At 39.7% G+C, this 922,746-nt stretch carries 755 protein-coding genes, 8 tRNA genes, 2 other RNA genes, 36 pseudogenes, 1 CRISPR repeat array, 1 riboswitch and 1 other annotated feature (2 of these 804 cut by a window edge); of the genes and pseudogenes, 348 read left to right on the top strand and 453 right to left on the bottom strand.

Annotation, left to right across the window (positions count from 1 at the left end; genetic code table 11):
* The 7 genes from PING_RS11000 to PING_RS10970 all read left to right on the top strand — a co-directional run.
* On the top strand, positions 1–1,403 hold the 3' portion of the coding sequence (locus PING_RS11000) for an aldehyde dehydrogenase family protein (RefSeq protein WP_011770433.1). 58 nt of this gene lie to the left of the window's left edge; the window shows 1,403 of its 1,461 coding nt (coding positions 59–1,461); the start codon falls outside the window, past its left edge; it ends in the stop codon at positions 1,401–1,403.
* A gap of 56 nt (positions 1,404–1,459) precedes the next feature.
* Positions 1,460–2,449 (top strand): membrane dipeptidase, encoded by a 990-nt coding sequence (locus PING_RS10995; protein WP_011770432.1) that lies wholly within the window; start codon positions 1,460–1,462, stop codon positions 2,447–2,449.
* Between the two features lie 117 nt (positions 2,450–2,566).
* Positions 2,567–4,168, top strand: coding sequence for a BCCT family transporter (locus tag PING_RS10990; RefSeq protein ID WP_011770431.1), 1,602 nt, complete (start codon positions 2,567–2,569; stop codon positions 4,166–4,168).
* Between the two features lie 106 nt (positions 4,169–4,274).
* The gene (locus PING_RS10985) at positions 4,275–6,005 is read left to right on the top strand and encodes a hypothetical protein (protein WP_011770430.1); all 1,731 of its coding nucleotides are present in this window, start codon (positions 4,275–4,277) and stop codon (positions 6,003–6,005) included.
* Positions 6,002–6,733, top strand: coding sequence for a DUF3726 domain-containing protein (locus PING_RS10980; protein ID WP_011770429.1), 732 nt, complete (start codon positions 6,002–6,004; stop codon positions 6,731–6,733). Before PING_RS10985 ends, PING_RS10980 begins: the two co-directional genes overlap by 4 nt.
* 780 nt (positions 6,734–7,513) lie before the next feature.
* The gene (gene fdhD / locus PING_RS10975) at positions 7,514–8,473 is read left to right on the top strand and encodes a formate dehydrogenase accessory sulfurtransferase FdhD (protein WP_011770428.1); all 960 of its coding nucleotides are present in this window, start codon (positions 7,514–7,516) and stop codon (positions 8,471–8,473) included.
* Between the two features lie 9 nt (positions 8,474–8,482).
* Positions 8,483–10,798 carry an FdhF/YdeP family oxidoreductase gene (locus PING_RS10970; protein WP_011770427.1) on the top strand — a complete coding sequence of 772 codons (2,316 nt, stop codon included), beginning with the start codon at positions 8,483–8,485 and terminating at the stop codon, positions 10,796–10,798.
* Between the two features lie 259 nt (positions 10,799–11,057).
* Here PING_RS10970 and PING_RS20605 read toward each other — a convergent pair whose 3' ends face one another.
* From PING_RS20605 to acnA, 3 genes are all read right to left on the bottom strand, one after another.
* A complete protein-coding gene (locus PING_RS20605; RefSeq protein WP_157035354.1) occupies positions 11,058–11,213 on the bottom strand; it encodes a hypothetical protein in 156 nt (51 codons plus the stop codon).
* Between the two features lie 54 nt (positions 11,214–11,267).
* A complete protein-coding gene (locus PING_RS10965) occupies positions 11,268–11,981 on the bottom strand; it encodes a hypothetical protein (RefSeq protein ID WP_011770426.1) in 714 nt (237 codons plus the stop codon).
* Positions 11,982–12,700: 719 nt separating this feature from the next.
* Entirely contained in the window at positions 12,701–15,376 is a 2,676-nt protein-coding gene (gene acnA / locus PING_RS10955) for an aconitate hydratase AcnA (protein WP_011770425.1), read from the bottom strand.
* Between the two features lie 642 nt (positions 15,377–16,018).
* Between acnA and PING_RS10950 the strand changes: the two genes are divergently transcribed.
* The gene (locus PING_RS10950; RefSeq protein WP_011770424.1) at positions 16,019–16,558 is read left to right on the top strand and encodes an isochorismatase family protein; all 540 of its coding nucleotides are present in this window, start codon (positions 16,019–16,021) and stop codon (positions 16,556–16,558) included.
* A 348-nt stretch (positions 16,559–16,906) separates the two neighbouring features.
* Here the strand turns inward: PING_RS10950 and PING_RS10945 are convergent, their stop codons facing one another.
* Positions 16,907–17,587: a GntR family transcriptional regulator gene (locus PING_RS10945; RefSeq protein ID WP_011770423.1), complete on the bottom strand. Its 681-nt coding sequence runs from the start codon at positions 17,585–17,587 to the stop codon at positions 16,907–16,909.
* Positions 17,588–17,766: 179 nt separating this feature from the next.
* On the opposite strand from PING_RS10945, the gene PING_RS10940 reads away from it, so the two are divergent.
* A complete protein-coding gene (locus PING_RS10940) occupies positions 17,767–18,813 on the top strand; it encodes a trans-3-hydroxy-L-proline dehydratase (protein ID WP_011770422.1) in 1,047 nt (348 codons plus the stop codon).
* 78 nt (positions 18,814–18,891) lie between these two features.
* Positions 18,892–19,911, top strand: a complete 1,020-nt coding sequence (locus PING_RS10935; RefSeq protein ID WP_011770421.1) for an Ldh family oxidoreductase — start codon at positions 18,892–18,894, stop codon at positions 19,909–19,911.
* A 244-nt stretch (positions 19,912–20,155) separates the two neighbouring features.
* Here PING_RS10935 and PING_RS21620 read toward each other — a convergent pair whose 3' ends face one another.
* Positions 20,156–20,287, bottom strand: coding sequence for a hypothetical protein (locus PING_RS21620; protein WP_269571476.1), 132 nt, complete (start codon positions 20,285–20,287; stop codon positions 20,156–20,158).
* A 735-nt stretch (positions 20,288–21,022) separates the two neighbouring features.
* Here PING_RS21620 and PING_RS10930 point away from each other — a divergent pair.
* From PING_RS10930 to PING_RS10915, 4 genes are all read left to right on the top strand, one after another.
* The gene (locus PING_RS10930) at positions 21,023–22,672 is read left to right on the top strand and encodes a hypothetical protein (protein ID WP_011770420.1); all 1,650 of its coding nucleotides are present in this window, start codon (positions 21,023–21,025) and stop codon (positions 22,670–22,672) included.
* A 507-nt stretch (positions 22,673–23,179) separates the two neighbouring features.
* Positions 23,180–23,548 carry a hypothetical protein gene (locus PING_RS10925; protein WP_157035353.1) on the top strand — a complete coding sequence of 123 codons (369 nt, stop codon included), beginning with the start codon at positions 23,180–23,182 and terminating at the stop codon, positions 23,546–23,548.
* A 333-nt stretch (positions 23,549–23,881) separates the two neighbouring features.
* Entirely contained in the window at positions 23,882–24,229 is a 348-nt protein-coding gene (locus PING_RS10920; RefSeq protein ID WP_011770418.1) for a hypothetical protein, read from the top strand.
* Positions 24,230–24,750: 521 nt separating this feature from the next.
* A complete protein-coding gene (locus PING_RS10915) occupies positions 24,751–25,680 on the top strand; it encodes a glucosaminidase domain-containing protein (RefSeq protein WP_011770417.1) in 930 nt (309 codons plus the stop codon).
* A 171-nt stretch (positions 25,681–25,851) separates the two neighbouring features.
* On the opposite strand, the gene PING_RS10910 is transcribed toward PING_RS10915, so the two are convergent.
* The 3 genes from PING_RS10910 to PING_RS10900 all read right to left on the bottom strand — a co-directional run bounded on the left by PING_RS10910 (position 25,852) and on the right by PING_RS10900 (position 27,701).
* The gene (locus PING_RS10910) at positions 25,852–26,361 is read right to left on the bottom strand and encodes a CIA30 family protein (RefSeq protein ID WP_011770416.1); all 510 of its coding nucleotides are present in this window, start codon (positions 26,359–26,361) and stop codon (positions 25,852–25,854) included.
* A 171-nt stretch (positions 26,362–26,532) separates the two neighbouring features.
* A complete protein-coding gene (locus PING_RS10905; RefSeq protein WP_011770415.1) occupies positions 26,533–27,291 on the bottom strand; it encodes an SDR family NAD(P)-dependent oxidoreductase in 759 nt (252 codons plus the stop codon).
* Positions 27,291–27,701, bottom strand: a complete 411-nt coding sequence (locus PING_RS10900; protein ID WP_011770414.1) for a thiol-disulfide oxidoreductase DCC family protein — start codon at positions 27,699–27,701, stop codon at positions 27,291–27,293. The genes PING_RS10905 and PING_RS10900 overlap by 1 nt, the downstream gene beginning before the upstream one ends.
* A gap of 587 nt (positions 27,702–28,288) precedes the next feature.
* Between PING_RS10900 and PING_RS10895 the strand changes: the two genes are divergently transcribed.
* Complete coding sequence (locus PING_RS10895; RefSeq protein ID WP_011770413.1) at positions 28,289–31,075, top strand: glycoside hydrolase family 3 protein; 2,787 nt, start codon at positions 28,289–28,291, stop codon at positions 31,073–31,075.
* A gap of 286 nt (positions 31,076–31,361) precedes the next feature.
* Here the strand turns inward: PING_RS10895 and PING_RS10890 are convergent, their stop codons facing one another.
* Together PING_RS10890 and PING_RS10880 are read right to left on the bottom strand one after the other, a co-directional pair.
* Complete coding sequence (locus PING_RS10890; protein WP_011770412.1) at positions 31,362–32,171, bottom strand: SDR family NAD(P)-dependent oxidoreductase; 810 nt, start codon at positions 32,169–32,171, stop codon at positions 31,362–31,364.
* Positions 32,172–32,509: 338 nt separating this feature from the next.
* Positions 32,510–32,932: pseudogene (locus tag PING_RS10880) on the bottom strand (zinc-binding dehydrogenase); the annotation flags it as partial.
* A 263-nt stretch (positions 32,933–33,195) separates the two neighbouring features.
* On the opposite strand from PING_RS10880, the gene PING_RS10875 reads away from it, so the two are divergent.
* The 5 genes from PING_RS10875 to PING_RS10860 all read left to right on the top strand — a co-directional run bounded on the left by PING_RS10875 (position 33,196) and on the right by PING_RS10860 (position 38,425).
* Positions 33,196–36,111, top strand: a complete 2,916-nt coding sequence (locus PING_RS10875) for a UvrD-helicase domain-containing protein (protein WP_011770411.1) — start codon at positions 33,196–33,198, stop codon at positions 36,109–36,111.
* A gap of 83 nt (positions 36,112–36,194) precedes the next feature.
* Positions 36,195–37,424, top strand: coding sequence for an EAL domain-containing protein (locus PING_RS10870; RefSeq protein ID WP_011770410.1), 1,230 nt, complete (start codon positions 36,195–36,197; stop codon positions 37,422–37,424).
* A 43-nt stretch (positions 37,425–37,467) separates the two neighbouring features.
* A complete protein-coding gene (locus tag PING_RS21615; RefSeq protein ID WP_269571474.1) occupies positions 37,468–37,590 on the top strand; it encodes a hypothetical protein in 123 nt (40 codons plus the stop codon).
* A 245-nt stretch (positions 37,591–37,835) separates the two neighbouring features.
* Positions 37,836–38,045 carry a DUF3185 family protein gene (locus PING_RS10865; protein WP_041766405.1) on the top strand — a complete coding sequence of 70 codons (210 nt, stop codon included), beginning with the start codon at positions 37,836–37,838 and terminating at the stop codon, positions 38,043–38,045.
* 173 nt (positions 38,046–38,218) lie between these two features.
* Positions 38,219–38,425: a hypothetical protein gene (locus PING_RS10860; RefSeq protein WP_041766402.1), complete on the top strand. Its 207-nt coding sequence runs from the start codon at positions 38,219–38,221 to the stop codon at positions 38,423–38,425.
* Between the two features lie 283 nt (positions 38,426–38,708).
* On the opposite strand, the gene PING_RS10855 is transcribed toward PING_RS10860, so the two are convergent.
* The gene (locus PING_RS10855) at positions 38,709–38,960 is read right to left on the bottom strand and encodes a hypothetical protein (RefSeq protein ID WP_011770408.1); all 252 of its coding nucleotides are present in this window, start codon (positions 38,958–38,960) and stop codon (positions 38,709–38,711) included.
* Between the two features lie 407 nt (positions 38,961–39,367).
* Positions 39,368–40,243, bottom strand: a complete 876-nt coding sequence (locus PING_RS10850) for an SMP-30/gluconolactonase/LRE family protein (protein ID WP_011770407.1) — start codon at positions 40,241–40,243, stop codon at positions 39,368–39,370.
* A gap of 549 nt (positions 40,244–40,792) precedes the next feature.
* Between PING_RS10850 and PING_RS10840 the strand changes: the two genes are divergently transcribed.
* Positions 40,793–41,482 carry an aspartate/glutamate racemase family protein gene (locus tag PING_RS10840; RefSeq protein ID WP_011770406.1) on the top strand — a complete coding sequence of 230 codons (690 nt, stop codon included), beginning with the start codon at positions 40,793–40,795 and terminating at the stop codon, positions 41,480–41,482.
* A 254-nt stretch (positions 41,483–41,736) separates the two neighbouring features.
* Here the strand turns inward: PING_RS10840 and PING_RS10835 are convergent, their stop codons facing one another.
* From PING_RS10835 to ugpB, 5 genes are all read right to left on the bottom strand, one after another.
* Positions 41,737–42,543 (bottom strand): HAD-IIB family hydrolase, encoded by an 807-nt coding sequence (locus tag PING_RS10835; protein WP_011770405.1) that lies wholly within the window; start codon positions 42,541–42,543, stop codon positions 41,737–41,739.
* On the bottom strand, positions 42,536–43,657 hold the full coding sequence (locus PING_RS10830; protein ID WP_011770404.1) for a sn-glycerol-3-phosphate import ATP-binding protein UgpC: 1,122 nt from the start codon (positions 43,655–43,657) through the stop codon (positions 42,536–42,538). Before PING_RS10830 ends, PING_RS10835 begins: the two co-directional genes overlap by 8 nt.
* Positions 43,658–44,506, bottom strand: coding sequence for a sn-glycerol-3-phosphate ABC transporter permease UgpE (gene ugpE, locus PING_RS10825; RefSeq protein ID WP_011770403.1), 849 nt, complete (start codon positions 44,504–44,506; stop codon positions 43,658–43,660).
* A complete protein-coding gene (gene ugpA, locus PING_RS10820; protein WP_011770402.1) occupies positions 44,506–45,387 on the bottom strand; it encodes a sn-glycerol-3-phosphate ABC transporter permease UgpA in 882 nt (293 codons plus the stop codon). The genes ugpE and ugpA overlap by 1 nt, the downstream gene beginning before the upstream one ends.
* A 102-nt stretch (positions 45,388–45,489) precedes the next feature.
* Positions 45,490–46,797, bottom strand: coding sequence for a sn-glycerol-3-phosphate ABC transporter substrate-binding protein UgpB (gene ugpB / locus PING_RS10815; protein ID WP_011770401.1), 1,308 nt, complete (start codon positions 46,795–46,797; stop codon positions 45,490–45,492).
* Positions 46,798–47,075: 278 nt separating this feature from the next.
* Between ugpB and PING_RS10810 the strand changes: the two genes are divergently transcribed.
* The 3 genes from PING_RS10810 (at position 47,076) to PING_RS10795 (ending at position 51,369) form a co-directional block, all read left to right on the top strand.
* Complete coding sequence (locus tag PING_RS10810) at positions 47,076–47,828, top strand: glycerophosphoryl diester phosphodiesterase (protein WP_011770400.1); 753 nt, start codon at positions 47,076–47,078, stop codon at positions 47,826–47,828.
* 42 nt (positions 47,829–47,870) lie between these two features.
* Entirely contained in the window at positions 47,871–48,638 is a 768-nt protein-coding gene (locus tag PING_RS10805; protein WP_011770399.1) for a DeoR/GlpR family DNA-binding transcription regulator, read from the top strand.
* A gap of 2,173 nt (positions 48,639–50,811) precedes the next feature.
* Positions 50,812–51,369, top strand: coding sequence for a GNAT family N-acetyltransferase (locus tag PING_RS10795; protein ID WP_157035352.1), 558 nt, complete (start codon positions 50,812–50,814; stop codon positions 51,367–51,369).
* 257 nt (positions 51,370–51,626) lie between these two features.
* Here PING_RS10795 and PING_RS10790 read toward each other — a convergent pair whose 3' ends face one another.
* Positions 51,627–54,338, bottom strand: a complete 2,712-nt coding sequence (locus tag PING_RS10790) for a diguanylate cyclase domain-containing protein (protein WP_011770397.1) — start codon at positions 54,336–54,338, stop codon at positions 51,627–51,629.
* A 1,108-nt stretch (positions 54,339–55,446) separates the two neighbouring features.
* Here PING_RS10790 and PING_RS10785 point away from each other — a divergent pair.
* The gene (locus PING_RS10785) at positions 55,447–56,331 is read left to right on the top strand and encodes an alpha/beta fold hydrolase (RefSeq protein ID WP_011770396.1); all 885 of its coding nucleotides are present in this window, start codon (positions 55,447–55,449) and stop codon (positions 56,329–56,331) included.
* 492 nt (positions 56,332–56,823) lie between these two features.
* Here the strand turns inward: PING_RS10785 and PING_RS10780 are convergent, their stop codons facing one another.
* The 3 genes from PING_RS10780 to PING_RS10770 form a co-directional block, all read right to left on the bottom strand.
* Positions 56,824–59,379, bottom strand: coding sequence for an excinuclease ABC subunit UvrA (locus PING_RS10780; RefSeq protein WP_011770395.1), 2,556 nt, complete (start codon positions 59,377–59,379; stop codon positions 56,824–56,826).
* A gap of 668 nt (positions 59,380–60,047) precedes the next feature.
* Entirely contained in the window at positions 60,048–61,175 is a 1,128-nt protein-coding gene (gene alr / locus PING_RS10775; RefSeq protein ID WP_011770394.1) for an alanine racemase, read from the bottom strand.
* Between the two features lie 143 nt (positions 61,176–61,318).
* On the bottom strand, positions 61,319–62,914 hold the full coding sequence (locus PING_RS10770) for an alanine/glycine:cation symporter family protein (RefSeq protein ID WP_157035351.1): 1,596 nt from the start codon (positions 62,912–62,914) through the stop codon (positions 61,319–61,321).
* A 726-nt stretch (positions 62,915–63,640) separates the two neighbouring features.
* Between PING_RS10770 and PING_RS10765 the strand changes: the two genes are divergently transcribed.
* Positions 63,641–64,897: a D-amino acid dehydrogenase gene (locus PING_RS10765; RefSeq protein WP_011770392.1), complete on the top strand. Its 1,257-nt coding sequence runs from the start codon at positions 63,641–63,643 to the stop codon at positions 64,895–64,897.
* Between the two features lie 83 nt (positions 64,898–64,980).
* Here PING_RS10765 and PING_RS10760 read toward each other — a convergent pair whose 3' ends face one another.
* The 12 genes and pseudogenes from PING_RS10760 to PING_RS21975 form a co-directional block, all read right to left on the bottom strand.
* Positions 64,981–65,523 carry an NADPH-dependent FMN reductase gene (locus tag PING_RS10760; protein ID WP_011770391.1) on the bottom strand — a complete coding sequence of 181 codons (543 nt, stop codon included), beginning with the start codon at positions 65,521–65,523 and terminating at the stop codon, positions 64,981–64,983.
* 750 nt (positions 65,524–66,273) lie between these two features.
* Entirely contained in the window at positions 66,274–66,615 is a 342-nt protein-coding gene (locus tag PING_RS19525) for a BON domain-containing protein (RefSeq protein ID WP_011770389.1), read from the bottom strand.
* Positions 66,616–66,966: 351 nt separating this feature from the next.
* Positions 66,967–67,452: a MarR family winged helix-turn-helix transcriptional regulator gene (locus PING_RS10750; protein ID WP_011770388.1), complete on the bottom strand. Its 486-nt coding sequence runs from the start codon at positions 67,450–67,452 to the stop codon at positions 66,967–66,969.
* A 175-nt stretch (positions 67,453–67,627) separates the two neighbouring features.
* Positions 67,628–68,845, bottom strand: a complete 1,218-nt coding sequence (locus tag PING_RS10745; RefSeq protein ID WP_011770387.1) for a BCCT family transporter — start codon at positions 68,843–68,845, stop codon at positions 67,628–67,630.
* Between the two features lie 290 nt (positions 68,846–69,135).
* Positions 69,136–70,314, bottom strand: coding sequence for a choline ABC transporter ATP-binding protein (gene choV / locus PING_RS10740; protein ID WP_011770386.1), 1,179 nt, complete (start codon positions 70,312–70,314; stop codon positions 69,136–69,138).
* A gap of 18 nt (positions 70,315–70,332) precedes the next feature.
* The gene (choW, locus tag PING_RS10735; protein ID WP_041767170.1) at positions 70,333–71,160 is read right to left on the bottom strand and encodes a choline ABC transporter permease subunit; all 828 of its coding nucleotides are present in this window, start codon (positions 71,158–71,160) and stop codon (positions 70,333–70,335) included.
* Positions 71,161–71,538: 378 nt separating this feature from the next.
* Positions 71,539–72,471, bottom strand: coding sequence for a choline ABC transporter substrate-binding protein (locus tag PING_RS10730; protein WP_011770384.1), 933 nt, complete (start codon positions 72,469–72,471; stop codon positions 71,539–71,541).
* A gap of 156 nt (positions 72,472–72,627) precedes the next feature.
* Positions 72,628–74,316, bottom strand: a complete 1,689-nt coding sequence (gene betA / locus PING_RS10725) for a choline dehydrogenase (RefSeq protein ID WP_011770383.1) — start codon at positions 74,314–74,316, stop codon at positions 72,628–72,630.
* A 9-nt stretch (positions 74,317–74,325) separates the two neighbouring features.
* Positions 74,326–75,792, bottom strand: a complete 1,467-nt coding sequence (betB, locus tag PING_RS10720) for a betaine-aldehyde dehydrogenase (RefSeq protein WP_011770382.1) — start codon at positions 75,790–75,792, stop codon at positions 74,326–74,328.
* On the bottom strand, positions 75,780–76,388 hold the full coding sequence (gene betI, locus PING_RS10715) for a transcriptional regulator BetI (RefSeq protein WP_011770381.1): 609 nt from the start codon (positions 76,386–76,388) through the stop codon (positions 75,780–75,782). The genes betB and betI overlap by 13 nt, the downstream gene beginning before the upstream one ends.
* 505 nt (positions 76,389–76,893) lie before the next feature.
* Positions 76,894–78,687, bottom strand: a complete 1,794-nt coding sequence (locus PING_RS10710; RefSeq protein ID WP_011770380.1) for an ABC transporter transmembrane domain-containing protein — start codon at positions 78,685–78,687, stop codon at positions 76,894–76,896.
* A 134-nt stretch (positions 78,688–78,821) separates the two neighbouring features.
* Positions 78,822–79,010 (bottom strand): annotated as a pseudogene (locus tag PING_RS21975) (ubiquinone anaerobic biosynthesis protein UbiU); the annotation flags it as partial.
* Between the two features lie 56 nt (positions 79,011–79,066).
* Between PING_RS21975 and ubiT the strand changes: the two are divergent.
* The 4 genes from ubiT to PING_RS10690 all read left to right on the top strand — a co-directional run bounded on the left by ubiT (position 79,067) and on the right by PING_RS10690 (position 81,213).
* Entirely contained in the window at positions 79,067–79,510 is a 444-nt protein-coding gene (ubiT, locus tag PING_RS10705) for a ubiquinone anaerobic biosynthesis accessory factor UbiT (RefSeq protein ID WP_083761752.1), read from the top strand.
* An 89-nt stretch (positions 79,511–79,599) separates the two neighbouring features.
* Positions 79,600–80,064 (top strand): hypothetical protein, encoded by a 465-nt coding sequence (locus tag PING_RS10700; protein ID WP_011770378.1) that lies wholly within the window; start codon positions 79,600–79,602, stop codon positions 80,062–80,064.
* 365 nt (positions 80,065–80,429) lie between these two features.
* Complete coding sequence (locus PING_RS19520) at positions 80,430–80,900, top strand: NUDIX hydrolase (protein ID WP_011770377.1); 471 nt, start codon at positions 80,430–80,432, stop codon at positions 80,898–80,900.
* Between the two features lie 85 nt (positions 80,901–80,985).
* The gene (locus PING_RS10690; protein WP_041766393.1) at positions 80,986–81,213 is read left to right on the top strand and encodes a glutaredoxin family protein; all 228 of its coding nucleotides are present in this window, start codon (positions 80,986–80,988) and stop codon (positions 81,211–81,213) included.
* 136 nt (positions 81,214–81,349) lie between these two features.
* Here PING_RS10690 and PING_RS10685 read toward each other — a convergent pair whose 3' ends face one another.
* Together PING_RS10685 and PING_RS10680 are read right to left on the bottom strand one after the other, a co-directional pair.
* Positions 81,350–82,075 (bottom strand): YebC/PmpR family DNA-binding transcriptional regulator, encoded by a 726-nt coding sequence (locus tag PING_RS10685; RefSeq protein ID WP_011770375.1) that lies wholly within the window; start codon positions 82,073–82,075, stop codon positions 81,350–81,352.
* A 263-nt stretch (positions 82,076–82,338) separates the two neighbouring features.
* The gene (locus PING_RS10680) at positions 82,339–83,940 is read right to left on the bottom strand and encodes a protein adenylyltransferase SelO (RefSeq protein ID WP_011770374.1); all 1,602 of its coding nucleotides are present in this window, start codon (positions 83,938–83,940) and stop codon (positions 82,339–82,341) included.
* Between the two features lie 618 nt (positions 83,941–84,558).
* Between PING_RS10680 and PING_RS10675 the strand changes: the two genes are divergently transcribed.
* A complete protein-coding gene (locus PING_RS10675) occupies positions 84,559–85,083 on the top strand; it encodes a M48 metallopeptidase family protein (protein ID WP_011770373.1) in 525 nt (174 codons plus the stop codon).
* A gap of 279 nt (positions 85,084–85,362) precedes the next feature.
* On the opposite strand, the pseudogene PING_RS19995 reads toward PING_RS10675, so the two are convergent.
* The 4 genes and pseudogenes from PING_RS19995 to PING_RS19985 form a co-directional block, all read right to left on the bottom strand.
* Positions 85,363–85,830, bottom strand: a pseudogene (locus tag PING_RS19995) (transposase); the annotation flags it as partial.
* Positions 85,831–86,178: 348 nt separating this feature from the next.
* On the bottom strand, positions 86,179–86,340 hold the full coding sequence (locus tag PING_RS21855) for a DUF4277 domain-containing protein (protein ID WP_083761751.1): 162 nt from the start codon (positions 86,338–86,340) through the stop codon (positions 86,179–86,181).
* 351 nt (positions 86,341–86,691) lie between these two features.
* Entirely contained in the window at positions 86,692–86,838 is a 147-nt protein-coding gene (locus tag PING_RS10670; RefSeq protein WP_157035350.1) for an entericidin A/B family lipoprotein, read from the bottom strand.
* A gap of 45 nt (positions 86,839–86,883) precedes the next feature.
* Positions 86,884–87,039 (bottom strand): annotated as a pseudogene (locus PING_RS19985) (DUF1328 domain-containing protein); the annotation flags it as partial.
* A 591-nt stretch (positions 87,040–87,630) separates the two neighbouring features.
* Here PING_RS19985 and PING_RS10665 point away from each other — a divergent pair.
* Positions 87,631–88,275, top strand: a complete 645-nt coding sequence (locus tag PING_RS10665; protein ID WP_011770372.1) for a pyrimidine 5'-nucleotidase — start codon at positions 87,631–87,633, stop codon at positions 88,273–88,275.
* Positions 88,276–88,719: 444 nt separating this feature from the next.
* On the opposite strand, the gene PING_RS10660 is transcribed toward PING_RS10665, so the two are convergent.
* On the bottom strand, positions 88,720–89,745 hold the full coding sequence (locus PING_RS10660) for a LacI family DNA-binding transcriptional regulator (RefSeq protein ID WP_011770371.1): 1,026 nt from the start codon (positions 89,743–89,745) through the stop codon (positions 88,720–88,722).
* 285 nt (positions 89,746–90,030) lie between these two features.
* On the opposite strand from PING_RS10660, the gene PING_RS10655 reads away from it, so the two are divergent.
* From PING_RS10655 to PING_RS19975, 6 genes and pseudogenes are all read left to right on the top strand, one after another.
* Complete coding sequence (locus PING_RS10655) at positions 90,031–90,474, top strand: PTS sugar transporter subunit IIA (protein WP_011770370.1); 444 nt, start codon at positions 90,031–90,033, stop codon at positions 90,472–90,474.
* 67 nt (positions 90,475–90,541) lie between these two features.
* Positions 90,542–90,829 (top strand): PTS sugar transporter subunit IIB, encoded by a 288-nt coding sequence (locus PING_RS10650; protein WP_011770369.1) that lies wholly within the window; start codon positions 90,542–90,544, stop codon positions 90,827–90,829.
* 9 nt (positions 90,830–90,838) lie between these two features.
* Positions 90,839–92,095, top strand: a complete 1,257-nt coding sequence (locus tag PING_RS10645) for a PTS ascorbate transporter subunit IIC (RefSeq protein ID WP_011770368.1) — start codon at positions 90,839–90,841, stop codon at positions 92,093–92,095.
* A gap of 150 nt (positions 92,096–92,245) precedes the next feature.
* Positions 92,246–93,205: a transaldolase gene (gene tal / locus PING_RS10640; RefSeq protein WP_011770367.1), complete on the top strand. Its 960-nt coding sequence runs from the start codon at positions 92,246–92,248 to the stop codon at positions 93,203–93,205.
* 53 nt (positions 93,206–93,258) lie between these two features.
* A pseudogene (locus tag PING_RS19980) lies at positions 93,259–94,524 on the top strand (transketolase); the annotation flags it as partial.
* A 626-nt stretch (positions 94,525–95,150) separates the two neighbouring features.
* Positions 95,151–97,262, top strand: a complete 2,112-nt coding sequence (locus PING_RS19975; RefSeq protein ID WP_011770366.1) for a sensor domain-containing protein — start codon at positions 95,151–95,153, stop codon at positions 97,260–97,262.
* A gap of 588 nt (positions 97,263–97,850) precedes the next feature.
* Here the strand turns inward: PING_RS19975 and PING_RS10615 are convergent.
* From PING_RS10615 to purE, 3 genes are read right to left on the bottom strand one after another with little or no spacing between them, the layout of a single operon-like run.
* The gene (locus PING_RS10615) at positions 97,851–99,566 is read right to left on the bottom strand and encodes a SulP family inorganic anion transporter (RefSeq protein WP_011770365.1); all 1,716 of its coding nucleotides are present in this window, start codon (positions 99,564–99,566) and stop codon (positions 97,851–97,853) included.
* A 31-nt stretch (positions 99,567–99,597) separates the two neighbouring features.
* Positions 99,598–100,728 carry a 5-(carboxyamino)imidazole ribonucleotide synthase gene (locus PING_RS10610; RefSeq protein WP_011770364.1) on the bottom strand — a complete coding sequence of 377 codons (1,131 nt, stop codon included), beginning with the start codon at positions 100,726–100,728 and terminating at the stop codon, positions 99,598–99,600.
* The gene (gene purE, locus PING_RS10605; protein WP_011770363.1) at positions 100,728–101,207 is read right to left on the bottom strand and encodes a 5-(carboxyamino)imidazole ribonucleotide mutase; all 480 of its coding nucleotides are present in this window, start codon (positions 101,205–101,207) and stop codon (positions 100,728–100,730) included. Before purE ends, PING_RS10610 begins: the two co-directional genes overlap by 1 nt.
* A 273-nt stretch (positions 101,208–101,480) precedes the next feature.
* Between purE and PING_RS10600 the strand changes: the two genes are divergently transcribed.
* The 16 genes and pseudogenes from PING_RS10600 (at position 101,481) to PING_RS10525 (ending at position 117,756) form a co-directional block, all read left to right on the top strand.
* Positions 101,481–102,425 carry a LysR family transcriptional regulator gene (locus tag PING_RS10600; protein ID WP_011770362.1) on the top strand — a complete coding sequence of 315 codons (945 nt, stop codon included), beginning with the start codon at positions 101,481–101,483 and terminating at the stop codon, positions 102,423–102,425.
* An 830-nt stretch (positions 102,426–103,255) separates the two neighbouring features.
* Positions 103,256–103,495 (top strand): DUF2141 domain-containing protein, encoded by a 240-nt coding sequence (locus PING_RS20985; RefSeq protein WP_232279356.1) that lies wholly within the window; start codon positions 103,256–103,258, stop codon positions 103,493–103,495.
* A gap of 565 nt (positions 103,496–104,060) precedes the next feature.
* Positions 104,061–104,531, top strand: coding sequence for a Dps family protein (locus PING_RS10585; protein ID WP_011770361.1), 471 nt, complete (start codon positions 104,061–104,063; stop codon positions 104,529–104,531).
* 457 nt (positions 104,532–104,988) lie between these two features.
* Positions 104,989–105,216: a hypothetical protein gene (locus tag PING_RS10580; RefSeq protein WP_041766382.1), complete on the top strand. Its 228-nt coding sequence runs from the start codon at positions 104,989–104,991 to the stop codon at positions 105,214–105,216.
* A gap of 827 nt (positions 105,217–106,043) precedes the next feature.
* A pseudogene (locus PING_RS10575) lies at positions 106,044–106,727 on the top strand (ISAs1 family transposase); the annotation flags it as partial.
* 85 nt (positions 106,728–106,812) lie between these two features.
* A complete protein-coding gene (locus tag PING_RS10570) occupies positions 106,813–108,060 on the top strand; it encodes a flippase (protein ID WP_011770358.1) in 1,248 nt (415 codons plus the stop codon).
* Positions 108,061–108,078: 18 nt separating this feature from the next.
* Complete coding sequence (gene glf, locus PING_RS10565; protein ID WP_011770357.1) at positions 108,079–109,179, top strand: UDP-galactopyranose mutase; 1,101 nt, start codon at positions 108,079–108,081, stop codon at positions 109,177–109,179.
* A 1-nt stretch (position 109,180) separates the two neighbouring features.
* Entirely contained in the window at positions 109,181–109,351 is a 171-nt protein-coding gene (locus tag PING_RS20600; RefSeq protein ID WP_157035349.1) for a hypothetical protein, read from the top strand.
* 110 nt (positions 109,352–109,461) lie between these two features.
* On the top strand, positions 109,462–110,151 hold the full coding sequence (locus PING_RS10560) for a hypothetical protein (RefSeq protein ID WP_049752971.1): 690 nt from the start codon (positions 109,462–109,464) through the stop codon (positions 110,149–110,151).
* Between the two features lie 267 nt (positions 110,152–110,418).
* Positions 110,419–110,726, top strand: a pseudogene (tnpA, locus tag PING_RS19970) (IS200/IS605 family transposase); the annotation flags it as partial.
* Positions 110,727–110,903: 177 nt separating this feature from the next.
* Positions 110,904–112,014 (top strand): annotated as a pseudogene (locus PING_RS10555) (ISAs1 family transposase).
* A gap of 994 nt (positions 112,015–113,008) precedes the next feature.
* Positions 113,009–114,058 carry a TRAP transporter substrate-binding protein gene (locus PING_RS10545; protein ID WP_011770356.1) on the top strand — a complete coding sequence of 350 codons (1,050 nt, stop codon included), beginning with the start codon at positions 113,009–113,011 and terminating at the stop codon, positions 114,056–114,058.
* Positions 114,059–114,128: 70 nt separating this feature from the next.
* Positions 114,129–114,668, top strand: coding sequence for a TRAP transporter small permease (locus PING_RS10540; protein ID WP_011770355.1), 540 nt, complete (start codon positions 114,129–114,131; stop codon positions 114,666–114,668).
* The gene (locus PING_RS10535) at positions 114,665–116,002 is read left to right on the top strand and encodes a TRAP transporter large permease (RefSeq protein ID WP_011770354.1); all 1,338 of its coding nucleotides are present in this window, start codon (positions 114,665–114,667) and stop codon (positions 116,000–116,002) included. Before PING_RS10540 ends, PING_RS10535 begins: the two co-directional genes overlap by 4 nt.
* Positions 116,003–116,024: 22 nt before the next feature.
* Complete coding sequence (locus PING_RS10530) at positions 116,025–116,915, top strand: DMT family transporter (RefSeq protein WP_011770353.1); 891 nt, start codon at positions 116,025–116,027, stop codon at positions 116,913–116,915.
* Between the two features lie 49 nt (positions 116,916–116,964).
* Positions 116,965–117,756, top strand: coding sequence for a maleate cis-trans isomerase family protein (locus tag PING_RS10525; RefSeq protein WP_011770352.1), 792 nt, complete (start codon positions 116,965–116,967; stop codon positions 117,754–117,756).
* A gap of 581 nt (positions 117,757–118,337) precedes the next feature.
* Here the strand turns inward: PING_RS10525 and PING_RS10520 are convergent.
* From PING_RS10520 to PING_RS10510, 3 genes are all read right to left on the bottom strand, one after another.
* Positions 118,338–119,510: a diaminopropionate ammonia-lyase gene (locus PING_RS10520; RefSeq protein WP_011770351.1), complete on the bottom strand. Its 1,173-nt coding sequence runs from the start codon at positions 119,508–119,510 to the stop codon at positions 118,338–118,340.
* A gap of 101 nt (positions 119,511–119,611) precedes the next feature.
* On the bottom strand, positions 119,612–119,992 hold the full coding sequence (locus PING_RS10515) for a RidA family protein (protein WP_011770350.1): 381 nt from the start codon (positions 119,990–119,992) through the stop codon (positions 119,612–119,614).
* A 9-nt stretch (positions 119,993–120,001) separates the two neighbouring features.
* Positions 120,002–120,673: a helix-turn-helix transcriptional regulator gene (locus PING_RS10510; protein ID WP_011770349.1), complete on the bottom strand. Its 672-nt coding sequence runs from the start codon at positions 120,671–120,673 to the stop codon at positions 120,002–120,004.
* A gap of 381 nt (positions 120,674–121,054) precedes the next feature.
* Here PING_RS10510 and PING_RS10505 point away from each other — a divergent pair, with 381 nt between their 5' ends.
* On the top strand, positions 121,055–122,203 hold the full coding sequence (locus PING_RS10505; protein WP_011770348.1) for a M20 aminoacylase family protein: 1,149 nt from the start codon (positions 121,055–121,057) through the stop codon (positions 122,201–122,203).
* Positions 122,204–122,766: 563 nt separating this feature from the next.
* Positions 122,767–123,933 carry a M24 family metallopeptidase gene (locus PING_RS10500; protein ID WP_011770347.1) on the top strand — a complete coding sequence of 389 codons (1,167 nt, stop codon included), beginning with the start codon at positions 122,767–122,769 and terminating at the stop codon, positions 123,931–123,933.
* Positions 123,934–124,308: 375 nt separating this feature from the next.
* Here the strand turns inward: PING_RS10500 and PING_RS10495 are convergent, their stop codons facing one another.
* Positions 124,309–125,481, bottom strand: a complete 1,173-nt coding sequence (locus tag PING_RS10495; RefSeq protein ID WP_011770346.1) for a GGDEF/EAL domain-containing response regulator — start codon at positions 125,479–125,481, stop codon at positions 124,309–124,311.
* A complete protein-coding gene (locus tag PING_RS19505) occupies positions 125,482–128,499 on the bottom strand; it encodes a PAS domain S-box protein (protein ID WP_011770345.1) in 3,018 nt (1,005 codons plus the stop codon).
* An 847-nt stretch (positions 128,500–129,346) separates the two neighbouring features.
* On the opposite strand from PING_RS19505, the pseudogene PING_RS20980 reads away from it, so the two are divergent.
* The 3 genes and pseudogenes from PING_RS20980 (at position 129,347) to PING_RS10475 (ending at position 134,033) form a co-directional block, all read left to right on the top strand.
* A pseudogene (locus PING_RS20980) lies at positions 129,347–130,324 on the top strand (transposase).
* Between the two features lie 267 nt (positions 130,325–130,591).
* On the top strand, positions 130,592–131,074 hold the full coding sequence (locus PING_RS10480; protein WP_232279355.1) for a M24 family metallopeptidase: 483 nt from the start codon (positions 130,592–130,594) through the stop codon (positions 131,072–131,074).
* A gap of 529 nt (positions 131,075–131,603) precedes the next feature.
* Positions 131,604–134,033, top strand: a complete 2,430-nt coding sequence (locus PING_RS10475) for a heavy metal translocating P-type ATPase (protein WP_011770344.1) — start codon at positions 131,604–131,606, stop codon at positions 134,031–134,033.
* Between the two features lie 535 nt (positions 134,034–134,568).
* Here the strand turns inward: PING_RS10475 and PING_RS10470 are convergent.
* From PING_RS10470 to PING_RS10445, 6 genes are all read right to left on the bottom strand, one after another.
* Entirely contained in the window at positions 134,569–137,676 is a 3,108-nt protein-coding gene (locus PING_RS10470; protein WP_011770343.1) for a beta-galactosidase, read from the bottom strand.
* A gap of 145 nt (positions 137,677–137,821) precedes the next feature.
* Positions 137,822–138,895 (bottom strand): galactose-1-epimerase, encoded by a 1,074-nt coding sequence (galM, locus tag PING_RS10465; RefSeq protein WP_011770342.1) that lies wholly within the window; start codon positions 138,893–138,895, stop codon positions 137,822–137,824.
* Positions 138,896–138,950: 55 nt separating this feature from the next.
* Positions 138,951–140,111, bottom strand: a complete 1,161-nt coding sequence (gene galK / locus PING_RS10460) for a galactokinase (protein WP_041767157.1) — start codon at positions 140,109–140,111, stop codon at positions 138,951–138,953.
* A 56-nt stretch (positions 140,112–140,167) separates the two neighbouring features.
* A complete protein-coding gene (locus PING_RS10455; protein WP_011770340.1) occupies positions 140,168–141,220 on the bottom strand; it encodes a UDP-glucose--hexose-1-phosphate uridylyltransferase in 1,053 nt (350 codons plus the stop codon).
* Positions 141,221–141,305: 85 nt separating this feature from the next.
* Positions 141,306–142,325 (bottom strand): UDP-glucose 4-epimerase GalE, encoded by a 1,020-nt coding sequence (gene galE / locus PING_RS10450; RefSeq protein WP_011770339.1) that lies wholly within the window; start codon positions 142,323–142,325, stop codon positions 141,306–141,308.
* A 236-nt stretch (positions 142,326–142,561) separates the two neighbouring features.
* The gene (locus tag PING_RS10445; protein ID WP_011770338.1) at positions 142,562–144,664 is read right to left on the bottom strand and encodes an alpha-galactosidase; all 2,103 of its coding nucleotides are present in this window, start codon (positions 144,662–144,664) and stop codon (positions 142,562–142,564) included.
* 671 nt (positions 144,665–145,335) lie between these two features.
* On the opposite strand from PING_RS10445, the gene PING_RS10440 reads away from it, so the two are divergent.
* On the top strand, positions 145,336–146,406 hold the full coding sequence (locus PING_RS10440; protein WP_011770337.1) for a LacI family DNA-binding transcriptional regulator: 1,071 nt from the start codon (positions 145,336–145,338) through the stop codon (positions 146,404–146,406).
* Between the two features lie 441 nt (positions 146,407–146,847).
* On the opposite strand, the gene PING_RS10435 is transcribed toward PING_RS10440, so the two are convergent.
* Both PING_RS10435 and PING_RS10430 read right to left on the bottom strand, forming a co-directional pair.
* Positions 146,848–147,354, bottom strand: coding sequence for a glucose PTS transporter subunit EIIB (locus tag PING_RS10435; RefSeq protein WP_011770336.1), 507 nt, complete (start codon positions 147,352–147,354; stop codon positions 146,848–146,850).
* A 281-nt stretch (positions 147,355–147,635) separates the two neighbouring features.
* Positions 147,636–148,721, bottom strand: a complete 1,086-nt coding sequence (locus tag PING_RS10430) for an ABC transporter ATP-binding protein (protein ID WP_011770335.1) — start codon at positions 148,719–148,721, stop codon at positions 147,636–147,638.
* Between the two features lie 397 nt (positions 148,722–149,118).
* Between PING_RS10430 and PING_RS10425 the strand changes: the two genes are divergently transcribed.
* The 3 genes from PING_RS10425 (at position 149,119) to PING_RS10415 (ending at position 152,412) form a co-directional block, all read left to right on the top strand.
* On the top strand, positions 149,119–150,027 hold the full coding sequence (locus PING_RS10425) for a carbohydrate ABC transporter permease (protein WP_232279354.1): 909 nt from the start codon (positions 149,119–149,121) through the stop codon (positions 150,025–150,027).
* Complete coding sequence (locus PING_RS10420; protein WP_011770333.1) at positions 150,027–150,878, top strand: carbohydrate ABC transporter permease; 852 nt, start codon at positions 150,027–150,029, stop codon at positions 150,876–150,878. The genes PING_RS10425 and PING_RS10420 overlap by 1 nt, the downstream gene beginning before the upstream one ends.
* 307 nt (positions 150,879–151,185) lie before the next feature.
* Complete coding sequence (locus PING_RS10415) at positions 151,186–152,412, top strand: ABC transporter substrate-binding protein (RefSeq protein ID WP_011770332.1); 1,227 nt, start codon at positions 151,186–151,188, stop codon at positions 152,410–152,412.
* Between the two features lie 28 nt (positions 152,413–152,440).
* On the opposite strand, the gene PING_RS10410 is transcribed toward PING_RS10415, so the two are convergent.
* Positions 152,441–152,644 (bottom strand): hypothetical protein, encoded by a 204-nt coding sequence (locus PING_RS10410; protein ID WP_011770331.1) that lies wholly within the window; start codon positions 152,642–152,644, stop codon positions 152,441–152,443.
* A gap of 370 nt (positions 152,645–153,014) precedes the next feature.
* Between PING_RS10410 and PING_RS10405 the strand changes: the two genes are divergently transcribed.
* Together PING_RS10405 and PING_RS10400 are read left to right on the top strand one after the other, a co-directional pair.
* Positions 153,015–155,189 carry a putative bifunctional diguanylate cyclase/phosphodiesterase gene (locus PING_RS10405; RefSeq protein WP_011770330.1) on the top strand — a complete coding sequence of 725 codons (2,175 nt, stop codon included), beginning with the start codon at positions 153,015–153,017 and terminating at the stop codon, positions 155,187–155,189.
* A gap of 575 nt (positions 155,190–155,764) precedes the next feature.
* Positions 155,765–156,877 (top strand): TerD family protein, encoded by a 1,113-nt coding sequence (locus PING_RS10400; protein ID WP_011770329.1) that lies wholly within the window; start codon positions 155,765–155,767, stop codon positions 156,875–156,877.
* A gap of 407 nt (positions 156,878–157,284) precedes the next feature.
* On the opposite strand, the gene PING_RS10395 is transcribed toward PING_RS10400, so the two are convergent.
* Positions 157,285–158,736 (bottom strand): glyceraldehyde-3-phosphate dehydrogenase, encoded by a 1,452-nt coding sequence (locus PING_RS10395; protein ID WP_011770328.1) that lies wholly within the window; start codon positions 158,734–158,736, stop codon positions 157,285–157,287.
* Positions 158,737–159,194: 458 nt separating this feature from the next.
* Between PING_RS10395 and PING_RS19500 the strand changes: the two genes are divergently transcribed.
* The 3 genes from PING_RS19500 to PING_RS10380 all read left to right on the top strand — a co-directional run bounded on the left by PING_RS19500 (position 159,195) and on the right by PING_RS10380 (position 161,030).
* A complete protein-coding gene (locus tag PING_RS19500) occupies positions 159,195–159,587 on the top strand; it encodes a hypothetical protein (RefSeq protein WP_011770327.1) in 393 nt (130 codons plus the stop codon).
* Between the two features lie 687 nt (positions 159,588–160,274).
* On the top strand, positions 160,275–160,550 hold the full coding sequence (locus tag PING_RS10385) for a hypothetical protein (RefSeq protein ID WP_157035348.1): 276 nt from the start codon (positions 160,275–160,277) through the stop codon (positions 160,548–160,550).
* Between the two features lie 150 nt (positions 160,551–160,700).
* Positions 160,701–161,030 (top strand): hypothetical protein, encoded by a 330-nt coding sequence (locus PING_RS10380; RefSeq protein WP_157035347.1) that lies wholly within the window; start codon positions 160,701–160,703, stop codon positions 161,028–161,030.
* Between the two features lie 90 nt (positions 161,031–161,120).
* On the opposite strand, the gene PING_RS10375 is transcribed toward PING_RS10380, so the two are convergent.
* The 6 genes from PING_RS10375 to mnmC form a co-directional block, all read right to left on the bottom strand.
* A complete protein-coding gene (locus PING_RS10375; RefSeq protein WP_011770326.1) occupies positions 161,121–161,435 on the bottom strand; it encodes a hypothetical protein in 315 nt (104 codons plus the stop codon).
* A gap of 515 nt (positions 161,436–161,950) precedes the next feature.
* A complete protein-coding gene (oleD, locus tag PING_RS10370; protein WP_011770325.1) occupies positions 161,951–163,024 on the bottom strand; it encodes a 2-alkyl-3-oxoalkanoate reductase in 1,074 nt (357 codons plus the stop codon).
* Positions 163,025–163,035: 11 nt separating this feature from the next.
* Positions 163,036–164,700: an olefin beta-lactone synthetase gene (gene oleC / locus PING_RS10365; RefSeq protein WP_011770324.1), complete on the bottom strand. Its 1,665-nt coding sequence runs from the start codon at positions 164,698–164,700 to the stop codon at positions 163,036–163,038.
* 3 nt (positions 164,701–164,703) lie between these two features.
* Entirely contained in the window at positions 164,704–165,585 is an 882-nt protein-coding gene (locus PING_RS10360; protein WP_011770323.1) for an alpha/beta fold hydrolase, read from the bottom strand.
* A 1-nt stretch (position 165,586) separates the two neighbouring features.
* Positions 165,587–166,636, bottom strand: a complete 1,050-nt coding sequence (locus PING_RS10355; protein ID WP_011770322.1) for a 3-oxoacyl-ACP synthase III — start codon at positions 166,634–166,636, stop codon at positions 165,587–165,589.
* A gap of 186 nt (positions 166,637–166,822) precedes the next feature.
* A complete protein-coding gene (gene mnmC, locus PING_RS10350; RefSeq protein ID WP_011770321.1) occupies positions 166,823–168,895 on the bottom strand; it encodes a bifunctional tRNA (5-methylaminomethyl-2-thiouridine)(34)-methyltransferase MnmD/FAD-dependent 5-carboxymethylaminomethyl-2-thiouridine(34) oxidoreductase MnmC in 2,073 nt (690 codons plus the stop codon).
* A 114-nt stretch (positions 168,896–169,009) separates the two neighbouring features.
* Between mnmC and fabB the strand changes: the two genes are divergently transcribed.
* From fabB to PING_RS10300, 11 genes and pseudogenes are all read left to right on the top strand, one after another.
* Positions 169,010–170,224, top strand: a complete 1,215-nt coding sequence (gene fabB / locus PING_RS10345) for a beta-ketoacyl-ACP synthase I (protein ID WP_011770320.1) — start codon at positions 169,010–169,012, stop codon at positions 170,222–170,224.
* Positions 170,225–170,338: 114 nt separating this feature from the next.
* Entirely contained in the window at positions 170,339–171,490 is a 1,152-nt protein-coding gene (locus tag PING_RS10340; protein WP_011770319.1) for a 4-phosphoerythronate dehydrogenase, read from the top strand.
* Positions 171,480–172,562: an aspartate-semialdehyde dehydrogenase gene (locus PING_RS10335; RefSeq protein WP_011770318.1), complete on the top strand. Its 1,083-nt coding sequence runs from the start codon at positions 171,480–171,482 to the stop codon at positions 172,560–172,562. The genes PING_RS10340 and PING_RS10335 overlap by 11 nt, the downstream gene beginning before the upstream one ends.
* A 140-nt stretch (positions 172,563–172,702) precedes the next feature.
* The gene (locus PING_RS10330) at positions 172,703–173,713 is read left to right on the top strand and encodes a FimV/HubP family polar landmark protein (RefSeq protein WP_011770317.1); all 1,011 of its coding nucleotides are present in this window, start codon (positions 172,703–172,705) and stop codon (positions 173,711–173,713) included.
* Positions 173,714–173,810: 97 nt separating this feature from the next.
* Positions 173,811–174,203 (top strand): annotated as a pseudogene (locus PING_RS21420) (ISAs1 family transposase); the annotation flags it as partial.
* Positions 174,204–174,364: 161 nt separating this feature from the next.
* Positions 174,365–174,517, top strand: a pseudogene (locus tag PING_RS20595) (ISAs1 family transposase); the annotation flags it as partial.
* A 225-nt stretch (positions 174,518–174,742) separates the two neighbouring features.
* Positions 174,743–175,012, top strand: coding sequence for a hypothetical protein (locus tag PING_RS10320; RefSeq protein WP_041766369.1), 270 nt, complete (start codon positions 174,743–174,745; stop codon positions 175,010–175,012).
* A 154-nt stretch (positions 175,013–175,166) separates the two neighbouring features.
* The gene (locus PING_RS10315) at positions 175,167–176,138 is read left to right on the top strand and encodes a FimV/HubP family polar landmark protein (RefSeq protein WP_011770316.1); all 972 of its coding nucleotides are present in this window, start codon (positions 175,167–175,169) and stop codon (positions 176,136–176,138) included.
* 405 nt (positions 176,139–176,543) lie between these two features.
* The gene (gene nagZ, locus PING_RS10310) at positions 176,544–177,557 is read left to right on the top strand and encodes a beta-N-acetylhexosaminidase (protein WP_011770315.1); all 1,014 of its coding nucleotides are present in this window, start codon (positions 176,544–176,546) and stop codon (positions 177,555–177,557) included.
* A gap of 83 nt (positions 177,558–177,640) precedes the next feature.
* A complete protein-coding gene (gene ycfP / locus PING_RS10305) occupies positions 177,641–178,180 on the top strand; it encodes an alpha/beta hydrolase YcfP (RefSeq protein ID WP_011770314.1) in 540 nt (179 codons plus the stop codon).
* A gap of 296 nt (positions 178,181–178,476) precedes the next feature.
* Positions 178,477–179,763 (top strand): NAD(P)/FAD-dependent oxidoreductase, encoded by a 1,287-nt coding sequence (locus tag PING_RS10300; RefSeq protein ID WP_011770313.1) that lies wholly within the window; start codon positions 178,477–178,479, stop codon positions 179,761–179,763.
* 73 nt (positions 179,764–179,836) lie between these two features.
* Here the strand turns inward: PING_RS10300 and PING_RS10295 are convergent, their stop codons facing one another.
* The 5 genes from PING_RS10295 to PING_RS10275 form a co-directional block, all read right to left on the bottom strand.
* Positions 179,837–180,298: a DUF2919 domain-containing protein gene (locus PING_RS10295; RefSeq protein ID WP_011770312.1), complete on the bottom strand. Its 462-nt coding sequence runs from the start codon at positions 180,296–180,298 to the stop codon at positions 179,837–179,839.
* A 151-nt stretch (positions 180,299–180,449) separates the two neighbouring features.
* Positions 180,450–182,303, bottom strand: coding sequence for a signal peptide peptidase SppA (gene sppA, locus PING_RS10290; RefSeq protein ID WP_011770311.1), 1,854 nt, complete (start codon positions 182,301–182,303; stop codon positions 180,450–180,452).
* Between the two features lie 95 nt (positions 182,304–182,398).
* Positions 182,399–182,938, bottom strand: a complete 540-nt coding sequence (gene fabA, locus PING_RS10285) for a bifunctional 3-hydroxydecanoyl-ACP dehydratase/trans-2-decenoyl-ACP isomerase (RefSeq protein ID WP_011770310.1) — start codon at positions 182,936–182,938, stop codon at positions 182,399–182,401.
* Between the two features lie 157 nt (positions 182,939–183,095).
* Positions 183,096–184,784, bottom strand: a complete 1,689-nt coding sequence (locus PING_RS10280; protein ID WP_011770309.1) for an AAA family ATPase — start codon at positions 184,782–184,784, stop codon at positions 183,096–183,098.
* 87 nt (positions 184,785–184,871) lie between these two features.
* Positions 184,872–185,261, bottom strand: a complete 390-nt coding sequence (locus tag PING_RS10275) for a TraR/DksA C4-type zinc finger protein (RefSeq protein ID WP_011770308.1) — start codon at positions 185,259–185,261, stop codon at positions 184,872–184,874.
* Positions 185,262–185,549: 288 nt separating this feature from the next.
* Here PING_RS10275 and cysB point away from each other — a divergent pair, with 288 nt between their 5' ends.
* Positions 185,550–186,521: an HTH-type transcriptional regulator CysB gene (gene cysB / locus PING_RS10270; RefSeq protein WP_011770307.1), complete on the top strand. Its 972-nt coding sequence runs from the start codon at positions 185,550–185,552 to the stop codon at positions 186,519–186,521.
* A 59-nt stretch (positions 186,522–186,580) separates the two neighbouring features.
* Here cysB and pabB read toward each other — a convergent pair whose 3' ends face one another.
* Positions 186,581–188,005: an aminodeoxychorismate synthase component I gene (gene pabB, locus PING_RS10265; protein WP_011770306.1), complete on the bottom strand. Its 1,425-nt coding sequence runs from the start codon at positions 188,003–188,005 to the stop codon at positions 186,581–186,583.
* Positions 188,006–188,128: 123 nt separating this feature from the next.
* Between pabB and PING_RS10260 the strand changes: the two genes are divergently transcribed.
* The 5 genes from PING_RS10260 to lpxM all read left to right on the top strand — a co-directional run bounded on the left by PING_RS10260 (position 188,129) and on the right by lpxM (position 193,731).
* On the top strand, positions 188,129–189,667 hold the full coding sequence (locus tag PING_RS10260) for a fumarate hydratase (RefSeq protein WP_011770305.1): 1,539 nt from the start codon (positions 188,129–188,131) through the stop codon (positions 189,665–189,667).
* Between the two features lie 84 nt (positions 189,668–189,751).
* Positions 189,752–190,942: an amino acid aminotransferase gene (locus tag PING_RS10255; protein WP_011770304.1), complete on the top strand. Its 1,191-nt coding sequence runs from the start codon at positions 189,752–189,754 to the stop codon at positions 190,940–190,942.
* An 81-nt stretch (positions 190,943–191,023) separates the two neighbouring features.
* Positions 191,024–192,376, top strand: a complete 1,353-nt coding sequence (gene pssA, locus PING_RS10250) for a CDP-diacylglycerol--serine O-phosphatidyltransferase (RefSeq protein WP_011770303.1) — start codon at positions 191,024–191,026, stop codon at positions 192,374–192,376.
* A 241-nt stretch (positions 192,377–192,617) separates the two neighbouring features.
* Positions 192,618–192,715, top strand: an RNA gene (gene ffs, locus PING_RS19670) — signal recognition particle sRNA small type.
* A 50-nt stretch (positions 192,716–192,765) separates the two neighbouring features.
* On the top strand, positions 192,766–193,731 hold the full coding sequence (lpxM, locus tag PING_RS10245) for a lauroyl-Kdo(2)-lipid IV(A) myristoyltransferase (RefSeq protein WP_011770302.1): 966 nt from the start codon (positions 192,766–192,768) through the stop codon (positions 193,729–193,731).
* 82 nt (positions 193,732–193,813) lie between these two features.
* Here lpxM and PING_RS10240 read toward each other — a convergent pair whose 3' ends face one another.
* Positions 193,814–194,551, bottom strand: a complete 738-nt coding sequence (locus PING_RS10240) for a YciK family oxidoreductase (RefSeq protein WP_011770301.1) — start codon at positions 194,549–194,551, stop codon at positions 193,814–193,816.
* 128 nt (positions 194,552–194,679) lie between these two features.
* Here PING_RS10240 and sohB point away from each other — a divergent pair, with 128 nt between their 5' ends.
* The 11 genes from sohB to PING_RS10185 all read left to right on the top strand — a co-directional run bounded on the left by sohB (position 194,680) and on the right by PING_RS10185 (position 208,494).
* Positions 194,680–195,729 carry a protease SohB gene (gene sohB / locus PING_RS10235; protein ID WP_011770300.1) on the top strand — a complete coding sequence of 350 codons (1,050 nt, stop codon included), beginning with the start codon at positions 194,680–194,682 and terminating at the stop codon, positions 195,727–195,729.
* Between the two features lie 190 nt (positions 195,730–195,919).
* Positions 195,920–198,571: a type I DNA topoisomerase gene (gene topA / locus PING_RS10230; RefSeq protein ID WP_011770299.1), complete on the top strand. Its 2,652-nt coding sequence runs from the start codon at positions 195,920–195,922 to the stop codon at positions 198,569–198,571.
* Between the two features lie 315 nt (positions 198,572–198,886).
* A complete protein-coding gene (locus PING_RS10225; protein ID WP_011770298.1) occupies positions 198,887–199,381 on the top strand; it encodes a hypothetical protein in 495 nt (164 codons plus the stop codon).
* Between the two features lie 147 nt (positions 199,382–199,528).
* Entirely contained in the window at positions 199,529–200,314 is a 786-nt protein-coding gene (gene truA / locus PING_RS10220) for a tRNA pseudouridine(38-40) synthase TruA (RefSeq protein ID WP_011770297.1), read from the top strand.
* A gap of 13 nt (positions 200,315–200,327) precedes the next feature.
* Positions 200,328–201,614, top strand: coding sequence for a bifunctional tetrahydrofolate synthase/dihydrofolate synthase (gene folC / locus PING_RS10215; protein ID WP_011770296.1), 1,287 nt, complete (start codon positions 200,328–200,330; stop codon positions 201,612–201,614).
* A gap of 3 nt (positions 201,615–201,617) precedes the next feature.
* Positions 201,618–202,235, top strand: coding sequence for an SPOR domain-containing protein (locus tag PING_RS10210; protein WP_011770295.1), 618 nt, complete (start codon positions 201,618–201,620; stop codon positions 202,233–202,235).
* A 71-nt stretch (positions 202,236–202,306) separates the two neighbouring features.
* The gene (locus PING_RS10205; RefSeq protein WP_011770294.1) at positions 202,307–202,807 is read left to right on the top strand and encodes a CvpA family protein; all 501 of its coding nucleotides are present in this window, start codon (positions 202,307–202,309) and stop codon (positions 202,805–202,807) included.
* Between the two features lie 122 nt (positions 202,808–202,929).
* The gene (gene purF, locus PING_RS10200) at positions 202,930–204,444 is read left to right on the top strand and encodes an amidophosphoribosyltransferase (protein ID WP_011770293.1); all 1,515 of its coding nucleotides are present in this window, start codon (positions 202,930–202,932) and stop codon (positions 204,442–204,444) included.
* Between the two features lie 308 nt (positions 204,445–204,752).
* Positions 204,753–206,474, top strand: a complete 1,722-nt coding sequence (locus PING_RS20975; RefSeq protein ID WP_011770292.1) for a hypothetical protein — start codon at positions 204,753–204,755, stop codon at positions 206,472–206,474.
* Positions 206,475–206,849: 375 nt separating this feature from the next.
* Positions 206,850–208,220: a hypothetical protein gene (locus tag PING_RS19495; protein ID WP_011770291.1), complete on the top strand. Its 1,371-nt coding sequence runs from the start codon at positions 206,850–206,852 to the stop codon at positions 208,218–208,220.
* Positions 208,221–208,272: 52 nt separating this feature from the next.
* Positions 208,273–208,494, top strand: coding sequence for a hypothetical protein (locus PING_RS10185; protein ID WP_041766361.1), 222 nt, complete (start codon positions 208,273–208,275; stop codon positions 208,492–208,494).
* 125 nt (positions 208,495–208,619) lie between these two features.
* Here the strand turns inward: PING_RS10185 and PING_RS10180 are convergent, their stop codons facing one another.
* Positions 208,620–208,802, bottom strand: coding sequence for a hypothetical protein (locus tag PING_RS10180; RefSeq protein ID WP_157035346.1), 183 nt, complete (start codon positions 208,800–208,802; stop codon positions 208,620–208,622).
* Between the two features lie 25 nt (positions 208,803–208,827).
* Here PING_RS10180 and PING_RS10175 point away from each other — a divergent pair, with 25 nt between their 5' ends.
* Both PING_RS10175 and PING_RS10170 read left to right on the top strand, forming a co-directional pair.
* Positions 208,828–209,637, top strand: coding sequence for a hypothetical protein (locus tag PING_RS10175; RefSeq protein ID WP_011770290.1), 810 nt, complete (start codon positions 208,828–208,830; stop codon positions 209,635–209,637).
* A gap of 581 nt (positions 209,638–210,218) precedes the next feature.
* Positions 210,219–211,526, top strand: a complete 1,308-nt coding sequence (locus PING_RS10170; protein WP_011770289.1) for a hypothetical protein — start codon at positions 210,219–210,221, stop codon at positions 211,524–211,526.
* A gap of 65 nt (positions 211,527–211,591) precedes the next feature.
* On the opposite strand, the gene PING_RS10165 is transcribed toward PING_RS10170, so the two are convergent.
* The 4 genes from PING_RS10165 to PING_RS10150 form a co-directional block, all read right to left on the bottom strand.
* Positions 211,592–212,695, bottom strand: a complete 1,104-nt coding sequence (locus PING_RS10165; protein WP_011770288.1) for an ABC transporter ATP-binding protein — start codon at positions 212,693–212,695, stop codon at positions 211,592–211,594.
* 11 nt (positions 212,696–212,706) lie between these two features.
* The gene (locus tag PING_RS10160) at positions 212,707–213,552 is read right to left on the bottom strand and encodes a carbohydrate ABC transporter permease (protein ID WP_011770287.1); all 846 of its coding nucleotides are present in this window, start codon (positions 213,550–213,552) and stop codon (positions 212,707–212,709) included.
* Positions 213,542–214,441 carry a carbohydrate ABC transporter permease gene (locus tag PING_RS10155; RefSeq protein WP_011770286.1) on the bottom strand — a complete coding sequence of 300 codons (900 nt, stop codon included), beginning with the start codon at positions 214,439–214,441 and terminating at the stop codon, positions 213,542–213,544. The genes PING_RS10160 and PING_RS10155 overlap by 11 nt, the downstream gene beginning before the upstream one ends.
* A gap of 89 nt (positions 214,442–214,530) precedes the next feature.
* Positions 214,531–215,784, bottom strand: coding sequence for an ABC transporter substrate-binding protein (locus PING_RS10150; RefSeq protein WP_011770285.1), 1,254 nt, complete (start codon positions 215,782–215,784; stop codon positions 214,531–214,533).
* 736 nt (positions 215,785–216,520) lie between these two features.
* Between PING_RS10150 and PING_RS10145 the strand changes: the two genes are divergently transcribed.
* The 3 genes from PING_RS10145 to PING_RS10135 all read left to right on the top strand — a co-directional run bounded on the left by PING_RS10145 (position 216,521) and on the right by PING_RS10135 (position 219,860).
* Positions 216,521–217,603, top strand: a complete 1,083-nt coding sequence (locus PING_RS10145; RefSeq protein ID WP_011770284.1) for an alcohol dehydrogenase family protein — start codon at positions 216,521–216,523, stop codon at positions 217,601–217,603.
* A gap of 376 nt (positions 217,604–217,979) precedes the next feature.
* Entirely contained in the window at positions 217,980–219,281 is a 1,302-nt protein-coding gene (locus tag PING_RS10140) for an alpha-amylase family glycosyl hydrolase (RefSeq protein ID WP_011770283.1), read from the top strand.
* 369 nt (positions 219,282–219,650) lie between these two features.
* On the top strand, positions 219,651–219,860 hold the full coding sequence (locus PING_RS10135; RefSeq protein ID WP_011770282.1) for a cold-shock protein: 210 nt from the start codon (positions 219,651–219,653) through the stop codon (positions 219,858–219,860).
* A 285-nt stretch (positions 219,861–220,145) separates the two neighbouring features.
* Here PING_RS10135 and PING_RS10130 read toward each other — a convergent pair whose 3' ends face one another.
* Positions 220,146–221,042, bottom strand: a complete 897-nt coding sequence (locus PING_RS10130; protein ID WP_011770281.1) for a cation diffusion facilitator family transporter — start codon at positions 221,040–221,042, stop codon at positions 220,146–220,148.
* Between the two features lie 378 nt (positions 221,043–221,420).
* Positions 221,421–222,347: an aromatic amino acid DMT transporter YddG gene (yddG, locus tag PING_RS10125; RefSeq protein ID WP_011770280.1), complete on the bottom strand. Its 927-nt coding sequence runs from the start codon at positions 222,345–222,347 to the stop codon at positions 221,421–221,423.
* A 544-nt stretch (positions 222,348–222,891) separates the two neighbouring features.
* Between yddG and PING_RS10120 the strand changes: the two genes are divergently transcribed.
* Positions 222,892–224,202: a YjiH family protein gene (locus tag PING_RS10120; protein WP_198134681.1), complete on the top strand. Its 1,311-nt coding sequence runs from the start codon at positions 222,892–222,894 to the stop codon at positions 224,200–224,202.
* 160 nt (positions 224,203–224,362) lie between these two features.
* On the opposite strand, the gene PING_RS10115 is transcribed toward PING_RS10120, so the two are convergent.
* Both PING_RS10115 and PING_RS10110 read right to left on the bottom strand, forming a co-directional pair.
* Complete coding sequence (locus tag PING_RS10115) at positions 224,363–224,794, bottom strand: DUF3429 domain-containing protein (RefSeq protein WP_011770278.1); 432 nt, start codon at positions 224,792–224,794, stop codon at positions 224,363–224,365.
* A 1-nt stretch (position 224,795) separates the two neighbouring features.
* Positions 224,796–225,443, bottom strand: a complete 648-nt coding sequence (locus PING_RS10110) for a flavin reductase family protein (protein WP_011770277.1) — start codon at positions 225,441–225,443, stop codon at positions 224,796–224,798.
* Between the two features lie 721 nt (positions 225,444–226,164).
* Between PING_RS10110 and PING_RS10105 the strand changes: the two genes are divergently transcribed.
* Both PING_RS10105 and PING_RS10100 read left to right on the top strand, forming a co-directional pair.
* The gene (locus PING_RS10105) at positions 226,165–226,455 is read left to right on the top strand and encodes a hypothetical protein (protein ID WP_011770276.1); all 291 of its coding nucleotides are present in this window, start codon (positions 226,165–226,167) and stop codon (positions 226,453–226,455) included.
* Between the two features lie 122 nt (positions 226,456–226,577).
* Positions 226,578–226,910, top strand: coding sequence for a hypothetical protein (locus PING_RS10100; protein WP_011770275.1), 333 nt, complete (start codon positions 226,578–226,580; stop codon positions 226,908–226,910).
* A gap of 427 nt (positions 226,911–227,337) precedes the next feature.
* On the opposite strand, the gene PING_RS10095 is transcribed toward PING_RS10100, so the two are convergent.
* The 3 genes and pseudogenes from PING_RS10095 to PING_RS10090 all read right to left on the bottom strand — a co-directional run bounded on the left by PING_RS10095 (position 227,338) and on the right by PING_RS10090 (position 228,465).
* Entirely contained in the window at positions 227,338–227,553 is a 216-nt protein-coding gene (locus PING_RS10095) for a cation transporter (RefSeq protein WP_232279353.1), read from the bottom strand.
* A 56-nt stretch (positions 227,554–227,609) separates the two neighbouring features.
* Positions 227,610–227,909: pseudogene (locus PING_RS19960) on the bottom strand (mercuric transporter MerT family protein); the annotation flags it as partial.
* Positions 227,910–228,057: 148 nt separating this feature from the next.
* A complete protein-coding gene (locus PING_RS10090; protein ID WP_011770273.1) occupies positions 228,058–228,465 on the bottom strand; it encodes a MerR family transcriptional regulator in 408 nt (135 codons plus the stop codon).
* Positions 228,466–229,359: 894 nt separating this feature from the next.
* On the opposite strand from PING_RS10090, the gene PING_RS10085 reads away from it, so the two are divergent.
* From PING_RS10085 to PING_RS10020, 16 genes and pseudogenes are all read left to right on the top strand, one after another.
* On the top strand, positions 229,360–229,656 hold the full coding sequence (locus PING_RS10085; RefSeq protein ID WP_011770272.1) for a Dabb family protein: 297 nt from the start codon (positions 229,360–229,362) through the stop codon (positions 229,654–229,656).
* A 140-nt stretch (positions 229,657–229,796) separates the two neighbouring features.
* Positions 229,797–230,558, top strand: coding sequence for an ion transporter (locus PING_RS10080; RefSeq protein ID WP_232279352.1), 762 nt, complete (start codon positions 229,797–229,799; stop codon positions 230,556–230,558).
* Between the two features lie 152 nt (positions 230,559–230,710).
* On the top strand, positions 230,711–231,757 hold the full coding sequence (locus PING_RS10075; protein WP_011770270.1) for an NAD(P)H-dependent flavin oxidoreductase: 1,047 nt from the start codon (positions 230,711–230,713) through the stop codon (positions 231,755–231,757).
* Positions 231,758–231,924: 167 nt separating this feature from the next.
* Positions 231,925–232,485, top strand: coding sequence for a hypothetical protein (locus PING_RS10070; protein ID WP_041766351.1), 561 nt, complete (start codon positions 231,925–231,927; stop codon positions 232,483–232,485).
* 408 nt (positions 232,486–232,893) lie between these two features.
* Positions 232,894–233,487, top strand: coding sequence for an SLATT domain-containing protein (locus PING_RS10065; protein ID WP_011770268.1), 594 nt, complete (start codon positions 232,894–232,896; stop codon positions 233,485–233,487).
* A 213-nt stretch (positions 233,488–233,700) separates the two neighbouring features.
* On the top strand, positions 233,701–233,916 hold the full coding sequence (locus tag PING_RS21415) for a SpoIIAA family protein (protein ID WP_232279351.1): 216 nt from the start codon (positions 233,701–233,703) through the stop codon (positions 233,914–233,916).
* A 183-nt stretch (positions 233,917–234,099) separates the two neighbouring features.
* On the top strand, positions 234,100–234,315 hold the full coding sequence (locus tag PING_RS21410) for a GDCCVxC domain-containing (seleno)protein (RefSeq protein WP_011770267.1): 216 nt from the start codon (positions 234,100–234,102) through the stop codon (positions 234,313–234,315).
* A gap of 115 nt (positions 234,316–234,430) precedes the next feature.
* Positions 234,431–234,637, top strand: a complete 207-nt coding sequence (locus PING_RS10055; RefSeq protein WP_011770266.1) for a hypothetical protein — start codon at positions 234,431–234,433, stop codon at positions 234,635–234,637.
* A 117-nt stretch (positions 234,638–234,754) separates the two neighbouring features.
* A complete protein-coding gene (locus tag PING_RS10050) occupies positions 234,755–235,063 on the top strand; it encodes a putative signal transducing protein (RefSeq protein ID WP_041766347.1) in 309 nt (102 codons plus the stop codon).
* A 107-nt stretch (positions 235,064–235,170) separates the two neighbouring features.
* Positions 235,171–235,596: a GNAT family N-acetyltransferase gene (locus tag PING_RS10045; RefSeq protein ID WP_011770264.1), complete on the top strand. Its 426-nt coding sequence runs from the start codon at positions 235,171–235,173 to the stop codon at positions 235,594–235,596.
* A 315-nt stretch (positions 235,597–235,911) separates the two neighbouring features.
* Positions 235,912–236,448, top strand: a complete 537-nt coding sequence (locus tag PING_RS10040) for a GNAT family N-acetyltransferase (protein ID WP_011770263.1) — start codon at positions 235,912–235,914, stop codon at positions 236,446–236,448.
* A 775-nt stretch (positions 236,449–237,223) separates the two neighbouring features.
* A complete protein-coding gene (locus PING_RS10035; RefSeq protein ID WP_011770262.1) occupies positions 237,224–238,186 on the top strand; it encodes a hypothetical protein in 963 nt (320 codons plus the stop codon).
* Positions 238,187–238,229: 43 nt separating this feature from the next.
* The gene (locus tag PING_RS10030; RefSeq protein ID WP_011770261.1) at positions 238,230–238,556 is read left to right on the top strand and encodes a hypothetical protein; all 327 of its coding nucleotides are present in this window, start codon (positions 238,230–238,232) and stop codon (positions 238,554–238,556) included.
* 415 nt (positions 238,557–238,971) lie between these two features.
* A pseudogene (locus tag PING_RS19490) lies at positions 238,972–239,295 on the top strand (YceI family protein); the annotation flags it as partial.
* A gap of 366 nt (positions 239,296–239,661) precedes the next feature.
* Positions 239,662–239,768: pseudogene (locus PING_RS21405) on the top strand (GNAT family N-acetyltransferase); the annotation flags it as partial.
* A gap of 113 nt (positions 239,769–239,881) precedes the next feature.
* Complete coding sequence (locus PING_RS10020; protein ID WP_011770260.1) at positions 239,882–240,499, top strand: RraA family protein; 618 nt, start codon at positions 239,882–239,884, stop codon at positions 240,497–240,499.
* A 73-nt stretch (positions 240,500–240,572) separates the two neighbouring features.
* Here the strand turns inward: PING_RS10020 and PING_RS10015 are convergent, their stop codons facing one another.
* From PING_RS10015 to bioA, 3 genes are all read right to left on the bottom strand, one after another.
* Entirely contained in the window at positions 240,573–240,755 is a 183-nt protein-coding gene (locus PING_RS10015; protein WP_011770259.1) for a DUF6435 family protein, read from the bottom strand.
* A 367-nt stretch (positions 240,756–241,122) separates the two neighbouring features.
* A complete protein-coding gene (gene asnS / locus PING_RS10010) occupies positions 241,123–242,523 on the bottom strand; it encodes an asparagine--tRNA ligase (protein WP_011770258.1) in 1,401 nt (466 codons plus the stop codon).
* 232 nt (positions 242,524–242,755) lie between these two features.
* Positions 242,756–244,039 (bottom strand): adenosylmethionine--8-amino-7-oxononanoate transaminase, encoded by a 1,284-nt coding sequence (gene bioA / locus PING_RS10005; RefSeq protein WP_011770257.1) that lies wholly within the window; start codon positions 244,037–244,039, stop codon positions 242,756–242,758.
* Positions 244,040–244,308: 269 nt separating this feature from the next.
* Here bioA and bioB point away from each other — a divergent pair, with 269 nt between their 5' ends.
* The 7 genes from bioB (at position 244,309) to PING_RS09970 (ending at position 251,110) form a co-directional block, all read left to right on the top strand.
* On the top strand, positions 244,309–245,364 hold the full coding sequence (bioB, locus tag PING_RS10000) for a biotin synthase BioB (protein WP_011770256.1): 1,056 nt from the start codon (positions 244,309–244,311) through the stop codon (positions 245,362–245,364).
* Between the two features lie 3 nt (positions 245,365–245,367).
* The gene (gene bioF / locus PING_RS09995) at positions 245,368–246,546 is read left to right on the top strand and encodes an 8-amino-7-oxononanoate synthase (RefSeq protein WP_011770255.1); all 1,179 of its coding nucleotides are present in this window, start codon (positions 245,368–245,370) and stop codon (positions 246,544–246,546) included.
* Between the two features lie 71 nt (positions 246,547–246,617).
* The gene (gene bioC, locus PING_RS09990; RefSeq protein ID WP_041766343.1) at positions 246,618–247,436 is read left to right on the top strand and encodes a malonyl-ACP O-methyltransferase BioC; all 819 of its coding nucleotides are present in this window, start codon (positions 246,618–246,620) and stop codon (positions 247,434–247,436) included.
* Positions 247,437–247,741: 305 nt separating this feature from the next.
* Positions 247,742–248,449 (top strand): dethiobiotin synthase, encoded by a 708-nt coding sequence (bioD, locus tag PING_RS09985; RefSeq protein ID WP_011770253.1) that lies wholly within the window; start codon positions 247,742–247,744, stop codon positions 248,447–248,449.
* Between the two features lie 390 nt (positions 248,450–248,839).
* Entirely contained in the window at positions 248,840–249,598 is a 759-nt protein-coding gene (locus tag PING_RS09980; protein WP_011770252.1) for an amino acid ABC transporter substrate-binding protein, read from the top strand.
* 73 nt (positions 249,599–249,671) lie between these two features.
* Positions 249,672–250,343 carry an amino acid ABC transporter permease gene (locus PING_RS09975; RefSeq protein ID WP_011770251.1) on the top strand — a complete coding sequence of 224 codons (672 nt, stop codon included), beginning with the start codon at positions 249,672–249,674 and terminating at the stop codon, positions 250,341–250,343.
* On the top strand, positions 250,343–251,110 hold the full coding sequence (locus tag PING_RS09970; protein WP_011770250.1) for an amino acid ABC transporter ATP-binding protein: 768 nt from the start codon (positions 250,343–250,345) through the stop codon (positions 251,108–251,110). Before PING_RS09975 ends, PING_RS09970 begins: the two co-directional genes overlap by 1 nt.
* A gap of 107 nt (positions 251,111–251,217) precedes the next feature.
* Here the strand turns inward: PING_RS09970 and PING_RS09965 are convergent, their stop codons facing one another.
* On the bottom strand, positions 251,218–251,499 hold the full coding sequence (locus PING_RS09965; RefSeq protein ID WP_011770249.1) for a peptidylprolyl isomerase: 282 nt from the start codon (positions 251,497–251,499) through the stop codon (positions 251,218–251,220).
* Positions 251,500–251,661: 162 nt separating this feature from the next.
* Here PING_RS09965 and htpX point away from each other — a divergent pair, with 162 nt between their 5' ends.
* From htpX to PING_RS09950, 3 genes are all read left to right on the top strand, one after another.
* Entirely contained in the window at positions 251,662–252,528 is an 867-nt protein-coding gene (gene htpX / locus PING_RS09960; RefSeq protein ID WP_011770248.1) for a protease HtpX, read from the top strand.
* 243 nt (positions 252,529–252,771) lie between these two features.
* Positions 252,772–254,499: an autotransporter assembly complex protein TamA gene (locus tag PING_RS09955; protein ID WP_011770247.1), complete on the top strand. Its 1,728-nt coding sequence runs from the start codon at positions 252,772–252,774 to the stop codon at positions 254,497–254,499.
* Positions 254,496–258,482 carry a translocation/assembly module TamB domain-containing protein gene (locus PING_RS09950; RefSeq protein ID WP_011770246.1) on the top strand — a complete coding sequence of 1,329 codons (3,987 nt, stop codon included), beginning with the start codon at positions 254,496–254,498 and terminating at the stop codon, positions 258,480–258,482. The genes PING_RS09955 and PING_RS09950 overlap by 4 nt, the downstream gene beginning before the upstream one ends.
* Positions 258,483–260,713: 2,231 nt before the next feature.
* Here the strand turns inward: PING_RS09950 and PING_RS09945 are convergent.
* The 7 genes and pseudogenes from PING_RS09945 to PING_RS09930 form a co-directional block, all read right to left on the bottom strand.
* Positions 260,714–261,166 (bottom strand): annotated as a pseudogene (locus PING_RS09945) (DUF2867 domain-containing protein); the annotation flags it as partial.
* A 729-nt stretch (positions 261,167–261,895) separates the two neighbouring features.
* Complete coding sequence (locus PING_RS21850; RefSeq protein ID WP_083761746.1) at positions 261,896–261,985, bottom strand: DUF4113 domain-containing protein; 90 nt, start codon at positions 261,983–261,985, stop codon at positions 261,896–261,898.
* A 1,451-nt stretch (positions 261,986–263,436) separates the two neighbouring features.
* Complete coding sequence (locus PING_RS09940) at positions 263,437–263,724, bottom strand: hypothetical protein (RefSeq protein WP_011770245.1); 288 nt, start codon at positions 263,722–263,724, stop codon at positions 263,437–263,439.
* 67 nt (positions 263,725–263,791) lie between these two features.
* The gene (locus PING_RS09935; RefSeq protein ID WP_011770244.1) at positions 263,792–264,688 is read right to left on the bottom strand and encodes a metallophosphoesterase; all 897 of its coding nucleotides are present in this window, start codon (positions 264,686–264,688) and stop codon (positions 263,792–263,794) included.
* 344 nt (positions 264,689–265,032) lie between these two features.
* Complete coding sequence (locus PING_RS20970; protein ID WP_198134680.1) at positions 265,033–265,197, bottom strand: hypothetical protein; 165 nt, start codon at positions 265,195–265,197, stop codon at positions 265,033–265,035.
* Positions 265,198–265,234: 37 nt separating this feature from the next.
* Positions 265,235–265,360: a hypothetical protein gene (locus PING_RS21610; RefSeq protein WP_269571468.1), complete on the bottom strand. Its 126-nt coding sequence runs from the start codon at positions 265,358–265,360 to the stop codon at positions 265,235–265,237.
* A 107-nt stretch (positions 265,361–265,467) separates the two neighbouring features.
* Complete coding sequence (locus PING_RS09930; RefSeq protein ID WP_011770243.1) at positions 265,468–267,060, bottom strand: DUF4145 domain-containing protein; 1,593 nt, start codon at positions 267,058–267,060, stop codon at positions 265,468–265,470.
* 427 nt (positions 267,061–267,487) lie between these two features.
* Between PING_RS09930 and PING_RS20965 the strand changes: the two genes are divergently transcribed.
* From PING_RS20965 to PING_RS09915, 3 genes are all read left to right on the top strand, one after another.
* Positions 267,488–267,760 carry a hypothetical protein gene (locus PING_RS20965; protein WP_041766339.1) on the top strand — a complete coding sequence of 91 codons (273 nt, stop codon included), beginning with the start codon at positions 267,488–267,490 and terminating at the stop codon, positions 267,758–267,760.
* Positions 267,750–268,595 carry a putative beta-lysine N-acetyltransferase gene (ablB, locus tag PING_RS09920; RefSeq protein ID WP_041766337.1) on the top strand — a complete coding sequence of 282 codons (846 nt, stop codon included), beginning with the start codon at positions 267,750–267,752 and terminating at the stop codon, positions 268,593–268,595. The genes PING_RS20965 and ablB overlap by 11 nt, the downstream gene beginning before the upstream one ends.
* Positions 268,596–268,905: 310 nt before the next feature.
* Positions 268,906–269,742, top strand: coding sequence for an ADP-ribosylglycohydrolase family protein (locus tag PING_RS09915; protein ID WP_011770241.1), 837 nt, complete (start codon positions 268,906–268,908; stop codon positions 269,740–269,742).
* Positions 269,743–270,059: 317 nt separating this feature from the next.
* Here PING_RS09915 and PING_RS09910 read toward each other — a convergent pair whose 3' ends face one another.
* The 3 genes from PING_RS09910 to PING_RS09900 form a co-directional block, all read right to left on the bottom strand.
* A complete protein-coding gene (locus tag PING_RS09910) occupies positions 270,060–270,707 on the bottom strand; it encodes a YceH family protein (RefSeq protein WP_011770240.1) in 648 nt (215 codons plus the stop codon).
* 448 nt (positions 270,708–271,155) lie between these two features.
* Positions 271,156–271,389: an SHOCT domain-containing protein gene (locus PING_RS09905; protein WP_011770239.1), complete on the bottom strand. Its 234-nt coding sequence runs from the start codon at positions 271,387–271,389 to the stop codon at positions 271,156–271,158.
* 91 nt (positions 271,390–271,480) lie between these two features.
* Positions 271,481–271,948, bottom strand: coding sequence for a CYTH domain-containing protein (locus tag PING_RS09900; protein WP_011770238.1), 468 nt, complete (start codon positions 271,946–271,948; stop codon positions 271,481–271,483).
* A gap of 1,754 nt (positions 271,949–273,702) precedes the next feature.
* On the opposite strand from PING_RS09900, the gene PING_RS19485 reads away from it, so the two are divergent.
* The 3 genes from PING_RS19485 to PING_RS09885 all read left to right on the top strand — a co-directional run bounded on the left by PING_RS19485 (position 273,703) and on the right by PING_RS09885 (position 281,759).
* Complete coding sequence (locus PING_RS19485) at positions 273,703–275,946, top strand: nucleoside hydrolase (RefSeq protein ID WP_011770237.1); 2,244 nt, start codon at positions 273,703–273,705, stop codon at positions 275,944–275,946.
* Positions 275,947–276,413: 467 nt separating this feature from the next.
* A complete protein-coding gene (locus PING_RS09890) occupies positions 276,414–279,302 on the top strand; it encodes an HD domain-containing phosphohydrolase (RefSeq protein WP_011770236.1) in 2,889 nt (962 codons plus the stop codon).
* 1,449 nt (positions 279,303–280,751) lie between these two features.
* Positions 280,752–281,759, top strand: a complete 1,008-nt coding sequence (locus PING_RS09885; RefSeq protein WP_041766334.1) for a site-specific integrase — start codon at positions 280,752–280,754, stop codon at positions 281,757–281,759.
* Between the two features lie 1,149 nt (positions 281,760–282,908).
* On the opposite strand, the gene PING_RS19480 is transcribed toward PING_RS09885, so the two are convergent.
* The 5 genes and pseudogenes from PING_RS19480 to hsdR all read right to left on the bottom strand — a co-directional run bounded on the left by PING_RS19480 (position 282,909) and on the right by hsdR (position 292,355).
* Positions 282,909–284,582: a DEAD/DEAH box helicase gene (locus PING_RS19480; protein WP_049752966.1), complete on the bottom strand. Its 1,674-nt coding sequence runs from the start codon at positions 284,580–284,582 to the stop codon at positions 282,909–282,911.
* Between the two features lie 69 nt (positions 284,583–284,651).
* Positions 284,652–286,148, bottom strand: coding sequence for a hypothetical protein (locus tag PING_RS19475; RefSeq protein WP_011770233.1), 1,497 nt, complete (start codon positions 286,146–286,148; stop codon positions 284,652–284,654).
* 1 nt (position 286,149) lies between these two features.
* Positions 286,150–287,985: a restriction endonuclease subunit S gene (locus tag PING_RS09875; protein WP_011770232.1), complete on the bottom strand. Its 1,836-nt coding sequence runs from the start codon at positions 287,983–287,985 to the stop codon at positions 286,150–286,152.
* Between the two features lie 2 nt (positions 287,986–287,987).
* Positions 287,988–289,472: pseudogene (locus PING_RS09870) on the bottom strand (N-6 DNA methylase).
* Positions 289,473–289,931: 459 nt separating this feature from the next.
* The gene (hsdR, locus tag PING_RS09865) at positions 289,932–292,355 is read right to left on the bottom strand and encodes an EcoAI/FtnUII family type I restriction enzme subunit R (protein WP_198134797.1); all 2,424 of its coding nucleotides are present in this window, start codon (positions 292,353–292,355) and stop codon (positions 289,932–289,934) included.
* Between the two features lie 242 nt (positions 292,356–292,597).
* Here hsdR and PING_RS09860 point away from each other — a divergent pair, with 242 nt between their 5' ends.
* Positions 292,598–293,296 carry a DUF6933 domain-containing protein gene (locus PING_RS09860; protein ID WP_011770230.1) on the top strand — a complete coding sequence of 233 codons (699 nt, stop codon included), beginning with the start codon at positions 292,598–292,600 and terminating at the stop codon, positions 293,294–293,296.
* A 268-nt stretch (positions 293,297–293,564) separates the two neighbouring features.
* Here the strand turns inward: PING_RS09860 and PING_RS20960 are convergent, their stop codons facing one another.
* Positions 293,565–293,726 (bottom strand): hypothetical protein, encoded by a 162-nt coding sequence (locus PING_RS20960; protein WP_198134679.1) that lies wholly within the window; start codon positions 293,724–293,726, stop codon positions 293,565–293,567.
* Positions 293,727–294,496: 770 nt separating this feature from the next.
* On the opposite strand from PING_RS20960, the gene PING_RS09855 reads away from it, so the two are divergent.
* From PING_RS09855 to PING_RS09845, 3 genes are all read left to right on the top strand, one after another.
* Positions 294,497–295,633, top strand: coding sequence for a lipase family protein (locus PING_RS09855; RefSeq protein ID WP_011770228.1), 1,137 nt, complete (start codon positions 294,497–294,499; stop codon positions 295,631–295,633).
* A gap of 343 nt (positions 295,634–295,976) precedes the next feature.
* Positions 295,977–296,867: a uridine diphosphate-N-acetylglucosamine-binding protein YvcK gene (gene yvcK, locus PING_RS09850; protein WP_011770227.1), complete on the top strand. Its 891-nt coding sequence runs from the start codon at positions 295,977–295,979 to the stop codon at positions 296,865–296,867.
* A gap of 600 nt (positions 296,868–297,467) precedes the next feature.
* Positions 297,468–298,322, top strand: a complete 855-nt coding sequence (locus PING_RS09845) for a mechanosensitive ion channel family protein (RefSeq protein WP_011770226.1) — start codon at positions 297,468–297,470, stop codon at positions 298,320–298,322.
* A gap of 557 nt (positions 298,323–298,879) precedes the next feature.
* On the opposite strand, the gene gabT is transcribed toward PING_RS09845, so the two are convergent.
* Positions 298,880–300,187: a 4-aminobutyrate--2-oxoglutarate transaminase gene (gene gabT, locus PING_RS09840; RefSeq protein WP_011770225.1), complete on the bottom strand. Its 1,308-nt coding sequence runs from the start codon at positions 300,185–300,187 to the stop codon at positions 298,880–298,882.
* Positions 300,188–300,295: 108 nt separating this feature from the next.
* Positions 300,296–301,753, bottom strand: a complete 1,458-nt coding sequence (locus tag PING_RS09835; protein WP_011770224.1) for an NAD-dependent succinate-semialdehyde dehydrogenase — start codon at positions 301,751–301,753, stop codon at positions 300,296–300,298.
* A gap of 169 nt (positions 301,754–301,922) precedes the next feature.
* Between PING_RS09835 and PING_RS09830 the strand changes: the two genes are divergently transcribed.
* Positions 301,923–302,849, top strand: coding sequence for a LysR family transcriptional regulator (locus PING_RS09830; RefSeq protein WP_011770223.1), 927 nt, complete (start codon positions 301,923–301,925; stop codon positions 302,847–302,849).
* 120 nt (positions 302,850–302,969) lie between these two features.
* Complete coding sequence (locus PING_RS09825) at positions 302,970–303,215, top strand: TIGR02450 family Trp-rich protein (RefSeq protein ID WP_011770222.1); 246 nt, start codon at positions 302,970–302,972, stop codon at positions 303,213–303,215.
* 144 nt (positions 303,216–303,359) lie between these two features.
* Here PING_RS09825 and PING_RS09820 read toward each other — a convergent pair whose 3' ends face one another.
* The 3 genes from PING_RS09820 to PING_RS09810 form a co-directional block, all read right to left on the bottom strand.
* The gene (locus tag PING_RS09820) at positions 303,360–303,974 is read right to left on the bottom strand and encodes a 3'-5' exonuclease (protein WP_011770221.1); all 615 of its coding nucleotides are present in this window, start codon (positions 303,972–303,974) and stop codon (positions 303,360–303,362) included.
* Positions 303,975–304,035: 61 nt separating this feature from the next.
* The gene (locus PING_RS09815) at positions 304,036–304,527 is read right to left on the bottom strand and encodes an NUDIX hydrolase (protein WP_011770220.1); all 492 of its coding nucleotides are present in this window, start codon (positions 304,525–304,527) and stop codon (positions 304,036–304,038) included.
* A 256-nt stretch (positions 304,528–304,783) separates the two neighbouring features.
* Positions 304,784–306,892 (bottom strand): LssY C-terminal domain-containing protein, encoded by a 2,109-nt coding sequence (locus tag PING_RS09810; protein WP_011770219.1) that lies wholly within the window; start codon positions 306,890–306,892, stop codon positions 304,784–304,786.
* Between the two features lie 426 nt (positions 306,893–307,318).
* On the opposite strand from PING_RS09810, the gene PING_RS09805 reads away from it, so the two are divergent.
* The gene (locus PING_RS09805) at positions 307,319–308,059 is read left to right on the top strand and encodes a choice-of-anchor H family protein (RefSeq protein ID WP_049752964.1); all 741 of its coding nucleotides are present in this window, start codon (positions 307,319–307,321) and stop codon (positions 308,057–308,059) included.
* A gap of 734 nt (positions 308,060–308,793) precedes the next feature.
* Here the strand turns inward: PING_RS09805 and PING_RS09800 are convergent.
* The 7 genes from PING_RS09800 to PING_RS09770 all read right to left on the bottom strand — a co-directional run bounded on the left by PING_RS09800 (position 308,794) and on the right by PING_RS09770 (position 315,025).
* Positions 308,794–309,003 (bottom strand): cold-shock protein, encoded by a 210-nt coding sequence (locus PING_RS09800; protein ID WP_011770217.1) that lies wholly within the window; start codon positions 309,001–309,003, stop codon positions 308,794–308,796.
* Between the two features lie 263 nt (positions 309,004–309,266).
* The gene (locus PING_RS09795) at positions 309,267–310,700 is read right to left on the bottom strand and encodes a sensor domain-containing diguanylate cyclase (RefSeq protein ID WP_011770216.1); all 1,434 of its coding nucleotides are present in this window, start codon (positions 310,698–310,700) and stop codon (positions 309,267–309,269) included.
* Positions 310,701–310,979: 279 nt separating this feature from the next.
* Positions 310,980–311,462, bottom strand: a complete 483-nt coding sequence (locus PING_RS09790; protein ID WP_011770215.1) for an NfeD family protein — start codon at positions 311,460–311,462, stop codon at positions 310,980–310,982.
* A 2-nt stretch (positions 311,463–311,464) separates the two neighbouring features.
* Entirely contained in the window at positions 311,465–312,400 is a 936-nt protein-coding gene (locus tag PING_RS09785; protein ID WP_011770214.1) for an SPFH domain-containing protein, read from the bottom strand.
* 119 nt (positions 312,401–312,519) lie between these two features.
* Positions 312,520–312,957, bottom strand: a complete 438-nt coding sequence (locus PING_RS09780) for a VF530 family DNA-binding protein (protein WP_011770213.1) — start codon at positions 312,955–312,957, stop codon at positions 312,520–312,522.
* Between the two features lie 406 nt (positions 312,958–313,363).
* Positions 313,364–314,032: a DUF3047 domain-containing protein gene (locus PING_RS09775; protein WP_011770212.1), complete on the bottom strand. Its 669-nt coding sequence runs from the start codon at positions 314,030–314,032 to the stop codon at positions 313,364–313,366.
* A gap of 267 nt (positions 314,033–314,299) precedes the next feature.
* The gene (locus tag PING_RS09770) at positions 314,300–315,025 is read right to left on the bottom strand and encodes a DNA replication terminus site-binding protein (protein ID WP_011770211.1); all 726 of its coding nucleotides are present in this window, start codon (positions 315,023–315,025) and stop codon (positions 314,300–314,302) included.
* 556 nt (positions 315,026–315,581) lie between these two features.
* Between PING_RS09770 and PING_RS09765 the strand changes: the two genes are divergently transcribed.
* The 10 genes from PING_RS09765 (at position 315,582) to PING_RS09720 (ending at position 329,040) form a co-directional block, all read left to right on the top strand.
* A complete protein-coding gene (locus PING_RS09765; protein WP_011770210.1) occupies positions 315,582–316,388 on the top strand; it encodes a Cof-type HAD-IIB family hydrolase in 807 nt (268 codons plus the stop codon).
* A 511-nt stretch (positions 316,389–316,899) separates the two neighbouring features.
* Complete coding sequence (locus PING_RS09760) at positions 316,900–317,880, top strand: tripartite tricarboxylate transporter substrate binding protein (RefSeq protein ID WP_011770209.1); 981 nt, start codon at positions 316,900–316,902, stop codon at positions 317,878–317,880.
* A gap of 151 nt (positions 317,881–318,031) precedes the next feature.
* Positions 318,032–318,511 (top strand): tripartite tricarboxylate transporter TctB family protein, encoded by a 480-nt coding sequence (locus PING_RS09755; RefSeq protein WP_011770208.1) that lies wholly within the window; start codon positions 318,032–318,034, stop codon positions 318,509–318,511.
* Between the two features lie 10 nt (positions 318,512–318,521).
* Complete coding sequence (locus PING_RS09750; protein WP_011770207.1) at positions 318,522–320,051, top strand: tripartite tricarboxylate transporter permease; 1,530 nt, start codon at positions 318,522–318,524, stop codon at positions 320,049–320,051.
* A 203-nt stretch (positions 320,052–320,254) separates the two neighbouring features.
* The gene (locus tag PING_RS09745; RefSeq protein ID WP_011770206.1) at positions 320,255–320,968 is read left to right on the top strand and encodes a GntR family transcriptional regulator; all 714 of its coding nucleotides are present in this window, start codon (positions 320,255–320,257) and stop codon (positions 320,966–320,968) included.
* Positions 320,969–321,227: 259 nt separating this feature from the next.
* Positions 321,228–322,106, top strand: coding sequence for a methylisocitrate lyase (prpB, locus tag PING_RS09740; RefSeq protein WP_011770205.1), 879 nt, complete (start codon positions 321,228–321,230; stop codon positions 322,104–322,106).
* Positions 322,107–322,164: 58 nt separating this feature from the next.
* Entirely contained in the window at positions 322,165–323,295 is a 1,131-nt protein-coding gene (gene prpC, locus PING_RS09735) for a bifunctional 2-methylcitrate synthase/citrate synthase (protein ID WP_011770204.1), read from the top strand.
* Positions 323,296–323,316: 21 nt separating this feature from the next.
* Complete coding sequence (gene acnD / locus PING_RS09730; RefSeq protein WP_011770203.1) at positions 323,317–325,923, top strand: Fe/S-dependent 2-methylisocitrate dehydratase AcnD; 2,607 nt, start codon at positions 323,317–323,319, stop codon at positions 325,921–325,923.
* A gap of 2 nt (positions 325,924–325,925) precedes the next feature.
* A complete protein-coding gene (gene prpF / locus PING_RS09725; RefSeq protein ID WP_011770202.1) occupies positions 325,926–327,119 on the top strand; it encodes a 2-methylaconitate cis-trans isomerase PrpF in 1,194 nt (397 codons plus the stop codon).
* Positions 327,120–327,153: 34 nt separating this feature from the next.
* Entirely contained in the window at positions 327,154–329,040 is a 1,887-nt protein-coding gene (locus tag PING_RS09720; protein ID WP_011770201.1) for a propionyl-CoA synthetase, read from the top strand.
* Positions 329,041–329,092: 52 nt separating this feature from the next.
* Here the strand turns inward: PING_RS09720 and PING_RS09715 are convergent, their stop codons facing one another.
* From PING_RS09715 to PING_RS21390, 4 genes are read right to left on the bottom strand one after another with little or no spacing between them, the layout of a single operon-like run.
* A complete protein-coding gene (locus PING_RS09715) occupies positions 329,093–329,785 on the bottom strand; it encodes a response regulator (protein WP_011770200.1) in 693 nt (230 codons plus the stop codon).
* Positions 329,775–330,215: a sensor histidine kinase gene (locus tag PING_RS21400; protein WP_232279422.1), complete on the bottom strand. Its 441-nt coding sequence runs from the start codon at positions 330,213–330,215 to the stop codon at positions 329,775–329,777. Before PING_RS21400 ends, PING_RS09715 begins: the two co-directional genes overlap by 11 nt.
* Positions 330,212–330,880 (bottom strand): sensor histidine kinase, encoded by a 669-nt coding sequence (locus PING_RS21395; RefSeq protein ID WP_232279421.1) that lies wholly within the window; start codon positions 330,878–330,880, stop codon positions 330,212–330,214. Before PING_RS21395 ends, PING_RS21400 begins: the two co-directional genes overlap by 4 nt.
* Before the next feature lie 5 nt (positions 330,881–330,885).
* Positions 330,886–331,425: a sensor histidine kinase gene (locus tag PING_RS21390; RefSeq protein ID WP_232279420.1), complete on the bottom strand. Its 540-nt coding sequence runs from the start codon at positions 331,423–331,425 to the stop codon at positions 330,886–330,888.
* A gap of 280 nt (positions 331,426–331,705) precedes the next feature.
* Between PING_RS21390 and PING_RS09705 the strand changes: the two genes are divergently transcribed.
* Together PING_RS09705 and PING_RS19940 are read left to right on the top strand one after the other, a co-directional pair.
* The gene (locus tag PING_RS09705) at positions 331,706–332,809 is read left to right on the top strand and encodes a phosphoribosylaminoimidazolesuccinocarboxamide synthase (protein WP_011770199.1); all 1,104 of its coding nucleotides are present in this window, start codon (positions 331,706–331,708) and stop codon (positions 332,807–332,809) included.
* Positions 332,810–332,996: 187 nt separating this feature from the next.
* On the top strand, positions 332,997–333,173 hold the full coding sequence (locus PING_RS19940) for a DUF2897 family protein (RefSeq protein WP_083761745.1): 177 nt from the start codon (positions 332,997–332,999) through the stop codon (positions 333,171–333,173).
* A gap of 40 nt (positions 333,174–333,213) precedes the next feature.
* Here PING_RS19940 and bamC read toward each other — a convergent pair whose 3' ends face one another.
* Both bamC and dapA read right to left on the bottom strand, forming a co-directional pair.
* Positions 333,214–334,338, bottom strand: coding sequence for an outer membrane protein assembly factor BamC (gene bamC / locus PING_RS09700; RefSeq protein ID WP_011770198.1), 1,125 nt, complete (start codon positions 334,336–334,338; stop codon positions 333,214–333,216).
* A complete protein-coding gene (gene dapA / locus PING_RS09695; RefSeq protein ID WP_011770197.1) occupies positions 334,335–335,216 on the bottom strand; it encodes a 4-hydroxy-tetrahydrodipicolinate synthase in 882 nt (293 codons plus the stop codon). Before dapA ends, bamC begins: the two co-directional genes overlap by 4 nt.
* A gap of 175 nt (positions 335,217–335,391) precedes the next feature.
* Between dapA and PING_RS09690 the strand changes: the two genes are divergently transcribed.
* Positions 335,392–336,243, top strand: coding sequence for a tetratricopeptide repeat protein (locus PING_RS09690; RefSeq protein ID WP_011770196.1), 852 nt, complete (start codon positions 335,392–335,394; stop codon positions 336,241–336,243).
* Positions 336,244–336,363: 120 nt separating this feature from the next.
* On the opposite strand, the gene PING_RS09685 is transcribed toward PING_RS09690, so the two are convergent.
* From PING_RS09685 to PING_RS09620, 14 genes are all read right to left on the bottom strand, one after another.
* Positions 336,364–336,555 carry a CPXCG motif-containing cysteine-rich protein gene (locus tag PING_RS09685; protein ID WP_011770195.1) on the bottom strand — a complete coding sequence of 64 codons (192 nt, stop codon included), beginning with the start codon at positions 336,553–336,555 and terminating at the stop codon, positions 336,364–336,366.
* A gap of 319 nt (positions 336,556–336,874) precedes the next feature.
* A complete protein-coding gene (locus PING_RS09680; RefSeq protein ID WP_011770194.1) occupies positions 336,875–339,304 on the bottom strand; it encodes a DNA polymerase II in 2,430 nt (809 codons plus the stop codon).
* A gap of 179 nt (positions 339,305–339,483) precedes the next feature.
* Positions 339,484–339,963: an FKBP-type peptidyl-prolyl cis-trans isomerase gene (locus tag PING_RS09675; RefSeq protein ID WP_011770193.1), complete on the bottom strand. Its 480-nt coding sequence runs from the start codon at positions 339,961–339,963 to the stop codon at positions 339,484–339,486.
* 46 nt (positions 339,964–340,009) lie between these two features.
* Positions 340,010–340,558, bottom strand: a complete 549-nt coding sequence (locus PING_RS09670) for a hypothetical protein (RefSeq protein WP_011770192.1) — start codon at positions 340,556–340,558, stop codon at positions 340,010–340,012.
* 23 nt (positions 340,559–340,581) lie between these two features.
* Positions 340,582–341,448, bottom strand: a complete 867-nt coding sequence (locus PING_RS09665; protein WP_011770191.1) for a DUF7281 domain-containing protein — start codon at positions 341,446–341,448, stop codon at positions 340,582–340,584.
* Positions 341,449–341,485: 37 nt separating this feature from the next.
* A complete protein-coding gene (tdh, locus tag PING_RS09660; protein ID WP_011770190.1) occupies positions 341,486–342,520 on the bottom strand; it encodes an L-threonine 3-dehydrogenase in 1,035 nt (344 codons plus the stop codon).
* Positions 342,521–342,532: 12 nt separating this feature from the next.
* Positions 342,533–343,726, bottom strand: a complete 1,194-nt coding sequence (locus PING_RS09655) for a glycine C-acetyltransferase (RefSeq protein WP_011770189.1) — start codon at positions 343,724–343,726, stop codon at positions 342,533–342,535.
* Between the two features lie 257 nt (positions 343,727–343,983).
* Positions 343,984–344,490 carry a DUF3087 domain-containing protein gene (locus PING_RS09650; protein WP_011770188.1) on the bottom strand — a complete coding sequence of 169 codons (507 nt, stop codon included), beginning with the start codon at positions 344,488–344,490 and terminating at the stop codon, positions 343,984–343,986.
* Between the two features lie 147 nt (positions 344,491–344,637).
* Positions 344,638–345,468, bottom strand: coding sequence for a hypothetical protein (locus PING_RS09645; RefSeq protein WP_011770187.1), 831 nt, complete (start codon positions 345,466–345,468; stop codon positions 344,638–344,640).
* 146 nt (positions 345,469–345,614) lie between these two features.
* Complete coding sequence (locus PING_RS09640; protein WP_157035344.1) at positions 345,615–346,106, bottom strand: L,D-transpeptidase family protein; 492 nt, start codon at positions 346,104–346,106, stop codon at positions 345,615–345,617.
* 200 nt (positions 346,107–346,306) lie between these two features.
* Entirely contained in the window at positions 346,307–347,548 is a 1,242-nt protein-coding gene (locus PING_RS09635) for a hypothetical protein (RefSeq protein WP_011770185.1), read from the bottom strand.
* Positions 347,548–348,171, bottom strand: coding sequence for a hypothetical protein (locus tag PING_RS09630; RefSeq protein WP_011770184.1), 624 nt, complete (start codon positions 348,169–348,171; stop codon positions 347,548–347,550). Before PING_RS09630 ends, PING_RS09635 begins: the two co-directional genes overlap by 1 nt.
* On the bottom strand, positions 348,171–351,974 hold the full coding sequence (locus PING_RS09625) for an ATP-binding protein (RefSeq protein ID WP_011770183.1): 3,804 nt from the start codon (positions 351,972–351,974) through the stop codon (positions 348,171–348,173). Before PING_RS09625 ends, PING_RS09630 begins: the two co-directional genes overlap by 1 nt.
* A 264-nt stretch (positions 351,975–352,238) precedes the next feature.
* Complete coding sequence (locus tag PING_RS09620; protein WP_011770182.1) at positions 352,239–352,790, bottom strand: DUF1415 domain-containing protein; 552 nt, start codon at positions 352,788–352,790, stop codon at positions 352,239–352,241.
* Between the two features lie 272 nt (positions 352,791–353,062).
* Here PING_RS09620 and PING_RS09615 point away from each other — a divergent pair, with 272 nt between their 5' ends.
* The 3 genes from PING_RS09615 (at position 353,063) to PING_RS09605 (ending at position 355,978) form a co-directional block, all read left to right on the top strand.
* On the top strand, positions 353,063–353,938 hold the full coding sequence (locus PING_RS09615) for a patatin-like phospholipase family protein (protein WP_011770181.1): 876 nt from the start codon (positions 353,063–353,065) through the stop codon (positions 353,936–353,938).
* 312 nt (positions 353,939–354,250) lie between these two features.
* Positions 354,251–355,273, top strand: a complete 1,023-nt coding sequence (arsB, locus tag PING_RS09610) for an ACR3 family arsenite efflux transporter (RefSeq protein WP_011770180.1) — start codon at positions 354,251–354,253, stop codon at positions 355,271–355,273.
* A 330-nt stretch (positions 355,274–355,603) separates the two neighbouring features.
* Positions 355,604–355,978, top strand: coding sequence for a hypothetical protein (locus PING_RS09605; RefSeq protein ID WP_011770179.1), 375 nt, complete (start codon positions 355,604–355,606; stop codon positions 355,976–355,978).
* 386 nt (positions 355,979–356,364) lie between these two features.
* Here PING_RS09605 and PING_RS09600 read toward each other — a convergent pair whose 3' ends face one another.
* A complete protein-coding gene (locus tag PING_RS09600) occupies positions 356,365–358,161 on the bottom strand; it encodes a putative bifunctional diguanylate cyclase/phosphodiesterase (RefSeq protein ID WP_011770178.1) in 1,797 nt (598 codons plus the stop codon).
* Between the two features lie 1,269 nt (positions 358,162–359,430).
* On the opposite strand from PING_RS09600, the gene PING_RS09590 reads away from it, so the two are divergent.
* Both PING_RS09590 and PING_RS09585 read left to right on the top strand, forming a co-directional pair.
* Positions 359,431–361,953: a chemotaxis protein CheB gene (locus tag PING_RS09590; RefSeq protein ID WP_011770177.1), complete on the top strand. Its 2,523-nt coding sequence runs from the start codon at positions 359,431–359,433 to the stop codon at positions 361,951–361,953.
* Positions 361,950–364,241 carry a sensor domain-containing protein gene (locus PING_RS09585; RefSeq protein WP_011770176.1) on the top strand — a complete coding sequence of 764 codons (2,292 nt, stop codon included), beginning with the start codon at positions 361,950–361,952 and terminating at the stop codon, positions 364,239–364,241. Before PING_RS09590 ends, PING_RS09585 begins: the two co-directional genes overlap by 4 nt.
* A 136-nt stretch (positions 364,242–364,377) precedes the next feature.
* Here the strand turns inward: PING_RS09585 and PING_RS09580 are convergent, their stop codons facing one another.
* The 3 genes from PING_RS09580 to PING_RS09570 all read right to left on the bottom strand — a co-directional run bounded on the left by PING_RS09580 (position 364,378) and on the right by PING_RS09570 (position 366,695).
* Positions 364,378–364,734, bottom strand: coding sequence for a hypothetical protein (locus PING_RS09580; protein ID WP_011770175.1), 357 nt, complete (start codon positions 364,732–364,734; stop codon positions 364,378–364,380).
* Positions 364,735–364,791: 57 nt separating this feature from the next.
* Positions 364,792–365,901, bottom strand: a complete 1,110-nt coding sequence (locus tag PING_RS09575; protein WP_011770174.1) for an NAD(P)/FAD-dependent oxidoreductase — start codon at positions 365,899–365,901, stop codon at positions 364,792–364,794.
* A gap of 239 nt (positions 365,902–366,140) precedes the next feature.
* Positions 366,141–366,695, bottom strand: coding sequence for a hypothetical protein (locus tag PING_RS09570; RefSeq protein WP_011770173.1), 555 nt, complete (start codon positions 366,693–366,695; stop codon positions 366,141–366,143).
* Between the two features lie 1,002 nt (positions 366,696–367,697).
* Between PING_RS09570 and PING_RS09565 the strand changes: the two genes are divergently transcribed.
* The 3 genes from PING_RS09565 (at position 367,698) to PING_RS09555 (ending at position 372,141) form a co-directional block, all read left to right on the top strand.
* On the top strand, positions 367,698–369,662 hold the full coding sequence (locus PING_RS09565) for a GGDEF domain-containing protein (RefSeq protein WP_011770172.1): 1,965 nt from the start codon (positions 367,698–367,700) through the stop codon (positions 369,660–369,662).
* A 712-nt stretch (positions 369,663–370,374) separates the two neighbouring features.
* Positions 370,375–371,367 (top strand): XdhC family protein, encoded by a 993-nt coding sequence (locus PING_RS09560; protein ID WP_011770171.1) that lies wholly within the window; start codon positions 370,375–370,377, stop codon positions 371,365–371,367.
* 75 nt (positions 371,368–371,442) lie between these two features.
* Complete coding sequence (locus PING_RS09555) at positions 371,443–372,141, top strand: nucleotidyltransferase family protein (RefSeq protein ID WP_198134767.1); 699 nt, start codon at positions 371,443–371,445, stop codon at positions 372,139–372,141.
* A gap of 283 nt (positions 372,142–372,424) precedes the next feature.
* Here the strand turns inward: PING_RS09555 and PING_RS09550 are convergent, their stop codons facing one another.
* From PING_RS09550 to PING_RS09530, 5 genes are all read right to left on the bottom strand, one after another.
* A complete protein-coding gene (locus tag PING_RS09550) occupies positions 372,425–374,728 on the bottom strand; it encodes a xanthine dehydrogenase family protein molybdopterin-binding subunit (protein WP_011770169.1) in 2,304 nt (767 codons plus the stop codon).
* Positions 374,725–375,192 carry a (2Fe-2S)-binding protein gene (locus tag PING_RS09545; RefSeq protein WP_011770168.1) on the bottom strand — a complete coding sequence of 156 codons (468 nt, stop codon included), beginning with the start codon at positions 375,190–375,192 and terminating at the stop codon, positions 374,725–374,727. The genes PING_RS09550 and PING_RS09545 overlap by 4 nt, the downstream gene beginning before the upstream one ends.
* 19 nt (positions 375,193–375,211) lie before the next feature.
* The gene (locus PING_RS09540; RefSeq protein WP_011770167.1) at positions 375,212–376,510 is read right to left on the bottom strand and encodes a cytochrome c; all 1,299 of its coding nucleotides are present in this window, start codon (positions 376,508–376,510) and stop codon (positions 375,212–375,214) included.
* 433 nt (positions 376,511–376,943) lie between these two features.
* Positions 376,944–377,180 carry a thioredoxin family protein gene (locus tag PING_RS09535; protein WP_011770166.1) on the bottom strand — a complete coding sequence of 79 codons (237 nt, stop codon included), beginning with the start codon at positions 377,178–377,180 and terminating at the stop codon, positions 376,944–376,946.
* A gap of 11 nt (positions 377,181–377,191) precedes the next feature.
* A complete protein-coding gene (locus PING_RS09530) occupies positions 377,192–378,184 on the bottom strand; it encodes a permease (RefSeq protein ID WP_011770165.1) in 993 nt (330 codons plus the stop codon).
* 536 nt (positions 378,185–378,720) lie between these two features.
* Between PING_RS09530 and PING_RS09525 the strand changes: the two genes are divergently transcribed.
* Positions 378,721–379,641 carry a manganese-dependent inorganic pyrophosphatase gene (locus tag PING_RS09525; RefSeq protein WP_011770164.1) on the top strand — a complete coding sequence of 307 codons (921 nt, stop codon included), beginning with the start codon at positions 378,721–378,723 and terminating at the stop codon, positions 379,639–379,641.
* Positions 379,642–379,779: 138 nt separating this feature from the next.
* Here the strand turns inward: PING_RS09525 and PING_RS09520 are convergent, their stop codons facing one another.
* From PING_RS09520 to PING_RS09500, 4 genes are all read right to left on the bottom strand, one after another.
* Complete coding sequence (locus tag PING_RS09520) at positions 379,780–380,109, bottom strand: DMT family transporter (RefSeq protein ID WP_011770163.1); 330 nt, start codon at positions 380,107–380,109, stop codon at positions 379,780–379,782.
* A gap of 521 nt (positions 380,110–380,630) precedes the next feature.
* Complete coding sequence (locus PING_RS09510) at positions 380,631–381,539, bottom strand: sulfotransferase domain-containing protein (RefSeq protein ID WP_011770162.1); 909 nt, start codon at positions 381,537–381,539, stop codon at positions 380,631–380,633.
* 522 nt (positions 381,540–382,061) lie between these two features.
* On the bottom strand, positions 382,062–382,583 hold the full coding sequence (locus PING_RS09505; protein WP_049752963.1) for a hypothetical protein: 522 nt from the start codon (positions 382,581–382,583) through the stop codon (positions 382,062–382,064).
* A 17-nt stretch (positions 382,584–382,600) separates the two neighbouring features.
* Complete coding sequence (locus tag PING_RS09500) at positions 382,601–383,083, bottom strand: hypothetical protein (RefSeq protein WP_011770160.1); 483 nt, start codon at positions 383,081–383,083, stop codon at positions 382,601–382,603.
* Between the two features lie 506 nt (positions 383,084–383,589).
* On the opposite strand from PING_RS09500, the gene PING_RS20590 reads away from it, so the two are divergent.
* The 4 genes from PING_RS20590 to PING_RS09485 all read left to right on the top strand — a co-directional run bounded on the left by PING_RS20590 (position 383,590) and on the right by PING_RS09485 (position 386,794).
* Entirely contained in the window at positions 383,590–383,745 is a 156-nt protein-coding gene (locus PING_RS20590) for a hypothetical protein (RefSeq protein ID WP_157035343.1), read from the top strand.
* A gap of 168 nt (positions 383,746–383,913) precedes the next feature.
* Entirely contained in the window at positions 383,914–384,717 is an 804-nt protein-coding gene (locus PING_RS09495; RefSeq protein WP_011770159.1) for an alpha/beta fold hydrolase, read from the top strand.
* Positions 384,718–384,721: 4 nt separating this feature from the next.
* Positions 384,722–385,618, top strand: coding sequence for a sensor domain-containing diguanylate cyclase (locus PING_RS09490; RefSeq protein WP_011770158.1), 897 nt, complete (start codon positions 384,722–384,724; stop codon positions 385,616–385,618).
* 507 nt (positions 385,619–386,125) lie between these two features.
* Complete coding sequence (locus tag PING_RS09485; protein WP_198134766.1) at positions 386,126–386,794, top strand: hypothetical protein; 669 nt, start codon at positions 386,126–386,128, stop codon at positions 386,792–386,794.
* 212 nt (positions 386,795–387,006) lie between these two features.
* Here PING_RS09485 and PING_RS09480 read toward each other — a convergent pair whose 3' ends face one another.
* The 3 genes from PING_RS09480 to PING_RS09470 form a co-directional block, all read right to left on the bottom strand.
* Positions 387,007–388,335, bottom strand: a complete 1,329-nt coding sequence (locus tag PING_RS09480; RefSeq protein WP_011770156.1) for a YihY/virulence factor BrkB family protein — start codon at positions 388,333–388,335, stop codon at positions 387,007–387,009.
* Positions 388,336–389,542: 1,207 nt separating this feature from the next.
* Entirely contained in the window at positions 389,543–389,890 is a 348-nt protein-coding gene (locus PING_RS09475) for a pYEATS domain-containing protein (RefSeq protein WP_011770155.1), read from the bottom strand.
* A complete protein-coding gene (locus tag PING_RS09470; protein ID WP_011770154.1) occupies positions 389,890–390,498 on the bottom strand; it encodes a hypothetical protein in 609 nt (202 codons plus the stop codon). Before PING_RS09470 ends, PING_RS09475 begins: the two co-directional genes overlap by 1 nt.
* 934 nt (positions 390,499–391,432) lie before the next feature.
* Between PING_RS09470 and PING_RS09465 the strand changes: the two genes are divergently transcribed.
* Positions 391,433–392,374: a metallophosphoesterase gene (locus PING_RS09465; RefSeq protein WP_011770153.1), complete on the top strand. Its 942-nt coding sequence runs from the start codon at positions 391,433–391,435 to the stop codon at positions 392,372–392,374.
* 92 nt (positions 392,375–392,466) lie between these two features.
* Here PING_RS09465 and PING_RS09460 read toward each other — a convergent pair whose 3' ends face one another.
* Together PING_RS09460 and PING_RS09455 are read right to left on the bottom strand one after the other, a co-directional pair.
* Positions 392,467–393,438 (bottom strand): IS30 family transposase, encoded by a 972-nt coding sequence (locus PING_RS09460; protein WP_041766316.1) that lies wholly within the window; start codon positions 393,436–393,438, stop codon positions 392,467–392,469.
* Positions 393,439–393,701: 263 nt separating this feature from the next.
* A complete protein-coding gene (locus PING_RS09455; RefSeq protein ID WP_011770151.1) occupies positions 393,702–394,502 on the bottom strand; it encodes a potassium channel family protein in 801 nt (266 codons plus the stop codon).
* A gap of 456 nt (positions 394,503–394,958) precedes the next feature.
* On the opposite strand from PING_RS09455, the gene PING_RS09450 reads away from it, so the two are divergent.
* Positions 394,959–395,621, top strand: a complete 663-nt coding sequence (locus PING_RS09450; RefSeq protein ID WP_011770150.1) for a DUF2913 family protein — start codon at positions 394,959–394,961, stop codon at positions 395,619–395,621.
* A gap of 21 nt (positions 395,622–395,642) precedes the next feature.
* On the opposite strand, the gene PING_RS09445 is transcribed toward PING_RS09450, so the two are convergent.
* From PING_RS09445 to PING_RS09435, 3 genes are all read right to left on the bottom strand, one after another.
* Positions 395,643–396,185: an NUDIX hydrolase gene (locus PING_RS09445; protein WP_041766314.1), complete on the bottom strand. Its 543-nt coding sequence runs from the start codon at positions 396,183–396,185 to the stop codon at positions 395,643–395,645.
* Between the two features lie 99 nt (positions 396,186–396,284).
* Entirely contained in the window at positions 396,285–396,992 is a 708-nt protein-coding gene (locus tag PING_RS09440; protein WP_011770148.1) for a tRNA (adenine(22)-N(1))-methyltransferase, read from the bottom strand.
* An 8-nt stretch (positions 396,993–397,000) separates the two neighbouring features.
* Complete coding sequence (locus tag PING_RS09435; protein ID WP_011770147.1) at positions 397,001–399,187, bottom strand: Tex family protein; 2,187 nt, start codon at positions 399,185–399,187, stop codon at positions 397,001–397,003.
* A 95-nt stretch (positions 399,188–399,282) separates the two neighbouring features.
* On the opposite strand from PING_RS09435, the gene PING_RS09430 reads away from it, so the two are divergent.
* Entirely contained in the window at positions 399,283–400,257 is a 975-nt protein-coding gene (locus tag PING_RS09430; protein WP_011770146.1) for a Gfo/Idh/MocA family protein, read from the top strand.
* Between the two features lie 322 nt (positions 400,258–400,579).
* Here the strand turns inward: PING_RS09430 and PING_RS09425 are convergent, their stop codons facing one another.
* The gene (locus PING_RS09425) at positions 400,580–401,155 is read right to left on the bottom strand and encodes a nucleoside deaminase (RefSeq protein ID WP_011770145.1); all 576 of its coding nucleotides are present in this window, start codon (positions 401,153–401,155) and stop codon (positions 400,580–400,582) included.
* Positions 401,156–401,442: 287 nt separating this feature from the next.
* Here PING_RS09425 and PING_RS09420 point away from each other — a divergent pair, with 287 nt between their 5' ends.
* Together PING_RS09420 and PING_RS09415 are read left to right on the top strand one after the other, a co-directional pair.
* Entirely contained in the window at positions 401,443–402,744 is a 1,302-nt protein-coding gene (locus PING_RS09420; protein ID WP_011770144.1) for a DEAD/DEAH box helicase, read from the top strand.
* 329 nt (positions 402,745–403,073) lie between these two features.
* Positions 403,074–403,493, top strand: coding sequence for an Hsp20/alpha crystallin family protein (locus tag PING_RS09415; RefSeq protein WP_011770143.1), 420 nt, complete (start codon positions 403,074–403,076; stop codon positions 403,491–403,493).
* Between the two features lie 206 nt (positions 403,494–403,699).
* On the opposite strand, the gene PING_RS09410 is transcribed toward PING_RS09415, so the two are convergent.
* The 5 genes from PING_RS09410 to PING_RS09395 form a co-directional block, all read right to left on the bottom strand.
* On the bottom strand, positions 403,700–404,437 hold the full coding sequence (locus PING_RS09410; protein WP_011770142.1) for a dienelactone hydrolase family protein: 738 nt from the start codon (positions 404,435–404,437) through the stop codon (positions 403,700–403,702).
* A gap of 3 nt (positions 404,438–404,440) precedes the next feature.
* Positions 404,441–404,524, bottom strand: a complete 84-nt coding sequence (locus tag PING_RS21845) for a hypothetical protein (RefSeq protein WP_408635123.1) — start codon at positions 404,522–404,524, stop codon at positions 404,441–404,443.
* 73 nt (positions 404,525–404,597) lie between these two features.
* Positions 404,598–405,488 (bottom strand): DMT family transporter, encoded by an 891-nt coding sequence (locus PING_RS09405; RefSeq protein ID WP_011770141.1) that lies wholly within the window; start codon positions 405,486–405,488, stop codon positions 404,598–404,600.
* A 621-nt stretch (positions 405,489–406,109) separates the two neighbouring features.
* Positions 406,110–406,838, bottom strand: coding sequence for a sulfite exporter TauE/SafE family protein (locus tag PING_RS09400; RefSeq protein ID WP_011770140.1), 729 nt, complete (start codon positions 406,836–406,838; stop codon positions 406,110–406,112).
* A 60-nt stretch (positions 406,839–406,898) separates the two neighbouring features.
* Entirely contained in the window at positions 406,899–409,040 is a 2,142-nt protein-coding gene (locus PING_RS09395) for an MFS transporter (RefSeq protein WP_011770139.1), read from the bottom strand.
* A 478-nt stretch (positions 409,041–409,518) separates the two neighbouring features.
* On the opposite strand from PING_RS09395, the gene PING_RS09390 reads away from it, so the two are divergent.
* Positions 409,519–410,133, top strand: coding sequence for a YccT family protein (locus PING_RS09390; protein WP_011770138.1), 615 nt, complete (start codon positions 409,519–409,521; stop codon positions 410,131–410,133).
* Between the two features lie 83 nt (positions 410,134–410,216).
* On the opposite strand, the gene PING_RS09385 is transcribed toward PING_RS09390, so the two are convergent.
* Positions 410,217–411,008: a M48 family metallopeptidase gene (locus tag PING_RS09385; RefSeq protein ID WP_011770137.1), complete on the bottom strand. Its 792-nt coding sequence runs from the start codon at positions 411,006–411,008 to the stop codon at positions 410,217–410,219.
* 786 nt (positions 411,009–411,794) lie between these two features.
* Here PING_RS09385 and PING_RS09380 point away from each other — a divergent pair.
* Positions 411,795–412,238 carry a DUF1499 domain-containing protein gene (locus PING_RS09380; RefSeq protein ID WP_011770136.1) on the top strand — a complete coding sequence of 148 codons (444 nt, stop codon included), beginning with the start codon at positions 411,795–411,797 and terminating at the stop codon, positions 412,236–412,238.
* A gap of 325 nt (positions 412,239–412,563) precedes the next feature.
* Here PING_RS09380 and PING_RS09375 read toward each other — a convergent pair whose 3' ends face one another.
* The 5 genes from PING_RS09375 to PING_RS09355 all read right to left on the bottom strand — a co-directional run bounded on the left by PING_RS09375 (position 412,564) and on the right by PING_RS09355 (position 418,085).
* Positions 412,564–413,751, bottom strand: coding sequence for a Bcr/CflA family multidrug efflux MFS transporter (locus tag PING_RS09375; protein ID WP_011770135.1), 1,188 nt, complete (start codon positions 413,749–413,751; stop codon positions 412,564–412,566).
* 534 nt (positions 413,752–414,285) lie between these two features.
* Positions 414,286–414,504: a hypothetical protein gene (locus PING_RS09370; RefSeq protein ID WP_011770134.1), complete on the bottom strand. Its 219-nt coding sequence runs from the start codon at positions 414,502–414,504 to the stop codon at positions 414,286–414,288.
* A 66-nt stretch (positions 414,505–414,570) separates the two neighbouring features.
* Entirely contained in the window at positions 414,571–415,830 is a 1,260-nt protein-coding gene (locus PING_RS09365) for a glycosyltransferase (RefSeq protein WP_011770133.1), read from the bottom strand.
* An 864-nt stretch (positions 415,831–416,694) separates the two neighbouring features.
* On the bottom strand, positions 416,695–417,387 hold the full coding sequence (locus tag PING_RS09360) for a cupin domain-containing protein (protein WP_011770132.1): 693 nt from the start codon (positions 417,385–417,387) through the stop codon (positions 416,695–416,697).
* An 80-nt stretch (positions 417,388–417,467) separates the two neighbouring features.
* Positions 417,468–418,085 carry a glutathione S-transferase gene (locus PING_RS09355; protein ID WP_011770131.1) on the bottom strand — a complete coding sequence of 206 codons (618 nt, stop codon included), beginning with the start codon at positions 418,083–418,085 and terminating at the stop codon, positions 417,468–417,470.
* A gap of 231 nt (positions 418,086–418,316) precedes the next feature.
* Here PING_RS09355 and PING_RS09350 point away from each other — a divergent pair, with 231 nt between their 5' ends.
* The 8 genes from PING_RS09350 (at position 418,317) to PING_RS09325 (ending at position 425,116) form a co-directional block, all read left to right on the top strand.
* Entirely contained in the window at positions 418,317–419,432 is a 1,116-nt protein-coding gene (locus PING_RS09350; RefSeq protein WP_011770130.1) for a flavin monoamine oxidase family protein, read from the top strand.
* A 198-nt stretch (positions 419,433–419,630) separates the two neighbouring features.
* Positions 419,631–420,161, top strand: coding sequence for a TetR/AcrR family transcriptional regulator (locus PING_RS09345; protein ID WP_011770129.1), 531 nt, complete (start codon positions 419,631–419,633; stop codon positions 420,159–420,161).
* A gap of 74 nt (positions 420,162–420,235) precedes the next feature.
* Positions 420,236–420,397 (top strand): pirin-like C-terminal cupin domain-containing protein, encoded by a 162-nt coding sequence (locus tag PING_RS20955; RefSeq protein WP_198134765.1) that lies wholly within the window; start codon positions 420,236–420,238, stop codon positions 420,395–420,397.
* A gap of 791 nt (positions 420,398–421,188) precedes the next feature.
* Positions 421,189–421,440 (top strand): TIGR03643 family protein, encoded by a 252-nt coding sequence (locus tag PING_RS09340; protein ID WP_011770128.1) that lies wholly within the window; start codon positions 421,189–421,191, stop codon positions 421,438–421,440.
* Between the two features lie 179 nt (positions 421,441–421,619).
* Positions 421,620–423,050 (top strand): cytochrome ubiquinol oxidase subunit I, encoded by a 1,431-nt coding sequence (locus PING_RS09335; protein WP_041766313.1) that lies wholly within the window; start codon positions 421,620–421,622, stop codon positions 423,048–423,050.
* Positions 423,040–424,044 carry a cytochrome d ubiquinol oxidase subunit II gene (cydB, locus tag PING_RS09330; protein ID WP_011770126.1) on the top strand — a complete coding sequence of 335 codons (1,005 nt, stop codon included), beginning with the start codon at positions 423,040–423,042 and terminating at the stop codon, positions 424,042–424,044. The genes PING_RS09335 and cydB overlap by 11 nt, the downstream gene beginning before the upstream one ends.
* Complete coding sequence (locus PING_RS21840) at positions 424,044–424,151, top strand: DUF2474 family protein (protein WP_083761744.1); 108 nt, start codon at positions 424,044–424,046, stop codon at positions 424,149–424,151. Before cydB ends, PING_RS21840 begins: the two co-directional genes overlap by 1 nt.
* Before the next feature lie 299 nt (positions 424,152–424,450).
* Positions 424,451–425,116, top strand: coding sequence for an SOUL family heme-binding protein (locus PING_RS09325; RefSeq protein WP_232279419.1), 666 nt, complete (start codon positions 424,451–424,453; stop codon positions 425,114–425,116).
* A 318-nt stretch (positions 425,117–425,434) separates the two neighbouring features.
* On the opposite strand, the gene PING_RS09320 is transcribed toward PING_RS09325, so the two are convergent.
* The gene (locus PING_RS09320) at positions 425,435–425,893 is read right to left on the bottom strand and encodes a hypothetical protein (RefSeq protein ID WP_157035341.1); all 459 of its coding nucleotides are present in this window, start codon (positions 425,891–425,893) and stop codon (positions 425,435–425,437) included.
* A 1,294-nt stretch (positions 425,894–427,187) separates the two neighbouring features.
* Here PING_RS09320 and PING_RS09315 point away from each other — a divergent pair.
* A complete protein-coding gene (locus tag PING_RS09315) occupies positions 427,188–427,652 on the top strand; it encodes a hypothetical protein (protein ID WP_011770123.1) in 465 nt (154 codons plus the stop codon).
* A gap of 168 nt (positions 427,653–427,820) precedes the next feature.
* Here the strand turns inward: PING_RS09315 and PING_RS19470 are convergent, their stop codons facing one another.
* The 3 genes from PING_RS19470 to PING_RS09300 all read right to left on the bottom strand — a co-directional run bounded on the left by PING_RS19470 (position 427,821) and on the right by PING_RS09300 (position 433,157).
* Positions 427,821–429,500, bottom strand: a complete 1,680-nt coding sequence (locus PING_RS19470; RefSeq protein ID WP_011770122.1) for an ice-binding family protein — start codon at positions 429,498–429,500, stop codon at positions 427,821–427,823.
* 1,662 nt (positions 429,501–431,162) lie between these two features.
* The gene (locus PING_RS09305; protein WP_011770121.1) at positions 431,163–432,056 is read right to left on the bottom strand and encodes an alpha/beta hydrolase; all 894 of its coding nucleotides are present in this window, start codon (positions 432,054–432,056) and stop codon (positions 431,163–431,165) included.
* A 705-nt stretch (positions 432,057–432,761) separates the two neighbouring features.
* A complete protein-coding gene (locus PING_RS09300) occupies positions 432,762–433,157 on the bottom strand; it encodes a PAS domain-containing protein (protein ID WP_011770120.1) in 396 nt (131 codons plus the stop codon).
* A gap of 872 nt (positions 433,158–434,029) precedes the next feature.
* Between PING_RS09300 and PING_RS09295 the strand changes: the two genes are divergently transcribed.
* Complete coding sequence (locus PING_RS09295) at positions 434,030–435,289, top strand: M18 family aminopeptidase (protein WP_011770119.1); 1,260 nt, start codon at positions 434,030–434,032, stop codon at positions 435,287–435,289.
* 354 nt (positions 435,290–435,643) lie between these two features.
* Here the strand turns inward: PING_RS09295 and PING_RS09290 are convergent, their stop codons facing one another.
* Positions 435,644–436,681 (bottom strand): hypothetical protein, encoded by a 1,038-nt coding sequence (locus tag PING_RS09290; RefSeq protein WP_011770118.1) that lies wholly within the window; start codon positions 436,679–436,681, stop codon positions 435,644–435,646.
* Between the two features lie 975 nt (positions 436,682–437,656).
* Complete coding sequence (locus PING_RS09280) at positions 437,657–437,851, bottom strand: hypothetical protein (protein WP_041766309.1); 195 nt, start codon at positions 437,849–437,851, stop codon at positions 437,657–437,659.
* 926 nt (positions 437,852–438,777) lie between these two features.
* Between PING_RS09280 and PING_RS09275 the strand changes: the two genes are divergently transcribed.
* The gene (locus PING_RS09275) at positions 438,778–439,254 is read left to right on the top strand and encodes an LEA type 2 family protein (RefSeq protein WP_041766307.1); all 477 of its coding nucleotides are present in this window, start codon (positions 438,778–438,780) and stop codon (positions 439,252–439,254) included.
* 22 nt (positions 439,255–439,276) lie between these two features.
* Here PING_RS09275 and PING_RS09270 read toward each other — a convergent pair whose 3' ends face one another.
* The 3 genes from PING_RS09270 to epd all read right to left on the bottom strand — a co-directional run bounded on the left by PING_RS09270 (position 439,277) and on the right by epd (position 442,644).
* Positions 439,277–439,597, bottom strand: a complete 321-nt coding sequence (locus tag PING_RS09270) for a septal ring lytic transglycosylase RlpA family protein (protein ID WP_232279442.1) — start codon at positions 439,595–439,597, stop codon at positions 439,277–439,279.
* 359 nt (positions 439,598–439,956) lie between these two features.
* Complete coding sequence (locus PING_RS09265) at positions 439,957–441,393, bottom strand: DUF2867 domain-containing protein (protein ID WP_011770115.1); 1,437 nt, start codon at positions 441,391–441,393, stop codon at positions 439,957–439,959.
* 135 nt (positions 441,394–441,528) lie between these two features.
* Positions 441,529–442,644: an erythrose-4-phosphate dehydrogenase gene (epd, locus tag PING_RS09260; protein ID WP_011770114.1), complete on the bottom strand. Its 1,116-nt coding sequence runs from the start codon at positions 442,642–442,644 to the stop codon at positions 441,529–441,531.
* 410 nt (positions 442,645–443,054) lie between these two features.
* On the opposite strand from epd, the gene PING_RS09255 reads away from it, so the two are divergent.
* The 3 genes from PING_RS09255 to PING_RS09245 all read left to right on the top strand — a co-directional run bounded on the left by PING_RS09255 (position 443,055) and on the right by PING_RS09245 (position 446,146).
* On the top strand, positions 443,055–443,909 hold the full coding sequence (locus PING_RS09255; protein WP_011770113.1) for a putative selenate ABC transporter substrate-binding protein: 855 nt from the start codon (positions 443,055–443,057) through the stop codon (positions 443,907–443,909).
* Complete coding sequence (locus PING_RS09250) at positions 443,909–444,586, top strand: ATP-binding cassette domain-containing protein (protein WP_011770112.1); 678 nt, start codon at positions 443,909–443,911, stop codon at positions 444,584–444,586. The genes PING_RS09255 and PING_RS09250 overlap by 1 nt, the downstream gene beginning before the upstream one ends.
* Positions 444,587–444,655: 69 nt before the next feature.
* Entirely contained in the window at positions 444,656–446,146 is a 1,491-nt protein-coding gene (locus tag PING_RS09245; RefSeq protein ID WP_011770111.1) for a PhnE/PtxC family ABC transporter permease, read from the top strand.
* A gap of 271 nt (positions 446,147–446,417) precedes the next feature.
* On the opposite strand, the gene PING_RS09240 is transcribed toward PING_RS09245, so the two are convergent.
* From PING_RS09240 to PING_RS09220, 4 genes are all read right to left on the bottom strand, one after another.
* Positions 446,418–446,702 carry a hypothetical protein gene (locus PING_RS09240; protein ID WP_011770110.1) on the bottom strand — a complete coding sequence of 95 codons (285 nt, stop codon included), beginning with the start codon at positions 446,700–446,702 and terminating at the stop codon, positions 446,418–446,420.
* A gap of 631 nt (positions 446,703–447,333) precedes the next feature.
* Positions 447,334–447,558 carry a hypothetical protein gene (locus PING_RS09230; protein ID WP_041766303.1) on the bottom strand — a complete coding sequence of 75 codons (225 nt, stop codon included), beginning with the start codon at positions 447,556–447,558 and terminating at the stop codon, positions 447,334–447,336.
* A 231-nt stretch (positions 447,559–447,789) separates the two neighbouring features.
* The gene (locus PING_RS09225) at positions 447,790–448,239 is read right to left on the bottom strand and encodes an SMI1/KNR4 family protein (RefSeq protein WP_011770108.1); all 450 of its coding nucleotides are present in this window, start codon (positions 448,237–448,239) and stop codon (positions 447,790–447,792) included.
* Between the two features lie 215 nt (positions 448,240–448,454).
* On the bottom strand, positions 448,455–449,333 hold the full coding sequence (locus tag PING_RS09220; RefSeq protein WP_041766301.1) for a hypothetical protein: 879 nt from the start codon (positions 449,331–449,333) through the stop codon (positions 448,455–448,457).
* A gap of 634 nt (positions 449,334–449,967) precedes the next feature.
* On the opposite strand from PING_RS09220, the gene hpf reads away from it, so the two are divergent.
* Positions 449,968–450,336: a ribosome hibernation-promoting factor, HPF/YfiA family gene (gene hpf / locus PING_RS09215; RefSeq protein ID WP_011770106.1), complete on the top strand. Its 369-nt coding sequence runs from the start codon at positions 449,968–449,970 to the stop codon at positions 450,334–450,336.
* 755 nt (positions 450,337–451,091) lie between these two features.
* Here hpf and PING_RS09210 read toward each other — a convergent pair.
* Together PING_RS09210 and PING_RS09205 are read right to left on the bottom strand one after the other, a co-directional pair.
* The gene (locus tag PING_RS09210) at positions 451,092–451,361 is read right to left on the bottom strand and encodes a YrhK family protein (protein WP_011770105.1); all 270 of its coding nucleotides are present in this window, start codon (positions 451,359–451,361) and stop codon (positions 451,092–451,094) included.
* A 511-nt stretch (positions 451,362–451,872) separates the two neighbouring features.
* Entirely contained in the window at positions 451,873–452,256 is a 384-nt protein-coding gene (locus PING_RS09205; protein ID WP_011770104.1) for a hypothetical protein, read from the bottom strand.
* Between the two features lie 376 nt (positions 452,257–452,632).
* Here PING_RS09205 and thpR point away from each other — a divergent pair, with 376 nt between their 5' ends.
* The 8 genes from thpR (at position 452,633) to PING_RS09170 (ending at position 459,918) form a co-directional block, all read left to right on the top strand.
* Entirely contained in the window at positions 452,633–453,157 is a 525-nt protein-coding gene (gene thpR, locus PING_RS09200; RefSeq protein ID WP_011770103.1) for an RNA 2',3'-cyclic phosphodiesterase, read from the top strand.
* 72 nt (positions 453,158–453,229) lie between these two features.
* The gene (locus PING_RS09195; protein WP_011770102.1) at positions 453,230–453,541 is read left to right on the top strand and encodes a hypothetical protein; all 312 of its coding nucleotides are present in this window, start codon (positions 453,230–453,232) and stop codon (positions 453,539–453,541) included.
* Positions 453,542–453,785: 244 nt separating this feature from the next.
* Entirely contained in the window at positions 453,786–453,917 is a 132-nt protein-coding gene (locus PING_RS21605) for a hypothetical protein (protein ID WP_269571626.1), read from the top strand.
* Positions 453,918–454,083: 166 nt separating this feature from the next.
* Positions 454,084–454,746: a TetR/AcrR family transcriptional regulator gene (locus tag PING_RS09190; RefSeq protein ID WP_011770101.1), complete on the top strand. Its 663-nt coding sequence runs from the start codon at positions 454,084–454,086 to the stop codon at positions 454,744–454,746.
* Complete coding sequence (locus PING_RS09185) at positions 454,733–456,064, top strand: efflux RND transporter periplasmic adaptor subunit (RefSeq protein WP_011770100.1); 1,332 nt, start codon at positions 454,733–454,735, stop codon at positions 456,062–456,064. The genes PING_RS09190 and PING_RS09185 overlap by 14 nt, the downstream gene beginning before the upstream one ends.
* Positions 456,061–459,186 (top strand): efflux RND transporter permease subunit, encoded by a 3,126-nt coding sequence (locus PING_RS09180; protein WP_011770099.1) that lies wholly within the window; start codon positions 456,061–456,063, stop codon positions 459,184–459,186. Before PING_RS09185 ends, PING_RS09180 begins: the two co-directional genes overlap by 4 nt.
* A complete protein-coding gene (locus tag PING_RS09175; RefSeq protein WP_157035340.1) occupies positions 459,179–459,523 on the top strand; it encodes an efflux RND transporter permease subunit in 345 nt (114 codons plus the stop codon). Before PING_RS09180 ends, PING_RS09175 begins: the two co-directional genes overlap by 8 nt.
* Before the next feature lie 140 nt (positions 459,524–459,663).
* Complete coding sequence (locus tag PING_RS09170; protein WP_011770098.1) at positions 459,664–459,918, top strand: YdcH family protein; 255 nt, start codon at positions 459,664–459,666, stop codon at positions 459,916–459,918.
* A 209-nt stretch (positions 459,919–460,127) separates the two neighbouring features.
* On the opposite strand, the gene PING_RS09165 is transcribed toward PING_RS09170, so the two are convergent.
* From PING_RS09165 to PING_RS09125, 10 genes are all read right to left on the bottom strand, one after another.
* Positions 460,128–460,751, bottom strand: coding sequence for a DsbA family protein (locus tag PING_RS09165; RefSeq protein WP_011770097.1), 624 nt, complete (start codon positions 460,749–460,751; stop codon positions 460,128–460,130).
* A 481-nt stretch (positions 460,752–461,232) separates the two neighbouring features.
* The gene (locus tag PING_RS09160) at positions 461,233–461,490 is read right to left on the bottom strand and encodes a hypothetical protein (RefSeq protein WP_041766295.1); all 258 of its coding nucleotides are present in this window, start codon (positions 461,488–461,490) and stop codon (positions 461,233–461,235) included.
* 128 nt (positions 461,491–461,618) lie between these two features.
* Complete coding sequence (locus PING_RS09155; protein ID WP_011770095.1) at positions 461,619–461,939, bottom strand: hypothetical protein; 321 nt, start codon at positions 461,937–461,939, stop codon at positions 461,619–461,621.
* Positions 461,940–461,963: 24 nt separating this feature from the next.
* Positions 461,964–462,971 (bottom strand): gas vesicle protein GvpN, encoded by a 1,008-nt coding sequence (gene gvpN / locus PING_RS09150; protein WP_011770094.1) that lies wholly within the window; start codon positions 462,969–462,971, stop codon positions 461,964–461,966.
* Between the two features lie 69 nt (positions 462,972–463,040).
* Complete coding sequence (locus PING_RS09145) at positions 463,041–464,393, bottom strand: hypothetical protein (RefSeq protein WP_011770093.1); 1,353 nt, start codon at positions 464,391–464,393, stop codon at positions 463,041–463,043.
* Positions 464,394–464,540: 147 nt separating this feature from the next.
* Positions 464,541–464,759, bottom strand: a complete 219-nt coding sequence (gene gvpA / locus PING_RS09140; protein WP_011770092.1) for a gas vesicle structural protein GvpA — start codon at positions 464,757–464,759, stop codon at positions 464,541–464,543.
* 407 nt (positions 464,760–465,166) lie between these two features.
* Complete coding sequence (locus PING_RS09135) at positions 465,167–465,559, bottom strand: response regulator (RefSeq protein ID WP_011770091.1); 393 nt, start codon at positions 465,557–465,559, stop codon at positions 465,167–465,169.
* The gene (locus PING_RS09130; protein ID WP_011770090.1) at positions 465,556–467,076 is read right to left on the bottom strand and encodes an ATP-binding protein; all 1,521 of its coding nucleotides are present in this window, start codon (positions 467,074–467,076) and stop codon (positions 465,556–465,558) included. The genes PING_RS09135 and PING_RS09130 overlap by 4 nt, the downstream gene beginning before the upstream one ends.
* A complete protein-coding gene (locus PING_RS20580) occupies positions 467,069–467,245 on the bottom strand; it encodes a hypothetical protein (protein WP_157035339.1) in 177 nt (58 codons plus the stop codon). The genes PING_RS09130 and PING_RS20580 overlap by 8 nt, the downstream gene beginning before the upstream one ends.
* 17 nt (positions 467,246–467,262) lie before the next feature.
* Entirely contained in the window at positions 467,263–468,669 is a 1,407-nt protein-coding gene (locus PING_RS09125) for a sigma-54-dependent transcriptional regulator (protein ID WP_011770089.1), read from the bottom strand.
* 2,142 nt (positions 468,670–470,811) lie between these two features.
* Here PING_RS09125 and PING_RS09115 point away from each other — a divergent pair.
* Positions 470,812–472,527: an NAD-dependent malic enzyme gene (locus tag PING_RS09115; protein ID WP_011770088.1), complete on the top strand. Its 1,716-nt coding sequence runs from the start codon at positions 470,812–470,814 to the stop codon at positions 472,525–472,527.
* Positions 472,528–472,683: 156 nt separating this feature from the next.
* Here the strand turns inward: PING_RS09115 and PING_RS09110 are convergent, their stop codons facing one another.
* Positions 472,684–473,178 (bottom strand): VF530 family protein, encoded by a 495-nt coding sequence (locus tag PING_RS09110; protein ID WP_011770087.1) that lies wholly within the window; start codon positions 473,176–473,178, stop codon positions 472,684–472,686.
* 288 nt (positions 473,179–473,466) lie between these two features.
* On the opposite strand from PING_RS09110, the gene PING_RS09105 reads away from it, so the two are divergent.
* Positions 473,467–474,120, top strand: coding sequence for a glutathione S-transferase (locus tag PING_RS09105; protein ID WP_011770086.1), 654 nt, complete (start codon positions 473,467–473,469; stop codon positions 474,118–474,120).
* 102 nt (positions 474,121–474,222) lie between these two features.
* Here the strand turns inward: PING_RS09105 and PING_RS09100 are convergent, their stop codons facing one another.
* The 3 genes from PING_RS09100 to PING_RS09090 all read right to left on the bottom strand — a co-directional run bounded on the left by PING_RS09100 (position 474,223) and on the right by PING_RS09090 (position 478,572).
* Positions 474,223–475,260, bottom strand: a complete 1,038-nt coding sequence (locus PING_RS09100) for a M14 family metallopeptidase (RefSeq protein ID WP_011770085.1) — start codon at positions 475,258–475,260, stop codon at positions 474,223–474,225.
* Positions 475,257–476,654: a glutamate-cysteine ligase family protein gene (locus PING_RS09095; RefSeq protein WP_198134764.1), complete on the bottom strand. Its 1,398-nt coding sequence runs from the start codon at positions 476,652–476,654 to the stop codon at positions 475,257–475,259. The genes PING_RS09100 and PING_RS09095 overlap by 4 nt, the downstream gene beginning before the upstream one ends.
* A 547-nt stretch (positions 476,655–477,201) precedes the next feature.
* Complete coding sequence (locus PING_RS09090) at positions 477,202–478,572, bottom strand: class II fumarate hydratase (protein ID WP_011770082.1); 1,371 nt, start codon at positions 478,570–478,572, stop codon at positions 477,202–477,204.
* Between the two features lie 449 nt (positions 478,573–479,021).
* On the opposite strand from PING_RS09090, the gene PING_RS09085 reads away from it, so the two are divergent.
* Entirely contained in the window at positions 479,022–479,804 is a 783-nt protein-coding gene (locus PING_RS09085; RefSeq protein ID WP_011770081.1) for a DUF2189 domain-containing protein, read from the top strand.
* 749 nt (positions 479,805–480,553) lie between these two features.
* Here the strand turns inward: PING_RS09085 and PING_RS09080 are convergent.
* The 3 genes from PING_RS09080 to PING_RS09070 all read right to left on the bottom strand — a co-directional run bounded on the left by PING_RS09080 (position 480,554) and on the right by PING_RS09070 (position 483,614).
* Complete coding sequence (locus PING_RS09080; RefSeq protein WP_198134763.1) at positions 480,554–481,459, bottom strand: ChaN family lipoprotein; 906 nt, start codon at positions 481,457–481,459, stop codon at positions 480,554–480,556.
* A 279-nt stretch (positions 481,460–481,738) separates the two neighbouring features.
* The gene (locus PING_RS09075) at positions 481,739–482,266 is read right to left on the bottom strand and encodes a DUF4136 domain-containing protein (protein ID WP_011770079.1); all 528 of its coding nucleotides are present in this window, start codon (positions 482,264–482,266) and stop codon (positions 481,739–481,741) included.
* Positions 482,267–482,537: 271 nt separating this feature from the next.
* Positions 482,538–483,614 (bottom strand): mechanosensitive ion channel family protein, encoded by a 1,077-nt coding sequence (locus PING_RS09070; protein WP_011770078.1) that lies wholly within the window; start codon positions 483,612–483,614, stop codon positions 482,538–482,540.
* A 508-nt stretch (positions 483,615–484,122) separates the two neighbouring features.
* Between PING_RS09070 and PING_RS09065 the strand changes: the two genes are divergently transcribed.
* Positions 484,123–486,666 (top strand): amino acid permease, encoded by a 2,544-nt coding sequence (locus PING_RS09065; protein ID WP_011770077.1) that lies wholly within the window; start codon positions 484,123–484,125, stop codon positions 486,664–486,666.
* A 276-nt stretch (positions 486,667–486,942) separates the two neighbouring features.
* On the opposite strand, the gene corA is transcribed toward PING_RS09065, so the two are convergent.
* From corA to PING_RS09035, 6 genes are all read right to left on the bottom strand, one after another.
* On the bottom strand, positions 486,943–488,010 hold the full coding sequence (gene corA, locus PING_RS09060) for a magnesium/cobalt transporter CorA (protein WP_011770076.1): 1,068 nt from the start codon (positions 488,008–488,010) through the stop codon (positions 486,943–486,945).
* Between the two features lie 141 nt (positions 488,011–488,151).
* Positions 488,152–488,748 carry a sugar O-acetyltransferase gene (locus PING_RS09055; RefSeq protein ID WP_011770075.1) on the bottom strand — a complete coding sequence of 199 codons (597 nt, stop codon included), beginning with the start codon at positions 488,746–488,748 and terminating at the stop codon, positions 488,152–488,154.
* 242 nt (positions 488,749–488,990) lie between these two features.
* On the bottom strand, positions 488,991–490,211 hold the full coding sequence (pncB, locus tag PING_RS09050) for a nicotinate phosphoribosyltransferase (RefSeq protein WP_011770074.1): 1,221 nt from the start codon (positions 490,209–490,211) through the stop codon (positions 488,991–488,993).
* Positions 490,208–490,855: an isochorismatase family protein gene (locus PING_RS09045; RefSeq protein WP_011770073.1), complete on the bottom strand. Its 648-nt coding sequence runs from the start codon at positions 490,853–490,855 to the stop codon at positions 490,208–490,210. Before PING_RS09045 ends, pncB begins: the two co-directional genes overlap by 4 nt.
* 505 nt (positions 490,856–491,360) lie before the next feature.
* Positions 491,361–491,711 (bottom strand): hypothetical protein, encoded by a 351-nt coding sequence (locus tag PING_RS09040; protein ID WP_011770072.1) that lies wholly within the window; start codon positions 491,709–491,711, stop codon positions 491,361–491,363.
* 209 nt (positions 491,712–491,920) lie between these two features.
* Positions 491,921–492,214, bottom strand: coding sequence for a hypothetical protein (locus PING_RS09035; protein WP_011770071.1), 294 nt, complete (start codon positions 492,212–492,214; stop codon positions 491,921–491,923).
* A gap of 214 nt (positions 492,215–492,428) precedes the next feature.
* Here PING_RS09035 and PING_RS09030 point away from each other — a divergent pair, with 214 nt between their 5' ends.
* The gene (locus PING_RS09030) at positions 492,429–493,775 is read left to right on the top strand and encodes a class II 3-deoxy-7-phosphoheptulonate synthase (protein ID WP_011770070.1); all 1,347 of its coding nucleotides are present in this window, start codon (positions 492,429–492,431) and stop codon (positions 493,773–493,775) included.
* Positions 493,776–494,511: 736 nt separating this feature from the next.
* On the opposite strand, the gene PING_RS09025 is transcribed toward PING_RS09030, so the two are convergent.
* From PING_RS09025 to PING_RS21375, 3 genes are all read right to left on the bottom strand, one after another.
* On the bottom strand, positions 494,512–494,994 hold the full coding sequence (locus PING_RS09025; protein ID WP_041766285.1) for a GNAT family N-acetyltransferase: 483 nt from the start codon (positions 494,992–494,994) through the stop codon (positions 494,512–494,514).
* 146 nt (positions 494,995–495,140) lie between these two features.
* On the bottom strand, positions 495,141–495,368 hold the full coding sequence (locus PING_RS21380; protein WP_232279418.1) for an ACT domain-containing protein: 228 nt from the start codon (positions 495,366–495,368) through the stop codon (positions 495,141–495,143).
* Positions 495,369–495,385: 17 nt separating this feature from the next.
* Positions 495,386–495,538, bottom strand: a complete 153-nt coding sequence (locus tag PING_RS21375; RefSeq protein ID WP_232279417.1) for an ACT domain-containing protein — start codon at positions 495,536–495,538, stop codon at positions 495,386–495,388.
* A gap of 685 nt (positions 495,539–496,223) precedes the next feature.
* Here PING_RS21375 and PING_RS09015 point away from each other — a divergent pair.
* Entirely contained in the window at positions 496,224–498,248 is a 2,025-nt protein-coding gene (locus PING_RS09015; RefSeq protein ID WP_011770069.1) for a putative bifunctional diguanylate cyclase/phosphodiesterase, read from the top strand.
* A gap of 115 nt (positions 498,249–498,363) precedes the next feature.
* On the opposite strand, the gene PING_RS09010 is transcribed toward PING_RS09015, so the two are convergent.
* The 8 genes from PING_RS09010 to PING_RS08975 form a co-directional block, all read right to left on the bottom strand.
* Positions 498,364–499,242 (bottom strand): DMT family transporter, encoded by an 879-nt coding sequence (locus PING_RS09010; protein ID WP_011770068.1) that lies wholly within the window; start codon positions 499,240–499,242, stop codon positions 498,364–498,366.
* Between the two features lie 274 nt (positions 499,243–499,516).
* Positions 499,517–499,729, bottom strand: coding sequence for a DUF3565 domain-containing protein (locus PING_RS09005; protein WP_011770067.1), 213 nt, complete (start codon positions 499,727–499,729; stop codon positions 499,517–499,519).
* Between the two features lie 104 nt (positions 499,730–499,833).
* Entirely contained in the window at positions 499,834–500,178 is a 345-nt protein-coding gene (locus tag PING_RS09000; protein WP_011770066.1) for a hypothetical protein, read from the bottom strand.
* Between the two features lie 118 nt (positions 500,179–500,296).
* A complete protein-coding gene (locus PING_RS08995) occupies positions 500,297–500,536 on the bottom strand; it encodes a CDGSH iron-sulfur domain-containing protein (RefSeq protein ID WP_011770065.1) in 240 nt (79 codons plus the stop codon).
* A 285-nt stretch (positions 500,537–500,821) separates the two neighbouring features.
* Positions 500,822–502,087 carry an NRAMP family divalent metal transporter gene (locus PING_RS08990; RefSeq protein ID WP_011770064.1) on the bottom strand — a complete coding sequence of 422 codons (1,266 nt, stop codon included), beginning with the start codon at positions 502,085–502,087 and terminating at the stop codon, positions 500,822–500,824.
* A 314-nt stretch (positions 502,088–502,401) separates the two neighbouring features.
* Positions 502,402–504,189, bottom strand: coding sequence for an LGFP repeat-containing protein (locus tag PING_RS19465; protein ID WP_011770063.1), 1,788 nt, complete (start codon positions 504,187–504,189; stop codon positions 502,402–502,404).
* A gap of 718 nt (positions 504,190–504,907) precedes the next feature.
* Positions 504,908–505,795, bottom strand: coding sequence for an NmrA family NAD(P)-binding protein (locus tag PING_RS08980; protein ID WP_041766281.1), 888 nt, complete (start codon positions 505,793–505,795; stop codon positions 504,908–504,910).
* Positions 505,796–507,119: 1,324 nt separating this feature from the next.
* Complete coding sequence (locus PING_RS08975) at positions 507,120–507,470, bottom strand: putative quinol monooxygenase (RefSeq protein WP_011770060.1); 351 nt, start codon at positions 507,468–507,470, stop codon at positions 507,120–507,122.
* A gap of 1,122 nt (positions 507,471–508,592) precedes the next feature.
* Between PING_RS08975 and PING_RS08970 the strand changes: the two genes are divergently transcribed.
* Positions 508,593–508,961, top strand: a complete 369-nt coding sequence (locus PING_RS08970; protein WP_011770059.1) for a diacylglycerol kinase — start codon at positions 508,593–508,595, stop codon at positions 508,959–508,961.
* A 489-nt stretch (positions 508,962–509,450) separates the two neighbouring features.
* Complete coding sequence (locus PING_RS08965) at positions 509,451–509,984, top strand: phosphatase PAP2 family protein (protein ID WP_011770058.1); 534 nt, start codon at positions 509,451–509,453, stop codon at positions 509,982–509,984.
* 272 nt (positions 509,985–510,256) lie between these two features.
* Here the strand turns inward: PING_RS08965 and PING_RS08960 are convergent, their stop codons facing one another.
* From PING_RS08960 to PING_RS08945, 5 genes are all read right to left on the bottom strand, one after another.
* A complete protein-coding gene (locus PING_RS08960) occupies positions 510,257–510,571 on the bottom strand; it encodes a DUF4144 domain-containing protein (RefSeq protein WP_011770057.1) in 315 nt (104 codons plus the stop codon).
* Between the two features lie 153 nt (positions 510,572–510,724).
* Complete coding sequence (locus PING_RS08955; RefSeq protein WP_011770056.1) at positions 510,725–511,303, bottom strand: cupin domain-containing protein; 579 nt, start codon at positions 511,301–511,303, stop codon at positions 510,725–510,727.
* A gap of 22 nt (positions 511,304–511,325) precedes the next feature.
* Complete coding sequence (locus tag PING_RS21685) at positions 511,326–511,631, bottom strand: GNAT family N-acetyltransferase (RefSeq protein ID WP_332248884.1); 306 nt, start codon at positions 511,629–511,631, stop codon at positions 511,326–511,328.
* Positions 511,632–511,735: 104 nt separating this feature from the next.
* Complete coding sequence (locus PING_RS21680; RefSeq protein ID WP_332248878.1) at positions 511,736–511,915, bottom strand: GNAT family N-acetyltransferase; 180 nt, start codon at positions 511,913–511,915, stop codon at positions 511,736–511,738.
* A gap of 311 nt (positions 511,916–512,226) precedes the next feature.
* Positions 512,227–512,856, bottom strand: coding sequence for a class I SAM-dependent methyltransferase (locus PING_RS08945; protein WP_041766278.1), 630 nt, complete (start codon positions 512,854–512,856; stop codon positions 512,227–512,229).
* Positions 512,857–513,008: 152 nt separating this feature from the next.
* On the opposite strand from PING_RS08945, the gene PING_RS21370 reads away from it, so the two are divergent.
* The 3 genes from PING_RS21370 (at position 513,009) to PING_RS08935 (ending at position 514,864) form a co-directional block, all read left to right on the top strand.
* A complete protein-coding gene (locus tag PING_RS21370; RefSeq protein WP_011770054.1) occupies positions 513,009–513,227 on the top strand; it encodes a DUF2798 domain-containing protein in 219 nt (72 codons plus the stop codon).
* A gap of 240 nt (positions 513,228–513,467) precedes the next feature.
* Positions 513,468–514,265 carry a sulfite exporter TauE/SafE family protein gene (locus PING_RS08940; protein WP_011770053.1) on the top strand — a complete coding sequence of 266 codons (798 nt, stop codon included), beginning with the start codon at positions 513,468–513,470 and terminating at the stop codon, positions 514,263–514,265.
* 173 nt (positions 514,266–514,438) lie between these two features.
* Entirely contained in the window at positions 514,439–514,864 is a 426-nt protein-coding gene (locus PING_RS08935) for a VOC family protein (protein ID WP_011770052.1), read from the top strand.
* Positions 514,865–515,429: 565 nt separating this feature from the next.
* Here the strand turns inward: PING_RS08935 and PING_RS08925 are convergent.
* Both PING_RS08925 and PING_RS08920 read right to left on the bottom strand, forming a co-directional pair.
* Complete coding sequence (locus tag PING_RS08925) at positions 515,430–516,455, bottom strand: SGNH/GDSL hydrolase family protein (protein ID WP_011770051.1); 1,026 nt, start codon at positions 516,453–516,455, stop codon at positions 515,430–515,432.
* Between the two features lie 483 nt (positions 516,456–516,938).
* Entirely contained in the window at positions 516,939–517,151 is a 213-nt protein-coding gene (locus tag PING_RS08920; protein ID WP_041766272.1) for a hypothetical protein, read from the bottom strand.
* Positions 517,152–517,241: 90 nt separating this feature from the next.
* On the opposite strand from PING_RS08920, the gene PING_RS08915 reads away from it, so the two are divergent.
* Positions 517,242–518,141, top strand: coding sequence for an ROK family protein (locus PING_RS08915; RefSeq protein ID WP_011770050.1), 900 nt, complete (start codon positions 517,242–517,244; stop codon positions 518,139–518,141).
* 292 nt (positions 518,142–518,433) lie between these two features.
* Here the strand turns inward: PING_RS08915 and PING_RS08910 are convergent, their stop codons facing one another.
* From PING_RS08910 to PING_RS08895, 4 genes are all read right to left on the bottom strand, one after another.
* Entirely contained in the window at positions 518,434–519,066 is a 633-nt protein-coding gene (locus PING_RS08910) for an alpha-ketoglutarate-dependent dioxygenase AlkB family protein (RefSeq protein ID WP_011770049.1), read from the bottom strand.
* Between the two features lie 447 nt (positions 519,067–519,513).
* The gene (locus tag PING_RS08905; protein WP_198134761.1) at positions 519,514–520,239 is read right to left on the bottom strand and encodes a hypothetical protein; all 726 of its coding nucleotides are present in this window, start codon (positions 520,237–520,239) and stop codon (positions 519,514–519,516) included.
* A gap of 186 nt (positions 520,240–520,425) precedes the next feature.
* Positions 520,426–521,376 (bottom strand): sensor domain-containing diguanylate cyclase, encoded by a 951-nt coding sequence (locus PING_RS08900; RefSeq protein ID WP_011770047.1) that lies wholly within the window; start codon positions 521,374–521,376, stop codon positions 520,426–520,428.
* Between the two features lie 422 nt (positions 521,377–521,798).
* Positions 521,799–522,236: a DUF3010 family protein gene (locus PING_RS08895; protein WP_011770046.1), complete on the bottom strand. Its 438-nt coding sequence runs from the start codon at positions 522,234–522,236 to the stop codon at positions 521,799–521,801.
* 136 nt (positions 522,237–522,372) lie between these two features.
* On the opposite strand from PING_RS08895, the pseudogene PING_RS21835 reads away from it, so the two are divergent.
* Positions 522,373–522,524 (top strand): annotated as a pseudogene (locus PING_RS21835) (IS4 family transposase); the annotation flags it as partial.
* Between the two features lie 170 nt (positions 522,525–522,694).
* On the opposite strand, the gene PING_RS08885 reads toward PING_RS21835, so the two are convergent.
* The 4 genes from PING_RS08885 to PING_RS20565 all read right to left on the bottom strand — a co-directional run bounded on the left by PING_RS08885 (position 522,695) and on the right by PING_RS20565 (position 524,780).
* On the bottom strand, positions 522,695–523,405 hold the full coding sequence (locus tag PING_RS08885) for a hypothetical protein (RefSeq protein ID WP_011770045.1): 711 nt from the start codon (positions 523,403–523,405) through the stop codon (positions 522,695–522,697).
* Between the two features lie 289 nt (positions 523,406–523,694).
* The gene (locus tag PING_RS19460) at positions 523,695–524,153 is read right to left on the bottom strand and encodes a hypothetical protein (protein ID WP_049752962.1); all 459 of its coding nucleotides are present in this window, start codon (positions 524,151–524,153) and stop codon (positions 523,695–523,697) included.
* 87 nt (positions 524,154–524,240) lie between these two features.
* The gene (locus tag PING_RS20570) at positions 524,241–524,540 is read right to left on the bottom strand and encodes a hypothetical protein (protein ID WP_049752961.1); all 300 of its coding nucleotides are present in this window, start codon (positions 524,538–524,540) and stop codon (positions 524,241–524,243) included.
* Between the two features lie 18 nt (positions 524,541–524,558).
* Positions 524,559–524,780: a hypothetical protein gene (locus tag PING_RS20565; RefSeq protein WP_049752960.1), complete on the bottom strand. Its 222-nt coding sequence runs from the start codon at positions 524,778–524,780 to the stop codon at positions 524,559–524,561.
* A gap of 204 nt (positions 524,781–524,984) precedes the next feature.
* On the opposite strand from PING_RS20565, the gene PING_RS08875 reads away from it, so the two are divergent.
* Positions 524,985–525,695 (top strand): lipoate--protein ligase family protein, encoded by a 711-nt coding sequence (locus PING_RS08875; protein WP_011770044.1) that lies wholly within the window; start codon positions 524,985–524,987, stop codon positions 525,693–525,695.
* Between the two features lie 636 nt (positions 525,696–526,331).
* Here the strand turns inward: PING_RS08875 and PING_RS21365 are convergent.
* The 4 genes and pseudogenes from PING_RS21365 to PING_RS08855 form a co-directional block, all read right to left on the bottom strand.
* A pseudogene (locus tag PING_RS21365) lies at positions 526,332–527,386 on the bottom strand (transposase).
* Between the two features lie 1,050 nt (positions 527,387–528,436).
* Positions 528,437–529,120, bottom strand: a complete 684-nt coding sequence (locus PING_RS08865; protein ID WP_011770043.1) for a LutC/YkgG family protein — start codon at positions 529,118–529,120, stop codon at positions 528,437–528,439.
* 3 nt (positions 529,121–529,123) lie between these two features.
* The gene (locus PING_RS08860; RefSeq protein WP_011770042.1) at positions 529,124–530,563 is read right to left on the bottom strand and encodes a lactate utilization protein B; all 1,440 of its coding nucleotides are present in this window, start codon (positions 530,561–530,563) and stop codon (positions 529,124–529,126) included.
* The gene (locus tag PING_RS08855; RefSeq protein WP_011770041.1) at positions 530,553–531,377 is read right to left on the bottom strand and encodes a (Fe-S)-binding protein; all 825 of its coding nucleotides are present in this window, start codon (positions 531,375–531,377) and stop codon (positions 530,553–530,555) included. Before PING_RS08855 ends, PING_RS08860 begins: the two co-directional genes overlap by 11 nt.
* Before the next feature lie 179 nt (positions 531,378–531,556).
* On the opposite strand from PING_RS08855, the gene PING_RS08850 reads away from it, so the two are divergent.
* Together PING_RS08850 and PING_RS21830 are read left to right on the top strand one after the other, a co-directional pair.
* On the top strand, positions 531,557–532,459 hold the full coding sequence (locus PING_RS08850) for a LysR family transcriptional regulator (RefSeq protein ID WP_011770040.1): 903 nt from the start codon (positions 531,557–531,559) through the stop codon (positions 532,457–532,459).
* Positions 532,460–533,521: 1,062 nt separating this feature from the next.
* A complete protein-coding gene (locus PING_RS21830) occupies positions 533,522–533,767 on the top strand; it encodes a hypothetical protein (protein WP_041766266.1) in 246 nt (81 codons plus the stop codon).
* A gap of 152 nt (positions 533,768–533,919) precedes the next feature.
* Here PING_RS21830 and PING_RS08840 read toward each other — a convergent pair whose 3' ends face one another.
* The 5 genes from PING_RS08840 to PING_RS08820 form a co-directional block, all read right to left on the bottom strand.
* On the bottom strand, positions 533,920–535,515 hold the full coding sequence (locus PING_RS08840; protein WP_011770039.1) for a PfaD family polyunsaturated fatty acid/polyketide biosynthesis protein: 1,596 nt from the start codon (positions 535,513–535,515) through the stop codon (positions 533,920–533,922).
* 99 nt (positions 535,516–535,614) lie between these two features.
* The gene (locus PING_RS08835; RefSeq protein WP_011770038.1) at positions 535,615–541,530 is read right to left on the bottom strand and encodes a hotdog fold thioesterase; all 5,916 of its coding nucleotides are present in this window, start codon (positions 541,528–541,530) and stop codon (positions 535,615–535,617) included.
* 91 nt (positions 541,531–541,621) lie between these two features.
* Complete coding sequence (locus PING_RS08830) at positions 541,622–544,186, bottom strand: PfaB family protein (protein ID WP_011770037.1); 2,565 nt, start codon at positions 544,184–544,186, stop codon at positions 541,622–541,624.
* A complete protein-coding gene (locus PING_RS08825) occupies positions 544,179–552,164 on the bottom strand; it encodes a type I polyketide synthase (protein WP_011770036.1) in 7,986 nt (2,661 codons plus the stop codon). Before PING_RS08825 ends, PING_RS08830 begins: the two co-directional genes overlap by 8 nt.
* An 82-nt stretch (positions 552,165–552,246) precedes the next feature.
* Complete coding sequence (locus PING_RS08820; protein WP_011770035.1) at positions 552,247–553,074, bottom strand: helix-turn-helix domain-containing protein; 828 nt, start codon at positions 553,072–553,074, stop codon at positions 552,247–552,249.
* Between the two features lie 268 nt (positions 553,075–553,342).
* Between PING_RS08820 and PING_RS08815 the strand changes: the two genes are divergently transcribed.
* A complete protein-coding gene (locus tag PING_RS08815) occupies positions 553,343–554,290 on the top strand; it encodes a YeiH family protein (RefSeq protein ID WP_011770034.1) in 948 nt (315 codons plus the stop codon).
* A gap of 38 nt (positions 554,291–554,328) precedes the next feature.
* On the opposite strand, the gene PING_RS20555 is transcribed toward PING_RS08815, so the two are convergent.
* A complete protein-coding gene (locus tag PING_RS20555; RefSeq protein ID WP_157035335.1) occupies positions 554,329–554,481 on the bottom strand; it encodes a hypothetical protein in 153 nt (50 codons plus the stop codon).
* Positions 554,482–554,887: 406 nt separating this feature from the next.
* On the opposite strand from PING_RS20555, the gene PING_RS08810 reads away from it, so the two are divergent.
* Genes PING_RS08810 through PING_RS08795 form a run of 4 tightly spaced genes read left to right on the top strand, consistent with a single transcriptional unit; the run spans position 554,888 to position 558,278 of the window.
* The gene (locus tag PING_RS08810; RefSeq protein WP_011770033.1) at positions 554,888–556,039 is read left to right on the top strand and encodes an ABC transporter permease; all 1,152 of its coding nucleotides are present in this window, start codon (positions 554,888–554,890) and stop codon (positions 556,037–556,039) included.
* Complete coding sequence (locus tag PING_RS08805) at positions 556,036–556,800, top strand: ABC transporter ATP-binding protein (protein ID WP_011770032.1); 765 nt, start codon at positions 556,036–556,038, stop codon at positions 556,798–556,800. Before PING_RS08810 ends, PING_RS08805 begins: the two co-directional genes overlap by 4 nt.
* Positions 556,790–557,686, top strand: a complete 897-nt coding sequence (locus PING_RS08800) for an MlaD family protein (RefSeq protein ID WP_011770031.1) — start codon at positions 556,790–556,792, stop codon at positions 557,684–557,686. Before PING_RS08805 ends, PING_RS08800 begins: the two co-directional genes overlap by 11 nt.
* Positions 557,676–558,278 (top strand): ABC-type transport auxiliary lipoprotein family protein, encoded by a 603-nt coding sequence (locus PING_RS08795; protein ID WP_011770030.1) that lies wholly within the window; start codon positions 557,676–557,678, stop codon positions 558,276–558,278. The genes PING_RS08800 and PING_RS08795 overlap by 11 nt, the downstream gene beginning before the upstream one ends.
* Before the next feature lie 384 nt (positions 558,279–558,662).
* Here the strand turns inward: PING_RS08795 and PING_RS08790 are convergent, their stop codons facing one another.
* The 4 genes from PING_RS08790 to PING_RS08775 all read right to left on the bottom strand — a co-directional run bounded on the left by PING_RS08790 (position 558,663) and on the right by PING_RS08775 (position 562,014).
* Positions 558,663–559,436, bottom strand: coding sequence for a ferredoxin--NADP reductase (locus tag PING_RS08790; RefSeq protein ID WP_011770029.1), 774 nt, complete (start codon positions 559,434–559,436; stop codon positions 558,663–558,665).
* Between the two features lie 801 nt (positions 559,437–560,237).
* Positions 560,238–560,459, bottom strand: coding sequence for a hypothetical protein (locus tag PING_RS08785; protein WP_041766263.1), 222 nt, complete (start codon positions 560,457–560,459; stop codon positions 560,238–560,240).
* Between the two features lie 251 nt (positions 560,460–560,710).
* Positions 560,711–560,956 carry a PA3496 family putative envelope integrity protein gene (locus PING_RS08780; protein ID WP_011770028.1) on the bottom strand — a complete coding sequence of 82 codons (246 nt, stop codon included), beginning with the start codon at positions 560,954–560,956 and terminating at the stop codon, positions 560,711–560,713.
* Between the two features lie 608 nt (positions 560,957–561,564).
* The gene (locus PING_RS08775; RefSeq protein WP_011770027.1) at positions 561,565–562,014 is read right to left on the bottom strand and encodes a DUF3010 family protein; all 450 of its coding nucleotides are present in this window, start codon (positions 562,012–562,014) and stop codon (positions 561,565–561,567) included.
* A gap of 525 nt (positions 562,015–562,539) precedes the next feature.
* Here PING_RS08775 and PING_RS08770 point away from each other — a divergent pair.
* The 4 genes from PING_RS08770 (at position 562,540) to PING_RS08755 (ending at position 565,107) form a co-directional block, all read left to right on the top strand.
* A complete protein-coding gene (locus tag PING_RS08770; RefSeq protein ID WP_011770026.1) occupies positions 562,540–562,893 on the top strand; it encodes a hypothetical protein in 354 nt (117 codons plus the stop codon).
* Positions 562,894–562,996: 103 nt separating this feature from the next.
* Positions 562,997–564,103, top strand: coding sequence for a C1 family peptidase (locus PING_RS08765; protein ID WP_011770025.1), 1,107 nt, complete (start codon positions 562,997–562,999; stop codon positions 564,101–564,103).
* Between the two features lie 113 nt (positions 564,104–564,216).
* The gene (locus PING_RS08760; protein ID WP_011770024.1) at positions 564,217–564,570 is read left to right on the top strand and encodes a hypothetical protein; all 354 of its coding nucleotides are present in this window, start codon (positions 564,217–564,219) and stop codon (positions 564,568–564,570) included.
* A 207-nt stretch (positions 564,571–564,777) separates the two neighbouring features.
* On the top strand, positions 564,778–565,107 hold the full coding sequence (locus tag PING_RS08755; protein WP_049752959.1) for a protease inhibitor I42 family protein: 330 nt from the start codon (positions 564,778–564,780) through the stop codon (positions 565,105–565,107).
* Positions 565,108–565,356: 249 nt separating this feature from the next.
* On the opposite strand, the gene leuD is transcribed toward PING_RS08755, so the two are convergent.
* Positions 565,357–565,971 carry a 3-isopropylmalate dehydratase small subunit gene (gene leuD / locus PING_RS08750; RefSeq protein WP_011770023.1) on the bottom strand — a complete coding sequence of 205 codons (615 nt, stop codon included), beginning with the start codon at positions 565,969–565,971 and terminating at the stop codon, positions 565,357–565,359.
* An 11-nt stretch (positions 565,972–565,982) separates the two neighbouring features.
* Positions 565,983–567,380 carry a 3-isopropylmalate dehydratase large subunit gene (gene leuC / locus PING_RS08745; RefSeq protein ID WP_011770022.1) on the bottom strand — a complete coding sequence of 466 codons (1,398 nt, stop codon included), beginning with the start codon at positions 567,378–567,380 and terminating at the stop codon, positions 565,983–565,985.
* A 444-nt stretch (positions 567,381–567,824) separates the two neighbouring features.
* Between leuC and rnd the strand changes: the two genes are divergently transcribed.
* Together rnd and PING_RS08735 are read left to right on the top strand one after the other, a co-directional pair.
* The gene (gene rnd / locus PING_RS08740; RefSeq protein WP_011770021.1) at positions 567,825–568,934 is read left to right on the top strand and encodes a ribonuclease D; all 1,110 of its coding nucleotides are present in this window, start codon (positions 567,825–567,827) and stop codon (positions 568,932–568,934) included.
* A 127-nt stretch (positions 568,935–569,061) separates the two neighbouring features.
* The gene (locus PING_RS08735) at positions 569,062–570,417 is read left to right on the top strand and encodes an AmpG family muropeptide MFS transporter (RefSeq protein ID WP_011770020.1); all 1,356 of its coding nucleotides are present in this window, start codon (positions 569,062–569,064) and stop codon (positions 570,415–570,417) included.
* A 476-nt stretch (positions 570,418–570,893) separates the two neighbouring features.
* On the opposite strand, the gene serS is transcribed toward PING_RS08735, so the two are convergent.
* The 6 genes from serS to fadR all read right to left on the bottom strand — a co-directional run bounded on the left by serS (position 570,894) and on the right by fadR (position 577,924).
* Entirely contained in the window at positions 570,894–572,180 is a 1,287-nt protein-coding gene (serS, locus tag PING_RS08730) for a serine--tRNA ligase (protein ID WP_011770019.1), read from the bottom strand.
* Between the two features lie 8 nt (positions 572,181–572,188).
* Complete coding sequence (crcB, locus tag PING_RS08725; protein ID WP_011770018.1) at positions 572,189–572,575, bottom strand: fluoride efflux transporter CrcB; 387 nt, start codon at positions 572,573–572,575, stop codon at positions 572,189–572,191.
* 73 nt (positions 572,576–572,648) lie between these two features.
* Positions 572,649–573,977 (bottom strand): replication-associated recombination protein A, encoded by a 1,329-nt coding sequence (locus tag PING_RS08720; protein ID WP_011770017.1) that lies wholly within the window; start codon positions 573,975–573,977, stop codon positions 572,649–572,651.
* Positions 573,977–574,594: an outer membrane lipoprotein chaperone LolA gene (gene lolA / locus PING_RS08715; protein ID WP_011770016.1), complete on the bottom strand. Its 618-nt coding sequence runs from the start codon at positions 574,592–574,594 to the stop codon at positions 573,977–573,979. Before lolA ends, PING_RS08720 begins: the two co-directional genes overlap by 1 nt.
* 3 nt (positions 574,595–574,597) lie before the next feature.
* Entirely contained in the window at positions 574,598–577,165 is a 2,568-nt protein-coding gene (locus PING_RS08710) for a DNA translocase FtsK (RefSeq protein ID WP_011770015.1), read from the bottom strand.
* A 48-nt stretch (positions 577,166–577,213) separates the two neighbouring features.
* The gene (gene fadR, locus PING_RS08705; protein ID WP_011770014.1) at positions 577,214–577,924 is read right to left on the bottom strand and encodes a fatty acid metabolism transcriptional regulator FadR; all 711 of its coding nucleotides are present in this window, start codon (positions 577,922–577,924) and stop codon (positions 577,214–577,216) included.
* A gap of 326 nt (positions 577,925–578,250) precedes the next feature.
* On the opposite strand from fadR, the gene dsbB reads away from it, so the two are divergent.
* Complete coding sequence (dsbB, locus tag PING_RS08700) at positions 578,251–578,808, top strand: disulfide bond formation protein DsbB (RefSeq protein WP_011770013.1); 558 nt, start codon at positions 578,251–578,253, stop codon at positions 578,806–578,808.
* Between the two features lie 151 nt (positions 578,809–578,959).
* Here dsbB and PING_RS21825 read toward each other — a convergent pair whose 3' ends face one another.
* The gene (locus tag PING_RS21825; protein WP_011770012.1) at positions 578,960–579,190 is read right to left on the bottom strand and encodes a cysteine-rich CWC family protein; all 231 of its coding nucleotides are present in this window, start codon (positions 579,188–579,190) and stop codon (positions 578,960–578,962) included.
* Between the two features lie 280 nt (positions 579,191–579,470).
* Between PING_RS21825 and PING_RS19905 the strand changes: the two genes are divergently transcribed.
* From PING_RS19905 to PING_RS08660, 8 genes are all read left to right on the top strand, one after another.
* A complete protein-coding gene (locus PING_RS19905) occupies positions 579,471–579,641 on the top strand; it encodes a DUF2986 domain-containing protein (RefSeq protein ID WP_083761741.1) in 171 nt (56 codons plus the stop codon).
* Between the two features lie 125 nt (positions 579,642–579,766).
* Positions 579,767–579,888, top strand: a sequence feature (His leader region).
* Positions 579,889–579,910: 22 nt separating this feature from the next.
* Positions 579,911–580,807 carry an ATP phosphoribosyltransferase gene (hisG, locus tag PING_RS08690; RefSeq protein WP_011770010.1) on the top strand — a complete coding sequence of 299 codons (897 nt, stop codon included), beginning with the start codon at positions 579,911–579,913 and terminating at the stop codon, positions 580,805–580,807.
* Between the two features lie 2 nt (positions 580,808–580,809).
* Positions 580,810–582,117: a histidinol dehydrogenase gene (gene hisD / locus PING_RS08685; RefSeq protein WP_011770009.1), complete on the top strand. Its 1,308-nt coding sequence runs from the start codon at positions 580,810–580,812 to the stop codon at positions 582,115–582,117.
* A gap of 127 nt (positions 582,118–582,244) precedes the next feature.
* Positions 582,245–583,315, top strand: coding sequence for a histidinol-phosphate transaminase (gene hisC, locus PING_RS08680; RefSeq protein WP_011770008.1), 1,071 nt, complete (start codon positions 582,245–582,247; stop codon positions 583,313–583,315).
* 10 nt (positions 583,316–583,325) lie between these two features.
* A complete protein-coding gene (hisB, locus tag PING_RS08675) occupies positions 583,326–584,396 on the top strand; it encodes a bifunctional histidinol-phosphatase/imidazoleglycerol-phosphate dehydratase HisB (RefSeq protein WP_011770007.1) in 1,071 nt (356 codons plus the stop codon).
* The gene (gene hisH, locus PING_RS08670) at positions 584,393–584,995 is read left to right on the top strand and encodes an imidazole glycerol phosphate synthase subunit HisH (RefSeq protein ID WP_011770006.1); all 603 of its coding nucleotides are present in this window, start codon (positions 584,393–584,395) and stop codon (positions 584,993–584,995) included. The genes hisB and hisH overlap by 4 nt, the downstream gene beginning before the upstream one ends.
* 1 nt (position 584,996) lies before the next feature.
* Entirely contained in the window at positions 584,997–585,734 is a 738-nt protein-coding gene (gene hisA, locus PING_RS08665; RefSeq protein WP_011770005.1) for a 1-(5-phosphoribosyl)-5-[(5-phosphoribosylamino)methylideneamino]imidazole-4-carboxamide isomerase, read from the top strand.
* Positions 585,735–585,971: 237 nt separating this feature from the next.
* Positions 585,972–586,613, top strand: a complete 642-nt coding sequence (locus PING_RS08660; protein WP_041766258.1) for a hypothetical protein — start codon at positions 585,972–585,974, stop codon at positions 586,611–586,613.
* A gap of 203 nt (positions 586,614–586,816) precedes the next feature.
* Here the strand turns inward: PING_RS08660 and PING_RS08655 are convergent, their stop codons facing one another.
* Entirely contained in the window at positions 586,817–587,506 is a 690-nt protein-coding gene (locus PING_RS08655) for a DUF6629 family protein (RefSeq protein ID WP_011770003.1), read from the bottom strand.
* A gap of 742 nt (positions 587,507–588,248) precedes the next feature.
* Here PING_RS08655 and PING_RS08650 point away from each other — a divergent pair.
* Positions 588,249–588,617: a hypothetical protein gene (locus tag PING_RS08650; protein ID WP_011770002.1), complete on the top strand. Its 369-nt coding sequence runs from the start codon at positions 588,249–588,251 to the stop codon at positions 588,615–588,617.
* A gap of 276 nt (positions 588,618–588,893) precedes the next feature.
* Here PING_RS08650 and PING_RS08645 read toward each other — a convergent pair whose 3' ends face one another.
* On the bottom strand, positions 588,894–589,337 hold the full coding sequence (locus tag PING_RS08645) for a DUF411 domain-containing protein (RefSeq protein WP_041766254.1): 444 nt from the start codon (positions 589,335–589,337) through the stop codon (positions 588,894–588,896).
* 977 nt (positions 589,338–590,314) lie between these two features.
* Between PING_RS08645 and hisF the strand changes: the two genes are divergently transcribed.
* From hisF to PING_RS08630, 3 genes are all read left to right on the top strand, one after another.
* Positions 590,315–591,088, top strand: coding sequence for an imidazole glycerol phosphate synthase subunit HisF (hisF, locus tag PING_RS08640; protein WP_011770000.1), 774 nt, complete (start codon positions 590,315–590,317; stop codon positions 591,086–591,088).
* Entirely contained in the window at positions 591,085–591,714 is a 630-nt protein-coding gene (gene hisIE / locus PING_RS08635) for a bifunctional phosphoribosyl-AMP cyclohydrolase/phosphoribosyl-ATP diphosphatase HisIE (protein WP_011769999.1), read from the top strand. The genes hisF and hisIE overlap by 4 nt, the downstream gene beginning before the upstream one ends.
* 419 nt (positions 591,715–592,133) lie before the next feature.
* A complete protein-coding gene (locus PING_RS08630; RefSeq protein WP_011769998.1) occupies positions 592,134–593,285 on the top strand; it encodes an iron-containing alcohol dehydrogenase in 1,152 nt (383 codons plus the stop codon).
* 57 nt (positions 593,286–593,342) lie between these two features.
* Here PING_RS08630 and PING_RS08625 read toward each other — a convergent pair whose 3' ends face one another.
* From PING_RS08625 to PING_RS08615, 3 genes are all read right to left on the bottom strand, one after another.
* Positions 593,343–593,636: a hypothetical protein gene (locus PING_RS08625; RefSeq protein WP_011769997.1), complete on the bottom strand. Its 294-nt coding sequence runs from the start codon at positions 593,634–593,636 to the stop codon at positions 593,343–593,345.
* A gap of 359 nt (positions 593,637–593,995) precedes the next feature.
* Positions 593,996–594,766 (bottom strand): slipin family protein, encoded by a 771-nt coding sequence (locus tag PING_RS08620; protein WP_011769996.1) that lies wholly within the window; start codon positions 594,764–594,766, stop codon positions 593,996–593,998.
* Positions 594,767–594,807: 41 nt separating this feature from the next.
* A complete protein-coding gene (locus PING_RS08615) occupies positions 594,808–596,175 on the bottom strand; it encodes an NfeD family protein (RefSeq protein ID WP_011769995.1) in 1,368 nt (455 codons plus the stop codon).
* Positions 596,176–596,288: 113 nt separating this feature from the next.
* Here PING_RS08615 and PING_RS19900 point away from each other — a divergent pair.
* The 3 genes and pseudogenes from PING_RS19900 (at position 596,289) to PING_RS08595 (ending at position 598,574) form a co-directional block, all read left to right on the top strand.
* Positions 596,289–597,431: pseudogene (locus PING_RS19900) on the top strand (IS3 family transposase).
* Positions 597,394–597,615, top strand: coding sequence for a hypothetical protein (locus tag PING_RS08600; protein ID WP_041766251.1), 222 nt, complete (start codon positions 597,394–597,396; stop codon positions 597,613–597,615). Before PING_RS19900 ends, PING_RS08600 begins: the two are co-directional and overlap by 38 nt.
* A gap of 50 nt (positions 597,616–597,665) precedes the next feature.
* Positions 597,666–598,574 (top strand): IS3 family transposase, encoded by a 909-nt coding sequence (locus PING_RS08595; protein WP_011769993.1) that lies wholly within the window; start codon positions 597,666–597,668, stop codon positions 598,572–598,574.
* Between the two features lie 164 nt (positions 598,575–598,738).
* On the opposite strand, the gene PING_RS08590 is transcribed toward PING_RS08595, so the two are convergent.
* The 19 genes and pseudogenes from PING_RS08590 to PING_RS08510 form a co-directional block, all read right to left on the bottom strand.
* Positions 598,739–599,851 carry a hypothetical protein gene (locus tag PING_RS08590; RefSeq protein WP_011769992.1) on the bottom strand — a complete coding sequence of 371 codons (1,113 nt, stop codon included), beginning with the start codon at positions 599,849–599,851 and terminating at the stop codon, positions 598,739–598,741.
* 9 nt (positions 599,852–599,860) lie between these two features.
* A complete protein-coding gene (locus tag PING_RS08585; protein WP_011769991.1) occupies positions 599,861–601,333 on the bottom strand; it encodes an MBOAT family O-acyltransferase in 1,473 nt (490 codons plus the stop codon).
* 3 nt (positions 601,334–601,336) lie between these two features.
* Positions 601,337–601,720 carry a VOC family protein gene (locus PING_RS08580; RefSeq protein ID WP_011769990.1) on the bottom strand — a complete coding sequence of 128 codons (384 nt, stop codon included), beginning with the start codon at positions 601,718–601,720 and terminating at the stop codon, positions 601,337–601,339.
* Positions 601,717–601,953: an acyl carrier protein gene (locus tag PING_RS08575; protein ID WP_011769989.1), complete on the bottom strand. Its 237-nt coding sequence runs from the start codon at positions 601,951–601,953 to the stop codon at positions 601,717–601,719. Before PING_RS08575 ends, PING_RS08580 begins: the two co-directional genes overlap by 4 nt.
* Before the next feature lie 12 nt (positions 601,954–601,965).
* Positions 601,966–604,659 (bottom strand): HAD-IIIC family phosphatase, encoded by a 2,694-nt coding sequence (locus PING_RS20935; protein WP_011769988.1) that lies wholly within the window; start codon positions 604,657–604,659, stop codon positions 601,966–601,968.
* A 256-nt stretch (positions 604,660–604,915) separates the two neighbouring features.
* Positions 604,916–605,267: pseudogene (gene tnpA / locus PING_RS19895) on the bottom strand (IS200/IS605 family transposase); the annotation flags it as partial.
* 394 nt (positions 605,268–605,661) lie between these two features.
* Entirely contained in the window at positions 605,662–605,889 is a 228-nt protein-coding gene (locus tag PING_RS19445) for a hypothetical protein (protein ID WP_011769987.1), read from the bottom strand.
* Positions 605,890–606,044: 155 nt separating this feature from the next.
* Positions 606,045–606,353, bottom strand: coding sequence for a hypothetical protein (locus tag PING_RS08560; RefSeq protein ID WP_011769986.1), 309 nt, complete (start codon positions 606,351–606,353; stop codon positions 606,045–606,047).
* Positions 606,354–606,514: 161 nt separating this feature from the next.
* Positions 606,515–606,595 (bottom strand): annotated as a pseudogene (locus PING_RS20545) (IS200/IS605 family transposase); the annotation flags it as partial.
* A gap of 196 nt (positions 606,596–606,791) precedes the next feature.
* Positions 606,792–608,075, bottom strand: coding sequence for a uracil-xanthine permease family protein (locus tag PING_RS08555; protein ID WP_011769985.1), 1,284 nt, complete (start codon positions 608,073–608,075; stop codon positions 606,792–606,794).
* Between the two features lie 251 nt (positions 608,076–608,326).
* A complete protein-coding gene (upp, locus tag PING_RS08550; RefSeq protein WP_011769984.1) occupies positions 608,327–608,953 on the bottom strand; it encodes a uracil phosphoribosyltransferase in 627 nt (208 codons plus the stop codon).
* A gap of 229 nt (positions 608,954–609,182) precedes the next feature.
* Entirely contained in the window at positions 609,183–610,400 is a 1,218-nt protein-coding gene (locus PING_RS08545) for an ammonium transporter (protein ID WP_011769983.1), read from the bottom strand.
* 461 nt (positions 610,401–610,861) lie between these two features.
* Positions 610,862–610,937, bottom strand: a tRNA-Val gene (locus PING_RS08540).
* Between the two features lie 162 nt (positions 610,938–611,099).
* A tRNA-Val gene (locus PING_RS08535) sits at positions 611,100–611,175 on the bottom strand.
* A gap of 162 nt (positions 611,176–611,337) precedes the next feature.
* Positions 611,338–611,413: transfer RNA gene (locus PING_RS08530), tRNA-Val, on the bottom strand.
* Between the two features lie 160 nt (positions 611,414–611,573).
* Positions 611,574–611,649: transfer RNA gene (locus PING_RS08525), tRNA-Val, on the bottom strand.
* Positions 611,650–611,811: 162 nt separating this feature from the next.
* A tRNA-Val gene (locus tag PING_RS08520) sits at positions 611,812–611,887 on the bottom strand.
* 105 nt (positions 611,888–611,992) lie between these two features.
* Positions 611,993–612,068 (bottom strand) — tRNA-Val (locus PING_RS08515).
* 105 nt (positions 612,069–612,173) lie between these two features.
* A tRNA-Val gene (locus PING_RS08510) sits at positions 612,174–612,249 on the bottom strand.
* 295 nt (positions 612,250–612,544) lie between these two features.
* On the opposite strand from PING_RS08510, the gene gltX reads away from it, so the two are divergent.
* Together gltX and PING_RS08500 are read left to right on the top strand one after the other, a co-directional pair.
* On the top strand, positions 612,545–613,957 hold the full coding sequence (gene gltX / locus PING_RS08505) for a glutamate--tRNA ligase (protein ID WP_011769982.1): 1,413 nt from the start codon (positions 612,545–612,547) through the stop codon (positions 613,955–613,957).
* A gap of 119 nt (positions 613,958–614,076) precedes the next feature.
* Positions 614,077–614,152, top strand: a tRNA-Ala gene (locus PING_RS08500).
* A 183-nt stretch (positions 614,153–614,335) separates the two neighbouring features.
* Here PING_RS08500 and PING_RS21675 read toward each other — a convergent pair.
* The 3 genes and pseudogenes from PING_RS21675 to apbC all read right to left on the bottom strand — a co-directional run bounded on the left by PING_RS21675 (position 614,336) and on the right by apbC (position 616,775).
* Positions 614,336–614,584 carry a hypothetical protein gene (locus PING_RS21675; RefSeq protein ID WP_198134758.1) on the bottom strand — a complete coding sequence of 83 codons (249 nt, stop codon included), beginning with the start codon at positions 614,582–614,584 and terminating at the stop codon, positions 614,336–614,338.
* Positions 614,585–614,611: 27 nt separating this feature from the next.
* Positions 614,612–615,345: pseudogene (locus tag PING_RS21360) on the bottom strand (oxidoreductase).
* A gap of 344 nt (positions 615,346–615,689) precedes the next feature.
* Complete coding sequence (gene apbC, locus PING_RS08490; protein ID WP_011769981.1) at positions 615,690–616,775, bottom strand: iron-sulfur cluster carrier protein ApbC; 1,086 nt, start codon at positions 616,773–616,775, stop codon at positions 615,690–615,692.
* A gap of 187 nt (positions 616,776–616,962) precedes the next feature.
* Between apbC and metG the strand changes: the two genes are divergently transcribed.
* Entirely contained in the window at positions 616,963–619,023 is a 2,061-nt protein-coding gene (gene metG, locus PING_RS08485) for a methionine--tRNA ligase (RefSeq protein ID WP_011769980.1), read from the top strand.
* 277 nt (positions 619,024–619,300) lie between these two features.
* Here metG and PING_RS08480 read toward each other — a convergent pair whose 3' ends face one another.
* Together PING_RS08480 and PING_RS08475 are read right to left on the bottom strand one after the other, a co-directional pair.
* A complete protein-coding gene (locus PING_RS08480; protein WP_011769979.1) occupies positions 619,301–619,885 on the bottom strand; it encodes a DUF502 domain-containing protein in 585 nt (194 codons plus the stop codon).
* Between the two features lie 187 nt (positions 619,886–620,072).
* Entirely contained in the window at positions 620,073–621,299 is a 1,227-nt protein-coding gene (locus PING_RS08475) for a serine hydrolase domain-containing protein (protein WP_408635122.1), read from the bottom strand.
* 424 nt (positions 621,300–621,723) lie between these two features.
* Here PING_RS08475 and PING_RS08470 point away from each other — a divergent pair, with 424 nt between their 5' ends.
* Complete coding sequence (locus PING_RS08470; RefSeq protein ID WP_011769977.1) at positions 621,724–622,491, top strand: TIGR01458 family HAD-type hydrolase; 768 nt, start codon at positions 621,724–621,726, stop codon at positions 622,489–622,491.
* Positions 622,492–622,520: 29 nt separating this feature from the next.
* On the opposite strand, the gene ppiC is transcribed toward PING_RS08470, so the two are convergent.
* Together ppiC and PING_RS08460 are read right to left on the bottom strand one after the other, a co-directional pair.
* Positions 622,521–622,799 (bottom strand): peptidylprolyl isomerase PpiC, encoded by a 279-nt coding sequence (gene ppiC / locus PING_RS08465; protein ID WP_011769976.1) that lies wholly within the window; start codon positions 622,797–622,799, stop codon positions 622,521–622,523.
* 279 nt (positions 622,800–623,078) lie between these two features.
* Positions 623,079–623,375: a hypothetical protein gene (locus tag PING_RS08460; protein ID WP_011769975.1), complete on the bottom strand. Its 297-nt coding sequence runs from the start codon at positions 623,373–623,375 to the stop codon at positions 623,079–623,081.
* 301 nt (positions 623,376–623,676) lie between these two features.
* On the opposite strand from PING_RS08460, the gene pspB reads away from it, so the two are divergent.
* The 4 genes from pspB to PING_RS08440 all read left to right on the top strand — a co-directional run bounded on the left by pspB (position 623,677) and on the right by PING_RS08440 (position 627,148).
* Positions 623,677–623,898, top strand: coding sequence for an envelope stress response membrane protein PspB (pspB, locus tag PING_RS08455; RefSeq protein WP_011769974.1), 222 nt, complete (start codon positions 623,677–623,679; stop codon positions 623,896–623,898).
* Positions 623,895–624,305, top strand: a complete 411-nt coding sequence (gene pspC / locus PING_RS08450) for an envelope stress response membrane protein PspC (RefSeq protein ID WP_011769973.1) — start codon at positions 623,895–623,897, stop codon at positions 624,303–624,305. Before pspB ends, pspC begins: the two co-directional genes overlap by 4 nt.
* A gap of 562 nt (positions 624,306–624,867) precedes the next feature.
* Complete coding sequence (locus PING_RS08445; protein ID WP_011769972.1) at positions 624,868–626,409, top strand: L,D-transpeptidase family protein; 1,542 nt, start codon at positions 624,868–624,870, stop codon at positions 626,407–626,409.
* A gap of 187 nt (positions 626,410–626,596) precedes the next feature.
* Positions 626,597–627,148: a YcbK family protein gene (locus PING_RS08440; protein WP_011769971.1), complete on the top strand. Its 552-nt coding sequence runs from the start codon at positions 626,597–626,599 to the stop codon at positions 627,146–627,148.
* A 362-nt stretch (positions 627,149–627,510) separates the two neighbouring features.
* Here the strand turns inward: PING_RS08440 and rlmM are convergent, their stop codons facing one another.
* The 8 genes from rlmM to hemA form a co-directional block, all read right to left on the bottom strand.
* Positions 627,511–628,608: a 23S rRNA (cytidine(2498)-2'-O)-methyltransferase RlmM gene (gene rlmM, locus PING_RS08435; protein WP_011769970.1), complete on the bottom strand. Its 1,098-nt coding sequence runs from the start codon at positions 628,606–628,608 to the stop codon at positions 627,511–627,513.
* Between the two features lie 269 nt (positions 628,609–628,877).
* Positions 628,878–629,291: a DUF423 domain-containing protein gene (locus PING_RS08430; RefSeq protein ID WP_011769969.1), complete on the bottom strand. Its 414-nt coding sequence runs from the start codon at positions 629,289–629,291 to the stop codon at positions 628,878–628,880.
* Positions 629,291–630,136 (bottom strand): 3-deoxy-8-phosphooctulonate synthase, encoded by an 846-nt coding sequence (kdsA, locus tag PING_RS08425; protein ID WP_011769968.1) that lies wholly within the window; start codon positions 630,134–630,136, stop codon positions 629,291–629,293. The genes PING_RS08430 and kdsA overlap by 1 nt, the downstream gene beginning before the upstream one ends.
* Positions 630,137–630,151: 15 nt before the next feature.
* On the bottom strand, positions 630,152–630,997 hold the full coding sequence (locus tag PING_RS08420) for a SirB1 family protein (protein WP_011769967.1): 846 nt from the start codon (positions 630,995–630,997) through the stop codon (positions 630,152–630,154).
* Positions 630,998–631,000: 3 nt separating this feature from the next.
* The gene (locus PING_RS08415) at positions 631,001–631,387 is read right to left on the bottom strand and encodes a SirB2 family protein (protein ID WP_011769966.1); all 387 of its coding nucleotides are present in this window, start codon (positions 631,385–631,387) and stop codon (positions 631,001–631,003) included.
* A 27-nt stretch (positions 631,388–631,414) separates the two neighbouring features.
* Positions 631,415–632,254, bottom strand: coding sequence for a peptide chain release factor N(5)-glutamine methyltransferase (gene prmC, locus PING_RS08410; RefSeq protein WP_011769965.1), 840 nt, complete (start codon positions 632,252–632,254; stop codon positions 631,415–631,417).
* Positions 632,255–633,346 (bottom strand): peptide chain release factor 1, encoded by a 1,092-nt coding sequence (gene prfA, locus PING_RS08405; RefSeq protein ID WP_011769964.1) that lies wholly within the window; start codon positions 633,344–633,346, stop codon positions 632,255–632,257.
* Between the two features lie 48 nt (positions 633,347–633,394).
* Entirely contained in the window at positions 633,395–634,654 is a 1,260-nt protein-coding gene (gene hemA, locus PING_RS08400; protein WP_011769963.1) for a glutamyl-tRNA reductase, read from the bottom strand.
* A gap of 254 nt (positions 634,655–634,908) precedes the next feature.
* Here hemA and PING_RS08395 point away from each other — a divergent pair, with 254 nt between their 5' ends.
* Positions 634,909–635,355 carry an outer membrane protein assembly factor BamE gene (locus tag PING_RS08395; RefSeq protein WP_011769962.1) on the top strand — a complete coding sequence of 149 codons (447 nt, stop codon included), beginning with the start codon at positions 634,909–634,911 and terminating at the stop codon, positions 635,353–635,355.
* An 83-nt stretch (positions 635,356–635,438) separates the two neighbouring features.
* Here the strand turns inward: PING_RS08395 and PING_RS08390 are convergent, their stop codons facing one another.
* Positions 635,439–635,729: an RnfH family protein gene (locus PING_RS08390; RefSeq protein WP_011769961.1), complete on the bottom strand. Its 291-nt coding sequence runs from the start codon at positions 635,727–635,729 to the stop codon at positions 635,439–635,441.
* Positions 635,730–635,737: 8 nt separating this feature from the next.
* Entirely contained in the window at positions 635,738–636,175 is a 438-nt protein-coding gene (locus PING_RS08385) for an SRPBCC family protein (RefSeq protein ID WP_011769960.1), read from the bottom strand.
* A 162-nt stretch (positions 636,176–636,337) separates the two neighbouring features.
* Between PING_RS08385 and smpB the strand changes: the two genes are divergently transcribed.
* From smpB to PING_RS08370, 4 genes are all read left to right on the top strand, one after another.
* The gene (smpB, locus tag PING_RS08380) at positions 636,338–636,823 is read left to right on the top strand and encodes an SsrA-binding protein SmpB (protein WP_011769959.1); all 486 of its coding nucleotides are present in this window, start codon (positions 636,338–636,340) and stop codon (positions 636,821–636,823) included.
* Between the two features lie 119 nt (positions 636,824–636,942).
* Positions 636,943–637,296, top strand: a transfer-messenger RNA (tmRNA) gene (gene ssrA / locus PING_RS19890).
* A gap of 187 nt (positions 637,297–637,483) precedes the next feature.
* Positions 637,484–638,734 carry an integrase domain-containing protein gene (locus PING_RS08375; protein WP_011769958.1) on the top strand — a complete coding sequence of 417 codons (1,251 nt, stop codon included), beginning with the start codon at positions 637,484–637,486 and terminating at the stop codon, positions 638,732–638,734.
* 88 nt (positions 638,735–638,822) lie between these two features.
* Positions 638,823–639,746, top strand: coding sequence for a hypothetical protein (locus PING_RS08370; protein WP_011769957.1), 924 nt, complete (start codon positions 638,823–638,825; stop codon positions 639,744–639,746).
* 38 nt (positions 639,747–639,784) lie between these two features.
* Here the strand turns inward: PING_RS08370 and PING_RS19885 are convergent.
* Positions 639,785–640,756 (bottom strand): annotated as a pseudogene (locus PING_RS19885) (IS256 family transposase).
* A 285-nt stretch (positions 640,757–641,041) separates the two neighbouring features.
* Between PING_RS19885 and PING_RS08355 the strand changes: the two are divergent.
* The 5 genes from PING_RS08355 (at position 641,042) to PING_RS08335 (ending at position 643,939) form a co-directional block, all read left to right on the top strand.
* A complete protein-coding gene (locus PING_RS08355; RefSeq protein ID WP_011769956.1) occupies positions 641,042–641,281 on the top strand; it encodes a helix-turn-helix transcriptional regulator in 240 nt (79 codons plus the stop codon).
* Positions 641,281–641,454 (top strand): helix-turn-helix transcriptional regulator, encoded by a 174-nt coding sequence (locus PING_RS08350; RefSeq protein WP_011769955.1) that lies wholly within the window; start codon positions 641,281–641,283, stop codon positions 641,452–641,454. The genes PING_RS08355 and PING_RS08350 overlap by 1 nt, the downstream gene beginning before the upstream one ends.
* A 315-nt stretch (positions 641,455–641,769) precedes the next feature.
* Positions 641,770–642,225 carry a YagK/YfjJ domain-containing protein gene (locus PING_RS08345; RefSeq protein ID WP_011769954.1) on the top strand — a complete coding sequence of 152 codons (456 nt, stop codon included), beginning with the start codon at positions 641,770–641,772 and terminating at the stop codon, positions 642,223–642,225.
* Between the two features lie 142 nt (positions 642,226–642,367).
* Positions 642,368–643,219: a hypothetical protein gene (locus tag PING_RS08340; protein WP_011769953.1), complete on the top strand. Its 852-nt coding sequence runs from the start codon at positions 642,368–642,370 to the stop codon at positions 643,217–643,219.
* A 150-nt stretch (positions 643,220–643,369) separates the two neighbouring features.
* Positions 643,370–643,939, top strand: coding sequence for a recombinase family protein (locus PING_RS08335; RefSeq protein ID WP_011769952.1), 570 nt, complete (start codon positions 643,370–643,372; stop codon positions 643,937–643,939).
* Between the two features lie 15 nt (positions 643,940–643,954).
* Positions 643,955–646,730: a CRISPR direct-repeat array (repeat unit 29 nt; unit sequence CGGTTCATCCCCGTGGGCACGGGGAACAC).
* Between the two features lie 77 nt (positions 646,731–646,807).
* Here the strand turns inward: PING_RS08335 and cas2e are convergent.
* From cas2e to cas3, 8 genes are read right to left on the bottom strand one after another with little or no spacing between them, the layout of a single operon-like run.
* Positions 646,808–647,104, bottom strand: coding sequence for a type I-E CRISPR-associated endoribonuclease Cas2e (gene cas2e, locus PING_RS08330; protein WP_011769951.1), 297 nt, complete (start codon positions 647,102–647,104; stop codon positions 646,808–646,810).
* Positions 647,105–647,116: 12 nt separating this feature from the next.
* Positions 647,117–648,034 carry a type I-E CRISPR-associated endonuclease Cas1e gene (cas1e, locus tag PING_RS08325; RefSeq protein WP_011769950.1) on the bottom strand — a complete coding sequence of 306 codons (918 nt, stop codon included), beginning with the start codon at positions 648,032–648,034 and terminating at the stop codon, positions 647,117–647,119.
* A gap of 54 nt (positions 648,035–648,088) precedes the next feature.
* Positions 648,089–649,555 (bottom strand): type I-E CRISPR-associated protein Cse1/CasA, encoded by a 1,467-nt coding sequence (gene casA / locus PING_RS08320; RefSeq protein ID WP_011769949.1) that lies wholly within the window; start codon positions 649,553–649,555, stop codon positions 648,089–648,091.
* Positions 649,542–650,195 (bottom strand): type I-E CRISPR-associated protein Cas5/CasD, encoded by a 654-nt coding sequence (gene cas5e, locus PING_RS08315; protein ID WP_011769948.1) that lies wholly within the window; start codon positions 650,193–650,195, stop codon positions 649,542–649,544. The genes casA and cas5e overlap by 14 nt, the downstream gene beginning before the upstream one ends.
* Before the next feature lie 20 nt (positions 650,196–650,215).
* Positions 650,216–651,229, bottom strand: coding sequence for a type I-E CRISPR-associated protein Cas7/Cse4/CasC (gene cas7e, locus PING_RS08310; protein WP_011769947.1), 1,014 nt, complete (start codon positions 651,227–651,229; stop codon positions 650,216–650,218).
* A gap of 32 nt (positions 651,230–651,261) precedes the next feature.
* On the bottom strand, positions 651,262–651,693 hold the full coding sequence (locus PING_RS08305) for a hypothetical protein (protein ID WP_011769946.1): 432 nt from the start codon (positions 651,691–651,693) through the stop codon (positions 651,262–651,264).
* Positions 651,694–651,702: 9 nt separating this feature from the next.
* A complete protein-coding gene (cas6e, locus tag PING_RS08300; RefSeq protein WP_011769945.1) occupies positions 651,703–652,245 on the bottom strand; it encodes a type I-E CRISPR-associated protein Cas6/Cse3/CasE in 543 nt (180 codons plus the stop codon).
* A gap of 2 nt (positions 652,246–652,247) precedes the next feature.
* Positions 652,248–654,719, bottom strand: coding sequence for a CRISPR-associated helicase/endonuclease Cas3 (gene cas3, locus PING_RS08295; RefSeq protein WP_011769944.1), 2,472 nt, complete (start codon positions 654,717–654,719; stop codon positions 652,248–652,250).
* Positions 654,720–655,170: 451 nt separating this feature from the next.
* On the opposite strand from cas3, the gene PING_RS08290 reads away from it, so the two are divergent.
* Positions 655,171–655,932, top strand: a complete 762-nt coding sequence (locus PING_RS08290) for a hypothetical protein (protein ID WP_011769943.1) — start codon at positions 655,171–655,173, stop codon at positions 655,930–655,932.
* 1,234 nt (positions 655,933–657,166) lie between these two features.
* On the opposite strand, the gene PING_RS08285 is transcribed toward PING_RS08290, so the two are convergent.
* The 3 genes and pseudogenes from PING_RS08285 to PING_RS21815 form a co-directional block, all read right to left on the bottom strand.
* Complete coding sequence (locus PING_RS08285) at positions 657,167–657,784, bottom strand: hypothetical protein (protein ID WP_011769942.1); 618 nt, start codon at positions 657,782–657,784, stop codon at positions 657,167–657,169.
* A gap of 227 nt (positions 657,785–658,011) precedes the next feature.
* Positions 658,012–658,343 (bottom strand): annotated as a pseudogene (locus PING_RS21820) (transposase); the annotation flags it as partial.
* A 21-nt stretch (positions 658,344–658,364) separates the two neighbouring features.
* Positions 658,365–658,628, bottom strand: coding sequence for a hypothetical protein (locus PING_RS21815; RefSeq protein WP_049752956.1), 264 nt, complete (start codon positions 658,626–658,628; stop codon positions 658,365–658,367).
* 1,135 nt (positions 658,629–659,763) lie between these two features.
* Between PING_RS21815 and PING_RS08270 the strand changes: the two genes are divergently transcribed.
* Positions 659,764–660,018, top strand: coding sequence for a hypothetical protein (locus PING_RS08270; RefSeq protein WP_041766236.1), 255 nt, complete (start codon positions 659,764–659,766; stop codon positions 660,016–660,018).
* Between the two features lie 6 nt (positions 660,019–660,024).
* The gene (locus PING_RS20540) at positions 660,025–660,369 is read left to right on the top strand and encodes a hypothetical protein (RefSeq protein WP_157035329.1); all 345 of its coding nucleotides are present in this window, start codon (positions 660,025–660,027) and stop codon (positions 660,367–660,369) included.
* A gap of 734 nt (positions 660,370–661,103) precedes the next feature.
* Here the strand turns inward: PING_RS20540 and PING_RS08260 are convergent.
* The 5 genes from PING_RS08260 to PING_RS08240 all read right to left on the bottom strand — a co-directional run bounded on the left by PING_RS08260 (position 661,104) and on the right by PING_RS08240 (position 667,596).
* Positions 661,104–661,589: a hypothetical protein gene (locus tag PING_RS08260; RefSeq protein WP_041766233.1), complete on the bottom strand. Its 486-nt coding sequence runs from the start codon at positions 661,587–661,589 to the stop codon at positions 661,104–661,106.
* Between the two features lie 191 nt (positions 661,590–661,780).
* On the bottom strand, positions 661,781–662,914 hold the full coding sequence (locus tag PING_RS08255) for a lipocalin-like domain-containing protein (RefSeq protein WP_041766230.1): 1,134 nt from the start codon (positions 662,912–662,914) through the stop codon (positions 661,781–661,783).
* Positions 662,905–665,346, bottom strand: coding sequence for an FtsX-like permease family protein (locus PING_RS08250; RefSeq protein ID WP_011769938.1), 2,442 nt, complete (start codon positions 665,344–665,346; stop codon positions 662,905–662,907). The genes PING_RS08255 and PING_RS08250 overlap by 10 nt, the downstream gene beginning before the upstream one ends.
* Complete coding sequence (locus tag PING_RS08245; protein ID WP_011769937.1) at positions 665,346–666,020, bottom strand: ABC transporter ATP-binding protein; 675 nt, start codon at positions 666,018–666,020, stop codon at positions 665,346–665,348. The genes PING_RS08250 and PING_RS08245 overlap by 1 nt, the downstream gene beginning before the upstream one ends.
* 100 nt (positions 666,021–666,120) lie before the next feature.
* Positions 666,121–667,596 carry an FAD-dependent oxidoreductase gene (locus PING_RS08240; RefSeq protein WP_011769936.1) on the bottom strand — a complete coding sequence of 492 codons (1,476 nt, stop codon included), beginning with the start codon at positions 667,594–667,596 and terminating at the stop codon, positions 666,121–666,123.
* 725 nt (positions 667,597–668,321) lie between these two features.
* Between PING_RS08240 and PING_RS08235 the strand changes: the two genes are divergently transcribed.
* Positions 668,322–668,615, top strand: a complete 294-nt coding sequence (locus PING_RS08235) for a hypothetical protein (protein ID WP_011769935.1) — start codon at positions 668,322–668,324, stop codon at positions 668,613–668,615.
* A gap of 234 nt (positions 668,616–668,849) precedes the next feature.
* Here the strand turns inward: PING_RS08235 and zapE are convergent, their stop codons facing one another.
* Entirely contained in the window at positions 668,850–670,040 is a 1,191-nt protein-coding gene (zapE, locus tag PING_RS08230) for a cell division protein ZapE (RefSeq protein ID WP_011769934.1), read from the bottom strand.
* Positions 670,041–670,838: 798 nt separating this feature from the next.
* Here zapE and PING_RS08225 point away from each other — a divergent pair.
* Complete coding sequence (locus PING_RS08225) at positions 670,839–672,035, top strand: MFS transporter (protein ID WP_011769933.1); 1,197 nt, start codon at positions 670,839–670,841, stop codon at positions 672,033–672,035.
* A gap of 116 nt (positions 672,036–672,151) precedes the next feature.
* On the opposite strand, the gene PING_RS08220 is transcribed toward PING_RS08225, so the two are convergent.
* Positions 672,152–672,568: a GFA family protein gene (locus PING_RS08220; protein ID WP_011769932.1), complete on the bottom strand. Its 417-nt coding sequence runs from the start codon at positions 672,566–672,568 to the stop codon at positions 672,152–672,154.
* A 227-nt stretch (positions 672,569–672,795) separates the two neighbouring features.
* Entirely contained in the window at positions 672,796–674,241 is a 1,446-nt protein-coding gene (locus PING_RS08215) for a bifunctional 2-methylcitrate dehydratase/aconitate hydratase (protein WP_011769931.1), read from the bottom strand.
* A 583-nt stretch (positions 674,242–674,824) separates the two neighbouring features.
* Here PING_RS08215 and PING_RS21810 point away from each other — a divergent pair.
* Positions 674,825–674,896: pseudogene (locus tag PING_RS21810) on the top strand (DUF1993 domain-containing protein); the annotation flags it as partial.
* Positions 674,897–674,980: 84 nt separating this feature from the next.
* Positions 674,981–675,670: a VIT1/CCC1 transporter family protein gene (locus tag PING_RS08210; RefSeq protein ID WP_011769930.1), complete on the top strand. Its 690-nt coding sequence runs from the start codon at positions 674,981–674,983 to the stop codon at positions 675,668–675,670.
* A 948-nt stretch (positions 675,671–676,618) separates the two neighbouring features.
* Here PING_RS08210 and PING_RS19430 read toward each other — a convergent pair.
* A complete protein-coding gene (locus PING_RS19430) occupies positions 676,619–676,957 on the bottom strand; it encodes a DUF6444 domain-containing protein (RefSeq protein ID WP_049752955.1) in 339 nt (112 codons plus the stop codon).
* 68 nt (positions 676,958–677,025) lie between these two features.
* Between PING_RS19430 and PING_RS08200 the strand changes: the two genes are divergently transcribed.
* Entirely contained in the window at positions 677,026–678,480 is a 1,455-nt protein-coding gene (locus tag PING_RS08200) for a protein adenylyltransferase SelO (protein WP_011769929.1), read from the top strand.
* A 446-nt stretch (positions 678,481–678,926) separates the two neighbouring features.
* Here PING_RS08200 and PING_RS19870 read toward each other — a convergent pair whose 3' ends face one another.
* Both PING_RS19870 and PING_RS19425 read right to left on the bottom strand, forming a co-directional pair.
* The gene (locus PING_RS19870; RefSeq protein WP_083761740.1) at positions 678,927–679,106 is read right to left on the bottom strand and encodes an Lrp/AsnC ligand binding domain-containing protein; all 180 of its coding nucleotides are present in this window, start codon (positions 679,104–679,106) and stop codon (positions 678,927–678,929) included.
* 42 nt (positions 679,107–679,148) lie between these two features.
* Entirely contained in the window at positions 679,149–679,346 is a 198-nt protein-coding gene (locus PING_RS19425) for an Lrp/AsnC family transcriptional regulator (RefSeq protein WP_049752954.1), read from the bottom strand.
* 233 nt (positions 679,347–679,579) lie between these two features.
* On the opposite strand from PING_RS19425, the gene PING_RS08190 reads away from it, so the two are divergent.
* From PING_RS08190 to PING_RS08180, 3 genes are all read left to right on the top strand, one after another.
* Entirely contained in the window at positions 679,580–680,362 is a 783-nt protein-coding gene (locus tag PING_RS08190) for a carbon-nitrogen hydrolase family protein (RefSeq protein WP_011769928.1), read from the top strand.
* A gap of 685 nt (positions 680,363–681,047) precedes the next feature.
* Positions 681,048–681,467: a UPF0158 family protein gene (locus PING_RS08185; protein WP_011769927.1), complete on the top strand. Its 420-nt coding sequence runs from the start codon at positions 681,048–681,050 to the stop codon at positions 681,465–681,467.
* Positions 681,468–681,603: 136 nt separating this feature from the next.
* Positions 681,604–681,861, top strand: coding sequence for a hypothetical protein (locus tag PING_RS08180; protein ID WP_041766225.1), 258 nt, complete (start codon positions 681,604–681,606; stop codon positions 681,859–681,861).
* 581 nt (positions 681,862–682,442) lie between these two features.
* Here the strand turns inward: PING_RS08180 and PING_RS08175 are convergent.
* From PING_RS08175 to PING_RS21800, 4 genes and pseudogenes are all read right to left on the bottom strand, one after another.
* Positions 682,443–684,275: a putative bifunctional diguanylate cyclase/phosphodiesterase gene (locus tag PING_RS08175; RefSeq protein WP_011769926.1), complete on the bottom strand. Its 1,833-nt coding sequence runs from the start codon at positions 684,273–684,275 to the stop codon at positions 682,443–682,445.
* A 628-nt stretch (positions 684,276–684,903) separates the two neighbouring features.
* The gene (locus tag PING_RS21805) at positions 684,904–685,125 is read right to left on the bottom strand and encodes an SEC-C metal-binding domain-containing protein (protein ID WP_157035438.1); all 222 of its coding nucleotides are present in this window, start codon (positions 685,123–685,125) and stop codon (positions 684,904–684,906) included.
* Between the two features lie 252 nt (positions 685,126–685,377).
* Positions 685,378–685,656: an SEL1-like repeat protein gene (locus PING_RS08165; protein WP_332248883.1), complete on the bottom strand. Its 279-nt coding sequence runs from the start codon at positions 685,654–685,656 to the stop codon at positions 685,378–685,380.
* Positions 685,657–685,930: 274 nt separating this feature from the next.
* Positions 685,931–686,281, bottom strand: a pseudogene (locus PING_RS21800) (transposase domain-containing protein); the annotation flags it as partial.
* A gap of 847 nt (positions 686,282–687,128) precedes the next feature.
* Between PING_RS21800 and PING_RS08150 the strand changes: the two are divergent.
* Both PING_RS08150 and PING_RS08145 read left to right on the top strand, forming a co-directional pair.
* The gene (locus PING_RS08150) at positions 687,129–687,890 is read left to right on the top strand and encodes a PEP-CTERM sorting domain-containing protein (protein WP_011769923.1); all 762 of its coding nucleotides are present in this window, start codon (positions 687,129–687,131) and stop codon (positions 687,888–687,890) included.
* Between the two features lie 504 nt (positions 687,891–688,394).
* Positions 688,395–688,760 carry a DUF4113 domain-containing protein gene (locus PING_RS08145; RefSeq protein ID WP_041766213.1) on the top strand — a complete coding sequence of 122 codons (366 nt, stop codon included), beginning with the start codon at positions 688,395–688,397 and terminating at the stop codon, positions 688,758–688,760.
* A 152-nt stretch (positions 688,761–688,912) separates the two neighbouring features.
* Here the strand turns inward: PING_RS08145 and PING_RS08140 are convergent, their stop codons facing one another.
* A complete protein-coding gene (locus PING_RS08140; protein ID WP_011769922.1) occupies positions 688,913–689,203 on the bottom strand; it encodes a DUF6482 family protein in 291 nt (96 codons plus the stop codon).
* 140 nt (positions 689,204–689,343) lie between these two features.
* Between PING_RS08140 and PING_RS08135 the strand changes: the two genes are divergently transcribed.
* Together PING_RS08135 and PING_RS08130 are read left to right on the top strand one after the other, a co-directional pair.
* Entirely contained in the window at positions 689,344–689,565 is a 222-nt protein-coding gene (locus tag PING_RS08135; protein ID WP_041766209.1) for a hypothetical protein, read from the top strand.
* Positions 689,566–689,644: 79 nt separating this feature from the next.
* Positions 689,645–689,845: a hypothetical protein gene (locus PING_RS08130; protein WP_041766206.1), complete on the top strand. Its 201-nt coding sequence runs from the start codon at positions 689,645–689,647 to the stop codon at positions 689,843–689,845.
* A gap of 3 nt (positions 689,846–689,848) precedes the next feature.
* Here the strand turns inward: PING_RS08130 and PING_RS08125 are convergent, their stop codons facing one another.
* Together PING_RS08125 and PING_RS08120 are read right to left on the bottom strand one after the other, a co-directional pair.
* Positions 689,849–690,538, bottom strand: a complete 690-nt coding sequence (locus PING_RS08125) for a hypothetical protein (RefSeq protein WP_041766203.1) — start codon at positions 690,536–690,538, stop codon at positions 689,849–689,851.
* An 86-nt stretch (positions 690,539–690,624) separates the two neighbouring features.
* A complete protein-coding gene (locus tag PING_RS08120) occupies positions 690,625–690,897 on the bottom strand; it encodes a hypothetical protein (RefSeq protein WP_011769920.1) in 273 nt (90 codons plus the stop codon).
* A gap of 1,190 nt (positions 690,898–692,087) precedes the next feature.
* Between PING_RS08120 and PING_RS08115 the strand changes: the two genes are divergently transcribed.
* Positions 692,088–692,720 (top strand): MarC family protein, encoded by a 633-nt coding sequence (locus PING_RS08115; RefSeq protein WP_011769919.1) that lies wholly within the window; start codon positions 692,088–692,090, stop codon positions 692,718–692,720.
* 557 nt (positions 692,721–693,277) lie between these two features.
* Here the strand turns inward: PING_RS08115 and PING_RS08110 are convergent.
* The 8 genes and pseudogenes from PING_RS08110 to PING_RS08080 form a co-directional block, all read right to left on the bottom strand.
* Positions 693,278–694,036, bottom strand: coding sequence for an IS5 family transposase (locus tag PING_RS08110; protein WP_011769918.1), 759 nt, complete (start codon positions 694,034–694,036; stop codon positions 693,278–693,280).
* A gap of 268 nt (positions 694,037–694,304) precedes the next feature.
* Positions 694,305–695,855: a cryptochrome/photolyase family protein gene (locus PING_RS08105; RefSeq protein ID WP_011769917.1), complete on the bottom strand. Its 1,551-nt coding sequence runs from the start codon at positions 695,853–695,855 to the stop codon at positions 694,305–694,307.
* A gap of 89 nt (positions 695,856–695,944) precedes the next feature.
* Positions 695,945–696,127 (bottom strand): DUF2256 domain-containing protein, encoded by a 183-nt coding sequence (locus tag PING_RS19860; protein ID WP_011769916.1) that lies wholly within the window; start codon positions 696,125–696,127, stop codon positions 695,945–695,947.
* A 6-nt stretch (positions 696,128–696,133) separates the two neighbouring features.
* Complete coding sequence (locus tag PING_RS08100) at positions 696,134–697,687, bottom strand: cryptochrome/deoxyribodipyrimidine photo-lyase family protein (protein ID WP_011769915.1); 1,554 nt, start codon at positions 697,685–697,687, stop codon at positions 696,134–696,136.
* 6 nt (positions 697,688–697,693) lie between these two features.
* The gene (locus tag PING_RS08095) at positions 697,694–699,040 is read right to left on the bottom strand and encodes a DASH family cryptochrome (RefSeq protein ID WP_011769914.1); all 1,347 of its coding nucleotides are present in this window, start codon (positions 699,038–699,040) and stop codon (positions 697,694–697,696) included.
* A 234-nt stretch (positions 699,041–699,274) separates the two neighbouring features.
* Positions 699,275–700,610 (bottom strand): annotated as a pseudogene (locus PING_RS08090) (IS4 family transposase).
* Between the two features lie 141 nt (positions 700,611–700,751).
* Complete coding sequence (locus PING_RS08085) at positions 700,752–701,225, bottom strand: bactofilin family protein (protein WP_011769913.1); 474 nt, start codon at positions 701,223–701,225, stop codon at positions 700,752–700,754.
* The gene (locus PING_RS08080; RefSeq protein ID WP_011769912.1) at positions 701,129–702,139 is read right to left on the bottom strand and encodes a M23 family metallopeptidase; all 1,011 of its coding nucleotides are present in this window, start codon (positions 702,137–702,139) and stop codon (positions 701,129–701,131) included. Before PING_RS08080 ends, PING_RS08085 begins: the two co-directional genes overlap by 97 nt.
* 1,131 nt (positions 702,140–703,270) lie before the next feature.
* On the opposite strand from PING_RS08080, the gene putA reads away from it, so the two are divergent.
* Both putA and PING_RS21665 read left to right on the top strand, forming a co-directional pair.
* Complete coding sequence (putA, locus tag PING_RS08075; RefSeq protein WP_011769911.1) at positions 703,271–707,101, top strand: bifunctional proline dehydrogenase/L-glutamate gamma-semialdehyde dehydrogenase PutA; 3,831 nt, start codon at positions 703,271–703,273, stop codon at positions 707,099–707,101.
* Between the two features lie 543 nt (positions 707,102–707,644).
* Positions 707,645–707,824 carry a transposase gene (locus PING_RS21665; protein WP_198134753.1) on the top strand — a complete coding sequence of 60 codons (180 nt, stop codon included), beginning with the start codon at positions 707,645–707,647 and terminating at the stop codon, positions 707,822–707,824.
* Here PING_RS21665 and PING_RS20530 read toward each other — a convergent pair.
* Positions 707,755–708,126, bottom strand: coding sequence for a hypothetical protein (locus PING_RS20530; RefSeq protein ID WP_157035327.1), 372 nt, complete (start codon positions 708,124–708,126; stop codon positions 707,755–707,757). The two genes, PING_RS21665 and PING_RS20530, sit on opposite strands and share 70 nt — an antisense overlap.
* 610 nt (positions 708,127–708,736) lie before the next feature.
* Here PING_RS20530 and PING_RS08060 point away from each other — a divergent pair.
* Together PING_RS08060 and PING_RS08055 are read left to right on the top strand one after the other, a co-directional pair.
* Positions 708,737–708,937, top strand: coding sequence for a hypothetical protein (locus tag PING_RS08060; RefSeq protein ID WP_049752953.1), 201 nt, complete (start codon positions 708,737–708,739; stop codon positions 708,935–708,937).
* A gap of 314 nt (positions 708,938–709,251) precedes the next feature.
* A complete protein-coding gene (locus PING_RS08055; protein WP_011769909.1) occupies positions 709,252–709,626 on the top strand; it encodes a SpoIIAA family protein in 375 nt (124 codons plus the stop codon).
* A 172-nt stretch (positions 709,627–709,798) separates the two neighbouring features.
* Here PING_RS08055 and PING_RS08050 read toward each other — a convergent pair.
* A pseudogene (locus tag PING_RS08050) lies at positions 709,799–710,472 on the bottom strand (transposase).
* A gap of 543 nt (positions 710,473–711,015) precedes the next feature.
* On the opposite strand from PING_RS08050, the gene PING_RS21335 reads away from it, so the two are divergent.
* From PING_RS21335 to PING_RS08040, 4 genes are all read left to right on the top strand, one after another.
* The gene (locus PING_RS21335) at positions 711,016–711,180 is read left to right on the top strand and encodes a hypothetical protein (protein ID WP_011769906.1); all 165 of its coding nucleotides are present in this window, start codon (positions 711,016–711,018) and stop codon (positions 711,178–711,180) included.
* 206 nt (positions 711,181–711,386) lie between these two features.
* Complete coding sequence (locus tag PING_RS21330) at positions 711,387–711,497, top strand: hypothetical protein (RefSeq protein WP_232279415.1); 111 nt, start codon at positions 711,387–711,389, stop codon at positions 711,495–711,497.
* A 381-nt stretch (positions 711,498–711,878) separates the two neighbouring features.
* Positions 711,879–712,274: a hypothetical protein gene (locus PING_RS08045; RefSeq protein WP_011769905.1), complete on the top strand. Its 396-nt coding sequence runs from the start codon at positions 711,879–711,881 to the stop codon at positions 712,272–712,274.
* A 646-nt stretch (positions 712,275–712,920) separates the two neighbouring features.
* Positions 712,921–713,472, top strand: coding sequence for a nucleoside deaminase (locus tag PING_RS08040; protein WP_011769904.1), 552 nt, complete (start codon positions 712,921–712,923; stop codon positions 713,470–713,472).
* A 430-nt stretch (positions 713,473–713,902) separates the two neighbouring features.
* On the opposite strand, the gene PING_RS08035 is transcribed toward PING_RS08040, so the two are convergent.
* Together PING_RS08035 and PING_RS08030 are read right to left on the bottom strand one after the other, a co-directional pair.
* Complete coding sequence (locus PING_RS08035) at positions 713,903–714,325, bottom strand: Hsp20/alpha crystallin family protein (RefSeq protein ID WP_011769903.1); 423 nt, start codon at positions 714,323–714,325, stop codon at positions 713,903–713,905.
* Positions 714,326–714,851: 526 nt separating this feature from the next.
* Positions 714,852–716,177 carry a DEAD/DEAH box helicase gene (locus PING_RS08030; RefSeq protein ID WP_011769902.1) on the bottom strand — a complete coding sequence of 442 codons (1,326 nt, stop codon included), beginning with the start codon at positions 716,175–716,177 and terminating at the stop codon, positions 714,852–714,854.
* Positions 716,178–716,549: 372 nt separating this feature from the next.
* Between PING_RS08030 and PING_RS08025 the strand changes: the two genes are divergently transcribed.
* Complete coding sequence (locus tag PING_RS08025) at positions 716,550–717,461, top strand: pseudouridine synthase (protein ID WP_011769901.1); 912 nt, start codon at positions 716,550–716,552, stop codon at positions 717,459–717,461.
* A 206-nt stretch (positions 717,462–717,667) separates the two neighbouring features.
* Here PING_RS08025 and PING_RS08020 read toward each other — a convergent pair whose 3' ends face one another.
* Together PING_RS08020 and PING_RS08015 are read right to left on the bottom strand one after the other, a co-directional pair.
* Positions 717,668–718,045 (bottom strand): DUF2237 family protein, encoded by a 378-nt coding sequence (locus PING_RS08020; protein WP_011769900.1) that lies wholly within the window; start codon positions 718,043–718,045, stop codon positions 717,668–717,670.
* 116 nt (positions 718,046–718,161) lie between these two features.
* Entirely contained in the window at positions 718,162–718,743 is a 582-nt protein-coding gene (locus tag PING_RS08015; RefSeq protein WP_011769899.1) for a beta-class carbonic anhydrase, read from the bottom strand.
* Positions 718,744–719,009: 266 nt separating this feature from the next.
* Here PING_RS08015 and PING_RS20525 point away from each other — a divergent pair.
* Positions 719,010–719,188, top strand: a pseudogene (locus tag PING_RS20525) (transposase); the annotation flags it as partial.
* Positions 719,189–719,890: 702 nt separating this feature from the next.
* Here PING_RS20525 and PING_RS08010 read toward each other — a convergent pair.
* Positions 719,891–720,268 carry a DUF2237 family protein gene (locus PING_RS08010; protein ID WP_011769898.1) on the bottom strand — a complete coding sequence of 126 codons (378 nt, stop codon included), beginning with the start codon at positions 720,266–720,268 and terminating at the stop codon, positions 719,891–719,893.
* Between the two features lie 546 nt (positions 720,269–720,814).
* On the opposite strand from PING_RS08010, the gene PING_RS20520 reads away from it, so the two are divergent.
* From PING_RS20520 to PING_RS07995, 4 genes are all read left to right on the top strand, one after another.
* Complete coding sequence (locus tag PING_RS20520; RefSeq protein ID WP_157035326.1) at positions 720,815–720,952, top strand: hypothetical protein; 138 nt, start codon at positions 720,815–720,817, stop codon at positions 720,950–720,952.
* A 1,301-nt stretch (positions 720,953–722,253) separates the two neighbouring features.
* Positions 722,254–722,778: a TIGR00645 family protein gene (locus tag PING_RS08005; RefSeq protein WP_011769896.1), complete on the top strand. Its 525-nt coding sequence runs from the start codon at positions 722,254–722,256 to the stop codon at positions 722,776–722,778.
* Positions 722,779–723,146: 368 nt separating this feature from the next.
* The gene (locus tag PING_RS08000) at positions 723,147–723,359 is read left to right on the top strand and encodes a DUF2970 domain-containing protein (RefSeq protein ID WP_011769895.1); all 213 of its coding nucleotides are present in this window, start codon (positions 723,147–723,149) and stop codon (positions 723,357–723,359) included.
* Between the two features lie 297 nt (positions 723,360–723,656).
* Positions 723,657–724,892: an MFS transporter gene (locus PING_RS07995; protein ID WP_011769894.1), complete on the top strand. Its 1,236-nt coding sequence runs from the start codon at positions 723,657–723,659 to the stop codon at positions 724,890–724,892.
* Positions 724,893–725,131: 239 nt separating this feature from the next.
* Here PING_RS07995 and PING_RS07990 read toward each other — a convergent pair whose 3' ends face one another.
* The 3 genes from PING_RS07990 to PING_RS07980 all read right to left on the bottom strand — a co-directional run bounded on the left by PING_RS07990 (position 725,132) and on the right by PING_RS07980 (position 729,191).
* Positions 725,132–725,824, bottom strand: a complete 693-nt coding sequence (locus PING_RS07990; protein WP_011769893.1) for a hypothetical protein — start codon at positions 725,822–725,824, stop codon at positions 725,132–725,134.
* A gap of 470 nt (positions 725,825–726,294) precedes the next feature.
* A complete protein-coding gene (locus PING_RS07985; RefSeq protein WP_011769892.1) occupies positions 726,295–727,773 on the bottom strand; it encodes a fibronectin type III domain-containing protein in 1,479 nt (492 codons plus the stop codon).
* Between the two features lie 74 nt (positions 727,774–727,847).
* A riboswitch (cyclic di-GMP riboswitch) is annotated at positions 727,848–727,938 on the bottom strand.
* An 821-nt stretch (positions 727,939–728,759) separates the two neighbouring features.
* Positions 728,760–729,191 carry a methyltransferase family protein gene (locus tag PING_RS07980; protein WP_269571624.1) on the bottom strand — a complete coding sequence of 144 codons (432 nt, stop codon included), beginning with the start codon at positions 729,189–729,191 and terminating at the stop codon, positions 728,760–728,762.
* Between the two features lie 576 nt (positions 729,192–729,767).
* Here PING_RS07980 and PING_RS20515 point away from each other — a divergent pair.
* From PING_RS20515 to PING_RS07895, 17 genes and pseudogenes are all read left to right on the top strand, one after another.
* Positions 729,768–730,006: pseudogene (locus PING_RS20515) on the top strand (IS1595 family transposase); the annotation flags it as partial.
* Positions 730,007–730,307: 301 nt separating this feature from the next.
* Positions 730,308–731,231 carry an endonuclease/exonuclease/phosphatase family protein gene (locus PING_RS07970; RefSeq protein ID WP_011769890.1) on the top strand — a complete coding sequence of 308 codons (924 nt, stop codon included), beginning with the start codon at positions 730,308–730,310 and terminating at the stop codon, positions 731,229–731,231.
* 1,089 nt (positions 731,232–732,320) lie between these two features.
* Positions 732,321–733,148: a transporter substrate-binding domain-containing protein gene (locus PING_RS07965; RefSeq protein WP_011769889.1), complete on the top strand. Its 828-nt coding sequence runs from the start codon at positions 732,321–732,323 to the stop codon at positions 733,146–733,148.
* A gap of 418 nt (positions 733,149–733,566) precedes the next feature.
* Positions 733,567–734,238 (top strand): amino acid ABC transporter permease, encoded by a 672-nt coding sequence (locus PING_RS07960; RefSeq protein ID WP_011769888.1) that lies wholly within the window; start codon positions 733,567–733,569, stop codon positions 734,236–734,238.
* The gene (locus PING_RS07955; protein ID WP_011769887.1) at positions 734,238–734,888 is read left to right on the top strand and encodes an amino acid ABC transporter permease; all 651 of its coding nucleotides are present in this window, start codon (positions 734,238–734,240) and stop codon (positions 734,886–734,888) included. The genes PING_RS07960 and PING_RS07955 overlap by 1 nt, the downstream gene beginning before the upstream one ends.
* Positions 734,885–735,607: an amino acid ABC transporter ATP-binding protein gene (locus PING_RS07950; protein ID WP_011769886.1), complete on the top strand. Its 723-nt coding sequence runs from the start codon at positions 734,885–734,887 to the stop codon at positions 735,605–735,607. Before PING_RS07955 ends, PING_RS07950 begins: the two co-directional genes overlap by 4 nt.
* 853 nt (positions 735,608–736,460) lie before the next feature.
* On the top strand, positions 736,461–736,703 hold the full coding sequence (locus PING_RS07945; RefSeq protein ID WP_011769885.1) for a hypothetical protein: 243 nt from the start codon (positions 736,461–736,463) through the stop codon (positions 736,701–736,703).
* A gap of 48 nt (positions 736,704–736,751) precedes the next feature.
* Positions 736,752–737,784 (top strand): IS630 family transposase gene (locus tag PING_RS19840; protein WP_232279414.1). Its coding sequence is split into 2 segments (ribosomal slippage): positions 736,752–737,215 and positions 737,214–737,784, totalling 1,035 coding nucleotides; the frame shifts between segments, so codons are not numbered across the junction.
* A 117-nt stretch (positions 737,785–737,901) separates the two neighbouring features.
* Positions 737,902–738,258, top strand: a complete 357-nt coding sequence (locus PING_RS07930) for a vWA domain-containing protein (RefSeq protein ID WP_157035325.1) — start codon at positions 737,902–737,904, stop codon at positions 738,256–738,258.
* 104 nt (positions 738,259–738,362) lie between these two features.
* Positions 738,363–739,013, top strand: a pseudogene (locus PING_RS21325) (transposase); the annotation flags it as partial.
* A 128-nt stretch (positions 739,014–739,141) separates the two neighbouring features.
* The gene (sufB, locus tag PING_RS07925) at positions 739,142–740,593 is read left to right on the top strand and encodes a Fe-S cluster assembly protein SufB (protein ID WP_011769881.1); all 1,452 of its coding nucleotides are present in this window, start codon (positions 739,142–739,144) and stop codon (positions 740,591–740,593) included.
* Between the two features lie 27 nt (positions 740,594–740,620).
* Positions 740,621–741,415: a Fe-S cluster assembly ATPase SufC gene (gene sufC / locus PING_RS07920; RefSeq protein ID WP_011769880.1), complete on the top strand. Its 795-nt coding sequence runs from the start codon at positions 740,621–740,623 to the stop codon at positions 741,413–741,415.
* A gap of 51 nt (positions 741,416–741,466) precedes the next feature.
* Entirely contained in the window at positions 741,467–742,894 is a 1,428-nt protein-coding gene (gene sufD, locus PING_RS07915; RefSeq protein ID WP_011769879.1) for a Fe-S cluster assembly protein SufD, read from the top strand.
* Positions 742,885–744,162, top strand: coding sequence for a cysteine desulfurase (locus tag PING_RS07910; RefSeq protein WP_011769878.1), 1,278 nt, complete (start codon positions 742,885–742,887; stop codon positions 744,160–744,162). The genes sufD and PING_RS07910 overlap by 10 nt, the downstream gene beginning before the upstream one ends.
* A gap of 5 nt (positions 744,163–744,167) precedes the next feature.
* Positions 744,168–744,629 carry a Fe-S cluster assembly sulfur transfer protein SufU gene (gene sufU, locus PING_RS07905; RefSeq protein WP_011769877.1) on the top strand — a complete coding sequence of 154 codons (462 nt, stop codon included), beginning with the start codon at positions 744,168–744,170 and terminating at the stop codon, positions 744,627–744,629.
* 5 nt (positions 744,630–744,634) lie between these two features.
* Positions 744,635–745,174 (top strand): putative Fe-S cluster assembly protein SufT, encoded by a 540-nt coding sequence (sufT, locus tag PING_RS07900; protein WP_011769876.1) that lies wholly within the window; start codon positions 744,635–744,637, stop codon positions 745,172–745,174.
* A 19-nt stretch (positions 745,175–745,193) separates the two neighbouring features.
* Positions 745,194–745,511: a Rieske (2Fe-2S) protein gene (locus PING_RS07895; protein WP_011769875.1), complete on the top strand. Its 318-nt coding sequence runs from the start codon at positions 745,194–745,196 to the stop codon at positions 745,509–745,511.
* A 132-nt stretch (positions 745,512–745,643) separates the two neighbouring features.
* Here PING_RS07895 and PING_RS21320 read toward each other — a convergent pair.
* A pseudogene (locus PING_RS21320) lies at positions 745,644–746,143 on the bottom strand (DDE-type integrase/transposase/recombinase); the annotation flags it as partial.
* Between the two features lie 471 nt (positions 746,144–746,614).
* Between PING_RS21320 and PING_RS20905 the strand changes: the two are divergent.
* Both PING_RS20905 and PING_RS07880 read left to right on the top strand, forming a co-directional pair.
* Positions 746,615–747,661, top strand: a complete 1,047-nt coding sequence (locus PING_RS20905) for a vWA domain-containing protein (protein WP_011769874.1) — start codon at positions 746,615–746,617, stop codon at positions 747,659–747,661.
* Positions 747,662–747,842: 181 nt separating this feature from the next.
* Positions 747,843–749,705: a tetratricopeptide repeat protein gene (locus tag PING_RS07880; RefSeq protein WP_011769873.1), complete on the top strand. Its 1,863-nt coding sequence runs from the start codon at positions 747,843–747,845 to the stop codon at positions 749,703–749,705.
* Positions 749,706–750,020: 315 nt separating this feature from the next.
* On the opposite strand, the gene amrS is transcribed toward PING_RS07880, so the two are convergent.
* From amrS to PING_RS07860, 4 genes are all read right to left on the bottom strand, one after another.
* On the bottom strand, positions 750,021–751,118 hold the full coding sequence (gene amrS / locus PING_RS07875; RefSeq protein WP_011769872.1) for an AmmeMemoRadiSam system radical SAM enzyme: 1,098 nt from the start codon (positions 751,116–751,118) through the stop codon (positions 750,021–750,023).
* A gap of 121 nt (positions 751,119–751,239) precedes the next feature.
* The gene (locus PING_RS07870; protein ID WP_011769871.1) at positions 751,240–751,512 is read right to left on the bottom strand and encodes a hypothetical protein; all 273 of its coding nucleotides are present in this window, start codon (positions 751,510–751,512) and stop codon (positions 751,240–751,242) included.
* Positions 751,513–751,846: 334 nt separating this feature from the next.
* The gene (locus PING_RS07865; RefSeq protein ID WP_011769870.1) at positions 751,847–752,428 is read right to left on the bottom strand and encodes a tetratricopeptide repeat protein; all 582 of its coding nucleotides are present in this window, start codon (positions 752,426–752,428) and stop codon (positions 751,847–751,849) included.
* Between the two features lie 292 nt (positions 752,429–752,720).
* Positions 752,721–753,839 (bottom strand): fatty acid desaturase, encoded by a 1,119-nt coding sequence (locus tag PING_RS07860; protein ID WP_011769869.1) that lies wholly within the window; start codon positions 753,837–753,839, stop codon positions 752,721–752,723.
* 217 nt (positions 753,840–754,056) lie between these two features.
* Between PING_RS07860 and fabR the strand changes: the two genes are divergently transcribed.
* On the top strand, positions 754,057–754,665 hold the full coding sequence (gene fabR / locus PING_RS07855) for an HTH-type transcriptional repressor FabR (protein WP_011769868.1): 609 nt from the start codon (positions 754,057–754,059) through the stop codon (positions 754,663–754,665).
* A gap of 78 nt (positions 754,666–754,743) precedes the next feature.
* Here the strand turns inward: fabR and PING_RS07850 are convergent, their stop codons facing one another.
* The 7 genes from PING_RS07850 to PING_RS07825 form a co-directional block, all read right to left on the bottom strand.
* Complete coding sequence (locus tag PING_RS07850) at positions 754,744–755,787, bottom strand: MJ1255/VC2487 family glycosyltransferase (protein WP_011769867.1); 1,044 nt, start codon at positions 755,785–755,787, stop codon at positions 754,744–754,746.
* Entirely contained in the window at positions 755,784–756,296 is a 513-nt protein-coding gene (locus tag PING_RS07845) for a phosphatase PAP2 family protein (RefSeq protein WP_198134751.1), read from the bottom strand. The genes PING_RS07850 and PING_RS07845 overlap by 4 nt, the downstream gene beginning before the upstream one ends.
* 253 nt (positions 756,297–756,549) lie before the next feature.
* Positions 756,550–757,254 (bottom strand): DUF3581 domain-containing protein, encoded by a 705-nt coding sequence (locus PING_RS07840; RefSeq protein ID WP_011769865.1) that lies wholly within the window; start codon positions 757,252–757,254, stop codon positions 756,550–756,552.
* Positions 757,255–757,371: 117 nt separating this feature from the next.
* The gene (gene udk / locus PING_RS07835) at positions 757,372–758,010 is read right to left on the bottom strand and encodes a uridine kinase (RefSeq protein WP_011769864.1); all 639 of its coding nucleotides are present in this window, start codon (positions 758,008–758,010) and stop codon (positions 757,372–757,374) included.
* 265 nt (positions 758,011–758,275) lie between these two features.
* Complete coding sequence (locus PING_RS07830) at positions 758,276–758,728, bottom strand: GAF domain-containing protein (protein WP_011769863.1); 453 nt, start codon at positions 758,726–758,728, stop codon at positions 758,276–758,278.
* A gap of 338 nt (positions 758,729–759,066) precedes the next feature.
* A complete protein-coding gene (locus tag PING_RS20900; protein WP_011769862.1) occupies positions 759,067–759,243 on the bottom strand; it encodes a hypothetical protein in 177 nt (58 codons plus the stop codon).
* A 294-nt stretch (positions 759,244–759,537) separates the two neighbouring features.
* On the bottom strand, positions 759,538–760,074 hold the full coding sequence (locus tag PING_RS07825; protein WP_011769861.1) for a hypothetical protein: 537 nt from the start codon (positions 760,072–760,074) through the stop codon (positions 759,538–759,540).
* 241 nt (positions 760,075–760,315) lie between these two features.
* Between PING_RS07825 and PING_RS07820 the strand changes: the two genes are divergently transcribed.
* Positions 760,316–761,287: an IS30 family transposase gene (locus tag PING_RS07820; RefSeq protein ID WP_041766180.1), complete on the top strand. Its 972-nt coding sequence runs from the start codon at positions 760,316–760,318 to the stop codon at positions 761,285–761,287.
* Positions 761,288–761,552: 265 nt separating this feature from the next.
* Here the strand turns inward: PING_RS07820 and PING_RS21795 are convergent.
* The 4 genes and pseudogenes from PING_RS21795 to PING_RS07805 form a co-directional block, all read right to left on the bottom strand.
* Positions 761,553–761,699, bottom strand: a pseudogene (locus tag PING_RS21795) (malate:quinone oxidoreductase); the annotation flags it as partial.
* 190 nt (positions 761,700–761,889) lie between these two features.
* Positions 761,890–762,318 (bottom strand): annotated as a pseudogene (locus PING_RS21315) (malate:quinone oxidoreductase); the annotation flags it as partial.
* 253 nt (positions 762,319–762,571) lie between these two features.
* A complete protein-coding gene (locus tag PING_RS07810) occupies positions 762,572–762,973 on the bottom strand; it encodes an acyl-CoA thioesterase (RefSeq protein ID WP_011769859.1) in 402 nt (133 codons plus the stop codon).
* Positions 762,970–763,563 carry an elongation factor P hydroxylase gene (locus PING_RS07805; RefSeq protein WP_011769858.1) on the bottom strand — a complete coding sequence of 198 codons (594 nt, stop codon included), beginning with the start codon at positions 763,561–763,563 and terminating at the stop codon, positions 762,970–762,972. The genes PING_RS07810 and PING_RS07805 overlap by 4 nt, the downstream gene beginning before the upstream one ends.
* 94 nt (positions 763,564–763,657) lie before the next feature.
* Here PING_RS07805 and pdxH point away from each other — a divergent pair, with 94 nt between their 5' ends.
* Positions 763,658–764,311: a pyridoxamine 5'-phosphate oxidase gene (pdxH, locus tag PING_RS07800; RefSeq protein WP_011769857.1), complete on the top strand. Its 654-nt coding sequence runs from the start codon at positions 763,658–763,660 to the stop codon at positions 764,309–764,311.
* A gap of 63 nt (positions 764,312–764,374) precedes the next feature.
* Here pdxH and PING_RS07795 read toward each other — a convergent pair whose 3' ends face one another.
* The 5 genes and pseudogenes from PING_RS07795 to PING_RS07775 all read right to left on the bottom strand — a co-directional run bounded on the left by PING_RS07795 (position 764,375) and on the right by PING_RS07775 (position 770,109).
* The gene (locus PING_RS07795) at positions 764,375–765,106 is read right to left on the bottom strand and encodes a carbonic anhydrase (RefSeq protein WP_011769856.1); all 732 of its coding nucleotides are present in this window, start codon (positions 765,104–765,106) and stop codon (positions 764,375–764,377) included.
* A gap of 117 nt (positions 765,107–765,223) precedes the next feature.
* Positions 765,224–766,597, bottom strand: a pseudogene (locus PING_RS07790) (cobyric acid synthase).
* Positions 766,598–766,722: 125 nt separating this feature from the next.
* Positions 766,723–767,772, bottom strand: coding sequence for a 3-deoxy-7-phosphoheptulonate synthase AroG (gene aroG / locus PING_RS07785; RefSeq protein ID WP_011769855.1), 1,050 nt, complete (start codon positions 767,770–767,772; stop codon positions 766,723–766,725).
* Positions 767,773–767,842: 70 nt separating this feature from the next.
* Positions 767,843–769,090 (bottom strand): molybdopterin molybdotransferase MoeA, encoded by a 1,248-nt coding sequence (moeA, locus tag PING_RS07780; RefSeq protein ID WP_011769854.1) that lies wholly within the window; start codon positions 769,088–769,090, stop codon positions 767,843–767,845.
* A 77-nt stretch (positions 769,091–769,167) separates the two neighbouring features.
* Complete coding sequence (locus tag PING_RS07775; protein WP_011769853.1) at positions 769,168–770,109, bottom strand: LysR family transcriptional regulator; 942 nt, start codon at positions 770,107–770,109, stop codon at positions 769,168–769,170.
* A 184-nt stretch (positions 770,110–770,293) separates the two neighbouring features.
* On the opposite strand from PING_RS07775, the gene PING_RS07770 reads away from it, so the two are divergent.
* Positions 770,294–771,508 (top strand): pyridoxal phosphate-dependent aminotransferase, encoded by a 1,215-nt coding sequence (locus tag PING_RS07770; RefSeq protein WP_011769852.1) that lies wholly within the window; start codon positions 770,294–770,296, stop codon positions 771,506–771,508.
* A gap of 216 nt (positions 771,509–771,724) precedes the next feature.
* Here PING_RS07770 and PING_RS07765 read toward each other — a convergent pair whose 3' ends face one another.
* Together PING_RS07765 and folD are read right to left on the bottom strand one after the other, a co-directional pair.
* Positions 771,725–772,660, bottom strand: coding sequence for a porin (locus PING_RS07765; RefSeq protein WP_011769851.1), 936 nt, complete (start codon positions 772,658–772,660; stop codon positions 771,725–771,727).
* A 613-nt stretch (positions 772,661–773,273) separates the two neighbouring features.
* A complete protein-coding gene (gene folD, locus PING_RS07760; RefSeq protein WP_011769850.1) occupies positions 773,274–774,131 on the bottom strand; it encodes a bifunctional methylenetetrahydrofolate dehydrogenase/methenyltetrahydrofolate cyclohydrolase FolD in 858 nt (285 codons plus the stop codon).
* 243 nt (positions 774,132–774,374) lie between these two features.
* Between folD and PING_RS07755 the strand changes: the two genes are divergently transcribed.
* From PING_RS07755 to efpL, 3 genes are all read left to right on the top strand, one after another.
* Positions 774,375–776,576, top strand: a complete 2,202-nt coding sequence (locus PING_RS07755) for an FUSC family membrane protein (RefSeq protein ID WP_011769849.1) — start codon at positions 774,375–774,377, stop codon at positions 776,574–776,576.
* Positions 776,577–776,674: 98 nt separating this feature from the next.
* Entirely contained in the window at positions 776,675–777,004 is a 330-nt protein-coding gene (locus PING_RS07750; protein WP_041766175.1) for a TusE/DsrC/DsvC family sulfur relay protein, read from the top strand.
* Between the two features lie 75 nt (positions 777,005–777,079).
* Positions 777,080–777,652 (top strand): elongation factor P-like protein EfpL, encoded by a 573-nt coding sequence (gene efpL, locus PING_RS07745; protein WP_011769847.1) that lies wholly within the window; start codon positions 777,080–777,082, stop codon positions 777,650–777,652.
* A 156-nt stretch (positions 777,653–777,808) separates the two neighbouring features.
* Here the strand turns inward: efpL and PING_RS07740 are convergent, their stop codons facing one another.
* From PING_RS07740 to add, 15 genes are all read right to left on the bottom strand, one after another.
* Complete coding sequence (locus PING_RS07740) at positions 777,809–779,704, bottom strand: SurA N-terminal domain-containing protein (protein ID WP_011769846.1); 1,896 nt, start codon at positions 779,702–779,704, stop codon at positions 777,809–777,811.
* Between the two features lie 235 nt (positions 779,705–779,939).
* On the bottom strand, positions 779,940–780,215 hold the full coding sequence (locus PING_RS07735) for an HU family DNA-binding protein (protein WP_011769845.1): 276 nt from the start codon (positions 780,213–780,215) through the stop codon (positions 779,940–779,942).
* A gap of 157 nt (positions 780,216–780,372) precedes the next feature.
* Positions 780,373–782,730, bottom strand: a complete 2,358-nt coding sequence (gene lon / locus PING_RS07730) for an endopeptidase La (RefSeq protein ID WP_011769844.1) — start codon at positions 782,728–782,730, stop codon at positions 780,373–780,375.
* 155 nt (positions 782,731–782,885) lie between these two features.
* Positions 782,886–784,163 carry an ATP-dependent protease ATP-binding subunit ClpX gene (gene clpX / locus PING_RS07725; protein ID WP_011769843.1) on the bottom strand — a complete coding sequence of 426 codons (1,278 nt, stop codon included), beginning with the start codon at positions 784,161–784,163 and terminating at the stop codon, positions 782,886–782,888.
* Between the two features lie 14 nt (positions 784,164–784,177).
* A complete protein-coding gene (gene clpP / locus PING_RS07720; protein WP_011769842.1) occupies positions 784,178–784,801 on the bottom strand; it encodes an ATP-dependent Clp endopeptidase proteolytic subunit ClpP in 624 nt (207 codons plus the stop codon).
* A gap of 168 nt (positions 784,802–784,969) precedes the next feature.
* Entirely contained in the window at positions 784,970–786,277 is a 1,308-nt protein-coding gene (gene tig, locus PING_RS07715; RefSeq protein WP_011769841.1) for a trigger factor, read from the bottom strand.
* Positions 786,278–786,770: 493 nt separating this feature from the next.
* Positions 786,771–787,373, bottom strand: coding sequence for a MarC family protein (locus tag PING_RS07710; RefSeq protein ID WP_011769840.1), 603 nt, complete (start codon positions 787,371–787,373; stop codon positions 786,771–786,773).
* Positions 787,374–787,525: 152 nt separating this feature from the next.
* Positions 787,526–788,464 carry a DMT family transporter gene (locus tag PING_RS07705; protein WP_011769839.1) on the bottom strand — a complete coding sequence of 313 codons (939 nt, stop codon included), beginning with the start codon at positions 788,462–788,464 and terminating at the stop codon, positions 787,526–787,528.
* A 44-nt stretch (positions 788,465–788,508) separates the two neighbouring features.
* A complete protein-coding gene (gene ybaK / locus PING_RS07700) occupies positions 788,509–788,976 on the bottom strand; it encodes a Cys-tRNA(Pro) deacylase (protein WP_011769838.1) in 468 nt (155 codons plus the stop codon).
* Positions 788,977–789,169: 193 nt separating this feature from the next.
* The gene (gene recD, locus PING_RS07695) at positions 789,170–791,266 is read right to left on the bottom strand and encodes an exodeoxyribonuclease V subunit alpha (protein WP_011769837.1); all 2,097 of its coding nucleotides are present in this window, start codon (positions 791,264–791,266) and stop codon (positions 789,170–789,172) included.
* A complete protein-coding gene (gene recB / locus PING_RS07690) occupies positions 791,260–794,940 on the bottom strand; it encodes an exodeoxyribonuclease V subunit beta (protein ID WP_011769836.1) in 3,681 nt (1,226 codons plus the stop codon). The genes recD and recB overlap by 7 nt, the downstream gene beginning before the upstream one ends.
* 85 nt (positions 794,941–795,025) lie before the next feature.
* A complete protein-coding gene (recC, locus tag PING_RS07685) occupies positions 795,026–798,475 on the bottom strand; it encodes an exodeoxyribonuclease V subunit gamma (protein ID WP_011769835.1) in 3,450 nt (1,149 codons plus the stop codon).
* 116 nt (positions 798,476–798,591) lie between these two features.
* Positions 798,592–799,281 carry a hypothetical protein gene (locus PING_RS07680; RefSeq protein WP_011769834.1) on the bottom strand — a complete coding sequence of 230 codons (690 nt, stop codon included), beginning with the start codon at positions 799,279–799,281 and terminating at the stop codon, positions 798,592–798,594.
* Between the two features lie 54 nt (positions 799,282–799,335).
* Positions 799,336–799,494 carry a DUF3012 domain-containing protein gene (locus PING_RS19830; protein ID WP_011769833.1) on the bottom strand — a complete coding sequence of 53 codons (159 nt, stop codon included), beginning with the start codon at positions 799,492–799,494 and terminating at the stop codon, positions 799,336–799,338.
* 270 nt (positions 799,495–799,764) lie between these two features.
* Complete coding sequence (gene add, locus PING_RS07675) at positions 799,765–800,766, bottom strand: adenosine deaminase (protein WP_011769832.1); 1,002 nt, start codon at positions 800,764–800,766, stop codon at positions 799,765–799,767.
* Between the two features lie 565 nt (positions 800,767–801,331).
* Here add and PING_RS07670 point away from each other — a divergent pair.
* Positions 801,332–803,011: a phosphoethanolamine transferase gene (locus tag PING_RS07670; protein ID WP_232279412.1), complete on the top strand. Its 1,680-nt coding sequence runs from the start codon at positions 801,332–801,334 to the stop codon at positions 803,009–803,011.
* A gap of 293 nt (positions 803,012–803,304) precedes the next feature.
* A complete protein-coding gene (locus PING_RS21970) occupies positions 803,305–806,622 on the top strand; it encodes a mechanosensitive ion channel domain-containing protein (RefSeq protein ID WP_011769830.1) in 3,318 nt (1,105 codons plus the stop codon).
* A gap of 72 nt (positions 806,623–806,694) precedes the next feature.
* Here PING_RS21970 and PING_RS07660 read toward each other — a convergent pair whose 3' ends face one another.
* The 5 genes from PING_RS07660 to PING_RS07640 all read right to left on the bottom strand — a co-directional run bounded on the left by PING_RS07660 (position 806,695) and on the right by PING_RS07640 (position 814,093).
* Positions 806,695–807,528: a CvfB family protein gene (locus PING_RS07660; RefSeq protein ID WP_011769829.1), complete on the bottom strand. Its 834-nt coding sequence runs from the start codon at positions 807,526–807,528 to the stop codon at positions 806,695–806,697.
* 96 nt (positions 807,529–807,624) lie between these two features.
* Positions 807,625–808,053, bottom strand: coding sequence for a hotdog fold thioesterase (locus tag PING_RS07655; RefSeq protein WP_011769828.1), 429 nt, complete (start codon positions 808,051–808,053; stop codon positions 807,625–807,627).
* Positions 808,054–808,099: 46 nt separating this feature from the next.
* Positions 808,100–811,144 carry a D-2-hydroxyglutarate dehydrogenase YdiJ gene (gene ydiJ, locus PING_RS07650; RefSeq protein ID WP_011769827.1) on the bottom strand — a complete coding sequence of 1,015 codons (3,045 nt, stop codon included), beginning with the start codon at positions 811,142–811,144 and terminating at the stop codon, positions 808,100–808,102.
* Between the two features lie 332 nt (positions 811,145–811,476).
* On the bottom strand, positions 811,477–813,399 hold the full coding sequence (locus PING_RS07645) for a bifunctional diguanylate cyclase/phosphodiesterase (protein ID WP_011769826.1): 1,923 nt from the start codon (positions 813,397–813,399) through the stop codon (positions 811,477–811,479).
* Positions 813,400–813,406: 7 nt separating this feature from the next.
* On the bottom strand, positions 813,407–814,093 hold the full coding sequence (locus PING_RS07640) for a transglutaminase-like cysteine peptidase (protein WP_011769825.1): 687 nt from the start codon (positions 814,091–814,093) through the stop codon (positions 813,407–813,409).
* A gap of 959 nt (positions 814,094–815,052) precedes the next feature.
* Between PING_RS07640 and msrA the strand changes: the two genes are divergently transcribed.
* Complete coding sequence (gene msrA / locus PING_RS07635) at positions 815,053–815,601, top strand: peptide-methionine (S)-S-oxide reductase MsrA (protein ID WP_011769824.1); 549 nt, start codon at positions 815,053–815,055, stop codon at positions 815,599–815,601.
* A gap of 24 nt (positions 815,602–815,625) precedes the next feature.
* Here msrA and PING_RS07630 read toward each other — a convergent pair whose 3' ends face one another.
* The 9 genes from PING_RS07630 to glyA form a co-directional block, all read right to left on the bottom strand.
* On the bottom strand, positions 815,626–816,570 hold the full coding sequence (locus PING_RS07630) for a DMT family transporter (protein WP_011769823.1): 945 nt from the start codon (positions 816,568–816,570) through the stop codon (positions 815,626–815,628).
* 13 nt (positions 816,571–816,583) lie between these two features.
* The gene (locus tag PING_RS07625) at positions 816,584–817,306 is read right to left on the bottom strand and encodes a DUF445 family protein (protein WP_011769822.1); all 723 of its coding nucleotides are present in this window, start codon (positions 817,304–817,306) and stop codon (positions 816,584–816,586) included.
* A gap of 153 nt (positions 817,307–817,459) precedes the next feature.
* Entirely contained in the window at positions 817,460–817,891 is a 432-nt protein-coding gene (nusB, locus tag PING_RS07620) for a transcription antitermination factor NusB (RefSeq protein ID WP_041767041.1), read from the bottom strand.
* A gap of 5 nt (positions 817,892–817,896) precedes the next feature.
* A complete protein-coding gene (ribH, locus tag PING_RS07615; RefSeq protein ID WP_011769820.1) occupies positions 817,897–818,364 on the bottom strand; it encodes a 6,7-dimethyl-8-ribityllumazine synthase in 468 nt (155 codons plus the stop codon).
* Positions 818,365–818,444: 80 nt separating this feature from the next.
* Positions 818,445–819,551, bottom strand: a complete 1,107-nt coding sequence (gene ribBA / locus PING_RS07610; protein WP_011769819.1) for a bifunctional 3,4-dihydroxy-2-butanone-4-phosphate synthase/GTP cyclohydrolase II — start codon at positions 819,549–819,551, stop codon at positions 818,445–818,447.
* Positions 819,552–819,740: 189 nt separating this feature from the next.
* Entirely contained in the window at positions 819,741–820,403 is a 663-nt protein-coding gene (locus PING_RS07605) for a riboflavin synthase (RefSeq protein ID WP_011769818.1), read from the bottom strand.
* Position 820,404: 1 nt separating this feature from the next.
* Positions 820,405–821,568: a bifunctional diaminohydroxyphosphoribosylaminopyrimidine deaminase/5-amino-6-(5-phosphoribosylamino)uracil reductase RibD gene (gene ribD, locus PING_RS07600; RefSeq protein ID WP_011769817.1), complete on the bottom strand. Its 1,164-nt coding sequence runs from the start codon at positions 821,566–821,568 to the stop codon at positions 820,405–820,407.
* A gap of 74 nt (positions 821,569–821,642) precedes the next feature.
* Positions 821,643–822,098 carry a transcriptional regulator NrdR gene (gene nrdR, locus PING_RS07595; RefSeq protein WP_011769816.1) on the bottom strand — a complete coding sequence of 152 codons (456 nt, stop codon included), beginning with the start codon at positions 822,096–822,098 and terminating at the stop codon, positions 821,643–821,645.
* Positions 822,099–822,305: 207 nt separating this feature from the next.
* Positions 822,306–823,571 carry a serine hydroxymethyltransferase gene (gene glyA, locus PING_RS07590; RefSeq protein ID WP_011769815.1) on the bottom strand — a complete coding sequence of 422 codons (1,266 nt, stop codon included), beginning with the start codon at positions 823,569–823,571 and terminating at the stop codon, positions 822,306–822,308.
* 113 nt (positions 823,572–823,684) lie between these two features.
* Here glyA and PING_RS20895 point away from each other — a divergent pair, with 113 nt between their 5' ends.
* From PING_RS20895 to PING_RS07580, 3 genes are all read left to right on the top strand, one after another.
* Positions 823,685–823,873 carry a hypothetical protein gene (locus PING_RS20895; protein WP_198134749.1) on the top strand — a complete coding sequence of 63 codons (189 nt, stop codon included), beginning with the start codon at positions 823,685–823,687 and terminating at the stop codon, positions 823,871–823,873.
* Positions 823,821–825,485 carry an energy-dependent translational throttle protein EttA gene (gene ettA / locus PING_RS07585; protein WP_011769814.1) on the top strand — a complete coding sequence of 555 codons (1,665 nt, stop codon included), beginning with the start codon at positions 823,821–823,823 and terminating at the stop codon, positions 825,483–825,485. The genes PING_RS20895 and ettA overlap by 53 nt, the downstream gene beginning before the upstream one ends.
* A gap of 85 nt (positions 825,486–825,570) precedes the next feature.
* Positions 825,571–825,888, top strand: a complete 318-nt coding sequence (locus PING_RS07580) for a hypothetical protein (RefSeq protein ID WP_041766170.1) — start codon at positions 825,571–825,573, stop codon at positions 825,886–825,888.
* 45 nt (positions 825,889–825,933) lie between these two features.
* On the opposite strand, the gene PING_RS07575 is transcribed toward PING_RS07580, so the two are convergent.
* Together PING_RS07575 and PING_RS07570 are read right to left on the bottom strand one after the other, a co-directional pair.
* Entirely contained in the window at positions 825,934–826,821 is an 888-nt protein-coding gene (locus PING_RS07575; RefSeq protein ID WP_041766167.1) for a hypothetical protein, read from the bottom strand.
* Positions 826,822–827,404: 583 nt separating this feature from the next.
* Positions 827,405–828,271, bottom strand: coding sequence for a hypothetical protein (locus PING_RS07570; RefSeq protein WP_011769812.1), 867 nt, complete (start codon positions 828,269–828,271; stop codon positions 827,405–827,407).
* Positions 828,272–828,881: 610 nt separating this feature from the next.
* Here PING_RS07570 and PING_RS07565 point away from each other — a divergent pair.
* Positions 828,882–830,951: a YjbH domain-containing protein gene (locus PING_RS07565; RefSeq protein WP_011769811.1), complete on the top strand. Its 2,070-nt coding sequence runs from the start codon at positions 828,882–828,884 to the stop codon at positions 830,949–830,951.
* 849 nt (positions 830,952–831,800) lie between these two features.
* On the opposite strand, the gene PING_RS07560 is transcribed toward PING_RS07565, so the two are convergent.
* The 4 genes from PING_RS07560 to PING_RS07545 all read right to left on the bottom strand — a co-directional run bounded on the left by PING_RS07560 (position 831,801) and on the right by PING_RS07545 (position 836,203).
* Positions 831,801–832,571: a TSUP family transporter gene (locus PING_RS07560; protein ID WP_041766164.1), complete on the bottom strand. Its 771-nt coding sequence runs from the start codon at positions 832,569–832,571 to the stop codon at positions 831,801–831,803.
* 78 nt (positions 832,572–832,649) lie between these two features.
* Positions 832,650–832,844: a YwbE family protein gene (locus tag PING_RS07555; protein WP_011769809.1), complete on the bottom strand. Its 195-nt coding sequence runs from the start codon at positions 832,842–832,844 to the stop codon at positions 832,650–832,652.
* Between the two features lie 173 nt (positions 832,845–833,017).
* Complete coding sequence (locus PING_RS07550; RefSeq protein WP_011769808.1) at positions 833,018–833,314, bottom strand: hypothetical protein; 297 nt, start codon at positions 833,312–833,314, stop codon at positions 833,018–833,020.
* Positions 833,315–833,680: 366 nt separating this feature from the next.
* Positions 833,681–836,203: an Ig domain-containing protein gene (locus PING_RS07545; protein WP_011769807.1), complete on the bottom strand. Its 2,523-nt coding sequence runs from the start codon at positions 836,201–836,203 to the stop codon at positions 833,681–833,683.
* Positions 836,204–837,214: 1,011 nt separating this feature from the next.
* Between PING_RS07545 and nosR the strand changes: the two genes are divergently transcribed.
* The 6 genes from nosR to PING_RS07510 all read left to right on the top strand — a co-directional run bounded on the left by nosR (position 837,215) and on the right by PING_RS07510 (position 845,863).
* Positions 837,215–839,341 carry a transcriptional regulator NosR gene (gene nosR, locus PING_RS07540; RefSeq protein ID WP_011769806.1) on the top strand — a complete coding sequence of 709 codons (2,127 nt, stop codon included), beginning with the start codon at positions 837,215–837,217 and terminating at the stop codon, positions 839,339–839,341.
* Between the two features lie 104 nt (positions 839,342–839,445).
* Positions 839,446–841,338 carry a TAT-dependent nitrous-oxide reductase gene (nosZ, locus tag PING_RS07535; protein WP_011769805.1) on the top strand — a complete coding sequence of 631 codons (1,893 nt, stop codon included), beginning with the start codon at positions 839,446–839,448 and terminating at the stop codon, positions 841,336–841,338.
* 75 nt (positions 841,339–841,413) lie between these two features.
* Positions 841,414–842,739 carry a nitrous oxide reductase family maturation protein NosD gene (locus tag PING_RS07530; protein ID WP_011769804.1) on the top strand — a complete coding sequence of 442 codons (1,326 nt, stop codon included), beginning with the start codon at positions 841,414–841,416 and terminating at the stop codon, positions 842,737–842,739.
* 33 nt (positions 842,740–842,772) lie between these two features.
* Positions 842,773–843,684, top strand: coding sequence for an ABC transporter ATP-binding protein (locus PING_RS07525; protein WP_011769803.1), 912 nt, complete (start codon positions 842,773–842,775; stop codon positions 843,682–843,684).
* On the top strand, positions 843,681–844,499 hold the full coding sequence (locus PING_RS07520) for an ABC transporter permease (RefSeq protein WP_011769802.1): 819 nt from the start codon (positions 843,681–843,683) through the stop codon (positions 844,497–844,499). Before PING_RS07525 ends, PING_RS07520 begins: the two co-directional genes overlap by 4 nt.
* An 866-nt stretch (positions 844,500–845,365) precedes the next feature.
* Entirely contained in the window at positions 845,366–845,863 is a 498-nt protein-coding gene (locus tag PING_RS07510) for a nitrous oxide reductase accessory protein NosL (protein ID WP_011769801.1), read from the top strand.
* 57 nt (positions 845,864–845,920) lie between these two features.
* Here PING_RS07510 and PING_RS07505 read toward each other — a convergent pair whose 3' ends face one another.
* Positions 845,921–846,823 (bottom strand): LysR family transcriptional regulator, encoded by a 903-nt coding sequence (locus PING_RS07505; RefSeq protein ID WP_041766158.1) that lies wholly within the window; start codon positions 846,821–846,823, stop codon positions 845,921–845,923.
* A 191-nt stretch (positions 846,824–847,014) separates the two neighbouring features.
* Between PING_RS07505 and PING_RS07500 the strand changes: the two genes are divergently transcribed.
* From PING_RS07500 to PING_RS07480, 5 genes are all read left to right on the top strand, one after another.
* Positions 847,015–848,721, top strand: coding sequence for an L-lactate permease (locus PING_RS07500; protein ID WP_011769799.1), 1,707 nt, complete (start codon positions 847,015–847,017; stop codon positions 848,719–848,721).
* A 164-nt stretch (positions 848,722–848,885) separates the two neighbouring features.
* Complete coding sequence (locus PING_RS07495) at positions 848,886–849,638, top strand: (Fe-S)-binding protein (RefSeq protein WP_011769798.1); 753 nt, start codon at positions 848,886–848,888, stop codon at positions 849,636–849,638.
* 119 nt (positions 849,639–849,757) lie between these two features.
* A complete protein-coding gene (locus PING_RS07490; RefSeq protein ID WP_011769797.1) occupies positions 849,758–851,218 on the top strand; it encodes a LutB/LldF family L-lactate oxidation iron-sulfur protein in 1,461 nt (486 codons plus the stop codon).
* Positions 851,215–851,865 carry a LutC/YkgG family protein gene (locus tag PING_RS07485; protein ID WP_011769796.1) on the top strand — a complete coding sequence of 217 codons (651 nt, stop codon included), beginning with the start codon at positions 851,215–851,217 and terminating at the stop codon, positions 851,863–851,865. Before PING_RS07490 ends, PING_RS07485 begins: the two co-directional genes overlap by 4 nt.
* Positions 851,866–851,968: 103 nt before the next feature.
* Positions 851,969–854,800 (top strand): FAD-binding and (Fe-S)-binding domain-containing protein, encoded by a 2,832-nt coding sequence (locus PING_RS07480; protein WP_011769795.1) that lies wholly within the window; start codon positions 851,969–851,971, stop codon positions 854,798–854,800.
* A gap of 254 nt (positions 854,801–855,054) precedes the next feature.
* Here the strand turns inward: PING_RS07480 and PING_RS07475 are convergent, their stop codons facing one another.
* From PING_RS07475 to PING_RS07455, 5 genes are all read right to left on the bottom strand, one after another.
* Positions 855,055–856,581 (bottom strand): bifunctional GNAT family N-acetyltransferase/carbon-nitrogen hydrolase family protein, encoded by a 1,527-nt coding sequence (locus PING_RS07475; protein ID WP_011769794.1) that lies wholly within the window; start codon positions 856,579–856,581, stop codon positions 855,055–855,057.
* Positions 856,582–856,771: 190 nt separating this feature from the next.
* Positions 856,772–857,950: a type III PLP-dependent enzyme gene (locus PING_RS07470; RefSeq protein WP_011769793.1), complete on the bottom strand. Its 1,179-nt coding sequence runs from the start codon at positions 857,948–857,950 to the stop codon at positions 856,772–856,774.
* A gap of 1,360 nt (positions 857,951–859,310) precedes the next feature.
* Positions 859,311–859,547, bottom strand: a complete 237-nt coding sequence (locus tag PING_RS07465) for a DUF3389 domain-containing protein (protein WP_011769792.1) — start codon at positions 859,545–859,547, stop codon at positions 859,311–859,313.
* Positions 859,548–859,817: 270 nt separating this feature from the next.
* Entirely contained in the window at positions 859,818–860,297 is a 480-nt protein-coding gene (locus PING_RS07460; protein ID WP_011769791.1) for a methylated-DNA--[protein]-cysteine S-methyltransferase, read from the bottom strand.
* Positions 860,298–860,479: 182 nt separating this feature from the next.
* On the bottom strand, positions 860,480–860,677 hold the full coding sequence (locus PING_RS07455; protein WP_011769790.1) for a DUF4250 domain-containing protein: 198 nt from the start codon (positions 860,675–860,677) through the stop codon (positions 860,480–860,482).
* Positions 860,678–860,960: 283 nt separating this feature from the next.
* Here PING_RS07455 and PING_RS07450 point away from each other — a divergent pair, with 283 nt between their 5' ends.
* A complete protein-coding gene (locus PING_RS07450; RefSeq protein WP_049752951.1) occupies positions 860,961–862,355 on the top strand; it encodes an anti-phage deoxyguanosine triphosphatase in 1,395 nt (464 codons plus the stop codon).
* Between the two features lie 47 nt (positions 862,356–862,402).
* Here the strand turns inward: PING_RS07450 and PING_RS07445 are convergent, their stop codons facing one another.
* The 6 genes from PING_RS07445 to cobB form a co-directional block, all read right to left on the bottom strand.
* On the bottom strand, positions 862,403–863,875 hold the full coding sequence (locus PING_RS07445) for an FAD-dependent oxidoreductase (protein ID WP_011769788.1): 1,473 nt from the start codon (positions 863,873–863,875) through the stop codon (positions 862,403–862,405).
* A gap of 48 nt (positions 863,876–863,923) precedes the next feature.
* Complete coding sequence (locus PING_RS07440) at positions 863,924–864,601, bottom strand: phosphoglycolate phosphatase (protein ID WP_011769787.1); 678 nt, start codon at positions 864,599–864,601, stop codon at positions 863,924–863,926.
* A gap of 209 nt (positions 864,602–864,810) precedes the next feature.
* Positions 864,811–865,674 (bottom strand): phosphotransferase, encoded by an 864-nt coding sequence (locus PING_RS07435; protein ID WP_011769786.1) that lies wholly within the window; start codon positions 865,672–865,674, stop codon positions 864,811–864,813.
* A gap of 4 nt (positions 865,675–865,678) precedes the next feature.
* Positions 865,679–866,344: a DUF2987 domain-containing protein gene (locus PING_RS07430; protein ID WP_011769785.1), complete on the bottom strand. Its 666-nt coding sequence runs from the start codon at positions 866,342–866,344 to the stop codon at positions 865,679–865,681.
* Positions 866,345–866,386: 42 nt separating this feature from the next.
* On the bottom strand, positions 866,387–867,163 hold the full coding sequence (locus tag PING_RS07425) for a DUF2189 domain-containing protein (protein ID WP_011769784.1): 777 nt from the start codon (positions 867,161–867,163) through the stop codon (positions 866,387–866,389).
* 357 nt (positions 867,164–867,520) lie between these two features.
* Positions 867,521–868,276, bottom strand: a complete 756-nt coding sequence (gene cobB, locus PING_RS07420; RefSeq protein ID WP_011769783.1) for a Sir2 family NAD+-dependent deacetylase — start codon at positions 868,274–868,276, stop codon at positions 867,521–867,523.
* 99 nt (positions 868,277–868,375) lie between these two features.
* On the opposite strand from cobB, the gene PING_RS20480 reads away from it, so the two are divergent.
* Positions 868,376–868,516, top strand: coding sequence for a hypothetical protein (locus PING_RS20480; protein ID WP_157035320.1), 141 nt, complete (start codon positions 868,376–868,378; stop codon positions 868,514–868,516).
* A gap of 251 nt (positions 868,517–868,767) precedes the next feature.
* Here the strand turns inward: PING_RS20480 and PING_RS07415 are convergent, their stop codons facing one another.
* The 13 genes from PING_RS07415 to PING_RS07360 all read right to left on the bottom strand — a co-directional run bounded on the left by PING_RS07415 (position 868,768) and on the right by PING_RS07360 (position 882,756).
* Positions 868,768–869,070, bottom strand: coding sequence for an integration host factor subunit alpha (locus tag PING_RS07415; protein ID WP_011769782.1), 303 nt, complete (start codon positions 869,068–869,070; stop codon positions 868,768–868,770).
* Between the two features lie 3 nt (positions 869,071–869,073).
* On the bottom strand, positions 869,074–871,461 hold the full coding sequence (gene pheT, locus PING_RS07410; RefSeq protein ID WP_011769781.1) for a phenylalanine--tRNA ligase subunit beta: 2,388 nt from the start codon (positions 871,459–871,461) through the stop codon (positions 869,074–869,076).
* A gap of 11 nt (positions 871,462–871,472) precedes the next feature.
* Complete coding sequence (pheS, locus tag PING_RS07405; protein WP_041766149.1) at positions 871,473–872,453, bottom strand: phenylalanine--tRNA ligase subunit alpha; 981 nt, start codon at positions 872,451–872,453, stop codon at positions 871,473–871,475.
* 238 nt (positions 872,454–872,691) lie between these two features.
* Positions 872,692–873,306, bottom strand: coding sequence for a fumarylacetoacetate hydrolase family protein (locus PING_RS07400; protein WP_011769779.1), 615 nt, complete (start codon positions 873,304–873,306; stop codon positions 872,692–872,694).
* Between the two features lie 114 nt (positions 873,307–873,420).
* On the bottom strand, positions 873,421–873,753 hold the full coding sequence (locus tag PING_RS21310; RefSeq protein ID WP_232279411.1) for a hypothetical protein: 333 nt from the start codon (positions 873,751–873,753) through the stop codon (positions 873,421–873,423).
* 78 nt (positions 873,754–873,831) lie between these two features.
* Entirely contained in the window at positions 873,832–873,984 is a 153-nt protein-coding gene (locus PING_RS21305) for a hypothetical protein (protein WP_232279410.1), read from the bottom strand.
* A 360-nt stretch (positions 873,985–874,344) separates the two neighbouring features.
* Entirely contained in the window at positions 874,345–874,926 is a 582-nt protein-coding gene (cas6f, locus tag PING_RS07390) for a type I-F CRISPR-associated endoribonuclease Cas6/Csy4 (protein ID WP_011769778.1), read from the bottom strand.
* A 24-nt stretch (positions 874,927–874,950) separates the two neighbouring features.
* The gene (gene csy3 / locus PING_RS07385; protein WP_011769777.1) at positions 874,951–875,976 is read right to left on the bottom strand and encodes a type I-F CRISPR-associated protein Csy3; all 1,026 of its coding nucleotides are present in this window, start codon (positions 875,974–875,976) and stop codon (positions 874,951–874,953) included.
* Between the two features lie 29 nt (positions 875,977–876,005).
* Positions 876,006–876,962, bottom strand: coding sequence for a type I-F CRISPR-associated protein Csy2 (gene csy2, locus PING_RS07380; protein WP_011769776.1), 957 nt, complete (start codon positions 876,960–876,962; stop codon positions 876,006–876,008).
* Complete coding sequence (gene csy1 / locus PING_RS07375) at positions 876,959–878,215, bottom strand: type I-F CRISPR-associated protein Csy1 (protein ID WP_011769775.1); 1,257 nt, start codon at positions 878,213–878,215, stop codon at positions 876,959–876,961. Before csy1 ends, csy2 begins: the two co-directional genes overlap by 4 nt.
* Before the next feature lie 1,481 nt (positions 878,216–879,696).
* Complete coding sequence (locus tag PING_RS07370) at positions 879,697–880,017, bottom strand: hypothetical protein (RefSeq protein WP_011769774.1); 321 nt, start codon at positions 880,015–880,017, stop codon at positions 879,697–879,699.
* Positions 880,018–880,365: 348 nt separating this feature from the next.
* Positions 880,366–881,898: a transposase gene (locus tag PING_RS07365; RefSeq protein ID WP_011769773.1), complete on the bottom strand. Its 1,533-nt coding sequence runs from the start codon at positions 881,896–881,898 to the stop codon at positions 880,366–880,368.
* Positions 881,899–882,120: 222 nt separating this feature from the next.
* Positions 882,121–882,756 carry a hypothetical protein gene (locus tag PING_RS07360; protein WP_041766146.1) on the bottom strand — a complete coding sequence of 212 codons (636 nt, stop codon included), beginning with the start codon at positions 882,754–882,756 and terminating at the stop codon, positions 882,121–882,123.
* A gap of 250 nt (positions 882,757–883,006) precedes the next feature.
* Here PING_RS07360 and PING_RS07355 point away from each other — a divergent pair, with 250 nt between their 5' ends.
* From PING_RS07355 to PING_RS07345, 3 genes are all read left to right on the top strand, one after another.
* Positions 883,007–883,981 (top strand): integron integrase, encoded by a 975-nt coding sequence (locus tag PING_RS07355; protein ID WP_011769771.1) that lies wholly within the window; start codon positions 883,007–883,009, stop codon positions 883,979–883,981.
* 526 nt (positions 883,982–884,507) lie between these two features.
* Positions 884,508–885,872: a YjiH family protein gene (locus PING_RS07350; RefSeq protein WP_041766143.1), complete on the top strand. Its 1,365-nt coding sequence runs from the start codon at positions 884,508–884,510 to the stop codon at positions 885,870–885,872.
* A 42-nt stretch (positions 885,873–885,914) separates the two neighbouring features.
* Complete coding sequence (locus PING_RS07345) at positions 885,915–886,511, top strand: MarC family protein (protein ID WP_011769769.1); 597 nt, start codon at positions 885,915–885,917, stop codon at positions 886,509–886,511.
* 76 nt (positions 886,512–886,587) lie between these two features.
* Here PING_RS07345 and PING_RS07340 read toward each other — a convergent pair whose 3' ends face one another.
* The 3 genes from PING_RS07340 to PING_RS07330 all read right to left on the bottom strand — a co-directional run bounded on the left by PING_RS07340 (position 886,588) and on the right by PING_RS07330 (position 888,161).
* Positions 886,588–886,785 (bottom strand): DinB/UmuC family translesion DNA polymerase, encoded by a 198-nt coding sequence (locus PING_RS07340; protein ID WP_041766140.1) that lies wholly within the window; start codon positions 886,783–886,785, stop codon positions 886,588–886,590.
* Positions 886,786–886,857: 72 nt separating this feature from the next.
* A complete protein-coding gene (locus tag PING_RS07335) occupies positions 886,858–887,751 on the bottom strand; it encodes a copper resistance D family protein (RefSeq protein ID WP_083761734.1) in 894 nt (297 codons plus the stop codon).
* An 11-nt stretch (positions 887,752–887,762) separates the two neighbouring features.
* Positions 887,763–888,161 carry a copper resistance CopC family protein gene (locus tag PING_RS07330; RefSeq protein ID WP_011769767.1) on the bottom strand — a complete coding sequence of 133 codons (399 nt, stop codon included), beginning with the start codon at positions 888,159–888,161 and terminating at the stop codon, positions 887,763–887,765.
* Between the two features lie 766 nt (positions 888,162–888,927).
* Between PING_RS07330 and PING_RS07325 the strand changes: the two genes are divergently transcribed.
* Positions 888,928–889,329, top strand: a complete 402-nt coding sequence (locus tag PING_RS07325) for a c-type cytochrome (protein WP_011769766.1) — start codon at positions 888,928–888,930, stop codon at positions 889,327–889,329.
* A gap of 1,180 nt (positions 889,330–890,509) precedes the next feature.
* Here the strand turns inward: PING_RS07325 and PING_RS07315 are convergent.
* The 12 genes and pseudogenes from PING_RS07315 to PING_RS07265 all read right to left on the bottom strand — a co-directional run bounded on the left by PING_RS07315 (position 890,510) and on the right by PING_RS07265 (position 900,774).
* The gene (locus PING_RS07315; RefSeq protein WP_011769765.1) at positions 890,510–890,971 is read right to left on the bottom strand and encodes a heavy metal-responsive transcriptional regulator; all 462 of its coding nucleotides are present in this window, start codon (positions 890,969–890,971) and stop codon (positions 890,510–890,512) included.
* Positions 890,972–890,983: 12 nt separating this feature from the next.
* Positions 890,984–891,352: a hypothetical protein gene (locus PING_RS07310; RefSeq protein WP_011769764.1), complete on the bottom strand. Its 369-nt coding sequence runs from the start codon at positions 891,350–891,352 to the stop codon at positions 890,984–890,986.
* A gap of 51 nt (positions 891,353–891,403) precedes the next feature.
* Positions 891,404–891,610, bottom strand: coding sequence for a DUF2933 domain-containing protein (locus PING_RS07305; RefSeq protein ID WP_232279434.1), 207 nt, complete (start codon positions 891,608–891,610; stop codon positions 891,404–891,406).
* A 78-nt stretch (positions 891,611–891,688) separates the two neighbouring features.
* Entirely contained in the window at positions 891,689–892,057 is a 369-nt protein-coding gene (locus tag PING_RS07300) for a cupredoxin domain-containing protein (RefSeq protein ID WP_011769762.1), read from the bottom strand.
* 9 nt (positions 892,058–892,066) lie between these two features.
* Positions 892,067–894,601 (bottom strand): heavy metal translocating P-type ATPase, encoded by a 2,535-nt coding sequence (locus tag PING_RS07295; protein ID WP_011769761.1) that lies wholly within the window; start codon positions 894,599–894,601, stop codon positions 892,067–892,069.
* Positions 894,602–894,783: 182 nt separating this feature from the next.
* A complete protein-coding gene (locus PING_RS07290) occupies positions 894,784–895,053 on the bottom strand; it encodes a DUF3081 domain-containing protein (RefSeq protein ID WP_011769760.1) in 270 nt (89 codons plus the stop codon).
* A gap of 341 nt (positions 895,054–895,394) precedes the next feature.
* Positions 895,395–895,520: pseudogene (locus tag PING_RS21965) on the bottom strand (IS982 family transposase); the annotation flags it as partial.
* Positions 895,521–895,564: 44 nt separating this feature from the next.
* Positions 895,565–896,293 carry a DsbA family protein gene (locus tag PING_RS07285; protein ID WP_011769759.1) on the bottom strand — a complete coding sequence of 243 codons (729 nt, stop codon included), beginning with the start codon at positions 896,291–896,293 and terminating at the stop codon, positions 895,565–895,567.
* 98 nt (positions 896,294–896,391) lie between these two features.
* On the bottom strand, positions 896,392–896,919 hold the full coding sequence (locus PING_RS07280) for a protein disulfide oxidoreductase (RefSeq protein WP_011769758.1): 528 nt from the start codon (positions 896,917–896,919) through the stop codon (positions 896,392–896,394).
* Positions 896,919–899,018: a protein-disulfide reductase DsbD family protein gene (locus tag PING_RS07275; RefSeq protein ID WP_041766134.1), complete on the bottom strand. Its 2,100-nt coding sequence runs from the start codon at positions 899,016–899,018 to the stop codon at positions 896,919–896,921. The genes PING_RS07280 and PING_RS07275 overlap by 1 nt, the downstream gene beginning before the upstream one ends.
* A gap of 953 nt (positions 899,019–899,971) precedes the next feature.
* Positions 899,972–900,529: a Spy/CpxP family protein refolding chaperone gene (locus PING_RS19415; RefSeq protein ID WP_011769756.1), complete on the bottom strand. Its 558-nt coding sequence runs from the start codon at positions 900,527–900,529 to the stop codon at positions 899,972–899,974.
* Positions 900,530–900,576: 47 nt separating this feature from the next.
* A complete protein-coding gene (locus PING_RS07265) occupies positions 900,577–900,774 on the bottom strand; it encodes an SHOCT domain-containing protein (protein ID WP_041766131.1) in 198 nt (65 codons plus the stop codon).
* Between the two features lie 195 nt (positions 900,775–900,969).
* Here PING_RS07265 and PING_RS07260 point away from each other — a divergent pair, with 195 nt between their 5' ends.
* The 3 genes from PING_RS07260 to PING_RS07250 are packed head-to-tail and all read left to right on the top strand — an operon-like array spanning position 900,970 to position 903,063.
* Complete coding sequence (locus tag PING_RS07260; protein WP_011769755.1) at positions 900,970–901,680, top strand: response regulator; 711 nt, start codon at positions 900,970–900,972, stop codon at positions 901,678–901,680.
* The gene (locus PING_RS07255) at positions 901,673–901,987 is read left to right on the top strand and encodes a hypothetical protein (protein WP_011769754.1); all 315 of its coding nucleotides are present in this window, start codon (positions 901,673–901,675) and stop codon (positions 901,985–901,987) included. The genes PING_RS07260 and PING_RS07255 overlap by 8 nt, the downstream gene beginning before the upstream one ends.
* Positions 901,984–903,063 carry a sensor histidine kinase gene (locus PING_RS07250; RefSeq protein ID WP_011769753.1) on the top strand — a complete coding sequence of 360 codons (1,080 nt, stop codon included), beginning with the start codon at positions 901,984–901,986 and terminating at the stop codon, positions 903,061–903,063. The genes PING_RS07255 and PING_RS07250 overlap by 4 nt, the downstream gene beginning before the upstream one ends.
* Before the next feature lie 517 nt (positions 903,064–903,580).
* Here the strand turns inward: PING_RS07250 and PING_RS07245 are convergent.
* The 11 genes from PING_RS07245 to PING_RS19815 all read right to left on the bottom strand — a co-directional run bounded on the left by PING_RS07245 (position 903,581) and on the right by PING_RS19815 (position 917,278).
* Positions 903,581–904,309 carry a hypothetical protein gene (locus PING_RS07245; protein ID WP_011769752.1) on the bottom strand — a complete coding sequence of 243 codons (729 nt, stop codon included), beginning with the start codon at positions 904,307–904,309 and terminating at the stop codon, positions 903,581–903,583.
* A gap of 89 nt (positions 904,310–904,398) precedes the next feature.
* Positions 904,399–907,527 (bottom strand): efflux RND transporter permease subunit, encoded by a 3,129-nt coding sequence (locus PING_RS07240; RefSeq protein ID WP_011769751.1) that lies wholly within the window; start codon positions 907,525–907,527, stop codon positions 904,399–904,401.
* The gene (locus PING_RS07235; protein WP_011769750.1) at positions 907,524–908,990 is read right to left on the bottom strand and encodes an efflux RND transporter periplasmic adaptor subunit; all 1,467 of its coding nucleotides are present in this window, start codon (positions 908,988–908,990) and stop codon (positions 907,524–907,526) included. Before PING_RS07235 ends, PING_RS07240 begins: the two co-directional genes overlap by 4 nt.
* Before the next feature lie 12 nt (positions 908,991–909,002).
* Positions 909,003–910,316 carry a TolC family protein gene (locus tag PING_RS07230; protein WP_011769749.1) on the bottom strand — a complete coding sequence of 438 codons (1,314 nt, stop codon included), beginning with the start codon at positions 910,314–910,316 and terminating at the stop codon, positions 909,003–909,005.
* Between the two features lie 184 nt (positions 910,317–910,500).
* A complete protein-coding gene (locus PING_RS07225; protein ID WP_198134748.1) occupies positions 910,501–910,701 on the bottom strand; it encodes a hypothetical protein in 201 nt (66 codons plus the stop codon).
* 427 nt (positions 910,702–911,128) lie between these two features.
* Positions 911,129–911,701: a DUF2179 domain-containing protein gene (locus PING_RS07220; protein WP_041766124.1), complete on the bottom strand. Its 573-nt coding sequence runs from the start codon at positions 911,699–911,701 to the stop codon at positions 911,129–911,131.
* A gap of 15 nt (positions 911,702–911,716) precedes the next feature.
* The gene (locus PING_RS07215) at positions 911,717–912,679 is read right to left on the bottom strand and encodes a calcium/sodium antiporter (protein WP_011769747.1); all 963 of its coding nucleotides are present in this window, start codon (positions 912,677–912,679) and stop codon (positions 911,717–911,719) included.
* Positions 912,680–912,799: 120 nt separating this feature from the next.
* Complete coding sequence (locus tag PING_RS07210) at positions 912,800–913,216, bottom strand: phosphate-starvation-inducible PsiE family protein (RefSeq protein WP_011769746.1); 417 nt, start codon at positions 913,214–913,216, stop codon at positions 912,800–912,802.
* A 939-nt stretch (positions 913,217–914,155) separates the two neighbouring features.
* Entirely contained in the window at positions 914,156–914,359 is a 204-nt protein-coding gene (locus tag PING_RS21300) for a site-specific integrase (protein ID WP_232279409.1), read from the bottom strand.
* A gap of 1,066 nt (positions 914,360–915,425) precedes the next feature.
* Positions 915,426–916,046 (bottom strand): class I SAM-dependent methyltransferase, encoded by a 621-nt coding sequence (locus PING_RS07200; RefSeq protein ID WP_011769745.1) that lies wholly within the window; start codon positions 916,044–916,046, stop codon positions 915,426–915,428.
* Between the two features lie 199 nt (positions 916,047–916,245).
* Positions 916,246–917,278 (bottom strand): IS630 family transposase gene (locus tag PING_RS19815; protein ID WP_232279378.1). Its coding sequence is split into 2 segments (ribosomal slippage): positions 916,246–916,816 and positions 916,815–917,278, totalling 1,035 coding nucleotides; the frame shifts between segments, so codons are not numbered across the junction.
* A gap of 428 nt (positions 917,279–917,706) precedes the next feature.
* Between PING_RS19815 and PING_RS07185 the strand changes: the two genes are divergently transcribed.
* The 5 genes in view from PING_RS07185 to PING_RS07165 are tightly spaced (each overlapping or abutting the next) and all read left to right on the top strand, a layout consistent with a single transcriptional unit that may run on beyond the window.
* Positions 917,707–920,502 carry a monovalent cation/H+ antiporter subunit A gene (locus tag PING_RS07185; RefSeq protein WP_011769744.1) on the top strand — a complete coding sequence of 932 codons (2,796 nt, stop codon included), beginning with the start codon at positions 917,707–917,709 and terminating at the stop codon, positions 920,500–920,502.
* Positions 920,502–920,855, top strand: a complete 354-nt coding sequence (locus tag PING_RS07180; RefSeq protein WP_011769743.1) for a Na+/H+ antiporter subunit C — start codon at positions 920,502–920,504, stop codon at positions 920,853–920,855. The genes PING_RS07185 and PING_RS07180 overlap by 1 nt, the downstream gene beginning before the upstream one ends.
* Entirely contained in the window at positions 920,855–922,366 is a 1,512-nt protein-coding gene (locus PING_RS07175; protein WP_011769742.1) for a monovalent cation/H+ antiporter subunit D, read from the top strand. The genes PING_RS07180 and PING_RS07175 overlap by 1 nt, the downstream gene beginning before the upstream one ends.
* Positions 922,366–922,608 (top strand): Na+/H+ antiporter subunit E, encoded by a 243-nt coding sequence (locus tag PING_RS07170; protein WP_011769741.1) that lies wholly within the window; start codon positions 922,366–922,368, stop codon positions 922,606–922,608. Before PING_RS07175 ends, PING_RS07170 begins: the two co-directional genes overlap by 1 nt.
* A protein-coding gene (locus PING_RS07165; protein WP_011769740.1) for a Na+/H+ antiporter subunit E crosses the window boundary here: on the top strand, positions 922,608–922,746 show its 5' end (the start). 362 nt of this gene lie beyond the right edge of the window; only the first 139 of its 501 coding nucleotides appear in the window; its start codon is at positions 922,608–922,610; the stop codon falls past the right edge of the window. The genes PING_RS07170 and PING_RS07165 overlap by 1 nt, the downstream gene beginning before the upstream one ends.

Below are 922,746 nucleotides of genomic sequence, written 5' to 3'. Positions count from 1 at the left end.
AATCAGGCATTAGCACGGTAGCGAACATTAACCCCTCAGATATTGCAGAAAGCCTGGGAGATTTTGCACAGGCAAGTGAGACGCAGGTTCAGCAGGCTATTTCAGCGGCTAAATACGCGCAACCGGAGTGGGAAAAAACACCCCTTGAGCGTAAGCAAACGGTATTACAAGCGATAGGTGATGAGCTGATTGCGCGCTGTGATGAATTAGGCAGGCTGCTTTCGCGTGAAGAAGGTAAACCTTTTGCAGAAGGTCGTGGCGAGATTTATCGTGCCGGTCAATTCTTCCAATATTTTGCAGCAGAAGTGCTTCGTCAAATTGGCGATACAGCAGCTTCAGTGCGACCAGGCGTTTCAGTGGAAGTGACCCGTGAAGCGGTGGGGGTTATTGCGATTATTTCACCCTGGAACTTCCCGACTGCCACGGCGGCTTGGAAAATTGCACCCGCGCTTGCCTTTGGTAACAGCGTGATCTGGAAACCTGCCAACCTGACACCAGCCAGTGCGGTTGCGCTAACTGAAATTATTCACCGCCAGGGTATTCCCGCCGGGACCTTTAACCTGCTTTTAGGCAGTGGCTCTGTGGTGGGTGATACGCTGATTAACTCTAAAGAGATCAATGGTGTGAGCTTTACCGGCTCCGTCGATACAGGCCGTAAAGTGGCTACTGCGACTGCGCCAAACTTCGTGCGTTGCCAGCTTGAGATGGGCAGTAAAAACGCATTGGTTATTGCCGACGATGCGGATATTGAAACGGCAGTTGAAGCGGCGATTGCAGGTTCATTTTCAAGCTCTGGTCAGAAATGTACGGCTTCATCTCGTTTAGTGGTGATGGATGGTATTCACGATGCTTTCGTAGACGCGCTGATCACTCGCATGGGTTCTCTTAGCGTCGGTCACGCGCTAAAAGAAGGAGTTTTCATGGGACCTGTGGTTGATAGCAAGCAACTGGAATCGAACTTTTATTGGATTAATAAAGCGCGTCAAAGCGGTGCAGAGCTGGCCTTTGGGGGGGAACGTTTGAATCTGGAACATGAGGGTTACTACATGTCGCCAACGCTGTTCCTGAATACCCAAAATAGCTGGGAAGTTAACCAGGAAGAAGTGTTTGCTCCGCTGACTAGCGTTATTCGAGTGGCCAATTTGGAAGAAGCCATTGCGACGACGAACGATACTCGTTTTGGTCTGACCAGCGGTATTATTACGCAAAGTCTGCGTAGTAGCGCAATGTTCAAGCAACAAGCTCAAAGCGGCTGCGTAATGGTCAACTTGGGAACGGCGGGCACCGATTATCATGTGCCATTTGGTGGCCGTAAAGAATCAAGCTTTGGCCCGCGTGAGCAAGGGCAATACGCAAAAGAGTTCTACACCATAGTGAAAACAGCTTATCAACGTCCTTATTAAACGTTTTCTGTAACTAGGTTTTTCAGTAACACGATAAATTGTATTAAGGGGTGGTTATGTACCAGAAACAGATTGTGATTGATGGGCTGCAGTACTGCAATTGGGACCGGGAGTATTTTAAAACGCTTCAAGCCAGCGGTATTACAGCGGTCCATGCGACCATGGTTTATCACGAAAATGCGCGTGAAACACTGACTCGCTTTGCACAGTGGAATCTAAGGTTCGAGCAAAATTCAGATTTAATTATGCCTGTTCTGTCTATGGCGGATGTAGAAAAAGCGAAGTCTTTAGGTAAAGTGGGGATTTACTTTGGTGCTCAAAACTGTTCTCCAATAGACGATGAAATCGGTTTGATTGAAGTGATGCGTAAACAAGGCCTGCTGATCATGCAGCTTACTTACAACAACCAAAGTCTGCTGGGGACAGGCTGCTATGAGCAGCACGATACGGGTATTACGCGTTTTGGCAGGCAAGCTATCACCGAGATGAACCGCGTGGGCATGATTATTGATATGTCGCACAGTGCTGAACGTTCAACACTTGAGGCGATTGATTTATCTACGCGGCCAATCTGTATCAGCCACGCGAATCCAATCTTTGCCCACGATGCACTGCGTAATAAATCGAATGATGTGATTAAAGCGCTGAGTGCGCGTGGTGGCTTAATTGGTTTTAGCTTATATCCATTCCACTTACCAAATGGCAGTCAATGCAGCTTAGAAAATTTCTGTCAAATGGTGGCCACAACTGCAGATATGGTCGGCGTTGAGCACTTGGGTATTGGCAGTGATTTGTGTCTAAATCAACCGCAGGAAGTGCTGGAGTGGATGCGTAATGGGCGCTGGTCAAAGACGATGGATTACGGAGAAGGTTCAGCAAGCAATTCACGCTGGCCGAACGCGCTTCCCTGGTTCTGTGGAAGCGCGGGCATGGAGAATATCTACAACGGATTAATGCGTCACGGATTCAGTGAATCTGAGACTGGGCAAATATTGGGCGGGAACTGGTTTAACTTCCTAAAACAGGGATTAGAGCCTATTTCGTAACGTTGCAGTCCAAACACGGAACAGTCTGCCCAATATGAAAGTAATAGACAGCTGTTAAATATAACTCTTGTAGTCATCATCTATATGGCAGCTGCAAAGAACCACTGGAGTCAGAATATGTCTGATTTAATCAATAGAGTGAAAGCTTCTAGCTTTGAAGCTTCGGAAATCAATACTGCACAATCTGCAAGTATAAATAACAGCAAAAGTATTGCCGACAAACTTGGGTTGGATAACCCTGCTTTTTGGTACAGCGGCGGATTTATCAGCCTGTTCGTTCTGCTCGCACTATACGATGCTGAGCTGCTGTCGAGCCTGGTGAATACTGGCTTCTCATGGTCAGTTAAAGTCTTTGGCCCATATTGGCAATTACTGCTGCTGCTGACTTTTATTATCGGTATTGCGCTGGCAGCCGGACGAACAGGCAAGGTTATTCTTGGCGGCATAGCCAAGCCTGAAATGGATGGGTTCCGTTGGATGGCGATTATCTTTTGTACATTACTTGCAGGGGGTGGTGTATTTTGGGCGGCAGCGGAACCCATCGCGCATTTTGTGAGTCCTCCTCCGCTTTATGGTCCTCAGCTGGATGCTCAGCAAGGTGCGGTGAATGCGTTGTCACAATCCTTTATGCACTGGGGGTTTTTGGCTTGGGCAATCGTTGGCAGCTTAACGTCGATTGTGGTGATGCACTTACATTACGACAAAGGTCTGCCGCTAAAGCCGCGTATTTTACTTTACCCGGTGTTAGGCGAGCGGGTGCTTAAAGGTCACACTGGCGCGTTGATTGATGCATGTTGTATCGTTGCGGTGGCGGCGGGTACGATAGGTCCGATCGGCTTTTTAGGCTTGCAAGTTAGCTACGCATTAAATGCTCTTTTTGATATCCCGGATGGTTTTACCACTCAGTTAATCATTATTCTGTTTGCCATTGTACTATACACTTTATCAGCACTTAGTGGTTTGAACCGCGGCATGCAAATGTTAAGTCGGTATAACGTTATTTTAGCGATGATACTGATGGTTTACATTCTGATTTTTGGGCCAACGAATTTTATCTTTAATGGTTACATTCAAGGCGTAGGCAGCATGTTGGATAACTTTATTCCAATGGCGACTTACCGCGGAGATGAAGGTTGGTTGAGCTGGTGGACAGTCTTCTTCTGGGGTTGGTTCCTGGGCTACGGTCCAATGATGGCTATCTTTATTGCCCGTATCTCCCGTGGCCGCAGCATTCGCCAATTGGTTACGACCATTAGTTTGATAGCACCACTTGTGACCTGCTTCTGGTTTACCATAGTTGGAGGCTCTGGTTTGGCATTTGAAATTGCGAATCCGGGCAGTGTGAGTAGCGCATTTGAAGGTTTCAACTTACCTGGGGCACTGCTGGCGGTGACTCAGCAGCTACCACTACCTATGCTTGTTTCAATCTTATTCCTGATCCTGACCACTATCTTCATCGTGACAACAGGTGACTCGATGACTTACACCATCAGTGTGGTTATTAGTGGTGAAACTGAACCAAATGCAATGATTCGAATCTTTTGGGGAGTTATGATGGGGGTAACTGCTTTGATACTGATTTCCCTTGGTTCTGGTGGTATCTCTGCGCTGCAATCATTCATTGTTATCACAGCTGTACCCGTTTCTATTATCTTACTGCCATCACTCTGGAACGCGCCGCAAATCGCGATCCAGATGGCGAAAGATCAAGGGCTATAAAACGCATTGGTGTCAATACATCAGTCGAAGTAATGCTCAGGGGGCGAGTTCGCTCGCCCTAACTGGAAGATCAAATACTTTAATAACTAAAATGGTGGTGAGGAATATGGATGCAGATCGTGCTACCCGCACTGAAGCAACACTGAGAAAGGCAGATGTTGTCATGGCGCCGGAAAGGCTGGGAGCTATGCACCAGACTAGAATCAGCTTTGTCCGAACGTTAATTCGTAAAATGGCACAACAGCAATGGAAAGTCAGCAAGCAGGAATGGCAACTTTGTCCGCAGGGTTTTGGCCATGTAATTTACAAATTGGCGACACCTCATCATGTTTATCACCTGGTTGTCTTTTGTAATGAAATAGCCGACTATGAGCGCAATGATCGTGTTATTGCTGAAAAATGGGATGTCACCTTTGCCCTTGTGTATGGCTATGTTGATGAGAGTTTACTTGAAAAACTCAGATCTAATGTCCCGTTACAGGAAGCGGGCCGTAATCCAAATAATGTCTTAGTATTGGCGAGAGCAAACAAAAGTGTGCGCGTGTTTGAACATATTGTCAGTCACCTTGCGAAAGGTGTTCAACCAAACCCGAAAGATCTTGCTGAGGTGTGCTATATTCTTCGTACAACAGCGGTTTACGGTAATGGAAAATTTGGTATAGCAGATTTCAAATTGCTAGAAAAAAATCCAGATTTCGAGCAGTCGTTCAGCGCTCAAATGTGTGCAGTATACCTGTTAAGATCATTCAGCCTGGATTGGGTAAACTATCTGGCAACACAGCGAGGCGGTGAACAGGCAACGAAACTGCATCGTGAGCTGCAACGCTATTTAGGGGTAGGAAATGCGACGGGTCTGGGCATGGCACCCTATCTTATCAATCACCCGTGCACTGTTGACCAGTGGATGACTACCCGGGAAACTGCGTTGGCGGCGGTACTCGCGTGTGCGACGGAGGCAGGTAAATTTGCGCCGTTACAAGCTTTGCTGCAAAAAGCCATTCGTCACCTTGAACAGATCATGACCATTAACGAAACGCAACAAAAACTCAATGCAATTGCGGTCGGTGAGCTAAAACATATGCACGAAAATTTAGCAACTTTGGTGGCGCAAAGTCAGTCTTGGGGGGATCTGTTAGCAGACTCACAACATTTGAGTTTGGAAACCCAGGAAATCCTACTGGCCTGCTTGATGGAACTTTATCCTGAATTGGTGGATGTTTATCAAGAACAGATGAATTGTGATGAAACGCTCTCTCTGCCGAGTGGTAAAAAAATTCAGAATCTATTGCTGACTCTGGAAAAAAACTATCGTTGGGCGATCAATACCGATTTCAGTCTGGCTGAAAACCAGTACTGGTTCTGGTATCGCTCTCAAGACAAAGAAGAACCAAGACTTGGTGTACGTGGAGAAGAGCCGGGTGATGATCGAGAATCACTTTTAGATATAGGTCGTCAAGCGAATCGCTTATATCATGCGCTACTTGAACAAGCGCCAGAACTATCCTTGGTTGAATTCCTTGTTCAATATCCGCAATATCGCACCATAGCGCGACGGGTATGGACTATGGGTCACAAAGCGATGGGCGATATTCAAATGAACGTGTTGCATAAAGCGTCGCTTCCAATGCATTTACTACGCTGTAAATTATCCATGTTTGGAGCGACAACCTTTGACCCGCGCTCAGATCGCTGGGTGCGGGTGACATTCTTCCAGGGTGCACCTTTGTTGGATGAAATTCACAGTCAAACTGCTCAGGACGATTGGTTGTTTCCATTATTACCTAACCTGAACGAATTGTTGAATAATGATCAGCCGCTCGGGAGCAAAGGGTTATGATTGTTTCTCACAATGAGTTAGTGGCCGCTGTAAACAAAGCATTCCTTGGTATGCGCCGTGCCTGTGGTGAAGCTGATATCATCGCAAATATGGTTGCAGATTTACAAATAGTGGGCTTGCACGGTGTCCGTCACTTCAACAACGCCAGCGCCTTTATGGGCTTAGAACGTGATTGTCCCGCCGACATTAAAGTCACTGGCGAAAATACTATTGAAGTTGATTTGCATAACTGCAGCTTGGCATGCTACTTGCCTGTTGTTATGGATTACGCCATTGAAAAGATGGTCGGTTTCAAGTCACTCAAGATCGAAATCAATAACTGCCACAACCGTTGGCTGGCTTTTAGTGAGTTAGTGAAATTGGCCGCTAAGGGCATCGCCTGTACGGCAAAATGGGATAATGGCAGCACCCCTAACCGTACTTTGTATGTGCTTAACGGTGGCCGTATCACACCTGAATTGTTTTTTTCTGATGAGATTAATACCTTCGAACAACGATTGCATGACATGACCATCGAGCTTTCTGTTGGTGATTTCGACGTGGCTCGTCTGTCTGAAGGTTACAGTATACATGTTGATCCTAATAAGCTCGCGCAAGCTCAGAATAGTGCATGGAAAAATGGTATTTTTATCGAAGATGGCGAGTGGAGTACTTTGAAAAAAAACGCTACGGCGATTCTTGTCGAAAGTAGCGAACAATCGGTAAAAGGCGCCGGTGGGCTTACCTAAATCATAAAATTAAGGGTGTTGGCGGCGATCTTGTACGGCTAATGTTTCTCATCTTTATTTATCCTCAGGGAATGAGGCGTTAAAATCATTTCCTGAGAGGATAGATACTCGGAATAATGTCTCTAATAAATATAAAAAAGTGAAAATGTGTCAGAAAAAAGATGCAATAAAAAATACAAAGAGAACGCTTTATCCTAAATGCAATCAATCATCATTACTTCGTAGGATCAGCACTTTTGTCTTGTACGGTTATAAAATAGGGTTTGCTTTATTGAGCCAATATTATTTTCTTAGATGTCAAAAAAAAAAACCGTTACGATACGCCTGAGGTCTGCTGGCCTTTGGATCATACATTTTGTTCAATCTAAATAAGATTAAGCGTTTATCAAATGAAATTATTTACTGTTTCATTTATTACCATTCAAAGAGTAGTGTACAACAGTATTGTGAAAAATTTATCAAATTATTGAATGTGAAGATGAAGTATTAAAAATACTCAGCTAAAACGTATTTTCATTTTAAAAGTAACAGCCTAATGCTGATTCAATGAGTTGTAGATAACAACGCCTGATGTCATAGAGAGTCGTATGTTGAATCTTGTGTTAAATGATTGTATTTGATTATCTTGTCACTGATCTGTTGTTTTTTGTGTCTATATTACATTTTGGTTCTTTTAAATTTTTTTTGAATACAGTCTTTTTGAATGTAAAAAATGTCGGGAAAAGGCTGCGGAGATCATATCCGTTTTTGAAGTCAACCCGTTGGGAGTGAAGTAAGTTTATGGCTGAGCAGAAAGTAAATCAGGAAGATGATTGGTTAGGTCATAAAGATTCAGCTTTTAAGGTTAATTTTGATCAAAATAGTCAGCAACTATATCAATCAAGCTTAAATACTCCGAGTGTCGTGACATGTTCACGTCAGAAGATAAATGGCACACAAGTAAGCCTTTCTATTGATTCCGTGATTGTCGAAGAACCCCTACAGATTAGCTTGATTTATAGCGACAGATTGGGCCATGAACAAGAGCGTATTTACTTAGTGACAATGCGCACACCGGGTGACGACCTTAATCTGGTGACTGGGTTATTGTTGGCCGAAGGTATTATAAAAAAAGCCCGCGACATTACAGGTATCAATGATCAACTAGATACCGATGAAATCTTCCGCAATAAAATAAATGTGCACTTATCAGCGAATGTGGTTGTTGACTGGGCATTAATCAATAGAGATACAACCTCATTCTCCAGTTGCGGAGTGTGTGGTAAATCATCAATACAGTCTTTAGAGCTACGTGATATTCCCGCTTTAGACACGGCGGAACACTGGTTGTCGGGTCATATTATTCCTTATTTCGGCGATCAATTGCGTCAATCTCAAGCGATGTTTATGCAAACGGGCGGGGTGCATGGCTGCGGCTTATTCGATGCTAAAGGCGCTTTATTATTGAGCTGCGAAGATGTCGGGCGTCATAACGCTTTAGATAAATTGATCGGTAAATTAGCAAGAAGCGCAACGCTTGATCAGCAAAAAAAAATTGTATTCCTAAGCGGTCGTATCAGTTTTGAGTTGGTTCAGAAAGTGCTTGTTGCTGGCATTTCTGTACTGGTCGCTGTCGGGGCACCATCAAATCTCGCTATCAATATAGCAAAACGTTTCAATTTAACACTTATCGGCTTTAGTCGTAATGGCGGATTTAATATCTACCATGGTGCTTTCCGTTTAAATCTGACCACCGAATAGAGAATTAAAATGACAGTTAAAAAATATAAAGGATCGGCTGGTGGCTGGGGTGCTTTATTAAGTACCAGCAAACATCTGGTGAAAAGTGAAAATATTGCACATAACATTCTAAACTTACTAAAAACAAACCAGGACAAAGGGTTTGATTGCCCCGGTTGTGCATGGGGCGAATCGACAGAAAAAAGTCGCTTTAGGTTTTGTGAGAATGGTGCAAAAGCCGTTAATTGGGAAGCTACAAGCCGCCGTGTTACGCCTGAATTTTTTCAACAGCACCCCGTAAGTTGGTTAACCCAGCAAAGTGATTATTTTTTAGAGTCTCAGGGCAGGTTGAGTCATCCTGTTCAGTACAATTGTGAAACTGACTGCTATCAAGCGGTTAGTTGGCAGCACGCTTTTACGCTGATAGCCAAGCACTTAAATGCACTTGAGTCCCCTAATCAGGCAGAATTTTATACCTCGGGTCGAGCGAGCAATGAAGCGGCATTTTTATATCAACTTTTTGTGCGAAAATTTGGCTCTAATAATTTTCCTGATTGCTCCAATATGTGCCATGAAGCAACCGGGATAGCCTTAAAACAATCCGTTGGGGTCGGTAAAGGCACGGTCACAATGGCAGACTTTGAAGATGCCGATGCTATTTTTGTTTTTGGTCAAAATCCGGGAACAAACCATCCTCGTATGTTAGATACGCTGCGCCAGGCATCACGTCGAGGGGCCGCTATTGTCACTTTTAATACCTTAAAAGAGCGAGGCTTAGAACGTTTTACTAATCCTCAATCTGTGACAGAAATGCTCACCAATGGCTCGACACAAATTAGTCAGTGCTATTTCAGGCCTAAACTCGGCGGCGATATGGCCGTTGTACGCGGCATGGTTAAAGCCCTTTTTGTGATTGAAAAAGCACAGTTGGCTGCCGGGTGCTCGCCTATATTTGATCATGACTTTATTGAAGAACACACTCAAGGGATTGAGCAATACTTAAAAGCGGTTGAAGCGACACCGTGGAATGAGATAACCGAACAGGCTGGCTTATCACAATCTGAAATAGAAGAAGCCGCCGGTATTTATCGTCAATCCAAGCGGGTGATTATTACCTGGGCGATGGGTATTACTCAGCATAAACATTCGGTGAAAACCATTCAAGAAATCACCAACCTGCAGTTATTGTTTGGACAGTTAGGGCGGCCAGGTGCGGGGTTGTGTCCGGTGCGCGGGCACAGTAATGTGCAGGGTGATCGTACTATGGGCATTGACGAAAAACCGAGTGCTGCATTTATCGACAACCTGTCGCATGCCTTTGATTTTCAGGCTCCTTCAAAACCTGGCCATAATGCGGTTGCGGCTATCAAAGCGATGCTTGCGGGTGAAAGTAAAGTGTTTATTGCTTTAGGTGGAAATTTTGCGGCCGCAACGCCGGATACATCCTTAACCCAACAAGCACTTTCTAACTGCAGCTTGACGGTGAATATCGCGACAAAATTAAACCGTACGCATCTTGTTCTGGGGAAAGATTCACTCATTCTACCTTGCCTAGGACGTACTGATATTGATATTCAGGTATCAGGCCCGCAAAGCATCACCGTTGAAGACTCTTTTAGTATGGTGCATGCCTCTGCCGGGGTGGTCGAGAGTGATACCTACGAGATGCGCTCGGAGCCGGCTATTATTGCGGGTATCGCTGCAGCTACTTTGGGCAAACAGCCCATTGATTGGCCTTGGGTCATTGAAGATTACGCCAGAATCCGCGATTTAATTGCAAAAAGTATTCCTGGATTTACCGATATGAATACCAAGATAAAACAACCAGGTGGTTTTTATCTTGGTAATAAGGCAGCTGAACGGCAATGGCAAACGCCCTCTAAAAAAGCACAATTTATGGAGCATGATTTGCCGCTGCATTTACTGCCCGCAAACCTGCGGGAATTAAGTAAGGATCCGGTGTTCGTCTTACAAACTATGCGTTCACACGATCAGTACAATACCAGCATTTATGGTTTTGATGATCGTTACCGCGGTATTTTTGGTGAACGTAAAGTCCTTTTTGTTAATGTGAATGACATCACTGCATTGGGGCTTAAAAACAGTCAATTAGTTGATATTGAATCCCTTTGGCCCGATGCTGTTGAACGTAAGGTTTTTGGCTTTAAGCTGGTGGCTTATGATATTCCAGAGGGCAATATTGCTGCTTATTTTCCTGAAACCAATCCCCTGATGTCCATTGATGGAACGGGAGATCTGAGTGATACGCCAATTTCGAAAGCGATTCCGGTTGTTTTAACCGCGACGCTATTGAAGAGTGACAAAATTGACGTTGTTATGACTTAACTTAACTTATTGTTTTAGCATCAAAAAGGGCTGATCACTAAGCCATTCTTATTAGCAAACTTTAGGTTAAGGTCAGTTTAATTGACTTTAATCGGCCCGGGAAGAAGCCCCTATAAAGCTATCTGCGTGAGAAAAATAAACACTCACATTCCAGCTTTCCAGCTCTCTCGCATCCCAGCAAGCACAAAGCCTGAAGGCTCAGTTCCAAAAATAAACAAAAGAATGTCAGTGCCGAAAACATTAAATTGTTTAACTGGTGTTATGAGCCGGCAGAATCCGCCGCTTGTTTGGCTTTACGCGTTAAAATTCCAGGGATCATTTTTTCAGAAAATCCAGCCAGTAAACACCACACAATCAATAAAGACAAACCCTGCGCAGGTTGCACTAACGTACCAATGGCGTAAGAAGATTCCACTGCTTGAGAGACTGCATAATAATTTTTAGATAACAGATTGATGCTCTGTTTATATTATAAAAGCTCTTCGGGAGTATGAATAAATGCAGGAAAAAATGCGCCGCTTAATAAGTCGGACTGCACCAGATAAAACATGATTAAACCTGCCCCGGCGCCTACCATCGCACGAGTAAGAATATAACCTAATTGACTGATGGCATGCATCTGGTCAACCCTTGCAGCCTGCATGCGAGACCGAATCGACGTGAGCTGGCTAAAAGCAGCCCCTAAAATACCCGCCGTTGCTGCGGTAAAAGTATAATAAAAACGTAAATTTTCAAATTCCAGAGAAAACAAAACACGTGAAATAGAGGGGCTGAAAAATAAAATAAAGGCACACAAAGAAGTCGCCACAATATTTCGACGCATACGGTTCTCATTAAAACGGACAACTCGCTTAGATTCTATAACCCACTGCAGATCGAAAACTAAACGGCTCATTAATGAACGCACCACGGGTAGCTCCGTTTCTTGTATTTGTTCTTTGTAAAACGCTGCTATCTGGGCTGGAAAATTATCGATTTCTGCCAATCGGCGCTGCCATTCAGTGACCAGTTTAACGTCATCATAGTAATCGACCAATGCCAGCTCCACTCGATTTGCCGTCGCCCATGATAACTCAGCATCAAGCTCACTCTCCAGCCTAGTTAACTGTTCTGACGATGTGGCGCCACTGTCCATTAAGCGACGAATAGAGGCACGTAAGTTTTGATAGGATTGATTGAGCAAATATTCTCACGCTGAATTAACTGATTGACCGTAAGTATGGTGTTCACTTGTATCTCTCCCATTGGCAGAGCTGAAAACTATAAGACTCAAAAATAAGCGATTCTATGGGGTCATTTTATGGTTTTTCAGTTCTATTGGTATTATCAGTGGTAGGGCACAATCATTCCGTATTGTAATCCGTGATGAAAGCGCGATTAAAATTAATAACACTAATCTTAATCTTAATTTTGGAAAAACCCCATTGTGACCATTCATTTACAAAGATAAAGGAGGGTGAAACTATACGGGCGATCAACGCGATCAACGCGATCAATTGATTGAGTAGAGCAAAACACTTAACTAATTCTGATCACTTAATTAATGCGTTTGGTATTATGTTATCGGTAGGGTGCATTCTATGCACCGCAACATTCGTAATTGGTGCACGGCCTATTAGCTGATCAAATAAGCAGTGAGTGTCTGAGAATGTTATTAATACAAAAGCATTAAATTTATAATCAATTGTTTTAAAGACAAAATTGATATTCATAAAGCAGTGGTGATGATTATTGAATAATAAATATGATCACTTAATTAACGCGTTTGCTATAACAAAAAAATGGTGATCATTATGATCACCATTTTGAACTAATCAGTAAGAAAAAATGAAAGGATTCAAAAGTTTGGCATCGATCCTGCCGCTCGTTTGATCGAAAAGCATTTTTTATCTGACAACACTATTATCCTTTAGAAACTATGCGGTTAAGCACATAAGTGAGTACACCGCCCGCGCGGTAATAATCAACCTCAATTGCTGTATCGAGACGAGACAACAATTGAATTTTACGCTGTTTACCGGATGGATAATGAATAACCGCATCAAGTGTTTGATTGGCGTTCATTTCACCTTCTAACCCCATAATATCGAAGGATTCATCACCAGTTAACTGCAATGATTTACGATCCTCACCGGCCATAAACTGCAACGGTAATACGCCCATTCCAGCCAGATTAGCACGATGAATTCGCTCAAAACTTTCGGCAATAACAGCTTTGGCACCAAGCAGTAAAGTTCCTTTAGCAGCCCAGTCTCGACTCGATCCCATACCATATTCTTTACCAGCAATAACCACACTGGATCTTTTTTCCTGCTGGTAACGCATGGCGGCATCAAAGATGAACATGGCTTGCGACTGACCCTGTAAATGGGTGTAGCCACCTTCCTTGTCCGGCGTCATCTCATTACGGATACGAATATTACCAAAGGTACCCCGCATCATGATTTCATGATTGCCGCGTCGTGAGCCGTAAGAGTTAAAATCTTTTTCATCAATCCCATGATTGCGTAAAAATTGAGCGGCGGGGCTGTCTTTGGGAATGGCACCTGCGGGTGAAATATGATCCGTTGTAACCGAATCTCCAAGCATAACCAGAATAGGCGCATCAACAATATTACTAAAATTATCGCGATATTGTGGTTCGAAAAAAGGCGGTTTTTGAATATAGGTGGACTCGTCGGAAAACTGATAATTGGCTTCTTCTCCGGACTGAATTGCCTGCCATTCTTTATCGCCGTCAAATACTGCACTATAGCGCTTTTCGAACATCTGATGACTGACACTTTTTAGCAACTCGGTGATTTCCGCGTTACTCGGCCAGATATCTTTTAAATAAACCTTTTCACCGTCACTGCCTGTGCCGATTGGATCCTGACTGAGATCTATTCGAGTAGTGCCGGCCAGTGAGTAGGCCACCACTAAAGGGGGGGATGCTAACCAGGAAGCCTTAACCTGTGGATGAATTCGTCCTGCAAAATTACGGTTGCCTGACAAAACAGCACTCACAATAAGATCGTTTTCTTCAATACATTCCTGAACAGGCTTTGGTAAAGGGCCTGAATTGCCAATGCAGGTAGTACAGCCATAACCCACCAGATTAAAGCCGAGTGTATTTAAGGATTGTTGTAATCCTGTTTCCACCAGATAATCGGTCACTACCCGTGAGCCGGGGGCAAGTGAGGTTTTAACCCAGGGTTGTTTAACCAATCCTTTTGCCAGCGCTTTTTTAGCCAGCAGTCCGGCTGCCAGCATAACCGCAGGATTAGAGGTATTAGTGCAGGAGGTAATAGCAGCGATCACCAGTGAACCATGATGGAGTGATTGATCACTGTCATTGATAGGAAAATCCGTGGTCTTTTGCTGACCCTTTCCATTGAGATCAATAAAGTCATCGGTCGCCGTTTTTAACTGGCGCATAGGGACTCTGTCCTGCGGCCGGTCTGGTCCTGCAAGGTTAGGTTCAATATCGCTCATATCAAGCAATAAAGTATCGGAAAAATCAGCCTTTGGGGTCGTCTCATCACGCCACAACCCTTGTAGTTTAGAATAAGATTCAACCAAATCAATAGTTTGCTTGTCACGACCCGTCAATTGTAAATAATTCAGGGTTTGCTGATCGACCGGGAAAAATCCGCAGGTAGCACCATATTCCGGTGCCATATTGGCTATAGTCGCGCGATCGGCCAGGGGTAAATGAGCAAGACCGGCACCATAAAATTCCACAAATTTTCCGACCACACCATGCTTCCTCAGCATTTGAACAACCTGCAGCACCAGATCCGTCGCGGTGATCCCCTCAGCCAATCTGCCTGTCAGTTCAAATCCGACCACATCCGGGATCTGCATTGAAATGGGTTGTCCAAGCATCACAGCCTCAGCTTCAATCCCGCCTACGCCCCAACCTAAAACGCCCAGCGCATTAATCATAGTGGTATGGCTGTCGGTACCAACCAGCGTATCAGGATAGACCAGAGACTCATTCTCAGTGGTTTCACTCCAGACAACTTTAGCCAGATATTCAAGATTAACCTGGTGACAAATACCAGTACCCGGAGGGACTACGCTGAAATTTTCAAAGGCCTGTTTCCCCCATTTTAAAAACTCATAACGTTCTTTATTGCGCGCCATTTCGATAGCCACGTTTTCATCAAAAGCGGATTTGCTTGAAAACTTGTCGACGTTAACCGAATGGTCGATCACCAGATCAACTTTAGCCAATGGATTTATTTTTTGCGGGTCAAGTCCCTGTTTAACTAATGCATTACGCATCGCGGCAAGATCAACAACGGCCGGTACGCCGGTAAAGTCCTGCATTAAAACGCGCGCAGGCTGATAGTTAATTTCGGTCGTGCTGCCTCGTCCTTGACTGCTGGCGAGCGCTTCAATTTCTTTTCTGCTGCCGCCATTATCCTGTTGATGGCGTAATAAATTTTCCAGCAACACTTTGATTGAGACGGGCAAGCGTGTTATCGAATCGTTACCCGCTAATTCGCCTTTATTTATCGCATAATAGCTATAAACTTGACCATTTACCGTGAAAGTATTTTTAGCATCAATATTAATTTTATTTCCAGACATAAACTATCTCCTTGATAAACTCACTATCTTTAATTTAACCAACATAACATAACCTAACATAATCAACATAAACTATCTTCTTAACAAACTCACTATCTATTACCTAACTAGTAAAAAAATTAAAAAGGTAATCACCATTTCAGGTCAAAAATGATTAGGATTACAAAATTTCGCTGCTGTTTCAATAGCAGGTTTATGTATTTAGATGACTTGCACTCTGATTATTTGTCTGCTGAAATAAGTCAGGCCTGAAATACGCGTGGTGGATAATAGTTAAGTATTGAATCCCGGGCGAGATAAGTGAATATGAGCAGCATAAAGTTATCTCAAAGTATTTGCCTGTTTGATTCAATTCATTTTTTCTTAAATCAGTGGGATTTTTCTCAATGCTGCATTAAAATGCAGTGTTAATAGACAAAGAATGGGCTTTTACTGCGCTTGACCTGTTCCTTTTTTAAATACAACTTGTTGATAAAAATATAAAAATATAAAAATATAAAAATATAAAAATATAAAAATATAAAAATATAAAAATATAAAAATATATTCTAACCCTGTTTAAAAGTCGTCTTTCCTTCGGAAATACGTCGTTTAGCAATCTAATAAGCTACTCTAAAATAGTGAGCTTTAAGGCGGAATTGTATGTTAAAAAAAGAAAATACCGGTCTTATTATAATCGATATACAAGGGAAACTGGCTGGTTTAGTCCACGATAGTGACGCTTTGATTTCAAATTGTAAAAAACTCATCAAAGGCGCTCAAGCGCTTGATTTACCGATAATATGGCTTGAACAAAACCCTGACAAACTGGGCTCAACCGTTGAGGAACTTAGTTCCCTGCTTAAGATGCAACAGCCAATCGCCAAGTTTACCTTTGATGCCTGTGCAGAGCCCCAATTTATGGATGCTGTCCGCAGCGCGAATGTAGATACATGGCTTGTTTGTGGCATTGAGGCACATATTTGTGTTTACCAAACCGCATTAAATCTAAAGCGTACAGGTGTTGAAGTGCAATTGGTTTGTGACTGTATTTCTTCACGTACGCTTGCCAATAAAAATCTGGCAGTCAGTAAACTGCTTAACCATGGCATTGATCTAACGGGATTGGAAATGTGCCTGTATGAACTGCTTAAGGATTGTCGAGCGACAGAGTTTAAAGAGATACTGAGTTTAATTAAGTAGTCAAAAAAGTTTTTTAGGATAGGTGTGTTTTTATATTTTAGTCCTGTCATCTCCCATTTAATAACAGGAAAAACCATACATATAACTGCGCATAAGGCTAAATTACGAGTACTTGAACTCACTTACTTATTTACCGCTAAATGATTTAAAAAACCTTCTATTTTGAACAACGAAGCCACCCAAGGTTGTTGTTGATTTGCTAAAGTTGATAGCGCATCGGTTATTGGTAAGCTTCGGCTGTTCCATCTTTTTTATGTGTAATGTTTAACCATTAGCCCCCTTTGGCTCCATAGCCCCCATTAACTTTGCATATTGGAATGAGAGAATACAAAGCAAATGCGACCGCTTTTATTTTTCATTTAAAAATTTTAGCAGAGAGCGTTTGGCATGTTGTATGTGTTCGAGGGTGATAGATTTAGCTGCTAGCGCATTTTTATCACGACAAAATTCAAGTAATTTTTGGTGTTCATTGATTGCTCGGTTCATACCATCAGATAGAACAAGTTGCGCCCTTAAGTATCTCTCCGTTCGGTCTAGAATTGAATGAATGATAGACATATGAAAATCTAAGTTGGCTGCATCGTAAAGTGTGCAGTGAAATAGACGATTATACTTAGTCCATTCTTCAGGCGTCTTTGATGCTGCAAATTTTTCGCAAAATGATTCTGCTTTTTTTAAGGTGGCAGAGTCTATCTTAGGGACAGCCTTATAGATAATTTCGCCTTCTATAATAGCTCTGAGATCAAACATCTCTTCAACTTCTTTATAAGAAATAGCTGTCACTATGGCTCCTTTATAGCGAATTGTCTCTACAAAACCTTCTTGTTCTAAACGTGCAATCGTCTCTCTAATGGGTATGCGACTAGTATTAAACTTCTTAGCGAGCTCTTCTTGGCGAAGAGGAGTTCCGTCGGGTAATTTCCCTTCAATAATTGCTTGTCTTAATGTTTCGAACACAATACTTGAGGCAGACCCTGCAAGAGAAACATCGACACCTTCAAAACCAAGCACAGGCTTTTTCTTTTCCATGGATATATACCTAGACTAGACACGTTAAAATCCTTCCGATTCTAACTGAAAGCTCAATATTTTACATGAAAATATCTATAAAAATTACATTGTATATTGGATCCAATATTGTTAAGTTACGTTAATTATTTAAATTTAAAGTATAAATATAAACGTATGTTTATTTTTGGGGAGTTATTATGAGGTCGAGTAAGTTAGTTCATGTAGTCTCATGCCACGCAGAAGGTGAAGTGGGTGACGTCATTGTTGGTGGTGTAAATCCGCCGCCAGGTGATACTCTGTGGGAGCAAAGAGAGTGGATACATAAAGACAATGAGTTACGAAACTTTGTTCTGAATGAGCCTAGGGGCGGAGTATTTCGTCACGTTAATTTACTTCTCCCCTCCAAGCACCCTGACGCTAGCTATGCGTGGATTATAATGGAACCAGAAGATACTCCCCCTATGTCAGGTTCAAATAGTATTTGTGTCTCAACTGTACTGCTTGATACAGGACTTGTTCCTATGGTGGAGCCTATTACCGAAATGACCTTAGAAGCGCCAGGCGGATTAGTTAAGGTACGCGCTGAATGTGATAATGGAAAAGCAAGGCGTATTTTTGTTGAAAACGTTCCGTCTTTTGCCTGTGCATTAGACCAAGCGTTATTTGTTGAAGGTATCGGTAAATTGACGGTAGATATAGCTTATGGTGGAGACAGCTTTGTCGTTGTTGATCCTAAAGAATTAGGAATAGAACTTACCGCTAGCAATGCTGGAAAAATTGCAAAAATTGGTACTAAAATTACAGACGCCGCCAATGCATCATTAAAATTTTATCATCCAGAAAAAGACTGGAAGCATTTTTCATTCTGTTTGTTTGCAGGAGAACTAGAAAAAACCGAAACAGGGTTTCAGGCTTTATCTGCGGTGGTTATTAAACCAGGTAAAGTTGACCGTTGTCCGACAGGTACATCGGTTAGTGCTCGCATGGCTATTCTTCATGCTAGAGGGGTAATGAAGGTGGGAGATACACTCTTAGCTGTTTCAGTCATTGGCTCTACCTTTAATGGGAAGATACTGCGCACTTGCCAGGTGGGTGATTTGGAGGCTATTGTTCCCGAAATATCAGGAAGGGGATGGATTACCGGCACGCATCAGCACATGTTAGATCCCGATGACCCATGGCCACAAGGTTACCGACTCAGTGATACTTGGCCAATGAACGAACAAGATAAAGGTAATAACTAACATGAAAAATCTTAATTTGTTCAACCCGTTTTTTGATACGTATAGTATCTTTTTACATTCAGCAATCGAGTTTACCTCATGAGCCATTTGACTATTAACCTCACCCTTGAAGAAATATACGACCTAGCGAAAACAGCGTTGTTGAGTCAGGGCGCCAATGAGGAAAATGCAGCTGCGATCGCAAATACGGTCACTATTGCCGAGAGAGACGGAGCAATTTCTCACGGGCTTTTTCGAATTCCTGGCTATATTGTTGGGCTTCAAAGCAAAAAGGTTGTTGGCACAGCAACGCCTGAAATTGAAGAAGTCACACCTATTATATTTCGATGTGACGCTAAAAATGGTTATGCACCACTTACACACGAACATTGCTTACCACCATTGATTGATGCCGCTAAAAAATTCGGACTTGCTGCGGTCGCAATTCAGAATTCACATCATTTTGCAGCACTTTGGCCTGAAGTTGAAAAAATGAGTGAAGCGGGCTTAATTGGCCTTACTACTGTTTCTTATCTTCCATGGGTTGCACCAGCTGGTGGCAAAACGCCGATTTTTGGAACCAACCCGATGGCCTTTTCGTGGCCTCGTGCCGGTAAAAATCCGGTTGTGATCGATATGGCAACGTCGTCAATGGCTATGGGTGAAGTCATGATAGCCGCCCGAGATGGCTATGAAGTGCCACTGGGCACAGGATTATCTGAATCAGGTGAATTAACAACTGATGCCGCCGAAATTGTGAAAGGCGTTCTATTACCTTTTGGTGGACACAAAGGGTCTGCATTAGCATTAATGGTGGAATTACTCTCTGGTCCGCTAGTAGGGGAAACCTTTTCCTATGAAACTCAGGAACGTGACAAGGCAGAAGAAGGACCGGCAAGAGGAGGTCAATTTATTCTAGCCATTTCACCAGATATTCTATCAGGAAAAAATACCAGCGAACAAACGGATCGTTTTTTTGAAAAGTATGATGCAATAGAAGGTGCACGGACCCCCGGTGCCAGACGGCATAAAAATAGAGAAAATAGCGGTCCACGGTCAGTTAACGCAGATCTGGTAAAGACTATTGAGCAGCTTCGAACGGATGGTTTAATAACCTAATATTTGTTTAATAAAAGTGTTTAGACTTGGTTTTTTTGCTGGTTTCTGCGTTGAATTTACTTGCAGGTAATAAATAATGGCCAGACCAAGTAAAGAAATGAGTGGCTTGGTTTTTTATTAGCTTGGTTGTTCTTGCTTGTGACTTATAGCTGCACTCGAATATTTTGTATAGCAGGTGGGGGGGGGGGACTGATTATAAGCAATTACCAGAAATCCGCCCCTGATTGCTAAATATGGTCGAAACTTATGGGTAATCTGGAATATGTTTATTGTCAATAAGCTGTACTCGAACATCTTGTGTAGCAGGATAAACCGAGGGACCAAACTGATTATAAACAGCAACGTCAGCAGCATCACGACCATAACCAATTGCCACATATCCGCCCTTGATTTCTGACTGCGTGGCATCGAAAGTATATCATTTACCCGCAACATAGGCTTCAAATCAAGCGTGAAGATCCATCGGCTTTAAGCCGTACAGATACCCGACCACCAAGAAAGGAATTACTGGACACCCATCTAATTGACCAAATATTAATCCACTTCTATATTTTCGTAGTTATTCTTGATCACAAAGAAAAGATTGGCTATCCAACCTTTACGTCCTTTGCTTCTCACAAAAAGCTGTTTTTTATTTGTATTTATAGAGATCTCTATAAATATAAATGCGTCATTTTCTCAACATAAAATATCAATTTATAACCATTATTTTAACTATCTAACTGTTTTGTAAGTTATTTATTATATAATTCTTATCAATAAATAAAATTTTAAATGTGTATTAGTGAGAATGCAGACTAATATATTGTTATGTCTCAGAGATACTCAGCAGCACCATTTAACAACAAGAGGTTTTAGGGAATGTCCGAAGATTATCAAATCATAGCAGGAAGTCGCGAGTCTGAGAGTCATGAACGGGCCAATTTCTTTGATGTTAGACTACGTTTTTTTCAAAACGAACTGGATCATGGTCCTAGTACTTTCTTTACTTGGCGTGCTTGCTGCGGCGCTGTGAACAGCATTAAAGGAATGCATAACAATCGCATCAAAGGAGACGTTCGTACCTCACGCGCTTTATTCAGGCGTTAGACATAAATAGAGGAGAAAGCATATGAATATCAATATATCCAGTACTGAGCCAACCAAAGTAATTATGCTTCGAAAGGCGTTACGTTTGTTCAGTTTATCGAGTATTGTCTTAGCAAGCAGTTTCTTGTTCCCGGCAGAAGCATTAGCCCAATGTGAGCCAGGTCCACATGAAGTCGCTTTTTTTCAGCACGCTAACTTCGAAGGAAAGTGTAAAGTTCTAGGTCTGAAAGATTACAAAAATTCATCGGATCTAGGTATAAAGAATGATTCAATTTCCTCGGTAAAAGTGGGGGCTGAGGTTCAAGCATTTGTTTGCAAAGACTCCTTTTACAGAGGTGAATGTGAGGTTCTTAATAAAAATCACAAAACCCTACGCAATAATGTAGTCAAAGGTGACACCATTTCTTCAGCAAAAATTCAGCTCCGAAATGGCTCCGCATCCTGTACACCAGGTCGGAATCAAGTTGCTTTTTATCAACACACAAATTATAAAGGGGCATGTCAGGTTCGAGGACTTGGTCGTTATGAAAACTCCCTTAAGATAGGGCTTAAAAATGACACAATATCCTCAGTTAAGCTAGGGACTAATTCCCAAGCCGTTTTGTGTAGAGACTCGAATTTCCAAGGACACTGTATCGTCCTTAAAGAAAACAGGCCTACCCTCAAATCATGGCATGTTGGCAATGATGAAACATCTTCAGCTAAAGTACAAGAACTCGGAACTCAGGAATGTCAGCCTAAGGCAGACCAAGTCGCTCTTTTTATGCACAGTAATTTTGTTGCACCTTGTGTAGTAAAGAATATGGGTCTATATGGAAACTCGAGTAAAATTGGTTTGAAAAATGATTCGATTTCTTCTGTCATAATTGGTCGAGATTCACAAGTATTGTTATGTGAACATTCTAATTTTAAAAATTGTGTGGAGTTAAAGGGCAGTGACAGTAATCTAGGAGATAACCGTATTGGGCATGATCAGGTCTCATCGTTAAAGGTACAGCCAAGAGGTTTCAAGGATTGCATTCCTGACTCTAATGAGGCGTCATTCTTTGAGGACAGTGGTTACGTAGGTACATGCAAAGTGAAGAGCATCGGAGATTATAATAATGCCGCTAGTATTGGCCTGGCGAACAATTCAATCTCTTCGATTAGGGTTGGTTCGTCCATTCAAGTATGTGCCTGTGGGGGTGATGATTTCACTCAAATATGTGAGGCATTTACAATGGACGATCCGAGTCTTGATAACAACTTCCCTATCTATACGACCGGTAATGATTTAATTTCTTCTATAAAGGTTCAAATGCGAGGATCTGAATGCAAAGTGAAATCAATACCGCCTGATCCACAAGATGTTTTTAAGCAGATATCCGTTTTTAATTGCCATACTGATATGCGAAGTGTTCATTTATGGACGCGAAACATTACCATAGGTGCTCCTTTTGTTGAGAGAGGCGTGTTGTCACCCCAATATTCAAATGGCAGCTGCCCTAGTGGCGCTTCACCGCGTGTGATTTCTCTTATCGATGGATATTTATTTGAATTCGTAGTAGTAGACACTGGCCAGCTGACTTGTGAAGGACGAAATGATCCATCGCTAGGCAATTGTATAAGGATGCCAAGTCGATTTATTCTTGGGGATGATGATGGCCTGAGTTTGAATATAAAAGTACATTAATAAGCAAGAAAATATGATGAATAAAAAAACTAAGCCAGCCAAGGTTGTTGTCTAGTGTTTAAGCATTGATCTAGGCTTTAGTTATTTTTATTTACTAAGGAGGGAAAGGCCGGACACCCAAAGGTTAGCAATATAACCCATTAATTTTAAACTTCTATAAAAAAGCCTCAAGTAGTTAAACAACTTGAGGCTTCAATGTAAACGAAAAAGTTTATATATGTCCTGCCTTTTTCGTTCGGGAGGGGACGTCGTGATTGGTGGGAAGAATTACGAACTTTGGGATAGTGATAAGGTTATTATAGGACCGCTCTATCCTATATGACGCTTGACATAACCTCGCTAATTCAGCCGATGCAAAAACGGCGCGGCTGATTGGCCCGTTATTTTTCTGCGACGCAAGGACAATATTTGGGCATTTAATAAGTTAATTTTAATACCCTCTACTTTTAGGTGCTTTATTATCTTAATATGGGTCATTTTACTCTTACTTTCAGGAGTTACATTGCATTGATTAAATCCATATTTTCAGCTGTAGGCATCTTTGCAATCTTAGCGTTAGTGATTGGAATGGTTGCAGATATTAGGAGCGCTGACAGTACAAAAGGTGGATACGAGTATCCCTTTGCAGGATGGAGCGGAAAAACTATCGACTTTTCAGCTATGTACCAAACAAAAGATGGGCTGTATAAAAGTGGCTACGTTATTGATCAATTCTTTAACTGTCATACTGGAATGATTAGTTGGGAAATATTAGGTGTCATAAAAGGCGATTTTAGAAAGTTTTCTGAAAGAGCTATTGTAGTTCACAAACCACAGGATGAATGCAGAGCGCGAGGGTATAACACCGATTCTTGGGCTATAAGTGATTTACTATAATGCCTATTTAGATATATCTTGATGATTTACAAATAGATATAAAACATAACAAGCCGCGCCAGGTGGATTCTGGCGCTAGCCGCCTCCACCGGTTCGCTGAGCGTTGAGGCTGTAGAATTCCCCCCAAAATCGGGTCAAATAAAGCAGCATAAAATTTTGGGAATCCATAATTTTTAAACCCCGTATTTTAGCTGTGTTTTTGGCAAATAATTATTCTGGCAACAGTGCTCAGGTCAAATAATGCAACGGGCTAAGGCGTTAAAAAGAAACAGCCAGTCTTTTATTCTATGCTACTCTTAGAGCCTGTTTTTATAGGAAGAAAAGGTCTAATTAATGAAGAAGACAATCAAAGCAGTACTCTTATCCGCTTTTATCTTTCCCGGTGTGGGTCATCTGTTATTCAAGCGCTATATTTCTGCGGCGATATTAGCGGCAACTGCCTTAACAGCAACATATCTGTTGATTGCTAAAGTACTCGAAAGTGCAATGCTGATCGTTGATAAAATTCAACGGGGTGAAGTCGCCGCAGATATCACGAAAATCAGTGAATTAGCATCACAACAGCCCTCAACCGATGGTTGGCTGGGAACTGATTTTATATCTGTGATACTGCTGATTACTTGGTTAGTGGCTATTGTTGATTGTTATAGAGTCGGCTGTTCACTAAAGAAAAAAGATTAATGTTAAAAAAGGCGAGAGCATTTACTGCACGTAATCACTCACCAGCTAAATTAACTACCTGCCCTTAAATAGATTTTTAATAAGTCATGTTTCATCTGACTTTAACCTCGCTAGCGTTCTTCTGTAATAAAGGGATAGGTAACACCCACAAATAAGCTACTTATCACAAGAAGACAACTTCAAGACGTTTTTTCAATACCGGTATAGATAGCCCGCACCGATAAATGAGACTGTTTTTTACTTTGCAGTGGGTTAATTAATGGTTGCTCTATTTGAAATTGAGTCATATAAACCCTAAAAAGAGAAATAGGCAACTAATTGATGATTAAAATATTATAGGGTTTTTATAAAAAAGAATGTGAAAAAGTCGGCAAAGTAAAAAGTTCATCTCTATCGTGAAAATCTGTTAAAATACTCCCTCTTTATTATAACGAAAGACACCTTAGCACCTTAAATTAACAGCAAAGCTGCTTAAGCGCATTAATATATTTACCGCTATTTTACTCTGAGGAACTCTCCCCATGAAAAAATTCTTTTCTGCCCGCTATATTGCTTTAGCACTGATCAGCTGTTTATTGATAGCTGCCTGTTCTTATGTACTGAACAGCAATACTAGTGAAAGTGAAAAACTGATGGCAAACCCCGTTGAAGTCACTATCACGTCGCTCGATGATTTGAATACTTTATTTGATAAATATCAGTACAACGATGAAAACTGGGATAAAGGCAACCGTGAAGTACCGCGTATTACTTTTGAGGGGGTTGGGAAGCACTGGGCTGAGGGATCCAAAAAACTGCCCGTAGAGACCAAAAAAATGATATTTTTTCGTCTGATGACACCACTGGCATTAGTTTCTAATGAAAATATCTTACGTGAACGGGAAATTGTTAAAAGCAGTCCGCTAGAGGCAAGCAAACTTAAAAAAATAGCCATTAAATACCGCATTATTGAAGATAAGACAGCCGAGTTAGATCAAAAAATGCGCACAGCATTATTGGCCCGCGTTGATATTTTACCCCCGTCGTTAGCACTGGCGCAAGCGGCTGAAGAGAGTGGTTGGGCGACCTCTCGTTTTGCGCAGGAAGGGAATGCTTTCTTTGGTCAGTGGGATTTTACCGGTAACGGGATGAAACCTCGGGCCCACCGAGAAGAGCTGGGTGACTATGGCGTTGCGCGCTTTGATAGTCCACTTGCTTCAGTTGAAGCTTATATGCTCAACATTAACAGTAATAGTGCATATCAAAAATTACGTATTTTACGCAGTGAACTGCGTGCTAATGATAAAGCGGTCACGGGCATTAAATTAGCGGGTACCTTGGATAAATATTCCGAGCGAGGACAAGAATATATTCATGGACTGCGTGCCATGATCCGTTATAACAACCTTGAGCAAGTCGATCAGGCGTATTTATCTGATAATAAATTAATCCATTTAATTACAGAAAAATAATGGTTCGTTCTTTATAATATCTACAAAAAATAAGTTTATAAAACCGATCAAAGAAGCGTGTTCGCACAGGCTTCTTTTATTCTTAATCCGCTGCATATTTTCACGCAAGGCGGTGACGGACTTTAAGCTTCTTTCGTTTAAGTGCCTGAGTGAGCCTTAATTTTGGCGCATTTATAAAAAACCAATCTGACTAATATCTAACTGAAAAGCGGGTAACTGTTTGTCTGCAATTAGAATACTAATTTGTTTAACGTCTGCCAAATTTAACTGTGGCGCATCGTCAACGGTTGCCCCGCGGTAGGTAGGAATAAAGTCGCTTTTCTTAAAAATCAAACTGTTCCAGTTATTCGCCGTGGCATAAAAATCAACCTTGTAGGCAATCGCACCCGGCCCTGTATTGGTTCTTAAACGTAACTGGTAATGGCGATTATCTCCTTTGAAAGTAATAGATACCTTGTCTTTCGCTATTATCGGTTTATTGAGAACGTATCGGGCTGAAGCAAAACCCCCGTTGTTTTCGAATGAAAGCTGGCCGCTAAAGGAGACAATATTGTTTTCAATTGCTATTTTGCTTGTTGAAATTCCCCCCATCACTGAATCATTGACTACCTGCCAGCTGTTAATAAATTTTTTGCTGTTAAAGTCAATATCTTCAGCCAGGCCATTGTTTATATTTGTCATTATGATCACCAAAATTAGTACATATTTCATATTTAAAGCGTTTATTCCAAGTCAGTCCGGCAAGTATATTGTTAGGTATACAGCTGCGCAATAGATGCGTTTATTTCAGTGATGCGTATATAAAGCGCAGATGCTTGCCTGGTACACCTTTATTTTCGAATTCAGCTGTTCTTACCACTCTATTTTTTTTCCTTGCCAGTCAATAAAAGCCGCTTTATTGTCAGAAACGTAATTTTCTAGGGCAAGTGGTTTAATTAAAGATAAAAGCTGAGTTGCTACAAATTCAGGCTTAAATAATTTTTCCGGCGCTACATTGGACTGGAAAGGCCGGGATAATTTAGTGTCAGTGGTACCGGGATGAAAGACTATCAACCTGACATTTTTGGCACGTCTGGCATATTCAATGGCAGCCGTTTTGACCAACATATTAAGTGCCGCTTTTGATGCCCTATAACTGTACCAGCCACCAACACGATTATCGCTAATACTGCCTACCCGCGCACTGAATACCGTAACAACGCATGGCAACGGGTGACGTAACAAGGTAATTAACTGTTGCAGCCACAGACCAGGAACCACGGCATTCACATGCATAACTTGTTGAAATATATCGGCAGAAAATTGTTCTATCTTTTTCTCCGGTAAAAATGAGTGGTTATGTAACATGCCATTGCAGATAAAAACCTTTACGCAGGGAAGTGAGGTCGCTTTTATTTTCTCAATAATTGCGTTTATCTGCGCCGAGTTATATTCACATTCAATCAGGTTCAATTTTTTTTGATTAAGCATGCGATCACTAAAATCCGCCGGAAAACTGCGGCTGACAGCATAAACCTGCAGTTCATCATCTAACAGAAGATTATCAATCAGCGCTTGTGCGATGGCACTGCTTGCGCCGATAACTAGAGCGCAACGTTTAACATCGGTCATTATTTTTTCTCCTGGGTGTTATCTGCGGTTTTTATACTGCACTGGCCATTTTCACAGCTTTTATTCCCCATTAATAATTTTGAAATACGTATTCGGTGTTTGGCAAATAACAGGTATGCCCAATCGGCAACGGGTTTGATAATAGGAAAGCGCAGCGCGGCAATCCAGGGTTTTTTACCCACCAGTCGCCATGCATGACAGGTCACATCGAGTCCAAATAGGGGGGTGCCATTCAACTTCCCATGCAGTATGTTAGTTGCCTTGATCTTGTCGATATCAGGAAATTTTTGTTCAAAATCGCTTTGGTGAATGTCCTCCAGTTGGATATTGTTGTGCTGGTCATAGCGGCGTAATTCTTTCATTTCCATAGAGCACAGCGGGCAGTTTCCATCGTAAAAAATCGTTAGCATTATAAACCTCAGAGACTTAAATTATTCTTATATTCAATATACGTATCAATGCTGTTGTTAGATCTTTTTGTTTCTTTATCTCGCGATTAATTTGATATTTTGACAGATATTGGGCTATTTTAGCCTTAACAGTGAAAAAGGTAGGACATTCAAAAAAAAATTTTAAACCGTGCAAGGTACTGGTCAAATTTACCCCGCCTTATGGCCACCATTTGTAACACTTTTACGTAGATTTAAAAGAGCACTTTCTAAAATAATCAAAATGTAATTTATTTTTGACAGTATAGTATCAAAATGAGGCAATAATTAACCACAAAAGAGCTCTATAACCGCTAAAATATTTTCTAAATACTCGCGTCACTATTCAAAATGCAAAGATAAACAGGCTATATAAACAGACTTAATGGCAGCAAAAGAAATAATTAAGTGATTTTTTTGTAAAAATCAAAAAACTTCAAATTGTGATTTAAATGGGCATTCTTACCTTTTAATTCAGATCATAATTTAATTTTTGCTGCTATTACCCCTCTAACAAAATAGTTTATTAATTTTTATAGATTAACCCTTTTAACGAATTGGACTTACCTATGCAAACAGAAACAATCAGGATTGCTCAGAAAAATCTTGTCCCGGTCAGCCGACAGGCTGCTGGCGAAGGTATCGTACTGCTGGAAAACAAAAATGCAACGCTGCCTTTGAACAAAGGGGAGACGATTTCGCTGTTTGGTCGCTGCCAAATAGATACTTATCGCAGTGGTACAGGCTCAGGTGGCGCAGTGAATGTGCCCTATGCGGTGAACGCATTACAAGGACTGCGCGCTAATCCTAGTATTAACATTAATGAAGTGCTGGTGACTATCTATGAAGACTGGATTGCGCAGCATCCCTTTGACGATGGGGGTGGCGGCTGGGCTGCGGAGCCTTGGTTTCAACAAGAGATGCCGCTTGCTGATGAGATAATTAAACAGGCAGCTGCTAATTCAGATAAAGCGCTATTTTTTATTGGCCGCACCGCAGGTGAAGACCAGGATAATGCCGATGCAGCAGGCAGTTATCGACTGACCGATGCTGAAATTTTAATGCTCGAAAAGGTTAATACCTATTTCGATAAGGTTATTATTGTCCTGAATGTTACCAATATCATGGATATGTCTTGGCTGGAGTCGATCAAAAACAAGCAATCGATTCAAGCCGTGCTTTATAGTTGGGCGGCTGGAATGGAAGGTGGCCACGCGTTAGCTGATGTTCTTTGCGGTGATATCTCACCCAGCGGCCGTCTGAGTGACACTATCGCTTATCAACTTGCTGATTATCCATCATCGGCTAATTTTGGTCACAAAGATTACAACCTTTACGTTGAAGATATTTATGTCGGATACCGTTATTTTGAAACCTTTAACCCGCAAGCCGTCCAGTACGCCTTTGGAGCGGGTCTTTCATATACGCAGTTTAGCCGCGAACTGGTTTCACATTCGGTAGAGGGCGTCGGGATTAACCAGGTTCTGCAGTTTGATATAAAAGTAGAAAACATTGGAGAGAAATACAGTAGTAAAGAGGTTATCCAAATTTATGTTGAGGCACCGCAGGGGCGTCTTGGCAAACCCGCACGGGTATTAGCAGGCTTTGTCAAATCCACAACACTGAAGCCCGGTGAAGATGAAATCCTGCGCGTCTGCATCGCACTTAAAACCCTTGCTTCCTATGATGACAGTGGAGTAACAGGACATAGTAACTGCTATGTTGTCGAACCGGGCACTTATCAGTTTTATGTCGGCGCTAGTGTTCGTCACGCACAGCTTATCAGTGCAACATTGCAACTGGAGCAGTTGTTAGTCACAGAAAAACTTACTGAAGCACTGGCACCGGTTAAAGATTTTGAGCGACTAAAACCTGGCGAGCTAGAGGGAAATGGTCTTTATCGGGCAACTTACGAGTCTGTCCCGCAGCGCAGCATTCCGCTCGCTGATAGAATTCAAGCAAACATGCCGAGATCTTTTGCTGTCACAGGGGATCAAGGGATCCGTCTGACTGACGTAAAAGCAGGGCGCGCTTCCCTGACAGATTTTGTGGCGCAAATGAGTCATGAACAACTTGCGACTATTGTTAGAGGGGAAGGCATGTGCAGCCCTAAGGTTACTCCCGGCACTGCAGCAGCTTTTGGCGGTCTTTCTGACAGCCTGTTTAATTTGGGTATTCCAGTTGCGGCAGCAGCGGACGGTCCATCGGGAATACGTATGGACAGTGGTCATAAAGCCACGCAAGTGCCTATTGGTACATTACTTGCCTGTACCTGGAACAGTGATCTGAATGAGCAGTTATTCTACCTTATGGGGCAAGAGCTTTATGCCAATCAGATTGATACATTATTAGGCCCGGGTATCAATATTCACCGCCATCCGCTTAATGGCAGAAACTTTGAGTACTTCTCTGAAGATCCTCTGATGACAGGAATCATGGCTGCAGCACAAACCCGCGGGCTTAAAAAGGCGGGCGTATCCGGCACTATCAAGCACTTTGCAAGCAACGATCAAGAGACCGCGCGTGTTGATGTAGATAGCGTAATGTCACAGCGTGCGCTACGTGAAATCCACCTTAAACCCTTTGAAATGGCAGTTAAAGAGGGCGAGGCTTCAACCCTTATGACCGCTTACAACACTATTAATGGGCATTGGACCGCCTCTAACTACGATCTTAATACGACGATTTTACGGGGTGAATGGGGCTTTACTGGGATTGTGATGACCGACTGGTGGGCTAAAATGAACGATCCAATTAAAGCGGGCAAAGAAGATAAAACCCACACCTCTTTTATGATCCGTGCGCAAAATGATCTTTACATGGTGGTCGAAAATGATGGCGCCGAAGGTAATAGTATGGGAGATGATACGCTTGAAGCATTAGAGAATGGCACCTTGACCGTCGGCGAACTGCAACGCAGTGCCATGAATATCTGCCGCTTTATTATGGAAGCCCCTGTTATGGGACGACCACTTAAGGCTTATGAGCCAATCAAGACGTTTGCAGCAAAGAGCTATATCTCTAAGGATCTTTCAGCTGTTAATGCGCTTGCCATCGAAGATAGGATCAAACTTAATTGTAAAACCAATACCAGTGTGACAATCGCAGTAACTGAGCCGGGTATCTATCAATGTAGCAGTCTTATTCGTTATGATCGTAATTCACAGGCTCAATCTTCATACAGCCTGCGCCTTAATGGACTCTTTAGTATGTCTTTTTCAGTTAACGGTACCGATGGCAAGTTGATTACCACTGAAGGGCTGAAGGTGAAACTGGAGAACGGGCATTACACACTTGATCTGGACTTCGTAAAATCCGGTCTGGAGCTTGAGGGGCTTATTTTTACGAAAGTCTAAAAAAACACCGCGCACTCAAATCTGGTAGGGTGCATTCCATGCACCGCTGATAATGTTTGGTGCGCGGAGCACACCCTACGGGTAATGTAATGGTAGGGTGCATTCTATGCACCACAAGCTATGATTGTTGCGCAGAGTCCTAGAGTTAATAAAGGACGGTGTCTTCCTCGGGAATTGGTGGAAGCACACCCTACGGATTATGTTACCGGTAGGATGTATTTCATGCACCGCTGATAATGCTTGGTGCGCGCCTACGGGTAATTATCGTTCGCTTAATAAATACCCTTTAATGTTTAATGCCGGATAAAATACTTTCTATGGTCGTAACCAACTCAGCTGATTTTTGTAAATTCAATCCGTCAGGGTGTGGAGAACAAAATCGGCCGGCGTCATTATCGAAATACTGACCAGAAGAACCGGCGAATTCCTTATCCAGTGCCAGCCGCGTTAAGATTTTAGCGCCTATTTTTAAGTCACCACCTGCCACACCAAACCCTTCTTGTACCATTTTACTGCCGAGCATTGAGCCCGGGTTTACTGTAATAATAACGGGCCCCTTATCTTTAAGTGTTTGAGCCATTATTCGGCTCCACATGGTAATGGCAAGTTTGCTTTGCGCATAAGCTTCCATATCGGAAAGCGGCACTTTACCCAGCAATGCTTGCATATTCACGGGTGCCTGGGCTGCTGAAGAAAGGTTAATTACTCGCGCGGAAGTGGCAAGCAATGGCAGCAGCTCCTGCAATAAAAGATAAGGCGCAATGGTATTAACAGTAAAGCGCAGATCAAGTCCGTCCCTGGTTATGGGGTTATCTACTTTAAAAACACCGGCGTTGTTAATCAGCACATCAAGGTTATCGTATTGTGCTTTTATCTTATTCGCTAAGGTCTTTACATCGGACATTTGTGACAAGTCTGCCAGATAACTTTTAACTGTTCCGGCATTAGGCAGTTCAGTCAGCATTTTTACCACTTTATTTAACTTTTCAGGGTTACGTCCATGTACCAATAGACTATGACCATTTGAAGCTAACATCTTTGCTGTTGCCAAACCTATACCGTCGGTTGCACCAGTAATTAAAATTGTTTTTTTCATGGAAAATTCCTTATTATATTGAACGTTTGCTTCCGGCACATTCAACGAGCGATTTTTTATTAATACCAAAAGAATTAATTAAGTGATCAATGATTGCGAAGGAAAAGTCAGCGCTAATAAGGCGTGAGTTGCAGGAGATAGTTGTTCTCACTTCAAAACTAACAACGTAATTAGGGATGATTTTAACCAGCAAGGGTGATCACCTTTTTAGTTCCTTTGGTATAATACTCCGCTTGTTATGATATTTATAACAGGCGGACATCTTATGGTCTGTACATGGGTCTAGTGATGACTCTCCGGGAAAGAATTATTTACCGGAGAGTCTCGTTTAAACGCTTTTAAATTTCAACGATTACTTTGCCCATTCCTGCGCCACTCGCTAAACGCGCATGTGCCTGACCCACTTCTGCCAATGAAAAACGATTTTCATCTAATATCGGGCGTAAAGCACCTACTTCAACGATCGTAGCTAACCGGCTTAGAATGCGAGCGTGCTCTTCACGTTTGTGGTTGTACAGCATTGGAATTAGCATAAACACAACATGCAGTGACAAACCTTTAAAGTGCGCGGGCGAAAGATCTAATTCGAGGAGTGCAACCGTTGATACAACCTGACCATTGAGCGCAGCAGCAGCGAAAGAATTAGTTATATTAAGGCCGCCAACAGTATCAAATACAATGTCAAAGCCGTGACCTGCAGTATATTTTTCCAGATAGTCAGCAAGGGTTTCTGTTTTATAATTGATTGCTGTTGCGCAAAGCGAGATACCCCTTATGGGGAGCAGCAATAGAATTGCTGCGCCGTTCACAATTCAGCGCGATTGACTGCCATTATCCTTGAACCGATTTCAGCCAATTGAATCGGCTCAGCTGTCAATAACTAATGGACAAGTTAAATATAATCTTATCCAGGTAACCTCACTTTTTAAGGTTACCTGCCTTAAGTAATTAATATCATGGATTTACTGTCAGTACTGTTAGAATAACCAGTGTATTCTTCTTTGTATTTAGGTTTTCTATCATAATGAAATCAATATCTTCAACGGTTTTTGGCCATTTATTCGGTCATCCCGCAGCAATCTCTATCGGCCCAAAAGGGGTCATACTATCAGTAAAAAAAACACCCACAAAAATCAGCTGGCAAGCCTTAATTTCACCACCAACATTCACCTTTGGGTGGTTGGGTCAAACAGTCAGTTTTCGCCTTGCAGGGCAAACCTACGTGCTCAATCATCTTGCTTATAACTGTAAAAAAAAGCATAAAACGGACTGTGAACAGTGGTGGGCCGAGGCGAATAAAAATAGATTATTCGGGTTATTAACTAAAATAAAAAAAGTCAAAAACCGTCGTTATCTGCGCCAATCGACGTTTAACAATATGCAGCTTGCGATTGCTAAAGAATATAACAGATGGTTTCCCTGGGCCGCCTCAAGCCAAGGGGCAGCACATCTTGCAAAAATAGTTACGGTGTTAGCGCAATATCAGCATTGGCAGGAACAAGATATCACCCTTTGCCGGGAAGCCTATATCACCAGACAGTTAAAAAACTACCAGCGTTTTTTTGACCGAGTTGAAGAAAACCCTTTAACACTAAGGCAGCGTAGAGCCTGTATTATTGATGACGATAATAATTTGTTATTAGCGGGTGCGGGTACCGGTAAAACCAGTGTAATGATTGGTCGGGCAGGTTATCTGCTTAACAGTCAACAGGCTAAGCACCATGACATTTTATTATTAGCTTATGGTCGAAAAGCCGCTGATGAAATGGATCAAAGAATAAAAGAAAAGCTGCAAACTGATAATATCAGCGCGACAACCTTCCATCGCCTTGGGCTTGATATCATTGCGCAGGTTGAAGGTGGGAAGCCCAATTTATCGGTGTTTGCAGAGGATGAGAAAGTGAAGGCTAAATGGGTACAAGCTTGTTTTGAGACGTTGATCCAAAAGCAAGATAAATACCGCGATCTGGTGATGGCATATTTTAGTGAATATTATTATGTCGAAAAAAGCTATTTTGAATTTACCAGTCTGGGTGAATATTACCAGTATCTAACCGATAACGATATTCGCAGTTTAAAGGGCGATAAGGTAAAAAGTTTTGGGGAGCTGCATATTGCAAATTGGTTATGTAACCATGGCATTGAGTACCAATATGAAGCCAGTTATGCCTTTGATGTAAAAACGGTCGCGTCCAGACAATATCAGCCTGATTTTTTTCTACCAGCATTAAATACTTATATTGAATATTATGGAATAGATGAAAATGGCGATACAGCGCCTTATATTGATAAACAGGAATACCATGCATCTATCGCATGGAAACGTAAAACACATCAGAAAAATAACAGTAAATGCATTGAGTTAACCTATGCGCAGCATAAACAAGGGCGGCTATTGAGTTCGCTTGAGAAAAGCCTGAAAAATGAAAATATTGTCTACAAATGGTTCCCCGATGGGGTGCTATTAGCAGGTTTAAAAGAGACTGGACGCATGACCTTACTGGCGGAAATTTTTGCTAAATTAATCGGGCTTTATAAAGCCGCTTACTTGGATGAATGGTCTGAGAAACGGGTGATCAGGAACTCTACCGATGCAAAAAAAACAGAAAAAGCATTTGAATTACTTAAACCTATTTTAAGCGCTTATCAGGCAAGGTTATTAAATCGTAATGAAATTGATTTTGAAGATATGATTATCAAAGCACTTGCCTATGTCGAGACAGGAAAATTTATTTCTCCCTGGCGTTATATTATGGTCGATGAATTTCAGGATATTTCAGAGCCTAGAGCCCGTTTAGTGAAGGCTTTACGCGGCAGTAATAAAAGCACTTCTATTTTTGCTGTTGGTGATGATTGGCAGGCTATCTACCGATTTAGTGGTGCCGATATAACACTGACCACCGGCTTTGAGGATTATTTTGGTCCGACCACGCAGACGGAATTAGATCAGACCTTTCGTTTTAACAACCGGATAGCACAGGTGGCAACTGATTTTGTCAGTAAAAACCCGGCACAAATAAATAAAATGATTAAGTCGTTTAAGCATCAGGATGAACCTGCTGTTTCAATTTTACGGAAAAGTGCTGGTGGTTTGAAGGCTCAAGATGAAAAAATAATTGATGAAATAGTGAATGGCGCAGTTGATGAGGTGTTAACGGCTATTACTGGTCAGATTGACAAACCCGCAACCGTCTATTTACTCGCGCGTTTTTGGTTTCAATTACCAGACAAAGCAAGTGTTTGCCATTTAAACAATCAATACCCGCAGCTCAATATACAAACGCACTCATTTCATGGGGTTAAAGGTAAAGAAGCTGATTATGTGGTTATCATGGGGTTAAAATCTGGCAAGCATAGTTTCCCTTCCAATAAGGCAATCCCTCCCATTTTAGATGCGTTACTGGCAAAAGAAGAAAAATTTGAACATGCAGAAGAACGGCGATTATTTTATGTCGTTTTAACACGGGCAAAACAAAGGGTTTATATTATTGCTGATATGAGTGATACGAGTTGTTTCGTTAAAGAGCTTATTAACGATCATGACGTTGAACTTGATGAATTTGGGATAACCGTTAATCAGACTTTTGTTGATCAAATTCATTGTTTAGTGTGTGAAACGGGTACCTTAAAGACTCGCTCAAATCGTTTTGGTACCTTTGTTTCCTGTTCATACTTTCCGCGCTGTGATTATAAAGAAAGAGCCTGCGAAAGTTGTCAGAGTGTGATGTCTACAACCCGTCATAAAGGGTTTAAAATCTGTTTAAATCAACGCTGTAATAATATTTACCCGCTATGCGAAAAATGTGGAGCGGAAATGGTGCTGCGAAAAAGTGCGCGGGGTGAATTTTGGGGATGTCGAAATTACAGCGGTAATGAGCAGACAAGTTGCCGAAACGCGATTGCTAAAGGAAAAATTCAATGGCCGGAAATGCAGGGTTAATGTCCCATTTTTATTAACTGTCATATTTATTTAACATTAATGTAATAAGCTTTGTAAAAAAATTGTTAAGGATGACCAAAAATATGGCGTTATACGAACATCTGGAAGAGATCATTGTGAGCGAGCAGTTAACTTCCTTATTCCAGCCAATATATGCCACAAATAGCAGTGAAGTTTATGGTTACGAAGCTTTAATCAGAGGGCCTTACGACAGTCCTCTACATAATCCGGAAGCGCTATTTGATGCTGCAATTGAATATAATTTACTGTCGGAATTAGAGCTTATTTGCCGCAAAAAATCCATTGCCCGTTTTGTTGAATTAGGGTTAAAAGGGTTGTTATTTATTAATGTTAACCCGATGGTATTTTTACAATCTGATCATCCGCAGGGTAAAACACTTTCTTATTTAACAGAGCATAAATTAAAGCCAGAGCAGGTTGTTATAGAGCTGAGTGAAAAATATCCGATTGATGACCCTGACATTTTACAAAAAGCCTTAATATATTATCGTGATCTTGGTTTTAAAATTGCGGTTGATGATTTGGGCTCAGGTTATGCGGGCTTGAAACTGTGGTCTGAGGTGAAACCTGATTTTGTTAAAATAGATCGTTATTTTATTGACCAGTGTGATAAAGATCCTATAAAAAGTGAGTTTATCAAAAGTATTTTCAATTTAGGGCAAAGAATTAATGCCAAAGTCATTGCAGAAGGGATTGAAACAGAAGAAGAATTTTGGCTATTAGATGAACTAGGTATTAGTATTTATCAGGGTTTTTTATTTGCCAGGCCAATGTTGTCTCCATCGGCTACTGTCTCCGCTGTGATCCAAAATCGTGATCGTTTGGCGAATCTTGCGCTTAATAATGAATCTTTGCTTAGCCCGTTATTACAAATAATAATCCCAGTCAATTTTGATCAAACAACAAAAACAGTGCTGGATTATCTTCACCAACACCCCGAGCTGGATTCTATTCCTGTGGTTAAAGAAGATAAGCCTGTGGGTATGATTTTACGTGAACATATTTTAGCTTTATTTTCTACGCCTTACGGTAAAACCCTGCATGAAAATAAACCTATCCATGAAAACATGATCGATTCTCCCGTTATTGTTGAAGCAAAGACGCCACTTGATGAAGTGGCTCAATGGGTCACGTGCGGAGATGATGAAAAATTATTATGGCATTTTATCATTGCAGATAAGGGACGTTATCTTGGAATCGGCTCAGTGCGTGATCTGTTACGCCAGTTAATTCAACCGAACACTCGCTCGGCCAACTCAGTAACGCGCTTGCCAACTATTTTCGCTGCTTAATGGTTATACGCTTAAAGGTTGAATCTGCCCTAGTGACAGAAGTATGGTTATAAAATGGGTGGCATGGTTGTTGGCGGAGGAAGTGATATTGCAGCGCGATTTTCAGGTGAAAAATGAGGTCGATTTAAAAGAAAAATCCCATGAGTGGATACTGCTACTTAATTAGTCTCAGGTTCCTCGTTATCGCTATCGCTATCGTTATTATTATTGATATTTATGCTAATCTTTATTTAGTTTTTTTACAGTAACTATTATGTATGATTAACCTTTTAATTGGGAAATCAAACTTTCTAACCTGTTTATTTAAAATAAATTTATGGAAAGCGTTTGTTCTGAAAACAGATAAATTTTACAGTCTCGTCAGCGGTAAGACTAAAAAATATTTCATCTCTTTAAGCACTGGAGTTCAACATGGGTTCAAAAACTACAATGAAAATTATCAGCATTGTCCTAATCGTTTTAGGCATTGGCCTTGCGGTATGGGGGTATCAATTATCGGGTTCTGTCGAATCAGAAATAACACAAGCTATTACAGGTTCAGATACCGATAGGGTAATGACTTACTATATAGCAGGGGCGGTCAATTTTGTTGTCGGCATATACCTTTTCAGTAAAAATTAAACAGGAAGTCTCACTCAGCTCACCCGCCTGCTAATTTTTTAGCGATTAGATTGCTGACAATATAATAAATTAACGGCCGCCTTTTCTATAAATAGAGAAATTATACGGCCTTGTTAATTTTAGGTCTGTACACAAAAACTAATTCTAAATAATATCACTGTTCAGGAGTCAATATGTCAGATACGCAAAGTAATGAAAAACAAGAAGTCACCATAGTTGATATAAAAATGCCATTTATGTCTATGGTCATTTTTCTGGTCAAATTAGCCATTGCCTCAATTCCTGCCTTTATTATCTTATCGGTTATTTTTATGATTTTTGGTGTTTTATTTGGGGGCGTTTTCCACGGTATGGGGATGGGAGTAATGGGCCGCTATTAGGGTTAATACCGCTGTTTAATAAAGACTCTCTCTATATGTATGTTCCGCCGCCCACATGCCGTCAGCGAAAGCAATACCTTGTTGTAGTAAGTGACGTTGGTCAAAAGTTTTTAGGTTAAGTTGTTATGGGGCCTTTGCTAGTTAGCTTTATAAAACCCAATAAGCCCTAGCGTTTTGGGCTATTTATCTGTTGAAATAATGCAAAATTAAAGACTGGAAGGATTCTAAATAAAAAAGGTTAAGACAATATCTTAACCTTTTTTCAAATTCAATATTCTGAATATTAATGAGCTTTACGTTTCGTGCCATTACGTACTAAATCTTGGCCTGTTTGGAACACTTCTTCTGTGATCCAATGTGATAATAATAATTGGTGCTGGTCATCTAATACTGCGACAAAACGACGACCATCTTTATTGTTTGTCGCCATTGCCACACCAGCTACATTTGTTAAACCCAAACCATCATTTTCAACTGAAATTAAAAAGGTTTCTAACTCTGTTAGGTTTGTGATGGTATTTGCTTCGTTGCTCATAACTTTACATTCTCTTGCTGAACTAAATCTATGATCATGGAATGTTACGGTGTTTATCTTTCTAAGGCAACTTTCCACTTCATTGGCCATTAGGTCATGTAATATAGAGTCATACTAAATTTGGTTATTCGGTATAGGAAAACCTTGCCAACAAGAAAAAGAATTTTGGTATAAAAAAGCCATACTTAAGCGCTGCTTTTTTATTCATAGTCATTTTCATTCACACTTGGAGGGGTATATTTCCCTGTATGAGTGAGACTTTTTTTAAAAAGTTTTTCAAATAGCGTTTCTAAATAAACGATTTCTGGGGTTTGTTATGATCTTCAGAGTGATATCACAGAATGTCCATTCCTCCCTTTTTGTATTCACTTACCCTTCAATAGCTACACAGCAAGCAACTTTTTGCATTACTTTTCCTCTTTAAAATTAGGCTTAATCATCCCCGCAACTGCTGTGCGGATAGAAAATAAAGCACCCGATAAAGGACGTTCAGCGAGTTCTATTTCCTCCATATTTTCACGTGTAGTCGTGATATAAAGTGTTTTCATATCGTCACTACCAAAACAAACCATTGTTGGGCAGCGAACAGGAAGTTCATGCTCTTCTAATACTTCTCCCGTCGGGCTAATGCGTGCAATACGGTGGCCGTCAAACATTGCCGTCCAATAACAACCTTCAACATCAACAGCGGCTCCATCGGGGCAGCCTTTCCCTATGGGGAATGTCTTGAATATTTCACGTAGACCTAATTCACCATTTTCGGTCATTGGTGTTCGATAGATAACATGATTAGGCGTATCAGAGGTGTACATCCACTGTTTATCAGGACTAAATGCCAAACCATTTGCACATAAAATATCGTTTTGAATAACCTTTGGTCTTAGGTCTGAATCGATGCGTAACAGTAGTGCTCCATTAAATGTTTTCGGTTCCCAATACGTACCCGCATAAAAGCGCCCATCCTGATCAACACCACCATCATTAAAGCGGGCTAAAAGTGGGTTGTTGGGGTTTTCACAAACGCGAGACTCAACTTCACCCTGCTCATTTGTCAAGAAAATGCCGGTGCGCATTGCTAAGATAAAGCCTCCTTTTTCTCTTAGTGCAAAGCAACCCACTTCTTCGTTAAAGGAAATCACAGTGTGTTTTTCTGATTCAGGAAAAAAACGATGTACTTGTTGTTCGATAATATCTGTCCACAGTAGCGAATGGGTGGTTGCATCCCATGTTGGGCACTCTGGTAGATGACCAATATAATTAAATAGAACTTTAGGTTTATTCATAATCTGAAACCTTAATTTTTATTGTGATTGATGCACTTTGGCCGGTTGCCACAAGTGTCATCGATTTTGATTTATTCACACAAGATAGATCGTTTATCGCGTTGCTTATGTTACTTATATTGGTACCGGGTTCAACCGCGACAAAATTTTTATCTTTATGCACAACAAAAAAAATACGTTTTAGTATCAATAGACTGTATCTCTGTATTCACCATAATACGCAGTATACAGACACCTAAAAGGCCACCTGCTGGTGGTCGTTTTTGTATTTACTTGTGGGTTAGTAGTCATCTGTCATATTCGATTTGGGTGTAATTGCGGCCAAGCTCATTATATCACTTATTTTGGTGGTGTCAGTTGCAATGGAGGCTAAAGCGAGTTAGTTTTCTGAGACGCTTGAGGGTAGAAAAATGGGTGCATGGTTATTTTGGCATGGTTATTTTGCATAGTTATTTTGTGGGCATGGTTATATTGTGGTTTTTTATTCCGACGGGCTGAAAATGAGAAATTCTACAGCCTTGTGATTTTACAAATGCATTTAGAGGTAATATGAAAACAGTTGGTCTTTTAGGTGGTATGAGCTGGGAAAGTACTATTGGCTACTACCGTGCAATTAATGAAGGTATTAAAAACTCACTCGGTGGGCTGCACTCAGCGAAAATCGTTATATATAGCGTCGATTTCGATCCAATTGAAAAGTTACAGCACGAGGGGGATTGGGACGGGACAGCGGAAATACTTATTGAAGCAGCTAAGAATGTGCAATCTGCTGGAGCTGACTTTTTACTTATATGCACAAATACTATGCATAAAGTAGCGCCACAGATAGAAAAAGCTATTGATATTCCATTACTTCATATTGCAGATGCAACCGCCGAGGTTCTGGTCAAAAATGGAATTAAAACCGTGGGGTTACTGGGAACCGCTTTTACAATGGAACAAGATTTTTATAAGAGTAGGTTAAGCGAAAATTATGGTTTAACGGTTTTGGTTCCTAATGAAATAGACAGAGCAATTATTCATAATGTTATTTATAAAGAGCTTTGTTTAGGGAAAATGTTGCCTGCTTCTAAAGTCGAATATTTGCGAATTATTGAATCTTTAGCTAATCAGGGCGCTGAGGCTGTCATTCTTGGTTGTACTGAAATTGGAATGCTCGTTGAGCAAGCTGATACTAAAGTCACACTTTTAGATACAGCAGCTATTCATGCTCAAAAAGCAGTTGAATATGCAATATAATAAATGAAATTACTGGACACATAATGGTTATTGCGGTTTTGCTAAGAACGATAAGCATTAAAACAGCACAAAATACAGCAGGCTATTGTCGATTAATATGTTGTCGGTTAAGTCTTGTTATTAAGCGGTTTCCAGAATTTCATATTCCTTCATTTTAAGCACTTAAAAGTCCGCAAAATTATTTGACACCCGTAATATTTCCCTGATCGGTTTGGTCTTATTTTATTAACCAATTTGCATAATAAAGATCAAGGCTAGCGACTCTCTTTTGCCTGTAAAATAAAATCAGCCAGCTCGGCAAAGCCGTAGCCCCCATTTTTATTGGTAATATAAGCAGGCTTAGTTTCAAACTGAGGTAACAGCCGTTCAATATTTTTCACTCCAAAGGTCAACGGCAGCCATGCAAACATGGCTTCATCATTTAATGAATCACCGATATAGGCTATCTCATTGAAATTCATCTGGACATTGTGAGCAAATAAATATTGCTCGGCGGATAAGCGCTTATTGTGATTGCCTATCCAGACATTAAGATGAATTGAGCTTAACGTCGCATTGACGGATTGCCCGTCGACGGTCAAATTACGAACTTTTATCAGCAGTTCATCACAGATTTTCTGATCAACAGGGGGGCGATCCTGGCTTAAGTTAATGGCGACATCACAGTAGCGAAAAGACTGATCGCATGCAAAATCGATATCGGGATAGTCCTCAAGCAATAGTCGAAGATGCTTGATAAGCGCCATTTGCTGAGACTTCATGGTATCGATTGGAATGCTTTCTCTGGTGATAAAACCAGTCGCGTTTTTCTGCATCCAAAAAGCCCCATTTTCACCAATCACGCCATGAACAGGCCAGAGTCTTGCTATTTGATCGCACCAGCCGGCAGACGCCCCGGTTATTGCCACAACATTTATGCCAACAGCAGTGAGTTTCTCCAGTGCAATGAGGGTTTCGGGTGGCAGCTTTCCCTGCCAGGTTAGGGTATCGTCAACGTCAGTTAATAACCATTTAATCGCGCTTGCTTGAGTGACCGACATGTCGGCTAAGGGTTTAGGCATACAGAAGCTCTTTTTGATCGTTCATTTTGAGATCAATCTCAATGTGTTTTGATGTATCTGCATCAAATAAATGCAGATGTTTTTGGTCAATATCAAGTCCAAGAATATCTCCAATTTCAATTTTACTGTGTCCTTCAGCACGCACAACCAGATTCTGATCCGTTTCATCCATTTCTTTACAGTCAAGTGTTTTACAATAAAGCAGGAGATCTGCGCCTAACGACTCGATCAGCTCAACTTCGACTTCAAACCAGGGGCTTTTTTCAACAATGTTTATATGCTCCGGGCGAAGCCCTAATTTTATATCACCCGGTTTTAAAGATTGGGTATCGATGGGTGATAATGAAGAACCCAGTGTAAGACCTTTATTGGTCACCTTTGCATCGAGAATATTCATTGCTGGTGAGCCGATGAAGGTCGCCACAAACACCGAAGCCGGATTGTCGTAAATCTCCAGTGGTGTGCCTACTTGTTCGACAGTGCCTTGATTAAGCACCACCAGTTTGTCGGCAAGTGTCATGGCTTCGACTTGATCGTGTGTGACGTACACCGAAGTGGTTGCGAGTCTGCGTTGCAGTTTCTTAATTTGGAGTCTCATTTGAACCCTTAACTTAGCATCCAGATTAGAAAGCGGCTCATCAAACAGGAAGATTTTTGGCTTACGCACAATCGCCCGGCCCATAGCAACACGTTGCCTTTGCCCCCCGGAGAGTTCCTTTGGTTTTCGTTCAAGCAGATGATCGATTTCTAACATCTCGGCGGTGTCGTTGACAATGCGCTGAATGTCCGCTTTTGGGGTTTTACGGTTACGCAGTCCATAGGCCATATTGTCATAAACAGACATATGAGGATAAAGCGCGTAGTTTTGAAATACCATCGCAATATCACGTTCGCTTGGCTCTAAGTTATTAACCAGACAATCGTCTATTTTAAGCTTGCCTGAGGTTATTTCTTCAAGCCCTGCAATCATACGCAGTAAGGTCGATTTCCCGCAGCCACTTGGGCCAACAAGGACAACCATTTCACCATCTTCGATATTCAAGCTGAGTTTATGAACGGCTTGATAACCATTTGGATAAGATTTTGTAATATTTGAAAGTGTTAACGTTGACATTTATTTCTCCGAATCTACAAGGCCTTTAACAAAGGCTTTCTGCATAGCAATAACCACAATAACAGGTGGCAGCATGGCTATAATGGTGGTTGCCATAATTTTATTCCATTCAATCAGACCATCAACCACACCGAGCATCTGTTTAATGCCCATCACTATGGTGTAGTACTGAACATCTGTGGTGATCAGTAGTGGCCATAAATACTGATTCCAGCCATAAATAAAGGTGATCACAAACAGTGCTGCGATATTAGTCCGGGAAAGTGGCAATAATATATCAATAAAAAACCGGATTGGACCTGCACCATCAATGCGCGCGGCTTCGAACAATTCTTTAGGCACGGTTAAAAAGAACTGCCTGAATAAAAAGGTAGCGGTTGCACTGGCAATCAGCGGAATGGTCAACCCTGAGAATGAATTGAGCATATTCAAGTTGGTAATAACCTCAAAGGTTGGAATAATGCGGACTTCAACGGGCAGCATCAGGGTGAAGAAAATAATCCAAAAGGCTAACATACGGCCCGGAAAGCGGAAAAAGACGACAGCGTAAGCCGACATTATAGAAATCGTCAGCTTGCCCACAGTAATACACAGCGCCATTACCATGGAATTAAACAGCATATGCGTAATAGGCAGTTGCGAATTGTTAAACGTACTTTTGTTGCTGAGCAGATCGGAAAACACGCTAAAACCGAGATCTCCAAACCAAAGTGGTGTACCCGTTGCAAAGGCGGTGTTTTCGTGTGTGGTAGCAACCAATGCTACCCACACGGGGAAAGCAATTGAAAGAATGCCAAGGATTAAAATAATATGGCAAAAAAGCGTAAAGAGGGGTCTTCGTTCTACCATTAGTAGGCTACCTTTTTTTCTATGTATTTAAATTGGAATACGGTTAAGAGCGCCACCATTATCATTAAAATGACCGATTGAGCTGCTGAGGAGCCCAGATTCAGCCCAATAAACCCATCGTTATAAACTTTGTATACTAGCGTCGAGGTACTTCTGCCGGGTCCTCCTTGGGTCATTGCGTGAATAATCCCAAAGGTATCGAAAAACGCATAGACGAAATTAATCACTAATAAGAAAAAGCTGGTGGGTGAGATCAATGGAAAGCTGATGGTGATAAAGCGTTTTACCGGGCCACTGCCATCAATGGCCGCCGCTTCATGCAGCGATTTGGGGACAGATTGTAATGCGGCAAGGAAAAATAAAAAGTTATAACTAATTTGTTTCCAGGTTGATGTAATAATCACCATCCACATAGCGTGTGCATCGTTGAGTGTCGGATTCCAGTTAATCCCGAACCATTGTAATAGTTCTGCAATAACGCCGATGGTGGGATCAAATAAAAACAGCCAGAGCGATCCTGCCACAAGGGGGGCAACGGCATAGGGCCAAATAAGAAAGGTACGGTAAAACAAGGAGCCACGCACGATATGTTCGGCAAAGGCCGATAATATCAAGGCACTGATCATGGCAAGAAAGGCGACACTGATACTAAATTGCAGCGTGGTGAATAAAGAATCAAGATAATTACTGTCGTTGTACAAGTGGATAAAATTTTCCAGGCCAACAAATTCACTGCTCAACCCAAAGGGGTCCTCTAGTTGAAATGACTGGAAAATGGCTTGACCAGCAGGCCACAGAAAAAATACCGCAGTAATCAATAGCTGCGGGGTGATAAGAGCAATGGGCAACCATTTATTTTTAAATACAGCTTGCGATGACATAGATGTTCCACAGTTTTATAGTCATGTTGATAGTGATACTTATAGTCAGGAAGTAAAATATCACCACTTTTTAACAAAAGTGGCGATATAATATTAAGACATCTACTGTTGAGTACGTTCGAAGCGTCTCAACTGCTCATTACCAAGACGCACAGCATTATTCAGTGCGACTTGAGCCGATTGATCGCCAGACCAGACTGATTCTAACTCTTCGTTGATAATGTCACGTGTTTGCAGAAAGTTGCCAAAACGAATTCCCTTGGAATTAACGGTAGGCTTGGTTGACGTCATTTGAATAACGGCTGTCTCAGTACCAGGATGCGTTTTATAGAATCCCTGCTTTTTCGTTAGCGCGTGCGCCTGTTTAGTAATAGGTAAATATCCGGTAAACTGATGCCAATCTGCTTGCACCTTCGGACTTGACAGGTAAGTAAAGAATTCAGCCACTCCTTTATATTGCTCGTCTGAATGTCCACGTAACACCCATAATGAAGCGCCGCCAATAATAGTGTTTTGTGGTGTTGAAATAAGCGTGTCATCAAAAGGAAGCTCGGCAACACCCACGTCAATATCTTTCATATTTTCTTGAATACCGGCAAGCCCTGCAGATGAGCCCATGGTCATTGCACATTCCTGCGTGTAAAACAACGGCATACCTTTTGATTGACGGCCACCGTATTTAAAGATTCCAGATTTTGACCACTCAGCCATTTGTGCTATATGATCAACAAAAGGTGCGCTATTGAATTTAAACTTAGTGTCTAAACCATCAAATCCATTGCTGTTATCCGCAAGCGCAATATTGTTGCGGGCACCAAAGTTTTCGATTTGTGTCCAGGACTGCCATGTGGTGCTAAAACCGCATTGGGCACCGGAGGCTAATAACTTAACAGAGACATCTTCCATCTCTTGCCATGTTTTGGGTGCTGATTTTATACCTGCTTTTTTAAACATTGCTTTGTTGTAATACAGAACAGGGGTCGAACTATTAAACGGCATGGACAACATTTTTCCGTCATTGGTGGTGTAATAGCCGGTCACTGCGGATAAATAATTATTGGGATTAAAAGACTCATTAGTCTCTTTCATCAATTCATGAATGGGATAAATAGCCTGCTCTGCCCCCATCATAGTCGCGGTACCTACTTCAAAGACTTGCACAATAGCGGGTTGCTGCTGCGCTCGAAATGCGGCGATAGCACTGGTCATTGTCTCAGCGTAGCTGCCTTTATAAACGGGTTTGATTTCATATTCGGATTGACTTTTATTAAAATCAGCCGCAATTTCATTTACTTTTTGGCCTAAATTTCCACCCATTGCATGCCACCATTCAACCTCTGTTTTAGCATGAACTTGCGCACTCAATAACGTTGCCGCTACCGCCAACCCAGTGAGGTTTTTAATAGACATATCATTTCCTTTCTCATATTAAGTTATTATTTAAAGGAGCAGTGATTTTATTTGTCCACCCTCCACTGATTTAATGTTCATTTGAAGAATAAAGAAAGTTGATTACACTTCAATGACACTTTAATGACGCTTTAGTGAACTTAATTGAAAGTATTTTATGTTCGAAGTTATATTTGCAATGATGTTCACAGTTATGTTGTCAATATTTTCAGGTGCAATAAAACGGTCATAAAGTTTTGCTAGGCTTTATTTTTAATTAATTAATTATTGGAATAATAATGAAAATAACAGCGCATAGAGGAGGTTCTAGTCTGGCGCCAGAAAATACTCTGGCAGCTTTTAATAAGGCAGCTGAACTGGGTTGTGAGTGGATTGAAATTGACGTCCAGCTGAGTATAGATGAGGTTCCTGTTGTTATTCATGATCAAACAGTTGAACGCTGTACCGATGGCAGTGGTGCTGTGTCATCCATGACTTTAGACAGCCTGAAATCACTGGATGCCGGGTTATGGTTTGGAGAAGAATTTCGAGATGAACGTATTCCGACTCTGGAAGAAACGTTATTATTGGCAAGAAATACCAACCTCAACGTGAATATTGAGATAAAACTCTATCGGCAAGATGATCTTGTTCTGCTTTGTGAAAAAATCAAAAAAGTTATTATTGATTTGGACGTGGAAGCATCTCAAATATTATTTTCGAGCTTTAATATAGAGGCATTAAAATACATGCAATACCATCAACCTCAAATTCGCCGGGGTCTACTGGTAGAAACAATTCCTGCTAATGTACTTTTATTATTAGCTGAAATTGAAGCTTACAGCCTGCACTGCAATTACGTTTTTTTGAAGGAACAACAAGCAAAATTGATAAAAAAAAGCGGTTACCAACTTTACTGCTACACCCCTAATTCACCTCAGCAGGTTAGTCAGCATTGGGATTGGGGGGTCGACATGATGATCACCGATGTACCACAAGCCTATATCAATATTTTGACCTACGATAAATTTAAATTAATAAACTCTAATTAATAAACTCTAATTAATAAACAAGGCAGGAACCTCACACTAGCCATGCAGAAACTCAGTCTTCGTCAACAGACAATAATAGATATGATTGGTCATCAAGAGTATTGCTCTATTGATGAACTCGCTCAACATTTTAATGTCACCACACAAACTATCCGCCGAGATATCAATCAACTCTGTGCGATAGGACTCGCATGTCGCCATCACGGTGGTGTTGGTTTACCTGTCACTTTAGCCAACCGCAGTTATGTTTCCCGAAAAGTGACTAATCAAGCAGAAAAGCAGCATATTGCAGCATCTGTTGTTGCCGCGATCCCTAATGGTTGTACCTTATTTCTGGGGATAGGCACTACGATCGCGGGCATCGCAGAAAAGCTGGTCAATCATAGCGAGCTTAGGGTCGTCACCAATAACTTTGAAGCTGCTCATCTGTTATCACAATTTGATAATATCGAAACCTGGATCCCGGGAGGGCGTATTCGAAGTAATGATCGCGATGTTGTTGGAGACAGCATCGGAGCGTTTTATGGTCAGTTTATTGCCGATATTGGTATTATCAGTTGTGGATCAATCAATCCTATCGAAAAACCCGTCGCGTTAAACAGTTTGGCAGTACAATCCGAGGGTGAGATGCAGGAATATGCTTTTGAATATGAACTGCGCGAAGCCATTGTCAGCCAAGCCATTATTTCGGGTTCCAGGCAAAAGTGGCTGGTGGCAAACAGTGCAAAACGGCAACAAAAAGCCAATGCCAAAGTTGCCCCTCTAAGTCATTTTGATCGTGTATTTGGTGGTGTTACAGATAAAAATTGATAGGGCCTGTGCGCCAAAATAGTTGGCATACAGCGACTTGTTTTTTTGTATACCCCTTGAGATTGCCATAGTAAAATAAATAATTAAGATTCTAATTTAAAGGGGGATTTAAGTTTTTTTATTAAGCTAGAAGAGTGCGCTCCGCGCACCTGTTTTCCCTGCTTGCGGTGCATAGAATGCACCCTACAAATGAGATAATACCCATTCCATTAATATCGATTCAATCCTTTGAAAAGGGTGTTTACACTCTTTTTAGATCACTGATAAAAATATTCCACGCTCGGCTGTCTTTATTAATAGCAAAATAAATAATTAAATGATCACATTGTAAAAAGGTATAAATCCTTCAAGTGTTGATTTAAATGGATATTCCCACTTTTTAATTAAGATCGTAATTTAATTTATTTGTGTATAAGCACAATATTCCCGCAAAAAAGTTGTACGAAAGCATCAGCTTTGAAGTTCGAGCTTATCCAGAAGAGCGAGCAGAAATTAAAGGTTGCATATTCATGGTTAAGCAAATATAAAGCGTTATATTCGGACTCGATACAGTTATTATTTCTGTTAAAAGAAAAAGAATGCACTAACTTACTCGCTAATGAGCAAAACGTTAGGCATTTATGGGTAACCTTACAAAAATGAAAAATTCAACTTCTAGCGCAGATCAGGAATTCAAAAGACAGTTCGAATCAGGTGAGATTCCAGGATCAGATCTTAATCACTAAGCACACTTACGACTGGCTTATGTTTATCTAGTTGATAACGACACCGATTCATCCATGCAACTAATAAGAATGTCATTAAAACGATTTATTGAACATAATGGCATTGACCCAACGAAGTATCATGAAACGATAACAACAGCATGGGTTTTGGTCGTTAACCATTTTATGAATAAATCGGAAGGATCAAAATCAGCCGATGAACTAATGGGTCAGAATCCTGAAATGTTGGAAAGAAAACAATGATGACCCATTATTCCGCCGAAGTGCTCTTTTCGAATGAAGCGCGAAACAGATTTGTACAGCCGAACCTTGAGCCCATCCTCAGGCATAACGATTAACTGCCTTTAACACCAGACCCACCATCAAGGGTATGGACAAGGCGAAGGTGCTGCTTAAACAGGTCTGAGACTTACCTGAAAAAGATTGGTTGTCTTTTCTTTCTTTTATTTAACAGCAACAGTACTTTGGTTTTAACCCTTATTTTTTGGTTGTTATGCTCTAGTTCACTGCCGCACAGGCAGCTTAGAAGTTCTTTTGAATTTAATGCAAATGTTTGTGTAGGTTCACTGCGACACAGGCAGCTTAGAAAATTCGAATTGATCACAGTTTGAAACATTAAAATATTCACGGTTGCGCAGGCAGCTTAGAAAAATAAAAAACTGTTCTACACTTTGCTGGTGAAGTTCACTGCCGCACAGGCTGCTTAGGAAAAAAGCGAACAATCGTTTATAAAGCCATTATTGGGGTTTACTGCCGCACAGGCAGCTTAGGAAAAAAGCGAACAATCCCTTATAAAGCCCTATTGGGGTTCATACCACACTGGCTCTTCAGTCTTTTAATTTCTTCAGCCTTTTAAGGGCAACTTACTCTGAGTTAATACCTCTCGCTTCTCGCGTTGACTAGATTCTGATATTTGAAAAAAATGACTGTTCTATAAATTACTGTTTTTTGGTGGCGAGATCATTAAAATATTCTCTGATTTAAAGGACGCTGTTTCACGTGCAATCGGTGATCATATTAACCTGCATAGTAACTTTTTATTCACGAATCAAGTACGCTTCTCAAGCACAATCCTATTGTAATATAGTAATAACGATATAATATATCTTTGTATTAAAATTTCTTCCTCGCGAGCTTCAAAGACAGTCAACAGAACAAACACTATGACTGATTTTCAATGTTGTAAGATGATAAGTTTAGCCAAATTTACACTATATTCGGCATATGGATTTTTACATTATCCAGCCCATAAATTGAAATTTGCTGCATTTTCACCATTCGGGTTTAGCTTTTTTCGCCAATAGATTTTTGCATTTCAAGGTGTTTCACGCGTAGATTTGTTTCAAAGCCATTAAATTATTATCTTCTATGTTGTGCCTCATAAATACACTATTGAGGTTAGAGGTGGCCGTTTTATTTTAAAGTTTAGCCTTTCTTGGTACTGTAAAGTGATTAAGTTACAATCACCCAATCATAAATTTAAGCGTTATGCTCTTCGAGGGAACATGGAAATTCGCAGAATAAAGTATTCAGATTTAAGTGGCTTTGTGAACCTATGGCAGGGTGTTTTTAAGGAGGGTAAATATTTAAGCACCCCACCTCCACCTGCAGGGGGCATAGGCGCAGTTTTACAAAAAGTTGAAGTGCATAAAATCCCACAGTTTGTTGCTATTGTTGAAAATGAATTAGTCGCTAGTGCTGAAGCATTTCCTGGCGATATGTGTGGGCTTAAAGGAGACAATACTTCACAAATTGGTGTAGTTGGCGCGCATGTAAGGCAGAGTATGCGTGGCCAAGGTATTGGGCGCTCCCTGTTAAAAATACTTATCGCTGATAGTAAGAGATATGGTTATTCAAAGTTAATACTTGAGGTTTACGAATCTAATAAGCCAGCTAAAAAATTCTATGAGTCATTTGGTTTTATTGATAACGGCTTTGGCCGCGATGTCATTTTTCCCTCGGGTCTAAAAGTACGCAGTGAAAGAATGTATTTGTTGTTAGGATAAGCCTCGTCAATGAGAACGTTAGATGTTTGAGTTCTTATGGAAAACGGGTGTTTAATAAACCTGGTGTTTAATAAAATGCGGTGACGCAATGTTGGCAGGCGATCAGCAACACTGAATTAGACGGCTTTTCCTTTCAGCTTATGCAAACGCGGGCATTAAACAGAATTGATTTAGTTAAGCATAGATAAGGAGCACCATGCCAGTGTGCGATAGCGATCAAGCCTATATAACGAGAAAGCTAATTTTAAATATAATCATTATCTATGTTTATTACAATGCAGGTAAAAGGTCGCCTCAGAGGCGCTCATTACTTTTTTATGAACAACAACCTTTGCTTTTCCGGAATCGGGCCGATTGAAGGTTGAAAATTCTTTCTGTTCGGCATTGTCCAGAGTATCACTAAGGATATTAATACCTAAGCTGCTCGCAAAAACATTAGCGGATTTTAATTGTGCGTTATTCGCTAAGGATCCTGAAGCATTTTTAATCTGCGGGTCTGATATTTTTAAGTTTGCAACGCCCAGCCGATCAATTAAATCGATAACATCCTCGGCCATGCCAAAATTGGTCACGGTCAGTGTAAATCCCATCTTATTAGCATTATCCAGATTCGACAGAATATCTGCTGAGGCGTCGCAAAGAATCGCCTTATCAACCAGAAATTCAAGCTGCCCGGTTGAACAGCCCGTTTCTTTTAAAATAGTTTGTAGCTCCGCAATAAAGCTAATTTGTGATAATTGTATTTTGAATAGATCAATAGCAATCCGGCCAAATTTAAACTGAGCATTTTCCCAGGAAACCGCTTTTAAGCAGGCTTTACGGATCATTTTCCAACCAATGGGGACTAACAAATGGCTGCCTTCAGCCACACTCAAAAAGTGCTCTGGCAGTAATATTCCACGCTTGGGGTGATGCCAACGCAGTAAACCTTGCAGCGCAACGATTTGCCGTTTACTAAGATCGTATTGCGGCTGGTAATACAAATCTAACTGATCTGACAATAATGCCTGTTTTAGCTCTTTTTCTAATTCAAACTCTTTATTCAAACCAAGCGTCAAGCCAGGGGTATAAAAATTGTATACTGTACTTTTGCTGTTTTTACTATGTCGCTTCGCTTTTTCAGCATTCAAAAAGAGGGGAGCAACCTCAATCCCATCATCTGGAGAAAGACTGATACCGATACTTGCGGTAATATTTTTGTGAACGTTTTCGATGATAAATGCGCTGCTAAACTGATCTGTTACTTGACGCGCAACCGTAGCTGCATCGTGTTCACTGGCTAATTCGTCAATGATAATAATAAATTGATCCTTAACAAAACGGCCCAGGGTATATTTTCCATAAAGACAGTTTTTTAGACGCCTAGCAACCTCCTTTAAAATCTGATTACCGCCATTATGCCCATACTTATTATTAATCGCCTTAAAATCATCAATATCAACTAATATAACCGCCACCGCGCTGTGCTGATAATTCGCACGTGTTAATCTATCTTCCAATCGGCTAAACAGGGATATTCGATTATGTAATCCTGTTAACGGATCCTGTTTTGATAAGAAGCTAATTTTTTTATCTGTTACTTGAAAGTGCGTTAAATCGGTATAAGAATAGACTCGCTCAACCCTGTTTTCCTGCGTGTGCTGGACCTCATAGGCCTCTAACCAGGCGTGACAAACATCACCAATCTTGGTGCGGTAGGTGATATCTCCCTGCCAGGAACCGTCTGCTTCTAAAAGCTGTTCAATATTTTTATAATATGCACCATCATGGGTCTCAGAAGCTAATATATTGATCTCTTGCGCCAATAATTGCTCTTTACTATAACCAAAAACAATACAAGCGTGGTCATTGGCTGAAATTATCCTGCCATCCTCGTCGGTTACGATCAGACTCTCTTTACTGTTTTCAAAGACAGCATCCGCAATCTCAAAGCGCTTCTGTGTCTTTCGCTGCTCGGTCATATTCCGGCCAACAGAAATTAACCCTTGTACATCTCCCTGTTTATCCTGCACGGGTATTTTTTTCATATTGAGCAAATGACGTTCGCCATCATCATCAGTGGAAATGACTTCCTGTACATTAACTTTATTATTTTTTATAACTTTTTGGTCGTGCTTTATAGACGCTATCGCTTGTTCCAATGGGAAAAAATCATACACTGTTTTACCCAAAACCTCCTTTTCCAAAGAACCCACAAATTTCTCAAACGGACTATTACCGCCTAATATGCGACTTTTTAAGTCTTTATAAGAGATCATATCTGGAGAAATATCTACCGTCGCGCGCAGTATCCTTCGCTGTTTTTCTAATAAATATTTTGACTTATTGAGCTCTGTAATATCAAAAATAAGTCCACTTTGCATTTTTCCGTTAGCGGTGAACTCGTTATAAAAGAGAAGATCATGCTTTTCACCCACTTTATTAGTCCCTCTATATTCATGCAAGCCAACTTGATGATCAGTAAACATTTGTGGATCTATCTTTTCGATTTCATCCTTTAAAGGAGAGTCAGATAGCTCAGCAAATGTTTTCCCGATAATTTGTGCGGGAGAGAGACCTAACAGCTTGGAAAAATGGTGATTACAGGCTAAATATTGTGCTTGTTTATTTTTAAAATAGATGGGAATACTAAGAGATTCTAAGAGGGCTTTAACCTCATCAGTAAAAATATTTTCAACGTCAACGGATAACTTGGTTTCTTTGGGCTCGTCATCTGCATTCAGGTAGGTTGTCTTTAACAAGGGAAAATCTGCTTTAATTTTATCTTTTATATCTGTATTAAGGGGGCGTTCTGATATGAAGTGGCTAAAATTATTTTCCGATAAAGTCAGGCAGAGTTGCACGCCACTCACTAAATGAAAAACGTGATAGTTATCTGTTTTTTCATCCGTAAAAAATGAGTTAAACAATGTATCAATAAGGGCAATATTGTCTCCAAGATACAATAGATTTTTAATGGGATCAGACAAAAATAACCTCCTTATATAAAAATGCTACGTGAGTAACGTCTGCTTATAGTCATGGATGGTTCGGAAACTCAGGCTCGAGTGTGTTGATTGATAGCCGATGCGTTAATAAATTGCGCTATTGAAGCCTTTTGCATAGCCACAATAGGCTTTTATGTTTTGGTCATACTATCCTGCGAGTCTATTGTCAGGGGTATTATAATTACCTGCCATCCATAATGCGCTTTGAATGATGAATTATCAAATTCGTCAGCTAATCACTAATAGTTATAACCGCCAGTTTGACTGCCTGCTGGATTACCCGTATTGTCGAAAATACCAGCAGTATTAGTCATCCCCCAATAGTACTCTACCTGACAGGATGTACTTGATCTATATACTCAATACTAAATTGAGACACAGTAACTATATTCTGAGCCATTATGTAGAGTATATTTATTTTGGGAGGTACATACTTTATGTTTCCATATACAAAATCACTGTTAACCGTTGCGATCTTAGCTGCTTGCTGAATTTTCCAATACCTGAAATTATTGGGTAAGCTTAGTGGCGACAGGCTAAACTTATGCTCAGGTATTTCGGTGTAGTTATCTATAAAATACCTTGCCAATAACGATATAAAGTATAAATTAAATTATTTCAAATGAATCATTATATCAATTGCACTTATTAAGTGCTCTATTTAGGGACATGTTCCAGACAGCAACACTTCAGATGTCCGCAGATCGCTTTGCCGCTGATTTTCTGGTTGCACTATGTAGTCAATAAAGAATGGAGGGTACTTTTTAATAATTAACGTATCGTCCCTTTTGCAGCTAAAAAGACGGTTTTATAAAATTTGCTTTAAGAAGCTGGTGGTTTATTTAATGTTAAAATTTTTTGTGAAAAATCTTACCGTTGAAAAGATATAATAAGCATTTGCACATTTGCACATTTGTACATTTGTGCAAATTCACAAATCTCTTCAAAATTGTTTATTCTTTGACTCTTATTGTTTTAAGATTAAAACCAGTATTAAAAGAGATGCTCAATTGCGGCATAAAAAGGGTAAAAGTACCCGCAGTGTCAATCCAAAATTCTAAAGATCAATGCAGTTTTTTAAGGATAAAAAATGATATTTGAAGATCAATTTACTAAGACAACAGTGAAGACAACGGGCGCGCAAATCAATGTGCTACAGGGGGGATCGGGTGCGCCATTATTGCTTTTACATGGTTACCCGCAAACTCATGTTATGTGGCACGAGATTGCGCCATCTCTTATGCAACATTTTCATTTAATTTGTCCGGATCTTAGAGGATATGGTGATAGTTCAAAGCCCTTTGGCAGTGCAGATCACGCCACTTATTCTAAGCGTGAGATGGCTAAAGATATGATCGAGGTGATGGAAAGCCTAGGATATAGTGAGTTTTTTGTCGCGGGTCATGACCGTGGTGCTCGCGTTGTCCACCGTATGGCATTAGACTATCCTGAAAAAATCAAGAAAGCCTGTGTGATGGATATTGTTCCCACGCATCACATGTTTAAAACGACTGATCAGCAATTTGCGACGGGTTACTACCACTGGTATTTTCTTATTCAACCGGACAATCTCCCTGAACGTATGATTGGCGCTGATCCGGCTTACTATTTGGGTGAAAGTCTAAAAAGATGGAGTGCTTCGGGCGCCGTATTTAAAAAAGAAGCCGTTGATGAATATATACGCTGTTTTAGCAGCGCAGAAACAATTCATGCTTCCTGCGAAGATTACCGTGCTGCTGCAAGCATTGACCTAAAGCATGATCAACAAGACATGAGTCAAAAAATGCTCTCTCCTTTGCTAGTTCTGTGGGGAGCCGAGGGATTTATTGAGCGTAATTATAATGTGCTGGATGTATGGCGAGAACATGCTGTAGATGTACAAGGGAAAAGCTTGCAGTGTGGACACTTCTTGGCAGAAGAGGCACCCTTGGCAGTTTGTGAAGAACTGCTTCGATTTTTTGACTATCCAAAATAAGCGCCTTAGTATATTTTTACTGTTCAAATAGAATATATACCGGGCGTTATACGGGGTGGTGACGAAGAGCGTGTCGACCTTGCGGTGATGGCCTAAAATGGCGACACCTCTTCTACCTGAGCAACTAATATATTCATAATCTTTAAATGCAAAATTGGCTAAACCATGGTCTCTTAGACATGGCAACACCTGTTTAATTGAATTTAGCTTTGGCGAAGAAAGTGGAAGATGCATCATTGATAAATTATCACATTTAATGGCGGTCTTTTGAACGCCAACTAGCACTATCCATGACAACAATCGCATAGCCCGTAGGGTGCGCTCCGCGCACCGATTGCCTGCTTGCGGCACCCTGCCAATTTCATTAATTAACTTTCGATGTCGATTCAATCCATTGAACAGAGCCTCTCCACACACTGATAAAAATATTTCGCGCTCGGTTCACAAACGCTGCAGGCATGGTAAATATCCTGAATTTACCATGGCGTAAAATCAGGTTGATACGCATCGAGCCAGATAGGGTGCGGTTCGGCTCGCGGGGTGGACGGCCACAGTGTGGGGAGTACCGGCAGCCACAATGTGGCCTCCTTTATCACCACCCGCTGGACCAATATCGATCACCCAATCAGCGGCAGAAACCACGTCCATATCGTGTTCAACCACGATCACTGTATTGCCCGCATCGACAAGCCGGTTGAGCTGGGTGAGGAGCAGCAGCACATCGGCGGGGTGCAGCCCGGTGGTGGGCTCATCCAGCACGTATAGGGTGTGCCCGCGGCGCGCCCGTTGCAGCTCGGTCGCAAGCTTGATGCGCTGTGCCTCGCCCCCGGAAAGCTCGGTGGCGGGCTGACCGAGTCGCAGATAACCAAGGCCCACCTCGCTAAGGGTTTCAAGACTGCGCAGTGCCGAGGGCACATCGGCGAGGAATACCACTGCCGCATCCACTGTGAGTTCAAGCACTTCGGCTATATTCTTATTGCGGTATGTCACTTCGAGCGTCTCAGGATTGTATCGCGAGCCACCGCAATCGGGGCAGGGCGAGTAACTGCCCGGCAGAAAGAGAAGGCCAACCGCAACGAATCCCTCGCCAAGGCAGGTCTCGCAGCGACCACCCGGTACATTGAACGAGAACCGGCTAGGGCTGAATTTTCGACTTCGCGCCTCGGGAATCGCGGCGAACGTTGTCCGCACCGCATCGAACAGGCCAGTATAGGTGGCGAGATTGGAGCGTGGAGTACGACCAATTGGCTTCTGATCAACGCGCACCAGACGGTTGATAGGCTCTGCCCCGGTAATCGCCTTGACCGTGGTGATTTCGACGGGTTTAGGCTCGGACTGATCGTCCTTCTCTCCGGTCGCCGAGCCAGTAGATGCGGTTCCTGCAATGGGATCTTCGTCAGGGTGAAGGTGCAGGCCAACGGCCTCGGCGAGTACCTGGCTTACCAGGGTAGATTTACCTGAGCCTGAAACGCCGGTGACCGCCGTCAGCACGCCGAGCGGAAATTCAGCGTCGATACCGCGCAGGTTATGACGGGTAATGCCCGTCAGGCCGAGCCAGCCAATGGGATCCCGCAGTGCGCGTGTGGCCGGAATTGGGCGCTCATTTGCGAAGAGAAACTCCCTTGTGATGGAGGCGGGTACATCTGCAAGTCCGGCCGTTGGTCCACTGTAGAGTACTTTCCCACCGTGCTCCCCCGCGAGAGGGCCAACGTCGATCACCCAGTCTGCACGGCGTACAACGTCCATATTGTGCTCCACGACAAAAACGGAATTGCCGCTGGACTTCAGCTCTTCGAGTACAGCGAGGAGCGGCTCGGCATCGGCCGGGTGCAGTCCCGCGGAAGGCTCATCGAGTACATAGATCACACCAAACAGCCCGGCGCGCAACTGGGTTGCGATGCGCAGACGCTGCATTTCACCGGGTGAGAGTGTGGGCGTCGCGCGGCCCAGGCTCAGGTATCCAAGGCCAAGATCGAGCAGTACATCAAGACGGCGAGTAAGGTCGCTGGTGATTGTGTCACTTGCAGTGTTGGCGACTCCCAGATAGTCGAACGCGTGGCGCAGCTCGGTGAGCGGCAGGGCGTTCAGATCGGCGATGGTGTGGCCATTGAAAGTAACCGCAAGTGCTTCGCTGCGCAGCCCGCTTCCCGCGCAGATAAGACACGGGCCCGATTTAACATACTTGAGCACACGCTTACGCACCGAGGCACTCTTTGAGTCAGCGAGTGTGTGCATTACATAACTCTTAGCGCTCCAGAACTTTCCTTTGTAGGGCCTAGGTCGTTCCCGCACCGGCATGATCTCGACCACAGGTTGTTCCTCGGTGAACAGGATCCAGTCGCGGTCAGTGCGGGAAAGCTGGTTCCAGGCGGTGTCCACGTCATAGCCGAGCACGCTGAGGATGTCGCGCAGGTTCTTGCCCTGCCACGCCCCGGGCCAGGCCGTAATAGCACCTTCACTGATGCTCAGCGAAGGGTCGAGCACCAGCGATGCCTCGGTGACAGTATGCGCTGTTCCAAGTCCCTGGCATGTTGGGCAGGCACCCATGGCGGTGTTTGGTGAAAAGGAGTCCGACTCCAGGCGGGGTGCACCATCAGGATATAGACCGGTGCGGGAATAAAGCATCCGCAGGGAGTTTGAGAGAGTGGTGACGGTTCCCACGCTTGAGCGAGAGCTGGGTGTTCCCCTGCGCTGCTGCAGCGCGACGGCAGGCGGAAGGCCGGTGATTTCATCTACTCGGGGCGTGTGGCCCTGCTGGATCAAGCGCCGGGCGTACGGCGCGACGGACTCGAAAAAGCGTCGCTGGGCCTCAGCAAAAATTGTGCCGAAGGCGAGGGAGGATTTGCCTGAGCCGGACACCCCGGTGAAGGCGACTATCGCGTCCCGGGGCAGATCCACGTCGACGTTCTGCAGATTGTTCTCCCGGGCACCGCGCACACGCACAAAACTGTTGAGCGTTGTGTGCGAAACGGATGCTGAATCGGGGATGTGGCGAAGGAAAGTGTCAACTGGCAAACGAAGAATGCCGATATTACTTCTTTTTTTCATTATTAAAGACCCCTTGTAACTGTACTGGAACAATATGGCGCTAGCGGAATTTGCCATTTATAACATGTGATTATAACTTGTTAGGCTGCATTTAAAAATGACCTGTTTTTATCGTGTGGATATATTGCCATAAGTGTCAATTTTTAATTTTTCATACCTTGATCACTCTTTTAAATTTTGCTTAGAAATAAAAGGTGTGATGTAGAATGATAAAACATAGTCAATAGTCATACGCTGTCGGTTTAGAGGTTTAGAGGTTTAGAGGTTTAGAGGTTTAGAGGTTTAGAGGTTTAGAGGTTTAGAGGTTCAGAAAGGTTTTTAAACGACCTTGAATATTTTACTGATGTCGTTAAACAGGTGGTCAAATTTGTTGTAAGGCTTTGGGGAAATTTTAGACTTAGCCCGTAGAGTGAGCTCCGCGCCCCGATTGCCGCTGCTTGTGGTGCATAGAATGCACACTACCAATAACAGAATAATACCAAAACAATAATTAAATGATCACATTGTCAAAAGGCATAAATCCTTCAACTGTTGATTTAAATGGATACTCCAACCTTTTAATTAAGATCACAATTTAACTTCTTTTGGTATTATCTTACGTCTGAAAATTTAGCCTAATTATATGTATATTATTACACTACGATGAGATAAGAGATAACTCATGCAGGTCATTGAGCGACTATTCTTGGCACTCGACTGGAGATCGCAGTGACTATCTCATAATTTACTGTGTGCTGTTTTTTTGCGAGATCATCGGCTGTTATGGTTTCACTGCCCTGAGTTCCGATAATAACAACCTCGTCCCCTATTGAGACTTTACCCCGAAGTTGCGTCACATCAATCATGCACTGATCCATACAGATATTCCCAATCTGCCTGCATCGCTCGTTACCAATTAAAACTTCAATTCTGTTGCTCAGCGACCTGCTCAAACCATCACCATATCCAATGGGAATAGTGGCGATAAGAGAGGGTTTATCGGTGTAGTGCAGGTGGCCATAACTGATTCCGGTATCTTGAACGACTTCCTTGAGCAGCGTTATCCGGCTTACAAGAGACATTATCGGCTTAAGATCGTTTAACTCCGGGACAACCATAGAGACAGATGGCTTTAGACCATAGATTGATATACCTGGACGAATTGCATCAAGGTGTGCTTCTTCTAACGCAAACAGGGCTGCACTGTTGGCAATATGATAGAGAGGAATATTATACGCTTTGGTTTCTTTCTTTAGCGCAGTGAAAGTATTGATCTGTGTTTTTGAAAAAGATAAATTGTTTTCATCAGCGCGGGGGAAATGGCTGCAGACTCCTCCAATAATAATTTCAGGTTGGGCTTTACACTCATCAAGAAACATCAGTAGCTGGTCGGGTCTGACACCCATGCGGCCCATTCCGGTATCTACTTTGACGTGTATGGTTATTTGTTTATCTCTTCTTCTTGCTGCTTGGGCAAGCGCTTGTAATTGCACCTGGCTAGAAACTATCGGTTGAAAATCATAGTCAAGGAGATAGTCGCTGTTTTCAGCAAGCGTGGGTGACAGGATGATAAATGTAGCGTTAACCCCTTTTTCGACAAGCTCTGCAGCCTCACTTAGATGCGCGGTGCATAAGGTGGTGTAGCCAAGACTGATCAGATGTTTTGCAATAATCTCTGCATCATGACCGTAGGCATTAGCCTTAATAGCGGGGAAAAGTGGCCGCTTACCGGCCTTTTTTTGCAGCACCTTCATATTATGAGTCAGGTGGTCGAGATGTATAATTGCTCTGGTTAAATGCGTGTTTTTATAATTCACAGTGCTGGTCGCTCCCATTTAGATCATAATAAAAAAATTTTGGCTACCCTATCTTTTTTCTATAGGGTAAAAAAAATGCGAGCCCGATGACCCGCATTAAATATAACAAATTAATCGACGATTAAATTTACCTGGTTGTTTGGCTAAATTTTGTCCTCAGCAGGCAGGGCTATATCAGCGTCGTCTTCTTCCTCAACAAATTTCTTTATTTTTCCTGAGTGTAGGCGCGACATATAAGAGTTTAATTCTCTTTTTACTACCGGCATTAAGAAATACAAGCCGATAATATTGACGATCGCCATAGCAAACATAGCGGCATCAGAAAAATCAATCACAGCGCCTAAGCTTGCTGCAGCACCCACTATAATTAAGCAACAATATAAAATTTTATAACTCATTTCTGTCGCTTTGCTCTCACCAAATAAATAGGTCCACGCTTTTAGCCCGTAGTATGACCAGCTAAGCATGGTCGAAAATGCAAATAAGACAACAGCTACTGCCAGCACGTAAGGGAACCAGCTAGCCGTTTGACCAAAAGCAACCGATGTTAAGGCAACGCCAGAAGCGCCAGAAGCGGTCAGAATCTGCCCATTTTCACCTAATAAATAAAGGCCGGTATTAGCATCAACAAGTAATTGACCGGAAATAATAATAACCAATGCCGTCATAGTACAGATAACCACGGTATCGATAAAAGGTTCAAGCAATGAAACAAGGCCTTCAGTAATTGGCTCATTAGTTTTTACCGCAGAGTGAGCGATAGGCGCCGAGCCGACGCCCGCTTCGTTAGAAAAAGCAGCACGTTTGAAACCTTGAATTAAGGCTCCAACAATCCCGCCTGCCAAACCTACTTCAGTAAAAGCACCCTCAAAAATTTGAGTAAATGCCCAGCCAATTTGATCCGCATTTGCGCCTAAAATAATCAGCGCCGTCGTAACATAAAGAATGGCCATAAAAGGAACCACTTTCTCACTGACGTTGGCGATAGATTTTATGCCGCCAACAATAACTGCAAAAATAAGAACGGCAAAGATAACACCTGTGATCCAGCCTGGATATGCACCGGTAATATTACTTATCTGAGCATGAGCCTGGTTTGCCTGAAACATATTACCCGCCCCAAATGAACTCAGTACACAAAATATAGCAAAAATACTGGCCATTATTTTGCCTCCAGGAATCCCTCTTTCAGCAAAACCTTTAGAGATGTAATGCATTGGGCCACCAGAAATACTGCCATCAGCATTTACTTTACGATATTTTACACCTAGCGTACATTCAGTAAATTTAGATGCCATACCTAACAGTCCCGCAAGCACCATCCAGAATGTTGCCCCCGGTCCACCAATACTCAGTGCGACAGCGACGCCTGCAATATTACCAAGGCCAACGGTACCCGAAAGCGCGGTTGTTAACGCCTGAAAGTGGGTCACTTCACCTGGATTTTTGGGATCGGAATAGTCTCCCTTAATTAAATCAATCGCATGTCTGATGGCACGAAATTGAATAAATCTAAAATATAAGGTAAAAACAACGGCTGCAATGACCAGCCAAGTGACTATCCAGGGAAAACTGGTGCCTGGTATAGGTGCAAAAATAAGGCTTACAAACCAGCCTGTTGCATTTGCAAAAGTATCATTAATGGCTGTACCAATGCTGCCAGCAGCGAATACAGCTTGGCTTTGGAGCAGGGTTGTTATAAATATAACGAGTGAAAATATTGACTTTTTGATCTTCATTGTACTTTCCTTAGCAAATGACTGGGGTAGATAAACACAAAGAAGAAATAAAATGCTGCTTGGCATTTCTTCCTAGGGTATTTTGATGATTTTTAATGTCTTGAGATACACCGATAAGCATAATAATTTCCTTTTAATTTATTGTTAGCTATTAACCGCTATGTTGTTAATAGTTTGTTGCTTATTTGTTATTGGTAAGTGTTTGTTAGGGGAATTATAAGTGATTTTAAATGGTTTTTTTGACTCTAATTTCTTGTTTATAATCATTCTATTGAATTATAATGCTGAAAATAAAGTATAAAGCAGTTGATAATACTATTTATTTTAGTTTGTGTGGTTGATATAACTTTGGGGGTTGATATAAACATATAACTGTGGTATTTGATGGGGGTCGTATGACAGGAACGGCTGAATTGTACTATTCCCAAAATCGGATCGTTGATAGGTCGGCATATAATAAAGGCGTTCTTTAATAGAATCTTGTCTATCACTAAGCAGCGCGAGTGCTTGGGGGGAAATATTGAGCTTGCCTGGTGTTCTATTTGAGTTTTCTTTCCCGGCGCATTTCAATCTATCAGCTATCGTGAAATGAAAGTTATATTAAAAACTTTGAAATAGCATTATGGCAGTTTTAAATGCTTCATCACCCTAAAAAATAAGCGGATAAAACTATATGTTGTGTGAGATTATAGCTCGTATGACTTTGATTTGACTGGAGAGATTGCGATGCAAGTTTGTGTATTAGGTGCGGGTGTTATTGGTCTTACTTCTGCTTACTATTTGGCGAAAAAAGGCTTTCAGGTGACGGTGATTGATCGTCAGCCCGGTGTTGCTTTGGAAACCAGTTTTGCTAATGCAGGACAAATTTCACCTGGTTATTCTGCGCCTTGGGCGGCGCCAGGTATCCCTTTTAAAGCGGTTAAGTGGCTAATGCAAAAGCATAGTCCGCTTAGACTGAGTCCTGAGCCTGAAATGAAAAAGCTTTTATGGATGGCGAAGATGTTGGGGCAGTGTAATGGTGATGATTACAATCTAAATAAATCCAGAATGATGGCCCTTGCCGAATACAGCCGCGATCAATTTATTGCCTTAAGAAAAGAGATCGGTATTTCATATCAAGATGGTCAGTCTGGTACTTTGCAGTTATTTCGCAAAGATGAGCAGGTGGAAGCATCAGAAAAAGACATTAAAGTACTCAAGGCGTTGGGTGTACCTCATCAGGTATTAAGCCCGGAACAAATCGCGCAAGTAGAACCTGGGCTTGCCCCTGTGATTGATAAGTTCAAAGGGGGGTTGCGCCTGACTGGAGATGAAACAGGAGATTGTTATTTATTTTGTCAGTCCCTTAAAGAGAAATGCGAAAATTTGGGTGTGACTTTTCAATTTAACTCGGATATTAAATCCTTGAGTGTTCAAGCGAATAAGATTAAAGGCGTTGAAACTCAGTTTGGTGTACAAGCCTTTGATAAGGTACTGGTGTGTCTGGGGAGTTATTCAAAAGAGCTGCTTAAGGCCTGTGATATTGATATTCCGGTTTATCCCGTGAAAGGTTATTCATTGACTATCCCTATTTCTAATGAAAAATATGCGCCGCTGTCAACGGTAATGGATGAAACCTATAAGGTCGCTGTAACACGCTTAGGTGACCGTATTCGTGCTGCAGGTACAGCCGAGTTGTCCGGTTATAACTTGGATTTACCTAAGTCTCGAACTGATACCATTAGTCACGTAGTGGGTGACTTATTTGCTCAGGGATGTGATTTGTCTTTGGCGGATTATTGGACGGGGTTACGACCTATGACACCCGATGGTACCCCTGTTGTTGGTGCCAGTGGGATTGATGGTTTATATCTTAATACCGGTCATGGCACCCTGGGCTGGACAATGAGTTGTGGTTCCGGTGCTGTTATTGCAGATATCATCGCGGGCAGCAAAACCGAAATTGATTCCGAGGCATTGTCAGCTAAGCGTTACAAGGCATAAGAGCAGACAAGCGTAACGTTTGATTAAATGACCGGCAGTTTGAATCGCTGAAATTTATTACTATTATTGTTACTATGACTCGCCTATTTGAATGTAGATTCAAATAGGCGAACCAGATCGGTTAGTTCTTGATCTGTGTTCAAATCAAACTTCCCATCGCTGAACTTTTCGTAATAACTGCCCAGGCTATAAGTCCCTTTGACATCACCGCCCCACCAAGGCATTAATTCTGCCATTGTTTTTATATTAGTCGCGCCGCCTGTTGCACCTGGTGACGTACTTAGCAGCAGCACGGGTTTTTTTGTCTCACCAAAAAATGACTGACCGGGTTTTGCCAGACGAGATAACCAATCTATGGTGTTTTTTAAGAATGCCGGCATGGAACCATTGTGTTCAGGAGATGCAATAATCAGAGCGTCATGCCCAAACATTATTTTTTTCAGTCTTTTGGCTTCTTCGGGTATCCCTTGCGTTTCGATGTCGATGCTATAAATAGGTAACGGAAAATCCTTTAGATCAATCACAGTAACGTCATTATGTTTAACTTTACTGGCCGTGATATTAATCAAATTCTGATTAATTGATTGGCTATTATTGCTGCCTGAAAATGCGAGTATCTTTTTCATTCGCGTGTCCTTAATTATTTACGGGTGAGGTATTGGTAACTCAATACAAATATAACAACTTCAATGGAGCGAATAAACCCTATGTTAGTGATAAAATAGTTTACTAAAGGTAAACAGTGCAAGCATTAAGGAACAAAAAAATAAGTTACCAGCTATTAGAGTCTTTAGGTAGATTATTGAGTTAGCTCGCTTTAAATACGCAGCGGAAGACATAGGATTATCTAAAGTGGCTATCAGCAAAACATTAACGAACTTGAAGACTATCTAAAAAAGTCCCTTAATCAATCGGACGACCAGAAAAATGCACATTACAGAAAATGGGCAACTTTATTACCATCATGTGTGCACTGTTTTAAATGAATTAGCACAGGCTGATTTATACCGATCACAAAGAACAGTCTCAAAAATAACGTGCTTTTATTGACTTTCTTATCGACTATTTTTCTAAATAAGTGTACCGCTGCAAACAGGGTTAGTCACTTTGTAAAAAAGACTAAGTCATTTTTCTATTTTGTATTGGCAGTAATAGCGTCGCGTAAACCGAGAAAAATATACCATCACTTTAGCAGGCCCGAGTACGACTGTGGTTTTTTGTATAATAAAAGTCGACGCAAGGAGGGTAAATATCGTCAGATATCCCATATGAATTAACAGGTCTGAGCTCAGCCTACCCCATTCCAGCGGCTGATTGAACAGCAGTAGTAGCAATTTTATTAATTAAGAGATCTGTTTTTCCTACGCCTAAATAGATTATGATGTTTTAATAATAAGATGGTTGTGAGTCGTGTGCACACCTTTGATGCTCATCACTAATTTATTCACATGATCAATCCGGTTTTGGCTGTCTACTTCACCCGTCAGTAAAACATCGCCTTTATGTGTTTGCACTTTAATCTCAAGGTACTTGAGCGCTTGATCAGCAAACAGTGCTGCTTTAATTCTAATGTTCACATCACTATCATTCACTTCACTGATGATTTTAGTCGGCAGTAATATTTTAGCTGCGATGTCTTCTTGATTATTACATCCAGTAAGGACTATGGCACTAATAAGAGTCGCACTTAGCACTAACAATTTATGGCTATTTTTCATCTTAAAATTATTCCTTTAAATTAATATTATCACTGATGTCTGATAAGGATCATAATAGAGTGAACTTACAAATCACTTAATTTTTGAAATAATGGCCGATGAAATTTATAATAGTAAGCAAATTTGTCCACACAGATCAGTGCATCTTTATAAGTGTCGTTTTTATAATGGCCGTGCATAAAATATTGGTTATTTAAATTATAAAGAAGGATTGGCAGTCCAGTTTTTGGATTAAATAATTCGCCTAAATAGGCGTTAAGACAAATATCCATTGGCGGAGAGTTGGGGCGTAGAGGTCAGATAATGATTAAAACGGGAGTCTTACCCGCAGCATAAAACGGGTTGAATTGATTACAAAGACTCATCGGCCCGCATTTTTCCTACCAATAATACCGGGGCAGCATCGAGTTCGGCAGCATCCATCATCGATGCAATACGCTCTACAGCCGAGAGTAATTGGCTTTGCTCCCAATCTTCAAGATGTTGATAGCGCTTAATAAAATGCTCTTGCAGTGGTGCTTTTGGCAGATCGTTTAATAATTTTTGGCCCACTTCACTTAGCGATAAATGCACTTTACGTTTATCTGTTTCACTGCGTGTTCTAATGATTAAATGCCGGCTTTGAAGTCTGTCAAGAATGGTGGTGACAGTCGCTGCGCTGACCGTGATTTCTTGAGCAATCTGTTTTGCAAGCGGCTGGTCAAGTTGCGCTATTTTGCGCATTACCATTAATTGCGGTACGGTTAATCCAGACTCTTTATGCAGCTTCCGGGAATGTATGCTGATAGATCTAATTACTCTGCGTAATGAAATTAATAGCTGTTCGTATTTTTCCATAGTTTCCTCATTATTTTATGCGCACCATAACAGAAATTTCCATAAGACTCATGCGTAAAATAAAAAAAGCAGAATGTGCTTATAACGAAAGGGCACTATTCTGCTTTTTTACCAAAGGGGGCTTATAAACTACAGTGTTGTTATACTGGAAGCACCGATTTTGTTAACTTTATAATCAATTTGCAAGTTCAATCTTAGTAAAGTCGATTTTGTTTTCGATCGGTGAACGATCAATATCGGCAACCGTACGAGAGTGATTCTTCAGGATATAAGCGAAGCACCCTAAAATTAATGCGATTGCCAATGCGCCAACCCACTGGATTTGCAAAAAGTCTAATTTGAACAACAGTGTCAAGCTGCTTATTAGCGTTATGTTACCGATAATATAACGCGCTTTACCAAAACGCTGTACGGTCAGATTTAAGTTGTCGGTATAGAGCCGAACCAGTGAATCAAGTGAGTTGATCACAAATGTCACTCCCACTATCACCATTGCAAGATTATATAAGCCAGCGGTTGGAATAGCATTAGCGCTGTAGTAATAAAGGACGGTAAACCAGATTGCAATTGGGATAGACGGGAATACCATCATGGCAAGTAATACCTGATAGGTTCTCATTCCACTGACAAAACGTGCGGTAAATTGACCAATCATAATACTCCAGGCAAACCACCAAAATAAGTAAAATTCATGATAATCATTAATCGGCAATACAAAGTTGTGCAGATTGGCGAAGTAGTCGCCTAATAAAGCGAAGGTAGTAAAAAACTCACCAACACTTGATCTCTCAGATAAAAAGGCACCTGCCCACATTAATGCGATTAAGCCTAAAAATAACCAGGTACTGACCAAACTTAAAATTCTGACGTAACGAATATTGGTACTTGAATAGACAGCTGCGGCAATCACCAGAAATACAATTAAGTAAAAACTGCCGACAATGCCTTCACCATTACCTAAATCAGGTAAATACCAGGGCAGATTAATCAATAACAAGTACGCCGTAAAGGCACATGTACCAATAATGACAACGTTATTAATACATTTAATTAACGGAATTTCGAAAAATTTAACTCTCGGTTCAATAATGCAAAAGTAGAAACAGGTTAAGAAATAGAATGCCCAAATAAGGAAAGCCCAAAAACCAAACTCAATGGCTAAGGGATTACTGAAACCATATTCAGGGCTGCTGACCAAATCCGCATAGCCTGCAAATTCGGTTAGCGGAAACATGATTAATCCGACATCTAAACCCGAGGTAAAGAGAATAGCGATAAAGGTAAACTTACGAACAGGGGTAACACCGATACACTTCATATTACCCCAACGGTAAATAACAAAGGCAATGGCGGCAAAGGTAAATAATATGCCTATTGATAACCAAGTAGTCATTATTTGACCACCGAGTGGAACTTGTTAACAAACATAGTTAACTCCTTTTTTATATTTTATTTGCGTCCTCAAGCCTTAAGTATCGTACTAACGATAGTTAAACCCTGAAAAATTAAACGCGGTTAAGTAGGCCATTTTTATTAGGCTGGCCATGTACCCTTAATGTGTAATCTGAGGATCTTGTGAGCTGACGATCTTGTCATTAACGTTATTAGACTGAATATTCAAAGCTAATAAAAAGGCCGCAAAATGCGGCCCTTGGTTGCTTTAGCTGTGATAATCAATTCAGCCTATTTATCACCAATAAGCTTGCCAAGCATGGCATGGTAAATCTCCCGATCGCCAACATGACCCACTAACTTACCATCCTGCTCGACTAATACGCCGTGTCCAGATTGATATCGAAGCGCCATCACGGTATGCATTCGCGTTTCTAGCGGTACGACTAAAGCACGCTTTTTATTAACGTCGTCCGTATCACCATCGCGCCATACTTCCAAAGGTACTTTCGTATCGCCGTAACGAATCGCGCTGTTATTAATGCTATCACCTTGATACAACCAGCAATCGTCACGTTCACTCAGGCAGATTTCACCTTGTTTTTCCCTGAAGTCATCAAACCTACGCATTAGCGCCTGCGCGTTAACCACATCAATAGGATTAGTATGAGCGACAAAGGCCTCTACATAATCGTCCGCAGGATTCATTACAATATTTTCCGGTGTATCGTGCTGCACAATGGCACCGTCTTTCATAATCGCAATATGATTACCAAGCTTTAGGGCTTCGTCTAAATCATGACTGACAAACAACACAGTTTTATTTAATTGCTTCTGTAAGCGTAATAATTCATCCTGCAGATCACTTCTAATAAGCGGGTCTAATGCGGAAAAGGGTTCATCCATTAAAATAATATCGGTTTCCATGGCAAAGGCGCGTGCTAAACCAACCCGTTGCTGCATACCACCTGAAAGCTCACTGGGTTTTTTATCCGCCCACTCGCCAAGACCTACCAGCGTTAATTGCTCAATGGCTTTGGTGCGAACAGTGCTTTTATCCAAGCCCTTTTGCTCTAAACCAAAAGCGACATTTTCAGCCACGGTTAACCATGGCATCAGTGCAAATTTTTGGAATACCATAGAAATGCGGTTCATTCGAACATGACGTCGCTGATCTTCACTGAGTTCGTGAAAATTCTGAATACCTTGATCGGTTTCCAAAAAAACATCGCCGCGTGTTACCGGGTTTAAGCCATTCGCGGTACGCAATAAGCTTGATTTACCTGAACCCGACAGACCCATCAATACACATATTTCGCCTTTACCCACTTTTAAACTGGCATTTCGTACGGCGGCGGTTAAGCCTGTCTTCTCTTGAATTTCCTGTAGACTTTCGCCATTGTCCATTAGCGGTAATGCGCGCTCGGGTTGCTTGCCAAAAACAACATCAACATTTTTAAATTCAATCATTTTATTAAGTCCTGTCGTTTATTTACTTTTAAATATGCGATCAAGCATGATGGCAACTAATACTATGGCGAGTCCAGCTTCAAAACCCGTCGCAATATTGACCGTATTAAGTGCTCGTACCACGGGTTTACCCAAACCGTCGGCGCCGACTAAGGCTGAGATCACGACCATAGATAAACTCAGCATAATGCACTGGGTAATGCCCGCGCGAATACTTGACATAGCCGCTGGAATTTCAACTTTTAAAAGCAAGCTGCGCTTAGTACAGCCAAAGGCACGGCCGGCTTCTAACAACTCCAGTGGTACTTGGGAAATACCTAAGTGGGTCAACCTGATAGGCGCTGCTATGGCGAACACTATGGTCGAAATAAGACCCGGCACCACGCCCAAGCCAAATAAGGTTAACGCCGGAATAAGATACACAAAAGGGGGGATCGTCTGCATTAAGTCCAGCAGGGGCCGTATAAAACGGTACAACCTAGGACGATGTGCTGCGGCAATCCCAATGGGGACACCCAGTAAAACGCAGAATCCGGTGGCGTAAATAATTAAAGAAAAGGTCTCAATGGTTTCTTCCCAATAGCCGAGATTCCAAATCAGTAATAATGACAAAATAAAAAATGCTGTGACGGCTTTATTGCGCTGTTGCCAAAAAATCAAACCCGCAACAATAATAATAAATAGCCAAGGTGGCATCATTGATAAAAAATCCACCAAACTTTCAATCATGACATCCAGTACCATGGAAATCGCATCAAAAAAAGAACCGCAGTAGGTAATTAGCCCATCCATCATAGTTGCGGCCCACTGACCGATAGGTAATTTATACTCTGTTATAAAACTCATATTTTTAACGCCGTTTAATGAAAATAAATTCAGGTTGACGGGTGCCAACCTGATATATACCCATGTTACTTCAAGATGCTTTGTCAGGTGCAAGGTCTTCGATCAGAGCAAGGGGCAACATGACCTTTCGAGCGATTAACTGCGTTAATCCTCTAGCAGTAGATGCAAGCATTCACATCTTAAATGGTTACTCCCTTTCCGATTGGTGCAACGCAGCGCTGGTTTTCGAGCTTGCGCCCCGTAGGGCAAGGAAAATTGCACCAATCTGCTTTGTTATAAAATCTCTATGTAGAATAACTATACTTCAATTTTATGCCTAGCATCTCGGCACAATTTTCCTTGCTGACTTTGCATCTTAACGTATCATGGGTATAGAACTTAAAGCTTTAAATATGCTTTGACGGCCGGTAAAGCAGGCTTACCATCGATAGTTTTAACACCTGTCAACCATGCATTCAAAACAGACGGATTATTTTTAAGCCAAGCTGTTGCAGCGTCTTCCGGCTTTTTGCCCTCATTTAAAATAGCAGCCATTACTTCGTTTTCAGCTGCCAGAGTAAAGGTAAGATTGGTTAACAATGTGCCCACATTAGGACATGCTTGTGTGTAACCTTTACGAACATTGGTGTAGACACTTGCTCCACCAAAGTCAGGACCAAAAAAATCATCGCCGCCGGCTAAATAAGCAAGATCAAAATTTGCATTCATTGGGTGTGGTGCCCAACCTAAAAAGACTACCCAGTTATTTCGACGTGTTGCACGTTTAACTTGCGACAACATACCCGCTTCGCTGGACTCGACTAATTCAAAGTCCTTTAGACCAAAGGCATCTTTAGCGATCATGTCCTGGATTAAACGGTTACCATCATTACCAGGTTCAATGCCATAGATTTCGCTGTCAAATTTATCAGCAAACTTAGCAAGATCAGCAAAGTTTTGAACCCCAGCATCATAAACATACTGTGGTACCGCTAAGGTGTATTTCGCACCTGATAAGTTTTTGTGAATTGTTTCAACGGTGCCTGCATCAGTATAAGATTGAATATCACCTTTCATTGTTGGCATCCAATTGCCAAGAAATACATCAATGTCGCCATTTTCTATTGACTTATAAGTCACGGGTACAGACAACAACTGCGTATCCGTTTTATAACCCATCCCTTGTAATAGGGTAGAAGTGATAGCGGTCGTTGAGGTGATGTCTGTCCAACCCACATCAGAAAAACGAACTGTCTCGCATTGTTGATCCGCAGCATTTGCTGTTAACGCGACGGTAGCCGCCAGCATGGTGAGTATTTTTTTGAGTTTCATAATCGTTCCTATTTTAGTTTGCGATATAAAGACCATTGAAAATATCGGCTAAAGAAATGCTTCTCTTTCGACGGCCGGACTTAAATACGGTGCTCTATCTAGATCGATCGATAAAAACACCTTATTAATATTAATTTATTAATTTTTTAAACCTAATTAAGCGTTAACCTTTCGTTTAGGGTCCTGTAATCGTTGGCTGTTCTGCCAGTCATCGGCTACCTTGACGTTAGCTACGTTTGGCGCAAGCAGTTTTTTACCTAAAATAATATCGGCTGCACGTTCTGCCACCATAATGGTCGGTGAATTCAGATTGCCGTTAGGAATTGTTGGGAAAATCGAGGAATCGACAACGCGAAGCGCTTCGATACCATGGACTTTCGTATCAGAGTTCACTACCGACATGGCATCTTCACCCATTTTGCATGAGCAGGAGGGGTGATAGGCACTTTCAACTGAACTGCGAACAAACTGATCAATTTCTTGATCGCTCTGGATTGCAAGTCCTGGCTGAATTTCTTCGCCGCGGTATTCATCTAAGCCGGGCTGATTAATGATTTCGCGGGTTAAGCGAACACAAGCGCGAAAGGCTTCAATATCATCCTGGTGTGATAAATAGTTAAATTGAATTTGTGGCGCAATATGGGCGTCCTTTGATACAATTTTCACCGCACCGCGGCTTTTCGGTTTGTTATGACCGACATGAACCTGGAAACCATGACCTGCAAAGGCTTCTTTGCCATCATAGCGCATGGCCGCCGGTAGAAAGTGATACTGGAGATCCGGCCATTCCAAACTATTCTTAGAGCGAATAAAGCCACATGACTCAAAGTGATTGGTCGCGCCTAAACCCGATTTGTTTAATATCCAGCGTACACCTATCAATAATTTGTTTAACGGACCCAGTTGACCGTTAAGTGATATCGGTTTTAAGCATTTAAACTGAAAGTAAAACTCCAGATGATCCTGCAAGTTTTTACCCACACCTGGTAGCTCATGATGTTGCTCGATGCCAGCTTGTGCCAAAGTATCGGCTTCACCAATACCCGACAGTTGCAGAATATGCGGAGAACCGATTGAGCCTGCACAGAGCAGCACTTCTTTATTACAACGCGTATCCGTTAATTGACCTTTAACCTCATAACGCACACCAACCGCTTTTTTACCTTCAAGCAATACTTTGTGTACCAGAGCATGAGTCACAACCGTCAGGTTATTGCGCTTCATAGCCGGTCTTAAATAGGCATTCGCCGTAGACCAACGGACCCCATTTTTAACAGTCATGTGCATTGGGCCAAAACCTTCCTGCTGCTCAGCATTGTAATCTTTCGTTGCTAAATAACCGGCATCAACACCCGCATCCACAAAGGCCTGGTATAACGGGTTTTTCATGTTATTGCCATTATTCACAGCAAGCGGGCCAGTGTCTCCACGGTAATCATTACCGCCAAATGACCAGGTCTCGGCTTTTTTAAAGTAGGGTAGACAATGCGCATAATCCCAATCTTTAGCGCCAGACGCCTGCCATTCGTCAAAATCACGCGCATGGCCGCGCACATAGACCATGCCGTTAATAGAGGACGAACCCCCTAATACTTTACCGCGCGGACAATGCATGCGGCGATTATCCAAAAACGGTTCTGCTTGTGTTTCGAACTGCCAGGCATATTTTTTACTGTTCATAGGTATAGATAATGCGGTCGGCATTTGAATAAAGATACTCTTATCGCTGCCACCGGTTTCTAATAGAAGAATTTGATTTTCTGGATCTTCTGACAAGCGATTTGCAAGGACACAACCGGCACTTCCGGCACCTACAATAATATAGTCATATTCTGTTTTAGTCATATATATTCCTTAAAACGGGCTGTCAAGTGGCTGCATACCGATATAGACCGCTTTGATCTGAGTATAGGATTTAAGTGTTTCGCTGCCATTTTCGCGGCCGACACCTGACATTTTATAGCCACCCACCGGCATTTCAGCGGGTGATGCGCCAAAACTATTAATCCAGCAAATGCCGGCATCAATCTGATGTATCACTCGGTGAGCCCGGGTAATATCCTGAGTAAACAGGCCTGCTGCTAATCCTAAGCGGGTATCATTTGCGCGGCGAACAACTTCGTCTTCATCGCTGAAGGTCAGGACAGACATAACCGGGCCAAATATTTCTTCTTTAGTCAAGGTCATTTCGTCGGTGCAGTCAGTGAAAATAGTCGGTGCAACAAAGTAACCATCCGGTGCATTTTCAGGGTGTAATTTTTTACCGCCAGTAAGCAGGGTGGCGCCTTCAGCTTTACCTATCGTTATATAGTCGAGTACTTTTTGCTGGTGGTCCTTGGAAATAAGAGGACCAAAGTTGGTCTCAGGATCCATCGGATCGCCGCAGATAATATTTTGCTCTGTACGCTCAACCAGACGCTTAATAAAACGCGGGTAAATCTCTTCCTGAACAAATACGCGGGTGCCGTTTGTACAGACTTCGCCCTGCGTATAGAAATTGCCCAACATGGCAGCAGAGACTGCATTTTCCAGATCGGCATCATTAAAAATAATCAGCGGTGATTTACCGCCTAATTCCATGGTGACAGCTTTTAGTGAACCAGCCGCCGCTGCCATTACTTTTTTGCCTGTACCGACTTCACCGGTAAATGATACTTTGGCTATATCTTCATGGCCGGTTAACCAAGCACCAACACGGCCATCGCCTTGAACCACGTTAAACACACCATCTGGGACACCCGCCAAGGTGAATATTTCGGCTAAACGCATTGCACCGCGTGGTGTTTCTTCCGATGGTTTAAAAATCATTACATTACCGCAAGCTAAGGCTGGTGCGGCTTTCCAACAGGCAATCTGCAGAGGATAGTTCCATGCGCCGATGCCGGCACAAATGCCGAGAGGTTCACGGCGAGTGTAATAAAAATCATCACCGACCTGCTGCTGATTACCTTCAATACTTGGGGCAAGGCCTGCAAAAAATTCAATGGTATCGGTGCCTGTAACGACATCAACAACCGATGCTTCCTGCCATGGTTTGCCGGTATCAAGTACTTCACCCACGGCAAGTTCGTCATTGTGTTCACGCAATAATGCCACAGCCTTAAGCAGAATACGGCTGCGCTCGATCGGGGTCATTTTTGACCATGTGGCAAAACCAGATTTGGCGCTCTCGATTGCGGCCTGCTGAACGGCTTGATCGGCTGTTTCAACTAAATAGCTAACCTGACCCGTCGCAGGGTTAATTACTTCAAATGTTTCACCTGTGTCATTGGGGATATATTGACCGTGGATATAATTTTGATAAACGACTAATGATGACATTGATTTTCTCCGTATTGCGCGATAAGAGCCTTAATAAAGGCTTTAGATAAAATTTGGGCTTGTTTAAAATCTTCTTCAGGTGTTGAACTCAGCGCACTGCGCAGCCAGAAACCGTCAATCATTGCTGCGCTCTGTTTGGCGGCATTAATTGCGGCAGTCGCGGGTAAAAGCTGTTTAAAAGAAAAAAGCAGATTGCTGTATAAACGTTGGTTATTGATATGTTGAAGTCTTGCCAGTCCCGGATCATGTATTGCCTGGGCCCAGAAACTTAACCATGTTTTAGCCACTGCTTTGGAGCGTTGTAACTCGGTAAAATTGGCTTCAACAATCATCGAAAGTCTGATCGCAGGAGATAGTTTTTGGTTCGATGTTCTGACCAGTAATGCCTGCTTTAATTCATCGAGAAGATATTTAAGGGTTGCTTCTATTAAACCCTGTTTGCCGCCAAAGTAATGGCTGATAATCCCCGATGACATTCCCGCCAAACCACTGATGGTATTAATAGTAGTGTGCTGTAGCCCATGACGTTCGACTGATACCAGCGTGGCATCAATAAGTTGCTGTCGGCGGAGCTGTTTCATCACTGGTCTTGACATAAATAATTTCTCTGTGTCGTTGAAATTTTTATTGATTGAACATTCAATTAACAACTATCCTAATGATTCGTGCTCTAACTATCAAGTGTTAATTAAATGTTATTAAACTTGAGTAGTCGTTAATTTAATGTGATGTACTGCAAAAAAAGAGCAACACAATGCCTAAATGCCTTGATTCATGGGCTTTGAGCTGTGTTTGCACAAATAGAAATCACTGAAGTGTTACAAAAGAAATGATTTCGGCTGTAACCATTTTGAAGGGAGTAATAATAAAATAAATGGGTGGCAGGCTGTTTTTTAAGCAAATAACCTGATTGTATTGGTTAAAAAGAAGAATGTGATTAACATTGTTTACTACGGAATATAACCGCAGCAGATCTTAATAAGGGCGCTCAGGTGATTTAATAGGGGAACATATATAGTTCCAATCAAAAAGAATAAAGCGCGTTTTTTACCCACAGAGTAAACGTAAATATGACGCTCTTTTTTACCGGTTTTAATGTCTCTAAGGAGGTATAGATGCTTGTTGTGCTGGACTGCGAAACTGCAATTCTGCCAGATGTGCATATAAGGCATCTTTGCGCATAAGCTCTGCATGACTACCAATCGCTCTAATCTTGCCGTTATCAATAACAACAATGCGTTTTGCCTTAAGCACCGTTGCCAAACGATGAGCAATAATAATAGTGGTGCGATTGTGCATTAACTTTTGTAAACTTTGCTGCACCAGTCGTTCACTTTCAGCATCTAGGGAACTGGTCGCTTCATCTAACAGCAGTATGGGGGGATCTTTAAGAATGGCACGGGCGATGGCAATGCGCTGTTTCTGACCGCCGGACAAACGCACCCCCTTTTCGCCTAAAAAGGTATGGTAACCTTCAGGTAATTCCGAAATAAAGAGATCGGCAGAGGCAGATATCGCCGCGGCCCGAACCTCTTCATCGCTGGCAGCTGGACGACCATAACGAATATTTTCCAGTGCACTGGTTGCAAATACCACGTTTTCTTGAGGTACCACTGCCATGATCGAACGCACATCCATTGGATCTGCCGCGCTTATATTAACCCCGTTGATAGAAATAAATCCTGATTGTGGATCATAAAAACGTAATAGAAGCTGGAAAAGGGTACTTTTCCCAGCACCAGAAGGGCCAACAAAGGCGATGGTCTCACCGCTTGTTATATTTAAGTTAATATTTTCTAACGCATAGCTATCGGGACGTGAAGGATAATGGAAATTGACTTTATTAAAGCTTATTCTGCCTTCTCCCTGTGCCGGAATAGGCATTGGATTTTCGGGCATAACAATGTTTGGTTGGGCATTAAGTAATTCGACTAACCTTTCCATCGCACCGGCGGCACGCTGCACTTCCCCCCACATTTCGCTAAGCATTGCCCCTGAACTTGCAAGCAGTACAGTAAATAAAACGAACTGCGCCAATTCGCCGGGTAACATATTGCCTGCAAGTACTTCCTGCGTACCCATCCAAAGTACTAGAGTGATGGCACCCAGCAGTAGAAACATACTGCTAAAAGACATCACAAAGCGGAGCTTAATACGTTCAATGGCCGCTATAAACGCAGCTTCTACGGCTTTTCTAAAACGCTGATTCTGCACTTTTTCCAGCGTATAAGCCTGCACTGTTTCAATAGCATTGAGCATTTCATTGGCCATACCGCTGGACTCTGCAACTTTGTCCTGAGCGGTACGTGATAGGGCACGTAACCTGCGTGCAAGCCAAATAATGGGCCCAATAACAGCGGGAATAAGTATGACAATGATCAGTGTTAAAGAGGGGCTGCTATACATAATGCCGGCCAGAGAAATAAATAACATAACAGTGGAGCGCAGCGCAATTGAAATACCGACGCCAGATATGGCTTGCACCAGTGTGGTATCCGTTGTGAGCCTGGAAAGCACTTCGCCTGTTTGTGTTACTTCAAAAAAGCTCGGATCTTGTTTAAGTACCTGCGCATATATTTTTTCGCGTATATCGGCAACTATTCGCTCGCCTAACCAAGTGATCAGATATAAACGCGTGGCTGACAATAGGCTGATCAGTAGAATAACTCCCAGAACAAGCTTAAAATAAAAATTTATTTTGTCAGCATTACCGCTGGTTATGCCGCTGTCGATAAGGTAACGGGCAGCGATCGGCAGGCTGCCAGTGACTGCTGACGCCAGTAATAATACGATAATGGCCACAATAAAAGTATTTTTATAGGGCCGAATAAAGGGCACAAGGGCTTTTAAGGGTTTAAGTGAAGCGCCGTTAGCGCGCAGCTTACTGGATTGCATCTTGTCCTGATCTTTAAATATGAAGGATAGTTATCACTCTAATTTACCACTGATCTGACTTTATTGCGGCTTATAAACTATTTTTAATGGGTTTAATCTCTAAAAGTCTTAGGGGGGACACAATATCACCCATCGTTAAACCAGCGTTTTTCGCAGCCTGGATGCGCGAACGTATTGAGTGCTAAGTGTAGTTTTTTATTATGATCACTTACATATCGTGCGCCCTTGTCCATTTTTTTGTCATTGAAATTTAAGCCTGCAAAATGGCGCGCATTGGTATCATCTTTTAAACCACTATAAACGGCATCAGCACCACCATCAATTGCTGTTCTTAATGCGCCAAAAGGGTTAGCTTATCCAAGTGCACTTGTCCTTTTTTATGCAAAAAAAATTGTTATTGGAGTTATTAGATAGGTTACTTTCTGAGGATAATGAATTGGATTCTTTACACCATAAATGGTTGAAAATTGAAGTGACAGATCTTAAGTTCAGTTGTTATTTAAGCTTCGCTGAGCAGAAATTTGTGATTAAACAGCAATGCAAAAAAAGAGATGTCATATTTTCAGGAGCGTTAAATCAATTTATATTGATTGCCGGAAGAAAGGAAGATCCAGATACACTCTTTTTTCAAAGGCGTTTAGTGATTGAAGGAGATACTGAATTAGATTTGGAGATTAAAAACCTGCTCGACAACATCTATTTTGAAAATTTATCACCTTTTATTGAAAAATCTTTGAATCATTTTGCTACTTTTGTGCAGCGCGGTTTAATACCTCTTGGGGGAAAAGGGGTGACCGCGTCATTTTTTGCGTCTGATCAGTAATAAATTTTCACGATCATTGCAAAAGCACTTGCTGATCCCGTTATCTTTAGGTAGCTTCGTCGTAATAATTAAGTCATAAAGAGAAATATATGTTAATAGTAGAATATTTGAGCAAAAGTTATCATCGATTCTTACCCGATTTAGCTGAGCATGCCAACCTAAAGTCTCGTTTTCTGATCACTCTAAATGGGCCCAATAGCAGTGAACTAAGTGCGATTATTCGTGATATCACTCGTTTTACAAAAAAATCGGTACAAGTATCTACAGCGATTTCAGATAAAGAAACGAATGAAGGCGTTGGTGAAATATTCCAAAACGCTAAAATTAGTCGCGATATTTTGCTATTTTCTGGCGCTGATTCATTACTTGAGAAACGTGCAGGTATTCGAGGATCCCATGATCGAGATGAAAATTTTGATCTTAATGATTTACAGAAAAATATTGCCAATCACAATGGTATTGTGATTCTTGCGACAGAGCAGAAACAAATATTGACTTCATCAATGTCTTCAAAAGTGAATGTGCTGATTCGTTTCCCTGTAGCAGATAAATAATTTGTCTTTTTTAAAATAAAGTGTGATTTTAAACGCGGAGTACCCTGTGCGCGTCTAAAGTCGTACTTGAAAAATAATAGAACGCATTGTTATCGCTTCGTCAACAGAGCTTATCTCCCTGTCAAACATGATTCATTATTCTGCAATTGTAACTATGCTTTGGCGATGACTATTATGGCGCGTGCGCAGCAAACAAGTATTGAGCGCGCCCTGTGTTTTTTGAGTAACATAGCGCTTACTTTTTAGAACCTTTATAACCTTATCCTGTATACTAAACCCATTTATTTTCTATTTATTCTAATACGCCTAAATAGATCCCTAATAAGTGAAATGGGTATAATCAGGCACATCTAATAGGAGTAAAAATGAGACGTCCATTTTCTGTAAATGTGTTTTTATATAAAATAGTGGCAGGAAAAATTGAGTATTTAATGCTCAAGCGCACACCTAGAACTGACTTAAAGATACCCGGTTTTTGGCAATGCGTCAGTGGAGCCCTTGAACAAGATGAAAATTTTGCAATGGCCGCCCAACGCGAGGTATTTGAAGAGACCGGACTGCTAATAGAAACGGTTATAGCGACCGGATTTAAACTAGTTTACCCTATTAAAGAGGAATGGCGCACTCACTATGGACCTGATCCTATTGATGTCGTCGAACATGTTTTTTTCAGTAAAGTAGAAGCGGATCCTGTTTTGTCCGAGGAGCATTCACATTTTGAATGGCTTGCCTATCCACAAGCTTATCAACGTCTAACCTTCGGTGATTATCAACGCGCGATTGCGTCAGTCAATAATATGTTGAAGGCTGAAAGGTATGAAGGCTTGAAGGTTTGAAAGCATGAGGGCTTGAAGGCGTTATAAGAGTGAGAGCAAATACACCAATTTTAAGCACAAATATTTATCTTCAGGAGTGACGTTTATGAAACGTGTTGTATTGTATTCTATGAGCCATTGTCCGCATTGTGACGCAGCTAAAAAGTATCTGTCACAGCAAAATATTCAGTTTCGTTTAGTCAATGTTAAAACAGCAGCAGGGCAAAAAGAATTTAGTAAAAGCGGTTATCGCGGAGTGCCAATTCTAAAAGTAGGCGACCAGTTTATAAATGGTTTTTCAATTAAAGAATTTAATAAACTTTATCAGTTGTAAATTGGAACAATTTGTATGCAAAACCACCTTAAAGTTGAATATTCAAATGGTTTTGCATGCCACCAAGTTTGTTAAACAAGTGTCATTGAAATTGTAATTAATCAGGCAACATTATTTAGATAATTTTAATTCGGCGTTATTCATCAGGTAATACTGCGTTATGGTAAACCTCTTGCACATCATCACAGTCTTCTAACATAGCCATAAATTTTTCAAATTTATCAACATGCTCAGGTGCAATATCATGGTCTATTTGCGGTACAAAAGTGATTTCTTCTATATCCAGCTCAAGATTTGGGTAAATCTCATTTAATGCTGTTTTTGCTTTATAGAATTCAGTGTGGGGACAAAAAACAGTGATCTTACCGTCTTCACCTTCAACATCGATCACGTCCACATCAGCCATCATCAGCTCTTCTAAAACCGCTTCATCATCTTCGCCTTTAAATACAAAAACAGCTTGATGTTCAAACATATGCGCAACTGTACCGGGTGAACCAATGTTACCACCGGTTTTCATAAAACAGTTGCGTACATCAGTCCAAGTACGTTTATTGTTATCGGTTAAACAATCCACAATTACAGAACATCCACCGGGACCATAACCTTCATAGCTGGCGCGTTCATAATCTTCACCACCGCCGCCTTTCGCTTTTTCAATCGCACGTTCGATGACGTGTGTGGGTACTTGGTCTTTTTTGGCACCATCGATTAAATGACGTAATGAGAGGTTTCCATCCGGATCAAACCCACCATTTTTAGCCGCAACGTAAATCTCTTTACCGTACTTAGAATAAACTTTAGTTTTAGCGCCCGCTGTTTTGGCCATAGACAATTTGCGGTTTTGATATGCTCTTCCCATCTGATTAGACTCTTTATATTGGATTGTTAAAAATAATAGTTAGAATTTTACCTCTTAAGGAGACCATTATGAAAGTCCCACATCAAAAAAGTTTACTTTACACAAATATTTATGGATTTTTACTGATTTAAAATCAAAAAATCAGTAAAAAAGAGCAAAATTTTCCTTTCTAATCATATTTAAAGCGCTGTTGCCCGATAGCAATCGGCCTTCATTTTATCTAGTGGAATAAAGTGAAGGCAAAAAAGGATATAAAATCGCTATTATGAACTGCAGGATAACATCGAACAACCGGCTTTATCCCGTGCCCAATCCGGACGCTTCTGAGCATAACTGTTATGCTCAGGTTGATCATCATAGGGGTTTTGTAATATTTTCTGCAGTGTAGCTATTTCGCTGAAATCACCCTTTTCAGCCAATTCGATAGCGTGCTGCGCAAGGTAATTACGAATAACATATTTAGGATTGACTTTATTCATGGCTGTTGCACGCAGTTCTTGACTTAAACCATCAAGGTTAACTCGCTCAAGATAAGACGCTAACCACTTCGTCAAGTCTTTAATATACTGATCGTTAAGATCGAGCAGACTGTAATAGCATGGGCCTAATTTTGCCATCCATTGGGTTGCTGTTTGCGTATCTAAATCATTGGGAATATTTGCAAGTAAACGGTAAAAGAGGGTCATATCTGTTTCCACTGCACCCAATAATTTTTCTAAGGATTTAAACAGCGCTAAATCAGTTTCACCCCGATAGTGTTTAAAGCCTAATTTTTCCGCCATCATATCGCACCATTTACGCTGATAATCTGTGCCATATTCATTTAATATTTTTTGTAATGGCTCAGCTTCTCCTATTAATGGAAAAATAGCATTGGCTAACTGAAATAAGTTCCACTGACTAATTTCTCCCTGTCCGCCAAAACGATAGCGTTTTTGCCCTTCATCTGTGGTGTTCGGTGTCCAATTAAGATCAAAATCGTCAATCCAGCCATAGGGACCATAATCGATGGTTTCACCCATAATGGACATATTGTCGGTATTCATTACCCCATGTACAAAACCAACCCGCATCCAATTAACTACTGTATCACAGGTACGCTCGCAGATTTCTTTAAACCACGCAAGGTAGACTTGCTGATCAAATACCCCGGAAGCGGGCGCTAAATGAGGATAATCAGACTTAATACAATGCTGTACAAGCTGTATTAAAAGTTGTTCATCGCCCCGGGAGGCGGGCAGTTGAAAACTACCAAAACGTAAAAAAGAAGAAGATACGCGGCACACTATTGCGGTAGGCTCTAATGCTGCATTACCGTCATACATCATATCCCGGACAACTTGATCGCCCGTTAAGCATAAACTCAAAGCGCGTGTCGTTGAAATACCTAAATGAAACATCGCCTCGGAGCACAAAAACTCACGAATAGAGGAGCGCAGTACGGCCATACCGTCAGCCCGGCGAGAGTAGGGGGTTGGACCGGCGCCCTTTAGCTGCAGTGTTTGGTGACCTAAATTTGTCGTGACTAATTCGCCCAGGTTGATTGCCCGTCCATCCCCTAATTGCCCGGCCCATTGACCAAACTGATGACCACCATAACAAAGCGCATAGGGCTGCATCCCATCGAGCAATAGATTGCCCGTCATGGCTTGAGGAAATTCAGGGCTGTTTAAGGCTTCAGTGGTAAAACCTAATTGTTCTGCCAATAAATTGCTAACCGCAACTAATTTTGGCGCTGTTGCTTTTACCGGGGAGACCAATGAATAGGCTGCATTTTCTACGCTGCGGCAATAATTGTCGGTTTCGCTATCAGCAGGTAGATTATTTCGAAGGCGGTTATCAAATTTAAGATGGTTAAACGGCATGGGTTTTTCCTTGCTGAAAATTAGAGAATTTTATACCATACTAATTCAGTCAGGTATATTGAGCAACCAATAGTTAGGCAATACCCGACTGTGTCAATTTTGCTGCGGCAAACAAATGCTGAGGTTATTACTTTATTCGCAAATGCAGCAATGACTTCTGATACGCATGCATACAGGATGGCTGAGATAAAACAGTCATATCCTTAATCTTGTCCAACCCCATTAAACAGACCCAACCTACAGCTGCCCTTGGGTTTCTTAAATAAATCAAACAAACCCAACCTACGGTGTATTTAAAATTCAACTCAACCAAAGTGAAGTGATAACCGGTGACTTTCGATTATCCTCACAACTAAAGGGTTTATTTAGTTCGCTGTAATGGCAATAATAATCAAAAGCCAATTTTATTATTAAAAACGAGCGTAATTTCTGATCCTTCGAATGCTCTGCAGAGTCCGGCTTTATAAGGAGATAACTTTGTATGTTTTTCTAATTAAAAGTAGATTGATGATCAACACTTATATTATGTGAAGCCAATCTTATATTTTCTTACTACCGGATTATAAATAACTAAGGTACAATTTTAGTCATTTAACTTATCTTATACAGTATTGTCCTATGCCATCCTCAAAAAACCAGTCAATTTCACTTAAGTATTTATCTTCATATTCATCAGTAGTACAAGATCAAATCAGGTTAATGATTGAACAAGATACCTTAGGACGTTTTTTGCTCAAAAAATATCCTCAAAAACATAATATTAACAACGATAAAATGCTTCGTGAATATGTAATGGATTTGAAAAATAATAATTTACGAAAATCTTCACCCTTAAGTAAAATTATTTACGATAAGAAAATCCATGTTATTAACAATGCGCTTGGTTTACATACGTTTATTTCAAGAGTGCAGGGGGGGAAATTAAAAAGTAAAAATGAAATACGAATTAGTGAAATTTTCAAAACCGCCCCGGAAGCATTTTTAGAAATGATCGTTGTTCATGAGTTAGCTCACCTTCGAATAAAGGCACACGACAAAGCTTTTTATCAATTGTGCCAGCATATGCTGCCCGAGTATCATCAGTTAGAATTTGAAATGCGTTTATACCTCACTCAATTAGACCTTAAAGGAAAAATTTACTAACTATTGTGACCTGCTGACCTTATCTCTGTACATTAATTAGATGAGTAAAAGCGCTAGATGTGCCTGTGAATTTTTTTGTGAAACAGAAGAAAATGCAACATTGATATGCTTTATTGATAAACTGATTCAATTATTAGAACAATCCGAGATTTTGATACCCGGAAATTAAAAATAGGTGAAGCTATCAGAAAAGGGCGCTATTAACAGATGAAATAGGCCTTCACTACTAACCTAATCTTCAGGTTGCTTCACGCCCGGAGGATTAGTTCAAGCTTTTCCTCAGTCTAATAATAGTGAACCACGATCTTTTAATGCCCTTAAATAATGTACTTCATTATATGGCTTGTGATCCTGCCAACACCTATAAGCTATTCTGATCCATTTAAATACAAGGGCGCAAACAGCCGCTTGATGTGAACTACCCAATTCTCTTTTGTTAAGATAAAAAATCTTAGCCCAATACGAACTATAAATTGAATGAGAAGCCCATTTGATAAATGTTTGCCTTACAAACTTAGGGCATTGCCAACGCCAATGTACCCATGATTTTTTACCACTACGCTTTGTGACTGGTGAGATTCCTGCATATTGTTGTAACTGTTGAGCTCTTTATTCACCGAACGCCCTTAACAACCGGGCAGACAGGCAAGCTCCTGTACCTGGTAGAGCAGTAAATAATTCGGCATCAGGTAGTATTTTCATTAACCCAGCGGTTATATAATCGAACAGTTTTATGTTTTTCATTGCACATATAATTCGCTCTAGTAAAGCGATAAAAATCGTATATTTTGGGGTGATATTTGTAAAAAATGAGTGCATTTCTACATGTCAGTATTAACTATATTTGTAGACAACTCATATTATATTGGGGGTGTTTGCGACTTAGCATCCTAGCTCGGTTTGGGCAAAGCGAGTTAGAATTTTTGTACTATTTATCTATTGATATTATCCCATTTACGCTCGCTTTCCCCCATAGCCTAGCGTGAGAGGACATCTTGCTTTCGCCCCATTAGAGATATAAATTATTTTAATTTGGAAAGGCAAAAGGCAAGACACGACGCCACTCACGCATATACATTATTCAATCGGTAAACCCTAACCTATTATAATCATCGCGACAAAAAGATGACCAAAGCTAACTTGGCGGTATTCAGATGTGCCGATAGCCTTGTCCATAATATTGGTGTGATCGATCTCTTTGCAGAATCCATCTACTAATCCGTGGTGTTCAAGTGACTTAGTAAACGGGTAGATCATGATTTATCTCTATCAAAAGAGAGTAATAGATCAAAAAGAGAGATCAGGGTCAATAGTTTTTTTTATTTTTCTCAATAACATAAAAAATTTTGAAATACGGGTCACGATTGAAAGATGAATTTTAATAGTTATTCAAGTGTGGAATGACGGGTACTGGGTTGAGCCACCGGATGCGGAAACCTCACGTCCGGTGGTGTGGGAGGGGTAACGGGCGCAATCCTGTTACCTCAACGCGATGCATGGGATATCCTGTTCTTTTTGTGGTTGACGTGGCTCGTTTTGTCGCAGACTTAGACAAGGCTGCTTCCCGTGCCGATGGTCAAGAGGTGTTAAACTCTATGGGGAAAGAGCTTAATAGGATTTGTTTTCTTCAGCTGAATCTTCAATCGCATCCCCGAGGGATTCGACATCCTGACCTAAACCGGACATGGTGCTGCACCCGGAGATAAAGGTGGTGCTGATCAATAACAAAAAAGTAAGGCAAATAATTTTAAACATAATATTTTTCCTCTTTTAAATGGTATTAGCTTGATGATAGAAAACCTATACACGTGGGCCTCTGCGACCGATGATCATAAAAACCACAGCCAAAATCAGCCCTGCTACAAACAGAATCCATGCGATACTTACTGCGGTACCAGCAATTCCTGTAAAGCCTAGGACACCAGCTATGAGTGCGATAATAAGGAACGTAACTGCCTACCTTATCATAATAAACCTCCTTTATTATGTGACTAAAATAAATGAGAAACACTATACTGATCTGTGTCCTACACTACGTTCATTATAGTATATGCACCATACTAGCGCCTTTCGACTTAAAAAATATTAATTAATGCTCTAACCGATATTCCACACCTGTTTTAAAAATAAAAATGCCCCTGAGACAGCTAAAAAATTAATTAAAGCTGTGTTTAAACTGACAATAGATTACGCGCTAATTATTGCTGATAAAAAACAACTCGCTGAAACAGTTGATAAGTTATCAAAAGAAGCAATAGTCGCATTGATTAAAGCAATGCACTAGCAGATGACTAACGCATTGACGAATATGATTGGGCTAACTCCAAACTGTCGTGGCTGAGCGAAATCGGCCACCATTTCGTAAATTTTTAGCTCATATTGGGGCGTTTGCGAGTTAGTTTTCTAAAGCGGAAAGGCACAAAGCGAGATAGAAAATATTATTAGTAGGCCCTAAACGAATGACAATAAAGACTATTTCACTACATTGAGCTTTTGAAAGAAATAGTGATATTATCCCCATTTACTGATAAACAAAGAGGCAATACTTTGACCCCATTATTAGAGCGTGATGTCCATCTATTTGATCTTGATAATACTTTATATCATCCTGAAAATGCCATTTTAGAGCAAATAGCTCCTAGAATGCGTAGCTTTATTAGTAATGAGCTAGCTATCTCCATTGAAGAATCTAATGTGCTGTGTAACAGCTATTATCAACGTTATGGTGGTACGATAAGAGGGATTCAATTACATTATCCAAGTGTCGATCTTAATAAGTTTTCTGAGTTCTCTCATCAGGTTAATTTAGATAAGGTTGAAAAAGCAACAAAGCTTAAAGACGCATTACATGCATTTAAAAAATCACGTTATGTGTTTACCAACTCGCCACTGCCTTATGCGACAAGAGTCTTAAAACATATTGATTTATATGACTGTTTTGATGGTATTTTTAGTGTCGAGCTGACCGGTTACAAAATGAAGCCTGATCCACATGCATTTAATACCATTTGCCAACACTTTGGTTTTGAAGCCTCTGATGCTGCTTTTTACGATGACCAGATATCAAATATTTCCACCGCAAAAGCCTTAGGAATGCGTACTATTTTAGTTAACAGAAGTGATATTGATAAACACGATGCCTGTTATAAAACGGAAGACCTACCTAGTTTTGTAGAATCATTAATAAAGTGATTTTCCATAGTGCCACATATTATCATTGCTGCGGCTGAGTCATTTTGGTCATGTTTTAGTCAGTTTCTGGCATACTTTGAAAGCGTCAGTGACTCAACCTTCTAAATCGGAATGGGGCATAGCGCCTTAGATTTTTGTTCTTTAATATCAATTTGAACAAGACAATACAAAATGAAAGACCTAGCCCGAATGGCATGTAAGCACTTCATTTTTCTAAATCCATTGGTCAATCACTCATTGTGATAAACAGAAGCCCCTTATTTTTGATGAAATGGTTGAGTTTTACAATCATTTTTTAACTCAGGCTGCAATTTAACAGTGACAAGGAGTGAATCTTTTAAAAGGTGCTTTACTAAAAGAGAGTCTAGTGCGTAGAAAGGTATTTTATTGGGCTGTTAAGTACCAAAAAGCAATATAATACATTGCTTTTTGGTCTTTTAAAGGTCAACTGCTTGCTCGTTCACAAAGCTTAAAACCGATATTAATTTGTTTAGCATCACTCTGCTCTTTATCCAATAATCTTTCCAGTAATAGATTGGCTGCTTCTTTACCCATGTTCACGTAGTCAAGCTCGATACTGGTCAGTGTCGGTACACATTGCTGACTGAGTATTGAACCATCTAGACATGTTATAGCAATATCTTGCGGAATTTTAAGAACACGTCGTTGGCATTCAAACAACACGCCTGTTGCAATCTCTTCATTAGTGCAGATAACAGCATCTAGCGTACTCTCCCGCAATAATAATTTAGCGAGCCCTTCACTGCCTAATTTTATATCAGTAAGATCATTGGCTATTAAAAAATGATCTGGAGATAAGTAATTTTCCAGCATAGCTGACTGCCAACCACCTAGTTGCTTACGTAAAATATTTTGTCCGTTTTGGAAACCGACAAAAGCAATATTCTGATAACCTTTTTTAATTAAATAATTCGTCATCTCTTTGCTTGCCTGATAATGATCAATACCAATATTTAAATCAAAGGAAAGATCATTTATTTCAGCCACTTCAAGCATAGTAAGCTGAGCGTTTTTAATCATTTTTGTCGATTGGGCAGATCGCTCGCTACCGAAAAGCACGATGGCAGAGGGGTTGCTTGCTAATAAAGGAGAAAGTAACTGCTCTTCTTGTGAAATTGAATAATTGCTGTAACCCAATATTAGTTGGTGACCTGCCTGATTGAGTATATTTTGAAATGGGGGGATAAATTGAGAACACATTTTATCAACTAAAGAGGGAAGGATCACCGCAATCGAGTTACTTTTCCCAGAGGCTAATGCACCTGCGGCACGATTAGGTATATAACCTAATTCATCAATAACTTGCTGTATTTTATCCCTTAGTTTATCGGAAACCTGATCGGGCATTCTTAATACCCTAGATACCGTCATCGTTCCTACGCCTGCTGCTTTTGCTACATCTGCTAATGTTACACGTCCTGTCCCGCGACGTTTACGAGTCACTTCCATAAAATGTCCTGAATATTATTTTTAATAGTGTGGCGTTATAAGCTGCCATTTTAAATTTTATGATTTCTCTGTTGCAGACCATCTGAGGGTAGCATTATAACCTTTTTTATTCTCTTCTAAATGGGAAGTTTGTATGCCGTTAATAAAAAATGATACGTAAATCACACATTTGATAGCGCTATCAGATAGCGCTATCAAATGTGATTTTAGTCACAAAACGAATCTATAATAGGTTTAAAGTTACGCCATTAATCAACCACAGCTTAACAACAGGAGCATAAAAACATGCTTAAAAAACTGCTTACAGAAGACGTTATAAGTATTTATGAAAGCGCTGAAAACTGGCAGCAGGCTATTAAGTTTGCATGTCAACCGCTGCTTGATAACGGCGCGATAGAGCCAAGTTATGTAGATGCGATTTTTAAGTGCCATCAGGAAATCGGTCCTTATTATGTTATTGGTCCTGGCATTGCGATGCCTCATGCAAGACCGGAAGACGGTGTTAATAGACTGTCTTTAGGTTTAACGGTTATTAAAAATGGCGTTAACTTTAATAATGAAGAGAACGATCCGGTAAAGCTGTTAGTGACGCTCGCGGCGACAGACAGTGACAGTCACGTTATAGCCATTCAGCAGTTGATGGAATTATTTATGAACGAAGAGCATATCGAAGCAATCTGCAATGCATCAAATGTTGCTGAAATTCGCAGTATTATAGAGCAGTATTAATCAGTTTCTTGTCAATAATGACAGATTAGTTAACAACACTAAGTTAAAAACAATAGAGGTATAAATTATGAACATTTTAGTTGTATGTGGGAATGGTCTTGGTACAAGTTTAATGATGGAAATAACCATTAAATCGATTCTTAAAGAGTTAGAAGTAAAAGCAGATGTTGACCATGTCGATTTGGGATCGGCCAAAGGAACAGTTTGTGATATTTTTGTCGGTACTAAAGATATTACTGAACAGCTGGTTGCACAAAATGTTGGTGGCAAGATTGTCACCCTTGATAATATGGTTGATAAATTAGCAATGAAAGAACGACTATCCGCTGCACTGCAAGAACTTGGCGCATTATAGGAGAAGGTTATGGAATTTTTAAATTTTTTAATGGATGATGTTTTGTCCAACCCGGCAATACTGGTTGGTTTGATAGCGTTAATTGGTTTAGTTGCGCAGCGGAAATCAATAACAGATTGTATTAAGGGTACCGTAAAAACCATATTGGGTTTTGTTATTTTAGGTGCTGGTGCAGGCTTAGTTGTCAATTCATTAGGTGATTTTGCGGTTATCTTCCAGTATGCATTCGATATTACTGGTGTCGTGCCCAATAATGAAGCGATCGTATCAATAGCCCAGGAAGCATTCGGTAAAGAGATGGCCATGATCATGTTATTTGCTATGATCGTTAACATTTTAATTGCCCGTTTTACGCCATGGAAATTCATCTTTTTAACCGGGCATCACACCCTGTTTATGTCGATGATGGTCGCTGCCATTCTATCTACTAGTGGCATGTCAGGTGTTCCTTTGGTCGCTTCAGGTTCGATTCTTGTTGGTTCGTTAATGGTATTTTTTCCTGCAATTGGACATAAATACATGAAACAGGTAACCGGCTCTAATGATGTGGCAATTGGTCACTTTTCAACATTATCTTATGTGTTGGCTGGTTTTATCGGCAGTAAATTTGGTAATAAAGCGCATTCGACTGAAGATATGGATGTTCCTAAGGGCTTGTTATTCTTACGTGATACACCAGTGGCAATCTCATTCACCATGTTTATTATCTTTATCATTACCTGTCTTTTTGCCGGCGGTGATTATGTTCGCGAAGTCAGCGGTGGTGACCACTGGTTTATGTTTTCATTAATGCAGTCAATCAGTTTTGCTGCGGGTGTATACGTCATCTTACAAGGTGTGCGAATGGTTATTTCTGAGATTGTACCTGCTTTTAAAGGTATTTCAGACAAACTTGTACCGAATGCTATTCCTGCTCTTGATTGCCCAGTCGTATTTCCTTACGCACCCAATGCTGTTTTAGTCGGTTTCTTATCAAGCTTTACAGCTGGTTTAGTCGGCATGGTCCTGCTTTATCTGATGGGACTGACGATGATCATTCCTGGGGTCGTACCGCACTTTTTTGTTGGTGCAGCAGCGGGTGTCTTCGGCAATGCAACTGGAGGACGACGCGGTGCTATATTAGGTGCATTTGCATCAGGTTTGTTAATTACTTTCTTACCGGTATTCTTATTGCCTGTGTTAGGTAATTTAGGGTTTGAAAACACCACCTTTAGTGATGCAGACTTTGGTGTTGTCGGTATTTTGCTTGGGCTTATAGTCAATTAATTATGCTTTTCTAAGCATAGGGAGCAGGTCTTGTCTTTTTCATAAAAAACAAGATCTGTCTCATTGTTTATCGCACATTTAAAATCAACAATATGAATAAAGACAAAGTATTAATATTCTTATTTAACAAATTGTTAAAAGGTTAATATCATGGTTTCTAAATTAGATGAATTACGTAAATTAACGACCGTTGTCGCTGACACCGGGGATATCGAAGCAATTCAAAAATATACACCTCAAGATGCTACCACTAACCCTTCACTTATCTTAAAGGCTGCTCAAATTATTGAATATGCACCTTTAATTGACAGTGCAATTCAGTATGCAAAAGCACAAAGTGGCGATCCCAAGCAGCAGGTGCAAGATGCCTGTGACATGTTAGCGGTTAATATTGGCAAAGAAATTTTAAATATTGTACCGGGACGTATTTCAACTGAAGTTGATGCCCGTTTATCTTATAACACCGAAGCAAGCCTTATTAAGGCGCGTCAGTTGATAAAAATGTATAATGAGGCTGGAATCAGTAACGATCGCATTCTCATTAAACTGGCATCAACCTGGCAGGGTATTAGAGCTGCTGAGATACTCGAAAAAGAGGGTATAAATTGTAATTTGACTCTTTTATTTTCTTTTGCTCAGGCACGTGCCTGTGCTGAAGCGGGGGTGTTTTTAATTTCTCCGTTTGTCGGCCGAATTATGGATTGGCATAAAGCAAACGAAGGGCGTGACTTTACCCCAGAGACGGATCCGGGTGTGCTGTCTGTTTCAAAAATATATAACTTCTACAAAGCAAACGATTATAAAACAGTTGTTATGGGTGCAAGCTTCAGAAATATTGGTGAGATCTTAGCGCTTGCCGGCTGTGACCGACTAACAATCAGCCCTGAATTATTACAGCAATTAGCAGATTCTGAGGGTGAGGTGGTTAGAAAATTATCGCCAGCGGCAACTTCAGTCACCCCGTTGACTTTTCAGGCACCATTAACCCATGCTGAGTTCCTATGGGAGCATAATCAGGATCCTATGGCGGTTGATAAACTAGCCGAAGGTATCCGTAATTTTGCAATTGATCAGGATAAGCTGGAAAAAATGATTGCAGATCGTCTTTAATTTTTCCATCTAGGTTAATAAATAGCCCTTTCTCTATTTACCGTGGAACTTCTATGAAAAATAAACGATTCGCTCATACGATTCGTGGACTCAGTATAGATACCGTACAAAAAGCCAATTCAGGTCACCCCGGAGCGCCAATGGGGATGGCTGATATAGCCAAAGTCCTTTGGCGTGATTTCTTAAAACATAACCCAACTAACCCGCAATAGGCGATCGTGACCGTTTTATTCTCTCTAACGGCCACGGATCAATGCTGATTTACTCGCTGCTGCATTTAACCGGTTACGATCTTTCAATTAACGATCTTAAATCGTTCCGTCAACTGCATTCTAAAACACCTGGACATCTGGAATATGGTTACGCACCGGGTATCGAAACAACAACAGGCCCGTTAGGTCAAGGTCTGACTAATGCGGTGGGTATGGCGATTGCTGAAAAATCATTAGTAGCACAATTTAACCGTCCGGCACACGATATCGTGGATCATTTTACTTATACTTTCTTAGGTGATGGTTGTTTAATGGAAGCGATCTCACATCAAGTTTCCTCATTAGTGGGCACCTTAGGACTCGGAAAACTGATTGTATTCTGGGATGACAACGGAATTTCAATCGATGGTAACGTTGATGGTTGATTTACGGATGATACACCGGCACGCTTTAAAGCATACGGCTGGCATGTAATTTCCGTTGATGGTCATAACAGCGCCGAGATTAAAGCGGCGATTATCGAAGCTCAAGCTGAAACGGCTAAACCAACCATGATTTGTTGTAAAACCATTATCGGTTTTGGTGCGCCGACCAAACAGGGTATACAGGGCTGTCACGGTGCGCCAATTGGTGGCGACGAAATCATCGCAACCCGTAAAGCATTAGTTTGGAACTATGGCGACTTTGAAATTCCTGAGGATATCTATGCCGGTTGGGATAATAAAGAGCAGGGGCAAGCCCTTGAACAATCATAGGATGAACCGTTTGCCAAATATGCAAGCGCGTACCCTGAATTAGCCGCTGAATATAAGCGTCGTATCAATGGCGACATGCCAAGCGACTGGGAAGTTAAATCAACACAGTATATCGAGGATATTACAAGCGAATCAGGCGAATATTGCAACCCATAAAGCATCACAAAACTGTATCGAAGCATTTGGCACAAGCTTTTTAATTTTTATGGAATATGCACGTAACGGTTTACGTATGTCGGCATTAATGAAACAGCGAGCGATTCAAGTATTCACCCATGACTCAATCGGTCTGGGCGAAGATGGGCCCACTCAGCACCCACTGAACAGTTATTTAAAATGTTTTTTTTCACCTTAGAAAACGGGGTTGAGTCCGCTTTAGCTTTATAATCTGAGTCTTTACCTTCCGTTTTTATTACGTTATATTACAGCAAAATTAGATTCAAATAATAAGTGCATAACTTGAATAGGTAGAAAAAGCGGTCAGCTGACTATGTGCTAATCGCTTTTTCTCCGGCAAGAGATGAAACAGTGAAAATAGATAAACAACTGACCTATGATCAACGATGCCAGTTTTTGCACTAAATAAAACAGGTCAGAGTCAAAATAAAATAGCAAAGCAACTTAATGTAAGCCAATCGACGATCAGTTAAAAGCTCTGGCGTAATACAGGCCAACGCAGTTCTCGTATTAAATAAGCTCATAAATTAGCAGAAAAACGTCGATTAGAAGCTTCTAAAGCAATTAAAATGATGATGTGTCTCATTGAATTAATCGACTCTAAAATTAAGGGGAAATGGGGTCCCGAGCAGATTTTAGGTTGGATCCATGAAAATACTCTCTTTAATATTAGCCATGAAACTATTTACCAAATAGAAAGCACAATAGACATTTATTGTGAACAGCTCAAACTTAACTGTCGTTGGCAGTTCAAGTTAGAAACATTATTTTATATTTATTCACAATATATTTGAGGTTTACATGGATAATGCGCTCCAATTAGAGCTGAATGCCGAAAGAGAAAAAAACAAGTTATTGTTAAATATTGTGAACAGTATTCCAGAGCCCATTATGGCCAAAAATTGGGAGGGCAACTTTATTTTCGCAAATAAAGGTATCGCTGAACTTTATAGCACCTCTCCAGAGGAGATGATTGGAAAAGAAGACTCCTTTTTTACAGGCAATAAAGAACAAGGTCAGTTTTTTAAAGAAAACGCCCAGTCTATTATGCGACGCTTTGAGACTGAAATGGTCTACGAAGATTCTACTAATGCAAGGACAGCGGAGATTCGCCATTACCACTCCTTAAAAATCCCTTTTAAAAACAACAATGATGAACTAAATATTGTCATGTTTGCAAAAGATATTACTGAAATCACCGCGCTTAAAAATACAGCAGAAGCCAATGCCAAGCGTTTGGGACATGTATTAGAGGTCTCCGGTGAGGGGATGTGGGATTGGAATATACAAACCAATGAGGTGTTTCAGAATCAAAAATGGGCAGACATCACCGGCGTTAAACATTCAAAGAGATCGTTTTCAGAGTTTCAGGATTGTCTTGTTGAAGAAGATAAAAAATATGTCCTTACCTCTCTTCAGGCGCTAATCGAAAAAAAAATTCCTTATGATATTGAGTACAGATTTAGGCGCCCTGACGGTAAAGTGATATGGATTTGGGATAGAGGGCAGGTTCTTGAGTATGATGATCAGGGCAAGCCGAAGTTATTGGTTGGGATCATGCAGGATATTACAGAGAAAAAATTCAACCAGTCTGAAATCGAGTTAATGGCCTTTTATGATACTTTAACCATGCTTCCCAACCGTGCACTATTGAATGATAGGTTAAACCTTGCGATTGAGCATAGCAAACGTTTTGAAAAATATGGTGCAGTGCTGTTTCTCGATTTAGATAACTTTAAAATCTTAAATGACTCTTATGGACACCAAGCGGGTGATGATTTATTAGTGATCGTAGCACAACGTATTCAATCGGTTATACGTAAGGATGATACTGTTGCTCGATTTGGCGGCGATGAATTTGTGATTGTGCTTAATGAACTGGATTCTGAGCCGGTCAAAGCGGCCATTAAGGCGCAACGTCTTGCTCAGAGCATTTGTCATTCAATCAAGCAAAAAATTAATATAAAAATAAGCAATATGGCTGCCGATATTGATTACTTCATTACCGCAAGTGTTGGTATTACTATTTTCTATGGCCAGAGCAAAGTGCCCTCTGAACTACTTCAGCTTGCGGATCTGGCATTGTATCAGGCTAAGAAAAATGGCCGTGATGATTCTGCTATGTTTGACCCTGTGATGCAGGAAAAATTAGATTACAGCACTTGCTTAGATAAAGAGTTACGTCAGTCTTTGAAACAAAAAGATTTTGTGCTGTATTACCAACCCCAATACGATGCGAAGCAAAACCTAGTGTCTGCCGAGGCTTTAATTCGCTGGAATCATCCAGAATTAGGGCTGGTCAACCCGGGTGATTTTATCAAAGTGGCCGAAGAGTCCAACTTGATATTACCGATTGGTGATTGGGTATTAAGCGAAGCATGTCAGCAATTAAAAAAATGGCAATCTGATCCACAATACCAGCACTTGTCCTTATCCGTTAATATCAGCGCTAAACAGATTTGGCAGAAAGATTTTGTGGCGGGTATAAAAAGGATTGTTTCTGATTCTGATATTAACGTGTCTAAATTAAAATTAGAAATTACAGAATCTATTTTATTAAGAGACATAAATGGAACGGCAGAAAAACTTAATGATCTGGTCGCGTTTGGATTAACCTTTTCTTTAGATGATTTTGGAACAGGATATTCATCGTTGGGCTATTTAAAAAACTTACCCATTGATGAACTTAAAATTGACCAATCCTTTATTCGTGACCTATTTGATAATAAAATGGATTTAATTATGGTCAAATCGATCATCGATTTGGGTAAAAACTTTGGTATTAATGTTGTTGCTGAAGGGGTCGAGACTGAGGCTCATTTTGAAATTCTTAAGGAGTTTGGTTGCAAAATTTATCAAGGGTATTATTTCAGCCGTCCTGTTCCTGTTTCAGAGTTTGTCACTCTGATTTGAAATTTAAGTACTTTTTCCTTTATTGAATTTCAGTTTGAAAATGAACCAAGTTATCAAATAAATATTAATGTAAACAACAATCATCTGCAGCATAGCTAACTATATATCCTTAACCTTTTAGAATGAGTGTAGGAAAAATAAAAGCGACTTACCAAAAACATCAATTTGAACAGGGTATTTTATCTTAAATTGCAATTAAAAAGGGAAGCGTAATACCTATTACCTGATCATTAGATTGCTCATCAACCAATAAAACCGTACTTTTAGTCATTCTCCATCTGCCACAGGTAGAACAAAAATCTTGACACTTACAGTTAAGCGAAACCAAGTGTTCATGGTGAATTTTTTGTTATTGACTAATTCGTTTTATGACCTTGAATAAATCTCACTGAATGTTTTTTATTAAAGATAGCGATTAAAATTGTTAACAGCTATGTATGAAACAGATAATCGCTTTTGTTGGCATTACAAAGCATGAGGAGTGACGTAGTAATTTCAAATAAGCCATTATGATTTGAGCGTTAATGTTTATTACTACGTGTTGCCTATTCATTTTGAGTAAAAAAAGAAAATCACTTTATCTACTTTTTAACTTCTGGTCGTTTGATATTTTTCCGTTGCAACGTGGTTAAGTGCGGCTTGTAACGCTTGCTCTCTATGTGTGTAATTATTAGCGTTTGCTATCAAATCCAAGATATGGAATTTTTTTAATTGTTCACGTGTTCCCCTATTTGGGCATAACAATAACACCTCACAATTAGAATCCTGTGCATCCTTTACCGCATTTTCCAGAGCAAGGCCCACGGTGACATCGATCATCGGCACATCGCTTAAATCTAATATCATCACTTGATAATCAGAAATACTGGCATGCTGGCGCGATATCGCTTTTGATACGCTAAATATCATTGGACCCGACAAGTAGAAAAATAACACTTTTCCACCGGCTTTATCTAATAGTACGCGCTCATGGTCCGTGAGAGGTACATCGTTTTCATCGGCATCACTGATCGCTTTAACTTTACGCGCTTGCTCTCTACTGAGTTTCTCTATGATGATAATATTAGAAATAAATACGCCAAGACCCACAGCAACAATCAGATCAACAAAAACAGTGAGTAACATAACGCCATACATTATAGCCATGCCTTGAATACTGACTTTGTGTGCGCGTTGGATAAAGCTCCAATCTAAAATATTTAAACCGACGTAAATGGCGATACCGGCTAATACTGCCATTGGAATTGGCTCGGTAAGCCCGCCTGCAACCAGTACTACCAACGCAAGTACCAAGGCGCGCACCATGCCTGAAACAGGTGAACGAGCACCCACATGAATGTTGGTTACTGTGCCCATTGTCGCGCCCGCGCCCGGTAATGCACCAAACAAACCTGAAATCATATTTGCAATCCCTTGACCACGCAGTTCTTTGTCAGAGTCATGCTCTTTACGTGTTAATGAATCACCAATAACGGCGGTTAGCAGAGTATCAATACAACCTAATGTCCCTAGTACCAATGCATCTAACACCATATTAGTAAACATATCTGCATTAAAGTGAGGCAGTACTAAAGAGGGTAACCCCGCGGGAATTTCACCTATGCGACGGATACTCTCGCTATCAAAGAAAAATACTGATAAAAGAGTAACAGCGACTAATGCAACCAGCTGAGCGGGTACATATTTTCTATATTTTTTAGGAAAGTAAAATAGTACTGCCAGAGTGAGTAAGCCTAAAAACAGCTCACTGAAATCCATGTTTACAAGTGTGTCAGGTATTGCCGATAGTGTGCCTATAACACCGCCTGCAGGGGCTGAATGCCCTAAGAGCGGGGATAATTGTAAGATAATTAAAATAACACCAATACCAGACATAAAACCTGAAATCACGCTATAGGGCATTAAAGTAACGTACTTTCCGAGTTTAAGTGTCCCTAGAATCACTTGAAAGGCACCAGCCATCATCACCACAGTAAATGACATCGCCATCCCTGTTTCGGGATATTTAGCCATCATGCTGGTTAATACTGCTGTCATGATCACCGTCATTGGGCCGGTTGGCTCAGAAATTAAGGTGGTTGAGCCTCCAAAAAGGGCGGCAAAAAAACCAACCATAATTGCGCCCCAAAGGCCCGCCTCTGCACCCGCGCCCGAGGCAACACCAAAGGCAAGTGCCAAGGGTAAAGAGATAATAGCAGTGGTGACACCACCAAAAATATCGCCCTTTAGATTGATATTTTCAAAACGATTTCCAAGCACGACATTATTCTCCAAATAAAAAACTGCATAAATAGGCTGCAGCATTCGTTATTATTTTTTAATCGTTAGACATCAGTTAATGATGAACAGTCAGTGATAGATTAGCATCAGCTAGTTGGATCATCTGTTGTTTAACCAATTGTTGATTTTCAGCAATAAAATTAATGTGCCCTAATTTCCTTTTTGCTTTAGGCGCTTTGTTATACCAATATAGTTTGCTGTTTTGGGTTAATGCATCAAAGGGGGGCTGCTTGGTGCCGATAAGGTTGAACATGCCAGTCACCGCTATCTGTTCTGTACTGCCTAGATTAAGTCCAGCTAAGGCCCTAATGTGATTTTCAAACTGGCAAGTAATACTGCCTAATTGAGTCCAGTGCCCACTGTTGTGAACGCGAGGAGCCAGTTCGTTAACCATCAGGCTATCGCCAACCACAAAAAACTCGATGGCCAGTATGCCGACATACTCTAATTGGTTGAGCAGGCTTTCCATATAATGTTGTGCCTGCAGCTTTACAGAGTCAGGAATATTAAGAGCGGGCGCGATTGAGTGTGTTAACATTCCCTGCTGATGATGATTCTCGGTGAGAGAGTAGTGCTTGATTTGGCCACTTTGGCTGCGCACTGAGATAAGTGATATCTCTTTATCAAATTCGATAAACTTTTCAATGATATAATCTTCAATTTGTAACTTATCAAACTGCACTGCATCAGAAGGGGTTTTAATCAGCCATTGGTTTTTGCCGTCGTAGCCTTCGGTGCATGATTTGGCCATAACGGGATAACCTAAAGTCTGAACCGCTTGCTTAGCACCGTTATTATAAAAATAAGGAGAAGTTGGAATAGCTAAGTCAGTTAATAACTGTTTTTCTTCACCTCGGTGTTGGCAAGCTTTTATCGCTGCAACACACGGATAAATAGGACAAAAATCAGCTAATGCTTGTAATAAAGCAAGGTCAACTTGCTCTTTTTCAACGCTAATACAATCAGGTTGACCTAGAGCTTGGTAAAGTTGTGCGATGGCTTTAGTGTCATAGCTGTTTGTGCTTTTTATTTTGTCAGGCGAATATTCTATGATGCCTAAGCCTTGTACACAGTCTCTGTTTTGGCTTTTATCATCGTGAATAAAGCTAAATTGAATGCCCAGAGGCAGCCCCGCGAGGGCCATCATACGAGAGAGCTGGCCACAACCGACAATGGCGATTCGCATTATTCCACCTCCCAAGCAATGCTCTCAGTTTGCTGCTGGCGCCATGCTTTTACTTTGCTTTGCAATTTTGAATCGTGGATTGCCAGAAACTGAGCCGCTAATAAGCCTGCATTAAATGCGCCCGCTTCGCCAATTGCTTGCGTCGCCACAGCAACACCTTTTGGCATCTGAACAATAGATAACAAACTATCCATGCCTTTGAGTGCTTTGCTTTGCACAGGAACGCCAATCACTGGAACACAAGTGAGTGCTGCTGTCATTCCAGGTAGGTGAGCTGCTCCACCTGCACCTGCGATGATCACGCTATAGTTATTTTCAGCTGACTTGGTGAACTCATATAATCGTTGTGGTGTTCGATGAGCAGATATCACCATCGCTTCAAAAGGGATACCAAACTCCTTAAGCAGGGTGGTTGCTTGGCGCAAGACAGGCCAGTCTGATTGAGAACCCATGATGATCGCGACTTTATGTTTATTCATTGTTATTACCCTATTATCCATTGTGTTATTACGCTGTGGTTTGGAATGTAAATCAGTACGTTAAAGGAGAAGTCGATCCCTAACGCTGACTTCTCGATATAAGTCAAAATGGTTGGTCAATCTTTAGATAAGGCGAGTATGACGAGAACCTTAGATAGATGAAAATAGATATTATCTAATTGCAATATAGATTATTATCTATTGTAGAGTGCATGGCCGATCCCAAGTGGTTGGAAAACACCAACGGGTTAGACAAACAACAGAGGAAGTATTATGCAATCACGTCTTCATGCCCATGTTGGCACAATGAGGCAGCTCGAAATTTTATTGGCGGTGCATGATAAAGGCAGTATTAATGAAGCTGCAAAAGCGCTTTTTTTAACTCAACCCACTGTTTCAATTCAGATGCGCAAACTCAGCGATGCGATTGGTGAGCCTTTGTATCAATTCATAAACCGTAAGTTGATTTTTACTGATGTTGGTTTAGAGCTAGTGAAAACTGCTGTAGAGGTGCTTGATAGTTTTGCTCGTTTAGATATGGCATTAGGATATATACGTAAGTTTAAATCTGGTACCTTGCGCTTGGCCGTGGTGACAACCTCCAAGTATTTTATTCCTCACCTTTTAGGGCCTTTTTGTGAGCAATTTCCCGATATAGATATCCAGTTAAATATTGGCAATAGGGAGAAAACGATTGAACGGATGAAACAAGGCGTGGATGATTTTTATGTATTTAGTCATCCGCCTCAGGATATTGATGCGCAAAGCCTAGAGTTGTTAGATAACCCTTTAGTGGCGATTGCCCATCAAGACCATCCTTTAGGTAAACAGGCGTCAATTAGTTTGGCAGATCTGTGTGAGGTGCCCTTTTTAATGCGGGAGAAAGGCTCAGGTACCCGTTACGCTATTGAGGCTTTGTTTAAACAGCATAAGTTACAACCGAATATAAAAATGACCATTGAAAGTAACGAGGCGATTAAACATGCCGTTATGTCTAAATTAGGGATCTCTATTATTTCTGCTCACACACTTACCTATGGTGGGCAAAGCGGATTAGTGCGCTTACCTGTAAAAGAGTTGCCAATAGATTCTCATTGGTTTTTTATGTGGTCAACATCTAAACGACCCACTTTAATCGCTTCTGCCTTTTTAAAACATATTGAATCGAACGGCAGGGAATTGCTGCAAGATGAACTTGATAAAAGTGGTCTGGGTTAATATTTACTCCTATAAAATAGCTGTATTAATGTGCGGAGGCATCTATCCTCTAACTCGTTCGGTTATAACAGCTGGCGCACTTTCGTGCTTTTTCCCCGATATGCTTATTGTCGCTATGAGTAAAAAACCTAGCCCATATCCCGCGAGTAAACCTCACCAGATTCCATGGTTTTTTTGTGTAAAATAGCAAAAATAGAGCTGAGATCTCCCCCAATAAGGCTAAAGAAAGAAAGCAGGGGGCATATCGAAAACCGGACAACACTAGCCAAAAAAAAACCAGTGAAAAACGCTTAAATCTATAACAAAAGACTGTAAAATATCGTATTAAAAGTTGATAGTTAACGGTCAGTGATTGATTTTTTAATATTACCAATCATGCTGTTAACTTAAATTGCGGTTAATAGAAAACATTCCACAACATAAAAAATGATGTAGATTTTTATAAATGCTTTAAATAAATACTTTAAATAAACACTTTTTTTTTGCACACTAGTGTGTGCAAAGTAGCGTTTAATAATAGGGTGAAATAGCCCGGTTTTCACTGCGTTCCAGTCAGGATCTGCAGGTTGAAAATGAGATAAAATTGATGAATGAGTCAACCAATCGAAAATCAGCAGCTTCCTCCACAATCAGGTGCTTATAGGTACGGATCCCAATGGCAGTTCGATGCATCGTATGGTTTGTGATGATGATCTTTGCGAGTTTACCCTCCCTCGCATTTGCCCAACCATTATACTCTGGAATTCACGTAAAGATTCTAAAAATAAGAAACAGCACTGGCGCTATAGTCTCCGTACTGTTCGAATCTGGGAGGGTTTCCCCAAAAACTTTTGCTCTTTGCAACTAATATTACCATCATCAAAATTGATGAGTCGCAGGCTATTTGCCACTTTACAGACATCCTGCCGGGTAAGTATGCAATGGCCGTCATTCATGATGAGAATACGAATGGCAAGCTGGATACCAACTTGATAGGTGTTCCCAAGGAAGGCTTTGGTTTTTCAAACAATGCCAAAGCATTACTGAGTGCTCCTTCATTTTCTGCCCCCAGCTTCGAATATAGTGGGTAGAATATAAAAATGAAGATGAGCCTAAGTTATTAAGCGCCCAGTGCATGAAAATTTCTACTTTAGCGCCTCAATTAATCACTATTATCAAGTGTTTCTTAGCCTAATAAGGACGCTCCAGCCGACAAAGAAACACACTAGTGATCTATTTGGCGATTCACTGCTTTACGCCAAACTATCACAACAACTTGGATGGGTTATTTTTTGATTATTGTGATGTTTATTTTACAGATTATTATGGTTTGATACCGACAGGATTAAATGAAAAATTAATACCCGATTACGACAATATGGGTCGAAATCAATAGATACAATAACATTGATCGGAATTAACCGATTTCAAAAAAGTATCGTAATCAGAGGCTTAAAATGTAATAGTAAAGGCGAATGATAAACCAAAAAATGAAATAAATTACACAACGCGAGTAAACTAATAGTGAACACATAGAGCCTATGGCAGCTTAGGAGGTCTGTACCTCAAAGTTCAATCTGCTGTATAATACGTCACTGTGAGTTATAAACTGTTATGATCTAAAGCGTTAAATTCTCATTCATAGAAGGAAATAAAATGACTGATATCAATATAGGAATAAATACTGAAGATAGAAATAAAATTGCTGAAGGACTAAAATGCCTTTTGGCCGATTCTTATACTTTGTATTTACAGACACACAACTTTCATTGGAATGTAAGCGGTCCACAATTCAGAGAGTTACACTTAATGTTTGAAGAGCAATACCTTGAATTAGCGGTTGCCGTAGATGATATAGCAGAGCGTATTCGTACGTTAGATGTCGCAGCGCCAGGTACATATAAAGAGTTTTCCAGACTCACTTCTATCGAAGAAGTTGATGGTGTTCCAAGTTCAGAAGTAATGCTTGATTTATTGACTAAGGGGCATGAGCAAGTTGTTAACACCTCTAGAAAAGTATTAAAGCTGGCACAATCAGGAGATGATGAGTCAACAATAGCATTAGTCTCAGACCGTATGCGAGTTCATGAAAAAACATCGTGGATGTTACGTGCTACTAGAAAATAACTGAACCCGAACATTAAGCATAAGGGCAGATCGTAAGAGCAACGAAACTACGATCTTATCCTTATTTGTTATGGTCTTAATATTAGCATTTTCCGCTAATATTAAGACCACCATTTTTTAAAATATTAGCCCGGGACTTATGTCTGGGGAATAGCTGGACACTCATCTAATTGACTCAATATTAATCTGCTTCTCTGTTTTTTCAGGCACTGTTTTGAATGATAAGGAGCTCATTATGAAGCAATTTCGTGCAACACAGATTTCCCTGATGAGGGTGTAAAAAGGGCTGTGATACGCCTTACTTTATGAATAACATCCCTGTTATTCACTTCTTCGACGCCAACTGAAGCTGTTCAAATTTATCCCCTAAAAATTTGTCATTGTATTTCTTGTTGTGTAGGTCGTGCTTTTTTATGCGGCAAGGATAAATGCAGCCGGCAAAGCTTTCAGACAATGGATGGTTAAACGCCTTTCGCCTTTCGCCTTTCGCCTTTCGCTTTTAACTTTTACTTTAACCTTTATTTTTAATATTGATTTTAATATTGATACCTGCGTTTATGCCATTATGTCTAATCACTACCATCTGATTTTTCATGTTAATAAATTAGAAAACAGAGAGTTAACCGATGAAGAAGTTTCTCTGCGTTGTAGCCGCCTTTATCCAATGCCAACATTAGTAAGCTAATGGCAAGCAGGGGGAGGATGATTCAAAGGGCAGTTATTAATAGTAAAAATAATCATCAATAGATGACGAAAAAAAATTATGGATATCTTCTGGTTGATTGCCTTGGCATTCACTTTGCGGGCCAGCTAAAACTGTTCCAATAATTTCCCTGAAAATGAGTGGGAGGGGCGCTTTAAATCGCAGACACTATTAGATGAACATACGCTACTTACCTGGATGGCTTACGTTGATTTAAACCCAGTACGTGCCAAAATGCCCTTCAGCATACAGCGCTCAGAATACACCTTCGCCCATAAACGCATTCACGGCACCGCAAAGTCAACACATGACCAAGGCACCCGAAAATGGCCCTATTAAACTTTTGTATGGTTTTTTGGGCGATGAGGCTCAGTAGACACCATAAGGCATTCCTTTGTCACTGATTGATTATCTGGAACTACTGGATTGGACGAGCAGAGTACGACGGAATAATAAGCGGGGTGCGGTATTAGCTGATGCAAAGGCGCTGACCATATATACCCATGATACTTCAAGATGCAAAGTCAGCAAGAAAAATTGTGCTGAGATGCCAGGCATAAAATTGAAGTCTCATTATTCTACATAGAGATTTTATAACAACGCAGATTGGCGCAATTTTCCTTGCCCTACGGGGCAGGGCAAGATTACGAATGTAAACTTTTATTTTGATTATTAATTGCTCTTTATTTTTACCTTTTATTTTTTTAATGTTAGCTGTATCTATATATCTGAATTTACAAAAGGATCACGTTGTAGATCAGTTTTGGTTATGATCATATACTTCTTTTTATCTTAAATAGAAACTAGATATGTCCCAAATAACCTTGATAAACCAGCTCTCAATCATCCGTGATACCCGACAACCGAGGAAAGTGCATCACAATTTAGTTGATGTTTTATTTTTGGCAATTACAGCCGTCATATCGGGCTGTGAGGGTTGGGAAGAAATACAAGATTTCGGCAACGATAAGTTAGATTGGCTGAGAAAGTATTTACCATTTTCAGGCGGAATACCTACGGACGACACAATTTCTCGTATTTTTCAGTTGATTGACCCAAAAGAATTTCAAAAGTGCTTTGCTACTTGGATGAAAAGTTGCTGTGAAATGAGTCATGGAGATGTCATTGTTATTGATGGAAAAACATTAAGAGGTTCATTTAATAAGAAAGATAAATCAGATACTATTCATATGGTTAGTGCTTTTGCAGCCGCTAATTCGGTTGTGTTAGGGCAAGTTAAGACAAATGCTAAGTCTAATGAAATTACAGCGATTCCTAAGTTATTAGATTTATTGGATGTACGTGGATGCCTCGTAACTATTGATGCAATGGGATGCCAAACTAAAATAGCTAAAAAAATCGTAGATAAAGGTGGTGATTATCTTTTTCCTGTTAAAGGTAACCAAGAACGATTACAAACAGCATTAGACGGTATATTTTCAATTGGCCGATTAGAGTTACCAGAAACAGAAGTCTATACGACTAAAAAAAAGGCAGGGTAAGGTGCTTCATGATTTCGCCCTGGCCCTTCCCACTGCTACAAGCTGCTCTCATTTCATTCAAAAGTTGTAAAATTAGATGTTAGATAGAACAATCATTAAAAATATTTCTTCCCTTTTTAGTATCCGTGTTGCGGCGTATATTGTCCCATTAATCACGCTACCTTATCTAGTTCGAGTACTAGAGCCAATAGGATATGGGACACTAGGCTTTAGTTTAGCGATTATTCAGTATTTTGTTATTGCAGTTAACTTTGGATTTGACTTGTCAGCGACACAAAAAATAGCACAAAGTCCAGATAATAAATTTAAAATAAGCACCATTTTTTGGAATGTTATAGCAGCAAGATTTCTTATGTCAGTTACAGGTTTATTTATACTATTTATACTTTCAAATATCGCTACTAGTATAGAGATAATATTACCTATACTGTTGTGTGCGTATTTGTCTGTGTTTGGGGCTGCTTTATTTCCACAGTGGTTGTTTCAAGGAAAAGAACAGTTAGGTACTATTTCAATAATCAGGATTGTACTCCAAGTAATAAGTGTTCCATTTTTATTTATCTTTGTAAAGCAAACAGATGATATTTGGGTTGCTGCATTAATCAGCTCAGTTCCATCGTTAATTATCGTAGTTTTTTCTTCATATTTGATTTTCAAAAGAAAATGGATTGTTTGGCAAACGCCTTCAATTAATCGCATTAGAGGAGAGTTGGCAGATGGTTGGCATTTGTTTTTGTCTACGGCAGCGATGAGTCTCTATACAACGAGCACAACAGTAATTTTAGGCATTATTGCAGGGCCTATAAGTGTAGCAGTTTATGTTTCTGCAAATAAATTGCTACAGGCAGCACAGGGCATATATTCACCAATATCTGTGTCTTTCTATCCTCGAATTAATAGTTTAATTAGTAAAAGTAAAGATGAAGCGTTAGCTATGATAAGATACTTAATGAAAATCCAAATCATATTAACTTGCTGCATTAGTGTTAGCTTATTTTTTTTTGCTCCTTTAGTCGTCGAATTGTTATTTGGTCAGGAATTCGAAAGAAGTGCTGTAGTACTAAGAATTATGAGTGTGTTACCTATTATAATAGGTCTTAGTAATATTTTTGGTATTCAAGTTCTTCTAACGCATGGGTATAAAAAAGAATTCTCAAAAATATTAATCTCTTCCGGTTTTTTTAGTTTGGTTACATTGGTACCTTTATGTTATTTATTGGATTCAGAGGGGGCTGCAATATCTGTTATCATCACTGAATCAATAGTCATGTTATTGATGTTACGCACTATAAATAAAAAAGAAATCCCCCTCTTTAAACCTTAATTTAGAATGTTTTGATAAATGAAATACGATTTTTTAATTGTAGGCTCAGGCCTTTTTGGTTCTGTGTGTGCACATGAATTAACAAAGCGGGGTAAAAAAGTACTCGTTTTAGAAAAGCGAAATCATATCGGTGGTAATATTTATACTGAAAACAATGATGGCATCCAAGTTCATAAGTATGGTGCGCACATATTTCATACAAACGATAAAGAAATTTGGGATTACGTAAATAGTTTTGTTGAATTTAATCGCTTTACAAACTCCCCATTGGCAAACTATAAAGGTGATTTATTTAATCTACCTTTTAATATGAATACGTTTTATCAACTATGGGGAACAAAAACTCCCGAAGAAGCAAAAGCTAAAATATCCGAACAACGTAAAGAAATGGATGGTAAAGAACCATCTAATTTAGAAGAACAAGCCATCTCTCTAGTTGGTAGGGATATTTACGAAAAACTGATAAAAGGTTATACAGAAAAGCAATGGGGTAGAGATTGCAAAGACTTGCCTGCTTTCATTATTCGACGATTGCCTGTCCGTTTTACCTATGACAATAATTATTTCTCTGATAATTATCAAGGTGTACCAGTAGGTGGTTATACGAAGTTAATTGAAAAAATGCTTGAAGAAGTCGAGGTTCGTTTAAATGTCGATTTCCTTAAAGATAAAGAATGTTATCAAGCTTTAGCTGATAATATAATTTATACGGGCCCAATTGATGAGTATTTCGCAAACAAGTTAGGGAAATTGGAGTATCGGTCTTTAAAGTTTAAAACTAAAACATTACAACAAGACAATTTCCAAGGCAATGCTGTTATAAATTATACCGAGCGTGACATTCCTTTCACACGTATTATAGAACATAAACATTTTGATCCAGTTGATACCAAACATACAGTAGTAACTGAAGAATATCCTTGTGAGTGGAAAGAAGGTGATGAACCTTATTACCCTATAAATGATGAAAGAAACATGGCACTGTTTAAAAAATATAGAGAGTTGTGTAAGGCTGAAAATATTATATTTGGTGGGCGCTTAGCGGAGTATAAATATTATGATATGCATCAAGTTATAAAGTCGGCTCTTAATCTTGTTAATAAAATTAAGGAAAATTGAGATGAAAAAAAAAGTATTTGTAATATGCCCTGGCAATATTGTGACTGGTGGGCCTGAGTTATTACATCAATTTGTTCAAGCATTAAATGTTTCAGGTGCTGATGCAAAAATAATATATTATCCATTTAAAAAAAAATTAGCACACCAAAACCATATGAAATTTATAATGTAAATATTGCAAGAATCGAAGATGCTCAAACTTTAGATGCGCATGTTGTTTTTCCTGAAGTTGCAACGGAAAAAATAAAATTATTTCCGAAAGCTAATGTTCATATATGGTGGTTGTCTGTCGATAATTATTTTCCCGCAAATCCAACAGGAAATGTTGGTAAACTAAAAAAAATAATCAAAAAAATTATAGGCCGGACAGTTACTGTGCAACCAGTAGAAAAACTGAGCAAATATAATCACTTGGTGCAAAGTTTTTATGCAATGGATTTTCTACTCAAATATGAAATCACTTCGTATTTACTTACTGATTACCTGAGTGATGAACACTTAAGCCAGATTGTAGATACCTCGAAAAAAGAAAATATAGTAGCTTATAATCCTAAAAAAGGCTTTGAGTTTACTGTGAAATTAATTGCATCTTTTAAAGATATAAAGTTTGTAGCAATTGAAAATATGACTTCTCTGCAGGTCTCTGAGTTACTGCAAATCAGTAAGATATATATTGATTTTGGTAATCATCCAGGCAAGGATAGGATCCCTAGAGAAGCAGCAATGGCTAAATGTGTATTAATTACAGGAAAAAAAGGGAGCGCCAATAATAATCACGATGTTGTCATTGATGAAACCTATAAAGTAGATGAAAATAATGCTCAAAGTGTTAATAAAACAGGCGTTTTGATCAATTCTATCCTAGGCGATTTTGATAAGCATAACTTGAACTTTGAAAGTTATAGAAGACAAATTTTACAGGAAAAAGATAACTTTCAAAAACAAGTACAATTATTCGTTAATAGAATTTAGGACATGTTGTAGGCTAGGGATAAATAATGAAGAGACTAAAATGAAGTCTTATTATCAATGTAAGTTTAATAACCCAGTTATATGTAATTTATGATTTTTACCAACTAGGGAAAGTACCATGGCTAAATCACGTAACGCCTATACAATGAACAGTTTATTAGTCTCCTGAAAAGGTTAAAACCATCGGCTTTAGCTATAATATCTTAATAGGTATTTGGTTAGGAGATGGGAATAAATTATTGATATGGTAGCCATACGGTTTTTAAGATTCAGTATCATTTTTTTTTGTTACTAAATATAGGTATCAAGTTTTAAAAAGTGATGTTGGGTTGAAGGTCAGAGAATTGATCAGGCAAACATGTAATTCTTTTGAAATTGAGATTTTAAAAGGAGTTGTTAGCAAAGATCACGTTCATCTTTTAGTTTCAGCTCCCCCTAATATGGCAACAAGTGAAATAATGAGAAGGGTGAAGTGGAGAGCCTCATGTAAACTATTTGAATGTTTCCCCGACTTAAAAAAGCGATACTGGGGGCGTCATTTTTGGTCTAGAAGATATTTTTGTGTCACACCTGGGGACAGGGCAAGATTACGAATGTAGACTTTTATTTTGACTATTAATTGCTCTTTATTTTTACCTTTTATTTTTTTAATGTTAGCTGTATCTATATATCTGAATTTACAAAAGGATCACGTTGTAGATCAGTTTTGGTTGTGATCATATACTTCTTTTTATCTTAAATAGAAACCAGATATGTCCCAAATAACCTTGATAAACCAGCTCTCAATCATCCGTGATACCCGACAACCGAGGAAAGTGCATCACAATTTAGTTGATGTTTTATTTTTGGCAATTACAGCCGTCATATCGGGCTGTGAGGGTTGGGAAGAAATACAAGATTTCGGCAACGATAAGTTAGATTGGCTGAGAAAGTATTTACCATTTTCAGGCGGAATACCTACGGACGACACAATTTCTCGTGTTTTTCAGTTGATTGACCCAAAAGAATTTCAAAAGTGCTTTGCTACTTGGATGAAAAGTTGCTGTGAAATGAGTCATGGAGATGTCATTGCTATTGATGGAAAAAGATTAAAAGAAAGATAAATCAGATACTATTCATATGGTTAGCGCTTTTGCAGCCGCTAATTCGGTTGTGTTAGGGCAAGTTAAGACAAATGCTAAGTCTAATGAAATTACAGCGATTCCCAAGTTATTAGATTTATTGGATGTACGTGGATGCCTCGTAACTATTGATGCAATGGGATGCCAAACTAAAATAGCTAAAAAAATCGTAGATAAAGGTGGTGATTATCTTTTGCCTGTTAAAGGTAACCAAGAACGATTACAAACAGCATTAGACGGTATATTTTCAATTGGCCGATTAGAGTTACCAGAAACAGAAGTCTATACGACTAAAGAAAAAGGCCATGGTCGAGAAGATAGCAGGATGTGTATGGTTGCAGATGCTAACGAAATTGGTGACTTAGTTTTTGAATGGCCAGGCTTAAAAACGCTTGGATATGTTGTCTCGTTTAGAACTGAGAAAGATATGCAAACAACTGTAGCCGTTAAGTTTTATATCAGTTCAGCAAAACTAGATGCGAAGTCCCTATTAGAGGCATCAAGAGCCCATTGGACTGTGGAAAATAACTTGCATTGGCAACTTGATATTTCTATGAATGAAGACTCATGTCGTATTCGCCAGCAGAATTCAACAGAAAATCTAGCAACTGTGCGACATACAAGCTTGAACTTATTAAAGAATGAAAAGTCTTTCGATGGTGGTATCAAGAGAAAGCATAAACAAGCAAATCGTAGTGATAGTTACCGAGAACGAGTTGTTTCAGGACTTTCGTTGTTATAAATGAAGGGTAATTTCAATCTATTTAGATTGATTATGTGAACTAAGTCGTTCGTAATTTCACCCTGCCCTACGGGGCGCAAGCTCGAAAACCAGCGCTGCGTTGCAGCAATCGAAAAGGGAATAACTATTTAAGATGTAAATGCTTGCATTTGCATCTACCGCTAGAGGATTAACGCAGTTAATCGCTGGAAAGGTCGTGTTGCGTCTTGCTCTGATCGAAGAGCTTGCGCCTGACAAAGCATCTGGAAGTAACATGGGTATACATACTATCGAATCTGTATTGTTTCTTAAATGAAACTGTTGCTTTTTCCCGTCAATTACAATTATGTCACCATGGGTCATTTCGCAACAACTTTTCATTCATTTTTCATCCATTTGGCAAAGCTTTTCGGAAACTCTTTAGGCTCAAATATTTGAAAAACGCTGAGCAGATTGAATACCCACTTCGAATGGTAAATACTGTCTGAACCAATCTAATTTATCATTACCAAAATCTTCTATCTCTTCCCTGCCAGACATAACTGCACCAATTAGTTAATAAAATAATATCGAGTAAATTTATGTTTTTCCATCGTTCAACACTATGGTCTACGATGGAATCGAAGTGTTTCAAAAAAGTTGTGCTCATTAAGCCCTCTAATTACCTGACTTTTAGTATCCGGTAATCTGTTCGCTACTTAGAAAAAAGTTCTATTTATAATGAAATTTTTGTGATCAAGTTCACTTATCTCTCTTATTTCCTTTTTTGATGCTTGTCAGAGGCTAATTTTTGATTTACGGTCTGGTAACGTTTTGTTAACTATTTATAAGATAATTGCCATTTTTGGTCAGTATTGTTGACTTAAGTCAGCTTTTCTGTGATATTTTATTAACTATTGATTAACAAATTGCCGTTTTGGGTCAATATTATTGACTTTAGGTGCCGTAACTAGCTAAGTATCTTTTATATCCATACATGGCAAGTCATCTTTTATCTTCATACATAGGAATTAACATGAAAAAAACACTTGTTTCATTAATATTAGGACTTACATTATCATCAGCAGCTTATGCTGAAACATGGAAGTTTGCATCTGAAGAAGCAAAAAATGATGTGCAAGATATATATGCACAAAAATTTGCTGAAGTGATCAAAAAAGAATCTGAGGGAGATATTAAGGTTCGTATTTATTATTATGGTCAACTTGGAACTGAAAACGATATAGTTGAATTAGCATCTAACGGAACGATTCAATTTGTTTCGGTTGGAGCAGGTCACATAGGCTCTTATATACCAGAAATACAAGCGCTGAGCTTGCCTTATCTCTTAAACGCTGATGAAGAAGCGGTACATGAAGTATTAACAAACAGCAAGTCAATTTACAATGGTTTATCACCTAAGTTTGAAGCGGTCAATCTCAAGCTACTCTCTATGATGTCTGAAGGCGATATGGTGTGGGGAGCAAATAAACCTATTCATACTCCTGCTGATTTTGAGAATGTTAAAATTAGAACCTTTACATCCGCTATTCCAACGGAAACATATAAAGTTTTTGGTGCAACACCGACTCCTTTATCATGGGGTGAAGTATATGGTGCACTACAGCTTGGAACCGTTGATGGCATGGTTAACCCTATCTACTTTATCTATAATGCTAAGTGGCACGAAGTTCAGGACTACCTGATTTTCCCGGGCCAGCAGCCTTACATCAGTACCGTTTCTGCAAGCAGCAAGTGGTTTAATAATTTAAGTTCTGAGAAACAAACCATGGTAAACAAGGCGATCACCGCTGCGGATAAAGCTGCGTTTGACTATCAAGTGCGTATTAACAGTGAAAACATGGTTAAAATTCGCGAAGAAAGTCCAGACTTAAAAGTAATTGTGCTTAATGAAGAAGAGCGAGGAGAGTTTATTGAATTGAGTAAATCACTTCATGATACTTATTTTGATCTTGTTGCCAATACCTATCCTGAAAGTGAACAAACCGCAGCACGTCAAAATGCACAAGATATTGTTAATAACTTAGGAAGAGAAATAAAAGCAGCAGCTAAAAACCTCGAGTAAATTATTATTGTTGCCAAACTATAGCCCAATCACCGGGCTATTTTTACTTGCATTTTAACAAGGCTGTATTATGAAAAACCCTCTGTTTATTATAAATCGCGTTACTGAAAAATTAGAAGCCTTTATTATAGGTGCGGGTATCATTTTGATGATGCTAAACTCTGTGATTAACGCAATGGGGCGTTATCTTTTTAATTACAGCCTTTATTTTTCTGAAGAATTAAATCAATTTTTAATTGTTATCGTTACTTTTGTTGGTTTTGCATATGCTGTTCGAATGGGACGTAATATTCGAATGACGGCAGTTTACGATATGTTATCCTTTAAAAAACAAAAAATATTGACCACCTTTATTGCTTTTTCTACCGCCACATTAATGTTTTATCTAAGCTATGAAGCTTATTTATATGTCTTAGATATCCGTGATATCAATCGCCTCAGTTCCGCATTGCAAATACCTGTTTATCTTATTTATTCGATCATTCCTTTTGGTTTTTTTATCGCGGGATTACAGTATGCAAGTAGTTTTATTATGAATCTGTTACACCCAGAAATATATTTATCTTTTAGTGTTATTGAAACGAAAGATAACCAGGATATGCAATTATGATTGACTTTATCGGTGATATTTTTTCTGCAGAACTTGATCCCTATGTGATTACTTTTGCACTCGTTATTACTATGGTTGTATTGCTTTTTATGAGCTTTCCGATGATTGTGCCGCTCGCTGTTGCTTGTTTGATTGGTTTACTGCATTTTTCAGATGTTGATCCACAAGTTATTATTCAACAAATGGTGACCGGCATTTCGCCTACTGCATTGATTTCTGTCCCTATGTTTATTTTAGCTGCTGATATTATGACGCGAGGCAAAACAGCAAACTATTTACTTGAACTTATCGAGGCATTTGTTGGACATAAACGTGGTGGTTTACCGATCACAGCCTGTTTAAGTTGTACTTTATTTGGGTCTGTCTCAGGTTCTACGCAAGCAACCGTTGTCGCAGTTGGTCAGATAATGAGGCCAAAGCTCCTTAAAGTGGGTTATAAAGACAGTTTTGTTATGTCCTTAATTATTAACGCGAGTGATATCGCTTATTTAATTCCACCGAGTATCGCGCTTATTTTATTTGGCACCTTGGCAAATACGAGCGTGGGAGAGTTGTTTGTTGCTGGGATTGCACCAGGTCTTGTACTGGCTTTGTTATTTTGTATTTATAGCTATGTTTACAGTATTCGACATAAGGATTCTATTGCGTTAGTTGATAAAAAAACCTGGCCTGAACGCCTTAAAGCAATTAAAAATGCCTTATTACCCTTAGGTTTTCCAGCATTGATCATTGGTGGTATTTATTCGGGTATTGTTACTCCAACTGAAGCGGCTTCTTTTGCCGTACTGTATGCCATTATTGTCGAAGCCATTATTTATAGAGAGATCACTTTTTCAGATATTACTAAGGCAGCGTTAAATACGGGTTTAATCACGGCAGTTGTCTTTATTTTAGTGGGCATTGGACAAGCATTTTCTTGGTATATTTCTTTTGAAATGATTCCGCAAGCATTACTTGAACCGCTTGAACTCGGTAGCTCTTCGCCTGAATTTATTATGTTTGTTATTGCGTTATCATTCTTTATTGGTTGTATGTTTGTTGACTCAATTGTAGTACTGCTGATTTTGACGCCGATATTTATGCCTATCATTACAGCTGCTGGACTTGATCCTGTGCTTGTGGGGGTTTTAGTTGCATTACAAATGGCGATTGGATCGGCGACTCCTCCTTTTGGCTGTGATATTTTCACTGCGATAGCGATATTTGATAGACCTTATATGGAAATCATTAGAGGGACTCCTCCCTTTATTGCTATCTTGTTATTGATGTCTGCCTTACTTATTTTCTTCCCTGAAATAGCATTGCTGCCACGAGACTTTCTGTTTGATAAATGATCGTTAAAGCTGGACATTTCCAATGACTAAAAATACTCAAGGTTTTGCCCTTGCTATCTTTGGGGTGCTGTTACTAGCACCTGATGTTGTCCTGATGCGCTGGATATCTCTTGTACATGCGGATGTTATTTTTTGGCGTGGTATTGGCTTTATTATTGGTTTTTCAGGTTTAGTACTTTATCGATACAAAAGCGATTTTTTTGTCGCGATAAAAAAAGCAGGTTGGACAGGTGTTGCAAGTGGTGTGTTATTTGCATTGGGAACTTATTGCTATTCCGCATCGATTCAAACTATTGGTGCGGCATCAACGATGGTTATTATAAGTAGTTCCCCGGTGTTTGCGGCACTTATTAATTGGCTTTTTTTAAATCAAAGAATGCATGTGTTTTCAATTATAGCTATTTTCTTTGTTTTAACCGGGATTGTTTTTATTGCTTTTGGTGATATTAATCAGCTTAGTATGAGTACCTTGTTGCCATTAACGACGGCAGTATTTATGGCAATTAACTTTAACCTGGCAGAATCAAAAGCAGATACAGATATCAGTCCAGGCCTTATTTGGGGAGGGATATTGTTAACGGTGATTGCATTGTTTAATGGCGTACCAGAGGTGCAAGGTCAGGGTGTCGATATCCTGTTCGTGCTTATTAACGCGATATTTATTATGCCGATTGGTTTTACATTGTTACAAATAGCACCGCGTTTTATTAATGCCACACAAACAAGCGTCTGTTTATTGCTAGAGCCTTTGGTTGGTCCTGTTATTGTATTTCTGATGTTAGGTGAAAAACCAGGAGGCAATACTTTTGTTGGTTGCGCTATTATTTTTATTGCTGTGGTTTATTATATTTATAATGAAAGTAATCAAAATAAAAAAACTTACAAAAACCGCGGCGGCACCCAATGCGGATAAACTAAATATCCTAATGAATAGCGTGTAAAGAGTCAATTAAGGTGATGGTATGAATCAGAAAACCCAATTAACAGAACGAGAGAAATTTACTGCTTTGGAGGTGAATGCGAGTTATGTATCAGCCCCAAGAATGTCACGCAAGCATATTGGTTTAGTGCAACTAAGTACAGATCATACCTTAGAAATGGATTGGGCGAAATTGATTGGCGAACAAGCAGCCGTGTTTAGTTCAAGGGTTTATTATAGTGGTGATATGCGACCGGCTGCGCTAGATACAATTGCAACCGGTATATCAAAGACAGCTCAGTTAATTGCAACTGATTTACCTATGGATGTTATGGCATTCGGCTGCACATCTGCAACGATGGTGATCGGTGAAAATAGAGTAGGGCAGTTGTTACGTGAAGGTCGTGGTGATATTCCAACAACGAATCCTTGGACTGCCGCACAAGCCGCATTTAAAAAACTGGGCGCAAAAAAAATTGCAATATTTTCACCTTATCCGTCAGATGTTAATTTCTTTCTTTATCAGCAATTAATGAAAGCAGGCTTTGAGATTGTTGCATTAACCTCTCTAGGTATAAAAAAAGATACAGAGATCACCACTATTTCAAAACAATCTATGATTGATGCGCTTGATAAAATGCTTATCAATAGTGATGCGGACTTAGTGTTTATGTCTTGCACTAATTTGCGTGTACTGGATCATATTGAGCTTTTCGAATCTATGTATAAACGTCCATTTGTAAGCAGTAATTCAGCTATGTTTTGGCATGCTATGGCACTAACGGGGACAAATGCTCATTGCCCTGGTTTTGGGCGTCTACTTAACGCTAATTAGCCACGCTAGGGATAAAGTTTCAATTTAATTGGACTAAAATATGCGTTTCACAATCATAGTGATCCATTGATTATTTTTATCTGTTTTCAAACATAGGTTAATAATATAAAAATTAAAAAGGTGAGCATTCTTGGTGTTCGCATTATCACTAACTGCGTTGTGAGTATTATTAATAACATCCTGCTTTTCATCACTTAATGGTCAGCTAAAGCGGTTCAATATTGTTCCATAGGATTTTGCGAAGTGAGAACAACAATCGAATGTAACTCGCGTTTCAAACTTCATTTATTGATGAATTATATTGGTAAAGAATCCGGTAATGATCAACTTAAATGAAAGCGATTTCAGATTAAGTTTATATTCGACTTGAAGACGGGGGTTAATAAATATCAGGAAGTTGAAATGTAGACCTTAATAGTGAATAAATCCTTCCCGCAAAGAAGGTTGTAATGTTGTAGTTGAAATGCCTATAACAGTGTCATTTTTTTGGTGATTTTATTACTACCCAAAGATAAAAAATAATGGAAATACACTCTGACTAACTTATAAAAAGCACTGTATATTCCCACTATTCAATTCACTTATAGTGGATATTGGCCATTCCAAACAATGTTTTGATAGCTTGCTGGGTTAATATCCCCTTCAGTACTAAAGATAAGTACGACAGACTCTTCATTTAGCCCTAACTCTTTTGCTTGTGCCTTACCCGTTTCTGATTGTGCTAATGCGTAAAGTAAACCTAATGTGATCGCACCTGATTCACCACTGATAATAGCTTGATCACCTGGAAGTGGGTTTGCTAAAACCCGCATACCTGTGGCAGTCACATTATCACCGACGGAGACAAAATATTTGCTACAATTTTTAAGAATTGGCCACGTAACAGGATTGGGCTCTCCACAAGCAAGACCGGTCATGATACTGTTTAACTCTCCGCTAACGGCCTTTACCTCGCCATCAGCGCTTGTTCCAGAAAGATAAATACAGGCTACATTTTCAGGTTCAACAATCACAGAAGTGATATTATCAGCACCTAATGCATCCGCATAATACCCTAAGACACCGCCTGCCATTGCACCAACACCGGCTTGTAAAAGAAGATGCGTTGGTTTTATACCATCAAGCTGAGTGAGCGCTTCAGCAGCCATTGTCATGTAGCCTTGTGATATCCATGTCGGAATCTGTTCGTATCCATCCCAAGCAGTATCTTGTACTAATTCCCAATTATTTTCTTGTGCTGTTTGGTTTGCAAGTCGTACCGTATCATCATAATTAACATCGGTAACAATGCATTCTGCACCTAAACCACGAATCCGTTCAACACTCGTTTGTGCTGCGCCTTTAGGCATGTAAACTACCGCTTTCTGGCCCATTTCTCGAGCCGCCCAAGCAACGCCTGTTCCGTGATTACCCGCCGTTGCAGTAGTAAATACCATTGGTGAATCGAACTTGGATGCAACTGTTTTAAGGTCAATATCTGAAAGAGACATATTTAGTTTTTCAGCCAGTAATTGACCTAATGCGTAAGAGCCACCAAGCACTTTAAAAGCATTGAGCCCAAAACGATGTGATTCATCTTTAGCTAAAATATTTTTAAGTCCAAGAGACTTAGCAAGTACAGGTAACGAGATTAACGGCGTCGGTGTATAACCTTCAATTTTCTGGTGAAACGATTGAGCTTGAGCAGCTATATCTTGGGTAAATAATTTGGAAGATTGAGCATTAAAAAATGAGTTTGCACTTACATTGATCATAAGGTTACCTAAGTAAAAAAGTAAAAATAAAATAGATAATTAAAGAGGTTATCAATATAACCTCTTTTTATGCTGACATAATTCAGTATGAAATTTATTAATTATGCTTTATAGGCAATAGCTTCAACTTCAATTAATGCATCTTTTGGTAAACGAGCAGCTTCTACACATAAGCGAGCTGGCGCATTTTTAGCAAAAAATTCAGCATAAACTTCATTAAATGCAGCAAAGTCATTCATATCCGCAATAAAACAGGTTGTTTTAAGAACGGTATCAGCTGATGCACCAGCAGCTTCAAGCACAATAACAAGATTTTTAAGTACTTGATAAGATTGCTCTTTGATGCCACCTTCTACCAATACCATTGTATCTGCATTCAAGCCTAACTGACCTGATGTAAATACAAGATCACCAAATGTATTTGCTTGAGAGTAAGGGCCAATTGCTGCAGGTGCTTTTGCTGTGTTGATGATAGTTTTCATAATATGCTCCTAGGATTTAAATTCACGAATGTATTTATAAATTGCATGTTTTGATATCTTGAGCTCAAGAGCAACAAGTTGTGTTGCTTCTTTTAATTCAAAAATACCGTTTTCGAATAATCTACGTGTTATTTCTTTGTTTCGTTGTTTAAGCATTATCTTATTGTCGTTGTCGACATCAATAATGGTTTTTTTAAGCGATTCGTTAATAACATCAGTCGCGTTAGAGCTAAATAACTCTTGTACAGGGAGGCTATCAACACTTGGCAAAAATGCTTTTAATACTTCATTAAAAGGTGCCGATAGGTTTATATTCATACAGAATAAACCTATTGGCTGTCCTTTTAAGCCAGTGATCACAAAGGTAGCTGATTTGAGCTCATCGCCATTTGCATTTTTGGCAAAATACCCTTCTTGGACTTGGTTTTTATTTTTTTCATATTGCGCAAGCATTTTAAGGCCCAAGTCTGTAATTGGGCTACCTACTTTACGGCCTGTAATACTGCCGTTTGATATCTTGACAACAGAACGTTCTAATTCGTCTAGAGAATGAATAACAATTTCGCAATGTTCTCCAATTAAAGAAACGATAGTATCAGCCAGAGGGAAATAACTTTCTAGCTTCATTTTATCTTCTGGACTCAGTTTTTTTTGGGTTATGTTCAAGCCTATATCATCCATTTCAATCTTTTTTCAGTTAACAATATGTTACTGTGCAGCCATCTTACTTTTATAATTATTTTCTGTAAAGTAATTATTTGTAAGAGGGTCTTTCCCTATTAGTTATCTATTATGGTGAGGTTAATTTAAAGCCAAAGTGCTTTTGTTGATATGTAAATTTGAGGTTATTCTCTGTGAGCCTATGTGTTGTAAGTGATCTGCTATGGATGGTGTTTGAACGTTAGAGGATAATACATAATGAAAATTCTTTTGCCCAATCAGGTCATTTATTCTTGTCATGTACTGTCTGTTATATTAATCTTAAGTTAACATAACTTAACTATCTTGTTTTTGAACACAAGATCGTTTTTTATTTTCAAAATCGATAGCGTGGTATTTCATATGTTAAAAGAACAAATTACACAATGGCGTCACCAAATACATCAGCAGCCAGAATTTGGCTTTGAAGAGCATGAAACTTCAGCCTTTGTAGCACAAAAACTAGAAGAATTTGGCATAGAGGTACACCGTAATATTGGGCAAACAGGTGTGGTTGGTATTTTAAAATGTGGTAGTAGTAATAAAACCATCGGATTACGTGCAGATATGGATGCCCTAAAAATCTGTGAAAAAAATGATTTTAAGCATGTATCAAAAAATGAAGGTCTTATGCATGCCTGTGGGCATGATGGACATACAAGCATGTTGCTTGGTGCAGCGAAAGTGCTTTCGGAAAGCAAAAATTTTAATGGGACTATTTATTTTATTTTCCAACCTTGCGAAGAACATGGGCTAGGCGCAAAAGCGATGATCGCAGATGGTTTATTTACACGTTGGAATATCGATGCTGTTTATGCGATGCATAATTTACCGGGTATTGAAGCGGGCTCATTTGCAACTACATCGGGTTCAATTATGGCAAGTGAAAGTGCTTTTGAAATTGAAGTTATTGCAACAGGCGGTCATGCTGCTATGCCACATATGGGGACAGATCCGATTGTGGTTGCCTCACAAATTGTGTGCGCATTACAAACAATTACTTCGCGTAATCTTGATTCAATCAAAGAACCTGCCGTTATTTCGGTTACTGAGTTTACAACAAACGGCACAGTAAATGTGATCCCTTCTCGTGTGACGATTAAAGGTGATACGCGTAGTTTTACTGATCAAGTGCTGCAAAAAATTGAAAAAGCAATTGAACGTGTGACTGCTGGTTGTTGCATGGCTGCAGGTGTTGATTATAAATATAATTTTAATAACTCATTTTTATCCACAATAAACACCGAAGCTGAAACATTGAATGCAGTTACGGCTGCGCAAGCTGTGGTTGGCGAAGATAAAGTAAATGGTAGTTGTCGTCCGTTTACTATAAGTGAAGATTTTTCTTTTATGCAACGTGAAGTACCCAGTTGCTATATTTTGGTTGGTAATGGTATTGGTGAAATCGGAGGTTGTGCATTACATAATGCTTTGTACGATTTTAATGATGAAGTGTTATTAACTGGTGTGGATTTCTGGAAAGTATTGGTTGAGCAACAATTAAAAATATAGGTGTTTTATTGTGTTGTCTCTCTCAAGTGATCATTACTTGTCACTCTTTTTAGTGAGGGAGTTAAAGCTGGAACTTGCTGATCCCAAATCTAGAGGTCGATATTTAAAATATCGTGTTTCAGGTTTGTAATTAGGGCGTTTATTTAGAACATTAGCTTTTCAGAAAAAATGACCAATTTTAGGGGTTGATGCATTTAATGGTGGGAATTATCGGTTGCTTGCCGTAGTTAAATGAGTGTCATGTACATGCCGTTTTGAAAGAGTGGCTTAAAATAGACTTTAGTTCGCCTGTAGTTAACTTATATTGACTATTTTTGATCTTACGTGCAAATCATTTTAACGCTGTTGCTTTATTCATTGTGGTTGATGATGACGACATCTTTCTCGCCTAATCAGTATGTTTATAGGGGTGTGAGCACTGTATTGTTAATAATCGATAAATGAAAATATGCCAAGTTATCAATTAAATCAGATGCATACAATCTATCTTAAAAGATATTTAGCATAATAGTTAATATTAAGTAATTTTGTTGCTTTGAAAATATCTAAGGGGAAGTTTAGTCATGTCTAGTTATCTTGATCGCGGTTTTACATTAGCGGAATTTGAAAATAGAACAGCACGCGCACAGCGAGTGATGCATGAAATGAAATTGGATGCGATGCTCTTTACAACGGAGCCTAACGTTCGTTATTTTACAGGGTTCCAGACTCAATTTTGGCAAAGTCCAACGCGCCCTTGGTTTGTGGTCATTCCAGCAGAGGGTAAACCCATTGCAGTTATTCCAGAGATTGGTGCAAGTGGTATGGCGGGGACTTGGGTTGATAACATTATTACGTGGGCATCACCTTGTCCTGAAGATGACGGCATTAGCTTATTAGTAAATGTCTTAAATGGCTTAGTGAGCAAGTATGGCCGTGTTGGTGTGACAATGGGCATTGAGTCTCATTTACGTATGCCCATTAATAATTTTCTAGCATTAAGGAACCGAGTTAAAAAAGAATTTGTAGATACTTCTTTGGCGACTCATGAACTCCGTCAGATTAAATCACAAGCTGAAATTGAAAAAACACGTGAAATATGTCGCATTACCAATGTTGGCTTTGATAACTTACCTAATTATGCACAAGTGGGAATGTCTGAGAGAGAAATTTGCAAGCAATTTCGTATTGATATGTTGCAAGAAGGCGCTGATGAATGCCCATATATCATTAGTGGTTCTGGCGCTGATGGTTATAACAGTATCATTATGGGTCCTACTGATCGTGTCATTGAAAAAGGGGATGTGCTGATTATTGATACCGGTGCTGTTCGTGATGGTTATTTTTCTGACTTTGATCGAAATTGGGCATTTGGTTATGCGAGTGAAGAAACTAAATCGGCATATCGAGCGACATATGAAGCAACAACCAAAGGCTTTGAAGCGGCTAAACCAGGAAACACGACATCTGATATTTATAATGCAATGTGGAGTGTATTAGAAGCGAATGGTGCATTAGGTAATGATGTTGGTCGCCTTGGTCACGGGTTAGGAATGGAATTAACTGAACGCCCATCAAATACCGCAACAGATAACAGTGTATTAAAACCAGGTATGGTAATGACGCTTGAACCTGGAATGGTTTACGCTTCAGGTAAATCAATGGTACATGAAGAGAATATTGTGATCACAGAAGATGGGGCTGAGTGGCTAAGTAGACGTGCTGAAGCTGAACTTATCATTATAAAGTGATTTGAACTTGATTTCCAAGCGTACTGGTTGAAATGTATGTCGCTTTGTAACCTCATAGAAGAATAAAATTAAACAAAGCCTCAATTATATTTAAATAATTGAGGCTTTGTTGTTGAGGGGAGGCTCAATATACATAACCACTATATTAAAGTTATTTCTACAATATTTTTAAGTCGGTTTGTGCCCTAATCGTCTTAGTATTGTGGAGCCGAATCTTGATCCCATTCCCAGGCATAAGAATTAACTGACTTTAACGCCACAGCCTACCATCAACCTATCAGTGTGAGGGCAGGACGAAGGTGTTGCTTAAAAAGACCTGAAATTTACCTGAAAAAGATTGGCTTTCGAGCCTTTTATTGCTGTTCTTTGGTGCGCTCAGTCAGCTGACCAACTTTTAATCCACGACTCGATTTCCTCAGGGGGCATAGGTCTGCCGATCCAATATCCTTGGCCTTCGTCACAGCCGAGTTGTTTTAATATATTCCACTCGGCCTCGGTTTCAATTCCCTCAGCAACGGCTTTCATCCCAAACTCATGTGCAAGCATGATAGATATTTTACTGATCGTATAGGATTCCTTGTCTGTCTTTATGTTTCGAATAAAAGCCCGATCAATTTTCAGTTCAGTAAAAGGGGCGCGAATGAGTTGTTGCAGGGACGAGTATCCGGTTCCGAAGTCATCGATAGAGATCCCGAAGCCTTTCATGCGTAAACGTGCCAATATATCCATGTATAGAGCAAGGTTAGTTGTCAGAGCTGTCTCTGTTACCTCAATCACCAGTTTTGAAATATCAGCACCCAGCGCTTTAACGCAAGCTTCAATTTTACTCGGCAGGTCCAGATCATCAAGGATTTTGGGAGACATATTGATTGACATTCGCATATTGCGGCCTTGGGTTCTCCATATTCCTTGCTGGCGAATAGCTGTCTTAGTAGTAAACATCGTAATAGCTGCAATTAAGCCATTTTCTTCTGCCATTGGAATAAAATAGTCTGGAGGAATCATTCCTTTGGTCGGATGTTTCCAGCGAACGAGCGCCTCAACACCAACTACCTCTCTGTCACTTATTGTGACCTGGGGTTGGTAGACAAGAAATAATGCCTTCTCTTTTATGGCCTGAGCAAGCTCTTCCACGGAAGCTAAGTCGTTATTAACAGCAAATATGGGAGAATATTTAATATATTTATTTAAAACATCCTCTAATTCCTTTGCCCTAAACGGCTTTTGAAGCGTGCCTAATACGCTGATGCCTTGTTCGGAAGCTAACTCCTTTGCTGAATGAAGCACACTGCTGTTTCTTCCACTCATAAAAATAACAGATGCGTGGCTATTGTTATCTGCTAAGTACCTGAGCAGTTCAATACCATCGGTTCCGGGCATAAATAAATCAAGAACAACAATGTCAATGTTGTTGCAATACAGGCTACTGAACTCCACAGGATTATCGGTTAATAAAACCTCGAAATCCAAGTCTTCAGCGACATCCTTAACAAATTTTGCAAAGTCAATTTCGTCATCAACCACTAAGAGTTTTTTAATAACCATCATTTAATTACTTCCGTCCAAGGTCGCTCGGATTCGTTTAGCGAGCTGGTCACGCCGATAAGGTTTAGTTATAATATTCTTTTCCCATTGTGCATATTTGTCAAAGGATTCCACCTGTCCTGTAAATCCAGAGGTTAATAACACTTTCAGATTCGGATATCTGTTTGCAACGGCTACGGCCAATTCAAAACCTCCGATCGCCCCCTGCATGACAACATCTGAAAAAACCAGATCAATCGTTCTGTCTTCTTCTATTATTTTTAACGCTTCTTCGGCGCTATATGCACAAATAGTGGTGTATCCAAGTTCCCTAAGCATTTCCTGTGCGACAGCAGCCAACTCTTTTTCGTCATCCACGATAAGGATGGTCTCAGTGCCTGTCTGAATCATGCTAATCTCTTCAGGTAAAGGCAGTTTGGCGGCGGAAGTACTGAAGGAGCGGGGAAAATAAATCTTAAAGGTGGTGCCTATGCTGACCTTTGATGAGACATAGATTTGACCTTTGGATCGTTGAACAAAGCCATAAACCATCGTTAGACCAAGCCCCGTCCCTTTATTTTTTTCTTTAGTGGAGAAGAAGGGGTCAAAAATATATTCAGATACTTCCTTAGACATGCCGGTCCCGGTATCACTGACCGCAACTTCTACATATTCCCCTGGTGTTAGATTGGCTTTTTGTTGGGAAACATTGTTATCTACTACTATATTTCTCGTCTCAAAGATTAATTCCCCTCCGTTTGGCATCGCATCCCTGGCATTAATCGAAAGATTTACTATCGCATCTTCAAGATCACCGGGATCAAGTTTGACCATCCACAAATCATCACTGAATATTGTTTTAAGAGAAATTTTTGACGTTAACGATTTAGCAATCATTTTTTGAATATTGGCTAACACTGAATTCACATTCACGATACTGCTGGAGAGGGCGGAGTGCCGGGCGAAATTAAGTAGTCGCCGGGTTAAATCAGCCCCACGTAGAGCCGCATTTTGAGTTGTTTCAAGCTGTTCTAGAAGCTTTGACCCGGCTTCTAGTTTGCGACTCATTAGATCCAGATTACCGATAATAATTCCCAACAAATTGTTGAAATCATGTGCTAAGCCGCCGGATAGTTCACCTATTGCATCCATCTTCTGCATTCGGCGCATTTTTCTCTCGGTAGCTTTACGCTCCGTGATGTCACGTAGCGCAGCCGTGAACATCCTTTCTTCACCAAACCTAGTATCGCTGATAAGTATTTCCATTGGAAATATCTCACCCGTTGCAAGGAGTCCTTCCAGTTCTATTCTTCGATTCAATACTTTTCCTTGACCACTTAATAAGTACCGTTTCATACCGTTTCTATGGGCTTCACGGTATTTTTCAGGCATCAGCTCACACAGGTTCATGCCGATTAAATCATCAATATTATGTTTCCAAATATCTGCGGTTGCTTGGTTGGCCATAATAATATAGCCATCCTTGTTTGCCGTAATAATCGCTTCACCGACAGTATTAAGCACGCTTTCGAGCATTAATTTCGAATACTCTGTTTCTCTCTCATTTTTCTTACGTTCAGTGATATCTTCTGTCACGCCGATGTAATTTGTGGTGACTCCCTGTTGATCAACGAGTGGAGCCATTTTAATCAGTTCAATATATTCTTTGCCATCTTTTCGTTGATTGATCAGTTCTCCAATCCAGCTTTTTCCTGACCTTAGTTGCTTCCACATATCAAGATAATTATCAGAAGAACACCCATGATCTTGGAGTATTCTGGCATTTTTCCCTATTGTTTCTAAACGAGAAAACCCCGACACTTCTGTAAACTTTGGATTAACGTATTCTATAATACCCTCAAGGTCAGTTATCATTACGGACGACGGGCTCTGTTCGACGGCGATCGAGAGTTTATGCAATTCTTTCTCAGCAAACTGTCTGGCTTTAATCTCAGTCAATAGCTTTCTCCGGCTCAATTCAGATAATGTCAGCGCAAAAAAGAAACCAAAAATAGTGATAGAACAAAAAATGATAAATATTTTTCGTGCCGTATTTAGCGGGCCCAAAGCCTCATCGGTATCTTGCGTTGTGGCTATTCCTAAGTTCAATTTTTCAACCCAGGCCCAAGCGCCCACCACTTCGATGCCGCGGTAATCAATATAGGGGAGAAGCGCGCTCGAACTCTGACCTTTGAGCGCTGATTGCACCATTCGAGTCAAGCTACTTTTTTCACCCTGATCGCCTATTGATGAAGTTTCCAGGGAAAATTCGGGTAAAGTGACGTTTAAAATGCTGCTCTGGTTTTTATCAAGAAGCCCCAAATTGCGCAGTTGATCGTCGAAGCGACTGCTGCTAATCAGAACTCCTTGACGATTAAAGGCATAGGTTTCTCCCGTTTCTCCGAGCCGACCGCGTTGAAAAAGCGGGATGAAGTTCGATGCGGGGTCTATCCGTAAAGTGAGCAGCGCTATGATCTTATTGTTTTTGTCTCTTACCGGGGTGCCCATAAACATCGTGGGGTAGTTAGACATCGTTTTGCCTTCTTGATTCTCCAATAGAACATCGGAAACTTGAGGCAGGGTAACAACCGTTTCGCCGCTCTTCAGTTTGTTCAAAAAATTAGGCTGCTTGGAAAGTAAGTTAACTAGCCCAATGTTCTCATCACGGGTTGATGCAAGGTTGATATCATCAAGAGAGATAAGGAAAAAACCACTCAGTTTATGCGATGCCAAAGTCGGCTGAATAATTTTTCGAATCTGGCTTTGAAGGGCTGAGATTTTTAAAGACTCGGGTGTGCGTTTAATGGCTAGAAGTTGCTCGGTTAGCGAGATAACCTCATCCGCAACAGCGAGAGTGTTTACGGTATGTTGGTTTTCATTTACCCAAGATTGCACCCCCTGTTGAGTAAGGCTTAATGTGGTATTGAATGTTTCGAAGAGAGCAAAGCGTAGCTGTTTTTCGATATTAGAATAGGACTGCCACCCCAATAAAAGAAACAAACACGTGCCCACAGTAATAATGAGATAATAGTATCTTTGCATTAACATTCCTTACTCGCGGGCGTCATGGCAGTAAAAGAACACTATGAGCTGATTTTCAATGCTGCTAAGATTATAAGTTTAGTCGAATTTACACCGTATTATGGCTTTCGAGGTTCTTAAGTTCGTAAATTGAAATTTTCTGCCTTTCCGCCATTTAGGTTTAGCTTTTAGCACTATCGACTTTTTTTAGGTTTTTAACGCGTAGATTTGTTGCAAAGCCGGTGGCTAATTTAGTGTCGGATTATTACTTAAAAATACACTATTTGGTTTAGAAGTGGTAGTTATTTTAGCGTTTAGCCTTTGTTCGTACTGTAAAGTTATTAAGTTACAATCACCTAATACCAAATCCATTCATTTTCTGTTCATTTCTGCAGGTTAAAAGACATGCTAGCTAGACATAAAACTACGTTTTAGTCTTTGTGCTTGATTTGATTCATAACATCTTGTTATTCCCCACTACGTGGCCAGCTAAAGCTGTTCAAAATAGTTCCCTACAATTTTGTCTAATTAGAAATTTAAGGCTTATGGTCTTCGGAGAAACATAGAAATTCGCAGAATAAAGTATTCAGATTTGTGGGGCTTTGTGAACCTATGGGATGGCGTTTTTAAGGAGGGTAAATATTTAAGAAGCCCGCCTCCGCCTGCTCGGGGAATAGGCCCAGTTTTACAAAAAGTTGAAGATTATAAAATTCTGTAGTTTGTTGCTATTGTTGAACTTGAATTAGTCGTTAGTGCTGGAGCATTTCCTGGTGATATGTGCGCCGAGTTTAACTCAGCCACCCATAATTATTGGCGAATATTTGTGCACTGGTCTGGCCATCATTTATTTACTTGCAGGTAATAAATGATGGCTAGACCAAGAAAAACAATAGTGAGCTTAGATGACACGCCTTACTATCATTGTTGCTCACGTGTTGTTCGTAAAGCATTCTTATGTGGCATTGATAGTACGACAGGTGAAAACTATGAACATCGTCGAGATTGGGTTGACTCTCGTATTCTTGAGCTTGCCACTATCTTTGTGATTGATATCTGTGCCTATGCTGCCATGAGTAATCACCTGCATGTTGTCCTTAAAGTGGATCCTGATAAAGCTAAAAGCTGGTCAGATAAAGCAGTGCTTGTTCAATGGCACAAAGGCTTTAAAGGCACGTTGCTGACGCAGAAATTTGTTAAAGGTAAAGACCTTAATGAGTTTGAGCTTGAAACTGTTAATGACTGCATTACCGAATATCGTCGACGTTTAATCGATATTAGCTGGTTTATGCGCTCACTCAGTGAGCCGATTGCAAGACAGGCCAACAAAGAAGATAGCTGTACTGGCAGATTCTGGGAAGGACGCTTTAAATCTCAGGCATTACTCGATGAAACAGCCGTATTAGCTTGTATGGCGTATGTTGATTTGAACCCCATTCGCGCCAAAATGGTGACAACCCCTGAAACCTCAGATCACACCAGCATTCAGCGAAGAATTCATTCCGCCATAAAAGGCGAGCAACCAGCAGAATTACTGCCGTTTGTAGGTGATGAACGCCTTAATATGCCTGAAGGGCTGATGTTCAGCGTGAAGGATTACATTGTGCTTGTAGAAGATACCAGTCAAATCATATGATAAGAGAAGCGCGGTGCCATTAGTTCACACAGTCAAGATATCCTGAATAGACTTAACATTCCTGCAGATAACTGGCTTAAAATCACCACCGAATTTGGTCATTTATTTAAAGGGCCGGTAGGTGCCTTACCAGCATTAACTGAATACTGTGAACATTTAGACCGAAAGCGACGCCACGGCGCAGCAAACTGCCAACGCTGGTTGTGTGCTTAAAGCTTAATTTTAAACTACCTGTAAATCATCCTTGGCTTGATTAAGATCAAGCTTCTGCTATTACAGCCATATTCCTCATATTTAACAATCTACAGCCCAATTTATTGAAAAACGTTCAATTGATGCGTTTTAATAGTTATAAAATTCTATCGAAATGAATGCTGAAAGAGGCTATTGATTAATTAGAGAAATGGGGGGCATGATTCTTTTTAGGTTGCATGATTCTTCTTTAGTGGTTCTGGCGCGGATGGTTATAACAGTATCATTATGGGTCCTACTGATCGTGTCATTGAAAAAGGGGATGTGCTGATTATTGATACCGGTGCTGTTCGTGATGGTTATTTTTCTGACTTTGATCGAAATTGGGCATTTGGTTATGCGAGTGAAGAAACTAAATCGGCATATCGAGCGACATATAAAGCAACAACCAAAGGCTTTGAAGCGGCTAAACCAGGAAACACGACATCTGATATTTATAATGCAATGTGGAGTGTATTAGAAGCGAATGGTGCATTAGATAATGATGTTGGTCGCCTTGGTCACGGGTTAGGAATGGAATTAACTGAACGCCCATCAAATACCGCAACAGATAACAGTGTATTAAAACCAGGTATGGTAATGACGCTTGAACCTGGAATGGTTTACGCTCCAGGTAAATCAATGGTACATGAAGAGAATATTGTGATCACAGAAGATGGGGCTGAGTGGCTAAGTAGACGTGCTGAAGCTGAACTTATCATTATAAAGTGATTTGAACTTGATTTCCAAGCGTACTGGTTGAAATGTATGTCGCTTTGTACCCTCATAGAAGAATAAAATTAAACAAAGCCTCAATTATATTTAAATAATTGAGGCTTTGTTGTTGAGGGGAGGCTCAATATACATAACCACTACATTAGAGTTATTTCTACAATATTTTTAAGTCGGTTTGTGCCTTAATCATCTTATATTTTTATTCTCTATGGTCTCCATTTGCTCAGTTGAACTTAGTTTGTATGCCTTTTTTATGGTGTGATATTTATTTTTAGTTGAGTAGAATACGATAGTTAAAATAATGATTTAAAAGAATATAAGGTATGTGTGTCCAGTTTTTCCTTTCTCTTTCACTAAAAGCCGTATATACGACCACATCTTGATATTTATGAAAAGTCATATTGTAAAATAAGTAGAGTCCATATACGGTTTTATAGTTTTTTAAGGCGAATAGTTGTACCATTTAACGACAAAGAGCACATAAATAGCCAATTTTTGATTAGGTTTCTAGAAGGAAGATGGAGATATGAGTGCAAAACTAAATAAAGAACAAGACCAGCTTAACGATCCAGTCTGTGACATGTCGGTATCACATGACTCCAAACACACTTACGATTATGCCGATAAACAGTATTTATTCTGCAGTGAACACTGCCTGAAGAAATTCAAGGAGCAGCCTGAACAGTATCTGGATAAGGAAACGTCCCCACCAAGTAAAACAGAGGGTGAGTCAAAGACCTACACCTGCCCCATGCATCCTGAAATTCAACAGCACGATCCCGGAACCTGCCCAAAATGCGGGATGGCGCTGGAGACGATAGGCGTGTCGGCAACGGCGACGGCAACCACCTATACCTGTCCCATGCATCCTGACGTTACTCAGGATAGCCCCGGTAATTGCCCCAAGTGCGGAATGGCTCTGGAGGGGGAGACATCCGGCGGTGAACAAAAAAATGAAGAGCTTATCGATATGAGCCGGCGTTTTTGGGGTTGTACCGCGCTCGCTCTGCCGGTCTTTTTTCTGGCCATGACTGCCGATATGCTGCCTGGCTGGTTACCAAACTGGCTGTCGCTGCAGATGGTGCAATGGATTGAATGTGCGCTGGCGACACCTGTTGTTGTCTGGGGCGGTTGGCCATTTTTTGTGCGCGGCTGGCAATCTGTCCGGACCTGGAACCTGAATATGTTTACCCTGATCGCGCTGGGTGTCTCGGTCTCCTGGAGCTACAGCATGGTGGCTCTGTTGTTACCCGGGCTCTTTCCAACCATCATGCAGATGTCTGACGGGCTGGTGCCTGTTTATTTTGAAGCTGCGGCCATGATCACAACCCTAGTTCTGCTTGGGCAGGTGCTTGAATTGCGCGCCCGCTCTCGAACCAATGCGGCCATTGAGATGCTGCTCAGTCTTGCTCCTAATACAGCCCGTATCGTACGGGAGGATGGAACGGAAGAGGATATCCCGCTGGATCAGGTACAGTCCGGTGCTACCTTGCGTGTTCGTCCCGGTGATAAAGTACCGGTAGATGGTACGGTTATCGAAGGAGATAGCAACATTGATGAATCCATGGTCACCGGCGAATCGCTCCCGGTGACAAAATCAGCCGGTGAGAAGCTGATCGGCGCGACGGTTAATGGAACTGGCAGTTTATTAATGCGGGCAGAAAAAGTTGGTTCCGATACTCTGTTGGCACAAATTGTCGATATGGTAGCCAAAGCACAGCGTACGCGAGCGCCCATTCAAAAGTTGGCCGATCTCGTGGCGGGATATTTTGTCCCTGCTATTGTGGGTTGTGCTGTGCTTACTTTTGCCGTGTGGTTCGGATGGGGGCCGGAACCGCGTCTGGCACATGCCGTAGTCAATGCGGTTGCGGTATTGATCATCGCCTGTCCCTGCGCATTGGGACTTGCTACACCCATTTCGATTATGGTCGGGACGGGGCGCGGTGCCACGGCCGGTGTTTTGATCAAGAATGCCGAAGCGCTGGAGATCATGGAAAAGGTCGATACTCTGGTGGTGGACAAGACCGGTACGCTGACCGAGGGTAAGCCAAAGCTGGTTGCAGTGCAGGCGGAAGAGGGATTTGACGAGGATCAACTGGTACGTCTGGTCGCCAGCCTCGAACGGGCTAGCGAACACCCTTTGGCGGAAGCCATTGTGCGTGGTGCTGAAGAAAAGGGTATCAAGCTGGTTAAGGCCGATAATTTTAAGTCGCTGACCGGAAAAGGGGTCACCGGTGAGGTTGATGGAGAATCTGTCGCAGCGGGCAATGTTGCACTGATGGAAAGTCTGGGAATCAACGTGGAAAATTTATCTCAACAAGCAGACCAGCAACGCGCCGAAGGACAGACGGTTATGCTGATTGCCATCAATGGCAAGGCAGCGGGGTTAATCGGCGTCGCTGATCCGATCAAGGAGTCAACTGCCGAAGCCATTCGTGATTTGCATGGCGAAGGTATCAAAATAGTGATGATTACCGGTGACAATCAGATCACTGCCAAGGCGGTTGCAGGCAAGCTGGAAATCGATCAGGTACATGCCGAAGTACTGCCTGAAGAGAAAGCTACACTTATCAAAAAACTTCAGGCAGAAGGCCATATTGTTGCCATGGCGGGTGACGGCATCAACGATGCGCCGGCACTGGCTCAGGCTCATGTCGGTATTGCCATGGGCACTGGCACCGATGTGGCCATAGAAAGCGCCAGCATCACTTTAGTCAAAGGCGATTTACGGGGCATTGTCAGGGCCAGACGATTAAGCCGGGCCACTATGCGTAATATCAGGCAGAATTTATTTTTCGCTTTCTTTTACAACTCGGCGGGTGTGCCGATTGCCGCGGGAGTACTGTTTCCCTTCTTTGGCATATTGCTGTCACCAATGATCGCTGCCGCAGCCATGAGCTTCAGCTCCGTTTCAGTGATCAGTAATTCACTGAGACTAAAGAGGGTGAAATTATAAAACGTAAAAAATTAATGTCTGGCTAACTAATAAGAATAGGTCGTGTGAGCAGGTTGTTTAAACACCTAACGATCCGTTAGGTGTTATCTGCATTGCCATAACACGGTCATGTTATTTCCAAAAAGCTACCAATCAATGGCCTTTTGTTATTTACCTTTGGGTGAGTAATAAAAGGCCATACTTAATTCAGAAATGCTCGCTTATTTTTAGTTTTTAAGTCGTTGGGGGCGAAAGTGAGATAGCTTCTTACGCTCGTTTGGGAGAAATAAGTGGGTGTAAATTTATTGGGGTGAAAACAACAAATAATTCATTGCATTTTACAGTCACTTAAACTGTTAGCCACATTGCCAATTGACAAATTTAAAGACGTGGCGTCAAACTGTGATTGTTGAATCAGATGAAAATATGCTACGAAGGCTGACTAGTGTTGAGAAAATAAAAAAGTAAATCTCAATGAGTTCAGAGGTAATAACTGACGACTTATCAAAGACAATACATTGCTGTATTGTCTTTTTTTGAAAATAATGGCTAGCCGCTAATTAAATGCCAGAATCATCTGGTAATGATAGTGCTCCTTATTTAAAAGAAACTCGTCATGCACACTTGGACTCCAGGAATCATCGCCGCCCACGCCCATATGAAAAGCATCTAAACGGACATAAAGCTGGTGGTCGTTAATGAGGTCATTAACGTGTTTGGCCTGCGCAATATTCATTTGACTATAGCGACTTACCGCTAAATGAAAATCACCTGATACGGTTAAATCGCCAACTATTGCATCCTTTACATCACAACGTAAACCGTTTTCAGACGGGAAAATATAAGGCGTATGCATTTCTTCAATAGAGCAGCAATGGCGAGCAATGTGTGCAGATAAAATCCTATCGGGATAATTTTCATGGGGGCCACGACCAAACCAATTAACTGGCTTTTCACTATCAGGCAGAATCAATTCCAGCCCAATTCGTGGTAACGGTGATAGTGATTTAGCAAGATTAACATTAACATCAATCTGTACTTCTCCCTGGTTATTTATGGTGTATTGCCAGTGACTGGAAATTAATAGCTTATTCTCAACGTAGTGACCAAACTCCACCTTAACAAGCACACTCCGGGCCAAGGTAACCGCCTCTATCGCGATACAGTGAGGCACCAGATTCGCTATTCCTGCCGTGTCCCATTGTGTCACCCACGCATTTGGATCAATACAGTCAGCCTCACTGGTACCAATATCATTATCCAGAGGCGCACGGAAAAAGTTATCCTTGGGTCCCTGTAAAATTTTATTTTCACCGCGCACTAACCATTGACTGATCACACCTTGCTGTTTGTCTATTTCAAGCTCAAATTCTGCGCCGGAACCTGTACCTGCCACGGTTATCTTGTTTTTGTCTTCGCTCAGTCTCGGCGCACCTGACTCAATCAAGGGCACATTCGTCAATTGTGCAATCGATGCTAATGCAACTTGCTCAGTGGCAACAACAAAACCTTTCGTAGCCCAGGGTTTATCCTTATTTAATACAATTTCAATATTAAGGAAATAGTCACAGCCTATTTTTTGTTCGGGGTAGCTTTCAAGTAAGGTTAAAATCTTTGAACTTTGAGCTGTGACATGTAATTCCATCTCACCCGAGGCGATAACATAACCCGCTTCGGTGACCGACCAGCAAAGTGTTTCATCCATACTTTCGATAAATAAATTTTCACTGTCGATTTTAACCTTGAGCTGATCACCATCAACCAGGCTAAATTGATAAAATTGCTGCGCTTTTTTGGCTTCATAAACGGTCGGGTGTAGACTTCTGTCAGGGAAAACAAGGCCATTAATACAAAATTGTCGATCGTTGATTTGATCGCCAAAATCCCCTCCGTATGCCCAGTAATTATCCCCATTGTCATCGATTTTAGTTAAACCCTGATCAACCCAGTCCCAAATAAATCCGCCCTGCAGACGGGGATATTCACGAAAGGCCTGCCAATATTTATCAAAACTGCCTAAGCTGTTGCCCATGGCATGTGCATATTCACAGAGGATCAAAGGGCGCTGTTCATTGGGCATCGACAGCCATTTTTTAATCGCCATTTTAGGCACCACATCGGGGGCATTAGGCAGGGTGATGTCTTTATTGACGCGGGCATACATAGGCACGATAATATCCGTGGCAGCCGTGTCTGCACCGCCACCTTCATACTGCACAGGGCGGGTTGGATCTCTGCGTTTAGTCCACTGATACATGGCATGATGATGATGACCAAGACCGGATTCATTACCTAATGACCATATAATAATAGAAGGGTGGTTCTTATCACGCTCAACCATTCGTGTCATGCGGCGCATATACGCATTTAACCAGCTAAGATCATTGGACAAACGTGACATTGGAAATTGTCCATGGGTTTCAAGGTTGGCCTCATCAACAACATACAAACCATATTGATCGCACAATTCATACCATAGCGGGTGATTAGGATAGTGCGCAGTGCGCACCGCATTGAAATTGTTTTGTTTAAGCAGCTTAATATCTACAAGCATATCTTCATAAGAAATCGCATGACCTTTTTCCGGATGATGCTCGTGACGGTTAACGCCGCGAATTAATAATGCTTCACCATTAAGTTTAAGCTGGCCATTACTCATTTCAACAACACGAAAACCGACTTGATAAGCTTCACTGTCGACAACTTGGCCCTCATTATCGACCAGGGAAATAACCACACGATATAAATAAGGCGATTCTGAACTCCATTTATGCGGTGATGGTACTGCAATTTTATGTTCGGCTCGATCGTTTGCCGGGCCTTTCTCGTCAATCATGCGCTCCCCAAAGGGTGCGCCGACAAGCTTAGTAACGGGCTGTAATTGCGCATCAAATAGCTGTACCTGAGCAGTGTATTGGCTACTTTGTTCACTCAGTTGAGTCACTACATTGATACTGCCATGATTAAAGCAGGCATCTAACTCTGTGCTAACGGTAATATCGCGAATAGAGATAAGCGGTTTACTGAGCAGGCAAACATCGCGAAAAATACCACTCAACCACCACATATCCTGATCTTCAAGGTAGGAGCCGTCGGACCAACGCAATACCATCACGGTTAACTGATTGTCTCCCGCCTGCAGATGGCAGCTTAAATCAAATTCTGCGGGTAAACGACTGTCTTGAGAATAACCGACCCAAATACCATTACACCAAAGGTGAAAAGCCGAGTTGACTCCATCAAAAATGACCGTGTTTTTACGTTCTTTCCAGGCAGTTGGCAAAGTGAAATTTAAGCGGTATACGCCGGTCGGATTATCAGCAGGGACAAAAGGTGGATTATCTGCAAAGGGATATTTCACATTGGTATAAATAGGCTTATCGTAACCCTGCAGCTGCCAGTTACTTGGTACAGTGATATCAGACCAGGCGCTATCATCAAAATCAATGTTAATACAATGATTGGGGACTGCTTCCGGTTTAGCAAATAACTGAAAGCGCCATTGGCCGTTTAATAATTGTTGAAATTCTGAAGCTTGATTATCAAGTGCGGCCTGTTTTGAGTGGAAAGCATGTAAAGGGGCATGTGCTTGAACAACATGTTGGTGCGTTACCTCTTGGTTTTCCCAGTCACGGGCCTTAATTATTTCTGAAAACTCTCTCATTTTGTTCTTCCTAAAAAGAAAACACCAACCTTTTTACCTTCAGTGCTTTATATACTATTAAGATATCCGTTGAGACATAAGCCTGAAATGGCTTAACCGCACGGCATTAATTCAATATGTTCTTTATACCTCAACGAGATACTCGTTAATCGGCAACAGTAAAGCGATAAGATGTTTGATGGGCGTATACCTCACCAGGCAATAATATTGAGCTGGGCTGATCCCATTCAGGGTGATTGGGTGCGTCGGGTAAAAATTGCGTTTCCAGCGCCAATGCTGACCGGTTTTTATAGGTCCCCCCAGAACGGTTCGGGGTCCCGCCTAAATAATTTCCCGTATAAAGCTGCAGAGCAGGTTGCGTGGTTTTTATTTCAAGGGTCACTTTTTTATCCGGTGAAACACATTTAGCCGCCACTTTGCTGCCATCCTGATGCGCCTTGTTGATTAAAAATGAATGATCATAACCGCCGACTATCTTCTGATCCTGGCAACTTAAGAAGTCCTGACTGATTTCTTTCAGCGCGCTAAAATCAAAACGACTGCCCGCAACAGGTTTTATATGCCCGATAGGAATGCCCGTATTATTCACCGGCAGATAGTGTTCGGCGGCAATAAACAACTGATGCTGTAAACAGCATTGCCCGGACTCGCCCATCAAATTAAAATAAGCATGATTGGTCAGGCTCACGGGACACGCTTTATCCGTCACTGCCCAATAATCAATGGACAGTTCATTGTCATCGCTTAAGTGGTAGGTGACTTTAACGTCTAAATTGCCTGGGAAACCCTGGTCGCCATCTTTGGATAAGAGTGTAAAAGTAACGCACTGATTATTGAGCTGCTGTGCGTGCCAGCGGCACTTATCAAAACCTGTCACGCCACCGTGCAGGGTATTATTCCCTTGATTTTTATCAACTTGATAATGTTGCCCGGCAATCTTAAATTGTCCGCCGCTAAGTCGGTTTGCAAAGCGGCCAATCGTTGCGCCAAGATAAGCTTTCTGACGTAAATGATCATTCATAGTCGTGACGCCAAGAATGACGTCGCGCATTTGATCGCCAACAGGAATTTCACAGCTTAACCAAGTCGCACCAATATCCATCAGTGTGATACACATACCCAGCCTGTTTTTTAAAACAAAAATTTTAGCGGGTTGACCATCAAAAGCGGGATCAATACTCATGCTTTTCTGTAACTGTTCTGCTCGACTTAGGGTCATATTGTTTCTCTGTCATATTACTTTTTTTGTTAAATTACTTTTCACTCTTCATTTGTCATTTTTCTAAGACAATGCCCGCGCCCACACTTGCATTGCAAACATAAATAGACGCGTCTAATCCTGTCGCTGCAGAGTACTGACTAACCACGGCCGCTTTCACACCATCAACCAGTTCACTTGGGATCAAGGCCACAATGCAGCCACCAAACCCGCCCCCGGTCATACGGACACCACCTTGATCCCCAATTTCTGTTTTCACAATATCAACCAGTTTATCGATTTCGGCGACTGTAATGGCGAAATCATCGCGCATAGAGGCATGGGATTCCGCCATTAACTTGCCCATTAGGCTAATATTATTTTCACTTAAAGCTTGTGCTGCCTGTAATGTACGTGCATTTTCGGTGATAACATGACGCGCACGTTTTGCGACAACTTCATCTAATTCTGCAATACGCGCATTAAACTGCTCAATACTCAGATCGCGTAACGCCTTCACGCCGAATACGCGTGCAGCTTCTTCACATTGAAGTCGTCGTGTATTGTATTCACTGTCCACTAGACCGCGTCTTTTATTGGAGTTAATAATCACTATCGATAAATTTTCCGGCATAGAAACCGCTTTTGTCTGCAGTGAACGACAATCAATTAACAGCGCGTGATTTTTTTTGCCCTGCGCGGAAATAAGCTGATCCATAATGCCGCAATTACAGCCTACAAATTCATTTTCTGCCTGCTGACCGTTTAATGCGACTTCTGCCTGACTAATATCAAGGTCATAGAGTGTTTTAAATGTTTGCCCAATCACCACTTCTAATGAAGCCGATGAGCTTAAGCCCGCACCCTGAGGGACATTGCCGCTGACCACAATATCCGCACCTTGAAATTTAAATCCTCTGGAGAGCAAAAATTTAACCACGCCCCGCACATAATTAGCCCACATTTTATCTTTATTAAATTCAATCGGTTGTGTTATATCAAAGCTATCGATCGCATTGCCGTAATCAACAGAAATAACGCGCACTATATTGTCTTCACGCTTAGCGGCAGCCACCATAGTTTGATAGTTAATGGCGCAGGGTAAAACAAATCCGTCATTATAATCCGTGTGCTCACCGATTAAATTAACCCGGCCCGGTGCTTGAATAATGTCCGTTGCTAAGTAATTAAACTGCTTAATAAAAGCATTTTTTACATTTTCAATTAAACTAATCATCATTTTCTCTCAATTATAAAGGCTTCAAAAACACGTTTTTTGTTATTATTTTTGTACTAACTTTCCAGGTAATGAATATCACTTACATCACGTAATTTTTGAGCCGCCTGTTCAGCGGTTAAATCACGCTGACTTTCGGCCAACATTTCATAACCGACCATAAATTTACGGACGCTTGCTGAACGCAATAACGGTGGGTAAAACAGGGCGTGCAGCTGCCAATGGTCGATATTTGTGCCAGCTTCAAAAAACGGCGCATAGTGCCAGCCCATTGAATAGGGGAATGAGCATTGGAATAAATTATCGTAACGGCTGGTCAGCTTTTTAATGGCCAGTGCTAAATCATCGCGCTGTGGATTGGTTAATTCACTCATGCGGCGAATAGGTGTTTTTGGTAACAACATAGTTTCAAAGGGCCATGCCGCCCAGTAAGGAACAACCGCCAGCCAATGCTCGGTTTCAACCACGGTGCGTTCACCATCCTGTAACTCGGCTTGCACATAATCCATTAACAGGTTTGATCCATGTTCTTCAGAGTAAGCTTTTAATAAGGTTTCTTTACGTTCAATTTCATTGGGTAAAAAGCTATTTGCCCATATTTGTCCGTGCGGATGTGGCTGTGAGCAACCCATGGCCGCGCCTTTATTTTCAAACGCTTGTACCCATAAATAATCTTTACCCAATTCTTCAATCTGCTCGTTCCAGGTATCGATAACCTTGCGGATTTTATTCACCGGCAGCTCAGGGAGTGTTTTACTGTGATCTGGTGAAAAACAGATAACGCGACTTAACCCGCGTACGCCTTGCGTTTTAAACAATGGATTTGCAGAAACAGGTGCATTCGGGCTGTCAGGCATTAACGCCGCGAAGTCATTGTTAAAAACATAAGTGCCAACGTAATCCGGATTTTTATCACCGGAAATGCGTTCATTGGTGGGACATAAAAAACAGTCTTTATCGTAACTTGCTAATGTTGCAGTTGCAGGTGCTTCATCTTGACCACTCCAGGGGCGTTTTGCGCGGTGCGGAGAGACTAATATCCATTGCCCCGTCAGTGGATTATAACGACGGTGCGGGTGGTCTATTGGGTTGAAAGCGATGGTTGTCATAGTGTCCTCTTCTGTATGCTGCACCACTCGCTAATATTGCGGGTGGGGAATATTTATAGCAGGTAAAAATAATGGCCAGTAAGGGTTAAGCTTTTGAGTAACCCTGTGGATTCTTCGATTGCCAGTGCCAGGTATCTTTGGTCATCTCCATGATTGTGCGGTTTGCCTTCCAGCCCAGCTCTTTTTGTGCTTTTTGGGGATCAGCACAGCACTGCGCAATATCACCGGCGCGTCGCGGGAAAATATTATAAGCGACAGGTTTACCGCAGGCCTTAGAAAAGGCATCGATCATTTCTAGAACACTGCTGCCTTTGCCTGTGCCTAAATTGTAAATATGTAAGCCTGCTTTTTTGCCCACGGCTTTAAGTGCTGCAATATGTCCGTCTGCCAGATCCATGACGTGGATATAATCGCGTACACCCGTACCATCTGCTGTTGGGTAATCATCACCAAAGACGGCTAAGGATTTACGACGTCCAACGGCAACTTGTGCAATAAAGGGCATTAAGTTATTTGGAATCCCTTCTGGATCTTCACCCATAGTGCCCGATGGGTGGGCGCCGACAGGATTAAAATAACGCAATAAGGTAATGCTCCAATCGGGCTCTGCGGCAAACAAGTCAGACAGGCACTGTTCAACAATATATTTACTGCGGCCGTAGGGATTTGTGGTCGCACCCGTTGGTGAGCTTTCAGTGATCGGCACGACCGCCGGATCGCCATAAACGGTTGCTGATGAGCTAAAGACTAAACTTTTCACACAGGCTTTACGCATCGCACCAGCCAGCACCAGCGATCCATTCACATTGTTATCATAGTACTCGAGTGGTTTCTGTACCGATTCACCGACGGATTTGAGCCCGGCAAAGTGAATAACCGAGTCAACATCGTGTTCGCTGAAAATACGATCTAATAGATGCTGATCACGAACATCACCTGGGTAAAAAAGAGGGCGAATCTGCGTTAACGCTTCAATACGATCTAATACAGTCAATTTACTGTTGCTTAAATTATCGACAATAATAGGCTCGATACCGGCTTCAATCATTTGTATGCAGGTCAAGCTCCCTATGTAACCCATTCCCCCTGTCACTAATACTTTCATACTACATTCTCCCAAATGTGGGTGGTTATAAATACGGCAGGAAAACCGCTGTTATTGCGTTTACTGACCATAAGGGTGGTGACTATTCCTTGCATATTAATGGGACTAATTGTTGCAGGTTACCCCGTTAGCGAGTCAAAATGCAGCAACAAATTAGGCATATAAGCTACGAACACAATAGTCAAAATAGACCAATAAAAAATGGCTACCCCATCAGGCAGCCGGCAATAAATGCTTTATCGTTTTTTCAAGTGCAGCATAAGCGCTGATTCCGGATCAAGAATAGGCAAGCTCAGCCCGATTTCTTTCAGGCTTTCACCGCTTAAAGTAAGGGTTTTATCTAACCATTTAGGGCGTTGCTTCATTAATTGGAAGCTGTTTTCAGGGGTCTCAACTAAGTTAACTTGATATTGAGCCGTTGTGTCGATGCAGCTAATGCGCAGTGGTGACGGCAGTGCATAATCGGGCATGGTTAATTGACAGACGGTGATTAGCATTTCATCGTTATTATGGACGCCATAAATATTTTGACTATTATCTGCAGTATCGACACGGAAACTGCGACCGCTATGTAATAAGTGACGGTATTGTTTATGCAGTGCAATATATTTAGCAAAGGCTTGTCTTTCCTCTACCGGCACTTTAACAGGATCCAATTCCACTCCCATGTGCCCGCTTAATGCTGTCATACCGCGCATATTGATATGATGAACACGGCGTGTTGTATGACTTTCTTCCGGGCCGATATGGGTGCCCATCACTTCCGGTGGGAAGAAGTAGCTCATGCCGCGTTGGATAGTTTGACGCTCTAACGCATCATTACAATCCGATGGCCAGAAACGATGAGTACGTTTGAGAATTTCAAAGTCAATGCGTCCGCCACCCGATGAACAGGATTCAATTTCAACTTCCGTGTGGACCGCTAATAATTTATCAAGCAACGCGTATAAGGCGTTAGTCTGCCCACTGACCGCCGGTTTACCCTGATGTCCAGGTTGTACTAACTCACGGTTCATATCCCATTTTAGGTAAGAGATATTGTAACGTGTTAAGAGATCGTTTAAGCGTTCAAACAGGTAGTTGAAACATGCTGTATTTTGTAAATCCAGCACATATTGCCAGCGACCAGAAGGTTGATGGTAACCCTGTAACGCTAAAACCCAATCCGGATGAGCGCGGTACAGCATTGATTCCTCGCTGACCATTTCCGGCTCAACCCACAAACCAAACTCCATATCCAGATCGTTGACGTGTTTAATAACGGGCTCTAAACCATTTGGATATTTTTCCTTATCAAGGTACCAATCACCGAGTGCCGCACGTTCCCCATGTCGCCCAATAAACCAGCCATCATCAATAATAAAGCGTTCAACACCCATTACAGCGGCTTCATTCGCCATCTTCATAATGTATTGTGGATCATGCTCGAAATAGATACCTTCCCAGGTATTCAGGTGCACCGGACGGGGTTTATCCTCTGGGAATTTAATAATATTATCACGCACAAAACGGTGGAAGTGCTCAGAAATACCGTTAAGACCCGCTGCACTGTAAGTTGCGTATAACCAGGGGGTGCTATAACTTTCTAATGCCCCTAAAACAACTTCTCCAGAGAGTAATAATTCACCCGCCTGCACAAAACGGCGACCGTCACTTCTTACATCCGCACGCAGTTGATGGTTACCACTCCAACCTAAATGAAAGCCCCAAACTTGACCATTTTGTTCATTAAAATGATCGCTGCCGACAAATAGACCAGGAAAATTTTCGTGAGAAGTTCGACCACGACGGTTTTCCTGCATAAAACCACCGTGCGCGAAACGTTGACGATGGGTTTGGAATTCACGACTCCAACGACCGTGGAAAGACATCAGTTCATTAGCATGGTTTGGCAGGGGCAGGGTAGAAGAAAGCTTGGTTAAAGAATATTTAGTCTCACCGGTGTTAATAACTTTAATACGTTTTTGGATAACATCACTTTCAAAATCCAGTTTTATTTCAATCTCTAACTGCAGTTTGGCAACCTTATCCTGCAGTTTAAAGACGACAGACTGCGCTGCCAAATCCTGATCAAATACTTCAAAAACAGGGGCCCAATCAAAACTTTCACGATGACCTTCCAGACCGGGTGCATTAAAATGACCACTGCCTAACTCAGGACATAAAGAAAGCGGCACATCAACATCAAGGCGCGCTTGGGGAATAGGCCGCTCGGTAGCGAGCAGAATATCGGGATCAATCTGATTTATTTTTGGCCCCCAATGAAGAATTTCAGGGGTAGTTTCAACCTTGATGATCAAGCTGCAGTTTTTGCTGGTAAGATGAATGATATTTTTCATTTGATCCTCTAGGTTTTTTGTTTGCGAAAACATATTTGGTGATATTGGCACGTACTGCCTTTTTTAAACAATTAATGCGCCAAAAAATGTGTTATAGATCAAGTATAATTTTATTTTTTGTGCGCTACGTCATTTTTTTTGTTTTCGGAAACATATTTTCCAGAATATCTGCCTTTAAAGTGTATAGTCAAGTGGACGTAAAAAGGGTTTTAGGCTGGTGGATTTTACATCTGGCAACTCAATGATACTTATCAATTAACCAGAAAAGGTATCATCAAATAAGCCGTTCTTTACCCATGATATTCAGAACACTAATAGCAAAAAAATGCGAGCACTTAACTTAGTTAAAAGTCATTGGGCTGCCTATTTATTTAGATTGCCAACCTCATTGATTTTTCTCCGTTACCATTTTTGGAGATACAAAATGAGTGCTGATTGCAGATCGAGAACAGACCCTGTTGATCCGATCTCGGTCAGGTCGTTATCGCTTGAGTCTTTATACAATTCCTTCATCTTTTTTTGCATAATAAAAAGAGAAAAATAAAGATTATCGATTGTTTATTGGTGTATAAGGAACGCTATAATTGCAAGCAATACAGTGTTAAGTGCTCGTCTCGAGCAGGGATCAATATTATAATTTTTCATGATTTTAAGAGGGTTGGAGGCAGATAATGAATGTGACATTTAAGGACGTAGCTGAGCTGGCTAACGTATCAACGCAAACTGTTTCGCGTGTTACCAACGGTTCGCTGAACGTTGCCCCTGAAACCAGAGAGAAAGTTAATGCGGCTATTAAACAATTGGGATATATCCCTAATAAAGGTGCGCAAATATTAGGGCGGGCAAAGTCAAAAATGATTGGTCTCGTGACCCTGGATATTTTGTTACATGGCGCATCATTGCTTGCCAATGGTGTGCGTAAGCAGGCAAAAAATCTGGGTTACGGTACTTCCTTATCCGTTATTGCTGATCCTGCTATTGATAAAATAACGACAGCAGTCGATGATCTCAAAGCGCAACGTGTGGAATTTATTATTATGAATATTCCACTGAGCAGTGATAATGCTGAAATGTTGGTTGTGCAGTATTCGAGTATTCATTTTGTGTTTATTGATGTGCCACCAGACAGCCAGGTCAACTCGGTATCAGGCGCTAGCTATAATGGTGCAAAAATAGCGGCTGAATTGATGCTATCGTTGTGCCGAAAACGCCTATTATTCATTAACGGTCCTCAGGGCTCCAGTGCATCGCGACTTCGCCTGCAGGGCTGGTTAGATGTTTTAAAAGAGGATGCGGACAGCAAAATTATTAATCAGTTTGAAGGAGACTGGCGAGCTAGCAGCGGTTATCGGTGCATGCGTCAAGCGCTCAGCGACGGTCACGATTTCGACGGTGTGCTGGTGGCCAATGACCAAATGGCGCTGGGTGTACTAAGGGCATTAAGTGAATTTAATTTAAGCGTACCCCAGCAAGTATCCGTTATTGGTTTCGATGATACTGTCGATAGCGCTTATTTCACGCCACCATTGACCACTATTAAGCAGGACTTTTTAACCATTGGCGAACGCGCTGTTTTACTTGCCTTTAGCGTGGCGGATAAAGCAAAAAAATCCTACCGGCATGAGTCTATTGTGACCGAGTTGATTGAGCGAAAAAGTACGCAAGCTTATCGACCCCCGCAGGCTAATGAGCAAAAAATTAAGGTGCTGCTTAAGCAAATTGAAAAGTTACTTATTGAATAACCTGTATGAGTCAAACAAAAAATAAAGCGGATTGAGTCGCCATTAGGCTACTCATCTGCAAGCCCTTTTACTTTTATAACATCGGCGTCGCTATTGAAATAACCCATTAAAAGTAGTTGGGCTGTTTAGATTAACAGCGCTTTCTTACATTTTCAGCAGTATTACTTTAGGTTTATCCGGTTTTAATTGAGCAGCTTTGCTTAACAATATGCGAAGCACATATTGGTATAAACAATCCAATAAAGAAGTTGATCATCGATAGCTTTATACGATGGTGTAATGATACGAATCAAAGAATTTTTAACAGAGTAATGTAATGCAGTTAAAATATTGCAGGGCAATCAATAAATGAAGGATTGAAGTGGGTATAAAATGAGAGGCTAACAGCATAGCTGCTATTCTCTCATTTTTTTGCAAGGGTTTCTCAGCTTAACTTAATAATTATTGCCTGATCCAATCTTTCATTGCTTCTTTAAGATCATTCGATTCTCTGCCAAAAATTACTTGAATTTTTTTATCTGCACTCTGAACAACCACACCATTAGCACCCAGTTCTTTTAACTTCACTTGATCTACATCTTTTATTTTTTTAACCAACACTCTGAGACGCGTTAGGCATGCATCCAGTGCCAGGATATTTTCTTTACCCCCAAATGCGCCCACTAAATCACCGCCAATCCCCATTTTTGGATTAGCATCCATCCAATTTTGCATCTCTTGTCTATAATCGTCGGACTTAGTGCCTAATAATACTTGAATAATATTGCCAATGATCACAACCCCCAGCGCGCCTAGTTCTTTCAGATGAGCTTGATCTACCTTTTTTGTTTCTTTAACGGAAATTCTTAGACGCGTTAGACAGGCATCGAGTTGTTCGATATTTTGCTCACCACCAAGCGCAGTGATAAGCTCTGCGGCCATTTTTGAGTCTGAAAGGTTATTTCGCATATGTTATCTCTTCTGTCGTTTAATAAAATGTAGATATTCGGCTCTGCTTTATATTGAATCTTGTTTAGCGATTGTCAAAGGTGACATTCTTTCAATTATCACCTTTTATTAAACAACACTTTATATTAAAAAATAGGGCAGTAACTGCTAAAGCAGTATTGTTATAACCATTAGATTAAGACAATTTTACAACAAAAAAGTGAACCTTCTGAAAATTCGCTCAAACATAAAAACCCGTCTTAACATTGCTAAAATAAAGCAGTTAATTCTTTCTGATAAGCTTAGCTCGTGATACAGATACCTTTCCCGTCAAACAGATGAATATTGTCGCTCGTACAGCTAAGTTGCAGCGTTTGGAATTTTTTAACTTCTTGATCGCCAGGAAGGTGCACGGTAAAGACATCAACGCCTGAAGATTGGCCATACATATAGGTGCTGTTACCCAAACGCTCAACGACTTCACTGTTGAATGTTAGCTTAATTTCGGCTTCCCCATGAATAAGCAGATGCTCAGGTCGAATACCAAAGGTCAGGGGATCACCAATATTTATACCTGTTTTCGGTGTAGGAATAATTAATTTCTGATTATCCGGGGTGGTCAAGGTGATGCTATCATCAGATGTGGCTGTGACCGTTGTTGGAATAAAGTTCATCTTCGGAGAACCGATAAACCCTGCAACAAATTCGTTTACTGGTTTATGATAAAGCTGTAATGGCGAGCCTACTTGTTCGATGCGACCTTCACGCAGTACCACAATTTTGTCTGCCAGTGTCATTGCTTCCACTTGATCATGGGTCACGTAAACCATGGTGTTTTTCAGCTCTTGGTGAAGTTTGGCTATCTGCAAACGCATTTCCACACGAAGTTCAGCATCCAGGTTAGACAGTGGTTCATCAAACAGGAATACCTTAGGATCTCGAACAATAGCACGGCCAATGGCGACACGTTGACGCTGTCCCCCGGAAAGCTCTTTTGGTTTACGTTTAAGGTGTGCATCAAGCTGTAATGTCTTTGCCGCAAGGTTGACTTGTTTAGAAATTGTTTCTTTAGTGTGGCCGTTCATTTTTAAGCCGAAGCCCATATTTTCTTCAACCGTCATATGCGGGTAAAGGGCATAGGATTGGAATACCATGGCGACACCACGCTCAGCGGGATCAATATCGTTGACCAGTTTGCCGCCAATATAAATTTCACCTTCTGTAATATCTTCAAGGCCGGCGATCAGTCGCAGTAAGGTTGATTTACCGCAACCAGAGGGTCCAACAAAGACCACAAATTCACCATGACTTATTTCTAAATCAATACCATGGATAGTTTGCACATCGTCAAAACGTTTAATGACCTTCTTAAGTGTAATGTCTTCCATTACAAGCTCCTTTTTATGGATAATTTATATACTGGTATCTAATGTGGTTCTCAAGATATGCTTTTTGTTAAAATTTGTTAGTCAATAATATTCATTTGTTGATCTATATCATGTTTATGGAATGTTTAGGAGTCATTTTGTGACATTGTTTGCGAAATCATACCTAGCCAGTATTAATGCCATATCCAATTGCTTTATATTGATTGCACTGCCTTTACAGCCATGTTTTCAGAAACATCATGTACTGGTGTAAAGGTTTGATTAGGTTTTACTATCTTTAATCCATCGTGTTTGTTGTGAGCTTTCATAAAAATTGAACTTGATTTCTATGTAAATATTGATCACAAAGATGATGATAATTGTGCAAGTCTCGAAACTCGGAAAGGTGGAGTGTTCAGTGAAAACAACGTACCCAAAAAGCCGATTGCCTTCGGTTAGAAAAAAAAGGCGAATTAGTGCGAAATTATCTCCATGGCTGTTTTTAGCCCCGGCAATGATAATTTTTTCTGTTTATGTGTTATATCCCATCTTATCCAGTATCTCGTTAAGCTTTTACAACTGGGATGGTATGGGAGAAAAAACCTGGGTCGGTTTTGGCAACTATGTTGAACTATTTGATTCGGACGCTTTTTATACCTCTTTGAAAAATAACTTATTATGGTTAATTTTCTATATGCTTGCGCCGCCCCTTGGTCTGCTAATTGCACTTTTCCTAAATCAACAAGTTAAGGGCATTCGGATTGTAAAATCCCTGTTTTTCTTTCCTTTTGTTATCTCCCAAGTGGTGGTCGGTTTAGTGTTTGCATGGTTTTATGACCCTAGTTTTGGCCTGTTTAATATTGCCATAGGCGCATTGGGTTTTGAGCCAGTAGCCATTCTGGCGAACGAGGATTATGTCACTTTCGGGATCATTGCTGCGGGTCTTTGGCCGCAGATAGCGTACTGCATGATTCTTTATATGACCGGGCTTAATAATCTTGATGCAGAACAATTAGAAGCCGCACGTTTAGATGGCGCTAAAAGATTAAAAATGCTCTGGTATGTAGTGCTGCCCCAACTAAGACCCGCAACCTTTATTGCGATTGTGGTGACTATTATTGGTGCTTTACGTTCATTTGACCTTGTGGCAACGATGACTGCGGGCGGCCCATGGGGTAGTTCGTCAGTGCTTGCCTATCAAATGTATGAAGAATCTATCTTTAACTATCGCATGGGTTACGGTGCTGCGGTATCCGTCGTGCTGTTCTTAATCATGGATGTTTATATCGCATATTTCTTATGGCGTATGCTAAGGAGAGAAAAATAATGTTTCCCAAACCAATAAAAAAATCAGGCCGCTTTGCCAATATAAGCTACCGCGTTGCCCTGCCTATTTCGATTGTACTGTGGTTACTGCCGTTAATTGCCGTAATGATAACGTCTATTCGTTCGATAGAAGATATTAATAAAGGTAATTACTGGGGTTGGCCGGAGTCGTTTAACTTTATTGAAAACTATACCGAGGTATTTGTATCCACTTCGATGGGACAGTATCTGCTTAACAGTTTGCTTATTACCTTACCTGCGGTTGCCGGTGCCGTTGCACTGTCGACATTAGCCGGTTTTGCACTGGCGAAGTATAACTTTAAAGGCAATGTTTGGATCTTTGCCGCCTTTATCGGAGGTAACTTTGTACCTTTTCAGATTCTGATGATTCCAGTGCGTGATTTGACCATCGACTTAGGGCTTTACGATACGCATTGGGCACTTATTTTTTTCCATATCGCGTTCCAAGCCGGTTTCTGTACGCTGTTTATGCGCAACTTTATTGTTGGTATTCCAGATGCATTGATTGAAGCTGCGCGGGTTGAAGGGGTCAGTGAATGGAAAATATTCTGGCACATTGTATTACCCCTGGTGCGTCCCGCATTAGCGGCACTTGCCGTACTGGTATTTACCTTTATTTGGAATGATTTCTTCTGGGCCTTAGTCTTAGTGCAGAGTGATGAAGTCCGTCCGGTTACCGCCGGGTTAAGTTCACTGCAGGGACAGTGGTTATCATCATGGCAGTTTATGTCTGCCGGTGCTGTTGTTGCCGCGGTTCCGCCCGTGCTCCTGTTCTTTACCATGCAACGCCATTTTATAACCGGTTTAACCTTAGGTGCGACAAAAGGATAACCATGTAACGCCATTTTATAACAGATTTAACCTTAGGTGCGACAAAAGGATAACCATGTAACGCCATTTTATAACAGATTTAACCTTAGGTGCGACAAAAGGATAACCATGTAACGCCATTTTATAACAGATTTAACCTTAGGTGCGACAAAAGGATAACTATGCATGCCAGTTTGTTTTCTCGGCTGGCAAAATAGTGACGCACATACCGCAAGGTATGAATATTCATAACATGTTGAGAATAAGCTAACCCGCTTATTTTCATCAAACAACAACGAGCATTTTGCTCGCCAACAAGGACCTCAATATGAAATATGTAAAACATATTGCTGCATCGGCAATACTTACCGCAACCCTCGCTACATCGGCTTATGCAAGTACGCTTGTGATTAACTCTGATGCCTCTGACCCTGCTCCAAAAGAAGCATGGGGTGAGATCATCAGCCGTTTCGAAGTTGAAAATCCGGACATAACGGTTAAGTATAATCTCTATGACCATGAATCCTATAAAACAACTATCCGTAACTGGTTGGTCACTTCACCACCCGATGTGGTTTTCTGGTATGCGGGTAATCGAATGAAAACCTTCGTTGATCGTGGCCTTTTTGAAGATGTCAGTGATATCTGGGAAAAGAATGACCTTCAGGCTGATTTTACCTCTGCCGCTGCTGCGATGACCGTTGACGGTAAACAATATGGTGTGCCATATACTTATTATCAATGGGGTATGTACTACCGTAAAGATATCTTCCAAAAGTATGATATTGCGGAGCCTAAAACATGGGACGAGTTTAAATCAGCTGCGGCAACACTGAAGAAAAATGAAATCGCACCCTTCACTATCGGCACTAAATTCCTATGGACGGCCGCGGGTTGGTTCGATTACCTTAACTTGCGTACAAATGGTCTAGATTTCCACATTAAATTAATGGAAGGTAAAATTGCTTATACCGATCCGCGGGTTAAAAAAACCTTTGAAAATTGGAAAGAGATAGTAGAGCCGGGTTATTACCTGGAAAACCACGCCGCTTATTCTTGGCAGGAAGCACAACCATTTTTGTATAACGGTCAAGCCGCTATGTACTTGATTGGTAACTTTATTACTCCAAGCTTCCCGGAAGAGCTTGACGGTAAAATGGGCTTCTTCCAGTTCCCATCTATTGATCCAGCGATTCCAATGGCGGAAGATGCACCCATGGATACAATACATATTCCTTCTAAAGCGACCAATAAAGTTGATGCACGTAAGTTCCTTGAGTTTGTTGCACGTGCAGAAAATCAGGAACTTATCAACAAAAAAATGTTGCAGATTCCAACCAACAATAAAGCGGCTGTTAAAGATAATGAGTTCTTAAACACCGGCGTGAAAATGTTGAATGAAGCAGCGGGCACCGCACAATTCTATGATCGTGATACTGATCCTGCGATGGCTAAAGCTGGTATGAAAGGATTCCAAGAGTTTATGGTTCACCCTGATCGCCTTGATAAGATACTTGAACAACTAGAAAAAGTGCGTCAGAGAGTGTTTAAATAATCTGTTAGCGCGTTAATTGGTAGTGAGCTTAACGCAGTTTAAGTTCATTACTTCCTTTTACATTCTTTCCTACAGCTCCCATCTCATCGCTCTCATCGCTCTCATCTTTCGCTTGCAGCTCATCGCTCATGAGAGTCACCCGAATAGCAAAGGTATCTAATTCACCAGATAAAAATATTTTTCTATTGTGTAACAGCACAAATACACGATCATATTTGGCGATAATATACATTTTTGATTAATATGGAATCTCAATAAAAAGATTGACTGTTTAGCCTTTCGGTTTGAATAAAGACACCTCCAACACCATAATAAAAAAGAGCAACCATCGATCTGCTCCGCACCACAGCGAAAGGCTCATATTTTGAATTGTGTGCTGACAGTTTAATAATAAACGAGAAATGTATGACGTCGCTCCCTCGTTGAGATAAAAAAAGTAATGTAAGGTAAAACATATTTTAGGTTTAAGTAAAAATTTTCTGTACTCTACCTGTAACCCAGTTTTTGAGCTAAATCAGCCATTTTTTTGTCTGCCCTTAGAGATCAAGCCCTATTCAATATTAACAAAGAACATGAATATTAATTCATATTAGGAAAAGCACTTGAGTAATAAAACGCCACAGATTAATAATCAACAAGATGATAATAACGCACGGTTAGAGCTTGTTATTAATGCTACCGGTGTGGGTATATGGGATTGGCAGGTTCAAACCGGGGAGTTAACATTCAATAAACGCTGGGCAGAAATTATTGGTTATACCTTTGATGAATTACAACCTATTCAATTTGACTCTTGGGCTAGTAACCTTCACCCCGATGATTTAGTAAAAGCTAAAAGTCTACTAGCACAACATTTTAACGGTGAAATCGATTTTTATGAGCTTGAAGCTCGAATGAAGCATAAATCGGGGCACTATGTGTGGGTGCTGGCTTCGGGGAAATTAGTCGAAAGGGATGAGCAAGGTAAGCCAAAGCGCATGATCGGTACGCACTTAGATATTAATGAACGAAAAAATAACGAAGAGTTGATGATTGTAACCAGTCAGTTGCTGAATGAATCACAGCAAATAGGGCGCTTGGGAGGATGGAAATTAGATTTAAAAACAGGTGATTTGTTTTGGACCGATGAAACTTACCGAATACATGAAACGTCTCCAGAGGAGTTTAATCCTACGGTCGATGCTGGTATCGGTTATTTTTTGCCTGACTCGCAAAAGATTATTTCTAAGGCTTTGGATGAGGCAATCAATAATGGAATAGGTTATGACCTTGAGTTACAAACCTATACCACTAAAGGTAGAAAAATAGATGTAAGAACGACATGTATTGTTACTCAGGAAGACGGAGTAGCTGTTCGCCTAACGGGGATTTTTCAAGATATCAGTGAGCAGAAAGCCAATCAGAGAAAATTAGAAAAAAGTAATCTTGATTTAGCGAATGCGAACTCGGCACTAAAACTATCAGCACATTATGACCCGTTAACAGGATTACCTAACCGGATTTTATTAGCCGACAGAATTCAACAGGCCGTGGCAAAAAGCTTGCGTAATGACAAATATGTGGCAGTCGCGTTTATTGATTTAGATGGATTTAAAGCAGTTAATGACAGTCATGGTCACACTATTGGTGACGAATTATTGAAAAAAGTTGCGAAACGATTAAAGCATGTGTTGCGAGAGGGGGATACCTTATCGCGTTTTGGTGGCGATGAATTTGTGGCGGTCATTGATAATCTCTCTGACCCTCGCGAAAGTGATTTAATCGTGTTGCGTATGCTTGAGTCGGTTTCTTCTACGCTGGTGGTTGAAAAAAAATTATTAAAAATTTCTGCCAGTATTGGGGTTACATTCTATCCGCTAGACAGTGCTGGCCCCGAGCAGTTGTTAAGGCATGCGGATCAGGCTATGTATATGGCTAAGCAGCAAGGAAAAAATCGCAGTTATGTTTTTGATATAGAACAAGACGTGGCCATAAAACACCATAATGAAGCGTTAAAAAGAATAGCTCAAGCGTTAAAAAATAATGAGTTTGCACTTTATTATCAACCTAAAACCGACCTCAGAAGCAATCGAGTTGTTGGGGTCGAAGCCCTCATTCGTTGGAATCATCCTGACAGAGGAGTACTTGCTCCAGCTATGTTTTTACCTGCGGTTGAGCATGATATATTAGATATCGAAATAGGAAAATGGGTCATCAAAACGGCTTTGCAACAATCTCAAAACTGGCTATCTTCGGGGACTGATATTCCAATCAGTGTGAATATCAGTCCCCTGCATTTACAGCATGCAGAATTTGTTAGTGAATTGAAGAGGATGCTTGATCAGTATCCTAATATCAACGCTGGCAGTCTTGAATTTGAAATTTTAGAAAGCAGCGCACTGAAAGATATTGAGTTAGTTTCAAAAGTGATGAAAGAGTGTAACCAGCTTGGGGTGCGTTTTTCAATTGATGATTTTGGTACAGGTTATTCTTCATTAACCTATTTAAAGCGTTTGCCCGCCGAAACTTTAAAAATAGATCAATCATTCGTGAGAGACATGTTAATAGATACGGACGATAAAGCAATTATCCAAGGAATCATTGAATTAGCGAAAGTATTTAATCTTAAAGTGATTGCTGAAGGGGTCGAAACACCTCAGCATGGAGAGTTATTACTCTCTTTGGGCTGTTACTTTGTACAGGGGTATGGCATTGCGAAACCGATGCATGAAAACGATGTCTTAACTTGGTTAGTTAAGTGGGAAAAAACTCCCTGCTTAGTTGATGGACGTGTTTAACTAAATATGTCGGCAATCGTTCCTGCTGTCATTGATGATCTAAGCTTCAAGGGTAGCTATGCAAGTGGCCTAAGGGGCAGGTCTGAATAGCACTGCATTAAGCCTAACACTATGAATAATAGTTTTTTTAAAGTAACGTTACATTCTGCTACAATTCACTCATTAAAAGCCCCCAAAAACACAGGCGTTATTTCTTAATGCAGTGCCATTCAGTCTTAACCCTAGCGTGTATGAAATTGAGATCTTAAAAGCAGTCGTTAGCAAAGATCATATGCATCTTTTAGTTTTAACTTTTCCGATTTAAAAAATATGATAGGGGGCTAGAGGATATTTTTGCGTCACAAATTACAATTATTGAGGGTTTACACTTATTAACTGATGTTACAGAGTCAGTCCCAAAATAGAATGGGGCTTACAGCACAGCCTAAAAATAGTAACTTATTGCTCTATAACAATGTGGTGCGTAATATCAGTTATTAACAGTAGTAGGCCTGTTTAACTGATGTTAAGAAAGTGTTCTAGGTTTCCTCTTGCTTTTTAAAAATTTAATATTAACTTTTAGGGTAAAAATAAGAATGAAAATGTTAATAATTGGTGCGAATAGTGCCTTATCTACACTTCAATTTACTTTAAACCACAACTTACCCAGGAAAACAGATGTGTCTGTTTTTTGCTTAAATGCAAATGGGAAAGTAAATGGTGATGAAGGAATGGTTTTTTACGGTGCACCTAATTCAGTATGTGGTTCGGTCAAAATAAGCGATAGCTCAATTGAATTTGATCTCAATACTGTCCCAAGTAACATTAAAAATTTTGCGATAACGGCAACATTAGATCAGGGAGTTTTTGGAGAGCAGGATGACATTAAATTAAAAGGAACTGATTTTGAATGTTTATTAGAAACACAAGATCGTTCCGAAAAAGCGCTCATTCTTTTAGATATTTACAAACATAATAATGCATGGAAAGTACGTTTTGTGGGACAGGGATTTAATGGTGGACTGCAGCCTTTAGCTGAATTATATGGCGTTGATGTTGCTAATGATACTGGTACTGATGGTACTGATGTTGCTGATCAAACTCCGCGTCCTAAGCCAATTGCTCCACCTATCAATCTTAGTAAAATAAGCCTCACTAAATCAGCACCCAAAGTTGATTTACCCAAACGCGCTGGTGATTTAGGTTTAATCAAAGTAAATTTAAATTGGAATAAAAAAGCGGGTGGTTTCTTCGCTTCTAAAACTGACTTATATTTTGGGGCATTTATTGAATTAAATAATGGTGACCGTAAAATTATACAAGTTTTAGGGAATAGCTTTGAATTTTCCCCTTATATAAAATTGTTAGCTAATGATCGGACAGGGGCAAGCCAAAATGGTGCATGGTTACATATTGATGGAGATAAACTCCAAGATGTAAAACAGATTGTTATTTTTACTTTTATTTATAAAGGCGTTGCTAATTGGGATAAAATAGGTGCACAAGTTACTTTGCATGTTCCTGGCATGCCGCCTATTGAAACTAAATTGACAGAGCAGAATAAAAATAAAAATTTTTGTGCTGTTGCGGCAATTTCTGTCAATAATGGTTTTGTTAATGTAGAACAATTAAATCGATTATTTTCGGGGCACGAAGAATGTGACGCAGCCTTCGGATGGGGATTTAACTGGAAATTTGGCACTGAATAACCTTATCAATTGATGATCATTTTACCGAATGGCTTTATTTATATCTAAAATTTTTTGAAATAATTAAGAGGGGCATAAGAACAAAACTCAAATAATATAGAGCTACCATCACTTTTATTGAACGGACAATAGAAGCGATAGTAATGTGCCTCACGTGATATGTCTAAGTTCATTTTACGAACCCAATCAGCTAAATTGCTCGGGTCATGTCATGAGGGGCTGTGTAAAAAAGATCTGACCCCATCCCTGATGGGTGACCCCAGCACCCAGAAGTTGCTTATTACCATCTTTATCTTCGATAGTAACCACATATTTTACACAACAAAATATGTGGTTATGCTATATTTCCTACGTTAGAACAACATTTTTTATGTCGCAATAATAATTAAAGTCTTTCTGCTTAAGCTCTATTTCACAATAGGATACGTTGGGTAAAACACCCCACACATCTGCTGTGCAATCCGAATGACCTGATGACTATAACCAAACTCATTATCATACCAAACATATAAATTAACACGTTTATCACTGGTAATCGTTGCTTGCGCATCGACAATACCTGCATGTGAGTTACCAACGAAATCGGTTGATACAACCTCTGAAGAGTTAACCCAATCGATTTGCTTTTGAACTGAAGAGTACAAAGACATTTTACGAAGGAAAGCATTAACACCATCAGTCGTAATATCACTTTTTAGGTTCAAAGATAAGATAGCCATAGATACATTTGGTGTAGGAACACGAATAGAGTTACCCGTTAGTAAACCTTCCATTTCAGGAAATGCTTTAGCAACGGCAGAAGCAGCACCTGTTTCTGTAATGACCATATTCAATGCAGCGGCACGACCACGTCGATCACCTTCGTGATAGTTATCAATTAAGTTTTGATCGTTAGTATAAGAGTGGATCGTTTCTACGTGACCATTAATAATACCGTATTCGTTATCGATCATTTTCAATATTGGCGTAATAGCATTAGTCGTACAAGAAGCTGCTGATAATATAGTATCCGTATCTTCAATCACGTTATTATTAATACCGTAAACAATGTTCTTAATATCCCCCTTACCTGGAGCTGTCAATAATACACGAGAAACCCCTTTTGCTTGCAAATGACGTTCTAGACCAGCTTGATCACGCCAGATACCGGTATTATCAATAACTAATGCGTTTTCAATGCCAAATGCTTCATAATCAGCATTTTCGGGGGCGTCTGAATAGATAACCTGAATGTAATTACCGTTAGCAATAATCGCATTCTTTTCTTTGTCTATAGATATAGTTCCTCGGAAAGAGCCGTGGATAGAATCCCGACGCAATAGACTTGCACGCTTCTCAAGATCATTTCCTTTACCTTTACGAACCACAATTGCACGTAAACGTAAACCATTACCACCGCCTGATCTTTCAATAATAAGGCGTGCTAACAAACGACCAATACGACCAAAACCATAAAGCACTACATCACGATTTTCTTTCGTCGCAGGGCTATTTTGACCAAGCGCATCATTAAGCTCTTTATTCAAGAAAGCCTCAAGATCACTACCATTCACTTCGTTACGGAATTTAACCGCAAGCTTACCCACATCAACATGAGCGCGATCTAAATCCATCGACATCATTGCATTAATGATTGGAAACGTCTCTAGTACAGAAAGCTCCTTGTCTTCCATATGACGAACAAAGCGATGGGCTTTCAATAGGTCAATAACAGAACGATTTATAATTGGGCGACCGTATATAGAGGTAACAATGTTCTTTTTACGGTACAAAGCGCCAATCATTGGAATCATAGTTTCTACTGTCGATTCACGATCTGACCAATCTTGCATACAGGTATTAGAAATAACTTGGTTCATGCGTCTACCTTTCATTTTTAACAATATTTTATGACAAAGAGCTATATAACTACCCATTATATCAAAATTAGGTATAAATTATGCCTGTTTGGTTCGCTTTGACAAAGTAAAACCTTAAATGCACTAGTAAAAGTGAGACAGCGGAAAGGTTAAAGTGCCATTAGTGTCAAGTTTTTCATTTTGCAGTGTCAAATGCTCGCAATAGGGTTATTATCTAATCTTATCAATCAAGTGGTTACACAACGAAAGACTTGACCCCATCGCCTGTGCTCAGGTAGCCAATAAGGGAGCTTTGCTTGGAGATGTGTACTATTGCAATTGTGGACACCTATGGTTGCTACTCAAATAAATTGAGTCAGGTTGATAAGATCACAACTATGCTATATTGAGACAGGCTGCTGGCAAATATGGGCAGTCTGTTGGATTGAAACCTATCTTTTTTAAAAGGAAAATATGTTATGAACTTACTTAGAATTGCATCTCCAATTATTTTCTCCATGTTGCTACTCGCCATCCCTGGCGCATCTGCGGCGGACGACAACGAAAGTAGCGCGACGCGCACTATGGCAGAATTTATGATCAATCTGCAGCATTATGCAAGCGAAGCTGACAAAGTTAAGTTGGAAAAAGTGGCTGTCGAGGCCACTACTACTGCTGATGAGAAAATTATTGCACAGGCACTGTTGAATTTTAAACACAAGGCTGCCGACACGGACAAACCCAAGCTGAAAGCGATTACAGAAGATGTAACTGCACCTGCTGCAGTTAAAGACTTAGCTAGCATTTTGCTGAGTCTAAATCATCACGCTACCGACGCAGATGCCGCAAAGTTGAAACAAATCACAAAGTAGTTCACGCCGGCAATAACTAGCTGGTAATAGATGGACAGCTATCTAATTGACTAAATATTAATCTGCTTCTATATTTTTTCAGACACTATTTTGAATGATTAGGAGCTCATTATGACGCGATTTCGTGCAACACAAGTTTCTCTGGTTGATACCCTTACTAAGTGAATAACATCCCTGTTATTCACTTCTTCGAAGTCAGCTGAAGCTGTTATAAGAATCACGAGGGCGAAGTCTTTCGTCTTGCAGAGTCAAATACTCGCAATAGGGTTATCATCTAATCTTATCAATTAAGTGGTTACACAACGAAAGACTTGACCGCATCTCTGGTAGCCGCATTGGTTATTCGTAAGCTTTCGCTTGTTAGCGCTTTGTGTAACTTGCATTGTTGGTCTTCCGCCCTTGACGGCGTGTAGACGATGAGAAATAGAAACGCAGTTTCGCAGTTCGAGGGAGTCATGCTCTTTCAACAGCAAAAGAAAACAGGTCACGCAGAGCTTAGCCCGCTCATGACATTATGCTGTCGCATAACTCGCCCAAAAGAATGCCGTATACAGGGACGGCAAAGCCTGTCCCGCTCATAATCCTGAACTGTCGTTCAATTCGCCTAGACGTTTTTTATTCTTGTCTGCTCAATAACTTCTTAACGCACCGGCTCGGACAGCACATCCATGTGCAGAGCCGAGCCTAATGAAATCTTCCATGATTTCCTTTGCTAAAGTCATCGAGCAAACAAGAAAAACGTACGGAAATTACCTAGCCGCATTGGTTTGGTTTATTTATCAAAAGATGTGGATGTCCCATCTTTTTTATTTCGCCCGTAAAGCGAATAAAGAAGATAATTGCGCCGGTAGATTTTATTCGCTGCCATCCATGGCGCTCACCCTGCGGGCCAGCCAAAGCTATTCCAATATTTTCCCTAAATATTTTGGTGGGAGGGGCGCTTTAAATCGCAGGCGCTATTAGATGAAAATGCGTTGCTTACCTGCATGGCTTACGTTGATTTGAACCCAATACGCGCCAAAATGGCCAATAGCATAGAGCGCTCAGAATACACCTCTGTCCATGAGCGAATCCATGGTAAAGCCAGTCAACAGATCACCGCGGCACCCGAAAATGTCTCTATCAAGCCTTTATGGTTTTGTAGGCGATGAGGCTCAGCAGTCATCCGAAGGGATCCCTTTTTCGCTGATTGATTATCTGGAATTACTGGATTGGACAAGCAGAGTATTACGGAATGATAAGCGGGGTGTGATACTAGGGTCTCAACCACAATTACTTCATGTATTAGGGATTGATGATGAAACCTGGTGTGAATTAGCGAATAATTTTGGAAAAAATTATCATGAGGCAGTAGGATCGTTAGAAGAATTAGCTTCTTACGCTGAACATACAGGTAAATTTTGGATTGCCAAGAAGAATATCTTGCATCGATATTTACATTAACCCCTTGATTTAAAATATTTTAATCTCGCCTTATGGATCTCCGCTCGTTGAGGTACTTAAACACGCGTTAAATTCAGCCCCTTTAACTACTTAACCCGATCTCAGGTTAGTTAATGCTGTTGAGTATGACGAGTAATGTTTCATATCAGAGTTATAAGCATCAGCTGCAGGACGACAATACATACCTGAGTCATCAGCAAACTTCCAAGTATTAATATCCACTTTTTCTAATTGAGCTGCTAACTTTAACCAACTTCCAATCGTTTCAGTTGAAACATATTGAGTTCCCTCTTCACCTTCATATCGAACCTGGTTTTCAAGGTATTCACAATATGTTGCTAGCTCAAAGAGGTGGGCATCTAACTCCCTAAAACTGACACAAGTTGGACACTTTAATTTAGTCACGGGGACTCCTTGAATGCTAACAGCTTATAAGCATCACTATGCAGGAAAAGCCACGATACCTATCTCATGATAAATAATCACAACAACATCTATTTAACCTCAATAAATCAATGTGTTAAGTGAAAATTTAGGAAATTTTCACTTTGGGATAGGTGTTAATGTGCCACCTATCTCATTTTAAAAGAAGATCATAACCTATTGATTTATAATTTAAATTTACTAACTCTCAAATATAACCTGCAGGGTGATGCCTATCACTGGAAAAATCTTTAAAATGGCACACTACAAATCAACGGAGTCATCCATTAATAAGTTCCGGTCATGCCGGTATGTAAGTTTCTCTGGGGTTTTTTAACTAGGTATTAGGAATGTTTTATATCATGAGCCGACAGCCGACAGCCGACAGCCGACAGCTCGCCACTCGTAGCCCGCAGCTCGCCTTCTCGCAGCCCGCAGCCGAAAGCCCACAGCTGATCGCCGACAGCCGACAGCCGACAGCCGATCGCCGATAGTCTTCAGCTCTCCGCCAGTGACTCTTTCAGTTTTTCCATGCCCTGATCGATACTCACAATAGGTTGATAACCAATATCATTTTTAGCGGCGCTGATATTGAAATAATGGCTAGTTGACAGCTGACGTGCGACAAAACGAGTGATAGGGGGCTCTTTTTTAATGTTCAAATACAAATAAACCCACTCCAGTGTGGCACCAATAACATAAGCAAGCGGCGCCGGAATACGTGCGTCGATTGGTTTTAAACCTTGGCAAGCAAGAATTTTATTAAGCATTTCTGCCATCAATATTGGTTGATCGTTACTGACAAAATATGCTTTTCCTGCACAGTTTGGGTTTGCTTTACTTAGGTTAACAGCCGCTAAAAGATGCGCGTAAACCGCGTTATCAATATAGGTAGTATCGACCAGCTTGTCTGTTTTACCCACCAGTTTAAGCCGTCCCGATTTGGCCCGTTGTAATACGCGAGGCACAAGGTGCGGATCGCCCGGTCCCCAAATAAGGTGGGGGCGAAGAGCAACCGTTTTAAGCGCTGCTGAATTTGAGCCTAGGATTTCGGCTTCTGCAATCGCTTTAGATAAAGCATAAAAGTTTAAAAAATTATCAGCGTAGGGCTGAGATTCGTCGATTTCGTTTTCATCTTTCCCCGCAAAGGTCACACTGGGTGTGCTGGTATAAACCAAGCGCTTTATATTAAGGTCTTGGCAGACACCGATAATATTTTCTGTCCCTTTAATATTGGCACTAAAATAAGACTCCATAGTGCCCCAGACTCCGGCTTTCGAGGCGACATGAAAGACCAAATCAGTGCCTTTCATGGCATCAAAAAGAGATTTTTTGTCAGATATGTCACCTTTAACCATGGTCACGCCCATTTGCTCAAGCTCGGGGTAATCTCCACGTGCAAAGCCAATAACATTAATATCAGCAGAGCGTAAAAAACGGCACAATGCTTTACCTAAAAAACCACCTGCACCAGTCACAAATACCTTTTTAACCTGTATCGATAAACGCCTTAAAACCAGCTGTTGTTGGTCATTCAAGTGGCTGAATGTTGGAATTTTATTGACTGGCATAAGGCTTCTGCTTAATCTATTAGTTGTTTTTCTGCCCAAATGGCTAATTTTTCACGGTATATTTTTGCGTTATGGCGAATATCCATGGGGAATTTTTTATGAATTAAAAACAGTGTAATACCTACTGTTTGATTATGCTTATCGGCTATTTTATGCAACTCTGCAAATAACGTTTCAGCTGTTTGTGCAGATTTATTATACAGCTCAATACATAATAAAGGGGTTGTTTTTCCATCTATTTTGACAGCAACCAATGCACTGCGTTTAATGGCTGGATGAGTATTAAAAATACGTTCACAGGGAATGGAATAATAACTTTTTTTAATTTTAAGATGATTGGCATCAACACGATGTGCTTTTCGGCCACACATCCATAATTGCCCATCGGAATCGAGATAACCTAAATCACCCATACGGTGGTGTGGTCTTTTAATATCTTCTATTTTAGCGGCAAGTGTAGCATTTTTTCGTTGATAATAGCACTGGCTTACTTGTGGGCCCTGAACCACAATCTCACCGATTTCATAGGCCGGCAATCTAAGATCATCTTGCCAGGTTGTGATGGTTTTTTCGGTGATGTTAATAATAGAAACAGTCATACCATCAACGGGATAACCAACACAAATCCCGCCGCCTGCATCGGTGATGTCTGTTGTTTTGAGTAAGGCTACGCTGCCAATTTTACTGACTGGTAAGGCTTCGGTTGCACCGTAAGAAGTGAGAATTTCTACCCCTGGGTTAAGTAACGTAGTGAACCGTTCAATGGAAGACAAGGTTGCGGGTGCACCCGCTGAGATAACGCGCTGCAGACTTTGCAGTTTCATCGCGCGTGACTTACCCGCACGGCCTAATAACTCTATTAATGCCGGATTGGCAAAAAGGTTGGTACAGTGATATTTGTTAATGGCAGCAAAAATATAATCGGGATTGGCGGTTATCGGTTTACTGGCATCCATTGCTGGAATAATTGATGCCATACCCAGTGCCGGACCAAAAAGTGAAAACAAAGGAAAGGTCGCTAAGTCCCGTTCTCCATGGGTTATCCCATAATCATTTCTTAAGACGGTGATTTGCGCTTCAAACATTCGGTGGGTATAAACAACCCCTTTAGGTGAGCCCGTACTGCCGCTGGTAAATAAAATGGCCGCCATTTGATCCGGTGTAAGTTTAACCATGGGGTAGGGGGTTTGTGCGCTGCAATGATCAATTATTTGAGTTAGGCTAGTACCTCCCCAAAAACTGGCCCCCCCTACGGTAATATTGTATTTAATGGCGTCTTTGCCCCAGCCGAATAGTCGCCGGGCAATATGTGCTTTGGGAATACCAATAAAAGCGTCCGGATGTACTTCTGCGATACACTGTTTGAGGTTTTTAATGCCCATTCCAGGATCTATTAATATCGGTACTATTCCCGCTTTGAACAGTGCAAAGGTTAATGCAAAAAAGTCTACACTGGGTTTGACCATTAAGACCGCTTTATCGCCACTTTTTAAGCCAAATTGATTCAGTGCATGGGCTATTCGATCACTGCGTTTATTCAGGGTGGAAAAATCTATCTCCTGATAAGTCAGCTTATTAAATCGTTTTTTTTGAACCGCAACTGCTAGGGAGTCAGGGAAAGCCGTTGCCGCATCGATTAAATGACGGCAAAAGTTGCAGTATTGATGATCGGACATAAGTTAAGGGTTTTCTGCCATAAATGTTTCAATAAGCGGGATCACCTGTTCACTGGCATCTTCCAGAATATAATGACCACAATCGTCAAACTCATGAACCACAGCATGGGGCATTTTTTCTTTCCAGGTATTCAGGAAATGTTTATCGAACACAAAATCTTTCATTCCCCAGCAGATGATGGTGGGTATTTTCTGAAAGTGAATCAAGCTGTCGCTGATATCCGAGACTAACTGGTAATTTTTATGATGCGGTAAAAGCGGGATATCTTGTACGAATCTGAGCGTGGAAATGCGGTTTTTCCATGAATTAAAGGGTGCGACATAAGCTTGTCGAACCGCTTTTTCCATGGGTTTGCGTTTTACGCCCACATAGGATGCTATCGCTGAAAAGGCATTTAATCCGCGTATTAAAACGGTTCCAATGTAGGTATTTCGACCAATCAATAATGGAACAGGAAACGATTTAGTGCTGGGCAGATGAAAAGCCGCGGTATTTAAAATAACTAAACGTTTAATACGTTCTGGATGTCGCGCCGCGTAACCCATGCCTATCATGCCGCCCCAATCATGGACAACCAAGGTAATATTTTCATTGATGTTAAGCGAATCCAATAATGCCTCTAAATCATCGATGCGATTTTTGAGTGTGTATTGATAATCTTTATCCGCGGGTTTATCGGATAATCCGCAACCAATATGATCAGGTACAACACATTGGTAATTGCGGCTTAATGATTTGACTAAGTTGCGGTAATAAAAAGACCAACTCGGGTTACCGTGTACCATCACAACCGGCTCACCTGAACCTTCATTTAGGTAATGGTACTGCTGACCATTACGATCTAAATAATTGCGTTTAAAAGGAAATAAAGTATCTAGATTCATATTACCACTCAAGTCCTAACATCATGCAGTTCAGTCCGCTGCCTATGCCCAAAAAGCTCACTTTATCGCCTTTAACCAGAAATCCCTGATCATGCGCTATCGCGGCGGTGACTGGTAGCGACACCGTACCCATGTTGCCCAATTTTTGGAAAGTGGGAAACTCTTTGTGAGGGGGTATGTTCAATGCGGCTAACACCTTTTTCTGATTTGCTGAGCCGACCTGATGGCAAATGACTTTATCAACTTGTTCGACCGACCAGTCGCGTTGCTGCAAAAAGTGTTGCCAGGTCTGCAAAGCCAGTGCGACTCCTTCTTTAAGAAGCGGAACGGCACTCGTACGCATATATTCACGGTGCAGGTTTAAACCCACTGGATGTGAACCCCATTTACATAAGTCATGGTGCTCAGAGGCAGAAAGATGGCTCGCACCTAGTAATTTATGCTGGCGAGTATTTTTAAGCGGCAGTGAACCATCGGTTAATAAAACCGCCACGGCACCAGAGCCACCCGTTAAGGTTGCTAAAGATTGCGAGTAATTTTGAATGGTTTTATTTTCAAGCATATTTGCAATCGTAATATCAACAATGTGCCGGGCTGATTCACAGGAGACAACTAATCCTGCTTTGATTTGCCCAAGCTCAATACGATTGGCAATATCTAATATGCCGGATAAAACCCCTAAACAAGCATTACTGATATCATAGATTGCTGTACTGTTATTCACACCGAGTGCGGCAGCAATACGGCAAGCCGTGGCGGGTTCGTGTTGATCCCGACAGACGCCTGTATAAACAACCGCCCCCAGATCATTAATATCGATGGCGGTTTCGGCAATTGCTTTGCGTGCAGCCGCTATCGCACCATCGGATAAAATATGATCAGTTGGCCACCAGCGCCGTTCTTGAATACCGGTTAAGGCAGACAGTTGTCCCATCGGGATACGCAGCTTTTGATACAAGGGCGCAAGGCGTGATTCTAATTCAACGCTTGAAATGACCTGGGGGGCCAATTCGTAAGATAAACTATTGATAAAAACGTTAGAGTATTTCATTAAACTGCTTTATTTTTCATAAATTTCAACATAAAAAGAGCAACATTGACCAATCTAGCCATAGTGTCAAATCGAGCGCGTAGATTACCGTAAATTGTGAAAACTTACAAAGTTCTATAAAAAGCGATCAGCACTTTTTAAGTTTTTTGCGGTGAGAACAATCAAAACGCACAAAATACAGGCAAACTAGTAATGTAACGGCTTTCCTTTCTTAAGGTAGTTTATCCATTGCCTGTTAATCTGCATCGCATTTAAGATTTCCTTTGCAAAGGGCAATGGTTCTTTATTTATCTGACTGGCTAACATTTCAGCTAACAGAGGTGCCGAGCAAAAACCTCTCGAGCCTAATCCGGTCAACAGGTATAAATTAGGATGAAAAGGGGCATTGACCGGGTTAACTTCTTTTGCGGCATTTTTATAATGAATTTTAGTTGCCTGATAATCGGGTATGGCCCCCACGTAGGGGAAATGGTCCCTTGTTGTACAGCGAATACCGACATGTGCATTTGGGTGGTTTATGTCTATCTGCTCTGTCCAGGTCTTTCCGGGGATACATTTTTCTAATTTATCTTTATTATCGACTTGTTCTTGCTGAGAAAATGCCTGGTTAAGATCATGACGTTTGAAGGTTGCCCCCATACAATGTTGTTGATTATTCGCCGGGGTTAAATATCCTTCATGACAAAGTGTTATCTGTAATGGATTAATTTTATGGTTGGTCGGAATATGAGTGACTTGACCACGGGCAGCAGACAGTGGCACCGCTTCGCACTGTTTAAAATTAAGGGTGTTATTGGCGGTTGCAAGCACTAGCAGTGAATGTTGAATACTGTGCTTGGCAAAATGTAAATCCCAACTGTTTATCGGTTGTGCCGGATTGAGTGCCGGATTGTCAGAGGGGCTTTGCTCAAAGGTTAATAATTCTTGATTTAAGTGTACGCTCAGGTCGCCTTCATTTTTTGCTTGCCGGACGATAGCTTCAACAAGTTGCTTGGGACTTAACCATCCCCCTAAAGGGTAATGTAATGATTTTTGTGCAATGGAGATCCCGGCAATATTATCGGTTTCAATTTCTGTTAATTGTTCAACCAGTTCTTGGGGTAAGCCCGCTTGTAAAATTTTGTCCAGTTTTTTGGATGCGCTGGGATCGTAGTAGAGTTGCAGTACGCCTGAAAAGCTATAATCAACCGGCTGAGTTTGATTTATTTGTTTAATATAATTTCTGCTGTATAAAAATGCATTGGCAAAAAATTGACTTAAAGCATCGTGTTGTTCATTGAGAAGAGGGTACAAAGCCGCCTGCTGATTACCCGATGCGCCAAAGGCCAGGCTGGACTCTTTGCAGTATAAGGTGACTTTATAACCGCGCCTGATGAGGGCTAATGATAAACAAGCACTTGCAATACCCCCACCTATAATGGCAACATCGGTTTTTTTTTGTGCAGTATTTTCTGATTTTGCAGGGCGGTAATATTGCCCATGTTGTTTAAGTTTGTTCGCAGCCAGAGCTTCAGTACTTATATGACCGATTAACATCTCTCTTTTTTTGTCATATCCTTTCTGTTTTCCCATTTCAAAACCCGCTTTAATTAATCCTTTGCGTACAAAACTGGCCGCCGTAAAGGTCGCGATGGTGGCATCTTTTTTACAAGATTGACTGATTAATTGAAACAGATCATCATTCCACATTTCCGGATTTTTACTGGGCGCAAAACCGTCCAGATACCAGCAGTCAAAAAGTCCGCAATCATAAACGTGTAAAGAAGGCAGCGTATCTGCTATATCACCAAACCATAAATCGAGGGTGATATTAAACTCATTTAATACTAAACGATGGCAGCCCTTTAGTGCAATGGGGTACTGCGCTAATAGAGGGGTAATAAAGGCAGTTAATTGCGGCCATTGCTGTAATGCAATAATTAAATCCGGCTTAGTTAAGGGATATTTTTCAAAACTGCTAAAATGTAATTTTTTTAGGGGATTATTCGGATTTAATTTTATAAATTCAGCAAATTTCTGGCAGGTAAGCAAAAAATTCAAACCGGTACCAAAGCCCGTTTCGGCTATTGAAAAGTGCTGCGCAGAATAATCTAGCCAACGTTTTCCTAACTTATTTCCGTCAAAAAACACATAATTTGCTTCATCAATTCCTTGCTCTGTGTTGAAATAAATGTCGTCGAATAGACTCGAAAAAGGCTCTAACTGATCAGACCAGTGTATTTGAGCATGCTTAATTAACTTGTATTTAGCGTCAGACAATATATATTTCCCACTTAATGCGATAATTTAGTTTAATTTATTAGAGTTTAATTGATCTATTACACTCCTTAGATCCATCATATAATTAGTCCCTCTAGCAATAAAGGCTTAAAAATGAAAAGAGCAGTAATTACAGGTATTGGTATTGTTTCTAGTATTGGTAACAACAAAGAAGAAGTTTTAGCGTCACTTAAAAGCGGCAAATCAGGCATCAGCTTCTCGGAGCAATTTGCTGAGATGAAAATGCGCAGTCAGGTTTGGGGCGATCTAAAAATTGAGCCTAAAGATCATATTGACCGTAAAATCATGCGTTTTATGGGTGATGCTGCTGCTTATGCTTATCTTTCTATGGAACAAGCTATTGCCGATGCGCAGTTAACCGATGACCTGGTGTCTAATGAACGTACTGGTTTAGTGGCTGGATCCGGCGGTGGTTCTTCTAAAAATCAGGTTGAAGCCTGCAAACTGATGGTTGAAAAAGGCGTACGTCGTGTCGGTCCTTATATGGTCCCTCGTACGATGGCGAGCACAACATCTGCCTGTCTCGCAACCCCGTTCAAAATTAAAGGTATTAACTATTCAATGAGCAGCGCTTGTGCAACCAGCTCTCACTGTATTGGTAATGCACTGGAACAAATTCAATTAGGTAAACAGGATATTGTGTTTGCTGGTGGTGGTGAAGAATTAGACTGGACTATGGCATGCGAATTTGATGCGATGGGTGCACTATCAAGCAAATTTAATGACACACCTTCTAGCGCATCGCGAACTTATGATGCAAAGCGCGATGGTTTTGTTATTTCTGGCGGTGGCGGTATGGTTGTGGTTGAAGAGCTTGAGCATGCTTTAGCGCGTGGCGCAAAAATTTATGCGGAGATTGTGGGCTACGGCGCAACATCTGATGGCTATGATATGGTTGCACCCTCGGGTGAAGGTGCTGTGCGCTGTATGCGTCAAGCACTTGCAACCGTTGATGGTGAGGTTGATTACTTAAATACACACGGTACTTCGACCCCCGTTGGTGATACTAAAGAATTAGAAGCTATTAATATTGTATTTCCTGATAAAGCGCCAAAAATCAGTGCAACTAAATCTCAAACAGGTCATTCACTTGGCGCCGCGGGTGTTCATGAAACAATCTATAGTTTGCTAATGATGGAAAATGATTTTATTTCACCTTCTATTAATATTGATGAGATAGATGAAAAAGCGGTGAATCTACCGATCGTGGCCAATAAGGCTGTTGATGCAAAACTAAACATTGTAATGTCCAATAGTTTTGGTTTTGGTGGCACTAACGCAACATTAGTTTTCAAACGTTTCTCTTAGTTAGTAGTTTAAGACTGATAAAAATAATAGTTTAATACTGATAAAAAACAAAAAAAGGAGCTTTTAGCTCCTTTTTTTGTCGCAATTTATTCTGCTATCTTATTAGGAAAAAAAATGAATATATATATTGATGAAAATATCCCCTACGCGCGGGATTTTTTTACTGGACATGGCAATCTGCATTTTTTTTCGGGTCGCAATGCCAGCGCAGAACAACTTATTGATGCTGATGTTTTACTGGTTCGTTCGATTACAGAGGTTAATGAAAAATTACTCAGCTTAAATAAAAAACTTAAGTTTGTTGGCACTGCAACCATTGGCACAGATCATATCGATCAGACTTACCTCAAAAACAGAGGTATTGTTTTTAGCAGTGCGCCAGGCTGTAACAAAGTGTCTGTTGCGGAATATATTTTAAGCAGTTTACTGGTGCTGGCAGACCAGCAACAATTTATTTTAAGCGATAAAAGTATTGCTATAGTGGGTGCTGGCAATACGGGGACTGCAGTGTACCAACGCTTAAATGCATTGGGAATGAACTGTAAGCTTTACGATCCACCTCTGCTGTTGGCGGGTGATAAACGGCAATTTTGTACCTTTGAGGAGGTACTTGAAGCCGATATCATTAGTTTGCATGTCCCTAAGGTAGTGCAGGGGCCATTTCCAACCGTGCATATGTTTGATAGTAAGGTCTTAAGTCAACTTACCAACGGACAAATATTATTAAATGCAGCACGTGGTGATCTTATTGATAATCAAGCTTTATTAGAACTTGCCGAGCAGGGTTTAACGCCGACTTTAGTGCTTGATGTCTGGGAAAATGAGCCGCATATTAATCAACAATTATTACCCTATGTGGCAATCGCAACACCGCATATTGCAGGATACAGCCTGGATGGGCGTGTACGTGGTACTGAGATGTTATACCAGGCACTGTGCGATTTTTTGCAGCTAAAGGGAAAATATACCACGGCGGATTTTGTTCACCGTGCCGCTATCAATAGCGTCTCTATTTCCAAAAAAATCGATCAACCACTGATCAAATCATTAATGCACCTGATATTTGATGTGCGCCGGGATGATGCCCTGTTCAGAGAAATGATTGAAGATGTTGATGGTTTTGATACTATGCGCAAAACATACCAGGAACGCCGGGAACTATCGACTTTAACCGTTGAGTCAAGCGTTGAACAAAATACATTATTACAGTTGTTAGGTTTTTCTACCAACGTACAAAATGAGATAAAGGAAACACATGAAATCTGAATATAATATCGCACTGGTGGGTGAACTAAACGGCAGTATCGAAACAACCTTGGAAGTCTTAGCTCAACGTGGCTTTCCCGTTGCAAAAGTATTTCCTTTGGTCAATGCTAGCGATATATTCAAAACCAGCAGTAGCTCGCCATCCGATGAAGATTTTGAAGAAAATGAAAACGAATTTGAATCTAATATTAATTCAGTGAGGTTTGCAGGAAAATCAGTTGATGTGCTTGATATTGAAACCTTTGATTGGCAACAGGTTGATATTGCATTTTTCTTGACTGATATTGAAACAACCAAAAAATGGGCAACGATTGCAAGTGAACATTGTGTTGTTATTGATAACAGTGGCACCTTTTTAGAAGATGAAAATGTTCCTTTGCTGCAGGTTGATGTTAATGAAGAAAATTTAGCCCGTTACACTGAGAAAAATATAATATCGATCCCAAGCAGCGAATCTGCACAGCTAAGCCTTGCAGTTAAACAGATTCACCAAGAGGTTGGTTTAGTCCGTATTAATGTGTGCAGTTACCATTCCGTTTCTGTTGCAGGTAAAATCGGTGTGACAACACTTGCGGGTGAAACTGCGCGTTTATTAAATGCGAAAACCGTTGAAAGTTCTACTTTTCCACAACAAACGGCTTTTAATGTCTTCCCTCAGGTGGGCGAATTAAATGCGGAAGGTGTCAGCTTTGAAGAGTTACGACTAGTTAATGAGGTACGTTCATTATTAAATGATCCTGCGATTATTGTCTCATCAACTCAAGTTATTGTGCCCATGTTTTACGGTTGTGCCCAAGCCGTCCATTTACAGACGCATTACCCCGTGGCTTTAGACGAAGTCGCCCAATCTATGCACCATACTGATGGGCTAACCTTATCTGATTCTGTGAGTGACTATCCGAATATGATCGATAATGTGGTGGGCAATGCCGATGTGAAAATAGGCCGTTTACGTAAAGATGTGTGTGACGCCGCGGGTATCAATCTTTGGGTGTGTGCAGATAATGTCTATTTTGGTGTGGCGACTAATGCCATCAAAGTTGCTGAAAAGCTAATCGAAACATACATTTAAACTGTTATTGTTGTTATTTAAGTGGGCTAGATCTCAATTCTAGCCTTACTCTGCTTTTTTTTTTCACAACAGTTGGTTCTGCTAGTTTATTATTGATCTCTATACATAAACCGTTATTTTGCTTTTATCAAGGAATAAAAATGAAGCGCTTGTTATTGATTTTTACCTGTTGCTCCCCCCTAGTATTATTGCCTGATATCAGTTTTGCACTTGGTTCAACCATTAGCACAGCACAAGAAAGACCGATTTATAAAAAATACGGCCCAATTCATTATTATGAGTCCCTCTGGTCAGTATCAAAAAATTTACGCCCAAATAGTTCCGTCAGTATTCAACAGACACTTCTGGCCATTTACAAATTGAATCCCAATGCTTTTGTTGCATCCGATATAAATAATTTCATTGAAAACTCGATAATTAATGTGCCAACTTACACCTTTATAAAAAAACAAAGTCATCAAGATGCAATTAACTTAATTAACAATTCTTCAAATAAGAGTAAAACAGCAACGAAATCAGTCGTCATTGCCAAAAGCAAAAAGGTTCTTATTATAAAATCACCCTCCCTTTCTGAACAGGCGGCAGTAACGATTGTCGATCCGGGAGATCAATCATTAACGGCTTCGTTAATTGATAAAAAACATTTGCCTGATCCAAACTCATCAGTCAGTCCAGCAACCGAGTATGGAAATGATCAGCAAAATAATTTAAAAGCAGATAATGTTGAAAATATACTTGTAGAACAATCTAAAAGTCAATTATTAATAAAAACACAGACGCTAGAAGATGAATTGAAAATTGTTAACGAGCAATTAGTTAATGCGACAAAAACCAATGAGGAATTTAAATTAAGACTGCAGCAGCTAATTAATCAAATAGATCTTATGAAGCGTGAAATTGAGGGTGAAAGTGCAGCTCAACTTACTCTTTTAAAACTGTCTAAACAGTCCAGTTCAGCCCAACAACCTGTTATTAATAAAGCTGACGTAAACGAGAAAAAAGGCTTTTTAAGCAATTCATGGCTTGTTGCGGGCGCTGCATTATTATTAATTATCTTTGTTTTTTTACTGATATTTTATAAGGGTAAGATCAGGAAGGCGTACTTTAATCTTTACTTTTTGATGTTATTTTATTGCACCCCAGATAAATGAGACTTCAATCTATTGATCTTCAATGAGTTAAGGATAGCGTTGTAGAACAGGTTTTTTTGTTATCATAACCCTTCTTTTTATATTGAGCAGAAGTCCTCTGTCCCAAACAACGTTAATAAATCAACTATCTGTCATTCGTGATTTTGCCAACCCGGCAAAGTATAGGATGAGTTAATTGATGACTTTTTTAGCTATTACAGCGGTTATTTATGGCTGTGAAGGTTAGGAATAAATTGACGATTTCGGTAATGATAAATTAGATTGGTTAATACAATATTTACCATTCCTCACCTGATAAGAATTTTTCAAATCCTTGATTTTTACATTATTGAGCCTAAAGAGTTTCATAAAAGATTTGCCAAGTGGATGAAAAGTTGTTGTGAAATGACTCATGTCGACATAATTGCAATTGACGGAAAAACGCTTAAAGGTTCATTTAAGGAAAAATAAATCCGATAGTATTTATATGGTCAGCGCTTTTTTCATCAGCTAATACCAATCCGCATAAGTAAATGGTCTAAAATTGCGCAGGAAAAAGTAATGATAGCAAGACGTTTGATTGAGCAATAGCTGGCTATTGGGATTGAAAACAACGACGCTAGCGTTAATTTTAAAAAGTAAGATAGGTCAGCTATTTATGCGGATTGGTATAATTCGGTGGTATTAGATCAAGTAAAGACGAGTGAGAAATCCAACGAGATAACGGCTACCCCAGAACTATTAGACTTGTTAGGTATTAGTGGGTGTCTTATAACCATTGATGCAATCGGATACGAGACTAAAATAGCTAAAAAAATTGTTGATTAATAAAGATGGATGTTATCTTTTAGCAGTTAAAGATAAGCCAAATACTAGAGGATAATAATTTGATTACTCAGGACGAGCGCACAGATAGGCTAAATATTAATCTATCTTAGTTGTTCGACTTCTGTGGTTATTGACACTTGATTAAAAAACAGTGGAGGTAACTGGCTAGATTCTCTTTATAGCGAGTTTGATTTTTACTTTGAATTATATGCATGTCCTGATATGTTAAGCTCAGCCCTCCATTTACAGACCTATTACCCCGTTGATTTAGACGAATTTTCCAATTCTATACACTATAATAAAGGCCTAACCTTATCTGATTCTGTGTGTGATTATTCGAATATGATCGATAATGTGGTGGGTAATGCTGATGTAAAAATCGAGCATTTACGTAAAGATGTGTATGATGCCGCGGGTATAAACCTTTGGATGTGTGCGATAATATCTATATTGGTATGGCAGATAATGCTATTAAATTTTATTAAAAGCTAATATAAACATACAGTTAAACTGTTGTTGTTGCTATTTAAGTGGGTTAGATTTCAATTTTAATCTTACTCTGTCTTTTTTTACAACAGTTGGTTTTGCTAGTTTATTATTGATTTTTACATACAAACTGTTATTTTGCTTTTATCAAGGAATAAAAATGAAGCGCTTGTTATTAATTTTCACCTGTTGCTCCCCCTTAGTATTATTTCCTGCTATCAGTTTTGCACTTGATTCAACCATTAGTACAGCGCAAGAAATGCCGTCTTATAAAAAATATGGCCCAATTCGTTATAATGAGTCTCTCTGGTCAGTCTCAACAAAATTACGGCCAAATAGTTCCGTCAGTATTCAACAGACACTCCTGGCCATTTACAAATTAAATCCCGATGCTTTTGTTGCCGCAGATATAAATAATTTTATTGAAGACGCGATGATTAATGTGCCAACTTACACCTTTATAAAAAAACAAAGTCATCAAGACGCAATTAACTTAATTAACAACTTTTCAGGTAAGAGTAAAACAGCAACGAAATCAGTCGCTATTGCCAAAAGCAAAAAGGTTATTATCATAAAGTCACCCTCTCTTTCTAAACAGGCAACAGTAACAATTGTCGATACGGGTGATCAATCATTAACGGCTTCGTTAATCGATAAAAAACATTTGCCTGATCCAAACTCATCGGTCAGTCCAGCAAGCGAGTATGGAAATGATCAGCAAAATAATTTAAAAACAGATAATATTAAAAATACACTTTTAGAACAACCTAAAGATCAATTATTTGAAAAAATAAAAGCGCTAGAAGATGAATTGACAATTGTTAATGAGCAATTAGCTGATGCGACAAAAACCAATGAGGAATTTAAAACAAGACTGCAACAGTTAATTGATAAAATAGATATTCTAAAACCTAAAATTGAGGATGAAAGCGCAGCTCAACTCACTCTTTTAAAACTGCTTAATCAGTCTAAACCTGAGCCCAATTCAGCTCAACAGTCTGTGATTAATAGAACGGGTGTAAACGATCAAAAAGGGTCATGGATAAAAATAGTCTTAAGCAATTTGCTGCTTATTACCGGTGGCGTATTATTACTAATAGCCCTAATTTTTTCATTGGTACTTCGTCGCTGAACGAAACGCTTATCGCATGAAAAACCAAACCAGATGAGTAAACCTGACGCATTTTTTGTTACTTCAGAGGTGGACGTGAGTGATTACACAAATAGATAAGTAAATCTTGCGCTACAAAATGTGAGCAATATAAATCTGAATCACTGCCCGCTCAGAGTTGGTCCGTTTTTATTGGAAGATAGATGATAAGATAATTGCCAATAAAATATTAATGGCTTAAAGAGAAAACCGTTATGTGGAATAGCGTCGGGAAATTGATAAATGACTCGCTCTACTTTAATAAAGTCTAAATCCTTTGACTATTACGCCGCTATTGCTACTTCTTTCCCATTATAGCTGCATCAAATAAGCTGCAATGCGCGGTTTTAATCTGCTCGTTGCGCATAAAATTTAAGAGACCCCTTTATGAGACCAGTTATCCTTGATGTTGAAGGTTATGAATTAGATTCGGAAGAGAAAGAAATTTTGGCGCACCCGTTAGTCGCCGGTATCATACTGTTTACGCGTAATTATTATGATATCGAACAACTAAAAGCCTTAGTAAAAGATATTCGCCGGTACGCTGGTAATGAACTTCTGATTGCCGTTGACCATGAGGGAGGGCGGGTGCAGCGATTTAGAGATGATTTTACCCGGTTACCTTCAGCGGGTTCATTAATTGAAAAAAATGACATGAAAACGGCTTGTGAGTTAGCCTTTAGCAGCGCATGGGTAATGGCCAGTGAATTAATCGCCTGTGATATTGACTTCAGTTTTGCGCCTGTTTTAGATTTAAATGGTATTTCGAATGTTATCCAAAACAGAGCATTCTCATCCTCTATAACAGAAACAGTAACGCTTGCTGAGGCGTATATTAATGGAATGAAATCTGCGGGTATGGTCTCAACGGGTAAACATTTCCCCGGCCATGGCAGTGTTGAAGCTGATTCTCATACGGCTTTACCAGTTGACTCGCGCAGTGAACTTGAAATATTTACTAAAGATATTAAGCCTTTTGAAAACCTGATTAAAAAAGGGGCATTGGATGCAGTAATGCCATCACATGTTGTTTATTCTCAATGTGACCTGCAACCTGCGGGTTTTTCATCCTATTGGCTGGATGATGTTTTGAGAACACGATTAGGGTTCAAAGGGGTCGTTATTAGTGATGATTTATCGATGCACGGAGCCAGTTTTGTAGGTAACCATTTAAGTCGTGCAGAAAGTGCAATACAAGCGGGATGTGATTTAATATTAGCGTGTAATGATAGAAGTGGCGCGGTTTCTATTCTTGATAATCTTAAGGTAAAACCGACTGCTCAATACCATGCTGTTAATCAACTACGCAGTACTAAAAATAAATTTATATTACCCCTCAATAAAAATCCGATTTGGATAAAAAACAAGCAAATGCTAATGCAGCTCAGCGAGCAGTTCTAATTAGTGAAGTGCAATGCTTGCACTCTAGGTTAATTTCAATAAACTTATTGAATAATTAAAATAAGAAATCTGGGGGTAATAACATGATTATTTACATACACGGTTTTGATGCAACGAGCCCGGGAAACCATGAAAAAGTGATGCAATTAAAGTTTATTGATGATGATGTACGTTTTGTTCATTACAGCACTATCTATCCTAAACATGATATGAGCCATATTTTAAAAGAAGTGCACAAACATATTCAAAGCAGTGAGGATAAATCACCTTTAATTTGTGGTGTTGGACTTGGCGGGTTTTGGTGTGAACGAATTGGTTTTCTGTGTGGCATTAAACAAGTTATTTTCAATCCAAATCTGCATCCCGAAGATAACATGGTTGGCAAAATAGAGTGGCCTGAAGAATATTTAGATATTGATACTAAATGTGTCAGTGACTTTCGTGTTAAAAACAAAAATAATTGTTTATGTATTCTCTCCCGAGCAGATGAAGTTATTGATTCAAAAGAAAGTGATTATGAGCTTACCAAATATTATCCAATTATATTTGATGAAAAGCAAAGCCATAAATTCCAAGATATATCGCATCATTTGCAAACGATTAAGAAATTTAAAGAGCAATAAAGTCTTACAAAATGGTAATGTTAATTGCCATTTTTTCTTTTCATGTTTTTTAGTATCCTTTCTATTTACTTTATTGTTAATCTAGTGATAATTACCTTCAAGATTTGCTCTGGATCACTAAAATCTAGCATCTTCATTTTATTACATTAATACACTCCTATTGATAACCATTATCAGTCTTTTTGTTCTGGCTGACGGGGCTAATTTAAAACCCCTTTTCATGAAGATCATGGCTATTGAGTAGTGTTTTAATGTAATAAAATTTAATAATTATTTACAAAAACTTGGAGTGAATTATGGACAAAATCGTGATCGTTGGAGGAGGGGCCGGAGGCCTTGAATTAGCGACGGAACTGGGTGATAAGCTTGGACGAAAGAAAAAGGCGCATATTACGCTTGTTGATAAAAACAGCACACATTTGTGGAAACCTTTATTACATGAAGTTGCAGCCGGATCCCTTGATGATGGAATTGATGCCTTAAGTTATCGTGCGCATGCAAAAAATCATCATTTTAGTTTTCAACTTGGGGCATTGTCGAATATTGAAAGAGAAAATAAAAAAATACAGATAGCTGAATTATTAGATAATGACGGTATAAAGATTTTACCTGAATGTACCGTTAGTTATGACATTTTAGTGATCGCCCTTGGCAGTGTGAGTAATGATTTTAATACTAAAGGTGTGCGTGAGCATTGCATCTTTCTGGATAGCCCGCAACAGGCAAAAAAATTCCATCACCGTATGTTGAATAAATATTTACAACTTGGCGTCCACCAAACTAAGAAAGTAAGTGTCGCTATTGTGGGGGCTGGGGCAACGGGCGTTGAATTGTCGGCTGAGCTTTATAATGCGTTAGAACAAGTGACCAGATATGGTTTTGAAGATATTAAAACCACGGATCTCAACGTTAGTCTTGTTGAAGCGGGTGATAAAATTTTACCTGCACTGCCCGAGAGAATATCCAGTTCAGCACATCAGGAGCTTTTAAAACTGGGGGTTTCTGTTCGTACCAATACCTTAGTTACCGAGGCGACTGCAGCAGGGTTGATGACTAAAGAAGGTGAATTAATAGAAGCTGATTTAATTGTTTGGGCCGCAGGTATCAAAGCGCCTGATTTTATGAAGGAGATAGCAGGTTTAGAAACAAACAGGGTAAACCAACTGATTGTTAAACCAACATTGCAGACTACTTTAGATGATAGTATTTATGCAATAGGCGACTGTGCCAGCTGCGCTTTGCCTAATGGCGGTTTTGTACCTCCTCGTGCTCAATCAGCCCATCAGATGGCATCTTTAGTGGCTAAAAATATCAGAGCGACACTTGATAATAAAGCATTATCTCCCTATAAATATACGGATTATGGCTCATTAGTTTCATTAAGTAATTACAGTGCTGTGGGCAGTTTAATGGGTAATTTAACCAAAGGTTCGATGAAGGTTGAAGGGACTGTGGCTCGTTTAGTGTATATTTCACTGTATCGTATGCACCAAGTTGCGCTTCACGGATATGTTCGTACGGGATTAATTACCTTAGTCGAAAGCATTAATAAAATATTACGTCCTCGTTTAAAATTACACTAAAAATATAATACAAAACGGAGGATTACATTTCCCGTTTAAACGACTTGGATCAGCCTATTCAAGTCGTTTGGGGTTAACTGTTGCGCTTAAAACAGTCTTTAAGGTGTTTACTGCGCAGACAGTATAAAAGTATCCAAATTGCAAAAACAAGTTGTACAGAGGCGACAAAAGAATATTGAAAATGTTTATCTGACAAATAATATAACTGCAGTGCTAAGTCACTCACTATTGCGGCTAATAATAGTGGATAACTGCTCTGCCATAATATTGATAACCATCGATGTTTGTCATGATCCCTGCCGCACAAAAAAAATAATAACAGGCCGATGCAACCCGATCCTAACCCTAAATAAAAATGAATTTTGTTTGGATAAAACAAGCGCAACAACGGATTATCAGCATCGCGTAAAATAACGGAAATAATAAAGACTGCCCAAGTTCGCGCCAAAAAGAGTAATACCAGATAGAAAAATACTGGCGGTTTTAAATTGCCAGAATGGCTGTAACAGTTCAGAGGGTAAAGTCTAATTTTCACTTAACAGGGCTCATATTGCCTTACTGCGTTAAACATGACCGGAACGGTGTTAATCAGCAGTATTGATTAAAAACGAAGAGAAGCCCGAAAAATTCAGACGCCTCTTAATGTTATATCTATTAATGCTATGTCTATTAATGATGGGGCTAATTTATTTAGCTGCAACACACATAGGGCAGTAAGCGTAACGTCCCTGTGGATCATTAAACCGCGTTAATATTGCCGTTTGAGATTCTATTGCATTCAGTGTCTGGTATAAAGCCGCATTGATATGCAGACTCTGGGGTATAATTTCAACTGCACCAAGCAATAATTCATTAATCAGATGTTGTTTGGTTGACAGTACAGGTTGAATAATCTTAACACCGTAATCCTGTAGACTCGCCAACCTGCTGGCTGTATTGATAGCATCCTGTAAATTTCCTAATTCGTCTATCAAACCAAGTGATTTTGCATCTACACCGGTCCATACGCGACCCTGTGCTATTTTATCTACCTCTGCTACCGTCATGTTGCGACCCTGTGCAACAACCTCTAAAAATTGTTGATATCCGTTTTCTATCCCTAATTGAATAATTTCAGCAAGTTCAGGGTTGAGAGCACGTGTAGGGCTAAAACTAGAAAGTTCAGTCGTTCCAATACCATCATTGAATATTCCAAAATTATTTAATGCCTTATCGGCGCTGGCATACATGCCAAATATGCCTATTGAGCCTGTTAACGTAGTCGGGGTGGCGATAATATAATCGGCAGCTGATGCAATCCAGTAACCGCCAGATGCTGCCACACTCGCCATTGAGACAACGACTTTTTTATCTGCTTTTTTTAAGGCTAAAATGTGCTGACGAATTTTTTCCGATGCAAAGGCACTGCCCCCGGGGCTATCAATACGAATAACAACAGCTTTAATTTGATTATCATTGAGTGCGGTTTCTAATAATTGACTAAAACTGTCACCCCCAATCACGTTGGAAGGTTGTGTTCCAGATAAAATTTCACCACTTGCATGAACAACAGCAATTTGATCTTTTGCGCCGCTGACGGCATAAATATCTGCCAGTGTCGGTAAATAATCCGCATAACTGACTAAATTAAGTTTATGACCGGATGTTTGCGTCTGATTTTTTAACTTGTCGATCACGTCATTACGATTTTTAAGATCATCGACTAACCCGACTTGTAATGCATAAACTGCGCTATTGCCAGAAGCCTTGATAAGGGAAGATTTTAATTGCTTTAAAGTCGGAGATATTGATTGTACCGATATCTTGCTGTTATCTTTACGCTGGAAAAGAATGGTATCAATATAGTTTTTCCACAGTTGATCTAACCAATTTTTATTGGCTAATTTGCTGGCTTCTGACATTTTATTTGTTGTAAAAGGTTCAACAAAGGATTTGTAAGTACCTACCTTAAATATATGTGGTGTAATAAGTAATTTATCTAATGCCTCTTTAAAATAAAGACGATAAACAGAGTAACCCGGCAGTAAAACCATACCCTGCGGATTAAGGTAAATTTTATCTGCGTAACTTGCTAACAGATACTGTGTCTGAGAGTAATTATCGGCCACGGCAGTAACGGATTTTCCCGTTGATTTGAAGTCATTTAATGCTTTACCGATATCCGCAATATGATTAATAGCTGCACCGTCTAATCCGTCAAGCTCTAATAAAATAGCACTTATTTTGGGATCCTGTTGTGCGCGATGGATGGTATTTAAAATCTTATCAATTTGATATTCGTTGTTTTGATTTTCATTGGATGAAATCATTTTTTTGGATATTTCACCTGCAAAATCAGCGGGTGCTGCCTGCTCTACTATATTACCTGTGAAATTTAAATGCAGGGTTGAGTTCTCAGCCACTAACAGAGCGGGCCGATCGAGGTTAATAACAAAAATAATGGCTGCTAGGATGGCAAAAAAAAGAACATTGATAATAAATAAGCGCATGATGTTGATGGTTTTTGCAATGCTCTTAAAAAAAGAATAGATTAATTTCATTTTCAACCTGTAAATTTTAGGAGGGGAAGATAAAAATAAAGCACTGATATTGGCATATACAGTGCTTTAGTAGATTTTAGTAGGTTTTAGTGAAATTAGAAACTGGTTGTATCAACAAATAGACCCACTTTCAGATCTTCTGCCGTATAAATAACTTTCCCATCCACTTCAACAACACCATCAGCAATACCCATAACAAGTTTACGCATAATTAAACGTTTGAGGGTGATACGGTAGGTCACTTTTTTGGAGGTGGGCAAAATTTGCCCAGTAAATTTTACATTACCTACACCGAGTGCACGACCTTTTCCGGGGCCGCCACTCCAACCAAGGAAGAAGCCGACTAATTGCCACATGGCATCAAGGCCTAAACAACCGGGCATAACAGGGTCACCCGGGAAATGGCATTCAAAAAACCATAATGCTTCATCTATATCTAATTCTGCAATCAATTCACCTTTACCGAATTCGCCGCCGTTCTCGGTAATGGAGATGATCCGATCTAGCATCAGCATTTTATCTACAGGCAGTTGGCAATTTCCTTTTCCAAATAACTCACCTTGACCACATTTGATTAATTCTTCTTTTGTATAAGAGTTTTTACCCAACTCTTTTTGGGATAGGATTTTAGTCATAATTCACTTATCTGTCATCATTGCAAGTGGTGAGGTATTTCACCATAAAAATAGAAATACCCTGGAAAATTTTGAGCACACTTTATATGACAGATAAATAACAATCAACTTTATTCATAAATAGTTGTTATCAATCATAAAGCATACGCAAAATTAATTAACGAAATTTTGAAAAAACACGGCTTAATAAACTATGCTCAGACTCTTCATGTACTTCTTTTTGTAATAATTCAACACGTTTGTTTATCAATGAAACAATCTCAATAAATGAGGCGTTTAATGCAAAGGGGAAGGCTTCCCGGCAGTGATTAATCCCAAATATATTGATTTTATTGTCCCTCACTAATTGCATACTTTGTGCATCTAAGGTTAAGTTAATGTAATTAGCTGCGGGTATTAAGATGGTAATCGGATCATTTAATAAGCCGATCGAAAATAAACGTGTAACCGATTGTATTTTTTGATTAATCCCGCCTATCGCTAAGACGTTCCCATGTTGATCTAATGCCCCGGTCACAAATAAATTTTGGTGTGCGGGGGTCTGTGCGTAACATGATGTTACTGCTAATAAAATGGCCAATGCAGCACTGTCGCCATCACTTTCTTGATAGGATTGTTCAAAAACAACATTGCAAGAAAGTGGGAAATTATGGACATGAGTGAAAAGATGATTTAAATAACCTTGTACTATTAAAGTACTTTTAGCATGTATATTACCCGCCATTTCAACTTTTCTTTCAACATCAATAATCTCACCATCACCTATCATATCACTTGCGGATATTCTAAATATTTCACCAAATTCAGTTGGGTAACCCATTAACTCAACAACAGACAAACCATTTATTTGCCCCGTTTCTTTGCCTTTTAACTGTATTTTCAACTGCTTTTCAAGCAGAGCCTGGTCACTAAAATTTTGTGCTAATGATTGAGCCTGAGATTGTAAGTCAATGACTTTTTGTAACTCAGCGGCCTCAAGCAGATCGGCATTAGGGCTGAACAACTGCGCATAGCGAAGCATTTTTTCAATGGCTTCAGGCGAAAAAAGCAGTCTTTTTTGGTGTTCGCACAAACTTGCAAGGTGATGGAACAATAAAGACATTGCATCTGCAGATAACGGGATTAAGTTATTTTTTGCTATCAGCTGCAGACAGAAATTTTGCAGACAGTTGATATTTTCATCCGTTGCATCTATTTGCGCCGACAATTCTGTAAACAATGAACCGACTTGATTATATTCTGGATCAATTTGAGATAATTCATCAAGTTGGTAACGATTGGCCACCAGTATTATTTTAGTGTCTATCCTATCCAAAGGTTGTTCCGGGGGTTTTTCCTTAAATTTTTCACCGTTTACTGCTGATCTTGCCGGCAGGGTGCGTGTGATTAAAAATGATTTTATTAAAAACCATAAGGGTGGATTAATTAAAAGAGGACTGATATCTAAAACTAAACAGCCGTGATTGTAATTGAAAATTTCACCCTGCTCAAAATCAATCGTTTTTTCTGTATTCTGAGTGAGCCGTCCGAATAACGTTTCCTGATTGTAATTAAGGAGCGCCAGAAGTGGATAATTGGGAGGACTACATTCAAAGATAACACTGGTAGCCGCTTGCCAATAGATTGAGTTAAATACCAGTAAAGGCTGTGGTAATTTTTCAAAATGAGCAATGATTTGAGACACAACCGGATACATAGACAACCAATTATCTTTATTGTTATTTTTATTTGATAATCGGACGCTGAAATCGGGTGAACATTGTTCCGCAGCAAGAGGCTTTAATGGATTAGCATAACCGTTGTCCGGCTGCGCTTCAGGGGGTGTATTTGAATTATGAATAGGCAAATTAGCAACTCTAAATCTGCCTATTATAAGTAGCGAATGTCAATGTTGCAATGAGTAAGTTAAATACTCATTGCCTGTTTCATCAGTTTATAATTTGAACTGATTATATTTTTGCTTTTGATATTTTTTTTCACAAATATCACAACGTTTAGTGGTCACATTTTCTTGCAGTTTATCTATCGAAATTTCGGCTTCACAATCGGAACAAAACCCATATAAACCTAATTCAATATCATTTAACGAAGCATCAATACTTTTAATCTCGTTTGTCTTATGCGCGAGAGAAGAGACATCAAGTTTTGACGTTAATTCAACTAATTGATCATTTGATAATTTTTGTAATTGTTTAGCAGCCAGTTTATGCCCGGCATGACTTGAACTTAGCAGAATGTCTGAAACATCATTACGTAATTTTTCAAGGGACGATAGAAGCTGTGCTTGGAAATTTTTTAATTGTTCATCATTAATATGTGTCATCTATTATGTCCTGTTTACTAGTCATGTGCGTCATACTAGAGGCAAGTTGCGGGCAAATTTATGATTTGTGTCAATTTAGTTACTGAATTTAAAATGAGATAATAGACATTTGATATAGATCACTGTTCACCTCAACAACCACAATTGTGCTCTGTGTTTTAAATCTGTTAATTCCCGCAACACGGCACATAACTAATTATATATATTTGATTTAACTCTGTTAGAATCAAATGGAATATCAAATGGAATATCAAATTAAAAAATCTTTCTATAACTAATGGCTTTTACATGAAATTACAACAATTACGTTATATCGTCGAAGTTTTAAATAATAATCTAAATGTATCTGCAACGGCTGAGAATTTGTACACGTCGCAGCCGGGGATAAGTAAGCAAGTTCGCATGTTGGAAGATGAATTGGGGATTCAAGTTTTTGAACGAAGCGGAAAACATTTAACTAAGGTAACCCCTGCAGGGAAAGAGGTTATTCGTTATGCTTCTGAGATACTGGGTAAAGTTGAAAGTATCAAAGCCATTGCTTGCCAATATACTCAGCCTGATCAGGGAACGTTAAATATTGCCACAACCCATACTCAGGCGCGTTATGCTTTACCGGATGTTATTCAAGGGTTTATAAAACGCTATCCAAAAGTGTCGCTGCATATGCATCAGGGGACCCCGACGCAAATAAGCGAGTCAGTCGCCAAAGGGAAAACCGATTTTGCAATTGCAACTGAAGCACTGCATCTCTATCAAGATTTGATTATGTTACCTTGTTACCATTGGAATCGTTCGGTGATTGTGCCTAAAGAGCATCCTCTGGCGAATATTAAAGAGATTAGCATTGCAGATATTGCCAAGTACCCGATTGTGACTTATGTTTTTGGTTTTACCGGACGTTCGGAGTTAGATGAAGCATTTAACTCTGCGGGATTTAAACCTAATGTTGTCTTTACTGCAACCGATGCTGATGTGATAAAAACCTATGTGCGTTTAGGATTGGGTGTTGGGGTTGTTGCCAGTATGGCCATTAATGAAGATGATGACGATTTTTGCGTGATTGATGCGCGTCATATTTTCAAATCAAGCACCACCAGTATTGGTTTCAGAAAGGGCTCTTTTTTACGTGATTATATGTATGATTTTATGGTTCGATTTGCACCCCATTTGAATCGTCCACTGGTAGAAAAAGCGATTCAGTTAAAATATAACGCTGAAGTCAGTCAATTATTTAAAGATATTGAACTGCCTGTGCGCTGATTAAAGCTCGAAGCTCGAAGCTCGAAGCTCGAAGCCCGAAAGCCCGAAGGCTCGAAGCTTTATTTGTTCAAAATTTCCAGACAGGGTAAAATTTTACTTACCTTGTCAAAACACTCCTGATATTCAGCATCAACATTGGAATCAGCGACTAAACCGCCTCCTGCCCAACAATAAATAGCCCCCTGATAACAGAGCAAGGTTCTAATGGCAATATTGGTATCTGTTCGCCCATTGCCATTAACATAACCAATGCTGCCACAATAAACTTGTCTGTTATGTGGTTCTAATTCGGCTATTATTTCCATCGCACGTATTTTAGGCGCACCGGTAATTGAGCCACCGGGAAAGCATGCGCGTAATAAATCTTCACTGCTATAAAGTCTGTCCAATTGACCTGTTACTGTGCTAACTAAATGGTGCACGGCTGGAAAACTTTCGATGTCAAACAGCGTCGGCACAGAGACACTGCCAGCAGTACACACTCGGCCAATATCGTTGCGCAGAAGATCCACTATCATTAAGTTTTCTGAGCGATCTTTTTCAGAGTCTAATAAGGTTTGTTTACTTATTTGATCCCTTAAAAAATCATTAAAACGGGGGGTTGTACCTTTGATGGGTTTAGTTTCTACAATATTATTATGCAATTTTATAAAGCGTTCAGGGGACAGTGAGATAATTGCTTGTTCGGGTAAACGCATAAAGGCAGCAAAAGGCGGGCGGTTCTCTGCCAGCAAAGCTTGGTAAGCCTGATATTCGTCACCCTGGTAACTTGCTTTAAATCGTTGCGTTAGATTAACCTGATAGCAATCGCCCGCGAGTATATATTCCTGTATTTTCGCAAATTTATGTGCATATTGTGATTTGCTCATATTTGCCTGCCAGGATGAGGATAATTTAAAATTTTCGTTGTTTGCTTTTAAATTTTGCGCTTTTAACCAATCAAATCTTTGTTGCCATAATGACTGCAGGCTTGCGCTGCACTGTTTGATTTTATGGACAACTAAATAATTTTGTTCATTTTTATTATCAATAAGCAAGGCCCAGTCATAAAAACCCACCGCCATTTCAGGCAACTCAAGCGTGACCGGTTTATCAGCATTTTTGATATTCTCAAAATAATTCCCCAGTCCATAGGAATAATAACCTAATACGCCGCCGGTAAAGGGAACCTCAGTCTCTATGGTATTATCATTGCTACTATCATGAAATAATTTTTGGCGCAGGTTTTGTTGCAAGGCAAGTGGATCAGAAGAATCACTGATAGTTTTGTTGCCCTGTGTTATGGTGCTGATCCCTTGATATGTCACCATATTAGCAACGGGCTGTGCACTAATAATCGACCACCTGCTATCAACATGATCCGTCCCGGCTGATTCAAGTAAAACTGCCCAATCTAAGCCTGCTATCTGCGCTTTTATATTGGTAAGTTCAGCAATGGTTAATAAGATAGGCTGTATTAATATAGTGGAATTAGCATTAGTCATATTTTTTAGAATTCAGTCAACAGTTTTGTAACAAATGTTTTGGTGGATATGTATTTACAGATTAACATTCTCTGTACTATATATCAGCCCTTTATACCCTCATTTATATTAACGGAGTTTTACATGACTATTATTAAGCAACAGGATTTTGTCAACAGCGTTGCGAATGCATTACAGTTTATCTCATACTATCACCCGATTGATTTTATTAAAGCAATGCATAAGGCTTATCTGGCGGAGCAAAATCCCGCAGCAAAAGATGCGATTGCTCAAATTCTAATTAATTCTCGTATGTCGGCCGAAGGCAAACGTCCTATTTGCCAAGATACGGGCATTGTCACTGTTTTTGTTAAAATCGGTATGAAGGTTCAATTTGAAGGTGAACTGACAGTACAAGAGTTAGTCGATGCCGGCGTCCGCAAGGCTTATCTGGATCCGAGTAATCCTCTGCGTGCTTCAATTGTTGCAGACCCCGCTGGCGCACGCAAAAATACACAGGATAATACTCCCTCAGTGGTTCATGTTGAAATGGTAACGGGGAATAAAGTTGAAGTCATGATCGCGGCCAAAGGCGGTGGCTCAGAAAATAAATCAAAAATGGTGATGTTAAATCCGTCGGATTCAATTGCTGACTGGGTAGAAAAAACCGTGCCAAGCATGGGGGCAGGTTGGTGTCCTCCGGGTATGTTGGGTATCGGCATAGGGGGAACGACAGAAAAAGCGGCGGTAATGGCTAAAGAGTCATTAATGGAAGCGGTGGATATCTTTGATTTACAAGAAAAAGCTAAAAACAATCCTGAGCAGTTAAATGCAGATGAAAAACTCCGTTTAGAAATTATGCAGCGTGTTAATGCACTCGGTATTGGTGCACAGGGTTTAGGTGGTTTAACCACTGTACTTGATATTAAAATTAAAAGTTGTCCAACACATGCGGCATCGTTGCCTGTGGTTATGATCCCAAATTGCGCCGCAACAAGACATGCGCATTTTGAACTTGATGGTAGCGGGGAAGCTGAATTAGTCGCGCCTAAATTAAGTGAGTGGCCGGAAATTACCCGGGAAGGAGGTGAAAATGTTCATCGTGTGAATGTTAATAATCTCACTAAAGCCGATATGGCTTCCTGGAAAAGTGGCGATTCTCTTCTTCTGTCAGGAAAAATATTAACCGGCCGGGATGCGGCTCACAAACGTATTCACTCTCTAATAACTTCAGGAAAGGGATTACCAGAAGGAGTTGATTTTAATGGGCGATTTATTTATTACGTTGGCCCGGTTGATGCAGTTCGAGACGAAGTAGTTGGCCCTGCGGGACCAACGACAGCCACAAGGATGGATAAATATACAGACTTTATGCTCGAAGAAACCGGGTTACTCGGTATGATCGGAAAATCTGAACGTGGGCAACAAACCGTTGATTCAATCGCCAAACATAAGTCTGTCTATTTAATGGCCGTTGGCGGGGCTGCTTATTTAGTTTCTAAGGCGATAAAAAAATCCCGAGTGGTCGCTTTTGCTGATTTAGGCATGGAAGCAATTTATGAATTTGATGTTGAAGATATGCCTGTTACCGTGGCGGTTGATAGTGAAGGTAATAATGTACATGAGCAGGGCCCTGCCATCTGGAAAGTTAAAATAGAAGAGATTGCTGATAAATTAGCGTAATCATTACGTTTTTTATTGCTTGAAAAGGCAGTAATGGTATAACTCAGTACAGGAATATAACGTCAGTATAGGTAAGGAAGAATTATGTTTGAACAAGTGAGTATGGCGCCAGCAGATCCCATTTTAGGATTAACTGATGCATTTAAAAAAGATCCACGCACTGAAAAAATCAATTTGGGTGTTGGAATCTATAAAAATGAAAGTGGGCAAACCCCCATTTTAGCGACTGTTAAAGAAGCCGAAAAACGCCTGTTAGCGACAGAAACAACAAAAAGTTATTTGAGCATTGAAGGTATTGCCGCTTACGGCGAAGCTGTTCAAAAATTGTTGTTTGGCCAGGATTCTGAGGTCATACTATCAAATCGGGCACGTACTGCACAGGCGCCAGGTGGCACCGGTGCACTGCGTACCGCAGCTGATTTTGCTGTCAAAAAACTGGGCATAAAAAGAATATGGGTAAGTAACCCAACCTGGGCAAATCATGGTAATGTTTTTAAAACCGCAGGGCTTCAAGTGGTCAACTATGACTATTACAACGCGGAACAAAATGATTTAGATTTTGCTGCTATGTTGGAATCATTACAAGCGGTTGAACCTGGTGATTTAGTGCTTTTCCATGGCTGCTGCCATAATCCGACCGGTATCGATCCAACCTTGGAGCAATGGGAAATTTTAGCCAAATTGATTGCTGATTTAGGGGCTGTTCCATTTTTCGACTTCGCCTATCAGGGATTTGCAACAGGTGTGGAAGAAGATGCTCAGGGACTGCGTATCTTTGCTAAATACAATAAAGAATTATTAGTTGCTAACTCATTTTCTAAAAACTTTGGTTTGTATAATGAACGTGTGGGTGGCATCACTTTAGTGGCTGAAGATAGCGAGATTGCAGATTCTGCATTTAGTCAAATTAAATCAGGTATACGTTCAAATTACTCCAATCCTCCAGCTCATGGTGCTGCTATTGTGACTACTATTCTGAGCGATCCTGATCTTTATCAACAATGGGATAAAGAAGTTGCAGATATGCGCGATCGTATAAAAGAGATGCGTGAATTATTTGTAAACACATTGAAAGAAAAGGGTGTCACCAAAGATTACAGCTTTATTAGCCGTCAAAATGGTATGTTTTCTTTCTCCGGTTTGTCTGCTGAACAGGTCAATCGCTTAAAAGAAGAGTTTGCTATCTACATTGTAGGTTCAGGTCGTATTTCGGTCGCCGGTATGACCAAAGATAATATGCAACCTTTATGTGATGCACTGGTTAAAGTAATCTAACCTAAATTGGTCAATACTAAGAGAAGGTTGCTCAGGCAGCCTTCTCTTGTTTTTTTCCAACATATCCGGGTTTAAAAAATCATGAGTAGTCGAGTTATACAAAGTTTGTTGTTTCTTAATAATCTAAAAAAAATTCCACTTGCGGTAGAGGACATTGATTGTCTTTTTACTACTAAATCATTTAAAAGCGAATTGTTAAAACAGATAAGTGCCGCTAAAAAACGTATTTATCTCGCTGCGCTTTATCTTGAAGATGATCAGGCCGGCGAAGAAGTTTTATCCGCTTTATATCAAGCTAAAAAAAACAATCCGTCATTAGATATCGTTGTGTGTGTCGATTTTCATCGTGCACAACGTGGTTTAATTGGTGTCGATAAATCAGCGTCGACCAATGCAACTTGGTACCAGCAGGTGGCTAAAATAGAAGGGCTTGGTGTCAAAATTATTGGCATCCCCGTTAAACGTAAAGAACTGTTCGGTGTGCAGCATTTAAAAGGTTTTATTTTTGACGATCAAGTACTTTACAGCGGCGCAAGTTTAAATAATATTTATTTGCATCAACAGGATAAATACCGTCTGGATCGTTATTGGTTAATAAAAAACCAAGAATTAGCCGACTCTCTAGTGCGGTTTTTACAAGATCAATTTTTAAATACCAATGCGGTGGCATCACTAAACACAGAGAGCATAGCGGATTTCCAGTCTCTTAAATTAGCGCATAAAACATTAATTCACGACTTGAGAACAGCCAGTTATCAGTATCAGGGGCAAGTGTCGCAGGATCAATTGACTGTTACCCCGTTATTTGGGTTGGGTGCCCGCAAAAATCAGCTGAATAAAACGATTCGTCAAATATTTCAAAGCACTGAACAGGAGCTTATTTTATTTACACCCTATTTTAACTTGCCAAGCGCTATCGTGCGAGACATTAATGCGTTATTAACGCGTGGCGTGCAGCTGACTATTATAGTCGGAGATAAAACCGCGAATGACTTTTATATCCCCGCGGATAAACCTTTTAAAACTATCGGCACATTACCTTATCTTTATGAAAGTAATATTAAAAAATTTGCTACAAAAAATCAGCCGTCAATTGATAAAGGGTTATTAAAAATTCATCTCTGGAAAGATAAATCTAACAGTTTTCATCTTAAAGGGCTCTATTCTGATAATCGTTTTGCTATGTTAACCGGGCATAATCTAAATCCGCGAGCATGGCGTTTAGATCTGGAAAATGCGCTTTTAATTGATGATCCCAAACAGGAGATTAAGGGGCTGCTGGATAAAGAACTTTCCGGAATATTAGCAAATACGCGAAAAATCAAACACTTTAATGAAATTGAAGATATTGCTAATTATCCCGAAAATGTTAAAAAAATTCTTATTCGCATGCGCAGGTTTAAAGCGGATAGACTGGTCAAAGGTCTGCTTTAGTCACCTTGGCATATAACAAATATTAAGTTGCTGCTGGCAAGCGTATTGCGTATTGCTTAAGCTTGTTAAGCTCAACTTAACGAATAATAGTAGCGCAAGCGGATTAAATTGCGTTGAACGGGCAATTATTAAGCAGTTGAATTTAAATTGTCAAATAGCGGTTGTAATATCTGCTTCATTAAGTATAATTCCCTCCATCAAGTCGTTACGTAAACACTTGATAACAGTGACAATGGTAGGCTTCTTGGTTCCTCGCATTGAGAACTTGTTAACCTGGTCAGAGCCGGAAGGCAGCAGCCATAGCAAGCGATTCAAGTGCCGAGGGTTAGCTGGGAAGTCTACCACCAACATCCCCCTAAAATAATACCTTGTTTCCCGAAGGTCTAATAATGACTCAATACCAATCTAGATTTGACACCTCCTTGAAAAAACAGCACTTTCTTCCAAAATATTGGGGAACATGGCTTTTGCTGGGTTTATTATTTCTATTCAGTTATTTACCCATAAAATGGCGAGATTGTTTTGCCACATTTATTGCTAATAAATTATATGACACTAAATTTCTAAATAAACGCAAAAAAATTGCATTTATCAATTTGGGATTATGTTTTCCGGAATATAACGAAGCTGACAAAGATGCGCTGATGCGTGAAAACTTCCGCGCGGTTACACAAATCTTATTATCACTCGGTGAACTTGCTTTTCGCAGTCAGGCATTTTTAATTAAACGCATCAATTTTATTGGTGAGCATTATATTAAAGAAGCTGAAGCACAGGATAAAGCCATTATTTTCTTGGCACCGCATTGTTACGGTTTAGATTTTGCAGGGGCAGCCGCTATTTCCGCAAGAGGTTACCCGCTATCAAGTATGTTTAAAGATTATAATAATCCGATCTTTGACTGGTTTGTAACGGGTTATCGAACTCGTTTTACCAAGCTTGCCGGAAAGGGAACCTTGTATCATCGTTCTGAAGGTTTAAAGCCTGCGATTAAAAGTTTACGCGATAAAGCCCATTTTTATTATTTACCCGATGAAGATCATGGGCGCGAAAACAGTATTTTTACTGATTTTTATGCTACTAAAAAAGCCACCCTGCCAGTGATTGGGCGATTGGCTAAATTAGGGCGTGCTGTGGTCATTCCTGTTTATACTTCATACAATGCAAACACCTCAAAAATTGATGTCATTTGCCATGCCCCGCTGCAAAATTTCCCCCAGGGTGATGAACTGCAACAGACCGAGTTAATGAATCGTGCCATTGAAAAAGTGATCGATGAAAACAGAGCGCAGTACATGTGGACACTTAAGCTATTAAAAACCCGTCCTGAGGAAGGAGTCGATATCTACAAATAAGTTTTTGGGGGGCGGTTCAAAATACCCCCTTTTTTGTTTTTGTACTTATCTAAACCGTTAATTCTCAGACAGTAATATAGCTTTACTGTGCATTGATTCGCTGCCCGGTAACGCCTTTACTCGCATCACTTAATAAATACAAATAGCTAGGCATAATATCTGTCGCCGTTTTTAAGAGAGAGCTATCTTCTGCAGGGTAGGCACTGGCGCGCATTTCTGTGCGTGTGGCACCCGGATTAATGGCGTTAAAACGTAATGAACTATGCTCATATTCATCGGCTAAAACCTGCATCATGCCTTCGCTTGCAAACTTAGAAATACTATAAGCTCCCCAGTATGCTCGGCCTGCATGACCAACACTTGATGTGGTGAAAATCACCGATGCCTGCGGGGCCAGACTAAGTACTGGAATTAACGCTTTGGTTAATAAAAATTGAGCCGTTACATTAGTTTGTATTATCTCGTCCCAGGTCGATTTCTCAATTTGAGCGAAAGGGCCCAGTACACCCAACTGACTTGCGTTATGTACCAGTGCATCCAGTTTCCCATATTCACGTTTTATGGTATCCGCTAAGTCAGCATAATGCTCCTCGGTAGCGCCATTTAAATCAACGGGCAAAATAGCCGCTTGTTGTTTACCCTGTAATTCTATTTGATCATAAACCGCTTCTAATTTTTTTACTGTCTTGCCTAATAGTATGACTTTTGCACCGAGGGTTGCACAGTGTAAAGCGAGCGTCTTACCAATACCTGCGCCAGCCCCTGTAATTAGAATGGTTTTTCCGTTTAAAGAGTCAGGTTGTGCTTTAAATTCATTCATATTGTCTCGTATATTGTTAAATAAGCGACAATCTTAACTTTATTTTAATAAAAGACTCAATCTCTTTTGTGCCTGGCCGTGCTTTTTGTCATTATATGGCAAATAAAATCAACAATAGGAATAAAATTTTGGAATATGTTATCGAATATGGTTTGTTTTTCGCAAAAATAGTGACTTTCGCTATTGCTATTATTGCAGTTGTTGCTGCTGTTATTGCCCTGGTAAGTAAACAAAAAAACAAGAAAGGGGAATTACAACTGATTGACTTGTCAGAGCACCTGAAAGAAACAAAGAAAACAATTGAAGAAAAATTACTCACCCATCACCAGTTAAAAGCGCGTCATAAAGAAGAGAAAAAAAATCAAAAAGAGACAGACAAAGCCGCAAAAAAAGCAGCAAAATCAGGTCTGGATGAAAAAGGATTAGCACAACTTTATGTAATCGATTTTAAAGGCAGTATTGATGCTAAAGAAGTGACCTCTCTGCGCGAGGAAATCACTGCTATTTTAGGGGTGGCAACAGAGCAGGATGAAGTCTTTGTCCGTTTAGAAAGTGGTGGTGGTATGGTGCATGGTTACGGTCTTGCTGCTTCGCAACTGCAACGTTTAAGAGATCATAAGATTCCATTAACAATATCGGTTGATAAAGTCGCTGCCAGTGGTGGTTATATGATGGCCTGTGTTGCGAATAAAATCATCGCTGCCCCTTTTGCAATTTTAGGGTCAATTGGTGTTATTGCCCAGATCCCAAACTTTAATAAAGTATTAAAAAAGCACGACATAGAATTTGAGCAATTAACGGCAGGTGAATACAAACGCACATTAACCATGTTCGGGGAAAATGATCAGGCAGGGCGTGATAAGTTTAAGCAGGAATTAGAGGAAACACATGATCTATTTAAACAATTTGTTAGCCAACAGCGCAGTCAAATTGATATTGATAAAGTGGCAACTGGTGAACATTGGTATGGGCTGCAGGCGATAGAACGCAATTTAGTTGATCAGATATCTACCAGTGATGACTATTTGTTAACTCAGCTGGACAGCCGTCACATCATTCAAATTAAGTACACTCAGCGTAAGAAATTTGCGGATAAACTTGGACACGCTGCTGTTATTGCTTTAGAAAATAGTCTGTTAAAAATATTTCAAACGCAGTCTAATAAATTATTTAAGTAATAGTGTTTTTTTTAAACGAATGTAAAAGCGAACTCGAATAAAAGTAACTTATTTGTCCAAAATAGTGCATTTTTTAAAATATAGGTTGCTATTCGATTAAAGTTTGGCTTATATAAAAAGGGAATTCATTAGAAGAATGTAAATTTAAGTTTCTTTTCCGCGATTATGACTATTTAGGTATGTAAGTATTATGAGCAAATTTCTTGTTATTGTGGAGTCTCCGGCAAAAGCAAAAACGATCAATAAATATCTGGGCAAAGACTTTATTGTAAAATCAAGCGTAGGTCATATTCGGGATCTTCCAACCAGCGGTAGTGCGAAGAAAAAGATAGAGGCTAAAGGAACTAAGTCTTTGGCAGGTATGACTCCCGCTAAAAAAGAAAAAGAAAAAGCAAAACGCACACAAAGTGCCTTGGTCGCTAGAATGGGTGTTGATCCTAATGATCACTGGAAAGCAAATTATGAGATTTTACCGGGCAAAGAAAAAGTAGTTGCAGAATTACAAAAATTGGCTGTTGATGCCCCCATTATCTATCTCGCAACGGATTTGGATAGAGAGGGAGAAGCGATTGCCTGGCATTTAAGAGAAGTGCTGGGTGGTGAACACCAGAAATATAAACGTGTTGTTTTTAATGAAATTACTGAAACTGCTATTCAGGAGGCTTTTGAGCATCCTACCGAATTAAATATTGATGGTGTTAATGCTCAGCAAACCCGCCGTTTTTTAGATCGGGTGGTGGGTTTTATGGTTTCTCCGTTACTTTGGAAAAAGGTTGCCCGGGGATTATCCGCTGGCAGGGTTCAATCTGTTGCAGTGCGTTTGGTCGTTGAACGTGAACGTTTAATTAAAGTGTTTAACCCCGTTGAGTTCTGGGATTTACATGCAGATGTGCAGGATAAGACCAAATCTGATTTGCGTTTAGAAGTCTTTAAAGAAAACGGTAAATTTTTTAAGCCTGTGACTGAAACTGAAACACTTAAAGCGGTCGATCATCTTAAATCAGCCGAATATAAAGTACTGTCACGTGAAGATAAACCAACAACCAGTAAGCCAAGTGCTCCTTTTATAACTTCGACCCTGCAACAGGCTGCGAGCACCCGTTTAAGCTTTGGTGTTAAAAAGACCATGATGCTGGCGCAACGTCTTTATGAAGCCGGTTATATCACCTATATGCGTACCGATTCGACTAACCTGAGTAAAGAGGCAGTGGGGAGTGCGCGAGACTTCATCAGTGATGAATTTGGCAAAAATTATTTACCGGCAGAACCGGTCGTTTATAGCAGCAAATCGGGCGCGCAAGAAGCCCATGAAGCAATACGTCCGTCCGATGTCGGCCAATTAGCGGCCTTACTGGTTGGCGTCGACCGTGATGCGCAACGTTTGTATGAACTTATTTGGCGTCAGTTTCTAGCCTGTCAAATGCTCCCTGCTTTGTACGATGCAACCACGCTTGTGGTACAGGCGGGTGATTATCAGCTGCGTGCCAAGGGGCGTACACTGCGCTTTGCAGGTTGGACAAAGGTGCAGCCTGTGGCTAAAACTCAGGTGGATGAAGTACAGTTCCCAGAGCTCGCCATTGGTGAGGTACTGGAATTAGTCGAGTTGGATCCTAAGCAGCACTTTACTAAACCCCCTGCACGTTTTACAGAAGCGGCTTTAGTTAAAGAGCTGGAGAAACAAGGTATTGGCCGTCCATCGACCTATGCCAGTATTATTTCAACCATTCAGGATCGTGGTTATGTCAAAGTCGATAAGCGGCGTTTTTATGCGGTTAAAATGGGGGAGATTGTAAGCGATCGTCTTAGTGAAAATTTTGTTGAGTTAATGAGTTATGATTTTACCGCGCAAATGGAACGTAATCTTGATGCCATTGCAGAAGGGAAAGCTAATTGGACTGAACAATTAGATGATTTCTATCAGGATCTCACCACACTGTTAGAGAAAGCCGAACGAGATCCTGAAGAAGGCGGTATGCGCCTTAATGAACCGGTTATCATTAAGGAGATACATTGTCCTACTTGTGATCGTGAAATGGGCATCAGAACAGCTTCAACGGGGGTCTTTTTAGGCTGTTCTGGATATGCTCTGCCGCCTAAAGAACGCTGTAAAACAACCATCAATTTAGTGGATGGTGAAGAGGTTGTTGATCTTCTATCAAGCGAAGATTTAGAGACCGCTGCGTTAATGGCTAAACAACGTTGCCCTAAATGCGATATGGCCATGGACAGTTATCTGGTTGATGAGAAAAGAAAACTGCATGTTTGTGGTAATAACCCGCTGTGCGATGGTCATCTTGTTGAATATGGTGAATTCAAAATCAAAGGTTATGACGGTCCCGTTGTTGAATGTGACAAGTGTGGCAGTGATATGCAGTTAAAAGATGGCCGTTTTGGAAAATATATGGGCTGCACTAATGAAGAGTGTAAAAATACCCGTAAAATTTTACGCAGTGGCGAAGTTGCGCCGCCTAAAGAAGATCCTGTTGATCTGCCGGAATTAGAGTGTGAGCAAAGTGATGCGCATTTCATTCTCAGAGATGGTGCCTCGGGTATTTTCTTAGCGGCAAATACGTTTCCTCGTTCTCGAGAAACGCGTGCGCCTAAGGTCGCTGAACTGGCGCGTTTTAAAGATCGTATTTCGCCAAAATTTTATTATTTGGCCGAAGCACCGCAAAAAGACCCAGAGGGTAATTTAGCGGTTGTTCGTTACAGTCGGAAAAACAAAGAACAGTATGTGATGACTGAGATTGACAAGAAAGCGACTGGCTGGACCGCAAAGTACATTGATGGTAAATGGGTTGAAGAACAGACTAAAAAACGGGCTGTTAAAGCGAAGAAATAAAGGCATTTTTCGTTGGTAGCGATTAGCTAACATAGTGAATGATATTTACATTGACACTCAGGCGCTTTATCTTGTATTGAGAGCAGTTCTTGGTAAAGCTCCTAGCTTACAAACTATAAATTATTTTATAGATAGTTATAGTTTGTGAGCAAACCTCAAAAAACATATTTTCACCCTCCTTTTTTTTGATTTTACTCAAATTAAATGATCTACGCCGTTTCATTAGCTGAAATATGATTTATCTTGTAATAAAATTTGAATTGTAAAAAATTCAACGCTGTTATCCATACTGAGCTATTTTAAGGAGTAGTATTTATGCCGCAGTACTCATTGTTAAGCGAGTTAGAACGGAAAGTCATCTTGTTTAATTATGAAAAAAGAGGCCAGAAAAACAGCTTATTGTCCTTTGCCAGATTAAGTGATGATGATCGTTCTTTTATCTCCACGGAAGGGGATTATATTCTGTGGGAACTGAGTAAAAGAAAATTTGAAGCGGATGAAGTTATTTCGCATTCATGGATTATTATGTCAAAGCAAAACTTGCCATTGATTTTAAAATTCAACGCAGATCACCATCTGCGGGTAGGCAGTTTATTCGATGATAAAACAGTTGATGGTATTTGGGGTTTAGACGGTGGGATCCTAAGCATTTTTTTTAGATATGAACAGCGCAATTATTATATTGATATCATCGCTAATAATAAGCGTTCCATACATTCTGCTCTGCAAATTACCGATGAGCACAGTGTTGATCTTTTAAAAGTCATTCCACTGCGCAATGAAAAATATGGAATATCATTAATTGAGTGATTTTTTATACTCTGTTCTGCGCCATTAGTCAAATCACCGAAAACGCGTGCAGGAAGCTGCATTTAAGCCTTGTTAAATACAATTCATTTTTAAAAGCACAAACACATAGTATATACTATGCCATTTGAATTTTAGGATGGATGATTAATGCGAATTGCACTGGGAATTGAATATGATGGTGCTGCCTATTATGGTTGGCAGCGCCAAAAAGAGGTGATCTCGGTACAACAGGAACTAGAACAATCGCTGTCGAAAATAGCGAATCATACGGTCAGAGTTCATTGTGCAGGACGAACAGATTCAGGTGTGCACAGCACCGGTCAGGTGGTTCACTTTGAAACCGAAGCCATTCGTAAAGATGTTGCTTGGACACTGGGTGTCAATGCTAATCTGCCCAAGGATATTGCAGTACGCTGGGTTAAACAGGTAGATTCATCATTTCATGCCCGTTTTAGTGCAACTGCACGCCATTATCGTTATATTATTTATAATGGTGCCTTTCGTCCGGGCATTTTAGGGACCGGGTTGAGTCATTATCATATGGATTTAGATGTGCAAAAAATGCATTTGGCTGGACAGATGCTCCTTGGCGAGCAAGATTTCACCTCTTTCCGTGCGTTACATTGTCAGGCGAGCAGCCCGGTGAAATGCATTGAATATTTAAACATTAGCCAGCGCAGCCAATTCATCATTATTGATATTAAAGCCAATGCTTTTTTACACCATATGGTCAGAAATATTGCCGGTAGCTTAATTGAGATAGGATGTGGTAAGCAACCGGTCGACTGGCTAAAAACGTTACTAGCTTATAAAGACAGATCTAAAGCCGCGGCGACAGCAAAACCCGGCGGGTTATATTTAGTTGAAGTTGACTATCCCTCGCAGTATGATTTACCCCGCCCCCCCTGCGGTCCGCTATTTTTAGAACTATAAATCAGAGCAAAATATGCATAATGTTATTCCTCAAAAACTTCCTCAAACACTGCCACAATGGTTGGCCTATATTGAAATATTACACCCAAGCGCTATCGATTTAGGGCTGTCGCGTATTGCCAAGGTCGCTTCGGCTCTGCAAGTGATCAATTTTGATGCGCAAGTGATCACTGTTGCGGGGACAAATGGCAAGGGCACAACTTGTGCTTTTCTAGAAGAAATTTTGCTGCAAGCGGGTTTTAAAGTGGGGGTTTACAGTTCACCGCATATCCAAAGATACACCGAGCGCTTACGTATCAATAAACAGGAATTATCCGATCAAGCGCATTGTGACGCTTTTTCGGCAATAGAAAAAATACGGAAAGAGACTTCATTAAGTTATTTTGAGTATGCCACATTGGGTTGTTTATCTTTATTAAAACAAGCCCACTGTGATTATATCTTACTGGAAGTTGGGTTGGGAGGGCGTTTAGATGCCACCAATGTTGTTGAATCCGATGCCAGCGTGATAACCACAATAGATATAGACCATATTGATTGGCTAGGCAGCGATCGTGAAAAAATCGGTTTTGAAAAAGCAGGTGTTTTTCGTGCGAATAAGCCGGTCATTTGCGGTGAATTTGATCCACCATTATCTTTACAAGCTCATGCGCAAAATCTTAATTGCCAAATCAAATACGCAGGTAAAGATTTTTCCTATCAAGTAACCGGGAAGCAATGGAATTGGTCAGGAAAACAAACGCTCAAGGATATTCGTTTACCGTTATTACCCGTTCAAAATGCGTCAACTGCACTGGCGGTTATTGAAGCGCTGCAAGTCAAAGTAAATCCTGCTGTGCTTAAAAATGCCATTGAAAATGCAAGTTTAGCCGGTCGTTTGCAAAAAATCAGCACAACATCTGTTTGTGATGTGTATTTAGATGTTGCTCATAACCCGCAATCTGCAGGCTATCTTGCGAGTCAGTTACGCCTAATAAAGGCGGAAAAACCGGAAAAATGTAAAGTACATGCCATTGTCGGTATGTTAGCCGATAAAGATATTACCGGTACTTTTGATCAAATAAACACAGAAATTGATTTTTGTAATCTTGTCTCTTTAGATTGTTATCGAGGTCTTAGCGCTGACTCACTGTTAGAAAACCATCAAAAATCAAAAAATGCGCTAACGACCCCTATTTGTTTCGAAAATGTTAATCTGGCTTATGAAACAGTACGTAATAAAGTCGATTCATCTGATATAATTATTATCTTTGGTTCATTCCATACTGTTTCTGATTTTTTAAATTTTTCACAAGGATAACCTGTGGCTTCTCAGTTTAAAAATCGTTTAGTAGGGGTAACTATTTTAGTTGCCTCTGTTGTTATTTTTTTGCCAACCATTATTGATGGTGAAAAAATATCTTATCAAGATGAATTCACAGCAACCCCGATCCAACCGGAGACTAAAAAACACACCTTCACGGGCAGTGAGCCTGATATTATTCAAACGGAATCAAATTTAACAACCAACAGAAATCAGCTCGCGATCGATCCTATCGAAGGGAAAAATAAAAAACAGGAAACGCAGCTCGCTAAAAATGATGATTGGGAAATTGAAGAAGTCACAAAACCCGTTACTCTTTCTGACAAGCCGCTAGAAAGTGTAGAAAAAACAGAGAAAAAACAGTTTCCTGAATCTGCATGGATAATTCAGTTAGGTGCCTTTGAAAATGCAGAAAATATAAATACCTTATTAAAGCAGTTACAACTAGCAGGATTTCAAGTTCATACTGTCCCTCAAGAGGTCATTGATGGGGTATTAACCCGCGTATTCGTCGGACCTGACGTTTCACAGAAACGTCTAAAAGAGCAATTACCTCGTTTAAAAAAAGTAACCCAATTACAAGGTAAAATATTACCCTTCAAAGCAATAAATCCTTAGATTATTTACAGTAATTGCCGCGCTTCTCTGGTAAACTGCCGCCGTTTTCAATTTTATTTTAAAGGATCGCAATGAGTTGGTTTGATATCGCCATTCTTAGCATTATAGCTGTTTCATCTTTTATCAGTTTATTACGGGGTTTTACTAAAGAAGCACTCTCCTTAGTGACTTGGTTCTGCGCTTTTTTCATTGCCAGTAATTTTTACCTTGAAGTGGCCGTCTATTTAACAGAATTAGAAGACCCATTAATTCGCAACGCTGTTGCGATCGCTATTTTATTTATTGCGGTGTTATTACTGGGTGCCTTAATTAACTACATTATTAACCGCTTGGTTGCTGTTACCGGGTTGTCCGGCACAGACAGACTACTTGGTATTGTTTTTGGTGCTATTCGTGGTGTTTTAATTATCAGTGCACTCCTGTTTTTTATTGATTCATTTACTAATTTAAACCAGAGCGACTGGTGGAAAGAATCAACGTTGGCACCTGAGTTTGGAATAATTATCGAGTGGTTCTTTCAACATATTGAAAATGCCTCTAGTTTTTTGAATAATATTAAGGAAATCAATTAAATGCAGACTCTGCGTTTAATTTACACCCATTTAAAATTTACAATCACTATCATTTATATAAAATAACCTGTTACTTGGTATGACTGATATAACTTATTTTTCTAATAATTAAGGCATTATTTATGTGTGGAATCGTTGGTATAGTTGGAGCAACTCCCGTTAATCAAAGTATCTATGATGCATTGACCGTACTACAACACCGTGGGCAGGATGCTGCCGGCATCGTTACTATTTCAAATGATAATTATAAACAGCGTAAAGCCAATGGTATGGTGAAAGATGTTTTTGATTCTAAGCATATGCAGCGTTTAAAAGGTAATATTGGTATAGGTCATGTACGCTATCCGACTGCGGGCAGTTCCAGTGCCGCAGAAGCTCAACCGTTTTATGTCAACTCCCCCTGGGGAATTTCCCTCGCACATAACGGGAATTTAACCAACGCCCAAAATTTACGAGATTCATTAGTTAAGTCCCGCCGTCATATCAATACAACGTCTGATTCTGAAGTGCTGTTAAATGTTTTTGCTGCCGAGCTTGATAAAGTTGAAAGTGATAAATTATCACCAGAAGATGTGTTTACAGCTGTCGGAGAGCTTCATAAAAGCGTTAAAGGTGCGTACGCTGTTGTATCATTGATCATCGGCCACGGCATGGTCGCATTTCGCGACCCTTATGGTATCCGCCCATTAGTATTAGGCTCTCGTAAGACAGAAGAAGGGAATTTAGAATATATTGTGGCTTCAGAAAGTGTGGGTCTTGATACTATTGGTTTTGAAGTTATCCGTGATGTTGAACCTGGTGAAGCAGTTTATATCACCGAAGATCGGCAGTTATTTACCCAACAATGTGCTGAAAACCCGCGCTTAACACCTTGTATTTTTGAATATGTTTATTTAGCGCGTCCCGATTCCACCTTAAGCGGTATTTCTGTTTATGAAGCGCGTTTAGAAATGGGCCGTAAATTAGGCGCAAAAATAAAACGAGAATGGGCTGATGTAAAGATTGATGTTGTGATACCTATCCCAGAAACATCGAATGATATTGCGCAGGAAATATCTTTGGAAATGGGATTGCCTTATCGTCAGGGTTTTGTAAAAAATCGTTATATTGGCAGAACATTTATTATGCCGGGGCAAACACAGCGCCGCAATGCCGTGCGCCGTAAATTAAATCCAATTACATCTGAGTTTAAAGATAAAGCGGTTTTATTAGTGGATGACTCGATAGTACGTGGTACTACCTCGGAACAGATTGTCGAAATGGTGCGGGATGCCGGTGCTAAAAAAGTGTATTTTGCTTCAGCCGCGCCACAGGTTTGCCATCCAAATGTCTACGGCATTGATATGCCAACAGCCAGTGAATTGATTGCTTATAACCGCACGGTAGAGCAGATTAGCGATTGTATCGGGACTGACGCGCTTATTTACCAGGACTTAGAAGATCTCAAGGATGCGCTTCGTAAACAAAACCCTAATACAGATGATTTCGAGTGTTCAGTCTTTGATGGACTCTATGTGACAGGTGACATAGACAAAAACTACTTCGATTATGTTGAAAGTTTACGCAATGAAGATGCGAAGATAATTCAAGAGCAGAAAGAAGAGATAGCAAGTTTAGAGATGTATAACGAATCTTAAATTTATTTTTATTCTGTTAAAAAACCACAAATTTGTTTGTGGTTTTTTTGCCCAGAAACCCGAACAGCAAAAAGTCAGTCAATTTTCCCCTCTCAATTTTATCAAAATTTATTATTTTTAATTATCTGTTTATTAATGGCTCATCTTCTATTTTTGATGTTACCGGGTAAATTAAAAAGAAATATAGCAGATTCAAGAAAGCTGTTTATTTCTAGTTGATTCTCACTTTAGTTACTGATTAAATTATTAAGCTCTCATTTATATTAGTGCTTTTAACTTTTAACTATTAACCATTACAGGAATTCATCATGCTTAAAAAATCTCTTCTGGTAGTCGCGCTTGCTTCTATTCTAACCGGTTGTGGAGGCTCATCTGATAGTACTGATACAGGATCAACTACTTATACCGTTATTGATGGTTATTTAAGTGCCGCCGAAGTTTATGTTCTTTCACCCGATGGCAGCACAAAAACGCTCATTGGTGAGACGGATATTAATGGTAAAATACAGATCCCTACTGAATATGAAGGTTATACTGTGATAGCGAAGATTATTGCAGGTAAAACGATTGACAATGATAGCCCTGGAATACCTGTTACAAAAAGTTATGAAATGCGCGGCACAGCAGATTCTACCGTAGTGACCCCTTTTACAACGCTTGCTAATATTAACGTGATGACATTAACAGATCTTGCTCTTGAGCTCGAACTCGAGGAAGCTGACGTAGGTGGAGATTATGTCAAGTCACCGGACGGTAAAGCACATTTAGTGGCGCGTACTCTGGCCGCGCGATTAGATGATGATAGCAGCAATGATCATGATGATGCTGATCATTTAAAAACCTTAGCAGGCAATTCGGTTACTTATATCAGGGATAACCACGAACAGCATGGTGATGATCTGGACACAGTTGAACTGTATTATGATACTGAAGATAATCTTTCATCTGGAGTTCGTGTCGATAGTCATAGCGAATCCAATGATGACAGTAGTCATAGCGAATCTACTGATACTACTGAGTCAACAGATACAGGGTCAACAGACACAAGCTCAACTTATACTGGGTCAACAGATACTGAGTCAACAGATACAGGGTCAACTGACACAAGCTCAACTTATACAGGGTCAACTGACACAAGCTCAACTTATACAGGGTCAACTGACACAAGCTCAACTTATACAGGGTCAACAGATACAAAGTCAACTTATACTGGTTCAACAGATACTGAGTCAACTGACACAGGGTCAGCAGATACAGAGTCAACTTATACTGGGTCAGCAGATACTGAGTCAACTGAGACAGAGTCAACTGATACTGGGTCAGCAGATACAGGGTCAACTTATACTGGGTCAACTGAGACAGGATCAACCACTTATACCGTTATTGATGGTTATTTAAGTGCCGCGGAAGTTTATGTTCTTTCACCCGATGGCAGCACAGAAACGCTCATTGGTGAGACGAATACTAGTGGTCAAATACAGATTCCTGTTGAATATAACGGTTATACTGTGATAGCGAAGATCATTGCAGGTAAGACGATTGATAATGATAGCCCTGGAACCTTTGTTACAAAAAGTTATGAAATGCGCGGCACAGCAGATTCTACCGTAGTGACCCCTTTTACAACTATTGCTAATATTAATGTGATGACATTAACAGATCTTGCTCTTTATCTGGATCTCGACGAAGCTGACGTAGGCGGGGATTATGTCAATTCACTGGACGGTAAAGCACATTTAGTGGCGCGTACTCTGGCCGCGCGATTAGATGATGATAGCAGCAATGATCATGATGATGCTGATCATTTAAAAACCTTAGCAGGTAATTCGGTTACTTATATCAGTGAAAACCACCATCAAGATGATCTGGACACAGTTGAACTGCATTATGATACTGAAGATAAGCTTTCCTCTGGAGTTCGCGTCTCTCACCATAGCGAATCCAATAATGACAGTAGTCATAATGAATCGAATGATGATAGTAGCCACAGCGAATCCAATGATGATACTAACCATAGTGAATATGATTGATTAGCAGAGGAGAGATAGCAAGTTTAGAGATGCATAACGAATCTTAAATTTTTATCCTGTAAAAAAAACCACAAATTTATTTGTGGTTTTTTTTTACCTGGTAAACTCGATCAGCAAAAAAAAAAGTCAATTTTCCCTCTTATAATTTCCTTAAGAATTATCCTCAGATTAACACCTTATATTTTAATTTCGTTTCTTAACTGTTTATTTTATGTGCTTTATTTATTTTTTATCTTCGACTTAACCCAGTAAATGAAAAAAGAATAAAGAATATTCGCGTAAAGTTTTGATTTTTGGTTGATTTATTGATTTAATTGTTGAGCTTTTTTTTATTTATAGTCGCATTTTCAATCATTAATCTTAAAGGGAATTACCATGCTTAAAAAATCACTTCTTGCCGTTGCACTTGCTTCGATTCTAACCGGTTGTGGTACTGATACAGGAACAACTGGTATAGGAACATCCGATGGTACAAATGGAACAGCAACTACTTATACCGTTATTGATGGTTATTTAAGCTATGCTGAAGTTTCTATTCTTTTATCCGATGGCATCACAGAAAAGTTTATTGGTGATACGGGTGTCAATGGTAAAATATCGATCCCGGCTCAAGATCAAGATTATACGGTGATAGCGAAGATCATTGCAGGCAAAACGATTGACGCTGATAACCCTGGAATACCTGTTGCAAAAAGTTATGAAATGCGCGGCACAGTAGATTCTAACGTTGTGACTCCTTTTACAACCCTTGCTAATACTAATGTGATGACATTAACAGCGCTTGCCGCTGAGCTGCAACTCGACGAAGCGGACGTAAGCGGTGATTATATGAACACACCGGACGGTAGAGCACGTTTTGTGGCGCGCGGCCTGGCCAAAAAATTCGATGATGATAGCAGCAATGATCATGATGATGCTGATGGCTTAAAAACCTATGCAAACGATTCAGTTTCTTATATTGACACTAATTTTACTGATAATGATGATCTTGACGAAGTTGAACTGGATGATAATAGCAATGATGGTAACTGGAGCCATCACGATCGTATTGCCGGCGTTGTCGATTTTATTCAAACTCCCAGCTATCTTGCTAGCTTTAATCAAGCACAGTTTAACGACGAAGGTATTTTAAGGGCATCATTTTCCCTTACTGATAACACAGTGACATTAGATCAATACGTTTCTGGGTTAGTGCCACAGAATTCACGAACGGCTGATTATAGAATAGACGAAAATAAAATTATCATTAACCAAGGCCAAGGTAGTGATGAGGATGAATTTATCTATATGGCTAATAAGTTCGCGTTAGCTGTGACCTCTGAGTATGATCTTTTGGTTTGGTCTAAGTCAGATCCAAAAGTTCAGCAAACAACAGCGTTTACTGCAACTGAATTAGACGGTCAAACCTGGCATTATGTTGCCGATGACTCTACCTCAAAAAAACCGAAAATTATGAATGCAGCGTTGACCTTCTCTGCTATTACAGGAAAAGTCACTATCAACACGCATAAAAATACTGATCCAGTGGTAGATGCACCATACTCTGTGGACTCGAATGGTAAATATTCTATTGATCTACCAGCTTCAATTACCGATGGGAACGGAATGACGCTTACGTTTAGCAAAATGGTAGGTAACGAGGACATGATTATTATTATGGATAATTTGGGTAAACCCGCCTTACTGACTGCCGATAAAAAATTCGCTGATAGTATTGTTCATAAATGGACTGATGTTGCTGAATAATACACTTTGTTGTAACTAACATAAGGCCGCCCTATGGAGTATATAACCTAGGGTGGCTTTTTTTATTTTAGTAAATATGCTGCTGAATATATTGCCCGGTCAGTTTTATAACTTTTTTGCCTTTGATGGTATCTATTTTACCGATGATATTGTTACCGGTGATATTGATCTGCATTACTTTTATTATGTTAAAATTTTGCGAAATGAAGATGCTAAGACAATTCAACCGCAGAAAGAAGAGATTGTAAGTTTAGGGGTGCATAACAAATCTTAAATTTTTTTGCACTGTAAAGCTTGTAAACCATATTAGCAAAAAATAGTCAACTTTTATCCAAAAATTTCATTAAGATTTATCCTCTGATTGTCACTGGTTAACACTTCCTCTTTTACTTCTCTTTCTTAACTATTTCTTTTATTTACTTTATTTTTAAAATGGCTCCTGTTTTTTATCTTGGTTTTTTTGCTTTTATTTTGACTTGGCTGGATAAGTAAAACAGCTTCATAAGATGCCTTGATTTTTGATTCTTCTGCATATATATTAGCATTTACTAATTCTGTGTTTTTACTAATATTAGTCTTCAACTCATTAACCATTCGAGAAAATATCATGATTAAAAAATCTCTTCTTGCCGTTGCACTCGCCACCATTCTAACCGGTTGTGGAGGCTCATCTGATAGTACTGATCCAGGATCAACCATTTATACCGTTATTGATGGTTATTTAAGTGCCGCGGAAGTTTATGTTCTCTCACTCGATGGCAGCACAAAAACGCTAATCGGTGAGACTAATACTAATGGTCAAATACAGATTCCTACTGAATATGAGGGTTATACTGTGATAGCGAAGATCATTGCAGGCAAAACGATTGACAGTGATAGCCCTGGAACCTTTGTTACAAAAAGTTATGAAATGCGCGGCACAACAGATTCTACCGTAGTGACCCCTTTTACAACGCTTGCTAATATTAATGTGATGACATTAACAGATCTTGCTCTTGAGCTCGAACTCGAGAAAGATGACGTAAGCGGGGATTATGTTAATTCACCGGACGGTAAAGCACATTTAGTGGCGCGTACCCTGGCCGCGCGATTAGATGATGATAGCAGTAATGATCATGATGATGCTGACCATTTAAAAACCTTAGCAGGTAATTCGGTTACTTATATCAGGGATAACCATGAACAACATGGTGATGATTTAGATACAGTTGAACTGCATTATGATACAGACGATAATCTTTCCTCTGGAGTTCGTGTCTCTCACCATAGCGAATCTAATGATAACAGTAGCCATAATGAATTGAATGATGACAGTAGCTATAACGAATCTAATGACAACAGTAGCCATAGCGAATTGAATAATGATAGTAGTCATAGCGAATCGAATGATGATAGTAACCATATCGAATATGATTAATTACAATTAACATTAGCGCAGAATTCATAATGATAAAATCATCATTATGAATCATTTTTTAAATGGGTCTTTTGGCAGTAGGTAAAATTATGGCGTACAGGATTCTCAATTTATGAACGGATAGACGGCTAAGATTATAGATTCAACGTAATTGAATCGCCATATGGTCAATGCCGTTCGATTAAGCAATATCTCAGCGGATACTTTGAGGGCATATAAAGCACTGAACGTGGAAACGATCGGTGACTTTTTTGTTTGCCCGGTAAAGTCGCTCAGCAAAAATAATCAATCTTTATCCAAAAATTTAAGTAATACTTATCATCAGATTGTCTTTGGTTAACACTCCCTCTTTTACCTCTCTTTCTTAACTATTTCTTTTATTTACTCTATTTTTTAAAATACTTATATTTTATTTATTACTCTTTTTTGTTTTATTTTTGACTTAACCGGATAAATAAAAAAGCAATAAAGCAGCTCCATAAAACATCTTGATTTTTGGTTTGTTTTTATTTACATTTAAAATTAAATTTTTTTTCATTCACATTTGCGTTTTTAATGATTAATGACTATAGGAAATTACCATGCTTAAAAAATCTCTTCTTGCTGTTGCACTTGCTTCCATTCTAACCGGTTGTGGAGGTTCATCTGATGGTACAGATTCAGGGTCAACTGACACAGGATCAACCACTTATACCGTTATTGATGGTTATTTAAGTGCTGCTGAAGTTTATGTTCTTTCACCCGATGGTGGCACTGAAATACTTATTGGTGAGACCGATGCCAATGGCAAAATACAAATAGAAGCTAAATATAAAGGTTATACTGTGATAGCGAAGATTATTGCAGGTAAAACGACTGACAGTGATAGCGCAGGATTTGTTGCAAAAAGTTATGAAATGCGCAGTACAGTGGATTCTACCGTGGTGACTCCTTTTACAACCCTTGCTAATATTAGTGTGATGACATTAACAGCGCTTGCCGCTGAGCTGCAACTCGACGAAGCAGACGTAAGCGGTGATTATGTCAAGTCAACGGACGGTAAAGCACATCTAGTGGCACGTGGCCTGGCCAAAAAATTAGATGATGACAATGATGATGATGATGCGCCTGGTTTAAGAGCCTATGCAGGCGAATCGGTTTCTTATATTGATACTAATTTCACTGAGAATGATGATCTGAAAGAAGTTGAACTGAATGATGATAACTCGAGCCATCACGCTCGTATTGCCAACATTGTCGATTTTATCGAAGATGGTAAAACATTCTATGGCACCAGTTTTAGTCAATATTATTCTTCGATAGAAGGTATTATGGAAATATCACTTGTTGACGGTAAAGGAACATCAACATATAACGATACAAATAAAACCGATGATACTTTTAACTACACTATTGACAATAATAAAGTAATGATTGACGGTGTTAGTGATGAGTATATCTATGTTTCTAAAGAATTAGTACTGTCGGTGACAGCTGACAATGATCTTTTTGTTTACTCTAAGGCAGATTTAAACAGCACAACTGGCTTTACTGCAGATGAGATACAAGGTAAAACTTGGTACGTCATGAATGATACTAACACTGCAGGGACACAAGCAATTGAGATCTTCACTGCAAGCCTTACTCTCCATGCAACAAATCAGACATTAACAGCTGCTTATGATGAAGAGGTGCAAAATGGTACTTATACATTAATAAACGGTACCCTTGCACTTACAATAGAAAATGATGCAGGGCCATCTGATTACCTGGAGTTTAGAAAAGGTGCTGGTAATGAAGACATGATTATTGCTATGGAAGTGAATTCTGCAACGACGCCTATCATATTTTCTACTGAAAAAAATTTCGTATCGACTCTCGCTGGTAAATGGGCAATGTTATCTAAATAATCGTTTAATTAAAATAACATAAGGCCGCCCTATGGAGTATATAACCTAGAGCGGCCTTTTTTATTTTAGTAAATACGCATCTGCGTATCGGGATCAAAAAATACCACTTTTGACATATCCAGCATCAACGGCATCAATTTATCTAACCTACATTCGGCAGTTGGGTGAATACGGCAAATTGTTCTTACTCCATTGATGCGCGCTGTAATCTGCGTATCTGGCCCAGTCGGTTCAATAATTTCAACGGCGCAATCAAGCATAGCGCTATCAAGTTTATCTTCTCCCTGCTGAGTGATTTGTTCCGGGCGAATACCAAGAACCACTTTTTTGCCTGCATAACTCTCCAGCCCCGGGATAGTTTGTTTAATGATCATTTGATGCTGCGCGCCAGCACTTTCCAATCCTACCTGCATAACACCGTTCACTTTTTCAATCTGGCAAGGAATAAAGTTCATTGAAGGGCTGCCCATAAAACCGGCAACAAACTGATTGCGTGGATTGTCATAGATTTCCTGTGGTGATCCCATTTGTTGTATTTCACCGTCTTTCATTACCGCGATCACATCACCTAAGGTCATGGCTTCAATCTGATCATGAGTCACATATACTATGGTTGTTCCAACACGTTGATGCAACTCTTTGATTTCACTGCGCATCTCAACACGTAACTTAGCATCAAGATTTGATAAGGGTTCATCAAACAAGAAGATCGAAGGGTCACGGGCTAAGGCTCGTCCCATGGCAACACGCTGGCGTTGTCCACCCGATAGCTGCTTTGGTTTGCGATCAAGCAAAGGTTCGATTTGCAGTAATTTCGACACTTTATCAACAATGACTTGTTGCTCAGATTTTTCTGTTTTGCGTATTTCCAAACCAAAGGAAATATTCTGGCGAACCGTCATATTCGGATAGAGCGCATAGGATTGAAATACCATCGCAATATCACGATCTTTTGGATCTAAATGCGTGACATCCCGATCACCAATGAAAATGTTACCCTTAGTTACTTCTTCTAAACCTGCAATCATATTTAACAGGGTCGATTTACCACAGCCCGAAGGCCCAACTAAAATTAAAAACTGACCGGGTTCTATTTCTATATCTATGCCCTTTAGTACATTCACTTTGCCATAGGTTTTTTCAACATTTTGTATTTTTAAAGCGTGCATAATAGTGTTCCTTATCCTTTAACAGCACCCGCTGTGAGACCTTTAACGAAATACTTACCGGCTACTACATAGACCAGCAGGGTGGGCAGTGCAGCAATAATTGCCGCGGCCATATCAACGTTATATTCTTTAATACCTGTACTGGTATTGACCAAATTATTCAGTGCAACCGTAATCGGCTGCGAATCACCCGAAGAGTAAACCACGCCAAACAAGAAGTCGTTCCAGATTTGAGTGAATTGCCAGATTACCGATACGACGATAATAGGTATTGATACCGGTATAATAATCCGCCAGAAAATCAGCCAAAAACCTGCACCATCAATACGTGCCGCATTCACCAATTCATTGGGAATACTAATATAATAATTACGGAAAAACAGGGTAGTAAATGCCAGACCATAAATGACGTGAACCATAATTAACCCGGAAGTAGTCCCCGACAACCCAAGGAAGCCCAGAGTCCGCGCCATGGGTAACAGGATCACTTGAAACGGAATCATAGTGCCGATTAACAACATACCAAAAAATAGATCGCTGCCTTTGAACTTCCATTTAGTCAGTACATAACCATTTAACGCGCCTAATACGGTAGAAATTGCAACCGCCGGTACGACGATCAGCACAGAGTTCCAGAAGTAACCTTTTAAACCTTCACAGCTTACGCCGGTGCAGGCAGTTCCCCAGGCTTTACCCCAAGCATCAAAATTTAATGACTGCGGTAAAGATAGTAGGGTGCCTGAACGAATTTCATCTAAATCCTTGAGCGAAGTGATGAGCATAACAACCAGTGGCATTAAATATATAAGTGCGACAAAGCTCAGTATGCTATAAATCAATACTCTATTAATGCTCATCTTTCTTCTCCCTTAGTTCCGAATACAGGTAAGGCACAATAATGGCTGCGACTGCCATTAACATCATCATCGAAGCTGCCGACCCAAGCCCGATTTGTCCGCGAGTAAAGGAATAAGTATACATAAAGGTAGCCGGTACGTCGGTTGCAAAACCCGGGCCGCCCCCTGTTAAGGCAACAATCAAATCAAAGCTTTTGATAGCAATGTGAGTCAGTACAATCAATGCACTAAAAAATACCGGGCGCAGTCCTGGAATGATTATTTTACGGTAAATGAGCGGCATTGAAGCACCATCAACTTTAGCGGCTTTGATAATATTATCATCGATTCCGCGTAAACCTGCGAGGCAGAGTGCCATCACAAAACCAGAGGATTGCCAGACTCCCGCGATAACAACGGTATAAATCGCCATTTCGGTATTGACCAGCCAGTCAAAGGTGAAGGATTCAAAGCCCATTTCGCGTACCAAACGTTGAACACCCAGTTCAGGATTCAAAATCCATTTCCAAGCAGTACCGGTGACAATAAAGGAAAGTGCCATCGGGTATAAATAGATAGTGCGAATAGCACCTTCAGCACGAATTTTCTGATCCAAAAAAATGGCCAGAAATAATCCAAGCAGTAAACAGATAACAATGAACAAACCACCAAACAGCATGAGGTTTTCAGCGGCTACCCACCAGCGATCATTGGCGAATAGTTTTTCGTATTGTATCGTGCCGGCCCAATCATAGGTTGGCAACAGACGTGATGAGCTAAAGGATAACCACGCATTTAAAAACATAAAACCGTAGATAAAAATAACTGCAACGACAAAAGTAGGCGCCACTACTAGTTTTGGTAAAAAGTTCCCAAGGGATTGACGCGGGGCGCTGGATTTTTTCTTCACTAGATTAATCTCCTGTACAGCAAAAAACAATAATCGGATCTCAGCTGAAATACGCTGAGATCCAACAGGTCTAAAGGATCAGACCTTATTTAGTATTTAGCTGCTGCGACTGCTTTTACTAGTTTTTCTGCTGCTTCTTCTGCGCTAATTGAATCTGAGTTGTAGAACTCAGTAACAGTGTCGTAGATAGCACCTTGGGTTGAAGAGAAGGTTGACATACCGTGCGCCATACTTGGCACTAACGTATTTGCTTTAGCTGTTTTGACAAAATCTTTTGCCGACAGTTTTGCACAATCATCAAACTTATCCATGGACATATTCAAACGCGCAGGAATTGATCCTTTATTAAGGTTAAAGACTTCCTGAAAAGGAACGCTTAGGATAGTGCTGGCCAGATCATTTTGACCTTTACGCTGTTCTTTGTCTTCCAGATTAAACATCACAAAACTGTCGATGTTAAAGGTGAAATCGCCAGATGTACCCGGTGCAGCAGTACAGATATAGTCTTTACCCGGTACTTTACCGGCGGCAGTAAATTCACCTTTTGCCCAGTCTCCCATAAACTGCATACCGGCTTCACCATTGATAACCATGGCTGTGGCCAGATTCCAGTCACGTCCTGGCGATCCTGCATCGGTATAGTTCTTGATTTTATGGAACGTCTTCAGTGCATCAATCATGGTTGGGCTGTTTAAAGCTTCAGGGTCTAATTCAACAAATGCCTGCTTATAAAACTCAGCACCCGCAACACCTAGCACAACAGATTCAAACATGGTTGCATCTTGCCAAGGTTGTCCACCATGGGCAACAGCCGTCATGCCCGCGGCTTTAATTTTATCAGCAGCAACAAAGAATTCCTTCCAGGTTGTTGGTACGTTTGCACCGGCTTTTTTAAAGACTTCAGGGTTTACCCACATCCAGTTTACACGGTGTACGTTAACGGGAACGGCTACATATTTACCGTCATACTTCATAACATCTGCCACAACACCGGGTAGCAAGTCATCCCAGCCTTCGGCCTGAGCGACAGCGCTAAGGTTAGCTAATACGCCTTCGTCACCCCATTCCTGAATACTTGGCCCTTTGATTTGTGCGGCTGCTGGTGGGTTACCTGAAACGACACGTGTTTTTAGTACTGTCATGGCACTTTCACCACCACCACCTGCCACTGCGAAGTCTTTCCAGTCATGTCCTTTTGCTTCTAACATTTTTTTCAGTTCGGCAACAGATTTAGCTTCACCCCCTGAAGTCCAATAGTGCAGTACTTCGATTTCAGCTGCTTGAGCACCGGCTGTTAGGCCCAATGCTAATGAAATACTTAAAAATAGTTTTGAAATTTTCATGTGATATTCCCTTGACTAAAATTATCTGACAGCCGAACTGCTGATCAGATTGGAACTTACCAAAGAGCCGTTATTTAACAATAAAAGCGAGGTCAGTTATAAAACCAAATCATAAACCAACTATGCCCAAATAGTTAAGGAGATAAATCACATAAACAGATCAATCTTGTAACATTTTGTAACGCGTTTGTAACAGCTTTGTAACGTAATATAAATATATACTGGAAAGTCTTTAGTTAATTTGATCTGTTTTCTCATTATGATGACGGTCAGTGAATGATCGTTTTTAAATTGAATTTTTTTCTAATAGATCAGGTATATGTATTTGATAGTTATAATGGAAACAGGTAAATTAATATTGTAACTATTTGATTTTTAATGTAACCAAAGGGGGGGGGAACTAAAAATACCTATAACATGTTCCTTACTGTTAAGTGAAATCAATCACTCTGTCATAATGTCAGCTTAAAGTTGGTCAATCGATTTGGTTATAAATGTGCAGACATACTGATATTATATTGGATACATTTGCGCGTTGCTTTTCTATAGTGAAAGGGGAAAATGATGCTGTAGTTATGATGGCGTATCTATACAGTGGCCTCTAAAAATGCAGATAGATGAGCTTTGTGTGAAATAAAATAAAATAATCGCAGAAAGCATATTGTCATCCGCTATTTTCAATAAAATATCTGTTATAACTAACTGAAACTCTGTAATTATAGAAGGAACCCGAATAATGTCCCCTAGTTCAATGAAAGCTTCAATGACAGCCATAGTCACCACAGGCAGTGGCGGTTATGACCAATTGGTCTGCAAACAAGTTCCAATTCCAGATCTCTGCAATGGAGAAGTGCTGGTTAAAGTGTTGGCCGCCGGCGTTAACAATACTGAGATTAATACCAGACTGGGATGGTATTCTTCTTCAGTGCACGGCTCTACCAACGACACCTCGAACTCAGAGAAAGATCAGCCAAAGGCCGACGGCGGCTGGAATAAGCAAACGGCTTTTCCATTTATTCAAGGCACAGATTGCTGTGGGGTGGTGGTGAATGTGGCAGACGATGTCGATACTGGTCTTATGGACAAACGGGTACTTATCCGGCCCTGTATTCGCGAACACGGTTTTGGCTCTTTGGATAATATCTGGATGGGATCTGATTTTGATGGTGCTTTTGCTGAATATGTGAAAATTCGAGCAACTGAAGTGTTCCCAGTGGTCTGTAACTGGAGCGATGCAGAACTTGGTACTATTCCTTGTGCCTATGGTACATCCGAGAATATGCTCAACAGGGCCAATTTGAGAGCCGGTGAAACGGTTTTGGTAGCGGGTGCATCAGGTGGAGTAGGCTCTGCTACTGTACAGCTTGCAAAGCGCAGGGGAGCCAAGGTTATCGCCATTGCGGGAGAGGAAAAGCATGACAAAGTAGCTCCGCTTGGCGCAGATATTCTGTTAGGCAGAAGCGCTAATCTGCTTGTGGAATTAGGGGAGCAATCTGTCGATGTTGTGGTTGATAATGTGGGCGGAAGTGGTTTTCCGACCATGCTCAAACTATTAAAACGAGGTGGGCGGTTTGTCTCATCCGGCGCGATTGCAGGGCCTATTGTTGAACTTGATATGCGCGATATGTACCTGAAAGACATCACGCTAATAGGTACAACCGCTTGGGAGAAAACTGTTTTCCCTGATCTTGTGCGCTACATAGAGCAGGGCGAAATTCACCCCGTGTTAGCGAAGACCTTTCCGTTATCTTCGATTGCCGAAGCTCAAAAAGAGTTTCTTGAGAAAAAGCACGTCGGTAAATTTGTACTGATACCCTAAGCAGGAAAATCGGTGGGGAAATGATTTAGCCTGCTAATCAGTGGTATTGAGACCCAGAGGTGGGTCATTTTTATGCTTTTTATGAGTACTATGGTTGAAGTATTTGCTGAGCCCGCTTAATGTCGAATAGCCTTGTCAGATTAAGCTGGTAAGGCATTGTTTCGTAATGTATTGTTGACCAGTGCCGTTTCCAATTAAATTCTTCTTAAACTGTTATTGTCAATAACAAATTTTAACCCCTGTTTATGTCCGCGAGCGAATAATATAACGCAATAACCATATTTAAAAAGTGGTCTATTGTTGTTAATAGTGGTTGGTTAAATAAAATGTAACATTTGGTTTGCACTTTCGCGTATTAGCTTACTAAGGAAGCATCATGACAAAAGGTATACGTGCTTATAACTTATATCCAAAACTTGTTGGATCGATGAATATGTGGATCACACATTTTGATCGTATCCAAGCCATGAATTTTGACTGGATCTATATTAATCCAATCAATTATCCCGGCTTTTCCGGATCAGATTACTCGATAAAAAATTATTATCATTATCATCCGCTTTACGTCACAGGAGAGATGGATTTCGAGAACCCAGAAGCGCATGTCGAGAAGGGCAACAAGCTTCTGAAAAATGTATGCAAAGAAGCCGAGCAACGTGGAATGAAGATCATGATGGATCTGGTGATCAATCATACCGCTTTTGATTCGCCTCTTAGCGAAGAACATCCGGACTGGTACGAGCGTGATATTGACGGTCAACTGAAACACCCCGGTGCGCAGGATGGTGAGAATTGGGTCGAGTGGAAAGATCTGGCCCAGATTAACAACGCCCATTCCAGCGACCGCGATAATCTCTGGAACTACTGGCTAGAAATGATGCTGTTTTATTTGGATCTGGGGATTCGAGGATTCCGTTGCGACGCGGCCTATCATGTCCCGAGCGAATTGTGGCACTTCCTCATTCCACGCATTAAAGAAAAATATCCTAACGCAATATTTTTGGCAGAAACCCTGGGTTGTTCATCACAACAGTCCGTTGATATTGCTGAGGCAGGTTTCGATTTTATTACCAACAGCTTTAAATGGTGGGATTTAAAAGAGCAGTGGTTTCTGGAGCAGAACTGGGAATACAGTCGTCATGCCTCGTCGGTCTCCTTTCCAGAAAATCATGACACGATCCGCAGCGCCGATCAATTCGGCGGCAATCAGTACCAGGCACTTTTGCGCTACGAATTGGGGGCTTACATCTGTTCCAGTATTTCCACTACTATCGGCTTCGAATATGGATTTCAGCGGCAAATTGATGTTGTCCAAGCCAATCCCTCCTGGTGGGAACCTATTTGCTACGATATTTCCGATGACATTGCAAAAATCAACAAAATCAAGGCGAGTTACGATGTTCTTCAGGAAGATAATGGAATCGAAATGCTCCAGTTGAACGATCGACACGTCATCGGTTTTACTAAAGAAAGCCGTAACGGGCAGGAAAAAATTATGATGCTGGCGAATCCCGATGGTCATAGTAGTTATAGGGTTCGAGAGTCGAATGTCTACGGCATCATGGGATCTGATAAGGTGAAAGATATTTCCCGCAGCCGCCGAATGAAAGACGTCCCGGCATTTCTGGAATACAACCTTCTCCCAGGAGAAGTAAAGTTACTATATGTAAAACTATAAATTGACGTGTTGGCGTATTGTGATTAATTAACAGTAAAAAAATAATTAAGTGAGCACATTGTAAAACAGACTTAAGTCCTTTGCCTGTTGATTTAAACGAGCATTCTCTTTTTATAATTTAGAGAATGTTTTTTTTGTGTAATTTGCAGGTGGTTATTTGATTATTTGGTTGTTTTTTAAACAACTATTGACTTTCACTTTATATTCGATAAAGTGTCTATCAGCAAAAAATAAAGCTTTTTTTTACATTCTCCGTTCCGTTGTTTTATTGATAATACCTCGCTCTGTAGTTTTTAAGTTCCAGTCTATTTTTACGCTATTCAAGCCTTTTAAAGGCACCCTACATTAAAATTACAGGATATTGTTATTATGTCTAATAAAGAACAAGGAACCGTTAAATGGTTCAACGAAGCGAAAGGTTTTGGTTTTATCGAGCAAGCATCTGGTCCAGATGTATTTGTTCACTTTAGTGCTATTGCAAGCGAAGGTTTTAAAACGTTAGCTGAAGGCCAAAAAGTAGAATTCACTGTAAGCCAAGGTCCAAAGGGCCCGCAAGCAGACAGTATCGTAGGACTTTAATTTTCGGTGATATTTAGCTCTCATAGAGAGCTGATTTAAGATTAAAAAAATGGCAAACCTTTGCGGGTTTGCCATTTTTTTTGCTTATTTTAAAGCACGAAGCCCACAGCTTGAAGGCTCGAAAGCCTGCAGCTCAAAGCTCAAAGCTCGAAGCCCGAAGGCTCGAAGGCTCGAAGGCTCGAAGGCTCGCAGCTCGAAAGCTCGAAGCTCAAAGCTCGAAGCTCGAAGCTCGAAAGTTCGAAGCCCGAAAGTTCGAAGCCCGGCCTGTCTTTTTATCTTCTGCTCCTAAGAATAAATCAATTCTTTATTATCATTTTTTTCATATTCAGGTTGTATCGTCATATGGGTGATATGATATTTCTTTTTGATAGCATCAGAAATTTCATCGCAAATTTTTGTTACCTCTTTTAATGCTAAATTTTCATTGAAATCAATATGCGCCTCTAAATGTATATCGTGATCGTCTAATTTCCAAATATGAAGATGGTGAATATTATCAATGGGTTCATACTTTTCTATGTCTATTTTTAGCTCATCTATATTGATGTCGTCTGGAACACTTTGCATTAATATTGAGATGGACTCTACAATCAAAGCATAAGATGCTTTTATAAGATAACCTGCAATTAAAACCGTGATAATTGAATCTATCCAAAACAAGTTAAAATAGTACATCAATAGCCCGCCAACAACCACTGCAACCGATGTCATCACATCGGTAAGTAGGTGAACATAAGCAGCTTTCATATTCATGTTGTGCTTGGCATCATCTTTTATGAGAAGTACGCTGATGGCATTTAAAACGATACTTAAAAATCCTAACGCAATAACGAGTATAGAATCTATGGTCTCTGGATTTAAGAATTTATGGATAGCTTCTATGATAAGAAAAAGTGCGATACCAAAAAGTGCCGATGCGTTAAAAAGTGCCGCTATGATCTCAGCCCTTTTATAGCCAAACGTCTTTTGATTGTTTTTTGGTTTTGATGAAATTTTATTTGCCCAATAGGCAATTAATAAAGCGACCACATCACTCAGGTTATGCATCGCATCACTTAACAGTGCAAGCGAACCTGAGAGTATTCCGCCAACTATTTGCGAGAGAGTGATAATGATATTTAACACAATAGTGATAAAAAGATTTTTACCGCTTACTGGGTGATGGTGATGGTGTTCTGACATAGGATAGACCTTTATTTTTTTTCTTATATTATCATTAAATCGTATTAAAAAATTCACCAATACTGATAAGACCTCAACTTATTACCCCAATAAATAGGGCAATAAGCCTACCGGTAAGATTATTTTTAATTCTATAGCGTCAGTTTAATTAAGGGCTGTTATCGTCATTATAAAAAATAAAGCCGGGACAAACTACATTTTCTATCTTCTTTAGCTTTTAAATTATCATTACCTAAGACAATTCCTACCGTTTAATCAATGTGTTCCATTTGCTGAACGGGTTTCTAATCGTTATCAAAAATGAGTCTGACACCGGGCTATTCTGAATGAGAAGCTTGTTAATTTGACAACGTTCAACATATGGCAACATATGGCAACTTATTCAACCTTGATAGGTCGGGTAACATCTACTGCAGGAGAAGGTTTTTCTCGGGTAAACCACCAACAAAGTAAGGAGGCAATAGTCACCATTACCACGCCTTGCCAAAACGTTGCAGTGAGTTCAATATTCAAAATCAATGCGGAGAAGAAAGTAGATAATAAAGGCGTGAAATATGACAGGGTTGCCAGCAGCATCATATTGCCGCCAATAATACCTATGTTCCATAATGCATATCCGCTGCCCATCGCAACGCCCGTTATCAATAAATCAACTGCCGCACCTGATGTAAAAGCGATGGCAGGTTCATTACTCATAAAATAGGTGATCCACAAAGCTATCGCGGTGGCGATAAAGAACCAGGTAATAGCATTTCTTCCGTTCGCCAGTCGCTTAGTGATATTGCAGTAAAATGCCCAAATAAAAGCCCCACCGAGCGCCATTGAGTAACTTAAAGGGTTGGTTGCTATATTACCGGCCAATTGACTAATCGAAAGCCCGCCATCACCACTCACCGTCCAAGCTACACCAAAAAACGACAGGGCTATCGCCGGATAAAGTCTTTTATCAACCGGCTTCTTACTGGTAAACACCGCGAGTAATACCACTAAAGATGGCCACAAATAATTAATGACGCCCATTTCGACTGCTTGAATGCGGTTATTAGCCATTCCCAAGGCAAGCGATAAGCAAATTTCATAGCTGACAAACAGTGTTCCACCGATCAGAAGGTATTTTAACGAGAAGACTTTAAAGCGGGGCGCACCAAGAAATACCAAAAGAAACACAGCACTCACAGAATAAATCATTGCAGCACCACCAATAGGACCTAATTGTTCCGCCACATTGCGCACCAACCCAACCGTTGTACTCCATATTAGAATAGCCAAGCAGCCTGCAATGGTGCATTTATGTATGTTATTCAAGATAATTCCTTTTGTGTTTGTCTATCAGATTTGCACGATAATGAAGGCTAACAAATACGGCTTATTATATGAAGCAAAAATAAGTGAATGTATTATGAATAACAATGATAGTAGATAAAATATCCTTGGTTTTTCTGCAATAAAAGGACGAAGATCAATTTGTCTTACTCGACTTTTTCGCCGTATCACAGGCTTTAGATTTGGGGAGAATCCAATTTGCAGATAATAAAAATTTTGAATATCCGCTTTTCCCATCGCACAAACCCTCGCAAATATTGAGTGATAACTTGATTTTTTTATTAATATAAAATTTACTATTGTGTATATACAATTATTTTATTTCTCTCTAGATTTGTTGACTAAAGTCTTAGGTATAGAGAGGGAATAGATAAATACAGCAGTGAAAAATTAACATCAGTCACAAATCATTCATTATAACTTGTCGATCGCACTTAAATGTATACACATTTTATTGTAATTGTATAACATATTGTTAACCATGCACCCTGCATTGTTAACAAAAATTTTACATTATATGGAGAATATGATGAACCAATTGATAAAATCGAATCTATCACAATTTTTTATTTGGAGTAGGTTATTTGGCTTAAGTGGTATTGGTATATTTATCTTTTTTATTCCAATTACGGTTGCTGGTAAGCAAAGTATTCCTTTAGACCAAATTGTAGGATGGCTGAAAGCAACGCTTGGAACAGGAACTGCCTGGTATGCAATGATAATGATTCTCGCGGGTGCAATTTATCCAATTATTAGCAATGAATGGCGTAGCAGTCTTACTAACAAAATTTTTCTTTTATTAAAATGGCTCGGGGTTGTCGCAGCTGCTCTGGCTATAACAAAATCTGGCCCCACTTTTCTGCAAACCCCAGATATGCTACCTTTTTTATTCAATAAACTGGTTATCTCTGTCGGTTTAATTGTACCCATTGGTTCGGTATTTCTAGCATTTTTAATAAGCTACGGTTTGTTAGAAAGCATTGGTATTCTTTTACAAAAGATTATGCAACCAATTTGGCGCACACCCGGTCGTTCTGCAATTGATGCTGTTGCTTCTTTTGTTGGCAGTTATTCAATCGGTTTGCTTATTACCAACCGAGTATATCTTTCTGGTCATTACTCTGCACGAGAAGCGGCAATAATAGCAACAGGTTTTTCAACTGTTTCAGCAACCTTTATGATTATTGTTGCAAAAACATTAAACTTGATGGAATTTTGGAATCTATATTTTTGGATAACACTATTAATTACATTTATTATCACAGCCATTACTGTACGTATTCCTCCGTTATCAACAATGAATAACGATGCAAAATTTAGAGAGCCTAATTGCAATTCAGGCAATAGACTGTCCAAAGCAATTGAAAGTGGCATGGAAGTAGCCGAAAAAGCACAACCCCTTGGCAAAAGTATATTAGTTAACTTTAAAGATGGTTTACTGATGACAATCAGCATTTTACCTTCAATTATGTCAGTCGGTCTAATCGGTTTATTATTGGCTAAATACACGCCGCTGTTTAATTGGATTGGTTACTTTTTTTATCCAATTCCATGGGCATTTGGTATAGATAATGCGATGGAACTCTCTAAAGCTAGCGCATCGGGGTTGGCTGAAATGTTCTTACCTGCATTATTAATGAAAGATGCGGATATTATTGCACGCTTTTCGGCAGGGGTTGTTGCGATATCGTCAATCCTCTTTTTCTCTGCGTCAATTCCATGTATTCTTTCGACTAAAATCCCATTAAATGTGCCTAAGTTAGTTATTATTTGGTTTATTCGTACCGCTCTAAGTTTAGTGTTAGCCATTCCAACAGCATTATTCCTTTTTAACTAATATTATAAAGCTCATGCTCACTTCGATTGTGGGCTTTATATCTTCCTCAGGTGATGACAACTAACAACAGTTATTTTTTGCGAAAAACACACCTTCAAACAGACTCGATAGACACTGCTGTTTGAAGGTGTAACTCATTTATATTGACTTTTTTTCTTTGTTAAAACCATAACATAAGCGCCGCTGCATGCAAAAAAATGACTAACACAGTTAGTCTTAATCTCATGAGAAAATAAGACGTTGTATAGGCTTTCTCTTTGTTATTGCACAGAACATATTCAACGAAAAATAAACTAAAATAGCCAATAGGTAAAAACATCAAGGCATAAAATATTGGCATAAACAGACAGACAAAAGCATATAGACACAAAAAATTACTGATAATTTGCGTTGCGATATGTGGGGTTAGTGTGTCTTTCCGCCATAAAGCCCCCGCTAGAAAACTCAGTATAATCGCACTGTAAAAAAGAAAAGCTTGTTGCGGATTAAACAATAAATTATTTGCAGAGCTGTTAATAGATATTTCTAATAACCACAGGCAAGCCACAAAGGGAATAAGTCCTAGGTAGCCCAGCCATTGCCATATTCTCATTTTAGCTTTTACCCCTGGCGTCAGCACTAACATTTTCTGAGCCATTTAATGAAATCTCAGTTGAGGACTTGTCAGGTTTTGCATAACTTAAACGAGCCAGTCGTACGCTTATATGATAACTGTCTAACCCGGAGACAGTCACAGTTTCTAAGGCTTCTATATCGATATAACCATCGTCTTTTAGAGCACTCTCATCGCAAATGACATGGGTGATTTCCCCAATAATAAACTGGGTGTTATTACTCGAGACTGGCAGGATTTCTTTTAACTTAACCGCATACTTCAAGCGACTTTCTTTAACAAAGGGGGCATTAATATCGCTAATATAACTTTCTGATAAGTCTAAGCGGGTAAATTCGCTTTCCTCTTTTGGATAGCAAGCAGAGCTTTGGTGAGCTGCCTGATAAAATTGAGCTGATACTTGATTTATAGTGTAATGCTCTGTGCTGATAATGTTATCAAGAGTATGTCTTGATCCGTTATCCGGCCGCATAACAAAAGCAACCAATGCAGGTGACGCGCCTAAGTGTACAACTGAGCTAAATATCGCAAGATTAGTTTGTCCGTTGGAATCCTGCGTGCCAATAAGGTTAACGCTCTTAAAACCGGACAAGCTGTTTATAAACTGGGCGCGGTAACGGTTATCCATTTGGGATAAATCGTCACTATTATAATGTTTGTAATTGATGGTGTACTTCCTAAATATTGATTATTTGTATAATAACGATACGAAAGTGTCAGCTTAAAAGATCTCAATCAATAATAATTTGACCTTTATTCGTTTATTAATTTTTTTACTATGCCGTGACGGGTTGTACGAGATAGGCTTCCAGCTTTTGTCCTTTCCGGCGATCTCACGCTCTGAGAGGTGATGTTAATAGCGCATCGTTTATGTATAAGCCTTCAGAGAATCATGCTTTTCAACAGCAAAAAAATAAGGTAAAGAGAATTTTTTTCGTAACACTATGCTGGCGCATAACTCACAATGCCGTATACAGAGACAGGCAGATCCTGTCCCGCTTATAAGCCTGAACTGCCGTTCAATTCGCTCCATGTTTCCACTTGCTAAAGAGATTGATTTAGCAAGTGGTAACATGGAAATTTTCGTAGCCGTATTAGTCCTGTGTTTTAGAAACGAAAAGCTTTGGTTGTTTAATTTTTTGGTTAATTAGTTTTTTTTAATTAACATGGGTGTTTTGTTAAATTAGTATTGTTAAATTTTAAAATATCAATTTAAAAGCATGATTTGGATCTATCTAACTGTTTTGTAAGTCTGTTATCATATAATTATTATCAAGAAATAAGATTTTAAATATATATTCGTGATAATGCAGGCTAATACACTGTTATAATTCACGATGGGGCCCAGAGTGACACTAAAAAATAAAATATCGTCCAGTTTTGTAGTATTGGTATTGGCTTTTTCTATTCCCGCTTTCGCTGATATGTTTGCACCAAGCCCACTTTGTTCAAAACCATCAAAGCCTTTCCAATTTAATTCTCAATGGGAGATTGATAGCTTTAATGACGACGTGCAACGTTATAAGCATTGTATTAATAATTTTGTTGATAAACAAAATGAAGCAGTGGAAACACATCAACAGGCTGCTAACGATGCTATTAATAAGTGGAATAGGTTTGTAAATTACGAGCTTAATTAAATTAAGTTATAACAAGCAATTGTACTGGACGCTTTAGTCTTAGCACAAGAGAGCAGGGCGTTGGTATTTTTAGCAGTAGTAAGTAGATCAATCACAAAGATCATTAAACAAAGGAGATGATAATGAAGAAAGTTGTAACAGCCGCAGTATTGACAGGGATACTAACTCTAACAGGTTGTGCTTCATATAGCCCTTGGGATGTAATGCCATACCAAGAGGCAAACGCATGGAAAGGTATTGGTGTGCAAGCTTATGATGCAAGCACTCTACGTAGTAATGGTTTTACTCCAACGGATACCAAAGAATGGATTCAAGCAGGGATCAAATCGCCTCAAACAATTGTTGAGTGGAATAAAGCAGGATTCAGCCCAAGAACTGCATCAAAATGGATCGCTAAAAATTTCACTTTAGAGAATGCGATTTCATTTAAAAAACAAGGACTAACAGTAGAATAAATAAAAATATAACAAATAAGGATAGGTATCGCACAGCTGACACCTTATCTGGTTGTTGAACAAGCTCGTGCCTACTTATTTATAGTAAATTGTGGGATCTGTATTGGTCGGTATTTCGCCTTGTAGCTTTTTTAAAGGCGATTGAGGCTCTTATTTAACTATTCAGTTTCTGTTTTTAACTTTTTTATTTTATTAAATAATCACTGTATGTCACTGGGCTCAAGTCTTTCATTTTGCATTCTCTTGTTTTTTTACTCGCCGCTACGATACGATTGACTGATGAACAAAATTTTTAACATGGGTATCTTGTTAAATTTCTACTACAAGCAAAAGCTGTTGAAGCACTCACTATGATCGCGATCTGTTGTTTTTTAGAAACCGTTCAAGGGAAGTGCAGTATTTTTTATGCCATAACCATAACCCTTGCTTAATTTTTCACAGTAGACGGGTAGCCTGCATTTTTAGTTGCCGCTGTTAATGCTGTCGCTGTTGTTTTTTGATCGAAAGAAACATTGACTGTTGTTACGCCATCAACACCCTTCAGCGCTTTTTCAACGGTAAACGGGCAAATAGGGCAAGTCATTGCCGGCACATGAAGCGATACCGTCTTCTCTGCTGCTAAGGTGATATTTGTGATGTTCAACAGGCTTAATATTATAAATATTTTTTCATTTTTAAATCCTAAATGTAAATTTTTAACTATAAGACAAGCGGGAGCCAGTAAATACTGGTAATAGAAATAGCCGCTATCAGTGCAGCGAACCAAAATATAATCTGTTGGCGAAATCGATTTGCAGTAACAGCACAAGCAGTCCCTTTTTTACAATGATTAATAGGGCGGTAAATACGGTAGCCAGCGAGAGAAAAACCAATAATAACGGTAACAATAAAGAGAGGTCGATAAGGCTCAAGCAGTGTTAAGTTACTTACCCAAGCGCCACCGAGGCCAAGGGATAATAAGAAAAAGGGGCCTGCACAACACAGACCAGAGCCAATTGCGGCTAAAAATCCAGACTATAATGGCATGAAAGCATTGGTTTTTTGTTCTGCTGGTACCTGGTTCATTGCTTAACTCTCTGCTTGTATAATAGATTAACTATACATGCCGTACCCAAGTAGGGAGTCAATAGGGTTCGTGAAATAAAGGTTATTTTTTATTTAAAGAAGAAGCGTTATTGAAAGAGTCCACAATGGGGCAGTGAGTTTTATTCTGAGTTATTTCACATTGTGTGACTAAATGTTGAAGTGACTTTTCAAGATGTTGCAGATCAGTTATTTTTTGTCGCGTTAAGGTCAGCTTTTCCATCGCTAAATGTTGTACTTTATTGCAGTTATTAGATTCAATATCAAGCAAGCTTTGTATTTCACTTAAGGTAAAGCCAACCTCCTGAGCACGTTTAATAAATCGAATGCGGCTGAGCGCTTGGTCATCGTATTGCCGATAACCCGTTAATGGTTTTATCGGCTGTATCAATAAACCTCTGCGTTCATAAAAGCGAATAGTTTCAATATTGACACCCGCTAGCTGCGCTAACCTCCCAATTGTAAAGGACATACTTTCTCACTAAATTTATTGAATATATTATCGCTAGGGTATGTTATACCAAACCCATTAATTTTCTATTCATTTATACAGGTAAGAAACGTTTATGTGTCTCGCTGTTGGTCGAAAGAGAGCGTGGGGATTTTTAGGGCAGATCAAATTAATTTTAAAGTGCAGCACACTTTTTCGGTAAGCGTGTACCTTTTAGGGCTTATGAGTGCCTAAGGTAGGGATGATTTATTCAACCTTGACGGGCCGGAAACGTCTATTGTAAAGGTCACTGGGAGAGGTCTTTTATTTTTTATTATCTTGTTTTTTACTTGCCGCTACAATACGACTTACTGATGAATAATGTATTTTAAAATAGCCGCCAATCTCTTTCATCGTGTAACTACCTGATTGATAAGATTTGATGATAGTCTCATTGCGAGTCTTTGACTGTGCAAAATGAAAGATCTGACCTTCATGATGTTTTCTTTTTCAACAGAAAAATAAAATAGGTCACGCAGAAATTAGCCCGCTCATAAGACTGAACTGGCATTCAATTCGCTCCCTGATTTCCTTTGCTAAAGTAATTTCTCAGGCAAGAAAAACGGTCGAAAATTTTTGTAGCCGCATTGGTTTGGTGTTTTAGAAACGAAAATATTTGGTTGTCTTATCTTTTTTCCCATTTTTAATTCGCTACGTATTGATTTAAGAAAAGGGGAATGTGACATATTTACGCTACTTACAATACAACTGTTTTTATATACAGTCTTAATTGATATAAGGAGTTTTTTCACTTTTATTGCACACTTGATGCACAAGTTTCATATTCTTAATGCATTTTAAATGTGTATTAGTGAGAATGCAGACTAATACACTGTTAACTACCATTCGATTCCAACGTTCATAGGTAAATAAAAAATGATCAGACATATTCTTTTAATTAAGTTTAAAGCTACTGCAAAAATAAATGAAATTAATGAGCTCAAAGCGAGTTTCGAGTCAATGCCCTTAAAAGTAGAAGGTGTGCATTCAGTTGAATGGGGACTAAATGATAGTCCCGAGGGGAAGAACAAGGACTACACTCACGTAGTCTTGATGAACTTTGTTGATGATGCCGGCAGAGATAACTATCTACCGCATCCTGATCACGGTGAATTGAAAAAACTACTTATACCGATACTTGAGGATCTGGTTGTGTTTGATTATACGGTGTAAGTAGATAATTAGCAGGGAACAAGTTGCCTCATGCGGACTCGATACAGTTATCGCGATTTTTGCTAAAAACTAAAAGTAGTAAAACAGCGTCAGTCTACGCGTCAGTGTTTGAGGCATTATTTTTTTTAAGGAAGTCAGCGTTGATTAATAAAGAAAATATAAGAAAAATGGTAGATAGTACTGAGCATTTTTCGGGTAAGGTTTTTACATTCACTGTTCAGTCGTTAATTGTTGTTTCACTTATTACCTTTTCAATAGATACGTTGCCGGATCTCTCGTTAGAGATTAAAAACATTCTCAATATTATCGAGATAGTGACAGTGGGTCTCTTTACGCTTGAATACCTATTGCGGCTTATAATATCGACAAGAAAATTGAAATTTATAGTTAGTTTCTATGGATTAGTGGATTTGTTTGCAATCCTGCCTTTTTACATTGCTTCTGGTTTTGATCTTCGTGCAATCAGGATATTTAGGCTTCTTCGTCTTGTGCGGATACTCAAGTTATTTAAATATAATCAGGCAATAAGTAGATTCCATCACGCCTTAGTGATAGCGAAAGAAGAATTGATTTTATTCGGTTTTGTCGCGGTAATAATGCTTTATTTGTCAGCTGTTGGTATTTATTATTGTGAGAACGCTGCACAACCAGAACAATTTAAATCGGTGTTTCATAGCCTTTGGTGGTCAGTAACAACGCTAACGACCGTAGGATATGGAGACATGTATCCTGTCACTGCAGGTGGCAAGCTATTTACGTTTTTTATTCTAACGATAGGTTTAGGTGTGGTTGCAATTCCCACCGGTTTAGTTGCATCTGCTTTGTCAAAAGCACGTGAAAGTGAAATGAAAGAGACTTTGACAGCAAAAGATAACAAAGCAATCAAATCGGATTCGCAATAATTAGGTTAGTGTTATTAATATCTATGATCCTGATGGTAATAGGGTAGGTATTCGTGATGAGGTTAGTTTTGAACGTCAAATTACTGCCTTACAAGCCGTTAAATATCGTCATATGACGGTTGCCGGTAAGCAAACTCTTAAGGGAATGATTGATGCGTAGAGAAAACATTAAAGGTTTATTTGAAACTGATTTTCCACTTATTCAGTCACCAATGGCAGGCGTTCAAGATAGTAGATTAACTATTGCTGTCTGTCAGGCTGGTGGGTTAGGTTCATTGCCCTGTGGAATGCTGAGTATTGATAAAGTTGTTAGCGAAATCAAGCTAATTAAAGCGGCAACGGATAAACCCTATAACCTTAATTTCTTCTGCCATAAGATGCCTGACTATGATCAAAAAAAGCAATCAAAATGGCAAGCTCAATTAAAGCCGTATTTTACAGAATTGGGTGTTGAGTGTGGAAGCCTGCCTAATAGTGCAACGCGAATACCTTTTAATCATGATGTAGCAGATGCCATTGAGTCATTTCACCCTGAATTTATTAGTTTTCATTTTGGTCTTCCCGATAAGGAATTGCTTGCTCGTGTAAAAAGCTGGGGAACTAAAGTCGTTTCTTCTGCTACAACGATTGAAGAAGCATTGTGGTTAGAGTCTAAAGGCGTTGATGGAATAATTGCTCAAGGTTTCGAAGCTGGTGGGCATCGGGGAATGTTCTTGTCCGATGATGTTTCTACTCAGGTAGGCATGTCAGCTTTAGTCCTTCAAATTGTCAATAAAGTAAGCGTACCCGTCATCGCAGCGGGTGGTATAGCCGATAGTAAAGGTGTGCAAGCCGCTTTATTGCTTGGCGCTGGCGCGGTGCAAATCGGTACAACTTATTTGTTGTGTACAGAAGCAACAACATCTCAATTACACCGTTCAGCACTAAAGCATTCCAAATCTCAGCATACGGCTATTACGAATGTTTTTTCAGGTAAACCAGCTCGCGGTATTGTTAACCGGGCGATCAAAGAATTGGGTTATATAAATGTTTTAGCGCCAGATTTTCCTTACGCTTCCATTGAAATGACACAATTACGAGGTTATTTTGAAAAGCTAGGGGCTGATGATTTTTCACCGCTATGGAGCGGACAAAACACTTCTGGCTGTAAAGAGATTTCTGCAAAGAAGTTAACCTTACGGCTTGCTGCTAGGTGCTAACAAACTTAGCCTGTTATTAAGGCGTTGAGGCTGTAGAATAACTCGTTTTTTATAAATTTATGAAAATTTATACTTTTTTAACTTATTGTTTTAAAAGTAAATTAAATTTTGAGAAAGTGTTTTTTTTCTGAAAATGGAGAAATTCTACAGCCTCGTTGGGCAATGAAATGAAAATAAACACCTTTATTCTATTCTTATCTCTCGTTCTTACATTAAGTGGTTGCGTACCTAATGCTGTTACATACTACAGGCCCGCAGCTGAGGGAGGCTACGTTCATGCCAAAGGGTTTGTGCCAACAGTATCCTTACTCGACATCGTTATCGGGAGTCCCCATCAGAGTGTCCATATAAGAGCCTGGGCAAATGATGGAGAACATAAAAATATCGTTTATATCGGTTTTTCAGGATGCGCATGGAATAATATAAATTTTACGTCGACAGATTTTAAAGTGATTGATCTTGATAACAATATCGCGATAAATGTGTTGTCTGTTTTTGCCAATAAACATGACAGCTTTAAAAAGTTAAACACAATTCCCTATGCCGCACCACATAAGACGTTACCAGGAATGACAAGGTTTTCAATCGACATTCAATTACCGAATCCAATGCCTAAGAAGTTTGAGTTATTGAGTCCATTACTTATCATTGATGGTGAAAAAATAACGCTGCCAACAATTAGGTTTGAGCAACAGGTCTGGGTTGGCATAAGCCCACTTAATTGTTGAAAAGGCTTAATAAGTTGCTACCCTCACACTTGGTACAGTGGTTGCGGTTTTTGCTAAAAACAAACAGTACCAACTTACCGGCTGGTGGGCAGGCTTTAAAGGGAAGACAGTAAAACCTTTTTAAAGTCCTTTAACCGGTCGCATAACGGTTGTCATCATTGTTGCAAACAGAAAAAGTTGCAAACAGAAAAATGCAAAAATAATAACAATACCAATAGGCTGCTGAATAACTCATTTTGTAGTTTTAAAGTTTTTTAAAATATTGCAAAGGCATTGCCTCATGTCCTAAACGCGCTTAGAATTTGTTATAGGAACTCGTTTACTTCTGAAAATTAGCTGTAATAGTCATTCTACAATCCCGTTAGCGCGATCTGCTAATACAGACAGTAAATCGAAAAAGGTGAAAATATGAGACCAGAAGATCCAGTCAGATTGCAGACATTCCGAGAAGCGACACAAGGATTACTGTGGGATGATCAACATGCTGCAGAGTCTCTTTCTCAACTTTTTTGCGCCGTCGATGATTTAGCCGCAGCTGAAGTTACATACTACTATCGCCGACGTACGACAAGAGCCTGGATATCAGGTATATCAAGATTTGCGGCTTGGGTATCCGGTACTATTGGATTACTGCTTCCCTTGCTTGCCACAACTGCAAACCCAGAGTTTAAATCTTTAGCTCAGTATGGTTATGTATTCATTGCGATCGCGGCAAGTTGCTTAACCGCCAATTCTTTATTTGGCGGCACTGAAGGTCATATTAGATTTGTTACGACTCAATTAGAATTAGAGAAGTTAATTACGGATGCCAGGATTTCATGGTGCCATTACCTGGAATCGAGGGGCGGTGATAGTGAAGACCTCGATGCCGGATTTTTATTAATACAAGATTATACGAGTGAATTATATACAACGACCCTCTCGGAGACTGGGCGCTGGGGTGAGACGATGATCAAGGAACTAACTAGATTTCAAAAAAGCATTGAATCGAGAAAAAAATAATTAAAGCCAAGGAACTCAAAAGATTTGAATAATTTAATTATCGCGCTAATAAGGCAGTAAAATCTGACGTATTACGGTAAGTTATCATTTAGTCGAAAACTTCCCATAAAAGAGGAAGGAAAGATGATCAGAAAATGACCAGAAAGTGAAGGCGCTAGGATTGGGAGCAAAGTCTCTGGAAAAATAGATGTTGAACAAGAGAATCAATGGATAGTGGTATTTAATAAGCTGATTGAAGAATATGACAAGATTAATATTTTAGTTGTTTTGGATGGAAAAATAAATTTTGGGGTTGATGTAGCCTATCAAGACTTGAAGTGGATATTCAAACACCTTAAAAATATTAATAAACGCGCTATTGTTTCTGAATTTCTGAAAGTAACGTGTTGGGATGGCTGGTGGCGGCAGACAGTCCCTTTGGAAAATTAGTCGGTGTAAGTGAAAAGCATTTTGAATTAAGTTGCTTACAAGATGCATGGGAATGGGTCAAAGAATAATTCACTTATGTTGTTGTTGTTCCATATATAATAAGTGGGGCTTTGTAGCCATGTAAGATGCACTAGAAACTTTTCCAAACCATATTACAAAACCATAAAATGAGGAAATCTAGCGATGGAAATAATTTTAGACTCTATTATTACATGCCCCAAGTGCGGGCATCAAGAAACTGAAAAAATGCCCACTAACGCTTGTCAGTGGTTTTATGAATGCAAAAGTTGTGGCGTGCTACTTAAACCTAAGAAAGGTGATTGTTGTGTTTTTTGTTCTTATGGCACTGTTCCATGCCCACCCATTCAGCAAAATTCGAGCGCTTGTTGTTCGTCGTAAACACACTATAAGTCTAATCACTAATGCATAACGGCTGTCGGTTGCTAAAATCAAAAGTAACCTACATGCCAGTGTTTGAAGTAATCTCGCATTCAATAAAAGTAGGACTTTTTAAATGGCTAGTTCATCAATAATTATTTGGAGTATTTTGTTTAGCAGCGTTGGGATGGGATTTTTAATGTATGGTAAAAAGCAAAGAGCAATTGTTCCCCTATGCGCAGGATTAGCGCTTATTGTTTTTCCCTATTTTATGACCAGTGTTGCAATGTTAGTTATTGTGGGTATTATTTTAATCGTGATACCGTATTTTATAAGGTTATAGTTTATTCGTTTGTATCAGTATTTATAGGGATAAGCACATAACAATCAGTTCCAGTGGATTCCCAACTGTTGCAACACACACCTGACGTCGCTTATGGCCACGATTAAGTATTCAATTATGAAGATGGTTTATACCAATGAAAGTCACTTTCTTGCGAACAATGTAAAAAATCTTATTGAGGCGCAAGAAATAAATACATTTCTTAAAAATGAATTTGCACAGGGTGCGATGGGGGAAATATCTCCCCTCGATTCCTGGCCTGAAGTTTGGGTTTATAACAATTCAGATTTTGATCGTGCGCTGGAAATCGCAACATCATCGCAGAGCAGTAGTGAAAAAAATGATTGGATTTGTAAAAATTGTTCTGAGAAAAATGATCCTTCTTTTGAGATATGCTGGAACTGTCAGCGTGAAAATGCACAATAAGTTGTTCAAGCGGGAAAAAATACCCTTGGTTTTTTTGCTCCGCTCAATATTTTAGCCCACTATATTATTGCTTCTTAATAAGGGCGTTATTTTTTCAGGGAGTTACAGTGGAATTTACATGGTCTAGCAATTTTAATGAAATAGATTGGAATGAATTATCCGAACTTTTTCGTATCGCGCCTCTTGGTCAAAAGTCAGCAAAACATTTAGAACTTGTATTTAATAGCAGCTTGTTCAAGTTTATTGTTATGGATTCTGGAAAACTCATTGGTGCTGGTAGAGCGTTAGCGGATGGTGCAGATTGCGCTTACATTTGTGATATTGTTATCCATCCTGAATATCAAGGTAGGGGCTTGGGTAAGCAACTTGTGAATAAACTTATCGATGCATCCAGCGGGCATAGCAAGATAATCATGTATGCGAAACCGGGTAAAGAGGGGTTTTATCTGGGGTTGGGTTTTAAGTTTATGACGACGGCAATGGCCATTTTTCAAAATCAACCGCTTGCTGTTAAATCTGGCGTGCTCAAATAAAAACGACTGCACTCGAACGCGATATAGCTGCGACGGTCTTTACTGAAGACAAAAATAATATCAACTTATTTGCTGGTGGATAAACCCTTAGTGCTATTGATGCAGGCAGTACTGAAATGTGTTGTTTAAAATGAAAAGAATAAAGAGTGACAAGCTTGGACATACTATGCGAATATCTCCTCTCTTATTGTGTACAAGGATGTTCTGTGTCATCTGCTCAAAAATATCTTTTATTATACCTCGGCTTAATTAGCTTAATTAGCTTAATTAGCTTAATTAGCTTAACTGGCTTACAAAAATTCAAAGAGGTTGTTGATGCTTAGATTTGAGCACTGCAATGTTAAAACCTGTGCCCATGAGTTACTTGCCTTAGGTAATGACAACATGAAGATGTGGTACATGTTTGACTGGTTAACTAAACATGATGAACTGCGCTATGGTATTCAGGCCGAAATCATTAAACTTTATGCCGATGATCAGTTGGTTGGTTATGGTCTCCTTGAAAATTACGAAGCCTCTCCTGATAAAATTGTTCATCATCAAAGTATTACATATCAGGATTTAGGGGTTATTCATTTCGTTACTGTCCATAAACATCGTAATAAAGGTTATGCCACCTTGCTGGCAAATGCTTTGTATAAAGATATTATTGAACCAATGTTGGCGCGTCATCGCGATGTGCATGCTTATGTGGTTGCCACTGGCCGCGCAGTCCCGTTGATGGAGCGTACTGACATCCCATCTATTAATCTGCTTAAGCAATTTTATTCGGAAGTCTCTTTTCAAGTGAAAGTGGTGGATTACCTAAGGACACAACAAGAAAGTCTGAAAAGGCTAGATTTGGTGATCTAATTTTTAAACTTCTGAAATAAAAAACTAAGCTCGTAGGTTGTGCTCCGCGCACTTATTTTCACTGCTTGCAGTGTATAGAATTCACCTTAACGATAACTAAAGCATAGGCTATAGCAACGGGCTGTGTTTCCCCATAGACCTTCATTTCAGCAGATATTTTCGTACAAACCATTTATATTTTCTTCGTTTTTTATTGTTGCCTTTCCCTAGGCGGTAGCATAGTTAATATTTACGTCAGGTATTAAAAAATCATTTGGCTTATCGATTTATTTTCTTTTAACAGAGTCAGTATTACCTGTGTTAAATAAATGGGTTGAACAATATATCGCCTAAAAAACGTTAAATATTTTGAGTGAATGGTAAAAAATAATCAATATAAAAAGATCAGCAAGCAGGTGTCAAATTATTAACAGATACTGAAGATAAAATAATACAATTTTTCTATATTCCATCTACTGTTAAAGGATACAGAGAACCTTTTACGCATGTCATATGATGCAAGTAGGAAAAGGTTGTCTACACCACACCCGGTCAGAATGAGTTTCTGAAAAACGCGGTGAGGGTGTTTCGTTTGTGGTGTTACGCCAGAGTGAAATGTAATGAAACTTATTTTAAAAAAAAGAGCAACACTGATTTATCCTGCCAAAGTAAATTCATCTCTGTCGACTTTGTGCAGCAAATAATTCCCTACACCTCGTTGTCTGTATATAACCTTGTTAGATTCAATAAACGCAGAGAGTCAATCTGTTGTATTTAAACACAAAGGAGAAATTACATGAGAATAGTTCCAATGGTATCTTTCGCAGTCCTTATTTTGTCAGGTTGTACATCGACACCAACGGGTAATATTGATGCTTTTGGCATTGCTGCTGCTGATGTAACCAGTAAAATCGACACAGTAATAAGTGATTATAATAAAGCCAATGTTAATGACAAACTGGTTGCGATGGCTCAATCAAATAAGAAATATGTCACATCAGATATGGATCCGATTAAACAAATTATTATTCGGGATTCGGACAAAAAAAACTTCGCACTATACAAAGCTAATAATGCACTTGGAGGCTATGCCGCTTCTTTATCCGATTTAGCTAATGCGGGTTCGCGTGAAGAATTGGCATTGGCTGGCGTGAAATTGTCAACATCGCTTAAGGGAATGAATGAGCAATATAAGTCATTCAAAGAAACCGAAAGCGATTTAATAAGCGATGAAAATAGTGGAAAGATAAGCCGGGTTATTACAGAAATTTCTCGTTATTACGTTGAGTACAAAAGGGGGGAAGCACTTAAGGAAATTATAATAGCAGCAGATTCTAGTGTGCAAATAATAGGAAATATAATAAATGATCAGTTACTGATGGGCGTAATAGAAGGGCGTTTATATACAATGAAGGGAAATGAGTTGGCTGGATATTTTTCTGATTATAATACACAGACCGACGAGCTTTCATTTGCGAAAAAGAAAAAAATGCTGGATGAAATTTATGAGAAATATATCGCGATGGAATCGACAACGGCGACGGTAGTTCAAGCACAACAAGCAATATTATCTGTCATGGAAGCGCATAGTGTATTGACGGAGGAATTGAAAAAAAATCGTTTTAGCAGCCAAAATATAGCTAAATCTATTAAAAATATAAAAACTGTTCATAGGAGTTTGGACGATCTGGAAGAACTTATGAAGAGCTGTGAAACAAAGATAATATCAGATGATGAGAAAGGTATTATCTGTCAATAATCCAGCTGAAAACTCAAAAAAATAAATTATTAGGAGAACAATTATGTCTGAGTTGTCTGAATTAAACAAAGCAATTAATGCTCTAAACGATCTTTGGCCTTTGCTTGAAGGTGATGAGCAGAGAGATGTGCGTAGAGAACGGGATAAGCTAAATATTCAAGCATCAGAATTAGCCTATAAAACGCTACTGGAAAATACGCCTGAGCTAACGGCTGCCATTGATCAATTGAATCTAGTGACAAAAAATGCAATTGATGCAAAAGAGTCCATTGATGATGTTAGCAAAAGAATTAACCAGGTAGCGAAGACGATCAAAAAGGCCAGTTCCGCAGCAGTTAAAGTGGCCAAGCTATTGTTGCGTTGTAAATAGTTGCGTTGTAAATAATAACAGTCTGGACAGTTTGATAATGCAATAGCATCTTATCATTCTTCTATACCTGAGATTACCTGACATTCTTAACACAATGTGTAACTGATTTTTTTCATGTTTTTAGCATTTAAAAAATAAAATGACATTTAAAATTAAGTCGTGATATAAATTAGTCTTTGCGGCGCAGATCGGCCAAAAATGAGAAATTATATCATTTCTTAGGGCGATGGCATTTGTTGGGTTTATTTTGCAGGTTAAATAAAATTTAATTGGAGACTGATTTATGAAAGGTGTTTCGATAATAGCATTACTATTGGTATGTTTATTACCGAGTGCATTTGCACAATGGGAACTACAGGAAACCGAATAAAATCTTAACTTTGTTTCGGTTAAGAAATCAACAGTTGGTGAGGTTCACAGCTTCAGTAAAATTAATGGTTCAATTAATGATGCTGGCGAAGTGATGGTAAATATTGATCTTAGCAGTGTTGAAACAAATGTAGATATCCGTAATGAAAGAATGAAAGCAATACTATTTGAAACATCTGATTTTATGGAAGCAAAAATTAGAGGCTCTGTTAATGTAGATAAACTTTCAGAATTAAATGTGGGTGATACTTATATTGAATCCATTAAATTTAATCTTTCTCTTCACGGGGTTTCTCGTGAGATAACAAGCGATGTTCAAGTTACTTGGCGAAAGGTTGCTGGTTACTTCTCTAAAACCTTTTATTCTTAGTGCTAATGACTATGGACTCGCAGAGGGAATAGAGATGCTGCGTACAGTGGCGAATTTACCATCAATAAGCACGGTAGTACCGGTTACCTATAACTTTATCTTTAAGCAGTAAAAGATTTAACCGATCTTAATGATATTTTAAAGGACTAAAACGGTTAGCTCCCTCAATTTTCCGGGGAGTTATAAAATCAACGACTATCACCTAGTTTCACTCTCAAGCTATGTTGAATCCGCAATAGAAAATATGCAATGTAACTTTGCAATGTAACATCAATCACAGTTAGTCCCATAAATATAACAGGGTAAGCCAATCGGATGATACTGTTGTTGGTATTTTGCCGTTTATTTTTTCAATTGCTCAACTCTAATTACTCAACATGGCTTGCTAAGAACGGGCTTTGCCTTGAAGATTTATACGTGTATTAAGAGTGAAGGAGGCAGGAAAAGCACTCTTAAAACATCTGGCAAAAAATTAGCTTTCTAAGCAGTGCGGTCATTTTGAGAGCTTGATTAGAATGTGCTCGCTGTTAATTTCTATCAATCAAAACCGCAAAAATCAGGTAATCAATCTAATTAAGGGATCAAAATGGAACAGGACTTTTCAACACTAGCAACAACGGACTACGGAAATGTATTAGGTCGGGATCAATTTATTGATATATCGATACATCCTCTTTTTCAGGATATGAAACCGATATCAGGACCGGCTTATACGGTTCAATTGTCCTCTGGCGATCACCTAATGCTTCACAGTGCAATATATGAAGCGCCTGAAGGCTCAATCGTGGTTGTTGACGGTGTAGACAGTAAAAATGCTGTTGCTGGTGGTAATGTCTGTGCGATCGCTAAAAAGCGCGGTATTAAAGGCTTTGTTATTGACGGTGTAATTCGTGATTTAGGTGAAATAACCGCAATGGGCTTCCCTGTTTATGCGAAAGGTGTATTTCCTGTTCCAGGCAAGAAGCAGCAGTATTTCGAATTAGATAAACCTATTACTTGTGGCGGGGTAAAAGTTTGCCCCGGAGATATAATAGTGGCAGATATCGAAGGTATCGTTGTTATTCCAAAATATAAAGCGCTGGCAACATACCAGGCAGCGAAAGCAAAAGTGAAGTTAGAAAGTCGTATGACGCTGGGTGACTGGGAAGCTAGCCACAGGTTGAAAGTACAACAAGCAATCGAAGCGGCTAAAAAAGCCGAATAAACGTCCTAGAAAAGTTGTAGAATAACCGGTTATTTTTATAAATTTATAAAAATAAAGAAATTCTACAACCTGATTATGCTTGTGTGCTTTGTGCTTCTATTTGCAAAATCTGTTTGTCTATTTTCTCAGCCTCGGCACTTAGCTCAGAATACTTTTTTATGTCACCCTTTCTTTGTGCCTGCATAGCTTCTTCTAACTTTATAGAGAGAAGTTTATTTAATTTTTTTTTGGGGTCGGATTTAAATATTGAAAACATGAATTACTCCGTTTAGTTTTTTATCTTCTCATATATATACGGTTCAATTGTCATCTTGGTTTACTGTTTTTAGAAAAAAATAATAAGTCATTTAAAATAACTATAAACAGTGAGCTATCTAGCTAACTTTTCATTTTAGCCTCTCAAAAAATCTATTTATAAAGTGTTTTATGCATTCACTCTGGAAATCCGATCAATTGATTTCTTCATATTGGGGCTGTACTTTTAAATAGGCAATATCGCCTGTCGATAGTGGGCTGATCTCGCATTTCTAAAAACAGTTAGCTTATTATTATATTAAATAAATTAAGCAAAAAAAAGCCAGCAATTAATGCTGGCTTTTTTTATTATAAATAAAGAGCTAAGTTTAGAAATCTGCACTGCCCGGTGCACGCGGGAAGGCGATCACATCACGAATATTTTGCACCCCGGTCACATAGGACACTAAGCGTTCAAAACCCAGACCAAAACCTGCATGTGGCACAGTGCCGTATTTACGCAGATCTCGATACCAGCTATAATCTTCTTTGTTGATGCCCATTTCGTCAAAACGTTTATCCAGCGCGACTAAGTCTTCTTCACGCTGACTGCCACCAATGATTTCACCAATCCCGGGTGCTAAGACATCCATTGCAGCAACAGTTTTACCATCTGCATTTAATTTCATGTAGAAGGCTTTAATGTCTTTCGGATAGTTTTGTAAAATAACCGGTGCACCAACATGTACTTCAGCAAGGTAACGTTCATGCTCAGATTGTAAATCGACACCCCATGCAACGGGGAATTCAAATTCTTTACCGCAGTTTTGCAGTATTTCAATCGCATCGGTGTAATCCATGCGCACGAATTCTGAACTGACTATTTTTTCTAAACGCGTAATAGCTTCTTTATCGACACGTTGTGCAAAGAAAGCCATGTCATCGGCACGTTCAGTTAATACGGCATTAAAGACATATTTAAGCATATCTTCAGCGAGTTGTGCTGCATCGGCTAAATCTGCAAAGGCAATTTCAGGTTCAACCATCCAAAACTCCGCCAGATGGCGTGTTGTATGGGAATTTTCTGCCCGGAAAGTTGGACCAAAAGTGTATACCTTGCTTAAGGCGCAGGCATAGGTTTCTGCATTTAGCTGACCCGATACCGTTAAGAACGTTTCTTTACCAAAAAAGTCTTTTTTATAATCAATCGCACCCGTGTCATTTCTCGGCAAATTTTCTAAATCCAGCGTGCTGACGCGGAACATTTCGCCAGCGCCTTCAGCATCACTACCGGTAATGATGGGGGTACTTATCCAGTTAAAACCTTTTTCATAAAAGAAGTTGTGCATCGCATGTGACAGGCAGTTACGAACCCGTGTTACCGCACCAAACATATTAGTACGTGCGCGCAGATGTGCATGCTCGCGCATATATTCAATGCTATGACGTTTTGCCGACATTGGATAGGTATCTGGATCTTGAACAAAACCTAATACCTCAACCTGCGTTGCCTGAATTTCAAATTGTTGACCTTTCCCCGGGCTTTCAACTAACTCGCCCGTGACTTGCACAGAACAACCTGCGGTCAAATTGAGCACTTCATCGCTGTAATTTTCTAATGCGGCAGGAACAACAGCCTGAATAGGGTCAAAACATGAACCATCATAAATAGCTAAAAAAGAAATACCGGCTTTTGAATCGCGACGAGTACGAATCCAGCCTTGAACTGTTACTTCTGTACCGATCGGGAATTTACTGTTGAATATTTCAACAATCGCTGTTTTTGACATCAGAATTAGTGCTCCATAATCACCATTGGCAGTGATTTAACGTTAAAAATAATAGGAGCATATATTACCTAGGCTAGGCTTAGATACAAGCCTATCCTTAAATAATACAGCAGTTTTTATGATACTTTTAACGAATGATAAAAACAGAATTTATTAATAATCAGTTAATTACTCCTCATTTTTACTGATCACCTGCTTAATCTTCTGCTTTAAAAATACGGGAAGTCGTTTTTTACAGCTCAACTGCTTCTTCATTAATAATGCTGTAAATGGCGTGGCACAATAGTTGTAACTGCTCTGGGGTAATAATATAGGGGGGCATAATATAAATAAGCTTGCCAAAGGGCCGTATCCACACTCCAAGCTCTACAAATTTTTTCTGCACTATGGCGACATCGACTGCTTTTTTAAGTTCTACAACCCCGATTGCACCCAGCACACGAACAGACTTCACCTGCTCAAGTTCGATGCAGGGAGCCAGATAATGCTTTAAGCTTGTCTCAATGTTTAATACGGTTGTTTGCCAGTCGAAGGCTAAGAGTTTCTCAATATTTGCATTGGCCACGGCACAGGCAAGCGGATTGCCCATAAAGGTCGGCCCGTGCATAAATACTCCGGCTTTACCGCGGCTGATGGTTTCGGCTATTTCGGAAGTGGCTAAAGTCGCCGCTAAACTCATATAACCGCCGGTAATGGCTTTACCGACACAGATAATATCGGGACTGATATCGGCATGTTCACAGGCAAAGAGTTTACCGGTACGGCCAAAACCCGTTGCAATTTCATCGGCAATCAATAACAGCTCATATTTATCACACAGCGCCCGAACGCCTTTTAAATACTCACTGTGGTAAAAATACATCCCACCCGCGCCCTGCACTATAGGTTCGAGAATAATAGCCGCAATATTGGCTTGATTATTTTCAACCAGCAGGGTGATTTCATCAAGTGCAGTAGCATCCCAAGGCTGGTCAAAGGCAATCCCTGGTTGAGGGGCAAATAACTGTTTGGCTAAAAAGTCATGATAAAGCTCATGCATAGAGCCTTCGGGGTCAGTCACACTCATTGCGCCAAAAGTATCACCATGATAACCATTGCGCACAGTTAAAAATTGGCTTTTAGGTTTTTCTAATGCGTGCCAATATTGCAAGGCCATTTTCAAAGCCACTTCGACACTGACGCTGCCCGAATCCGATAAAAAAACTTTCTCCAATCCTGCGGGGGTAATTGCCACTAATTTTTTAGCTAGATCAATAGCAGGTTGATGGGTTAAGCCGCCAAACATAACGTGCGACATTTTATCAATTTGCTGTTTTGCGGCAGTGTTTAATTCCGGCACATTATAACCAAATAAACAGGCCCACCAGGATGACATACCATCAATTAATTGCTTGCCATTATCCAGGGTCAATAAGCATTTATCTGCCGAAACAACCGCGTAACAGGGCAGTGGATTAATCATTGAGGTATAGGGATGCCATAAATGTTTATTATCATATTGCAGGTCAAGGCTCATAACGGTCACTTATTAGTCAGATGTAAAGATATAATCTCGTAAAAGTTGACAGTGTATCTTTCCACATTAAACTAACCAAACAATTTAAGGGCAATTAAAGATAATAGAGGGAACTAGATGATAAATACCACGATAATTCGCTCAAATAGAACGGTTTCAGAAATTGATCAACTGTTTTTATTGCCGTTTATAGACAACTGCTTTCTCAAGCTCAAATGACGCATAGAATTTAACTAACTAATTATTTTAACGGTAATAGAGGGAACTAAATGATAAATAACACAGAAATTCGCCAAAACTGGACGGTTGCAGAAGTTGATCAACTGTTTGAAATGCCGTTTATGGATCTGGTTTTTCAAGCGCAAACGACGCACCGGGCAAACTTCCCTTTAAACGAAGTGCAGGTGAGTACTCTATTGTCGATTAAAACCGGGGCTTGTCCTGAAGACTGTAAATATTGCCCGCAAAGTGCACGTTATAATACCGGGCTTGCAAAAGAACAGTTAATTGAAGTTGCCAAAGTAGTTAAGGCCGCTAAAGAGGCAAAAGCAACGGGCTCAACCCGTTTTTGTATGGGCGCTGCATGGAAGAACCCTAAACAAAGAGATATGCCTTACTTGCTGGACATGATCAAAGAGGTGAGAGCATTAGGCCTTGAGTCATGTATGACGCTAGGGATGTTAGATAATAATCAAGCTGAACAGCTTTCGAATGCGGGTTTAGATTATTACAATCATAACTTAGATACCTCACCTGAATATTATGACAAAATCATCACTACCCGGACTTATCAGGATCGCCTTGATACGCTGGAGAATGTGCGTAATTCCGGTATGAAAGTCTGCAGCGGTGGCATTGTTGGTTTAGGGGAAGCTGGCTCAGACCGCTCCGGTTTATTGGTACAACTTGCCAATCTGCCTCAGCAACCTGAAAGTGTGCCCATTAATAAATTAGTGAAGGTCAAAGGCACACCACTTGAAAATGCCGATGACCTTGATGATTTTACTTTTATTAAAACCATTGCTATCGCACGACTCTTAATGCCCAAGTCTCACGTGCGCTTATCTGCCGGCCGTGACGATATGAATGAACAAACCCAAGCGTTATGCTTTATGGCTGGTGCCAATTCAATTTTTTACGGTTGCAAATTATTAACCACTGCAAATCCCGATGAAAATTCAGATACGCGTTTATTTGAAAAATTGGGAATAAACAAAGAAGCGATTAATTTCTCTCCCTCTGAAGCTGAAAAAAAGGTGGATGCCGCGATCGTACGTTTTAATGAAAAAGATGAGCTGTTTTTTGACGCTACCAGTAAAGCATAAACCATGGCATTTGATTTTATTACTGAGCAACTAGCTGAGCGCCATCGACAGGGGTTGTATCGCTGCTCAACCAGTATGTCGGGTGCACAGGGCCGTTTGCTTCATGTTGCCGATAAAACCTACTTAAATTTTTCAAGCAATGATTATTTAGGGATGGCGGCGGATCCAAAGCTTATCAAAGCCTGGCAGAAGGGGGCTGAGCTTTACGGTATAGGAAGTGGCGGCTCTTATCTGGTGACCGGGTTTAACCAGACACATCAGGCACTGTGTGATCAGCTGAAATTATGGTTAGGAGTTGAATCCGTCGCCCTGTTTAGCTCCGGTTATTCGGCTAATCAGGCGATTATCAAACTGCTTCTGAAAAAACCGGATCTGTTATTTCAGGATAAGCTTAATCACGCCTCCTTAATGGAAGCTGCGCTTTTATCTGATTGTACAATGCGACGTTTTAAGCACAATAATGTGGATCATCTGGAAAGTTTGTTAAGTATTAGCAATAAGAGCAGTACGCTTGATGGCAATAAGTTAATTATCAGTGAAGGCGTCTTTAGCATGGACGGTGATACCGCCCCGGTTAATACTTTACATGCAACGGCTAAAAAATATGATGCCTGGTTAATGATTGATGATGCCCACGGTTTAGGGGTAGTAGGTGAAAATGGTAAAGGCAGCGTGGAGGCTTGTGGTATTGCTAATAAGAATCTACAAATATATATGGCAACGTTCGGTAAAGCGTTAGGCGTTGGCGGCGCTTTTGTTGCGGGCAGTAAAGAGTTGATAAATTATATTAACAATTTTTCTAAACCCTATATTTACAGCACCGGCCTGCCTCCTGCGATGGCTTATACCATTACTCAAGCTGCAAAAATGGCAGAAACACAGGATTGGCGGCGTGATAAATTGCAGGTGTTAATAACCACCTTTAGAAAGACAGCAACAAACTTGGGTATCAGCCTGACAGACTCGCAGACGGCTATTCAGCCTATTATTATTGGAGACAGTGTTAAAACGCTGCAGATAGCGGATAAATTAAAAACCCTTGGATTTTGGACGACGGCTATTCGTCCTCCTACTGTGGCTGTCGGTACCGCCCGGTTAAGAATTACATTAACAGTAAATCACGAAGAGAATGATGTTGTGCAGTTAGTTAATGCAATATACCGGGTGCTTAATGACAAATAGTATGAAGTTCAATATAAATAAAATACTGGTAGTTAACTCCTTAACAGTGAATGGAATATATAGAGCGCTTCATGACAAATAGTGTGAAATTTACAATAGATAAAATCGCAGTCGCTAACTCTTTTTCTAAAGCGGCATCACATTATGATCAATTTGCACAGTTACAACGTGATATTGGTAATAAGCTTTTTACTTCATTATCTTCATTAGAAACCTGTTCATTAGAAAACAGGGAGCCGGGCACTTGTTTGGATCTTGGCTGTGGAACCGGCTACTTTAGTGAAAAGTTAATTAATGAACAGAAGATTAAATCAATTATTTGCTTTGATCTATCGAGCGGTATGCTTAACTTTTTACAACATAATCGTGATTTGTCTCTGTGCTGTATACAGGGGGATATGGACTTTATACCTTTTTCTGATAATCAATTCTCCACTATATTTTCAAACTTGGCTGTTCAGTGGAGTAGTGATCTTAGTCAGATGCTGATCCAATTAAAACGTATCTTAGTTTCAGGTGGGGAATTAAATTTTTCAACTCTATTAGCAGGATCATTAAAAGAGTTAAGTGATGCCTGGTTAACGCTTGATCACTATCCGCATACTAATACCTTTTTAACCCTGGCAAATATTCAAGATATGTTAGAAAAAGTGGGTTTCACTAAAGTGACCATTAAAACCGAAACTATTACTCTTTATTATAAAAATGTGCTCGATCTGATGCGTGATCTAAAGGGGATAGGGGCTAATCAGGTACATGGACATCACCTGCATAAATCACAAGGGCGCTCTTTAATCAATAAACTTGAATTGGGTTATGCCAAAGATAAGACCAGATCTGGTTTATTACCTCTTTCTTATCAAGTTTGTTATATAAAAGCGGTTAAATAATATGAACGTTAGCGTTGTTAACATAATTACTACATTGTTGCATATCAAGTTTGTTATATAAAAGTGGTTAAATAATATAAAGGTTAGCGTTGTTAACATAATTACTACATTGTTGCGTATCAAGTTTGTTATATAAAAGCGGTTAAATAATATGAACGTTAGCGTTGTTAACATAATTACTACATTGTTGCGTATCAAGTTTATTGTATAAAGGCGATCTAAATAATATAAACGCTAATTGTAAAACCGCATAAACTTTATATCTTCTTTCCAGCAAGTTAATTACTCAAAAGTGATCAAATAATATGCAACCTTTTTTAACACCTGATATTTATTTTGTAACCGGAACAGATACTGATGTGGGTAAAACAGTTTGTTGTCAAGCTTTGTTACAAGCTGCTAATAAACAAAAACTTCGTACCTTAGCCTACAAGCCTATCGCGGCAGGATGTGAGCAAACTCCATACGGATTACGTAATCATGATGCGCAGCTTCTGCAAAAGACCTGTAATCTGGAAGTTGCTTATAAATGGGTTAATCCAATTGCGTTTACACCGGCTATCGCGCCACATATCGCTGCACAATTAGAAAATAAACCCATTGAACAGTCTTATATTTCTCAAGGTTTGGAAAGATTAAAGTCCTTGGAGAGTGATTTAATTATTGTTGAAGGGGCTGGTGGATGGCGTTTACCATTAAGTGCGGATGAAACGCTATCAGATTGGGTAGCAACACAAAAATTATCAGTTATATTGGTAGTGGGTATGAAATTGGGGTGTTTAAATCATGCGATTTTAACCTATGAAAGTATTCTTAATGATGGATTAAAGGTAGTGGGGTGGATAGCCAATCAAGTCGAAAAGAACATGCCTTTTTATACCTTAAATATAGAAATGTTAAAACATAAGATTAACGCGCCTATGATCGCAGAAATTCCTTATTTACACAATATAAACGAACAGGATCTCTCTTCTTATGTTTATTTTAATTTCGCAACTAATGAGATGATTTGAGTCGCACTTTCTTTTGTATTGACAAAAACCAGGGCGGTTTCGCTCGATTTTATTGAAATAAAAACAAACACTTTTTATAAACTACAAAATATTATTTATGGCTGGTGGATAAATGCCATAAATAATATTTTAAGTTTTTAACAAACAGACCCAATCTACGGCCTGATTAATCACCCGTCAAACAGACCCAACCTACTATTTATGTAAAATTCGTATATCACATTGAACAGTAAATAAACGATGAAAAATTGTTTTTTATATAAAGTGGGTAAGAGTTAACCAGTCATTCAACAAAAACATAACATATGAACATTCGTTATGCATTCCTCAGATAGATATCAGTTATAATCAGGCTTAATAAGTAGTTATGTTTAACAAGAAGGAATTATCATGAAACACCCTATTAAATTAATTATTGCAGCAGCAGTTGCAGTATCCAGTCTTATTACCGTTCCCGCATTTGCGAAAGAAACAGTCAAAGTAGGCATGTCAGGTAATTATGTCCCTTTCACTTTTTCAGAAAAAGACGTATTACAAGGTTTTGAAGTTGATCTCTGGAATGAAATTGCATTACGTGCTGATTATGACGTGAAGTTTGTTTTATCAAGTTTTTCAGGCTTGTTCGGAATGCTTGAAGCTGGCCATATTGATACTATTTCTAACCAAATAACGATTACGCCTGCACGTTTAGAGCAGTATGCCTTTACAACTCCGTATGTAGTTGATGGCGTTCAAATTGTTACTAAAAAGGGTCGTGAAGATATAAATTCAGTTGCTGATCTTAAAGGTAAAAAAGTAGCAGTGAATTTAGGCAGTAATTTTGAAGAGACATTACGCGCTCTGGATCCTAAACAAGAAATCGATATTATTACTTATGATACAGGTTTCGTACAGGATGTTGTTATAGGGCGGACTGATGCTTTTATTATGGATCGTGTTGGCTCTGCGGCTTTAATCAAAAAATCGGGTTTACCTTTAAAGCTTGCAGGACAACCCTTTGAAAAGATAGAAAACGCAATGCCATTTCTAAACAAACCTGAACAGTTAGCTATCAGAGATAAAGTGAACGCGGCATTATTAAGTATGAAAAATGACGGCACATTAGCGAAAATTTCTGTTAAATGGTTAGGTTCAGACGTAACCCAATAAACCTCATCATTACCTCAGGTACTGAGAGTATCAGTACCTGCATATTTTTTAATCTCCACACGAGCCATTTTCTATGCAAATGTCATTAGATGTTCAATATATTCTTGAACTATTACCTATCTTACTTAAATACCTTAGCGTCACCATGGAAATGGCCCTGTTGGGTTTTTGCTTTGCAATCATACTCGCTGTTATTTTAGCGGTAGTGCGCGTATTTAAGATACCCTTATTGCACAACCTGGCGAGTGTCTTTATCTCGTTTTTTCGTGGTACGCCTCTGTTAGTACAACTTTTTTTATTGTATTACGGTTTACCCCAAGTGATGCCTATATTTGCAGGCGTAGATGCCTTTAGCGCAGCTATCATTGGTTTAACATTACATTTTTCAGCCTATATGGCTGAAAGTATTCGTGCCGCCATTATGGGTGTAGATAAAAGTCAGATGGAAGCTTGTTTAAGTATTGGTATGACAAGATTACAAGCAATGCGCAGAATAATATTACCGCAAGCCGCTCGGGTCGCAACGCCTTCTTTAATGAATTATTTCATTGATATGATCAAAAGTACTTCCTTGGCATTTACGCTGGGAGTGGCGGAAATAATGGCTAAAGCGCAAATGGAAGCCTCATCAAGCTTTAAATACTTTGAAAGTTATTTAGCCGTTGCGCTTATTTACTGGGCTGTTATTGAATTATTTTCGCGTCTGCAGCATTATCTTGAAATTCGTATGAGTAGAGCTTACTAATGATTAGAGTACAAAATCTAAGCAAAAAATTTGCTGATAACATAGTATTAAATGGGATTGATTTCGAAGTTGAACATGGCGAAATCGTGGTCATTATCGGTCCATCTGGTACTGGGAAATCAACATTATTACGCTGTTTAAATTATCTGGAAATCCCTACATCAGGGATGATTGAGATAGCGGGAGTAAAAGTCGACAGTGCAACCGCGACAGCAACACAAATCACCAATCTGCGAAAAAAGAGTAGCTTTGTATTTCAAAACTACTCTTTATTTTCCAATAAAACCGCACTACAAAATGTTGCAGAAAGTTTGATCACCGTTTGGAAAGAGCCAAAATCAGCTGCTTTAAAACATGCTGAAACTATTTTACGACAAGTGGGGCTTAGCGAAAAAATCAACCAATATCCATCGCAATTATCAGGTGGTCAGCAACAACGAGTTGGCATTGCGCGTGCAATGGCTGCAAAAGGGGAAGTTATTCTGTTTGATGAACCAACCTCGTCGCTGGATCCTGAATGGGTTGATGAAGTGTTAGCGGTAATGAAGCAATTAGCAGTGCAAAAACAGACCATGATCATTGTTACCCATGAGATGCAGTTTGCGCGAGAGGTTGCTAATAGAGTTATCTTTATGGAAGGCGGTAATATCGTCGAGCAGGGCACGCCAAAACAGATATTTGAAAACCCGCAACATCAACGCACCAAAGAATTTGTTGGCCGTTCTGCAAAACAAAATCTATCTGCACTTGATTCCGCAATGCTTTAACTTTTTGATAAAGAAGCACCTACAAAAAAGCCTTTTATAAGTACATAAAAGGCTTTTTTATAATGAGCAGATCTTATTATTTGTTAACTAACAAATAATAAGAAATACTAGTCTTGACGACTTGTAACTTCTAATAAGTGGTAACCGAACTGAGTTTTAACGGGACCCTGAACAGAACCTACGTCTGCACTAAATACCACCGCATCAAATTCTGGCACCATCATACCTGGTCCAAATTCTCCTAACGCGCCGCCTTGAGCACCCGATGGACATGAAGAGTGTTTTTTAGCAAGATCAGCGAAATCAGTACCCGCTTCAATTTGTTGTTTAATATCGAGACAGCTTTCTTCAGAACTTACTAATATATGACGAGCACTTGCTAGAGCCATTTTATTTTCCTTTTGAGTTATGTAATCAACAACGATAAATTATTTTGACTCATCAAGCAAACCGTTATTAGTTTGATTTTAATATTTATTTTTAATCACCTATTGAAAAACCAAATTATAGCCATATTATGTCTTTATTGATTTATCCATCTTGAGGTTTTTATGAAACGTATCGCTTTATTTTTACTAACAAACTTAGCTGTTATGCTGGTCTTAGGTATTGTACTGAGTTTGGTTTTTAGGTTTACGGGATTAGATTCACGCAGTCTCGGAGGTCTACTCCTATTGGCCGCTGTTTTCGGTTTTGGAGGATCATTTATCTCTTTAGCTATGTCAAAGTGGATAGCAAAACGCAGTACTGGTGCAGTGGTCATTACACAACCCAATAATGAAACTGAAAACTGGCTTGTTAATACCGTTGCAGCGCAAGCTAAAAAGGCTGGAATTCGCTGTCCTGAAGTGGCCATTTATGATGCGCCGGATATGAATGCTTTTGCCACCGGTATGAATAAAAACAAAGCCTTAGTTGCCGTTAGCTCTGGTTTATTGCAATCTATGACACGCGATGAAGCAGAAGCTGTTTTAGCCCATGAAGTGAGTCATATTGCCAGCGGTGATATGGTAACAATGACGCTACTTCAAGGCGTGGTAAATACCTTTGTTATCTTTATTGCCCGTGTTTTAGGGAATATTATTGACAGTGCGCTAAACAATAATAATTCTGAATCTGAGGGGCGTGGGTTTTCTTATTATATTATTGTGTTTATTTTAGAAATGATCTTTGGCGTACTGGCAAGTACGATCGTAATGTACTACTCCCGCCAACGAGAATTTAGTGCAGATTCTGGTGCCGCTAGATTAGTAGGGAAAAACAAAATGATCGCTGCATTACAGCGTTTACAAAAAAGTTCTGAGCCTCATTTGGAGGGTAATATGATGGCATTTGGTATTTCAGGAAAATCCAGCGGCGGATTATTTATGTCTCACCCGCCCTTAGAAAGTCGCATTAAAGCACTACAAGAAGCATAATGACTTATTAGTGCTATTAAATATAAAAACACCGTTATTTTTTATAACAGCGGTGTTTTTAACTGTCCTTATTGTATTTTTCTGCCACAATCTTAAATGCATTAATCAGTACGCAAGTAGGGTGCCTATTGGGCAAAAAGACTAATATTGCAAACCTATTAAGACTGTAGAGTATGCACTTTTTTCTGTCTTTTTTATCAAAAATACCCTTCGGTATGCATTGGAAGAAATATTATTAATTGTATGAAAATTTCTAAAACTTTATTTTTCCTGTTAGCGCTGCTTGTGCATAGTAGTCTCTATGCAGATGTTATATTTTCAATAAAAGGAATCGATAATAAGGATGTAAAAGAAAACATCGTTGTTTTTTTGAAAGGATTGTCACAACCTCAGAATGCTAATAGCCAAAGTTATTTACAACAAGTACAAAGTTCAACCCGGCAAGCAGTGACTGCTTTAGGCTATTATCAAATGAAGCTGGACATTAATGTTACAGGCGAAGCAGGAAAACAGACCGTCACACTGCTCGTTAACCTTGGAATGGCCACCCGTATTACTGCGTTAAATTTAAAACTGCTCGGTGAGGGAAGCTCAGATCCCGACTTCTTAAAAATAGTTAAAAATTTTCCGCTTAAAAAAAATGATATTCTCCACCATGGCAAATATGAGCAAGGGAAAAACCAACTTAAAAATATGGCTCAACAACATGGTTATTTTGATGCGAAATTTTCCCAGGCATCCGTTGATGTTATTTCCAAAAATAACAGTGCCACTGTTAACATTCGGTTTGATACCGGTATTCGCTACCAGTTTGGTGAATTGTTTTTTTCTCCAGAAGATTTACCCGCCAAAAAACTTATCTCTTCATTACAAAACTTTAAAGCTGGCGATCCCTACGATTCTCAAACCTTAATGAAATTTAATACGGAAACAAATAGAACGGGTTATTTTAAAAACATCTCCATTGTACCCGAAATTAAAAAAAAGCAGGGACGCGAGATTCCACTTTTAGTGCTTGCCAAAATGCGCCCTAAAGACTCCTTTAATGCAGGTATTGGGGTTAGTACAGATGAAGGTATTCGGGGTAAGTTCCGCTGGACAAGACCCTGGGTAAATCAATATGGCCATAGCATAGTGGGTAATGTTGTCGCCTCCGTACCTCGGCAAGAAGCCTCCTTAGCCTATAACATTCCTATTAGTGATCCTCTTTACCATTATTACTCGATTAAAACAGGCTATAAATTTGTTGATGACAATGATACCAATACCCAACAATATTTATTTAGTGTCGGTCGCTATAAACGTTTAGAAAATAATTGGTTACGCAATGTATTTGTTAAATATCATAATGAGACCGGAGAGCAGGGGCAGGACGATTTTTCTGCTGAATTAATTATGCCGGGAGTCAGTTTTAGCCGCATCAGATTACGTGGTGGTCTTCATCCAACTTGGGGAGATACCCAGCAATACGAAATCGCTGTGGCCCATAAAAGTTTATTTTCAAGTTCTAATTTATTTAAAATTTATGGAAAAGCAAAATTTTTGCGTAGCTATAATAAGCAGCAATTTTTCAGCACCACGGAAGTGGGCGCGCTTTATACTGATTCTATCTATAACGTGCCAGCTTCCATGCGGTTTTTTGCCGGGGGTGATCAAAGTATTCGCGGTTACAGTTACGAGAGTATCTCCCCAGAAGATAATGATGGATATTTAATCGGAGGAAAATATCTCGCCGTGCAAAGTTTAGAATATCGTTTCCCAGTGGCCAATAATTGGAAGGTGGCGACCTTTATTGATGCCGGAACTGCTACCTCTACCTTCAGTGAGCCGATTTCCGTTGGTGCTGGTCTTGGTATTATTTGGTCATCTCCGATCGGCCCAGTTAGATTTTATGCGGCAGCGCCCGTGAACAATGCCGATACAACGCTTAATAAATGGATGCTGCACTTTATGATTGGACCTGAATTATGAGTATGAAGTTAAAAATAGAGCTGATATGTAGAAAAACTTTTTTAACTTTATTGTTATTAATTATATTTACTGTCGCCAGTGTAACGTCAATTTTATTGACACATTCTGGTACTAATCTTGCTATTAAACTGGCAACCAAATTTGAACCGCGTCTTGCAGTCACAATTGATTCAGGTAGTTTTTTTTTGAATCCCCATTATTCTAATATCAGTTGGAAATCTGATTCTTTTTCAATTTCTTTTTCTAAATTAGAATACGCATTTGATTGGTCATGTGCTTTTACAAAAATTTGTGTCGAAAAGCTACATACCGATGATATGGTTATTGTTTTAGATTTAGACAAAGTGACGCCGCCGACAGAAGCTGAAATTAAAGCACTGGCGGATAATCCTTTTACCTCGCTGCAATTGCCAATCTCAATAGATATTCAATCTCTTATTTTAAACAATAGCTCTTTTATACTGCCTGACAGATTATCTGTTGCCAGCAAACGTTGGGAAATCCAGGCACAAGGTTTTAAAGATAATATTACCGTTTTCAATTCAATCACAGAGGGGCTGGTGATTGATTTACCCAGCAGTAAAGATGAAATAATACCCGATAAAACAGTGGCAGCAACAGAAACAAGCAATTCAATCGCATTAAACTCATTGCCGGCATTGGTAAGTGAACAAAATTTACCAGAGATATCATCCTTTTTTAATTTAGATATTAAAAACATCCAAATTTCAGACTTTAAATTAACCCAAGGTGACAAGCAACCTATCGTTTCGATAAACTCGGTGCAGTCAGTATTAAGATTTTTTTACAATAAATTAGAAGTAGATCAATTCAGCCTTGATATGCCGAATGCGGATCTGGAATTAATTGGAGAAGTAAATTTTACCGGTAAATATCCATTAGCGGTTCAATTAACTGGCAGCATTAAAGATCTTAAATACCTACAGCCGAACTCTCTCCTCAACGGGCAGCATTTTATCTTAAAAAGCAGTGGCGACTTTTCTAATTTAAAAACAGATTTACAGCTTACCGATAAAATAACAGCCCAAATGAAATTAGATGTAAATTTATTAGCCGATAATTTACCTTACAGTATAAGCCTTGATTGGCAAAAATCAGGTTGGCCTTTTGATGGGAAATCTTCGTATTTTTCACCAAAAGGGCAGTTCAGCAGCCAGGGAAAATTAAATGATTATCAACTCAGATTACAAGCTGATTATGAATTAGAAAATATGCCCGGAGGAAAAGTCGATTTAAAGGCGGCAGGGGATTTACAAAATTTAAATGTAAATAATTTGAAAATAAATACTCTTAACGGATTATTAAAATTAACCGGTGCTCTCGACTGGTCAAAAAAAATCACCTGGCAGGGGCAATTAGATATTGAAGATATTGATTTAAAACAATTCAAAACAGAATACACAGGCCAATTTAACGGAAAATTAAAACAATATGTTGCTATTGAGTTAAACGAAAATAAAGCGCCAGGCTGGTTAGTCTCTATTCCAGAAATGGCTATTACAGGTCAATTTTTAAACCGTCCCTTTGCTATTAATGGTGCTATTAATGGCAACGATAAAGAAGGATTAATGTTAAAAAATGTTGACCTGCATAATGCTGACAACCAAATTATTATCAATGGAAAACTAGCACAAAAAAATGATTTAACTGTCGCCATTAATATTAAAGATCTAAGCCATGCGTTACTTAACAGCAGCGGTGTTATCAAGGGGAGAGTTAACATTCAGGGCCCGATGGACGCCATTAAAATCAGCTCTGATTTACAAGCGGATGCGCTCCACTATGAAACATCCTCCCTCAACTCATTAAAGCTTAATGGGCAACTTCTGCTCTCAAAACAACAGCCCAAAGCCACACTCGTTGTACAGGCCAAAAAAATAGATGTTGCCGACCAGCTTATTGAGAGTATTGATATTAACGTCAAAAATACTGGCCACAGTGCGCAAGGTGAAAATCATCAGATTGACCTTGAGGTAGTCAGTGACATTCTCTCCAGTGATATGCGGATACAATTAAAACAGAGTGGCGATAAATGGTTAACAGCAGTAAGTGCGGCTGTTTTAAATTTTCACAAACAAAAATTGACACTTGATACTCCCTTTGATGTCGTTATTGAAAAACAAGATGTGCAACTGACGGCACATTGCTGGACGGCTTCGAGCAACAGCATCAAAAATAATGGTAAGTTATGCCTGAAAAAATTAAATATAGGTAAAAATAATAATATTATATTACAGATAGACTCCTATCTTCTGGCTGGCCTTGATGAAATATTACCTGAAAAAATAAGCTTTGATGGTGCAGTTTCGGCGAATGCCGATATAAGTTGGCAAGGAAATGATAAGCCAGCCGGTGATATAAAAATCTATTCTACCGATATGAAAATAAAACTGCACCTTGCAACCGATGATAAAAATATTGTTGAGTATCCGGTTGATACCTTTGTTATAAATGTCCTTTCCGACCAGAAAAAAATAGATTTCTCAGCCAATCTATCATCAAAAAATTTACTCGATGCGCAGCTAAAAGGTCAATTAAAAAATAATACCAATAACCCGAATATAGAAGCGAGTGTCGACTTTAATGTGTTAAATTTTACGCCTTTCAGCGTACTTATACCCGAGATTGAAAAATTATCTGGCATGTTAAACGCAAATTTAAGCGTAAACGGTGCCATTAAAAATCCGCTTGTTAATGGTGAAATTCATGTAAAAGATACCTCAATCAAAGCGGTAGGGGCTCCAATCCAATTACATGATTTAAACACTCTAATTAAAATCAATAACCAATCTGCCACCTTAGAAGGTTATTTTGATACTAATGGCCGAGATCCCGCAAGCAAAGACAACAACAAGATATTCAAATTTATCAATAAAACAGTCAGTCTTGTTGATACATCGCTTAAGTTTGTAACCTCGCCACTGCATAAAAATAAAACCATAACAAAGGAGGATATAGAAAAGGGCAAGTCATACATTAGCGGTGAGTTTGACTGGCAAGATAAGTTTAAGGGTAAAGTTAATTTATATGGAAATCAGATGGTTATAAATGATTATTCTAAAATATATCTACTGGTGAGTCCAAATTTGGAATTGACATTTGATCAAAATATTAATTTAACCGGGGATGTTGTTGTTGATCAAGGAAAAATAACCGTAAAAGAGTTACCAGCAGGAGCTGTTTCAACCTCAAAAGATATTGTGGTTGTTGATATCAAACAGAAACCTAATGCAACTGACTTGCCGATAATGATGAATTTAACCCTAGATCTTGGAGAAAAACTAAAAATTGAAGCTTTTGGTTTGGATACATTAGTAACCGGTGCTTTATTAATGAGGAAACGATTAAATAAAGATTTCACCGTACATGGTGACTTAAAGCTTGTGGATGGTAGTTATCGCGCATTAGGTCAACAATTAGTATTACAAAATAGCAGAATAATATTCCAGGGAATTCCTGAATCTCCCTATATTTCAATTGAAGCTATTCGTGATCCAAATAAAATAGAAGATGATGTTATAGCGGGTGTGCGAGTAAGCGGTACACCGGATAAACTTGAACTTGTTATCTTCTCTGACCCCAGTATGTCTCAGCAGGATGCTTTAGCCTATATAACACGAGGAAAATCAATAACAAACAGTCTTAACAGCCAGGAAGATAATCAATTTACTAATATGCTTATTAATTTTGGGGCAGGGCAAACGTCTGAAGTAATGGGGGATTTCGGTAATAAAGTTGGTATAAGTGATTTATCCCTTACTTCAAGTGGTGAAGGTGATGGACAGACTGTGGGGGTGAGTGGCTATATTGCCCCAAATTTGGAGCTCAGTTATGGAGTTGGCGTATTTGATAGTTTTACAATATTTTCAATTCGTTACGAATTATTTGAACGCTTTTTTATTGAAGCATCAAATGGCTTAAATCAAGCTGTTGATGTTTTTTATAAATGGGATAACGAATAATTTGCAGTTATTGAGAAAAAATATTTGCATCTGCAATAGTGATGTTGATCGTAGTAAACACCGTTATTTTTATCACTAAAATCAGCCAATAATAAAAGGGGGCTTGTTACTTACAAGATTTTATTAGAAAGAGTAAAACAGCTTATTTTCACGTAACCAGCAAAAAAACTGGTTATAAATGCAGTTTAAATACAAAAAACCACCTGTAAGATACTGATATATTGAACTTAAGTAAAATTTAAATTAATTAGCTAGCTCCATTACTTGTAAATGCAGATATAGACAGATACTGGTTAAATTAAGTTTTTGATAATACTAATAAATATGAACTGAAAATTAATGGATTTGGTATTAGATAGCGAGTTGAAATTTAAATAACCTTAGTCAGTTAGGTTATGAACGGCCAAGTAATAACAACTGAAGTCAGTTAACTGTGCCATTTAAAGCTATATCATTTAAAATTACATGACAAAAATAAGATTAACTGACAATAGCTCAGATAATAAGAACCTTTAAAAATAAATTTAGATTAAAATGCTGGTTTACCGATTAAAATATACGGCAGTAACAGCTACAAAAAGAGTTGATTTTAGGTGGCAGTATATAACTATATGCTGATGAATCGATAAAATAATGAAGGGATAAGTTAGCCGTATTAAATGATGACTAACACAACAAGTTTAGATTTAACCGAGAGACAGAGCCTATTGAATAATAATATTTATAAAATCACATAGGTTGTGATCTATAGAGTTATCGAATTACTTTATCTTATTCAGAAGGTGACTTTAAATGAGAGGCTAATAATAAGCATGTAGATATAAGGGTTAATGAATATCTCATATTAAAAGGTTCTACAGCAGACTTATACCTATCCGCCACAATAACTATTAATGCGCATAATGTATATTATGTTAAATAGAATGGTATATTAAAGTATACTTGAATAACCATATCATCATGGAGATTCCGCGTAGAAATCAGAATAAGGGCCTTATTCTGATTTATTTAACATAATCCTATTTAACATAAAATGTATAATGTACTGTTATTAATATGCGCTGGTTAGAGCCGTTAACTTACTGATTAATTTGATAAAGTTATTAATTATTAGCAGTTTAAGTCTGTTTGTTATTTTATGTTTATACCTTCATATGCCATGAAAAAACAATAAAACCCTTGATATGGTTAGGCTATAGAGTGTTTTATTGAAATATATGGGCTCTCAGGTGAAATCTGAAGAAAAGTTAATGATAAAACCCAAGATAAGTTTGTAGTCATTAGCTATCAGCCTGCAGTTAAAAACAAGATCATCTGATGTCCTATTTTAATTCACGACTTTAATGATTAACGTGCTTAGCGAATGAATAATCGAAATGAGTCTGAAGGAAAAATCTTATTTACACGCACCAGAAAATGCCTGATACATTTACTAATTTTGTTTAATCAATCTTTTCTTATCGTACGGGTTCAAATTTGCATCCTGTAACGTAGTTACTATTGAAGTCATACGGAAACAATACAACAACATTATGCCGTTGTATTTCCATAATATATTACGAACATTTTACAAAGAGAAAATAATAAAAGTATTTGTAAGTGCCCTATTTACATGTGTTCTGTTTCACTCTAATGAAGATAAAGTAACAATGCGATTTTTTAATGTCAGGCTTTTGCAGGTACAACTGAGTTAGTTGAAAAACTATTCCAAGTTTTCCATAATGGTATCCGTCCAAGTCCGGCTTGATATTTATACTATACGACAAAGATAATCAATTATATTCAATAGAATTGGACTGGTGCCTTTACTGATAATAGAGTGAGAAAAAATAGGTTATATGGCTTTGATAAATTTAAGTGAATTTTTTCCTGATATTTTTTGATATAACTAATACCGGCTTAACTCCATCTAAATTATGTAATAATTGACTCAAATCTAATTCTGTTTCATAGGTTTCATTAATGCACGAAATGTTTGGGTAGTTTAACCACCCTGCTGCTTTTTTTCGTTTAACTTGCCAGATTTTTCCATATGTAAAAAAACATTTTAAATCAATAAATTGTTGAGAATGTTTATTGCGATTTCGGTAACATTCGGCCAGAAAAAATCACCAACAACGAGTTCAAGTGCCTCGCTCCCCAATTTAAATATTTACTATTAAGAGCAGAGATAAACGCCCGGGCTTGATTAATTTGTGGTTCGCGTTGTTCACACGACCTATCCTTATTAGTTAGGAATCAGAGCCCTCCGCTCGTTTAATAGACGACGGCACAATTAATTTATGTATTGGCTCCACGAACAACATATATAATTTACCAAGAAAATCATGAACATGCACTACGGTCTAAATTGAAACTAAATGAGCTTTGTCTGTCTGAGTATACACGGAAACTTTTACATCTAAATGTTTATCCGAGTCGCCTAATATGATTTCACTATCACTTAAAAAAAGTAAAGTGAATATTCCAACTCCATCACCAACTTGACATTCATTAATTAATTTATTAGCGTCTAGGTCACCTAAGTGACCAATATTTTTCAACCCAAGCATTGATACTATTTTGTTTTGACTTGCCATTAAAAAATTAACCCAAAAGGGTATTTGGCTTGCGTGATCTAACCAAATTTGAAGGGCCACTCTACTTTCTTTGCTCGAACAGAAAGAATATGAATCTGAATAGTAAGAGCCCTTAAGGGTTTTAAATACTTAACTATTAATTGGGACGCTTACTTTTTTAACATGAAATACAATACTCAAATACTCCGTTGATGCCTAACAGTGTATTAGTCTGCATTCTCACTAATACACTGTTAACATTTCATTTGTAGATAATGATTATATAATAACCAACTTATAAAACAGTTAGATAGACCCAACGCATGATTGTAAATTGAGGCATTTACATTGATAGAGATCTCTATAAATGCAAACCATAAAAAATTAACTTTTTATTTTCAACAAGTTAATGCATTAAGAATGTGAAAATTATGTATAAAATATTCATATAATGTGCAGTAAAAGTGGCAAAACTCCTAATGTGGATTATATCTGTGTATAAAAAAAGCTATATTGCAAGGAGTGTAAACATGTCAAACTCCCCTTTTATTGCTTTAATATGGCCCGAATTAAGAAAACGGAACTTATAATATCCACACTGAAAAACCTATTTATACGTTTTCATGACCTTAAACATCCTAAAGAGATGGTCAATTATCGCATGAAAACGGCATAATCGGCTTCTACACCCAAGTGGGAAAAAATGGATAGCTATCTCTTGTACACCGCGTGATAGAGGGTATTTGAGGGCACTCAAAGGGAGAGTGAATTTATCAAATAATCATGGTTGGTTTTGATCGTTGAGTCAGAGGTTATTTTCCTGTAGCTCAATATCCAAAATTTTTTAGAAGTACTCTAACAAGAAATATGCGGGATATGGTGCCAGTTTGTTGTATATTGCGGGGTTAATAATTCACTGCGCATTGACCATTGACCATTGTTCATCTATGCCTTGTGCTACAAAAGGCACCATAAGTGCTAAAATGCTGGTTTATTTTATCGAGTACATTCATTAAAGGTTCATTTCCCTGTGGAGGATTGAATAAATCCCATTGCTGATTTTCTTCACTGCTTAAATTTAATAAGCCTGTGCCTATATGTCTATTTTCTGAAAGTAAAAGGCGCTCTGTTATATTCAATATATAACAAATAAATTCTCCACATTGATATTTTGATTTTTGATGGCCACATGCGCGTCAAAATTAAGATGTCACCACTTAGTATACGTATTCCTTCCATTGAATGGCCACCAGCTTTATCAATGAATGTGGCGCTAATCGTTCATTTAAGCTCAAAGGTAATTGTAAATATTTAGATATCAATAAGCACAAGTTAAATTGAGATTATTGATGTGGGGTTCAATCTATTTAGATAAAATTCAATTTATTAAACATTCTAACTATTCTATTATCTATAAAGACTGATGTTAAAAATTAAAAGAAATAACTAAATAATATTCAAATTGGCTATTCGTCAGGGTCCTATTTCGCGAAGGCCTTCGTTATCTATTGCAGGACTTTAAATTCTATAGAGGTAGCATTCCATTCTACAAAATTATTAAGATTGCTATCAGCCACCAGCTTTTTTCTCTTAAATAAAAAAATTAAAAGTTATCTATCTATTCAATAATTGCAGCCAATAACTCTCCTTATAGAATCAACAAAGAAATTTTTTAAAGTGGTAGCGTTACGTCTATTTTATTGACAGTATTTTTTATTTCATAAAGTTTTTTATTTTTAAGCCGTCACAATATCTAGTTCAAGTGTCTTTTTAACCGCAGAGATAAGATTAGGCTTAAGATCAGCACAAAATAATATCGCTTTAAAAATTTAACTTTTAACTTTTAACTCGATTTGTATTTTACATTAGCTTTTTTTTTAAGTTCCTATCGCTTAAGTAACTATTCCTAATTTCTAATTGTGTTATTAGCCTAATAAGAAATCTTAAAATGCTTAGAGTTATATTCCATAAGCTCTTCGCCCTTCTTTCCAAATCAAAAAGCTGTTCCTATATACCTTACGCAATATTTTTAGATTTTAATTTTTAGCTTTTTATTAATTGGAATAATCTTAAATATTAAGGTTAAACAGGTTTGAAAAATGTTCTTAATACAGTGGAGCATAGCCAGCAGGTTTATAAGAATTTTTTAGAACTGAATTGTTTTTTAGTGTAATAGCCCATAGAGGTAATTCAGCCAGTTTGAATTTAACAGTCTTTACTAATGGCGACTTTTAATAACAATTAAATTATTTTGCAGAAGCAGAATTTAAACGATAATTTAAATTCACTTATTAAGTTTATTTTTTATTAACATGCTTGAGAAAAAAGTGCTTTATTCATATCAAAAATTAATTCGTTAAAGCGCCGTTATCATATAGCGCTAATCAATTAATGCGCTATTCATCTGTTTCAAAATTAAAATTTACAAAGGTAAAGCCTGATTCATTGCGCTTTAATGTGATGCTTGAGTTTTCTTTTAATAGCCGGGATTGGCTGATCTCTCTTTTAAGTTTATCATCATCTAATGTAGAAACATCTTCACTGGCAAATATAATGCTTTCAGCTTTAATGCCATCCCAGTGCCAGATTTGATATAGCACATCATAGTCGCCCAGTTTAGCTTGGTGCTGATATAAAATTTTTGTCTCACTGTCTGTAGGGACTTGCTCAAATTTACTCAGCATATTCTTACTCCATTTTAATCTCTATCATCGTTTTATTATTGCGCCTCTTATCGTTAAATAACTGTGATTAAATAGCATTCGCATAACTGGCTTTATTAATATAATGAAAATTGCACTCATCCCCAAAATTTATTGCACTTTCAGCAGACAGACACACTTCATAGGCCACTAATGGGTTATCTCCTTTTGCAGCATTGTAATCAACACAAACAACCGACTGTGATTTTTTTGCAGGATACCCGTTTAAGGTATAGTGACCGATTAAAACAGGCTTAGCATTTTTTTGAAGATGATAGTCATGCCACCACTCAATGCGTTGTTGAGTCCGCTTTTTACCTGTTTTATCGACAAAAAACTGCCCCACCGGCATGGTCTGCTCAGGCCCTTTTAGTAGGGTTTCGCACAATGCATAAAGCTCATGCTGTTTATCAAACGCATTATGCCAGTGCGCCTCTTTTAAAGAGTTATCTTTATTTAAGTAAGGCTGAATGGCATTAATCGCATCATTATCCCAACAAGCATGAATGGCGCGCACCGTTGTAAAATCAAGAAATAACGGTAATTGCTTAAACCAGTTAATCCATTGCTGATGCTCAAGGCTATCCTCGCCCACCGCCGTCAAGAAAGCTTGGTGTTGCAGGTAATTGTTTTTTGTATGCGGCCGTAAAAAGGAGCCGTCCGCCTTTTTAAGCGCCCAACCGACAGCATTAAACTCGTGATTACCCAATATGCAATGTGCCTGTTTTTGATCCGTCAGTGTTTTAACCTGATTTAACAGCGCAATATGATTCCCGCTAAACCCTGGTGCGTTATCAATTAAGTCGCCAATAAAAACCAGTTGATGATTCGTAGCCGGTTGATGTGGCTCAAAATTGATACATTCCAGTAACTGCGCTAACTTTTCCTGTTGCCCGTGAATATCGCCAATAAAGTATAAGCGCTCAATTTGTGTGTTTGTTGTCATTTAATACTCCGAAAAATTTCATGGCCGCGTAGAACAAGGGAATAAGGATAATGGGGAAAAAACACAACACAACTTGAACCTAATAGCACTGTTGACTGTCGAGTCCTGTGGGACGAGCATTGATGCGTTTATTCGGGTTTATTATTTTAATTTTTCTGAAATACCTAAGTTAATAAGTCTTTCGCTCTCTATAGCTAACTGTAATAGACCAGCGCTACTTGAGTGTACTTTTTCAAGTTAAAGCACCTCAACAACCCCACTATAAAATTCATCTTTATAACCATTAATATCGTTAAGAAGACCAGTAAATTCATTCTTCCAACGCTAGCAGTAATCCCTGTCCTTTAGACCGGGGAGGATGTCTGTCCACCAGCAATAGAGGCATGTATGGCAAGATTATTATTTTGCGTTAAGTCGAATACTTTACAGGTGATAAAGTCGGCCATAAAAGTTTGATCCACAATGCTTTTGGCATCATTAACGGGCTCATCTTGGTCATCTTCAATCAACTAAATATGCGACTTATCAAACTTGATAGGCGGCATGTCATATTCTGGTTGTAATAATGTACATTTCCTCAGGAAATGTTTTACCTTCAGTATGAAAAGCATATAGCATTTCGGTGACCATCTGCGGGCTTGCACCAGTAATCGCCAGCAGTATCTTCTTCATATCAACTTTCCAACAAAGGTAATATTTCACTGTACCCAAAGAGTGCCTGTGATACTAGCTTTAATAGCTTATTTTTTGATTTATATTTCATATAGTTAGGTGATTTATTAGCGTTTCGCTCTGCGCGCGTTTTTTTTCGCTTGTTGTAATTTCTTCCTATCGACTGATTTTTTGCCATTATTTTGGCATATAACACTGTTATCCTGCATTAATGCTTTTCCTTTCGGGGATTTCATAAATTGCTGGGCATCAACACAGCCACTTTTTGCTGATTCCCTGATCAGTACTTTTAGTGAATGAGAACATTTCACTTGGTGATCTGCTCGCAGTTTTTGCCAAATTAACATTGCAAGGTCAAACTGCATTTGCGCTTTGCTTGTCCCACTAGTGCAAGATAGCGCTCTGTTTGAAATCTCTAATGCAAGATCTGAATGCTCAGGTTTATTTTTTAACAGGTTAAATAGTTTATCTTCATAATGAAGGAAAGCAGGAAGTTGCTCATGACTATCAACCATGAGATTTAAACCTTGCTCTGGATTGGAATTTTTACCCCAATAACCATAATAATCACAATAACCTTGAAAGTATTTTAGACCCTCCGACTGATGTGATTGCGCATTAATGAGTGCTGTTTTAACCTGTTTTTGAAGGAGTTGATTTTCTTTGTCTTTTTCCCAAACATCTAATTTATGTGCGAAGTCTAAGATAAAAGACTGTTTTACGTAGGCATTAATGCCTGCATCAACCCACTTTAAATACTGTTTTTGGTCTTTTTCGTAATAATAGGTTTGTAGCGCTTTAATGGCATCGTGGTTAGCTTTTTCAGCGGCTTGATGTATGAAGTTAACACCACGTTTATGTTGAGAATTTTGTAACAGGTATGCCGCATATTGAGAGGGGACTTCACCTGAATCATCATTTTTTAAAGCTTCTTTAAAACAACTTTCAACGGTTATATTTTCTGGTAATGGCAGGAATTTATTTTTATAAACTTCGGCATAAAGTAACCAGGTTTCCTGGTGATCCTGCTTATGCGCACGAGCCAACCAGTAAGCTAAATCATGTTGCAGTAATTGCATTTTTGCTTTATTTTCTTTGCCTGATATTTGATTATGTTCAGTTGCTTGCTGCATTTTTATTGCATAATGTTTAGCAAGTGAATATGTCGCTTCTTTATTACCTAAGAGTGATCCATAAATATCTTCTTGCAGTGCTAACTTAGTGGGTTCTTGCCACACATTAAGCTCAGAATCGTTTTGCATATTTAATTTATAAGCAAGGTATTGGGTTATCTCTAATAAGCTTTTCATTAAGTTATCTAACTTGTATTTACTTAATGCGTATTCACAACTCCATGAACCATCATAACGTTTTAAAATATGAGCACTTTTATTCCCTTCAATACGCAACTTATTCAGTGTATCAAGAATATAACCCGGCACTTTATGACTATATGAAATTTGCTTTATTTTGCTATTTAAGTCTCCAGTGATGGGAGGATATAAATTTAGTTTTGCTCCTACTTCATGGCACCACAGTTCAACAAACATGCGCGCTTTTAGTAAACAGCAGGAGTGATCCGTTGAATAGTGTTTTTCTACCTCTTGGCTTAAACGATAAAGTTCCGGAAAGCTGTGCTCTATAAATAAATAGTTATTCGTCAGTTGTGTGCTATTCGGTAAATATGCTAATTGGCCCATGGTTATTATCCTCAAATTGTGTGATCCCTTGAGTTTAATAATAGACAAGCCACAAACTTTATGTGGTTGATAAGCTTGTGAAGTGTTAGGTTAATCAGAAGATAAAGTAAATGTATAACGATTATCAGCATCACTTCCGTTATTTATTACGAAATATGATGTTTGAGTTATTCACTGGACAGTAAATAAAATAAAACTGATTAAGTATCAGACCTAATATATGGATAGTTACAAATTAGAATAACCAACTCAGTTCAGGTTTGATCGCAATAAAAAAACATTCCGTTCAAATCAAGGTGTTTTTTGGTAAAGGGCTTTTATTCTTCTTATACTTTCAGATAAATCGTTTATTTGCTGGTTTTGCGGTCTTTTTCCAACAATCTCATTCATTAGAGGTGACTCGTCGCCTTTCTTTTTATTGAATTTAGTGGTCAATGCCAAAACCAACTTTATCTTGATGCGGCAAGTCCCACGAGATCAGGAATTTTATTCCGATCTTTTTCCCGTCGAAGAAGCGCATTGCAGAAAAGCGTCTTGTTGCGATCGCAACAGTGAAACCTGTGTACTGCATCTTTCTACGGATAATAAGACTGAATACAAACCGATAGGTATCGATAAGCTTCTATCGGATTATGATCAAACAAAGACACTTGTCCCTGAGGGACCAAACGAGTCAGGAAGCGAAATTAATGGATTCTAAAGATATTATTGAGAAATTTGAAGGAAGTATGATTCAGCATGGCAGCTATAATGATCGCATCTATTTAATCAAATTAGCCCCTGAAGCCCCCTCAACCACGCCATGCAATCTAGTTGATTTGGCCATAAAAAATAATTATTCAAAAATATTTGCCAAAGTTCCCGAATGCCATTCTGCATTGTTTTTAGCGAGAGGTTTTAAGGAAGAAGCCCGTATACCTGGGTTCTATGACGGAAAAATAGCGGCTGTATTTCTAGGATTCTACCTCAACGTCGAACGTGCCGCAGAGCCTGACCTTGTGAAAATGAATAAAATTCTCAAAACTGCGCTTGAAAAACAAGTGGCCAAATCCAAATGCCATTTGAGCGGTGATACTACCCTACGCATTTGTAATAAAGCAGATGCAATCACTATTGCTGATCTTTATAATACTGTATTTCAATCCTACCCTTTTCCGATAGATGATCCTGCCTATATAATTAATACCATGAAAAGTAATATTGATTATTTTGGGATAGAAACCAGTGGTCGACTGGTGGCTGTATCATCGGCAGAAATGGACAAACAATCGTGCAACGCTGAAATGACCGACTTTGCCACACTCCCGGAATACAGAGGTAAGGGATTTGCTCAATGCCTTCTTCTTCAAATGGAAAACGCCATGAAGAACAAGGGAATCAAAACGGCCTATACAATAGCTCGTGCTATGTCTGCGGGAATGAATATTACATTTAGTAAGGCAGGTTACCAATTTGGCGGAAGGCTAAAAAACAACACCAATATTTCCGGAAATATTGAGAGCATGAATGTGTGGTATAAAAATTTAACCGAATAATAACCTATTGCACAGCTGTTTGTTTATTATAAGAGGCACTTATCAAGTATTTTAAGATACTGATTTTGTGTTCATATTTAAAAAATTAGGAATTTATTTATGCTGCGGTCAGCAAAAAATGGCTTTAGTTGAATTTAGAAAACGGCAATATATATGCGATGGCAACAGCTCAATTAAATTTTTGGTGGTTAACCGCCGCATACTGGAATAAGAAAAACAGCGATTCTTTATTATCTTAAATATGTAATAAGTGGAATTGGCGTAAGTAATAACGAAAAGCACATATCCCTATACAAGAAAGGACAAGTAAATGTTATTAGTGATTGCCATGGCCGATGCTTACGGCGCAGGATTTGAGTTTACAGAGAATGAATATATTAAAGAAAACCACTGCCTTACCAAGTATCATCAGATCTGCTTAGATAAAAAATCCACTGGTTGTTATACCGATGATACTCAGATGTCGATAGCGATTGCTGAATTAATGGTTAATGAGTCAGGCCCATGGAACGCAAATCTGGTTGCGGAATATTTTTTAAAAGCATTTAAGCGCGATCCCCGCCAATCTTATTCTGAAGAATTCTATAACTTTTTACTGAATACCGAAACATCAAATGAGTTTATTGAAAATATTTATGCCGACAGTATTAGAAATGGCTCAGCGATGCGTTCGGTCCCCTTAGGTTTGATTAAAGATAAAACCGAGATGCTTGAGAAAGCAAGAATTCAGGCTTCAGTGACTCATGACTCTTATGAAGGCATTGTAGCCTCACAAGCCGTTGCTTTGGCAGTCTATTATTTTGTTAATCAATTAGGCAAAAAAGAGGGGCTGTTTGATTATGTTTGCCAACAAACAAACGAGATCTTTCAGCGTGATAAAACGAGCCGAACAGAATGTAATGCCATTGAAACTATTGATGCTGTTTTAACCGTGCTGTCTCAGTCTGACTCTCTTACCGAGGTGCTTGATAAATCAGTTAATCTTGGCGGAGATACCGATAGCGTGGCATGTATTGCTTGCGGCATTGCCTTTTTCTCTGATGAATATGTCAAAAATTTACCTGACTTTCTTGAGCGAGATATTGAAAATGGACCTTATGGCAAAGATTATCTGATCAAACTAAGTGAAAATCTTTCTTCCCTATAGTTAAATTATATAGTTAAGTTATATAGTTAAGTTATATAACTACTTTCTATTCATCACTTAATTAATAGAATTGCTATGGTGCGCACCGCAATTGGCGCACCTTACGGGCTGTTCTATAGTCAATGTATTGCACAAGTCAGGCATCAGGTAGAAGTAGAAAAAGTTAAAACACTCTGCCAAAGGGAGTGGGAAAATCTAGTTAGTTAATTAATGCGTGTGGTATAACAGATAACTTTTCCTCTTGGCGCTTTCACTTTTTACATTGCTGGTTAAACTTGTACTGATGCCACAATAGTTCGAATCACCAGCTACTAATTTTATAGTCTCTGCTCAATAAGATATCTTAATTCAGACACTTCATTCTTCAGTGCAGATAAGTCTTTTTCTAATTGTTCAATGCGATCATCTCCCTGCACAACTTCTGATACAGGCGCCACTGTAAGGGGAACTTCAGCAAGATCAACTTCACCACTAAATTGATGCATATAACGGCTATCGCGCTTTCCAGCTTCACGGGGTAATTTAACGACCAGTGAATCCTGGACTAATTTATCAAGGACATTCTCAACCTCTTTTACATCAATAAACTGGCATAGTCTATGGGATCTTGTTCTTAGCTCTCCGGGCGTTTGCGCCCCCCTTAATAGCATGCAGCAGATAATGCCTTTTTCTTGCCCAGTAAATTGAAAATTGCCAAATTCGGTGTTACAAAAACGGTGCCGGTACTTTGTTACACGGCCATGAAAACCACTTTCATCGTTTATTAAACGTTTTTCTATTAAAGCGTCCACAGCATCTAACACTTCCGCTTCCGAGAGTAACATTACCGGATCGCGGTTGCTTTTCTGGTTACATGCATTGGTTAAACTATTTAAAGTAAGGGGGTATAAGTCAGGGGTTGTTAGCTCTTTCTCCATTAGGCAGCCGATAACACGGGCTTCAATATTTGAAAATTCGATATTCATACTGGTTTCCTTTTTATTATTTTATTCAAACCGCTTAAAGGCCAATAACCCCACTACCCCTTAAAAAACTCGCTTAGATACAACAGAGGCAATGCTCAGTAATAGTCATTGTTATAACACAAAATTTTCAAACGAGTTAGTGACTAATTATTTAACTATCACTGCCCTGCTTCTATGTTTAAAAAATGTTGGTTGTTGGTTGATGAGTTAGTTTTTTATTTTTTAAACACTTCTTTAAGGCCGCCACTGGTTAACGCGGCAATATCCATCAGGGTCAGAAAAGGACTCACCCCTTTTTATGTGGTAGCCATATATCGCGGCCCCCATAGCGGATCGAACTTTTTTAAAATTTCGCATAGAGTGCTTTGTGGGCATCTATTTTTCTTTACCACAATTAATCATAAATTTAATGCTTTTGGTCTTATTAACTGACAGCAAAGCTTAGCGGTTATTTTTCAAGATCTTTTTTCTTTTGCTCGAATTCCTCTTTATCTATTTTACCGCTAGCGTATCTTTTTTTGATTATCTCTATTGGGCTTTCTTCTTTTTCCATACTTTCGGATGATTGAGACGTATTATATAGTTTCGCTAGTACAAAGATGACAATAATAAGAAGAATCCAAAAAGCAATCATGCCTATGCCACCTCCCCAGCCCATCATATCTTGATATCCATACATCATTTTATTTCTCCTCGTTTTCTTTACCGTCTAACAACGTCGGATCAGTTGCTGAAGTGTTTCAGCTAGGCTTCAGCAACCTGCTTGTTAAATTCTATTTCCAATGCTTGAAGGGGTTATCTAATAGACTTGAATTATAGTACTTTGGATCGCCACTCACTTCAGTGGTTATCCAGTGCGGTAATTCAAATGTTTCCTGCTCACTTTCAAGCTCTATTTCGGCTACCACTAAGCCGTCGTTATCTCCGTGAAAAATATCAACTTCCCAAGTGTGACCAGAATAAACTATCAAATATCTTGTCTTTTCTACTACCGGTCCATTACATAACTCAGATATTATTTCCTGAGCATCATTGACTGGTATTTCATATTCAAACTCAGTACGAGTGACCCCTTTGTTTTTACCTTTCAGCGTAAGATAAGCTCTATCTCCAGCTAATCTAGTGCGTACAACAGTTTTATCTATTGTTGTGATATACCCTTGTCTGATTAAAGTTCCGCTATCAAGCGAACCTAATTTAGTTAGATCAAGTAAAAATTTTCTCTCTATTTCTTTAGCCATGGGTCTCTCTTCCTATTAGTAAATATAACACTGCAATCAAAATTATGCGTCCGCATTTAATCACCTTGCTGGGGGGATTTACAACTTTTTTGCAGCTATATCTTCTGCATATATTTTATCAAACAGAGCCATCACAGGAAAAATTATATTTTGATAAGTCCCTGTTGTTAATTTTTATATTGTGAAATATGAGCCCTTACACTTACCCACTCTCTTTGGGCGTTCTGAGATCAATTTTTTGAATAAATGCTTTCCCTTTATACTGATTATCAATATTCGAAAAGAATTGAAATATTGTTCAATTTTATTGAGTAAATAATTTATCCTATTGTAGATTTATACAAAATAAAATTCATCTGATTCAATAATAATTCAAAAAAAGTTTTTTATCTGCTCTCTGATATAAGCAGCAGGGCACTAAGAATATGTTATCTTCTGCTGCCACTGACATACTCATAATTAATTTTAATAGTTGGCCTTATCTGTCATCAATTGCTATCTGTATGCTAACGATGCTGTAAGTTTTTATTTTTTTATTTTAATTCAATAGGTTAAACTTTTATTAATAACTGACTGATTAAATTCATGTGTAAATTATATGAAAAATACTTTAATTTTTCCTTCTATTTTCTGTGCCCATTAATATAAGGAGAGACTTTGTGATAATTTATTTTAGGATTTTCAATCACTTTTTTGGCAGTTTTGTTGCCAATCTCAATCCTGACACCCTTCTGTATTTTTTATAAATACTGTGAAAAAATTATTTAAACTAAAATAATTGTTAATTTCCACAGAAAAATTGTTCTCAATTTTTGATTTGTTTACAGCTTATTAGGCATATCAGCAGTGATTATTTACGGTATCTTCAAGCTCTATAGCATCAATACATAAGGTAAAAGCCCTCTGTAGAAAGCCAAAAAAGTGCTTTTTAAGGAATATTTTGAGCTGAACATTAAAATAAATGTAAAAAAATAACAGGGAAAAAGCTATTTTAATTATTCTAAGCGCTTAATAAATATCGATGAAATTCTATTTTAAAATTTTTATAACCTTATTCTTTCAGTTTATAATCTTAGGTAGTATTTATACCAAACGCATCAAATAAGTGATCAGCCTTGCTGGTTAAAATTATTCCTAACTGCGTTGTGAGTTTGGAAGTGAGAATAACTATCTCCTGCAACTCATGCCTTGTTAGTATTAATTTTTCCTACGCAATGCAAGATCACATCTTTAATACATTTGGTATTAGCCTACTGCTGTTTTATGTTTTATTGAACAGATATGTAAATCAGTAAAACTGATAAATATTGCCCTGTAAAATGCCTGTTTCATATCTATTTGTCGATCAATAAAAGCGCATTTATTAAACTTGCTCGTCAACTTCAATCCAAAAGCCTATATGTAACACTGGGAAATTTTTATAAAGGCAACCTTGTGGTTATTAGATTCACTACTGCAGCTACTTAAGTCTATGGAGAGTATGACTTTATCCATACTAAAAAAGAAGCTCAATAAATTTAATAACGACCTCCGCTTGATTATTGAAAGCCTTGATACTAGTCTTTTATGGCTTGCGTTAAATACTAGTATTAAGGCTTTCAATAAATAGTTAGCACCTTTATAAATTTTTTCTGCATTTATTATTTGGATCAATAGCACCCCAAAAAACGTTATTTTTGACATATATAAATTCCACTTCAACTATTTTTAACATCGCTGATATTGCTCAGTTAAATCATAAAAGGGAGCGTAAAATGAGAAAAATAGGACAAATAAAAAACTTAATTATTGATACTGATATGGGGTGGGATGATGTACTAGCTATCTTGCTGTTAATCAAAAATCCTAATTATAATATTTTGGGCATTACGGTTACCGGTTGTGGCGAAACTCACTTAGAGCAAGGCGTCGAATTAGCATTACAACTTGTTACTTTAGGCAATCAGCCTGATATCTGTGTTTGTGCCGGAGCTGATAAAACAGGGCAATATAACCACCAATTCCCAGAATCTTTTAGGGATATGATGGATGATGCTTGTGGTTTAAGAGATAAACTACCTGCGGCAGAGAGCACAAAGGATCAACGTAATGCATGGGAATTTATCAACGATTGCTTAAACGAGCAAGAAAACCAAATCACTATTTTATCATTAGGTGGTTTAACGAATATTCAAAAATTAATAGAAATGCAACCTTTCCCTGCGCTTGAAAATATAGAACGTATTGTTGTTATGGGAGGTGCTATTGACGTTGATGGCAACGTGGCCGCGCTAAATAATTCAAATAAATATTGGGATCAGGGAACAGAATACGCTTCAAATACTTATGCTGAATGGAATATTTTTTTAGATCCGAAAGCTGCTCAAGTTACTTTTAATTCCGGCATTCCTATTAAATTAGTCCCTTTAGATGCATGTGATTACGCTATTTTAGATAAAACATACTACCAATTGGTCACCGCAAAAGATGCTGTTGCAAACTTTGTCAGAGCGCTTTTATACCAAAAAACCGAGGGCTCAGCCCAAGAGAATATTCCTTTGCCTGTCTTCGATCCTTTAGCGGCAATAGAAATGACCAATGATTTAGTAAAATCAAAATATGAAAAAATGCGTATAGGTGTTAAAACAACTGAAACAAAAAAAGATAATACCTGTGGGCAAACCTATATTACAACTAATAAATCTGTACCCGAAATTGAAGTTGTCACCAAAATATCAGCAAATGAATTTAAACAAAGATTTCAAGAATCTGTCAACTCGCCTCTGTGTCCGCGATTAAATGAAAACATAAGTAAAAATATCGCTATTTTGATATACGATCAGATCGAAATTCAAGATTTCGCTGGTGCTTTTGAAATTTTTTCAGCAGCTCGTAATGATGATAATTCATCGGTGTTTAATGTTTTTACTGTGGCAGCAGATAAGGCACCGATAACCTGTAATTCAGGTGTTACACCCACAGGCGGAAAAAGTAGTTCCTTTAAAATAACAGCAGATCACACTTTAGATTGTCACCCGAAAATTGATACCTTATATATTATTGGCGGCCCAGGCATTGACGCTTTACTTGATAAAGAAGCGCAACAACCCTTCCTGACAGAATGGATTTCTATAGTATCTGAGGAAGCTGATTATGTTGCAGGGACTTGTTCCGGCGCATTACTCCTAGTGCTTTCTAAACAATTAAAAAATATGAATGTGACAACTCATCATACCCGTTTTGAGCAAATGGACGCGTTAAGTGAAAAGTACAGTTTAGGCCTTAACGTTTTAGATACACGTAATGGCGAGCAGTACATTCATAACCCCAGATCCAAATTTATGACTTCAGGTGGGGTCACATGTGGTCTTGCACTTTCTCTTCATATTGTTGAGTTATACCAAGGTTTAGCAAGAAAAGAGTCGCTAGCAAAAGATGTTCTGGAATATACCATTCCCAGAGGTGTTGCACATCCTGAATCTTATAGCGCATCACATATGGATCCTGCTCATTTTGTGCTTGGTTTTTCACATCTGAATATTATTGTTTCAGACTTAGCGATGATGGATGATGCAACTCGATTTTATAAAAGAACCTTAGGTTTTAGAGAGGCGTGGAGTGTTTGGTTGTCACCGGAATCTTGTGAGCACTTTGCGAGAGATGCGGGTTTTGCCGATGGCAAAGGAAAAGTAATGGTTCGTTTTCTGATCCATCCTAATGCTCAATTTCATTTAGAGTTAATGTATTATGAATACCCTAAAGGAAACCAGAAAATAAGCTTCCATAAAACAAATGATGTAGGTGGCATTAGGCATGTGGCATTAGAAGTAAATAATATTCTGGAAGTGTATGACTGGTTAAAAAATCAGGAAGGAGTCAAAATGTTATCGGACACACCTCCTGAAAAATTAACACCTGATCCTCAAACATTTTTCTATTGGATTGATCCCTATGGAGTGCAATGGGAAATGGAAGAAGGGAGACCCATGGCCAGAGTTATTAATGGCACTGTCGGCTAATTTACTGTGCAGCTGTAAATAACTAAAAGAATAATATTTATATTAAAAAAGGGTAATAACATTATCTGTTATTACCCTTTTTCTTACCTTATTTTCACTTATTCTTTTTTAAGAAAAATGTATCAATCCCTTGATATTTTTGCACTATATAATTTTTATTAAAATATATTCTATTTTTAAACATTTGATAACTTATTTCTGTGGTATAGACTCTATTTTTATCTTATTTATAAGAGAAATTGATAGATTATTGCCTGTTTTAATCCTTTATAAGCTTTTTTTAATTCATTGCTTTTTTAACAAACTTCCTGTCCCCTTGATATAATTGCGTCTTTTATGATAGATTTGTGATGTATTTATGACAAGATTAAAATATTTTTCTCCTCATATTGAAGTAGAATATGGCTAGGGTTTATTTCACTATTTACCCGCCAATTTATTTATGAACTTTAGAGAGAACTATATAAATGCCCACAGAAAAAATAAAAAATCTTTTTTCTTTTCACTTCTATATAACCACACTTTTTTCTGTATTAATTCTACTTTGTGGTTTATTAATCGGCTGGTATAGCTATACACAATTAACTGAATCAATATTAAATTCAGGAAAAAGAATTTTTACACAGACGAGTATTCAGGTTGAAAATAAAATATATCATGAATCTGAACATGTCATAACCATTCTTAATATTCTGGCATCTACTCCATTAGCTAAAGGCATTGATACAAAAGAAATAGGATCAATTCTGCCCATGTTAAAAGCAAGTTTAGATGCCACTAATCATATAAATACTCTTTTTATTGCTTATCCGAAGAATGATTTTTTCCTCTTCACTAAAACCATAGCGGGACAATCCTTCCATCACTTTAATGTACCTGCGAAAAGCCGTTATATTATGACGGTCGGTGATAGCGGTAAAGTGAGTCATTATTTTTATAATCAGGCACTGCAGCTAATATCCAAAAAAAATGATCCTAATTATGAGTTAAATACAATTTCCCGCCCTTGGTATAAAAAAGCTAAAAAATCATCGCAGATGATTATTACTAAGCCCTATATATTTTATGAACGCCAAGAGTTGGGAACGACTATGGCAAAGTTTGATATTCAGAATAATGTTGTTATCGGTGCTGACTATATATTGACTGATTTATCTCAATTATTAAATTCCTTCGATTCATACCCCAATTCACAACGTATAATTATTGATCAGCAAGGGAAAGTCATCGCCTATCAAGATCCCCTCGAACTACTCTCTAAGCAGGGAAAATTTGACCGTTTAAAATCAATTTCAGAAATGCAGCACTCCGTTCTGCAATATATGTTTAGCCAGTATAAAAATAAGAAAGGTAATATAGAATTTAGCTATGCCGGCCAACAATGGTTAGGAAAAATATCAAGACTACAGAAAAATAATACACTAACCTTAGTGCAACTGGTTCCTGTTGATGAATTACTCGTTGATGCATATCGGTTACGCAGTGACCTGGCCTTAATTACCCTGCTCATTATTTTATTAACATTGCCCGTTGTCTGGTTATTCTCAAAAAAATTAACCTCAGCAATCAGTAAGCTAACGGTAGAGCTGCAGCACATCAAAGAATTTAATTTTACCAGACCGTTTAAAACCGGCTCTGTTATTAAAGAAATAAATGAATTGATGGTCGTGACTAGTACCATGAAGGAAACGATTAACCACTTTCAGGATTTATCTTCATCGCTGGTAGGAAAACAAAGCTTTCAGGAACTACTACAAAAAATAATCATGGAAACAAATAAATTAAGTCATTCGGTTGGCTCTATGATTTTTTTAACGGATAAATCTAATCAGCTAAATATTGCTATTACTGAGTTTAAGTCACTTAATGAGTTACAAAATAAAAATCTGAATGAAAAATTAAAAAAATATTCTCTTAATGAAGCTGATACTCTAAAACTCATTGCCGAGCAGAAGATAAAAGCAACCACACTTGCTTTACCAAAAAAACTTGAACTGCTTATTAAAGAAAACATTCCAGAAAAAGAAGCCATAACTTGGCAACTACTGCCATTATTAAACCGAGCTGGTAAATTACTGGGCGTCTTAGCTGTCATCAATAATACTAATAAATTAAATTTACAACGAACACAAAATTTTATTCAAACCATTGCGTGCTTTTCCGCATTAGCACTAGAAGGACAAATATTACTCTCCGAGCAAAAAAACTTACTAGAAAGTTTTATTCAGCTTATTGCCAACGCGATTGATAGAAAGTCTCCCTATACCGGAAGTCATTGTGCGCGCGTACCCGAATTAACTAACATGTTATGCCAAGCTGCTTGTGAGGAACAGGATGATTTTAAAGAGTTCAACCTGAATCAGGATCAATGGGAAGAATTATATATAGCCTCCTGGTTACATGATTGCGGTAAAATTATTACACCTGAATATGTTATCGATAAAGCCACTAAATTAGAAACTATTTATGATCGCATCCATGAACTAAGGATGCGTTTCGAGCTAATCAAAGAACATGCTCATAGTGATTATTGGAAGGGAGTGGCTGAAGGAGGAGATAAGAATATTTTGGCGGGACAACGAGATCAGTTGCTCACTACACTGGATCAAGAGTTTTCCTTTGTTGCTGAGTGTAATATTGGTGGAGAATATATGTCTGATGAAAAAATTATACTGTTAAATAAAATAGCAAAACGCACCTGGTCGCGTACCTTAGATAATCAGTTAGGTATCAGCCTGCAAGAGAAAAAACAGCACAGCGAACCAAAACAGATATTACCTGTACAAGAACCCTTATTAGCCAATAAAAAAGAACATCTCATTAAGCGGGAACAGGCTGAATTAACTGATCCAGGTAATAATTGGGGGTTTAATATGAAAACACCTGAATATCGTTTCAATAAAGGAGAATTGTATAACCTTGCGATTAAACGCGGTACATTAACAGCTGAAGACCGATTTATTATTAATGGTCATTCGGCACATTCTATTGTGATGTTATCTAAATTGCCCTTTCCTGATCACCTGAAAAATGTGCCTCTTATTGCAGGCGGACATCATGAAAGAATGGATGGATCAGGTTATCCCCGTGCTATAGCTGCAGGAGAATTACCAATAACTGCGCGTATGCTGGTTGTAGCAGACATATTTGAAGCGCTCACTGCATCGGATCGCCCCTATAAAAAGAGAAAAACACTCAGCCAATCAATAAAAATAATGGATTTTATGGTTAAAGATAATCATATTGATCCTACAATATTTAAACTATTTTTAAGCTCAGGCGTCTATTTAAAGTATGCTAAAAAATATCTTCTTGCGGATCAGATTGACGAATTAGATATTTCAGTTTATCTCTAACTCTCGACATCAGCTATCAGTTGTCAGTTGTCAGCTGTCAGCTATCAGCTATCAGATGTTAGTTAGATGTTAGATATAATTTAATATAAATTTATCGCTTTAATTATTAGTTTTTTAGAAAAAAATAATAGTAAATTAGTTTACCGATATAAATATTTACGATAGAACCATAAAAATATTTTAAAGTACCCTGCTTTTAGCTTTTAGCTTTTAGCTTTTTATTTTTAAGCTTGGTTGTTTTTAAAAATATATTTTATATATTTTAATTATTAAATATATTGGTATTTAGTGCCTATAGTAGTATTCGAGTACTTCAATAATTTTAATTAAATTTATATCTGGTACTTTTTATTATTTCGCATAAAAGTCTGTGGTGACAACTTTTCAATCTCAACAGAGAAGTACCCACTAAGCAGAACATATTGGTTAGACAGAAGTGATTTTTCTGTTATTAATTTTCTGATTAGCTTCTGTTGGCTAACGACAACTTTCTTCTTTTGTAACCCTGTGGACTGCTGCTAGGTATTTCATACTGTAGACTTCTAATATTGTCAAAAAAGCAATATCTGCTCGAATAATAAGCTATATCCGTTTTAAAAACAGTATAAACAGTCATTCAAATTGCTTTTTAAATGTCTATCCAATTGATTATGTTGATTTTTTACCAATTTTTAATGATTTCACTGCTCTCTGTCGTGCATAGAATAATATTATCAAGGATAATACCCGCTTAAAGCAACAGAAAGAGCATATAGTGCGATTATTTTTTATCTTTATTTAAGTGTCCCTTCCACTTTACTCATTGAGTGTTAATAATCAACACAGTATTTCAGCCATAACATATTAATAACTTAAATTTCAGTATTGACCGCGATCCCAGTTCAGTATTATGAACGGGTTAAGCGTTGAATATCTAAATATGTGTTTCGGGAACTGAGCCTTCAGGCTTGGTGCCTGCTAATAGCTTAGGAATTATATGCTGTAAAAATAACAAAATATGGGATTTAATAAGGTAAAAGCTCTTTAAAGGCAATATATCGCTCATTCATATTGTTATTTTCACGCCTATCTTTTTGATTCTATTCGTTTTTTATCAATTTTAAACATTTTCATTCTCTCTGTGCTGCATGGAAATAATCCTATAAGGTAACCTATCCATTTAAAGAAACACACAGCGCTATAATTCCCCTTATTTATGAATATATTCTCTATTTTCAAGCCCTCCTCTTGCCTATAACAGTCATATTGGCCGATCACAATCAGCACTGAATCTTTACTTATTCATAATTATTGTGTGTTTTTTATACAATAAACAGTAAAAATACACCTTTAAATTGTCAGTCTATTAAAATACAGGTTTTAAAAGACTGACAACTTGATTTTTAAGGGGTTTTTACGTATAAATACGGGTAATGGCAATTTTATGGACACAATCAAAAGGCAGTAAGGATGACTGAATTAATGGACTCCTCAACGGGACTTATAGACAGCCAAACAGAAGATATTTTTTTCGATAAAAGAAAGATGCTCAGTGATGCTAATCACTCTACTTTTTATATCGGACCGGCAGAGTCTTATATGAGAACACTTTCCGATCTCAGTCAATCAACCGTACGCTCCTACTTACGCAATATAGCACGAATTTTTGATAAAAATATTGAAGATTTTCCCTGGCATCAGCTTGATCAGGATGTTGTTATTTATATTTTGGATAACCTGACCAAAACAGGATTAGCGCCCGGCACAGTGGGATCATACTTATCCGCTATAAAAGGGGTTTGTCTGTCGGCACTTAATAAAAAGACCATGTCTCCCGAAAGACATCATCTGATCAATATAATTAAAAAGCCCAAAGGCTCGCGGATCAAAAAAGAAGGAACGCTTCTTTCAGCTGAAAATATAAAGGACCTTATTAAGAGCTGTGATCAGGACTTAAATAAAACCAAAGGAGTAAGGGATAAAGCCATTATTATTATTCTTCGAGGATGCGGATTAAGAAGAACTGAGCTTATTAATATCAGAATAAACAGAATAAATTTTACAGAGAAAAAGCTTACGGTTGTCGGTAAAAGCAATAAAGAAAGAGAAATTTGGTTTAGTGACAGAGTGAAAGAGGCAATATCAGATTGGCTTGGGTTGATAAATAAAGCATCACTTCAAATAAGTGATGATAATTTTTTATTCCTAAGAGCCCATAAATCGGGAAAAATTATAAACCAAAGAATTTGCTCACAAACTATTTTTGATATTTTTCAGGCAAAACAAAAATTGATGATGGTTAAAAAATTCGGCCCCCATGATTTTAGACGGACCTATATTACCGAGCTGATTAATGATGGCAATGCGATTGAAGATATTCAGGGTCTGGTAGGACATTCAAGTCCGGAAACAACGCGGGTTTATGACCTTAACAAAAAAAGAAATCTCAAGAAAATTGGTCAGGATATTGTTTTTTAGGTATTGTTTTATAGGTATTATTTTTTAGGTATTATTTTTAGGTATTGTTTTTAGAGATAGCTTTTAGAGATAGCTTTGTAAATAATCTTATATTTCGTCATTCCAGCAGTATTTTAGCTGGAATCCCAGAAAGTTAAAAATAGCTTTTTTCTAATAAGCCTTATCTGGATATTCACTTAAAACACCTCGAAGATGATAATCTTAAGCGGTCATGTTCTTATCCCGAATTCATACTACGGAAATCGGTGCGCGGAGCGCACCCTACGAACTAAAAGGTGATCATTCTCACTGGTTAAAATTATTCCTAACTGAGCTGAGCCTAAGGGAAACATTATATTTCGTCATTCCAGCAGTGTTTTAGCTGGAATCCCAGATAGTTAAAAATAGTTTTTTCTAATAAGGCTTATCGAGATCTTCGATTAAAACACCTCGAAGATGACAATCTTAAGCTGTCATATTCTTATCTCGAATTCATGCAGCAGCAATCGGTGCGCGGAGCGCACCCTACGAACTAAAAAGTGATCATTCTCACTGGTTAAAATCATTCCTAACTGAGCTGAGCCTAAGGAAAAAATTATATTTCGTCATTCCAGCAGTGTTTTAGCTGGAATCCCGGAAAGTTAAAAATAGTTTTTTAGAATAAGCCTTATCTGGATCTTCGATTAAAACACCTCGAAGATGACAATCTTAAGCTGTCATATTCTTATCCCGAATTGATACAGTGGCAATCGGTGCGCGGCCTACGAACTGATTTTATAAATTTAACCCATAAACCCATTTTCACGTCTATTTATGGGTTAAATTGACTAATTATTAAGCATTTTAAGCTATTTTCATTCATTCGTTTTTTAATTAAAAGACCTGCAGCCCTTGCTATCAGTAGGTTAAAGAGTAATTTTATTAAAATAATAAGACTCTCACGTAAAATCTGTAGGAAAGTTAAGGCGATTGCCCCAATAAAAAAACAAAAGATAATAATTATTAAATAAGCGGCTTAATATTAGCTTTTTATTTTTATATTCTTAAATTTCTGATGACTTAATATAAAAACAGATCAGAATAATTTTTTAAAAATAAAAACTCATTCACTTATTATTTAAACAGGATAATAATAATTTATCATCTTATTTTTATGGAAAGTCACTTTTATTAATCAATGATACTTTCATTTAACAGGCCAAAGGCATCTTCAAAATGAGGTAAAGCCGACCATCTTTTATAACAACCAATCAGATAAACCCGTTTTTTAGCTCTGGTTACTGCAACATTTAATAAGTTAGGTTTGCCCGCTGCCCAGTTAGCGGCACCAGCACTGTCGGAAGCACCTAAAATAAAAATAACTAATTCCTCCTCTTTACCTTGAAAGGTATGAACAGTACCCACTCGTCCTTCTAACCACGCATTAAAATCTGCTTGTTGAATATTCTTATGATTGAAATTTTTATTAAGGTAGCTGTTAACCTCAAATTTAACATTACTAAAAGGCGAAATAATATAACAATCGGGTAATTTTTTATAACGTTCAACAAATTTATACAACATAGATAATACATGCTCAGCCTGCTTCGGCACATAATGTTTGCTTTTTTCATTTCCTTTTACATCGAACCAACCACTTGGTCCCCAGACGAAGGGTTCCTGTTCTGTTATATCATTTAAGCCATGCATCATTTTATTGTTATAGGCGATTTGATTCGAAATAGAAAACATCGGATCACTGCAGCGCCGATGAACACGCAGCGGGCTACCCAACCATTTCCCTATTGCTATTTTTTTCGTTCCAAAAGGATTCGCTCTATCCGCTAATTCTTGTACGGATACCACTGACGGTGACCAAGTCTGCCAATCACCTTTTAATAAACGTCGTCCTAAATATTCAACAATATCAGGGGGAGTTGTAAATACGGGTTCGATTTGCAGTGGATCGCCTACCACCACGGCATGTTTAGCTCTTAATAATGCACCGATAGCTTGAGGTGGTGTTGCCTGACCTGACTCATCAATAAATAACCAGCCAATATCACCTTGGCCAAGTTTAGAAAATTGATTGGCAACGGATGCAAAAGCAGATGACACAACAGGACATACCATAAACAGGCATTGCCACATTATTTTTGCATCCGCCGGCAGTGCTATTTTATTTTGTAAAAGACCGGGTAATTTATTAATAGTTTGAGAAAAACCACTTTTGTAACTGGCGACCAACCAGGCTTGATGAAGTTCAAATGCACAGGCAGATAACTGCGAACGTAATAAATTTAACTGAGTACTGTGCCCAAAGGCTTTACGCTGAATTTCTGAACTGTCTAAATTAATATCAGCTTGGGCGAACACAACATCATAATGAACTTTACATATCACCGCACACGCTTTTATTTCCTGGGTTAATTTAGCCGAAAAAATATCATAGTCACTTTTTAACTGCACAAACAGGTTTTTTTGTTTATCAACCCTCGGTTTATATGTCTTGATAATGTCACGCATTTTGCATGCTTTTAAAATACGATAATGCCACCAGGGCAAGCATTCATGCTGCAATTTTGATAAAGTTGATAAACATTTTTTGTATAAAAATTCCTGTTTTGCAAGTGCAATATGCATATCCGCAAGCTTGCGCTTTTTTGACTCAAGTTCTTCTAATAGCTGCAGATCAGATAATGCGCCAACAACGGCTTTTTCTGCTTTAATAAAAGCAGACTGTGCAATAGAGAACTGTTTGTCTACATCACTATTATCAGCAAGTGCTTTAATCGCATCGACTAGGGTTAAATATTGGCTGGAAATATCATCACATTGCATTTTTGACGTTTTTTCAAAAAACAATTTATTGCTAAAACGATTACGATTACTTGCATTACCAAGGGCTGCCGCAACCAGTCCCCAACAATCATCTTACTTAGATAACGCTAATAAATGCTTAGGTTTTTCTTTATCAAGTACTTGTGCCGCTATTTTTTGCGCAACCGGTTTTAAATAACCTAATTCAAGAAAGTCATCACCCAAGGCTTTTACTTGCGGTAACTCTTTAGTGATATTTTCAACCGCGGTATTATTGCTCGACACGACCAGCATTTCATAGCCGCTTAACTCAGGGATCAGCGCCTTAACCTCAACTATCTCACCTGCCACGTTAATTTTTTTAGTGGCAGAAAATGCAGATTTAGCGAGTTTTAACCCCGCAAGCACTTTAGCCCTTTTAACCATATTGTCGGCAATAATGTCACGCAGCATGGTTGTTTTTCCCGTGCCGGGTGGGCCGTTAACTGAATATAATCCTCCCGCTCCAATGTGTTTTTCAATCGTATTAATTGAAAACTGCTGCATCAGACTCATGGTATGCGCTTTATTATCCGGCCATCGTCCTAATGGGGTGTTTTTAATTGCTAACTTTTGTTTTACAAGCGACTCCCCCTCTTTGGTCAAAAGATCTGCATTATAGCGGGGGTTTACTGTTAAAAATTTGCTTAAAGGCGAGGTTAAATCAAGCTTATCTTTTTTTATTAAACAGATTGCTCTGGTAATATCGTCAATAAAAAAACTATTTAATATAGGGATATCATTGTCACCTGCCGTTACTTCCGTTTCTGCACTTTTATCTGCTTTGATGTGAGTGTTTTTTACAAATTCAGAAAAGCCTTTAAATTGGGCGACAGTATGATCCGTTAAGGGTAATTTTTTGGCAGGATAAGGCCCTTTAGACTCAGTTTTTAATTGCACAATTAATGCAAAGCGTGTTTTTTGTGGTTCAAAACCCGCCCAGCTTGAAAGTAACTTTAATATTTCAAACAGTTCAAAATTTGTAAATGCAGTGTTTGTTTGTGCTTCTTTTTTCAGATGACGGGCGGATGCATCTATTTTATGTAATTCTTCCGTAAAGGTCTTTACCTCATCATCAAAATCATCTTTATTTAATTGATCAATTTGACCCTTTAATAATTTACCCAAGGCCCAGGGGGCTGTCGACATTTCTAAACTATCAAGCTGTAACTCCGCATTACAATTAAGCTTTATTTTGGCGCAACAAGTGACACCCTGATCATCCCGGCGTTGATTCCAATCTTCATTATTATCGCTATCGGCAAGATAATGACCAGCGCTTTTTTTAAAATAAAGATTGGCCTGCTCGGCAAATTCACTGCGATTAAACAATCCCAAATAAAGTGTATAAGAATAGGCCTTATCGGGATGGTACTTATCACCCGCTAAGTGGATTTTATCCCGGTTAAACCAGGGTAGGCAGGAAGGATTATTTTGTAATTCTTTGGTAGTAAACTGTAATGCACCATCATCCCCTTCGGGCAGCAATTTTTTTAAATCAAGTGTATTAAAAAACTCGGTTTGCTGCCAAAAAGATAAAACCGTTAAGGCATGTTGTTTATCAAAGCTCATCTTAATTTACCGCCTGTTCAATAAGTGCATCGGCTAGATGAAGTTGGCTTTGTTGGGATTCGTTTAAGCGGGTTTTTAGTTGATCACAAAGTGTCATTAGTTCTTCTACTTTATTTACAATGCGATATTGCTCAGATAGCGATGGTATGGAAATGAGCATACTTTTCATAATGGTACCGTTTACATTAGCTTGCCCACATTGTTGCTTCACATGCGGATCAATTTGAGTTTTTTTGAACAAGGGAGTTTGCATTGATAATGTAAGGTATTGAGGAGCTACTTTTTCAAAGTCACATCTAATACGAATCAGATATGATGCAAATGTAAAAATATCATCATCACCTTCAAACATACCCGTTTTACCTACAAGTTCAGCACTATTAGTTCGGTTATAAAGAATATCCCCATATTTCAAATACAAATTAGGTAGGTCTTTTATAGTTGACGGGACAACTTTTTGGCCTCCGTGATAAACCTTACCTGATTGTATATCTCCCATTTTTAAAACAGGAACTCCATCATTACCCTCAAAAGCTTTTTCTGAAGTTCCATATTCTGTAAATAATGAAGCATCATAAATCCGACACCACTCCCACCCACTTGGTACAGAAAAAGGTTTCTCTTCATCCGTAATAGGCGGTAATGCTTTTTGTTTTTTTATTTTCTTATCTTTAATCAGTGTTTCTTTTTCGGCGGCGATACGTTCCAGTAATTTTGAAGCGGGTTCATCATTTTCATTCTGTGCAACCAGTTTACCCATCACGGCCAGCTGCAGGATAGTTTGCTTTAACTGATCGATACTGTGCTCTGTTGTAAAAAGGATATCGAAAAACTCACTGACCCGCGCCCAGTTTTTATTTAACTCGTCGGAATTTTTGCTGTCGGTTAAAGTAGTTAATAATACTTCCACTAAGGTTTTATGGGCATCAATACTGGATTCAGTTTTCTGTTCAAACAGATCGCATAACAACATTAGTTCATCTACTTTAGCAACGATGCGGTGTTGTTCTTCTAATGGTGGGACAGGAAATTCAAATTGCTCTAATACTTTTTTACTAAGCCCTTCTATTGCCATGCCTACTTGACGTCCCCAAGCTAATTCTTGAACTAAAGGTGACATGATTGCTAAGTGTAAGTACTGACAAATACTTGGATGTATTAACCTTATTACTGTCACATGCTGACTAACATTTGCAGTTACTAAAGCTTTGGGAAAAATTGTTGAACGACCAAGTGATGCACCTGTGATATTTAATAAGACATCATTTGGAAATACACGCGTATTTTCCATTTTATGATGCGTTTCATCCGAGATATATGCAGTATCATCAAGTTTTAAACCATCATTCCAAACATTTTGAGAACGTAAAAATATAACTCCTTTATCAACATATGCATTTTTTCCACCTCTAGGTGTGCTACCGGAACCCAATCTAGAAGTTAAATTACCTAATCTTTCAAACGCCCACCCACCCGGTAAATTAAATGGCATTTCTTTATCAGTAATAGCTGGTAAGGTTTTTTGATTTTTTATTTTATTATCAGCAACTAGTTGCGCTTTTTCTGTTGCAATTCGTTCAAGTAAAACCGAAGCTGGTTCATCATTAGCATCCTGTGCTACTAACTTACCGCGCACCGCCAATTCTAAAATCAGTTCACGCAGTTTTTTAATACCGTACAATTCTATTTTTTTATTTGAGCCTCGCCCTGTTGCCGATTTTTTCTTAACGGCTGATGTCCAGGTCTCTATATTATCTGTAATTAAAGATTCAATACTGCTGCTTTTAATCTTCTCGTCTTTAAGTGAATTCTTTTGCTGACTGGTTTTTTGTTGCATAGCTATTTCACTCCCGAGCTTAGTGCCGACCCGAGAATATTTTTTAGCTGATTGCGCAAGTTACCGATTTCTTTTTGCTGAGTTTCGTAGTTGGCCAGCAGCTCCTTCGGATCATGATTAATCACTTCACCCTGATAAGGGTTTTTAATATCGAGATTAAAGTTACGCTTAATAACCTCATCAATAGAGACTTTCCACGCCTGATTATTTTCAACACGCGCAGCAAAACCATCCTTTTCATTACCCCACCAATCAAGCTCAGTTTGAAATTCTTCAAACTTCATGGGCTTGGTTTTATTATAGTTTTTCACCCCTTTTGGATAAGGGTGCTCATAGAACCAGATATCTTTAGTGGGCGTGCCTTTGGTAAAAAACAGAATATTGGTTTTAATACCGGTATAAGGATTAAATACCCCGTTGGGTAAACGGATAATAGTATGCAGATTACAGTCTTCCGTGAGCATTTTTTTGATTTTGGTTTTAACCCCTTCACCAAATAAAGTGCCATCGGGTAATACCACGGCGGCGCGACCGCCCTCTTGTCCGTTCTTAGGGGATGCCAGTACCTCAATAATCAGCTGTAAAAAAAGATCCGCAGTTTCACGGGTTTGTAATTCACTGGGGAAATTTTTCTCAATGCCGTCTTCTTCGGTGCCGCCAAAGGGAGGGTTAGTAACAATAACGTCAAATTCCTGATCCCAACTGGACAGCGGTTTGCTTAAGGTATTACCGTGTTTTACCTGCACGGGCACTTCAATACCGTGGAGCATCATATTGGTGGTGCATAATAAATGCGGCAGCTGTTTTTTCTCAACCCCATGAATCTGCTGCTGCAGCGTTTGATGATCCACTGAGTTTTTAACGTAGTTACCTTTAACATGGTCAAAGGAGCAGGCCAGAAAACCACCCGTGCCACAAGCCGGATCAAGAATAGCTTCACCAAGTTTAGGGTCAGTGACTTTAACAATAAATTTGGTTAATGCACGCGGGGTATAAAATTCGCCAGCATTACCTGCGCTTTGCAGATCGCGTAATATCTGCTCATAAATATCACCAAACACATGGCGTTCATTGGAATCGGTAAAATCAATTTCATTAAGTTTGTTAATCACCTGACGCAGTAATGTGCCGTTTTTCATATAGTTAAAAGCATCACTAAAAGCTTCTCTGACCACATAACCGCGCGGATTAAGATCGATAGGTGCCGTGCTGTTTTTTTAACTTTGGAAAAGATCATCATTGACAAAATTTAACAGCTCTTCACCTGTGATGCCCTGATTATCCTGCGCCCAGCTTCGCCACAGATATTGCTTGGGGATCGGGGTTTTATAGTTTTCTAATTCCAGTTCTAACTCTTCTTCCTGAGCATCAAATACTTTTAAAAAAAGTAACCAGGACATCTGCCCTAAACGCTGCGCATCGCCATCGACGCCGGCATCTTTACGCATGATGTCTTGAATTGATTTAATAACTGAACTGACTGACATAAAAACCCACCAAAAGAGAATGTAACTAATTGAAAAACGGTCTGTATTATAACTGAGTCACGGGTAAATTAATTTATGTTATTGATATAATTAAATGATTGTTTATCTTTTTGATAGGTAATAATACTAAGTTACAGAAAGCAGCTTGATTGGCTTACCAAGAAGGTATCAAAATTTCCCGTCATCCCCGAGGTTTTTTTCGGGGATCTAGCATAGTAGGATGCGCTCTGCGCATCGATTTCTTTCCTACGGTGCATGGAATGCACCCTACCGATATACAAAATGTGCACTAGTAGGGTGCGCTCTGCGCACAGATTTTCTGTTGTATCTTCTATACGAAATGAGCACTGGTAAAGGGCACGCAGAGCTTAGCCCGTTCATGACACTGAACTGCCGTTCAATTCACTTCCCGATAGGACAACTCGGGAATGACGGGGAAATAAAAACCATACTGAGCAATTATGCAGAACGGTATAATATTTCTTCTAATTCCGTAATGGCCTGTTCATATTGCGGTTTACCACCAAAACCTTTTTTGATAATTTCGCTGAGGCTGCCAATCTGAGTAAAGGGCTGTACTTTTAAAACCTGCATACTCTCAATTTCCTGCACACCAACGTCTGCATATTTGGTGAGAAGATTATTCAATACTGTCTGTGCTGTCTCAGAATATTGAGTAAAATAGTTATGTTTTTTAACTTTGTTTGCCCGCTCTTTGCGCGTTAAGGCTGGCTGGTCATAAACCACGTGGCAGATCATATCAAAGGGATCAAGGTCGAGACCCACTTCCTGAATTAAGGCTTCCCAAATAATCCCTGCCTGTTCAAGTTCATCGATTACGGTTTTTTTACGATCCGCTTCATTCCAGCGTTTAACAAATTCATCTAATGAGCTGAATTGCGAGGACATGGTTTTGCGGGTGTAATCTTTAAAGGATTCGGTGACTAATTTGCCATCGCTGTCGTAATACTGCACACGTTCAGCCATTTTTTTAACCGTGACACCTGATACATGGAATTTAATAAAACGTTTCTCTTTATCATCATTACCTATTTCACCACTTTCTATTTCACCCCAGTCACTATTATCATCGTTGTTAGGATCGGTGTTTCCCACATCATAATCTGAAGGCAGATTTTCTGAAACAGTATTTTCATTTTCATCGTGTTGCTCTTCCAGCTCCCCTTCACCCGTATTTATATCTTCGGGTGTGCGCTGCAATACCTGCACCGGCTCACCATCAAAGTTTTCATCGGCAAAGAGTTCGGTGGCTTTTTTAAAATCTAAAATGGTAAACCACAGTTTGTTATAACGATCATCAATGCGGGTGCCGCGCCCGATAATTTGTTTAAATTTGGTCATGGATTGAATGTTCTGATCAAGCACTATTAATTTGCAGGTTTTGGCATCAACGCCGGTGCTCATCAGCTCGGAAGTCGTGGCAATGACCGGATAAGCTTTTTTAGGATTAATAAAGTTATCCAGCTGGGCTTTACCGATTTCATCATCGCCGGTAATTTTCATTACATATTTTTCGTTTTTAGCGACCTGCTCGGGGTTTAAATTAACCAAGGCACGGCGCATACGCTCGGCATGATTAATGTCGTTGCAGAAGATAATGGTTTTCGCCATAGGATCGGTACGTTTCAGGTAAGCGGTAATGGTTTCTGCAACCAGCTGAGTGCGTTCATCTATGACTAAAGTACGATCAAAGTCTTTCTGGTTATAAATGCGATCTTCAATCAGCTCATGGTTTTTATCTACTTGCCCTTTGGTTGGCCGCCAGCCCTGCAGATCGACATTAATATCTACCCGTACTACTTTATAGGACGCGAGAAAACCATCTTCTATCCCCTCTTTTAATGAGTAGGTGTAAACGGGCTCGCCGAAGTAGTCGATATTGGAAACTGCCTCGGTTTCTTTAGGCGTCGCGGTTAACCCGACCTGCATCGCACCGCTGAAATATTCTAAAATTTCCCGCCAGGCACTGTCATCGGCTGCGCTGCCGCGGTGGCATTCGTCAATAATAATCAAATCAAAGAAATCGGGATCAACCTGCTTAAAGGCTTTTTGATCTTCTTCCGGTCCGGTTAATGCCTGATATAACGCCAGATGAATTTCATAGGCGGGATCAACGGTACGTTTAGTGACTTTGGTTAGGGCCTGACCGAAAGGTTGAAAATCATTGTTTTTGGTTTGATCGACCAGTATATTTCTGTCAGCTAAAAAGAGAATGCGTTTTTTCTGCCGCGATTTCCATAAACGCCAGATAATCTGAAAGGCGGTATAGGTTTTGCCGGTGCCCGTTGCCATTACTAATAACATGCGCTTTTGGCCGCGAGAAGCTGCTTCTATGGTTTTATTAATTGCCTGCAACTGGTAATAACGCGGTGTTTTGCCGTCACCGTCATCATGATAGTCCTGAGTAATTAAGGGCAATTGCGTTTCCGTAAAACCGCGGTAAAGACAATATTTTTCCCATAACTGTGCCGGTGTCGGAAAGGCTTCTAAACTAATTTCAGTTTCAAGCTGGGCAGGATTGGTTTTGTCATGAAAAATAAAACCGTCACCGTTAGAGGCAAAAATAAAGGGCACTTCCAGCAGGCAGGCATAATCCAGCCCCTGCTGCATGCCTTTGCCTATTTCATGTTTATTGGCTTTGGCTTCAATTACGGCAAGGGGCATATTGGGTTTATGATAAAGCACAATATCAGCAGATTTTACGGTTTTGCGCATGCCGATTTGACCGCGCACAATGACTTTGCCATCGCGCAGTTTTACCTCTTGACGAATTTGGCGCATATCGTCCCAGCCCGCCTTTTTAATGCTGGGCAGAATAAATTTGCTGATGATATCTGTTTCAGAGAGTTTTGCTTTTTTTATTGTATTATTGTGTATAAAATAAAACCACTCATCGCTTATGTTTCAGTGGCTTGCATTATGGCATAAAGCTTAATGTGTTGTATGAACTGCGCCGGAAATTTTGATCTTTCAATTAGTATTTTGATAAATTAAAGATTTTTAACGGAAGATATTGAAGCGTTATAGAGGTCGGTTTTTCGGAAAATATTATTCATCAATTTGTGAGATACTGTACTTAGAATTAAAATTATTGGAAAAATATAATGTTAGTGTTTAATTTAAGTAAAGCGGCAGCCGAGTTTTTTACCGTAACCCGTAAAGGGGAAAAAATATCCTGCATAGAGCCCGCCCCCCATAAAACGATTGCTGAATCTATTAAAACCCCATTTTTTCCGAAAGATATTGAAGCACAAAAAAATAATGACTTTCAATGGCAATGGGTAGTGCATTGTGTTTCGGTTAAGCGTCAAAAATATCTGCTAGTAATGGATTATCATAGCCGTTATTGCCTGACCTTTCCTGCGGGTAAAAAAGGGGATCAATATGAATTTTTTAATCTTGTCGAGAAGCATTTAAAATCAACCTTTCGCTATATAGCGCATGAAAAAATGATCAACACTGTTGAGGTAGATAGCTGTGTTGATGTTTATAATAGTTTAGTTAATACCTGTGCTTTTTATCAACGCGGCGATAGAAGCGTGCAGGCACATATTAATGAAGTGGTTTGGCATCTGGAAAGGCTTTGCTTTGAAGATGGAATGATTAAAGAAAATATTGATTGTTTACGATTTAACCTGTTCACCGGGCAAATCCCCCGTAGGATAAAAGGCAATAAAGATTATCTATTTCCAAACCAAGAATATTTATCCTATTGGTTAAAGGCATTCTCTGCGGAAAATCGAGTGCCGTTTATTAACAATGATAATATTATTGATTTTTCTCAATATGTGAAAAAATGTTAATCAGATAAAAGCACTGCCGTTTTGCACCATAGCAGTATGGATAATCTATTGATCGTTTCTCGCCTTTGTAAAAGGCTGACCCACTAAAGGTTTAAAATATAATATTTTAATCAAAATTAATGCCTAGGGATTTGATCGACATCGACATTGTCCCCCCGTATAACGCCGCCAGCTTTAGCTTAATTTTTTAAATGTTTACTTTTCAAAAGTAATGAAAAACTATAAAGCCTGACTTTGTTATATGCGGTGACTTACTTGCTGCAGCTTTTTAGTGACTGCTCTCAATCACAATATTTTCATTGTCAGTGAGTGGGATGTTATCCTCTTCAGGGCCCTTAGCCAGTTTATTGAGTCGTTTTTCTTCTTTTTTCTTCTTTTTTGCAATTTCTTTCTGTTTTTTTTCGAACGAGTAATTAGGTTTTTTTGCCATTGGACTTCTCATTTATTGATTCGAGTGTAACTGCTATTTTATTCAAAATATAACAGTTTAGGGGTATTAATAGGCACTAAAAAAGCGGTCTATCGTCTTTTTATTCATCATACAAACATCTTTTTTATCTCATTCAATCAATAATTTAAGTGATAAAGATAAAAAATATGATCAGTGACAGACATCACCTTAACATTTTCAAATCATGTGTAATCTTTTAATTTATCAGATAAATTTCAGTTGCCTAAAAATAACCCGAAAAGTGTTATTTATCTGCGGCGGAAATAAGTGAAAAATATAATGCAGTTAATAAAAGCAGATTATGGCTTATGGATAATGAGAATATTTATCCTCATTCACCCTTAGGCTTTTAAAACATACAAAGACCGACTGCTGGTGGGTATTGCATTAGATCCGGCTTGCTCAACTTAAATATCGACAAACAAAGGTGGGCAATGCTCAATCGAAGTATTTTCAGCGACCCTGACAGTGATCGTCAAGATCGGTGACAGTCCACAAAAAATAGCATTAAACCTTTATATATCGGTCACTTGTCAATAAAGATAAGCAAGCAATCTTGAATAAAAACCATATACATCTAGACTCAAAATAGACTGGTTTTGATATAAAATTCAGTTAATCAATAAATGACTTTTTAGCATCTCCCCGCATTGTAACATTCGGGTATTGGTCATTTCTTTATTAGTTATTATAAGCTTTCTTTCAGGCTGATAGATAGAAAACCTCACAAAATTACCAGGGAGATAAGCATGCCACACAAATTTACTATGGATCACAGCCTGCTCGAGCCACCGATTAAGCGTGCTGCCTACAGTGACCGTACTGCCTGGTTGATGGCCGTCATGTCTTCTCTTGCTTATATACGCTTCGAGCAACCGACACCGCTTGATGAACTGGCGAAGGTGTTGTCGAGAGAAACGAACGAGCGCAATATTCTGACTAAACTTAATGCGTTGCTCGCCGCAGAAAACCGCGACCAGCTCAAAAAAGAGTTGAAATCTGATCTTCAAGATATTGGTTTTGAATTGGTCGATACCTATAATATATCAATACCCTTGGTTGTGGACACTCAGGCATATTTGGCCAAAATAACGCTTCAAGACCGCGATCCGATGTTGGTTCTTGCCTTTAGGGGCACCGAAGTGACAAACGCGGCCGATATTAGATCCGATGTCTCTGCCAATCCCATGAATATTGGCCCCAAAGAGGAAGGTCATCAAGTACATTCAGGCTTCTACAATGCCTTTAAGGCCGCGCAGTCTGTTATCGAGCTCAGTCTTAATAAACCCGAACTGAAAAATATGCCTTTATATATTACCGGACACAGTTTGGGCGGAGCGCTTGCGGTAGTTGCAACCTACTGTATATCAAATGATTCAGTTGGAGCCTGTTATACTTTTGGTGGGCCTCGTGTTGGTAATATGCTGTTTGGACAGAGTATCAGGACGCCGGTCTATCGGGTCATTAACGCCGCTGATCTGGTGCCAAGATTACCGCCCTCTTATTTAATAGAGGGCATAACGCTTCTCCTTAGATGGTTACCGATAATCCCTTATAACAACCAAGTTGCAGATTACCTTGAGCGGTTCCGGCATTATCGGCATTATGGCGATCTGCGTTATCTCACCGATGCCACACGAAGTACACCAGAGGGAGAAGGGATGCTGGCTGCATATCCCGGCTTGCAGGTGATTGCCAATCCATGTCAGCTAAGTAGATGGATTTGGCTCTGCAGCAGGCTTATTGCAACCTATGGACGTGCAGGAATTAATGATCATAGCATTGACATTTATGTAGAAAAACTGGCTTACTGGGGAATACAGCGAAATCTAGGTAAGCCTAAATTGGTCAGCGCACAAGCAGAAACTAAGGGAAGTACGCAATAAGGATTTAAAAAATAGCAGGAGAGTGAATGCGTGAAGTAAATGAAACGGACGAAAATTTCGGCATACTTTATATTATTATTGATGATCTGTGGTGGTTTAAAGTAAGCCCCATAGCCATTACCTTATAGCAAAAGAAATTTACCTGAAAGCATGGGGAAAGGTGACGACTGCCTGAAAAATAATTTCATCTTATATTCAATAAGTTACTACAATGCATATTTTAAAATAAACTTCTGTCATAATCACTAAAAACGACGGCTATAGCTCATACTTAATTATAATTATTATGCGCGGCTCACATTTTACGATAGTTTACCGGACTGATTCTTAAGAAAAAATCGCTATGGATGAATATAAAGATAAAAAAATAGTCGCACTTGGTGGTGGCCACGGTTTAGGACGAATATTAGCGGCTTTAAAGGGAATTGATGCTAATGCTACCGGCATTGTCACGACAACAGATAACGGCGGTTCTACGGGAAGAATTCGTCACTGTCAGGGAGGAATCGCCTGGGGTGATACGCGTAATTGCATAAATCAGCTGATCACTGAGCCAACGGCAGAATCAATCATGTTCGAATATAGATTTAAGGGTGAAGGCGAGCTGAATGGCCACAATCTCGGCAATTTAATGCTCACTGCTTTAGATAATTTATCGGTCAGGCCAATGGAAGCAATTCAACTGATCCGCACTATGTTAAAAGTACAAGTTAATATTGTACCGATGTCTGAACACCCTTCGGATTTGAAAGGATTAACGGTTGATGGGAATTGGATACACGGCGAAACCAGTGTTGATCAGATGGATCAGCCGTTGGTGCGGCTGGAACTCGATCCGGAGGTTCCCGCAACCCATGAAGCTATTTCGGCTATTGCTGAAGCCGACTGTATTGTACTTGGACCGGGTAGCTTTCTGACCAGTATTATGCCGCCGTTATTATTGCCCGAAATTGGTCGTGCAATACTCAATAACCAGAATGCAAAAGTGATTTTTGTTGAAAATCTTTCGCCTGAAGGTGGCTCTGCCGGAAGAATGAAAATAAAACAGAAGCTTGAGTGGTGTGAAAGAGCATGCCAGGGACGAAAAATTGATGTCGTCATTGTTGACAGTTCCTACCTTGATATTGAACCGGAATGGCTTTTCTTTAAAGCCGATTTGGCCTCGCCAAATAGAGATTGGCGCCACGATAGAGAAAAACTCAAGAAGGCTATTTGCGCGCAGTTTAAAAATTAAGGTTTGAGTTGCTTTCTCTAAGCCAGATAATGCGACAAATATTTTGTCGCATTATAGCTATTCTACCCATTAGATGATCTATTAGGCAGTGGAAAAAGGGATGAAAGCAAGGCATTGATTGCAGTAACGAGTTATTCTAATGATACAAAATAATAGGGGGCTGTTTTGAAAAGCTTTAGCTGGCCACGCAGTGGTGAATAACAGGATGTTATAAATCAAATCAATAGATTTGGTATTATCTCACCTTCCCTCATTTGTTCAGGCTTTAAAATACGATTAACTTTGCAGCATAATAAATTTTATCTATCACGCTGCTTTAGCACTTATGAGCGCAATTTTTATTTTTTGTTACTACTCAGACACTGGGCAGGCACCATCAACATCAACAGATTACCCTTAGGTTATTTTTACAAAGGTGTTTTTGTCTTACAATAAAATGTATTATGGCAATTTTTACAATTATTTCGAATACGGCCGTAAAAGAACATAATACAAGTGTTATTTTATTTGTCTTAAATGAACTATCCTAAAAGCTAAAATTAATTAATGCAAAAATAAACGTCACTTATACATTTCGACAACTTAAAGGTATTACTAATAATGATTGAGACATTCTCATTTGTTAATTTAACTGCAACGAGCATTTTCCATACGCTAATGACGAATAAAATTGTATTAACCATCAGTTTAATTTTATTTGTTATGCTGAGTAAATTTTTTCTTGTAAAGTTAATCAATAAAAAAGAAAAACAAAATAAACGCTTAAAAATAAATATGCTGGGCAATGCAGTCACGGTATTTATTTTTATTGGTGTTTTTAATATTTGGGCTGTTGAATTTCAAAAATTTGCCATTTCTATTGCTGCATTTACCGTCGCTATTGTGATTGCAACAAGAGAGTTTATTCAGTGTTTTATTGGATTTGTGTACATTACTTCCAGCCGCCCCTTTCGCATTGGTGACTGGATACAAGTTGGTGAGGACTATGGCGAGGTGCATTCAACTGACTGGGCTAAACTAACCTTATTAGAAGTCGATATTGATGCCTATGAATATACCGGTAAAACACTTTATTTACCCAACAGTAAGTTAATCACCTCTTCAATTAAAAATTTAAATTTTTTAAAGCGCTATGCGATGCATCATTTCACTATTACTCGCGATTCAACAGTAAACCCATTTGTTTTTTTAGATCAATTATATGTAAAAGCTTATGAGTATTGTGCTGATTTTAACGATGTGGCCATACGTTATAATCAGATAATTGAAAGCCGTTTAGATGTAAATATTGCAGGACCTGATCCTAAAATACAAGTAGCGACGTCAGAGATCGGAGACACTCAAGTCTTATTTACTATTTTTTGCCCGACAGACCGTGCAATGGCGATAGAGCAAAGCATCACGGCTGATTTTATGTCGTTTTGGTTTAAACAGAAACGATTAATGGCAACATAATACTCACCTTAAATTAAAAAAGGGTAAACCTGCAAAGGTTTACCCTTTTTTTTTAATATTAAATGAGCTTTACATGGGCGCTTAAATATTTAGTCACTCGACTTTATCCTGAGTAGTTTACCCACCCTACTGCTGTTTTATGTTTTACGTGGCAGATATCTCAATAGCTCAACAGACAAAATTTATCTTTAATTACATCTGGATTACTGTTGTTTATTTCGATGTTACAGCTTGACTTAACACAGCAGGGCATTGGAAATTTTATTAATAACCTGTTCACAGCCTAGAATGTTATGACGTTCTTTTTAGTATTCAGGGTTATCTATGTCTGGTCTTGGTTATCTTCCCGGAACAGTACTTTTTGAGGAAAATCTATAGCGGTGCTCCAACCTTGGGGATAATAACTTCGGTGGACGAAGCGCCATCATGTACGTACAACGGGTTGTACACACATGATGGCGCTTTTGATAAGTATCATTGAAATGCTCATGCACAAAACCCGATCCACGCGCAAACTATCCATGTGCGAACAGGGTTTTGTGAAGAAGATAGGCTAATTAACCTACTTTTCGCTTCTCTTCAGACTCAGCTGTTAGGCTTTCAAATAACGCGGTAAAGTTATTTAAACCTTCTTCAACCACGGCATCAGATATAGTCAGTGGAGGAAGAAAACGGACTACATTGCCGTAAAATCCACAGGCTAAAAGTACTAACCCGTGTTGAGCAGCATTAGCAATAATAGCTTGGGTTAATTCGGTATTGGGTTGCTCCGGATCACCATTTTTGACAAACTCAATTGCAATCATTGAGCCTTGGTTTCTCACATCTAAAACAAGATCGGGGCGCTGCGTTTTTAGCAGGTTCAGACGTTGATTAAAGCGTTCACCAATTTGCACTGAACGTTGTACAAGGTTTTCTTCTTCCATCACCTCCAGTACCGCTAATGCCGCCGCACATGCAACCGGCGAGCCGCCATAAGTTCCGCCAAGACCACCCGGTAAAGGTGCATCCATGATCTCACTTTTACCCACAACCGCAGAAAGAGGAAAACCACCGGCAATCCCTTTTGCCATGGTCATTAAGTCAGCTTCAACACCCGCATGTTCAAAGGCAAACATTTTACCCGTACGACCAAAACCAGTCTGAATTTCATCGGCAATTAAGACAATGCCATGTTGGTCACAAATTTTACGTAATGCCTGTAAAAATTCAGTCGGCGCCGCGTAAAATCCGCCCTCGCCTTGTACCGGCTCAACAATAATAGCAGCAACATCGCTTGGGCAAATATCCACTTTGAATAAGTTTTGTAATGCTTTTAATGAATCTTTTACTGAGACATCATGGTGCTCCATTGGGAAAGGGGCATGGAAGATATCTGCTGGGAATGGACCGAACAGGTTTTTGTACGGGGTAACTTTACCCGTTAGTGCCATGGTCAAATTAGTACGGCCATGGAAACCGCCATTAAATGCAATGACGCCACGACGACCCGTATGGGCACGGGCAATCTTCACACAGTTTTCAACCGCTTCCGCACCTGTAGTTACAAAAATGGCTTTTTTAGGGGAATTACCTGGTGCCAGCTTGGTTAATTTTTCAGCCAGCTCGACAGCTACTTCATAGGGATTAACCATCACACAGGTATGGCTGAATTTATCCACTTGCTGTTTAACGGCAGCGATAACTTTAGGGTGGCTGTGGCCAGTGTTACAGACCGCAATACCGGCACCAAAATCAATATAGCGGTTGCCTTCAACATCCCAAATTTCAGCATTTTTTGCATGGTCGACATAAATCGGATAAGTATTACCCTGACCGCGTGCGATAACTTTTGTTTTTCTATTTTGTAATGTTTCATTTGACATGATTTTATTCCTAATATTTTATTTATTGCTTAATCGGCGATAATGGACAAAGGATTACTTAGTTAGGTAACTTAGTTAGGTAACTTAGTTAAGTTGCTTATTTAAGCGCTACTTATTTAAGCCGCCCATACATAAATACTTAATTTCTAAGTAATCATCTAATCCATATTTAGAGCCTTCACGGCCACTGCCTGATTCTTTTACGCCACCAAAGGGAGCTGCTGCATTCGAGATAATACCTTCATTAATGCCAACCATGCCATATTCAAGGCCTTCTGCAACGCGCCAAACGCGACCGATATCACGGGAGTAAAAATAAGCGGCTAGGCCATATTCAGTATCATTTGCCATGGCAATCACTTGATCTTCATCGTCAAAGGCAATAATTGGCGAGACAGGGCCAAAGATTTCGTTGCGTGCAACCGGCATGTCATTACTTACATTGGTCAAAATAGTTGCTTGATAGAAGTTGTCACCGGCACTATCTCGCTGTCCGCCTAAGAGAACCTTTGCGCCCTGTGCAACAGAGTCAGCTACCAGCTTATTCACACCATCAACGGCGGTAGTTGAGATCATTGGACCTATATTGACGCCGTCGGTTAAACCATTGCCTAATGATAATTTAGCCACTGCAGCGCTAAATTTTTCAGTGAATAAATCAAGTACCTTATTTTGTACAAAAATGCGGTTGGTGCACACACAGGTTTGTCCTGCATTACGATATTTAGAGGCTATTGCGCCTTCTACAGCAGCATCGATATCTGCATCATCGAAGACAATAAAGGGAGCATTACCGCCCAATTCCATTGATACTTTTTTTACGGTAGTCGCACATTGGCCAATTAATAGTTTACCGATTTTTGTTGATCCGGTGAACGTAAATTTAGCAATATCAGGGTGCTGAGTTAGTACTTTGCCCATGCCCGATGCATCTTCACCGACGACCACGTTAAAGACACCCGCTGGAATACCCGCTCTTTCAGCAAGTTCTGCCATTGCAAGTGCAGACAGCGGTGTTTGTGTTGCGGGGCGAACAACGAAGGTACAACCTGCCGCTAACGCCGCTGCTGCTTTTCGTGCAATCATTGCATTTGGAAAGTTCCAAGGAGTGATTGAGGCGACGACACCAACGGGTTGTTTAACCACGATGACACGCTTGTCACCCGATGGTCCGGGAATAACATCACCGTAAACGCGTTTTCCTTCTTCGGCAAACCAATCAACAAAAGCCGCACCATAGGCGATTTCCCCTTTTGCTTCGACAAAAGGTTTACCCTGCTCAAGCGTTAGAATGCGCGCTAAATCATCCTGGTGTTGGATCATTAAATTGAACCAGTTACGCATTAACGATGCGCGTTCATTAGCAGATTTTGCTGACCAAGATTTTAAAGCAGTTTTTGCCGCTTTTACAGCAAGCTCAGTTTCAACAATCCCTGCATTACATACTTTAACAAGGACTTCATCCGTAGCAGGATTGGTAACATTAAAATAAGATTCACTGCTATGCCAGCTGCCATCAATATATGAAAAGGTTTTGATTAATTGACTATCTTGTATCTCGTGCATCGTTATCTCCAAATTGATTTTCATATGCTAAACACTATTAACATGCCTGAATCTGCAACTTCAGCAAGATGCAGGTTTTTTAACTTGATTTATATTTGTCTATTGAATAACAATATCAACTGATGTTAAATACAAAACATTCAACAATAAGTTTGAGGAAAGTAAAACATTGAATAAAACATCGATAATTCCTAAGCCGCTCGCTGAATATGATTTACGCTTGTTACGTATTTTTGTTTCAGTTGTAGATCATGGGGGGTTTTCGGCTGCGGAATCAGCCCTTGGTATTACCCGCTCGACGATCAGTATTCATATGTCAAATTTAGAAGAGCGCATGAAGCTCAAACTATGTTTACGGGGGCGAGGTGGATTTTCGCTCACGGAAGACGGGCAAACAATCTACCGCGCAGTGATAAATTTATTTGAATCGCTGAATGATTTCTCACTCTTGGTGGGCACTTTAAGCAAAGAGCTAAATGGTGAGTTGGTCATTTTGTGCGACGACCAGTTAAACCGTTCCAGACAAAATAAACTCGCTGAAGTCGTGCAACTTATTCATAAAAACTCTCCAAACCTGCACCTTGTTTTAGACGGTGAGCCAATCTCTAATATTGAAAAATCATTGTTAAAAGATAAAGCACATATCGGTTTGTTCCCTGATTACCAGCATATAGAAGGGCTGCATTACCAGCACCTGATGAGTGAAGCTGTGTATCTTTGCTGCGCTAAAAAACATCCTTTTTTTAATAAAGTCGATACGTTAATCAGTCCAGCGGAACTCGCCAGTGTGCCCGCTATTCATCCCGGTATTGATATCGATTCATTAGGTATTGAGCAGCTTAAAAAATTAAATTTGGCGGCCAAGTCTTACCAATTTGATACTCGAAAAGCGATGATTTTATCGGGTTGTTATATCGGATTTATGCCTCAAAGTTATATTCAGCATGAGCTAAATCACGGAGAAATAAGAATTATTCAACCCAGCCAATTGACCTATCCATTTAATTTATCACTGGTTGCAAAAAAATCGCCCAGAGAGGCGAATAAAGTGAAATTATTAACCGATATATTTAATCGTGTTTTTGATCCCCAATAGTTACGTTTTTAACTAAGACTCTGATTACCTGTTAGCCTTATTGGTGATCTTTTTACATAATATGACCGTATCGTCTGTACAGACAGTAAATTAAAAATAACAAAAAAGGGATTTGACATTATGGTTAGCAGACAAAGAATAAATGAAAATATCAATCCTGTTAGTCCCAAATCATTACTCAATAGTAAATGGACAAAAATAACCGTATTGAATAAAGAAAAACATTTTCTTGTCAGTGAAGTTGAATTTAATGAGGATAAAAAAATAATACGCTGTGTTATGCAGGCTGTTATTAACCATGCTGAATATGAAATTAATTGGCGCTCGCTGAAGGAGGGTAAAGAGTGGTTAATTGGCTGGAAATAATGCCTTTTTTACGCTAGATAAATTAAAATTATACCAGAAGAATTAATAAAATGATTAATTCTTCTAATTAGCAAGGATAATCACCTTTATAGTTCATTATTTATAGTTCAATTATAATCAGTTGGATTTGTCATGCTCGATAAATTATTTCCAATTTAAAATAGTCCGATGCGCGAATGCAGCAGGGGTTTTACATAACTTTTGCATTAATGCGAAGGGAATCGTTTTCATTTTATAATGCTGCTGAATTTTATTAATCATGGCCAACCAAACATTAGCGGTCATTTCTGAGTCGAATAAAGCCCGGTGATAGACCCCTTCTGTTTGAATATTTAAATAATCAACTAACGTGCCCAGTTTATGGTTAGGTGCATCTCGAAGAACTCTTCTTGCTAAAAGCATTGAACAACTAATTTGTCCGGAGTAACCCCTTGATATTCTGTGTAATTCAGCATCTAAAAAACGTTTATCAAAGGAGGCATTATGGGCAACAAGATTATCAGAGCCGATAAAATCACAAAAGCGCCCCATCACCTCTGCACAAGGCTTAGCTTCTGCCAGCATTTTATTACTGATACCGGTAAAGTTTTCAATAAAAGAACTGATTCTTATGCCCGGGTGCATTAATGCCTGAAACCGCTCAACTAACAGACCATTTTTGATCCGCACTGCTCCTATTTCAATTGGTCGATCACCCATTTTTGGCGATAAACCTGTTGTTTCAAAATCAAATATAACAATATTTTTAGCATCAGACATTTTACTGTTTCATTTTTTTACTTCAAAGAATAAAAATTATTTTATGGTTTTTGCGGGAAAATTATTCACGTAATTTTAAAACTGCTTTTTTGGTAGATTCAAAAGCAAAACGTGTAATATCTATGTCCGCCAATTTTACCCATTCAACAGCGGCAACGTCATCTTGTGCTTGAACCCTTGGTTTTTCATCTAATTCAACCACAAAGAAAGCATCACAAGTTTTATATTCAATATTCTTATACAAATAAGTATTACTGTTGGAAAATATATATTTTGCGGCTGTGACAGTCATGTTCAATTCTTCATATAACTCGCGCACCACAGCGCCTTCAAGTGATTCATCCGGATCAACAAAACCACCGGGAAGATCCCACATGCCTATTCCCGGGTTTCGGGCTCTTGTTGCAACAAGCAGTTCATCTTGACAACAGATTGCGACCATTACAGCCGCCGCCGTGTTCTGATAAAAGGTAAACTGGCATTGATTACAAACAAATTTCTTAGATGAAATAGTTTCAAGTGACTTTATACCGCATACAGGGCAATAAAACATACTTTCTCCAGAAGAAAAAAATTGATTAATATGAGGCTTATATTAGCATTCTGACCGCTATCCAGATAGTGTCTAATTTAATCATTCCTGCCCGTACGAATATAATCTGAATAGGTAAAAAAACTTATTAGTGACTGATAGGTCGGCTGGTGGTCATCCTACGGACCGTTATCTCCTGCAATAGCATTGCTAAATCCTGCTGATATTTCCACCTAAAAAAGTATTGCAATTATTGCTAACCACACTGTTAAAATTTTTATTGAAAGTCGATGATATAAGCCTTGCCGTCGGTAAAAAATTGATCGCCCATAAAATTTTTCCCTATTAGTGGCGCTACAAGTTGTATTTTCAGCTGATTCTTTATTATGTCTTTCCTGTTAAGGTCCAGATATAAGCGCTCTCGTGCAGTGTCTAAATCCGGCGAAATTTTAGGAATAAGACCCCATCTAAGGCCATCAAGGGTATTGCTCATGCCAACGTAAATATGATTTCCGGTTTTCAATAATGAGTTTGTACGCCATATCTTTATATGCTGTGAATGACCGAAGGATTGTTCACTGGCCATTTTAGAGAGACTAAAATCCTGTGTTTTAGCATGCCAAAAAGAAGGTGAAAGGGGTGCGGATAGATAGGTGGTTTTCGATATCAAGGCATTAACTACTTTGCCAAATGAGCGGATATTGGCCTTATCGGTTAAAATCCATCCCCCCTGCTGCAGTGCCTTAAGCAGCTGATCATCACTTTCGGCAAGGAAAATAAAGTTTATAGGCTCCTGTTTTTCACCGATCAGTGTCTCAGTGTATTTCAGCTGTTCATTGACGAAGATGTCTGTACTTTTTGATACAATAGCGGTGTTATTTAGTGGCATCTCTCCCAGTGGAGGGTGATAGCTTACTGCAAATCCGAGATAGAATAAGATGGCGGTTAAAATAAGCCCGAATGAAATCGTGCGGACGAGCTTATTGGGAGGAACTGAGGCCTGCTTTCTGTTTTTATGTTTAAACCATTCGGAAAAAGAGATGGCAATAATCAGCCACATTGCGCCAACCAGATAACCGCTCCAGACATCACTTATATAATGAACCCCAAGGTATATCCGGCTAAAGCCAATCGCTATAATCAAGATTATTGTGGTAAAGAATATATTTACCTTTTTATTCCAACTTTGGGTAAAACGGATCAGAAGATAGCCCAAAAACCCGTAGAATGCGACGGCTATCGTTGCATGTCCACTGGGGAAAGAAAAAGAATTTTCCACATAAACCGCCATTTCCGGTCGAGGTCGATGGAAAGCCAGTTTCCCCAAAAAAGTAAATGTCTCACTGCCGATAACGGCGATAAAAAGAGGAAAAATATAATCTTTTTTCCGCCATAACCAAAGCAGTACAACCAAGACAGTAATAAAGACCAGGATTATCTGACTTTTACCCAGCAAGGTTATCCAGCTAAAAACCGCCGTTAGTGTCTCATCGCGAAACACAAAGAAAAGATTTGCAATACGAATGTCTGCGGCAACAATAGGATCAGATGTTATGAGGTCTTCCACAATCCCACCAAGCAGCGCAATAACATACAAAAATACCAGGGTTAATAGGGATAGCATTAACCCAGAAAATGCGGTTCTATCCAGCCTAGCTTGAATAAAAACGAGGCTGCGCGGATGTTTCTGTCGCCATAAAATCACCTGCTCATTGTTTGACAGGGCTTCTTTGAACGATTGCAAAAGGGAGTTGATAATTAGCCAAAATTTTTTGCCTTTCTTAATTATAAAGTATTTAAAAAGGTAGAGGCTGCCCGCAAAGATCAGCATAAAAGCAAAAAACAGTCCCGCCCGAGAGAGCCACAATTCAGCGAGATTAAGGGATTGTGCAAAAAGGTAACCAGCCAAAACCCATTGGCATCCCCAGCCTATTCCACCAAGAACATTCCAAAACATAAATGTTCTTTTGTTCATTCTTATAGTCCCCGCAATAAAAGGAACAAGCTCTTTGGCACCTGGAATAAAGCGGCTCAAAAAAACACTTTTTGCACCTTGTGCGTTCATAAAATGTTGTGCTTTTATAATATGGTTTTCCTTGAGCAGCCAGAAACCCTCTTTCAGCCATTTTGTGCCATATTTTTTGCCAAGATAATAATTGAGATTGTCGCCAATAATGGCGCCAAAAACAGAAAACCAGATTAGATCACCCAAATCAAGATAACCACGGGCAGAAAGCGCACCAAGGAAAAGAATAATTAATGATCCGGGGAAAAGCAGGCCAACAGCGAGGGTGGTCTCAAGCAGAGCAGCAAAGAAAGCAATCCAATATCCTGTAACTTTGAAGTGCTCAATGGATGGCAGTATATTATTAATTAGGTCATTCATTATGTTTAATCTCGTCGTTCAAGATCTGTAAGATATTTGAAGTTATTAAATAGATCAGCTTCAAGCTCAAACTAAAAATAGTCCACTTATTTTCAATAAGTTAATCATATTCCTCTTTCTTCCCCTCTTTTTCATCAAAGCAATTAGTGTCCATTAATAAACTGAACCCTTCTTCAGGACCATTTTGGATGTGCTTAAAACCAGATGACTTTTTCACTGTTCAGTTTAGGTTCATATTCAATAGGGTTTAATAGTCATTAATAACCCTATCAATACGAGTAAGCTATGACTAGTCAATCGATCAACAGAATAAAGTGCAAAGCAATCAACAGAATAAAGTGCAAAGCAATCATCAGCATTAAAGACCAGTCGTTAAACGTTAACGCTCTTTTTATTGCTTTAGTGATTATTATAGGGGCTTTTTTAATGAGTCCGGTCAATGCAGATCAGCTAAAAACAACCCAATCAACGGTTTCTTATGGGGTATTATCAGCGGCAATAAACAATCAAATGCGCTTAAATATAATTAACACCAATTATAGCTCTGTCTTTTCAGACCAGCTAATAGGCAAAGCAACGGGAAAAAGCCGGGATGAGCAAATAATATTTCAAGATAGCTTATTATTATACCGATCTTATGCGCCAGAATTTACTATCTACAATGCCTCTACCAGACTGCATGATGATCTTGATTCTGATGGTTACTATCAAACATTTAGTCTCGTTTTTGACGCAGATATCTACAGTTATGACGGTTATGATAGCAGCATGGTGTATGCCCGATTATATTTAAGTGAAAATGGTGGCCCTTGGGTCAATTACTACACTACGGATGATTTTATTATTCACAGTGACAGTGATCAAGATGAATACGAGATCATTACTAGCTTTGCGTCCGGATATAACACGAACAGCTACGATCTATTAATTGATTTATACCAAGTGGGTTATGATGGCATCGTTGCGACCTACAGCTCGAATGATAATCAAGCGCTTTACGATTTTCCATTAGAAAGCGGCGATTATGATCTAGTTTATGACGATAGTGTTTATGTTTACCAAGGCGGCAGTTTCTCCTCATTGTTGTTAATTATTTTATTTTTATTGTTTGCGGGCCGACTCTTAAGTCATCGTTTTAACATGCTAAATTCACCTTATAAAAAATAAAGAAAGTGTGTAGATATAAAAATAAAATAGACCAAATTAATGTTATCAATCTGGGTTTTATCTTTAAAAGACAACTTTTAAAGAGGATAAGCATCGCGTTATTCTGACCAATATATTGCCGGAATAATGCTTTTTAAATTATTTTATGGGGGAGAATATTGAATACTTGCTTAATTCCCACGCCCTTTTGAACCTAAACGTTTGTCAATAACTTGCGCCTTTTCTTCCAGAGCGAAACTCATTTCGAGCATTGAACACCTGAAATAATACAAAGGAGTTCAATGCAAGGGTCTGCGCTTGTTGTTCTGACCCCGTTTGCAGCGTGAAATATAAAACTGCCAGCGTGGCGGTTCAGACAGAATACTCGAACGAACGGCATCTAATGCAAGAGAGACTGCTGGTGGCCGTCCATTATAATAACTATTCAGAGGGATCAAGTAAGCCAAGCAGTGGCGCTAACTGCGCAATTAAAAGAAAATATTCCTTTTTAATATTATGTGTACATAACGTTTTAATAAATATAATTGAGAGCAAAATAAATAAAACAAAATTTATGATCATCAATGACACAAAGACTTATTAATAAAAGGGAAAGAGAGTGGATTGTTGGTTCAAATACAGCAGGATCTTGTCGCCACTTTAAAATGGACAAAAAAAATGGCAAACCCGTAAAGGTTTACCATTTCTTTAATATTAAATTAGCTCTATATGAGAGCTAAAATATCTTAGCTAAATTAAAGCGCTACGATATTTTCTGCTTGCGGGCCTTTTTGACCTTGCGTTACAGTGAATTCTACTTTTTGGCCTTCAGCTAAAGTTTTGAAACCTTCGCTTGCAATAGCACTAAAGTGAGCGAATACATCTGGACCAGATGCTTGCTCAATAAAACCAAAACCTTTAGATTCGTTGAACCACTTAACGGTTCCTTGTACTGTATTAGACATAATAATATCCTGTAATTTGAATGTAAAATTGCCTTCAAGAGGCTTGAATAGCGTAAAACAGACTGGCACTTAAAAACTACAGAGCGTGTATTATGAATAAAACAACGAAATGGAGAATGTAAACAAAGGCTTTCTTTTTTTGCTGATGCCTAATATATAGAAGATAAATAAAAAATCAAGTGTTTATTTTAAAATAAACACCTGATTGATGATTGTAGCCCCTCGTTTGAAGTGAACCAAACCAGGAATAAAAGACTTTTTCATTAAAGGCAAAAAACTTGGTTTTTCCCATTCTCTTTGGCTTTATAAAGGGCTTGATCTGCCCTCTCTAATAGTGAGTCCAGGGTATCTTGAGTGGTGATAGTTGTAAGACCAAAACTGGCCGTTACTTTCATATTTTTTAATTGAGATAAAAAGCTATCTTTTTCAATATGTGCTCTGATTTTTTCAGTAATAAACTTTGCGTCTTCTAACTCAGTATCAATAAAAGCGACAATAAACTCTTCTCCGCCCCATCGTCCTATGATATCCGTCTGACGGATATCATCTTTTAAAATATCGGCAACATATTGAAGTACTTTGTCTCCGGTTTGATGTCCAAAGGTATCATTCACACTTTTAAAATCATCCAAATCAAAGAAGGTCAGAGATAAATGACTGGCCCGCCGTTTGCAAAGTAATAAAGAATGCTCCAGCTCTTCATTAAATGCGCGGCGGTTTTTTAAATTGGTTAAGGCATCATATTTAGCAAGATGTTCCATCTCTTTATAATATTTATTGACGGTTTTTAAAATTAAAAAAGCTATCAGGATCGTCCCAAGTAGTGAGCATAACAAGTTAAAATAGAATGTTTTTTGTACATTCAATAAAAATTCTGAACGTTTTGCCTCCACAACTAAATAGAGGTCCAGCTCAGGAATATACTTGGTACTCATTAAATACTCTTCACTTTCCTTGGTATATTCAAGCAGTTTAGATTCTTTACTAATAATAGAATCTCTCAGGACGTTTAGTTCAGAAATATTTTTAATATCCCTTAGAGGGTTAACACCTTTTTCGTAAAGGATAACTTTACCCGCCTGATTTAAAAAATAAACATTAAAATTATATTTTTGCCGAAAATTATTGAGCATCTCGTTTACATCAGAAAATTTTAAACCAATACCTGTCGCGCCTATTAGATGAGACTGTTGATCATAAATTTTATGATTGATAAATATAATCATCTCATTATCAATATTGTCATTGAAATCGAAGTTAATTTCATTCTTGTCAGGCTTTTCCATAAAGCTAAAATACCAAGCATTATTTGGATTATCTTCAACAACCTGCTCTAACAAACCCTCGGCAGTATAATAATTTTTAGTTTTTCCGGAGACAAGAAAGGTGACCAGCAACTTGTTTTTATTTTTAATCATTTCAAGATATTTTGAAATTTTATCAACATCACCTTCATTATTAATTAACCAGTCTTGCAGGAAAGTGTCATTGGCCATCATGGACGAGATAATATGAGGTCCGATAATTTTTTTTTGAATTTCCATCGAGATGTTATCAACGGTTAATGGTAAAGAACGTTCCCTGAGCTGCACTTCTGTTGAATTGAGAGAAACCCAATAATTCACGGTGGAGAGAATGACTGAAAGTGTCACTAATAAAAAAGTGACTGTGATAACAATGTGATATTTAGATTTCATGAATTGACCTGTTTAATAACCCACTATTATATAATGACAAAATTTCTTTGCTTTATTGATTGTAGCCCAGCAATTAACCGTTTGACTGTAAATAAAAATAAGGAATTTAAGGTTTTTTATAGTTGAGTGATTTCATTAAGCGCTTAATTCTCTGCAACTATTGGGGCCTCCAGACAATGAGAGGAGGTTTATATGTATTCGGCTTAGAAAAAAAATATCAACGGACTGTACTATTAGACTCAGTCCGTTAATGTTTTTATTACCAAGTACTCTTTAAGATCATAAAACTTTCTTGTGAGTACTTAGTGAGTCAACTCCTTCAACAGTCAATAAACCGACTTCTATTTCTATTATTTTGACGTTGGTTCCAGCAGAGAGTGGCTCTTTTGCTTTAACCTGCCAATTGATGCCGGAATAACGATGAGTAATCGTTTTTCCGATCCGCAGATCTTCAGTTAATACAAATTGATGTCCAATCATGTCATTATTGACATGTTTTGAACCAACTTTATTTTGCATTTTTTTCAGTGGCTTCCAACTGATTAATGCCGCGACAGTGGATATGATAGCCGTTACCAATAATGAATTAAGAAAGGTTGCTGGAATAATCCCTAGCGCTATTAGAGCACCAGTCGCAATGGCGCCGACCCCAATAAAAAAGAAAACAAAAGTCGAAAAACCCAAGACCAGAACTTCAATCGCTAATAAAATAAGCCCCGATACGATAAAAACTTGTGCTAAATGCGCTAAAAAATATTCCATAATTAGCCTTTATTTAACGTATTAATGATGGTCATCGCCTGTGCGACAATAGAGGCAGCATCATTACCACTATCGGGTAGCAATACCACTGATGATTCTTTAGCAATAGCAGCCTTAGCTTCAATTGCTTTAGTCGCTAAATCGAGTTGAATCGCTTTTTGTCCCTGCTCAGTATTGGCGGCTTCACCTACCTTGATTAAGGCTTCTGCCTGCGCTTCTGCCACTGCAATAATTGCATTGGCCTCACCTTGTGCACGCAGTATCTGCTCTTCTTTTTGGGCTTCTGCCTGTAGCACCACCGATTGTTTCTGACCTTCTGCCACGTTAATCGCAGACTGTCTATCACCTTCAGACTCTAATATTTGCGCTCGCTTTACACGCTCGGCTTTCATTTGCGCTTCCATCGCTTCCATAATGCTTTGTGGCGGCACAATGTCTTTGATTTCGTAGCGTAAAACTTGAATACCCCAGGGGCCAGCGGCTTCATTGATTGCTGCAACAATATTAGTATTAAGCACATCACGTTCTTCGAATGTTTTATCCAGCTCCATTTTCCCCAATTCTGAACGCATGGTTGTTTGTGCTAATTGAGTGACCGCGAATAAATAATCATCAACTCCGTAACTCGCCTTATAGGGATCCAAGACTCTAAAATAAAGAACGCCATCAACACTTAAGGAAATATTGTCTTTAGTAATAGCACTTTGACTTGGCACGTCGATCGCCTGCTCTTTAAGCGAACGGTCTGATCCGATGCGATCAATGAAAGGGAGGATAAAATTTAAACCGGCTTCCCGGGTCGATTGGTATTTACCAAAACGTTCGATTAGGTAAGCCCTGTTTTGCGGTACAAAAATGATTGTTGATTTTAGAATAACCAATACTAAGATTAAGATTAAAACTTCAATTCTCAGTATATATTCAAATAAGATGTCCATATAATATCCTTTAATAAAAAAATGATCTCGAGTTAAGAATAACCTGTTGTTCTCTAACCGCAAAATCCTTTATTGAATAGTGCTATTTTATTGATTTATTGTTTTATTTTTCACAAAATTCACTTTATTCCCCAAGGATTACTCGGATCATAGGCAGGTTCTGAAGTGTGTTGCTTTATTGTGCTACTAACAGTTTTGTAGATTCTTAATTTTGATGCTTTATCTAGCTGTACTATAGACTCTTCGGTAATGTCTGCAGGTTTGTCGGTTTTTTGATCGCTTGGGATTTGGCGATCACGGGGTGGAATAGCTAATTGTTTGTTATCTGGATATGGAAAGTTTTTATACTGATAGAGATAAAAGTTCTCCACTTTTTCTCTTGCCCACTGATTATTACGCAAAAATTTTGCTGTCGATTTCATCCCCGTATGATATTGAAAACGATCAATACACATGCCTTCACTTAATAATTCCCAACCATAATGATCAGAAATTTCTGTTAATAGCAATTCCAATTTAAGGCCATATAGGGGATTGTTAGGTTTTTTCTCGGTCATTTATATTCCTCAGTATGACGCAAAATGGGTTATCTGACTGATAACTTAATAGTCTATTATGTCGTTAATTTAACTAATAATCTAATTGAAACTGATTAAATAAGACCGCTTGTTAATTAGCTTCTAGTGACAATATTATTTATTGCCGTTATTAGAGGTATTGTAATAAATAGATAAGATAGTGAAAGTCGTAATATAAGTTCTCTATATTAGTCTTTAATATTCAGTGTTATCAATATCAGTTATTAATGATTATAAAAAAAATATTGCATAACAGTATCTTGACAGTTTTTTATTCCCTGTGAGAGTAAAATGTGCGTGAAAACAGTTTCGAAATGAACCGCCACTGCTTATAATTTTTTAATTTTTAGCTTAGTTTAAAAGGAGCAAATATAGCCAAAATAATTTACGGATTTGGTGAAAAATAAATATCTCCATAATAAGTCGTTGCCTGCTGACCTGCATTGTCACTATCAGTCATCAGTGCAATACCATCTATATAACGTACCTCTTTACCAACGAATTTTTTTAAATCTTCACGGACATTACGACTGTAGTGTAACCATTTACCTAAATTCTTTGTGCCTGATTCAACCGCAAACATGGTTGCATTAGCAGTAAAAGGATTCGGCCATGCTTCGCCTTGTGTAAACGAAGATGACCAAACATAATTTAAGGCGCGGGTTTTCCAAAAGAATAATCCGCCATCAATAATCAGATAAATACGGGCCACAAAATCATCGCCCTGTTTTTTACTTTCATCCAAATTAGAATATAATTTTTCGGTTCTCCAGGACCAATGCAGGTACGGTGTTTTTTGAAGATCAATGCGTTTTTCCATAAACAAACCTGAGGCAGTACTATTACTTATTGCTTTAAGTACCCTTTTTTTACTATCTTTACGGTCATTAACAATTTTATAGTCGGTTTTACCCGAAAATTCTTTAACTTCCCAGTTATCCAGTTTCCCTTTTGAAAAGTTTCCTATATAAAGATCCTGATTATCGGCTGCTATAGCAATGCAGCTGACAGTTAAAAATATCACTGTTAATGTTGTTAAAAAAATTTTATACATAGATTTCACTTTTTAATATGACTTAACATTTTTACCAAACAAAATTTTATTTGTTTATTGTTTGTATTATATTATTTTCGCTATCTTTTACGTCTATTGTTATTTTTTAATTGTAGATTGGGTCTGTTTGTAATTTAAAGTTAAATGGCTGTTAGTTGAGTGCCAAGCGCTGTAGGTTGGGTCTGTTTGTTATTTTGACCTTTATTATGTATCAGATGGTGCCAGTAAAGCAATTAATATGCTTCTGGAACCATCTGATATAACTTATCATTTATAACTGTACCTTATTGCCTGCTTCTTGCCATTTTTGTTTAAGGCTAATAATTCGCTGTTTTTAGCTAAAAAGATAGGTAATGAATTATGTTTTTTGCGCACGATAGCTTTATCTTGATCACTTTTATTGCGTAGCGTTGCTTTTGCCTTTGGAAAAAAAACAGTGCTTTGTTTATTATGCTTTTCCAGACCAAAATAAATAGAGTCGACGGGTTCAGTAATATGTACTAAATGCCGGTATAATTCATTAGTCACAAAATGCGAAAACCCGCAGACACTATGTACAAAATAAAAACGTTTATCCGCCTGTTTTCTGACATCATTGTCTTTTATAGAAGTAATTATTTTTTTACATCTGTCCTTAGCACTGTTGATGCGAGTGATATGTAAATCCAGCACCTCAACAGGTAAAGCGGTTTGAATAAACCCGGCTAATTTTTTAGTATCTTGCTCCGAGCCCTTTTGCAGTTCAAAACTTTTAATAAATTGTAAGGTTTCTTGAATTGCGCTTTGCGCAAAAAAACTGTCTACAATAAATTCTATCTGATCATCCGCACGGTCAATCAGAGAAAATACCACAGATTGTCGCTGTTTATCGTTATCCTGCAGCAGAATAACTGCCGAGAAGTCGGCCAATGCCTGACGAACTTCCGCCACTGTCTTGAGTAAATTTTCTTTTAACTGATCACTATTTTTAGTGAAGTAATATTCATTGTCCATAATCTACCCTTTTCTATAAATGGTAACTGTATATTCATAGTAGGTTGGGTCTGTTTGATTGTCTACGAAATTCTGAATATATCTTTGGTTATAATGAATAATATTATTTTCTCGTTGAGAAAATCGAATAAAAAAATCACTGACAAAAGTGTATAACGACCATTTAGTGGAAAAAAACACACAAACCACCAGCAAAGATAAAAAACCTCCATTAGACCTTAACCATTTGCAGATCTGTCTATGATTCCTGCGTTTGCGACCAGTACCGAGAATGTTAATGGTAAAATTGATGAAATGCATGCTCAGCAGCTTAGCCTTAACTATGTTAGCCAAGCTAACGTACCTCTCTTATTCATAAAAAGGTACCGGAAAATCAAGTTATTGTAGTGCGGCCCCTCTTAGCTGGCCACGCAAGGAAAATAATTTAATGATTTAAAAAATAGAGTCTTTAATAATTGATATTCCTACTTTATAGCCGATTTATTGTATAATCCTTTTTATTGCAGAAGCGACTGCAACGTTAATTTTCTATTTTAGATAGTTTGGAACCTTATTAATGTATAAACTTGTTGTATTAGATATGGATGGCACCCTATTAAATAGCCAAAAAGAGATTACAGAGAGAGTAAGAAAAGCCATTAATGCAGCAAAGGACATCGGAATTAAAGTTGTACTGGCTTCAGGCAGACCTATTGATGGAATGTCACCTGCATTAGAAGCCCTTAGTTTAACCACTGTTGATGATTATGTACTGACCTGTAACGCATCATTAACACTGAATGCTGGATCTAGAGAAGTTATTCGCAGTGAATTTTTAACAGGTCAGGATGCGCGCGACTTATATCATTTATCTGTTAAATTAGGTGTTAATACGCATGCTTACTCTGCTAAACAGGGATTAATCACTCCTAAAACCAGCAAATATACTGAGCATGAAGCCGACATCAATCAAATTAAAATTAATATCTGCGATTTTACAACACTCGAACCTGATCATGAAATGCTGAAAATCATGATGATTGACGAAGCGGATCTGCTCACGGCGGCCATTAACCGCTTACCGGATAGTCTTCAGGAAAAATACAGCATGGCACAAAGCGCCCCCTTTTTTTATGAATTTATGAGCAAAAAAAGCGGCAAAGCAAATGGTGTCATAGCCCTTGCGGCTTACCTTGGTTTTACCCAAGAAGAGGTTATTTGTGTGGGTGATGCGGGTAATGATTTGGAAATGATTCAATACGCCGGTTTGGGTATTGCCATGGCGAATGCAACCGATGATGTAAAAGCCGTGGCTGATTACATCACCTTGAGTAACGATCAAGACGGTGTTGCACATGTTTTTGAAAAGTTCATATTAGCCTAGTAGGCAATTGAAGCTGTTCCCGTTTTACAATAAATATAGATTCAAACAGGTTAATATTTTCTCAGAAAATCTTAACCTGTTATGTTATGCACAACAGATTTCTTTTAATTTAAGCGCTCTCTTTATTAATTTAACCTCGATTCATTCTTCCTTATAACAAAAAGTTCCTTACGACAAAAACTATCCTCTGCGCCTTGTTACTCTACTGATTGTTATCCGCTAATGATTATTCGGCTAATTGCATATAAATAAGCGCTTAAGCACCCATGAACATTATGAACAAAATAGATTTAAAATATTAAATTTCCATTATTTGCTATTACTAGTCACTCCCCTTCGTAAAGACTAATATCCTTGCAACCTGAATCCTTTTGAGAAGTTAATCTGATTTAAGTTGTTGATTTTTATATAACCCGGCCATGCACTGATGCTGAATTTTGTATCTTAAAATCCCTAGGTTATAAACCCTTACAGTCATTACACTCTAAGTAAAAAATAAGGAATATTTATTATGCTCAATAATATTAAAAAATGTCTTTCCTATTCAATCATAGCTGCAAGTATTGCCACGCTATCAACTGCGGCATTGGCCGCTGACTTAGCTGAAATACACTTTATTATCCCCGGGGGGGCCGGTGGAGGTTGGGACATGACAGCGCGTGGCACCGGTGATGTCTTAATGAAAGAAGACTTAGTTGATCAGGTCTCCTACCAGAACCTTTCTGGCGGCGGAGGCGGCAAGGCGATTGCACATTTAATTGAAACAGCAGAACGTCAGGAGGATACTTTAATGGTTAACTCTACGCCAATTGTTATCCGTTCTCTTACGGGCATTTTCCCCAATTCTTTTCGTGATTTAACCCCTGTGGCGTCAACAATTGCTGATTATGGCGCGATTGTTGTGGCTGCGGATTCAAAATATACCGACTGGCAACAAGTTGTTGCCGATTTTAAAAAGGATCCTAAAAGCGTAAAAATTGGCGGAGGATCTGCACGCGGCAGTATGGATCATCTCGTCGCGGCAGCCGTATTCAAAGGGGAAGGTTTTAACCCTCGTGAAGTACGTTACATTGCCTATGATGCCGGTGGTAAAGCAATGGCAGGGCTACTTTCTGGCGAAACACCTCTTTTGTCAACGGGCCTCGGTGAAGTATTAGAAATGTCAAAAAGCGGTCTGGTTCGTATTCTTGCGATCACTGCACCTGGACGTCTGGCGGCTGCGCCAAATGTCCCCACTTTGACTGAAATGGGTAATAATACTGTTTTTGCTAACTGGCGCGGTTTCTTTGCAGCCCCGGGTGCAAGTAAAGAAAAACTGGCTGAATGGGATAAAACCTTCACCGCCATGTATAAAACTGACCAATGGGCTACCGTTCGTGACCGTAATGGTTGGATTGATAACTATAAAAATGATCAAGACTTCTACGCATTTTTAGAAGAGCAGGAATTACAGATGGGCGACCTGATGCGCGAACTCGGATTCTTAAAATAATCTGCTAAGCGTTTATCCCGCAGGGTATTGGCTGATGCCATTAAAAATACCTTGCTGGATAACTTCAATTAAACGCATTTTTTATCAATAACCGTCAACTAATAATTGCCTTCGATGGTTATTTCTCATTTTACAGACTCTGGAGTATTCCATGAAGTTAAATTCTGCTTCTCTATTATGTCGTGATCGCGTAGGTGGATTAATCTTTTTGATTTTTTGCCTAACTTACGGTTACCAGACAACCCTCATTCCCTCTTATCCTGGTGATGAATATGCCCCCTTTACTGCCCGCACATTGCCATGGATGTTAACAAGTGCTGGTGTTTTATTATCACTGTTATTAATTGTGACGGCACAGCCCAATGAAAAAAGCGGCGCAACGCTTGATTTTGATTGGCGGTTATTAATTACTTTTATCCTGTTAATGACGGCATACGGTTTTGGTTTAACCTGGGTAGGTTTTATCTTAGCAACCAGTTTATTTTTATTAGCCGGTTTTTGGGTTTTAGGCGAGCGCAGAAAATCAGTTTTATTGGGTGCTTCATTCCCCTTCGTTACTGCTTTTTGGCTGTTGTTAACCAAGGGTCTGGACATTTACCTTGAACCGGGTTACCTGTTCTTAAGTCTTTAGGAGAAATTTTATGATCGATGGAATTTTAGCTGGCTTATATACAGTTATGTTACCAACCAACCTAATGATGGTCGTTATCGGCTGTTTTGTCGGCACTTTTATCGGCATGTTACCTGGCCTGGGTCCTATTTCAGCGATTGCCCTTATGATCCCTATTACCTATGGTTTAGAGCCTTCATCGGGCATGATTTTAATGGCAGGTGTTTATTATGGTGCTGTCTTTGGCGGTTCAACCTCTTCAATATTAATTAACGCACCGGGGTGCTCTTCAACCGTAGTCACCGCCTTTGATGGTTACCCTATGGCCCAAAAAGGTCAGGCCGGTAAGGCCTTAGCACTCGCGGCATACGCTTCATTTACCGGAGGCACCTTATCAGCCATTATGCTCTTAATCGCAGCACCCGCGTTAGCCAAGGTTTCCTTGAGTTTTCAGTCAACGGATTATTTTGCCTTAATGCTGGTCGGATTATCAGCGGTTGCCGCTTTTGCCGGTAAGGGACAAGTACTTAAAGCCTGGATGATGACTATTTTAGGGTTAATACTGGCCACAGTAGGTATTGACAAAGGGATAGGCGTACCGCGTTTTACCTTTGGCTTGACTGACTTATTGGATGGCTTTAGTTTTTTATTACTGGCGATGGCGACCTTTGCACTGGGTGAAACCCTGATGGGTATTTTAAAACCGGAGGATAAATCAACAGAAGAGCAAAGCTCAATTAAAGACCTTGGCAGTATGAAAGTGACCAAAGAAGAATTTAAAGAATTAGCACCTGTTTCAATTCGCTCTTCTATTCTTGGTTTTTTTGTTGGCGTACTTCCCGGTGCCGGCGCGACTATTGCTGCATTTTTAAGTTACGGCTTGGAACGAAATATTGCGCCCAAAGATAAACGTGAAGAGTTTGGTAAAGGCAGTATGCGTGGTTTAGTCGCGCCGGAATCTCCCAATAATGCAGCATCAAGCGGTTCATTTGTGCCACTTTTAACCCTGGGTATTCCAGGATCGGGGACTACTGCGATTATGTTAGGCGCACTGATCTCATACGGTGTACAACCAGGCCCAAGACTTTACATCGACAACCCTGAAATTTTCTGGTCGGTTATCATTTCCATGTATGTCGGTAATATTGTTTTAATGGTGTTAAATTTACCTTTGATTCCATATATATCCAAATTGCTTGCCGTGCCAAGAACCGTATTGTTACCGATGATTATCTTCTTTTCGATAACGGGTGTCTATCTGGTTTCCTTTAATACCATGGACGTCTTTATTATGATTGCGGTTGCGATTGTTGCCATATTTCTGCGCCTGGCAAATTTCCCGCTGGCGCCTTTATTATTAGGCTTTATTTTAGGGGGCTTAATGGAAGAAAATCTGCGCCGATCCCTGATGTTAAGTGACGGTCAATTAAGCTTTTTATGGGAACGTCCAATCACCCTGGCTTTCACCGCGACGGCAGTATTAGTGATTGTCACTCCGCTTCTGTTAATGGCCTTTAACAGATATCGTAATCGCCCAATGAAAATGCAGGAGAATAACTAAACAGAAGGTTATCTTCATATTTTATAACCGCGTTAAGTTAGCTAACCCAGTAACATAAAATAATGACTATAAAAAAACAGCGCAGATGCGCTGTTTTTTTATCTGTAAAATTTGTGATCTTGGTGGGAAATTTAAGATTGAAACAATCAAAAAATCCTGATTGTCGACAATGATGTTGATTTAAGGCTAAAAAAAAGGGATTATTGACTTCTACCTCACAAATTGTAGACAACGCGATGAATCAGAGCATAGAAATAAAAGAACAAACAAAATCAGAAAACTTAACTGAACAGCTGATTGAAGCTATCGTAAGTGGTGAATATAGCCCTGGAAGCAAAATATCAGAAACGGAACTTGCCCGTTTTTTTAATGTCAGTCGCGGTCCGCTTCGTGAAGCAATGATGCGTATTGAGGCGCTTAATTTAGTTGAACGAATTCCCCATGTAGGTACCCGGGTTGCCACCTTAAGCCAGGAAAAATTAATTGAAATTTATGCGGTAAGAGAAGCGCTGGAAGGAATGGCTGCCAACCTTGCCTGCAAACATATTACCGAGCAGGAAATTGCAGGTTTAGAAATGTTATTAGAGCAGCATCAAGAGCATATTGAACAGGTGGACGGGGCTTCCTATTTTCATCAACACGGTGATTTTGATTTTCATTACCAAATTATTAAAGCCAGCCGCAATAGCAAACTGATCACTTTATTATGTAATGAGTTATATCACCTGCTGCGCATGTACCGTTACCAGTCACCCAGTACGCAGTCACGCCCGACACTCGCCCTTAACGAACATTTTCATATACTCACCGCAATCAAAGAACGCGATGCTGAACTTGCCGAAATGTTAATGCGCCGGCATATCAAACGCAGCCGGGAATTAATCGAAAACCAACTGATAGAAGAAGGAAAAAACTAATGACGCCAGGTAAAAAATTCAGACAAGCACTTATCAATAATAAACCGCTGCTGAAATGTTAATGCGCTGGCATGTCAAACGCAGCCCGGAATTAATCGAAAACCAACTGATAGAAGAAGGAAAAAACTAATGACGCCAGGTAAAAAATTCAGACAAGCACTTATCAATAATAAACCGCTGTTGAAATGTTAATGCGCTGGCATGTCAAACGCAGTCCGGAATTAATCGAAAACCAACTGATAGAAGAAGGAAAAAACTAATGACGCCAGGTAAAAAATTCAGACAAGCACTTATCAATAATAAACCGCTGCAGATAGTTGGCACCATCAATCCTTACTGCGCCATGATGGCAGAGCAACTTGGTCATCAGGCCATTTATCTGTCTGGTGGAGGTGTCGCCAATGCTTCTTATGGTTTACCTGATTTGGGCATGACCTCATTAAACGATGTTATTGCTGATGTGCAGCGTATTACATCCGCATCTGCTTTACCTTTACTGGTTGATATCGATACCGGATGGGGAGGCGCTTTTAATATTGCTAAAACTGTTCGCGATATGGAAAAAGCCGGCGCGGCAGCTGTACATATTGAAGATCAAGTGTCCCAAAAACGTTGCGGTCACCGCCCTAATAAAGAGATTGTTTCCACACAGGAAATGGCAGATCGCATCAAGGCTGCAGTGGATGCACGTATCGACAGCGACTTTTTTATTATGGCACGCACCGACTCCTTCGCCCAGGAAGGCTTAGAATCTGCCATTGCACGCGCACAAGCCTATGTTGCAGCCGGCGCTGATGGTATTTTTGCTGAAGCCATCAAAACGGAAGCGCACTACCGTGCATTTTCGAGAGCCTTGAATGTGCCTATTCTTGCCAATATCACAGAATTTGGTGAAACCGAATTATGGAATAAAAAACAACTCGGCGAATGGGGCTGCGCAATGGTGCTCTATCCTCTTTCCGCTTTCAGAGCCATGAATAAAGCCGCTGAATCAGTTTATAAAACCATACTTGTCGATGGTGATCAAAAAGCAGTGGTCGATACGATGCAGACACGAATGGAGCTATACAAATACCTCGGCTACCACGATTACGAGCAAAAACTTGACGAATTATTTGCCGATCAAAAAAACAAGTAACGTTGAGTCATCTTGACAATAAATTCAATTAAAAATTTAATAAATATAAGGAAAGTATATGAGCAATAAAAAAGCGGGCGGTGCAGGTCTTCGTGGACAAAGCGCAGGTGAAACAACATTATGTACTGTTGGGCAATCCGGTAGTGGCTTAACCTATTGTGGTTACGATATTGCAGATCTTGCAGAGAATGTTACTTTTGAAGAAGTTGCTTATTTGTTATTTAATGGCGAATTACCGACGCAGCAACAGCTTGATAGTTATAAAACAGAGCTCAATACGCTGCGTGATTTACCGCAAGCTTTAAAGGAAGTGTTAAAGCTTATTCCTGCCAATTCACACCCGATGGATGTGATGAGAACAGGTTGTTCTTTTTTAGGCAATCTTGAACCTGAGGCTGATTTTTCCGAGCAAAAGCGGGCTTCAAACAGATTGCTGGCAGCATTTCCTGCGATCATGTGCTACTGGTACAGATATTCTCACGATGGTGTTGAAATCGATTGTCAGACCGATCAGCCGACACTTGGCGGACACTTTCTGAAATTATTAAAGGGTGAAACAGCCTCGTTACAACATCAGCGCGTAATGGATGTATCATTAATTTTATATGCAGAGCATGAGTTTAATGCCTCTACCTTTACGGCGCGTGTTTGTGCATCAACGTTATCAGATATGTTCTCCTGTACCACAGGTGCCATTGGTACCCTGCGTGGTCCATTACATGGCGGTGCAAATGAAGCAGCCATGGATATGATTGAAAAATTCACTTCACCGGAAGATGCTAAAGAGAAAATGGGATTAATGCTGGAACGCAAAGAAAAAATCATGGGCTTTGGTCATGCTATCTACAAAACCTCTGATCCGCGTAACATTATTATTAAAAAATGGTCAGAAAAACTGGCAAAAGAAAATGGTGACACTTCTTTATATGATATCTCGGTTGCCTGTGAAGAATTTATGTGGGATACCAAAAAATTATTTTGTAATGCCGATTTCTTCCATGCTTCAACCTATAACTACATGGGTATTCCAACTAAACTGTTTACGCCAATTTTTGTCTGTTCACGCTTAACCGGTTGGGCTGCACATGTGATGGAACAACGTGCCAATAACCGTATTATTCGCCCAAGTGCAGATTATACCGGTAGCGCACCGCGTAAGGTCATCGCCATCGCTGAACGTGAAGCATAATCAGTAAAGCAGGAATAAATTATGAATGATAATTACCGTAAACCCTTACCGGGTACAAGCTTAGACTATTTTGATACGCGTGAAGCCGTTAACAATATCAAAAAAGGTGCCTATGAAAAATTACCTTATACTTCACGCGTGTTCGCTGAAAATTTAGTACGCCGCTGTGCACCTGATAAATTAGTCGATTCACTGAATCAACTAATTGAGCGTAAACAGGATTTAGATTTTCCCTGGTATCCTGCCCGTGTTGTTTGTCATGATATTTTGGGGCAAACCGCGTTAGTTGATTTAGCCGGATTACGCGATGCAATCGCACTAAAAGGTGGCGATCCCGCTAAAGTTAATCCCGTTGTACCAACCCAACTGATTGTGGATCACTCTCTGGCCGTTGAACATGCGGGCTTTGAAAAAGACGCCTTTGAATTAAATCGAGAGATTGAAGACAGACGTAATGATGATCGCTTTCATTTTATTAATTGGACTAAAACTGCCTTTGAAAATGTGGAAGTGATCCCGCCCGGTAACGGCATTATGCATCAAATCAATCTGGAAAAAATGTCTCCGGTTATTCAGAGTCGCGAGGGTGTCGCCTTTCCTGATACCTTAGTGGGGACAGACAGCCATACCCCGCATGTTGATGCGTTAGGCGTACTAGCCTTGGGTGTCGGCGGATTAGAAGCTGAAAGTGTGATGTTAGGCCGCGCATCCTATATGCGTATGCCGGACATTGTTGGGGTGCATCTTTTTGGCAAACGCCAGGAAGGTATTACCGCAACCGATATTGTATTGGCCATTACCGAATTTTTACGTAATCAAAAAGTGGTCTCCTGTTACCTGGAATTCTATGGTGAAGGCGCGGCCAATTTAACCCTGGGCGATCGTGCTACTATCTCCAATATGACCCCGGAATTTGGTGCCTCGGCGGGCATGTTTTATATCGATAAAAATACCATTGAGTACTTAAAATTAACCGGCCGTGATGAAAAACAAGTTGAATTAGTTGAAAACTATGCCAAACAAACCGGTCTGTGGGCAGATGATTTAGTTAATGCTGAATATGAACGGGTGATCGATTTTGATCTGTCTGCTGTAGGCCGTAATATTGCCGGGCCATCAAACCCGCACCGACGCGTTTCAACCGCCGATCTTGCCGCAAAAGGCATCTCCGGCGTAGTCGAAAACGAAGCCGGCAAAATGCCAGACGGCGCCTGTATTATTGCCGCTATCACCAGCTGCACTAATACCTCTAACCCGCGTAATGTGATTGCAGCAGCATTAGTTGCAAGAAATGCCAACAAACTGGGTTTAACCCGTAAACCTTGGGTTAAAACATCACTGGCCCCAGGCTCAAAAACCGTTCAGCTTTACCTTGAAGAAGCTAATTTATTAACTGAACTGGAAGAGCTTGGTTTTGGCATTGTCGGCTTTGCCTGTACAACTTGTAACGGCATGAGTGGTGCATTGGATCCAAAAATTCAGGAAGAAGTCATTGAGCGCGATCTTTATACTACGGCGGTGCTCTCGGGTAACCGTAACTTTGACGGTCGTATTCACCCTTACGCTAAACAAGCTTTTATTGCATCACCTCCGTTAGTTGTGGCTTATGCCATTGCCGGTACCATTCGCTTTGATATTGAAAATGATGCGCTGGGCATTGATCCTGATGGCAACAAGATCACCCTTAAAGATATTTGGCCAAGCGATGCTGAAATTGATGAGATAATTACCCAGTGTGTAAAACCTGCTCAATTTAAAGCCGTTTATGAGCCAATGTTTGACATTAAAGTTGATTACGACGAAGAACTTGAAAAAATCAGTCCCGTTTATGACTGGCGCCCGGAAAGTACTTATATCCGCCGTCCTCCCTATTGGTCAGGTGCATTAGCCGGCGAACGGACACTAAAAAATATGCGTCCCTTGGCAGTACTTGGTGACAATATTACAACGGATCATTTATCCCCGTCGAATGCCATTATGTTAGACAGTGCAGCTGGGGCATACCTTGATAAAATGGGCTTACCGGAAGTTGACTTTAATTCCTATGCAACCCATCGGGGCGATCACTTAACGGCACAACGAGCTACCTTTGCCAACCCTAAGCTGTTTAATGAAATGGTCAAAAAAGATGGCGAGATTCAGCAAGGCTCACTTGCCCGCGTTGAGCCCGAAGGCAATGTAATGCGCATGTGGGAAGCGATTGAAATTTATATGGCACGTAAACAGCCGTTGATCATTGTCGCAGGTGCAGATTACGGTCAGGGATCATCACGTGACTGGGCAGCAAAAGGCGTCCGACTCGCCGGCGTTGAAGTCATTGTTGCTGAAGGTTTTGAACGTATCCACCGTACTAACCTTGTGGGGATGGGGGTTCTGCCAGTTGAATTTATTAATGCTGAAAATCGCCATACTTATGCCATTGACGGCACTGAAACCTTTGATGTAATTGGCAAGCCGACACCCGGTGCCCTGTTAACCTTAATCATCAATCGCCCCAGTGGTGAAACGATTAATGTTGAGGTCAAATGCCGATTAGATACCGAAGAAGAGGTATCAATTTACGAAGCGGGCGGTATTCTGCAGCGCTTTGCGCAAGATTTTATCGAGTCATCAAAGGAAGAGGTTTAAACATGACGGATAAAACAGCTGACTATCTGCCGCAACTCAGGATCCCCGCTACTTATATGCGCGGGGGAACCAGTAAAGGCGTTTTTTTTAATTGTCAGGATTTACCCCAGGCGGCGCAAGTTGCCGGGCAAGCACGTGATGCTTTACTGCTGCGTGTTATCGGCAGTCCAGATCCCTACGGTAAACAAACCGATGGGATGGGCGGCGCGACCTCCAGTACCAGTAAAACGGTTATTCTTTCCAGCAGTGAAAAAAATGATCACGATGTGAATTATCTCTTTGGTCAGGTTGCCATTGATAAAGCCTTTATAGACTGGAGTGGTAATTGTGGCAATTTATCAGCAGCTGTTGGCGCATTTGCTATCAACGCAGGTTTAGTCGATAGCAGCCGCATTCCTGCTAACGGGATTGCCGTGGTACGTATCTGGCAGGAAAATATCAGTAAAACCATTATCGCCCATATTCCTATTTGTGATGGCGAGGTACAGGAAATGGGTGACTTTGAGCTTGATGGTGTCACTTTCCCTGCCGCTGAAATTAAAGTCGAATTTATCGACCCTTCTGATGCTGAAAATAGAATGTTTCCCACGGGCAATATTGTTGATCAGTTGGACGTTCCAGGTATTGGTAATTTTAAAGTAACAATGATTAATGCAGGTATTGCCACTGTTTTTTTGAATGCAAAGGAACTGGGTTATCAGGGTACTGAGCTGCAGGAAGCGATTAATTCGAATCCTAAGGCGCTTGAGATGTTTGAAACCATACGTGCTTTTGCGGCCCTAAAAATGGGACTCATTGAGCATATTGATCAAGCAGTCACGCGGCAGCATACGCCTAAAATTGCTTTTGTTAGCAAGGCGCAGGATTATATTGCCTCTAGCGGTAAATCTATTAATAAAGAGCGAATAGATTTGCATGTGCGCGCTTTGTCTATGGGGAAACTTCACCATGCAATGATGGGTACGGCGGCAGTCGCTATCGGTACAGCCGCGGCGATACCAGGCACCTTAGTCAATTTGGCAGCAGGGGGTGGCGAGCGCCAGTCGGTTACCTTCGGTCATCCTTCGGGTGTCTTAAAGGTCGGTGCACAAGCCAGCCTGCAAGATGGCCAATGGTCGGTCGATAAAGCTGTTATGAGCCGCAGCGCACGTATCTTAATGGAAGGCTGGGTACGTATTCCGGCAACCACTCTATAGACTAATTTTACAGGCATTAATAAAAGGAAATATGATGATTTCTGCATATCAAAATGAATTTAATCGCGCTAAGAATGATCCTCTGACTTTTTGGCAGGAACAGGCCAAAGCCATAGAGTGGTTTAAATTTCCGGAAAAAATATTAAGCAAAGACGAAAACGGTATTGATAGCTGGTTTGCTGATGGGCAGATGAATACCGCCTATCTGGCACTCGATTATCATGTTCTAAACGGCCGGGGTGATCAAACTGCACTGATCTATGACTCACCTGTCAGTGGAAAAAAACAGCAGTATACCTACAAAGAATTAACCGATCATGTTGCTCGTACGGCCGGCATGCTCGCGGATCTTGGCGTGGTAAAGGGCGATAGAGTCATTATTTATATGCCGATGATAGCAGAATCGGTAATGGCAATGCTCGCATGCGCACGTTTAGGGGCGGTTCACTCCGTCGTATTCGGCGGGTTTGCACCGAATGAACTGGTGATCAGAATCGAAGATGCTGAACCTAAAGTGATTATGACCGCATCCTGCGGGATTGAAGTCAAAAAAATAATTCCGTATATGCCGTTGATCAATAAAGCGATGGCCGATAGCCGCTTTAAGCCTAAAAATGTGGTGGTTCTGCAGCGTGACGAATACCCGGCTGAACTTACCGAAAACAGAGATATTGACTGGGCCGAGCAGGTTGCAATATCTGCCCCTCATGATTGTGTTCCCGTCAGTGGCCGTGATCCCCTGTATATACTTTATACCTCGGGTACAACGGGAAAACCTAAGGGTGTTGTCCGTGAAAACGGCGGTCATGCAGTGGCCTTGAAATACAGCATGTCGACCATTTACGATGCAAAACCAGGTGATGTTTATTGGGCAGCATCGGACGTCGGCTGGGTGGTGGGTCATTCATACATCGTTTATGCCCCGTTAATTCATGGCTGCACCACTATTCTCTATGAAGGTAAACCGGTAAGAACTCCTGATCCGGGCGCTTTTTGGCGGGTTTGTGAAGAATACAAAGTTAATATTTTGTTTTCAGCTCCCACCGCATTTCGGGCAATTAAAAAAGAAGATCCGGAAGGCGAGTTAATTAAACAGTATAAAATGCCCGACTTACGCACTATTTTTATGGCTGGAGAACGTTTAGATCCCCCGACTCTGGAATGGGTACAGTCCAAGACTCACCTTCCAGTGATCGATCACTGGTGGCAGACTGAAACGGGCTGGGCAATTTCAGGCAATCCTCTGGGGCTAGAGACTTTCCCATTGAAACCAGGATCGTCAACTAAACCGGTCCCGGGTTTTCAGGTAGATATTTTAGATGAGGCCGGCGAGCCTTTACCGCCTAACACTCAGGGTTACATAGTTATTAAATGCCCTTTGCCGCCAGGTTGTTTAACGACGGTTTGGCGCCATCATGAGCGTTTTCAATCTGGATATTTAACCCAGTTTCCGGGTTATTATGTCTCTGGAGATGGCGGTTATATCGATGACGACGGTTATCTGTTTGTGATGGGCCGTATTGATGATGTGATTAATGTCGCCGGACACCGGTTATCCACGGGCGAAATGGAAGAAGTGCTGGGCGGCCATCCCGATGTCGCCGAGTGTGCCGTTATCGGTGCACATGATGAGTTAAAAGGACAAATGCCAATCGGCTTTGTGGTATTAAAAGATGGTCATTATTCCGTGGACGGTAATGTTGAAAAGGAGCTGATACAAAAAATACGTGACGACATTGGCGCGGTTGCCAGCCTTAAACGGGTTCTTGTGGTAAATCGTCTGCCTAAAACACGATCAGGTAAGGTCCTGCGCAGAACTATTAAGCAAGTTGCCGACGGTGAGCAATATACTATGCCTTCGACCATTGATGATCCGAGCAGCATCACTGAAATAGAAAGCGCTCTTCAACCTCAGAAGTAGCTACTACACCCCATTAAGCGTTACTTTATTTCGTTGCGCTTAATGGGTATTCTCAGCCACGTGTTTTTTTATAAGTCCTTTCCGGTCTGCCGACCGTACCGTAGTGTAAATCCGCCTGTAATTCACCGGCGCTAATAAGGTGCTCCAGATACCTTCTTGCCGTAGTGCGGCTTGCTCCAATAAGCTCTCCCGATTTATCTGCTGTTATCTGTGCATGTTGATCAAACAACACCCGCACTTTATCCAGCGTCATTTTATCGATACCTTTAGGCAGATGCCCTCCCTGAGTGGTGCCGGTGAAGGCATTAAAAATCATTGAATCAACCATACTCTGATCTAAATCATCTATGCTGCCAAGCTTGTTTTTTTGTTTTAAATATTTATGCAGCGCTTCCTGCAGACGCGAAAAGACCACGGGTTTAAGCAGGTAATCAACCACCCCACCGCGCATCGCCTGCTGCAATGTTTCAACTTCTCTGTCCGCTGTAATTAAAATCACATCGCAGGCATGCTCCTGCTGGCGAAGATACCTTAAAATATCGAGTCCATTTCCATCGGGGAGATAGAGATCCAGTAAGACCAAGTCCGGGGCTAAAACATCTAATAATGTTTCCGCCTCATTTTTACTCGTTGCAATGCCGATCGCATCAAACCCCTCTATTTTCATCAAATTACGACGATGAATTTCGGCTATACCCAAATCATCTTCAATGATTAACACTTTCACATTTTGATCATTTAACATTTATCCGTCCTTTTGTCAGTATTTTGGGTATATAAGCGGTCATCCGTGTGCCTTTTTTGTCTTGGTCTTCCATAATCAATTGACCTTTATATTGAGTAATAAGTTGATTTACTAAATAAAGACCCACTCCACGATGCTGACCCGGTTTACTCGATACACCTCTTTGCAGCAGCGCTCGATGCTTAAACTGTTCCGGTAAACCACAACCATTATCTTCAACTTCGATAATAATTTCCTCCCCGAAATCGGTGATACTGATAGACACTTTTTTATCTTCTGTATGTAACGACCGATCAGAAAGACAGGCATCAAAGGCATTATCGATAAAATTGCCTAAAATGGTGACCAGGTCTTCAGGACGCATAGGTTCGTTGAGTTGCTGCAGTCGCGAGCCGTCGTCGATATCGAGCACTAACCCTAATTCCCTCACTCTTTCGCTCTTTCGCTTTTACCCAATAACACACCGGCAATAATCGGCTCAAGAATCGCTTCACGCAAAAATTGAATAAGATATTGGTAACGTTCGCTTTCCTGCCCGATTAAGCACAATACTTCCGTTGTTTTACCGAGTTGAATCAAGCCGCTAATGGTATTCAGTTTATTTCTATGTTCATGGGTTTGTGAGCGTAATAAATCTGCATATTCGCGAATTTGTGAGAGTTGTTTGGTCAGTTCAGTAATTTCATTCTTAAGCCGGAAGCTCGATACCGCGCCAACGACCTCCCCCTCAACAATAATCAACTGCCGATTGGCAATAATCGCTTGTCCATTAAGAATTGCATCAACATCGTTTTCGGCATGATGAGTTAGCAACACATCCGCTAAATCACAATCAGGTAACACTGTTTTTAGATGTCCATGCAGTACCTGTTCGGTTTTAATATTTAATATCTGACAAGCACTCTGGTTAATAGAGGTGATGTGACTGTTTTTATCGATACTGATAATACCTTCTTTGATGGTACTTAAGGTTACCTGCAGTTCCATATAAAGCCGTCCAAATTCCTCCGGTTCAAATCCCAAAATCGCATGCTGAAAACGCCGCGCGGTAAAATTAGAAATAACCGCATTAGCCAGCACGACCAGCAATGCCATGGTTATCAAAAAAACAGGAAAGGGTAAGCTTTATCATCAATGGTACTGACCAAATAGCCCACCGAGACAACCCCGATAATATTCCCTGCGGGATCATAGACAGGGGTTTTCCCGCGGACCGAATTACCTAAAGAACCTTTTGCATAAGAAACATAGGAGAGTCCTTCTATCAACGCATCATCATTATCGCCTCCCTGCATCTTCTGACCAATTCTTTCAGCAACCGGATGAGAATAGCGAATACCATTTATATCGCCAACAACAATAAATGCCGCATTGATTGAGTTACGCATTGTCTCAATATCATGCCGGATTAAATCAACATCTTGATTCTGCAGCGCATCAAGCACCATCGGAGTAGTTGCTAAAAATTTTGCGATGCCTAACGCGGTATTACCACTATCCTGTGCCTCAGAATCTTTTAAATACATAAAACCGGCAACAGATAAAATTAAAAGTTGAATTAAGCCGGAAAGAGTCATAATAACCAATAAGCGGTGTCTGAAACTGAGCTTATTACATTTATAAAGCTTATTATTTGGCATGGTTATTTGGCATAGTTATTTATCATTCTTATTTAATATAGTTATTTAGTATGGTTATTTTCATTTTATTGAAGGATTAAAAACCTTGAACACTAACAGTAAATGATAATCATTACCCAAGCAGCGCTTCAAAAAATGAAATTAAAGAAAAATTTATTTGTATTATTAACTGCTATTTTTGAAATGCACCGGTAAATCTATTCTGCTATTATGATCCATCTAATCTATTCCGAGACAAGGCACTCTTGTTTCATCTAAATTTTCATATAGGAAGTTGTTTATGAGTCTTGCCGACAAAGTATTAGCTGTTAATAATGATCTACCCATTCGCTCCACACAACCTGTGCACAGTGGTAAAGTACGCTCAGTCTATTGGTTAACAGAATCCGATAGCCGCCGTCTAATCGCAGAAAAAGGTTATAATGTTGCAGCCGATGCGCCACTGGCTATTATGGTTATTAGTGATCGTATCTCTGCTTTTGATTGCATTTGGCACGCAGAAGGTGGCATGAATGGCGTACCGGGAAAAGGGGCTGCCCTTAATGCTATTTCTAACCATTGGTTCAAACTGTTTAAGGATCAGGGACTCGCTGATAGTCATATCTTAGATATCCCCCATCCGTTAGTTTGGATAGTACAAAAAGCCCGACCGGTAATGATTGAAGCGATTTGCCGTCAATATATCACCGGTTCAATGTGGCGCGCTTACGAAAAGGGGGAACGTGAATTCTGTGGTATTGAAATAGCAGATGGGTTGAAAAAAGATCAAAAATTACCCGAATTACTGACCACACCTTCAACTAAAGGAATTCTTGAGGGGATTCCCGGCGTAGCAGCCGTGGATGATGTCAATATTACCCGTCAAAATATAGAAGATAACTTTGCTGCTTTTAACTTTACCACAACACAAGACATTGCTCTTTATGAGAAATTATTAAAAGAAGGCTTTAACGTTATAAGTCATGAATTAGCTAAAATCGGTCAGATTTTTGTGGATACTAAATTTGAATTTGGTTACGTGAAGGATAAAGCGGGCAATGAGAAACTCATCTATATGGATGAAGTGGGTACACCTGATTCATCGCGGATTTGGGATGCGGCAGAATACCAAAAAGGGAATATTGTAGAAAACTCTAAAGAAGATTTCCGACAGTTATTATTAAATCACTTCCCTGATCCGGATATTCTGTTAAACAAAGACCGGATGGCGGAGAGAAGTGATCTTGCTAAAAATAATGCCCTTCCAGCGGCAGTATTAATGAAAATATCTGCAACCTATATTAGCATTGCTGAAAAAATCATTGGTCATAAAATAACACTTTCGGATAATCCAAAAGCTGAAATCATTGAAATTCTTGACAGGCAGTATGGTTTAATTGACTAGAAATATTCTAAAATAATAATAGCAGGGATTTTTCCTGCTATTTATACTTACTGAGACCTGTTTGGAAAGTGGAACATAGGCCCACCTTGGATATTGAACGGTTAAAACTGCACTTGAAAATATAAAAAAAGATCCATTAAGCTATAATTTATCAACAAGCAACGGATTTTCTCTTAAGGAAATTATTATGAAGGGCTGGGCAGTCGCTTTAATCATCATCTTTATTTTAGGCATAATAATTTCCAACTTATTGCTCTTAAAACAAACGGCAAATATGAAAGTGCCTGGCTCTATATTACGCGCAATAAAAGAAAAAAAAGAGAAAGCATTACAGAAAGAAAAAGAAAAACCAAAAGCTAAATAATCTAATGGTTTTTCCTGTTTATTTTATTACCGGGAGGTAACTATAACGCTTTACTTTGGTTTTCATTTAACAATAAAACATCACGTATTTTCGAGGTAATACTAAAATAAATTTCTGTTACTTTTTCATCTGCTAAGGGTTTTTTATCCGCATCTAACCAGGTTATCGACGTACTGCCACTGTTCAATTCACCCAACTGAATAAAGTATTCAGCATTATCAAGCTCGAATGAATTAAGGTTATTTTCCGGCCAGTATTTAGCATTAGGCGCTTTAAATTTAACCAGGTAATAACCCAGATTCTTATCTGCATCAACCTGTTCAAATCTTAACAATGCCAACAAATCAGGTAATTTAGTCCAACTAACAATAAAGTCAGCATCAACAATCCAAACCATTTGATTGTTATCATCATAACCGAGTTTTATGGGGAGTGGTTGCGAGTTAGCGACTTGTAGCTCACTGCTTTCTTTTAATTGATAAGCATATTTTAACAAATCATTCACTAGACGCAGTTCAATACTTTTTTTACTTCTCGCCGTTAAATTGACTTTTAGATCCACATTGTCATTTTTTTCAGAATAACTTAAGACTTCAACAGTCAAAGCCGCATTCTGTCCACCCTGTGGCTGATTCAAGGTAAACCGGTAACTGGATTCCCTTACTACTTTAGTCCTAAATAAAAAACTACCATAAGCCTGTTGGTGGCGAAACATGCCTGTTTCTATTTGTGTAAGGTTACTGTCTTTTGCAGCAACTTCAATATTATTTGCGGCTATATATGACTCAAGAAGTGTCCAAACCTTGTCTTTCATATTTTCAGTGTGGTTGAATGCATTAAATAATACCGTTGTTTTATCGCTATTATTTGCCTCAAGCACTACCCCATCAATCACTGGGATTAACTGAGTTGGCGGACGAATATCAACATTTGACGATAAAAAACCAATGCGTTTTTGCTGCTCAGTTAACGCTGGAATATCATAAATGTCTCTTGCTTCATTCTGAGTAAAATGGGCCGTCTGGTAGTGTTCACCCCTAGGAGTTTGAACATAATCAAAATCACCATTTGCTTGTGTTCTGGCATCAAAACGCGCACAAGCACTTAACGATAAAGCAACAATAACGGCTGTTGTTACCCGGCCTGATTTATAGAATTTGCTCATGAAATTAGTTTAGCTTCAATTAAGGCGTTACGGACAATCGGCTGATATTTTTTATCTAACATCATTAATGGCAAACGACAGTCAGCAGAAGGTAATAATCCCATTTCTGCACAGGCCCATTTTACCGGAATTGGATTAGATTCGATAAATAAATATTTATGCACGGGCGCTAACTGATTATCTATTTTTTTAGCTAAATCAGCCTGGCCGCTTAATGCATATTCACACATTTTAGCCATTTCAACCGGCGCGATATTAGTGGTAACAGAAATAACACCATGTCCGCCCTGAAGAAGAAAATCACATCCGGTCGCATCATCACCACTGTATAAAGCAAAATCATCAGCAACTAAGGCTTTAATATCCGCAAGACGATTTAAATCACCCGTGGCTTCTTTGATGCCAATAATATTTTTTATTTTAGAAAGACGCGCAACGGTTTCCGGCAACATATCAACAGATGTTCGACCAGGGACATTGTACAATATTTGCGGTAAATCACAGGACTCCGCAATAGCTTTAAAGTGTTGAAACAGGCCCTCTTGGGTAGGTTTGTTGTAATAGGGAGTGACGTTAAGGCCCGCTATAATGCCGCTATCGGCAAAACGTTTACTTAACAAAACAGCTTCTGAGGTTGAATTTGCACCATTTCCCGCAATAATGGGAATGCGTCCATCTGCAAACTCCAGCGCTTTTATCACCACTTTTGCGTGGGTATCAACATCTAATGTTGCTGATTCCCCAGAAGTACCAACAGCGACGATAGCAGCGGTGCCAGATTTTATATGAAATTCTACAAGTTGTTTTAAGGTAAGGAAATCAATTTCACCGGTTTTATCCATGGGTGTCACGAGTGCGACTATACTGCCTGTTAACATCTTAAAGCTCCTCTTTATTAGTTCATCAATGTTACTTTTGCATGCACTTAAAAACAAGCAATAAAGCGGATAGATTCAACTTCTTAAAGCAAAAATAAGAGATTGGTGCTTGCGTTCCTCTTTTTAAACGATAATCTAGCCTGAAAATAAATAGCAGCTAACTTTTGAGGATAAAATGCATACTAATAATCATGATATTACCGTCTCTACTTTCCCATCAATTATTATCGAAGGTTCAAAAGTAAACCCCGTGTTAGTGGTTTTCTGGTCCCCGCAAAGCGAACCTTGTAATACTTTATTACCTTTACTGGATAAATTACATGCCGAAGATGAACAGGCATTTACACTAGCGCGCATAAATTGCGATCAAGAACAGCAGATAGTCAACCACTTTGGCGTGCAAAGTGTCCCCAGTGTCTTTATGTTCATCGATGGGCAAGGGGTAGATGGCTTTGCCGGAGAGCAAAGTGAAGAATTTATACGTACTTTTATAAATAAGCATACTCCCGACCAAAGTCAGGTTTTACTGCAGGCGGGGCAAACATTATTCGCACAAGGGAAATTAGTAGAAGCAAAAGAAAAGATCATTGAAGCCACTAGAATGGCGCCTGATAATAATGATATCAAATTAGCATTAGCGCAGATTTACCTTGCAATGGACCAACATGAAGATGCCAGACCTATTTTGAAGATTATTCCTATGGCCCATCAAAACATGATCTACCATAGTTTAATATCGCAATTAGAATTAGCGCAGCAATCAGCACAAACGCCTGAAATAACTGCGTTAGAAAAACAACTTGAAACTGCACAGGATAAAATGGCCATTGAATATCAACTGGCCATTCAATACAACCATGCTAACCGTAATGGAGAAGCATTAGCTTTATTATACAAACTATTAGTGAACAACTTAGACTACGATAACGGGTCGCCCAAAAAAGCCATGATAGACATTCTCGCCACCATAGATGATGCTGCTTTAGTCAGTGAATACCGTCGTAAATTGTATAGTTTGCTGCATTAAAGAAAATACGCTTGTATTGCCATACGACTAACAAGACGCAACATGCTTTTTATTTACGCATGTTGCAAGGCCACTCTCACCGTTAAGTGACTCCCAGCAAGCGTCCCACCAGCAAATTTTTTATTCATTTTCATGTGAAACATTAAGCAATACTTGCCCTTCATAATCTATGCTGACATCCACACCAATTGGGCAACAGCAGACTTCGCAGTCTTCTATATAATTTTGTTGTTCGACCGAACAGTCGATCACAAGTTCTATTATTTCACCACAATAGGGGCAGTGCACTTTCTGGGAATCAAGTTCATTCATAGTATTTTTCGCTTAGTATTTTAAATATATCGCGTTTCTTATAATACAAACCATGTTGTAAGAGAAACCATGTTGTAAGAGAAACCATGTTGTAAGAGAAACTATGTTAAAAGACAAAGCATGTTGAATGCAACCAATTTTATTGTTGAGTAAGGATCTACAAATAACACACAACATAAGGACTAAAAAAGCGCATTATTCGAACAATACCCTCTTCTTATGTTAAAAATGCGTTAATGTCGCTGAAATGCGGCATCATTTTATTAACTGTCCTTTTATAGCATTAAAATAAATTATAGAATTACAATAAATTATAGAATTAAAACAAACGCATTTGATCTGAGATCATGTCATCAAAGTTTTTGCTAAGCAAAGGTAGAATAGCTTCCGCTATCGGTTTAAGCTGCTTATCTATATAGTGCTGATAATCAATGCAGGATTGCCGATAATCTGCAGGCTCGGGTCCATTGACAGTGATCAGATAAGCAATCCGGCCTGAACGCTGGTATTGCAGTGGACGGCCTAAATTTGCATTAATCTGATCGGCCAAACGTGCAGCCCGTACCTGCGGAGGCACATTTTTAAGATACGCATTCAAAGGACGCCCCAGGCGCTTGTGATAAATTAACTGCTGATCAAGCTCTCCCTTATTTAACAACTCAACCGTATCAATTACCAAGCTATCTATCGGCTCATTGGCAAACACTTTAGCATACAACTTTTTCTGAAAATCCTGAGCAAGTTCGGTCCAATCCGAACGCACCGTTTCTAACCCTTTAAATAGCATTAACTCACCGTCATTGGTCACTTTTAGTCCAGCATAACGTTTTTTAGAGCCGGTCTCAGATCCCCGTAATGTCGGCATAAAAAATTTCCTGAAACAGGTTTCAAATTCAATTTCCAGAAAACAATCTAATTGGAATTCCAAGTTCAGTTTATTCGACCAATATTGGTTAATGCGTTTTTCAAGCACTTTTCCCCGCGCTTGTGCATCAATGGCATTAGTGCAGTGCTTTAACCAAACAAAGGTTGAATCAGTATCCCCGTAAACCACCTGCTCGCCCTGTTGTTCAATAAAATCGCGCGTTTCCAGCATAATTTGATGGCCGCGCAGGGTAATTGAACTGGCTAGACGGGTATCGTGAAAACGGCAACCCGCGGATCCTAGTACCCCATACATACTGTTCATAATGATTTTAATCGCATGTTGAAAGGGTTGATTATTTTCTTTTTTAGCTGACTCCCTTGCCGCGGTGAGCTTGTCCAGAATATCCGGTAAATGGTGTTTATTACGGCTAAATCTTGCCCCTCTAAAGCCAGGAATAGCATTTTTTTCATTTTCTTTAAGCCCTTCAATCATGCCCATCGGATCAATTTTAAAGCTGCGAATAATAGAGGGGTATAATGATTTAAAATCCAGCACTAATACCCAATCATAAAGACCCGGTATTGAATCCATAACAAAGCCACCGGGTGAATGTTGTGCTTCAATATCACCAATATTAGGTGCGATATAACCACTACGATGTAATAACGGCAGGTAAAGATTAGTAAAGGCCGCAACCGATGCGCCCCTGCGATCCAGTGCTAAACCGGTTAATCGGGCACGTTGTATTGCATATTCCGTTAATTGTGCCTTGGCAAATATGCGTTCCACCAGCAAACAGTCCTGCAGATTATAACGCGCCAGTGAGACAGGCTCCTGCTCAAATTGACGTTTTATCTCCAAGCCCTTGTTATGATTGTAGTTATGCGGATTAGTAAGCAGTTTTCCTGCAGATAACATCGCTTGACTGACAAATTCCAGACTAAAACTTTCAAACATCCAGCCCGCATTTTTAAGTTGATCAATACCCTCTAAGACCACTCTGCCATTTAAAATAACCGTGCCTTGATCTGGAGCTTGACGGTGTGGTAACCAGCGTAATGCTGAGCCGTCTCGCCCAAGTCTTAAGGGCATATTGTGTGCATCAGCCCGTTTGACTAATAGGCGCAGATCAAAGTTTGTAACTGCCCAGCCAATAACCGCATCCGGGTCATGCCATTGAAACCAAGCTTCTAATGCGCACAATAAGGCTTGTTCATTTGCAACCCATTGAATATTAATATCATCACAGGGTTCATGTTCCCCAATCATCAGTACCGTTGCGCAGCAATCGCTGTCCAACAATGCGCTTCCCTTATCAGAGTCAGTATTGCCGTAGCTAAGCCCAACCGAATAAAGTTCCCCCAAGGGGCTGCATTCAATATCCAATGAGACCTGTTTAAGCTTGGATGTTACTGTGGCAGGTGAAATTTTTGCGGCCCGGCAGTGCCAGTAATGCCCTTGCCAATGGCATTCCCCCTGCACAGAGACAGTGCCATAGATAAAACGCTCCATCAGATAACGGTCACAGACCTTAATATCGGCTTCAAAAATCGGAATGGACGCAGTGGTTAAAATATCCTGAAGTTGTCTGAACATTTTGTTATTAAGGCAATAAATAGCGCTAACCGATAATCCGTTAAAAGAGGTCAAAGAGAGAGGACGAATTTCATTAGGGGTCAAATGCACCGCTGACCATAGTGCCTGCGCCTTAACAAGCTGTTGCTGGTGAATAAGAAACACATAACGTTGTGCAGGTAAGAACACCCGGCAGGGCCCCTCTTTCGTCGCAAGCCACAGCTCCAACTCCACGCCTTGCGGCGTTTCATGTTGCCGGCGGGTGAGAATTAACCCTGCAATTTGATGCCGCTGTGATCCTGACATAAAATTAACTGACCTCAAAATAGAAAATTAATGAAAGTATCACTAATAAATAACTGCAATTGCTGCTGATCAATTACTGCTGACCTCAATTATTGCTGATTAATGGAATCTGAAAAAGAAGAGATAAAAAATATAAGGGTAAAGGCGCACTCTGCGCCTTTTTAAAAATCAATTAATGATTAGTGGCCGCATCCGCCTTTATTATGCACATGGCCATGCGTTATTTCTTCCTCTGTGGCCTCACGCAGCGCAACGACTTCAATCGCAAAGGTTAAAGTTTTACCCGCAAGAGGATGATTTAAATCACAATCGGCATTAAAACGCCCCACTTTTACTATGGTCACCTGCTCACGCCCCTGATTTGATTCAACAACCGCTGTCATACCCGGCTTCCAGACTTTTGCCCCCTGCAGATGTTTAATGGGGATGCGTTGTAAAGCGCCTTCTCTACGTTGACCATAACTTTGCTCAGGTGTTAATGTCACCTCTAATTTGTCGCCGACTGTTTTACCGACCAGGGCATTTTCCAGTGTTTCAAATAACCCCTTAAAACCATGTAAATAAATTAATGGCTCACCGCCATAACTGTTTTCAAGTTCTTTATCTGTATCTCTTAATGTGTAATGGAATTCAACGACTGAATTTTTGTTAATTAACATATATAAATCTCATTTATAAAAATAATTTAGGGTATGGCCAATAGTCTTAATGCTCATGATCATGGCAATGAGTATGAGCATCGTCATGACAATGCTCACCCTCTTCTTCTAACGGTGAAAAAGCATCTAAAATATCACCGCTTGGTGAGTAATCATCCTCATATCCTGCAATATAGCGTATATGTTCCCAGGTCAGCATATAAGCAAAATACAAACGCAGTTTTCTTTTTTGTTTGATATTGGTTGTGGTAAAGATTTGACTGCCTTTATAACCTTGGAGGTTTTCAATAATATTGATAAATCTAAGCCAATGATCACTTTTTTGTGACGTGCATTGAGATTCAATAGCCCCTTCAATTAAGCGGTTAAAGGCTAATAAAGCATTCCAAAATTTATTATCGGTTTCACTGTTTTTTAATTTTTTTGCCGATAAGATTAAAAAACGTAACGAGTGCTTATGTTGACCTTCTATCTTTAGATAACGTGTCAATTCCTGCTCTAAAAAAACAGCACTTTTTGCGAAAAAAACTGGTTCGTTTAAGTTAACATTGGCGCTGCAAAGTTCTTTTACAAAACCGTCAAAGGCTTGGTTCATTTTATTTTCCTTTTTATCATTTTTCATAACTTATAAAGCCCAAGCGGAATTTGATGGGCGAGCATATGTTCTTGTTTAAGGGTTTTACGATTATTCAGCATGAGATCAAAAGCCGTTTGGCATTTAGCGGGTAGCTTTTTAATGTTTTTCAGATATTGAATCGCGGCATTCTGTTTATACCACTCTTTTTCAACATCCTTAGCCCTTGAAAATTCAATCACCGCACTGTTATTAGGCGTTAACCAATATTGTGCATCACAGGTCAGGGCAATTTGAATGCCTGCCGGATCTAAATCACTGAAGCAGATTAATTCGTGCTGATCATTATTAAAACCTTTAAAGAACGCATAGGCCGTCCCTGTGTGTTGTTTTTCCTGAATGTCACCACGGTAAATCCATAACGGGTTATCCAGTTGTTCCGGCAGATTCAGTGCCGGCAGATTAGCCATTATTTCTAAATTTTCAACAAACACAATTTGCTTATGCTGTATTGATTTAATCTCCTGCGCTTTTACGTATAAGCCTAATGATGTGAAGGGCATCGCGGGATAAACTTTCCCGTTAAATTGAAAACTCTCCAGACTGTTAATAAGCACAAAATCCCGCCCAACGGCATAACTGTTGTCTTTTTCATTACGCTTGGTTTGTGCATTATCCTGCCGGGATTTTGCTTGATACTCCTGCGACAGCACATCCAGTGCTAAGAGTTTTTTTATATCCTGAATAAGAGTGAGCCGTTGATCATAGCTAAAATACAAATAAGCACGGTCAATGTCACCAAATCCGTATTCAAGGTGCAAAGTACGTGCAAAAGGGGTTAATTTAACCGCTCCCCCCTGATCGTGTTTCTTTAGCAGGCGTTGACAATAATCAAAAAGTTGTTTATTCATCACTTTCCATATTGTAAACGGCTCTCGTCAGCTACCACTAAATAGACCAGTCCAGTATGACTTTTCCCGATTTACCCGAACGCATCATATCAAAGCCCTCCTGGAATTTATCCACGGGGAAAGTATGAGTTATAATGGGATCCAAATCTAAACCGGATTGTATTAAACTGGCCATTTTATACCAGGTTTCAAACATCTCCCGGCCATAAATTCCTTTAATAACCAGCCCTTTAAAAATAACCATATTCCAATCAATGGACATATCAGAAGGTGGAATACCTAACAGTGCAATCTTACCGCCGTGGCTCATATTTTTAAGCATACTATTAAAGGCGACGGGCGCACCGGACATCTCGAGTCCAACATCAAAACCTTCCGTCATGCCCAGTTGTGCTATAACATCTTCGAGTTTTTGCTGGGCGACATTAACCGCGCGGGTCACGCCCATTTTTCTGGCCAGATCTAATCGATATTCATTAATATCCGTTATCACCACATAACGCGCACCAGCATGTTTCGCAACTGCAGCCGCCATAATACCAATAGGGCCGGCACCGGTAATAAGCACGTCTTCACCAACAACATCAAAGGATAAAGCGCTGTGCACTGCATTACCAAAGGGGTCAAAGATAGATGCTAAATCATCGGAAATACCTGCGGGTATTTTAAAGGCATTAAAAGCCGGAATAACTAAATACTCTGCAAATGCACCCGTGCGATTAACCCCCACACCAATAGTATTACGGCAAAGATGCGTCCGCCCTGCCCGGCAGTTACGACAATGTCCGCAGGTAATATGGCCTTCGCCCGATACCCTGTCACCAACGCTAAATCCGCGAACCTCCTGGCCCATTCCAACTACTTCACCGACATATTCATGGCCGACAACCATTGGAACAGGAATCGTATTTTGTGACCATTCATCCCAGTTATAAATATGGATATCGGTACCACAAATGGCTGTTTTATGGATTTTAATCAACAAATCATTATGCCCGGGCTCAGGCTTATCGACTGTGGTCATCCAAATGCCCACTTCTGGTTTTAATTTTGCTAGCGCTTTTATTTTCATTTTGCTCTCCAATTAAATTAAGCCCATCTCTTTACCAACTTCAATAAAGACATCAATCGCATAATCAAGCTGCTTAGTTGTATGTGCGGCAGACATTTGCGTACGGATACGTGCCTGATCTTTTGGTACAACAGGAAACGAGAAAGCCACCACATAAACTTTTTTCAACAGGGCTCTTTCCGCAAACTCGGCGGCTATTTTTGCATCCCCCAACATAATAGGAATAATAGCATGGTCACTGCCACCCATGGTAAAACCCGCTTCAGTCATGCGGCGACGAAAGTGCGCAGAGTTTTCCCAAAGTTTTTCACGCAGCGCGTGACTTTTAGCCAATAAGTCGAGCACCTCAATGGAAGCTGCAACAATCGCAGGGGCAAGCGAGTTTGAAAAAAGATAAGGACGCGAGCGTTGGCGTAACCAATCAATCACTTCTTTTTTGCCCGCTGTATAACCACCGGATGCGCCCCCCATAGCTTTACCTAAGGTGCCGGTAATAATATCAATACGCCCCATTACATTATGATATTCATGGGTACCACGACCATTGGCACCCATAAAACCAACAGCATGAGAATCATCAACCATCACCAATGCATCATATTTATCAGCCAAATCACAAATGGCTGGTAAATTGGCGACTACCCCATCCATTGAAAAGACACCATCGGTCACAATCAATGTATTGCGCGCACCGGCTTTTTCTGCGGCGATTAACTGCTCTTCTAATTCAGCCATATTATTATTTGCATAACGGAAACGTTTAGCTTTGCATAAACGTACACCATCTATAATAGAAGCATGATTTAACGCATCTGAAATAATGGCATCATCGGCATTCAAAATAGTTTCAAATAAACCGGTATTAGCGTCAAAACAGGAAGTATAAAGAATCGTATCTTCCATGCCTAAAAAGCCAGAGAGCTTGGCTTCCAAAGCTTTATGCTTGTCTTGAGTACCGCAAATAAAACGTACGGAGGCCATACCAAAACCTTGTTGATCCAGCCCTTTTTTAGCAGCTGCAATCAACTCAGGATGGTTTGCTAAACCAAGATAGTTATTGGCACAAAAATTAAGCACCTGCTCACCACTTGCTATTGATACTAAGGCTTGTTGAGCTGATGTAATAATTCGCTCTGATTTATAAAGGCCATCATTTTTGACTTGTTCGATTTGTTGATTGATTTGTTGATAGAATTTATTAGACATGACACACCACGATATTGATTTAGCAGAAAATTATTTAACTATTTTATATTAAAACAGAGAGTATGGGAGACAAATCATTGTAAATATATTTACAATGATTTGTTTTTACCGTCATTTTTTATAATGCGGTTTGGCTTGTGATCATGAAAAGTGCGAAATACCGATCAAAATAGTCATCAGACCACCAGCAAAAAAACACCCTGCTGCCTGGCGCTACTTCCAAACCTCGCTCTCACTGTTTTTTTCATAAGCTATCATTACAATGATTTTAGCAGCTCACTGCGGTAGTTTTTAGCATCCAGCAGGAAATCATACTTAATAGCCAATTGGTCCAGCTCTTTTTGACTATCATCTAAACTTTCTAAGGTCAGAACATTATCATCTAATAACCATAATTGACGCGAGCCATCATAACTATATTGCAGTGCGTTCATTGCATTTTCGTTACCTTGGTTTGCTGCCATTTTCAATTTTCTCATCGCGCGGGTTATTTTATTCAAGGACTGCTTTAAGTCCCAAACATAAGTCACTTCGGTCATAAAATCATGCGTTTTAAATTTCAATAATAGCGTGACTAATAATAAACAAGTTGCTATTACCCCCAGCAAATTCCAATAAAAATGAGAACCCGATGGATCTGGAAATAACAAGATCAGCAGTTGTGCGACGCCTAAACTGCCTATTACTAACGTTGTAATACAGGCAGCGATGACAATATTTAAATGGCGACGGTATCGTTGTTTATTGATTAACACTAGCTGCATAAAAACCTCATTATTGTCGAAATTGCTGCAGTGTAAAAGCTAAGCAACATATTACCAAGCGATAAATACTTAAAACAGCGCTGCACAGAACGGGAAATGAAAGCCAGCCTGTCAGCAGGAAGGCTATAGGGCGGGCAAGTAAAAATTTTAATGATAAGATGGTACATTCGTATCAAATTTAATAGTGAATAAACCATCTTGAATCTGTTCATCTAAAACGGTAAATAATTGGGCAGGTAAATATTCATCTGCCCCTGAATGTACTTTCTTTGCACCGGTAAAGTCAGCTATTTTTTTCAACATCCAATGTCTTGTTTTAATGCCTTGCCCATTCACCGAGAGACTACCTTTTCCAGTTTTTTCATCGAAAAAGAAAGTTTCATTGATCGGAATATACTCTGAAAAAAGCTGTTCAGAACTTTTTTCCGTTTCAAATTCTATAATAATATTCTCTAACAGATCAATTCTTCGAGAAAAGTTTTTTGGAAATCGGGCGACTCTATTTGCACCAAGGTATAAATCATTAATTGTCCAGGAGCCATCACCATTACTCACCGCCAAATATCGATAACCGTACTTTGTTGAATAATTCAGATAAGAATCGACTTGACCAACCTTAACACTATTAAACATGTTTGATTTTTCGATTGCATATTTTACAGCTTTAAAATCTTGTTTATACAGGCTTAAAAAATAGTGCTGTAATGCCGAATCCGGCTCTCCCGTTACAAAAGGAGGCTGTGTTAAAAGAAAATCCGATGGCACATTAATAAATATTGATCCACCAAAATATTGACTGGTTTTTACCTCCTCGATTTGTTCCTTATACATCATTTTTTGATAATCAAGCGCCCCGTTCATGGTGGAAAAAATGTGACCATCCATATTATAAGTTGCGCAACCAAAAAGCATCGAACTGGATAAAATGACCAGCATATAAAATTTAATGTGAAAAGGTCTGTGCTTATTAAAATCCATTATACCTCTCTGATAGCGGTTAACTTTGTTCTTATTTTAGGACACAAAATCAACGATGGCTCTATCCAGTCATATTGAGCCATGAGCCACAGTTATTTTCTATTTTATGCATTTTTGATGACAGAAAAAACCAAAAGAGTTTTCTTTTATGGCCTGATTTCGATTGGCGTACCGTCTTTTACCAAAGTCCAAAATTGTTTTATGTCCTGGTTGGTAATAGCAATGCAACCATCGGTCCAATCGCGACCTCTAAATTTAGACGGATGATGTTTGGTGTTATTTGGCTGTCCATGTATAAATATTTCGCCTCCGGGGCTGACATTATTATCTGCAGCTGACTGCAGATCCTTTTCACTGGGATAATTAATATGCAGAGACAAATAAAAGCGACTTTCAGGATTTCTATAATCAATAATATACCTTCCCTCCGGCGTTCTTTTATCACCTTCCTTGCCCTTATGACCAATCGGACGATAGCCCAGAGCTATTGGGTATTCCCGATAGACGACCCCCTGCTTAATCAAATACATTTTACGCTTAGACTTCTCTACCACAACCTGATCGGCGAGAGGAAGAAGCGTATTAGCACCCGCAATTAACGGCAGCATAAATAAAATTATAATAAATAAATTTTTCATTATCCCCATATAAAATAACTCATACAACAACCTACGATGAAGTGAGCAATTTTTCTCTTAACTTGTTGTGTGAGTTAAAAATAAAACAGAATATTAAATATCCAGTCCTGCCGAGCCTTTGAGCTGCGAGCTTCGAAAGTCGAGCTTCGAGCCTTCAAGCCTTCAAGCCTTCAAGCTATAAGTTTTCGAGCCTTTACTTTTTAACGCAAAATAATCTCCAGATCATTATACGTATAATTATCCGGCACCCCTACATCGGCAGAGCCTATCATTTTGATATCCAGCGCGGCCTGTTGGTCATTGGTTAATTTACAATAACAACTAAAGACCAACTCAATCCAGGCCTTAGGATGAATATGTTGGTTTTGTCTTACCCAATCCAGTTGGTATTTTTGCCAAAAGGCAATAGCGGAGACCGGCTGCTCAGTCTCTATTGCCTGCTCAAATAAAGAATCGCTTTGCTCTTCAAAAAAATCACTTTCATAAACAAGCTTTTCAATACTGCTAATAACCACCGTAGCGCTTTCTCGTTGTTTATTCACGGGTTGGTTATTTTGTTTGCGTAATGATTGCACCAGATTCATTAATGGCGTTTCTATTGCCGTATTATGGGGATCAACATAACTGCACAAGTTCATTGCTGGCGCAAATTTTAATGATTCAGGGAAACCAGGTTCTTCAAACAGTTGCTCCTTAAGTTCAAATTCCGGGTGCTGACGTAAATAACGTGCCATATTACGCAACTGACTTGCCTGTTTTTCATCCCGACGCAAACGAAACAGACTTAAACGCATATTATCGATAATAAAACGTAAACGCGGTAATGTTTGGTTAAACCAGTAAATAAAACCGGTTATTTTACGGGCAAAGTCATTTGGACAAGGCCAGTTAATCCACTCATAACAAGATTCGGGATCGATCTGCTGCAGCTCAGTCAATAAATTTTGTGCATGGTTCAAATAACGTTCATTTTGTCTTATTTTATTGGTCAGCGTACTGACAAAACCAAACTGACTGACAATCGCATAATGCATATTTTCAAGGTTAGTATTTAAACCATCTTTGGTTTCATAGAGCAGATCATCCAGTTGATCAAGATAAAATTCCGCATCGTCACTCTGTTTTGCCTGCACAGCTTGTTGAAAGTCATAAACCGTTTCATCCAATGCTTCAATGACTTTACCCATGTCCGTTAGTTGACGGTAACTGCTTTGTTTACGCATTAAACGATTGAGCATACGTTTAAAGTCTGTGGTCAGGCGAAATTCACCGGGCTCGTCGTCCGGTCTTAACAGACCCGCCTTATGTAACAGATTGATAGTGCGTTGTTCGGCTTGATCAGTGACCACCGATCCATAGACATAAGCATTTGCCAGTAACTCGTCGTGTGAACCAATTTTACGTAATAACTCGGCAACCTGCCCTGCATCATAACCCGCCATTAAAAGAGTAACTCCTCTTGCTGACTCTGTGCCTCTTCGGGTAATTCAACCTTTTCCGAATCATTTAAAAATTCAATTAAAATATAAATAAGGTCAAATTTTGCAGTGGCATAATAACGACTGCTGCCGGGGTTTTTGCGCACCAAATAATGCATCTCTTCCAGTTTTTGAAAAACCGTCACCAACTGCTCACGGGTTTCAACTTTATTGGTTTTAAAAGGTTTAATAGAGGTTAAACGGCGTAACTGATCACGCAGGGTCTGATCGTGCTCAAAGGGATCAAACAGGGTATTAATATTAACCACAGATTTTGCACGCACCGGCAAATCCGCATGAGAAGCGGTTAATAACAAGTCTAAAAATTCAACCAGAGGCCTAAAGGTGGCGCGCATCTCAGTAAAAAGTGCGGTCAGTTCAACACTGTTAGACTGATCAACTTGGGTAAAGGTACAATAATAAGCTTCTGCACTTTCTAAGCAGGTCAAGTTTCTGTCTAAATTTGCTAAAAAATCATTTACCCGTCCACTATTACTGCCCGCTTTCAAATATTCAAACTCTTCCGGATAAGCGGTTTCACAAATAACCGCCCCAGTTAATAATTTTTGCACCGTTTGTTTAAACATTAGCTTAACTCCTGTGCAGCTTTTTCTTTGGCAAGACTTGCATCAGACTCATTGTTGACTGTACTTACCTGTTGCACTAACTTTTCTTTGCCAAGACTTTCATCAAACTCTTTGATAACGCCACTGTCGAGACGGTTTTGCGCACTTGCCCGTTTCGCTAACAATTCATCTAAACGTGATGCTGGAATATCGGCATGGAAAATTTTATTATCTTTTAATTTATAGTGGCGTTGGTAGAGTGAAAGAATATGCCGGTCTGTCGAAGGCGATGCGGATAACATACTAATATTATTGTCATTAAACATCTGCAGTAACAAATCAACATTTTCAGCCGCTAACTCTCCAAGCTCGTCAACGGGTAAGATTATTTGCGACCGGTTTTCACCACTGCCGCGCAACATACCCAAAAGACCTGCAAATAATGACAACATGGCCAGATAAGAAAGTCCCGTCGAACTTACTTTTTTAAGTTGTTTGGCGTTACGGGCATGCTTTACATGACCTTTTTCGGTGATCGTAAATTCAATATCAAACAGATTATTATGAGCTAAGACAAAACCTTCACTGGGTAAGTAGGCCGATAATCTTTGCATTGCCTGTACCAGTTCATCGGGTATTTCTCCGACTCCTTCTCTTAATTGATCCCGGTATAATTCAAATGCTTTCGCAAAAACCTGTAACGGCCCCCAATAATCTAACTCTTCCTGTTTCATTACGGTGGTGACATTGATCTCAGCCAGTGCTTCAAAATGTGTCAGTGCAGTAACATTATTGGATAATTTTTTGCCAATCTGTTTAATACGCTGACCAAAGTTTTCTATATGTTGATAGAACTCATTGATCATATTGGCATTGACAGTAACTAATTGATAAGTGCTTTTTTGTTTTTGCTCAGCACTGCTTAATAGGTCAGCAATCGGACTGCGATATTTAAATAATAATTCAGCACCCTGATAATGATCATTATCGGCCACTAATTTTTGCCAGTTTTCATATAACTCACTGGCGGAATGATCTTTTTTGAAACGGTCATTAAATTTATTAAGTTGTTCACTAAGACGTTTGTGGATGCTTTTGAATTGTTCGAGGCAATCATTACAAAAACTAATACTGAGATCAGCCTGGTTGGACGGTTGATGCTCTGCAAAAGTCGCATTAATACCGCTTTGTTCACAATCACGATGGCTCTCATTAAGTAACACTAACAAATCCTCGCTAGCATGACTTTGCATATTGAGCTTTTTGATAAAAAGCTTTGTATCACTGATCTGCTTACCCAGATTAATCTGAAGCTCTTCGATTGATTGTTCAGTATTACGTTTTGTAATCTTTCTATTTTGATTATGCTCAGCCAGGCTATCACGTTGGCTATAGCGCTCATTCATAAACTGAAAATAGCTGCGCGCTTTTTGCTCAAAAACAGCACATCTTTCAAGTGACCGAATAAGATTTTTTCTTTCCCGACTGCGCTTATCCACTTCACCATCGGGATCAAGTTTATCTAAATCAGTATCATTCTGTTTTTGGAGCGCTTTTATGCGTGCTTTATGGCCAGACTCTAATGCCAGCAACGCTTCACTTAAGAGATCCAGTTGCACATCTCTATCACTTTCAACCACCAGCCGCTTTTCCAACATCTGCGTACTTAGTTCACTTTTCTGCCCTTGCTGCTGCTCTGAAAATGCCTGTTGTTTTTTATCATTCACTTTTTTCTGTTTTTCGAGTGAATTAATCTGCTCATTAACGCTGTCAATATGGGCTTTAATCGCGCGTTGTTTTTTGACCGCAAGATTTTGATGCTGGACGTTGAGTTGCTGCAGATTTAATTCATTTTGTTTTAAGCCCTGCGCCGCTCGGGTCATTTTAAGCTGCTGGTTTTCAATCTGTTTACTCAGTTGAGCAAGTTGCTCGTCAATCTGTTTGATCTTGTCACTTTGCGTCTGGTAGGTTGTTTCAAGCGCGTCACGCTTTTCACGCAATTGTGTTTCATTCAAAAATAGCGAGTCGTTGTGCTGGATCTGCTGTAAATCTAACTTTAAACCATAGAAGTTTAATTCCCCGCCAACCCATTCAGGGTCAAGATCACAACGACCCAGCTGCGCACTGCTTAATAAACGTCCGATGCTTTGCTTCCAGTCCCCTGCCAGCGGCTCGTTATTTAAATAATGATGTAATGAGCCTGCTTTAGGAATAAGTTGTAACTCAACTTCCGCGCATTCACTGCGTAACTGTTCTAAATAACGGTTTTCCTGTTGATGTTTATCACTTTGCTTTTCACGCAGTTTATCAAACTGCGTTAATTCACTTTGTAAACTGGACTGCTCTTTAAAGCGTTGAGTCTGTTTTTCCTGCGCAGCATTTAATAACACCTGATTATTTTCAATATCAGTCAATAACTCAGGCTCAATAATAGCTTGATTTAATTGAAATTTCGCATTTTCAAGTGCACTTTCAATACGCTCTTGTCCGATTTTTAAGTTTAAGTTTTGCTGATTTAATTGCTCATTCAACTCATTACATTGCTGCTGATACACGTCAGATATAACGGTTAACTGCAGCGCTGCGGTCTCTTTAATATTGGCTGTTTTATCTTTATTCCCGGCAATATCAGTCACATTCTCTAATTTTCTATTTTGGATTAAGCGATCAAATTTTTGCTGTATTTTATTAATATTACCCTCAAATGCTTCAATAATCGCATTCACTTCATTTAATTCGTTTTGAATCTGCGGGGCTTGTTCTGCATGCAGGTGGTAACTGGGGGCATCATCCTGATCAAAAATTAATTTGTCTTCGTCGAGCAAATCAATATGACTTTGATCCGCTTGAATTTTGGCCTTAAGGGTAAATAATTCACCGTTTAAACGATCCACCGATTCCTGCAGTTGTTTTTCTAATGAAATTAATAATTGGCGTTTATCAGCTTTTGTTTCTGCGCGCTCTTTCTGCAGACTTTCAATACGAGTTTGATGACTCACAATTTCAAAATGCAAGTGCTGCAGTTTAAGCAGCAGGCTTTCTAAACTGCTAAAATCATTTTGCCAGAGGGTTATTTTATGCGCGACTTTTTGGATTGCCCGCCCAGCCTGAATATCGGCAAGCCAATGGCTGATTTCTTCCTTTTTAAGGCTAATCTGCTCTTTTTCATCGACACTATTACGCGCCAGATGATCGCTTGCAATGGCCACCAGCATGCGTTTAACCGCATCAAAATCAAGGTTCTTTTCAATCGTGCCGTTAATAACTTTATCAATATGCGGGCAAGGCTGGTCACTAAAGGAATAACGCTTTTGGAGTAAATACACCTCTTTTAACTTACGCCCGCTGCGCAGGTTTTGAATAACCTGACGGTATTTATCCACCCCTAAAAAAATAGAACGATCGCAACCGGCATTACGATAGAATTTATCAACATCACTAACAGGGTAAGGTTTGTTATTCTCAGCAATAAAATATTCACTGTTATAAGCGCCGTCAATAAATTTAAAATGCACTCCACGTCCATCACTGCTCGCGATGACCATACAAGTTTGACTAAAGGGACGTTGGTATTCATAAACCAGCATACTCGAATCACGTGGCAGGTAATAATCAGCGAAATTGTGTGCTTGATCAACTTTACTGACAATATCACTTGGCCGCATACCATAAAAAAGCGGCAATAAACGCATCAGTGATGTTTTACCCGCGCCATTGGTGCCTTCAAGCTGTGTATGGCCGGTTAAATTAAGCTCATTAACCTGCCCCTTCCAGAAACTGTCGATGATAATAATGCGCAGTAGTTGATAGGCTTGCTGAGCCATAAAAAATCCTTGTGTGAATGCTTTTGTAAAAAATAGAGATAAATATAAGCAAGTAACTTAAAAATGCTCGGTTCAAATGCCCCTTCAGCTTCTTCAAGTCGTTTATCTTTATAAATTGGGGCTAATTTATAAGGATAAAGACAGTTTGTCGATGCTTTTCGGGGAGATTGTGCTTTTTCCAATCGCGAAAATAATAATCTCCTGCACCAATAAAGCTGCACTGTCTTTTTAACCTTCGAGTTGCTTGTTTTATACTCGGAAAAATTATTTTTTAATTGAACAACCGGCCAATAAATCCGCAAAAAAGGCATTGCCCTTTTTATTCGCAAATTCAATATTACGCTGCGGAATACTATCAACATCGGGATGATTGGCTATCGCAATCTCCATACTGCTTTCGCGAATAAGATGTAGAGTTGGATAGGGGGAACGATTAGTATAATTTGATGGTGCATTTTGCACTTCATCGGCAAAACAATAATCAGGGTGAAAATGCGCTAATTGATAAACACCTTCATAACCTTCCACTACAAGCAGATCATTGGCCAAATCCACCAAATCTAAAAAACCATAAAACCCCTCATAACCACTGGGCAAAATTAACAGGGTTGTCTCTAACTCTTTATTACCGTCTAAAAGGCGGCATTCATCCAATAAAGTCTGTAATACGGCCTCGCACTGGGCATCCTCTGCCTGACAATAACGTATAGAGCCCCGTTCAACTTCACGTCTGGCAAAGGGGCAAATATTGTATTTCACAACCAGCTGGCTAACCCAATCTTGGGTAGCCGAAATAATTTCATTTTTATCAGTCATATTTATCTATTCTATCTGTTTTTTAGGTTACAATTTTAAAGTGATAGTCTAACCCCTTAGGTGGCCAACATCTATCTTCGTGACAGAGCAAGCTCTGCAGTTGGCAACCCGGATTGTTATTAGTAACATATAACTCAGCTTGACTATTCTAGATTCGAAAATACATTAACCAGATAAAAGTGAACGTTGATCTTCCCAGTCTAACAAAATATTGCGTTAAACAGTATCTGCTTCGAACCACAAAGATTAACACTTAATATGTAAGGCTCACCATGACAAAAATAAAGAAAAAAACAGTTTCTCTCGTACTTGGCAGTGGAGGCGCGAGGGGAATGGCGCACATTGGCGTAATACGCTGGTTATTAACCCATGGTTACGAAATAAAATCAATCTCCGGTAGTTCGGTTGGTGCATTGGTAGGCGGTATGTATGCAGCGGGAAAATTGGATGAATTTGAAGCATGGGCCGCGAGTATTACAACGCTCTACAAATTGAAATTATTTTATATTAATTGGAACCATGAAGCACGTGGCGATAAAATAATGAATGTTTTAATCGAGCTTTTTGGTGATTATAAGATAGAAGATTTGCCTATCACCTATACTGCCGTTGCATCGGACATTAGAAATGAAAAAGAGATTTGGATAAACAAAGGATCCTTGTTTCAAGCACTGCGCGCATCTATGGCAATGCCTTTGTTTTTTACCCCTGTTGTCCGTAACGGGGTTGACCTCATTGATGGTGGCGTTTTAAACCCAGTCCCTATTGCCCCCACTTTTAGCGACCATACGGATTTAACTATTGCAGTAAATCTTGGCGGACCCATTCATCATCAACAACATAAATTAGCAGAAAAACCTCACAACGGCTTGGGCATCCCGGTAAACTTAGACGCGATAACGAAACATTTTTCCCCAAGTAAAAAAATGCAACAGGAAAAAGGCATTGATTGGAAAATATACAATATTGCAGAATTGGCTATTGATGCCATGCAAAGTACTATTGCACGTCAAAAATTAGCGGCTTATCCTGCTGATCATATTATTGAAATATCAAGAGATGCTTGCGGTACCCTGGAATTTGAACGTTCCGCAGAAATGGTAAAATTAGGTTATCAAATGGCAGATCGTTGCCTGCAGAATGTCTAATTGAATGTCTGATGAATACACAGCTCAGAATGATTTTTCCTAAAGCGGTGAAAAAATTAAAATAATGACTCATTTATGGTAGTAAGTGAGTCATTGTTGCCGTTAATCATATCAACCCTTTCACCCGCGAATTAATTCAACCACCAGCCTTCCGGCAACTTTTTTATGTTTTCCACTAACAGAAAATGCCCATCTGCATAGGCTGTGGGTATTCTACCAAATGAATCCGGCTTCGGGCGATTGGGTAAAACGAGTTTTGCCAAAAACAGCCTATAATAAAACAGACTATTTCAGACAAAGAAGGACTTTTAAATGGGTATTTTTGAACGTTATTTATCTCTTTGGGTTGGTATTTGTATCGTTGTTGGTGTGTTTTTCGGCAGTTTAGTTCCGGGGGCATTTTTGCAGATTGCCAGGCTGGAATGGGCACATGTCAATTTAGTCGTTGCGCTTTTAATCTGGGTGATGATCTATCCGATGATGGTGCAGATTGATTTCAGCTCAATAAAGGATGTTGGCAAAAAACCCAAAGGGTTAGTGCTTACCCTTATCATTAACTGGTTTATCAAACCTTTTACTATGGCGGTATTGGCATGGTTATTTTTCAAAGTTTTTTTTGCGGGTTGGGTTGATCCGCAGGATGCTAATCAGTATATAGCAGGGATGATCCTGCTGGGCGTCGCTCCCTGCACCGCCATGGTCTTTGTCTGGAGTCAGCTCACCAAAGGTGATGCAAATTATACTCTGGTGCAGGTTTCAGTTAATGACATTATTATGATCTTCGCCTTTGCGCCAATCAGCGCTTTTCTGTTAGGGGTAACCGATATTACCGTACCTTGGGAAACCTTGTTACTGTCCGTTCTCCTCTATGTGCTGCTACCTTTGCTCGCAGGGGTCAGCACGCGCCATTATCTTCACCACAAACACAGCAGAGAGGGAGTCACGACCTTTCTTGCGAAAACTAAACCCTGGTCGATAGTTGGTTTATTAGGCACCGTCATTCTACTGTTCGGCTTTCAGGCGCAAACGATTTTGATGCAGCCGCAAACCATTTTACTGATAGCCATTCCCTTAACGATTCAAAGCTATGGCATTTTTGCTATTGCTTATACGGCCGCTAAAGCGATTAAGCTACCCTATGACATTGCCGCCCCGGCAGCGCTGATTGGCACATCAAACTTTTTTGAACTGGCGGTCGCAGTGGCAATCTCTTTGTTTGGTTTGCACTCCGGCGCAGCATTGGCAACGGTTGTCGGTGTACTGGTCGAAGTACCGGTCATGCTGTCTTTAGTTTATTTTGCCAATAGCACACAACACTGGTTTAAAGATGCCTGATATTTAACATTTTTGTTCTGGTGATGCTCTATGTGATCGCCCTACTCAAGTACCTCGGTCTTTCTCGGGACTATCTCTGCCGGTACTCCCCTTGGTTTTGCGACTATGACACTTTTTAGAGGGTCTTTTTGTATACGTAAATGTTATCAAAAATAAACTGCAAGCTTAAGCAATTCACGATATGCTAATTTAAAATATACCCGGTAATTTAATATTTCTGTCATAAACTAGTGTTTAAATTGAAATCCAACCTCCCGTTTCATGCAGTGTTTAATTGCACGAAATGGTCTTTTTATATACGTAAAAAATCAATATAAAAGGAATGACAAAATGGAAATTCAAGTTATGTTCAATCATCTTTTAGATGCGAATGAAGGATCGGTTGATATGGAAATTGCAGTTCGCAAAGGTGAGTTCTTTGTCCATGCGACGCCTACTGATAATGGATTCAGTATCTCTCTGTTCGAACATGAAGGCCTAAATCTGCCGTGCTTTTTTGCCACAGAATCCGAGGCACTGGCAGAGCAGGATGATATTTCAAAATTATATCATCAGCAAATAGCGGTTGGCGACCGGCTTGAAACTGACGTATGGGACGGAGTCGTATTGAAAGCGAAAAGGCATCGGGAAGGCGATTTAATTGCTTTGTACCAAGGGGAGACTTTAATCGGTAAAAAAACCTGGAAATCTTTATCGGGTCTTTAATGTTAGTAAATAGCACAGAGCGACCGTTATATACAGTGCCGCTCTGTGCTATTAGCTTATCCCCTCGTTTTATACCAAGGCAATATTAGAAAAAATTGTTTTTAGCTATTCAACTGACCTTCCCACCGTACCAGATAAATTAAATGACAGTTCGACAATCGAGTAAAGAGTCATCTCACTTGCCCCCCTTTAACCTTAAAAAGATAAGTCGCTTTTGCCCCCTTTACTTACAAAACAAAAAAGGGTCTCTATAATCGACCCCTGATAAGTTTAAGAAACACTTCTTACAGATAGCTTTTCTGTCAAGTGGGGGTAATTAGGTTACGTCCTACATGCTCAATAAATTCTGTAAATTTGCGCTTTCGCATGGCGGTCACTGTTTAAAATCAGGTGTCAGTTAAACGACAAATTAACGCCTCAAATTCATCAATTGGTATTGGTTTGCTGAATAAATACCCTTGGAAAAAGACGCATCCTTTGCCTAAGAGTAATTGTCGTTGCTCTTCAGTTTCCACTCCCTCGGCAATAACGTCTATATCCAGAATCTGTGCCATAGCAACAATCGCTTTTACTATCGCTTTATCGTTATTATCTGTCGCAATATCACGCACGAACGATTGGTCTATCTTGAACTGATCGAGGGGCAGCCGCTTAAGGTATTGTAAGGATGAATAACCTGTGCCGAAGTCATCCAGGGAAAACTGAACACCAATCTTATTTAATGCCTTCATCATGGCAATGGTGACTTCGATATCGTATTGCAACAGGCTTTCGGTCAATTCCAGCTTAAGTAAATTTCCGGGAACAGCATATCGCTCTACAGCTGACTGCACTTTTTCCACAAAATTCTTCTGCCGGAATTGTTTGGCACTCACATTGACTGACAGTGTTAAGTTGCGGGTCAGGGGCTCTTTCTGCCATACTTTTATCTGCGCACAAGCCGTCTCGATAACCCATTTCCCAATAGGTAGAATTAAGCCGGTTTCTTCCGCTAAAGGAATAAAGGTAGCAGGTAACACTAGTCCACGTTCAGGGTGCATCCAGCGGATCAATGCCTCGGCTCCCAATACTCGGTTGGCACTGTCCATCTGAATTTGGTAATACAAATGAAATTGCGATTTTTCAATGGCAAGGCGCAGTTCATTTTCGAGGGTGATGCGCACATTAATAATTTCCTGCATTTCCGGGTTAAAGAACCTGATCTGATTGCCGCCGGCTTGTTTGGCCTGATACATAGCAATGTCGGCTTGTTTCAGCAGATCTTCTGCCGTATTACCCTGATGGTCAAAAAAGACAGCTCCGATACTGACAGTGCTGTAGCATTTGTGCATGTCAAGCTGGTAGGGCTTATTAAGCGCAGCCAAAATTTTATCGGCAATGGCATTCGCCTTTGCTGCGGCTTCAATGGTTTTTTTGTCCAGATTTTCCAGAATCAACACAAACTCGTCCCCTCCCAGACGCGCCACCGTATCACCTTTGCGTAGGCAAGACGCCAGACGCTGCGCTATCTGGATCAGCAGTAAATCACCGAATCCATGGCCGAGGGTATCGTTGATATCCTTGAAATGATCCAAATCAACAAACATCACCGCACTATCACAGCCTTCACGCACATTGGAAGCTAACGCGTGATGTAGCCTGTCTATCAAAATACGTCTGTTGGGCAAGCCGGTAAGCGTGTCATAGAAGGCGAGGTCATTGAGTTTTTCTGTCAGTTTGCCTTTCTCTTCGTTGGCAATGGCAAGCTCCTTGTTGGCAATGGCCAGCTCTGCTGCCCGTTTATCTTTCTCTTTATTTTGAAAGGCAAGCTCTTTGTTAGCAATGGCAAGCTCTGCTGCCCGTTTATCCTTCTCTTTATTTTGAAAGGCAAGCTCTGCTGCCCGTTTATCCTTCTCTTTATTTTGAAAGGCAAGCTCTTTGTTAGCAATGGCAAGCTCTGCTGCCCGTTTATCCTTCTCTTTATTTTGAAAGGCAAGCTCTTTGTTAGCAATGGCAAGCTCTGCTGCCCGTTTACTTTTTTCTTCGTTGGCAATGGCAAGCTCTGCTGCCCGTTTATCCTTCTCTTCATTTTGAAAGGCAAGATCCTTGTTGGCAATGGCAAGCGCATTGTTGGAAAGAGTAAGGTCTGCCTGATGGCGTTTTCTATCATTAAGTTTACTGTCGTATTCTACGTCCTTACTCATTTATTTAACCCTCTTACATTTAAACAGTGTGTTGGGAGAGCCTCAAAGGAACAGGATATTTAAAAATTCACACCCTCTACACCAACTCTCATACCAGTAAAAGTATTTTAATGACTTTCCTAATTCTATTGGACTTTCGATCTCTTCTGTTTTTCTAAAATGCATTGAAATTCGAATAGCACTGCTGAGACTTAAACCTTCCAAGTCAAGTAGCTACTGCTGTTCATTCGAGTTATCGATTTTCTATTCCCTTGAGCGACATCAATAACGATTTGCTCTGCAAGGTAAAAGTCTTCAATCTTATTAGGCGCAGATTCAATCATTTCTCTAATATAAAATGCGTTAGTGCTAACTGTTTTAGACACTACAAAACTCAATCGTTTTTCTATATCCTCAGACGGTCTAACTGAAGTTGCCAGCACTCCCCTTGGTGAAGTCAGGTGTTCATTTTATTATATGTTAAAATTTCAAAATAACCCTCACCAGCAGAAGCATTTACAAAATATTGTTTATGGTAAATAGTTATTTTTTCTTATGTATATGAGCGTTTCATTATTAAATCGATACAAAATACTTAAAATAAATAGTCAATTAATAGAGATTAATTTTAAGATAGTAGGTTAATAATTTTGTTTTTAATGAAGATTTTTTGAGCGTAAAAACGCTTTCCCAATTTGGTGGTTTTTTCAAGCAAAAATAGCTAAATGTGTTAGCCATTTATTCCCTAGCCCGCTTGAAGGCCAGCTCGAGAGAACCGATACATTTACGATCGTTATTGGGAGAAAGCGACCGTAAATTGGGCAGTATAAACAGATTAATAAAGCAAAAGCGCTAAGTCGCTTTTTGCCCCCGTAGTACATTACAAAAAATAGTACATTACAAAAAACAATACCTTAAAAAAATAGTGCCTTACAAAAAGTGGCCAAATTCACTTGGAAACGACGATGCTAGCAAACGGGAAAACGGGAAAAGCGAGCATAATAGGTTGCTGTTGTTCGCTAAAAGATAAAAAAGCAATCAACAGCGTCATCACATGACTATTTTGTGGTTTCAATCGCATTCAGATGGCGCGTAACGCTCTATAATATAAGCTAAAGTCAGATTAACACCATAGCAGGAGAACGAAGGATTTGATAAAAAGTTGTCCAGAACCAGTTCAATACGATACAATCTTTTCTGCAATTATTTGATAAATTATTAAGCAATATACCCTATGAAAAAACAAAGCAAAGCATTGTCTAAATCTCCCTGGATTGCTGTAGATTGGCAGTGATTAATACCCCCGTTATTGTCGGCATAGGGGCTTCTGCTGGCGGCTTTGAAGCATTGGAAGAATTTTTCTCTCATGTGCTAACGCCTTGTAATATCGCATTTGTTGTTATCCAGCACCTTGACCCCACTCACAAAGGGATCATGCCTGAGCTGTTGCAGCGCGACACGACGATGAAAGTAAAACAAGCTTGCAACAATATGAAGGTAAAGCCCAACTGTGTGTATGTGATCCCACCTGACAAAGATTTATCAGTTCTTCACGGGGTATTATTTCTGTTAGAACCGGTGGTTAAGCACACGATCCGGTTACCCATTGATTCATTCTTTCAATCTTTGGCCGCTGATCAGCATGAACGCGCTGTGGGTGTTATTTTGTCAGGCATGGGATCCGATGGCACGCTTGGTTTACGCGCCATCAAAGAAAATGCCGGACTGTCTCTGGTACAGTCGCCTGAGTCAGCTAAATTTGATTCAATGCCTCAAAGTGCTATTAATGCCGGGCTAGCTGACATCACAGCCCCTGCTGAAGAACTACCGGAACGGATTATAGCGTTTCTCGAACATAGCCGACGGGGTGTTCCAAACAAACTTGAACCGATAGTGAAACGCAAGTCAACAAGCGCACTAGCGCAGATCATTATGATACTGCGTGAACGCAGTGGAAACGACTTCTCACTGTACAAGACAAATACCATAGATCGTCGTATTAAACGGCGTATGGGTCTGCATCAGCTTGAAACCATCTCGCTCTATGCCCGTTATCTACGTGATAATTCGCAAGAACAAGACCTGTTATTCAAGGAGCTGTTAATTGGGGTAACCAATTTCTTTCGTGATAAAGACGTTTGGGCGCAGCTCAAGTCAACCTCACTGCCAGCACTATTAGCTAATTATCCTGAAGGTAAAGAACTGCGGGCATGGGTAACCGCTTGCTCATCTGGTGAGGAGGCTTACTCTCTCGCAATGACGGTAATGGATGTATTGGATGAAATTAAGCCCAAAGGGCATTTCAAATTACAAATTTTTGCGACCGATCTTAATCAGGATGCCATCAATATTGCAAGGAAAGGCTATTATCCGGCAGGCATTGAGGCTGACATGTCCGCACAGCAATTGGATCGTTATTTCATTAAAGATGGCAGTGGTTACCGCATAAACAAGAACATTCGTGACATGGTGATCTTCGCACCACAGAATATCATTATGGATCCCCCTTTCACTCGATTAGATATTCTCACCTGTCGTAATCTTCTGATTTATCTTGCACCGGAATTACAAAAAAAGTTACTGCCACTGTTCCACTACACATTAACTTCTCATGGGCTTTTGATTCTGGGCAATTCCGAAACGATTGGTAATGCCACCTCATTGTTCTCAGAAATCAAAGAAAACACACGGATTTACACGCGCATTGACAGGCCTGGACAGCACACGGAAGTCGACTTTCCTACTAAGATATTTCCGATTATGCCCCTGGCAGAAAATGAACATGAGGGAACCCGTAAGATGACCAAAAATATTAGCAATCTACAAACGCAGGCAGATCAAATTCTGTTGCAAAACTATTCGCCAGCAGCGGTGTTAGTCAATGCGGCAGGCGACATTATCTACATCAATGGTCGTACCGGAAAATATTTAGAGCCTGCTGCGGGCAAAGCCAACTGGAACATTCACGTAATGGCACGTGAAGAACTACAACATCAGCTTGAGCTCGCTATCAAGAAAGCACAGATGCAGGTAGAGCCAGTGACGATTGAAAATATCACAGTAGATACACACAGTGTCAATTTGACGGTACAAGCGATTATTAAGCCAAAAGATTTGCTTGGCTTAATAATGGTGGTGTTTACTGAAGTTGTGACGCCGACCAGGCGGCGACGCAAAAAACAGGGGGCAGCGGAGCAAGAAAGTCAGGCCGAACTACAACTGGCGCATGATGAAATAAAATCCCTCCGCGAACAAATGCAATCCACTCATGAGGAACTAAAGTCTGCCAATGAGGAGTTGCAATCAACGAATGAGGAGTTGCAATCCACCAATGAAGAATTGACCACCTCTAAAGAGGAGATGCAGTCAATGAATGAAGAGTTGCAAACCGTCAACACCGAACTGCAATCCAACGTTGATGATTTGTCATGGGTCAACAATGACATGGAGAACCTGCTTAACAGTACAGAAATTGCTACCATTTTTCTGGATAACGGACTGCATATACGGCGCTTCACCAACCATGCCACTCATGTATTCAAGCTGATTGAAGGTGATAAGGGCCGACCACTGTTCGACATTGTCACGGATCTGGATTATAAAGATCTGCAAAAAGATGCTAAGAAGGTGTTAAAAACGCTGGCCTTCGTAGAAAAAGAGATAGCGGCTAACAATGAACGCTGGTTCAAAGTCCGGATCATGCCTTATCGTACCCAAGAAAATGTCATTGACGGTGTGGTGATAACCTTCACCAATATTAGTGAAGCCAAACTGCTTGAGTCAGAATTACGCAAGACGAGGTCCAACCCATGAAGACACCTGCAAAGTCAACCAAGCTATCCAGCAAAACGTTACGCCAGCGCGCGGAAGCACAACTGAAAACACAAACAGAAATCAAACAAACTATTCCTAGCGACTATGCAGCCAAAAAGATGATACACGAATTGCAGGTTCATCAGATTGAGCTGGAAATGCAGAATGAGGAGTTAAAGCAAGCACGGATAACCGAAAAATTATATTATCGCTATACCGAGTTATTTGAATTTGCACCTATTGCCTATTTTTCTTTCAATCTGAAGGGCGTTGTCAATCAGGTTAATTTACGCGGGGCGAGCCTATTGGATATTGAACGCGCTAACTTGGTAGGAAAACAGTTTTCAAACTACTTAACACCCCAAGATCGTGATAAATTCAACCGTTGTCTGGCAAAAGCATTTGCGGGTGATGGCATACAATCCTTTGAGGTCTTAGCACAGATTGGCAAGCATAAGCGTTGGCTGAATATTGAAGCCAATCTCGGCATTACCGAAACAGACTGTCTTGCCGCGGTAATTGACATCACCGACCGTAAACGCGCCGATGAAAAACTCAAACTTGCCGCCAATATATTCACTCATACGCTGGAATGCATTATTATCAGCGATGAAAATGGCTATATTGTTGAGGCTAATAAGGCCAGTTGCGATACGACCGGTTATTCAAAAGAGGAGCTGCTGCAATCACATGTCAGCATACTTGAAAGCAGTCAATATGAGAAGATAGAGACTGCATTACAAAAAGATAAAAGCTGGCAGGGAGATATGTCATATCGCACAAAAAATGGCGAACATCATTATTGCTGGTCAGAAATGTATGTTATTGAGCTCGAAGAAAAAGGGACACTCTGCCGTATCAGTTCCTTTATCGATTTAAAGCAAAGTACAAGAGTTGAGCCCAAAATACAGTTTTTATCAAAACATGATCCGCTGACCGGGGTATTTAACCGTATTGCGCTGTTTAACCGATTGGAACAAGTAATAGCCCGGGCAAGCTTTAATCAGCGGATGATGGCGGTGCTGTTAGTGGATATTAATGGCTTTAAGGCAATTAATAAACAGCATGGGCATAATGCGGGAGACATGGCTCTACAACAGATTGCAGAACGTCTTAAAAGCTGTGTTTCTGAAAAAGATACGGTTGCGCGTTTTGGTGGTGATGAGTTTGTTATTATTATTGATGAGTTGCTTAATGAACAGGATGTGGCTGATGTCGCGCAAAATATAACCGCGCAATTTGAGCGATACTTTGACATTGACCATTCATCTGCGCATCTCTCTGCGACAATCGGGATTGCCCTCTATCCTGACGATGGCACTGATATAGACACGCTATTAGGCAACGCGGAAAAAGCGATGCAGCGTGGTAAATCCCATATTAACACCACAAAAGAAAGTGATTCTGTTACCGCTACAGCACCCTCTTTAAAAAGCGGCAAGCTGTCAGCTCAGACCACGACCTATTATTTTTATACTAAAAAGTTGACCCAATATTCACGGCAGCAGGTTAAATTTAAAGAAGCATTAACACAAGCAGTGGCGCAGGATCAGTTTGAGCTGTACTACCTGCCTCAGTACGATCTGAGTAAACGGCAAATTGTCGCGCTGGAAGCGCTGTTATGCTGGAATCACCCGCAGCGTGGCGTGCTACATTCGGACAGCTTTATAAGCCTGGCTGAACATTACGGTTTAGCGGTGCAGATAGGTCTTATTATGATCCGTAAAGCCGCACTGCAGGCGGTAATCTGGCAGAAAGCGGCAATTAATTTCGGACGTATTGCCATTAATTTAACGGAAGTGCAATTATCACAATTTAGTTTGATTGGAGATCTACAGACTATTCTGCTGGAAACGAAGTGTTCAATAGAATGGCTGGAGTTTGAAATCGATGAAGTGACTTTTAAAAGTGATAACCCAACCGTTTATGAAAATATTCTCAATATCAGTAAGATGGGCATGGCACTGACCGTTGATAAATTTGGTGCAGATCGTCCACTGTTTAGGCTGTTTGAACAGTTAACAATCGATAAATTTAAAATAGCACCCCATTTTACCGATGGGTCTGTCAACTTTGTTAACCGTGCGCTACAGGATGGGTTTCTTTTTCTGTCCCGCTCATTAGGTGTGACGGTCGTTGCTGACTCACTCGCTAATAACACCGACGGTGAGCCCGCAATACCGAATAAAATCTCGAATGAAGTTGAGCCGGCCAGTCAGCAGTTGCACAGTAAAGCGATGAAGGCCTCTGAAATCACTTTTCATCTGCGCTGTCATAAACGTAAATAAGCGCTCTTTTTTAAAAAACAATGGTAAAAGCAATGGGATCACATCTTTTCTTTTACCATTTTAAAGTTTAAAAAGAGACTGAAAAAGAGCAAAAGTACTAAGTCGCAATCTGCCCCTTTGCGCCTAAGAGGCTAACTTACGAGGGTCTGACTATAGTGAATCGATTATCAAAATTCATTTTCTTCAATATTTTTTCTAATTCATTTAACTCGTCTTTATCTACATGCCTCATATCCAGAATATATTTATTCTCTTGATTAAAAATTTCAACAATATCAGTTCCTAACACCACGCTTTTTAGAAGAGAGCTTTGTTCATGATTTTTGAATGAAACGGCAACGCCTCGCTCATGATCATCCAATAGAAGCTCATATCTTGGCGTCCTCATCAGGATCAGACTCTCGATCGCCGATGGCTCTGAATCATAGACTGCAAATGATAATATTAAGTCTATACCCTCGTCTTCAATATTAATAAAACTGACTTTTTTCATGATGCTTATTTCACTTATTTTATTTTTATAATATGCCGAGAGTAAGCTGTTAACTTATTACAAAACTTGGAATAGTTTTATAAATTTTCTGTCGATGTGATCTTTAATCATAAAAGCCATTTTACCTGAGAATGTAAGGAACCATTTGGAGAACACCCCTTCGCCATCTCCAAGATTATAAATCAACAGGTAATCACCACCAGGCGAAAAAATTTCTAACGGTCTTTCCTCAAGTGCAGCCATTAAATTATGATATAAAACTAAGTTTTGACGCACTGCATAAACACCCACTTTATTAAGTGGTTGATCAGCATAATAGATACAATCACCGCCTCCAAAAATAGGGGTGTGACTGGTCGATTGTAAAAATGAATTCACTTTTAAACCGCCCTCAGGACCAATATCCAGGCCTGATCGGGAAAAAATTGTCGACGGCTTAACACCTATCGCCGGAAAGATAATATCAGCAGTATAGGTCGTATCATTTTCTAGGGTAATCTTGCCATTGGCAACTTTTTCAACATAACCTTTTTCTATTATTTCAATGCCTTTACGAACCAGCAACTTACGGAGAAGCTTTCGTACTCTAGGGGACACTTTGGACATTAATCCATGCCCACTAAAAAGCCGTATATGCGGTTGGTGTAATGCTTTTTGTTTACATAATTGATGAATATTCCCAGCTATCTCAATGGCAGCAGGTCCCCCGCCAAGAACAGCTATTGAAATAGGGCCATCCCTTAACTTCTTAAGAATAGTCTCTTTGGCTCGGCTTAGTTCTTCAATAGGCTTCGCCGTAAAAACGTTATCGCTATCCCCTTCAACAATATTTTTCGGGACATAAGATCCCGCATTACAAGAGAGAACATCATATTTAATCTTCTCATCACTTTCCTGCAGATGCACAACTCGTTTTTCGGGGTCGATTCGGCTAGCATGTGCTTTGACAAATCTGCCGCCCTTACTTTCAACCAGTATTTTAGTCGCAAAACGGATATCATCAGGCTCGTATGTACCACCCAGCATTCCAGGTCCCATGCCACTATAGTAGTGATAGTCAGCTGGTTGAATGACGGTTACCTGATACCCTTTAGATATAAAGGTATCTAATTTACTCAGGGTTATCATGTGTGCATGCCCCCCTCCAATCAAAACAAGACTTTTCATGGCCGTTCGTTCCTTCCGTTCTTCAATGCATTATTCAATGCGTGAATCCAGCATTGCAATGTGACTAGGTTATTAAACTGCTATTTTTGAACAGTTTTATAATACTACTCTTGCTCTCATCAACTGCTCATAGAGAATAAAAAACTGAGGCGCTTGGTGCCCTAAACCGAATGAGAAATAAATTCTGCAATACATATTAACGCCCGGTTAACTGAGAAATATTACGGGCTAACATTTAGTTATTTATTACTTATCATTTTTTGATGCATGGCTTTAACTAAAGCTACTAGTGCATCTTTTGATAACTTATCAGCCTTATTAACGGTATCAGACAGATTCTTTTTGTTAGCAACAATTGGCGTAAAATCAATGGCTGGCTTAAGTACCATTTTGATTAATTTATTAGCCGTTTCAGGATCATTATTGGCAATAATATCTAACACTTCCGCTTTCATTGCTGCATTTTTATCGAGCAATAGCTTAGAAATATGGGTGAAACCAACTATTTCACATTGCTCTAATGTGCCAAATTTAGGCAACAGACGCCAAGAAATCAGTGTATTAGGCGTCACCTCTTCAATATCCGTTGAACATTCAGCGATAACGTTTGACCATACCCAATCAAGAAAAGCGTCATCACTGCAAAGGATCTCTCTTGCTTTGTTGCATGCTTTACCAATCTTATACTTAGCTTCTCGCTTCTCTTCTGCTTTTGGTGCATTAGACTCGATGTAATGTGTTGTCTCTAAGTATTGTAAGATAGTTTCTTTTTGTTCTTTTAACGCTGAGCTCATTGAGTATACCTATTTTATAACACCTCATTATTGGGTGTCTTGACGAATTAAGCGCAGTGTATCTTACCAAAACAAAGAATCTAGAAATATGGCCCCTTTGTTTGCATTAATTTAATTAAATTAAAAAATTGCGGACATCCATTAATGACACTGGCTATCATTTAATATAAAGACGCATAAATATTTGGGTGTCTTGACGAATTAAGCGCAGTGTATCTTACCAAAACAAAGAATCTAGAAATATGGCCCCTTTGTTTGCATTAATTTAATTAAATTAAAAAATTGCGGACATCCATTAATGACACTGGCTATCATTTAATATAAAGACGCATAAATATTTGGGTGTCTTGACGAATTAAGCGCAGTGTATCTTACCAAAACAAAGACGCATAAATATCAGTCCTAATAAGCGGTATTTAAGTGATTTATTAAGGTGGCCAGCAAATATTATTGAAAAGCAGGTTAAATGGTTAGATTGGCTGAATTTAAAGCAACAATTGCGGATATCCATTAATGACAATGTTTATAATTTAATATAAGGACGCATAAATATCAGCTCTAATCACCAGTATTTAAGTGATTTATTAGGGTAGCGAGCAGAAGCATGTTAAGCAGTTAAAGGGGCTAATTTTTTAAGGCCCCACCGCACTATAATAATTTTCACCAAAACTACTCGCTAATTCACACCCGATTTCATTATCAATTCCCAATACATAAAGTAATTGTGGCTAAGTGCCTACACTTATCATCTCATTCTGCTCGTCCAATCCAGTAATTCAATATAATCAATCAGCGAAAAAGCAATAACTTGAGTAAAAATTCGGTCAGACAATAACGCCTATTAATATGCGTTAATCACCAAATTGAACTAATATTTTCTAAGTTTACGAATGCTTTTAAGTCTTACTCCACCAAGGGTTAAGGAGTTCATCGTGCACATTGTGGAAAAAATAGTGAAAGCTTTAATGGTCGGTAAATTGACTTTCAGGAGAATGGTTGCAGATGAAGCGTAGTGTTAAAACCGAATTTTTTAAGTTTATCCACAGTACGTTACCCTCTTGGCTTATATTTTCATTAAGTCTCTGTATTACCTTTATTGCTTGGTCGATCACGACCAAATCTAATCAACTCCATATCCAAGAGCTATTTAAATTTGAGGTGGCCCAAACTATTCGCTCCATCGAACAGCGTATGCAGGAATATGAGCAAGTATTACGTGGCGGTGTAGGGTTATTTAAATCAAGTGATCACGTTAATCGCCTCGAATTTCATCATTATATAAGTAATTTACACGTTGAAAAATATTTGACTGGTATTCAAGGTATTGGCTATGCCGTCATGTTGAAACCAGAAGAAAAAGACACATTTGTTAATATGGTACGACTAGAAGGTTTCAATGATTTCAGTGTCTTTCCAGAAGGATCTCGTGATAAATACAGTAGCATTCTCTATCTTGAGCCCTTCACGGCCAGAAATCAGCGAGCGTTTGGATATGATATGTACTCAGAGGAGGCTCGCCATACCGCCATGGACATTGCCCGCGACAATGGTGATATCGCATATTCAGCTAAAGTTAAACTGGTTCAGGAAAATGGCGATGATTTACAGAATGGATTTCTCATCTATCTCCCTTTATATCGCAATGGTGCTCCTATTGAAAATATTTCTCAGCGTCAAAAAGAACTTATCGGATATGTATATAGCCCATTTCGTATTGATAATCTGATTAATGGCATTCTCTTAGGTGATGAAATTCGTCGCATAAACTTTTCAATATATGATGGACATTCAGAAAATGCAAATAATCTACTTTACGCTCCCGATAGAATTGGGGCCTATTTGCCTAGTGCTTATAAAAAAGAATCTAAACCTGCTTTTTACGTTGTTAAGACGATTGAATTTCCAGGCCGAAATTGGACCATTCCCTTTTATAGTACCTCTGTTTTTGAAAAGAGTGTTGAAAATAACCTAGCTAAATTAGTTGGCATATCAGGCATATTTGTATCGGTACTTTTGCTAATTGTAATGCTGAACATTACAATCACCGGGAAAAAATCTATGCAGGCGAAAGCGGAATTAGAAATATTAATTGATCGACTAAAAGCAGCCGCTTCAGCGGGAATTGTAGGGATTTGGGATTGGGATGTTGAAAAAAACATTCTGACTTGGGACTCCGTCATGTATAAATTATATGGTTTACAAAAGTCAGATTTTGAAGATTTGTATGAAGCGTGGATTTCTAGAGTACACATAGATGACCGGATGCATATTGACGGTGAAATACAGGCGGCCCTTAGACATGAACGAGAATATTGTCCTGAGTTTCGAGTTCTGTGGCCAGATAGCTCAGTTCATTATATTAAAGCGGTATCAAAAACGACATTTGACGAAATAGGCAAGCCAATCCGAATGGTTGGCGTCAATTATGATATTACTGAACAAAAAAAAATTCAAATGCGCCTTGATAAAGAGGCCTCATATGATCATTTAACGCACCTTCCTAATCGTCGTTTGCTCAATGATAGATTAAAGCAAGCGATAGCCTTTTCTAAACGCACTCAAAAAAATCTGGCTATTCTTTTTATTGATTTAGATGGATTTAAAAGCATAAATGATAGCCATGGACATCAAGTCGGTGATTGGTTATTAACAGAAGTATCCAAACGTATTCAATATTGTTTGCGCGCTACAGACACAGTTGGACGACTAGGAGGGGATGAGTTTGTAGTTGTACTCCCTGAAATTTATGAGAATGCCAAGGAGGTAGCTAATAAAATACTAAATAGTTTAGAAGAGCCTTTTGTAATAACAAATAATGGTGTCCTTCATATTTCTTCAAGTATTGGAGTGGCAATTTATCCTCTGGATGCAAAAAGCCAAACTATGTTAATGGAGTGCGCTGATAAGGCGATGTATGAGGCAAAAAAAAGAGGCCGTAATAAAGTTGTTTTTTTTGATGTTGCTTAAATATCGTAATATAGATGGGTGTCTTGATTATGTCTCTTGATAATGATCTTTAACTGACCTAAATAACTCTATCGTTGGTACCGGCGAAGAAGGTAATTTTTTTAACAATCAGTTCTACGACTATGGTGACTTTACTTTCTATATTCGCTCAATAAAAAACTATGATGGTATATAGCCCCTATCCATCCGACACCGTCACCCTAATTATCAGTGACCTAGATTTCACTACAGGAATGCTCTCTGATGTAACCTTTAACACTAACCTCATAGGTGTTGTAATGAATTTCGGTGAAGACTTCGTTAATTTCACTTAGAACGAGCAGAACATCTCTATAAGTACTTACCTGAACGCTTCTTTCACTACTGTTTCAGTGCCTGCTACCTTGATTTTGTTGGGTTAGATTAGAGATAAAACTCATAGTACAAATTATGGCTTGATAATTAAAGATAATGAAACTAAATACGCTATCCATTTTTTAACTTCTTCCATAACATTTAAAAGCTATTCCTTAAATACTCTTTTTAAATAGAAATAACCTTGATATAAACGTTTTAAAACCGCAAACTTACTTTCTATATTTATTCAATCAGACTGCTTTAATAATTATTAGAAAAGTACCTAATGGCCTTTTTTAAAATAAAAAGGCTGAAATTAAAACAGCGCTAATTAAACATAACGCCTATTCGTTAGGTTTATTAAAATAGGAATTTAATGTCACATCATATTGAAGATTTACTTTCTCAGTGGAACATGTATCCAAATGATAAATGGGTACTGGCAGTCATCACTAAAATTCAAGGCTCTTCTTATCGGAAAACCGGTGCAATGATGTTATTTCATGCATTAGGAAAAAGCATAGGACTGGTTAGTGGTGGCTGTTTAGAAGGTGATTTGCTGCGTCATGCACAACGTGCTATTCAACAAGATCAAGCCATTAATATCACTTATGATGCCACTGACGAATCAGATGCAAGCTATCAACTTGGTTGTGGCGGTATTGTCGATTTATTATTAATACCAGTAACTGCTGACAATAACTATCTGCATTTACAGACATTAATGGAGCAATTAAAATCGGAAAATTGTGAATATCACTTACCATTAGTTAAATCAGGTACTCAAGCAGCGTCTATCTCAGCCAGCGTTGTTCCAATCCTGAATAAAACTGACTATGACTTTAGTAAAAGTACTTACAACAAAGCTAAAGAGTCTTCTGATATAACAATACTTCAGATACCTTGTAGAACACGTTTCCATCTCGCTATTTTTGGTGGGGGGTTAGATGCTCAACCTTTGACAATGATGGCGATACAATTAGGCTGGAAAGTAACGGTGTTTGATGAACGATCTAGTTATGCGCATCAACATCACTTTCCTAAAGCCAATATAATTAAACAACCACTCTCTCAATTAGAAAATGATATTTTGTTAAATATTGATGGTGTCGTCGTTATGCAACACAATTTAACCTTGGATGCATTAGCATTAAAACTAATTAGTCAAAGTCACCAAGCTTATATCGCGTTGCTTGGTCCCCGCCATCGTCGTGATCAGGTTTTTAGTAAAGCAAACATTAACTTGGATGATTTTAAGGGCTTCTTTTCAGCCCCAGCCGGATTTGACATAGGGGGCGAACTTCCTGAGTCTATTGCATTAAGTATCTTAGCCGAGTGCCATGCTGTCTTTTATAAGCGAATTCATTGAGCACACTAACTGCATTAACTAAAAGCGTCATTTTACAAATTAATGAATGCAAATGAAAAAATAGCGTGGGGTTCTGTGAATACAATAATAAAAGAGCTTAAGCATAATGTTAATGATGCCACACAGAAAACATTAACCTTAGTCCTGCTCGCTGCAGGTAAAAGTAGTCGATTTAACGGGATTAAATTGGCACAACCGATTGTAGATTTGAATGCTGATGGTGTCTTAGTTAATCAACCCTTATTACTGCATAGTTTAGATAAGTTAAACTATTTAGCAGACTATTTAACCGCAAATAACATAGCAAACAATGTTGTTGTCGTATTAGGTTCTCACCATAGTGAATTAAGTCAATTACTACCAATATCTACCACTTATATTACCAATGATAAAAGTGACAATGGTTTATCAACGTCCGTTAAAGTCGGTGTTGAAGCGGCTATTTCGACTCATGCTAGTGGCTTATTATTAGCCCTGGGTGACCATATCGGCGTGACTTATACAGACTATATGAAATTAGCTGATCTTTGGGTAATACAACAAAGCAATGTATGTGCATCATATCAGGCTCAGTTAGGTGTACCCGCGATATTCACTAGTGATCAATTTTCAGCTTTAACACAGCTTAAGGGTGATCAAGGTGCCAAACCTGTACTGCAACAATTAGTAAAAAACAAGCAGTTAACTTGTTTGGACTTACCAAATGCGATTAACGATATAGACACACGAAATGACCTTCTACAATGGCAGCAACTGCAGTTAAATAATCAATAACCCTGCCTATGTAAAAGCGACCATCACAATGACTAAAATAGCTTAATCAGGACAAGTAACTGAATATAATTCGAGTCTGATTAAGCAGGTAATCTTAATTTTTAGCAGAATAAATGATTTAATTCTAGGCGGGAGTTGACGTAACTGCTTGTTCCTTTTGCAAAAATTACAACACAGAAGTCAATTTATTTAGCTTGGTATAACAGTTTAAGATCAAATACTGAAGATAAAAAACTGACATAAAAAAACCCGAAAAATCGGGCTTTTTATAGTACGCGTTGAATTAGGCTTTTGCCAAAGCACTTTTTAAGTCACTTGGTTTCATTGGGATTTTGCGTAACCGCACGCCCACGGCTTGATAGATGGCATTAGCAATCGCTGGAGCAACCGGAGTAACGGCTGGTTCACCTAATCCGGACGGTGGCATTTTACTGTCAATAAACTCAATCTTAATTTCCGGCGCTTGACTTAAACGCAGCGGAGTATAAGTATCGAAGTTTGAGTCTTTATACTGACCATTAAGTAGTTCGGTGCCTTCAAATAACGCCATGGACAATCCCCACAGTGCCGCGCCCTGACATTGCGCTTCTGCGCCGTTTGGATCAACAATAATACCGGCATCGATGGCGATAACCAGTTTTTGCACATTGACAATACCGTTGGTTTTGTCGACATGAACTTGTACCGCGCACGATACCCATGTTGGCATATCACGTTCTTGGCCAAATGTTGATGCAATTCCAAGCCCGGTATCTTTGGCTTGTGGTGTGCCCCAACCAATCATCTCAGCGGCTTTTTTCAGTACCGCGGCCTGACGCGCTGCACCACCTTCGGCAACGGGTGTGCTACCGGCATTTCGGCCTTCGGCAATCAGCATGTCTAAACGGAATTGCACTGCATCTTTGCCCGCGTGATGCGCTGCTTCGTCCATAAAGCTTTCAACGGCCCAATTGGTCCAGCCTGGCCCTACTGAACGTAACCAACCCGGCCTGAAGGTGGCGATGGCGAGATCATTGGACACAGCGCGGACTTTTTGGGCGCCAACGCTATACCAATGGTCTGCCCCTGAAATTGAAAACGGATCATAGGGTTCGCCATTCACCCCTTTTGGCATAAAGAAAGGGGCTAATACTTGGGTTGGCCAACCGGCAGTGGCATGATGTTCCATCGCAGAAACCGCTTTTTTATCATCAAAAGCCATTTTTAGTTGTTGAACTGAAGCTGAGCGCGCGCTATCAAAGAGCATGTCTTGTGGACGCGTCATCACCATTTTAACCGGTTTTCCGCCTAAGGCTTTAGAAGTCAACGCCGCTGGAACGGTGTAATCGCCATTGAGCCTACGGCCAAAGCCGCCACCTAACATGTAGCTACGCATAACAATGTTAGCTTCGTCTTCACCTAATGCGATGGCTAATACAGGTAGGATAAGTGACTGCCACTGAGTACCTGAATGGATTTCCCATACGCCGTCTGGATTTTTAAAGACCAAGGCATTAACAGGTTCCATTTGCGCATGTAATACTGTGCTGGTGATATATTCTTGTGCAATGCTGCTGCTGGCACTCGCAAATACGGGTGCAGTGTCAACATTACCAGTATCTAAAATACTGCCTTTGGTGTTATCGCCAAGTAATTTTCTGCCGTGTTCAATAATATCGGCTTCAGACACTGTTGCCGTTTCACCCACATCCCATGTCACTTTCACTAATTTCGAGGCTTTTTGAGCCGCATGAAAGCTGCTGGCGATAACCATTAACCAACCTGGGACACTGCCACTCGCATCCTCTAATACAATCGTTTTCTGATAACCTTTAATTGCTTTCGCAGCTGAATCATCAAATGTCACGACTTTAGAGCCATAACGGGTGGGCGGTAAAATAGGATTGGCGTATACCATGCCATCAACTTTAGCGTCGATACCATATATTGTTTTACCGTTGGTCTTGTTGGCGATATCAAGAGAGGTCACCGGTTGACCAACAAGTGTAAGATCGGCATTTGGCTTCAGCGGCAGTTGTTTCAGTTCTTCTTCCGTAAACTGACGGGTTAAGCCCAAGGTAACTAATTCACCGTACGATAACTCACCTTTACTGGATATGATTTTACCGTTTTTAGCTTCACAATCTTGTGCTTTAATGCCCCATTTTTTGGCCGCGGCTTCGATGAAGGCGGTGCGACCAGCAGCTCCAGCTTGACGATATACCGGCCAGCTTTGTGAAATAGACCAACTGCCACCGGTAACCATGTAACCCCAGCGTGGGTCACTGTCAACATGAATAATTTCAATGTCGTCCCAAGAGGCTTCTAGTTCATCAGCAAGAATACGCGCAATAGCGGTACCGACATGTTGGCCCATTTCTGAGCGCATAATGTTGACTTTAATTTTGCCGGCGGTATCGATTGAGTACCACAATGAAGGCTCGTAAATATCACCTTCGCTCGGTAATACTTTACCGTTAGGGCTGGCAGGATCCATTGCCGCCATCAAGTGACGAGGGAAACCAAAGCTGACACCAACCGCTGTCATACCAATTAAAAAGCCGCGTCGGGTTATACCCTGTGAACCACGTTTAGGAAGTCTGCTCATGATTGCTCTCCTTCAATGGCATTTGCCGCTTCATGAATAGCACTACGGATACGCACGTAAGTCATACAACGACATAAGTTCCCAGCCATCACAGCGTCAATATCTTTATCCGTCGGTTTAGGAATGTCTTTTAATAATGCAGCAGCTTGCATAATTTGACCCGACTGGCAGTAACCACATTGTGGCACCTGCAAGTTTATCCATGAAATTTGTAATGGATGGTCGCCTTTTTCTGACAAACCTTCAATGGTAGTAATTTCAGCCCCTTCTACTATCGAAATGGGAGTAATACATGAACGTGTTGCACGTCCGCCCACATGGACAGTACAGGCTCCACAGGTTCCAATACCGCAACCAAATTTGGTACCCGTCATGTTGAGTTCGTCACGAATGACCCACAGTAGAGGAGTATCGCTCTCTACGTCGGCAGTCATCGGCTCGCCGTTTAAAATAAATTTTGCCATTGGCACTTCTCCAGTGAAGTTATTGCTCAAATCGGGGTTGATTACGGATCTCGCCCACTTGTTGTTGTAATTTAGGCCAGATGTTTTCCCCTGCAGTTTGACGCAAATAAGCTGCTATTGCGCTAATGTCTTGATCGCTAAGTGCATCACGGAATCCTGGCATTACCACGCCGCTGATTCCTTGATCGCTACTAACACCGTCCAGTATGACGTTAATCAGGTTCGTTGGCTTATCAAGATGAGTCGCTGAGCCTATGGTAATCAATAGCCGGCCTTTGACTAATTGGTCGCTGCTGTAATGACATGCTTGGCAAGCAGTGGCATACAAACGCGCACCTTCATCGATCCGTTGATCTGGTTGTTGATGTTGTGCGTCTATTGCAGCTTGTAAAATCTTATTAGATTGTGATTCATCCATTTTGGTAGTGCGATCAAGATCGGCAAAATAATTGCTAATGTCTCTAAGATCACTGTCTGGCAGAGCGGATAAACCATCGTGCATAACCGGTGCCATTGGACCTGCGGCACTACCATGGTAAAGCGAATTACCTGTGCTGAGGTATTCGTAGAAATCTTGCGAACGCCAAGGGAGTGGTGACGTGCTGGTAGAGGTTAATGAGGGTGCAATCCAACCATCAATGGCAGCACCTTGATACATTTGGTCATATTTTTCACCGCCAAGTGCATTACGTGGAGTATGACATGCGCCACAGTGAGCAACACCTTCAGCTAAATAAGCGCCACGGTTCCACTCGGCTGATTTTTCGCTGTTGACTTCAAAAGGTTGAGTGTCAGCAAACAGAAGTTTCCAACCCGCTTGAAACCAGCGGATATTGAGCGGAAACGGAATATCGTTATCTTTTTTGACTTGGTTAACGGCCGGTACAGACGTCATGATATAAGCATAAATGGCGTTAATATCCGCGTCGGTCATTTTATTAAAGTGTTCATAAGGGAACGCAGGTAATAAATGATGTCCATCACGACTCACACCAATGCGCATCGCTCGGCTAAAAGCGGCTTCTGACCAGTTACCAATACCGGTTTCGACATCTGGGGTGATGTTACTCGAATAAATGGTGCCAAAGTCGGTGTGCATTTCATAGTTACCTGCATAAGGCGTTCCACCTGATGGCGTGTGACAAGTGCTGCAATAACCTGCTGCGGCAAGGACTCTACCTTGTTCGATAATCTCTGGAGAATAGTCTGTTTGAGCAGGTATGACGGGATCTATTGCAGGGTACCAAGCGTATATACTAAATACACATAATCCTACAATAGCTGCACCACATACGCCATAAACGATACGTTTTAGCATATTACATTGCCTTATTTAAAAAATAGATCGGGGGGGAGTGATCTAGCTAGCTAACATTCCCTGTTTAGCTTTGTATTACAGTTAATATTTGCGAACAATTATTAACCATACAATAAAACCGATAAGCCTAGTTAACTCTAATGTTAATAAAATGTGAATGCAACCTCTGTAAGCCATCTGTGACTTAACAAGTAAAATGAGATTTCTATAGAGAGTTGAAAATGAACGATTTTAGTTAACTATTAACGAGGAGATGTTGATTTTTTTGGGTGCACTTTGTCAACAAGTGCAGGCTTGCAGGTTTATCTGCAGGCGTTCTGCGCGGCGATCGTCGTAGGCATCGAATGGTGATGCATCACTCTTATTGCCTACTCAGAATGCTTTCAGATTAAAAACTTAAACGATAAATATCAAAGGCTTGGGGCAATATTTTTTATAAATCAAACCATTTTTTTATTGATTCTGTAGTAGGGACACCGCCACTATGGACAACCTTTTCATCCATCACAACCCCAGGTGTGGACATTACACCGTAATTCATTATCGTTTCTAAATCAGTTACTTTCTCAACAAACACTTCAATTTCATTGTCTTTCGCTATTTTTTCAATTAATTTAGCGGTATTAATGCACTTAGTGCAACCAGATCCTAATACTTTAAATTTTTTCATTATTATTTCTCCTAGAAATTCCATATTGATAGATTAAATATCCAACCTATAAGGGTAAATGCTGTTAACAGCAATGCAAAAAGTAAACTCAGTAAGCGCCATTGCATCACTTGCTTTAACATCACAAATTCCGGCACGCTTGCCGCGACGGTACTCATACAAAAAGCGAGAGTAGTGCCAATAGGTAAACCATTTTTGATCAGGCTTTCCATAATGGGAATTACCCCCGTGGCATTAGAGTAAAGTGGAATACCCACCAGCACAGAGGCAGGTACAGACCACCATTGCCCTTGACCAAGGTGGGCTTCAATCCAACCATCGGGCACAAAGCCATGCAGAGCAGCACCAATACCCACACCAATAAATACCCACTTCCAAACTCTGGCAACGATTTCTAGCATTTCACCTTTAGCAAAAGCATGTCGGTCTGAAAGTGTCATTTTAACAGCTGCCTCACCTTGTGAGGGGGTTGGTTTTCCTTGACTATTTTTCATCGCTTTGGCGGCAAAAGGTTGCAGCCAACGTTCAGCCCCGATTACATCAAGAAACCACCCGCTTAACATACCGATCACCATCCCTACCGCGATATACAGCAGGGTAAATTTCCAACCTAACAAACTAACCAGTAACAAAATGGCTATTTCGTTAATTAAAGGGGACGTGATCAAAAATGCCATTGTAATACCTAACGGGATCCCCGCGCTGGTGAATCCAAGAAAAACAGGAATACTGGAGCATGAACAAAAGGGGGTAATAGCACCAAAAACACTGCCTAAAAAATAGCCAAAGAGTCTTCTTTTCCCAGCCAGATAAGAGCGTACTTTTTCCACATTGAGAGAGGCTCTTAACAAGGCAATGACATAAATCATAACGATTAGTAACACCATGATCTTAGACGTATCTTCAATAAAAAAATGCACCGCATCAGCAAGCTTTGTCCCGGACGATAAAGACAGTTGTTGATAGGTAAGCCAATCGGCAAATTGAGTGAAAATTTCAAACATCACGTCCCCCTTTTTCATATCAAGGTATTGGAAAAGCAAAATTCATCAATCTTTATCCTCTTTTTTTATATAAATTGTTTTATATAAGATGCAAAGAGAGTAAAGAAGATGCCCTTTTTTGTTATTTATTTAGCAGGGAAAAACAACACACTTTCTGCTGTTTATCAAAATGAATTTGACAGTGTGCTTTTAACCTTTGCTTAAGCTTAATTCTAGCCTATTGCAAACAGGATTTACTGGCGGATAAAGTTAATGCGCATAAGCTTGCAAAATCCTGCTGACTCATGCCTTTTATATCGCGGTTCATATATTAGTTAGAAAGAAATATAAGATAATTTAACTTTGTGTTTTTTTACTTTTTGTTATGAGCTGTGACCCTATATGTTCCAGATTTTTTATTGTCTAACGGCTCAAAGCATTAACAAGGGTTAGAAAGTTCACAACTCCTTATAATTTATTCTTGACCAGACTTTTACTATATATCTAAACAAAACATAGTTTGCTAAGATAGCGCCAAATTTAAGGAGATTACTTTTATGCCAAATTATGTTGTCGGTCACAAGATCCCTGACTCAGACTCGATCTGTTCAGCCATCGCATTATCATATTTAAAAACCACTTTAGGTGAGGACACAGTTCCCGCACGTTTAGGTCAATTAACCCCAGAAACATTATTTATTTTAGATAAGTTTGGTTTTGAACAGCCAATGCTTAAAACCAGTTATGCAGGTGAAGGTGTTTATATTGTTGATCACAGCGATATTGAACTTGCCCCAGATGATATTAATGATGCCACTATTTTAGGTATTATTGATCACCATAAATTAGGTGACTTAACCACAACGACGCCACTTGAAATTTGGGTTCGTCCTGTCGGCTGTACTAATACCATCATTAAAATGATGTATGATTTTTATAATGTAGAAATCCCTAAAAATATAGCAGGCGCGATGATGTGCGCTATTTTAAGTGACACTGTTATTTTTAAATCTCCTACTTGTACCACTGCTGATATTAAATGTGTTGAAGCGTTAGCTGAAATTGCCGGTATTGAAGATTTTAAAGACCTTGGTATGGATATGTTCAAGGTAAAATCGGCTGTTGAAGGTACGCCGATACGTGAGTTAGTTAAGCGTGATTTTAAAGACTTTAATATGAATGGTAACAAGATTGGCATTGGCCAATTAGAAGTTATCGACTTAAGTGTTTTTGATGATATTAAAGCCGAGCTTGCTGCCGATATTGCGGCATTAAAAGCCGAAGGTGGGCGTCACAGTGTTTTATTATTGCTGACCGATATCATGAAAGAAGGCTCAGAGCTTTTAGTGGTCAGTGATAATGAAAATTTAACCGAGCAGGCTTTTGGTCAGGCAACGACCGACGGTAAAGTTTGGTTAGAGGGTGTACTAAGTCGTAAAAAACAAATAGTGCCACCACTGCAAAAAGTTTTTGCTTAATTTTCAGTCTGATAAAAAACAAAAACCACGCTATTAATTTAGTCGTGGTTTTTTATTCTCGTTAAATAACAGCGATAAATGCCAGGTCTTGTCCAACAATTGGGTTAAGCCGTGACCCACACACTTACCGCTCGACTTCTAATGGCTCACTGTTTTTGAAAACACATTAATAACCATGACACCCACCAAAATTAACAACATTCCTATCACCGCCGCAAGATCAGGCAGTTGTTTATAGACCACAGCACTTATTGATGCAATTAATACTATTCCCATGCCTGCCCAGATAGCATAAGCGATACCAACGGGTACCGTTTTAAGCACTAAGGATAAGAAATAAAATGCAACTGCATAACCAATAACACAAACAGCACTGAAGGTTAAATCAGAAAAACCATTTGATGCTTTAAGTGCTAATGTTGCCATTACCTCAGCTACAATAGCAATTGCCAAATACCAGTAACCCATACTTCATTTCCCAATAAAAATATAATATTTTTTAGACGGAATAATTCCACCTTCCCACAAGAAACACCGACACTGCCAATGATTTCATAACGTTACTAGAATAGCAGATTTAAACAGTGGTTCAAAACGTGACGAAAAAAATGAAATATAAATCCTGCGGGAAAGCGGCATTTTTCTGTATTTCTGCCATTAAAACAGAAATTACAGTGGAACAGTATATTGATTTATTGAGCGCGTTACAAAGCAGTAATATCCACAAAAGACCTTTATGTAACCTGGTTATACCAAAAGAATTAATGAAGTGGTCAATGATTGCGAAGGAAAAATCAACACTAAAGTTGCATTCGATCGTTATTCTCATTTCACACAATCGTATGGAACGATTTTGAATAGCTTTAGCTGACTACAAAAGGTGAAGACAGTATCTTCTGAATAAAAATCACAACGCAGTTAGGGATGATTTTAACCCGCAAGTGATCATTTTTTCAGCTCTTTTGGTCTTATCCATCGATGCAATTGATTCAGCCCTGTGAAATTTCACCCGTAGCGAGCCAAGAAGCACATTTAGAATCGAGTTCTTGTGCTGCTCGATGCTCGTATTTGTAAGAATCCTCTGCGCTTAGGACATCGCGCCAACGACCATTCGTCCCTTTATGAATAAAGGTTTGTGCACCGCCATTCCAAAAAGCACCACCAAGGGGGACGCTTTTTGCGGCATTTTTTTTCATATATTCAAAACTGCAATGGCGCAGTATAGACTCCCATTTGTCTTCATCAATCGGGGTTCCAAGGAATTCTGCTAAGCGGCGAATCTCTCCGGGCATATCGTTTTTAAGATTTTCGAAATGCAAAAAATAGACATTCGGTAGATTTCTGATTGCCCACCAAGATCGGATATTTTCCCAAAATGACCACCAAGGGTGCCCATCTTGATCGAGCCAATGATGGTAATACTCAGTTATTGAACCCGATGGCTTTTCAATTGCGGGTCCGACTCTACCGGGAGTGTCATTTAAAGCTTCATACCAGGCCTGATTAGCAGTCGAGTGATGGTTGAACATGCTCCATAAAACATCGCGCCCGTCGCGGCCGATATAAATGTACTTAGCCTTTTCAGAAAAGGTCAATGCATCAACAGGTAGATGCGTTTTTAAAAACCGTCGATGAGTCTGTGCCTCGACCATCGGCAGTTTTACCTCTTTAGGCGGCACTCGCAGATCAAGCCATGGGGACATTTCTGCCACTTCCAGTCCTTCTTCGCCGTTGAACAAAAGCTGAGAGATAATCTGTTGTACCCAGGTTGTTCCTGATTTAGCGTAGGTTGAAATAACAATATCATCGTCTCTAAAATTAAGCTCATTCCAAATTGTAGAATCAAAATGATGATTATGGAGTTCTCGCGTTTTAATTGGTTTGGCAGTGTTATTCATAAAAACTTCTCACTTTTATAGTTAAAGATCTATGACGAGGCGGTATAATTTTTCATTTCCAGCCCCGAAGTGTAAAAGACAAGCAACATTAATTTATATTTTATTGATATTCAATTAGTTAATTTTTTTTTAATAACAGATTGGTTAAATTGAGTGATAAACCGGTTTATTGAGGATTTATAAAGTGGGGGATGAGTGCTTCGTCCTTGCCTTATCTAATATTTTTTAACTTCTCTATATCGTGTCAGGCTGTGCATCTGCCACTGCGCACTTGTCTGTGAAGCGTGAATTTATTGATCCCTTTCTTTACCGCAACTTTATGGAGTGTCTTCTTACTTTATTTTCTTACTTTATTTTACAGCGATAGTAAGGCGTATCAATAAAACTGATTTGGCTTTTTAAAGGCGATGGCACAACCCACCCACCGGACTAAAAACAAAAAAATGGATTTAGATAAGTTCAAAAAACAGTCAATTTTATAATGGCTGTCTTTTTATTTCTTTTAGTACCGTTATGTTTTTATTATTTTAAATTGCCAATTTTTGAAATATATTGGCCCTTGGATTGCCTAAAATATATATTGCACTGAGTCAGGCTAAATTCCCCTTCCTTTAATTCAACATATGGGTTTAATTCCACATAAATATCAACAGCATTAGGTTGTGATGATTTAGTCAAATTTTGAATATAATGAAAGACTTCATACTTTTCTGCAATGAATATATAACTATTAACGATCTCAGGATTTGTCCATGGCATTCTAAGTATCAGATCAGATTTACAATTCGGAGAGCTAATTGGAAATTCGGATTTTTTAAGCCTAATTTCAAACTGGCCACCATTAATTATAAATTGTTCACCTGTAAATGAATCAATATAAGTGATGTTTTCTTTAGTCAGTGAATACTTTAAATGGTAATAGGCGTTGTTGTTTGTTATTGAAGTCACCACACTTGGACTTGTCGCGTTACATGCACTAATAAATAAAAACCCCAACAACATAAAAAGGAGGTAAATTATTTTATTAAACTTAATATTTAGCATGTCAAATCTTCTTGCACTCAAGGTGTAGTACCAATAACATATTTATTCCATTTTTCAATATATTCATGTGGCACTCCCTTACCCAATGGCGTGTTATAGTACTGCTTCCAGTATCTTGCTTGTGCCGCAATATCACCCGCTTTAGGTAAGGGTGCAGAAACTCTCATATAATGAACCCGCGCCATAGCGGTCGCATATTTATCATTAGTTTCCAGCTCATCAATCTTATTTGCATTAACATTCGAAAGAAAAGACAGAATATCGTTTGCTAACGCTTGACGATATTTTAAATAGTTATCCCAAATATCATTATGTGTAGACGGTTCCATCTGAAAATATCCTTTAGCAGGCCCTTCTCCAACTTGCCTTCTATACATAAAATTTAAGCTTTCTTGAACAGCGGTTCCTAAAAGAAGCTCTTCCGCCGCTAAGTTTTCCTCCCCCAATCTAGCCAAAACGGGTTGTATCACTGTCTCTCTAAAAACTTGTGCTTTATTCATAATATCCCCCTATTGATAATCATTGTGATTCTAAGCGCACTGACTGATAACTCTTTTACTATCCACAAAAAGCCGCACTACCTATTTTGCTTTAACTAATCAGAGCAATATCTGATTAATATAAAATCAACATACGCATGCCTTCTCATCGAGCAAAGCCCGCGACTTGAAGTGCCCTTCACATCATTCTAGGAGAAAAATTTGAATAGCGTTAACTAAGTACCTACCCGAAATTTTTCTGATGTTAAAGCGCATTTTATTGAGTAAAAGGCTCAAAAATGCAGGGGAATTTATGTAATAGTACTTAGCATGCAGGGTGAATAAACCAAAAAAATATCAATTAAACGATCGCCATTTAGCGATTACTTTCTGTTCCATATTAATTTCAGCATCGCGGGTTAGCACCCATTTTGAGAGCAATAAACTAAATAAAGCTGATACCTGCGCTTGCAGATATGTTCATCTGAGCAAGCCGCTATTTCGACTTCATTGCCATGCAAAACCACATGACTTTTATTTTAGCTGCGGGGACTGAATATAATCGAACAGGTGAAAATATTACTGAGCTGACAAATAAAATGTATGGCAAACACAACGGGAAAGGCATGGAGAACACAACGAAAAAGGCTGTGATAATAGGAAGTCTTGACAAAGGGAGTTAATAAAGCTCGTGATCTTAAGGATTCTCTATCGCTGCTTATAAGAATAACACTGCTAATCAGCGCGTTATCTTTCCCTGCATATAACGCTATAATAAACTGTAATAATCATGTATATTTTTATATGAAAAATTCAATAATAATAAAAATTCTGGGAGTATGTAACCTGAAATGAGCAGTGTAATATTAAGAAATAATGTCAAAATAATAGGCAAGAAAAATGCTCCTATTTTAATGTTGGCACATGGATTTGGCTGCGATCAGAATATGTGGCAATATATGTTACCTGAATTAGAAAGCCACTATAAAATTATATTATTTGATTATGTCGGCTCTGGAAATTCTTTATTAACTGATTATTCCAAGGAAAAATATTCTACATTAGAAGGTTATGCAAAAGATATTGTTGATATTATTGAAGCATTGAATTTAAAGGACGTTACCATTATTGCGCACTCGGTGAGTTCTATTATTGCTTCAATTGCTGCTATAAAAAGACCCGAATTAATTAAGCATCTTGTGATGGTTTGTCCATCGCCCTGCTTTCTAAATATCCCCCCCGATTATGAGGGAGGATTTGAAAGAAGTGACTTGGAAGATCTCATTGAACTGATGGATAAAAATTATATTGGCTGGGCAAATTATTTGGCCCCCCTTATTATGGGAAATTCACAATCACCTGAGCTCATTGGTGAATTGTCAGGCAGTTTCTGCAGTACAGATCCCTTAGTGGCAAAGACGTTTGCTAAAGCCACATTTTTTTCAGATCATCGACACATTTTAAAAAATATAACCTGCCCTGTGCTAATACTACAAAGTGCGTCCGATTCATTGGCCGGCATCAATATTGGATATTACATGGCTGAAAAAATTGCTCATAATGAACTTGCCATTATTAATGCAGAAGGCCATTGTTTACATATGACAAATCACCAAGATATTATCCCGATAATTCTTCGTTTTATTGGACGATAGCCGAATGAAAAAAAACGCAGTTCCAAATTTAAACGATTTTTTTTCTGGTCATCTTATTGTAAATAAAGCTAGAAAAATTCTTTATTGCAATAATTATATTTGTGATTTAAGTGACCAGTCTGATAAAAGTCTGATTGATAACCCCCTATCCAAATTTGTTACCAAAGCATCTAATATTTTTATTGATAGTTATGTTTATCCACTATTAATGCATCAATCATGCGCACAAGAAATCCAAATAACGTGGATTGGGAAAAACGGAGAAACAATACCCGTTGTAGTGAATATAAAGCTGGGGTCAGAAGATATATCTTACTGGTCACTTTACGTCTGTGAAAATCGAGATAAGCTTCACAGTGAGCTGTTAAAAGCGAATGAAAAGCTTGAAAAACAGTCTCAAGAGTTATTTCGTCTGGCAACAACAGATCCCCTGACCGGTTTATTGAACAGGCGCGAACTGCAAGTACAGGCCCAAAAAGTCACTCATCAAGCTGCCAGAAACTTATCAACATTTGCATTATTGTTTATTGATATTGATTTTTTTAAACGTGTTAATGATACATACGGCCATCCCGCTGGAGATAAGGTTTTAATATGCCTGGCTAATATACTGACTCAAGAACGAAGAGTAACTGATATAGTGGCAAGAATGGGAGGTGAAGAATTTGCATTACTATTACCCAATATTGATGAAGAAAATGCCTATAAATTAGCCGAAAGATTAAGGAAAAAAATTGAAAAGCAAACAATAGACCATATAAAAATCACCGTAAGTATCGGCTTAGTCGTCACGCGTAAAAACACCCAAACAAATTTTGATATATTACTTGAATTAGCTGATCAAGCACTTTATGAGTCCAAAGAATGGGGACGAAACAGAACGCATGTTGCTCAACTTTAAAAGACAGTTTACGAGAAATACAGTGAAATTCGGCTATATCTATGGCCTTCCACATTAGTCAAATCATGGAATAACATCAATCGTTAAAATACTATGTTGAGTGACCCTAACGGTAATACAGTGACATAAACCGCTATCGGCATATATTTGATGAGTATCTTCCGTATTATAGCAGTTCATTGCAACTGGTTACTTGGTATTTATTAGCTCGTCAAATATACTGCTTTCAAGCGCATTAGATACATTAAAAAGCGCCATCATATTCGATAAAATCTCTTGACCGGCATGCAGCAGATATTCTGATTACCAGACGGAATAGAATAAAACATAAAAAAAAATTCACTGTCACGATTTAATTAAGCCTTAATATCATAATGTTAACGTTCCTTTTTCTCCTATATATGTATTTATAATATGACATCAAAACTGCAATATTCTTCTATTTATTTTCCTGTTTTTCTGGTGCTGTGGATTGGCTTATTTTTAGATAGTAAACCCGTGGCAGAGGTGATCGAATACAGCCAATGGCTAACTAACGGTCTTGTTTTTTTGTGCTTTTTTTGGGTTTATAAAAAAGTAGCTAAGAAAATAAAGACCTTGATGATTTATGGCATAGGTCTGGCTTTTTTAGGTGAAATGTTTTTTGCAGTTCTGCTGGGTATGTACGAGTATCGATTAGAGAATATTCCTCTTTATGTCCCCTTAGGACATAGCTTGATCTACGCTGCCGTTTTTTACATTAATAAAGAGAAGGTTATTCAAGGAAAGAAAGAGCTTATTACATCCATTCTTTATTGTGCAATGATCATTTATTCAAGCCTTTGGCTGGCCTTAGCACAGGATATACTCGGCTTTTTATGCATGTTATTTGTAATCTTTTTTCTAAAGAAAAAAATAGCTAACAAATTATTTTTCCTCATTATGTTTTTCATGATTGTATATTTAGAGCTTCTAGGTACCTATTACGCTTGCTGGGTATGGCCCGACACTTGGTTTTCTAAAATATCTTTTATCACCAGTGCTAATCCCCCCAGTGGCATCAGTGTGTTCTACTTTGGTTTTGATCTTGGCTGCCTTTGGATTTATAAAAAACTAAATGCCCAAAAGTGGCAAAGAATGAAATCCCTTCGGAAAATACGAGCGACTAAAGGAGTGACTGCACAAGGAGTAAAATGAAGTTGCCCAGTTGAATAGTCTCTGCACTTCGCATTCACTTGATCTTACCCGCAAAGCGTGAATTGATTCATTCTTTTATTCACCAGAATATCACCCAAAACGGGTTCAATTGTGCGAAGCAGTTTGCTGTAATACCAACAGCCTTGGGTCGCTTTTTACTGCATTTTTTACCAGACGGAAAAATTTATGGCTGCCTGCTTTTGCCCCCTATCTTAAATATCCTTTAAGGCAATATTAGATGGGGAATTTTCAATAGCGGTCTTAAATTTATCAAAAGTTTCTTTTAGTTTATTTAATTCCTTGGAATTTATAATTGGAACAGCATCAATACCATGTTGATCTAATACTTCCAGAACATGAAAAATCGTAAGGAATTCCGGATCGCGTGCCGGTTGGTAAAACAAGGTATTAGCATCATTTAATTTGACCTCAACCAACAGACCTGCTTCAGTTAATTCAAAAAGGATTTGACGTACAAGCCGAATCGGTAATTCCACAAAATGTGATATTTGATCGGCGTGCCAGGGTTTTTCTCCCTTACAAAAATTTTTAACACTTAATAGAACAATGTATAAGGAAATTAATCGCTTAAATGAATGGCTGGCTTTTAGACAATCCGGTTCAAATTCATAGGTTTCCACATTTTGTTCAGCAAAGGAAACCTCTGCGCCTAGAAGGACAATCAGCCAACTCATCTGCAGCCACACTAAAAACAGCGGTAAGGCCGCAAAGCTCCCATAAATGGCACCATATTTTAAGACGCCCACCTGAAACGTTATATAAATCCATTGAACAATCTGATAGGTAGTCCCTGCAATAATTCCCCCTAAAAGGCCGGCCTTAAAATTTACTTTGGTATTAGGAATAAAAATATAAATAAAAGTAAATACCGTCCAAATAACAGCATAAGGCAGAATTTTAAGACTAGTAATAATAAGCGGAACAATCGGCCCGAGAAAGGATATTTTTTCCACCAGAAGTGTAACCTGACTACTAATAATAACGGTGGTACTGCTAGATATAATTAATAAAACAGGGCAAATCAACATAATAGAGACATAATCGCTAAACTTTCTTGCAAAACTTCGACTTTTTTTAATCCCCCATATCTCATTAAACGATTCTTCTATCTGACCTAATACTTTAATGACGGCCCAAAATAATACGACAGTACCAATCCCGGCAATAATACCGCCTTGGGTATTTTCAAGCATCGCCTGAGAAAATCCGATCAGTTTCTCAACGACCTCTTCCTGACCCTGCAGGTTATCAAATAATAATGTTTCTAATTTTTTATCAAAGCCAAACCCTTTGGCAATGCCAAAAGCCATCGCTGCAACCGGGACCATAGATAATAAAGAGAAAAAAGTTAGGGCAGAGGCGCGCAGCATGCATTTATCTTCAGCAAAACCACGAATAGCCAAAAGGATAATACGAAGTTGACGAAGGCCAAACAATTTCATTCCTGAGAGCTGGTTAGCCCGAATCCGCCAAATATCCGTTTCAATAAAATTAATGAACTTTGTTATAAATGATTTCATTAATAGATCCTTATCATAAAAGTTTAGAAAATAGGAAGCTTAAGGCATTTGCTCAGTATAGGAGAATAAATACCTTTTATTTTAGCTATTGGGATTGAACATAATCGAATAAGCGCACACATTAATAGATAAATATCATTGAGTTGACAAATACGATCAATCATCCATTGAGGCTGGTGCACAAAACGTTTCCCGATATATGGATAGTCTTCACACAAAATGCACGGTGAACACAATAAGAAATACAGTAAAAATAGGGAGAATGAACAAGTGAAATGAATGAAGAGCCTGATTGCGTCCCATAAGAAATACGCTTTGTTTCTACCTTGAATTCTTCCACCAATATTATCCAGTAAGGCGTATAAATTGAGAAGGAATAAACGCAGGATCGAACTCACAAGTTGTTGATTTTTCTTGTGTGACTCTCAGTAGAAAAAAACACGCACCTAAAATCGTCACACAGAAAGGTGTTGTAATATTATTTATTTTAAGCACTTATACAATATTAATAGTCAGAATGAAAACGAAAATTAAGGTTATTGTTGATAGAAAAAAACAAATATTTACCTGCAGATATACAAAAGGCAGCGTGAAAAAACTCGACCATGAATTCATGTAGCAACCAATGTTAGCGCTGTCACACTTTTAGTGACTTTTTCCAGCAGGTCATATTGATTGACAAAACTAATTTTGAATAATTTTCAGAGCATAATAAAAGCTGGCCTATATCAATTTATTTGGGAATAATTATTTCAGAATAATGCTCGATAACAGATCCCGCCAGGTGTCAGGCATTGCGGGAAAAAATGCGTTGCTCCTCCTTATTTTCAGCTTCAACTCCCTCTGCCTCTTTTGTCATAATATATTTAACATTCCAATATATACCCATGTTACTTCAAGATGCTTTGTCAGGCGCAAGCTCGGAGACCAGAGCAAGACGCAACATGAGGTAATGGTTATTCCCTTTCCGATTGGTGCAACGCAGCGCTGGTTTTCGAACTTGCGCCCCGTAGGGCAAGGAAAATTGTACCAATCTGCGTTGTTATAAAATCTCTCTGTAGAATAACTAGACTTCAATTTTATGCCTGGCATCTCGGCACAATTTTTCTTGCTGACTTTGCATCTTGAGGTATCATGGGTATAGTACCTAAAACAAGATGGGATCAGGCGAGACTTTCCCGTGTCCACTGGAGGTTTTGTTAGCCATTTAGACTTGCACATACTCACTTTTTTCGGAAGGCAGAGTATATTCAAGATAATAATCCATATTTATAATCTCTCCTGAATGCAGGTGTATTGCGACTTTAATATTGAATATGCCCCATGTCCAAAAAGTGATAGAGAAGTTATTTAGCCTGTTCAGGGAGCGCCTATTTTGTTTTTTAAACGTTGGATGCAGCGCATATTCAACAAACTCAATTTCATCTAGCTCTCTCTCTGGTGCATCAACCCATACTCCAAGATGAAAGTGCATTTTACCTTTCTCATTGAATTGCTTATATTTTATTTTCCCATCGATATTTCTAATCACATTGCTTTTTATTGTGTACTGCATTAGAAATCTCCTCCATCGATAACGGGTTGAAAACCATCAATGCCATCAACTTCCTCTGGAAGTGGGTCATCGTCATCGGGTTCATCGGGCACTGCGTGATCTATCATTACCATGTTCTCAAAATTAAACCGTTTTGATGCTTCTTCCGCTGCTTCTAAAAATTGATCTGGATCTGTACAGGGTAATGAAGTGTATGAAATTAACTTGTTATTTATTTTTGCAAGATAACTTTCCGGACTCTCTATTAGCTTGCTAGCGCTAACAGACCATAAATACTGGTATAAATCTGACTGTAAATCTTCTAACAACTTGGAACTTCTCCACGCTTCATTGGCGTTGGACTCCCATTGAAATACTTTATCCATAACAGCAAGCACGCCAGTCATAAATCCCGCGATGCCGGTTATATATTTAGTTGGGTCTTCGCCAAGAAATGAGAGTGATGAGGCACCGGTTAAAACACCACTTATAACGGTTCCCCATTTTAGATAATTCGCACGATTACCAATGGACTTATGATCAGAGCGATAGGCTAATCGCCAGCGCTCCATCTTTATCCATGCTTCTTTTGATCGCGCTTTCAGCGATACAAACTCATGAGCATTCATAGCATGATTATCTCCATATTATTTTGGCTGACCTCAAATACTGGTGCGTAGGTTGGTGCTTTTTTTAACAAAAACCACAACAACTGTATCGAGTCCGCATGCTGCGACTTATCATTTAACCGTCCCACTTATTCATAGAGTTACCTTTATTATAAATAAGTGGGACCTGCTTATATTGGTTACGAATATTGGTTTGCTCTACAGATTGTGTTTTTAACAAAACGCTCGAACCAGCAGATATACTCCGTTTTATAACGCATGCTCAGGAATTGCCGTAGCACCCGCTATCTATAAGATTTGCAAGAAAGGAGTTTAAGCACATTACATCCTTAACTTTAGGCTGAAGAGCTTAAAAATGAAAGAAGACACTATTGATGATTTTGCAGTTTTAACAGTCCTGAAGGGGCAGCGCCATCGATGGCAGCGATAGAATCTGCCGGTACAGCTATCTTCTTTGTTGGCCTGTCTGGCAATCGCAACAACAACCTTAGATGGTTTATTATGATGTTGGCTTTATTCTGATGGAACGAACGAGCTATCTATGTATGATGCCCTACCTCTAATTTTAAGCGATTCTAATCGCTTTATGGATAAATTCCTGTACAAAGGCTGAATAGCCAATTTTTTTCTGGGTGATCCGTCAAAAAAATTCTATGTATTCAATATGTTGTTATGTCTATTGATCCTATTGCCTTGGCTTTCAGCCAACAAGGTCAGCGCTTTTAATGATGATTTCACCTCGCCCAAGATTGAAACAGCAACCTATGGTTTACTCTGTCATGACCTTAACTTAAGCACACTTTACAGTGCAAAGCCCATGACTCTAAGTTTTGGCGATTCGCTACAATATATTTAATAAAACACCTAATTTATACTTCAGTGGTGGCTATTTATTGATGATCGCTTAACTCGCAGAAAAAGGAACTTTATCCATATGAGTAACAATATATTGGCAGCGCTAGAAAAGCGACTTGGTGCCACAGTTAGCAAACAGCGAGTTGCAAGCGAAGAGGCACACACCGCGCAAGTCTTTGGATGGGGTCGTAATTTTTTTCATATTGAGAATTTCTACTCCGCACATTCAATTATCAAAAATACCCTGCGCCTATGCTTGATGCATCAAAAAGGGCAGCGCAATGCCATAAATATTCAGCTTCGCCATAACAGTATTAAACTCGAGCATCTGCATCCAGAGCTTCAAGATTTCACTCTTCTTCATCTTAGCGACATGCATCTTGATATGGATGCTCAAGCAACAATGGCATTGATGGAGCGAGTGAGAGAGGTAAATTATGATATCTGTGTTATGACCGGGGATTACCGTGCACGCACATACGGGGAGATAGATAAGGCAATGGCTGCCATGGCGCGATTGAGAGCACAACTAAAAAAACCTGTCTACGCTGTATTGGGCAACCATGACAGTATAACAATGGTGCCTGCCTTAGAGGAGATGGGAATTCAAGTGCTGGTCAATGAAAATACACTGATTAAACGCGGGCAAGGGACGCTGTTTCTTGCTGGTATTGATGATGCGCATTACTTTTGTGCTGACGATATTCCTAAAGCGGCAAACGGCATGACTGAGAGCATACCCGGTATCCTTTTGTCTCATACCCCCGCCGTCTATAAGCAGGCAGCAGAAGTGGGCTTTGATTTGCTTTTGTCCGGGCACACTCATGGTGGGCAAATATGTTTACCGGGTGGCATTCCTCTTATACTAGACTCTGACTGTCCGCGTTTTGTGGGCAAAGGGGCATGGCACTATCATAAATTGCAAGGTTATACATCGGTAGGCTCGGGAACTTCTATCGTGAATGTACGCATAAACTGCCTGCCTGAAATTACGCTACATACACTTATCTGCAAAGATTAAGCAATGCACTGAGCATTTTAGCTTGTTTTTTATTCTTATAGTAAACGCTGGAATTCAGTAAAGGGCAGATTCAACTTTGAAGTGCATAACCACTAAGCGGCTATAGCCACTCTATGTTCAGCCATTAATTTGGCTGGCGTTTTGTAATTTATTTTTTTTCTTGGTCTATCATTGAGTTTGACTATTACATCTTGAACTTCTGATTGCGATACTTTTTTGAAGTCTGTTGATTTCGGCCAATATTGTCGTAATAGACCATTGGTGTTTTCATTCAATCCTCGTTGCCACGAACAATAAGGATCTGCAAAATACACATCACATTTCAAACTCTCAGTCATTTCTTCATGATAAGCAAATTCTTTACCATTATCCGCAGTGATCGTTATCACGGAATCTTCAAACGGTTTTAACAAAGCAATGGTCGCTGCTGTGACTGTTTTCGCTGATTTGTCATCTACACGTGTCGACACCGTAAAGCTAGTTTTCCGCTCTACAATAGTGACCAACGCGCCACTGTGTCCTTTGCCAATAACCAGGTCGATTTCCCAATCACCCATTCTGCTTTTATCATCAACAACTTGTGGGCGCTCATCAATACTTATGCGGTTCTTTATAAACCCTCTACCTGCTTGCTTATCTTTATTGCGTGTTTGGTAAATTTTTCCTTTCCTACGTAATTTTTTGAATAAGTTACCGCCACTTTTTTTATCTGACCAAACATGCTGATAAATGGTTTCATGGCTAATATTGATGCTTTGTTGCTCTCTAAGCCTGCCTGATATCTGCTCTGGACTCCATTTTTCTTTAATTCTGGAGTCAATTAACTCAATGAGACTTGTTGTCATTTTAATGGCTTTACAAGCGGCTAATCGACGCTTATCTGATGATATTTGAGCTTGCTGAATACGATAACCACGCTTACCTGTATTACGGGACAACTCCCTGCTAATCGTTGATTGGCTAACACTTAGTTGCTTTGCTATTTTATTTTGACTCAAACCTGTTTTCTTTAAGGCATAAATCTGGCATCGTTGTTCGTAGGTCAGTTGGTTATATGTTTTCATTGTTGCATCTCTTGCCGGAGAAAAAGCGATTAGCATATAGTCAGCTGACCGTTTTTTCTACCTATTCAAGTTATGCACTTATTATTTGAATCGAAGAAGTTATTTATCATCCTTGGCAGAGGAAAATGAAGGGTTAGGCGATTATGCACACACTTCAGACCATACGGCAAACTCATTACCGCTTGGCTCGTTGAAGGCCAACAGGTTATGAATGGTAAGGAGTGTTCGCAATAATAGGTGAAGATAAGAGATTAATATAATAACTAATTACTGCCTTCAGTGGTGATGCGTAACACCTGCCCGCAATGTTTGCAATGGACAGCATCAATATCGTGACGATTTAGCCCGCAGGTAGGACATTCATAGGGTATTTTCTCAGGCCGGAAAATAGTTTGAATCAGGCGCAAGAACAGAGAAATACCGAAAATCATGATCAGCACCGCCAGAAGATGCCCGCTGGTACCGATTAGCGTGATGTCACCAAAACCGGTTGTTGTTAACGTCGAGATAGTAAAATACAAGGCATCGACATAACTTTTTATGTCAGGGTTGACGCCTACCTGACTGACATAGACGATCGCGGTAATGACAAAAATAAATACCAACAGGTTAACGATGCTGAAAATGATATCTTCATGTAAACGAACAAAAGTTGATTGCCCACGCAGATTTTTAAGCATGCGGTAAGAGCGCAGTAATCGCAGTGAGCGTAAGACGCGCAGAAAACTTAAATTACCCAACAGCGAGGGAACCAGCAATGAGGCAATGACTATCAAATCAGCCAATCCCACCGGATGAAAGATATCTCGAAGTCGTTTTTTGCTGATAGACAGGCGGGCACAAAATTCGAGCAGATAGATAATACCAATGCCCTGCTCCAGCAGATACTGACTATGCAGACTCGGAAAAAATGAGCCTACGACGAAATAAAGGATAGTCATACCATCAAAGGCGAGTAACCCCCAACGAAAATTGCGCGCCCTTGTGCTCGCTCCATTATAGAGAAAATCAATTTGCTTACGAAGTTGTTGCCCAAAGCCGGTCTGAGAGGGCTTATCAGTCATAAATTACCTTATTCTTAAATAAAAGCTAACGGTGGACGAGAAAAGGGAGATGCATCCAGTATAGATATAAGTCTCTATCATGCTGAACTTCACTATCCTCCCTCCTGTCATTAGCAGCAGGTTAGCCAAAAGCAGCACGGTAAATCACAGACTATTAGCGCAATAAAATGTTCGGATTTCTTACCGATTACATCATGATTATTAACATAAAAAAACAAAAAACAGGCATGAAGCTGCATTTAAGCACAAGTCGTGAACTCAGCCACATTAATGGTTGAGCTTAATCGGGGGAAATAAGCACATAAGGTTACCCCCGATGGTGAGAATATTATTCACTCAAAGCTATCGCTAATATTTATCCCTTTTCATTAAAAAATTGAATATTATATTTGTGATCCATTTGACTATATAATGCTTTAAAACTTCATTCGAATAGATAAACCAATAAGGAATCATATGATTCAATTCTCCACTGAAATTTACAAACTGATTACCACCGCTTTAACTGAATTATCTGATTCTCATGATTCTGGTAGAACACCCCATAACCCGCTGAGTGAAGCACATTATTTAGGCGCTTGGATTACAACTGCCATGAAAAAGAAACGTTTTGACGCTATTGTTGCCCCTACTTTGCAGGTTTGGCAAAGACAAGCGCGCAGTCTTGGCAAAAACGCAGGACTAAAACGACAGTTTACTTATTTAGAAAAGTGTTACAGCGAAGTGATGGATGAGCAAAAAGAGGTTCGCCCCGTCAATAAAAGCCAACTGGAAAAACTTTTCGCCGGGCTTGAAGAAGATCAATGGTTGGTGACAACTGATTTACCGGTTGGGGAAAGACTTAACCGACACAGTGGCGGCAAAGAGTCATTAATCGTTTGTGCACAGCAACTGCTCGATTGTTTTGATGAGCAAGGAACGTTAATCAAGCCGATCTCTTTATATATCCGAGGTACTCTTCCCAAGATTATTGATCTTGCGTTCGCACAGGATCTGCTTTTACATAAAATAACCGATTATAAATCTAAAGTGAAATATCACGGCGAGTTTATCGTTTATCCAAATAACGATGGCAGATCTTTACCTGAATTCCCTGAAAACAACAGCGAAAAATCTTAATTACTTCTTATTTGCAGCGGGTTAATTCGCGTTAACCTGCTGTTTTTCTGCCAGTAACTCAGCGGCAATTAATTGTAATAAAAAGGTTTCACGCTCGACAGATAATCCTTTTTTATCACTGTTTAATAGCGTTTGTTGGTTATGTTTTATTGCATCATAAATATTTAACCAAACCGGCTTCATGCCGTTTCTTATTTCATAATCTTCATAATTTGTTACACCTAATTTTGTATCAATATCACAAATATAACAATATGATTTCATGTGCATGATTTCAAAACCGTCTTTATGCCAGGGGCGGAATTCTTCGTATAAACCAAACGCTTGTATTCCACGTATATTTTGTGCCCCAGTTTCCTCCTGCAGCTCGCGTACTAATCCTTCAACCAAGCCTTCCTCTTTATCAACACCCCCACCAGGCAGGGTGTAATCGTGGTAACGGGCGGTATAAAGCATTAAAATCATATCACCTTTTAATACAATTGCCCGGGCGGCATTACGCAAAAATGTACTTTTATTTAATGAAGCGATATCTGGGTGAATGGTGGTTTTTAACAAGCGCATAATAAGACTCTGGGGTAATTTGGCCGATGATAGTATCAATAGAAGCTTCGGGTTAGAAGGAACTTTTGATATCATTTAACGGTACTGCCTGAATAACGGTCAATACGCAGAATCAATAGGTGTGCGTAAGCTTTGATACTGAGTAATAATCGCCTGCACATCCTGCTGGGGATTTTTGGCAATGCGCTGGTAATGTTTAATGCTCTTCTGCAGATAATCAATATGCTCTTTCTGTGAAAAATCCCACATTTTTGAACCCACCCTAGTAATAGGCTCAGTCACATTTAAGGCTACGTGCAATATTTCATAACCGCGTTTATTTTCAATAATCAGACTTTCAGCGATCAAACCTAACTGCCTGCTGATTAAAAATTCACGCACTTTATAATTATGATGAACGGGGCACAAAATAAACTCTAACGGGTAATTTGAAAACTGGCTTAAAATAGCCGTCATTAGCTCAATGCTCAGCTCTCCCCCAACACCTGCAATAATAATTAAGTGTTTATCACTCTCCGGGTTTTCAGAGACGCTCGTCAGGGGTAAATTTATAACATCGCTGCAGTGCACATTCCATCGGCTTCTGTTTTGCACCTGCCCATAATGGATTTTTAAGTCTGATTCTAATTGTCTCAGTAACGCCGGCACAATATCCACAAAGTGCACCGTATCGGCGGCCTGCCGCTTTAACAGGCTTAACCCGAGAAAACCGTGATCACAACAGCAATCCCAAATATGCTGGTAAGATTGACTTATCATAGCGTCGATTTGTTGTAAACGGCGACTCATTTTAATCTTATAATTCATCTGTTTTATCAGGCTTTAACTGCAAGGCGCATGCTCAGTGCAATGCGTTTTCTTTGTACGTCAATCTCAACAACCCGGACATTAACCAACTGCCCGACTTTCACAATGGCGAAGGGATCACTGACAAAATTATCGGCAAGTTGGGAGATATGCACGAGTCCATCCTGATGGACGCCTATATCAACAAATGCGCCAAAATTGGTCACATTAGAAATAACCCCCTGCAGCAGCATACCTTCCTGTAAATCCGAAATTTTATTAATGTTTTTTGCAAAATCGACCCGCTGAAAATCCGGTCTGGGATCGCGTTTAGGCTTGGCAAGCTCTTTAACAATTTCTCGGACACTGATAACACCAAAGGTCTGATCGGCATAGTTCTGTGCATCAAGCGAATTTAACAAATCTGAATTATTTAATAACTGCTGCACTTTAACCCCTTCCTGCGCCGCAATACGTTTGACCAGATTATAAGCTTCAGGATGAACGGCAGAATTATCAAGGGGATTAAGCGCATTATTTATCCGTAAAAACCCGGCACTTTGCTGATAAGCTTTATCGCCTAAGCGCGAGACTTTTTGCAGCGCTTGGCGCGACTTAAAGGCACCATTCAGGTCACGATAACTGACGATATTTTTAGCAATCGTTTGATTCAATCCAGCCACACGTGCAAGTAAAGAGACAGAGGCACTGTTTAAATCGACTCCCACGGAATTAACACAATCTTCGACCACACTGCCCAAACGCTGGCTTAAACTGCTTTGGTTAACGTCGTGCTGATATAAGCCTACACCGATCGCTTTGGCATCTATTTTAACCAGCTCAGCTAAAGGATCCTGCAATCGCCGGGCAATGGAAACCGCTCCTCTAATCGAAACATCGATATCAGGAAACTCGAGAGATGCAAGCTCTGAGGCCGAATAAACCGATGCGCCGGCTTCACTGACGATAACCGTGCTTACCTCCAGATTCTGCTGCGCTAAGGTATCGCGGATAAAATCATCGGATTCCCGCGATGCCGTACCATTGCCAATGGCGATCAGTTCTACCTTAAATTCTTTAATTAATTTAAGCATTTCCTGTGCTGCCTGTTGGGTTTTATTAACCGGTTGATGCGGGTAGATAGTCTGATAAGCCAGTAGCTTACCGGTACTATCAACGACGGCTAATTTGCAGCCTGTGCGCAAGCCAGGATCTAACCCTAAGGTCACTTTGGGCCCTGCGGGCGCGGCCATTAACAGCGCTTTTAAATTAGACGCAAAATTATCCATGGCATTTTCATGGGCATCATCTTTTAAGCGTGTGATTAACTGCGTTTCCAACTGCCCGGCTAATTTGCCCTTCCAGGCTTTTTGAATCACTTTTTTGCGCCAATTATTGGCCGGCAACTGCAACCAGGAAAAACCTAAATGATGGGCGATTAAACTTTCACAATAGGATGATTTGGTTTTTTTATCCTGTTTGGGATCGGCATTTAGATCAAGTTTAAGCAGCCCCTCTTTTTTACCACGCAGGATGGCTAAAAATCGGTGTGCAGGAATTTTATGCAGAGGTTCCTGATAATCAAAATAGTCTTTATATTTAACCGCTTGCTCTTCTTTACCCTTCGCTACTTTGCATTCAAAAGCGGCATTGGCCGAGAGATAATGACGCAGTTTTCCAAGCAATTGCGGATCGTTAACAATGCGTTCCATGCAAATAGAGAGGGCACCCTCTAAGACGCTTTCAATATCAGAAACCCCTTTTTTTGGGTTAATATACTGCTTGCCTAGAATATTTGCATCACCATCAGCCTGCATCCACAATTTATCCGCAAGGGGTTCAAGACCCGCTTCAATCGCTAATTCGCCTTTACTGACGCGTTTACTCTTATAGGGCAGATAAAGATCTTCAAGTGTACTTTTATTATTACACTGCTTAATTTTAAGGTTTAAATCCGGGGTTAATTTCCCCAATGCAACAATGGCTTTCAGAATACTCTGACGACGAATATCTAATTCACGCAAATAAATTAAGCGCGTCTCCAGCAGGCGCAGTTGAATATCATCCAGGCCTTGGGTTACCTCTTTGCGATAACGGGCAATAAAAGGCACGGTATTACCATCGTCATAGAGTGTAATAAAGGCGTTAACTTGCATAAGTGGAAGATTAACTTCATTTGCAAGCTGTTGACTAACTGGCGGTGTCGTTGTTTTCATAATTATCTTTTTAGTTGTGTTATTTATATCATCATTATGGCCTGCTGATCTTTTGCGTTATATTGAGCTTAATGACCCTCTATTAGGATGATAACATGATTAATTTTGCCGTTATCGGTAGCAACTGGATAACTGAAAAGTTTATTAACGGGACATTAGTTAATAATGACCTGAACTTAACAGCCGTTTATTCCCGCACCTTAAAGACAGCACAAAACTTTGCCGGTAAATTTAACGTGCAACAGTGCTTTGATGACCTGCAGGCATTAAGTCAATGTGACGATATTGATGCGGTTTATATTGCCAGCCCGAATGCTTTACACTTTGAACATGCTTTATTGATGTTGGAAAAGGGTAAACATGTTATTTGTGAAAAACCCTTAGCGTCCAATATCCAGGAGGTTGATGCACTTTATCAAGCGGCGACTGCAAACAATGTTATTTTGTTTGAAGCCTATAAGACAGCTTATTTGCCAAATTTTGCACAAATAAAAAATAATCTCTCTAAAATCGGTAAATTACGTAAAGCGCATATTAATTACTGCCAATATTCCTCCCGTTACCAAAAATATCTCAATGGTGAAAATCCAAATACCTTTAACCCGTATTTTTCTAACGGCTCAATTATGGATATTGGTTATTACTGCGTGGCTTTTACTATTGCCCTGTTTGGTAAACCGCAGCATATTCAAGCCGATGCGGTTTTACTCAATTCCGGCGTAGATGGTTGTGGCGCTGTTCTGCTAAACTATGGCGATTTTTCGGTCACTATTGACCATTCAAAAATAAGTCGTTCAGACTTACTAAGCGAAATACAAGGTGAACAAGGTAATTTATTGATTAAACAGGTCTCTGAATGTACAGAGGTCACTTTAATAACTGACATTGTCACCGATTTAACGCAGGATCAGCACGAAAACAGCATGAGCTACGAAGCCAGTTTTTTTGCCCAACAAATTAAACAGGGAAAAATGGATTTACAAAGCGTTGAACGCTCTAAAATAACCTCAGCTGTTATTACCGAAATTCGCCGTTTAACGGGTGTTAAATTCCCGGCGGACAATCAATAGTTGCAGAGACTGGAAAACTATATCCCGACATAAAAAACTAAAATATGCCGAGCATTTAGCCGTTTGTGGGTGCGAACTATCCAGGTCAATATTTTACATAGGGATGAAATTGGCAAAAATAACAAGGTGCTTGTCTCACAAGGGCTTCTGATAAAGTCGATTGTCATTACCAGAAGCTTCAATCACTTTTATTGCAACTATTCTGACACTGTGAATCATTAATGGATTATCGGTCAGGCTCTGGAATACTCTAAATATTGATCAGGTTTCAGATCATGAAAAAATGAGTCGCGAGGTCAGTACGAACGATTGAATGCACTTATTAACTTTTCCCTGAATTATAAATACAGCCATTATTTATAATATATAACTGTAAAACTGAGCAGGAAAATTCTCGTTGAATATTTGTACTCACCTTTATTCCTCTGGCCTTTAAGGATTTAATCCAATTGTTTGGTTTCGGGCCTTCATCAAAGCCAATAGCGCTTACGTCTTGATCTGTCGCGGCTGTTGCAACATGGCACACTCCTGACCATGAAATAGCGCCTAGGCACATTGCACAGGGCTCCGCGCTGGTGACTAATTCATGCCGGGTAATGGCGAGATCATAGGTGCGAAGCTTCCTTTGAGCAGCGACTAGCGCGACTATTTCCGCATGCAGAATAGACAAACCCTGTGTTGTCACTAAGTTAACACCAAGGGAAACCAGTTTGCCTGTTTCGATCTCAAAGACAGCTGCAGCAAAAGGTCCCCCGCTCCCTTGCTCAACATTCTTTTTCGCGGCTGAAATAACAAAAGCCATGCGTATATTTAGATCGGTACTTGAAACATAGCGTTGAGAAAAAAGGTCTATCCAGCCAGGTAACTTAAAACTAATTTCAGATGGTTGCAAGAACATATTTTTCTCCTAAGAAAGTAGTAAGCTGACGCAGAAAAAGACTCTAATTAGTTGATTCTGCCAGCGCCTGTTATTTAGGATAGTCAACAGCGCATTAAGTCGCGAATAATCGTTATGCTGCAGAGCCTGACGGGGTAGTTTTGATCAAGAGTATAACGATAAAGAGATCCTGAAAGCTACATAAAAAATGCTAAGAAAATATTTCATATTATTAAGTCCATTTTTTTTGTAACTGTTATACTCGCGCCCAATTAAACTTTCAAAAAAAATATAAAAATGGTGATCTCATGAGTGTTGATGCAATAGGTTTATCTGCCGAGTTATTAAAAGCTGTCAAAGCTTGCGGATATAAAAATTTAACCCCGATTCAGCAGCAGGCAATTCCGATTATCCGTAGCGGGTCGGATCTGCTTGCAAGTGCACAAACAGGGACAGGTAAAACAGCGGCTTTTACCCTGCCTATTCTGGATATATTAGCAAAAAATGCGAATGAAAAGCCAACAACAAATACAACAATTAAAGCCTTAATACTGACACCTACGCGTGAATTAGCAGCCCAAGTTGCAGCGAATGTAAAGGAATACAGTCAGTTTTTACCGCTAACATCCGGTGTTGTTTCGGGTGGCCGCAGTATGGACTCACAAACCAAAATGCTTAAAGTCGGCGTTGATGTATTAGTCGCAACACCGGGTCGTCTGCTTGAACACTTAACCTTACGAAATGTCGATCTTTCCCATGTTAAGTATCTTACGCTTGATGAAGCTGATCGTATGTTAGACCTGGGTTTCTTAACTGACATACAAAAATTGATGGAAGCGATTAAACAAAAACACCAGACTTTAATGTTTTCCGCCACTTTTTCAAATAAAGTTAAAACATTAGCAAAACAGATATTAACCACCCCAAAAACATTAGAGATCTCACCGCAGAACTCAACTGCTGGTAAGGTAAAACAACAGGTTTATTGGGTATCTGAAACCCGTAAGAATGAACTCTTATCTGAGCTGATTGGGGTTAAAAACTGGAAACAAGTGTTGGTCTTTGCGGGCACCAAAGAAAGCGCCAATCTGTTAGCAAAAGAGTTACAGCTAGACGGAATCAAAACGGCCGTTTGCCATGGAGATAAAACCCAAGGCGCACGTAATCAAGCGATCCAAAAGTTTACTGAAGGCAGTGTCCGTGTGTTAGTGGCGACAGATGTGGCAGCACGTGGCCTTGATATTCCTGATTTACCCTACGTGGTCAACTTCCATCTTCCATTTTTAGCTGAAGATTATATTCATCGTATTGGCCGTACAGCGCGGGCAGGTAAAAGTGGTACAGCGGTATCATTAGTCAGCCCGAAAGATGAGCAATTTTTAGATAATATCGAAACGCTAATTGGCCGTAAGTTTGAACGCATTGTGTATCCGGGTTATGAGATTGATAGCTCCCTGCCCGGCTATTATGAGCAATCTAGTGACAAACCGCTGAAAAAAAGTCGTTACAAAGCAACGCAAGAGCGCAATAAAATGCTTGAGATCCAAAGAGCAAAAAATACACCTGCGGCCATTCGCAGAGAAAAGAACAAAAATAAAAAGCAAAGATAAGACAAGATAACAATATAATAAAATAAGACAGAGGCACTAAGCGTCTCTGTCTTATCTCTTAGCAATAAACTATTAACAGCAATCATTCCCCCTATTCTCTATTTAAAACTCCCTTAATTTAATGGCTATTTTAAAATAACGCCAGACCTGTAATAACGCTATCTCATTGTTTTAATTTAAAATAAAAATATTTTTTATTTTAAATTTTTGTTCAAATAAAGATAATTTTTTATTTAGCTTGTCAGGTTTTTTTTCCGGCATCTATTCTATACTTTAATCGAGAAAATAATTTTCTCGGGATGTTAGCACTATTTTTTGAGGAGGAAATTATGAACATAGTACCAAGAAGCCAATGGTTAAGCCCAGAACATGTTTTCGACGATTTTTTTGCCTTAAACAAACTAAAAGGCAAAGAGGGTTATTTTGAACCTCGCGTAGATATTATTGAAAAAGATGATCAATACGTCTTCGTCGCTGAGCTACCCGGTGTAGATAAAGAAGATATCAATGTCCAGCTGCAGGATGGTTTATTGACCATTGAAGCTAAGGTGCATGAAGAAAAAGAATCTGAAGTAGATAATGTTATCAAAAAAGAAATAAGAAGTGGTTTCTTTAGCCGCAGTATTAATGTGGGAAAAAATATTAAAGAAGAAGAAATAAAAGCCGAACTAGTAAATGGTTTATTGAAACTTACAGCCCCAAAAGCAAAACCAGCTGGTCACGAAGTTCACAAAATTGAAATATCATAAAACTTATTGATGCCAGTAAAAAGAGGTTAGGGCTTTGTAGACCTAACCTCTTTTTTTTGTTGGCTGTTTTTTTAACCCTATCTTTGCTTTATCCTCAAACTCATCATGTCCAAATTAATAAATTATTTGAATCTATCATCAATAAATTTTTCTACGATTTATTATCGGCATCTTCACGGTAAGACTCAGAGTCAAAAACCGTAAAATTATTTAAGCGTGTCATCAAGAAACTCAATAAATCTTTTCCACGATTTATTATCGGCATCTTCACGGTAAGATTCAGTGCCAAAAACCGTAAAAGCGTGAGGTGCTCCACTGTATGTGGTCATTTCATGCTCGATGCCACTTTCTTCTAATTGCTGAGTAAGTGAGGCAAATTGTTCCATCGGAATAGCCGTATCCGCACTGCCATGTAATATTAATAATTTGCCTTTAGTCTTTTTGTAATCTTGACCTTCCGGTGTTTGCAATCCACCATGAAAAGTGACAAAACCTTTAACATCGAACCCTGAACGCGCTAATTCCAATACTGCTGCCCCGCCAAAACAATAACCCATCACGACGGTATTATTAGCAAGCGCACCTTTAGCAACAGCAGACTCGTAGGCGCCTTTCATCAATGCACGCATTTTCGCTCTATCTTTATATAATTCACCCGTGTGTTGTTTTTTATCTTTCACCTCTGTTGGTCTTATCCCTTCACCAAATAGATCCGCTGCAAAGACCGCATAGCCTAAGTCCGCCAACATTTCAGCACGTTTGACTTCGTAATCGGTCAAACCATCCCAATCATGGATCAGTAATATAAGGGGGGCATTTGGGGATGGATTAACAAAATAACCTTGATAGGATTTACCGGCAACTTGATAGCTAACGTATTCTCCGCTTGCATTGGCCAAGGGCATCAATAAAAATCCAAGGATGATATAAATTAATAAACGCATATTTTATTCCTTTATAGGTAAGATAAGACTTGTAGAGTATAGAATCATTGCCAGCATTAAGCGCTTCGAATAGTATAAAAAACAGATAGACCTATCAAGCTATTCTGATTAAAAATTAAAAGAGCTTGATAGGTTACGAAGAGTAGATTCACAGAAAACCTTATATACTTTGGATTTCAGCACTCGCCGGCGTAACGGATTTATGTTTCTGACTAATGATAATGCCTAAGAATACAATAGCGATACTCAGCCATTGAGCACTATTTAATCTCTCACCCAATATTATTGCAGATAACATTAGCGAAAATATGGGTATTAAGTTAGAAAAAGAAGCCGCCGTTAATACTGACACTCTTGTCAATGCATAATTGTATAAACCATAGGCCCCAAAGGTGACCACTGTCCCCAAGTAAAGAATATTAAGGAGTGCATTACTATTATGTGTAACAGGCAGATCATTAAACAGCAAAAAGGGTGCAAAAAACAGTGTCCCACTTAATCCCTGTAGTGCAATCAACGCAAAAGGTGAATAACGCCCTGAAAGATATTTAATACTGACGGAATAATAGGCAGCACAGATCATGGCTAAAAACTCTACAAAATTACCCAGTAATGGATTACTTGCATGTGCTGAGCTGGGGGACATAATAGTTAATAAAATACTACCCGAAATGCACAAGGTAAAACCTGCCAGAATCGCTTTAGATAATTGTTCTCTTAAAATATAAAATGCAAGTATCGCAATTAAAATAGGTAAACATGAGACTAATACCCCCGCTTGTGATGCAGAGGTATTTTGCAGCGCAATACCCTCAAATAAAAAATATAAACAGGGCTCCGCCAGTGACATAGAGATCAAAAATTTCCAGTCTCCCTTTCGATAGCTGAAACGTTTTATCCAACGCCAAAAAAAAGTACAAGTAATTAATGTAATTAACATTCTTAAAAAAATAACAAAAGTCGGATCATAAAATTCAATGGCATATTTTAATGCCACAAATGAACTTCCCCACAAAAATGTAGCAATAATTAAACATAAACTGGCCGGCATATGGAGCTTCTTAACAGTAGTAAAGGTGATTGAATAAACAAAGAGAACAAAAACAGCTATTAATACATAGTCACGTTCCCCAAATGGATATGACCCCTGAGAAGAACGTAGCAATAATTAAACATAAACTGGCCGGCATATGGAGCTTCTTAACAGTAGTAAAGGTGGTTGAATAAACAAAGAGAACAAAAACAGCTATTAATACATATTACGTTCCCCAAATGGAAATGCCTCCGGAGAATAACGTAGCAATAATTAAACATAAACTGGCCGGCATATGGAGCTTCTTAACAGTAGTAAAGGTGGTTGAATAAACAAAGAGAACAAAAACAGCTATTAATACATAGTCACGTTCCCCAAATGGATATGACCCCTGAGAAGAACGTAGCAATAATTAAACATAAACTGGCCGGCATATGGAGCTTCTTAACAGTAGTAAAGGTGGTTGAATAAACAAAGAGAACAAAAACAGCTATTAATACATATTACGTTCCCCAAATGGAAATGCCTCCGGAGAAGAACGTAGCAATAATTAAACATAAACTGGCGGGCATATAGGACTTCTTAATAGTAGTGAAGGTGGTTGAATAAACAAAGAAAAAAGCAGCTATCAATATATAGTCACGTTCCCCAAATGGATATGACCCCTGAGAATAGGGCCCCAGAGCCCGAAATTGTACATAAGACAAGTGACATTCGGCGTACAATTTGTTGTGAAAAACGATCAATAAAATGATGTGCGGCGCGATAACCTAAATAACCGGCAGGTAGTAAGGGTAGAGATATATAAAGGTGATGCAGGGTCATAAAACCAATAGGGATTTGCACAAATAATGACATGATCCCGCCCGCCACAAAAAATGCGGCCATATTAGCCCGTATTAAATGGGCTTGTTGATGTTGTAATAATAAAGCCATCGGCGGCCCACCAATGCTAGAGCTTGTGCCAAAAAGACCCGATAAAAAACCTGCAATCATTAATCTACGGGGAGTCGGCTCTAATTTAATCGGCAGTAAGCTAATCACAACAGCCATTAAGACAATTATTCCTAATAATAATGAAAGCTCTGCAACGTTGATATAAAAAAGTAACACGGCACCTGCGATAGTACCTGGAATACGCCCCATAATGCCATGTTTAAGCCCTGCAAATGAAATGTTAGCACGGTATCTTAGGCTGTTAATAATACCTAAGAAAAGCCCCACTATAATAATCGGGCCGGGAATAAATTCAGGAGACAGATGAATTAAGATAGGTGCCGCGACCACCGCGAGGCCGAAGCCTGTTGCACTTTGAATAAAAGAGCCACAAAAAATCAATAACATCGCAATTAACAAATTAATATCCATATTCACCCGCTAAGATTGTATCTGCTGTATTTTTTTAAAGTAAAACCGCAGTAGTTATTTTTAGGTATCGTCTACGTTTTGTAGCTCCACCGCTTTTTGAAGCGCTTCGTTAATCTGGCTTTCTACCGGTTTATCTGTAATTGTCTGGGTGAGATAACTGTCGGAGTACTGCTCAGCATCTTGTATAATTTCAACAACACTTGAGGCAACATCCGGCACAATCTCGATAAAGGTATTAGCGACCTCAACAGCATGTTCCGGTATATTTTTAGCGACTTCTTTCATATATAAATTAATCGCAGTTTGGATTTTTTGAATAGATTCTTTGTTTTTAAATGGATGTTCTTCACTCAACAATAAATTATGAAGGTAAGCTTCTGCCACATCGAAAGAAGCGTCGGGTAAAGCTTCAGAGATGGTGATCGCTATGTCAGCCGACTGTTCAGGAGACACATCCTGCATTCGGTTATAGAGCTCTGTTGCCGTTTGCTGCGGATCTGTTGCAACCCTGTCGACCGGTCTCATCTCATCCAACGAGCTGGACAGTATGTTAATATATTCTTCGGTCATCGCCAGTATCGCCAGAGGATATTTGCCAACCATTTTTTGGGCTGCATATTGCAGAATATTAATGCCGTTATCCGGCATCATAGCGGCAATGGCAACGATAATTTTACACATATCATCGTCATCCTGCATAATAATCCAATCAACAAGCTGTTCCGCTCTTTCCGGCGCAGCATCGATCAATATTTGAGCAGTTCGAATACTCCTGTAGGGTGCTATACGGACGATAGCAGAATATAATTTACCAATATTAACGGCTTTTATTTGACTTAATCCAGCGACCAAGCGGCTGGCATTTTTAATATCCCGTCGTGCTAACGCTTTAACCATATTGAGCGCAATAGCGGGGTTTTCATAGGCCAGATTAACTGCAATTTGTACACCTGCATTTGTTGATAATTCGGATTGAGTGTAAACAGTACGCGGATCCAATACCGAAACCGCCCCGCTTGGTGTCTGCATAACAAAGCTTTCTTGATCATCAATTGCTAAAGCTTCAGATTTTTTCATACGAATACTGATGAAAATAAGCAACAAAAATGCAGCAACAACGGTAAATCCAAATAATGCATTATTGCCTAATGATTCCATTGCGATCGCAGCGCTGTAGGGGCCTAAAATACTGCCCAGTGCATAGATTGCTAATAATGATCCCATTGCAGCTAATATCTGTTCTTTAATTACTTTATCAAAGGCTTCAGAAATACTCATAGGATAAAGACAGGCAGCAAGTCCCGTTGTTATTGCGAGCGCCATTAAGGTCAGTTTGAACCATTCTAAATAAATTAAAAAGGGTATCAATATACTAAATACAATAAAGGTCGCCACCATACCAAACATCACTTTTCTTCGGTCAAAATGATCCGATAAATACGCGATTGGAAATTGTAAAATTATCGCTCCCGCAATGGCGGCTCCCATAAAAACAGATAAATCAAAACCCTCAATACCATTATTACTGGCAAATATGGGTAACATATTTAATAGGCCGGAGTATAAAACACCACAAAAAAAGCAAGATACAACACCTAAGGGGGAGAGTTTGATAATAGTGAAAAATGACATGCCCTGGCTATCTTCAATAAAAGGCCCTTTGTGTCTGCCGATAACAATAGGGGTGATTGAAAAACTGAAGAGAATACCTGCCAGAATAAATAAAGTGGTACTTTCAACGGGGGCTAAGTTTAATAAAAATTGACCGGAAAATAATGCGCTCATAATGATAATCTGGTTAACTGCGAGTATTCTTCCGCGGTTTTTTTCTGTGGCGCTATGGCCTAACCAACTATCGAGTGTTGCATTAGTACAAGCAATACAAAAACCGGTAATGATACGCATTGCACCAAGTACTAAGGGGTCACTATAGAGCCCTGATAATAAAATGGCGACGGCGGTCAAACTACCGCAAATTGCAAAAGTTTGAATATGGCCAACACGTTGTAATAACTGGCGGCAGTAGATTGCACCAAATAAAAAACCGACGGAATACATTGATAAAACAATACCAATATTACTGATATCAACACCATCATGCTGCATACGAACAGGTAATAGAATATTACTTAATCCATTTCCAAGCATGATTAAAAAACCACTTAATAACAATAAGGGGAAAGGTTTTAACGTCTTTAACACGGAAATATCTCTTACAGTAGGTAGCTTAGCGAGGATTAGCAGTTGCTGTTTCCATTAAACTAGGAATAAAAAGGAAAGCTAAATGTTTTATAGATACAACATCAACACAACATTAGCATGACGTTCAATATAGGGCAAAGTTAAACGGCAAGAGACAGTAATAAAAATGCTGAGACCACTTATTTATAATCAACAATGTCTTTTATAGAGTTAATTATCACACGCCCTCGTGCTTGCCGGGAGTAAAAGAGATCCTCAAGAGCAATAGTGTCAAAAGACAAACATCCCTAGACAACTATTCATAAGTAAAATATTCCTATAAATAACCATGTGCTAGTGTCATGGTTTAGCCCTTAAATTGTAAATTTTCCTATAAATAATGATGTGTTAGTGCTAGATTTAACGCTTAAATTGTAAATTATCCTTATTGCTATTGAAAGGGTATTTATTAAGCTGGTGTTTTAAAAAAGGAACTTAAATGAGATTTTTAGTCGTATTAATTACATTTTGTGTAATGTCATCTAGTTATGCCGCAACATTAACGGCGGAAAGAAATGTAGAAATTTTAGCTGTTGATGGTCAAAAATACAGTAATCAAATTTTAGACACTTCGGATTTTACCTTGCCAAAGGGTCAGCATCAAATAGTCGTCAGATATTCGAATAGTTTTCCTAAAGACGGGATGCTAACCAGTAAACCCTACATTTTCAATATACAAGCAGATAATAATACAACGATCGCAGCTGTCGAGATATTTAACAGTTATGAACAAGCTAAAAAAGCACTAGAAACAGGCATCACTTGGCGTGTAACAAATCAAAACAACAGCGTGATGATAAAGGATGCAGATATCCTTTCCGGTGAAGGTTTTCTTCCCTATCATGATATCGAAAAGTTAATTGCAAAATACAATAAAGATGAGGGCATCATTTCATCATCAACAGCAGATAACTTAGCAATTACAGCTCAGGGTGAATCTTCTGATTATTCAAATAGCGCGCCAATAGAGCAACTAATAAAGGTTTATAATTCAGCCAGTAAAGCGGATAAAAAAGCGTTCAGGATTTGGTTGATCGAACAAGATATGAAATAAATAAATGAAATTAAGCTGCCGAGATTGTTAGCGTAAATAAGGGTGTGGTTTTCTTATCTGAAAACCACCCCCCTTCTTTTCAGTTACAATTTACAATTCTGACCTTTTACATTACTTGCAGGTAAAGCCGCTACCTGCGCCTTTAAGTTTTTAATACGCGTTGAGTTTGACGGGTGGGTGGATAATAACTCAGGTGGCTGATTTCCACCGGAAGCCTTGGCCATATTGACCCACAAATTAACACTTTGTTGCGGATCAAACCCAGCTTCAGCCATCAGCTTTAATCCTAGCGTGTCAGACTCAGACTCCTGCGCACGCCCATAGGGCATTAAGATCCCATACTGTACACCTAAACCAAGCCCCGCCATTGCTATATTTTGATATTCAGCTCCCCCCAGAGCAAGATTAGAAAGTTGTAATCCCGTATTGGCTAACTGACTTCTAGAAAGTCGTTCGTTGCTATGATTTGCCATCACATGACCAATTTCATGGCCAATCACCGTTGCTAATTGATCTTGATTAACCGCCACTTTGAGTAAACCGCTATAAACACCTATTTTACCGCCTGGCAGTGCAAAGGCATTGATCTGTTCACTATCAAAAACAACAACCTCCCATTGTGTAAAATCAGATTGAGGTGCTAAACGAGCGGTAATTGCGCTAGTCACACACTGTACATAGACATTTGTTTTTTTATCCGTACTGATCTTTTCCTGTTTTTTTATCTCTTCGAACGACTGCGCGCCCAGCTGTGACATCTCTGTACCCGAAAAGAGTAAAATTTGCGTTCTACCTGTTGGAGAGTTTGCGCAGCCATACAATGTCAATGATGCGGCCACTACAGTCGACAATAAAAATGGTTTTATTATTTTCATACTAACAATTCCTCTATTTATCATTACCTTTCACTTCTTACCTTATTGAATACGACTGAATATCACTAAAAAAAAGTACTGCAAAGGGAGATATCTGTTTCTTTTACCCGTATTCAGATAAAAGTGTGAATTTTTGAAGCAATTTGTAGGCTAATTGTAACCTATTGTCATGCATAATACGGAGATCAATATTGAAGTTAAAATGAATAAATAGGATTAAGGTGCACTTTATTTCTTTGCAGCCAAACAATTTTATTAGGGCCCAAGAGAGTAAACCTGATTTTAAAGTAAGGTTTACCAATACAGCCCCATACTTTGCAAAAAACCTTTTATCTTTCTATTTCAACTTGGTAATACACAGTAATTTAAGCATGTATTTTTGATTTTCATCATAAAGTATTTTTCAAAGGCAATTTTGGCAAAATGTACCCACTTTCCTTTTTTAAACCAGGTCACATTTCTGGGCGGAATTTGTGGAATAGCCACAAAAGTGGCCCCCCGTCCCTGCACCGATTACCACTATATGAGACATAATTTACCCCTGCTAAGATGCAACAAAAAAATAGCCACATCTTTTGATTTTAATAGATAGAACAAACGTTTTAACTGCTGTGGAAAAAAGTATAATTGCAATTACCAGATAATCCATCACCAGTGTGTCCAGATGGTTGATTTTAAAAATAAAGAGCAAATTTTTCTATTTCCAAGACTAAACTTAAAAGCAACAGTAAAACGAAATAATAATTTACAACAATCTTTACCTCTATCTATAAGGACAATAAAAATATGAAAGCAGCCGCCCTTGCCTTGTTGAGCGCTTCCCTTTTAACACTCAGTGCCTGCACGCCGCAGAGCAGCCATGCTACCGGAAATATCGAACCTTGCCCCACGTCACCAAATTGTGTTTCAAGTGATGCAACCGATAAAAATCATTTCATTTTGCCCTTTCAACTAACAACCTCAGCTGAAAAAGCATGGCCTATTGTAATAGAGGTCATTATGGCGCTCCCCCGCAGCAACATTATTCAACAAACAGATGATTTTTTAGATGTTGAATGTCGAAGTGCAGTATTTGGATTTGTTGATGATCTAAAATTACAGCTGAGGGTAAGCGAAGGTCTTATCGCAGTCTATTCAGCTTCACGTATTGGATATTCTGATTTTGGCGTTAACCGTGATCGCATTGAGGTATTACGGGCAGCGCTTATTAAACGCGGAGTGATAAAATAACAGGCTGCTTTAGGATTTATTGTAAATTGAACTTACCGGGGGGGGCAAAAAAGCGGAGCATTGCGCACAAGCCCTCTGCGCACATTTTCGCATCATTTTGCAAAGGCAGACATCTCTCTAAAATGGGGTATTTCTCCGCGCTCAAGTACCGACTTCCAGTGCATGATCTTCGTTTCAACTAATTCAATTAATTTTTCGGGCAGCCAACACAAGTATCCCCACAAATATGAATATTGGGATAATCAAAAGGAAAGTCAGCTTTCACTAATGTCATAATATCGAGCATCGCAGTCTGGCTTTTAACTCATTGCTCACGGCTTTAATTTTACCTCTTTGCACAGTAAGTATAAAATGTCATTGACAGCAAACTGCATAACACCATCATTAATATCATCGGCCAAACACTGCCACTAGGTAACATAGAGACAGCAGCAGCGACCAAGGCACCCGCACCAAATTTGAGGGAGCCCGCCAACGAAGATACCGTACCCGCTATTTCCGGATATTCGTTTAATAATAACGCGATACTATTACTGCCCACCATTGAAATAGTGCTGAAAAATAACATAACAGGTACAACAACTCCCCATAAACCTAAATCTAATAACTGCGCTAACACTAAGAGCAGGCTTGCGATTAGTTGAATAGTTAACCCCAAACGAAGCAGATAATGCGATCCTAATCTTTTTACATATTTTCCGTTTAATGTCGTCATCACCATCATTAAAAGTATATTTAAGCCAAATAAATAACCAACATTAGTGATGCTCACACCATATATTTCTATGTATATGAAAGAGCCAGCCGTTAAAAATGCAAACATACCAGCAAATGAAAAAGCCCCGGTAAAAATCAATCCAAAGGCTTTGGATCGGGTAAAGAGGGTAAAAAAATGGCGCATTGTAGTGCGCAGGCGAAAAGGTTGTCTATTTTCAGCTTTTAAGGTTTCAGGAATAACTAAGCTGGCAGCGATAATCATAACAAATGCAATCAGGGCTAATAACCAAAAGATAGAGCGCCAACCAAACCAGACGGCCAGATAACCACCAGCAAGTGGCGCTAATAAGGGAGCAATAGTCATCACTAATATAATAAATGACATAGTGCGAGCAAAATCTTCCTTGGCAAACATATCTCTAACAATAGCTTGAACAACAACAGCACCAGCAGCACCTGAAAAACCTTGCGCAGCACGTGCCCACATAAGCGCGTCAATACTGTCGCTCGCTGCACTAATAACAGCGGCAAGCGCGAAGAAAAAGGTACCAAGCAGCAACACAGGCTTACGACCAAAACTATCTGATAAAGGACCATGAAATAGCTGGCCAACTGCAAATCCGGCAATAAAAGAGGTCAAGGTAATTTGAATGGCACCTGCACTTACCCCAAACTCTTTTGCAATACTCGGCATTGCTGGCAGGTACATATCAATAGCAAAAGGAGTAAGGGAGGTGATACCACCCAGAATAACGATCAGTAAAAAACTTAATTTTGTTGTGGAGGACGAATCCATAATCTTCTCTGGGATAAAAGGAAATAAAAAAGTTAGAATAACATGAACCAGCTCTCGTTTATTATTTTTTTACACTTGACACACAGAATTTTCACTTTTATGTTCGGCCGCACTTATTATCTCCTTTGTCACTTCGCGGGTAACAAAAAACAATTAAATTGTTGTGGTGATTTTTTTAGAGTAATGAGGATTAATAATAATTGTCGTCTGCAGGTAAATATCTATATTCCAGTGACTGCCAGTTTAGTTTGAATAATACCAAAAGCATTAAGTTTATGATCACTTGCTTCAAAGGCCAAATTTACGCTAAAAAAGCCGTAGGATGAATTTGAAGAGTAAATCTGATCACTTTATTAATACGTTTGGTATAAACACTCTGTTAAATAGATTGAATCGACATGACAAATTAATGAATGGAATTAGTCTTCTGTTTTAGCAGCAGAGGTAACAGTGTAGTGGCTACATTTAATTTGTCAGGCACCCTAGAAATAAAGCTGTCTAGCAAAGCGCCTTAGAAATTCAACTTGCAATTTATTAAAAGTGAAAATTAAAGACCTGGCACCATAGATTTCTTGCAGAGCCATTTTGACGATTAGGGTGTTGATCATTAATGAGGTGTTGTTCTATTTCAGCTTGAAGTGCTGCTTTAGTTAACTGTTTGATGATAGATGTGAGTACACCATCTTTACCATTAAGGTTTTTACCTGCTGGAAGCTCTTTAACTGCATCGTTAAAGTTAAATTTATTAGTCATGTGTCATTCCTTTTTAGTTTATTTTACTGAAATGACACAGATTTTTGAACACCCCATTTATTTACATTACTGCTCATCAGCCCCTTCAACAATAACTTTCAGCTGCGTTTTAACGTCAATCCATTGAGACATGTACTGCGTACTTTTATGATGATGATGATTAAGCATGCTACCAATAAAGTTGGCTTGTCTGTGCGAAGTTAACGTATCGGTTAGTTGACTAATACACTGTGACAATGCGCTATTGATACTTTCTTGTTGGTACATAACTTTTGCATTTTTAGGGCCTAAATCACTCACCGTTTGCCAAATACTTTCATCTTGGTACAATTTTACCGCAGCATTTGCAATCGCTTGTGGGTCATTCGCTATTGCGCCCGCCCAGGGTAGTTCAGTTTGCATGCTTTCAGCGCCAACATCTGTTGTTACTGACGGGGTTGCACAATACATCGCTTCGGCCAGTTTTCCCTTCATGCCTGCACCAAAACGTAATGGTGCTAAACACACCTTTGCGCTTTGCATAGCAAGTACAGCATCATCTACCCAACCTTTGACTAAAAACCCTGATTTTTCATCATGTAAGTCAGTCGCCTTCGGCGGGGGATACGCACCATAAATATTCAGTACTACGTTAGGTAACTGTTTACGGATAAGTGGCCATATTTGTTGCTTTAGCCACAATACGGCGTCCCAATTAGGGGCATGCCTAAAATTACCAATAACCATAAAGTCTTGTCGTTGTTGATAATGAGGGTTTACTTGTGTTAATTGCGCTTCATTGAGCATGAATGGGCAATAGTGCAATAATTTGGCATCGACTTTAAATAGTCGCTGTAATAACTCAACCTCGATGCTTGAAATCATTAAGCTGATGTCTGAACGAAATATGGCTGCAACTTCGCGTTTGGCTAAATCGCTAGTTAGTAGGTTTTCGTCGATGATACTGCGCTTTTCTTTATACGCTTGATGCCGTGCATGACGCAAACAAAATAGATCTTCGGTATCTAGAATACGTAATGCTTGCGGACAATGCTCACTGACTCGCCAACCAAATTGCTCTTCCATCATAAAGCGATCAAACATCACCGCATCTGGTGCTAATTTGACAATAAAATCGTTGAAACTGGTGCAATTAAGATTGATATTTTCAACTGCGATATTCAGAGCATTTAAATCAGCCATGTGCTCCGTTTGTTGTGCGGGGCTGGCAAAAGTAATTTGATAGTGTTGCATTTGAAAAGAGTTAATTAACTGCATCATACGACTACCTGCTGCAGAAGAGTTAGGCTCTGGCCAAACATAACCAATAATGAGAAGTTTTTTCATGACATATAACCGAAGAATTTAGAGTTGTAAGGTATGGCGTTATTAGTTTAGCGACCATAAAACGGTATTATACCATGATATAAATACCATTCGTGCCAGGTCTTTAATCTTGAATTTACATTAACGGTAAAATTATCTCCTAACTCGGTCTGTGCCCCTTTGCGCCTCAGAAAGATAACTAGCTAACGCCCCCAAGCGTGTTAGAAAAATATAAATATATCCCCTAAATATTGGTGTTAAATCCCTTCAATGATTTAATTTAACTGGACACCTTATTTTAGATAAAAATCGTTTATATTCTCTAAGGTATATATAGCTGCAATGCACTCTATTTTATTTAGAGTAGATAAATGTCAGGTGAAATTTTATTTTCCTCGATCAATAATGTATTCGTTAAGTGACTTTGCGAAAAAAGGCAGGACACCCATACTTTATATTATTTAAAATCATCACGTTAAAATAAATATCATACTAAAGTCAATTAAAAGCCAATATCACGCTCTGTAGAAAGCAGTATTTAAATAGACAATAATCGGTTAAGGAAGAAACTAAATTATAAAACGCCAGCCAAATTAATAGCTGAACATATGGTAGCTATAGCTGCTCAGTGGTTATACACTTCAAGGTTGAATCTGCCAGATATAAAAGAGCGCTTAATAGACTTTTTAGATACGAAAGCTGAACATTACAGAATATACACATGAAAGATCAATCAATAGATACAAATTCATTAACCAAAAATTATTTGATATATACTTTTTAATGGTACGCTTTATTTAAACGATAAAAAAAATTTAGTAAAACTCAACGAAAGGGATCGCATGTCCCTTTATTTACTCCCTGTTTATTCTTTGTTTAACAAAATTAGCTTGCCGCTTGAACCCGTTTTATCTGGTTGCTTACATCAGATAAATTTCCTGTTTTAACCCAAACTTTTGCGCCATTACTTTTTGCCGTTACTGCTAATGTGTCGCCTAAAGGTAAACGCATCCAGCTATGCTTTTGCAGTAAATCATTTTGTGCTTGTAATTCCCCCGCTAATACCAATACCTCTGCACCATCAGGAACCGATAAACTCATTTTTGTATTGGGTTCAAAATAATAAACCGACACTTCTTCATGTTCGTCTTTGTATAACGGGGTAATAGAGACGCCAACTGTTTGCGAAGGAACCGCTGACATTTTATTCATCTGTAGGCGAACATGCGTTCTATCTTCAGGTTGAAATTGCCACAATTTTACAAAAATAATACAGCCGTTATCAGAGCGTGGCTTATGACTAGATTGTGGTGGATTTCGAACATACGAGCCTATAGGGAAATCTCCACTTTCATCTTGAAATACACCGTCAAGGACAACAAACTCTTCGCCACCGGTATGAACATGAGGAGAAAATTTACTGCCTTTTGCGTATCGTACTATGGAGGTTGCTCTAGCAACCTCGCCACCCACTCTATCTAGAGGTCTTCTTTCAACGCCCGGCATAGGTGAGGCTAACCAGTCTAATGAGGCACTATGAACAACTACTCTTTGATTAAAATCATCAAAAATTCCCATAAGTAAATCCTAGTTAAAAAAAGCAAAAGGGAGCGAGTCGTTAATGCCATTAATGTGGTTAAACAACTCGCAATATAGTTTTATTTAAGGCTTGGTCGGTCTTGAATCTTTGCACGCCATGCAAGTAAATTTGTGTATTGACTTGGCACGGTTAGTTTACCAAAATCAGCAAAAACAAGGCCTGCGAATAAGGTAATATCAGCCATTGTAAATACGTCACCGGCAACATAAGGCGCGTTACCTAATACGGTATTAAAATATTTAAAACCGGCCAGTACATTTTTAGCTTGTTTATTGCCCCATGCTTTATTTTGGTCTATTTCAAGATCAGGTCCTAAACCATCAGTCGCATGATGAAAATAAGTAGCGGCAGCATCAAGTACCATGAATTCAGCTCTGCGTTGCATCATGCTAATAACAGCACGCTCTTTAGCAGACGTTCCTGTTAATGAAATGCCCGCAAATGTATGATCGATATATTCAATAATAGCTGAACATTCAGAAATATAGGTTCCATCATCTAATTCGAGTACTGGAACACCAGCAGCTGGATTTTTTACTAAGAAAGCATCACTTCTATGCTCAGCGTTCATCACATCAACAGGAACAAAAGTAACCTGGTCTAGCGCATTTTTTTCAGCTAAAGCCATTCGAACACGAAGTGGATTAGGAAAACCTTCAACATCATATATTTTCATTTTTATTTCCAATTAATGAGTTTATTTAAATAAGCATTATTTTATTTACCATCAACTTACTTAGTTTTTATCTATCTATTGATAGGTAGTTAGCTAGCTTGATTGTTTTTATATCAATTGTCAAATGTTAACTTGTAGCTAAATGTAGCTTCTAGCGTGTTGTAAAATAACTTGCTATTAAATTGAACGCCAGTTAATATTTATCTATCAGTAGGTAGGTTTGAGGTGTTAATGAATAAAAAACGCGTAATTATTGTTGGTGGTGGATTAGCTGGTTTGTACACCGCGTTTCAGTTAGAGCAGTTAAATATTCCCTATGTGCTTTTTGAAGCGAAAGATGTTTTTGGTGGGCGCATTCATAGTGAAAAGCCTAAGGGAAATAATGACGAATCGTTATTTCATGATCTTGGCCCAACATGGATATTTCCGCATCATTATCGTATGAAAGCATTAGCGGCTAATTTGGAGCAAAATTTATTTCATCAACATATTGCCGGTGCGGTTGTTTATCATGAACATAGGAATATAGCACCTAAAATCATTAAAAATGGTCAAGGGCCTTTATTGCATCGTTTAGAAGGAGGTTTATATAAACTCATTTTGGCTTTACAAGCTAAGTTATCAAAACGTAACTATCAGCTTAGTTGTCAAGTGGATAGTTTAATAAAGGTCAATGATACTTGGCAAGTAACAGTGAAAAATACAAAAGATGCTTCGGTCGTTATTCACGAAACCGACAATTTAATGTTGGCCTTACCACCCAGACTTATCCATGAATACTTAACGCCTGCTCATTGGGCGAGTGAAGCGTTAACAAAAGCGTTAGTGGCTGTACCCACTTGGATGGCAAACCAAACAAAGTTTATAGCGACTTATAATAAACCTTTTTGGCGAGACAATGGCTTGGCAGGACAAGCATTTAGTCGCGTTGGACCTATGATAGAAATTCATGATGCCTCAGCCACAGATCAGCAGGGTTTTGCATTATTTGGTTTTATCGGACTTTCATCCCAAGACATAAAAAGTTTCTCTATTGAACATTTAAAAGCCCAGTGCATTAATCAGCTTAAATCATTGTTTGGCGAAGCAGCCCAGCACTATGAACAGTGTTATTTAAAAAGTTGGGGCAACGATGTCCATGTTGCCACAGATAAAGACAGAGCAGAGCCACCGGCGCATCCTGATTTTTATATAAAGCGATTTTCTCAGGAGTTATCGTCATTAAACTTATATTTGGCAGGTAGTGAGTTTTCTGAGGAAGACGCTGGTTACCTTGAAGGCGCGATTAACGCTGCTGATACAGCGATTAGTTTATTGAAAAAAGAAGTCTTGTTTAAAAGTCACTAAAAACGAACAAGCATCTTAGTGGTATCAATTTAGCGAAATTATTAAGTATTTGAATAAAATGACTTAGTCATTGATAATGCCTGAGATTATTGAGTAACTAACATCAGCAGTAACATTGTCTGGTTATATAGCTAATACGGGTATTAAAGCTACTCAATAACTTCATTATTTACTTAACCTCTCACATAGCATTTATTTATGAATAAAAAATCTCAAATACTCACATTAGCAGAAAACAAAGTAAGGTCTGGCGGCTACGGTAATTTTAGCTTTAGAGAGCTTGCCGATGAAATAGGCATTAAAAGCTCAAGTGTGCATTACTATTTTCGTACCAAAGCTGATTTAGCTGCAGAATTAGCGCATCAGTATACCGATGTGTTTTTAGCATCACTAAATGATGAGAAAGCAAAGCAACAAGAGAGTAGTGCAATTAACCTCTATATTAATATGTTCAAAGCCGCATTGGAAAAAGATAACCAAATGTGCTTATGTGGTTTATTAGGCGCACAGTTAGACGCCTTACCAGAGCAAGTAAAAAGTGAAATTAAACGTTTTTTTGAATTGAATATAAACTGGTTACAACAAAGATATATTGAAGAAAAAGACATGACAGCAGCAAGTGCCAAAGCTAAAGCTATTCATTTATTAGCCTCTTTAGAGGGCATAATGATTTTATCTAAAGTATTAGATGATAAAACGGTTTTTGATAATATTCAATATTATACTTAACAGCATATTCTTACAAAATATGCTATTCAGGCAATGTTATTAGACAATATTATTAGACAATATTTACTTAAGCTATGTGCCATTCTTGTGGATCTGCCCCTGCTACCGATACCATTGAGCTAACCTATCCTACGGCTTCCGATGCAAATGCGCCCGTCAAACTGCTACTGCTAAGCGAAGTGCCAATCGGCGAACCAGTCGCAGGTTACGGCCCCTTTGTGATGAACACACAATAAGAGCTACGACAAACCTTTCGTGATGATCAAACGGGCATTTTGGTAACTAATTAAAATTTATGCATAAAAAAAGCCACCTAACTATCGCTAGTCAGGTGGCTTTTTTTAGTACGTGGTTTAGTTATTTAGTCAGTAAGACTGACTTGTAAACCATTACGCTTGATCTACAAATGGATAGTCAGTATAGCCTTAAGCACCGCCACAATAAAAAGACTCTGGATGCTGCTCATTGAACAGCGCGCCTTTTTGGATACGCTTAGCACAAAAAAGCTGGACACTGATACCTTATATTCGTTTAAATCATCACGTTAAAAAATCATACTCTAATCAATTAAATATTAATATTACCCCCTATACCCACGACCCAAAAACGGGTGTATAAGCTAATGTTGGTTGTTCAAATTGACATTAAGGAACAAAAAAATAAAGCGCTATGTGCCCCGAAGCGGCATAGAAAACTAAGTCACAAACGCCCCCTTTACGACTTATATGTACATAACACACTCTTTGATAAGCAGGCGAAAATCATTTTGGTGACTTTAGTGCGACCACTATGTACCACATGCTCAGTTCAGCGTAGCAGAAGCTTTAAGCAGCAGAGGTAACGTCTTATCGTAATTTAAATCAACAGTGATGACATTGTGCCGCTTTTATATTGTGATCACTTAATTACCTTTTACTGAATTTACCCCAATTAGAAAGCCCTCAGGTAAAAATATACTGCTTAACTGAACCTTAAATTGTTTTCTCACGTATTAGTTGGTCTAAATGTCACAAATTGGAACTTGATAATGCTATTTAGTAAGAGTGAAGAGTCTAGAGTTATCGAAATGGCTTGGGAAGATAGAACCCCCTTTGAAGCGATTGAACATCTGTTTGGTCTGAATGAGCAAGCGGTAATAACATTTATGCGTCAGAAGATGAAATCAAGTAGTTTCAAATTGTGGCGTAGCAGGGTGAGCGGTCGAAGAACTAAGCATACAAAACTTAGGTCGCCTGAAGTCGGCAGAGCTTATTGCCCAACTCAGTATAAGAATAGATAGTGATTGCGGTGCATAGAATGCTTCAAGATCATCAATGACTAAATCTATGGGGATAAGCAGAATAAACCTTATTTTCATCTAAGAGTTATATTTCTAATGTTACTTTTGTTTCAATATTTATTTTATTGCCACATAAGTTTAACATAATTTTAAATCAAATTTATATGAGAGCTATAGTTATGTTGGAAAGCTTCACTGCGGAGACGCTTGCTAGAATGCAGTTTGCATTCACCGTCTCCTTTCATATTATATTCCCAGCCTTTTCGATCGGAGTAGCCAGTTATTTAGCCGTATTGAATGGCTTGTGGCTAAAAACACATGATCAAACCTACCTTTTTTTGTTTAACTACTGGAAGAAAATTTTCGCGGTTGCCTTTGGAATGGGCGTAGTTTCCGGTATTGTGATGTCGTATCAATTTGGTACTAACTGGTCGGTTTTTGCAGACAAAACTGGACCAATACTCGGGCCACTTATGGCCTATGAAATACTCTCTGCCTTCTTCTTAGAGGCCGGATTTTTAGGCATCGCTTTATTTGGACGTGAGCGTGTGGGTAATAGACTACACATGTTCGCAGTTTGTATGGTCGCCTTTGGTACTTTAATGTCAGCCACTTGGATTTTATCAGTCAACTCGTGGATGCAAACGCCTGCTGGCTATAGCATTAATGACGTAGGGCAATTTATTCCAGAAGACTGGTGGCAGATTGTCTTCAACCCTTCGTTTCCATACCGTTTAGTACACATGGTATTGGCAGCCTATCTCACAACCGCGCTAGTCGTTGGTGCTGTCGGTGCATTACACCTGCTAAGAAACAAGGCTGATGCGGCTGCACGTCGTATGTTTTCAATGGCGATGTGGATGTTAATTGTTGTCGCCCCCTTACAAATTGTTGTAGGAGACTTTCACGGTTTAAACACTTTAGAGTATCAACCAGCCAAAGTAATGGCGATGGAAGGACACTATGACAGCCATCCAGAGGGTGCACCGCTGATCTTATTTGGCATCCCTAACCCAGAAGAAAAAAGGATTGATTACGCGATTCAGATACCCAAACTCTCTAGCTTGATCTTAAAGCATGACTTAAACGCCCCGCTTGCAGGTTTAGATACTATTCCTGATGAAGACGAACCACCTGTTGCGGTGATATTCTGGAGCTTCCGTATTATGATTTCGCTAGGCTTTGCCATGTTAGGACTGGGCGTATGGAGCTTATGGCGACGCATTCGCGGCAAGCTTTATAATGACGATTTGTTAAAGCGGGCCGCAATTGTTATGGGACCCATGGGATTTGTTGCCGTACTGGCAGGTTGGGTTACTACTGAAGTAGGCCGTCAACCTTTCACTGTTTACGGACTATTGCGTACAACCGACAGTCTTGCACCAATTGATGCGCCTGCGGTTGCGGTATCGCTAATCTCATTTATCATCGTTTATTTCTTTGTCTTTGGTGCAGGTACTTACTATATATTAAGACTGATGAATAAACCGACAGCTACGTCAGGTCTTGAGATAAATAAGGGCCCTATCCGGACCGCACAAAATCAATTTATTGCAACAACTGACGCAAACCTTAAGTCAGGTGCGCAAGGAGACAATCGTGGAATTTGAATTATCGTTTATCTTGGCGATGATTATCGCCTTCGCCGTACTCAGCTATGTCATTTTAGATGGCTTTGATCTGGGCATCGGTATTTTGTTTCCATCAGCTAAATCAGAGCAAGACAAGTCCGTTATGATGAATACCATTGCCCCCGTTTGGGATGGTAATGAAACTTGGCTAGTAATGGGAGGCGGTGGTTTATTGGCCGTTTTCCCTCTAGCCTATGCCATTATTATGCCAGCCTTGTACATGCCTATTATACTGATGCTGTTAGCACTCATTTTCAGAGGCGTTGCTTTTGAATATCGCTGGCGAACCGTTCGTTGGAAGCCTGTTTGGGACTTTGCCTTCTTCGCAGGCTCGGTTATAGCAGCCTTTACTCAAGGTATTTCGCTCGGGGCGTTGGTGCAGGGTATTAAAGTGGCAAACCGCGCCTACGCTGGAGGCTGGTGGGATTGGCTAACCCCGTTCTCATTATTAACCGGCTGTGCAGTTGTCATTGGCTACGGCTTACTGGGCTCCACCTGGTTAATTATGAAAACAGAAGGTGAACTACAAACTAGAATGCGGGGTTATGCAAAATGGTTAGGCATTGCTACCCTAGGTTTTATAGGTGTTGTCAGTATCCTCACACCCTTTCAAGACCCCGCTTATTTCCAACGTTGGTTTACACTGCCAGGCAGCATTTTTAGTGTATTTGTTCCAGCTTTAGTCGGGCTGTGTACTTGGTTGCTATTTATGGGATTGAAACAAGACAAAGAAGCGCAACCATTTCTCGCCTCACTCGGGCTATTTGTCCTCAGTTTCATCGGTATTCTTGTTAGTTTTTACCCTAATATTGTACCGCCAAATCTAACAATCGTTGAAGCAGCAGCGCCTGATTCAAGTTTAAGATTCACACTGGTGGGGGTGATGGTTTTAGTGCCACTTATTTTAATCTATACCGCTTATGCATATTGGGTGTTCCGCGGCAAAGTAAAACCTGAGGATGGCTATCACTAATGGCTTGGAAAAAATGTAAAAAACTAGCCTGGTTTGTTGGCATTTGGCTTGCTGGGGTTTTAGCACTGGGCATTGTGGCTATGCTGATAAAGTCAGCAATTCTTTGACGGTTTGGTGTATCGGCTCTGACTAAAACTTGCATGTGGTTAAATTAAAGCGAGCATGGAACTTTTATTCGCTGAGTCGCTTTGACGATAGACCGCCTGAGAAAATTATTGAGAATAATAATTTTAGAATCAGACAGAGTCCCTATTTTATACTTGTTCTGGTCTAATCTTTAACAATAAAAAAAATTAAATATGTATTAGTAAGACTACAGACTAATACACTGTTGGGCTTGAAAAGTGATGCCTTCATATTTGGCTGCAGTGCAGGAAAAGGCGATTAGCTTTGGTTTAGGTCTAGAATGGCTGAGTCTAAAAAGGAAATCTTAATAATGTTGCGGATAGCTCTTATCAGTTGGGTCACAATTACCACGTTACTATTGGCGGGAAATGCTATGGCTGTTGAGGAAGCAAAATACAATGTACTTCGCGAAGAAGACGGGTTCGAACTTCGCGAGTACGAGTCCCATATTATCGCTGAAACCACAGTAGATGGAGCGTTTGAAGATGCTGGTAGCGAAGCATTTGGCCGCCTGTTCAAGTATATTTCTGGCAACAACACACAGCAACAAAAAGTGGCGATGACATCGCCTGTTGGACAAGAGCCATCGAGCCAGAAAATTGAGATGACATCGCCGGTAGGCCAGCAGAAGCAAGATGAAAAATGGGTTGTCAGTTTCATGATGCCAGCGTCATTCGAGTTGGAAACGACTCCTGAGCCGAAGGATCCAAACGTGTCTATTCGCGAGGTTCCGGCACGTCTCATTGCTGTGGTACGTTATTCAGGTTTTTGGAGCGAAAAGAATTACCTTCGCAATTTGGAAAAATTACAGAATTGGATAGAAAATAGTCGCTTGACTCCGGTAGGCGAACCGATTTGGGCACGGTACAACCCACCGTTCATGCCTTGGTTCCTTCGTCGCAATGAAATCCTGGTGCCGGTTGCATCCCCAGAATCTGGCGATTGAGCGTGGGGCAGTTGACGCCTAACAAGTCGTTGCAATGGATATTTGGCCCGCCACCTACTTTTAATGCCACAAATGCTTCTGAACTCAAGCATAAATGAAGTCGTCTGATTAGAGAAATATAGTAAAGATTCTATCTCGCTTTGTGTCTCTAAGCGTCTCAGAAAAATAACTATCCTTCAAGAGAGTTAGTAAACAAAACCGCAGTTTCGATTAAAAACAAAAAAAGCAGAATGTTAAGATTTTTTTCTTCGATCTTTGTTTTGGAGCATCTCTCAATACTTATCGGCGACACGCAGCTGGGCTAAAATATTGTATCAATTAGAAACAGTACTTTTCTCGAAACCAGTTCTGTGTATTAACAGCGTCCCACTCAAGACTCTCGTTATCAAGGCTCCCTCGGTATTTCACCTGAATGTAGTGGGTCAGTTCGTGCGCCAGAGAGTCATCCATGCAGCGCTCGAAATTGTCGTAATAGGCTTTTTCATCCAGCAAGTATATTTTATTAAGCTTTGCGACAAAGGTGTTGATAATGATATCCGGGCGCATCTGCCATTGTGGCTCAACGTCATCCTGAAATTGTTTCAGACTGGTTTTACTCGCGACCACTAGCTCCGGCAGCGGAATCTCGGGTCGGTAATTTAAATTTTTATAATCGAGAATAGTCTTCAATATAAATTCCAGCGAGTACTTAAGTTCAACCGTTGCGGCCGGCTGAATCGCCATACCTGTTGATATGAAAGACGTGACAAATAAAATAATTAGAAGTGATTTTGACATAAGAGCTCCTTCTAGTTTACTGAAATTAAAATAACTTTCACCAGCAAGCATGCTTTTCATAAACACTATCGAGTCAGGATCCCAAACGCAATTGCCTTCTAAATTCATCGTTACTGAAAAGGCAATCTTTAGTTTAAAATCCCAACAACGCCCCTCTTCTCCGTCGCTGCGTTTGCAGGTAGGCATTAAATTTGTGTTGATAGTAAGAAGTATAGGCAGAATAAGCATCTTTTTTCGTAATATCTAAAATATGCTTACCTCATGTTTTCCACATTCGCCTCTTTTTTCATCGCTATGAGGGCGAAATAGTTCAAGCAGTGCTTCATCATTCAAATCGGCTTTACTGGTAAGGAACTTTGATTTGGCTCGCTATTGAGATAAAGCGAGCGTAAAAACCTATCCATCTTTTAATTAGATAGATTTTACGGCCAAGGCGCTTTCGCCCCGAAGCGCCATAGAAAACTAAGTCGCAAACACCCCCAAGTGAGTTACAAAACAAAAATAAGTGGCTAAATTCACTTGGGAAGCACGACGCTCGCTTTTGGGGAAAACGCCAGTCGAGGACTTGGGATCAAAGAGTAAAGCGGGTTTTTAACGTTGACATTAAAACTTGCAAGCAGCGCGGTGGCAGGGTCAAAATAATTTCCAGTATTGAATACCCTGTTATTATCGATAATATTTTTTTACCTTAATGGAAAAGGTCAGTAGTACTCAACTTGCTGCCTACTTTTCAATTTTACAATAAATGCTTTTGTATGAAACGAGCGGCAGAGACAAGGCAGGCCGGACCCTGCCAATTGGGTAGAAGCCGATATAGAATATGGAGATTTACGAAGGAAAATAACAAATTCTGATAAGGTTTTATCGAAATCGGAGCACAAAAAACTTTCTTTACTACACTCCTAAAGTCAACTCATTTGAAATACTTTTGATGATTTTATCAGTCAGCTATACAGCGACAGCTAAAGATAAGTGAACCATTACTCATCGGTTTATTAATACTAGGTTCCGTAGACAATAACGCCAAATTGGGTGCGCGCTACGTTAATTCAATTGGAGTAATGAATTATGTCAAAAGTATTACAAGCAACCATTATAACTGCTAGCATCCTATCTGCACATACAGCTAATACCAAACGCATTAATTAAGTGATCATATTTACTATTAAAATTCATCCTGACGGCTTTGCGGGCGTCAATTTTTCCTTTGAAGCAAGTGCTCATAAACTTAATGCATTTGGTATGATGCGGCATTAATAAATAGACTGGAAGACCAGACTAGCGCCTATGCGCAGTGACATATCATCCCGGCGCAAGTTCTTACTGCCTTTTTGACAATCCCGGCAAGACCCTTGAAACATTTTCTGGTCCTCTTTTTCCTGGAGGGGTGTTTAGTGGTTATTACCTTGCAGGAGATAGAGCCGCCAATTTTTCTTACGAGGATGAGAGAGATTTATATGATTCCACATCATATAAATCTCGCAACTCTGCGGAATTTAGGCGTAATGGTTATTATTTTACTGCAGATGCTTGGCCCTTGGGCAATCACAGTGAAAACGGTATGGCCTTGGCTGTGACCAGTATGAATCTAAGTTTTCTAGTGACAGAAGGAGACTCCTCAATAGATCTCGGTCTGGATCATATTAGCAGAAGAAGCCGGCTGCTAAGGCTCTATGATGAAACATCAGGGATAGCTGTTGCAAATTTGATGGGCACAGTGGTAGTGATGGAGCTGCTGCGGGTGTGTAAAAATTTCTGACAGGTCTTAAATTGTCTAAAGTACAAACCTATTCAGGTACTGCGCGCCAGTAACTATTTAATGGCTTTATTGTTTATTACTTTTATTGGTCAAAAAAATGGTCGGACTATAACAGCCGACCATTTACCCTGATAAATTGCACGTATTACACTGCGTAATTACGGCTAATTAATCAAGTGTCTCCAGATAAGTGAAGACGGCATCAGAATTTTCGCAAGTGATTGGACTACCTGCACTATCGACACCAATGCTACCTATACTAATGGCGCCCGTAGCATACAAGTGACCACAACTAACGGATGAAGTCGCCGCGTTAACGGCTCCCCCTACAAATGCGGTACCACGAAAAGAGGTGCCCGCACCGAGAGTGACCGCAGCGCCGACATTCCAGATGATGGAAGCGGTATCGCCGTTACCCAAACCAATTATCTCAAAATGTGTCGAAGCACCAACCGTCAGCGCCTCACTTAGGTTAATAACCCAAACGTGGTCCTTATTATCAGTATACTCATCCGCATCAAAGGTAATGGTTGAGCTTGCAGCTATACTCACCGCACTGCCTTCCCATACGCCAGGCGCTAACGTGCGTGTTCCCATGGTAGTATATAATGGTCCATTAGCAGAGGATGGCTTGAGGGCAGATAAAGCGGACTGTGTCTTTGTTATTTCAGCTATCACTTTTGCCATATTTCCAGAGTTATGTATATCTTCCGCGTCAGCATATTGATCCCCGTTAGCATCGTCATTTAAAACGCCATTCGTCGAAGCGCCCGCGCCCAGGGTGATGGCTGCGCCAGCATAGACCGCCTGGACCTGACCACTGGCGCCTAGGGTAATGGCGGCTCCAGCATGGATGTTTTGGGCTTCAGCGTTAGCCCCTATACCCGCAGCAGCACCTGAAAAGATGTTTTCAACGGTAGACAGAGCACCTGTGGTCACAGCAGCACCAGCATAGATGTTGTGAACTACAGAATTAGCACCGATAACAACGGCCGCTTGTGCAGCGAGATCACCATTTACTGTGGAGCTTGCGGCGATATTTATCGCACCACCAGCTATTGCAGCATGGGATTTAAACGGCGATATATGGGCGATTGTCACTTCAAGATCATCGAAGATGGCATCCCAGTCTCCTCCGATAAAGATCCTTCCGCTCCCATTAGGCTGATCGGCGAATGACGTGATTGGGGGAAGCGTACAGTCGGCGCTGAAGGTGCCACCAGAATAATCCTGATCTATGGAGGTAACAGCCGTTTTCGTCTCAGCATTCCACTCTAGTCGCATACGGTGTGTGCCATTCCCACCACAAGCAACATCTGCTTTGGTCTCTGGCTTTACCCCATTCCAAACCTGAAATTGGGGTGCAAAATTAGTAGGCAGGGTCCCGATACTGATACCGCTGCCTGCCTCTGTTCCGGGGCCACCATATTTATCGACAGGCAAAACAGGACCGAGTCCAAAGAATACGATGTTTCTGCCACTCCTTGGAACTTCGGGAATGGTGACTGTTACTTCTGCAACAAAACTGACCGAACTGTAGTCCGTTTCAATAGTGCGTAAATACGATCGTAAACCACCCGAATAATCCCCGCGGGTGTCTCGCCCTTGAAATCTTACATGACCATCTTCAAACACTGCCCCCCCCACTTGACCAGAACAACATCTCGTGCCTTGTGAATACCACGTTCCAACGCCACCGACAGCTTCAAGATGAGACGGAAGATTACCTCCGGAAAAATCTTCAACAAATCCATTAGCCGCTGATGCGACCGATATAGACCCCAGCATAGAAAGTGCCAGCAATCCCCCGGAAAAAACATGTCCTTTTTTTAACGTTTTATTTTTCATTTACTATTTCCTTATAGTGATAATACGTTGCCAATCCATTGCATATGAGAGCGCAATAAAGATCTGTTTGTGTTCTTAGCTATTATATTGTCTTTAGGCGAAATAGATCTGCATTTTATGCGAAGACTATTTTAAATAAATATCATAGCGGATCGCTAAATTAAGTTTAGTTCCCATTGTAGTCAAGTTTTTTTTGAGAAAATGTTGATCTTGTTAAATAAATGTTAATTTTTGCTAATCGAGTGCTAACTAATTGATGTATAAGTTAATTTAAAGCTGAAAAATTGACTTTATCTAAATAAGAATACCAGAAGGCACTCATTATAAAATCACCTATTTTTTAAAACGGTAATAGCTGGACACCCATTTAATTGACTAAATATTAACCCTCTCTATATTTTATTCAGAAACTGTTTTTGAATGATTAGGCGCTCATTATGACGTAATCTCGTGCAACACCGATTTCTTTGTTTAATACGCTTTACTTTATGAATAACATCCCTGTTATTCACTTCTTCGACGCCAGCTGAAGCTGTTCAAATTTATTCCCTAAAAATTTGTCATTGTATTTCCCGTTGTGTACGTCGTGCTTTTTTATGCGGCAAGGATAAATTCAGTGGGCAAAGCTTTGAGCATCGCAGACAATGGATGGTCGAACGCCTCCAATACTTACCTCTACTTTTACTATCGACACCTGTGCTTAGCACTTATGTCTAATCCCCGTAATTAAAATAAAAGGCATCTAGTTTTGCATGTTAATAATATATAAAACAGTAAGTTAACCGATGAAGAGGTTTGTCTGCGTTGGAGCCGCCTTTATTCAATGCCAACATTGATAAGCCGATGGCAAGCGGGAACAGGGTTAACCGAGGAGGAGTTATTGATGGTGAAGACTGTTATCAATAGGTGGCGAGAAAGGTTAAGAGGAGAGAATAGAGGATAGAAGATAGGTAGAATAAACGTCATTTGTCATTAGATCTAAAATCTACTTTACTTTATATATTTATATTTATATTTACTTTATTTTTATCTTAATGAAGCTACGAAAGTCAGATTATACACCAGAAAGAACAGATGCATTAAGTCGCTGGTTCAACGCGCTTGCACTACGCAGTGGTAAAACTAAAGCGACTGTTGCGCTTGCAAATAAATTGACGCGAATAGCATGGGTTATTGTTACTACAAACGATGAATTTAAAGCAAGTTGTGCATTTAAAAGTGCATAATTAACGAGTAAAAAAGTAGATAAGTAGATAAGTAGATAAGTAGATAAGTAAAATATACACCCTAGTTTAAGTTTGCAATGCTTGATGAAAAACGGTCAACCGTTCCTGTAAAAACCTGCTTTGGGGCTTGGCATGTAAATGTCGACTTTGTGATTAGAAGACAGGACTCGGATTACATCATGGCGCAGGTTATTGATAACCTACTGAGACGTCGGATGTATGACAGCAGACTGTAATCTTCATTAAAATTGCAATAAACGGGGCGTCCATATATGCCCCTAAGCGCCATAGAAAACTAAGTCGCAAACGCCCCCATTACGACCTAGAATAGATACTAATTATTAACAAACTGCAAAATGAAAGACTTGCCCCTCGGCCCCAGTATATTCTCCAGTAAGGCGACCGCTCTGACTGATGCCTAAAGGCATAAAAGAAGTCAGAGTAAACTTTTAAAGAACTTATCCATATCGTCGAGGGTGCTACTGTTCTTTTTTAGTGGCCAAGTCAGGCTGGTTAGAATACTGGTATGAGTTAGTCCAGGATACAAAACCCCTGTTGACAGGTTGCCCACGGCGGATAATTTTTCGATCAAGAGCTCCTGGTTACGAACACCAACTATGTCATCTTTGGCGCCATGCAAGAGCAGCATCGGTGGCTCATCGCCATTAACAAAATTCATTACCTGCATATTAGGGTAGTTCTCAGGTGGGCCAAAAACTTCCATCAGGCTAGGACGAGTAGGGGTAAAGTTATATGGCCCAGCCAAACCTGAGAAACCCTGCACGTCCAGCGGACTGAGCCCGTGCTTCTTCAGGTAACGTTCGTCAGTCAGTAATAGGCCACCGAGATGCGCACCGGCAGAATGTCCTGCGATAAATATTTTTTGTGGATCCCCTCCATAGTTGGCAACGTTTTGTTTGGTCCAAGCAATGGCGGCTGCACCATCTTCCATAAACGCCGGGAAACGTGCTGCAGGATATTTTGCATAGTCGGGAATAATGACCACATAGCCGAGTCGAGTAAAGGCATCGGCTACAAAGAAATACATTTCTTTTGAGCCGGAATCCCAACTCCCGCCATAGAAAAAAACCAATACTGGCTTAGCTTGTTGTGCGCTCCTGTTGGGCGTGTAGATATCTAACTTCTGCCACTCGTCTTGACCGAATGCGACATCCTTGCTGACGCTATGCTCGGAATTTAGCCTCAGTGCAGAGTTCAACAGGAAAAGTCCGGTCGAGCTGCAGGCACTTAACAACAACAGGCTAACGCTGGCAATAATGTGTTTGATTTTCAATGGTCTGGTTTCTGCATAGAGGGAGTGTTTTGCCATTTTACATGTCAATATGATCTTCTGCAGTAATTTTAATTAATGCTCGTTAACAACGACTTAAAATTGCAGTGCTTCGGGTCAAGCCGCTGAATACGTGATGATGACGCTATCCAAAATGCTCTCGAGGATAGAGGATAAGTAGAATAAACCTCATTTTTCATTAGATTCAAAATCTACTTGAGTTGATAACTTCATATTTACTTCTTTTTCATCTTAATGAAGCGACGAAAGTCAGATATTTCTCTCATATACTCACCCGTTTTCACAAAATTTTAGGTAAAGGGCAAGTGCGTTCCACTGTTGTGCAAACCAGCTCTGAATATTACTTTTGTTTATAATGAACTTATGTTTCAGATACATAATTTTAAGTCTTCTATTTTTAGTGCACAACCAAGGTGTTACCAAAATTGAATTTATAAAATAGAAATACTATGCTCAAAAAGGCGGTTAATGTCACTGTCAGGGCAATTTTTTGCCACTGAACCGCCGGGAAATAAAGAGTGGTTTACAACATTATTCCCGGAAGAATGTCGTGCAGCATAGTTAACGGGCAAACCGCGTCAAAGTGCTGAGTAAGGAGCGGTGAAGGCATCGGACTTAGAGATGATGACATGTGGCAGAGATGCCCAATATTGCTAATGATAGGTGCCAGCAAGGTACTAAGGCCCTTGATAAATAAGAGCCTTAAAATTAGTTATTAAGATGTTAAATGAAAGAGCTTTCTCTTTGGATAGCAACCCAGGCTTCGATCTTATTATCGACCTTGATTGGCAGCACTCTCCAAAACATAATAAAAGGAGTTCCATCTTTTTTGTAATTGATGGCCTTTCCTTCAAATTCTGTACCGGATTTCAACGCTGCGGTGAGACGATCGATAACTTTTTCATCAGTACCCACACCTTGAAGAATTCGGGGGGTTTTTCCGATGACCTCGGATGGTTCATAACCAGTAAGTTTTTTAAACGCGTTGTTTGCGTATATAACCTCTCCTTCAGTTGTCGCGTCAGTGATTAGGATTGAGTCGAAACTATTCTCCACCAGTACCTTTAACAGTTCTATGTTGGTTTCAGTTTCACCAAGGGTATCTATTGTATAAGCCATTTCTATTCCTAGTAATTATCTGTTAGTAGTATGTACGTAGTGGGGGAGTATTTGGGTCACCAATGTTCAAAATAATACCCTCTTCATCATTAATCCTCTTCACCATAAATTGCCTGCGATACTCATTTTTTAAAATGCAGCCAACCCTCAATAACTTCTTTTTTGGGATCACCCATATAAGTTTAGGTAATAAACTACGGGTCTTTGCAATTTCGTAAGACTATTGTTGGCCACTCCTGAAATCTTGCAATTGGTTGTTTATTGGCCGCTTTTATAAACAGGCCGTTATACTCAAGCAACATTCACTTGCCTTATAAAAAAGAAGATAGAGGATAGTCGAATAAACATCCTTTTTTGTAATATCTAAAATATGCTCACCTCATATTCTCCTTATTTGCCTCTTTTTTTCATTCTTTTTATGAAGCGTTAGGGATCAGGACTTTGCCTTTTGCCATTACGCTCACTATTGGGGAAGTGAGCATAAATGGGGTAGTCTCAACAGATAAATAGAGTAAAAGCTCTGAGGGCGCGTTGTGCCCCTTTACGCCTCAGAAAGATAACTCGCAAACGCGCCGTAGTGGATTAGAGCAGATGCTAATTCACCTGAATTAGTGATAAACATTCAGGTGAATACTGGATAAGGGGCTTTATAAGCAGACTGGAAATGACCTTTTTTAAAAAACTACGAATAAAAAATCCTGCACCAAAGCCCTATTAACAAGGACTAGGGCGTAAATAAGCAAAATAATATCCAAATATCAGGCTAAAAGTGAGCCCATACGAAAGCTTAAATTGATTTAAAATGGAGTCATCTTTGACTTCGCAAAGAATGTAGCGTTAAATTATTACTTACACTTTTGAAGGATTAAAATATGAATAAACAAAATTTTAACGAAGAGCTTTTAGGATTTTTAGATGCGTCTCCTACACCTTTTCATGCCACTTTAAATATGAGTATGATGTTAGAGAATGCTGGATTTATAAAGCTTGATGAACGCCAAAAATGGAAGCTCAAAGAGGGTAAGAAGTATTTTGTAATGCGCAACGATTCTTCTGTTATCGCTTTTACATATCCTAAAGATAAAAACTACACAATAGTGGGTGCTCATACAGATTCACCCAATATAAAACTAAAGCCAAAACCCGTTACTAAAGAGCATGGCGTTGTGAAATTTGGCGTTGAGCCTTATGGAGGTCTTTTACTAAATCCTTGGTTTGACAGAGATCTCTCACTTGCAGGGCGTGTTTCTTATCTTGACTCTAAAAATGTTATTCAACATGTTTTGATTAATGTTAAAAAGGCTATTGCGATTATCCCATCACTTGCAATTCATTTGGATGAGAATGCTAATAAAGAGAGAACGGTAAATAAGCAGACAGATATCTCACCTATCCTTACAACAAATGATGATTTCGAGTTTGATGAGTTCTTAAAATTGCAGCTTGAGAAGTTGGGGATTCAAGATGTTAAAGCGCTTTATGCAAATGAACTTAGTTTTTATGACACAGCGAATGCTTCATATGTAGGTTTAAATGACGACTTTATAGCGAGTGCAAGATTAGACAACCTTCTTAGCTGTTATGTTGGACTGCTAAGTATATGCAATGTAGATGATGATAAACCTATGATGTTTATTGCCAGTGACCATGAAGAAGTTGGAAGTGAGTCAACCAGTGGTGCAAGTGGGAGCTTTTTAGAAAATACGCTTAGAAGAATGTATAACGATTATGAGGACTATATGCAGATGATAAGAGGTTCGATTTTAATATCTGCTGATAACGCACATGCAATCCATCCAAACTTTCCATACAAACACGATGCTAATCATGCTCCACACATCAATAAAGGCACTGTTATAAAGATAAATGCAAACCAGCGATATGCTTCAAACTCTACAACTATTTCAAGATTTATGAATGTGGCTAACGCTGTAAATGAGCCGTATCAAGAGTTTGTAACAAGAAGTGATATGGGATGTGGTTCAACTATCGGTCCATTAACTGCGACAAGACTTGGGATTGATACACTTGATGTTGGACTTCCTACTTTAGCAATGCACTCTATACGTGAGCTTTGTGGTAGTGATGATGCACACTCTTTGTATAAAATCATTTTAGGATTTAGCAAGTAATATCGACTGTAACACCAGAGGAACTAAATCTTTTAATATAGCAAACCGGCAAGGTTGAGTATAGGTAATTACAATCATGATATCTCTTTTTATAACCCAATATGCAAGTGATTACTCATGATGGCATAGGTGACATAGGAACAGATATAAATCGCAAAGAGGCCCGCTATTACGTCACCGTTCCTAATATCTGTTTGCTTATTTAACAAGACTGCTTGTCGGCCATAGCTGGATTTAGTGCTGCGTAAAGCATCGGATAGTGAGAATAAGTAGAGGGGATATGTGCATTGTCAGGGAACCATCATGAAAATTGTTGTGACGGTTCCTTGATTGAGTATCACTTTGTATCGACTGTTATTGGAGAATAACCGGTGCGAAGGAGAAAACGTCTTCGCTTTTTGGATCTACCGTCATTTCAATCCAGCTGTTGTCTTCTGCGCCAAACACTTGCACCCGTGTGAAGTTTGCCGTCAGACGTCCGTCATCTTCGTACATAGGCTTATCTACTTTATAGTAGTGAGAGTCGCCATGTACCAATAAGACCTGACCGCCAAAATTGTGCGTTTCAGCCTGCAATGTATGATAAAAATCGCTGAAGCCATTTTTCTCGTTCAGGCTTGGCAGGAAGTCATCTTTATAACCGCCATCAGAAAGCTCGAATGGGAAAAAGATATCCGCCTGAATAACGATGGCAATACCTGCATATTTATGATCACGCGCTTCTTTGAAAGACGCTTTAAGCCATTCAATATTTTTAGCATTACGGGCTTCGTATTCATTTGTCGCCGCATTACACTCCACTTCAGTACGTTTGGATTTTTTGATGCAATGTTTTTCTTTGCCAATCAGATTATTGTTACTTCCTGGTACAGCCAACGCGACAAATTCAACATTGTTCATCGTGAAACGGCTGTTTTCGCTATATGGCTGGCCATCAACCGCTTGTCTTTTAACCGCAATTGGATGTGTACCTTGGGTTGTCTCTGTCTTGAAGAACACATTGCGCAGGTAAGACAAACGTTCCAACGGATTGTAGCCACCATTGCTTGTACGGTGACAATCTGTCCATTCATTATCGCCAACGCTGTAAAGTGTCGGTGCTTTTAATGAATTAAAGGTATCTACAATGTTTGCACCAATGGCGTCGTCTGTACATTTCGAGTGTCCGTTTTTGGTATCACCTGTAAACAGGGTGAAACCCAAATCATGGGCATTCATAGAATCAACCGTTTGCTTGGCTCTCTTTTCTTTAAGCGCCATATCGTCGCTATAGAATTGATCTCCCCACAAACCAACTTTCAATACCGAAGCAGGCTCAATCGATGTGGCATGTACCGTTGCTGACATCAGAGCGAATGCGCCAAGGGCTGTTAAGGCAAAATGTTTAAGCATATGCAATTTCTCCAAAAGAAAAATAAGAACACTAATACAGCGCTCATAAAATTATTAATAATCTGGAGCGAATCATATCGGCCTGATATGACAAATAGATGTCGCTTACATGACAGCGATAAAAATCACGGTGTGTTTCAAGGCAATCATTTCGATACGGATTGTTGATATGCACATAGAAGCACGGTTTTCCTAAACCAATTGTGGGTATCCATTAATTACAATGGTTATAATTGAAGGTGAAGACTCATGAATATCAGTCCTAATGCATGAAGTCATTGTGGCTTAGTAATTGTGGTTTAGTACCTGCGAGCCTGATCATTTTGGCGCGTATTGAGTTTAAATCAACCTAAGCTATGCAGGTAATTAAAGTATTTTCATCTGATAGTGCCTGCGATTTAAAGCGCCCTCCCACTTATTTTAAGGGAAAAATAAGAATAGCTTTAACCAGCCCAGAGGGTAAACGCAGGCAAACTTCTTTATCGATGAATTCTCTTTTTTCTAATTCATTAATATGCAAAACTAGATGATAGTGATTAGACATAATGGCATAAGCGCAGGTATCAATATTAAAAATGAAGGTTAAAGATGGAGGTTAAGAATGGGCGGGATTCGACCATTCATTATCTACAATGTTCAAAGCTTTGTCCGCTGAGCTTATCCTTGCCGCATAAAAAAGCACAACGCACACAACGGGAAATACAATAAATAATAGGCGTACCACAATCTTTTTACACTCTCATTAAGGATATCTGTATTGCACAAGATTGCATCTTAATGAGCTCCTAATCATTCAAAACAGTGCCTGAATAAAACATAGAAGCGAATTAATATTTAATCGATTAGATGGGTGCCCAGCTATTTGCCTTGTTACGTCTAAAATTTAGATTAAAGGGTATTTGACTGGATTTAATCGATTCAGTTCTATAGGTTGACAATCCCCCCGCTATCCATGGGAAGTTTGTTGCTATTGCATTACTTTGCTTGTTGACGTTTATCAATAAACTGTTGAGCGAGTGCTACTACATCCTTCATAGAAAGCTCAGTAGCTAGGTATCTGATGCGGTACAGAGACATTAGTGGTAAATCTTCAATAGGCTGATCGAGTAAGGCTTTAAGCTGGTTTTGTTCACTGTTCGGGTTAACGTCTTGGTTTTTTAAATCCGACATGTATTGTTGGTTCCTTATATTGTTTAAATAGTAGCCCTAAAAGAGGGCTTGGGTATAACGCGCGGTATAGAAATCCGTCTGAGATACTACGGTGAGCTTAAATAAAAAACGGGTTATGCACTCAACCTTAATATTTCCTCATACATTGTCTGTATTACCGTAAATATTTTTAAAAAGACATAAGCACCACGTGTATGTGACCTTTTTAGTAGGCTTTCACTTTCTCAACTTATTTTACCTTACTACTATAAATAATCATAGCGTGTGGTTGTGCTACATCTTGATTTGGTTGGTATCATGAATGCTCACTGCATATTCTGCTGGTACTGTGAACTTAACAGACCCGTTTCAAATTATGCAGATAATCTGCTGATGAAAAATTAAAATATTTACGCCGGTTATCGTTACTCTGCACAAATCATCCGCCATGCGCTTTGGTTTTACACTTAGCTTTCAGGTCGCCATTTAACTTAAGGCGAAGCATGATAGCGCTTTCCGTTACGCTTTTTTCTGAATGGGAGCAGATTTGTTACGCCTAAAATTTAGGATAAAGTTAAAATATTAATTTTTAGTCATCGGAATCAGATAAATTGACTGGACCATTAAGAGTATAAAGCTAACGCATTTTGCACCCCTTTGCGTACTTAGGAATGAATATCAATAGATAACAGCTTACATAAGGAACTTTCTATGGCCGAGGCTTCTTCCTGCTGCATTGCCTGATCCGCATTAGACACTTTGCACAGTAGACAAACAATGACCAGAGTATCATCATAGGCAAGGATTTCTGGCTGTTGTTCTGGAATCGAATTTAAAAAAACATAAATGTTGGTTAATATTTTCTGAACTTATTTTTATTTCAAAAAATACAATCTATATTATTTTGCTATTATTATTTATTATTTATTATTAATGGAATGGCTGATATGTCTCTTTGGAAGTTTATTGCAATATTATGTGTTGTTGGATTAAGTGGATGTACTCAAATACAACAATTACAAGATCTGGAAGTGAGTTTAATTAATATAGAGCCAACAACGGCGGCGGGGTTATCCCCTCGTTTTAATGTGCACTTATTAGTCTTAAATCCGAATCCTCAAGATTTAGAAATTGAAGGCATCATTTTACGCCTGGATATTAATGATAAAAAGATTTTATCCGGTGTGTCCAGTCAAATCCCTACATTAAAGGGATACAGTGAAACGCCCATCAAAATACAAACAGCTGTTTCACTATTTGATCTGTTTAAATTATTAACCTCTCTAAGTCAACATTCAGGTGATGATATTAAATACCAACTGCAAACAAAAATAGATCCCAAGGGATTTATTGCCTTTAATCTAAGCAAAGAGGGATTCTTAAATGAAAATCTTTTACAAGGATTAAGCAATCAATCTAGATAACACAAATCACCAACAGAAAGAACTAGCGAACCACTTCAATTCGCACTTTAATCACGCCTGAGTCGAGAGAACCAATAAGACTGAATGCGGAGCGTAACAGGTCAATAATACGCCCTTTTACAAAAGGGCCTCTGTCATTGATGATCACCATAATACTTTTGCCATTTGTTAAATTAGTTACTTTCACTTTTGACCCAAAAGATAATTTTTTGTGCGCTGCTGTTTTCGCATTTTGATCAAAAACAGCACCGCTAGCGGTCAGTCTGCCTTGAAACTTATTGGCATAAAAAGAAGCTTTCCCAACTTCTTTATACCCGTCGCGGCTTCGAGAGAGTACCGGCATACAAGCGAAAAGAGTGATGGCAAAAACAGCAATAGTTAATCGTTTAATACTCAACGTCATCATATTGTTGGCTTCTTTAAAAACATTCCCCACCTCAATAAATTAATGGATCACCCTTTGAGTATAGCGATAAATAGGTGTTATAAATTGTTAAAGCATCGTTTTAAACATCGTTTTAAACAGTAAAATACAATGAAAATTTTTAAGTGGAACGACGAAAAATATAATGACGAATTTGTTTGACGCGGAAAATGGTTGCTGATGACAAATCATTATAGGTCATCATCCTATCGGTTAGGGGCAACCTTTTATTTTTTGCGTAAAATGGTGATTTAAGCAAACCATTGCTATCAATAAGATTACATTTTAGTTTTGCATTTTTTCACTATAGCTTTTGTCATTCCCTTGAAAATAAATAAGTGTGCGGGCATCAGTGCAAACCAATATAATAAGCCTAAAAAACCTGCCGGATGCCACCAGGCACGTATATCTAACTCCCGATATGCCCCTTTATCCACAATATTAAATTCAAGTCGACCCAATCCTGGTGCTTTCATGCCCATTAATAAAGACAAAAATTTATTCTCTTTAATGCCAATAACTTTCCAGGAGTCAATTCTATCACCTAATGCTATTTTATCAGGATGGCTACGATAACGCGTTAAGGAATTCCCACCAGCAAGGTGATCTATCCCTTCTCTGATTCGCCATAAATAATTTGCATAAAAATAACCTTCCTGCGTACCGATTAATTGAATCTGCTGCCAAAGGCATTCAGCACTGACATCGGTTTTAAAACAATGACCCGCTTGCTTTGGATAATAAGCATAACCTGGTTGCCAATAAGAAAGCGCATCGGGATCAAATCCCCATAGGTCACTATTAATAATATCTTGTTCATTGGCTAAGCTTTCAGCCACGGCTTGTTCATAAGAAAGTAATGCTTGTGGAATAAGAGACTGGAGTTCGGATCCGTCGGCCGTTAAGTCATAGCACATTCCCTCCACCAATGCTTTGGCAATATTGGTCGGCACCGAGGTGATAACTTTAAACCCGAGGGCAGCAACCTTAGTTGTTAACATTGACAGGGGGATAATATGTACTTTTTTACCCATCAAATTGGCAATTATTTGTAGCTGTTTTTGATAGGTAATTAACTCCGGGCCTGCAACATCAAAAATTTTATGCGTGACGGCAGGAAGTTTGAGTAACGCCAGCAGGTAATAGAGCAGATTTTGTAAGGCAATAGGTGAGTTGTGAGAATTTATGCACTTTGGCATGATCATAACAGGCAGGTGATAAACCACATCACGCATCACTTCAAATACTGCAGAGCCCGCACCTACAATAATGCCAGCTCTTAATTCAGTGACGATAACATTGCTTTCTCTTAAAATATCACCGGTTTTTTTACGTGAAACAAAATGCTTGGAATCGCTGGAAGCAGGTTGCAGAGAGCCTAAATAGATAAGCTGTTTAACATCACTGGCTTTTAACTGTGCACTGAAATTTTTAGCGTTATCAAGTTCAATATCAACAAAATTCGGGCCATAGCCCATGCTATGCACAAGATAAAAAACAATATCAATATCCTGCAGAATAAGGGATAAATCTGTATTAAGGGTTAAATCTAATGTCACTATTTTAATATTATCGAGTCGGCTCCAACTCCGTTTTGCAAGTACCGCGGGATCCCGCGCTGTCGCTGTGACGTTATAACCTGTCTGCGCAAGCGCCGGGACGAGTTGACTACCCACATAACCCGAGGCCCCCACCACCAAAATGTTTTTTGTCATTAATAAGCATCCTTCTTATATTGTTTATGATCACAGATTGAAGATGCAGCGGTGCGCCTGAATACTGGTACAAGGGTCACATAATGAAAACGGTTATTCCCTTTTCAAGTATTACCACTTTTTGATTTGGAATAACTAGATGATTTTCCTTCTATCCTGAAGTTCATCCTTTATTTCGTTACTGATGCCTGTATCTTCAAGTGATTTGACTGTCTCTGTAGATTGTAGTCTTTTTTGTTCTGCCAAATTAGCAAGATAAAAACTGGTATCTAACAAACGATTAGCAAATCCCCATTCGTTATCACACCAGACTAATAGTTTAACTAAATTCCCATCACTGACCCGGGTTTGGGTTCCATCAATAATACAAGAGCGAGGATCGTGATTAAAGTCAATTGAAACCAGCGGCGCTTCGGTGTAACCCAAAATATCTTTTAAGTTGGTCTCAGAGGCCTTTAGCAGACAATCGTTAATCTCCTGAATAGTGACATCTTTACTGACGGTAATACTGAGATCCATTGCGGTCACGTTAATGGTTGGAACGCGCACTGCAATCGCCTCAAATTTATTGGCAAATTTAGGCAGAATACGTTCTATTCCTGCGGCTAATTTAGTATCAACGGGAATAATAGACTGACTGGCGGCGCGGGTACGTCGCAGATCTGAATGGTAGGCATCGATCACCGGCTGATCATTCATGGCAGAATGAATAGTCGTAATAGTCCCACATTTAATAGCAAAGTGTTTATCTAGAGTATCTATCACCGGCACCATGCAGTTAGTGGTACAGGAAGCACCCGAAATAAACGTTTCGTCACCGGTGAGTTGTTGATGGTTTATACCGTAAACAACCGTTGCATCTACATCTGGATCTGCTGGATGAGAAAAAATCACTTTTTTAGCCCCGGCAGCTATATGCGCATCGGCATCGGCTCTAGAGCCGTAAATACCGGTACAATCTAAGACTATATCTATATCGTGTTCATGCCATGGTAAATCAGCAAGTTCAGAAAAACGCACCAAATGAATATCATCATTTTTAATTTTTAGAAGGTTATTCTGTAAATTAACGGGAAAGGGGAAACGTCCGTGGGTTGAGTCATACTGGGTTAAATGTGCGATCGCTGACGGCTCAGCAAGTTCATTAATGACCACGACTTTCATTTCATCTTGACGGTTATTTTCATATAATGCACGCACTACACTGCGCCCTATTCGTCCATAACCATTAATAGCAATTCTAATTGACATAATAACTGTAAAACACCCAATAAAAAAACAAGCACCATTGTAGGATAAATTAGCGCATAAGCGAATATATTAAAGGGTTTAATTGCCAGGAAAGGCAATAGCCCACTTGGTATAACCAATATACTTGAAAATTATCAAACCGATTTCAGTTGAAAAAGAATCGGCACGGTAATACACGCTAAAATATTAAAACAGCACCTGCGGGACGATAACACTTGATAAGATAACCTATTATGCAGTGGCTACATTAATGCGATGGCTACATTAATGCAGCATTATCAGCAAGCTGTGAATGGATATCCTTATTGCTATTCAGAGCTGTTTCCACAAAGTGACCACAATGAAGCGTTGCATCGATTATCAGGTAAAGTTAAAATGCCCGGATTAACTACCCTCCCCCTAGGATTGAGATGAAACTAACACATTTATTATCGGCCGGTCTTTTAAGTTTATTTTCGACCTGTGCATTAAGTACCACTTTTACTTTTACAGCTATTCCCGATGCCGATGAAAGCAATCTTCGTACACGTTTTGAAAAAGTAGCCGATTATTTATCTAAGCAATTGGACGTTGAAGTCAAGTATATTCCGGTAAAATCTTATTCTGCTGCGATCACGGCGTTTCGTAATAACCAGGTACAACTTGCTTGGTTTGGTGGTTTATCCGGTGTGCAAGCGCGTGGTTTGGTACCCGGTTCTGAGGCCATTGCGCAAGGGTTTGAGGATCAATCTTTTAAGAGTTATTTGATTGCACATCATTCTGTCGACATAAAATTGTCTGATGATTTTCCGGTACTTGATAATTATACTTTTACCTTTGGCTCTAAGGGTTCAACGTCAGGCCGTTTGATGCCGCAGTTTTTTATTGAGCAAAATTTAGGTAAACCCGTCGATCAAATTTTTAAACGCATCGGTTTCTCTGGTGATCATAGCCGTACCATCAGCCAAGTTGAAGCAGGTGTTTATCAAGTAGGCGCGGTAAATTATAAAGTGTGGGACACCGCTGTTGAAAAAGGTGAGGTTGATACCAGCAAGGTGAAAGTCATTTGGGAAAGCCCTACCTATCCAGATTATCAATGGACAGTACGTTCGGGCGTAGACAGTGATTTTGGTGCAGGCTTTAAAGAGAAGCTGACTAAAGCATTAATTGGGATGACCGATAAGGATTTATTAGCCAGTTTTCCGCGTACATCCTTTGTTCCAGCCAAAAATAGCGATTATGAACCGATTGAGCGTGTTGCTAAAAAAATTGGAATGATTGATTAATGTTGTCGTTGGTTGATATTGATTTAGGTTATAACCAACAGATTGTTTTACCTAAAATTAATTTATTATTTAACAAAAATGAACATGTGGCTATTTTAGGTCCTTCCGGCGTGGGTAAAACCACGCTGTTACATCACCTATATCAACAACTGTCCGCACAAACCTGTTTATGTTCTCAAGCCAAAGGACTGGTCGATAACTTGTCGATTTATCATAACGTGTTTATTGGTGGGCTAGCGCGCTATTCTAGCTGGTATAATTTGACTAATTTGTTATGGCCGTTTAACAAGCCGCAACAACACATTAGCGCTATTTGCCAGCAGCTTGAGTTAACTGCGCCATTGCACCAGAAAGTCAGCGAGTTGTCTGGCGGTCAACGTCAGCGTGTTGCTATCGCCAGAGCGTTATTTCAGCGGCAGCCAGTATTTATGGGCGATGAACCTTTTTCTGCACTAGATCCATTAATGGGCTTACGACTGTTAAATTTAATTAAGCAAGCGCATCCGAGTGTTATTTGTGTGTTGCATGATGCCGAATTAGCGTTAGCACACTTTGAGCGCATTATTGTGATTAGCGATGGTAAAGTCGCCTTAGATGAGAAAGCCAATCAATTAACGCTGGCTCATTTATCTCAGCATTATACATTGGCAGATACTGTCAAAAATGCAGTGATATGAAGATATTAATACTAAAAAACAACTTTTTTATAACCCACTTTTCCCTATTCAGTCACCACCCTTTCTATTATGCCTAAAATCATCACCGTTAGTGGATTCTCTTTTGTAGGACACTGGCAAAAAATAACGCTATTGCTTTTACTGATGGTATCAGTATGTTGGTTTTTTGCTGATACCGAAGTGATTGCGCTCGAACCTTGGATTGAACTTGGACGTATGGGACTGGGTTTTATTCATCCCGATTTTTTCGCGACAGAGTATTTACTTGAAGCTCTGTGGCAAACCATCAGTTTTGCTCTACTTGGGATAACGCTCGGATTGCTATTGGGATTTCCATTAGCATTGTGGTATCAGCATCCTTTGATTGCGGCAATCTGTGCGTTTATTCGTGCTATCCATGAGATATTTTGGGCGCTAATATTTTTACAAATATTCGGTTTATCGGCCATTACGGGTATTTTAGCTATTGCCCTTCCTTATGCCGCCACGTTTGCCCGAATATTTTCAGATATTTTACAGCAAGCACCAAAACACACATTATTTTCTCTGCCAAAGGGCACAGATAAACTTTCGGCATTTATTTATGGCCGCTGGATGCATATGTATCCACAGATTGTCGATTATATTCGTTACCGTTTCGAGTGTGCGCTGCGCAGTAGTGCTGTGCTCGGTTTTATTGGTATGCCTACCTTAGGTTTTTATTTAGAATCGGCGTTTCGCCAAGGGCATTATGAACAAGGTGGTGCATTATTAATCCTATTCGTGCTGTTAATTGGCACTATACGCTTTTGGGCTAAACCGATTTTTTTGTGGTTGTATTTACCACTCGCCGTCTATTTTTTACCGCCTATTCCGGCCATTGACGGTCAACTTATTTGGCGCTTTATCAGTGTTGATATTTTACCACCTATGCTGCAGGGGCAACCCTTCTTAAGCTGGTTTAATCCTGATATTTTGCCGAAGGTCTTTGACTGGGCTTATAACTTAATCAGCCAGCAGGTTTTTCCCGGAATGATTGCAACCTTAGTCTTGGCTTTTTGTGCATTAGGATTAACCTATTTGCTGACCCTGGTTTTATTACCTTTTAATACCCGGCTGATGATGCCAAAAGTTGTCATATTAATCATGCGGGCCGTGAATTTAATATTACGTTCACTGCCAGAATATTTATTGGCCTTTGTGCTTATGATGCTATTAGGGCCTTCCATGTTACCCGCTATTATCGCTTTAGCATTGCACAATAGTGGCCTTATGGTCTTTTTAATGGCGCGTCAGGCTGATAGCGTGACAGTGCCACTGACTTATAAGCCCAGGATTGATCAATACAGTTATCTGGTTCTTCCTGCCCTATACCCCCATTTTATGGGCCTATTGTTTTATCGTTTTGAAGTAATTATCCGTGAAACAGCTATTTTGGGCATGATTGGGGTAATGACGTTAGGATTTTATGTTGACAGTAATTTTGCTGAAATTCGCTTTAGCGCAGCCTTATTATTATTGGTTTTCACTGCAGGGCTCAATGTCATCGTTGATTATCTCGCTCGGCGATTATTGCATTAACCGCGTGATTATTTACAAGCTTGCTAGTGTTAATTTTCCTGCGCAATGCAAGATCTCATCTTTAATACATTGGTTATTAGTGCTGTTTTTGCTGCCTTTTTTTAGCAAAAACCGCGACAACTGAATCCCGTCCACAAGAAACAACTGATAGGCAAACTTTAAAAATTAATGTGTAGGGATACTAGAAGGTTTTAATGCTACTTTGAAGTGTTTTTTATACTAGTTGTCGCCAATAATGGCAGGGTTTTTCTCCAAGAACTTACTTAGTTAATTACCTCACTAGACGTCTGTTTTCGAGATAATATTCGACTAATTCTAAAATAGCGACGTCGGCTAATTGTAAGATGTTAAACACCAACCAAAGATGAGGATCATGCTCATACCAGCGTAATCGAAAAGAGTCAAAACGAAAGTCTGAATTAAGAAGTTTTGGTTTGTTTTTTTTCACCAAACCGATAATCTCGTTTAAAATAGGCTCTCTAATTTTCTGATCCATTTCTTTAAACTCATCCAATCTTTTTCCCAAACGGGGTCGTTTGTCATACCATCTGTTCATTGGGCCCCACTTAATCTACCTAGATTATCTGCTTTAAAAATATAAAAAAACAATCATATTAAAATAATATACCTGCATACAATAGAAAACAAGTCTTACATTAAAATAGTAATTACTGAGTATTTAACCATCAAAAAGTTTGGAAATAACTCACTCTTCATAAAATTACAGCTGCCTTCCTTATATAAAACGCCTAAAAAAATCAATTTAAAGTTAAAAAAATAACACAATAAATGGCGATTTAGTAACTTGTTGATTTGATATAAGTGTTGACAGAAAGCTGGACAGCCCATCTTTTTATTGTTCGTCATTTTCGCGCACACAGGATTTAAATCAACATATGCCATGCAGGTAACAGTGCTTTTCCATTAAGCTGATCAATCATCCATTGACGGCGATCCGCAAAATTTGTCTGTCACCATACAAAAATGCTCGGCGACCATACTCGGCGACCACAAAGGGAAGAGCATTGTTAATAGGGAGTATCGACAAGTGAAATTAATGAAGAACGTAACTTTGTCATGCCTGCCGCTAGTCATGTGCATACAAAATGGGTTTTAAAGCAGGTGTGAATTGGTGTGCCATTAAAAGGTTTCTATTAAAAGTTTTGGCTGTCCTCAATTAGCTTTTTTTAAAAATTAGCACTAGCCCAATGACTCAGTTCCACAATTGGTTTTGGAAAACCAACGGAATAAACAAAACGATTTTCACTGTCTTCAAAAACGCTATTGCTTACACCCATTAAAACAAATCCTTCTGCTAATAATGCATTTGCATCATGAGCGCACTCGGTTTCAACAATTTTTGTTATTTGAAGAAGAATCTCTTGAGATTTTGTAATTTCCACGTTATCCATGATTACCCTTGTGTATATAACGAGGCTGTAGAATTTTTCCATTTAAGAGAAAAATATTTTCCAGAAGTTTTCTTTCCTTTTAAAACAATAGGTCAAAAAGCGCAGGTTTTCATGGATTTATAAAAAAATTATTCTACAGCCTAAACACATTAATAACTGGCGAAAAAATAATGGCGAAGATCACCAAGAGAAGCCCGCTATATTTCCCTTTTGAAGGGTTTCTTGGCTGTTTTAAAGTGCATTAAATTCCTCCAGCCATCCAATGAAAGACTGAGATACTTTATTAACGGTACACAAATCATGGTCAAAAAACCATACGGGTACATCTGTTTTCTGACGCGCACAATCCGTCAGTTTAAAACAGAACATATTGCCCTTACAATCAGACGCAAACAAAATATGCCCCTTTGGCATACCCGTCATCTCATATAGCTTTGATAGAGAAAATATATCTTCCAGGCTTAAGAAATCTTGTACTTCAGAAAGTTCAGAACTTAAATCGCAAATTTTAGTGAGTACATTTGGAGTGTGAACTAAACCATATGTAGATATCAAATATTTATATGAGTCAGGTACAAAAATATTTAGTTTTGATTCCAGCTCTTTAATATCATGATCCTTTATTGGCACCATAACGCTTTTACTGCCCCAGTTTTTTACAAATAGATCAATACTGTTCATTTAGAAATACTCCAAGAAAATCAACCCTTATTAGAAGGGCCGGCGTTAACCCTCTCTGTGATGGTTAGATGCAGGTTGAAGCCAGAAATCACTGTTAATTAGCAGATGAAAAATCTGTTCACAAGCCATAGAAATTTTACAAATAGGTCAATGCTCTTAATTTAGAAATACTCCAAGACAGTTAACCCTTATTAATAAGAAGCAGCCCATTGTCCCTAATTGTTATATGTTGGTTGAAGCCAGAAGTTGCTATTGATTAGCAGACTAAAAAGTCTAATTGCGAGCCAAAGGAAAATCAGAGGAAACACCAGTGTTTGGAAGATAAACACAACGATCAGATTAATAATATGTTTACTCGCACCCGCTATCTTTTGATCATACTCTTTATATCGGGCGGATATATTCATACTATTGGTTGTGCGTTCATAAAAACGTCTAATAGAGCTTAAAATCCCTTCTTCAGATTCATCAGACACCGATGAACTGTCTCGTGCCTGCAATTCCTGAACATCATTCTCCACATTTTCAAGCACTTCCTGTGAGTTAATATAAGTAGGGCTTAGGATTGAGCTGTATACAACCTCAGTTGCAAGCGTGACTATAGGTATTAAAAATCTTATAAAGATCACCAAAATAGCGGACTTAATCAGGAGATTTCTCCAACTACTATTGGCTAAAATAGAGGTCCATATACTGATTAGCAGAATACTGCCTGATAAAATAACCAAATAATTGGCCAGCACAGTCGTGCCTATTTTTAATAAAACAATTTGAGCGCCTAAGGATGTACTTGCCGCCAATACAATCCAGGAAAATCGTTCTATTAAGTCGTTTGCAGGATCCAATATTTCACCGGGTGTCAATATAACCCCGACTCCTCCGGGCTCAATGGCAACTTCGGTTCCCTGAACAACTGATATGACAGCGTTAATGCCACGGACAACAGCAAAGGTCGTTAATGCATTGCTAAACGAGGCCTCGAGTTTGTTTTCTGCAATACTGTCTATGGTGTTGGTGGATCCCAACCCAAGCAGAATAATAATAAGGGTACTCATTACCCAGTTTTTTGGTGAATTTTTTCTTACGACATTCATATAGGATGGGCCTTTACCAAGCATCAAATGGATTTATTTTGCATTCTATCTGAGTTCGTAACACAGAACACCTCTTATATAATGGGCTAAAAGAAGCTAAATATACACTGCGAAATAGCCAGCCGTATTTAGCCCTTTTGAATGACTTATCATACCAAAAAACACACTTAAGTGAATACATTGTAAAACAAGCATAAGAAGCACGACTTACGCAACGGGAAATACAATAACAAATTTTAGGGAATAAATTTGAACAGATTCAACTGGCTTCGAAAAAGTGAATAACAAGGATGTTATTCATAAAGTAAAGCGTATCAACCAGAGAAAGTTGTGTTACACGAAATCGCGTTATAATGAGATCCTAATCATTCAAAAAAGTGCCTGAATAAAATAGAGAAGTGGATTAATATTTAGTCAATGAGATGGATCTCCAGCTATTATAAGGTGTCCAGCTATTATCGTTTAAAGTATTTATATTGACAGTGCACATATTATTGACATAAACACGGGTAAAAAATCCACTTGTTGTATGTCTAATTATGTAAGCTTACATTTGTACAACGAGTTTATTTATGTAAATATATAAATGTAATACGCGATAAATTTGGCAAGTAAATTTTGTTAAGGACAATCTATGAAAATAAATATTTCTGGTCACCATGTTGATGTTACTGATAGCATCAAAGAACACTTAGAAGAAAAATTCGCTAAAATAGCGACCCATTTCCCCACGCTTATCTCGCTAGATATCATCATTTCCAAAGAGCATGGTGAGTTTGATGTTGAAATTAGCACCAATTATGAAGGAACTAGCATTGCCGCTAAAGGTAACGATTATGTCATGTACCCTGCTATTGCAAGTGCTGCTAAAAAATTAGAGACAGTATTAAAGCACCGCAAAGGTCAATTAAAAGCAGATTTACATGAAAAGCCCGACCTGACTGAACCTGAAACGGATTACGAAACGGATGAAGAAAAAGAACAAGAAATGAACTTAAATTAACCCGACTCGTTCTGTTAACGACCCAAAAACGCAGCTTACGCTGCGTTTTTTTTTGGGTACAATAAACAATGACAAAAGCGAAAGCACTACAGGTTAGATGAGCTAACGATGCCCCTATTTTTTATACCAGTCATCTTGAGTGGCCATGTTAATTGTTAAGGGCACGCAGAGCTTAGCGCGCTCATAAGCATGAACTGGTGTTCAATTCGCTCCATGATTTCCTTTGCTAAAGTAATTTCTCAGACAAGAAAAATGGTCGGAAATTTTCGTAACCGCATTGGTTTGGTTTATTTGTAAAAAGGTTTGTCTGCTCCAGCTTTTATTTCCGTCTTTTATCTGAAAATAACTTTTTGCTTAAGCAATAAATACAAGCATCAAAGCAACTCAAAGTCATTGATAGTTGAAATATCAAATATGTAAAAATAGAGCATCAAGTGTTGATATAAAGTGCAATAGAAGTGGAAATTCAAAGGGGGTTATGGTTAATTTAGATTGCGGCACAGTCGCTTGTTTTCAATAAAACGAGTAACAAGCAAAATTCAATGAAAGTATAAAGCAGTGTTAATACAAGAAATTGCAGATGGAAACCGCTGCGATTATGCGGCCAGGAAAAAATCTTTCACCAACAACGAGATTAAATTCCTTGTTCCCCCATTTTAAATATTTACGATAAGTAGCAGAGATCAATACCAGGCATGTCATGCAGGTGCAACACAAATGTAAAATTCAAATAGTGACTTTCATTGTTACAGTCCTCAACGGCTATCTGGCGCTCGTTGTATATGAAGGTGGGCTAAGAGACGTATTGTTGGTCGGATCAAAAACTGAGCGCTGCCAATGATAAAAAGCCAGATAGCTACTTTTTCCAACGACGGATAAAGAAAAACCACACTCCCCGACAAGAACCAGAGCGCTATGAAAAAATCATTAATAATACTAATTACTTCATAGCGACGCCGAATAATTAACTGTTCATTGCCGACGGTAAGGGTAAGTGGGTTATCGATACTATACTTGTCGCTCATGGAAAAACCTTTGAACTATATTAATGGAAGCTGCTCAACACGCACATAACACTGTATTAGCCTGTATTCTTACTAATAAAGATTTAAAATTTCATTTATCGGCAACAATTGTACCATAACAAGCATAAAAGACAGTTAGATAGCATACATATCTAATTGTAAATTTACTTTTTATATTGGAGAAATAACGCACTTTAATTTATAGAGATCTCTATTATTTCAAACCATAAAAAATCAACTTTTTATTTTTTAATCAGTTGAAATATCAAGTATTCATGTAAGGTGTAATAGAAGTGGAAACTCAAAGGGGGACCTATGATTAAATTAGATTGCAGCACAGTTGCTCGTTTTCAATAAAGCGAGCAACAAGCACAGCTCGATGAAAGTATAAACCAGTGTTAAAAGAATAGATGGCAGATAGAAACCGCTGAGATTATGCGGCCAGAAAAAGTCATTTACCAACAATAGGATAAGTCGATTGCTCACACGACCTATCCTTATTTGTTAGATTCTACTCATTTTCCCCAACAGGTTCACTTGACGTCCCCAAAAAACCACGTCCTTGGACAAAATAGACGTTAATAGGTTTCTCGTTACGGAGAACATCGATAACATTTTCGAACATGGAGGAAGGAAGGTGCATCTTAATAATTCCCCCAGAGTTCGAATCAGCTTCAAAGAACATACCTGGATCGTTGAATCGAACCCAAGCAACGGTTTTCCCTGCTGCATCATTCAACTGAATCTGAGCTCGGTTTGTTTGATAACCATCCGGGCCACCATAAAATAGAACACTGTAACTCGATACTGAAGCCATCTGCCTTCTCCTGAATGATATGATGTGAGTGGCAATTACATCTTTAATTTCAGCGCTCCACCCATTACGCAGAAACATAACAGTCTCTTAAGGTCTGCTTTCTTATCTAGTAAAGATATAAATTTTTTGATCGCCAAAGATTAGACCATCACAAGCATAAAAAACAGACAAATGATACATATAATTTAATATAAATTAACTTTTTATATTAAAAAGGTGAAGCATTTACATTTATAGAGAGATTTACAATGCAAGCCATAAAAAAACTTATTATTTTCAATATATTAAAATATAAAGCATGCGAAAATAGTGCATTAGTATTCATATAAAATGCAGTATAAGTGGTAACTCAAAGGGGCTTATGATTAACTTGAATTCGATCATCTTATTCAAAACTTCGATTCAAATAATAAATGAGCAATAAGCAGACTAACTATTTAATTGAGTGGGTGAAATGACAAAAAGACTCTTTCTGGGCATAGCATTAGACAAACAACAGACTCAGCAGCTATCGAAACTACAGGCAAATTTCGATTCAGCAGTCAGATTAGTCCCTGCAGCAAATTTACACATGACTTTACTATTTTTAGGGCTTATCGACGATAAAACTCAGCAGCAACTTGAGGAGCAGATTTCTCTGATGGATAAGCCCAAGTTCAACCTGAGTCTTGATAAATTAGACCATTGGGCAAAACCAAAAATACTCTGCCTGACGGGTCAAATTGATGATCCGGCCTTATTAAAACTCGCTAAAAACTGCTCAGCACTATCAACTCAATTCAAATTGTATAAAGATGAAAATCCTTTCACGCCCCATATTACACTGGCACGAAAAGCCAAATATTTACCCGAAAACATGTCAACCTCAGTGGATATTCAACCGCTTTTATTAACGCCTAAGACTCTCCATCTATTTCATTCCCAAAGCACAATAGAGGGGGTTAAATATCAAATTTTGCGTTCCTGGAACCTTGAATAATCAGAACTGCTGACATAATGGCGAAAATTAGTTATTCTTATCACCCATCTACCCAGCCAACGAACAGGTTTTATGAACAATCCAGAGATTACTAAAACACAACTGATTACCCTACTGAGCAATTGGGGTGAAGGCAAAATATCATCCCAGCAACTGCAAGACTGGATGATTACATTTTACGATCCACCGGAAGTCAGCATTGGGCCTACCGAGCCCGAGTGGACGCAGTTAGCAATGAATATCATTATGAATGAGTATGAGATAGCTAAAACTAAGAAGTTTCGTCTTGAAAATTATGCATTGGCCATTGCTTTTGCTGAATGTACCGAGGAGACTTTCAATCAAAGCAAACATCTTTTTATTTATGATGGTTTTTCTGACTAAGCTTAAATCCAAATGGCTTCAAGGTGCAGAAATTCAGCAAAATGTTGCGTTTTTTTCTGGCATTCAGGGAAAGTGCTGAATTTGCATCTTGAACTGACTAGGTATAGGTAACGTATTGTAATGTAAACAAAGCTTAAATTCTGCAAATGCAGAATAATCGGGGAATTGTTTATCTACACTTTTGTGGGCTGATCAGTTTATTATATTCTTCTATTGAAGAATTAATGTAGTAAGGCGATATTGGATGGTGAAAAATCAAGTCGGTAGACCTGCCGCTAAAACAGATTTTCTGACTGAATTGATATCCAAACGGCTTCAAGGTGCAGAAATTCAGCAAGATATTGCGTTTTTTTCTGGCATTCAGGGAAAGTGCTGAATTTGCATCTTGAACTGACTTAGGTATAGGTAACGTATTGTAATGTAAACCAAGCTTAAATTCTGCAAATGTAGAATAATCGGGGAATTGTTTATCTACACTTTTGTGGGCTGATCAGTTTATTATATTCTTCTATTGAAGAATTAATGTAGTAAGGCGATATTGGATGGTGAAAAATCAAGTTGGTAGACCTGCCGCTAAAACAAATAATCGCGCTAAATTAATGACAGTGGCATGCAAACTGTTTGTGGCTAATGACTATGATAAAGTATCAATTCGTGCGATTGCCGCGCAGGAAAATTTAGATCCCGGTCTGATCCGCTATTATTTTAAATCAAAGTTAGGCCTGTTTAACGCGATGCTTAAGGAAACCTCCGCACCTTTGCTGGCTAAGTTTAATGCCGTTGATAGTCAGCTCAACGATGCCCCCCCCTATATTGTCATGCAGACCTACTACCGGATAATGAGCCAAAATCCGGATTTTCCCAAATTAGTATACCGAATTGCTTCAATGCCGCCGACAGACGTCAATCAAGAGTTAAAGAATATCCTTAAAGATATTTTACAGCCGAAAAATTTAAATCTGTTTTCGCGTTTAAAAGATAACGGAATTTTAGAGAACAATGTTGATCCTAAGTGTGCGCATTTATCCTTTTTCAGCATGATGATATTTCCTTTTTTGATTCCCGATTTATTTAAATCAGCCATGGATATTTCTATCACCCCTGAGTTTATGGAGCATCTTGCAGAGCAGAATAACCAACTTTTACACCAGGGTATAATTACCAAAAAAACCAACAACAAGGACGATTTAAATGACCAGCAATAAAAAACGCTTTGCATTCCCAGGCATCATTTTAGGGGCTGTGGTGTTATTTGCTGCAATCGCCTTAAAACCGTCCCCAGAGTTACAAGAAAATTATGACAAAGCACGTTTAGTTGATGTCATGGTATTATCCAAAAAAAATAGCGCGCCACAGATTATAGGCTATGGCCGAGTGGCACCAAAGCATACTTGGCAGGGCATTGCAGAAGTGAAGGGTAAAATAATTTATCGCCATCCAGATCTTGAAAGCGGTCGTCTTATTCCAAAAGGCACCTTAGTACTGAAAATTGATCCTCTGGAATATCAATTAAAAATAGCGCAGGCGGAAGCCAATCTAAATTCATCAAAAGTACAATTAGGCCGGATTGATCAGGAAGAGCAGAATATCAATGCCAGTCTTAATATTGAACAACAAAAACTGACTTTGACGGCTCAGGAATACCAACGAAAATCATTACTCAAACAAAAAAAACTAATTTCCAATTCAGATCTGGAAAATGAACAAAAATTATTATTGGCACAGCGCAGTCTAGTGCAGGAATTAACCAGCAGACTGGCATTATTACCCGACGATAAAAAAGTTATTAAAGCGCAAATCAGCGTCAATCAAGCTTTATTAGCAGATACCCATCGGCAGTTGGAAAAGACACATTTCACCTTACCTTTTGATGCAAGAATTGCCGACGTTAATATCGAACAAGCACAAGCGGTGTTGATCGGTGCGGTATTATTTGAAGCCTACCAACCTGGTATAATGGAGATCAAAGCTGAACTGTCACTGCAGGATGCAAACACCCTGCGGAAGAGCATTCCAGCCCCTTTAGACGATCCGTTAGCCTCCATTGCAAAATTAAATTTTAACGCAAGTATAGAGCTATTGATTGGCGAAAGCACTCAACACTGGCCTGCAAAATTAACCCGTATTGCTGAAAAAATAAATCCAGATCAGGCGACGCTCGGTTTTTATTTAGAAGTGAAACAGAATATTAAACAGTTAGATTTAAGTAATACACTTACTAAAGGTATGTTTGTCACTGCTAAAGTGCAGGGATTTTCATCACCGCATTTTGTCATACCGGAAAAAGCATTACATGGTGATCATATTTATCTGATGGATAAGCAGAATAAACTTCAAATAAAACCGATTACCATCCTATTTCGGAATGCACAGGGTGTTGCCATTTCCGGTGAAATAAATGCCCTCGACCAATTAATTTTAAATGACCTTATTCCGGCTATTGCCGGAATGAGTCTAAAAATAAAAGAATCCGACAGTATTGATTCAAATACAGCCAGAATACAAAAAGAGAGTGTCAAGTGATCCGTTTTTTCGCGCGTCATCCAACCCTTGCAAATCTTATTATGCTCAGTTTTTTTGTATTAGGGTTAAGCAGCCTGAACTCCCTGAAACGTGAAACCTTTCCTGAATTTACGCCCCCTTATATTATTGCCACAGTTATTTATCCCGGCGCGTCCCCGGCAGAGGTTGAAGAAAGTATCTGCCTGCGTATGGAAGATGCCATTGACGGTTTAAGTAATATTGAAGAAACAATATGTGATGCTCAGGAAGGCAGCGCATCGCTCAGGATTAAACTGGGTGGAGAGATTGATATTGGTCGAAGTTTGGTGGATATTCAAACTGAAATTAATGCGATTCAAGATTTCCCAAGTCAGATTGAAGCCCCGACTGTTAAAGAATTAGATTGGGCAGAGCCAGTTATTGATATTGCCATTTCCGCGGATCTGAGTTTGCCCGACTTAAAAGCGTATGCCGAAAACGTTAAACATCGCTTGAAAGTTGATGCAGACGTCAGCTTGGTGACATTGACCGGATTCTCAGCCCACCAAATTCGCGTTGAATTGAACGAAACGGATATGCGCCGTTTAAATCTGACGGTTGCAGAAATAGCCAATAAAATCGGTCGGCAAAATATTAAGATGCCGGTAGGCACGCTCGAACTGCCTGCTAAAAATTTATTACTTCGTTTTGATGAACGTAAATTAACACCGGCAGCACTCGGTAAAATCATTATTTCGGCCAACACCGAAGGGAGTATTGTTCGCCTGAATGATGTCGCCACGATAACCGATCTTTTTGAACTTAAAGAGGCTTATACCCTTTTTAATGGCAAACCTTCCGCCATGCTTAAGGTCCAAAAAAACAAAGCCGATGATGCGCTGCGTATTAAAGCAAGAGTACAAGCTTTTGTTGAACATGAACAATTAATCGCACCCGAAGGTGTCACGCTGACCCTGACCAACGATTTTTCATCTTTACTGCAGGATCGCCTTAGCATGTTATTAAAAAATGGCTTGCAGGGTATTATTCTGGTGTTCTTTTCAATGTGGTTATTTTTCTCATTTCGTTATTCTTTTTGGGTCTCAGCCGGATTACCTGTCGCTTTTATGGGCGGACTGTTTGTTATGAGTCTGTTTGGCATCTCGATTAATGTTATGACGCTGGTCGGTTTATTAATGGCAATAGGCATTATGATGGATGATGCCATTGTAATCGCAGAATCCGTGGCGGCCCATGTTGAAAGAGGCTTTTCGGTCGATCAGGCGGTGATCAAAGGGGTTATGAAAGTAACACCTGGTGTTATTTCATCCTTTTTAACCACTATTTTTATTTTTGGCAGTCTGCTTTGGTTAGACGGACAAATGGGACAAGTACTCTCGGCAGTCCCTCTGGTGCTAATCATTGTCTTAACGATCAGTTTGATTGAAGCCTTTTTGATTCTACCTAACCACCTGAGGCATTCCCTTAATGCCAGTATAAATGACCAACCGCCGCTTAAATTTAAGCGGGTATTCTTAGAAAAATTCGAACACTTTCGCACTCACTCTTTGGTCAAACTGGTGACCCTTGTTGTTAAGTGGCGCTACGCAAGCTTAGGGTTAACTTTTGGTGTGTTGCTAATATCGGTCGCTTTACTTGCTGGCGGGATAGTAAAATTTGTCCCCTTTCCAGCGTTAGATGGCGATATTGCCGAAGCACGTATTATTTTACCGCCCGGCTCAACCCTGGAGCAGACTCAACAAACCGTTGAGCATATTATCAGTGCCGCAAAATTAGTCGGTAATCAGTATACACAAGAAAAAAATGAACCTTCTCCATTAGTCCGGGATATCACCGCACAATATAATGTTAATGCCGATGCGGGTGAAAAAGGCCCACATCTGGCAACGGTACGCTTGGACTTGCTCTCGGCGGAAATTCGTCATTCATTAATTGAGGAGTTTATTAAAGACTGGCGTTTAAATACTGCAGAACTGGCTGATCCCATCTCCATTGTATTTAAACAACCTGCCATGGGACCGGCAGGTCGTGATATTGAATTACGGCTGCAACATAATGATTTAAAGACACTTAAAACAGCATCGGTGGAACTGCAAACCTATTTACATCAATTTTCCGGGGTTAACAACATTCTGGATGACATGCGTCCGGGTAAAGAAGAAATTCTAATTAAACTTAAAGATGGAGCTGAAAATTACGGGTTAGACGGTAAAACAATTGCCGATCAACTGCGCGCGGCTTATTTTGGGCAAACAGCAGATGAAATTCAGGCTGGCTCGGAAAATATTAAAATTCAAGTTCGCTTAAATAAAGACCAGGCAGCAAATATACAAGCACTGCGTAATTTCCCCATTATGCTTGCAGACGGTAAATATTTACCCCTTAACGCAGTTGCAACCTTTGACTATGAACGTTCCTTTGTGAGAATTCAACGAATTGACAGCCAGAGAACAATCACCGTCATGGCCGACGTGGACAATAGCAAAGCCAATGGCTCAGAAATAATGAATAAAGTACAAAGTGTCTTTATTCCTGAACTGCAACTGAAATATCCGGGTTTAGGTGTGAATCTCGAAGGTGCCAGCAAAGAGTCGACTAAAACGGCGAATTCGTTTATAAAAGGTTTTTCTATTGGCCTGTTTGGTTTGTTTGCCATTTTAAGCTTTCAATTTAGAAGCTATCTGGAGCCCTTCGTGGTCATGTTGGCGATTCCATTGGCATTAATTGGCGTTTTTTGGGGACATTGGTTAACCGGGCATAACCTCTCAATGCCTTCTATATTAGGGTTTGTTTCACTCGCCGGTATTGTAGTTAACGATTCCATTTTATTGGTCCAATATATCCGCCACCATATTGATATTGGTGAAAACATTTATGAATCCGTTGTGAAAGCCAGTCGCGACCGGTTCCGGGCTGTTTTTTTAACCTCTCTAACCACCGCCGCAGGTTTATTACCCCTATTGCTGGAAACCAGTTTACAGGCACAAGTTGTTAAACCCATTGTAATTTCGATTGTCTTTGGTATTTTTGCCTCGACCTTGCTGGTACTCTTTATTATTCCAAGTGCTTATGCGGTGCTTGCTGATTTTGGTTTAGTACACAAACATCAAGAGTTGGAAGAAACAATAAAAAAACCTGAATAGTTTTCCCGGCATAAATAATATCCGCCACCATATTGATATCGGTGAAAACATTTATGAATCCGTTGTGAAAGCCAGTCGCGACCGGTTCCGGGCTGTCTTTTTAACCTCTCTGACAACCGCCGCAGGTTTATTACCCCTATTGCTGGAAACCAGTTTACAGGCACAAGTTGTTAAACCCATTGTAATTTCGATTGTCTTTGGTATTTTTGCCTCGACCTTGCTGGTACTCTTTATTATTCCAAGTGCTTATGCGGTACTTACTGATTTTGGTTTAATACACAAACATCAAGAGTTGGAAGAAACAGTCATGGAAGAAAAACAACAATCCCTTAAATAGTAAATAAAAAACCTTGAATAGTTTTTCCCGGCATAAATATTTTGTTACACAGATCAACAAAACAATGCAAACCGGGAAAGTCTGAGATAGGTGGTGCTATGCTGTATTAAATTCATTATTTTTTGTAAGGATAAATCAATATGTTAAATGAGAACCATGCAATGATTATCGACTTTCCAGAGTTAAAAAGAGACATTGTACAGTTGACCCACCACGATCCGTTATTTAAGCAAAAATCACAGCAATATCACGAGCTGGATTATAAAATTCGCCAACTGGAATTGTTAGGGACGCCAACAGATGATCAGCATACGCATCAACTCAAACTAGAGAGGGCGACATTAAAAGATTTATTGTATCAGCAATTAACATCACATCATCGCAGAGAGGGGTAATAATCGCTCCTGTTAAAAATTAAGCTTCTGTGATTACAAAGTGACAGGTCTAAGGCATAAATGCTCGATACCTTTTCCTTTGTTTTGATCCTGATTATCCTCCTCTCTCTAACTGACACTCATATAAGATCCTAATACCAATTCGCATCAGTAATAAGGATCTAAAATTGCATTGGAAAAACAGATCACCTAATAAGTAAATAACTTGTTTAGTTTGCCAATATCTCATTGACTTGCGCTATCGCGCCAGCATGATCCTTATAATCTAGGGCGATGGGATAATAATCACCTTGGTGCAGCAAAACCATTGAAGGGAAACCCTGAATAGGTAGACTTCGTGCGAATGCTAACTGTTGCTTAAATTCACTCTCTAATTTTTCCGAGCTTAAATCATCACTGAACTGCTTAATATTCAAGCCCAGTTCTTTCGCTAAAATAAGATGTGTATCAATATTAGACGGATTCATTGACCTTAAATAATACGCTTTTTGCAAGGCAACATTCATCGCCTCCATCGCATTTTGCCAACTCGCAGCTAATACGGCGCGGCAAGCAGGATAGGTCGAACGTCTGGGAATATTTGTCGACCAAAAATCGAAGTTAAACTCTGTTCCGATGAGATGGTTAATTTTCTTCCAATAACCACAAATGGCCTGCTGCTGCTCGATGGGCATAGGCACGTTACTGTCGGCTGCCAGCCCTCCTAAAACATATTGAACGGGTAATAACTTCGAGAGATGCGCCTCTAATTTTTGCCACTCAGGCAGGTGTGCCCAACACCAACTGCACATAGGATCATGCACATAATAGAAACAGCTTTTACGGCTCGTCATAATGGGGTCTCCTTAAGGAAATAATACAGTATATTAATACTGCGTACACATTGATAAACAACCACAATCATAACTGAATAATCATTAAACGTAAAAAACGCCTTTAATGATCACGAAGTAATTAATCACTATTGTAAAATCAACCTATTATTTCCCCATTTACACCATTAAAAATTTTTAATAAAAACCAGAAATGCTACGGTGAATCTCCATAAAACCAATAATCATCATAAAATTAAATACGAAAAATAGGCTTACAGCACAACTTAGTACATGAACTACTAATGTATATGGCTCCTACATTGAATCAAAGGATCAAGTCACCTAATGTATTCAGATAACATACAGGCTCTGATCATACTCCTGCCAAACAATTTCCTATTGTTCAGATCCCTTCAATCCATGAACATAGCCCGATTTTATATAGAACCAGAAGATCTTAGTCAGTTCGTGAAAAAATACTACCCTGAGTACTTTTTAGTTATTCAGTGATTTCATGTTTTTCTGTTAGTTCCTTCAACTGCACTTGGCCTTTATTTTTGCTTTTGATGGTGATTTCATGTTTTTCAGTTATTTCTTTCAACTTTAATGAACGAACACGCTTTATCTGCCCGTCCTCAAGTTTTATATCAAGGAGTTCACCACAAACCCAGCACTTAACAGGCCCCTCATAATATTGGTAGGAATCGCTTAGATCAAATTGATGTCCGCAGGATATGCAGTTAATTTTAATTGTCATTTTAGTCTCCCTTTTCAAAACGCATTATCTAATCCCGTCGACAACTCAGTCAGAAATACGTTATAAATATGCAGTGAATAGAGTGTAAGACAGAAATCTTAAATTGCTTAAAAAACATGAAGTTTACTTTAATAACGGAGTTTAAATCCTTTCTTATAAGTAACTGACTCATTGGAAATTGAGTTCTCCTTATTTGTACGCTCTTCTATCACTTTCAGGCTCTGGCACAGAAAATCGATGTCAGCATCAATAGCCATCAAACGGTAATTAATATTTCTTACTCGTTCAAGCGCACTATTTTTTTCTTTTTGGCGTCGGAGTTTTTCCATCTCCAATACCCCGCGCTTTAGGTACATCTGATAAGCTTCTTGCCCAGATGTACCACATCCACTTAGAGTACGGATATCGGCAAGCCCCCTAAGAGCATTTTTTTTCTTCGAAAAAATCATGGTACATCACCTTTTTTATTGTGTTTATTTTACAACTTTAGGCACTAACGCGCTCTTAGCGGCAGGACAGAATTTACCAATTAGCACTTCCAGCTGTTTATCCAAAAAAGATCGGTTAGAAGGAGATATTTTCTGGATATACATGCACAGAACATCATGGCAGACACGATGAAAGAACACATTGTCGCGAAAGGCATGTTCCCCCTTCTGGATCAAAACGCGAGAAATGGCAATCGATGCACGAACCGTCGGCATCGATTTCTGGCCACTCGATAATGATTTATGATTACTTAACTCACGAAATTCATTAACAATATCGACGATAAATCCGGCCTCTTCATTGCTAATACCCGATTTTGCCACAGCAACGCGCACTTCAGTGTCTCTATCGGGGTAATTCAGCATAATAGTGATCATGCGATCAACTAGCGCATCCTGAGTGGCATGAGTGCCTGCGTACTCTTGCGGATTTGAGGTGAAAATCGCCCGAAAACTCGGATGAACTTCGAGATAGCCATCCCCCATACTACGCAAGCTCGGGAGGTTCAATATCCCCTCTTCCAGAATACTCAGCAGTACGTTATTAGCTTCCGGTGTCGAACGGTTAAATTCATCATAGACTAGGGTATCACCGTTACGACAACAAGTAGTCAGACGGTTATCGACCCATAGGCTCTTCAATTCTTCCTCCTCTTTCATCACCGAGTGGACATAATTATCCACCAATCGATGTCTGCGATAACCAGACTCCTTACCGATTAAGTCAGAACTGCCAAATTCATGATTGCCATGAATCAAGGTAACCGGCCGTTTCCGCAGTGCCGCGATATGGAATGCCAGAGTGGTCTTTCCCGTCCCTGCTGGACCAGCAAAATGGACGGGATACCCCGCATCTAAGTAGAGCAGAGCGCGTTCCGTTACCTCTTGGATATAAGGTGTTTGAACGAACTCTGCACTAGCCTCAGGATAAATATTATCATTCTCAGGCTGCTCAATTTTAATGGTCGATATATTCAGATTGTTGATGCTCATATCTTTATACTCGCTATTATTATTTTTATAATCTATAAGCAGGCATTACTCTGCCTAGATAAACACTCTTTATTCATGGTCTCCATTGGCACTATATTTTCTACTCTTTCTAGCCTTTCTAGTCTTTTTAGTATTGCTGTTTAGGGTAGTTTTAGCTTCTGACTGATTATTATTAGCCACTGGCTTTTTTACTTGATCATCGATTGTGGTTTCTGAAGTTACCGTCTCAGCCTTTAACAGTCCTGCTTTGATCTTTGGCGCAACGACTTCTTCCATCATATTGCCAGCTAAAATCAACCGTTCCTGTGTATCCTGACTGGCTATCTCAATTCGGGTCTGATTATTAATGAGTGTTTGCCTGAACTCTTTTAGCATCTCTTCTATCGCTTTAGCATTAGCGCTGACAAGCTCTGCTCGTTCGGCAGCCGATATTTCTGCCATATGCTGCCGAGATGTATAAAACTGATCCAGCAAATCCCTGACTTTTTGTGTCATATTGTTAGCAAAAATCAACCGTTGCTGTGTATCCTGACTGGCCGTCTTAATTCGTGTCTGATTGACATTAATGAGTGTTTTCTTAAACTCTTTGAGCATCTTTTTTATCGCTTTAGTGTTAGCACTGACAAGCTCTGCTCGTTCGGCAGCCGATATTTCTGCCATCTGCTGCCGGGATGTATAAAACTGATCCAGCAAATCCCTGACTTTTTGTGTCATATCGCTCGCAAAAGTCAACCGTTGCTGTGTATCCTGGCTGGCCATCTCAATTCGTATTTGATTGATATTAATTCGTGTTTTATTGAACTCTTTAAGCATCTCTTCTATCGCTTTCGTGTTAGCGCTGACAAGCTCTGCTCGTTTGGCAGTCGATATTTCTGCCATCTGCTGCCGGGATGCATAAAACTGATCCAGCAAATCTCTGACTTTTTGTGTCATATTGCTCGCAAAAGTCAACCGTTGCTGTGTATCCTGACTGGCCGTCTCGATTCGTATTTGATTAACATTAATCCGTTTTTGATTGAAGCTTTTAAGCATTTCTTCTATCGCTTTGGCGTTAGTGTCGATAAGCTCAGCTCGTTTGGCAGCCGATATTTCCGCCATCTGCTGCTGCGAGGTATAAAACTGATCCAGCAAATCCCTGACTTTTTGTGTCATATTGCTCGAAAAAGTCAACCGTTGCTGTGTATCCTGACTGGCCGTCTCGATTCGTCTTTGATTGATATTAATTCGTCTTTGATTGAACTCTTTGAGCATTTTTTTTATTGCTTTAGCGTTAGTGTTGACCCGCTCTACTCGCTCGGCTGCACTGTGGTTGCCCGTTGCCATGCGCATTTGATGAAAGTCACCGAGTAGCGCGGCAACCTCAGGTTCTAATCTACCTATGTACTCGTTTTGGGGGCGATCTCTCTTCTCTAAAAAATTCATCGTGCATCTCCCGGTTTTCACGACTCGTCAATGATAGCCGTAATAGTCATAAAGGGCTGAAGTGAATTCTTCAGCCCCAAATGAATCTTAAAATAAAGCCTTTTCAAAAAAGATTAATCGATAAAAAGGCAGCTCACGATATTACTATCATGCGGGTGTAGCAGCGCTCGCTGTTAGACCAATAGCTTCGGCATATTTCAGATAAGTTTCAACTGAAGCGATAACAACACGCGCTTCTATTGATAGTAGCTCAATACCTACTAAAGATACTTTCACGAATGCGTCGATCACAATTCCTTTCTCTAGAATACGATCTACCACTTCTGCTAAGCCTGATGAATCGGTTGATTTTTGTACATTAGCCATTTTAATACTCCTTTTTTTGGATGATTTTAAATAACCAGTCACAAATATTATGTGACCTTCTCTCTATACACGTACACATTTTTAAAACTTTTTATTAACCCGCTTCGACTGTTTCGGTAGCCGTTACTCATTAATACATTAACTCTTGCATTAACTATTATTGTGATGCATCAACTATGCCAACAGTGATTACCATCGACAATAAAATCCAAGCTAATGTTTTAATTCTGAATTTATCAAAAGTATAAAAAATGTACGAATGAGTAACAACGGGTTTAGGGAGGGGATGTATGGCGTTGACACCATACTCTGGAATTTCCACCCTACTTCAAATGCGAAATGAGATCATCACTTGAATCTAAAATCATTCTTCTGGGTATATTGGTGGGTATAACTGTCGTATTATTTTATCTGAAATTTGGCAAACCTTCTAAGGCGGCAATAATATGACTATTAGTAAATGGCTTGGCAATGAACTTTAAAATAAGATTGCTTTCAATCGCCTGAATAATGGCAGGATCGTCAGAATAATAATAACCGGAGACCATAATAATCGGCATTTCTAGTTTAATACTTCGCAACTTACGCGCCAGCACTAAACCTTCGATATCGGGTAATTTAGCATCCATAAAAATCAATCTAAAATCCTGTTCTTTCACTGCATTCAATGCCTCATCGCCAGTTTGGACACTGACTACAGTGTAACCCTGACTCCGCAATATATGTTCCATAACCCAAGCGATGCCGGGCTCATCATCTACAATGAGGCAGTCAATGGTAAGCCGTGATGACGATTTCATAATATTGGTAGCAATACTGTGAAAGTGCTTCCCTTACCCACCATGCTATCCACGCTAATACTCCCCCTATGTTGTTTAACAATCGAATAACAGAGAGAGAGTCCGAGTCCAACTCCTTTTCCTGCCGGGGAGGAAGTATGAAAAGGATCGAAGATATTATCCAGTGCGCCTTCCAAGATCCCTGTCCCCGTGTCCCTGATACAAACTAGCGCTTCATCGCCTTGCTGTTCCAGGATAATGCCTAGCTCACCACCCTCGGGCATCGCATTAATCGCATTCAGGAAAAAATTCATAAAGACTTGCTGTAGCAGAGTAAATATTCCAGACACCAAACTGCATTTTCCAATAGGTAGATAGACTATTTCAATTTTATATACCTTGGCTTGGTTTGCGATTAACATAATCGTTTCGCATAGCACAGTATCCAGATCCATCGGCACCATATTTTGCTCACAGGAAGGTCTGGAAAAGCGCAACAGATTTTCAATGATGCAGGAAGCCTTCTCAAGACTGACTTGGATTTTCTTCGCACATTCGGTTCTGAATTCAAGTGGAAGCCCCTCTTCCATCAGAAATTGCGCCGCCGAGGAACAAACTGCAAGGGGGTTACGAATTTCGTGGGCGATACCGCCAGCCATTACCCCGAGTGCGGCTAGTTTTTGTGACTGCCGCAACTCGACCTCTAACTTGCGTTGTTCGGTCAGATCCCGCCCGACAGCAACAATGCCTACGGTTTTGGCATCGTCATCTTTCATTGGCGAGAAAATCCAGGCAACGGAGATTTCAATACCTTTCTTAGAGATCAACTCCCACTCGGCGTTCAGGGAGCAAACATTAATACATATATTGATAAAAAACGTCTTGATTTCTAAATGCTCAGAGGCTTTGAAAAACTCGAAAAAGAACTTTCCTTGAACCTTTAGAAACGTAAATCCTGAGAGTTTTTCTGCCGCCGAGTTCCAAGTTAAGATACGCCCTTCAGTATCTAAAGACAGCATCAAGTCGCTAGCGCTTTCCACAATGCTACCGAGGTGACTTTCCACACGACGCATATCTTCACTGAGGCGGATCTGATCGGTAATATCTTCCATCAGCAACATGACTTGTTCACACTGCTCGCTGGATTCTATAGGCAAAATACGATAATAATAAGTTTTAAACGGCACGCCGGGGGCCCGATAGGTCATACGTTGTCCTACGGAAGCTTTGTGAGTATTGAACACTTCTTGGATCTGTTGCTTGATATCCATTCGTTCTAGAATAACTATCGGGAAGACTTCCCTAAGCCGGCAACCTATTGTAGCTGAAAGAGTGCGCTGACTTCGAGTGAGGAAATTACGATTAGCCGAGGTAATACGGAAATTGCTGTCAATCAATAATACGGAGGAAGGAGTGGCATTAAGCAGCATATCGTAGAGCTGCTGGTATTGTAGATTGTCTCCCATTTTCTCCGACACAGACTGTTTCAAAACGGATCCATTGGTCGCATGGAGGTTTAAATTATCATGATCAGTCATAAAATATCTCCCAGTAGCGTATCCATAGTTGTTTTCTCTTTATGAAAAAAGTAATAGAGGGCCATGGGCCGCTTAAAAATAGGTAACCTACATCGACTTCCATCACTTCATGCAAGGCTCCATTTAAGCCGTTAATTTCACTGTTTTTTGAATTATTTTTTTTCTTCATCTTTATATCTTTACTGTTTATAATTCATAATACTTTACTTTGTTAAGTAGCGTTTTATAATCTATTTTCAGGATACGTGCTGCTTCAGCCTTGTTACCATTGGTTTGACTCAGTACCTGCGTTAAGGTCTTCTTTTCTACTCTCTCGCTGCAATCACGAACTATTTCCTTCAAAGGTGGGGAAGATGCGGTTGTAAAATTGATACCATTTAGCTGACCAGATTCATTCCTCTTGCTGCTTTTATTTATAATGGCAAGATGCTCTTCCCTAATTTCGGTTTGCGCCAAGAGAACCGCACGGCGGATCACCGCACGCAATTCGCGCACATTTCCTCGCCATTCATAGGTCTGCATTTTGTTAATCGCGCCTATCGAAAGAGTCACGTTTTTGCCAAGCTCTCGGTTAGTCTCGTTCATAAATCGCTTAGCAAGATAAATCTGATCTTCCTTTCGTTCAGACAACAGCGGTACTTTTATAGTGAATTCATTGAATCGGTAATAGAGGTCTTCTCGAAAAGTTCCATCAGCCACCTTAGCTTCTAAATTTTCATGGCTAGCCACTATAAGGCGCACATCAATTTTAATAGGCTGGTTTGACCCTACCGGAAAAATAATTTTTTCCTGCATAACTCGCAGAATTTTAGCCTGAGAAGTCAGTGGCATATTGGCAATTTCATCCAGAAACAAGGTGCCACCTCGAGCAGCTTCGAACTTGCCTTGCTTTGCTCGGTACGCACCCGTAAAAGCGCCCTTTTCGTGGCCAAAAAGTTCACTCTCCAATAGCATTTCCGGGATCGCGCCACAATCCACCGGCACAAAGGGACCCGAAGCGTATGGACTCTGAGCATGGATAGCTTGGGCCACCACCTCTTTACCGACGCCAGTGGCACCTTGAATAATAACATTGAAATTGGATTGCGCGACCAGCTTAACCTGAGCGGCCAAGGTGTGAATAATAGCACTGGGTCCCATCACAGTAACAATATCATGAACACCCCCCTCAATTGGCTGCTCATCAATTTTATAACAGTGATGCTGAAGAAGGATTCTGTGAACCAGCATCACCACTTTACTGTTATCAAAAGGTTTGGGTAAGTAATCATCAGCCCCCGCCTTGATTGATTCGACAGCCCCGTTAATACCAGCATAGGCGGTGAGTATCACAACGGGTAGATCCTGTTTGATCAGCTTTACCTGCTTTAGTAACTCGAAGCCATCCATACGGGGCATTCGTAAATCAGTTAGTATAATATCGGGTGCCCGGTTACGTGTTAGGTCGAGAGCAGCCATACCATCATGAACAATTTGTACAACATACCCTTCCCGTTTCATCAAATAGGACAGCAATGAACAGATATCTGGATCATCGTCAACAATCAGAACAGTTGGGGCATCTTTGAAATTTCCCTTAAATTCAGCATTCACTTATAAAATCCCTTATGAAATAGCCTAATTGAGTCAAAACTACAAACTTTCTCTAGTCCATTCAGACAAGGTAGCATTCCATTCCGAATCTAGGTTTCGGGGATTCGCTAACCTTAACTGAACTAAGTAATTTAACCTTTAATCTTTTACCTATTTATCTCGGCACACCTGATGTCCCACTTTTTACGAAAACCACCAGCACTGTATGCTATAAAACCTTAACTACATGATATTAATAAGTATTATATTTTCATTATTTTTAATTGAGGTTAACTCAGTCTTTTCAGTGAGAAAACGCGAGTGTCTTCGGACTTTATATAAGCGTCTTTACTCTGTGTAGCCCGCAGCGCCTCTGTGTTAGTACCTTTAAGTTTGTTACAAAAATCACCTCACACACTTCATCGTAAAAATGAATGTTCGTATTTAAGTCTGAAAGCACTAGTTTCTTAGGGCTTAAATAAAAGCACTTATTTTTCTTGTGAACTTTCTTTTAAAACAAAGTATTGAGTTGGAAAATAATGATGCGAACTTAGGTCTGTTGACACTAGTACATTCAAACCCCGTTAAGTATGCACCTATTTATTATTGATAATCTTATTTTAAAACAATATATTGCATCAAAAATTAATTATATGAACTTAATTTTCTCACACTACGCACTAGTGATTTGAGCATAATCCCATATGAATTTTTCAATAAAAGTCAGAACTTAGCATATCAACCACCTTCACAAATCACTGTATTTACATGTTGGAAACCTTAATTTATTAATAGCAAATAGTTAAATATTTGAGTTTGTCATTTATAAGTCACACTATAATGTATGTGTACCAATTCTGCATGTAAAAGTCAAAAAACAAAAACAAAAACAAAAAACAAAAAACAAAAAACAAAAAACAAAAAACAAAAAACATCTTAAATAAATATTTTTTCTCCGCACATTAGTGTGAATACAGACTAATACACTGTTATGTGTAAAAAAGATGAAAGTAATTATCAGGGGAAATTTTAGCTAAAGGTATTAAAACAATTATTGAGTTGAATAAGAAATAAGTGAAAGTTTTAAGTCCAATAAACAAGAGTAAGTTACTCAGATTAATCAAAATATCTATATTTTCTAAGGTGGTAGGAGTCACAAATAAAGTTGCGGATTTTCTGTTAGCTTTTATTAATATATTCAATACGAAAGTATCAATTATGAGTGGTTTAATCAGAATTACGATTCGTTTTATATATCAAAAAAATTGTGATTTAAGAGTAATTTAGGGCTAAAAAAACTGTATAAATACACTAAAGACTGGGAAAATGAATATTCATTTTCCCAGTCTTTTTACTGAAATTGACATTATCCGACCTAATCAAGCATCTTTATTATCCCATCAAAATTTGGGCTTAAAGAGCTTGAATTATTGAACACCAAATGTGTTGGTTGATACTATTATACGCTTTTTAAGCGTTTTTTTACGCATGCAAATCACCCTATCCTATTGTTTATTAAATAAATATTCAACAATGCTTTATTTTAGGCCAGATATGTAAATATTCAATCTGATCTCTAAATCCCGTTAATGGGTATACTGTAATTTTTTAAATTCGGGCTTAAGATAATTCATGTGCTTCAAGACATATTTGAAATCATTATAATGCCCGCTATTTGACTATCTTCAGAGCAAGTCATCGTCTATTTTTTTGATGTCTTTAGTTTACTTAGCGATATAGCCTGCTTTAATTAATTTATTGTCAAACATCTCATTTCTGCCCTATTTAGTCTTTTATGGCTGCATGCACCACAGGTCGTATTTTTGATCGGAACCGCTTTTGCCGTCTGCTGGCGCGCAATATTTCTCTTTCACCCTCACAAGGTAATGAAGCCAATTGGCATTGGATGACAAAAAACAGGCATATAGTATTAAATAACAAGCGCGACCAATTAACACACAGCATAAATATTGACCAAAAAAAGCAGAATTATTGATGGTGAAAAATGACAGCGAATAATTCCTGATGTAAATGATACAAATTTTAATTATCTCGTGCTCATTAATACTTTTATTAATGATATTACGGGGTATAGTTCAGTTCATTCGAATGCTTTATCTTAGCTGCCAGTATTCGAATACTATAATAATAATGGAGAGCGTAATGGGTAAAGGTAAATATTTAAAATGGGAAGATTCTGAGGGTAACGTTTTTAGACCTGTTTCCCTTACTGGAAACGAATTACTCAACAATAGGACGCTCAATAAGAGTACGGCATTTACTTATCAAGAGCGTGAAGATTTTGATCTTAATGGTCTTTTACCACCACGCGTACAAACCTTTGAAGATCAACTGAAACGGGTTTACCAGGGATTTAGCGCTTCCTCTACGGATATTGAAAAATACCAATATTTACGTGCCTTGCAGGATAGGAATGAAACATTATTTTATGCCCTTATCTCACGTAATATTGAAGAGATGACGCCTATTATCTATACCCCGACGGTAGGTAAAGCCTGTCAAGAATTTAGCCATAGGTTTCAAATAGCCAGAGGACTTTATTTAACAACGGATAATATTCATGATGTCGGCAGCATGGCACGAGAATTTACAGGTAAAGATATCCAAATTATCGTTGTAACAGATAGCCAGGGCATTCTTGGCATTGGCGATCAAGGTGTTGGAGGAATGGGCATACCAATTGGTAAATTATCACTTTATACCTTAGGTGCCGGTATTCACCCGGATCATTGCATGCCAATCGCATTAGACATAGGGACAGATAATCAGGATTTACTTGCTGATCCTATGTATTTAGGGATTCCCAAAAAACGTTTAACAGGTGAACCTTATAAAGCGTTTATTAAAACCTTTGTTGAACAGGTGAAATTACATTTTCCAAAAGCCGTTTTGCAATGGGAAGATTTCAGTAAATCTAACGCCTTTGATAATTTATCTGATTACGAAGATGAGTTGCCATCATTTAATGATGACGTACAAGGCACGGGTGCTGTTGTATTAGCCGGGATAATTGGCTCCACAAAAATGAAAGGTGAAACATTAATAGATCAGACTTATGCTGTTTACGGCGCAGGAGCAGGTGGTGTTGGTGTTGCCGATCAAATTTTTGCGGGTTTACTTAAAGAAGGTCTGTCCCACCAAGAGGCGCGCGATAGAATATTTATCCTTGATTCCCGCGGTGTGGTGTTTGCAGATAGAGAAGGTTTAGATGAATACAAAAAACGTTTTGCTAAACCTGTTGAGTTAGCAAAAGATTGGCAACTGGCAGATAGCAATAAGGTCAATCTTACTGAGTTACTCGATAATGTTCCCGTTACCGTTTTATTAGGCTGCAGTGGTGTAGGTGGTGCATTTAAAGAGCATCATATTAAGAAAATGTTAGATCATACAGCACGACCTATGATCTTCCCGCTTTCTAACCCAACCAGTTGTTGTGAAGCGGTGCCGGAAGATATTTATAAGTGGTCCGATGGCCAAGCTATTGTTGCAACGGGCAGTCCTTTTGCTGATCTGCATTTTAAGGACAATATCTATCGCATCGGACAGGGAAATAACATCTTTATTTTCCCCGGTGTCGGGCTCGCAGCGATCACTGCTGAAGTGAAAAAAATCACCAAGGATATGTTTACTACTGCCTCTTTTGCATTAGCCGATTATGTGTCACAAGAAGATCTTGATGCAGGTTGCGTATTTCCAAAAATTAGTGAGCTGAGAGATGTTTCTCTCCATGTTGCTAAGGCAATACTTGAGCAAATTCAGCAAACGGATCCTGAGTGTCATCTGCGTGATAAAGATATCACTAAAGAGCTTGCATTACGGATGTGGGAACCGGCGTACTTGCCCTACCGCAGAGCTTAAAACCACCAGCCCTGTTAAATAACAGGGCTTTTTTTTAACCGGTAAACGATTATCTCTTCAAAACTCAACTTCCTGAACCATCAAAAGAGGATTCACAACCCGCAATTTATCGCTTACTTAAGTAAAACCTCATTATCAAAAACCAAAATAGGGATCTTATTTTAGTTTTCCCCAAGGATTGCTGGGATCATATAAAGGCTCAGGTTTATTTGCTTTATGGTTACTGTTACGCTCAGTTCCGTGTTCACGCTTATGAGACACTTTATCTTTAGCATGCTGCTCGGTTTTAGCCTTAAAGTTAGATGCAGCCTTAGCCTGGGAAAGTTCTATTGATTCTACCGTCAAGATCATCGGATCACGTTCTACAAGACCCGGTGCGAAACCGCGCTCACGAGGCGCTAACTCATACTCTTGCGGATCAGGTTTAGGCATACGTTTAAAACGGTATAAATAAAAATCTTCTAATTTTACTCTTGCCCACTCAGTCTTTCTCAGAAATTTGAGACTACCGTCAATGGACGGGTTAGTTTTAAAACAATGAAAACGTAAAGCGGTAGACAGTATCTCCCAACCGTAAAATTCAACTAATTCTGTCAGCAGCACTTCTAATTTAAGGCCGTGTAACGGGTTATTCTGTTGTTCTTTGATCATGGGTGTTCCTAATAACGATATAAAGACTGTATTTTAATAATGTTATTATACGTCTTAGTGGCTCACAATCACTAACAAAAAACAAATGCATAGAAAAGTAACCTAGAATACAGTTAAGCATAAAAAGAGTATATAAATCAGTGTAAAAATAGCGCGCTAGCTTATGATACTATAATCCACACTGTGTTTGATTTTATGCTTGGCTTTTTACTTCACTTTCCCATTGACCGATGACGATGACGATCAGTTTATTTTGAAGTGGGCTCAGGTCATCCCCAAGGGAGAAATATGCAATATCCAATATTATATTCTTTACATCGCTGTCCTTATGCCATGCGCGCAAGAACGGCTATTATACTCGCACAACAAACTGTTTTATTACGTGATATTGTGATGACGAATAAACCTGTTGAGATGTTAAGCGCCTCGGTAAAAGCAACTGTGCCGGTATTAATATTTGATGATCAATCTGTTATTGATGAAAGCTTGGATATTATGACTTGGGCATTAGGTAAAAATGATCCTGATAACTTATTATACAGCGACCAGCCTGAGGCTTTATCAGAGATGCTTTACTTGATAAGCAGAAACGATAATGAGTTTGTAAATAACCTGAAAAAATATAAAGTGACAGCCCGCTACCATGATATTGATGAAAAATTCTACCGCCAAAAATGTGAATTATTTATTGCAGAACTGGAACAACGCTTAACTGAGCATGCTTATATTATGGGCGAAAAACCAAGCTTAGCTGATATTGCTATTCTCCCCTTTATTCGCCAATTTTCTCGAACGAATCGCCAGTGGTACTTACAAGCGCCCTATCCAAACCTGCGACGGTGGCTGAAAACCCATATCCAAAGCTCACTCTTCAGCAAAATAATGACAAAATACCCTCAGTGGTTAGATCACCCTGAGGACATGTTATTTCCTGCAAAATAACAACTGGGTATAAATTTTCAAGTAGAAAAATCCAGATATAGCCAGCCATAGCCGATTATCTCCGGCTAAAAAGTACACTCAACTATTCACTATAAAATACGATCAACTATGCCCTATAAAGTAAAAAAGACAGTCTGTTTTGGCGATAAAGGGGTTGGTTGTCATCATAAAGACTTTAATGGAATGACGGGAAAATAGTTTGCCTTCTCGCGTCTCAAAAAACTCATCAAGACGCTCATTTCCCAAATGATCGATGGCTGTCAATTGCGCGAAACCATTCGGACTCAAATAACCGATAAACTCATCGGTGGTCAGCATGCCATAATTAAATTTATAGGCTTGCTCCGGCAAGGTTATCACGGCAGCATCATAAGGCTCATTAGCATAGGCCACTTCACCCTGGTTTTTGGTTTCTAATCGAATCGGATTGTGAAAAATATTTATTGGGTATTGAGCATTAATATCAGCCATTACCCGTTCGGCAGACAAATAACGGTGTAATCCTTCATGAGCAATGATCTGTGAGGATCTATCCTGTGCGCCACCACATTCGATGGTCACAGTGATCATGTTTTCTTCACTTTGTTCCATTAAAGCACCTAATCGTAAATCAGTTACAATCAGATCATTGCTAAATAACGAGGTGATGGCAATGTGGTTTGCATCTTCGGTAATGGCAACACCAAATGACGGGCCGGATCCCGAGGTATTATGAATATCAACCAGGCATTCTGGCTTAACATCTTTTAATAAGTCTAAAATGGCTTTCGCTATTTGTCCCTGCTGATCATAATAAGGTGCCTTAAAGCAGCGATTTAAATCACGTTTACCGGCCTGCATCCGCTGAGAAAAAAAGGGTTTGGAGGAAGCAGCTTGTACTGATCCAATAATAAATAAGGTATCGAACCTCGGCGTTGTTTTAGCTTTCAAATAATCGAAAACAGCTTGTGTCCCCGACGGTTCATTACCATGCAGTAAGGTGCATACCGCACGCGTTTTACTTGAGTCTTGACCGGTCAGAAAAATGGCCGTGGCTTTTTGCAAATAATGTAAAAAACTCTCAACCGATACGCCAAAATCATCCGGGTTCGGGTTCTCCAAATAATTTAAATATAAAGTCTGCGATAATAAGTTACTCAAATTTTTTGACTCCATTCATGGACTGCTTTACCCGTTTGGTATTGTTTATAATAAAGCTCAACTAATTGTGCTAAGGCTGTTTGTCTATCTTCGCTTTGGATTAGTTTATCGAACACATTAATTTGCCATTGTGCCCCATTCATTCGACTTTCCATTCCGGCGTGAATAATCTCCATTTGCTGTCTTATCTCAGTTTCCTCTATTCCCAATTGAGATAGGCCATCTTGTGCAAAAGGAAGAAGATCCTTGAGTATGCTGATTACCGGGCGTTGCTGCAGCTTTCCAGTTCTCAAATTTGGCCAAAATAAACAAGCGTTTAAACCGTATTTTGCTGCGCGATAAAAATTTTTTTCGGCATAATGAAAAGGAAACTCTGGCAATATTTTTATTACATGCTCTTGTAAACCACGCATCAAACCACTTATCAGCGCAGCACTTGCAAGCATATTTGTGGGGCTAGGTCCGGCAGGAAGTGCACGTAACTCAATGCGTAAATGGCCATTATCAAATGGATCATAGATAGGACGATTCCAATTCCAAATACTGCCCACGTGTAATCTTAATTCGCTCAATGCTGGCGCTTCGCCCGCCCTTAGCTGTGCAAAGGGATTTTCTTGAGAACAAACTGGAAAAATAGGATCAAACAGGCAAACAGCTTCCGCAAACAGCGCGTAAACATCTTTACGAACCCATCCAAGACCATAAAATACACGCGCAGGAAAATGCTTATTTACAGCGTATTGAGTACGATAATCCGTTGCCTGTTTAAACAATGCAATGCGCGTTTCCTGCCAAAGTTTTCGGCCTAAAAAAAAGGGGGAATTAGCCGAGAGAGCAAGCACTAAAGGAATGGTTAGCTGGGCTACGTTATAGGCAGCTGCGAAATCATCAGGATTAACACGGTAGTGGAACTGAAAAGAGGTTGCCGCACCTTCTGGCGAGATATCCGGCCAATGAAGATCTAAAACATCTTCACCGTGAATATGCAGATGAAAATCTGAACCACGTTTAGATCTCAAGGTTTTCGCCAGAATATGGTAGCGAGGTAACCCTGTTAATGCTTTAAGACCGAGATCCTTAGCTTGCAGGGTGGGTAAAATACCGATCGGCAATATTCGGGCCTGCCTGTTTTTTGCAGAATCTGTCAGGCAGGAAAGCAGATCAGTCATCTGTTTCTTTATTTTTGTGAAGGGGGCTTTATCCTGCATCACTGGCATAAAATTATATTCAAGATTAAAACGGTTCAGCTCCCATGTTAGCTGTTTATCATTCATCAAACCAAGTAGTACTGCATTGTTCGGTTTTGCGGCACCTTGCTCATTGATAATATAAAGTTCTAACTCGGCACCAAAAGAAGGAGCACCTCGCCCAAATTCCGGTTGTGCTAAGAGCATTTTCAATGCCTTTAGGCTTTCATTCAAGCGTTTTCGGTATTGTTCAAAGTCCCGCGCTGTAAACTGGGTTTGCTGTATATATTTTCCCAAATGAGAATCCTCAGGATGCCATAGGTGAGAATGCAATAGTTGTGGATACTATGCTGACCTTACATTAATAATAGTCTTTTTCAGATTGGATGCATGTCATCATGATTAGATCTGCAGGATAAAATTTTATTTCTAGAACAAGCATTAAACCCAATTAATTTTGTGCAAAAAAATAATGGAATAATAGAATAATAGAATAATAGAATAATAGAATAATAGAATAATGAAAATATTGACGTGGTCTTTATCTATAACGAGACATTTTTCGCAAAAAAAACGGAAAAAATAAGCGCAGAATTACAACAGTTATCACAGGGAATCAAGTGTTACGGGCTAATCTGTGCTGGTCAACAAATTAACCCTGAAATTGAAGCGATACGAACTTTTAATACACAACTTTTTTGCTCAAAAATATTAAGTCACACAGCAAGCATATCCTTTAGCGGCAACGACTCAATTATGTACGAATACCGCCTGTGGTTAGCGCAATAGGATCCAAAATTTTAATTAATTGCTCATGACTGAGATCCGTTTCCTCTTCTGCCACGTCAATAATATTTCGGCCACTATGATAAGCCTTTTTGGCAATTTCAGCGGCTTTTGCATAACCAATAATAGGGTTAAGGGCGGTCACTAATATAGGATTGCGGGCCAACGACTGTTGCAGCTTATCAGTTTTGATAATAAAATCTGCGATCGCTTTATCAGCCAACAAGCTCGCTGAATTCGCCAGTATTTCTACACTTTCCAAAAGATTATAGGCAATCACAGGCAACATGACGTTAAGCTCAAAATTACCCGATTGTCCCGCAATAGTTATCGTTGCATCATTGCCTATCACCTGTGCAGATACCATCGCGACCGCTTCAGGTATAACCGGATTTACCTTACCCGGCATAATAGATGACCCCGGCTGCAATGCTTCAAGTTCAATTTCCCCGATGCCGCTTAACGGGCCCGAGTTCATCCAGCGTAAATCATTGGCTATCTTCATTAAACTCACCGCAACCACTTTTAATTGCCCGGACAATGCCACAGCCACATCTTGACCGGCTAAACTTGCAAAAAAATTATCACTCGGCTCAAATTCAAGCCCAGTATCTTTCGTTAACGCAGCGCAAAAAGTTTGCGCAAAGTCCGAATGAGTATTTATGCCGGTTCCCACTGCAGTGCCGCCCAGGGCTAAACGATGTAAGCGATTGCGCACCGATTCCAGTCCTTCTATGCCTTGCTCAATTTGCCCCGCCCAACCGGACAGTTCCTGACCCATACTAATCGGCATAGCATCCATCAGATGAGTACGCCCGGTTTTAATATGTTCACTTACACTAACGGCTTTGTTTGATATGGTTTTATGCAAGTGCTTTAAGGCAGGTAAAAGGTGATTACTGAGAGCAATAGCGGCACTAATATGGATAGTACTTGGAATAACATCGTTGCTGCTCTGTCCCATATTAACGTGATCATTGGCATCGACGGTGTTGCCCGCAAGCATCGCGATCACCTCATTCATATTCATATTGGTACTGGTACCCGAGCCCGTTTGAAATACATCAACAGGAAACTGATCCAGATGTTTGCCTGAGGCAATCAAGTTTGCGCTGTGGATAATACCCTCGGCTCTCTTCTGGTCGAGCAAACCTAATTCTAAATTAGCCTGTGCAGCTGATTTTTTGAGTAAAGCCAATGCCTGAATAAAGCGTTTGGGGAGGGTTAGTCCACTGATCGGGAAGTTGTTTATTGCTCGTTGGGTTTGTGGTCCGTAAATAGCGTCCACAGGAACATCAATATCCCCCAGACTGTCGCTTTCGATTCTAAAATTCTTCATAGTGCCCTCCCTTACTTGAATATAAAACGTTATTAAAAAGTGCTTTGTTTATTAAACCATCACTCCACAGGATGTTTTTTATTTTATTGAAAGAATGCATCGACACAGCGCTAATAAAATAAATTAATGATGGCGAGCATTAATTCTGAATAAAAATAAGCCAGTATCACCAATCTTGTTTATACTTTCTAGCATACTGGTCTATTCTTTTACAAATCAATGAATAAGGCGTCAGTAGATCACTCAGAAACAATGATCTGTTTTATTTTTGGTATTACTTTAAAACATAGCTTTAGAAGCATAAGCTAAAGCTATATTCTTCTAAAGCTATGTTTTAATTAATTTTAGACCTGATAAAACTTAAAGTGTGATGCGTAACGTTACAAAAATAAATTATAGTGCTATACAAGTAATAACTGAATACAACCTGCTGTCCCTAGGAGAAGAGTATGCCGTTAAGTCCAACTAATAAAGACCACAACCATGAATATGCACGCACCATAGAAAGCAATAAAGTTGAAATTTTTGCCCCTCTGCATTGGCTATCACTGGGTGCAAAAGATTTTATAGCCGCCCCGTTAATTAGTCTTGTTTATGGCCTAATTTTCAGTTTAATACCTGTTGCTATTATGTACCTTTACAGTGAAACAGATAACCACCTTATCAATATAAGCATGACCATTACCTTTACCTTGATTGCTCCCGTCTTTGCCGCAGCGCTGTATGATGTCTCCTGGGAGTTAGAAAAAGGTCATAAGCCCTCTTTTTCTCATAGTATTAAGTCGATGTTTCGCAATCCCGTTGGCGCATGGGCATTTGCCGTCATTATACTGCTTATCATGACAGCCTGGCTACGCGTTGCATCGCTAGTTTTTGCGCTTTATCCTGATTCACTTAATCCAACATTTGAAGAACTATTGGCTTTTTTAAGTTTGGGTACTATATTAGGCGCATTAATCTTAGCAGCTGTTATGGTGCTTTCTGCCTTTACGCCACAAATATTGCTGGAACGTAAAGTTGATATTATGACCGCAATTTTCACATCAACCAGAGCAGTAATAAATAACTTTTATGCTATGCTAGTATGGGGATTAATCCTGATTATTTTTGTATTCCTGGGATTTTTAACCTCTGCGGTAGGTTTTATCGTGATTATGCCTGTCCTTGCTTTTGCCAGCTGGCATGCCTATATTGCGGTTATCAGAACAAAAAAGAAACGCATCTATGAATGACACTGTTAACTTCCTCTCCCGCTAAATCAATAAGCGAATGTTGAAGGAGCATCATTCACTCGATTCTCCCTCAACACGCTTTCAGCGAATAATAACGCTGTTAAGCAGCTCCTCTAGCCAACCCAATCGTTCCAGAGGCTCCCCCCCTTTTCCCAACAGCTGTAATATTTCAGAGATAATCACCTGTGGCACATTGCCGGCAGATACCTTTCATTTATGAATTCGCAGTCCTCAGTGCTTGTCTGAGCCTGTATTGAAAATTTTTTCACCGCTAACTTTTCAACATAAAAATTTTATTTTCGTTAATAAATTTACGGGCTGCCTTGTGAATAGCATTCATACCAAACGCATTAATTAAGTGAGCAGATTTGCCCACTCCCTTTGGCTGAGTGTTTTTACCTCTTCTACCTGATGCCTAACATTATTCCATCCTCGACTAACCTAATTAACTCTATGTACATAATCTTTAAATACTAAATTGGCTAAATTATCGCATTTAATTGCCTGACTTGTGCAATATATTGGCGATAGAACAGCCCGTAGGGAGCGCCCCAATCTCCGCCGCTTGCGGTGCGCGAAGCGCACCCTACCGATAACATAGACCCGTTCCATTAATTAATTTGTCATGTTGATTCAATCTATTGAACAACGTTTTTATCCCAAATGCATTAATAAAGTGATCATAAACTTAATGCTTTTGGTATCATTCTAGAATCTGTTTTTTGAATAAAGTCCAACGAATAATGCCCTTACTGAATACATTGTAAGTTATTATTACGCACTGAAAGTGACTTGAAATAAGTTATCCTGTTATCGTTTTTTACGAATTTTTGCGGGGGTGGTATAACCTGCAGGCGGTAGTCGCCAACGCCTTTCTCCAGCGCCCGTTGAGCACTGACCGGTGTCACTATCACTACCTTTAAATCAGCATCTCTGCGCAGAATGCCAGCCGCAATCCCCAGGCCATTTTCAACATGGAAGTTACCGGCAATGTGCATAACCTGCTTGTCAGGGTGTACATCTAAATAGCGTACGATACTTTCTGCCATTGTCTCATCCCAGGCCATTTGCGCTGCAAATTGTTGGTTATTTTGTATTTCATCACCATGATGCATGGAGGCCAGAAAGTGATTTTTATATGCACTGTCTTTTGTGGAAATACGCTCGGCTAGCCAGGATCGCTGTTTTTCGGGTAATCTATTAATATACTCGATCCCCTCTCTACCGATACAACTGACAATATTATTAGGTGCATTGCCGGCAATAAGATCAAGTTTATTAAATTTTGCGAATTCAACTAAAGGACGATAATCACTTTCGTAGTTCGGCCATGTGTTAGCTTGCTTTATCAATGTTGTTTCACCTATTTCACCCGCCAGGTATTGATTCACAATTTCTTGGCTGTCGCGCGAAAATTGCTCCATAGAGAGTGTTACATTTGGATTCTGCACAAACAGAGCCCGCAACAGATCCGTTTCAAAACGATGAATACCACTGTGAGTATGCCACTCGCCAATCAGCACCACGTTGGCATTTTTGATCTCACGCGACAAATCCTGAAGGGTGATGGCCTTATTGTTTGCTGAGACTATCCGATAGTCAAAATAGGTAGTGACTGCTGTCGGCCGCGAGGAAACTGAAGATTTTTGTGCCATAAAAGAAGCGCAGCCGGATAACATTATGAATAGGCCTAAATTAATACTGCATCTTATATAATGGGTGAATAACTTGTTAAAATAAAAAATAAGTGCTCTCCTGATAACTGTCCGGCGAGTTAGTGCTGGAATTTTTAAAATTCTAAAACCGTCATTTGATCAATAAAGAGCCTATTGAATAATGGCAGTCATTACCTGCCTGTTCATCAAAAATGCAGGGCTGATCGCTATCTTATACCAAACGCTCTTATTTAATGGACTTAAAAGTAAAAAGAGCTTTTATTTGTCTTTTGGAGGAAAATCACTCAGCATTAATTCAATTTGAGCAGTAATAAATTCCGCACGTTTAACCGTTCCCATTGTCTCAAGCAACCGACTTTGAGAAACAGAACGCCATACAATTGAGTGGCTGGTTGGATTCAAGAATTCGATAAATAACTTACCGTAATAACGTTCTCGGTAAAGAATGGGACTGCTCATGCCGATACTACCTCCACCGCTGAAAATTCCAACGCCTATCTGACTACCATATGATTCAAGTTCAGTTGCACTTTCTATATAATAATTCACCAATAAATCAGCTTGCTCTTTGGTTGTTTGACTGATTCCTTTTTGGCTTAGTGATCTAATGAGGGCATGCTCTATTCTCGAACTGTCTATACTAACGACCCCATCTTTGGGGGTGGCAACAAATGCAAAATGTTGATACCGCGAAAAATCATGACCTATTACGTAATCAGTGGCTGGTTTTACGCTGCAAGCTAACACAGATAAACTGAGCAAAACGAATATAATAATACGTGGCATAAAGACTCCAACAGTAAATTTGAAAATATTGCTTAACAGCAACCTGCTAAGGACTATCTTAATCAATGGGTTGGTAGCAATAGAAACCAAGGCGTTAAATCGTATTGGAAATAGCCCTCAGTTCGATACAAATGAGTATATTCGACTATTTTATTTTGTCTATTTTCAGACACTGCAACCAACAAAAACATGGCTGACTAAGCAGCATGTCTGGCTAAACAGGTTAAAATATTTATACCGAACAGGGATAATTTGAAAACCGGCTTTGCAGTTAGTCAGCCTGCGTTGCGCTGCCCGGACTGTTATCTCTATTTTCTTCAACTTCTCTATGATCAACAACCTCAAGCCGTTCTCGTTTCTTTTTTATACTCTTGATTAGCTGCGGTCTGTTTGTATCCGAAGTGTTTTTTAGGTTAATTTCTAAATCTTTTATGCCGTCCATTAACGCGTTTTTTTCATCTTCTATCTGTGCTGCCTGCTCTGCTTTATCAAAAACTATCCCTTCCGCATCGACAATCTTTTTGTCTGCTGCCGCGTGTATAAAGGTTGGAATAATTTTATTACCATCATCTATTTTACGTTGATTCATAAAAGCAGGAGACATGATTTCTATCCCTTCACTGTGTAAGGTTTCCAGAATACTTCGGAATAGATTTGAACGAGCGGTAAGCAGTCCTTTGACCTCATTCAGTAACCCTGAAATTCGGTAAGTGATGGAAAAATTGCCAAGTTCAAGAATATAAACAAAGGGGCTATCAAGTCCACTTTTCTCTGCCGCTTTAATCAGTAAAGGTTCAATCTGTAAATGGTGCAGATCGTATCCTAATGACAAGGTTGCAGACACAATAGTGCCTGACTTACGAATGGTAGAGACGGGGTTGTTAACAAGATATGTATTAGGTAAAGCGACAAATTCCCGGTTTTCCGATTGAATTTCCGTGTCGAATAAACCGCGCTCTACCACGCGACCAAAAAAATCACCGACGCGTATAAAATCACCGGTTTGAAAAGGTTTTGTTATTCGCAGCAAAACGCCGGACATTAAATTTGAGATAACATTGGTTGATGAAAACGCAATAATTCCCGACAGGAGAATGCCAATTAACCCCATTATCTGATTACGAGAACTTTCATTTATAGGTAGGGCAATAACAACGGCCAACACCGAGATAATAGTCAGAGCCAAGATTAAAATCTGGATGGGAAATTTTCGTTCATTACCCAGTTCGGGATGCCGCGCAAGAAAAAACCAATGGCATCCCACTATGCTCAGCACCGCGAAAACAAAAATGCTCAAGGAAGGTAAGGACGCAAAAAAAACATCGACAACTTGTTCAGACAACTGCATATATTTCCTCAATTTATGGCCTGTTCTTTAAAAGAAAAAGCACCCTGTTTTGGTCTAAATGTAGGTAAATTGTAGTTGATAAATGCAGCATTAACACCGCCATTTTATCAACAGAAAAAGGACCATCAGAAAAACAGTTTTTTAGCTTATTTATTGTAAAGCCCTATTCAGATTAAAATATTATTTTCCAGAACACAGTCGCATTTTGGTTTACGCCTATAATATAATAACGGCGAAATACGCTGCAGTGCAGATAATCTAAGCGATTTCCCGCACTGTTGATTAGCTTTTATAGATAGTCAGTCCTTTTAATTAGAGCTTGGTTACAAGATATTACAGATAAGCTTAATTCAGTGTATTTTTTTATCTGGTCGCCTCTTTTCACACGTTCACTATAGAAAAAATTTAAAAAAATATTGCACTATGCTTTTATAAGTCCACAAACAGCAGTGGTGATGACGTCCCGAGAAAACAATATTCATGTTTTCAGACTGTAAGGAAAGAATTGATGCACACCCCCCCTACTAACTCGTCTAAGACTACTCAACACAAGCTAGGCACCTTTGCCGGTGTCTTTACGCCAAGTATTTTAACGATACTCGGACTGATTCTCTTTCTGCGGCTCGGTTATTTAGTCGGTACGGGGGGCTTGCAGCAGACGCTGCTGATTATTTTTATTGCCTACACTATCTCCATACTGACCAGCATTTCTCTGTCGGCCATCGCCACCAATTTAAAAGTCCGAGGCGGCGGCGACTATTATCTGATATCCAGAACACTTGGGCTTGAATTTGGCGGCGCCCTAGGGCTAGTGCTGTTTATGGCGCAGTCAGTTTCGATCGGTTTTTACTGCATCGGCTTTGGCGAGGTAGTTGCCGGACTGTTCGCAATGAACGATGGTATAGCGCAGATCATTGCGCTTGTAGCGATTGCCGGATTGTTCTTTTTAGCTTGGCAAGGAGCGGATTGGTCTACCCGTTTTCAGTATGTTGTCATGGCAGTTATCTGTCTGGCACTGATCTCTTTTTTTATGGGTGCTTTATTACATTGGGACTTCGCACTGCTGCGGGGTAACTGGCAATCGGCACCGCAGGCGCCGTCTTTCTGGGTACTGTTCGCAGTATTTTTCCCTGCGGTGACCGGCTTCACTCAGGGTGTAAGCATGTCGGGGGATCTGAGCGATCCAGGTAGCAGTTTACCCAAGGGAACTTTTATGGCGGTAGGCATCTCACTGATAGTCTATTTAACCGCTGCACTCTTTTTTGCCGGCAGCCTACCCCAGCAATTATTGGCCAGTGATTACTCAGCCATGAACCGAATTGCCTGGCTACCTGTATTAATTATTGCCGGGGTCTTTGCCGCCACCCTTTCTTCCGCGATGGCTTCTTTTCTCGGTGCACCACGTATTCTACAATCCTTAGCATCCGATAAGGTTTTTCCGCTGTTAACGCCTTTTGCCACAGGCGTTGGCTCGTCCAACAATCCGCAACGGGGCGTGCTACTGGCCGGTGCTATCGCGATATTCACAATCGGTCTGGGTGATCTCAATCTGATCGCCAGTGTCGTTGCAATGTTCTTTCTAATTTCCTATGGACTGCTCAATTACGCCACCTACTTTGAAGCCAGTTCTGCCAGTCCCTCATTCCGTCCGCGTTTCAAATGGTTTCATAAATATGCAAGTCTGGCCGGAGCGGGCGTTTGTTTACTAGCTATGTTAGCCATTAACTGGGAATCGGCAGCGCTTGCGGTGACCTTGATCTTCGCCATTTATCAGTATCTGCAGCGCACCGCCAAGCAAAGCCGCTGGGCTGACGGGCGCCGCTCCTACCACTTGCAGCAGGTCCGGGAGCATCTTCTGCAGATTTCACTTGAGCTAGAACATCCGCGCGACTGGCGGCCACAAATCCTCGCTTTTTCCAGCAGTAGAACAAGGCGCGAACGACTACTGAAATTTTCTTCCTGGCTCGAAGCGGGCAGTGGCCTGACCACACTAGTGCACATTCTGGAAAAGAGTCCATTACAGAAAAAATCCGCCGAAAATGAGCTCTATGAGGATATTTCTGCCAGTGGCGTACAAGCTTTCCCGCTGGTGATCAATGCTCCGTCGCTTGAGATAGGCAGCTCATTATTACTGCAATCCTTCGGCATTGGCCCCTTAAAAGCCAACACTATCCTACTCAATTACCTGGATAGCTACACGCAACATTTTTTTACCCTGCAGCTGAAAAGCTTTGGCAAAAATCTGCATTCCGCACTGCGGCTTGGTTATAATCTCGTCGTTCTGGATGCCAAAGAGCCTGAATGGCAAAAGCTAGCACAGCAAGCACCTGATCAGCGCCGGATTGATATCTGGTATATATCAGGAAACAGTGGTTCGCTGATGTTGCTACTGGCGCATCTAATGACTCGCTCGGACTTTTGGCTAGAATCTGAGTTGCGCGTACTGAGCTCGGTTCACAGTGGTGATTATAAGGCCACACTAGCAGTCTTACAGCAAGAGCTGGAAGATATTAGAATCGATGCCGACGCGGTGATTGTGGAGGATTTTAGCAGCGCGACGATCCTAAAATATTCACAGGATGCAAGCTTGATATTCTTGCCTCTGACCCTTAAGGCGGATCAAATTGTCGACTGTTCCGGGCTATCTGTCGACAAGTTACTGCCGGTACTGCCGTTAGTTGCATTGGTTATCGCAGCACAAAAAATTGATCTTGATGCGGAGCCGGAGCAAGGTATTGCCGGAATACTGGCTAAGGCCGAGGATAAGCTGAACGCAGCACAGGCGCATGCAAAACAGACCGAAGAGGAGGTACAGACAATCAATCAGGCTATCGAAGATAATTTGTTAGAAATGCGTCAGCATGGTAGCGAAGAAGAACGAACCAAGCTCTATAATAAGTTAGGCAAGAGCCGCCAGCAACTCGATCAAGCAATTCGACGATCCACTAAAGCCGAAGCAAAAATGGAATCAAAAAAACGGCAACTAGAGCAGTTACACAAAAAATATCACATAAATGAGAGCGCCGAGCAAGAGAATGAAGACGGAGCCTAGGAGCCTGACCGAAAATATTACCCCCGATTATAATTAAAGATAACTGGACAGCTGATCTGGATTTTTGGCCATTTAAATCTCTCAGTTATACTCGATTCCGCAATTTTTAATTTTAAAGATGGCACGAAAATTTTCGGTTTATCATATCAATAAGATATCTTCATTGGTTCAAATTGTGGATAAAAAGGCTCTTTTTTTAAAAATCATGTCACTATTTGAATTTCAAGCAAGTAAAATTTCATGCTAAAGCCGTAACAAAAAAACTGCAGAATTGAGTTATAACCATTTTTTCCTTCTGAAATAGATCAATAGTATTATTGGCAAGATAATAAAAACAGCCCAAAGAGCCGGGTATGCCCATTTCCACTTTAACTCGGGCATATATTCAAAGTTCATTCCATAAATTCCCGCAAGAAAAGTTAACGGAATGAATATTGAAGCAAAAACCGTCAGGAATTTCATTGTTTCATTCATTTTATTGCTGATACTCGATATGTAAATATCTAATAAGCCAGTTAATATCTCTCGGTATGATTCTATTGATTCTGATACACGTATTGCATGATCAGAAACATCCCTTAAATATATATGCGTTTTTTCATCAATCAATGGCGATTCGCTGCGCAGCATTGCGGAGATTAATTCTCTCACTGGCGAGACATGTTTTCTAATGCTTATTATTTCTCTTTTAAGTTTTTGAATAGTATTAAGTGTATTGTTTACCGGGTCAGACGTTAATAATATATCTTCCAGCGAAGTAATGGCTTCATCCAATGAATCGATAAGAATAAAATTCTGGTCAACAATAGTATCTAGAATAGTGTAGGTAAGATAATCTGCCTGCAGGTTTCTTAATCGACCGCTGCTGGTGCGAATGCGCTGTATAATGGGATGAAAAAGCTCATCTTTTTTTTCTTTAAATGCGAAAACAAAATTCTTCAAAACTAACAGGCTTATCTGCTCATAGGTCACCGAGAATTGATCATTTTCAGGCAATAAACATTTAAGTACGATGAAAAGATGGTCATCATACTCCTCAAATTTAGGCCTTTGATGCGTATTTAAAATATCTTCGAGCACCAGCTGATGTATGTCAAACATGGTGCCGATCTGCTCTACAATATCAACATTTGTTAACCCTTCGATAATAACCCAGGTGACCGTATCACTATCCTTATATTTTAAAATTTCATCTAGTGATTGAATTTTATGCTCTTTAATATTTTCTGAGCAATAGTCAATTACAGTCATTTGCGTGACCGTTTCCCTGACATCACCAATATGAATCAGTGAACCGGGTGGTAAACCTGATTTTTCTGAGAGAGCAGTTAAAGATTCAATCATTTATTCCCTCCAAAAAGTAGCAATGAGCAGCAGCAAAATTTGAGTAAAAACCATTAAGTGTCTTTATTATGAGCATATTAGCTAACCCTTGATTAAACGATTAATACAGGCTAATAACCTGCCGCTGTCAATGCCGCTTTTTTATTCACCATCGAACCTCAGATTTTTATAATAATACTCTTTGTCCCGGTCATTAATTTCACGCAGAATACGGCACGGATTACCGACGGCGATGACGTTTGCAGGGATATTTTTTGTTACTATACTGCCGGCTCCAATGACACTGTTCTCACCAATAGTCACGCCCGGTAAAATGACACAATTTGCGCCGATCCAGACATTATTACCAATATAGACTGGAATATTAAACTGCGCGGCTTTTTTCCGTCGTTCTGGGTCAATGGGATGGCCCGCGGTTGCGATGGTGACGTTAGGTCCAATCATTACATAATGACCAATATATATATGAGTATCATCGACTAAGGTCAAATTAAAATTTGCATAAACGTTGTCACCTAAATGTGTATGCTTGCCCCAGTTAGCATGGAGTGGTGGCTCGATATAACAATTATCTCCTATTTCAGCAAATAACTTGGAAAGAAGAATTTCTCTCTTTTTTACTTCAGTAGGCCGGGTAAAATTAAAGTCATAAAGTGTTTCCAAACATTGCATTTGCTCCGAAACGAGCGCCTGATCATCACAAAAATATACTTTTTGATGATGCATTTTGTCTTTCATGTTCATTATTCCCATAATATCTCTATTAAAATTTAGCTTAATCTCCCGGCAAAATCAGAAAGGAGAAAATAATTAGATTGTTATTGTTAGGCAGGCTTACAGGTACATCATTCTCGCAGTTAAAACCCCATAAAACCTTTCTAAAGGAAATAAGGGGATAATAGTCAACTATTTTTGGCAGGTTTTATAGTCAATCAGCCAAAAATGACAGGTACTGTACTGCTAACTAAATCAGCGCAGTCCTATTGAGAAATTTTCACCAGACTCGGATCGATCCCATACTGACTGGCCAAATATTGTAAATAACCGAGATCTTCACACATACTTTTTCCCGGTTCATCGGATATTTTTGCTATCGGTCGGCCATTAGCGGCGATCATTTTAATCACAATATTTAGTGGCACATTACCCACATCATTGGTCAGATTTGTGCCGATACCAAAGGAGATTTTAGCGCGCCCCTTGAACCGCTTCCAGATTTCCAGCATACGCGGAAAATTTAACCCGTCGCTAAAGACCAGGGTTTTACTGAGCGGGTCAATGCCCATCTGCTGATACATCAAAATGGCCTTTTCAGCCCACACAAACGGACAACCACTATCGTGGCGAAGACCATCGTAAAGTTTACCAAAATAGGGATCGGAAAAATCCCGAATAAAAGAGTCCATTGAATAACAGTCGGTCAGCGCAATCCCCAATCGACCCCGATATTCCTGTACCCAACCCTCAAGTGCCGCTTTCTGGGCATCGGCCAGTCTTGTTACTGCCTGCCAGCTTTGAAACCATTCATGGGCCATAGTACCGATCGGAGGCAAACCTAAGGTGCGTGCAAAATGCAGGCTGCTGGTACCGGAAAAAGACGCCGGTAATTGCTCTTTAAGGGTCAGCAGCACCTCTTCATGCCAGGCTTTGCTCGCTCGCCGCCGAGTGCCGAAATCGGCAAAACTAAAACCAGACAGATCATCCTCAGCTTTCAGATAGGCTATCTTTTCAGCCAGTCTTTCCCGTGCAACCTTCAGATCAATACCGCCACAATTCACAAAAGTATGCAGTTCACTGATAATGGCCAGTGTATAAATCTCCAGCAGAGAGACATGCAGCAATGGCCCGCTAAAGCGCAGGCTAATATCTTCACCTTTCGCCTCGATATGCACAAAGCGCATATCGAGTCGAAAGATACGCAGAAATTCAATAAAATCTGGTTTGATAAAAGAAAAACCAGCCAGATAGTCGAGCTCGGCATCGCTGAAAGAGAGTGTGCAGAGATGCTCAAGCTGACGAAAAATTTCCGGAATCAAGATGCTTAAATCAAGGCCGTTGCGGTTACGACAGGCAAACTTCCACTCGATATCAACAAGGCGGAACTCCGGCGCATGATAATAGGCCTGCAGCATAGTAATTTTATAGAGATCTGTATCCATCAACGACTCAATCAGCCAGTAATCCAGCTTTTTTATACTCATTGCAACTCCATTTCCCCACTGCCTTGAATCAGTTCAGCCCCGGCAGCAGACATTGCCGCACAGGCACTTTTAGTGGTCTCGCTGGCAACTCCCCGGCAAGCGCCAAGATTAACGATCACTTTAAATCCGGCTAGACAAAGTTGCAGTACAGTGATTTTGACACAATAATCGGTTGCCAGTCCCCCGACAATAACAACTTTTATCTGCCGTTTATGCAACCATTCAATCGCTCCAGTGCTTTCACTTTCGCCAAGATCCTGATAGCAAGCGCCATAGGGGTGTTTAAACGGATCAGTGCCCTTTGTAACCAGCAGATCATAGTCTGCCTCGTCCGGCAGTCCCGGAATAAGCTGATTCCCTTCAGTGCCAACCACGCAGTGCGCCGGCCACTTGATATCCAAATTAGGATAATCTCCAGCAACGGGTGTCATTACCTCATCGGTCGAGTTGGCAATCCAAGGCGCTTCGGCAGGGTGACAATCCTTACTGACCAGACGATAAGCTGCAAACTGTGCTTGGGCGTTTAACTGATCAGCAATCTGCTCCCCCTCACTAATAGGTAGCTCGTTGGGACACAATGACGTGAAACCGCGCTGCGGATCGACATCAAAGCTGGCGGTGTTGGATTTATTAATTTTAATCATTGGGGTCTCCTGCCACTGTAAAGCGGTAAAAGCTGGACATATACTTGGCTATCTCAGAGTAAGCTTTACTGTCTATGCTTAACGTATTGTAAATATTGATATTACACCTGTTTTTATGTTGTTATAACACATTCTAATTTAAAAGATGACAGCGACAACACAGTTAACCAGAGCAGATCCAAATAATGGCGTTAAATAAAAATTAGAGGTGCATTCCGAAGCGCGCTAAGGTATGGCGAACCCTTGCCTGTTAGTGTGCGGGTTGCCTTAAGCGCTGACAGATAATCGAAAAATTGCACAAAATTGAATATAGTTGAAAAAAGTATCATTTAGTTTTGAATAAAATTTGGCGTAATAGAGCAGCTTTGAGGCTCCTTGTTTGTCTAAAGAGAGCGTGTTTTTTTAGTCTTAGCGCTAATCGGGCTGTCGAATTTATCTTTTTTAGAAAAAAATAGCGGAGACTGATTAAGTCACTCCACCCACTCATGTGTTTCACCCTTTAAGTCTACCTCACTTTTTCAGCTGAGAGTCGCGCTGCAATGTTACTTCCCCCTAATGCTTGATAGATCGTGGCTTGAGTGCTGAACTGATTATAGCGATTGACAAGCAGTGATTGTTCCGCATTGCGCTGTGTCTCTTTGGCATCTAACCAAGTCTGAATACTCACTGCACCGTGTCGGTATTGGCTTGCGTAGATGCGCTCTACAGCCCTGGCTGTCTCATACTGATAATGCTGGCGTGCAGAGAGGACGTTATCCACTTCTTTAAATGCGCTATACAGCGTTTGCCGATAGGTAACCACTGCTGATTCAACCTCAATGCCCACTATTTTCTGATCCAGTTGCCTCTGTTCCATTGTAGAAAAGGCAGTATTAAGTTGATACCGACTCTGCTGACTAGATTGCTCAGCAGATTCTTCAACGCGATCTAGGAGGACCCGAATGCAGCTGAGAGTGTCAGGGTCGGTAGATAGCCGGCAAAAGTGACTTAAGAAAAGCTTTAATCAGTCACTTAATATAAAAGTACCGTTGGCATTTAAGTCCTGAAAATAAACAGATTGTGGTTTTATTCACTTTTATTTCTGCGTATTTTTAGATTATAAAAAATGCCTATCGCGATAAAATAAAGGTGCGTCAATGAGATAAGCAAACTGACTATCGGCAACTCAATTTGTTCACTGATAGCAAGGGTAAAGGGCTCGAGTATAAGGCCTGTACTGAGGATCAGCACAGCAACGGGATGAAAATGGAATCGCTGACATATCGTTGTCCAGTCAAACAGATCAAACAGGGCGAAGAGAAAAAAAAGAATGCCAATAACGGCGGTCATGGCGTGGGTGGATTGAATTTCTAACAGCATTTTTTAAACCTTAGATGGATTTATGGGGATAATTTTTTAATTTTTCTCTTTAGGAAAAAACTTAATCAGCGCTTAGCAGCCGAGACTTTACGCTATTAGTTATGCGATTGCATTTCCCCGGTCCGCAAGCCAATCTCACACATAAAAAAATAAGTGCTTTTCATGTGCCGAATAATGCCTATTATAGATTCTTTATCGCTCTTGGAAATCAACTATGACCCAATGGACACCCTCAAGCTGGAGAAATAAACCAGTACAACAACTGCCCTCTTACCCTGATCAAGACAAACTTCAACAAACCGAGCACTATTTGGCTAATCAACCCCCTTTAGTCTTTGCCGGTGAAGCACGTGCTTTGCGTGAAGATTTGGCAAAAGTAGCTAAGGGAGAAGCGTTTTTGCTGCAGGGAGGCGATTGCGCAGAAAGTTTTGACGAGTTTCGTACCAGTCATATTCGCGATACTTTTAAAGCCTTAATGCAGATGGCAGTAGTATTAACCTTTGGCGGGCAAAAGCCGGTGGTAAAAATTGGCCGCATTGCAGGACAATTTGCTAAACCGCGTAGCGCTGATATGGAAACCATCAACGGTCTAAGCTTACCTTCCTATCGCGGTGATATTATTAACGGCATTGATTTTAATGAAAAAAGTCGCCTGCCAGATCCACAACGTATGGTGACAGCGTACAACCAATCAACTTCTACCCTTAATTTGCTGCGTGCTTTTGCTCAAGGGGGGCTCGCCGATCTAAATCAAGTTCATCAATGGAACCTGGATTTTATTAAGAAAAGCCCACTTGGTAAGCGTTATGAAACATTAGCCGGTAGTATTGAAGACTCGCTGGCTTTTATGAATGCTTGCGGGATTAATCCCGCTACCGCACCACAGCTGCGCGAAACCACTTTATACACGTCGCACGAAGCTCTGTTACTGCCCTATGAGCAGGCGTTAACCCGTTGCGATAGTCTTACGGGTAAATGGTATGACTGTTCGGCGCACATGCTGTGGATTGGTGATCGTACTCGGCAAATCGACCATGCACATATAGAATTCTTACGCGGGGTCGAAAACCCAATTGGCATAAAAGTAGGCCCAAGTACGGTTCCTGAAGAACTGCTGCGTATTATCGACATTGTTAATCCGAACAACGAAGCGGGCCGTTTGAATTTAATTGTGCGGATGGGCGCAGATAAAGTGGCAGATCACCTGCCAGCACTTATTGGCGCGATCGAGCGCGAGGGTAAAAACGTAGTCTGGAGCTCAGACCCGATGCACGGCAATACTATTAAAGCGCCAAACGGCTACAAAACGCGTCGTGTGAACGATATATTGCGTGAAGTGCAGCAATTCTTTCAAATTCATAAAGCGGAAGGCTCTTACGCAGGTGGGGTTCACTTTGAAATGACCGGCCGTAACGTCACTGAATGTGTCGGCGGCGCTTTCCAAATTACAGAGCATGATCTGGCACAGCGTTACCATACCTACTGTGATCCACGCTTAAATGCCGATCAGGCACTGGAGTTAGCCTTTTTGATTGCAGAACACATTAAAGCTGCGAGATGATGCCCACTCCACTCATCAGGCTGTCTATTTAGGCTCTCTAAAAAATGCATAATAAATAGGAAAAAAGTGGATTTTCTATTCATTAACCCGAATTCGGGATAAGTATTCAGATTAATGAATAAGAAAGAAAAAAGGGGGCCCTGTCCTTGTTATTGAACAATTACGGGCTCGCAATATCGGTGCTAATAATAAGTAAAAATATTTATTAAAATAAAGCTCTTTTAATCTGTCGCTTATTTTTATTTGATGTATGCTCAATATATTAGCTAAAGGAGATAATCCCCTGCTAATAATGGCAGTTTAAAGTGTTATAAAAACAGTTCCAGTCAACCTATCTAACAATAACAAAGGATAAAATCGTGGCTAAAGGACAAGATTCACAAAAATCAGAAAAGAAAAAATCTGAAAAAACACTAAAAGAAAAACGCAATGAAAAACGGGATAAAAAAGAAAATAAAGATAAGATTTAACCCTCAGTAAATACGTTTTTTTAAATAAATAAGGCTAATAAGTGATTCACTGATTAGCCTTATTTTTTACAGTATCAAACTGTTATCATTAATCTTTGAATCCAGCCCCACTAAGTGTTTTTTTAAACTTTGCAGCGGAGAAACCGATGATTTTTAGCCACCCCACTCTTTTGAATACAAGTGATACAACCAAACTACCTAATACCAAATCCACTCATTTTTGATTTCTGCTTATTAATACCAAATATATAACGAGTCAGTCTGCCTTACAGTTCTTTTAGCATCCAAACATCACAACCGTTGTGTATGGTCCCTGGTAATGGTTTATCCAGAAACTGAAACCCTAACTTTTTATATAAAGCAATAGCCGATTTCATACTGGTCAGGGTATCCAAATAACAGTGCTTATAGCCTTTACTTTTGGCATATTCGAGGCACTCTTCCGTCAATTTTTTGCCAATGCCTAACCCTCGGCTTTCCGGTAAAAGAAATAACTTTCGTAATTCACAAATTTCATTACTGTTATTAAAAGCAGCAATACCACTACCACCGACGATATCACCTTCTATACTTGCAACAAGATAGCGACTGGCGTTTTCATTTTTATAATGCTGGCTCATGGTCTTAACTTCAGAGTCCGAAGGACCAAATCCTTCACCAATGGCTCCGTATTCCCTGCCGACTTTTTTAATGATGTCGCACACTGTCATATCGTGCTGTGATTTTATTTCTTCGATTGTATAATTCACTTTATATCTCCTGAGCTTGTGCAGATAAGACCACGACAGCCAAAATGCATCCAGTTGTTAAGTATTCTTACATAAATTTCCCGGCATTTTGAGCAGTTTACTCAATAAAGATGCTCTTTAATATCAGAAAACTTTCGGGTGAGCACTTAGCTGCCAAACTCATTTAAAGCCGTTGTAGCCATTTCAGATTTTTCAGCTTGTGCAAAAAAATGATCGTGATAGTAAGCAGCTATTACGTTAGCGCTGATCTTTTTTTCGACCAGCTTACTTGCAACGGCAGCCGTTAAACCAATGGCTTCAAGACTGAAATAAACCATTAATGTAATGCATTTAAAGACAGCCTCATATTTCAGATGTGCTTTTTCTGCATTCACTTTGCTTACGAAAAGCATTAAACCTTCGAATTCAAGATAGACGCTAAGGGTGAAATTTCAGCATAATCACCGTATTGCGCTCCCTCAATAGTACAAAAAACATATTCTTCATCCTGCCTTACTGCCTCCATTGAAGCCAGTAACTTAATTAAGTTACTCTCCCCCACCACAATAATCTCCTTGATAGCTTATCAGTCTATGGAATTTCTGATTTCTGCCTGTCTGCTAAAAAAACAAGGTAGTTTATATTCACTTGAGATTCAATGGATTGCTCTCTTTTTAATAACCGGCTGATTATATTGAGTTATAAATTGTGTACTGATTGCCACTCTGTCCTTTTTTTTGTGCAAATAAAGCGCTAACGACAGCCACTCACTTTATTATTTTATTGACATTTTTAGTAACTAGCTCATATTCGATAGACTGTCTGCTATCAGTGAACAGTAACAGGCCTTTACTTTTTAAGTTGATCAAAAATACCCTTTATTTACTAACAACGAATAACGCTACGCATATAAAAAAAACCAATATTTTCGCTATACTGATGAAGTAGCGTTAGGCAATATGCCCATTATCATTTGCCTCGTTTGGGATAGGTTTTCAAGGGGACTCACGGATTCGAACGGCCTATCCAAGGAAACCGAAGCGACTGTAAAAATGCGGGAAAATAAAAGCCCCTTACACAGTTTCTGAATATTATCTTTAGTGAGCGCAAATATACAAGTAAGGCCTTAAATTAGGCAACAGTGAGTCTGCCAGCATTGATTTTTCAATCATGGCCAGCAGCAGTCACCGAGCAGTTAATAAAACATTAAATTTAAAGGCTGCAAAGCCGGTATCACCGAGGCACTCCCCATGACAGAAGCCGTTAATGAAAAAGAAAAACTTATTCAAAAGCGCAAGAAAGAGAAACTTGCTGACGAGCTAATCATCGCCAATCTTGCTGGTGAACTGGTGATTGCCGCTTCTAAACTTGCCAGCGCCAATAAAGAGCTGACATTTCAAAATAACGAAAAAGAAAAGCGTACTGCCGAACTTGCCATCGCCAATAAAGAGCTGACATTTCAAAATAACGAAAAAGAAAAACGGGCGGCTGAGCTTGCCATCGCCAATAAAGAGCTGACATTTCAAAATAACGAAAAAGAGAAGCGTACTGTCGAACTTGCCATCGCCAATAAAGAACTTAGTATTGCCGCCATCGTTTTCGAATCCCAAGAAGGCATGATGGTGACCGATGCCAGCAAGATTATTCTTCGAGTGAATCATGCTTTTACTCATATTACAGGTTATAGCAGCGATGATGCTGTCGGTCAGACACCCAGTCTGCTTAAATCAGGCATGCACAATAAAGCGTTCTACGCTACCATGTGGAAGAAAATCAACAGCACCGGGTTGTGGGAAGGTGAGATCTTGACTCGTCGCAAGAATGGCGAAATCTATCCGGAATATCTGCGCATTACGGCCGTTAAAAATGCGCAGGGCATTGTCACCAACTACGTAGCGACACGCACTGATATCACCGCGAGTAAAGCGGCATCGAATGAAATCGAGAAGCTCGCTTTCTATGATCCCCTTACGCAGTTACCTAACCGCCGTCTTTTTATTGACCGGCTAAATCAAGCGTTAGCTTTAAGTACCCATAGTCGTCAGCGAGGCGCGCTGCTGTTTCTCGACTTGGATCAGTTTAAAACACTGAATGACACTCTGGGACATGATATTGGTGATTTGCTGTTAAAAAAAGTGACAGAGCGCCTGAGTGCCAGCCTTCGAGAAAGCGATACTGTCGCCCGTTTTGGCGGTGATGAGTTTGTGGTGCTATTGGAAAACCTGAGCACATATAGCATTGAAGCGGCAGCTCAAACTAGAGATATCGCGACAAAAATCAGCCTCTCACTCAACCAACCTTATCAACTTCTTGATCACGTTTACCATAACACCCCGAGCATAGGCGCCACATTGTTCATTGGCCATCAACTGACGGCAGAGGAATTGTTAAAACAGGCAGATATTGCGATGTATCAATCCAAGGCCCAAGGCGGTAATACCCTGCGCTTTTTTGACCAAATGATGCAGAAGGCTATCATTGCTCGTGTTGATCTTCAAAATGAGCTACGGCAAGCCATTAAGCAGCAGCAATTTCAATTATATTATCAAATACAAGTGGATAGCAACAGTCAGCCTTTAGGTGCCGAAGTCTTAATTAGTTGGCAGCATCCGGAACGTGGCAGAATTTCCCCACGGCACTTTATTCCTTTGGCGGAAGACATAGGGTTGATTCTGCCAATTGGGCAATGGGTGCTGGAAACAGTTTGTGCGCAGCTTAAAACATGGCAGGAAGATCCTCTCACTGAGGATCTCGTGCTTGCCGTCAATGTGAGTGCCAAGCAATTACATCAAGTTGACTTTGTGGAGCAAGTGATCGCCACTCTGCAACGCCATAGCACTAATCCGGCACGACTCAAACTAGAGCTAACAGAAAGCATACTGCTTAATAACATTACTGATATTATTGCCAAAATGAAAGCGCTCAACAAGATAGGCATTCGTTTCTCATTAGATGACTTTGGTACCGGCTATTCATCTTTGCAATATCTGAAAATGCTGCCGCTAGATGAATTGAAAATAGACCAGTCATTTGTACGTAATATTGCCACCGACAGCAGTGACAGAGCGATAGTGCACACCATTATTACGATTGCCTCCAGCCTGGATATGAACGTTATCGCTGAGGGTGTAGAGACCAATGCGCAACGTCTGTTTCTGCAGAAAAAAGGCTGCTTACGTTATCAAGGTTATTTATTTAGCAAACCAGTGCCGATTAAAGAACTTGAGGCTATTTTGAAAAGGCTGAACACAATACCCTTACCGGATAAAAAATAAAAGTGCGGTTTAGCGCTTACCTTTTGGCTCTACTTACCTTTTGACTATAGAGTAAGGCTTAGCAGCCTATTGATTAAAAATAGAAAAATTAAATCCGGCAAAAGAGTCAATTATTTTATCGTTTCCAGAAGACGTTAATTAACGCGCCCGTCAGAACCAAAGTGCCCCCTATAATAGTTGTGCTAGCAGGTATTTCACTAAAATAAGCCCAGCCAATAAAGACTGAAAATAGAACTTGCACGTACGCATAAGCCGTTGCTTTATTTGCATCTGCGCTATGCAAAGCTTTAGTTAAACCTATTTGACCTATTTGCGTAAATATACCCACCAGCATCAAGACACCCAATGCCGCTAAGCTGGGTACAATAAAGTCACTGCCTAATAAAAAAACAGAAATAGGCAGTGCGATAATTGGAAAATAAAAAACAATCACCGAGCTATCCTCGGTTTTGGTGAGCTTCTTAACAATAACATAAGCGACTGCGCTGCCAAAAGCGCCTAATATCGCGGCACCAATACTTAACCATGGATATTGCGTCATATTATCCTGCAGGAAATTAGGCTGAATCATAATAAACAAGCCCAATAAACTCAATACAATACAAGTAAGCGTTGAACGCTGTATATTTTCTTTTAAAAATAGTAATGCCAGTATTGCGGTAAACACCGGGTGTAAATACTGCAGGATAGTGGCTTCTGCTAGCGGTAGCGTTGTAATGGCATAATAGATAAGCATTAAGGCAACTGCCCCGACTGCGCCGCGGGCGATAAGCCAGGGTTTATTATTCCCCCAGACCGAGATTCGTTTACGCTTAACATCAGCATAACTAATTATCGCTGAAACAATTGCTCTTGCCGCAACAATCTCAAGTACCGGGATACTGTAGGCAGTATTCGCTATTTTGACACAGGTCGCCATCAAGGCGAAACCAAGCGCAGATAGCAGCATATACCAAGCACTGATTGGCACTGTTTTTTTTAACCTTGCATACATGTAATGATTAATCCGAAATGAAGTTGGTGAAACTCAGCATAAATCCCCCTTGATCTGGGGCAACTAAGGAGGCTAGAAAATTTTTCATTTTTAGCCTATCAGTTTAAAATAAAAACTAAGGTAGTTTATATTGAGTGAATATTCAATGGATTACTCTGTTATCAATACAGAACTGATTAAATTGACTTATAAATCAGCTTATTGAGATAGATTGGCAGTATTATTTGATATTAGAAGGCTTAGCATCTCACTTAAGCTAAGGTATTTTGTATTCTCAACCAGGCAAGACATCTTTTGCTGCGCCAGCATCATATTTTTTACAATTTAATTCATACCCTAACATTGAACAACGCCCTCTTTTCGTTGTTACCCAGGGTCTACTGATAAAAGGGGGATTATGCCTGATATGCTGAAAATGAGCGCAGCGTAATTCAGCTACCCAATCATTTTCTTGATCTTTATGATATCCGATAATTGCTTGTTTCATTAATCTACATAATCTTATTAAGGGGGGAAGTAATCATGGGCTAAAATAACGAACCAAGTAAGACCAACTGTTCTTACTGCCGTTTAAATTAATTATCAGACAGACTACTTAGCGCGCCTGCCCACGGATTTCACGCTATTTTTTTTGTTATAATTATCTTCTGTATCGTATAAGACATGATCAGAAATACTGCTAATATTGATGCCAATTCCAAAAAGTTTTTTCTGAATTAGCCTGTTTAATTCGTGATTGCTTGCCGTTGCCATAAAGCGGTGGAGGTTCTCATTGCTATCAAAAACACACACTACTTTTAAGCTTTTAGGAAAATGAGCGTAGTTAACTAAATGCGTTACCCATTGAAATCCCGCAACTTCCTTTAATGCATACTCGCATACCTCAGTTAAAGCGACCCTGAGCTGATTATCTAATTTTTTATCCGTTTTACGCATTTTTATGCATCTTTATCTGCTTTATACATAGTTTCATAGTTACCAACACGGGTTTAATGAGCAATAAAATAGTTGGCTAAAGCTAGCCAACTATTTTCTGTGCTGCTTTATTAGATGGTTATGTTTTTTTATGACTACCATCACAAAGGGGTTGTGATGCAGTTTGTTTACAGCCACAAAAAAACACTTTTTTAGATTCTGTCGCGGTAAATCTTACGGGCGAAAATTCAGAACCTTGATGAGAACCATCACAAAAAGGTTGCTTCTCACTTTTACCACAAGCACACCAATTATATTTTTTACCTTCTTCAACTTCTACTGCAAAAGGCGTATCAGATACTCGTACTGCTTTAGTCATGATAATTCTCCATCAGTTGATATAAACTAATCGCCCTGTTCAGCAGCGATTAAATTGGTGCTGTTTTTATGGCTGGTTATAATCAGCAAAAAACAGCGACGACCGAACTCAAAATGAGTCCAGAAACTTTGATATTTTAACGGGTTAAAAATAATCAGCCTGATTAAAAGACAACCCTGAATATCGTTTTAACTTGCAGCTAACCGAGTTTATTTTGCTTTTTTATCAACTAAGCCACTTAAATTCGACACTGCAAGCGCAGCGCCCGTTATTGCCTTATTCGGCTCACATCAGCCATTTCCACCAGATAAATAGCGCTAGAAAACCAAATAAGTAAGTTAAGCCTAACCAGGATAACACTTTCATTTTTTTGGTTAATGCCAGCCCAACGGGTAAGTTACTGCCGTTGACCAGCTTATAGTTAAGCAAAGCAAAAATAGGCGTGGTCATAAAAGCTAATACCATCGCAAAATTCAGCATCGCCATCAATGATGAAACAAAAAACAAGATAACCGCCATCGCACAAGCGCTGATTAATAACATCCAACTATTATGGCGAGGTTCATCGTTCGAGTGTTGCAGCAGTGCTTTAGCTTCTGCAAGTGCACGCGCATAACCATCAATAACGGTAATAGTACTACCAAAAATACAACCAAAGGCAATCACTGCAATCAACATTTTAGACCATTCACCAATAGTACTGGCATACATACCCACCAGTTGATGTGAAAAAGCAATGCCTGACTTCTCTAAACTGTCTGTATGACCGTGCAAAACTAACGCGCCAAGCGCTAAAAATGCGATAGCTAATAAGGCAGTAATAATATATCCCACGTTAAAATCAAACAAAGCAGATTGATTGGTTACTTTGATCTCTTTGCATTGTCGTTTTAACCATAGCGATGTTAAGCAGGAGATTTCAATCGGCGCCGGCATCCAGCCCATCATAATCACAATAAATCCGATGGAAGCAATGCTCCATGCCGAAGGGGGATTAAAGTCAGCAGGCACAGCTTGTACCTGATTCGCAGCGACCACCACCGCAATAAGTGTGGTCACCGTTAAGACTCCCATTATGATTTTCGCTAAACCTTCTAAGGCATTAAAGTGGCCACGTAATAAAATTGCCAAACAGGCAATAATAACAATAGCTGATAACACCGGGAGTGATAAATCAAAAGGTAGAAATATACCTAATAAACTGGCACTAAAGATAGTTAACGCGGCAGTATTAATCACGGCTGACATAGCGGTTAACAAGGTAAACAACCACAAATAACCTTTACCCATATCTGCATAACCGGCGATCAAACTTTGCCCCGTGCCCATAGTATAAGTAACACCCGCTCTGAAAAATGGATATTTAAGAAAATTCACCAGTAAAATCAGCAGCGCTAATTGCCAACCAAAAATAGCCCCAGCTTTAGTTGAAGCTACAAGGTGTGAGCCACCAACAGCAGCGGTTGCCATCATGATCCCGGGACCAAGCGATTGAAGGAGGTGGCTGAGTTTACTTTTGTGTGGGGTATCTAATGTTGCGCTATTTTCCATGAACTATTCCTAAATAATTTAAATGTATCATAGAAAAACACAACGAGCAAAACAACGTAATAACCCTGACTATAAAATTGATATAACTTCATAAAAATTAAGTTAAATATAGAAAAATACAGGAAAAAAATGAGTTTTACAGAGCAACAAATTAGCGATTTAAGTGCGAATGATAACGTGGATAATAAACGTTTTAAATATTTATTATCCATCGCAGAGAATCCAACAATAGGATTAAGTTGTGGCTGAGTGCAACTTAATCCTTATTCCACTCAAGCAATGCTGACGATTACGCCTGTGCAAAAGTTTGAATTTCAGGAAAGCGTCCAGTCCAACCAGTATTCATACTTTCCGTCATGACCTATGGATGTCCAATAAGTGTCCGGTGCATCATACATACCACCACTGAAAAGGGCACCGGGACCTGACAACTCTAAAATCATATTCCCCGGTTTAAATGGATCATCATGCCAAGCGCCTGAAATCCAGTCAAACACTTGCTCAAGAATATACGCCGCTAATTTAGCAGCCACGAAGCCGATAGCGGCTCCCAGTGGACCACCTGCTGCAAGCTCCCCCACCGGTAGCGCCTTTTCAAGCGCCTCCTTTACTATTGGTCTTACTTTTTCCATAAGTCCATACAATATTTTAGAATAGTCGCCACTATCAACTTCGATCAAAACAAAGGTGGCAAGAAACGCTTTTGGCCAACCATTGTCCGAATTGATTGGCGTGGCGACCAAGCCGCGTGGACTCGTCCAGTTATTCCATTCATTGTCATCCCAGCCCCCTTCCAGATCAACCAATCCAAATTTATATACATTTTCGCCCGCAGGGCCAATCTCGATTAAACTCCCGCCCATTTTTATTTCATCAAAACCTGCCTCACCACCTGTCCATTCTTTTCCAGTTTCATCAATGCAATGGAGCTTCACACAACGCAACGTCAGGGTTGAAACGTCAGGGTTTGCCAAATAAGCACCAGAATGCGGATACCAATGAATTTCACCGCCTTCAAAGCGGTTATATTTACCTTTACCATCCATAAGCGTTTCTTCGTCGCTCACGGGATAACCTAACGAGCTTTGCTCCCATCCAAGTTCTTGCCATTTTGAACGGATAGCGCCATGAACCTCATGCGCACCAGTCTTTGGTGACCAGTAGATAGAACCATGCTGAAAATGATTGTAAAGACCTATTTTATCGGGTGCTCGTAGCTGGTCCGTAATGGGGTAGCCAAGAAAGCTTTTTTCCGATCCTAGTTTCTTCCATTTTTCCAGAATTGATTCGGCAACCTCATGTGCCCCGGACTGAGGTGTCCAGTAGATTGAAGCCCGATCAAAATGGTTATACCGTCCTATCTTATCAGGTGTAATACTCTCATCTATTTTTGGCAGGCCCAAATAACTGTCGGGTCCCCCAAGCGCATAATACTTAGACCAAATTGCGCCATGCACTTCACAAACAGTCTCTTCATTCCAAAAAATAGCACCGTATTCATAACGAGCCCACCATCCATGCCATGCCATTTGTTTTCCAAGCAGCCCTGTGTCTCCGCCTAATGTTTTATGTTTTTCCGAAATAACATTGGTGAAAACCCTTGGTTTGCGTTTGATCTCAAATTCGAGCTTATTGCGCAATTTAAGCATGTCTTTCGAGGGTGTTTTTGTAATATCCACGGAAGAAGTTCTTAGCTTTCCTTTGAAAGTATTCGCGCGCTCATTAAAAAGGTCATCGGTGCTCAAACCTATATTTTCTCGACGATTGAGCGCTTTTACTTGATTTTGTATAGATACTTTCGAACTAAAATCAATGCCGGTCAAATAACCCAGCCGTCGGTCTTGCGGCTTATGAAATACATTTATTTTTGGCAAAGCAAGCATGTGAGCCGCTGTTTTTTTCTCGTCCGATAGACGTTGAAATAACGGTTCCAAGATAGTTTCGAAAGATTGCTCCGTTGGCATCTGGAATGTAGTGGGATCAAAATGATTCAAGACCACTTTGTCTAATCCAAGCCTAACCTGATTTGCGATGTCATCAGCTAATTGCTTCAATGTTGCATTTTTTGGCGCTACATATTGTGATTCACGGATAGTAATCATTGCTTATCCCCTTTCTCTTTTCATTCATCGCTGAATAGATTTATCAAGCATCTTATCCTCACAAAACCGCCGAGACCTTCAGCAATCATACGGAATTTATGATCAATATTGCGATCGTTCCAACGAGTATTTGCGGCTTGTAAAAGAGCCAAAGCATGGCCGGCGGTATTCAAAATAAAGCATATGATTACAAATCATAGATTAAAAAATGAAATTGACAGGGATTTATAAAAAAAGTAATACGATAACCTCAACCTTTGAAAAGACTGGGCAGCCAAGGTTTATGGTTAAGTTTAATCGAAGGCTTGAGTAAATAATAATTTCGATGGGGGTCTGAGAGGCGTTCAATGAAACTGTAGAATTTCTCTATATTTCATACCTTCTAGTACGCTGAATAGCATTTACCCACACAGATAGCATTATCTGTTTTTTCAATATCAGACATCATTAAATATTACTTTTATGCGCATTGCCCCTATGGCGAGCACAGAGAAATGCTGGAAATCAAAAGATTATTAAATATAACCTTTTGATTTTAAAGTCCCATAAAAAAAACTCAGCAGTTAAACAACTTGAGGCTAACGGTGCAAATGTAAAATTTTATCGATACCCAGAAGTTTAGATCCTTTATCGAATAAAGAATTTCGCCTTTAATTGTCTACTGATTTATCTCGGTGTACTGGCTTTCCTAGATTAGCGCGTACTGAAATCTTCACTTTTAGTAGTCCAGTTCAGCTTGATGTTTTTGTATAAAATCAGCCCATTTAGTCGGTTTTTTGCCGGTTATTTCAAAGAAATTATCAAATGTTTCATTAGCATTAGGAATTGTGCCTGCTGCATGGCGTTTCCAATGGTTATAGACACAGCCCATATAGGTCATTTCCGCACCTGAATCTTGCATCGCCTGTAAAAATATTTCAGGAGACAAGGCTTCATAGCGGAAAGGTTTGCCAATAATAGCCGTCATTAGCGCAGCTAATTCGTCAAAGGTTTTGGCATCATACCCAAGCCGGTATGTCTTGCCGGCATGTTTTTCAGGATAGGCTAAAGCCAAAGCTGCCACTTGCGCCAGGTCATCAACATCGACCCAACTCAGCGATGCTCGGTCAACATAGGCATTAATCACCCCGTCAATTATTGCCTTTTTATTGCCATAGCTTAAAAGGTTTTGCATAAAGTCCTGAGGACGTAAATGCGTAAAAGAAAATCCGCCCCACTCTATATATCTTTCCACCAGCTGATGCCAGGCCCAATGCCCAACTGTGGTATCATCTGGCCCGCAGGCACCAAGATGCACCACATGCTTAATTCCCGATCTTCGGGCATTATCCAGCAACACTTTGCTTTGTAATAGCATATCAACCGTGTAGCCGGTCATCATAAACAGCCTGTCGATCCCTTCAAAAGCCCCCAGATGCGTACTGTCATCATCGAAATCAAGAATCACAGTGGCAATGCCTTTGTCGTGAAACACGGTTGCTTTAGCCTGTGTACGTACCGCTGCAATCACTTCAATATCTTTTTGCAACAATAAATAATTCAGTGCTTTCCCACCCACCTGTCCGGTTGCGCCGGTGATTAATATTTTTGGAATTTTTTTAGACATAGTTATCATCCAGTATTGATTATTTATGAGTAGTAATTAATAGTGTTAAAAAATTTAAGTTCGCATTATTATTTTACATCTCAAGTCTTTTATTTTAAATAAACTGAATAAGAAAAATAAGTACTCTTATTTAAGTCCGAAAGCACTAGGAAATTAGCGTAATACATCAGCATCCGTTCGAGCCACTTCCCCGAGTATGTCCTATAAATAGGTATAACCACGGGACTAATACTTTTGCTGTGTTTAATCGCTTCTGGCAGATCACGCCCCAGCACAAACTGGCGTCTCATTCCCATCATTGCCTGATCGAAGGCGGCACGTACTGCCGCTTGATCATTAAATGCAGCCTATCAGCGCCACCCTCTTTTCTCAACCGGTTTGATAAGCTTGCCCGTCACAAACAGCCTAAGGCTAGCAGCATTAACCACCGGGAACTTGGACTCATCAAGGCAATCTGCACAGGTAATTTTATCTTCAATCAGGGCATCAATACTCTACTTGTCCGGCACTCAAGCAGCGCTTCGGCCAGGCACATAAGGACTGGTTATTTAGCCCGTACACAAAAAATATTTCAATTATTGTCGGCGCAGCTTCTGTTCGCAAAACGCCCACCAATTCAGCCGCACGCGCGGAAATAGATATTCACTCTTCAATAGAAAGCCGAGTATCGGCCACCAAGATATTAATGACATCTGTTTCATCGGCCGGATGTGAAGCCGAATTTTTTCACGGCATGCACACATCGACAGTCATTTATTAGCCCCCATATACCTTATCCTCTTTCCCTGTGGCTTGTGTCCTAAAACCTAAGTCACTGTAAACTGAGTTTTGATGACGCCAAACGGAATTTCGCACAAGCGAATCTAATAAACCCGCAGGCTATCATTACAACCAGCAGTTCAGCTGATTACTCGAGCTATGGTTATAAAATTCTTTACCCAAAACCTCGACACTTAAGGGTTAGCAATATAACCAATTTATTTTAAAATCGTATAAACAATCCCCAAGCAGTTAAATAACTTGAGGCTAACTATAAAAAGAAAAATTTCAATTACCATAACGCTATGAATTATCTAAGTTTTTGAAATTATATAAAGGAAAAATAAGCGCACTGACGGATCAACATCGGGGGATTACAATGAAAAATAAAATTAATAGACTTAATCGGTTTTTGCTAGGGGCTGGTCATCATTAACATCAAACACAGCAAATAAGTGATCAGTCAATATTTCTTACAAAAAATAAACCGCATGAAGGGTTATAAAGGCTGGAGGCAATATACCTCCGGCGACCCTATGATATGCACAGTGTAATAGGCATTAATTTATTCATAAACAGGCGCATCGAAATTATGCCCTTCATCTGTATATGCATTAACTATAACATCTTCAACTAAACCAGACTCTGCTTGCACTTGAGTTGCAAAAAAGTGCTGAATTTGCTTTCTACGGCCATGAGCGGACCATGCTTGTGCATTTTTCCAGATTTCATTAAATACAATAGTGTACTCGTTTTTTGTTGCACTAGGATGCTCTATTTGGCGAGTCAGCGTATATTGGATACAGCCTTCCTCCCGATAAGCATCCGGTTCGAGAGCCTGGAGGATTTTAAAAAGCTCCGCTTCTTTTCCTTCTTTTGCCTTAAATTGGGCTAAAACATAGACTCGAGTAGTCATGATATTTCCTTTCTCTTGAGATAAGAGATGAGATAGTAAACGACTAAATAGGTAAAAGCCAAGAGAAACAGGACACTTAAGACATGAGCACATAAAAGGAGGCGGTAGAATTTATCATTGTCAGCCCGTCTATATAAAATATAAACCCCATTAATTTGCATTTTATTGATATTCAATAAGTTAATTCGGTTTTTAATAAATGATTGCTTTTAAACTCCCATAAAAAATCCTCCAAATTTTGACAGGATGAGGGATGATTATCTATCTGCAAGATCGTTCAAATTTGATTAAAAGCGCTTCGATAGGTGTTGCCGGCAGTTAAGCAATTTGAGGCTAACAATAAAAGTGGAAAAATTTAGATGCTTTGTCTTTTGCTAACGGCCTTATCATTACAAATCTAACATTTAGAAAATGACCCTACTATGGAACAACGCAAACAGCAGATGCAAAGCTTGATTGCACAACTACTCGATTGAACAACCTGACAAAATACGGATAAAGCCAGTACCAACAAAAAACAAGTCGACTTTGCAGCGCTTATTAGGCAAACAAAGTATCGACGATTGATTTCCACTTGCAGAAGAGCGATATATCACTCCTGATGACTAAACTGCAGAGATTAGGACGACGATAAACTTAATCACATTGCTCTGCTGGTCTCTCTATTTGGTTCCGTGATGGAGCCAAAAACTGATCAGTATATTGAATAATTGGTAGTAATAGTCAGTGCCATTTTACTCTGGGTAAATGTTAAATAACTGAGTTTCATATATACCCATGTTACTTCAAGATGCTTTGTAAGGCGCAAGCTCGGAGACCAGAGCAAGACGCAACATGACCTTTCGAGCGATTAACTGCGTTAATCCTCTAGTGGTAGATGCAAATGCAAGCATTTACATCTTAAATGGTTATTCCCTTTCCGATTGGTGCAACGAAGCGCTGGTTTTCGAGCTAGCGCCCCGTATAGGGCAAGGAAAATTGTACCAATCTGCGTTGTTATAAAATCGCTATGTAGAATAACGATACTTCAATTTTATGCCTAGCATCTCGGAACAATTTTCCTTGCTGACTTTGCATCTTGAAGTATCATGGGTATAAGTATTAAACAGTAAGGTCAATAACATGTCAGCACAGGATTTCAAAAACCGCCCCTTTAAACAACGTTTAGGTTTTGCCTTGGCTGGCTTTAAACAGGCTTGGCAACAAGAGCATAGTTTTCGCACCCAAGTGGTGATGGCTGTGCTAACAATAACAGTCTTTGCTATTATCGGCTTAACGCCACTGTGGTGGGCTTTAATTTTGCTTTGTATCGGTTTGGTATTGGCTGCTGAGTTATTAAATTCGGCTATTGAGACTTTAATCGATCACCTGCACCCCCAATCGCATCCTGCCATTGGCAAGGTTAAAGACATGTTGGCGGCGATGGTGTTGATGTTAAGTATAATGTCGGTGGTATTGGCTTGCTTAGCCGTTTTAAGTCGTTTTATATAATTTTTTAACTATTCAGCAAAAAGGTAATTCAGCACAGAGCAGTTTTACATAGAATATGACCTTTAAACTCTGTGACCTTTAAACTCAGAGTCCCCTGTCGTGTTAGTTCTTTTTTGGGGCTGAATAGTTACCTTTTTATAGGCTAAACAAAGGATCAATATGTTACAAAGCATTATTTAGGTTTGATTGAAGGCATTACAGCGTTTTGCCTGTTTCATCAACTGAGCACTTAATGGTGGTTAGCAACTGCTTGAAATTAGCACAGACAGACAGTCTTGAAGCGTTTGAGGTGTTTATTTAACTGGCCACTATTAACAGGCTTTTTTGTCGTCTTTGTATCGGCCTGTTTTGTAAGGAAATGGTTCATTGCATTTTTAAATCAATTTACCTTTAATTCCTTTGCTATTTATCGTATTATTTTTGCTCTGGGTTTGCTGGCTTGTGCCTATTTTAACCATTAATCTCATTTAACTATTAAATAGAGGCATTATGTCTGTTTTTAACAATAAAAAAACGCTGTTATGTTTACTTCTCTTTTCACCCTTGTCCCAAGCGGCAGGTACAACAGAAACTTCAGGTGATATTATCACAGCTCTGTTGCCAGCCATCGGTTATGGCAGCACTTTTTATATGGATGATAGCGAGGGGCGTGAACAATTTTATTACTCTTTTGCAACTAATGCCGCAGTTACTTTTGGTCTAAAAGAGCTGGTCGATAAAAAACGTCCTAACGGTGAAGATAATAAATCATTTCCATCGGGTCATACTTCTCTCTCATTTCAAAGTGCGACTTTTATCCAGCAAAGGTATGGTTGGAAATATGCTATCCCGGCTTATATCGCTGCAACTTATGTCGGTTATAGTCGAGTGGAATCTGATAACCATTATATGGAAGATGTTATCGCAGGGGCTGCTATAGGTTCATTAAGTAGCTGGCTTTTTACTCAATCCTATGAAGGTTTTACTATTACCCCCACCGTTAGTAATGGAAATTATGGGTTAATGATCAACCGCCGCTGGTAAACCCTTAAAAAATCAGGCTGTTGGCTCTTTTGAGCCTTCCAACAAAGACTGGCCCCTAAAAGTTACTAATATAACAGATTAATTTTAAACTCCCATAAAAAAAGGCCCAACTTTTGACTGGATTAGGCTCTCCCAGCAGAATCGTTCAAATTTTATTAAAAGCGGCTCGATCGGCATTGCCAGTAGTTAAAAAACTTGAGGCTAACCATAAAAGTGGCAAAGTTTATAGGGACCCTGCCTTTTTAGTCCTGTTGAACATCTTATGTTTATTTTCAATAAGACAACGACTTAATAGCGTCCAATACAGTTAAAAAATGAATTTTAGTGAGGCAAAGTGTGGCCTTTTTAAATTCATGAGCGCGTATTAAATTCGACACTTCGTGCGCAGCCAACATCTGCTCTGTTTTGATTAACGCCAGTTTTTCTGAAGTTGATTCTATTAAATAGCAATAACCAGCAGAGTCTATAACATAGTCGTCATCACAAAAAAGTAGGTCTCGACATTCAGACATAAAATCTCGCTCAGACTCTAAATAAATAAGCTCATCATCTCCAGTTAGTTTTAACATGCATGGCCATGAAATCATAAAAGTTACCTCGATAAACATAATCACCTTAATAACAGGCGAAAATTGTGGGTTAATAAAGGAAAAGCTACACAGATTACTAATATAACCTATTGATCTTAAATTACTATCAAAAAATTCCTAAGTATTTTTACAATCTAATCTTATGATTACTTATTTTTGCTTTTTGTAAGCTGAAAATCGTTGAGTTTTTGAAAGATCGCTCCATGCCAACCATGGGCCATTGGATTTCAACTGGGCATATTTGTCTTCAGCCCCATGACAATATACAGAGTGAACCCTGACGATTAATTCAAATGCGGCTTCTTTGTCCCGATCGCTATGCTTTTGCTGAATAACCTCGTGGATAGTCCCAGGAAGAATAACGATCTCATCACCTGCATGCAGTAAATGGGGGCCGGTATCATTGATGTAAATCTGCATTATGCCTTTGAGAACAGTGTAGATTTCTATTCCACGTTGATGTTTGTGACGGTCCTGAGCAGAGTATTCAGTAAAGGTTGCTAACTCCAATCCCCCCTTTCCAGTAGGGAGCACTGAGGGTGCTTTCCAAAGCGATTCAGTGATTAACTCTTCTCCAAAATCAGGCATAATGCGAGTCGCAAAAATCTTTCGACCATTGTTATTTGCTTCTTCAAGTTTGTTCTTTTGTCCAATCATTTCAGCATCTTTTTCTGCATGTTGGCGCGTAATTAATACATGTGAAACTGGATATTCAGTATGTTGTGACATGTTGGTCTCTTTCTACCTGCTGTTAGCGGTACTTTGTCAATTTGTGATTCAAGCTAACTTTAACCACTGGCCATTCTGTATTAATGATTGAAAATACGACGGTGTCCCTATAAACATTATTAGCCATTTTTTGATGATTACGCAGTACTCCGTCTTGTTTTGCACCTAAACGTAATATCGCAGCCCTCGATTTATGATTATGCCAATGGGTACGAAACTCCACGGCGATCGCTCCTCGAGTCTCAAAAGCATGGCTTAAAAGCAGCTGCTTACATTCAGTATTTACAGATGAACGTTGGTAACTCTCTGCGTACCAGGTGTGACCTATTTCAACCCTTTGATTGACCTGATCAGAATGACAAAACCGGTAGAACCAATGATTTTGTTGCTGTTTTTCTCGATAATAGTAAAAGCTAAGGCTGTTCCTTTATCCTAGTCTTTGAGGGCATCCAATATATATTCATGAATTGATTCTGCGTTAGGAATTGATGTATACCATAACTCCCATAGTTTACCGTCTGACGCAGCTTTCACTAAATCATCAGCATGCTCTTTTCGTAAAGGTACAAGCTTAACAGTTTTTGATTGTAATTCGATTTTCTTAAGCCACATTTTCTCGTCCATGTTGATTAACTTATAAGGGTTTAATTCGACAAATTATATATAACCGATTGATTTTAAAATCCCATAAAAAATCCCAAATTTTTGACCAGATTAGGCTCTATCGGCAAGATCGTCCAAATTTTATTAAAAGCGACTTAACCGAACGGCATTGCCAGAAGTTCAGCAACTTGAGGCTGAAAAATTTTATGACTGCCCTGCTTTAGGGCGCAAAAATAGGCGGTTTTATAATGGGTGTCTTCTTGTTTTTGGTGCCGGCTTATTCAACAACCAGATAGGTATCGGCTATGCAACACACATCCTTATTTTTTCTGCATTTTAGTTGCGACACCAAAGCTGATATAAGATGCAAATTTAGGCATACCTTTTATATAATTACTATTAGACCAATCTATAGAAAATCCGCTACTTTGTATATTTTCAATCACTGTCCTATTTAAATGACAACCACCAAAAACTTTACCCCATAATTTATTTAAACGATTTTGCCACTTCTTAATTGATTCATCGGGTGCTTGACCATGCTCACAGAATAGAATTTTACCTTCAGGCTTTAATACTCGGTGCATTTGCTTCATAGCTGCATACCAATCAGGAATAGTACAAAGAGTATAAGTTAAAACAATTGAGTCCACTGAATTATCATCAAGGGGGATTTTCTCACCAGGAAGACTTAACCACTCAACCTGAACAGTTGATTTAGCTAAGTTTTTTTTCGCTTTCTTTTGCATTCCAGAAGAGGGTTCAAGTCCCCATACCTTTGTAACCTGATCAGGATTATATAAATCCATATTGACAGCAGACCCCATACCAACCTCTAAAACATTTCCAAAAGCTAAAGGAACGATTTTTTCTCGCGTCTTCATTATACCCTCTGAAGAACAAGCACAATTTAGAATATGCGGAAGAATATTGTTTTCATAAAAGCTCAAAGATATACTCCTTTCTAGTTTTGGATTTAAATATTTACCAATACATCCATGTTAATTATTTAACGGTTTTATAATGGATTTTTTCTTGTTTTATTTTTGTAGAAATAGTTACTTTTTCATCAATCATACACTTTATATTTACCTACTACACAATGGAAATTATTATAAAACAACGGATTATTTTTTCGATTATAATGTCATTTATTTTATCCCTTCTCATGACTTGCTGGATAACACTCATAAACTTAGGGATGCACGAGCATTTTATCTCACTCTGGCACTATGCTTTTTGGCTAGCATGGCCGGCAGCTGCTACCATTTCATTTCTATTTGCTCCTACTGCTTACAAATTAACCCTAAAGCTAATGTGAATAATGATATAAATAGCGACAATATCTACATACAGCCAATGGCAGTAGAGGCTGGATAGCTAGAAGCTCGAAAAAACGATTGATTTAAATTCCCATAAAAAGCCCAAGCAGCTAAACAGCTTCAGGTTAACAATAAAAGTAGAAACATTTATATTTTGTCTTTTGCTTATATGACCCTTCTAGCTTGTTCAATAAAACTCCTGTAAGCTATTAAAACAATCAATTTAACGTAATAAAAACATGATATTAGATTCGTTTATTCTATTTTTTGCCGGTCTACTTGGGGGCATTCTCAACTCAATAGCTGGCGGAGGAAGTTTTATCACCTTTCCTGCCCTGTTATTTGCGGGCGTTCCGCCTATTGCTGCTAATGCAACCAATACCTTTGCCTCTTGCGCAGGCTACCTAAGTGGTGCTTATGCATTTCGCAAAGACATAGCGACGGATAAAAACAGTCTAAAAAAAATCATTATTCCAAGTGTGATGGGTGGCCTACTAGGGGCTTTATTATTACTCAATACGCCTGAAAGTGTCTTCACAGAAGCTATTCCATGGCTTTTACTGTTTGCAACGCTGCTGTTTATTTTTGGCGGTAAACTCAACCAACTGCTCGTGAAAGTTGGTGGTAAACACAAACATGCCAATGTAATTGGTTCAATTCTACTGGTGCTGTTGTTACTGATTATTTGTATTTATGGTGGATTTTTTAATGCCGGGCTCGGCATTGTCTCTTTGAGTTATTTAGTGCTCGCACGTTATCAAGACATTAACCTTATGAACGGGATCAAGCTGTTAATTTCTTCGATTGTTTCTCTTATCGCCATTGTTATATTCATCGCCAACGGAACGATATATTGGTCTTCAGGATTTTTTGTCTTACTGGGTACACTGTCGGGCGGGTACTTTGCGGCAAAGCTATCAAGAACACTCTCTCAGGCTCACATCAGAATGTTTGTCACTGTTGCAAGCCTGTTTATTACCATCTATTTTTTCTATGACACCTATGGGCTGCCCGCTGCAATGATGAATAACACTTGAATGCGCACTTTTTTTAGCAGCTTCGTCGAATAAGCAGAGAAAGCCCAAAGGTTACCAGTATACAATTGATTATAATCTCTGAAAACTGCCCCCCTTGAGAAGAGCAAATATGCACTTCAAAATTGAATCTGCCACAGTTAAAGATAACGAAATCTAATCAAAAGGAAAAAACAATGAGTTTACAACCGTTTCACTTAGCCATTCCAGTATACGATGTCCCTTTAGCTCGCCAGTTTTATCGCGAAGTTTTAGAATTAGAAGAAGGCCGCTCTTGTGATGAATGGGTAGATTTCAATTTTTATGGTCATCAGTTAGTTATTCACCATCACTCTAAAACGACTGATCAAGATGAAAAAGAAACAAACCCGGTAGATGGTCATGATGTTCCAGTTCCTCATTTTGGGATTGTTCTTACTTGGGAGCAGTGGGAGGAACTTGCAATGCGGCTCAAGAAACATAATGTAAAATTTGTTATTGAGCCTTATATTAGATTTAAAGGGCTTGCGGGTGAGCAAGCTACATTGTTTTTCTTAGATCCTTGCGGCAATGCTTTAGAGTTCAAGGCATTTAAAGATATGAGCCAACTTTTCGCAAAGTAAGTATAAAAGAAAAGATGGAAAAAGATGGGACAGCCAAAGGTTTTCTTTTCTAAAGCACTAAACCAATGCGGATAGGCCATTTCCGTAAGTTTTTCTTGATCAATTCCTCTAGCAAGAGGAGACATGGAACGCATTGAACGACAGTTCCGGTTTATCAGCGGGACAGGATCTGTCGTACCTGTGTACAGCATTTTTGGGTTATTTTAAAAAAAACATGCAAAAAAACAACCATACCACCCTTTTTTCTAACCATGAAATCAGCTTGGTCACCATTATGCACTTACTATTTAAATCCAAGTACCATAGAAAATGGTACATCATTAATAAACACAAAAAAGCCACTAATTTAGTAGCAGCCTCTTGGGTGATTTTGTATAACGTGTATGAGTGAAAGTTGTCAGGTGTTTATTATAAACTCCTTGAGTGAGTGATTAAGGGACAGTTATAAGGTATTCATACCAGAGCGGAATTGTACTGCATAACCGGAAGAGGAAAGATCAATACAAAAAAGTTGACCTCTTGCCGGCGATCAACCTTTTATTTTTTATAGCATTTACCTTTATGGTTAGGGCGTGTAAAGAACTCCAGCAGCTTCAAGCGCCATGATTTTATGAACGGCCTTAGTCGGATGTATGCCATCCCAGAACAAATAGGTATCAGGTTTTTTGCATTTGTAAGGGGGAACATTTGGCGTTACGCAGGGAACATCAGTGACTTCGATCCCGTAGTCATCAGGATTGGCAATAATTTTATTAAGCAGAGCATTCGCATCAAAAATACGCACATCAATATTGGGAAATGAATTCAGATTTTCCTGAAGATCCTGAAGAGCGACATTAAATGCATTCGTTAAATAGGTTGCAGCGACAGCCAGGTCTAAGTCCGGGAAACTGCCATCCAAAATTTGTACAGCAGGCGTCTGGCCAATATCAGGTACATTCATCAATAGAAACTGGCGGGCACCTCGAGAATAAAGCTCTTCGATAGTGTTATAAATCTCAAAAATTGCCCTCTCAATGACAACTAAAGGAACTGGGGAACCTAATGCATCCCTCACATCATTAGCACCGAATTCCAAAACAAACAAGGTGTCAGCCGAGGCTGTTGCAAAGTCCACAAGATATGCATTAAGCTGATCTGATAAGTTGAAGCGGCAGGGAAAATCACCTTCTCTTGGCCATGCCCTTGCACCTCCGACCGCATAATTGCGGGCTTTCAGTCCATCATTTCTCAATGTCGGGCGCACGGATCCGGCCAGCCCTTTACTGCGTGCCATTTCTTCTATCCAGGTTCCACCATTGCTGACATGATGGCCACCTTTGGCATAGGATCCGTCAGGTACTAATAAATCATCCAATTTATCATAAGGCGGGACATTTACCGGTGTACCTAAACCGCAACTTTCATCGAAGCCAAAACGTGATGGGTCAGATAATAGAATAAATGCATTACCGGTATCACTTAGACTAGTACCAAACACCACAATACTATCGTAAGGTTTTTGCCGGGCAACTGACTCCCCTGTCACGAGTATACTCAGAGAGAATAAAAACAGTATACAAATAGTTCTAAAGTATTTTATTAAAATCATAATTATCTCCTAAATTTATCAGTAAAAGTGTTTTTCTCGGGTATCTGAGCAAGTCCCAAAGTTGCTGTGAACTCTACTCTTTCACGAATGAGAGGTCATTCTGAGTATAGGATGAATAAAAGATCTTTCCTCTTAGATTCGAGCCTTTTTCTTTCATTTCATCCAAGCCGCTGGCAGCACCAATCAAAGACCAAACCTTTTATTCAGAACATAGGAATAAGTACATATCAAATCAGAGTGGGAAAAAAGAAAGCCCTATAAATTTATAACTTTTTAAGCACGTTACATATAATTGAGATGCGAAACACTTATTATCTTAATTCGTCATTTTAGTTAACTGAAACAGGCAACTTACTACAGAAAGGCTGGGCTGAAAGGCAAGACACCAAAGGTTACCAAATATAATCGATTGATTTTATAAAAAACCATGCCCCCATTTTTATAACCAACACGCCGTCAAGGGCGGAAATCCAACAAATAAATTTAAACCAAAAGCCAGAAGCGAAAGCTTACTAATAACAGATGCGCTATCAACTTTAGCGAGTCAAAACTTTGCGCTAACTTAACCCCCTGCATTTTAAGCTGATTAATACGCTGTAAATAGGCACCACCTTTTAACAGATGCAGCGCCACCTCAACCGCTTTACACAGTCTGTAATTATCTAAATAGCTGCTCGTGTTATTGATATGAATCATTATTTGCATTTACATCTGGCTAAGTTAATTATGGTGGCGTGAGCCGTTATTACTCACAGCCTCATAAATTGAATATTTAAGGTAGTTAATATGATTCTGGGATTAGATATTGGTGGAACAAAAATTGAAGGTGTTGGTCTTGATTCAGTGACATACGAAACACTGGTTACTTATCGCAATGTGACTTATACAAAGACTTATAAGGGTTTCTTGTTGTCGGTAATATCAGTCATTGATGAAGTGGCAAAGTACGGTAATATTGAATCTATTGGTATAGGTTGTTGCGGTTCGGTGGATAAAGCTGGACTAATGCAGGGGGCAAACCTACTCATTTTAAATGGTCAAGATTTTATTGGTGACATCAAAAATAAGAGTAACGTACCTGTTGCAATCGCTAATGATGCTGACTGTTTGGCACTTTCTGAATTTAAAGATGGAGCAGCGAAAGAGGCACAGAATTCATGTGTTGCAATTATTCTTGGTACGGGTTGTGGTTCAGGTCTAATTATTCACAATAAACTGGTTACTGGCTTGAATAATTTGGGCGGAGAACTAGGACATAGTCCGCTACCAAATTATTTAGCAGAAGTAGACGGTCCGGAAGTATTTTGCTACTGCGGATCTAAAAACTGTACTGAAACATTCGTTTCTGGAACAGGTTTTGCGCGTACTTTCTCGGCACAATATCACCAGGCAAATTCAAAAGAAATTATGCATCAATACAAGCAAGGGAATACACAGGCAGTCGTGCATCTTGATTTGTATTGTGATCAATTGGCGCGAGTTTGCGCAAATATAGTCAACTTTGTTGATCCTGAAATGATAGTACTGGGGGGTGGAATGTCTAATATTGATGAAATTTATCCACTGGTTAATGAGAAATTAAATCAGTATACCTTTACGAAAAAAACAGTTACCGAAATTGTTAAAAATGTTTACGGTGATTCATCCGGTGTCCGGGGGGCTGCTTTTTTGCATCTGCAGGGATAAAAAGATACCAGATAAAAGTAAGCGCCGGTTATTTTTTCCAATAAGTTAGTGTTTAAAAGCCCCCTCTTTAGCGCAAGGGCCCAAATAAAACTGAAGCGGTTTTTTAGCTGGGATAATATCCCGACAAACTTTGCGCTAATTTCACGCCCTGCTGTTTAAGCTAATGGTCAGAGGTTGGGCAGCCAACCTTTTTTTTATGATCAAGGATAATTACGAAAATATAGAAGCGGATTAATGTTTGGTTAATTAGATGGGTCCAACTATTTTAATAGCTTTATTTTTTAAGGTGGTTTTAATATAGGTGATTCGTTTCGTTAATCATTCTAAAGGTTAAATTAATACGGGGGGTGGTGACTTTTTTAGTGGGTGGTAATCGATGTAACCAATGACGTTGAGTGTCACCTCCCATTACCAGCAGGCTGCCGTGTTGCAATGAGACTGAAATAGTTTTTTGATTCACTTTATGTTTAAAAGAGAATTTACGTTCAGCACCAAAGCTTAATGAAGCGATTGCTGCGTTTTTTTGTAGATCTTTTTCTGCATCACTGTGCCAAGCCATGCCCTCTTGGCCACTATGATACAAATTAAGTAAACAAGCATTAAATTGATGCCCGGTTGCGTCTTCAACCTTTTGTTTCAGTTGTAATAATTCAAGCGTCCACGGTAAAGCGACTTTTGTCATATTAGAGTAGGTGTAATGAAAAGGCTTGTCAGCATGCCAAGCCACTTTACGTTGAGTAACAATGATTTGACCTAATATATTGGCTTGATCATGCTTCCATTGGATTGTTTCAAGTAATACACCGAAATAATGATTAGCTTGGTCAAAGGGAATTAACAGTCCATGATATTCCACCACACCATCACAATTAATGATATTAATAGGTGAGTCTTCTAGTGCTGCAAATAAGTCCATATTGTACATTTTATTTCCTATTTAAACTTATTAGATACCTATCATCAATAATGGTTTATTGCTGATTATAAAGGCCTGTAATATTTCAACAATAAATAATAATACAAAGGAAAGCAAACAACGGTAAAGGAGGTATTTATAGAAATGATGCTACATAATAAGTATCTCATAGGGGTCAAGTCTGAATAGCACTGCATTAAACTTTTACACCCTTGGCCCGTTGATGCACCATCAACTTTAGCAATAATTATGGGTGGCTATGTAACGGCTAGCTATATAACGTCCCCTATGTAACGAGCTACAAAAACATGGCTGTCCTCAATTATGTCTTAGTCAATTAGAGGGGTGTCCAGTAATTCGTTTATGTTAATTTCCTGTTAACAGGGAAAATTTGGTTGGCTAAAATTAAGTAGCCAGCCGTATTGTATCCTTTTTAAACAGCTTGTTAGCTAAATTTCAAAGTTTGTCTAAGTCAGCTTTCATAACCCTTAGAAGATTTTCTCTCAACAACGTTATTTTCTCTTGTTCATTCTGCCCTTTAGAAAATAAGTCATTGGAAAGTACTTGCTGAAATTGAAAGTCAGGGCTATCTAATTCTTCGAGAAGGTCCTGAAAATTAATATTTATAACTTGTATCTCTTCTATTAGTTCGGATATTACTTGCATAACTTGTTCACTAGCAGATAGCTTTAGCCCATTAACTTGTGAGAATAATATTCCTTGTTGTTCTCTGAACTTAGATAACGCCAGTAAACATTTATTATTAAACTCGATGCTTTTCTCTTCAGATTTCTTTTGAAGGCCCGTCACATCAGCTTGATAATAGGATGTTATTACTGGCCAAAAGTCGTCATGCAATGCTTTCATCTGAACATTATTAAATACATCCAAATAGGCCATGAATGTATAGTACTCATTTTTCTTGCTTTCATATTTGTACTTTTTATTTTCAATTACTAACGTGAACTGTTTTTTTTGCACCTCTAAATCATGATTGAATTGAGATTTTAGTTTCTCAACTGAAGTCTCTTTTTCTAGTATTGCAGCCTGCTTCTCTGCTTCTAGCTTATTAATTTCTTCTAAAAAAGCGCTATTTTTACCCTTTTGATTTAGATACTTAATCAAAAAACTAAGCAAACCACCGATAAGAAAACTAAGAGCCATACTCATATATATATTCATGTCATTCATTTTTATCGAACTCTACTATTCTGCTAACAGCTTTATAGGCATCACTACGCACAAAAATCTGTTACACCTATCTTATAAAAAACAATCATAACATTATCTATTTAACCTCACCAAATCTTCCAGGGGTCACCCATTAGTAAGTTCTGGTCAAGCTGATATGTAAGTTTCCTTCGGTGTTTAAAGTTTATTATCGTACATTAAAGAATCGGCCTGGCCCAATAATGATTCAAGAGAAATATTTTTTTCATGATCGATTTCTACAATACCCTCGCTAAATGAGATCTCATAGCCTAGATTAGATTCTTTATTGTAATGTTCTATGGAACTCCGAAACCGTGAAATGGTTTTTTCAGCAGGTTCGAGTGATGTATCAGTTAATAGCACGGCGAACTCGTCACCACCTAAACGACCAATGATGTCCGAATCTCTGAAAGTATTTTTCATATGATCGGAAAAAGCGAGTAATGCTGCATCACCTTCAGCATGTCCAAATGTATCATTGATCGATTTGAATTTATTTAGATCAAAAAACACAAGTGAGGCAGAGATATTATGACGAGCGCATATATCCAGTCCATGTTGTGCAAGTTTAATAAAGCCTCTCCTGTTGGAGAGCTTTGTAAGCTCATCCTGAGTTGCTAGCTGAACAGCCATAAGTTCGTGTTCTGCTAATTCCGCGAGATCCTTCAATGCATCAAGGTCCTCTTCGTCAAGAACTCTGGGTTGTGTGTCGATAATGCACAATGTGCCCAACGTGCTACCGTCCAAATAACGTAGCGGGCATCCTGCGTAAAAGCGAATATATGGCTCATTCAACACCAATGGGTTATCCGAAAAACGTTCATCTTTTATCGTGTCAGGAATTATAAATATTTCATTTTCGAGAATCGCATGCCCGCAAAATGAAATATCACGTGGTATTTCACTAACATTAATACCTGTGCAGGATTTGAACCACTGTCGGTTTTCATCGACAAGACTTACGAGTGCTATTGGCACGTCAAACATACGTTTTGCTAACCGTGTTAGACGATCAAAACGTTCCTCTGAAGGGGTATCTAATACATCAAGCGAACGAAGTGCTTTGAGGCGCCCCCCTTCATCTTGAGGAATATCAGGTTTCTTCATTTATTTTCCCTCAATATGTGATTATATTATGTTCTACCTAAACGAGGCTGTAGAATTTCTCCATTTTCAGAAAAAACACTCTTTTACGAAATTTCATAGCCTTTAAAACAATAGATTAAAAAAGTAAAAATATATGCAGTGACATTCGGGTCACAGCAGTGCCATTCGGGTCAGGTCTTTCATTTTGCACAGTCAAAGACCCGAATGACACTATCATCAAATCTTATCAATCAGGTAGTTACATAATGAAAGAGTTTGACGGCTATTTTAAAATACATTATTCATCAGTAAGTCGTATTGTAGCTACGGGTAAAAACAAGATAATCCAAAATAAAAGAGCTGACCTCATAACCTGGTGAGCTTTATACCCTTCGAAAAAATCTTAAGTTGATCTTTAATTTCAATGGCCGCACTCACGCTATCTATAAATAGAGTGCTCCTTTATTTTTCCTAAGGTATAGACAGGCCGACATAAATGCCGCCTCTTGATATTTATTGATTCCTTCAGGAAGTTCAAAGTTATCTTTCTTGTGTGAGGCCGCAATTCCTTGTCCAGAAACAAAAACAACTTCTGCTGTCCCGTTCAACTGAATCAACGCCTCAAGTTTAAAAGAAACACCTCCTCCTGACATAGAACCATTTTTCTTTCTTTTTTTAACAACGACTACCTCTATATGATTATTGGTTACATAACTCTTAAAGGATTCATAAAAAGATAAAACCGCATTGGTCGATTCATCATCTCCAATTTTAATCTTACGGGGCTCAATATTGATATATTGTTGTCCGTTTCCATCGGCATCAATAATAGCCAAAATAGCTTCTGATCCTTTGAGTTCAATACCACATACTTTGGGCATATCTATAACTTCCTTTTTTAGAGCCTAACGCCTTAATGGGTTCCCGGGGTCAGGTCTGAATGGCACATGCGCTTTTTGTAAAATGAAAGACCTGATACTAATGGCACGCAAGATTCTTGACGAAGAAATATTTAATTTAATAGCAAAACGAGTTGTAGGTAACCGACCGGGAAAGATAGAACCCAGAGCAGTTAAACGGCGACCAAAACCCTACAAATTATTAATGATCCCAAGAAATGAAGCAAGGCAAGATATTATGAAAATGGCCATCCTAAAAAAGTTAAGTAACCCTTTGATACCAAAGGATACTGCCTTAATTAAGTGCCATTCAGACCTAACCCTAATGGCACATTCAACTGAATAGTTAATTTGGGCTGAAATCCTCCCGAAAGGGAGGATTCCTCACACCCAGCTCGAAGCCGAGTGCAGTCTCTGAGAGACATACTATGCCCAAAACCTTATGCGAGTAGAGCTCTGTGCTCTGTTCTTTTTAATCGCATTAAAAATTCTTTATTTGCATTTTTCTTTTGGCGTTTACCTAAATTTAATTTAGATAAATTCTCTAAGGCATCATTAAATAATAAATTTATTTTCGAGTATTCTTTTTGTCGACCATAAATTCTAATTAAATTATCATATAGATGATAACTCAATGGACTTACTTGAATTGCTAATATATAAGCTTCTATAGCAACAGTATCATTTTTTTGCTTGAGAGCTTCAATAGCAATTTGTTCATAAATTCTTCTCGAGCTTTCCGAATAGGGTCTGTGTTTAACAAGATCTAACTTGTTACCTGCCCACTTACTACTTGGAAGCACGCCTGCACTTACATTCTTTAAATGGATAATCCCTGTTTTTTTATTGACGATCAGATTCTTATTAAATTTTACAAAAAGAATTTTTTTACCATCAAGGTATGATCGATATAAAGTCGAACCTGAAGACCAGGCTGCCCCTAAGAGCGCAAGAGCTATAATTGATTTAAATGTAGAGCGCTTGGCTAAATCTAAATCACTAGATCTCTCTAGTCTAACCTTCTTAACCCAAGCAATAAACTCAAAAAAACCTTTAATAGATACTAAAAATCCAGAAAATGCAATAAATGCAACAATAACCCAAACGAATAGTATATGTTCTGTTTTTAATAACTCTGAAAAGAATGCCATATCATCCCTGAACATTTAACGCCGCATTAAGCGGCAAAAAAAGTTGGCTAAACTTGAAATATAAATTGCGGACATCCATTAATTTCAATGGCTAGAATTTAATGCAAAGGCTTCTAAATATCAGCTCTAATCACCCGTATTTAGGTGATTTATTAAGGTAGTCAGTAAAATCTCATTGAAAAATAGGTTAAATGGTTAGATTGACTGAATTTAACGCGTAACGCGTATTGAGGTACCTCAACTAGCTGAGGTATATAGGCTGCCATCAATATATGTTTAAATCAGAGAATTAATGCAAAGATCGATGCAGTACATTTTTCTTGGCAATCCAACATTTACCAGTATGTTCAGCGTAAGAGGCTAATTCTTCTAACGACCCCACCGCACCCTGATAATTTTTGCCAAAACTACACGCTAATTCACACCAACTGTTATCATCAATCTCTAATGTATCAAGTGATTGAGGCTGAGTAACCAGTACCATACCCCGCTTATCATTCCGCAATACTCTGCTAGTCCAATCCAACAATTCAAGATAATCAATCAGCGAAAAAGGAATGCCTTGGGATGCATCCTGAGGGTTGTCGCCCACAAAACCATACAAAGGTTTAATGGGATCACCTTCGGATGCCGCTGTTATTTTTTGACTTGCCTTGCCGTGAATGCATTCATGGACAGAAGTGTACTCTGAGCACTCTATCCTAGAAGCCATCTTGGCACGTATCGGGTTTAAATCTACGTAGGCCATGCAGGTAATTAACTCATTTTCATCTAATAGTGCCTGCGATTTAAAGCGCCCCTCCCACCAATATTTAGGGAAAATATCGGAACAGCTTTAACTGGCCCGAAGGGTGAGCGCCATGGATGGCAGCGAATATAACCGACTGGCGTAGTTATCTTCTTTGTTCGCTTTACGGGCGATAAATTCATTAATACTGCGCATCAACCAAGAGATATCCATTAATCTTTCTCGCCATCTACTGACAACCGTTTTGACCATCAATAACTCCCCTTCGGATAACTCTGCCCCCGCTTGCCATCGGCTAACCAATGTTGGCATTGAATAAAGATAGTTCCAACGCAGACAAACTTCTTCATTGGTTAACCCACTGTTTTCTAATTCATTAACATGCAAAACCAGATGCCTTTTATTTTAACTACGGGGATTAGACATAATGGCATAAGCGCAGGTATCTATAGTAAAAATAGAGGTTAAGAACTGAAGGCGTTCGACCATCCATTGTCTGCGATGCTCAAAGCTTTGTCCGCTGAATTTATCCTTGCCACAGAAAAAAGCACGGCGTACACAACGAGAAATACAATGATAATAAGGTGTATCAACCAGGGAAACCTGTGTTGCACGAGATTGCGTCATAATGAGCTCCTAATCATTCAAAACAGTGCCTGAACAAATATAGAAGCAGATTATTTTTTAGTCAATTAGATGGGTGTCCAGTTATTTATTTTTATTATTTTACCTATACACTTACTAACTTCCTTGTTAAATTAACTTGGTGAATTATTATGATTTAGCGGTAAAATACTGACACTCAACATGATACCCGTATAAGAAGTTAATATGAGCCGCAATAAACTACTGCGTTACCAACAAACCTCTGTCGCTAAGGTCTTTGAAAAAGAAACAGCGCTTATTGATCAAATCCAAACTGGTGAGCTCAAGCAGTGTTTAATGCTTTGGCAAGCTAAAGAAGCTACCTTGATATTACCTGCAGGTAAGAAATGGCCAGAATCAGACGCACTTAAAGCGGGTTTGCTAGCGGATGAATGGCTGTTACATTCACGTAAAACGGGTGGAGCTCCAGTGCCGCAATGTCCAGGTATTATAAATTTATCTCACCTTTATCTTTGGTCAAAAGATACACCGTATTCAATTCCCCAAGCCTACGAAAATCTATGTACAGTGTTACATGGTTTTTTTTATCAATTTAACTTGGTTAGCAAAGCACATGCGACAAAGTTCTCTTACTGTGATGGTGATTACAATATTAATATTAACGGTAAAAAAATAGTGGGTACAGCGCAGCGGGTGATATTAAAAAAAGGCGGTGGCAAGATAGTGTTAGCACAAGCTTTTATTCTTATTGACGTGTTATTAGATGAGATTATAAAACCGGTTAACTTATGTTATCAACTATCTGATAAAACGGAGCGGGTACAAGCGCAGGTGCATACTGCACTTTTTGAACATATTACCGAGCGACCTACTATCGATCAGCTGTATCAGCAGTTAACTCAAGCTTTTGTTGATAGTGCTTTATATTCAGAATAAAGTTGTAAATAAACTAATTGTTATTTATATGCTTCTTTTTAGCTGTGAGAGTCATGAGGGTCACCTTTCATTTTGCACAATCAAAGACTCGAATGAGACTATCATCAAATCTTATCAATCAGGTAGTTACATAATGAAAGAGTTTGACGGCTATTTTAAAATACATTATTCATCAGTAAGTCGTATTGTAGCTCCGAGTAAAAAACAAGATAATGCAAAATAAAAGAGCTGAGCTCATAATCTGGTGAGCTTTATATCCTTCGGAAGAATCTTCAGCTAATCTTTAATTTCAATGGCCGCACTAACGCTATCTACAAATAGAGTGCTCATTTATTTTTCCTAAGATATAGATAGGCCGACATAAATGCCACCTGTTGATATTTATTGATTCCTTCAGGAAGTTCAAAACACAATTTAACAAGACACCCATGTTAATTACTTAATACTCAGAATAACACCACCTTATTGGAGAGTATAGTTAATGAAGGGGGAAGCGTAAGTCACCCCTTAATTAGGTCTGTGAGTCAGTAACTAAAATACAAAATGGTCATTGCGACAGATTTTGGGCAACGTAAGATCCCACAGATTATCTAGGTGGTGTGTTGTTCTTTTAATTTCTCTATCTAAGGGAGATTCTCAAGCTTGTTTAAGTAAAACCTTCGCCTTGCCCATCCCTCTCATACGTTGATGGTGGGTATGGCGTTTAAAAGTATTCATCCTCGGCTCTGCGCCCACGGCATAATAAAAGTGTTTTTCAAACTCAGTGGTTAAGGTTAACCACTGCTGTGAATCTAAGCCTAAGCGTTCTAAAATGGGACTGTAGCTGATATCGATAGACCCTGTTTTATCTTCTCGAATACAGCGTCCTGTGATATCGACGAGCTCACAGTAATCTTTTAATGAATAGGCAATGCCTTTAGGCATGTCTTGTCTGGGTTCACCTACAAAAGGCATCAAATATTTAGGTTGTTGCTGTTTGTGTTTTACTGCCTGGGTGCGTTTCTTTATGCTGATGTATTTTGACGTTTCAGGTGTTTTCTCCATTTTCGCCCGAATTGGATTTAAGTCCACATACGCCATGCAGGCTAACACTGCACTTTCATCTAACAAAGCTTGAGACTTAAACCGCCTCTCCCACCAATATTTAGGGAAAATATTGGAACAGCTTTAGCTGGCCCACAGGGTGAGCGCCATGGATGGCAGCGAATAAAATCGGCCAGTGCACCATCTTCTTTATTGGCTTCTCGGGCAATGTACTCGTTCAGATTGCGCATAAACCAACTAATGTCGTACAAGCGTTGCCGATAGCGCTTAACTGTTTCATTAAAGCTAATCAGTTCGCCTGAGCTTAGCTTATCACCCTTCAGATACTTCTGGGTTAACAGTGTGCCCTTGTGCAATTTATGATAGTGCATTAATACCTGATCGGTATCCCAACTATCAGCTTCGATTTTATCTACATGCAACACCACATGAGTATGGTTGCTCATCACAGCATAGGCGCATATATCAATTGCAAAGACCGTAGATAAAAACAGCAAGCGGTCTTCTACCCATCCTCGACGGTGATCGTAACTTTTTCCTGAATATTTATCCATACCGCAAAGGAATGAGCGGCGAACGCAGCGGGAAACACAATGATAATAAGGCGTATCAATTAAACTGACTTGGCTTTTTCGAGACTGTGGCATAGCTCACCGACCTGAATCAAAATGAAACACCTTATAATTTTAGAACAGTTCAAAAAATAGGCGATCTTATAATGGGTGTCTTGTTAATTCGTCTTGTTAATTCGTGACAAAGTACCGTTTGAAGTAGAAAAAGCATTTTGTTAAGAATTTGGCATCGTTCATGAGTTACACCGAGGGTTGGTATAACCATCAGACCTGATTGAGCCTTGAACGATACCATCTTATTTGTTGTAAAAAGATATGCCCAAGGTTAAAGCCATAACGGGTTGGACGGTTTGAATAAAACCGAGCCATAGATCTGTTGAGTTGCAGAAAATTCTGCAAAGAACTGGATTAACGTTGGCACTAAATAATTACTGAGGCTTATAAAGCCAAGAGCCGTAGCCATACAAAATTGCATGGCTACGGCTCTTACTTTCCCAATAATAAAAAGGCAGATGGGTGACTGGTGCATATTGACACCAACATTGTGATTTTTAGGTGTGTATTAATAAGCAACAAATTAGCGGTTCATGTACGATTTAATACTTGGTTAAAAAAAACCAAGGAAACTTACATACCAGCTTGACCAGAACTTACTAATGGGTGACCTTAATGGCTTTTAATATCGATGCTATAACCTGCAAAAGAGGGTACAGATATCAGTGCTGCCAACATAAAACTGGATTTAATTATAGTTCTCATTATTTTACCTTTTTGTTGAGAGTGTGATGACTTAGTGTTTCAAAATGTCATCTTGCTTGTTGTCTCAACTAAGATAGTAAAATAGTGGCTTGGGCGTAATCAGCGAATACACGTATTTTATCTACGTGTTTGTACTTAGTTTTTGTAATTAAAAAAGTTATTAGATTTATATTAAGTGGTAATGAATACATAAATCAAAAATAATATCTTGATTTAAAATGGAATAAAATCAATATAGATTAATGAGGGGGTATTGGACGTAGAATGTTACGTGCTTAATAAATAATGAGGGTTTTAGGTATTAACAACCCAATTATTCACAATTAGGTTGTTAATCACACAGGAAAGGTATGTAAGGTTTCTTTTTTACTGATCTTCAACAATAATAATATGCAAAATTTCAGGCCCATGAGCCCCTTGAACTAACACACCTTCTATATCAGTTGTGCCACTAACACCTGATATTAAACACATATTGCGCGGAGTCTCACCCTTTTTAGCAATCTCATTGGCGATAAGGGCATAGTCATCCATATAGTGCAGTATTTTCGATTTTGGAATAACAGCAATAAGATACAAGGGTAAAAAATTGAGTAAAATGGGCATTTTGGGACTTGAATGCACAACAAACGACCCAGTTTCAGCAACACCGTACTCAGCCCAGCATAAGCCAACGGTGTTATCTTCTAAAATATCACTATCCGTTGCGATACCTTGCCAATTTAGTTTTGCTAATTTATCAATATTTTGTATTTTAATTTCTTGAGGTAGTGAGTGTTTGTCAAAAAATTGCTTCACTGAATGAGGTAATTCATCAAGTATTGAAAGCGTTTCACAGGTAGTGCCGATAACCAACCCCGCTTCAATTCGAAGTACTAAGGCCTGCGTTGCATCCTCAGACAAAAGTTTGGGACGGGCGAATTCACTTTCTTTTAGAATTTCAAGCGCCTCTTGCCTAATGGTATTTACATCCATGGTGACGTTTGGTTTAGCCGCTTTAATCGCACTAAATATTTTGGCTCTACTGAGTTCACTTATGTGTTTATTCATTCGTTACGCTCCACCCTTTTTGGCTTTTTTCATTTTTTCATTCTTTATTTTTTTATACTGATGCATAAATGTCGTTGACTCTGGCTCAATTAAATCACGGTTACGCGTCCAGCCCGATGTAAATGGCATGTATTTAATCCATCCTTTACGGCTAAACACTTTCATGAAGATAACCCCAGAAGAAGAAAGTAATTGGAATAACTTCGGCCTTTTAGCCATTATGGCGAAAGATTGCACCACAAAACGGTTTGTTAACGGCTCATATTTTTTATCCCAAGACTGTGCACGTAGCGAGCGCAATAAGGTCGGCAGTGGTATATTAACCGGACACACTTCTTCACAGCGACCATTCATCGTACAGGCATGGGTTTGCTTGTTTGCCACTTCAAGGCTGTCTAAATGGGGAGTCAAAACAGAGCCCATTGGTCCAGGGTATACTGAGCCATAAGCATGACCACCAATATGCTTATAAACCACACAATGGTTCATACAAGCGCCGCAGCGGATACAACGCAACATTGCCTCCATGCCCTCGGCGAGCATTTTAGTACGGCCATTATCCACCAAAACAATATGGCACTCTTCTGGCCCATCTGCGTCATTAGGTCTTTTAGGCCCATTATGGAAGGTGTTGTATTGTGTTATTTCTGCTCCGGTAGCAGATCGGGTTAACAAGCGCAGCAACGGCACAGCATGAGCCATTGAAGGCACTAACTTTTCAATTCCTGCAGTAACTATATGGACTTTAGGCGGTGTTATCGTCAGCTCAGCGTTACCTTCATTGGTTACAGTACAAGAAGATCCACTATCAGCCAGCAAGAAGTTAGAGCCACTAATGCCAATATCCGACGTTAAAAATTTATTACGAAGGTCGCGACGGGCACTTCTCACCAGATCAGTAATCTCTTCTGAATAGGTTGGATCTGCGTGAAATTCCCGAAAGAGTTTCACCACATCTTCTCTGCTGCGGTGCATCGCGGGCCAAACAATGTGAGAAGGGGGATCACCGGCAAGCTGAATAATATGCTCGGCCAGATCCGTTTCAATCCGCTCCATTTCTGAATTATCAAAAGCATGGGTTAAGCCAATTTCTTCACCTAGCATAGACTTACTGCGGGTGACTTTTTTAGCCTTGTGCTGACGACAAATATCTAACACAATCTTCGACGCTTCTTCACCAGTACTCGCCCAGTGAACAATAGTGCCTTGGGCCAAAGCGTTTTTCTCAAACTCAGCCAAATAATGATCCATATACTTAATCGTATGATCTTTGACTTTTTGTCCCTGTGTTCGTGCATTCTCAAACTCTGGAAAGTTAGCAACCGCTTCAGCGCGCTTTGTTTCAGCTTTATCTGTAGTGCGCCGAATAATCATTTTCAAATCTGGCTGTGCTAACGCCTCGCTAACGTTCTTGTAAAAATCTTCAGGTTTATTAACTCGCATCTTTGCCTCCTAAAATTTGTGGCGCTAAACCCGCCAACACCTCAGCGGTATGCAATGCGGTTATTTCTTTGTGGCCTTCTCGGTTGAGCTTACCCGCTATATTCATTAGGCAGCCCATATCACCACCGAGTAAATAATCAGCTTCAGTGGCTAAAACATTTTCGACTTTTTCACCAACAATTTCATTAGAAATATCCGAGTATTTCACACAAAATGTGCCGCCAAAACCACAGCATTCAGAATGATTATTCAGTGGTTTATGCTCCAAGCCTTTTACTGTGGATAACATTTTTCTTGGTTGTTCATAGACATGAAGAGCCCGATACCCTGAGCAACTATCGTGATAAGTGTAAGAGCCATCAAGCTCAATACCATTGGGTTCGAACTGACAAACATCGACTAAAAAAGAAAGCAGCTCATGGGTTATATCAGCTAAATGCTTTGCCCTAGCAAGCCATTCAGGCTGATCTTTAAAAACTTCAATAAAGTTCTTTTTGATCATTGCTGCACATGAGCCAGACGGTAGAACAACGTAATCAAAGTTTTCAAATTGTTTAATCGTTTGATAAGCAATCTGACGGGTGCCTTCATCATCACCCGAGTTGAATGCTGGCTGTCCACAACACGACTGCAACTCTGGCACCTCAACCGTACATCCCGCCTGTTCAAGTAGTGTTATTGAGGCGAAGCCTATTGAAGGACGCATAGTATTAACCAAGCAAGTCACAAATAAACCGACTTTCTTTTCAGAAATATTTAGGCATTCAATTGTATTCGATGGAGTTCTACCAGCATTACTAATTTTTTGAGACATTTACCCGCCCTTATCAACGAAGATGACTTTTTTAAGTATAAGAAGAATAACCACACAGTTTTCTTCTAAGTTAACTAACCATACCGCTTATGTTATTGTTAATATATAAGTCGTTTATTAATTGATTGTTTCACAAAACGTCGTAATCAGGTTTAGATGGTCAATTCAGGGGTGAAAATATGGTGGATGTGAATGAATTATTTCTATTTGTCTTAGTGGTTGAAGCCGGATCTTTTAATAAGGCGGCAAGCATCGCCGGTATATCGACACCCGCATTAAGTAAAAAAATATCTAAGTTAGAAAAAGAGCTGTCGGTGCAGCTTTTGTATCGTACCACACGTAAGCTGAGCTTAAGTGAAGCGGGAGAAACGCTTTATAAACATGCAAAAAACATTAATCAACAAGTAAATGAAGCGATAGGTGCGGTAAGCAATTTTAGTGACAAAATTTCAGGAGAAATCAAGCTTAGTGTCCCAACTATCTCCGGTGAATTATTATTAGCCGAAATAGTGGCTGAATTTTGTCAGCAGCACCCAGATATCAGTGTGAATATACGCCTTGAAAATGAATTTGCAGACTTGGTCACAGAAGGCTTAGATCTTGCTATTCGAACAGGAAACTTGGAAAACTCTACCTTAATTGCGAAACCACTCATTGTTTCCCATTGGATAGTGTGTTGTTCACCCGACTATATTGAGCAACACGGTATGCCAAAAAAAATTGACGCCTTATTAACCCACAACTGCCTCGCTTATACCGGCCAAGCAAAAGGTTCACATGATTGGCGATTTGAGCAAAATGGACAAGAGCAAAGTATTCGTATTTCAGGTAACTTTGCCACAAATAATGCCCAAGCACTGAGAAAAGCAGCGCTTGCAGGATACGGCATAGCTTACGTCCCACGCTGCGGTGTGTATGAAGATTTACAAAATGGAAAATTAATTGCACTTTTGACAGATTATAAACCCCGCTCTTTAGGCGTTTATGCCGTATATTCTTACACCCGACATTTACCAACAAAAATTCGTTTATTAATAGAACATATCAAGCAAGGTTACCAAAACAAAGCAGAGTATTTTTAATCGTTATGCAAAAAGCTATTCCCTAATCGAACCACCCATAATAAATTGGTTATATTTACAACAATAAATTAGACTTAATTTATTGTTAGCTAGTCTGGTGATTGTCATGCCTAAACCTCGTTCACAGCAAATTAGTTTATTAGATACGCAGTTTTTTGTGCCCATAGTTCAGCACTAGCATGGAATGCTTTAATAAACCACGAGTCTACCTGAAATACATGAATAATGCGGCAGGAGCTAAAGTATTTATGGCACTATTTGGTTGTGCAGATAGTTGAATTTGAGCGGCAGTGACTTATCGTATGCTGATAAGGTGATGTAACTCGCTGACAACGGGAAGTGAGGCTAATTCATTACGCCAAAAGGCTTCTCTAAACTGAGTATTGGACGGATGAAGAACATGAACCGATTAACCCGCATCTAAGGGCTGAAGTGTCGCCACTACCTACACGAATTAACAGGTAGTACTATGCTGTAATATTGTGAATAAGATGGACAATATTACCACTTTTCAAGTATATATATTCTTGTCAATAGATAAACGTTTATATCACAATTCTGCGTTTAAGCATTATCACCTTACAGAAAGATAAGGTCAAAGACTGCGATCGGCATCCACCCCAATATGTTTGAGTTCAGGTAGGTAAACTGGGGGAGGTTTATTTGGATGATAAGGGAGCACGACCCCAATGACAAATAAGCTGGCGGAGCGCTCGTAGTAGTTTGAGATGGGGAAAGCCGATTACATGGCGAAGGGGCGCAGTTTAATTGATTTGCGTAAGCAAATTACCTGACCTTAATGAGGTGAAGACCTTTGATAATCAGCGAACTGCAACGTAAATTAGCAATATGGACAGCAGGAGACAAAACTCGTCGAGTTAGTCGACTGCTGCGCCTTATCAGTCATCACGAATGGTTATACCAGCGGCTCAAATAACGCTTTCCTCCAAAGGAGCTAAAACGCCTGGCGTGGATGGAATAACTAAAGTTCATTGACAGACTAATCTGTATACTTACCTAAGTGAAATCAGTGATGATTTACGCTCAGGTCATTATCAGCCGATGCCTGCCAGCAGACTTTATATTCCAAAAGCAAATGGAAAGCAACGGCAACTCCCTCGAACGGCGAAACTGCGTTTCGGTTTCTCATCGTCTACGCGCCGTCAGGGCGGAATACCAACAAATAAAGTTAAACCAAAAGCCAGAAGCGAAAGCTTACTAATAACCAATACGGCATCAACATTATCACGCAGTTTTCTGGGGTTTTTGGCTGTTGTTGCGGTGAAAGCAGTTGGTAGGAAAGGATAAAAGATAGGACACCCAAAGGTTACCAATATAAGCAATTGATTTTAAAAACCATAAAAAACCCCAAGCATTAAACAACTTGAGGCTAACAATAAATTTATGAGTGCTTTTTAGATCACCCTGTGCTGATAAATCAGCACACCACAAAGCAGTTTTTAGCTCGGGTAATACCCCGACAAACTTTGCGCTAATGTAACGCCCTGCAGTTTAAGCTGATTAATTCGTTGTAAATAGGCACTGCCTTTTAACAGATGCAGCGCCACATCAACCGCTTTACGCTGTGTGTAGTCCTCTAAATAACTGCCCTTCACCCAACTATTAAACGCACCTAAACTTGGGCCTGCCCATATTTGATAATCCATTTCACGGCCAGCTTCTCCTTCGTTCGACCAACGCGATGAAAGTCCTAAGTACCAGCGGAAAATCAGTGCCATTTTACGTTTAGGGTTAGTTTGCGCGCGCTCGAGCATGGCGGGATCGCGCTCGTGGAAAAAAGCGATAGTATCTGCCCACACTGCATCTAAGTTTTTGCGAAAAATCTGTTTTTCAATTTTCTCACGCTCAAGGGTTGGAATCGCTTCGATTGACGGATAAGCCATATACAAGTCATAGAGTTTATTGGCGCGCATGGCAAACATCGAGCCACGTTTAACCACTTGTAATTTAACCCCCATTTCAAACATATCTGCGGCGGGCGCCATGGTCACATCGGCCATCTCAACATCGGCTAATAATTTGCGCGTATGCTCCGAGGCGCCAGCTTCAATACAGGCCTGATTAACACTGCCGACAACAATGTAGGCAGCCCCCATATTAAACGCCGCCAGAGTTGCCTGCGGGGTACCTATTCCCCCACCAGCGCCAATCCGCAGAGCAGGTGAAAAATTGTATTTTTCCTGAATTTCATCACGCAGAGCGATAATAGAAGGTAGCAAAGTTACAAACGGACGGTTATCCGTGTGCCCGCCGGAATCAGCTTCGGCGGTGATGTCGTCGGCCATCGGCACACGCTCTGAAAGCGCTGCCTGCAGAGGTGTAATTTTGCCCTGTACAAGTAATTTATCAACCAACTTTTTCGGTGCCGGCTCCATAAAACGCCGTCCGACTTCAGTGCGCGATACCTTGGCAATCACTTTGTTGCCGATATTAACGCTGCCATCGGCATTTTCCGATAAACCGGCTAAACGGTAGTAGACAATATGCTCAGTTAAGGCTAAATAGGCCGATGCTTCGACCACTTTAACACCGAGTTTTAGAAAACGTTCAACGGCGCCGCGCTCTAAGGCTTCTTCGCTGGGAGCATGAATCAGGTTGACCGCAAAGGGGCCGTTTGGTAAGGCCGTTTGAATAGCTTTGATTGCCTTTTCAAGCGCGTCGGGCACTAAACCCGCCGCACCAAAGGAGCATAAAAATCCTGCTTTGCCGAGGGCCTTGACTAATTCTACGGAAGAGATACCATTGGCCATCGCCCCGCCGTGATAGGCATATTTTAGACCGTAGCTCTTCTTAAAGGCCGGATCGCCGAGATCTTCCGGATTAAGCGCCTGTGCAAAGGCGAGTACTGCCTCACTGCCATCGGCGTCAATCTGCTGACTTACCCCTAAACTTTCAGCCTGTTGTACAAGGTAGACGGGTTTGTGCAAATCCATTAAGCAATCTTTAATAGCCTGCGGATCACTGTTTATGGTTGCCGGACTGACTTTCCATACCCAGTTAATTTGATTGTCTGTATTAAAACCTAAAGCTGACATATTTGTACCTTAAACGAAGCAGGATTGACCTGCGTTTGGTGCTTGTAATTTAACGTCATATAAAACGTTTTAAGATTCCAGCAAACAGTCTGCTGAGGATTACGCTTCAACAATGCTTAATACGATATTCTTCACTTCATAAATCCGCAGACCATCTTTGGACAAATTAGCATCCCCGACTAAACGCACTTCATGCTCATTGCGAATGACCTTAGTGAGATGCACATCCAGGCTCATCTGTTTATTAAGCGGGGTAATTTGTCCGCGGTATTTCCAGATAACTTGTGTGCTTGGGGTGATAAAACGGGGATTGTTAAACCCTGCTCCTAAATCATTTTTTAATGCATAAGCCTGCAGCAGTTCGATAATAGCTTCGACACCCAAGGAGCCGGGCATGACCGGATCCTGATGAAAGTGGTAACGGAAGAACCAGTCACTTTCATCAATAGTACGTTCGCCATAAATATAAGCTAAGTCGGCTTTTCCGCCCCCTTCGACAATCGACACACTGTCCACAAAGTTCATGTCTCCGCCCGCCAAACGGTAATAGGGTTTACCCGCCGGTGCGCTGAATAACGGCGATTTTTTATCGGTCAGATCAAAACGTTCAATGCGTTCCGGGGCGGTTTTATGATCCACAAACCAGGCTTGAGTGATCTTACCGTTATCGATACCCAGCTGGTTGGTCAAAGATTCGCCGCTGAAGTAGCCAAATACGGCGTTGCCTGTATAGAAGACTTGATCATCGACCAGCAGTTCAAAAGTGAAACTTTGAATAATGGCACCACCGGCTGTGCTGGTGCTCAGTAAGACCGATTTATTAACAATGGTTTTACCGCGCAAATCGATTTGTTTTAGGAGCGTGCCATTACCGTCAAGGTTACGGAAGAAAAGCTCTTTGCCCGGATATTTAAGCGTGGTGCCCATATAACCCGAGAGAAACCCGTTTGGCTGTAGAGCGATTTCCATCAGCAATGCATAGGGCATCCAGTTTGGGTGGCTGTTTTTGGTAAAATACCAGGCATCTGCAGGCACATAATATTGCGCAATGCAGCTGGCGGGATTTTTAAGATCCAAGCGTTTGCCTTTAACCTCGACCACTTGCGTGACAACTTGTAAATCACCACAAGGGGTGCGCGGCGGAATACGTCCCCGATAGACATCAAAATCAGGGCCAAAACATTTGCTGATATCACCTGTTGCAAATTCAAACAAATGCCAGGGGGTAAAGGGGATTTGATCCGGGACACGATTTTGTCCGTGAACCATAGGCGCCGCAAAGTGTTTAATCGGTATCACCCCTTTTTCGCGGTAAGCCGTAAAATCTGATTCAACACGCATCAACGGACGCTCGGGATGTTTAAAGGGGTTTATACCGCGCTCGTCCGCAAGTTCACTGCTTATTTTTTGAACGGCCGCGGCGTCTATTTCCGCTAAATGTTTTTCTAAACGGCTAAGCGCCAAATCAACAGAAATACTGACGGAATCGCGCGTCGCTCTGATAGCCGAAGGACTTAAGGGCGCACCGGGAATTTGAATAACATTTTTCGGCAGGGTCACGGGACAGGGGGAGTTGTTATCCTGCTCTTTTATTTCAACAGACAAGTTTTTAAAATCAACCACTACTTTGCCATCAAGAATAATATCTATATTCGCTTTAATAAACGGACGCGGGAACATCCCCATTGCGGTGACTTCCATTCGGTAAGTCAGGGTATTTGACTGCGGTAATACCTGACCACGACAGCGCACGGTCTGCGCCTCACCCGGCATGGGTTGGAAGCGGGCATTATTAACATTGCTGTTCATACCCAGCCAAAGCATCAGGAACATCGCCATCTGTCCGCAACCTTCAGACATTAAGGAGCCCGCCATCACCTGATCACCTTTAAAATGACAGGGGAAATACCAGTGATCGGGTTCGAGATCTTTCTGCCCTTCAAGTAATCCTAATCCCCAGTGTCCTCCCTGCGGATCAATTTTAGTGATTCGCTCGATCATCAGGAATTTTTTTGATGAGAATTTTAACGACGGATTACGGCCATGCTGATCATATTCAGGGCCAAAACAACCGCTGATATCACCGTCAACCAGTTTAAGCATCTCCTCATAACCATATCGGCTGCGCTGATTGACAATTAACGGCTGGAAATAAGATTTTTCAGCTTTTGTAAACTGCGCTTTATCCTGATCGTTGTGAATCACGCCTTTACCGTCGGCTAACTCCTCATCGGTAAAGAAACCGGCGCAACCGTTACACATAATTAATACTTTTTTATCCCCAACAAAACAGTCGTAATGAAAGAAAAACAATAACTGCTCGCCATTTTTAGCATAAGAATCGATATAAATTTCATAACGTAATGTTTCACCACCAAAGGCCATCTCCTCTAAAAAAGTTAATTCACAGTCGAGCAAACGGTAAACACGTTCCCCTTTATTTTGGAAATCAATGCCGATATAAGAAATCAGCATTAAATCACACTGACCCGATTCAACGGACACCGACCATGGAATCTGGCCATCGATTAAAAAAGGCGCATCGGTTGGAATATCATATTCCGTTGCCATATAGGATTTTTTATATTCATTAATGCCAGCCTTTAAATCAGTTACCCGCGTGACCAGCAGATAATCCGTCATTGGCAGACGCACACGACGCGCGTAGCTATCGATAACAGCATAATCACTGCCGAAGACGTTAGCGATATTACCTTCAGCAAACTCCACCAGCGCGGCACTGTCATAAATAATCTTTTGCGGTTGGTTATAACGCTCGATCAACAGCAGTGGCGGATAGGCATAACCGGCTGCGCCCTTGATTTGCAGACCGGCAGACGAGGTGCTTGGGGACTCCACCGCTTTGATTCGTGGCGCTGCTGTCTCTTTCATTGAATCAAATGAAGCCGAAGGTGTTTTTTCTGCCGTTTGATCAGGTTCAGTAAAAACAGGGTTGGCGGAGGTTAACTGCACCTGCAGTTTGATTAATTGGCCTATCTGCTGCTCAGCTGCGTGCCGTGAACGAATAAATGCCAAATGCGTTTTTGTCTGCTGAAAAATATCTTTACTGGTTTTACTGGCCACGTTTACCCCGGCGCGACTTATCGACGTCGCTGTTTGAATGGTTGCTGGTTTGTCTGCTACTGCTAAATTTTCAAGCGCGCTGTCAAGCGAGCTGCTTTGAGCTGTGCGTGTACGATTTATTTGTAAAGCCTCAAGTCTGACCGGATCACTAACAGGCGGTAAACTTTTACCCGCGAGCTGTTTTTTGATATCTGAAAATACCGGATTATCACCCTGTTTCAAAATAGCCTGCTGAATATCATCCCCCCCAAGCGTAATTGTTTTGACTAAGGAAGGAGTTTTGACTCGTCCTAAACTGTTTTTTGGCGCAGATTGACGGGCAGAATCCGTTGCCGATAGGATAAGATGCGCACAGCAAAAATCTTTGCCTAAACCATTAATAGCCGTATTAACGCCTGCTTTTTGTTTATCGAGCAGTAAAGCCGTTTTAATAATACTTGCCATGCCGGATGCATTAAATAAGTGCCCTACCTGACGTTTAACACTGTCGATTTTGATCGAAGGGTAAAGTTTATTAAATGCACTTTTTTCCGCCTGGTTATCAAGGCTGAAACCGCTGGCAAAGGCTTCCACATGGTTTATTTGCGCACAGCTTAAGTTTGCTATTTGGCAGACTTTTAGTGCCGCTTTTTCAATGGCCTGCGCATCACTGCCCGCTGCAAAACTTAATCCGTCAACGGTTGCATAAACCGAATTTGAATTGGCCTTTGAATTCGGTTTGACTACAAATGCGCCCGCACCCTCGCCGACTAACCACTGTTGTGAACTTAGTAGGTTGGGTCTGTTTGTTGCATTTTCAGAAACTGGACCATAACGTTGCCGTAAACTGATATTTTCCAGTGAGCCCGCTAAATCAACGCTGGCAATCAGCACCGCTTCAACCTCGGAGGTTTGAAAGAGGTTTTCAGCCAGTTCCAGACAGCGGTAAACAGAATTTTCTTCACTGGAAACCGTAAAGGCCGGTCCGGAGAAATCCCATAACGCGGCAATCCGCGATGCCATAATATTACCGATAAAACTGGTATATTGATTTAACTGCGCCGCCGAGGCGATCCCTTCTTTAGCGATGCCGGTGAGGGTCAACCGCTGATCGACTGATAATTCAATGCCCTGCTCTTTTAAGCTTTGCTCAATTTGGGTGCTTAAATTAACCCGGCCGCGATACTGATGAAGATCGAGTTCAACCCCCATAGCAACCAGAACAGCGACGTTACTACCCGGGGTTAACTGCGCATCTTTCGCTGCATTATCGGCCACTTTCATCATTAATAACTGTTGTGGAATAAGGCAGTCCTGTTTATTGGGCGGCACTTTAAAACGCAGAAAATCAATATCAAAGTTTTCTATGTATCCACCCTTGGGGGCTTTATTCAATAATAAAGTCTGTTTAATGCTTGGGTGTTGTTCCATCCCTTTCCAACGCTTGGGTGGCAGTTCCCGAAAAGTTGTCTGCCCGGTGGTTAATAAAGTGTCAAATTCCGCCAGACAGGTGGCGCTGCCAAAGTGACAATCCATACCGACAATCGCTAACGGCTCGCGAGGTTTAACCGCGGCACTGCTCGGCGCATAGGCCGTATTACCAGGCTGGAAGACCAGATGGGCATTACTGCCGCCAAAACCGAAAACACTGACACCTGCGCTGCGGGTTTTATCTTTGGTATCGGGCCAATTAACCATATCAACAGGCATCTGCGCAGCACCAAAGTAGCCGTTTTTAGAGCTCATGGGATTTTTCAAACTGATAGTAGCGGGGATTTTACCTTCATTTAAAGCCCAGATAGCTTTGGTCATGCCCGGCATGCCCGCCGCCGTTAATAAGTGCCCAAGGTTTGATTTAGCCGACCCCAATAAGGGTTTATTGTGGTATTGGCTAAAGAAGGTTTCCATGGAGCTTAATTCTACTTTATCGCCCTTCGGGGTGCCCGTGGCGTGGCATTCGATATAATCCACGTCGGCGGGATTAACTTTGGCATTCTGATAAGCGCGCTGATAGGCAAGAATCTGCCCTTTACTGTTAGGGCTTAATACAAACTCACCTTTACCGTCATTAGACAGTGCGCCACCCTTAATAATCGCGTGAATTTTATCACCATCCCGTAGAGCATCAGCGTGACGTTTTAAGACCATCATGCCGGCACCTTCAGCGGCGAATAAACCCTGAGAGTTTTTATCCAGAGGTGCGTGGTTATTATCCTCGGGAAAGGCCTGAAAAATCGAAAAACCCATATTAACAAAGAGCGGATCCGCGCCTGACACCGCGCCCGCAAGCATCATATCGGCTTTACCCGTATGCAAATAATCACAGGCTAATTTTACACTATAACAGGAGGATGCGCAGGCGGCATCCAAGGACAATACGCTGCCGCCAAGCCCCGCTGCTTGAGACAATAATGCCGAAGGGAAACCTGCAATCAGGGCATTATCGGGGTTAACTGTCTGCCCCGCGCTAAAATTGCTTAACTGAAAACTGCTGGAAGTTAACTGTTTTAAGGCAACTTCAACCACATGCCCATAAAGGGGCAAAAAAAGATGGTTGGATGTTTTGGTTGGAAAAGATAAATTACCTAAAATCAACCCGCAATCCTGTAATTTTTCACTGCCCCAATAACCCGCATCGATTAACGCCTGGTAGGTGACATATAAACCCCATTGATGAAGACTGTCTAACTGATTAAGGTAGGTTTCATTCAACCCTTTGGAGATAAACGGGCCGGAATCAAATTCAAAGTCCCGGATATAACCGCCATACATACAGTAAAATTTGTCCATATCCCCTTTTCTGCCGTAATATTTTTGCGGCTCAACGCCCAGCTCCCGCTTGGTTATCTGACTGCGATTATCCTGTTTTTTTAATAACTGCTGCCAAAAGGTCTCAGGTGTATCTGAACCGGGAAATAGATTGGCTATACCAACGACTGCAATGTCTTCCATAAATTATCTCTTTATTTAACTGCCAACACGGGTTGGATAGTTGGATGATCGAGCCGTAAAAAAGTGGCTTAAATTAATATCAACACCCGCACTAACAAGCTTTGCCGCTAAACGTGCACACGGGTTGGATAATCGAACCATAGAAAAAGCTGCTTAAATTAATATCGATACCCGCACTGACAAGCTTTGCCGCTAAACGTGCGTAACTGAGTTGATCATCGCAGCCTTTAGCATTAACCGGCACGGTTAAAAAATCAGCTGCGGTTTTGTCACTTGTTGCCGGTCTTTTTAAAATCTTATTGGTCCAGCCGGATAATGACGTTCCAGCGCCCATTTCAATAAACACCTCAGCACCCTTATCATGCAGGGTATTAATCAGCCGCGGAAAATCAACCGGCTCACAGAGACACTTGGCGATACTAAGCGCAATCGCTTTAGGGTGCTGCGGAATAGGCAGGTAACATGAGCTGGAATACATCTTTGTGTTAATCCGCTCGCTGACCGCCATAGTGTAAAGATTCTGCATCGCCTGATATTCCGTATAGGCCACTTCGCTGTGAATTGCATTACCTATATTAAGTGGCACAGCACGTACCCCTAAGCGCTTAATCACCTGTAAACAATCCTTCGGATAACCGCCAATGGTTAGACTGTCCGCAGTATTTATTAGGGTAACATAAACACGTTCGCCCTTTTCAATAGCCTTGCTTACCTCATCAAAACTCCCTCTGATACTGTAGGTTTCCCAGATTCGCTCAACAGTACCATCGCTCACATCGGGCAGATTCCACCTTTCGCGTAGCGCACGTAACTCGCCCGACAAGCGGTGATTAAAGGTATCAGAATCCGCTAAGCGCGCACTCATTAAACCAGGTTTATGCCAGCATCCTAATCCAGCATACATACTGATTTCACCCATGCTGTAACCCGCGGCAAAATCCGCTTTAATATTAAAGACCTGTGCAAATATTTGACTGAAAACACAGGCAAAACCGACACCACATTCAGCGATATCAGCCAGCCTACTGCGCAGGCTAAGATTCAACTGTTTCAGTTCACGGAAATCCAAGCGGGTCACGGAACGCGGGTAGATTAACTGCTCTTTTAAGGTGCTGCCGATATTATCGGCTAAGCTCACAACATTTGAATAGATTTCAGGAAACAGGTGAAACAGATCCTGCCCTAAGCCGACATAGGTTGCCCCTATTCCAGGATATAAAAAGGCGATATTGTGTTTGGTCAACAGCGGAGTTGCACTAAAATAACTGCCTTTAGGGGTTTTCCAATGGGTATTATTTGTAAAAGCATGCTTAATACCGGTTAATGCCAGGGTTATCTCTTTTATTAACTGCTCGGGCGACTCGGCTAACAGCACCATTTTAAAGGCTTTATTCTGACTCTCAGAAAATCCCTTAAAATATTGTTTGGCTAAGGCTTTAAAGTTGCCGCCCGAGATATCGGCCGACAAGCGCTGTAACTGCACTGTCAGCCCGACTTGATTGTTCTCCGCCAGCACAAATAAGGTCAAGTCTGCACAGGCATTAAAACCATTGCTGTGCACTAATTTGTCATTATTTTCCTGCAAAATAATATGCGCATAATGATCTTGTGATAAACAGCTGTAAGCGACATAACGGGGACTGCCATTGGCATTAGGAAAGGCCGGGGTCGCCTTATTAAAAAAATAAAAAGGCGATTCAGACCAGGCCTGAAGTTTTTCGAATGAGGGCTTAGCCCAGTCTTTAATCCCCGCACGATAACGCTGCTGCAGCACAAAAACACTGTTTAATAACCCCAGCAACTGCGATAAGGCGCCGTTGTCCCCCAGCACACTTTTGCTGCAGCTAATGGCAGTATTTAATTTTTGACCGTGGCTGTAAGCATACAATAATGCATTGGTCTCTAAGATGCAGAGCGCAGGCGCTTTAAGTGCCGACACTTCAACACTATCAATCATCTCAGCACTTATCTTTGCGGCGCGCAGAGAGCGCTCGATGGTCGCGCGCATTTTACCTGCGGTATCAGCACCACTAGCAAACATTTGCTCTGCAGTATTAGCACTGCAGGCCGCGCTGTGCAGCGTTGCATAGCTGTAACAGCCGTTAGCGGCCGCAAAATCAGCAGCCGATAATAATACACTGACCACCCCGTTATGCTGCGCGTAACCACTAAAATCATCACTAAAACTGATACTGGCTTGATCCTGTTTTATATTTGAATCAGCATTCAGGTTCGCGGCAATAATTAAGACTGCGACATTAAATTCAGCAATCAGCTTTTCACCGCGGGTAAGGGCCACACCAAGGTTATTAACGATGCTGCAGCTAAAGTACTCCTGCAAAGTCACTGCAATGCTCTCACTTGGATCGCTCAGAATAATAACCGCCACCTGTTGTGCGCTAAGTTTATTAGCTGCGACAACACGGGCGGCTGAATCTCTGCACAAAGTTGGATAATCACTTTGTTCTAAAAGCGGATCAAGATCTTGACCATCAACCCAATACAGATCCGCTTTATGCAGTTCACCTTTGTACCGTTCACCTTTGTATAAAGCTGACTCAACATAATCGATATTAGGCAATCCTTCAAACTGCGCATCTATTCCGATAATAGCAAGCCTGGCATTAAGGGTATCAAGCCCTCTGTTATCAGCCATCAACTTCAACGGCCAGTTTAAACAATTTGTTTAAACTGGCACTGCAGGTGACTTCAGCGCCCGATATCTCTGCCAGAATCTGTTTATCTCGATCAATCAGAATAATATCGGCAACGACTTTATTTGCCTGCTGCTCACGCACCGAGAGCTTTAAATAAAAGGCTTGATTAACCTTAACTTCACCATAGACAATCCAGGATAATGTACTGCCGGGTAAACTGCCCAAACCTAACTGTTTACGCGCCCAAATTAATAACGCCTGGTAGACTAAATCATTGGCGAAAATATTGTTTTCCTGCAGATCAAATTCACCCTGTTTGCTTTTTACTGATTCAGGAATTAAGCAACTTAACAATAAACCCTTAGCATCGCATTCCAGCAGGGATTGTATCCCCTGCAAACTGCTCCCGTGAAATAAGGTGCCATCCTGATAAAGTGCATCGGCATTTTCTTGTTTACTTAAGACTAAATCAGGCAGTTCAGAACTGTACAGCGGCGCGGCTTGATTTTCTTTGCTCATTAATAAGGTAGCCGCATAATGAAAATTCAGACTGCCATCGGATTTTTCACCGGATATTTTAACCTCAATGGCTAAACCACCCGGTTTTTTTTCCACAGTATTAAGATCAATAAAATAATCGCTGGCCTGTTTACCATCAAAGACAATTCCTTTAAAAAGTTGATAATTTTTAAGCCCCTGGTAGACAAAATCTGGATAGCTAACAGCTGCGGCTTCGACCATCCAGGCAATGGCACAGACAGTTGGCAGTACCTGATTTTCACCTATCTTATGATCAGCCAAAAAAGGATTGTTAGCCGCTAAAAATCTTTTTGCTAAGCGACTAACTAATGGCTTTTTTACGCTTGTATCCTCTAATACTTTCCCCTCTAATATATCGTCCTTTAAAACATGGTCCTCTAAAACTTTCTCATCTAAAACATCATCTTCTGGTAATTGCCCGCCCATATCGTTGCCCACCAAAATTTGCGGACAACGATTACTATCGGCAGCCAGTTCATTAAGTAATAACTCAGCCCCGGCTGCTAAAGGAATAATATAAACCCCAAGATCCTTAAACATTTTTTTCAGTTCAGGTGTCACCATGCCTCCATCCCAGGGCCCCCAGTTAAAACTCAGTACCTGGGCTGCCGGGTGCAGGGCTTTAAAACGATAAGCCGTTTTGTTTAAAATATCGTTGGCAATGGCATAATCAGACTGCCCGGGATTACCATAAAAACCGGCCGCCGATGAGAATAAAACAAGTTGCTTAAGTTTGTCCTGCTGGCAACAAGCTAACAAGGATAACAAGCCCTCTATCTTAGTGTTATAAACTGCCTCAAATTCCACGACTGTTTTTTGCTCGATAAAGTTATCGGCCAACACACCCGCACCATGAATAATCCCGCTAACCTCTCCCCAGAGAGAGGTGATCGGTGTTAGCGCATTCAACACCGCATTTGAATCGGTGACATCCGCGCAAATATATTCGCCAATACCACCGGCATCATCTATTAACGCCAAGGTTTGTTTGATTTCACGATTGCTGAGTATTGAGCCAACCAATGCTGAAATGGAGGCGGGCGTGGGTTTTTTACCCTTGGCCTGCAATGCCTGCATAGCCGCTTTTTTAAGCGCAGCTTGATCATTGATTCCGATTGCCCAGCGGGGTTGATCACTTTTGTAATCAGAACGCCCCAAAAGAATAAACTTAGATTTATACTCCTTTGCTAAACGGATAACACACTCAGCGGTCACCCCTCGGCCGCCGCCACTGACTAAAAACACTGAATCTTGATCTATACTGCTGCCGGATTGCAGAGTGTAACTGTCTGTTTTTTCAGCCACTAGCGTTAAACGGCCATTATGGTTAAAACCCACTTCTACGGGTTTAACATTTTTATCATTTAACTCATCCACAATAATATTAGCAACTTTATCGGCAGACAATTGACTGGCCAGATCAACGGCACGACAAAATACCCCAGGCCATTCATGAGAAATAGTTTTAACCAGCCCGGTAAGTCCCGTCTGCACAAGGTCAGATTCAAGTTCATTATCTTCCACCCCAAAAGCCCCACCCTGGCGGGTTAATACAACAAATGATGCTCGGGTTTTAATATTGTTTTGCGGTGCTGCCAAATCTGACAGTTTGGCTAATAAAAATGCCAGCATTAACCCCTGTTTGCTTGCCTGCGGATATTCAATAGCAGTGATAGTGGTTTTAGGATGCAGATAAACAACACTTGTCCAAACAGATTGGGTGTCTAAAATCGTGTTTATTTCCTGCTCATTAAGCGCATTTAATTCAAAAACATTAACCTTCTTAGAAAATGTTTTATCGCTATCGGAGTTTACCCAGCTTGGTTTGATAACAGTCACAGACCAACCCAGCTTGCTTAATTTATCGGCCAAACGGACTGCACAACCTTGACCGTCATCCACTAATAAAAGATTTTCACCGTTGACATCCATGGCGATTTTTTCAATCACATTAAGGTGCTTTATCACTACAGTTGCACTTGGCGCGGGTTCGAAACTTGCCACCGGTTCAACTGAATCAACCGGCTCAGCAGACTTTATGACGTCAGCCTGGCTCGTGCCCGTGAGATTGACCATATAATCAACAATGTTGCCCAAAGTGCGCAGCTCAGCGAGTGCTTCTGGATTTAATTCCGGCAGCGAGCTTATCTCATCCTGCACCGCGCCTAGAATTTCCACCCGTTTAATCGAATCTATGCCTAAATCCGCTTCCATGTCCATGCCAAGTTCGAGCATCTCAACGGGATAACCGGTTTTATCGGCAACCACGTCAAGCATAACTGTTTCAATCAGGGTTAAATCAACAGGCGCTGACCCCAGCACCGGAACAATAGGCACGGCATTATTCAGAGGCGCTGCCTGCGACTGCATATAAGTCACAATTTCACCTAAGGTGCGCAGCTCGGCTAAGGCTTCCGGATTTAATTCCGGCAAGTCGCTAACTTTATCCTGCACCGCACCTAAAATTTCCACCCGCTTAATCGAATCTATGCCTAAATCCGCTTCCATATCCATGCCAAGTTCGAGCATTTCAACGGGATAACCGGTTTTATCTGCCACCACATCCAGCATTATATTTTTAATATCCAACAGAGCTGTTACTGACGCAGCTGGCTGGCTATCCTGTATTTTTAACTGTGTTTCCTGCTCGGTTTCATTCTCTGTTGCAACAATAGAAGCCGCCGGCGCCTGCGATTGCATATAGTCAACAATTTCACCCAAAGTGCGCAGCTCAGCGAGCGCTTCCGGGTTTAATTCTGGCAAGTCACTTATCTCATCCTGCACTGCGCCTAAAATTTCTACCCGTTTAATCGAATCTATGCCTAAATCCGCTTCCATGTCCATGCCAAGTTCGAGCATTTCAACGGGATAACCGGTTTTATCGGCAACCACTGCCAGCATAATATGGGTCAGATCAATGGGTAAGGGTGCAGATTGGCTGTTCTGTGTTTTTACCTGCTCGCTTTCATTTTCTGTTGCAACAATAGAAGCTGCCTGTGACTGCATATAGTCAACTATTTCACCCAAAGTGCGCAGCTCAGCGAGTGCTTCCGGATTTAATTCTGGCAAGTCGCTAACTTGATCCTGCACCGCACCTAAAATCTCTACCCGTTTAATCGAATCTATGCCTAAATCCGACTCCATGTCCATGCCAAGTTCGAGCATTTCAACGGGATAACCGGTTTTATCGGCAACCACTGCCAGCATAATATGCGTCAGATCAATGGGTAAGAGTGCAGATTGGCTGTTCTGTGTTTTTGCCTGCTCGCTTTCATTCTCTGTTGCAACGATAGAAGCTGCCGGCGCCTGTGCCTGCATATAGTCAACTATTTCACCCAAAGTGCGCAGCTCAGTGAGCGCTTCCGGATTTAATTCCGGCAAGTCGCTTATCTCATCCTGCACCGCGCCTAAAATTTCCACCCGCTTAATTGAATCTATGCCTAAATCCGACTCCATGTCCATGCCAAGTTCGAGCATTTCAACAGGATAACCGGTTTTATCGGCAACCACATCCAGCATCACAGTCCGAATAGCGGATAAATCAATCTCAGGGACATTATTGTCAAGTGATGCAATATTATCGAGAGGCACATTATTATTCTCACGTCCTGCAACCGGCGCCTGTGCCTGCATATAGTCAACTATTTCACCCAAAGTGCGCAGCTCAGTGAGCGCTTCCGGATTTAATTCCGGCAAGTCGCTTATCTGATCCTGCACTGCGCCTAAAATTTCTACCCGTTTAATCGAATCTATACCTAAATCCGCTTCCATGTCCATGCCAAGTTCGAGCATTTCAACGGGATAACCGGTTTTATCGGCGACTACAGCAAGCATCACATTTTGAATTTCATTTAAATCAATGGCAGCTGTTGGCACTGGAGTCGAGACGGCAGGAGTAGCAACCTTGGTTTTATTCTGTTGGACTGGCGCAGAGGTTGCAGGTTTTACCGCTTTGATGGCCGCAACACTGTTAACAGCAACGTTCTGTTGGACGGCAGCAGATAGGTCGGCAGATTCCGTCATGGGCGCAGCCGTTAACATCTGCTGCATATTCTCAGTCTGATGATTTAAATAGGCTTCGTGAACGCGTAATGTTTCAGACTGAAAGTCATGGTACATCGTTAATGTTTTGTCCAAACTCTCAGGCAATTGCGCCGCACCCGCGTGAGAGGCTAATACTGCCTGAAATGTTTTTGCGTACTCTTTCGGGCCCTGCAGATACTCTTCATGCACACTTAATAGTTGTGCTTGATGCTGCACAACCTGGCCGACACTTTGTTCAATAGAGGCAACTAACGCGGTGCTATTGTCAGGCGGCATATTGACGCTGGCCATATTGACAGCTTGATGATCAAAGGCCGTACCATCGGGATTGAGGTAGACAATTTTCTCCACAATTTTTTCAACAATCACCTCTTTCTCAACAATCACCTCTTTCTCAACGGGCAGCTGCTTTTCAATGCCCCTGCTTTGCTCAGTATTGGCTGGTTGAGTATTGATTTTTTGACCATCATTTAAAGCATCCGTAAACACTTTTTTAGTTTTTTCACTCACATAAGCAGCACCGGATAATTTCATTGCCAGAGGTGATTTTTTAGCGGGAATTGTGGGACGTTGTAACCCGTTATAGGGGTCAATATTATTCAACTGCACCCCTAACACAGCCATTTCAACGGCGGCTAAACGCAGTTGCAAATCAGCTGATTTTTTAGGATTAGCGTTGACCGCAATAGTAGTCACATCGGATTTATCCTTAAGGATATTATCAACTAAGCCTGTTAAGCCATTTTTAGGACCAAATTCAATAAAGAGTCGCCCACCAGCGGCATATAAATTATCAATTTCATCATTAAAATGAACCGGTTCTAAAATATGTTTTTTCAGGCTGGCCTTGATCACCTCAGGTTGTGTTGAATGGGCTACTGCACTGCCATTGGAAAAGACAGGAATAGAGGGCGATTTAAATTCAACACGGTCGATAACATCAGCAAAGGGCTTTTGTGCGTGTCCTACCAATGCTGTATGAAAAGCTGCAGAAACAGGCAGCTGTATCACTTTGTAGCCTTTTTCTTTAAGCTGCTCAAAAGCAACGCCTACCTCGCTGGTTGGACCTGCCACAACCACTTGATTATTAGCGTTATAATTCGCAATTGAAAGACCAGCAAGCGGTTTAATCTCCAGCGCTACCTGCGCAGGATCACCGATCACGGCGATCATAGTACCGGCATCAAAGTTTTCATCCTCGGGCGCAGCCATTGCCTGACCCCGGCTGCGGGCAAGTAGCATATAATCATGCTCAGATAACACGCCCGCGGCCCATAAAGCGGTTAATTCACCGAAACTATGACCTGCAGTAAAATCAGCTTTAAAGCCAGCCTGCAGGAAGGTTTTATATAGTCCTGCGCTAAAAGCACCAATCGCAGGTTGGGCGTGCTGGGTTAAGCGTAAGCTTTCTTCCTGTGCAGCACGTTTTTCAGCCGTAAAGGCAGGAATCGGATAAGTCACTTTAGATAACTGCGGTAAACCATTATCACTAAACTGGGTATCCATCAAAGCATGAGTGTCTAATATTGAGGGGAAGTTGCAGCTTAAATCACGCCCCATATTAACATATTGAGAACCTTGCCCTGAGAACAGCGCAACCACTTTCCCTTGTGTTTTAAGCCCGCTTTCGCGGTAATAGATGCCCGTTGGTGTAGACCATGCGGGCGCGTCATTCAGGGAAAATTCTTTTATTATCTGTTCAATTAATTGCAGTGCTTGCTGCGCATTTTTAGCCACAAAGCCGCAACGTGCGAGCTTCTGCTGCGGTGTTGATAATGGATTTTCAACCACTAAAGCATTAAATGCATAGGCCTGTAAATCATTGGTCACCGCAAGTTTAGTGCGCCAGGTGGTTAAACTTTGTTGTAGAGCTTCTTTGTCTGCCGCGCTGATAACAATCGTTTGCGGTACTTCATTTAAACGGTATTGGCCGCTTTGCTTGCTTTGGTATTCTTCAAGGACGATATGAAAATTAGTACCACCAAAACCAAAGGAACTGATCCCGGCACGACGCTTAATCGCATCGGCACGCGGCATCCAGGGCCGGGTTTCACTATTGATATACAGAGGGCTATTATCAATATCCAGGTTTTTATTCGGCTGCTCCACATTAATCGTTGCCGGCAGCACTTTATGGTAAAGCGCTAAAGACGCTTTAATTATCCCCGCAGTGCCGGCCGCGGCTTTAGTATGGCCAATTTGTGATTTAACCGATCCTAAGGCGATATGTTGTTTTTGCGCATTGTTTTCACTAAAGAGCGCACTTAAACCGGCAAACTCAGCGGCATCTCCCGCCTTTGTGCCGGTACCATGCGCTTCAATCAAACCGCAGGTTAAGGGATCAAAACCGGCATCAGCATACGCACGTTTAAGCGCTTTTACTTGCCCCGCAGGACTTGGCGCATAAATAGATTTGTAACGACCGTCGGATGAACTGCCTATGCCTTTAATAACAGAATAAATTTTATCGCCATCTCGCTCGGCATCGGCTAAACGTTTCAGTGCAATCATGCCCACACCTTCACCAATCATCATGCCGTTGGACTGGTCATCAAAGGGACGAATATTTTGTCCATCGGTAAAAGCGGGGGTTTTTGAGAATGACATATACATAAAGGGGGAGTTATCACAACAGACCCCGCCCGTGATCATCATTTCCGAACGATACTCAAGTAAATCTGAGACCGCCATTTTAATCGCCGCTAAGGAGCTTGCGCAGGCAGCATCAACCACACAGTTAGTACCACCAAAATCGAAACGGTTGGCAATACGTCCAGCAATAACATTGCCCAACATACCCGGGAATGAATTTTCTTCCCAGGGAATATAGGCTTTTTTGAATTTTTCAATGATCATATTACGATCGGCTGCATCCACACCCGATGCTTTTAATACCTTATCTAACACTGGGCCCTGCAGACGGGAGGTTAAAGGCGAGATATGTTTCTGACCTCCGCCAACCCCCAGAGTGATTCCAATTTTATCACGATCATAACTGTTTTCATCGGAGATGCCGGCATCGGCCAGTACATCGCGCGCAACCACCAAAGACATCAACTGGGTAATATCGGTCAGTTCTAACAAATTGGGCGGCAAACCAAATTCCATCGGATCAAAATCAATTTCAGGTAAAAAACCGCCGCGTTTGCAGTAGGTTTTATCCGCCGCTTTTTTATCGGCAGAATAATAATCATCAATCGCCCAACGATCTTCCGGTATATCCCGAATGCCGTTCACTGACTCAACAATGTTATCCCAAAATTGGTCAAGATTTTTGCTCTCTGCAAACACCGAAGACATACCAACAATCGCGATAGGACATTCCTGCATGCGTGAACTTAACTGCTCTTCTTCTGCCATATCGTGGTTGTTCGGGCTTTGCTCTGTAGACATTTGATTACTCCGGTTAAAAACCTGTTGCGTTAGTCATTATTATTATCTGTCACTCTTTTCTGCACATAGAAAACGGATTATTTTATGGCGCAGTGACCTGTTTATTTTTCGCGTTATCATCTAACAAACGAAAATGACTTAAAAATTCATTGTAATTAGCCGCCAGTACGCGGCGAATGTGAAACGGCCCTTTAGTTAACACATGTTTCATATATCGCCTTGCCGCATTTATTTCCTGATCACAATAGAGGTCAACATAGACCCAACTCCCGCTTGGATCATTGGCCACCAACAAGCGATAATTTTCAGTTTGATTGACAAATTCGGGCAAGGTAGTGACATTCACCTGAACCACATCAAGGCAGTTAAGACTGGTTGATTGTGCATTAAGCGCATGATCCGTGAGCGGGCTGTTTAAATTATCAATGGTTAACTCTTTTTCCCGTAGTTGATTAAGTACATCGGTCATGGCCTGCGGGGATATCTTCGAACTGAACACCATATTAGATTGATTTTCTTCAATATCGACAACCACATGCACCAACTCATTAGGCGTAGGTTCCATGTCCGCAAGGCGCGACACACCATGTCTTTTTAAGCAGCGTTGTAATCCTGCACGAGATGTATTCTCATTAATAAATTCTTTGCACACGCTCAGTAATTGATCCAGTGACAACAGCAAACGGATGCGCAGTTGGACAACAACATATTCCTGGGCGACCGTTAAGGTTGTATTTAATTGCTTAGGGGTATGAGGAAGATCGGCACAATTCTGACGTTTACGCCATTTTCGTACTGTCGATTCAGAAATATTCAGAAGGCGGGATAACTTTGCCGTGGGCAAATCCGATTCAAATATAAAAATACGCATCTCTTCGGTGGTGGTTGCGTTTTTATGCTGCTTAGACATTAAAATCTGTTCATTTTTAAATCAATTTATTGGATGTGGGCAGGTGAACAATATACACAGGTATCAGCCCCTAAACAATCACCCGATACTAAATAATTATCAAGGCTTAATAGCGGTTAAAATCATCGAGGGAAGGTGGAAAGGTGGGAAAGCCGTCAGCTCTCAACCCGAAGCTCAAAACTCATTGATAAAATTGATAACATAGCTCTGGTATACTGAACTCAGAAATTTATTTATAATGGATTAGATTTTAATATTGGAAGAGCACATGGAAAAGTTGTTAAATAATGCAAAATGGAAAAAACAAAATCTAATTTTTATGGGTGCCGCAATTTTATGTTTATCGCCCGTCGTTTCGTCCCCTATTGCATTACTTCTCGGCTTTACACTGGCCATGCTTGGATTAGTCCCTAAACGGATAAATATGAACTTATTAACCAAAAATCTATTAGCCTATTCAATCATAGGGTTAGGATTTGGGATTAATTTAGATCAGGCTATTGCTGCCAGCAAAGATGCTTTTGGTCTGATTGTATTGTCTCTGCTGAGTACCTTAATCATTGGCTGGCTGTTGACTAAACGCTTACGAATCAATCCAAAAACAGGTTATTTAATTGCCTCCGGCACGGCAGTTTGTGGCGGTAGTGCCATTGCAGCTGTCGCGCCGGCAATTAATGCGAGCAAGGATCAAACCTCCATTGCACTGGCCACTGTTTTTCTGCTCAATTCAGTGGCATTATTTTTATTCCCCTTTATCGGCCATTTGCTGAGTATGACGCAACATGCCTTTGGGGTTTGGTGTGCAATCGCAATCCATGATACCTCATCGGTTGTTGGGGCAGCTTCTGCCTATGGTGATGAAGCCTTGTTAATCGCAACCACACTAAAACTGGCACGCGCCTTATGGATTATTCCCATTGCATTTATTAGCGCCCTGCTTTTTAAAGGAGATAATAAGAAAATCACGGTGCCAACGTTTATTTTATTCTACTGCCTGTCGATACTGGTCGCTTATTATTTACCGCAATTTTCGTCTTTATATGAAATTATTTTTTCCGTTTCTAAACGTTTTCTGGTGCTGAGTTTATTTTTAATCGGATCTGCCATCAGCTTTAATAAAATCAAATCTGCAGGGGCCAAGCCACTTGTTTTAGGGGTTCTTCTTTGGATAATAACCGCTACGGGCTCACTGGCTTATATTCAGTTACTAATGTAAAACGCGGCAGCCTAAATATTTTTGCAAAAAAACAGTCGCTACTTTTTAGCACGCTTGTTTTGAGTGAATAAAATATAGCCGAGTAAGACAAAAGCACCAAGATCAAATAAAGTAGATAATAAACCCGAGCTTATAATTGAAAATGCGATACAAGATAAAATCGCCATAATAAGTAAATTTTTAGACAGCATTTAAATTCCTTTCTCACCAGTAGTCCCTATATTATCTTTCTATTGGTCATTACAAAGGAAAGACTAAAACAATCTAAGTCATAACTGAACGATACCGAAAACCACTAATATCCACTTTAGAAAAACCTTAGAAGGTCTGGACTGGATCGCTATTTAATCCCCACTTTTTTGCCCTCTCCCTTAAGTAATATCAGCAATCAGCAATCAGCACATTAAATAATAAACAATGAACAATAAACAATAAACAATGAGCAGCATAATTACCACTGCAGTCTCCTTTACAAATATCTCACCTTTTTTGGGTAACCCATTTTTATTCTTACTATACTCTGACACAAAGCATTATGTTATTGCCGGGATCACTGATTAACAGCGATTGCCAATAAAAGTAAATGATATTAAATGGATGACATATTTGAAACTACAACAGGCTCAGATTGAGAAGACTCAAAATAATAGTGGCTCAATATTATTTCGATGCCAGGGTGACTGGACAGCTAAAGCCCTTCAGAATGTGCTGAGATATTTAGAAAAAGAGGCCGGCATCCTGTTCAATATGTCCGTACAATGGGATGTGTCTGGCGTAGGAAAGGTAGATTCTGCCGGTATAATGCTTTATATCCATTACCATGATTTGCTCAAGTTACAGCATTGCACTGTAGAACTGACGGGTGCAAGGTCTGAGTATCAAAATCTTTATCAGTTATTACGTTCCCATGTTTCACAGCAAGCGGTGTCAAAACCCGGCTTATTATCTCGCCTGCTGCTCCCATTCACTAATATTGGCAAGTCTACGGAAAATTTATGGCGGGATATTAACGATTTTCTGACCTTTATCGGTGAGCATTCAGCCGCGCTGCTTACCTCACTGCGTCATCCATCATCGATCCGTTATGCATCCATTGTCAAAAACATTGAAGAAGCGGGGGTTCGTGCGCTGCCTATTGTGGCCCTGACAAGTTGCCTGATTGGTGTGGTGATAACCTATCAGAGCGCATTACAATTGCAGAAGTTTGGCGCCAATATTTTTATCGTCGATATGATAGGTATTTCGGTTACCAGAGAGCTGGCCCCGCTGATCACCGCGATAGTCGTCGCCGGCAGAACCGGCTCATCCTATACAGCGCAACTTGGTGCGATGACCATTACGGAAGAAATCAGCGCCATGCGTACCATGGGCTTTGAGCCGCACCGTTTTCTTGTTCTGCCGCGCATCATTGCCTTAATGATTGTTATGCCCCTGCTGATTTTATTTGCCGATGTTATTGGTATTGCGGGGGGGATGATTGTATCTAATATCCACCTGAATATTTCCTATGCGGAATTCATCCATCGTCTGCAACATGTACTCGATATAAAACACCTCTGGATAGGGCTTTTTAAAGGCCCTTTCTTTGCCTGGTTAATCGCCATCACCGGCTGCTTTCGCGGGTTCCAGGTTGCCAGCAATACGGAAAGTCTTGGCCGTTACACGACAATCAGTGTGGTCAACGCTATTTTTCTGGTCATTGCCTGTGATGCACTTTTTTCCGTTATCTTTACCGAGCTGGGACTATGAGTAGCATTATCAGTATTGACAATATAGTGACACGGTTTGCTGATAAGGTTGTTCATGATGGCCTTAGTTTAAGCGTTCGGCACGGTGAAATATATGGCCTGCTTGGCGGCAGTGGTTCCGGCAAATCGACATTAATGAAAGAGATGATCATGTTGTTACAGCCTGCATCAGGAAAAATACAGGTGCTTGGTTATGATGTGATTAATATAGGCCAAGCAGAAGCTGCCGAACTGCGCAGTCAGTGGGGGGTACTTTTTCAACAAGGGGCACTTTATTCTTCACTCACGGTAATGGAAAATGTGGCGATCAGTCTGAAAGAGTATACAGCTCTGCCGGCAAAACTGATTAGAGAGATTGTCCATATGAAGTTAAATCTGGTTGGTCTTCCGTACCACGCTGCAGATCTCTATCCTGCTCAGTTAAGCGGCGGCATGGTCAAGCGCGCATCATTGGCGCGGGCTCTGGCAATGGATCCGCGCTTATTATTTTTAGATGAGCCCACTTCTGGACTGGATCCTATTGGTGCTGAAGAATTTGACCATTTGATTATTGAATTACGGAATATGCTGGATCTCACTATTGTGATGGTCACCCATGATCTTGACTCAATCTGGACCATTGTGGATCGTTTTGCCGTACTGGCAAATAAAAAAGTGATTGCTGAAGGTACGCTCAAAGAGGTTATACAGCTCCCTGATCCGGTCATTCGGCAGTTCTTTCGGGGAGAGCGCGGGCGCTTAAGGAATGGTCATGGAAAGTAAAATAAATTACACTATTGTCGGACTCTTTGTGGTTATCCTAATGACAGCCTTGTTAAGTATAACCTTCTGGTTAACAAGGCAACACGGACAACAAAGCTATGATACTTACTTTGTGCATTTATTAGAATCCGTTGCAGGTTTGAACACCGACGCCACGGTTAAATATCGAGGCGTAGACGTGGGCTCAGTGGTCAGAATTGGACTTAAAGTCGATAACCCTGAAGTAGTGGAACTACTGATCAAAATAAACCAGAACACAGCTATCAAAACAGATACCACTGCGGCGCTAAATTTTTACGGTATTACCGGGCTTGCCTATATCGAGCTGGAGGGTATCGACAAAGAAGCCGCGTTGTTAAAGAGTGTCAATGGTGAAATACCCGTCATCCCGTCAAGACCCTCAACATTAAGAAGAATTGATCAGTCTTTGAGCAAATTAGCAGAAAAATCGATTGAAACACTGGAAAACATCAACCGCTTACTTAATGATAAAAATATAAATAATGTTGAACTGCTGCTCTTTGAAAGCAAAGAACTGCTTAAAGATTTGCGGGTACAATTAAAAGGTATTCGAACGCTGGTTGATAATGGCGTCGTAATGGAGAACAAGATAGCCGCAACCTCTGAAAAAATCAGTGCAGCCTCAATAAGTGTCCAACGAATGGCTGATAATCTTGAAAAAAACACCACTGGCCTTAGTCAGGAGATGAGCCGGGGAATGCACGCGAATTTTAGTGCATTGAACCTGCTTTTAAGCGATCTTGATATTCTTACCGGCACTCTGCAGACAACCCTGCAGGACATTAAAGACAGCCCTGCAGATTTGCTTTTCAAACGCACGCAGGCAAATCCTGGACCTGGTGAGGACGGCTATTATGAAAAATAGAGATTTCTTTTTATTAGCGCTGTTATTGATCGGGATAACAGGATGTGCCGGCAAAAAACTGCCTCCCGTTTCGACCTATACTCTTTATCCCGCGCTGGATACTTTTTACCTGCCTAAGAGCCAAGAAGGAAAACCTGCCGGCATTCTTATGTTAGGCCGAATGGGCAGTTCGCATGTGTTTAATGCTCGAGAGATAATCTATAGCGATCAGCGCTATGGGCAGAGCAGCTACGCTTATAGCCGCTGGAGTGATTCACCGACCATCATGTTGCGCCTTATTTTTCAGGAAGCACTTGAAAAAAGCGGGCGTTATATTGCAGTTGTACCTTACTCATCTCAGTCGAAATCTGACTTTCTGCTCGAAAGTACCCTGCTCGATTTCAGCCACAGGGTAAATGATGACGGGACCTCCGATGGGTTGATAAAAATCCACTTTAACCTTATCGATAATAATACCAGCAGAGTTATCAAAAGCCGGAATTTTGTGTCAAGTCTACCGGTGGCACCGCCGATCAATGCAGGTAACGCGGTAGCCGCACTGAATAAAGCAGCTACTATTGTGACTAAAGAACTGGTTGACTGGCTGCGTTAAGTTATTTGAATATATTGAGACCATTAAGAATTAAATAGACAAAATAGCATAAGGGCTGTTCTTGCGTACCTAACTAATACCAAAAGCTTTAAGTTTAAGATCTTTGCTTCAAAGCACAAATTTACGCTAACAAAGCCGTCAGGATGAATGGGGATTATGTTATCGCTAGGGTACGTTTCGCGCACCGCAAGTAGCGGAAATCGGTGTGTGGAGCACACCCTACGGACTGTTTGCACAAGTATCTTAGCGCCTTTCTATCCTTTGAAGCCGCCTAATGGTAAAAAAGCGGCTTTTTCCCTGCCGGCGCAGAAGTATACCCAAGCCCTTTGAAAACATAGTCATCATTGAGTGAAAACTTATCCAAAGGCGTAGGTATTCGAAAAATTACCAATAATTCTCTGAACTGAAATTGCCGGCTTTACGCTTTAAGTTTTTGATATAACCGAGCGTATTTAAAGCGGCACTAGTATCTTTAACCATATTCGGGTTACCACAGATATAAAAGAAACTGCTCTCTTTGTTTAATGCCACTTGAGCTGTTTCAGCCAGTACACCTGACAGCAGTAAATCAGGAATTCTACCCTGTAAAAGCCCCTTAGACTCTTCCCTTGAAACAATAGGAATATAACGAAGCTTGCCTTGGTAGCGTTCGACCATTTGCGCAATTTTAGATTGATAGACTAATTCAGCCTCAGTTCTTACTGCATGAACCAAGACGATTTCTTCAAAACGAGAAGCCGTTTCTAATTCATCTAAAATAGAAAGAAAGGGGCCGATAGCACTGCCGGTTGAGAGTAACCATAAATTGGTCATGTTGTCCGGTATTTCGGCTAAGGTCATAAATCCGCTGGATTTTTTGGAAACATAAACGGGGTCGCCCGCAGTTAACTGCTGAAGACGCGGGCTTAACTCGCCTTCATCCGCCGTAATAAAAAGAAATTCCATCTGTTCATAACCGGCTTTGTGGTGTGGATAATTAACTAAAGAATAGGCTCGCCGTACCCATTCACCGTCAGCATCCGGTAACGCCAATTTTGTAAATTGTCCGGAAAAATAGGGATCGACGGGTGCATTAATCATCAAGCTAAATTCATTTTCCGTCCAATCAATACGATCTGTCACCGTCCCTTTAACAAAACCATGTGGTACTTCTAACATTTTATTCTCCTTGATTTATTAAGAATCAATCAAACTTGGGGTTATACCAAAAGAATGAATAAAGTGATCAATGATTATGAAGGAAAAATTAACACTAACAAGGCGTGAATTGTATTCGGTCGTTATTATCACTTCGCAAAATCCTATGGCACGATTTTAAACAGCTTTAGCTGAACACTAAATGGTGAAGAACAGGACCTTCTTAATAAAACTCACAACGCAGTTAGGGATAATTTGAACCAGCAAAGATAATCACTTTTTTTTGTCAAAATATTCTTTTGCCAAGCCCATCACAATATTACTTCTTTCGCGGGTGATTTGTCTATCTCCAGAAAAATAGTTTACACAGCATACGATGCCAGCGGTTTTTAATACGCAAAAAAGTTGATATAAAGGTGGCTAAAATGACCGAAAAAATAGAGAGGTTCCCTACAAAATTGGCCTATGCATTGAAGGATTGTGAACTTCTCTTTTGCGCGGAAAGGGAGTAATCAAGTATTTTAAGCTTGCCATAAGCTGCAGTATGGCTAACTAAAAAGAATATCTGTTGAATTACTGATAGGAATATGTGCCAATAGCTGGCTCACGCTTATGGGCTTTCCAGCATCTTTGAACTGACGATAGCTATTAGATTATTACCCTCAATAGCCCTAATTTGCTTGGTTGCATTTATTAGCACTTAAAATGATAAGTGATCATTTGAAAATACCATATTTTATCGTCCTTAGAAGATCACCATAACCTTTTTTGTGAGAAAATGTACAGTACAGCTTATACAGCCTGGTAGAAAAAGCATTTTTCTCAGCTGTAATAGTCGTCAAAATCACTCCCTCTAACTTCCCCGTAGGCTTTTGTATCCTTGAAATATTCTCTCTTTTCACCACCCATTTTATCCTTTCGACGGGCGGCTGATTTGTATTTCTCCTTGGATTTATTAACCGCGAGTTCCCATTTGTTTTCTTCCGATAAGGCCTGTTCTTGTAATTCATTATTGACCTGTTTATTGCTCATGTTTTTTTGCATATTAACTACCCTACTGTTTGCTACTATTCAAATGGTGTTAGTTTCGATGCTCCGCAGTATTAGCGAATGAACCTAACAAGTTGACTTAATATTTATAACAGAGTTATATGACAAAAACATGTCAGGAAGAATAAATAACAGGTAAGAATTTTTGATAAAAACGCCATCTTCTGAATATAATAGCGTTTAAATAAATAGAGGTTTAAATAATAGAGGTTTAATTTATGCAGTTAATAGTAAGTTAATGTGATTTAATCATCAAAGTCATCAAAGTCATCATCCAATAACTCTCTTAATCTTTTTTGTTCCCTAAATTCTTCAATACTGCGACGCACTTTAGCTTTTTCGATATCAATTTTTTTTTGTTTTTCTTTCGAATCACTTACCTTGACAACGTCATCTTCGCTGATAATTTCACCACCCTCCCAATCATCGTCTTCCCATTCCTCTTCGGCTTCATTATCAGTATCAAATTGCTGAGAATTTTCACTTCCCATATAAATCTCCAAAATAAGTTAATTTTTATAATATTGGTCAGCATTGCAATTAAATACTTGACGCTTTCAATTCCTAATAATCGCAGTTAAACCTATTTTTAGTAAAGTAAAAAAACACTATTCTTTAGTTCTTTTTAATCTAAAAAGAATGTTTTTAATTCTATATTGTCAAATGTATTTAAAATATATAAAATATCTGCATTTTTTAAAAAAAAAGGTCGCAGTGATAACTTTGTTTATTAAGCGCAGGAAGCCAGTAGATCGAAAATATAGCGGGACAGTTTTACTTTAGGAATAGTTATAAATCACAATAGCCTTAATAATTAAGATAGCTCTGTTCCGTACTGACGGCACTATTGTATCGGTCCAACATCTTATTAAGAAAATAACTGAGATTTTTTATTTATTATAATATGTTGTAATTTATAAAATTATAATGTTGTTAACTGGGAAATGACAGAGGTCTAGGAGAATAGCCTTGCTAGACGACAAAGGTGTTTCAATTTCCTTTGCCGGCCAACAGTCAAAATAACATAAAAATAGTCCCTGAAGATCCCACTAGCGAGCAATGTTAAAAATCATTGCCTCCTTGGTAATCCAGGGTGATATTATTGATTTGATCGGGATAAGGCAGCTTGCTGCTCCAAATAAGCAAATGCGGTCAGCATCGCTTGGTTTTGAAATTGTTTTAAGCCTAATTCACGCACATCAGGTTTTACCTGAGCGAAAGATAAACCTTCTTTAATATAATGGCTTGATAAAACGTGCACCTTTAAATCCGACATCAACTGTAATGCACCTTCTATTTTAAAACTCAGAGGGTTGCCGGCATATTTTCCTTTCAAGTCACGCTGCTTTATAACAACAGTATCAACCTGATAATCTTTCATTAATTGTGAGAATTCAAATTGAAACTTTCTAAGGGGATCGGTATTAATTGGATCGGGCAGACTTAATTTAGTCGCACGCACCTTAGGTACATCATATAAACCATTTTTTAACTGTAATATGCTGATAATAGCTTCATTACCCGTTAACTCTACACCACAAACTCGCATTATTATTTCCTTCTCTGTTACTGATCTGATTTTTACATAGTCTAACTAATTACAAGCCAGTAACCTATTAAAAAAGCCTTAATCAATAGATTAAGGCTTTTTTAAACTACCTCTTAGCTGCGGCCGTTAGCCCGTTTGAGATTAATCATTCAAATTGTTGCGCTAATACCTGATTAGTATTAATACCCCGATTGGTAAATTTTTTTTGATCTTAGTTAATTTTACCCACTTAAATGTGATTATTTTGATTTTTCTTTGCTAAATATATTTTATTCTTCCTATACTTAATAGTGTCTATTTATACAAAATAAAACAATTTTAAAATCACCACGTTTTATGATTTGGGCATGCAGGATTCAAATTTAATATTAAACTTCAGACAAAGTGTTTGGTCTTTATCAAGTCTAAATGAAGGTGGAAGATCAAAAAGGGCAAAAAATGAATGGAAAATGAGTGGAAAAATAATCTATCCCCATTTTTTAGATAGAAACTATATTGAGTCACTAGATATTAAGGAGCTATAACATGTCAGAAATAAGTCTGGAAATTATGCAGCAATTGGAACATGCGCAAGCGTCTCTTGCGCAAAGTATGATGGCAGGTGGCCCACCAATAGCAGCAGGGGCAACCACCACTAATGTCGCTGAATCCACATTCGGTGCTGCCGGAAGTGGACAGGCAAAGTATATTTTGCTGGATCATTATACGACCAGCGCAACTCGCATTCTCTGGGCACATTCAGGTGACTGGCGCTCTGCGAACGTCACCAACACTGAAGAACAAGGCCTGGCACAGGTTGCCTTTGCAGCCAACCGCGTCGATCTCTGGTGGGATAACAGCAATAAAATCACTCTAATGAGGTGTTGGAAAAATTTATAAAACAATACCTGGGGCTTTTCGAAGCAATAGAGATTTTAGACAAAATAGCCAGGTCTAAAGTAAATTGATTTTCTCTTTACTTGGACCGATTGAGGAGATAAAAATGGCACAAGGTAAATTAACAGTAACCGATATTGCGGCGGCAATTAAAAAAGAGGGGTTAAGTTGGCAAGCCGGTGAGACAGATATTTCCATGCTGCCGGCGGCAGAAAGGAAAAACTATCTTGGATTGAACGTCACGAAGGCTGAACTGACGCAAATGGCGAATGCCGTAAAAAAACAAGCTGCAGAAGAAACACAAGCTTTTAAAGTAGGCTCTGGATATGGCGCTCCTACCGCGATGGATTGGAGGAATGTATCAGGTAAGAATTACATAACGAGTGTTAAGAATCAGGGCGGATGTGGATCCTGTGTCTCCTTTGGGACTTGTGCGACCATAGAATCTAATATGCGTATTAAGGCCCAAGACCACACTCTGGCGCTTGATCTTTCTGAAGCATTTATGCAGTTCTGTGGAGGTGGAAGCTGCGGTGGTTGGGGATTAACTTCTGGGCTTGATTACGCTAAAAGCACCGGTGTTACTGATGAAGCCTGCTTTCCCTATCAACCTAAAAACATGCCTTGTACTGATCGCTGCAGCGATTGGCAATCGCGCCTGGTAAAAATCTTAAACTACGCCAGTCACAGCAGTATGCAGGCTCGAAAAGATGCCATTGCCAAGGGACCTGTGGTAGCAGGTATGGCGGTTTTTACTGATTTTTATAACTACGCGGGGGGAGTTTATCGGAAATCATCTGCTGCAAACAACGAGCTGGAAGGTTATCACTGTGTTAGCGTCGTCGGCTATGATGACAACCAGCAATGCTGGATTATCAAAAATAGCTGGGGACCTGGCTGGGGTGAGAACGGTTTTATTCGAATAGCATACAATCAAGCTGACTTGCTGATAGATACGGGTTGGGCATTCTACTCGGTAGATACCGATGTTCAGCCTGCGAAGGGCAGTGGAGCCGCCAAGTATCTTCTAGTCGATAAGCGCTTTGGTGGTAATGTTGTTTTTTGGGCTTACGCCGGAGACCAATGGCGTTACAAAGTTATCTCAGATGCAGATTTGGCCGGATTCCCCCAAGAAGCATTTGCAGCAAATCGTGTCGATATCTACTGGGATAAAGATCAGATCACACTGGTCCGCCCATGGAAGAATCTATAATAAAGACGTTATTTATCAACTTGGATAAGTGGTTTATATCGACTGAATCCTTGGTGTCGCATCAAACATGCGATGGCATTATATTTAGTCACTAAATATTAAGGAGCTATAATATGTCAGAAATAAGTTTAGAAATTATGCAGCAATTGGAAAATGCACAGGTCTCCCTTGCCCAAAGTATGGTCGCAGGTGGTCCACCTATGACCGCAGGGTCCACCACTCCTAATCTCGCCGAAACCACATTCGGTGCTGCCGGAAGTGGACAGGCAAAGTATCTTTTACTGGATCATTATACGACCAGTTCAACTCGCATTCTCTGGGCACATTCAGGTGACTGGCGCAGTGCGAATGTGACTAACACTGAAGAGCAAGGTCTGGCCCAAGTTGCTTTTGCAGCCAACCGCGTTGATGTATGGTGGGATAACAGCAATAAAATCACGCTGATGAGGTGTTGGAAAAACTTGTGATCTTTCATCATTTCTTCTTTTCGGTTAGATTCCTATCATTAAAGTTGGGAAATCAAAAATAGTAATAATGGATTACAGGTAGTCAGCGGAGTGAATGTTGACTTCTGCAATCCATTTACAAAACAGAAGAGCAGTGAGACGTTTAAGGCTTGTATCGAGCTGGCAAGCTCATAAAGCTCAAGGTTCTCATATTAGTAGGAAACTTAAATGTCAAAATTGACACTAATGTTAGACGATACAGGAAAATCCTTTGAAGTTCGCCGGGGAGATATAATCACTATTCAGCTTAAAGAAAATCGTACTACGCCATACCGCTGGAAATTAAAGTCAGATACAGAGACTCATATTTTGCCATTGCAGGATTCTCGCTATTCTCTGCCGAAAGAGCCTAAATTTGGTGAAGATGGAGTGCTAACGCTTACATTTAAAGCAATCTCAGTGGGTACTGCGAGTATTCAATTGAAACATTGGTGCGAGTGGGAGGGAGAATCATCGGTTAGTGACAGGTTTGATGTTAGCATTTCCGTCGTTGATTGATGCATGCGGCCTCAAACACGGTGAATTATTAAGCCCTTAGGCTTTACACCTTCAGACTCGGACAACCATTATCAAGTAGTTTAATATTGCTACGCCCTGACAAGGAACGTAATGTTGTATCCATTAATGAGCAATCTTTTCTCAGCTCCATTGCCTTTCTCTATTAAAGTTATCTACCCAATGCCAAAATAAAAAAGGCGCAATAAATGCGCCTTTGAATCAATCTCATTTTTTAGAAGTTAAAAACGACTATTTCCATAACCATGGTAAAGTTTGTTTTTGTTTTTCTTCAAAAGCAGTAATTTTATCTTCGTGTTTTAACGTCCAAGCAATATCGTCAAGACCGCCCAATAAAGATTCTTTACGAAACGGATCCACTTCAATATGAATAACAATGCCGCCTGGTGTGGTTAATTTTTCAGCTTCAAGATCAACCGTAAATTTAACCCCTTCATTAGCCGAGATCTCAGCCATTAATGCAGCAAGTTCATCTTTGCTTACTCTAATGGGCAGAAGCGCATTTTTAAAACAGTTAGTATAAAAAATATCAGCAAAACTGGTTGATATAACAGTATTAAAACCGTAATCAGCAATTGCCCAAGGAGCATGTTCGCGCGAAGAGCCACAACCGAAGTTATCACCGGTAACTAAGATTTTAGCACCTTTAAAGACCGGTTTATTAAGCTCAAATTCAGGGTTAGGAGTGACATTATCGGCCAAAAAACGCCAATCGTGAAAAAGGTGGATACCAAAACCCGTACGCTCTACTTTTTTCAAGAACTGCGTTGGAATAATTTGGTCTGTATCAACGTTACTGCGATTCATTAATGCCGCAATGCTAGTATGTTTTTTATAAGCTTCCATTATTGTTCCCTTTATGCCCAATCTCGAATATCTACAAAGTGTCCGGCAATAGATGCCGCTGCCGCCATTGCAGGCGAAACAAGGTGAGTAAGTCCATTTTTACCTTGACGACCTTCGAAATTACGGTTTGAAGTAGAAGCACTACGTTGACCTTCTGTTAATTCATCACCATTCATAGCAAGACACATTGAACAACCTGGTTCACGCCATTCCCAACCAGCATCAAGAAAAATCTTATCTAAACCTTCGGCTTCCGCTTGTTCTTTTACAGGGTAAGAACCAGGGACTGCGATGGCCTGAACACCGGGTGCAATGGTTTTGCCTTTGAGCATCTCGGCAGCAGCACGAAAATCTTCAATACGTCCGTTAGTACAAGAGCCTAAAAATACAATATCAACATTAACATCGGTCATTTTCTGGCCGGCTTTAATTTTCATATATTCAAGGGCATTTTTACAAGCCTGTGCTTTAATCGGATCATCAAAATCAGTAGGTGCCGGTACGATTCCATTCACTGAGATCACCTGTTCCGGTGAAGTCCCCCAGGTAACTTGCGGTGCGATATCTTCAGCTTTAAAGTTGATGACTTTATCAAAATCAGCCCCCTTATCAGAAGGCAGCGTTTTCCAATAAGCAAGAGCCGCATCCCAATCTTTGCCCTTAGGTGCAAACTCTTTGCCTTCAAGGAAATCAAAGGTTTTTTGATCCGGTGCAATAAGACCTGCACGAGCGCCCGCTTCTATTGCCATATTACAGAGGGTCATACGACCTTCCATAGTCAGGTTAACAACTGCATCACCAGCAAATTCAATAACATAACCTGTACCGCCAGCAGTACCGGTCTTACCGATAATAGCCAATGCAATGTCTTTAGCCGTTGCATGTTTAGAAAGTGTCCCTTCTACATTTATAAGCAAGGTTTTTGATTTTTGTTGTTGTAATGTTTGTGTTGCCATTACATGTTCAACTTCAGAAGTACCGATACCAAATGCGAGTGTACCAAATGCACCGTGTGTTGACGTATGGCTATCACCGCAACAAACAACCATGCCAGGATGAACAAAACCATGCTCTGGCACAACGATATGAATAATACCGTTGTTAGCATTGCTCATATCATAAAGGTTTATACCATGTTCTTTACAGTTAACAGCCATCGTTTGAATCTGTTTTGCTGCAACAGGATCAGAAATTTCGGCACGACCTTTTGTCGGAACACAATGATCCATTGTGGCTAATATACTGTGCGTATTGCGCACACCACGATTTTGCAGTTTAAGGCCTTCAAATGCTTGTGGACTAGTCACTTCATGCATTAGATGTCGGTCAACAAACAGAATTGGAGAGCCTGACTCTGGTTCATAAACCAAATGCGCATCCCAGATTTTTTCATACATTGTTTTAGTCATTATTTTCCTTCAACCTCTATGCTTTCTATTAATCCCTACCATCTAGGAGATAAACCATATAACAGTCACTAGCAGATATAGGTTGTTTAGTTCCGTTTAGAAAATTTATTCTAATTGATCGATGTCAATAAAACAATATAGCAAGATCAAATACTGCATTCTAGTGAAATATATATTCAATTTTCCGACTTAACAAATACAGACTACAATCCATTTAAAATCAAAGTATTAACTTCAAATTTAATTAATAATGAGACTATCTAAATAGTCTTATTATTGTTTTTTTAGATTTTAAAGGCTTTCCCTATGCAATTATTAAGAATATCTATTCATTTAATAGTAAATATTGATAACTGCACGGCAAATGTGAATATCAATGGCAGATTAGCAATTAATTACGTAATATAGCCCTTCTTTAAATAAAATAATATATAGGTTGCACCGATGCAATTTGAAATAATTACGACAACAGCACAATTGCATGATTTTATAGCAACCCTTGATGGCAGCCCGATTTCACTTGATACAGAATTTGTCCGCACACGCACTTATGCAGCGAATTTAGGCTTGTTACAAATATCTCAAAATACACAAATCACCTTAATCGATCCGATTGCGGTTGGCGACCTATCAAGTTTTTGGCAGGCTATTGATAATAAAAATATAATTTTGCATGCCAGCAGTGAAGATTTAGAAATAATACGAGATCATAAAGGTGATCTCAATTTCACCCTTTTTGATACCCAAATTGCATGCTCTTTTCTTAATATGGGCGCTTCTCTTGGTTATGCTAAAATGGTTGAAACATTAGAGGCCGTTATCGTTGACAAGGGTGAATCACGAACAGACTGGTGTGCGCGTCCTTTAAGCGAAAAGCAAATAAACTATGCCGGCGTGGACGTTTTATATTTACAACCCTGCTTAGAGAAGCTGCAGCAACAACTTGAAAATAAAAAAATGTTCCCTTTTTTTGAGCAAGAATGCCAAAGTGTACTTGCTCAAAAAATGGTGAAACAAGATCCTGACAAAGCCTATAAATTGCTTAACAATTTATTTAAATTGGATCGCCAAGGACTGGCTATTATAAAGGCATTAGCAAAATGGCGTTTACTCACCGCACAAGAACGTAATCTTGCGCTTAACTTTGTTGTAAAAGCTGATCACCTGTGGTTATTGGCTTATTATCAACCCACTTCTTTAGACGATCTGCGTCGTTTAAATTTATTGCCCAATGAAATTCGGATTCATGGACAACAGATTTTAACCATTATGACCCAGGTAATCAGTCAAGATGAAAGTACTTATCCCCCTCTGGTGAACCGTTTGGTTGATTTTCCCGCTTACAAAAGCACGGTGAAATCAATGCGCGATAAAATTCAGCTTTGCGCCGAAAAATATGACTTACCCCTTGAGTTACTTGCCTCTAAACGTGTTATTAACGAATATTTAAGCTGGTTATGGAAATTAACCAATCTGCAAAGACAAACAGCCAATAAACCCAAGCTGTTAACGGGCTGGAGATTTGAATTAATCGGGCATCAGTTCGAACACTAAATTCCAGTTGTAATAATCGGGCAGCAGGTTCATTCTCTAACGGTCTGATGGTGTAAAACCCATTCAAAAATTATAACATTATGCAGATAGTGCTTATCTGTATGGCTTTAATAAAAAGGAAAACTTAATGAGCACAACGCTATCTTGGAAGGCAACCTTCCGTAGTTATTTAGATAAGCGCTTATTATGGGTATTTATGCTTGCCTGTTCAAGCGGTTTTCCCTGGGTTCTTATTGGCTCTAATATGTCCGGTTGGTTAAAAGATGCCGGGTTAACACGTGCCGCAATCGGTTATTTTGGTTCAGTTTTTACTGTTTACGCCTTTAATTTTCTTTGGGCACCGTTGATCGATCGCGTAAAAATACCCATCCTTTATCCCATTCTGGGGCAACGCCGCAGCTGGATATTCCTTTGCCAGTCATTTATTTTGGTTTTGACACTGTTGATCGCAGGGACGCATCCTGCAACTAATCTGATGCTGACCTCAATGCTTGCGTTAGGTATTGCTATCTTTTCTGCCACGCAGGATATTGCTATTGACGCCTACCGAATAGATACTTTTCCAAGACAACAAACCAGTAAATTACCCCAAGCTGCTGCGATGGCAGTGATCGGTTGGTGGACAGGTTATTCCCTGCCAGGCTACTTCGCTTTTATGAATGCTGACGGTATGGGTTGGAATGGTGTTTATTATGCAATGGCGGTTGTTGTTGCAATATTAATGTTGTTTACCCTGCTTGTTGGGGAGCCAATAACCGAACGAGAAGCCTTACAGCAGGAAGCCGAGGGTAAATATAACAAAGTGATGAAGTCTCACGCGGCCACCTGGTTTAGTGTCACTGTGATTGAGCCTTTTTGGGATTTCTTTAAACGTAATGGTCTTAAAGTGGCACTCACTATTTTATTATTCGTTTTCTTATTTAAAATTGGTGAAGCTTTCCTTGGCCGTATGTCTATTGTCTTTTATAAAGAGATAGGCTTTAGCAATGAGCAAATAGGTCATTATTCAAAACTTATTGGCTGGGGGGCAACTATCTTCTTCACCTTGCTGGGCAGTGTATTTAACGTTAAGTTTGGTATTGTACGTGGTTTAATGATTGGTGGCACGGCAATGGCAGCCAGCAACTTGATGTTTGCATGGATAGCAAATGTGGGCCCGAATGAGCTTCTTTTCTTAGCCACCATCCTAGTGGATAACTTTACAACCGCATTTTCAACGGTTGCTTTTGTTTCATTTTTAACCCTGTTAACCGGCACCGCATTTTCTGCCACCCAATATGCCCTATTGGCTTCATTAGGTAATCTGGGACGTACTACGCTCGCGTCATTTAGCGGTCAATTGATAGATGTTCTCAATGACTGGTCAACGTTTTTTATTATCACCGCCTTAATGGTTATTCCGAGTTTAATTATGCTCTATTCACTACGTCACTTCTTTGACCATGTTTCTGATCAACACAGGAGTAAAAAGCGCAAAGAATGACAAATTGAGGGAAATTAAAATGCGGTCTTATGCGGACCGAAAGCCTGAGATAGGCGTGATTGAACAGGTTATTTTTAGAAGGTTGTCAGAAGCCGTTTAGCTTCACCGGCAAAACAAAAGAATGCCATTACAAAATTTTATTATTATGCCAATTCCACTAATTAGATGATCTATTTAGGCGCTGGAAAAACGCATGAAAGCAAGGCATTGATTGCAGTAACTAGTTGTTCTAATTATACAAAATCGTAGGGAACGATTTTGAACAGCTTTAGCTGGCCACGTAGTGGGGAATAACAGGATGTTATGAATCAAATTAATAACAAAGACTAAAGCGTAGTTTTATGTCTAGCTAGCATGTGTTTTAACAAGCATAAATGGGCATGAATTTAATGGATTTGGTATTTTGCAGGGCTTCGCCGCTAAAGATGACGAGAATGTGCCCTGCACCTGTTCAAAGGTTGAATTTTTGAGAATATCTAGCCGATATGTGTCAAGCCGCCCATATATTGTTGTAACACCTGCGGGATTTCAATACTGCCATCCTCAAGTTGGTAGTTTTCTAGCACAGCAACCAAAGTACGACCCACTGCTAACCCAGAGCCGTTTAGAGTGTGTAATAACTCCGGCTTTTTAGCACCTGTCGGGCGGAAACGCGCCTGCAAACGGCGCGCCTGAAAATCACCAATATTTGAGCAAGATGAAATTTCTCGATATTGATCTTGTGCAGGCAACCACACCTCCAAGTCATAGGTTTTAGTTGCGCCAAAGCCCATATCACCAGTACATAAAACCACTTTACGGTAAGGTAATTGCAGATTTTTTAATACCTGTTCGGCATGCCCGGTTAACTCTTCCAATGCTTCAAAACTTTTTTCAGGATGCACAAACTGCACCATTTCAACTTTATCAAACTGATGCTGACGAATTAAACCACGCGTATCACGACCATAGGATCCCGCTTCACTTCTGAAACAAGGGGTATGGGCCGTTAATTTAAGCGGCAAATCAGATTCATCATAGATCATATCCCGGCTCATATTAGTCAGCGGAACTTCAGCCGTTGGGATAAGTGACATACCAATGCCTTCTTCTGTTGCCGGCTTAGTATTAAACAAGTCATCACCAAATTTAGGCAGCTGCCCGGTACCGTATAAACTATCAGCATTGACCAGATAAGGGACATACATCTCTGTATAACCATGATGATCGGTGTGAAGATCTAGCATATACTGCGCTAAAGCGCGGTGTAATTTAGCGATTTTACCGCGCATAACAATAAAACGTGAGCCGCTGATTTTAACGGCCGATTTAAAATCTAAACCGTCTAAGGCTTCGCCCAAATCAACATGATCTTTGACTTCAAAATCAAACTTCTTCGGCTCACCCCATTTTAATATTTCTACATTTTCACTTTCATCTTTACCAAGAGGTGCTGATTCATGCGGTAAATTAGGCATACTGTATGCCAAACTTTTAATCTGCTCTGCTAACAGTGCAAAATCTTCTTTGGCACTGTCTAATCTTTCGCCTAATAAGCCCATTTCAGTGCGCAGCGGGGTAATATCTTCACCCCGTTTTGCCGCTTGGCCAACCTCTTTAGAACGGCTATTACGCTCGGCTTGTAAGGTTTCAGTGGTAATCTGTAGAATTTTCCTTTTTTCTTCCAGTTGATTTAATAATTCAACATCTAAAGTATATCCACGAGAAGCTAATCGTAATGCAGTTTGTTCTATATCGTTACGTAAAAATTTTGGATCTAACATGCTTCTTCCTAACTTTTAAAGACTAATAATGTGCCAACATATGCGGCGAAAAGGCAGACCACAACATTTAATGCGATATTTAGCATCGCTTTAAATAACTCACCCTGTTGCAATAGCAGTAAATTATCCATTGAAAACGTTGAAAAGGTGGTTAATGCACCTAAAAATCCAACGCCAACTAACGGCCACCAGGGAGATGCCGAAATGGTTTCCTGCTGAACAAGTTGAAAAAGACAACCCATAATCAACGAGCCAATGATATTGACCGAGAGTGTAGCAAATGGAAAACTTTTTCCAAAGAGGCTTATTACTCCAATTCCGATTAAATAGCGTAATGTCGCCCCAATCGCTCCCCCGCTGGCCACCAAGGCTAGATTTATAACCATACTATTCATAAAAATGTCTCATACTCTGTCTCTGTTGCACTATTAACACCCTATAAAAATTATCCCATAAGCGATATAATTACTAATAACGTTTATTATTACTTTGCTGGTTTAACTCATCTAAATAATTAAGTTTGGCGGCAATTTGCTTTTCAAAACCACGATCTGTTGCTCGATAAAACTTAGTGCCCTGTAAGGCTTCCGGCAGATAAACTTCACCGGCAGCAAATGCGCCGTCTTCCTCATGCGCATAACGATAACCTAAACTATGGTCAAGTTCCTTCATTAATTTAGTCGGTGCATTACGAAGATGTAATGGCACTTCATATTCAGGAAAATCTTTCACCGCTTGCTTAGCATTGGCAAAGGCCGTATAGACGGCATTACTTTTAGGTGCACTGGCGCAGTAGACAATCGCCTGAGCAATTGCCCGCTCACCTTCATAGGGTCCAACGCGGGCAAAACAATCCCAGGCATTTATTGCAATTTGCATCGCCCGCGGATCGGCATTACCAATGTCTTCCGATGCAATTGCTAATAACCTGCGCGCCACATACAGCGGATCACATCCACCAGCGAGCATACGCGCATACCAATAAAGTGCAGCATCGGGATCTGAACCACGCACTGATTTATGAAAGGCCGATATTAAATCGTAAAAAAGATCCCCTTTTTTATCAAAGCTAACCCCTTCACGACCTGCTATCTCCTTTAAGAGATCTAGATTAATGGATAAACTTTGCTCAGAATCAATGGCCATATCTGCCAATAATTCGAGATAATTAAGGGCTTTTCTGGCATCCCCTTGTACAAGTTGCGCTAATTTTTCTTTTACATCACCCACAAATTGAATGTTTTTATTTGCGAGTCCATCGACTGAAGAACAAGCCTGATCAATCACAGCGATGATTTCAGCTTCACTGAGTTTTTTTAATAAATAGATCCGCGCTCTGGATAACAATGCATTATTGAGCTCGAAGGAAGGATTTTCCGTCGTTGCACCAATAAATAAGATAGTGCCATCTTCAATATAGGGCAGAAAAGCATCCTGCTGGGCCTTGTTAAAACGATGTACTTCATCAACAAACAACAAGGTACGAATACCATTAGTGCGATTTTGTTGGGCAATTTCAATCGCAGCACGTATTTCTTTAATCCCCGAGGTCACCGCCGAAAGACGCTCTACATGCGCATCACAGTAGGATGCTATTAATTCTGCTAAGGTTGTTTTACCCGTACCGGGCGGACCCCATAAAATCATGGAGTGCGCAGCACCATTTTCTAATGCATTGCGTAACGGTTTACCGGCACCGATAATATGTGCCTGGCCAATGTAATTTGAAAAAAATTTTGGCCGCATTCGTGCCGCTAATGGCTGAAAATCATTATTAAATTCAAAAAGATCTTTCATTAACGTTGATCATCTATTTCAACACCTGCTGGGATGCTAAAATCAAAAAAGCCTTCCACCCAGGGCTTAGATAAGACTTTATGACTCAATTTAAACTCACTGCGTTGTCCCAGCGCTTCAATAACCACAAACTTGCTAACCTGACTTGATTTATTAAACTCAAAGATAAAAGATCTATCCTGAACGGTGCCGGCAATATTCTTGACGATGAATTGATCATTAACTTTATTTACCTGATAGTCAGCCCATTGCGACTCATTAGCCCCGGAAAGCAGTATAAAGGGGGTGCCTTGTATTGCATCACTTAAATTAAGCAGGGTGACCTGTTCAATAAAGGGACTGTACATCCACATGGTTTGACCATCGGAGACAATTAATTCCTCTTCTGGCATAAGCACTTCCCAGCGAAATTTACCCGGACGCGAAATAGCTAACATGCCCTGACTATCATCTAATATTTTGCCTTCCGGACTGCTCACTTGTTGTGAAAATTCAGCATTAATAAAACTAAATTTGGCTAATTTTTCTTTTAATAATTGACTATCTGTCGCTGCCGAAACAGCAGAAGACAAAAATGACGTTAACAAGATGGAAATGACAATAACTATTTTTTTCATACATTAATCCTTAACGGGAGGCGGAGCGAGAACATCGCGATTACTATTGGCACCTGATGGTGCACTGATCACACCTTGTGCTTGAAGTTGATCCACCAAACGCGCCGAGCGATTGTAACCAATTCTAAATTTACGCTGAATACTTGATATTGATACTTTACGAGTTTCGGTAATAAATTCAACTACTTCATCAAATAAAGCATCAATCTCGTTAGCACCTTCAGCTTCCTCACCAGGTAACAACATATCTAAGCCACTGTCACCATCGATGATCTCCTGTACATAATTCGGCTCACCGCGTTTTTTCCAATCCGCAACAACACGGTGGACTTCATGGTCATCAACAAAGGCACCATGTACACGTGTCGGCACGCCAACCCCGGGTGGCATATATAACATATCACCGTGACCTAACAGGGTTTCAGCACCCTGCATGCCTAAAATAGTCCTTGAGTCGATTTTACTCGAGACTTGGAATGCAATTCGAGTAGGAATGTTTGCTTTAATTAAGCCGGTGATAACGTCTACCGAAGGACGCTGTGTCGCTAAAATTAAGTGAATGCCGGCGGCACGTGCTTTTTGTGCAATACGGGTAATTAACTCCTCACATTTTTTACCCACAATCATCATCATATCGGCAAATTCATCAACAACCACAACAATGCTGGGTAATTTTGTTAATTCAGGGGCAGTCAAATCCATACTATCCCCCTCTTTCCAAAGAGGATCTGTTAATGGCGTGCCCTCATCGGCCGCTTCTTTTACCTTACTATTAAAACTGGCTAATGTACGGACACCAATTTCAGACAAAAGTTTATAACGGCGTTCCATTTCGCCAACACACCAGCGTAATGCATTTGCCGCATCCTTCATATCAGTAACGACTTCCGCTAATAAGTGCGGGATCCCTTCATAAACACTTAATTCGAGCATTTTAGGGTCAATTAAAATCAAACGTACATCTTCAGGCGTTGATTTATATAACAAACTGACCAGCATACAGTTGACGCCCACAGATTTTCCCGAGCCCGTTGTACCTGCCACTAAAAGATGCGGCATTTTAGCAAGGTCAACCACCACAGGCTGTCCGGAAATATCAGCTCCAAGCACCATACTTAAAGGAGATTTACTTTCTCTAAATTTTGCACTGCCCAATACTTCCGAAGAATAAACAATTTCACGATGTTTATTAGGTAACTCTAAGGCAATGACCGACTTCCCGGGAATTTGATCAACCACTCGCACACTCATTGCGGACAAGGCACGTGCTAAGTCTTTTTCTAAACCGCTCACTGTGCTCACTTTCATCCCGGGTGCTAAAGAAAGTTCAAAACGTGTAATAACAGGTCCGGGTAAGACATTAACCACTTTAGCTTTAATTTTAAATTCAAGTAATTTAGCTTCAACTAAACGTGCCGCAGTATCCAGCTCTTCCTTTGAGATGGGATGAATTTTTTTATCGGGCCGATCCAACAGGTCAATACTCGGAAAGGCAGCCATATTTTCTTCCACTGGTTTCCGTTTAATAGCGGGTTTGGCATGTTCAGGAAGATGGTCAAAATTATTTTTCGGGGCTATAGCAGGTTTGGCTTTGTCTACGACCGGTTGCGGGTTGACTGCTTTTTGTGGTGTGGATTCAGTGATAAAAGCAGGAATGTTTTCTATTTCCGGTGATGTAGATGAAAAGCTGTGTAAATCCTTTTTATCGTCTTCCACAGCATCGATATCAAAGGGCGCATCAAAATATTGTTGATCAATATCTGAATCATCAATGTCTGAATAATTAAAATCTGAATCATCAGGGCCACCAGAAACCTTCTCAACAGGCTTTTTTTTAGCCACTACATCAGAAGAAGCTGGCTGTTCAGCCACCGTCTTCCGCTGTTTTTTTGTAACACCCCAATCCGGCTCTTTTTCATTAAGCCGTGAGATTTTTTCTGCCTTGCGCTTTTCTTTCCAAAGAGAAAAGCGTTCTGGCAATGTCATTAACCAAGTAACAAAAATAATAACAAAAGCGCCCGTACTATCGATTAAACTAAGCCAGGAAAAACCGAGTAAAAAGGTTATGCCTGAAACAAGCAGGGTTAACAGGATAAAATTCATTGCTAACAAACTAAAAAAACCTGACATACCTTGCGCGATAATGTCACCTACCAATCCACCGGAGGGATAATAGTGATAATCATCAAAGTTCAGAGAAGCTAATGCAGTGGTACTAAAGACAGTAAAAATAAACCCGATAATACGTAATCCCAGATTTAAAAAATCCATATCCAAACTAAATTTTGGTTTCCATAAAAAAAACCATGCAAAAAAAGCGATCAGTACGGGAACAAAATAAGCGAGTAATCCAAAACCATAAAATAGAATATCAGCTATCCAAGCCCCCACCATACCACCAGCATTTTGAATTTCTGCCACCCACTGTTGCTGTGACCAACTCGGATCAACGGGGGAAAATGTAAACAATGAAATGCTAATAAAAATGGCGACAAACGCACAGACAATGATGCCAACTTCTAATAATTTTTGTGCACCGGAGAGCCGGTTAAGAAAGTTGTTTTTCGACAAAAGAGTTATCCTGTTATAAAAAAGTAGTGAAACATTAATTTAGTTTATTTAATCCAGAAAGTCATCGGGAAGCTGGTGACGTAAATGCAGCCAAATTTTTCCACTGGCGAAAGCCGAATCGCGAACAACCTGCATGATCTGATGTATTTCCCCTTTCTCTAATACAATTTTAATGTCAGCGTAAAAAGCCAGAGCAATAGATTTAGCCTCTGTATTTGAAAAATAAAAATAGCCAACCCGGCGATACAAGTCCTGTAACCCATTAAGAATCAAAACATAAATCATATTATTGGAGGAAACAGCGACATGGTGATAAAAACGGTAATCAAATTCAGTAAATTCTTCACTGCTGGCATCAATTGAAGGTACTTTATCTAAAAAAGAAAGCACACTTTTTGTATTATGCTTTGCAGCCATGCGTAAAATAATGGCGCTAACATTAGTACGTACTGACATCAGTTGGTCAATATAATCTGCCCGCCTCTCAATATCAAGGCGGGTAATAGTACTTAACACATTTAAACTTGAGGTTTCCCAAAAATCATTTACTTTCGTTGACTTACCATGGCAAATTGTAATCCAACCATCCTTTGACATACGCTGTAAAACCTCACGCAGAGTAGTGCGCGTCACTCCTATTTTATCAGCAAGCACTCGTTCAGCGGGCAATGCTGAATGTATTGCAATAGTGCCATTCCAAATAGACTCTATCAAATACTGTTCAGCTATGTCTGCAGGCCCTTTTACGTTTTTTATCATTTAAAATCCCCCTTACTTTTATCTTTCTATAGTAACACAGAGGTTAATAGACAAAACAGGTCGTTTATCTTTGTAAATCAAGCATCAACAATCAAATGTAATACCCGAACTAAAAATAATAATCTGTTTGTGAATACTCTTATGGTCGCTTTATTGTAGCTGCTTAACGACTTAACAATATTAAGATGACAGTGGATTTTATGTTTTTAATAACAAGTCATAATTTAAAAGATAAAAACGAGACCACATACCACGAATAAAGAGCCTAAAATCAGCAATGACGCAGTTGAATCTCTTTCCATTTAGCACTTCTAAATGCTAAAGTTATGTTACTCTTTTTTGTGATATTAGGAATCTTTGTGTTAACAATTTTAAAAGCGATTTCCAAACAGCGTTGGTCTTGGTTACTATTGGCAGCAAGCGCGCTATCCCTTGAATTATCTGCTTTATATTTTCAGCACGTTATGCAACTTGAACCCTGTGTTATGTGTGTTTATGAACGCCTTGCCATGCTTGGAATTTTATTGGCGGGTTTAATAGGCGCCAGTTCGCCAAATAATGTTTTTATTCGTTTGAGCGCTTTTTTATTATGGGGGATAAGTGCCGTTTGGGGAATTTTATTAGCAATAAAACATACGGATTATCAACTGCACCCTTCTCCCTTTTTCACCTGTGATTTTTTTCCTAATTTCCCGGCATGGGCACCTTTACATGAATGGCTGCCATGGTTATTTAATCCAACGGGTGACTGCTCCGATATTGTTTGGCAATTTTTAGGTTATTCTATGCCGCAATGGTTAATTGTTAGTTTTTCACTCTATACATTGTTATTTATTATTTTTGCCATCAGCGCTGTGCTAAAAACTAAAAAACAATTATTCTAGCGTTGGGTTATAAATTCTAAAATCAGCTCACAGTTTGCCCTGTTATATTTTCTGCTGGAGAAAACGATTAGCGACTTCGACTTACCGTTTTCTATACTGTTCAATATTAATCAATAATTACCGAATCTAATCCTTCATTTAGGATTAGTTTTCAGTTCTGTTTAGGCCCGTATTTTTCTTTAAATAAATGTTCATTTTCTTTAAAGGCATTAATACAGGCCAGGCAGATACATGATTTATCAATCAACCCTATCGGTAGTAAAGCTGTTAAGGACTTGGGAATCTGAACCTCAAAACACCAGCAAGCTGATTCACTTTCGGCACTACATTTATTAACCCCATTGCAAAATGGGCATAAAGTTTTACTGTTATTAAAAGCCACAATCAGTTATCCCTCTTTTTTGCTGAAGCTAAAAGAGAGACAGCGTCCTGCATTATATCGGGAAAAATCAACTCCATATATGCTTATATTAAATTGATTAAACAGCTTACTATTGCAATAGAGAAATCTTTTTTGGCCCTTCTTTAGCGCCCGGCCCTGATGACTGTTTAACACTTGCAAATACAAAGGTTAATTAATATCCGCAATATTTTGCTTTAACTTGTGTTTATTTAGGCAGATCTTTACAATGCATGTATTACGGGTAAGTACGGAAAAAAAGATGAACAGAAAGAAAAAATTAAACAGTATTCTTGATAAACGCATCAAACGAATGAATGCCAAAAAGAATCCGGCTTTAAAACCTAAATATGTTTCTAAAGCAGAGCGTGCAAGAATAGAAGCATTAGAGCAGAACAGCGAATCACAAAACGCAGTAATGACTGAACAATAATCAGAATTGTTATCAATTATAGTGAATAGACCGAAAAAAACAGTTCACTTTTAATAACGAGATTGTTAGTCTATAGACACTTAATAAATAGAGAATTATGTAACCATGAAAAAAATCACCCTGAAATCACTGCACCATCATATTATCTAATCTTTCAGGATCTTATTCTTGGGAGAATTTTTGCGTTCTTCCAGAGGTTACCAATAAAATAAACCCCCGGAAGTCCGCCTCCCGAGGGTTTTTTAGTTTTTAAGACAAGGGAAATAAGAATGCCAGAGCAACGTTTAAGAATTGCAATACAGAAGAAAGGTCGTTTAAGTGAAGATACCGTTAAGTTATTAAAAGCTTGTGGTGTAAAAGTTAACCTCAATACCCAACGCTTAATTGCGCACAGTGACAATATGGCCATTGATATTCTGCGCGTGCGCGATGATGATATTCCAGGCTTAATAATGGATGGTGTGGTTGACCTTGGTTTTATCGGTCAAAATGTACTTGAAGAAGAAAACATGATGCGGACAGTGGCAAAAGAGCCAACCGCACACAAAGTAGTTAAAGAACTCGCTTTTGGTGCCTGTCGTTTCTCCATTGCTGTTGATCAGGATTTTGATTATCAAGGTGCCAAATCACTGGCCAATTTACGCATTGCAACAACTTATGTTCATATCCTTAAGCGCTTTATGGAAGAACAAAATATCCCTTACACATCTTGTATGTTAACTGGCTCTGTTGAAGTGGCTCCGCGTGCAGGCCTTGCCGATGCAATTTGTGATCTGGTCTCAACCGGTGCAACGCTTGAAGCAAATGGTCTTAAAGAAGTTGAAGTTATCTATCGTTCAACCGCGGTTTTAATACAGCGCGCAGACCCCTTAAACCAACAAAAACAAGATTTAGTTAATCGTCTTTTAACCCGTATTGATGGTGTACAGTCAGCTAAAGAATGTAAATACATTATGTTACATGCACCAACGGCTAATTTAGAAGCAATCAAATCGCTATTACCGGGTTCAGAGCAACCAACAGTCATGCAACTTTCAGGCAGCAGTGACCATGTCGCCCTGCACGTGGTAAGCAAAGAAAACTTATTCTGGGAAACAATGGAGCAGCTTAAAACCTTAGGCGCGAGCTCTATTCTAGTGTTACCCATTGAAAAAATGATGGAGTAGATATGCAAACTAAGATGAGGACAGTTAACTGGTTAGATTTATCCAATAAGCAACAAGCACTACTGCTTACTCGTCCTGCAATGGCGGATTCTGCCGGACTGAAAACAACCGTCTCTGAAATCATTTCTGATGTTCGTATTAAAGGTGATCGCGCCCTTTTAGATTATACTAAACGTTTTGATAAATTAGATGGCGAAAACTTTACCATTTCAGAAGCGCAAATTCAGCAGGCAAGTGCACGTTTAGGTGATGATATTAAAACAGCTATCCGCACCGCTTATAACCACGTGGTTATATTTCATAAGGCGCAAGTGCAGGATGTAATCCGTGTTGAAACCATGCCGGGTGTGGTTTGTGAAATGCACACTCAAGCCATTGAATCAGTCGGTCTCTATATCCCAGGTGGCAGTGCCCCACTGCCCTCAACGGTTATTATGACCGGAGCACCTGCGCAAATTGCCGGTTGCAGCCGCTTAGTACTGTGTACGCCACCTCCCGTGGCCGATGAAATTTTATTTGCCGCCTCACTGTGCGGCGTAAACGAAATTTACACTGTAGGGGGTGCACAGGCAATTGCCGCTTTAGCCTATGGCACAGACACCATTGCCTCTGTTGATAAAATTTTTGGTCCCGGCAATGCCTATGTTACGGAAGCAAAACGTCAGGTAAGTAATGATTTTGCCGGTGCCGCCATTGATATGCCGGCAGGTCCTTCGGAAGTACTGGTCATTGCAGATGAGAATGCTAATCCCACTTTTATCGCCGCAGACTTGCTCTCTCAAGCTGAGCATGGCCATGACTCACAATCTATATTAGTGACTCCAAGCCTTGCTGTTGCAGAGCAAACCGCCATTGAGATTAAGCAACAATTAGCTGTTTTAGAACGTCGTGACATCGCAGAAAAGGCATTAGCACACAGTGTTAGTATCATTTGTAAAGATATCCAGCAGGCATGTGAAATTTCCAATCGTTATGCCCCGGAGCACTTGATAGTTCAAACAGCCAATCCAAGAGCTTTACAGCCAAAACTTAAAAATGCCGGTTCCATATTCTTAGGCGCCTGGACACCTGAGTCAGTGGGCGATTACGCCAGTGGGACAAACCATGTTTTACCTACTTATGGTTATACCCGTACCTATTCAAGTTTAGGCTTAGCAGACTTTGTTAAACGTTATACTGTGCAGGAATTGACTGAAGACGGCTTGCTTAATTTAGCCCCTACGGTGACCTGTCTTGCAGACGCAGAAGGGTTAACGGCGCATAAACGTGCTGTTACTATCCGTGTAGATAAATTAAACAGTACAAAATAACAGTACAAAATAATCGCCTGTAATAAAGTTAACTTTTAATAATTTTGGGCAAATGTTGAGTGTTATAAAACAGGCACGCTAACATTTGCCGCGGACATCAGAAATTATTTGCTAGGGAATAAAATACATGAGCAGCATCAAACACCTTGCCCGTGAAACGGTGCAAGCATTAACACCTTACCTTTCCGCACGTCGCATTGGTGGCACGGGAGACGTTTGGTTAAACGCGAATGAATCTCCAGACTGCAGTGAATATCAACTCGACTCGAGTAAACTCAATCGCTACCCTGAATTTCAACCACATTCATTAATTACAGCCTATGCCGATTATGCTGCTGTTAAACACAGCCAAGTTTTAAGCACCCGCGGCGCTGATGAAAGTATTGAAATACTGATCCGCACTTTTTGTGAGCCCAGTGCAGACAGTATTTTAATCTGCCCACCAACCTACGGCATGTATGCAATCAGTGCTGAAACCTGCGGTGTTGCAATTGAAGAGGTCGCCTTAGCAGATAACTTTGATGTTGATTATCAAGCAGTTGAAAATTCGGTAACAAAAGTCGACAGTCAGGTTAAATTAGTCTTCCTATGTGCGCCTAACAATCCCACTGGTAATATACTCGACCGGCAGAAACTGATCGCATTGCTGCAGGCAACAAAAGGCAAAGCGTTAATTGTCGCGGATGAAGCCTATATTGAATTTTGTCCCAAATTAAGCCAGGCAGATTTGATTGCACAATATGAAAATCTGGTTATCACCCGAACCCTGTCAAAGGCTTTTGCCCTGGCTGCTATCCGTTGTGGTTTTACTCTGGCACAGGAATCGGTTATTGAGATGTTATCAAAAGTCATTGCGCCTTATCCGGTTCCAGCCCCCGTTGCACAGATCGCCACGCAGGCACTATCAAAAGACGGCTTGGCGGTTATGTTTGAGCGCGTAAAAATACTTAATAACAACCGCCAACTGTTACAAGATGCACTGCAGGACATTGATTGTGTCACAGAGATTTTTCAGGCAACCGGTAACTTTTTATTAGTGCGCTTTAAAGACTCAGTAAAAGTATTCGCAGCCTTTGCCAAAAATGGCATTATTATGCGCGACTTTGCCAATAAGCCACGTTTAAAAAACTGTATTCGCATTACTATCGGCACAGAAGCTGAAATGCAGGCAACATTAACCACCTTAAACTCGCTATAGGAAATAAATAATGAGCAAACAAAAATTTCTATTCATCGATCGTGATGGTACTTTAATTGATGAGCCCATCAGCGACAAACAGGTTGATAGTTTAGAAAAATTAATTTTTGAACCCTATGTCATCCCGAGCTTACTGACATTACAAGATGCAGGTTATATTCTGGTGATTGTATCAAACCAGGATGGTCTGGGAACCGACAGTTATCCGCAGTCTGATTTTGATATTCCGCAGAATAAAATGATGGAAATTTTTGCATCTCAAGGTGTAAAATTTGAAGCCACTCTGCTTTGTCCGCACTTCACTACGGATAACTGCAGCTGCCGTAAACCCCATTTAGGGATAGTCAGTGAATACCTGAAATCAGGACGCATCGATTTTGCACATTCCTATGTTATTGGCGATCGTATTACCGATATCCAGCTTGCTGACAATATGGGCATCACCGGCATTATGTACAACAGAGAAACCGGTGGCTGGAATGCGATTGTTAAACAGTTAACCAGCCAAGGGCGTATTGCCTCCGTTACCCGTACAACCAAAGAAACTGATATTAATGTCACCTTAGATTTAGATCATACGGGTGAAAACCATATTGATACCGGCATGGGCTTCTTTGACCATATGTTAGATCAAATCGCCACCCATGGTGGTTTCCAAATGGATGTACAGGTTAAAGGTGATTTACACATAGACGATCATCATACGGTTGAAGATACCGCGCTTGCACTTGGTGAAGCCTTTAAAAAGGCACTCGGAGACAAACGTGGTATTGGCCGTTTTGGATTTGTTTTACCTATGGATGAAACAAAAGCCAGTTGTACATTGGATTTATCCGGCCGCCCATACCTTAAATTTAAAGCGGATTTTCCGCGTGAATTAGTCGGTACTATGTCAACGGAAATGGTTCAACATTTTTTCCATTCCTTAACACAAGCGATGGGCGCAACCTTACACCTTGAAGTTGAAAAGGGTAATACTCACCATATGGTTGAAGGTTTATTCAAAACGTTTGGCCGTACCCTTCGCCAATGTATACAAGTTGTGGGAACCGACTTACCTTCAAGCAAAGGTGTTTTATGAACATAGTCATTATTGATACGGGTTGCGCTAACCTCTCTTCGGTTAGGTTTGCCATCGAACGTTTAGGCTATAGTGTCACCGTCAGTAAAGATCCGGCCATTTTACAGCAGGCAGATAAGCTCTTTTTACCCGGTGTCGGCACTGCTAAAGAGGCAATGGCTAATTTAATTGAGCGTAATTTAGTTGAACCAATTAAAAGCCTGACCCAACCTGTTTTAGGGATCTGTTTAGGCATGCAGATGTTAGCGGATGCCTCGGAAGAAGGTTTTGGTGATCAACCTATTATTGAAACACTGGGAATAGTTGAAGGCCATATCGAAAAGATGGATGTTGCGCCGCTACGCTCTCCCCATATGGGCTGGAATCAAATCACCCCTAAACTTGATGAACCTTTATTTAAAGATATTCCTGCGGGCAGTTACTTCTACTTTGTGCACAGTTATGCCCTGCCAGTCAATGAAAATACCATCGCCAGTTGCGAGTATGGTACGCCGTTTACTGCGGCCGTTAATAAAGATAATTTTTACGGGGTACAGTTTCACCCCGAACGCTCCGGTAAAGCTGGCGCCCAACTGATTAAAAACTTCCTGGAGCTTTAAAATGATTATTCCAGCACTCGATCTTATCGATGGCAAAGTCGTGCGTTTATATCAAGGTGATTACGCACAAAAAACAGTTTACAGTGACTCCCCGCAAAGCCAGTTTACTATTTATAACCAGCAGGGAGCCGATTGGTTACATCTGGTTGATTTAGACGGCGCGAAAGATGTGACTAAACGCCAGCTAAAAGTGATCGCCAGCCTGATAGCTAACACCCCCGCTAAAATTCAGATTGGCGGCGGTGTACGCACCGAGCAGGACGTACAAGATCTGTTAGATGCTGGCGCTCAGCGGGTGGTTATTGGTTCAACAGCTGTTAAAGAACCAGCAATGGTAGCCGGTTGGATGAAAAAATACGGTGCGGAACATATCGTACTGGCACTGGATATCAACATCGACGCACAAGGTAACAAAATTGTGGCGGTTTCCGGCTGGCAGGAAGCAAGTGGTCAAACAATTGAATCTCTGCTAGAGACTTACTTAGCAGTCGGCTTAAAACATGTGCTTTGTACTGACATTTCCAAAGACGGTACCTTAAGCGGCTCAAATGTCTCTCTTTATAAAGAAATGGCCGCAGCCTACCCGCAAGTAGCCTGGCAGGCATCGGGTGGCATCGGCTCATTAGATGATATCGCAGCGGTTGCCCGCTCCGGCGCATCGGGCATGATTGTCGGTCGCGCGCTGCTGGAAGGTAAATTTACCGTTAAAGAGGCCATTTTCTGTTGGGAAAACGCATAATTTTTTGCCTTTTACGTAAATAACTATCAGCACACAAATAAAAAGCTGTAATCCCTTTAAAATAAAAGAATTACAGCTTTATTACAGGATTGGAACTCCGACAGACCAAAAACACAAATCACCTCGGATAGTGAACAACACAAAAAATAACCAAGCCATATTTAAATTAAAAACCAAAAACCATCGGCATTTTAATCAGCCCCTTCATTAGTATATAACTCAACAAAGGCAGAAACTGTGGACGCTTTTATTTCCAAGCAGATTGATAACTCAGCATTAAGATCACACCCATGGACGAGTATGGTATCCGATGATAGCAGTGTATATATAGACTTTAAACAACAACCTAAGCTTATCCGTAGCGCTATCGAAGATCTTATCCCCTTTAAGAAATGGGGGTTTGTCGAACAGTTTTATGCTCTGATAGAATGGGTAAACGGTCCACGTTCATTATTGGAAAGTAACGATTGCGTGTTTAATCCGGCAGAAAATAATTCTGATCAGCAATATCCTTACGCGAAAAAGTGCAGTGCACGGTTAATGGTCTTGTTTCGTGATATCCCGGAGAACTGTCAGGCGAAAAGTATTGATTGGTTGATCCAAAATATACTGCAGCATGTAACGACAACTAAACCTGGATTTAAAGCTGGCGCTATTTGTTTATCCCAATCACCGACCTGTTATTTAGTCTTGGGTAATCAACCTGATACTGGCGGTATAGGTCATCAAGTGACCTTAACCTTTTTTGCTTACGGCAAAAATGATCGACGCTGTTATGAGAATATGCAGGAAGTATTATCAATTGCGCAAAGTAGTTTATTGCGAGTCAATAAAGGCATACAAAATGGAGAAGTTGATGCACTCTATGGTGCATCATAATGCAGGATCTGCTGACCTTTCTGATACAAATTTTGTTCAATCAAAAGTGTTCTGAGTAAGGCAGGAAAAGTGAAGCATAGTTATTCTCTATAAATGACAAATAACTTAGCACAGAACGCTTTTATATGCCCCCGAAGGGCAGCATTTGTGCACACGATCCTATGCGCTATGGCCTGCTTATGTAGAATAACAGCACGACCTAATTAGATGGTGATGCCAATGGCTGATTTTTCAGCGCGTTTTGAGGTTTGAATAATCATAAAGAGAATATAAATAGAAGATACAGCTGCAAAATAGCACCACACCGAAATAAGTGCATCATTAAAATACAGTCTGGTCAGTAATAGTGAGGACAGAGTAATAAGCCCCAAAATCTTTACATGAGCATTGCTGTTCAATAACAAAGGCACAATAATGATCAGGGGATACAAAATCTGCAGAAAAATAATCGGCACATAACCGTCATGCAGCAGCCGTGCGCTGTAGTGAATGGAATGACCAACAATGTCGACTGTTAGCCAATCTTTATAAAGGAGTAATGGCACATACATCGACAAACCGTGAGCCAGCCCTAAAATCGACAGGAGAGAAAACAGCTTTCTTTTGAGTGCACTTGGTTCAATGGAATAACAACATAAAGGGATCCACACCAGCCAGAAAAAGAGGGAGAAAAAATTAAAACCCAACGCTGCGAATCGAGTAGCCAATGCATCACCCGACGCGAGACCTAGCCAGACAAAACCTTCTAAAGTTTGCTGCAAGCCGAACAGTAAAGGTGTTAACGCCAACACTCTAAAACCAGAAGGTAGCGTGGCTGCCCTTTTGATTGAGTAGATACCCACGGGGACTAACACCAATCCCAGACTGATACTTGCTGTTGCTGAAAAGCACATAAATCGCCCTGAATTTTATTTATCCTAAACAGCGAAGACCATTTAAGAGTGATGAGAGACTGTAACCCTGCAAGTCGCTTGACGCGCCAATGCCTTGCCCACCAATGTGTATAATGGTGCTGCTTTTCTTTTAGCAAAAACTGCATGTGTAAAATACACTGAGTCAATAACTTAACGTCTCACCAACTCAAATCTTGGTTGCCCCTTACTCGCTCAACCTTCCATACAATCTAATATAAATTTAGGCAATATAGATTTAGGTAATAGTGAGTTAAGTAAGATCAATAATGAGTTAAGTAAGATCAATAATGAGTTGATCCAAGTAGAATGACACATTGAAAAAAACCAAACAACATAATCCACAGGGCTGTTATCTAGTATAGTCTCTTCCCGATGTGCAACAAATATTGTATTTTGACCTTAAACAGATCTAATCTAATTTCTTCCTAAAGCTCTAACAATAACAACATAGGCGCCTCTGTGAATTTATTTTTATAAAATATTTTACCCTTTAGACAAGTTGAAAAACCTCTATAAATAATTTTCATCCTCTCTCTCAGCTTGACCTTCCCCCAAGGGTAATGGCTAAACTTGCTTTCAAGATGACAGTCGAAACCCTCTTAAAGGCAGTGTCCGTAATCTTCAAATTATTGATATATAGTCTGACCTGTACGGGAGCGATAAGGATAATAAGTAAATAATATTGGCAGCATTTTCTAAGTAAAAAAATAAGGAATAAATCATGAATGATCTCAAGCACCGAGTAGGCGTCAAAGAAGTTAATTTAGTTATCCGAAAACTTCAATTAAAAGGGTTAACCGAATTTAACCAGGAGAAAATAATCTTCGAAATAGATCAAGCTTTAGGTATTGAGAATGTCACGCTTGATATTAAAGATGGCCTGCTGAAGATTGCCTATGATGTAACGCATATTAATTTAGACACCATTAAACATCTCGTAGTTAAGCACGGTGCTGAATTTTCAGGGGGTTGGTGGAACCATTTCAAAACAGGTTATTATAAATTCGTCGATCAAAATATGATAGAAAATAGCAAACATAAGCCATCTTGTTGCAGTCGACCACCAGCCCAAAGCATCAAACACAAATAACGAGCAGGTTAATTGTGTTTTGTTAAAAATCTAAAATAGATATTTAACAAGCAATAAGTTAAAGCGGCTTAGTTTAGAAGAAATTAAAAATTGATTAGCATGACACACACAAATAAAGACAGAATAAGCACTGCTGGATAGTTTAAAAAAACATCTCCCTGATATGTTGATCCTATTGAAATTTTCACACCTGCACAACGGTTTCGCTCTATATATTATATAAATGAAAACAGCGCTCTAAGCGCTGTTTATATGAAATTATCCGTTCAAAAATGCTTATTTCTTGGGGAAATGATATTGGTTATAGACCGACGTTTTTCCGTCTTTTCTAAAGGCGATGACTTGATAGGGATCCGTATTGTTAGGTACGTCCATGCCAAGTGATGATGCTGGCATACCCGGAACTGCTATTCCTGTAATGCCTGGTTTCTCTTTTAATAAACGTTGAATATCATCAACCGGCACGTGCCCTTCTAGCACGTACCCGTCTACTATTGCAGTATGACAAGCTGCAAGATCCTGTGTGATTCCATGAGCTTTGTGCAGTTGATTATTATTGGCTTGCTCTATCACTGTTATTTCAAAACCCGCCTTTTCAACTTGTTCAGCCCAAGCTGTACAACAACCGCAATAGGGTGATTTATATAAAGTCATTTCGGTTGCAAAGGCACTGCTCGCGAACAGAGAAAGGGTAATAAAAAGTGTTTTAAATTTATTCATAAGATTGTCCATTTTAATTTTAATAATAAGTTTTTATTTCGTAAAGAGTTACGTCAAAGAATAAACAATTGGGGGTCGAAATAAACGCGATCTATGCTGCCTAAGCAGATAACTTTTATAGTCAACAAAAGCGGCACGATCAAAAATAAGTGTGTCATTTGAAACATTTAATCGTTCCAACGAAAAAAATAAAAACGAGACTGTTGAACAAGGGTTATTCGCACTATTATCGATAATCTCATAACACAAGCAACTTTCAATTTCAGATCTTGAATGCTCAGTTACACGTTCGGCTTGCACTGAAAAAAAAGCCATAAAAATGAATGGGAATATTAATAGACTGCGTAAAGTTCGTTTCATAAAATTGCAAAATGAGGTTATATACAAGAACAATACCCCCTCCCCTTAGGGCAATGTCAAAAGTAAAAGTAAAATATTTAGTAAAATAAGTAACTTCAATACTGACTTATCTGCTTTTGCAGATTATAAAATATCACCAATCCTACCCTTAAAAAGCCATCAGGAGAAATTTATTACCGTGAAATTCAGCTCAACCATTGATACACTTGGGCCAACCGCTTAAGCAGGCGTTTATACGCCAATCACTTGAAGATCCAGATTACTGCATCTTCAAGTAATTGGCGTATGTGATAGGCAAGCGAAGTGAATCGAAATTTGAACCGGATTCGGAAATGAGACCTTATGTTTGGGAAGCTCATTGGCAGTTTTAATAAACAAAGATCCAAAGGTACCGATAAAAGGACTAAAACAGTCCTGATTAAAAGAAATAAGTTATTAAATGTACCCCGAAAGCCTACAAAGCAATGATGAATAATTATATACTTGACGGATACTTAAGCAATAATATTGTCGCTAACTAATATTTTTGTATGCAAATATGATGCTACTTAAATTACACAGAAAAAAATATTGGATAACACTTTGAAATATATAAAATTACTACATAAGAGGTCATCATGTTAGCAAAGCGCATAATTCCCTGTCTTGATGTCAAGGACGGGCAGGTCGTAAAAGGCGTGCAATTTCGTAATCACGAAATTGTCGGTGATATTGTCCCTCTCGCTAAACGTTACGCAGAAGAAGGCGCCGATGAATTAGTCTTTTACGATATAACTGCCAGCTCAGATGCACGCGTCGTTGATAAAAGCTGGGTAAGCCGTGTCGCAGAAGTGATTGATATCCCTTTCTGCGTGGCCGGTGGTATCAAGACTATCGATGACGCTCGACGTATTTTAGAGTTTGGCGCAGATAAAGTGTCCATTAACAGCCCGGCGCTTGCAGATCCCAGTTTGATTAATCGCCTTTCTGAAAAATTCGGCGTGCAGTGTATTGTTATCGGTATTGATTCCTACTTTGATAAGGAAACGGGTTTATACCAGGTTAAGCAGTTTACCGGTAATGAAAAGGCAACCTTGACCACCAAATGGAATACTTTTGATTGGATTAAAGAAGTACAGTCTCGTGGGGCAGGTGAAATCGTGCTTAATGTGATGAACCAGGATGGCGTTCGTTGCGGTTACGATATCGATCAACTCACTCAGGCACGTGCAGTTTGTAATGTACCGTTAATTGCTTCTGGTGGTGCCGGTGAAATGGTCCATTTCGCCGAAGTCTTTAAGCAGGCAGATGTTGATGGTGCTCTGGCTGCGAGTGTATTCCACAAGCAGATAATTAATATTGGTGAGTTGAAAGCTTACCTTAAAACACAGCAGGTAGAGATAAGATTATGAACAAAGCGTTAATGAATGAACAACAGCTTACAGCATTAGATTGGGAAAAAGTTGATAACTTGATGCCGGTTATTGTGCAAAATCGCACCTCAGGCAAAGTATTAATGCTGGGTTATGTAAACCAAGAGGCATTAACTGCAACCCTTACAAGTGGCAAAATGACTTTTTTTAGCCGTACCAAGCAGCGTTTATGGTGTAAAGGGGAAGAGTCAGGTAACTTTTTAAATGTGCTGGAGATAAGCACCGACTGTGATAATGACACGCTGTTGGCAATAGTTGATCCCATTGGTCCTACCTGCCATCTGGGAACAGAAAGCTGCTTTAAGGGTGAATTACAACCTGCGCTCACTTTTATCGCCGATTTAGAAAAAGTAATAGCGGGTCGTAAGAATGCTGATCCAAAAAGTAGCTATACTGCAAGTCTATATGCACGAGGAACAAAACGCATAGCCCAAAAAGTGGGAGAAGAAGGTGTTGAAGTTGCACTTGCTGCGATGGCCAAAGATATGGATGAATTAACTTGTGAAAGTGCTGATTTGTTATATCATCTAACCGTTTTATTACAAAATGAAGGTTTACAACTTTCTGATATTGCAGATAAATTACAGGAACGTCATACTGATTAATTTGTAAATTTTCAGAGAAAGGTTAATGATAATAATCTCTTCATTAGCCTTTTTTACCACCACAATTTATTCCAATTGGTTATATACATTTCGACAAAATAAACAGCCAATACTAACATAAATAAAATTTAGACCTGAATTGAAAAACTACAATACTAATTTAAATCAACGACTAAAAACTATGCATATCTTACAACATGATCACTTAATTATTTCTTTTAGTACAATAGACCGATAGAGACATTTCCACTTAATCAAATGCTTAAAAAATTAAGTAATAAATTGAATTAAGACATTTGAATAATAAATCCTTATTAAGACTGAATACAATACAGCTATATTTGATATTAACTGCTAATGTGAATTAACCCTATAATAGGTACTATCTAAAGTTTCAATGTTATTACATGGAGATACACATGGATAATTTCACCTTTTTTAATAATACACGTATTCATTTTGGCGAAGGTCAGATTAGTAAAGTCACATCTGAAATACCAAAAGACAAGAAAGTATTAGTACTTTATGGCGGGGGGTCCATTAAAAAAAACGGTGTATATGATCAGGTTAAAGCAGTTTTAGCTGATTATAATTGGAGTGAATTCTCAGGCATTGAGCCAAACCCTAAATATGAGACTTTACTTAAAGCAGTCGCAATCATCAAAGCGGAAAATTTTGATTATCTGTTAGCCGTTGGCGGAGGTTCCGTTGTTGATGGTACAAAATTTATTGCCGCAGCTTGTAGATTTGAAGGTCCTGAGCCTTGGGATATTTTAGAAGCGCAAGCGGTGGTTAATAGTGCACTTACCCTAGGGTGTATATTAACCTTGCCGGCAACAGGATCTGAAAGTAACGGAAACGCAGTTATTACACGAGAACATAACAAACTTGCATTTAATTCACCACTAGTTTGCCCCGCTTTTGCTATTTTGGATCCAACAACAACATTAAGTTTATCACCACGTCAGAGTGCTAATGGTGTTGTTGGAGCCTTTGTTCACGTTATGGAGCAATACCTAACTTACCCGGTTAATGCAAAAGTACAAGATCGTTTTGCAGAGGCTTTATTATTGAATTTAATCGAAGAGGGTCCCAAAGTATTAAAAACACCGGACGATCTGGCCGTAAGATCGAATATAATGTGGAGTGCAACTCAAGCATTAAACGGTTTAATTGGTGCCGGTGTACCACAGGACTGGACATCGCATGGTATTGGCCATGAACTTACCGGTCATTATGGTATTGACCATGCGCGTAGCTTAAGTATTATTTTACCCGCTGTAATGAAGATATGTCGAATCGAAAAAGAGGAAAAATTATTACAATATGGAGAAAGAGTTTTTGCTATTACTGAAGGTGCAATAGATCAACGCATTGATCAGGCAATTGCCCAAACGATTAATTTTTTCACCATAATGAATGTCCCAACAACCCTGAATCATGCAGGGCTCGAAAGAGCTTCGATTGAAGTTCTCTTAAACAGCTTAAAAAAGCATGGTATGGTTGCATTAGGGGAAAGTCGGAACAATGATTTAAGCAGGTCGCGTAAAATTTTAGAAGCAGCCCTGTGAGCTTTAACTGCACATCAATTCAGGTCTGCACAAGATTTCTGCAGGCCTATCAACAGACTACTTAACACGCATCAAACTATGCCGATAATTGTCAAACTCTATGGTGAGTACCTGTGAACATTGCATCTTATCTACTTTTTTAATACTTTCTGCTAAATAGCCTTTGTCACTCATCCACTGCATAGGCGTATCGAAACAATCTTCGTTTACCAAACAGGTATCATTAAAAACACTCTTTTTCTGCTGATCGCCTTTTTGTATACTAACGACCCAAATTCGCTGTTGGAACTCTTGAGAAGATTGAAAAGCTTTTACGAATCGTTTCCAACCTAGTTTGAATAGTCTAGACATAGTTTTTATAAATATTCCTACTGGCAGATTAACAAATTTTGATCAGTATCATCACATACTTTACCGTCAAGATCCAAAATTATAGATGTTATATAGGGCGACTTATTTTTATTCAAAATAAGTCGTTGACATACCCGGTCATTCTGGCATTTTTCAGCATAAAGGGCGATGCTATTAATTGCCAGTTTTCTTTATCAATGCCTGCTTTAACAACCAGAGTGGTGGATAATAACAACGCCTCTAATAGCTGTCATAAAAATGAGACCAAGGACAATAAAACATAAAAAAATCGTGTCATAGTACCCTACAATCTATTTCAATATTAAAGACTCCGTTTAAATAGCTTGCCCCTTAATAGACTAATTGGTATCTTTTTCTTTAACTAACGCTTTTAAATTATCCAACAAATCAATCGGCATCGGAAAGATAATCGTGGAGGTTTTCTCATTAGCAATTTCAGTTAACGTCTGCATATATCTTAACTGCATCGCATTAGGCGCTTTACTTAAAACCATTGCAGCCTGCTGTAATTTTTCAGATGCTTCAAATTCACCCGTTGCATGAATAACTTTTGCCCGTCTGACACGCTCGGCCTCTGCTTGTTTGGCTAAAGCACGAATCATACTGTCATCAAGATCCACATGTTTAACTTCAACAGTTGCTATTTTTATACCCCAATTGTCCGTTTGTTTATCCAAAATAACTTGTATATCTTTATTCAAACGGTCCCGTTCGGCCAGTAACTCATCAAGTTCATGTTGCCCTAACACTGACCTTAGGGTCGTTTGTGATAATTGACTGGTTGCCTCCAAATAACTTTCGACATTGTTAATCGCCATCTGCGGATCAACAACTCGAAAATAGACAACCGCATTAACTTTAACCGAAACGTTATCACGTGTAATTAAATCTTGAGTGGGTACATCTAAAACAATTGTCCGCAGATCAACTCTTACCATTTGCTGAATAACAGGAATTAAAATAACTAATCCAGGGCCTTTTACTTCCTGGAAACGCCCAAGAAAATAAACCACACCACGCTCATATTCACGTAATACTTTGAACATACTAAAGAGTAATGCCAGTACTAAAATAGAAATCAGACCGCCGGTTATACTATAAATCATCATTACCTTTCTCCTTATTAATGAACACACGTTTTATGCTGTTTTTATTCCATGAGGCTGTTTTTCTCATTAGCACAGACAATCAGATTTAATCCGGAGACTTGTTTAACGCGCACTTTCTGCCCTGCTAGTAAACTATCAGCGCTAGATGCGTGCCAAATTTCACCGGCAATTTCAACCCACCCTTGGCCTGTATCAAAATCATCTTTTACGATAGCCAATCGACCAACCAAACGATCAACACCCGTAGTGACTGTTTTCCGCCTGATTTTTAATAACAGAGCAATCATCAACAAAATAAAAGTAGTCGATAACAGAGCAAGAGCCATAATAAGGGGTTTAGCAATTTGATATTCAGGTAAATCACTGTCCATAAGAAAAATTGAACCCAATATAAATGAGACAATCCCCCCAAGGCCTAAAGCACCAAAACTTGGACTGAAGGCTTCAGCAACAAGCAATAAAAGACCCAGTAAAATAAAAGCTAATCCCGCATAATTTATTGGTAACATCTGCATCGCGTACATTGCCAGCACTAAACAGATCCCCCCTAATACGCCTGGCAAACCAACACCCGGGCTGTAGAATTCAAGTATTAATCCATAAATACCAATTAACATTAAGATATAAGCGATATTAGGATTGGTAATAGTCGCCAGAAAACTATAACGCCAATCAGGCACGCGCTCGATAAGGCTTACCTCATCTAATGAAAGTTTATTTTTATTACCCAATAATAAAATTTCCCGGCCATTGGCAAACTCAATGACTTGTTCAAGATTATCAGCAATAAAATCAATAACATGCCCCGCTAATGCTGTTTGCGCATCGATACTGGCAGCTTCTCTGACGGCTTTCTCAGCCCATTCTTCGTTACGCCCATGCAATTTTGCCAAGCCTTTAATATAAGCACTTGCATCATTGATTACTTTTTTTTCAAGTGTCGTTTTGGCACTGACCTGTTCGCTATTTTTAGCGTCTTTCTGGCTTGATGGTGAGTTTTCATCACTAGGCGAACTTTCCGGTCCGGAAATGCCAATAGCAACGGGAGTGGCTGCGCCAAGATTGGTTGCATTTGCCATTGCGGCAATATGGCTGGCTAATAGTATATAGGTACCCGCACTCGCTGCGCGCGCACCATTAGGACCAACCCAAGTCGCAACAGGAATGGTAGAGGAGGTGATATTTTGAATAATACTGCGCATGGCGGAGTCTAAACCACCTGGCGTATCCATTTTAAGGATCATTAAAGAGATATCTTGCTGCTGCGCTAATTGAAATTCCCGCTCTATGTAATCAGAGGTCGCAGGGCCAATAGCCCCCTGAACGGGAATAACCCAAACTTCTTTAGCGCTGGCAGTAAAACAAAAAAAGGTTAAAAATAATAACCAAAAGATAGGCCATTTATTCATTATTACCCCTCCAAAGTTGCACTGTATTTTAATAATAGTTCAGTTAGGATATTCTGTTCTAATTGAACTGGATACTTTAATTTTGGATAATACAATCCACTATTGAGGTGTACATGAATACAAAACGTCAATACAAAACTTATACGAGTGAATTTAAAACAGAAGCATTAGCGTTAATCAGTGAGCAAGATTATAGCGTTCAGGAGGCAGCTTCTGCTTTAGGTATCATAACTAGCCTGCTTTATAGCTGGAAACAAAAAACCGAAGAGCATGCCAATTCAACGGTAAATTCTGATGAACGGACTGAGTTATTATCCTTACGAAAAGAAGTTAAACAGCTTCGTATGGAAAAAGAAATACTAAAAAAGGCCAGCGCCTTCTTCGCAAAAGAAATGAAGTAAAGTTTCGATATATTCGAGCATATCGCTCTAAATATTCAATAAAACTACTTTGTAATGTACTACAAGTGAGTCGTAGTGCATTTTATGATTGGCTTGAACGGCCAGCTAAAATAATGAGTGAAGAAGAGCTGAATATGTATCGTACGGCGCGTCAGCTATTTAAACGCAGTCGTGGCAGTTTAGGCTCTCGCCAGTTGTGCAAGAACTTGAGACGAGCGGGTTTTAATGTAGGCCGTTACTGTACGCGCAGCATCATGCGTAAGCTGAAACTTGTGGTGACCCAACGCCAGGCATATAAAGTAACAACAAAGCGTAAGCATAGTGATAGCGTTGCTGATAACGTATTAAACCAGCAGTTCAATCCCACACAGGCAAACTTAGTTTGGGCGGGTGATGTAACATATTTGAGAACCAATCAAGGCTGGATGTATTTAGCCATTGTTATGGACTTATACTCCCGCAGGATTATAGGCTGGTCTATCTCGAAACGTATGACGGTTGATTTAGTTGAACGTGCATTACAAATGGCGATTAACATCAGGCAACCTAAAGCTGAATTAATGTTCCATAGTGATAGGGGCTCTCAATATACTAGCGGGCTATTTAGTCGATTGAATAACGGCCTCAATGAGCAGTGTCGGTGCTTGTTTAGATAATGCTGTTGTAGAACGATTTTTTGGTAGTTTAAAAAATGAATGGTTATTAAATGTTGTGCATTTAACACGTGAAAGGATGAAGATGGATGTTGAAGAATATATCCGTTATTACAACCATGAACAACTTCATACAATACTCCGTAATTTAACAGCGATTAACTATGAAAATTTACAAAGTCAGGTGTCCGGTTGGACTTGACCAGAATATTACCCGCTGGGTAAGAACTGAAACACAAACAGATTCTAGACCAGGCTCAAAACAATCAACATTAAATATATCAGAAAGAGCTGAACTAGAAATATTACGCAAAGAAAACAACCGGTTAAAAATGGAGCGTGATATTTTAAAAAAGGCCGCAGTCTTCTTTGCGAACGAAAAATAATAAGATTTCAATTTATTCAACAACACAAAGAAGACTGGCCAATTAAAGTAATGTGTCGCGTCATGCAGGTAAGTTCAAGTGCGTTTTATGCTTGGGAAAATACGGCGATTAAACCTTTTGACACATTAGGTTTTAATCTAGACTGCACCGTGAAGAATACCTTTAAAACGCACAGAATGACCTTAGGTAGTAGGCGTATGGTGACTGAACTGGCAAAGCAAAACATTGTTATAGGTCGTTATAAAGCACGCTCAACCATGCGTAAATTAGGGCTTGTGGCGCGATACCCCAAGAAATATCAAACGACCACTGACAGTAACCACAATAATCGAATTGAACCGAATAAATTAAATAGGCAATTCACTGTTGAAGAAGCTAATCACTATTGGACTACCGATATTACTTATATCGCCACGCATCAAGGGTTTATCTATTTAGCGATCGTCATGGACTTATATTCGCGCCGTATAGTTGGTTGGTCTATTGCAGATAATATGCGTACTGAACTATGTAGTAACGCCCTTGATATGGCCTATTGGCAGAGAAAACCAGCATCGGGATTACTGCATCATTCCGATAGGGGGAGCCAGTATACAAGCGATGATTATAGGAAATTACTTAGCACCATGGAAATGGATGTTAGCATGAGCGGTAAAGGGGAATGCTGGGACAATGCCCCCACAGAGCGATTTTTCCGTAGTTTAAAACATGAGCAATTAAACTATGAAACATTCAAAACGAAGAAAGCAGCAGAACTAAGCATTTTAGATTATCTTGCTTATTACAACGGTAAGCGCCCACATTCAGTTAATGGGTACTTATCTCCTATTCAATATGAGAATAAAGTCGCTAAGAAAGTATCCAGTTTTTATTCACCATTACAGGGAGACCCCAATGATTTTGTGATTTTGGACACAACTCCTAAACAGGTGTGCCTGCTTCAGCTTGTTTTAAAATAGCCATAATTTGGCTGTCAGAATAATGTGATTTTTTCATGCAGAATCTCCTGCGATTAGTTTACGAGAAAATTCTACTTGTGAATTCAATTTTTTTTCGTGGGAATTACTGGAGGTTTTTATATTCAGTTTACACAGTTTACACAGTTTATTTTACAGGCTCTAGTTTAGATTTTTTCTAAATCATAATCTTTTACTTGTTTTCTCAGATTTTCTAAATGTTCATCTATATTTTCTTTTGTTACTAAAACTCCAGAATTTTCTGGAAGATCAATTGATTTGTTATTAAAAATTCTTGCCATTATTTGCTCTGTTGTTTCAACTCTTAAATGACCATAATCCCAGTAGTTATTTTTATTCTCACTGATTTTATTGTGTCCAGTAAAATCAATATAATCTGTAATTTTTACAAGTTCTTTTTTGAATAATTCAAATTCATCAAATTGTCCAACCGAATTTATTGCATCAAAAGCGTCACTATACATGGGAGGAATATATACAAAAAATTTTATATTATTTCTATTACAATAGTCAATTGTATTTTTAAAGTATTCTAAATATTCATAAGAAAACTTGTAGCTTTTATAAGAGGTTATTGAGTTTTTACTAAAAGAGTATGAAATACTCTTTTTGATATTTTCATCTAATTTGAATGTTCCTTTTTCATTTTCTTCAATATAATTCCTATAATCTCTCATACCATTTTCAGATAAATAAATTACTTCTGTTTGTTGTATATTTAAAATATTTTTTATAACAATTTTTACACTTTTAATAAAAGTTTCAATATTAAAATATAAATCAAAATCATCTATTTCATCAAAATTATCTATTTCTTTTTCTAATTTATAAAAATCATGAAAATTATTTTTGATAGTTATATTTTCATTGAATGCTATAAAATCAATTGCATAAATTAAGTATTTTATATCATTAAAATGATTTGCATATTTAAAAAATTTATTTTGAATAACGGTATTTGAACCAGGATATTCAAGATTAAAAGCATTTGAATTCAAATGCTTATTTACTATATTTGGATTCATTACACCTATTCTTGATGTTCCAAGCATTATAGTATCAAAATTTCCATCTCCAAGTATATTAGCTTTAAATCTTGTAGTCATGAGTGTATTTGAATATTTTTTAGTATTAATATTATTAATTAGTACTTTGTTATTCAAACCAATTGGGTCAACCAAATAATTAACTCCACTAATAAATCCGACACCCAACACACAAAGTATCAATAATATTTTAATCCATTTTTTACTATTCATAAATTATCCTTAAAAATTAAAATATAAAAATTCTGTTACTTTATTTAAGGATAAAAGACCAACTAATAAGTAGATTAAAGTTAAGATTAAAGTTTTATAATTTGGTTTAAACTCTTTCCCTTTTTCAATTGAGTTTTTGAATAATAGAACTAAAATAAATCCAATAATTAACCAGAGGGGAGTATAATAATCTCCTTGTATATTTTCTACGAAACCACCAAATTCAATATCATAATTGCTTAAAAATGAAAGTTTTGTAGCTAATATATTTGGCAACACGATATTCTCCAAAGAAAACATCCCACCTGAAACCTTTACAGCATCATCCCACTCTTTAGCTCGGAAAATTACTAAGCTAAGATTGACAAAATTAAAAGTAATAAACCACGCTAAAAATCTATTCATCTTTATCTTTGTTTTCTTCCAAGAATGATTTATGATTGTTCCAGCTCCATGTAATGCTCCAAACAATACGTACATCCATGAAGCACCATGCCAAATTCCTACAATAACAAAGGCAACAAATGTAACTATCATAGCTTTTGCAAATGTTGTTTTTTTAAAGGTTAATAGCATGGGAGTATAAATATAATAACTTATAAAATTTGTAAGTGTCATATGCCATCTCTGCCAAAAATCAATTACACCTGTCGCTTTATATGGACTATTAAAGTTTTGTGGCAGTTTAATATTAAATAGTAAAGCAGCACCAATTGCCATATCTGTATATCCACTAAAATCAAAATAAATTTGAAAAGTATAAGATAACGATGTAGCCCAAGCCTCAAAAAGATTTAAAGTTGTAGCAGTGTCAAATCCAGTAGTAGCCCATATAGCAAAAGTATCTGCAATCACTACTTTCTTGAATAATCCAATGGAAAATATAAAAAGTCCTAAAGCTATATTTTTATAATTGTTGACTTTGTTCTTAACACTTGCAAATTGTGGCATCATCTCTTTATGGTGTACGATTGGACCTGCTATAAGTTGAGGAAAGAATGTGACAAATATAGTATAGTCTAAAAAGTTTCTCTCTTTAACTAGGCCTTCATAGCTATCAATCAAAAATGCTATTTGCTGAAGTGTGAAAAAACTTATAGCAAGTGGTAAAGCTAAATGTAACAGTCCTATTTCAGAATCAAAAAAAACATTAGTATTTTTAATAAAGAAATCCATATATTTAAAATACACCAACAATGAAATATTAAATACTAATCCAACTTGTAATAATGTTTTTTTAGAAAAATACTTTTGCTTAGATTCATTGTATTCAAACATTGTATTTGTAATGGTATAATTAAATAGTATAGAGATAAGTATAAGTGGCAAATAAATGATATTCCACCAACTATAGAAAAGTAAACTTGTAAATACAAGCCAAGCTTTTGAAGCAATTGTCAACCTCTTTTTATTTAAATAGAAATATACAAAAAAAGATATTGGTAAGAAAGCAAAAATAAATTCATAACTATTAAATAACATTATCTAGGTATTTCTTTCAAGTAATTCAATTAACCCAAGCTCAGAATATAGGAACGCAACTTTCCTATCGTTGAATAATACTGCTTTTTTAGGTTCAGAAACAAGAATTGCGCCGCAGTCAAGATGTACATCAATAGCTTTATTTATATCATCGACTTCCCAACAAGTATGATATAATTGTATGTTTTTTTTCACATAAATAGAAACTTGTTTTCCCGATACCAACTCTATTTTATTATTATCATTTAAAGTAACCATACATAAATAAGCTTCTTGTAATTCATCGTATATAATATCTGTAACATTTGATATATTATATATATTATTAACATATTTTAATGTTCTATTAATATCATCCGTCGCAATTCCTAGGTGATGAAGATTCATTTTTTAATTTTTATTGATATTAAATTCATTATATTCCCAATGTTTTTCAAATCCTGCAATTCTCCCAAAGCAAATTTAATATTAAACTCTCTTTCTATCGCTACTATTAAATTAATATGGGCCAAAGAGTCCCATTCCTCTATCTCATTTGCTGATGTTTTATTTTCTAAAACTAAATTTTCTATGTCCAATATATCTCTAAATAACTCTTGTAATATGTTTTTTATGTCCATGATTTTTCCTTTTTATTTTGTAAGTAAAGCTGCATAAGATATATCAACTTTATTTTTTTCTAAGTAGTCATCGTTTTTATCTACTGATGGAGCAACCATCTCAGACTTTATTTTAAATCCAGCTTTTTTTGCTAATACTCGTATTTCATCTACATTATTAAAAAGATATACATGATCAATTGCAGGACAATTTGCACATGAAGTTATAAAAAGTTCTCCATCTTCACTAAGGAGATTATACAAACTATTTAATATCGATAATGGATTATCCACATGTTCTAGTACTTCACCCATAGTTATAAAATTATATTTTTTATTTGTTTTATATAAGTTGATATCGTAGTTATAAAAAACTATCTTATCTATATATTCATTCTCCATAGATTTAAGTATATTTTGTGTCATTCTTATAGATGATTTACTTATATCAACAACATCAATATCTTTTAAATTTTCATTATGATTTAAAATTTCAAGTAAGAACAAACCATGACCACTTCCAACTTCCAAAATATTTGATTTACTATCAAAAGTTTGTACAATAGACTTATAAAAGGTAAATATTTTATAATGGTGCTTCCATAAAAACTGAGATAGAGCTAGTGCTAACATATAATTAGTCATAACCTTTTCATCATTATAAGTATGTTCAAATGCTTCATTTTGGTTTTGAGTGTGATACTGGCCACTATATAAAAATTCTTTTCTACAAAAAAAGACTTGATCCAACATCTCTAAATATGAATTAGCAATATCCTTAACAGATATACTTTCTAAAAGCATAAATTTTTTATAATTTAATAAAAACGATTCTAAGTCTAGTTCCATTTGAGGGAACTCGTTAAATAAAACTTTGATTTTCTTCTCTTGAGTGGGTGCATTTTTGTATATAATATTTAATAATTCATCTTTCATACGTACATTTACTCTTATAGATTTATTTTTATTTTCATTTTCATTTTCATTTTCATTTTCATAATTTGAAATATTAAGCTTCCAAACTGTATCTTCATTATTTGTATTACTTAGTAAAAATCCAAATTTTTCGTATAAATCTGAAACCATATTATTTTTGGCACTTCTATAATAATAACCTATTATCTCAGTTATATCTTGTTCTTTACACTGCCTAACAACTTCATCAAGCATCGCAAATTCCATATCTCTTTTTAAAACCCTACAGCTCATCAGCCATAAATCAATGTGACATTGATTGTCTTTTATTCTTCCAATAGTTATTGCTATTAAACCATTATCTCCATATTTATCTATTAATCTTCCATAAATTTTTATGTATTCATTGTTAGACGCAATATTCTCTATCTCCCCCGCCGTATATTTTTTTGTGGTCAGATTAAACTGATTAGTTTTATTTGCAAGTTGTGTTATTCTATTTAAGTATATTGGAGAGAAAGATTTAATATCTGCTGTCATTTCTAATGAAATCAAAAACTCATCATAAGATTTAAAAATAGATTCTTCATTTACTCTTTTTTTATTATCTTCATAATACTTATTTCTATTAATATCATCAGCTAACAATGATATTGGTTCAAAATATCCATTTCTATCTATGTGGTCTATAAAATGTATTACATCATTACCCACATCTGGAACAGCCACACTTGAAATCTGAGATGATACAATATCTCTTTCCACTGCATTATCATCTATAAAGACTAAACTATCAATTCCAATATTTATCTCTTTTGCTATATCCATAATATTCTCATGCTTAGGGTCCCAAGTAGCTTTAAATGAAGTAAAGTCATCAAATCTCAATACACTTTCAGGGTGTTCAAATCCTTCTTTAGCATTTTTAAAATCATTTTTAGAACATACAGCTAAAGTGATACCTCTTTGTTTTAATTCTTTAGTATATTTTTGAAAAGATGTATATGATTCAGCAATGGCTGTCTCTGTCCCTATATAAATACCATTTACCCCATCATCTCCAATCACTCCACCCCAACAAGTATTGTCAAGGTCTAAAACTAGACATTTTTTTGTTTTACCAAAAATTGCATTCATAATTTTACTAATATTAAATGCTAATTCTGGAATTGAATTCATACTAAGAGCATACTTCGCTTGATGCCATAGTGATTTATCAAACCAATTTTTTAATCCAATATATGAAGATAAATAATTAATGTCATTAATATACAAGAATTTTATTTTTCTTGCTTCTTTTGCAAATTCATTATTTAATTGATTTATAAAATATGTTTTACCATGTATGTCATAGCAATCTAAATTTCCTAAACTTCTATCAATTGTGTAATCAAAATTATTTTGAATTATTGCACAATCAAATTTAGATAATGAACTCCATATTGATTTGTATCTTTGAATTTCATTATTTAATAGTATTTTGATTTCATCTTCACTATCTTTTAGATCTGGATATTTAATAATATTCTGATTTGTTGTATGTATATAAACTATATCAGGATTAAATTTATCTAAATCCTCATTGCCAAATAGGGCATCTTCATAATATTTATTATATTCTGATTCATAAAAATTTACTTTTATTCCATTGTCTAATAAAAATAACTCTAAAATATTTTTTATTTCTGATATAGTAGAACCACCTAATATAGCTATGTTCTTTTTTATTAAATTATTTTTTAATAATAATTCTTTTTTTATGGATTTCTTTTTTCTAAGAATAAAATCACTATCTAACTGATGTTTAAACATAATTGCCCTTTAAATTGTTATTTAAATAAGGTACAGATTCTAGTTAAATATTACTCTTAGATTCAAATAATAAGTGCATAACTTGAATAGGTAGAAAAAACGGTCAGCTGACTATATGCTAATCGCTTTTTCTCCGGCAAGAAATGCAACAATGAAAACATATAACCAACTGACCTATGAACAACGATGCCAGATTTATGCCTCAAATAAAACAGGGTTGGGCCAAACTCAGGATATGGGTCAAAGACCCGTTGTTTTAGTGCTCAGTTCTAAAATTATCTTCGACTTTTGGCTCAAAATGATAAGCTAAATACTCTTTAATCATTTCTTCGGTAACATCACCAGATGTGACACAAAAATATCCTCTAGACCAAAAATGACGCCCCAGTATCCCTTTTTTAAGTCGGGGAAACATTCAAATAATTTAGATGATGATCTCCGCTTCACCCTTCTCATTATTTCACTTGGTGCCATATTAGGGGAGCTGAAACTAAAAAATGAACATGATCTTTGCTAACAACTCCTTTTAAAATCTCAATTTTAAAAGAATTATATGTTTGCCTGATCAATTCTCTGACCTTCAACCCAACATCACCTTTTAAAACTTGATACCTATATTTTCAATACTTTAGGACAACTTACGTCTAATCCTAACGCGTCAAAAAGTCTGTCTATAAAGTGTTGATTGAATTTTCGACGTTTCAACGAAGCGATTGATATTATCGTGGGCTTCCTGGTTGATTTCTCTCTTCAATTTTCAGTAAATTCAATGCCGTTAATGACGCTTTTACGTGCATATTAATTGCTTCTTTACGCCGTGATTAGCAATGAGTTAGCCCGGTGTATTGTTTTGCATCTCTGAATAAAAATTCTATTTGAAATAGGGCCTTGTAATACTTAATCAGCGTCATCGCATCCAACATAATATCGGTTGAATACAATAAAGCCCGGCCTGTTTTTATTCTGTTATTCCAATTCAACATCACAACACAAATTTTACGCTTAAGGATCTTTAAATAAACCACTTAGGTATAAAACAGCTATCTTTTCATTCAGAACTCCTACATAATCAAAGCGCGCTAAATCTTCAAAATTGACCTTGCCATCAAATCGTCGGGGCCGACCTATGCCATTGTATTGACCTTCGTACATCCACTGTAAATCAGCATCAACACGGAGTTTCCCAACAAGATGAATGCCGGTTTCAAGTACCTTCGATACAAATTTCACTTTGCTATAATAGGCATCAGCAGCAAGATACCGAATATTAAGTTGACGTAGGTTATCTGCAACATCAACAACATGCTATGCATATTGTTCAACTCGAGTCGCTCCTTCAATATCGATTGTTTGACGTGAATCCAGTGCATAGGCTGTATTTGACTTCAGATCGGTATACAAATCGTCGATATTTCCAAACCTGGCTGTGCCTCTCCTGCGCAGACGTTGTAATACCAGCCTAACCCATCCGTTTTACGACCCAATTTACTGATAAAGCTGGCATCAATCGCTGCAATCTGCTCTTCCTGCTCAGGAAAGGTAAGTGCAATTAATTTCATGTTAAATTCGGCATAATCAAAAGCGCGATCGGACCAGCGTCGAAATCGTTTTTCATTCATAAAGCTGTATCGGCCCATATTACTGAAGGTTGCCTTACCTTGAAAAACGACCAAAACAGCAAACAGAGAAAGCATAAAGGTTCTCTAATGATTTTTAACATTGGACATTGAGGCTAAAATTGTTTCTACTATCGTTTCCGTGGGCAGGCTTCTGTGTTTATTTGACGTCAGAAACCTTATTCTCGTAGTTCCTGTTCTTGACGCCTAATTTTATTTCTCTCCTAAAACTGTCCAGAATGTTGATATTTAGTAACAAAAACAAAATGATACTGAATCTTGAAAACCGTAGGGCTACCATATCGATAATCCATTTCCATCTCCTAACCAAATACCTATTAAGATATTATAGCTAAAGCTGAGCGGCTAAAGCCAATGGTTTTACCTTTTCAGGAGACTAATAAATCAAAAAACGCCAGCCAAATTAATGGCTGAACATAGGGTGACTATAGCTGCTTAGTGGTTATGCACTTCAAAGTTGAATCTGCCTTACGTTTTAAAGTGATAAAATTTAATTTATGATTTTGTCTTGGGTAAAACCATATTTAGAAATATTGCAACAAGCGCGCATAAACTGACCCCTTGCAGGCTAAAATCACCAAAATCAAAAGCCATTCCACCGATTCCAAAAACTAAAACGACAGAGACAATGCATAAATTACGCGAATTGGAGAGATCAACTTGATGACGGATTAACGTATTTAATCCAACAGACGCAATAGTCCCAAATAATAAGATTAAAATTCCCCCCATCACAGCCGAAGGAATAGTTTGTAATATGGCTCCAAATTTTCCGATAAAAGCTAATAAAATAGCAATAACAGCAGCCCAAATCATTATTTTAGGATTGAAGTTACGGGTTAACATAACCGCACCGGTTACCTCTGAATAAGTCGTATTAGGGGGGCCGCCAAATAATGAAGCAGCACTAGTCGCCAGACCATCACCAAACAAAGTACGATGTAGACCTGGTTTTTTCAAAAAATCTTTACCCGTTACATTACTAATAGCAAGAATATCGCCAACATGTTCAACTGCGGGGGCAATTGCCACCGGAATCATAAATAAGACAGCTTGCCAGTTCCATTCCGGCGCGACAAAGTTGGGTATACTCAACCAAGCTGCATTACCGACCGGACTGAAATCAACCACGCCAAAGAACAATGACAGGCTATAGCCAAGCACGACCCCTGAGAGAATAGGCAGTAATTTAAAAACGCCTTTCGCTTTAGTCGCCACTAATAAAGTGCAGATAAGTGAAGAGAAAGAGATGATCATTGCTGTATTTTGTTCTATTAAAACAAAACTACCATCACCCGCTTTACCCAGTGCCATATTCACAGCAACAGGCGCAAGGCTTAAACCAATCACCATGATCACGGGTCCAACAACAACAGGCGGTAATAAGCGATGAATAAAATCAACACCACGAAGTTTAACCGCATATGACATCAGCATATAAACAAGGCCAGCTACAAATAATCCCGACATAGTACCGGGAATTCCCCAGGTTTGAATGCCATAAGCAATGGGAGCAATAAAGGCGAATGAAGATGCCAAAAATATTGGCACTTTCCCTTTGGTCACTAAATGGAATAATAAAGTACCAATACCAGCCGTAAATAAGGCAACATTTGGATCAAGTCCAGTGATTAATGGCATTAATACTAAGGCACCAAATGCTACAAATAACATTTGTGATCCAGCCAAGGCTTGCTGAAATGCATTAAAGTCAGCAGTCACGTCCTCAACTATTTCTTTTTCTGGTGTTCCCAATTCAGAATCGGTACGAGCAGTCATCTATTTCTCCATAATACTCAAAAAATAACCCTATCAATTTTAGAATAAGGTTAAATTATACTAATCCCACTCATTAGGCCGTCTATTTGGGTGCAGGGAAAACACATAAAAGCAAAGCACTGATTAAGTAGCTAGATATTCTAATTATAAAATCAATGACAAAGACTAAAATAGCGTTTTATGCTTGGCTAGCATTCAGTTAGTGCATATAAATGAATAGAAAATGAGTGGAGTTGGTATTAGTTGGTTAGTTATTTTGTACCAAAAATTTTATCACCAGCATCACCAAGACCAGGTACAATATAACCCTGTTCATCTAAGTGATCATCAATAGACGCGGTGTAAACTTCAAGATCAGGATGTGCGGCTTCTAATGCTTTTAAACCTTCTGGTGCAGCCACTAAAACAAGTACAACAATTCTAGTACACCCAGCTTTTTTGATTAAATCAATGGTGGAAATCATAGATCCACCCGTCGCAAGCATGGGATCAACAACAATGGCTAACCGTTCATCAATATTGCTCACTAATTTTTGAAAATAAGGCACCGGCTCTAGGGTTTTTTCATCGCGATAAATACCAACAACACTAATTTTTGCGCTTGGCATATGTTCCAACACGCCATCCATCATACCTAAACCAGCACGCAAGATAGGTACCACAGTCGCTTTTTTACCTTTAATCTGCTGTACTTCTACTTCTCCATTCCAACCTTGAATTTTGACTGTTTCAAGTTCCAGATTTTTGGTCGCTTCATAAGTTAGTAAACTGCCAACTTCGCGCGCTATTTCGCGAAAACGTTTAGTACTAATGTCAGCTTCACGCATCAAGCCTATTTTGTGTTGAATCAGCGGATGCTTTACTTCAATTACTTTCATATTCTTCATTCCTAATCATAAAATAAAAATCTACTTGTACATGATCCTGGGCCAAGGAGCCTTGGTCACTCACCTTAGGCATAATAGCCGGTCATTTTTATAACAATAATTTTCTCCAGAACAACCAAGCTCCCCTTGAATAAGCATCTAATGACAGTAACTGTCTTTGATATTATTTAATGGAAAAAAAGGGATAGTTTATGCAATCCCCTTTTAACCGGCAATCAACTTATTGGTTGTTTACATTAGTTGCACCAATTTTATGTATTGAAACATCTGCCCCATTGAATTCTTCTTCTTCAGAGAGGCGAATGGGCATAAAGTGATTAACGAGTTTGTAGACAGCAAAACCGCCAATCAGCGCGACTGAGACACCGGCAAACGAGCCTATTAATTGACTTGCAAAACTGACACCACCTAAACCACCAAAGATTTCCAGACCAAAAATACCTGCGGAGATACCGCCCCATAAGCCGCAAACACCATGTAAAGGCCACACACCCAATACATCGTCAAAACTGGTATATTTTTTTTGTACGTAAGTGAATAACCATACAAACAAACCACCAGCCACTAAACCTGTCACCAATGCGCCCATTGGGTGCATTATATCGGAACCAGCACAGACTGCGACGAGTCCGGCTAATGGACCATTGTGGATAAAACCCGGATCTTTTTTACCAATAACGAGTGCACTAATAATGCCGCCAACCATCGCCATTAAAGAGTTCATTGCAACTAAACCACTAATACCTTCAATAGCTTGAGCAGACATAACGTTAAAACCGAACCAGCCAACGGATAAAATCCAAGCACCAAGTCCTAATAAGGGAATATTAGAGGGTGCAAAAGCCACTAATCTGCCAGCACGATAACGGCCATTACGACTGCCCAAAACAATAATGGCAGTAAATGCAATCCACCCACCCACAGCATGTACAACAATTGAGCCGGCAAAATCGTGGAATACCGCACCAAAGTTCGCCGCTAACCAATCTTGGAATCCATAATTACCGTTCCAAATAAGGCCTTCAAAGAAAGGATAAACCAGACCAACACATAACGCAGCTGCAATTAGCATGGGATTAAATTTAGCTCTCTCAGCAACACCACCTGAGATAATCGCCGGTATTGCGGCAGCAAAGGTCATTAAGAAAAAGAATTTAACCAATTCATAACCATTATTTTCAGCTAATATCGCGGCACTATCAAAAAAGGTAACACCGTAAGCCAGCCAATAACCAAAGAAAAAATAAACTAATGCTGAAATCCCAAAGTCAGACATAATTTTAACTAACGCGTTCACCTGGTTTTTATGGCGCACAGTGCCAACTTCCAAAAAAGCAAATCCTGCATGCATGGCAAATACCATGATTGCACCCAATAAAATAAATAACGTATCTGCACTACTGACTAATGCAGTAACATGATTTTGTATTAAATCCATTTAATTCTCTATTGTTGACCCAAAAAAAAATTTAACGGATTTTAACTTATGCTTTGCATATATCAAAATATTTACAGGTGTTTTTTACAAGAAACAACAAAAAAATGACAAAGATCAGGATTAATGAAAATTATAAATTTAAATCATGCCGCTAATAAAATAACAGTCTTACCACACTTTCCGATATTTTATAAAAAGAGAATAACAATGCAGCGTAAAACAAGATGATTAGTAGACTTGTATAAAGGCTGTAAAATGGATTTCTGTGTGAAGGCTAAACAGCTGATAATAAAAATCAGTTATTTCAGGATTGGAATACAGCCGAGTATGACAATATAAATAATAAAATATTTTGATTTAAAGATGGTAAGTGGTGTTTAATTTGATGTGAACGTAGATAATTAATGCGTTAAATGTGGTGGCTGGCATTTTATTTGAACATGAAATTTGTTCGTTAAAGATGGTGGGCGATACTGGGCTTGAACCAGTGACCCCCGCCTTGTAAGGGCGGTGCTCTCCCAACTGAGCTAATCGCCCATCTTTAAGTTTTACAAGCTTCGAGCATTGCTCTCCGCATAACGGCACTAACCGCCAATCTTTAATTTTTTAAAGGCATCGAGCAAACTCGAAGTATAACGGCACTAACCGCTAATCTTTAATATAGAATTTATTTTACTTCTGAATAAAGAAGATTAAAGATGGTGGGCGATACTGGGCTTGAACCAGTGACCCCCGCCTTGTAAGGGCGGTGCTCTCCCAACTGAGCTAATCGCCCATCTTTAAGTTTTACAAGCTTCGAGCATTGCTCTCCGCATAACGGCACTAACCGCCAATCTCTAATTTTTTAAAGGCATCGAGCAAGCTCGAAGTATAACGCCGCTAACCGCTAATCTTTAATATAGAATTTATTTTACTTCCGAATAAAGAAGATTAAAGATGGTGGGCGATACTGGGCTTGAACCAGTGACCCCCGCCTTGTAAGGGCGGTGCTCTCCCAACTGAGCTAATCGCCCATCTTTAAGTTTAAAAGCATTGAGCATTGCTCTCCGCGTAACGGCACTAACCGTCTATCTTTGATTTTTAAAGGCATCGAGCAAGCTCGAAGTATAACGGCACTAACCGCTAATCTTTAATATAGAATTCATTTTACTTCCGAATAAAGAAGATTAAAGATGGTGGGCGATACTGGGCTTGAACCAGTGACCCCCGCCTTGTAAGGGCGGTGCTCTCCCAACTGAGCTAATCGCCCATCTTTAAGTTTTACAAGCTTCGAGCATTGCTCTCCGCATAACGGCACTAACCGCCAATCTTTAATTTTTTAAAGGCATCGAGCAAGCTCGAAGTATAACGCCGCTAACCGCTAATCTTTAATATAGAATTCATTTTACTTCCGAATAAAGAATATTAAAGATGGTGGGCGATACTGGGCTTGAACCAGTGACCCCCGCCTTGTAAGGGCGGTGCTCTCCCAACTGAGCTAATCGCCCATCTTTAATTTTTTAAAGGCATCGAGCAAGCTCGAAGTATAACGGCGCTAACCGCTAATCTTTAATATAGAATTCATTTTACTTCCGAATAAAGAAGACTAAAGATGGTGGGCGATACTGGGCTTGAACCAGTGACCCCCGCCTTGTAAGGGCGGTGCTCTCCCAACTGAGCTAATCGCCCATCTTTAATTTTTCAAAGGCATCGAACAAGCTCGAAGTATAACGGTACTAACCGCTAATCTTTAATATAGAATTCGTTTTACTTCTGAATAAAGAAGATTAAAGATGGTGGGCGATACTGGGCTTGAACCAGTGACCCCCGCCTTGTAAGGGCGGTGCTCTCCCAACTGAGCTAATCGCCCATCTTTAATTTCAACTGCACTTCGAGCAAGCTCGGAGCAAAACGGCACTAATCAGGCATGTCGTTTGTGGGGCGTATTATAGGGATCCCCTTTTTTCAGTCAAGCCATTTTTATAATAAAAACCTTGATTTATGGTCGATCGCTCAAAGGGTAAACAATGCTTGCTTATTTTCTAGCTAATACGTTTTTTTTTCTTACTTTGTTTTCGAGAAAACAGAAATAGTTAATGTAATTACAATGGTATCCGTTAAAATACGCCTATTATTTTAGCGCCTATACATAAGGACATTTTTCAATGAAAGTTAAAACACGTTTTGCCCCTAGCCCCACTGGTTTTTTACATGTTGGTGGCGCGCGTACTGCGCTCTATTCCTGGTTACATGCGAAAAGTAAAGGGGGTGAGTTTGTACTGCGCATAGAGGATACGGATATTGCGCGTTCAACTCAAGAAGCAGTTGATGCGATCTTAGAAGGGATGACTTGGATGGGTTTGACTTGGGATGAAGGTCCTTATTACCAGACCAAACGTTTTGATCGCTATAAAGAAATCATAGCAAAAATGCTTTCCGATGGAACAGCTTACAAATGTTACTGCACAAAAGAACGCGTTAATGAACTGCGTGAAGCGCAGGAAAAGGCAGGCGAGTCACCACGCTATGATAGCAAGTGTCGAGGCTTAGCACCGCAGAACACAGATGCCCCTTATGTTATACGTTTCAAAAATCCTAAAGAAGGCAGTGTTAAATTTGACGATCATGTACGTGGTCCTATTGAATTTTCAAATACCGAGCTTGACGATTTAATTATTCAGCGTACCGATGGCACACCGACTTATAATTTTTGTGTGGTCGTTGATGATTGGGACATGGGTATTACTTATGTTGTTCGAGGCGAAGATCATATCAACAATACACCGCGGCAAATTAATATATTAAAAGCATTAGGAGCCCCTCTCCCTGAATATGCGCATGTTGCTATGATTTTAGGGGATGACGGCGCAAAACTGTCTAAACGTCATGGTGCAGTCTCTGTCATGCAATTCCGTGATGAAGGTTATTTACCTGAAGCACTTAAAAACTATCTGGTACGTTTAGGTTGGTCACACGGTGATCAGGAAATTTTCTCAGAAAAAGAGATGATTGAGCTATTTTCCTTAGATGCGATTAATAAAGCTCCTTCTGCATTTAATACTGAAAAATTACTTTGGTTAAATCAACATTATATTAAATCACTGGATCCGGCTTACATTGCACAGCATCTTGCATGGCACATGACGAATCAAAAAATAGATATGACTAATGGTCCAGCCCTTCCTGAAATTGTCAGCGCACTTTCTGAACGCGCTAAAACATTAGTTGAGTTAGCGACCACCAGCCGCTACTTCTTTGAAGAGTATGAAGACTTTGATGCTACAGCTGCCAAGAAACATCTTCGCCCAGTGGCTGAAGATGCACTTGTTTTAGTTAAGCAAAAACTGCAAACAAGCGATGACTGGACAGATCCAGCACTGCATCAAATAATCAATGATACTGCCAATGAATTAGGGGTTGGTATGGGTAAAGTAGGTATGCCTCTGCGGGTTGCTATCACAGGCGGCGGGCAATCACCTTCTTTAGATGTCACCCTGCGCTTAATTGGTAAAGAGCGTAGTATTAAACGTATCGATCGCGCACTTGAATTTATCGCTGCGCGCGTAGCTGCTTCATAAAAATGCTTAAATATAATTTATTTTGCAAGTTTTGATTGACAGTTAAGAGCAAGGTGCATATTATGCGCCCTGTTCTTGTTATACCTAGCCAATTCAAACGGTTAGTTAAAGATTAAAGTGGGGCCATAGCTCAGCTGGGAGAGCGCAACGCTGGCAGCGTTGAGGTCTGCGGTTCGATCCCGCATGGCTCCACCACTTTAACTACTTTATATTTTCTAGAGCCCTCACTAATGTTCATTACTACCTCTTTTATACACAACTTTACCTCTTTTATACACAACTTTGTTAAATCCAATAAGACCTGTTAATTATTTAAATATAAAGTAATGACCAACAAAATCGTCGGTTTATAAATAATTGATAACGGCCTTAATCAGATCATTTATTGTGCACCGGATAATCGCTATAACCTTTTTCATCTGCTGAATAAAAGGTATCCATGTCAGGGATATTCAAAGGCGTATTAGCCTGCCAGCGCGCAGGCAGATCCAGGTTTGCAAGGAAGGGACGCCCGACGGCAATCAAATACCCTTTACCGGCCGCAAGATCACTTTCCGCGCCCGCTGCATCATAACCTCCCGACAGAATCAGGGTCTGTTTAAATAAACGGCGCATGATTTTTTTCATCGAATCCGGCACAATCGGAGCCCCCATTTATGAGTGATCTGCAATGTGTAAATACAGCAATCCCAATGCATTTAATTTTTCAGTTAGATAAGTGTAATCAGGCTCCATTGCATTATAAAGGGGCATGTCATTAAATACGCCAAAGGGAGATAAGCGGATCCCAACTTTATCCTTACGGATCGCAGCAACGGTTGCCGCGGCGACTTCCAGCACAAAACGGGCTCTATTTTCAATCGTGCCTCCATACTGATCGTTACGAATATTTGCATTAGGGCGGATAAACTGTTCCAGTAAATACCCATTTGCTGCGTGTAATTCAACACCATCAAAGCCGGCTGAAATTGCGTTTTTAGCCGCTGTGACAAACTCTTTTTGAGTACTGATAATATCGTCGATGGTCATCGCCATCGCTACTGGGTGGGGTTTCATCCACTATGCATCGGTATACATTTCACCGTTCACTACAACAGCGGAAGGGGCAAGCATACGAGCGCCTTTCGGCAGATTAAAGGGATAAGCAATACGTCCTGTGTGCATTAACTGGATAAATATTTTCTCGCCTTTAGCATGTACGGCCTTCGTTACATACTCCCAACCTGCCACCTGTGCCGCTGAAAAATTCCCGGGATACGCGGATAACCAAGACCATTAGCCGAAGGTGAGGTGCCTTCAGTAATAATGAGTCCAGCCGTTGCACGTTGTGCATAATACGTTGCCATCAGATCATTTGGCGCATTATTGATGGACCGATTGCGGGTCATCGGTGACATAACAAGATGATTTTGTAACAGGTACGAACCGAGTTAGTACGGGCTAAATAATTGCTTACTGGCGGTAGAATTTGACATTTGAATACGCCTTGTTAATCCAATTTTAAATTGTAATAACAGGGAATAGATCCAAATGAAAAAACAGGCGTCATTAATCAAAACAAAACCTTAAATTCAAGCATTTCATATATTTGAATTTAGTCACTGCCCTGCCAATAAAAATATTTTTACCCATTTTATTTAATGATAGTGATAACATACTGCATGCAATGATTTTGTTAAGTTGTTGGCAGTTACAAAACTGCCAACAACTTAGAGGAATTTTAAGACAAGGATTAACCTAAATTAGTGATCGTGATTTCCGGTAAAGCGATGGTTAAATCGCGATAAAGATTAATTGTTAAGGTTTCAGCTAAGGATAAAAATGGCGCACTTAACACCTCACTATCGTCTTTAACAACCGTTGGTATCCCCTGGTCTGTGTCTTCCCGGTATTTTATATGTAAGGGTAATGACGCTAAAAAAGGTAAATTGAATTGCTCAGCCAGTTTTTTACCACCACCCGTACCAAAAATAGCTTCTTCATAACCGCATTGACTGCATGAATAAAGACTCATGTTTTCAATAATACCAGCGACATTAACGTCGACTTTATTAAACATCGAGATGCCTTTTTTTGCATCAACTAATGCCACATCCTGCGGTGTTGTCACCACCACAGCCGCTGTCACAGGCACATTTTGCGCCATAGTCAACTGAATATCGCCAGTGCCGGGGGGCATATCGACCACTAAATAATCAAGTCCTTGCCAATCCGTTTCATTGAGCACTTGCGACAAAGCTTTACTGGCCATCGGGCCACGCCAGATCATGGCATCCTCTTCGGCCACTAAAAAACCGATGCTATTACAAACAATACCGTGCGCCTCAATTGGTGACATTAATTTACCATCAACACTTACAGGCTCTGCACCTTTAACACCTAACATAGTCGGAATAGAAGGCCCATAAATATCGGCATCTAAAATACCCACTTGAGCACCATTTTCGGCTAAAGCAAGGGCTAAATTAACACTTACCGTCGATTTACCGACGCCCCCTTTACCCGATGCAACCACGATAATATTTTTGATGTTTGGCAAAGCAGATTTAGTGGTGTCATTTTGTAATACAGCCACCTGATGATTAACCTTCCAGCTAACCGGTTTGCCAAACAACTTTTCCAGTTTAGCGGTACAATCAAGTTGCAGATTGTGCAGCCAAACAGGGGCATAAAAAGGCATTACAATTTTTATAGTAGCGCTATTTTCATCGATTAAGATTGCCTTATTGGCCATTAATTTAGCGACCACCTTAGTGGGATCATTTTCCTGCAAACAGGCGGTAACTTTATCTGACAAACTTTTTTTCTTAAAAAACACAAATGCTCCTTATTTAAGCAACGAGATCTCCTGTTACGATAAAAACAGTGTAACAAAACCTGTTGTTATTTCATCCACAATTAAATAAGGATTTTTCAAGCCCATTTAAGAGTGGGATTTCAAGCCTTTTTTGGGTAGAATCGCAACCTTAAAATTTAGATTTAATACAACAGGAATAATAAATAAAATGGAAATTCAACAACGTAAAATCCTTGTTACCTGCGCCCTACCCTATGCAAACGGTCCGATTCATCTCGGACACATGCTTGAACATGTTCAAGCTGATATCTGGGTTCGTTTTCAGCGTTTACGTGGTCACAATATCCATTTTATTTGTGCAGATGATGCGCACGGCACACCTATTATGCTTAAAGCACAAGAGATGGGTATTAAGCCGACCGATATGATAGCGGACATTCGAGCTTCTCACGAAAGTGATTTTTCCGGGTTTAATATTAGCTTTGATAACTACCACAGCACCCATAGCGAAGAGAACCAGGCGTTGTCTTCACAAATTTATATCGCACTACGTGAAAATGGTTATATTACCAATAGAACTATCTCACAATTATTTGATCCTGAAAAAAAGATGTTTTTACCGGACCGTTTTGTCAAAGGGACCTGTCCTGACTGTAAAGCTGACGATCAATACGGCGATAATTGTGACGCTTGTGGCGCAACGTATAGCCCAACAGAGATGATTAACCCCAAATCAGCGGTTTCAGGCAGCACGCCCATTATGAAAGACACTGAGCATTTCTTTTTCGATCTGCCGCAATTTGAAGATATGTTAAAAGTCTGGACTAAATCAGGTGCGCTACAGACAGAGATGGCAAATAAAGTCGGTGAATGGTTTGAAACCGGTCTAAAGCAGTGGGATATTACCCGTGATGCGCCTTACTTTGGTTTTGAAATACCCGATGCACCGGGTAAATTTTTCTATGTTTGGTTAGACGCACCGATTGGTTACATGGGCAGCTTTAAAAACCTCTGTGATAAAACCGAGGGACTTAACTTTGATGATTATTGGAAAAAAGACAGCGCAGCTGAGTTATACCATTTCATCGGTAAAGACATTGTTAACTTCCACAGCCTATTTTGGCCAGCTGTTTTAGAAGGTGCCGGATTCCGTAAACCAACGGCTGTTAATGTACACGGTTATGTCACAGTAAATGGCGCGAAAATGTCAAAATCTAAAGGCACTTTCATTAAAGCCAGCACCTACTTAGATAACCTGGATCCTGAGTGTTTACGTTATTATTATGCAGCTAAATTAACCAGTCGCATTGACGATTTAGATTTAAACCTTGAAGATTTTACACAGAGGGTAAACTCCGATGTGGTTAACAAACTGGTTAATCTTGCATCACGTACAGCGGGTTTTATTACTAAAAAATACGATGGTCAATTATCAAACCATGTTTCTGAACCGCAGTTATATCAATCATTTATTGATGCAGGGACAAGCATTGCAGCATTATTTGAACAACGTGATTTTGCCCGTGCGATTCGTGAAATAATGGCATTGGCTGATATCGCTAACAAATACATTGATGAAAAAGCACCCTGGGCATTAGCGAAACAGGAAGGCAGCGAAGTGAAAGTGCAGGAGATCTGCTCAATGGGGATCAACTTATTCCGTGTTCTAATGACTTATCTAAAACCTATTATCCCAAAACTGGCGGCACGCAGTGAGGACTTTCTGGCGGAAACACTGGATTGGGAAATCATTAAAAAGCCTCTTGCCGGTCACCGCATCAATAAATTCAAAGCGTTATTCCAACGTATTGATCCTAAACATGTAGAAGCCATGGTTGACGCATCGAAAGACAGTCTGGAAGCGGATAAAGCTGCCAAGCAGAAACAAGCAGCAGCACAACTTGATGCTGCAAAATCAGAACTGGATAAAGAGCCGCTGGCACCGGAAATTGACTTTGATACTTTTGCTAAAACAGACTTACGTGTCGCTCTAATCACAAAAGCGGAAGCAGTACCTAAGGCTAACAAATTACTTAAACTAACCTTAGATTTAGGCGGCGAAACACGCACAGTATTCGCCGGTATTAAGTCAGCCTATACGCCTGAAGAATTAGAGGGCAGGTTAACGGTCATGGTTGCGAACTTAGCGCCACGTCAAATGAAGTTCGGTTTATCAGAAGGCATGGTATTAGCAACGGGTCCTGGCGGTAAAGAGATCCACATTCTAAATCCAGATGATGGTGCAAAACCGGGCCAACGTATAATGTAAGTCTTAGGCCCATTTCGTTTTTAGCAAAATAATGCTTGTCAGTTAAAGCCGAAAAAAAATGTAAAAGCCCTAAACATATTAATTGTTTGGGGCTTTTTTATTTTAAATGTTTTATCTTTAAAGGGTCCAGAAAACAGGTAACTGTCATTATTAATTTTAGCTCTTTATTAATCTATACCTAAACTACTTGAAGATTCAGAGTGTTGCGCGAATGCAGGAAAAAAGCGTAACTCTTGAACACTTACAAAGGGTTATTCCCTTCTCACGTATGACAACGCTATTTCGGCTTTGCTGGCGAAATGCCTGCGGTTAACATAAAACGCATGGCGTCTTCAAAAGGCCAGTCAACATAAATAAGATCGCTACGTTTGACCAGTGAAGTGATTCCTGCTACCTGATAACTCATTTGAATCAAAACAGGCACCCATTGATCGTTAGGTAAAGCATCATTCACGGCCTTCGGGATACTTTCAGAGGTCACAAAGCCAATAATAAAAGTGCCATTGCTTTGTTTAAACAGCACTGTCTGACGTTTTTGGGCTTTTGATCCGTCACTGCCTGCCAGCGATGCTAAATCCTTGATCGAGGTATAAATAGTTCTAAAAAAGGGGAAACGTAATATCTGTTTCTCAAGCTTTTGATACAACCAAATGATTGGGCTGACGCTAAAGGCCACGCCGGCCACCAGTAACAAACAAAAAATAAGGATAAAACCACTGCCTGTCCACTGATTACCCAGGCCAATTAAGGTTAAAACAGCATGCCCCATATCATCGAGCGCCACGGTAATAGACCAACATAACCACACCGACACTGCCAAGGGTAATAGATTTAATATTCCCCGTAATAATGTTTTTTGCATGACAAACCTTATTCAAAAAATAGAATTTAGCACTGTACATAAGAATTCAGTAAAAAAAAGTAAAACGGCAATAAAAGATGAAATGTCATTTCATATAAAATATTTATAAGCCGATCTATCTTAAAAAAATATAATAAATAACTAGTTGGTGAGATAGCCTGAAGCGTTGACTGCCATCAGTATTTTATTAGAAAGACGATTTAATATCCTTCACTGATCGGTTTGCCTTAACCGGTTTAATATCCTTCACTAATAGGGTTTCCTTAACCGAAGGCTCTTTAAGTAACAAACGCCAGAAATCCACCGTTAATTTATCAATACTGCGTGATTCAGCATTAGCCAATATAACTAACCCTATCTGCTTATCTTTTGAATAGGCAATTACCGCTCGAAAACCTTCAACCCAGCCACTGTGAAAATATAATATGTCCTCATTATATTGGTAAACACGCCAGCCAATACCATAATGGGCATCATCAATGATGCCCTTCCAGGTGCGACTTTTTACATCTTTCTCTGTGCTAACGACAGGCTCCCTTACTGTCTCTAATAAATGCGCCGAAATTACCTCTGGCGTATGCCCCAACTGCGCAAGCAACCATTTACTCATATCCGTAATGCTGGCATTGATACCAGCTGCAGCCTCGACTTTGTAGAAATCTGGTTTTATTTTTACTTGATGCCAAGGCCCGTTACGGCTGACTTTAACATGAGGGTAGGCTTTATTAGTGGTATTTTTATAAGCATCAAAACCGACACTGGCATTGTTCATTGCTAAGGGGGAAAAAATCATCTGTTGCATCAATTCAGCGTATGCTTTACCTGTACTGCGTTTAAACACTTCGGCTATAAAACTAAACAGTACATTCTGATAACCGTAACATGCCCCAGGTGAACAATAAGGCTCTAAAGCTTCAAATTTTGATATAATATGGCTAAATTGAAAACCACCTTTTAAATAACCATCAAAGGCATTGGGCATTAATCCGCTGCTGTGGCTTAGCACATGCTTGATGGTAATAGCTTCGGCTTGACCTGCCTGCTTAAGCTTAAATTCAGGAATATAATCGACAATAGAATCGTTCCAAGCAAATGATTTTTTTTCGATCATCAGCGCTGCCAACTCAGCGGAAAATGTTTTTGATACCGAGGCCAATCTAAAAGAGGTATCTTTATCGATCGCTTTGTTATTCTTTTGTCCACGTACTCCATAGGCTTTAATTGTCGACACGCGATCGCCTCGCACAATGGCATAAGTGGCACCGGGAATGTGATTCACACGCATAGCCCGCTTAAACAGCTTATTGAACTCAATTTCTATTTTTGAAGGAGGGGTTGATTTAGCGGAGACAGGTACTATTGTACTTAAAAAAAGCAGTGTCAAAAAAAAAACTATTATATGTTTCAAAAACATCCCTAATGGTGATTTTGCAAAAAAAAACAGTTTATCAAAATATAAGCCTGCCATCACCCTATAACCCAATAAAGACAGCATCTGGGTACCAAAATCTATCTATAAAAGAACTTAAATGACACAACTTATTGTATTAATTATGAAACAATTATTACGTAAAATTTACCCGCGCGCATCAAATAAATATCACAAACAACTATTTTTTATAAAAAAATCAATAAACCGCTTAAAATATAAATATCAGTTAAATAATGACTGTTTAATAACTTCGATTAAAGATAAAGATTGACACGATAACTAGGGACTTTTTGTGCCGTCATCAAGCACTAAATAGGGGTGTAGACCCTACACAAAAAAAGTGTTGTATTCAAAATAAGGCTTTATTCTATACTCTAGACAGAGTCTCAACGGGGAGTGAATGGTTATGTTAAAAGCCCTTTTTATTGATTTAAGCGGCGTATTGTATGAAGGTCACAACGTTATTCCCGGCGCCGTCGCGGCCATTAAAAAGGCCAGAGCGAGCCAATTACAATTACGTTTTGTAACGAATACCTCTCGCAGAACCCGTACTCAGCTGTTAACTGATCTGCAAAATTTAGGGTTTGATCTGCAAAAAAAAGAGCTCTTTACTGCCCCTGTTGCTGTGCATGCGTGGCTGCAAGAAAAAAAACTTCGCCCCTATTGTCTTATTCATCACAATATCAAAAGTGAATTCGCTGATTTGCTTCAGGCAATGCCTAATGCGGTTGTGATTGGAGATGCTGAGCAAAATTTTTGTTATGATAAGTTAAATCGCGCCTTTCAATTATGCCAGCAAGGCGCAGTGCTAGTCGGTATTGGCTATAATCGTTATTTTAAATTAGAGGGTCAGCTCCTGTTAGATGCAGGGCCCTTTATAAAAGCCATTGAGTTTGCGGCATTAACGCAAGCCATTATCATAGGAAAACCCAGCAAAGATTTTTTTCTACAAGCGCTTGCATCAACGGGTTTGAGTGCAGATCAAGTTTTGATGATTGGCGATGATATCTATGGTGATATTGAGGGTGCAATAAATGCCGGGCTGCTTGCCGGATTGGTGCGTACGGGAAAATACCAAACAGGCGATGAGCATAAAATCAGCGCTGCCCATCTGACATTTAACTCAATTGTCGACGCCGTGGACTATGCTTTATCGGATCAGAGTAATAATTAGATTTTAACGGTGTTAAAATCTAATTATTACTAAGTACGATATAACACCTTTATTACATGCCAACCAAACTTGGTTTTAACTAAATGCGGGGTTAATATTTCGCCAGTAAAAGCCACCTTGTCAAAGGCAGGCACCATCTGACCTTTTTTAAATTCACCGAGATCGCCACCTTTTTTACCCGATGGACAAGTTGAGTATTTCTTCGCTAATATTTGGAATTTAGCGCCTTTTTTTAACTGCAAAAGGATCTCATCCGCTTTTTCTTTATGCTTCACTAAAATGTGCAAAGCAGCTGCTGTTCCCGCCATACTTACCTCAATTATTAAAAACAACATGGATTGTAATACCAAATCCACTCATTTTCTATTCCTTTATGTGGGTTAAAATAAATACGAGTCAGATATAAAACTCGGTTTCAGTCTTTATGATTGATTTGATTCTGTTATTCTTCACTTTGTGAACCGCATCAGAATGGTTATAACACAATAGCATTGCGTTTTTTGGGAAAACTAAAGCGGCTAGAGAGGTTTATAAACATGTACGTTTATCTCAGCGATTGTCCAACATCTAGGGCACCCATTAAAAAACTAAGACAGTTTGTAGTCTAAATCATGTTTATCAAGCCAGACAATAATATGCTCTCCACTCATATGTATATCAAGATCTTCGTTTTCAGTGTACTTAATAATCAGAGAGTCAGGTTGCAGACCGACAAAAGATACTTTTTTTAAATTGATATCGACACAGACATTTGGGCAATTATTGCAAGATAAACGGCATAGCGTTTTAACCTCGCATAAAGCAGCTTGTTTAAGATCACTTATCAGCCCCTTAGAGCACAAATCTTGATAACTGACGACGACTTGATTTAATGACTTGGTCATAATAACTCCGCGACGATACAATAAAGAGAAAGATAGCTTTGACTTGAATTTTATTTAAAAAAACATCAAACAATTAGAGACTAAATCACCGAATATATCCATATTCTTATTAATGTTACTTGAACAGATCCGCTTTAATTAAAAAGTTTTTATAGAAACATTGTAACACTTGCTTTTAAGCGTGCAGTGTTGTAGGAAATAAAAAATAGGTGACATAATATGTTACAAACCAGAAATTAAAACTGCCTGTATTAACAGATTAAAAAATAACAATTTTATTTAAATTTATTAAGGAATTTCTATGAATTATATTGCAACACCATTAAGTATCTTTTTTATCTTTGTCGCACCGCTCTGGTTATTCCTGTATTACCGCAGTAAAAAAGAGACTGGCAAAGGCTTGTCCGCTGTTGATCAAGAAAATTTACAATCCCTTGTGAATCGTACTGAAGAGATGCAGCAGCGGATAGCTTCATTAGAAGAAATTCTTGATAAAGAAGCACCGCAATGGAGAAATAAATGAATAAGAAAAGACTCCATCGTGATCCTAAAAATGCCAAGTTAGGAGGTGTATGCGCCGGAATAGCAGAGTATTTTGAGATTGAAGTATGGTTTGTCCGGTTATTAGTGGTATCAGCCTTTTTATTTACCGCAGGATTTATTGTGTTTCTCATCTATATTGTGGCTTATTTTACGCTAGATGAAATGCCGGAAAAGCAACAGTGGCAACAAAATGCCTATAAAAAGCATAAGGTAAAAAAGAAAGCTTGGCAGACAGGTGATTCTGCACAGCAAATATTAGAAGATATCAGCATTGAATTAGATAAAATGCAGAAAAATATTGAGCAGATGGAAGACTATGTAACCTCATTAGAATACAAAATAAATCGTGAATTTAAAAATAAAAATAAAAATAATAAAACCAAGTAGTTAACTACCACTCAAGCTTAATGCGCGCGCATAAAAGGATACATCTATTATACTATAAAAGATCCGCTCACCTCGGTGTCTTTATTTTATAATAATTTGAGTCACATGAATTAACTTAATACTCATACTTTAATGTAGTTTTCACGATAAGGAGCAATATCAACTACCCCACTAAAGTGGGATTCTTAGTTGACCAGACTAGATACTGGAGATGGTAAGCAGTATGCAAAAAATAAGACAGAAATAGGCACGTTGGAATACCACATTTATAGAATTATACTGTAAACATGCGATTAGTCGCTATGTTGTGAGTGACTATAATGACAAATCTGTCATTATCTAGTCGACAGAAAGTCGGAAAAATTGGACAACTAAAAAGCGAATCCTACGCAATACGGTGGAGACGAGAATTTGCTTTCCGTAAGGGTTTTAACCGTTAATTTACACAGTGCTGGTAAAAAACTGCCAGCCCACTATTACTTTAAAGTGGTTTAAGGAGTACTTTGCACTCCCCCGCTATTCATCCCTACGCTAAAGCACAGGGTATTTTGTGGAGAACTTAATGAATATAATGCGTTGGTGTAAAACGGCTCTCCTATTGTCTCTACTATGGCAAATAATGAGTGTACCTTTGCGCGCTGAGCTTGTTAATCCGAAGCTCAACCTGAAATATCCGACCTTAATCACAGCCATCTATCAACAGCACCCGGACAATTTTTTTTGGGGAGAACCTGCCCTTCGAGACGAATTTGAAAAACAGATATCATTAATTGTTTTTGCTGATATTAGTGATGATTTATTTTATTCCTATCAGGCATTAAAAAATGCAAAAGAGCAAAAAAATTGGCTGCTCTATGAACGGCTAGCATCGGATTTATTGCTATTTTATCTGTCCTACCATGAACAAATACCCGACAAAGTAACTTATTGGTTATTTGGAGAGAGAATCAAAAATAGCTTAAAGGCACCTTCAAAAGAATCTATCGACGCATTTTTTAATACAGGTTCCCCTCAAATAAGATTGCGCTATTTACAAAGGTTGTCGCCGATATCTGCACAACAATCCCAGCTCTATCAAAATATATTAAAACTGAAAAATAAACCGGTTCAAATTTTTGACGCGGTAAAGTTAACTGAATTTGCTAAAATAGGGGATTCGCTTGCACAAAAAAAAGTGCTTCTGTCTCGATTAGAAATATCGGGTGAACTATCTTCACAAGAAAAACAGCAAATTGAGTTAGAAAACCATCAAGGGTACAGCCAGAAACTTGGAGAAATAATACGTTCATTTCAAATTCGCCATGGTTTAGAGCCCGACGGTATTATAGGAAAAAACACCCTATATTGGCTTAATATCAGCCGCCAGGAACGGGTCCGCTTAATGGCCTTAAACATTCTCAGGCAGCAATTATGGACAATGGATAATACCAGAAAAGTAATCATTAATATCCCGGACTATACAATGGAGTATTGGGAAGAAGATCAAAAAATATTTGAAAGTAAGGTCATAGTGGGTCAAACAAAGCGAAAAACCCCGCTTTTTTCAGCCCAACTTAATGCCATCGTATTCAACCCTAGATGGAATGTACCAACGATCATAATGCGTGAAGATATTCTGCCTAAGGTGTTATTGGACATAAATTACCTCAGCCGCCATAGTTATGAAATTATTGAAAATTATCAAAGTCAAAAGGTGATAGATGCAGAGACAATTAACTGGAAATTAATCACTGTCCATAACTTTCCTTATCGATTACGCCAAAAATCAGGGGAAAATAATGCGCTTGGTTTATATAAATTTAATACCCCTAACAACAATTCCATTTACCTCCACGATACACCTGCAAAAAATTTATTTGAAAAACAAGATAGGGCATTCAGTTCAGGCTGCATACGCGTGCAAAAAGCAGAACAATTTGCACTGTTTTTAATGGATAAATCAGGCTATCCGCTTGAGCGTTACAACATACATCATAATGTTCCAGAAACTAGCAGCGTAAGTTTAAAGAAAAAAATCACGGTTTATAGCGTCTATCGGACTGTCTGGGTGGATCAGTTTGGCTTTACACAGTTTAGAAATGATATTTATCACTACGACAAATAAAAACGCTTTAAATTTGACTAAAAATTATTTTTTTTTGAAAATAAAAAACTGTTTACTGTTCAATAACTAACCACTGAAAATATATTTATCAGCGTTTATGCCGTTTTTAAAATTTGACGGTAGTATAAAAAATCAGTAGTTTCATCTGTTCGCTTGTCTATTTGTTCCTTTTCTACTGTTGAGTCCTATGCCAAAAACTGATCTTAGTCGTCGACATGCAATATTAACCGGTATCGTCACCTTGGGCGCAATATGCGCCCCTTCTGCTTCATTTGCATCTTTATTTAAAAACAATCCGAGAGAGTTAAACCTGAATAACCTCCATACGGGTGAAGAATTACTGACTGAGTATTTTGATGGTAAGCATTATCAACGCAGTGAAATGAAAAAAATCAATCATTTCTGTCGTGATTTTCGCCGCAACGAAACGATCAATATGGATAAGCGATTATTCGATCATTTAATGGCAATTCAAAAAACCATTGGCTCTAATAGTCAAGTTCAATTAATTTCGGGTTATCGTTCTCCCGCGACCAATAAAATGCTGAGTGCTCAGTCAGGTGGCGTGGCGAAAAAAAGTCTGCATATGCTCGGCCGGGCAATTGATTTTCGTTTGGAAGGTGTACCATTAATCGAAGTTAAAAAAGCGGCATTATCCCTTAAAGTGGGCGGTGTAGGTTACTATCCTAAAAGTAATTTCGTTCACATTGATACGGGTAATGTTCGTTCTTGGGGATAAAGCGGTCAACAGAGATAAAAACCAGAAATGACATTAGCCATCACAACCAACTTTTTTTAAGCAATAAGTTAAGGCTGCTTGCAATAGCTAATAAAAAATTAAAACTTAGACCAACTCCACTCATGAAATGAGCTGTTTAGGCGTAGGAAAATGCATGAAAGCAAGGCATTGATTGCAGTAATTAGTTGTTCTAATTACAAAAAATCGTCTGGAACGATTTTGAACAGCTTTAGTTGGCCACGAAGTGGTAAATAACAGGATGTTATGAATCAAATCAAGCACAGAGACTAAAACGACGTTTTATGTCTAGCCAGCATGTATTTTAACCCGCATAAATGAACAGAAAATGAATAGATTTGGTATTATCCGTTACCCAGTTGTTTACCCCAGTGATTACCGATTAAACGCACATGCAGGGTTATCTCTTCACGATCATGATAAAGCTGCTTCGCTTGCAGTTCATACTGAAGATCTTCCTTTTCGAACATATCGGTTAATATTTTAATATCTTCAGAGGCTTCCTGATAACGTTTTTTCATGGGCAATTTAAAGTTGAAAATAGCTTCTTTACACCAGCCGTCAATTAACCATTGCCCCATCAATTTAGCCACACGCTTGGGTTTCTCTATCATGTCACAGACCAGCCAGTCTATGTTCTTACGCTCAGGTTCATATTTAAACCCGTCAACCGTATAATGAGTAACTTGACCGGTATCCATCAGGCTTTGTGCCATAGCACCATTATCAATAGCAGTCACAAATAAACCACGGCGAACAAGCTGGTATGTCCAGCCACCGGGACAGGCACCTAAATCGACCGCACGCATTCCTGAATGTAAGCGCTCTTGCTGTTCTTCCGCCGTAAGAAAAACCTGAATAGCTTCATCAAGCTTTAATGTAGAACGACTGGGTGCTTCACTTGGTGAACGTAAACGGGGGATCCCCATATAAAATTCACTCCGGTTATGCGGCACAGAAAAACCGATATAAGCAGATTTATTATCCAAAAAACATAAATGATAAAAAATTTTATTGCGGTTTTCTTTTGCGGTGAGGCTATTATGTTTTCTTAATGCCTGACGCAAAGGCACTGTAAATTTGCGGCAAAAAGTTAATAGTGGTTTAGTATCGTCACCCTCAGGTGTTTCAACATAAAGATCGCCACCTAATGGCAGATTACGCGTAATTTCTAAAATAGGACTAATGCGGTCGTCCAGTGGTAAATCATTAATAAAGGCTTTAACTGCAATCAACTGCCGTGCAAATATCAGCTGTTTATAATCAAGCTTTTCTAATAAATATTCCACCTGTTGTGGGTCATAACACTGGTAGAAAACATAACCGCTATTACGTTTTGTTTTCACAAAACCAAAGACTTCTAATGCCGTTGCTTTGTCCTGCAGCTCATTAGCGCAGTCGTTTTCAAACCCCGGGCGACAATATAATAAAATTCCTAACATACTTACCTCTAGAATGAGTTCCCGTCATCGACGTGGAAATTTTCATTCTGTTAAAACGTTCATTCACAATTTACTTAACCTAAACTCGGCATAATGAAAGCGCAATACTGTTTAATATCAAATTGTTACACTTTATTTTATACTGTGCCGTTAGTTTTGTGTAGTTCAAGGCAAATTATCAACACAATAGTGGGCTATTGAAAGATGATTTAACACAGAAATACGCGAAAATAACAGTATTGTATTGTTTTTCTTATCCCAAGCTTAGGTTACTTGGTGTTATTTCTATGGCTTAATAAAGCTAGAGCAATTAAAAGCCATGCAACAATTAAGCACAAACCACCTATTGGCGTAATCGCCCCCAATATTTTTGTCCCGGTCAAAACATACAGATACAGACTACCACTAAATAAAACTACCCCCAGTACAAAAGCGATTTTACTCGCGATTAAAAAAGCGTTAGTGATAAAAAGGGATAACAGACAAACTGCTAATAAAGTGATCGCATGAAATAGTTGATAAGTGACGGCTAATTGAAAATATTCAATCTCTTTTACCGTCGCCCAAGCCGACAGACCATGACTGGCATAAGCCCCTAATGCAACGCCCGAAGCCCCTAATAAAGAGGCCAGAATTAAAAAAAAGCGCGTTGTTTCAGTCAATTTTATTGGTTGTTTAAGCATTATTCAGTATCAATAATATCAAAACTTTTGGCTAACTCATCCATCTGCTTCATTTGAGAAAGGAAGGCTTTTAATTGATGTAATGGTAACGCGCAAGGACCATCACATTTTGCATTGGCCGGATCAGGATGAGATTCTAGAAAAAGACCAGCAATACCCTGCGACATCCCCGCCAAACCAAGTTGTACCACTTGACTGCGACGACCATCAGCACTATCACTGCGTGCGCCTGGTTTTTGCAGAGAATGTGTGACGTCAAAAATGACCGGATAGCCAGTTTCTTTCATCGTACTGAAACCCAGCATATCAACAACCAGATTATTATAACCAAAACAGCTACCACGCTCACAAAGAATAATGTTGTCGTTACCCGCTTCATTAAACTTAGTAATAATGTGTTTCATTTCATGCGGTGCTAAAAACTGTGCTTTTTTAACATTGATAACCGCATTCGTTTCTGCCATGGCTTTAACCAGATCAGTTTGCCTACTTAAAAATGCGGGTAATTGAATAACATCAACGACCTCAGCAACTGGGGCTGCTTGAGAGGGTTCATGCACATCGGTAATAATGGGCACATTAAAAGTATTTTTGATCTCTTCAAAAATACGCAGCCCCTCTTCAAGGCCAGGGCCACGGTAACTATGAATAGATGAGCGGTTCGCTTTGTCAAATGAGGCTTTAAAGACATAAGGAATATTTAAGGCAGTTGTCGCTTCAACGTAGGTTTCTACGACACGCATCGCCATATCACGGGATTCAAGCACATTCATGCCGCCAAACAAGACAAAGGGGCGATCATTAGCAACGTCAATATTGCCTACTTTTATTATTTTTTGCTTCATTACCTGCTCACTTGATTAATGGACAACTTGCGTAGGAGTATCAATATCTATTTGTCTGATTTGTCGTTTTAACAAACCGACAATAGGGTCTTGGGGATAGTGATCAATAAAAAACTCAAAGTCTGTGCGCGCTAAATTCAAACAGTCTAGTTGCTGGAATAAAAAACCGCGGTCTCTCACCTCATAAGCATCATTCGGATCAATACGCAGCAACATATCGCAACAAAGTAACGCCTGCTCTAATGACTCCTCTTGAACATAAGCGGCCTTGATAACATTGATTAAACGCATAATAATAGTTTTATTATCATCGGGCTCCAACATCTCAGGACTTAACCTGGCATGGTTACCTAATTGACCGCGCAGTTTAAGCTCGAGTAGATTCCTTGACGCTAATTCGCCGGTAAAGGGATCAATATAAAGCGTTTCATCTTCAATATTGACGCGAATAATAAAACCACTCGGAAAACAAATTCCCTGCGCATCAAACTGACTCTCCTTCAAGAAATCCAGTAATAACACGCCTAAACTAATTGGAATACCTTTACGACGTGATAATACATTTGAAACAAGGGCATTTTCTACTTTAAAAAATGCCTTCCAATCACCCTTGAAAGCTTGTTGTTGATATAAACAATCAATTAATTTTAACAACTTCGCTTTATCAACAAGATCAAAATCGGATAACTGAGACTGCAAAACAAGATGCTGTAAACGTAACGTCTTATGAAACTCTGCCACATTCAGCCCAGTCAATTCAGACTCGACAGAAATAGCAGCATCGACAAGTGAATGCTCTGCGAAATCAAACTGTTCATTTATAATAAATTCTGTTTTTTCATTTTTGGAAACTGTTGTCATTTTTTATCCTAGCAATATCATGGCTTGTTTACTGAAGACGAGTTGTCCGATATAAACAATCCAACCAAACACACCAACAAAGGCTAAAAAGCGCATCCCTTTGCGGGTTTTTTCATTCAAGGCCACACTAACAAGGATTAAGTAACCAATGAATGCACCTATTTTTTCAATTAGCCAATAATTCTGGCTTTCAAACGGATTGATCTGCAAAACACCCATCAGTCCTAAACCTATCAGCGCAATGGTTAAATGTGTGTGTAATAATATTTTTTTGAAAATAACTTTTTGGGCATTTTTATGCCCCGTTACTATCCAGTAAAAACATAAGATAAAAAGCACAATCGCTATTAATATCAACGTTAAATGAGTATGTTTTAAAAAGCTATACATCTATTTCTCCAAGTATTAGGTTTATTTTTATAGTGAATTAGGTTGGTTAAACAATCCCATCGTAACGCGATCATTATCTCCGTAGTCTTTAATGGTAATAACCTCTGAATAACCTAGGTCAGTGAATAATTCTCGAACTGTTGAACCTTGGTTAAAACCATGTTCAACCAATAAATAGCCCCCTTTTTTAAGATATTCCGGCGTTTTTTGTGCAATTTTACGAATATCTGCCAGACCATTTTCATCCGCCACTAAAGCCGACAAAGGCTCAAAACGAACATCTCCCAGCTTAAGGTGATGATCATTTTTTTCAATATAAGGCGGATTTGAAACAACCACATCAAACAAGCCGTTAATATTATCAAACCAATTGCTCTGTTGGAAATGAACATTGTTAAGCTTTAAATTTTTTCCATTTTCAATCGCCAGCTGCACCGCGCTTTCATTAACATCAACACCCAGACAATAGGCATCAGGTAATTCACTGGCTAGTGCCAAAATAATCGCCCCACTCCCTGTACCGAGATCTAAAATACGGGCATCGGCGCTGCAATAGTCAAGGGCAGCTTCAACCAATAGTTCAGTGTCAGGGCGCGGTATCAATGTTGAATTATTCACTTTTAAAGGCAACGACCAAAACTCTCTGGCACCCGTTAAATGGGCAACCGGAACACCTTTTACTCGCTGACTAATTAGTCCCTCAAAAGCACTTTTTTGCGCTTGGCTAAGCTCACGCTCAGGCCAAGTCATCAGGTAAACGGTTTCTTTTTCTAAAACAAACGCTAACAGTACCTGCGCATCTAATAACGCACTTTCGCTGTTGACCAGAGTAAACTTTGCCCAAGCAAGCGCGTCGTCAATAGACAATTAGAATTCCGCCTGAGAAAGTGCCGCGAGTTTATCGGCTTGATCTTCCAGCAAAATAGGCTCATGCAAGGCATTTAAATCACCTTCTAACACCTCATTCAAACGGTAAACCGTTAAGTTGATACGGTGGTCACTGACACGTCCCTGCGGATAATTGTAGGTACGAATACGCTCACTGCGATCACCACTTGCAACTAAGCTGCGGCGAATAGTTTGTTCTTCAGCATGGCTCTTTTCATCCTCAGCCTGCTGCAGACGCGACTGTAACACAGACATAGCTTGTGCTCTGTTTTTATGCTGTGAACGCTGATCCTGACACTCGACCACGGTACCGGTTGGCAAGTGAGTTAATCGCACCGCTGAATCGGTTTTATTAACATGCTGTCCACCCGCGCCAGAAGCACGGAAGGTATCAACTTTAAGATCAGCAGGATTAATGGAAATGGCCTCGGCTTCAGGTACTTCCGGCATAACCACAACGGTACAAGCGGAGGTATGAATACGACCTTGAGATTCAGTTTCCGGCACACGCTGCACACGATGACCGCCAGACTCAAATTTCATAATCCCGTATGCGCCCTCACCATCAATCTTAGCAATTAATTCTTTGTAACCGCCCTGCTCGCTGGCATTGCTGTTCATCACCTCAACTCGCCAACCTTTGCTTTCAGCATATTTACTGTACATACGGAACAGATTGCCCGCAAAAATGGCTGCTTCGTCACCTCCGGCACCCGCTCTAATTTCTAAATAACAATTACGATCATCATTAGGATCCTTTGGCAGCAGTAGAATCTGTAAATCGGCAGCCAATTTTTCCACCGTTTTTTTAGCTTCTTTAATTTCTTCTTTGGCCATTTCACGCATATCGGGATCATCATCATCGGACATCATTTCAGCAACGGCAAGATCATTTTGGGCACTTTGATATTTTTTAAAGGAAAGTACCACAACTTCCAGTTGTGCATACTCTTTGGTTAACTCTCTGTATTTATTTTGATCACTGATCGTACCCGGATCACCTAATAATGCTTGAACCTCTTCGTAACGTTCAACTAGGACTTCGAGCTTTGCCACTATTGATGCTTTCATATTTTTCTCTTATGTTCTTTTATTCATTTGCTGAGTGTACAGCGAATGTTAATCTTTTTTGCTCAGGCCCAAAGCATTACGCAACAATATCAGTTCATCATCATTACCCGACCGAGCAGTCTCGTTCAGAGCCAGACTGGGATGATGAATCAATTTATTGGTTAATTTAAAGGCTAACTCTTTTAAAACATTCTCAGCTTCCTCTCCGTTTTGCAACGCAGCAGAGGCTCGATTTAATAAATCATCTCGTAATTGTTCACTGTTTTGACGATAAGTACGAATAGACTCAACCGCCTTTAGTGATTCTATCCATGAGATAAAGTCAACAATACAGCCGTCGATAATTTTTTCGGCTTCAAGCGCTGCGACCTGACGGGCTTGTTTATTCTCTTCGATAATGCCCTGTAAATCATCAACGCTGTAAAGGTAAATATCACGTAACTCTGAAACCTCCGCTTCAATATCACGCGGTACAGCGATATCTATAAATAACATAGGTCGATTGCGACGCGCTTTTAACGCCCTTTCAACCATGCCTTTACCAATAATAGGAAGCGGACTTGCTGTCGATGAGATAATGATATCAGCTTGAGCAAGATGATTGGGAATTTCCCCCAGAGTAATAGCCTGCGCATCAAACTGCTCAACCAGTGCCATCGCCCGTGATAAAGTACGATTAGCAATAGTAATATTAGGGACTTGGTGCTCAATTAAATATTTACCCACTAATTCGATTGTCTCACCCGCACCAATTAATAAGACCCGGCTTTGAGATAAATCACTGAATATTTGTTTTGCTAAACAAACAGCTGCAAAGGCAACAGAAATAGCATTAGCGCCTATTTGCGTTTCAGTACGTACTCGCTTTGCCACCGTAAAAGTATGCTGGAACCATTTCTGAACAATTTTATCCACACCTTTAGCTTGTTTAGCGGTGGCAAAAGCTTGTTTTATCTGCCCTAAAATTTGAGGTTCACCCAGCACTAACGAATCCAGTCCGCATGAGACGCGAAAAAGATGCTGGATAGCTTGATACTCAGAATAACAATATAAACTGGGTCTTAATTTATGATCTTCGATCTGATGAAAAGAACAAAGCCACTTAATGACCTCATCACAGTTGTCCTGTTTTAAATGACAATAAATTTCAGTACGGTTACAAGTTGAAACAATGACCGCTTCCAATACTGTCGGTTGCGCTAATAATGCTTGATAGGCATCTAATAACAGATCAGCTGAAAACGCGACTTTTTCACGCAATGCGACTGAAGCCGTTTGATGGTTAATTCCTAAAGCAAATAGAGGCATGTAATAATTTCACAAAACAAGTTAAAACGGTTAGGGGAGAATGAGGAATTCTACGGACATTTACGCAAGATTTAAAGAAAACGATGTATATCGACTACATTTAAGCAATTTATTTTTATATGTGATGGTTAAAAGCGCACGAAACAAAGCAGAAATGACAAATTTTTCCTTTAATATTTTTACAAGTCAGCGACCCTTGGGTATTATTACTTTAATTAATATCCACTCACTTCAACTAAGATGTTGTTTAAACCATGCCTATTAAAAATATCGCCACCTTTTTCTTTCTTATTTTTGCACTCTCGGGATGTACATCTCTTTATGATACCTTTGTATATCAAATTGATGTTACACAGGGTAATTACATTGAGGATGAAAAATTAGATCAAATACTCCTTGGTATGTCTCAAGAACAAGTTATTTTTATTCTTGGCTCTCCCATGTTGATTGATCAATTCGATTCATCAAAATGGTACTATATTCGTTACATTAAACCGGGTGGAGAACCGATTCAACAGGACAAAGTCGTTTTTACCTTTGACAATCTGCTGCTGACCGATATTGCAAGAGAAGGTACAATTGATATAAATCCGCTGATTAAAACGCCTAAGGCAAGAAATGTGCCGAATGCAGCGACTGAAGACCCCAGCACTAGCGATAACCCGCAAACAGATAATGACACACCAGTTATTGTTAATTAACTTAGATAGCGTTAGCCGTTATCAATTGAGTTCAATTGATAACGGCTAACTTATTAATAATAATGAGGATGAAAATGAAAAGACTATTTTTTACTCATTTTAGCGGCGCGTAATTTGCGCATCTCTTTAGGATCTGCTGTTAGCGGACGATAAATCTCGATACGATCCCCCGCTTTAACAATGCTGGATAATTTGTCTGCTCGGCTGAAAATACCAACCATGGCTTCACTGGGTATAATTTCTGGAAAATGAGTGGTTATCCCGGATAACTTAATACAGTCTTCCAGCGTGCTACCGACTGGCACAGATAACGACAGTAAAACTTGTTTATCAGGCCGTCCATAAACAACTTCAATTTCAATCAACTCATTCATAAATTTCCCTATCGTATTCCATAAACTACTTTTGCACGGCTAGAAAAAGATTTCACCATTGAACCCACTAACTCATTAAAAATCCGACCAAATGCAAGTTCAGCCAGTGAACTATTAAATTCAAACTCTAAATCTAAATTTATCTTACAGGCCTGTTCATCGAGTTTAGAAAATGTCCAGCCACCTTTTAAATGTTTAAAAGGGCCGTCGACTAAATTCATTAAAATGCTTTGACCATTTACTAAAATATTTTCTGTGGTAAAAGTTTGGCTAATACCAGCTTTTGACACTTCAACTGAAGCGCGCATGACATTATTATTGTTGGTTAATATATTAGCATCAACACAGCCCGGTAAAAATTCAGGATAAGCATTCACGTCATTAACCAATTGATACATTTCTTCGGCGCTGTACATGAGTAACGCACTACGAGATACCTGTGCCATCTGCTTTCCCTACATAAAAAAAGTTATATTACACGATCCGTGCCATCAAGAAAAAACAAATAAGGATTTAATCCTAAATTTAAGCGATTTTTATACAAATCAATGAGTAATTTATAATAGTCACTCTATCAATTTATAATAGTCACTCTATAATACGAGACTATGGCTAAAAAAAATTCAAAAACTAAAAACAATGACAATACGATTGCACGAAATAAACGTGCTAGTCACGACTACCACCTAGAAGAGCGCTTTGAAGCAGGTCTTGAATTACAGGGTTGGGAAGTAAAATCGTTACGCGCGGGCAAAGCGAATATCGCTGATAGTTATATTTTCCTGAAAAATGGAGAAGCATGGCTACTGGGTGCCACTTTTCCTCCTCTTCTTGTCGCATCTTCACATGTTGTATGTGATCCTATGCGTTATCGTAAATTACTGCTTAACAGGCGAGAACTCGACAACTTAGTCGGTAAAGTTGAACGTCAGGGTTACTCTATTATTCCCATCTCTTTATACTGGAAACACGCGTGGGTAAAAATATCATTTGCACTGGCAAAAGGTAAGCAAGAACACGACAAACGTGCTGATGTGAAAGATAGGGAATGGAAAGTAGACAAAGAACGTATGATGAAACACAGCGTTCGCTAGCAACAAATGTGAAAATTAATTAATAGCAAAATAATGTGATATAGATAACAATAACACTATCTAAAGAATATTTTTTTTGCTATCATTAAAACGTAAGCAGATAAAGCGCTTACCACTGTGGGGATGATTTAGGACTCGACGGGATTCTTGAAACCCAAGGTGCATGCCGAGGTGGCGGTTGGCCTCGTAAAAAGCCGCCAACGTTATAGTTGCAAACGACTCTAACTACTCTCTAGCAGCTTAGGCTAGCTAGCCTTCCACCCACGTTTCTCCTATGGGCAGGGATTCGGAAGGTCATTCACATTGGATAGCGAGGGAACCTTGTTCGAGGGTGAACCGCGAAATAGTATCGGACTCGCTTTTTGATATCCTGTCAGTTGGAGATCAACGAGTTAACCAAATAACTGACTAAGCATGTAGTGCCGAGGATGTAGGTTTTTCGGACGGGGGTTCGACTCCCCCCATCTCCACCACCTATCTAAAAAAAGACGTCTCAGGACGTCTTTTTTTTCGTCTATAATATAGTAAAATCAACAACTTATCGTCTATTAGTGCCTATAGGCGTCTACCAGCAGCTACGAATAATGGTATTCCATAAGGTATTCCAAATAAATCCTGTTATAATTTGGAATACCATTCTTAGCTATTTGCAGGTAAATCATGGCAGTAAAAGTAATTCCCCTAACTGATAAGAAAATTAACTCAGCAAAGATTCACGATAAAGATTATGTATTATCTGATGGTGATGGATTACAGCTAAGAGTGAGATCTAATGGTTCTAAAATCTGGAACTTCAACTACAAACACCCACAAACAAAAAAACGTATTAATATTAATATTGGTAAATACCCAGGTGTTGCATTACTTAATGCACGTAAAAAAGCATTGAGTTATCGTGATCTTCTGGCACAAGATATTGACCCTAAAGAAAACAGGGAAAAAAAATTAGCAGAAGATAAAAAAATCACTGAACACACAGTGAAAAATGTCGCATTAGAATGGTATGAACTAAAAAAACATTCAGTAACGGCTGATTATGCCACTGATATTTGGCGCTCCTTAGATCGTCATATCTTCCCCCTCCTTGAAAACACCCCCATATCCTCGGTTACAGCCCCAATGGTCATCGATCTATTAAGGCCGATAGAAGCAAAAGGCAGCTTAGAAACAGTTAAACGCCTTACTCAACGTTTAAATGAAATTATGACCTACGCCGTCAATGGCGGTTTAATCTTTGCTAATCCGTTAAGTGGCATCAAAGCTAATTTCAAAAAACCTAAAAAATCACACATGCTCGCCCTAACACCTGACGAACTGCCTGAATTGATGATGACCATTGCCAATGCCAGCATCAAGAGAACAACACGCTGCTTGATTGAATGGCAACTTCATACCATGACCCGCCCTTCTGAAAGTGCCGGTGCAAAATGGGAAGAGATTGATATTGAAGCTAAAACATGGACTATTCCACCTGAACGTATGAAGAAACGCCGTGAACATGTGGTGCCATTGACGGATCAAGCTCTGACACTACTTGAAACGATGCGTCCAATCAGTGGACATAGAGAATATCTTTTCCCATCAGACCGCAACCCAAGAACTCATGCTAATAGCGAAACGGCCAATACTGCTTTAAGACGCATGAATTTTGGTGGCCGTTTAGTGAGTCATGGATTACGTTCAATCGCCAGTACCACACTTAATGAACAAGGCTTTGAAGCTGACCTAGTGGAAGCAGCTCTGGCACATGTCGGTGATAATCAAGTGCGTAATGCTTATAACCGGACTGATTATCTGGAACGCAGAAGACCAATGATGTACTGGTGGAGCGAGCATATTGAAAAAGCATCACAGGGAAACCTGTCTGTTACTGGGTTTAAAAGCTTAAAAGTAATAGGTGACAACTTCTAGTCACCTATTCGCTTACGGGAAATAACAAACGATTAATGCTTACAATTGCATACGTTAATTATAATTACGCAACAATTAAGGTAATAGTGTGAATAAAAAAAATCGCCCTCAAATCCAAAAGCGGGAATATAGTATAAGTGATGCCGCAAAAGTATTGGAAACTTCAGAAGAATTCCTAATAAAATTAATAGTCGATCGCAAAATACGAGCATGCGTATTGTTTGTTGATTTCCACCCTTATCAGTCACACTCAGCAGTATTTGTTAGTACTGACATTGATACAACGGAAGCTAATAAGCAGTGGTTAAAAAGAGACGAATTAGACACAAACACCGTTGAAGATGAATTTGGGTTTCATCCAGAAAATTCAGATGGAGAAGATTTAGACAATTGCCCATTGAACCGTATATTTGGAACCTACCATTCAAAAATCCAAGTCAGCTTTTTCAATATGGATGAAAATGGCAGGATGGGTGAAATACTTTATTGTTGGATCAAGGGATTATGGGAAATAGAACCCTTGGATGAAATTAAAGAGCTTATTACTCACTCATCTGAAACTCCGATATTAATTAATGTCGTCCCCTATATGCCTGAAGGTTTATACCATTATGAAGTTGATAAAATACATGGTGCTTATTTAGGCGGGTTTGCCGTTGATGTTGCGGTTCAAGATATCCGAATAAGTTATGATGATATGCAAAGGTTACATGCCCATTTAGATGGGGGAGAAGAGCTGGTAAAGTTAGATGGAAATAAAATGCCACTTAAAGAATTAAACGAATTAAACGAATTAAAAGAACGAAACCCCAGATCCCCTTCAATACAAGCAAGCACTCTACTGGTACAGATTCTCGATGCTTACTGTCCATTCGCTGATGAATTATTCAATGAACCTAGTGCAGCAATGGAGTTACTCGAAAAAGACTTTGCTTTTAAACTATTAAAAGCACCAAAAATGTCTGCAAAAACGCTTTATCGAATGATAAAAGCTGGGAAAGAACGCTTATAACTAAGTTTGAGGGTGTAAAAAAACTGTGTAAATGCCCGTTAGATATGGGGAGCTAACTGCTCCTCAAATTTAATTATAAAACGATTTAAAGCTAGTTTCCAATCCCTTATTGGCATCGTCCACTTTTTAGAAGCTGCTTGAATTGCCAAATAGGCAACTTTAAATGCAGCATCATCGCTCGAAAATACTTTTCTCGTTTTAACCGATTTTCTAATGACACTATTTAATGATTCAATCGCGTTCGTTGTATAAATTACTTTACGAATATCGGCGGGATAATCGTAAAGTGTGTTTAAATTTTCCCAGTTAACACGCCAAGAACGGCTTATTTGAGGGTATTTATCATCCCACTTGTCACTGAAATGTTCGAGCTCTAATTTAGCTTCTTTTACAGACTGATATATTCGATTTAAGTCACTGGTTACTTGCTTGTAATCTTTCCGAGGCACAAACTTTAACGAATGACGGGCCAGATGAACAATGCAGAGCTGGATCTTTGCATATGTGAACGTTGCATTAATGGCTTCTGGGAAACCCTTTAATCCGTCAGCACTGAAAGCCAGGATTTAGCGCCTTTATTTTCAGAAATCCACATACCTAATAATTCTTTATGGCCTTCAATATTTATGCCGAGTGCAAGGTAAATTGCTTTGTTGATCACCCCTTTATCTTGACGAATTTTTAAAAAACACAGTCCATATATACGATTGGATACACTGCATCTAAAGGTCTGCTTTGCTATTCGACAACTTTCTCTATCACGGTATTGGTTACTTGAGAGACTAAGCCTGGCGATATTTCATCACCATACATTTCTAGGAAAGCAGCAACAATATCGCGAGTACTCATGCCTTTTGCATACAACCTTAGGATTTGTTCGTCCATTTCTGATTTTAAAGCAGCTTCAACCGTCAGCTTAGTGAGCATAGCGCTTAACTGACTGAGATCATCTGGCGTTTAATGTCTTTAGCTAACTCATTCGCAAGTGCTTGTAGTTTATCTTTATTCATCGCGTTACTCATTATTTTGGCCTGTTTTAAGGTTATAGATAATAAGCAGTTGCACAATCCTTTTTATTCCCCCTCACCTAGTTTTAACTCAGTTAATACCAACTTATGAACGTAATTTAACCCCTCCTTTTTTATCTATAAAAATAATGATAATAAACATATTACCCCATAAAAGTTAAGTGTCCATGGACACTTAACTAAGTGTCCATGTATGCAAAAAAATCTCCGTAAGCTCAAAAAAATCGATTACCTATTAAGTCGATTACCTATCAAGGAGATGCAGTGATGACGACCAAATCTAAAAAAATTATTCGCTTACCAGAAGTAAAGGATATGACAGGGCTCGCGCGGGCAACAATCTATAAAAAAATGGCCACAGATGATTTTCCCATGAGTATTAACCTCAGTAGTGGCTGTGGCCGCGCAGTCGGCTGGGTAGAAATCGAAATTTTGGATTGGATTAATGAACGCATTGAAGAACGCGATCAACAGATTGAAGCGAAAAAAAATAGTGAGAATTGCTGATGAAATTATTAACTACAGATGAAGTAACAAAAATTGTAGGCCGTTCTCGTGGAACACTATTCCGTTGGTGGAAAAAGGGCATTTTCCCTGAGCCCTTACTTTATAACGGAAGGACATTAGGTTGGAACGAGGAAGCCGTCCAACAATGGCTTAATAAAAAAGAACAGGGTTAATGCATGAGAAACAATTTGATACTGAATGACACAAAATGAAACAGTATTGAACAGTTTGAAGCATTTGTACCCTCTTCTGTTATTAATTAATTTTCCGCTTAAGGCTAGGCATTACTTGCCTAGCAAGGCATTACATACCTAAAAACAGTTGGGTAATTAATAATATCTAGCGCCGAGTTTATACCTGATATGGCTAAATATAAAAGTGAAAGTCCTGTTTATAGGACTAAAGGAAAAATATATAAAGTTAACTGTGACAGGGGTAAACCTATATTTACCCACCAAATGGGAAAAATAATTGAACAGGTGGAAAATATGATCAGTTGGCATAGTCGGGTGTTTGTCTATGTGTTCGATTTACATGTTGCTGACTTTAGCTTAGACAATAAATACATCGCGGCATTCATCAGTAAATTACGTTTCCATTTTAAACAACATTATAAAATCAAACGATTAGGTTATGCATGGTGCCGGGAACAGAACACGTCGCCAAGACAGCATTATCACATGGCAATAATTGTAGATGGTTCAAAAATACAAAATCCAATAAGGCTATTTCATAAAATAAAATTAATGTGGGATGAAGTCACGCTAGGTGGTCACTTACACGGGCTGGAAAATTGTTACTACAACATTAAAAGAGATACGGAAATAAACAAAGCGGAAGCGATTGAGCGATTATCTTATCAAGCCAAGGTATGGACAAAGGATAAAAACACTGCACGGGCAAATGATTATGGCACAAGCCGAATTAGGCCTAAACCAACATAACCAAAATATTACGGTGAGCATATTACTCATCGATATTGGTTTGTAACCAAACAGCAGCATTTAAATTATTACAACTGAGTTCATCTATATGCTTGATAAATTAACATTATTTTATAATTAACAATCATAAAGGAATATGTCTATGTCAATAATTAAAGAAGAAATTAACTCCTGCAGCCACAATTTAATCGGTTACAAGACAGAAAGGTTAACTGTTCTTGAGTATGCTGGATGTGAGGTTGTAACGAACAAAAAAACAGGTAAGAAAAGCCGGCGACATCAATGGAAGTGTGTTTGTACATGCGGTCATACAACAATCAAATCTACTTCAAGTTTGGTTTACCATAAAGTTAAGTCGTGCGGGTGCCAAAAATCAGAAGTCACAGCAGCGAGAAATAAAACGCATGGCATGGTGGGCACGCCTGAATATCAGTCATGGCGAGGGATGAAAGAAAGGTGCTCAAATCCTAAGGGTATCCATTGGAACATATATGGTGGCAAAGGTATTAAAATTTGTGATAGATGGGTTGGTGATTTCCTGGCGTTTTATGAAGATATGGGCCAAAGGCCTGAAGGAATGTCACTGGATAGAATAGATTCCAATGGCAATTACTGTCCTGAAAATTGTCGCTGGGCAGATGCAAATACTCAAGCATTTAACACTTGCAGAACTATCCAAATCACCTTCGAAGGTGAAACCTTGTCATTATATCGAATGGCTGAAAAATACGGGCAAGGAGAAGCCACCGTTAGGTATCGACTGAACCAAGGTTGGAGCATTAAAGAGGCATTACTACTACCAGTGGGAGATCAACGGATTTATAACAAACACTCCAAGCGCCTTGAGTATGATGGACAATTCCTGACCGTAAAAGAACATGCGGAGAGGTATGGGCTTAATATTGTAACTGTTAGGACTAGGATTGGTAGAGGATATAGCCTTGAGAGAGTGTTCGCTCCAGCCATGAAACGCAAGAAAAAAACACTCAGCTGACTGGTATCAACAAACACTCGTTAAATGACATCATTAATCACGCACTGAAATGAGTATCATTAAACGGTATCAGGCTTTTTTGATGCCAACAATCATTTATGATTACGTTTGTTGATACCAGTAGTAAACAAAAACAGATGGAATAGATTTATGAGAACTTTTGCATATTGCCGCGTTTCGACAACAGAGCAAACAACTGAAAATCAAATCTTAGCAATTAGCAATGCAGGGTATAGTGTCGAAGCACAACGTGTGATCACCGAAACTTGTTCAGGCTCAACCCCGACAGAAAAACGTGCTGAGTTTAAAAACCTGGTTGATAACAAACTTGAATCAGGCGATACGTTAATTGTTCTCAAACTTGACCGTCTTGGCCGTGACAACATTAATGTACAACAAACAATTCAAAACTTAACCGGTAAAGGAATAAAGGTTATTTGCTTAGACTTACCCGTTGCAGATCTATCAAGCCCAGAAGGAAAGTTAATGCTGCAAATGTTCTCAGCATTTGCCGAGTTTGAACGTAATCGAATCATCGAACGCACCAATGAAGGCCTTGCGCGTGCAAAAGCAGAAGGTAAAAAATTAGGCCGCCCCGTCGCGATTAACACCATAGAAACGGTGCAAGATGCGAAAGCAACAGGAATTAGCCAAAGTAAAGCGTCTAAAGCAACAGGCTTGTCGATAGCAACAGTTAAGCGTTATTGGAATAAAAATTGAAGCATTATATTATAATGGTTCATCCCCGTGAGTACGGGGAACACTCACAACACGGAACAGTGCAGTGTGACTGAAGCGGTTCATCCCCGTAGGCACGGGGAACACTGCTGCTGATGATCTTTGATACATAATCCTATCGGTTCATCCCCGTGGGCACGGGGAACACCCAGATATTTTCCTATCGCCCATGGTCGGCTGCGGTTCATCCCCGTGGGCACGGGGAACACTTATCTTCAGTTATTGCATTAACATCAATCTGCGGTTCATCCCCGTGGGCACGGGGAACACGGTGCACTACTTTTACGTTTAATTTGTCATTGCGGTTCATCCCCGTGGGCACGGGGAACACGATTTAAGTCAAATTGCTAGCTTTTCGAGAACCGGTTCATCCCCGTGGGCACGGGGAACACTTTATTTGCCACTGCTAATTTATGGCTTAATACGGTTCATCCCCGTGGGCACGGGGAACACTTAACAGCGATTTATTACTGTTGTCTTTACCGCGGTTCATCCCCGTGGGCACGGGGAACACCAGAGTCGCTAAACTTAATCAGGTTGTACTTGCGGTTCATCCCCGTGGGCACGGGGAACACATACACGCTCAAAACCATGATCAAGTTATTGGCGGTTCATCCCCGTGGGCACGGGGAACACTCTCATCATTCGCCAGGTTGCTAACTCAATACCGGTTCATCCCCGTGGGCACGGGGAACACACCTCGTTAAAATGCGGGTTCTGTTTTTGCTCCGGTTCATCCCCGTGGGCACGGGGAACACAGTCTCAGGCCATCCTGGCGGCTTGTAATTTACGGTTCATCCCCGTGGGCACGGGGAACACATTATATAAACATATCACTGCTAATTGTTTTGCGGTTCATCCCCGTGGGCACGGGGAACACACAGTTGCACACGCTCACAAAATACAATCTGACGGTTCATCCCCGTGGGCACGGGGAACACCGGGAAACTAAGCGGCTGATCTGACTTGAAAGCGGTTCATCCCCGTGGGCACGGGGAACACAAAATCCATTGCCTACGCTGCTATTTCTGCTACGGTTCATCCCCGTGGGCACGGGGAACACTTGAGTTTTACGGATTACCGCACCAAGTATCACGGTTCATCCCCGTGGGCACGGGGAACACACAATCAGTTTGGTTATGTTCATCTGGGTGAGGCGGTTCATCCCCGTGGGCACGGGGAACACTGTGCATGGCGATAGTGCCTTGGTCACAAGAGCGGTTCATCCCCGTGGGCACGGGGAACACTATCGTAAGGCGCGTGTATCGCGGAATGAACGCGGTTCATCCCCGTGGGCACGGGGAACACTGTCTGATCAATATTCAAATCAGGCACGCTTGCGGTTCATCCCCGTGGGCACGGGGAACACAAAGCGGCAGCGTTAGAGCGCCTAAAATGGCACGGTTCATCCCCGTGGGCACGGGGAACACTCTAATGTAGCAATTAAACCGGAACATTTTACGCGGTTCATCCCCGTGGGCACGGGGAACACATGATTGGGATTGGTTTTTAATAGTTATATTGCGGTTCATCCCCGTGGGCACGGGGAACACATTTTTGCATAACGTTTACAGTGTATAGCCAGCGGTTCATCCCCGTGGGCACGGGGAACACGGTGCTATAATCATCAATAGTGCGTGTTCATGCGGTTCATCCCCGTGGGCACGGGGAACACCTTTTCAATACAAAAGATTAATAAATATCGCGCGGTTCATCCCCGTGGGCACGGGGAACACCATTACCACAACCACATGATTTTATGTCTGCACGGTTCATCCCCGTGGGCACGGGGAACACAGTGGTGATGTAGTGCCATTTGAAATGATCACCGGTTCATCCCCGTGGGCACGGGGAACACCAACAGTTTGAACTAAAAAAACTATTATTACCCGGTTCATCCCCGTGGGCACGGGGAACACTTTGATAGCTGATAATCTTCAACTGTTCGCAACGGTTCATCCCCGTGGGCACGGGGAACACGATTTGGCGGATTTTCTCTCATATATTTCATGCGGTTCATCCCCGTGGGCACGGGGAACACTATTAGGCGATTACTGGAAAGCATCACATAAGCGGTTCATCCCCGTGGGCACGGGGAACACAGAATTAGCAGAACTTGCCAAGGCAGAAAGAGCGGTTCATCCCCGTGGGCACGGGGAACACTGCTTCAGTGTTCATAGATTCGATAGATTGCACGGTTCATCCCCGTGGGCACGGGGAACACTTTTTACTTTCTAATACATTCCGCGCTCTAAGCGGTTCATCCCCGTGGGCACGGGGAACACTATTAAATATATTAATTAAATAACTAATAAGGCGGTTCATCCCCGTGGGCACGGGGAACACCATGATCCAAAAACGTTGTGGCCTTGCATTAACGGTTCATCCCCGTGGGCACGGGGAACACGCCAACGTGCCAAAATATCAAGCCAATCATCACGGTTCATCCCCGTGGGCACGGGGAACACACCAATCCAGAACACAGAGCGAAGTTAAAAGGCGGTTCATCCCCGTGGGCACGGGGAACACACTATGATAACCATTTTTACGGCGGCAACGCGAGGTTCATCCCCGTGGGCACGGGGAACACGAGGACCAGCGAACCATGACTCTGTGATTTTACGGTTCATCCCCGTGGGCACGGGGAACACCCGCAAAGCAGGTCAAGCCGCACAAAATTTGTCGGTTCATCCCCGTGGGCACGGGGAACACGTGTCCCTAGAATCCCCCCGCCAATCTATAACCGGTTCATCCCCGTGGGCACGGGGAACACTCTAAGTATATATCATTGTTTTGTAAGGATAAATAGAGTACTTCAATAATTACCGATTTTTAAAGAGCAAATTTTGTTCAGTTTTCTTTAATTTCAGGTTTAAATTTGACCAATCTCAATCCATCCAACTCAACTGGCATACGGCGATTTTCACCGTAAGTGACAAAATCAAACCCTGATTCGGTATTGGTTGACCATGCCATAACAACATTTCCATTCTCAGCAAGTTCATTAATCTGATACCAGATCATCTCTCGTACTCGCCCAGAAACCTCACCTACATAGACACCCGCTCGAACTTCTAATAGCCAAACCGCTAATCTCCCCCGCAAACGAGGTGGAATAGCTTCTGTTACCACTGTGACCATTGACATATTAATTCCTTGTTAAGAAGTACGATGACCGTCATCACCTATCGTCTCAGGCATAGGAATAGCGGGTGGCTGTGCATTTTCGTAAGGCTCTGGTGGTTTTATCTCTCCAGCGCCTAACACTTCTTCTATCAGAGGAATAAGCCTTTTTAAGATTTTGGTTTTTCTAAAAGATTCCCTGCATGCAATGCGTACATCCCGATCTGGAGAGTATGTTTTTTTAGCTGCAACCTGAAAGGCGACTGGCACAACCGTTTCAAATTTTATAATATCGGAAATATCATAGACAAAACTCAAGGGTTTTCCTGTATGTAAAAATCCGATCGCCGGGGCATAACCTGCCGCTAAAATTGCCGCCTCGGTAATGCCATACAAACAAGCGGTCGCAGCACTGATACATTGATTAATGGTATCACCTTTATCCCAGTCTTTTCGATCATAGCGTCGACCATGCCATTCAACCCCATACTGCTTAGCGAGTAACTGATAGGTTTTTTTTACCCTAGCCCCCTCGATTCCACGTAATTGTTCAACACTGCGGCGTTGCGGTGCTTCATCACCAAAACGGAGTTCAAACATCTTACGAACAACCTTTAAACGCAATTCAGCATCTAATGCCAATTTGGCTTGATAAAGTAATTTATCACTGCGCGCACCGCCAGGCTGCCCGGCAGAATAAAGCCTAACGCCCGCTTCACCCACCCAAATAAGCAACGTGCCGCAAATACTGGCAAGTTTAATGGCCGCATGACTAACCCGAGTACCCGGCTCAAGCATAATGCATGCGATAGTGCCGACTGTGATATGCATTCGTTCGCCATTTTTATCAATAACGACAAATGCGCCGTCTTTTACATCAATTTGTCCCATTCCCACAAAGATCATGGACGTTCGCGCTTTTATTGGGATGGGTTTAAGGGGAATAAATGTCACCTTTCAACCTCCTTATGTTAATGGCAATACCCCTTCGATAAGGTATTCTCTTTGTTATTTTCGATAGAGTGCGCTCTCTCCTTTTACTAATGCTTTAAAAAGAGGAAGATCATGCTGATATTTTCGTTGAACTCCCATAAAGATCCGTTGTGCTTCTTGCTTAAGTTCAATGACGGCTGTTTTTCTTAATTCAGTGGCTTCTTTGCGTTCAACATCAAGCAGGGTTCGTTGGATAATTTGCTGAGCATTTGCCGTAAAGCGGTACATCGCATTTTCTTTAATTCCCCCAACAAAATTTTTGTCATAGCCTGCGCCAAACATTTTGTTAAATGCCTGCGATAAGCGGTTTTTTTGATCAAGCCCTGAATCAAGTACCTGAGTCACTTTGCTCAAGTGTTTATTCAACGATGAGGGCATGGAATACAAATCATATACCCGACCCGTAATCCCTCCTTGATCCGCAATATTGCCACCGACTAATAAATTGGTTTGACGCGGGGTTTTCATATATTGAAATTGCTTAATAATATAAGCAGGCTCTAGCGTCGCTTTATCCGTTTCTTTGCCCACGATATAACTTCCAAGTTCTTGCCAACTTTGCCAGTTTTGATCACGCGCACACACCGCAAAAGCCCCTTCTTCTTTTATGGTTCGCGGTGTATAAGGATGTGGCCACCAGCCAGCCCCAGCTTCTCGTCCATTTTTAGTTGAACCATAATTACCTTTATATTTTTCACGATTAAATGTTTTTACTGATTGTTCCGACTCACTACCGCAAACATCACAAAGACAAGGTTTATCTTCAATGTTAAAACCGATGTGATACGCCAAAGCAAATAAACCACGATTAATACCGATTTTTGATGCCTGATAAACGCTCCCTGATAAGGGGGCTACCCACATCGGTCTCTGCTCGGCATCGCTGTCAAGTTGTGCATAATCATTAAAATAATCTTTGGCAATGGTATTATTCAAAAGTGTTTGTTTTAAATTTTCACCTGCGATTAAGGTACTAATTGCCCCTCCACCTCGAATACCGGTGGCACCTGTAGGACCAAAGCATTCACCCTTGATATTCATGTGCAAGTTATAATTCAATGCATGCATGCAGTCGGTACAGCTTATTTCTGCTTGTTCAATTTCCGAGAAAAGCCCCATCGCATTAGCAGATGTTCCACATTCAATGCCAGATAGTAACTTGGTAATTGGGGCATCAGGCCATTTAGCATTAGTTGGCGGTTTAGATTGCATAAAACAATCGCTTTCAAACCATTGGCTTTCTACTTTGTCCAAAGCAGCTTCATATTGTTCAGGTGTTAATCCATTTTTTAAATAATCTTTAAGCTCTTGAACCGTTGGTTGTAATACAACAGTGCTTAGCGAACTTAACAGTTGTAACATTGCCAGCTGAATTTCATCAAAATAGTATTGCAGTTGATAGTTCTGCTCACCGGTTAAAATTGTTTTTAAGGAGATTTTGCCTTGTGAGGTTGAAATAAAATCGTCTTTAAGCAGGTTCATTCATTTCCTCCTTATCATTCTGTACTTTTGCTATTTGACCGCAAACATAGACTGTCCGCATGGCGTATTTGCGTGGTATTGCGGTGATCAAGTCGCGCACCTGGACAATCGCCAGTTGATTATCGCCGCTAATATCACTAAAAATTTGACCTTGTTCTCCATGGTTTTTCAACGCATTGGCGGGGTTATCATCATCAGTTACAGCTTCAAATAATGGCCGGGTTAAAGGACAAGATTTACGCCCCTGAAACAGAGTAAATTCAGGAAATTTCACACTGTTTACCAATTTTTCAATTACGTGCTCAGCAGCACTGATTGCAAAGGTATGTTCGCTATCACACCAGTATTCCCGGTAGGTCGGTTTAACTCCCTTTTGAATTTTCCCCTGTGGACTGCGAAAGTGTTGGACTGTATGGTAATCCACCATTTTTTCGCCACTCAGGTTCACTTGTACTGCAATTTTAAGCTGCTCCGAGAGCGCATATAGTTCATTAAAATTTTCACGAGTTATCCCCATGGCGGCACCCAGAATGCCCATAATGGCTGAGCGCGTTGGAAAGTGATTTGCTCTACGGTGCACATCAAAAGTTTGCAGACCGTAGGCCGACATTCCTTCGGTTTTTAATATCAAGGTTTTCATCACACGTATCCTATGCAAACTTAAAAACGAATATCACTGATTTTGTTAACCAAATTGATTTGTTTACTTTGCGCACTATCGGTTAAATCGAGTGCTATCGCTTTTGAGTCAAGCTCATAAGCATTGGTGAGCTTTTCATAATGTTTCACTAACGCAGCGATCGAGTTTTCCATCACATCACCATTATTTTCAATCGGTTTTCTAAATGCATTGGCAAGGGAAATCGGCTGGTTGGAATGTGTGGCCATCACAAAATCAGCTTGATTGTAGGCTGCAAATACTTTTTGCTTGGCGCTAGGTGATACCTGAGCAAAACAGCGGATCATAGTATTAATAATGGGTGTTACTTCACTCACAGTGGATTTAACATTTTTTGCCAATAAATCAACATTGATTGACGCATAACGATAAAATACGCCCGAGCTGAATTCCGTTGTCCCTATATGTCCGGAGCCTTGCTCTGCTAAATCATCACAGGCGGTAAACCAATCTACTTCAATATCCGCGCTGTGCGTGGTTAAGCTGTGTGCCACACTCATTGCCGCTTCAACATTTCGCGGTGGGCAGCTAGCATCCATCCGACCTGACAACGCCACATCAATGGTTGGGATTTGCACAATTTTTTTAAGATCTTTTAATTCAGTTCCTTCATTCACCATATTAATGGCTTCACGTATTGAGCCTATTGCATAAGGTTGAACAGCATCGAAATTGCGTATCTCAGTTTTCTTATCTTTAGTTACTTTCGAACCCATGTTTAACAACACATCTTCAATTAGTTTAATATCAGTTTCAGGCATTGCTTCTTTGCATAGATCTAACAATTCATCAAACTTATTGGTACGAATAGACTTTTCAGCAACTGCTTCTCCATAAATATCGCTTTGGCGAATAGCACGCTTTAAACATTGGCTGGAAATACGACTGCGTACACTACCACCAAAAACAGCGGTTTTTTGCATGCCTGAATCATCACGATTCATCATCGATGATGGATGAGAAATAAGGGTATGAATATTAATAAACGTTGTCATGGAAAATATCCTTTGGATTAATTTGATAATGGTTAGCTAGCGGTTTGTGTATCGTTAGCTGATAAAATGAAGTTTTTTAATAGATTACGGCGGGCATTGTCACCCCAAAATTGAGCTAACTTGCCGATACTTTCAAGCTTAATATTTTCACAGCGTACTAGCTGGCGTTTTAAGTAATCAATGCCGTTATCACCACTACGCGTGATTTGAATGATTTGCGCCTCTTTTACACCCGCATTTAATAATGCATTGGCAACATTCACGCCTGGCTGATCATCACTCATTTTAAGGCCAACCAATAAATACAAAATACGCTGTGTTTGCGGTGTATCTTTCGCTCTGCTGAATTTTAACACTCGAAAATAGGCGGGGGAATCGGCCAATTTCTTTAAATTGCAGCGTTTCAAATCTGCCTTATCACCATTACTTAGTAACTGATAAGCTTGATATATTCTTTGATACATACCTTCTCCCTATTGTGTGCGGGCAAGTGATAGCAAACCTGCTCCCGCATGTTTTTTACGGCCAATTCCCATCACTAATGCACGCTGTATTTGTTCACTATCTGTTACTTGTAAAATACCTTCAAAGCAGACGAAGCGGCTGTTATATGACTTTTTACTGCGCACCATGAGGTCATCCATGGCTGTCACAGTAACATTGGCACCACTAAGCTTTCGCTGTAGCCACTGTACCTGTTCATTAGCCTCTTTTATTTCTATTACTTTTTTACCTTGGCTTAAACACTTTGTCGGGTAAGCCAGCAGCTTGAATTTATAAAATGCATCTTGCTTAATCTCAGCCAAAAATGACTTACTGGCTAACACCTTGGCTTGTTCGCTGCTTTTAGGCTCAGTGCTTGATTGCAACAAAACTTTACACGATTGCCGATCCGCGACCTCAACCCGAAATAAGTGATCACGCTTACGATCTGCTACATTCTCAAACAAACTCCAAATAGCTTGATGCTGCTCATAAATGTCATGCGTGTTGAGCATCACCTGTGATAAATACATAGTTAACTCCCTGCTGTTAATTCATCGATGAGATCGGTCGTTATAAACCCCATCTCGTTATAAATAATATCTTTGTCCACTACCGCCTTATAGCAGTAATAGCGTTCGTCCTTTATCCCTTTGGCATGTTTTTTTGCCAATGCGACTGTGCTGTTTTCTCGGTCTTGCTGCTCATTAAAATCCCCACCGTGTAATAAACTACCGTCTTCCTTAAATAGCACTACAGTGGCACTCATTTCACCATCTCGGGTTAACAATGCGCAGCGCGGATCAACATCATTAAGTGGCTTTGACTGCAGTTTGCTTAAAGAACGAGCGGTATAGTTACTACCATCAGCTATAATACTGTATTCATCTGCCACGGAAGTTAAAACTTGTGGCTCCTCCGAGTAAGATTGTTCCTCGTGAACATAATTTATCGCCTCTCGGTAGCAATCAGGAAAATGTAACAATGGATGTTGATTTAGATATTGCTCAGTGCGATAAAGTAAGCGGCTATTTTGATAAACATATCCGCTGCCTTGGTAATGATGCTTTAATTGCTCACTCGATGTCAGATCTGTTATTTTCTCATTGGGTAATAAAGTGATAAATAAAGGTGCTTTAATACAACTTGCCCGCGGACATAAACCACTGTCTATACGCTCATGCCGCCATAATCGGCCCATGCGCTGCATCAAAAATTCAATAGGTGCAATTTGACTGATTAGCACATCAAAATCTAAATCAAGTGATTGTTCTATTACTTGAGTGGCAATAAGCAGTCGTCCCGTGCGTTTAGCATTTTTGTCATAATTTTTAAGCACCTGATCTTCTCGTTTTTTCCTGTCGCCAAAGGTAAAACGCGCATGAAACAATTCTATTTTCAGTTCTGGATTTGCTATTTTAATCTGGTGATATAACCGCTGTGCATCTTTTACTGTATTGCAAATAACCCCAACCATAGCGCCCTGAGATACCCAATCAATCATCTTTTTTCGCTGATTAATACTGGGTAAGAGATCATCGCTACACCATGTTTTTAAAGTGATCGTTTTGTTAGTTGCTTGCTTAGGCAAGGTAAATTCTTGGGTAGTAGCGAATAAGTCAGTATGGCTAACAAGCGGATACGCATTATTAAGCGATTTTCCTTTGTAAGTTGAGAGTAGTTTTTCTTTTAGCGTATTAGGCAATGTGGCGGAAAGTAAAATCACACTTGAATAGGCTTGATGCTGCCCTTTTAAAACTTGTTCGATAAGGCCCAACATATAGGCATCAAAACTGTGAATTTCGTCGAGCACCAACACAGATTTTCGCGTACCAAATGAACGGACAAATTGATGGCGAATACCCAGCACGCCCATCAGAATTTGATCTATGGTTGCCACTGACATTGAGCCTAAGAAAGCGCGTTTATTTGATTGCTGTAAAAAACCGCTTTCATCTGACATCAAATATTTAGATTTACCATGCGCAAGTGTCGTTTTTGTATCAGGAAATAATTTCTTTGCAGCATCTCCCACGCGAGAAAATAGACCATTGGCGGTTGCCTGTGTGGGTAAACCAAATACCACTCCATCTGCAAGCCCAGCTTCAATAAGAGAGGACGCATAAGCTAACGCAAATTCTGTTTTACCTGATCCGGTATCCGACTCGACTAAGGTCAGTCCCGCTTTTAATGGCATCTCACTCAATAATGTTTGAATGCCCCGAGGACGATACCCGTTAAATAAATAAGCAAACCCCGCTCCCTGTGATTTTTCAATCATGCCTGTATCGACGAGTGCTTTTCTTGCTCGAAGTAAAGTGTCTTGATAATACTGCTGTAAATTAATAGATGGATCAGTTGTGAAATTAGTGATGGATGACCCCACCCAATCAGCAACACTGCACAAACCGGCCAACATGGGAATATCACCGACATCGGGAACTTCTTTTAACTGACAAAAGTCAAGACTGAACTCAACCCATTCCTTTCTAGCTTGTTCATCTAGCTCTAGCAGCTCGTCATCCGCATCTGGATCATGGTAGGGCTGAGAGGTATCACAAGAACCGTGATGCCCCGCCACTGCTTTCATCGCTTCATTAGTATCGAACATCTCACTAAATTGCCGATAACCGCAAGAGCCATGCGAGTAATAGGTTGGATCTGGTTCAATTTCCCAATCATCACCTTGTAATATTTGACGAATATCTTCACGGAAGTTTTGAAAGCGCGCATCAAACTTTCCTAAATCGTGGAGTAGGATAAAAAACAAGCAAATTCGTTTTGCCTGATCTTGAGTTGTGTCCAAATAACAAGATATTTGCGACAGTAGAATATTAGATTCCTCTAGCCACACATCAGCTACCGCCGTCACATCTAAGCAATGATAGGGTAATAAATGATAATCAGCACCCGTTGCCTGTGACTCGCTCTTTGCCTTTCCCCAGTACATGAAATAAGTGTTAATTTTTTCATCGTGAGAATTTTTTCTATTTATTAAATGTTTCATTAACGCTCCACGATTTAACCTTTGGCTCTACGCAATTTGTAGGTCAGGAAATGTAGTGCTTAAGATAAAACACAGTATTTATTTATTGAAAAATGATTGCAGACTACCTTATTAGCATTTTTTATCAATAATCAAAGGAAAAAAGTAAAAATAAAATAACGAAAAAGTGATAGATGTAACAATGGTGAGGTATCAACAAAGCAAAATTGAAATTTTATCATCCAACGACAATCCAAAGATAAAAGATTTCGCCTAATAGCCACCAGCCCTTGCCATACAAGCCCTGCAAGCCATTTCAAGGATTTATCCTAGTAAACAATAGAAATTGATCAAAGGGATGTTTTTTACTACAAAAAGCGGATTTATAGGGTTTAGCAACTACATATAGATTAAAATGTTGTTTACGGCATTTTATATGTGTATTTTTTGAAAAGTTATTGGTGAGGTTGTCATGTTAACTGATTGGGAAGCATTAACTCAGCGTTTTATAAATGAGCATGCTCGTAACGAAATATCTGTCAAAGCTTGGTGTAAACAGACAAATATTAATTACGCTAGCGCGCGACGACATATCAAAGTAAATGAAAAAAATACGCAGTACAGAGTGCGCAAACTACGCGCAGCACAAAATGACAAATGCACTCGCAAAACAACAGTTCCAAAAAGTTATAAGCATAAAATTCAATCGGTTAACAAAAATAAAAGTGATACTTTTGCAAACACTGCCCTCTTGAAAAAACCGCCACCACAGAAACGAGTAGCGTCACTTGGTAATCAAAATGCACGAAAATTTGGCCATTACAGTACATTCCTCTGCACGAATGAAGATGTCCGACGATACTTATCTGCTTCAACAGCATCATTAAGTGATGAGCTTAATTTGGTGCGTATACAACTATTACACACGATGGTTATTGTTAAGCAAATCGATTCAGACCTAAAAGATGATATTACAGCCGCGAAAAAGAACAATTTACAGATTATGCATGACAAATTTTATATTCATGAGGACAACCAAATAGCACGTATCGAATCATTAGAGATGTCGCTGCTTAAGCAAGAAAAAATGAAAGCTGATACAGAAAGAGCCATCATATTAACAAACAAGTTCGAACTGCAAATTGATAAATTAAATCGGGAAATAGCTGCGAACAAACCAAAAATTGATGAAGTATATTACGAGATTATGAAATTAGATGGGCCAATCGAATGAGTAAATACTAGGCTAACCATTTATGTGTAAAGGTTATATGCGTTGGCACTAAATAGTGCCTTATTACCTGATGGGAATATCACCTACGTTTCTAGGAATCATCTTTTAGGGGTATTAACGAATAAAAGTGGAGTCCATACATCACCTTAGAACTTTTGCACTATTTATCTGTTGAGACTACCCCATTTACGCTCGCTTTCTCCCAAGAGCGAGCGTAAAAAATCTTTCTATCCTTAAACTAGATTTTGTAAGAGACTGCATTTGCCTTATTAGCCGACATCACAGTACTTCCTTACTGAGCCCTCATGGCTGGTAAAGGCTTTCAACCTTGTGGCCCTGTTCCTTCGCAAAACCTACAACTTCTGCGGTGGAGTTGGAAAAGTTTGAAATGGAGGGTGACGTAGGACAAGGAACTAGGTACGCCCGAGTTCCACCATAGCTTCGACAGAAGAGCAATGGGACGATTTTTTCGGTCTGGTTTACTGATCGGTTATAAGTCCACAAATTATCATAGTATTTATCTATTAGGGAGATACATTCTGTTCTGCATTAACTCTTTTTGGCCATAAACACTATATATTACCAATCCCCAGCTCATCCTTTATTAATGCTGATTGAGCATACAAAAAACAAGGAAGAGCTATCATATAAGACCAATTTACCTCTCCCTTCACAAGGATAGGCAATATTAAATTAGAACATACTGTAAGTAATAATAAAAAAACTGAGCATGCCATGCAGTTAAATAAGAAAATGAAATATACTGTACTTCTTGTAATTGATTCTTTTTTGTATTTTACGAATAAGATAGATAGTAATAGAGGCAACATTACATTACATTTAAATTTACATTTATACTAAATTTAAATTCAATGGGGAGCACCGGAATTTTAATTTATTCAGGAATTGTATTCCTTGCAAGGTTAATTTCGCTAAAAACATAAATTGGCACAATGCTTAAAACAAAAAATAATAATGGGTTTAAGATTTCCCTAAATTGATCATTATACTTTTTGTTAACTCATTTCTTATATGTCCAGCAATCCACTTTGGTTTTAATACTATTTTCATTAGGGTTTTAGGTCAAAAATAAAACCACATAGCTATTTCAAACAACAGCGTTCCTAACGACTTAATAATTTGAAAAATATTCATATGTATATTAGTTTCAATTGATTTATAACGTAAAATTAATTGGTTACGCGCTTTTGCGGAGTCCGGGTTGAATGTCGGGTTAGTCTTTTTGCTTGGTCAGGCATGTTCCCGTCATTGCCTTTGGCAGCTCACGCCCATTACTTTGCAATAAAACTGTGCAGGATGCACGCGCCATATTTACATCTTCGCCATTCCAACATTCCCTTAGATCGTACTGTCCAGAGTAACACCGCTCTTTTAGCATCTTGTCCCCAAACGAATCAGAATACCCCTTTTCAATGGTCATTTCGGTAATAATGGTTCTGCAATTGCAGAACTGTTGCATGGTGTCTATTTCACATGCCAATTTTGCATGGCAAGCTTCAATTGAAGATGTTTTCTCTTGTGATGTTTTTTTGTCGAGGCAATCCATGTACAGCTTTTGCGAAGCAACAGCGTTAGCTTCCGTAACACCAGGTATACTTGCAAAAACACCTGTAATTTTGTCATGTAGAACAGTATCAATCTTCCCTCCATTTTCAACAATGGCCGCTTCAATTTTCAGACCTGTTTCCGACGCTATGCCCGCACTACAATAAGCAATAGCATTTCTTACTTCGGGTGTGATGCTGCTATTCACGAGGGGGCCGGGCGTGGCACAACCAGTAAGCACTGTAATTAAACCAAACAAACAAAGAACACTAGTGAAAACTTTCATAACAACTCCTTTTAAATATTTGAGGGCTACCGGGGTGGGCTAACAGTGTATTAGTCTGCATTCTTAATAACACACGTTTAATTTTTTTTATTGTTAAAGATTAGACCAGAACACGCAATAAAACAGTTGAATAGCATATGTAATTATTTGTAAATGGATCAAAATAATTATAACTGCATATAAATAAGGGCTATCCACTTAGACCGACCAGCCACTACATGTAGTGCTTATCGTGTTTTTATATCGTCATAAGTTAGCGGAGCAGTTATGACGGCCTGCTCAAGCAGTCGATAGAATAGCAGTCCCCTTGATTTTGCTTTCCTGCGATTAAAGCTAAAAGTATATTCATTAAGATAATACTCTAACTGTTTTTCTTGTATCGCTCCTTGATATGCCCCTAAAAGCCATCTTTTTAATAATGAAGCGACCCTATGAACACCTGGCATTGTTAAATGTGCCGCAATGTCAGAGCCCAAATGAACAGTTTATGATGAGCAAATCCATTTTCTTTAGCACGGTTATATACCGGAGAACCATCACTATAAATAACACTTCTGGGTTTCACTACATCAATAATGAACTATTCAATATTATCTTTTTTTGCCGCAGAAAAATGTCTTAAACGAATCCGCCCAAAACCTTTAGGTTCAAGTAGTTCTACCGCTACGAGAACGACTGCCTTACTTTTACCACTATGATTTTTAATGCTTTTCCTAGGCACAACACCACCAATTAAAATTTCATCAACTTCAACAAGACCTGATAAATAGTGATTACCTATTTTTAATTTTGTAAGTCGCTTGGGGGCGAAAGCGAGACAGCTTCCTAACTCGCAAATGAGCACAAACCGCCTTGCGAAACCTCAAGTTAAACGGGCAATATAACTTAGCCTAATTGAGCCACTTCACAGAGGCGGAAGCGCGGATTCGATTTGAATTATTATGGTTGAAAATTTAACTATTTCCGCTCTAAAAAAAACAATGGTATTCCATAAGGTATTCCACTGAAAATTTAAACCAACAATTTAACAATAAATTCAGATTGTTACAGACCCTGTTCGAGTTACCCCATCCCACCACCTATAGGCTTTAAAAATACTAAAAGCCGACTAAACCCGCAACGCCAGTTACCAACTGGTCTAGCGGGTTTTTTTATGCCTGTGATTTGTGCTGTTTGTACTAAATTAAGGTACTAAACATGCGTTATTTAACTATATCTAAAGGTGGGATCTGGTATTTCCGCTTTCAACTTCCCACTGAATATCCGCCAATACCCATCTAATGCTTGCAGCTGGACTTCCTGGAGGGGGTATTTTAGCTGAATAGAAAATAGATCCATCTGGAAACTCGGACTTAAAAACTGAGTTCCTACGCGGAAGTTTATTAATTGTATTGTTAGGCATGTTAGTTCCTTTTTTTAGATAAGATTGATGTAAAATTGGTTCTGCATGTTTATTTAAATGAAATTGGTTTTCTGTGTTTTTAAAATGTTTTTTTGGGGGGAGTTAGATTTGAAATGCTTACATTACTACTATAACAGTTTAGCAGTTAATTTTTTTTCAATTGAAAAACTGCCCTTTTTACCCATGAAAGCCAGTTTAGCAAAGCCTGCAGAGCTCCTACCTTAGATGAATAAGAAAGACGAATAGGAAAAAAATTAGATTTTAAAACTGATTTATTATGATTATGCGCAATAATTTCTCTAATCCGTAAAAGCCTTAAGTAAATGGAGTCCCTAAAAAAGAGATTATCATAATGGAATGAGACAGAGGGAGTCTAACCCAATATGAAAAAGTTTTTTTATAGCGCGTAAAAGGAAGTTTATTTAATCGTTTTGTTTCTGGTACTAGCTACGGTACTACTTTAGATTAAAATCATGCCGTTCAAACTGGGTTCGAATGCTAAAAAAAGCACCAATCTATTTATAGAGTCCTTAAAAAGCTGCTAATCCTGGTCAATCAAAGGATAAGGAGATTAAAAATGAAAAATCACACAGACCGACCGATGCGAAGCGAGTATCGCAAGAGAGTGGACTACTACAAAGCACAATTGCAGTACAACAACCCAGTGGAAACGGAAGAGAACGGGATACGCGCGGGACAACAACGGCTCTTACGGGCGCACCCTCAGTCCGAGGGATCAATGGACCAATTCGAGGAATTGTTGAATCGGCAGAACAATACGCAAGAGACAACAGAATCGAGTTCACCAGACAAGCCAGCTACGCAAAAGTAGATGCCGATGTTGGGGCTGGATAATCATTTTGGTTTATTGATACTGATATTCAGAAGAATATTGATTATCTATCTACTTTATGGAATGCGATTCGTGATCTTAGCTACAATAAAACCATGGGTATTTTCCCGACTAATGATGGCAAAGATGGCGAGCTTAAAAATGAAGAAAACTTATACAGACCGGCCGGTAAGAAGCCGATTTCAAAAACAAGAAGATTACGACAAAGCAGTGCAGGATTACGAGGACAGCCACCCCGAAACGGAAAAAGAGGGCTACCGCGCAGAAGAGATCAGGCGCGCCCGGGAGCGCCGACGGTACAAGGCGCCGGAGGACCCGACCAATCATTAGTTACCATTGCTGAACTCTATGCCAAGGATAATGGCATAAAGTTTAACAAGGAATCAGCTTATCGCTTTAGTTCTTTAGCTTTTAAGTTGTTTGTATACCTAAGTAAGCTATTCACGCCATCACGATTAGTTTGGCCAATATAGACCAATGGCTCTGCACCTTTAGCCCGAATACGATAGATTCCCGCAGTCTTAGGAATTACCTGATAAACGTTAATATGAACAAAAAGCGGAATCCAAGGAAACCATTTTAAGTTTTCCTAGTTTTCTGAATGTACTGACATTTTATTAACCTTGAATAAAAACAGCGTGTTGGTCTACCGGATATGTTTCTTGCTGCTATTGAGTGAACTTTCACATCACGGCATTTTGAAATGAGTTTACTTTTGGAGATTAATCGCCCAATCATTTTTTCCTAAACAGAGCCAGTTCAATTAGATTACAGCGCAATATTAGAGTAAATAAACTACCTGGCTTTCACCCTCAAACCTACTTACAAAGCTACAAATTTGTGGCTAACATTACTCGCCACTACAGACCCGCTTATCCAATTAAGAGTTAGAACGACCATTGTTCAGAACAGTAATCAAACGTTTAAAAAATTGGTCTTTAGCCGGGTTGTATGACTCAACCCCACCCAGTAGTAATTACCAAGAACTGCATTCACATTTTCATAGTGAGTGCGTAGGGATAATGCGCGTCTGTTTGGTGTAGTACCAAGTACACTTGCTATTTTTACTTTGCAAGGATGATTACTACCCATAATATTTTCATTACGTGCAATAAGTTTGATGATGAAATGTGGGCCAACAACTTTGTCTGATTTAGAGGTAATTCGTCAATAAGGGGCAATAAATGCCGGGTGATCGCCCAACGTATAGTCGTTTTACGCTGTGAAGTGATTTGGCTGTTCTGTTCAGTGCGCGCCAAATACCATTTTAAAAGCTGCCCCACTGTCTGAAATTCACTTTCTGGCTCAGCAGTATCCGCAATTAAATTGTGTCTTAAATTAGATAAAATATCTTTTAGTTTAATGTGCGGATAACTGCCTATTTTTTCATGTTTTGACTTTCCATGACTAGATCGAACTAAATACCAGCTGCCCTTACTTCTACATTTATGCAAGCGCAAACGAAGCGGATAACGCGCATCATGGAACTCGTTAAATGCAATATCTTGCTCTGGCAAGAGAAAAACTAGCTCAAATTCATTGACAGTCAAAATTAAAAACCTGAACCTCACTGCTAATCCAAGGAAAAATCATACGTTAGAACACTGCAGGGTTAACATTTCACAGTGCAGAACAATAGCAGTCGCGGCTCATTCAGATGATTTTATTTAGGGTTTAAAAAACGAATGAACGATTCAACACAGTGAAAACAGATAAACAACGCACTTAAAATAATGGCTTATTAATGATAACCGGTCATTTCAACAAATCCTTCCCCCTTGTGTGAGCCGCTAAAAGTGACCATACCTTCGAAATATTCAATGCCAAAGCGCATCACTTGCTGGTCGTTGACGATCTTAATCATTAAGTTGATACCAAGTGGTTGAACCTCCAGAGTAAAAGCCTGCGGGTAATTCCCTTGAACCATTGCCTGACTTTTTAGCCTGATATCCTTAGTCGCTAATATTTTTATGTCACCGCTGCTATCCATTACACTTCCGTACAGAAAATCATTTTTCTCTGAACGGATACGGTAAATCATCAATGCCCTGTCTTTAGTTAAACGCAATGAAAACCAGTCCCAACCTTTTTGTTCCGGAGCTAGCATTTTTGATCCCCACTCGCGGTCAAACCAAGCCGTTCCAGTGACACTCGAACGTTCCCCCTGCCATAAAATATCACCTTTGACACTAATAAATGGCTGTGAATAGTAATAACTGGCGATATCTTTACTGGGATGTTTTTTACTAAAACCGTTCACCCCCTGCAGATAAAAAGGGTTGGCATCAGCTAAAAAGAGGTTAACTTGCCAGTTTGTTAGCGGAAAATCAGGATCGTCAGCCATACCACCAGCTAAACCATACTTCGCACTGCCATAAGTTAACTGCGCAGGTAATAGCTGCGCAGAAGAGCGCCAGCTCCAATCGTCTATTAGCGCAGTAAACGGAAAGTTTATTAATTCAACATTGCCTAACTCTTCTCGTCCGTCACGAAATTCGGCCAAATGAACGGTTGTATCAGCTAAAGCTGCATGGGCAAAATACCAATGCTGATCATTAATAGCAGTACGAAATAGTGTCCACTGAGTGGCAAAACGCTGACCGCTTTCAGTGCTTAAATTGGCCGTTAAATACCACCATTCATGGCGAAATCCCCTATGCGGCCAATGTGCTTGTGGAAAGATGATCTTTTGATTTTCTGACGGTAATTCATATTGCGTATAATCCTCTGCTAGCACCATCAGAGGGTTCCCCTTCGGGGGTTCTTTGCTTAAAAGAGCAATACTCAATAAGAATAAAAAAAAGACAATGAATAATATAACCAATATTTTTTTAGATGAAATACCATTGTATTTATTAACTTTTTTCAAGGACATAAATTTTTCCTGACATTCAGTTTAAGCAGGGGAATACTTACCGCCGGAATTAATAAGAGTAAACCGAGCAAACTGCTGACAACAAAGGGGGCAATATTGATCATCAACGGCATAGACCAGCCAAAAGATGCCGGTAAAACCTCTGTGACTAATGCATTAGCCAGAAGCGTTGCAATCGGCCAGCTCAATATAATAGAGCATAAAACAAGCAATAACCATTGCACCAACATGTGGGTAAACAGCGCCTTTTTGTCATATCCCAAACTGTAAAGAATATATAAATCGCTTTTACGAGCCAACTCCAAACTCTGTGCGGACAAAAATAAACCAAAACAGGCGACCAATAATAAAACCGCTGTAATAGCCTGGATCAGAATAAAGGTTTGCGAAAAAATTTCCAGAGCCAAAATTTTAATCTGCTGCGGTTGATATACCTGTTGAGAATCGAGTTTTAATGCCGTTATAATCTCTTGTTTTGTAATCAACTGCCCCGATTCAAAAAACAAACCAAATCCTGTATCGGCCCAGCCACTAAAATGAGTGGTTAATGGCGCATTGTCAACGGTAACAGAATAACCCGGGTATCCATACTCGTAGTAGACTCCTTTTACATTGCATTGATAAACTTGTTTGCCTTGTGTTATTTTTATTTCCCCCCCTATGTTTAGCTTTTTTTTCAAGGCCAGCTGCTCATTGATATAACAACCCTCTTCATCACTATGGTCAGACGATTTAAGCAGCAGTGATTCCAACTGGCGCAAGGATTGGTGATTGACTAGCTTAACTGACTCGGTTTCTATTTTTGCCCAAGTATGCTGAAACAGAGTATATTCTTTTAGTGCGGATTGAGTCCCTAACCAATCCTCTATAGTTTCTTTTTGCCAAGCCTTGTGGCGAATAAAAATGTCTGCATTTAATTGCTGATCAAGATAGCGTACAAAAGCGCTTTCAAAGCTATTGACCAATAACGCCGCAGCAATACTGGCCGTTAGCGCCAAATAAAAAGACGCAAGCGGTAAATAACGCCGTTTTATCTGCTGATACGCATCTTTAATAAGGAACTTAAAGCGGAACGATTTACCTAAGTTAGCACCTAAAAAAAGGGTTAATTGTAAAAAAACAGGCAAAAAAACAATACTTGCCATCAATAACAAACCGTATTTAATCATTAACTGTAACCAGTTATTATTTGGCCAAAGTATAAATAAAGCTAACAGCAGAAACGTTGCTATGAGGTGTTTTCGAGCAGAGAATAGCTCACGTTGCAAGTGAGCAGAACGAGCGATATATTTACTGGAGAGCAGCTTAAACTGCTTCATTAATGCCAGCAGGACTGCAAGCGATGAAATGAAAAATGCCCATAAATTATACGACCACTGCCATATAAAATGCCCACTGCTGTTTAGGGAATATAATTGTTTAAGGGTTAAACCTAATAGGGGGAGTAAAATAGAAACTAAGCCGATGGCCAGTAAAATCCCTAGTACAGTGGCCATGGTAACTAAAAATAATGCTTCAATTATCACTGCAATTTTTATGGTAAACAACTGCACGCCTAATAAGCGTAACTGTGCTGTTAATTGAGCGCGTTTTCGCCATGCCTGGTTAGCCGCCTGAAAAGCAATAAATAAACTGACAATAAAACCTAAAATAGCCAGCGCATTGAGATTGAGATGCAGTGCATCTGCAAAACCTTGACGTTCTTCTACTGACCATGGTTTATATAAAGATAAATGTGTCGGTAAAACAGATTCCAGTATTTCTTTACTTTGCTCACTCAAGGGTGCAACCAGTAGATAACTAAAATCCCCCTCTTCTGGAAATAGTTTCCAAGCAAGGGTTATATCGAGTAATGCTTGATCTTGCCATTGTCCTGCTGGTCTAATGCTGAAGGGGATAGCGCGATTGTCAGCTAAAAAAAATTGTTTATCCTGATTTTTACTTCCCCCATTGAATAATAATAGGGATCTAGCGTACTCCTCCGTCAGTGATACACTTTGGCTATTAAAGTGCTCTGCTTTTATCAAACTGAGTGCCAATAAATCGATCGCGGTGAAGGTAGTATATTTGCCGTTAGTCAGTTTTTTACGAAAGGTTAGCACTGGGGTTATTTGGGTAAAACCTTTTTTTCTTAAGCTGAAAAAATCTTCTTTCTTCAGTTTACTTCCCTGCTGGGCAATAATATGAAAACCCACGGGATTTTTTAACAAAGAATTTGCTTGTTGATATTGCTCTCTACTGGCATGATTTAACACCAAAACAGATAACAATGTACTGGTTGCTATTGCTAAACTGAGTATAAAGGCAAGGTGTAGGAGTGGTTTGTTTTTGTATTCTGCAACTTGGGTTTTTAATACCAAATAAAGATCTTGGTTAAACCATTTTTTAATTTTAGCGACTGGAGTAACCATTTGGGGAATTAAGAAAGCCACTAAAACGCTCCCTTAACTAGAGATAATTTACCTTTTGCCAAGTGATATATTTTATCCATTTTCTGTGCGACATTAACACTGTGAGTAACCAGCAATAATGCGGTGTTTTGACGTTTTGCGAGTTCAACTAATAGGGTCACGACACAAGCACCATTGTGTTCATCGAGATTACCCGTTGGTTCATCCGCAAGTAATAAATGGGGTTGGGCACAAAGGGCTCGAGCGATAGCAACCCGCTGCATTTCACCTCCCGAAAGCGTCGCGGGATAATGATCTAATAATGAAAAAATATCTAACTGATTAACCAGTTTATTACAAATCAGAGGGTCATAGCGCCCGGCTAAACGCGCGCTAAATTCAATGTTGTCGCGAACAGATAAGCTAGAGAGTAAATTATACTGTTGGAAAATAATACCTATCTGTTTTTTCCTTAATTCACTCAGTGCCTTTTCAGTCGCCTGTCCCAATTGCAGATCAGCAACCTTAATACTACCTTGCTGAATGGGCTCTAACCCGGCAATAAGGTTAAGTAAGGTGGTTTTACCACTGCCGCTATCCCCCATTAGGGCGACACACTCCCCCTGTGACACGGATAAATCAATATTCGACAGCAAGTTACGCGTTTTATTACCGTCTATGATTTGATGATTTAGCGATTCAATAATTAAAGACACATTTTCTCCTTGATATATATCCAAACACTCTGCAGATGCATCAACAAGTATCTCTAACGACTGATTATGCTTAATAAAAGCGGTGTTTTTATTGATTTTATTAAGCAAAACTCACTTGTAATTCTGTCTGATTAAACGTTTGTTTAATATTTCGATAAGCTAATCCACTTGGATACCCACGTTGTTTGGTATAGGTTAAAGCGCGTTGGGTAATTGCCTCATCACTAATAGAGTTAGTAATTGCAAACTCTCTGCAACCTTGAACCGATTTATTAACATAACCTAATGTAATTAACCGTTTTGTTATTTCATCAGCGCAGGTTAAGACTGAAGAGGCTTTGACTATTTCACAACGTGCATAGTTATTGTCTTCAAATGAAACACCTGCAGCGCGAAGGTTTGCATCATCACCAGGTATTTGTTGCGCGCCGAATAATGGAACATCAGTTACCTTTGCTCTCGAGAAACTAGGTATAAACTCCGCCATATAATCAATAGCTCGCTCAGTGCGTAGTTTAACTTCATCCAAAGACCAGCCTTTATAAATTTTATCTAAAAAAGACTTGCCTAGCTTAGGTTGCGCACTGTTTTTATCATTCGCAATAAGTCCTTCATCAAATAAGGTGATTTCTTCAGTCATACCGTGCAATTGTATTACGTTGTCTGGATAAGGTGTAAACTGTGCCATCCCATGAGGTGTGCCCCGCTCACCGTGAAAAATAACTTCAGGCCAAAAGCTACCAGTTCCTTCCCATTGCGTTACATAAGCAGCCTTGAACTCGACAATACGTTGCTTGTGAAAACCTGCTGCGTCGTCTATTTCACCGCTTTTAAAACCTGCGGCATTAATTATGTAATCAAAATATTCAACGGATTCTTGTTGGTTTTGCTCAAAAAACACTTTCCAACCTTTACCTTCTGTGTGCGTTAACTGATTAACTTTAGTCTTCAGCAGGATTTTGCTTTTCGGATTCTTTTCTAATGATAATGCAGCACTTGCACCCAATCGAAATACATTCCAACCAAATTCTTGCACCAGTACTAATGGAAATTTAAGGGTTGATAAATCAACATGCTTAGCAATCGGAATCATCCACTCTTCTGATGTACTAGGTACTGCGACTTCATCGAGCTTTGCTAATTTTTGCATCTCTTCTAATTCAAATAAACGATAATAATCTTTCGGTGCGCCCAGCACTTCATTACTAGCATCTTGCTGAATGAGTTGTTCATATTCCTGTGTTAGCATTTTTAAACGAGGTAATAATGCAAGCGCATCCCCACTGTCTCTTTTAGGGACAGCAATGACTGTCGGACGGTAATCAATAGAGTCAGGAAATAAACGCAGCGTTTCAATAGACTCTTTTAGTAAGGTGACACATTGGCTATCGGGTATTTCACGATATAAGTTACCACCAGCATGCAAATGACAAATAGGAGGACCATTGACTAAGCTTGTTCCTTTTTCAAACAAGCTGACTTCAAGTCCTATTTCACTTAAATATAAAGCAACAGAAGCCCCTGCTATGCCGCCACCTATAATTGCGATTTTTTTACTTTTTTGTGAATTTACCATAATGTTATTTACCTGCCTTACTAAAATTCATTGTTGATTTAGTTAATCTTCTATTAATTCATTTTCATTGGTTGGCGCAAAAGGGACAATGATGTTACATATTGTGTAGTTTGCGACTCTAATTCAGATAAATTATAGATACTTAACTTATACGGTGAGAATGTAAAATTAGTTCGTTTATTTGTGCATTATTTCAATTATTAATACAAGCAGTAAATCCAAGGTCAGATTCAGCAATTATGACTCAGGTGACTCTACTTCCAAAAGAAAACAGTTTGGCTTTGGCATATTGAGTAGTTCCGAGTTTGTTGGGACAATGCATCGCAATGGAAATGTGCAAATCATTGCAATTTCACATATAAAGAACTGGTTACAGAGACACTGTGTGGGTTGGTGTTCATTCTTGGAATGCTCGAAGATCTTCTGTGTTGAAAAAGCTTGGCTTTAAAGAAATAGAATCTAGCGTCGAAAGAGCATAGTACCTGTTAGAAAGAGAGTTAAAACTAAATCGTATCATCATAAATAGAGTAAAAGTTCTAAGGCGGTTTGTGCCCCTTTGCGACTCAGAAAGCTAAGACACAAACTCCCCCATTACGACCTAGAATAGATACTAATTATTAACAAACTGCAAAATGAAAGACTTGATAATCATATAGTAAGTTCCTACGATTCACGTTCAAGCCTAGAGTATATGTTATACACATAGCTAAAACGAGGGCTTTAAAATGAAACTATATGGTGGCATTGACTTACATTCAAATAACAGTGTTTTTTCAATTAAAGATAAAACGGGTGATGTTATAGCTCGACGCAAATTACCTAATGACATAAAACAAATTCTCCTATTTCTTTCCCCATTCAAGCTGCAATTGGCAGGCTTAGTCGTTGAGTCTACGTTCAACTGGTATTGGCTAGTTGATGGATTAAATGACGCTAACTACCAGGTGCATCTCGCTAATACGACGGCTATTCAGCAATACTCCGGTTTGAAATATGCTGATGATAACAGCGCCCGCTAAGGCTCGTTTTTTTCATTTAAAAACTAATATTGAAGATATTGTTTCAAGTAGCTTTTGAGCAACGTCAGGTGATGTTTCTATATATTGATTTTCACCAAACTTAGTGGAACAAGTTGTCTTGATTCGGGCATCGGGTTAAACCAAACAAGTGACAGGCTTATGAGTAATGGCATGTCACACACGTAAAGGATGGCGTCCCCCTAACAACAACTTTTTGCTTCTGAGAAAACTTACTTAGCCCTGACTCATTTCAATCAGGCGACTATACGTGCGGCGAAATTCAAATATCAGTGCGCCTTCTAAATAAAGCTCGGCAAATGGCACATCACAGCTTAAATAGGGCCTTACTTTTTGCTCATATAACTCATCAATTAGGCTGATAAAACGCCGGGCCATATCGTCATTAGCCGCATAAGATAATATACGCTCACCAGTGCTGGTAGCCTGGTTATCACCTATGCCATCTTCGGTGCCACGGGCCTTAATCCATCCCCGTACCTGGCCACCTAATTGCGGTACACCACTTATCATCACAGTATTAAAGCGAGTGGCAATTTCCATATAGTCAAGTTGCGAACGGGGGCCATCACACAAAGCGTAAAAGTCGAACCACACAATTGAGTTTGGAATATTGCTGTCAGTGGCGCAAACCACAGTGATCTCACGGTGGCAGATGTTGATGCTGCTATGGTTGGTTTTTGCTGAGGGAGTGGCTTGCGTTAGTTCAGAAAAAACAGCTGAAAAATCCATTTCCCCAGTCATTCCCACATGCCTGGATGGGGTGATAAACCCAGTTTCATTTTGTTGTACATCTAGTTGATGTAAGCGGTGATCTTGCTCACCGTCCAGATGCAACATTTGCGTATGTTGTTGTAGCAGGGCAATGCAGGGCAAAAATTTATGCCGGGCTAAGCCATTTTCATATAAACGCTCGATGGGTATATTCGACGTAGCGACTAACACCACCCCTTGTTTAAACAAAGATGCAAACAAACCTGCCAGTATCATGGCATCGCCAATGTCGGAAACAAAAAACTCATCAAAACACAATATATGGCATTCTTTAGCCAGGTCTTTGGCAATGAGCACCAAAGGATCTTGTTGACCTGCATGCTCTTTGAGGGCGTGATGAATGCGTGCCATAAAATGATGAAAGTGCAGTCTCAGTTTGCCTTCCTGTGGCAAGCAATCATAAAACAAGTCCATTAAAAATGTTTTACCCCGTCCCACGTCGCCCCACAGGTAAAGCCCTTTAATGGGCCCGGGTGACGTTGTACTTTGCTGATTTAATTGGCTAAACAGTGCATCCAGAGCAATTATTGCTTGTAGTTGTGAGGGATCGTCAACAAGCTTGCTACCCAATTGCGCTTGATATACGCCAAGTGGGGAGTTAACTGTCAGTGTACTGCTTGACCCATCAGGCATAGTGAACATCTCCAAACAATGACTAAATTTAGACGCGAACTATAACTGTTTTTAGCGCCGCAGCCAAATGTGATTTACTGTTGTCGCACGCTGCATGCATTTCTCCCGGTAGCGAGCAAAACAAAAGCTCCTTACAGCAAAGTTGATTTTAATATTCATGCACTGCTTGAACGATTTCGCTAAGGCGCTTTCGCCCCCTTACGACTTACAAAACAAAAAAACAGTGTCCGAATTCACTGGAGAAATACGACGCTTGATTCGGGGAAAGCGAGCCTGGCGATAGCATCAATTTTATAACGAAGATTATGCTTTAATTATTATGAACTGAGGTACTAGGTTGTCTTATAGCTGGCCACATCAATAATGGTAGGTTTCAATCCACGTACTTGGGTGAGTACGAATATCACCCTTCGATTCTTGACCTGAAGTTTGGGTTTATGGCGATTAATATTTTGATCGTGCAGTAGAAATCACAACATTATCGCAGAAGAGTAATAAAGAAACGGATTGGATTTGTAAATATGGTTCTGAGAAAAATGATCCTTCTTTTGAAATGTGCTGGAATTGTCAGCGTGAAAACCCATAATAAGCTATTCAAGCGGAAGTACTTGAGATAGGGGGAATATCGGACTTAGCATTGAGCGAGCTAAAAATAATCTGCCGATATAACAAAAAAAAATATTAATAATCATGAAGATAATCCGATGATTGCAGACAAATCAAAGCTATAAATTAATGCGTGTACCTGTCTCTCTCTGCTATCATCCTAGGACTTTTTTCTAACTATTGAGTTTTATTGTGCATCCAGTTTTGCCTACCCGCTCTATTTTCTCATCTGCTATTTTGATCCTTGGTATTTTATTTATCGCCGCTAATCTACGTGGACCAATAACAGGTATTGGACCAGTACTTGATCAAATTATTGAGAGCTTTGCATTAAGCGCTCCTCAAGCGGGTATGCTAACCACTTTGCCATTACTCGCATTTGCTATCGCCTCGCCAATGGCAACGAGCTTAGCTAAAAAGCAAGGCCTTGAAATATCACTGTTTGTTGCGTTAGTGCTGATTGGTTTAGGGCTGAGTTCCCGGCTGATAGATTCTGCTGTTGTGCTTTATATTGGTACTGCCGTCATTGGGGCCGGAATTGCCATTGGTAATGTATTGTTACCGAGTTTAATTAAGCGTGATTTTCCGCATAAAGTCGCGGTAATGACCTCTGCCTATGTACTCGCTATGGGGATTTTTGCTGGTAGTTATTCTGCCTTACTTATTCCTTTAGCCGCCTATAAAGAAATAGGTTGGCAAATTGCTTTAGCCAGTTACGGATTAGTGACGCTAATAAGTCTCCTTGTTTGGTTACCGCAATTAAAGTTACATACCAAACCAACTAGAGATATTACTCAACCGGATACCCAGGGTAAAATTTGGCATCATGCTTTGGCGTGGCATATTACTTTGTGTTTGGGTCTTAATTCATTTTTTACTTATGTGATGATTGCTTGGTTACCTAATATATTAATGGAGGGCGGCCTCGATGCACAGCAAGCTGGCGTGCTGCATGGTGCATTTCAACTCGCCTCTGCTGTGCCCGGAATTGTACTTATTCCGCTATTAGGAAAATTAAAAGATCAACGTTTACTTGCCCTGGGATTGGCGTTAATTGGGTGCTTTTGTTCATTAGGGTTACTGTATTTACCAAATTATGCTTTTATATGGTCAACCACTTTAGGCTTTTGTGCCGGGGCAATTTTTATTTTAGGACTGTCATATATTAGTTTACGCACACATCACTCAGGCCAAGCCTCATCGCTGTCGGGTATGGCGCAGTGCGTAGGTTACTTACTTGCTGCTATCGGCCCCATGTTTGCAGGATCTTTGCATACTCACTTTGAAAGCTGGGCACCTGTACTGTGGTTATGTGCTTTAGCAAGTCTGCTCTGTGGTGTGTTTGGTTATTTAGGCGGGCGTAACATTACTTTGAGCGAGTCACTTTAAGTACAAATGCTTTAAAACCACTTAATAAAATAAATTGAAATTGATGAAGCTGTTTAATATAAAGCTGGCTGCAATTAACTGACGACAATTGCAGTCAGCTCAGGCTTACATACACATTATTTTGCCGGTGGTACAGTATCAAATGCTGTAATACTATTTAATTCTTTAAGCCATGGTGCAGCAGAGCGACACCATATTTGTGCTTTAGGGATAAGCTGCTCTCGTTGCTCTATCGCGCCTAGCCGTAAGCCATAAACTTTATTGCCTTCACCTACCGAGGTTGCATAGAGTGACGTACCGCAGTTAGCACAAAAACCTTGGGCTCGTTTATTACCACTTTCAGCCGTTTTTATGTATTCTTTGGGCTGCGTCGCGCTAAAAGTAACCGCATTAGGTAATGACATTACCACACTACGAAAAGGCCCACTCGACATCACTTGGCAATCTGTGCAATGACAATTTACTACTTTATTTTCATCTATTTCTGCACTGTATACAACTTCACCACAATGGCAGCGTCCGTTAATTTTCATAATATATCCTTATTAATATCTATTTATACCAAATGTATTAAAGATGTGATCTTGTGATATGGTGCAGGAATACTATATTTGAGAACCCGTTGAAGCTGAAAAATTTTCATTAAAAGAAAAGGTCAAAGACGTTTCACAGCGCTAACGCTTTTGACCTTGATTTAATAGAAATAAAACAAAATATTTTACAAACAACCTAAACAGACTATCGGTAAAAACTCTTCATCTCAAATAACCAGCAAATCCATAAATTCATTTACCGGCATTGCTTCGAACTCTTGCTTGTCACTGCAGATTTCCACTATTGTCCTTGCATGTTTATCAGGGAATCGTGTTTTAACATTACGTTCAAATTTGGCTTGTAGCAACGGGATCCCTTCTTCTCTGCGAAGTTTATGACCAATCGGATATTCCATTACCACTTTTTCTGTGCTGCTGCCATCTTTAAAGAAAATTTGAATTGCGTTAGCTATGCTGCGTTTTTCAGGGTCGAGATAATCCTCACTGTAAGACTTATCTTCAATGACATGCATTTTTGATCTTAACGTATCAATACGACCATCAGCTGCTACTTCATCTTCATAGTGGTCCGCATTTAAATCACCAAAAATTAATCCTATGGCGACCATGTATTGCAAACAGTGATCGCGATCGGCCGGATTATGCAGCGCACCTTGTTTGCTGATAATTCGAATGGCTGATTGGTGTGTTGTTAATTCAACGCGATCTATTTCAGTTAAACAATTGACCACCTTGTGGTGCAAGTTAGCCGCACATTCAACCGCAGTCTGAGCATGGAATTCTGCGGGATAAGAAATTTTAAATAACACATTATCCATGACATATTCACCATAAGGTTGCTGCAATTTAAATTCTTTACCGCCAAACAACACGTCATAAAACCCCCAGTTTTTGGCGCTTAATACGCCCGGATAACCCATTTCGCCCGACAAAGTGATCATCGCTAAACGCACTGCCCGACTGGTCGCATCACCAGCTGCCCAGGATTTACGTGAACCGGCATTTGGCGAGTGCCGATAAGTTCGCAAACTTTGCCCATCGACCAGTGCCTGGGAAAGTGCATCCATTATTTCTTCAGATCCCCCGCCCAACATTTGAGTCACCACCGCTGTGGTCGCTATCTTGACTAAAATCACATGGTCCAGCCCTACCCGGTTAAAACTATTCTCTAACGCTAGCACTCCCTGGATCTCATGTGCTTTGACCATGGCCGTGAGCACATCTTTCATAGTCAGTGGTTCATAACCGCTGGCCAGGCTTTGACGTGAAACATAATCAGCAACCGCTAAAATTCCGCCCATGTTATCCGAGGGGTGGCCCCACTCAGCGGCTAACCAGGTATCATTAAAATCTAGCCACCGGATAATACAACCAATATCAAACGCAGCTTTAATGGGGTCCATTTCAAATTGAGTACCCGGGACTCGCGCACCGTTGGGCACTATGGTTCCACGAACTATGGGTCCTAAATGTTTGCTGCATTCCGGGTATCTAAGTGCTAAAAGACCACAGCCCAGAGTATCCATTAAACAAAAACGGGCGGTATCATACAAATGGTCATTTTTTATCGCATAATCGGTCACATAATTGGTTATATCTTTGATGGGTTGGTCATAGTCCGGTTTAATATTTGATTCAACATTAGTACTCATGCATAACTCCAGATAATTATCGATATTCTAATAAAAATGAGACTGTCATCTCGACCGCGGTCGACGACCAGATAAGGTACAGTATCAAAAGTAGGCGTTCGAGGCTATGCATGACGTAGTTAACGAGAGAGTTCCTACAATCATAAGCAATTTCAACAATTCCCTAACAGTCTATTTATAAGTTAGGATAAAAAAATATTGAATATATTAGTTATAACTGGAATCAATTGTAAGTAGGAAGCGGCTCTTTTTACCGGTTTTACCGGTGAAGAAGAAATCGTTTGCGCCGCGCGTTTTAGCAAAGTTAAACCTTGGAGTGAGTTTGTGATCGAAGACGACAACATCATCACAAAACAAAACCCGACTAGTGCTCTCATGCTATTGTAAAAATAATTGCTGAGCTACAAGAGCGTACCCACGCTGTATTGGATTATTTGTCTGGCTTTACCCGCGAAAACTTTGCGACAGCAGAGACACAAAAAATAACTCAGCCACACTGGGAAGGGAAGTATCTTACTGGCCTAGAGTTTGCCATTGAGCATGCTATTTTCCCAATGTATACTTCCACGTTACTAGCGCTTACTCAATTTTACGTCACAACGGCGTAGAAATTGGTAAAAAAGACGACTTAGGTTCCATGCATTACAAGCCTTAGTTTTACCTATGTTTAATCTAACAAAGTGTTGCACTGGACAAGTCGGGGAACGCGGCATTAGCTGCAAACAAAGAGGGTTAGTATATGAGTAATGATGAAGAGCATAAGTCACATCGCGTTGGTTGGTTGCGAGCTGCTGTTTTAGGGGCAAATGACGGTGTTGTGTCAACGGCGAGCCTTATCATCGGTATAGCTGCAGCTGGCACTGGCCAAGAAAACATTCTTATTGCTGGTGCGGCTGGTCTCGTCGCAGGTGCGATGTCTATGGCTGCTGGTGAATACGTGTCTGTTAGTTCTCAAGCTGATACAGAGAACGCCGATTTGGCGCTTGAAAAAAAATCACTACAAGACAATTTTTCTTCTGAAAAAGTAGAGTTAGCTCAAATATACCAAGACAGAGGGCTTGACCCCCTCCTTGCTGAACAGGTAGCTGAGCAGCTAATGGCTCACGACGCACTAGGTGCACATGCTAGAGATGAGATAGGTATCTCAGATACTGCTAGTGCAAAACCGATTCAAGCAGCCATTTGTTCAGCGGGTGCATTTACAATCGGTGCAGCACTGCCTTTATTTGTTGCCTGGACAACTCCTGAAAACTTCTTAATATTTGCAGTTGCAGTGTTCTCTCTTACATTTCTTGCTGTTCTAGGTGGGCTTGCGGCACAAACAGGTGGTGCGTCAATTAGAGTAGGGGCTTTTAGGGTGATTTTTTGGGGCGCACTTGCAATGGGATTGACCGCAGCAGTCGGTACTATATTTGGAGTGAGAGTTTAATACTTTTACAAACGGCTCTTTTTTGGCAATGCAGTTAACAAGTTAATAAACAAGGAAAAATATGAATATCTATTTTGGTTCATTCTATTTTAGCCAGCCGAGTGTTTCCTGTTATTAAGTTATTGGTATGCTTTGGTTGATTCAAATTGATGATGACTAACGATAAAAAATTTGATGTAAGTTCCATTTTAATCATTACCTTTATTCTTTTCGTTACTGCTTTTTTTTACTGATTTCACACATGACATTTTGTTAGAGGCCGTTGTTTTTTTACTCTCAGTCAAACTGATTATCATGTCTTACAAAAACAGTAAAAGTAACAAGAAAATAGAGCTTGAATTAAAATAAATTAAAGAGCTTATTACGCAAAAGAAAGATCGCATATACAAGGCATTGCACTCGGACTGAAAAGAAAAGGCAGGACATCCATACCTTTTATCCTTTCAAATCAAAATATTAAAGAAACATCATCCCCTACTTAAATAAAAATTAATATAAAAACACATTACGGTCAGTAAATGGCAAGGATATGTCAATATTAATTAAGAAATTCAGATTAGAGAATAAAAAATAAGGCGGTTTGTACCCCTTTGCGCCCGAGAAAGCTAAGGTTCTAGCCAATTTAACTTAGCCACAACAGTTTATCAGCTTGGGCCATAGTGATTAAAAGGTTAGTCGAGAAGACAGGCTCCACCTGCACTCTGGTTTGAGAAAGAAGAAGCAGCTACCTTGTAGCTGTCCTTATATTTCAGTACGTCATCACGGCTCATGCTGCCTTTGTGACACTGCTCAGGGGGATATCTAATTGGTCGGTGAAGTATTCACGAATACGTTCATAAGGCAGTAACTGATATTACGAGAGGTACACCGTATGCGCCTTAACGCCATTACCGTATTGAATTTGACTATTAACACCATCAGGGAAGGGGTGGTAAAGCGTTTTCCAAATTAATTTTCAAATATTTGAGCCTGATATTGAGTGACAATGCGTTGAAATTCAATATCAACAACTTGACGTGTTTCATAACCCACTTTTTTATAATGCCCTTTGGGCGAGAGAGTTGTATCGACAGGTGATTTATGGGTGATATCTGGATCTATCTCACGTTCCAGTGTTGATCCATTATGACCTTTTTGTCCGCTCGTTTTATTTGAACTGTTATTTTTTGGTGATTTTTCTCTGTTCGGATCACTTGATGGTGGCTTACTACTATTGCGACTGTTGAGCCCAAGGCGATGGCAAAGCAAATTAACGATAAGCAGTAATAAATCTAACCTTGTGCGCATAGAAGGGTGTATCCTTGGCAGCCTAACGATTGGCTTTTCTTTTTTCCAGCAATGACACATGATGAATTATGAAATTTACTAATACTTATGCCCAGCTCGGTGATGCGTTTTTTAAGCGTGTTTTACCGCTGCCTGTTGCCCAGCCCAAATTACTGATCTGGAATGATAAGCTCGCTGAAAGCCTGGGCTTGGGTGCAGCTTTACTCAGCGATTCTGATTTAAAAGCCCATATTTTTTCTGGAAATCAGTTGCCCGAGGGCGCGGAGAGTATTGCTTTAGCTTACAGTGGGCATCAATTTGGCCAGCTCAATCCGCAATTGGGTGATGGTCGTGCACATCTACTCGGTGAGTTAATGGATAGCAGCAACCATCGCGTTGATATCCAGTTAAAGGGCTCAGGTCCCACACCCTTTTCGAGGCAGGGTGATGGTCGTTGTGCATTAGGCCCTGCCTTGCGTGAATTTATCATGAGTGAGGCGATGTACTATTTAGGTGTGCCCACATCACGCTGCTTGTCGGTGGTAGCGACAGGGGAGACCGTTTATCGAGAAAGAGGCAGACCGGGAGCTGTTGTCACCCGGGTTGCTGCAAGCCATATCCGCGTAGGAACGTTTCAGTACTTTGCTATCAGAAAAGATACAGAGTCGTTGAGAGCTTTATTGGCTTACACCGTCGAGCGTCATTTTCCAGAGATTAGTTCCGATGGTGAGGACCTCGAGCTTGATTTTCTTGATGCGGTGATGGAAAAGCAAATTACTTTGATTGTCGAGTGGATGCGAGTTGGTTTTATCCATGGTGTGATGAACACGGACAACAGCGCTATCTCCGGTGAAACCATTGACTTTGGGCCCTGCGCAATGATGGGCGCCTATGACCCAGGGACCGTGTATAGCTCAATTGATACTCAGGGTCGATACGCTTTTGGTAATCAGCCCAATATTGCTCTATGGAATATTACTCGGCTCGCAGAATGCCTGTTGCCACTCATTAACAGTGAGCAAGACGCGGCTATTGCCAGCTTAGAACCGTTACTCAAAACGTTTACTGATCGCTTTCAAAATAGTTATTTCAAGATGCTGGGTAGTAAGCTCGGAATGACGGATTTTGCGCTGAGCGATCAGGATTTTATTCTAGAGCTAATGGAAGTAATGCAGGCAAAGAAATTAGACTATACGCAAACTTTTAGCATGTTGACACAGTCCCTTGATGATGACGTGGCTGCTGAAAAATCACAGAAAAACCTCGGGGATTGGTACATTGCCTGGAGGGGGCGCCTGGAGCAATCAGCAGATACGATTGAGTGTTCACGCTTATTGATGAAAGAAAAAAATCCGCTTGTTATCCCCAGGAATCATCACGTCGAGGCCGTTCTAAAAGCCTGTGAAGACAGTGGTACTGCCGTTGCAGCAGATGACTTTCTCAGCGTTTTACGTTCGCCTTATTTTGAGATACCTACCACCGTAAATTATCAGGATTTTCCTGTAGACGGCGATAAGGGTTATCATACTTTTTGTGGTACGTAATGAAAAATAATTTTTTAAATAGAGCTTTCACCTTGTCTGTCTTGAGTAAATTTAGATTCAGGAATAAAAGGCTGAGACGTTTTGCGACTTAGAAACCTAACTCGCTTTCACTTTGTCTGTTTTGAGTAAATTTAGATTCAAGAATAAAAGGCAGAGACGTTTTGCGACTTAGAAACCTAACTCGCTTTCGCCCCCTTAACGACTCACAAAAAAACAGTGACCAATTTCACTTCGACACTACCACGCTCGGAATCGGGAAAAAGCGTGCATAATACGATCAACCTTCTCCGTTAAAAAACTCATAAAAAATGATAGATACAAAAAAGGCTACCATTTTAGCAGGTAGCCTTCAGACGTTACGTAAAACAAGTGTTATGATACAGATTGTAACGAGTCATATATTGCGATACAAGCTGGCTGCAAGTTAGTTCTTGTCAAAAGAACGACTATCTCCGAATACGCTCTTCTAATACGGAGTGAGTGATAATTCGAGTCAGTTTAGGTAATTGTTCAAGGTGGTTTCGTAGATTGTTCAATTCAGCTATTCCCTCTGCTTCTGCAAATATCATCATATCCACCTCACCAGAGGTACTATGAAAGCTTCGAATCTCCCAATAAGACCGTATAAGAGCTTAGATCTCATCGCAGCAACTCTGATCAAAGGACAATTAAAAATAAGCTGCAACCTTGCTTTCTGGTGATTTAAGCTCAACGCGATACCCTAAGATCATCTGCTGATCTTCCATCTTGTGAATACGCTCTGAGACGGCACTTCGTGACAGTCCTACCTTTCTTGCTATCTCCGCATTAGATTGCCGAGCGTCATCACTGAGACAGGCTAGAATTTTTTGATTTAAATTATCCATAGAATCACTTAGCGCTAAACATGTATCTCACTACGGGAAATAGATAGTATGACATATCTGTCGGGTTCTGTGTCGATTCAACAGCATAAACGACGAATCCCTGGTTAATGCTGGCGACTTGCCTATCTGTATTACTGGCTCAATACATTACAATATCACTTGTGCATTGCTTCTTTATTACAAGAAGCTTATCCATAGCCTGATCAAAGCATCTAAATTTGGAGAGTAATAAGATGAAAATCACTTACATTGAGTCACCTGAAGGATTGTTGCATGAAGGAACGAAATGGGAAGAATTGAAACAACAAATAATTTCAGAAAAACCAGAGGTTTTAGTTACCAACGAGATGCCTTTTGGAAGTTGGCTTGCTGTAGAAAACGAATTTAATACAGCAGATGCAGAAGCATCTATTTCAGCGCACAATTATAGTGTAGATGCATTGAAAAAGCTTAATATTCCTATTGTTCTTTCATCTCGGCCGGTTCCAGTTGACAATAAATTGGCTAATGAAGCATTTGCTCTAGTAAATGGCGAATATAGATTCGCACACCAAAAACATTACTTTCCCGAAGAATCTGGGTTTTATGAGACGGCTTGGTTCCGTACTGGACGAACAGGCTTTGATGTAATCAAAACCGATAAATTAAATGTTGGTTTTCTTTTGTGTACAGAGTTGATGTTCAATGAATGGGCAAGATCTTATCGAAGCCAAGATGCTCATCTTATTGTTATACCAAGGGCTTCTGAGCAAGGCTTTGAGCGTTGGAAAACAGCAGTGGCAATGGCCGCAATTGTTTCTGGCTGCTATGTTGTTAGCGCAAATCGCGTAGGAAAGTGTGGCAATAAATTAATCTTTGGTGGCAAAGGGTTTGCTTTTTCGCCAGATGGTTCACTTATATCTGAAACTCCATCTGATAATCCTGTAGTTTCATTTCATTTAGATTTTGGTTTTGTTGATAATCAGCAAAAACAATATCCCTGTTATGTACATGAAATAGGGCTTAAATACCAATAGTACCAATAGGATCGCGTTTTGTCTTTTTGTTAACCACACCACGTATACCCACAACCAAAAAACTGGCATATAAGCTAATATTGGTTGTTCAAATTGAGATTAAATAACAAAAAAATAAGCCGCTATGTGCCCCTTTCCGCCCTAGGAAGCTAACTTGCTAGACACGGCCTATGGTGAACCTATTATCAAACTTCATTTTCTTCAATATTACTTCTAATTTATTTATATCTTCTTTGTCTACACGCCTCATATCCAGAACATATTTATTTTATTTATCAGAAATTTCAACAATATCCTCCCCTAACATCACACTTTTTAGACGAAAGTTATCTTCAATATTTTTGAATGAAACTGACACGACACGCTCATGCTCGTCTGGAAAATACTAATAACTTGCCACTTTTTTGCACATCACATGAACACTTTATGCACAAACTCCACATTCTTAATACTTTAACATATTGAAAATAAATAATTATTTTATTGTAGCTTGCATTTATAGTGATCTCTATAAATGAAAATGCCTCATTTCCTCAAGATAAAGATTTAACTTACAAATCATTCTATATGCCATCTAACTGTGTTTATGCTTGTTCTGGTCTAATCTTTAACAATAAAAATTTTTTAAAATGTGTGTTAGTAACAATGAAAAATAATACACTGTCAAATGTCAAGAGGTAGCAGTATGCAAGTCGATTTAAATGATATTGAATTAGCAATAGAATTTGTATCCTCAGCTTATTCATTTGATAACGCAGCTTATTTGAATTCAGAAACTGGTGTGATTTATTATTCTGGAGATGCCGTAGATGAAGAATTACCTGATGACATAGATAAAGTTAGTAAATATATATCAATTCCCTCAAAGCGAGATTTAGAGTTAGGCAAACCTCTTGTTTTGAGCTTTGTTTCTAAAGAGATGCCGGATGAAATTGATAATGTATATTCTATGTTTCGTTCTCATGGAGCTTATTCTAAATTTAAGTCTTTGTTGCAGAGTTTAGAGTACGTGGAGAAATGGTATTCTTACGAAAATGCAGCAGTAAAAAATGCGATCACTGAGTGGTGTAAAGAAAACTCTATCGAGTGTCGCACCGACATTTAACAAGTCCAAGCAATCGGACGCTTTGGTCTTGTCGCGGTCTTTGCAAAAACAAAAAGCTAGCAAAAACAGCATCGATCCTAAGTGCCGTTGTTGCAGACGTTAGAGGACACCAAATTTTTTCCCTTCTGGAGAAACCATGTCAGATTACGAAAGAAGTAAGTTAGAGGTAACTCTAAAGATACTTAGTCCTATATTGGCAATAGGCGTGTTTGTCTGGGGTATATATACCTACCTCGATACTTCGGAAAAACAACTAGCGGCGCAAATCGCTGAGGCAGAGCGGAATGCAGCGACAAGACGAATCGAAGCCACATTACCATATTTAGAAAAGCAACTAGATTTATACACAGAGGCCACACAAGTAACCGCTATTATCGCCACGTCTAAAGACTAGGAAAAAATTAGGATTGCTATAAAACGATTTAACGAACTGTATTGGGGTGAGCTAGCAATGGTCGAACGAGACAAAGTTGCGAAAGCAATGATCGCATTCCGAAATGCCCTCGATGATAGTAATGAGCAAAAAGACCTAGCAAATCTCGCGCTAAAACTGGCGCACGCTTGTAGAGACGAATTAGCCAAATCTTGGGGTACAGATGCTTGGAAAAGGTAATGGTGTCGTCTAAAAAATCAGTCAAAAAAATAACAGTTGGTTTTTTCCCTTTCGTCGCTTATTTTAACCAACTATTATTAGCCTCTTAGTGAGGCGTTAATGCACCCTCTTACAAAATAGAAATATAAGGGTAGAAAGACTTTTACACTCGGTATTGGGAGAAAGCGAGCGTAAATGGAGTGTATAAAAAATTAATAGAGCAAAAGCTCTATGGCGGTTTCTGCTCCTTTTCGCCCTAAAAGCAGAGTCGCTAACGCCCCCAAACCGCCTTAGAAAACTAATTCGCTTTCGCATGGCGATCGCTATTTAATGGTTAGTTTGGCCCCACCAACACCGGTACCCTCACTGTATAAAATCCGGTGTCAATTAAACTCTGAACCACTACGGATTAACGCTTCAAACTGCTCAATAGGTATCGGTTTGCTAAATAAATACCCTTGGAAGAATGAGCATCCTTTGCCTAAGAGTAATTGTCGTTGCTCTTCCGTTTCCACTCCCTCGGCAATGACGTCTATCTTCAGAATGTGTGCCATAGCAATGATTGCCTTTACTATCGCTCTGTCATTACTATCTATCGCAATATCGCGCACGAACGACTGGTCTATCTTGATCTGGTCGAGCGGTAGCTGCTTGAGGTACTGTAAGGACGAATAGCCAGTGCCGAAGTCGTCTAGAGAGAACTGAATGCCAATATTATTTAATGCGTTCATGGTGGCAATGGTGACTTTGATGTCCTCTTGGAACAAACTTTCGGTCAATTCCAGCTTGAGTAAATTTGCGGAAATAGCATGTCGGCGCACAGCTGACTGCACTTGATCCACGAAATCCGTCTGCCGGAATTGTTTTGCACTCACGTTTACTGACAGTGTCAAGTCGCGGGTCAGCGACTCTTTCTGCCATATTTTGATCTGCGCACAAGCCGTCTCTATAACCCATTGCCCAATAGGCAGAATTAATCCGGTTTCTTCCGCCAGAGGGATAAAGGTGGCAGGTGACACCAGCCCGCGTTCAGGGTGCACCCAACGGATCAATGCTTCGGCCCCCCATACTCGGTTGGAACTATCCATTTGAATTTGGTAATACAAATTAAATTGCGACTTTGCAACTGCAATACGCAATTCATGTTCGAGGCTTGTCCGTACGTTAATGATGTCCTGCATTTTCTGGTTAAAGAACCTCATTGTATTGCCGCCGGCTTTTTTGGCCTGATACATGGCGATGTCGGCTTGTTTCAGCAGACCTTCTGCTGTCTTACCCTCGTGGCCGAAAAAGGCCAAACCGATACTCACAGTGCTGTAGCATTCGTGCATATCGAGCTGGTAAGGTTTGTTGAGCGCAGCAAAAATTTTATCAGCAATGAAATTCGCCTTGGCTGCGGCTTCAATGGTTTTTTGGTCCAGGTTTTCCAGAATCAACACAAACTCGTCCCCACCCAGACGCGCCACGGTATCGCATTTGCGTAGACAGGACTCCAGGCGTTGCGCTATCTGTATCAGCAGTAAATCACCCACTTCATGGCCGAGGGTGTCGTTGATATCCTTGAAATGATCCAAATCAATAAACATCACCGCACTCTCAAAGCCTTGACGCACGTTGGACGATAATGCGTGATGCAGCCGGTCTATCAAAATACGTCTATTGGGCAAGCCGGTAAGCGCATCATAGAAGGCGAGGTCATTGAGCTCTTCTGCCCGTTTACTTTTTTCTTCGTTTTGAAAGGCAAGCTCCTTGTTGGCAATGGCAAGCTCTGCTGCACGTTTACTTTTTTCTTCGTTTTGAAAGGCAAGCTCCTTGTTGGCAATGGCAAGCTCCGCTGCCCGTTTATCCTTCTCTTCGTTTTGAAAGGCAAGCTCCTTGTTCGCAATGGCAAGCTCTGCTGCCCGTTTATCCTTCTCCTTGTTGGCAATATCCAGCTCTGCTGCTCGTTTATCCTTCTCTTCATTTTGAAAAGCAAGCTTCCTGTTAGCAATGACCAGCTCTGCTGCCCGTTTATCCTTCTCTTCGTTTTGAAAAGCAAGCTCCTTGTTGGCTATATCCAGCTCTGCTGCTCGTTTATCCTTCTCTTCATTTTGAAAAGCAAGCTTCCTGTTAGCAATGGCCAGCTCTACTGCCCATTTATTATTTTCTTCATTTTGAAGGGAAAATTCAGTGTTGACTAGTTCTGCTAGACTGCTTTTCAGATTATTACGGTTCATTTTAGTCCCTTGTGTCGTTATCTCGTTTAGCTATTAAGCAACTAGCATAACCATTAAGCATAACCATTATTTTGGTACCGAGCCATAAAAAGACAACAAATAATCAAAAAAATAATGCAACAATCGCACGAAAGGTCAACAAAACACCTTAAATAGAAAATTTTCACAACATTCACAAAATACCAGTTATGGCAAATAGTGATTTTTCTTATGTAAATAACTGTTTCATCATCAAATCAAAAAAGTAACCCGTCAATGGATGTTGATCTTAAAGCAGCAGAGCAAATATTGTTTTTTATCGGAGACTATATTCAGAGCTCCGATGCATTTACGTTCGATATTGGGAGAAAGCGCGCGTAAATGAGGTAATTCAACAGGTTAATAAAGTAAAATTTCTAAGGTGTAAACGCTCCCATAGCGCCTTAAAAATCAATTTGTAAATGAGCCTAAACCAACTCAACAACCTAAAAAATTTGTGTGCTATTCGTTAAATATTTAACCTTGGACCTGATGATTAGATCTGGTTTCCTAAAACTCAAAATTAAAGATCTAGCGCTTCTTAATTACACTATTCAATTTTAGCTATTATCAGCTCTCAACATTCAGAGAAATATTACTCGTTGCATAACTACTTTAAACAACACTTTTTAAACTTTAATCTAGACCTACAATGGCAAGGTTCATTCCGGCCTAACTTCACTAACAGTCTGGATTCATTAGAGACTACTGGAAAATCATGTGGTTTTATAGATGATTTTTCTAACCATTCTCTTCTAGACTCTTGTTTAATTCCAACTCTCCCATTAAGTATTCTAATTAGATACTGAACATTTTTATCCTCTGAACACATTTCAGTGCTAATAATGTATTGATAGGCTTTATCAACACCTCCTTTACGTTCTATCAGATAATCTATAGTTTTCTTTATCGTAATCACATATAAATACCCTACATCGAGTTCATTTGCAGAATCTATTTTATTGAGAAGTTTCTTATAGGCTACAAACACTTTTTCGCAAAAATGATCTCCTGATAGCAACGTTAGCCGTTCTGCTTGGTATAAGCCTACCTCTAGAATCTCTGCATCCCATGCTTCATCTAATTACTGTTCAACATCATTGTTATTTTCATCTTTAAAAACACCATCAATTATATTTTTAGCAAGTAAAAACTTAGCCATAGGAGAGCCTAAACTTGCTGACATATTCAAATATTCAAATGCATCTTCGAATTTATTAGACTTTAAATAATACTGAGCCAATTCAAATATAGCTCCTGGTTCATTTTTCTCAGCAGCCTCTTCTAATAACTTTAAAGCGACATCAATATCAACAGTGGCATCATAAAGACCATGCAAGTATATTTTCCCCAGTAACGATATCGCTTTAGCTACACCATAACTTGCTGCATCCCTTCAGGTCTGCAGGTCTGCAATAGCACTCTGTCTATAATTAGTATTGATAGTACCAATAGTTATCCAATTGCTAATTGCATCTTCATATAGAGCATCGGGACTATAAATTGCACTTGTACCTAATAATTGAAATGCAATTGATGCATCTCTAACTGATTCAAAACAATGATATCGTTTCACTATTTTATCATTTTTAAGTTTAATATATGTCGGGTGAGTAATTACACAACCCGTTGAATCTTTAAGAAAACAATAAACATTCATCTTCAGTTTTTTTGCAATCACCCCCTAAGAGTGAAAGGCCACACCACATTGGGTGCTCTGACTTTTCATGCCACAATGATTGTGTTTGATTGGAGATAGATTCAATTGCTTGATAGCCCAGTTTCTTCCGTGCTTGTGTTACTGCACTTGATGCAACATAAGGCTCGCCATTAGGAAGAATAATATCAAGTTGATTGACTAACTGACGCATCGAGTATTTACGAAAAAGTGCCATTCCAACAACAGCCCAGACCATTTTCTCCATCGGTAACTTACGCTTTCTAATGGTGGTGACACCAGCTTGGGAGAGTGCGTTCGAGACTAAATCTTGGTCTAGTTCGAGGCTAAATCTTGGTCTACTAGTTCATTGAGCGCAGTAAATTCAGTGAAATTATTAGCTGATAATTGAGATAGGGCTGAAGAAAGTTGCATAAAAATCCGATATCTTGTGAACATCGGATTTTGATCTCATTCAGCTAAAAATCAATAGATTTTTCTTAACTCTAAAAGTAGTTTTGCGGATAGACAAGAACAACATCCTCAATCCAGTTTTTATTCATTTACAAATTTTTAGCGGCTTTCTTATATTTTATTGTATCGTTTATTAATGCTTCCAACGATTCAATCAAATCTGGAATAATCACTTTTTCAACGTAATGTTTTTCGGCTGATTTTATGGCTTGCAAGCATCGCGGTGACCGGGTCAAAATAATTTCCAGTATTGAAGACCCTGTTGTTATGTTGTTATCGATAATATCTCTTTTTATCTTAATGAAAAACCAATTCCCTGGCTACCTTTTCAATTTCACAATAGATGCTTTTGTATCAAACGAGAGGTAGAGACAAGGCTTCGCTGCCCCTGCTAATCGGGTAGAAGCCAATATAGGATGAAAACATTTAGCAAGTAAAACAACAAGTTACAACGATATCTTGCCGTCGTCTTAGTCGTGGCATTATAAGATAAAACAACACCACAAAAAGATTTTTTGTGGTGTTGTTTTATCTTTACTATACTTCTAGAGTCAACTGATTTGAAATACATATGATGATTTTATCCATCAGCCATACAGCGAAAGCTAAGTGAACCATTACTCATCGTTTTTTGATAGTAGGTTCCGTAGACAATAACGTCAAATTGGGTGCGCGCTACGTTAATTCAAGTGGAGTAATAAATCATGTCAAAATTATTACAAGCAGCCATTATAACTGCTAGCATCCTATCTGCCCATGCAGCTAATGCGGCATTAATAAATATACTGGAAGACCAGACTAACGCATATGCGCAAGTGACGTATTATCCCGGCGGCAGCAAGGACTGTGATAGCTGCCTTGTCACCAATCCCGGCACAACCATTGAAACATTTTCCGGTCCTATTTTTCCTGGAGGAGTATTTAGTGGTTATCACCTTACGGGAGATAGAACTGCCTATATTTCCGACGGAAATATGATTGATTCCACTTCATATTCATCTATCAACTATGCCGGTCGGGGTATCTTACCTGGTTACGAATTTACAGTAAATGCTGGATGGATGGGTGGCCTTGGATATGGATCTGGTATGGCCTTGGCTGAGACCACTATGAATCTGAAGTTTCTAGTGACAGAAGGTGACTCATCAATATATCTATTTGCGGAAGCGATGGGCGGATCCGCAATGCTGAGTCTCTATGATGAAACATCGGGAATTCTAGTCTGGGATTTCTTTTATAGGGGTAGTGCAGATAGCGCTGAGATACCTCTTTATAGTAATCATATTTATGATCTAACAGGCAGTTTAGATATCTATACCCCGTTTAGTGGGGATCCTGAAGCTAGGTTTGCATTTGAATTTGAAGACAAGCTAACTCTGGCAAGCGTGCCTGCACCCTCAACGGTAACAATAATAATGCTTGGTTTAATGGGATTAGGTTTTCAGCGCGTTAGGGAAAATGCATAAAAAGTAAAGTGCTTTTGAATAGCCAAATATATTTAGTCACAATTTTTAATTGTCCGTTTTAACAAAAAAATATTCACTACAGACAATTATTTAATATAAACCGGATTAATTTACACCGAAAAAAATGAATCGACAAAAACATCATTGATGTCAATATTTAAATTTTAATCCAGAATGTACAACTTCAATGACGCAACTGTTCTAAAAAAAATCTGTATTAATCATATTATGCTTATGTGTTGACTCAGACTGTGTTATTTATCTACCTTGTTAGAGTAAAAGCGATAACTAAGTAATTTATTTAGCGATTATCAGCGCAATAAAACGATATCAGTACCTATTTTGAATCCTTCCAGCTTTACACCCACAAAGTAAATTTCCTCAAAGTAGAAGTTATATATAGTCTTGGCTGAGGTATAACAACCCCCTGAACGACCATTGAAACATTTTCCGCACCAATGTTCGGTGGTTATAACCTTTCTGATGAGCGTTTATTTGCATTAGTTGACCACATCAAACAGCCCTTTTGATAAACAGCCGCGTAGTTTTAAAATCTTTAAACACTTTACCCCTGCAACCAATAGCACACCTGAATTAATCAAAGCGATCAATAAAAATCTTGATTCACTTTTTCAAACGGGTATCCAATATTACAGAATTGGTATGGGTTTATTGGGTTTAAGCAGTGAACAGCATCAACAATTTGAACTGTTTAATGCGCATAAAGATGATGGTGTATTAATGAAATTATTGGGTAATATTAACCAAAGATACGGTACAAATGCCGCATTCATCGCCAGCCAAGGGACAAATGAAAAGTGGGCAATGCGACGACAATTTTTAAACGCAGTGCACAACGAACTGGCATGATATACCTAATATAGGTTGTTGACGGTTAAATTCACCTTGTTTGCACTATAAATGTCCCGTCTCATATTAGTGACTTGCAAGTAAACTGACTAAAAAAGAAACTAATTTTTATCAATTTATCCCATCTCTTCATCCCAAATTGAGGTCCGATATTAAAATTCAGCTCGGTAACGACAATGATCATCCTTACCATCACCGACCATTTCATCATATGCAGTTTGAATTTCTATGATGGCGTAATGAATACCTTGTTGTTTCAATAAGTCTTTAGCTTGTTCGATTGAGTTAAGAATGAGTAACACCCCTGTTTTATTGCGGGCGCCTTGAAAACTGCCCTTTTCGTCTTTAATACCCAGTAAGTAATGATTGGAGTCGGCATAGCTAATAATCGTCGGATGTGTACCGTGTTGGGATATGGCTAATTTGATTTCAGATAGTTGCATAATAATCTCCTAGAGTCGTTTATGGGGGTATTACGATACAAACTTAAGTATAGTTCAATTTTTGAACAAATAAGTGTGTTTTAAGATGAGTGTAGGTTAGTAACCGTTGACTAGCGGCTAACACAAAAGGACATCAGTAAATGACTAATAATGAAACGATAAAGTCGCTATTTAAATCACTTGTGAAAGCTGATTTGAGCCAATCAGAGATCGCGATCATCAATTATCTGCCAGCTAAAAAAGAGAAAACGATCACAGACTCAAACATTCAAATGGCAAAAGATCTATCAATGCAGCACAACTCTGTCGGCTCTCTTTACACATCGGCATTATTTACAATTGGTCCGAGTAGTTATTGTTAAGCAATTCAGTTACTTATGATCATGGTGCGGACATTGCAAATATAGGAAACTTATGGCGTAGCGTTTTGGGGTTAATCCCATGACAAAAATAAAAAAATATCTGACCCTACTGACTGTCCTGTTGTCGCCCATATCGGCAAGTGCTGGCCTGATGTATTGGAACGTTTTCAATATCGAGGGCGAGTCTAGGGAAGCTGCTCAGATTGTCACTTATAGCTCCCTGCTTGACATGCTTGACATGCTTGCCGACTTCAACCGAACCAGTGACAACTATCAATAGATATCAAACCGGAATAAAGAAGAAGGAAGCAAGCCCGTGCACAACTTTATTTATTGTACGGTTAGTGCTATCTGAAATAAGTATAGCCATCATATCTTGAATAATAATCATCTGGCTTAACACTCTTTCATAACTATAGTTAGCAACTCCATTCGCACTATAACCATTGCTAAGCAGTAATACATTACCATTCTCATCTTTTAAATTATTTAACTTCCAAGAGATGATTTCTAGATTACGAGCACTGTTATAGAGTTTTTGTTGATCGATATCATCAAGCATATAGAACTCCAATTGATTATTGTAAGAATTACTGAGCATTACAGTTACACCAGCCATTAATGCAAAGACCCGATCTCCAGAAAAATCCTCAGAAAAGGCTAAATTTAAAGCTGCAACATTATCTAAATGACCTAATTCAGCTAATGCCTCTTTAGGATTTTTTCTTATTTTCATTAATTGATAAATACGTTTATCAATAGTCATCTCTGGATTTTTTTTCAGCTCTTTCGGGTTTCTCTTATAAAGTTTCACGGTAAGATATTTAGTTAATCTTTGAAGTTGTTCAATATGAATATCAGTTACTAAGTCAATATCTGCTTTAGCAACATTTTCAATTTTAAATTGGCGAATATTTTTTCCAATACACGCAGTAAGCATAACAAGAAAAAAAATAGCAACAATTAATCGCATAAATAGATATCTCTTGCATCTGTTCTTAAAATTAATATGTGCATTATTATTCTCCTGCAATGCGAGTTAGGGAGAGTACCAAGACGCTATGGTTTATTCGTATGCGTATCTTCATTTTGCTTAACAAATGCCAACGCAACAGCTTGTGCTTCTGAATTTAACACAAGGTCGTTTTCTAGCCACTCCCATGTCTGTTTAATCAGTTTATAAGTACCGCGCCCACCCTGATATTCAGTGCCATAACTAGTAAGGAAATTGTTTCTATTCAGGTGCTCAGCTAACTCCTCACCAGACATTACCATTTTTTGAGCATGCAAAAATACAGCGAGTTTCCAAATATATGCTTTTTTATTATTCATACTTTACCCTTCCTTTTTAATTATGATTTTATTGTAAACGCGCAATTAATGAGTGCGCCACATACATAAGGGTTCTGGAAAAAGTGTGAGAGGTTAAAATTATCATTTAATTTTTAAGGTTTTGGAACGGCCAATTTTTTAAAGTTATTTTATTCAAATAACACATAGAAATGATCTATTCAATATTAACAGTTAACTAGAGTCAATATGACTAAAACGCATTAGCTTCAAAAAAAAGGCTGGATACCCATACCTTATATTTTTTTAAATCATCACGTTAAAATAAATATTATATTCTAATCAATAAAACTTTAATACTACCGCGTATACCCACAACCAAAAAACTGGCATATAAGCTAATATCGATTGTTCAAATTGGTATAAAAGAACAAAAAGCTAAGGAGCTATGTGCCCTTTGCACCTCAAAAATCTAACTCGCTACCCCCACCTCCACGATCGTGACTTATAAGACAAGAAAACCATGGCCAAATTCACGTGGGCCCTACGACGCTAGGTCTTGAAAGAAAGCGAGCGCGGCGATAGCTTAAATTTTCACTATTTAAGGCACAGGGGAGAACATATGCCAATGGTAAAGCGAGACTCAGAAGAAAAAATACTGTTAAGAAACAGAAAGCTACGCTGTTCGAATATTACCAATGGATAAAAGCGCAACGATCACTGAAATTGAGAGAGTGGTTACCACAATAAAAACAAAAACTGCTAGGATTTAAAAATAACTTTGGATTACCCGATAACAGTCTAAGCTGATCGCATTATACAATTTTTTTTGCATACACTGTACAAGTAGTTGAATAAGCGAAGTGGTCGGCGAAGTTATAATTATTTTTATTTCAATAAGATACAAACGTATTTTGAAATTAAGGTACTGATACTCAGAAAGCGAAATATGGAAGTTTACTGGTACTAGCCATGTTTTACATGAGTGAATAGTAACTGAAGAGGCGGATGCGTTAATTCCGCACCTCAAAATCTGAGTGAGGTATGTCTGGTAAAAGATCGCTCTACCACGATAGGCGGTATAATAACTCACTTTTTATAAATTTCCGAAAAAATTAACTTTTTAACACGTTGTTTTAAAAAAGACGATAACATTTATTAAAAGTATATTTCCCCTACAAATGGAGAATTTATACAGCCTCGTTAGAGGGCAATAACCGGACAAAAATCCAATGATTGAAACTGCAGGATTAGCACTAGCAACATTCTTTGCAACGATAGGGCCATTAGATGTTGCCGCGGTATTTGCTGCGTTAACAGCAAATCAAACTGATCAACAAAAACGGACGGTGGCTATTCGTGGCACGCTAATTGGTACCGCTATTCTGGTAGCATTTGCGTTGGTCGGAGAATTGCTGTTATCTAGTCTCGGTATATCTCTTGCAGCACTGAGAGCTGCCGGTGGTATTCTTTTATTGCTTATCGGTATTGATATGGTGTTTGCGCGGTCTTCAGGAGGTACATCTACCACCGACGATGAGGAGAAAGAAGCGATCTCCAAAACGGATATTTCAGTTTTTCCATTAGCGACACCTCTAATTGCGGGACCAGGTGCAATGGGATCAGCTATTTTACTTATGGCTAATCAGCATGGAGATTTAACGGGTCAGGTGATAATCATTTTCTCGCTATTGGCAATCTTGTTTCTGACATTCATATCGTTGCTGCTTGCAAGCAAGCTCCAAAATTTGCTTGGCATTACGGGAATGCATGTCATCACCCGTGTTATGGGCGTATTGTTGACTGCCTTGGCAGTTCAATTCATTTTTGATGGCATTAAGCAAAGTGGTCTGGTTGCCCTCTAACAAACTTATTCAACCGGATACGGCAAAGCTGCACTACTGAAAAAAGGCTGGACATATCTTATATTCTTTTAGATCATTATGTTAAAACAAATATTATACCCTAATCAATTAAACCTTGATGCTACCACGTACACCCACACCCCAAAAACTGTTGTATAACCTAATATCAGTTGTTCAAATTGATATTAAAGAACAAAAAGCTAAGGTGCAACGTGCCCCGAAGCGACTTAGAAAGCTAACTCGCAAACGCTCTCTATACAATATTTATCCCATTTTACCGCTATATATGTTCACCTATGATAAACATTTGAAAACGCTGTATCTATTGCAATCATTGAACGCATCAAACATTGCCCCAAAAAGCTATCTCGATAATGTCACACTTTGAGCAAAGTCATTTGCCCCCACGACTTACAAACTTGTGGCCAAAATCACTCAACCACAACACTTGTAGTATTGACTATAATTAAGAGTGCATTACTACAAATGCGAAAGACAAAAAAGATTTTACAATGAATATCACTAGGACGTGTTGATCTTTGCTGTATAAAATACACTCAACAATACATCGGTAACCACATCATCATAAATGCCAGTGATACCATGCTGGCATAATTTCTAGCCAACTTGTCATATCTGGTTGATATAGAACGAAAATGCTTTATGCGGCCAAATGCATTCTCTACTAAATGGCGATATTTATATAGGCACCAATCAACATCTTTTTGCTTTTCACCGTTATATTTCCGTTTAGGGATAACTGATTCCATCCCTTCCGATTCAATAAACGCCCTAAATATATCACTATCGTACCCTTTATCTGCAATCACTATTTTAGCCTGACAGGTATGCTCTACTAAACTTTGAGCATGTGTTATATCGTTTCTTTGACCTTCCGATAGTTCAAAATAAATAGGGAAACCATTGCTATCTACCGCGAGATAAATTTTTGTAGCGTTACCGCCACGACTTTTACCTATACATTCGCTATCTGTTGTAGCTGCACCTGTACTATGTTGATGAGCACGAATGATTGAACCATCTATAAACACCCAATCAAAATCGGAATCCTTTGCTAACTCTTTGAATAGGTAGGATAAAATACCTTTCTTAGACCAAAGGTTAAAACGCCTGAAGATACTACTCCAGCCACCAAACTCTTTGGGTAAATCTCGCCAGGGAATACCCGTTCTAAGTCGATAGAGAATTCCCTCAAAAGTATTCCTGTGCTCTGGCTTATTATAAATACGACCTGTGCTTTTCATTAAATGAAGTAGCATTTCCCATCGTTTATCAGTTAACATTAATCTAGGCATGGTTTAGTGTTGTAGTTAGTTTTTGGCGAAATAAATTATAACGCTTTACCATGCTGTTTAAAAATCATACTCGAAAGATCAACACGCCCTAGTTATTGCTTTCAATATTAAAATAAATCAATGCGATAAATAATAAAAGCACAGAGTAAAAATAAATATTAATCACCCGTTTAACGGTTGACAGACTAAAGTCCAACCTACAAAAAAACCGCCAAACGGTGTTGTGGAAAAAGGCTTTTAATTTACGCTACAAAACTACGGAGTAAATCTATAACTTGTCTAAATCATTTAATAACTCGGCCGCTTTTTCTCTGATGGCAATTTTTTGCGCCGGGTCAACTTTATCCCAGTTACGGATAGGGAAGCTCATGCGATGGTTTGAGGCAAACTTGTCATAGTTTTGGTCGATAAAGTTCCAATATAAACTATTTAACGGGCAAGCATTTGAGCTGACTTTTTCTTTCACTTTATAATGACAGTTTTTACAATAATCACTCATTTTATTCACATAATTACCACTTGCTGCATAAGGTTTTGTTGCAATCCAACCACCGTCAGCAAAAAGCGCCATGCTGCGAGTATTGGGTAGTTCTACCCATTCAATCGCGTCTATGTAGATGCCTAAATACCAGTCATCAACTTGGCTAGGCGCAATACCGGCTAATAAAGAAAAATTTCCTGTGATCATTAACCGTTGAATATGGTGGGCATAAGCATGCTCCAGTGATTGTGATATCGCACTTTTTAAACACTGCATTTTAGTGTCAGCATTCCAGAAAAAAGCAGGCAAGTTGCGCTTAGCACCTAAAAAATTTTGCTCTGCGTAATTCGGCATATTAACCCAATACATACCTCTGACATATTCTCGCCAGCCTAGAATTTGCCGAACAAAACCTTCAATTTGCGCCAATGTGATCTTACCCGCAGAATCTTGATAAGCGATAAGCGCAGTTTCAATTACCTCCATTGGGCTGAGCATTTTACAGTTAAGTGAAAAGCTTAAACGCGAGTGATATAAACTCCAAGCGTAGGGCGACGCGACAGTCATTGCATCCTGAAAATTGCCAAAATTAGCCAGCTGATGTTGACAAAAATAATCCAGTAATACTAAGGATTGTTGCCGATTAATGGGATAAGCAACATTGGCCGACTCATGCCCGATAGTATTAATATTATGCTGTTTTATACGCTGTAAATACTCGTCTGCTGAGTTGTCAAATACCAAAGGTTTGGGGATAAGTTTGAGATCAGCTTGCTTAAATGATTGACGATTATTCGCGTCAAAGTTCCATGCACCACCTGCCGGTTTTAAGCCCGTCATCAAAATAGAAAAACGCTTACGCATCAAGCGATAAAAATTCTCCATTCTTACGTGCGTTGCCGCTTTAAAATGACTAGGTAACTCATCAAAAGGCAGTAAAAAATGTTCACTGTCGACTTCAACCACAGGTAAAGCTAACTGCGCTGACATGCCTGCTAATTGAGCTCGTAAGCGATATTCGTCAGGCCGTTGAAAGGTAAAGCTTTGACAAGCATAACGTGCAACTAATGCTTTTATCAGCTGTGGAAGATCTTGATATGCTGCACTGTCATCTAAGGTTAAGTAACAAACCCGATGGCCTTTACTTTCAAGGTCTTGGGCAAAATTAGCCATGGCAGCAAAAAATGCACTTATTTTTTGCACATGGTGCTTGGTATAGTTTGCCTCTTGGTGAAGCTCCGCGATGACATAAACAACATCAGCGTCGATATGTTCAAACCAAGTGTGCATAGGGTTGAGCTGATCACCCAATATAAGCCTGAGGTGTTTTGCCGTCATGAATTTACCTTACTTTGATTTGAACGCTGGCTAGCGCCAGATTTAGCGCTTTGTTTAGTTTAAGTTCAAATTTGAGTTTGAGTTTGAGTTTAGCTCTTTTTTGGACTATCGATTGAGCTATTAAGTGAACTATTAATCGTGTTTTTATTGCGCCGGCATCGCTCTGAACAATACAACACATGCTCCCAATTGGCTTGCCATTTTTTGCGCCATAGAAAATCTTTTTTACAGGTGAGACAATTTTTATGGGGTAACAATAATTTTTTATGCATCGCTTATCATATTAACTTTTCTAATGGTTTAGGCTTTCTTGCTTTCGTCGGTTTTTTAGTCGCTCGAACATGTTTTGCTACAATGCGCTGACCTTCTTTTTTACTGTCAAATCGCTTTCTAAAACCCCAGAGTAAATCGCGGGCAATCTTACCTGTTTCGTTGATATCCACGATAGGTAAAGGATAAGTCTCACCTAATTGACATTGATAAAGCTGTTGCTCCATTGGCGATAATTGCCAAGGGGTATGAATAATTTCATTTGGCAACTCTGATAATTGTGGCAACCATGTTCTAATAAATAGACCATCTTTATCTTTTTCCAATGACTGTTTCACTGGATTATAAACCCGAATGATATTAGTGCCAGTTACCCCTGACTGCATTTGAAATTGTGGATAGTGAATTCCTGGCTCAAAATCGAGAAATAATTTCGCTAAATAACTAACGCCTAAACGCCAATCTAGCAGTAAATGATGGCACAAAAAACTGACTAACATCGCGCGCATGCGAAAATTTATATACCCTGTTTTTATTAAACAAAGCATGCAAGCATCAACTAGCGGATAGCCTGTTTGCGCCGTTTTCCATTTATTTAATCGCGTTTCAACACTCAAACCACAGTGAAGGTCAGGATAGCTAAAATTACTGTAAGCTCGATTTACCGGACGCCACTGCATTTGATGTTCGCTTTCAAATTTTTGTATAAAATGGCAATGCCAATGCAGCCGAGATGCCAGTGCATCTATCGGTCGTTTCCAACCGTTTTGTGGTCTTTTCATTAAAATGATTTGATAGAACTGCCTTAAGCTTATATTGCCCCAAGCTAAATAAGGCGATAACCGTGAACAACTTTTACGACTTGCCTGCGGTTTGGATATGTCAAAATGATAGTTTTTACCTCGGCCATTCAAAAATGACTGCAGCATTTTTTGCGCCCAAAGCTCACCACCTTTTAACATAAAATCGTCAGGTGTTGACCACGACACAGGTAAAATAAACTGAGGTAACCGCTCTAAACATTGCTTACTTAGCAGTGTGTTACAAGACAACGCTGGCTGACATAACTCAGCTTTCATTATCTTACGCCAATCTTTGTCCCAATTATTTCTATTTTTTTTACCGCGAGTTACCGCTCCTGATGCACTTTCATGCCAAACAATGTTTTGTGCTTTACACCATTTGTTAACCGCTTTATCGCGCTCAAAAGTAGACAATAAGCCGACTTCTTCATGGCTAAATAAACCGGTAATGTTAAAGCGCTGCTGAATTTCATTAAGGCCGGCAACCGCATCACCAAAATAAACATAAATCTGGGCATTAAAAGCGCTGAGCTGAGTGTTAATATCTTCAATTGATTGCCAAATAAAACGCCAATGTCGTTTGTCGTAATGAGGATCTGCTATTAATAAAGGCTCAAAAACGTAATACAATAGAGTTAAACCCGACTGAATTGATTCGCTCAGCGGCTGATGATCGCTAAGCCGCAGGTCACGCTTTAACCAAACAATATTGACAACACTATCTGCCCGGATATTAGTTGCCGCGATATTAGCTGCCATTCTAGCTTACTGCAGCACCGGCCAATCTGCAGCATCGACAGAGTCTAGTGCTTGATTGGCTTGAGTGCTTTGCTGACTTAGATCTATCCATTGTGCTTGGTAATCACCATTAGGGTCATAAAGTGTAGTTTGTTTCTCAATATTGAAATGTCTGCCACCTCTAGGGTCAACACCTACGCCAGCGATGTATTGCCAATTACCCCAATTAACTGCAGCGTCATAATCAATTAACTGCTCTTCAAACCAGGCAGCACCATAGCGCCAATCAACACTGAGTTCATTAACTAGGCAACTTGCAACAATTTGGCGACCTCGGTTACTTAAATACCCGGTTTGTCTTAACTCATGCATAAAGGCATTAACCAAGGAATAAGGGGTATTGCCTAAACACCATTTATTAAAGCGTTCAGGATAGAATGTTGTTAGGGGGCGATGTTTAGCAAGACCTTTAAATTGGTAGGTTTTAGCGCCAACTTTATAATGTACCCATTGATAGTATTCTCGCCACAGTAATTCTAAATACAGGCATTCGGTTGAACTATTTTTGCCATGCTGCTGTTCAAATTCAGCAAGGTTATTCATCACTTGGCGCACAGAAATACAGCCGGAATTTAACCACGGCGATAGCTTGCTGCTATTTTTCCAACCGTCTAAATTATTTCTGACTTGCTTATACTCTGCGGGGGAATTTGATGAAAAATATTGCCTAAGATGCTTTAAGCCCTGTTGTTCACCCCCTTCAAACTCAAAACCCTGCTTGGCCTTGATAGCACTTACGGTGGGTAGCCATTCAGGCTTAAAGCGAGTTGGCGCCGGTAGGGTGTCAAACATGCTAGGCAGAGATTGCACAGTTGACACTGGCTCGGGAATAATGACTTCAGCCATTTTTTTTCGAAATTTAGAATAACTAATTGGTAATTCATCAAGCTCAAAAGGCAATGATTTTTTGGTAAATAAAGTAAATTGGTCTACTTGATCAATGGTCAATTCAGGCAGGCGCTCGTTAAGCTGAGTAATAAGCCTATTTTCATAAGTGCCTGGTAATTTCGTAGTGATTACATCAGTAATCTGGTAGCTTTCACAGAGCCGCATTAAGGTGGATAAGGTATCGCCATAAACAATATGCATCGCTTGCCCAAGCTTTGATAAGCTCTCATTAAAATCCTCTAAACAGCCTTGTAAAAATTGCCACCTGATATCGCCTAAAGGTTTTGACTGAAAATTATTTGCTTCAAAGGACTGTTTATCAACAACATATACACAAAGCAGACGATCACTTTTACTGGCTAAGTTAAGCGCGGCGTTGTCATTGATACGAAGATCTTTATTCACCCAGTATAAGGTACGTTTCATGGATATAATTCAATTAGTTAAAAAAAGTTATACGCATAAAGCTAGCACTTAGATCAAAATAATTCAGTTATCACCTGCTTTAACTTACCGCCATTGAATTAAGCGCTTCAATGGCGGTAAGTTAAATATTAAACAAGCTGATCAAAAGCAAACTCAAGCCTTCAACAACAGCATTTTTATTAAGCGTATATTGCTGTTGTTAAATGTAGAGGATATGCAAACCAGCTCTGAATATTAATGCCTGTCAGTTAAGAGCTGATAGGCATTTTTACCTTTTTTCTCTGAGTATCTTTTGGGTCTTGCTTTAACTGTTCTTGGGTAAGCTCTTTCCCGCCGCTCTGGTAATACAAAGGCTTCCGGCATATCAATCAATCCATTAATTACCTTAGGTATTTTTCCCAGAGATACAAACGGTAACATCGCTAACTCATAAGCCCGGGCGCGGTTAAAACTTAGCTGATAGGGTATTACTTCTTTTTAAACTATGTGCCATTCTGGCCATTTGAAAACGAATTAAATTATACGAGAGTAAAACACCCCATCATTCTTGCTCCACCATTTCTGGTTTTTTGCTTTTTAATGTTAGTTGGTTTTTAAGCATATACTGTTTCATTTCTCTAAACCCTAACTCATTTCTCTAAACCCTAACTCGATTTTTCAACAATGAGGATATAAATCAGCAATATTTTCAACAGGATATCGTAGTAGGTTTGTCATCAAGGTGAGAATTGAGTACGACTTTCCTTTAATGATGCGTTTCACTGAACGAGCTTCGATAGTATCGGGTAAATCAACCCATTTTCGTTTTACTTGTGGTGTTGTTTTTAAACGTATTATTTGGTTTCGCCCACTGAATTTTCTAACCGTTTCAAATTGTGTTCCTTTTTTCAAAGGAATCAGCCAATGGGGTTCTATACCTGTATTCATCCATTTATTTAATAGCCCGAGAGAATAAAAGCCTTTGTCAAATAAAGTTAATGAATTTTTGGGTGTGGAAGGGATTAAATCGGCAGCCAAATTCATCTCATTAGTAGCTACTTTATCAAATGAAGAGTCAGCTAATAAAACTCCATTTGACATACCATTCGAATTTGTGGATGAGCAAACCCGCGCTTGTTGTTATGTAACTTCCCAAAAGCAGTTTCATTTTCTTTGGTATCAGGTGTGCGCCAAACAACACCATCGACTCCAAGCAGTTTCAAACCACAAAAAGTAGGAGAAGGTGTTTTTTCATGCGATAGCTGTTGAGTTTAATTAAAAATACGTTTTACAACATCTGCCTCTAGCCGTTGCCTTGCTTGAACAACGGCACGAGGCAAAATGGTCGTTTTCCCGGTAGCATAATGTCAAGCTGATTAACGATATCGCTTATCGGTAAGTGTCTAAAAATAGACATGCCAATAACGCTCCAGACCATCATTTATACGGATAATCGACGCTTTTTTAGGGTAACGACGCCTGATTCTTTAAGGCAAGTATCAATTAAATCAGGGGACAGTACTTCTGATAATGAATGAAAATTTTTAGGGCAGAAAGTAGAAAGAGAGTGGAAATCATAATCTAAAGGTATAAAAAAATCCGATGTTAAGTGAAAATCGGATTTTGATCTCATTCAGCTAAAAATCAATAGATTTTTCTTAACTGATCGGCATTAAATGCCTAACCCCATTGATTTTAGTGACGATGACTGTCTAAGACATATTAATCTTTGTTATTTATTGATGTTTTTTTTGCTCTCAGGCTTTATCAACATTTCTTTTTCGTGACTACTTTTGTTCTCAGGCTTTATCAACATTTCTTTTTCGTTACTACTGATGCTAGTTACTTGATCATTTTTTCTAGGATTAGTATTGCCTAGGAATAATCCCCCTTTATCGATACTTAACTTATCAGTGTATATCGATCCATTAATTTGACCTTTCTCTAAAATTTCTATGCTATCTGCGTGAACAGTTCCCTCTAGAGTGCCATTAATGATGACATTATTAGCATAAACTTCGCCTTTGACCTTACCTGAATGGCTAATGACAATTGATTTTTCAGAGATTATTTTCCCTTCAACTTCACCGTCAATTTGAATGTCGCATGCTAATTGGACTGTACCAGTAATGCTGCATCCAGTTGCGATAACAGTTGCAGTTGAATGTTGATCTGTTGTTCCTGTTTTTGAACTAAATAATCCCATTTTATTCCCTTTTCTTTTTCATATATTGTATCGAAGTTATCATTATTCCATCTCACGAAATTGAGTGGATCTAAGGCTCGTCCTACAAAACGAATTTCATAATGCAAGTGCGGACCTGAAGACATACCAGTATTGCCAGAATATCCAATTAATTGCCCTTTTTCAACAAACTGACCACTGTGTGCTTTGAAAGATTTCATGTGAGAAAAAGAACTACTGAAACCATGGCTATGCTGAATACGTAAAAAATTTCCAGAGCCTAAATTACTTTTCCTTGCCATTTCAACAACACCATCTGCAGTGGCATAGATAGGCGTTCCAGTATTAACTGCAAAATCCAAACCTCTGTGCTTTTTCCGTTTCTTGGTCACAGGGTGAGTGCGGTATCCAAATTGTGATGATAATCGAGCTTTTTTTACTGGTGATCCATTAGGTACATTGCGTAGAAAGTTGATTCTGAGTGCTGAGTTTATGGTTGCTGCATTTAAACGACTATCAATACTTTCGCTGGCACCTAAGTTTTGTTTTGTATCATTAAGCGAAGAATCACCTTCTAAGTAATTTTCTAGATTATTTAATCGTGTGTAAAACTTATCTAACATAGAATCACGTTGATTTATGTCTTGTTTAAGTTCTAGCTTTTCATCACTTAAATCAGTAATGGTACCTTGCAATGTATTTTCTTGGCTTATTAATTGGTGTTGTAATTTATTTGCTTGGCTTATTAATTGGTTCTCAGAAAGAGTCACTTGGTCCATTTTATCAGAGAGCTCAAATAAATTTATGGTGAGAGCTAGGAAAAAAAATACAATTAATGCAGAGACTATTTTAAATGTTTTAAAGTGCCATGGGGCTAGATGAAACCCTCTTGTACCATTAATGGTAGAGATGGTAATAATTGATTTATCTTTCATGAGAGTAGATAATTGCCGTTTGAGAATATTTCCATCATTGTGCTAAAATCTCTTATATTTTGATCAGATGCTGACAATAATAACTGCTTTTAAAGTAATATAAAGTATTTTTGCATTTCAATTTCTAATAATCACGAGATGATCATTGAATTTTCTTCCCTGTAGAGTCACTTGCAAGACAATATTTACACATAACAAAAAGGCTGGGCACCCATAAGTTATATTCTTTTAAATCATAAAGTTAAAATAAATATCATACTATAATCAATTAAACCTTAATACTTTCACGTATATACACAACCAAAAAAACTGGCATATAAGCTAATATCGGTTGTTCAAATTGATATGAAAGAACAAAAAGCTAAGCCACCTCTTCGAGCCTTAAATAGTGAAAAGTCAAGCTATCACCACGCTCTATTTTTCCCAAAGCGAGCCAGATAAATTAATTCACTCCACGAAATGGAGTCAAAAATCCATGTTGCTTTGTGGTTAATGGAAATTTCAAATAGGCAAGTTATTAACACATCTACGTACAGGATAATGTCGCTCAAGCGACAGGGTTGAAGGACTTAACGTATCTCTAAATTTGGGAGGTCGGACCCTCGTCCTACAGTTGATTTGGGGAGTCGAACTATTGTTCTACATTATAATTTTCTAAATAGTTATAATGCCTCCTCACCTACCCTTTCACAAAGCGAGCTAAATAGATTAAAATCGGCATCAAATTGAGTGAACATGCTAAGGTGTTATGTCCCCCTCGCCATAAAAAAGTAACACATAAATTTCCCCACTAGAATCTGAGTTGCCTGTAAATTCATTGCCCGACTTCAAGCCGCCATTATTAGGTCGTATGGACAACGTAAGTCTTTAGGTTAGGTGCTTTTCTATGGGCCAAAGTGCATTCAGATATTTTAGTGAACTGGTCTTCAGTGGTGAGTCTTACCACTATTTTGATTAGCGAAAAATATTAACTTAATCTGCATAAAAATGATGGGGAGTACCCTAATTATAATATGAGCTTCTGTGGATTCACACCAACTGAATTTTACATTCAATCGAAGCAGTCAATTAAATTGTAATTAACTTATGTTATTGTAATACATTATTTAAAAAAATTTTGAGGTGAAGCACATGCTTTTTAATAATTCAAACATCACAGCGTCCCCTATTCGTCAAAAAATTCGCGAGTTCTATCGTATTGATGAAAGTATTGCGGTAGAGCATATTTTACCCTTGGCAGAAGTTAACGATAATGCAGCAAGCAGAGCGTGGGAAAAAGCCCGTAAAATGTCTATGAAAATACGTAAAGATGAATCGGGAAACGGTGCGGTAGATGCCTTACTGGCAGAATACACATTATCAAGTGAAGAAGGTGTGGTGTTGATGTGTTTAGCCGAAGCCTTATTACGTGTGCCAGATAAGCATACCCAAGATGCCCTCATTAGTGACAAAATATCTAAAGGGCAGTGGGACAGTCATCTAGGCAGCAGTGATTCACTGTTCGTTAATGCCTCATCTTGGGGGTTATTAGTGACCGGAAAGATGGTTGACTATGCTGATGAACGCGAAAAAGATAGCTTTGATTTATTGAAGAAGGTTATTGGTCGATTAGGTGAGCCTGTCATTCGCAAGTCAATGAACTACGCCATGCAAATTATGGGTGAGCAGTTTGTTATGGGCGAAACTATTCAAGATGCTACTGATCATGCTGCCAAGAAAGCGCGGCAAGGCTTCGTCTATTCTTACGACATGCTAGGTGAAGGTGCGCGAACCATGAGTGACGCTGAAAAGTATTTTAAAGCTTATCAAGTTGCTATAGATGCTATTGGCGCAGTTGCTCGTGCGTCGGGTAAGAACGACCCTCGCAAAGTGCCTGGTATTTCAGTTAAGCTTACTGCGATTCATCCTCGTTACGAATTTGCACAAAAAGAACGGGTAATGGCTGAAGTTGCTCCCAAACTTAAAGCACTTTGTTTGCAAGCCAAAAGCTACAATATTGGTTTAACTGTTGATGCGGAAGAGTCTGAGCGATTAGATATCTCCCTTGATGTTATTGAGGCGGTATTTAGTGATGATGAGTTAGCAGGTTGGAATGGCTTTTCGATGGCCCTGCAAGCTTATCAAAAACGCGCTATTTTTATAGTTGACTGGTTACGTGAACTAACCATCCGTGTTGACCGAAAAATGATGGTGCGCTTGGTAAAAGGTGCTTATTGGGATACTCAGATTAAAAACAGCCAAAAAGGGGGTTATCAGCATTTTCCGCTATTCACTCGCAAGGCTTCGACTGATGTATCTTACATCGCCTGTGCGAAAAAATTATTAGAATATAGAGATACCATCTTTCCACAGTTTGCTACGCATAATGCTTACACTGTCGCGACTATTCTTGAGCTGGCGGGCAATGACAAAACAAGTTTTGAATTCCAATGTCTATATGGCATGGGTGGCTCGTTATATGATCAAGTTGTTACAAATGAAAATGTTCAATGTCGCATCTACGCACCGGTTGGTCCTCATGAAGATCTACTCGCCTATTTAGTTCGTCGTTTGTTAGAAAATGGCGCTAACTCTTCTTTTGTTAACGCCATTATTGATGACTCACAACCGATCGAATCTTTGCTTCGCAATCCCGTTGAAAAAATGCATAGCTTAAAAGACAAATATAACGGCCAGATAATCAAACCCATCGCGTTATACCATGATCAAAAAGGTGTCGGTCGAGATAATTCCAAGGGCCTAGATTTAACAGATATCAATACAGTAACCCCTTTAAAAACATCACTGGATAACTGGCTTGTGAATAACTTGTTCTCTGAAGATGATGTGCCAGAAGGTTCTATCGCTATTAGAAACCCAGCAAAGCAGAGTGAAATTATTGGTTTTCAACGACATCACAGCAAGGATGAAATGCTCGCGATGGTCGAAACAGCTCACAATGCATTTGCTTCATGGTCACAAACGTCTGTATCTGAACGTGCGGACTTATTATGCCGTGTTGCCGATGTTCTTGAACATCATATGGATGAGTTTATTGCCTTATGCATTAAGGAAGCAGGGAAAACGACACAAGATGGTATTGATGAAGTCAAAGAGGCAGTTGATTTTTGTCGCTATTATGCACAACAAGCGATTGAACTTGCAGAAGATGATCGTATAGAAGCCCGTGGTGTGGTGTTATGTATCAGCCCCTGGAACTTCCCGTTAGCTATATTTGTAGGGCAAGTGACTGCTGCCATTGCTACTGGTAATACAGTGTTAGCTAAACCAGCCCAGCAAACAAGTTTAATTGCATTGCGCGCTATTGAACTAATGACATCGGTTGGATTACCCCATGGCGTTGTACAAGCCGTTATTGCAAAGGGTAGTGATGTGGGTAAAGTTATTATTCCTAATGCACGTATTCAAGCGGTTATTTTTACTGGTTCTATTAAAACAGCGACTATAATTTCGCAAACATTGGCTGATAGAGGTGGCGATCAAGTGCCGTTTATTGCTGAGACGGGTGGTCAAAACTGTATGTTAGTTGACTCTACCGCCCTACCTGAACAAGTCGTTGATGATGTTATTTCTTCAGGATTTCAATCTGCAGGTCAACGTTGTTCTGCACTTCGAGTGTTATTTTTACAAGAAGATATTGCTGATAATGTTATTACAATGCTTAAAGGCGCATTAGCAGAATTGCATGTGGGTAACCCAGAAAAACTGAGTACTGACGTAGGTCCTGTTATTGATCAAAAAGCGCTAGATTCACTCAATGCTCACAGTGACTATATGAAAACCCATGGTCAACTATTATATCAATGCGATATTTCTGATGAGATAACAAATGAAATAGCAGATAACGAACATTTCTTTTTTGCGCCACGACTTTATGAAATAGAGAATATTAGCGCGCTGAAGGAGGAAGTATTTGGCCCTTGTGTTCATATTGTTCGCTTTAAAGGCGATGAAATAGAAAAAGTCGTTGATGATATTAACGACACAGGTTTTGGCTTAACGATGGGTATCCATACCCGTATTGAACAGCGAGCCTTAAAGTTGGCGAAGCTATCACGAGCAGGTAATGTGTATATAAATCGCAATATAATTGGCGCTATTGTGGGTGTGCAACCTTTTGGTGGTCGTGGTCTTTCAGGTACAGGGCCAAAAGCAGGTGGCCCATATTATTTAACGCGTTTAGTTAAAGAAATAACAACGCCCGCTGCCAAGAAACTTAATTTAATACCACAGCAAGCAGAAGCATCAAACAGCGATACGGATGCGCAAGCAGTATTATTTATGGACAAAGCGAGGACAGCAGAAAAAATCTGGCGCTTGACCGAGTTAAATACCCGTATATCTTGTGTTAGCGAAGTGTTAGCAAAAATAGCTCATATCGATATCATTACTAATTTAGCAGACGATTTAACTAATACTTTAAAAGCGGCGCGCTCACAATTAATTGATATTGAAAAACACTTGAAAGAACCAACCGTTTTACCAGGTCCAACAGGTGAGTCTAATATTCTATATTTAGAAAATCGTGGCAACATAATCTGTTTTGCTGACGAGAATGTTAGTTTTCACTTTTGGTTGCTTTCTGTCGTAACGGCTTTGGCAACGGGTAATACCGTGATCTCCGTTGTCTCTGACTTGTTTTATGATCAAGCAATCGCTTTTAGAGATGAACTTATTGCAACAGGGGAAGATGAGAATATTTTTCAAATTGCCCGGTTATGCCATTTAACAACGTTGCTGGCACAGCCTGGATTATCAGGTGTTGTTGTTGATAGTCATTGCGACCGTGAACATTATATCAGTGAGAAATTAGCAGAACGTCAAGGTGCAATTTTACCGGTGATCAGTTCAAAATATGTTGATAATTTAATGCAGCGATTATTAACAGAAAAAGCTGTCAGTATTAATACCACCGCGACCGGTGGTAATACGTCACTCATGACCTTAGATGAAGAAGATTAACGATCAAGGAGCGGTTCGTTTTGGATACTAACATTCGAAGCGAAACCCTTGACGGAGGATCCATCATCTTAATGTCTTATTGACAAAAAAAATCAGCAACGCGCCTCTGCCCTACTTTTAGAACATGTGGTAATCGTAGGGCAAAGGATCTTACTATAGCTTGACAACGACGTTCGAGGCTGACAATCCTAGACAACATTTACTTTAAGCCACTCTTGTGTGTAGGTAGAAGAGTGTATAGGTGGAATAAAACGTCATTTTTCATAAAATGAAAATACATCTCACCTCATATTTTCCATATTGACATATATTTGAAATCCCTTAGGGAATGAAATTTGGCAAAGACCTGCTAATCCCAATACCGCAACGCACCCTCGCTGCACTGTGCTGCTATTAGAAAATACATCACTATCCGCAATGACTCTTTCCCGGGCAAGGTGCAGGAACTGATTCGCCAATGGATAAGAGCGGTGTACAAAAAGCAATGAAAAAAGTGTTAAACACCTGCAGCAGCATCAACAAACCGAACAGCAACACCAGCTGGTGTTGCACACACACAGCAGAAAACGAGACATACATTCGCATATTCATGTTGTGATACCAGCGAGGCATTATCCTAAAGCAAGGCTGCAATGGCATAAGGGAACGAAAAATTATCTGCATAATGAAGCACTAAATGAAGAGTGTCGGGGTAACGCGACTGACCTGGCCGCAAGGCAATAGTATAAGTGTACGGTAGTAAAAATTTGTTCAACTTGTTTTAGGATTATTGCTAAATAAGCATCAATCCTCATATGCGCCATGAAATAAGAATACGCTTCACTTTCACTTTTAAAGCCCATATCAATACCATTGTAAGGATCAATAATTTTGATCGTATCAAGATCTTCACATAAAGTTATTAATTCTGAAGTTTTTCCAAAAACATCTGAAGCTACAATTATATCCATGAACCTTCTTTGCCAGTTAACGCCTGCAACAATGGCACTTAGGATTGGTGCTGTTGTTGCAGGTTTTTTTTGCAAAAACCTCGACAACACTAAAGTGTCTGATTGCTTGCTATTGTTAAGTGCACCGCCTCACTCAAAATTAACGATAGGCAACTCAGGAAGTTCTATGGTTGCACCACTATCAATTAACTTTAAATTAAGTCTTTGCACAAGATCTAATCCCGATGGTGTAAACGCACATACTTTATATTCTTTTAAATCATTATATTAAAGGAAATATCATACTCGAATTAAGCAATTAAAAATATTACACCGTGCAAAAATCAGAGGTTAAATAGACAATATTGGTTGAGTAAATCGAGCGCAGAGAGTAAAAACCAAGGTGTTTTGTGCCCCTTCTACCTTAGCAAACCAACTCGAAAGCGTACCCAATGCACCATAAATTTCTGACTCGCTTTCGCCCAAATAGTGCTTTACAAAACATAAAAAGTCGTCAGATTTACTTGACCATTAAAACTGAAAGAGTTGATATTAGTGCTAAACTTATTTTAAACGCATTAATAACGGTAGAGCCAATCGGGAGGAAGACAATAAGCTATAAGCATATATTAGTTGATATTGATTTATCTAACTCCAGTGAAGTACTTTGATATTAATAAAATATTTTAGACATCAGGAGAAATCAATGATGAAACTGGATATTCGTGCTTTCGCACTCAGCTGTTGTTTGCTATGGGGTTTTGGTCTGTTCTTCGGATCATGGTGGGTCATTGCATTTGACGGCGCTTCCATCGACCCAACATTAATCGTAAAAATTTACAGAGACTATACTATCGCGCCTTTGGGCAGTCTAATTGCTCTGATTTGGGGTCTGGCAGACGGATAGGTGGAGCGCTACTTGCGTGATAATACAACCGACTTGCTGCAAAACGTTTAGCCGAGCATTTGTGAAAAACCAAAATGCATAAATAATAAATAAAGAGTTACATAATTTGCAGCAGGATTGAAGCTGAAATATTGCCTTATCAAATTCTGCTATTTAGTAATTAAGAATAAAACTAGCCACAACTTGATGTTTTTATTTTAAATTTATTGAGTTTGATTACTCTACGAAATATCAATGCGAGTTTTAAACAAGTGTAAATTGAACTTTTATCGGTCATCGACTCACCTCATCAATAGAACAAAAAAAGAGCATTTATGATTAACGCGAAGTTAATGCGCAACGACGGGATCCTAATTGTTGAACCGGTCGATAAATTGGAAAAAAAAGATTTTAAACAGGTCGCTTTATTAGTTAACCCTTACCTTGAAAAACACGCTGTACTGAATGGCATATTGATTGATGCCGAATCTTTTCCTGGCTGGGAAAATTTTGCAGGGCTAGTTTCACACTTACGTTTTATCAATCAATATGAGAAAAAAGTAAAAAGGATCGCGGCGGTTACTGATATTGGTATTCTCTCTATACTGCCAAAAATAGTTAAACATTTTGTTAGCGCTGAAGTTCGACACTTTAGTTACAAGGAGCGCGAACTGGCACTAAGCTGGTTACAAACAGATGGTGCTGGTTGAAGTTAATACCTAAAGCCCAAAGACCGAAGTAGTTTAAAGATGAGATCGTTCGAGCAACGAAGTATAGAAAAAGTTGATCCGTCAGAAGCATTCGTTTATTCCGATAGTGGACTTATTTACTGCCGTGGAAATCAATACAGCGTTAGATAAGCTTACTCAACCTGAGATCGAGTTAAGCCATTATAATATTTTCACCAATCAGCACATTTTTTTCATTGGGGTTAAATTGATTGATGGCTTATCTTTTTGCAAGCAATAGGCAATTAAACCACTCTGCATATTTGCAGCAAAGCCAGTAATACTAAGATGTCGAGTTTGCTCTACATATGAAATATTTTTCACTTGATTATTAATTATTAATTATTAATTATTTCGATAAGATAACGTGTGCTGAGCATCGCTTTATCCCACTTACTTATCCTTACCTTTCGCATGCTTGGCCGTTCCGTTAAAAACCTTGTTACGTTTTGCTCTAATACTATGGCATACCGCAAATTTTGTGGAGTCAACAAAAGCAATCCCCGTTGGCTTGCCAAATAATGTCGTTAGATAGGTATTCAAAGGAATGATGACAGATGGCATAACCTCTATAAACCTTGTATAGCTCAGTAATGAGGGGAAATATTCTTTTAAATGCCTTGCGACATAGCCTAAGTAATAATTTTTGAAATCTCTGTAATGAGATTGATGAAAGCTAATGATAATTGTCATTATTTCTGCATTATTCATACACTTGACTCTTCGTCTTTTTATCCCACCATTGCTTATTAAACACGCTTCCCACTCGGGGATAAAAACGTTGCAAAAATCATCTACATCACAAAATATATCCGTTAAATTAATCATGTCAGTCCCTTTTTATATCTGATTTTTTAGTTAAAAGATCAGATCGTCAAATAGGCATTAAGTTCAATTTATTTTAATTCTTATCACTAATTCAGGTTAACTAATTCTGTTTATTGATATGGCAAATTTGAAGAATATTTTTAGCTAAATTGATTCCGATAACATTAGATTTCAACATAGTATGGTCCCCTTAATAGTTCCCCTAACTCTAGGCTAGTTGCTCGAGTTGTGGAGTCCATACATCGCCTCAGAAAGATAACTCGCTAACGCCACATAGTGCCTTACAAAATAAAAAACAGCAGCCAAATTCACTTTGGGACGAGTATGAGCGAAGACGAATCCAACATTGTCATTGGCGGATCGGAGGGTAGATTAGTTGAAAATAAGGGCTGACTTGTTAGCTGCTATAATTAAATTTTATTCAGCTATAGGTAAACCTTCATGACGCATATATCTATAAAAGTTAAGTAGTATACTCCTGATATCTCGCTTAAACTGGCCAAGAATAAAGAAGAGGATAAATTTGCTGACTACCAGTCATTGATGGACTTTGATGTTGCCAATCGCCCTTGGCGCGAAACATTAGCCCGCTCTTTTAAAACGGATAAGCAGCTCGCCAAGGTTTTTAACAATATTAACCTGGTCGATGGTGAGGTCTATAAGGTCATTGCCTCGTATTACGCATTATATTACTCAGTTGATAGATAAGGACGATCAGGCTAGGCCAGTTCTGAAAATACTGCGTATCGGCAGCCGCTTGTCCGCTCAGTTACCTACTCGTATTACGCCAGAGCTGTGCCAGGTATTGGTAAAAAATCGTGTAACTCTGCTTAATATCCAGGTCAATCATCCCAAAGAGATCAGGACCTGCCATTCCAACCTTTATTGTTGATGGTATTGGTGGTCTAGGTAAAATGCCTGTACAGCCAGAATACGTCAGCAAGCAAGTGATCGATAGTAAAACCAAACTCATCGCGACTAACTTTGAAGGGGGTAGCGTCGACATGACGTTCCTACTAGGATGAGTAATCATGCACTCTTTTGACTATGCCATTTTTCCGGCTATACAAATGTGAGCAGAGTATAGGTAGAATAAACGTTCTTTTTCGTAATATCTACAATATGCTTACCTCATATTTTCCATATTTTCCTCTTTTTCATCGCTATTAGGAATTGAAATACTGACATTAATCCCTATTTCTCAACACTTTTACAGAATGACAGCCACGCTTTACCCAGCTTCCCCTAAATAATCACGACTCCTAAATCCACAAATAACCAATCTCGTGATATATTTTTCGCTACGCCTAAAGAAAACAAAATTTTATAAAACCCCTAGGATTTTTAAACGTGTTAACCTGCCTTAAACCAGCTGAAAAATTTAAACCCATCACGAGGAATTGAGGATGATTACTTATATTTACTGGGCTGTTGTTATCGGGATAATGGCTGTATTGGGCTTCCTATTGGGTAGGAACAAGAAATGGAAACCTGCCATGATTGCGTGTTCCATTGTATTTTTTATTGGTTTGCTGGCTTACTATTTTCATTTTCAGCAAGTTTTTGTAAAACATTATGGGGGTGTGATGTCAATTACTGTACCCGATGGTCAGCAACATATTACCGCAACTTGGAAAGACGATAATTTGTGGATTGAAAACTATAATCCAGAAACCAATACCTGCCATTTTAACGAGTATTCTAAGGGTAACTTGTTACAGGGAAAAGTGACCATTAAAAATTGTTCTCCCGTCGCTTTACAGCGAAGTGTGCCGTCCGGCGTTCATCAATCAGCACAATAAAATACTGATAGGGTTCTTGATTCCGCAAAAAAGACAGGACCATTCATACTTTTTTAAATCATCATATTAAAGGAAAAATCATACTCGAATTAAGCAATCAAAAATATTACACCGTACAAAAATCAGGGGTTAAATAGACAATACCGGTTGAGTACATCAAGCGCAGAGAACAAAAAAAGGTTTTTTATGCCCCTTCTTCCTTAGAAAATCAACTCGAAAGCGCACCCAATGCGCCATAGATTTCTGACTCGCTTTCACCCCCAGAGTGCTTTACAAAAACATAAAAATGGTCAGATTTACTTGACCATTAAAACTGAAAGAGTTGATATTAGTGCTAAACTTATTTTAAACGCATTAAGAATGGTAGAGCCAATCGGAAGGAAAACATGAGATATAAGCAGATATTAGTTGCTATTGATTTATCTAAATCCAGTGAAGTAGTGATCAATAAAGAAATCTCGTTAGCTGGAAACGTTCATTCTAAAATTTCAACGCGATAAGTATTAATATTCAATTATATAAACGGTTGTCCCATTTTACATTTAGATAATACTCGAGTTCAGCAGAACCTACCCAATCTGCATAATTATCCGCCAAAGACCTTTGTACATTTACATTTCCAGCAATTTAGAGGTTTAGTAACTTTATGGACGATCTGATAGAATTAAGAAAAGCGCTGGTAACTCATCAGATAGACAAGAATTTCCCCGAAGAATCTCTAGGAAAAAGATGTTGCGAAATCGCCTGTGGGTCTCTGGAAAATGGTTGTTATGGTGTAGGAGCTATTCTGTTCGATAAAAATGATAATATTCTCATTGAAGCGGGTAACGAAATGTTCCTTGAGGGATTTCACTCGGCAAGACATGCCGAGATGTTGGTTATTGACCGTTTTGAATTACAGTATCCCGAATATGGTGATCGCAGCGGGTTAACTATAATGGTCTCTCTTGAACCATGCCCGATGTGTCTCACCCGGTTGCTGCTAGCCGGGATTGGTGAAATAGTATATCTGGTGAATGACGATGTAGGAGGTATGGCCGAGAGAATCGACCGAATGCCTCCTGCCTGGATTAATCTGGCCAGCCTGCAAAACCGCAGATTGGCCAAAGTCTCCAGGCCCCTTGCCAGACTAGCGACACGCTTGGCCGGTTGTCATTTAGGCGAGTTACGGAGCCGCCTTCTTGCTCATATCCGTTAGTATTATAGTGATATAGTGATAATATCAAACGCATTAATAAAGTGATCTGACTTCCCTCACTTTGGCAGAGTTTTTTTGCCTGTTCTACCTGATGCCTAACGTTATTCCATCTTAGGCTGACCTACTCAACGATGTGTTTATAATCTTCAAATACAAAATTGACCAAATCATCGCCTCTTAACTATGCCCATGCCTGTTCAATGGCACCTAGCTCGTAGGGTGTGCTCCGCGCACCGATTTCCGCTACTACTTGCAGTGCATATTTAGATATGCTCGAAACATACGGTAGATACAATATGAGTAGACAACAGCGGCACTAATGAATGTGTGGGATAAAATGTATCTAGTGAATAGATTGGAATGTGATTGCGTTAAAAAAGAGGTTAAGCCTACAAATCCCTAACCCCTTTTTTATTCGTATCAACAGCTGTTATGAGATTGCAATCTTATGAACCTCACTGCCCGTTGGTTTTATTTTTGGCGCGGTGAGCTTCAATAAACCGTTTACCAATTCGGCTTTTATGTCTTCTTCTTTAACATTTTGTCCTACATTAATGCTGCGGCTAAAGAAACCACTCCTTATCTCTTTTCTGATAACATTATCTACTTCAGATTCTTTGTCTTCATACATCTTAGCTTCAATGGTCAGCAAACCATTTTGGAGTTGGACATTGATATCCTTTTTTTCGACTCCGGGCAACTCAGCGACGAAGATAAATTTATCATCTTTTTCAATAATATCTACGCGTGGTTCAAAATAACCCTCTCCACCTTTTAGTTTGTTTAAGGCAAAAAAATCGTCCAAAATATGTTCAGGGCTTAACCATTGCTTTCTTGGTATTATGTTGTTCATTATTTCCTCCTACAAAATATTTCTAATACACCGAGAAATTATTTTCTCGGTTAAAGTATAGAACAGATGTTGGAAGTACAGCGCATAGCCTAAAGAAGCATGGTATTTATTTGGTTAAGTATAAATTGTATTTTTAACCAAATAAATAGCGCTATTGCAGGTCTGAAATTAGTTAAAATCGCAATTATATCAAGGGAGCATTAAAGAGAAAACAGAGGGAAATGAGCGCATCTGGCAGATGTTAATAGGTTGGCTCGCTAGCATCGCATAAATGAACAGAAAATAAATGAATTTGGTATTAAGTAGAAAAAATTTACGCCCGCTCATTTCCATCAGCGAGCATAAAACCCTGTCTATCCTTATAAATAGCTTTTTTAATAGACTGCATTAACCCTTCATTAACTGGCTCATAGGCTGACGCTATTTTTGTGGGCTTTTTGTTTTTAGCAAAACCACGACAGCCATTATGCATGCACGTTTAATGTTTCTGCTATCAGTGTTATCAAACAGCTTTAACTTTTAACGGTTAATCATTTCTCAACCAGATATCAGCATTCACTTGCTCTTTATTTTTGCTTTTTTTCTTGCCACTGCCTTCGGGCTTTGCCACTGGCTTATCTACGGCTGAAGATCCATCATTCATCACTTCAGCGGTTTCAAAACCCGCAACTTGCTCTCGTTCAAGGCGAAGCTTGTTCTTCTTTTCGATAACATTGAAATGATGCAAATCGTCATGATCGATAAGTGATAAGGCGAGGCCCACCTCCCCAGCACGGCCGCTTCGACCAATACGGTGCATGTAGTCTGATGGGCTTCTTGGTAAATCAAAATTAATCACCACGGGCAGTTTTTCGATGTCCAGACCACGGGCAGCAATATCAGTTGCAATTAACACATCAATCTCGCCTGCTTTAAATGCGTCAAGCACACGACTACGAGCGCCCTGGCCTTTATCGCCATGAAACACTTCTGCGCTAATACCACGTTTAGAAAGCTTTTCAGCCAAGTGATTACAGCTGTTTTTCGCATTGACGAAAATCAGCGCTTGTTGCCATTGATGCTGCTTGATTAAATGCGCTAATAAGGCTGTTTTTTGCCCCTTATTAACGGTAAAAACACGCTGTACTAAGGTGCTAGCATCGCTACTTTGCAATTGAATTTCAACCGGATCGTTAAGCAGTTCCTGGGTTAAAGCTTGTACTTGCTCAGGAAAGGTCGCTGAAAACAATAAAATTTGTTTACTCGATGGCAATAAAGCGAGCAGCGCAGATAGCTCGTCGGTAAAACCTAGGCTTAACATTCGATCGGCTTCATCCAGCACTAAGGTTTTAACTCTATCGAGCTTAATGGCATTACTTGAAATCAAATCGAGCAGTCGGCCAGGCGTTGCAACCAAAATATCAGTGCCGCCACGTAATGCCAGCATTTGAGTATTCGCAGATACGCCACCAAAAACAGCAACGGTTTTAATCGCGCCGTTAAAATGCGCTGCATATGATTTTATGCTGTCAGCAACTTGCTTAGCAAGTTCTCGGGTAGGCACCAAAATCAGTCCAGCAACATAGTTACCTTCACGGTTTTTGCTACTCAGTGTTTTGTTAATAGGCAAGTGCTGCCCGAATTGCTGCAATAAGGGCAACGCAAAAGCGGCGGTTTTACCCGAACCGGTATTTGCCCCAGCAATTAAGTCTCGTCCCGCTAATACACTTGGGATAGCTTTCGCTTGGATAGGCGTTGGCTGCTGATATTCCAGCTCAGTTAATCGCGATAACAAGGGTGAAATAAGGCCAAGTTCTGTAAAGTTGGCTGATGTTGTAATCTGGGTTGTGATTTGGGTTGTGTCAATGCTCATTGATATAAAGGGCTCAAAGATAAGATAATAGCCCACTATTTTAGCTTATTTATGCCCCAAAATCGATCACCCCCGACCGTAATATCATTCAATCCCTAAATAAATCGAGTTTGATTCGCTGCCAATTCAAACCTTAAGTAACGCAATGAAAGATAGAATATAAAAACACATAACACCCACTTAAAATTCGCCAGGGTCGAGCGGCGCTTTTAATGTGACTGTTATATTTTTCATTTTGTCGAAACATTGATAATATCCTTAAAATACGCGGCATCTGGTTCAGATACGCAGAAAATGGGCCGGTGGCTAATAAATAATCCCACAACATAGCGCTATTAAGCTCATGTTATAATCAAAAAATTGGACCTCTAAATGATAATTTCCGAGCGCCCCTCCAAGCTGAGTTTACCCCAGACTAATCCCGGCGTCGCCACGGTGCTGGAATACCTGATCATTAAATTTCCTTATATTGATGCTCGGATTTGGCGACAGCGAATCACTGATGGCAAGGTACACTACCACGACGGCTCACTGGTAACGGCACGATCGCCCTTTCAACCGCAGCAAAGAATCTACTATTACAGGGAAGTCGAAAGCGAGCCCAGCATCCCCTTTAAGGAAACGATTTTATTTCAGGATGAGCATATTTTAGTGGCCCATAAACCCCACTTTCTAGCGGTCACCCCCGGTGGTAAATATGTAAATGAATGCCTGCAAAATCGGCTACGACGCAGCACCGGCATTGAGGCTTTACAAACCTTACACCGCTTGGATAGAGTGACAGCCGGCTTAGTTATGTTCTCTGTTAACCCGGATACCCGCCATCGTTACCATCAGTTATTTAAAACACGACAGATACACAAAAGCTATCAGGCCATTGCCTCAATTAGTGACGCTGAAAACCTTACCGGTCAGGAGTGGGAAATTAAAAATCGTATCGTGCAGGGCGAACCACGCTTTCGCATGCGGGTAACCGAGGGCGAAGCCAATAGCCACTCGGTGATTCGATGCTTGCGACAATCTGCGCAGACGGCGTTATTTGAATTAACCCCCGTTACGGGTAAAACCCATCAATTACGCGTTCATATGCAGGCACTGGGCTTGCCCATACTGAATGACAAATACTACCCGCAATTAGAGCCACTATCAGCGGATAACTATGCAGCTCCCTTGCAGTTACTGGCAAAGGAGCTGCAGTTTATTGATCCGGTGACTGAGAAGCCAAGGTGCTTTCGTTCTGACAGTAACTTATTGCTGCAATCAGATATCGCTGCAATGACATAAAACAGCCAACGGCGGACAAACATTTTTGTTTTTACAGTAAGCTTAATGTCTTACTTTTATAAAAATTCAGCCAAATTTTGCTTTAATCAACAATACTCATTTTGACAGTAATGCCTACACAACTGGCTGAAAATTAAGTGCCAGAATGTAAAGCGAAACTCAACAGCCGGCACTTGTTTATTTGTTACAAGCTTGTTTTTTAATCCCTAATTCAGATCAGCAGCGTATTTTTTTAGTAACGCCATTGGCACAATCTCTATCGCTCTAATGTGAGTCCTTTGAAGATGAATTCTGGGCGCCATATTATTTTTCTCAGCCTCTAACCATCGAGAGGCACAGACACACCAGCTATCTCCAGGCTTTAAACCTTTAAAATTAAACTCAGGTGCAGGTGTAGATAAATCATTACCTCTAGACTTTGAATATTCCAAGAACTCTTTGGTTACTTTAATACAAACCGTATGCGAACCCGCATCATTTTTATTGGTATTACATTTACCATCGCGGTAAAAGCCGGTGATTGGGTTTTCACAACAGATTTCTAATGTTTCACCAAACACATTGACTGATTTATCCATATCCATAAAACAACACCTTTAATTTATAACTAATAAGAAAGCCAACGCCTTAATAACAGGAAAAACATGACGGACTAAATAGCCCGCCATATTTTGTCCTTGTTGATTAACTGTTAGTTTTTTTAACTTGCCTTGCCGGCTTCTGTTGCCTCAGGGACTTCTACAAGTTTTCCAGATTTACAGTCATAAATATAACCGTAAACAGGAATATCCTTTGGCACCATTGAATTACTTTTAATTCGTTGAACATCGGCCAAAACGCTTTTCGATTGATCACTAATGGTAAGCCATTCGATGAATTTTCCATCGGTTGTACCGCCACCGGCATTACTATCATGCCAGCCTGATTGATCTACACTGGCTGTTTTTAGGCTACCCGATAACAGGTCACCCATAATTTCATTGTTGAATGTTTCCATCCCACAATCCGTATGATGAATAACAAACCATTCTTTTGTTCCAAGTAACTTATATGAAATTACCAAGGAACGTATTGCATCATCACTGGCTCTACCACCAGCATTACGAATCACATGAGCATCACCTTCTGCAAGGCCTGCATATTTAGCAGGGTCTAAGCGGGCATCCATACAGGTAAGAATGGCAAACTGTCGGCCAGGAGGCATTGGCAAATCACCTTTATCACCAAAGTTTGCGACATAATCTGCATTTGCTGAGGTTATTTCATTAATTACTTTACTCATCTTTTACTCTCACTTTTATAGCCGCTATGATTTTTTTAGCGATTCCCTATGCGGCGACTTTGGAAACCTAACCGTGTATTAGTCTACATTATCACTAATACACGGTTAAAATTTTGTTTATTGATCGAGGTTATATAGTAACAGACTTACAAAGCAGTGACGTGGTTTAATGGATTCCCCCTCTCCCAGTTAAGACATAATGAACTTAATTAGAGAAATAGAATGGCAACCCGCAAAAATATTCAAAAGAATTAAAATTAGATGCAATATTGCTCGTTAATAAGCAAGGCGACAGTAAAACTGAAGCGCCTAGAAACCTTGCTATTAGCCTAGGATGACTGGGTAAATGGATTAGAAATGCTGAAAAAATGATGAGATTGCATTCAGGGGCAATAGTAAATTAGCGCCTGAACAATTAGAAATTCGTCAACTTAAAGAAAAAAATTGCAGACATCCATTAATTACAATGATAATAATTTAACGCATGTTTAAGCACCTCAACGGGTAGAGTTGCACAAGACCTCATTAAAGTATTTTAAATCAGACGATTAATGTAAACATTGATGCAGTACATTTTTCTTGGCAATCTAATATTGTCCCGTATGTTCAGTGTAGGAGGCAAATTATTCTAACAACCTAACAGTGCTATGCTTATCATCCTTTAATACTCATCTAATCCAATCAACAAGCCTCTAAATAGTTGATAAAAGTACAGAGCATAACTTGTGTCTGCTGGTTACATTATACTGCTACAAGACCAAAAAAGGATTTACCAACAATGTGTGAGCATGCTTTTTATTGATCACAACAACTGCCATCATGGCCATGCACAAAACTTTCCCGCTATATAGTTTTCACCACACAAAAAAGCACGATGTACACAATGGGAAATACAATGACAAATTTTTAGAGAATAAATTTGAACAGCTTCAGCTGGCTTCGAAGAAGTGAATAACAGGGATGTTATTCATATAATAAGCCGCATCAACCAAGGAAACGGGTGCTGCACAAGATTGCTCAGAATGATCTTCTCATTATTCAAAAAAATGCCCAAATAACTGGCTAAAAATTGAAGGCTGGAATGTGAGACGAAACCTAACAGCCCGCACTTTTTAGTGCCTTGTTTGTTGTCAGCTTTTTTTAACGCCTAATTCAGATCAACTGCGTATTTTTTTAGTAACGCCATCGGCACAATATCTATCGCTTTAATATGAGTCCTTTGGAGATGAATTCTGGGCGCCATGTTGTTTTCCTCGGCCTCTAACCATCTCGAAGCACAGAGACACCAGCTATCTCCAGGCTTTAAACCTTTAAAATCAAACTCAGGTATAGGTGTAGATAAATCATTACCTCTAAATCTTGAATATTCCAAGAACTCTTTGGTTACTTTAATACAGACCGTATGCGAACCAACATCATCTTTATTGGTATTACATTTACCATCACGGTAAAAACCAGTGATTGGTTTTTCACAACAGATTTCTAATGTTTCACCAAACACATTGACAGATTTATCCATATCCATAGAACAACACCTTTAATTTATCATTAATAAGAAAGTTAACCAAGCTGCAGAATTTCTCATTTTCAGCCCGTCGATATAAAATACAAACCACATTAATTTACATTTTATGAATATTCAATTAGTTACTTTGATTTTTAATAATAGATTGATAAAATTGAGTGATAAATTGGTTTATTGAGGGCGTATAACGTCAGGTATTTAAGATCAGGGCTGCGTCCTTATTTCTTAACTTCTCTGTATTATCCACTAAGCAATACATATGCGATTGCCCATTCACTTTCTCTTGCCTGCGAAAAATGCATCATAAAGCCTAACCTTGCGCGTAACTAACTACCAATAACGGCGCAAATTTCGGCAGTTCGAGTTGACACGATTGTTGGGCACAAGAACTATCTTTATATCACAGCCGGGCTTCTGTTGCCGTTCCTCCCATTTTCTTAAGCTTATCTGCTACTATGTTGACGGCTATTACATATTTTGTAAACTAATGGTTTTCCAAATATTTTGTAGGCACCGAGCACTTAAATCGATAAACAGGAATCAAACATGCCTGCATTTCCCGAGGCGGTAGAGCGTAATAACCAAAAGAAATATCATCCACCTGAACCTTCGCTGTTCGTGCAGAAAGATTGGAGAAAGCCTCGTAATTCTGAAAAATATCAGTGGCTGTTAGAGCTAAAATAAGTTCGATACTTTTTTCTCTTTCTGCGGTCCGCGCCAGAATTTCAACGCTTTCATGACTTGATGATCGTCGCTAAAAGTAAGAACACAGCACTATAGTATGCGCCTATTCTCAAACAGGAGATCACGGGACTAAAATATCAAAACACACCTGTTCTAAAAAACTTGCCAATCGCTCTTTCCTCTCAAGAAAAAAGTGCAAATTATGTTCTCTTTAGATTAAAGATATTAGCTGTTGGTTGCATTGTTATAAACTTGCGGATTGCGGATTCAAGCAGCCTTATCTTTACGGATTAAGGACATTGATTTTTCATTAAAGGAAGAAAGACACAGCATCTGGCTATTTATCTTTTAAAACACCCAAAAAATTGGGCCACGTAATCCCCTTCCATTTTTATCTAATGAACAAACGCTTTAACAAGTAAAATCATGGTGAGAATTGAATACCCGTTCAGGATGATGAGCGGGTGTCACTTCTTTTCACTCAGTTCGGCCTTGCACGAAGACCTAGGATTCGAACTGGTGCATTAGAAAGAGATTGGGCAGTGCATTAAGACATTAAGACATTAAGACATTAACTAAATATGTTAAGAGACATTAAATGACTAAATAATTTTTTCAGCCTTTGTCAAACAAGCATGTGACAGCTTATAAATTGGGCTCCAAAATGAGAAACTATCGCCAGAAATAAGGCTGGATACTATCATCTGTTATCCGCTCACCTATATGGCTATAGCCACCAGCATGGCTTAACTTGTCGCCTCGGTGATGGCTGCACTTAACGGTCAAAATGATATTTCAATCGGTAACCTTATTATAACGGCTGGTATTTTGGACGCAGCAGTATTAATCCACCCGGTATCCGCAGCCGGATTTAACGAAATCCATTTTATCACTATGCTGATCTTTGCTTTCATGCTATTACTCTTTGCTTAGAGTGCTTTACCTATTGGTCGCCGTGAAAGTGTGGTCGCCGTGAAAGTGACCTACTACTGATGGCTTAGGTTATATAAGTTATCTGGTGATCCAGGCTGTATAATTTCCCGCTATGTTGAGATAGCTTTAAGCACAAATTTTCTGTTAAAATTTATCTTGGCATGGTGTGCTTATATGCTAATTTTTTGGAAAAAATAATACTCGAAAGGTCAACACGCCCTAAATAGCCATAATAGTTTAAAAAAACAGCAGCAACGAGATCTGAAATGGTCATGGGCAAGGCAAGTTGTTGAAAATAAAGAATGAAACATTTAGAATGCTCTTCGTGATTTAGCTCACTGTATCAATTACTTATAACAGAGGAATACATGTCGAAAAAAATTGAAATCGCATTAGAAACAACCATTTTTAAAAGTCGTTGGTTGTTAGCCCCCTTTTACGTGGGTTTAATGCTTAGCATTATATTGTTGTTTGTGAAATTTGTTCAGGAATTTTGGCATATCGCCAGTAATGTTATTTCAATGCCGGAAAGTGACGTCGTGATTGGTATCTTGGCGTTGGTTGATTTATCACTTGTGGGCAGTTTATTACTGATGATTATTTTTAGTGGCTATGAAATTTTCATCTCAAAAATTGATTTGGGTGATCATGAAGACCGTCCTGAATGGATGGGAAAGGTTAACTTCTCAGGTCTCAAACTGAAAGTCATCGGTGCCATTGTTGCGATCTCAGCAATTGACCTGTTAAAAGTTTTTATGAATCTTCCAGCCAGTCTTTCGAATGAGCAAGCAAATTTGGTCATGTGGAAAGTTATTATTCACTTAACATTTGTTGTTTCAGGGCTGATCTTTGCTTACATGGATAAAGTAGCCGGCGATACTAAGCGCCATTAGCTATTACTTACCTGTTTAAAGCCAGCACATTGGCGTATATCATCACCAGCAGGTAACCAGTTTTATTGAGCGCAACGCATTATTGCTAAGTGATGATCTATCTCGATGCATAGTTGGCTCTTTAGCTGAAAGATTAAATTTAACCTGCCCCATTTGTTTTGTTGATCTGTGTGGCACTTTCATTGATATGAACGAGGTAAGATTCAAAACATGGGGTAAAGTATATTTAAATTTTATGAAAAAGACGTTTATTCTATTTATACAATTGCCATCGTAGAAAGGTTGTTTGACCCTCATTATCTTGTGAATTATCGAGGGCAGACAATGTTAGAATATGTTCTTTTTAGTCATTCCTAAAAGGATAAATTGTGCAGGAAAAACCCGAGAAACAAAAGTCGCCCTCGATATTCAAGGTTGTATTCAGTGTTATCGCGGCAGCATTTGGTGTACAGAGTAGTAAGAACAGTGAGCGGGATTTCACCACGGGTAACCTGCTCGTCTTTATTGCCGTGGGACTCATATTAACGATTATGTTTATTATGACGATTATCGGTATCGTGAGTCTGGTTCTAGGAGCCTGATCGGATATAGAAAAAGTAGTGAGATTAAGACTGGTTAGGTATGAAGAAAAGCAGCATCTGCCCCTTTCCACCTTAGAACCCTAACGCACAATCTCCCCTCCGACTTATAAAGCGGCGACGTACACCAGCAAGACAATAGGTTTATTTAACTATTTTGACTTGGAAAGATCCTAAAGGTGAACAGTATTTTTCTGCTAAAAAAGCTTCACATCATAGTTATTCGCATTTACCTTCTATTGTTGACAAACCACCAAAAAAAGTGAATTCTGTGCGTTTTCAAGGGAGCTTAGATAAGAAATGATTCAAGAATATTTACGTTTTATAAGGCACAGCTGGCCAATACTCATTTTTGGAATGATGACAGTTTTCATGGGGAATTTTGGTCAGTCGTTTTTTATCAGCTGGTTTGGCAGCAGCTTTCAAGAAAGTCTTGGTCTATCAGCCACCAGCTATGGAACTGCCTACTCGTCGGCCACACTTGCAAGTGGCCTGCTTCTTATGTGGATTGGTGGGAGCATTGACAAGGTCTCGTTAGAAAAGTTTGTCATATTCTGCACCATTGGACTTTTCCTGGCGGCGCTCACTCTCTGGCAGGCCAATAATCTAACTATGCTTGTAATCGGGATTTTTCTTCTGCGTTTTTTTGGTCAGGGACTGTTTCCACACACCGCCATAACCACAATGATGAAAACGTTTTCTTTGAATCGAGGGAAAGGTCTGAGTGTGGCAACCACTGGCGTCCCCTTAGGTGAAATCATACTGCCTTCTGTTGCCGTATTTCTTATTGCACAATTCGGGTGGCAACAAAGCTGGATGGTGATCGCACTGTCAGTCCCCCTACTTTATCTTCCTATGGCACTTTTTCTTATTAAACGCGGGAAAAATAAAAAATATGCTGAGCATAATCCCACTGTCGATAATGAAACTGCTAAACCACTCAATGAGGATGGCTCCAGAAGAACACTACTTTCTGATTTTCGTTTTTGGCTGGCACTACCAACCGTCCTTTCTACACCTTTCATCATGACAGGCATATTTATTCATCAGGGATTTTTTCTACCCGAAATGGGCTGGACACCCATGCTTTTTGCCAATTGCTTTGTCTTTTATGGGATTACCCATTGGCTTTCATCAATGTATGCAGGCGCATTGGTGGACCGATTCAGCGGAAGACAACTGTTAAAATATTACCCCATTCCTATGCTCATGGCTTTGCTGCTGGCATCACAACTGACTGGCGACTGGGTTGCTTACGTGCTGCTTATTTCACTCGGCACTGCCATCGGCTCCGGCGGTCCAATCATTAATGCGCTTTGGGCTGAAGTGTATGGCACTAAGCATCTTGGGAGAATCCGAGCACTTATGGCATCTCTTGCTGTAATATCGACCTCTATTTCTCCTATCTTATTTGGCTATCTTATTGACAGCGGCATCACCGGCCCTGAGCTTTTCTTCTGGCTCTTTATGTACGTATTACTGGCCATGTTTTTCGCTTTCTTTTCATACTCTAATAAGAAGACACTAAAGATTTGATTATACCGCCAGCAAATAGACATCCACCTTGTTAGTCTGTACGAATTTGCGGCCTAGGAAAGTAATCTATCAAATATCTTAATTAGCTCAACACCACCTGCTCTCTTGCCGGAGAAAAAACGATTAGCCTATAAGTCAGCTAACCGTTTTTTCTACCGATTCAAGTTATTCACATATTATTTGAATCGGATTTTTAAAAAGTACATGCAAGTACACTTTTATTAGCACTTCCTTGCTATTTATTTCTGTAGGGGTTTATTCAGTTTTCTTACCCTATTCATATTTTCAATGGCTGCTTTCTTAAATATAAGGGTAAAAAAAGCAAGTGTTAAGATGATTAAGACTGGCGGTTCAGGTACTTGAAAAAGGAATTCTGAATGTTGAGTCTTTTCTGCAAATGAGTGAGGACTAAATTCTAATGCATAAGTATAACCTTCGTATAAAGTGCCCGTTGTTTTTCCTGGCCATAGATGGTCATAATCACAACCGGGCGATAAACATTCATGGATATAACTCCCCTCAGGAGTACGCATAAAGCGGGTGTTAATCATATCGACAGATGTTTCAAGACTGTAATTAACCGGGGCACCCTGTACTCTGAATGAAAATGAAGCCAATACCCAAGCTTCAGAAGCTTCGGGGATTGTGGTCATTGTGGACTTGATAGTGGCACTATTGCCTTTAATATTCCATGTTAGTTGGTTCAATAAATCACCATTAAATGCCTGTAGTTGCTCTGAGCCGCTATCGGCTGTACTTGGAAAAAAGCTACGCTCAAAATACTTACTGGTATCGGAACCTCCGAAATAACTAATGCCCCCGTCAATGCTACTACTTTCAAAAATGATCGAAGCAGAAGCAGAGTTTGTTAATAAAGTAATTGAAATCAATATTATATATAAGGTTTTTGTAAAAATATTTTTTGTATTCATGGGTAGCCTCTTTATCAGTGAGGTAATAAAGGCTATCTATTTATAAATTCCTTTTATATCAGCCTTAAATTACCAATGGGTAAAAAGAGCAATACTGCTAATTGCTCTGCTAGCTAGCTACTAATAACAGAGCAAAAATCATACCAATCTACAAAAAGTTTTTCTTTTAAAGGGGTTATGGTTTTTCCGGATTCGTGGTTATTTTCGAATGTAAAAAAATCGACGTTTTTATTTTAAACTTTTTAAAATAGTATTGAACCTGTCTTAAATAGATTTGAAAATAATCTTTAATTTTATTGATAGTTTGTTATTTCATCAGTAAAAGCATTCAAAAAATAATTTGTTGTTTTTTTGGAAGGAAGAGATCTGCGTCATCGGCTGATGATAAAAAAGCTTTGTTGCAATTGTATTAAAAAATAGGGAATAAGCCTTTGCTTCTTCCCTATTATAACCAAAGCACTTTATCTACCCTATTGTACGGTTATCCCTGCAACACCGAAGCCACTATAGCCTCCGAATTCACCCACTGGATGGATATTTATATCGACGATACCTTCAAATTCAATGTCAACTTTCATGGAATGCCATCCATAACCTGAAGGTACCTCAATTAATTCACTTTCACCGTTGATAACCAGCTCAACAAATGCTGCATCATAGCTCCAAACTGCCGCAATAAAATAGACAGAAGCCGTATTTATCTGTTGATCAGCACTTTCAAGTTTAATTTCAGCACCGTTAGCCTCATTCCATGACATGCTTTGATAACCTGAATTTATTTCAGCTCCATCATTAATGACAGAATAAATATCATCACGATATATTTGTTCACCATAAAAGGATAAGTTTTGCAGAGAAGCATTAGAGAGTTGTCCATTATCCTTAATCGCTTTTGCAGTGTAAAAAGTGACGTCTGTGGTATCAATTACTGCACCAAAATTTGTATCTATATCAACAAAAGCTGCATAGTTAAAAACAGGGGAGGCAACAGAAGTATTTTTTTCTAAATTTTCTTTATCAAAAACAATGCCAGCAAACATAACAGTGCTGTAACCTGAACGATCGGACTCTGTTGCTATATGGACAGGTACAGTGCCATCAAAAACAATATCAATGGCAAAGGAATGCCAAGCATAACCATTAGGTAGCGTAATAACCTCAACCTGATCACCCGCTGTTACAATAATATTAGATTGCTCGTCAGACCATACACCTGCTTGCATATACAAACGCGCAGTTTGTTTATTGCCCGTACCCTGTAAAACAAATGAGAGGCTATTATTGCTGTTAAATGCCATACTCGCGTAGCCATTATCAATTTCAACACCCTGATTTTGAAAGCTAAAATAATCTTCATTTGAATATCTTATTTCACCAACATTAGCCGTAAAGCTACTGTTATTAAGCGTATCTTTGGTATATTCCTGATTATATGCAAGATCACTTTTAAAGGAATAAAGTGTCTTTTCACCAATCTCAAGATCCACCACTTGTGCAATAATCTCATGCGATAGGACAACCTTTCCAGTAAACTTGACTGAACTGATACCCTGCTCAGCAGCCGTGTCCTGATCAGCAGCAATGACCTGATCGACAGCAGTGACCTGATTAGCAGCAGTGTCTTCATCTGTAATAAAATCAGTCGGTACTTGATAACAGAATTCGTCAGACTTTCCCATTCCCGCTTTATTAAATGCTGTAATGCGATAGCAATATGTCTCATTACTAACAAGATCTAGATCATTATATTCTTGGCTATTAACAGGTAATATCGCAATATTTTGAATTTTATCCTCGTTTAAAAGCCGTTTTTCGACTAAAAAACCATCTTCATTTGATGAGTTATCGCTCCATGTAATCTGTAAACTTGCAGATAGTACAGCAGGACTAATAACTAATAAAAAAATTAAAATTAGGCGGTTATAGATTAAATTAACTCGTTGATTCATTTTGTCTCCACAAAAGTGATCAAGCAGTTATTTATAATTTGCAAATTAGAAGGGATGATAAGAAGTGCTATCGCCTTGGTAACTCCGCTGCCATAGACTAAATAGTCAATCAACAGGCCGGTGGTTTTGCGTATTAAGGTTTCCCTTAATTTGCTTTTTTCCAGCTACAATATTTAAACAACTGAATGGAAATAATAGGATTGATTAAATTCGAGCGTATTTAAACAGAAAATAGTACAAAACAACATCAAAATTTGACTATTAATTGATTAAAAAAGCTAAAATTATAAGGTACATCCGAGGACACTTTTATTAATACCTCCTTAGTGCTCATTTCTGCAGGTTCTTATTCGGAGACTGATACGTTCTACCGTATTCATATTTTCAAGCGATTCTTCCTAAAAATAACGGCAAAAAAAGCAAGCATTAATATGATTAATAATGAAGATTCAGATACTTACAGAAGGCATTCTAAATTTTTAATTGTTGATTATCTTCAGTCAGTTAGTGTAGAAAAAATGCTAATATATAAGTGTAACCTTTAGATAAAATACCCGTTTTTTCCTGTACGTAGCCAGTCAAAATAATAGCCAGACGATAAAATTAATGGAAATCACTCCTATCTGAATAACACTGAAAGTGTGCGTTAAGCATATCGGCAGATGCTTCAAGTCTGTAATCGTGGAGCTATCTACTCTTAAAGCAAAGTTAAGCTCTCCTCAGCTGAGAATCTTCGTCATTGCTGATTTGATAGTGATTAACCTGGAAATGTCGAGTGTATGCTGAGAATCAAGCCATAAAAATGATGGTTGAAAATTCTAAGTTAGCTGAATTAAGCCTTCTAATTAATCTTGTTTAATAAACAGAGTGGCTTATTGAGGAGGTTTGTAGTCAAAAAAAGGCTAGAGGCATCCTATTCACATAGTTTAATGACAAAAGTCAGTAAAATAATTTTAAACAATGACTCCTTTTTATTCTAATTCAGGCTACCAAATCCAAGGTATAAAAGCTTTATTGCTTTTTTGATATACACGGTACCCCGCATAATGCGCGCATAAAGCTTTTTCTTCAAAACGAGATTTTAAAACCAGCACAACAACCAGTAATAACCATGCAATTAATTTCCAATAGCTAAACTGACAGAAAAGAATGCCTAAACCACCAAAGAAGAGGGAGCTGTACATAGGATGGCGGATAAATTTATAAGGACCGTGAACAACCAATGTCCCCGTTTCTTTTGGGTGTGGGCGAACATTAAAATTACTGGGACGGTTAGCCATTAATGCAGAAAAAGCAATAAAGACAGAAAGCAAAATTAATAATAAACCGACAATTGAAATCTTTAAACTTGCCAAGGGCCAAGCAATCACAGCCAGCAGTATAAATTGCGCAATCACATAAAGCATAATATCCCTCACTATTTTGTATCCAAAAATGCACTTAATGATATAGCCAATCGAGTTTGTTATTTTAGCTGTTTTTTGAAAAAATCAGAAATAACAACCTACTAATTAGGAAAGCCATTTTTTGATACAAATAAAATCAACGAGTTAAAATAAAAAACAATCACCATAAACTAACTTTGTTCCCCATACAATATGAATTAAAGGCAAAAAATAAGACAACACCATTCACTTCGCCCACTGACCTTTAGTTACTGTAGCTGTTCGTCGGATTTTATATTGGGGAGCGCATAATCTGCGGACATAGCGCCAAGCATTAGGATTGAACAGTAAACGGGGATTTTAAAATCGAGTGGCAGGTTTTTCTTTTTTACCTTAACTGATTATTAATAGTGGTACTCGAAAGAAAAAGCCGATAAGACTGATAATAAGTATGAAGAGAATAAACATCATTCCTCATAAGCTTTAAAATATACTTTAGAGCAAATTTCAAAGTTCACCTCTTTTCATCTTGACTAGCGAGTAATTTTTACATTCCTATAGTCAACTTATCTCTTTGGCCGGTTGACAGGTTGTAAACGTAGTTTAGGCATGACGCCTGCTCAAAGGTTAACGGTTCAGCACGTTATTCAAGTACCTCAACTAGAAATTACGATTAGTGAACTGATCCATCCTATTTTCAATTCATCACCTCAATGCCTACATTGCCATTGCGCATATTTCACTAAGTGGGGAAAGCGCGATCGGTACAACGCTATAAATGATTTTCTTGCCATAAGACATTCAATCATCAAACTAAAACACCTTTAGCGCCATTACATAAATGTGATGGCGTTTATACCGATGAAGAAAGAGCTAACGTCACCCAATACGCCCATAAACGCCTCATTAGTACTGAAAAAGAGAGTCATTGAAAATGATAGAGAGATTATATATTGCCATTTCGACACGAGGTTAAATAAAGAGACACAGTGACGGCTTTATAACCTCGATCACTAAGCCAAAGAAACTTAATAGCGCCGGTCACAGTAAATTAATATTGATTCATTACGCGCATTTTATAGACACTTAAAAGCGCTATACTATTATTCAAGCCTGATATTTTCATAATCTTATAGGCAGAAGGACCTTATGAATACTGAATACTATTTCGCCTGGTGGAATGTCGAAAATTTATTTGAAGAAAATAATTCAGCGAATCGTCCAGAATGGCTGCAAAAAAAGCTTAATGCAGAGCTTAAGGGATGGGGTAAAGCAGAACTGCAAATTAAGCTGCAACAATTAGCAACTGTGATAAATGCCATGAACGACGGTAAAGGTCCCGATCTTCTGGGCGTTTGTGAGGTTGAATCATCTCGCGTCCTGCTGGATTTAGTCAGAACTTTAAATCAGCCTAAACGTAATTATGCAGTTGTTCATGCAGATAACAGTGATATGCGCGGCATTGATGTTGCATTTATTTACGATAGAAACCTATTCGAAATTGAAACAACACTTGATGATGCGGGTATTGTTAAAAACAGAGTTTTTCATCATGTTATCCAAAAGCAAAATGCTACTCGAGATTTAGTCCAGGTTAATTTTAAGACCAAACAAGGAAACAATTTTATTGTGATTGGAAACCACTGGCCCTCCCGTCTTGGAGGGGAGATAGATTCCGAACCATACCGAATGATGGCCGGGGAAACACTTTCCTATTTTCTCGACCGCATTAAAAAGATACGCGGAGAGATTCCCGTTTTGGTCATGGGGGACTTCAATGATCAACCTTTTAATAGATCGTTGACCAGCTACACACTTTCATCAAATCAGATTAGCAAAGTTAAGTCGAACCGCAATAAAAATCCTTACTTGTACAATATGATGTGGCCACTGATGGACGGTACTCAAGGGACTCACTCTTATGGAGGTGAGTGGGCAATGCTGGATCAAATTCTAGTTAATCGCGGCGCATTGAAGAATAAGAAATTCTATACAAGCGCTAATAAAGTTAAAATTTTCAGTTTCGAAGGGATGATAATCAAAAACGAGGTAATACGTCACTCCAGACCCTAGAGTAAAGAGTATAACAAAAATGGTTTTTCCGACCATTTGCCGCTGACCTTAAGAGTGTATGAAGGATAGACGCATTGGGTATTGCACCTCAGCATCACAACGGTCGAGCTCCGCAAAGAAAGGCTCGCTATTCGTCAGTGTTCTATCGGCTAATGCACAAACTTTATCAACCGCGATTAACTCAGATAATTAGTCTTTGTTCGGTATAATATTTTAGTTAATCAGAATATAATTTTTCAGTTAATGTAACGATTTAAAAGCATATAAGGTAAGGTTGCCCTGCCCTTGTTTAGCCCAAGAAAAAAATGTAAAAAAACAAGACCCCGCATCTGCATCGCCAGCACAGCTGTCCAAAATCATTTCGTAGGATTTAGTCTCATTAGAAGAACTTATCGTTGCTGAAGTCAGCACCCTGTTTTAGTCCATTTTTACCGCGCCTAAATAGACCCCCTAATCCATAAAATTGGTATAATTAACAAAAAAGCAATGTTCAACGTCTATTCGCGCCCTCAATGCCTGATAAAGCATATATCATCTGCCTTATCATGCAGATAGTTAGAAGAATTCATCAATAATTGCCCTTTTTTAACCTAAATATGCTTTATTGTGGTGCAGCATACAGCCTGAGATTCATTTTTATTCCCTTCTCCCCCTCTAGATATCCTCCTTCTATTTAAAAATCATTTAAAAACAATTAGTTAAATGCCATTACTTGAAAATAAATTTTTTCAATAACCTTGGCACAAAATATGCTGCGTTAAGCTAGTCGTATTAAAAACGGCCCCCGCAGCTACGCGGGTTAAAAAGAAAGTAGTTAGCATCCAATAAACTGTTAAAAATGTGATCAAGATACTGAGTAGTTACTTTAAATTTTGATACAGTATCTATAATGTTAAAACAATTAACATTGACTTATAAAAATTAACATTCACTTATAAAATCAACATTAATCTGTAAAGATAACATCAACTTATAATAAAAAAGGAGAAGTTATTAAGATCCAAGATAATGAAACGTGGTGTGTCGGGTGTATGCAGTAGACCTCCCTAAGATAAGCAGATTTAAAATAAAAAAATTCAAGGAGAATTTATGAAGTTAGTAAAGAAAATTTCGTTAGTCGTTGCATCAATGGCAGCAATCGGTGCTTTTTCTACCGCTAGTGCAGATAAGCTTGATGACGTTATAAACAGTGGTACTTTAAATTGTGGCGTTGTGCTCGATTTTCCACCAATGGGATATACAGATAAAAATAATCAACCAGCTGGTTTTGATGTTGATTATTGTAATGATTTAGCAAAAGTTCTAGGCGTAAAATCAAACGTAATAAATCTTACATGGGGCGACCGAATCCCTTCATTGATTTCTGCTAAAACAGATGTTGTTGTAGGATCTACTTCAGACACATTAGCGCGTGCAAAATCTGTTGGGTTTACCTATCCCTATTTTGTTTTCAAATTTCAGGTTTTATCTAAGAAAGGTGTGAAAATGACATCTTTTGACGACCTTAAAAATGTAAAGGTTGGCGCAGCTCTGGGTACTACATATGAAAAAGAGTACTTTGCATATGCAGATGACAAAGGCTGGGGAAGAGATAACTACACTTCTTTCAAATCAGAAAACGATGCCTTTTTAGGATTACATCAAGGCAAAATAGATGCGCTTATATCTACAAATACAAATATAGCAACAAAACTGACTTCAGGTCAGTTTGACAACTTCGTAGCGGGACCGTACGTTCCAAACTATGATGATGTAGTTGGTCTTATTGTAAAAAGAAGTGAACTTGCTTGGAAAAGTTATCTAAATCTATTTTTGGTTCACCAAATTAGAGATGGAAGATTAAATGAGTTACACATAAAACATTTTGGAACTCCCGTATCGTCTGATATGGTTCAATCATTAAGAGACAATAAATAAGTTTTTTATTGAGGCTTACAACCTTCAGCACTGCTGGAGGTTGTAAGCATTTAAAGGCCCCTATATTTCTGATCCGCCTAAAGTCATAAAATGAGAAAACACCAAAAAAAAGAACAAAAAAGTTTAAAGCTTAGGGTTTTGGATTGTAAATATCATAAAGTTTGAATATATAAAGGGTAAAAGTGACGTACCAGTAACCCATCATTAATTGGGAAAGACAAAGAATTTTACAGGGAAGGGCTTTTGGGCAAGGAAATAGCAAGTCTCAACGATCGATGAGATGAACATATATTCGGTACCAAAATCAAGAAGACCGCAGAATTAATCCGCTTTAAGCGGTTTATAAAATCAATCCTCCGACTTTGCCGGAGATATTTGACTATTTAAGGCTCATCAAAGAAGCTTATAAAGAGGATATATGGACAATTATGAATTTCATTGGAATGTTGTATTTGATGCATTCCCGCAACTTTTAAGTGGGGCGTTTACAACGATACATGTATCTGTTTTATCTATGCTTCTCGGCATAGTTATTGCGGTATTATTAGCTTTAGGGAAAATGTCAGATTCAAAAGTTTTTTATAATATGGCAAATATTTGGATAGAGACAGCAAGAAATTTACCAGCACTTTTTCTTATCTACATGGCGTACTTTGGCCTAGGTGCTTATGGTATCCATCTTAGTCCTTATTTTTCGGTTTTTTCTGCATTAGTATTTATAAATGCAGGATACTTGGCAGAAACATTTAGGGGTGGTTTTCAGTCAATCCCAACGACTCAATATAGTGCGGCAAAATCGCTCGGAATGAACAGCTTAAAAGTTTATCGACATGTGATATTGCCACAAATGTTTAGAAGGATTTATCATCCAATGACAAATCAATTTGTTTGGTCAATATTAATGAGCTCTCTTGGTATACTTGTGGGTATGAATGAGCTCTCAGGTGAGACGCAGAGACTTCAATCGACTTCATTTAGAACATTAGAGTTTTTTATAGTCGCAGCTGCGATGTACTTTGTAATAACAAAATTGGTGCTGTTAGCATCAGGCTTGATTGCAAAAAAAGTGTTTAAAGGGGAGCTTTCATAATGAACTTATTTACTCCTTTATCTTGGAATGATTCAGGCTTTATCTTAACCGGGATTTTAAATACCATTTATATCTCTGTCGTTGCAATAGTTATTGGAACAATTTTAGGGCTATTAATCGGATTTTTAAGAGCAGAATCTAATAAATCTGTCAATCTGGTCTTAGGCGGATTTTTAGATATTCTAAGATCTGTACCACTTATTATTCAACTTATACTTTTTAGTACTTATGTTGGTGCTATGGGACACCCGCTATCTCCTTTTATTGCAGGCTCAATTATACTGTCTCTTTATACCATGGCATTTATGAGCGAAGTTTTTAGAAGTGGATTTGATAGTGTTCCAACTTCCATGAGAACAGCGTCAAGATCGCTGGGTATGACTTACCTGCAAACAGTAATACACATCAGGGTACCGATAGGAATGAGAGCTGTTTTCCCATCTTGGCTTGGCGTCGCACTTAGTGTTATAAAAGACTCGGCACTTGTTTCAGTGATTGGATATATGGAATTACTTAGAACCGGAGAGCAGTTGATCTCAAGGACACAAGAACCCCTTATGATACTGATAGGAATAGGATTGTTTTATTTTATGATCTCATACCCCTTATCACGTTATGGTAAACATGTAGAAAGGAAAATGGCAATATGATAGAAATCAAAGGCGTGCATAAATCTTTCGGAGATTTGGAAGTTTTAAAAGGGATCGATTTAAACGTAAACAGCGGTGAAGTTGTTAGTATCATTGGTGCAAGCGGTAGTGGAAAATCCACACTTTTGTATTGTATTAATGCCATTGAGAAGATAAACAGTGGCAATATTATCGTTGATGACATAGATGTTCATGATAAAAAAACAGATAAAAACAAGTTAAGACAGAATTTAGGAATGGTATTTCAGCAGTGGAATTCTTTTCCTCATTTAACTGTATTAGAAAATGCCGCGCTTGCTCCACGAATTGTAAAAGGGTTTACTAAAGAAGAAGCAGAAGAAATTGCTAGAAACGAACTAATTCATGTTGGTCTTGGTGATAAACTTGATGTGTATCCTACCAGAATGTCCGGAGGACAACAGCAACGACTCGCTATTGCCAGAGCATTAGCAATGAAACCTGCTTATATGTTATTTGATGAGGTGACCTCAGCACTTGACCCAGAACTCGTTGGTGAAGTGTTGGATACTTTAAGATTGCTTCGGGATGATGGTATGACTATGATTTGTGTTACTCATGAGATATCTTTTGCTAAAGAAGTCTCTGATAAAGTTGCATTTTTCCATAAAGGATTAATTGAAGAGATGGGACCACCTGATGAGGTTTTGGGTAATCCTCAGAGAGAAAGAACACAACAATTTTTAAGTAAAGTTCTCTGATCTCCTTAAACGTAAACACACAGTTAACCAGAAGGCTGTTATTCTAAGAATATAAGCACCCTTTTAAGTTATAGGGTGCGATCTAATTAATGGGGATAGGTGTTTTTTTAGATACATACTCTCTGTTGTAAGTCACTGTTGGGATGAAAGCATTCAAAGCGACTTTACTGGTAAGGAAATTTTATTTTGCTCACTATTGCGAGAAAACGAGCAAAATGAGGTAATCTCAACAGAAAAAGAGTGCTAAGTCGCTTTATCCACTTAATAGTGATAACTTATAGATTCCCCACCCTTCTAAAATATTAAGAGCAGACTAAGTCCGCAATGCCGAACACCAACTGGCTTGCGGTTTTTTTATGCCTGTGATTTGTGCTCCTTGTACTAAATTAAGATACCTGCAGATAATATATGCGTACTAAACTATACAGTAACGCCCTTGATATGGCTTTAAGAATAGAAAAAACCGCATCAGGAACTGCATTCAGGATTCCCCTAAGCTTTGACCATACTTAGCCGTATTTATGGCGTAGCTAATATTCTTATCGCCACATACATATATATTTTCAAGTGAAAAAAGACGGTTAAATCTATAACAAAATTCAGCAAAAAATGCCATTCGATGACTGACATTAGGGTTGTTTTTTGTAGGAGTGTAAAGTCACATTGTAAAAATGGCTAACCTATAACAATTATCCAATCAGCAATAAAATGATTCCGATCATAACCTGAGATAATAAGTGTATTTTTCACTCTGTTATTCCTTCCTGGCGCTTAATTTGCGCACGATATCCTTATATATTTTTTCAATCACGAGATAATCATCAACAACTTACTTATTGAACTGGATGTTTCCGTGAAAAAATCTATTTTACAGGGCTTGGAAAGAGTAAATGAATTAAATTATCAAGCGCATGAAAAACAACGCTTATCGCTAGATAGAACACTACCTGTCGCTATTGTGGTGGCAGTCAATAAAAAAGCGCAAGGGCCGTCAATCAAAGCAATCAACGATTCCATTGAAAATTTTATTGTAAATATTAAAGAGTACAAAAAAATAAAGCACAACCTTGAATTAGCATTATACCAATTCTACTAATTATGTGATCTAATAGTATTCCAATTATTAAATAATGAAACGCTATTGATGACTACAAAAAAACATGACTTTACTGCATTAGCTAAAACGCATCAAAGCGTTCGAATGAGGCTCCGTTTTTTAGCACTTGCACACTTCCAAGAAGGTAATTCACGCACTGCTATCGCTAAATTTTTAAAGGTCAGCCGAACCAGTATAAATAAATGGATCTCTCAGTATCACCAATTTGGAATGGATCGCTTAATCGATAAAAAAACAACTGGCAGGCCTTTTCGATTATCGAACGAGCAACATAAGCAACTCATTCATTATGTAACTGAGTCATCTAAAAGTGAGCTTGGTGGACGATTAAATGGCTCAGACATACAACTTTATATAGAAGAAAATTTTGCAGTGCATTACCATTTATCAAGTGTTTATAAGTTACTGCATAAGTTAGGTTTTTCTTGGATAACATCCCGTTCTAAGCACCCTAAGCAATCAATTGAAGCGCAAGAGGATTTTAAAAAAATTCCAATTCAAAACGATCTTTAAGATCCCTGGTCATATTGCATTAGATCGTGTGGATATATGGCTACAAGATGAAGCACGATTTGGCCAGCAAAATACAACAACCAAATTATGGGCTGAAAAAGGTAGCCGTCCAAGAGCAGTAAAACAACAGCAATTCGAATACGCCTATTTATTTGGATCTGTCTGTATTACCAATGGCGCTTCAGAAGCACTAGTCGTACCTTATGTAAACAAAGACATTATGATGACGCATCTTCAACAAATATCAGATAGAACCCCAATTGATAGAGATGCCGTTATCATCATGGATGGTGCTGGTTCGCATAGCGATGATATTGACGCTGACTTCAAGAATTTAACAATCATAAAGCTGCCACCCTATTCACCCGAACTAAATCCGATTGAACAGGTATGGAGTTGGCTTCGACAACATCACTTAGCAAACAGATGTTTCAGTGGTTATGATTCAATAGTTGAAACTGTCTGTGATGCTTGGAATGATTTTGTAAGTGACAGCAAAAGAGTGATAAAAATGTGTACGAGGGATTGGATGTCATTGATCAGTTAAATAAGCGGATTGGTATTAATCCAGACTGCAGATTATTGTCGAGTCATTTCTCCACTTAAACGTGTTGAGGATATTAATTCAATCCCTTTATTTGGCGCTTACGGTAAAGATCTAGCAATGGCACAAGGATTGGAAGTTGCTTTTAATATGCTACTCACTCGGGTGCACCAGCTGAAAAAAAAGCAAGTGAAAGTGAAACGCCCCTGGTTGATTTTATTCACAGATGGATTGGGGAGTGATTATGATAAGGAAACAGCCAAAAAATTATACCGTTACAGCTTAGAAAATAAACTAATTGTTTTTATTGTAAATATTGGCAAAGAAACTGACGATTTAGCTAAATTTTCATCGATAGCCCCTTTAGTCATCAACATCAGTAAAATTGAAAGTATCTTTACATGGTTTTATAACAGTTTTACCGAAATCATACTTGCAGAAGATGGAATTGTTATCCTCAAGGCACCCGAAATATAAATAAACGGCCTGCGGCTGCCCCATTAACGCTTAACTCGGCACATACAAAGCCCATGACTCCGCGGTTAGCTAACCTGACCAAACTGAGGTCGAATCTAATACCGATTTATCTCGCCGATAGGGAGTACTTTGAACTTTCATATCTGGACGCAATCAATACAGCAACTGGTTATTATATTGTTCGTGCGAGAAAAACGTTAAAAAAAATATTCGCCGTAGCGTAATTATTGATATGGATGAGGAAGGAAAAAAATTACCGATTAATTGCGAGCAGGCCAAAAGGAAAAAGCTAACCGACTTACTGAGCTACCAATTTTAATAGAGAAGAATTTAGTGCAGAAAAAATGAGTAAACTCGATAGCTTATATTGGCCAATAGAATTGCTTTTTAAAGAGTGGGTATCATATTGTAATCTTAAAAAATTTAATACCAGAAAACCGACAATGATGGAAGTATTAGTGCGGGCTAGCTTATTAACATTATTGGTAAAAAAAAGATAGGCAGTAGCATCTAGTGGCTATCAGGCATCGCATTATCAACATTTATGGTTGCCAAAACACACAAGGCTGGTTTTATCTATTAATGGAATCAATAACCCAAAGAGCAGGCTCGACACAGAATAAAATATGAAAGAAAACAGTCGCGTTTTGTCAAAAGACACTCAAAGAGTAAATCCGAGAAGAGATAAGGAAAAAGGACGATTATTTCTTAATGCCCAACCTATGAACAGATACTATACTAATATTAGTGAATAGCGGCCTGCTCTACTCACATCTTGGCAAACAAGAAGTTGCCAGAAGCGCAGATAAGTTTGCAGGAAATGTTACCCGCTAAAAATCAGGTTAAAGAAATCGTCCCGAGCGGGCATTACATAGTGGAATAAATGATGGCAAAATCACGGCAGAACTTAGATCGCTTTGTCGGCAGCGAATATCCCCATGGTTTTGTGACCGACCTGGAAACAGATAGCCTGCCTGCAGGTTTGAGTGAGACGGTTATAAGGCAGATATCGGCGCGCAAACATGAACCTGATTTTATGCTGCAATGGCGTCTCAAAGCCTATCAGCATTGGTTAACTTTGAAGGTGCCAAAATGGTCAAAACTGCATTATCCGCCTATTAATTTTGATGAAATTGTTTTCTACAGCGCCCCGAAAACCGCTGCGGATGGCCCAAAAAGCCTCGATCAGATTGCGCCTGAAATTTTACAAACCTATGAAAAATTGGGCATTCCACTTCATGAACGCCCGCAGCTGGCAGGTGTTGCCGTTGATGCGGTTTTCGACAGTGTTTCCGTGGCAACTACCTTTAAAAAAAAATTGGCCGCAGTGGGCGTTATTTTCTGTTCATTTTCAGATGCCGTGCAGGAGCATCCTGAACTGGTTAAACGTTATTTGGGCACGGTGGTGCCTTATACCGATAACTATTATGCGGCGCTTAATGCCGCGGTATTTAGCGATGGTTCATTCTGTTATGTCCCCAAGGGAGTGCGTTGTCCGATGGAACTGTCCACTTATTTTCGGATTAATTCTCTTAATACCGGGCAGTTTGAACGCACCTTAATAGTCGTCGAAGAAGGTGCTTATGTCAGTTACCTTGAAGGCTGCACTGCTCCGATACGGGATGAGCATCAATTACATGCAGCCGTTGTTGAATTAATTGCCCTTGATGATGGTGAGATTAAATATGCCACGGTGCAAAACTGGTATCCGGGTGACAAAAAGGGCAAAGGAGGGATTTACAATTTTGTTACTAAACGGGGGCTATGCCGGGGGCATCATTCCAAAATATCCTGGACTCAGGTAGAAACTGGATCGGCCATCACCTGGAAATATCCCAGTGTTATTTTGCAGGGGGATAATTCGCGCGGTGAATTTTATTCTGTCGCGTTAACCAATAACTATCAACAGGCCGATACCGGCACTAAGATGATCCATATTGGCAAAAATACCTCCAGTACTATTATTTCCAAGGGTATTTCGGCAGGCCATGGCTCTAACGCCTACCGGGGGTTAGTAAAGATTGGTCCGAAAGCGGTTAATGCCCGCAATTACAGTCAATGTGATTCATTGCTGCTCGGAGAAAATTGCGCTGCCCATACTTTCCCCTATATCGAAGTGAAAAATTCCACAGCTAAAGTAGAGCACGAGGCAAGCACCTCGAAAATCAGTGATCAGCAGTTATTCTATTGTATGCAGCGCGGCATTTCTCAGGAAGATACGGTCGCTATGATTATTAATGGCTTTTGTAAAACGGTGTTTCGTAAATTGCCGATGGAATTTGCAGTTGAAGCGCAGGCTTTAATGGAAGTTAGTTTGGAAGGTTGTACCGGTTGAGTTTGCTTGAATAAGCAGGAGTCAGGGATGTTGAATATAAATAATTTACACGCAGAAATCCAAGGCAATATGATTCTAAAAGGGTTAAATCTGTCCGTCAAAAGCGGGGAAGTTCACGCCATTATGGGGCCTAATGGTTCAGGGAAAAGTACCCTTGCTAATGTTCTGGCTGGCCATCCAGACTATCAAGTGACAACCGGCGAAGTTATCTTTCAAGGGCGTGATTTATTGACCCTTTCCGTTGCGGAGCGCGCCTGTGCAGGTGTCTTTGTCGCTTTTCAATATCCGCTGGAAATTCCGGGTGTCAGTAACGTGCAATTTCTTAAACTGGCACTTAACAGTCAACGTAAATATCGTCAGCTCAGTGAGCTTGATGCTCTTGATTTTTTACAACTGGTTAAAACCAAGGTACAGCAAGTGGGCATGGAAGAGCCACTTTTATACCGTTCGATCAATGAAGGGTTTTCTGGTGGCGAGAAAAAACGCAATGAAATCCTGCAGATGTTAGTACTGGAACCGCAACTGGCGATCCTTGATGAAACCGATTCCGGTCTGGATATCGATGCACTAAAACTGGTGGCACAGGGTATTAATGCCTTTCGCAATAGTGCAGATTCCGGGCAGAAGCCAGGTATTATTCTGGTCACTCATTACCAACGCCTGCTCAACTTTATCAATCCGGATTTTGTCCATATTCTGTTTGATGGGCGCATTGTCAAATCTGGCGGCCCCGAACTGGCCCTGGAATTGGAGAGAAAGGGTTATGCCGATTTATTGCCTAAGGCACCTTCCACAGAAAAAAATGCTTCTAAACAGCCTTAATATTATCTAACAAAGGCTTAAATTAAATATTGAGCCACTCAGGAGGTACAGATGAATGCCCGTGAACGTTTGCTTAAAGACTTTACTCGAAGCAAGAAATATTTGCCCGGACATTTATTGCCCTGGTTAAACGATCTGCGGGAAAGTGCCATCAAAAATTTTGCAGCTCAAGGTTTCCCAAGCCCCAAAGATGAAAGTTGGAAATACACTAATACAAAAAAGCTGCAGCAAACTGAATATTGTCTTGCCCAACAGTCAATCATTCCTCCTACTGACTCTCTAACCGCTCAAATTAGTGAGCAACAGTTTTGCCCTGATGAGCATCGCATGGTATTTATTAATGGGACTTATCACCATGATCTTTCATCGAATCCCCCCTTGCCTAAGGGCATTATTCTTAGCAGTTTCGCTCAGGCTCTGCAGGATCACCCTATCCTAATAGCATCAACATTAGGGGAAATGGTTAATCACCAAACACACCCTTTCAGCGCATTAAATAGCGCATTTATGTCCGACGGCCTGTTTTTATGGGCTGCGGAAAATAGTCAAATGGCCCCGCCCATTCACTGCCTGTTTATTTCCACCACCACCGCCAAGACCGTTGTTTGTTACCCTCGGCTACTTTTGGTACTTAAAAACAAAACGCAATTAACACTGATCGAGCACTATATTGATCTCTGCTCCCCCAGATCAGATCCAGACATGACGGCAGCCAATGGGACTAGCGGTAATCCTAATTTAATCAATGCGGTGACAGAGATACACCTTGGTTCTGAAGCGCAGTTGGATCACTATAAATTACAGCGCGAGTCGCTTAACAGCAGCCATATTGCTGCCATGTATGTGCAGCAGCACCAGGCAAGCCGGTTCACTTCGCACAGTTATTCCTTGGGTGCGCCGCTTGCGCGATACGACATTCAAGTTGAGCTTACCGGCAGCCAATGCGAATGTTGTTTGAACGGGGTATATTTGGCAGATGATAACCAGCACGTTGATTACCATACTCAAATAACGCACTTAGCACCGGGCTGCAGCAGTCAGCAACTCTACAAAGGGGTAATCCAAGGACACGCGCGGGCAGTTTTTAACGGTAAAGTGATCATACATCCCGAGGCGCAACAATCCAATGCGAAGCAGCTCAATAACAACCTATTACTCAGTGATAACGGCGAAGTTGATACTAAACCCGAGCTGCAGATCTATGCTGATGATGTTATATGTAACCATGGTGCCACCGTTGGACAGTTGGATACGCAGGCGCTATTTTATCTGCAGTCCCGGGGGATCAGTGAAAAGGATGCGCAAGCCTGTCTGGTTGATGGCTTTGTCGGTGAACTGCTTGAGCGTATCAATCATCTCTCCCTGCGCAACTTTATTCAGCTGTCCATCAGTGCACAACTTAAGCAGTTGGTGGGTAATGATGCCGGCAACTTAGCGCTGTTTCCCCCAATGGAAAATGGTGAGATGTTATGTCCTTAGTCGACCGACCAGCAGAGCATGGCAGTTTGCCATTAAACAAGGTTGATTGGCCGGCAATTCGGCGTGATTTTCCTCTGTTAGCACAAAAACCGTATAATAAACCCTTAGCTTATCTCGATAATGCCGCAACGACGCAAAAACCCAATAGTGTGATTGATAGTATCGCGCACTTTTATCGTTTTGATAATGCCAATGTTCATCGTGGTATTTATCAATTAAGTGAGCGGGCTACTGCCACTTTTGAGGCAGCAAGGGATAAAATACAGTGTTTTTTAAATGCCAGGTTGCGAGAGGAAATTATTTTCGTCCGCGGTGCGACTGAGGCTATTAATCTGGTCGCACAGAGTTATGCCCGGCCCCGCTTCAAATCAGGAGATGAGATCTTGATCAGTGCGATAGAGCATCATTCCAATATAGTTCCCTGGCAAATGGTCTGCAAACAAACCGGCGCACAGCTAAAGGTTATACCAATCAATGATAACGGGGAGATTATGCTGGATAGTTATCAGGCATTATTAAGTGAAAAAACTAAAATAGTGGCAATCACCCATCTCTCCAATGCTTTGGGGAGTATTGCACCGGTGCAGCGAATGATAACCATGGCGCATGCTAGAGGAATACCGGTATTACTTGATGGTGCTCAAGCAGCCCCTCATCTCAGGATCAATCTGCAGGCTTTAGATTGTGAATTCTACACCTTTTCCAGTCACAAAATTTACGGCCCTACCGGAGTCGGCGTGTTATATGGCAAAAAAAGCTACCTTGATGCAATGGAGCCCTATCAGGGAGGTGGGGAAATGATCAGTCGAGTCAGTTTTGAGAGCAGTGACTATAACGGCTTACCTTACAAATTTGAGGCAGGTACACCTAATATTGCGGGTGTGGTAGGTCTGGCTGCTGCCCTCGATTACATCAACACGATAGGTCTTGACAATATTTGCCAACGCGAACAACAGTTATTAGATTATGCCACCAAAGCATTAGAGCAAACAGCCGGGTTACGTATTATTGGCCAAGCAAAACACAAGGCCAGTATTATCTCTTTTGTGCTTGATAGCGCGCATCCTCATGATATAAGTACAATTCTTGATCAGCAGGGAGTCGCAATTCGAGCAGGTCATCACTGTGCGATGCCGGTGATGACCCGTTTTAATGTCCCGGCAACCGCACGCGCTTCCTTTTCTTTCTACAATAATGAAAGTGATATAGAACAATTAGTGCAAAGTTTGCGGCTGGTAAACAAAATTTTTACCATAAAAAATGGGTGAATAAGATGAATGATGAACTACGCGCATTGTATCAGGAAGTGATCATTGACCATGGCCGCCGTCCGAGAAATTCCAAAAAGCTTGAGCATCCGAGTTGCACTCAAGAAGGATACAACCCGCTCTGTGGTGACCGTTTGACACTTTATTTGCGAATTGATGATAATAGAATTATTGATGCCAGTTTTGAGGGAGAAGGCTGTGCTATCTCGATGGCGGCATCTTCATTGATGACAGAAAGAATCAAAAATATGACAGTGACAGAAGCACGGCAACTGTTTACCGCTTTTCAGAACTTAGTCACGCAAGCTGAGCCGCCTGACAATATCCGTGAGTACTTAGGCAAGCTCTCGGTATTAGGTGGGGTGAGAGATTTCCCCGTCCGCATAAAGTGCGCAACCCTGCCCTGGCACGCACTTAATGCCTGCTTAAATAATATCAACACTAAGCAGATCGTTTCGACGGAGTGAACAGCATGTTTGAACACCTGACTGTATTACGCGATTGTAAAGCCATTACTATTCCATATGGGGAAACTATTACCCTTAAGGAAGGTGATGAAGTTGTTATTACTCAGGCATTGGGTGGCAGTTACACACTTAATTATCACGGGCAGTTATTACGTGTGGGCAACGAAGATAGCGATGCGCTTGGAAAACCTGCGCTAATAGCCACCAGCAAAGAAAATACAGCCGATCATGAAGTCAACTTTGTACAACTCTATGAACAGCTTAAAAGCTGTTATGACCCTGAGATCCCTATCAATATTGTAGAACTCGGCTTGATCTATGACGTTAACTGCTATCAATTAATTGATGGGCGAAATCTTGTGCGTATAACGATGACTTTGACTGCCACCGGTTGTGCTATGGGCACGGTGATAGCTGATGAGATAAAACGTAAATGTCTGGCTCTGGCCAATGTTGATAAGGTTGAGGTGGCTATTGTCTTTGATCCTCCATGGAGTTACGAAATGGTCTCCGATGCGGCAAAACTGCAGCTGGGGCTGCTATAAAAAATGAGGAGTTTATAGAATGGCAAAATGGATAAGCGTTTTACCCGCAGATGAGTTAAGCGCTGGCATGACTAAAGTGCTGGCGTTAGATCAAATAGAGCTGTTATTAATCAATATCGCGGGTGAATTTTTCGCCATTGAGAACAGATGCAGCCATGATGGTGGTGAGTTAAACGGTGGAGAAATCTGCGCTGCAGAAATAACCTGCCCGCGTCATGGTGCACGCTTTAATATAAAAACAGGCGCCGTATTGTCTGCCCCCGCATTTGAAAATATTGCAACTTATCCGGTTAGAATAATCGACAATGAGGTACAGGTATTTCTTCATGAAAAATAACAAAATAACAAAATAACAAAATAAGTTTAGGTATAGACTATACTGTCATCCTATTATGACAGGTATTCGCCGCCGACCAAAATTTTCTGACGTGGTCAACTAATTTCATTCACCTTAGTTAACTTAGTTAAGCTACTTTTTCAAATAACCGTTCATCATTTCAAAAGCGTTCGGGCAACAATAGCCCACGTAAGAATGAAGACGATTGCGGTTGTGCCACACAGTTACATAATTCAATATATATTGTTGTGCTTCATAGCGAGTAGCATAATTGTTCCAATGCACTCTTTCCTGCTTTAGGCTGCCAAAAAAAACTTTCTGCCACCGCGTTACCCAATAGCTGCCTTTTTTGCTCATACTCGCTGTGAGCTGAGGGTCTTGAGCAGCTTCGATATTTATCACTTGCATCTTGAACACCTTGATCTGAATGCACAAAATGTATCATATTCAAGACTTGCCTTCATTCATGATGACATGCTCCATCCACCTACTTTTCTAGCATATAAATCAATAACAACAATAAGATATAACCAGAATTAGGTCGTCCAAACATAAGTGATATCCCCAACATAAGCTTGATTTGACAAATCATATTTGAAGCTTTTCTTAAGCTTATTTTTAAAAATAGGTTTTTATATTCATTTACAACAAGAAATAACAGAGATCAAAAAAAAGGCCAGAGTGACTATGGTTACCTTCTGGTTACCCCTCTTGATTGGATCTATCTTAATGAGGTATTTACAGTCGCGGCTATTTAACTGTCGATAAAACTTACAGTGCTCAATCCTGTAATAAAAAAAATTAAATAATATAAAACAACACCTTAAAAAAAATCCTTCTGCAGTCAATCATTGATCGATTACCGAGGTGTCACTTTAATTTACAACTTTTTCTTCAATTCTAATCTCGTGATTGATTAAAATACTCTACCTCACTGTTTTTATTAATTAAATTATATTGGCACATATTTTGCTAAGAGTTAAGTGGGAGGATTAATAATTTGATTTATAAATTCTATCTGACATGCATGTAAATAATATCCACAAACTTTTTGCTGAGAACAATTTCATGCAGATTAAATGTTAATAAACGAGGAAATAATTATGAATATTAAGTTGATAAAAGGGGCGACGTTTGCCCTTGCTGCAATTATTATGACGCCATTCTCTGCAATAGCGGATTCAATCGATCCGGCAGTTTATGCTACTACACTAGGTCTCGGCGATAGCGTAACCATTCGTAAAACAGTCACTATCACTAAAGAATCACCTACCACAGCACCACTTGACGTTATGTTTATTTTCGACACAACGGGGTCTATGGGAACTGAAATTAATCAGGCTAAAGCAGCTGCAAATTCCATTTTGACTGGTCTGGCAGGATTCGGTTTGCTGCAGTCAGGTTCCGGTTGGTACAACGACCCGACTTTTGATGGGGTTCGAGTTGATCTAAATTCAGGTAACACTGATGTAACATCAGGTATCAGCACGGTTCCATTTATTTCTGGTAGTGGTGGCGACACCCCTGAAATGGGTTATGCTGGTATCAGTGATGCGGCTGATACCGCCAGCTGGCGTCCAGGTTCAAACCGTTTCATCATCGCTTTTGGCGATGCCAACTTCAAAACGCCACCAACAGAAGCGGCAACAATTGCTTCATTGACTGCAGCCAATGCTAACTTGATTGGTATTAGCTACGACGGAGCTTTCTCAGCTGATATTGCTGATCTTGGCGGTACTGCATATAGTGGAGTTGGTCTGGATACTGCTGGTCTCGTTACGACTATTCTTAACAGTGTTGGTACAACATTTGACACTTACTCAGCGGTCACTGTCGATGATCTCGGTGGTGGTATGCCGGGTGTTGGTTTCTCGGCTACCTGTGTCTCTGCAGATTCAGGTGCGTGTGTTGGTGGTGATGCGACTGGTTCTTTCGACCGTAGTGTTGAGCGAACCTTCGAGTACGACGTAACATTCACCGGTATGGCTGAAGGGGTGCATGGTTTTGATACCCTCGCACTTGTTGATGGCAGTACCACTGCTGCAGAAAGAGATACAATTACAGTAAGCTCCGTACCAGAGCCTGGTATGCTGGCTCTGTTGGGTCTGGGTCTAATCGGTATGGGTGCCACGCGTAAACGTCGCAGCTAAAGACGACCTACAGTTTACAGCTTTGTCATGTTAGACAAGAAAAGCGACCTTCGGGTCCCTTTTCTTTTTCTTATGATAAACATAGCAAATAATTAAAAATATATAATTTACAACGTCATGGTTTTATAACAAATGATGAGCATCTTACCCATCACACTATAAAAATTCAGGGAGCTTAAAAATGATTGCATCGATAGTAAAAACCGGCCGTCAAAGACTAACAGGTAATTCTATTATTTACTCTTTGATGTTCGCTACCCTGCTGTTAATTTCATCCCCACAAGCTATCTCAATGCAGTTGCTGCAGTCAACATTTTTAATCGATAGACACGAGCAAGGCGATATTATTGACTTGTCCAACAGGCCTGATGCAAAGGCTTTTTCTGATATCAATAATTTATTGGCGATCAAAGACTATGCAACGGCTATCGAAAAAGCGAACACTGTATTAAAAAATAATCCGAATTCAGGTCTGGCAAATGAAGTACTTGGCACCGCCTATTTTCTCAACAAACAGCAGGAAAAGGCGGCCACCTCATTACAAAAAGCGATCGAGCTAGAGCCCGGGCAGAGTGGAGCACTGACTAAATTGGGCATAATCAAGATGGAGAGTGGTGATATTTTCGAAGCGGAAAAATTATTGTTGAAGGCGATAGAAATTACTCCAGCAGATCGGTTTGCACATCAACGCCTTGGTTTGTTATATGAATATCAGGCTAAGGACCAGCGAGCGATACATCATTTTCAACTTGGCCTCGAAGGAACCCATGAATCTTATCTCGGTGTTGCCGTCAATCTTGGGCGCTTATTGAATAAATCAGGCAACTTTGCTGTGACCATTGCGGTACTTGAGCCGCGCGTCTTACTTTACGAGACGAATACTGATGCACAAATGGTGCTAGCAACTGCCTATCTGGCAACCGGCAATTACCTCGACGCTCGCATGCGATTTCAGCATGTATTGCAGTCAGGGCTGTCGATGCCTAAGGCATTGCTTGGGCTTGCCAAGGCACAACGTGGCGAAAGTGATTTTTCTGCCGCTATGAAGACGATAAATAAACTTGTTAAACAAAAACCAGATTCTGCTCTGGCGCAGATGGAAAAAGGCGAGATTTTACTGAGGTTAGACCAAAGAAAAAAAGCCAACAGCGCCTTCAATGAAGCCGTTGCACTAGGCTTAAGCCGCAGTTATGTCAATCAACGTATCGCCAAATTTCACCTCGATAATAAGGATTTTGCACAGGCGCGTGATATTTATCAGGCGATGGTCGATGATAAAACTGCAGATGTGTTCACCTATGGTCAATTATCCGAATTATTGATGGGTGAAGGCAATATCGAAAAAGGTGAGCTTATATTGCGTAACGGCATTGAACGTTTCCCGAACGATGCCTATTTGCACCTGAGGCTGGGAAGTTACCTGGCATCTATCAGAAGTTACGAGGAATCACTCCCTATACTGGAAAAAGCCACAGAGCTTTCAGCTGATGATATCGCTATCTGGAAAGTATATGCGTTGGCACTTGCACGCACTGACCACAACGAGGATGCCGTCAATGCCGCCGCTCGACTCTATGTATTGCAACCCAACAGAACTGAGCCAGCCATCTTCTATGCGACTCAGTTAGAAGCAAATAAACGTTTTGATGAGGCAGAAACTCTCTATCGAAAAATAATTCAGGCAGTACCCAATCATGCGCTGGCATTAAATAATCTGGCTAACATCCTTGCTGATAAAGGTGATCATAACGAAGCGGAAACGATGGCAAGACGCGCTGTCGGTGTGGTGAGTGATAATGCCAGCATACTGGATACGTTAGGTTGGGTTCTCTACAAACAGGGTAACCTGAATGAATCACTAGAGGTGCTGGATAATGCAAACAAGCTTGCACCGGAAGCTGCTGTTATATGGTATCACAAGGGTGTGGTGCTGGATAAAACAGGTCGACGTGCTGAAGCAAAAGTAGCTATTGAAAAAGCCCTTTCAATCAATTCAAAGGCGAATTGGGCAGATGCGGCTGGCGTGCTTCTGACGCAACTATAAGCCATAATCGTCCTGAGATAAGTTGACACTTTTCAACTTAAATTCAGTAATATTAAAAAAAAGAAACCCAAAAGAAAGTACAACAGAAAGAATTTTCCAGCGTCATGGTGGCTTTAATATAAAAAGGCGCCGTATTATCTGCACCCGCATTTGAAAATATTGTGACTTATCCGGTTAGAGTAATCGATAATAGGGTGCAGGTATTTGTTTAGGAAAAATAACAAATTAAAATTCGTCTTAAATTAACGAAAATAGGTTTTATACTCAAACTACTTGAGGATGCATCTTCAAATAGTTTAGGTATAGACAATACTGTCATCCTATTTTGACGGGTACTCGCCGCCGGCCAAAATTTTCTTTCGTTCTGGCAAACCGCCCTGCCAATAGCTCCCCGCAATTCAAACAGTGCCCGAACTCGTCGAGGTTATATTGTCCCAACTGATACCAGTCCCTTTCAATCAGCAAATCTTGGCAATGTGGACAATAAGTACTGTCTGACTTGCTATCATGCACATTGCCACAATACACATGATGCAGGCCATAGCTCAACGCTATTTTTCTGGCGCGTAATAGGGTCGCTAGTGGCGTGGACTCTTTATCCATCATTTTAAAATCAGGATGAAAAGCACTGAAGTGCAGCGGTACATTCAGGCCAAGGTTTTCAGCTATCCATTGACACATTTTATGTAATTCCTGATCGCTGTCATTTTCACCGGGGATCAGTAAAGTGGTAATTTCCAACCAGACCGAGGTGTGATGTTTAAGATATAACAGGGTATCTAATACGGGTTGTAACTGCCCGTGGCAGATTTTATGATAGAACGCCTCGGTAAAGCCTTTTAAATCAATATTGGCGGCATCCATATGGCGATAGAATTCAACTCTAGGCTGATCACACATATAACCCGCACTGACTGCGACACTTTTGAGTCCCAATGCTTTAGCAACGATGGCAACATCAATGGCATATTCCATAAAGATCACCGGATCGTTATAAGTAAAGGCGATACTTTTACAGCCCTGCTCTTTGGCAACCCGTGCCAGTTGTTCGGGCATAGCGGTATCACAAAGAGTATCTATTTCACGGGATTTACTGATCTCCCAATTTTGGCAGAATTGGCAGGAGAGGTTACAACCGGCGGTGCCAAATGACATCACCCTTGAGCCGGGGTAAAAATGGTTAAGCGGTTTTTTCTCAATCGGATCAATGCAAAAACCCGAAGAATGGCCGTAACTGGTCAGTACTATTTTACCCTGATGATTCATACGCACGTAACAAATTCCACGTTTTCCTTCACGCAGGTGGCAATGATGAGGACATAAATCACAAGTAACCAAGTCCTCTCCCTGATGTTTTCCCACCTCTTTATGCCAATAGCGGGTAGGGAAAAACGCTGGCGGTTGCTTATCCATAGTCATCACCCTGTTTATTGTTATATACCTAAATTATAGTTTATTTACAACAACAGGCATTAGCAGGCTCTCTAATGAGATTCTCCGTCAGCAAGCAAGAATCTTGTTTAACATACTGTATTTATTTAGTGCCCATTCCAATTTCAACCTTCAGTAACTTAGCTAATAAATCAGCTTCATCTTGGCTGATATCAATATTTGGCATTTTTCCCGATGCTAACCAAAAACAATCCCCATCGTTCTGCACTGTGACTTGATGGGGCTTGCACATTACCTCAACTCTGCCGGTCTTAATATTTACCGCTTCGGTACCTAATTTATCACCTAAGCTATTAGTTACCATCACTATTAAGCCTGGTGCGATAAATTGAGCTTGATCCCATAAATACTCCATTGTGCGACCTCCTTCTTATAGACTACTTTTACATTATGGTATTGATTTAGGATATACCCATGTTACTTCAAAATGCTTTGTCAGGCGCAAGGGCGGAGACCAGAGCAAGACGCAACATGAGGTAATGGTTATTCCCTTTTCGATTGGTGCAACGCAGCGCTGGTTTTCGACCTTGCGCCCCGTAGGGCAAGGTAAATTGTGCCAATCTGCGTTGTTATAAAATCTCTATGTAGAATAACTATACTTCAATTTTATGCCTAGCATCTCAGCACAATTTTCCTTGCTGACTTTACATCTTGAAGTATCATGGGTATATATATTGGCTCAATGTGCCTTATTTAGTAACGCCCCCCACACTGCTGAGTTGCTTTTTGGCACTGCTATCACCCTGCATCGCAGCCTTGCGCCACCATTTTATAGCTTCGTCGCTGTTTTTTGGTACACCTAAGCCAAGCTCATAAAGTGTACCAAGGCTGAGTTGCGCACTGACATGTCCTTGCTGTGCCGCTTTAAGCCACCATCTGCTCGCCTCAATTGGATTAGGCGTTACACCAAGACCGAGCATGTACATCAGTGCAAGGTTATTTTGACCAGCCGCATGCCCCTGCAGCGCGGCTTTTTGATACCATATAAAGGCCTCTGCATTGTTTTGTGTGACCCCGAGAGACTCCTTGTACATACTGCCGAGATTGACTTGAGCACTAGCAAGCCCCTGCTTAGCAGCTTTACTAAACCACTTTAAAGCTAGCGGATAGCTTTGGGGTATGCCATTCCCCATCATATACATAACCCCAAGATTGTGTTGTGAAGCGGCATCGCCATATTCAGCAGACAGGGTATCGATTTTTACCTGCTCTCCGCTCTCAGCAAAGGAGATACACAGACAAAGCAACACAAAAAAAATAGGTTTGTTCATTATTTTTCCCCCTTAGCTTCTTTTAATGACCTTACATATTTATAATAAACAAAATTAAGTTTGTTAATCTTTATGCACTTGTTAAGTGGCTCTGCTTACCCAATTAATCTGGTCAAGGATTTATATTGATTTTAGTACATATTTCAATCTTGACGGGGATAGAACGGGTGACTGCAAAGCGAAGATAGTGACCCGATTCAACCCCCTCAAAGAGTCAGAGGATTGGTTGAATCGATCACTTAATTGATAAGCTTACTCTAATAATATTAATGATACTTTGAACCCAAGGTCATTAAACAAATTTAGCGGTTAATAATTTCCAACTGCGTTGCTGCTCTGCTACACATTTTTTTAATTCCAGACAGGTTTTTATTAACTCTGAATTTTCAACATCATTCACAAGTTCTTTTTTTCTTTCTGACAACAATTGTTTATGTACGGCATAATACTCATTTATTTTAACAATAAGCAGATCATATTCGGATTGTAAACGTTCAAGCATTTTTTCCGGATTAGGGTATGTTGCTAATTTTTGTTGACTGCGCTTTAAGGTCATGGCTAATTTAGCTTTTTCCAACCGATCTTCAGGACTGATGCGTAATTTACTGGTCAGCCCCAGATATTCACAACTTTTTATCAACCATTTAGTCGGATCAAATTGCCACCAACGGATACCATTCCGATAATCATTTTCAAAAATATGGTGAAAGTTATGGTAGCCCTCACCAAAGGTAAGAAAGGCCAAAAAACCATTATCCCTTGCACTGTTTTTATCGCTATAGGTTTGTTTCCCCCAGATATGCGCTAATGAGTTGATAAAGAAAGTGGTATGGTGACTTAACACTAAACGTAAAAACCCCACTAATAGGATGCTGTTAATGATATCACCATGCCAAAAACCAAAAAATAACGGTATGCCAATATTTAGCAGCAGTGTTAACAACAAATAATACTTATGCTGCCATATTACGATAGGATCTTTTTGCAAATCTCGCACGTTATTATAGTCGTCATAAGTAGTTGGATGATATTCACGCAGCATCCAGCCAAGGTGTGAATACCAAAATCCCATTTTAGCGGAATAGGGATCTTTATCATTATTATCAACATGCTTATGATGAATTCGATGATCCGATGACCAATGCAATATGCTGTTTTGTAAAGCGAATGCACCGCCTAAGGCAAAAATAAAACGTAAACTCCAATGTGCCTGATAAGTTTTGTGTGACCACAATCTATGATAGCCTGCCGTAATGGACATGCCACAGAAAATAAAACATAAGAGTGCAAACATAATTTCGGACGCATCAAAACCATGCGTGATAGCACGGTAAGGTACGGCAATTGCGGCTAATAAAAAAGTGCTCAAAAAGAACAAAACATTAAGCCAAAGAATACGGGGTTTATTCATTTCGCCTCCAACTCGGCAAATATAAAAAAGAAAAATTCAGCGTACAGATGTACACCTTGCATTCATCCTAACATAATACTCAGGTACGCAGCGTATTTTTTTACACAAATTTAACTTCAATCTCTGCACATTGCTTGCTAAAGTCATACATTGGGAATACCCATACGCTTCGGAATGCTATCGGAATAAATAACGGTTTTTATGAAAAGGTCTGGTCATGAGTAGCATTAGAGCACAGCAAAAAGAAAAAACCCGCCGTCTGTTAATTGATGCAGCTTTCGCTCAATTAAGTGCTGAACGCAGTTTTTCAAATTTAAGTTTACGAGAAGTGACTAAAGCGGCAGGACTCTCACCAAACTCATTTTATCGTCATTTTTCAGATATGGAAGAGCTTGGTTTGATCTTGATTAACGAAGTAGGCTTAGTGCTTAAGCAACTAAGGTCTCAAGCCAGACTGCGCATTAAAAAAGGCGGTTCAGCCGTAAAAATATCCGTGTTGACTTTTATGGAGTTCATTGAACAATACGCTAATATTTTTCGCTTGTTATTACAGGAAAGAGCCGGTGCCTCAACAGCATTTAGAACTGCACTGAGCCGTGAAATAGATTCTTTTACTATGGTACTTTGCGGTTATTTACAGCAAGCTAACAAGTTAAATGCCGAGTCGGCTTATCTGCAAGCCAACGCAACGATCATCATTGTTTTTAGTGCGGGTGCAGAGGCCTTAGATGTTGACCAAAAAAGACGGGATGATTTAACTAAACGTACTATTTTACAGTTACAAATGATTGACAAAGGATCATTAGAGATGAACTTATCCCGGTAGATTGAGCTGCTGGTTGCGAGCTTCGAGCCTTCGAGCCTGCGGGCTGTGACAGTATCGAAAGATCAACAGGTTGGTAAATCAACGTGCTTGAAATATAGGCGTTTTCCACAGGGTTTCGCTCAACTCATTTGTTTTTTCCCAATTTTTTGCCATGATCAAAGCAACAATTTCTTTTGCCACATTAGGAATTAATTGAGGTTTATGTTGAATATCATCATCTAACATCTCTAACCAATTGCCGATTAAATCTTCATCTAAATGATGCATTACATCTGCGAGCTGTAATTGTTTAAGTGCAAGGGCGTTGGAAAGCTGTTCCATTTGTCCATGAATTGGTTTTACTAATATTGGAATGCCCAAGTGTAAACATTCACTGATCAATTCAAATCCAGAATTGCAAATAACGCCTCGGGTTTGGGTCAAATTATTAGTAAAACCTTGATAACAGGTCTTTTGCCATAGTACATTTCCATGCTGTATTTCAGTTAGCTGTGGAGAGTAAAGAATAAAATTATAATCGCTAAATGTATTTAATAAATCAGTCACCTCTGATTGATCTTCAAAAGGTAAATACACCATAATAAAATTTTGGGTGATTTTACGGGATAAATTAATGTCAATAATCGGTGGTAATATATTTTCTTGATATGGATGCCAATGTAAACCAATGCCGAATGGTGCGGGAGCAAAGTTTTTTAGCACCCATTTTGCCAGCCAATTTTCTCCAGCAAGCGGTGTATTGGGACCAAAGGCATATTGATGACCCAGCCCAATAATTGGTTTATTTCTTAATTTGGCAGCCCAGGCCGTGATCGGCTCAAAGTCTGTAATGATTAAATCATAGCTGCTAAGATCTAATGAAAAAACATCTTTAAGAAATTGCCATAAATTATTTTTTAATGTGGTCTGCACATAATTAACTTTCCCGCCTTCACTAACAAAAGTTAATCCTTCGCGAATCAGGTGATCGTTAAATACCTCCATTTCGTAATATTGATTTTTGTCGCGACCAGAGAATAAGTAGGTAACCTTAGCATCACTTTCGGCTATATATTTAGCAATTACCCTGCTTCGCGCCACGTGCCCATTTCCTGTACCTTGAATGCCATAAAGTATGTTCATAGTGCCACCATTATATAAACTAAAATTGTACCTATAAGTGCACCCGCTAAAATATCGGTTGGAAAATGCACTCCCAAAATAACGCGAGATATCGCCACAGCAATTGCCCATATGTACAGTGGCAAAGCGATAACACCAAAGTAAAATGTAAAAAGCCCAGCTAAAGTAAATGCTGCCATCGTGTGACCTGACGGGAAACTAAATTGATCTGAAGCTTCTATTATGCTTTTGAAATCAGGGATAACTTGTGGTGGTCGGCGTCTGCATAACGTATGTTTTAAGATAAAATACAGAAGCCGCTCCAGCATAAAAGTCAATATTGTTAAGATAAGAAAGTGATTGTAAAATTGCGTTGTCATCAGCCAATAGATAGCGGGCAGTAACAGTTGTAAATAACCATCACCGCTTTTTGATGTGATCCGAACCAGACTAATAAAATGGTGGGATGTACTGCTTTTTCTACACCACATTAATAGCTTTAGATCGTATTGATAAATATTATTAAACATAGTCATGTTAAACACTGTAAAGATTTATTATGACTATTCGATGACAAGAAGGAAAAATCCCCCTGCAGCTAATCATCAAAGATGAGATTAGCTAATGTGAAAACAGGGGGATTTTATTAAATACTGGCTAAGATACTGTTTTTTAAGTCAAGTTTTATTTTAAAATAAAGTGATTATTATAGATAGTGCACAAATTGCAATTAAAAAATTAATTATAATTTTTTGATTTTTCTAGGCGAATGCCTGAAAATAATTAAAATGCAGAACGTCTGCTTTCATAAGCCAGTGAGAAAGCGCTAATACGTTCATGATCATAGGGTTTTAAACCGGCAACAATAAGCTTTTTGATACCTTTGCCAATCACTTTCTGCCCGTCAAAAATATCAAAATTAAGAAAACTATCTGCGCGCTTTGGCTCTACTTCAAAATAAGCATCAGATAGTTCTACATGCAGTGGATTATTCAGTGATAAAGATTCAAACTCAAGGCTCATACTGTTGTACATAACTAACGGGCGAGCAGGATTGAACATTACATTATGCTTTTTCATTAAAGGCATCAACAGCGTGGGAAAATTTTGCCCTGAAAAAACCACATAATTTTTGATTAAAGATTCGATTAATACGGGATCATGGCTGGTATTGCCGTCTTTTTTAATTTCTAACACACTTTTCCCCTGCTCATTAGTGATAATAATATGCTCACTGTCTGCTTCCGGAAAAATGATACCCATGTTCGCACCCACCATATTAGTAAAAGTAAAACTCATCGACTCACTGACCCCATATTCATATAAAGCCAAAGCAAATAAAAGGTCACCCGGTACGCAGAAACGCTTATTATCAGGATCATGAAGCGGGTTGAAATCATGGCATTGCTGTTTTGCGAAGTCGCTTGCCTGCTCAGCAGTAATACGCACTATATTCTCATATTTAGTGTAATAAGATTCTAATAACATTATGTTCTCTTAGATAAAAGGTTGGTTAAAATAAAAAATGGAGAAATAATGCCGATAAAAGCACTTAATCTGTCAGTTAAACCGTTCTGGAAAATATCACCTTAAATAGCGGCGTATTTATTTGCCCAATAGGTACTTTATTCTTGTTTTGAGAAGATCCTTCGCAATCCGGTTTTTGCCTCCACGTGGCACAATAATATCAGCATGCTGTTTAGAGGGTTCAATAAACTGTAAAAACATCGGACGGACTGTTTTTGTATATTGTAATAAAACCGAGTCCATCGTTCTTTCTCGCTCGGCCATATCACGAACCAAACGGCGCATAAGACAGATATCGAGGGGTGTATCAATAAAAATACTGACATCTATCTGCTCCCGTAAAGCTGAATCGTTGAGTAATAATATACCTTCTAAAATAATCACTTTTTTGGAGGTCATTGTCTCTGATTCTAGCGTACGGGTGTGCTCGGTATAACTGTAAACAGGGATATTAACGGAACAGTTCTCTTTTAGCATTTTAAGATGAGAGCACAACAACTCATGCTCAAATGCCTTCGGATGATCATAATTAGTCAACTTACGCAGTTCTAATTCAAGATGGCTTTGATCCCGATAATAAGAATCCTCGGAAATCATCCCTATTTGATTGGTCCCTAATTCTTCACATAACTCTTGATATATAGTATTTGCGATTAAACTTTTGCCCGATGCAGAAGCGCCTGCGATTGCAATAACAACACAATTTTTTGAATCCAACTTAATAAACCTCACATCAGTAAATAAAAAACAACAAACAGGGGCGACATTTTATACCTGAGAAAGAACAACACCAGATAAGATTAAGGTATATACCCAAATTACTTAAAGATGCAGGAATCAACAAGACGATAAATGATGATATTCCAGGCAGAAGGCTGATGTTCTGGTCATTCTAAATCAAAGCATTCTAACAACATTGATCATTGTTTATTGTACCAATAACACCAAAAACAGTGCTACTGCTTCCCCTGCAAGATCAAAATCACAGGTGCTGTTGTATCTGTTCAACCAAGTAGGCTAGTCCATCTTGATCGTTTTGTGTGAACCTGTTTTTAATCGGGCTATCTATATCTAATAGCAGCGCAGGTGCTCCTTGTAGACTGATAGGTAAAACTATTTCAGATTGGCTGTTTGCATCACAGGCAATATGTCCTACAAATTGCTGCACATCGGCCACTCTTTGAATCGTATTGGTAGAAAATGCTTTTCCACACACGCCTGTATTTAAGGGAATACGAATACAGGCGGGCTGGCCTTGAAAAGGACCTAAAACTAATTGGTTATCCTTTAACAAGTAAAACCCGACCCAATTAATATTATCCAAGTTCATATTGAGTAATGCACTGAGATTCGCAAGGTTTGCAGTTAAATCCGTTTCATCTGCAATTAATGCAACGGCTTGTTGGCTTAATAATTTATAATCTTTAAATGTCATATTTTATCTTTATGGGTTGGGGGAATGAATGTGTGCTATCAACAAAGCCTTGAACTGATGCCCAAAACAGAGTAATGATCGCGATAATACACGAGCGGTTTGCTGTTGCAAATAGCTGCACCGCTGATCTGAAGATTCTTTTCCCTGTTCATAGTAAAGATTGTCAAATCGATTCAGCACTGTATTGGTAAAATGGAGGGCTGTTACCAGCATCAATTTTTAGTGCTGACTATCAATGCAGCAGAAGGCTATCGGAATAGATATAAATTAATATTAAAGGTTAAAAAAAGCAAAAAAATCTCCGGGTATTAAGCGGAGGATTTAACGACACGAAGAAATTAAGCATCTTTTTTTTCAGTGTCGAGTGCATCTATATCTTCATCTGACAACCAAAGTTCATGGTTAGGATCAACTTTTTCTGAAATGGTAAGCTCTATCCCCATATCATGTAGTTCTTTCAGTGTTAAATTATCAGCAAGCCTCATCACCTGACCGGCAGCATTGTGAAAGTGCATAACTTTCTCCTTTTCCTATTATCCACTTATAATTCTAGTCTAGAATTGCCAAAAAATAGGGTAAATACAATTTCTTTGTGAAACTTTTGTATTTTAAAGGAGGGTGATATTAAATGCCTTAAACTGTAATTTTGATGGCAGATAGATAGCCAAGCTGCTTCTTAAAAAGGCAGAATCTTCCTCTTTAAGTGATTTGGCTATTGTTATCAACGACAACATTTTATGCTAACTAAACCAACGCCATCTATTTCCATTCTCATATAGACCATCCGATTGGATTGGTTATTTTTTCCTCTATTTCGGTTCCGATGTGAAAAAAAAGGTGCCGTCTGGTTTTTTCTTCTGCTGGAAAAAACTCTGGTATGGAAATAATTTTAATTTGGTCTTAATAGTCAGAACAATCAATAAAGAGCAATAGACAGTCACGAATGACAAAAACAAGTTATTATCAGAGCTTGAGTTAAAAGCCTCGTAGATGACTTTTGCACTCAGATAGATAAAAAAATAGTAACTGATTGCGCTTTTTTTTAACACAAAATAAGTCACAATCATCGGTACCAGCAGATGCCCTAAATAGAAGTTTCCTTGCATAAAGGCACCAGCCGCATATAAAGCACCGACAGGCAGCCAATACATAAGCAAAATTAACGTATTCATCCAGCGATATTGCTTAACGGCCGCTTTATCGGGAATCATCGCTAATGCCATTGATCCTGGCTCAGGCTGTCCACCAGCAGCTTGGTATCGGGCAAATGCCTTGTATTTACTGCCACCGTTTTTTACATCTTGTTGCATCTGTTTGATTGGGGAAAGAACTTTATCTTTTTTCATCACTTTCACTTTCTGTTATTTTACATGGCTAAAGCTGCTTATTAATTTAACCGTTAATATTCCATCTTATTCACCCCCCACAAGCACGTCAAGCATTGCCTACTATGTTGTCGCGTTGTTGATCTGCTGGCACGACAAAATAGCACTTCGATTCAAATAATAAGTGCATAACTTGAATAGGTAGAAAAAACGGTCAGCTGACTATATGCTAATCGCTTTTTCTCCGGCAAGAGATGCAACAATGAAAACATATAACCAACTGACCTACGAACAACGATGCCAGATTTATGCCTTAAAGAAAACAGGTTTGAGTCAAAATAAAATAGCAAAGCAACTAAGTGTTAGCCACTCAACGATTAGCAGGGAGTTGTCCCGTAATACAGGTAAGCGTGGTTATCGTATTCAGCAAGCTCAAATATCATCAGATAAGCGTCGATTAGCCGCTTGTAAAGCCATTAAAATGACAACAAGTCTCATTGAGTTAATTGACTCCAGAATTAAAGAAAAATGGAGTCCAGAGCAGATATCAGGCAGGCTTAGAGAGCAACAAAGCATCAATATTAGCCATGAAACCATTTATCAGCATGTTTGGTCAGATAAAAAAAGTGGCGGTAACTTATTCAAAAAATTACGTAGGAAAGGAAAAATTTACCAAACACGCAATAAAGATAAGCAAGCAGGTAGAGGGTTTATAAAGAACCGCATAAGTATTGATGAGCGCCCACAAGTTGTTGATGATAAAAGCAGAATGGGTGATTGGGAAATCGACCTGGTTATTGGCAAAGGACACAGTGGCGCGTTGGTCACTATTGTAGAGCGGAAAACTAGCTTTACGGTGTCGACACGTGTAGATGACAAATCAGCGAAAACAGTCACAGCAGCGACCATTGCTTTGTTAAAACCGTTTGAAGATTCCGTAATAACGATCACTGCGGATAATGGTAAAGAATTTGCTTATCATGAAGAAATGACTGAGAGTTTGAAATGTGATGTGTATTTTGCAGATCCTTATTGTTCGTGGCAACGAGGATTGAATGAAAACACCAATGGTCTATTACGACAATATTGGCCGAAATCAACAGACTTCAAAAAAGTATCGCAATCAGAAGTTCAAGATGTAATAGTCAAACTCAATGATAGACCAAGAAAAAAAATAAATTACAAAACGCCAGCCAAATTAATGGCTGAACATAGAGTGGCTATAGCCGCTTAGTGGTTATGCACTTCAAAGTTGAATCTGCCGCATGCTAAAAAGCAATCAGTAATGTTTGCATGAGTAATCAAAGTAATACTCAAAAGTTAATATTAATTGGAATAGCGTTTTTCATCTTATTGTTAGCATGATATTCAGCGCATCTGCTAAGCACTCGGCTACCACACAGGATGGAAAAGGAACTTAAAAACATCCATTCCCTAATTATATAATCCAGGATACAGGTATCAGTACAATAATAAATGATGATCTGGCTACTCTAAATCTACGTTTTATCAAAGCGCAGCGCATCATTTATCATTTTGGTATGATGTTTTTCAACCACTTCAGGAACAGTACTGACCAACCATTGCCCACTGATAGCGAAACCGCCATAGCCATGCCCCTCAGCAATGCCTGATGCCTGTAATAGCGGTAAAGAGCCCTCCTGGTTTTATTTGTAGCCCTTACTTTAATAACAGCGATTATCTTTTTGCTTTTCAATATGGGTAACACGGTGCTGCACCAGCACTTCAAAATCGCCCATTTCCTGCAGGCCGGTCAGCATGTCACGTGTTAATGCACCGAAATGACATCGGAGGCGTAACGCACTCTGGTAGCAGCTACCTTCTTATCCGAATCCCGGCCCTGCATAACCAATGGCATCCATTTATCAAAACGTCGGGATCTTCACTGTATTGCATCGCAGAAAATAAAGGGTGGGCACTTAATTTTTCATAACGTTTACGCAAGAACTCTACGTCCTTATCGCCACTCACAAAACTATGATCGGGTGCCTGATTAATAAAGTGCGTCGGACTGGGTAATACTTTTTGATCAACTAAATAAGACTAAAACGGTAACGACTCTTCAAAAGCGGTATTGATAAAAAATGCTTTTCTGGTATCAATGCTGCCATCACTCATTTCCGGTGTATAATTCAGTTCGCAATAAGCGGCGTGTCCCATCCCGGCATTATTCCAACCATCACAGCTTTCAGTCGCTACATCGCGTAGATGCTCGATCATAGCTATTCTCAGACTAAGGTCTAACTGTTTTAATAAAAGGACCTAAGGTCGAACTCATAATACCCGCCCCCACTAACAGTATATCTACATCTTTTTCAATTATTGTGTATGCATTGGTCATGTTTTTTAGTTTCAAATATTGCTAATATGCTAATCCTATGTCGTTCAAATAGCCTCTGTGTCTCCATGCTATATTGAAAGAAGATTAAAAGCTTGTATTGTCATAGTCGAAAATCAGGTTTTTATGCCACAATAATAAATCCGATGAAATTTAATATTATTCACCAAGCAGCGTCTTTAAAATACTTTCTGGTAGGGGTTGTAAACGTTTGTTCTTATCCAAACAAACCATTTCAATATCACCAATAACAGCCGCTTTAGTCGCGCCAGGTCGCCACACCTCTTGTCTCCATAAGGTTTTATACTTGCCATCAATTTGGTAGGTTGTGCGAATATCGCAAATTTCAGCAAATTCAACCCCGTCTTGAAAGGTCATGTTGGCTTTATAGACTGCAAAACCAAGCCCATTCTCACGCCATAATTTATCCAGCCGATTGCTATCAATCACATGCTCACGGGCCCGTTCAAAATACTTCAGAAAATTAGGGTGATACACCACCCCCGAATGGTCAGTATCTTCGTAATAAATCTGCACCGGATGATGATAAGTTTTATTCATAAGCGGGTTCCAATATTATTTGCATCTGCAGTCTCTAGTCCCTGATAGTTAAACAATTCAGGTGATAAAACCGGGGTATGATAGAAATCCTGACAGGCGTTAATAAGCAACATAGCCCGCTCAGACAACCCATTTTGTAAATAATTCATCACCCTATGATGTACGTTATGTTTAAAACTTAATCGGTCAATGCTAACGCCACTGAGATTATCCACGCTGACATCAAATTTAAAACCACAACTTGCCGCCAATACCCATTCGATTGCCTGTGGTGTTATCTCAACTTTTTCAAATTCTGCTTGAAGTTTGGCATCACGGCCATCGGGTTCATACCAATAGCCATAATCAACCAATAAGCGGCGCTGCTCACCTGCCACTAACCAGTGCGCGATTTCATGCAATGCACTGGCATAAAAACAATGTGCAAACTCGATTCTGTGCTGCCTGTTTTGGGTGTCTGCCGGTAAGTAGACAGGCTCATCTTCACCCGCTATTAATTCGGTATTAAACTTATCGCTAAAGGTGTCATTAAAGAGCGTGATGAGATCTTGATAATTAAATAAAACTGGCACAACATTTCTCAATAGCATAGGTTGAATTATTCGACAAAATTTGTAACAAATTATACACTCAGGAGGCAGCTTGGGTATACCCTTTAAATTTCAATTTAAATAAGAAGATATTATGTCATTTATCAGTAAAATTCGTTGTGCTTTCACCCTAGGTCAAGGTGTATTAATCGAAAATGAAGCATTAAAAGAAACCAATGACCCCATTTTATTTTTTAATAACTGGTTAAAAAAAGCGCAAGATACCGGTATTATCCTGCCTGAATCTATGTCCATTTCAACTTGTACGCCGGAAGGACGCCCCTCTTCCCGCATGGTATTATTAAAAGAAGTCGATTCTAAAGGTTTTGTTTTTTTCACCAATTATGATAGTCGTAAAGCCCATGATCTCGAGGCCAACCCATTTGCAGCACTCTTATTTCACTGGAATATACTGCAACGTCAAGTACGTATTGAGGGGAGAGTTGAGCGGATCAGCACTGCGCAATCAAATGCCTATTTTCAAAGTCGTGGCCGGGGCAGCCGCATTGGTGCCTGGGCCTCACATCAAAGCCAGGAGCTTAATGATCGGCAGACCTTAGTAGAAAGAGTAAAATATTTTGAAGAAAAATTTGCCGGAAAAGAAATTCCATTACCCGAATTTTGGGGGGGCTATCGGGTTATCCCTGAAAGCATCGAGTTTTGGCAGGGCAAAGCGGATCGTTTGCATGACAGATTTGTCTATCAACCGACGGAAAAAAACTGGACAGTGAAACGCCTAAACCCTTAAACCTAAAGCCGACAGCTAACAGCCGACAGCCGACAGCCGACAGATTTTCCCATATCTGCCGCATTATTTTAAAATAATACGCGCATTGGTCGCTTGAATATAACGATTATTTGGTCCGGTTAAGGCTGCTGCAAACGCCTTAACTTGCTCTTCAGATACCGGTACACTCTCTTTTAAAACCAACCAGCGGACACCTTCAGAGCATGGCGGAGTGGTTAACGATCCACTAAAACGGTAATAGTCCCGGTTGGTGGGCAAAATACTATCAATATTAAAGAGTCGGTTTAATTGCTGCTTATCACCAGCATGCTTTGGCATCTGCTGCCACGCATCTGCAAAAGCTAAATTTTTATCTTTCTGTTCATACATCACCGCGACAACAGCAAGGTTTCCGGCTTTATCTGCATGCACTAAATGCGCTTCTAATGGATAGGATTTTCCCTCAATATGATTTTCACTTGGCGCATGAAAATGCACCTGTAATAATGCAAACTCAGTAGCATCGATATTGATGCTACTGCCCGATTGATAGTTAATTTGGACGGTATGACCATTATTTAAGATTTCGCTGCCGCCTGCTTTATAATTAAATTTGATCGGCCTAAGATCCGCTTCAATAAAACCCGTTAGGTTAACCGGTGATTGATTTGATGCGCTGCAGGCAAAGTTGTCAGGGCTCAATTTAGCCCAATGTTCAGGACCGTGTTCACCAGAATATTCCCAATGAACATCAGCAGATGCCAAGACTGCTGCAGAGCTAATAAGTAAACAAGAAAATACAATCGATTTTTTCATAATATATCCCATGATGTTAACAATATAATGTGGAGCTCTATAATGCCCTAAAGCGCGAAAATTCAAAACTCGAAGTTCGAAAGCTGACGGCTGATGGCTATGAGCTGACGGCGTTACCTATAACCATCCATGTTGGGCAAACATATCCGCTAATTTATCCAGTTCATTATCCAGATGTTCTGCCCATTCAAAGCCATTTTCGAGTCCTCCAATTTTTTTCATAAACCAATTATAAAAAACTTTATTTTCAAATAAACCATGAACATAAGTAGTATAAACATTAGCCTGCTGCCAGCCGGTATGCGCCGTGATAAAATGATCAAGCGCAGCATAGGTGCTAGTTTTACCATGGTGTATTTCATAACCTTTAATACGCTTTCCAAGCCAATTAAGGGTTCTTTGTTGAGTCGATTTATCCCCGCAAATCTCAGTTTGCAAATCGATCAACCCTAAGCCTTGCTTATCTCCATCTTCAATATGAAAAGGATCTAAAATAGTGTTTCCAAGAATCTGTAATCCGCCGCAAATTCCCAGAATCAATTTCCCCGTCGTTTAGAACTGCTGAATGCTTTTATCAAGACCAGTGGTGTTTAAAAATGTCAAACTGGCACCACTATTTTTGCTGCCCGGTAAAATCAATGCATCAAAAAGGGTTAAATCCATATTTTGATGAACGGGCACCAGATTAATATCGTCCTCATATAATAGCGGATCAAACTCATCCAGATTAGCAGCATAAGGGTAATAAATAAGGGCAATATTGATTTTACCACGTTGCCATTGACTTCCCAGTTTGAAACTATCCTCTTCTGGCAGTTGGTGACGATAATAGGGTAAATTTGCAACCGTAGGAATGCCGGTTTTTTCTTCTAACCAGTCCATCGCATTACCCAGCAAAAGTGGATCACCACGAAACTTATTAAGCACAAATCCTTTAATTAACTTCTGCTCCTCGTGCACCAGACAAGCCCAAGTGCCAAGCAGGTGCGCAAAAGATCCACCACGGTCAATATCTGATACCAAATAAACGTCTGCCTGGCATTCAAGCGCAACGGACATATTAACAATATCGCCCGCCCTCAAATTAATTTCAGCGGGACTGCCTGCCCCTTCAATAATCACCTGCTCATAATCATCCTGTAATCTCTGCAGTGCATATTGCACCTCTTTCCAGAGCAGGGATTTACGGCCCATACAGGGTAATTTGCTGATTTTATTATTGACTATCCCATTAACCATCACCTGACTAAAGGTCTCTGCACTGGGTTTTAATAAAACAGGATTCATTAATACGCTGGGGGTTGCTTTGGCAGCCAGTGCCTGCAGATATTGCGCACGGCCCATCTCTAACCCCTCTTCTGTAACGGCCGCATTGTTACTCATATTCTGCGCTTTAAAAGGGGCAACCTTTACCCCACGATTAGCCAGCAGGCGGCAAATCGCCGTTACAATAAGCGATTTACCGGCATCACTGGTACAACCCAAAATCATAATAGGTTTCTTTTTATTAAGGATTTGTTACTTTTTAGTCTTCATATTGTACTGATATGTAGATTTTGAATAAAAAAAAGCACTGCCTAAACAGTGCTTAATGGAGCCGTTAACCTAAAATGCTATTAACCACGACGGGTAATAACTGCCTCGGCAAGCTGAGCTAATAATTTCTCTGTATCCGCCCAACCGATACAAGCATCGGTAATACTTTGACCGTAGGTTTCACAGACACCCTCGATTAAGTCTTGACGACCTTCTACAAGATGACTTTCAACCATAACACCAGAAATCGCTTTATCACCAGCGGCAATTTGTTCACTCACATTAGTGCAAACTTTCAGTTGATTTTCGAATTTTTTCTCTGAATTTCCATGGCTAAAATCAATCATTATTTTTTGTGCTAAACCTGATTTTTGCAGATTTTCTTTAACTACAGCAACATCCTGGGCACTATAATTTGGTGTTTTACCACCACGTAAAATAATATGGCAATCGGGATTACCTTTGGTTTCAACAATAGCACTGTGACCAAATTTATTGACCGACAGAAAGTGATGAGAAGCATTAGCCGCACCGATAGCGTCAACGGCTACTTTTATAGTACCGTCGGTGCCATTCTTGAATCCAACCGGGCATGAGAGGCCTGATGCTAATTCACGGTGAACCTGTGATTCAGTGGTACGCGCACCAATTGCGCCCCAAGTCATTAAATCTGCAACATATTGCGGGGTTATCATATCTAAAAATTCAGTGGCAGCCGGTAGCCCCATCTGGTTAATATCTAATAATAATTTACGTGCTGTACGTAATCCTTTATTGATATTAAAGGTGCCCTTTAATTCCGGATCATTAATCAGCCCTTTCCAACCGACCGTAGTACGTGGTTTCTCAAAATAAACACGCATCACAATTTCTAATGAACCTTTATATTTTTCACGCAACGGTGCCAATTTATGTGCGTACTCAAGGGCAGCTTTGGTATCATGAATTGAACATGGACCAATAATTACTAAAACACGATCATCCTGATCAGTTAAAATATTATGAATAGCTGCGCGTGAATTGCTAACGGTTGCGCTGATTGCGGCTGTTCTCGGAAATTTTTCTAATAATGCAATAGGTGGTAATAGCTCTTTTATCGCCTTAATATGTATATCATCGGTATTAATCATTGCAGTTCCCATAGCGCACTTTTTGTGCTTAAAAGTTAAGTGTATTTTTTGTATAATAATGTGCTGCGGTTTAGTCCATCAAAGCATTGTACGGCTCAATAATAACGCTTTCACCCGCACTAACATCACCGCGATCCTGCTCCAGTACAATAAAACAATTTGATTGGCTCATTGAACTAAAGACGCCCGAACCTTGCTGGCCAGTTGATTGTACAACTAACGTTCCATTGTCATTAACAGAGTATATTGCACGTTGAAAATCAGTTCGTCCGGGGGATTTTTTAAACTTTTCTTGCGCAATCGCGCTAAAACGAATGGCAGGCTGAGGATTTAAACCACTTAAGGTCGCCATCGCCGGTACAGCAAGCTGGTAAAGAGTTACCATAGCGGAAACGGGATTACCTGGCAAGCCGAAAAATACACTCGATGGTAATTTCCCAAAAGCAAAAGGTTTACCCGGTTTAAGGGCTAATTTCCAAAAATTTATGCTGCCTAATTCAAATAAAATATCTTTAATAAAATCCGCTTCCCCCACCGAAACACCTCCGCTGCTAATGACCACATCGGCTTGCTGGTCAGCGTTGATAAATGCCTCACGGAGCTGGTTTTTATCATCTTTGACAATACCAAAATCAATAATATCAACATTCAGACGGGATAACAGCGCGATAATGCCATAACGATTACTGTCATAAATATCACCTTCTGCCAGTGTTTCGCCGACGTTCTTAAGTTCGTCACCGGAAGAGATAACCGCGACTTTAAGTTTGCTAAAAACAGGGATCTCAGCGAATCCCAGCGAGGCAATTAAGGGGATATCTCGGGGAGTTAATTTATGACCTTGGCAAAGCACCCGTTGGCCAAGTTTGATATCTTCGCCCGCTAGGCGGACATTGTCGCCCAGTTTAGGGCATTGAGTAAAACTAATTAAGCCATCTTTGACTGTGGTGCGCTCCTGCATGACGACGCTGTCAACACTATCGGGCATAACTGCCCCAGTCATAATACGAATACAATCACCTGGCCCTAGCTGACCGCGATAAGGGGCACCGGCAAAAGACTGACCAACCTGCTTTAATGTGACTGGCTGATCTGCTGAGCAGTTAATTAAATCAGCACGATTGACGGCATATCCATCCATTGCCGAATTATTAAAAGAGGGGACATTTAAAGGTGATTTTATCTCCTGCGCTAATGCGTAACCCAATGCCTGTGATAAGGGCTGCGAAATTTCCTGACAAACATTGCCTAATGCGGCCTGCATTTTATCCAATGCCAGCTCAAAAGGCATTAATCCTTGTACGTCACAACATCCCATTTTTTCACTCCATTGTATTAATAATAATAATCACTTATAACGACATTCAGGATCATTTTAAATAATTTATAACCTGTTTATTTTGTAAATGAGGGCTGCTCACAATCCGCAACTTTGATCCCTTTTAGATCTTTAAAACAACAGGTTATTGCCGTTTTAATAAAATCCTGTAAATAGGCCATACCCTGTTGCTCTTCGCGCACTGCGGCATACAAGGTATTCCATATTCCTTCTTTACCTAAACGCCGCGCAACCACATAATCTTTTTGCAGATATTCAAATAAAGCCCAGTTAGGTAATCCCGCCACGCCTCTGCCGCTGGCAACTAACTGCAACATCATCAGGGTCAGATCAGCATGACGAATTTTTGCAGGTGATACCCCCTCAGGGGTTAAAAACAGGTTAAAAATATCTAAACGTTCTTTCTCGACGGGGTAAGTGATTAAAGTTTCCTGACTCAGATCCTCAGCTTCAATATAATTTTTATGCGCCAATCTATGATGGCGACTTAAGGCCAGCATCGGCTGATAACGAAACAGAGGAATGTAACTAATTCCTTCAATCGGTTGCGGATCCGAGGTCACAACAAGATCTAAATTTCCCCGTTTTAAGGCGGGTAAAGGTAAAAAACTAAAACCACTGCAAAAATCTAACTCCACCTCTGGCCAACTATCACGAAATTTATCAATCGCCGGCATCAACCACTGAAAACAGGAGTGGCACTCAATAGCCATATGTAAACGACCGGCATTCCCTGAACAAAAACGCGCAACATCTCTTTCGGCATTATTAATTTGCGGTAAGACCTGCTCGGCTAAATCTAATAAACGCAAACCGGAAACCGTAAAACGAATCGGTCTGGATTTACGGATAAATAAAGCGCAATTAAGCCGCCCTTCTAACTCTTTTAGCTGATGTGATATTGCCGATTGAGTCAGGTGCAATTGACGGGCAGTGTCAATTAAACTGCCTGTCGCGTTTAATGTTGTCAGGGTTTTTAAGTGTTTGATTTCAATCACAGCGAAAGCCCATTTCAAAGAAAATTACAATTATTACAACAATACTTGAAAAAAATTCATAATAAAAGCGTGAATACTGCATTGTCTTTGTTATTTGCTTCACAGCGTCTTCAATATCAGGTACGTTTGACAGTAAAAAATAACTTTTCTTTACTTACCAAAATTTATGCATTAAGAGGTGCTCATGTATACCATTCAAAAGTCCACTAAATTAGATAATGTCTGTTATGACATTCGCGGACCCGTCCTTAAACAAGCGCATAAATTGGAGGAAGAAGGACAGCGTATTTTAAAACTAAATATCGGTAATCCTGCCCAATTTGGCTTTGATGCACCTGAAGAAGTGATGATGGATGTGATAAAAAACCTGCCGCAAAGTCAGGGGTATTGTGACAGCAAAGGCCTTTTTTCCGCCCGTAAATCGGTTATGCAGCATTATCAGGCGAAAGGTTTACTGTCACTTGATACCCATGATATTTATATTGGCAACGGAGTCAGTGAATTAATTGTAATGGCGATGCAGGGTTTATTAAATAATGGTGATGAGCTATTGGTACCTGCACCGGATTACCCGCTATGGACAGCCGCAACAAATTTATCCGGCGGGAAAGCGGTCCATTATATTTGTGATGAACAGTCAGATTGGTTTCCCGATATCGAGGATATTAAATCTAAAATAACCGTCAAAACCAAAGGGATTGTTATTATCAATCCCAATAATCCCACCGGCGCGGTTTACAGCAGGGAGTTATTAGAGCAGATTATAGAGCTTGCCCGTATCCACAATTTAATTGTCTTTTCCGACGAAATCTATTCGAAAATAATTTACGATGATGCGGTGCATATTCCACTCGCAACCCTCGCTGACGATATTTTAATTGTGACCTTTGATGGACTATCTAAAGCCTATCGGGTTTGCGGTTTTCGCGTCGGTTGGATGATGATAAGCGGCGCAAAAAAGCAAGCGCGTGATTATATTAATGGATTAGAGATGCTCGCCAGTATGCGTTTATGCGCCAATGTGCCGATGCAGCATGCTATCCAAACTTCCCTTGGCGGGTATCAAAGTATTAATGAGTTAACCGTCCCAGGCGGACGTTTATATGAACAAACTCAAAGTGCATGGAAGTTAATTAATGATATTCCCGGGTTAAGCTGTACTAAACCTAAGGGCGCTTTATACCTTTTCCCTAAACTGGATCAAAAGAAATTTAACATTAAAGACGATCAGCGGTTTGCCATGGATCTGTTGATGGAAGAAAAAATATTAATTGTACAGGGGACGGGCTTTAACTGGCACTCACCGGATCACTTCCGTATTGTTTGTTTGCCGCGTGTTGATGAACTCAGTACTGCTATCTCGAAAATAGGCCGTTTTCTGCAAAGTTATCGCCAGTAGAGTTAAAATGAATCAATAAAGTCTAAAATGGTGACAAACAGTCGCTATTTTAGATTTTATTCAATAATTTATATCTGCTAATTGTCCTTATCTTTATACATAAAAAATCTTCAAACATAAAAACCTTCAGGCATAAAAAATCCGATCAAAGGATCGGATTTAAAAGTCTTAACAACCATTAACTTAAGTTTAAGTTTAAGTTTAAGTTAATTCGGCTTAGAAATTGTATTGTAAAGCAACTGTTACAGCGTCATCGTGTTTGTCAGCAGTTGTCGCACTGACCATATCTGCTTGGTATTCAATCCACGTTTTTAGCTGCGCATTAAAGTCATATTGTGCGCCTAGAGTAACTTCATCAACAGTATCTGTGTTTGTGACCGTATTTTCTTTGAAGCCATAACCGCCATACACTGTCGTCGCAGCAACAACGTTATAACTTGCAAAAAGGTCATAACCTTGGAAGTCAGCAACGCCATCTTGCTTAGATTCTGCATAAACAGCAGCAAGATATAGATCATTCATTGTATAGGTCGCTGAAAGACCATAGTTTTTCTTGTCTTCAGCTGTAACATACTGCTCTACACTGTAACCGGCCTTAAGTGCAACATCTTGTATCTGATAACCTAAAGCTAAAGCTAAGCTATTGTCAAGTGCTTTAGATTTATCTTGGAACTGGTAAGAAGCGCCAACTGAAAAACCGGAAAACTCACCCGAATAGATAATCTGCCCTTCTTGACGGCCACGATAAATACCATCAATTACATTGTAACCATAAGTGTTAAACATATCAGTCACGCCAACCACTTGGTAGAATGCAGTATCCGTTTGACCAAAAACTAATGACCCCATTTCTTCACCTTGAAAACCAGCATACAAATGACGTGCTGTAAATTGGCTGCCCTTAGAATTTTCAGCTGCAATCTGCCATTCACCGCGTGCCATCGCATCAACGTGAGAATTAATAAACGATACTGCTTTAAAGCCCATACGCGCAGAGCCAACGCCGTCTGAGTCAGTACCGTCGTCTTTAATATCAAACTGCATACGGCCATAAACATCTGCTGTTGTACCGTCTGCATCATATACAGTCGCAGCTTGCGCAGAAGTGGCTAATAGGGCAGCGATCATTGCTGGTAAAATTGCTTTTTTCATTTTTATTTCCTTGTTTTAGGTTTGTTTTTTTATTAAACACTTATAGATACAATAAAAATTTTATTTAACAGCATATCTGCACTGCACGACATAACATTAGCAAGCTTTAATCATTTTGCAATAAAGAATTGAACTTTTTCCAGTTTATGTAACACGCTGTAATCTTAGCTTTTTTATCCTTATATAAAAAAATAAAATACTCTGAAAATAATTAAAAAAATCAATTAAATCAATAGGTAAATAAAATATTAAAAATAATTAACGATCAATTTTAATCACTGCCACTGGCGATTTTTCAGCTTTTATGTTTACAGCTCTGCTGATTAATAATACCCAAAAAGAGATGCAGATCACATTTAAAGAAAAGAGCACAGCTCTTTATTACTTTGCTTAAAGATAAATATTTTATAATATACAAAATAAATAGAAGAAAGCCGTGATTAATCAGTGGCTAACTATTAAGATTTAAAAAAGTTGATTTTTAATCTGCAGGGTTGAGCTAAGGGCAAGAGTGCTGAAGGTAATAATAACGGTTAATAATGGGTGATCTGGGCAGTTGCTAACGATGCTGGTGATTTTTTTGGTACAACACTCGTTAGCAAATTTTCATTTTTTATTGGCTGTGAAATTCATTACAGGCAAACAGCGTATTTTCGATCAGGGTTGCAACCGTCATCGGTCCAACTCCGCCAGGGACAGGAGAAATCCATGCGGCACGCTCTTTCGCGCCAGCAAAGTCAACATCACCAGCAAGACTGCCATCTTCCAAACGGTTGATGCCCACATCTAATACAGTGGCGCCTTTTTTAATCCACTCGCCCGGAATAAAATTAGCTTTACCGCGTGCTACGACCAATATATCAGCCTGTTTTACATAATGTGCCAGATCCGTGGTAAAACGATGGCAAGTGGTTGTTGTACAACCGGCTAGTAATAGTTCCAATGTCATCGGCCGCCCCACAATGTTAGATGCGCCGACGACAACAGCATGTTTACCGTGAAACTCAGTACCAATATATTCCAACATACTGATAATACCGCGCGGTGTGCAAGAGCGCAGCAATGGGATACGTTGTGCTAGCCGCCCGACATTATAGGGATGAAAGCCATCAACATCTTTATCAGGCTTAATGCGTTCAATCACCGATGTTTGATCAAAGCCGTCGGGTAATGGAAACTGCACCAGTATTCCATCAATATCGGGATCGTCATTAAGCTTATCAATTAATGCCAATAATTCATCTTGAGTGGTTGTTTCAGGAAGATCAAAGGCCTTTGAGTGAATGCCCACTGCTTCACAGGTACGACGTTTGCTGCCAACATATATTTGCGATGCAGGATCCCCTCCCACCAAAATAACGGCCAGCCCCGGAGCACGTAATCCATTGGCTATTCGGAGCTTAACCCCTTTTGCAACTCGTTCTGTAATCGTGGTTGCAATTGCCTTACCATCTATGATTTGTGCAGTCATTGAACAATTCTCTATTTATAATGTTTAATATCGACGTATTGTCGCAAAACAATCGAATGATGTCACATAAATCCTGACCAGTTTCATTATATAGCCAAACTATTTAAAGATGTAGATTCCTACAACTTCAAGTAATTTGGGGTTATTTTTTTTATTTCAGATAATATCTTTTCTATTTAGGATCTTATCGGTAAGATCCTTTGTCAGTACCTCTTAGTCGCTTTATTTACCAGATAGAGATCTATGCAACCGTCAAATTCAATATTCAATTTTAACGGCTTATTACGTAAGCTAATATCAGACTCAAATGTGCATGCCGGGTTACGCGTATTAATTGCTATGTCGATGGCATTTATCCCGGTACTTGTGCTAGATTCAATCCCTTTTTTTACACAAAATAGTCTGCATATTTCAGTTTCCCTGTGTTTAGGGGTAATGGCCAGTGCCATTGTTGAAACCGATGATAATGATCGAAATAGGCGGAAATTTCTTTTTACCATCGTATTGTGCTTTTTTATTTCCTCTTCCTGCGTGCAATTATTAATGCCCTATCCGGTTGCTTTTGCCCTGGGTTTATTTACCTCAAGTTTTGCTTTTATGATGCTTGCCATATTAGGCAACCATTACAATAGAGTTGGGTTTGGTACTATTTTAATCGCCATTTATACCATGATAGGTTATCAGGCCGACATCATCTGGTATGAGCAATCCATTCTCTTAAGCCTCGGGGCATTATGGTACGGCCTGTTTTCTCTAATCTGGAATTTTTGTAGTCCTTATCGCTCCTTAAGGGATCAACTGGCACAACTGTTCTTCGCATTGAGCCGTTATCAGGAGAAAAAATCTGCTCTATTTAACGAAAAAGAGGGCAGCAGCAAAGCCGGAATATTTGCCGTACGTCAACAATTAGCAATCCGCAACATCGCCATTATGGCTCGCTTTGATCAATGCAAACGTATTATTCAATCTCGTTTTAAGTTCAACCAGCAACAACCTGAGCTTGATAAACTTAATTATTACTATTTTGTTGCAGAACAAATTCATGAACGTATGAGCGCAAGTCAGTATTTATATAGCCAATTGGAAAAAATCTTCCGGGAAAGTCAAATATTAGAAGGTTACCATCAGCTTTTCTTACAATTAGGTGAAGAATATTATCAAATGGGGGTAGCTATCTCCGATAAAAAAAACTATCTGCACAGTCGCCGCTTAAAATGGACCCTTAACGCCCTAGCGGATCAATTATCTCTGCTCAAGCAAAACCAGGCGGTTATTGATAATAAAAAAGCACTGCAGGGGCTGCAGGGTATTTATGAAAATTTAGATGGCATAAATACATTATTGTTACAAACGCAGCAAACTGAGCAAAATGAAATAGTCATCGTGCCGATCGAAGCCGAATCTCAGCCAACACAGAAAGCTTACAAGCAACTGCTGGCAGCCATGACGGCAAAAAACCCTACTTTTAAACATGCGCTTAGAATCAGTATCGCTTTATTAGTCGCGTTTGTTTTGCAGAACAGTTTACAACTTAACCACGGTTTCTGGATTTTGCTGACGGTGGTATTTGTTTGCCAACCCAGTTTCAGTGAAACACGCAAGCGATTGGTATTACGCAGTATAGGCACACTATTTGGCGTCCTATTAGGTTACCCAATCTTAATCTTAGTTGAAGGAACAATAATACCGCAAGTTATCTTACTGGTATTAATGGCTTTTTTCTTTTTTACCTATGTGCGTACTAACTATGGTTTATCGATTGTCTTTATCACCATCTTTGTGATATTTGTCTTCAATTTATTAAACGGCACGGGGATGGAAGTTTTACCCTATCGCATCGGCGAGACTCTGTTAGGCTGTTTATTAAGCGTACTGGCAACCAGTTTTATCTTTCCTGATTGGCAGTTCCAGCGCTTCCCAATCTTAGTTAACCAACTTTTAACCTTAAGTGGTCGTTACTTCAAACAGGTAACGGATCAGTACCAACATGGTCGAAGTGAAAACTTAAATTACCGGATAACACGTTTTAACACCTTTCAAAGTGATGCGCTATTGGCCAACGCCTGGCAAAGTATGTTGTTTGAACCTCACTCAAAACAACAGTTAAACCAAGAAGTTTATGCTCTGGTCAATCGTTGTGATGCACTGGTTTCTTATATCGCGGCACTCGCCTCTCACCGCCATAAGATCAGTGATTTTGAAAAAAACATTAAAATACAAAACTTAATCAACCGTACCAGCAAACAACTATTTTTAGCTTGCCACCCTCAACAGATTGATACGAAACAAATTGTTAAAACGATTGAAGAACTGGAAAATTTTGATCCCCCTTTTTCTGGCGAAACATTATTAATTATTGAGCAATTGCGTTTAATTGCATTTGCCGCGATAGACATTCAATTGATTCTGCAACAGATTAATTTTGACGGTAAAAATCAAGGCTAAAAATATCTGGATTATGTTTAACCATAGAGGATATACAAGGGCTTTTACAACAGGTAAACTCCATTTTATAGGATATTTTCGAGAGAAAAAGGATAAAAATTTTGTTATTTAATGGGCAAGAATACCCAACAGATGCGCAAGGTTACTTGCTGGATACAAGCTTATGGACCCGGGAACTAGCGGCTTTTATTGCCCAGTCAGAATCACTGAAAATGACTGATCAGCACTGGCAAGTCATTTTTTTTGTTCGTGATTTTTATCTCGAGTATAATACCTCACCTGCGATGCGCACGCTGGTTAAAGCGATGGAAAAAGAATATGGAAAAGAAAAGATAAGCAGTCGTTATTTATACCGTCTTTTCCCTAAAGGACCGGCTAAACAAGCCACTAAAATCGCCGGATTACCAAAACCCGCCCGCTGCATTTAATGGGTAGTAGAGAATAACTATTTTAGATTTAATCAAACTTAACAAACAACAATCATTATTAATAAGGATTAACCCATGCCAAAGGCAAGCGACATTAAAAAAAATACCGCAATTGAATACAACAACAATGTTTATATTATTAGAGATATTGAACGCTCTGTGCCACAGGGCCGTGCTGGCGGTAGTTTATACCGCATGCGTATGTACGACGTAGTTTCAGGCTCAAAAATTGATCAAACATTCAAAGATAACGAGATGCTGCCGTTAGCTGATTTAGTCCGCCGCAATGTTATGTTTTCTTATATTGATGGTGAACAGTATGTGTTTATGGATAACGAAGATTACACGCCGTATAACCTCGATAAAGACAGCATAGCGGATGAAATACTATTGATTAATGAAGATACTCAAGGTCTTCAGGTGGTTTTAGTTGACGGCGCGCCCGTCGCGCTGGAACTGCCTTCGAGTGTCGAACTGGAAATAGTAGAAACATCTCCCTCTATTAAAGGTGGGTCGGCAACAGCACGTACCAAACCCGCAATACTCTCAACAGGCCTGACAGTGCAAGTACCAGAGCATATTTCTACGGGCGATAAAATTAAAGTGAACACGGCTGAACATAAATTTATGGGTCGTGCTGATAAATAACAATTGAAACAATAAAAACAATAAAAACAATAAACATTAAAAAGGGGGGAGCCAGTAAATTGGCTCCCCCCTTTTTTTGACATCCCACTGTTATTTCTGCCATAAAAAAGGCGACTAAATATAGTCGCCTTTTTAGTTTTTTAGCAAATAATCTAATTATTCAGCAGGATATTTAATATCTGCATTAGCCATTAACGCCATTGATAAGGCTTGATAGGTTGATTCTGAAAATAAGCGTTGCAACCTCTCTTCAAGTTTTTGTATCTTATCAACGTTTTTCAACTCAGAATCAAGTTCTTCAACAGACGTTAGCTCAATTAACGCATAATCATCTGTACTTGTGGTCACCCAATCGTAGGTCGCTTGCTGCTCCGTTGGTTTAGCTAATTTAAAGACCGCCTGCATCACACGATAATCAAGCTCACTGTCATTACGTGTAAAGGTTGACGGGTCACTGAATGCCAAATTTTTCTCAGTCAAGATAGTTTCAATCGACTCTTGTGCCTTCAACTTGACCATTAACGACTTAACAAACTCTTCTGTGTTTTTATGCGCTTTCTGTGCCTGTAGCTGCGCTATAATCTGCTCAGAAACGTCAGCAAGTGGTTGTAATGCCGCCGCTTGATAACGATTAACATGGACAACAATCACTTTATTTTCAGAAAGCTCAATAAGCTCTGAGTTCATTCTATCTTCACGAAATGCGCTATCAAATACGATTTTTAAAACCGCATTATCTGTAAGCGGTTCGGGCGCCTCTGCAGCTGAAAACAGTTCTGTATGTTGAATATCTGTGCCAAGCACTCTAGCAGCTTCATCTAAATTATCAGGTCTTTCAAAGGCGGCTTCACTTAACCTTTGATGCAGCTCATAATAAAGATTATTCATTTCTTCCCGTTTGGCGGCGTTCTCAACTTGCGCTGTCACCTCGGACAAAGGTAATTTCTTACTTTCTTGAATATCAACTAATTTGATGATGTGATAACCAAATTGTGATTTAACAATATTCGACAAAGGCGCTTCTTTGGTGAGCTTAAATGCAGCGTCATCAAATGCAGGATCCATTACACCACGTTCAAACCAGTCCAATTCACCATTATTTTCAGCAGAATAGCTATCCTCTGATTTTTGAGCGGCAAGTTGTGCAAAATCAGCCCCCTCTTCAAGTTCAGACAAAATAGCTTGCGCTTTTTCTTTTGCCGCACTGTTGTCTCCGAGCAGTAAGATATGCGCAACTTTGCGCTTTTCACCACGCTGATAATCAGATGCGTGCATGTCGTAATATTTTTCCAGCTCTTCACTGCTTAAGGTCACCCGGTCAGCTAACAATGAACCATCTAAGACAACATAATCGACACTGACTTGCTCAGCTGTTTGAAAAAACTGGCTGTTGTTTTCGTAATAAGTCGATATTTCTTGTTCACTGATGGGATCTTTATCAGCAAAATCACTCGCTTTAACCGTTAGCACTCTTGCCACACGTTTTTGAGCTTGTAAGCGATTAGCTTGCTGCACTTCCATCGGTAAGATAAATTCACTACCAAGTACCATAGTAAGCAACTGACGACGTGCGAGATCCTGTTTTATACTTTGACTAAATTGCGCCGGTGTATAACTCGCTCGTCTTAATAATGATAAATATTGTTCGTTATTAAAGTTTCCATCAACTTGAAACTCTTTCATTTTACGAATTTCTTGTTTAACTTGCTCATCACCAATACGCAATCCCATATCCTTAATGGCTTGCGTAAGAAGACGCTCTGAAATAACCGTTTGCATCGCTTGCTGTCTAATTTTTTGGTTGAAATTAGGAGTTGATGCCAGCAGTGCAAACTGTTCGCCATATTGCTGCTCTAAACGAGTACGCTCATTTTGATAAGCTTGATCAACTGTCGCTTTACTTATTTCTTCATCATTCACAGTAACAGCAACGGAAATACCGCTACCGCCTAAATAACTACTCACTCCCGCTAGGGCGAATGATAAAATTATCACAACGATTATAATTTTAGCCGTGGCACCTTGTGCGCCTTCGCGCATTTTATCTAACATAACTTTGTCTTCTCTTAAAAACTTAGACCAATTTTTTAATGGCAACTTAATTGATAATATTCTGCCGTTAATCGCCGTATAAGCAACTAAAGCGCTTCAGATTTCAACCCTAACAAGATACTTTTTAATCGAATCGATATTAAATAAAAAAGCGCATCATCGGATGCGCTTAATGTATAACTGTTGTCTCGCATCTCTGCAAATAAACGGGCTATAGTATTTATCAAACAACAGATTAAGCGTTGATTGCATCTTTTAATGATTTACCAGCTTTGAATGCAGGTACTTTAGCAGCCGCAATTTGGATCGGTTCGTTGGTTTGTGGATTACGGCCCGTACGTGCAGCACGCTCTTTAACAGAGAAAGCACCAAAACCGATAAGTGAAACATTATCACCTTCAACTAATGCGCCCGTCACACTCTCGATAAAAGCATCTAGTGCACGACCCGCTGCTGCTTTAGAAATATCTGCACTTTCCGCAATATTATCGATCAGTTGTCCTTTGTTCATTTTACATCTCCATCTTTATTATTTTAATGTCCATAATTAAATACTTAATTAACACAGGTTCAATTCTATTTTCATAAGGCTACGTTGCTATTTAATTGGGCGCAAGTAAATTTATAGAAAACTCACCCACAGCCCTCTATTTTCTGCAGTTTATCACCTATTTTGGTGACTTTTCCACAGAAAAACCTTTTATACTTTCTTGCAGCGCAATTTCCAGCACTTCATCAATCCAGCGAACAGGTTTAATTTCGAGTTCGCCCTTAATGTTATCAGGAATCTCTTCCAAATCACGGGTGTTTTCAAAAGGAATTAAGACAGTTTTAATGCCGCCTCGTCTTGCCGCTAATAATTTTTCTTTCAAGCCGCCAATTGGTAAGACTTCTCCACGCAGCGTAATTTCCCCGGTCATCGCAACGTCAGCTCGAACAGGAATACCCGTCAGGCTAGAAATCAGCACAGTACACATGGCAGCACCCGCACTTGGACCGTCTTTAGGCGTTGCACCTTCCGGTACATGCACATGAATATCGCGTTTTTCATGAAAATCAGCATTGATTCGCCACTCTTCAGCTTTTGCACGCACCACTGTCATCGCAGCCTGAATAGACTCTTTCATGACATCACCCAAGGATCCGGTATAGGTTAATTTACCTTTACCCGGAACAGAGGTCGCTTCAATGGTTAACAACTCGCCGCCTACTTCAGTCCAGGCAAGTCCAGTCACTTGCCCTACTTGATTGGCCGAATCCGCTTTACCAAAATCAAATACTCGCACCCCGAGATAATCTTTTAAATTATCAATATTGACGTCTACTTTTTTGATCTTTTTATCAAGCAGTATCTGTTTAACCACTTTACGACAAATTTTTGATATTTCGCGCTCTAATGAACGTACCCCAGCTTCTCGCGTGTAATAACGAACAATCCCGATAATAGCACTGTCGTCGATATTAATTTCATTCTCTTTCAAACCATTACGTTTGATTTGTTTACCAGTTAGATGCTGCTGAGCAATATTCAATTTTTCGTCTTCGGTATAACCCGACAAACGAATGACTTCCATTCGATCCAGTAGTGGTCCGGGAATATTCATTGAATTGGACGTAGCAACAAACATAACATCGGACAAATCATAATCAACTTCTAAATAATGATCGTTAAAAGTATTATTTTGCTCTGGATCTAACACTTCAAGTAAAGCAGAAGCAGGATCACCACGCAGATCAGACGCCATTTTATCTATTTCATCCAATAAAAACAGTGGATTCTTGACCCCCACTTTACTCATTTTTTGAATTATTTTACCCGGTAGTGACCCGATATAGGTGCGACGATGTCCGCGAATCTCCGCTTCATCTCGAACTCCGCCTAATGCCATACGTATATATTTACGGCCGGTGGAACGCGCAATTGACTGACCTAATGAGGTTTTACCAACACCGGGAGGACCAACTAAACATAAAATGGGTCCCTTTAATTTATTAATCCGCGTCTGCACTGCAAGGTATTCTAAAATACGTTCTTTTACTTTTTCTAAACCATAATGATCCGCTTCTAATATTTCCTCTGCTTTGGCCAGATTCTTTTTCATCGGCGTGCGTTTTTTCCAGGGAACATTCACTAAGCTTTCAATATAAGTTCGTATAACACTGGCTTCAGATGACATTGGTGACATCATTTTTAATTTTTTAAGCTCTGACGTTGCCTTTTCATAAGCTTCTTCAGACATACCCGCTTGTTCTATTTTTTCAGCAAGTTGGTCATGATCATTACCACCCTCTTCTGACTCGCCCAACTCTTTTTGAATCGCTTTCATCTGTTCATTAAGGTAATAGTCGCGCTGACTCCGCTCCATCTGCTTTTTAACGCGCGAACGGATACGTTTTTCAACTTTCAGAATATCTTCTTCATTTTCCATCATTGCCATCAGATATTCCAAACGCTCAGTGATAGAGTTTAACTCTAAGGCAGTTTGTTTATCTTCCAGACTTAAGGGCATATGTGCAGCGATGGTATCAGCTAAACGTTCAGGATCATCAATACCATTCACTGAGGCCAACACCTCGGGTGGGATTTTTTTATTAAGCTTGATATAAGATTCAAATTGCCCCATTACACTGCGTAATAAAGCCTCTTCCTCTTTTTCATCAATGGCTTCACTTTCCAGTAGCTCAACCTCAGCAAAAAAATAATCTTTATTTTCAATATTATTAATTAATTGCGCACGTTGTACGCCTTCAACTAACACTTTAACGGTACCATCGGGTAATTTTAATAATTGCAGAATATTTGCAACTGTCCCGATGGTGTACAGATCTTCTAATTTTGGATCATCTAATGAAGCTTCGGTTTGCGCCACTAATAATACTTTTTTACCCTGCTCCATGGCAGCTTCTAAACAGCTGATAGATTTTTTTCTACCAACAAAAAGTGGAACAACCATATGCGGATAAACCACTACATCACGTAGGGGTAATACCGGCAGGGTTAATTGCAGCTCTGATTCAGTTTTCATAATATCCCCGGAAATATTTATTTATTTTTCTTATCAACAAATAAATTTTAAAAAGCGTAGTAAACTATACTGGGGATTGGAGTTTTTTTTTCAAGGTAATAAATGAAAAAAGAGAGCACAAGGCTCTCTTTCTTAATAATTATTGGTTTAATTGGTTATTTATCAGACGATGCTAATCGTTCTTGCTCTTCCGAATAAATCAGTAGAGGTTTTGCCTTACCAGCAATGACATTTTCATCAATAACAACTTTACTGACATTTTTTACCGAGGGTAAGTCATACATAGTATCTAACAATACCTCTTCAACAATTGAACGCAGCCCACGTGCACCAGTTTTCCGGCCCATCGCTTTTTGTGCCATTGCGATTAATGCATTTTCTCTAAACTCAAGCTCGACATTTTCTAATCCAAATAACGCAGCATATTGTTTCGTGATTGCATTTTTCGGTGCCGTTAATATTTCAACTAATGCGTGTTCATCTAATTCCGTTAATGTTGCAACAACAGGTAACCGCCCTATAAACTCAGGAATCAGACCGTATTTAATTAAATCCTGAGGCAACACTTTTTGAAAAGTTTCACTGATCGTCGCTTTTGAATCTTTATCTCTTACGGTTGCACCAAAACCAATGCCCGTGCCCGTATCAACACGTTGTTCAATGACGCTATCTAAACCTGAGAATGCACCGCCACAAATAAACAGTATCTTGGAAGTATCTACTTGGATAAACTCTTGATTTGGATGTTTCCGGCCACCCTGAGGGGGAATAGAAGCAACTGTACCTTCAATCAGTTTTAATAACGCCTGTTGTACACCTTCACCTGAAACATCACGTGTAATAGACGGATTTTCTGATTTACGGGTTATCTTATCAATTTCATCGATGTAGATAATACCGTGTTGCGCTTTTTCTGCATCATAATCACATTTTTGTAACAGCTTCTGAATAATGTTTTCAACATCTTCACCCACATAACCCGCTTCAGTAAGTGTGGTTGCATCGGCCATCGCAAAGGGGACATCTAATAACCGCGCCATGGTTTCTGCCAGCAGTGTTTTACCACTGCCCGTTGGACCAATCAGAAGAATATTACTTTTACTGAGCTCAACACCATCAGAAATAGCACCATGCTTTAAACGCTTATAATGGTTATATACCGCAACTGACAAGACTTTTTTTGCTGTGTCTTGACCAATAACATAATCGTCCAGATTGTCACGAATTTCATGTGGTGTTGGTAATTTTTTATCGCTCGTTGTCGATTCACTTGCACTGTTTATTTCTGCAATTTCTTCTTTGATAATATCATCACAAAGATCAACACATTCATTACAAATATAAACAGAAGGACCGGCAATCAGTTTTTTTACTTCGTGCTGACTTTTTCCACAAAAAGAACAATAAAGTAAACTATCATTTTTATTTGGCATTTTTTTTCCTTTACTTATTTTCTATGCGTTAACACTGAATCAACAATGCCGTATTCTACTGCTTCACTTGCGCGCATAAAATTATCACGATCTGTATCTTGCGCAATTATTTCAATGTCTTTACCCGTATGAAAAGCTAATAATTCATTCATACGATGTTTGGTGGCAAGTATCTCTTTAGCATGAATTTCAAAATCAGAAGCTTGACCTTGGAATCCGCCTAGTGGTTGATGAATCATCACTTTTGCATTAGGCAGGCAATGACGCTTACCCGGTGCACCGCTGGCGAGTAAAAAGGCGCCCATACTCGCAGCCATCCCCATACAAACAGTACTCACATCCGGTTTTATAAACTGCATCGTATCGTATATTGCCATGCCGGCGCTGATCGATCCACCCGGTGAATTAATATAAATAAAGATGTCTTTTTCCGGGCTTTCTGATTCTAAAAATAATAACTGTGCAGCAATAACATTCGCTACATGATCTTCAACAGGGCCGGTCAAAAAGATAACACGCTCTTTTAATAAACGTGAATAAATATCATAAGAACGCTCTCCTTTTGCTGTTTGTTCCACAACCATAGGAATAAGCGCGTTACTAATTGGATCGGTATTTCCAGCAAATGGATTTGACATGTTCAACTTCTACCCTAATAAATTAAATAAAATTGCTAATACTGAATGTAAAATGGCCCGAGTGAAATCACTCGAGCCATTGAAAGCTAATACCCAAACGCCTGAAAAATCAAAAAAGTTTCATCTCTGCGCTGTACACTGGGTATAAAATTGAATAATAAGTTTCTATTAAGCAACTACTTTGTTCATAACTTCGTCGAACGATTTGTTTACTTCCGTTACTTTAGCTTTTTCGATGATAAAATCAACTGCTTGCTCTTCTAATGCAACATTTTCCATGTTCTGCATCATTTCTTTGTTATTTTTGTAGTATGCAATGACTTCTGCAGGATTATCATAAGCTGATGCGGCAGATTCAATTAATGCAGCCACTTTTTCTTGATCAACGGTTAATTCATTAACGTTGATCACTTCGCCTAACAGAAAACCGACTTTAACGCGTTTTTCAGCTTGTTCTTTGAACAATTCAGCAGGTAACTCAGGTAAGTTTTCTGGATCCATTTCTTTAGCGTAGCGTTCCATCGCCTGCTTACGTAAAACAACAATTTCGTCTTCAACTAACGCTTTAGGTATTTCAATTTCATTGTTTTCAACAAGTGCGTTTAATACTTTATCTTTAGCGCTATTTTTAAGTGCCTGACTGAGTTCACGCACCATATTTTGTTTTATATCATGCTTTAATGTTTCTAACTCGCCGTTTTCAACACCAAATTTTTGTACAAATTCAGGCGTAATTTCTGGCAGAATTTGTTCTTCAACTTTAGTCAGTTTAATAGCAAACTGTACCGCTTTACCTTTAAGTTGTTCTGCATGATAATCTTCTGGAAAGTTTACATCGATAGTAAACTCACTGCCAGCCGCATGGCCAACAATACCCGCTTCAAAACCCGGAATCATTTTACCACTGCCCAATACAATATCGAATCCTTCGGCTTTTCCGCCTTCGAATACTTCACCATCAATAGAGCCTTCAAAATCAAGTGTTACCTGGTCATCATTTGCAGCTTCACGTTCAACCGCATTCCATTCTGCATGTTGCTTACGCAGCGTCTCAATCATTTTATCCAGATCAGCATCAGTGACTTCTGCAGAATCTTTCTCAATAGATAACGCTTCTAATGGGCTTAGTGTTACTTCCGGGTAAACTTCAAATGTTGCCGTAAAAGTAAAGTCTTGACCTTTTTCACGCGCTTGAGGTTCAAAATTAGGGCGTGCTGCCAAATTAAGTTTTTCAGCCATAACCGCTTCAGAAAAGTTGCGCTGCATCAATTCACCAGCCACTTCTTGGAAAATACCCGCGCCGAAACGTTTAGTGACAACAGAAGTGGGTACTTTACCTGGGCGGAAACCATCAACACGTTGTGTTTTAGCTAAATGATGAACGCGGCTATTATACTCTTTATCAAATGCTTCAGCAGCAATAGTGACAGTAAGCTTGCGCTCTAGACCTTGTGTTGATTCAACAGAAACTTGCATTTTATTTCCTTTATCTTTTTGACGTTAATAAATTAAGTTAGCTAGTTCAGCCCACCTTCAGTGATGAGTTAAACTTCTAAGGAATTATCGTTTTTAAACAACAACATATATTAAAATAACACCTCAGTAAATTATTGAGTTTAATTTCGATGATGAAATTTAAGACCCACCATTATAGACATTGTTTATGCTTTAGTCGAGTCTTACGAAAAATGAAAAATGGTAAGCAGAATATAATTTATAAAATTACCAATCGGCAAGATACAAAAATAGATATTTTACAATTGCTTCAATTAAATCACACTGCTCAAATAGGCGACAATATTTTTATCTTTAGTTAGCATCAATAATGGTCGTAAAACATAAATCAAATCTAAAGTAATTACAACTAATAGAGGATATAGGGGTGCGAACATGAGAAATCAACCCGTTATACCAAATCCACTCTTTTTATATTCAGTTATGCGGGTTAAAATCGTCTGAAGATACTCGATTATGACTGCAACAGGAAGCCCTGAATGCCGGAGAAAATGATTTGAGCGCCAATGGCAGAAACAAATAACCCGGTAATTTTGGGTATAATTTCCAAACCTTGCTCGCCAATTAAATCCTGCAATTTGTTTGAAAGTAATAAAACCCCAGCGAGTGAAATAACGGCGGCAAGTAATGACAAAATAACCAGCGTTATCCCCAGCACACCGGACATCTCAGCACCGATAACCATTAAAACACCAATCAGACCAGGCCCGATGGCACTTGGAATAGCAAGCGGCACAATGGCAAAATCACTGCCTTTTTTCATGGTGTTTTCAGGTACTTCTCCACCCTTAATCATCTCTAAGGCACTTAAAAAGAGAACTGTCCCTGCACCAATTTTAAAAGCATCTAAGGTAATACCAAACAAGCTAAAAATATATTTACCAAATAATAAAAAAATTAAACCCGCAACAGCAACGGCAATTGAGGATCTTAAAATAACCACTTTTTTCGCAGGATTGCTAAGCTTTTTACTTAAACTCAAGAAAATAGACAACACAAAAAAAGGTGTCATCATAAAAAACATCTTTAAATAAAGGGTAAAAAACGTTTCCAACATTGCAGGCTCACTCTAGTTTTTAAAAACGCAATGCTAACACAATCATTAATATATTCGGGTAAAAAAACGCTTAAATAAATCAATCAATCAAAAAAATCGAATGTGGCCAAATGCTGAATAATAACCCCCAAGAGAGACGCTTAGATTACCCCTTATGGCCTATTTTGATATAGCACGAAAAAACCTAATCCTATAAAAACAAACGCTAAGCCGCAGATTGCCAGCAGGTTTATTTGTACAGAATTAAGTAATATCAAACCGGCTATCATAGCAAATACCACTTCACTCGCTTGAGTGGCATCAACCCCTGCTAATTCACTGGCTTTGGTCGCTTTAGTACGGGCATAAATAAAGATACTGGTAGCTATCACACCGGAAAATAAAGCCACCAGCGCGGTATTTAATATCTGACTCTTCTCCGGCAAACCAGGCTGCACAAATAAACCCAGAACGATCCACATAGGTATGGAACCTAATGACATTAATAACACTTTATTAAAGGCTTTATCTAACAGTGGAGAATGAATTTTTGGTAACTTTTTATGCTGTCCCTGACGTACTTCCCAGACCAGTTGATTACCCAAAGGGTAACAAAAAGCCGCTAATAACACCGGCAAAGCACCAAATAAAAGCTGATTAATGCTGACCTCCGTGGCCTGAGATAAATTAATCAATAAAACGCCGAAAAAAATCATGGTGGAAAATAACCAGACACGAGACGGAAACCGTCTGCCAAACAACATTAAGACCAATAAACTGGCAACAATAGTAAATTGCCAGGTAGCGGCGATAATCCAACCGGGGGAATAATCTGCACTAAAACAGATTAACGCATAAAAAGCCCCGAATCCGATACTGCCGGTGACAATCCAAAAGACAGCATGCTGTAAAAAAAGCTGCAACAGTTGTTTTAACTGTTTAATCCCATCACTTAATAAAGCAATGATCAGCAAAAAAATAACCATAAACAGATAGCGTAATGATGCAGACCAAAACCAGTGCCCCCCCTGCTCACTCATTATTTCATTTAACACAAAGGTAGCACTGAAAAACAAACCAGATAACAAACCTAAATTGATTAATTTTAACATTAAAGAATATTCCCAAAGTGGTCGAATGATAAGTATTATAAGGTTTATTGGCAAATATCAGCGTTAAGTGCATTTGTGAGGTTGATTAAATCCGTTGGATTTAATGCTATCTCCAGCCCTCTTTTCCCCGCACTCACATAAAGGCACTGCAATGCTAATGCACTATTATCTAAGACAGTTTTTAAACGTTTTTTCTGCCCCAAGGGACTCACTCCACCAAGTACATAACCCGTTGAACGAAGCACTGCTTGTTTATCTGCCAAGACCACTTTTTTAGCAGTGCAGACTTTAGCCACTTTTTTCAAGTTGAGCATTTTGGTTACGGGTAAAATGCACACTAGCAGATTTTCATTATCAACATTGACCACTAATGTTTTAAAAACCAGCTGTCCATCAATCCCCATTTTCTGGGCGGCTTCCAATCCATAGGCATCACAGTTTTTATCGTGCTGGTATTGATGAATTTTAAATTTCATTTTGTGTTTATTAAGGAGATCAACGGCTGGTGTCATCTTTCTTTCTACCTTATAAAGCAATTTTTTTTGCTGCTGTTTAGACGCGTTTTAGCGCAGTACCTATAACTAAGTAATTCTCATTTTATTAATCAATGCATTGACTAATAAAATGAGAATTACTGTGGTTTGATAAGCAACTCATTCCACCTTGTAAGCCGGGGTTTTCATTAAGCTAATCCCAGCTGCCACTTTATTCTTTTATTTTCTGTTTAACTTTTTCTGCAAGGGTTACGGATGGGCTTTTTAAACGCTCAACTAAACGGCTAAAACGTTTTGTTTTATGGCGCATCGCACTGGCCATTAAGGATAAATCGGCAAACAGCGTCAACTGTTTTTTTGCGCGGGTAATAGCGGTATAAATGAGTTCTCGGCTGACCACAGAGACGTGATTTTCAGGTAATGCTAATACAGTGTGCTCAAACTCAGATCCCTGGCTTTTATGTACCGTCATGGCAAAAACAGTTTCATGGTTGGGCAAACGACTTGGCTGAAAATCGGCAATAGACGCATCGGGCATTTGGAAATAAACACGTAACTGTAAAGATTCATCTAATAAACACAGGCCAATATCACCATTATATAAACCTAAATGATAATTGTTTTGGGTTATCATAACCGGACGACCGACATACCAATAAACATAGGCATGTTGCGGATCCTTGTGCACTTGCCCGGTCGTTAACAGGCCTGCTTTTTCTAATACCGTTTCGCAGAGTTTATTTAAACACTTGACTCCCCACTCCCCTTCGCGCGTCGCACATAATATTTTAAATTGGTTAAACTGCTTTAATAGTTGCCCCGCAAGGTTTCGATTGTCTACGGTAATAGTCGACAGGTTTTGTAAATAGGGACGATAACCTTCCAAGACCAGAGCTGCCAACTCTTTTTTACCCAACTCAGTATTCGGATAGTGCTGCAAATCATTATAATCATCACATAACGCCATCACCTTTTTGCTGTTTGCGCGGCCGCTATTAATCGCCTTGGCTAAATAGCCAATCCCCGAGTATTGGTCAAAACGGTAACTTTTACGCAGCAAACATAAATTATCAGCCATATTAGGTGACCGAGGGGCGGTCTTGGTTAACGAGGTATAACCCGTTAAATCTGCCAACAGCTGCGCTTTTTTAGCACTGTATCCCGATTCAATAAAATGGCAAATATCCCCTAAAACAGCTCCCGCTTCAACCGATGCCAGCTGGTCTTTATCACCTAATAATATCAGGCGGGCATGATCCGGTAGCGCCATTAATAATTTTGCCATCAGCGGCAAATCGACCATCGAAGCTTCATCCACCACCAGCAGATCGACATTTAATTTTTCATCCTGGTTAAAACGAAAGTGATTACTGTTGGCTTTTACCCCCAACAAGCGGTGAATGGTCGTCGCCACCTTGGGCATTTTGTCTTTAATGCCCGGCTCAATGTTTAATTCCACTAAGGCATGGGTAATAGATTCTGTTAAACGCGCAGCAGCTTTTCCCGTTGGAGCAACCAATTTAATCAACAGTGTTGGTTGAAATTTCAGCAGCAAGGCGAGCAGTTTAGTAACAGTCGTAGTTTTACCCGTGCCGGGCCCTCCTGAGATAACACATCGCGCAGTAGTCAAGGCTAATGCAGCACTGACCTTTTGCCAGTTACAGCGTTTATTTTCCGGAATCAAGGATCCTAAGGGTTGTAAATCCTGCGCATTTTCGGCCTGACTAAATAACTGTTCAACTCCTACCCAGTCAACTGTCGATCCAGGGAGAAGATCAATATATTTTTCACATAATAAAGGCAGGGGTTGTCTTGGATCGCGGCACCAATCCTGCCATAAATAGGTATAATTGGTGGCAAATAAAACATCGAGTTCCACCTTGATATCAGAACCCAAGGACAACTTAGGTTGATCCAATAATTTATCAGCGATAAGCTGCTCAAACAGGGCGTAACGGGTAAGATACAAGGCATTAAACTGTAAACACAGGGGGGCATTATCACCCACACAGATTGAACTACTTAATAACGCATGTGCCTCAAAATTATTCTGCAATAAACATTCCATATCATGTTCCCGGCAAAACCCCTGCAAATCAAGTTCACTTAACGAACATTTATCATTTAAACGGATAATGATTTCTTCAACGGGTAAACAGATATGCCCAAGACCCAGATATTCACTGCAGAAGGCAGCACTTAACTGGGTTAATTTATCCGCCCCCATTTCCGCCATAAAGGCTGCAAAATGGTAATCAATTGAACGTAATAGCCCCTGCTCTTTCCATTGTTTTAGTTGTGTTAACATATCGGCTCCACTGTTGATTTAGCACTGTTTTTTTGCCCTGAAAACAGTTTATCAAGCCCGTCTATCAGACTAAAACTGGGTTTAACAAAATAAACGCCGTATTCCTGTTCGCCCTGCATACCCCGTAAAAAGGTATAAAAAACCCCGCCAATATGGGTTTCATAATCGTAATCTGCTAAACGAGATTTAAGCAGACGATGCAGCGCCAGAGTATAAAGCTGGTATTGAAAATCGTAGCGGTGTTCAATCAAGGCCTGCTCCATACTAGTTTGATTATAATCCTGCAAACAGTCACCAAGATGATTAGATTTATAATCAAGCACGTAATATTGTCCATTTTTTTCGAATGTTAAATCGATAAAACCTTTTAAAAACCCCTGTACTGTCCGAAACTGCAACTCCCCCGCACGCGCAGATAATGGATCATATTTTTTTAATAGGTTATTGACCTCATTTGCCTGCAGTTCCTGCATGGGAATAAAAAACTGCATTTCAATTTTTTTCTGCTGGGCAGACAAATCACCTAATTTAATATCAGCGCCGGCAGCTAAGTCATGACCTAGAATCTGCTCTATCCAAGCGGTTAATACTGGAGCCCACAATTCCGGATCCGGATAATGGCGTAATAAGAGTTGCTCAAATAACAGTTCATTGAGCGTTTCAGTTTCCATATTTTCAAGGTTAGTTAACTCAAATAATTCATGTAGAAAGGTGCCGTGCTTAGCCCCTCGGGGAAAACTAAAGGGTGTTTTTTCGGGACTGGTTAAAATAGCGGGTGACACTTCAGTCTGTTCATTGCTGATATTATCTATAGGCATAACGGTAGGTGTCACTGAAGCTACCTGAGTATTAGTCTGTGTATGAAAGCGTGACAATGATGAATAACTGCTGATCCACCAATTCCTTTCAACCTGTTTTCCGAGCACCAAGGGGGCTTGTAAAGGTTGATCGCTTTGTCTGGCCTGATAGTGCGTTTCATCCAACAATGGCGTTGGGCGGATGCTTATATTCAGACTATTGTCAGCCATTTTTTGTAACTGTTTATTTAATTGTTCGGTATCACCGGCTAACAGACCCTTACCCGCCTGTAAGCAGATATAACCCAGCGCGCTTTTACACAGCGGACTATTTTTCTCGCGCCCTTTTTTGTAATTGCCAATACCAATGTAACAACGGTAAACACTGCGCGTCAGACCGACATACAATAAGCGCAAATCTTCCGCCAGCTGCTCTTTTTCAGCGAGGGCAGCATTATTCTTGGTATTTTGCAGATCAAAAATAAGCGCATTATTCTGGTCAGGATCATGATATAAACAGGCTTGAGGTTTTTGATATAACCCCGTAAAAGGCATAAACACAATATCGTATTGTAGCCCTTTTGCTTTATGTAACGTACTCACCTGAACCAGATCTTTTTCACTTTCTAAACGTTGTTTTTGCTCACTTTCACCGCTATTTCCTTGTTTTATCTGCTCACCGAACCAGCGTAACAAAGCAAACTCACCATCATGGTCAACACTGTTTTTTTGTAATAACTCCGCTAAATGTAATACGTCTGTTAATAAACGTTCGCCCTGAGTATCTTTAAGTAAATAAGCGCTTATTGCCTGTTGATGAAATAATTTATGTAACATTGCCAAAATACCCACACTGCGCCATTGTCTGCGGTACTCTATAAATTGCCCTATTTTCTCTTCCCATAAGCGGGTATTCAATAAAATTTGATGCACTTGATAAGGTGTTTGACAGAACAGTTTACAGGCGATCGCTGCGCGTAATAAACGCTCATTTTCAGGGTTTAAACAAGCCTGTAAAATACGCAATAGGTCCTTTGCATGGGATGTTGCATAGACACTCTCTTTGAGTGACAAATAAACACTGTTAATATTTTCATTAAATAAAGCGTTACGAATCAACTGTGCTTCTTTTCCAGTGCGCACTAGGACTGCGATATGGTTTGCCCTAATAATACTTCTTTTACCCTTTTTATCTTCCAGATAAGCCTTATCCTGCTGGGCTAATAACAGTATTTTTTTGATTTCATTGATACAGGCATGGGTTATTGAATCTTTGAAACCTTGACTATTTTCTCCGCCAACGGGGTGAATAAACTGTAATGCGCTTTGGGCAGGATCGTCTTTATTCTCCACCACTAATTTTTTACGTCGCTTATCGGGTGCCTGCACCGCACTAAAGGGGATATCATCATTATAAATAAAGGGTGCGGGACAAAATTCAAAAAAGGTATTACTAGCATCAATCATTTCGGGCGTGGAACGATAGTTATAATCCAAGCTGTAATGCGCACTGACATTCTGGCGCGCTTTCATATAGGTAAAAATATCAGCGCCACGAAAGCTGTAAATCGCCTGCTTGGGATCGCCAATCATAAATAAACCCAGACTTTTATCAAGCGGTTCGGAATCTTCGCCTTCAAGGGACTGATAAATAGTGGTAAAAATACGGTATTGAACCGGATCGGTATCTTGAAATTCATCGATCAGAGCAATCGGATATGCCGTCCTAATATTCAAGGCAAGACTCTTTTCATTGCCGTTTTGCAGTGCCGCATCCAAGCGTGTTAACAAGTCATCAAAACCCAATAACATCTGTTTATTTTTATTTGATTGCAGATGTGCTTGCACCCAATGGGTGGCTTTTACCAAAATAGTATTTTCTAATGAGAGGTCCAATGCTAACAGCGCTTCAATCTCACTAAAGACCGGATGTGTTGGGATCTCACCCTTGGGTGTTTTTTCATCTAATGTTTTTTGTGAAAATTTAACCAGGCTTTTAGGTAAACTTAAACTGGCGCTGGAGGTTAACGCCCATTGAGAGACCTCTTTCAACCAGTTAGGGATATTTTTCTTGCTATAGCTGCGTTTAGAAACCGCGGAATGGGTAATAATATCAGCATAATCCGACTGATCATTAAGCCAGTTTATTTTAAGGGTTTCAATGAATGATATACTGCGCTCATACTTAGCTTTAAAATCAAAATCATTAATTTTCGGTAAAAAATGCAGATCGCTGCGTGATAAAAACGGCCGTAAATTTTTCTGCAGCTGCCCGGGATTCTCCCAATAACTAAAAATAAGTTCGGTCAGAGGTGTGGATAAACCATAGAAAAAAGTGCGCCAGAAATCATTGCAGGCTAACTGTAATAACTGAGCATCGTCCTCTAATAAATTTTGTTCGAATAAACTGCCCGACTCAAAGGCATTTTGCATCAGCATTCGCTGGCAGAAACCATGAATAGTAAAGATAGCAGCTTCATCCATTTGCAGTTCAGCAAAACGTAATAAACGAATAGCAACCTGATGATCGACTACTTCCTTAAGCAAACTTTGGGTAAAAGGATTATCACTCTCACCTTGAATAAAATCTAAACGTACATCTTGAATACGCTCTCTAATACGGTTACGTAGCTCGGCTGTTGCAGCTTCGGTAAAAGTGACCACTAAAATTTGGTCAACGGTCAAAGGACCTTGATGCGCAGCCTGTTCACCGTGACCGAGTAACAGGCGAATAAACAAACTGGCAATGGTATAGGTTTTACCTGTGCCTGCAGAGGCTTCAATTAAACGTTGCCCGTACAGAGGAAAAGTTAATGCATTAAGCGGTTGGACGACAAGTTCTGTTTTAGTGGTATTCATTTTATTTAATTTATCCATTATTCGCCGCCATCCGATTCTGAATATTCAATAGAGCTTATATTGGATAAACTATCAGCCGCCATAAAAATTTCTGGAATAACCATTATTCGTCACCATCTAAGTCATCGTAATCAATTGGCTTTATATTAGACAAAATCGGCATAAATATTTTCAATGCTAAAGGCTGAAAAGCATCCCAATGGTCTTCCAGGTTTTCATAACATCGATTGATATAAGGATCCTGTCCTTCCGAAAAACCACGATCATTTGAGAAACAGAGCGATGCCACCTGCTGGGCTTCGGCAATAGTTGCAAACTCCAAATCATCAAAGACAAAACAATTGGGCTCAAGTTTATGCACCTGCTCACACCAGGCAAAAGCACTCTGTATAAAGAAAGGCAGCGGTTGCTGCAAACCCGCTTCATATAACGCAAGCAGTTCACTTATTCTGTTGTAGGCATAATCCGCAGGCAGCTCTTTAAAATAGAACCCCTCTTTCTGCCCAAGCAGAGTGGAGTTCAGATTTTGGCCGGAAGCGATACAATAACAAAGATGCTCCAACCAAAGAGTTAAAATATCCTTGCCTTTAATATTCCCAGTTTTAACCCGTACTAATCCTTTTTCACAATGATCATTTAACTCACCGAATAAACGTTTTTCAGCAAACTGAATATCAATATTAATGGTTTCAATCTCACCTATAAAATAACTCGTGGTTAAATCCGCCAAGTTCTCCATTGGCTCGAGATCTTTAGTGAAAATCAGTGCTGCAAATTCGCCAAAAGGTAATTTACCAGCAGCCCTCTTTTCAATAAAAAGATTATCTAATGATTTTCCCTCCAGAGCATATTCAAACTGTTCATGTTTAAGAACATACTGCTGCAAATGATTAAAAGAGAAGGGTTCATCATTTTCCTGTTGATCGTCATCTAATTCAAAGTAGACATCCAAGCGCTGATTAAAAAACACCTTGCAGGGATGTTTTAAAAATTGTTTTAATTGCTCTAATGGTACTTCAGTTAAGGATTGATCCAGAGTCAGAAGGCGCTTGTGACTCTTTTCCCCTGCATTTTTAGCATCCTTTAATGCCGCCCACCAGTTCGGATTGTAGGTTTTAACATCGCCCTGATAATAACGTTCACTAAAACTTTGCATCGGATAGTGAAAAGAGATAAACGCCTTGAGCGCTTTTTCTGCAACCCGGTTTTGATCCTGCTGATTATCTTTTAATACAAAGCTTTGCTGGCAATAGTTAAGTAACTCCGAGACTAATACGCTGGGCATTTTTTCACTGTTATCATTAATATCCCGGCCAATATAACTGATATAAAATTTTTCCTGTGCCGACAGCAGTGCTTCTAAAAAGAGATATCGATCTTCTTCCCGACGCGAGCGATCACCTCGCTTACGATGCCCTGCCATCAAATCAAATCCCATAGGAACAATATTACGGGGGTATTGACCATCGTTCATGCCTAACAGGCAAACAACTTTAAAGGGAATAGAACGCATCGGCATCAGGGTACAAAAGTTAACTTGCCCCGCTAAAAAACGCTGGCTGTTTCCCTGATCCGACAGATGCTGCTCTAGGTGCTCAATTAAGACAAACAATGAGATAGGTTGAGTAAAATCAGCTTGCCCAGTATGGTCTAATAAATTATCCATTTCATTACGGATAAGAGATAAGACCATGGTGTTGTCGTCATCTTCCTGGTAAAAGTCTTCCAGCAGTTGGTACACAAAAGCCTGCCATTGATTGGCATTATAAGACTGCTTTAAACCCTCTTGTAACTTTATTAAAGCATCAATAAAGTCGATAAAACGGCCTAACAAATCCCCCTGCAAACCCTGTATTTCATCATAGGCTGAGATACCTTCAAACAAAGTATCACTTATGGCATAACCGAGCAGCATGCGCCTGATGCCAAATAACCAGCTGTTCTGCGACAGTCTGGGTAAATCCCACTGTGCAGCACTTTTTTCATCTAAGCCCCAACGAATACCACTTTCGTTGATCCATTTTTGTAACAACACAAACTCATCTTGATTCAAGTTAAAACGCTGTAATATGGCAGGCACCTCCAGCAGGGCTAAAATATCTTCCCGAGTATAACGTGTCTGGTTGAGATTCAATAACTGTAAGAAACTGATCAAAATAGGATTTTCTTGCTGAGCACTGACATCAGAAATACTAAAGGGGATATAACGATTTTGTTCTACACTGGCAAATACCGCCTGTACATAGGGGGCATATTGATCGATATCAGGCACCATCACTATAATATCTTTTGGCGTGAGGTTATTATCTGCCGCAAACATTGCCAGCAGGTTATCGTGTAATATTTCCACTTCGCGCATCACACTGTGGCATAAATGTAGGGTGAGAGAGTTACCTTCCGGAGCAAGGCTAATACGCGCGCTAGGATCCTTGCTTAATGCCTGACTGCTGTCCTGCAGGTCTAAGACATCCGCTTGAATATGATGCAATAAACTATCACGCGTAATATCAACAAAAGCATCCACTTCCTGTTGTTCTAACGAGTACAACTGGAAAAGAAAATCACGTCCCATTTTACCCATAGAAGCCAAAAGAGGATTACCCACTTCATTGTCAGGATCATTGCTTTGTGACCACTGTAAATGCGACGCATCTTTTTGCCAGCTGGAGTCGGGTAAATTTTTTATTTCACCGCCACTGACAGTTAATTTCTGACGACTTTGCGCAAAACGTTTGGCTAACAATTTAGGATCAACAATATCAGCCCAATAATAACGGCAGGGATTAGTTAACAAAAAATGCACATCACAATGTTCAGCGAGTCCTAATAACGCCTGCAGATAAGATTCAGGCAGTGCCGATATACCAAATACAAAAATACGCTTAGGCAGATGCTCCAGTGTTTTTTTAGTGGCCAGTGTGTCTAAAAAGTCTTTATATAAACCCGCACGGTGGTAGGCTTTACCCTGCGCTTTAAATGACTCGGCAATAGTCAGAGTGAGTTTTTTCCATAATTTGGCTTGCCAACGCTGATCCTCTAACCACGCAGGTATCGATTCGGTGTTTTCAGCATGCCACTGGCTGATTTCCTGTTCAGAGGCATTTTCCCAAGCTGCAATCCATTCCGGACGATAAACTAAATATTGATCAAAAATATCAGCGATTTTTTGGCTTAGTTGGAAACGCTTACGCAGGTATAAATCATCTTCGAGATAATGTAATAAAGCAGAAAAATCAGGATCCTCTAAACAATCGGGTAAGAGCCGCATAATCTGCCAGGTCATCGACATTTTATTAAAGGGGCTTTTATCCGGCACATCTTTTAAAACATGTTTAAATTGCTGCCAGATGAAACTTGCAGGTAAAGGAAAATCAATATTTGCACTGATCCCCGTTGATTGTGCTATTTCTAATTGTAACCACTGTGCCATACCCGGGCTTTGCACTAGGATCGTTTCGCTTGCAAAAGGGTCTGTCAGCTTCGCCCCCTGCATTAAAGCCACCAATAAATCTTTTAAAAGCGCCAGTTGATTTGAATGATATACTCGAAACACACGTTTCTTCCCTGTTCAATTTATATTTTTAATAGCAAACTATTGCCAATTATTCCACAAAAACATCTCTGATAAAAGCAGCTTTAAAGCTGCAATAAAAAAGATTAAAACACCACTCAGTGGAATATTGACAGTGCCGGGAGAGCGCTATCCTGATCGCTATCTTGATCGTCATCATAAATAGTCTGATCAATCTGTAAAATAGCGCGCATTTCAGATTCAATCTCCTGCCTGATGCGATTAACGTCACTGTTTAACTTATTAAAAAGACTTTGCAGCTCTTCATTGGTCGTATTTGATAATGTTTCGTCTGCATAGATTAATGCTTTCATTAAATCCAGTGTTGCAGCACTAGAGGCATGCGATTTAGAGACTTTTGTAGCCGTCCAGGCAGAAAAATAAACTCTATTTCTGTCAAAAAAAGAGACAAAGGCGGTAAATCTAAGCAGAGCCAAATCATAGTTTTCCTGTGGCGAGAACGTTTTTTCACTGCTCTTCACTTCATCAATAGCCTGATCAAAATCTGCAAAGTATTTGTAACATTGATCAATCACTGCAATACGTTTCTCAATAAGCTGAGTTTGAGTGAGCCTTAGGGAGTGCCGATCAACTTTCAGCTCATTTTCCAGCGATGCCACTTGCTCTGCATGTTTCGCGTTAAGCGTTTTAATATAATCGTCAACTTGTGCCTTTTTTTTACGTAATACTTTATTATTCCAAACTTTTCCAATCCAGACTGACAATAAAAAAATCAGTAACCCACCCACCATTAATTCAATCATGTTCACTTCAAATATTTTATTCATCACTCACAACTCCTGTATTAAAAAAAGGCCATCCGTAGACACCTGTTTGAGTTTTTAAAAAATACAATACTTAGCATAATCCCTTACTTCATTTGCCGTCCAATCCCCTTTAGGTTGTTCTTCTAAATATCCACACCACTCTTCGCTGCCGATTTTCGGCGTACAACCTAAAACAAATAAGCCCAGTAATACAGCACCCATCAATTTTTTCATCCATCACTCTCCACTGTCTAAAGCCTAAAACCTACATCCCACTGCTTACTGCTTACTGCCTACAGCTTACAGCCCACAACTCACAACTCACGGTCGGCGTACAACCCAAAACAAATAAGCCCAGTAATACAATACACATGAATTTTTCATCAACAACATCAAGATATCATTTTTTCTAATGATTAATATATGCAATCCCCTTGAATATATATTTTGAAGGGAATTGATAGTAAAGGAATTAATCAGATATTGCACCGCGTGGATAAATAGCTAACGATTTAATGCATCGTTACGCAGTGCTGCTTTTTCGGCATCAGATAGAAACGCAACTTCAAGACCATTAATTTGTGCTTGACGAATTTGGTCTTGATTTAAACCGACTTTTGTTGCCGCCACTTGATATTCATGCGCGAGTTCAATCCCTTCAACAGCGGGATCATCACTGTTTAAACACGCGAGCACCCCGTGCGCTAAAAAAGTCTTTATAGGATGCTTTGCAAAGGAGCTCACCGTGCTTGTTTGACTATTTGAGGTTAAACAAGATTCGATCCCTATTTTATGTTTAACCAGATAATCCAATAATGTCGGATCTTCAATCGCTTTCACACCGTGCCCAATGCGGGTTGCTCCAAGCTTATTAATTGCCTGCCAAATACTGCTTGCACCAGCTGCCTCTCCGGCATGCACAGTGACCTGTAAATTTGCATTTCGAACTGTTTTAAAATGTTCGACAAAATGCTCGCCGGGGTGCCCCAATTCATCGCCAGCCAAATCAATTGCAACTAATTTATCTTTTTGAGTTAATAAAGCAGCAAGCTCTTGTTGGCAGCGTTGCTTGCCGAAAGTACGGCTCATAATGCCGATTAAATTGGCTTTAACAGAGAAATCGCGACACCCCGCATGCACACCGTCCACAACAGCCTCAACAACACCAGCAAGCGGTAAATTGTGTTTCATTGCCATGTAATAAGGTGAAAAGCGCAACTCCGCATAATCAATTTTTGCATGCATCACATCCTGCACATTTTCATAGGCAATACGGCGACAAGCATCAAGATCGCCCAACACCGCGACACCCCAATCCAATTTAGATAAAAAAGCCATTAAATCTGCTTCATTTTCAACAACTTGCACATAGGGACGTAAGCCCTCAATATCATAAGCGGGCAAAGGTAAGGCAAATTTTTGACCTAATTCTAAAATGGTTTCTATGCGGATATTACCATCAAGATGACGGTGAAGATCTGTTAATGGGAGCGTGTTAGTAATCATTATTTAGTACCAATTCCGTTAATTTAGTGATCTCTTTAGGCGCAGAAAAAACGCATAAAAGCAAGGCATTGATTGCAGTAACTAGCTATTCTAATTACGCAACAATAGTAGGAAACTATTTTGAACAGCTTTAGCTGACTATTAGTAAGTGTTGAACAATAGGATGTTATAAATCAACTCAACTGAAATCAAATCAAGAGTAAAGACTAAAACAGTTTTTTATGCCTCGCCTACATATTTTTTAACCCGCATAAATAAAGATAAAATTATCGGGTTTGACATACTAATCATCAAAACAATATATTGCTTTATAGAGCAGTATAAAGAATGGTATCTTCTGTGTCTGTGACAAACTGACTAAAACACTAGACAGTATAAAATTTTCATATACTCTGTTGCCAGAGTAAGGCGCTCATTAATTAAGCAATATTTGCTAAACAGCGGTAAGTTTTAAATTACTGTAATAAATTACTGTAATAAATCACTGTTGAATAGACTTCCTCAGTAAATCTTAAGTTTAAAAAAGTATACTATTACTTATTATTAACCCATCGGGATAACCACCTTGAAATCGACTTTGTTAAAGACCATTAAAAATATCAATCTCTCCTCAAATATGGTGTTTTTGATCACCCTTCTTTCAATATACTATGGCTTTGTTTTCAATTACCCTATTATCGATAAAATCTATATTTTATCGGACAATCAGAGTGTCTTTTATTTTCTGTCACCGCTCGTTTTAACTTTTGCATTTATTATTATTTTTTCAATACTCGCCCTGCCCTATCTATTTAAAGCAATACAAATCCCACTGCTGATAACATCTGCATTAGCTTTTTATGCCAGTATCAAATATAACGTCATGTTTGACTACTCTATGATAGAAAATATTTTTGAAACAGATACGGGGGAAGCTTTTACTTATATAAACTTTGGGTCAATTTCATACTTTATATTCTTAGGCCTACTACCTGCATTGATTGTTTTTAAAACAAAAATAACCTATGCAAAAAGTATTACCAGAGAAATAATTAATCGGCTTTTATTGGTTATTGTTGCCGTTGTTGGGATTTTGTTTATCGCCTTTTTTTATTACAAAGATTATGCCTCTATAGGGCGAAATAACAGCTATCTAAACAAAATGATTAACCCGGCTCATGCATACAATTCATATAAGTATCTGAAGATAACTTATTTAACAAAAGAATTGGCTTACAAAAAAATTGGCCAGGATGCGAGTCTGGAAAACAGCAGTAATGACAAACCTACTTTAATGATTTTAGTCGTGGGTGAGACAGCACGTTCACAAAATATTTTTTACAATGGTTATGCGCGTAATACCAATCCCCATACACAAGATATGGGGATAATTTCTTTTCAAGATGTTTCCTCATGCGGCACAGCGACTGCACACTCGTTACCCTGTATGTTTTCAAATATGAACCGCTCTAATTACGACAAAAATCGTGCAATTACCCAGGATAATGCTCTGGATGTTATTTCTCATGCAGGCGTGGATATGCTCTGGATTGAAAATGATGGCGGTGATAAAAGAGTCGCTGACAATTTTTCAAAAATAGAGATCGCAGCGGAAGACAGCCCGGAGTTATGTGATGCAGGATCCTGTTACGATGAGGTTTTACTGCAAAATCTAGACGAAAAAATTCAAAAAAATAAAGGTAATCAATTGATCGCTTTACATATTAAAGGCAGTCATGGACCGACCTACTGGCAGCGCTATCCGGAAAGTAAAGCACGATTCACCCCCGCTTGTAATCAAAGTGATATTGAACACTGCAGCGATCAAGAGATAGTCAATGTTTATGATAATACCCTTGTTTATACGGATTATATTATTGCCCAGACCATTAAAAAATTAACAGAATATTCGAAGCAATATAATGTTGCCTTAATGTATATCTCAGACCATGGCGAATCGCTTGGTGAAAATGGCTTATATCTGCATGGTGCTCCTTATATGATTGCCCCTGAAGAACAAACTCAGGTTCCCTGGTTTATGTGGTTAGGAAATGGTTATGCCGCTGCAAAAGGGATCGATAAACAGTGTCTGCTTGATAAAGCAAACAATGATACCTTTTCTCACGATAATCTGTTCCATACTCTCCTCGGATTCTATGGTGTTGATTCAACAGCAAAAGATAGTCAACTGGATATTATTGCCAGTTGCAAACAGAGCATAAGTAATATTGCAAAAACGAAGTCAGTCGATCCTGAAATAAATTAGCACTGAAGGCTAAATAACTCTCCCGCGAGGAAGTAAGATGATACCAGTAACGTACTCTGATTATTAAGTCGTTAATACGGCCTTGGAATGATATCCATGGCCGTTCCTTAATTCACCATTGGGGGCAATTATTTTGTGATGCCTTCATCAGCGCGCAATAATACCCGTCGAATTGGCTAAAGTTATTTAAAATGGTGCCAAGCGATTTTATGAGAGAAGAACAACGACTTCCTGCAATAGTATTCGGGATTTTTTGCAGCAGCAGTGCTTGTGCAAATGACCATGGAGCTTTGATGAAGAATATTAGCCAGCTACTTTTATTTTTGAGTGTTATTTTTTTTAGTGCGCTTGGATCGGCTCAATCACAGGATAGTGTGACAATTGATCTGCTTGATAAACGTATTGAACAAGCTAAAAAATCTCAAGAATATGATTCAGAAACACAAGCCAAATTAATTCAGCTGTATCGCGACAGCATCTCCCACTTGCACCAAACTGAACAGCACAAAGAGGCCACAGCAGAATATCAAAAAACATTATTAACGGCCCCTCAAGAAATAAACACACTGAAAAAAAAACAGCAGGAACGCTTGACAACCGATCCCTTAGCCAGCTTAAAAATCAATCAATACACTGATCTGGCGACATTAGAAAAACTGATTTCAGATGAAGAAAAAAACCGTTCGGCATCGGAAGAGACACTGAGTGCCATTAATACCACTATTGGGGAAAGTACCTTACGGCCGAGCCGGGACAGAGAAAGAATTAATTATATCCGTTTAGAAATGGCAGAGCTTGATGAAAAGCAGATAGATAAACAATCCAATAACAGTCCTGCATTTACAGAAGCGGATAATTGGTACCAGGAAACGAAACGTCAATCGTTACAAACAGAACTGTTAATGCTTGATCAGGAACTCACCGGCAACAGTACTTTATTGAACCTGCTGCAGGAAAAACAAAAAAACGAAATAACCTTGCTGAAAAAAATCGAAATACGCATCGCGTTTTTACATGAAAAGCTTTTTAACAAACGCGCAGAGTCGACCCAAAAAGTGTCTGAAACTGCCAATTTGGTGCTCAACGGGGCATTAGCAGAGGATAATTACCTGCAGGGAATAGCCAAGCAAAATTTAGCCTTGATTGCTGTATTAGAATTACAGTTTCAGGAACTGCAAACACTGTTAGAAAAAGAAACGAGTGAACGTAAATTATCACTGCAGGTATCAGAAGCATTCCACAGTGCACGTAAAAAATTGCAACTTCAAAGTGACTCATCCTTTATAGCTTTATCCATTCGCGCACAACGAGAAAAACTCCCCAAGAGTCAAACCTACATAAAGTCACGCAGTGTGGTGCTTGATGATATTGCTAACATAAGCTTACGATTGTTCCGTCACGAAGAGATGTTAATTAACGATGAGCAAGCACCCGGGCAGTATGACAAGAAAAAAAGCAGTGAACATCATAAGATCCTGTCCGAATTGTTAGAAAACCGTCAAAACATGCTTGAAAGAGTGATAAAAAATGACCGGGTACAGCAGAGTGGGTTATACGAACTGGATGCCAGATACCTACAATTAATAAATAAAACAAAAGAGTATGATGATTATTTAACTGAGCACCTCCTGTGGCTAAAAAGCAGTAACGCCTTTGATTTTATTATGTTTACCCAATTACCCTCAGATCTTAAATGCTACGTAAGTCATTTTAAAAGTGAGTTATTGAAACTAAAAAAAATTAGATTACCAAATCTCTTGTTACTCTTTATCCCCTTATCCTTGGTCTTTTTGTTGATTTTTTTACGCCAGAATTTACTTACCTCATTACAAATTTGTGGTGAAAAGGTAGGCAGTGTCAAACAAGATAGTATCCTGCATACCCTTAAAGCATTAATTTACACCACGCTGTTAGCATTACCGGCCGGGTTAATCTTATTTATTATTAGTTGGGCGATAAAACTCCCAACAACTGCGTCGAACATTTCAGTCGAATTAGCCAATGCTGGCATTTACACTGCGGTGTCGCTCTTTGCAGTGCAGCTTTTAAAAGTGCTGTGCATTGAAAAAGGGGTGTCAGAAGTGCATTTTGGGCGTAAAGCAAAAGCGCTGTCAAAATATGTCAAACAACTCAACCTATTTATTTACTTCGGTATTCCCTGCTATTTTATCACCCTGAGTGCGATCAAATTATTTCCTGCGACATTGGGGGGAGCGCTTGCAGTATTGGGCTATTCAGGTCTTATGTTTACACTGGTAAGAATCATCTATAGTATTTTTCACCCTCACAAAGGCTTACTGTATCCGGCAACAACAGATCCTGAGTCAACATTCCACACCAGAAAAATTATCTTTTTCTTTACTATGTGCTTACCCGTCGCGATAGTTATTATGTCCTTAGCAGGATACACCTACACAGCAGGCATATTTGGCGAACGTCTGTATTTTTCAATTTTATTTGCCGCTGTTGTGTGGATTTTTCATTCACTTTTAAGCCGCTGGTTATTAATTACCAGTAAACGGCTCACCTATGATAATTTGGTGATTGCTCGAAAGGTTAAATGGGACCGCCTTAAAGCAACAGAGAGTGAAATACCGGAATTAATTCATGAGGAAATATTAGAGCATGAGGCCAATTTAAAAACATTAGACGGCGACAGTCACAAGCTGATTAATGCCGCGACCTTAGTCCTCGCCGTGGTCGGATTCGTTGGCGTCTGGGGTCAGATGTTACCTGCATTAAGTTTCCTTGAACAGATAGAGCTGTGGAATAAAGACGTGATAGTGGATGGTAAAGAAGTGTTGCTTGCCGTGAGACTGGATGAAGTATTAGTGGCTTTTTTAGTGAGCTTAGGAGGGTATATATTATCCCGAAACTTACCTTCTTTAATAGATATCATTTTACTTAAAAACGGAAAAGTCAGTCCAGGTTCCCGTTATGCTATTGTGACCTTAACACGTTATGGCATTGTTATTATTACGATTCTTATCACCATGAGCTTTCTTGGAATAAATTCCTCCCGTATCGGATGGATGTTTGCAGCGCTGAGTGTCGGCATTGGCTTTGGTCTGCAGGAAGTCGTCGCCAATTTCATTTGTGGTTTAATTCTATTATTTGAACGGCCCATTCGCGTCGGTGATATTATCAGCACCGGCAGTACGGACGAATCATCGGGCACAGTGATCCGCATTCGTATTCGCGCCACCACCATCCGCAACTTTGATGAAAAAGAGTTATTGATTCCCAATAAAGAGTTGATTACCGGCCGTGTACTTAATTGGACACTTAGCGATGAAATTACCCGGATCATGGTTAAGGTCGGCATTGCTTACGGCAGTGATGTGGAATTGGCCATGACCATTATTGAAGATATTGCCAAGGAGAATGAGCATACACTCACTGAACCGCCACCCTTTGTTAACTTTGAAGAATTTGCCGATAGCAGCTTACTACTCACCCTAAGGGCCTACGTTGCCACCCAAGGTGATCGTTTACAGACAATTACTGAATTGCATAAAGAAATTTATAAACGCTTTAAGGCAGCTGAAATTATGATCCCTTTCCCGCAACAGGATGTTCATCTTATTTCACAGGACAAGGAAAAAAGCTGATTATTCGTACGTACTGGCACCGAATGGGGCCAGTACGGTAGATAAAGGAAAGAAAAACGAACCTGCGGTAAATTATTCGTTTAAACGGATCCCATTATTTTCAATATGAATGACTTTTTTACGATATAACTGACCGATCGCTTTTTTGAAATTAGCTTTACTCATTTTTAAAATTTTGGCTATTTGCTCAGGAGAACTTTTATCCGACAGTTGCAGGTAACCCTGATGCAATTTCAGGGTTTGGACAACCCGCTCGGCTAATGAATCAATCTTCCCATAGCCTATCTGTGTCAGGGTCAAATCAATTTTGCCATCTTCACGTACTTGCTTGATATAACCTTTGCACCTTTTTCCAATACCCATCTCACCAAACACGTCGCTTGGGAACAGAACCCCCCAGTGTTTATTATTAATAATCGCTTTAAAACCAATATCGCTTCTTTCTGCGATTAATAAATCGACTTTATCGCCCACTTTATAATTGGCTTCTTCTTTGTCTAAAAAACGGTCTAATTTTGATGAAGCGACTAAACGCTCACTTATATCATCTTGATAAATATAAACAATATATCCATAACCTTCTTTCATTGGTGTTTTTTGCTGATTAAAAGGGACTAATAAATCTTTCGGTAACCCCCAATCTAGAAAGGCACCTGCTCTATTTGTATCAACAACTTTTAATGAAGTAAATTCCCCCACTTCCGCTTTTGGTTTTTGCGTGGTAGCAATCAAACGATCTTCTGAATCACAATACAGAAAGACCACCACAGTTTGCCCGATTTTCATATCATCGGTGACATAACGGCGGGGTAATAATATTTCCCCGTCTTCCTGCCCGTCAAGGTACACACCGAAATCAACTTGCTTAATAATAGTCAGCTCATTATAAGCACCAATTTTAATCATAACTTTCTCTTTTTTATTTAAGTGCCTTGTGATCAATTACCACAGCGCTATTTTATCTGTTTAAAAACTAGCAATAAAATCTAAATATCTGGCTAGTTAGGGTATAGGTTTATTAATAACCGCAATAGTCAGGCGTGATATACACACCAATTGCCCTCTTTCATTTTTTATTTCAATGGACCAAATTTGTGTTGTATAACCTATGTGCAGCGCCGTTGCAGTACCAATAACAATCCCAGATTTTACACCACGTATATGATTGGCATTAACTTCCAGGCCCACACAAACTTTATCTTGCGGGACAGTTAAGTTAGCAGCCAGACTGCCTAACGTTTCAGCTAAAACAACAGATGCACCACCATGTAACAGCCCAAAAGGCTGGACAGTGCGCTGGTCAACAGGCATTGTCCCAGTTAAAGAGTTATCGCCCACCTCGGTAAATAAAATGCCCAAGTGAGCGGTCAGTGTCTTTTCACTGGTTGCATTTAAGCGCGCTAAATCCGTGTTTTTTTTCCAAATCGACATTTTTGTCCTGTACTTTTTTTCCAGTAAATTATGTTATATAAGATTTCTATAGAATCTCTAAGAGCGCCTGCACAGGGTGTTTTAATGTATGCCCTTCAATACGCTTGACTTGGCTGCGACATGAATAACCCGTTGCTAAACATTGTGAACGCTCACGTTTAGCAATTTCGGCTTCCCAGCTAAGACTGTAAATGGCTTTTGAATCAGCCAGGTGAGTCACATCATGCCCATAGGTACCAGCCATACCGCAACAACCCACAGCAACATTAATAAACTCGGCGCCAAAATGATTAAATATTTTAGCCCAATCCCCACCGGATGCCGGCTCTGCAGTGACTTCGGTGCAGTGACCCAATAAAAAATATTGCTTACCGGTTAAGGGGGTTTTATCACTGCTTAAACGCGTTAATAACCATTCTTGGAAAAGGTGCACATGAAACTCACCACGATTTTCACCTAGTGCTTTTTTGTACTCGTCACGGTAACACAATACCATGGCAGGATCTGTCCCAACCATAGGAATATTAAGCGTTGCCATCTGATTTAAAAACTGCGCTGAGTCCTTGGCTGTTTTAGCAAATTTATCCAGGAAACCTTTAATATGCTGTGGTTTTCCATTTGCCTTAAAGGGCAGGATCACCGGTTTATAGCCTAATTTTTTAATCGTTAAGACAACATCTCTGACTACATCCGCATCATAATAAGTAGTAAAGGGATCCTGCACTATTAATACATACTCTTTACGTTCAGCATCAGTTAATGCCTGAAGCTTAGCTAAATCAAACTCAAGCACATCCTGAATTTTAAGTGAAGCGGTGAGTGATGGGCTTGAAAGTAACGGAATATCAACCATACCGACAAACTTTTCTGTTAAGGCAGCGGTCAGTTTCATGCCCATAAAAAAATTAAAGAATTGCGGGGCTTTCCCCATCACCGGGGCATATTGCTCTACATAGGCAACAAAATAATCTTTTAAAGGGCGCAGGTAACGATCATGATAAATATGCATAAAACGGGCACGAAAAGTAGGGACATCCACCTGAATAGGACACTGACTGGTACAGGCTTTACAGGCTAAACAGCCCTGCATCGCTTCCATGACTTCATGTGAAAAGTCATATTCACCTTTGCGTTTAGCTAAGGTATTGACAAATTTTCTGAAGATACTGGCATTTTTACCCGCATAAAGATCTTCTTCAAGTTGTAAAACATCGATATCATTATTGGCTAACTGACGTAACCATTCGCGCATCAAACCCGCACGACCTTTAGGGGAATGACGGCGATCACGGGTGACTTTAACCGAGGGACACATCGGGGATTTAGTATCATAGTTAAAACAGAGACCATTGCCGTTACAATCAACGGTCTCTTTAAAACTTGTGCGGACCTTAATCGGGATTTGACGATCAAAGGTACCACGTTTTACCGCGTCCACACTGACTAACAACTCATTCGAGTCTATCGGTGTACAGATTTTCCCTGGGTTAACACGGTTTTGCGGATCAAAGACCGCTTTAATTTTACGTAATTCGACGTACAGCTCTTCACCAAAAAATTCCGGGCTGTATTCACTGCGGAAGCCTTTGCCATGCTCTCCCCACATTAACCCTTTATATTTAGAAGTTAATGCCACCACCTTATCAGAAATGGTGCGCATGATTTTTTCCTGCTCCGGATCGCACATATCCAGCGCCGGACGCACATGTAATACCCCGGCATCCACATGGCCAAACATGCCATAATGCAGATTGTGATCATCCAATAACTGCCGGAATTCAATAATGTAAGCCGCTAAATTTTCCGGCGGCACACAGGTATCTTCGACAAAAGGAATAGGTTTTGCACTGCCCGCGGTCTTGCCTAACAAACCAACCGCTTTTTTACGCATACCGTAAATTTTATTGATATCGTCCAAATCATCACAGATTTGGTAAGCAATCACACCCGCTTCTTCATTGGCAATTAATTTATCTAATTTTATAATTAAATCATTGACTTTTTGCGTTTGACTTTCTGCGTCTTCTTCAACAAATTCAACGACATTTAAACCATCAACAATTTTATTGGGTACATCTGTGATTAATTGACTAACGCTATGCCAGACAATATCTTGTTTGGCCAGATTTAAAACCTTTGAATCAATGGTTTCTACCGATAACGCATTGGCTTGCACTAAGAAAGGGGCATTTTGTAATGCTGATTGGAAACTGTCGTATTTAATATTAAACAAAGTGCGATAAGTGGGGATTTTTTGCACATGTAATTTAGCTTCGGTAATAAAAGCCAAGGAGCCCTCCGCGCCGCACAAAATACGGGTTAAATCGACACCGCCTGTTTCAGCATCATAGACATGTTTTAAATCATAACCGGTTAAGAAGCGATTCAGCTTGGGGAAACCTTGCTCAATTTGCTGTTGCTTAGTCGAACAGGTTTCAATCACCTGACGGTAAATAGCACCAATCGTATCTTGACGTGCACTTTGTTCAACTAAAGCATCACCTTTAAGCGGTGCGCTCTCTAATACGTGACCATCAACTAATACTGACGTGAGTGCTAAAACATGATCACTGGTTTTACCATAAACGAGCGATCCTTGCCCGGAAGCATCACAGCTGACCATGCCGCCAATCGTCGCGCGGTTGCTGGTTGATAAATCAGGCGAAAAAAACAGACCAAAAGGGCGCAAAAATTCATTCAGTTGATCTTTAACCACGCCGGTTTGTACCCGCACCCAGCCTTCAGTCTCATTCAATTCAATAATTTGATTCATAAAACGGGACAGGTCTAATACCAGATCATTACTTAAGGACTGGCCGTTGGTACCTGTTCCGCCACCGCGAGGTGAAAAACGAATATTGGAGAATTGATCAGCCTGTGCAAGTTTACAAATTTCAACAATATCCTGAGTCGAGCGGGGAAAAATCACTGCTTGCGGCAAACATTGATAAACACTGTTATCCGTTGCAACAGCAAGACGACTGGCATAACTTTTTTCTATTTCGCCGGAATAGTTTGTTGCACTTAACGCCGTTAAAAATGCAAAGTAATCTTGTTTAATATTCTCTTGATGAGATAAATTTGGGATCATGTCTAAAGTACCCTAGTCGGTTATTTGCTGATATTGCTGATATTAATAAAATAGCGCTCATATTAGCACAAATTTCTAATCTGTTTAGATGAAAAATTCTACGTAACAAACCGCATTCAGGATCATTATTTCAGCGAAAATATTGTGTGAAAATGAATAACAAAGGGGGATGTAAATGATTTTTTATTTTAGATAAAGGTCGTCATTGCAAAAAAAACTATCTATGGAGAAACCAGAAAAGCGAGTTTAAAGCAGCTTAACGCCACGAAGATAAAAAATTAACGCCTAATTATTTGAAGATGCAGACATTTGCATCTTCAAGTAATTTGCGTCTATATGTCAACTGGGCCTGATATATAACCTTGATAACCTTCAATCCGCAAAATTTTGACCATCTTCAGATGCTTCTCGTCTTCAATACCCGTAATAATCACTTTAATATCAAAGCCATGTGCAATATTGACCAGTGCGCGGCAGATTTCCAGATTTTTCAGATTGTGTGGTTTCTCTTGATCCTGGTAAGCAGACAATGAAAGATCCAATTTTACATAATAAGGTTTTAACAGTCGCAGGTATTCAAAGGATGTTAACTGTTGACCATAATGATCTATACCACATTTTGCCCCTCTAATTTTTATAATGTCAGAGAGTCTAATCGCTTCCTCTAAATAATTTAAAACCCCCGCTTCGGGCAACTCAAAATGAATAAGGTGCGGATCGGCAACCTTATTTAAAAATTGACTTAACCAGGTATGAAATTCGTTATTGACTATACTGTCACGGGTTAAATTCACTGCAATAGGTTCTTTATTAATCGTTAGCAGCTGTCTTTTGACAAGTGCTTCGAGTATGTTTCTGTCGAACTGATGGCCTAATGCTAAGCGTTCAACAAAGGGTATAAACTCATTCGCTTGGGTAACTTTTTCATCTATTTTTAAACGACTGTAAATCTCTCTCTGCATGACACTATCACTTTCCATGCTGTGTACCATTTGCCATTGGAATATAAACTGATGTTTGTTAATGACATCCAGAAGACGAACTCGCCATTGTTCCAGGCTAAATTCCTGCTCAGTATGAGGCCTAAACCATTGGCTGATTTTATTTTCTAACAGCGCTTTTTGCAAAGCATGATCTGCCTGAGCTAATAATTCGGCGGGTGTTACATTCGCGGTCCTTTCACTTAACCCAATCGCAAAATCACGGTTGGGAATACAGCCGTCCTGCAAAATTTCCTGATTAATTAAACGGATTAACAGCTGCAGATAATAAGTTATCTGTTTATCATCAGCATCCATTATTAAAAAAGCAAATTCCGTATTTGAAATACGCGCAATAAAGCTTTTAGGCAGGCTTTTCAGCAGGTTATCTGACAATTTTTTAATGGCTTGATCACGTACCTGATAACCAAATTTATGGTGTATTTCATCTAACCAGGGAAATTTAGCTAATATTAGCGCCCCTACCCCCGGCTGATCTAAGCGACTGGTCAATTGCCCCGCTAAGTACTGTCTATTAGGAAGCTGCGAAACAGCATCAAACAATGTTTCATTTTTTAATATATTCACTTGCTCAGCAAGAGAATTAAACACTAACTTTAATTGTCCGGACATGGTGTTAACGGCATCAACCATTTTTTTAAGTTCAGTGGTTTTAGGTAAGGGTAAATTTTCACTGAATTTACACCGGGCAAGGTCATAGGCATGTGCTGCAACTTGATCTACGGGTTTTAAAATGGTTTTTAAACGCCAGCGGAATAAAAAAATTGCGATAAGAAAAATAACCACTAAAGCCAGTACCATATGTTTCATAATCCGCCATAATTCCCGGTAACCGATCGCTGGATTTGATTCGATTTTCAACGTTGCCAGCTGTAACCACCCTGATGTAATAACAGTTTCACTTATTAGCCCCTTAAATAGCCCCAAGTTAACAAACCATTGTGGTACCCCATTTATAATGACAGGATTCTTCCATACTTGCTGTTTTTGATCTGCAAGCCAGGTCAGACTGACCCTTTGATAAAAACCGCCTTCAAAAATAACATTGATTAAGGTTTCAACCATCACTACATCGCCCGTTTCCAGATGAGGTTTTAACATCAGACCTAATGAAATACTGGTATTATTGAGATCTGATTCCATTTGATCGCTCATAAAAGCACTTGTTTCGGTAAACTGAAAATAAAATAAAGTGGACATTACCAGCAAAAAAAGTCCTAACAATAATGAGTTTATCTGCTTAAACAGGGTCATTGAATATTTACTCCATTCTCAACTTTGGCTGTTTCATCCGTGAAAATTCCATACGTTGAATTAAATTTGTCCAGCGGTCGAGGCGATCTGATTTACCGACCAGTACACCTTGTCCTTTTTCTTTATTAAGCCAAAGTTGGCTACCGTTAAAGCTATAAATAGGATCAAGATCCTGACGTTGATTGGCAGGTTTGATTTGCATATCCAAGTTATCGAGCACCAGAGGCACTGAACCGGGCGTTTCATAATAGGAAAGTACCATATGATATTGATTCAGCGTCAATGCTTTGACCATGGTAATACGCATTTTCTGATCGTCGATACCCAGTGCTAATAATGTAAAGTATTTTGCGATGGCAAACTCCTCACAGTCTCCCCCTTTTACACCAATAAATTCCAGCGGGGTTGCCCAGTAATTGTCTTCTCCCCAGAGCTGCTTGTCATCAATGAAATAGAGCATATTAAAAAAACTATTAACCTTGGTTAATTTTTCTATGTCGCTCAACTGTTGTGCTGAATCCAGAATATCAAACCAGGCTATTCCCCTGTCAGCAGCCCGCACGCCATAATTACTTTTAAGCGCGGTTATTATTTTCTGCTCATTTAATAACCATAGGGTCAGGCTGGACAAACTTATTAGCAGCAGTAAACCACTCAATAAGCGCCACCAGGCTTTACCCCTTCTATTTATCATCAGCACTAAATATCACTCAGCAGGAGAATCGATGCTATAGATTGTTCATTTCAACTCTTTCTGTTGTACTTCACGGCTTATTTCAGCAACAACACGGCGATTACGCGCATCAATAGATCATTATCACCTTCTAGTAATAACCGCATACCCAACGGCAGTCATGCCAGCGTCATCTATTAAAACCTTGTGATCAGGATATCTTTAATAGCCTCGCCATGTTGTTGTCATAATATTCGGTTATATTCTGCGCGGCCTTGTTTACTGGCATGCCCCTCAATAGTTAGGAGAGCTAGGATGCGCTTTCATAAGGGTAGCTTATTTTTCTCTTTCTGGAAGGAGTTCGGCATGGACTAAATAAAAATTCTTACTGAAGTTGACCCGTAATATTTCAACTTTTTAGCAGCACAACCGCTATGATCAACTTACCCCAGAAAAAGTGTCAGGGTAATAAGTACGCATCTGAATAACCATCACTGTCCGAAGTGATTAAATCAAGTTCCTGCTCGCTCTGCCAACTGGACGAGCAAATTATCCGTCATGCATTTAGCGATGACACCATTGAATATAAAATACGTTACTGTGCTGCTATTACGCATCTAAAAATCTGACATGCTTGATATAACTTATTTTAGGTATCGAACAAATCAAGTCAGTTACATTGCCTTATTTTACACTGCTGAACGTCATCAGATTGAGTCTCTTAAGAGGCAGCAACGTACATTTTATACATTTTTATGCCGCTTTAATTGTTCAAAAGCATGCCTTAAAGGCTAAACTTTTGTGCAACTTCAGGGTGGGTATTATCCCGCATTAACGGAGACTCTGACTTTCAAATCACCAGTGACATTAAAAGTATCCATAAAGATATCGGCAACATTTAGCAGGTTAATTTAAAAAATTAAAATGGATTGTTATTATATCAATATGCTACCTTTAACAATTTAATACGGAGTATCAAAATGGCAATTTCAACAGCAACTTTTGCAGGAGGATGTTTTTGGTGTATGGAAGCGGCTTTCAATGCTTTAAAGGGCGTGAAGAGTGCAGTTTCCGGATACACAGGCGGAAAAACGGATTCACCCACTTATGCAGATATTTGCACTGGTACAAGCGGGCATGCTGAAGTGGTGCAAATCACATTTGATGATTCAGTCATCAGTTACGCAGAATTATTAACTATTTTTTTCAGTCTGCATGATGCGACACAATTAAACCGCCAGGGTCATGATATCGGCACACAGTATCGCTCTGCTATTTTTTATCACGATCTCGCGCAAAAGCAATCAGCCTTAGAATTTATCAACACCCTTGAACAACAGGCTGTATTGACCGACAGTATCAAAACCACCATTGAAAAATTAGAAACATTTTACCCCGCTGAAGATTATCATCAGGGTTACTTTCTTAAAAATCCGGGACAAGGTTACTGTTCTATGGTGATTCAGCCTAAATTTAATAAATTTAAAGCAACATACCAAGCCGCATTAAAAGAAGAGCGCGGCAGTTAACCGATAATGGTTAACCGGTATTAATTAAAGACCAGCACTGGCCTTGCGATAGTGAGCAAACACCACCAGCAAGATACCAGTGCAGACTAATGCGGCGGAGATAATGAAATCTATACTAACAGGCTCGCTTATCCAGATTACGCCGCCCAGTGCGGCAATAACAGGCACAGATAGTTGTATTACCGACGCCTGCGTAATGGATAATCCAGCCAAGGCTAAATACCAACAATAATAACCCAATGCCGATGCCAATGCACCGGACGTGATAGCCAATAAAATACCCTGCCAGGTATAGATTATTGATGGATACGAGAAGATAAAAAGAACAAAAACAAAAGGTAAGGTGCGTAAAAAGTTTGTATTGCTAGCAGACAAAGGATCACTTACCCCCTGCCCTTTAAGTGTGTAAAAGGCCCAGGCTATCCCGGCTATCGTCATTAACACAAACCCCTGAAATGACGGTGTGCTTAAGTTTGGGAAAACCAGATAGACAAAACCACTGAACGCAACAATCAAGCCCAGCAACTCAATAAACTGCAAGCGGTTGCCTTGAAGGTGATTTTTAATAACCATTGTAATTTGAACGGCCGCGAACAACACTAATGCACCAGTACCTGTCTCGAGTGACAGATAGGCAAAGGAAAAACTGCAGGCATAAATAAATAACATCACAGCCGAAAACCAGCTTGATTTAGGTTTTACAGCGCTCTCTGCATTAGAAGTTGCTTTAGAATTGGCATTAGAAGTTGCTTTAGAATTGGCATTAGCAATTGCATTCGACTTCTGTTTAAAATGCAGCAGAATGCTCAACATAACAATCGCCGATAATAAACGCACTATCGTAAAGCCGGCAGCATCTATATCGCCTGCTCCTAACGCCAGACGAGCAAGGATGGAATTAGCGGCAAACGCCAGCAGCGCTAATACAGAAAACAGAACTGTATTTAACCTGGATGATAATTTAATCATTTAGAGCCAACCGCTACCATGCGATAACAAAGGCACTGATAAGACCAATCAGACCACCCAATACACCGCCCCAAATAACCAGCCAGCCAAGGTGACGTTTGATCATTGCTTGAATGATTTCTTTAACAATGGTTGGGGTTAATTCACTTAAACGCTGCTCAATAATCTGCTCAATTTTACCTAAAATATCCTGCATTATTTCAGGCTGTTCAACTTCTTCTTTCAGCAGTTTAATAAATTTATCATCATTAGTCATTTCAATAATGGATTTTTTCATCTGTTTAATAAAGGGTTCTCGCAGCGGTACCAGCGCCTCTTTACCACCTATCATATCGAGCATTCCGCTAAATGACGAGGCCATAATGACCTCTACCAAACCGTCAAAGGTCGGATCTAAATCAACCTTTTCAATCACTGGCTCAAGGTTGATGTTCGCCGCAGACAATGATCCGGCATTTAAAAAACGCTCCACGTTGTCAGAGGTAAAAAACTCTTCCATCATTAATGTATAAATACTTTTTTTAAATTCCTCAAAATGGGCTGGAACAACGCCTGAGCCATACAAAAAAGGTATTTTTTCGAATAACATAAAAACCGCTAACCAGTTGGTTAATGCACCGGATAACGCAAATAAACCCACCATAGTTAGAATAGCGGCTAGCTCTGTTTCGCCTAACAATAAGCCAGTCGCTAAAATGGCGGCTGACACTAAATTGGTCAATAAACTTTTATTCATGTTTTTTCCTGTTTTAATCTTTGTTTTTTAACATAAAAAATCCAGTGCCGGAGCTACTGGATTTTTTATTCTATTCCCAACTACTTGATGAAGATGCAGAAGCCTGCATCTTCATCAAGTAGTTGGGATATAAACCTAACCTTAGAAGCAGTATTACTTGCCCTGTTCTTCTTCTCGTAGTTTTAAACTGCGTAATGCTTTATCTAAAACACCATTAACGAACTTGTAGCTTTCATCCGTAGCAAAATCTTTTGCTAATTCAATCGCTTCATTCAAAACCACTTTATGTGGAATATCGGTACGCTGAGTTAACTCAAACATGGCTAAACGTAATACGGCTTTATCAACCATATCAACATCTTCAATTTTACGGGAAAGATAAGGAGATAGTTTTTCATCTAAAAAATCAACACGATGAATAACACCGGTTAATAATTCTTTAAAATACGGAACATCTGTTTTTGACAGATCCTGATCAGTGCTAAATTGCTCAATAATTTGACCGGCACTCAGTTTAGTGATTTGCCATTGGTAAATTGCCTGTACCGCAGATTGGCGGGCGCGTCGACGTTCAGCTGGTTTCATTTTCATTATTTAAACTCCGCCATAACATTGACCATTTCTAATGCGCTTAAGGCCGCTTCACTGCCTTTATTACCCATTTTAGTTCCCGCACGTTCAATCGCTTGTTCTATTGAATCAGTTGTTAATACCCCGAAGGAAACCGGTATATCAAAGTCCATAGAGACTTGACCAAGGCCCTTATTACATTCGCCAGCAACAAATTCAAAGTGGGGTGTACCACCACGAATAACAGTCCCTAATGCGATAATGGCATCGAACTTTTTAGAGGCGGCAACACGTTTAGCGACCAATGGAAGCTCAACGGCACCAGGGACACGTACAACAGTAATATTATCATCAGCAACTTGACCAGTACGCTTAAGGGTATCGATTGCTCCTGCTAATAACTGCTCGTTAATAAAGCTATTAAAACGAGAGATAACGATTGCGATCTGCGCTTGTGGTGCCGCTAAGCCACCTTCAATAATTTTCATTTACTACCCTTATTGCAAAATTTTGTGAATCTTAACACATTTTTATTAATTGTTAACTTTATTACGAAGAGCAACACAGGCTATTCAGTAATGTAATCGACCACTTCTAAACCAAATCCTGATAACGCATGATATTTTTTCTCAGAGCTTAACAGGGCCATTTTTTGCACGCCTAAATCACGCAGGATCTGCGAACCAACCCCCACACGGCGGCTCACTTTTTGCTCTTTTTTAGCGACACGTTCACCGGCATCTTCATTGGCAATTTGTTTTACTTGTTCAATCAATGAACTCGGTGTTTCCTGATGGGCTAACATAACCAATACGCCACCGTCTTTATTTAAACGCTGCAGCGCATCATTTAATGGCCAAGTGCGTTTACTTAAACGATCGGAAAAGAAGTTATCGGCGAAGGTGTTTTGTAAATGCACTCGCACATTGGTGGTTTGCCCGGTTTTAATTTCGCCATTGACTAATGCAAAATGAACCTGTTTATCGATAGTGTCCTGATAAGCGATTAAATCAAAATCACCATATTCCGTCGGTAATTTGCAAGCGCTGACACGTTCAATAGTGGTTTCATTGTTATTACGGTATTCAATTAAATCTGCAACAGTGCCTAATTTTATCCCTTTTTCTTCTGCAAAAATTTCAAGATCTGGACGGCGCGCCATCGTGCCATCTTTATTTAATATTTCAACAATCACGCCAGCGGGTTCCCGACCGGCCAAACGTGCTAAGTCGCAGCCCGCTTCAGTGTGCCCGGCACGGGTTAATACGCCACCCGCTTGTGCCATCAGTGGAAAGATATGACCAGGCATAACAATGTCCGTAGGTTTTGCGTCTTTAGCCACTGCAGCTTGTACGGTAATGGCACGGTCGGCAGCCGAAATACCCGTGGTGACACCAAGGGCTGCTTCAATAGAAACCGTAAAATTGGTCGAAAATGCAGCGGTATTATCATCAACCATTAGCGGTAACTTAAGCTGCTCACAGCGCTCAGCCGTTAATGTTAGACAAACCAGACCACGACCATAGGTTGCCATAAAGTTAATCGCTTCCGGGGTGACTAAATCGGCAGCCATAATTAGATCGCCCTCGTTTTCGCGATCTTCATCATCCATCAAAATAACCATTTTACCTAAACGAATATCTTCGATAATTTCGGCGGTAGTACTTAATTTCATTTTATTTTCCTATCTATTTTACGGCTTGACCTAAGAAACCACTTTTAGCAAGCAGATCCCATGGTTAGGTGGTTTATTGTCATGGTGACTTGTCGAAGCTTGTTCACCCAGCATTAAACGTTCTAAAAACGAGCGATAAGGTCAACTTCTAAATTGACCTGGGTATAGTTCACCTATCTCATAGTCGGCTTAACCTAAGAAACCACTTTTAGCGAGCAGATCCATGGTTGATTTATTATCATGTTGACTTGTCGAGGCTTTATCACCCAGCATTAAACGTTCTAAATAACGTGAAATAACATCAACTTCTAAATTGACTTGGGTGCCCACTTTATAGTTCACCATAGTCGTTTGCGAAATTGTGTGCGGGATAATAGTCAATTTGAAAGCAGCACCGTTAATTTCATTGGTGGTTAAACTCACACCATCAACGGTAATAGATCCTTTTTCTGCAATATATTTAGCCAATTCATCGGGCGCTTTAATCCAGTATTCAACGGCATTGCCAAGGGGGTCAACGGATATCACTTCACCCACACCATCCACATGCCCGCTAACAATGTGTCCACCAAAACGGTCATTCATTTGCATTGCTTTTTCTAAATTAAGCACAAAACCATTTTTAATCTGAGAAAAACCACTGCGCTTTAACGTCTCGTTAGAAAGATCGGCATTAAAACTTTTATCACTTAACTTGGTCACCGTTAAGCAAACACCATTATTTGAAATGCTATCACCCACTTTTACATCACTTAAATCAAGGCTCCCTGCATCGACGCTAATGGTGATATCTTTGGCATTTTTTTTAATGGCAGTCACCTTACCGACTGCCGCTATAATTCCTGTAAACATATTAACCCCTGTCACTTGTAATGTTACTTATAATGCGAATATCATTGCCAATTAAAACCACACTCTGCAGTGATAATTGCACAACCTCAATCATTTTTGAATAATCAGGCAAGTTTACTAAATCTCGCGCCTGACTGCCCATTAATTTTGGTGCCTGATAAAGAATAAATTGATCCACCAACTGATGATTAAAAAACTCACCCGCGAGTGTCGCTCCGGCCTCAACCCAAAGATCGTTGATTTCATAATCACTTAACTGGGTTAATAAGACCTTAAGGTTAATCCGACCATGGCCATCATCTGTGCCGATCAGTTGTTCAATATCAGCGCTGAATTGATTTTTATTTTTTGGTAAATCGTCACGGGGAAGCAGGGACACCAACAACACTTTACCTTCAAGTGAAAATAATTTTTCCTTAAGGGTGATTTTATTGTGGGAATCTAAGATAATACGTATCGGTTGGCGTATCTCAGCAGGTCTCAATGTCAGATCAAAATCCAGATGATTTTTTAAGCTTTCATAGCGCACATTTAAGCTTGGATTATCGGCAATCACGGTCGCGCTGCCAGTTAATACAGCGCTTTGCAGGGCGCGGAAATATTGCACATCACAACGCGCAGCAGGGCCTGTTATCCACTGGCTTTGGCCATTTTTAAGGGCCGTTTTACCGTCTAAACTACTGGCAAGTTTCACTGTTACACGAGGCTCTTTAACCTGCATCCGTTTAATAAAACCACGGTTTAAATCCATCGCTTCATTTTTAAGCAGACCAAGGTCAACTTTTATACCCGCCTTCTCTAATATTTTAATGCCATCTCCTGCGACCTTAGGGTTAGGGTCAACCATCGCAATGATCACACGCTTAATCCCAGCTTTAGTTAAGGCTAGCGCGCAGGGAGGTGTACGGCCAAAGTGGGAGCAGGGCTCTAAGGTCACGTAACAGGTTGCACCCATCGCTTTGTCTTTAGCGATCGCAAGGGCATTTACTTCGGCATGTCCGAGGCCTGCTTTTTGATGATATCCTTCCCCCACTATTATATTATTTGCAACAATCACACAACCCACATTAGGATTGGGTGAGCTGGTAAAGCGCCCTTTTTTGGCCAGCAGTATCGCATGGGCCATATAGTATTTATCTAAGTCTGAAAAAGCCGTTGTGTTCATTAATATTCAATCTTCTACATTAAAAAGAGTAAAAACAGTAAAAATTTTATGCTAACAAGTGTGATGCCATTAGGCTAAAAATCAGTCTCAAGCTTGGCTATTTCCTCACCAAACTCTTTAACATCTTTAAAGGAGCGGTAAACCGACGCGAAACGGATATAGGCAATTTTATCTAACCCCTTAAGTAATTCCATAACCAGTTCACCGACTATTTTAGAAGTCACTTCACGCTCGCCCGTTGCCCGCAGGGTTGATTTAAGTTTGTTAACCGCAGCATCAATATCCTCCAGACTCACGGGTCTTTTTTCCAAGGCACGGTTAATACCGACCAGCAATTTGTCATCATTAAAGGGTTCACGACGGCCATCGGACTTAATCAAACGCGGCATCAACAGTTCGGCAAATTCATAGGTGGTAAAACGTTCATTACATTCATTGCAGCTGCGCCGGCGACGAACTTGAGATCCTTCTGAAACTAAGCGTGAGTCGATAACTTTAGTATCTTGAGCATTACAAAAAGGACAGTACATTTAATCTCACTCTTATTCAGAATTAATCAACCTTAAAAGTTGACTGGATCTATTGACAAATATCACAAATTTACTATGAATTTAATTTCAAGGTGTAATAGTAACCTGTTTAGCGCCTGTTTTAACAGTAATTTGCTTTATAGAGTCAAAAAAAGGGTAAAAAAAAGCTACGCAATGCGTAGCTTTTGAGTGCTTATTATTAAAAGATTATCCGTAAACAGGGCAAGCTTTACAAAGAGCGGCCACTTTAACTTTAACCGCTGTAATGGTGGTCGCAAGTTTAGCTTCATCTTTGATTGCATCAAGAACGTCACACATCCATAACGCAAGCTCAGCAGATTGTTGTGCATTAACACCACGACGTGCGAGTGCCGGCGTACCAATACGTAAACCTGAAGTCACAAAAGGAGAACGGGGATCATTTGGCACTGAGTTTTTGTTAACCGTAATATGCGCATTACCTAAGGCGGCATCCGCTTCTTTACCGGTGATATCCTGAGCGATTAAATCAACCAGGAATAAATGGTTTTCAGTACCGCCAGAAACGATTTTGTAACCACGCGCCAGGAATGATTTAACCATGGCTTTAGCATTATCTAAAACCTGTTGCTGGTAAACAGCAAATTCAGGTTCAGCACACTCTTTAAATGCAACCGCTTTAGCTGCAATAACGTGCATTAGTGGACCACCTTGCTGGCCTGGGAAAACCGCTGAGTTTAATTTTTTCTCAATGGCTTCATTGGCTTTAGCAAGGATCAGGCCGCCACGCGGACCGCCTAAGGTTTTATGCGTTGTCGTAGTCACCACATCGGCAAAAGGCACTGGATTCGGGTAAAGACCCGCAGCCACTAGCCCTGCAACGTGCGCCATATCAACAAACAGATAAGCGCCTACTTTATCCGCTATTTCGCGAAATTTGGCCCAGTCAACAATACCCGAATAAGCAGAAAACCCTGCAATAATCATGGTTGGTTTATGTTCGACAGCAAGACGTTCAATTTCCGCATAATCTAGAATACCCGTTTCAGGGGTGATTCCATATTGCACAGCATTGTACATTTTACCAGAAAAACTGACGTGGGAACCGTGGGTTAAATGTCCACCATGGGCAAGACTCATGCCCAGAATAGTATCACCCGGTGCACAAAGCGCCTGATAAACGGCTGCATTAGCCTGCGAACCCGAGTGAGGCTGGACGTTTGCATAATCAGCACCAAATAAAGATTTAGCACGTTCGATAGCTAAAGATTCAGCCACATCAACGTATTCACAACCGCCGTAATAACGTTTACCCGGGTAACCTTCTGCGTATTTATTAGTTAACTGACTGCCTTGCGCTTCCATTACACGTGGGCTGGTGTAATTTTCTGATGCAATCAGTTCAATATGGTCTTCTTGGCGCTGAACTTCATCAGTTATTGACTGCCATAATTCTGGATCATAATCGGCAATATTCATATCACGGTTAAACATGCATAACTCCTACTGGGTCTGGTTTTAAATCGGCTGATTTATTGATGTAACAAATTTTACCTAATCTTACCCTGTTGCATAGCGTAAACAAATGAATAATTTTAGGATTTAAAATGAAAAAAGTGCATATTGACCAGGATACCCGCAGAAACAGCCTTTTTATCCTTAACAGCAGTGTGTCATTTTCCGCTGCTTTGCCCTATCATCGGGATCCAGTCTTTTTCTTTCATTTAACAAGAGCAATCACTCATGGCACAGTTTATATACACAATGGATCAGGTGAGCAAGGTCGTCCCGCCTAAGCGCACTATTTTAAAAGATATCTCTCTGAGTTTTTTTCCGGGCGCAAAAATTGGCGTGTTAGGTTTAAACGGCTCAGGTAAATCAACCTTATTACGTATTATGGCGGGTCTCGATAAAGAGTTCGCCGGTGAAGCGCGCGCTTTATCGGGTACAAAAATTGGTTATTTAGCGCAGGAGCCGGTATTAGATCTTGATAAAAACGTTCGCGAAATTATTGAAGAAGCCGTCAGTGAAGTTAAAAATGCGTTAACAGATCTCGATGCACTTTACGCAGCTTATGCAGAGCCCGATGCAGACTTTGATGCACTGGCTAAACGTCAGGGTGAACTTGAAGCGATTATTCAAGCACATGACGGTCATAATTTAGAAAACCAGCTGGAGCGTGCCGCTGATGCCCTGCGCCTGCCGGCTTGGGATGCGAAAATAGGGATCCTTTCAGGTGGTGAGCGCCGCCGTGTGGCATTGTGCCGTCTGTTGCTCGAAAAACCGGATATGTTACTACTGGATGAGCCAACTAACCATCTCGATGCAGAATCTGTTGCCTGGTTAGAGCGTTTCTTACATGACTATGAAGGCACTGTTGTCGCCATTACCCATGACAGATATTTCTTAGATAATGTTGCCGGCTGGATTTTAGAATTAGACCGGGGTTACGGTATTCCGTGGCAAGGTAACTACTCATCGTGGTTAGAGCAGAAAGATGCGCGCTTAAAACAGGAAGCCTCTCAAGAAAAAGCACGCCAACGTCAAATTGAACAGGAGCTGGAATGGGTTCGTTCAAATGCCAAAGGCCGTCAATCTAAAAGCAAATCGCGTTTATCCCGCTTTGAAGAGCTTAACAATCAGGACTTTCAAAAACGTAACGAAACCAATGAGCTATTTATTCCACCGGGTCAGCGTTTAGGTGATCAGGTGATTGATGTTAATCATCTGAGTAAATCCTATGACGGTCGGGTGTTAATTGATGATTTAAGCTTCAGTATTCCCAAGGGCGCAATTGTCGGCATTATAGGTGCCAATGGTGCCGGTAAATCTACCCTGTTTAAAATGTTGTCCGGTGTTGAAACACCCGATTCAGGTGACATTACTATAGGTGCAAGTGTGCAACTGGCCAGTGTTGATCAGTTCCGTGATGATATGGATGATAAAATCAGCGTTTTTCAGGAAGTCTCCGATGGCAGCGATATTATTAAAATTGGTAATATCGAAATTCCAAGTCGTGCCTACCTCGGCCGCTTCAACTTTAAAGGCACAGATCAACAGAAGATTGTGGGGAATTTATCCGGCGGTGAACGCGGCCGTTTACATCTTGCCAAATTATTGAAATCCGGCGGCAACGTATTATTACTCGATGAACCCACCAATGATCTTGATATCGAAACACTGCGTGCCCTGGAAAATGCCCTGCTCGATTTTGCCGGTTGTGTTATGGTGATTTCACATGACCGCTGGTTCCTGGACAGAATCGCCACCCATATCATTGATTACCGCGATGAAGGGCAAGTGAATTTCTACGAAGGTAACTTTACAGATTACGAAGAATGGATGAAAAAAACCTATGGCGCTGCATCTGTCGAGCCGCATCGTATAAAATACAAACGTATTTCATAATGTAACAAAGAATATAAATATGAATCTTAAGTTTTGATACGTTAAATAAGCCTCCTTGTTCTAATATATAGAACCGGAGGCTTATTTGTATCAAACAGCCGAGCCTGAAGAGAATACACCGGCCTTCAGCCTTCAAGCACTTCAGCACTCAGCACTCAGCACTCCAGCATTCAAGCATTCAGCACTCCAGCATTCCAGCATTCAGCACTCCAGCATTCCAGCATTCAGCCTTCAAGCATTCCAGCACTCCAGCACTCCAGCATTCAGCCTTCAGCCTTCAGCCTTCAGCCTTCAAGCATTCCCCCCCCCGAGCCTAAAAGCTCAGTTCCGAAAAAATATTGGCAGAAAAAAGAAAGGAATAAGCTTATTATTACAGGATGGCAATAAAAAAGTCACTCGGTGAGAGTGACTTTCAGGGGATAACTATCTTAACGGCAAAAGGTCAAGACTAATTACCGCCGCCGGTTAAACCTGTTGAACCCGTTGCACCTGTTGGTGCAGGAACAGGCTTTGCTATCGCTACGACGATAGTAATACCTGCAGCTGTGACTGGATCTGGATCGTTAGCTTCAACCTTAATATAAACTTTTTCGACATCAGCGACAGAAACAGTAACAACTTTCTCACCGGTAGTCGTAGTTGGATAACCAGGATTATCAGTAACTACTTTTTTTGCAAGCGCTTTACTGGTTTTGATAAGTGATTTAACGTTTAATTTTTTACCCTTATTAGCCTTCACATACACAATAACATCATTAGTAACGTGGTTAGTGGCGATGACTTTAGATGCAGTACCTGAATCTAATTTTTTGATTGTACCTTCCATATCTAGTGCCAGATCTAATGCAGTAAAACCAGTATCATTGGCAAAATCCATGTCATATAAATCATTAACAACTTCCGTGACAACATCAGAAATATTTTCTCTGACCACTGGTGGAACTGCATCTGCATCAGCAACAATCTGTTCAGCAATCAATGTTGTCAGAGGAGAAGCCGTAATTGGAGACCCCTGTTTTAATAAGCCTCTAGGTATCACATACTCAATATCTGGCATTGCTTTACCATTGGAGGTATCAATTGAGTTGGCATTACCCGTAACGACGAATTCACATAACTCTGGGTTGCTGTTGATTATTACATTGGTAGTGTTAACTGCACCATAGTAATCAGTCAGACCTGCAGATCCGTTATTGTCACCACCACAATCATATTTTGCATCTGCAAACTGAACCGGACCATCATAAGCTTTAATTGATGTGCTCGGCGTACTTGCACCGCTACAGGCAACTATAAAAGTACTAGCAATAAGTACCATGAAAATATTTTTTCCCATTATTCATATCCTTACAAAGGGTAAATTTAGATAAATGCCTATTTAAACATTTATATGTTCGATCTGATTCGAAGTTCATTGTAAAGTAAAAAAAAAGTAAAAACAAAGTAAAAACGCAGGATGTTGACTTTATTGTGATCAAATAGGTATATAAATAATACCACTACACATAAATAAGTAACTCAGGGGATAACAAAGTACTTCGAAGGTAACAAAATCCACCATTATTCGCGAAATCATTTAATAAGCAAGTGACAAATTTGAACCTTGGCATTTACGACAACGACCTGAAAGACGTAGGGCAGGACGCAGAAGTCATTACGGCATAAACAGGCTAAGCGCTGCGGGCCCTTTTCAATGACCATACGCGTAAAAGGTTCAGTACCTAAAATAACATTGGAATCTGGACTTCAGGCGGGCAAAAAGAAGACGCCGAGCCTTAAGGTTCAGTTTAGAAGATAAAATTAGCAGAAAAAGAGGGGGAATTTGGAATAAGCTTTTTTATGACGGTGCTGCAATAAAAAAAGTCACTCGGTGAGAGTGACTTTCAAGGGGTATCTATCTTAACGGCAAAAGGTCAAGACTAATTACCACCACCGGTTAAACCTGTTGAACCAGTTGCACCTGTTACTACTGGTGCTTTTGGTATATCCTTCGTAACTTCACTGACAGTACTAATATAACCATTATTTGTCGCTTCAGTGATAGAAATTCCTACATTAAAAGTCGCAACTTTAACCTTTGTAGCATCACCGTCAACGTTAGGATAATTAGGATTTACAGTAATTACTTGTGCTGCTACCGCTTTACTGGTTTTGATAATTGTTGCAAGGTCTACCGTATTAGTCTTCGAATAAACAAGCACATCACTAGTCACGTTGTTAGTTGCGATTATTGAAGCCACCAAAGGTGAATTAACTGCTTTTAATTTATTGATCGTACCTTCCATATCACGAGCCATCTCTAATGGATCAACACCATTGTTGATAAGAATTTCGCCATATAAAGCAGTAACAACCGATGTAGCAGCATCAGTGGCGCTTTTGTTATTAGCTTTCATCTCTGCATCAATCAATGTGGTGAAAGGACCCGCTGTAATACCCTTACCTTTAGCTAATAACCCTTTAGGGATAACATATTCAATATCAGGCATTAATTTACCGTTAGAGGTATCAATTGCTGTAGGAGTACCCGTCACAACGATTCTACATAAATTTGGTTCATTAAGGAGTGTAGGAACGTTAGTGCTAACACTACCATCAAATCCAGTCACACCTGAGTCGCCTTTTATTGGATTATTGGCAGTGTCGTCACCACAATCATATGCCACAGCTGCAAACTGAACCGGACCATCATAGGCTTTAATTGCTGTGCTTGACGTCGAGTCGCTGTTATTACAGGCAACCATAAAAGTACCGGCAACCAGTACCGCTAAAAGATTTTTTTTCATTATTGACTTCCTTGCAATGAGTAAATTTATATCAATGTCTGTTTTAAAGCAGCAACTTTATCACAACTTTATTACAACTTTGGTTAGTTTAGGTGGTTAAAAAATCTATTCTGCAGTAAAAAATGGGTGAACGATATAATATCACCGGCATCTGCACCTGAATTTTATAAATAAATGATTTAAATTTTATCTATATGAATCAATAGATTATGCGCTGATCTTGAAGATTAGATACTAACTTTATTCTGATTAAATAACCACATAAGAATAGTAATACTCATAAATAAGCGAAGATGACCACTAACAAATAGATCCCTATTGCGGTAAGGTAATGCTGCTCCATGTTATGCACTTATTATATGAATCTAAGCTATAAAAACGGCGCTTATATTGTTTTATTGTATTGTTTTATATTTTCTATTATGATTGTGTAACACTTAAAATGCTGACTTTATGCATAAAAAATCAACCGATGGTGTGAAAGTACTTGTTCAGCAGAGACAGGTGATACTGCTCCCGACTGGTTTAAGCTTACTAAGTCACTTAAATAACTAAGACCTTGAAGTCACCTTTATATGAGTGGCTTTTATTACAAGGATGTAATCAATTTATGCTCCCTTCAAACCGCACGTCCCTTTGCTTATTGGCCATGTCAATCAGCAGTTTTCAGTGTTATGCCGCACTGGATAACTTACCTTCTTTACAAAGTTTTACGGGTGCCGTATTAACACCTAATGCGCAGGTGTTGAAAACCGGCAGTGCCTCTTTTTTATATGGCCAGAGTGTTTATAGAAAGTCACAAACTCCCGACCAACACCATATGCTTTTTTCTGTAGGTTTATTCCCGGGCCTTGAAGCAAGCGGGCGCATTGTTGTTCATGATGATTTTGATAGCGCCAGTGATCTTTCAGCTTCACTAAAATACCAATTACCCTTAATTAAGCAATACACAGGTTTTGACTTGGCCTTTGGCGTGCAGGATTTAGGCGGCGCGGCAAATAACTTTCAAGCCTATTATGCCGTGACTGATTATGAATTTACCGCCCTGCCCGTGCGTTTAAGTGCGGGGGTTGGCAAATCAGAATTAGCCAACGAAATAATGAATGGTCCGTTTGCATCCATTGAATATCAACCCTTTTCTTTTATGCAGCTGACGGCAGAGCATGACAACACAGAACTGAACGTCGCCGTCAAAGCCTTTACTCCCCCTAAATCATTACCTTTCAACTCTCAGGTCAGCCTGGAATATCAGTTAGCAACGGGACATGAGACCAATCAACAAGCGATGTGGGCAGCTAATTTATCCGTGCCTATTTTGGGTTACAGCGACCGGGCTTTAGTTAAAAAAGAAAAAAATATAACAGCCTCATTAGAAGATAAATTAGTGATTAAACAGTCAGTACATGAGACCAGTTCAGTCGCGTCACTTAAAAATGCCTTAAAAGAAGAAGGTTTTCTTAATATTCAAGTGGGCATGGATAAAAACGGTTTATTGATAGCCCTGGAAAACCGCCGATATAATCACAATGAGATAGATGGTATCGGGGTTGCGATGGCGATTATTAGTAACCATGCCGGCAAGGCAGTCTTTTCTGAACTTGGCAGCGACAATAATGAACAAAATGCCAAACTCATTATGTTAAAAAATGGCATACCTGTTGTTGCTGTAGACACCAATATGCATTGTTACCGTGAATTTATTCTTTCAGGTGATAATTGTGAGCAGCTTACCTTTACCAGTAGCGGGCTTAGTAAAACCTATCAACAAGCGGATTGGCAGGAAGATAAAATTGAATCCAGTTTTGGCCGCTCGCAGATAATTTTTTCTCCTATGGTTAAACACGCTACAGCAACTGAATTAGGCGTTTATGATTATTCACTCGCCCTTTCTGCTAATCTGGTGACTAACCTATGGCCGGGTTCTGCCATTGATCTGCGTTATACATTACCCTTGACCAACAGTGAAGATTTTGATGATGGAAAATATTGGGGCAATAGCCGATTCCAAAGTGAAATAGATACCGCACTTTTCCATCAGGCATTCGCACTGCCCTTCAATGTGTTAAATCAAACCTCTCTGGGTTATATTAAGTCCGGTTATCAGGGTGTCGCCAATGAAACACTGTGGAATTCGCCTCAGGGTTATCACTCAATGGGTCTTGAGGCTAACTATTTTGAGCCTACAGATGAAACACTTCTAAATAAAGGAACTGTCTTGGGCTTTTACCAACTTTCTCTGCCGCAATTAAATTGGCAGTTAAAAGTGCAGGGAGGTGAATTTTGGAATACTGATAGGGGATTTAAAATTTCCTCAATGCATTGGCTGGGTGATGTACGCGTTGATGCCACTTACCAAAATACACAAATGACTGAAAAAAGTAATTCCCTTCCAGAAGAGTTTGTCTCTATTAATGTCTCTATCCCGCTAACATTTTGGCGTGGTATGAAACCCGGTTATATTCAATTGAAAGGGATTAATAATTTTAATTACAGCCTGCAGACGCGCATTAATAATGAAGATGGCCATAATCAGCTCAACACAGGATTAGGGCAAACCGTCTATATAAAACATAATATTGCAGATCAATATTTAAACAGACAGCGTTTATCGCCAAATTACCTGCGCGTAAATTCAGACAGATTAAGAAGTGCTTATCTGAAATATTTAGCAACGCAATAAGCAGGTCATTAATCCTTAGAGAACAGCAAAAACCATATGATTCCCGAGCTTAATCGGGAGTCGTTAAATTACGGTTATTCCCGAGGTTATATAATTGGGAATGTCCAGATTGTTGAAAGCGAGCATTGGAAAATAAAAACAATCAAATAAAAGCCACGTCCCCAATCGGGTAGCACCCCAATTAAATCGCCCTCTGATTAAATTTATCTTCTGTTTTTACCAATACTATTCAGACGCGCAGAATTCTTTTATACCATTACATTAATTAACTTACGATGTCGATTCAATCTCTTCAACAGTGTGCTTAAACTCTCTCTACATCACTGATAAAAATATTCCCCCTCGGCTACATTCATTAATATCGAACGTAATAAGGAAATAATTGCCTAGCTTGTGCGAGATAATGACGATGAAACAGCCCGTAGGGTGCGCTCCGCGCACCGATTTCCGCCGCTTGCGGTGCGGAGCACACCCTACGTATAACATAACACCCATTCCATTAATTAACTTACGATGTCGATTCAATCTCTTGAACAGTGTGCTTAAAACAAACCTATTAATAAAGTGATCAGATTTACTCTTCAAATTCATCTTAGCGGCTTTGTGAGCGTAAATTTTTCCTCTGAAGCAATGAGCATAAAATTAATGCTTTTAATATTATATAAAGCCTTAAGAGGTGCTTATTTAGATTTCCGATTAAAAGACATCGGAAACAACCAGCTATTGTTATTAGGGAATGACACTGCCGTATTGCCCGTGACCTTAGAGAATTTTTTTCAAAGGATAAATTGAATAACAGTTCAGGATCCTAAACGGGCTAAGCTTTGAGATTTGCTATTATCTGTCCTATCAAAATAGAAGATATTGGCTGGACAATAGCTTCACGCTCATTAACACAGACATGCAAACAACCAGCGGTTTAATCATTTTAGTCCCCTTGCTCACCACTAAGCGCGATCCCAATGTTGCGCCCATCGCCTGTCCTACAAGCATGATAGCGCCTAACGTCCAAAAGACCTTGCCGCCAAGGGCAAAGAAAATTAACGAGGCTATATTGGTTGAAAAATTCAAAACCTTAGCATGCGCAGTCGCCTTAGCTAAGCCGTACCCGGATAATGAGACAAAGGCAAGCGCAAAAAAACTGCCGGTTCCCGGGCCAAAAAAACCGTCATATAAACCCACCCCTAATGCAGCCGTTAAAGCAAACACAGCAGGTGTTAAGAGTTGATGACAATCATCCTCACTGATTTTTTTAGAGAAAAGAAAATATCCACCAATCGCTAACATCAGGAAAGGTAAAATCATCTCTAAATAAATGATATCAATTAACTGCACTGCTATTGTGCCCAATGCAGCCCCGATAAAAGCGCATAAAATCGCGAGCTTCATCTCAGCTAAAACCACCCTGCCCTTACGTACAAAATAAACACTGGCAAAAAAACTCCCCCCACAGGCCTGTAATTTATTAGTGCCCAGCGCCACGGTTGGCGGCAGTCCAGCCCACATTAAGGCGGGAATAGTTAACAAACCACCTCCACCAGCAATCGCGTCTATAAAACCGGCTAAAATGGCAACGGCAAATAATAATGAGATAATTTCAAGGGAAAGTTCAATGGCCAAGCTCTGTACTCTTTTTGTATTTAATAGGAATAACAATCTGCTTTCTGCTTTTAGCTTGCGGCTCTCTGCTTTCTATTGTTAACCCTGAACGGTTTTCACTCTGCCCACTGCACCACTTTCCAAACGCACTTTAATGCCATGGGGATGCGTCGATGAGTTAGTCAGAATATCTTTAACAACCCCTTCGGTGAGCTTACCCGTACGCTGATCCTGTTTTAAAACAATCGACACTGAACAACCTTTTTGAATATTAACTCTTTCTGTCCCTTTCATACCTGTTCCTCTTAAATTTTTTATAAAACCTTGCTCGCACTATTGCCCTGCAAAATCTTGCGGTTAACTGTCTGCACTGTTAAGTGAATGACCTGAGATTATGCCGTAAGGGTTAATAATAACAAAGCCTTTGATTGAGTGATAACAGTATCCTGATGACAATAACCCTTTGATTAAATCAGAGGGATAAAGTGACCATAATATCGTTTTTCATCAACGAGGGATTCCAGCGCTTTGCTGCTTGGAAATGTTGTCCATTTTTGCGCCGTTAATTTTACACTCTCTTCACTGGACCAGATAAGATGCCAGCAAATCTCTTCAGGATTATCTGTTTTTTGCAATATTTCATGGAAAACAATCACTTTATCAAGCGCATTTATCTCAAGAAATAGTGATTCACTTAATGTAATAACCCTGGCAATATTCTCTTTGGAGACCTTAAAAACTGCAAATTCGCTGCAAGTGCCCATTAAATTCTCCGTGGTTGTAACAGCTGGCAACTATACCTTATAAGGTGATAATACAACACAGACGGTAGGTAGACGTTTAAAATACTCACTGTCCTTTTATTTACATATTTATGAAAGGATAATGCCGCATCGGTTATTCGTAAGCTTTCGCTTGTTAGCGCTTGGTGCAACTTTCATTGTTGGTCTTGCGCCCTTGACCGCGACTAGACGAGGAGAAACCAAAACCCAGTTTCGCCGTTCGAGGGAGCCATGCTCTTCGAACCACCAAAGTATAAGCAACAGAAGAGCCTGTCCTGCTTATGAACCTAAACTGTTTTTTTAAAATTCAACATTAAAAATTAAAAACCCATCGATTCTTTATGCGCTTCAATCATCAATTTGATAAATTAAGCTGCCACTGACTAAATAACTCGTTCCCTGGCTTAAATAATGAGTAGTACTCGATGGCCATATCTTACGGCTTTCCTGGCTGCTTTTCAGCCAGACAAATAATCCCTCGCTAGTGGTGTAGCTCACTTTACCAAAACGGACTTTTTGCAGAGTCGCGTTAGGAATTGAGTAACTACCCCCCGTATCCATCGACATTATTTTTAAGTTATTAGCACCGCTATTGCTTTCCTGCCAGGCGAGCACCCCATCAGCATACTGAGCTCGACTGGAAATACCTGAACCAACAGTTGTTTCTGCAATTAAACGACTTTCCTGATTATATAAATCATATAAGTGTAATGAAGAAGTTGTGTCATTTTGATCTGAGGTACTGTAAGCCAGATAATCGCTATCATTACCTGCACAGAAAGAGCCATAACCTAAACTACCTCCCATATCGTTGCTGTTATCTGTTAAGCGAACAGGTTGCCCACCACTTCCCAACTGATAGGCATAAACATCATAAGCTAAGCCAATGGGGGCTGATTGGCATAACCATTCCTCATTATTTGTAAACCTCCAATTTAACCAGCGTGAGGTGCCTATTGGTGGTTTAAGATATTCATAGGTTAGATTATCTGTATCCCATAAGTAAAAAGCACTTCCATTACTAGGTAATTGAACCAAGATATTACCCATGTAACTACTATGAAAACCGTAACCACTACCTTCAGAAACTAATTCCGTTAGATTAAGGTTAGATCCTGATTTATTTAAGTACATATTTAAAGAACCTGCTGGTCCATAATCTGAAGCAAAATAACCTTTGTTATTAACATGGGGATAATACATATAAGTTTGTGGTTTTTTGTCAAACTTAACTTCTCTATCAACCGGGTTTAATAGAGCTAAATCTGTTATTAAATATTCAAAATCAGTATTCTTAGCTAACAATTGACTATCATTAATCTCAACTACAGAATAGCCAACAGGCAGGTGTTTCACTAATATTGCAGCGTTTAAACTGGGCGCATATTTAAAAGAAACTTGATTAGTACCACGAGCGTTAAATTCATCAGTGGCAATAATGGAAACCATATAATCACTTTCAGGTAATCCCGCTAAAGAATAACTATAGCTGAAACTGCCTGTGGCTTGCTTTTGCCCTATCTGAATATCCCCAAAGGAAACCGTTGTTGTCACATTTTGATTTTCATTCTCTACTTCACCTGTGACGGTCAATAAATTTCCGGTTATTAACTGATTATTTAAAGGTGAAGAAAAGCTAACAATAGGTGCTAAATTAATTAAAATGTTTTTTACTTGCTCCTGATACTGACCATCGGTGTCCACAGCTGTCACTCTAACTTGATGCTCGCCATATTCTTTTGCCCAGACAAAATGATAAGGGTAGGTCACATCATTACACCCCCATCTCTCACATTGATTAAGTGTGATGGGTATTTCCTCTGTTTGCTTTGCGACTAAGTGGTTATCAATGTAATAATTCACTTCTGATACTGCAGCTTTACTGCCCGCTTTAACTAAAATAACACTGCTATTAAAATCCTGATCCTGAACACTGATAGTTAAAGTGAGATTAGGGTTATATATATCAATAGTTTGATTGAGGTATACAAATACATCGGGTTCAATTTCAGCCATCACATCCAGTCTATGATTGCCATCGCTATATCTTTTTGTATTTAAATTAATACTGTTGTTGCTACAAGCGGAACTTCCACAAGCATTATTACTGTCTATAAACCATGATGACGATAGAACATTTTGAGACAAACCAAAGGTCACCGTTTCTGAATAAGGAGGGTGGGTAACTGGTGGCAAAATACTGATCGCCATCGCTTTTGTTTGATTGTAATTAAAATAACTTGTTCCCTGACTGGAGCTTAAGACTTCATCCCATTGATTAAAAACTGCCACTATACGATAGGTTGCTGTAGTATCTACTACCTCCTGTTGTCCATAAAAACCTTCGGTAATCGGGCCGACTTCAGATATAATTTCCCATTCTGAGACACTTCTTGTTAAAGACTGCCTTTGGATTTGATAGCCCAATTCATCAGTAAAGACTGACTTCCAACGAAATGTCAGCTTGCCACTGGCCAAGGTTAAAGAAACATCGGCATCAATAGTGACGAGTGTATTCAAACTCGCCTCCTGCCCTTGATAGCGTTGCGTAATCATGGCATTACCGCCGCGGATTGCGCGTAATTTACCCTGAGAAACTGATACAACATTTGGATCAGATGAAATCCAATCACCTTGAGCCGTTATACTATGTTGACTGTAATCTGAATAAGTGGCTGTGGAGGTTATTTGTAATACTTCACCTACCTGCAAAGTTGCACTATCGGAAGCAAAGCGAATAGCGTTAATCGTTGCCGGGTTATCGCTATTATCACTAACAACATCATCACCTCCACCGCCGCAACCTAACAAAATGAAAGAAAGTACAAAAGAAAGCAGTATTTTTTTATATTCAATTGCTTTGTATTCCATGGTTTTATTAACTCCATTTTATATTCAAGATGTCAATTCAGTGCTTTATCAGGAAACTTAAAAGCAAGCGCTGCAAGATCACTACCTTATATATAATTTATTAATAAGTCATGTATTTGTGATAAAAGTACTCAGCTGAAGTGATAATAATAAACAGTCAGCCGTTGCAAAGACTCCCTCTAACTTTTAGTTACATACATATGTAGATGACTCCAGTAGTTTTTTGATCATGGGTAATCAACGTCGCTATTTGTACACATTCGCTTGCAAGTTAATGGTTTTTAATTTTTAGAGGGAATTCCGCATTCGATGCTTTAGCTTCGTACTTAGCCAATAAAACCTATTTCAGCCAATTCCCCTTGTTTGTATGCTTTCGCTTGAGGCGTCTGACTTAACTTTTATTGTTGGCGTTTCGCCTTTAACGGCGAATAGATGGCTTCGGGAATGACGAGGTGGGGTTATTCGGCCGTGACGGGTTCTGTCATCCTCAAAGACTATACTCCCCGTCATCCTCAAAGTGTTTTGTTGAGGATCTCGTTGAATCATGGTGCTGCCTGCTCTGGAGAAAGGGCGCGCAGAGCTTAGCCTGTTCATGGCACTGAACTGCCGTAAATGCTGGAAGGTTTGGAGGCTGGAGAGCTGGAATGCTTAAATGCTTAAATGCTGAGTGCTTGAAGGCGGTTTATTAGCTTTATAAAAGAAACAAAATACAGCCGATAAGAAATTAAACAATAAACTGCTCAAGAAGACAGTATTTTATTGTTTAAAGTATGTAAACAACAAGTTAAAAAATCCTTTAAAAATGAAAAACTTAACAAATAAAGATCATAACTATCAAAAAAAAACAAATAACCATATGTTATTTAAGGGTATATTTAAAGAGCACAGCTCACTAAACGGGAATAAAGTTAACATAAAATTAACTTTATTGATTGAGATCAAGCACCGGATTAAACAAAAAACTTAGTTTACACGCAGCAGTTGGTATCATTTTAAGCGGGGAGCTCGGTCGTGAATAACGTAATTAATAATTCGGCAATCAAAAAAAGGTTTATTCAGTTACTTATACTCACTTTTATTAGTCTTTCTTTACATGCTTATGCTCTGTTTATTAGTCCCCCTAAAGATCCTATGCCTTTTATTCAAGAAACCTTTCCAACACTCACAAAAATTTCAGAAAAACAGGGCGAGCCACTTTTATGGACTATCCATCGAGAGTCCAAAATACTGGGTTATGCCTTTGAAACCAATGATCTCGCTAAAATTCCGGCCTATTCCGGTGAACCCGTTAATATGTTGGTGGTCATGGATCCCACCGGAAAATACCTTAACGCAAAAGTATTAGAGCACCATGAACCTATTATTCTGGCCGGTATTCCGGAAGAAAAGTTATGGCGTTTTATTGACCAATATGTCGGTTTATCTGTGAGTGATGCGATTAAAGTAGGTGGCTCAACAAGCCAGGATTATATATCGATTGATGGGCTCTCCGGGGCTACGGTCACTGTCATTGTAATGAATAAAGCCATCAATAAAGCCGCTTATAAAGCCGCAGTTTCATTGGGGATTATTGAGGAAAAATTAGGTGTTATCCAGCCCGTTTCGACCATAAAAAAAGCGCTCTTTGAAAAGAAAACCTGGGAAGATTTGACCGGTGATGGCTCGATCAGAAAGTTATATTTAACCAATCAGGCGGTGCAAAATGCTTTTGTGGGAACAGAGGCTGAAGATGTTGATAAGGTGCCGACATCGAAGGCAGATTCAATGTTTGCTGAGATTTATTATGCCGTTGCGAATATTCCAACAATCGGTAAAAACCTTTTTGGAGAGTCTGATTATCAATGGTTCACTCGGGATTTAAAAGCGGGAGAGTATTTAATTGCCATCTTTGGTAATGGATACTCCTATAAAGGTTCTGGTTATGTGCGCGGTGGTATTTTTGACCGCATTCAAGTTCATCAAAATAACAATGCTATCTCCTTCCGTGATTTAGAACATAACAGGGTCGCGGATCTTTACATTGAGAATGCCCCCAAATTTAATGAGATGTCGGTTTTTAAAGTGGCGGCACAACATGACTTTGATCCCGGTGCCAGTTGGCAGATAGAGTTATTAGTGCGCAGGCAAACCGGGCCGGTGGATAGTTTATTTAATAGTTTCAAAGGCAGTTATGATGTCCTCGACAAATACGTAAATACCCCACCTGCCGTCTATCCTGAGCCAGAGTTAACCTTGACCGAGCAAATCTGGTTAGAGCATCAAGTGAAAGTGGTGATTTTAATCATTTTGATGACTGTCTTATTGCTGATTCTATTTTTTCAGGATGTGCTCGTTCGCCACCCTACTTTTATGCACAATCTGCGCCACGGATTTTTAGCCGTGACGGTTGTTTTTATTGGCTGGTCATGGGGAGGACAACTGTCGGTGGTTAATGTCTTTACCTTTTTACAGGCTTTGATGAACGATTTTTCCTGGGATCTGTTTTTATTAGATCCGGTTATCTTTATTTTGTGGTGTGCGGCAGCGGTCACTATTCTTTTGTGGGGCCGAGCGGTTTATTGCGGGTGGTTGTGTCCCTTTGGTGCCCTGCAGGAACTGCTTAACCAGTTTGCCCGTTATATAAAAATCCCGCAAATAGAATTGCCATGGGCCGTCCATGAACGATTATGGGCTATTAAATATCTTATTCTATTGGCCCTGTTTGGCATCTCATTAGATTCCCTTGCAATGGCCGAGCAGTTTGCTGAAATTGAACCTTTTAAAACGACTTTCTTACTGAAATTTGACCGCGAATGGCCCTTCGTTGCCTGGGCGTTATGCCTACTGACCATCAATTTATTTAATCGTAAAACCTTCTGCCGCTACCTTTGCCCCTTGGGTGCTGCGCTTTCTATTTCTAATAGTGTGCGTTTATTTGATTGGCTAAAACGCCGCCCAGAATGTGGTTCACCCTGTAAAACCTGTGCAAAAGAGTGTGAAATCCAGGCGATTGCACCCGATGGGGTGATTAATATGCGTGAATGTCATTACTGCCTTGATTGTCAAATTACCTATTACAACGACGAGAAATGTCCACCGTTGAAAAAGTTAGCCTATAAAAAACGCAAAAAAAATGAAATTGAGATAACAGAAGTTTAAAAATTCATTCCGGACTCTGACCTTAAATATTGAGCTCTCAGTTCCAGTGAAATAACAAGGTAAATTATTAATTCCACTATAAACCAACAGGATGGAGATATAGCATGAGTAAGTATAAAAGCGATCTACCCAACGATGAAAAACTGGAAAATTCAGACCGACGTAAATTTTTTGGTAAAAGTGCGGCCTTTGGCGTAGCGGCAGCTGCCGTGCCAATGTCAGCGGTCATGTTTTCCTCTATGGCAAAAGCGCAGGCGGCTGAGGCAAGCAATAGCACCGCCGTCCATCCTGGTGATTTAGATGAATATTATGGCTTCTGGAGTGGCGGTCAGTCAGGCGAAGTCCGTATTATGGGTATTCCTTCAATGCGTGAATTAATGCGTATTCCGGTTTTTAATTTGGACAGTGCAACGGGTTGGGGATTAACTAACGAAAGTAAACGTATTAAAGGCGACAGTGCCCATTTTATGACCGGGGATGCACATCATCCGCACATGAGTATGACCGATGGTCGTTATAACGGTGAGTATCTTTTTATTAACGACAAAGCTAACTCACGTGTTGCACGTATTCGTTGCGATGTCATGAAAACCGATAAAATGATCACTATTCCTAACGTACAAGGGGTCCATGGTTTACGTGTTCAGAAAGTACCTGAAACTAAATATGTGATTTGTAATGGTGAGTTTGAAATTCCAATGAATAATGACGGTAAAGCGTCACTGGAAGATGTCAGTACTTATCGTTCATTATTTAGTGTGATTAACGCGCAAACAATGGAAATTGCTTTTCAGGTGATGGTCGACGGGAACTTGGATAATACCGATGCCGATTACGACGGCAAATATTTTGCATCTACTTGTTATAACTCAGAAATGGGCATGACCTTAGGGGCCATGATCACAGCAGAACGTGACCATGTGGTGGTCTTTAGTTTAGCGCGTTGTGAAGCCGCCGTTAAAGCGGGTAAATTCAAAACTTATAACAGTAATAATGTCCCTGTATTAGACGGCCGTAAAGGATCAAAACTTACCCGTTATATTCCAGTCCCTAAATCACCCCATGGTGTTAATACCTCACCTTCTGGCAAATATTTTATTGCTAACGGCAAGTTGTCTCCCACAGTTTCTATTATTTCGATTGAGAAATTAGATGCCTTATTTGATGATAAAATTAAACCACGCGATACAGTAGTTGCAGAGCCTGAATTAGGTTTAGGGCCACTGCATACTGCCTTTGATAACAAAGGAAATGCTTATACCACTCTGTTTATTGACAGCCAGATAGCCAAATGGAATATTGAAGATGCGATCAAAGCGCATAATGGTGAAAAAGTGAAATATCTTCGCCAGAAACTGGATGTACATTATCAACCCGGTCATAACCATACTTCTATGGGTGAAACTCGTGATGCAGACGGCAAATGGTTAGTGGTACTGAGTAAATTCTCTAAAGATAGATTTTTACCTGTTGGTCCGTTACATCCAGAAAACGATCAGTTAGTTGATATTTCCGGTGACGAAATGAAACTGGTCCATGACGGCCCCGCTTTTGCTGAACCCCATGATTGTATTTTGGTTCACCGCAGTAAAATAAGAACAGCAAAATTATGGACACGTGATGACCGCATGTTTGCTGAAACCGTTGCCATGGCTAAAAAAGATGGCGTTAATGTTGATACCGACAATAAAGTCATTCGTGATGGTAATAAAGTGCGAGTATACATGACCTCCGTTGCGCCTATGTATGGCATGACTGAATTTAAAGTGAAGCTTGGAGATGAAGTGACCGTCGTGGTGACTAACCTCGACATGGTAGAAGATGTTACCCATGGTTTCTGTATGATTAACCACGGTGTGCAGATGGAGATTGGCCCGCAGGCAACCTCATCTGTTACTTTTACCGCAAGCCAACCTGGTGTGCAGTGGTATTACTGTAACTGGTTCTGTCATGCATTACATATGGAAATGCGCGGTCGTATGTTAGTCGAAGCATAAGCCATCCCATGGGATCCCGGCAACTTATTGACCGGGACCCCATCATCACAAAACCAATCTATTAGGAAAATTAATTTGTTGAAAATCAATTCATTGAACATTAATTTATTGAAGATCATAACTGCTTTATTAATAACCGTCTTAAGTCTGTTTCAGACAGGGCTTAATGCGACTGTGCTGGAAATCAAAAGCAGTGATAATCTACAACAAAAATTAGATTCAGCCTCGGCTGGCGATACACTGCAGTTAGATGCGGGTGAATACCGTGGTAATTTTGTGATCCGCCACAGTATTACTCTCACCGGAAAAGACAATGTCACTATTAATGGATTGGGTAAGGGTCATGCGCTGAGGTTATTAACGTCGAATATCAGTGTAAAAAACCTCAATATTATTAACTGGGGCGATAATTTAACCGCGCAAAACGCCGCTATTTATGTCGGGCAAAAATCTAACCATCTCATTATTAAAAATAACACCTTAAAAGGGGACGGTTTTGGTATTTGGGTACAGGACTCTAATCAGATATTAATTGCCAATAACCGTATTCAAGGCAACCCTGAATTGCGCTCTGCAGACCGGGGTAATGGTATCCAGCTATCAGTGGTCACTAATGCTGATGTGGTTGGCAATAAAATCAGTTTCACCCGGGATGGCTTATATATCATCTCCAGTCAAGACAGCGTACTTCGAAACAATAGCATGCACGATTTACGCTATGGTGTGCATTATATGTATTCCCACCATAATAAAGTACTCAATAATCTGACTTACAATACCCGTGCAGGGTACGCTTTAATGAGCTCTAAACACTTACAGGTAAGCGGTAATAAAAGTCGTGACAGCGAAGATTATGGCATGTTACTGAACTTTATTACTTCATCAACCATTGACCATAACAGCATCAAAGATGTTTGGACAAAACCGCAAAAAAAAGTCCTTGGGCACCAGGGGAAAGCTTTGTTTGTTTACAATTCAGCATATAATACAATAAGTTACAATGAAATAAAGTCATCTGAAATTGGCGTTCATTTAACCGCAGGTTCTGAGAACAACAAAGTGTTTGGTAACCTCTTTATCAACAATAAAGTGCAGGTTAAATATGTTTCTAATAAAGAGCAGGAATGGAGCCACAATGGCCGGGGTAATTATTGGAGCAACTATTTAGGTTGGGATCTTGATAACAACGGCACGGGTGATACCCCCTTTGAACCGAACGACGGTATCGATAAACTTATCTGGCAATACCCGGAAGCAAAAGTGTTATTAGACAGTCCAGCGGTGTTATTACTGCGCTGGATGCAAAAACAATTTCCCGTACTCAAAGCCGCTGGGGTTAAAGACAGTTTTCCGCTTATGTTGCCTCCCAAAATCGAAACAAAAGCCAAAAAAAACGCTTAATTCAACCTACCAGCTGAAAGGGTAATCAAATTTATGAGTGAAAACATTATATTATTAGAGCAGGTTAATAAAAATTATCAGCAGCTTGCCGCACTGCACAATATCGACTTAAAGCTTTCTGCCGGTGAAGTACTGGGTCTATTTGGCCATAATGGGGCGGGTAAAACCACCATGATGAAACTAATTTTAGGGATCATTAAAGCAGGCTCTGGAAAAGTCGCTGTCTTTGGCGTTGATCCGCAAAATAAAAAGGCTTGGAGCAGCCGTAAAAAAATTGGTTACCTACCTGAAAATGTCAGTTTTTATGATCAGCTCACCGGATTTGAGGTGCTCACTTATTTTGCACGTTTAAAATCAGCCAACAAAAAGCAGGTTGTCGAATTATTAGAAAAAGTTGGATTATCCTTTGCCGAAAATCGTCCAGTTAAAACCTACTCAAAAGGGATGCGCCAACGTCTAGGGCTAGCCCAGGCTTTTTTAGGTGATCCTAAATTATTGTTACTTGATGAACCTACTGTGGGTTTAGATCCTACTGCCACAAAAGAGTTTTATACCAGTGTTGATCAGTTAAAGAGTAACGGCGCAACTATTATACTTTGTTCGCATATTTTACCGGGTATAGAGCAACATATTGACCGGGCGATGATCTTGTCGGGCGGCGAATCCGTGGCGATGGGGACACTGCCCAGACTCCGGGATATCGCGCAATTACCCGTTTCGATTAAAACCCAGGGTATTAATGATGCACTGCAGCATAATAAAAATTTGGCCCCTTTTATGGTTTCACCTTACCAGCTGGATGTGCCTGAATCTGAAAAAATAAAGGTGATTCGTGAGTTAATGACCTTTGAAAAATTGACAGATCTGCAGGTTGAAACACCTACCTTAGCGCAAATATATCAATACTTTCTGGGCAACAGTGTACAGCAGGAGAAACCCTTATGAGTCCTATCTGGGCGGTGGCATTAAAAGAGTTTCAAGATGGCGTACGTAACCGTTGGTTTATTTCAATCACCTGCATTTTTGCTCTGTTATCTATTGGCTTAAGTTATTACGGCTCAGTGGCATCGGGGCAAATTACCCCGCCTTCGTTATCCACTACTATTGCGAGCTTATCCAGCTTGTCAGTGTTTATTATTCCTCTGATCGCATTATTACTTTGCTATGACAGCTTTGTGGGTGAGCAGGAATCCGGCACTTTACTGTTACTGCTGACTTACCCTGTTAGTCATACTCAGCTGCTGCTGGGTAAATTTATCGGTCAAGGCAGCATTATTACGCTGGCAACTATTATAGGTTTTGGCAGTGCCGCTATTTTGTTAGGTTTTAATACCGACTTTGCAACGGTATTACCCACCTTTGCATTGTTTATTTTAACGGCTAGTTTGCTCGGTCTTAGTTTTATTGGGTTAGCTTATATTATCAGTTTATCAGTAACAGAAAAGTCTAAAGCGGCAGGTATGGCACTGATCCTGTGGCTGTTTTTTGTATTGATTTTTGATCTGGGATTATTAGCGATTTTAATCGGTGTTAAGGATGGGGTCTCGCAGCAGGGACTAGTGCAGTTGATGCTCTTTAATCCGGCTGATTTATTTCGCCTGATTAACCTTGCAGCATTGGACAGCGGGGATGTTAACGGGGTATTGGCCGTTGCTATTAACAGTGACTATTCAGTATCAAGTTTGTTATTGATGATGCTGGCCTGGGTTGTTTCACCCCTGTTATTTGCGCTGTTTATTTTCAGTAAAAAAAGTATTTAATATGTTTGTGTTGATGATTCAGATATGTGTAAACTTTTTTGGAACTGAGCCTTTAGGCTCGGCGGGATTCCGATTCGGACGGTCTGATACCACATCGGTTATTCGTAGGCCTTCGCTTGAGGCGTCTGGTTTAACTTTTATTGTTGGTCTTTCGCCTTTGACGGCGACTTTACTTTTCTCTCAACAGCAAGAGCAAAGTAAGCAAAAGAGTGCCGCCCAGGCCATTTTTTGATCTTATATTATCCACCTGTTTTTAACGCACCAGCTCGGATCGCACATCCCTGTGCGTGCCGAGCCTAATGGAAACATCGTGTTTCCCCTTGCTAAAACAGTCGTTCAGCACAAGAAAAATGGACGGGGGGTTCGTAGCCGCATTGGCTTGGTATTCTATGTATTGAGATTCCCAATAAGATAACTCGGGAATGACGGGTTAAATGGAGGGTGACGTAAAAAATTGGACTTTACACCGCTCTCCGTTAGTCGTCATCCCCGAGGTGTTTTAGTCGGGGATCTCGGGATGTATTTGTTATGAACTAGCCGCTTGGCTTTTATGTATGCGCTATATCCACTGAGATTCCCGACAGGACAACTCGGGAATGACGGAGTTAGTGTGGTTTGGAACTGGGCCTTTAGGCTCGACGGGTAAAAGGCTAGAAAGCTAGAGTGCTAGAAAGCTGAGAGCTGAAATCTGATAGCCAGTATATTCTCGAAACTGGGCCTTCAGGTTCGGTGGATAAAATACAGGAATGCTAGAAAGCTAGAGTGCTGGAAAACTGAAAGCTGAGAGCTAAAATCTGATAGCTGGTGTATTTTCTTCCTTGCGTTAAGTGAATAACCATCTAATTTAAATAAAAAAGGTTAACAAAATGAACTGTTTTTTTAATTACAAATCGGTACTGGCTTTTGGCCTGCTGGCTGTTCTATTAGGCTGTTCAGAAGCGGAGCCCCAAAAAAAAATGCTTAAACAAGTGGCGGCCATTGAAAATGCAGATGAGTGCCACCTGTGCGGCATGATTATTTCTAAATTCCCCGGACCTAAAGGGGAGCTTTACCAAAAAAAATCGGAAGATATTGCTAAGTTTTGCTCAACACGGGATCTGTTCGGTTATTTATTACAGCCGGAAAATCAACGTCAAGTGAAGCAGGTGTTTGTACATGATATGAGTAAAACGCCCTGGGGGAAAACAGACGATCAATATTTTATTGATGCAAAAACAGCCTGGTACGTTGTCGATTCTTCAAAAAAGGGAGCCATGGGTAAGACTCTGGCAAGTTTTAGCCTGCAGGGCGATGCCCAAGCTTTTAGCCGCGAGTATGGCGGTAAGGTTTATTCTTTTGATGAGATCAGCATCGATATGCTTTAACCCATTTTTCCTGCTCAACAAGCTGACTGATCGGGAAACCTCTTGGTTAATGACGGGTTAAAAATACTCTGCAATCGATAAATAGCGTTCTCTGATGTGTTCGATCAGCATGCGGATTTTTAAGGGGGGCTGACGGCTAAAGGGATAAACGGCGTAAATACCCAACTTTTTACCTACCCGTTCTGGGAATATATCCACTAAATCACCTTTCAACAAATCCGGGTACACCAAACATTTCGGCACATAAGCCAAGCCATAGCCGCCCAACGCCGCTTTTCTAAGTGCAGTCGCATTATCAGTTGAAAAATTACCCGCGACTTTGACAATATAGTTACCGTTAATCCCTTTGAATTCCCATTCAGATGCTCCCGTTGTTTGATAGGCATATTGCAGGCAATTGTGATTAATCAGATCTTCCGGGGTCATCGGTTTGCCAAAACGCTTGATATAAGCAGGCGCTGCACAGATAACCCATTGAGAGTCAATAAGATGCCGGGCGATTAAACTCGAATCTGCCAAATATCCAGTGCGTATCACCAGGTCATAACCGTCTCCAACGATATCAATAAAGGAATTTTCCAGAGACATATCAACGCTGAATCCGGGATGCATGCTGCAAAATTCAGCAACTGCGCCGGCCAATACTAAATCACCAGAAATGCTCGGCACTGACATTTTAAGATGACCCGTAACACTTTCACCGTATCCATACACTGCGTCAATCGCTTCTAATGCTGCCTGCTTCACATTTTTAGCACCCTGATAAAGTACTTTTCCTGCTTCGCTGACGGTCAGTTTTCGAGTAGTGCGATACAAAAGCTGCACCCCAAGATCCGCTTCCAATCGTTTAATACGTTTGCTAACTACTGAATTTGTAAGGGAATTTAGCTCTGCGACTTTACTAAAAGAGCCCTCTTCTACTACCTGAGCAAAGAGGATAAGGTCATCTGTTTTTGCCATGATTATGCAACTTTTGGAAATAATGTTATTCATTATCTACATATATCCACAAAAAAGATAGGCGTATCTTAACATCAAATTAACAAACGGTTCACAAACTGCGTACATAGCCAAACAACAACCAAAAAGATTTTGGCTATGTACGCAGACTATAACAACATAACAATATACATTGGAAGGATTACACTATTATGAACGAAACCCTACTCGCGTTAATCGCATTTTCACCAATACTGATATCGGGGATATTGCTGGTCGGTCTAAACTGGCCTGCCAAACGCGCCATGCCAATCGCCTTTTTATTAACGGCTCTGATAGCGCTCTTTGTCTGGGACATGTCCGCCACCCGCGTTATTGCATCATCCCTGCAGGGATTAATGATTACCGTTGCGGTTCTCTGGATTGTCTTCGGTGCCATTTTTCTGCTTAATACCCTGAAACATACTGGCGCTATCACGGTTATTCGCAATGGGTTTACCAATATTTCCGCCGACCGGCGTGTACAGGCGATTATTATTGCCTGGTGTTTTGGATCCTTTATTGAAGGTGCTTCCGGTTTCGGTACACCGGCAGCGATTGCCGCCCCGCTGTTAGTCGCTATCGGTTTCCCCGCATTAGCAGCCGTCTTAATGGGTATGATGATTCAATCAACCCCAGTTTCATTCGGCGCGGTCGGTACACCAATCATTGTGGGTATCAATAAAGGGCTTGATACACACAACATCACTGAAACACTGGTTGCCGGCGGATCGAACTGGGATGTCTATCTTCAGGAAATCACCTCCAATGTTGCCGTTATTCATGCCGTTGTGGGTACCTTTATTCCGGTGCTAATGGCGATGATGTTAACCCGTTTTTTTGGTAAAAATAAAAGCTGGACAGAAGGACTAGATATCCTGCCCTTCGCTATTTTTGCAGGTTTGGCGTTCACTGTCCCTTACGCACTGACCGGTGTTTTCCTCGGTCCTGAATTCCCAGCATTAATTGGTGGCTTAGTCAGCCTTGCTATTGTGGTCACCGCCGCGAAAAAAGGTTTCCTTGTACCGAAAACAAAGTGGGATTTTGAAAGTGAAAATAACTGGCCGAAAGAATGGTTGGGTTCACTGAAAATAGATTTAAAAGAGAATAACAAAAAACCAATGAGCATGGTGCTTGCCTGGGCACCTTATGTATTGTTAGCAGTGATTCTGGTAGCAAGCCGAGTTAATGCAGACTTCAAAGGTTTTTTAACGGGTATCAGCTTATCCTTCAGCAATATTTTAGGCGAAGCGGGTGTTAGCGCAGCCATTCAGCCGCTCTATTTGCCCGGTGGTATTCTGGTCTTTGTGGCACTGCTTGCGGTTATCCTGCAATCACGTAGCATCAAACCCTTGGCCGGTGCCTTCGGTGAGTCAAGCAGAACATTAGTTGGGGCAGGTTTTGTACTGATGTTTACTATTCCTATGGTACGTATCTTTATTAACTCCGGTGTTAATGCGGCAGATTTAGCCAGCATGCCGGTGACAACGGCTAACTTCGTATCAGGTTTAGTGGGTGACTTTTTCCCGGCACTCAGTGCATCAATTGGCGCACTGGGCGCATTTATTGCGGGTTCTAATACGGTTTCCAATATGATGCTTGGCCAGTTTCAATTTGAAGTAGCGCAAACATTATCGATTTCAACGGCGGCAGTTGTCTCACTTCAGGCGGTGGGTGCCGCGGCAGGTAATATGATTGCTATCCACAACGTAGTAGCAGCCTCTGCAACGGTGGGACTATTGGGCCGCGAAGGTTTGATATTGCGTAAAACAGCTATCCCGACCTTCTATTACCTTATTGCGACCGGCGTGATTGGTTTAGTGATTATCTATGGTTTTAATATCACCGATGTTCTGATGGCAGCAGAACAAGCTCAATAATAGCGTACCGCTATCACAAAATTTCAGCATTAGCTTAGGTTTATTCTCCGGCTCATGCTGAAATAATAACGACGAATTCGAATGACTTTTTTATTCGCAACTTATTAACGCCAACAGTCACTGACTACCAACGACAGACACAGTGGCAGCAAAAGGAAAAACCAATGCGAATCTACCCTGCAAAACCGGTCAAAGTATACTTCTATGCGACTTGTCTGGTTGACCTGTTTGATCCACAAGCCGGTCTTGATGCCATCACATTGTTAGAGCAACAGGGGATCGAGGTTATCTTCATTGAAAAACAAACTTGCTGTGGTCAGCCAGCTTATAGCTCAGGTTACGATCAAGAAGCTAAAATAATCGCGCAAAGCCAGATGGACTTGTTCACGGAAAACTGGCCGGTGATCGTTTTATCAGGGTCTTGTGGCGGTATGATGCATTATCACTATCGGCGTTTATTCAAAGATGATCAAAACCAAACCCAGGTTGATGATTTTTGCGAGCGTGTCTTTGAACTGACTGAATTTCTGGTCAACGTCTGCCGGATAAAATTGAAGGATCAGGGAGAAAATACTTCGGTTGTGATGCATACCTCCTGTGCGGCACGTCGGGAGATGAATGTCCACGTGACGTCGACACAACTGCTTAGCCAGCTTGATAACGTCAAGATTCGGGAGCAGGATTATGAAAGTGAATGTTGCGGATTCGGTGGTACTTTTGCGGTTCGTCATTCCGATATCAGTCAGGCAATGGTTGAGGATAAAACGCGCCACTTGTCAGAAACAAAAGCCAGTAATTTTGTCAGTGCCGATTGGGGCTGCCTGCTGAATATTAACGGCTCGCTGGAATATCAGGGCAACCCAATGCGTGGTCGTCATCTTGCGAGCTTTTTATTAGAACGCACGGGAGGAAAATAGAATGGACCAAGCAAAGAATAATATCGACCATATTGAAAGTCTGTCTCATGTTCAAGCGCACAGGAGAGCGAGCTTCTTATTAGCACACTTCTTATTAGCACGGGCGGGAGGAAAATAGAATGAGCCAAGCAAATAACGGCGTACAGATTGAAGATTTAGCACCGGAGCATTTTCATGATCAGGCCAAAGCAGCCCTTGCCGATCCACAGCTACGCCAAAATTTTCGCGGCGCAATGGACTACTTAACAGACAAACGTAAAATTGCTTTTTCAGATCCGACAGAAGAAAAACGCATTCGCGATTTATCCGCGGCGATTCGCCAGCGCAGCCTGAGCAAACTGCCCGATTTACTCGAACAGCTTGAAACTAACTGTACAAATAATGGTATTCAGGTGCATTGGGCAGAAACGACCGAACAAGCGAACAGTATCATTGCCGGTATTGCCGGGCAGCATAATGCCAAGAATATTATTAAAGGCAAATCCATGGTGAGTGAAGAAATTGAACTCAACCACGAAATGGAAAAGCTCGGTATTGAATGTTTAGAAAGTGATATGGGCGAATATATTGTGCAGCTCGATGGCGATAAACCCTCCCATATCATTATGCCCGCCATTCATAAAAACAAGCAGGAAGTCAGCGATACCTTCGAAAAACACCTCGATGACTTCACCCCGACCGTCGATGTGGATGAATTGATTAAAACCGGGCGCACCCGTCTACGGAAAAAATTTCACGATGCAGATATTGGCTTATCGGGGGTTAACTTTGCCGTCGCGGAAACCGGCACCCTGTGTCTGGTTGAAAACGAAGGCAACGGACGTATGTGTACGACGGTGCCCAATGTGCATATTGCCATTACCGGTATCGAAAAGGTGGTGGAGTTTTTAAGCGATGTGCCGCCGCTGTACAGCGCCCTTACCCGTTCAGCTACGGGACAGGCCATTACCACTTATTTTAATATGATAAGCTCACCGCGCCGCGCGGGTGAGTTAGACGGCCCTGAAGAAGTTCACCTGGTGCTGCTCGATAACGGCCGTACACAAGCCTTTGCCGACGAAGAGATGCGTCAAACACTGCAATGTATTCGTTGTGGTGCGTGCATGAACCACTGCCCGGTGTACACCCGTATTGGTGGTCATGCTTACGGCACGACTTATCCTGGACCCATTGGTCAAATTATTTCACCCCATATGATGGGGCTCGATAACACTAAAGATTTAGTGACAGCATCGAGCCTGTGCGGTGCCTGTGGCGAAGTCTGCCCGGTAAATATTCCCATTCCAGAAATGCTGCAGCGCTTACGTCAGGAAGCTAAAAATTCGCCCAAAAATAATAGGCCAGCGATTAAAGGGCAGGCAGCCGCAGCCAGCAGAATAGAGTTATTGGCAATGAAAGGATTTGCCTTTGCAGCCTCACACCCTTCTCTTTATCATCTGGGATCATGGTCAGCCACCAAGATGAGATCCTTAATGCCAAGCAAAATAGGGCCATGGACACAATGCCGAACAGCCCCTAAACCTGCCGGTAAAACCTTACACCAATTAATCAAAGCACGGAAACAGGGACAAAAATCATGAGCAGCGCAAGAAATGCCATTCTATCTCGCCTTCGTGATGCCAAGCCCGAAGCAAAAGCCATGGAAACTATCATATATCAGCCTTGGGTGAGCGAGGATGAAAAGGTGATAACAGAACGTTTTATTGCCGGATTATCGGCCAGTCATGCCGAAGTGATTTCAACGAGCCATAAAGCACTCAGCAAGCTAATAGAGGAAGTCGCCGTCGGTAAACAGCTTGAGCACATTGCTCTGGGCACCAGTGGTGAATTTCATGAACATATAATTCAAGCGACTAAATCATTAAAAACAGTGTTTTTTGACAACGATATCAAGGATTGGAAGTCGAGTCTGTTTAATAATGTTGATGCGGGCATTACGCATTGCCGGGCCGGCATCGCAGACACGGGTACATTAGTATTGTGGCCGGATGTTTCCGAGCCAAGAACCCTTTCATTAGTGCCACCCTGCCACATTGCCCTGATCAAACGCTCAACTATTGTCAGCAACTTTGCAGAGCTGATGGAAATGCAGGCATGGCAGAACAATATGCCGACCAATATCGTCTTAGTTTCCGGTCCGTCAAAAACCGCAGATATACAGCAAACATTGGCTTACGGTGCCCATGGACCAAGTCAATTGGTCGTGATTTTGATTGAGGATATGTAATGCAATATAACGACCAATATAATGACCAATATAACCACCAACAACTGACTTACGGTGCCCATGGACCCAGCCAATTAGTGGTAATTTTGATTGAGGAACTATAATGGAAAATAACGATCAACATAACTACCAACAACTGCAGGATTTGCTGACCACAAAGATTAATCATGAGCGTATTTTCACCGAAGAGGCTTTGCTGCTTGCCTACGGGACAGATGCCAGCTTTTACCGCTTAATTCCCAAAATGGTGGTCCGTTTAAAAAACCTTGATGAAGTTATTTTTACTATTCAGGCCTGCGCTAAGCTTAACCTTCCTTGTACCTTTCGAGCAGCAGGCACCAGTTTATCAGGTCAAGCGGTATCGGATTCTGTTTTAATTATGCTCACCGATGATTGGCGCGGTCACAGTATTCACAACGATGGCCATAAAATCACCCTGCAGCCCGGCGTTATTGGCGCAGATGCCAATAAATATCTGGCGTCATTCGGGCGTAAAATAGGCCCGGATCCGGCCTCTATCAACACCTGTAAAATTGGTGGCATTGCGGCGAATAATGCCAGCGGAATGTGTTGCGGGACAGCACAAAATACTTACCGCACCGTTGACAGCATGAAGTTAGTTTTTACGGACGGGACCCTGCTCGATACGTCGGACAAAGCCAGTATTGAAGCTTTTGAAATTAAGCAGTCGGCATTAGTTTCAGGTATTAAAAAACTCTGTGCTGATGTCAAAAATAATGACGAATTGGCGCAGCGTATCCGCCATAAATATCGCCTGAAAAATACCACTGGCTATTCAATCAATGCCTTAGTTGATTATTCAGATCCGATCGATGTGATCAAACACCTGATGATAGGTTCTGAAGGTACTTTAGGCTTTATTGCTGAAATAACCTATAACACAGTCATAGATCACCCGCACAAAGCCTCTGCTTTGATTGTCTTTAAGGACATTGAAGAAGCCAGTCAAGCAGTTACCGCTTTAGCAAAAAGTCCCGTCTCCGCAGTTGAAATGATGGATGGACGCGCAATGCGTTCGGTAGCAGATGCAGCCGGCATGCCTGATTTTATCAAAGACTTGGATTTAGAAGCCGGTACACTATTGATTGAATCACGTGCTGGTGACAAGGCAAGCTTAGAGCAACAATGCGCCGCCATTATGCAAACAGCCAGCCAATTTAAAGTGATTGAATCGATCGCTTTTACCAGCGATGCCGAGACTGTCGCCACCCTATGGGGTATTCGTAAAGGCATGTTCCCGGCCGTTGGCGCAGTACGTGAGGTTGGCACTAGCGTTATCATTGAAGACGTGGCCTTTCCTGTGGAATACTTAGCCGCCGGGGTACGTGATTTACAGCAGCTTTTCGATAAGTTTCATTACGATGAAGCGATTATTTTTGGCCATGCGCTGGAAGGTAACCTGCACTTTGTCTTCACTCAGGGATTTGACTTACCCGCTGAAATCAAACGCTATGGCGACTTTATGGATGCCGTGGCTGAGTTAGTTGCAGTGAAATATCAAGGTTCATTAAAAGCGGAACATGGGACAGGCCGTAATATGGCTCCCTATGTTGAGCTTGAATGGGGTAAAGATGGCCATGCCCTGATGCAGCAGATTAAAGCTTTATTTGATCCCCTGGGCATATTAAACCCCGGGGTAATTATTAATGATGATCCGCATTCACACCTTAAAAACCTCAAACCAATGCCCAAAGCCGATGATTTGATTGATCGTTGTATTGAATGTGGTTTTTGTGAACCGGTCTGCCCTTCACGCACACTGTCCCTGTCACCGCGCCAGCGTATTGTCTTATATCGCGAACTGCAACGCCGAGAAGCCGCAGGCGAAACAGACAATTTAGAAGAATTCCGTAAGGTCTTTGAATACCAGGGGGTTGATACCTGTGCCGCTACCGGCCTGTGCGCCGAGCGCTGCCCGGTCGGTATTAATACCGGCGATCTGGTGAAAAAACTGCGCACCACTAAATATCAGAAATACAACACTATTGCCCGCTGGACAGCCAATCATTTCTCGGCCACCACCAAGATGGTTAATGTCGGATTTAAGGTGAATACACTTGCGCAGAAAACCCTTGGTGAGGAAGTCGTCGGTAAAGTCACTAACGGATTGCGCAAGCTAAGCGCCGGCAAAACACCCATGTGGATACCTGAACTGCCGACTTCTAATCCCCACCAGCCGAAAAACACTAAGGTCACTAACAAAACAGGAAATGGTAAAAAGGTTGTTTACTTGCCTTCCTGCGCCAGTCGCACCATGGGACAACAAGCAGGCAATAGTGATGCTCGCCCGCTTACGGAAGTGACCACCTCTCTGCTTATCAAAGCCGGCTTTGAAATTATTATTCCTGACGCTTTGAGCGACCAATGCTGTGGTATGCCCTACGACAGCAAGGGCATGACAGTCATTGCTAAGCAAAAATCACAGCAGTTAGAAGATGCACTCTGGCAAGCAAGCGAGCAGGGCAAGTGGCCAATTTTAATGGATACCAGTCCCTGTGCAAAATACAGTCTTGAGCAGTTTACCCAACCGATGGAAATTTTAGAGCCCACAGCTTTTGTGCTCAACTATCTGCTCGAATATTTAACACTTTCACCCGTTAAAGAAGCAGTGATGCTTCATATTACCTGCAGTGCACGACGTATGGGTCTGGCAGACAGCATGCTTACACTCGCCAATGCCTGCGCCTCAAAAGTGATTGTACCTGAGCATATTGAGTGCTGTGGTTGGGCGGGTGATAAAGGCTTTACCACGCCTGAACTCAATGCAGCAGCACTGCAGACACTCAAAGAGCAAGTACCGGACAACTGCTCGCGCGGCTTCAGCAATAGCCGCACCTGTGAGATAGGTTTATCCCACCATAGCGGCATTCCTTATCAGTCTATTTTGTATTTGGTCGATGAGGTGAGCGCTTAGTTATAAAAGAGAAGCGCAGCGAACAGCCTTCAGCGATCAGCTGTTAGCTGTCAGCTGCCAGCTGTCGAGTTGTGAGCTTTCGGGCTTCGAGCTTTCGAGCTTCGAGCTTTCGGGCTTTCGAGCTTTAGAGCTTCGAGCTTTCGAGCTTCGAGCTTTCGGGCTTCGAGCTTCGAGCTTTAGAGCTTCGAGCTTTCGAGCTTCGAGCTTCGAGCTTTTCAGCTCTTTATAGCCTTCAGCCTTTCACCATATCGTGTTCATTGTTTATCTATACGTTTAAGCGAATACAGATCATGGCGGCGATCTTTCATCGCATGCACACTGCCGTGGTTATGTAATGCTTTTAAGAGATCTAAATTAACATCCACAATTAAGCTCATTTCAGAGTTAGGGGTTGCTTCCGCTTTAATACCTGTGGTTGGAAATGCAAAATCAGAAGGCGTAAACAATGCAGATTGCGCATACTGAATATCCATATTATTGACCCGGGCAAGGTTACCGACCGCCCCTGCAATAGCCACATAACACTCATTTTCAATCGCACGTGCCATGGCACAATGACGCACACGAGTGTAACCATTTTGAGTATCAGTTAAAAAGGGCACAAATAAGATATTCATACCTTGATCAGCCAATAAACGCACATATTCTGGAAATTCAACATCGTAGCAGATCATAATCCCCACTTTGCCACAGTCGGTATCAAAGACTTCAATCTTATCCCCTCCGGTCATTATCCAATTTCTTTTTTCTGAAGGGGTGACGTGTAATTTATCATAACGCTCCCAAGTCCCGTCCCGGCGGCATAAAAACCCGGAATTATAGAGCTTGTCGTCAACCACATAGGGCATGCTGCCGGTGATAATATTGATATTGTAGGTAATAGCAAACTCAATAAATTTATCACGAATCGGAATAGTATAATCCGCTAACTTACGGATAGTTTCCGGAATATTTAAATGATGGAATTGGGCCATCAGAGGTGCGTTAAACAGTTCCGGAAAAAGAATAAAGTCACTTTCATAATCCGATACCGCATCCACAAAAAATTCAATTTGTTCATAGAGATCATTCAAATCGGCCATGCTGCGCATTTGCCATTGTACTAAACCAATACGCACTTCTGTTTTAGGTGCATTAATCAGTTTAACTGAACGGGTATAATAAATATTTGGCCATTCTAATAAGGTGGCATATTCCATTGACTCAACATCACCGGCAAGGTAATTTTTGAGCAGCTTACGCACAAAAAAATCATTGGCTAATTGAAAACTTAATACCGGATCATAAATTTCTTTTTCTTTTACTTTGGTTATATATTGTTTGGCAGTGAATTGATCCGCAAATTTTGAATAATTGGGCATACGACCACCCGCCATAATGGAACGCAAATTAAGATTTTCACATAACTCTTTTCTTGCCACATATAAACGACGTGCCAGTCTTAATCCCCGATAGTCAGGATGAATAAACACTTCAATACCATATAGAACATCCCCATCCGGATCATGCTTAGTAAAAGTCATATTTGAGGTGATTTCATTATAAGTATGATCATCGCCAAATTTTGCGTAATCAATGATTAATGACAAAGCACAACCGACCACTTTACCGTCCACACAAACACATATTTGCCCATCGGGAAAACGGCTTAACAGGGTATCTATAGCATATTCATCCCAAGTATTAAGTTTGTCTATGTGGTATACATCTGCACAGGCATTTTGCAGTTCCTGCATATCCTGCTTGGTTAAATGCCTGACTTCAACATGATTGGCTTCCATAATTTTTCCTTTAAATAATCAACAGCGGATTAGAATCGGTGTATTTATTCCGCTGTTCTGTATTGTGCAAATTCCATGGGAGAAGTTGCTGCTCAGTGCTAAACAAAAAATTTGATTATATACTGGATGCAGTCACCCGCATATCTCCCTTTTCGTGCGCTGTATAAAAAAACCGCCAGCTGTTTTCTGATTATACAAAATAGGATTTTAATGGCGGGAATCCGTTAAATTCAACCGCACTATAAGAGGTGGTATAAGCCCCCGTTGAAAACCAAAAAAGCCGGTCTCCTTCTTTCAAGCTATGCGGTAGTCGGTATTTATAATCCTCATACAAAATATCAGCGCTATCACAGGTAGGCCCTGCGATGACCACTTCTTCAGATTCCTCCCCCGTGCCTGGCGAGGAGGTTTCGCAATATAACGGATATTTAATCGCCTCCCCAAGGGTTTCTATCATTCCAGAAAACAGCCCAACATCGGTATATACCCAGCGATGTAGCGCAGTATTACTCTTACGTGAAACCTGCACCACTTCAGTCACCAGGATCCCCGCATTAGCGACTAAGGAACGGCCCGGCTCAAGAATAATGCGCGGCAGTGTTGCACCGAAATCCTCAATCAGAAAACGCTGAATTTCTGCCGCATAGACTGCTAAAGTATTAGTCTGATGAATATACTGAGCAGGAAAACCTCCCCCCATATTAATCATCTGTAATTCAATATTATTTTCTGATTTAAGACGTTCAAAAATAACTTTCACCGTCGCAATCGCCCCATCCCAGGCACCAATATCACGTTGTTGCGAGCCGACATGAAATGAAACACCATAAGGTTCTAAACCCAGTTTTTGAGCTTTGACCAGAAGATCCATTGCCATATCAGGCTGGCAGCCAAATTTACGCGACAGCGGCCAGTCAGCGGTCAAGTTGCCTTCCGTAAGAATACGGACGTAAACTTTAGCACCGGGCGCCATGGCGGCAATATTGGCCAGATCAGCATCTGAATCAGTAACAAACATTCTTATGCCGGCATCATAAAAATATTTAATATCTGCCCGTTTTTTGATGGTATTGCCATAACTGATAAGATCCGGATCAGTACCATGGGAGATTACCCGGTCAAGCTCATAGGTAGAGGCAAGATCAAATCCCCCCTCTTTATTATTAACAATATCAATAATTTCATGAGCAGGATTTGCCTTTAAAGCATAATAGATTTCCGCCCAGGGAAAATTGTTCCTCAATGCATCAAAATGATCTTCAACAGTGGCACTGTCTATGATGACAAAGGGGGTTTCAACCTCTTTTGCCTTCGCACAAATACGCTCAAAAGTAGACTGTGAATAATATTTTAGTGGTTGCGTCAGCATGGTTTGCTCCTTTATGAATACCAAATCCGAGTTCATTTATGCGGGTTAAAAACAGACTAGTTATACAGTGTCTTTGCCATTTATTTGATTTTTTTGCGGCCAGCTCAAACCGTAAAAAATAGTGCCCTGCTGTTTTGGGTACTTAGAATAACGACTATTACTGCAATCAATGCCTTGTTTTTATGTATTTTTCCCACACCTGAATAGATAATCGAATAGGTATAAGTATTTTAATGTTATTTATTTTAAAGAAAACAAACAATAAATGACATTTTATTGATATTCAATGAGTTAGTTCAGTTTTTAATAATGATTGCTTAAATTGAGTGATAAAGCGGTTTATTGCGTTGTAATCGGAACACAAAGACAAAAATAAGCGTTATAAAAAATTGACAAATCAAACAATAAAATTATCAATAAGATAGGATTTTTAATATTTTAGCGCAGATATATTAATGCTTTATGGAAAATAATAAGGTTGACATTGATCAGGAGAAACCACTATAAATCGAATCTGGGCGGTGGCATTAAAAGAATTTCAAGATGGAGCATGCAACCGCTTGGTAAGTTTATCGGTCAAGGCAGCGTTTATGCCTTTGATGACATCACCCTTGATATGCTTTAATAAATTAGCTTAATAATCGCTGTCATAGGGCGACAGCAATTCGTTATCAAAACAGCATCTTTTCACAACCGTTACCTTATTAAATAATGGCGTTATTGATTATGGATGTTTATATACCCATGAGACTTCAAGATGTAATTTTCCTTGCCCTACGGGGCGCAAGCTCGAAAACCAGCGCTGCGTTGCACCCATCGAAAAGGGAATAACCATTTAAGATGTAAATGCTTGCATTTGCATCTACCGCTAGAGGATTAACGCAGTTAATCGCTCGAAAGGTCATGTTGCATCTTGCTCTTATCGAAGACCTTGCGCCTGACAAAACATTTTTAAGTAACATGGGTATAAATAACAGTTTAAGCGATTAAACAGCTTCAAGTATCAGCAATGATGCGCTGTCCAGATTCATAACGAGTAACTCTATACCCGCGCGCTGCAACATATTCACATCATGCGGATAAACTATGCTAAAGCGCTCTTATTTCATACTCATAGCTTGATTATCGATATTCCCATGACCGTAGGTTTTACCACCAATGCGCACTTTTATGGTATTTTTAAACAGCTGAAGGTCTTCCGCCCAAACAGTATCGGATGATGGCCCGGCAGAATATTCACAAAGCAATCCCTGCTGGTCTCAATTCTGAAAAAAATGCGCAGGCTGTTGAAATGGGCTTACTCGAATCCAAATGAATAAGTAATACCCGCACAGAAAAATCGATACTTGCGCCTGATAAATTAATTTTCCTGAATTGGAATGCCGACGGCAGCGGCTAGATTATCGAGTTGTTCACGATTGTCCAAGCGCAGAGACCAACTGAGTCCACTCCCTAAAGCAGTGATCACATTTGCACCACCGAGCAGTGAAATTTCATCAACTTGAGCCTGCAGCGTCACTTTTGCATCACCTTCAAGCTTGATCATGATATCTCTATTATTGGCTATTATGCGGCCCTGGTTAAATTTAATTAGCATCTTATCTCCTGATATAAACATTGTTCAGACAAGTTTAAATAACATAAACGGATTTGACCATCACTGTTATAAAGATCGACGCTATTAACGATCAAATATGGCTGGGCTATCTATCAGACGGAGCGACTATAGTGCGCTAAAGGAATGAGCTAATGGACAGGCCCGTTAGGGTTTAAAATAGGGGATATTGTAGTCTGATAATTAAACTAATTCAGCTGCTGATATATGCTTAACAAACAACTTGTGGCCAAAAAAACAGCTGTAGGGTCATCAGCTCAATATGACCCCTTCATGCTCTAGTAAGGCTTGTTTACGTTCAACGCCTCCAGCATAACCTGTCAGTTTGCCATTTTTGCCAATCACACGATGACATGGAATAATAATCGAAATAGGGTTTTTACTGTTTGCAAGGCCGACTGCGCGTACCGCATTAGGGTTACCTATCGCATTGGCAAGTTCCTGATAGCACCATGTTTTACCAAAGGGAATAGTCGCAAGAGCAGACCATACTTGTTGCTGGAAAACAGTGCCGGTAGCAGCTACCGGCAGCGTAAAATACTCCCGCTCCCCCCTGAAATATTCCTCCAACTGCACTCTTGCCTGTATCAATATCGGCTGCTGTTTATTCAACAGCCCGAGGTTTTCAGGTTGCGTATGCTGGGTTTCAAACCAGACCCCCAGTAAACCCTGCGCATTTGCCTGCAGGGTCAGTGTACCGGTTGGACTATTGTAATAGCAGTAGTGGTTCATAATATTGAATTCCAGCAGTAAAAACTCGTGTTAGTTCTCTATACCCAAATTACTTGAAGATGCAGGCATCAGCAAGACGAAAAGTAATTTAAATAATAACAACCACAGCCACCGGAAAAAGTGGCTGCTTAGACGATTTATGCAAGACCAAGTAACCACAAGATTTAATGGTAAATAATCCACTAATCGGCTTTAAATTGATTAGTAGTCGAATTGTAGTGGTAACCAACCGATTTTAATTTTTCAATTAATGCCTGAGTATCCAGGTTATAACGATGTGACAGTTCATCTAAACTATCGCACTCCAGCCGTAACCGTTCATTGATAATGCCAAAAACAATTTCACTGTCCATGCTTAATAAGTTTTTAATTTCCATCATAAGTGAGCCCTCAAATTATAAAGATAAATTTGAAGATGCAGGAATCAGTTTCTTCAAATAGGTTGAGCTTAATAGTAGTTACTTTTCAACAAATTAGAAGAGCTGAATTGGCAGTTAGATTTAAAAGTCAGAGGGCGTGACCTTTTTTAGCCACTATTCCCTGCTACAGTCTCTTCTATCGCTCAGAGTGAATAACTGCCCTTTCTTTTTTACTGATTTTGGTATGTATTGTTATGTGAACAGGTTACACTTTTTAGCATCATTAACTATTAATGGCGTCACTATGAATTTAGAAAATAATAACCCTGCACAGCAATCGGTGCCTAAATTAATAATATCGCAGCAATGGCTAACCCGACTGGCTGATGAACCGGGTAAAAAACGTCTTTGTGATCAACGTACCCCTTTTCAGCGCGATAAAGCGCGTGTATTACACTCAGCAGCCTTCCGCCGTTTACAGTCTAAAACCCAAATTCACAATAACGGTTTAAGTGATTTCTATCGTACCCGCCTGACCCACTCTCTGGAAGTTGCTCAAATTGGCGCGGGGATAGTCGAATATTTAAAATTGACTCAGCCGGAGTTATTAACTTTATTACCCGGTAATAATCTGATTGAAACCATCTGTTTAAGTCACGATATTGGTCATCCGCCTTTTGGTCATGGGGGTGAAACGGCTTTAAATTATATGATGATTAATCATGGTGGTTTTGAGGGCAATGGGCAAACATTTCGAATCTTAACCCAGCTTGAACCCTACACTGAGTTTAATGGTATGAACTTGACCCGGAGAAGTTTATTAGGTTTATTAAAATATCCGGTCTGCCTGAGCCAGTTAAGTGCACCTTATCCAACGGATACCAGTCGCAATTTTCGAGAATTAAAAACCGAAGAGTGGATGCCGGCAAAAGGTATTTACGATCATGATAAGGCTTTATTAGATGCCGTTCTGGAACCCTTATCAGAGAGCGATCAAGCATTATTTAAAACCGTTCGCCCGCAAAACGGCAATCTGCAATTCCATAAAAAATCACGCTATAAATCAATAGATTGCTCGATCATGGAGATTGCCGATGATATTGCTTACGGCGTACATGATTTAGAGGATGCCATTGCGATGGGGTTTATCAGTAAATCATTATGGCAGGAAAAAGTGGCAACACAACTTGCCAAAATAACTGATTTTTGTCTTCTGGATCAGCTCCCCGAGATAACCGACAATCTGTTTTCTCTGCAGCACTTTAAACGTAAAGATGCGATTGGTGCCCTGGTTAATGCACTAATCACCTCCATTCAGATTAAAAAAGTAAGGGCTGATTTTCACGATCCACTGCTCGCTTATAACGCTTATTTAGCGCCAGCTATGTTTGAGGTATTAAAGATACTGAAAGGCTTTGTTTTAAATTATGTTATTAAAAGCCCTGATTTACAGATTATGGAATATCGCGGGCAACAGATTGTAATGGAATTATTTGAAGCCTTTAATGCAGGCCCGTTACGGTTTTTACCTGAACAGGTAAAAACCTTGTGGAGAGCACAACAAGGGGATATTTCCCGCGAAAAACGGGTTATCGCTGATTACATATCAAGCCTTACGGACAATCATGCCCTGCGCCTGCACTCGCGTTTATTCAGCAGTCATCAAAGCCCGGCAATGATTGGCCAACACAGTTTTTGATTCGAATACTCGAAAGCCAAAAGCTGAAAACCGACAGCTCGCACCCCTTAGGTCAATGGAAGTTTTGCAACATTAAGATGTGCTAAGGGCAAAGGATAATCACGTCGCTGTGCTGATTTTTCCGCCTGCTCCTTGATTTCCTCCTCGCTAATGCTTTGGGTGACGGGAAAAGAACGGGTCGGTTTGATGCTTGGATCGATTAAATAACAAGCGGACATCTGCTTAACAATCTCATCTGCGCAGGTTAAAACAGAAGAGGCTTTCACGGCTTCGCAACGCGCATATCTTTCATTGACAAAAGAGACATCTGTCGCTCTTAATGTTGGATCGCCGCCGGGTATTTGCTGTGCGCCAAATAAGGGTTTAGCACCGATTTTCGCAGACTTAAAACTTGGAATATAAGAACCAAGAAGTTCTATAGAACGGTCAGTACGGGTAACCATCTCCTGCTCGGACCATTTATAGTCGATTTTTTTGAGAAATTTTTCGGCTAATTTTGGTTGCGCACTTTGCTCACTGCTATTAACCAAACCCTCATCGAACAGGGTAATATCACCAGTCATACCATGCAACTGAAAGTAGCCGCCGGGATAAGGCGTAAATTGCGCCATGCCATTAGGGGTACCCCGTTTTCCATGAAAAACAACTTCCGGCCACAGACAATCAGAGTCTGACCAGCGCGCAATATAAGCTGCCTTAAACTCGACCAGCCGCTGGCGTTTAAAACCTAACATGTCATCAATCTTACCGCTTCTAAAACCCGCTGCATTAATTAAATAATCAAATTCAGCCTGTTTATTTACCCCTTCCTGTTGGTAGTCTACCAGCCAGGATTGGCCTGTCTCAGAAGCGATAATGTTGGTAACGAAGGAGTTGGTGAGTAATTGACAATGCGGATTTTTCTGCAAAGAGAGTGTGCAGCCGGCCCCTAAACGAAAGGTATTCAAGCCGAATTCTTGAACCAGGATCAGCGGAAATTTAAGCTTATCCAAATCAACATATTTAGCAATGGGAATCATCCACTGCTCTAAGCTCTGAGGATCTTGACTGGGCTCCTGCAACGCCAATGCCTCCAGCTGCTCGCGTTCAAATAAACGAAAGTAATCCCGGCTTTCACCGAGCACTTTATTATCAGGATTCTCGTCAATCAAACGCTGGTACTCTAACTGCAGTTTATGCAGACGCGGGAGCAGCTCATCGACCGTGCCGTCATCATGTTTGGGTACCGCCAATACCGTTGGTCGGTAGTCGGCTGCAAAGGGATATAAACGCAACAGATCAATCGACTGCGCAAGGAGCGTCAAACATTGCTGTTCGGAAATTTCCCGGTAGAAATTGCCACCCGCATGCAGATGGCAAATAGGAGGTCCATTAACTAAACCCTCTCCTTTTTCAAGCAAGGAGACATTTATCCCTAATTCACTTAAATATAACGCGAGACTTGATCCCGCAATACCACCGCCAACTATTCCAACATTAAACTGACTGCTTTTATTTACCTGTTTCTTTTGACTTTCCACTTGACCCCGTAAAAATTTATTGTGTTTCTAAAAAAATGCTCTGACGTATTAACTGAGTGTTGCGACAATATCAGAAAAATCATCAAAAACAGCTTCGGGATTATAGCGGCTAATATCTTCGCCATAATTATACCCATAAGTTAGACCGATAGATTCCATCTTAGCTGCCTTGGCAGCCAGAATATCATTTTTCGAATCACCAACCATCAAACACTGCTCAACGGTGACGGAAAGTTTTTCACAAACATGTAATAAAGGTAAAGCATCAGGTTTTCGTTTTTCCAGACTATCGCCCCCTAATAACATTTCAAACAAGCCGGTCAATTCTAACCCTTCTAAGATGGGTTCGATAAATTCAAAGGGTTTATTGGTTACAATCACTAAGCGGTAACCTTTGGCTTTTAATATTTTTAAACAGGCGCGCACACTAGGATAAAGTTTGGTATCAACACATAAGTTTTTTTTATAAAAGTTAAAGAACAGTTGTAATGATTTTTCAACTAAGTCCGGATCAATATTTTCATCGATCACATCTTGTCCTGACAAACCTCTTTTAACCAGAACTTCCGCACCATTACCAACCCAAGAGCGAATGATATCTTGCTCAAAAGTGGGGCGTTGCAGTGCACTTAACATATGGTTAACGGCTAATGATAAGTCTGGTGCACTGTCAATAAGGGTACCGTCTAAATCAAACAAGATAACTTCTTTGCTAGTAAATTTCAATTTCAAGACCTTTAAGTGATTTATTGAGAAGGTGAGTATTTATTATGCCATCTGAGTCACAAAAAGATAAGAATTATCGTTACAAAAACCAATTTAGCAAAATCGAAACAATGTTTAGCAGTCTGATGAAATGTGGGTGGTGATTTTTTGTAATTTGCTTTGCGGCCATTCATATTGATTCATGACGGGGTTTAAAAACGAGACAATAATTAAGCACCAGAGGTTTTATCTTCTGCCTGTGATATCTCATTGACTAAAAAACACTTTTCCCACAAGGCATTAAGATAACTAAAGACAGAAAAGTACAATCTGCACTCCCTGCGCAGTGCAGATAATGAGATCAAAATATCAGCATTGTGTAAATGATGATACGCAGCAATTAAGCTTTCCTGCTGCAGGTTATCCAGGCGATTTATACACATACAGGACGCTAAATCATAAGCAGGGCAAGCCAGCGTGGCATACTCCCAATCTAAAATCATTACCTGTTGCCAGTCATTGATTAACAGATTATTTAAAGACAAGTCACCATGACACAAAACATTTCTAGCACTGCCTTTGTCCAAGGCGATAGCGCGCTTTAACATAACAGAAAAATGTGCTTCATCAATGTCCAGCTTTATTCTTTGTTTAAGCTGCTTTAGGGTAAGACTTAATCTTTGTGGTTGGGCATGCAATGCCGGTAGTTGATGAATTTTTTTCAACTGTAAAGCGAGCAGATTAATGAGCTCTTTATTGACGGGAAAACAACTTAACTCTTTCCCCACAAAATATTCCTGCAATTTATAGCGCGTGCAACAGGCAATAACCTTAGGTGTCAAACCTGCAAGCGTGGCAAGATTATCAACCTTGAATTCACACTTTCTATCACTGATATCTCTTGCACTCAGGTTTAAGCGTTTGAAAATGATTTTTTTATTATTGGCTAAGGTTAACAAAAAAACCACATTGGTCAGCGCCTGCACAAGCGGCTCAATGCTCACGAGCCGATCACTTTGTTGTGCAGTAATCCAGGTTAATTCGTTCCCGGTTAACTCTGTGCGGATTAACTCTCTGCAGGTTAAAAGGGACAAAATATTATGGGGTTATCCAGGGGGTAATGCGGTCAATCTTCAGCAGGACAGTACTGTCTGTTAAGTCTGAATTCAACAGCACATTTGATATTAACAGATCCCCATTTTCTGACAAATTCACTTGTTTAGGTAAGGCTGATAACTGTTGTTTACTAAGCGGCTCAGTGAGTTGCAGACGGACACCTGAAAAAGTGGGTAAAAAATATTTGCCTATCATACCGGCATTCTTTTTTAAGATGCCCTCAAGTTGTTCGCTTATTAGTGCAAGTTTAGGATCTGATAATTGCACTGATTCAAACTCTTTAGCCATCAGAGTAACTTGCAAATCACATTGATAATTTTCCTGCCCGGCTAACAATTCGACCTCAATCATCGCACCATCTTTACGATGCTGCTGTGAATAAAAAGGCAATAACTGACCTTGTGTTGTAAAGGTTATCGGTTCACGTTTTTGATCCACAACGATTTGTGCATTTTTGATTAAACATGCCTGCCCGGAATCTTTATCCTGCAAATAAAAAGCCGTTGTTACATATTCATAATCAAGCTTATAGATGGTTTTCATATAGCCAAAAAAAAGCGAATAATTTAATTTTAAGGGCGAGGCTAAGACACTACTTGTTGTTGTCGTCATTGTTAGCAATAAAACCAAAAAAAATCCCAAGCGCATTATTATCTTCCTTTATATTTTTATTAATTATGTTGAGTAAAATTAAGCCTCAAAACCGGAACTACGATCATTATCGTTATCTGCTGGCGAGCTGCCTTCTACTGCCAAAACTCTCACACCACAAACTTGACGATAAATAATACCCATGACATTAAAATAAAAAGGAAAAATGAACAATAAACCTATACCGGAAGTAATAATGCCAATAAAAAATAACACCATTAATAATAAATAAATAAAAGAAAATTGCAGTAAGTTTTTATTGACTATCTTAAAAGATAATTTAATCGCTAAGAAAGGCGCTAATTTTTTTTCTGCAATCAGGGGATTCACCAGGCAAAAGACCATATTGAAATATAACAGAGCAACAATAGAGATTTGTAAGCCAATACTGCCAAATACCTGGGTTAGCCCCAGCGAAACAAGATTGGAGACTAAACTGACAATCATTGTTGCCAGTGATAGTTTCAGGATAAGATTAAAGTATTTAAAAAGATCATTCGCTTTCGTTTTCAAACCGACAGAGTGATGAATGCCCATCATTTGTAATGCCGTTAATAGCGGCGGTGCAACCAATAAAGTAATAATATAATTAAGTACCATTTGCATGGTCTGATCAGCTTCGCCAAAAGATTGAAAAATATACAGGTATGCAAGGCCCAAGGGAACGATAGTCGCAAAACTTGCAACAGCCAGAGACAGGAAATTCTTTTTGGTGATAACAAAAGCGTCTTTAAAAAGAGATTTAATATCGAAGTGATGAGCTTCGCTGAGTGACTTTTTAATATCACCCCCTAAAATAAAATGTTTTTCACTCATACAAGCTAATTATCCTAAATAAAATAAAGTTTTTCATTGTATATACCAAGCGCGAAGAAGGAGATATCACCGTTGTGGTATAAACTATAAATGCCGCTCTATTGTAGGGAGTTCCATTAACTTTTCAAGTTTATTGACTCTGTATAGCCAATTGATTAATCAATTGGCTATACAGAAATAACTGAAGTATGCAGGAATTAGCAGGATAATAAATGCAGGCAGAAAATCGATCATCGCGTTATGCTAAGTCGACGCCTTCTAACACAACGAAGCGTCTCGTTTATTATTGATCATTTTACCCTTGGGAAACTCTCTCGAAGGCGAATACTTAAAAAGGGAATCACCCTTCTCATCCTGTTACACTTTGATCGCGCTCGACTCGGTATCTTCAGTAGTTTGGCTTGCTAATATAGTCTTAACCAAATCAGGGACGACGCTTGTGGCTTTACCACAAATAACCTGGTCAAAGTGGCTATGAATTTCACTCGCTTCTAAATTTAACTCAATGGAAAATGCACCGACACTTTTAGCTTCTTCAACAAATCCAGCGGCAGGATAAACCGTGCCGGAGGTGCCAATCGAAATAAACAGATCTGCTTGTGATAAATGATGATAAATAATATCTAAACCAAGCGGCATTTCACCAAACCAAACAATATGTGGACGTAATGTCGATGGATATTGGCAACAGTGGCAAAAATTACTGGTTTCAATATCATTGAAACATTCAGTAAGTTGATTGCTTGTAGGGCAACGAGACTTTAATAGTTCTCCGTGCATATGAATGATATTTTTAGAGCCTGCCTGCTCATGTAAATTATCTATATTTTGTGTTACCAGTAAAAACTCACCATCAAACTTCTCTTCTAATTCTGCTAAGGCTAAATGAGCAGCATTAGGTTTTTTATGCCCTGAACAGAAATCTCGACGACGTTGATTATAAAACTCCAGTACCAATTCCGGATCTTTTTTATAACCCTCTACGGTTGCTACATCCTCTAATTTGTGGTTTTCCCATAGGCCATCCGTATCTCGAAAGGTTTGAATACCAGATTCGGCGGATACGCCGGCACCGGTTAACACGACTATTTTTTTATATTGATGGAATGACAAAAAACACCTCTCTAGCTTGCTATCCGCTTATTTAGAATGACTCAACCTATTTTTAACCTATAAAACTGAGGATCTGTTTTTATATTTGGAAGTTTGCTAATGCTACTAATCGCGTTATACCTCGGCACGACTGAAGTCGCACTTCAAAAAACAGATCTCAATGTTAAACAGATGAGTATGATTGAACAATTTCGCAATACAATTGGACTTAATAATGACTGTCAATTATACCTGAATTAAAAATATGAAATTGTAAGATAGTTCATAACTTTGAACCAATTCCATTCATGAGGTTAACTATTTAGACGCAGGAAAAATGGGGGAAAAAAGGGTATTGGCTGCAATAATAAAAAAATAGGAAGGAATGGTAAATAGCAGGATCTGATCAACCTAGACTAAAAGAGAGTGTACTCTCTGGCTAGCCTCTGTTTTAACACGCATAGAATGAAGATAAAAAAGCCACAAAAGCGACTTTTTTATCTTCAGTAAAATTATACCTCTGTATCAGGCATATTTTTTTCTACCAATTCTTTTAGTTTCTGTCCTGCCCGAAAGGTCACAACTCGACGAGCAGCAATGGGAATATCTTCGCCAGTTTTAGGATTTCGACCTGGACGCTCACTTTTATCTTTTAATTCAAAGCCACCAAAACCCGAGATTTTTACCGCTTCTCCGTTTTCCAGTGTTGCTTTAATTTCTTCAAAAAAAGATTCAACAAACTCTTTTGCTTCGCGTTTGCTTAAACCGATTTTTACCGATAAATCTGCTGCTATTTCAGCTTTAGTCAGTGCCATAAATTAATCTCTCAATGATGCATTAAACTTGTTAGAAACCGCTTCAACAATTTTCGTTACATTGTCAGCAATCTCCTGTTCTTCCAAGGTGCGTGTAGTATCTTGTAAGATCAAGCCTATCGCTAAACTTTTCTTACCCTTTTCAACGCCTTGCCCTTGGTATACGTCAAATAAGTTTATGCCAACTAATTGGGTTCCGCCAATTTCTTCTATAAATTTTAGTATGTTACCTGCATTTAATTGTTCGTCTACCACAAATGCCAGATCACGATGATTAGCCGGGTACTTGGAGATGTCGCCAGCAGAGGGCAATTTACGGGTGCTGATATGGGCCAGTTCAATTTCAAACACAATCACGCTGCCATTAAGCGCAAAGGGTTTGCTTAAACTGGGATGTAAAGTACCAATATAACCAATATTTTTACCATCACGATAGATTCCGGCAGACTGGCCGGGATGCAGCGCACTATGTTGCTCTGCTTTAAACTCAAAACTGGACGCGTCAGCACATAAGTCCAATAACGCTTGCAGATCCGCTTTCAGGTCAAAAAAATCAACCGGACGGGTTGCAATATCCCAATGTTCATCATTTAAATCACCGACAATAACAGCTGACAGCATCTCTTCCTGACGAATACCATTTTCAGCATTTTCATCTTTTGTAAAACGCAGCCCCGTCTCAAATAAACGCACACGATTTTGTTGACGTTTCTGATTTTTTGAAACACTCTCTAATAACCCTGTCCATAGACTGACGCGCATGGCTGACATATCTTTAGAGATAGGATTGGGTAAAATTAATGCATCTGCTTCGGGATGCAATTTCAGCTGTTTGTCCGGATCAACAAAGCTATAAGTGATTGCTTCCTGGTATTCACGACCCACTAATACATCACGGACTTTAGACAGTTTTAATCTTGCTTCATTGTGACTGGCCATAATTAATGACGCTAAGGGTGCGACATTAGGAATATTGTCGTAACCGTAAACCCGTGCAACCTCTTCGATAAGATCTTCTTCAATTTCCATATCAAAACGGTAGCTTGGTGCAATAATGTCCCAACCTTCGGTGGTCAGGTTAACGTCACAACCTAATTGAGTCAAGATAGTGGTAACACGATCCGAGTCAATAGAAATACCAATCAAACGGTCCAGTTTACTACGACGTAATGTAATGGTCGCTTGCGTGGGAATATGCTGATCACTGTATGCCTCTGTAATCGGGCCAACTTCACCACCACAAATAGACACTAACAATTGCGTTGCCCGCTCCATCGCTTTAGTTTGCAATACAGGATCAACACCACGCTCGTAACGGTGAGAAGCATCGGTATGCAAACCATAAGAACGTGCTCGCCCAGCAATCGCAAGCGGCGCAAAGAAAGCACTTTCCAAGAAAATATTCGTTGTACCTTTGGAAACACCTGAGTCTAGACCGCCAAAAATACCCGCTATTGCCAATGCTTTTTGGCTGTCGGCAATCACTAAAGTATCGCTGTTCAGGTTAACTTTTTTACCATCTAACAGGGTCAGTTTTTCATCAACTTGTGCAAGACGCACCTCAATGCCACCCTCTAATTTATCTAAATCAAAGGCATGCATCGGATGACCAAATTCAAGTAACACATACTGGGTAATATCAACCACCGCATCAACACTGCGCACACCACAACGGCGTAATTTTTCAACCATCCATAATGGGGTTTTAGCCTGTTGGTTAATACCGCGAATAACCCGCCCTAAATAACGCGGGCATGCATCTGGTGCTTGTACATTGAGGGCCACTTGCTCGCTAAGCGTAACCGCAGCATTCTCCCAAGTTGGCTCAGTCACAGAAACACTGTTTAAGACCCCGACTTCTCGGGCAAGCCCTGCAATACCTAAACAATCTGCGCGGTTAGCCGTTAAATCAACATCAATAATAATATCGTCTAAATGTAATAATTTATGGACACAAGTACCTACTGGTGCAGCCTGCGGTAATTCTAAAATACCGTCTGAATTTTCTGACATACCCAACTCGGATTCACTGCATAACATGCCCGATGATGGCTGGCCGCGCAGCTCTGCTTCTTTTATTTCAAAATCACCCGGTAAGACAGCGCCAACAACAGCGACCGCAACTTTTAAACCTAAACGACAATTTTTAGCACCACAGACGATATCAATTAATTGATCGTAACCAACATTGATTTTGGTAACTTGTAATTTATCTGCATTTGGGTGCGGACCGCATTCAACCACTTCACCCACAATCACTTTTGTAAATTTACCGGCAACGGGTATAACCTCATCAACTTCAAGCCCTGCCATGGTAATTTGATGGATTAATGCATCGCGTGTAATTTCAGGGTTAACCCATTCTCGTAACCAAGCTTCACTAAATTTCATTATTCTAACCCTTACTTAAATTGCTTGAGGAAACGAAGATCGTTTTCGAAGAAAGAACGTAAATCATTTACGCCATAACGTAACATCGTTAATCGCTCAACACCCATACCGAATGCAAAACCTGAATATTTTTCCGGATCGACCCCCATTGAACGTAAAACCGTCGGGTGAACCATGCCGCAGCCTAATACTTCTAACCAGCCATTTTTACCTAATACGTCCACTTCAGCGGAAGGTTCAGTGAAGGGGAAATAGGAAGGACGAAAACGTACCTCTAAGTCCTCTTCAAAAAAGTTATGCAGGAATGCATGCAGGATGCCTTTAAGCTGAGTAAAGCTTACGTCCTCTGCAATCATCAAACCTTCAACTTGATGGAACATAGGCGTATGTGTCTGGTCGTAATCATTACGATAAACACGTCCCGGTGAGATAATACGAATAGGCGGGTTTTCTTTTTCCATGGTACGAATCTGCACACCTGAAGTTTGCGTACGTAATACCAGCTCAGGATTAAAATAAAAAGTATCATGTTCAGCACGCGCAGGATGGTGTGCCGGAATATTTAACGCATCAAAGTTATGGTAAGCATCTTCAACTTCCGGTCCGGTTTTAACTTCAAAACCTAATTCAGCAAAAAATTCAGTAATACGGTCAACGGTACGCGTCACCGGGTGTACACCGCCGAGCATTGCACCACGTCCAGGCAAGGTGACATCAATGGTTTCTTCAGCCAGCCGGGCATTTAAAATCTCAGCTTCCATCGCCTGCTTACGTGCAACTAAAACCGCTTGAATGGCTTGTTTTGCTTTATTAATCATTTGACCTGCGGCGGGCTTTTCTGCAGGAGGCAGTTTACCTAAGCCTTTCATCTGCTCAGTCATTAAGCCTTTTTTACCCAGGTATTGTAGACGAATTTGTTCTAATTCGTTGCCGTCGGCGGCTTTCTCTATTTGTTGTTGCGCATTCGCAACGATTTCATCAAGGTGTTGCATTTGTTTAATCTCATATGTGAAGCAAGCAATAACCATCGTATTGATTGGATTTTAAGAAAAATAGCAATCGATTTTACTAAAATCAGAGAGAGTTGGCTAGTACATATACCAAATGAAAGGCCGTAAAACAGGAATTAACCTAAATAAATCAACTCCCCATGACTTGTGCATAAAAATGACTAGCGGTAAAACCAGACAATCTATGGTTAAAATACCTCAACAGCTAATTTTTAAATTTTTAGCCTTCAACTATCCAATGTTGTTCAATCAACAGAGTATCGCCCTGAAAAATGCGCCCGATAAAATGATCATTTTCAAATAATTCTCCCACGCCTTTAGGGGTGCCCGTCATCAGCACATCACCCGCTTCAAAACTCATAAACCCGCTGACTTCAGAGATGATTGCGGCGGGTTTATGAATCATTAAATCGTAATGTGCATGTTGAGTTAATTTGTCATTGATTAATAACTGCAGCGACAAGGTTTGCACGGCACCGCTAAAACTGACAAATTCACTAAATACCGCTGACTTATCAAAGGCTTTTGCACGTTCCCAGGGTAAACTCTGCGCTTTTAATCTTGATTGTAAAGCGCGTTTAGTCAGATCTAAGCCAAAACCCACTGCACTTATCACCCCTGCATTGATAACAAATGAAATTTCAGCTTCATAATGAATGGGTTCAATGTCATTACTGACTATTCGCTCAGAAATAGCGGAATTAGGTTTAACAAAAATAACCGCTTGTGTTGGCATCTCATTGTTTAACTCTTTAATATGATCAACATAATTACGTCCAATACAGACCACTTTAGAAGGACAAAATGATTTTCCATCAATCTTTATTTGTTTCATATAACTACCTGTTTTTATTTTAATAAATATAAATAATCATCACCCGGTTAAGCGCCGCAACAGCATATTCAGAACAAGAAATCAGTGCAGCTGGGCAAACTAACAGACAATAGGCTACAAAAGATCGGCTTGCACCGGTTTTGCCGTGTCGTAGACAAGTTCATAATAGTGATGATTGTAAAACTCAACCTTCTGAATCACAGAAAGTTTTAATTTTTTAGTGTGAGCCACAAAAGAACGCGGATTAATTTTATTAATAAAAGTCACTACAATCCGATAGCGCTTAGCCATTTCGACACGGGAAAAATCAAAAATATTTTCCAACATACCGGAGCCACGACAACTTTTATCAATGCAAACTGGACCATATTGATAGGAATTTTCAGCACTTAAGGTTTGCCCTAAATAGGTTAAATTGGGTAAATCTTTGATCATATGTACAAACATTGGCCATCTTGACCAAAATCCCCAGCATCACCTAGGCAACAACTAAACGTTCCTTTTTAGCGATAAATAAACCTGCTGTTAATTAATCAGATTCGTTAACTGCGGCGTCGTAAACGCGGTGGTCACAAAACCGTCTTTTTTGTCCTGATCGCAAATAGTATCAACCTGATATTTCGCATGCAGTAACAATATCGCCGAGATATCACTTAACTCAGCAATTTTAAATTCCATTTTCAAACCTCGTAATGCATCTTAGATTAAAGTGATAAGAGCTTAAAATAATACGTAAAAAGCAGTATTAAAGTAAGGGCTCAAATAACCACATCTAATAAAATTCGCCATTAACCGTTATTATTTTTTAAAAACTAAAATTACCACGATCAATTACCGAAATCATCAAAATACCCATGTTAATTATTTAACGCTCAGAATAACACCTCCTTATTTGGAGTTCAGTGTTATTGAAAGAGCCAAGCGTAAATCACGCCTTAATTGGTTGCCTTATTTTGAATGCTTTTCTAAGCTTCCTGTGTGGCAGTGAGCCAATAGCATAACAACCAAAAAATATATTTTTAAAAAGCAAAAAAAAGGTTAAAACCAAGGTACTGTTGCTATTGCTTGACTTAATCCATAACAATTAAAGGTGCCCTGTTTTGGTATTTTTGTTATTGATCTCTCTATAAAAATCCTAAATTGTGCATTGTTAGTTAAACTTTTAATATTCATAAACGGCAATTTAGTTTGTTCTTCTGCAAAATTATCATAATATTGCAATGCCTTCTCAAAGGTTTCCATATGCCGCTTTGCTCTGCGTCTTGCTAAGCGCGAAATATTGGTATTGAACTGCTTACGCGTAAAACAAGCATACTCATTTGCCGATTCCGGCACCGCTTTTACTGACGTTATATGTGTATGGTCAGTAAAACGTTTGAGCCACTTTGTTATCGCTAACCTTTCTAATGCTTGCTCTGATACAGAGAACAAACGTAATTTATTACCCAATGGAAAAGCTTTATCGCCATAATTGGGTAACGACAGTGCAATGTCGGATTCGTTTTCACCGACTTTATTATCAGCCAGTGCAATATGTACTTGCTGAAATACTTTCTGCCAAATAAAACCTAACGGGATTTCAATATCTGGCAATAAAGTAATATCGAGATAATATTTCATTTTCTTTCCTTAAAAACCACCAGCTTATTTATCACTTTCACCAAAGACACCACCACGCACTAATATTGCCATTACATAGTGTTCATCCTCAATCCGCCCAAGCTCAGTGCCACGCGCCCATTTATCAAAAAAGGTATAAAAGTCCTGTTTATCTTTAGGGGTACGATAGGCTTTACCTAAATTTGTAACAGCACCATAAGGTTCAATCGCTATCGGACCAGCTGTTTTTTCGACCTCAACAAATTCTGGATACCAGGTATCAATACTGCGCAATGCATTACCAATTTTTTGAGAGTGCATGGCTGCAATATCTTTCACTGCATAAAGTATTTTACTTTTTGTCCCTTTACCTTTATCTAACACCAACTCTTCACTTGGATAAACTTCTTGCGCTTTACCTAACTGCACAAAACAGTTAATTTCTAACATTAAGAAATCATCTTCGCTGGAAAGTGCTTTGGCTATGCGATCCCCTAATTCGAGAACCTGTGCGTTAGCATCATCAAAATTGCGCATGCTAAATTGAGTTGCATCAAACCCCCATGACTGCTTGCTGTCTTTGTTCAGTGCATTAACTTGTACTTCAATATTTTCTGATCCAACACGGTTACGCCATAAAAAGCGTGCATTTGCCAAGTTAAGTGCATAGCGTTTTCCCAATTCTTTAAAACCTTCTTTTTCAATATATTTGTTAACTGCTTTGCTATAGCTTTGTTTAAACAGCGCATTATTACAAGCCGATGGCTGCTGTACCCCGCCAAGAATTTTTAAAGTAAAATGTAATTTCAGTGTGTCTTGCTCGGGTGCAAGTGCACAAACATCTATTGTTTGTAAATTTGCCTTTTCTACTTCTGTATTTAATTTAACAGGATCACTTTTTATCGCCGCTTTTAAACGGTTGGAGATAGTGCCACGTACCGATTTTTCAATTAATGAGAGTGCTGTCACCAAGGTTTTATTGTCCCAGTTAGTGCCATACATGTAACCGTCTGATGGCACTAACTTCTTTTCAAATGCTAATACTGATGCAATATTTTCATTTTTAGCCATGGTATTTATTCCTTATTATTAAAAATAAATTAATCAAAAAGTGTTGATAATTGATTTGTTATAGGAGAGAGATTAGTTGTTTTTGTCACGCAATTTTGTGTGCATAAATATAAATTATTCGGAATATCTGCGTGGTAAGACCATAAAATCTCATTCAATGATTTAATACGATGTGGCATTTTAAATTCTCCTAATGTCACCACACTTTCAGCAAAACGATGCAGAGTATTCGGATCGCGTTGATTTTTAGCTTGTCCTAGTTCGGTTAAGCCATGAAAACCTGTTGCTATCGGTACAATCCACCCTTTTGTCTTGCGTTTACTTGACCAAGTGACTGTACTTTCACCTTTAGTATTTTCGTCTGTCGTAGCAGTATGATGAATTGCGAGATTATCTAAAACAGCATCAATGGCATCCTGCCCCTGCTCCATAGCCTCAATCATTAAGTCGCGTCGTTCTATTAATGCATAGCCCGGCATTACTTTTCGGATTAATTTATGGATGTCTTTTGTATTACCCGCTTCTATTTTAAAAAAATCAGGTAAATTAAAGGTTAAAATATCGCCACCTGCCATTTTCATGCTGCTATTAAGCAGTTGTGTTATTTTATCTTTTACTGCATCCTCATTTTCTTTGGCAGTACCCGTATACTCAATGATCAGTGATACGTCTAAATGACAACGCGCTTCTTCAATAAATGCGCTACGTGATCCTGTTTTATCAAGCGGATTACCTGTACCAATAATAGAATGTACGTAATCCCCCACGCCTTTATGTGTTTGCAGGTCGCACTGGTGACTGACAACACCTACCGAGATAAATTTAACTGCATCATATCCCTTTGCATTGAGCTTGCGCTGCAGCGCATGAACCGCGCCTAACCATGCTGTCATGGCAGGAAAGCCGATCGTAAAGGGGCTAGATAATGCATTAGCGTTGTGGACTTTGATGTGTGGCAATAGCAATACACGTTGTATTTCACTCATCTTAATGCCTCCCTATTTTGATCAACAATTTGTTCAATATGGGCAAGTTCTTGTTCACCAAGCTTTATTGCCTGCTTGCCAATCATCTTTTCATAAGCGCGACTGAGCCAGCGCGCTATTTCAGTGGTTAATTGATCTAGCCATAGATCCGTGGCTTCTCTTTTTTGCGCAAAGTTTTGATGTAACCAAATCAATTGGTGATCCTTTAAATTTGAACTCTCTTGATGATATTGCTCTGCTGAGATTGCTCTAACCGCCCACATTTTATCAATTATTTTGTCGATAATTTCTTGGATACAATCATTACGTGCATCACGAATATTAATGTTGTTGTATTTATTTTTTATGATTTTCTGTAAAAAATAAAAAAGACTGAGAGCCTCTTGCTGTTGAAAAGACTCAACAAAAAAATCACTTTTAGGAAAGTGTGTGTGGCATTTTTCTATTGTTGGTGGCAATGATGAAAGAAGATGTGCCTTACCGCCATTTTGATTATTTAATACGCTAATATTTTGTGGTTTAGTGCCTCCGTAACCTATCGTTGTTAAACCATAAATGTCACAGTAACCCTGCTCACTAAATTCATTTTTACGTTTTTTATCACGTAACTCTTTTACTTGATCAGAAAATCTTAACCTGTCAATACGCTTCCTTAATTGATAAAGCATGCCTGAGTTGGTTAATAAAGAGAGCTGATGATAATCATTATCAACAGGGAAATAGACTTGCTTAATTTTAGAACTGGTAATATTTTCGACAGAGCTTTCGATCATTGCCAAAAAGCCTGTTTTAAGGTCTTGATAACTTTTGGATGTCATTGCCAATAGATTTTCAGCCAATGCTGAATCCTGTTGAATGTGCGTTAACAAACTTCGATTATCTTGCATTATTAGCGTCAAAAATTTATATACATCTAACGCAGCAGCATTACCTAATGCATCCGTATCCACGACCACATTACCTGTTTTTAAAAAGCCATCTTCCGCTCTTTGTACATTGGCAATAACTGAACTGACATAACCATTTTTATTTTTACGGGCACTGGGATGGCTAAAAGTACAAGGGTGTGTTGCCAGTGATATTTGTCCTGCTCTTTTAGCGGCATTGGGTAACCACTCATTAAGTGAAAAAAATTGCTGACACTCTAATTGCAGGACATTAACTTCGCTCTCTTCCATTGAGGCATTTACTTTTTTTTTTAGCCACGCTTCTTTTCTGTCAGAAAAAAAGCTTTCTATTGCAGGATCTAGCATTTTTTTTCCCCTTTATTGTTTATTCTCACCAGCCCAAATTGGTAGTTATGTTCATATTGAGTATTTTCGCGATCTGCTATATTTAATTCACCATAACGTAATAGCACGCGCCTAATCTTTAATATTTTTTCACGATTAATTGGCTAATAATCCATGTCCGTCAGAGGCTTTCCAGTTGCATTTTTTTCAGTGGAATAACAGCCTTTTTCCTGTGCGTTATAGGCTAAAAAAGATTGCGACTCGCTCCTCTTTTTTAAAGGGATTAAGCCGTTACGGTAAGGCCATTAAAAACCATGTTCTATTAAGTAGCTTTGCAAGGTATTAGCACCAATGGTGGTGTAATTTGCCAAATCAGCCTCTAGCACGTTATGCTGCAAGGCTGCTAATAATATGTATAATAATCAAAGCAATGTCTGCGCTGCTTATTATTCAATACGTGCTTATCATTGCCAAAACTACCCTGCTAATAAAGTCTGCTAAATGAATCACTGACGGTATTTCTGTGCGCAGATGGGCTGTCCTGCAACGAAGGGTTTTAAAATACTTTATGAATACTATTGCATGATGTTTTTTTTTGGGCGAGCAGATTGATTAGCTTGCGTTAAGTTGGCCTTCGCACAGCATTATTTAAAATGTTTCATCTTAAATCGCCATTTATTTATTATTGTTTTACTTTTATTTGATTATAAAAAACAAAATAACAAATAATCAATCTTCTATCAACACCTCTGTTTTAACTAAGTATTTAAATTAATGGGTTTTTAGTGCCTAAGTCAAAAAATTGAATAATAGTCTCCATTTTCTTTATTAATAATAAGATCGAAAGGTGAGAGAACAGGATGTTTGAATAAGTTTAATCGCAAGAACTACAGATAAAAAAATAGCAAGCCTTCTTCTAGCCATCCTCGATGCTGCTTGTAACTTTGTCCTGAATATTTATCCATACCACTCAGGCATAAACGGGAAACACAATGACAAATTTTTAGGGAGTAAATTTGAACAGCTTGAGCTGACTTCGAGGAACTGAATAATGGGGATGTTGTTCATAAAATAAGGCGTATCAACCAAAGAAACTTATGTTGCACGAGATGGCGTCATAATGAACTCCTAATCATCTAAAACAGTGCCTGAATAAAATAGAGAAGCGGATTAATAGTTAGTCAATTAGACGGGTGTCCAGTTGTTCCCCTACTCCATTTAATCCCCTAAAAAAATTCACCAAATCCTACTTTCCATTTAGAGAACAATCTTTGTATGCCCCAAAAGTCACTGGCGTATCATAAACAGAATTAAGGTTCCTATTCCCAATACATAAAGAATGAATACGGCATATAAGAATGTTTCTTTATCGAACAACTTGCTCTCTCTGGAGGTTATAACGCCAGCTATAAACGGCAGAAAATAGCAGGCTAAAATTGTGAGACACGAACAATAGCCAGCTGTTTTTTGTCCGATTTAATGGCCTTGTTATATACTGAAAATCAGCAATGTTTCTTACATTCTCTTCGTGCGACTTCAGCGGCAGCTATGCAAGCAACTAAACCGACTCCCACAGTGTTAGCGGTGCACCAACCTAAAGCAGCGCCAGCAGCAACATCACATCCAGCTTTGCATATATCCTTAAGTGGGTTCCAGCCTTTTTCCATTAAAGTATTTTTATCAAATTTAGGTTCAGAGTCCGATCCTATAATTCGGTCGCCTTCCTGCATAACTCCAGTACCAATTAATCCCTCAGTAATTCTTTGTTGTTCATCTGCGGACACAGCATCCCACTGCTCTTTATTTACTTTAATATCTGTCATGATTTAGTTCCTTATAAAACACTGCATTTAGGGATGCAACAGCAACATACTTGGATACCATTGCATTTTATTGCCCATAAATAATAAATGGGTAATAAAATGCTAGTCAAGCAAAAATAAAACACAAGTCACGATCAGATTTTTGTTAAATTAGTGGTATATAACGAGGCTGTAGAATTTCTCATTTTCAGCCCGTCTATATAAAATACAAACTACATTAATTTACATTTTATTGATATTCAATTAGTTACTTCGGTTTTTATTAACAGATTGGTTAAATTGAGTGATAAATCGGTTTATTGAGGGCTTATAACGTAGGGTATTTGAGATTAGGGCTTCGCCCTTGACTTAATGCAGGCTGTTTCTTAACTTCTCTATATTATGAACTAAGCAATACATCTGCCATTGCGCATTCACTTTCTCTTGCCCGCGAAGCGTGAACTTATTCATCCCTTTATTCACCGTTATATTACCGAAAACGGGTTCAATTGTACCAAGCCGTTTGCTGTACTGCCGTCGACCAGGACTACTGTCAATCTTGACGCGCATTTTATCGGTATATGAGATGTATTTATCTGCTTTATTCGTTTCAAACTGGACCTGTCGCCCCTGTTTACTTGGTACTTTCCGCATGCATTGTGCTTGAAGTGGGCAGACTCGGCAATCTTTTAAATAACCTGAAAAACGAACGTAATGACGGCCTGCCGTTTCAATGCTTTTAACACTTAACCACATTTCCTTACCCGCTGGGCAACGACATGTAAGCTCATTTTCATTAAAATAAAAGTCTGTACTATTAAATAATCTGGCTCGACCTTTACTGCGTTTTAAACGCCGTTTTTCTTTTTCAGTTTGATAGGTTTCGCTTGTTTTAAATAAGGGATTACGACTTCTAAATGCAGTGTCGGCCATATAAGCATCGAGTCCAGTTGTTGCCATAAATTCAAGATTAACTTCACTGTGGAAACTACTGTCAGCGGTAAATTTAGCCTCATTAAATGCGTCCGGTGTACCGAGTTTAGCGAGCTGTGTTTGCAGTTGTTCAACGGCGGGTTTTAAGGTTTGCTGCTCACCCACCGAGCCCCATACTTGTGCTTGCATGATAATCTGTTGTTTATCATCATTAATGGCAATGCCGTTGTAACCTTGAATGGTTCCTTTACTGGTGGTCATTTTGGCACTGTCGGGATCGGTGACATTACTTTTGACGGGTTTCTTCCTATTCCCTATTTTTTCTTCATTGCTTGCTAAGAATTGTTTTATTTTATCAGCGCTTTTATCGAGCTTTTCTTTCTGCTTTAAATCATGCTGCACTTCATCTTCACTCAATCCGTCTTGTGCTTGATGACGTTCAATAATTCGTCGACTGGCTCGACGTAACTTGGTCTGTTTACGTTCCAATTCTTCGAACGTTCCACTCCACTCTTTACTGGCATTTGATTTTATCTTGCAGCCATCAATCGCAAACATATTACGGCCAATCAATCCTTCCCTGTCACATATCATCAGCACCTGTGTAAAGAGAGGCTCAATTTTGTCTTTCATTTTAGCGACAAAGCTAGCGATAGAGGTGTAATGAGGTTGCTCATCACCCGACAAACTCATAAAGGTAATATTGGTTTCACAAGCTTGTGCGATACGGCGACTGCTAACTAAACCCCGTGAATAACCAAACAGAATAATCTTTAACATGACTGACGGTGGATAGGCGGCTGCGCCGCCATTATCGTTATTGTACCAATCATCAAAGGTGGTTAAATCGAGGTGCTTATCGACAATATGCGAAAGTGCATATTCAAATGTACCGGGGATAATTTGTTGTGCAAAATCAATAGGAATGAATTTACTTTGGCAGGATAAATCAGGTTTGTAATTGGCCATTACATTTCACTCAGAGCGAATAATAACCATTAGATCACAGACGATCAGTGCAATCAAGTACATTTTTCATACAATTTAAAGTAATAAGAAAATAACGAAAAACATGTATTTTGGAGAAATTCTACAGCCTCAACGCCGCATTAAGCGGACTAAAATTGTTGGTTATAATGTGGAGCGAAGCGGAGCCTAACCAACTGTTTTAGTTCCGTTTTAAATGCCTTGTTAACTTTCGTAACCTAACTCAGACCTCATTAAAGCAATAATATTATCTCTTGTTTGTTTGATCTTATTTCCCAAATCTATCATTATCACTTTAGTCGGAGTTTCAAAATTAAAATCACCAGTAACGAACGCCTCTGGTGTCATAGATTCCTTGATCTCTTTTAGCATTTGCGGTTGCATGCCCATCAAGTTTGTATACTGCTTTTCAAAATCATCTAATAAAGTGGCTAAACTCGGAGTGCACACTATACGGAGGCTAGTTAACTCTGTTGTTGCTTTTTGAAAGCCTTGATTGATACCTTTTGTAAAGTCATTCATTACCTTTTGATATTCGACCATCGCCTCAGGAGATGATCCAGACTCATATAAATTACGACTAGCATTAGGCAAGGTCACTGATAAATACTCATCATAATCTTGAGCCGTCAGCCGAGCAGCATCTTCCATTCTTTTGAAGTATTCTTGATATTCTTGTTTACGAGTATCAAAAAGTTTTTCAGCTCGCTCTCGGTGCATTTTATATTTATGAAGAAGAAATGGTAGTAAGCCAGAAGATATAAAAACCATGAATGCTGGAATTATATATTTAGGCTCAATCCATATATCTACTAAACTACAAGCTTCTGCTATTGCCAATAGTATCTCCTAGAAAGTTAACAGCGTATTAAACCGAAAAATTCCATATTTACGGTGGAAATACGGAAGATATCAATTTGTTAAAATTTATATCACAATACATTTATTCATCATAAAATCAAATAATTAAAATGGTTAATCAAATAGTTATCATGTTGATAGATGAAAAAAGTCCGTATTAACGGCAGAAACACGGAATAACACATATACTGTATATAAGATCATGTAAAAAATAACAGCGGAGAAATAAATGAAGTCTCCATTTTTAAATGCCGTAGCAGAAAGTATGCGTGTTAAATTTTATGCAGAAAAAACAATCAAGGCTTATATCTATTGGATAAAGTCCTATATTTACTTTAATAATAAGAAGCACCCATTCGAATGTCATAATGCTGAAGTAGAAGCGTTCCTTTCATACCTCGCCAATAGCAAAAAAGTAGCCCCAAAAACGCAAGCATTAGCGCTTAATGCATTAGTTTATTTATACCGAGAATTCTTAGATAACCCCTTAACATTATCACTCAACTTTAAAAGAACAAATACGCAGCCTAAGTTACCCATCGTATTAACTATTGATGAAGTTAGCCTATTACTTAAGTCTCTATCAAGTTCAGTAACATTACCTTGTTACCTCTTATATGGCAGTGGATTAAGATTAATGGAAGCAGTCAATTTACGAATTCAAGATATTAACTTTGATTATCTATCAATAAATATTTGGCAAGGGAAAGGAGGAAAGCACCGCAGCGTAACATTAGCACCTGAATTAATAGAATCATTACAGAATCAGATTACTAAAGTTAATTTATATTATCAGCAAGATATGCAACGGACCGATTATCAAGGGGTATATTTACCTCATGCGCTGGCAGGTAAATACCCGAATGCAGCTAAAGAACTAAAATGGCACTATTTATTTCCTTCTACACAGCTGTCATTTGAACCTGGCACTACAAATCTAAGACGTCACCATATGCATGAAAGTAATATACAAAAAGCAGTAAAAAATGCAGCACGTACTTTAGACTTTAAAAAACAAGTTACTTGCCATACATTACGACACTCTTTTGCAACACACTTATTGCAGCGTGGTACAGATATTCGCACGGTGCAAGAGCAATTAGGACACACTGATCTCCGTACCACTCAGATCTATACACATGTATTACAAGCAGGTGCTAACTGTGTAAGAAGTCCTCTATCGGATTTAATAAAAAAAGATTGAAAAAGATTGGACATCCACTTATATTTCATCATTAATTCAATAGATTAGAATGCAAAACCAGTGCGGCTACGAAAATTTCCGACCGTTTTTCTTGTGATGGCTAATCACTTTAGCAAAGGAAATCATGGAGTGACAAATTTGTCAGGAACAAATTTGAACGTTGGAGTTTACGACAACGACCTGAAAGGCGTAGGGCAGGACGCCCGGAGTCATTTACGCCAGTTCAGGATTATGATCGGGCTAAGCTCTGCGTAACCTGTTTGCTTTTGCTGTTGAGAAGCATAACTCTCTCGAACTGCGAAACTGCGTTTCGGTTTCTCATCGTCTACACACCTTCAAGGGCTGAACCCCAATAATGAAAGTGAAACCAACCAAAGCAAAAATAATAGATAATATTTGCATCCCTACAAAAAGTGAGTACTCTTGCGCGTTTTCTGTTATATGAATGTTTTCATTCCTGTAACGACTCAAATTTAAAGTACATTTTCAGGGTGGTAACGTGACGGACAAAGTAATTCCAACAGTAATGCCAGAAGTAACAGCAAAAAAATCGCATAATCTGGCGACGATATTAACCTTTATTGTGCCTTCATTAATCGGCCTTTTACTATTTATGACACCGGTTAATTATCAGGGTGACATTACTATCCCCATTGCCATTGTGGCTAAAGGTCTGCTGATCCTGCTTGGTGATTCAGCAACAGCCGTGGTAACCGGTGTTGTGCTCTTTACAGCTGCGATGACGCTGATTAATAAAGTTATAAAGATCCCCTTTATTCAAGACAGTGATTTTTTAAAAAGCTTATTAGATGTTTCACCCGTATGGTTTATTATCCGCCTGCTGGGTGCCCTCTTTATTGTGATGACTTTCTTTAGCATCGGCCCTGAAGCCATTTATTCTGGCAATACCGGTGCACTGGTTTTAAACGATCTGCTGCCAATGCTCTTTTGTGTGTTTATTTTTGCTGGGATGTTACTACCGCTTTTATTGAACTTTGGGATGCTTGAGCTGTTCGGCACCTTATTAACCAAAGTAATGCGCCCGGTATTTAATCTTCCAGGTCGCAGTGCGATTGACTGCATGGCATCTTGGTTAGGCGACGGCAGTGTTGGCATTTTACTGACCAGCAAACAGTATGAAGCGCGTTTTTACACCCAGCGTGAAGCGGTGGTTATCGGGACAACCTTCTCGGCGGTTTCTATTACTTTCTCTCTGGTAGTGCTCTCACAGGTGGGACTTGAACATTTATTTGTCCCTTTTTATCTGGCGGTGTGTATTGCCGGTGTTGTGGCGGCCATTGTGGTGCCAAAATTACCGCCCCTTTCCTGGAAGAAAGACCGCTATATTGATGGCAGTGCGCAATCCGCCGATGATGAGTTAACACCTGCCGGGCATAATGTTTTCTCATGGGGGTTGGAGCATGCATTAAACAGAGCGGAAAAGACCCCTGGTGTTAAGGCGACTTGTACGGATGGGCTTAAGAATGTTATTGATATGGTCTTTGGGGTTATTCCGGTGATCATGGCCATTGGTACAATGGCGCTGATTGTTGTTGAATACACGCCTATTTTTGAGTACTTAGGTTATCCCTTTATTCCTTTTCTGGAGTTGCTGCAGATTCCACAAGCCGCTGAAGCATCCAAAACCATTGTGGTTGGTTTTGCCGATATGTTTATTCCCTCAATTCTTGCGGCTTCCATCGAATCTGAGTTGACCCGTTTTGTTATTGCGGCCATGTCCGTTACCCAGCTTATCTATATGAGTGAAATTGGTGCGTTAATGCTGGGCAGTAAGATCCCAATAAATGTTGCCGAGCTCTTTGTGGTTTTCATTTTAAGAACCTTAGTGACGTTACCGGTGATTGCCGGTATTGCGCACCTGATTTTTTAACCTATACCCAAATGACTTGCTCAAGGAAATTAAAAAAATAGTATGGATACTACAGCTTATCTGCATGCATTAACGGCCCTGTTTGTGATTATCGATCCGATCGGTGCTGCCCTTATTTTTAACTCATTAACCGGAGATTGTGCTAAAAAACACCGTACCGTGATGGCGGTCAAAGCGGTGCTTATTAGTGGGGTCACCCTGATCCTGTTCGGTAATTACGGGGAAGCCCTTTTTGGTCACTTGGGTATCAATATTAATTCGCTGCGGATTTCGGGTGGTTTGCTGCTCTTCTACACCGCTTTTAATATGGTGACCAAAGCAACGGGCATCATGTCTGCAAGCAACAGTGATGATATTTCAGTCTATCCGATGTCTATTCCTATGATTTCAGGACCGGGTACATTAACGCTTTCAATTCTGCTGTTTTCGCACACCACGGAGCTCTCCGGCAAGCTTGCGGTTTCATCGGCGATTATCAGCATCTTAGCACTGACTCTTGTTTGTATGCTGGTATCTAAATATCTGAAGAAAATTATCGGCAAGACAGGTGATGAAATTTTAAAGCGTTTTTTTGGGATTATCCTTGCAGCACTTGCTATCCAGTTTATCTACGATGGTATTAAGAATATCGGGTTTTGAGCTGCGAGTAACGAGCTTCGAGATTTCGAGCTTCGAGATTTCGAGCTTCGAGCATTCCAGCCTTAGCGCTTTTCAGTTAGGTAACCCCCTCTTCAATAAAGCTCAGTTGCAGACCGTTTTGATTGTCTGTTCCGCCTTCTTGCAGACGTCGGCTGAGCTCATCATAAAATAGCGCTAATTTTTCAAGACACTGCGCTTTGGTAAGCAAATCTTTTTCAAAGGTATGCTCAACCGCCAAGGATTTTTGTACGCGATGAGCGCATAGATTAGGCATACTTGCCAATATCTTAATCTTACTTAAAATAAGCCACTGCAACTCTAAAGTTACGCATGGCTTTAAGCTAAGTTATTCAGGGCCTAAAATCGATGATAACACAGCAGTAATAGTTAAAATCACCACTGCAATTAGCATTTCATTCTTTATTGATTTTTGTAGTTTTTTGATGCCTGCTTGTTGTTGAATTTCTTCTACAAGTCGAAATTTATGGTAAGCGGCAATTAACAAAATACTGCCAACAAAAATCAGTTTTAGCAGCATGGCCAGACCATAGGTTGTGGTCAATAACGCCAGTGGATTTTCTAAAAATAAATATAACAAACCTATGCCACAAGCGATTAAAATGCCCACCATAAAGATCGCAATTTTACCAAATAAGCACATCAACTTATACAGCACAGGTGGCGGCAATAATTTGCAACTAAGCCATAAAGGGTATAGTGCACCTACCCACCAAGACACAGTGATAATATGAAAAGCCAGCAACCACTTTGCGGCCCCACCTATAACGGCACTGTGACCTATAAAGGTAAATGAATAGGCAAAGCTAAAAACAGCTGCCGCATATAAAAATGTGAAAGTTGCATCTTTGAAACTAAAGGTGCCGTATTTGGCATTAAGATTGCTCCACAATAATGCAAAGCCTAAAACGGTAAAGGCGAGCAAACGCCATAAAACAGAATCACCCACCGCACTTTGCCAAAGAAAGCTTATCAATCCAGTATCAAACATACCTGATAAGCCAGTTTCAGAAAAGGCACCAACCTGAATGAAAAAGTTTATGATGACCGCGGCAAAACCTAACACACTACTGATGACAATATAATTAAGAAGCGACTTTTTATTAACAGTGGCATTTATTAAAGCGGCAATAAAAGGGCCGCCAATCGCTGCGGCTATCCCAATATATATCAACCACTTGGATATTATATTACTATAATCCCAAAGAGTAATTTCCATCATAGACACCCTAACTAAGCATCATTATCAGCGTCTGAAATAGCAGGTGTTTTTGCCATACCAGCGTCCTTAACCGTGAAGGGAATGTCTCCTTGCAGTTTATGAGCATCTTCTCCCATCGCCAGCCACTTAACGTTATAGCTACCGGCCTCAAGTACAGGCAATGCGATACTAAATGCAGCTTTAAAGTCGTTACTTGGTTTAGCGTTAAGTTTAATCGACTTTCCAGATTGATCTGTCAACTGCAATCTGACCAGTTTAACTTGTGCAGTGAATTCAAGGGTAAAATCTTCAGGAGATTGAATTAACATAGCGCCATTTTCTGGCGTTGAGTGTTTCAGCCCTGAATGAGCGCTCACTAAATTACTTATTAAGGCCAAAGTTAATATTGCTGCCATTTTAAATATTTTCATTTTTATCTCATTGCTCTTTTAGTTAAAAACAAGTTCATCATTCCAGAACCCACTGTGTTTGTGTATTTCTTGCCTCTGGCATAGCAGCACTGTTGCCCAAATTTTTCCAGCAGTTAATCCCAAACGCTCTGGTAAATACATCACTGAAAAAGAATAAATCATGTTAAACACGTAACTGTAACACAAGACAACACAACACAACACAACACAACACAACACACGATTAACATTAACATTTTGTGTTTATGCTTTATTTATGACTATATCGACAATATTTTAAATAAATTCCCGGTATCTAGAGATAGACAATGGCAATAACTGAAACGACGATTAAAAGAGTGTTAAAACCCTAGCACCGAGAAGTCCTACGTTGATAATTATTGACATAGGCGCCCTTTTTCACTCCTCAAACTGCAGTGGCACATTGCAAAGCCCCACGAGATTTTCGTCATTAGAATTGCTATGGGGCTTTTTTCCTGATTTTATGAGTGCTTAATCTGCACTTTTCTTTTTGAAATAGCCTTAATGTGTAAAATTCTCAAGCAGTACGGTATTTTTTGGGTATGATGTGATTGTTGCCTTTGTATCACTTTTAACTTAGAAAGTTATGAACAAGATGTGAAGTGTGAACACCTCTGAAGAATCGACAGTGCTAAAATTGACTGAAAGTAATAAACGACGACGCAGACGTCTGCCGTTCAACAGAGTTAATTAAGGAAAGATTCGCTTTGACTTAAATTAAATAATTAAAAAATAGGGAAAAATCATGAACAAAGTTGTTTTATTTGCGCTTATTTCCACCTTGAGTGCTTCACCGGTATGGGCTGGGCATTTTAGGGGGCATGTTGATGTCAAAGTCGGGGCGTTGTCACCGCTTGCGGCTGAGGGCCAGCAGATTTTTAATGAAAGCTGCGGTTCCTGCCACGGCATAGACGGTCAAGGAACACACTCTGGGCCACCGTTGATTCATCAGACTTATAACCCTGGTCATCATGGTAATGGCGCTTTTTCCAGGGCGGTAACCAAGGGTGTTCAGCAACATCATTGGCCATACGGAAATATGCCGGCACAACCTGAGATTGGATTCTCAGATATGCCTCGAATTGTATCTTTCATCAGAGAGGTTCAGAAGCAAAATGGCATCGTAAAGAAAATGCACAAGATGTAATTTTGGGGTCAAAGCGCTAGAAACCGCGCTGACCCCTCCCGGCCTTGAATTATATGCTAGGCGTTACTGCTTCAGTCGCGGTGGCTATTAAAGCCCCAGTTTCGCAATCAGCCGCTCTGCCGGGAGGTAACCGGGTGAAAATCAACGCTGGATGACCGGTGACATTGAACTGTTGGCCTAACTGATACTACTTGGCAATCGGATTATCACACGCTTTGGATTCTACCGGGCGGCCAAGCTCTGCATCGGTCATTCCCTTTTGAGGTTAAATATATACCCGTGATACTTCAAGATGCAAAGTCAGCAAGAAAAATTGTGCTGAGATGCTAGGCATAAAATTGAAGTATAATTATTCTACATAGCGATTTTATAACAACGCAGATTGGCACAATTTACCTTGCCCTACGGGGCGCAAGCATGCCCTCGGCCCATTCGCTATATCATTGGGTTATTCTGCTTGCAGCGGGGTTGTGGAATATATTCTGGTACGCGAGCCAGCACTTCAGAGAATTTTGGGGGGATTGCTGCGTTCTGTTCCGGCGTGCTAATGGTACTGACTTCGAGCTATATCCTCAATGCAAACTGGCTACCGGTATTTTTACGTCAGGCAAAACCCGTTGTGCTATTGATGCAGCTAGGTTTCGCAGCGCTCCACGCAATAACGATTTATCGCCTATAACCTGTCTTTTCGATACCAGTCGAAGCCTGCAATTACAGGAATAGCTGTTCCGGGTATGCCAGCTTCATCACTTGGAATAGATGTACCTAACAATGCGGATCCGTATCAAGTCATCGCTTTTAGAAAAAATGGAAAAACGTTCATGTATAGTGAACATCATTTTCCCAAGAAATAATAGTGGTTGGACTGGGTATTTCAATAAACAGCGCTTAGCGCGCTGTTTTCATTTTTAGGTGATTAAGCATTGAGCTTAAAGAGCGCAGAAGAGGACAATTCCTAACGTCAATGCAGCATTTTTTGTTGAAGATATGGTTAAATTTCAACACAAATTTGTTCTCGGCAATAGCAAAGTGCTTAAAATACTCGCCCAAAATACGACATGTTATAAAAACAAGAAGTTATCGTAATCTCAATAGTTATAAGGCGTTAGGCTTATACAATAAAGCTAACAACAGTGTTCTGGAACCCTAAATCCGGAATCTATCGAATTTCACCTCGCCCTTAATTTGCAAATTCATCAATAATTGGACAATTTGGCTTTTCATCTCCACAACATTTTAGGGTGATATTTTTTAAACTCTCTAGCAGTGCTTGTTCTCTCTTTATTTTTGTTTGTAATTCTTCAATTTTTTGAGAGAGAAGTGCTTTTACATCGGCACTTCTTCTACCACTATTTTCAGATAATGCTAATAAGTTTTTACTTTCTTTTAAACTAAAGCCTACGTCTTTGGTTTTTTTTATAAAATGCAGTCGTTTAATTAAAGCACTTGGATAATAGCGGTAATCATTTTCACCACGAGGTGGTGGATTGGTTAAACCTATCTGTTCGTAATAACGGATAGATTTGACAGATAACCCCGTTTCTTGAGCTGCTTGGCTGCTTGGCTGATAGTTAGCATGACTGGGCTCCTTTAGCTTGTTGTTTTTTAAATATCGATTTTTTAGATCGTTAACAAAATACAATTAACTTATTCGCTATTTGTGTTTCGTACTTCCAGGCGGTGGTCGACTGCAACAAGATGGCTTATGTTTGATATTGTCCTTCATATTTTGATCGACGAATTTATAATAACCTTCTTTAAAATGGTGCCACCACCCCCCAGAGAGTTCTGCACCATGCTTAACAACGACAAGTTTAATGGCCTCTAAATTTAGTTGAGTGACATCATAAGCGATGTGCAGTAGTCCGTCTTTAATATCAAGCGTTACGCTCTCAATGCCAACAGCTTCATCTATTTCAGAGATGATTTTAGCTCGGTTAAATTCAGTTAGCTTTTTTAGTTGAAGCTTTCTAATAACTAAATTAATTTCTGTAACACCTACTCGGTGCTCCAAATTATTCATGCTTTCCTCCTTCTCTTTTATGTCTTACTTAGAAAATGGTGCAAATATTTTCTATTTATTATCTTTATTATCTTTATTATCTTTATTATCTTTATTATGATGGCTCCCATGCATAAACAGGTGCATGACGGGACATAATAATAGAATTGAAAAAGGTAAATACTCGAAAAAATGCTGATTATGTTTAGTCAGTAAATAGTAAAAGAGGCTTATTACTGCTGTTAAAATTAGCCAGCCTTTAGGCGTGGATAAAAACATCTTAAATTTATTGATCATAGTCATTACCTCAATATTTATGTTGACCGCATTGTTAATGCTTAACATTCGCAATATTATTTACTCAACCACTAGATAACCTTTGTACATTTGCATTTGACAGTGAAATACATATTTCCCTTTTTTCATTATAGGAAGTGAAATTTCAATGGGTTTATTCAACGGTAATTCCTCACTTATTTCAAAATCAGGAAAGATGACCGTTGCTGCACAGGGGCTGGGATCTTTACGTGTAAATTTAAGTGTCGTGCCAGCGTTTGTGCTTAGTGCAATTGTTGATGGTTGATAAACACCATCTTGCACAACAATACTTATTTCTCCATTGGTTTTATTTGCTGACATTTTTTGCTTTTTCTTCGGAGAGTAAAGCCAAAACCACCAGACTATTAAAAGAATTAAACCAATTCCAACCAAGTTAATAATGAACATAATTTTCTCCTAATGATCTTGTGGTTTAAAAAACCGTAAACGGTTAGCATTACTGACCACGGTTAAAGATGAAAATGCCATTGCCGCGCCTGCAATAACAGGGTTAAGTAACAGTCCAAAGAAGGGGAATAAAATTCCCGCGGCGAGCGGTACACCTGCTGCGTTATAAATAAAGGCACCCACTAGATTTTGTTTAATATTACGCAAGGTGGCTTTACTCACGGAGATGGCATCGGCAAGGCCATGTAAAGAGCCGCGCATTAATGTTATATCTGCACTTTCTATCGCCACATCGGTCCCTGTACCAATTGCAAAACCAACATTAGCCAGCGCAAGTGCCGGCGCATCGTTAATGCCGTCGCCTGTCATACCGACTATTTCACCTTGAGCTTGTAATTCAGCCACTTTTTGTGATTTTTCGTCCGGTAGTACTTCAGCAAAAAAATCTGTTATACCTACTTTTTGTGCCACCGCTTTTGCCGTCGCCTGATTATCTCCGGTGAGCATGACTACCCGGATACCATTTTTTTGTAAGCGTTTGATAGCCGAAATAGAATCTTCTTTGATAGGATCGGCAACGGCGATAACCGCAGCTAAATCACCATCAATAGCGAAAAACATGGGAGTTTTAGCCTCGCCTGCCATTTTCAGGCTCACATCCTGAGCTTCTTTATTAACACTGATGCCTTGCTCAAGCATTAGTTTTTGATTGCCAAAAAATAAACGTTTATCGCCAACGATCCCCTCTACGCCTTGGCCAGCAATAGCATTAAAATGTTCGACTTTATCTGTTTGTAAACCTCGTTCATTTGCGGATTCCACAATGGCTTCTGCCAGTGGATGTTCAGAGCCGATTTCTAAACTTGCGACTAATTGCAAGATCTGGTTTTCGTCCATTGAATTAACGCGATATATATCCGTTACTTTAGGCTGACCTAAGGTAATAGTGCCCGTTTTATCCAGGATCATAGTGGTGATTTTTGAAGCATTTTGTAGGGCTTCGCCATTGCGAATAAGGATGCCAGCTTCCGCCGCTTTACCCACCCCAACCATCACAGACATAGGTGTTGCCAGCCCTAATGCACATGGGCAGGCAATAATAAGTATTGTTGTTGCTGATACAACGGCAAAAGCAATACTGGGTTCCGGGCCGAAGTTTAACCAGACCAATGCACTAGTAATTGAAATAATCATAATAACGGGGACAAAATAAGAAGAGATAATATCAGCTAATCGTCCGATCGGCGGTTTAGAGTTTTGTGCTCGTTTAACCATCTTAATTATTTGTGCGAGCGCTGTATCTTTACCGACGCGAGTGGCTTTAAAAATAATAGATCCACTTTTATTAATGGAGCCGGCAACAATCTCATCACCTTGTGATTTTTTGACCGGCATTGGCTCGCCAGTTAGCATCGACTCATCAATGGTTGTTTTTCCTTCGTTAACTATGCCATCAACAGGGATACATTCACCGGGGCGAACGCGAACCAGATCATTTAATAAGACTTGTTCAATGGTTATGTCAATATCTTTTCCATCACGAATAACGCGTGCGGTTTTCGGCTGCAAGCCAATTAATCGCTGTATCGCTTCGCTAGTACGACCACGCGCTTTGACTTCAAGCGCTAACCCTAAATTAATTAAACCAATGATCATTGCGGTCGCTTCAAAATAGACATGTCTTGCCATTTCAGGTAAAGCCAACGGATAAATAACGACAATCATTGAATATAACCATGCAGTGCCAGTCCCTAACGCAATTAAAGTATCCATATTCGCATTGTGATTAACAAAAGATTTCCATGCACCGACATAAAAATGTTTACCTGCAAAATACATGACGGCAGCACAGATAAGGCCTATGACCAACCAAACACCCCGCTCTATCGGTGAATTGACTGTCATCGGTCCCCCTAAAAGACCATATGCCATTAATGGAATCCCTAAACCTAAACCGATCCACACCTGCAAGATCAGTTGTCGATAATACTTTTGATCGGCTTTCTCTTTTTCATCGAGTAGCGTCTCGTCGCTGGCATTGTCTGTACTTTTAGCGTTATATCCAGCCGCTTCAATGGTTTTTATTAGCGTTTCTGTCTCAACATCACCGGTTATAGAGGCGGTTCTGAGAGCGAAATTTATCTGCGCTTGTTGAACATCAGGTAGTGCATTTAAGGCTTTTTCTATCTTACCGACGCAGCTTGCGCAGGTCACACCCTCTAAAAGTAACTCTTGTGTTTTTGTTTGGGCGTCATAAGGCGCTTTATTTGTCGGTGAGGGAGCGACTGACTGACTGTTATTCAATGCATCGTCTTCTGGTGAAGATGCTGTTTTGTAGCCTTTTTGTTCAATCAAAATCACGATAGATTTTAAAGTGCCATCATAATCGACACTGTCATCAATAGTGAATTCTGCACTCTTGGCTGCAAAACTCACTTCAGCATTAATTCCTTCTATTTCATTGAGTGCGGCTTGTAATCGACTCGCACAACCCGTGCAGGTCATGCCCTCTATAGGTAACTTTAAGCTTGTGGATAAAGACATACATCCTCCTTAATTTAGTTTCGACTGTAACCTTAAGAACAAGCTTAGTCATTACTCTTAGGGGAAGGTCAAGCTGAGAATGAAATATTTAAATTATTTATAAAGTTTTTTTAAATTTGTCTAAATGGCAAAATTTTTATGAAAATAAATTTACAGAGTCGCCTATCGTTATTGTTTGGGCTTTATAAATTATCTTTTTCAGCCAATAAATTTGATACTAATTTAAAAAAAAATTCCCGCGTCTCTTTGTGTTGATAGTCAAAATCATATGAACCGTGAAACATGAGCGTCACAGTCAAATCTCTATAGGCTAACCAGCAGGTATATCCGTCGAACTCATAAGATGCACGAATACCTGAAAGCTCATAAACGCTATCAGTCTTGCTGCCCTTAGTGGTGACTAAATTCAATATGTGTAACAGGTTTTGTTTTTTTTCTTTATCTAAATACATAACTCCCTCCTTAATTCAGTTTCGGCTGTCATCTTAAAAACAAGCTTAGTCATTACTCTTAGGGGAAGGTCAAGCTGAGAATGAAATATTAATAGTGAATGATGGCTATTAGAGTGCCTACATAAGGCATAAGGATCAATTGCTCGGGAAGTGACTAATTTTTCAGGAACAAATTTGAACGTTGGAATTTACGACAACGACCTGAAGGGCGTAGGGCAAGACGCTGAAGTCATTTACGGCAGTTCAGTGTTATGAACTATCGTTCAATTCACTCTCCGAAAAAACACCTCGATGATGACAGATAATAGGGCCGCGTTATTCCTAAATAACCTGAGCTCGGGTTAAGCCATTATGATATTTTCACCCATTAGCACATTTTTTTCATTGGCTGTTAAATTGATTGATGCCTTATCTTTTTGCAGGCAATAGGCAATTAACCCACCCCGCATATTTGCAACAAATCCTGTACACCCATAGTCTTTAATTTTAGCTACGGGTGCTGATTTTTATGCTATTTTAATTGTGATTTGATCAATTTATCCAGTTGCGCTTGAGGTATGGCCCCGGGACTTATTTCATTGCCAATAATCAAGGCGGGCGTTCCTCGCAAACCTAATTGGCTGAAGATTCTCTCATTCTTTTCCACCATCTTCTTTTTCCTTTCATTCGGGGCTAACGCCGCTTCAGTTCCGGTCATTTCCGCTATTTTCATAATCGATTCACTGTCATGTTTCGAGGGTTTAGCCATCATTAAACGGTGTACTTCAGAAAAGGCGGGTCTGTTGTTTTCCCATACGTTCAAAGCATACCATGCTGTATTGGTATCCAAATCAGGGATCATCGGTTGCTGAAAGGGTAAGTTGATATTAACGACTCGAATTTCAGGATACTTGTTAATCATCTCAACCAGCCCTGACTCTAAACGCTTGCAATAGGGGCAGTTGTAATCGGTAAAGTTGATGATGGTCAGTTCAGGGGCCTCTGAGCCAAAATAAGAATGCATTGGGTTGTTATATAAATAGTCATGATGCTGTTTTAGTGTATTACTGATGGTTCCTTGGCCCTCTACGTACTTGATTAAATTTATATATAATCCTTCAATCACTTCTGGATTCTGTTCCAATAAACTCGTTATTTCAGATAATTTTTTTTGTTGCGCAACGCTAATTTTTTCCGCAAATACGACCGATGAGAAGAGCAGGCTTGCTGCAATGGATGTTGATAATAATAATGATTTCATAATGTTACCTTAAGAGAATTAAGAGAAGTATAAACGTAGCCAGATATTGCAATTGATGTTGATAATAGTAATGATTTCATAATGTTACCTTAAGAGAATTAAGAGAAGTATAAACGTAGCCACATACCCATTGGGGTTGTAAAGCCGGTTGTGATTGAAGATATTTCACCGTTTTTGACGATGAAAATTGATGGGATGACAGTAATATTCCAAGTTTGGCCAATGTTACCTTTTGGATCATTAATGACCGGGAAGTCGTACTCTTTGTAAGCCATAAATTGCCCTAAGCGTCTATCATCACCGGACGAGAGAGCCACAGAAATAACCTGGTGACTCTCCGATAACCAATTGACACTTGGGCTGACGAAGTTACAAACAGAGCACCAAGTTGCCCAAAAGTAGAGTAAAATGGGTTTATCTTGACTCATTTTTTTAATATCAACCCAGTCACCTTCCAAAGTACTCATTGACAGAGAAGGCATATTTGTCGATGGCATCTCTCTGCTACGCCAAGCATCAATAGCTAACGACAAAACCGTCACAATAAGAGTGAATGTCAGAATCTCTTTCATCCACCGTACTACTTTTGTTTTAGGTTTATCCTTTTCCATCCCTTTATTTACCATTATTGTTCTCTCCCTGCATCTTCCAGTGCCTGCATAACTTCATCACTGCTTAATATGACAGATAAAGGCAAACCTTGTGGGGCATTCGGGCCATAGACCACATTTAGAGGCACTCCAAATCGTTGATAACTTTTCAAATAGTTCGTGATCCTGTCACTTGGCTTGGTCCAATCACCTTGCATAGTGATCACTCTTTCCTGCTTCAATTCAGAATAGACGGGATCTTGTAAAATAACGCCGATTTTATTGGCTTTACAGGTAATACACCAGTCAGCCGTTATATCAACAAAAACGGTATTACCCTGCTTTACATATTGATCAATGCTATTTTCATTGAGTGGCAACCAAGTAAGATCGTCCTTAATAAATGTCTGAGCGGTAAGATTAGCAATAAAAAGCCCTGCACTGGTAAATAGCAGGCTAACGGCTAAAATCACAATCACCGTTTTTTTACCATGATTTTTAGCTATTCGGTATAACAAATAAGCACAGAACAATAAACCAATGACCACGGTTGCTAAGCCTCCGATAAAAGGCACGAGTAAACTCAATAACCACAGCGTTGTCACAAACATCATCAAACCAAAAACAGCTTTCATTTTATTCATCCACAGACCGGGTTTAGGCATCAATGAGATGAGGTTTGGGAATAACGCAAAAACCAGCCAAGGCAACGCCATTCCCAGTCCTAAAAAGGTAAAGACCATCCACATTTCCAAGATGCTTGCCCCTAAAGCAAAAGCCACCGCCGTGCCTAAGAAAGGTGCGCTACAGGGGGTCGCAAGCAAGGTTGCAAACATACCTTGTACAAAATGACCAGAGGTTGAATCCCCCCCTTTATTAGCGATGGATGTTGACAGTCGGCCTGGTAATTTAACTTCAAATAAACCCAGTAAATTCGCGGTGAAGAGTGCTGTTATGGTCACCATAAAACCAATAAACCAGGGGCTTTGGAACTGAATCCCCCAACCCATCGCATTACCTGTGAGCTTTAAAATAAGTAACCCTAAGGCTAATAACCAGAACGAGGTTAATATCCCCGATGCCGAGGCTAAAAATTGCAGGCGAATAGTCCGTTTACTGAGATGTGATGAGGTCAGCATACTGTTCAGCTTCATGCCCAATACGGGTAAGACACAGGGCATAATATTGAGTATTAATCCCCCAAGTAATGCAAAAGCAATCATGGTAAATAAATTGGTTGAGCTGCTTTTTACTAAGGGTTTATCATCAATCACAGCACTTAATTCATGCGCAAAAAGCGCGTCAGAAACGGTGATAGAAACAGGCTTTCCGACCAGTTTGGTTTTGCCTAACCAATTGGTTACCTTATAGGTTGCCGTTACAATATTATTATTAATGTTGATTGCGGGTTGAGAAAAATAGTCATCGGTGACCTCGTCACCATCCACAATAATCTGTGGATCCTGCCACTCTTTTTTTTGCTGTAATGTCACTTGCAAGCGCTGTGAATCATAGTCAAAGGATGCATTAACAACCTCGGTTGAGTCACTTTGGGTCGGAACGCTTGAAAGCCCCTGTTGATATAAATGTTGCGCAGTGGCATCGGTTGTAATATCTGCCAATGTGACAGCTGGCAAATCCAATTCATAATCCGTGAGCACACAAATATTGGTACAGGTCGGCAGTGTTAATTTCCCTGAAAAAACGATGGGTTGATTAATATCCTCCAAGGTTAACTGCATGGGAAAAATAACATGATGTTTGTAACCCAGGGTCATGACGCCAAGTTGCTCATAATAAGTGGGAGTTGGCCAGCGCCATTCTAAATCAGACAGGTTACTTGATTGGCTCCAGTCAAGCGCTGGCGCAATGCCGCCTTCACCGGGAGATCGCCAATAGGTTTTCCACTCACCTTCAAGGTTAACTTCCAGCAAACCATTGGCTTTGTGAGTGGTTTTATCAACTTCACCGGTCAGCATAAAACGCACTTCAACTGGCGGGTGATCGGGATGGGTTAGCCAACCTGTAGAAACAGGTTGGGCTGAGACTGAAAAAGCTGACAATAATAAAGATAAGACGAATAGAATCGTCAATCGTAATCTAACTGCTACTTTCATTAATTGAAATATAAACACAGTATTGCTCCGGAAATTTTTTATAAAAAGAGCTACTCAGACGCATAATAAATGCGAGCTGTTATTTAAAATATTCAGCTGTTTGCTTAGTCCGAAGTGAAAAAATATTTTTATTCACTATCACCTTAGCCAAATAACCATGACTTAAAGGATCGAAAAAACAATAATCTGAATAGTTACAAAGAGAGAGGTATTAACGGAATTTTCATTCTTGAAAGGTGCAGAATACTAAGTGTCGCCTGACCCCATAATAGCGAATGGGTTCAGTGAGTGGTTGGGGTGTTCGTGATTGTTGGAATATGATAGCGGCAATCACCAGCGCTAGAACAAATAGAGGAATGACAACCTCTAGATTAAGAGCAAAAATATTAATGAGGTGCTCACTGCTGCTGCATTCTGACCTGGTATTATCTTGAGTGTCCGATGCCACTTGCTCTGTCATATCGACGTGAGGTGTTAAAGGAGATAAGGAGGATCTTCCTAGATTTTGAGAAATGCACACCAAGAGTACAAGAGCCACTAATAGTAATGACCATGATGCAAGTGTTTGAGGCTTGTATTGCAACCGCGAGAATCTCAAAAAATATAACTCAATCTAAAAGTCTGAATATCATCGTATCCTATTGGTAAAGAGAGAAAAGTCAAGATAGTTTTCGGCATAAGCAATAAAGCTAACAGCTATCATCTGGAACAGACCCACTAATTTTCTATTCATTTACGCTGTCTAAAAATACACTCAAAAGTTCAGCACTCCCCTGCCATTGGTTTACACATAACCAATTAATTTGGCTATGTTCTCTAAAACGATTTGCGTTGGTATAAGGGATGTCGGTTTTTATCGTTATTCTGCCATTATAAAAATGAAAAATCCGTTAATCGAAAGAAGAACAAGCTTCAAATATGAAGCTGGCTCTTCTTGCTCAAATGCTAACAACCAGGCCTGAGTGATTATATTACTGCGTATTCATCATGTTATTTTGCATGCCCGTTAATTGTTCTTTTTGCTGATCATCTAATAGTTGAAAGATTTGATGCTTCATTTTTAACATGACAAGCATTCTTTCGCTCATCTGTGAATGATGATCTGCCATTAAGGCTTTAGCTTGATTTTTATCAAAAACATCATCACTTAATAATGCCTGCATATCAGCATGATGTACCTGCATATCCCCCCTGTTTTGATGATTGCCATTGATCGAAGCTGCCGTGATAGCTTGTATCTCTTGTTTCTGCTGGTCAGTCAAGTTTAGCTGTGAAAAATTCATCGCCATATGCCCTGTACCCATATGCCCCGTACCCATATTGCCCATATTGCCCATACCCATATTCACGGTACCCATGTGCCCCGTGCCCATATTTTCGGTACCCATCTTCCCAGTATTCATACTCCCTACACCCATGCTCATTGAAGCATTTTCTGAGGCATGTTGTGCATGTGCAGCAACATACGAGGTGCCTGTCACTGAAACGGTTAGCACTAGTAGCATTGTTTTAATTGTTTTAATGTTCATGATAGTCTCCAGATTGATTAAAATAAGTGTAATGTATAGGCTGTTTTTTATAAATTGTTCTTTATTTTGTTAAACTGCTCCTCATCTATTTCACCTTGGGCGTAACGTTTTTTTGCAATGTCTATACTGCTTTCCTTTTTAGTACCATAGGATTGATAATTTATAATCAACATAAATAAACCAACCCAAACTAACATCATAAGAATATGTCCCCAAAAAGGCATAAAGTGCCAAGAATAGATCATAATAACCTCCCTTTTAATAAGTAACTTCTGTTCGTTCTATGTTTATATTTAAGCACTGAGTTGTGTCAGAAGTTTGTCTAAAAAAAGGAATTTTGTAATAGTTTGTGGCGAAAAGGCGTTTTGACATACTTTGATACAATTAAGATAAAAAAATAATATAATCTCTTATTTCATCATCAAGTTAAAGGAATCAGCATGGAACAGCCTCATCTATTAATTGTCGATGACCACTATGAAATTCGTGAATTATTACAACGTTTTTTTATACAACATAACTATCGTGTCACTGTTGCCAAAGATGGCAAAGAGATGAAACGTTGTTTAAGCCTTTCAAAAATAGACTTGATAGTGTTGGATTTAATGCTGCCGGGTGAAGATGGTTTAAGTTTATGCCGCGGATTGCGTGTCTCATCTAATATCCCCATTGTGATGCTCACTGCAATGAGTGATGAAATGGATACAATTATAGGTCTTGAGATGGGCGCGGATGATTATCTGGCTAAACCTTTTAATCCTCGCGAGTTATTAGCGCGTATTAAGGCCGTATTGCGCCGTGTAAATACTTTACATTCCCCCGTCTCTGACATTAAACGCTACCATTTTTCACACTGGTCTATTGATATTAATAAGCGTGAATTAACAGACAAAGAAGGTGTAATGGTGATATTAAGCAGTGCTGAATTTGATCTGTTACGGGTGTTTATTGCCCATCCACAGAGAGTGTTAAATCGTGACCAATTGTTAGATTTAAGCAAAGGACGTGAGGGAGGCGTCTATGATCGTTCAATAGACACGCTTATTAGTCGCTTGCGTAAAAAGCTGGAGCTAGATGCAAAACACCCTGAAATAATTATCACCATTTGGGGCGGGGGATATCAATTTACCTGTGAGGTCACACATGATTAAGAAAATATCCCCTAAAAGCTTAGTCTCTCAAATCTGCCTGATTATGTTAATTGGGTTAAGTTTAGTGCTCTCGCTTTCTCTGCAAATTTATTCCGATGAACGCGAACAAGTACTTAATTATGTTTCTAGTGACAGCACACTTGATCGCCTGAGCTCTTTGATTTTTATTTTAAACAAAACACCCTTTGATTTACATAAAGATATTATCAGCGCAAGCCAAGGCGTGGGCTTTGACTTGTCACTGGATCGCAAGCCAATAGTGATCGAAAATAAAAAAACCTTTTATCAAAGAAACTGCACGACTTGATTGCCCCAAGTCAAATAAAAGATATTCGTATTGTCTCAGTTAAAAGTGAACAACTAGATGTGGGCATGAGTAAAATGCATGCAATGCTCAGTGACAATCCGATGCATAAAAAAATGAACAATAGCTATAACTTACAATTAACAGGCTCTATTTTATTAGCAAATCAGCACTGGTTAAATTTTAATTCTGCCATTGATGAAAAAATAGTACAGCTCCCGCTAAAAGCGGTTATTTTAGTCTTTGTTTTCACCCTGCTAATTCTTATCAGTATGACCTGGACGGTAAAGCGCGCATTAAGGCCGATTGACGAATTAGCCGTTGCTGCCAACAAAGTCGGCAGCGAACGGAATTTTAAAGCTCTCCCCGTTATTGGACCGAGTGAAGTGATACCCACTATTATTGCGTTTAATAAAATGCAATCTAACCTCTCTAAATTCATTAATGATCGCACTAAAATGTTGTCTGCGATATCACATGACTTGAAAACGCCTTTGACCAGTTTACGGTTACGACTTGAGTTTATAGCGCCAGGCGAGGATCAGGCCAGAATGCTTGATACGATTGCACAGATGGAAGAAATGCTGAAAGCCACGTTAGCGTTTTCAAAAAGTAATTGGCAGAGAGAGGAGAAGCAGGAGACGGAGATAGTGAGTTTATTAACCACTATTTGTGACGATTATCGTGATCGCGGCATCAACATTCAATTAAAAAGTCATAACAAATTGGTTTTCCGTTTATGGCCTATCGCATTTCGCCGCGTTATTGAAAATTTAGTTAATAACAGTATTGCTCACGGGAAAGATCTTCAAGGTAACCTGGATATCACTATTGAAGCTCTTTTGACCAGTGGAATCTTGACAATTTATGTAAGAGATACTGGCAGGGGAATAGATAAAAGTCAGTTTAAAGAGGTCATTAAACCCTTTGTTCGTTTAGATAAAGCACGTGGTACCCAAAATTCGAGTGTTGGTTTGGGGCTGGCAATTACCCATAGTATTATAGAAGAACATGGCGGTAAATTAACCTTTAACAATCAAAAGATGGGTGGCCTGGAAGTCAAGATTACATTGTCTTAAAAGTAATAGTATTGATTTTACCAAGCATCAATAAATAGAAAACCATCAGATTTGGTATTTAAATTTTTAGAAAGGAATATAAAGTCATAGAAAGCTATTTAGGCAAGGCGGTATCCTGCAAATTGAATTATTGGCAGGTGTTAACTTGTTATGTTGAGTATAGCGAACAGAGGCCATTGAGAACAATTCTGGTATTAGCCCTTTTGCGACGGGTAAAAAACTGGATGTTCGCACAATCGATAAAAGGATCAAAAACTAGAGAAATAGTTTACAACGTTGTAATGACCTGTCGAACGCATGATATTAATCCTTATTTTTATTTCCTGAAGCTGTTTGAAGCGCTACCGAGCCGAGAAAAAGGTGCTGAGCTAAGTAATTTATTACCACGACATGTTCAGTTCAAACTTTAATAGAGCTGAGTACACTGCTTAATTGTTCGCTTACGAAGCAAACAGCAGCTAGCCATCAACTGCTAAGTAGATACCTTGCTGGATTAATTACAATCTCAAGCGAATAATTATTGATTCTTTTTAAGCTGCGCTTTAACTTTACCCAAAATCAACTTGATTTCAGTTTTATCCTGCGCTTTCTCTAACTGCTTAAACAGATCATTAAGCCCGGCAATACCTTGCATATAAAGCATATGCTGATGTTGTGCAGAACTCATGCCTTCCATAGTCGACATATCATGGGAGGCACCATCCATTTTCATATCGCCATCAGCCATATTAGAATGATCCATCTCCATATCGCCATCAGCTATATTAGAATGATCCATCTTCATATCGCCATCAGCCATATTAGAATGATCCATCTCCATATCGCCATCAGCCATATTAGAATGATCCATCTTCATATCGCCATCAGCCATATTAGAATGATCCATCTTCATATCGCCATCGGTCATATTAGAATGATCCATGGCCATATCATCCTGATCCATATTGGCATGCTCCATTTCAGACATCCCCATTTGCTCATGATCCATACTAGCTGCTGATTGATTAGCTGACATTGCACTTAAGGTTAAGAGCTTATTAAGATGCTGCTGCATTTTCTGCGCATCATCACTTCTAACTCCTTTTACATAACCGCGCAGTTCACTTTTAATAAACTGCATAGTGTCCCCCATATGCACCACTTTAACATCATTGTACTTTTGATCAGCCAATGCGCTTGAAAGAGGCATTGCTAAAAAGATTGAAACACCCAGTGCTAATGCTATTTTACTTTTTTTAATGTTCATATTTGTTTTCCTTTTAAATCATTTTGTTGTGTTAACGATTGATAAAATGAATCACCCTTTACCATAAAAGATGATTCAACATATTGCTGTTATTTCATATTAAATTGCTTACGCAGACTGATTTTTTTCCATTGGAAATACACCGCAGGTAAAATAAGCAGGGTCAAAATAATGGCACTGATCATACCGCCAATCATAGGTGTCGCTATCCGCTTCATGACTTCTGATCCCGTACCCTCACCATACATAATAGGGACTAAGCCCATCACCACAACGGCCACTGTCATCATCACAGGTCGCACACGTAACCCGGCACCTTCCATTACTGCTTCTTTTAAATCATTGACATTAAAATGCTCAAGACATTGAAGTTTTTTAGCTTCTAATGATTGGTTTAAATACAAAAGCATAATCACGCCAATTTCTATCGACACCCCTGCCAGTGCGATAAATCCCACCCCGACTGCAACTGAAAAATTAAACCCAAGAAAGAACATCAACCAAATCCCCCCCATTAGTGCAAAGGGCAGTGTGGATAAAATCAGCAAGACTTCTCCGACTCGGCGGAAGGCCATATACAGCAGAATAACGATAATAATCAGCGTCACCGGAATGACTTTTGCCAAACGCGCATTGGCTTTTTCCATATATTCATATTGTCCGGACCAAACCAGTGAATATCCTCCCGGTAAGATTACTTGCTCATTCACAATCCGCTGTGCATCTTCAACATAGGATCCTAAGTCGCGATTTTCGATATCCACAAAAATCCAGCCATTAAGACGCGCATTTTCTGTTTTAATCATAGGCGCACCCGCTTCTATATAAACATTAGCCACATCGCTTAAGCTGATATTCATTTTACTCGGGGTCACAATCGGCAGGCGTTTTAGTGCACTGACCGAATCGCGATAATCATTCGGATAACGCAAGTTAACCGGATAACGCTCTAACCCTTCAATGGTTTCGGTGATATTTTTACCACCAATAGCCACGGCAACTAGCTGCTGTATTTCAGCAATGTTAAGCCCATAACGTCCAGCCTTTTGACGGTCGATATCCACTTTTACATAACGACCTCCGGTTACCCGCTCTGCGTACACCGATGCAGTGCCTTCGACATCTTTTAGAATAGTCTCAATCTGCTTGCCAATTTTTTCAATTTCACCTAAATCCGCACCGGCTATTTTGATCCCAATCGGTGTTTTAATGCCCGTGGCTAACATATCGATACGCGTTTTAATCGGCATTACCCAAGCGTTGGTTAAACCGGGGAACTGAATCAGGCTATCCAGCTCATCTATGATCATTTTTTTTGTCAACCCCACGCGCCATTGATCTTTCGGTATAAATTGGATGGTCGTTTCAATCATGGTTAAGGGCGCTGGATCGGTCGCGGTTTCCGCACGTCCTATTTTCCCCCACACGGTTTTCACTTCTGGCACAGTTTTAATCAGCTTGTTGGTTTGCTGTAATAACTCGCGCGCTTTACCGATAGAAATACCGGGATAAGTGGTCGGCATATACATGAGATCGCCTTCATCAAGCGGTGGAATAAACTCGCTGCCAATTTTACTCACCGGATAGAATCCAACTAATAACACCAGAAATGCAAAACTGATTGCTAATAACGGAAAGCGTAAACTAAAGGCCAACACAGGTTTATATAAAGCCACCAGAAAACGGTTTAAGGGATTTTTGTGTTCAGGTAATACTTTACCACGAATGAAATAGCCCATTAATACCGGAATTAAAGTGATTGCTAAACCCGCAGAAGCCGCCATCGCATAGGTTTTGGTGAATGCCAATGGCGAGAACATCTTGCCCGACTGTCCCTCTAAGGCAAAAACGGGTAAGAAACTAAAAGTAATAATCAGCAATGAGAAAAACAGCGCCGGGCCAACCTCAAGTGTCGCTTTGCTGATAACCTGCCAGCGATTTTCATCGGTCAGCTCGGTTTTTTCCATGTGTTTATGCACGTTTTCGATCATTACAATGGCGCCATCCACCATTGCGCCAATGGCAATTGCTATTCCCCCTAATGACATGATATTGGCGTTAATGCCCTGCCACGACATAATAATAAAGGCGACAAAGATCCCCACGGGTAGGCTTAACAGCACCACTAATGATGAACGAAAGTGAAACAGGAAAGCAGCACATACCAGGATCACCACAATAAACTCTTCGAGTAATTTATAGTAAAGGTTCTGTACTGCACTATTAATTAATTCAGAACGATCATAGGTGGGAATAATTTCCACCCCTTCTGGCAAACTTTTTTGCAGCGTTTTAAGTTTGTCTTTAACCGCCGCAATGACGCCTTGTGCATTCTCACCAAAGCGCATCACGATCACGCCACTGACTACTTCACCTTCACCGTTCAGTTCGGTAATACCGCGGCGCATTTGCGGACCTAAATTGATGGTCGCCACATCACCTAATAAAAGAGGTGTACCTTGTGCATTTACTTGTAATGGAATAGCTTTAAGATCAGCAATGGATGAAATATAACCGGAAGTGCGCACCATATACTCAGCTTCCCCCATCTCAATCACACTGGCGCCACTTTCCTGGTTGGCTTGCTGAATGGCATTAGTGATTTTGTTAAGCGGCAGGTTATAAGCACGTAATTTATTAGGATCAACACGTACTTGATACTGCTTGACCATACCACCGACGGTCGCCACTTCCGAGACACCAGGGACAGTCTGTAGCTCAAACTTTAAAAACCAATTCTGTAAACTAGTGAGTTCACTTAAATCATATTTTCCGCTTTTATCAACTAACGCATAACTAAAGACCCAGCCCACGCCGGTGGCGTCAGGCCCTAATGCCGAGCGTGCCGCCTCCGGCAAATCAGGCGCAACTTGCGACAAATATTCCAAAACACGTGAGCGCGCCCAATACATGTCGGTATTATCATCAAAGATGATATAGACGTAAGAGTCACCAAAAAATGAATAACCACGCACGGTTTTTGCGCCCGGCACCGATAACATAGCAGTAGTTAAGGGGTAAGTGACCTGATCTTCAACCACCTGCGGCGCTTGTCCGGGATAGCTGGTTTTAATAATAACCTGCACATCACTAAGATCCGGAATGGCGTCAATCGGTGTTTTCTGAACAGAGAACACCCCGTAAGCGACAATCGCTGCGGTTATCAATAAAACCAGAATACGGTTTTTAATTGACCAATTTATAATTTTACCAATCATAATGTCACCTTCCGAGCAACGGGTCCTGAAGTGTTGTTTCCTGATAAACCAAAATCAGACTGCTCACCTAAATCAAGCCAATCGAGATCTTCATCTTCACCGATTGAATCGGACTCAGGCTGACTTTGTTTGTTTTTATCAAGCTCTAACATTCGCCCAAAATCTGCACTGATGCTGGACTCTGAATCTAATAGAAATTGCGCCGAGGTGACTATTTCCTGCCCTTCACTTAAACCCGACAAAACTTCCACCGATTTTTTGTTTTCCAGCCCTAAATTAACCAGCACAGACTTAAAATTACCCTCACCTAAGGCTAATACGACGCGATTCATGTTACCGGCATAAATTACCGCTTCCCGAGGAATTTGCAGTGTTCTTTGCTTCATTTGCGGGATCAGTGTGACACTGGCAAACATATTAGGTTTTAATAATGCAGTGGGATTATCAAATTGCAGACGAACCCTCAGGGTACGATTACTGGCGTTCATTTCAGGGTAGATAAAATCAACCTGCCCTTCCCATTTCTGTCCCGGAAAATAATCTAAGGTCATAGATGCTAAATCGCCGAGCTTAACTAATGATACTTGTGCGGCAAACACTTCAACGTCCACCCAAACCGTATCTAAATTAACCGCAGTGATCACCACAGTAGAAGGCGAAATAAACGCCCCTTCATTTAATTTAAGCTCCGAAATAGTGCCTTTTTGCGGTGCGAAGACGGTGATATTTTGTAATACTTTTTTATTTCTGATTATATTTTCAATTTGATCCTGATTTACCCCTAATGCCTGTAAACGCGCTTTTGACGAAGTAATTAAATTGCTACGATTTAAATTAATCGCATTAAATAATGATTCCTGTGCTTTCACTAACTCTGGGGAATAAAGATCAAACAGCGCTTGCCCTTTTTCAACTTCAACGCCCACGGATTTAACATAAAGTTTTTCAATCCATCCCGAGACTCGGCTATTGATTTGCCACAGCGCATTCTCATTGGCCTGTACTGTTCCTAATGTGTTGATGGAGATATTTAACGGTGCATTAACCACCTTTCCTGTACGTACGCCAAGATTATTTTCAACCGCCGGTGAGATTTTAACTAAGCCCGCTTCAGACTCGCCTCCTGCTTCCTCAAAGACAGGGACTAAGTCCATGCCCATCGGGGACTTACCCGGTTTATCACGCTGATAATTCGCATCCATCGGGGCAACCCAATATAAAATTTTAGGCTCAGCTTTTTCAGCTTCAGCACTTTTTTCTGCATAAACAGGCACTAAATCCATGCCCATCGGGGATTTACCCGGTTTATCACGCTGATAATTTGCATCCATTGGGGCAACCCAATATAAAACTTCCGGCTCTGCTGTTTTTTGTGTTGCACTAAACAAACTATTGATTTGCTGATTCTTGGTAGCGACGATCCCCAAAAATAAACCAACAATTAAAACTAAAAAGTAACGCATAATATTTTCCTATTAAAGTGCCTGGAAATAACGGATGTTAGACAGGCTTTTAAGGCCATCGAAATACAGTTGTTGATATTCTAAGGTCAGGTTCTGCTCGTGGATATAGGCATCAATAACATCTTTGAAAGGGCGCGTATTAGATTGATAACTTTGCTCTAACAGTCTGGTATGCAGTTTAGCCTGTTTCAGAAGACTATCCTGGTAACGAATTTGACGCGCTTGAAGTTGCTGATAATTACTGATTTCAGCATTTAATAAGGCATTAAGCTGGCGCAATAACAAACGATGTTCAGCTTGCTTTTGCCCTTTGTTATATTGCGCAGAGATAAGTTTTTGATCTTGGCGTTTATCGGTAAATAACGGAATATCCATAGACACAAAAGCGCTCAATAGATCCGATCTTGGTTTGCCCATATCAGTCTCACTTAAGCGATGTCCGTAACCCACTTCCAGTTTAAAAGCGGGTTTGTAATTCTGCTCAGCAAGTTCGATACCGTTATCCGCCAGTGTTATACTCTGCACTAACATTTGGGCTTTGGGGTGATTGCTAAGCAATTCATAATGCTCGGTATTATTGGCATTAACGGCCTTTACATAGGACAGGGTTTCTGGCCATTGCGGTATTGCACTCGGCAGTGTCTGATAGGCATATTCGCCGATATGCTCACTTAACAAACTGCGATAATTAAGTGATTGTTGATTTAACGCAGCAATTTTTTCATCAAATTTACTGATCTCAATTTCTGCTAAAATTAAATCTTCGTGCTCAGTAAGTCCTAAAGAAAATTTCGCCTGCAAATCTTGGTAAAAACCTGAAAAGAGTTTTTTATTTTCTTTTACTATTCGTAATGATTTATCAATAAACAGAATTTTAAGCCACAGCTCACGCACGCTTTTTTTAACAGTTAACTTGCGATCTAACCCTAAAGAAACCGTCATATCAGCGCGTTGATTAAAGCCTTCCTGAGTCAATTCACGTTGCGAACCACGGCTAAATTGTTGTGATAAGCCAACCGTGATTTGGGTCATAGGATCTTTATCTAATTGAAAACTATCCGTCGGCACGTTAGCCATGCCAAGCTTAATCATAGGGTCGGCCAGCGTCGATCCGGCAATGCCCTGTGCAATCAATGCAGCTTGTTGGGATTGATAAATTTGCTGTGCGGGGTCGGATTTAATCGCCATCAGCGAGGCATCATGAAGACTAATGCCCTGTGCAAAAAGATTAAAACTAAACAAAAACGTTAAACTAAACAGGCTGTTAAATAGTCTATTAACAGCAAAATGGTTTTTTAATAAAACATATGAGGTGATTTTCATCATCACTTTCCTTTATTACGAACTCCTTTTTATTGCCAACTCATCTCTTTTTTCAAAAAAAGAACAATAAGAAGCTTTAAATACAGGAGTTCGGTAAAAATAAATCAATCTGTTTTTTGATAAAGAGGCGAATTAACGCACTAAAAATCAAAACCTTGATTCAGCTAAAAACTGAACAAAAAAACAGTTAACCTATAAAGGGGGGACGATATAAGGACTCAGGAAGGTAATAAGGGGCGCCAGAAATGCGCGTTTGGTAAGGAAGTTGTAACTCTGGTTGATTAACCAGGTGATCATCTCCAATAAAATGAAGCTCCGAGGTTACACAATAGCTTTGGCAATCCATGCTATAAGGCATTCCATCAGTACCACAATCTATTTGACTCATCTCCATTTTTGGTTCGTTTAGACCCGAAGACATTGTGCAATTCATCATCGAAACCATTTCACTTTCTAATAGAGGTGCAAACGCCGTGACTTTCTGGGTGAAAGTTATCAGTGCTGTGAGCATCAATATTAATGTGACAAATCGCTTCATATTCAAATTCAGAGGTGAAAAAATAAGAAAGCATTAAGCCATTATCAAAAGGAAAAATCAATCATTAATTAGCTTTTTATTATATGGAAAAATCTACTATTGTAGTGATGATTGTCGCACACGATAAAAGTGACAAAAGACATTTTCTCACTAAATTATAGCAATACCACTAACTGGACAAACATAATGAACAACAGGACGGGATGAAGCAAATTCATAATCAAGTGTAAACATCACTTTCTGTATCACTAGTATTCATTTTAAAGCCTTTCTGTTATCAACGCTTTCCCAGAAGCATTAATGTACTATGCAATAGACTACGCCGAGGAAAAATATCTGGCCCCTCATAAACGCTTTTCACATCCGATACGGAATAAACGGCAGTCGGATCAAGATCTTTAATTAACTGGATGAGCGAAGGAACATTACGCCTTTTTTCAATAACAAGCAGAAGTTCAACAGGATAAGCTTCCCCCATATCACCATCGAATGAAACCACCTTAAATCCCTCCTCACGTAATTTTCCTGCTAGGACATCGCGATTGAATGATATACAACGTATCAGTTCATTACCAATTGCAAAACGATTTTCAATCGAAATGCCAGCATAGTTACCGACGGAAAAACCACTGGCATAAGCTAATGCAAGATACCACTGATCAAGGTTTGTCAAAACCTGGGCTGATGCAACTAACCAAATAATAATTTCAAAAAAACCAATAAAGGAGGCCAGAAATTTGTGGCCACGAAAAATAACAATTGTTCTAAATGTCCCAAGAGAAACGTCAGCTACTCTGGCAAAAAAGACTAACGGCACCAATAAATACGGATATTCAACTAATGTGTTGATAATGACGACTCCTTGTTAACCACTGAACACCGTAAAACTTAGCCAGATATAGATACAGTACCCGCCAAGTAGTATTCCGCCTTCTAGCCGGCTCAGGCGGCTTCCCGTGTACAAAAATAAAAACAAGAGTAAAGACGTTCCAAGCATAACCCATTGATCGAACTGCAAGATTCTTGCATGAACAGGAAGTGGTTGAAGAAATGATGACACTCCCAGAATTCCAAGTAAGTTGAATATATTACTTCCGAGTATATTTCCAACCGCTACATCAGCGTGCCGCCGAATAGCTGCTATCACCGATATAGACAATTCAGGAAGTGACGTACCTATTGCAACCAATGTCAGGCCGATGACGGCCTCTGGCACATTAAAGTGCTCTGCAATACCAATGGCCCCAATCAGCAGAACTTGTGATCCTCCAATTAACAGCAACAAACCAAGCACCACGGCGATTATAGTCCATAATACTGACTTAGGAGTGGCAGAAAGTTCTTCTGCTTCAGCTTGGTATAGCTCACCCGACGGTGCGGCGTGAAAGCGTTCGCTCCAATATGCCCACACTAAGTACGAGACCATTGCAACAAGGAAGATAGTGGCATCAGCACGCCCAAGGGCACTCCCCCCAACCAGAATCAGAAACAATATGCTTGCAGCCACTACAGTGGCAGCGTCTCGCCTTAGTACCAATGGCTTTACAGCCAGCGGCGTGATCACCGCGCAAATGCCCAGAATCAATAAAATATTACCGATATTGCTGCCAACAACGTTGCCAATAGCGATGTCCGGTTGCCCCTCTATAGCAGCATTAACGGAGACCACTAACTCTGGCGCTGAAGTGCCGAATCCGACGATAACTAGACCGCTTAGCAAAGGTGACACACCCAAGCGTTTTGCGGCAGCCAGCGAGCCACGAATCAATATTTCACCGCCACAGGTAAGTGAGGCTATACCCGCTAAAAGAAATAAAATATTCAACATAATTCAGATATTCCCACAGAGTTATTAACTCTTTTAAAAGGCGGATCACCATTGAAGCCTAGACCAAGCTGTGTGACGAAAATAAAGCGCTGAGTAGTTTCTATACTAACGATCCCCATGTTAGTTGCCAATGCTCTCGTGTTGGGATCGCCGCACAAGAAAGTACCCAATGCTCAATGCGAGGATGATTGAGGATATTCCCCAAAGCGTTTCCGGGGCAGTCTTACTGTAGTCCAGAATAATCACTTTTCTGGACACCGCGATGATAGCAACCAGAAAGACGACTTCTGCATGTACCCGATGTTTCTCAATATAAATCTTTATGCTCTCGAGGAGTTCTAGTCCGATTAAGACCATTAGAAAAAAGCCAAAAACCTCAATAGCTTCAGCTACATCAAGGGCAAGATATGGGGGTTTCATTAGTTGAGTATAAAGTACTGTTGTCAGCTCAATTGCTGTTGCTGCTACCGTGAGCATCATTAGTAGTAGTAAAAAAAGAACAAGGTACTTCTCAAATATTTTCAGTATTTTTTCCATTTTTTTTCTCCCATTACTATTTCCGTTGTATTGCTTTTTTAGCTTTACTCTTCATGAGGGACAACCCCTTTTTCATATCAATCTTTCAAATATAAAATTAACGGAAGGTGATCTCCCCATTAAATCCACTTTTTTTTAAACACTAAAATATCATTAATTCATTACATAATTACATCTTCAGCAACAATTTAGTATAAGCCTGATTTGATATAGGTGTTAGGGTGATACCTGTACTATTACTATCTTTAAAATGAAATTAACCTAATGATTTATAAAGAAAACTAAAGTCATAGCAAATATAACCTGCACTGTTAGGTCTATCGGCTGGATTAACGATTAATATGACGCCATACCACTGTTATAAATACAGGCATTAAAATGTAGTTGTGGAGTGGATTATTTGTGCTGGTTTTTGAGCTCTGAAGGAATGAGCTAGACGCTTCTGAGTGTTGGCAAAGACAATTGATAGTAGCAATATGTGATCGTTGAACATAAAAGGTAAATTCAGACCCTATCGCTAATTCCCAGAAGCGAGCATAATAGTGAGCACAGATTTTTAGCTGTGTAAGTCGATGGGGGCATTAACGCCTCCATCGTTCCATTTCGTAATTGAGCACGTTATTAATCGACTCTCAGTTCGATACCCCTCTACTATACTTTCACTGACTTTTTACTATCCTTATTATGATTAGGCAAGCAAAGGAGATTATTATGAGCAAAGGTAGTGGAAGCAGTGGCAGAGGTCCATCTAGTCATCCTGGACCCGGGAGGAATTGGCCAAGTACAACTCCAAATCCATCTGGTGGAGATCGAGGAAATGCAACACCAAAGGGCAAATAAGTAATATCTAAGTGACATAGAAAATTAGTCTAGAGTTTGATCAAATTGAGGCGAAAGTGATGTATGCAACAATCTTTCGCATAACTAAATCATTAATAATTACGTTTCTGTTGCTTCTGAAATAGTTAATGCGTCTTCGATTTCAACTCCCAAGTATTCAATCCTGCTTTCCAATTTTAAATGACCCAGTAATAATTGTATTACCCAAAGGTTTTTTGTCTTTGCATAGATTAATGATGCTTTCGTTCTCCTAAGCGAATGAGTGTTGTATTGGGTTAAATCTAATCCTAATTTTTTACCCATTGCTTAACTATTCCTGAATAATAGTGATAACTTATATGATTACCTTCCTTTCGGGGGCTCGGGAATAAATAATCCGAGGGGTTAAGTTCTGGTTATGTATCCAGAGAGTTAGACATTGTTGAGTTTTAGGTGTTATTTCAAATTGGACTTCACGATGAGTTTTCTTTTTTTCAATTATGGCCCGGGATTGAATTAATAAACTAGAAGATATATCACGTACTTTGAGTTGAATTAAATTACTAGAGCGTAGCTTACTATCGATTGCCAAATTAAACATGGCCAACCCGTTCGCCTTTATTCCAAGCTTTCATAACATACTCCTATTACTGAGTTACTGTAATAAGCTTTAAGCGTAGCTGTCCAGTAAAGCAAGTCATAAGGAGCAAGTTATTAGTGCAAATTTTTTAAGAATAATTAGAAACAATCCTAAGCCAACCAAAAAACGGTTAGGCTTGTGAAAACATGAAATATCCATAATATTCCCTCGGGCGGATTCGAAGAGGTAAGGCAAAGTAAACTCCATAAAAAACCCAAAAACCACAAGAAAAATTGCAATTAAAAATACGCTCAGTATGGAGGTCCGATTATTGTAAAGCACTTTTATTTATTATCCCAATGATGATAGCTATTTGCATTAACCCTATACCACCCAAAAAACCCCACAGAGATAAAGATACAAAAAATTGTGTGTTTTTATCTCTTCCGGTGGTGGTCGAGAGATGGAAGTGCGAAATATGCCTTACAATGAACACTAAATATAAAAAGAGCTACTGGCGACAATGGCGGAAACCGCGCACTAAAGTGGGAAGTTTAATCAAACTTGGGGTAAGCGAACGTCTTGCTATTGCCTGTGGCATAACCATCAAAGGACTATGCCGTAGTTCTAAAAAAAGGGATCAATATTGCGCTCAGTAATTAATTTTTAGAAAAGCAAGGCTTGGTATCATTAAGGCAGGTGTGGATCAATATTCAATATTCATAAAGGAAGATGAACCGCCCTGTGCGGATTCGCATGCAGGGTGGTGTGGAGGCTAGATACCTCCGGCTACTGGATTAGCCCAAAACACTATGATGCGACCTTGCGGCAAAAGCAGTAAACGAACTCCTGCTCGTTGCCACCCGGAGTGTGATGAGACTCTTTTTCGTGACCAAGAAGCTCGAAAGGCTCACCAAACTCTGAGTGAAGATCGTTTGCACTGTACCGCATGACAGGAAGACCACTACATTCAGTAGGCCCATCTTCCGCAAATGTGGCGACTATGACGAGGCCTCCTGGCTTTACGGTTTGCAGCACCTTTTGCACGTAGGCATGACGTTCATCTTCGGTAGTTAGGAAATGGAAAACCGCTCTATCGTGCCAGACATCATAAGCATGCGTCGGAAGCTCCACGGTTAATATATCGGCTTCCAACCATTGAACGTCATCAGCATGCGCTTTAATTCTAGCGTTAGCAGTAACCATTGCTGCCCCGGATAGATCAAGTACAGTTACATTCTGATAACCATTGACGAGGAGATCGTCAACAAGAGTCGACGCCCCACCACCTACATCAATAATTGAAGCCGATGTTGGTGTATTTGCATCGCGGATGAGTTTCAACGAAAGGTGTGCATGCTCCTGAAACCAACTGACTTCAGTTTCACCTTTAGATGTGTATACCTTTTCCCAATGTTCCTTCGATTCCATAGGTACTCCGAAAATTTAGTATGTAGGGCTAACAGTGTATTAGTCTGCATTCTCACTAATACACATTTAAAATTTTATTTATTGATAAGAATTATATAATAACAGATTTATAAAATAGTTAGATATACCCAATGCATGATTGTAAATTAATATTTTATGTTGGGAAATGACGTATTTGCATTTATACCAATCCGCTTATTTAACTGATCAATGACATCCAATCCCTCGTACACATTTTTATCACTCTTTTGCTGTCACTTACAAAATCATTCCAAGCATCACAGACAGTTTCAACTATTGAATCATAACCACTGAAACATCTGTTTGCTAAGTGATGTTGTCGAAGCCAACTCCATACCTGTTCAATCGGATTTAGTTCGGGTGAATAGGGTGGCAGCTTTATGATTGTTAAATTCTTGAAGTCAGCGTCAATATCATCGCTATGCCAACCAGCACCATCCATGATGATAACGGCATGTCTATCAATTGGGGTTCTATCTGATATTTGTTGAAGATGCGTCATCATAATGTCTTTGTTTACATAAGGTACGACTAGTGCTTCTGAAGCGCCATTGGTAATACAGACAGATCCAAATAAATAGGCGTATTCGAATTGCTGTTGTTTTACTGCTCTTGGACGGCTACCTTTTTCAGCCCATAATTTGGTTGTTGTATTTTGCTGGCCAAATCGTGCTTCATCTTGTAGCCATATATCCACACGATCTAATGCAATATGACCAGGGATCTTAAAGATCGTTTTGAATTGGAATTTTTTTAAAATCCTCTTGCGCTTCAATTGATTGCTTAGGGTGCTTAGAACGGGATGTTATCCAAGAAAAACCTAACTTATGCAGTAACTTATAAACACTTGATAAATGGTAATGCACTGCAAAATTTTCTTCTATATAAAGTTGTATGTCTGAGCCATTTAATCGTCCACCAAGCTCACTTTTAGATGACTCAGTTACATAATGAATGAGTTGCTTATGTTGCTCGTTCGATAATCGAAAAGGCCTGCCAGTTGTTTTTTTATCGATTAAGCCATCCATTCCAAATTGGTGATACTGAGAGATCCATTTATTTATACTGGTTCGGCTGACCTTTAAAAATTTAGCGATAGCAGTGCGTGAATTACCTTCTTGGAAGTGTGCAAGTGCTAAAAAACGGAGCCTCATTCGAACGCTTTGATGCGTTTTAGCTAATGCAGTAAAGTCATGTTTTTTTGTAGTCATCAATAGCGTTTCATTATTTAATAATTGGAATACTATTAGATCACATAATTAGTAGAATTGGTATTATAGAGATTTCTATAAATGCAAACCATAAAAAATCAACTGATTATTGTAAACAAGTTAATACATTAAGAATGTGAAACTTGTGCATCAAGTGTTCATATAATGTGCAATAAAAGTGGCAAAACCCCTCATGTGAATTATATCTGTATATAAAACAGCTTTATTGTGAAGTGAGTAAATATACGAAGTTCCCCCTTTTATTGAATCAATATGTACTGAATTAAAAACACGGCACTATTATAGTATGAATATGAATCAATTAGTAACTTAAATAGACTAGACGGAACAAAGTATTGATTTTTATTCAATTAATTATTATTGTTGTTCAGAAATACCAACTAATAAGCTAATGGAGTTTTGCTGAAATGTATTATTTTTGGGTACCCTTTTTACCCATGTTAGGGATTATTGTCCCCTTATTAACCAATAAACTCAGTCGCAGCGCTTGTACGCTGGCTACCGCGATGCTCCCGGCTTTAGCCCTTTGCTTCATTTTGCTCGACTTGCCTGCGGTATTTGCCGGACAGTCTTTTAGCCAGAGCATTGAGTGGATCCCACAGTTAGGTTTGGCGCTATCGTTTCGCTTAGATGGCTTGTCTGCATTATTCAGCCTACTCATTTTAGGCATTGGTTTGCTGGTGATTTTATATGCTCGCTACTACTTGTCTGAAAAAGACAATATGGGGATTTTTTACTGCTACTTAATCATGTTTATGACGGCAATGCTCGGCATTGTCATGTCAAACAATATGCTACAACTATGGTTTTACTGGGAATTAACCAGTATTAGCTCATTCTTGTTGATTGGTTTTTGGTCACACAATAGTGATGCGCGTAAAGGGGCCAGAATGGCGCTTACCATCACAGGTGGTGGTGGTTTAGCTTTATTGGCTGGGATAATATTGTTAGGCCAAGTCGTAGGTAGTTACGACTTGGACGTTGTGTTAAATAGCGGTGAGTTAGTAAAACAACACCCTTATTACTTAGCAATTTTAAGTCTATTTTTAATTGGCGCATTTACCAAATCAGCCCAATTCCCATTCCACTTTTGGTTACCCCACGCAATGGCTGCACCTACGCCAGTCAGTGCCTATTTGCACTCGGCGACCATGGTAAAGGCGGGCATTTTCTTACTGGCTCGTTTTTACCCGGTATTAGCGGATACTGAAGTGTGGTTTGTGGTGGTCTCACTAACCGGTTTATTCACCATGTTATTAGGTGCTTATACCGCATTATTTAAACATGATTTAAAAGGTCTGTTAGCCTATTCGACTATTAGTCACCTTGGTTTGATTGTATTGTTACTCGGTTTAAATACCGAATTGGCTGCTATTGCCGCGATATTTCACGTCATGAATCATGCCATTTTTAAAGCGTCATTATTTATGGCTGCCGGAATTATTGACCATGAATCAGGTTCGCGAGATATGCGCCAACTCAATGGTTTGTGGAAATACATGCCTATCACCGCCACGTTAGCGATGGTGGCATCGGCATCGATGGCCGGCGTGCCTTTGCTCAATGGCTTTTTATCTAAAGAAATGTTCTTTGCAGAAACGTTAGATCAAAGCATTTTAGGCGCCATGTCTTGGTTAATTCCTGTATTATCTACGATTGCTGCTGCCTTTGCCGTCGCTTACTCACTGCGTTTTATTCATGATGTATTCTTTAACGGTGAACCAAAGGGGTTAACCAAAACGCCACACGAGCCACCACGGTATATGCGCGTTCCCGTTGAAGTATTAGTAGCGATTTGTTTGTTGGTAGGCATGTTCCCTAATTACACCATTGGTCCGTTGCTACAAAGTGCGTCATTAGCGGTGCTCAATCATCCTCTACCTGAGTATAATCTGGCCCTTTGGCATGGATTTAACATCCCATTAATGATGAGTGGCATGGCGATTGTTGGTGGTTTAGCCATTTATCTAAACCTTAAACATTTATTCAAATTTTCAGGGATGTTCCCGGATATTGACGCGAAAATTGAATTTGAAGGTTTTATTCAGGCCAGCGTGAAGTGGGCGCAAAAAATAACGGGAAAATTGGAGAATGGATCTTTACAACGCTATGCTTTTTGCCTGTGTTTCTTCGCCTTATTGCTGATAGCACCTCCCTTGTTCGACTTAGATACCACTAGAGGAAGCCTACCTGGCACCCCAATAAATGGGGCAGTGATTGTCGCTGCCATTTTATTAATGGCAGGCTCGCTTGCAACCGTGATTTGGAGCCATTACCGTCTGATTGCTTTATTAATGTTGTCGTTAGTCGGTTTAGTTGTATCGATAACCTTTGCTTACTTCTCGGCACCCGACTTGGCCCTTACCCAGCTCTCGGTAGAAATTGTAACGGTGATTTTGTTATTGCTAGCGCTATATTTCTTCCCTCAATATACCCCCACCAGTAAAAGTCGCCCTAGTCACTTTGTTCGCGACTTAGCGATAGCCTCTTTAATAGGCTGTATTATCGGTAGTATTTGTTTTGCCTTAATAACCAATCCTTTGGATAGTATTTCTGAGTTCTTTTTAGCAAATGCTAAAACAGGCGGTGGCGGTACTAACGTGGTTAACGTTATTTTGGTCGATTTCCGTGGCTTTGATACCTTTGGTGAAATTACGGTACTTGGCATTGCAGCATTAGGTATTTACAAGCTAATTGCTGGCATGCGTTTATCAATGCGTACTAAAGATCAGGATGGCCGCCTATGGGCTAAAGATAAACATCCAGTATTACTATCGGTCGTATCGCAAAGCTTGTTGCCGCTGTTTTTGCTCATTTCTGCTTACATCTTTATACGTGGGCATAACTTACCTGGCGGTGGTTTTATTGCTGGTTTGATTACATCAATTGCCTTAATTCAACAATACCTTGCACACGGTGTTGATTGGATGACTAAACGTGTGAGTGTTAGCTACCGCTATATGATCGCCATTGGATTAGTGACCGCCGGATTAACCGGCTTAGGCAGCTGGATTTTTGGCCGACCGTTTTTAACCTCTTGGTTTGAATATGTGTCACTACCATGGATAGGTAAATTTGAACTCACCAGTGCATTGGTATTTGACCTCGGTGTTTACTTCACCGTTATCGGCGCAACCCTGCTTATATTAGCCAGCCTAGGCCAGCTAACCACTAAAGAACGAATCACAGAAGGAGAAAGGTAATGGAACTAGTCTACGCCGTGTGTGTCGGCTTCATGAGTGCCTGTGGCATTTTTTTAATGTTACGTGGCCATACATTTACCTTGGTGATTGGCCTTACTTTATTGTCTTACGCTGTTAACCTGTTTCTATTTGCCAGTGGTGGATTAACCATAGGTGCACCAGCGGTACTTAACGGCAGTGAAAATTACGCTGATCCATTACCGCAAGCCTTGGTGCTTACTGCTATTGTTATTGGCTTTGCGATGACTGCCTTTGCAGTGATTTTGGCAATGCGTGGACGCTCGGACTTGGGTAATGACCACGTAGATGGTACAGAACCTTTTGACCGCTTAGCTGTGGAGGAAAAATCCTAATGAGTTTGTTTGACCATTTAGTTATTTTTCCGGTTTTAATACCCTTTTTCGTCGCTGTTGCTCTGCTTTTTCCAAGCTTAAATAACTCGTTAGCCAAGCAACGGGTATTGACCATTGCTGCCAATATTTTAATGGTCGTTGTTGCGTTTGTGTTGCTATTAAAAGTTAAAGACCAGGGGATTCAAGTCTATGCGCTTGGTGATTGGTCCGCGCCTTTTGGCATTGTATTAATGGCCGATGCCTTCTCGGTGTTAATGGTCTGCTTAAGTGCCATTTTAGGCTTAGCGGTAACTATGTATGCCAGTGCCGGGGAAGATAAAAATGGCGCCTTTTTTCACCCACTCATTATGTTCCAATTGATGGGAATTAACGGTGCCTTTTTAACTGGCGATGCATTTAACCTATTTGTGTTTTTCGAAGTATTGCTGATTGCCTCATACTCATTAATGATGCACGGAGGTGGCAAACAGCGAATACAGGCAAACATCCATTATGTATTTCTTAACTTAATTGGCTCGGCGCTGTTTTTGTTTGCGTTAGGTACCTTATATGGCACCTTAGGTACACTTAACTTTGCAGACATGGCTGATAAAATTCCGCTACTATCGCGCAATGAGTTACTGATCACCAAATCAGGGGCATTATTGCTATTGGCTGTTTTTGGTTTGAAAGCCGCAATGCTTCCCCTGCATTTCTGGCTACCAAAAGCTTACGCGAGTACTAGTGCTCCAGTGGCAGCGCTATTCGCAATTATGACCAAAGTAGGTGTTTATAGTATTTGGCGGGTGCATGGTGTTATTTTTGGCGACCAAGCAGGTGAGCTGGCGAACATCGCCTTACCGTGGTTATGGCCTATTGCTTTATTAACCATTGCTATTGGCGCTATTTCGGTATTGGCTAGCCAAAGTTTGCGGGTGCTTTGTAGTAACTTAGTTATTGTATCAGTAGGCACTCTGCTGGTGACCATTAGCTTGAATACGGTACAGGCGAGTACAGCTGGTATTTATTACTTACTGCATAGTACCGTAGCTTGTGCCGCTATGTTCTTGCTAGCGGGATTAATTCAGCAGCAACGCGGTAAAGCGGAAGATCGATTTGTAACCGCCAGGTCAATGCCACAGGCAAGCATTTTGGGCTTTATCTTTGCCTTGTTGGCGATAGGTTTAATTGGTATGCCTCCACTGTCAGGCTTTGTAGGTAAAGCCTTAATTTTACAATCAGTGACCAAAGCAAGCCAGGCAATTTGGATTTGGCCTCTAATATTAGGCGCTGGGCTGATTACTTTAATCGCCTTATCACGGGCTGGTACCTCATTGTTTTGGAGAACCACTGGCGAAAACACCAGCGCGCTAAAAGGTCATCCTATGCAGTATTTAGCCATTGGCTTATTGGTGGCAATACTCCCTTTGATGGTGATTTTTGGAGGAGCAGTCAGCAATTATGCGCAATTGGCAGCAGAGCAACTTAATGCAGGTTTAAGCCTGCAACAACTTAATGAGGTAGCTAAATAATGGATAAAGTGCGTAAGTTTATTTGGTTCCCTACTCCTTACTACAGCATATTGCTATGGTTAGTGTGGCAAATTTTACATGATTTTAGTCGTGGTCATATGGTGTTAGGGGCGGTGTTTGCCATTGTTATCCCTTGGATTGTCGCACCGCTCAGTGAGAAAGAACCGGTAGCAAAAAAGCCTCTTAAAGTATTGACGTATGTCTTTCGTTTACTTTTTGACATTAATGAGGTAGCTAAATAATGGATAAAGTGCGTAAGTTTATTTGGTTCCCTACTCCTTACTACAGCATATTGCTATGGTTAGTGTGGCAAATTTTACATGATTTTAGTCGTGGTCATATGGTGTTAGGGGCGGTGTTTGCCATTGTTATCCCTTGGA

The sequence above is a fragment of the Psychromonas ingrahamii 37 genome, from assembly GCF_000015285.1.
GTDB lineage: Bacteria > Pseudomonadota > Gammaproteobacteria > Enterobacterales > Psychromonadaceae > Psychromonas > Psychromonas ingrahamii.
This window is presented reverse-complemented; position numbering and strand designations above follow the sequence as displayed.

Bases quoted from the DNA above. Each gene is read 5' to 3' on its own strand.
- PING_RS10995 (WP_011770432.1), top strand. From the start codon at position 1,460: ATGTACCAGAAACAGATTGTGATTGATGGGCTGCAGTACTGCAATTGG.
- PING_RS10990 (WP_011770431.1), top strand. From the start codon at position 2,567: ATGTCTGATTTAATCAATAGAGTGAAAGCTTCTAGCTTTGAAGCTTCG.
- PING_RS10985 (WP_011770430.1), top strand. From the start codon at position 4,275: ATGGATGCAGATCGTGCTACCCGCACTGAAGCAACACTGAGAAAGGCA.
- PING_RS10980 (WP_011770429.1), top strand. From the start codon at position 6,002: ATGATTGTTTCTCACAATGAGTTAGTGGCCGCTGTAAACAAAGCATTC.
- fdhD (WP_011770428.1), top strand. From the start codon at position 7,514: ATGGCTGAGCAGAAAGTAAATCAGGAAGATGATTGGTTAGGTCATAAA.
- PING_RS10970 (WP_011770427.1), top strand. From the start codon at position 8,483: ATGACAGTTAAAAAATATAAAGGATCGGCTGGTGGCTGGGGTGCTTTA.
- acnA (WP_011770425.1), bottom strand. From the start codon at position 15,376: ATGTCTGGAAATAAAATTAATATTGATGCTAAAAATACTTTCACGGTA.
- PING_RS10950 (WP_011770424.1), top strand. From the start codon at position 16,019: ATGTTAAAAAAAGAAAATACCGGTCTTATTATAATCGATATACAAGGG.
- PING_RS10945 (WP_011770423.1), bottom strand. From the start codon at position 17,587: ATGGAAAAGAAAAAGCCTGTGCTTGGTTTTGAAGGTGTCGATGTTTCT.
- PING_RS10940 (WP_011770422.1), top strand. From the start codon at position 17,767: ATGAGGTCGAGTAAGTTAGTTCATGTAGTCTCATGCCACGCAGAAGGT.
- PING_RS10935 (WP_011770421.1), top strand. From the start codon at position 18,892: ATGAGCCATTTGACTATTAACCTCACCCTTGAAGAAATATACGACCTA.
- PING_RS10930 (WP_011770420.1), top strand. From the start codon at position 21,023: ATGAATATCAATATATCCAGTACTGAGCCAACCAAAGTAATTATGCTT.
- PING_RS10920 (WP_011770418.1), top strand. From the start codon at position 23,882: ATGAAGAAGACAATCAAAGCAGTACTCTTATCCGCTTTTATCTTTCCC.
- PING_RS10915 (WP_011770417.1), top strand. From the start codon at position 24,751: ATGAAAAAATTCTTTTCTGCCCGCTATATTGCTTTAGCACTGATCAGC.
- PING_RS10910 (WP_011770416.1), bottom strand. From the start codon at position 26,361: ATGACAAATATAAACAATGGCCTGGCTGAAGATATTGACTTTAACAGC.
- PING_RS10905 (WP_011770415.1), bottom strand. From the start codon at position 27,291: ATGACCGATGTTAAACGTTGCGCTCTAGTTATCGGCGCAAGCAGTGCC.
- PING_RS10900 (WP_011770414.1), bottom strand. From the start codon at position 27,701: ATGCTAACGATTTTTTACGATGGAAACTGCCCGCTGTGCTCTATGGAA.
- PING_RS10895 (WP_011770413.1), top strand. From the start codon at position 28,289: ATGCAAACAGAAACAATCAGGATTGCTCAGAAAAATCTTGTCCCGGTC.
- PING_RS10890 (WP_011770412.1), bottom strand. From the start codon at position 32,171: ATGAAAAAAACAATTTTAATTACTGGTGCAACCGACGGTATAGGTTTG.
- PING_RS10875 (WP_011770411.1), top strand. From the start codon at position 33,196: ATGAAATCAATATCTTCAACGGTTTTTGGCCATTTATTCGGTCATCCC.
- PING_RS10870 (WP_011770410.1), top strand. From the start codon at position 36,195: ATGGCGTTATACGAACATCTGGAAGAGATCATTGTGAGCGAGCAGTTA.
- PING_RS21615 (WP_269571474.1), top strand. From the start codon at position 37,468: ATGGTTATAAAATGGGTGGCATGGTTGTTGGCGGAGGAAGTGATATTG.
- PING_RS10865 (WP_041766405.1), top strand. From the start codon at position 37,836: ATGGGTTCAAAAACTACAATGAAAATTATCAGCATTGTCCTAATCGTT.
- PING_RS10860 (WP_041766402.1), top strand. From the start codon at position 38,219: ATGTCAGATACGCAAAGTAATGAAAAACAAGAAGTCACCATAGTTGAT.
- PING_RS10855 (WP_011770408.1), bottom strand. From the start codon at position 38,960: ATGAGCAACGAAGCAAATACCATCACAAACCTAACAGAGTTAGAAACC.
- PING_RS10850 (WP_011770407.1), bottom strand. From the start codon at position 40,243: ATGAATAAACCTAAAGTTCTATTTAATTATATTGGTCATCTACCAGAG.
- PING_RS10840 (WP_011770406.1), top strand. From the start codon at position 40,793: ATGAAAACAGTTGGTCTTTTAGGTGGTATGAGCTGGGAAAGTACTATT.
- PING_RS10835 (WP_011770405.1), bottom strand. From the start codon at position 42,543: ATGCCTAAACCCTTAGCCGACATGTCGGTCACTCAAGCAAGCGCGATT.
- PING_RS10830 (WP_011770404.1), bottom strand. From the start codon at position 43,657: ATGTCAACGTTAACACTTTCAAATATTACAAAATCTTATCCAAATGGT.
- ugpE (WP_011770403.1), bottom strand. From the start codon at position 44,506: ATGGTAGAACGAAGACCCCTCTTTACGCTTTTTTGCCATATTATTTTA.
- ugpA (WP_011770402.1), bottom strand. From the start codon at position 45,387: ATGTCATCGCAAGCTGTATTTAAAAATAAATGGTTGCCCATTGCTCTT.
- ugpB (WP_011770401.1), bottom strand. From the start codon at position 46,797: ATGTCTATTAAAAACCTCACTGGGTTGGCGGTAGCGGCAACGTTATTG.
- PING_RS10810 (WP_011770400.1), top strand. From the start codon at position 47,076: ATGAAAATAACAGCGCATAGAGGAGGTTCTAGTCTGGCGCCAGAAAAT.
- PING_RS10805 (WP_011770399.1), top strand. From the start codon at position 47,871: ATGCAGAAACTCAGTCTTCGTCAACAGACAATAATAGATATGATTGGT.
- PING_RS10785 (WP_011770396.1), top strand. From the start codon at position 55,447: ATGATATTTGAAGATCAATTTACTAAGACAACAGTGAAGACAACGGGC.
- PING_RS10780 (WP_011770395.1), bottom strand. From the start codon at position 59,379: ATGAAAAAAAGAAGTAATATCGGCATTCTTCGTTTGCCAGTTGACACT.
- PING_RS10770 (WP_157035351.1), bottom strand. From the start codon at position 62,914: ATGAAGATCAAAAAGTCAATATTTTCACTCGTTATATTTATAACAACC.
- PING_RS10765 (WP_011770392.1), top strand. From the start codon at position 63,641: ATGCAAGTTTGTGTATTAGGTGCGGGTGTTATTGGTCTTACTTCTGCT.
- PING_RS10760 (WP_011770391.1), bottom strand. From the start codon at position 65,523: ATGAAAAAGATACTCGCATTTTCAGGCAGCAATAATAGCCAATCAATT.
- PING_RS19525 (WP_011770389.1), bottom strand. From the start codon at position 66,615: ATGAAAAATAGCCATAAATTGTTAGTGCTAAGTGCGACTCTTATTAGT.
- PING_RS10750 (WP_011770388.1), bottom strand. From the start codon at position 67,452: ATGGAAAAATACGAACAGCTATTAATTTCATTACGCAGAGTAATTAGA.
- PING_RS10745 (WP_011770387.1), bottom strand. From the start codon at position 68,845: ATGACTACTTGGTTATCAATAGGCATATTATTTACCTTTGCCGCCATT.
- choV (WP_011770386.1), bottom strand. From the start codon at position 70,314: ATGATTGAATTTAAAAATGTTGATGTTGTTTTTGGCAAGCAACCCGAG.
- choW (WP_041767170.1), bottom strand. From the start codon at position 71,160: ATGAGTTTTATAACAGAGTATAAATTACCTATCGGTCAGTGGGCCGCA.
- PING_RS10730 (WP_011770384.1), bottom strand. From the start codon at position 72,471: ATGAAACTCAAAAAAATACTCACCATGCTGGCGGCTACCGTCGCGTTA.
- betA (WP_011770383.1), bottom strand. From the start codon at position 74,316: ATGACTAAAACAGAATATGACTATATTATTGTAGGTGCCGGAAGTGCC.
- betB (WP_011770382.1), bottom strand. From the start codon at position 75,792: ATGTCATCATTAGTCGTTTATCAAAATTATATCCACGGTCAATATATC.
- betI (WP_011770381.1), bottom strand. From the start codon at position 76,388: ATGTCAAGACCAGTGATGAAACAGCTCCGCCGACAGCAACTTATTGAT.
- PING_RS10710 (WP_011770380.1), bottom strand. From the start codon at position 78,687: ATGCAATCCAGTAAGCTGCGCGCTAACGGCGCTTCACTTAAACCCTTA.
- ubiT (WP_083761752.1), top strand. From the start codon at position 79,067: ATGCAAAAAAAATTGTTATTGGAGTTATTAGATAGGTTACTTTCTGAG.
- PING_RS10700 (WP_011770378.1), top strand. From the start codon at position 79,600: ATGTTAATAGTAGAATATTTGAGCAAAAGTTATCATCGATTCTTACCC.
- PING_RS19520 (WP_011770377.1), top strand. From the start codon at position 80,430: ATGAGACGTCCATTTTCTGTAAATGTGTTTTTATATAAAATAGTGGCA.
- PING_RS10690 (WP_041766393.1), top strand. From the start codon at position 80,986: ATGAAACGTGTTGTATTGTATTCTATGAGCCATTGTCCGCATTGTGAC.
- PING_RS10685 (WP_011770375.1), bottom strand. From the start codon at position 82,075: ATGGGAAGAGCATATCAAAACCGCAAATTGTCTATGGCCAAAACAGCG.
- PING_RS10680 (WP_011770374.1), bottom strand. From the start codon at position 83,940: ATGCCGTTTAACCATCTTAAATTTGATAACCGCCTTCGAAATAATCTA.
- PING_RS10675 (WP_011770373.1), top strand. From the start codon at position 84,559: ATGCCATCCTCAAAAAACCAGTCAATTTCACTTAAGTATTTATCTTCA.
- PING_RS21855 (WP_083761751.1), bottom strand. From the start codon at position 86,340: ATGATCTACCCGTTTACTAAGTCACTTGAACACCACGGATTAGTAGAT.
- PING_RS10670 (WP_157035350.1), bottom strand. From the start codon at position 86,838: ATGTTTAAAATTATTTGCCTTACTTTTTTGTTATTGATCAGCACCACC.
- PING_RS10660 (WP_011770371.1), bottom strand. From the start codon at position 89,745: ATGGAAGTGACTCGTAAACGTCGCGGGACAGGACGTGTAACATTAGCA.
- PING_RS10655 (WP_011770370.1), top strand. From the start codon at position 90,031: ATGCTTAAAAAACTGCTTACAGAAGACGTTATAAGTATTTATGAAAGC.
- PING_RS10650 (WP_011770369.1), top strand. From the start codon at position 90,542: ATGAACATTTTAGTTGTATGTGGGAATGGTCTTGGTACAAGTTTAATG.
- PING_RS10645 (WP_011770368.1), top strand. From the start codon at position 90,839: ATGGAATTTTTAAATTTTTTAATGGATGATGTTTTGTCCAACCCGGCA.
- tal (WP_011770367.1), top strand. From the start codon at position 92,246: ATGGTTTCTAAATTAGATGAATTACGTAAATTAACGACCGTTGTCGCT.
- PING_RS19975 (WP_011770366.1), top strand. From the start codon at position 95,151: ATGGATAATGCGCTCCAATTAGAGCTGAATGCCGAAAGAGAAAAAAAC.
- PING_RS10615 (WP_011770365.1), bottom strand. From the start codon at position 99,566: ATGCTGCAGCCTATTTATGCAGTTTTTTATTTGGAGAATAATGTCGTG.
- PING_RS10610 (WP_011770364.1), bottom strand. From the start codon at position 100,728: ATGCGAATCGCCATTGTCGGTTGTGGCCAGCTCTCTCGTATGATGGCC.
- purE (WP_011770363.1), bottom strand. From the start codon at position 101,207: ATGAATAAACATAAAGTCGCGATCATCATGGGTTCTCAATCAGACTGG.
- PING_RS10600 (WP_011770362.1), top strand. From the start codon at position 101,481: ATGCAATCACGTCTTCATGCCCATGTTGGCACAATGAGGCAGCTCGAA.
- PING_RS10585 (WP_011770361.1), top strand. From the start codon at position 104,061: ATGACTGATATCAATATAGGAATAAATACTGAAGATAGAAATAAAATT.
- PING_RS10580 (WP_041766382.1), top strand. From the start codon at position 104,989: ATGGTTAAACGCCTTTCGCCTTTCGCCTTTCGCCTTTCGCTTTTAACT.
- PING_RS10570 (WP_011770358.1), top strand. From the start codon at position 106,813: ATGTTAGATAGAACAATCATTAAAAATATTTCTTCCCTTTTTAGTATC.
- glf (WP_011770357.1), top strand. From the start codon at position 108,079: ATGAAATACGATTTTTTAATTGTAGGCTCAGGCCTTTTTGGTTCTGTG.
- PING_RS20600 (WP_157035349.1), top strand. From the start codon at position 109,181: ATGAAAAAAAAAGTATTTGTAATATGCCCTGGCAATATTGTGACTGGT.
- PING_RS10545 (WP_011770356.1), top strand. From the start codon at position 113,009: ATGAAAAAAACACTTGTTTCATTAATATTAGGACTTACATTATCATCA.
- PING_RS10540 (WP_011770355.1), top strand. From the start codon at position 114,129: ATGAAAAACCCTCTGTTTATTATAAATCGCGTTACTGAAAAATTAGAA.
- PING_RS10535 (WP_011770354.1), top strand. From the start codon at position 114,665: ATGATTGACTTTATCGGTGATATTTTTTCTGCAGAACTTGATCCCTAT.
- PING_RS10530 (WP_011770353.1), top strand. From the start codon at position 116,025: ATGACTAAAAATACTCAAGGTTTTGCCCTTGCTATCTTTGGGGTGCTG.
- PING_RS10525 (WP_011770352.1), top strand. From the start codon at position 116,965: ATGAATCAGAAAACCCAATTAACAGAACGAGAGAAATTTACTGCTTTG.
- PING_RS10520 (WP_011770351.1), bottom strand. From the start codon at position 119,510: ATGATCAATGTAAGTGCAAACTCATTTTTTAATGCTCAATCTTCCAAA.
- PING_RS10515 (WP_011770350.1), bottom strand. From the start codon at position 119,992: ATGAAAACTATCATCAACACAGCAAAAGCACCTGCAGCAATTGGCCCT.
- PING_RS10510 (WP_011770349.1), bottom strand. From the start codon at position 120,673: ATGGATGATATAGGCTTGAACATAACCCAAAAAAAACTGAGTCCAGAA.
- PING_RS10505 (WP_011770348.1), top strand. From the start codon at position 121,055: ATGTTAAAAGAACAAATTACACAATGGCGTCACCAAATACATCAGCAG.
- PING_RS10500 (WP_011770347.1), top strand. From the start codon at position 122,767: ATGTCTAGTTATCTTGATCGCGGTTTTACATTAGCGGAATTTGAAAAT.
- PING_RS10495 (WP_011770346.1), bottom strand. From the start codon at position 125,481: ATGATGGTTATTAAAAAACTCTTAGTGGTTGATGACGAAATTGACTTT.
- PING_RS19505 (WP_011770345.1), bottom strand. From the start codon at position 128,499: ATGCAAAGATACTATTATCTCATTATTACTGTGGGCACGTGTTTGTTT.
- PING_RS10480 (WP_232279355.1), top strand. From the start codon at position 130,592: ATGGGTCCTACTGATCGTGTCATTGAAAAAGGGGATGTGCTGATTATT.
- PING_RS10475 (WP_011770344.1), top strand. From the start codon at position 131,604: ATGAGTGCAAAACTAAATAAAGAACAAGACCAGCTTAACGATCCAGTC.
- PING_RS10470 (WP_011770343.1), bottom strand. From the start codon at position 137,676: ATGAGAGAGTTTTCAGAAATAATTAAGGCCCGTGACTGGGAAAACCAA.
- galM (WP_011770342.1), bottom strand. From the start codon at position 138,895: ATGACCCTAAGTCGAGCAGAACAGTTACAGAAAAGCATGAGTATTGAT.
- galK (WP_041767157.1), bottom strand. From the start codon at position 140,111: ATGATTAGTTTAATTGAAAATGTAAAAAATGCTTTTATTAAGCAGTTT.
- PING_RS10455 (WP_011770340.1), bottom strand. From the start codon at position 141,220: ATGACAACCATCGCTTTCAACCCAATAGACCACCCGCACCGTCGTTAT.
- galE (WP_011770339.1), bottom strand. From the start codon at position 142,325: ATGAAAGTATTAGTGACAGGGGGAATGGGTTACATAGGGAGCTTGACC.
- PING_RS10445 (WP_011770338.1), bottom strand. From the start codon at position 144,664: ATGAAAAATATCATTCATCTTACCAGCAAAAACTGCAGCTTGATCATC.
- PING_RS10440 (WP_011770337.1), top strand. From the start codon at position 145,336: ATGAATGTGACATTTAAGGACGTAGCTGAGCTGGCTAACGTATCAACG.
- PING_RS10435 (WP_011770336.1), bottom strand. From the start codon at position 147,354: ATGCGAAATAACCTTTCAGACTCAAAAATGGCCGCAGAGCTTATCACT.
- PING_RS10430 (WP_011770335.1), bottom strand. From the start codon at position 148,721: ATGGAAGACATTACACTTAAGAAGGTCATTAAACGTTTTGACGATGTG.
- PING_RS10420 (WP_011770333.1), top strand. From the start codon at position 150,027: ATGTTTCCCAAACCAATAAAAAAATCAGGCCGCTTTGCCAATATAAGC.
- PING_RS10415 (WP_011770332.1), top strand. From the start codon at position 151,186: ATGAAATATGTAAAACATATTGCTGCATCGGCAATACTTACCGCAACC.
- PING_RS10410 (WP_011770331.1), bottom strand. From the start codon at position 152,644: ATGTATATTATCGCCAAATATGATCGTGTATTTGTGCTGTTACACAAT.
- PING_RS10400 (WP_011770329.1), top strand. From the start codon at position 155,765: ATGAAAATGTTAATAATTGGTGCGAATAGTGCCTTATCTACACTTCAA.
- PING_RS10395 (WP_011770328.1), bottom strand. From the start codon at position 158,736: ATGAACCAAGTTATTTCTAATACCTGTATGCAAGATTGGTCAGATCGT.
- PING_RS19500 (WP_011770327.1), top strand. From the start codon at position 159,195: ATGAACTTACTTAGAATTGCATCTCCAATTATTTTCTCCATGTTGCTA.
- PING_RS10385 (WP_157035348.1), top strand. From the start codon at position 160,275: ATGAAATCTTCCATGATTTCCTTTGCTAAAGTCATCGAGCAAACAAGA.
- PING_RS10380 (WP_157035347.1), top strand. From the start codon at position 160,701: ATGTCTCTATCAAGCCTTTATGGTTTTGTAGGCGATGAGGCTCAGCAG.
- oleD (WP_011770325.1), bottom strand. From the start codon at position 163,024: ATGCCAGTCAATAAAATTCCAACATTCAGCCACTTGAATGACCAACAA.
- oleC (WP_011770324.1), bottom strand. From the start codon at position 164,700: ATGTCCGATCATCAATACTGCAACTTTTGCCGTCATTTAATCGATGCG.
- PING_RS10360 (WP_011770323.1), bottom strand. From the start codon at position 165,585: ATGAATCTAGATACTTTATTTCCTTTTAAACGCAATTATTTAGATCGT.
- PING_RS10355 (WP_011770322.1), bottom strand. From the start codon at position 166,636: ATGAAATACTCTAACGTTTTTATCAATAGTTTATCTTACGAATTGGCC.
- fabB (WP_011770320.1), top strand. From the start codon at position 169,010: ATGAAAAGAGCAGTAATTACAGGTATTGGTATTGTTTCTAGTATTGGT.
- PING_RS10340 (WP_011770319.1), top strand. From the start codon at position 170,339: ATGAATATATATATTGATGAAAATATCCCCTACGCGCGGGATTTTTTT.
- PING_RS10335 (WP_011770318.1), top strand. From the start codon at position 171,480: ATGAAATCTGAATATAATATCGCACTGGTGGGTGAACTAAACGGCAGT.
- PING_RS10330 (WP_011770317.1), top strand. From the start codon at position 172,703: ATGAAGCGCTTGTTATTGATTTTTACCTGTTGCTCCCCCCTAGTATTA.
- PING_RS10320 (WP_041766369.1), top strand. From the start codon at position 174,743: ATGTTAAGCTCAGCCCTCCATTTACAGACCTATTACCCCGTTGATTTA.
- PING_RS10315 (WP_011770316.1), top strand. From the start codon at position 175,167: ATGAAGCGCTTGTTATTAATTTTCACCTGTTGCTCCCCCTTAGTATTA.
- nagZ (WP_011770315.1), top strand. From the start codon at position 176,544: ATGAGACCAGTTATCCTTGATGTTGAAGGTTATGAATTAGATTCGGAA.
- ycfP (WP_011770314.1), top strand. From the start codon at position 177,641: ATGATTATTTACATACACGGTTTTGATGCAACGAGCCCGGGAAACCAT.
- PING_RS10300 (WP_011770313.1), top strand. From the start codon at position 178,477: ATGGACAAAATCGTGATCGTTGGAGGAGGGGCCGGAGGCCTTGAATTA.
- sppA (WP_011770311.1), bottom strand. From the start codon at position 182,303: ATGAAATTAATCTATTCTTTTTTTAAGAGCATTGCAAAAACCATCAAC.
- fabA (WP_011770310.1), bottom strand. From the start codon at position 182,938: ATGACTAAAATCCTATCCCAAAAAGAGTTGGGTAAAAACTCTTATACA.
- PING_RS10275 (WP_011770308.1), bottom strand. From the start codon at position 185,261: ATGACACATATTAATGATGAACAATTAAAAAATTTCCAAGCACAGCTT.
- cysB (WP_011770307.1), top strand. From the start codon at position 185,550: ATGAAATTACAACAATTACGTTATATCGTCGAAGTTTTAAATAATAAT.
- pabB (WP_011770306.1), bottom strand. From the start codon at position 188,005: ATGACTAATGCTAATTCCACTATATTAATACAGCCTATCTTATTAACC.
- PING_RS10260 (WP_011770305.1), top strand. From the start codon at position 188,129: ATGACTATTATTAAGCAACAGGATTTTGTCAACAGCGTTGCGAATGCA.
- PING_RS10255 (WP_011770304.1), top strand. From the start codon at position 189,752: ATGTTTGAACAAGTGAGTATGGCGCCAGCAGATCCCATTTTAGGATTA.
- pssA (WP_011770303.1), top strand. From the start codon at position 191,024: ATGAGTAGTCGAGTTATACAAAGTTTGTTGTTTCTTAATAATCTAAAA.
- lpxM (WP_011770302.1), top strand. From the start codon at position 192,766: ATGACTCAATACCAATCTAGATTTGACACCTCCTTGAAAAAACAGCAC.
- PING_RS10240 (WP_011770301.1), bottom strand. From the start codon at position 194,551: ATGAATGAATTTAAAGCACAACCTGACTCTTTAAACGGAAAAACCATT.
- topA (WP_011770299.1), top strand. From the start codon at position 195,920: ATGAGCAAATTTCTTGTTATTGTGGAGTCTCCGGCAAAAGCAAAAACG.
- PING_RS10225 (WP_011770298.1), top strand. From the start codon at position 198,887: ATGCCGCAGTACTCATTGTTAAGCGAGTTAGAACGGAAAGTCATCTTG.
- truA (WP_011770297.1), top strand. From the start codon at position 199,529: ATGCGAATTGCACTGGGAATTGAATATGATGGTGCTGCCTATTATGGT.
- folC (WP_011770296.1), top strand. From the start codon at position 200,328: ATGCATAATGTTATTCCTCAAAAACTTCCTCAAACACTGCCACAATGG.
- PING_RS10205 (WP_011770294.1), top strand. From the start codon at position 202,307: ATGAGTTGGTTTGATATCGCCATTCTTAGCATTATAGCTGTTTCATCT.
- purF (WP_011770293.1), top strand. From the start codon at position 202,930: ATGTGTGGAATCGTTGGTATAGTTGGAGCAACTCCCGTTAATCAAAGT.
- PING_RS20975 (WP_011770292.1), top strand. From the start codon at position 204,753: ATGCTTAAAAAATCTCTTCTGGTAGTCGCGCTTGCTTCTATTCTAACC.
- PING_RS19495 (WP_011770291.1), top strand. From the start codon at position 206,850: ATGCTTAAAAAATCACTTCTTGCCGTTGCACTTGCTTCGATTCTAACC.
- PING_RS10175 (WP_011770290.1), top strand. From the start codon at position 208,828: ATGATTAAAAAATCTCTTCTTGCCGTTGCACTCGCCACCATTCTAACC.
- PING_RS10170 (WP_011770289.1), top strand. From the start codon at position 210,219: ATGCTTAAAAAATCTCTTCTTGCTGTTGCACTTGCTTCCATTCTAACC.
- PING_RS10165 (WP_011770288.1), bottom strand. From the start codon at position 212,695: ATGCACGCTTTAAAAATACAAAATGTTGAAAAAACCTATGGCAAAGTG.
- PING_RS10160 (WP_011770287.1), bottom strand. From the start codon at position 213,552: ATGAGCATTAATAGAGTATTGATTTATAGCATACTGAGCTTTGTCGCA.
- PING_RS10150 (WP_011770285.1), bottom strand. From the start codon at position 215,784: ATGAAAATTTCAAAACTATTTTTAAGTATTTCATTAGCATTGGGCCTA.
- PING_RS10145 (WP_011770284.1), top strand. From the start codon at position 216,521: ATGTCCCCTAGTTCAATGAAAGCTTCAATGACAGCCATAGTCACCACA.
- PING_RS10140 (WP_011770283.1), top strand. From the start codon at position 217,980: ATGACAAAAGGTATACGTGCTTATAACTTATATCCAAAACTTGTTGGA.
- PING_RS10135 (WP_011770282.1), top strand. From the start codon at position 219,651: ATGTCTAATAAAGAACAAGGAACCGTTAAATGGTTCAACGAAGCGAAA.
- PING_RS10130 (WP_011770281.1), bottom strand. From the start codon at position 221,042: ATGTCAGAACACCATCACCATCACCCAGTAAGCGGTAAAAATCTTTTT.
- PING_RS10120 (WP_198134681.1), top strand. From the start codon at position 222,892: ATGATGAACCAATTGATAAAATCGAATCTATCACAATTTTTTATTTGG.
- PING_RS10115 (WP_011770278.1), bottom strand. From the start codon at position 224,794: ATGAGAATATGGCAATGGCTGGGCTACCTAGGACTTATTCCCTTTGTG.
- PING_RS10110 (WP_011770277.1), bottom strand. From the start codon at position 225,443: ATGGATAACCGTTACCGCGCCCAGTTTATAAACAGCTTGTCCGGTTTT.
- PING_RS10100 (WP_011770275.1), top strand. From the start codon at position 226,578: ATGAAGAAAGTTGTAACAGCCGCAGTATTGACAGGGATACTAACTCTA.
- PING_RS10090 (WP_011770273.1), bottom strand. From the start codon at position 228,465: ATGTCCTTTACAATTGGGAGGTTAGCGCAGCTAGCGGGTGTCAATATT.
- PING_RS10085 (WP_011770272.1), top strand. From the start codon at position 229,360: ATGATCAGACATATTCTTTTAATTAAGTTTAAAGCTACTGCAAAAATA.
- PING_RS10075 (WP_011770270.1), top strand. From the start codon at position 230,711: ATGCGTAGAGAAAACATTAAAGGTTTATTTGAAACTGATTTTCCACTT.
- PING_RS10070 (WP_041766351.1), top strand. From the start codon at position 231,925: ATGAAAATAAACACCTTTATTCTATTCTTATCTCTCGTTCTTACATTA.
- PING_RS10065 (WP_011770268.1), top strand. From the start codon at position 232,894: ATGAGACCAGAAGATCCAGTCAGATTGCAGACATTCCGAGAAGCGACA.
- PING_RS21410 (WP_011770267.1), top strand. From the start codon at position 234,100: ATGGAAATAATTTTAGACTCTATTATTACATGCCCCAAGTGCGGGCAT.
- PING_RS10055 (WP_011770266.1), top strand. From the start codon at position 234,431: ATGGCTAGTTCATCAATAATTATTTGGAGTATTTTGTTTAGCAGCGTT.
- PING_RS10050 (WP_041766347.1), top strand. From the start codon at position 234,755: ATGAAGATGGTTTATACCAATGAAAGTCACTTTCTTGCGAACAATGTA.
- PING_RS10040 (WP_011770263.1), top strand. From the start codon at position 235,912: ATGCTTAGATTTGAGCACTGCAATGTTAAAACCTGTGCCCATGAGTTA.
- PING_RS10035 (WP_011770262.1), top strand. From the start codon at position 237,224: ATGAGAATAGTTCCAATGGTATCTTTCGCAGTCCTTATTTTGTCAGGT.
- PING_RS10030 (WP_011770261.1), top strand. From the start codon at position 238,230: ATGTCTGAGTTGTCTGAATTAAACAAAGCAATTAATGCTCTAAACGAT.
- PING_RS10020 (WP_011770260.1), top strand. From the start codon at position 239,882: ATGGAACAGGACTTTTCAACACTAGCAACAACGGACTACGGAAATGTA.
- PING_RS10015 (WP_011770259.1), bottom strand. From the start codon at position 240,755: ATGTTTTCAATATTTAAATCCGACCCCAAAAAAAAATTAAATAAACTT.
- asnS (WP_011770258.1), bottom strand. From the start codon at position 242,523: ATGTCAAAAACAGCGATTGTTGAAATATTCAACAGTAAATTCCCGATC.
- bioA (WP_011770257.1), bottom strand. From the start codon at position 244,039: ATGAGCCTTGACCTGCAATATGATAATAAACATTTATGGCATCCCTAT.
- bioB (WP_011770256.1), top strand. From the start codon at position 244,309: ATGATAAATAACACAGAAATTCGCCAAAACTGGACGGTTGCAGAAGTT.
- bioF (WP_011770255.1), top strand. From the start codon at position 245,368: ATGGCATTTGATTTTATTACTGAGCAACTAGCTGAGCGCCATCGACAG.
- bioC (WP_041766343.1), top strand. From the start codon at position 246,618: ATGACAAATAGTGTGAAATTTACAATAGATAAAATCGCAGTCGCTAAC.
- bioD (WP_011770253.1), top strand. From the start codon at position 247,742: ATGCAACCTTTTTTAACACCTGATATTTATTTTGTAACCGGAACAGAT.
- PING_RS09980 (WP_011770252.1), top strand. From the start codon at position 248,840: ATGAAACACCCTATTAAATTAATTATTGCAGCAGCAGTTGCAGTATCC.
- PING_RS09975 (WP_011770251.1), top strand. From the start codon at position 249,672: ATGCAAATGTCATTAGATGTTCAATATATTCTTGAACTATTACCTATC.
- PING_RS09970 (WP_011770250.1), top strand. From the start codon at position 250,343: ATGATTAGAGTACAAAATCTAAGCAAAAAATTTGCTGATAACATAGTA.
- PING_RS09965 (WP_011770249.1), bottom strand. From the start codon at position 251,499: ATGGCTCTAGCAAGTGCTCGTCATATATTAGTAAGTTCTGAAGAAAGC.
- htpX (WP_011770248.1), top strand. From the start codon at position 251,662: ATGAAACGTATCGCTTTATTTTTACTAACAAACTTAGCTGTTATGCTG.
- PING_RS09955 (WP_011770247.1), top strand. From the start codon at position 252,772: ATGAAAATTTCTAAAACTTTATTTTTCCTGTTAGCGCTGCTTGTGCAT.
- PING_RS09950 (WP_011770246.1), top strand. From the start codon at position 254,496: ATGAGTATGAAGTTAAAAATAGAGCTGATATGTAGAAAAACTTTTTTA.
- PING_RS21850 (WP_083761746.1), bottom strand. From the start codon at position 261,985: ATGAACAATGGTCAATGGTCAATGCGCAGTGAATTATTAACCCCGCAA.
- PING_RS09940 (WP_011770245.1), bottom strand. From the start codon at position 263,724: ATGCTGAGTAAATTTGAGCAAGTCCCTACAGACAGTGAGACAAAAATT.
- PING_RS09935 (WP_011770244.1), bottom strand. From the start codon at position 264,688: ATGACAACAAACACACAAATTGAGCGCTTATACTTTATTGGCGATATT.
- PING_RS21610 (WP_269571468.1), bottom strand. From the start codon at position 265,360: ATGAAGAAGATACTGCTGGCGATTACTGGTGCAAGCCCGCAGATGGTC.
- PING_RS09930 (WP_011770243.1), bottom strand. From the start codon at position 267,060: ATGGGCCAATTAGCATATTTACCGAATAGCACACAACTGACGAATAAC.
- ablB (WP_041766337.1), top strand. From the start codon at position 267,750: ATGGATTCTAAAGATATTATTGAGAAATTTGAAGGAAGTATGATTCAG.
- PING_RS09915 (WP_011770241.1), top strand. From the start codon at position 268,906: ATGTTATTAGTGATTGCCATGGCCGATGCTTACGGCGCAGGATTTGAG.
- PING_RS09910 (WP_011770240.1), bottom strand. From the start codon at position 270,707: ATGAATATCGAATTTTCAAATATTGAAGCCCGTGTTATCGGCTGCCTA.
- PING_RS09905 (WP_011770239.1), bottom strand. From the start codon at position 271,389: ATGATGTATGGATATCAAGATATGATGGGCTGGGGAGGTGGCATAGGC.
- PING_RS09900 (WP_011770238.1), bottom strand. From the start codon at position 271,948: ATGGCTAAAGAAATAGAGAGAAAATTTTTACTTGATCTAACTAAATTA.
- PING_RS19485 (WP_011770237.1), top strand. From the start codon at position 273,703: ATGAGAAAAATAGGACAAATAAAAAACTTAATTATTGATACTGATATG.
- PING_RS09890 (WP_011770236.1), top strand. From the start codon at position 276,414: ATGCCCACAGAAAAAATAAAAAATCTTTTTTCTTTTCACTTCTATATA.
- PING_RS09885 (WP_041766334.1), top strand. From the start codon at position 280,752: ATGACTGAATTAATGGACTCCTCAACGGGACTTATAGACAGCCAAACA.
- PING_RS19475 (WP_011770233.1), bottom strand. From the start codon at position 286,148: ATGAGCTTTGATAAACAACATGCCTTAACGGTTTTATCTTTTTGGCAG.
- PING_RS09875 (WP_011770232.1), bottom strand. From the start codon at position 287,985: ATGCAACAAAAAACCAGTCAGCAAAAGAATTCACTTAAAGACGAGAAG.
- PING_RS09860 (WP_011770230.1), top strand. From the start codon at position 292,598: ATGTTAGTGTTTAATTTAAGTAAAGCGGCAGCCGAGTTTTTTACCGTA.
- PING_RS20960 (WP_198134679.1), bottom strand. From the start codon at position 293,726: ATGGCAAAAAAACCTAATTACTCGTTCGAAAAAAAACAGAAAGAAATT.
- PING_RS09855 (WP_011770228.1), top strand. From the start codon at position 294,497: ATGCCACACAAATTTACTATGGATCACAGCCTGCTCGAGCCACCGATT.
- yvcK (WP_011770227.1), top strand. From the start codon at position 295,977: ATGGATGAATATAAAGATAAAAAAATAGTCGCACTTGGTGGTGGCCAC.
- PING_RS09845 (WP_011770226.1), top strand. From the start codon at position 297,468: ATGATTGAGACATTCTCATTTGTTAATTTAACTGCAACGAGCATTTTC.
- gabT (WP_011770225.1), bottom strand. From the start codon at position 300,187: ATGTCAAATGAAACATTACAAAATAGAAAAACAAAAGTTATCGCACGC.
- PING_RS09835 (WP_011770224.1), bottom strand. From the start codon at position 301,753: ATGCACGAGATACAAGATAGTCAATTAATCAAAACCTTTTCATATATT.
- PING_RS09825 (WP_011770222.1), top strand. From the start codon at position 302,970: ATGGTTAGCAGACAAAGAATAAATGAAAATATCAATCCTGTTAGTCCC.
- PING_RS09820 (WP_011770221.1), bottom strand. From the start codon at position 303,974: ATGTCTGATGCTAAAAATATTGTTATATTTGATTTTGAAACAACAGGT.
- PING_RS09815 (WP_011770220.1), bottom strand. From the start codon at position 304,527: ATGTTTTATTGCCCTGTATGCGGTATAAAGTCACTTGAAACTATTTCA.
- PING_RS09810 (WP_011770219.1), bottom strand. From the start codon at position 306,892: ATGAATGACCTAATTAATAATATACTGCCATCCATTGAGCACTTCAAA.
- PING_RS09805 (WP_049752964.1), top strand. From the start codon at position 307,319: ATGAGTCCGGTCAATGCAGATCAGCTAAAAACAACCCAATCAACGGTT.
- PING_RS09800 (WP_011770217.1), bottom strand. From the start codon at position 309,003: ATGTCTAATACAGTACAAGGAACCGTTAAGTGGTTCAACGAATCTAAA.
- PING_RS09795 (WP_011770216.1), bottom strand. From the start codon at position 310,700: ATGAAATCTAAATATCACATTGTTATCACAGTCACTTTTTTATTAGTG.
- PING_RS09790 (WP_011770215.1), bottom strand. From the start codon at position 311,462: ATGGAATATTTTTTAGCGCATTTAGCACAAGTTTTTATCGTATCGGGG.
- PING_RS09785 (WP_011770214.1), bottom strand. From the start codon at position 312,400: ATGGACATCTTATTTGAATATATACTGAGAATTGAAGTTTTAATCTTA.
- PING_RS09780 (WP_011770213.1), bottom strand. From the start codon at position 312,957: ATGACCGAGAAAAAACCTAACAATCCCCTATATGGCCTTAAATTGGAA.
- PING_RS09775 (WP_011770212.1), bottom strand. From the start codon at position 314,032: ATGTATAAAATTTTTTTAACAACATTAACAGTGATATTTTTAACTGTC.
- PING_RS09770 (WP_011770211.1), bottom strand. From the start codon at position 315,025: ATGGACAATGAATATTACTTCACTAAAAATAGTGATCAGTTAAAAGAA.
- PING_RS09765 (WP_011770210.1), top strand. From the start codon at position 315,582: ATGTATAAACTTGTTGTATTAGATATGGATGGCACCCTATTAAATAGC.
- PING_RS09760 (WP_011770209.1), top strand. From the start codon at position 316,900: ATGCTCAATAATATTAAAAAATGTCTTTCCTATTCAATCATAGCTGCA.
- PING_RS09755 (WP_011770208.1), top strand. From the start codon at position 318,032: ATGAAGTTAAATTCTGCTTCTCTATTATGTCGTGATCGCGTAGGTGGA.
- PING_RS09750 (WP_011770207.1), top strand. From the start codon at position 318,522: ATGATCGATGGAATTTTAGCTGGCTTATATACAGTTATGTTACCAACC.
- prpB (WP_011770205.1), top strand. From the start codon at position 321,228: ATGACGCCAGGTAAAAAATTCAGACAAGCACTTATCAATAATAAACCG.
- prpC (WP_011770204.1), top strand. From the start codon at position 322,165: ATGAGCAATAAAAAAGCGGGCGGTGCAGGTCTTCGTGGACAAAGCGCA.
- acnD (WP_011770203.1), top strand. From the start codon at position 323,317: ATGAATGATAATTACCGTAAACCCTTACCGGGTACAAGCTTAGACTAT.
- prpF (WP_011770202.1), top strand. From the start codon at position 325,926: ATGACGGATAAAACAGCTGACTATCTGCCGCAACTCAGGATCCCCGCT.
- PING_RS09720 (WP_011770201.1), top strand. From the start codon at position 327,154: ATGATTTCTGCATATCAAAATGAATTTAATCGCGCTAAGAATGATCCT.
- PING_RS09715 (WP_011770200.1), bottom strand. From the start codon at position 329,785: ATGTTAAATGATCAAAATGTGAAAGTGTTAATCATTGAAGATGATTTG.
- PING_RS21395 (WP_232279421.1), bottom strand. From the start codon at position 330,880: ATGGCATTGCTGGTCGTGCTGGCTAATGCGGTTATTTCTAATTTTACC.
- PING_RS21390 (WP_232279420.1), bottom strand. From the start codon at position 331,425: ATGCCAAATAATAAGCTTTATAAATGTAATAAGCTCAGTTTCAGACAC.
- PING_RS09705 (WP_011770199.1), top strand. From the start codon at position 331,706: ATGAGTCTTGCCGACAAAGTATTAGCTGTTAATAATGATCTACCCATT.
- PING_RS19940 (WP_083761745.1), top strand. From the start codon at position 332,997: ATGAAGGGCTGGGCAGTCGCTTTAATCATCATCTTTATTTTAGGCATA.
- bamC (WP_011770198.1), bottom strand. From the start codon at position 334,338: ATGAGCAAATTCTATAAATCAGGCCGGGTAACAACAGCCGTTATTGTT.
- dapA (WP_011770197.1), bottom strand. From the start codon at position 335,216: ATGTTAACAGGCAGTATAGTCGCACTCGTGACACCCATGGATAAAACC.
- PING_RS09690 (WP_011770196.1), top strand. From the start codon at position 335,392: ATGCATACTAATAATCATGATATTACCGTCTCTACTTTCCCATCAATT.
- PING_RS09685 (WP_011770195.1), bottom strand. From the start codon at position 336,555: ATGAATGAACTTGATTCCCAGAAAGTGCACTGCCCCTATTGTGGTGAA.
- PING_RS09680 (WP_011770194.1), bottom strand. From the start codon at position 339,304: ATGTCAGGATCACAGCGGCATCAAATTGCAGGGTTAATTCTCACCCGC.
- PING_RS09675 (WP_011770193.1), bottom strand. From the start codon at position 339,963: ATGTTAATTAACAAAAATTCAGTCGTTGAATTCCATTACACATTAAGA.
- PING_RS09670 (WP_011770192.1), bottom strand. From the start codon at position 340,558: ATGAACCAAGCCTTTGACGGTTTTGTAAAAGAACTTTGCAGCGCCAAT.
- PING_RS09665 (WP_011770191.1), bottom strand. From the start codon at position 341,448: ATGAATAAACAACTTTTTGATTATTGTCAACGCCTGCTAAAGAAACAC.
- tdh (WP_011770190.1), bottom strand. From the start codon at position 342,520: ATGAAAATAAAAGCGCTAGCAAAATTAAAACCAGAAGTGGGCATTTGG.
- PING_RS09655 (WP_011770189.1), bottom strand. From the start codon at position 343,726: ATGTCTAATAAATTCTATCAACAAATCAATCAACAAATCGAACAAGTC.
- PING_RS09650 (WP_011770188.1), bottom strand. From the start codon at position 344,490: ATGCAGCTAGTGTTAATCAATAAACAACGATACCGTCGCCATTTAAAT.
- PING_RS09645 (WP_011770187.1), bottom strand. From the start codon at position 345,468: ATGGATTTTAATAAGCACAGACCTTTTCACATTAAATTTTATATGCTG.
- PING_RS09640 (WP_157035344.1), bottom strand. From the start codon at position 346,106: ATGAAAAATTTATTTATTATAATTTTATTTATGCTGCCGTTAATTGCG.
- PING_RS09635 (WP_011770185.1), bottom strand. From the start codon at position 347,548: ATGGCGGGTTATGATGCAGGGCAGGTTGCCGAGTTATTACGTAAAATT.
- PING_RS09630 (WP_011770184.1), bottom strand. From the start codon at position 348,171: ATGTTTAAACAAACGGTGCAAAAATTATTAACTGGGGCGGTTATTTGT.
- PING_RS09625 (WP_011770183.1), bottom strand. From the start codon at position 351,974: ATGGCTCAGCAAGCCTATCAACTACTGCGCATTATTATCATCGACAGT.
- PING_RS09620 (WP_011770182.1), bottom strand. From the start codon at position 352,790: ATGACTGATAAAAATGAAATTATTTCGGCTACCCAAGATTGGGTTAGC.
- PING_RS09615 (WP_011770181.1), top strand. From the start codon at position 353,063: ATGACAAAAATAAAGAAAAAAACAGTTTCTCTCGTACTTGGCAGTGGA.
- arsB (WP_011770180.1), top strand. From the start codon at position 354,251: ATGGGTATTTTTGAACGTTATTTATCTCTTTGGGTTGGTATTTGTATC.
- PING_RS09605 (WP_011770179.1), top strand. From the start codon at position 355,604: ATGGAAATTCAAGTTATGTTCAATCATCTTTTAGATGCGAATGAAGGA.
- PING_RS09600 (WP_011770178.1), bottom strand. From the start codon at position 358,161: ATGAGTAAGGACGTAGAATACGACAGTAAACTTAATGATAGAAAACGC.
- PING_RS09585 (WP_011770176.1), top strand. From the start codon at position 361,950: ATGAAGACACCTGCAAAGTCAACCAAGCTATCCAGCAAAACGTTACGC.
- PING_RS09580 (WP_011770175.1), bottom strand. From the start codon at position 364,734: ATGAAAAAAGTCAGTTTTATTAATATTGAAGACGAGGGTATAGACTTA.
- PING_RS09575 (WP_011770174.1), bottom strand. From the start codon at position 365,901: ATGAAAAGTCTTGTTTTGATTGGAGGGGGGCATGCACACATGATAACC.
- PING_RS09570 (WP_011770173.1), bottom strand. From the start codon at position 366,695: ATGAGCTCAGCGTTAAAAGAACAAAAAGAAACTATCTTACAATACTTA.
- PING_RS09565 (WP_011770172.1), top strand. From the start codon at position 367,698: ATGAAGCGTAGTGTTAAAACCGAATTTTTTAAGTTTATCCACAGTACG.
- PING_RS09560 (WP_011770171.1), top strand. From the start codon at position 370,375: ATGTCACATCATATTGAAGATTTACTTTCTCAGTGGAACATGTATCCA.
- PING_RS09550 (WP_011770169.1), bottom strand. From the start codon at position 374,728: ATGAGCAGACTTCCTAAACGTGGTTCACAGGGTATAACCCGACGCGGC.
- PING_RS09545 (WP_011770168.1), bottom strand. From the start codon at position 375,192: ATGGCAAAATTTATTTTAAACGGCGAGCCGATGACTGCCGACGTAGAG.
- PING_RS09540 (WP_011770167.1), bottom strand. From the start codon at position 376,510: ATGCTAAAACGTATCGTTTATGGCGTATGTGGTGCAGCTATTGTAGGA.
- PING_RS09535 (WP_011770166.1), bottom strand. From the start codon at position 377,180: ATGAAAAAATTTAAAGTATTAGGATCTGGTTGCACTAAGTGCATTAAT.
- PING_RS09530 (WP_011770165.1), bottom strand. From the start codon at position 378,184: ATGTTTGAAATTTTCACTCAATTTGCCGATTGGCTTACCTATCAACAA.
- PING_RS09525 (WP_011770164.1), top strand. From the start codon at position 378,721: ATGCCAAATTATGTTGTCGGTCACAAGATCCCTGACTCAGACTCGATC.
- PING_RS09520 (WP_011770163.1), bottom strand. From the start codon at position 380,109: ATGGGTTACTGGTATTTGGCAATTGCTATTGTAGCTGAGGTAATGGCA.
- PING_RS09510 (WP_011770162.1), bottom strand. From the start codon at position 381,539: ATGAATAACACTGCCAAACCAATTAAAACGCGAGAACTCCATAATCAT.
- PING_RS09505 (WP_049752963.1), bottom strand. From the start codon at position 382,583: ATGCTAAATATTAAGTTTAATAAAATAATTTACCTCCTTTTTATGTTG.
- PING_RS09500 (WP_011770160.1), bottom strand. From the start codon at position 383,083: ATGAATAAAGCACAAGTTTTTAGAGAGACAGTGATACAACCCGTTTTG.
- PING_RS20590 (WP_157035343.1), top strand. From the start codon at position 383,590: ATGACTTTTATTTTAGCTGCGGGGACTGAATATAATCGAACAGGTGAA.
- PING_RS09495 (WP_011770159.1), top strand. From the start codon at position 383,914: ATGAGCAGTGTAATATTAAGAAATAATGTCAAAATAATAGGCAAGAAA.
- PING_RS09490 (WP_011770158.1), top strand. From the start codon at position 384,722: ATGAAAAAAAACGCAGTTCCAAATTTAAACGATTTTTTTTCTGGTCAT.
- PING_RS09480 (WP_011770156.1), bottom strand. From the start codon at position 388,335: ATGAAATCATTTATAACAAAGTTCATTAATTTTATTGAAACGGATATT.
- PING_RS09475 (WP_011770155.1), bottom strand. From the start codon at position 389,890: ATGCAGTACACAATAAAAAGCAATGTGATTAGAAATATCGATGGGAAA.
- PING_RS09470 (WP_011770154.1), bottom strand. From the start codon at position 390,498: ATGAATGCTCATGAGTTTGTATCGCTGAAAGCGCGATCAAAAGAAGCA.
- PING_RS09465 (WP_011770153.1), top strand. From the start codon at position 391,433: ATGAGTAACAATATATTGGCAGCGCTAGAAAAGCGACTTGGTGCCACA.
- PING_RS09460 (WP_041766316.1), bottom strand. From the start codon at position 393,438: ATGAAAACATATAACCAACTGACCTACGAACAACGATGCCAGATTTAT.
- PING_RS09455 (WP_011770151.1), bottom strand. From the start codon at position 394,502: ATGACTGATAAGCCCTCTCAGACCGGCTTTGGGCAACAACTTCGTAAG.
- PING_RS09450 (WP_011770150.1), top strand. From the start codon at position 394,959: ATGATTCAATTCTCCACTGAAATTTACAAACTGATTACCACCGCTTTA.
- PING_RS09445 (WP_041766314.1), bottom strand. From the start codon at position 396,185: ATGCGCTTGTTAAAAACCACCATTCACCCAGATATCGCTTCATTAAAT.
- PING_RS09440 (WP_011770148.1), bottom strand. From the start codon at position 396,992: ATGAATTATAAGATTAAAATGAGTCGCCGTTTACAACAAATCGACGCT.
- PING_RS09435 (WP_011770147.1), bottom strand. From the start codon at position 399,187: ATGAAAACAACGACACCGCCAGTTAGTCAACAGCTTGCAAATGAAGTT.
- PING_RS09430 (WP_011770146.1), top strand. From the start codon at position 399,283: ATGATTAATTTTGCCGTTATCGGTAGCAACTGGATAACTGAAAAGTTT.
- PING_RS09425 (WP_011770145.1), bottom strand. From the start codon at position 401,155: ATGTTCTTGCAACCATCTGAAATTAGTTTTAAGTTACCTGGCTGGATA.
- PING_RS09420 (WP_011770144.1), top strand. From the start codon at position 401,443: ATGAGTGTTGATGCAATAGGTTTATCTGCCGAGTTATTAAAAGCTGTC.
- PING_RS09415 (WP_011770143.1), top strand. From the start codon at position 403,074: ATGAACATAGTACCAAGAAGCCAATGGTTAAGCCCAGAACATGTTTTC.
- PING_RS09410 (WP_011770142.1), bottom strand. From the start codon at position 404,437: ATGCGTTTATTAATTTATATCATCCTTGGATTTTTATTGATGCCCTTG.
- PING_RS09405 (WP_011770141.1), bottom strand. From the start codon at position 405,488: ATGCCGGCCAGTTTATGTTTAATTATTGCTACATTTTTGTGGGGAAGT.
- PING_RS09400 (WP_011770140.1), bottom strand. From the start codon at position 406,838: ATGGATATTAATTTGTTAATTGCGATGTTATTGATTTTTTGTGGCTCT.
- PING_RS09390 (WP_011770138.1), top strand. From the start codon at position 409,519: ATGAGATTTTTAGTCGTATTAATTACATTTTGTGTAATGTCATCTAGT.
- PING_RS09385 (WP_011770137.1), bottom strand. From the start codon at position 411,008: ATGAAAATAATAAAACCATTTTTATTGTCGACTGTAGTGGCCGCATCA.
- PING_RS09380 (WP_011770136.1), top strand. From the start codon at position 411,795: ATGAAAGCAGCCGCCCTTGCCTTGTTGAGCGCTTCCCTTTTAACACTC.
- PING_RS09375 (WP_011770135.1), bottom strand. From the start codon at position 413,751: ATGGATTCGTCCTCCACAACAAAATTAAGTTTTTTACTGATCGTTATT.
- PING_RS09370 (WP_011770134.1), bottom strand. From the start codon at position 414,504: ATGACTAATAAATTTAACTTTAACGATGCAGTTAAAGAGCTTCCAGCA.
- PING_RS09365 (WP_011770133.1), bottom strand. From the start codon at position 415,830: ATGAAAAAACTTCTCATTATTGGTTATGTTTGGCCAGAGCCTAACTCT.
- PING_RS09360 (WP_011770132.1), bottom strand. From the start codon at position 417,387: ATGGGAATTTTTGATGATTTTAATCAAAGAGTAGTTGTTCATAGTGCC.
- PING_RS09355 (WP_011770131.1), bottom strand. From the start codon at position 418,085: ATGAAAATATATGATGTTGAAGGTTTTCCTAATCCACTTCGTGTTCGA.
- PING_RS09350 (WP_011770130.1), top strand. From the start codon at position 418,317: ATGAATAAAAAACGCGTAATTATTGTTGGTGGTGGATTAGCTGGTTTG.
- PING_RS09345 (WP_011770129.1), top strand. From the start codon at position 419,631: ATGAATAAAAAATCTCAAATACTCACATTAGCAGAAAACAAAGTAAGG.
- PING_RS20955 (WP_198134765.1), top strand. From the start codon at position 420,236: ATGTGCCATTCTTGTGGATCTGCCCCTGCTACCGATACCATTGAGCTA.
- PING_RS09340 (WP_011770128.1), top strand. From the start codon at position 421,189: ATGCTATTTAGTAAGAGTGAAGAGTCTAGAGTTATCGAAATGGCTTGG.
- PING_RS09335 (WP_041766313.1), top strand. From the start codon at position 421,620: ATGTTGGAAAGCTTCACTGCGGAGACGCTTGCTAGAATGCAGTTTGCA.
- PING_RS21840 (WP_083761744.1), top strand. From the start codon at position 424,044: ATGGCTTGGAAAAAATGTAAAAAACTAGCCTGGTTTGTTGGCATTTGG.
- PING_RS09325 (WP_232279419.1), top strand. From the start codon at position 424,451: ATGGCTGAGTCTAAAAAGGAAATCTTAATAATGTTGCGGATAGCTCTT.
- PING_RS09320 (WP_157035341.1), bottom strand. From the start codon at position 425,893: ATGTCAAAATCACTTCTAATTATTTTATTTGTCACGTCTTTCATATCA.
- PING_RS19470 (WP_011770122.1), bottom strand. From the start codon at position 429,500: ATGAAAAATAAAACGTTAAAAAAAGGACATGTTTTTTCCGGGGGATTG.
- PING_RS09305 (WP_011770121.1), bottom strand. From the start codon at position 432,056: ATGGCAAAACACTCCCTCTATGCAGAAACCAGACCATTGAAAATCAAA.
- PING_RS09300 (WP_011770120.1), bottom strand. From the start codon at position 433,157: ATGGCTTATACAATAGATACCCTTGGTGAAACTGAAACCAACATAGAA.
- PING_RS09295 (WP_011770119.1), top strand. From the start codon at position 434,030: ATGAATAAACAAAATTTTAACGAAGAGCTTTTAGGATTTTTAGATGCG.
- PING_RS09290 (WP_011770118.1), bottom strand. From the start codon at position 436,681: ATGCTTAAACATTTTGCCTTAACAGCCCTTGGCGCATTCGCTCTGATG.
- PING_RS09280 (WP_041766309.1), bottom strand. From the start codon at position 437,851: ATGTCGGATTTAAAAAACCAAGACGTTAACCCGAACAGTGAACAAAAC.
- PING_RS09275 (WP_041766307.1), top strand. From the start codon at position 438,778: ATGTCTCTTTGGAAGTTTATTGCAATATTATGTGTTGTTGGATTAAGT.
- PING_RS09270 (WP_232279442.1), bottom strand. From the start codon at position 439,597: ATGCCGGTACTCTCTCGAAGCCGCGACGGGTATAAAGAAGTTGGGAAA.
- PING_RS09265 (WP_011770115.1), bottom strand. From the start codon at position 441,393: ATGACAAAAAACATTTTGGTGGTGGGGGCCTCGGGTTATGTGGGTAGT.
- epd (WP_011770114.1), bottom strand. From the start codon at position 442,644: ATGTCAATTAGAATTGCTATTAATGGTTATGGACGAATAGGGCGCAGT.
- PING_RS09255 (WP_011770113.1), top strand. From the start codon at position 443,055: ATGAAACTAACACATTTATTATCGGCCGGTCTTTTAAGTTTATTTTCG.
- PING_RS09250 (WP_011770112.1), top strand. From the start codon at position 443,909: ATGTTGTCGTTGGTTGATATTGATTTAGGTTATAACCAACAGATTGTT.
- PING_RS09245 (WP_011770111.1), top strand. From the start codon at position 444,656: ATGCCTAAAATCATCACCGTTAGTGGATTCTCTTTTGTAGGACACTGG.
- PING_RS09240 (WP_011770110.1), bottom strand. From the start codon at position 446,702: ATGAACAGATGGTATGACAAACGACCCCGTTTGGGAAAAAGATTGGAT.
- PING_RS09230 (WP_041766303.1), bottom strand. From the start codon at position 447,558: ATGGATAACGTGGAAATTACAAAATCTCAAGAGATTCTTCTTCAAATA.
- PING_RS09225 (WP_011770108.1), bottom strand. From the start codon at position 448,239: ATGAACAGTATTGATCTATTTGTAAAAAACTGGGGCAGTAAAAGCGTT.
- PING_RS09220 (WP_041766301.1), bottom strand. From the start codon at position 449,333: ATGAATGTCGTAAGAAAAAATTCACCAAAAAACTGGGTAATGAGTACC.
- hpf (WP_011770106.1), top strand. From the start codon at position 449,968: ATGAAAATAAATATTTCTGGTCACCATGTTGATGTTACTGATAGCATC.
- PING_RS09210 (WP_011770105.1), bottom strand. From the start codon at position 451,361: ATGAGCGACAAGTATAGTATCGATAACCCACTTACCCTTACCGTCGGC.
- PING_RS09205 (WP_011770104.1), bottom strand. From the start codon at position 452,256: ATGTTTCTGCGTAATGGGTGGAGCGCTGAAATTAAAGATGTAATTGCC.
- thpR (WP_011770103.1), top strand. From the start codon at position 452,633: ATGACAAAAAGACTCTTTCTGGGCATAGCATTAGACAAACAACAGACT.
- PING_RS09195 (WP_011770102.1), top strand. From the start codon at position 453,230: ATGAACAATCCAGAGATTACTAAAACACAACTGATTACCCTACTGAGC.
- PING_RS21605 (WP_269571626.1), top strand. From the start codon at position 453,786: ATGGTGAAAAATCAAGTCGGTAGACCTGCCGCTAAAACAGATTTTCTG.
- PING_RS09190 (WP_011770101.1), top strand. From the start codon at position 454,084: ATGGTGAAAAATCAAGTTGGTAGACCTGCCGCTAAAACAAATAATCGC.
- PING_RS09185 (WP_011770100.1), top strand. From the start codon at position 454,733: ATGACCAGCAATAAAAAACGCTTTGCATTCCCAGGCATCATTTTAGGG.
- PING_RS09170 (WP_011770098.1), top strand. From the start codon at position 459,664: ATGTTAAATGAGAACCATGCAATGATTATCGACTTTCCAGAGTTAAAA.
- PING_RS09165 (WP_011770097.1), bottom strand. From the start codon at position 460,751: ATGACGAGCCGTAAAAGCTGTTTCTATTATGTGCATGATCCTATGTGC.
- PING_RS09160 (WP_041766295.1), bottom strand. From the start codon at position 461,490: ATGACAATTAAAATTAACTGCATATCCTGCGGACATCAATTTGATCTA.
- PING_RS09155 (WP_011770095.1), bottom strand. From the start codon at position 461,939: ATGATTTTTTCGAAGAAAAAAAATGCTCTTAGGGGGCTTGCCGATATC.
- gvpN (WP_011770094.1), bottom strand. From the start codon at position 462,971: ATGAGCATCAACAATCTGAATATATCGACCATTAAAATTGAGCAGCCT.
- PING_RS09145 (WP_011770093.1), bottom strand. From the start codon at position 464,393: ATGAATTTTTTAGAGAAGAGAGATCGCCCCCAAAACGAGTACATAGGT.
- gvpA (WP_011770092.1), bottom strand. From the start codon at position 464,759: ATGGCTAATGTACAAAAATCAACCGATTCATCAGGCTTAGCAGAAGTG.
- PING_RS09135 (WP_011770091.1), bottom strand. From the start codon at position 465,559: ATGAAATCGTCATCACGGCTTACCATTGACTGCCTCATTGTAGATGAT.
- PING_RS09130 (WP_011770090.1), bottom strand. From the start codon at position 467,076: ATGACTGATCATGATAATTTAAACCTCCATGCGACCAATGGATCCGTT.
- PING_RS20580 (WP_157035339.1), bottom strand. From the start codon at position 467,245: ATGAAGAAAAAAAATAATTCAAAAAACAGTGAAATTAACGGCTTAAAT.
- PING_RS09115 (WP_011770088.1), top strand. From the start codon at position 470,812: ATGGGTAAAGGTAAATATTTAAAATGGGAAGATTCTGAGGGTAACGTT.
- PING_RS09110 (WP_011770087.1), bottom strand. From the start codon at position 473,178: ATGATCAAAGAACAACAGAATAACCCGTTACACGGCCTTAAATTAGAA.
- PING_RS09105 (WP_011770086.1), top strand. From the start codon at position 473,467: ATGCAATATCCAATATTATATTCTTTACATCGCTGTCCTTATGCCATG.
- PING_RS09095 (WP_198134764.1), bottom strand. From the start codon at position 476,654: ATGCTCTTAGCACAACCGGAATTTGGGCGAGGTGCTCCTTCTTTTGGT.
- PING_RS09090 (WP_011770082.1), bottom strand. From the start codon at position 478,572: ATGAAGAATTTTAGAATCGAAAGCGACAGTCTGGGGGATATTGATGTT.
- PING_RS09085 (WP_011770081.1), top strand. From the start codon at position 479,022: ATGCCGTTAAGTCCAACTAATAAAGACCACAACCATGAATATGCACGC.
- PING_RS09080 (WP_198134763.1), bottom strand. From the start codon at position 481,459: ATGGCACAAAAATCTTCAGTTTCCTCGCGGCCGACAGCAGTCACTACC.
- PING_RS09075 (WP_011770079.1), bottom strand. From the start codon at position 482,266: ATGCCACGTATTATTATATTCGTTTTGCTCAGTTTATCTGTGTTAGCT.
- PING_RS09070 (WP_011770078.1), bottom strand. From the start codon at position 483,614: ATGCAGTTGTCTGAACAAGTTGTCGATGTTTTTTTTGCGTCCTTACCT.
- PING_RS09065 (WP_011770077.1), top strand. From the start codon at position 484,123: ATGCACACCCCCCCTACTAACTCGTCTAAGACTACTCAACACAAGCTA.
- corA (WP_011770076.1), bottom strand. From the start codon at position 488,010: ATGATTGAATCTTTAACTGCTCTCTCAGAAAAATCAGGTTTACCACCC.
- PING_RS09055 (WP_011770075.1), bottom strand. From the start codon at position 488,748: ATGAAAGACAAAATGCATCATCAAAAAGTATATTTTTGTGATGATCAG.
- pncB (WP_011770074.1), bottom strand. From the start codon at position 490,211: ATGAGTATAAAAAAGCTGGATTACTGGCTGATTGAGTCGTTGATGGAT.
- PING_RS09045 (WP_011770073.1), bottom strand. From the start codon at position 490,855: ATGATTAAAATTAATAAATCCAACACCGCCAGCTTTGATGTCGATCCG.
- PING_RS09040 (WP_011770072.1), bottom strand. From the start codon at position 491,711: ATGGAACAGAGGCAACTGGATCAGAAAATAGTGGGCATTGAGGTTGAA.
- PING_RS09035 (WP_011770071.1), bottom strand. From the start codon at position 492,214: ATGCTGTTAGAAATTCAATCCACCCACGCCATGACCGCCGTTATTGGC.
- PING_RS09030 (WP_011770070.1), top strand. From the start codon at position 492,429: ATGACCCAATGGACACCCTCAAGCTGGAGAAATAAACCAGTACAACAA.
- PING_RS09015 (WP_011770069.1), top strand. From the start codon at position 496,224: ATGACAGAAGCCGTTAATGAAAAAGAAAAACTTATTCAAAAGCGCAAG.
- PING_RS09010 (WP_011770068.1), bottom strand. From the start codon at position 499,242: ATGTATGCAAGGTTAAAAAAAACAGTGCCAATCAGTGCTTGGTATATG.
- PING_RS09005 (WP_011770067.1), bottom strand. From the start codon at position 499,729: ATGAAACAAGCAATTATCGGATATCATAAAGATCAAGAAAATGATTGG.
- PING_RS09000 (WP_011770066.1), bottom strand. From the start codon at position 500,178: ATGCGTAAAACGGATAAAAAATTAGATAATCAGCTCAGGGTCGCTTTA.
- PING_RS08995 (WP_011770065.1), bottom strand. From the start codon at position 500,536: ATGACTAAAGCAGTACGAGTATCTGATACGCCTTTTGCAGTAGAAGTT.
- PING_RS08990 (WP_011770064.1), bottom strand. From the start codon at position 502,087: ATGGAAAATAGCGCAACATTAGATACCCCACACAAAAGTAAACTCAGC.
- PING_RS19465 (WP_011770063.1), bottom strand. From the start codon at position 504,189: ATGATTACTATCCGTGAATCACAATATGTAGCGCCAAAAAATGCAACA.
- PING_RS08980 (WP_041766281.1), bottom strand. From the start codon at position 505,795: ATGTCTAAAAAAATTCCAAAAATATTAATCACCGGCGCAACCGGACAG.
- PING_RS08975 (WP_011770060.1), bottom strand. From the start codon at position 507,470: ATGACTACTCGAGTCTATGTTTTAGCCCAATTTAAGGCAAAAGAAGGA.
- PING_RS08970 (WP_011770059.1), top strand. From the start codon at position 508,593: ATGTCAGCACAGGATTTCAAAAACCGCCCCTTTAAACAACGTTTAGGT.
- PING_RS08965 (WP_011770058.1), top strand. From the start codon at position 509,451: ATGTCTGTTTTTAACAATAAAAAAACGCTGTTATGTTTACTTCTCTTT.
- PING_RS08960 (WP_011770057.1), bottom strand. From the start codon at position 510,571: ATGATTTCATGGCCATGCATGTTAAAACTAACTGGAGATGATGAGCTT.
- PING_RS08955 (WP_011770056.1), bottom strand. From the start codon at position 511,303: ATGTCACAACATACTGAATATCCAGTTTCACATGTATTAATTACGCGC.
- PING_RS21680 (WP_332248878.1), bottom strand. From the start codon at position 511,915: ATGTGGCTTAAGAAAATCGAATTACAATCAAAAACTGTTAAGCTTGTA.
- PING_RS21370 (WP_011770054.1), top strand. From the start codon at position 513,009: ATGGAAATTATTATAAAACAACGGATTATTTTTTCGATTATAATGTCA.
- PING_RS08940 (WP_011770053.1), top strand. From the start codon at position 513,468: ATGATATTAGATTCGTTTATTCTATTTTTTGCCGGTCTACTTGGGGGC.
- PING_RS08935 (WP_011770052.1), top strand. From the start codon at position 514,439: ATGAGTTTACAACCGTTTCACTTAGCCATTCCAGTATACGATGTCCCT.
- PING_RS08925 (WP_011770051.1), bottom strand. From the start codon at position 516,455: ATGATTTTAATAAAATACTTTAGAACTATTTGTATACTGTTTTTATTC.
- PING_RS08920 (WP_041766272.1), bottom strand. From the start codon at position 517,151: ATGATTCATATCAATAACACGAGCAGCTATTTAGATAATTACAGACTG.
- PING_RS08915 (WP_011770050.1), top strand. From the start codon at position 517,242: ATGATTCTGGGATTAGATATTGGTGGAACAAAAATTGAAGGTGTTGGT.
- PING_RS08910 (WP_011770049.1), bottom strand. From the start codon at position 519,066: ATGTACAATATGGACTTATTTGCAGCACTAGAAGACTCACCTATTAAT.
- PING_RS08905 (WP_198134761.1), bottom strand. From the start codon at position 520,239: ATGAATATATATATGAGTATGGCTCTTAGTTTTCTTATCGGTGGTTTG.
- PING_RS08900 (WP_011770047.1), bottom strand. From the start codon at position 521,376: ATGAAGAAACCTGATATTCCTCAAGATGAAGGGGGGCGCCTCAAAGCA.
- PING_RS08895 (WP_011770046.1), bottom strand. From the start codon at position 522,236: ATGCCCAAAGTATGTGGTATTGAACTCAAAGGATCAGAAGCTATTTTG.
- PING_RS08885 (WP_011770045.1), bottom strand. From the start codon at position 523,405: ATGGCATTCTTTTCAGAGTTATTAAAAACAGAACATATACTATTCGTT.
- PING_RS19460 (WP_049752962.1), bottom strand. From the start codon at position 524,153: ATGGCCTACGTAGATTTAAACCCGATACGTGCCAAGATGGCTTCTAGG.
- PING_RS20565 (WP_049752960.1), bottom strand. From the start codon at position 524,780: ATGACGCAATCTCGTGCAACACAGGTTTCCCTGGTTGATACACCTTAT.
- PING_RS08875 (WP_011770044.1), top strand. From the start codon at position 524,985: ATGAGCCGCAATAAACTACTGCGTTACCAACAAACCTCTGTCGCTAAG.
- PING_RS08865 (WP_011770043.1), bottom strand. From the start codon at position 529,120: ATGAATAAACACATAAGTGAACTCAGTAGAGCCAAAATATTTAGTGCG.
- PING_RS08860 (WP_011770042.1), bottom strand. From the start codon at position 530,563: ATGCGAGTTAATAAACCTGAAGATTTTTACAAGAACGTTAGCGAGGCG.
- PING_RS08855 (WP_011770041.1), bottom strand. From the start codon at position 531,377: ATGTCTCAAAAAATTAGTAATGCTGGTAGAACTCCATCGAATACAATT.
- PING_RS08850 (WP_011770040.1), top strand. From the start codon at position 531,557: ATGGTGGATGTGAATGAATTATTTCTATTTGTCTTAGTGGTTGAAGCC.
- PING_RS21830 (WP_041766266.1), top strand. From the start codon at position 533,522: ATGCCTGCCAGCAGACTTTATATTCCAAAAGCAAATGGAAAGCAACGG.
- PING_RS08840 (WP_011770039.1), bottom strand. From the start codon at position 535,515: ATGTCAGCTTTAGGTTTTAATACAGACAATCAAATTAACTGGGTATGG.
- PING_RS08835 (WP_011770038.1), bottom strand. From the start codon at position 541,530: ATGGAAGACATTGCAGTCGTTGGTATAGCCAATCTATTTCCCGGTTCA.
- PING_RS08830 (WP_011770037.1), bottom strand. From the start codon at position 544,186: ATGGCTGATAACAGAGGGCTTGATACCCTTAATGCCAGGCTTGCTATT.
- PING_RS08825 (WP_011770036.1), bottom strand. From the start codon at position 552,164: ATGTCTACAGAGCAAAGCCCGAACAACCACGATATGGCAGAAGAAGAG.
- PING_RS08820 (WP_011770035.1), bottom strand. From the start codon at position 553,074: ATGTCTAAGCAGCATAAAAACGCAACCACCACCGAAGAGATGCGTATT.
- PING_RS08815 (WP_011770034.1), top strand. From the start codon at position 553,343: ATGGAAAAGTTGTTAAATAATGCAAAATGGAAAAAACAAAATCTAATT.
- PING_RS20555 (WP_157035335.1), bottom strand. From the start codon at position 554,481: ATGCTGTCTAAAAATTTACTTATTATGGCGATTTTATCTTGTATCGCA.
- PING_RS08810 (WP_011770033.1), top strand. From the start codon at position 554,888: ATGACATATTTGAAACTACAACAGGCTCAGATTGAGAAGACTCAAAAT.
- PING_RS08805 (WP_011770032.1), top strand. From the start codon at position 556,036: ATGAGTAGCATTATCAGTATTGACAATATAGTGACACGGTTTGCTGAT.
- PING_RS08800 (WP_011770031.1), top strand. From the start codon at position 556,790: ATGGAAAGTAAAATAAATTACACTATTGTCGGACTCTTTGTGGTTATC.
- PING_RS08795 (WP_011770030.1), top strand. From the start codon at position 557,676: ATGAAAAATAGAGATTTCTTTTTATTAGCGCTGTTATTGATCGGGATA.
- PING_RS08790 (WP_011770029.1), bottom strand. From the start codon at position 559,436: ATGTTAGAAGTACCACATGGTTTTGTTAAAGGGACGGTGACAGATCGT.
- PING_RS08785 (WP_041766263.1), bottom strand. From the start codon at position 560,459: ATGCAAAAAAACATGAGCAATAAACAGGTCAATAATGAATTACAAGAA.
- PING_RS08780 (WP_011770028.1), bottom strand. From the start codon at position 560,956: ATGGGAAGTGAAAATTCTCAGCAATTTGATACTGATAATGAAGCCGAA.
- PING_RS08775 (WP_011770027.1), bottom strand. From the start codon at position 562,014: ATGCGAGTTTGTGGTGTAGAGTTAACGGGTAATGAAGCTATTATCAGC.
- PING_RS08770 (WP_011770026.1), top strand. From the start codon at position 562,540: ATGTCAGAAATAAGTCTGGAAATTATGCAGCAATTGGAACATGCGCAA.
- PING_RS08765 (WP_011770025.1), top strand. From the start codon at position 562,997: ATGGCACAAGGTAAATTAACAGTAACCGATATTGCGGCGGCAATTAAA.
- PING_RS08760 (WP_011770024.1), top strand. From the start codon at position 564,217: ATGTCAGAAATAAGTTTAGAAATTATGCAGCAATTGGAAAATGCACAG.
- PING_RS08755 (WP_049752959.1), top strand. From the start codon at position 564,778: ATGTCAAAATTGACACTAATGTTAGACGATACAGGAAAATCCTTTGAA.
- leuD (WP_011770023.1), bottom strand. From the start codon at position 565,971: ATGGAAGCTTATAAAAAACATACTAGCATTGCGGCATTAATGAATCGC.
- leuC (WP_011770022.1), bottom strand. From the start codon at position 567,380: ATGACTAAAACAATGTATGAAAAAATCTGGGATGCGCATTTGGTTTAT.
- rnd (WP_011770021.1), top strand. From the start codon at position 567,825: ATGCAATTTGAAATAATTACGACAACAGCACAATTGCATGATTTTATA.
- PING_RS08735 (WP_011770020.1), top strand. From the start codon at position 569,062: ATGAGCACAACGCTATCTTGGAAGGCAACCTTCCGTAGTTATTTAGAT.
- serS (WP_011770019.1), bottom strand. From the start codon at position 572,180: ATGTTAGATCCAAAATTTTTACGTAACGATATAGAACAAACTGCATTA.
- crcB (WP_011770018.1), bottom strand. From the start codon at position 572,575: ATGAATAGTATGGTTATAAATCTAGCCTTGGTGGCCAGCGGGGGAGCG.
- PING_RS08720 (WP_011770017.1), bottom strand. From the start codon at position 573,977: ATGAAAGATCTTTTTGAATTTAATAATGATTTTCAGCCATTAGCGGCA.
- lolA (WP_011770016.1), bottom strand. From the start codon at position 574,594: ATGAAAAAAATAGTTATTGTCATTTCCATCTTGTTAACGTCATTTTTG.
- fadR (WP_011770014.1), bottom strand. From the start codon at position 577,924: ATGATAAAAAACGTAAAAGGGCCTGCAGACATAGCTGAACAGTATTTG.
- dsbB (WP_011770013.1), top strand. From the start codon at position 578,251: ATGTTACTCTTTTTTGTGATATTAGGAATCTTTGTGTTAACAATTTTA.
- PING_RS19905 (WP_083761741.1), top strand. From the start codon at position 579,471: ATGAACAGAAAGAAAAAATTAAACAGTATTCTTGATAAACGCATCAAA.
- hisG (WP_011770010.1), top strand. From the start codon at position 579,911: ATGCCAGAGCAACGTTTAAGAATTGCAATACAGAAGAAAGGTCGTTTA.
- hisD (WP_011770009.1), top strand. From the start codon at position 580,810: ATGCAAACTAAGATGAGGACAGTTAACTGGTTAGATTTATCCAATAAG.
- hisC (WP_011770008.1), top strand. From the start codon at position 582,245: ATGAGCAGCATCAAACACCTTGCCCGTGAAACGGTGCAAGCATTAACA.
- hisB (WP_011770007.1), top strand. From the start codon at position 583,326: ATGAGCAAACAAAAATTTCTATTCATCGATCGTGATGGTACTTTAATT.
- hisH (WP_011770006.1), top strand. From the start codon at position 584,393: ATGAACATAGTCATTATTGATACGGGTTGCGCTAACCTCTCTTCGGTT.
- hisA (WP_011770005.1), top strand. From the start codon at position 584,997: ATGATTATTCCAGCACTCGATCTTATCGATGGCAAAGTCGTGCGTTTA.
- PING_RS08655 (WP_011770003.1), bottom strand. From the start codon at position 587,506: ATGTGCTTTTCAGCAACAGCAAGTATCAGTCTGGGATTGGTGTTAGTC.
- PING_RS08650 (WP_011770002.1), top strand. From the start codon at position 588,249: ATGAATGATCTCAAGCACCGAGTAGGCGTCAAAGAAGTTAATTTAGTT.
- PING_RS08645 (WP_041766254.1), bottom strand. From the start codon at position 589,337: ATGAATAAATTTAAAACACTTTTTATTACCCTTTCTCTGTTCGCGAGC.
- hisF (WP_011770000.1), top strand. From the start codon at position 590,315: ATGTTAGCAAAGCGCATAATTCCCTGTCTTGATGTCAAGGACGGGCAG.
- hisIE (WP_011769999.1), top strand. From the start codon at position 591,085: ATGAACAAAGCGTTAATGAATGAACAACAGCTTACAGCATTAGATTGG.
- PING_RS08630 (WP_011769998.1), top strand. From the start codon at position 592,134: ATGGATAATTTCACCTTTTTTAATAATACACGTATTCATTTTGGCGAA.
- PING_RS08625 (WP_011769997.1), bottom strand. From the start codon at position 593,636: ATGTCTAGACTATTCAAACTAGGTTGGAAACGATTCGTAAAAGCTTTT.
- PING_RS08620 (WP_011769996.1), bottom strand. From the start codon at position 594,766: ATGATGATTTATAGTATAACCGGCGGTCTGATTTCTATTTTAGTACTG.
- PING_RS08615 (WP_011769995.1), bottom strand. From the start codon at position 596,175: ATGAATAAATGGCCTATCTTTTGGTTATTATTTTTAACCTTTTTTTGT.
- PING_RS08600 (WP_041766251.1), top strand. From the start codon at position 597,394: ATGAAAATTTACAAAGTCAGGTGTCCGGTTGGACTTGACCAGAATATT.
- PING_RS08595 (WP_011769993.1), top strand. From the start codon at position 597,666: ATGTGTCGCGTCATGCAGGTAAGTTCAAGTGCGTTTTATGCTTGGGAA.
- PING_RS08590 (WP_011769992.1), bottom strand. From the start codon at position 599,851: ATGAATAGTAAAAAATGGATTAAAATATTATTGATACTTTGTGTGTTG.
- PING_RS08585 (WP_011769991.1), bottom strand. From the start codon at position 601,333: ATGTTATTTAATAGTTATGAATTTATTTTTGCTTTCTTACCAATATCT.
- PING_RS08580 (WP_011769990.1), bottom strand. From the start codon at position 601,720: ATGAATCTTCATCACCTAGGAATTGCGACGGATGATATTAATAGAACA.
- PING_RS08575 (WP_011769989.1), bottom strand. From the start codon at position 601,953: ATGGACATAAAAAACATATTACAAGAGTTATTTAGAGATATATTGGAC.
- PING_RS20935 (WP_011769988.1), bottom strand. From the start codon at position 604,659: ATGTTTAAACATCAGTTAGATAGTGATTTTATTCTTAGAAAAAAGAAA.
- PING_RS08560 (WP_011769986.1), bottom strand. From the start codon at position 606,353: ATGCTTTCTCTGTTTGCTGTTTTGGTCGTTTTTCAAGGTAAGGCAACC.
- PING_RS08555 (WP_011769985.1), bottom strand. From the start codon at position 608,075: ATGACTGCTCGTACCGATTCTGAATTGGGAACACCAGAAAAAGAAATA.
- upp (WP_011769984.1), bottom strand. From the start codon at position 608,953: ATGAAAGTAATTGAAGTAAAGCATCCGCTGATTCAACACAAAATAGGC.
- PING_RS08545 (WP_011769983.1), bottom strand. From the start codon at position 610,400: ATGGATTTAATACAAAATCATGTTACTGCATTAGTCAGTAGTGCAGAT.
- gltX (WP_011769982.1), top strand. From the start codon at position 612,545: ATGAAAGTTAAAACACGTTTTGCCCCTAGCCCCACTGGTTTTTTACAT.
- PING_RS21675 (WP_198134758.1), bottom strand. From the start codon at position 614,584: ATGAAAAAAATCATGCGCCGTTTATTTAAACAGACCCTGATTCTGTCG.
- metG (WP_011769980.1), top strand. From the start codon at position 616,963: ATGGAAATTCAACAACGTAAAATCCTTGTTACCTGCGCCCTACCCTAT.
- PING_RS08480 (WP_011769979.1), bottom strand. From the start codon at position 619,885: ATGCAAAAAACATTATTACGGGGAATATTAAATCTATTACCCTTGGCA.
- PING_RS08475 (WP_408635122.1), bottom strand. From the start codon at position 621,299: ATGTTTTTGAAACATATAATAGTTTTTTTTTTGACACTGCTTTTTTTA.
- PING_RS08470 (WP_011769977.1), top strand. From the start codon at position 621,724: ATGTTAAAAGCCCTTTTTATTGATTTAAGCGGCGTATTGTATGAAGGT.
- ppiC (WP_011769976.1), bottom strand. From the start codon at position 622,799: ATGGCGGGAACAGCAGCTGCTTTGCACATTTTAGTGAAGCATAAAGAA.
- PING_RS08460 (WP_011769975.1), bottom strand. From the start codon at position 623,375: ATGACCAAGTCATTAAATCAAGTCGTCGTCAGTTATCAAGATTTGTGC.
- pspB (WP_011769974.1), top strand. From the start codon at position 623,677: ATGAATTATATTGCAACACCATTAAGTATCTTTTTTATCTTTGTCGCA.
- pspC (WP_011769973.1), top strand. From the start codon at position 623,895: ATGAATAAGAAAAGACTCCATCGTGATCCTAAAAATGCCAAGTTAGGA.
- PING_RS08445 (WP_011769972.1), top strand. From the start codon at position 624,868: ATGAATATAATGCGTTGGTGTAAAACGGCTCTCCTATTGTCTCTACTA.
- PING_RS08440 (WP_011769971.1), top strand. From the start codon at position 626,597: ATGCCAAAAACTGATCTTAGTCGTCGACATGCAATATTAACCGGTATC.
- rlmM (WP_011769970.1), bottom strand. From the start codon at position 628,608: ATGTTAGGAATTTTATTATATTGTCGCCCGGGGTTTGAAAACGACTGC.
- PING_RS08430 (WP_011769969.1), bottom strand. From the start codon at position 629,291: ATGCTTAAACAACCAATAAAATTGACTGAAACAACGCGCTTTTTTTTA.
- kdsA (WP_011769968.1), bottom strand. From the start codon at position 630,136: ATGAAGCAAAAAATAATAAAAGTAGGCAATATTGACGTTGCTAATGAT.
- PING_RS08420 (WP_011769967.1), bottom strand. From the start codon at position 630,997: ATGACAACAGTTTCCAAAAATGAAAAAACAGAATTTATTATAAATGAA.
- PING_RS08415 (WP_011769966.1), bottom strand. From the start codon at position 631,387: ATGTATAGCTTTTTAAAACATACTCATTTAACGTTGATATTAATAGCG.
- prfA (WP_011769964.1), bottom strand. From the start codon at position 633,346: ATGAAAGCATCAATAGTGGCAAAGCTCGAAGTCCTAGTTGAACGTTAC.
- hemA (WP_011769963.1), bottom strand. From the start codon at position 634,654: ATGCCTCTATTTGCTTTAGGAATTAACCATCAAACGGCTTCAGTCGCA.
- PING_RS08395 (WP_011769962.1), top strand. From the start codon at position 634,909: ATGCCTATTAAAAATATCGCCACCTTTTTCTTTCTTATTTTTGCACTC.
- PING_RS08390 (WP_011769961.1), bottom strand. From the start codon at position 635,729: ATGAATGAGTTGATTGAAATTGAAGTTGTTTATGGACGGCCTGATAAA.
- PING_RS08385 (WP_011769960.1), bottom strand. From the start codon at position 636,175: ATGGCACAGGTATCTCGTAGTGCGTTACTCATGTACAGCGCCGAAGAA.
- smpB (WP_011769959.1), top strand. From the start codon at position 636,338: ATGGCTAAAAAAAATTCAAAAACTAAAAACAATGACAATACGATTGCA.
- PING_RS08375 (WP_011769958.1), top strand. From the start codon at position 637,484: ATGGCAGTAAAAGTAATTCCCCTAACTGATAAGAAAATTAACTCAGCA.
- PING_RS08355 (WP_011769956.1), top strand. From the start codon at position 641,042: ATGACGACCAAATCTAAAAAAATTATTCGCTTACCAGAAGTAAAGGAT.
- PING_RS08350 (WP_011769955.1), top strand. From the start codon at position 641,281: ATGAAATTATTAACTACAGATGAAGTAACAAAAATTGTAGGCCGTTCT.
- PING_RS08345 (WP_011769954.1), top strand. From the start codon at position 641,770: ATGATCAGTTGGCATAGTCGGGTGTTTGTCTATGTGTTCGATTTACAT.
- PING_RS08340 (WP_011769953.1), top strand. From the start codon at position 642,368: ATGTCAATAATTAAAGAAGAAATTAACTCCTGCAGCCACAATTTAATC.
- PING_RS08335 (WP_011769952.1), top strand. From the start codon at position 643,370: ATGAGAACTTTTGCATATTGCCGCGTTTCGACAACAGAGCAAACAACT.
- cas2e (WP_011769951.1), bottom strand. From the start codon at position 647,104: ATGTCAATGGTCACAGTGGTAACAGAAGCTATTCCACCTCGTTTGCGG.
- casA (WP_011769949.1), bottom strand. From the start codon at position 649,555: ATGAACCTGCTTAAAGACGATTTTATTTCAACCTCACAAGGCAAAATC.
- cas5e (WP_011769948.1), bottom strand. From the start codon at position 650,195: ATGAAAACCTTGATATTAAAAACCGAAGGAATGTCGGCCTACGGTCTG.
- cas7e (WP_011769947.1), bottom strand. From the start codon at position 651,229: ATGACAACGTTTATTAATATTCATACCCTTATTTCTCATCCATCATCG.
- PING_RS08305 (WP_011769946.1), bottom strand. From the start codon at position 651,693: ATGTATCAAAGAATATATCAAGCTTATCAGTTACTAAGTAATGGTGAT.
- cas6e (WP_011769945.1), bottom strand. From the start codon at position 652,245: ATGTATTTATCACAGGTGATGCTCAACACGCATGACATTTATGAGCAG.
- cas3 (WP_011769944.1), bottom strand. From the start codon at position 654,719: ATGAAACATTTAATAAATAGAAAAAATTCTCACGATGAAAAAATTAAC.
- PING_RS08290 (WP_011769943.1), top strand. From the start codon at position 655,171: ATGTTAACTGATTGGGAAGCATTAACTCAGCGTTTTATAAATGAGCAT.
- PING_RS08285 (WP_011769942.1), bottom strand. From the start codon at position 657,784: ATGAAAGTTTTCACTAGTGTTCTTTGTTTGTTTGGTTTAATTACAGTG.
- PING_RS08270 (WP_041766236.1), top strand. From the start codon at position 659,764: ATGAAAAATCACACAGACCGACCGATGCGAAGCGAGTATCGCAAGAGA.
- PING_RS20540 (WP_157035329.1), top strand. From the start codon at position 660,025: ATGTTGGGGCTGGATAATCATTTTGGTTTATTGATACTGATATTCAGA.
- PING_RS08255 (WP_041766230.1), bottom strand. From the start codon at position 662,914: ATGTCCTTGAAAAAAGTTAATAAATACAATGGTATTTCATCTAAAAAA.
- PING_RS08240 (WP_011769936.1), bottom strand. From the start codon at position 667,596: ATGGTAAATTCACAAAAAAGTAAAAAAATCGCAATTATAGGTGGCGGC.
- PING_RS08235 (WP_011769935.1), top strand. From the start codon at position 668,322: ATGAAACTATATGGTGGCATTGACTTACATTCAAATAACAGTGTTTTT.
- zapE (WP_011769934.1), bottom strand. From the start codon at position 670,040: ATGCCTGATGGGTCAAGCAGTACACTGACAGTTAACTCCCCACTTGGC.
- PING_RS08220 (WP_011769932.1), bottom strand. From the start codon at position 672,568: ATGAAAATTAACGGACGCTGCCATTGTGGTGAAGTTGTATACAGTGCA.
- PING_RS08215 (WP_011769931.1), bottom strand. From the start codon at position 674,241: ATGAGTACTAATGTTGAATCAAATATTAAACCGGACTATGACCAACCC.
- PING_RS08210 (WP_011769930.1), top strand. From the start codon at position 674,981: ATGAGTAATGATGAAGAGCATAAGTCACATCGCGTTGGTTGGTTGCGA.
- PING_RS19430 (WP_049752955.1), bottom strand. From the start codon at position 676,957: ATGCGCACAAGGTTAGATTTATTACTGCTTATCGTTAATTTGCTTTGC.
- PING_RS08200 (WP_011769929.1), top strand. From the start codon at position 677,026: ATGAAATTTACTAATACTTATGCCCAGCTCGGTGATGCGTTTTTTAAG.
- PING_RS19425 (WP_049752954.1), bottom strand. From the start codon at position 679,346: ATGGATAATTTAAATCAAAAAATTCTAGCCTGTCTCAGTGATGACGCT.
- PING_RS08190 (WP_011769928.1), top strand. From the start codon at position 679,580: ATGAAAATCACTTACATTGAGTCACCTGAAGGATTGTTGCATGAAGGA.
- PING_RS08185 (WP_011769927.1), top strand. From the start codon at position 681,048: ATGCAAGTCGATTTAAATGATATTGAATTAGCAATAGAATTTGTATCC.
- PING_RS08180 (WP_041766225.1), top strand. From the start codon at position 681,604: ATGTCAGATTACGAAAGAAGTAAGTTAGAGGTAACTCTAAAGATACTT.
- PING_RS08175 (WP_011769926.1), bottom strand. From the start codon at position 684,275: ATGAACCGTAATAATCTGAAAAGCAGTCTAGCAGAACTAGTCAACACT.
- PING_RS21805 (WP_157035438.1), bottom strand. From the start codon at position 685,125: ATGTGTTCAGAGGATAAAAATGTTCAGTATCTAATTAGAATACTTAAT.
- PING_RS08150 (WP_011769923.1), top strand. From the start codon at position 687,129: ATGTCAAAATTATTACAAGCAGCCATTATAACTGCTAGCATCCTATCT.
- PING_RS08140 (WP_011769922.1), bottom strand. From the start codon at position 689,203: ATGCAACTATCTGAAATCAAATTAGCCATATCCCAACACGGTACACAT.
- PING_RS08135 (WP_041766209.1), top strand. From the start codon at position 689,344: ATGACTAATAATGAAACGATAAAGTCGCTATTTAAATCACTTGTGAAA.
- PING_RS08130 (WP_041766206.1), top strand. From the start codon at position 689,645: ATGACAAAAATAAAAAAATATCTGACCCTACTGACTGTCCTGTTGTCG.
- PING_RS08125 (WP_041766203.1), bottom strand. From the start codon at position 690,538: ATGCGATTAATTGTTGCTATTTTTTTTCTTGTTATGCTTACTGCGTGT.
- PING_RS08120 (WP_011769920.1), bottom strand. From the start codon at position 690,897: ATGAATAATAAAAAAGCATATATTTGGAAACTCGCTGTATTTTTGCAT.
- PING_RS08115 (WP_011769919.1), top strand. From the start codon at position 692,088: ATGATTGAAACTGCAGGATTAGCACTAGCAACATTCTTTGCAACGATA.
- PING_RS08110 (WP_011769918.1), bottom strand. From the start codon at position 694,036: ATGCCTAGATTAATGTTAACTGATAAACGATGGGAAATGCTACTTCAT.
- PING_RS08105 (WP_011769917.1), bottom strand. From the start codon at position 695,855: ATGACGGCAAAACACCTCAGGCTTATATTGGGTGATCAGCTCAACCCT.
- PING_RS19860 (WP_011769916.1), bottom strand. From the start codon at position 696,127: ATGCATAAAAAATTATTGTTACCCCATAAAAATTGTCTCACCTGTAAA.
- PING_RS08100 (WP_011769915.1), bottom strand. From the start codon at position 697,687: ATGGCAGCTAATATCGCGGCAACTAATATCCGGGCAGATAGTGTTGTC.
- PING_RS08095 (WP_011769914.1), bottom strand. From the start codon at position 699,040: ATGAAACGTACCTTATACTGGGTGAATAAAGATCTTCGTATCAATGAC.
- PING_RS08085 (WP_011769913.1), bottom strand. From the start codon at position 701,225: ATGGGATTATTTAGTTCAAAAACAGGAACAACAGATCAACATTCAACT.
- PING_RS08080 (WP_011769912.1), bottom strand. From the start codon at position 702,139: ATGAAAGATAAATCAATTATTACCATCTCTACCATTAATGGTACAAGA.
- putA (WP_011769911.1), top strand. From the start codon at position 703,271: ATGCTTTTTAATAATTCAAACATCACAGCGTCCCCTATTCGTCAAAAA.
- PING_RS08060 (WP_049752953.1), top strand. From the start codon at position 708,737: ATGATGAAACTGGATATTCGTGCTTTCGCACTCAGCTGTTGTTTGCTA.
- PING_RS08055 (WP_011769909.1), top strand. From the start codon at position 709,252: ATGATTAACGCGAAGTTAATGCGCAACGACGGGATCCTAATTGTTGAA.
- PING_RS21335 (WP_011769906.1), top strand. From the start codon at position 711,016: ATGGACTTTGATGTTGCCAATCGCCCTTGGCGCGAAACATTAGCCCGC.
- PING_RS21330 (WP_232279415.1), top strand. From the start codon at position 711,387: ATGCCTGTACAGCCAGAATACGTCAGCAAGCAAGTGATCGATAGTAAA.
- PING_RS08045 (WP_011769905.1), top strand. From the start codon at position 711,879: ATGATTACTTATATTTACTGGGCTGTTGTTATCGGGATAATGGCTGTA.
- PING_RS08040 (WP_011769904.1), top strand. From the start codon at position 712,921: ATGGACGATCTGATAGAATTAAGAAAAGCGCTGGTAACTCATCAGATA.
- PING_RS08035 (WP_011769903.1), bottom strand. From the start codon at position 714,325: ATGAACAACATAATACCAAGAAAGCAATGGTTAAGCCCTGAACATATT.
- PING_RS08030 (WP_011769902.1), bottom strand. From the start codon at position 716,177: ATGAGCATTGACACAACCCAAATCACAACCCAGATTACAACATCAGCC.
- PING_RS08025 (WP_011769901.1), top strand. From the start codon at position 716,550: ATGATAATTTCCGAGCGCCCCTCCAAGCTGAGTTTACCCCAGACTAAT.
- PING_RS08020 (WP_011769900.1), bottom strand. From the start codon at position 718,045: ATGGATATGGATAAATCAGTCAATGTGTTTGGTGAAACATTAGAAATC.
- PING_RS08015 (WP_011769899.1), bottom strand. From the start codon at position 718,743: ATGAGTAAAGTAATTAATGAAATAACCTCAGCAAATGCAGATTATGTC.
- PING_RS08010 (WP_011769898.1), bottom strand. From the start codon at position 720,268: ATGGATATGGATAAATCTGTCAATGTGTTTGGTGAAACATTAGAAATC.
- PING_RS20520 (WP_157035326.1), top strand. From the start codon at position 720,815: ATGCCTGCATTTCCCGAGGCGGTAGAGCGTAATAACCAAAAGAAATAT.
- PING_RS08005 (WP_011769896.1), top strand. From the start codon at position 722,254: ATGTCGAAAAAAATTGAAATCGCATTAGAAACAACCATTTTTAAAAGT.
- PING_RS07995 (WP_011769894.1), top strand. From the start codon at position 723,657: ATGATTCAAGAATATTTACGTTTTATAAGGCACAGCTGGCCAATACTC.
- PING_RS07990 (WP_011769893.1), bottom strand. From the start codon at position 725,824: ATGAATACAAAAAATATTTTTACAAAAACCTTATATATAATATTGATT.
- PING_RS07985 (WP_011769892.1), bottom strand. From the start codon at position 727,773: ATGAATCAACGAGTTAATTTAATCTATAACCGCCTAATTTTAATTTTT.
- PING_RS07970 (WP_011769890.1), top strand. From the start codon at position 730,308: ATGAATACTGAATACTATTTCGCCTGGTGGAATGTCGAAAATTTATTT.
- PING_RS07965 (WP_011769889.1), top strand. From the start codon at position 732,321: ATGAAGTTAGTAAAGAAAATTTCGTTAGTCGTTGCATCAATGGCAGCA.
- PING_RS07960 (WP_011769888.1), top strand. From the start codon at position 733,567: ATGGACAATTATGAATTTCATTGGAATGTTGTATTTGATGCATTCCCG.
- PING_RS07955 (WP_011769887.1), top strand. From the start codon at position 734,238: ATGAACTTATTTACTCCTTTATCTTGGAATGATTCAGGCTTTATCTTA.
- PING_RS07950 (WP_011769886.1), top strand. From the start codon at position 734,885: ATGATAGAAATCAAAGGCGTGCATAAATCTTTCGGAGATTTGGAAGTT.
- PING_RS07930 (WP_157035325.1), top strand. From the start codon at position 737,902: ATGGCACAAGGATTGGAAGTTGCTTTTAATATGCTACTCACTCGGGTG.
- sufB (WP_011769881.1), top strand. From the start codon at position 739,142: ATGATGGCAAAATCACGGCAGAACTTAGATCGCTTTGTCGGCAGCGAA.
- sufC (WP_011769880.1), top strand. From the start codon at position 740,621: ATGTTGAATATAAATAATTTACACGCAGAAATCCAAGGCAATATGATT.
- sufD (WP_011769879.1), top strand. From the start codon at position 741,467: ATGAATGCCCGTGAACGTTTGCTTAAAGACTTTACTCGAAGCAAGAAA.
- PING_RS07910 (WP_011769878.1), top strand. From the start codon at position 742,885: ATGTCCTTAGTCGACCGACCAGCAGAGCATGGCAGTTTGCCATTAAAC.
- sufU (WP_011769877.1), top strand. From the start codon at position 744,168: ATGAATGATGAACTACGCGCATTGTATCAGGAAGTGATCATTGACCAT.
- sufT (WP_011769876.1), top strand. From the start codon at position 744,635: ATGTTTGAACACCTGACTGTATTACGCGATTGTAAAGCCATTACTATT.
- PING_RS07895 (WP_011769875.1), top strand. From the start codon at position 745,194: ATGGCAAAATGGATAAGCGTTTTACCCGCAGATGAGTTAAGCGCTGGC.
- PING_RS20905 (WP_011769874.1), top strand. From the start codon at position 746,615: ATGAATATTAAGTTGATAAAAGGGGCGACGTTTGCCCTTGCTGCAATT.
- PING_RS07880 (WP_011769873.1), top strand. From the start codon at position 747,843: ATGATTGCATCGATAGTAAAAACCGGCCGTCAAAGACTAACAGGTAAT.
- amrS (WP_011769872.1), bottom strand. From the start codon at position 751,118: ATGGATAAGCAACCGCCAGCGTTTTTCCCTACCCGCTATTGGCATAAA.
- PING_RS07870 (WP_011769871.1), bottom strand. From the start codon at position 751,512: ATGGAGTATTTATGGGATCAAGCTCAATTTATCGCACCAGGCTTAATA.
- PING_RS07865 (WP_011769870.1), bottom strand. From the start codon at position 752,428: ATGAACAAACCTATTTTTTTTGTGTTGCTTTGTCTGTGTATCTCCTTT.
- PING_RS07860 (WP_011769869.1), bottom strand. From the start codon at position 753,839: ATGAATAAACCCCGTATTCTTTGGCTTAATGTTTTGTTCTTTTTGAGC.
- fabR (WP_011769868.1), top strand. From the start codon at position 754,057: ATGAGTAGCATTAGAGCACAGCAAAAAGAAAAAACCCGCCGTCTGTTA.
- PING_RS07850 (WP_011769867.1), bottom strand. From the start codon at position 755,787: ATGAACATACTTTATGGCATTCAAGGTACAGGAAATGGGCACGTGGCG.
- PING_RS07845 (WP_198134751.1), bottom strand. From the start codon at position 756,296: ATGTTTAATAATATTTATCAATACGATCTAAAGCTATTAATGTGGTGT.
- PING_RS07840 (WP_011769865.1), bottom strand. From the start codon at position 757,254: ATGTTATTAGAATCTTATTACACTAAATATGAGAATATAGTGCGTATT.
- PING_RS07830 (WP_011769863.1), bottom strand. From the start codon at position 758,728: ATGACATTTAAAGATTATAAATTATTAAGCCAACAAGCCGTTGCATTA.
- PING_RS20900 (WP_011769862.1), bottom strand. From the start codon at position 759,243: ATGCACTTTCACAATGCTGCCGGTCAGGTGATGAGGCTTGCTGATAAT.
- PING_RS07825 (WP_011769861.1), bottom strand. From the start codon at position 760,074: ATGAAAAAAGATAAAGTTCTTTCCCCAATCAAACAGATGCAACAAGAT.
- PING_RS07820 (WP_041766180.1), top strand. From the start codon at position 760,316: ATGAAAACATATAACCAACTGACCTACGAACAACGATGCCAGATTTAT.
- PING_RS07810 (WP_011769859.1), bottom strand. From the start codon at position 762,973: ATGAATAAAACTTATCATCATCCGGTGCAGATTTATTACGAAGATACT.
- PING_RS07805 (WP_011769858.1), bottom strand. From the start codon at position 763,563: ATGCTATTGAGAAATGTTGTGCCAGTTTTATTTAATTATCAAGATCTC.
- pdxH (WP_011769857.1), top strand. From the start codon at position 763,658: ATGTCATTTATCAGTAAAATTCGTTGTGCTTTCACCCTAGGTCAAGGT.
- PING_RS07795 (WP_011769856.1), bottom strand. From the start codon at position 765,106: ATGAAAAAATCGATTGTATTTTCTTGTTTACTTATTAGCTCTGCAGCA.
- aroG (WP_011769855.1), bottom strand. From the start codon at position 767,772: ATGATTAATACCGATGATATACATATTAAGGCGATAAAAGAGCTATTA.
- moeA (WP_011769854.1), bottom strand. From the start codon at position 769,090: ATGGGATGTTGTGACGTACAAGGATTAATGCCTTTTGAGCTGGCATTG.
- PING_RS07770 (WP_011769852.1), top strand. From the start codon at position 770,294: ATGTATACCATTCAAAAGTCCACTAAATTAGATAATGTCTGTTATGAC.
- PING_RS07765 (WP_011769851.1), bottom strand. From the start codon at position 772,660: ATGAAAAAAGCAATTTTACCAGCAATGATCGCTGCCCTATTAGCCACT.
- folD (WP_011769850.1), bottom strand. From the start codon at position 774,131: ATGACTGCACAAATCATAGATGGTAAGGCAATTGCAACCACGATTACA.
- PING_RS07755 (WP_011769849.1), top strand. From the start codon at position 774,375: ATGCAACCGTCAAATTCAATATTCAATTTTAACGGCTTATTACGTAAG.
- efpL (WP_011769847.1), top strand. From the start codon at position 777,080: ATGCCAAAGGCAAGCGACATTAAAAAAAATACCGCAATTGAATACAAC.
- PING_RS07740 (WP_011769846.1), bottom strand. From the start codon at position 779,704: ATGTTAGATAAAATGCGCGAAGGCGCACAAGGTGCCACGGCTAAAATT.
- PING_RS07735 (WP_011769845.1), bottom strand. From the start codon at position 780,215: ATGAACAAAGGACAACTGATCGATAATATTGCGGAAAGTGCAGATATT.
- lon (WP_011769844.1), bottom strand. From the start codon at position 782,730: ATGAAAACTGAATCAGAGCTGCAATTAACCCTGCCGGTATTACCCCTA.
- clpX (WP_011769843.1), bottom strand. From the start codon at position 784,163: ATGCCAAATAAAAATGATAGTTTACTTTATTGTTCTTTTTGTGGAAAA.
- clpP (WP_011769842.1), bottom strand. From the start codon at position 784,801: ATGTCAAATCCATTTGCTGGAAATACCGATCCAATTAGTAACGCGCTT.
- tig (WP_011769841.1), bottom strand. From the start codon at position 786,277: ATGCAAGTTTCTGTTGAATCAACACAAGGTCTAGAGCGCAAGCTTACT.
- PING_RS07710 (WP_011769840.1), bottom strand. From the start codon at position 787,373: ATGTTGGAAACGTTTTTTACCCTTTATTTAAAGATGTTTTTTATGATG.
- PING_RS07705 (WP_011769839.1), bottom strand. From the start codon at position 788,464: ATGTTAAAATTAATCAATTTAGGTTTGTTATCTGGTTTGTTTTTCAGT.
- ybaK (WP_011769838.1), bottom strand. From the start codon at position 788,976: ATGACACCAGCCGTTGATCTCCTTAATAAACACAAAATGAAATTTAAA.
- recD (WP_011769837.1), bottom strand. From the start codon at position 791,266: ATGTTAACACAACTAAAACAATGGAAAGAGCAGGGGCTATTACGTTCA.
- recB (WP_011769836.1), bottom strand. From the start codon at position 794,940: ATGGATAAATTAAATAAAATGAATACCACTAAAACAGAACTTGTCGTC.
- PING_RS07680 (WP_011769834.1), bottom strand. From the start codon at position 799,281: ATGAATAAAATATTTGAAGTGAACATGATTGAATTAATGGTGGGTGGG.
- PING_RS19830 (WP_011769833.1), bottom strand. From the start codon at position 799,494: ATGAAAAAATTGATGGGTGCTGTATTACTGGGCTTATTTGTTTTAGGT.
- add (WP_011769832.1), bottom strand. From the start codon at position 800,766: ATGATTACTAACACGCTCCCATTAACAGATCTTCACCGTCATCTTGAT.
- PING_RS21970 (WP_011769830.1), top strand. From the start codon at position 803,305: ATGAAGAATATTAGCCAGCTACTTTTATTTTTGAGTGTTATTTTTTTT.
- PING_RS07660 (WP_011769829.1), bottom strand. From the start codon at position 807,528: ATGATTAAAATTGGTGCTTATAATGAGCTGACTATTATTAAGCAAGTT.
- PING_RS07655 (WP_011769828.1), bottom strand. From the start codon at position 808,053: ATGTCGATTTGGAAAAAAAACACGGATTTAGCGCGCTTAAATGCAACC.
- ydiJ (WP_011769827.1), bottom strand. From the start codon at position 811,144: ATGATCCCAAATTTATCTCATCAAGAGAATATTAAACAAGATTACTTT.
- PING_RS07645 (WP_011769826.1), bottom strand. From the start codon at position 813,399: ATGACCCTGTTTAAGCAGATAAACTCATTATTGTTAGGACTTTTTTTG.
- PING_RS07640 (WP_011769825.1), bottom strand. From the start codon at position 814,093: ATGATAAATAGAAGGGGTAAAGCCTGGTGGCGCTTATTGAGTGGTTTA.
- msrA (WP_011769824.1), top strand. From the start codon at position 815,053: ATGGCAATTTCAACAGCAACTTTTGCAGGAGGATGTTTTTGGTGTATG.
- PING_RS07630 (WP_011769823.1), bottom strand. From the start codon at position 816,570: ATGATTAAATTATCATCCAGGTTAAATACAGTTCTGTTTTCTGTATTA.
- PING_RS07625 (WP_011769822.1), bottom strand. From the start codon at position 817,306: ATGAATAAAAGTTTATTGACCAATTTAGTGTCAGCCGCCATTTTAGCG.
- nusB (WP_041767041.1), bottom strand. From the start codon at position 817,891: ATGAAACCAGCTGAACGTCGACGCGCCCGCCAATCTGCGGTACAGGCA.
- ribH (WP_011769820.1), bottom strand. From the start codon at position 818,364: ATGAAAATTATTGAAGGTGGCTTAGCGGCACCACAAGCGCAGATCGCA.
- ribBA (WP_011769819.1), bottom strand. From the start codon at position 819,551: ATGAAATTAAGTACTACCGCCGAAATTATCGAAGATATTCGTTTAGGT.
- PING_RS07605 (WP_011769818.1), bottom strand. From the start codon at position 820,403: ATGTTTACAGGAATTATAGCGGCAGTCGGTAAGGTGACTGCCATTAAA.
- ribD (WP_011769817.1), bottom strand. From the start codon at position 821,568: ATGAACACAACGGCTTTTTCAGACTTAGATAAATACTATATGGCCCAT.
- nrdR (WP_011769816.1), bottom strand. From the start codon at position 822,098: ATGTACTGTCCTTTTTGTAATGCTCAAGATACTAAAGTTATCGACTCA.
- glyA (WP_011769815.1), bottom strand. From the start codon at position 823,571: ATGTTTAACCGTGATATGAATATTGCCGATTATGATCCAGAATTATGG.
- PING_RS20895 (WP_198134749.1), top strand. From the start codon at position 823,685: ATGAAAAAAGTGCATATTGACCAGGATACCCGCAGAAACAGCCTTTTT.
- ettA (WP_011769814.1), top strand. From the start codon at position 823,821: ATGGCACAGTTTATATACACAATGGATCAGGTGAGCAAGGTCGTCCCG.
- PING_RS07575 (WP_041766167.1), bottom strand. From the start codon at position 826,821: ATGGGAAAAAATATTTTCATGGTACTTATTGCTAGTACTTTTATAGTT.
- PING_RS07570 (WP_011769812.1), bottom strand. From the start codon at position 828,271: ATGAAAAAAAATCTTTTAGCGGTACTGGTTGCCGGTACTTTTATGGTT.
- PING_RS07565 (WP_011769811.1), top strand. From the start codon at position 828,882: ATGCTCCCTTCAAACCGCACGTCCCTTTGCTTATTGGCCATGTCAATC.
- PING_RS07555 (WP_011769809.1), bottom strand. From the start codon at position 832,844: ATGAAAGGGACAGAAAGAGTTAATATTCAAAAAGGTTGTTCAGTGTCG.
- PING_RS07550 (WP_011769808.1), bottom strand. From the start codon at position 833,314: ATGGGCACTTGCAGCGAATTTGCAGTTTTTAAGGTCTCCAAAGAGAAT.
- PING_RS07545 (WP_011769807.1), bottom strand. From the start codon at position 836,203: ATGGAATACAAAGCAATTGAATATAAAAAAATACTGCTTTCTTTTGTA.
- nosZ (WP_011769805.1), top strand. From the start codon at position 839,446: ATGAGTAAGTATAAAAGCGATCTACCCAACGATGAAAAACTGGAAAAT.
- PING_RS07525 (WP_011769803.1), top strand. From the start codon at position 842,773: ATGAGTGAAAACATTATATTATTAGAGCAGGTTAATAAAAATTATCAG.
- PING_RS07520 (WP_011769802.1), top strand. From the start codon at position 843,681: ATGAGTCCTATCTGGGCGGTGGCATTAAAAGAGTTTCAAGATGGCGTA.
- PING_RS07510 (WP_011769801.1), top strand. From the start codon at position 845,366: ATGAACTGTTTTTTTAATTACAAATCGGTACTGGCTTTTGGCCTGCTG.
- PING_RS07505 (WP_041766158.1), bottom strand. From the start codon at position 846,823: ATGGCAAAAACAGATGACCTTATCCTCTTTGCTCAGGTAGTAGAAGAG.
- PING_RS07500 (WP_011769799.1), top strand. From the start codon at position 847,015: ATGAACGAAACCCTACTCGCGTTAATCGCATTTTCACCAATACTGATA.
- PING_RS07495 (WP_011769798.1), top strand. From the start codon at position 848,886: ATGCGAATCTACCCTGCAAAACCGGTCAAAGTATACTTCTATGCGACT.
- PING_RS07490 (WP_011769797.1), top strand. From the start codon at position 849,758: ATGAGCCAAGCAAATAACGGCGTACAGATTGAAGATTTAGCACCGGAG.
- PING_RS07485 (WP_011769796.1), top strand. From the start codon at position 851,215: ATGAGCAGCGCAAGAAATGCCATTCTATCTCGCCTTCGTGATGCCAAG.
- PING_RS07480 (WP_011769795.1), top strand. From the start codon at position 851,969: ATGGAAAATAACGATCAACATAACTACCAACAACTGCAGGATTTGCTG.
- PING_RS07475 (WP_011769794.1), bottom strand. From the start codon at position 856,581: ATGGAAGCCAATCATGTTGAAGTCAGGCATTTAACCAAGCAGGATATG.
- PING_RS07470 (WP_011769793.1), bottom strand. From the start codon at position 857,950: ATGCTGACGCAACCACTAAAATATTATTCACAGTCTACTTTTGAGCGT.
- PING_RS07465 (WP_011769792.1), bottom strand. From the start codon at position 859,547: ATGCTAATTAAATTTAACCAGGGCCGCATAATAGCCAATAATAGAGAT.
- PING_RS07460 (WP_011769791.1), bottom strand. From the start codon at position 860,297: ATGAACCACTACTGCTATTACAATAGTCCAACCGGTACACTGACCCTG.
- PING_RS07455 (WP_011769790.1), bottom strand. From the start codon at position 860,677: ATGATGGAAATTAAAAACTTATTAAGCATGGACAGTGAAATTGTTTTT.
- PING_RS07450 (WP_049752951.1), top strand. From the start codon at position 860,961: ATGAATTTAGAAAATAATAACCCTGCACAGCAATCGGTGCCTAAATTA.
- PING_RS07430 (WP_011769785.1), bottom strand. From the start codon at position 866,344: ATGCGCTTGGGATTTTTTTTGGTTTTATTGCTAACAATGACGACAACA.
- PING_RS07425 (WP_011769784.1), bottom strand. From the start codon at position 867,163: ATGAGTGAAAAACATTTTATTTTAGGGGGTGATATTAAAAAGTCACTC.
- PING_RS20480 (WP_157035320.1), top strand. From the start codon at position 868,376: ATGCTACTAATCGCGTTATACCTCGGCACGACTGAAGTCGCACTTCAA.
- PING_RS07415 (WP_011769782.1), bottom strand. From the start codon at position 869,070: ATGGCACTGACTAAAGCTGAAATAGCAGCAGATTTATCGGTAAAAATC.
- pheT (WP_011769781.1), bottom strand. From the start codon at position 871,461: ATGAAATTTAGTGAAGCTTGGTTACGAGAATGGGTTAACCCTGAAATT.
- pheS (WP_041766149.1), bottom strand. From the start codon at position 872,453: ATGCAACACCTTGATGAAATCGTTGCGAATGCGCAACAACAAATAGAG.
- PING_RS07400 (WP_011769779.1), bottom strand. From the start codon at position 873,306: ATGAAACAAATAAAGATTGATGGAAAATCATTTTGTCCTTCTAAAGTG.
- PING_RS21310 (WP_232279411.1), bottom strand. From the start codon at position 873,753: ATGTTTGTACATATGATCAAAGATTTACCCAATTTAACCTATTTAGGG.
- PING_RS21305 (WP_232279410.1), bottom strand. From the start codon at position 873,984: ATGGAATTTAAAATTGCTGAGTTAAGTGATATCTCGGCGATATTGTTA.
- cas6f (WP_011769778.1), bottom strand. From the start codon at position 874,926: ATGAAATATTATCTCGATATTACTTTATTGCCAGATATTGAAATCCCG.
- csy3 (WP_011769777.1), bottom strand. From the start codon at position 875,976: ATGGCTAAAAATGAAAATATTGCATCAGTATTAGCATTTGAAAAGAAG.
- csy2 (WP_011769776.1), bottom strand. From the start codon at position 876,962: ATGAGTGAAATACAACGTGTATTGCTATTGCCACACATCAAAGTCCAC.
- csy1 (WP_011769775.1), bottom strand. From the start codon at position 878,215: ATGCTAGATCCTGCAATAGAAAGCTTTTTTTCTGACAGAAAAGAAGCG.
- PING_RS07370 (WP_011769774.1), bottom strand. From the start codon at position 880,017: ATGACAGATATTAAAGTAAATAAAGAGCAGTGGGATGCTGTGTCCGCA.
- PING_RS07365 (WP_011769773.1), bottom strand. From the start codon at position 881,898: ATGGCCAATTACAAACCTGATTTATCCTGCCAAAGTAAATTCATTCCT.
- PING_RS07355 (WP_011769771.1), top strand. From the start codon at position 883,007: ATGAAGTCTCCATTTTTAAATGCCGTAGCAGAAAGTATGCGTGTTAAA.
- PING_RS07350 (WP_041766143.1), top strand. From the start codon at position 884,508: ATGCCAGAAGTAACAGCAAAAAAATCGCATAATCTGGCGACGATATTA.
- PING_RS07345 (WP_011769769.1), top strand. From the start codon at position 885,915: ATGGATACTACAGCTTATCTGCATGCATTAACGGCCCTGTTTGTGATT.
- PING_RS07340 (WP_041766140.1), bottom strand. From the start codon at position 886,785: ATGCCTAATCTATGCGCTCATCGCGTACAAAAATCCTTGGCGGTTGAG.
- PING_RS07335 (WP_083761734.1), bottom strand. From the start codon at position 887,751: ATGATGGAAATTACTCTTTGGGATTATAGTAATATAATATCCAAGTGG.
- PING_RS07330 (WP_011769767.1), bottom strand. From the start codon at position 888,161: ATGAAAATATTTAAAATGGCAGCAATATTAACTTTGGCCTTAATAAGT.
- PING_RS07325 (WP_011769766.1), top strand. From the start codon at position 888,928: ATGAACAAAGTTGTTTTATTTGCGCTTATTTCCACCTTGAGTGCTTCA.
- PING_RS07310 (WP_011769764.1), bottom strand. From the start codon at position 891,352: ATGAATAATTTGGAGCACCGAGTAGGTGTTACAGAAATTAATTTAGTT.
- PING_RS07305 (WP_232279434.1), bottom strand. From the start codon at position 891,610: ATGTTTTTATCCACGCCTAAAGGCTGGCTAATTTTAACAGCAGTAATA.
- PING_RS07300 (WP_011769762.1), bottom strand. From the start codon at position 892,057: ATGTTCATTATTAACTTGGTTGGAATTGGTTTAATTCTTTTAATAGTC.
- PING_RS07295 (WP_011769761.1), bottom strand. From the start codon at position 894,601: ATGTCTTTATCCACAAGCTTAAAGTTACCTATAGAGGGCATGACCTGC.
- PING_RS07290 (WP_011769760.1), bottom strand. From the start codon at position 895,053: ATGTATTTAGATAAAGAAAAAAAACAAAACCTGTTACACATATTGAAT.
- PING_RS07285 (WP_011769759.1), bottom strand. From the start codon at position 896,293: ATGAAATCATTATTATTATCAACATCCATTGCAGCAAGCCTGCTCTTC.
- PING_RS07280 (WP_011769758.1), bottom strand. From the start codon at position 896,919: ATGGTAAATAAAGGGATGGAAAAGGATAAACCTAAAACAAAAGTAGTA.
- PING_RS19415 (WP_011769756.1), bottom strand. From the start codon at position 900,529: ATGAACATTAAAACAATTAAAACAATGCTACTAGTGCTAACCGTTTCA.
- PING_RS07265 (WP_041766131.1), bottom strand. From the start codon at position 900,774: ATGATCTATTCTTGGCACTTTATGCCTTTTTGGGGACATATTCTTATG.
- PING_RS07260 (WP_011769755.1), top strand. From the start codon at position 900,970: ATGGAACAGCCTCATCTATTAATTGTCGATGACCACTATGAAATTCGT.
- PING_RS07255 (WP_011769754.1), top strand. From the start codon at position 901,673: ATGATTAAGAAAATATCCCCTAAAAGCTTAGTCTCTCAAATCTGCCTG.
- PING_RS07245 (WP_011769752.1), bottom strand. From the start codon at position 904,309: ATGAACATTAAAAAAAGTAAAATAGCATTAGCACTGGGTGTTTCAATC.
- PING_RS07240 (WP_011769751.1), bottom strand. From the start codon at position 907,527: ATGATTGGTAAAATTATAAATTGGTCAATTAAAAACCGTATTCTGGTT.
- PING_RS07235 (WP_011769750.1), bottom strand. From the start codon at position 908,990: ATGCGTTACTTTTTAGTTTTAATTGTTGGTTTATTTTTGGGGATCGTC.
- PING_RS07230 (WP_011769749.1), bottom strand. From the start codon at position 910,316: ATGATGAAAATCACCTCATATGTTTTATTAAAAAACCATTTTGCTGTT.
- PING_RS07225 (WP_198134748.1), bottom strand. From the start codon at position 910,701: ATGAGTCAAATAGATTGTGGTACTGATGGAATGCCTTATAGCATGGAT.
- PING_RS07215 (WP_011769747.1), bottom strand. From the start codon at position 912,679: ATGTTGAATATTTTATTTCTTTTAGCGGGTATAGCCTCACTTACCTGT.
- PING_RS07210 (WP_011769746.1), bottom strand. From the start codon at position 913,216: ATGGAAAAAATACTGAAAATATTTGAGAAGTACCTTGTTCTTTTTTTA.
- PING_RS21300 (WP_232279409.1), bottom strand. From the start codon at position 914,359: ATGGGTAAAAAATTAGGATTAGATTTAACCCAATACAACACTCATTCG.
- PING_RS07200 (WP_011769745.1), bottom strand. From the start codon at position 916,046: ATGGAATCGAAGGAACATTGGGAAAAGGTATACACATCTAAAGGTGAA.
- PING_RS07185 (WP_011769744.1), top strand. From the start codon at position 917,707: ATGTATTATTTTTGGGTACCCTTTTTACCCATGTTAGGGATTATTGTC.
- PING_RS07180 (WP_011769743.1), top strand. From the start codon at position 920,502: ATGGAACTAGTCTACGCCGTGTGTGTCGGCTTCATGAGTGCCTGTGGC.
- PING_RS07175 (WP_011769742.1), top strand. From the start codon at position 920,855: ATGAGTTTGTTTGACCATTTAGTTATTTTTCCGGTTTTAATACCCTTT.
- PING_RS07170 (WP_011769741.1), top strand. From the start codon at position 922,366: ATGGATAAAGTGCGTAAGTTTATTTGGTTCCCTACTCCTTACTACAGC.